We start from the raw sequence: 914,376 nt of genomic DNA on the forward strand, positions 1-914,376 counted from the left end.
TAAAGTGCGGCGACGCGAGCGCTTGAGCTGATAACCGATAAGTTGACCCTCCAGCTGCACCTGCTGCCACTGTACGCCTTCGGGCAGGGTCTCGGGCCGAACCGTTAAATCAGCTTGGGGTGACACAGCAGAACCGGCAGGCGGCCGGGCGGGCCGCTGCGCCGGGTGGGGGAAGGCCGTGTCAGGAAACAGGGCCAGTTGTGGGGGGACCGTCATAGCGTTCCGGATTCAAGACGCGCATTTCGGTTTCAATCCAAGTTTGTACGCGTTGGTTGACTTCTTCAGGGGTCAAGCCCGTGGGATCAATGGGCGGCCCAAAGGAGATAGTAACCAAGCCCGGCGTCTTGATAAAGGCATTGCGACGCCAGCATTCGCCCGCGTTGTGCGCCACAGGGATCACCGGTGTGCCCGTACGGCTGGCCAGCAAGGCGCCGCCCATTTTGTAGCGGCCTGTCGTGCCTGGTGCGGTGCGGGTGCCTTCGGGAAACAGCAAGGGCCAGCGGCCTTCGTCAATGCGTTGTTGGCCAATCTTGATGACTTGTTCAAAGGCATCGCGGCCTTTGGCACGGTCAATCGGGATCATGCGCAGCAAAGCCAGCCCCCAGCCAAAGAAGGGCACTTTGTGCAGCTCGCGCTTGTAGACAAAGCACACCTGGCGCGGCATGTACGAGGGAAAGAACAGTGTTTCCCAGGCCGACTGGTGCTTGGACAGGATGATGGCCTTGCCATCAGGCAGGTTTTCCCAGCCTTTGGTCTGCCAGCGTATCCCCAGGATCGTGCGCGCACCCCAGATAGCCAGGCGTGGCCAGCCGGTCGTAAAGCGATAGCGTATATCTAGCGGCAAAGGGGCGATGAGCAGGCAGGCAAATGCGTAGGGAATGACGGTGATCAACAAGAACAGTTGATAAAGTGAAGCGCGGATAATGCCCATATCAGTTTCCGTGGAGCCATTTGTCGACAACAGCGGCCAGGTCGGCCTCGACGCGCGTGCCTTCGGGCAAGCCGCCTTTCTCTAAAGTACGCATGCCTTTGCCAGTCTGGACCAGCCAGGGCGCACAACCGGCCTGGCTGGCCGCTTGCAGATCGCGCAAGGAATCGCCTACCGAGGGTACGGTTTGCAGGTTTACTTCATAGCGCTGTGCAATGTCGCGAAACATGCCGGGGGCAGGCTTGCGGCAGGCGCAGCCATCATCGGGACCGTGCGGACAAATAAAGATGGCGTCGATCAAACCGCCCAGCAAGGCCAGCTCCCGACGCATCTTGGCGTGGATGGCGTTTAGCGTGGTCATGGAAAACAGACCACGCGCCAGACCGGACTGGTTGGTGGCAATCACCACCTTCCAGCCGTTTTCGGTCAGGCGGGCCAAGGCCTCCAGACTGCCTGGAATGGCCTCCCACTCTTGCGGGCTTTTGATAAAGGCATCGCTGTCATGGTTGATGACACCGTCCCGATCAATGATGGCAAGTTTCACTAGTTGGCCAGCCTGGAAAGATCCGCAACCTGGTTCATCAGTGCATGCAGCTTGGCAAGCAGGGCCAGACGGTTGGCGCGGATGGCTGGGTCTTCGGCCATGACCATGACGTCCTGGAAGAAGTTGTCCACGGCACCACGAGCCTGGGCCAGGGTGGCCAGGGAGGCGTCAAATTCACCCGCTTCAAACTGGGCCTGGGCCACAGGCTGCAATTCCTGAATCTTGGCAGCCAGCTCGCGCTCGGCTGGTTCGACCAGCAGCTTGTCGTCCAGCGTTGCCAGTTCGCCTTCGGCTTTCTTGAGCAGATTGCTGACGCGCTTGTTGGCAGCTGCCAGGCTCTCGGCTTCAGGGCGCTGGGCAAAGGAGGCACAAGCCTGTATACGGGCGTGCACCTGCTCCAGCGGTGGACGCAGCGCCAGCACGGCATCCACCACGCTGCGCTCGTAATCGTTGCTGAGCTGGTTACGGTAGCGTTCATAAATGAAGGCTTGGACCGCATCGACCGTGTCAGCAGCCAGCACGCCATCCTTGAAGAAGGAGGCAGTGGCGTTCAGCAGGGTATCCAGATTCAGGCGGTTGGCCTTCAATTGGGCACCGGCCTGCAATTGCTCGTAGGCGCTGATCAGGCCCAGGGCCGCACGGCGCAGGGCGTAAGGATCGCGCTCGCCGGTTGGAGCCAGACCAATGCCCCAGATACCGACCAGAACTTCGGCACGCTCAGCCAGGAACAGAATGGCTTGAGTCAGGCTGGCTTCTGTGACGGGCTGGTCCAGACGGTGACGGTATTGCTCGCGAATCGCCAGCACGATGTCCTCGGGCTCGCCATCGCCTTGGGCGTAGTAAGCCCCCATCACGCCTTGCAGCTCGGGGAATTCGCCCACCATATTGGAGTTCAGGTCTGCCTTGGCCAGAAGGGCGGCACGACGGGCGTGCTCTTCATTGGCACCCAGTTGCTTGGCGATGTAGCCAGCCACGGATTGCAGACGCTCGATACGGTCCAGCTGCGAACCCAGTTTGTTGTGGTACACGCTGCCAGCCAGTGTAGGAACACGTTCGGCCAGCGTCTGTTTGCGATCGGTTTCAAAGAAGAACTGGGCGTCCGCCAGACGGGGGCGAACCACGCGCTCGTTACCTTCGATGATGTTGCTGGGATCGTCCACCTTCATATTGCTGACGATCAGAAAGCGATTGGTCAGTTTTTGTGTGGCAGGGTCAAACAGCGGGAAATACTTTTGATTCAGACGCATGGTCAGAATCAGACATTCGGACGGCACTTGCAGGAACTGCTCGTCAAACTGACCCACGTACACCGTAGGGTATTCGACCAGAGCCGTCACTTCGTTTAACAGGGCTTCCACCTCGGGGTCATTGCCCAGTGTGGCGTTCAGGCGCTTGGCTTCGGCTTCCAGTTCTGTGCGAATTTGCTCGCGACGCGTTTCGAAGGAAGGAACCACCCAGCCTTGCTCCTGAACTTGGGCGACCCAGCTATCGGCATCACGGATGTCGAAGGGGGCGTCACACAGGAAGCGGTGGCCGTGTGTCTGGCGACCGGCTTGCAGGCCCAGCGCGCTGACGGGAACAATCTCTGAACCCCACAGGGCGACCAGACCGTGGGCAGGGCGCACAAAGCGGACGCTGCTGACACCATCGGCCAACTGGTAACGCATCACTTTAGGGATGGGCAGGTGGGTGATGGACCATTCCAGGGCTTCCTGCAGGCCATCCTTCAGAACGGCGCCGGTGGCAATGCCGCTGGCGTACAGGTAGTCCTGCTTGCCATCGGACTCGCGCAGCAGATCGCTGGCCTTCAGATGTTCCAGACCTTTGGCGGCCAGACGCTTGGCCAGGGCCGGGGCGATTTCCCCATTGGCATCCAGGCCGATATGGGCGGGCATCAGTTTTTCGGTATAAGGCTGGTCTTCAGCCTGCTGGTAGGCGGCGCTGAACCAGGCAGCCAGACGGCGTGGCGTAGCGTAAGCACGCACTTCGCAGTTTGGGGCCAGCAGGGCCTGTTCGCTCAATACTTTTTGCAGACCGTCACTAAAGGCCTGTCCCAGCTGTTGCAGCGCCTTGGGGGGCAGTTCTTCAGTAAAGAGTTCAATCAGCAAAGGCTGTGTCGTGGAGGCGTTCATTACTTGGCCTCCGGGGATGTGTTGCTCAGCATGGGGAAACCTAGGCGTTCGCGGGAGTCGTAGTAAGCCTGTGCGACAGCGCGGGACAGATTGCGGATACGGCCAATATAGGCAGCGCGCTCAGTCACACTGATGGCGCCGCGGGCATCCAGCATATTGAAGGTGTGGGCAGCTTTCAGCGTTTGTTCGTAGGCAGGCAGGGCCAGCGGCACATCGATGATGCGCTTGGCTTCGGCTTCGTAGTCGTTAAAGTGCGCAAACAGAAAGTCGGTGCTGGCGTGCTCGAAGTTGTAGGTGGACTGCTCCACTTCGTTCTGGTGGAACACGTCGCGGTAGTAAATACGCTGGCCGTTGTGACCTTCGGTCCAGACCAGATCGTAGACGCTTTCCACGCCTTGCAAGTACATGGCCAGACGTTCCAGACCGTAGGTGATTTCGCCCGTGGTTGGCGTGCAATCCAGGCCGCCTACTTGCTGGAAGTAGGTGAACTGGGTGACTTCCATGCCGTTGAGCCAGACCTCCCAGCCCAGACCCCAGGCGCCCAGCGTGGGGTTCTCCCAGTCATCTTCCACAAAGCGGATGTCGTGCGCCTTGGGGTTGATGCCCAGGGCCTCCAGCGAGCCGATGTACAAGTCCAGAATGTTTTCAGGCGCAGGCTTGAGCACCACCTGAAACTGGTAATAGTGTTGCAGGCGGTTGGGGTTGTCGCCGTAGCGCCCGTCCTTGGGACGGCGTGAAGGCTGCACATAGGCCGCGCGCCAGGGCTCGGGGCCAATAGCCCGCAAAAAGGTTGCCGTATGGGAGGTTCCTGCACCGACTTCCATGTCGTAGGGCTGAAGCAGAGCGCATCCGTGCTTGTCCCAGTATTGCTGGAGCGTAAGTATGATTTGCTGAAAGGTGAGCATGAGCAATGGCCAGTAAAGCGAGAATCTGCAAAATTTTTCTATTTTAGCGTGAACTGCGCCCTTACAGCAGAAAAGCGCCTGCAATGCCTGGTTTTGGCCGTCCGGACTACGGGCAAGCGCTGTTTGTACCGGGCGGTCAGCTGGCATTTGGACGTATCATATGCGTTTGTCCAAATACTGCTTATTTGCTGGCCTGATTCCCGAGCGGGAGCCCGGGCCGCAATTTACAGGAGGCTAGGTCCATGAGTGAGCTTGTCACGCTAGAGCGTAAAGGCAAGGTATTGTTGATTACCTTGAACCGTCCCGAGGCACGTAATGCCATTAACCTGGAAACGGCCCAGGCGCTGGCCCAGGCGCTTGACGCGTTCGACGCCGACTCCACTATTGCCGTGGGCGTGCTGACGGGCGCAAACAACACATTTTGTGCTGGTATGGATCTGAAGGCCTTTGCCAAAACGGGTCAGCGTCCCTATGTGGGTGACCGTGGCTTTGCGGGTATTTGCGAACGTCCACCCGCCAAGCCCCTGATTGCCGCGGTGGAAGGCTACTGTCTGGCGGGCGGCTTTGAGATTGCCCTGTCCTGTGACCTGATTGTGGCTGCCAACAATGCCAACTTTGGTCTGCCTGAAGTCAAGCGCGGCATTGTGCCCGGTTCCGGCGGCATGGTGCGTTTGCCCAGTCGCATTCCGTACCACATGGCCATGGAGATGGTGCTGACTGGCGGCATGTACCCGGCTGCCCGTATGGCCGAACTGGGCCTGGTCAGCCGTCTGGCCGAGCCCACCCAGGCCACTGAGCAGGCGTTGGAGCTGGCCGCCCAGATTGCTGCCAATGGTCCGTTGGCCGTGCAAACCGCCAAAAGCATTATTTCCCAGTCGCGCGACTGGCGTCAGGCGGATCTGTTTGATCTGCAGCGCCCTCGCATCGCCGGCATCTTCACCTCTGCAGACGCCAAAGAAGGCGCGACGGCTTTTGCCGAGAAGCGCGAGCCTGTCTGGCAGGGCAAGTAGTTTCCCCTTGTTCATCCCGTTTTTGATATTGACGCCACCATGACCACCATTAAAGAAGACGATCTGATTCAGTCCATCGCCGATGCGGTGCAGTTCATCAGTTACTACCATCCCACTGATTATCTGGAGCATCTGGCCCGCGCCTACGAGCGTGAGCAGAACCCGGCGGCCAAAGATGCCATCGCCCAGATCCTGACCAACTCGCGCATGTGCGCCGAGGGCCACCGCCCCATCTGTCAGGACACCGGGGTGGTGAACGTATTCCTGAAAGTGGGGATGGGTGTGCGTTTCGATACCCAGCGCTCCTTGCAGGAGCTCTGTGACGAGGGGGTGCGTCGCGGTTATCTGAATCCGGATAACCCGCTGCGGGCCTCCATCCTGAACGACCCTCTTTTCACGCGCAAGAACACGCGCGACAACACCCCCTGTATCGTGAATGTCGAGCTGATCGCCGGCGATCAGGTTCATATTCAGGTTGCAGCCAAGGGCGGTGGCTCGGAGAACAAGAGCAAGTTTGTGATGCTCAACCCCAGCGACTCCCTGGTGGATTGGGTTCTCAAGACCGTTCCTACGATGGGTGCGGGCTGGTGTCCTCCCGGCATGCTGGGTATTGGTGTGGGCGGCACGGCCGAAAAAGCCATGCTGATGGCCAAAGAAGCCCTGATGGAAGACATCGATATGTACGAGCTGCTGCAACGCGGCCCGCAAAGCAAGCTGGAAGAGCTGCGTATCGAGCTCTACGAGAAGGTCAATGCCCTGGGCATCGGCGCTCAGGGTCTGGGTGGTTTGACTACTGTGCTGGATGTGAAGATCAACACCTTCCCGACCCATGCCGCTTCCAAGCCTGTAGCCATGATCCCCAACTGTGCCGCGACGCGCCACGTCCATTTTTCGCTGGACGGTAACGGCCCCGCCGAGTTGGTTCCTCCTCCTTTGTCAGCCTGGCCTGACATTCACTGGGCACCGGATTACAACAAGTCCCGCCAGGTGAACCTGGACGAACTGACGCCAGAAGAGGTGGCTTCCTGGAAACCTGGTCAGACCCTGCTGCTGTCGGGCAAGATGTTGACGGGCCGTGATGCGGCTCACAAACGCATCCAGGACATGCTGGAAAAGGGTGAGTCCCTGCCTGTGGACTTCACCAACCGCGTGATTTACTACGTGGGCCCGGTTGACCCCGTGCGTGACGAAGCCGTTGGTCCAGCAGGCCCAACCACCGCTACTCGCATGGACAAGTTCACCGAGATGATGCTGTCTAAAACCGGCCTGATCTCCATGATCGGCAAGGCCGAACGCGGCCCGGCCGCCATTGAGGCCATCCGTGCTCACAAATCGGCCTACCTGATGGCCGTGGGTGGTTCCGCGTACCTGGTTTCCAAGGCCATTCGCAATGCGAAAGTGGTGGCTTTTGAAGATCTGGGCATGGAAGCCATTTACGAGTTCGAGGTTCAGGATATGCCCGTGACCGTCGCGGTGGATTCGCAAGGTGTGTCCGTGCACAACACCGGCCCCGCTGAATGGCGCAAACGTATTGCAGAGATCTCTTTGGTCGCTGTGTAAGACGTAAAGCGGGAAGCTTGGGCTTCCCGGCGTTGTTGATAAAAAACCCGCATGAGTGTTTCTGGCCTGCTTGTAAAAGCAGCGTCAGTACAGCATTCAATGCGGGTTTTCTTTGGCCTGGACACTGGCTCCTTTTAGCATCACCCGTTCAGGACCTGAGCAACAAGCCTCGCAGCCGCAAATCCAAGGCTGCCAGCCCTTTTGCCACGCGGGCATCGTCATCCTCGTTCTGGGCTACCCAGAATGCGGTTTCGGCCAGACTGCGGTAAATCAGACAAGCCAGGGCATGGGGGGCTGCCCGTTCAATTCGGCCTTGATCCATCAGCGCCTGGTTCCTGGCTCGGCGGGCAACTGGTGAATGCGTATGGTGTGCAGGCCAATCCGGGGCTGAGCAGTGTGGGATCGGGTGTTGTGTTTCTGCTGCTCTGGGCACAGGTATTGCGTCGCCAAAACTGGATTCGGGAAGGTGGCAGGCTGTCTCTTTGGGTTTCACCAAGCGCAAGCGCGGGTTATTGCGGATTGGTATCTGGCATGCGTACTGCGACGATGATTGTCAGAACTCATTGAAATATTCTGTACATCGTTATGGTGTACGGTATAGGGATGCTTTCTGGCTGACCACCGAGGGGGCCCACACAAGCGGCCCATAGAGGTGGTCTTAATCAAGGGCCTTGTATGACGCAACTTCAGCGCTCCACCACTATTCCGCAGCTCAACCCCATGATTTGGAACACGCTTGAGCTTGTGCGTTTACGCCAGACTCCCTGGCACAAGAAACAAGCCGTGTTTGAACAACTACAGTCGCTGGGATTAGTTCAGGCCATCCCACAAACGACGCAGACTCCTTCTCCTTTTCCCGCGCCTTTGATTGCCATGTTGACCGAAGAAGGACGGCAATTGCTGGAGGCTCGCTCTCATCATCAAGAGGCATTGATCAAGCTGCTGGACGCTTGACTGTCGCTATAACGGGCCTGACGGTCAGCTGCCTGGCAGCTTGACCGGTGCAGGGTTCTCTTTTTTTGCCGAGTCGCAGGCTTGGTGACGCCGTCGCTGAAAACGGTATAATACTGTTTTTATATACAGCAATGGTGCCATGGAGCTTGCGCGCAAACTTGAGATTCTGGCTGACGCGGCCAAGTATGATGCCTCGTGCGCCAGCAGTGCGGCCCCCAAACGGGATTCCCGTGGGCGCACGGGTCTGGGCGCCAGTACCGGTGCCGGTATCTGCCACAGCTTTACGCCGGACGGACGCTGCGTTTCGCTGCTCAAGATACTGCTGACCAATTTTTGCCAGTATGACTGCCTGTATTGTGTGAACCGGCGCTCCAGCAACGTGCCACGCGCGCGTTTTCGGCCTGCAGAAGTGGTGGATCTGACGCTGGATTTTTATCGGCGCAACTATATAGATGGGCTTTTCCTGAGCTCGGGCATCATCCGCAGCTCGGACTACACCATGGAGAGTCTGGTCGAAGTGGCGCGTTCCTTGCGCGAGGATCATCATTTTCGTGGCTATATCCACCTTAAAACCATTCCGGATGCCGACCCGCAGTTGATCACGCTGGCAGGCCAGTACGCGGACCGGCTCAGCGTCAATATTGAGCTTCCCACGGATGCCGGCCTGAATCGCCTGGCTCCGGAAAAAAGCGGTCACACGATCAAGCGGGCCATGGGGGTGATTCGTCTGGCCCAGGAGCAGGCCCAGCAAGAGAAACGGCCCAAGGTGCCGGCGGGGCAAAGTACGCAGATGATCGTGGGGGCCGATGCGGCCGATGACCGCAATATTTTGCAAACCGCCCAGACGCTGTACGGGGCTTACAAGCTCAAACGGGTGTATTACTCCGCTTTTAGTCCTATTCCGGATAGTTCCTCGGCGCTGCCGGCGCAGCCGCCCCCGCTCTTGCGCGAGCACCGTCTGTATCAAGCCGATTTTTTGTTGCGCAGCTACGGGTTTCGGGCCGAGGAACTGTTTCAGAATACAGGCGACCTGCCTTTGGATATTGATCCCAAGTTGTCTTGGGCCTTGTCGAACCGGGATATTTTTCCGGTGGATCTGAACCGGGCCCCTGAACGACTGATTGCCCGTGTGCCGGGCATTGGTATTCGCAATGCCAAGCGTCTGGTGGAACTGCGTCAGATGCGGGCTATTCGATACCAGGACCTGATCCGTTTGCGTTGCTCTATCCGTACATTGCAGCCTTTTGTTGTGGTGCAGGATTATCGTCCCGGGCTAGCCGAGGCGGCCTCCGACACCTTACGTCGCATGCTGTCGAGCAATCCGCAGCAACTGAGCCTGCTATGAGGCCCGCTTGCCAGCTCTCCGCGTGGCCGACACCCGGCAAGGGCAGGCCCGGATGGTAACCCTGCAGGTAGACGGGGGGTACGCTGGCTGGCGGGAACAGGCTTTACGTGCTCTGGCCGCCGGCTGGGCACCGGAACAACTTTGCTGGGCAGACTCCTTCGCGGAACCGGGGCCCAGGGCGGGGCAAATCGGGCTGGAATATGAGCTCTCCCAGTCGCTGCCCCCCGCAACTGAGGTGTTGCAAGAGCCCCAGGGGCATGAACCCGCCAACCGGCCGTCGGTCCGTATTTCAAAAGGACTGGCTGCTTTGCTGCAAGATGCGGCGTTGTGCCGTACTGCACAGCGATGGGCCTTGCTCTATCGTGTCTTGTGGCGCTGGCACCACGGTGATCGCAGTGTGGAGTCCGTGGCCGACGAGGATGGGGCGCGTTTGTATGAGATGGCCAAGGCCGTTCGCAAGGAAAAGCACGACATGATGGCGTATGTGCGGTTTCGCCATTGTGGAACGGGCCAGTTGCCTGAGTACTGGGCTTGGTTTGAGCCTGAGCACGATGTTCTGGAGTGGATCGCTGATTATTTTTCCAGACGGATGGGGGGAACCTCTTGGTGTATTGCGACGCCTCGGCGTGTGGCGCTGTGGGATGGTCATACGCTGCAGCTACGGGATGCGCCGGACGATCTGAAAGCACGACAGGCTGATCCGGGGCAGGACCAGGTAGAAGCCTTGTGGCTTCGTTATTACCAAAGCATTTTTAATCCCGCGCGCTTGAATGAAACGGCTTTGCAGCAGAGCATGCCGGTTCGATTCTGGAAGGGCTTGCCTGAAGCGAGCCTGATTCCGGCCATGGTCAGTGAGGCCCGTCGTGGAGCCCGACGAGTCGGCCAGTTCAGTGCGGTAAGTCAGATGCCAGGCAAGGTGATTGCGGTCCAGGCCGACCATGCACAGCCCGAACGCAGTGCGCCGTCGGTCCTGGAGGCCTGTCGTCGCTGCGGCCTTTGGGAGCACGCGACACACGGGGTGCCGGGGGAGGGCCCGGCAAGGGCCCGCATGATGCTGCTGGGGGAGCAGCCTGGCGACTACGAGGATTTGGCGGGGCGCGTTTTTGTAGGGCCTGCCGGGCAGATTCTGGATCAGGCATTGCAGCGTGCCGGTATTGAGCGCAACGCGCTGTATCTGAGCAATGCCGTCAAGCATTTCAAGTGGAAAGCGAGGGGTAAGCAGCGTTTACATGTCAGCCCCTCCCAGGCCGAAGTGCAGGCATGCGGGTATTGGCTGCAAGAGGAACTGGCGCGCCTTGAACCGGCTGTCATTGTTACGCTGGGAGCCACCGCCTTGTCTGCTTTGCTGGGGCCTGAGCGACGGCTTGCCGAATATCTGGCCAAACCTTTTCTCTGGGGGCAGACTTGGGTCATTGCGACCTGGCACCCCTCCTATGCGCTGCGTGTGGGCAATGCGGCCCGTCGTGAAGGGATTGTCAGCAGCATTGCCCAGGTGCTGCAAATGGGGTGGCAGCGGGCTGCAGAGCCGGCTGCGGACAGGGCTGAAAGCAGCCTTAGCCCAGCCGTGTGATGGCCTGGTCGCGCACCTGGGCAAGCAAGTCCTTCACGCTGCCTTGCGCCAGTTCAAGCTCAGGTGCCAGATCAGCCAGCGGAACCAGCACAAAGGCACGTTCGTGCATGCGCGGGTGTGGCACGGTCAGCCGTTCGGTGTCGATTTGTTCTTGACCGTAAAGCAGCACGTCCAGATCCAGAGTGCGGGGCGCATTGCGGTACAGGCGAGTGCGACCGTGCTCTTGCTCGATGGCTTGCAGTCTGTCCAGCAAATCCTCGGGAGCCAGCGTACAGGTGAATCGGGTGACGGTGTTGACGTAGTCCGGGCCACTGGAATCCACCGGTGCGGTGCTGTAGAAGTGCGCCAGTGTCAGATCCTGGATGCCGGGAGTAGTGGCCAGCTCTGCCGCCGCGGTTTCCAGTGTCTGACGTGCCTGACCCAGGTTCGCACCCAAGGCCACATAAACCGTTGTTCCGGCTGTGCTCATGCTGCATTTCCGCTGCTGGTACTGCTGCGCTTGGCATTGGAGCGGCGGCGGCGCGTGCGACGTTGTCCGCTGCGAGAGCCCGTGGCGGTCGCTGTAGCGGGTTTGCGCACGGCAATCATGGTGCTGCGCTCCTCGTCGCCTGCATCGGCCAGATCCATCCACCACTGTGCCTGCACGCTATCGACTTCTTTGGCTTCAGCACGAAGTTGTAAAAAGTCCACAGCGGCGCGAAAACGGGGCTGTTCGGTCATGCGCCAGATTGCACGGTTGGCGACGCGTTCAAAACGCGGCTGCATGAACCAGATTTCCCGCATATCCGATTGGAAGCGCTTTTGGATCGGCATGATGCGGCTTTGCTTTTCCAGAACCAGGTCGGCGGCCTCCAGCAGGGCTTGTTGAGGATGCATGTCCTGGCTGCTGCGTCGGTCCCACTCCTGCTTGACCAGTTTCCAGAGCAGGCAGGCATAAATAAAGCTGGGGCTGACGGATTTGCCGGCGCGCACACGGGTGTCGGTACGGGCCAGGGCCATATCCAGAAATTCCGCGCCGCCGGGCAGGCGCTGAACCGGCTCCACCATAGGCAATAGTTTGCTGTGCAGGCCCAGCGCTTGCAGGCGCTGTATGCAGTCCATGGCGTGACCGCAGTTCAGCAGTTTCAGCGTCTCGTCGGCCAGACGGGACTCGGGCACGTTCTCGATCAGACGTGACAAGGAACGGATCGGCGCGTCGGTGGCTGGTTCGATGGTGGCATCGAGCTTGGAGGCAAAGCGCACGGCGCGCAACATGCGTACCGGATCTTCGCGATAGCGGGTTTGCGCATCACCAATAATGCGCACCTGACGGTTTTTCAGATCGGCTACCCCGTTGTGGTAGTCGATGACGGTCTCGGTCAGCGGGTCGTAATAGAGCGCGTTCAGCGTAAAGTCACGGCGTGCGGCATCGTCCTCGATGGTGCCGTATTCATTGTCTCGCAGGATACGGCCATGCTCGTCCGTTTGTTTGCCGCTGTCATCGGCCCGGAATGTAGAGGTCTCGATGACTTCCTGACCAAAGACCACGTGGACCAGACGGAAGCGGCGCCCAATAATGCGTGCGCGACGAAACAGAGGACGGATCTGTTCGGGCGTGGCATTGGTGGCCACATCAAAGTCCTTGGGCTCCAGGCCCACCAGCAGATCGCGCACGGCGCCACCCACGACATAGGCTTGATAGCCTTCGTGGTTCAGGACCTCGCACACTTTGATGGCATGACGCGAGACCAGACGCCGGTCTATGCCATGTTCTTCACGTGTGTAGCGGCGCGGCCCTTTGGGACGCGCGCTTTTGGCTGGTTTGAGCAGCCGATCGACAAATGTTTTTATTGTTCGCTTTAGCATGCGTCTGATTTTACGATTTGCTGTCCATCATGTCAGCGAACAAATCGATGACTTCCCAATTACGTTCGGTCGCTACGGCGCGCAGTTTGTCGCTGGGGTTGGTGGCAACGGGGTCCGTCACCACTTCCATCAGGGGCAGATCGTTGGGCGAGTCGCTGTAGAACCAGCTGCGCTCGAAGTCGGACAGGGATTTGTCCATGGTCTGCAACCATTGTTGCACGCGGGTAATCTTGCCAGCCTGAAAGCTGGGCACACCACTGATCTTGCCCGTGTAGCGACCTTCCTTCATTTCGGGGGTGGTGGCTATCAGGTGGTCCACGCCCAGCGCGGCGGCAATGGGGCGGGTCACAAATTCGTTGGTGGCAGTCACAATCGCCACCAGATGGCCCTGATCCTGGTGTTTGGCCAGCAACTCGCGGGCAGCCGGGCTGATCGAGGGCAGGATCACGGCTTGCATGAACTCGTCCTGCCAGGTCAGCAGTTCTTCCTGGCTGGCGTTGGTGAGCAGGCCCAACATGAATTCGGCCGATTCTTCGGCCGTCAACAATCCCTGGTTATAGCGTTCCATCAGTTCTTCATTCAGACGGATGGCTTGGACAGGATCGCCGACACGGCCGGTACGGGCCAGAAAGTCTGCCCACTGGTAATCGCTATCTAAAGGAAGCAGGGTGTGGTCCAGATCAAACAGGGCAATAAAAGAAGAAGCAGTCATGACTCAACTAGAAGATTGGGTCTGGCTGTTGGCCAGAAGTTCTTTGAGCAGGGGTAAAGTGATGGGGCGTTTCTTTACCAGTGAATAGTTGTCCAGCGCATCAATCAATGCGCTCAGGCGGTTCATATCGCGATCGTAGTGAGTCAGTATCCAGCTGAGCACTTCTGCTTGCAGTTGCAGCCCGCGGGCCGCAGCCCGCTGTTGCATGGCTTCGGCCCGGTGGGCGTCCGACAGGTATTCCAGCCTGAACACCAGGTCCCACCCCAAGCGTGTGCGCAAGTCCTCGCGCACGGACATGGTTTTGGGAGCCCGGTCGCCGGAGACCAGCAGTGTGAAGGCGTCTGGCCGGGTGGCCGACTCGCGCCAGCGATTGTACAGTGCAAATACGGCAGCCTGTCCGTGCTCGTCAAAACGTTCGATATCGTCGATGGCTAAAAGGCTGGGAGGGGCTTTGTCATCGGTAGCGATGTCAAAGATGGGCTGGAAAGGAGTATCTGCACTAAAATAGCGGCTGTCGTCTCGACTGGCCATCGCCCGCAGCAGATGTGTTCGACCTGCACCGGGCGGTCCCCACAGGTAAACCGCGCGTCCTGGACTACACTGACGCAGAGCCTGCAACGCAGCCTGATTCGCTCCGGCAACAAAGTTGTCCAAAGAGGCAGGCGGTGCTGGAGATATATCCAGAATCAGTTGCTCGGTCATGTGTCGTACAATTTCGTCCAACTCGCAATTTTCACATATCCCACGGCTTTTCCCATGAAAAACACTACTTCTGTTTCCTTGACCTACCGCGATGCAGGCGTGGATATCGACGCGGGCGATGCCCTGGTCGACCGTATTAAACCACTGGCTGCCAAAACCATGCGTGCAGGCGTCATGGCTGGAATCGGAGGCTTTGGCGCTTTGTTTGAAGTGCCTACCCACCTTAAAGAGCCCGTTCTGGTGTCCGGCACCGACGGTGTTGGTACCAAACTACGCCTGGCATTTGACTGGCAGCGCCACGACACTGTGGGTATAGACCTGGTGGCCATGAGTGTCAACGACATTCTAGTCCAGGGCGCAGAACCCTTGTACTTTCTGGATTATTTTGCCTGCGGCAAGTTGTCGGTGGATACGGCAGCCCAGGTGGTCGGTGGTATTGCCAAGGGGTGTGAACTGTCCGCTTGTGCCCTGATCGGTGGCGAAACAGCCGAGATGCCCGGCATGTACCCCGAAGGTGAGTATGACCTGGCTGGTTTTGCAGTGGGTGCGGTGGAAAAATCCCGCATTATTGATGGCAAGTCCATTGTGCCAGGGGATGTGGTCCTGGGTCTGGCCTCCAGCGGCGCCCACTCCAACGGCTACTCGCTGATCCGCAAGATTCTCAAGCATGCCAATGCCAAGCCGACTGACGAGCTTGATGGCCGTCCGTTGGCGGATGTGGTCATGGAGCCCACCCGCATCTATGTGAAATCCGTCCTGGCTGCCCTGGCTGCCCACGGTGCGGACATCAAGGGTCTGGCCCATATCACGGGTGGCGGATTGCTGGAGAACGTGCCCCGTATCCTGCAAAAGAACCTCACCGCCCGTCTGAATCGTGATTCCTGGACCATGCCTGCCTTGTTCCAGTGGCTGCAAGCCAATGGCAACGTAGCGGACGAAGAAATGTACCGCGTGTTCAACTGCGGTATTGGCATGATCATGATTGTTCCTGCCGACAAGGCTGAGGCCATCAGTGCAACCCTGTCCGAGCATGGGGAAACCGTTTACACGCTGGGCGAGATCCTGGAACGTCAGGAAGGGCAGGCGCAGACTGAAGTGGTGTAAACCCCGGAGATCGCGTTAACCCATGAAGCGGAAAAAGGCAGCGACAGGCTGCCTTTTTTTGCCCTGTTCCCGTCCCTGACGCTGCCCCTGATTCAGTTTGCAGTCCCCAGGCTCGGATTTTTCGACCTTGCTTCCCAGCCTCGACGCTCTCCCTTGATCCAAGCTCAGGTGCCAAGCCAACATCGCCATGCTGCCCCCTCGCGTTGAGGTAGGGCTTTGGGTCTGCAATCTTGGCCCATCGTCTTGCCTCAAGGCCTGGAACCGACGTCTTACGCGAATCGCCGGGGCTTCATCTCTATCTTGTCGCTTGCTCTTGTGTGCCGGACTTATGGCTTGTGCGCACAGCGCTGGCCTGCCAGATCCTCATGCAGGCCAGTAGTGGCGCGCTGCCGCTACGATGTGTTCGGCTGCCTGCGGGTCCTGGCAGTTGAATTGCAAACGGCCAGGCTCGGAGCGCAGCCAGGTTAATTGGCGTTTTGCCAGTTGTCGGGTAGCGGCAATGGCCTGCTCAACAGCCTGTTCCAGGCTCACCTCACCGTCCAGATAAGCCCAGAGTTGCCTATAACCTACACACCGGATGGAGGGCAGACCCGGGTGCAGATCAGAGCGCTGATGCAATTTTTCGACCTCCTGCAGTAGACCCTGCTCGATCATGTCCCGGTAACGGGTGGCGATGCGACGGTGCAGCCAGGCCCGGTCTTGGGGCTCCAGACTCAGTGTGATGTAGTGGTGGCTCTTTTCTTGCGGCTGGGCTTTCTCTTGTAACCAGTCGCTCATGGTTTTGCCGCTGATATGAAAAATTTCCAGGGCACGCTGAATGCGCTGGCTGTCGCGTGGGGCCAGCCGGGCGGCGGTGTCCGGGTCGATACGGTGCAGTTCTTCATGCATCGCGGGCCAGCCGATTTCCTGGGCTCGCTCATCCAGTTGTCGCCGGATGACCGGATCTGCCTGCGGCAGGTCATTCAGCCCTTCACGCAGGGCTTTGTAATACAGCATGGTGCCGCCGCACAGCACGGGGTAACGTCCGCGCGCCTGGATGCCTTGAATCAGGCGGCTTGCGTCGCTGGCAAACTCGGCAGCCGAGTAGCTCTCTGCCGGATCGCGAATATCCAGCAGGTGGTGGGGGATAGCGGCTTGTTCCTGAGCACTGGGCTTGGCCGTGCCAATGTCCATGCCACGATAAATCGTCGCTGAATCCATCACGATCACTTCAATCGGCCAGTATTGGGCCAAGGTGTGCGTGGTGGCGCTTTTGCCGCTGGCGGTGGGCCCTGCCAGGCAAAGAATGGGTAAATCGTTCATTGTCCACGCATAAAAAGTTTGTCCAGCTCACTCAGCGTCCATTGGAACCAGGTGGGGCGGCCATGATTGCACAGGTCGGCCCGGTCGGTTTGCTCCATTTTGCGCAGCAGGGCGTTCATCTCCGGGATGCTCAGGCGGCGGTTGGCGCGCACGGCACCGTGGCAGGCCATGGTGGAGAGCAGCTCGTTACGTTGTTCGTCCAGGTGGCGTGAGGAGCCCACCTGAGCCAGGTCGCGCAGAACAGCCCGGGCCAGGGATTCAATATCGCCTTGTGCCAGCAGTGCAGGAACGGCGCGCACAGCGATTGTGGCAGGGCCAGCCGGATTCATGCTCAAGCCCAGCTCGCTCAGGGTGTCGTGATGCTCGTCCAGCAAAGCAAGGTCCGTTTCCGAACAACTGAACACCACCGGTACCAGCAAATCCTGGCGGGGCAGATCGCGGCCATCGAGCGCCTGCTTCAACTGTTCATACACCACCCGCTCATGGGCGGCATGCATATCCACCAGAATCATGCCCTGACGGGTTTCGGACAGAATGTAGACACCGTGCAACTGGCCTAGTGCCATGCCCAGGGGGAACTCGTCGATAGCCGTGTCGGTATCGCTTTGATAGTGGGTGGCGGGAGGGTTGTCGTGCGTTGGCTCAATGGGGCGGTACAGGGATTTCCAGTCCGCATTGCCGCCCCCCGCGGGTTCGCGCAGACTAAAACTGGATTGCCAGCCTTGACGGGCCGGATGGCTGTAAGGCATGGACGGTTCGTGGCTACTGTACTCGCCTGATGAGCCCAGGCCCGCAGCGCCCGCCGGTGGGGCAGAAGCCATGTCGGGCAAGGAGGTTGCGCTTTGTGGCAGGGGCATGGCGGCCACCGGTGTATCGCCGGCCATGCTGCCCTGAGCCAGAGCTTGTCCAACCGCCTGCAAGACAAAGCGGTACACGGCGCCACTGTCGCGAAAGCGAACCTCGTGCTTGGCCGGGTGCACGTTCACATCCAGCGTAGAGGGGGCAATGTCCAGAAAGAGCGCATAGGCAGGTTGGCGATCCCCGTGCAGCACATCGGCATACGCGCTGCGTATGGCGTGCGATACCGTGCGATCGCGTACAAAGCGGCCATTGACGAACAGGAACTGCTTGTCTGCGTTGGGGCGAGCATGGGCCGGGTGGATCACCAGCCCGCGCAAGCCAATCAAACCTTGTTCTTGAGCCACGGGCAGGCTTTGTTCGATGAACTCCTTGCCAAGAATATCCAGCAGACGCTGTTCCAGGGTGCCACTGCGCCAGTGACGCTGCGGCTTGTCATTGTGGAACAATCGAAAAGCGATCTGTGGTTGAGCCAGAGCGATGCGCTCCAAGGCGGTCACACAGTGACCATATTCGGTTCCTTCGGTGCGCAGAAATTTGCGGCGTGCGGGAATATCGTCAAAAAGCTGGCGTACATCCACATGCGTGCCAATCTGCCCCGAGGCTGGTTGCGGTTCACTCAGGCCCAGCGAATACTCCCAGGCGTGCGGATCTTCCTGGGTGCGCGAATTGATGGTCAGGCGGGCCACCGAGGCAATGGATGGCAGGGCCTCGCCCCGAAAGCCCATCGAGGCAACGGATTCTAGCTCGTCCAGCGAGCGGATTTTGCTGGTGGCGTGCTGCAGCAGCGCCAGGGGCAGTTCGTCCTGGGGAATGCCGTGGCCGTCGTCGCTGACACAGATGCGGCGTATGCCTCCGCCGTCCAGGCGAATCTCGATGGCACTGGCTCCGGCGTCAATGGCGTTTTCCAGTAGTTCTTTCAGGACCGATGCCGGGCGCTCAATAACCTCACCGGCTGCAATTTGGCTTACAAGCAGGTCCGGGAGTGGGATAATACGGCGTCGTGATGACATAGGGCGGCTGGCCTTGTGTGTATTCAGGGTTGAACGGTACAGGTTCAACGGGTTTCAACAGGTAGCGGCTTATTTTACCCGCTTGCTCTAGCGGGCCGGTCTGAGCCGTATCGGACCGGCTAAATTATTATTTTGGTGTGGAACTATGCCCGATTTACTCAGCATGATCCTTCATATTGACCAGTACCTGGGTGTGTGGGTCGAGCAGTATGGAGCATGGATTTATCTTGTTCTGTTCTTGATTATATTTGGTGAAACCGGGCTTGTGGTTTTGCCCTTTTTGCCAGGCGACTCCCTGCTGTTTATTGCGGGGGCCTTCGGGGCCTCGGGCATGCTGGACCCGGTGTTGCTCGGTGGGCTACTGATTGTGGCGGCAGTGCTGGGCAATACCGTCAATTACCATGTGGGACGTTATATAGGTCCGAAAGTCTTTACCCAGGAATCGCGCTTTCTGGATCGCCGCGCGCTGGTCAAGACCCATGCATTCTATGAAAAGCACGGGGGCAAGACCATTGTCATTTCTCGCTTCCTGCCCCTGTTTCGCACCTTTGCCCCCTTTGTGGCGGGGGTGGGCCATATGAACGCCTTGCGCTTTCAGGCGTACAACGTGACCGGGGCGGTGCTGTGGATTTGCAGCTTGATCATCCTGGGCTATTTTTTTGGAAATGTGCCCTTCATCAAGGCGCACTTGAACACTATTGTGTTGATCGGCATTGCGGCTGCGGCCGTGCCGGTTGTGCTCGGTGCCGTATGGAAACTGCTCAAACGCAAGAGCAAGGGGGACGCCGCGCTCTAGGCTGGCCGGCCATCGGGCGAGTGTACAAAAAGGACGCTAAGGCGTCCTTTTTTATTCTGCCTGCTTGGGGTCTGTCACCGCTTCGCTGAACCGTCCCAGCCCGACGGTGGTCAAGCGATTGTCGCGTCGCAGCAGCCACAGCGCCTCGATACCCAGGCTTTGTGCCAGTGCCATGCCATCGTTGCCGCTGACCAGCAAGGCAGTGGCCCAGGCGTCAGCCCGCATACAGTCTGGCGCCAGAACGGTGACAGAAGCGATATCGTTGCGAACGGGTGCGCGCCGCCGACCATCCATGGTGTGTGCGACTCGAACTTCACCGAGTTGTAGAAAGTGCCGGTAATCGCCCGAGGTGGCGATGGACAGATTATCCAATTCAACCACGCTGTGCGTGGCGCGTCGTCCGTCCTGGGGGTACTCGACCGCTACCGCCCAAGGTTGGCCTTGAGCCTGGCTGTTCAGAGCGCGAAGTTCGCCGTCCAGGGCCAGCAAGGCGTGATCAAGTCCATATTGACGCAGCACCAGGGCCATACGGTCTACGGCATAGCCTTTGGCGATCCCGCAAAGATCCAGCTGTATCGGCGCGTGCTTGATGGCGCGGCCGGCGGCCACATCCAGCTCCAGTGTCTCATGAGCCGGGGCAGAAGCAGCTTGGGCAGCACGACGGATGGCAGCAGCATCGGGGCTCTGTCGGGCCGGGCCAAAGCCCCAGGCCTGCACCAGATCCCCGACTCCAGGGTCAAAAGCACCCTGGCTGCGACGATTGACCTCCAGGGCGCAGGCCAAAACCTCAAGAATTTCTGGCGGTAAATCCAGCCAGGTGCCAGCAGGAGTGCGATTGAGCCGGTTCAGCGCGCTGTCGGGTAGCCACGGGGACATCTGCCGGTCCACCTGCTGGACAGCGTCTGCCAACGCCTTCTGCAGGCCTGCAGCCTGTGCCGCATCGTCTGTATCCACCAAGGCAGACCATCGCGTGCCCATGGTGGGGCCGTTCAGCGTCAGACGTTGAACGTCAGAAGAGGTCTTCGGCATAGCGCCCGTTCTCCTTGAGCCAGGCCAGGCTTTTGCCCATGTCCATCAGAATCGTGTCCAGCTCCTGTTTGACGGCCTGAGCCATGGGGCGGCTGCCACAAACACGCACAAGCGCGCCTTTTTCCAGAAGGGTACGGATCTGTTGAGCGTCACGCTGCACGGCGTTCTGGACATAACCGCCCCCATCGGGCATTCGGGAAAAAGTCGTGTGTAGTTCGCGCAGATGGCCCTGGGTCTGCCAGTCCTTGAGCTCCTTGCCAAAATAGAAATCCCGCTTGCAGTCCCGGGTACCGTAATACAGGTACATGGGACGATGGCGTGTGTTGTCTCGAATAAAGCCGGCCAGTGGGGCGACGCCGGTCCCTGCGCCGATCAGCACCACCGGGCGTCGGGAGCCGGTAAGCGTGAAGCCGGGGTTGGGTCGGATGAAGGCTTGAATCGTGTCCCCGATGCGCAGGCTATGCAAATAGGGAGAGCAGACTCCGCCGCTGGTGTGTCGCACACAGATTTCCACGAATCCATCCTGTTTGCCTGAGGCCAGAGAGTAGTAGCGTGGGACTGACTGCTCACCGGGAGGAAGAATGCCCAGCAGGTCTCCGGCCGCGAAGCGTGCCAAGGGCTGGTCGGGCAGCGCAAAGCGCAGGATGACGGCAGGCTGGCCCGCTGCACCGGGAAAGTCCTGGCGTGACAGCAGGGTCAGGCTTGCCATGCGCGGCAGTCGGGGTTGATAGGCCAGCGGCACAGGTTGACCCAGTACGTCGGACAGTGCGCGCCCCCAGCGGGCAAATTCCTGGGGGGACTGCTGATGGATACGCTCCAGCGCCATCAAGGGTTGCCACCCCCGTTCCCGTAAGCTGTATTCGAGCGCGTTGGCAAATCCGCAGAAATCAGGAAACTGGCGATCCCCAAACCCTAGAACGGCGACTTGAGCGTCGGTGGGTGGCTGGCTGGCGATCCGCTTGAGTGCTTTTTGTGCGTGGGCAGGAGGCTGGCCTTCACCGTACGTGGCGGCGAGGATATACACATGGCGTGCTGCGGGCGGCACCCGCCAGTTCTCCAGCGATGTGGTATGAACCTGACGGCCCATGGCTTTGAGGGCATCGTGCAACGCTTGCGCAAAGCCCCAGGTACTGCCGCCTTCACTCGCGACAAAAATCAGGCTGTCGGCCTGGGTCAGAGGGCTATTGCCTTTAAGTCTCGGGCGGCTGCGGCGCGCTTGCCACCACATCAGAAGGCCTGTGTACCAGAACAGGGGGATGCTCGCTGCCGACAGGCACAGAAAAACAGCCCACAGCCAGGCTCCCTCTCCGGTATGTAAAAGCAGGACCCAGTCGTAGAGGCGCTGTGCCTGGGTGGATGCTTCCCACGCCAAGGTCTGGCCCCTGTACTGGTCCGCCCAGCCCTGGCCTTGAGCGGTGACCACACGCCAGGTGTCCTGTGGATCATCGGGCGTGGGCAGATTGAGCCGTTCCAGATCCTGCGCGCGCAAGCTCCGAAGCAGTTCGATCTGGTCCGGGGGAAGGGGTGGCTGTCCGGTGGCTTGTGAGCTCACCTCGGGCTCCGTGTCCGGACTCAGGGTAATGAGTTCGAACGTGCTGGCGCTCATGTAAAGAGCGGTGGCTGAGGACAGGGCCAGGATCAGCACAATGACCCTGCCGCTCAGGACATGCAGGCGTTGGGGGAGGGTTCCGCGAACGGGGCCGGCAAGACCCCGCCATCCTCCCATACGACGCAGCAGCAGTAGGAGTCCGGACACGGACAAGACCAACATGGCCAGCGCCACCATGGCGGCGGTAATGCGCCCCGGATCGTCCATCAAGAAAGTACGATGCAGGTTCTTGACCCAGCGTGGCAGCAGGGAAGCCTGGTAGTCCCCCAGAATCTTGCCGTCTGCCGGGTCCACACGTACGGCCTGGGCTTGTCCGTCCTCAAACGCATAGACAACGAAGATCCCCGAGGGCAGATGACGGATTTCTTCTGCGCCAGGGACGGTGCCCTTGATGCGCTCAACCAGTGTGGCAAGCGGCAGGTCGGACTCGGTAGGAGCCGCCTGCACGGCGTTACGCAAGGGGTCAAGTGCCAACATCGTGCCCGTGATGCCCAGAACCAGCGCGAGGGTGCCCGCTACCAGCCCCAGCCATCGATGGACGAATCGCCAGATCATGTGGATTCCTTACTGCAACTGATAGGTCAGGGATTGAATATATTGTTTACCTGCCTGGGGCGAACCGGCATTGGCGGCAGTCAGGGGAACACGGATTTCCGAAGGGCTGTCCCGCATGTCTTCGGCGGCAGCATCGACACGCAGCTCGTACCCGGCATCAATCAGGGCATCCTCCAGTTCTGCTGTCACCTCCAGCGTGCGCCCGGCACCGACGCTGGCGCCTGTTACGCCTTGCAGACGTTGCCCATCGCCGGCTGACAGGCGATTCCAGTCCGACAGATGTTTGTAGTATTTGGCTTTGCCGCCGGCGACCCACAGCGTGCGCACGTAGGCGCCTTGGGCATCGGTCAGGTAGACCGCCAGGTAGGCCCCGTCACCGCCATAGTTTTTCAGAGTGGTGGAAAGTGCCACAGTACGGCCCTGCGCTAAAGTGGGCAGGGCCACGCTACAGGCTGCAGCCAGGGTGGTGAGAAGAAAGCGTTTGGACATATTGGTCCTCCAGGGTGAGCAAAGGGAAACGACTTCAGGATGGGAGTAAGAGCGGCGGCACTCAGGCACACGCGTTAGTGGCTTCTTTCGCGGTCACGTTCGCGCTCCGGTTTGTCATGGCCATCGCGCACTTTCATTTTCACGACGCGCAGCGTTTGCGGATCAAGCTTGGCTTTAAATGAGCGACCCTGGGCATCCCGCCCGCGGATTTCATAGCAGCCGTCGTCTATTTTCAGGCGTTGCACCTCCCAGCCCAGACTGGCGGCATGTTCCAGCGCAGCATCCCGGCTCTGCCATTGCTGTACGGGGACATCACAGTCGTCGTCAGCATGGGCTGGAGCGACCATCAGGGACAGACAGAGGTACACAATAAGCAGGCAGGGGCGGTGTTTCATGATCTTTTCCTTGTCGTTTGGAGCAAAGGCAGGAACGCTTGGCGGACGGGGCAGGGCAGGCGGGTCAGCGTGCTGAGCCAGGCTGCCACTTGTGGCAGAGGCGGCCGTTCAGGCAGGCGGCTCGGACGGGGCGGGCCCCGCCGCTGGATTTGTGGCTCCGGTCTGAGATGAGGCGCACGGGCAGGGAAGGCGATAAAGCGCCAGACCTGGCAGGCTGAACATAGCCTGGTTGGGACGGCGCCAAAAAGTAGAAGGAGACTGGATTTGCCTCATCGACTATCTCTTGGAAAGGTGTGTCGCTTAAGGTGTGCTCACGTAAAAGCGCTGTAAACAGGAATAAGGATAGTGTAGCGGGTAAGGGGGGCGGTGAAACGGCGTTAAGCCGGCAGCCATTGCCAAAGATCAAAAAAAGCGCAGCAGAAAACTGGTGCGCTTTTTTGGGCAGGGGCTGTCGGGTTTAGCTCCGGCTGGCCAGTGCGGGGAATTCGGCAAAATACCCCCGGATGCCGGTCAGAATGGCCTGGGCAATTTTGTCCTGATGGGAAGCGCTTCGTAACAGGCGTTCTTCTTCAGGATTACTGATAAACGCAGTCTCGATCAGGATGGATGGGATGTCCGGTGCCTTGAGCACCGCAAAACCCGCCCGCTCAACATTGCGTTTATGCAGACGATTGATCTTGCCGATCTCACTTAGCAATCGTGAACCCACTTTGACGGAGTCGTTAATCTGGGCTGCCGTGGACAAGTCCAGCAGAATCTGGGCGACCTGACGGTTGTGGGAGCCCAGATTCAGTCCACCGATCAAGTCGGCATCGTTTTCTTTCTTGGCCAGCCAGCGGGCGGCCGAACTGGTCGCGCCGTTCTGGGACAGGGCGTAAATGGACGAGCCACGGGCACTGGGTTTGATCCAGGCGTCAGCATGAATACTGATGAACAGGTCTGCCTTGACCCGCCGCGCTTTCTGTACTCGCACCTGCAGCGGCACGAAGAAATCCGAGTCGCGGGTCAGGTACGTGCGCATATTTGGCTGGGCATCGATCAAGCGTTTCAGCCGTCGAGCGATGTTCAGCACGACATCTTTTTCCCGTGTTCCACCGGGGCCGATCGCACCTGGGTCCTCGCCGCCATGGCCAGGGTCCAGCGCAATCAGCAAGGGGCGATTGGGCGTGCCGGGCGTGGCCGCGGGAGCGGGAGAGCGGGGAGGCGTGCTGACCGGTGGCGGCGTCGGGCGGGCCACCGGAGGCAGTGTTTGCCCCTGTACCGTTGGCACGGGTGCGTCGGGCGAGTTTTGTGCCAGGCTTTCCAGGACGGAGGCCAGCGGATCGTTGTCGTCCTGGATTTGCAGGGCCAGCAGGGGGTCTTGCGCGACGCGCGGATATAAGTCCAGAACCAGACGGTACTTGTATTCGCCAACGGGCTTGAGCGTGAAAATCTGCGGAGCGACGGCTTGTTTCAGATCCAGCACCAGACGCACCACGTCGGGGCGGTTCTGGCCCACGCGCACTGAGCGGATGTAGGGATCATTGGGGCGGACCTTGGACACCAGCTCTTCAATGGTGCGGTTCATGGTCAAGCCCTGGATATCGACCACCATGCGGTGGGGATTTTCCAGTGTGAAGTGCTCGGCCTTGAGCTCGCTATCCATTTCCAGGGTAACGCGAGTGTATTCGTCGGCCGGCCAGGTGCGGACCGCCACAATGGTGCTGGCATTGGCCAGTCGCGGGATGACAGGAAGCAGGAACAGGGTCGTGGCCGTGGCGACGAATCGGCGACGGGCCTTGCCGGCTGGGGCTACTTCTGCAGGCTGGGGGCGAGTGTCGTAATCCATAGCGTTCCTTTGGCGCTGTGTGCATCCAGGGTGGCCAAACGACCGTCACCACAATAATCCAGGTGTAAATCCAGATCGGGCTCGGGCAATAAATCCCCTGCTTTTTCGGGCCATTCGATCAGCACAACAGCATTGTCTTGCAAAATATCGCGAAAACCTGCATCGACCCATTCTCGTGGATCGCTAAATCTATAAAAATCAAGGTGATAGAAGTATAAGCTAGAAACTTTATAACTTTCAAGCAAAGCATAGCTGGGACTTTTGATACGGCCGGTGACGCCGCAGGCACGCAACAAGGCGCGCACAAAGTGGGTTTTACCGGCGCCCAGGTCGCCATGTAGATGGATTCGGCCGCCTGGCGGCACACCGGCTACCTGACCGCTGAGCAGCGGCGCAAGGCTCTGGGCCAGGGCGGTCGTGGCGTCCTCGTCAGGCAGGGATACAGTCAAGGAGTGCGGATTCATAGGCACAGATCAGGGAGCAAGGAATAACCACAGTGGAATGGTCAAGCCCGCTAGTATAGTGCCGATCGACATGCTCAGCGCGACCAGGCGGCTGTCGGCGCCCATGCGGGCAGCCAGCACATGAGCCGAGGAAGCGGTGGGCAGGGCGGCAAACACCAGTAGCATTTGACGCTCCAGGGCGTTCATGTCCAGGGCCCAGGCAATCAGCAGTGCGGCGGCCGGCAAGGCAAGCAGTTTGACGGTGCTGATCCAGCCGATCAGGGCACTGGCCTGACGTGAACCCTGCAGCGACAAGGTCGCACCCACGCACAGCAAACCGATACCCAGGGCGCACGCTCCCAGCCGGCCCAATGCGAGCTGCACAGGCGCGGGCACGGACAGGCCGGCCAGGTTCCAGGCCAGGGCTGCCAGGGTGGACAAAATAAGCGGGTTTTTAAGCAGCTCAATGGCGATGCGTCCTTGTTGACCGCGAGCCAGCACCGTGACTGCCACCATATTGGCCATCGGAACAGAAAAACCGACCAGCAAGGCCATGACAGCCACCCCTGGCGGGCCGGCAATTGCGCTGGCCAGGGACATGCCCAAATAGGTATTAAAACGAAAAGCGCACTGGGTCAGCGCGGCGTGTTGCAGGGGATCCGGTTTGAGAACCGGCAGTGCCAGCCAGGCCAGTGCCGTGCCTACGGCAATCAGGGTCGCGGCTGCCAGCAACAGGGGCCAGGTATCGCTCAGGTTCAGGGGGATGCGGGTAATGGAATCAAACAGCAAGGCAGGAAACAGGACGTAATAGACCAGTTTTTCCGCACCGAGAAAGAATTCCCGACTGAAATGAAAGCGATGCAGCAGCAGCGCCCCCAAGGCGATCAATAAAAAGTCGGGCAGGATCAGCGGGAATATTGTGACCATGATGACGGTAAATGCCAGCAGATATAGGTATATCCCCGGTGGGTATCTGCAACGATAATTAAGTATTGAGGGGACCGAGCTGCGCTATGATTAGTTAGGTCCCCTTACCCAGGGGAAGGATCGACAAAAAGATGAAAGAGGAGATGTTCCCATGATAGAGAAGTTTCCCAAGAAATTTGCGCTGCTATCCCTTTGTGCAAGTTTGTCCATGATCGGCACGGCAACAGTGGCGCACGCTCAGGCCGATTACCCCAGTCAGCCGATTCGCGTCATTGTGCCGTTTGCTCCCGGCGGTTCCACTGACATTGTGACGCGCATTGTGACCAAAGGCATGAGCGAAGTATTGGGCCAGTCCATGGTGGTTGAAAACAAGGGCGGCGCCGGTGGTGCTATCGGTGCGGCCGAGGCAGCGCGTGCCAAACCGGACGGCTATACCTTGTCCATTGCCACTATCTCGACCCTGGCGGTGAACCCTGCCTGCCGCCCCAATGATTTGCCCTACGATCCCTTGAAAGATTTTGTGCCGGTCAGCAATTTTGCAAACCTGCCCAACGTGATCGAAGTCAATCCCAAGTTTCCGGCACAGAACTTCAAAGAGTTCGTGCAGCAGTTGAAAGACAATCCTGGCAAGTACTCCTACGGCAGCTCGGGCACCTGCTCGGTACTGCATTTGTTTGGTGAGGCCTTCAAGCTGGCAACCGGCACCGATATTGTGCACGTCCCCTATCGTGGCGCAGGTCCGGCGGTAACCGATGCGGTGGGTGGCCAGATCAATGCGATGTTCGATAATCTGCCCTCGTCCATGGCCCAGATTCAGGCAGGCAATCTGCGTGCTTTGGCCATTGCCTGGCCCGAGCGTCTGCCCGCCTTGAAAGATGTGCCAACCCTGGCCGAAGAAGGCTACCCGCAGCTGAACAGCCCTGCCTGGTATGGTCTGCTGGCCCCCAAGGGCACCCCGCCGGAGATCGTCGCCAAGCTGCATCAAGCGGCTGTTGAGGCGTTGAAGAAGCCTGAAATCATTGCGGCCTTGGAAAAGCAGGGTGCAACGCCATCGGGTAATTCGCCTGAAGAGTTCGCCAAGGAAATTCAGGAGCAATACGACTGGGCACACGATGTTGTCAAGAAAGGCAATATCAAGCTGGAATAAGCGCTTTTTGTCGTTCCATCAATACAAAAAACCGGCCTGAAAAGGCCGGTTTTTTGTTTCTGCCTAGAGGCTTTAGCCGCGATTGGCCTGCAGCACAGTCAGTGCGGTCATATTGATGATGCGACGTACCGTTGAGCTGTAAGTCAGGATATGCACTGGGGCATTGGCGCCCATCAGGAAGGGCCCGATGGCCACGTTGCTGCCGGCAGCCGTTTTGAGCAGGTTGTAGCTGATATTGCCGGCGTCCACGTTCGGGCAGACCAGCAAGTTGGCCGAGCCTTTCAGTGGGGAGTTGGGCAGGGTGCGGCTACGCAGGGCCTCGTCCAGCGCGCAGTCGGCATGCATCTCGCCATCAACCTGCAGGTCAGGGGCCTGTTCCTGAATCAACTTCAGGGCTTCGCGCATTTTGGGGCCCGACGCGGCCGAGTCCGAACCGAAGTTCGAGCGCGACAGCAGGGCCACTTTGGGCTCCAGGCTCAAGGTGCTGAGCATGCGGGCTGCTTCAATTGTGTATTCCGCTATTTCCTGCGCATTGGGGTCGTCATTGACATGGGTGTCGGTCAAGGCCACCGTGCGCTCGCCCAGCAACAGGATGTTCATCGCGGCATAAACGCTGGAACCAGGCTTGCGTCCGATCATCTCGTCGATGTAGCGCAAGTGGTTGTGATAAGAGCCGATCGTGCCGCAGATCATGCCATCGGCATCACCCAGGTGCACCATGGTGGCGCCGATCAGCGTCAGGCGGCGGCGCATTTCCACCCGTGCCATCTCTTTGCTGATGCCGCGACGGCACATTTTTTCCCAGTAGGTCGTCCAGTACTGGTGGAAACGGTCGTCAGACTCTGGATTGGTCACTTCAACGTCCACACCCAGGCGCAGGCGCAGGCCGAATTTTTTGATGCGGGACAGCAGGACAGCGGGGCGGCCCACCAGAATCGGATGAGCCAGTTTTTCGTCCACGATCACCTGCACCGCACGCAGCACACGCTCTTCCTCGCCCTCGGTAAAGACGATGCGGGCTTTGCCGCCTTCACGTACCAACTGCTTGGCAATGGCGAACACGGGCTTCATGAAGGCGCCCGAGTGATAGACAAATTGCTGCAGCTTGGCAATGTAGCCTTCCAGGTCTGCGATGGGGCGTGTCGCAACCCCTTCTTCCATGGCAGCCTGGGCCACGGCAGGGGCGATACGCACGATCAGACGGGGGTCAAAGGGCTTGGGAATCAGGTAGTCGGGGCCAAAGCTCAGGCCATAACCGCCATAGGCGGCCGCCACGGCTTCGTCCTGCTCTTCTTCCGCCAGCGCGGCAATAGCCCGCGCTGCAGCTTTTTCCATGCCGCGGGTAATGGTGGTGGCCCCCACATCCAGCGCACCGCGGAAGATGTAAGGAAAGCACAGTACGTTATTGACCTGGTTGGGGAAGTCGGAGCGACCCGTTGCCATGATAATGTCGTCACGAGCGGCCTTGGCCACTTCTGGCAGGATTTCAGGTGTGGGATTGGCCAGCGCCATCACAAAAGGACGGTCTGCCATTTTCTGCACCATTTCGGCTTTGAGTACGCCGCCGGCGGACAGGCCCAGGAACACATCGGCATCTACAATCACATCAGCCAGCTTGCGGGCTTCGGTTTCCTTGGCAAAACGGGCCAGTTCGGGCACTTGATGACCGGGGCGGCCTTTGTAGACCACGCCATCAATGTCAGTCACCCAGACGTTCTCTTCCGGCAGCCCCATATCCACCATCAGATCCAGGCAGGCCAGCGCGGCCGCACCGGCACCCGATGTGACGACTTTGATCTTCTTGATGTCTTTGCCGACGACTTTCAGGCCATTCAGAAAGGCGGCTGTCACACAAATGGCGGTGCCGTGCTGATCGTCGTGAAAGACGGGGATGTTCATGCGCTCGCGCAGTTTGCGCTCGACCTCAAAGCATTCGGGTGCCTTGATGTCTTCCAGGTTGATGCCGCCGAAGGTCGGCTCCAGACCCGCGATGATGTCAACCAGTTTGTCCGGATCGGTTTCATTGATCTCAATATCAAACACGTCCAGGCCTGCAAACTTCTTGAACAGCACGGCCTTGCCTTCCATCACGGGCTTGGAGGCCAGGGCGCCAATATTTCCCAGACCCAGCACGGCGGTACCGTTGGAGATGACGCCGACCAGATTGCCACGGCCGGTATAACGGAAGGCATTTTGCGGGTCAGCCACAATTTCTTCGCAGGCGGCAGCCACACCAGGGGAATAGGCCAGGCCCAGATCACGTTGGCTGACCAGGGGTTTGGTCGCGGCAATAGTCACTTTGCCGGGAATGGGAAACTCGTGGTAGTCCAGGGCGGCTTGTCGATCTACAGGTGAACTCATCGTGTCCTCTTGCTCAGGCGCCAAACAGATGTTTGGTGAAATCCAGGGAAGGTCTGGCCACTCGTACGCCAGTACCGGTTTTCAACAAGTGTAGATAATTAATCTGGCGCGGCTATTAGGGCTTATTATTACCCTATTAGTAAATGCTTATAGTGGAAGGTAAAGGCTTGGAAACAAACGATATCGCGCATCGCTTGGTGCAACGGCTCAAGTTGCGCCATCTGGCCTTGCTGATCGAGATTGAACGTCTGGGTTCACTGACCAAAGTGGCGGATTTGATGGCCATGAGTCAGCCTGCAGTGACCCAGGCACTGGCCGAGGTCGAGCAGGTGTTTGGTACGTCGCTGTTTCTGCGTTCCTCCCGGGGTATGGAGGCCACTGCACAGGGGCAGATTGTGATTTCACGCGCCCGGGCGCTGGTCCAGGACATGGAATTGTTGAGCCTGGATTTGCAGGCCCACAGCCGGGGGCGTCAGGCTCATTTGCGTTTGGGCGTGATTCCGCTGGTGTCCGGCAAGCTGGTGTCCACTGCTTTGCGGGCGACGCGTCCGCAGGGGCAGGTGGTGTCGGTCAGCATTACTGAGGGGCTGACAGAAACTTTGCTGGAGCAACTGCGCGATCATGCCTTGGATGCGGTGGTTGCACGCAGTTCCCCCGATCTGAATATGAAAGGGCTGCGCCATGAGGCCCTATATAGTCAGCAGCCGCGGCTGATTGCCAGCCGGGAGCTGGCGGGACGTCTGGGTCGCCGCAAACTGGACTGGGCGCAACTGCAGGACCTGGACTGGATTCTGGGACCACGTCATACCCCGATGCGACAGCAGGTAGCGAACCTGTTTTTGCGGGCTGGCCTGCCCGAGCCGGTGCCCAGCGTAGAAACATCCTCGCCCAAGTTGATCGGTGAGCTGATCGTAAACCATGCGCGTGCCGTGTCGGTGGTGCCTACTGAAATTGCCGAGGAACTGGTGCGGGTGTCGGGGGTGGCGATTGTGCCCTATTCCTTCGAGTGGGGCTTGGCACCCATTGCCCTGTTCACACGGATGGCGGGGCCCCAGCGTGCGGTGGACAAACTGTTTGCTCAGGAACTCAAGCGTGTGTGTACCGACAAGACGGTACCGCTGGAGCGAGGGGCCTTCTTTTACTGAAGCCGTGGATGTTGGGGAGCGGAGGGCGGCCCTGGAAAGGACGCCGCCCCCGCAGCCCCTGGTCAAACTGGCGTACCAAGGGGCGGGGGCGTTGAAAGGCCGATCAGCTGTGGCGCCGCTTGCCGGCTCCAACCCACTTATTGGTTGACGTACCAGATCATCTTGGTTTGCTGGTACTGGTCCAAGGCTTCCATCCCCTTGTCCTTGCCGCCAAAGCCAGACTGCTTGAAGCCTCCAAAGGGCGCCGTGATATCGCCTTCGGAAAACCCATTAATGGAGACCGTTCCAGCCTTGATCTTGCGAGAGACGCGCTGGGCTCGACGTACGTCATGGGTATAGATGGAGGCGGCCAGGCCATATTGGGTGTCATTGGCCAGTGCAATGGCTTCTTCCTCTGTGTCAAAAGTGCTCACGGCAAGGACCGGGCCGAACACTTCTTCCTGAAACAGGCGGTCTTGCGGCGTGATTCCGTCGAAAATAGTGGGTTCGATGTACCAACCGCTGCCCAGTTCGCTGTGAATCCGCCCACCATGAACCAATTTGGCATTTTTGCCCGGGTTCTTCAGAAAGCTGGCGACTTTTTCAAAGTGTGCCTGCTCGACCATCGGACCAATCGCGACCTCTGGGTCTGTAGGCAGACCCACTTTCCAGGATTCCAGGCCCTGCTTGAGTTTTTGCAGCAGCGCGTCTTTCAGGCTGCTGTGAACAATCAAGCGTGAGCCGCAGCTGCAGTTCTCGCTCATGTTCCAGAAGGCTGCCGCCAAAATGGAAGGCACGGCCTCGTCCAGCACAGCATCGTCAAAAACGACTTGCGGGCTTTTGCCGCCGCACTCGAGCACGACTTCTTTCAGATTGCTTTCCGCCGAGTATTTCAGGAACAGTCGGCCCACGTCGGTCGAGCCCGTAAAAGAGACGATGTCCACGTCTTCGTGGCGGCCGAGCGGTTCACCGACCTGTTCGCCCGTGCCCGTGACCAGAATCAGCGCCCCTTCAGGAATGCCAGCCTGGTGCGCCAGTTGCGTCATCCGATAGGCGCTCAGGCTGGTCAGCTCGGAGGGCTTCACAATTACAGAGTTACCGCATATCAGGGCAGGTGCCACTTTCCAGGCGTACATCTGGGCGGGAAAGTTCCAGGGCAGCACGGCTGCCACGACACCAATCGGCTCTTTGGTAATCAGGCCCAGTGCCTCGGAGCCGGTTGGAGAAATGCGACCAAAGCATTTGTCGGCGGTTTCTGCATACCAGCGGAAGGTGTCGATGGTGGCTGGCATATCGGTATTCAGGCATTCTGTGATGGGTTTGCCGGCGTCCACACAGTCGAGCGCTGCCAGCTCCTGGGCATGTTGCTCCAGCAAGGCAACCCACTTGAGCATGATTCTTTTGCGCTCAGCCGGAGATTGTGCCGACCACTCGCCAGACTCGAAGCTGGCCCGGGCCGCGTTGACCGCCGCCTGCACGTCAGCCGCCTCTCCCGAGGCGATTTTGCCAATGACCGCTAGATCAATGGGGCTGATGTTATCGAGCTGGGCCTGGCCGGCCGCCTGATGGGCGGGGATCAGGTGCGAGGCATGCAGCTTGCCGGCGCGGGCCAGTGCAAAGACGGATTCTATCTGCGTGGACATTCAGGCCTCCTGTGCCAGTTGGAAGGTGTTGAGTTGTGCCAGAAACTGATCGCGCTCCTCGGCCTCGACGGGCAGCAGCGGCAAGCGAACCTGGCCCACATCAATGCCATGGCGGATGCAGCCCAGCTTGGCTTTCTGGTTGTAGTTACCGGATTCCATGGCCGCGATCGCGGGCAGCATGGCGCTCATCATCTGGCGCACGCTGGCCCAGTCTTCACGTTCGGCCGCTTTCAACATTTGTACCTGTTCCGCAGGAAAGACGTTGGCTCCGCCGCTGATCCAGCTGCGAACGCCCCAGAACAAGAAGTCGGCTGCCTGATCGTCGCAGCCGCACACCACCTGAAAGTCAGGAAGATTGGCGTTCACCATGGCCACGACCCGGCTGAAGTTGCCGCTGCTCTCTTTGATACCCACAATGTTCTTGACCTGGGCCAGCTCGTAGACGGACTCCAGCTCAATCTGGATGCCAATGCGGGCTGGAAAGTTGTACATCACGATCGGCAGGTCGGTTGCAGCGGCCACTTCCTTGAAGTAGGCGATGACCTCATTTTGTCCGGGCAGGCTGTAGGGTGTGGGTGAGAGCATCAGCGCCTCGTAGCCCAGCTCTTCTGCCTCGCGGATGCGGCTGATGGCTTCGGCCGGTGACAGGGAGTTCACGCCGGCAATCAGGGTGGTGCGGCCCCGGCCGGTCTGCGCCACGATTTCCAGCACGCGGCGGCGCTCTTGTGCGCTCAAGGCGTAGTATTCTCCCGTCGTTCCGCAGGCCACGATGCCTCCCACGCCTGCTTCAATGAAACAGTTCACCAGACGTACCAGCGCGTCTTCATTTAACTGGTTGTTGGCGTCAAAGGGGGTAACGATAGGAACGAGAATTCCGTTCAGCTTCATGATGTCTCCAGATTATTAGGTGTTGGTCTATAGCGTTATTCAATGACTTTGCGGGTGAAGGCACTGAGGTAGGCCATCAGTGTCTCCGAGCCCTGCAAGGCCTTGTCGGGATCGCCGTCCTGAATGCCTTGAGCCAGGGTCAGATGGGCCTGCGCTCCGGCTTCCAGATCGCCTTCATATTGGTAGGCATACCAGAATCGTCGGCATTGAACGATCATGGGGGTGACGGCTTGTACAGCGAAGGTGTTGCGGCAGGCCTGATGGATCACCTCATCCAGATGCTGGTCTGCCAGCATGTAGGCGTCGATGTCTTTGGCGTCGGCGGCGTCTACCATGGTCTGTGCGTGAGCCAGCAAGGTGCTGCGCTGGGCCGGGGTGGCCCAGCGGGCTGCGCCTTGCACAATCAGACGTTCCAGGACCCGACGCGTTTCGATCAGGGTTAAATGCTCTGCTACGCGGATTTCGCTGACGCGCAGCCCGCGGCGTGGTTGCTGCTCGATCAGCCCCAAGGCCACCATGCGCATCAGGGCTTCGCGCAAGGGGGTACGCCCAAGGCCCGTCATTTCCACCAGATCACTTTCCACAATGGCCTGGCCAGGCTCCAGTTTGAGTGTGGCAATTAACTGCTCAATCGCTTGGTAGGCGACTTCAGCGGCACGAGAAGAGGGGGAGGGGGCGCTACTCACAGGGACTCCAATATAAAAAATGGCATTAGAAGCCGGATACTTGCTGGGGCAGCCAAGTGGCAATTGCCGGGAACAGGGCGACGATCAGCAGGGTCAGCAGTTGGGCAAGAATGAAGGGCAGAACACCCCGGCAAACCTGCCCGTAGCTCATGTCTTTCGGGGCAATCGACAAGAGATAGAAGATCGACGAGGCCAAGGGAGGCGTCAGGTAACTGGTCTGAATCACAACGATGACCATCACGCCAAACCATAAGGGGTCCAGGCCACTTGCCACAATAAAGGGCAGGAACAAGGGCACGCAAATGAGCACGTTGGCGGTCCAGTCCAGCACAAAACCCAGCAGGAACACAATAGCCAGAAACAGGATGATCGTACCGGTACTGCCCAGTCCCAGATCGCTGGTCAGCATTTGCACCAGTCTGGCGCCGCCATTGGCAGCAAACGCCCCGGTAAACATGGTGCCCCCGGCCACAATCAACATGATCATGGCGGTAATGCGCACGGTAATGCGCAAGGCGCCGCTAAAGACCGTCCAGTTGAACTGACGATAGAACATGCACAGAACAGCCGCAGCCGCAGCGCCCAGGGCGGCTGCCTCGGTGGGGGAGGCGATGCCTTTCATCAAGGAGCCCAATACAGCGATGATCAGCAGCATCATGGGAACCAGACCACGCATGGTGATACTGATTTTTTCTCCGATAGGCCGGCGCATGTCCTCGTCATCGGCTCGTGGGCCCAGCTCCGGCTTGAGCGTGGTGGCAATGAGGATATAGGCCACAAACATGCCAGTCATCAGCAGACCGGGAAAAAGCATGGCCGCAAACAATTCCCCTACCGGTACCTGGGCCAGGGAGGCATAGACCACCGCCACCACCGAGGGTGGAATCATGGTGCCTAACGATCCGCCAGCGCAGATCGTGCCTGCAATCAGGGAGTTGTTGTAGCGAAAGCGTTTCATGGCTGGAATGGCCATCAGCCCGACCATGATTTCCACCGCCCCGACCACGCCTGCGGCAGCGGCAAAGGTAGCCGCCATGGCGATGGTGGCAATGGCCAGCCCGCCAGGCAGTCCGCCCAGCCAAAGCTGCATGGTGCGAAACAGGCGTGCAGCAATGCCTGAACGCTCCAGCAAGGCGCCCATCAGCACAAACATGGGAATGGCCGACAGGATATGGTTGGTGGCCGCTCCGTACAAGGCGCCATACATCTGGTCAAAAATCATGGGGCCAAAGGCGTACCACCCTGCCAGAAAGGCGGGCAGAATCAAGGCAAATGCTACCGGCATGCCCTGAAAAATCAGCAGAAACAAGGCTGGGAACATCAGTGCGGCGACCCATAAATTCATGGCGTCACCTCCGTGTGCTCAGGGCCCGCTTGCTTGGCGGCACAGCGCACGCCATGCGCCAGCAGTTGCAGGGTAAAGGCGATCAGGCCCAGGGCGATGCAGGCGTAAAACGGCCACATGAGCGGAGCCCAGGGGCTGACCATCTCGACCTCATTCAGCTTCCAGGCCATCCAGGCTTTGTGAATGCTGACTTTGCTCAACACGGCAAACAAAGGAAACAGCACCAGCAGATACAGGACCAGGTCTGAAATGCGAGCAAAGGACTTGGGCAAGTGCTTGCGAACCACATCAATGCTGATGTGTTCGTTCTGGCGCATGACCCAGGCCGTGCCCAACAGGAAAATGGCACCGTTCATCATGTAGGCCACATCGAACGCCCAGACCGTGGGGGCATGCAGAACGTAGCGTGCAAAGACTTCCCACACCATGGCCGTAACCAGAATGGCTGCGGCCAGTTCTGCCAGCCTGGCGCTGGCAAGGGCGATCAAGTCGATCAGTTTTGAAATAGGCTGCAGCATGGCAGCTCTCCTTCAGAAAGTAGGACTTAGTCGCGGATCAGGTAGTTGCTTTCGCTGCGCCAGCGGTTCAGAAACCCATCGTAGTCGGCGAGCAGGTTTTTCATGTAGTCGTTGCCCGACTGTGCCTGGGCGTCGGCTTTCTTGTGAACCCAGTCATTACCGGCATCGGCCAACTGTTTGATGAAGGCAGGGTCCAGCGTAATGACCTCGTTGCGCCCCTGACGATACTTTTCCATGGCCTTGATGTCGGCGTTATAGAAGTAGTCCAGCGATTGGTGGGTGGTCAGCTCTGCGGCAGCCTCGATAAGCTGTTGCAGATCGGCGGGAACTTTGTCCCAGGTGTCTTGCTTGAGCACGACTTCCCACATGAAGGTGGGCTGGTGTACACCGGGCACGACGATATACTTGGCCGCCTGATGAAAACCTTCGGGCGTGTTCGAGGAGGGGGTGGCCCATTCCACCGCGTCTACCCCTTTGCGCTGCAACAGCGTGTAGGTGTCGCCAGGGGGCACAACCGTGGGAACGGCGCCGAAATAGTCTTTCATCACATCCGCCCAGGCGCCAGACGTGCGGTACTTCAGACCCTTCAGGTCCTCTGCGGTACGGATGGGGGTGTTGGAGTGGGCCATGACTTCCGTGGACCCCAAACCCACAATCATGGTTTTCAGCCCACTTTTGGCGCGCAGCTCCTGCAACTTTTCCTTGCCGCCGCCTTCATACAGCCAGACGCGGTACGCATCGGGCCCCATACCACCGGGATAGCCCGCAAAAATGGCATTGGCCGGGTCCTGATTGACCAGGTAGCTGGAGGTGGAGTGACCCGCTTCCACCACACCTGTCTCTACCGCTTCAAATACCTTGAGGGCGGGCACGATGACTCCGGCCCCAAAGGGTTGGATCTCAACGCGGTCACCCGTCATCAACTTCACATTCTTTGCAAAGCGCTCCAGAAAGTTCTGGTAGAACGGAGAACCCTCAGGTACGGAAGTGGGAACGCGCCAGCTGATTTCGGCCGCCTGTGCCAGGCTCATGCCGCCCAGTAAAAACAAGCCGGCAAGCGTGGATGCACCAAGTTTGGTTTTCATGTTTGTCTCCAGTGGTTTTTTTATCGTCCCGCTCTGTCAGGGGCCTGAGGCCATGGCGAGAGCATGGAAAGCATCTTAATATTTTATAAATATATTAACAACATATTTAGATTGGGGTTTGTCCTAAACCGTTGTGCAGGGCTAGCCGGTGGCTCAGGCAGACGGAGAGGCTTGGAGAGGGAGACCTGCGCCACTTGTTAAATAGCAGGTCGATGTGTACCGAGGAGCCTAGGGCGCGACGCACGCGGTGCGCCGGGGGAGGGATACGGATGAGGGGGCTTTTCGATGGCCCGCGAACGGACTGGATCGTGGGTTTGCGTGTTTCGGGTCTTTCGTCGCTGCGGTCTAGCTGATACACTTTGCGGCTGCTTTTCTGCGTGAAGCGCCGTGGGTGGTTGATAATCCGTCAGACGCGGTAAGGCCTAACCAGAAAGTGTGTTTGCGGTCATTTTGCAGTCGATGGGGCAGAACGGGGGCTTAACCCTCCCCTCTCGTTTGTGCTTATGTGTACGTGTCGACTCTGCATTGCTGGCTGGCAGAAACGCCCGCCGGGCCCATAGTTAAATGGATATAACTTTCCCCTCCTAAGGGAAGATTGCAGGTTCGATTCCTGCTGGGCCCGCCATTGCTGGGTAGGAAGCCGATCTGGCTGTATCGTCCGCCACGCTTCTTTTTGACACCCCAGACGTTCCCTCCTGATGTGATCCCTGACATTCTGCGCAGAATCGGGGGCTTGGCGTGTGTCCACCTCTTTTCAGGGAGCCAGCCTTGTCACGTGAAAAACAAGGCTGGCGGCAGACCCGCGCCCGGCGGGTCCGGCCAACAAGGCGGAAGATCGCAGTGGTGGCGAAAGCGCATCGCGCTAATGGAGAGGTCGCTTGCCTAGTTCCTTGAGCGAGTGACGGTGCGCGTTGGCTGCACTCCATGTGCTGACCGAGTTTCGTGTGGAAGACAGGTAGTCATTTAAATCCCCGCTCCAAAGTTTGAATCCCAGGCAACTTTCCCATTTGTCTTGCTGATAAAGCCAGTAAGTTTGGCAGACGGTGCAGCAAAACAGACTTTGTATTCCTTGAGCCCCGCAGTTTTCTGCCTGGGTGACGCGTTTCATATAGGTATGTTTTGGGGTGTGCGCCTTGGAAAGAGGCAGGTTTTGGCACAAAATGCACATGCCTTTATGGTCGATTTTGCCCACTTCTTGCTCCTTTTTAAATAAAGGCGATGAATAGGGTGTTTGAAAAAAGACTGCAAGCTACTTTCTACAAAAACTATCAAACTGAAAGCAAGCTAGTCAGACCGCATCTTACAAATCTTGATGTGTCTTGGGTAGTGTCACCTGTAAAAAAATATTTCGTTCGCAAACAGCCGTAAATCGAGGGGACCAGCAAGCCTTGGAAACGTTTGCTTATGCTCAGACATTGCCCGCTTGCCGCAGGGCTGAGGCGCGCTGCAACAAGTCTGCGCAGCTGCAAGGCATGCGAGCTTTCGCGCCTTGTGCTCAGTTGCTGGCTTTGGGGGCCGTCAGGGCGAAAGGGGCAGCGTACGTGTGGTTTACCGAGCCATCGGGCGGAAAACGTGTCATGGTTTGAAACCTGTTTTAATTTTGCCCAGTTTCGTTTTTATTTGAAATATATGCGGCTAAGCCCGGACTACACTGCCTTTATTTAGGAGGGATTAGCCATGAAAAACGACAAGGATTTTCTGGACAAGGACGAGATGTTTTCCTCGGATTGTCGGGATCAGTCGCCACCGTTTGTGAAACCTTGCAAACCTGATTCCATAGACGGTTTTTTCGACCGTTTCGCCAAGGCAGTGACACGCTTTGCCGGCTCTCCTATCATGTTTTCCGTTGCGGTGCTGGCTGTGCTGGTATGGGCCTTGTCCGGCCCTTATTTTAATTATTCGGAAACCTGGCAGCTAATTATCAATACCGGCACCACCATTATTACGTTTTTAATGGTGTTCTTGATTCAGCAAAATCAAAACAAGGACAGCAAGGCCATACACATCAAGCTCGATGAACTTATTATTTCCTTGACGGATGCCAATGAGCGTCTGATTGATGTGGAAGAGCTGGATGAGAAACAGCTCAAGAAGCTGGAGGCCTACTATTCTGCGATTGCCTTGAAGGCACGCCGCCGTCTGGATGGGGACGCATAAAGAAAAAGGGCCGTAAGGCCCTTTTTATTAAAGCATTTTGCTGCGTTGCTGCTCGGCCCGTGAGGCTCCGATTGGTGTTTCGACCTGTTTTTGCTCTTCCGGTGGGGGCAGCACGGCGGGAAAGCCCAAGGACTGAATCCAAAGTTCGCGTGACCAGCCTTGCGTATGGTAGAGGTGGTGACCTTCATCGGGCGCGACTGCATCATGGGCCTGTTTAAGCAAGGAGGCCAGTGTCTTGTCCTTGCTTTGTTCGCCAACCAGTCCAATCAACTGCCAGTTCAGGTGATCTTTGGTTTCGGCCAGAATGACACATTCAGAGGCCACCAGCTCAGCAGCGTTGGGGTCGCCCGCTTGCTTGGCCAGTTCCATGGCCTTGACCAGCGCCGTGGCGATATGCTTTAAGACTTGTCGGCCAGGAGTTTGCTTGGCAGGGTCCAGGTTCAGCTGCTCGAAAATACGCATTAACACTTGTTGATGTGTCATGGTTTCGTCCAGATAGCCTTCCCATTCTTTTTTCAGGTTCGGGTTCTGTGCGCAGGAGATGGCCGACTTATAGACTAGTTCCCCGCCTAATTCGGTTTCCAGGGCTTGATACAGAAGTTCATGCAGCTGTTCGGTGTTGGCTTTATGGCTTGTCATCGTTCGCTCCAGTCCAAAAGTTAAGGTAGGAAGCTTCACCTTAAAGGCTCTGGCGCTAACAGATTATGCGATTTGATGGGGAGTGATACGGGCTGTGAATGACGTAAGCCCCAGGTAACAAACGGCGTGTGTTCAGGTTGAAAAGGCTTATTGCCGATGACTGGCTAAAGCCCTTGCCGGCTTGTGGTAGGATTGTGCGCTTTATCGCAGTGACGGTGCCGGCTCAAAGGGCTGCCGCAGCGGGCTGCGACTCATTGTTGAACGCATCGTCTCGTCCGGCTGGGTGTTCTCCAGTGCCAGGCTGATGCACTGCAGCAGGGTAGTCATGACACTCCAAGGTTGGAAACGCCGCGTTTTTTACGTGGGTTTGTTTGAGTTTTTTGCTATTGTTTTTTCATCCTTCTTGCTGGCGTATTTTGCCGGGGGCAAGGCATCCGAGTCCGCCCCTATCGCTGTGGCGATCTCAGTCATTGCGATAGTCTGGAATTATGTGTTCAACACGGCGTTTGAACACTGGGAGGCCCGACAAACCGTCAAGGGCCGCAGCCTGTTACGCCGCAGTGTGCATGCCATTAGTTTCGAGGCCGGCCTGGTGGTGTTTATCGTGCCTTTGTACATGTGGTGGTATCAGGTTGGCCTGTTGGAGGCTCTGCGTATGGAAGTGGCCATTCTAGTGTTCTTCCTGATTTACTCCTTCATCTTCAGTTGGACGTTTGACCGTGTGTTTGGCTTGCCGGCCAGCGCCGCCTGAGCCTGGGGGTCGATGAAAAAGCCGCGTAAAGCGGCTTTTTTCTTATCCGGCCAGGGCTGGGCTTCCCGGTCTGTTCAGCCCAGTTCAGCTTGCCGGCGTGCCTGGCAGATGCGGGCGTGATGGATATCGGCCCATTTCACCAGTTCTCTCATGGGCGTCAGAAAGGACTGCCCCAGGTCAGTGAGTGTGTACTCCACGCGCGGCGGGACTTCCGCATAGAGCGTTCGCTGAACAAACCCGTCTGTTTCCAGGCGTTTGAGAGTCCGTGAGAGCATTTGGCGCGATATATCACCAATTTCCCGGCCTAGCTCATTAAATCGCAGGGTGCCTGGCGCCAGGGCTTCCAGAATCAGCAGGCTCCACTGGTCGCCAATGCGATCCAGCACATCTCGAATGGGGCAGGGCTGCGCAAATTCTTCTTGCAAAGGACGGGGAGCGGGTGGAGCAGTGCTCGATGAGGGCATGGCTGAGGATCTTCCTGGGTTCAATAGTCACCTTCGTGTGACCTGGTCTGGCCGATGTGACTTCTTGTGGTCGCTCAAAAAACTGTCTAGCATCACACTTAATGGTCTATTTTATAGACCAGGTCTTTATTTGAGCACACAAGGAGCGTTTATGTCTCGTATTGCATTGATAGGGGCTTCTGGCGAAGTCGGCTCACGCCTGTTAAAAGAGCTGTCGGATCGTGGTCATACGGTGACAGCGATTGCCCGCCATCCCGAAAAAATAGTCAGCCTGCCCAATGTCAGGGCTGTTCAGGGTGATGTGAATGATCTGGATGGATTGATCGCACTGTTGAAAGGACACGATATTGCGGTCAGCGCAGTTCGTTTTGTGTCCTCAGATCCTTCCAAGCTGATTACGGCGGTTCGGGCGGCCGGTGTGCCGCGTTATCTGGTGGTGGGTGGCGCAGCCAGTCTGGACGTGGCCCCCGGTCAGCGATTGATTGATCAACCTGCCTTCCCGGATGCTTATCGAGCCGAGGCGCTGGGTGGCATCGCCTTTCTGGATCAACTGCGTCAAGAAAAAGAGCTGGACTGGACGTTCTTGTCGCCCTCCGCCGAGTTTGGCCCCGGCCAGCGCACGGGCACGTTCCGTATTGGTACAGACAGTCTTTTGGTGTCCGACCAAGGCAGCAGGATTTCTTACGAGGATTACGCCGTCGCGTTGGTCGACGAAATTGAGCGACCGGCTCATTCGCGACAGCGCTTTACCGTCGGTTATTGAGCCAGGAGCGGGATAGTGGGAGGATGTGATCTGATGGGTATCTCCAATTTTGTGGGCGGGCTTTTTCTGGTTGGGCACAAATGCAGCGTTGGCTGTCAATTCGCAAACTCGTGATGGGGGCAGGAAGAACGCCATCGTAAGTGAGTGATCGATTTTTACGATAGCGTCTTTAAACCGTACCGTATCGGGTTCAGGAAGCCGTGTTTGTCGCGCCGAGGACTATATCCAGCCCCATCCGCAAGCGCCAGACGGCAAGATCATGGAGCATTGGGTGGTGATTCAGGCTGTGCCGCAGGCCACCATTACTATCAACACCCTGTTTCAAGCCCAGTTGCGTGGGCTTGATGCTCTGCGCCGGTGTAAAGAGGGCGTATGGGTACCAGAAATAAAAGACCCGCCATCACTGACGGGTCTTTTTGTTGTAGGGGCAGTTAAAAGGACTGTTTTACGGACCAGCGTTTTTGCTGTTGTTTGGCAGGGTTTCACGTCCGGCCGCCTAAGCCGTCTGCATCCTGATCTTGGCTTCGCGGATCGGCAGATTGACGATGGCGGCCAAGGTGGCCAACGCAATATCGGCCCACCACATCCAGCTATAGTCCCCGAATCGGGTCAAGGCAATACCGCCTAGCCAGGCCCCTAGAAAACCGCCAATCTGGTGTGAGAACAAGGCCAGACCAAACAAAGTAGCCAGATAGCGTGTGCCAAATAGCTTGGCGACAATATTGGCCGTCGGCGGCACGGTAGCCAGCCAGGTCAAGCCCAGGCCCACCGCAAAAATATAGAACACCAGATCGGTTTTGGGCATCATCAAGTACCACAGAATCAGTACGGCCCGCGACGCATACATCAATGCCAATACGTATTTGCTGCGCCAGCGGGCAATGCAGGAACCGGCGGCAATGCTGCCAAAAATGTTTGCCAGACCAATCAGTGCCAGCGACCAGCTGGCTACCGAAGGGGGCAGGCCGCACAGATCAATTTCGCCCGGCAGATGCGTGACCAGAAAGGCAATATGAAAGCCACAGGTGAAAAACCCCAGGCTCAGCAGCAGGTAGCTGCGGTCTTTCATAGCATTTTTGAGGGTCTGGGTCAGGCCTGGCCCGCTGGCAGGCGGTGCCGGCGTGAAGGCCACTGCTTTCTGGGCCTTGTTGCCCACGCTGAGTTTGCGAATCAGTGGCAAGGTCAGCAATGCCGTTAGCGCCAGGACCCAAAACGTGGACATCCAGCCGACCCAGCCGATCAGTTTTTGAACCACAGGTGCAAAGACAAACTGGCCGAAAGAGCCGCCTGCATTGATCAGACCCGACGCCTGTCCACGCGCATGATCGGGAATGCGCTGGGCGGCGGCACCAATCAGCGTCGAGAAGCTGGCGGCGCCCGAGCCGATATTGGCCAGCAGCCCCAGCGTCAGTGTCAGGCCCAGGCCGGTGCCAATAAAAGGGCTTACCGCGCAACCCAGAGCCAGAATCAGCAGGCCCGCGATCAGTACCCGATCGGGGCCCCAACGGTCAGAGCACGCACCGGCAATCGGCTGGATTGCGCCCCAGGCCAGTTGCCCCACGGCCATGGCAAAGCTGATGGACAGGATGCCCATGCCGGTTGCTTTATCGATGGGGCCAACGAACAGGCCAAAGGATTGACGGATCCCCATAGTGACCATCAGGATGCCAGCAGCAGCCAGGGTCACCGTCATGACGGCAGGCTGGCGCAAAGATTGAAACATGGGGTCCCCTCTGATTATGCAGGCCTGAATTATCTGGCGAAAAGCCAGGCCGGTGCAATCACCTGGCCGGATCTGACGCGACTGGGCGGACAGTGTGGCTACATCTTGCCGCCCGATGCGCTCAGCCTTTTTCCAGACCGGCCTGTACCGGGCGCGCTCCCAGCACGTCGATCAGTACCTGGGGATGAATACCCAGCAAATAACCGCGTCGTCCGCCATTAATGTAAATGGTGTCGAACGCCAGCAATTCTTCTTCTAACCAAACGGGCATGGCTTTACGGGTAGCAAAGGGTGAGGTGCCGCCGACCAGATAGCCGGAATGCCGCTGGGCGACTTCGGGTTTGCAGGGGGCAATTTTTTTTGCCCCGGTTTGCCGAGCCAGGTTTTTGGTGGAGACTTCGCGGTCGCCGTGCATGACGATAATCAAGGGTTTGGCGTTTTCATCTTCCATGATCAGGGTCTTGGCGACCCGGTGCAGGTCCAGGCCCAACTGGGCTGCCGCTTCCATGGCTCCGCCGTGGTCGACATAGTTGTAGCTGTGCTCGCTAAAGGAAATGCCTTTTTTACGCAGCCACTGTGTGGCCGGTGTTTCGCTGACGTGTTTTTCTTTTGCCATATCGTGCTTGGGCGCTCAGGCGCGTGGGTGATGGGCCGCGTGCAGTGCTTTCAAGCGTTCACGCGCCACATGAGTATAAATCTGGGTGGTGGAAATGTCGGCATGTCCCAGAAGCATCTGCACCACGCGCAAGTCCGCCCCATGATTGAGCAGATGAGTGGCAAAGGCATGGCGAAGAACATGCGGGGACAAGGGGGCCAGGATACCGGCCTGGAGTGCATATTTTTTGACGATCAGCCAAAAAGACTGTCGGCTCATGCAGGTGCCGCGACCGGTAATAAACACAAAGTCGCTGCGCCGCTGTCCCAGTAAAGCGGGTCGGGCTTCGCGTAGATACCGGTCGACCCAGTGCATGGCTTCCTGCCCCAGGGGAACCAGCCTGTCTTTGCCTCCCTTGCCTTGGTCAATACGCAGTACGCCATCACTCAGGCTCAGGTTCTGCAAGGGTAATTCAGTCAGTTCGGTGACACGCAAACCGCAGGCATACAAGGTCTCCAGCATGCAGCGGTCGCGCAAGCCCAGGGGATGGTGGATATCTGGTGCGGCCAGCAGACGCTCGACCTGTTCTTCAGACAAGGTATGCGGGACGCGCGGCGCCTGACGGGCACTGCTCAGTTCCAGGCAGGGGTCGTCCTGGCGCATGCCTTCCTGTACCGTCCAGTTGTAAAAGCGACGCAAGGTGGCCAGCCGCCGGTTGGCGGTGCTGGCCTTGCTCTGATCGGCTTGACTGGCCATCCATTCGCGCAAATCGCTGGCTTGCAGCTGTTCCAGGGCTTTGCCGTCGCGTTCGCGCTGCGCCCATTCCTGCAGGCGTTCCAGATCCTGCCGATACGCCTGCTGCGTGTTGGCGGCTAGGCCGTCTTGCAACCAGAGCATGGTGATGAAATCGGATATCAGACTGGCTGGCGTCATGAAAGAAAAGTGCTCAAGCGTGGCGGTCAGCGTGCCGTGGGCAACGCGGATCACAGGGGAAAGCCGCCATGCTATCACTCTCGGATGATGAACTTCATTCGGCAAGGGGCGCTGACTTGCGCTATATACCTATATATATTTCCTGATTATACTCATGCCCTACACCCGTTCCGGAGGAGAAAATCATGTTCAAACGTGTCGTATCGGTAGCCGCCTTATCCCTGTTTCTGCAAGGCACAGCCCAAGCCGATGAGTTGGTGGTGGCCGCTGCTGCCAGCCTGACCAATGCCTTCAAGGAACTGGCAGGCCAGTTTGAGGCTGAAAACCCGGGCACCAAAGTGCTGACCAGCTTTGCCGCCTCGGACGTGTTGCTGCAGCAGATCATCAACGGTGCCCCCGTGGATGTGTTCGCCTCGGCAGATCAGAAGGCCATGAACAAGGCCGAGCAGGCCAAGGTGCTTGACCCTGCTACACGCAAGAATTTTGTACAAAATCAGGTTGTGCTGATTGTGCCTGCTGACAATCCTGCCAAAGTGACCAATGCCGGCGATCTGGGCAAGCCCGAAGTCAAGCGCGTGGCTTTGGGCAACCCTGCTGTCGTCCCCGTTGGCCGCTACACCCAGGCGGCTTTGGAAAAAGCCGGGCAGTGGGAAGCCGTGAAGCAACGCGAGATTCTGGGGCAGAATGTGCGCCAGGTGCTCGATTATGTGGCTCGGGGGGAGGTGGAAGCCGGGTTTGTTTTCGCAACGGATGCTGCCATCATGAGCGACAAGGTTCAGGTGCTGGAAGTACTCAAGACGACCGAGCCGGTCACTTACCCCATCGCGCTGGTCCAGCGTGATGGTCGTCACGACAAGGCGCAGGCCTTCCAGGATTTCGTCATGTCCGAGTCTGGCCAGGCAGTGCTGGCAAAATACGGTTTTGCCCAACCTTGACAGGATATTGATTGCAGGATGACTTCACTTTGGATTCCCCTGAGCCTATCGCTCAAGGTCGCCGGTTGGGCGACCCTGCTGGCCTGTGTGCTGGGTATAGGGCTGGCCTATGCCCTGTCGCGCTGGCAGTCGCGCTGGTGCGATCTGCTCGACTCCGTCCTGACCTTGCCCATGGTTTTACCCCCTACGGTGATCGGCTATTACTTGCTGGTTCTGCTGGGCCGGCGCAGCAGTGTGGGTCAGTGGCTCTCCAGCATGGGGATTGAACTGGTTTTTACCTGGCAGGGGGCGGTAATAGCTGCGACGGTGGTCGCTTTCCCGATGATACTGAAAGCGGCCCGCGCCGCGTTTGAGGATGTGGACCCGCGTTTGGAAAATGCTGCCAGTGTGCTGGGCCTCAAACCCTTGGCGATCTTCTTTCGTGTCAGCCTGCCTCTGGCGGCGCGTGGCATTATGGCCGGCGTCTTGCTGGCCTTTGCCCGTGCCCTGGGCGAGTTTGGGGCGACCTTGATGATTGCCGGCAGCATACCGGGTCGTACCCAGACCATGTCGATTGCCATTTACGAGGCCGTCCAGGCGGGCGAGGATCAGCAGGCCCTGGTGCTGGTGGCGATTATTTCAGTGACGTGCGTACTGGTCTTGTGGAGTACCAGTGCGCTGTCACCACGTCATGTGCGTCGTAAAAGAGGGATGCAATGAGCCTGACGGTACAGATTCAACGCAGCGTGTTCAGCGAGGCGCGCCGCTTCGAGCTGAATATACAGATTCAGACCGAAGCCCGTCATATCGCCCTTTATGGGCCTTCGGGTTCGGGCAAGTCTTTGACGGTGCAAAGTGTGGCCGGTTTGTTGCGCCCTGAGCGTGGCCGCATCCAGATTGACGGGCAGCTTTATTTCGATTCCGAGGCAGGCATCAATCTGAAGCCGCGCGAGCGCCGGGTCGCTTATCTGTTTCAGGATTATGGTCTGTTTCCGCACCTGACTGCTGCACAAAATATCTGCTTTGGCCTGAACAAGGGTTTGTTCAATCGCTCTGTACGGACCCTGCCCGCCGCCGCCCAGCGATGGGTCGAAGCGTTTGAGCTGGAGTCGGTGCTTGGCAGCTACCCGGCCCAGTTATCAGGCGGGCAAAAGCAACGCTGTGCCTTGGCACGGGCCCTGGCGCTTGAACCGCGGTTACTGTTGCTGGATGAGCCTTTGGCTGCGCTGGATCAGGACTTGCGCAGCCGTTTGCGCGCCGAGCTGGCCCAGTTGCAAAAGCAGATTGATATTCCTACCATCCTGATTACCCATGACCCCGAGGATGCCCGAGTGCTGGTCGAGGAGGTCTATCGCATTCGGGATGGGCGCGTCCTGGAGTGCTGTGCCAGCGCGGACTTGAGCGCGCTTACAGCGTAGCAATCATCACACTGGACGCTTTGAACAGGGCATAGGCTGCCTGGCCTGCTTTCAGTTGTAGATGCTCGGTGCTGTCCAGCGTGATGCTGGCAGTGACTGTCAGGCCCTGTGGCAGCTCCAGGCGGACTTCGGCATTGACCGCACCGTTAATGACATCCGTAATCGTGCCAGGCAACTGATTGCGTGCGGAGAGCGTGCTGCGTGTGTCACTGGTCCCAATCATGATCGAAGACGATTTCAGAAAGGCCAGCACTTTCTGTCCTTCGCGCAAGCCCAGGTTCTCAGTGCTTTCATGGGTGATGGAGGCCACAACCGTTTGGCCCTGGCCAATGTCCACATGAATTTCATCGTTGACGGCACCGGCCTTGATCGTGGTGACGATGCCGGGAAGCTGGTTGCGAGCCGAGGTTTGCATAATCATGGTTTGGAGTAACTCCATCTGAGTGGCTACGGTAGGCATCAAACGGCCAATACGGTTCATGAAACGCTGGTGCAGCCGGTCATAGGTCTGATAGAGCTCCAGCAGTTCTTCGGCTTTTGGGGTCAGGGTGGCACCGCCGCCGCGATGGCCTCCGGTGCTGCGCAGCACCAGGGGTTCGCCCGCCATATTGTTCATGATGTCGATGGCGTCCCAGGCCGCCTTGTAGCTGATGCCAATATGGCGAGCCGCGGCAGAGATCGAGCCTTGCTCAGCAATGGCAGCCAGCAAAGCCATGCGGCGTGCGCTGCCCCAGGTATGGTCGCCAGTACGCAGCGACAAGCTGCCGGTTAATTCAGTGTTGGGGGTGTTTGAGCTAGACATGGTGCTAAGTGTAAGTGCGGGAACAAACAAGTGATAGAGCGTCGGTACAATGGCCCGGTCAGCGCTGCTTGCTGTTCTGTTTTCTTGCAACCTTAACTGGTTTTTTCTATGTACGACACCCCTGCCGTTTCCCTGGCTCATTTGCAGACGCTTAACAGTGCGCAGACGATTGTTTTGACGGTGAACAAGCGTTATGCGCGTCGCCTGCTCGGGCACCTGTCGGCTCGTCTGGCCGGTGCCGGGGGAACAGTGGCGGTACCGGAAATTGTGCCCCTGGGCGCCTGGCTGGCACAGGCCAGTGATCAGCTGTGTTTTTCCGAACAGTGGCAGCCTGCGGCGCACCAGATGGATCGCTTCGCTGCCTTGCAGCGATGGGAGCACAGCATCGAGCAGTGCGAGGAAGAGGGCTATTTTCTGGATGTGGGCCAGGCAGCGCGGCTGGCGTGCGAGGCCGACACCTTGCTGGATGAATGGAATATCGAGCTCAAGCCCGGCGAAGCCAGTGTGGACTTCGAACGCTTCATGCAGTGGCGCGCTCACTATCGGCAAAGCCTGGCGCAGGCGGATCTGGATGACGCCAATCTGGCTGCGCAACGCGTCTTGGCCGCCGTGCAGGCCGGCGCCTTGCATATTCGTCATCGCCATATGGTGCTGCACGGTTTTCACGAGTACTCGCCGCGTCTGCAAAGTCTGTTGAGCGGTTTGCAGCAATTGGGGGTCGAGATTTTGCGCCTGGAGCATGAAGAGCCTGTGGCCACGGAGGTCCATCGGGTGCAGGCGCAGGATGCGGATACCGAATGGCGTCTGGCGGTCCAGTGGGCGCGGCGCCAATTGGACGAGGACCCCAGTCGCACCGTGGCGATTGTGGCAGCGCAGCTGGAAACACAATTGCCACTGGTGCACAGGCTCTTGCGGCAGGCCATGCACACGGATCAGGGGGCCTTGCCCTATAACGTGGCCGCGGCCCGCTCCCTGGCCGATTGGCCGGTGGTGGCCGCGGCCCTGGCCTGGCTGCAAGCCTTGTTTACCCTGGCGACCCGGGGACAGGCGGAACCGGCGCTGCTCGGACAGGCGTTGCGTCTGGGCGCCTGTCAGGCGGAACAGTCCGAAGCGGGTGGCCGCGCCCGTATTGACAAGGCGTGGCGTGACAATCGCATCACCCGGGTCAGTCGCACAGAGTTCGCTGACATGCTCAGCTTCCACACGCCCGAGCTGGCCCTGGCCTGGAACCGGGCCATGGATCGCTTTGCAGCGGTGTCCAGCGGCGCTCAAGGAGTGGATGCCTGGGCCTCAATCATGCGTCAGTGTTTGGAAGCCCTGGGCTTTCCAGGAACCTCGATGCTGGATAGTGCTCAGTTCCAGACCTTGGAGGCTCTGGAGGCCTTGCTGCTGCAACTGGCGCAACAGGCACCTGTCCTGGGGCGTGTCAGTCCTCTGAAGGCGCAAAGCACGCTGGCCCGTATGGCCCGGGAAAATTTGTTTCAGCCGCAGCGCGACCCGCGCTCCCGACTGGACGTACTGGGTTTTCTGGAAGCAGAGGGCGGGCGTTGGGACGCTGTGTGGGTGCTGGGCCTGACCGACGATATTTTGCCTGCCGCCGTCAAACCGAATCCCTTGATTCCGGCTCAGGTTCTGCGTCGTGTACAAGCCCCCCGCAGTACGCCCGAGCGTGAGCTGGAGTGGGCTCGCTGGATATTGAGTGCATTGCTGCGCTGCGGAAAACAGGTGTTGTTAAGTGCCCCTTTGCATCAAGGTGAGCAGGCGCTGCGGCCCAGCCCCTTGATTATGCAGTGGCCCGTGCTGGACATGCCCTGGGCGGTGCAGGCAGGGTCCGCAGCCGCTCAAGAAGCGCTGCTCGACGAACAGGGGCCAGGCCTGCAACAGGAAGAACGCATACGGGGCGGGATCAGTGTGTTGGATACGCAGGCCCGCAATCCCTTATGGGCGTTTGTGAAGTTCCGTCTGCATGGACAGGCACTGCCGGATTACGCCCGTGTGGGCGATATGAATACACGCGGCATGTTTCTGCACCGTGCCGTTGAATTGTTTTGGCTGCGCGTGAAAGATCAGGACTGTTTGCATGAACTGATGGGCGGGGGTTCACTGCAGGACGTGGTGCAATCGTGCATCGATCAGGCCGCCCAGGAAGAACTGGCAGATTACGGTCCGGTACTGCGCAGTCTGGAGATGGAGCGCGGCCGTGCAGTCTTGTGCGAGTACGCGCATCAGGAAGCTCAGCGCCCCCCATTTGCGTTGGGCGCGACGGAGCACGAGTTGCGGTGGAGTCGGGGTCTGCTGAGCCTGAACCTGCGTCTGGACCGTCTGGATGATCTGGTCGGGGGTGAGCAGTTGCTGCTGGATTACAAAACCGGCATAGGCGAGCTGAGGCCGGACAAGGACTGGCTGCGGCCCAGACCAGTGAATCTGCAATTGCCGTTTTATGCCGCGGCTCTGCAAGACGAGGGGCGCACGGTCAGTGGGCTGGCTTTTGTGCGTCTGCACGCTCGTCAGGTAGGCTTGAGCGGCTTGGCTGCGCCCGGCATGGATATTGACGGCCTGACCGAACTGGAAAGCGCGCAGCAATGGACGGCGCAGATTGCACAGTGGAAGCAGGCGGTCGAAGGACTGGCTGATGAGTTCCTGCAAGGGCAGGCTGCCAATCGAATCTGGAACCGCAACGATTTGCTGTATTGCGATGTTCTGCCTTTTTTACGCTTGTTTCAGGAAGACCTCCAGGATAATGGAGGCGAGGTGTGATGCTGACAGTCCCTAGCGATAGTGCCGCCCGAGCCCGGGCCCTGGACCCCGACTCCTCTTTTCTGGTGCAGGCCCCGGCCGGTTCGGGCAAGACGGAGTTGCTGACCGACCGGATTCTGGCTTTGCTGGCGCGTGTGCAGCGGCCAGAAGAAATCGTGGCGATTACCTTTACCCGCAAAGCCGCTGCTGAAATGCATGCGCGCGTGCTGGAGAAGCTGGCCGCAGCCCATCAGGAACGACCGTCCGAGCCCTACCGGGTACGCAGTTGGGAACTGGCGCGTGCCGCCATGCAGCGCAATCAGGAGCAGCAATGGGATTTGCTCGCGTATCCGGCGCGTTTAAGCATTCGCACCATCGACTCTCTGTGTGCTCATCTGGTGCGCGCCATGCCCTGGATTACGGGGCTGGGCGGCGTGCCGGCCATCACGGACAAGGCCCAAGAGCATTACGAAGCAGCCGCCTGGGCCACGCTTGAAATGGCTGAAAGCGTGCCCAGCGTGGCCCGTTTCCTGGAACATATGGATGTGAATCTGCTGCAGGCGCAAGCCTTGTTGGCGAGCATGTTGGCCAGCCGGGATCAGTGGCTGCCTGCCGTAGGGCAGGGTGGCGATGTGGCCTTTTTGCAGGACAGCTTGCGCGAAGTGGTGGAGCAGCAGTTGCAGCAGTTAAGCGACGCTTTGCCGCCGGGCTGGGCGCAGACACTGGCACCTGTGGCCTGCTTTGCAGCCTCGAATCTGGAGGCGGGCGATGTGTTGGCCCTGGCCGATTGGCAAGGCGATCCGCTGGCCCCGGTCATGGAGGACGTGCCGCGCTGGCGGGGATTGGCTGCCTTGTTGCTGACCGAGACGGGGAGCTTGCGCAAAAGCCTGACAGTGCGCAACGGCTTCCCACCCAAAACCGCACAAAAAGAAATCCTGACGGAATGGTTGGGCAATTGTCTGGGCACCGAACCCTGGATAGCCCGTTTGGCCAGTGCGCGGCTTTTGCCCGAACAGTATTCTGCTCAACAGCAAGAGGTTCTTGCCAATCTGATACAGGTCCTGTGGTTGGCTGCGGCGCAGTTGAAACTGCGTTTTGCGGAAAAAGCTGAGGTCGATTTCACCGAAATTGCGCAACGTGCCTTGCAAGCCCTGGGCGACGCCGACGAGCCGGGCGAGCTGCTGTTGCGGATGGACCGATCCATACGTCATTTGCTGGTGGACGAGTTTCAGGACACCAGCCAGTCCCAGGTACAGTTGCTGGAGCGTCTGACCAGTGGCTGGGAGCCGGGCGACGGACGCAGCCTGTTTCTGGTGGGCGATCCCATGCAGTCCATTTACCGTTTCCGCAAAGCGGAAGTCGGTTTGTTCCTGCAAGTCTGGCAAGCTCGACGACTGGGCGAGGTTGAGCTGGAACCACTGAATCTGAGCAACAACTTCCGTTCGCATCCGCGCTTGGTGGAATGGGTGAACCAGGTGGGGGCGCAACTGTTTCCGGCTCGCCCCGACCCGGATTTGGGGATGGTCACTTACGAACACTCGACGGCTTTCAAACCTGATATACCCGAGTGGGCTGTGCATTTTCACCCCTGCTGGCACTTTCGCGTTGCGCGGGGTGAGGATGCCATGCCGTCTCAGCAGGCGGCTCAAGAGCGTGCGGTACAAGAGGCCGTTCAGTGTGCCGCGCAGGCCCTGGAACGCTACCAGGATAGCGAGCATCCGGTGGCCATTTTGGTGCGGGCACGCTCACATTTGCACGGCCTGGTGCGCAAGCTGGGGGAGCAGGGCATTCCCTGTCGTGCCGTGGAGCTGGAGCCTTTGCAACAGCGCCCCGTGGTGGCGGACCTGGTGCAATTGGTGCGTGCCTTGGCACATCCGGCCGATCGCCTGGCCTGGCTATCCGTCTTGCGCTCGCCGCTGATCGGCTTGCGTCTGGAGAGTTTGCATCGCCTGTGTGCGCTGTATCCCACGCAGACCTTGGCAGAGCTGAGTTCTGGCCTCAGTGCCAGCCCCGTCATGCACGGTGAGCTCCAGCAGGCCCAGGCGCAAACGGGTCGACAGGAGCTCTCATCTGACGGCGGTAACGCTGTTACTGCCCGCCCGGAGCGTTTTTCTCATCCTTCACGTTTTCAGGACTGGGACGCGGATGAGCGTGCGCGTCTTTTATTTGCCTGCCAGATCTTGCTGGACAGGGGCAATCGCAGTGGTTTGATGCCCTTTGCGGCTTGGGTGCAGGAATGCTGGACGCGTCTGGGCGGGCCGCAAGTCTATCCAAGTCTGGCCGATCAGGCCGACGCTGAGCAAGTGTTGCGTTTGCTGGAAGAGCTGTGCCCTTATGGCCCGCCCGATCAGCAGCAGTTTCAGGCCCGTGTCGAGTCGTTGTACGCCACCCCACAAGGCACGGGTAAGGCAGTGGAGGTGATGACGATTCACAAGTCCAAGGGTCTGGAGTTTGAAACAGTGATCTTGTTTGGGCTGCACAAGCAGTCGGCCAACGATTCCGAACCCTTGATTCGCCTCGAACACAGTGCCGACCGTCTGATCTTGGGGCCTATCAGCCACAAGGGCAGCGAGCAGCGCGATCCCGTGTCTCAATTTTTGGCCGCGCGAGAGCGTATACGGGCCGAGCAGGAAAGTCATCGCCTTCTGTATGTGGCGCTGACACGCGCCCGTCAAGAGCTGCATTTATTTGGTGAGCTGAGCATTACCCAGGACAAGGGGCTGCGTGAACCGGATGGCCGCTCTTTGCTCAGTCGCCTCTGGCCTGTGCTGCAGCAGCCGCAGGCTCCTGTGTGGCAAGCCGAGCAGGGCAGCCAGCACGAGGAGCCCGGGCAAGGCCCTGCTGCACTCTTGCAGCGTGTGGTGAGCCTGCCCGCCGCGCCGCCCGAGCAGTTGCAGACTGCCAGTTCGTCATATCAAAGCTGGCAGTGGTCTCTGGATACGACTCATGAAAAAGCCATTGGTACGGTTGCCCACGACTGGCTGGAAAAGCTGGGCCGTGAAGGTCTGGACCCGTGGCCGGTAGAACGTTTGCAGCAAAGCCGCACAGTGATGCGTCGGCAGTTGTTGCGGGCCGGGGTGCCTTCGACCTATCTGGATGACGCTGCCCAATCTCTGTTTGAAGCGATTATCGCAACGGTACAAACCGAGCGTGGCCGCTGGTTGCTGGGTGTCAGCCGGGCTTACCGGGAATGGTCCTTGCTGGACGTCAGTGGCCGGGTGTCGATTATCGACTTGGCCATCTCGCAGGAGGATCACTGGCTGGTGGTGGATTACAAGACCGGGAGACCTGCCGAGCATGAAAGCCTGGACGATTTCAAGGCCCGGATGCTGGATCGCTATGCACCACAATTGCAGCGTTATTGCGAACAGGTGCAGGCCCTGGACGGGCGTCCCGCGCAGGCTGCGCTTTATTTCCCGCGGGCTGATCTGTGGCTGCCATATTAATGCTACACTACTTGTCGGCGGGCCCCTCCGCATGGTTCGGCGGTGAATCTGGTCAGGTCGGGAACGAAGCAGCCACAGCCGTGCAGAATCAGTGCCGGAGTCAGGCTCGCCACTTCATTTGCTTGTCGGGTTACACGCGCCCGGTCTATCTGCTTCCCTTCAGCACCGAATCCGGTACACTTTTCCTTTCGCTTATTTGTATTGATGGTTCACGCCGTCCGGAATTCGCATGACCTATCTCGTTCTGGCCCGCAAGTGGCGCCCTCGTTCCTTTGACACCCTGGTGGGTCAGGACCACGTGGTGCGCGCCTTGACCCATGCCCTGGATACCCAGCGCCTGCACCACGCCTGGCTGTTTACGGGCACACGCGGTGTGGGCAAGACCACCTTGTCGCGCATTCTGGCCAAGTCGCTCAATTGCGAAACCGGCATTACCTCCAAGCCTTGCGGCGTGTGCCGCGCTTGTACCGAGATTGATGCTGGCCGCTTTATTGATTACGTGGAGCTGGATGCGGCGTCCAACCGGGGCGTGGAAGAGATGACCCAGTTGCTGGAGCAGGCGGTCTACGCCCCCAGCTCGGGTCGTTACAAGGTCTACATGATTGACGAAGTTCACATGCTGACCGGGCACGCCTTTAACGCCATGCTCAAGACGCTGGAAGAACCACCTGCGCACGTCAAGTTCATTCTGGCCACGACGGACCCACAAAAAATTCCGGTCACGGTCTTGTCGCGCTGTTTGCAATTTAATCTGAAGCAGATGACCGTGCCTGCGATTGTGGGGCATTTGCAGGACATTCTGACTCAAGAGGGCATGCAGTTCGAGCTGCCTGCCTTGCGTTTGCTGGCTCAGGCTGCCGATGGGTCCATGCGCGATGCCTTGTCGCTCAGTGATCAGGCCATTGCCTACAGTGCAGGCGACCTTAGCGCTCAGGCTGTACAAGCCATGTTGGGCACGATTGATCAACGCCATCTGGCGCAATTGTTGCAAGCGCTGATTGCTTACGATGCGCAGGCCATCCTGGCTGTGGCCGATGATCTGGCATTGCGTGGTTTGTCGTATGCCGGGGCTCTGGCTGATCTGGCTACCTTGTTGTCCCGTATCGCCATCGAGCAGCGCATCCCCGGTACCATTTCTGATGATGACCCCTTGGCAGAAGCCGTGCGGCAATTGGCGCCCATGCTCTCGCCCGATCATGTGCAGCTGTTTTATTCGGTCGCCGTGCACAGCCGTCAGGAATTGTCCCTCGCTCCGGATGAGTACGCCGGTTTTGTGATGGCGTGTCTGCGCATGCTGGCCCTGTTGCCCGAGCCTGTGTCGGCGCATGTGCCTCCCCCGGCAGGGCCGTCCGGTGAGGGGGCTGTTGCGAGCCAGGCTGCTTCTGTTTCTGAAACGGGGCCGTCCGCTTCAGGGATGGAGACAGCTTCGGCTGTCTCTGGCGCGGTGGCCGTTTCTGCTGCGTCGGTACAGCAAGCCACGCAAGGCCTTCAGACAGAAACGCAAACGGCACGAACGACCCATACGTCCGCCGATTCCCAGGCGCGGTCTCATCAACCACAGGTGTCGGCTTCTGCCGGAACTCCTGCTGCTGATCCCGTCAGTGCTCACGCGGCTCAGTCTGCTCCCGTCGCAGAATCGGTTTCTGCAGACGACGATTTCGTACCGGCTTGGGAGGAGATGCCCGGGTCTGCAGCAGCAATGGCCTCTCAGGATTCGGGACTGTCCGCCGCGCAGGATGCTGGTGCTGACGAACAAGGGGTGACCAATCAGCCGTCATCCGTTGCGAGCGTCGCGGTAGGTGGTAGTGCAGAGGAGTCCGCCTCCGCCGTGTCAGCTTCCACCGCCCCTGAACCGGGTATATCAGTTCAAACAGAGTCCGACGCCGGGCCCTCCAAGGTCCCCGGCAAGAGCGGCGCTCAAGCTTTGATGTCATCGCAGGCGGCCGCCCGTGTGCAAGCTGTGGCACAGCCCCCCGCGCCGGCGTCCTCCCTGCAGGACGGTCTGCAAGAGCCCGCCTGGTTGTCCGAGGGCATGGACGAAGAATTCGAGAATTATCAGCCGTTGGATATGGACGCGGCTCTTGCCGAAGAAGAGGGCGATGTGCCTTCGGTGTCCATGTCTGATCGCTTCATGCCGGATACCGAGCTGGGCCTGCCGGTGCCGCACAGTGGCTCGGACAGCCCGCGCGCGGTCCGTTTGGGCGGCATGAAACCGGAAACCTGGCCCGACGTGGCAACCAGCTTGCCCTTGAGTGGCTGGGCTGCCGAGCTTGCCCGTCAAAGCGAATGGCTGGGGGTGAAAGGGCAGGAAATCCACTTGCGTGCCAAAATCAAGGCCACTGAAGGCAGCCAGGGCAAGGCGCGTTTGCGCACAGTATTGTCGGAATACTTTTCCCAGTCCATTCAGTTGGTGATCGAATACGGGGATACGGGCGATGCGACCGCGCATGCCGTGGAGCAGGCCAAGCTGGCCGAGCGCCAGCGACAGGCCGAAGAGCAGGTTGCCCGGGACCCCTTTGTCTTGAGCCTGATCCAGGACTTTGATGCCAGTGTCAAAGCTGGATCGATCAAGGCCACTCCTTTGGTTCGGGCCGCCTGAAAGGCCCCTTGTCAATTTCTATCAATCAGGAAAACCAAACCATGATGAAAGGTCAGATTGCCGGCTTGATGCGCCAGGCGCAGCAAATGCAGGAAAACATGAAAAAGGCCCAGGAAGCCTTGGCCGATATCGAGGTCGAGGGCGTTTCCGGGGGTGGTCTGGTCAAGGTCACCATGAACTGCCGCCATGATGTGCGCCGTGTCTCCATTGATCCCAGCCTGCTGGAAGACGATAAAGAGATGCTGGAGGATTTGATTGCTGCTGCCTTTAACGATGCACAGCGCAAAGCCGAGGCCACCTCGCAGGAAAAAATGGCGGGCGTGACCGCTGGCCTGCCACTGCCTCCCGGTATGAAGTTTCCGTTCTGATGAACGAACCGCAGATCGCAGAGCCCGAACCTCTTCGGGCTCTGATCCAGGCTCTGCGTCGGCTACCCGGTGTGGGCGAGCGTAGCGCTCGCCGCATGGCCTACCATTTGTTGCAACACGATCTGGTAGGTGCCGACCAATTGAGCCGTGCGCTTGAACATGCCACGACAGCACTGCAGCACTGCCAGCGCTGCAATGGTTTCACCGTCCAGCCCATTTGTGAGACCTGTGCCAATCCCCGCCGTGATCCGGCGTTGTTGTGTGTGGTGGAGACCCCTGCCGATCAAAACATGATCGAGGCTACGCATGGCTATCGAGGCCTTTACTATGTCCTGATGGGGCGCTTGACGCCGCTGGAAGGCATAGGCCCGGACGCCTTGCAATTTGACCGCTTGCTAGAGCGAGCCGGTGATGGCCTGGTGCAGGAAGTGATACTAGCGACCAATTTCACCGCAGAGGGCGAAACCACTGCCCACCATCTGGCGGAGATGCTGACCAGCCAAGGTTTGAAAGTGACTCGTCTGGCCCGCGGTGTGCCAGCCGGAAGCGAGCTGGAATATGTGGACCCCAGCACCATTGCCTGGGCCTTGATGGAGCGTCGCGCCACTTGAACAGGTTTGACCGCGTAGCGGACAAGGGGGGTATCCCCCTTTTGTTTTTAGTATAAGTATCAAGCCTAAATAGTTAATGACCAACAACAAGAAGGGGATTGCCATGAAACTGACACGTCGTCATGCACTCAAACTGGTTGGAGCATCGGGGCTGGCCCTGTCGTTGCCGACGCTGGCCCGTGCACAGGAAGTGGAAAAAAAGAACATCACGATTGCCGTCGGTGGCAAGGCGCTGATTTATTACCTGCCTTTGTCCATTGCCGAGATCAATGGCTACTTCGAGGACGAAGGCCTTAAAGTCAAAGTGGCAGACTTTGCGGGTGGCTCCAAGGCTCTGCAGGCCGTAGTGGGCGGCAGTGCAGATGTGGTGTCCGGTGCGTTTGAACACACCATCAATCTGCAGTCCAAAGGCCAGTTCTACCGTGCCTTTGTGCAGCAGGGGCGCGCTCCCGCCATTGTTCTGGCTGTATCCAACAAAACGATGCCAGACTATAAGTCGCCGGCTGATTTGAAGGGCAAGAAAATCGGTGTCACCGCGCCGGGCTCCTCGACCAATATGATGGTCAATTTTTATCTGGAGCAAAACGGACTCAAGCCCTCGGATGTGTCCTTTATCGGTGTGGGCGCTGGCGCCGGTGCCGTTACCGCCATGCGTACGGGTCAGATCGATGCCATGGCCAATCTGGACCCCGTCATCGGCACCTTGCTCAAGGAAAACGAAGTGCGTGTCATCGCTGACACCCGTACCGTTGCCGATACCAAGGCCATTTTTGGCGGCAATATGCCCTCGGCCTGCTTGTACGCGTCGGAAGACTTCATCACTCAGAACCCGAAAACGGCCCAGGCTCTGGCCAATGCCATCGTGCGCGCCGACAAGTGGATCCAGGCCAATGATGCCGAAACCATTGCCAAGACGGTGCCCGCCTCCTATCTGTTGGGTGATGTGGAGCTGTACAAGCAGTGTCTGGATGCCAATAAGGAATCCCTCTCGCCCGATGGCCTGGTCGATGAAGACGGTCCTTCCACCGCCTTGAAGGCCCTGGCTGCGTTCGTGCCGAATCTGGACCCCGCCAAGATCGATATCAGCAAGATCTACACCAACGAATTTGCTGACAATGCCAACAAGAAGTACCCCAATGTCTGAAGCAGCACTTTCTTTAGAGAACATCAGCTGTGTGTTTGCATCCCGTGATGGCAAAGGTACATACACGGCTGTTCGTGACGCCAGCCTGAGCATTGCTCCAGGCGAGTTTGTCTCGGTGGTAGGCCCAACGGGCTGCGGCAAGTCCACGCTCCTGAACGTAGGGGCGGGCTTGCTGAGCCCTTCGTCGGGCGAAGTGCGCGTGTTCGGTAAACCTTTGCAAGGGGTGAATGAGCGTGCGGGCTATATGTTTCAGGGCGAAGCGCTGATGCCCTGGCGCAGTGCCGAGTCCAACGTAATGGCCGGACTGGAATTTGCCGGTGTTCCGCAAGATGAGGCCCGCGACCGTGCTCAGGTCTGGCTCAAGCGAGTGGGGCTGGGTGGCTTTGGTGATCGCTACCCGCATCAGATGTCCGGTGGTATGCGCAAACGCGTCATGCTGGCCCAGACCCTGATTCGGGACCCCGATATCATTTTGATGGACGAGCCGTTTTCGGCGCTCGACATCCAAACCCGCCAACTGATGGAAAACGAAGTGCTGGAGATCTGGATGGCGCAGCGTAAAGCGGTGCTGTTCATCACTCACGATCTGGACGAAGCCATTGCCATGAGTGATCGTGTGGTGGTGTTGTCGGCCGGGCCGGGCACGCATCCCATTGGCGAATTCCATGTCGATCTCCCACGTCCGCGTGACGTGGCCGAAGTGCGCAATGACCCCCGCTTTGTCGAATTGCATGCGGCGATCTGGGCCGTCTTGCGCGATGAGGTTCTCAAGGGTTATGCCCAGCAAAAGCGTGCCTGATATGTCTAAATCCTTTACTCGATCCAAGCTGGCCCTGCGCGCTTGGCAAATCTCACTGCTCATCGTTATTTTGTTGGCCTGGCATTTTCTGACGCTGGACCCCAAAGTTGCGTTTTTCTTTGGTCAGCCACTGGAAGTGGTCAAGGTGATCTGGGCCTGGTTTGTCACCAACGGTGATATTTACCTGCACCTGGGCGTGACCTTGAGCGAAACCCTGCTGGCTTTTGCCATTGGCACGATTGCCGGCCTGGCATGTGGCTTGTGGCTGGGTCTGTCACCTCGTGCAGCAGCCTTGCTGGACCCCTACCTGACGGCTGCCAACTCCATGCCGCGCGTCATTCTGGCGCCGATTTTCGGCATGTGGTTCGGTCTGGGGATCTGGTCCAAAGTGGCTCTGGCGGTGACGCTGGTGTTCTTCATCGTGTTCTTCAACGTGTACCAGGGTGTGCGTGAAGTCAGCTCCACGCTGCTGGACAATGCCCGCATGCTGGGTGCCAGCCGTCGTCAGTTGCTGCGCCACGTCTATATTCCTTCGGCTACCAGCTGGGTGTTTTCCAGCTTGCACACCTCGGTCGGTCTGGCTTTTGTGGGGGCTGTGGTGGGTGAGTACCTGGGTTCAGCCAGTGGGGTCGGCTATCTGATCCTGCAGGCAGAGGGCACACTGGATGTGAATACGGTGTTTGCCGGTATTGTGGTGCTGACCGTTTTCGCGCTGATTCTGGATGGGCTGGTCAGCGTGTTTGAGGATCGCCTGCTGGCCTGGCGGCCTCAGGGTGGTGGCACAGAAAAGCTCTGAGCGTTATGTTGCCAGTCCCTTGATGGATGTGGCGCTCCGCAAAAAACGGCTCCTGAATCAGGAGCCGTTTTTTTATCAAGGAGTCAGGCCGGCAAGTTGGCCAGGTCGATCAGACCGCCTGTGTCCGGATGTCAGACTGAGCAGTCAGGTCCGCTGGCGCGCCTGCTGAATCAGGCTGTCGAGTTTGATGCCATCGGCAGTGAACTGGCGGATCCCTTCCGCCAGCTTTTCAGTGGCCATGGCATCCTGGTTCAATTCCGTGCGGAAGGCAATTTCGTTGCTGGCACGCCATTCGGGGGCCACCGCCTTGGCACGTGCCACATCCAGTACGGCAGGAACCTCGCCTTGAGCCGCATCGAGCTGACCCAGCAGCTCGGGGCTGATGGTCAGCAGGTCGCAGCCGGCCAATGCCTTGATCTGGCCGACGTTGCGAAAGCTGGCTCCCATGATTTCCGTGGGGATATCGTAGGTTTTATAGTATTCGTAGATGCCGCGCACTGAGCGTACGCCAGGGTCGTTTTCGCCTTGGTTGGCGCTTTCGTCCCAGTCCGGGCCGGCGGCTTTCTTGAACCAGTCGTAGATACGGCCCACAAAAGGCGAGATCAGGGTGACTTTGGCCTGGGCGCAGGCAATGGCTTGCGGCAGGCAGAACAAAAGAGTCAGGTTGCAGTGGATGCCTTCGGCCTGAAGCGCGCGGGCGGCCTGAATGCCTTCCCAGGTACTGGCCAGCTTGATCAGCACCCGTTCGCGCGGCACACCGGCTTTTTCGTACAGCTGAATGATGTGACGGGCGCGCTCGACACTGGCCAGGGCATCGAAAGACAGACGGGCATCGACTTCGGTGGAAACACGACCGGGCACAATGTCCAGAATCTGACGGCCAAAGGCAACCAGCAGCAGATCGCTGGTTTCAGCCAGACTGGCGTGGGGGTGGTCGGCGATGACGCGCTCGAGCAAAGGGCGGTAGGTCGCCTGCTGGACCGCCTTCAGAATCAGGGAAGGGTTGGTGGTCGCATCGGTGGGGCGATAGGCACGCATCGCCTCAAAATCGCCGGTATCGGCCACTACGGTTGTGCACTGGCGCAGAGAGTCAAGCTGAGTAGTCATGTCTGTTACTAGTCCATCGCAAAGCCATCAAACCAATCAACTACTGTAGTCGATTTTCCATGTTTTCGTGCCTGGTTTCAGCGTTATTACCGATAAACTACCGGAAAAACTTGGTTTGAGCATATAATTAGAAGGTTTAATATTAATTTCAGAATCCGGGGTTTTTAACGTGCTGCCGTCTTTATTTCCTGAGGAGTCCCGCACTATCACTAGTGCCGTCCTAGCCCTGGCGGATGGAACCCTATTCAAAGGGGTGTCAATCGGTGCCGAGGGGCACTGTGTTGCTGAGATCGTTTTCAATACAGCCATGACGGGCTATCAGGAAATCCTGACAGACCCAAGCTACAGCGGTCAAATTGTTACGCTTACCTATCCGCACATCGGTAATACCGGTGTCAATCCCGAGGACTCCGAATCCACCAAAGCCCATGCTGCTGGGCTTGTTATTCGCGATTGTCCCGCCCGCCTGTCCAACTTCCGCTCCACCCAGTCCTTGCCCGACTACCTGAAAGCTCAGGGCGTTGTGGCCATCTCCGGTATCGATACCCGCAAGCTGACCCGCATCCTGCGCGAGAAAGGCTCCATGGGTGCCTGCATCCTGGTCGGTGACGATACCGAGCGCGCTTTGGAACTGGCTCGTTCTTTCCCTGGCCTGAAAGGTCAGGATCTGGCCAAGGTTGTGTCCACGGACAAGCCCTACAACTGGACTGAAGGTTCCTGGGAACTGGGCCAGGGTTTCTCCAAGCCTGAAGGCAGCCGCTTTCACGTCGTGGCGTACGACTTCGGCGTCAAGGCCAACATCCTGCGCCTGATGGCCGACCGTGGCTGCAAAGTGACGGTAGTGCCTGCCCAGACTCCCCTGGCCGACGTATTGGCGTACGAACCCGATGGCGTGTTCCTGTCCAACGGCCCGGGCGACCCAGAGCCTTGTGATTACGCAATCGAAGCGTGCAAGGGCCTGCTGGAGCGCAAGTTGCCTGTGTTTGGTATTTGCCTGGGTCATCAGATCCTGGGTCTGGCCGTCGGTGCCCAGACCTTGAAGATGAAAAACGGCCACCACGGTGCCAACCATCCTGTGCAGGAGCTAGCCAGCGGCCGCGTGTTCATCACCAGCCAGAACCACGGTTTTGCGGTGGATGCCACTACGCTGCCTGCCAATGCCAAGGTCACGCACATCTCTTTGTTCGACCAGAGCCTGCAAGGTTTCGAGTTGACGGATCGCCCCGCGTTTTGCTTCCAGGGTCACCCTGAAGCCACTCCCGGCCCGCGCGATATTGCCTCGCTGTTCGACAAATTCATCAGCCTGATGGCTGCTCACCAGGCCAATAAATAAATCGCACTATGCCAAAGCGTTCAGACTTAAAAAGCATTCTTATCATTGGCGCCGGCCCGATCATCATTGGTCAGGCCTGCGAATTCGACTACTCGGGCGCCCAGGCGTGTAAGGCCCTGAAGGCCGAGGGTTACCGGACCGTGCTGGTCAACAGCAACCCGGCCACCATCATGACGGACCCGGATACGGCCGACGTCACCTACATCGAGCCCATCACCTGGCAAGCGGTAGAGAAGATCATTGAAAAAGAGCGTCCCGATGCGCTCTTGCCCACCATGGGCGGTCAGACTGCGCTGAACTGCGCCCTGGACCTGGCCAAACATGGTGTGTTGGAAAAATTCGGTGTCGAGCTGATCGGCGCCAATGCCGCTGCAATCGAAAAAGCCGAAGACCGCCTGAAATTCAAGGACGCCATGACCTCCATCGGTCTGGAGTCCGCCAAGTCCGGTGTGGCTCACAGCATGGACGAGGCCTGGGCGGTGCAAAAGCGCATTGCCGAGGAAATCGGTACCGCCGGCTTCCCCGTGGTCATTCGCCCCAGCTTCACGCTGGGCGGCACCGGCGGGGGCATTGCCTATAACCCTGAAGAATTTGAAACGATCTGCCGTCGTGGTCTGGAAGCATCGCCTACCAAGGAACTGCTGATTGAAGAATCCCTGCTGGGCTGGAAAGAGTTTGAAATGGAAGTGGTGCGTGACCGCGCCGACAACTGCATCATTGTGTGCTCCATTGAAAACCTGGACCCCATGGGTGTTCACACCGGCGACTCCATCACGGTGGCGCCTGCCCAAACTCTGACCGACCGCGAATACCAGATCATGCGGAATGCATCGATCGCTGTGTTGCGTGAAATCGGTGTGGATACCGGTGGCTCGAACGTGCAGTTTGCCGTGAACCCCGATAACGGCCGCATGATCGTGATCGAGATGAATCCGCGCGTGTCCCGCTCTTCGGCGCTGGCTTCCAAGGCAACCGGTTTCCCGATTGCCAAGATCGCTGCGCGTCTGGCGGTGGGTTACACCCTGGACGAGTTGCTGAACGAAATCACCGGCGGTGCTACCCCTGCGTCGTTCGAGCCAACCATCGACTACGTGGTTACCAAAGTGCCACGTTTCGCCTTCGAGAAATTCCCTCAGGCCGACTCGCGTCTGACCACTCAGATGAAGTCCGTGGGTGAAGTGATGGCCATTGGCCGCACGTTCCAGGAATCCTTCCAGAAAGCCCTGCGTGGCCTGGAAGTGGGTGTGGATGGCCTGAACCAGAAAACCACCGACCGCGAAAAACTGCAGGTCGAATTGGGCGAGCCTGGTCCAGAGCGTATCTGGTATGTGGGCGATGCTTTCGCTCAAGGTCTGAGCCTGGACGAGGTTCACAACCTCACCAAGATCGACCCCTGGTTCCTGGCCCAGATCAAAGAGATCGTGGACATCGAACTGGCGCTGGAACAAAAGACGCTGGCCGATCTGGACCGCGAGACGCTGTTCGGTCTGAAGCGCCGTGGTTTCTCCGACCGTCGTCTGGCCTTCCTGCTCGATACGGTGGAATCGGAAGTGCGCAAGTTGCGTCACCAGTTGAATGTGCGTCCTGTCTACAAGCGTGTGGACACCTGCGCGGCTGAATTTGCCACCGACACGGCCTATATGTACTCGACCTACGAGGAAGAGTGCGAGTCCAATCCGTCGGACAAGAAGAAGATCATTGTTCTGGGTGGCGGACCCAACCGTATTGGTCAGGGTATTGAGTTTGACTACTGCTGCGTGCATGCCGCCCTGGCCTTGCGCGAAGATGGTTACGAAACCATCATGGTCAACTGCAACCCCGAAACCGTTTCCACCGACTACGACACGTCCGACCGTCTGTACTTCGAGCCTCTGACGCTGGAAGACGTGCTGGAAATCGTTCACATCGAAAAACCGGTCGGCACCATTGTTCAGTACGGTGGTCAGACTCCCCTGAAGCTGGCGCGTGCGCTGGAGGCCAACGGTGTGCCCATTATCGGCACCAGCCCTGAATCCATTGACGTGGCCGAAGACCGTGAGCGCTTCCAAAAGCTCTTGAACAAGCTGGGCCTGCGTCAACCGCCAAACCGTACCGCCCGCACTGAAGGCGAAGCGATCGCTCTGGCGGCCGAGATCGGTTATCCGCTGGTGGTGCGCCCAAGCTACGTTCTGGGTGGCCGTGCCATGGAAATCGTGCACGAGCAGCAAGACCTGGAGCGCTACATGCGCGAAGCGGTCAAGGTCAGCAATGACTCGCCCGTGCTGCTGGATCACTTCCTGAACAATGCCACTGAAGTGGACGTGGACTGTCTGGCTGACGGCGAGCGCGTCTTTGTGGGCGGGGTGATGCAACACATTGAGCAGGCAGGTGTCCACTCCGGCGACTCTGCTTGCAGCTTGCCCCCATATTCGCTCAGCGATGAAACCGTTGCAGAAATCAAGCGCCAGACTGCCTTGATGGCCAAGGCCCTGAATGTGAAGGGCTTGATGAACGTGCAGTTCGCCATTCAGGACGGCGACGTCTACGTGCTGGAAGTGAACCCGCGTGCCTCGCGTACCGTGCCGTTCGTGTCCAAGGCTACCGGCTTGCAACTGGCCAAGATCGCAGCTCGTGCCATGGCCGGTCAGACGCTGGCCGAGCAGGGTATTACCGAAGAAATCACGCCTCCTTACTACAGTGTGAAAGAAGCGGTATTCCCCTTCGTGAAGTTCCCTGGCGTGGACACTATTCTGGGACCTGAAATGAAGTCCACCGGCGAAGTCATGGGGGTTGGTACCTCCTTTGCCGAGGCCTTTGTGAAGTCGCAGATGGCAGCCAGCGTGAATCTGCCTGACGGCGGTCTGGCGTTCATCAGTGTGCGCGCTCAGGACAAACCGCAAGCGGTTGAAGTGGCTCGCGGCTTGATCTCACTGGGCTTCAAGGTGGTGGCGACCCGTGGTACGGCCAGCGCCATCGAACAGGCTGGTCTGGCGGTTCAGGTGGTGAACAAGGTCACCGAGGGTCGTCCGCACATTGTGGATATGATCAAGAACGGGGAAGTTTCCCTGGTCATCAATACGGTTGAAGAGCGACGCAACGCCATTGTTGATTCGCGTACAATCCGTACACATGCCTTGGCTGCCAACCTGGCTTACTACACCACCATCGCGGGGGCTGTAGCGGCTGTGCAAGGCCTGCAGTATCTGCGTCATGGCGATGGCTTGAAGGTTTACGCGGTTCAAGAGCTGCACGCTCTGCTCGCGAAGCACTAAGTCGCTCCATGCTGGAAAGGCGCACCCTGGCGGTGCGCCTTTTTTGTTCTTGCCTCAGACAAGACCCGACCGTCGTCGTGTGACTGCACGCAGACTGCTTTAAGCCGGGCGTGGAAGTTTTCTTCTTTGGAGATCGTGTCGTGAAATGGTTCATTCTTGCCTTATTCATTGTGTGTACGATTGTCGTGCACTTCAGGGGTCGAGTCAGGCACCGCTTTTCCCGGCAGTTGCTGGACCATTCCACTTTCACGGCGCCGTTGAATGTGTTCATGTATGGCTTTTCGGCGGTACCGAATCAGCCCTATCTGGACCTGAAACATTTCCCGGAACTTAACAAACTGCTGGAACACTGCGATGAGATTCGCGCCGAGGCCCAGCACTTGTTTGGCGAAGGCCACATCAAGGCTTCGGACAAGTACAACGATGCAGGCTTTAACTCTTTTTTCAAAACCGGCTGGACGCGCTTTTACCTGAAGTGGTATGACGCCGATCATCCCTCGGCGCGCGAGCTGTGCCCGGTAACCACCAGCTTGCTCAAGGATATTCCCTCGATCAAGGCGGCCATGTTTACTTCTTTGCCGCCGGGCGCGCGCTTGCCGCGACACCGGGACCCCTACGCCGGTTCCTTGCGTTTTCACATGGGCTTGATGACACCCAATAGTCCTGACTGCTACATCGATGTGGATGGCCAGACCTATTATTGGCGTGATGGTGAAGCCGTCGTTTTTGATGAAACCTTTATTCATTACGCAGAGAACAAGACGGATCAGAACCGCATTATCCTGTTTGCCGATATTGAACGCCCCATGCGTTATCGCTGGGCACAGGCGGTCAATCACGCGGTAGGCGGGTTTTTGCTGCGTGCGGCGGCTGCCCCGAATCAGGAAGGCGACCGCACCGGCGGGATCAACCGCATCTTTGGCACGGTCTATGCGGTTCGTCGCTTTGGCAAGGCCATCAAGAAGAAAAACGAAACCCTGTACTACGTGCTCAAATGGTTGCTGGTACTGGGCATTGCTGCCTTGATCTTCCTGTAAAGCGCGGGTACAGCCTTATGCAGACGGTCTTTATCACGGGTGCCAGCAGCGGTTTGGGTAAAGCGCTGGCGCAGGAGTACGCGGCTCAAGGCGCTTGCCTGGGTTTGCTCGGACGGCGGCAGGAAGCACTCCAGGCGCTGGCTGACAGCCTGCCGGGCGAACATCGTATTTATGTTGCCGATGTCCGCGACAGGGAGGCTTTGCATCAGGCTGCCCAGGACTTTTTGCAGTTCACGGGCCAGAGAATCGACGTGGTTATTGCCAGTGCGGGGATCAGTGCGGGGACTTTGACGGAAGAAACGGAAGACTTTGCCGTATTCAAGGCCATTGTGGAGACAAATCTGCTGGCGATGGTGGCAACCTTTGAACCGTTTATCAGCACCATGAAAACGGCAGGCAAGGGCTCATTGGTCGGTATTGCCAGCGTGGCAGGTATTCGTGGGTTGCCCGGTGCGGGTGCGTACAGCAGCTCCAAGGCTGCGGTTATCGCTTATTGCGAAAGCTTGCGTCTGGAGTTGTCGCCTTACGGCGTGTCCGTCGTGACAATTACGCCTGGTTATATCCGCACGGCCATGACGGCCCATAATCCTTACGCCATGCCTTTCTTGATGCCGGCCCAAGACTTTGCCCGCAAAGCCCGCAGGACCATTGAGCAGGGTGTTTCCTACCGAGTTATTCCTTGGCAAATGGGGATTGTGTCGCGGCTGATGCGTCTTTTGCCTGACTGGCTCTACGATCGTCTTGCGCGCGGGGCTCCTCGCAAGCCACGGCTGAACAACAAGGCCTGATCACCTTCCTCTGGCTGCTGCCTGGCGCTACCGAGGCCTGGTGGGGGGGGATCAGGCCTGCTCGTCCAGCGCCGTATTCAGATGAGGCAGTTGCCCCCATTGCGTGCAGGTCCAGTTCAGGTCCTCATCAATATTGAAGAAGTTCAAACTGGTATTCAGAATGGCATGAGTGCGTTTGGCATTGAGTGCCTGTTGGTTCAGTTTTCGCCAGACCATATCAATGACGCCACCATGGGCGAAAACCAGCAGGTTCTTGCCGGCATGTGTCTGGGGCAGCGTCTCAAAGCAGTCCAAAACCCGGGTTTGAAACTGGCGCAGTGATTCGCCGCCTTCTACCGCATAATCAATATCAACCGTGTCGTCGGGCTGGTCGGGGCCATGTCGGCCTGCCGCATCCCAGGCCTGACCTTCCAGTTTGCCAAAGCCACGCTCGCGCAATCCGGGCAGCCGCTCAATGGCGATGTCCCAGTGCTGACAGGCTATCTCGGCGGTTTCCCAGGCGCGTTGCAGATCACTGCTGATGACGGCGTCCACGGACTGTTGAAATGCCGGAGAGCTCAGGTAACTGTGCAGGGCCCGGGCCTGCTCCCGCCCGGTCTCGTTCAGGGCGATATCCTGCCAGCCCTGTAAGCGACGTGCAGCGTTCCAGGCGGTTTCACCGTGGCGGATCAGACAAATAGACGTACTCATGCTTGCGGCCATTATTCAGGTAGGGAATCTGACTGCCAAAGGCAGGCTGATTCGCTATTGTAACGGGCCGGTCAAGCACAAGCAGATAGAGAGGGTATATACCGCATATAGCCTGAGGATGGAGGCAGAAACCGTGGTGAAACCTGCTTCTGCTTGGTCCAACGTGGTGTTTATCGCGTGCAGCCTTATTTTCAGGTGCCTTGTTGGGTCTTTCACGTTTAAAATCATGCCTCAATGAATCCGCCGGTGCTTCTGGAAGCGCTGGTGCGAGCGTAGGCCGAATTCAGCGGTATTTCTTTATTCCTTTTCTGGAACCCTCTATGTCTCAGTCTTACTTTCCGCGTTGGCGCCGTGTGTCCGGCAGCGAACCGGGTGCGGTTGTGCAACCTGACGAGTGTCTGGCAACGCCGCAAAACATTGCGATGGGCGCCCAGCACGTGGTGGCCATGTTCGGTTCCACCATTCTGGCCCCCTTGTTGATGGGCTTTGATCCCAACTTGGCTATTTTGATGTCGGGTATTGGCACCCTGATCTTTTTCGTGTTTGTAGGTGGCCGCGTTCCCAGTTACCTTGGGTCCAGTTTTGCGTTTATTGGTGGGGTGATTGCGGTGACCGGTTATGCCGGTAGCGGTCCCAATCCCAATATTGGTGTGGCTCTCGGGGCCATTATCATCTGCGGTCTGGTCTATACGCTGATCGGTGCGCTGGTCTGGGTATTTAATGCGCGCACTCACGGTGGCGCGGCACGTCTGATCAACCAGTGGATGCCGCCAGTGGTTACCGGCTCCATTGTGGCCGTGATTGGCCTGAATCTGGCACCCATTGCTGCCAAGGGCGCCATGGGTGCCGGTACTTTTGATTCCCTGATGGCTTTGATGACGGTGCTGTGTGTGGGCGGGATTGCCGTCTATACGCGGGGTGTGGCTCAGCGCCTGTTGATTCTGGTGGGTCTGCTTCTGGCCTGCGTGCTGTATTGGCTGTTTACCAACGTGATGGGCTACGGCACCCCGATCAATTTCGCGCCGGTTGCCCAGGCGGCCTGGTTGGGCCTGCCCACTTTCTCCACGCCCGTATTTCAGGCGCACGCCATGACCGTGATTGTGCCGGTGGCCATTATTCTGGTGGCCGAGAACCTGGGTCACATCAAAGCCGTGAGTGCCATGACGGGCCAGGATCTGGATGGTTATCTGGGGCGAGCTTTTGTGGGAGATGGGGTGGCCACTATGCTGTCCGGCTCGGTAGGGGGAACCGGAGTCACCACGTACGCTGAAAATATTGGTGTCATGGCGGCCACGCGCATTTACTCGACGCTGGTATTTGCCTTTGCCGCGGTGATTGCGATTTTTCTGGGCTTCTCGCCCAAATTCGGTGCTGTCATTCAATCCATTCCCGGTCCGGTGCTGGGGGGCATGTCCATCGTCGTGTTTGGTCTGATTGCGATTGCCGGTGCCCGTATCTGGGTGGTGAACCAGGTGGACTTCAGCGATAACCGCAACCTGCTGGTCGCCGCGGTCACGCTCATCCTGGGGGCCGGTAACTTCTCCTTGCAGTTTGGTGTGATTCGACTCGATGGGATCGGCTGTGCCACCTTTGGCGCCATTTTGCTCCACGCCTTGTTGCGAGGTTCTGGCCGAAACAAGGGTTAGTCGCCCGTAGAGCCAATCCCTTTTGCTGTGGCCCTCAGCGGCCCGGCAAACTCCCTGACCGGTGAGATGGCCAGCCTTCCCGCTTCTCAGACCTCTGTTTTTTTACACAGGGGTTAGAGGGGCTTGCTATTTTCAGGCAGTTTGCCGACAATAGATCTCACACCCCGGTTCTTCGCGGGGTTTTTTTCTGCCGCGGAAGTTCTCCGTGATGGAAAAGCCTTATTGGGGCAGTCGGCAGCTTAAGGCCTGGGCAGTGTGTTTGATGTACGCTGCACGGTCGGCAGGGCTTTCAGGTCAGCCGATCCGGCCTGTTTGATTGTTTGCCCCATCATCGTTATCCCCCTATCTTCCAGGCGCTCCTGCTACGGAGCGTCTTTTACTTGTTGAGCAGGAATACTATGTCTGCGATCCCATTGACTGCGCAGGGCGCACAACGTTTGCAAGTCGAATTACACCGCCTCAAGACGGTGGAACGTCCGGATGTGATTAACGCCATCGCTGAGGCGCGAGCACAAGGCGATTTGTCCGAGAACGCCGAGTATGATGCCGCGCGTGAGCGCCAGGGCTTTATCGAGGGGCGGATCGCCGAACTGGAAGGCACCTTGTCCAACGCCCAGATTATCGAGCCTGCCGCCCTGGAAGCCGATGGTCGCATCGTGTTTGGCGCCACGGTTGAAATCGAGGACCTGGAGTCAGGCAATACAGTGACTTACCAGATTGTGGGTGATGTTGAAGCGGATATCCGTGCCAACAAAATCTCCATCTCCAGCCCTGTCGCGCGCGCCCTGATCGGCAAGAGCGAGGGCGATGTGGTTGAGGTCAAGGCGCCAGCCGGCATTCGTGAATACGAAATCCTGTCGATCAAATACATTTGATCGGGCGTTGAGCGGCGGGTTTATCCCGCTGCTGCTGACTGCACGCAAAAGAAAGGCCCCTGTACATTGTGCCGGGGCCTTATAATTTACGGGCGCTTAGCGTTTGCCCGAACCGCCCAGTCCACGACGGGCGCCAGCTCGCAAGGACATGGCACTGCCCGGACGACTGGTGCTACGACGTGGCGCAGCAGCCGGTTTGACTGCGGTGAACTTCTGAACGCTGCGCGGGGCGGCCGAGGCTTTTTTCTCCTGGGTGCTGCTGCGTTCAGCCTTCATTTCCGCACGGCGAGCCCGTTCGGTGCTGCGTGTGCGTTGGACGCCGGATGCGGCCAGTTTCTTGGGCGTGTAAGGCTCCGAGGGCTTACGCACCGCGCGAGTAGGTTTTTCGATGGGCGCTCCCAAAACAGGGGGGCGTTCAATATTGGGTCTGTAGATCGTCAGGATTTTGCCCAGATGGTGAATAGGGGCAGCATCGAGCGCATCGCAGATTTGTTCTAACATGGTCAGACGAGCCTGACGGTCATCACCGGCCACGCGAATCTTGATGAGTTGGTGGGCTTGCAGGTGGACGGTGATTTCTTTGAGCACAGCGTCAGTCAGGCCATTGTCTCCAATCAGGACAACTGGGCGCAAAGCGTGAGCAGCAGCACGAAGGTCGCTGCGCTCATGAGGTGTAAGGTTGAGTTTTGGCATAAAGAGATTGTACGGGAATGGCCAAGAAAAAATTCTCTAAAGAGTGGGTTCAGCAGCATATAAATGACCCCTACGTCAAATTGGCGCAACAAAAGGGGTATCGTGCGCGTGCGGCCTTCAAGCTCAGTGAAATATTGGATCTGGAGAAGATTCAGGTTCAGGGCAAGGTCGTGGTGGACCTGGGGTCGACGCCGGGCAGTTGGTCGCAACTGATACGTGAACGCATGGTCGGCCCCGGCGGTGTGCTCAATGGTCGCATTATCGCACTGGATATATTGGAAATGGAACCCATTGCCGGGGTGGAATTCATGCAAGGCGATTTTCGCGAGGACTCGGTGCTGGCGCAGTTGCAGGATTCTTTAAAAGGCGCTGCAGTAGATCTTGTGATTTCGGATATGGCCCCCAACTTGTCTGGTGTGGCATCGGCCGATTCCGCCCGCATCCAGCATTTATGCGAGCTGGCGCAGGAATTTGCCTTGCAGCATCTGACCGATGAGGGTGTCTTGATTGTCAAAGCCTTCCATGGCAGCGGGTTTTCCCAGATCGTGGAATCTTTCAAACAGAATTTTGTCAGAGTCGTCGAGCGTAAACCCAAGGCTTCGCGCGATAAATCCGCCGAAACCTTTCTCGTTGCCCGTGGTGTAAAGCGCAGGTAATTTATGACTTGCCGGTCCTTGAATCGGGTAGAATGAACTATGTATGGCGCTTGTTCAGCTATGTGTAAGCATATCGGACAAGTTATCGCAATCGCAGGAGATTGGCTTTGAACAATTCGTTTTCCAAAGTCGCGATCTGGATGGTTATTGCGCTGGTGCTGTTTACTGTTTTCAAGCAGTTTGACGGCCGGCCGCCAGCCACTGATGGCGTCACTTACACGCAATTCATGAATGATGCCCGTTCCGGCCGCATCAGCAAGGTGGATATTCAGGGTGATACCCTGCATGTCACGCCGGATTCCGGTCGCAGCTACACGCTGACGTCCCCCGGTGACCTGTGGATGGTCCCTGAACTGGTGAAATCCGGTGTGCAGGTATCGGGCAAGGCCCGCGAAGAGCCTTCCTTCCTGACCAGCCTGTTCATCTCCTGGTTCCCCATGCTCCTGTTGATTGGTGTATGGGTGTTCTTCATGCGCCAGATGCAAGGTGGTGGCAAGGGCGGGGCGTTTAGCTTTGGTAAATCGCGTGCCCGTTTGCTGGACGAGAATTCCAACCCCGTGACCTTTGCTGACGTAGCCGGTTGCGACGAAGCCAAGGAAGACGTACAGGAGCTGGTGGACTTTCTGCGCGATCCAAGCCGCTTTCAGCGTCTGGGTGGTCGCATTCCTCGCGGCATCCTGATGGTCGGCTCGCCCGGTACCGGTAAGACCCTGTTGGCCCGTGCCATTGCGGGTGAGGCCAAAGTGCCGTTTTTCAGCATTTCCGGTTCGGACTTCGTGGAAATGTTTGTCGGTGTGGGTGCTTCTCGCGTTCGCGACATGTTCGAAACCGCCAAGAAGCAATCGCCTTGCATTATCTTTATCGACGAAATTGATGCTGTCGGCCGTCAGCGTGGTGCTGGCCTAGGCGGTGGCAACGACGAACGCGAACAGACACTGAACCAGTTGCTGGTTGAGATGGACGGTTTTGAAACGGGCCAGGGTGTGCTGGTGATTGCCGCTACCAACCGTCCTGACGTGCTGGACCCCGCTTTGCTGCGTCCAGGCCGTTTCGACCGCCAGGTCGTTGTCGGTCTGCCTGACATCCGTGGTCGCGAGCAGATTCTGAAAGTTCACATGCGTAAAGTGCCTTTGGCACCCAACGTGGACGCTGTGGTGCTGGCTCGCGGTACGCCCGGTTTCTCCGGCGCCGATCTGGCCAACCTGGTCAACGAAGCCGCCCTGTTTGCAGCGCGCCGTAACGGTCGCACCGTGGATATGCAGGACTTCGAGCGCGCCAAGGACAAGATCATCATGGGTGCAGAACGTCGCACCATGATCATGCCCGAGGAAGAGCGTCGCAATACGGCCTACCACGAAGCGGGTCACGCGCTGGTGGCTTGCATGCTGCCCAAGACAGATCCGGTTCACAAGGTCACGATCATCCCTCGTGGTCGTGCCCTGGGCGTCACCATGCAATTGCCGGAAGGTGATCGTTACAGCATGGACAAAGAGCGCCTGTTGAACATGATTGCCGTGCTGTTTGGGGGACGTATTGCTGAAGAAGTGTTCATGAATCAAATGACCACTGGCGCGTCGAACGACTTTGAGCGGGCTACGCAGATTGCTCGCGACATTGTGACGCGCTACGGGATGACCGACTCCCTGGGCCCGGTTGTCTACGCCGAAAACGAAGGTGAAGTGTTTCTGGGTCGTAGTGTGACCAAGACCACGCACGTATCCGAAGCCACCATGCAGAAAGTGGATTCCGAAATCCGCAAGATCATCGATGAGCAGTACGCTGTTGCGCGCAAGCTGATCGAGGACAATAGCGACAAGATGCATGCCATGGCCAAGGCTTTGCTGGAATGGGAAACCATTGATGCCGATCAGATCGACGACATCATGAAAGGTTTGCCGCCACGGGCGCCACACGTGCCCAACAGCAATGACAACACGCCTTCCGATGGCGCCACGCCTCCCGCAGCGGGTCCCAGCCCAGCGGATGACAAAGGTGCCGCGGCGTCAACGCCCGTTGCTTAACTTACTTACCTAGGCCACGCCTATTTCATGAATTACCCTGAGTGGTCTTGTGGGCGCTTCCAGTTTGGGCTGGAGCGCCCTTTGGTTATGGGGATTGTGAATGTCACCCCAGACTCCTTTTATGATGGCAATACTCACAATGACTTGCCTCGGGCGCTGGACCACGCCCGTCAATTAATCGCCGAAGGCGCAGACATTCTGGATATCGGTGGCGAGTCCACTCGCCCTGGTGCCGAGCCCGTTTCCCTGGAACAAGAACTTGAGCGTGTGATTCCTCTGATCGAGGGCCTGCGCGAGAGTGGTGTGGCTTTGTCGGTGGACACCTTCAAGCCAGAGGTCATGCGTGCCAGCCTGGCTGCCGGTGCCGATATGATCAATGACATCTACGCCTTGCGCATGCCCGGCGCCATCGAGGCTGTCCGGGACTCGGGTTGCGGCCTATGCGTCATGCATATGCAGGGCGAACCAAGAACCATGCAAGAGCAGATTCACTATGATGATGTTGTCGTTGATGTACGTCATTTTTTGCAACAACGATGTGACGCCTTAGTAAGCGCAGGCATTGAATCCAAGCGTATCATGCTGGATCCCGGCTTCGGCTTTGGTAAAACAGCAGCCCACAACTATCAGTTGTTACGTGGTTTGCAGCAGGCGGCAGTACCTGGTTACCCCTGGTTGATCGGTTTGTCGCGTAAATCCATGATTGGCCATGTCACGGGAAAACCCGCCAGTGAGCGTTTGATTGGCAGTCTATCGGCAGCCCTTGCCTGCGTGGCGCGGGGCGCAAAAATTGTCCGTGTCCATGATGTAGCCGCCACGCGCGAAGCGTTGGATGTGTGGAATGCGGTTGAATGTGGAGTCTCTGAATGAGCGATCGTAAATATTTCGGCACCGATGGTGTCCGCGGTGAAGTAGGTGGTCCAACCATTAACCCGGAGTTCGCCTTGCGTTTGGGTTACGCAGCTGGACAAGTGCTGGCCGCCCAGTACGAGGGTAGCGGTCGCCCCACTGTTGTAATTGGCAAGGACACGCGGATTTCCGGCTATATGCTGGAATCGGCGCTGGAAGCGGGCTTGTCGGCTGCTGGTATCGACGTCTTGCTGGCAGGGCCTGTGCCTACGCCTGCGGTGGCGTATCTGACACGTACGCTGCGTCTGGCAGCCGGTATCGTAATCTCCGCCTCGCACAATCCGTACTACGACAATGGCATCAAATTTTTCTCCGCTCAAGGCACCAAGTTGCCGGACGAGGTCGAGTTGAAGATTGAGCAGGCCATTGACCAGCCCATGCATTGGGTCAAGTCCGAGTCCTTGGGGCGTGCCCGCCGTCTGGCCGACTCGGCCGGCCGCTATATCGAATTTTGCAAGAGCGCTTTTCCCAATGACCTGAACCTGGATGGGCTGCGGATTGTGGTGGATGCGGCGCACGGTGCGGCTTACAACATTGCTCCGCATGTGTTTCGCGAGCTGGGTGCAGAGGTAATTGCCGTGGGCGTGCAGCCCGATGGCTTTAACATCAACCAGGAAGTGGGCGCTACCTATCCCGAGAAGCTGGCCGAAGAGGTGCGCAAGCATGGCGCTGATCTGGGTATCGCACTGGATGGCGACGCCGACCGTCTGCAGATGGTTGACTCGCAAGGGCGCATCTACAATGGTGACGAACTGTTGTATCTAATTGTTGCGGATCATCTGCAGACTCAGCCCGTTAAAGGGGTCGTGGGCACGCTGATGACCAACCTGGGTTTCGAGAAGAAGATGCAGGAACTGGGCGTGGAATTTGCCCGTGCCAAAGTGGGCGACCGCTATGTGCTGGAACTGATGCAGCAGAAAGGGTGGGTTTTCGGTGGCGAAAGCTCGGGTCATTTGTTGTGTCTGGAATGGCACACAACGGGCGATGGCATCATTGCCGCCCTGCAGGTCCTGACCGCTCTGTGTCACAGCGGCAAGAGCCTGCCTGAATTGACCCAAGGCCTGAAGATGTATCCGCAGATCATGGTTAACGTTCCTTTACAGCCCGGTCAGGACTGGAAGAACCATGCTGGTTTGCAACAAGCTACCCGAGAAGTCGAAGAAATGCTGGGCGATCGCGGTCGTGTGCTGATACGCGCCTCGGGCACCGAACCCAAGCTGCGTCTGATGGTGGAAGCAGAACAAACCGAGCTGGCTCAAGCAGGCATTGATACCTTGCTTGCAGTAGATTTAATGAAATAGTAATGTGGCTATCAAATACCTGAAACATTGTTTGTGCATGATGCACGAAAGTGTTTGGAGTCATCACGATGCTAAATCTTGAGCGCGAACGTACTGAAGTGGATTGGGGAAATACTTGGGCGGGTCATACTGTAGGAGGCTTGGCCTTGCGTCTGGCGCGCACCCAGGCCGAGCTCGAATGCCTTCAGCGCTTGCGTTTTCAGATTTTCACTCAGGAAATGAACGCAGTCTTTCCAGACCAGCACAATGGTCTGGATATAGATCGCTTTGATCCCTGGTGCGAGCATTTCATGGTTACCGAGCCCGAAGAAAATCGGGTTGTCGGTACTTATCGCTTGCTCACCCCTGAAAATGCCTATAAAGCGGGCGGCTATTACTCAGAGTCCGAATTTGATATCAGTGCCCTGGATGGGCTGCGTCCCAGCCTGGTTGAGGTGGGGCGCTCCTGCATCCACCCCGACTATCGCAACGGGTCGGCCATCATGATGTTGTGGGGTGGTATTGCGGCATTGACACGGGTGGGGGGCTATCGCTATTTGCTGGGCTGCGCCAGCGTCAGCCTGCGCGATGATGGTGTTACGGCAGCCGAAGTCTGGCGTGTGGCCCAAAAGTCCATGCAGGACAATCCGCAGCTCCCTCGTGTGCAACCCTTGAACCGCTACCCGGTCGAGCGTTTGAACAGCGATTTGCCGGCGCGCATCCCCCCGCTGATCAAAGGATATTTGAAGCTGGGTGCCACCATTTGTGGTGAACCGGCCTGGGACCCCGATTTCAATACGGCGGACTTTCCCGTCCTGCTGGATCTGGAGGCCATGGACGAGCGCTACAAACGTCATTTTGGTCTGGTCTAGGCCGGGTCGGCTCCAAGCTGTTTGAGACGGGCCGGGGTTGCTTGCCTGGATTTGAAAAAACCCCCGAAAGTTGGATGACGATCCGACTTTCGGGGGTTTTTTTGAGTGGGCGGGCCGACGGGACCCCACAGACTTTTGACTTTGTTCCGGGCAGCAATCCCGATCCACCGTGGTGACTGTCTGGCCGTGTCTGGGCAGGGGCCGGGCGGCAAGGTGCTTAGACTAACTCCAGGCTCAGGTCATTGATGTCACTTTGCCAGGCTTGGACTTCAGCCTGCAAGGAGGCCTGCGTCAAAGGGTGATTGGCCATCCAGTCGTGATCGACATGAATCAGGACAGTTTTGCCACGGGCTTCCAGTCTGAGCGGCAACGTCTCTCTGTCCTCCCGGCGACGCATGAGCATGACCGCCAGGCGCAGGCTCAGTAAAGTCAGCCACCAGGCATTGGTGCTTTCAAAACGCTTCAGCTTGCCCAGCTTGCCTTGGTGACCCAAGCTCAGGAAACTGAGCAAGGCCTGGTCATCGTTGGAAAAGCCGGGCATATCGGCATGTTCCAGTACGTAAGCGGTGTGCTTGTGATAATCGGCATGCGCGATGCTCAGGCCCACTTCATGCAGATCGGCGGCCCAGCCCAACTGGCGTTGCAGCTCCTGAACTTCGGGCGTATCGGGCAGTTTCAACTGGTCGAAAAACTGCAGGGCGGCATCGTGAACCCGGTGAGACTGGCGCGTATCTACCTGATAACGCTTCATCATCTGCTGAACAGTCTGGTCGCGTTGATCGTGCTCTGATTCGCGCCCGAGCATGTCGTAGAGAACCCCTACTCGCAAGGCTCCTTCGCCGGGCAGCATCTGGCGGATCTTAAGCTCCTGAAAGGCGGCCATCATGATGGCCAGACCTGCTGCCAGTACCGGCGCGCGGTGCGGCTTGATGCCGCTCAGGTTGCGCATGTCCACCTTGCCATCCTGGATCAGGCGTTTGCGCAGCAATTCCATGCCTTCCAGGGTGATGCCCTTTTTGGACATGCCATTTTCCTGCAGGATGGCGATCAGTCCCTTGGCGGTGCCCGAGGAGCCGTAAGCTTCCTGCCAGCCAGTTTTGCGGTACTGACGCGTGATCCCTTCCAGTTCCCGGCGTGCCGCCAGAATGGCATGGCTCATGCGTTCTTCGGTAATGAGGCCGTCCGCAAAGAATTTGTCGGTGTAGCTGACACAGCCCATATAAAGCGACGACAGCAGCAAGGGCTTGAGACCTTTGCCAATAATGACTTCTGTCGAACCGCCACCAATATCAATCATCAGGCGGCGATTGGGGGAAGGGGGCAGCTCGTTGCTGATCCCCGAGAAAATCAGTCGGGCCTCTTCGTGGCCGGAGATGACCTCGATGGGAAAGCCAAAGGCTGCTTCGGCAGCGGGCAGCACTTCGCTCAAATTGCGTGCAACCCGAAAGGTGTTGGTGGCAACGGCACGAACACGATTGGGGTGAAAGCCGGCCAGGCGTTCGTTAAAGCGTTTCAGGATGACTACCGCACGTTCAATGGCATCGGGGCTGATGTACTTGTCGGGGCCCATGCCGGCGGCGAGTCGGACAGATTCGTTAAGGCGGTCAATGGTGTAGATCTGGGCATGACCGTTGTGCTGAACCACACGTCCAATGGATAAACGAAAGCTGTTGGAGCCCAGGTCCACAGCGGCAAGAAGTTGTTCCATGAGGCATCGCTCGGGATGATTACTGTGCGATTATAAGGACATTAATCATGGCTTTTGTTACATAAACAGGAAAATTAAGAAAAGTTAGCTTAAACCTGTGGGGAAGGCGATAGCCGGTCGTCTCTTTTGCTAGGCAGGCGTGAGTGGCACCCGGATGGCATCTGGGTCATAGAGCTGTAACATTCATGTAGTAAAAGTCTGACACTCCCCTCTTTTTTGGCTTTTTAACGACCTCACCATGCTGCCTTCCCCAGATTCAACCTTGCTAAACCGTGAGTTGTCCTTGCTCAAGTTCAATGAGCGAGTGCTGGCCATGGCCGAAAACCCAACTACGCCTTTGCTGGAGCGCTTGCGCTATATCTGTATTGTCAGTTCGAACCTTGACGAGTTTTTCGAAATTCGCATCTCCAGCCTGAAAGAGCAGATTTTGCAGAATCCTCATCAAGTGGGGGATGACGGGTTTTTGCCTCAACAGGCGTTTGACAAGGTGCAGGCGGCCGCCCATCAACTGGTTGAGAAGCAAAACGATTTGTTGATGGACGATGTATTGCCAGCACTTATGGAGGAGGGCATTGGCTTACTACTGACCGCGCTATGGACACCGGCCCAGCGCGAGTGGGCTTATCAGACTTTTTTGCGTGATGTCATGCCTTTGCTCACGCCGATTGGCCTGGACCCGGCTCATCCCTTTCCCCGTGTCTATAACAAAAGCCTGAACTACATTGTGGAGCTCAGTGGCGAGGATGCTTTTGCCCGCAGCGGCACCATTGCCATTGTGCAGGCCCCCCGTGCCCTGCCGCGGGTAATCCGGGTCCCCGACGATATAGCGGGGATTCCTCAGGGCTACATGCTCTTGACCTCCCTGATCAGTGTATTTGTGGGGGAGCTGTTTCCCGGTATGGATGTAAAGGGCTGTTATCAGTGGCGGGTTACGCGCAACAGTGATCTGTTTGTGGACGAGGAAGAGGTCACCAATTTGCGCGCCGCCCTGCAAGGCGAGCTGTCGCAACGCAACTTTGGTGCAGCGGTACGCCTGGAAATTGACCGCTCCATGCCCGAGCGCCTGGAGCGCTTTTTGCAAAGCGAGTTTTCGCTGGATGTCCCTGATACCTACCGAGTCAGCGGCCCGGTCAACCTGACCCGTTTGATGCAGCTGTGCAATGTGCCGGATCGCCCTGATCTTCTGTTTCCGGATTACCGCGCTCCGATTCCTGCGCCTTTTGATTCAACGTTTGAGTCTCCGGCCCAGTTTTTCGAGGCGATTTCCCGCAAGGATCAGTTGCTGCACCATCCCTACCAGTCATTTCAGCCTGTCTTGAGCTTTTTGCGGGCTGCCGCAGCGGACCCGGCTGTGGTGGGTATCAAGCAGACCATTTATCGTACCGGTGAAGACTCGGAACTGATGAATATTCTCCTGTCGGCTGCGCGTGCAGGCAAGGAGGTGACGGTGGTGGTCGAGCTCATGGCCCGCTTTGATGAGCAGACCAATATCAATTGGGCGGCCAAGCTGGAAGAGGTGGGCGCGCATGTCAGTTACGGGGTGGTGGGGCACAAAACCCATGCCAAAATGGCGCTGGTCCTGCGTCGTGAAGCAGGAGCCATCCGTCGCTATGGCCATTTGGGGACGGGAAACTATCATCCACGTACCGCTCGCCTGTATACGGACTTCGGTTTGCTGACCGCCAATCAGGAAGTTTGCGAGGACATGGACAAGGTGTTTTCCATGCTGACCGGTCTGGGCGCCTGGCGTCCCTTAAAGCGCTTGCTGCAGTCGCCCTTTACCCTGCACGACAGCATGATGGACCGGATTCAGGCCGAAACCGAGCGCGCGTTGGCAGGCAAGAAAGCCCGTATCATGGCCAAGATGAATTCCTTGCTGGAGCCCAAGATCATTCAGGCGCTCTATGACGCCAGCCAGGCAGGGGTCAAGGTGGATCTGATTGTGCGTGGCGCTTGCGCGCTGCGTGCTGGCGTAAAGGGCTTGTCGGAGAACATCCAGGTGCGTTCGATTATCGGACGCTTTTTGGAGCACTCACGGGTTTTCTATTTCTACAATGGTGGGCAGGAAGAAGTCTTTATTTCTTCGGCCGACTGGATGGACCGCAACTTCTTTCGCCGGGTCGAACTGGGTGTGCCCGTACTGGATCGCAGCCTGAAAAAGCGGGTGATTGCCGAAGCCTTTACCTACGCCTTGCGCGACAATCAATTGTCCTGGAAGGCCAGCCCGGACGGGACGTATAACCGTATTCGCAGCCGTGGGGCGCCATTTAACCTGCACCAGAACCTGATGCAACGACTGGGTGCTGGATGAAATACAGACTGTCATGAACATGTCATATAGCCTGTTTATGATGACGTTACATACAGGGTGGGCCTGTCTTCTGACTATCATCAAGAGGATTTCTCGATGTTAAAACGTGTATTCAACAAGGTAAGTATTGCTCTGGCGTTCAGCGCTTTTGCGGCCACTGCCACAGCTGCAGACGTCACCGGTGCGGGTGCGTCGTTCCCTTACCCAATCTATGCCAAATGGGCGGCTGAATACGCCAAGCAAACCAATAACCGCGTCAACTACCAGTCGATTGGTTCGGGTGGTGGTCAGCAGCAGATTATTGCCAAGACGGTGGATTTCGGTGCTTCGGATGACCCGATGAAGGTCGAGACGCTGGAAAAAGAAAACCTGTTGCAGTTCCCCGCCGTCATCGGTGGTGTGGTGCCTGTGATCAACGTGGAAGGCATCGAGCCTGGCAAGCTGAAACTGTCGGGCAAAGTGCTGGCTGACATCTATCTGGCCAAGATCACCAAGTGGGACGATGCAGCCATCAAAGAGCTGAATCCTGATCTGACTCTGCCTAACAAAGACATCGTGGTGGTTCACCGCTCCGACGGTTCGGGCACCACCTTTGGCTGGACCAACTACCTGTCCAAAGTGTCACCCGACTGGAAATCCCAGGTTGGTGAAGGCAAGGCTGTGAAGTGGCCTACCGGTCAAGGTGGCAAGGGTAACGAAGGCGTGGCCGCTTACGTGCGTCAGCTGCAGAACTCGATCGGCTACGTGGAATACGCCTACGCCAAGCAGAACAAACTGTCCTGGACCCAGTTGCAGAACAAGGACGGCCAGTTCGTCCAGCCTGGTCAGGAAAGCTTTGCGGCCGCCGCTGCCAATGCAGACTGGGCCGGTACGCCTGGCATGGGTGTGATCCTGACTGAAGAGCCTGGCGCCAAGTCCTGGCCCATCACGTCGGCGACCTTCATCCTGATGCACAAGGTGCAGGACAAGCCTGAAAATGGTAAAGAAGTGTTGAACTTCTTTAACTGGGCCTTCGAGAACGGCGCCAAGTCTGCTGAAGAACTGGATTACGTGGCTCTGCCCAAAGACGTCACCGACAAGATCAAGGCGGCTTGGGCTGCTGAAATCAAGACCAAAGACGGCGCTGCGGTCTGGAAGTAAGATTCGTGTTCAAATATAGGTCAGTTGTAAATTGATCTTGCGAGACGGCCCACCTCTAGGTGGCGCCGTCTTTATTATGTAAAAATTACGGTTTTGTCTTGAACGCACAGCGCGTGACCTTATCGGTTTGCCGGACCTGTCCAGCCCTGGCTGTTACAGAATCCATAAATCGGTTGCAGTGCGTTTGTCCCATTCCGGCCTGACCCTTCATCTGTCTACATGAAATCAAATCAGAACGCCTTTATGGACGGCATTTTCAAGAACATGACGCGCTCGTTTGCGTTTCTCGTGTTCATTTTGCTGGCTGCCATCTCTATTTCCCTGATCTATGGAAGCCGGGAATCCATTGCCGAATACGGTTTCTCTTTTCTCTGGACGAATAATTGGGATCCGGTCAATAACGAATATGGCGCATTGGTACCTATTGCCGGTACCTTGCTGACCTCTTTTATCGCCCTGTGTATTGCCGTGCCAGTCTCGTTCGGGATTGCCATGTTCCTGACGGAACTGTCGCCGGCGTGGTTGCGTCGTCCCTTGGGGACGGCCATTGAAATGCTGGCTGCCATCCCGTCCATTATTTATGGCATGTGGGGCCTGTTTGTCTTTGTGCCCCTGTTTCAGCGCTATGTTCAGCCTGGCCTGATCTCCTTTTTTGAGGGGGTGCCCGTGCTGGGCCAGATCTTTGCGGGTCCTCCCTTCGGCATCGGTGTGTTCACCGCGGGGCTGATTCTGTCCATCATGGTGATCCCCTTCATTACCGCGGTGATGCGTGACGTGTTCGAGCTGGTTCCTCCCATGCTCAAAGAGTCCGCCTATGGTTTGGGCAGCACTACCTGGGAAGTGATGTGGCGGGTGGTTCTGCCATTCACCAAGAACGGGGTGATTGGCGGGATCATGTTGGGTCTGGGGCGCGCACTGGGTGAAACCATGGCCGTCACCTTTGTGATTGGGAACTCCTTTAACTTGCCCAGCTCGCTGTTTTCGCCCTCGAACTCGATTGCATCGGCACTGGCCAACGAGTTTAACGAAGCCGGTGGCATGCAGAAATCCGCCTTGCTGGAGCTGGGTCTGATCCTGTTCCTGATCACCACGGTTGTGTTGGCGATCTCCAAGCTGCTCTTGTTGCGTCTGGCCAAGAACGAAGGCACCTCGCGCTAAGGATCACCTACCATGTTTGATAAAAAATCTGCAATTAGTCTGAGCAACCCGATCTACAAACGCAGGCAGGTATTTAACCGTCTGATGCTGGGTGTGTCTTTTGCTGCCTTGATCTTTGGCCTGTTCTGGTTGTTCTGGATTATCTGGACCCTGATCGAGAAGGGCAGCAGTGCCATGGCCTGGTCCCTCTTGTTTGAAAGCACACCGCCTCCGGGTGGCGAGGGGGGGCTGCTCAACGCCATCGTCGGCAGTGTCATGATGGCTGGCGTCGGTACCCTGATCGGCACGCCGATTGGCATTCTGGCCGGGACCTATCTGGCCGAGTACGGTCAGCGCGGCTGGCTGGCCCCGGCGACCCGCTTTCTGAACGACGTGTTGTTATCGGCACCGTCCATCATTATTGGTTTGTTCATCTACGCCGTGTACGTGGCTCAGGTAGGACACTATTCGGGTTGGGCCGGTTCTTTGGCTCTGGCCATTCTGGTGATCCCCGTAGTGGTGCGCTCTACCGACAATATGCTGATGCTGGTCCCCAATGGCCTGCGTGAAGCGGCCGCGGCACTGGGCTGCCCCAAGTGGAAGATCGTGATGTCCATTTCCTACCGAGCCGCTTTGCCCGGTATCGTGACGGGGGTTCTTCTGGCCGTCGCGCGGATTGCGGGTGAAACGGCTCCCTTGTTGTTCACTGCCTTGAACAACCAGTTCATGTCCATGAATATGAACGCGCCGCTGGCCAACCTGCCAGTGGTCATTTTCCAATATGCTGCCAGCCCCTTTGAGGACTGGAACCGTCTGGCCTGGGCAGGTGCGGTGTTGATTACCTTGCTGGTGTTGGGTATCAATATCCTGGCTCGAAGCCTTTTCCGCCAAAAATAACGTTTTCACGGAGCGCCCTAGTCGGCCAACGCTATGAGTCAAATTATTACCTCCGACGAATCGACCAAGATTGAAATCCGTAATCTGAATTTCTTCTATGGCAAATTCCATGCCCTGCGCAATGTGAACATGTCTATCAAGGAAAAGAAGGTCACGGCCTTTATCGGACCATCCGGTTGCGGTAAATCCACCTTGCTGCGCACGCTGAACCGCATGTACGAGCTGTATCCCGGCCAACGTGCTGAAGGCGAAATCCTGCTGGACAATGAAAACCTTCTGACCTCCAAACAGGACATTTCCCTGATCCGTGCCAAGGTGGGCATGGTGTTTCAGAAGCCGACGCCGTTTCCCATGAGCATTTATGACAACGTGGCCTTTGGCGTGCGTTTGTTCGAACGCCTGAGCAAAGGTGAAATGGATGAGCGTGTGGAATGGGCCCTGTCCAAAGCCGCATTGTGGAATGAGGTGAAAGACAAGCTGCATCAAAGCGGTAACGGTTTGTCCGGTGGTCAGCAGCAGCGTCTGTGTATCGCTCGCGGTGTGGCGATCAAGCCCGAGGTTCTGTTGCTGGACGAGCCCTGCTCGGCGCTGGACCCTATTTCCACGGCCAAGATTGAAGAGCTGATTGCCGAGCTGAAAACCGATTACACCGTGGTCATCGTGACCCACAATATGCAGCAGGCCGCACGTTGCTCGGATTACACCGCCTACATGTACCTGGGCGAGCTGATGGAATTTGGTGAAACCGACCAGATTTTCGTCAAACCAGCCCGCAAGGAAACCGAAGACTACATCACGGGTCGTTTCGGTTAATCAGACACGGGCAGATCCCCTTGCCTTGGTGGCATGGACGAGCGTCTGTGCCACCGCCCCCTGCCTGTAGATTGCACAAGGGCTTTTTCCGTGCTGACACGGTAGGTAAGCAGCGTCGGGCTCAGGCGAGCGCTCATCGAGGATTGGCGATCGCCCGGCCCCCGTGCGGCTATTGGCTTAATTTGCGTAATGCGTGGCGAATGACCTTGCCGGTGGTCGTCATGGGCAGGGCATCCACAAACTCAATCAAGCGGGGATACTCATGCGCTGCGACCCGTCGCTTGATGTGCTCCTGAATTTCCTTGATCAGATTCTGTGATGGTTCGACGTCCTCTTTGAGGACAATAAAGGCCTTTACGACTTCGGTGCGTTCCGGGTCGGGTACTCCGATCACGGCCGCCATCGCCACTGCCGGGTGCCCCATCAGACCATCCTCAATCGGGCCAGGGCCGATTCGGTAGCCGGAGCTGGTAATGACATCGTCGTCCCGGCCCACGAACTGGATATAGCCGTGCTCATCCTGCGTGCCTTTATCGCCGGTCAGTAGCCAGTTTCCTACAAATTTTTCTTTAGTGGCTTCAGGTCGCTGCCAGTAACCCAGAAACATGACTGGGTCAGGAGCCTGGACAGCAATATGGCCTTCGACACCGGCTTTTTGAATTTGCCCCTGGTCATCCACAATCGCCACCCTGTGGCCGGGCACGGGCTTGCCGATTTTACCTGCCTGACCGGGAAACCAGGCCGAGCAGGAGGACACGATCATATTGCACTCGGTCTGCCCGTAGAACTCGTTGATGGTGATACCCAGTTCCTGTTTGGCCCAATCCAGCAGTTGTGCGCCCAGTGACTCTCCGCCGCTGGCAATGGACCGCAGCTTCAAAGGCCATTGTTCGCGCGACCACTGGCTGCGGCGCAGCATTTTTAGGGCAGTAGGCGGCAGGAAGGTATGCGTTACACCCTGTTCGGACATCAACCTCCAGGTCGCCTCGGCATCGAACTTGGGAAAACGGTATGCCAGCACAGGGATACCGTGATGCCAGGCGGGCAGCAAGACATCGAGCAGGCCGCCAATCCAGGCCCAGTCAGCGGGTGTCCACATCAGCCCCTCGCCTGTGGGCAGGAAGTTGTGGGACATTTCCACGCCAGGCAAATGCCCCAGCAGGACCCGGTGGGCATGCAAGGCTCCTTTGGCCGACCCCGTGGTGCCGGAGGTGTAGATCAGCAGCGCCGGGTCGTCGGCGCGAGTAGTCAGTGTGCGCGGTGCTGGCTCAGGATGGGTGTGAATGGCGTGCCACAAGGACAGAGCCTGCTCCTGATCTTGCTGGCTGTCAGTCTGATAAAGATGCTTGAGCTGCGGCAGATGTTCGCGCAAAGGCAGTACCGTTTCCAGACCCTGTTGATCGGTAATCAACGTGCTGGCGCCCGAGTCATTCAAGCGATAACGCAGGGCCTCGGTGCCGAACAGGGTAAATAAAGGCATGGCGATGGCGCCAATCTTGTAAGTCGCCAAGTGAGCCAGGGCAGTTTCCAGACCTTGAGCCAGGAAAATGGCGATTCTATCGCCGGGCTGAATGCCTTGTGCCTGCCAGGCGGCCGCCAGGGAGTCGGACCAGGCCTTGAGCTGATCGAATGTGTAGCGTTTGACCTGCCCATCGGACAGTTGCTGGATCAGCGCCAAGCGCCCGGAGCCATCGGCCCACTTGTCGCAGGCATCATGGGCAATATTGTAGTGTTCAGGAATGGACCAGTGAAATTCCGAGTAGCTTTGTGAATAGGCAGAATCAGCAGACAGCATGAGAGGCACTTTTCCCGTAGGTAAGACAGACCTTCATCCTAACGTCTTGTGCGGGATGACCCTATCGGTACTAGCCAGTAGACACGAGAAACGGCGCTGGGCAGGCGCCGTTTCTCGTTCCGCTTTTTTTGCGATTAGAGCAATGACAAGGGACAAGCACCGATGGTTGAGGTTAGCCCTGTGTCGCGAGTCGCCCGCGCGGAGGGGGACGTCAGGGGAATCATGCGATTTGCGGGTGGTTTTAGCTCTTTTGCTGCTCGCTGGCAGGGGTTTGAGTTTGTTGACCCTTGCCATCGCGATGGCCGCGGCGGTGCTGGCCATCAGCTTTGCGCTCGACCACGGTGAAAGCACCGTTTTCACCTTCAGAGCGAACCCGGACCACTTTGCCGTCTTTATCCACGACCATGGCCATAATGCGATCGCCCCGCTGATGCAGGCTGCCCACCTTGGTATAGCCGGCCTCTTTCAGACGCTGGTAGGCCGGACCGATATCGGTGACTTCGTCGGCCGTCAGCGGCTTGTGGTCGCGGGCCTGGCGAGTTTGTTTCTGGGTGCTTTGCGTTGGGGCCGCGCCCGTGGTTTCTTGAGCGATGGCAGCGGTGCCGCCCAACAGACTTGCGCTCACTACCAGGGCAGAAAAAAGGGACATACGTTTCATATAAAGCTCCTTCATGTAATCAACAAGTAGTGCTGTCAGATTCCTGGGTAGCTTCCTTTTAAGAGGGAAGATGTGTGTGTCCTGTCAGCTTGGTGCCCATTATGGACAAGGGGCTCTGAATCTAAACTGAAGTTGCTGTTCATGTTATGTTCATCCGCAGCTTGCTATATAAGGGGGGGGTGACTTTTTTGATCCCTCTTTTTTGTTCTGCACGTACCGGTTCGTATGACCTCCATTAAACAGTCCGCACTGCTGATGTGTCTGGCCGCCGTTTGGGCGGCTGTGGCGCCTGGGGCGGCGGCTCACGCTCACGACTCTTCCGCCTGCGACCGTCAGAAACGGCAAGGCGTGCCCGCGTGGGACAAGACGGAGCATTCGGATTGGTCAGGGCATGATTATCTGGGCGATGACGATTGCCTGCGCCGTTTGCCGGCCGCTCCCCCCGCACCCGCAGCACCGCCTCCCAATGAGCGTTTTGGTCCCAGTCCCTACTGGCCACCGGGCCCGGCCTATCGGGGGCATGACCAGGCGCGTGAAGCGGTGCGTCGGGGCGAGGCTTTGCCACTGCGGGAGGTCTTGCGCCGGGTTCGGGAAGATTATCCGGGGCGGGTGCTGCGCGTGCAGTTTGAATATGACGAGCGTCTTGAACTATGGGTGTATGACTTGCGCATGCTGGTCGATGACAACCGCCTGTTGCGCCTGAAAGTGGATGCCTTGAGTGCCGAAGTGCTGCTGGTGCGTGGGGTCAAGCGTTCTCATTCGAAAGGACATTGAATAATGCGGATACTGGTTGTCGAAGATGAACCGACCCTGGCGGGGCAGTTGCAACAGGCTCTGGAGCGGGCGGGCTATGCCGTTCAGGTCGCTCATGATGGCGAGCAGGGGCATTATCAGGGTGAGGTGGAAGCTTTTGATGCGGTGGTGCTGGACCTGGGTCTGCCCGGCATGGATGGCGTGTCGATGCTGCGGCGTTGGCGCGCCTCGGGCCTGACCATGCCCGTGCTTATTTTGACCGCCCGTAATGACTGGCATGACAAAGTCGAGGGAATGGACGCGGGCGCAGACGACTATGTTGCCAAGCCGTTTCACATGGAAGAGCTGTTAGCCCGCATTCGTGCCTTGCTGCGCCGTGCCGCGGGACAGGTGAATCCGCGCTTGCAACTGGGCCAACTGGAGCTGGATGCGCGTTCGTCTTCAATTACCTGTGCAGGCATGGTGCTGTCGCTGACCAGCCATGAATATCGCTTGCTGGCTTTCATGATGCACCATCCTGCCCAAGTCCTGTCGCGTACCCAACTGACCGAGCATATTTATTCGCAGGACTTTGAGCGCGACTCCAACACCATCGAGGTGTTCATTGGCCGTCTACGCAAAAAGCTGCCGCCCGGCTATATCGAAACCGTGCGCGGCATGGGCTACCGTTTGGTAGACCCGCAAGCATGATTGCCGGGCGTGGTCGGGCCACCCTGGGCTCCTTGCGCAGCCGGCTTTTGCTGGGAACCCTGGCCTGGATCTTGCTCAGTATCATTCTGGCCGGGCTGGGGCTGAACCGTTTGTTTCAGGACCATGTGTATCGCCAGTTCGAGCAGCGTTTGCAGACTCATCTGGACCAGATCATGGCAGACGTCAATCTGGACGCGGCCGATGGTGTCACTTTGCAGTCGCGCCTGAGCGATCCCTTGTTTGAGCAACCTTATTCGGGCATGTACTGGCAAATTGCCCGGCGCGAGGCCGGCAGCCCGCAATGGACGGTGGCTTTGCGCTCGACCTCCTTATGGGATGAGGCCCTGGATGTGAACGCGCCCGATGCGCCCGGGGGCGTGTTGTCTTTGCCCGGCCCGGAAAAGCAGCGCTTGGTGGTGTTGCGCCAGGAGCTGGACGAGGTTAACGACAAGGGCCAAAGCCTGCAGATCATGGTGGCAGGCAACCGGGAGCTGCTGGCCGAGCCCTTGGCCCGTTTTGAGCGGATTCTGTTCCTGTCTCTGGGCGGTTTGGCCGTGGGCCTGATTTTGGCGGCCATCTTGCAGGTGGTGCTGGCCTTGTATCCCTTGCATCTGTTGCGACGCCGTTTGCTGGATGTGCAGGAAGGGCGCGAACCGCAAGTCAGCGGCAATTTTCCTAGCGAAATTCAGCCCTTGGTGGACGATTTCAATGCAGTGCTCAGTGCGAATGCAGGCATGGTGGACCGCGCGCGGGCTCAGGCTGGCAACCTGGCCCATGCCGTCAAAACCCCGTTGACGATTATGGGCAACGCTGCTCAGGCGCACGATCCGCATCTGGCAGCATTGGTCAGCGAGCAGGTGGCCTTGGCCCAGCGACAGGTGGACCACCACTTGTCTCGGGCAAGGGCCATGGCGGTACGCGCCATTGGTGTGCGTACGGATGTGTCGGCCTGCCTGCAGTCCCTGTGTCGGGTGATGGGGCGTTTGCATAGCGACAAGCAGATCCATCTGAATCTGCCTGATCAGGAACTGCTTTTTAAAGGCGAGGAGCAGGACCTGCAGGAGATGGCCGGGAATTTGCTGGATAACGCCTGCAAGTGGGCGACGCAGAATGTGTGGTGCCAGGTGTGGCAGCAGGACAATGTGCTGCATCTGGTGGTGGAAGATGATGGCCCTGGCCTGGACCCGGAGCAACTGGAGCGTGTGTTTGGCCGTGGTCAGCGCGCAGATGAACGGCACCCCGGTTTCGGTTTGGGACTGGATATTGTCCGTGAGCTGGCGCGCAGCTATCAGGGCAAGGTGCAAGCCAGCGCATCGGAGAAGGGGGGATTGCGGCTGGATTTGACCTTGGCGAGTTAGGGCAGGAAGTGGACGTGGTTCGCGGATGGAGTGGCGGGTGCGGTCAGGGCTAGGGGGCGGTACTAATCACCCATGAAAAACGCCCGGCGAAGCGGGCGTTTTTTAAAGATCTGACCTCAGGCCAGCATTAGTTCCACGGGCCAGCATCGCCGCCCAGGCTGTAGCGTCCGGCACCAATCAAGCCTACGGTCAATGCGCCGATCAAGAACATGCCTTGTAGCTCCAGAACCCAGATGCCTTGGGCGTTAAAGCTGCCGATCTGGTTGCTGTGGGCCAGGAGCAAGGCAATAAGCATGTTCATGGCTACAATCAAACCGCCTGCACGAGCATAAAAACCCAGGATCATCAGGACAGGAGCAATCACTTCGCCTATGTACACGCCCCAGGCCAGAAAGCCGGGCATATTATTGGCGATCAGCATTTTTTCGATGCCTCCAATGCCATAACGTATCTTGGCAACGCCGTGCAGCAGGATCAGTACACCGACCGTGACACGCAGCAAGAGTTTTCCAAGGTCATCGCGAGACATAGAGACGCTCCATTCATGTTGTGGGACAGCAAGGTGCGTTATTGTAGAAGACCGGGTTCTTAAAAGTATGACGGAGCATTTACATGACACAAAAGCAGGCTGTCGCAGCAGAACTGGCCCCCAGCGGGGTTTTGCGTGTTGCCATGAATTACGGCAATCCCGTCCTGGCCCAGCGCGGTGCCCATGAGCAGTCCCCTAAAGGTGTTTCAGCGGATCTGGCTCGCAGTGTGGCTCAGGAGCTGGGCCTGCCGGTGCAGTTCCATGGCTATGATGCAGCCCAGGCCGTGGTTGAGGCGGTGTACCGTGACGAGTGGGATCTGGCCTTTCTGGCGATTGATCCCAAGCGTGCGGAGAAGATCCGCTTTAGCGAGGCTTATGTGCATATTGAAGGCACGTATCTGGTACGCGAGGAGTCTGCCTTTCAGACCGTGGACCAGCTGGATCGGCAGGGCGTGTGCATTGCGGTGGGCAAAGGCGCAGCCTACGACCTGTTTCTGAGCCGACATTTGAACCACGCAGATCTGGTGCGGGCGACAACCTCTGCCGATGCGATTGATCTGTTTGTGGAGCAGGAGCTGGATGCCGCTGCCGGTGTGCGTCAGCCTCTGGAGCGCTATGCGCGTTCCCGCAGCGGTTTGCGTGTATTGCCTGATAGTTTCACCGTGATTCGTCAGGCCATGGCGGTGCCATCGGAACGTACGCTGGCCCATGCCTGGATCGAGGCTTTTATTGCCCGGCAGAAAAAAGAAGGGATGGTGGCGCAGTTTCTGGCGGACAGTGGTCAGGCCAACGTCACCGTGCCGGAGTAGGGTGAAGGCGGGTGTGGAGCGCGTTTTGCAGCGCCTGCCTGAACAGGGCTTGAGCCTTGCCGGCTTCCTGACCCTTGGCTTGCAGCAGATAAATGGGCAAGTCCAGGCCATTGCTGCCCGTTGAAAACTGGATTCGTGCCAAACGCCCAGACTTCAATGAGGGACCCAGGCACGACAAGGGAAGATTAGCCCATCCCAGCCCCCGTTCCACCAGTTCCAGTGTCATGGCCAAACTATCCGTTTTCCATTGACGAAGGCTGAGCATGGATCGGTCTTTGCCGGTGTCGTTCTGCGGGCTGCTGATCACGATTTGTCTGTGGGCTTTCAACTCTTCCAGCGGGCGGGGGCCATTTTGCAGCAGGGGATGGCCGGGCGCAGCCACTGCGCTGATCGTTTCGGTCCACAGGGACTGAACAATTCCCACACTTTCCAGCTCCAGTCCGCCATAGGCAATGCACAAGTCCAGCTCGCGTTTTTTCAAGGCCTCGATCAAGGTGTCTTGCGCTGCCGTTCGCAGTTCGATGTCCAGGCCGGGATAGTGTTGCTCCAGAGCTTGCAGGGCGGTCAACGCGGGCTTGGGGTCGACATCACAGACCAGGCCCAGGCGCAAATAGCTTTCCAGACCTCCCGACAGTTCCTGCAGGTGAAGGCGTAAGGCCTGAAGGCGGCTGGCGATCAGTCTGGCATCGGGCAGCATGGCCAGCAGCTCGGCGGTGGGGACGGGTTCTCGACGGCTGCGATCAAACAGGGTCAGGTCCAGCTCTGCCTCCAGATTGGCGATGGCCATACTGACGGCGGACTGGGTGCGCCGCAACGTCCGTGCCGCTGCGGAGAAAGAACCGTGCTCCACCACGGCTAACAACAGTTCAAGATGGTCACTGGTAATCATGGCTAAATCATCAGAAAAATTGATGGAATCTGACTTTTTCTAAAAGCTGTACTGCGGATAATCATGCTTTCTACGGTTTTAAGCAAGGATGTGTATCGTGCAGGGATGGAAAAGAAGAGTGGTGTATATCGGCCTGTTTGAATTGCTGGGCATGATGGTAGCGGCGACGGTCCTGGCTCAGTTAAGCGGCGCGGGGCCCATGCAAAGCGGTGTGCTTTCGTTCATGATCAGCACTTGCGCGGTAACGGTAAACCTGTTCTACAACATGATGTTTGAGGCCTGGGAGCGTCGTCGTCATATACAGGCTCGTACGTTCTGGCACCGGGTAGTGCATGTGACCGGTTTCCAGCTTGTGCTGGTGTCCTTGCTGATCCCCTTAATCGCCTGGTGGCTGGATATCAGCTTGTGGAAGGCGTTTTTAATGGAGGCGGTATTGCTGGCGTTCTTTCCGCTGTTTGCCTTTTTCTATAACTGGGCATTTGATTGTATTTTTGGTCTGCCCGATTCGGTCGGCCTGAGCCCCAGCCAGACCCGCTAAGGACAAAAAGCTCCTATCCCCGTGGTTAAGGTGGGGCAAGGCTTAAGAGAACCAAAACAAAAAGGCCTTGCAGATTGCTCTGCAAGGCCTTTGAATTTTTTGGTCGGGGCGGCGGGATTCGAACTCGCGACCCTCTGGTCCCAAACCAGATGCGCTACCAGGCTGCGCTACGCCCCGACTAAGAAAAAAATTATAGCGTGTGAGAGTGAACTTGGCAAGCAAATGAGTTCTGAGTACGTAAGAAACCAAGGGTGACAGGGGGTCAGTGAACCTTGAGTGCGGTAAACGTATGTTTCTATTGAGGGATTAACTATTTTAGGTGCTTATAGTTAAGTGGCAATTTGATAACAAAGCAAGGTGTTCTTTGTTGTTTTCCATAGGGGCAGCATTCATGCACCGGGGGTAGATAAAAAAGTTGGGGGTGAATGCTGTTCATCATTTTTCCAAGAGGAGAACGCACGATGAGCCAAGTTTCACAGGGTGGGAGACTGACACGACGACACTTTCTGACCATGGTTGGGTACGCTGCGGGTGGCGCAGCGATGTATCAAGCCATGATGCGCCTGGGGCATGCCGCAGAGGGTAGTTATGACGGGCCGATTCGCCTGGAGGGTAAACCCAGGCCCGGGACCTCTGTCGTCATTCTGGGAGCGGGTCTGGCCGGTATGGTGGCCGCGTTAGAGCTGCGCAATGCCGGCTATCAGGTCAAGATTCTGGAATATCGCCACAAGGTCGGGGGACGCAACTGGACCTTGCACGGTGGGGACAGCTATACCGAGTTGGGGGGCGCCAGGCAGGATGTCAAGTTCGACAAGGATCAGTACATCAACCCTGGTCCGTGGCGCATACCCTTCCATCACCGGGCCTTGCTGGACTACTGCAAGCGGCTCAAGGTCAAGCTGGAGCCGTTTATCCAGTACAACTACAACGCTTATCTGCATAGCAAAGACCACTTCAATGGCAAGCCCCAGCGCTTTCGCCACATTCATGCAGATTTTCAGGGGCAGGTCTCCGAGCTTTTGTCCAAAGCCATCCATACCCACTTGCTGGATGCCCCCTTGTCCACAGAGGATCAGGAGAAATTGCTGGAAGCCTTGCGGAGCTGGGGCGCGTTGGACAAGAACATGGCGTATGTGAAAGGCCATACCAGTTCCGAGGTACGTGGTTTCGAGCGTGATCCGGGAGGTGGCCTGCATGCTCAACCCGAGTTTTCCGAACCGTTGAAGCTGGCTGATATTGTGCGCTCCAGCGTTTGGCACAATATGGGTATTCATGATTTGTACGAGTTCCAGCAGACCATGTTTCAGCCGGTCGGCGGCATGGATCAGATTGGCGCTGCGTTTGGTAACGAGCTGGAGGGGCTATTTACGTTTAATGCCAAGGTCACGGCCATCAAACAGAACGATGGCAAGGTGACGGTCGGCTACAAGGATCAAATCACGGGCCGTGAGCACACCGAAATGGCCGACTGGTGTGTCTGCACGATTCCCTTATCCATCCTCAGCCAGATTGATCTGGATGCCAGCAAGGCACTGCATGCTGCCATCGATGCTGTCCCTTATGCCCCTTCAGTCAAGGTCGGACTGCAGTTCAAACGCCGTTTCTGGGAGGATGACGAAGCGATTTATGGAGGTATCAGCTACACCGATTTGCCGATTACACAGATTTCCTACCCGAGCGCGGGCATGATGGCGGGCGGAAAAGGTGTTTTGCTGGGCGGTTACATGTTCGGGCCCAGCGCGGTGGAGTGGACGTCGCTCAGTCCGGAGGATCGGATCAGGAAAGCCGTGGAGTATGGCGCGCAGATTCATCCTCAGTACAAGGACGAGTTCGAGAGCGGGGTGGCCGTAGCCTGGCACCGCGTACCCTGGACACTGGGTTGCTACGGCATGTGGACGGATCAGACACGGGCTGCTCATTACGAGAACTTGTGCCAGATTGATGGTCGCCTGGTCCTGGCCGGTGAGCACGCCTCTTATGTCAACGCCTGGCAGGAAGGGGCCGTGCTGTCGGCCCTCAATGCCATTACCCGCCTGCACAGTCGGATTGTGGGCGAGCAACACGCTGATTCCCAAGGAGGGCAGTCATGATGATACGAGCACTCACGGTTTTTCTGGCTTGGGGTCTGATGAGCGCCAGTCATGCTGATACGGCAGTAGTGGGGGGCGATAAAGTGGTATTTACCCAGACTAGCGGTCAGGAAATTTATGAGCAAGTGTGTGCTTCCTGCCATATGATCGATGGCAAGGGCGCTCAGGGGGCCGGAATTTATCCGTCTTTGTCCCAGAACCCGAAACTGGGCGCACCTGCCTATGTGGTGTTTATGGTGAATCAGGGAAACAAGGGTATGCCTGGTTTTGGTGGTGTGCTCAATGACGAGCAGATAGCCAAGGTCGTCAATTACGTGCGCTCCCATTTGGGTAACGAGTTCAATGACACGGTCACGGCCAAGGAGGTGGCCGCGCAGCGCCCCAAGGAGCATCAGTATTTCGACCTGAACTAAATATGGATGGTTGACGCTATGCAGGCGATGGGTTGGAGCACGGTCTTTGCTGTGGAAATCCCCGTGATGGAGTCGGTGTTGCGGGGTACCGTGGTTTATTTCGTTCTGTTTATTCTGCTGCGCCTGGCGGGGCGGCGTGAGCTGGGGTCGTTAGGCGTTGCCGATCTGCTCATACTTTTGTTGATTGCCGATGCCAGCGGCAATGCCATGACGGGAGGCAGCAACTCCTTGACTGACGGCTTGCTGGTGGCGGCGACGATTGTAGGGTGGGGGTTTGTGGTCGATTGGCTGATGTATCAGTTTCCCGCGCTCAACAAGCTGGTTACACCCCGCAAAGTGTGTGTGGTCAGGGATGGGCAGTACCAGTGGCGGAATATGCGTCGGGAGTTTGTGACCCGCGACGAGATTCTCAGTGAAATGCGGCTGGCTGGCATCAAATCGCTCGATGAGGTCTGCGCCGCGTACATTGAGCCCAATGGCAAACTCAGTTTCTTGAAGGCGGAGCCAACTGAGACGGGTCCAGGGTAAAAGCCAAGGGCCGCAGGCAATAAAAAAGCACCGTTAAACGGTGCTTTTTTAAAATAGTGGTCGGGGCGGCGGGATTCGAACTCGCGACCCTCTGGTCCCAAACCAGATGCGCTACCAGGCTGCGCTACGCCCCGACTAAAGACAAGCATGATAGAACGAATAGCGGAGACGGTCAAGCCCCTGCTGGCACTTTTTCAGCGTTTTTGCAGATGGGGCAAGGTGTAGGCCTGGGCGTGATACGCCCAACTGGGCCACAGCACATGGGCCAGGGCTTCTCGGGCCAATGTCTCATCAATCTGTTCCAGCGCTTCGTACTTGTCGGGTGCGGTATAGCGATATTGGCAAGGAGGCAGATGGGGCATCAGCACGGTCAGAATGTCGCCTTTCAGATAGCCGTAGTTCTCGAAGTACTGCATCATGGCCCGGTCGCACTCTTGACGGGTCAGGTCGCGTCCGATCATGGGGTGCTCACTGTCAATGCCCATTAAAGACAGCAGGGTGGGAGCCAGATCGATCTGGCTGATAATGCGTTCGTCCTGGCGCTGGGGAACGCCGCCACCCAGAATCAGGGCAGGAATATGAAAATGACGCAAAGGCACCAGGTTGGCGCCGCCTACGCGAGAGTCATGATCGGCAACAATGAGAAATACCGTATTGTCCCAATAGTCTGATTCGCGCGCCTTGTTAAAGAAGTCGCCAATGGCCCAGTCGGCGTACCTTACGGTATTTTCGACGGTCGCGGGATCTCCCTCTACCGGAAAGCGCCCCGCGGGGTATTCCCAAGGTGAGTGGTTGCTGACGGAAAAGGCCAGTGTCAAGGTAGGCTGCTCCTTGTCCTGACTGAGCAGCTCGTGCAGCTTGTTGAACATGTCCTCGTCGCTGGCGCCCCAGGTGCCTACAAACTCAGGAGACTCGAAGCTGGATTGCTCATACAGCTCATCAAAGCCGTTACCCAGAAAAAAGCTCTTCATATTGTCGAAGTGAGCTTCGCCACCATAGATGAAGCGCGAGCGGTAGTTGTGTTCCTTGAGCAATTGGGCCAAGGTAAAAAAGCGGGTTTGCGAGCCGGGCAGGCGTAAGACCGCATCGGCCACCGTAGGGGGGAAACCGGCTGACACGGCTTCCAGGCCGCGTACTGAGCGAGTCCCGGTGGCATAGGCACGTCGAAAGTTCCAGCCCGTTTGTGCCAGCTTGTCCAGTTCGGGCGTCAGATTGGCCCCGCCCAGATTGCCGACATACTGGGCTCCAAGGCTTTCCTCCACAATCAGGACCAGATTAGGTTTGCGTGAGCGGGTTTGGCTGGGCGTTTGACGATGCAGCGTGGGCAGGCTCTCGGGGCCGACCGGCAAGGCAGCCGCATCACACACGATCTGGTTGATTTCTGCTGGGTCCATGCCGCCGTAAATATCCTCGGCAGAACGCTCGTTTTTCATGCTGTAGATAGCGTAGGCCACGTTGTACAGTGAATTGAGTGGCAGCGTGTTGAGCATGCTGTCGCTGCTCCAGGCTACCGAGGAAGGGTTGATGGGGCGGTGCGCTAAGGTACCGCGTATGGCCAGCGCGCACAGGGCGGCTCCCACCAGCATCCAGATGGGGCGCAGCCACCAGCTCATTACCGGATCGGGGGAGACCTGCCCGAAGATGGCCCAGCCTGAATACACAATCAGGCCCAGTCCGATCAGGGCGATGCCGATCATCAGTCGGTAGCCTTTCCACAGCATGCCCACCACTTCCTGCGGGTGCTTCAGATAGTCCACATACAGCCGGTTGGGGCGTGTGTCGTACTCAATGATGAACTGGGGCGTGGACACTTCCAGCAAGGTCAACAGGAACCAGGCGAAGGTAAACCAGACGGCGGCGACCGTCGTCATGAGCGGATAGTGTCCCACCCAGGGAGCCAGCAAGACCACGGGGGCGCTCAGGGCGGCAATCATCAGGGCATCAATGCGCAGGCCGCCAATCAGGATAGGCAGCAGGCCACCGGCTTGGCGTACACGTGGCCATTGCCACAATGCGAAGGCCAGCCGAAAGGCGGTCAGCAAGATCAGGGCTGAGGGAACAAATACATAAACTAGATGGCGCATAAGAGTGGGGTCCTGAATCGACCTGAGAGCCACAGGTGGCGGCACGGGCATCGAATTGCACGATTGTATGTCAGTTTGCCAGGCAAGCCATGGGGTGGCGGGGCTTCATACCCTTAACGGCAGGGGACGGTGCCTGTGTGACTGGGGCGTGCCAGACAAAAAAAAGCAGCTCGCCGGAACGGACAAGCTGCTGTCAAGGAGGAGACAAGAGAGCCGGCCCCGCGCTCAGGGCCGGCTGCGGGTTCAGGCGACGCGCTGGCTAGGTTCCGTACGCGCACGGAACTGGCTGCGCTGTTGTTCGCGCAAGGCGTAGGCTTTTACCTGGCCCGCATCCTTGACATGACCATAGCCTCGGATCAGGTCGGGATAGTTGAGCCAGCGCAGAGCCACTTCCAGATTGTCTGTATCCAGGTGCGCACTGACCTCATTCAGGTCGGCCAGATAGTCCTGAATGTTTTGGCGCTCCTGACGACGCTCCTGGGTATAGCCAAATACATCCAGCGCGGTTCCCCGTAAACCTCGCAAACTGGCCAGAATCTTGAACAAGTGGCGGGTTGACGGGCCAAACTTGCTTTTGACGGGCTGGCCCTGACTGTTTTTGCGCCCCAGCAGCGGAGGGGCCAGATGGTACTGAATCTGGTAGTCCTTGCCGGGTTCACCTGCAAATTGCGCTCGCAGCTTGTCCAGAAAGGCCGGGTCGGTGTAGAGACGGGCCACTTCGTACTCGTCCTTGTAGCTCATCAGCTTGGCCAGTTGCGTGGCCGCGATACGCGTCAGCGGCAGTGTCTTGTCCTGGTCCAGACGCGACTCGCGTTCCATGATCGGCTTGATGGCGTCGCGATAACGTTGGGCCCAGGCCGGGTTCTGGTAGGCGCTCAGATGCGCTTCCATGCGCTTGATCAATGCCTGCACGCTCTCGGGAAAGGTGACCGCGCGGGCTTTGGGCGTGGCCCCTTCCATCAAGGTTTCTATGCCTTTTTCTGCAGCAAGACGACCCCATTGGAATGCTTCGCGGTTGGCTTTGACGGCCACTCCGTTCAGTTCGATCGCGCGTAGCAGACTGTCCATGTGTAGTGGAATCCAGCCGCGCTGAAAGGCATAACCCAGCAAGATCGGGTTGGCATACAGGGCGTCTCCCATGACATGTACCGCCAGGGCGTTGGCGTCCAGATAGCGGATGTCTTTGCCTACGGCGTTCTCAATGTCCGTGCAGGCGGTTTGCAATGGAAACTTCCAGTGTGCATTGCCGATCAGATCCGAGGTCGGGCTGGCCGCCGTATTGATAATGGTGTGCGTGCGGTCGCGGCTGACCCGACTCAGGACGTCGGTAGAGGCGCTGACCAGAGCATCACTGCCAATCAGCAAGGACGCCTCGCCGGTTGGAACACGGGTGGCATGCAGTTGATCGGGGCGGCGCGCAATTTGCACATGGCTCAGGACGGCACCGCCTTTTTGCGCCAGACCTGCCATATCCAGAACGCTGACCCCTTTTTGTTCGATATGTGCAGCCATGCCCAGCAAGCCACCGACAGTCACCACCCCGGTGCCGCCAATGCCAGCGATCAAGATGCCGTAGGTCCTGTCCAGGTCAGGCAGTTTGGGTAACGGCAGGTCCGCCAGATTGAAGGACTCCAGGGAACGACCCTGGGCCTCGGGTTTGCGCACTTGCGCCCCTTTCAGCGTGACAAAGCTGGGGCAAAAACCGTTGACGCACGAAAAGTCCTTGTTGCAGGAAGACTGGTTGATACGACGCTTGGAACCCAGAGGGGTGTCCAGAGGTTCGACAGACAGGCAGTTGGATTTGACCGAGCAGTCACCGCAGCCCTCACAGACCGTGTCATTGATAAAGGCCCGCAAGGCCGGGTCCGGGTACGTTCCCTTTTTGCGGCGACGGCGCTTTTCGGTCGCGCAGGTCTGGTCATAGACCAAAATAGTGGTACCCGGTATTTCGCGCAGTTCGCGTTGGACGCGGTCCAGTTCATCGCGGTGATAAACCGGCGGATTGCCCGCCAGAGTGACGCCCTTGAATTTTTCGGGCTCATCGGTCACCACGACAATTTTGCGCGCGCCCTCGGCATGTACCTGGGCGATGACGTCTGTGACCTTCAAAATGCCATCGACAGGTTGACCGCCCGTCATGGCCACTGCGTCGTTGTACAGAATCTTGTAAGTGATATTGGAGTTGGCGGCGATGGAGGCGCGAATAGCCAGGATGCCGGAATGAAAATAGGTGCCGTCGCCCAGATTGGCGAAAACGTGCTTTTCGTCAGTAAAGGGTTGCTGGCCAATCCACGCGACCCCTTCACCTCCCATATGACTGAAAGTGGACGTGCTGCGATCCATCCAGACGGTCATGTAGTGGCAGCCAATACCGGCCATGGCGCGGGAGCCTTCGGGCACGCGCGTGGAGGTGTTGTGCGGACAACCCGAACAGAACCAGGGTTTGCGCTCGACACTGACGCGGGGCATGCGGGCCTCGCGGTCCTTGGCATCCAGAATCGCCAGGCGGGCCTGAATGCGGGCACGCAATTCCTCGGAAATATCCATGGTGCAGAGCCGACGGGCAATAGCGCGCGCAATAATCGCCGGAGACAGTTCGCCTTGCGGGGGCAGCAGCCAGGGGGAGCGCGATAGCGACCACTCGCCGCCGCCGTGTTCGGTCTCGTCAAACTTGCCGTAGACCTTGGGGCGTACATCATCGCGCCAGTTGTACAGTTCTTCTTTCAGGGCGTATTCCAGGATCTGGCGTTTTTCTTCTACCACCAGAATTTCGGTCAGACCTGTTGCGAACTGGCGAGCATCCTGGCCGTCCAGAGGCCAGATACAGCCTACTTTGAACAGCCGGATACCCAGCTCGGCACACAGCTCGTCAGACAGGCCCAGATCGGCCAGGGCCTGCCGCGTATCCAGGTAAGCCTTGCCGGCAGTCATGATGCCAAAGCGGGCGTCGGGCGAATCAATCTCGACGCGGTTCAGCTTGTTGGCGCGCACATACGCCAACGCGGCGTACCACTTGTGATTCATCATGCGGGCTTCTTGTGCCAGCGGTGGGTCTGGCCAGCGGATATTCAGGCCGTCGGCGGGCATGTCCTCGATTTCGGGCAGGACAATGTTCAGGCTGTCCGGGTCCAGATCCACCGAGGCATTGGATTCCACTACTTCGGTGACACACTTCAAGGCAACCCACAGGCCCGAGAAGCGGCTCATGGCCCAGCCGTGCTGGCCAAAATCCAGATATTCCTGCACGTTGGCCGGGTATAGCACCGGGATGCCTGCCGCGGCGAAAACGTGATCGGACTGGTGGGCCACCGTGGAGGATTTGGCGCCGTGGTCATCGCCGGCCAGTACCAGTACTCCGCCGTAGCGTGAGCTGCCTGCCGAATTGGCGTGTTTGAAGACATCCATGGAGCGGTCCACGCCTGGGCCCTTGCCATACCACATGGCAAAGGTGCCATCGAAGCGGGCGCTGGGATACAGATTGGTCTGCTGGCTACCCCAGACAGCGGTAGCGGCCAGATCTTCGTTCAGACCGGGCTTGAACACGATGTCGTGTTCCTTGAGATGTTTGCTGGCCTGCCATAAAGCCTGGTCTACGCTCCCTAATGGGGAGCCCCGGTAACCAGAGATAAAGCCGGCCGTGTTCAGGCCTGCGCGCCGGTCACGCTCTTTTTGCAGCATGGGCAGGCGCACCAGAGCTTGGGTTCCGCTCATATAGGCGCGCCCCTTGGTGACGGTGTATTTGTCATCCAGGGACACGGATTCCAACATGGCCTTGTAAGGTTTGTTGAGAGGGGCATTCATGAGTTTGTCTCCTGCAGGAAGAAAGGTTTTCGTGCAAGTTGTTTTAGTTTGTGCTTTAGTCTAGGGCAGCTTTTTGTTATCGTAAAATCAAATTTACGAGTACCTGATATCTGAAAAACGGATGGCTATGAAACACGAAGTGACCTTGCGGCAGTTTCGTTATTTCATTGCGGCCGCTGTCAGCGGACAGTTCTCCGCGGCCGCTCAGGCCGAGAATGTCTCGCAGTCGGCGATCAGCAATGCAGTCCAGAGCCTGGAGCGGCAGTTGAATGTGGCGCTGTTTGAGCGTTTGCCGCACGGTGTGGAGCTGACTCCGCAAGGGCAGGCGTTTTTTCATCATGCCCATCATGTGATTGATGCCGTCAGTGATGCGCTGAATCACGCCGATTTGCGGCGTCAAAATATTGAAGGACAGATTCGGGTGGCGGCTGGCTACACGGTTCTGGGCTATTTTCTGCCTGACCTTATCAGTCGCTTCAAACATAGCTACCCCAATATCGATATCGAGCTGGTGGACATGGAGCGTCCCGAAATGGAAGCGGCCTTGCAAAGCGAGCGCATCGATCTGGGGGTAGCGATCTTGTCCAATATCAGTGATCTGGCCATGTACGGGCATCATCGACTGAGCAGCTCCCGTCGTCGTTTATGGGTGTCGGACCAGCATGCCCTGGCCAATGAGTCCAGTGTGTCCTTGGCGCAAATCAACCACTACCCTTATATTTTTCTGACTGTGGACGATGCGGATGCGGCCGCCAGGCGTCATTGGGGCAGCCCAGGCTTTCCGGAGCGTGTCGCCATGCGCACGCGCTCTTTGGAAGCCGTGCGGGGGCTGGTGGCTTATGGTTTCGGGGTGACGATTTTGTCGGATATGGTCTATCGTCCCTGGTCACTGGAGGGCAAGCGCATCCAGGCCATCGGCATTCACGATCCGGTGGAGTCTGTGGAGGTGGGCTTGTTGTGGCCGAAAGAGCGGGAGCCCGAAGGACTGGTCGCCTTGTTTCAGCGCTTTCTGATTCAGGCCTGTGACCACGATATGGCCCGCGCCGGCATGGGGAGCCGACGCGGTGGGGGACTGCTGTAAGGGATCTTAGGGTACCAGAGCCAGACCGATGCGAAATTGTGAAGAGCGGTCACGGTAGCCCAGCATGGTTTCTGCATAGCCAGAGAAGTATTGGCCGTAGATATAACCGTTCATGTTCAAGGGGGTACGGTTCAGTGGCCAGGCGATCGAGAACTCATGTGTATTGCGGCTGCCAGCCCCTTTGTTGTACATGCCCGACAAAACCAGCCCGTTGTCCTGAGCGTAGCGCAGCTTCCAGTCATAGCGACCCCGATAGTGCGCCCAGTCGGCGTTCTCGCCCATGAACACATAGTGTTTGATACGGGGGGCAAACGTCAGGGTGGCACCGTGGTCAAAGCGGTAATTGAACTCAGGCTGGATAAAGACCTCGTTCATGGAGCGGGAATCGTCGCCTGACTTGCCGTTGGAGGAGTGCTCATACCCGCTTGCCAGGCCCATGAACAGGCGTTTTTGCTCGGACTCCCAGATGGAGTCTTTACGCCAGAACAGGCTGGGGCGGTAGGTGGTGTCGACAAAGGGCTTGGAGTCAGCATGCAAATCCCACAACGCGGTTTGGGTATAACCAATATAGAAGTGGTCGTAGAATTTGGGGTTGCTCGGGTCTTTGGGCGAGTGCAGGCGGTATTTGAAGCTTAGCTGGAAGCGGGCATTGTTGCCGCCTTTGTTGCCGACAATAAAATAGGTCGGGTCATGGGCCGAGATGGCATTGCTGAAGTTTTCAAAGCTGGAGTTGGCAGGTTTGAGCCCTTGTCCGCTGATGATGGCGGGCCCTTCGGGCTGAGCGCCCGCAGCGACGGCCTGAGCGTAGGGCAGGGCAGGATCGACGACTCGTGGGTCGTTTCCGGCGCCTGCATTCACGACCGCGCCATTGGCTGGCTGCGAGGTAATCGGGCTGCGGGCCTGCGGATTGGTGTCCAGAGCCAGCATCACGCGCTCACCTTCAATATTCACTGCTTGCAGGCCCGTCAGCCCATTGGGGACCACGGCGCGCCAACTGTAAGCGGTGAAGTTGTTGGTGGGGATGGAGGCTCGGGGGCGGGCATTGACCAGTTCAGCCAGACTGCGGATCACGTTACCCTTACCGTCGCGCCACTGCAAAACCAGGTTGCGTGGGGCGGTCCAGGTCATCAGACTGCCTGTGTCGTTGTAGACGATGGCGTCAATATTGACGCTTTCGCCCGAACTGGCCTGCACTTGGCGCAACTGGTAGGTAATACCTGCCTGTGCGGTATTCAGAATTGCGCTCAAGATAAAAAGAGGGGCCGATAGTATTAAAGAGTGCTTGCTTAGTTTCTTTGTGGTCGGCATGAAAAAGAGTCCAGGAAAACGGGTTAATCCGTACACGACTGTACCATTTAGGATTAAAAATACTACTTATAATTGTTTTTCTTACAGTATTGACACTCTGACGAGCTTGCGGCTTATCTAAAACCGCTTTTCAGGCTAAAATACTTGATTGTCTTTTGTAGCCGCTATTTTCTCAACAATAGGGCTGAAATAAATTCTTGTTCATACAGGACTTTTATTTCGAGACAGTGCATCGCCTGATCGTGTGGGTGATGCCGCCATCACCTGGCGGGTGTAGCTCAGTTGGATAGAGCACAGGCCTTCTAAGCCTGGGGCCGGGGGTTCGAACCCCTCCACCCGCGCCAACCTTACCCTTTTCCGTGCACAGTTTGTCCCTTTCCGGTCTGGATCGGGGGCTTGTGGCTGCTCGTGTCAACGGGGTCGTTATTTTCTCCAACCCTATGTTGCATAAGGAATATGACCGACTTTATGGCGGTTTTTTCTGGAGGGCATTTAGTCTGTCCTAGGCATAACCCTGAGGAGGCGCAGTTAGTAAGTATGGTGTAAGTGTCGAGCTCTAATGTTCACCGCATAGACGTCGGCAGGCGTCTTCATAACGCCGTTTTCAGCCTGTGAGGGCTGGGCCGGTTCAATAAGATACGCCAGCGAACAAGGCGTTCAGAACAATGCGGAGACAAACTATGCAAGACCCCCTTGTAGGTCGGATTACGGCCAATCCTCGCTATCAAAAACTGGTCAAGACCCGGCTGCGGCTGGGCTGGATACTCACCATCGTCATGCTGGTGGCTTACTACAGCTATATCGGCATTATTGCGTTCGACAAGGAGCTGTTTGCCACACGCTTGGGTGAGGGCGTCATGACCCTGGGCATTCCTATCGGTTTTGGCGTGATTGTGTTGGCAATTGTGATTACGGGCATTTATGTCTGGCGCGCCAATACCAAATTCGACCAGATGGCCAAGGAAGTGCTTGAGGAGGTGCGTAAATGAAGCGTTCCTATCTTCGTTCCGGCCTGGCTCTGGGGCTGTTGCTGGCCAGTCCTGCCTTGTGGGCAGCGGGTGGCGATCTGGGCGAGCTGCAAAAGCAGGCGACCAACTGGACGGCCATCGGTATGTTCGCCGTCTTTGTGCTGGCGACGCTGTGGATTACCAAATGGGCGGCAGCGCGCACCAAGTCGGTCTCGGACTTTTATACGGCGGGCGGCGGCATCACCGGCTTTCAAAACGGACTGGCCATTGCCGGTGACTATATGTCCGCGGCGTCCTTTCTGGGTATTTCCGCTGCGGTGATGATCAATGGCTATGATGGCCTGATCTATTCCATCGGTTTTCTGGTGGGCTGGCCCATCATCACGTTCCTGCTGGCAGAAAAGCTGCGTAATCTGGGTAAATTCACCTTTGCAGACGTGGCAGCCTATCGTTTCCGCCAAGGCCCCATTCGTGCCTTTGCGGCGTCCGGCACGCTGGTGGTGGTGCTCTTTTACCTGATTGCTCAGATGGTGGGTGCAGGCCAGTTGATCAAACTGCTGTTTGGTCTGGAATATTGGGTTGCCGTGGTGCTGGTGGGTGTGCTGATGATGGTTTACGTGCTGTTTGGCGGCATGACGGCCACCACCTGGGTACAGATCATCAAGGCGGGCCTGCTGCTGTTTGGCGCCTCTTTTATGGCCATCATGGTTCTGGCGCAATATGGTTTCTCGCCAGAAAAGCTGTTTGCCGCGGCGGTTCAGGTCAAGACCGAGGCCGCGCTTGCTGCCGGCAAGGATGCTGCTCAGGCGGCGACCATCGGCCAGGCCATCATGGGCCCGGGCAATTTCATCAAGGACCCGATCAGCGCGATTTCCTTTGGTATGGCCCTGATGTTCGGTACGGCAGGCCTGCCGCACATTCTGATGCGCTTTTTTACGGTGCCTGATGCTAAGGAAGCACGTAAATCCGTGTTCTGGGCAACCACCTGGATCGGTTACTTTTACATCCTGACCTTCATCATTGGCTTTGGCGCAATCGTGCTGGTGTCGACCAACCCCCGTTTCCTGGAAGTGGGCGGCGACCTGATTGGTGGCTCCAATATGGCTGCTGTGCACCTGGCTGATGCGGTCGGTGGCGATGTATTCCTGGGCTTTATGTCTGCCGTCGCCTTTGCCACGATTCTGGCCGTAGTGGCGGGCTTGACCCTGTCGGGTACGTCGGCTGTGTCGCATGATCTGTATTCCACGCTGATCAAGAAAGGCGAAGCCAGTAATGAGGAAGTCATGCGCGTGTCTCGTGCAACCACCCTGGCGCTGGGGGTGATTGCGGTGTTGTTGGGCATTATTTTCGAGAAACAGAACATTGCTTTCATGGTGTCACTGGCCTTTGCGATTGCCGCCTCGGCCAACTTCCCGGTCTTGTTCCTGTCCATTTTGTGGAAAGGATGTACGACACGTGGCGCCACGATAGGTGGGTTCCTGGGTCTGGTCGTTGCCTTGGTGCTGACGTTGCTCTCCCCCTCGGTATGGGAAGCCACTTTGGGCAATCCTGCCGGCTCCGCGCCCTTCCCATACGCGTCGGCAGCGTTGTTCTCCATGCCATTGGCCTTCCTGGCAATCTGGTTCTTCTCGATCACTGATCGTAGTCCGCGTGCCGAGATTGACCGTGCTGGTTTCGAGGGGCAGTCCGTGCGTTCCGAAACGGGTGTGGGAGCAGAAGCGGCTTCTGCGCATTAAACCTTCCTGCCAGACCGGGCTGAATGCCTGCGTCTGGCGGCCTTAGCTGGTTTTGTGGGTGTAAGAAAAACCGGTAGGTGAACGACACCTCAAAGGTTGGCGACCTGTCCAACTTTTGGGGTGTTTTTTTGTTCGATGTGCGATGCACGCGTCAAGTCGGGCGCGGTAAAGCGCTATTGAAGCGACTGGGCGATGACTGAACGCAATGCGGCCCTGGCGATACGATTGCAACCATGCGGGTCCCAAGCTCAAGCCTCGATCCCAAGCCCAACCGACGACACCCAAACCCAGAACCCGACGCAAAGACCTGGGCTGGGCGTCATGGCACGGCAAGGCCCTTGACGCTGAGTTTGATTTGAGCCGCACAACCTGATGCGGGCTGCTCCGTGATGGCAATCACAGCCGCCCGTTTTTTTCCGCCTCAATGCCTGGGCCGTGCGCCGGACCAAGTCTTGAGTTCAGCTCTGGGTTTCGCAGGGGACAGGCAGGCCGTCAAAGCGTTCGTAGAAGTAGGCAGCGGCCTCGGGCGCCTGCTCATCCTCGGCACGCAAGGTAGACAGGATATAGCGTTCTGCCTTGCCGCAGACCTGACGATATACATCCCGGCACAGCTCGTAAGCCTGTTTTCCTGCCCAGCCTGTGGGCAACAGTTCGATGGGCAACTGGGGGTCGTGCAGTTGGATGCGGCGGAACTCGTGAATCAAGAGCGTGCGAATGACAAATGCCAACTGGTCATCGTAGGGGTGGCCGGCGTCCAGCATGTTCAGGGCAGGCGCGAAACGTTGTATGAACTGCCCATAGCCGCTGGCGACCTGCGCCAGATCCCAGCTGTCTTGAATAAGTTGCGACAGAGGGCGCGTCTGAGGCAGTTGCGAGGGTTCCAACTTGGCCACATAGACTTGCGACTGGGCCTGGGTGGCCTGCAGGATGTAATCCAGAATCGTGTGATCGGGGTTGGGGTGCAGGAAAGCGGTGGGTGACAAGGCGCAAAAACCTTCCCACAGCAGCTCCTTGCGCAGGTCCGCCCGCTGCTTGGAGTTCATCATCAGGCTGGGCATGCTAAAGACCAGCGTCCATTGGCCATCCCACGCCAGATAGGTTGGGGTGTAAATGCGTTGATACGCATGCTCAAAGCGCTGGCTGGCTTCGGGCCGCAAGGTGTACTGGCTGCGCCGCCCTTCACGTTGCGCGCTCAGCCAGCCCTCCTCGGCCAGTCTGTACACGCTGGTGCGTACCAGCCGGTCGCTGATCCCAAAGGGCGCCAGCAACTGGATCAGGCTGCCCAGCCAGAGTTTGCCGCCATGCGGGCGAATCACATCGCCAAACAGGGTCATGACCAGGGACTTGGCACGCGGAGGGCGGTTTTCCAGATGGTGGGCGGCCCAGTGGGCCAGGTCGGAATAAGAAAGCTCGGACATTGTTTTTTTAAAGGCGCTCAAGGCTGTGTGAGAGCGGCACGCCTGTCTGTGTTGACCGGTTAAGCGCTTGATTATAAAGGGTGGGTGTACAAGCGCACTGAAAGATTATGCCAGCCAGGGGCTTTCTTGATCTTTGCAGCAGTTTTGCATGCGCGTACCCTACAAATAGGGACTGGCTAACCAGATCAGCCGATTGCGCAAGCGCTTGCCAAAGCCAATGGCATTCAGGGATTCCAGGCTGACGGCTTCGGCGTCTTCAATTTCCAGGTCAATCAGGTTCTGGATCTGGCGTGCGGTGTCTCGGCTGTAGATTTCCACGTCCAGCTCAAAGTTCAAGCGCAGGCTACGGGGGTCCAGATTGGATGAGCCGATATAGGACCAGACGCCATCAATGGTCATGAGTTTGGAATGATTGAATGGCCCCCGGGCGCGCCAGACCCGACAGCCCGCGCGTAGCACCTGATCGAGCTGGGCCGTCATGGCGTAATTGACCAGACGCAGGTTGTTCTGCCCTGGAATCACGATGTCTACCTGTATGCCACGCCGCGCCGCCGTGTTCAGGGCTCCCAATAGAATCTGGTCGGGCAGGAAATAGGGGGACTGGATACGGATATGGCGTTGTGCGATGGCAAACGCACCTTGCAGCATGTGGTGGGTGCTGGCCATGAAGCGGTCAGGGCCGGAAGCAATGCATCGGGCTGGCACATGAGGCCGGGGGGCGGGCGTGGCGCTGGCATGCCAATAGTCCGGCGACAGATCCTCGCGAGTGGTAAATTGCCAGTCGTGTCGAAATGACGCCAGCAATTGCATGACAGCCGGGCCTTCCAGGCGAAAGTGCGTGTCCTGGGACGGTTTGCCGTCGCTATATTGCGCCATAAAGGACTCGCGCAGGTTCATGCCCCCGGTAAAGCCCACGGTGCCATCCACAATCAGGAGTTTGCGGTGACTGCGCAGATTGGCGTAGGGCATGCGCAAAAAGCCCAGGGGGTTGGTCATGAAGAGAGCGCAGCGTATGCCCTCACGGCGCAATAGTCGCACAATGGGGGTGCGTGAGTATTTAGCGCCAATGGCATCGACCAGCACCCGAATCTGCACGCCTCGCTGGTGCGCGCGTGACAGGGCGCTGACAAATTCCTGGCCCAGGCGATCGCTATCAAAAATATAGCTTTGCAAGGCAATCGTGTTGCGAGCCTGTTCGATGGCTTCCAGCATGGCGGGGTAGGCCTGATCGCCGCCCAGCAAAACCCGCACATTATTGCCGTTGCGTAATTGACTGCGGCTGACACGGTCTCCCAGGATCTGCAGGGACCGAAACGGGGCGCCCACCAGTGCGCCAATGTCAGAGACTGGGGGGTGTAAATAGGTAACCTGTTCATAAAACACGTCCGCGCTGTGTTCGAGGCGGCTTTGTCTACGTACCCGGTTGATGCCGGCGATCAGGTACAGAAATGGCCCTAACAAGGGCGACATGATGATGACGCCCACCCAACTGATGGCCGCGCGGACATCGTTTTTGGTCATGGCGGCATGAATGGCTGCAGATGCGCCCAGGATCACGCTGAGTGCCAGCGCCAGGTGCGGCCAGTAGTCGTGCAGCAGGGCGCGCAGATGGATCAAGTGCTCTTGCATGGTGTTAGCTGTTCCGCTTCTGGTCGGGCAGGTCCGGGCGTTGGTAAAGGCTGTGCATCCAGGATGGGTTTGGTTTGCCGCGAGCGGCAAACTGTTGCAGACGGGAAGGGGAGCGCCAGACGCCTCCGCCTATTCCAGGACTGGGCTGGACGCCATACCAAAACCATTGGCCGTCTTCATCTTGTGCAAGCCAGTCCCAGTTAGCGGGTGCCTGATCCCAGCAGGGGAAACCGAATGTCATCAGCAAATTTCCAGAAAATGGGACAGATTAGAGTATAAGAAAGCGTGGTTTTGTGCCAGTTTCTATTACAAAGGGCGAGTGCAGAAAAAAAATGAAGAGGTCCGGGCGCCTTGATATGTCGTACTGTCCCTTCTGATAGAGGCGGAGTGAGCCTTGGGTAGGGCGTGTCCGAGGTTCACAATCGAACACAGTTTATTGTCCAGCCCGAACTTGTCGGGAGTGTGCGAAGGTGCCAAACTTGCTACGATGAACCAACGCAAAAAAGCCCGCTACGAGGCGGGCTTTCAAGTATTTTTCCAGTTCCTGATTTTGTCACCCTTTAAGGAGATACGCAAAACCTGGGAAGCGGTAAATTTTGGGGTGACCGATGGGGCTCGAACCCACGACAACCGGAATCACAATCCGGGACTCTACCAACTGAGCTACGGTCACCACTGTTTGGTGCAGTATGTATTAACAGTACATATTAAGTACTTACTAATTTACTGCTTTTACTTGTTGCTTGCCGTTTAAGGCTTGCTGTGAAGTAAAAAATGTATTCTAGCACGCTTTTTTTAAATAGTGCAACACCTGTGCAAGAATACCTCGACCCTGAACCCCGCCCCGGTCTTGCCGGGCAGTGTGTGACTCAGGTTTAATGTTTTTCCCTCGTAATAGCAAGGAAGCGCGATATGTCTCAATTATTCGTCGTTCATCCCGAAAATCCTCAACCCCGCGCATTGGCCCAGGCCGCCGAACTACTGGCTAAGGGAGGGCTGCTGGCCATTCCTACTGACTCCAGCTATGCCGTAGTCGCCCGTCTGGACGACAAGTCCGCCGCTGATAACCTGCGGCGCCTGCGTGGCTTGGACGATCGCCACCATCTGACCTTGCTGTGCCGTGATCTGGCCGAGATCAGCCACTTTGCCAAAGTGGACAACCCGCAGTACCGCCTGCTGAAAATGGCTACCCCCGGTCCGTGGACATTTATTCTGGAAGCGACCAAGGAGGTGCCCCGTCGCGTGTCCCACCCCTCTCGCAAGACGATCGGTATTCGGGTTCCCAATCAGAAAGTGGCTCTGGCTCTGATGGAACAGGTGGGCAGCCCCTTGATTTCCACCACCCTGATTCCCGAGGGCGAGGACGAGCCCTTAAATGATGCCCAGGAAATTCTGGACCGTTATGCGCATCAGTTGGCCGCGGTTGTGGATGGCGGACCGTGCCCCTTGCAGGCAACCACTGTGATTGATCTGACCGGCCCTACGCCGCAAGTGCAGCGTCGTGGTTCGGGTGATCCTGCCACCTTGGGCTTGTCCTGAACTCCGGGTTTGCACAAAACTCGCGTCCAGGTGCCTATCCGTGTTTCAATTCTGAACCTTGAGGCAGCACTCGCTGTCTCAATCAGACGGGCTGTTTGCAGGCGACTGATCCGTGTGCATGCACAATCGGATCAGTTGCCGGCCTGGACCAAGGATCACCATGGACTCTTTTATACAGACCTTGACGGTCTATGCTCTGCCAGTCATTTTCGGCATCACCTTGCATGAAGCGGCTCACGGTTATGTCGCCCGCATGTTTGGCGACCCGACCGCCATGCTGGCCGGACGCATCAGTTTGAACCCCTTGCGCCACATCGACCCTATCGGCACGATTGTGGTGCCTGCCGTGCTCTTGCTGTCCAGCGCACTCATGGGAATGGGCGGCATTTTGTTCGGCTGGGCCAAGCCGGTACCGGTCGATTGGGGGCGCTTGCGCAACCCCAAACGTGACATGCTCTGGGTGGCTCTTGCCGGACCGGCTTCCAATATGCTGATGGCGATTCTGTGGGTCTTGTACGCACACTTGATGGTCAAGCTGGGGCAGGGCGACAGCCGCTTCTGGATGGGTATGGCCATTGCAGGCGTACAGGTCAATCTGGTCTTGATGGCCTTGAATCTGTTGCCCCTGCCGCCCTTGGATGGCGGCCGTATCGTATTTAGTCTCTTGCCGGATCGTTTGGCCTATCATTACTCCCGTATTGAGCCTTACGGCATGGTTATTCTGATCTTGCTGATGTTCACTGGCGTGCTTTGGACACTGATGCGTCCTTTGATTGCCCTGGGCGAAGGCGTATTGAAATGGTTCTTATGATTTAACGGCTTATCCGTTAAACTTGTGAGTCAATATTTTTTTGGGCTGTTGGGCCTTAAACCCGGAGATTCATCTCATCATGGCAAGTTCGGACTCTGCTATTTCCAATTTTCAGGGCAGCATGGTTGCCCTTGTTACACCCATGGATCCCAATGGGGGTCTGGATTTTGCCGCTTACCGAAAGCTGATCGACTGGCACATACAGGAAGGAACACGTGTGCTGGTGGTCGTTGGAACCTCGGGCGAGTCGCCTACGGTGTCGGTCGATGAGCATGCCGAACTGATCAAGGTGGCTGTAGAGCACGCCGCCGGTCGTGTTCCCGTGATTGCCGGAGTCGGTGGCAACTCCACCCGTGAAGCCATCGAGCTGTCGCGTCATGCGCAGGAAGTGGGTGCAGACGCCGGTTTGTCGGTGGTGCCTTATTACAATCGCCCTACCCAGGAAGGGATGTACCAGCATTTCCGCGCTATTGCAGAAGCGGTGGAATTGCCCCAATTCCTGTATAACGTGCCAGGCCGCACGGTCGCAGACCTGCAAAATGACACCGTGCTGCGTCTTGCGCAGATTCCCAACATCATTGGCATCAAGGATGCAACCGGCGATCTGGCGCGCGGTGGACTGCTGCTGCGTGATGCGCCGGAAGATTTTATTGTGGTCAGCGGCGATGATCCTACGGCTGCTTCGTATATCCTGCTGGGCGCCAAGGGCAATATTTCCGTGACGGCCAACGTGGCGCCACGCCTGATGAGCCAGTTGTGTCAGGCCGCTCTGGATATGGATGTACCCACGGTACGCCGTTTGAATGCCTTTTTGGCAGGTTTGAACAAGAACCTGTTTGTCGAGGCTAACCCCATTCCCGTGAAATGGGCCGTTGCAGAAATGGGCCTTACTCAGCTGGGATATCGTTTACCATTGACGCCGTTAAATGCACAGCATCACGAATTGCTGCGTCAATCCTTGAAACTTGCGGATCTTCTTCCATGATTGCTAAGCCAGTTAATAAAAGCCTGATCGGGCTGTCTCTGAGCCTGTTGGTGCTGTCGGGCTGCTCCACGGTGGACCAGATAATGGGCCGGGGCGAGTCGGTGAATTACAAGAGTACGGTTGCGGGCGATCCCTTGAGCATTCCGCCGGATCTGACCCAGGCCAACCGCGATGCCCACTATCGTGCCCCAGAAGGGGTGACCTCCTATTCGGTTTACTCGCAAGGTCAAAATGCGCAGCAAGCCAAAGGCGGAGCCGATCAGATTTTGCCGCAATCCGACGCTATCAAGGTGATGCGTGACGGTGATCTGCGCTGGCTGGTTGTCGACCGCCCCGTGGAGGATCTGTTTCCCCGTATTATTGATTTCTGGGGTGATAACGGGTTCACCATTCAGTCGCAGGACCCCCGTGCCGGCCTGATCCAGACCGACTGGGCAGAGAACCGGGCCAAGATTCCTGAAAGCTGGATTCGCAGCGCCTTGGGTTCCATTATCGATCAGGTCTTTGACAGCGGTGAACGTGACCGCTTCCGTACCCGCTTTGAGCGTGTTGGCGACAAGACCGAAATCTACGTCTCCCATCAACACATGGAAGAGACGCCCACCGCGGATGGCACCGCCTTTAAATGGGTGTTCGCCAAAGAGGATCCGGGTCTGAACGCGGCCATGCTGGCTCGCATGATGGTCTTCCTGGGATCGGATATTGAAACCGCTCGTGAGCAGGTGGCCAACGCCGCCAAGGACCCGTCCAGCGTTCAGGTTCAGGCTTCGGACAAGGGCGATCAGGCAGAGCTGCTGCTGAACGAGTCCTTTGATCGAGCCTGGCGTCGTGTCGGCGTGGCTATCGATTCGGCCGGTTTCTCGGTTGAGGATCGTGACCGCTCTGCGGGTGAGTTCTTTATTCGCTATCTGGATTCGGATACGGGCGAGAAGATTGAACAGCAAAACATTTTTGGCCGCATCTTTGGCAGTCGCAATACGGCCGAAGCCACGCCGTTCCGCATCAAGCTGCGTGCCCAAGGAGCCGGTACCCGCGTGACCGTGCTGGATCAGCAAGGTCAGGAGCAGACGACAGCGACGGCCAAGCGCATTATCAATGTGCTGTCCACCAATCTGCGTCCCGGTAGTTGATTGTCTTGAGTCGGCCTGCGAGCCGTCTGGAAAAAGCCCTGGTTATTGCCAGGGCTTTTTTTATGTCCGCCATTCGTCCTGACCGGGCTTGATGCTAAGTCATTGAGTCCACAGCCAGGCTGTTCACCTCATGAGTCTGCTGCCGCTCAGGTAAAGACCGCTCAATGGCTGCACGGAATGCCGTTGGGTTAGTTGGGAGTGCCGGTGCGTTTCCGGTGAAGTCTATGACTGCTCGTAAGAAGCCTTGCCTTCGTCCGTTTGGGTGGATGAGCGGGGTGGAGCTTTATCGAGGAGGACTGGACTTTCCATAAGACAGTAAAGATAATAGGAACTATTATCGTTTAGTGCATTGAGGAGTCGCCCATGCTGAAATTGTTTTTCCGTCATGGTTTACGCTTGTGTTGGCCTACGCGGCGGGGCCAACAAGCTGATGATTCCGCTTCTTCAGAGCCGCAGGCTCGACTGCTGGCGCTGATTGAGGCGTTGCCTCGTCGTCACCGCGAAGCTTTTGTGCTGCATCGTTTCGAGGGCCTGAGCTATAAAGAGATCGCCACTCGAATGGGCACAAGTTCACGAGTGGTGGAGCACTATATACGCATGACCATGCGGGCGTGTCGTCATGATCCGGCGCGGTTCCATCAGGTAGATGGGGCGATGCCACGTTCGGCGGGCTTGTATGTGTAAGGAGGGGCACCTGCAGCACATTGATGAGCAGGCCTTGAATTGGCTGCTCAAACAGCACGAGCCCCAGTATCAGAACGATGCCCGCAGCCAGTCTGCCTTTCGCGCCTGGTTGACGATTGATCCCGAGCATCAGGCTGCTTTTCTGCGCTGGAAGTTGGAGTGGGAAGCCATGGATGCAATCAGTGAGGAGCAGGTGGGTCGCCTGCGTACCCGTTTGCAACAAGAGGCAATGAGCCGCGTGCAGAGACCGTGGCCTCTGCGTTTGTTAAATCGCGGTGTGGACGCCTGGTTCATCAATCCTGCCTGGCGCTTTGCGCTGGGGGGAGCGCTGTGCTTGCTGCTGGGCGTGGCGTTGCTGGGAACCGTGGGCAGCTACTTTGTTTAGGCCTTTTTGAATCTGCCTGGTCTTCATTGTGCCAAGGTGACTGAAGATGCTGTGCCGCTTGCTGAATACGGTCATCCAGCCTTGCAGCGCTCAGTCTGGGAATGACGCCCAGGCAAGGGCCGGGTAGATAGTCATGCAGCGTCTGCAGGTTTTCCTTGGCATAACGGATCTCCGGGTCGATGAGGTTGGCCACCCAGCCCAGCACGCTCAAACCGCTGGTGCGTATGGCCTGAGCCGTCAGTAGCGCGTGATTCAAAGCGCCCAAACGCAGACCCACCACCAGAACGACAGGGAGCTGCAAAGCCTGTGCTAAATCGATACCTGTTCGCCCCTGTCCCAGGGGCAGCATGAAACCGCCCACTCCTTCCACGATGGCATAGTCGGCATGTTCTGTCGCCGCTTGAACCATGTTTTTGATCAACGCTGGGTCTAGTTCGATTCCCGCTTGATCGGCCAGGATGTGGGGAGCCGCAGCGGGCTCAAACAGGTACGGTGTGAAGGTTGCCGGTGCCAGCTTCAGGCTGGAGTGCCGGGCCAGCGCGTCCACATCTTCGTTATGCAGACGGCCTTCTATTTCCTCGGCTCCCGACGCAATAGGCTTGATGCCCAGCGTGCGTGCGCCGCTTTGGCTTAGCAAATGAAGTAAGGCGGAACTGACCAGTGTTTTGCCAATCTCCGTGTCCGTGCCAGTCACAAAGCAGGCTTTCATGCGTATTCCCTCAACAAATGACCCAAGCCATTCAGACAATGCTCCACCTCTTGCGTGCCCCATAAATAGCCGGGCATCAGGTATACCGTATTGCCGATAGGGCGCAGCATGAGTCCTTGCTGCAGGGCAGAGCGGTAAAAGCGTCGGGCAAAGCCCTGGTGATCGTAACGAGCCGGGCCTGTGTCCAGGTCAAAGGCCCAGATCACCCCGCAGCGGCGCAGATGCTGCATCTTGGGAGAGTGCAGTTTCAGCGTGTGCAAGCCTTCATCAAGTGCTTGAGCCAGTGTTTTTTGCAGTTCGTAAACGGGGTATTGCTGGAACAGATCCAGGGTTGCCAACGCAGCGCGGCAGGCCAAGGGATTGCCGGTGTAGGAATGGGAGTGTAAAAACCCGCGGCGCAAATCCGAGTCATAAAACCCTTGATAAATCGTGGGGCTGGAGAGCACCACGGACAAGGGCAGCGTGCCGCCGGTAATTCCCTTGGACAAGCACAGCAAATCAGGCCAGATGCCAGCCTGCTCGCAGGCAAAGAAGGTGCCGGTACGCCCGCAACCCACGGCAATCTCGTCCAGAATCAAATGCACCTGATAGCGGTCGCACAGCTCGCGCACCCCGCGCAGATAGTCGGGGGAGTGCATCTGCATGCCAGCCGCGCATTGCACCAGCGGCTCCAGAATCACGGCGGCAATGTCGTGATGACTCTCCAGAATCTGTTCCAACGATTGCAGTGCCTTTGCGGTAACCGGGTGGTGTTCGTCCGGGCTATGGGCCTGGCGCAGATCGGGACTGGCTGCCGTGTAGTGCTGGCCCAGTTGCGCACCGTAATTTTCCCGGAACAAAGGCACATCGGTGACGGCCAGCGCGCCCAGCGTTTCGCCGTGGTATCCCTGCGCGATGCCGACAAAACGGTGCTTGTGTTCCTGCCCCTGGTTACGCCAGTAATGCACGCTCAGTTTCAGAGCAATTTCCACGGCAGAAGCGCCGTCGCTGGCATAAAAAGCATGCCCCAGACGATGGCTGCTCAAGGCGGCCAATCGTTCGGAAAGCTGCACAACCGGCTCATGAGTCAGGCCACAGAGCATGATGTGATCCAGTTGCTGAGCCTGATCGCTAATTGCCTGCACCAGATGCGGGTGGCTATGTCCAAACAGATTCACCCACCAGGAGCTGATGGCGTCCAGATAGGCATTGCCGTCGACATCATATAGCCAGGCACCCGAGGCGCGTTTGATTGCCAGCAGCGGCACACCGTGATCGTGATGCTGCATTTGCGTGCAAGGATGCCAGACAGTCTGCAAACTGCGTTGAGCCAAAGGGGGAAAAGTGTTTGAATTCATGACAAATCACCGTAAAGAGTGGGCGGCTTCATGTAATGCCTGAACCAGTTTTTCAATATCGTGCTGCCGGTGGGCAGCAGACAGGGAAATACGTAAGCGGGCTTGATGACGGGGGACGGTGGGTGGCCGTATGGCCGGTGCCCAAATCCCTTTTTTCAGGAGGCCGTCGGACAGTTGTAAAGCAGGTTCCACCTCGCCCATCAGCAGGCTTTGCACGGGCGTGTCGGACGGCGTCAAACGCCAGGGCAGATCCTGGCTCAAGCTTTGCAGCGTTTGAATGTGTTCTTTCAGCAAGGCTCTCTGGGGCTGGGCTTGTTTGATCAGTTGCAGGCAAGCCAGCAAGGATGCGCAATGTGCCGGAGCCAGCCCGGTGCTGTACACATAGCTGCGGGCAGATTGAGTGAGCCAGTCAGCCACGTTGTGGGAGCAGGCAATAAAAGCGCCGCCTTGCCCGGCTGCCTTGCCAAAAGTCCCCAGATAAATCAGGCGCTGACGTTGCGTGCTATTGAGCAGGAAATGCTCAGGCGCGCCGCGTCCGGTTTCGCCCAATACCCCCAGACCATGCGCATCGTCCAGATACAACAGGGCATCGTGGCGTTCGCATAAGGTGATCAGCTCATCGACCGGGGCAACAGTCCCGTCCATACTGAACAGGCTGTCCGAGATCACCAGCTTGAACCCTGTCCTTGGACGACTGAGCAAATCATCCAGACGTGCCATGTCTCTATGGGGATACACGCGTAAACGGGCGCCGGACAGACGGCTAGCATCAATCAGGCTGGCGTGGTTCAGCCTGTCACAGAAGATGGTGTCGCCCGTGCCGACCAGCGCGGGAATCACGCCCAGGCTGGCTTGATAACCACTGACAAAAAGACGGCTGGCCTCAAAGCCGCTCCAGTCTGCCAGCTCTTGCTCCAGTCGCTGAGCCAGCGCATGATGCCCACAAATCAGTGGGGAGGCCGTGGCTCCGGCTACATCTTGTGCTGCCAGCAGTTTGAGTTGCGGGTGCTGGCTAAGGCCCAGATAGTCATTGCCTGCGAAACTCAGCAAGACCTGACCATTGCGCTCGATATGCGCGTCCGGCAAGGGGTGGCAGATTGCTCTTTGTCGCCACAGCTTCCGGGCCTTCAAGGCCTCTAGTTGCTGATCCAGGTGAGCGATAAAAGCACTCATGACGGCATGGCCCGGTAGTGAACCAGCAGGCGGTTCCAGCCCCTGTAGGCGGGAAGCTGAATACGCTCTCTTTGAGCCAATTGCAGGCGAGGCAGCAAAGGCAGGAACTGCTCAAGTACCAATTTGGCCTCCAACTGCACCAAACCCGCACCCAGGCAATGATGAATCCCGTAACCCATGGACAATTCGGCCTGATTGTTGCGGCTGAAGTCCAGGTCGTCGGGATGGGAAAAAACTTCCGGGTCCCGGTTGGCAGCACCCAAGAGCAACAGCAGTAGTTGACCTTTGCGCAAATGCTGACCGTGCCAGTGTTGGTCCTGCATCAAGCGTCTTGCCGTGTATTGAATCGGGCTGTCGTAACGCAGCAGCTCTTTGATCGCTGCGGGAATTTTCTGCGGATTCAACAGCAGGTCCTGCAGCTTGCTGGCGTCGTCAAGCAGCGTTTGAAACAGGGAGCTCAGCAGATGCCGGGAGGTTTCATAGCCTGCAAAGAGCAACATACAGGACTGCGCCAAACGCTCGCGCCTGCCTTGAAGGGAGAGCTGCTCGTCATGCAAAAGTCGCCAGGCCAGCCCACCTTCTTGCAGCTTGGCGCTGTTCCCCAGAAAGTCAGCCATATCCAGCAAGGCGTCCTGCGTATCCATTAACAAAGGTAGGTCCGGCGTGGCTTGCCCAATGAAACGTGCCAGTTGCTCTGACCAGGATTGAAAAACAGCTAAAGGCAGTTGCTGCAAACCGAGCAGATCCATCATGACCAAGGCCGGAAGCGGTCGGCAGACCTGCTCAACCAGATCTGCTGGGCCGTGGCGCAGCTGGTTTGTAAAAGCGCTATGAAGGTGCGTCACGCGATTTTCAATGCTGCGGTCTATGTCCCGCAACGCCTGCGGGCTGAAGGCAGCATTTACAACCCGCCTGACGCGGGTATGACGGGGGCGATCCAGGAAAACCAGCGTCCTGGCCATCAAACCCTTGAAAGCCTGTAGACGAGGGGAGGGAGGGGCTCCTGCCTGAGATACCCACCCGCCAACACGGCGCACACTGAGATCGGGATGGCGCAGAGCGGCCTGCACATCCTGATGTCTGTGAACCAGCCAGGCTCCGCCACAGAAATTCGCATCCCACACCAAGGGCGGACCCTGGCGAAGGCGGGCATAAGCCGCATAGGGAGACGCAAGATTGAAATCGCCAAACATGACACCGTATTCCTGAATACCAAAGCCAACGCAGGCTAGCATTTGAGCGGAAAAGAGGCAGTCAGGAGATTGTGTCTATTAATTCTTTCAGGGTGTTTTGGGTGAATTAGAAGTCTGTTTGCTGTTGATGGGTGGAATTGCTTTAGCTTGTGTGACTATTTTTTACAATAAACTTGGTCGGTGAGTTCGGGATGATTATCCTCTGCTTGCAGAACCCTTTTTTATTGATTTTGAGATTTTATTTAAAATCAGATGCTTATGAACTGGGCTGGGAAAAGGGTTTCGGTGGCAGAAAAAGTCATAAGGTAGAACCTGTTTGGCGTTTAGGGATAAACGCTCTAGTTTGCTGCCGTGTAGGCAGCTTAGAAAATCAGGTACAGGGCCCGCACGGCACTTGCAATGTTTGCTGCCTAAGCAGCTTTGAAAAGCTTGTGGGTCACTATCATGCACATGCAAGGTTTTCTGCTATATAAGTCGCTGAAAAGTTTTTTAATTTCAGCAGCTTAGCTGGCTTTGAATAATTGGCTATCAAATGTCCAATTGCTAAGCCGTTGCTGGCGGCGGCCCTGTCGCAAATGCAGGTTAAGACCACAGCCCTAGCCTGCATTCATTCCAATTAGTCACCGAGCATCAGAAGCCGCGGGGACTCCTTCAGTAGCCAGCTTTTCCGTTTTACGCTGCGGCAACGTCCCATTCAAAATGAAGTACGCCAGCAGGCCAATCACCAGTCCCCAGAATGCTCCGCCAATCCCGAACAGGGTGATATTGGCCGCTGAAGCTAAAAAGGTGATCAAGGCTGCTTCACGTGATTTGATATCGGCCATGGCCCCCGCCAGGCTGCCACCTATGGTGCCCAACAGCGCTAATCCCGCCAGCGTGGTGATAAAGGTCGCGGGGAAGGTCATGAATACAGCGGCCAGCGTTAGCCCAAACACACCTACCAGAATGTAGAACACTCCGGCTGCCATGCCGGCTACCCAGCGTTTGGATGGGTCCTGGTGTGCTTCCGGGCCCGTGCAGATGGCCGCGGTAATAGCGGCTACGTTCATGGCGTGGGAGCCGAAGGGGGCCATGATGAGCGAGCCTAGGCCGGTGACCCACACAATTGGGTTGGCGCTGGTACGAAAGCCATCGTTGCGCAAGACCAGCATCCCGGGCATGTATTGGCCGGTCAGCGTGATCAGAAACAAGGGTAAGGCTACGCTCAGCAAGGCATTGAGCGTGAACACCGGCATGGTGAACACGGGCGCGGCCAGCTCCAGTTTCAGGCCGCTCAGGTCGACGCGCTGCTCCAGGAGTAGAAATGTCAGGCCCAGAATCAGAATGCCGACCACGGCATAGCGGGCCGAGAATCGCTTGATGACCAGATAGGCCAGAATCAGCAGGCCTGCCAGTGTCGGGTCTAGCGTCATGCTGCCAAATGCTCCTATGCCAAATTGCAACAGAATCCCCGCCAGCAGACCGGCGGCAATACCGTTGGGAATCAGGCGGATCAGGCGCTCGAAGTAGGATGACAGGCCCAGGACGACAAACGCCGCTGCCGAGATCAGGTAGGCGCCGATTGCTTCCTGATACGGCGTGCTGGCCAGCGCCGTGACCAGAAAGGCGGCGGCCGGAGTGGACCAGGCGGTGATGATGGGCTCGCGCGAGACCCAACTCAGGAGCAGACCTGTCACGCCCACACCAATAGAAATTGACCAGACCCAGGAGGCAGTCAGCTCGGGGCTGAGGCCGGCGACTTTGGCGGCCTGGAAAACCAGAATAAAAGTGCCGCCGTAGTTGACGATGACCGAGATCAGACCGGCTACAATGGGCGGGATCAAATCGCTGACTAAATAGGATGAGGATGATCGTGAGGTAGACATAGTGCTCTGCGCTTTCCAAAAGGAGAGATGACAAACGAGCACTATTTATAGCGATTAAATGGACTGTTCAGATAGGACGCTTTTTGGTTGTATGGCAGACCGCTTTTGAAGTGGGTGGGTGCCTGACTATACGGACTGGAGTGGCTACGTGATTTTTGGGTGTGGCCCGAGCTGGATTGAAGCTGGGCTGCAAAGCCACTAATGGGGGCTTTATGACGAGTTGCTCGTCTTGTGAATCGCGTTTTTCATAATAGTACTTTTTCTTGTTGTGGGGCGTGAATAATGTTGCCGCAACCGCAACCGCAACCGCAACCGCAACCGCAACCGCAACCGCAACCGCAACCGCAACCGCAACCGCAACCGCAACCGCAACCGCAACCGCAACCGCAACCGCAACCGCAACCGCAAATAGTGGGCTTTCGATTCTTTGGTGGCTAGAAATAAAAAAGCGAGGCAGCCTGCAAGCTGCCCCGCTTTTTTGCTGAGTTCGCCAGAGCTAGTGGCTCGGTGCTCAGTTTTCCTTGAACTGCAGCCAGCCGTCGTCCAGCCAGGCATTCAGCATTTCCAGTTCGTCCTCATCCAGCTCTGCAAAAGCATCGCCAGAAGTGGGGAGCTCACGCTGATCAGCCAACAGTTTCAGCGCCGGGCTGGCAGGACAGGGGGCGACTTCACCGTTGATATACAGCTCATCGCCGCGGTACATCATGCGCGAGCAGCGGTCCAAAGCCAAGCGGCCTTCAGGCAGCGTGGGATCGTGCAGATCCACCGGGTCTTCGGCAATGTCAAACCAGCTATTACTGGGCAATTCGGTCAGCCAGACGCCCAGGAACCGTGAGGCCAGCGCTTCATCAAAACGAATGGCGTTCAATGCATCCAGCGACTTTTGAATCAGGTTTTCCGGCAAGGCGGCAGGGGTGGTGCTGGCCTGTGCATCCGGGTCGGTGTAGCGCTGCTGCATGGCCTCGGGCATGGGCATCGGTGGGTCGGCGTACAGGCCAAAGCCTTCGCCGCTGGCAGCGGCCAGTTGATCCGATGCGGCATCCATCAAGCCACGGGCCAGCGTTGCCTGAGTAGGAGAGCGAAAGCCGATGGAAATCGTCATGCAGTCGCCAATCGCAATCCCGTCATGTGCTACGTGCGGGGGCAGATACAGCATATCGCCGGGTTCCAGGGTGAACTCTTCTTCTACCTGGAAATTGCGCAAAATCTTCAAGGGCAGGTCAGGCACCAGGCTTAGGTCTTTTTGCTGGCTGATGCGCCAGTGACGCTTGCCGTGGGCTTGCAGCAGGAACACGTCGTAGCTGTCGAAATGCGGGCCTACGCCACCGCCATCAGAGGCGATGCTGATCATGGCATCGTCCAGACGAGCATCACCGATGAAGCGGAACTGTCGCATCAGCGCGGCAGTATTGTCATCGTGCAAATCCACGCTTTGGGCCAGCGCAGTCCAGTTGGGTTGGGAGGCAGGCGGCAGCTCGTCAAATGGTCCGGTTTCCATTTCCCAGTCCTCACCGTCATGGATAATCAGACGGGACTCGACTTCTTCGCGTGTCACCAGTTCACGGATATTGTCGATGCTCAGCGAGTGCTTGAAATTAGGGATGGCGCCGCGTATCAATAAGGGTTTACGTTGCCAGTAGGTTTGCATGAACTCATGCGCGCTGATGCCGCCCAAAAGGGTCAATGCCTGGTCGATATTCATGGACTGCCCGAACAAGAATTAAGTAAGTCCGTAGCTTAACTGATCCGGTCTGTCCCGGTGTATGGCTAGCCTGCGTATCAGGCGTATCCAGCGCAAAGAATCCAGAGAAATACTCACGAAATAGAGTGATTGATTCACGGTGGGGAGGCTAAGAATGATTGATTGTCGATCTGCTCGCCAACGGCCCTCGGAAAACTGCATAAAAAAGGGAGCTTCTTGGGCTCCCTTCTGGACTGTTTAACCAGCCGCCTTCATCTCTTTTTTCCAGCGATACAGCAGATCCAGGGCATCGCGTGCGCTCAGGTCATCGACATCCAGTTGCTTGAACTGATCGAGCAAGTCCAGTGCTTTTTCTGTAGTCGGGTCAGGCTCGGCGACCGTGGCTTCCGGAGCGCTGCCCGCATTGAACAAATCCAGTTGTGCACTAGGATCGTTTTGCGCTTCCAGGCGGCTTAGCTCGCGGCTGGCCTGGCGTATAACTGCAGAGGGAATGCCAGCACGCTGTGCAACCTGAATCCCGTAGCTGCGGCTGGCCGGTCCTTCCTGGACCTCATGCAAGAACACGATGCCGGAAGCGGATTCCGCGGCGGCCAAGTGCACGTTGGCAGCGGCAGGCAGCTCGTTGGGCAGGCGGGTAATCTCGAAATAGTGCGTGGCAAACAGGGTCAGCGCCTGGTTGTGGCTGAGCAGGCGATGCGCGATGGACCAAGCCAGGGCTAGTCCGTCATAGGTGGAAGTGCCTCGACCAATTTCATCCATCAGCACCAGGCTGTGGGGGGTGGCGCCAGCCAGAATCGCGGCCGCTTCCGTCATCTCCATCATGAAGGTGGAACGGCCGCCGGCCAGATCGTCGGCGGCACCGATACGGGTGAAGATGCGGTCTATCTGGCCGATACGGGCGCGGCTTGCCGGGACAAAGCTGCCGATGCGGGCCAGCAGGGCAATCAGGGCAACCTGACGCATATAGGTGGACTTGCCCCCCATGTTCGGGCCGGTAATCAAAAGCATGCGGCGTTGCGCATGCATTTCGCAATGATTGGGCGTGAAGCGCTCAATAGTGTGTTCCACCACCGGATGGCGGCCTGCCTCAATCCAGATACCCGCTTGTTCGCTCAGTTCCGGGGCGACCCAGTTATGGTCCAGGGCATGAAGCGCTAGAGAGGACAGGGTGTCCAGCTCGGCCAGCGCGCTCGAGCATAGGGCCAGCGGGCCGGCATAGCTTTGCAGCTTGTCCAGCAGTTCATCGAAAAGGAATTTTTCGCGGCTCAGGCTGCGGTCCTTGGCCGACAGGACCTTGTCTTCCCATTCTTTCAGCTCGGGCGTGATGAAACGCTCGGCATTTTTCAGAGTCTGGCGGCGCCGGTAATCCTCGGGAACCTTATCGGCCTGACCGCGGCTGACCTCGATAAAGAAGCCATGTACGCGGTTGTACTCAACACGCAGCGTGGCAATCCCGGTACGCTCGCGTTCGCGGGCCTCGATTTTCAAGAGGACATCACCGCTGTCGCTGGCCAGGCTGCGCAGTTCGTCCAGGTCAGGATCATAGCCATCCGCAATGACCCCACCATCGCGTATCAGCAAAGCGGGCTCGGCGGCGATAGCGGCCTGCAGCAGACGGGCCAGTTCCGGGTCCAGGGCCAGGCTGAGCAAATGTCGATGCAAGTGCTCGGACTGGGCAAAATTGTGTTCCAGCTCCTGACGCAGCTCGGGCAGCGTGGCCAGTGCATCCCGCAGGCTGGCCAGTTCTCGGGGACGTACGCTACGTAGCGATATACGGGTCGCAATCCGCTCAAGGTCAGGGAAGCGACGCAGTGCCTGGCGCAAGGCGCCCAAGGGGTCGCCCGCATTCAGACTGGCGCTTTGCTGGGTCTGGAAAAATAGGGACACCACGTCCTGGCGTTGTTGAACCGTCTGGTTCAAACGCAAGGGGTGATGCAGCCAACGGCGCAGCAAGCGACTGCCCATGGGAGTCTGACAATGATCCAGCGTCGAGAAGAGAGTGGGGCTGGTTTCGCCGCTGATGGTTTCGGTGATTTCCAGATTTTTGCGGGTGATCGCGTCCAGTACCAGAAAGTCCGAGCTGTGCTGCACGCGGATAGCCGTGATATGCACCAGGGACTGGGATTGTGTGCTGCCGACATAGCGTAGCAATGCACCGGCGGCAGCTGTCGCCGCAGGCAGATCGTCCAGGCCAAAACTGGCCAGAGAGTCCAGATCAAAATGATCGAGCAAGGTCTCGCGCGAGCCGTCGGCGGCAAAATGCCAGTCGGGCAAAGTATGGCAACTGGCCTGGGGAAGTTCGGGAGCAGGACGCTGGGACTCGGGATAGACCAGCTCAACGGGGCCGATACGGTTGAGCTCGGTGTCCAGCATATCGGGCTCACACTGGCTGACCAGAAATTCGCCGCTGGCCAGATTCATCCAGGCCAGCCCCACCATTTCCTGACGTTGCACCTTCATGCGAGTGCAAGCGGCGATCAGGCGGTCTGCCTTGGGGGGCAGCAAGGCATCGTCCGTCAGTGTTCCGGGCGTGACAACACGCATGATCTTGCGCTCGACGGGGCCTTTGCTGGTGGCCGGATCGCCTACTTGCTCACAAATCGCGACCGACTCACCCAATGCCACCAAACGCGCCAGATAACCTTCCATGGCGTGAAAAGGCACGCCAGCCATGGGAATCGGTTCGCCGTTGGAGGAACCCCGCTTGGTCAGCGTCAGATTCAGCAAACGCGCGCCGCGCTCGGCATCGGCGTAGAACATCTCATAGAAGTCTCCCATCCGGTAGAACAACAGATGTGAACCAGCCTCCGCTTTGAGCTGAAGGTATTGGCGCATCATGGGCGTGTGGGCGGACAGATCGGCAGCAGAAGTCATAGCGCAGTACAGGTCAGGGAATTCAACAACAAGGCCGCCCAGAAGGCGGCTGAGTGGATATTGTAGCGAGGGCGGTCAAGAGGGGGGGAGGGAGCGTGCTGAATTAGTCCCGCGTACTGACACCTACGCTTGCCAATAGTTCGAAAACGGTAATAGAATTCATTCTCATTCAAAATAATAGTCTCCATTTCTGCAGTCAGTGACCGGTCTGTTTGTGTTCGTTGCGTGCTGGGGGATGGTTTTCAACGTTCGATGGACGCACGGCATTATTCCGAGTTGGTCAATTTCTTTGCCCGCTTTCTCAATGACCGGGAGGCGGCACGAGAGGTGGTGCAGGAAAGCTATGCCCGTGTGTTTGCCGGGGTGTCGCCAGCGCGCCCAGCCCGCAATTTGCGTGCTTTGCTGTTTCGTGCTGGCAAGAATATTGTGATTGATGGCGCCAGGCGTCGGCAGGCGGAACAGGTCATGCTCGATACCTTGACCATGATGACGGCCAGGGAGGCTCCCAGCACGGAGTATCTGGTGCAGGTGCGCCAGCAGCTCCAGGCCCTATTGTCTCGATTGGGGGTCATGCCCCGCAAACGGCGCGAGGTATTCGTTCTGGTGCGCATTTATGGTTTTAGCCATCAGGAGGCGGCCAGCCATTTGGGCCTGTCTTTGGCGTCAATTGAAAAACATGTGGTACGGGCGGTGCTGGACTGTCTGGACCTGGCCAACGCGTAGTGAGATTTTTTCATGGCGGCACCGGATCGAGTTGCGCGAGCGCGCCTGGAGCAAGCCCTGCTATTGCTGGCTCGCCAGCACGGGGGTGATGAGGCCACGGCGCACGCGGCCAAGACGCAGTTTGAGCGGTGGCGTACGCTCAGTGCCGATCATGCAGCCGCTGCAGAGCTGGCGCTGCGAGCGTGGGAGAGCACGCAGGGCCAGGGCCTGCAAGACCGCGTGGCCCTGCCCGGCCCATACCGGGGGAGCAAGCCTGCACGGCGGCGGGTATTGGCCATGCTAGGCGTGCTCGGCATTGGCCTGGCGGCAGGTACAGGAGCCCAGTGGTATTGGCAGCAGGCGTTGCAAGTATTGGCGTTGCAGACCGGCCATGGCGAGCGGCGTGAATATGATCTGCATGATGGCTCCCGCCTGTCTCTGGCTCCCCACACCCGACTGGAAGTGCGCATGATGCGCACAGTACGCCAAGTGCAGTTAATGGAAGGGATGATGTATGTGTCGGTGAGTAAAGACCCCACACGCCCCTTTTGGGTAGAGACCCCTCAAGGGCGGGTACGCGTCGTGGGCACGGCGTTTTCTGTCCGGGTCAGTCCTCATGCGTTGCAGGTGGCCGTGGCACGCGGGCAGGTGACGTTTTTCCCCCATCGTAAGCATGACCAACGAATCGATCTGCAGGCTGGCCAGGCCTTGCGTCTGGATGCTGATACACCCGCGACAAGAGTGGCAGTCAATCCGGAGCAGGTCGGCGCCTGGCGTCTGGGCTGGCTGGTTTTTGATCAGACCCCACTGGACAAGGTGGCTGCTCAGTGGAACGACTATTTGTCCCCGGCGCTCAATCTGGCTGATGATCCGCGCCTGCATGAACTGCGGGTGACTGGCAGTTTCCGTTTGCGCGATCCGCGGGCTTTTCTGGATAGTTTGCCGGGAATATTGCCGGTGCAGGTCCAGCGTGATGCAAAAGGGGCTTGGCAGGTGTCCCTGAAAAAATAATTGTCCGGTAAAGAGGCTCTCGCTCGTCTACACATGCAAAGCCTCTACAAGGACCTCTTGCCATGAAATCCCTTTTACGCCGTTGCGGCGACTGTGTTCGTTCTGTTTATGTGGCCGCTGGCCTGGCCGGGATGGCCTTAAGTGCTCCGGGGACCCCCGTGTGGGCGCAGGCTCGCGGGGCGGCGGCCATCATGCTGGACAGTCGTACACTAGCCGTGCCTGCCCAGCCCTTGAGCGCCACCATCAATACCCTGGCGCATCAGTGGGACGTGGCGATTTTATTGGATGCCACGTTGGCTGCCGGGCGGGCGGCGCCTGCCTTGCAAGGCAGGGTCTCCTTGAATGAAGCACTGGAGCAAGCGCTGGCAGGCACTGGCCTGCTGGCATCGCCCAGTGGCTCGGCTGTAATTATCAGTGTCACGCCTTTGCCACCGACCACCAGCAACAGCGAACAGGCCCAGGAGCTGGCCGCTATTCGGGTACAGGGCAAACGATTGGCGCCCGGGGTCACTGAAGGTTCTGAATCTTACCTGGCCGATTCCAATAGCACGTCTACCCGCCTGAACCTGTCTTTGCGCGAAACTCCACAGTCCGTCAGTGTGATGACTCGACAGCGCATGGATGATCAAGGGCTTACCCAGTTGGCTGATGTGGCAGCCCAGACCCCGGGGCTGGTTTATGTCGCAGGCGGTAACTCTGGCTCGGACAGCAGCATGATTTACGCGCGTGGCTTTGTGGTTGAGAACTACATGGTCGATGGCATGGGCCAGACCTACAGTGGCTATCGTTCGCTGTTTCAAAGCAATGACATGGTGCTCTATGACCGGGTCGAAGTTCTGCGCGGGGCCAGTGGCTTGATGAATGGTGTGGGTGAGCCGGGCGCTACCCTGAACATGATGCGCAAGCGTCCGACGCAGGATTTTCAGTTCAGGGCCAAACTGGAAGGGGGGGCCTGGGATTACTACCGGGGCGAAGCGGATCTGTCCACTCCCTTAAATGAGTCCGGCAGCATGCGTTTGCGTACCGTGGCTGCCTGGCAGGATAACCATTCCTTTATTGATCGTCTGCACGAAAAAAAGCAGATCTTTTACGGTATTTTTGAGGCGGATCTGACGCCATCGACCTTGTTCAGTCTGGGATACACCTTTCAGAAGCACAAGAGTACGAATCATGCCGGACGAGGCCTGCCTCTTTTCTATTCTGATGGAGGTCTGATCGACTGGGACCGTTCTACATCCGGCGCAGCCAGATGGGCCTATTCGTCGCGTCGCAATCAACGCTTGTTTGCTTCCTTGGAGCATCGTTTTGATAATGACTGGACCTTAAAAGGCGTCCTGGATCGCTCCGAGACGCGCTACGACGAGGTACTGGGCTATGCCTCGCAGGGCTTTCCAGATCGTTATACGGGAGCGGGTGTTGGCTTGTGGGCGGGGCGCTGGTCGGGTGAACCCGTGCAGACCAGTCTGGATATCAGTGCCAGCGGGCCGTTCCAATTGCTCGGGCGCGAGCATGAGGCCGTGGTCGGGCTGACCAGCTCACGTACCCGGGATCTGGCGCCAAGCTATACCCTGTGGTGGCACAGGGACTGGAATGCCAGCGTTCAGGATATTTTTAACTGGGACGGTCGCTTCCCCTCGGAACCCGCCAATCCCGCCACCGGCCAGACGCGTTCGGTGGAAAAGATCAACAGCGCTTATGCCACCGTCCGTTTCAAGCCCAGCGACAATCTGGCCGTCTTGCTCGGTGGCCGCATGACCAGTTGGTCGCTCTACAAGAACTCCTTGTCTTACGCCAGTGGCAAACGCACCGAGACAGTGCGTACCGCCAACGACCAGTTCACCCCCTACCTTGGGCTAGTCTATGACTTGTCCGATCACTGGTCGGTGTATGGCAGCTACACCAATATTTTCAAGCCCCAGGAGTATCGCGACGCGGATGGCAACTATCTGGACCCGCGCACTGGCAACAGCATGGAAGTAGGGCTTAAGGGAAGTTATCTGGATGAACAACTGAGTCTGGGCCTGGCCTTGTTCCGTACTCGTCAGGAAAACTTTGCCGTGGTGATTCCCGGCGTATATGGGCCCAGTGGAGATGCCGCCTATGAAGCGGTATCGGGCGCTTTGACCCGGGGGGTGGAGTTGGAGGCCACCGGGCAGCTCAGCCCGCAATGGCAAGCATCGGCCAGTTTTACCCGTGTTCTTGCTCAGGACCGCGATGGCAAGGCATTGCTAACCGGTGTGCCGCAAAACACCTTCAAGTTGTACACCACGTATCACCTGCCCTCGGTGGGACAGGGCCTGACGGTAGGGGGCGGACTGCGTTGGCAAAGTGGTGTGTATGAGGAACAGGCAGGTCCCTTGAAGCAACGTCTGGACCTTCCCAGTGTGGCGGTTTTTGACTTGATGGCCCGCTACACGGTGAACAAGCAGGTCAGCGCCTATCTGAATGTGAACAATGTCTTTGACAAGCATTATCTGACGACCGTCAATACCGCTGTTTACGGTTCGCCACGCGCGATTCGTGCCGGTCTGGATCTCCGGTTTTAAAGGGGACGGTGATGAAGTCCAAAGCAGTGAGGCGCCGCTGGGCGTTTGCCCTGGTGGCGCTGCTGGCGCTCGGTGCGCTGGCAGCGCATGCGGGGCGTTCGTCAGCGCGGTTTGATACGGTGTCTGTGAAACAAGGTGATATTCGTGCCACCGTCGCGGCGGTGGGCACCTTAAAGCCCCGTCGCTATGTGGATGTCGGTGCGCAGGTCTCGGGTCAGATTACCGCATTGCCGGTGGCTCCGGGCGATCAGGTTGAGCAGGGCCAGTTGCTGGTGGAAATTGACCCCAGCGTACAGCAGGCCACAGTCGATGCAGGCCGCGCTTCGTTGGCGGCATTTCGCGCCCAGTTGGCTGAGCAACAGGCCCAGCTTTTGTTGGCACGCCAGCAGTTGACACGTCAGCGTCAGCTGGAGCGTCAGCAGGCCAGCCGTCAGGAAGATATACAGATTGCTCAGGCGAACCTGGCAAGCGCGCAGGCCCGTGTGGCTCATGTGCGGGCGCAGATGGAGCAGACCCAGGCCACGCTGAAAGCCGACGAGGCGCGATTGGGCTACACGCGCATTTACGCGCCCATGAGTGGCACCGTGATTGGTGTGCAGGCCCGTGAAGGCCAGACCTTGAACGCCACGTATCAGACTCCCACCATCCTACGCATCGCTGATTTGAGCACGATGACAGTCTGGACCAGCGTGTCCGAGGCGGATATACGCCGTATCAAACCTGGTATGGCGGTTACGTTCACCACCTTGGGCGAACAGAGTGAGCCCCAGGTGCGCCATTGGCAGGCCACTGTGCGCCAGATCATGCCAGCGCCTGAAGGCAGCACCCAGGAAGAAACGACGGCGGCCACGCCTGCCGCGACGCAGGCCATCATGTATACAGTGGTGTTTGATGTGGACAATGCGGACGGCGAATTGATGCCACAGATGACGGCGCAGGTGCTGTTTGAAATTGCTCGTGCCGACCAGGCTTTGCTGGTGCCCGTGGTGGCCTTGCGGCCTGACCTGCAGCGTGGTCCAGACGCCTTTACAGTGCCTGTGCTGGAGCAGGGCAAGCTGCAGGAAAAGCCGGTCAGCCTGGGGGTGCGCAATCGACATCAGGTGCAGGTTCTGGAGGGGCTGGCTCAAGGTGAGCAGATTGTGTTGGCCGTGGTCGCGGCCGAGCATGGCTGGCGGTGGTTGCAATGGTAGAGGCCGCACCTGCCTTGATTGAGTTGTGCGATATCTGCCGTATTTACGGTGGCCCTCCCAGCGCCAAACCGGCTGTGCAGGTTCTGTTCGATGTCAGCTTTCGCATTGAACCAGGCGACTTTGTGGCGATTGTCGGTGCTTCGGGCTCGGGCAAGTCGACCCTGATGAATCTGCTTGGTTGCCTGGACAAACCCAGCAGCGGCACGTATCTGTTTGAGGGCCGGAATGTGGCGCAGCTAGGCCCGGACGAACTGGCCGCCTTGCGACGGGAAACCTTTGGATTTGTGTTTCAGGGCTATCACCTGATCCCGACCGAAACGGCCTGTGAAAATGTGCAGATGCCCGCAATTTATGCGGGTATGGACGAGGCCAGCCGCGCTGAACGTGCCGCGCGTTTGTTGAGCAGTCTGGGCTTGGTGGACAAGCTGGATAACCGGCCTAACCAGTTGTCCGGCGGTCAGCAGCAGCGCGTCTCCATCGCTCGTGCCCTGATGAATGGCGGCCGGGTCATTCTGGCTGACGAGCCTACGGGTGCGCTGGACTCGGCTAGCGGTGCGGAGGTAATGGCACTGTTGCGTGAGCTGTCCGATTCCGGGCATACCATCATTCTGATTACGCACGACCAGAAAGTGGCCGCGATGGCGGACCGGGTCATCGAGATCCGTGATGGTCGTATCCTGTCTGATAGTCGCCCCGATGCAGCGGCCCCCTCGAAGGCCAGGCAGTCTTTAAGGGAGCCGCAACATCGCCGCTCACCCTGGCTCTCGGAAATCAAGGACGCTGCACGCAGTGCCTTGCGTAGCATGTTCCTTAACCGGCATCGCACTGCTCTGACTTTACTGGGTGTGATTATTGGGGTGGCCTCGGTCATTGTCATGCTGGCGGTGGGCGAGGGTGCACGTCAAAGGGTGATGGATCAGATGGGGACGATGGGCACCACCATCATGTACCTGAGCAGTTCCTCTCCACCCCATGGGCTGCCCAAAGGGCAACTGACGCAGGAGGATCTGGAAGCGATTGGAGAGCTGCCTCTGATACGACGCGTGATGCCGGTGATCGGGGACCCGATTACCGTGCGGCGTGGCAGTGTGGACCGGCAAGTGTATGTGTTTGCCGCCAATGAAACCATGCCGGCCATTCACCGTTGGGAACTGGCCCTGGGCCGTTACTACACCGATGCCGAGGACCGTGCTCTGGCGCCTCTGGTGGTGTTGGGGCATCGCGCGGCCCAGCAATTTTTTCCCCATGTCAAACAGCCTTTAGGTCAGCAGTTGCTGATCGGCAATTCGCCTTTTGAGGTGATCGGTGTGATGCAGGAGCGCGGGGCGGATTCGGGGGCGCAGGACTATGACGATATGGTTTTTGTACCTTATCAGGCGGCCCGGGCACGGGTGTATCAGGCCCAGACGCAGCCTGATTATGTGGTGATTGATGCGCAGGACAGTTCCACTGTTCTGGAAGCGGAACAGAGCATGCGTCAACTGCTGATCCAACGTCATGGCGGGCGAGAAGACTTTTCGATTGGCAATGCAGCTGCGCGGTTGCAGGCCGAGGCTTCCACGCGGCAGGCCATGAGCATGATGCTGGGTTTGATTGCCGCGGTGTCTTTGTTGGTGGGCGGCATTGGTGTCATGAACGTGATGCTGATGACGGTGCGTGAGCGTACGCGGGAAATTGGTATACGTATGGCAACGGGTGCGCGACAAAGCGACATCCTGCGCCAGTTCTTGACCGAGGCGGTTCTGTTGACGATTACAGGCGGTTGCCTGGGCGTGCTGGCAGGTGCAGTTGTGGGCATTGGCTTGATCGTTGGAGGGGTGGATGTGGTGTTTTCCTTGCGGGCGGCCTTGGGCGCCTTTGGCTGCGCCGTGGTGACGGGCATGGTGTTTGGTTATATGCCAGCACGCACGGCGGCAGCGCTGGACCCCGTGCAGGCTTTGGCTGGAGAGTAGACATGGCTCATTACCGATGGATAGCAGGGGTCATGAGCACGCTTGTGCTGCAGGCTTGCAGCTCCTTGTCCTCCGACCTGGACAAAACCCCACCGACGCTGCCCCAGGCGTATCAACAGCAGGCCAAGGCGACACCCAGCCCTGTACCGGCTCAGGTAGAGCTGCAGTGGTGGCGTGCCTATAACAGCCCCGCCTTGAACAGCTTGATGCAGGAAGCCTTGAAGGATGTGGCGCTGCTGCGTCGGGCCCAGGCCCGGATCTTGCAGGCGCAGGCCCAGGCACGCATTACCGGAGCCAGTTTGCTGCCGGAATTGCAGGGCAATCTGTCTGCGCAACGAGAGGCGCCGGTTTCTTCGTCTCATGGTGAGTCCCGCTCGCACTATGTGACTGGTGTATTCATGAGTTATGAGCTCGATGTGTGGGGGCGCCTTCGGGCCCAGGCCGACAGCGCTGTATTCCTGGCTCAGGCGGCGAACTACGAGCTGGATGTGCTGCGTGTCAGCGTGCAGGCGCAGGTGGTGCATTTAAGCCTGCAAGCCTTGGGTGATAAACAGCGGGTGGCAATTGCGCGACAAAACCTGGCTGTTGCACAACGCTTGTTGCGTTTGCTGGAAGCCCGTTTGCAGGCAGGGGCGGCATCTCCTTTGGAGCTGGCACAGCAGCGTCAGTTGCTGGCTGTGCAACAGCGCAAATGGTTGGTGATTGAAGAACAGGCGATTCGCACGCGGGTGGAGTTGGCGACTTTGTTGGGTCGTACTGAAATCCTGCCCGAGCCGCAGGAAGACATTGCCAATTTGCAGGTGCCAGAGCTGGAGGCGGGTTTGCCTTCACAGTTGCTATCGCAACGCCCAGATATTGCGCGCATGGAGGCCCAGTTGTCGGCGGCTCATGCCGATGTGCAGGTGGCTCGCGCTGCCATGTTCCCCAGCCTGACCTTGGGGGCCCGGGCAGGAGCATCGGCTAATCATTGGGAAGAAAGCGTGCGCCATCCGGTCTACAGTCTGATCAGCGGGCTGGTGGCTCCCATCTTCAATGCGGGTCGACTGCAGGCAGACAAGGATTTGAACGAGGCCCGTTTACAGGAATGGCTGGCACAGTATCGCCAGACCATTGTGCAGGCCTATATGGAGGTCGAGGGTGTGCTGGCACAGCTGCAGAGCCTGGATGCCCAGGCACAGACCATGGAACGGGAGTGGGAGCAAGCCAAGCTGGCGTTTCAACTGGCCGAAGCACGTTATCGCTCCGGCTCGGAAACCTTGCTGTCTTTACTGGATGCGCAGCGTACCTTGTACGCCGCTCAGGATGTGCGCGTCAGCTTGCTGCAATCGCGTTTGCAGTCCCGCGCCGCGCTCTTTCGAGCGCTGGGCGGGGGTTGGCAAGCTGGCTCAGGCGGCCTGGCTGATCAGGGGACGGTGGCACAGGCTGGGGTCTAACAGGCTGGCTGCCGCCTCGTCGAGCAGGATATGGGTGTTGGCGTGTTGCTTCAAGGCGGTGAAAGGCAGTTCGGGTGTGATGCCGCCTTGCTGGTAATTGAGCATGGTGCGCGCCTTGTGCTCGCCCGTCACTACCAGGGCAATTTCACGGGCGCTCAGAATATCGGCAATCCCCATGGTGATGGCCGAGGCCGGCACTTCGTCCATGGAATCAAAAAAACGGCTGTTGTCGATACGGGTCCGCTCGGACAGGGCCACCACATGGGTGTGGCTGTCAAACGGCGTGCCCGGTTCGTTAAAACCGATATGACCGTTGGTGCCTACGCCCAGCAGTTGCAAGGCGACGCCGCCGCTGGCAGCAATCGCTGCGGAGTATTGCTGGCAGTGCTGTTCCAGTTCGGTGGCCAGGCCATTGGGCAGATGCAGACGTGTCGCATCAAAAGGCAGTTGGTCAAACAGGTGCTGGCGCATGTAGTAAGCGTAGCTTTGCTCGTGCGTCGCAGACAGGCCTACATATTCATCCAGATTGAAGCTGCTGATACCCGACACATCCAGCCCGTTGGTGCGTACATCCTGTACGAAACGTGCATAAATGGGCTCCATCGTTCCCCCGGTGGCCAGACCCAGCGTCGCTTGCGGGTCCTGACGGATAATATCCTGAAGGCGGGTGCTCAGGTGTGCTGCAATTGCTGCCGAATCGGGGAAGACTAAAAACATAATCTTGTTCTTCGTAGGGGCGGATTAAGTTGAAAAAAAACTTCGCCGCAAGTACGGCGAAGTTTGATATTCCGAAATTCTAATGGGACAACGATGTAACGTCAGTTTTTTTTTGCAAGCAAGTGACACCTTTTAATCATCCTGCTGGCGACTCTCCCCCAGAAACCCTCCGCTTTGATGTGTCCACAAACGAGCGTACAGGCCTCCCTTTTGCAGCAGCTCCTGGTGGCTGCCCTGTTCGATGATGCGACCCTGATCCAGCACGATCAGTCGGTCCAGCGCCGCAATGGTAGACAGGCGGTGGGCAATGGCGATCACCGTCTTGCCGTGCATCAGGGTATTGAGGCTTTCCTGAATCGCCGCTTCTACCTCGGAATCCAGGGCGCTGGTGGCCTCATCCAGTAACAGGATGGGTGCGTCTTTGAGCATGACCCGGGCAATGGCGACGCGCTGCCGCTGGCCACCGGACAGTTTCACACCGCGTTCGCCTACATGGGCGTCCAGACCCTGACGACCTTCACGGTCATGCAGCTGCGAGATGAAGTCGGCCGCAGCTGCACGTTCTACCGCCTTGTGCAGGAGCTCGTCGCTGGCCTCAGGGCGGCCATACAAAATGTTGTCGCGCATGGAACGGTGCAGCAGGGAAGTGTCCTGCGTGACCATGCCAATGGCGGCCCGCAGGCTGTCTTGCGTGACGTGGGCGATGTCCTGGCCGTCAATGCGGATGGTGCCGCTGTCCACATCATGAAACCGTAATAGCAGATTGACCAGGGTGGATTTGCCTGCGCCAGAACGCCCGATCAGGCCTACCCGTTCGCCTGGCTGGATCACCAGATTGAGCTTGTCAATCACCTGGCGGCTTTTATCGCGGTAGGCAAAGCTGACATCCTGAAACTCGATTCGGCCTTGCCCGATCCGCAAGGGCTTGGCATCGGGCGCATCTACCACCGTGGGCTTTTGCGTCAAGGTATTGATGCCGTCCTGAATCGTGCCCACGTTCTCGAACAGGTTGGTCAGCTCCCACATGAGCCAGTGTGAATGCCCCGAAAGGCGCAAAGCCATGGCGATGACAGCCGCCACCACACCCGCGCTGGACTGGTCTATCGACCACAGGTAAAGGGCCAGGCCCGCCGAGCTGATCAGCAAGAGGGTGGCCAGCACATGGTTGCTCACCTCAAACAGGCTGATCAGGCGCATCTGGGCGTGGCCGGTTTCCTGGAAACGACGCATCGCGTTTTTGGCATGGTCCGCTTCGCGGCGCGTATGGGCAAACAGCTTGACGGTGTTGATGTTGGTGTAGGCGTCGGTGATGCGTCCTGTCATCAGCGCTCGGGCATCAGCCTGCTCGGCGCCCACTTTACCCAGGCGGGGTACAAAAAACACACAGGCCAGTGCATAGCCCACCAGCCAGAACAGGAAGGGCAGAATCAGCAGACGGTCAAAACTGCCGGCCAGAATCAAAATGCCGATCAGGTAGGCGCTCATGCCCACGACCACTTCCACAGCCATGAACAGGGTCTCACGCACTGCCAGAGCGGTTTGCATGATTTTGGTCGTGATGCGACCTGCAAATTCGTCCGCGTAAAAGGACATGCTCTGGTTAAGCATCAGCTTATGAAACAGCCAGCGCAGGCGCATGGGAAAGTTGATGGCCAGCACCTGATGCATGACTACGGTATGCAGACTGATCAGGACCACGCTGCTCAGCAGGATGGCGGCAATGCCCAGAAGCGTGCTGCCGTGCTGGTTCCAGAACTGGGCCGGTTCGATGGAGGGCAGCCAGTCCACGATATAGCTGAGCAGGGCAAACAGCATGGCCTCGTAGGCCGATAAGCCGATCGAGGTCAGCGTCATCAAGCCAATCCAGGCGCGGGAATGTTTCGTGCAGGCCCAGATGAAGGGGAAAAATCCTTTTGGGGGCGGGGCGACCTGCTGTTCGGGATAGGGATTTAATCGACGTTCAAAAAATGACAGCACCGAAGGGGCTCCAGCGGACGGCTTCAGGGATGACAAGCCGTTTGGACAGATGAAAAGCCGCCCTTTGGGTAAGAGGGCGGCGATTTTTTGATGGTACAGCAGTCATTCTGTGTCACGGATGAAAACCTGATAAAAACACAGTTTTTGTGTCCGGGGGGTGTTAGATCTTGACCACGGTGTACGTTTTTCTGATGGGTGGTGCGTGAGCCCGCTTGGGTAGTGAGTGGCTGCTTGCCGAGCCTTGCGGGGTGTTGTGGGAGGCCGAAGGGATAGGGTCTTGACGCAGGTAGCCCTGCTCCGGTCTGCGGTTTGACGAATGAGAGACGAAGACCAAGCGGGGTTTGGGGTCTGAATAAGATCATCCAGACCCCAATCAGAGAGCGGTTGCGCGCTCTGGCAGGGAGGTGGACTTAGTAGGCCACCACCTGGCCGTCTTTACGCGGGTCGGAGCCGCCCACGTAGTGATTGCCCTGACGCAGAATCAACTGCGCACCGCCAAAGGCAAAGACACCACTGCCTGGTTCGACCAGCACCTCATGACCACGTTCACGCAGAGCCTGAACCAAAGCGGGATCGAATGTGGGTTCCACCGCCACGCCTCGCCCACCGGTGACGCGCCAGCGAGGCGCATCGGCTGCGGCTTGCGGATTTTGGCGGTACAGCAAGACCCGTAAGGCCATTTGCATGTGGCCTTGGGACTGGAAGGGGCCGCCCATCACGCCAAAGGACATTTGTGGCGTGCCGTCGGCATTCATGGCAAAGGCTGGAATGATGGTGTGCGAGGGGCGCTTGCCACCGGCAACCTGATTCACGTGTCCAGGGCGCAGGCTAAACCCATGGCCTCGGTTCTGCAGGCTGATGCCGGTACCTGGCACGACTACGCCGGACCCAAAACCCATGTAGTTGGACTGGATCAGGGAGACCATCATGCCGCTGGAGTCCGCGGCGGTGACATAGACTGTGCCAGAGGGACCGGGCAGGCCATGCTTGGGGTCCCCTGCCCGGTCCATTTGAATCAGGGCCGCACGCTCGCGCAGATAGGCCGGGTCCAGCAAATGCTCTGGATGATGAATCATGTGCTCCAGATCTGCGTGGTGTTCGTATAGATCGGCAAAGGCCAGTTTCATGGCCTCAATGCTCAAATGCACCGTATCAATGTGATCCAGTGGCTGCTGACCGATGCCTGCCTGCTCCATGATGCCCAGCGCCATCAGCGCGGCAAGGCCTTGGCCGTTCGGTGGAATTTCATGAATGACGGATTGCGCAAACGGATGGCTGATGGTGCCGCACCAGTGGGCACGGTGCTCGGCCAGATCCTGTTCGTCCATGGCGCCGCCATGCTGGCGGGAAAAGTCGGCAATGCGTTTGGCCAGCTCGCCGGTATAGAAGTCCCGACCCTGGGTGGCGGCAATACGCTCCAGCGTGTTGGCCTGGTCCGGATTCTGGTACCACTGTCCGGCAACGGGGGCTTTGCCATCGCGTAAAAAAGCCTCGGCAAAACCGGGCTGATCGCCCAGGCGTTGACGGCCCAGTTCCCACAAGCGGGCAATCACGGGTGAGACAGGAAAGCCGTCACGGGCATAATGAATCGCCGGGGCGGCAACCTGCTCCAGGCTCAGGCGCCCCAGCTTGCTGGACAGCTCGGCCCAGGCAGAGACGGCACCGGGCACGGAGACGCTTTCCCAGCCTTTGTCGGGCATGGCCGTGTGGTCTTTGAATCGATCCGGCGACCAGCCTCGGGGCGAACGTCCGGAAGCGTTCAGGCCATGCAGTTCTTTGCCGTCCCAGACGATGGCAAAGGCGTCACTGCCTATGCCACAACCAGTGGGTTCCACCACGGTCAGGGTAATGGCGGCAGCCAGAGCCGCATCGACCGCGTTGCCCCCGGCTTGCAACATGCGCAGTCCTGCTTGCGCAGCCAGGGGATGGGAGGTGCTGACCATGTTCTGGCCAAGTACGGCAGAGCGGGCGGACGGGTAAGGGTTGTGCCAGTCCATGCCTTTGTCAGTGGTATTCATTGAATCTGTATTCCAGTCAATTTAATCAGGCTTTGCCAGCGTGCGCTGTCTTCGCGTACCAGGGCAATAAAATCTTCCCGGCTGGTGCTGCGAGGTTGGTCCACGCCTAGGGTTTGCAGGCGCGAGCGCACGTTGGGGTCCTGAATGGCATGTGCAAAAGCTTGATAGGCTTTATCACGGATGTCGTCGGGCAGGCCTGCCGGTGCATACAGCCCGAACCAGGTTACCGACTCGTAGCCCGGCAGCCCCGACTCCTGAAAGGTGGGTAAATCGGGAGCCAGCGGCGAGCGCTGTGGACCGGTGACGGCCAGAGCGCGCAACTGACCACTTTTCACATAGGGCATCCCCGTGGGGATCGCATCCAGTAAAACATGGATGGAGCCACCCAGCATATCGTTAATGCCTTGACCGGTGCCACGGTAAGGAACGTGGGACATGACGATATTGGCCTGATTCAAGAAGGCTTCGGTGCCCAGATGCACAATCGTGCCGTTGCCGCTGCTGGCGTAGTTCAACTCATCAGGATGGGCGCGGGCGTAATCAATCAGCTCTGGCAGCGTTTGTGCGGGTACGGACGGGTTCACCAATAAGACGCTGGCGGCATCGCCCAAGTGGGCGATGGGCGTGAAGTCTTTCTCTGCATCGTAGGGCAGGGACTTGTACAGGTGCGGAGCAATCGCGTGGGTGCTGCTGGTGGTGAACAAGAGGGTGTAGCCATCGGGCTTGCTGCGGGCTACCTCGCCAGAGCCAATGGTCCCGCCTGCGCCCGTTCGATTGTCCACCACAAAGTTGGTGTTCAGCTCTTTGGCGGCGCTCTCGGCAATCAGGCGGCTGATGACATCGGTGGCGCCCCCCGTGGGGAAAGGCACAATCAGGCGAATGGGGCGCTCGGGCCAATCACTGGCGTGCGCGACCAGGGCGCTGCTCGCCAACAGGGCGCCTGCAAAAGACTGGACAAGCCGCCGCCAGGAACGGCGCGGCGCGGGTAAGGGTTCGGTGCTGGGTCGGGTCATGGCTATCTCCTCAATCAAGAGATGATAGGAAAGGCGATGATGCCGAACCAGCAACAAATAAGCAGGCCAGCGTTGCTATTTCGGCAAGCCTTAAGGCGCGATTTCAAGCTGTGGCAGCAACTCATCCAGAAAGCGGCGAACAATAGAGGGTAAGCGGCGGCCAGCCAGGGCCTGCACTTCAATTTGACGGTTCAGCAAGCCGCGTTCATGGATGAAACTGGCTTGCAGCAAACCTTGCTCAATCAGGTGACGCGCCGAGAGCAAAGCCGACACGGTCACGCCTGCGCCGGACAAGGCAAATTGATGCAGAGACTGCATGTGGTTGCTGCTGAATACGGGGTCCAGGCTGAGGTTTTGCGCGCTGCATGCCACGTCCATCATTTGCCGCACTGTGGTGTCGGGCCCGGGCAAGGCCAAAGGGTGGGCCAGAAGGCTTTTCAGACTGATGCGTTCTGTCCGGGTGACCGGGTGCCCGGGAACGGCCAGGGCCATGACAGGGGCATCGCGTCGAAACAGCGTTTTAATATCTTTCTCGGCCGTCTGCGTAAATTTGATGCCGATATCAATTTGCCCGCTCAGGAGCAGCATGGTGATACGTTGTGGGGGCAACACGTCCAGCTGAAAACGTATGCCTTGATGCTTTTCACGGAATTGCGCGATGCATTGAGGCAGGAGCTGAGCGGCCAGTCCTTCAGAGGACGCAATCCGTATCAGGCCGGTTTGCAGGCCTTGCAGGGCGGCAATATCGTGCAGGGTGCGCTCGGCGTCCAGAGCACTGCGGCGGGCATGAGCCAGCAAAAGCTCGCCCGCCGCTGTCAGGCTCATGCCACGGGCATGGCGTTCGAACAGGGCCATGCCCAGGTTTGTTTCCAGCCCGCTGATCTGACGGCTGATGGCCGAGGTGGCGACATACAGATTGCTGGCCGCCTGCGAGATAGAGCCACAGCGCGCCACTTCCTGAAAGTAGCGCAGTGCGGTCTCTTGGAGATGACGTGGGTTCATACCAGACTGCCGCGCAACTGGGCGGCAATCTCGTAGGAGCGCAAGCGCTTGTTGTGGTCAAAGATATTGGCGTTGATCATCAGCTCGTTGGCGCCCGTCAGTTCGATGAAACCTTTCATCTGTTCAAGCACTTGCGCCGGATTGCCAATGGCCGTACAACTGAGCAGGGAGTCCAGAAGATGCTGTGCGGGTGGGCTGCATTGCTCGTAGTAGTCACGCACGGGCGGCGGCAACTGGCCCGGACGACCGCTGCGCAGGTTCACAAAAGACTGCTGCCAGGAGGAGGCCAGCAACTTGGCTTCGTCTTCGGTGTCGGCGGCAAAGACGTTGTAGCCCAGCATGATGTACGGTTTCTCCAGATGGATCGACGGCTGGAACTGACGGCGGTAAACCTCAATAGCATCCATCAACTGGGCAGGCGCAAAATGCGACGCAAAGGCATAGGGCAAACCCAGCGCGGCCGCCAACTGAGCACCAAACAGGCTGGAGCCCAGAATCCAGACCGGCACGTTCAGGCCACGACCTGGCACGGCCATGATGCGGTTGCGGGGCTCGTCAGACATATAGTCCATCAGCTCGAGCACATCGCGAGGGAACTGGTCCGGGTCGCTGCTCAGATTGCGGCGCAAGGCGCGAGCGGTTTCGGGGTCTGAGCCGGGCGCGCGGCCCAGGCCCAGATCAATCCGGCCCGGGTACAGGCTGGCCAAGGTCCCAAACTGTTCGGCGATCACCAGCGGAGAGTGATTGGGCAGCATGATGCCGCCAGCCCCGACCCGAATGCGGCTGGTCTGGCCGGCAATATGGCCGATCAGTACCGCCGTAGCGGCGCTGGCGATACCGGGCATGCCGTGGTGTTCAGCCAGCCAGTAACGGTGATAGCCCCACTGCTCGGCATGGCGGGCAAGATCGGCAGAACTGCGGAAAGACTGCGCTGCAGTGGAGCCCTGCACAATAGGGGACAGGTCTAGGACGGAGAGCGGATAGCTTGGCTTCATGGCATCAGATTCAAATTGGACTCAGGATATAGTCGATCCATCGTTAGGTAGCGTCAAGTAAACCCATAACACAGGCAAGGATGTTCAGATGAAAGAGACCAGTCGTCGCACCGTCAATCATTATCAGGACCATGCGCAGGCGTACCGTGATGGCACCTGGGACCATGATGTCAGCCAGAACCGGGACGCTTTGCTGGCCGCCATCGGCGCAGCCGGGCCGGTGGATATTCTGGATCTGGGTTGTGGACCCGGCCGTGATCTGGTGGCATTTCAGGCCATGGGTCACCGACCTGTGGGACTGGATGGGTGCGCCGCCTTTGTCGAGATGGCGCGCCAGCAAACCGGTCTGACGGTACTGCATCAGGATATCCTGGATTTGAAATTGCCCGCCGCCGCGTTTGACGGCGTGTTTGCCAATGCCGTGTTATTTCACATACCCAGTGCGCAGCTACCGGCTGTGCTGACAAGCTTGCGGCACAGTCTGCGACCCGGTGGCGTGCTGTTTTCTTCCAATCCGCGCGGTCAGGGGCAAGAAGGCTGGAATGGACAGCGCTATGGGTGTTACTACAGTTGGGAGCAGTGGGCGCAGCGCCTGGAGCATGCAGGTTTTGAGTATATCCATCACTTTTACCGCCCCACGGACAAGCCGCCTCAGGAGCAACATTGGCTGGCGTCTTTGTGGCGCGTGCCGGTCTCCTAAGCAGCCAAATGGTGAATCCCTGACCTGGCTACCTATCTTTTTGTTTTGTAATAGGTTTTTTGGTTAATACAGGGGTTTTCCCTATTTTTATGCACATCTTTTGTGGATAAGCCGATCGATAGCATGAAGGACCAGGTCCGGGGAAAAAAATGGTAAAGAATTGTCGATTCTCTGATCGGGTTTGTTAAGTTGTTGAAATTGTTTAGATAAATGCACTGATTCACGGTTTATCCTGTGACTTGTCCACATTTTATGGGGATAAGATTGCGGGTGTTGAGGCATTTGGCCGTTTTCTGCCCGCCCGTTTTAAGTGGCTGATACTACGAACGGTTTTTCTGATTTGCCCAGTTTTTCCTACGAGCTATCCACAGTTTTCGTGGATAAGATCACGCGTTTGAGCAGCTTGGGTTCCCCTCAGTCTCAAGGCTATGATGCACACGAGCAATGTTGACCTTTAGCGGCCAGTCCCTTCGGTTCTTTGCCATTTTCTTCAGGAGAGTGAAACGTGGAAAAATTGCAAGTCTGGATGACAGAATTTCCCGCTGTGGTCGCGATTGGGCTTAACGTCGTGATCGCGTTGTTGATTCTGATTATTGGCTGGTGGCTGTCAGCCGTTGCCGGCCGGGCCATCAAGCGAATGGCAGCCAGCTCCCCCCGTGTGGACCCCACCATCGTGCCTATGGCCCAGTCGGTCACGGTCTGGACGATCCGTATTTTTGTACTGATTGCGGTGCTGGCACGCTTTGGCGTCCAGACAGCCAGCATTATTGCGGTGCTGGGTGCGGCTGGCCTGGCAGTGGGTTTGGCCCTGCAGAACACCCTGCAAAACATTGCCGCTGGCATCATGTTGTTGATGCTGCGCCCTTTGCGTGCGGGTGAGTTCGTGTCGGTTGTGGGCAAAGGGGATGGTACGGTACAGGAAGTGGGCTTGTTCTTGACCCGCTTCGAGCAGGTCGATGGCATTCAGTTTACGTTGCCCAACAGTCTGATCTGGGGCAATCCCATCATCAATTACAGCCGCAATACGACTCGTCGTCTGGATTTTGGTGTGGGTGTCCGGTACGGTGACGACCTGGATCTGGCCTTGAAGTTGCTGCAAAACCTGCTGGACGAAAACGACAAGGTTTTGAAGGACCCGGCCCCTCAAGTGATGGTTATGGAGTACAAGGATAGCGTCATTACGGTCAATCTGCGTGCCTGGATCAGTGCCGCTGACTTCTGGGATACCCGCTTTCACTTGTTCCGTCGCGCGATTCAAGTGCTGAATGAAGCTGGTTTGCAAACCCCGGTTCCCGTACGGGAAATCGTGCAATCGGGCGGCGATAAAAAAGCGGCCTGAGCCGGATGGCCGCCGAGGCCGGATATCGAGCCGTTTCAGTGGTCAGGATAGCCACGTCTAGTGTGGTTGCAGATAGCAGCAAAAATGCCCCAAGCCTTGCGATCAGCAGCTTGGGGTTTTTTTTCGGGTTAGCCTGCATTGGAGGCAGAGAGCGCTTCCTCCATACTGTACGCTTTGCCTGAACGCTACCCCTATCGCTGCCCCACGATGTTTCTGATCGACGAAAAAATTACGGTACGACGTTTGGAAGTTTTGTTGGCCTTTTTGGAGGCTGGCACGATTTCCCGTGCGGCGGACCAGTTGGGTACCAGTGCGGTCAGTGTTCATCGGGCATTGAAAAGCCTGGAAGAAGGCTTGCGGTGCCCCTTGTTCTTGCAGGAGGGGCGTAATCTGGTACCTCAGGACTCCGCCCGTGAGCTGGCCGAGGCAGCCAAAGAAACCATACGCACCTTGCAGCAGGGTATTGATGCCGCGCGTGAGGCCGGGGGCTACTCCTCGGATCAACTGCGCATTGGCTCCATGTATTCACTGACAATCCGGCTCGTTCCTCGCCTGTTGGTGGAGCTGAAGATACACAAGCCGTTGTTGCAGATCGATCTGGTGCTGGACTCCAATGAAAAGCTGCTGCAAAAGTTGCGCAGTGGTCATATTGATGCCGCCCTGATCGAACTTCCGCAGGCTCAGCCCGATCTGGAGTTACTGCCAATCTTTGATGACGAGCTGATGTTTGCCGCGCCGCTGGGCTGGCACGGTGCGCAAGGGTCGGTCGTGGATTTGGCGCGGTGTTCCAAAGAGCGTTTTGTATCGTTGAGCGATGATTTTGCCACTGGGCGTGATATGCAGCGCATGATGGCCAAGGCCGGGTTCGAGCCCGAGATTGTGATGCGTACCGGCGACATCTTTTCGTTGATGAGTCTTATCAGCGGCGGGGTGGGATGCTCTCTATTGCCTGCCCGTGCCAAAGAGGTGTTTTCTGACAAGATCCAGTGGTTAAGCCTGGAGTGGCCGTATCGGCATTCGCAGCGGATTGGTCTGGTTTGCATGAAGTCGCGCGAACGCAGCCCCAATGTGTTGAGTGTGCTGCGGGCGTGCCGTATTGTGCGCAATCAACTGGAGAAAGAAGGGCACAAGCCGGTTTGATAGGAACGCGATGGCCTTGCTGGAGCTCGGTCAGGAGGGAGGGGCTGCCGCTTCCAGATGCTCAGCTCAAGCCCCCAGCGAGTCTGCCAGGGCAGGAGTACACCTGGTGCTGCAACTGACAGTCAGGCCCGTCTGGACATCCAGCGTTGCACGCCATCCAGGGTTTGGAATTCATCCACGCAGCGTGCAGGGATATCGGGATAGCGTTGGTTCCACAGGGTCGCCAGGCTGCGCCCTGGGCCGATTTCCAACACCACATCGGGCTGACGTTCTTCAATCTGTTCCATGCAGGCATCCCATTGCACGGTCTGCATCAGTTGCGCTGCCAAGGCGTGGGCCGCACTTGCCGCGCTGTGTACCCACACACCGGCATTGCTTGGCCAAGGCACATTGGGGGCCGCCAGCCCACTTTGGTTTAGCTGCTCGTGAAAGGCGTGAGCGGCGCTGCTCATCCAATGGGTATGGGATGCAATAGTCACGGCCAAGGGCGTGCAACGCGCCCCCTGTTCTTGAGCGAATGTTTCCAGGGCCGAAAGTTTGTCGCGTGGCCCCGCACAGACGGCGCTCTCGGGACCATTGCGTATGGCCAGGGCAGCGCCTTGTGCCTGGCACCATTGTTCAATTGACCGAATGGAAACCCCACTGATCGCCAGCATGCTGCTGTCTTGTCCGGCCCCGGCCTGATCCATGAGGGCGGCTCGTTGTCCGGCCAGTGTGACCGTGTCGCTGCTGGAGAGCACTCCCGCGACGCATGCAGCTGCCAGTTCGCCAATGCTGTAGCCAGCCACGGCAGCCAGACAAGGGCTGGGCGCCTGCAGGGCAGGGACGCGTTCCTGCAATTGCTGCCAGGCGGCCAAGGCGCAGGCTGTCAGGACGACCTGGGCATGGGCGTTGGTGCTCGCCCAATTGGCATCGCGCATGGCGCTGCGCCAATCGGCAACGTGCAACTGATCCTGCATCTGCAGCAGCAAGGGATGGGTTGGCTTGAGCCAGGGCAGCATGTCCGCGTATTGCATGCCTTGCCCGGAAAACAGCAGGGCGATTTTCATGGTCAGACTCCAGTAGGGCGACGTTGGCGTGCACGGCCGGGAGCCGTGGCTTGCAGGCGGTCCAGCCAATAGCAGGCCGACAAGGTATCGGCAGCGCCTCCAGGGGACAGACGGCGCTGCATAAAGGCGTGATGCAAGGTTTGGGCGCGTTGCACCGCATCCGGGGTAAATGCGCTGCCTGCGTGCAAATACTGTGCGGCGCAGCGGCGCGCGTAGTGCAGCCCCTCCAGTCCGCCACGATGGGCCAGATTGCTATCGTCAAGGACCGCCATCACCGAAAAGAAAGTATGCAAACCCACGGTCTGCAATTGCTGATCGGTAATAGGTGCGCTGTGCGGAGACAAGAGGTTGACAGCGGCTTGCCAGGCGGGCCAGGCCGTTTCAAACAAGGTGGGAAATCCTTGGGCGGCTTCCTGGTTCGCGCCCTGTAAACCATAGCGGCGTACCGCTTGTCCACCCGGCAGTGCGGACGAGGTTTGCTGGCTGCGGGCCTGTAAAGCTGCCCCCCATAATGTTTGAAGTTGGTCCCGAATCGTGGCGGGAGTCAGGGCGCGAAAAGGAAGGCAGGCGCCTGCGGCTGCACACAGCAGGCCGAGCATGAAGATGGCTCCACGGTGCGTATTGATGCCGGCGGTTGCCGCCAGCATGCGAGCCTCCGCTGCCATCCCGCGAGTTTGCAGTTGGCAAAAGGGAGCACGCTGTTGGCCCAGGGCTGCCATGTCAGAAAAATAGTGGCGCAGAGCGAACAGACTGCGGTAGAAGGTGCTGGCGTCCATATCGTCATGGCTGCCGCTGTCGAGCAAGGAAACCAGTCCCGGCTTGGGGGCCAGAATCAGCTCGTCATACAGCGCCAGAACAGCCGCCCGGCCTATGTCCGCACAACGCCAGGAAGGGGATGGGTCCATGAGCTCAGGGGGCGTCGGTGGGGGCGCCCATACCCTTGTTTCAATGGCATCAAGCAGCATGAGAAGACTCCAGGGCAGGGGCGTGCTCAGGCCAGTCCGAGTGCGCCTGAATACGTAAACCATGCGTGTGTTTGATCATGACTTTGCTGCTGGCACCACTGCGCCATTGCTGCCATTCACGCCAGGCGATGGCGGCGTCATCCGGAAACAGCAGCTCGCCATCCAGACGGGGCAAACCCGGCCATTCGCTGGCCGCATGCAAGAGCTGCACCAGACGATCGGCCTGCGTGGCGCACTGCACGGGCAGCAGCAAATCCAGGTCCGAGCCTTCACGCACATAACCTTGCCCCGTGATCAGCTCCCAGCCATAACTGCCATAAACCTGAGCTGTGCAGCCGTGTGCCTGCATCTGCTGGCATAAGCTCAGCCAGTCTTGCGCCAAGGAAACCAGCAGCAAGGTTTGGGCTTCATGGGCGGGGGGGAAACAGCCCCAGGCCAGGCTCCGCGCCTGGGGAACAATCAGGGACAGACGTTGCCGTCCCCAATCGGTCGGTAACGGAATGCCCACTTGCAGCTGCCCGTGACGCAGTTCACCTGGCTGACGGCTGACTACCAGCGGCCAGCCTCGGGCCTGCCATTGCTGCAGGCTCAGACTGGCGTGGCTGCTTGGCTCCAGATCCGCCAGCACCTGATCCCAGGCTGGGCTGTCCAGCGTAATCAGATGGTGACGGCGAGCGGGCAGTGGTGCGGTCATCAGGATGCCTGCAAGACTTGGTCAATGATCTGGGCCGCCAGACGGCGACCACCGCGTTGGGCGCCATCACTGGCACGGCGATCCTGGTGATCGGACTGGGCCAGTGCCGCACGCAATGACGCACGCAGATGCTCAGGCGAACGGTTGTCCCAGACAGCCTGAATACCCCCCATGGCCACATAGTTGTCTACGCCGGGCGCAAAAACCGGATTGGACTGTGCCAGTTCTTCCAGCAGGGCTTCGGGCAGCTTGGTGACGCGGGCCATGGCGGGAATGCGCATGACGCGAATCTCGGCCTCGGGTACGGCATAGCAGGCGTCGGCAATCAGCCCGGAGGTGATGAATCCGCCTGAAAGTGCCTGGTCATAGACCAGTCCAATGACTTTGTGACCTTTGCGTCGGGCCAGATCCAGACACATGCCCAAATGGGCCATGGCGCGGTTGATACCCAGCAGCTCATCGCGGCGGCGCAGTTGCTGGCCTTGGGTATCGACCAAGAGCAGCAGACTGCGGCCAGGATGGTGCCTGATGGTGTCCAGCACCGCCTGAGCCTGGGTCAAAGCCAGGGATACGCCAATAGGCGCGTGTTCGGTGGTTCCAATAACGTTCAGTGTTTGACCCTCAAACTCGGCTGTCCCCTGTAAAAATAAATCCTGTTCGGTGATGGTGTGCTGCGTATCGAACAGCGATTTCACCAGTGCTTCCCATTTCATGACAGCGCCTCCTGGCTGCGTAATGCTTTGACGGCCGCGGCATCCATCTGCCCGACTTGATCGCTGTGCTTCAAACCCAGCGCCTGCCATAAGTGGCGAGCCTGGTTCTCCGTGTGCTCCCATTGTTCGACAGGCAGCAAGGCGGTGCGATGGGCCAGCATCTGGTGTTCCTGTTCCAGTTCTTCCACGGTGACGGGGCCACGGGCTGGTTTTTTCAATCCTTGCACGGCGGCAGCACGGAAAGCTGTCACAGTGTCAGGCACAAGGTCGTCGCAATCGGCGGTCAGCCAGCGATGTTTCCCGCCACTGGTCTGCCAGACCAGCGCACGGTCTTTGGAGTCGTATTCCTCCACACCGTGTGAAGCTTCAATGACTTCGGGGCCGGACATGGCCAGACGGCCTACATCACTCATGATGAGGTGATTGGTGCAGCGAGCCACTATGCCCATGCCGCCAAAACAACCGTTTTGCCCGCCTACCAGGGCAATCACCGGCACCCCGGCATTGCGGGTATCCAGCAGGGCGCGCATCACTTCCGACACGGCGATCAAACCCGCATTGGCTTCGTGCAAGCGCACACCGCCGGACTCCAGTAGCAGCACTACGCCAGCAGGGCGGTCGATCATGGCACGACGCAGCAGGCCCACCAGCTTGGCGCCGTGGACTTCGCCCACACCACCGCCCATGAACTCGCCTTCTTGCGCTGCCACATAAACGGTCTGCCCTTCCAGCAAGGCATGGCCGATGGCCACACCATCATCAAAAGAGGAGGGGACGCCCAACTGAGCCAGGTGCGGGCTGCTGATGCGTTGCGCCGGGGGCAACCACTCATGAAAGCTGTTCGCGTCAAACAGAGTCTGGACGCGCTGGCGGGCAGAACATTCCAGATAACTGCTCATGACTGTGTTCCTTGTGCTTGGCTACGTGCCAGCGCTTCGCTGGCGGCCTGATCCAGACGCAGGCTGACCACGGCCGGGGTGGCTCCCATATCGTTGATGTCAAAGTGAATGCCGGCCAGCGGATGACGCTGGTGAAAGTCCCGTACCACGGCATCCCAGATGGCGGAAAACCCTCGTGCTGAGGTATGAATGTGAATAGTGCAGTCGGGGCTGTCCTTGGGTTCGGCCAGTACTTCCAGATTGCCCGAACCCACGACGCCAATCAGCACGGGCTGGAAGGGGCCAATGGGCTCTTGCCCCTGAAAACGGTAGGCCAGGGTCTCCAGGCCGTGAGGATGCTGAGTCATCGTGATCTCCTAATGCAAATAGCGGTGCGGGCCCTTACCAATTACGAAAGCGCGCCGGGGGCTGATACAGGCCGCCCGAGGCGTCAACCAGATCCCGCATGCTGCGTGCGGCCAATAGATTGCGAGTGGCCTGACGTGGGTCTATGCCTAAATCCTGCGGTCGCCGGATGATGCCGCGGTCGCGCAGGTTTTCCACCATGCGCACATCGCGGCCCAGGCCTACGGGCGTATACCCGGCTACGCCGCGTATGGCCTGCTCGCGTTCTTCGTCGCTCCGGCACAGCAACAGGTTGGCAATGCCTTCTTCGGTCAGGATGTGGGTGACATCCTCGCCATACACCATGATGGGGGGCAGATCCATGCCGGTCTGCTCCTGCAGGGTCCAGGCATCCAGGGTGTCCACAAAGGCCGGCGTCATGTGTTCGCGGAACGTTTCCACAATCTGCACCACCAGCTTTTGGCCTCGCGGCGTACCGGCCGCCCCCTGGCGTCCTGCGCGGGCTTGTTGACCTGCTTTGAGCCAGGCGGGGCTGGCGTGGCGCCGGCCACGGGCATCGGCCCCCATATTCGGTGCGCCACCAAAACCGGCAATGCGGCCCAGCGTGGCGGTGGAGCTATTGCCCTGCAGATCGATCTGCAAGGTGGAGCCGATGAACAGATCGCAGGCATAGTGACCCGCTGCCTGACAAAAAGCACGATTGCTGCGCATGCTGCCATCGGGACCAGTGAAGAACACATCGGAGCGGGCGCGCAAGTAATTTTCCATGCCAAGCTCGGAACCAAAGGAATGCACGGATTGCACCCAGCCAGCCTCAATCGCGGGGATCAGGGCAGGATGCGGATTCAAGGCCCAGTGCTGGCAAATCTTGCCTTTCAGGCCCAGCGATTGACCGTAGGTGGGCAAGAGCAACTCGATGGCGGCGGTGTCAAAACCGATGCCGTGGTTCAGGCGCTGCACGCCGTATTCCGCGTAGATGCCCTTGATCGCCATCATGGCCATCAAGACCTGTATTTCGCTGATCTGCGCCGGGTCGCGGGTAAACAGCGGTTCGATAAAGTGGGGGCGCGGGGCCGGGATGACGAAGTTCACCCAATCTGCGGGGATGTCCACGCGAGGCAGGCGCGTGGTCTTGCTATTGACCAGCTCATTGACCTGAGCAATCACAATGCCGCCCGAAAAAGCGGTGGCTTCCACAATGGCGGGGGTGTCCTCGGTATTGGGACCGGTGTATAGATTGCCGTGCTCATCGGCGGTCTGAGCGGCGATGAGCGCCACATTCGGAGTCAAATCGACAAAGTAACGCGCAAACAACTCCAGATAAGTATGAATAGCACCGATGTTCAGTCGCCCTGCCGATGCCAGCCGGGCCAGGCGTGCACCTTGCGGGCCCGAAAAGCTGAAGTCCAGGCGGCTGGCGATGCCTTTTTCAAACACATCCAGATGCTGGGGCAAGGCCAGCACGGATTGCACCATGTGCAGGTCATGAATCTGTGTGGGATCGACCCCCACCAACGCGTCAGCCAGAAAATCGGCTTGTTTCTGGTTGTTGCCTTCCAGACATACACGATCGCCTGCCTGCAAGACGGCTTCCAGCAATAAGCTGGCTTTATCTGTGCTGCACAGTTTGCCTTGCAGCGAGTCTGCCAGTGCTCGGCTGGCGCGTTGCAGTCGTTGCTGGCGCGCTTGATTCTTAAGATTCCAGTTGCTGTCCGTCATTAGGTTTCCCTGTCATACCTCTGTCGATGTGTTTCTTTAAAGCCTGTTGCCTGAAGTGTCACGAACGCAGCTCAGGCAGCGCGATGGAGCGGGTGCCCAGGTGATGGGCGATGCGAGTGGCTGCTTCCAGCAGCAGGTCATCCTGCCCGGGCCGGGCGGCCAGTTGCAGGCCCAAGGGAAGCCCCTGGCGGCCAAAGCCAATGGGCATGTTCAGACATGGAATGCCCAACGCTGTCCAGGCCCGACACAGCACCGGATCGCCCGTCGTCTCACGTGTAGGGGCTTCGCCCAAGGCCGAGGCGCTCAGGATCAAATCTGCATCGCCGAAGATCAGCTCGGGCTGGCGCTTGAGCTGATTGACCAGGCCTTGGGCCTGAATCAGTTCAGCCGGCCGAGTCTGCGCACACCGGTCCAGATAGGCCTGCAAAGCGGGTGACAGCAGCTCAAGATGGTGCTGGCGCTCATGGCCTAAATGAATCAGCACTTCAGCGCCCATGATGGCCTGTTGTGCATGAGTCAGCTCACCAAACAGGCTGTCCTTACCGTTACGTTGGATCTCAAACTGGCCGTCGTTGGCGCTCAGATGGGCTATCACCGCCTTGAGTCGGTCCCGCAGATCGTCTGATAGTTCCTCCCACCACGGGGTCTGTAAAAAACTCAGACGCAAGGGGGCTTGCAACAGGCTGGATGTGATTTCCGGGCTGGTGCGCAGCACATTGAACACGCGCTGTATATCTTCCAGGCGCTGGCCCAGGATTCCCACGGTGTCCAACGAGGGACTGATCGTTTTCAGGCCGTTGCTGGGCAGGACCCCAAAGCTGGGCTTGAAGCCGTAGATACCGCAAAAGGCGGCAGGGCGCACGACAGAGCCGGCGGTTTGGGTACCCAAGGCCACAGGCACCACATTGGCCGCTACGGCGGCGGCCGAGCCTGATGATGAGCCGCCGGGCGTGTGATCCGGATTCCAGGGGTTGCGGGTCTTGGGGGGATGGAACAGAGCGAATTCCGTGGTCACGGTTTTCCCAAAGGGCACCGCAGCGGCCGCGCGAAGAGCTTGCACGATGGGCGCGTCCTCACTGGGCCGGTTGTCCCGGTAAATGGGTGACCCGTAAGTGGCCGGCGCATCGGCCGTATTGATCAGGTCCTTGATGCCGATGAGCAGCCCCTTCAAAGGGCCGCTACGGTTTTCCTGCTCCCGGGCCAGGCGCCGTACCTGCTCCTTGTCCAGATGGGCAAAAGCCTGGATCAGATCCTCGGTTTGTTCGTAGCGGGCAAGAGCAGCTTCCGCCGCCTGCTGGCTGGATGTCGTGTTTCGGGTGGCGAACTCATTCACAGACATGGCATGACCTCAGATCGTGAAAGGAGCAATAAGAATAGCAATCGTCAACACGACGGTGCCAATCAGAAAAGCCACGACGGTAAAGCCCATGACCTGCCGCACATTCAAGCGTGCGATGGCCAGCACGGGCAAGAGCCAGAAGGGTTGGATCATATTGGCAACGGCTTCGCCAAACGCCACGGCCATGGACATCAGGCCCAGATAGGCAGGGCTGTCCTGACCGATGGCCAGAGCTGACTGCACGGCGATGGGGCCTTGCACTCCCCAGTGTCCGCCACCGGAAGGGACAAACAGCGAGATGATGATGGAGGCGATAAAGGTCAGGAAGGGCAGGGTGTATTCATTGGCCCCGGTGACCAGCGCGGAGGACAGGATTTCTTCCAGGGCGCGGCCGCCTTCCATGGGGATATAGGCCAGCAAGCCCATAATGCCGCCATACAGCGGGTATTGCAGAATCAGCGGGCCAGCCGTTTTGGCGGACTCGACAAAGGACTTGATAAAGCGGATAGGCGTCCAGTGCAGCAGGGCACCCGTAACGGTAAACAGCATGATCATGGAGGAGATGTTCAACGCAAAACCGCTGCGCACGAAGTAGTACATACCCGCGGCAAAGAACAGCACATTCAGAATCCACAGGTTTTCCAGCTTTTCAGCCGGAGTGCTAGCCTTGGTTTTGGGCAGGTCTTTCTCAATATCGGCAAAGACGGCCGGGTCGGGCGGCAAGGCATGGTCGGGTTCCATGCGCCAGATCGTCAGAAATAGCAGGATGATCAGGGCCAGCACCGGAATCCAGCTGTAGGGCTGAAAGATGGTCAGGCTGAAAGGCACCGTCATGTTGGTCAACTGGTGGATAACATTGATCGGGCTGTTGGGGTCGGTATTGGCCAGCGCAATCGAGCTGGAGAGCCCTTGAGTCCAGAGTAAATAGCCCATATAGCCCGAGGCAATCAGATAGCCAAAGTGCACGTGAGGCAGACGGCGGGCGACCTGACGCGCGACCAGAGCGCCGGCAACCAGGCCCAGGCCCCAGTTCAGCAGGCAAAAGAGGGAACCTACGGCAAAGCACAGCAGCGCACCTTCAACCTGATTGCGGGCACGAGAGGCCAGCCAGATAATGGCGCGTTTTAAGGGCGGCGCTTCGGCAAGCGTATAGCCGGTCACCAAAATCAACACCATTTGCAGGGCAAAGGTGAAAATGCTTTTCGGCCCCCATACTCCACGGTACCAGGCATCCACCATTCCTCCAGGGGTGGCGCCGTCTACAAACAGGGCGATTAAACCGACAACCAGCAAACTCAGAATGACGGCGAACAGATACGGGTCAGGCATCCATTTTTCTACGTAACGCACGCAGATGTTGGTAAAGCGTGTCAGCAAGTTCGGCCTGGGCTTGGCCGTGAGGGTAGCAGTGGTGTTCATGATGAACTTATCCTTGTTTTTGTCTCCCCGACCTGGCTAGTGGGTCGGCTAAGGGGTAGGGTTGCGTGATGCACCGTTTCGCCAGCACGTGCAGCTGGGTCGGGACGGTTGCCTGCATCTCGCTTTCCTCTTTTGGGTGTGCCCTTGGTGGGCTTATCGTTGTGCTGACAAGATAGCGACAGGCTTGGGCGTGGATCAATAAAGTAAATGTCGCTTTATTTACGCAGGGTGAAACGATGCCGCGTTAACCCTAGGGGAAAACAGGGTTAGCGCAGAGCCAAGCAGTTGCTTTAGATATAAAGCGGCTCGGATTTGTGCAGAGAGGATATTTAGCGAAAACGAACGGATCAGACGATCAGATGTCCAGGCCCGCAAGGGGCTGGATGAGTGGATGACCAGGGAGCGCAGGGGCTCAGAGCTTTAAAGGGTCGTAGTCAGCGGGGGGCGAAAAGGGGCGGCTAGGCTGGAAAGCCCGGCGCGAAGGAAAGAAAGCGGTACCCGCTTCTTTCCTTAAAATTTGTCAGCGACTGAATCCAGTGCATCGCGCAACAGACCGGCGATCTCTTTCTGACGCGGTGCGGGCATGCGTTCGGTAATGGCGGTCACGCTCATGGCCAAAATGGGCCGGCCTTTGTGATCGCAGAGCGCACAACCTACTCCCAGAGCGCCGCGAACGGCGTAATTGCCGACCACCGAGTAGCCGCGAATCCGGGTGTTGGTGACCAGTTGGCGCATCTCCCGTTGGGTCATGCCCCCATACTGATCCAGTTGATTGGCGTTGCGTTCGATGATCTGCTCGATTGCCTCGTCTCCCAGTGTGGCCAGATAGGCCATGCCGCCTGAGCCCACTCCCAGAGGCTGACGTTTGCCCACATAAGTCGCCAGTATCTGCACCGGATAGGGGCCGATTTCACGCCACAAGCTGACCGAATCGTCGCCATCGCGTCCCACCAGAAAAACAGCATCCCCCGTCAGCTGCGCCAGCTCCTGCATGATGGGTTGCATGATGGTGACCCTGGGGTCCATGCCAAACAAGCCCTGGTCCTGACGTGTGGCGCTGTAGCGGCGGCTGTGACTGCTGTTTTGCACCAGCCCGTGATCGATCAGGGCGGCCAATAGGCGGTAGATCGTGGGACGCTGCAATTGGGTGGCACGCGATAGATCGGTGACGCTCAGTCCTTTGCCTTGATGGTTCTGCAAAGTCTTGAGCACCAGCAGGCCGCGTTGCAAGGTGCGCGGCCCGGCCTGATCCTGCGGTTCTACGGTCTCTGGAGTATTCATGCTTGAAAACGGCCGATGTTTACCAAAACGTAACCTGCTAAGAATATACGCCAGCTCGGAAAGTGTCCACTGTGTGATCGTTCAATAAAGCAAATGCCCGCTGCGTGCAGCGGGCAGGCGGGAGCGACGGCAGCCGTGGCGCAATCAGCGCTGCTCGGGACCGGCGGATTCCTCTTTGCGTTGCTCGGGGATGGGGTGCCCCGCTGCTCTGGCGGTCTTGATCATGGCGGTACACAGGCCCCGCAACATATCCACCTCGTCCAGGCTCAGTTGCGCGCGTCCAAACAAATGCTGCATGCGGGGGACCAGTTTTTTGGGATGCTTGGGGTCCAGGAATTTGACGCTTTCAATGGCCTGTTCCCAATGCTGCATCAGGGCTTGCACTTTGGCCTGGGTAGCCAGCGCTTTGCCAGGGTCCACCTTGCCCTCGGTGTGGGGCAAGAGGGGGGCGCCGCTTTCGGCCAGCAAGGCGTAACGCAACTCCCAGGCAGCCAGTTGCAGTGCCTGGGCAACATTCAGTGAGCTGTACTGGGGGTTGGCCGGAATGTGGCAGACGTACTGGCACTGGCTGATATGATCGTTGGTCAGTCCGACACGCTCAGTGCCCAGCACGATGGCCACCGTACCGGCGTGTTGACGCAGGTGTTCGCGGCTCAGTTCGGCGGTCTGGCGAATATCGGCAGCCGGGGGGCCCAGATAGCGGGGGCGGGCGGTCAGGGCAAACGCCAGGGTGACCGGTTCCAGCGCATGAGCCAGGGTGGGAACGATACTTGCTTGTTCCAAAACGTCCAGGGCGCCGCTGGCCAGCGAGATGGCCTGAGGGTTTTGTACAACGTCCGGGTCCAGCGGATCGACCAGACATAAGTCGCCAAAGCCCATGGTTTTGATCGCACGGGCCGCTGCGCCCACGTTTCCAGGGTGGCTGGGTTGCACCATAATGAAGCGAACCCGGTGAAAATTATCATCAAATGCCGATGCTTGCGTCTGAGTCATTTAAAATAGCTACTTTGAAGCTACGCTTCCTGTGTCTGCCCATGCGATTTTGCCCTGCGACAGGGCACGCCAGGCAGGCTCAATTATTGTTAAAAAAACGGAATTTCCATGCACCCGATGCTCAATACCGCCATCAAGGCGGCTCGCCGTGCCGGCACCATTATCTCTCGCGCCAGTCTGGACCTCCAGCACCTGTCGGTTGCGCGTAAAGGCCCTAAAGATTATGTCACGGAAGTGGATCGCGCAGCAGAGGAAGCCATCATTGAAGTGTTGAGCGAAGCCTATCCCGATCACGGTTTTATCGGTGAGGAAACGGGCGAGCGCCCACCGCTGGAGCCTGCAGGTGAAGGCACTCCCGAGTACCAGTGGATTATTGATCCGCTCGATGGCACCACCAACTTTATCCACGGTTTTCCGTGCTACGCGATATCGATTGCGCTGATGCACCGTGGCCAGGCTGCCCACGCCGTTATTTACGATACCAACCGCAACGAATTGTTTACAGCCAGCCGGGGGGGCGGTGCCTTCCTGAATGATCGTCGTATCCGTGTCTCGGGCCAGACCCGTTATCACGATGCCCTGATCGGTGCGCACGTTCCCGATTCGGGCGCGGGTGTAAAACCCACGTCTCCGTTCGCCGACATGCTGGCCGATTGCGCCGCCGTGCGTCGCATGGGGGCAACGGTTCTGGATCTGGCCTATGTGGCGGCAGGTCGTCTGGATGGTTTTTGTGCCGTCAACCTCAAATCCTGGGACCTGGCTGCGGGCACCTTGCTGGTTACCGAAGCCGGGGGCCTGGTGGGCGACTTTGAGGGCGAACAAACCTGGAAAGAAACAGGAAATGTGATTGCCGCCAGTCCGAAGATCTTTATTCAGATGCTGTCGCACCTGCAAGATTAAGAACCTAGACCCCGGCATCGCCGGGGTGTTCTTTTAATCACAGCGCCAAGGAGCTGAGATGGAGTGGTTGATGGACCCGACCGTCTGGGTTGGGTTGCTCACACTGGTAATTCTGGAAATTGTTCTGGGCATCGATAATCTGGTGTTCATTGCAATTCTGGTGGACAAGCTGCCGCCGGCACAGCGTGACCGGGCGCGTGTGCTGGGTCTGTCATTGGCCTTGCTGATGCGTCTTGGCCTGCTGACCGTGATGTCTCACCTGGTGCAACTGACAGACCCTCTGGTCTCTGTCATGGGTCTGGCTTTTTCAGGTCGAGACCTGATCATGATCGTGGGCGGATTCTTTCTCTTGCTCAAAGGTACGCTGGAACTGCACGAGCGTATCGAAAACCGCAGCGCGCATGCCTCCGGCTCGCGCATGTATGCCAGTTTCTGGGTCATTGTGGCGCAGATCGTGGTGCTCGATGCCGTGTTCTCCCTGGATGCGGTCATTACCGCGGTGGGCATGGTCGAGCATTTGCCCATCATGATGGCTGCTGTGGTCATCGCCATTGGCATCATGCTGGTGGCCTCCAAGCCGCTGACCGCCTATATCAATAGCCGTCCGACGGTGGTGATCCTGTGCCTGGGCTTTTTGCTCATGATTGGTTTTTCGCTGCTGGTCGAAGGTTTTGGCGTACATGTACCCAAGGGTTACCTGTATGCAGCCATTTCCTTTTCCATCCTGATCGAAATGTTCAACCAGTTGGCGCGTCGCAAGCTGCGTCTGTTGCAAGCGGGGCGTCCGATGCGCGAGCGCACGGCCGAGGCGGTGCTGCGCATGCTGGGTAAGCGTCCGGACTCGGGCGATGCGGCGATCGGTCCCGATCTGCCGGGTGTGGCAGCGCAGACCGTGTTCGGTCAGGAAGAGCGCAATATGGTCAGTGGCGTGCTCACCTTGTCCGAGCGAACCGTCCATTCGGTCATGACGCCACGCAATGCCATTACCTGGGTCAACATTCAGGACGATGTCCAGGTCCTTCGCGAGAAAATGACACAGGAGCCTCACAGCATGGTGCCTGTGTGCCGTGGTTCGCTCGATGAGGTGATTGGCATCGGTCGAAGCAAAGAGTTACTGGCAGATTTGCTGATTCATGGTCATATCCGTCTGGACCAGTTGCGTCAGCCGGTGTTTGTGTATGAATCCATCGGAATTTTGGATCTGATGGAAACCATCAAGCAAAGCCGTGGCCAACTGGTTATGGTGACCGACGAGTTTGGGACGATTGAAGGGCTGGTGACGCCGCTGGATATTTTCGAGGCGATTGCGGGCGACTTTCCCAGCGAAGATGAAAGTCCCGATATTGTTCAGGAGTCCCAGGATCATTGGTTGCTGGATGGCTCGACGGACTTGCATCATCTGGAGCAGATGCTGGGTGTAGACGGCCTGGTCGATGAGCAGGAAGAGTATGCGACCCTGGCGGGCTACCTTCTGACACGTTTCGGACAATTGCCCAAGGTGGGTGATGTCTGTGAGCTTGAGCAACGCGATGCCGTGTATCGCTTCAAGGTTCAAGAGCTGGAAGGGCGTCGCATTTCCCAAGTCAGCCTGGAGCGTCTGCCCTACGATGAAGAACAAATTGATCCGTTCTTGAACACTTAATTTTTATTGGCGTTGATTGACACAACATGACCGAGCAAACTCTCTATTTGTTGAAAGCCCTGTTTCTGGGGATTGTTGAAGGCATAACGGAATTCATTCCTGTCTCCAGTACCGCGCATTTGTTGATTCTGGGGTCCTGGATTGATTTTTCCTCGGGCGATGCCAAGGTGTTCGAGGTCGTGATTCAGTTCGGTTCGATCCTGGCGGTTATCTGGATTTTTCGCGCCCGCCTGATTCAGCTGATTATGGGGACCTTGCGCGGTGATCGCACGGAGCTGATGTTCACGCGCAATCTGCTGATCGCCTTTTTACCTGCCGCTGTTATTGGTGCCTTGACGATTCAGTACGTGAAAGCCTTGTTCCATCACCAGATTGTGTTTGTGTTCACGCTGGTATTGGGGGGGTTATTGATGCTGTGGGTCGAGCGCAAGCCGCAGTACGCAAAAAATACCTCTGAGCTGGATCAGGGTGAAACCGCCACCTCGCAAAAGGCCACGGCCTTTGCCCTGGAGGAGATCACCTGGAAGCAGGCTTTGGTGGTGGGTTTCGCTCAGTGTATTGCCATGGTGCCCGGTACTTCGCGTTCGGGGGCGACGATTATTGGTGGCATGCTGGCCGGTATTCAGCGCAAGACGGCCACGGAGTTTTCTTTCTTCCTGGCGATGCCAACCATGTTGGCTGCCACGGTTTATGACTTGTACCGCAACGGCGCGTCTTTAAGTTCGGACCAGAGCACCGCAATTATCGTGGGCTTTGTGGCTGCCTTCTTTAGCGCACTGTTTCTAGTGAAAGCCGTGCTGCGTTTTGTGTCCAGCCGTACTTATCGTCCTTTTGCCTGGTATCGGATTGCGTTGGGCGGGGTATTGTTTGTGTGGCTGATGACGTAGACCTTTGCCGCCTAAGATGTTTTGAAATCCCCGTTTGGCTTGTTGGCCAGCGGGGATTTTTCTTTTCAGGGAGGCTCGGTCAATGTCGTCTTTGCACACACCTACTTTACCTACCTACTTATCTATCTATTTATCGGTCTGTCTGTCTGTCCGCTTATCTAGCGATGTACCAACTTGATAGGCACGTTTTTGGTGACTATTGTGTTCAAGGGTTTGTTAGCAAATAGCGGGTTTGTCGCCCGTTGTTTGGTCTGGCATGACTTGTCTTGGCTTCGATACGCTGCTGCTTATTGAAGGGAGCTTGGTCTCAGCAAGGCGCCTCTCGGTTCGTCTGCCCCGGTATCCGGGCTGACTACTTGCCGGTGCTGTGCACCGGTACCCTTGTCGGTGTTCGGATACAGGCGCGCCCTTAACTTGCGGGGTGTCTTGTCCACCGGACAAGACACAAGCGTCCCGCTCAAACAGAAGGGCGATTGCACCCCGTATCCGAACACCGCCTGCGGCAAGCAGTCTGAACCGCCCCGGATACCGGGGCAGACGAACCGAGAGGCTCACAGTGAGGAGGGGACAAGCAGCCTTGCTGCTCATGGTGCTAAGAGTCGATGTTCGGACACGAGACCAGCTTTCGATGGTTCTCTTCAGTAGCCGCGAGTGAAAGTATCTTGCTGGCAAAAATCACGGTCTCTTTTGCGTTTTTGAGGGGGTAGTTGGGCTCGACGGGCGAGTCAGGGCTCTGGCCGCAGGCTCTTGCCGTATCCAGGATGCAAGCCCTTTGCTGTTTGAGCGGGGTGCTTGTGGTTCGTCCGGGGGACGAAGGACCCCGCGAGTTCACAGGGCGCCTGGATACGGCAAGAGACCAGGGCGCCCGTGCGCAGCACGGGCCGGAGACCCGCCAAGACGAGCCCAACTGCCCGCTCAAAAATGCTCATGCAGCCACCTTGATTCCTGCCACCAGCACCGTGTGAAAAAAAACAGGTTTTATCGTAAGAAGGTATAAAAAGACGGGGAGCTTAAACCTGGCTGGCTGTAGGTGAAGTCACTCTTACTAAGGTCCCAGTGTCTGGCACTGATCCTCTTTACCCCATTGGTGCAAGCAAAGCTGTGTGCCCTCAATACTGATATAGCCGCCACGGCGTCCTCCTTGCGAGGAGTCCGCCTCCCAATCCGGTAGTACCCATCGGCGTACCGGCTCAAAGCCGGGAATGTCATGCACTGCAGGGCGATGTGTATGACCATGAATCAGGGCCTGCACAGGATGGGCCTGGCAGGCAGCAATAATCGCTGCAGGCTGCACATCCATAATCTCTTTGGACTTGTATTGCTTGCCGCGCTGGCTACCGGCGCGGGCCGAGTCGGCAATACGTTGGCGCAGGCTTAAAGGGCAGGCCAGATAGAGCTTTTGCAGCCAGGGTTTGCGTACCCAGTAGCGAAAGCGTTGGTAGTCTAAATCATCCAGACAATACTCATCGCCGTGTGACATCAGAATCAAACCGGCCGAGGTGTCCAGGATGACTTGATCCGGCAATAGCGTGGCGTGGACATGGCGGGCGTAGGTGTCACCCAGCAGAAAGTCGCGATTGCCGCGCATTAGATAAAGCGGATGCTGCTGCGCAAACGTGCGCAGCGCCTCACTGACTTGAGCAAGCCAGGGGGCAGGGCGGGAAATTTGATCGTCACCAATCCAGGCATTGAAAATATCACCGCCCAGAATCAAGACCTGTGCCTGATGCTGGGCGGAGTGCAGAAACTGCAGAAAATCCCGGAGGGTGTCTGGATTGTCCGGACCCAGATGCAGGTCCGCGGCAATCCAGATCTTGCCGGTCAGCGTGAGCTTATTCGACAATCGTGGCTTTTTCCAGAATGACGTCATCAACAGGCACGTCTTGGTGAAAGCCTTTGTTGCCGGTGCGCACGCCCTTGATCTGATCGACCACCTCTGTGCCTTCAATCACACGGCCAAACACGGCGTAGCCCCAGCCGTTGGCGGTGGGCGCGGTGAAGTTCAGGAAATCGTTGTCGGCCACGTTGATGAAGAACTGAGCGGTCGCCGAGTGTGGATCGGAAGTGCGAGCCATGGCCAGGGTGTATTTGTCGTTCTTCAAACCGTTGTCGGCTTCGTTCTTGACGGGCGCATTGGTCGCTTTTTGCTTCATGTCGGCCTCAAAGCCGCCGCCTTGGATCATGAAGTTGTTGATCACACGGTGAAACACGGTGCCATCGTAAAAACCGCTGGTAACGTAGTCCACAAAGTTGGCCACGGTATTGGGGGCTTTTTCTGCGTTCAGCTCGACCAGGATGGTGCCGTAATTCGTCTGCAGTTGGACGCGTGGAGAGGTGCTCATAGAAGTGCCTTCAGAAGAAGTGGAAGAATCTGCTGCCATAGCCGGACTGCTCATCATAGGCATAGCCATACAGGCAGCAATAAGCAGGGTGCGCAAGCCGCGAGCCTGATCACACCATTGAAATGTGCTTGCAAACATAAGATAGGGGCAATCCCGTCAAATAAAAATCTTATTGTTGCAGAATTTGGCCAGTTTGTTGTGCGCGTTGGGCTGCTTTGGGCACACCGCTGGCGGCCGCCTGCCGGTAGGTGTCATTGGCCAGCATGAGCTGGACTTCACCCATATTGGCGCGTGCCAGCGCATAAGACGGATCAGCGGTCAGAGCCATCTTCAGGGCCTCCAGAGCCAGCTCCAGCTTGTCTTGCGCAATGTACTCAGCCGCCAGATTATTCCAGGGCTCGGGAAGCTCTGGATAGTAGGTGGTCATGTCCTGATAAATGCGGATGGCGCCATTGTGATCGCCGCTGGCCGACAGGGCACGCGCCTTCAAAAACAGCAACTGCACATTGGCACCCGGTTCACCCCGGTCCTTGCGTTGCTCCAGCTGTTTCTCGATGGCCTGAAGGGCATCGGCATGACGGCCTTGAGCAATCAGGGTGCTGATGCGCTGGCTGATTTGTGCGCCACTCAGAGGCAAAGCGGTATCGACGCTGGGAGCCAGTACGTCCAGCGCGCGAGCCAGACCCTTCCAGCCACGTTCAGGTTCGGGAGCGATATCCAGCAAGGGATCGTTTACCCGCGCACTGGGCGGGGGCAAATCGGGCAGGGATTGGGCGCTCACGGTGTGGCCCAGGGCCAGCAAAAGGGCCAGGGAGCAAGGAGCGAGAAACCGAGTCCGTCTAGATGTACTGAACACAGAGGGGGCGCCTATAAAATCTGGCTTGAAGACCAGGAAGGTTGGTAGATTGCTGCCTTTAACGAGGTCTGCTTGCTATACTTATTGACCATCATTCTAACCTTGCCTCTTGCCGGGCGGGAAATACGGAACCTCATCCAAGGGCAATTGTTCTGGCACAAGGTTCCGATTTTATGACGATTACAGGCCATGTTGCGCATTTATAACTCGTTGTCACGCTCTAAAGAGGTGTTTTCTCCGGTTGAACCGGGCCACGTACGTATGTACGTCTGTGGCATGACGGTCTACGACTTCTGTCACCTGGGGCACGCGCGAATGCTGGTCAGTTTTGACATCGTGCAGCGTTGGTTGCGAGCAAGTGGTTATCGCGTCACCTATGTGCGCAACATTACTGATATCGACGACAAGATCATCCGTCGCGCCGTCGAGCGCAAACAGCTCATGTCTGAAGTCACGGACTTCTATATTGACGCCATGCACGCTGACGAAAAGGCCCTGGGTGTGCAAAGCCCGGATTCGGAGCCCCGTGCGACCCAGCACGTGCCTGACATGCTGGGCATTATCGCCAAGCTGGAAGAAAACGGCCTGGCCTATCAGTCTGAAGATGGGGACGTGAACTACGCGGTGCGTCAGTTTCCCGGTTATGGCAAATTGTCAGGCCGCTCTTTGGATGATTTGCGGGCGGGCGAGCGCGTTGCCCTGAATTCTGCCAAGCGTGATCCTCTGGATTTCGTACTCTGGAAATCGGCCAAAGACGATGAGCCGGCCGAGTCCAAATGGGAGTCCTCGTACGGTCTGGGTCGACCAGGCTGGCACATCGAGTGTTCGGCCATGAGCAAGGCGCTGCTGGGTCTGCCCCTGGATATTCACGGCGGTGGCCCGGACCTGAAATTTCCGCACCACGAGAACGAAATCGCTCAAACGGAAGGGGCCTTTGGCGGCCAGTTGGCCAATGTCTGGATGCACTGCGGTCCCCTGATGGTGGACTCGGAAAAAATGTCCAAGTCTCTGGGCAACTTCCGTCGCATTCGCGATACCGTGGCTCCCGAGGGCCTGGCCGACGACCAAAGCAGCTATATCGCCAATCCGCGTGAAGCGGAAATGCTGCGCTTCTTTATTGTGCGCAATCATTACCGCAGCCTGCAAAATTACGCGCCGGACAATCTGCGCGATGCCCAGCAGGCTCTGGATCGTCTGTACCAGACCCTGCAACACGTTCCTGCTGCCGACGTTCAGATCGACTGGACGCAAGGCCCCGCCTTGGCGTTTGCCGAAGCCATGAACGACGATTTCAATACGGCTGGCGCTATTGCCGTTCTGTTTGAACTGGCTGGCCAGGCCAACCGCGACAAGGATGCCCAGGCCGCTGGTCTGATGCGCGCCCTGGGGGGCGTGATCGGCCTGTTGCAAGTGGACCCGGCCGTCTACTGGCGCGCCAGCACACGTTTTGGTCAGGCAGCCAGCGTGGCCGGTGCCGATTCCTTGAGCGACACCCAGATTGACGAGCTTCTGGCTGAGCGCAGCCAGGCCAAGCAGAACCGTGATTTTGCGCGTGCCGATGCTATTCGTGAGCAGCTCAAAGAGCAGGGCGTAGAGCTTGAGGACCGGCCAGGTGGAGCAACACAATGGCGCAGGGCCTAAGCGGCGTTCAATCCGGCCCTCAAGTGCGTTTGGTGGGCAAACCTGACTACTGGGACGACGCGTGCGCCCAGTTGATGAAGCGCGATCGTATCTTGCGCAAGCTCATCCCCCAGCATGGCGATTACTGGTTGCAACATCAGGCGCCGGCTTTTACCACATTGGTGCGCTCCATCGTGGGCCAGCAACTGGCCTCGCGTACAGCAGACCAGTTGTGGGCGAAGTTGCTGGAGGGCTGCGGTCAGGCGCTGTCGCCCCAACTGATTTTGGAGCTGGGCTACGAGACCTTGCATGGATTGGGTTTACCCAAACGCAAGGCCGAATATATCGTTGATTTGGCGACGCACTTCGATGCTCGTAAAATCGACCCCCAGGCATGGCAGTCCCTGTCTGACGAAGCCGTTATTGCTGACCTGTGCGCCATTCGTGGCGTCGGTCGCTGGACGGCGGATATGTTTCTGATTTTCAACTTGCACAGACCCGATGTTCTCCCTTTGGACGATGCGGGTCTGCTCAAGGCAATCTCTCAGCACTATTTCAGCGGCGAACCGGTGTCCCGGTTCGAGGCGCGTGAAGTTGCCCAGGCGTGGGCGCCGTGGTGTACGGTGGCTACCTGGCATCTGTGGCGCAGTCTGAACACAGTTGCGGTACGATATTAAATTAGGCCTAAACCTTAAGAACCGACATGCGAAATACATTCCTGGAATTTGAGCAGCCTTTGGCCGAGCTCGAAGGCAAAATCGAAGAGCTCCGCTATGTGCAATCTGATTCCGCTGTGGATATTTCAGAGGAACTCAGCCGTCTGCAGCAAAAAAGCCAGACGCTGGCCAAAAATATTTACGCCAAGCTCACGCCTTGGCAAACGGCCCTGGTTGCTCGCCATCCACAACGTCCATATACCCTGGACTATGTAAACCAGATTTTTTCGGACTTTCACGAGCTGCACGGCGACCGCATGTATGCGGACGACCTGGCGATCGTGGGGGGGCTGGCACGATTCAATGGCACCCCCTGCATGGTCATTGGTCACCAGAAGGGGCGCGACACCAAAGAGCGTGCCCGTCGCAACTTTGGCATGCCTCGCCCGGAAGGGTATCGCAAGGCCTTGCGACTGATGCGCCTTGCCGAGAAATTTGGTATTCCCGTGTTCACCTTCGTGGATACTCCTGGCGCGTATCCTGGCATTGGCGCCGAAGAGCGGGGTCAGTCCGAGGCAATCGGTCACAACCTGTTTGCCATGGCCAAGCTGCGTGTGCCTATCATCTCCACCATTATTGGTGAGGGCGGCTCGGGCGGTGCCCTGGCCATCGCCGTGGGGGATGTAGTCTCCATGCTGCAGTACTCCACGTATGCCGTGATCTCGCCGGAAGGCTGTGCCTCGATTCTCTGGCGTAGCGCCGACAAGGCTCCCGTCGCTGCCGAGGCTCTGGCCATTACGGCGCCCCGTCTGAAAGAGCTGGGTCTGGTCGATCGTGTGATCAATGAACCGATCGGCGGCGCGCATCGCGACCCCACGATGATGGCTCGTCAGTTGGGCCGTGCCCTGGCCGACGCCTTGCGTCAGGTGTCGGGTCTGACTACCGAGCAATTGCTGGCGCAACGCATGGAACGTCTCCTGGCCTATGGCCGCTATCAGGAAGTACGTGCCTGATCCATTGCCTTGCAGTCCGCTGGGGGGCTTTAGCCCCTCGCCTGCGCTGCTAAAGGCGCTTGACCACCACCTGAGTTTTACAAGCAGCGATAGCATCGCTGTCGCCTTGAGTGGTGGCGCGGACTCGGCTATGCTGGCGGTACATGCCCATTTTTGGGCCAGCCGCCGCAAAGTCACACTTCATTTTTTCCATATTCATCACGGCCTGCAAGCCTTTGCCGATCAGTGGCAAGTGCATGTGCATGACTTGGCGGCGCGTTTGCAGCGACCCTGTCACAGCTTGCGGGTCCAGGTGCAGTCCCGCCGTCTCAGCGCGGATGGCATGGAATCCGCCGCACGTGATGCCCGCTATCAAGGTCTGGCTGAACTGGCGCATTTTGTTGGCTTGCAGCATGTGCTGCTGGCCCATCATCAGGACGATCAGGCTGAAACCGTTTTGATGCGTTTGCTGCGAGGCACGGGCACAACCGGCTTGGGTGCGATGGCACCCCATATGCAGCGTGATGATCTGAGTTACTGGCGACCCTGGCTGGAGCAGCCCAGGGCACTCATTCTTCAAGCCAGTGAACATTTTACGGCGGCCACAGGCTGGCACGCAGTACAAGACCCCACCAATACCAATCCTGATTACACCCGTGGCGCGGTGCGTGACTTGCTCACGCCTGTGCTGGATGCACGCTGGCCCGGTTGGCAAAGCCGTTTGCAAAGACAGGCCCACCTGAGCCGTGAAACGCAGGAGGTCCTGGACAGTGTGGCGCGTCAGGATTGGCTAGGGCTGGAGCCGGATGAAACCGGCCGCAGCTTCAGTTTGAGCGCCTGGCGCGGTCTGGAACCGGCCCGGCAAAGCATGGTGATCCGTTATTGGTTGCAGGAGCAGGGCGCCGGTTTGCCCACGCATGCCCGTCTGGCAGAGCTGCTGCGCCAGCTGCGTGGCGTGCATGCCCAGGGTCACGACAGAAATTTGATGTGGAAGCATGGACCAAACCTGATCCGCTGTGTTCGTGGTCGGGTGCTGATCGAATCTGCCGGTTCAGGCGGGCAGCAAGCCGGCCTGAAGGCCGATCAAGCAAGTAAGTAGTTTTGGGGTGGCCTGTGGCAGGAGCGTGGGCTATGGTGTTGAGTCGACAAAGTATGTGTTTTTTTGCGTGCGCATGTGGTAGAGCCTGCGCTTGGGGCACAGAAAGTCGTTAGAATAGTTGGGTTTTGTGTCTATCCCAGACCTTAGCCCTTTGATGCAGAGTAAAAGATGTCCCTGATCGTACATAAATATGGCGGCACGTCGATGGGCTCGATCGAGCGCATCCAGAATGTGGCGCGTCGGGTTGCCAAATGGCATGCCGCCGGGCACCAGGTGGTGGTGGTTCCTTCGGCCATGTCCGGCGAAACTAACCGCCTGCTAGGCCTGGCCAAAGAACTGAGCGTTCAGCCTGATCCGCGTGAGCTGGATATGCTGGCAGCCACGGGCGAACAGGCCAGTAGCGCCCTGTTGGCCATGGCCCTGGCGGCCCAAGGCGTACCTGCCCGCAGCTATACCGGCTGGCAGGTTCCCGTAAAAACTGACAACGCCTACACCCGTGCTCGCATTCGTTCTATCGACGACACCCGCATCCGCCAGGATCTGGACGCAGGCCGTGTGGTCGTGGTGACCGGTTTCCAGGGTGTGGATGATGAAGGCAATATCACGACCCTGGGTCGTGGTGGCTCGGACACCTCGGCGGTGGCGGTGGCAGCGGCCATGAAGGCCAGCGAGTGCCTGATCTACACCGATGTGGACGGTGTCTACACGACCGACCCGCGCGTCGTGCCGGAAGCCCGTCGCATGAAAGTGCTGTCTTTTGAAGAAATGTTGGAAATGGCCTCTCTGGGCTCCAAGGTTCTTCAAATCCGGTCCGTGGAATTTGCCGGCAAGTACAAGGTGCCCGTACGCGTCTTGTCGTCCCTGACCGACCCCATGATTCCGCTCGAAGAAGAAATGTCTTCGGGCACGCTGATTACTTTCGAGGAAGACCAAAAAATGGAAGCTGCCGTTGTCTCTGGCATCGCCTTCAGCCGTGATGAAGCCAAGTTCACCCTGCGTGCCGTGCCCGACACCCCTGGCGTGGCCTATTCCATTCTGGGCCCCATTGCCGCCGCCAATATTGAAGTCGACATGATTTTGCAGAACCTGTCGGTTCAAGGCACGACCGACTTCTCCTTTACGGTCAGCCGCAATGATGCACTGCGCACCAAGGAATTGCTGACCAATCAGGTTGGCCCTGCCGTGGGCGCTGGTGAAATCGTGTTTGACGAAGCCGTTTGCAAAGTCTCCATCGTGGGCATCGGCATGCGTAACCACGCCGGTATTGCCAGCTCGATGTTCCGTGCCTTGTCCGAAGAGGGCATCAATATCCAGATGATCAGCACCAGCGAGATCAAGACCTCTGTGATTATTGCCGACAAGTACATGGAATTGGCTGTGCGTGCCTTGCACAAGACTTTCGAGCTGGATCAGGAAAAATAATCTCTTTTGCTATTTGCATTGGTTTTTTATAAATGCTATAGTAGCTTCTTTCCTAGAGCTGGAGACGTGGCCGAGAGGTTGAAGGTACTCCCCTGCTAAGGGAGCATACGGCTTATACCCGTATCGAGGGTTCGAATCCCTCCGTCTCCGCCAGCTGGAATTAAATTAAGCCCTTGTTTTCAAGGGCTTTTTTTATTGCCTGCTGTTTTCTGACGATATGTCGGCCCCTTAATGGCCGGCAGTCACCAGATACTTGCACCACTTTTTTTTGCATCCGCCACGCGGATTGCGCTGTGTTCACTCCGTTCCCGTGATACGTAAAAAACAATAATTGTTACCTTTCCCTTGCTTCATCCGAATCAGTTGCGGATCTGGGAAGGAGGGATGTTTCAAACAACACGGATTGCAAAGAGTGCAAGACTTTTCAAACAAAGACACTTGAAGAATGAAAAGGCTGTGTCGTTTTTGGCACAGGCCAAGTAAAGCAGCGGGTCTCGTGCTTACAATCAAACAAAGTGTTTTGCGTCGTTCAAGACGGCAGTCTTGTTTTTTAGGGCGAGCGATGATTAAACGAGTCCTCTGTATCTGTGGCATAGCCTTGATGGGCTTGCCGTTTTTGGCGTCTTCAACAGAGCTGGCATTAGATGAGCAGGTGGTGACTCGTTACGTGCAAAGCCTGCGCGATATTTTGCCCGTGCTCCAAACGGTGGAGCGCAGCGAGCCCGTGTGGGACGGGGGGCAGCCGGATGGCTTGCCGCCTGTACTGGAACTTGAGCAGGTGGAGCGCGGCTCGGACTTGTACCGCCAGTTAAATAGTCTGACGCAAAAACATGGCTTCTCCGGACTGGAGCAATGGGACGCCGTGGGCCAGCAGATCTGGCTGACCCGTCTCTATATCCAGGAGCGTGAAGATCTGGATTCGGTCTATGAGCAGCTGGATGTACTGGAAGCCGCTTTGCGTGATAACGCCCGCCAGTATTCCACGGCCGAGCTCGAGCAGTTAATGCGCACGTTCCAGGACAGCAAAAATCATATTCTGCGTTTGATCGCAACGCGCAGTGATGTCCCCCCCGTACAGGCACATATGGCTGATCTGGATGCGGCACTGGCTTCGCTGGAGTAACGAGGCGGCTGTCAGGTACGGGGCAGCACGATGCAATGGTGCTCGTTGGGAATGGATTCCCCGCAATTCGGGCTAGTTGTCATATTTTGACGCTTCTTTTCTGAGCATGACAGAAGGAATCGGGGATAATTGCCGTCTTGTTGAAAACTAGTGGGAAGACTGAAGCGTCATGCGTATCATCTTGATTTTGTTGGGGGCTGCGGTATTGGCCTACCTGATTGCCAAAGGCATACGGCAACTGATGGTGGAACGGCGTCAATTAAAAGACCAGACGCGACAGCCACGCCCAGGAAACCGTGATGAGCACTGATAAAAATCCATTTACTAAACTGGCTGCGAAAACAAAGTCTGAAGGTGGCGCCAATTATTCCAGGGGACTCGGTTTCCTGGGGGCTGCGCTGCTTATTTTCCTGATCCTGATTGTGGCCTCCATGGGCTCATTTCTGCAGGTTGACCAGGGGGAGCGGGGTGTGGTGCTGCGCAACGGCAAGCTGGTGCGCGTGGCCGAACCGGGCCTGGACTTCAAGGTACCGTTCTTTGATACGGTGCGCAAAATTTCGGTGCGTGACCACACAGTTCGCATGCAGCTGGAAGCCTATAGTTATGATCAGCAGTCTGCCTCGATGGTCGCATCGGTCACGTATCGCGTGCCAGAAACCGATGTGGCCCAGCTGTATTCCGAATATGGTTCGCTGGAGGCGTTGGAAACGCGCTTGCTCGAACGCAAGGCGCTGGACGTGATCAAGAACGTGTTTGGTAAATACACGGCCGCCCAGTCGATTCAGAATCGTGAAAAGCTCGGGGCCGATATCAACGAAGCCATGCGGGTGACGCTGGAGTCTGCGCCTTTGCAGATGATGGGCGTGCAGGTTGAGGAAGTGTCCTTCTCCAAGGCTTACGAGCAGTCGATCGAAAACCGTATGCTGGCTCAGGTTCAGATCGAAACCACTCGCCAACAGAAGGAAACCGCCTCCATCCAGGCGGAAATCGAGGTGGTTCAGGCTGAGGCTCAAGCTCGTGCTCAGCGTGAACGGTATATGGCCGAAGCCGACGGCATTCGTTTGCGCGGGGAAGCGGAAGCCAAGGCTATTTCGGCCAAGGCACAGGCACTGGCGCAAAATACGAATCTGGTCAATTTGAATGCCGTGGAGAAGTGGGACGGCAAATTGCCAGAGAGTCTGGTGCCTGGTTCGGCCATGCCTTTTATCGGGTTGCGCTAAGGCAGGGGCTGGCCTGAATAGACTTTCTTCGGTAGCGTTAGGACAAGCATGACGCTACCGATTGTGTTTTCAAGGAGTGATGGATGAATGAAGAAATGAACCCTGTCCCACAAGGTGGGGGTAGCAATCAACTGGTCAGTCTGCGTAATCTGACACTCATCAATTACGCGCTGTATATCTTGTCCATGTTTGGCGGCATTACCGCCCTGGTTGCCATCATCATCAATTACATCAAACGCGATGAAGTGCGCGGCACGTATCTGGAGTCGCACTTTGACTGGCAAATCCGCACCTTTTGGTGGGGCTTGGCTGGTGTGGCCCTGTCTTTCTTGCTGATGGCGATTCTGATCGGTTTTGTGACGATCGTCATCGTGAGCGTCTGGATCTTGTACCGTCTGATCAAAGGCCTGCTGGCCCTGAATGACGGCAAGGCGATTGCCTGATCAGCCAGTCATCAAGCGTGGTTGAGAAAGGGCTCGCATCGCTTCGCGGGCCTCTTTGGGCGGTACCCCAAAATGCTGTCGAAAGGCACGGCTGAAATGCGCGGAGCTGCTAAATCCCCAGTGGTAGGCAATCTCGGTAATGGTTCGCTTGTGATGAGCCAGGCGGCGCAAGTCTTGTTCAGCCCCTTGCAGGCGCATGGACCAGATCCAGTTTGTCAGTGAAGTCGCCTCGCCGTCCCAGGCGCGGTGAATCGTGCTGGCGGCCAGCCCCAGACGCTGGGCGATCTTGCCAACGCACAGTTCAGGATCGCGCAGGTTTTCCAGCACATAGGCTTTGATTCGCTCGCGTCGCTGCGAGGCCGTGTGGTCTTTCAAGGGCAGTGTGCTCAGATTGTCAGCCAGTGCCGCCACTAAAATACCCACCAGACTGTCCGCCAGCGAGCGGTCTACCAAATCCCCGCGGGACGGCGGGCTGTTCATCAGCTCGGACACCATATGCGAGAGCAGGCGTGCCGTACCGGATTGGGCGCTACTCATCGTGCAGGCGGTCATGTCTTCGGCATGGTGCAAGCGTTTGCGCAAGATGGAACCGGGCAAGGAGAGCACATATTGCTCAAAATCCTGGTCAAACAAAAGCTGGTAAGGGCGGGTGGAGTCGTACAGGGCCAGATCTCCAGGCTTGAGATGGGCCGTTTTTTGGTCCTGAATCAGCTGCCCGGTGCCCGCGACCTGAATGCTGAGCAGAAAAATATCTTCAGAGGCGCGGGAGATTTGCAATGGCGTGCGCAATACGGTTTGCGTGGTCGAGGTGATTCGGGACAGATTGACGGCGGCCAGTTCGCGACGAGTAATGGCGCCAAAGAAGGGAGCCGTGGAGCGGGAGGGAACGGCACATTCCAGTTGCACATAGGCTTTGTTGACGGCTTCCATCCAGTAAGGGGCGCGCCGTGCGGGGGGAATTGTCGTCGTAGACCATTGCTCCATGGAAGACCTCATCGTCTTAGAACCAGAGGCAGATAGCAAACGCTGCCATCAGCCGAACTGGCTAAGTATCCGGTATGTTCCAGGGTTTGGACCAGACCAGAAAGCGTCCCAGGAGGCGATAATTTCAGACCAGCTGGAGCCCGGCGCCTGGCTTACCCCTCAATGAGCGAGCAGCAAGCGCACCGGGCCCTTTCTGTGGGGCGTAAAGGTTGATCGACCTGGACCCGTCAGGATGGCTCGTGCAGCAGTACCGTGTCAGTGCTGTAGTTTGGCTGAGTAGGCTCGGCCGGAGCGCTGCTCAGTGGCGATGGGCTAGCCGTGCTCTCTTTAACGACGCTTTTGGGGTGTAGGCGGGTCATAGGCTCACGATGTCCCAAGTCCAGCACCAGGCGAGTGGCTTCGGGTTTGGAATAGTGCCCCACAGGGTCATTGATGGCCTTGGCGTAGGCAATTTCTTCCATGTCCAGATCAGCGATGATCAGGCCTTCGGCATCATGGGGCAGGTAAGGTGCCAAGGTACGGCCATCAGGGGCAAAGATCATGGAGCTGCCTCCGCCTACGGTCAGTAGATGGGCGTTGTGCTCACCGACTTCCAGCATGTCCAGCGTCTCTTGGGTGACGACACTGCTGGCAGCAATCGTAAAGCACTGACCCTCCACCGAGTAAATCTGTGAAGCGGCCATATTCACCTTGGCGCTCAACGCATGTGCCTGTTCGCTGTACAGTGAAAAAGAGGGCCAGGCAGCAATGTGGATTGCCTCATGCTGGGAGTAGAGTGCGTATTTGCTCAAGGGGGAGAGGTGCTCCCAGCAGCACAAGGCTCCGACCCGCCCCAGCTCGGTATCGGAGACGATCAGGTCGCGGGCATACCCTTCACCAAAGACCGTGCGCTCTACATGCGTGGGTTTGAGTTTGCGGCGCGACCACAACATCTCGCCCTTGTCATCAATCAGGCACTGCCCCAGATACAGGCTGCCGCCACTACGCTCGCTGTAGCCCAGGGCAATAAAAATACCCAAGGTACGCGCGGCCTGGGCAATGTGATGAAATTCTGCACTGTCCAGACCGAGCGAGTTGGCCTGATAACGGGCACTGTATTTGAGTGACCAGGCCGGTGCGCCCAGCCAGACATGAAAAGGGTAGCCCGGTAGCCAGGTCTCGCCAAACACGATCAGGTCGCATCCCTCATCGCGCGCCTGACGGGCAAGTTCAATGGTCTTGTCCACGCCGGCTGCCAGATCGTAATTGGGAGAGGCGGCCTGTACGGCGGCGGCCCGAACGATTTTCCTTGTCTGCATACATCCTCCATGTCGCGGTATTCGCGATCTTGATCCCCATGCCGTGCACAATACCGCACCCGGCCATTATGATTTGACTCAGTGTAGGGCCGGGAGCGGGTGAGGAATTGACTGACCGACGCAGCAAACTTGACTGGTAGGCGCAGGCTCAGGGAGGTTCGGATGAGCGCTTGAAACGGATAGCGACGGGTGCAAGGAGGCGGTCGCCGCGTCTCTGTTACTTATGGTGCGAAGCTGTATTGCACCGTCAAGCCCAGACCCAGGACCCAGAGGATCAAGGGGATTGGACGCATCAGCAGGCTGGGAATGGTGCGCAGGATATAGCCGAGCAGACGGGTAAACAGCCAGAGCAGGGAAGGCGATCTATCTGTTTCTTTCATATAAATCATGCCTTGCGCCAGCAAAAAGGACTGCGACAGGTAGGCGGCGTAAAACACCATGCCCAAGCAAAAGGCCAGCCAGTAATACAACATGCTCATAGGATGCAAAAAGAAAGAGGACGGCGCATTATATCGAGCTGTAGAGGCTATGATCTTCTTTTTGGCCGGACCCCGTGCTGGCCAGGTGCAGGCTTTGTACGAGGCAGGTATGCAAAATATTTATTCTATTGATGGTCTGGTGCCCGTCGTTCATCCTACGGCCTTTGTTCATCCTACCGCCGTGTTGATTGGGGACGTGATTATCGGCGAAGGGGTTTATATCGGCCCCCTGGCGAGTTTGCGTGGCGACTTCGGGCGCATCATCATGAAGGCGGGGTCCAACATTCAGGATACCTGTGTGATCCACGGCACGCCCTACCAGGACACCATCGTGCATGAGGACGGTCACGTCGGACATGGTGCGGTGCTGCACGGATGCGTGATTGGACGCAACGTACTGGTGGGCATGAATGCGGTGGTCATGGACGCGGCAGATATTGGCGCGGACAGTATTATTGGCGCCATGGCCTTTGTTAAAAAAGGCATGCAGGTGCCGCCGCGCAGTCTGGTGGCCGGCTCTCCCGCAGTAATCGTCAAAGAGCTGGATCAGAAGGCCATTGATGGGAAATTTTTCGGAACACGCATGTACCAGCGTCTGGCTCAGCGCTCGTTGGCGACCATGCAGCGTGTTGAACCTTTGACCGAAGTAGAGGCCGATCGCCCACGCCTGCGTGAAGACCAGATTTACCCGGTGGATTGCTCCAAGTAGAAGCTTGAGTGGCACTTTGCTTCTCTCAGCCCCAGACGGTATTGCCGATTTATACGCGGGTTTGAATACGCATAGGGCTGTGTATTGGCATCCTGCGAGTCTTGCGTGCCGCCGTGTGTCGGCAGTAATAATGAAAAAACCCTTGGCATGGAGTGATATCCAGAGGCCAAGGGTTTTTTGTGCGTTCAGTCTTCAGGCCGCAAGGTCTGAGCTGCCAAGCAGGACGAGGCAGCCCCGTGCTTGCCGGACTTATTTGCCTGCCGCCGCCAAAGCCTGTTTCCAGGCGTCGAGCACGGTGTTGTATTCAGCTGCCGCTTTCAAGGGATCGATAGTGGCCACTTTGATCTGATCCAGGTTTGGCAACTGGGTCAGTTCGGCCACATTGATGTCGCTACGGGTGGGGCGACGGAAGTTTTCTACCAGTTCGGCTTCCTGTACTTCCTTGGACAGCAAAACGTCTACCAGTTTGCGAGCTGCCTCCTGACCGTTCTTAGGATTCTTGATCACGGCCACGCCTTCCGGGGCAACAAAGGTGCCGTCTTCGGGGTAGATCAGCTCAATCCCTTTCTGGCCACCGGCGACGTAGGCGTAAGCGGCGTATTCCATGGTCACGCCCAGTGGGTATTCACCGTTAGCCACACTTTTGTAGACCTGGCCAGAACTCTTGGACACGATGACGTTGGCAGCCAGTTTGTTAAGGCCTTCCGCGCCGTACAGTTGGTAAATACCGTAAACCTGATCGTAGGCACTACCCGAGGAGGCGGGATCACCGATGATGATCTTGCCTTTCCACTGAGGGTCGAACAAATCAGACCAGGTCTTGGGAGCGGCCAGGCCTTTCAGCTGGCGCTCGTTGGCCATGATGACCATGACGTGGGCATTGGAGCTGGTCCACAGGCTGTCCTTGCCGTGGAAGGCCTGCGCAATAGCCTTGTTCTCGGGTGATTCGTAGGGCTCAAAGTTTTGCTGGAAAGCAGCCATGGTGCCGTAACCAGCACCCCAGACCACATCGCCCAACGGGTTTTGTGCTTCGGCTTCGATACGCTTCATCAAGGCGCCCGCGCCTGAGGTTACTTGTTGAATGGACAGGTCCGGCGCGGTTTTGCGGGCGATTTCCAGGGCCGTATCAATGGTTTGCACATTGTTGGGCGTATACATCACGGCATTGGCGGCCAGAGCGGTACTGGACAGGGACAGGGCGCCGACACTGAGCGAGAGTGCCAGACCTGTTTTCAGGAAACGTGTAGTCAGCATAATGAGCCTTTTTAGATTAGCGGCTGGAAAACAGATCCAGCTTGAGGAAACGGATAGCCAGATAAATAGGCACCAGAATCACGACCATCAAGATCACGCCATAGGCCGAGGCGCGGGCCAGAAAACCGGCGTCAATCTGGCGGAACATCTGGATGGGCATGGTTTCCATCCCACCGTAATACAGCACGATCGTGGCGGAAATTTCGGCCAGGGAAGTCACCCACATCAGGATGGCCGCCCCCAAAATGGCTGGCTTCATCAAGGGCAACACCACCTTGAAGAAACTCTGAAAAGGACTGACACCCAGGTTGATGGAGGCTTCTTCGATCGAGTCGGGAATGTTGTAGAGCGAGGCCGACGCGGAGCGAATGGAAAAGGGCACCTTGCGCACAAAGTAGGCGCCGGCCATGATGACCCAGGTGCCGGTGAGCACCAGCATGCCGCTGTTGTAGGTCTGGATCAGGGCGATACCGAGCACAGTGCCTGAAATGGCCAGGGGCAGCATCACCATATAGTCCAGCGCCGTCACCACGAACAGTCGCTTTTTCACGATCAAGTAACTGCAGATCGTGGCAAAGCAGGTGCCTGCAACGGTGGCGACACTGGCCAGCATCAGCGAGTTCAGGATGGGCTCCGGTGCGTAGCGCAGGGCGCGCTCCATATTGTCCAGGGTGAAGGTCCCGTATTGCATGACCGGGCCGCTGGCTTTGGTGAACGCGCCAATCAGCACGATAAAGGCCGGAATCAGCGAGAAGGTCACAAAGAGCACGGCGCCGATGGCCAGCAAGATGCCGGCCAGGCCTTGGGCGCGTACAGGACGCGGCGCACGGCCTTGCTGCATCTGGAAGGTCTTGCGCTCCAGAACCCGTTTCTGGATGAACAGCACGGCACCGACCAGAATTACCGAGACGACGGCCAGCACGCCTTGCATGGTGGGGTTGCCACTCATTTCGGACAGAAAGGTGGTGTAGGTCAGCGAGGACAGTACATCGACCTGACCGCCCAGAATCATGGGGATGGAGAAGTTGTCCACGGCCAGTGTGAACACAATCATGGCATTGACCAGCAAGGCAGGCATCAGCACCGGAAAGGTGACGCTAAGCGCGCGCTTGAAGTTGCTGGCCCCCAGGTTCACAGCCGCTTCTTCCAGCGTACCGTCAATAGCCTTGAGCGCCGCCAGCATGCCGATATACACATAGGTGTAATCGTTCAGGATCAGCACGTAAGACATGCCAAACCAGCCGTAGAAGCTGGGCAGGTCGATGCCGATGTTCTCCAGCGCCAGACGCACCACGCCGTTATTGCCCAGCAGCATCAGCCAGGCCTGCGAGACAATGATGTCCGGCAGCACAATGGTGGTCAGCGGCAAAATGGCGACAATGGCTTTGCCGGGAAAGTCGTAGCGCGCCACCACATAGGCCAGTGGAGCGCCCAGCAGCAAGGTGCCGATGGTGGAAATCAGCCCCAGCTTGATGGTGTTGAAAAAGGCCTCGACGTAGCGGGGGTCACTGAAAAAGGTTTCAAAGCCGTGCAGGCTGGGCAGGCCCGTTGCCGGATCAACGACACTTTGATAGAACAAGGAAGCCAGTGGCCAGACGACCCAGAAAACCAGTACCACCAGACAAACCAGGGCAGGCAGGAACCAGGGAGAACGAAGGGCCAGGGGTCTTGCAGCAATAGCCATGAGTATTACGCCTCGACCAGACGACATTCAGGGCTAAAGCTCAGGTTCACCGAGCGGCCTGCCAAAAGATGGGGGTCCAGGGCGGCCGCAACGTCAGCAATGATCTGTTTGCCGTCATTGAGCTTCAGGCTGTAGGCCGTTTTGGTCCCCAGATACTGGCGAGCCACCACCTGGGCGGGGATGCTGCCAGCCAGCGCTTGCGTATGCAGCGTGATGTGTTCGGGACGTACCGCCAGCAAGATCTGGCCTGCTGGGGGCGGATTGTTCACCATGATATGGCCGCCTGCGATGCTGACGGTGGTGTGGTCGGGCTCCTGATGAACGCCCAGGGTGTCGATCAGGTTGGCCGCCCCAATAAAGTCGGCAGCATACGCTGTACGTGGGCTGGAGTACATCAGTTCAGGTGTATCGAGCTGGTCGATCCGACCTTGGCGCAACAAAGCGATGCGGTCCGACATGGACAGGGCTTCTTCCTGGTCATGTGTCACGAAAATAGCCGTGATGTTCGATTCCTGTTGCAGTTCACGAATGACCTGACGCATCTGAATGCGCAGCTTGGCATCCAGGTTGGACAGGGGCTCGTCCATCAGCAGCACCCGGGGTTCGATCACCAGGGCACGGGCCAGGGCCACACGCTGACGTTGACCGCCTGACAGTTCAGCAGGGTAACGCTGGGCCATGCCGCCCAGCTCGACGCGGTCCAGAATGTAGCCGACTTTTTTCTTTATGTCGCTGCTGCTGACTTTACGTACCCGCAAGCCGTAGGCCACGTTGTCAAAGACGCTCTTGTCCGGAAACAGGGCGTAGTCCTGAAATACCATGCCGGTCTCGCGCTTGTGGGCGGGCAGGTAGGTAATATCTTCTTTGTCCAGATACAGACGGCCTTCATCGGGGATGATGAAACCGGCAATCATGCGTAGCAAGGTGGTTTTGCCACAGCCGCTCGGGCCTAATAATGTGAAGAATTCACCGTGCCGGATTTCCAGGCTCAGTTCATTGATGATGGTGTTGCTGCCGTAGCGTTTAACGACGCGATCGATGTGGATGTCTGCCATGGGGATAGATCAGCCTGGGACTGAATAATGCAGGTAAGCCGCGCTGCAAGAAGGCGGTTGCCTAGGCTTTTAAAGGAAGTGGCTCAGGCGCCGCCGGCGATATAAACCGCCCTGGGGCCTTGGCACAAACAATAATTACAAGTTGATGACATGTTTTATACGAAGTTGCTATCTTAGCAGCAGGTCAATGCTTGTAGTTTTAATTATCAGGCAACTAAGTCTTTGGAAATGGCTGGCCTGGCAGGATGTGCGCGATGCGCAGAGAAAAAAAATCTGCCGCTCACGCCCTCTGTTGCGATAATCAGGTGGTAGTAATGTGTCTTGCGTTTTTGTCTAAAGCGGTCTAGTGCGGGTGCAGATTTCTTGTGTCAAATAAAGGCCCTTATAGTGAGTTCCAAAAAGAATGACTGTTTTTGACAGCGCGCAGGAGAGGGAGAGGGAAACAAAAGGATAGCGTTCTATCCTGTTTAAGCAGGCGTGTCAGACGCCTGTACTTGCGCATCCGAATTTATAGAGAGTGTTCCGGTGTGGTGTGGAAGCACACATCGGGCCGGTGTGGTTGCTGAGTCGCGTCTGAAAAGAGGCAGACTCACCCAGCCGGGTACTGCACGTCGTCAGAGATCGTAGAAGTTAGTTAATTAACTGGAGATTGAAGATGCGACTGGGTGTACTAAGCCCCCGGGGGACCGGGGAAAAGAGGGTAGCGGCCACGCCCGATACCGTCAGGGCCTACCGCAAGGCGGGCCATGATGTGATTGTCGAGGCGGGTGCTGGACAGGGTATTGCCAGCTCGGATGCAGACTACGAGGCGGCAGGGGCTACGATAGGCGATCCCTATCAGGCCACCGTACTGCTGCTTGTAGGGCCAGCCGATGTGGATCTGGCCCGTCTACGTGCCGAACATGTGCTCGTCGGTATGCTGGACCCCTACGAGAGCCAGGGTCTGGATGGACTGGCTGCTTCTGGCTGCCAGGCATTTGCCCTGGAACTGATCCCGCGTACGACGCGGGCGCAAAGCATGGACGTTCTGTCCTCGCAGGCCAATATCGCAGGGTATGCCGCAGTGCTTAAAGCGGCCACTTTGTATCCCCGATTCTTTCCCATGATGATGACCGCGGCGGGTACCGTCAAAGCGGCCCGTGTCGTTGTGCTGGGCGCGGGGGTGGCCGGTTTGCAGGCGATTGCGACGGCCCGTCGTCTGGGGGCGGTGGTCGAGGCCTCTGACGTGCGTCCGGCTGCCCGTGAGCAGATTGAGTCGCTAGGTGGCAAGTTCATTGACGTACCTTACGAGACTGACGAAGAGCGGGAAGCGGCGCAAGGCGTAGGCGGCTATGCGCGTCCCATGCCTGCTTCCTGGTTGCAACGACAGGCGGCGGTGGTGGCGGCACGTTGCGCTCAGGCCGACGTCATCATCACCACGGCCTTGATTCCGGGGCGTCCCGCACCGCGCCTGATTGCCGAGGAGGTGGTGCAGTCCATGCGGGCGGGTTCGGTCATTGTTGACCTGGCTGCGGCACGCGGTGGCAACTGCGCCTTGACCGAAGCCGATCGGATTGTGGAAAAGCATGGCGTGACCCTGGTGGGCGAGACCAACTTTCCGGCTCGCGTTGCCGCGGATGCGTCTGCCTTGTATGCCCGCAATATTCAACAGTTTCTGGGCTTGATGCTCAAGGATCAGTCTGACGAGCTGCATATCCCTGCGGACGACGACATTGTGAATGCCAGCCGGGTGGTTCAGGGTGGTAAACGACTCTTTCCACAGCAGGGAGCCTGAGATCATGGATATTATTTCTCCCCTGGTCATTAATCTGATCATCTTTGTACTGGCCATTTACGTGGGTTACCACGTGGTCTGGACAGTGACGCCCGCTTTGCACACCCCCTTGATGGCGGTGACCAACGCCATCTCGGCCATCATCATTGTGGGCGGTATGCTGGCGGCAGCCCTAACCGAAAGCACCTGGGCACAGGTGATGGGCGTCATCGCCACCGCGCTGGCCTCGGTTAACGTGTTCGGTGGTTTTCTGGTAACCCGCCGCATGTTGGAAATGTTTAAAAAGAAGGGCGCTAAAAATACGCCCAAGGAAGGGCAATCATGATTTCCATGAATACCGTTACCTTGTGCTATTTACTGGCTTCAGTGTGTTTCATTCAGGCCCTGAAAGGCTTGTCGCATCCAGCCAGTTCGCGTCGTGGCAATCTGTTCGGCATGGTGGGGATGGCCTTGGCCATTGCCACCACCGCCGTGCTGATCTACAGCCTGGCTCCTGAAGGCAAAGAGCTTTCTGGCCTGCTGCGGGTTCTGATCGGTCTGGTCATTGGCGGCGTGCTCGGCACCATCATGGCACGCCGTGTCGAGATGACCAAAATGCCGGAGCTGGTGGCCTTCATGCACAGCATGATTGGTCTGGCTGCGGTCGCCATTGCGATTGCCGTGGTGCTGGAGCCGGTGGCCTTCGGGATTGGTTCGGCCGAGGTGGCGCTGCCCATGGGTAACCGTGTGGAGCTGGCCTTGGGCGCGCTGGTCGGTGCCATTACCTTCTCCGGTTCGGTGATTGCATTTGGCAAGCTGTCGGGCAAATACAAATTCCGACTGTTCCAAGGGGCACCCGTCACTTTTAAAGGTCAGCACATGCTGAACCTGCTGCTCGGGCTCCTGGCCCTGCTCTGCGGTGCGATCTTTGTGATTACCCAGGCATGGTGGGCCTTTGGCGTGCTGCTGGCCTTGTCCTTCCTGCTGGGCGTGATGTTGATCATCCCGATTGGCGGGGCGGACATGCCGGTGGTGGTCTCCATGCTGAACAGCTATTCGGGCTGGGCCGCAGCAGGGATTGGTTTCTCCCTGAACAACTCCATGCTGATCATTGCCGGTTCGCTGGTGGGTTCTTCCGGTGCAATTCTGTCCTACATCATGTGCAAGGCCATGAACCGTGCCTTCTTCAACGTGATACTGGGCGGTTTTGGTGCCAATCCGGAAGCGGCTGCCGGTGGCGCGGATCAGGGCAATCGTTCGGTGAAATCCGGCAGTGCAGAAGATGCCGCTTTCATGATGAGCAATGCCGAGTCCGTGGTGATTGTGCCCGGTTACGGTTTGGCCGTGGCCCGTGCTCAACACGCCTTGAAAGAGTTGTCGGACAAGCTGACCAGCCAGGGTGTGAATGTGCGCTACGCGATTCATCCGGTGGCCGGTCGTATGCCTGGCCATATGAACGTCTTGCTGGCTGAGGCCGAAATGCCTTATGAGCAAGTCTTTGAAATGGACGACATCAATAGCGAGTTTGCGCAGACCGATGTGGTGCTGGTGCTGGGGGCCAATGACGTGGTTAACCCGGCCGCCAAGAACGATCCGGCTTCGCCAATTGCGGGCATGCCGATTCTGGAAGCGTACAAGGCCCGGACCGTAATCGTGAACAAGCGGTCCATGGCCGCCGGTTATGCCGGTCTGGATAACGAGCTGTTCTATATGGACAAGACCATGATGGTGTTTGGCGATGCTAAAAAGACCATCGAAGATATGGTCAAGGCGCTGTAAGACCTTCGGGTTTTGGCGCTGGCAGTAAAAAGCGCTCTGGTTCCTTGCGGGCCAGAGCGCTTTCTTGTTGGGAAGAGCGAATTTAAAACTTGGGGCCGGAGCGCAATTGCTCGCACATTTGTTGGCGCTGCGCTTCGCTGATCGTGGCCATGTCCTTGCTGCCGCGTTCCAGACCTGCATTGAACGCTGCTTCAAAGTCGGCTTCGTTCAGGCCCATCTCTTTCATGGACTGCTGTTGCTTTTCCTTCATTTCTTTCAATTGCGCCTCGGAGTAGTCGCCGCAGACTTTTGCGGCGGCGTGCATGGCACCACCCATTTGGGCAAGCTGGGTCGAGGGAGGCGTGTTTTGCGCGAAGGCCAGGCCGCAGGCCAGAAGCAGGCCGGCGGGCAGTAAACGGAAAGTGCGTGAAGTCATGATGAGTCTCGTTGCCTTGCTGTAAAAAAGCCTGGGCTGACCCGCCCAGGCTTTTGAGTATAGCCAGTCTTAAACCAAGCGGTTTTTAGATCTGCGATAAGCTGTAGTCGGAAACCTTATTGTTTTGAAAATGAATGAACAGCGTGTAGGAATCCGCCGGTGCTGCACCCGTAAGGCTGCTGGCGGCCCCCAGTCCGAAGGCACCCATCGCAGAGGACAGCAAGTCAGCGTTTGCGGTGTTACGGGGAGAGTAGGTCCACATCGATGGTCCGTTTGGGCCTTCTTGAGTGGTATCGGGTTTGCCGTAGAGCTGGCGCACTTGCTCAGAGGTGGTGACGCCTGGTTTCAGGTGTGTTTTTAGGTAGGCGGCAGTGAACTTGTCTTCGCCTCCCGTTCCACCACCCTGTAGGGTCTGGCAGGCAGCAAGTGGAATGGACAGTAAAAGCGCAGCGAGCATGCGACGAGTCATGGGTTTCCTCTTTAGATTAATGAACAGATCTGCTTTGTTTGTTTTTCGGGTCTATTCAAAGATGGGAATAGCCCAAGATGTGCCAACGACAGGCTGCACCGGGATATCGGTTTCAGCAGGTACAAGCCGGACGGCTCAATTTTCTCTGTCGTATGTGACTGCGTGTTGTACGCAGCCCGTGGCATAAGCTCTTGGAATGGTATGTCCCCTCTTTTAATTCGTGTTGGCAATAATAGAGAGGTTTTACCCTAATTTTTTGAAATTAAAATAAAGTTTCAATTGTTACATCCCATTTGTGGCATTTGTGAAGTTCAGTTTATAACCGCTTGGGCAGGGACTTGAGGATGGGTGTTGTGCTTTTTTGCCTGACAAGGCTGATGGGTGGGAACAATTGACTAAGTCCGCTACATGCAAACCACAGGAAAAAAGCAGATAAAACGGGGACGTCAGGTGAGGTAAAAAAGCGGAAAGACAAACGAAAAAAGCCACTTCCGAAGAAGTGGCTTTTTTCTTTATATGGCGCGGCTGGCAAGATTCGAACTCACGACCCCTTGGTTCGTAGCCAAGTACTCTATCCAACTGAGCTACAGCCGCCAAAGAAATGAAACTATAGCAGACTATTTATCTGCATGGCAAGCCTGTAATACTCTTTTTTTAAAATAAATACGAAAATGGTTCGGCTTGACTGAGCAGCGGGCCAGAGGAAGAGGGGGAGTCCATTACGATTGGTGCCTGAGTTGGCCGCTTGTACTAGTTTTCCTGGAGTCGGATGAGTCCAAAACGTCCCGATGTCATGAAGGGAACTTGCTTCGGACAGGCAGAAAAGGGCATTGGAGTGTGAAGAATGGCAGGCAGGGCGCGAGTCCACTTTTCAGTCGAGCAGCTCGCAGCGGCAGAATGCATACGAGGCAAGCGTCAGGACCTGAGAGTAAGGAGCGTGCGCAGTGTGTCATTGATGACAGAAACAAAAAAGCCACAATGAAAATTCATTGTGGCTTTACTTGCCAAGACTGAAGTCTTGAAGACTGTTCTATATAGAACACTCTTGAATATGGCGCGGCTGGCAGGATTCGAACCCACGACCCCTTGGTTCGTAGCCAAGTACTCTATCCAACTGAGCTACAGCCGCTAAAGAAGTAGAACTATAGCACGGCTATTTTTACTTGTCACCACAATATCGAATTTTTTTCGATAAAGTTTCGATGAATAGTCGTTTTTCGGTTGGGCACGTGCTTGGCAAGGGCTGGTTTCAAGGCGATGAGATGGCTGGAGAGGCCAAACGGCTCGCAGTGGCTTCTCGTCGGATCGGCCTGGAGAGGCAACGCAGCTCAACAAAGAGCCAGTCAGCCCTGGGGGAGCTGCGTTAAGAAAGGTTTTGTTCGTGTATCGCGAGTAGTTCGCGCGTCAGGGGGCATTGAGCAGCCTCTTGGGGGAGCGTGCTTTAGCAGAAACAGTGAGCCGTCTATCAGGACTGGTGTGCTCGACTGAGGGCCCTAAGCCATCTCTGGGGGGTGACCCCGTCTACGCGGAACAAGAGCCAGCCACTCGGGGATGACTTGCCCCCAGGGAAACAAAGTCGCATTATTACGCCATTGTTTTGGAGCTGAATGTCATGGATCTGTCGAAAATTACCTGCACTGAAGATTTCCGCCTGGTGGCTAAACGCCGCGTGCCCAAGATGTTTTATGACTACGCCGACTCTGGCTCTTGGACGCAAGGGACGTATCAGGCTAATGAGCAGGATTTTCACAAGCTGAAATTCAGACAGCGTGTGGCAGTGGATATTGGTCATCGCAGTATAAGGACGACGCTGTTGGGGCAGGACGTGGCCATGCCCGTGGCTATTGCCCCCACAGGCCTGACGGGTATGCAGCATGCCGACGGCGAAATGCTGGCCGCTTTGGCTGCTCGGGACTTTGGTATTCCTTTCACACTGTCCACCATGAGTGTGTGCTCGCTCGAGGATGTGGCTCAGGCGACCCGTAGTCCGTTCTGGTTTCAGCTCTACGTCATGCGTGATCGCAGTTTTATTGAAAACCTGATTGCGCGTGCCAAAGCAGCTCATTGCTCGGCGCTGGTTCTGACTCTGGACTTGCAGGTGCTGGGGCAGCGTCACAAAGATATCAAAAACGGTTTGACGACACCTCCGCGCCTGACGGTGCCCAATCTGCTCAATCTGGCGACCAAACCATATTGGTGTCGCAACATGTTGCGCACCCATCGCCGCAGTTTTGGCAATATTGTCGGCCATGCCAAGGGCGTTTCGGATTTGCGTTCTTTGGCGACCTGGACCGCTGAGCAGTTTGACCCGAGCTTGAGCTGGAAAGATATCGAGTGGATCAAAAATGCCTGGGGCGGCAAACTGATTGTCAAAGGCATTATGGATGCGGAGGATGCTCGCCATGCAGTCGACAGCGGCGCCGATGCGCTGATCGTGTCCAATCACGGCGGTCGTCAGCTCGATGGTGCGCCTTCTTCCATTTCCTGCCTGCCGGCTATCAGCAAGGCGGTGGGTGACAAGATCGAGGTGCTGGTCGACGGAGGAGTTCGCAGTGGTCAGGATGTGTTGCGGGCACGGGCCCTGGGCGCCCAGGGAGCGATGATTGGCCGTGCTTTTCTCTACGCTTTGGGAGCGGCCGGTCAGCCCGGCGTGGCTCGCTTGCTCAAATTGATGGCCAATGAACTGGATGTGTCCATGGCTTTTTGCGGGCGCACCGACATTAATCAGGTTGACCGATCTATTTTGCTCAATCCTGATATTTTTGATCGCCCCGGTTACTGAAGACCAATATGCAAGGGGCCTGGCTGGGCAGGTAAATGGCCGCGTCCGTGGGGCCCGTTCAGATCCATGAGTGGGCCAGCGGGCACAATGCCTGTCGGGTTCAAATGGCGGTGACTGCTGTAGTAATGGGTTTTGATGTGATCCAGATTGACGGTATCGGCGATGCCGGGCATCTGGTACAGCTCCAGCATGTAGTTCCACAGATTCGGATAGTCGATCAAACGGCGCAGATTACATTTGAAGTGGCCGACATAGACCGGATCGAAGCGGATCAAGGTAGTGAACAGACGCCAGTCGGCCTCAGTGAGCCGTGTACCAGTCAGATAGCGCTGTTTGGCCAGTCGGGTTTCCAAGCCGTCCAGACTCTGGAACAGCGCATGCACGGCAGTGTTGTAGGCAGACTGTGAGCGGGCAAAGCCGGCTTTGTACACGCCGTTGTTTACCGCGTCGTAGACATGGCCATTGATCTGCTCGATTTGGGTACGCAAGTCGAGCGGAGCCATATCCAGACTGCGTGCCCCCAAGGTATCGAATGCGTTATTGAAAATACGCATGATATCGGAGGACTCATTGTTGATGATCGTGGCCCGATGCTTGTCCCACAGCACGGGAACCGTAATGCGGCCGGTAAAGTTCGGATCAGCCTTGGCGTAGAGCTGGTGCAGGAACTGGGCATCCATGACTGGATCGGCGATCACACCTTCAGCCGGCTCAAACGTCCAGCCTTGATCGTCCATGACAGGATTCACAACTGAGACGGAAATCAGTTTGTGCAGTCCTTTCAGTTCGCGCATGATCAAGGTGCGATGCGCCCAAGGGCAGGCCAGCGACACATACAGGTGATAGCGGTTGGCCTGAGCGGGCTGTGCCGCCTGCCCCTGGGGACCGGGGCCGCCATCGGCCGTAATCCAGTCCCGGAAGGTGGACTGGGCACGCTGAAATGTATCGGACTCAGTACGGCTGACTGGCTCTTTGCTGTGCCATTGCCCTTCAATCATCATGCCCATTCTTGTCCTCCGTTTTAGCCTTTCAGCTTCATGGCAATTTCAGCGATATGACGGCCCTGGAAGCGGGCACCGTCCAGCTCGTTCTGGCTTGGTTGGCGCGATCCGTCGCCACCGGCAATGGTGGAGGCTCCGTAGGGGCTGCCACCGGTTACCTCATCGAGCAGGGTTTGACCCGCAAAGCTGTAGGGCAGGCCCACCACAATCATCCCAAAGTGCATCAGGTTGTGAATAATGGACAGCAGCGTGAGCTCCTGCCCGCCGTGCTGGGTAGCAGTGGACGTAAAGGCGCCACCTACCTTGCCATTGAGGGCGCCGCGTGCCCACAGGCCACCGGCCTGGTCCAGAAAACTGGCCATTTGTGAACTGATACGCCCAAATCGGGTGCCGGTGCCCACAATAATGGCGTCATAGTTTTCCAGGTCGGCAATCGAGGCAACCGGAGCGGCCTGATCCAGCTTGAAATTCGCTTTCTGGGCCACCGCTTCCGGGACCAGTTCGGGGACACGTTTGATATCCACCGTCGCACCAGCGCTTTGCGCACCTTCAGCCACCGCTTGGGCCATTTTCTCAATGTGGCCGTAGGCGGAGTAATAGAGAACCAGGACTTTTGCCATTTGAATGTCTCCAGAAAAGCGATCAACAAGGAATCGGACGGGGCAGCGGCCCCTGGACAAGGCCGGGGGCGAGCATGCTATGACGATGATAGTCGGGCCTGCCCTGCTATGACAAACCGCCAGGCTATTTGTTTTGTGTCAGAGTCTGTCTTGTTGTCTGCTCGGCCGCGCTCAACCTGGCAACAGGGCGTAGGTGGTGGTGGCGTGGGCGGCCAGGCGGTCCTGTTCATCAAACAGCTTGATGTCGCCAAAGACCATGCTCTTGCCTCGTTTCAGAACCTGGGCATGGACCAGGACATCGCCTTGGGCAACCGGGCGCACAAAACTGGTGTTCAGTGAAACGGTGGTCATGGGACGGAATTCGCCCAGGCTTTGGCTGATGGCCAGCACCATCGCGGTATCGGCTGCCGCCATATAAACCTGACCGCACACCACCCCCGCGACATGGGTCAATTGTTCTGAAAAGGGCAGGCGCAGCACCACGCCGTCCTCCTGCACCTTTTCCACGCGCAGCTTCAAGGCTTGCACCCAGGGCGCGAACAGCGTGTTCAGCAGGTGTTGGCTTTGCTCGTGAGTCATGGGGCTTAGCCGCAGTAGACCGACAGAATGCGGTTTTGCTCATCGACCCGGATGTTCAGGCGAGTAGGGTCGTAGTCGGTGGTGTACATACGATCCGGAGCCAGAATGCGGGCTTGCGAGGCACCGGCCTGTTTGACAAGACGTTCAATCTGGCTTTGGCTGGCTGTTTGTCCGGCCGGGCTCAGGGAGTCGGCATCGCACAGCCCCCCCGAGGTGTTGCGCAACGACGAACTTGAACCGCTTTGGGCGCTATTGCCCGTGGCCGTGCAGGCGACCAGAAAAACGGCGGGAAGGACGCTAAGAAGTACGGAGAGTCGCATGAGAAATCCTTTAAAGCAGCTGGGAAGCATTCAGAGCTTGAAGGACTAATAATACCTGTTCTAGACGGGGCGTTTAAGGCCCTTTGTGCTGCGTTTTGCAGCGGTTTTACCCGGTTTGACCGAGACCTGCGGGTGCTGTGCGATGGCGTAGCGCAGCGGGGCCGTGGCCCAGTCGCCTGCATAGTCCACGCCGATGCGCGGGCCGATGTGGATCTGCTCGGGCGCCAGAGCGGGAGCGTCCAGCAGATGCAAGGTGGGGGAGCAGGCATCGGCACCGTTATAGGCCTTGTCGATATCCAGCCCTTTGCACAGCCGTCCCGGCCCGGACAGGGAAGGCCCTTCCAGGGGAGAGGCCCATTGGGCGGCTCGCAGCAGCACCGCCGTGCCGTCTCCTTCCACGCCACTGACGATATTCATGCAGTGATGCAGGCCGTAGATCAGATAAATGTAGGCATAGCCGGCCGGGCCGAACATCAGTCGGGTGCGATCGGTGATACCTCGCCGGCTGTGGGCGGCCTGGTCCTGGGGGCCGAGATAGGCCTCGGTTTCCACAATGGTGGCGCAGCGTTGGCCGCGTTCGTCATTCAGCACCAGTGTTTTGCCTAACAACTCCAGGGCGACGTAGCGTGGGTCGCGGGCGAAAAACGCCCGCGGCAGATACAGGGAAGGCTTAGCCATGGCCGGGAATAGACTCCAGCTTGTTCAACCAGAACTGCTGCTTTTCCTTGGGCAAAAAGGAGGCGCGCAGACTATTGGCCGCCAGCGTGCGCAAGTCCGCTTCCTGTAAGCCCAGGGCTTGGGCAGTCTGCATATAGTTATCCAGCAGGTAGCCCCCGAAATAGGCCGGGTCGTCCGAGTTCACGCATACATTCAAGCCGCGATCAAGCAAATGCTTCAGGTTGTGTTGGTCAAGACTATCAAACACCTTGAGCTTGATGTTGGACAGAGGGCAGACCGTCAAGGGAATGGCGTGATCGATCAGGTACTGCATCAAGGCCGGATCATCCTGGCTGCGCACACCATGGTCGATGCGTTCCACGTTCAGAAGCTGCAGCGCATCGCGCACATAGCTGGCCGGGCCTTCCTCGCCGGCATGAGCAACTAGACGAAAGCCCAGTTCACGGCCATGAGCATAGACTTTCTCGAATTTGGCGGGTGGGTTGCCTTTCTCTGAGGAGTCCAGACCAATGGCGACCCACAGATCTGCATACTGTTCGCGCAAGGGCAGGGCCGCTTTCAAGGTCTCAAAGGCGTCCGCCTCGCTGAGGTGACGCAGAAAGTTCAGGATCAGATAGCTGCTGATACCCAGTTCGGATCTGGCTTGGCGTGCCGCCCGCGCAATGCCTGCGAATACGGTTTCCATGGCAACGCCGCGGGCCGTATGTGTCTGCGGGTCAAACATGATTTCGGTGTGGACAATGCCATCGGCCTGGGCGCGTAAAAAGTAGGCCCAGCTCATGTCAAAGAAGTCCTGTTCGTGAATCAGGACACCGGCCCCGGCATAGTACAGATCCAGAAAGGACTGCAGATCAGTGAACTGATAGGCAGCCTGCAGGCTGGCCTGGTCGGGGTAGGGCAAGGTGATCTGGTTGCGCTGGGCCAGCTTGAAGATCAAGTCTGGTTCCAGGGTGCCTTCAATATGAAGGTGCAGTTCGGCCTTGGGAAGTTGGCGGGTAAACTCGCGTAAGGACAAAGCGGGATCGGACACGGGGCGCTCCTGTTAGGCAGACTATGCGCCCCATTATACGAAGGCCAGTGTCCCGGGTCAGGCACCCTGGCCGCGCACGGCGGCAAAAGCCAGACAAAGCCAGGCCAGAATCATCGCAACCCCGCCTATCGGGGTAATGGCCCCCAGCCACTTCACACCGCTCAGCACCAGAATGTACAGGCTTCCACTGAAGATCAGGACGCCGACCAGCATCAGGACGGCGCTGCGAGATTGCCAGGCGGGATGAAGCCGGTTACCCAAGGCGGCGATCAGCAACAGGCCCAGTCCATGCAGCAATTGATACAGGACAGCCGTTTGCCAGGTCGCCAGGGCGGAGGCGTCCACCATGGCGCGCAGGGCGTGGGCACCAAAGGCGCCCAGACCGACGCCTACCGCCATTATCAAGGCCCCCAGGCATAGAATGGTTCGTGATTTCATATTGATCCTTGCTAGTGGCCACCGTCGCGGCGCGCAGGCAGGCCAGTGCTATTATCGAACAAAAAAATTGGCTTTGTCTGCAAGGAGGCAGCATGCAAGAAATAGCTCCGGTCACGCCTGATGTACAGGATATGGTGGTGGCCGCGTATCGCTATCAGTCTGGCCAGCCTGCCATGGCTTTGGATATTCATCATCTGCCTGCCCACGATCCCCTGAAGGATGGCTTTATCTGGATTGGCTTGAAAGATCCCAGCGAGGCGATTTTGCGCGAACTGGGGGTTCAACTGGGCCTGCCGGACAATGCGGTCGAGGAACTGATCGCTCCCCATCGCCGTCCCAAGCTGCTGGAGTTTAGCAATTGTCTGATTGTGGTGGCGGTCACCTTGGGTCTGAAAGATTTGCGTCCCTTGCTGGGCACGACGCAGATTCTGATCGCCCACGGCTTGTTGCTGACGGTGCGGCGAGGTTCCAACAGCAGTTATCTGCAGTTGCGTGCCCGCCTGGAGAGTACCCCTGCCTTGCTGGCACGGGGCAGTGATTTTGTCGCCTCAGAACTGCTGGATCTGATTGTGGATCAGTACCAGACTTCCCTGGAGCAGACTGAGAAGGCGGTCGAGGCGATCGAGCAGCAATTTCTGATTCGCGGCTTCAAGGAAAATGATGTGCGGCGGATTTATCGTTTGCGGCGTGATCTGCTGCGAGTCCATACGGCGGTGTCGCCCCTGGCCGAACTGACGCGCCGCTTGTCACGCATTGAACTTGAGTATGTCGATGCGGAAAGCCGGGCTTATTTTGGCGAGGTGTCGGACCGTATTGCCCGTACGGCCGAGTTCATCAATAGCCAGCGACAAGCGCTGGCTTTTGCCTTTGAAGGCGGTTTGATGATCGGACAGATGCAGCAAACCGACACCACCCGAAAGCTGGCGGCCTGGGCGGCCATTCTGGCTGTACCGACTGCAGTTGCGGGGATTTACGGCATGAACTTCAAGCTCATGCCGGAACTGGAGTGGACACTGGGTTATCCCTATGCCTTGGGTTTGATGGGCAGTGTCTGCGGATTCTTGTACTGGAAATTCAAGAAGGCCAAATGGCTCTAGTCTGAATCGGGGAGCGAGAGGCCGGTATCAAGGAGGCGTGATGGGTCTGGAGCAGCAGTTACAGAATCAAGTGCCGGATTTGATGGATGATGATCTGTTTGGCGAAGATCCGGCCCTACAGTATTGGCAAGCGATGCTGGCGTCTGAGGACGCCCGGCAGGCGCTGGCGGAATATGGGCGCACGCTCGGTTGCGCCCATTGGCGCGAGCAGGGTGCCCTGGCCAACCGTCAGCCACCGCAATGGCGTGGCTGGTCCGCCCAGGGCCAGCGCGTGGACCAGGTGGACTTTCATCCTGCCTGGCATCATCTGATGCAACTGGGTATGGAGCAGGGACTGCACATCTGGCCGTCTGAGGCTCGGGCCGGACAGCATCTGCAGCGTGCGATGGGCTTTTACATGCAGGGTCAGATCGAGGCGGGTACCTTGTGTCCTTTGACCATGACGCGGGCGGCCGCCCCTTTGTTGCAGACTGAACCGTTTCAGGACTGGGCCGCCAGGTTGCGCCTTAATCATTATGATCCCTCGGCGCAATGGTTCATGCAAAAAAGCAGTGTGCTTGTGGGCATGGGGATGACGGAAATGCAGGGCGGCTCTGATCTGCGCACCTGCATCACCGAGGCGCACCCCGACTCCCAGGCATTTCGTCTGTACGGGCACAAATGGTTTTTTTCCGTGCCACAGGCGGACGGACATCTGGTGCTGGCTCGTGAGCACGAGCAGTTTTCCTGCTTCCTGATGCCGCGCTATACCGAATATGGGCTGAACCGGCGCTATATACGCCGGCTCAAGGACAAGCTGGGCAATCGTTCCAACGCCAGTGCGGAGATTGATCTTGACGGCGCGCTGGCCTGGCGGGTGGGTCAGGCAGGTCGAGGCATTGCCTTGCTGGCGGCAATGGCGGCCCGTACCCGTATTGATTGCGTGTTGGGCAGCGCCGCCCTGATGCGGCAGGCCTTGGTGCAGTCTTTGCATTATTGTCAGCATCGACGCTCTTTTGGCAAAGCATTAATCGATCAGCCCCTGATGCAGGCCGTTTTGCTGGATATGAGTCTGGAAAGCGAAGCTGCCACTCATCTGGCCTTGTTTCTGGTGGACTTGCAGGAGCGGATCGATGACCCAGTGTCGCAGGCGGTACTGCGTGTCCTGGCTCCAGCGGCCAAGTTCTGGGTGTGCCGTCGGGCCATCGCTCTGTGTGCCGAAGCCATGGAAACCTGGGGGGGCAACGGCTATATCGAGGAAGGACCGATGCCGCGCCTGCTACGGGAAGCCCCTGTCAATTCGATTTGGGAAGGCTCTGGTAATGTGATGTGCCTGGACGTGCAGCGCGCCTTGATTCAGGAGGGCGTAGGGGAGGCCTTGCAGGCCGATTTGCATGTCCGTACGGGGGATGATGCGGAACTGAGGCAGGCGGCCCAGGATTTATTGAATACGGTTTCTCAGGCTGGGGGCCGTGTCTGGGTGCAGAAGTTGGCTGTTTTGTATCAGGCCTGCCTGATGCGGCAGGTGGCCCCCGATGCTGTGGCGGATCTGTTTGTGGCTCATCGAGTACAACAGGACCCTGCAACCGTGTTCGGCCTGGAGGGCGTCGAGCAGGCCTCCTGGTATTTGCAGCGTGCCTGGCCTCGTCGGTAGGGAGCCCGATGCAGGCGGGCCGCCTAGGGACAATGCTCTGGACAGGCGGTGCGCAGTATCTATAATTTGTTGGCTTGGTTTCTGCAATCCGCCTGGAGTGTTGTCCGTATCATGATCGTGTTTCCGCTGTCCGGCTTTTCTTCTTTGACGCGGCGAGCCGCTGTTTGCGCAGGCCTGACCGCCTTGATGACGGCATGGACCGGGCCGGTTCAGGCGCAAGGGTTTGAGCTGACTGGACGAGTGGTGCGCGTGGCCGATGGAGATACACTGACGATTCTGTCTGGCAACAGAAAGCAGGAGCGAGTGCGTCTGGCCAGTATTGATGCGCCCGAGACGACCAAGGACAGCCGTCGTCCTGGCCAGCCTTTTGCCGAGGCCTCGCGGCGTTTTCTGTCGGATCTGGTCTCCGGTCAACATCTGACCTTGTCATGCCATGAACGGGACCGTCACGGTCGTGCCGTTTGTGATGTACCGCTGGCAGGGGGGGAAACGGCTAACCAAAAACTGGTACGGGCGGGAATGGCCATGGCCAATCGTGAAAAAGGCGGCCGTTTTTTGCGTGATCCACGTATCGCAGAGTTGGAGCGTGAAGCCCAGCAGGCCCGTGTCGGCATCTGGTCTGAGCCCAATCCTGTTCCGCCATGGAAATGGCGCTATGACTGTTGGCAGCAAGGGCAATGCTAAGTCCTCTGCGTCAGATTGGGCTGGCCGTGATATGCGTCGCCTTGGCGGCCTGCTCCAAGCCGGTCAATAGTCCTTATCACGAAGGCAGTGCAGCCCAGAACACGCTGTACAGTGCGTTTACGACCCGCTCGCCTAATCATCTGGACCCTGCTTTGTCCTATTCCGGGGACGAGACGCCGTTTACCTATTCCATTTACGAGCCCCTGTACGGCTATCACTATCTGGACCGTCCCTACCGCCTGATACCTAAAGTGGCGCAAGCGTTGGTGGAACCGGTCTACCTGGACGCACAGGGTAATCAGCTGCCTGCAGATGCGCCGGGGGAGCAGGTGGCTATCAGCCGTTACGACATTCCCATTAAGAAAGGCATTGCTTTTCAGCCTCATCCGGCGTTTGCGCTGGATGAGCAGGGTGACTATCGCTACTACCCCATGCGGGCTCCGGACCTGAGCGGGGCGTACAGTATTGCTGACTTTGACCATACGGGTTCGCGCGAGCTGACTGCTCACGATTACGTCTATGCCTTCAAGCGTTTGGCCAGCCCGCGGCTGGCCTCGCCCGTTTTGGGCGTGATGGCCGAGCATATCCGGGGCTTTAAGGAGTTTAGCGGGGAGCTGGCCCGTGTCGACAAACAGGAGCCGCGCCCGCAATGGCTGGATTTGCGACCTTATACGCTGTCAGGAGTACGGGCGCTGGACAAACACACGTTGCGCATCGAGGTCAATGGCAAGTATCCGCAGTTCAAATACTGGTTGGCCATGACATTTACGGCTCCGATGGCCTGGGAGGCCGAGCGTTTCTATAGCCAGCCAGGCATGGCGCAGCACAATCTGACGCTGGACAGTTGGCCCGTGGGTACGGGGCCCTTCATGTTGACCGAGTCCTTGACCAATCGTCGTCATGTTCTGAGCCGCAACCCGAATTACCGGGGCGAACCCTACCCTTGTGTCGGTGAGCCGGGCGATCAGGCGGCCGGGCTGCTGGACGATTGCGGCAAGTCCATGCCTTTTCTGGACAAGGTGGTGTTTTCTCTGGAGAAAGAGGGTGTGCCCCTGATGGGCAAGTTTCTGCAGGGCTATTACGACATTCCGCAAGTGGAGCGGGGTGAGTACGGGGTAGCCATGACGGTTGCCGCTCAGGACTCGGTCGAGAAAGCCAATTTGTATCAGGAGCGCGGCCTGCAACTGCGAACGGCCCCCGAAGCACAATTGTTTTACATGGGTTTTAACTGGCACGACCCGGTGGTCGGGCAGGGCGATACGCCGGAGCAGTTCGAGAGAAACCGCAAGCTGCGTCTGGCCATCAGCATTGTGTTCGACTGGGAGCAGTACGTATCGATCTTCATGAATGACCAAGGGCAGGCTGGACATGGCCCCTTGCCGCCTGGGGTTCCGGGCTATCAGCCTTTGCCGCAAGGCGCCAACCCCTATGTCTACACCAAGGATGACGGCGTGGTGAAGCGACGCAGTCTGGATGAGGCGCGCGAGCTGTTGCGGCAGGCCGGTTATCCTGACGGACGCGACAGCCGCACGGGCAAGCCCTTGATTCTGTATTACGACTCCATGGCGGGCATGGGCTCGGACGCCACGGTGGATTGGATGCGCCGCCAGCTGGCTCAGGTGGGCTTGCAGCTGGAGGTACGCGCCACGGATTACAACCGCTTTCAGGACAAGATGAAGCGCGGCGCCGCCCAGATGTTCCTCTGGGGCTGGGTTGCAGATTACCCGGATGCGGAGAATTTCTTTACCTTGCTGTACGGACCTCAGGCCAAGAAGGATTTTGGGGGCGAGAATGCCGCCAATTATCAAAGTGCCGAGTTCGACCGCCTGTATGAACAGATGCGTTTTTTGAATGATGGCCCGGAAAAGGACGCCGTGGTGCAGGAGATGATTCGTCTGGTGCAGCACGACGCCCCCTGGATGTTTGGCTACGTCCCCAATGCGGGTGGCGCCTATCAAAGCTGGGTGCGCAATGCCAAGCCGTCCTTGATGGTGCGCGACAGTCTGCAGTATTACCGTATCGACCCACAACAGCGTGTTGAGCGTATCGATTGGTGGAATCCGCCTGTATGGTGGCCCGCCATCCCGCTGGGTGTGCTGCTGGTGGTGCTCGTATGGGCGGTGCGTTCGCAGGCGCGGGCGCGACGCCGCCATGTGGCTTTGCGTCAGGAGAAAGATTGATGTTTTCCTACATCGTGCGGCGCATTCTGTATGGCGTACTGATTCTGATCGGGGTCAACCTGCTGACCTTTGTGCTGTTTTTTGCCGTCAACACGCCCGACGACATGGCGCGTTTATCCATCGGCGGGCAGCGTGTCAGCCAGACGGCCATTGATAACTGGAAAGCTGAGCGCGGCTATGACAAGCCCCTGTTCTATAACGCGCAGGCCCAGGGGGCCCAGGCTTTTACCGACACCATCTTTTATGAGCGATCTGTTCCCTTGCTGCGTCTGGATTTTGGTCTGTCCGATCAGGGGCAGGATATTGCCTATCAGATCAAGCAGCGCATGGGGCCCAGTCTGGCGCTGGCCCTACCCACCTTCTTTCTGGGTCTGTGGGTGTGCATCAGCATCGCCTTGCTGATGGTGTTTTTTCGTGGGTCCCGGCTGGACTTTTCTGCCGTCGTGCTATGCGTGGTGTTGATGTCCATTTCGGGCCTGTTCTACATTATTGCCGGGCAGTGGCTGTTCGCACGCGTATTGCGCTGGGTGCCATTTTCCGGCTGGGTGGATGGCTTGGATAACTGGCGCTTTCTGGTCTTGCCGGTGCTGGTGGGCATTTTGTCGCGCGTCGGGGCGGAGTCGCGCTTTTACCGCAGTCTGTTTTTGGAAGAGGCCAGCCGCGATTATGTGCGTACGGCACGTTCCAAAGGTTTGACTGACTCGACGGTTCTGTTTCGTCACGTTTTGCCCAACGCACTGTTGCCTATCCTGACGGGCACGGTCTCTGCCTTGCCCTTGCTGTTCATGGGCAGTCTGATTTCCGAGTCTTTTTTTGGTATTCCGGGTCTGGGCAGCTTCACCATTGATGCCATCAATGCCCAGGACTTCTCCATTGTGCGTGCCATGGTGTTTTTAGGATCGATGCTGTATATCGCCGGTTTGATTCTGGCTGATATCTCCTACACCCTGGTTGACCCCCGTATTCGTTTCAGTTGAGCCCGCCATGCCACAGTTCGTCTTTCTCTGGACCGATACCTTTGTGCTGGCGCTGTTCCTGGCGATGGCAGTCTATACCTGGCGAGTGTTCAAACGCCCGGCTTTGCGGTCGGCCTGGGCCAGTGTGGCCCGTACGCCCTCGGCCATGTGTGCCGCGGTTTTCCTCGTTTTTTTCCTGCTGGTGGGTTTGCTGGACTCGATTCACTATCGGCCACTGTTGCCTGCCGCCCCCGGACAGGAAGTCAGTGCACCTAGCTACGCGCCTGTCGCGCGCTCGGCGCTGGACGATATCCTTAACAAAGCCGGTTTGGCAAAGGTGGAGAAAACCTATTCCGCTCCTTTGGCTCGCTTCCAGCTGACCAAGGAGAGCATGCTGATTGACGGCAAACCCGTGCGGGATTTTCCGCGGCTGGTCAATGCTGGAGTGGGGGTGGACACGCCCGCCGAGCACCGGCGCGATATGCTGCAGCTGGGGGCAACAGGTTTGGCGTGGGGGGCGCTGGGCTGTGTGCTGCTGGCCGTTTTGTTGACCGTATGGGGGCGCAGGCAGTCCATGGCGACGGGTTGGGGCGCTGCCTGGCGTTACTGGTGGCAGGGTCAGGGTCTGGTTAACTGGCGGTTGATCTGGTTCAGTGCCTGTCTGCTGGTCATCGTGCTTTGTCTGGTCTGGAGTCTGAGCACAAACTATTATGTGCTGGGCACGGACCGCACGGGCAATGACATTATCTGGCAAGCCCTGAAAAGTGTGCGCACTGCATTGGTGATTGGTACCCTGACCACCTTTGCCATGTTGCCGCCGGCCATTATTCTGGGCTTGGCGGCCGGTTACTTCCGGGGCTGGGTGGACGATGTCATTCAATATATTTACACCACCTTGACGTCCATACCGGGGGTGCTGTTGATTGCCGCCTGCGTGCTGATGATGCAGGTCTATATCGACACCCATCCCGAGAGCTTTGACACCGTGGCGGCCCGCGCGGATTTGCGTTTGTTCATGCTCTGTCTGATTCTGGGGCTGACAGGCTGGGCCGGTCTTTGCCGCTTGCTGCGTGCCGAGGTGTTGAAACTGCGTGAGCTGGATTATGTTCAGGCGGCCCAGGCGTTCGGTGTCGGTCACTTTCGCATCATGTTCCGCCACCTCTTGCCCAACGTCATGCATATTGTGCTCATTACCTTGATTCTGGAGTTCTCCGGTCTGGTGCTGTATGAGGCCGTGCTGTCCTATCTGGGTATTGGCGTGGACCCCAGCATGCCGTCCTTTGGCCGCATGATTGATGCTGCCCGTAGCGAGTTGTCCCGCGATCCGATTATCTGGTGGGGTCTGGCTGGGGCCTTTGTGATGATGCTGGGGCTGGTTCTGTCCGCGAATATTTTTGCCGATGCGGTGCAAACGGCTTTTGACCCTCGGACCCGTCGTTTCAAGACGTTGCGGGTGCGCCCAGCAGGGGGAGCCAAGGCATGAGTCAGAATGAAAACCTCGCGACCGGGAAGCCTTCTGACGCTCCTGCCGTACTCAGGATTGAAGATCTGGAGCTGCGCGTGCAGTCCGATGCCGGTGTGCAAAGTGTGGTGCGCAATTTGTCGTTGGCCGTTCAGCGGGGCGAAACCTTTGCCTTGGTGGGCGAGTCGGGCTGCGGCAAGAGCATGACTGCCATGGCGATTCTGCGTCTTTTGCCAGAAGCGGCCTGGATGCAGTCCGGGCAAATTGCGCTGGACGGACTGGAGCTGCCGCTTTTGCCCGAGCAACGCATGCAGGATGTACGTGGCAAGCGCGTCAGCGTGATCTTTCAAGAGCCATCCACCAGTTTGAATCCGGTCATGTCCATTGGCCGTCAGATCAGCGAAGTCATCCGACGTCATGCAGTGGTGCCCGCCGGGCAGGAGCGGGCAAGTGCCATCAAGTGGCTGGAGCGAGTCGGCATCCCCGCTGCTGCCCAGCGTTACGACGACTTTCCGTTCCAGTTCTCCGGCGGGCAAAAACAGCGCATCATGATTGCGATTGCCCTGGCGGCAGAACCCGATTTGCTGGTGGCCGATGAGCCGACCACTGCATTGGATGTGACGGTTCAGGCGCAGATTTTGCAGCTGCTGGCGGATATACAGAAAGAGATGGGACTGGCCATCTTGCTGATCACCCACGACTTGCTGCTGGTGAAACAGTATGCCGATTATGTGGCCTTGATGCGGCATGGGCAAATTGTGGAGTCAGGCCTGGCCAGCCAGTTCTTTCTGCGCCCGACTCACCCTTACGCCCGAGAGTTGCTGGGCGCCATCCCCACATTTGAAAAGCGTGGTCGGCCCTTGTCTCATGCGGCGGCGCCGATTGAAGCCGTCGCTACCCATAAAGGTGACAAAGAGCGGGTCCTGGACATTCAGGACCTGTCCGTGTCGTACAAACAAGCCGGTTCCTGGTGGCGACGCTCGCCTTCCATTCCTGTGGTCAAGGGCCTGAGCCTGCAACTGCACAAGGGTGAGACGCTGGCTCTGGTGGGCGAATCGGGCTGCGGCAAGAGCACTGTGGCGCGTACCTTGATGCGTTTGCTGGATCGGCAGGCCCAGATCAGTGGTCAAGTCTATCTGCAGGAGCAAGACGTCCTGCGAGTGAAAGGCAAGGCGTTGCGACAGTTGCGCTCGCGCTTGCAGATTATCTTTCAGGACCCCTATGGCTCTCTGGACCCACGCATGATGGTGGGCGATATTCTTTTGGAGGGCCTGACTGCTTTGCGTCCCGACCTGGACGCCAAGGCGCGTCGTCAACGCATTGGAACGTTAGTGGATCAGGTAGGTCTGCCCAAGAATGCCCTGGAGCGTTACGCGCATGAGTTTTCCGGCGGCCAACGCCAGCGCATCGCGATTGCGCGGGCCTTGGCGGTGGAGCCCGCAGTTCTGATTTGCGATGAACCGACCTCGGCCCTGGATGTGTCTGTGCAGGCGCAGATTCTGGACTTGATGCGAGAGTTGCAGCTGGAGCTGGGCCTGGCGTACTTGTTCATCACCCATAATTTCGGGGTCGTGGAGTATTTGGCCGACCGCATCGCCATCATGGCCAAAGGACATATTGTGGAACAGGGCAGCGCGCAGCAGGTGTTGTTCCATCCCCAGCAAGCGTTGACTCAGCGCTTATTGGCCGCTGTTCCCCGTTAAGCGATATTCTGTGCGGGATCGGTATCAATCAGTCTGCACTTCTATGTCACAATATGGCGGTCTGTCCGCCCATTGATACACACATCATGAGTTTGAAGGTTTTTGATCTTGAGTGCGAACACGGCCATGTGTTCGAGGGTTGGTTTAGCTCACGCGAAAGTTACGATGAGCAGCTCGGTCGTGGCCTGCTGTGCTGTCCCGTCTGTGACAGCCACGAGGTCAAACGTAAGCTGTCGGCTCCTCGTATCAATGTCGGGGCCCAGGAAAGCGCCAGTGCGCCGGTTCCCGCACCCTTGCCGTCGGCCATGCCCACTGAAGAGCAAATGCGGGCGATTCAGGGCCAGATCTTGCAGGAATTGCGCTCGGTAATCCGCAAGTCGGACAATGTGGGCACCCAGTTTGCGCGGGAGGCGCGCCGCATGCATGAGGGCGATATCGAGCCGCGTGCCATACGCGGTCAGGCCACGGTGCAGGAATACCAGGACTTGGCTGACGATGGCATTATTGCCATGCCGATTCCGGACTTTCTGGGCGATGATCGTCTGCAGTAAAGAAGGATGACATTGTTTTCAAACGGCGGTGCAGGGTGCTGCGATGCAGACCCAAGGCGCGTGCCGCCTTCGATATATTTCCCTGATGCTGTTTTAAGGCCTGCTGAACGGCGGCGTACTCCTGCTCTCGTAGTGTTTTTGGTGGGGGAGCCGCAGACTGGGCAGTGGCTCTGCTTCTGCTGCGGTCTGCTGTTGCGGCAAATGCCGGTTCCTGGGGGGCGGGCGATTCCGCATTCAGGCACGGCAAAGCAGGCAGGTCTTGTATCCGCCAGACACGCCCCGGATAGTCTTGCACCATGATTTGCAGCAGCACCGATCGCAACTGGCGATAATTGCCCGGCCAATCGTAGTCCTGCAGCTTTTTCAAGGCATCGGGGTGCAGTTGCGGTGCCACTTGACCGTGTGACAGGGCGACCAGCTCCCTGGAAATGTAGTCGCCCAGGTCGGGACGCTCTTTCAGGCTGGGGACGGTGCAAATGTAATCCTGCAGCCGGAAATACAGGTCCGCGCGAAAACGTCCTTCGCGCACCAGTTTTTCCAGGGGTTGGTGACTGGCACTGATCAACTGGAAGTCCAAACGGTGAGTACGCTCCGATCCCAAGGCTTGCACTTCACGTTCTTGCAACACACGTAGCAAACGACTTTGCAAACCCACAGGCATATCGCCAATTTCATCCAGAAACAGCACCCCGCCATGCGCCTGACGCAGTTTACCGGCGTAGCCTTGACGGCGGGCACCGGTAAACGCCCCGGCCTCATAGCCAAATAGTTCGGCCTCAATCAGGGTTTCGGGCAGGGCAGCACAGTTGATCGCCACAAAAGGGCCGCCGCGTGAGGGATGGCGACGGTGCAGCTCACGGGCCATCCGCTCTTTACCGGAACCGCTGGGGCCGCTCAGCAGGATGGACAAACCCATTTGCATGGCTCGCAAGGCAGGCGCCAACGCCTGCTCCTGTTGCGGGGACAGGGGCTGGGTTTCCGCTGTTTCAGCCTGAGTCGGGACGGGGCGGGCTGGCGGGGCGGGTTTGGTGGTAGAGCTCAGATGCAGGGTGAGCGCCTCGCTGGTGTTTTTCGCTCGTTCCAGCACGGACTGCAGATCCTGCCCCGGCAGTTCCTGCCAGTGCTGACGCAACATACGGGCGGCAAGCTCATCAGCGGCCACAATAATGTCGTCCTCCAGAACCAGCCGTCCGCTAAACGCGCTATTGAGCAGTCCGGGGTCGGTATGCAGATGTAGCAGACGACGGGCAGGTGAGCAAAGTGACTCCAGCATCTGCCGGTTGATCTGGCGGGCGTAGAGCTGGGCCAGATCCAGCGCATAGTGATGCTCCAGCTCCGCCGGCCCGGAAATATCGAGCACGCCGATAATCTGCCCGTAAGGATCGTAGATCGGCGCAGCATGGCAACTCAAAATCCGGTTGTCAGGCAGATAGTGCTGGCTGCCGTGAATCTTGATGGGTTGTGCGCAAAACAAAGCGGTGCCAATGGCATTGGTGCCCCGATGATTTTCTGCCCAGCTGACCCCAGCCCGCAAGGCAACCTGTTCGGCCTGTCGCAGGAAGTTCGGGTCACCGGCTTGCTGCAGCACGGTGCCTTGCGCATCACACAGCAAGACCAGACTGCGATGTGGGCGTACCAGTGCGGCCAGATCCTGTACGGCGGCGGCAGAGTGATGCAACAGGTGATGCTGCTGTTCCAGCAACTGTCGCAGTGCGCCTTGGCTCATGTCCCGCGGTTCTGCGCTTAACTCGGACTGCATGGTCTGACAGCGCTCCCAGGACTGTCGCCACATGGTTTCGTTGGTCTGCGGGCAAAACGTGTGTCGAAAAGTCATGAAGGTGCTCCGAGGGGGGTGTTGCAGTCTGCGACAGTGTTCGCGTTTTGCGACAGTCGGTGTCGCAGCCTGCGACTGGAGGTCGTTCCATTATGGAGGGGGGCAGGCCCAGGAGCGAGTCGGGACAATCGCTAATTAGCTTGGCACGCTATTTGCTTTAATAAAAACAAGACAAAGGAGAACCTTGCCTTTTTCTACGGTGCGCCTTCGGTGACACCACACTAACTAATAAAGGAGACATCATGAATCTGTCCGATCTCAAATCCATGGGCCTGGATCTGGAATTCCCGTTCAAATCCCGCTATGACAACTACATCGGTGGCCGTTGGGTACCGCCTGTCGAGGGCGAATATTTCGATAATGTCTCGCCCGTGACCGGGCAGGTCTTTTGCCAGGTGGCCCGTTCCGGTGCGGCGGACATCGAACTGGCGCTGGATGCCGCTCACAAGGTGCGCCATCAGTGGGCGAACACGGCGCCTGCCGAGCGCTCTGCCGTTCTGCTGCGCATTGCCGACCGTATCGAGCAAAACCTGGAGCGTCTGGCGGTGGCAGAAACCATCGACAATGGCAAACCCATTCGTGAAACCCGCGCTGCTGACTTGCCCCTGGCCGTCGATCACTTCCGTTACTTTGCCGGTTGCCTGCGTGCCCAGGAAGGCAGCATCTCTGACGTGGACAGCACCACGGTCGCCTATCACTTCCACGAGCCAATCGGTGTGGTCGGGCAGATCATCCCCTGGAACTTCCCCTTGCTGATGGCGGCCTGGAAGTTGGCGCCCGCCTTGGCGGCTGGTTGTCCCATCGTGCTCAAGCCTGCCGAGCAAACACCTGCTTCCATCTTGTTGCTGATGGAAATCATCGGTGACCTTCTGCCTGCCGGCGTGCTCAACGTGGTCACCGGCTACGGTAAAGAAGCAGGCCATGCCTTGGCCAACTCCAAGCGCATCGCCAAAATCGCCTTCACCGGCTCCACACCCGTTGGCCGAGAAATCCTGCACGCTGCTGCCGATCGCCTGATTCCCGCTACGGTCGAGCTTGGCGGCAAGAGCCCCAACATCTTCTTTGAAGATGTGATGCAAAGCGATGATGCTTTCCTGGATAAGGCTCTGGAAGGCCTGAGCATGTTTGCCTTGAACCAGGGCGAGATTTGCACCTGCCCATCGCGTATTCTGATTCAGGAATCCATTTATGAGCGATTCATTGAGCGCGCTGTAGAACGCGTCAAACGCATTCAGGCAGGCAATCCGTTGCATGCTGGAACGATGGTCGGCGCCCAGGTGTCGGAGAAGCAAATGGAGCGCATCCTCGGTTACATTGATCTGGGCCGCGAAGAGGGCGCGCAACGCCTGATCGGCGGGGAACGCAATCGTTTGGGTCAGGGCCTGGACGACGGTTTTTATATCAGCCCCACCATGCTGCTGGGCAAAAACAACATGCGTACCTTCCAGGAAGAAATCTTCGGACCGGTGGCCGCTGTGACCACCTTCAAGGACGAGGAAGAAGCCATCGCCATTGCCAATGACACCGAGTTTGGTCTGGGAGCGGGCGTCTGGAGCCGCGACGGCTCACGTGCCTATCGTGTAGGCCGTGGCATTGAGGCGGGTCGCGTGTGGACCAACTGCTATCACCTGTATCCGGCCCATGCGGCTTTTGGTGGCTACAAACAATCCGGCATTGGTCGAGAAACGCACAAGATGGCCCTCAACAACTACCAGCAAACCAAGTGCCTGCTGGTCAGCTACAGCCCGAACGCCCTGGGTTTCTTCTGATTTATTGATCTATTCGTAGTGTGTCCAAACCTCCCCCCATGCAATATGGGGGGATGCCCTTCTTGCGCGCTTTTGATGTGTCTGCACTGAAAGCGGCAAGGGATTTCTTCGTTCATCCATAAGGAATACGCACAATGACCGTTTCGGAATTCTTTATCCCCTCGCACAATATTCTGGGTCCTGGTGCCCTGGATCAAGCCATGCCGATTGTCGGGAAGATGGGCTTTAAAAAGGCGCTGATTATCACTGACGCCGATCTGGCCAAGCTAGGCATGGCCAAGATGGTGGCGGACAAGCTGATTGCACAAGGTATCCATACTGCGATCTTTGATCAGGTACAGCCCAATCCTACGGTCGCTAATGTCAATGCGGGCCTGGAGGCCTTGAAGGTGCAGGGCGCTGACCTGATCGTCTCCCTGGGGGGCGGTTCTTCGCACGACTGTGCTAAAGGTGTGGCGCTGGTCGCCAGCAATGGCGGCAAGATTGCCGACTACGAAGGCGTCGATAAATCTGCCAAGCCGCAACTACCACTGCTGGCTATCAATACGACCGCCGGCACGGCGTCGGAAATGACACGCTTTACCATCATCACCGACGAAACCCGTCACGTAAAAATGGCGATCATCGACCGCCACATCACTCCCTTCCTGTCAGTGAACGACTCAGACCTGATGGAGGGCATGCCGGCATCGCTGACCGCTGCCACCGGCATGGATGCCTTGACCCACGCCGTCGAAGCCTATGTCTCCACCATCGCCACCCCGATTACGGACGCCTGCGCGGTGAAGGTGGTCGAGCTGGTTGCCAAGTATCTACCTGTTGCCGTGCGTGAACCCCATAACAAGAAAGCCCGCGAACAAATGGCGTACGCGCAGTTCCTGGCAGGGATGGCATTCAATAACGCCTCACTGGGCTATGTGCATGCCATGGCGCACCAGCTAGGCGGTTTCTACGACCTGCCGCATGGTGTCTGTAATGCCCTGTTGTTGCCGCATGTGCAGGCTTTCAATATGCAGGTGGCCGGAGAGCGCCTCAATGAAATCGGCAAGCTGCTGTCGGATAACAATGCAGATCTGAAAGGGCTGGATGTCATCGCCGCGATTAAAAAACTGGCGGATATGGTGGGGATTCCGAAGTCGTTGGAAGAGCTGGGTGTGAAGCGGGAAGATTTCCCGGTTCTGGCAGATAACGCGCTCAAGGATGTGTGTGGTGCGACTAACCCGATTCAGACGGACAAGAAGACCATTATGGGAATTTTTGAGGAGGCGTTTGGGAAGCGATAAGAGCGGGTCGTGCAGGAGTGGCCAGAGTGCTGCTTCTGCTATGGATCGGACGCCAAATCGTCTCGAGCACCCATGGTGACAGACAGGAAAAAGGGGCTGTAAAAACAGCCCCTTTTTTTGCGCGTACCGCACTGGGCGGCACGACGACTTTCTTACATCACGCGGCTGCGGTATTCGCCAGTGCGGGTGTCGATTTCGATCTTGTCACCGATGTTGCAGAACAAAGGCACGCTGATTTCGGTGCCTGTGTTGATCTTGGCGGGTTTCAGCACTTTACCGGAGGTATCGCCTTTCACGGCAGGTTCGGTGTAGGTGATTTCGCGCACGATGATGGTGGGCAGCTCAACCGAGATGGCACGGCCTTCGTAGAAAACGGCCTCAACGGACATGTTTTCTTCCAGGTAGTCCAGGGCGTCGCCCATGCTTTCGGCTTCGATTTCGTACTGGTTGTACTCTTCGTCCATGAAGACGTACATGGGATCAGCGAAGTAGGAGTACGTGCATTCGCGCTTTTCCAGCTGAACAACTTCAAATTTTTCGTCGGCTTTGTGCACGGCTTCGCTGTTCGAGCCGGTCAGCAAGTTCTTGAACTTCAGTTTGACAACGGCGGAGTTGCGACCGGATTTGTTGTATTCCGTTTTCTGAACGACCAGAGGGTCGCCATTGACCATAGCGACGTTACCAACGCGCAGTTCTTGTGCGGTTTTCATTAAAAAAACTCCGAATGGGACAGGCTCCGCCAAACGCAGTGTCAGGGAGCTTTTAAGAGGTAATCGGTTATTTTAGCGTTTTCGGGCGACTTGGGTGTAAAAACTCAGCAAACTGCTGGCCAAATCGGCTTGTTCAGCCAGTTTTGCACTATATGCGCGGGCTTCTTGGTGCCATAGACGCAACACCTCAGGTTCCAGACAGCGGCTCAAGGCAGCGGCAGCACCGGACTGATCTGCGCTGCTCCAGGCCAGATGCAGGGCTTGAACCGGTTCGGGTAGATTGCCGGTATCCAGCCAGGCTTGAAGCTTGTCCAGATGGGCCTGTTCTTCCTGCACGTAGGGCTGCCACAGCATGGGCTGACCGGCCCAGATGGCGCGCACCAGCGAGTCCTCGCCGCGTACGATATTCAGTGCGCTGCGCCAGAGCAAGGCATCAAAGTCGGCCTGGTTCACAGCAGGGATACGCTGGACCAGCAAGTTGCCTTGCTCCAGATCCGGGATGCGTTGGGCAACCGACTCGGGCACCAGCAGCAAGGTTTTCTGCTGTCGCGTGGATAGCACCTCGGGCAGGGCCAGCACGGGTGCATCGGGATAGCAGAACAGGAACATTTGCTGCATCTCGCCCTGGAGCAAGGCTTGAATGTGTTCCTGCGCCACGCCCAGACGGTTCAGCATGGCCTGGTAGGCGGCATCGTCTTGTTGAAAGGCATCGCGGCGGGCCAGAAGATCGCTTTCACGCAGCAGGCCCCCTGTTTGCGGGACAAATCCGGGGAAAAAGAAATACTTGTTGGCCCCGTTTGCTTGCGGGGAGGGCAGACCGTGACAGCCTTGCACCCAGGGTTCCGCGCTCAGGTAATCCAGATTGATCCATAGATGGCTGTCTGCCGTCAGTTGCCTTGTCATGGCGTCGGGCGGCTCGCAGGCAAAGGCTTCGATCACAAAGGGATGTGGCGCAGGGTAGTCCTGGCGCGCATCGTGCCAGTGTTCTATATCTACACCTTGCAGCTGCTGGCTTTGCAGACCGCTTTGGATTTCGGACTGAATGCGGCTGAAGCTGTGCAGATCATCCACCCACAGGCGCAGCTGAGCGACATCGGGGCTGGCAGCCAGCTGACGGGCCAGCCGCCAGCACACGCCTATATCCCCCAGATTGTCGATAACACGGCAAAACAGGTCTATGGATACAGGCTGAGAAACAGGAGCAGTGTTCAATTTAGTGCAGCTGTACGGGGTCCAGGTCGATTTCGTCCGGCAGTTCCGGGTGTTGCATCTCGCCATTGATATCCGGGAAGAAGGGGGCGTTGCAATCGTCGCAGGTCTCGGTGGAGTGCAGGCCGGGCAAACGCTGGATCTGGACCAGGCCCAAGGTGCTCAGCAGCGCTGCAATCACATCCGGAATATCGATGTGGTCCTCGTTGTGGAACGAGGAATCCGCCTCTTCCTGGCTTAGAACAGGCCAGATACAACCATAAATGACGGTGGGCGAGGAAAGGGTGCTAAAGCCTACCCGGTATTCTTCGACCTGTTCATCCCCGCAGGCCACGATCACCGCGCGTAAATGATCGGGCGAGAGCTTGACTGCGGTTTGCAGCCAGGTCACCCCCGCTTTGAGCGCCAAGGGGCGAATTTCCCGATCAGATTCGCGGTTATTAACGTAGTAGGCATTAGGGGCCAGAAACTGCAGCTGGCAGCCTGTAAACAAAGGAGTGACGATAGCCGAGTAACGCTCCACCCATTGCTCGACATAACGCAGATGGTCCGCGTGCAGATTGTCGCTGGCTTGTTGCCAACGAAACAGGGGCTGGCCGACCGGGGCCATGACAACGCCAATCAGAAAGCGGGCATCTGCGAGCAGGCTGCTGGCTTCTTCGGGCTTGTTCAGCGGCGGCAGTTCCTGACTGCGACCCAAGGCTTGCGCGGTCAGGCTGCGAGTCCAGGTGTAGGCCTGCTGGTACGTCTGGGGCATCTCGTCGTAGTTGACCAGATTGGGCAGCAGTGCACACAGCGTGCCTTCTGCCAGAACGGTCGCGCGCAGGGCGTCTTCCAGCTCCTTGTGCTGCTGGGGCTTGAGCACGCCCTGGGGCAACTGATAACGCGTCCAGGCAGTGAGGGGGGCCGAGAACAGCAGCGCATCGTAGCGCACGCCCTCATGTTCGATTTGCTGGCATTCCGCGTGGGATTCGGCCAGTTCCATCAGAATTTCGTAATGCTGGTGTTGCTGCTGGCTGCCCAGCAGTTCCAGCGTTTGTTCCACGGCCGTATTGCGTCGTCCGCTATAGAGCTTGTCCAGCAATTGAGCGGTCAGCCCTTGCCAGTAGCGGTCTTCGATCTGCGAGCCGGAACGGACCAGCGCGTCCGTGTAAGTGAGCAGACGCTGGATTTCTTTGGGTTGTTGGGCGAGCAGTTTGGAGTTGAGTTGCGACATGGACATACAAAGCCGATAGAGGGACAGGCTAGTTTACCCTTTGCCACGACTGGGGTGTGCGAATGAGGGAAGCCCCTAGGGGGCCGGATCAAAAGGACAAACAAAAACGCCCTCACCGCATGGGCGGCGAGGGCGTTTTCAGGCAAAAGCTAGGACTTACAGACCTACGGAGTCGGCAATTTCCTTGAACTCTTCGATCTGGTCGAAGTTCATGTAGCGATAGATGTCCTTGCTATTGGCTTGCAGCACACCCATATCGGCCAGATACTCTTCGCGGGTGGGGATGCGACCCAGACGCGAGCAGATCGCCGCCAACTCAGCCGAACCCAGGAACACGTTGGTGTTCTTGCCCAGACGGTTGGGGAAGTTACGGGTGCTGGTGGACATGACGGTGGCGCCCTCACGAACCTGAGCCTGGTTACCCATGCACAGCGAGCAGCCTGGCATTTCCATACGCGCACCGGCTACACCCAGAACGCCGTAGTGGCCTTCTTCGGTCAGCTGTTGCTGGTCCATCTTGGTCGGAGGAGCGACCCACAGACGGGTTGGAATGTCGCGCTTGCCTTCCAGCAGCTTGGAGGCGGCACGGAAGTGGCCGATGTTGGTCATGCAGCTACCGATAAACACTTCGTCGATCACGGTGCCGGACACGTCGGACAGGGTTTTTACATCGTCAGGGTCGTTCGGGCAGGCCACGATAGGCTCGTGGATTTCAGCCAGGTCGATATCGATGACGGCGGCGTATTCTGCGTCTGCATCGGGTTCGAGCAGTTCTGGATTGGCCAACCAGGCTTCCATGGCCTTGATGCGACGCGAGATGGTGCGCTCGTCTTCGTAGCCATTGGCAATCATCCACTTGAGCAGCGTGATGTTGCTGTTCAGGTATTCGATGATGGGTTCCTTGTTCAGACGCACGGTACATGCGGCGGCAGAACGCTCAGCCGAAGCGTCGGACAGCTCGAAAGCCTGTTCGATCTTCAGGTTGGGCAGGCCTTCGATTTCCAGGATGCGGCCGGAGAAGATGTTCTTCTTGCCGGCTTTTTCCACGGTCAGCAAACCTTGCTTGATGGCGTACAGAGGAATGGCGTTAACCAGGTCACGCAGCGTGACGCCGGGCTGCATTTCGCCCTTGAAGCGCACCAGAACGGATTCTGGCATGTCCAGAGGCATCACACCGGTAGCAGCAGCAAAGGCCACCAAACCGGAACCGGCCGGGAAGCTGATGCCAATCGGGAAACGGGTGTGCGAGTCGCCACCGGTACCGACGGTATCGGGCAACAACATGCGGTTCAGCCAGGAGTGGATGATACCGTCGCCTGGGCGCAGGGAAACACCGCCGCGTGTGCTGATGAAAGCAGGCAGCTCGTGGTGAGTCTTGACGTCAACAGGTTTGGGGTAAGCGGCGGTGTGGCAGAAGGACTGCATCACCAGATCGGACGAGAAGCCCAGGCAAGCCAGGTCTTTGAGTTCGTCGCGCGTCATTGGGCCAGTGGTGTCCTGGCTACCAACGGTGGTCATGCGTGGTTCGCAGTACGTACCGGGACGCACGCCTTGGCCTTCGGGCAGACCGCAAGCACGGCCAACCATCTTCTGGGCCAGGGAGAAGCCTTTGCCGGAATCGGCAGGGCTTTGTGGCAGGCGGAACAGGGTGGTCGGAGGCAGGCCCAGTGCTTCGCGAGCACGGGTGGTCAGGCCACGGCCGATAATCAGTGGTATACGGCCGCCGGCGCGCACTTCGTCAAACAGCACGTCGGACTTGACCTGGAACTCAGCGATCAGCTCGCCGTTCTTGAAGGCCTTGCCTTCGTAGGGGCGCAGTTCGATAACGTCGCCCATTTCCATTTTGGACACGTCCAGTTCGATTGGCAACGCGCCGGCATCTTCCATGGTGTTGTAGAAGATGGGGGCAATTTTGCTGCCCAGGCACACGCCACCGAAACGCTTGTTGGGAACGAAGGGGATGTCTTGGCCGGTGAACCACAGCACGGAGTTGGTGGCCGACTTGCGCGAAGAACCGGTACCCACCACGTCACCCACGTAGGCAACCAGATGGCCTTTTTCTTTCAGGGATTCGATGAAGCTGACAGGACCTTTCTTGCCGGGCTCTTCGGGTTCGATACCGGGGCGCGGATTTTTCAGCATGGCCAGCGCGTGCAGCGGAATGTCCGGGCGGCTCCAGGCGTCAGGGGCGGGCGACAGATCGTCCGTGTTGGTCTCGCCAGTGACCTTGAAAACGGTAACGGTCAGGCTTTCGGGAACCTCAGGGCGGCTGGTGAACCATTCGCCGTCAGCCCAGCTTTGCAGGACTTCCTTGGCAAATACATTGCCTTTCTCGGCTTTTTCCTGGACGTCATGGAACGAGTCGAACATCAACAGGGTGTTTTTCAGGCCGTTGGCGGCAATCTGGCCCAGCTCGGGGCTGTCCAGCAATTCGATCAGCGGGCTGATGTTGTAGCCACCCAGCATGGTTCCCAGCAGCTCTGTAGCGCGCTCGCGGCTGATCAAAGCACAGGTTTCTGTGCCCAGCGCGATGGCGGCCAGGTAGGAGGCCTTCACTTTGGCCGCATCGTCCACACCGGCGGGGACGCGGTGCGTCAGCAGGTCGACCAGAAATGCTTCCTCACCGGCAGGTGGGTTCTTGATGAGCTCGATCAGCTCGGCGGTCTGCTGAGCCGACAAAGGCAGCGGGGGAATGCCCAGAGCAGCGCGCTCGGCAACATGTTCGCGGTAAGAGTCCAGCATAGTGCGGGTGCCTATCGGTAAATGGTTGATATGAAAATGCAATAAATCGCGTCTCGCCTCAATTGTAATTTGAAGCGCGCAGTGAAGCAATGGTCTTATATCTTATATAAGACTTACTGAAAGCTGAACGTTCTGGGGTTCAGGCCAGCAGATCGGCGTATTCGGGGTGACGGCGCATATAGACCACCGCGTAACTGCATACGGGCCGCACTTTCCACTGTTGGTTTTTTGCCGTTTCCAGTGCAAAGCGAGTCAGTTGCCCGGCAATGCCACGGCCTTCCAGCTCGGGTGGCACACGCGTGTGGGTGATGCTCATGACTGCATCGGCCAGTTCGTATTCGATGACGCTGCGGCGGTTTTCAATGTCGCAGTAAAACAGACGTGCTTGTGGGTCGTGATGGATGGTGGCCGTCATGGCAGGCTCCCTCAGGTAGGGTTGGAGTGCAGGGCGATCAGAACCCAAACGGCCAGCATGCAGATCATGCCCAGAAAGCAGCCGCCCCACAGTCCCATCAGGGGCCATTTGATGCCCATGGGAACATCGTCGGGTTGTACGTGCTGGAGCAGGCGATTGGCATTGCCAAACAGCGAGCCTTGGCGTTTGGGGAAATTCAGGCGCAAAAAATAATCCAGCAGCACACCGGCTTTGAGGGGCAGCGTCAGCTTTTCCCAGGGGTACTGATCCAGATAAGGGTGACGCAACACCTGATGGCTGCGACGCAGATTGAAAAGAAGCAAATAAGCGCCGGAAACCAGGCTGGTCAGGGCACAGGCAATCATCAGGGTGCCGGCCAGTGGCAAGGCATAGCGTACAAAATCAGAGAGCATTGAAGTTACCAGCAAGACGGCCCCGCCTGCGTGATGCAGCGGGGCCGAGAGTGAAGAACCCCGGCCAGAGGACCGGAGCATCTCCGTCACTATATGGAGGCGCCCCTGGCGCCATTTCCACCTTGCCTCGCTCGGGCTCACCGGAAACGGTGAGGCTTGCGCGTTGGCTTGTGGTCAAGATCACAAGCGAATAATAGCCCAGGATCTATGACTTATGGGCGCTCATCCAGGGGTACGAAGCGCTGATTCTCAGGGCCAATGTAGTTGGCGGTAGGACGGATGATTTTGTTGTCCACGCGCTGCTCGATGATGTGAGCGGCCCAGCCTGCGGTACGCGCAATCACAAACAAGGGCGTGAACATGGCGGTGGGCACGCCCATGGTGTGGTAAGACACGGCCGAGAACCAGTCCAGGTTGGGGAACATTTTTTTCACTTCCCACATCACGCTTTCCAGACGCTCGGCAATTTCATACATGCGAGTGTTGCCATCGGCCTGGGCCAGCTCCTTGGCCACCGATTTGATAACTTCATTGCGGGGGTCGGAAATGGTGTAGACGGGGTGGCCAAAGCCAATAATGACTTCCTTGTTCTCCACGCGCTTGCGGATGTCTTCTTCGGCCTGGTCGGCCGTCTCGTAGCGCTTCTGGATTTCAAAAGCCACTTCGTTGGCACCGCCGTGCTTGGGGCCGCGCAGGGCGCCAATGGCGCCGGAGATCGCGGAATAAAAGTCCGAGCCTGTACCGGCAATGACGCGGCTCGTGAAAGTGGAGGCGTTGAATTCGTGTTCGGCGTACAGGTTCAGCGACACGTGCATGGCTTTTTCCCACTCGGCCGAAGGCTTTTCGCCATGCAGCAGGTGCAGGAAGTGCGCGCCGATGCTGTCATCGTCGGTCTGCACGTCGATCATCTCGCCATTGTGGCTGTAGTGATACCAGTACAGCAGGGCAGAGCCCAGGCAGGCCAGCAGGCGGTCCGCGATGTCGCGGGCGTCGGGCAGGTTGTGGTCGTCCTTTTCAGGCAGCACACAACCCAGCACCGATACGGCCGTGCGCATCACGTCCATGGGGTGGCTGTGGGCGGGCAGGGTTTCCAGTGCGCTTTGCAGGGCCAGGGGCAGGCCGCGCAGACGCTTGAGTTTTTGCTTGTAGGCGCGCAATTCATTGCGGTTAGGCAGCTTGCCGTGAATCAGCAAGTAAGCCACTTCCTCAAATTCGCAAGCCTGGGCCAGGTCCAGGATGTCGTAGCCGCGGTAGTGCAGGTCATTGCCGCTGCGACCGACCGTGCACAAGGCGGTATTACCTGCGACAACGCCAGACAAGGCAACAGATTTCTTGGGCTTGAAGCCAGTGCTAGGGGTGTTCTCGGTACTGCTCATAAAGGTCTCCTGGTTGCTGGGCAGCCCGCGCGAGGCTGGCTGCCAAATGGGGTTTTGACCCGCGCGAGGCCCGGTTTGGCGGGGCTGGCGGGAGCCTGTGATGGCTCAGGACTTCTTGTTTTTCTGGAACAGCTTGTCGAGGCTTTGCTCGTAAGCATGGTAGCCGATACGATCGTACAGTTCCTCGCGAGTCTGCATCAAATCGATGACATTTTTTTGATGCCCGTCACGGCGGATCGCCTGATAGACGGTTTCGGCTGCTTTGTTCATGGCGCGGAATGCGGACAGTGGATAGAGAACCATGGCGACATTGACCGAGGCCAGTTCCTGCACGGTAAACAGTGGGGTTTGTCCAAATTCTGTGATATTGGCCAACACGGGCACATTCAGGGTGTCGGTAAAACGCCGATAGGTGTCCAGATCGTAGCAGGCCTCGGCAAAAATGCCGTCAGCACCAGCCTCCACGCAGGCCTGGGCGCGCTCCAGGGCGGCATCCACGCCCTCCACTGCAATCGCGTCCGTGCGGGCCATGATGAAAAAATCCGGGTCGGTGCGAGCATCCACAGCGGCTTTCACGCGGTCAGCCATTTCCTCCGTGCTGACAATTTCCTTGCCGGGGCGGTGACCGCAACGCTTGGCACCTACCTGATCCTCAATGTGGCAGGCAGCCGCGCCAAACTTGATCAGGCTTTTGATGGTGCGAGCAATGTTGAAGGCCGAGGCGCCAAAGCCGGTGTCAATGTCCACCATCAGGGGCAGATCGCACACATCGGTAATACGACGAATGTCGGTGAGGACATCGTCCAGGGTATTGATACCCAGGTCAGGCAGACCCAGGGACCCGGCAGCCACACCGCCGCCCGACAGATAAATGGCACGGTAATTGGCTCGTTGTGCCAACAAGGCGTGATTGGCGTTGATGGCGCCAATGATTTGCAAAGGCTGCTCGTCGCGCAGGGCCTGGCGGAAACGGGCGCCTGCCGATGTCAGTGGATTTTGGCTCATTTGGGGCTCCAGATCACAAGATAAAAAAATGTCGTCAGCGTGATGCTGCGATGGGTTGGTTTCAATAAAGCAAATGCTGTGCCAAGTTCAGGTATGGGGGCGATGAAACGCCTGAAGCCAGACTAGGCGGGGATTTCTGCCACGGTTTGCACGCGTCAGTTCTTTTCGTGAATACTGCCTTTCACTGTTTTGTGTTTCAATGTTGAAACGTAATTTGAAACAATGTCGCATTGTTGATGCCTGGATGAAACCACATGCCTTATCCGTCTTCCCTTCCTGCTCGTCTGCGTCTGGTGGCGTTCGGTTTGCACGGACTGCGGTCTCTCTTGGAAGAGCTGGTGCCGCAGTTCCGCGCCCAGGCTGAAATTCTGATCGTGGACAAGGCTTATGGCGAGGCCGTGGAAACCGTGCAGGTTTTGCGACAAACAGGTGAAATCGACGTTTTGGTGTCCGCCGGTTCCAACGGCAGTTATTTGCGTGAGCATCTAGACCTGCCCGTGGTGCTGGTACATCCCGGTGGTTTCGACATTATGGGCAGTCTGGCCTCGGCACAGGCCGAGCGCAAAGCCGTGGTGACCTATGGCGAAATACCGCTTGAGTTGATGGAGTTTGTGCAGCGTTTTGATCTGCCCGTGGAGCTACGCAGCTATCGCAGCGAGGCCGATGCACGTAGCTGTGTTCAGGATTTGAAAGAGCTGGGTGTGGAGTGGGTGCTGGCACCCGGGCTGGTCGTGGATCTGGCGCGTGAGAACCAGATGGAAGGCGTGCTCCTGTATTCACAAGGAGCAGTGCGACAGGCTTTGGAGTCCGCTATCGAACTAGCCCGTGTTGCTCGCGCTGAAGCGGCTCGTCGGGATCGCTTGAATACGATTTTGGCGCAGTTGCGTGACGGTGTGGTGTCAGTCGATAGGGATGAGCGTATTGAAACCGTGAACCCGGCCATGGAAGCCTGGTTGGGTCAGCCTGCTCAGGCCATGATCGGGCGCCGCCTGGGGGCCTTGTATCCCGAGCTGGATCTGGCCGGCACACTGCGCAGTGTGGAAGTAGAGCTTGATACGGTGCAGCAGGTGGGAGGGCGCACGGCGATTGTGACCCGTATGCCGATTCTCGAGCAGGGGCGCCTGAGTGGGGCTGTGTTGATTTGTCAGGACCCGGCAGCCATTCAGCGGCTGGATCGCAGTTTGCGCTCACGTAGCCAGCAGACCGCGTCGCGGCATGCCCGTTATCAACTGGCCGACTTGATAGGGCAGAGTTCGGCCATGCGCACATTACGTGCTCAGGCCCAGGCTTGTGCACAAAGCACGGCCACGACCTTGATCATTGGCGAAAGCGGGACGGGCAAGGAGCTGCTGGCTCAGGGCATACACAGCGCCAGCGCCCGGCGTGGTCAACCGTTTGTGGCAGTCAACTGTGCCGCTTTTCCCGACAGCCTGCTGGAGAGCGAGCTGTTTGGTTATGTGGAAGGGGCATTTACGGGCTCGAGCCGGGGCGGCAAAGTGGGCCTGGTGGAAGCGGCTCATACCGGTACCTTGTTTCTGGATGAGATCGGGGAAATGCCTTTGCCTTTGCAAACTCGCTTGTTGCGTGTGTTGCAGGAGAAGGAAGTCTTGCGTATCGGGGCGATTGAGCCCACGCCGGTCGATGTGCGTGTGATTGCCGCGACGCATCGCGATTTGGCGGCGCAGGTGAAAGAAGGAGTGTTCCGCCAGGATTTGTTTTATCGCCTGAATATTCTGGTGCTGCGCTTGCCGCCTTTGCGGCTGCGCACCGACGATCTGCCGGAGCTGGTGGAGCATCTTTTGGGGAAAGTAGCCCAGCGTTTAGGCGGCGCGCTGACGTTGCAGCCAACGTGGCTGACGCAATTGTTGAAGCGGGGCCCTGATTACGCCTGGCCCGGTAATATCCGTGAGCTGGAAAACCTGATTGAGCGGCTGATTGTGCTTGGCTCTGTCCAGGGGGAGCAGGCGGTACAGCTGGAGGAAATCGCTCCGGAATTGCAGGCGACCGCCACAGAGAAGGCGGTGCCCGCGCTGCGTGAGCGGCAAGAGCGCAATGAACAGGAGCATGTGGCCCAGGTGCTGCAAGCATGCGGCGGTAATCGTGCTTTGGCTGCCCAGCAACTGGGGATCAGTCGCAGCACCTTGTGGCGTAAATTGCGCAAGAAGTGAGGCAGTGGCTGCCCGCCTGCTCAAGCCAGCCCGTGGGGGAAGGGGCTGTTGGTGGTTAGGGCTGCTCCTGATATTGAGCGAGTTTGCTCAACGCCATCAGTAATAGGCAGACCAGGATGCAGGCCAGCAGGTTATAGCTCATGCCTGCTACAAAGGCCGCCACATATTGTTCGGTCTGGGAGGAGGCAAGACCACCTGCGTTTCGGCCCGCAGTAAAGAGCAGGCCAACCACGGCCACCCCTAGCGCTGCCCCAACTTGCTGGATGCTGGAAATCACCCCGGATGCCATGCCTGCCTGAGCCGCTTTGACAAAACCCAGAACCAGATTCAGCAAAGGAGTCATGATCAGGCCTTGGCTGGCGCCCAGAAAAATCAGGACGGGAATCAGGTGAGCGGGTTCCATCCGGGCTCCTGTCCAGGCGACCTGAGCGATCAGCCAGGCAAAGGACAGCGTATAGCCAAGGGCGCCGGCTGTAATCGCACGGGTGCCATAACGGGCGACCAGGCGTGGTGCACCCAGAGACGCAGCCACAAAGCCTGCGCTGGCGGGCGCGAAAATACTGCCCGCCTGAAACGGACTCAGACCCAGGCCGCTTTGCAACAAAAGGACAAAGCAGAGAAAGAACGAGCTGGCCGTGGAATACACCAGCAGGACCAGTAAAGCGCCTAAGGCAAAGCGTGGCTGGGCCAGCAGTTGCATATCCACCAGGGGCGACTGCCCCGCCTGTCGGCGTTTTTCCTGCTGTTTGTAGAAAGCCAGAAGCAAAAGTCCGGAGGCCGCCAGGGCGGCCAGGCTGGATGGGGGCCAGCCGTGCTCTGAGCTTTGGATAAGGGGGATCAGCAGCAGGCTCAGGGCAAGACTGATGAGAACCACGCCCGTGCTGTCCAGCCCCTGGCCCTGGGGCGCACGGGTTTCGGGAATGTAGCGAGCCGCCCCAATCGCCAGCAGACCCACAGGCAGGTTGATCAGAAAGATGCTGCGCCAGCCCAGACCAAACAGGTTGAAATGAACCAGCCATCCTCCCAGCACCTGTCCCGCAATCGCAGCCAGACCCAATGTCATTCCCAACAGACCAAAGGCGCGACGGCTGTTATCACCGTCAAAGTTGACCCGGATGGACGCGTAGACCTGGGGAAAAAGTAGGGCGGCGGCCAGACCCTGCAGCACCCTGGCCAGGATCAGCAAGAAAGCGCTGGGTGCCAGCCCGCATAGTGCCGAGGCTAATGTGAAACCGGCCATGCCAATCTGAAAGAGCCTGCGCCGACCCCATAAATCGCCCAGCCGCCCGCCAGTGATCAGCAGCACCCCAAAGGCTAGTTCATAGCCCGCCACAATAAAACCGATCTGACTAAAGCTTGCTCCCAGCCTGCTTTGCATGTCCGGGATAGCCACATTGACCACGAACAGATCAAAAATGGTCACAAAACCAGCTAGAAGTAAAACGGACAAGCCTAGCCAGGGCGGTGTGTCGGGCGTCGGCGGGGGTGGGGTTTGGCAATAAGAGTTCGAGTTCATGATGCTTGTCTGAATGGAAAACCCGTGTATTCTTGAACTCTTTTTAAACAATTACAATTTAACTGTTTATGCTATTACTTAAAGCAATGGGGTGCTGATTGATGAGGACGCTGGAGCGAACACGCCCGGAGCTGTCTGCCTTTTTGCGCGCATGCCGTGAACGTCTTTTGCCGGAGGAGGTGGGCTTGCCCAGTGGCGGACGGCGCCGCACTCCGGGCTTGCGGCGCGAGGAGGTGGCGGCTTTGGCGGGAGTGGGGCTGACCTGGTACACCTGGTTGGAGCAAGGGCGTGATATTGGCGTATCGGCCAGCTTTCTGGACAATTTGGCCCGTGTTCTGAAACTGGATGCGGCCGAACGCAGACACTTGTTCTTGCTGGCGCATGAGCGCCTGCCTGCCGAGCCAGGAATTACCTGGTGTGTCTTGCCGCCCTTGGTGCGACGCTTGATGCACGACTTGCCGCATCCGGCTTTTGTCTTGAATTTACGCTGGGATGTGCTGGGCTTTAATGCCTTGGCGGATGATCTGCTGGGCTTGGGGGCGTATCCAGATGGGCAGCGCAATCTTCTGTGGCAGATGTTTACGAATCCCGCTTTGCACACCCGCTTTGTCCCTTGGGAATCGCAGGCGCTGGAGATGTTGACCAGTTTTCGTCGCGACTTTGCTCGGGCCACAGACGGAACGGATATTCATGAACTGGCCAATGAGCTCAAACGCGTATCACCGGAGTTCAAGCAGTGGTGGGAGCAACATGATGTGCATTCACCTTGCGGCGCGTTACGCACCGTGCTTGTAGATGGGGAGTTGCGCGAGTTTGAGCAGACCTCGCTCATCATTGATGAGAGTCGTCATTTGCGTATGGTGGTGTATGTGCCGTCTGTGCAGGAAGATTCAGACGACGGGAGCGGCCAGCCTAGGGTTGGATAGGCTTGTGCCGTGTTCCAGCGCACTGGTTCCAGGCGCGAAGTATCGAGCAGCAGGCATCAGTGATAAGGCGACAGGCAAAAAAAATCCCCGCCGATACGGGCGGGGATTGCAGACACTGGCGGTTTAATTAACCCAGCAGGTCTTTCACACCGTCACGTTCTTCCAGCAGTTCGTTCAAGGTGTGGTCCATGCGCTCACGCGAGAAGGCGTCAATTTCCAGGCCTTCCACACGTTTGTACTCGCCGTTTTCGGTGGTGACGGGCACGCCGTAAACGATGCCTTCAGGAATGCCGTAGGAGCCGTCCGAAGGAACGCCCATGGTGACCCATTTGCCGTTCGAGCCCAATACCCAGTCACGCACGTGGTCGATGGCGGCATTGGCAGCCGAAGCCGCCGAGGACAGACCACGGGCTTCGATGATGGCGGCGCCACGTTTGCCCACGGTGGGGATGAAGGTGTCGCGGTTCCAGGCCTGATCGTTGATGATGGCGTCGATCTTCTCACCGTTCACCGTCGCGAAACGGGTGTCAGGGTACATCGTGGGCGAGTGGTTGCCCCAGACGATCAGGTTCTCGATGTCAGCAACGGGCTTGCCGGACTTGGCGGCCAGTTGCGACAGGGCGCGGTTGTGGTCCAGGCGCAGCATGGCGGTGAAGTTCTTGGCTGGCAGATCAGGAGCCGATTTCATGGCGATGTAGGCGTTGGTGTTGGCAGGGTTGCCCACCACCAGAACCTTGACGTCGCGGCTGGCAACTTTGTTCAGGGCGCGACCTTGTGCGGTGAAGATCTGGGCATTGAAGGCCAGCAGGTCTTTACGCTCCATGCCGGGGCCACGTGGACGGGCGCCGACCAGCAGGGCGATATCAACATCTTTGAATGCGCTTTCAGGGTCGCTGTGGGCGGACATGCCTTGCAGCAGGGGGAACGCGCAGTCGTCCAGTTCCATCATGACGCCCTTCAGGGCCTTTTGGGCTTTCTCGTCGGGTAGCTCCAGCAACTGCAGGATCACAGGCTGGTCTTTGCCCAGCATTTCGCCAGAAGCGATGCGAAACAGCAGGGCGTAGCCAATCTGGCCAGCAGCGCCGGTAACGGCGACGCGCATTGCGGGTTTGGACATGAGAGTATGACTCCGTTTTTGGGTTTGAAGACGGTGACGAAAAACACAGTTTAAATCTTTTGCGAGCCGGCGGCCGGCTTGGGAAACGGTTTTTCGCAAGAGGAATAGTCTCTTTTTTCACTGCGCAGACTAGACCAAAACGATAAGGACGTCAAACGTCTTATATCTTATATAAGACATAAGAGCGTTAGACATTCGAGGCCGGTCATGCGAAAATTAGCGCACTGTCTATTTTATGAACAAATGCGTGTTCCCCGCTGTATTTATCGCGCATTTTTTATGAGCCCCATGTCTGAGAACGTGCCGCCGCTACGCACCCAGGAAATCGAAAAATCCGCTCCTAGCGCGGCTTATAGCCCTCTGTATCAACAGATCAAGGCTTTGCTGCTGCAGGGGCTGGATCGTGGCGAGTGGAAGCCTGGCGAGGCCATTCCCAGTGAGCTGGAACTGGCCGCACGTTTTCAGGTCAGCCAGGGGACGGTGCGCAAGGCCATCGATGAGCTGGCCGCCGACAATCTTCTGATTCGCCGTCAAGGAAAAGGCACGTTTGTAGCCACCCACCACGAGGCGCGGGTGCGCTTTCGGTTTTTGCGTCTGGCCCCCGATGACGGCAAGCCGGTCGCCTCACAAAGTCGAATCATCGATGTTCGTCGCATGAAGGCTCCCACGGATGTTGCGGTGCTGCTCGATTTGCGCACGTCCGACATGGTGGTGAACTTGCGCCGGGTCCTCTCCTTTGATCAGGTTCCCACCATTTATGACGATATCTGGTTGCCCGGCTCGGTGTTCAAGGGCCTGACCCTGGACGCCGTCGAGCAGAACAAGGGCCCGATGTATGCCTGGTTCGAGAGCAAGTTTGGCGTGAGCATGGTGCGTGCCGATGAAAAGATTGGCGCGGTCAGCGCCACCGAAGAGGCTGCCTCGGTTCTGCAGGTGGCCGCCGGCTCCCCGCTTTTGTATGTAGAGCGTGTGTCCTACACCTATGGTGACCGACCGATGGAGTTGCGCCGGGGTTTATACCTGACTGAGCGCTTCCATTACCGAAACACACTCAGCTAGTACGGCGGCATACGGTATTTGATACTGCATCGTCGTGTCAAATAGGTGAAAATACCAAGGTTAAAAATTTTATGACTTTTTTTTATCTACTTCGAGGCCATCATGTCTGATACCGCACCCAAGCAGCGTCCGCAGTATCGCAATATCAGCGTGCCGCAGATATTGAGCTACCGCTTGCCCCTGGCCGCAAAATCGTCGATTTTGCATCGTGTCAGCGGCGCATTGCTGTTTCTTTGCCTGCCGCTCGTTCTATTGCCACTGTTCTCTTTGAGCGTGAGCTCTCCAGAGTCCTTCGAGACCATGCGCAGCTATGTCGACAACCCTGTCTGTAAGCTGATTCTTCTGGTGCTGATCTGGGGCTATCTGCACCACTTCTGTGCCGGCATCCGCTATCTGGCACTGGACCTGCACCTGGGTAATGACAAAGAGTCCGCCAAGAAATCGGCCGGCATGGTGTTTGGGGTCAGCCTGGCGCTGACTGTTGTGTTTGGTTTGAAACTGTTTGGGGTGTGGTAATGGCTAATCGTGAGCGCATTGGCGCAAACCGCCTGGTAGTGGGTGCCCACTACGGTACCTTGGACTTTCTGGCACAGCGGGTGACTGCAGTCATCATGGCCATCTACACCTTGGTCATCATTGGCGGCATCCTGTTTAGCAGTGAACTGAATTTCGAGACCTGGCGCGGCCTGTTCTCGTTCACGGTCGGCTCCCTGCCTCTGGGTCAGTTGCTGGCAACCCTGTTTTTCCTGTCGTTGTCCTGGCACGCCTGGATCGGTGTGCGTGACATCTGGATGGACTACGTCAAGCCCGCTGGCCTGCGCTTGTTCCTGCAAGTGTTGACCTTGCTGTGGCTGGTGGCCAGTGTCGTCTTTTTTGCAAAAATTATCTGGAGTCTCTAAACCGTGGCTTCCATCACAAAATCTTTGCCCCGCCGTCAGTTTGACGTAGTGGTGGTCGGTGCCGGTGGCGCCGGTATGCGTTGTTCCCTGCAATTGGCTCAGGCCGGCTTGTCCGTGGCTGTGCTCAGCAAGGTGTTCCCAACCCGCTCCCACACGGTGGCCGCCCAAGGTGGCGTCAGTGCCTCCCTGGGTAACATGAGCGAGGACCATTGGTACTGGCACATGTACGACACCGTCAAGGGTTCGGACTGGCTGGGTGACCAGGACGCCATCGAATTCATGTGCCGTGAAGCGCCGCACGCAGTGTACGAGCTCGAGCACTTTGGCATGCCTTTTGACCGCAACCAGGACGGTACGATTTACCAGCGTCCATTTGGTGGTCACACCGCCAACTTTGGTGAAAAACCTGTCCAGCGCGCCTGTGCGGCAGCTGACCGTACCGGTCACGCCATGTTGCACACGCTGTACCAGCGTAACGTTGCTGCCCGCACCCAGTTCTTCGTGGAGTGGATGGCACTGGATCTGCTGCGTAACGAAGCGGGCGACGTCCTGGGCGTGACTGCCCTGGAAATGGAAACCGGCGAAATCTACGTTCTGGAAGGCAAGCGCGTGGTGCTGGCTACCGGTGGTGCAGGCCGTATCTGGGCTGCGTCCACCAACGCCTTCATCAACACGGGTGACGGTCTGGGTATGGCCGCTCGTGCAGGTCTGCCTTTGCAGGACATGGAGTTCTGGCAATTCCACCCCACCGGCGTGGCCGGTGCCGGCGTGCTGATTACCGAGGGCGTGCGCGGTGAAGGCGGAATCCTGTTGAACAAGGACGGCGAGCGCTTCATGGAGCGTTACGCTCCTACCCTGAAAGATCTGGCCCCTCGTGACTTCGTGTCCCGTTCCATGGACCAGGAAATCAAGGAAGGTCGCGGTTGTGGCGACGGCAGCTACGTGGTGCTGAAGCTGGATCACCTGGGTGCCGACGTCATCAAGAAACGTCTGCCCTCGATTCGCGAGATCGCCATCAAGTTCGGTAACGTCGACCCGATCAAGGACCCGATCCCCGTGGTTCCCACCATCCACTACCAGATGGGCGGTATCCCCACGAACTACTACGGTCAGGTGGTGACGCAAACCCCGACCGGCGAGAGCAAGATCGTCAACGGTCTGTACGCGATCGGTGAGTGTGCGGCCACGTCCGTACACGGTGCCAACCGTCTGGGTACAAACTCGCTGCTGGACCTGATCGTGTTCGGTCGCGCTGCCGGCAACCACATTGTGGACTCGCACCCCGAGAAAGATCACGCTCACCAGGAAATCAACGAGTCCTCCATCGAGTTCTCGCTGGACCGCGTCAATCGTCTGGAGTCCCGTACCTCGGGCGAAAAGGCTCAGGATGTGGGCAACAAGATTCGCGTGGCCATGCAGGCTCACTGTGGCGTGTTCCGTACCCTGGATCTGCTGCACAAGGGCGTCGACCAGATCGAATCCCTGGTTCCCGAAGTCAAGGATATTTACTTCAAAGACAAGTCCAAAGTCTTCAATACCGCCCGTATTGAGGCGCTGGAAGTGGCCAACATGATCGAAGTGGCTCGTGCCACGACCAAGTCGGCCGCCAATCGTACGGAAAGTCGCGGCGCTCATGCCCTGAACGACCACCCGGAGCGTGACGACGAGAACTGGCTGCGTCACACCTTGTGGTTCTCGGAAGGCAGCCGTCTGGAGTACAAGCCTGTCCAGATGAAACCGCTGACAGCCGAAACGATTCCGCCCAAGGCCCGGACTTTCTAAGCAGGATACTGACATGAGCCAAAAACGTAAGGTCAAATTTGAAATCTACCGCTACGATCCTGACAAGGACGAGCGTCCCTACATGCAAAAGATCGAAGTCGAGTTGGAACCTACCGACAAGATGCTGCTCGATGCGATCTTGCGCATTAAGAACGATATGGACGACAGCCTGGCGTTGCGTCGTTCCTGCCGCGAAGGTGTGTGCGGTTCCGATGCCATGAACATCAATGGCAAGAACGGTCTGGCCTGCACGACCAATATGCGCGACCTGAAAGAACCTGTGGTCCTGCGCCCATTGCCAGGTCTGCCGGTTATCCGTGACCTGATCGTGGACATGACCCACTTCTTCGATCAGTACCATTCGGTCAAGCCCTTCCTGATCAACGATGCGCCTCCTCCTGAGAAAGAGCGTCTGCAAACGCCTGAAGCTCGTGAGGAACTCGATGGTCTGTACGAGTGCATTCTGTGTGCCTGCTGCTCGACCTCTTGCCCCTCGTTCTGGTGGAACCCCGACAAGTTCGTCGGTCCTGCCGGTTTGTTGCAAGCCTATCGTTTCATTGCCGACTCGCGTGACGAGGCTACTGGCGAGCGTCTGGATAATCTGGAAGATCCTTACCGCTTGTTCCGTTGCCACACGATCATGAACTGTACGGATGTCTGTCCAAAAGGACTGAATCCCTCGCATGCCATCGGCAAGATCAAAGAAATGCTGGTGCGTCGCAGTATCTAAAAAGGTGGGTATGTACCGATGAGAACATTGACGGAATTGGAGCGTGCGCGTCTGCGTTGGCGTGCGCGCCGGGGCTTGCTTGAAAACGACTTGATGATCACCCGTTTTCTGGATCAATACGAAAACGAGCTGACTGATCAGGACGTCTCGGCCCTGACCCGTTTGTTCGAAATGGACGATACAGTTTTGCTGGATGTCCTTCTGGCTCGCTCCGAGCCGGAAGGGCAATATGCCACCCCGGACATTCAGCGACTAGTAGACATTATGCGAAAGCTATAACCATTGAGGAAAAAAGTGATGGAATTGTCAGAAAAAAAAGCCACGCTATCCTTCTCCGACGGTAGCCCTTCGGTTGAGTTCCCTGTACACAAGGGCACCGTAGGTCCGGACGTGATCGATATCCGTAAGCTCTACGGTCAGACAGGTATGTTTACCTATGACCCCGGCTTTATGGCGACGGCGGCGTGCGAATCGGGCATCACCTACATCGACGGCGACAAGGGCCAGTTGATGTACCGTGGTTACCCTATCGACCAGTTGGCACAAAAGTGCGATTTCATGGATGTGTGCTACCTGATCCTGAACGGCGAGCTGCCTAACGCCGAGCAGAAACAGGAGTTCGACTCCCTGGTGACGAACCACACCATGGTTCAGGAACAGATGCAGCACTTCCTGCGTGGCTTCCGTCCGGACGCTCACCCCATGGCAATACTGACTGGCCTGGTCGGTGCCTTGTCGGCGTTCTACCATGATTCCACGGACATCACGAATCCTCATCACCGCCATGTGTCGGCTATTCGCTTGATCGCCAAGCTGCCAACGCTGGTTGCGATGGCGTACAAGTATTCTTTGGGACAGCCATTCATCTATCCCAAGAATGATTTGTCCTACACCGGCAACTTCTTGCGCATGATGTTCGCCACCCCTTGCGAAGACTACAAGGTCAACGAAGTGGTTGAGCGCGCTTTGGATCGTATCTTCATCCTGCATGCAGATCACGAGCAGAACGCCTCGACTTCCACCGTTCGTCTGTGCGGCTCGTCGGGTACCAATCCTTTCGCTGCGATCGCTGCGGGCGTTGCCTGCTTGTGGGGTCCTGCTCACGGTGGTGCAAACGAAGCGTGCCTGAACATGCTGGAAGAGTTGCAAGCCAACGGCGGCATCGACAAGGTTGGCGAGTTCATGGAGAAGGTCAAGGACAAGAACTCGGGCGTGCGCCTGATGGGTTTTGGTCACCGTGTCTACAAGAACTACGATCCACGCGCCAAGCTGATGCAGGAAACCTGCAAGGAAGTTCTGGAAGCCCTGGGCCTGGAGAACGATCCTCTGTTCAAACTGGCCATGGAACTGGAGCGCATCGCTCTGGAAGATCCTTACTTTGTCGAGCGCAAACTGTACCCCAACGTGGACTTCTACTCGGGTATCGTTCAGCGTGCTATTGGCATTCCAACCTCCCTGTTTACCGCTATCTTCGCCCTGGCTCGTACCGTAGGCTGGATTGCGCAGTGGAACGAAATGCTGTCCGATCCTGATTACAAGATCGGCCGTCCACGTCAGTTGTATGTGGGCCCAACCCAGCGCGATGTACCTGCTCAGCGTTAATTCTTGCGGGACCGGGTACCTGGGGCTTGCCCCGGGTGTAGATCTGGCCCGCAGCGCTATTGGGCAGTAACCATAGCGAGAACGCTAAGTGCACCACATGGTGCACTTTTTTTTTGCTTTTTTCCTTTGTAAACAGTCCGATTTCAGACGCGCGAGTGGATACGGGTGCGTGAGTCAGCTGCACTCACGGTGGAGAGAGAGGGTTACTAAAGCGAAAGATGCGTTGCTCACGTGCTTTGTTTTCTTCTGACAGCCGGACTTTTGCCTGGACGTGATCAAGGTGATGGCCAATCAGCTCGCGTGCCCGGTCTGCGTCCCCGTTCAGAATCGCCTTCATCACTCCCTCATGCTGTTCAGTCAGAATCTCGACTTCACGGGCATTGTCGAACTCGAACATGGCCCGTCGGTTCTCTTTCACTGTCGAGAACACCAGCTGGAATAAACCGTTCATCAGTTGCAGCAGTACGACATTATGCGAGGCCATGGCAATGGCCAGATGAAATTGCGCGTCGGCGCGCGCCGAGAGATCTGCATCCTGATTCTGCTGGTGACGGACCATGACCTGAAAACAGTGCTCAATGCGTTTTTTGTCCGCCTCTGTCGCCCGGTGCGCTGCATGCCAGGCCGTGCTGGCCTCCAGGGCGCGGCGCGCCTCCAGGACATCGTAGCGGTACAGCGGGTCTTCATGGAGCAACTCTTCCAGGGGCGCAATGCTTTGGGCCGGCCAGTTCATCAGATCGCTATCCTGAACGTAGGTACCGCCGCCGCGGCGGGTCACCAGCAGGCCTTCAGAGCACAGGGAGCGCAAGGCTTCCCGTATGGGCACGCGCGAGACCTCCAGTTGCTCGGCCAATTGACGCTCGGAGGGGATGCGGTCCCCCGGCTGCAAATGTTTCTCCTGAATCAGCTGACGAATTTTCTCTGCAACCTGGTCTGACAGGCGCGAGCGGGATTGCTTGGTCATGGGAGAGGCTTTCTCGGATATTGGTATTACCACTTTATTTGATTTCACAGGATTTTGGTGAGGGTAGGGGCCAAACTAGTCAGGGTTTGTGCTGGTAATACAAAGGTGGTAATACCGCTATGATGCTCAAAAATACAAAACGGGAAGCGGCCTTTCTGCCCGAAGATCTGTTTCATGCTGGTCTTTTGTCCTTTAACAGAAGTGCTTCCTGCGTACATGTAGTCACACAAAGGAGAATCCGGGATGAGTCTTTTATACACCTTGTTGGCCCTGACGCCATTGCTGGTCGTCTTTCTATTGATGGTGGTGATGGGACGATCAGCCAAGTTGTCGATGGGGGCCGCTTATCTGGTGACGGTTCTACTTGCCTTGTTTGTCTGGGGTAGCCAGACCGCGGTGATTGCAGCCGCTACCGTCAACGGGATTGTGACCGCCTTGACCTTGCTGTTCATTGTATTTGGAGCTGTTCTGCTTTTGAATACGCTCAAGGTGGGCGGTGCCTTGAAAGCGATTCGGCAGGGCTTTATGGATGTGTCGCCCGACCGTCGCATTCAGGTCATTATTGTGGCCTGGCTGTTTGGCTCCCTGATCGAAGGCTCCTCTGGGTTTGGCACGCCATCCGCGGTAGGGGCGCCCTTACTGCTGGCGCTGGGCTTTCCGGCCATGGCTGCCGTCATGTCCGTACTCATCATTCAGTCCACGCCGGTGTCCTTTGGCGCAGTCGGCACGCCTATGCTGGTCGGTGTGCGTTCGGGCATTGATAACAAAGCTGACGTGGCCGCTGCCATTGCGCCCATGCAGCCGATGGAGTATTTGCAGCAGATTGTCGAGAATGTGGCTCTGATCCATGCTCTGACCGGTTTTGTGATTCCCTTATTGCTCTGCGGTCTGCTGACCCGTTTCTTTGGTGAGCGCCGCTCCTTTGCCGAAGGGCTGGGTGCATGGAAGTTTGCTCTGTTTGCGGGTCTGGCCTTCACGGTTCCTTATTATTTGATCGCCGTCATTCTGGGGCCCGAGTTTCCGTCGATGTTGGGCGCGATGGTGGGATTGGTGCTGAGCGTGACAGCGGCGCGGAAAGGATGGTTTGCGCCACGTAAGACATTTGATTTTCCCGATCGCAGTCAATGGCCTTCTCATTGGCTGGGCACGGTTGCCATGGACAATACGGAGGCGCCGCAACGATTTTCCGTTTTGAGGGCGTTCTCGCCCTATGTGCTGGTGGTCTTGCTGCTGATCGTTACCCGCACTTTTCCTGCCGTTAAGGCCTGGCTTACCGGTCCGTCCGCGACCATCAGAATTGAAGGCATTTTCGGCACGGGTATTTCCACATCGGCGCAATTGTTGTTCTCACCGGGGGCAATCCTGATTGTGGTGTCCTTGGCATGTATCGCCATCTTCCGCATGAGTGGCCAGCAGTACGTGGTGGGGGTCAAAGACTCGCTGCGCACCATGGGTAGTGCAGCGCCTGCCTTGTTGCTGGCCGTGCCTATGGTTCAGGTGTTCATCAACTCGGCTGCGGCAGATGGTTCTATCGCCAGCATGCCTCTGGTGCTGGCGCAAGGAGCGGCCACCGCGGTAGGGCATGCATGGCCCGGTGTTTCGCCCTGGGTGGGCAGCTTGGGCGCATTTATTGCAGGCTCCAATACCGTGAGCAACATGATGTTCTCCTACTTCCAGTTCTCTACGGCACAGCAGATTGGTTTGAATATCGACCAGTCCGCTGTTGTGGTTGCATTGCAGGCAGTCGGTGGGGCCGCCGGGAACATGATTTGTGTTCATAACGTGGTCGCCGCCGGGGCGGTAGTCGGCATGCTGGGCCGTGAGGGGGAAATTGTCCGCAAAACCCTGATCCCCATGGTGTATTACGTCATTCAGGCAGGGCTGATTGGCCAGGCCTTGATTACCGGGGCGATGGGTTGGTGGATTGCCGCTGCCATTTTCCTGGCACTGACCATTGGTGGCTTGAGTTTGTCTCGTGGACGGCAGATGACTCCTGCTATGGCTTGAGAGCTCTGTCCTCCCCCCCCCCTCTGGGGGGGGGCAGGGCGGCAGCACGGTAAGTCCCTTTGAGTGGGGAGCAGCATTTTCTGTTGCGTGCCGTGTCTTTTGAAGCAGTGGATGAATTGCCTGCAGACACGGGTTTCTGGCCTAGCCTGTAAGCCTTGTTGAGGACAGCGTCTGTTTTGATCGTTTTCAGTCCAGCGACACTCCAAAAAAAACCGGATGCGGCTTAAAGCGGCATCCGGTTTTCAGTTAGCTAAACAGGTTTAGCTGTTTTGCTGAGCTTCTTGCTGAGCATCTACAACAGCCAGAGCGGTCATGTTGATGATGCGACGCACCGTGGCGCTGGTGGTCAGGATGTGGATGGGGCGAGCCGCACCCAGCAGGATGGGGCCCATGGCCACACCGTTGCTGCCTGTCATCTTCAGCATGTTGTACGTGATGTTGCCGGCGTCCAGGTTAGGAGTGATCAGCAAGTTGGCCGAACCGCGCAGCGTGCTGTCGGGGAAGGCTTTCAGGCGGATCTTCTCGGACAGGGCGGAGTCAGCGTGCATTTCGCCGTCCACTTCCAGGTCAGGAGCGCGCTCAGCCAGGATCTGACGAGCCTTGGCCATCTTGCGCGAGGACTCGGTCTGGCGGCTGCCAAAGTTCGAGTGCGACAAGAGGGCAACGCGAGGCACTACGCCAAAACGACGAACTTCCTCGGCGGCCTGGATCGTCATGTCGGCGACCTGTTCGGCGGTGGGGTTCTCGTTGACGTGGGTGTCGCACACAAACAGAGTCTGTGTCGGCAGCATCAGCACATTCATGGCGGCAAAAGTCTGGGCTTCTTTCTTCAGGCCAATGACTTGCTCGACATAATTGAGCTGACTGTCGTAGTTGCTGGCCACACCGCAGATCATGCCGTCCGCGTCGCCCCGTTGCAGCAGCATCACGCCGATCAGCGAGTTGTGCTTGCGGATCATGGCTTTGGCGATGTCCGGCGTGACGCCTTCACGTGCCTTGAGCTTGTAGTAGGCGGTCCAGGTTTCGGTGAAGCGATCGTCGTCTTCAGGATCAACGATTTGCACGTTCTTGCCGGCTTCCAGACGCAGACCCGCTTTCTTGACGCGCATGTCGATGACGCTGGGGCGGCCAACCAGAATAGGCTGAGCCAGCTTTTCGTCCACCACGGTTTGGACAGCACGCAGGACGCGCTCGTCTTCACCGTCAGCGTAAATGATGCGCTTGGGCGCAGCCTTGGCCTGCATGTACAACGGACGCATCAGCGGGCCGGTGTGGTAGGTCATGGCGATCAGCTTCTGACGGTAGGCGTCCATGTCTTCGATGGGGCGGGCGGCAACGCCAGAATCCATCGCAGCCTGGGCCACGGCCGGAGCGATCTGAACAATCAGACGGGAATCAAACGGCTTGGGAATGATGTACTCAGGCCCGAAGCGCAGATCTTCGCCGCCATACGCGGTGGCCATGTCGTCGCTTTGCTCGACCTGGGCCAGTTCGGCAATGGCTTTCACGCAAGCCAGCTTCATCTCTTCGTTGATCACGCTGGCACCAACGTCCAGGGCGCCACGGAAGATGAAGGGGAAGCACAATACGTTGTTGACCTGGTTCGGGTAGTCCGAGCGGCCGGTGGCGATGATGCAGTCAGGGCGGGCAGCCTTGGCCACTTCAGGGCGGATCTCGGGCTCGGGGTTGGCCAGCGCCAGAATCAGGGGCTTGTCGGCCATGGTCTTGACCATGTCGGCAGACAGCACGCCAGGGGCCGAGCAACCCAGGAACACATCAGCGCCCACCATGGCGTCAGCCAGTGTGCGGGCGTCGGTTTCCTGAGCGTAGCGAGCCTTGTTGGGCTCCATGTTCTCGTCACGACCTTTCCAGATGATGCCGCGCGAGTCAGCTACGAAGATGTTGCTCAGCTTCACGCCCAGGGCAACCAGCAAGTCCAGGCAGGCAATGGCGGCAGCGCCCGCGCCCGAACAAACCAGCTTGATGTCGGCGATGTTCTTGTTGACGACTTTCAGGCCGTTCAGAACAGCGGAGGACGAAATGATGGCAGTGCCGTGCTGGTCATCATGGAACACGGGGATGCTCATGCGCTCGCGCAGCTTCTTTTCAATATAGAAGCACTCGGGGGCCTTGATGTCTTCCAGGTTCACCCCACCCAAAGTGGGTTCCAGCGCAGCAATGATGTCGACCAGCTTGTCGGGATCAGTTTCGTTCAATTCGATATCGAATACATCGATGCCAGCGAATTTCTTGAACAGGCAGCCTTTGCCTTCCATGACGGGCTTGGCGGCCAGAGGGCCGATATTGCCCAGGCCCAGTACCGCTGTCCCATTGGTGACCACGGCGACCAGGTTGGCGCGCGAGGTGTACTTGGCGGCGGCTTCTTCGCCTTCGGCGTGGATGGCCATGCAAGCAGATGCGACGCCGGGGGAGTAGGCTAGCGAGAGGTCATCTTGATTGGCTAGGGTCTTGGTAGGGACCACCGAGATTTTCCCGGGAGTGGGATACGCGTGATAGTCCAGCGCAAGTTTGGCCAGATCGGCGTTGGCATCCATTTTGGTAAAGCTCCTGATAGGATTTTCTAGTGTAAAAGTGAATCTAATTTATAAGAAATACAGACACCAGGTAGGTGCTGATTTGTTATAGGCAGCATATGTCATGGCAACGCTTGTTGCCTGCCTCAAGGTGACCAAGGGCAGGCTGGGCTCGGTTTGGTGGAAAAGAGGCCGGCGACGCGCGTACTTGCTGCACCCGTTTAGCATATCGGAATTTTTCCATCATGTGGGGCAGGCAAGGGGCGTCAATCATGATTTGGCGCGCTTCTTTTGTAAGAATCCGTCCGCGTGATAGATCGATGTGTTTGTTAATGCCAACGGTCTGGTGCAGTCCCCAAGCATTTTAGATGTCATTAATTGCGCCTTTTGTGTGCGGCGTTATACTAGATCAATACGGCTTGTATAAGGCGTCCCACGTTGCCTTCTGCTCCTGCTATCCGCTAACCGGCGAGGTCCGTGTCGCGGAAGGTTTTCCTGCATCTCAACACGAGTGAAACACTCGGATAGGTGAAGCGTAATAATGTCATCGCAAAAAGAACTGCTCAATAACTCTTATCTGTTCGGGAGCAATGCTCCTTACGTCGAAGAACTCTACGAGTCCTACCTCGACAATCCGGGCTCCGTCGCCGACCAATGGCGCGAGTACTTCGATCAACTGCAGCATCAGCCAGCTACTGACGGCCGCGACAGCACCCGCGATCAAGCGCACGCGCCTATCGTCGAGTCCTTCGCGCAACGTGCCAAAGCCAATGCCTTCCTGACCAGCGCGCAGGCACCGGATCTGACCGTTGCCATGAAGCAAGTGTCCATCCAGTCCATGATCGCGGCTTATCGCTCCCTGGGCGCACGCATTGCTGATCTGGACCCCCTGAAGCGTTCGGAACGTCCCAACATTCCCGAGCTGGACCCTGCTTTTTACGGCTTGACCGAAGCAGATCTGGATCAGGTCTACTCCGCCACCAACACCTACTTCACCAAAGCCGACACCATGACGCTGCGCGACATGCTCAAGGCCTTGCGTGATACGTATTCCCGTTCGGTGGGCGCAGAATTCATGTATATCTCCGACCCGGTCGTCAAGCGCTGGATTCAGCAGCGTCTGGAGTCGGTGCACGGCACAGGTTCTTTCAGCGTTGAGCAAAAACGCAACATCTTGCAGCAGTTGACCGAAGCCGAAGGCCTGGAGCGCTTCCTGCACACCAAATACGTCGGCCAGAAACGCTTCTCCCTGGAAGGTGGCGAGAGCTTCATCGCATGTATGGATGAAGTCATCAATCACGCAGGCGAGAACGGCGTTCAGGAAATCATCGTGGGCATGGCCCACCGTGGTCGTCTGAACATGCTGGTCAACATCATGGGCAAGATGCCCGGCGACCTGTTTGCCGAATTTGAAGGTCGTCACGCTGAAGGTCTGACCGACGGCGACGTGAAATACCACAACGGTTTCTCCAGCGACCTGTCCACCCGCGGCGGTCCAGTACACCTGTCTCTGGCTTTTAACCCCTCTCACCTGGAAATTGTTAATCCGGTGGTCGAGGGCTCGGTGCGCGCACGTCAGGATCGTCGCAGCGACGAGGACGGCAGTCAGGTTCTGCCCGTACTGGTTCACGGTGATGCGGCGTTTGCCGGTCAGGGCGTTGTCATGGAAACACTGAACCTGGCCCAGACCCGTGGTTACGGTACCGGTGGCACCCTGCACATCGTTATTAACAACCAGATTGGTTTCACGACGTCTGACCCACGCGATACACGCTCCACACTGTATTGCACCGACGTGGTCAAGATGATTGAGGCCCCTGTTTTCCACGTTAACGGTGATGACCCCGAAGCCGTGGTGTTCGTCACTCAGCTGGCACTGGATTTCCGTCGCGAGTTCAAGCACGACGTGGTGATTGACATCGTTTGCTTCCGCAAACTGGGCCACAACGAGCAAGATACGCCCTCGATGACCCAGCCGCTGATGTACAAGAAAATTGGTCAGCACAATGGCACGCGCAAGCTGTACGCCGACAAGCTGGTTGCGCAGGGTGTGTTGTCCGAGAACGAGCCCGAAGATCTGGTTAAAGCCTACCGTCAATTGATGGAAGACGGCAAACGGACGGTGGAACCGGTTCTTACCGATTACAAGAACAAGTACGCTACGGACTGGTCTGCATTCTTGGGCGCAAAATGGACAGACCATGCGGATACCGCACTGCCCATGTCCGAGCTGACCCGCATCGGCGAAAAACTGACCACTGTGCCCGAGGGCTTTACCGTTCACCCGCTGGTCAACCGCATGCTGAACGACCGTCGTGCCATGGCACGGGGCGAGGCACAGGTTGACTGGGGCATGGGCGAACACTTGGCCTTTGCCACCCTGGTCAACAATGGCTATGCCATCCGTATCACCGGTCAGGACTCGGGTCGTGGCACGTTCACGCACCGTCACGCCGTGCTGCACGATCAAAAACGTGAGCGCTGGAACGACGGCACTTATATTCCTTTGCAGAATGTCTCCGAGGGCCAGGCGTCCTTTACGGTGATCGACTCGGTTCTGTCCGAAGAAGCCGTGTTGGCGTTTGAGTATGGCTATGCTTCGGCAGAACCCAATATCCTGACCATCTGGGAAGCCCAGTTCGGTGACTTCGCCAACGGCGCTCAGGTAGTGATCGACCAGTTCATTACCTCGGGTGAAGCCAAGTGGGGCCGTCATTGCGGTCTGACCTTGATGTTGCCACACGGTTATGAAGGTCAGGGTCCGGAGCACTCTTCGGCTCGTATCGAGCGCTTCCTGCAACTGTGTGCAGACAACAATATTCAGGTTGTCCAGCCTACCAATGGCGCCCAGATCTTCCACGTTCTGCGTCGTCAGATGATTCGTCCTTTCCGCAAGCCCTTGGTCATCATGACGCCCAAGTCCTTGCTGCGTAACAAAGACGCCACGTCGCCACTGAGCGATCTGGCTGAAGGCCACTTCATGCCTGTGATCGGTGAAACGGATCAGGCCATTGATTCAGCCGCTGTCAAGCGCGTTCTGGTGTGTTCGGGCAAGATCTACTATGACCTGGTCAACACCCGTAAGGAACAAGAGCGCAGCGACATTGCCATTATCCGTGTGGAGCAGTTGTACCCCTTTGCTCACAAGGCCTTCCAGGCAGAGCTGTCCAAGTACAGCAACGCCAAGGAAGTGATCTGGGTTCAGGACGAGCCTCAAAACCAGGGTGCCTGGTTCTACGTTCAGCATCACATCTACGAGAACATGAGCGAAGGTCAGAAATTGGGTTACGCCGGCCGCGCCGCGTCCGCTTCGCCCGCCGTAGGCTACCTGGCCAAGCACCAGGAACAGCACAAGGCGCTGCTGGAGCAGGCTTTCGGCGCTCGCAAAGGCTTCATGCTGACCAAATAACGCACCCCAAATTTTAAATACGGAAAATATAATCATGGCACTTACCGACGTTCTGGTTCCCCAACTCTCTGAATCCATCTCCGAAGCCACTTTGCTGGAGTGGAAAAAACAACCTGGTGAAATGGTCCAGGCTGACGAAATCCTGATCGAAGTCGAAACCGACAAAGTCGTGCTGGAAGTTCCCGCCCCTGCCTCGGGCGTGCTGAGCGAGATCGTCAAAGCCAATGGCAGCACCGTGACCTCCGGTGATGTATTGGCTCGTATCGACACCGAAGGCAAGGCCAGCGCTGCCGCTCCAGCCGCTGCCGCTGAAGCCGCTCCTGCGGCTGCACCTGCAGCCGCTCCCGCCGCTCCTGCTGCATCGGTATCGTCCGTAGCATCGCCTGCGGCCGCCAAGATCCTGGCTGAAAAAGGCGTGGAAGCCAGCTCCGTGGAAGGCTCCGGCCGTGGCGGTCGCATCACCAAGGGTGACGCACTGCAAGCCAACACCGCGTCCGCCAGCAAGCCTGCCGCCGCTCCCGTGGCTCCTCCTACCCTGTCCCTGGATGGTCGTCCAGAACAGCGCGTACCGATGAGTCGCCTGCGTGCCCGTATCGCCGAGCGTCTGTTGCAGTCGCAGTCCGAAAACGCCATGTTGACTACGTTTAACGAAGTCAACATGCAGGCGGTGATGGATCTGCGTAAAAAGTACAAAGACCAGTTCGAGAAAGAGCACGGCGTCAAGCTGGGTTTCATGTCCTTCTTCGTGAAAGCCGCAGTGGCTGCTTTGAAGAAGTACCCCGTGTTGAACGCCTCGGTAGATGGCAAAGACATCATCTATCACGGCTACTTTGACATTGGTGTAGCGGTTGGTAGCCCACGCGGTCTGGTGGTGCCTATCCTGCGCAACGCCGACCAGTTGAGCATTGCTGAAATCGAACAGCAGATTGCTGATTTCGGCGCCCGTGCTCGTGACGGCAAGCTGACTCTGGAAGAGATGACAGGCGGCACTTTCTCGATCTCCAACGGTGGCGTGTTCGGCTCCATGCTGTCCACTCCCATCATCAACCCACCACAGTCCGCCATTCTGGGCATTCACGCCACCAAGGATCGCGCCGTTGTGGAAAATGGTCAGATCGTGGTTCGCCCCATGAACTACCTGGCCATGTCCTACGACCACCGCATCATCGACGGCCGCGAAGCCGTTCTGGGTCTGGTGGCCATGAAGGAAGCCCTGGAAGATCCACAGCGTTTGCTGTTGAACGTCTAAGCACGTGGTAGTTCCGGTCTAGTATGTTTACGGCCAAGTGCTTGCTTCTAAGCCTTGGCCGGCTTTGTTTAAGGCCCTGGGGGCTGGTTTTTCCGGCCTGACTGCTTCCCGTCTGACTCGCAGACGGTCCAGTGCGCCTTTTCACATTTATGGGATTTTTTTATGGCTAAGCAATTTGATGTTGTCGTGATTGGTGCGGGCCCTGGTGGCTACATCGCCGCCATCCGTGCGGCTCAACTGGGTATGAGCGTTGCTTGTGTGGACGCCTGGTCGACCGCTGAAGGCAAGCCCGCTCCTGGCGGCACCTGCACGAACGTGGGTTGCATTCCTTCCAAGGCCTTGCTGCAATCGTCTGAGCATTTCGAGCACGCCAATCTGCACCTGGCCGAGCACGGTGTGGACGTCAAGGGCGTATCGCTGAACCTGGACAAGCTGATCGGTCGCAAAGATGTGGTCGTCAAGCAAAACAACGATGGCATTTTGTACCTGTTCAAAAAGAACAAGGTGACTTTTTTTCACGGCACCGCCTCCTTTGGCGCCAAAGTGGATGGCGGCTGGTCCGTGAACGTAGCCGGTGCCAATGCTGAAGAGCTGGTTGCCAAAAACGTCATCATTGCGACCGGTAGCTCGGCCCGTGCCTTGCCCGGTGCCGAGTTCGACGAAGAACAAATTCTGTCCAACGATGGCGCATTGCGTCTGCCCAAGGTACCCAAGAAGCTGGCCGTGATTGGCGCCGGCGTGATTGGTCTGGAGCTGGGCAGCGTGTGGCGTCGTCTGGGTGCTGAAGTGACCATTCTGGAAGGGGCTCCCGAGTTCTTGTCCGCTGTGGATCGCGACGTTGCCAAGGAAGCATTGAAGGCTTTCACCAAACAAGGTCTGAAGATCAACGTGGGCGTGAAAGTGGGCGAAATCAAAAAGTCCGCCAAACAGGTCACCATCAACTACGTGGATGCAGCTGGCGCCGAGCAAAAACTGGAAGCCGACAAGCTGATCGTCTCCATTGGCCGTGTTCCTAACACCGCCGGCCTGGGCGCGGAAACCATCGGTCTGAAGCTGGACGAGCGTGGCTTTGTGATTGTGGACGAGGATTGCGCGACCAGCCTGCCCGGTATCTGGGCAGTGGGTGACGTGGTTCGTGGTCCTATGCTGGCGCACAAGGCGGAAGAAGAAGGGGTGGCCGTGGCCGAGCGTCTGGCTGGTCAGCAGCCGCATGTCAACTTCGACACCGTGCCTTGGGTTATCTACACCTCGCCCGAGATCGCCTGGGTTGGCAAGACCGAACAGCAACTGAAGACGGACGGCCGTGCTTACCGCGCTGGCAGCTTCCCCTTCCTGGCTAACGGCCGTGCCCGCGCACTGGGTGATACAACCGGCTTTGTGAAGGTTCTGGCGGATGCCAAGACCGATGAGGTCTTGGGTGTCCACTTTGTGGGTCCTGTGGCTTCCGAACTGGTGGCTGAAGCGGTTGCCATCATGGAATTCCGTGGCGCATCCGAAGATATCGCCCGTATTTGCCATGCACACCCAACCCTGTCCGAAGCTCTGAAAGAAGCGGCTCTCGCAGTGGATAAGCGCGCTCTGAACTTCTGATAGACTTTCAGGGTGTTGTGGGAAAAGGGCGGGCACAGTCTCGCCCTTTTTTTCGCCACCAAAGGCTGTTCACGTCAGTCTGGCAGGGCTGGCATGTGTGTGATGGTGACCGCGCTGCAAGGCTCAGGGCCTGCCTTAATAGCCGTGCTGCGGCGGGCCGCAGCGCAGGCTGGCAGATCACTACCTGTCCTGGACAGGTTCTTTTATTTTCAGTGCTATGAATGTTCGCGAGTATTATCATCAGGCCCTAGCAGAAAAAGGCTACCGTGCCGACCAGGCGCAAGAGCAGGCTATTGAGCGGCTGCAACGCTATTACGACGAGTGGGTGGCCTATCGCAAGATGCGATCCAGCGCCTTGCGCCGTATGTTCTCCCGCCCGGAGGTGCCGCGTGGGGTGTACTTATGGGGAGGCGTAGGACGTGGCAAGAGCTTCCTGATGGACGCTTTCTACCTGACAGTGCCGCTCAAGCGCAAAACCCGGATTCACTTTCATGAATTCATGCGCGGCGTGCACAAAGAGCTCAATCAGGTCAAGGGCATGAGCGACCCGCTGGACGAGGTCGCCAAACGTATCGCCAAGCGTTATCGCCTGATCTGTTTTGACGAGTTCCATGTTTCGGACGTGGCTGACGCCATGATTCTGTACAAGCTGCTGCTGGGCTTGTTCGAGCGCGGCACATCCTTTGTGATGACGTCCAACTACGAGCCCTCCACGCTGTATCCGGAAGGTCTGCACCGCGACCGCATTCTGCCCGCCATTGCGCTGATCCAGAAGAACATGGATATCATGAACGTGGATACCGGCGTGGATTACCGTCGTCGTGCGCTGGAACAGGTGAAAACCTATCTGACGCCCTTGGGGCCGGAGACCACCGCAGAGCTGCAATCCATGTTCACCGCCCTGTCTGACACGGCTCCTCAAGAGCCTGTGCTCAGTATCGAAAATCGGGATGTGAAAGCGGTGGCCTTGTCCGGCTCGGCCGTGTGGTTCGATTTCGAAACCCTGTGCGTGAGCCCACGCTCACAGAACGACTATCTGGAACTGGCCAATCGTTTCCAGACTGTGATCCTGTCCGATGTTCCCCGTATGACGGCCCGTGATGCTTCTGCCGCACGGCGTTTCACCTGGCTGGTCGATGTTTTTTACGACCACAAGGTCAAGTTTATTATGTCCGCGGCGGTGCCCGAGGAACAGTTGTATGTGGATGGCCCCATGGCTAATGAATTTCACCGTACTGTCTCGCGGTTGATGGAAATGCAATCGCGCGAGTACCTGGAGTCAGAACGGCGCCAGGCAGTTATTTTGTAGGAATGGGGTGCGGCCCTGGCCCGGGCACCTGATTCCTGACCCTGACACGTAGTTTTATAAGCGTATTTTTTATCATGACGACACGAGTACTGACCGGTGTTACCACAACCGGTATTCCACATCTGGGTAATTATGCTGGCGCGATTCGTCCCGCCATCCGTGCTAGCCAACAAGCCGATGTCGACGCCTTTTTCTTCATGGCCGATTACCATGCCCTGATCAAATGCGACGATCCAGAGCGCGTGGCCATCTCGCGCCGTGCGATTGCCGCGACGTGGCTGGCCTGCGGCCTGGATGTGGAAAAAGTAACGTTCTACCGTCAATCTGATATTCCCGAGATTCCAGAGCTGGCCTGGATGCTGGGGTGTGTGACCGGCAAAGGCCTGATGAACCGTGCCCATGCCTATAAAGCCGCCGTGGACAAGAATGAGCTGGCGGGGGCCGAGCCTGATGATGGCGTGACCATGGGGTTGTTCAGCTACCCCGTGCTGATGGCGGCCGATATTTTGATGTTCAATGCACACAAAGTGCCAGTGGGCCGCGATCAGGTCCAGCATTTGGAAATGGCCCGTGATATCGCCAAGAGCTTCAACCATCTGTATGGTCGTGGCCAAGAGCTGTTTGTGTTGCCCGAAGTGCAGGTCGAAGAAGACGTGGCACTCTTGCCCGGTCTGGACGGGCGCAAGATGTCCAAGAGCTACGACAACACGATCCCGTTGTTCGAAGGTGGCGCCAAGGCATTGAAGGCAGCCATTGCCCGCATTGTGACGGACTCCAAAGGCCCGGGCGAGCCTAAAGATCCGGATGATTCGCACCTGACAGCCTTGTACAAGGCATTTGCGACACCTGAGCAGACTCAAGCCTTCCGGCAGCAGTTGATCGAGGGCATGGCCTGGGGCGAGGCCAAGGATGCCTTGCACCAGTTGCTGGAAGCCATGATTGCTCCCATGAGGGATCGTTACGAAGCCCTGATGGCTCGTCCTCAAGACATTGAAGACCTGTTGCAAGTTGGCGCCCGTAAGGCCCGTGCCTATGCAACGCCTTTTATCCATGAATTGAAAGCCGCGGTTGGCTTGCGTGACCCATTGAGCGTGACGGCCGTCAAAACGGAATCCAAGGCTCGCAAAGCTCGCTTCGTGAACTTCCGCGATGAGGATGGTACTTTCCGTTTCCGCCTGCAAGACGCTGCCGGTCAAGCCTTGTTTCTGTCCCGCTCCTATGCGGACCCCAAGCAGGCCGGTGTAGCGATCAAGGCCTTGCAGACGGCGGCATTTGATGAGGTGGTCAGGCAAGAGGGCTCGGAACTGCAGATTCATTGCGCAGGGGAAGAAGTCGCGCGGGTATCGGTCGATCAGCGTGACGCCGTCCACGCCGCTTTGGACTCGATGCGGGACTAGCAGGGATGATGCGCTGCAGGGTTGATCCCTCCTTGGGATGGAGTCTGCAGCTGCCCTGATGTCGGGTTTTATGTCCCGTCCTGACGAGCCAACGCCTCAAGCTACTGGTGCATGCGCATAAAAGCGCTTGACGAGGGTGAGGTTCAGCCAGGGCTGGGAGTGATGTGCGGCTGGCGCAAAACATCGAGCCCTGCATGAATGCTCACGCAGGGCTCGCTACTTTTGTTCAGATTGTGCACCTAGTCTTTATTCTGCCGCCTGGGCTGGTATGTCCAGCTGCTCGCAGAGCGTCAGAATTTCGTCCAGGTGCTCACGTTTGACGACGATCAGCTGGAACTCCTCGTCATAGCTCTGGGCAAACTCCAGCAGACAGTAGGAGGGGTGAAACTCCTGCAACTGTTCATTCGCCCACTGAAAAAAGCCGTCCACATCCTGGAAAGGCATGTCGTCGTAAGGAAAAGCGGGCAGGTCCCGGCTTTCAAAAGCGGCCAGAATCTCTTCCCACAGCTCATCGACGGTATCGGCTAGTGCCAGATAGTCATCCAGCTCGTAGCTGATGGCCAGGACCAGAGCGCCATCCGGATCATGTTCCATCAGGTTCTGGGCATGCTTGCCATAGGCCTCACCCATCGCCGCTGTACTGGCGCTGGCAGCCAGAACGGTCTGGCTGATGGCTGCAATCTCCTGCTCCTCCTGATCAAATCCGGTCAGCAGATTGAGCAGACGCGTCAGTTGGGAAAGGCGCTCGGTCTCAGTCATGGCTTATCTCCGAAGTTTGCTAAAGGCCGCTGCCATGGCACCTGTTGGTGCCGGTTCAGCTTGCCGGTTGGGGCGATTGTTTCCGGAACGGCGCTGGGGAGCGTTGCTTGTGCTGTTGGAACCACGCACCGGGGCGCTGTCGTCGTTCAGGCGCATGGTCAAACCAATACGCTTGCGGGCTACATCCACTTCCTGGACTTTAACCTTAACCGTCTGACCTACGCGAACCACATCGCGTGGATCTTTCACAAAGGTGTCCGACAGGGCGGAGATATGCACCAGGCCATCCTGATGGACACCCACATCCACAAAGGCACCAAAGTTGGCCACATTGGTGACCACGCCTTCCAGAATCAGACCGGGCGTCAGGTCATTCAGGGAGTTGATGCCTTCCTGGAATTTGGCGGTTGTAAATTCAGGGCGTGGGTCACGACCGGGCTTTTCAATTTCGTTAAAAATATCACGCACGGTGGGTAAACCAAAGCGCTCATCCGTAAAGTCCGAGGGAGACAGGCCTTTGAGGGCGCCTGATTTACCCATGACATCGCTGGCCTGGGCCTGTAAGCGCTCCAGAATACGAGCGGCAACCGGGTAGGCTTCGGGGTGAACGGCAGACGCGTCCAGGGGGTTGGCTGCGCCGGGAATACGCAAGAAGCCCGCTGCCTGCTCAAACGCTTTCTCGCCGAATCGGGGTACTTCGCGCAATTGTTTGCGGCTCTGGAAAGCCCCGTTCTCGTCACGCCAGGCCACGATGTTTTTGGCCAGAGTGTTGTTCAGCCCCGAAACCCGGGCGAGCAGGGGAGCAGAAGCAGTGTTCACGTCCACCCCGACTGCGTTCACACAATCCTCGACTACCGCATCCAGACTGCGGGCCAGCTCGCGTTGGTTGACATCGTGCTGGTACTGCCCGACACCAATGGATTTGGGGTCGATCTTGACCAGCTCGGCCAGGGGGTCTTGCAGGCGGCGGGCGATGGAGACGGCACCACGCAGGCTGACGTCCATATCAGGAAATTCCTGGGCAGCCATTTCCGAAGCAGAGTACACCGATGCCCCTGCCTCGGACACGACGACGCGGGTCAGTGGCAGTTGCGGGAAGGCCGCCTGAAGGTCGGCCACCAGTTTTTCTGTTTCACGCGACGCTGTGCCGTTGCCAATGGCTACCAGTTCAACTTGGTGACGGGTAGCCAGACCGGCCAGGGTGCGAATTGCCCCTTCGCGGTCGCGACGAGGCTCAAAGGGGTAGACGGTGGCGGTATCCAGTACCTTGCCGGTGGCATCGATCACAGCGGCTTTGACGCCGGTACGAATGCCAGGGTCCAGGCCCAGAACGGCTTTATTGCCCGCGGGGGCGGCCAAGAGTAAATCGCGCAGGTTGGCGGCAAACACGCGGGTGGATTCCTGCTCGGCTTGTTCGCGCAGACGACCAATCAGCTCGGATTCAAACGCCGTCAGCAACTTGACGCGCCAGGTCCAGCGGCAGACCTCGGCCAACCAGTGATCCCGTGGGCTGGCGTCGGCGGAAAAGTCAGCGCCAATATCGGTCAGTTCCGCCACTTTCAGCACACAAGGGTGCGGCAAAAGCTGATCCTGTTCGGGGTTCAGGCCCAGGCGCAGGTCCAGCGCACCTTGCTGACGACCGCGCAACAAAGCCAGTACGCGGTGAGAAGGTAGTTGGCGCAGCGCTTCGTTAAAGTCGAACCAGTCGCGGAATTTGTCACCTTCCTGTTCCTTGCCTTCGGCAACCTTGGAGTACAGGTGGGCGGACTTCCACAGATAGTCGCGCATGGCTTCCAGCAGATCGGCCTGTTCAGCAAAGCGCTCGGCCAAAATGTCGCGGGCGCCGTCCAAAGCGGCCTTGGCTGTGTCGATTTTGGCCTCGGCATTCAGGTAGCCTTCGGCCAGGGCCAGTGGATCGGCCTCTTTTTGGGCCAGAATGGCGTCTGCCAGCGGCTCCAGACCCGCTTCGCGGGCAATTTGGGCACGGGTGCGACGCTTGGGCTTGTAAGGGGCGTACAAGTCTTCCAGACGCTGCTTAGTGTCCGCTGCCAAAATGGCCTGTTCCAGCTCAGGCGTCAGTTTTTCTTGCTGGCGGATCGATTCCAGAATGGCATGACGACGCGATTGCATATCGCGCAAATAGATCAGGCGCACTTCCAGATCGCGCAGGACATTATCGTCCAGGCCACCGGTGGCTTCCTTGCGGTAACGGGCAATAAAAGGGACCGTGGCCCCGTTGTCCAAGAGCTCGACCGTGGCGGCGGCTTGTTGGATGCGGATGTTCAGTTCAGAGGCCAGTAGCGCCAGAATCTGTTGGTGATCCTGTTGCTGGGCGAGGGTTTCCACAGTCATTTCAGTTATGGGTCCATCGTTGTAAAAGGGTCTGCAAGCGCCGCATTTTGCCATAAAGACCGGCAGCGACCCAGAATTGGCAGGTATCATCTTGTATGTATTCCACTGTGATTGTAGACAGTTCTGTCTTTCATCACCTCACCCTTAGCGGTTTTGCCCCATGTTGTTGCAGGATTATTCCGATATATTTTCCCCTCAGGGCCCCCTGGCAGGGTCTGTCTCGCACTATCGTCCGCGGCAGGCTCAGCTGGAGCTGGCCCAAGCCATCAGCGAAACGGTCGCCGACTCCGGCGTGCTGATCGCCGAGGCCGGTACAGGAACGGGCAAGACCTGGGCCTATCTGGTGCCTGTGTTCATGCAAGGGGGCAAAGCGCTGGTCTCGACCGGCACGCGCACCTTGCAGGATCAATTGTTCCGGCGCGACATTCCCCACTTGCGCAAGGCGCTGGCCCTGCCGGTGGATGTGGCCTTGCTCAAGGGGCGCAGCAACTATGTTTGCCATTACCATCTGGAGCGCCTGGGGCAGGACGACCGAGCCCTGAAGTCCCGTGCGGAGATCGCGTATCTGCGAGCCATCCAGCTTTTTACCGAGCGCAGTCGTAGTGGCGACAAAGGCGAACTGGCCGAAGTCCCTGAGGATGCGGACATCTGGCATCGGGTCACGTCCACACGAGATAATTGCCTGGGGCAGGATTGCCCCTTTGTACGTGACTGTTTCGTGATGAAAGCGCGCCGCCATGCTCAGGATGCCGATGTGGTGGTGGTGAATCATGCCTTGTTCATGGCCGACTTGGCCCTGCGCGAAGAGGGTGTGACGGATTTGCTGCCCAGCGTGGATCTGGTGGTGTTTGACGAAGCCCACCAATTGCCCGACGTGGCCACCCGTTTTCTGGGTAGTAGCGTGTCCTTGTACCAATTGACCGATTTGTGTCGGCAGATTGAAGCGGCAGGTCTGGCCCAGGCGCGCGAGACCGTGGACTGGAGTCAGGTCGCCCGCAAGTTGGAGCAAGCCGCTCGGGATTTGCATTTGCGAACCGCGTCGCTGGCGGCTCAAGGTGGCCGTGCAACGTTCCAGGCCTTGCCCGAGCCGGAGCTGTTTGATGAAGCGCTGGAGCATTTGCTGGAAACCTTCGACAAGGTCATCAAGATGCTGGCCATGGTGGCGGAGCGGCATCCTGATCTGGCCGCGGCTCATAAAAGCGCCTTGGACTTGCGGGCGCGTTTGTTTCAGTGGAGCCAGCCGGATCGTCAGGGGCGCCATGCCTACCTGCCTGAAAGTGAAAAAGAGCAGGACCAGCCCGATGAGTTTGTCCGTTGGGTCGAAAGTGGCCAGCACTATTTGCGTTTGCACAGTGCTCCTTTATCGGTGGCCAAGATTTTTTCGCGCTACAGAGGCAAGGAGCAGTCCTGGGTGCTGACCTCGGCCACCTTGTCGGTGCATGGCGATTTCAACCACTTCAAGCGACAGCTCGGTTTGTTTGATGCTCGCACCGAAGCCTGGGCTTCACCGTTCGACTATCCGAATCAGGCACTGTTTTATGTGCCCAGCACCTTGCCGCTTCCCAGTCATCCGAATTTCAATCAGGCTTTCGTGGATGCGCTCATCCCCCTGATCAAGGCCGGGCAGGGCGGGGTGCTGGTGCTGTGCACCACCTTGCGTTCGGTGGAGCGAATCGCTGAGATGTTGCGGGATCGATTCGATCGGGAAGACATTGAGCGTAACGTGCTGCGCCAGGGAGAGCGATCGCGGCAAGTGCTGCTGGATGAGTTCCGGGCGCGTGGCAATGCGGTGCTGGTGGGCAGCGCCAGTTTCTGGGAAGGGATTGACCTGCCCGGTGATGCACTGACTCTGGTGGCAATCGACAAACTGCCCTTTGCGCCACCTGATGATCCCGTGCTGGAAGCGCGTATCAAGGAGTGCAAGGATCGAGGTGGTAATCCCTTTATGGAATACCAACTGCCAGAAGCCGCGATTGCCTTGAAACAAGGAGCAGGGCGCCTGATCCGTACCGAGCGCGACTGGGGCGTGTTGATGGTGGGTGACACCCGTATTGTCGAGAAACCCTACGGCAAATTGCTGTGGCGGGGTTTGCCACCCTTTGCCCGTACTCGTGATCCTGCCCGTGCTCTGGCGTTTCTGCGGGAGCAGAAAGCCCGGCGGCAAAGCGAGGAAGTGACGGATGTCTCGATGCAAGATGGCCCGGCGCAGCGCTGACGGCGCCATTAAGGAGCTGCTTCCGTACACCCGTTCATAGATCAAGATAATGCTGGAGGTCGGTTGTTTGGCCGATTTCCAGTTTAGTCGGGTGCTTGTTTCCAGAGGCAAGAAACGCTTTTGTTTTCTGAGTACAATGACGGCTATGGCTACCCTTGCTTACTTCACATTGGAACCGCTGGATTACCGGGGCGCAGCCATGCCTCGCGGACACTTCCACTCCGTTACACCGCCCTAAGTGGCACTAGCGCTGCAAGAGCGCTCTCTTCTTGTCCCCTACCTGTTTGACTGGTCTGTAGCTATCCATCGCTACGGGCTTGCTCCTGTTTGCCTTGCACGTTCTGCCCTTGTTTGTGGAGTAGGGCGTTGTGAGCGCGTCTATCCCTTGTTTGCTAAGGGCAGTGTTCATGTTTATTGAAAAAATGAGAACGGAGTGGTTCTCCAACGTTCGGGGTGATTTGCTGGCTGGTCTGGTGGTGGCCTTGGCCCTTATTCCTGAAGCGATCGCATTTTCCATTATTGCCGGAGTCGATCCTAAAGTCGGTCTGTATGCCTCTTTCTCTATCGCCACGCTTATTGCTTTTGTTGGCGGGCGACCCGGGATGATTTCGGCAGCGACCGGGGCGATGGCCTTAGTGATGGTGACCTTGGTGAAAGAGCATGGGCTCGACTATCTGTTGGCTGCAACCATTCTGGCAGGAGTACTGCAAATGTTGGCTGGGTTTTTACGCCTCGGCCAGCTTATGCAGTTTGTCTCTCGGTCGGTTATCACGGGCTTCGTCAACGCGTTGGCTATCTTGATTTTTATGGCCCAATTGCCAGAGTTAAGCAATGTCGCCTGGCCCGTTTATGCGATGACTGCGGCAGGTCTGCTTATCATTTATGGATTGCCTTATTTCACCAAGGCGGTGCCTTCGCCCTTGGTGGCCATTGTTGTTCTAAGTATTGTGTACATGGTTTTGGAACTGGATATCCGTACCGTCGGCGATATGGGAGCCTTGCCGGACAGTTTGCCCAGTTTTTTGATCCCACAGGTTCCCTGGACGTGGGAGACCGTGCAAATTGTCTTTCCTTATTCTGCCACCCTATGTGTCGTGGGCCTGCTCGAATCATTGATGACGGCCACCATTGTGGACGATATGACCGACACCACGAGTAACAAGGATAGAGAGTGTGTCGGTCAAGGTATTGCCAATATCGCTACGGGTTTTGTGGGAGGCATGGCTGGTTGCGCCATGATTGGTCAGTCAGTGATCAACGTGAAATCCGGTGGCCGCGGTCGCCTGTCCACCTTAACGGCGGGTGTGGTGCTCTTGATACTGGTTGTGTTCCTGGGGGAGTGGGTGAAGCAGATACCTATGGCGGCCCTGGTCGCTGTGATGGTGATGGTTTCTATCAGCACCTTTAATTGGCGCTCGATCAAGGATCTGGTGGTTCACCCCAAAACATCCAGTGTCGTCATGTTGGCCACGGTGGTGGTAACGGTGGCCACGCATGATTTGGCCAAGGGAGTACTGACAGGCGTTTTGTTTTCTGGCGTGTTCTTTGCACATAAAGTTCGCCGTGTTTTGCAAGTTAGCTCCAGCCTTAGCCAGGATGCCCAGACCCGTACGTATGTCGTGTTTGGGCAGGTGTTTTTTGCTTCTGCAGAGAGCTTTGTTGAGAAGTTCGACTACCAAGAGAAAGTGGCGCGCATTTGCATCGATGTAAGCCAGACACGATTCTGGGACTTAAGCTCGGTCGCAGCGCTGGATCGGGTTGTGCTGAAACTGCGCCGTGGTGGAGCCTATGTCGAGGTGCACGGTTTGGATGCCAGCAGCACGGCGATGGTGGCGCAATTTGCCAGTTATCCCAGAAATAAGGATATGGATTCTGTAAGCGTTCATTAATTGAAACGGCCGGAGCTGGATGCTCCGGCTTTAAGTTTTATGTATTGGCCATTGTTGCTCCTGATTGAAAGTAGTTAGGCTCCGGCTTTCAGTCTTTTACGGCGCTTCATCTACTGAAAATAATCATTCAGGTTTAAACAAAAAACGTAACTGATCGCAGGGTAATCCCCATACTCCATGTCATTGACTCACCAAATCTGACTCATTACCATCGCAACATACAACTATGTATGTTCTAAAACCACTTGTGTTTGGTGATCCGCATGACAAGAGAAAAAGCGTTGCCGCGAGTAATGCGTTTTGACGATTTGGTCTTTCAGCCTCGACAGGAAAAGCCAGAGATGGCGCAGTTGGCGGAGATTGTGGGCGAGGATGACGGTACGCCTCTGGGGGCGGGGTATGCACGTTTGAATCAGGCCCGTATTGAATGGACCGTGCTGTATGACGAGGTCGTGACGGTGATTGAGGGCAGCATGCGCATTCACACCCCTGAGGGCATTCTGGAGGCGGGGCCGCGCGATTGCATCTGGCTGCCTGCTGGCACCCCCTTGATCTATGAAGCAGACTCCGCGCTGATTCATTACTGTCTGCACCCCAGCAACTGGGCCAGCGCACGGGCGGCGACATGAGCATCCAGAACATTACGTGTCTGCCCGAGAACGACAAGACCAATGGCTGGAGTCGCTTGCTGGCTCCCCGCACACCCAAGCCCGCCTTGGCTAACGACGTGCACGCTGACTGGGTGGTCGTCGGTGGTGGCCTGGCCGGCTTGGCCGCAGCCCGTCGCCTGGCAGAGAATCGCCCCGGCGACCGCATCGTTGTGCTGGAAGCGGATCAGGTGGGCGAGGGCGCGCAAGGTCGAAACTCAGGCTTTGCAATTGATAGCCCTCATAACGTCGGCAGTTCCATGGGCGAGCTGGATGCCGCCCGCTCGCATGTACGCCTGGCGCGTACCGCGATTGCTTACTTGAAAACCCAGGTCGAGCGTTACGGCATCGAGTGCGACTGGAGTCCCATCGGGAAGTTCCACGCCGCGGTTTCCGAGGAAGGCGTACGCACAACCTTGAAGCCTACGCTGCAAGTGCTGGAGTCCTTGAAGGAACCGCATGAGTGGCTGGACGGCAAGGCGCTGCACGACAAGCTGGGATTCAAGCATTTCCGCACAGGGATTTATACCCCCGGCACCGTGTTGTTGAACCCGGCTGGTCTGTCGCGTGGTCTGGCCGACAATATGCCTCCCAACGTCACCGTCTACGAAAAAACACCTGTGCTGTCCTTGCAGCAAGGCGATGGCGTCACGCTGGAAACACCCGGTGGCAAGGTTCGTGCAGGCAAGATGATTCTGGCCGTGAACGTCTTTGCGGAGCAGTTCGGTTTTTATAGCGGCAAGCTGATGCCGATGGCGGCTCATGCCAGCTTGACCCGTTGCCTGACGGAAAGCGAACAGCGCGAACTGGGTGGTTTGCCCAGCTGGGGTTTGACGCCCGCCAACGCCTTTGTGGGCATTACCATGCGTCGCACCAATGACCAGCGCATTCTGATTCGTCAGCACATGACATACGCTCCCAGTTTGCGTAGCGATAACGAGAGCCGTCGCCGCGTGCGCATTGAGCACAAAACCCTGTTTGACGAGCGTTTCCCGAATCTGAAGAACGTGGAAATGGAGCACACCTGGACGGGCTTCATCTGTCTGTCCCGTAACGGCTCGCCCGGCTTTGGTCAGGTGGCCCCGCATGTGTATTCCGCAGTGTGTCAGAACGGGGTGGGGCTGACCAAGGGCACGATCTCGGGCATGTTGGTCGCGGATCTGGCTTGCGGTCTGGACAATCCCTTGATTGCCGATATGCAGGCTTTGGGGCAACCCGATGCCTTGCCGCCACGCCCGTTTCTGGATATCGGCGTCCGGGCCCGTTTGGGCTGGGAGCTGTGGCGAAACCGGGCGGAAGCCTGATACTCAAAGTGTGAACAACAAATTTAAAAGAGATACCCAGGAGGAGTTATGAAGCTGTTGAGCAAGACTTTGCTGACTGTGATGTTCAGCCTGAGCGCGGCCACCGCGTCCGCGCAAACCATGCGCATTGCGACGGACTCGGGCGCGCAAGGTTCACCCAGTGGTGATGCCATCGAGAAATGGGCGGCTCTGATTAAAGAAGGCACGCAAGGCGCTTTGTCGCCGCGCGTGTTTTATCAAAACCAGTTGGGTGGTCAGGAGGAGGTGTTCGACCAGCATGTGGCTGGTGACGTGCAGTTGATGCTGAACTGGCCCATGACCTCCTACGACAAGCGCATCGCGGTGATCTATACGCCCTATATGTTCACCACCTGGGAGGAGGCGCTGGCCGCTTATCAACCGGGTGGCTGGCTGAATCAAACCCTGGATGGTGTGTATAAGGAAAATGGCTTGAAGTTTTTTGGCGCCTGGCCTGAAGGGTTCAATGGAGTGGCCACCAAAGGCAAACATGCGCTGACCGTGCAGGACGCCAAAAATATCAAGGTGCGCGTGCCTCCTATCGCCCTGATGCAGCAGTCCGTGCAGGCCATGGGTTACCAGACGGCCGCCATTGATTGGGGTGAAGTGTTTACCTCGATTCAGACCGGCGTGGTCGATGGCGATGCAGCCAACGTCATTTATTACGACTACGAGTACTTCCGGGACACGCTGGATTACTACGTGCGCAGCAAGCAGCAGTTTATTACCGGTGTGCTGTCCATGAACCTGCAGGCCTGGGAGGCCTTGAAGCCCGAGCAGCAGCAAGTCGTTCAGGCTTCGGCCATCGCCATCATGAAGGATCAGTTCGCCAAGGCTCAAGAGACCGACGCGGCAGTGGTCGAGAAATGGAAAGCCTTGGGCAAACACTATATCGAACTTGACAAGGATCAACTGGCCGCGCTGGGAGAGCATGTCCGCGCGCAGGTCTGGCCGTCCATGAAGTCACAGGTAGGCGATAGCATCATGGCGCATATCGAGAAAAATGCCTCGGCGCTGAAGTAAGCAGCGGCGTACAAGGGAGTATGACTGTGAGTGAGGACCTTCCGATCAAGCAAGGCCCGGCCCTGATCGCCCTTCAATGGCTGGCCATTGTGTCCAGCATTGTAGTGGCGGCAGGTTTGGCCTACGTGGTGGCTGCGCGTTATTACCTCCACTGGCCAGCAACCGGTGTCCATACCATTGTGATGGTGGCGGCGATTTGGCTGTACATGACAGGGGCGCTGATCGCCAGCCAGTCCCGTCAGCATCTGGTGGTGGATTACCTGTCCCATCGTTTGAAAACGCCGCGTGCGCGAGCGATTCACCGATTCTGTGTGGCAGTGCTGGTGCTGCTAATTGTGGTGGCCTTTGCCTATTGGACCTTGCGCATGTTCATGTGGGGATCGCGTTTTTCCACCACGATGGCCGAGCTGTCTATCCCTGTCTGGGTTCCTCAGTCAGCTATCGGTCTCAATGCCCTCGGCAGTCTGGCCTATGGCTTGCGTGATGTCTATGAGTCCTGGATGGCCTTGCAACGGGGAGAATATTAATCATGCATGCTGGTTTTTCTGTTCTCCTGCTTTTGTTCCTGCTGGGCGTGGGAGTGCCGGTGGCCTGGTCTTTTGCCGGTACGCTTTTGCTGCTGACCTGGGTGTATGACGTCAATCTGAATACGTTGATGCTGCAGGGTTTTCGCTCTTTGAACTCCTTGGTTCTTCTGGCTTTGCCTTTATTTATCATGGCGGGGTATTTGATGCAGGCCGGCGGGATCGCCCACCGGCTGGTTGGCTTTGCCGAAATGCTGGTCAAGAACCGCCGCGGGGGGATGGGGGCCAGCATGGTCCTGGCTTCCGGGGTGTTCGGAGCCATTTCGGGTACGGCTTCTGCAGCGGTTGCCTCGATCGGAACGATTCTGGTCGACCCCATGGAGCAGCGTGGTTATCCGCGCCCCTATTCAGCGGCCTTGCTGGGAATTTCTTCTTTGCTGGGGATTCTGATCCCACCATCGATCACCATGATCTTGTTTGCGGTTGTCACCCAGCAGTCCGTGGTGGCCTGTTTTGCGGCAACAATTGGTCCCGGGCTGCTCCTGATGGTGGGTTTGATCCTGTTTAATTACGTGGTCGCAGGACGTTGGTTCAAAGAGCAGCCCACGCCACCAGCCTCCGATACAGGCCGTCGTTCTGCATTGGGAAGCCTGCTTTTGGCGATTCCCGCCTTATGCATCCCCGTGCTGATTCTGGGGGGGATTTACGGGGGCGTATTCACGCCAACCGAGGCAGCGGCGGTGGCGGTTGTGCTCGTGATTGGGATTGGCTGCTTTGTGTATCGTGAGCTGACTTTGCGCAAGTTATGCGACAGCTTTGTACGCACGGCCGAGACCACAGGCACGGTCATTCTGATCTTGCTGTTCTCTTTCCTGATTGGCCGTATCCTGGTGGCGCAGGGCGTGCCGCAGGACCTGACAACTTTTGTGACAGGACTGGTCGATAGTCCCATCGGCATTTTGTTGATGGTCAATGTGTTTTTGATTCTGGTGGGGATGATTATCGACGACGTGTCGCTGACCGTTGTCGTCGCTCCCTTGCTTCTGCCTTTGGTAGGCGTGGCGGACGTCAATCCGATTCAGTTTGCCGCCATCGTGGCGTGTGCTGTGATTGTGGGTTCCAACAGCCCGCCCATGGCACCGGTGCTGTACATGTCCTGTCGCATCAGTAAGGTGACAGTCCATCGCTCTTTTGGCCCGGCCATCGCCATGATCGTATTCGTCGCCATTCCGGTTCAATTGATCACTACCTTCGTGCCCGCTGTTTCCTTGGCGTTTCCACGAATGCTGGGTCTGTTATAAGAGGAGCGCCGGTATACTTTGGCGACTAAAGCGACTCTACAAGCAGGCGATATGAGTGATAAGGAACTGATTGAACGGGTGGCCCAGGCCGGGGCCCTGACCGAGCCCAACGTGCATCTGACACGGGCGGACTGGCTGGAAGCCGCTATCCGCCTGTTCGTGCAGGAAGGGGTGGAGGCCGTGCGTATCACCCGGCTGGCGCAGCTTATGGCCGTCACGCGAGGCAGTTTTTACTGGCATTTCAAGGACAGGGACGACCTGCTGGACGGGCTGGTTGGTTTTTGGGAGCAAAAGAACATGCGTTCCACCATGCTGGCGCTGGAGAACGTGGACAATTTGCAAGATGGCATGTTGTCCCTGTTCTCCACCTGGCTGGACGTGTCCCGTTTTGAGCCGGGTCTGGATATGGCCATGCGGGATTGGGCAAGGCGCTCCGAGCGGGTGCGGCAAGCCGTCGCGCGGGCGGACAAGGCCTGCATGAACGCCTTGGCCAATTTCTTCCAGCGCATGGGTGTGGAAGAGATCGAAGCCCAGACCCGAGCCCGGACCACGTATTTTTGCCAGATAGGCTATTACCTGATTGGTCTGCAAGAGGATCTGGAGGACCGGATGGTGTATTTGAACGACACCATGAAAATCCTCGGAGGCCAAGCCTTAGACCCGGCCAAGGCCGAGGCTTTTGCCGAGCGCATGTATAGCGTGCAAAAGGACAATGCCAGGAAAGAGCGGTGATACTTAGGATGCTCTGGAGCCAGTGGGGGGATGGGCGGACTCGGATGGCCGCCAGGGCACGGAGCTATCTGATGGATAGTCTTATTGATAGTCCTTGCTCGGATGATTAGGACAACACAAGCTGGCAGGGAACATCAGTTTGAAGGTAGAAAAAAACTAAAAGGGCCGAATCCTGGATGGGATTTGGCCCTTTTTTGGGTTGCGTTCTGCGAGACGTTTTATTGTCGCCTCACAAAGGCAGCGCGTATTGTGCGCTGCTTTGCTTCAAGGCTTAGAACCAGTTGATCGGGTTCCAGTAATTCACCTTGGAATCCAGCCCTTCCTTGAAGTACTTCGAGTCAGGGAAGTTTTCGTCCATCACCCGCTTGGTGGTGTCGCGCAGTTCGGTCTGACCCAACTTGTCGTAGGACAGGTACATCAAGTACAGCGCACGTTCAGCAATGGGCACGCCTTTGAAGTCGGTAATGACGGTCTGTGCACGGTTTACGGCCGCCACGTACGCCCCACGCTTGTAGTAGTACTCAGCCACGTGTACTTCGTTCTGTGCGATGGTGCTGACCAGCCAGGTCAGCCGCTTGGCTGCATCGGGCGCGTAACGGCTGTTAGGGTAGCGTTGCAGCAGATCGTTAAAGGCTTCGTAGGACTCACGCAGACCTTTGGGGTCACGCTCGCTGGGGTCCTGCTGGGTGATATTGGACAGGGCCGCACTGGGAGGCGTAAAAGAAATCAGCCCTTTCAGGTACAACATGTAATCGGTGCCAGGGTGGCTGGGGTATTGCTTCTGAAAGCGGTCAATTGCCGCTAGGGCCTTGGCAGGCTCGTCGTCCTTCCAGTTGATGTAGGCTTGGTCGATCAGCGATTGCTGTGCATAGGTGCCAAAGGGATAGCGGGACTCGACGGCTTCCAGGCGGGTACGCGCGTCTTTCCAGTTGCCGGCCGCCATCTCTTCACGGGCGTCTTTATACAAGCGCTCGGCGGTCCAGCCCGAGGTAGGGTCAACTTCTTTTTTGGTAGTGCCGCAGCCAGCAAGCAATGTGGCAGCCAGCATTAATGCGGCTACTTGGGCCAGCTTGGTACCACGAATACGTGGCAAGTTCAGGTTCATGCGAGTCACAAAAGCGTCCTTGGTGTTAGCATTGCTGCTCAATTATATGATTTGTCGCCATGCCTGACACAGATACTGAAAAAGATAGTGTTGTTTCTTCCGACGCACTGCGTTTTATCCTTCCCATCTCCGCGTCTCCCGATCGTCTGGACAAGACTTTAGCGCGTTTGCTGCCGCAGCATTCGCGCAGCCGTCTGCAGTCCTGGGTCGAGAGCGGGCATGTGCTTGTCAACGGCCAGGTGGTCAAGGTCAAGCATACGGTTTATCCCGGTGACATCGTTCAGGTCTGGGAGCAACAGGCACCCGAAGACATGGCGTTCGAGCCCGATGACGTGGACTTTGAAATTGTGGCTCAAAGCGATTCCTGGCTGGTGGTTAACAAGCCGGTAGGTCTGGTCACGCACCCGGGCGCGGGTAACTGGCGCGGCACCTTGCTCAATGGTCTGCTGTTTCGCTTTCCCGCTTTGCGTCAGGTGCCCCGTGCCGGTGTCGTGCACCGGCTGGACAAAGATACGTCCGGCTTGCTGGTTGTCGCTCGCACGGAAGTTGCTCAAACCCACTTTGTCCGACAATTGCAAGAGCGTAGCATGGGACGCCAGTATCTGGCCCTGGTTCATGGCGTATTGCCGGGTCAAGGTTCGGTTGAGGAGCCCATCGGGCGTGACTTGCGCGTTCCCGTACGCATGAGTACCGGGCCCTCTGTCGCTCCCAAGCCGGCAGTAACGCATTATCAGATGCTGCGTCAGGGCTATGCCGGTGACGAGGCGGTGACCGAGGTGGCGTGTCGCTTGGAGACAGGGCGTACCCATCAGATCCGGGTCCACCTGAGTTCGATCAAGCACCCCTTGCTGGCCGATACGCTTTATGGCGGTCGGGCCGTGGCGGGCGCGCAGCGTCAAATGTTGCACGCTCATGTGCTGGAGTTTGAGGACCCCGATACCGGCGAGCGTCGTCGCTTTTCGGCCGAGCCACCGGCTGATTATCAATCTGTTGCAGAGACGATTGAATGGCACACGCACAGCTGATTCCTACGGTTGGCGGCCCCGAACAAGCGGGACTGCTTTATTTCTGTACGACTCGTGCCGGTGGTGTCAGCCAGGGCGAGCGGGAAAGCCTGAACCTGGGGCTGAATACGGGTGATGATCCGCAGCGGGTGCAGGCCAATCGTCAGCGTATGGTGGACTTTTTGGGCGTAGAGCCGATCTGGCTGGCGCAAGTTCATGGCACGGATGTGCTGGATGCCGATCAGGATCTTTTACCCGCCGAGCCTCGGCAGTTTGACGCCGCCGTCACTACCCGTAGCGACCGCACGCTGGCTATCTTGACGGCCGACTGCCTGCCCGTCGTGATCTGGGACGAGCAAGCCCGGGTCGTGGGGGTTGCTCATGCCGGTTGGCGTGGCTTGCAGGCCGGGGTGCTGGAGCGAACCTGGCAGGCGATGGTAAGGCGCTGCCCGCAAGCGGGTTCCTGGCAGGCCTGGATTGGGCCGGCCATCAGCCAGAAGCACTTTGAGGTGGGGCAGGAGGTGTTTGATGCCTATGTCCGGGCGGACCCTGAATTGGCTACTTTTTTTTATGCGGGAAAGCATCCCGGCAAATGGCAGGCAGATTTGCCCGCCATTGCGCGCCATCGCTTGGAACAATTGAGTCCGGGCGCCATGAAGGTGCATCTAAGTGGCTTGTGCACGTTCGAGGATGATGCGCGGTTTTACTCCTATCGCCGTTCGCCGCAAACGGGCCGACAAGTCACCATTGCGCGTCTGGCCCATCGCTAGCCGTTTTTTGTTCCTACGCACTATGAAAAGCAGGCTTTGGTTTCAGTTGATGGTGTGTCAGCCTAATTAATTACCCCAATTGACTGGGTTTGCGACGAACGTCATGCTCTAAGCGTATTTGCAATTCGTTTACAGGTGGCAGATGTCGAGTAACAACCGTGCTTTTCAAGGTTTTGGCAAACCGATCGATGCCGCCCGCTGTGCTGAATTGCAAGCCCATTACCTGCAGCAGTGGCAGAATTTGTGGGAACAGGCCCAGCGTGGCGACTTGCCCCCGGCGAAAGACAGACGGTTTGCCGATGCCGCTTGGCAGAACAATCCTACCGCCCTGTTCAATGCCCATGTCTGGCAACTGAGTGTTCAGGCCATGAACGATATGCTCGGTCTGATGGAGCTGGATGAGGCCCAGCACGAGCGTCTGAGCTTTTCCACCATGCAGTGGGCCGAGGCCATGTCGCCCAGCAACTACCTGATGCTCAATCCCCAGGCCCTGCAGACCATGATGGATACTGGCGGCCAGTCGGTCCTGGAGGGCATGTCCAATTTTATGGAGGACTGGCAAAAAGGACGTTTGACGCAAACGGATGAAAGCCAGTTTCAGCTTGGGGTTAACGTGGGCACCACGCCTGGTGCCGTGGTGTTTCAAAACGATATCTTTCAGTTGATCCAGTACGCGCCCACCACCGCGATGGTGCATGCCGTGCCGTTGCTGATCGTGCCACCGTGCATCAACAAATTCTATATTCTGGATTTGCAGCCTGAGAATTCCTTTGTGCGTCACGCCCTGGATCAGGGCTTGACCGTATATCTGATGTCCTGGCGAAATCCTCAGCCTACCGATGAGCCCCATATTCATGCCCTGAGCTGGCAGGATTATCTGGAGCAAGGCGTGCTCGAGGCGGTTCGTGTCAGTCAGGAGCTATCGGGGCAGGACAAGATCAATACGCTGGGTTTTTGCATCGGAGGCACCTTGCTGGCCAGCGCGTTGGCGCTGGCGCGTGCCAAAGGGCAGGAGCCAGCCGCGTCCATGACCCTGCTGACCACCATGCTGGACTTTAGCGATGTCGGCATGCTCAACGTCTTTATTGACGAGGCGCAGGTTGCCTTTCGGGAGTGGCAGTTGGGGCAGGGGGGATTGCTCAATGCCCGTGAACTAGCCAGTACCTTTTCGTTTTTGCGTCCCGCCGAACTGGTTTGGAATTATGTGAGTAGTAATTATTTGCAGGGCAAGAAGCCGCCTGCGTTTGATTTGCTGTATTGGAACTCTGATGGCACGCATCTGCCCGGTCCTTTTTTTACCTGGTATCTGCGTAACACCTACTTGGAAAACCGTCTGATTCAGGATGGGGGAGTGCCGGTCGGTCAGTATCGTGCTGACCTGAGCAGCCTGGCTTTGCCGGTTTATGTGTACGGTTCCAAAGAAGACCATATTGTGCCGTGGCAATCGGCCTATGCTTCTTTGCGGGCGTTGCCTGCTGCCCAAGCTCGTTTTGTGCTGGGAGCATCGGGCCACATCGCTGGCGTCATTAATCCCCCTGCCAAGCAGCGCCGTAACTACTGGGTGCTGCAGGAAGATGAACCCCTTGCCAGCCTGCAGGCTCAGCAGTACCTGGAGCGGGCCCAGTCTGTTCCCGGCAGTTGGTGGACGGATTGGATTGCCTGGCTTGCGCCCTTGTCGGGATCGCGGCGTCGCGCCAAACGTCGCTTGGGCAATGCGCGCTATCCCGTTCTGGAAGAGGCGCCTGGCAGTTATGTAAAAGTGCGTGCCAGTTAATTTTTCTGTTTTTCAGATTTTGGGAGCAGGGCCGCTGGCCTGCTTCCTTCATCCCGATGTCAGGCTTTCTCATTGCCCGGGCTGGCGCAGGGATATGAGCTTTGTCACCCCTTTCTGGAGATGTCTATGAGCAGCAAAGTAGCGTACGTAACTGGTGGTATGGGAGGGATAGGGACAGTCATTTGTCAGCGCCTGGCCAAGGACGGTTTCACCGTGATTGCAGGCTGCGGCCCCAATCGTGATTTTCAGAAATGGTTGGGCGAACAGGCCGAATTGGGTTACGCCTTTCATGCGTCAGTGGGCAACGTGGCAGACTGGGACTCCACTGTCGAGACGTTCAAGAAAGTGTTTGCCGAGTTTGGCCGCGTGGATGTGCTAGTCAACAATGCAGGGATCACGCGCGATGGCACCTTTCGTAAAATGAGTCAGGAAGACTGGCGTGCCGTGATCGACACCAATTTGAACAGCCTGTTCAACGTGACCAAGCAAGTGATCGATGGCATGGTGGAGCGTCAATGGGGGCGTATCATCAATATCAGTTCGGTCAATGGGCAAAAAGGTCAGTTTGGCCAGACCAACTACTCGACAGCCAAAGCCGGTATTCATGGCTTTACGATGGCCTTGGCTCAAGAAGTTGCCAATAAAGGGGTGACAGTCAATACTATTTCCCCCGGATATATTGGCACCGACATGGTCCGGGCGATTCGTCCTGACGTTCTGGAGAAAATCGTCGCTACCATTCCGGTGGGGCGCTTGGGCACCCCCGATGAAATCGGGTCCATGGTTGCCTGGCTGGCGTCGGGTGATTCGGGTTTTGCCACTGGTGCGGATTTCTCCCTGAATGGCGGTCTGCACATGAGCTAAGGCTTGCAGACGTACACAGTGCATGTTTTGTTTTATTGATTAGGAAGTAAGCACCAGCATGGGATCTCCTCGACTCATCAAGAAATACCCCAATCGTCGCTTGTACGACACACAGGCCAGCGCTTACATCACCATGGTTGATGTCAAGCAGCTGGTGCTGTCCGGGGAGGAGTTCGCGGTCGTCGATGCCAAAAGCGGCGAGGACCTGACGCGCAGCATTTTGCTGCAGATCATTCTTGAGGAGGAAAGCGGGGGTATCCCCATGTTCTCCACTCCTGTGCTGATGCAGATCATCCGCTTTTATGGCAATGCCATGCAAGGGGTGATGGGCTCGTATCTGGAAAAGAATATTCAGGCATTCATGGAAATTCAGGAACGCATGACCGAGCAGTCCAAGGGGATGTATGGTGGCCAGTTTGGCCCTGAGGCCTGGGCGCAGTTCATGAGTGTGCAGGCCCCGATCATGCAAACTGTCATGAACAGCTATATTGATCAAAGCAAGAATCTGTTTGTTCAAATGCAGGACCAGATGCAAGATCAGACCCGGCAAATGTTTTCGGTCTTTCCCTTTGCGCCACCGGGCAAAGACACGAAAGACTGATTGTTCAGTCCACCCGTGTTTTAAACGGGGTGTGTTGGCTGAGCACTTCCTCATAGCGGGCCACATGGCCCGCTTCTTCGTGCAAAAACGCATCAATTGCTTGAGCAAAGCGAGGGTCTGCGATCCAGTGAGCGGAGCAGGTCGGTGTGGGCAACAGGCCGCGCGAGAGTTTGTGTTCCCCTTGTGCGCCACCTTCAAAAAAGCGCAGTTGCTGCGCAATGCAAAACTGAATCGCCTGGGTATAGCAGGTCTCAAAATGCAGGCCGGGTACGTAGGCAGTACAGCCCCAATAACGTCCGTACAGGGTGTCCTTGTCGCGTAGCGACAGGGCGCAGGCAAGATATGCTCCCTGTTGGCGTGCCAGAATCAGTACCAGGGACTCGGGGATCTGGTCGCGCAGGCGGGCAAAGAAGTCTCGGTTCAGATAGGGATGCTGGCCACGCTCCTGGTAGGTATTGGCGTAGCAGCGGTAAAAAAAATCCAGATCCCGCTCGCTGATTTCCAGGCCCTGTTTGTGCTCAAACGATAGACCTTGCTCGTAAACCTTGCGGCTGTCCTGCCGTATTTTCTTGCGTTTCTGTTGGGTTAGCGAGGCCAGAAAGTCCTCGTGGCTGGCGTAATCGCGGTTCTGCCAGTGAAACTGCACATCCTGGCGCATCATGAAGCCCGCGTGTTCCAGAGCCCACCGGTCGTCTGCGTGAGGGAACAGCACATGGACAGAGGACAGTTGATTGCTGCGCGTCAGTTCAATGAGCTGCCGTGCCAGCAAGACGCGATCTTCTGGTGTACCGGCCAGCAGACGTGGGCCGCTGACAGGCGTAAACGGAACCGAACACAAGAGCTTGGGGTAGTAGTCCAGACCATGACGTTGATAGGCCTGAGCCCAGCCCTGATCAAACACGTATTCCCCCCGGGAGTGATGCTTCAGATACAGCGGCACGGCGCCGCACAGAGTCGCACCACGATGCATCAAGAGGTAATGCGGCGACCAGCCTGTCTGAGGGGTGACGCAACCGCTTTCATGCAAACTTGTTAAAAAAGCATGGCTGACCAGCAGATGGTGGCCCGACAAGGTGTCCCAGCCTGCCGCATCGAGCTGGTTCAGTTGCGTGCAAAGGGAAAATTGGAGTGATTCTGTGCTGTCCATGGCAATCGGGGCGGTGGTGAGCCTATTGTGAAACAGAGCAGGGCATACGTCCTGAGGGCTTTGTATACTAGCCAGCGTTTTATGCAAAGGGAAGGCTTGTTTGGCATCGGTGCCCAAACGGGTTCAATTAGAGACATTCATGAAGAAAATTGCCGGTGCGTTGGGCCTTGCGATCATGCTGGCGACCTCAGCTCAAGCAGGCCCGGCCTGTGAGTATCTGCGTCATTACGTGGCTTTGGAGCCGCAGTCGGGTGCCGAGCTGCAGATGCAAGATGAGCAGGGAGCTTGTCGTGTTCACAATGCCCAATGGTCAACAGGGTATTCGTCGATGCTGCTGGCCTTTGATGAGCTGGTTTTGCAAGATAAGGGATTGGCCGATTTTTCGGGGCAGCAAGATATGCCTCAAGCCATAGAAATGGCGATCAGCGGTATTTATGTTTTGACGGGGCGGCTGCCGGGGCAGGACTACATTATGCGCCTGCAAGCCAAGCCGATGGATTTTTCGCTTAAATACCACTGGGACCCAGCCTCGGCCCATCTGTATCTGGAGCAGCTTCGGTTGCGCAGCCAGTCCCTGCGAGAATTTCGGGTTCAGGCGCAGTTTGGCATTGAGTCCGCAGCGGGACGCGCCTTGAGCCAGAGCGAGCTTGAGCAGGCGCAACTGAAAAGCCTGAGGCTGTATCTGGACAATCAGAATCTGATTCAATCCATGGTCATGCCAGTTGTGGTGATGAGCATGAGCATGGATGAGGACCCGCGTCCCTCTATTGATAAGGCTTTGCTGGCGGCGCGCACCGCCGTGCGACTTATGCCTGACTCAGTGGCTGATCGGGACAGCCGCCATGCCTTGCTGGCATTTATTGGGCAGTTGCCCGCTCCGCAAGGGCGATTGTCCTTGGATGTCAAGATGGACCCGCCGTGGTCCATGGTGCATCTGGGGCCAGGAGTGTCTGTTGAGGGGGTGCGGCAAATGCTTTCTGGTCTGAGACTGCACGCGAAGTTCGAGACGGGGCAGACCCCGGCTGTGTATGCCTGGCTGCGCGATCATGTGCGGTCCGGTTTGCAGTGGTTGGCACAGCGAAAGACGGCGGTAGCGCCGTAGTGGTCGCTGAACGTGCTGGTTCGTCAAGGCTTTGGGGACGGCCAGGGGGCAGGCCATACGACAAGCCATACGCTTGTCAGGTGATAGGCAGCAGATGATTGCCGGAAAATAAGGACAAAAAAAACCGCCGCATAAGCGACGGTTTTTTAAATTTGGTTGCGGGGGCAGGATTTGAACCTACGACCTTCGGGTTATGAGCCCGACGAGCTACCATGCTGCTCCACCCCGCGTCAGAGAAGTAACTATAACATAGTTTTTGATTATGTACATAGCATGGCGTGTTTATTTCATTTTTATGCCTGAGGCGCCCTGCACGGGGAGGTGTGGATAAAAGGGTCTTTCAATTTTCTTGCGTCTTGCCGGTCGCAATGGTGTAATACATAGTGTGCTTACAGGTTCAGTCGGTCTGGCATTTCTAAAAGCTCAAACGCGCAAGCGGCTTCCTGTATAGCGACCAGCTCTTGATAGCTGGCATCTGGCTGTGATAGCAGTCGGCTCCCCTACTAGGCGGGATGTACCGGCAAAACGAATTTCTCTGTTTCTGGCTTTGTTTCAGGTGTAGGCAATCGATAAGCCTTGTGGTGCTTGCTAGGTGTAGCGCTGCAGGTGTTTGATTGTGCCGACCTGAATTGTGCCCCGATCAGTTATTGCCCCAAACGTTGTTGTGCTGTTTTCGCGGTCCTGAATGTGGAGCGCCAATTCAAATCCAGTCCGATAGGGCTTGCGGACGTACTCATCATCAGCATGTGTGCTTACACAAAATTGTTTATCGCTTGTAATGCGGCCGTGTCGGGTTTGAACCGGGGGCGTGTATGGGCGCGCGCGTCTTTAGCGGTATCCGCCTGTTTGGCAGCGATGGCGGTTGGTGGGACACGGCTGGCAAGCATGACAGTTCGCCTGCGTGTTGCAACAGGGATCGCGCCTGCTGCTTTGTGCCAGCGCGCGCAGGCTGCGGTGCATCACAAGGCGGACCCGAACGGCGGGCAACAAAAAAGCCAGCACAAATTGGCTGGCTTGATTGATTCTGCTAAGCAGTTCCGGGTGATGGTTGCGGGGGCAGGATTTGAACCTACGACCTTCGGGTTATGAGCCCGACGAGCTACCATGCTGCTCCACCCCGCGCCGGAAAAAATAGATATTAACATGGAATTTTTGCTTTATGCAAGTATCGCCAGAAAGTGAGGCTTCCCAGCAGTGACCGAAAGTGAAATAATCCGAGTCCTGGAGACGGCTTTGCTGTGTGCGCAGCAGCCCATGAACAGCGCCGAGTTGCGCAAGATGTTCGTCTCCCCGCCGCTGAGCGCAGATGATCTGCGTCGTTATCTGGCCATCTTGCAATTGGATTGGAAGGAGCGTGGCCTGGAACTGGTTCAGGTTGCCTCGGGTTGGCGCTTTCAAAGTCGCCCGGCCATGCAAGTGTTTTTGTCCCGCCTGAGTCTGGAGCGCGCGCCCAAGTATTCGCGGGCCGTGCTGGAAACCTTGGCGATCATTGCTTGGCGGCAACCCGTTACCCGCGGCGATATCGAGGATATACGTGGCGTTAGCGTATCGACTCAGATTGTGCGGACGCTGGAAGATCGGGGTTGGATTGAAGTGCTGGGCTATCGTGATGCGCCCGGTCGCCCTGCATTGCTGGGCACGACCCGTCAGTTTCTGAATGATTTGGGTTTGCGCTCTTTGGATGAGTTGCCCTCGGTTGAGACCTTGGATTCTCTGGATGCATTGGCCTCCTTGCCCAATGGTCAGCCGTTGGTGTCGGCTGACCCGCCACAGGAGCAGGGGGCGGATCAAGAGCAGAGCCAGCCCCTGGGTCCTCAGCAAGAGGCGGATCTTCGGGACCAAAGTCAGGAACAAGTGGCAGGGCAGGCGCCCGCACCCGCTGGGGTGCAGCCGGCTGGCTCCCAGGCAGAGCAGGGCATAGAACAAGAAGCAGAGCAGAGCGCTGCTTTGGAAGAGGGTACGGAGCCGCTACAGGTCTGTGCTGCTCAGCTTGAGCTGGAATCCGAACCGGGTTCCGAGTCAGGCAATCAGGACAATTGGCTTGGGGGGGCCTCAGAAGCGGGGTCGCCACAAACGGAACAAGCTGAAGTGAATATGACACCGGACTCCTTGGATGAGGCCCAGGCTGCGGCTGGCCTATCGGATACACAGGTACCGGACGAAATAAAAAAACTCTGGAGTAAATGATTAAAAATGACTGATTCGCACGAGACGAACACAGCCTCCACGTCGGATACCGCTGGCGCGGCCGACCCCAAGAATCCCCGCGCGAAAGGCCAGGGGCGCAAATTGCGTACTCCGTTTCGTCGCCGTCGTGGTGACGCGACCCAAGAGTCTGCTCCACGCCAGAATGACGAGGCTCAGACGAGCGCTGCCGGTGAGGTCAAGGCGCGTCCGGCCCGCCCACAAAATAATCGCCGCAAACCTGCGCCTGCTGGCCGTCGTCAGGACGCGCGCGGCGGCCCCGGCAAGCGTTCTGGCACTGCCCAGCCGGCCCGTTACTCGAACCCGGCTGATGATGCGCCAGTCGTGATTCTGGACGGTGATGATGACATCGCATTCAGTCATCTGGACAAGCAAAATCGCCTCTCGCAGCGTCTGGGCAAGTACATGGGCAGCGAGCTGGTGCAACCAAAATTGCACAAAGTGCTGGCTGAAGCCGGTATTGGCTCACGCCGCGACATGGAGGAGTTGATCGTTGCGGGACGGGTTTCGGTAAACGGCGAGCCCGCTCATATCGGGCAGCGCGTGAGTGCAGATGACAAAGTGCGTATCAACGGTCAGTTGATCAATCGTGCCAATACCAAGCGCCCTCCGCGTGTGATTCTCTATCACAAGCCAGCGGGTGAAATTGTGACGCATGATGACCCCGAAGGCCGTGCCACGGTGTTCGGTCGCCTGCCTTCGCTGAAAGTGGGTAAGTGGCTGTCGGTCGGTCGTCTGGACTTGAACACGGAAGGTTTGCTGATCTTCACCACGTCCGGTGATATTGCCAACCGCATGATGCATCCTCGCTACGGCGCCGAGCGTGAGTATGCTGTCCGGGTCTTGGGTGAGCTGAGCGAAGAGCAGATGCAGTCCATGCGTGATGGTGTTCAGCTTGAGGATGGTCTGGCCAAGTTTGGCATGATCGAGTTTCTGGGTGGCGAGGGCAGCAATCGCTGGTATCGCGTCACCATTCACGAAGGGCGCAACCGCGAGGTGCGTCGCATGTTTGAAGCCATGGGCGTGACGGTGAGTCGTTTGATTCGAACCCGTTTCGGTGACGTGAGTCTGCCCAAGAGCCTGCGTCGCGGTCGCTGGGAAGAGCTGGATGCGGACGTTGTGATGGCATTCATGTTGCGCCTGGGTCTGATGAAAGAGTTGGATGAAGATGGCTCGCATCAGCGTCGTGAGCGTCAGCCGCTGTCGCATGACAGCGCTTTGCCCCCTGGTTTCGGTACGCTGGAACACAATGGGCTGAGCGGTGCGCGGATTGGGCGTGGTGGTCGACTGGCCAGCGGGCGTGGTCGTTCTTCCAACAATGTGCGCGTTAACGAGTCCGTCAGCGGTGCGCTGTTTATCAGTGGTGGTCTGGCTAACGGCCATCCTGATGGTGGGCGTCGTGAGCAAGGCGGCCGTGAGCGTACCGGAAACGGACGGGGTGCGCCCCGCGCCACCCAAGGTGGTCGCGGTCCGCAGCGTGGTCGTACGACAGAAGGACGTTCCCTGGAAGGTCGTGCCCCGGACAATCGTTCACAAGAGGGGGCGCGCGCTCATGCTGGCCGCCGTCCGGCGCGTGGCGAGCTGCCTCGCGGTGAATCTGCTCGTGGCGGTCATGCCCGCGGCGCACAGGAGGGGCGGGCGCCTTCGGCTCGTCGCGGCACTTCGGAACGTGCTGCTGCCGGGCAAACAGCCAAGGTTCATGTGAAGAAAACAACAGTCGTGCGCCGTGTCAGCCGTCGTGATGATGACTGGCAACCGGCCGGCTCGGCTGCTCACGAGTCCCATCTGGGGCGCGGGCGCCGGTAAAGCCGGATCTCGCGGTCCTTGAGTTTGTGGCCCGAACCCTGCGGTTTGGGCCTGTAAGGCCGTGTGAATGCACGTATTTTCCGGTTTTCTGGTAGAATATAGAACTTGGCTCAGAGACATTTGTGTCGGCTGGGTCTTTTTTGATGCTGCGCGCCAGCGAATAGGGCGGCCTTTCAAGGCAAAGGCCGCATAAATCATCCGGTTCGGTTGCGCCTGCAACCATTCCGAGTTTGACGTTGGCAATGCGCAAGACCAGGGCCCGCTTGACCCTCAAGTGAGCATGGTTACCATGGGCTGGCGTACAGCCCATTTTTTTTGGATTTTATGGCAGACATTCTAGCTTTGGCACAAGAGACCCTAGCGGGTACTGAGTACGAACTGGTGGACGTTGAGCGTGCGCCGCTTGGCTTGTTACGCATCGTCATCGATCACCCTGAAGGGGTACGTATCGAGCACTGTGAATGGGTGTCTAAACAATTATCGCGCGTTTTCGAAGTGGAAAACGTGGACTACAAACGCATGGAAGTGACCTCTCCGGGGGTGGATCGTCCCCTGTTGCGGATTGGCGATTACGTGCGTTTTGCCGGCAGTCGGGTGCAGGTGCGCCTGCACGAGGCTATCGACAATCGGAAAGTGTTTGTGGGTACGCTCCACGCTCCCGAAGGGGCGCTACCGGCTAGTGTTCCGCTGGATACCGTTTTTAGGCTGGAACTGGACGAAGCATCGGGCAAGCTGACGCAGGTCGAATTCACCTATGACCAGGTGGATCGTGCCAAATTGGATCCCGTTCTTGATTTCAAGGGTAAGAAGCGATGAGTCGCGAAATTCTATTGCTGGTCGATGCGCTGGCGCGTGAAAAATCTGTAGCGCGTGAAGTCGTGTTCACCGCGCTTGAAAGCGCTTTGGCCTCGGCCATGAAAAAGCGCTTCAAAGAAGATGTTGATATCCGAGTGGAAATCGACAGGGAAACCGGCGCCCATGAAGGGTTCCGGCGCTGGCTGGTCGTGCCCGACGAGGCTGGCCTGCAAGAGCCCGACAAGCAGGAAATGCTGTCGGATGCCCAGGAAATCGACCCCGATCTGCAAGTGGACGATTACATCGAAGAGCCGCTCGAGCCTATCGAGTTTGGTCGTATCGGTGCCCAGGCGGCCAAACAGGCCATCTTGCAAAAAATCCGTGACGCCGAGCGCGAACAGGTCCTGAACGACTTTCTGGAGCGTGGTGAAACCATTGTCTCTGGCACGGTCAAACGTATGGACAAGGGCGACGCCATTATTGAAATGGGCAAGATCGAGGCGCGTTTGCCTCGCTCGGAAATGATCCCCAAGGAAAATATCCGTGTGGGCGATCGAGTTCGAGCCTGGGTGCAGAAAGTGGATTACGCCGCGCGTGGTCAACAGGTCATCTTGTCGCGTACCGCTCCTGAATTTATCAAGGAACTGTTCGAGAACGAGGTTCCCGAGATCGAACAGGGTCTGCTGGAGATCAAAGCAGCTGCCCGTGATGCGGGTGTGCGCGCCAAGATTGCCGTGATTGCTTACGACAAGCGTATCGATCCTATCGGTACGTGTGTGGGGATGCGTGGTTCGCGGGTGACCGCCGTGCGCAATGAGCTGGGCGGCGAGCAGGTCGATATCGTGTTGTGGGCGGATGATCCGGCCGAGTTTGTGATCGGCGCTCTGGCTCCGGCACACGTCGAGTCCATTCTGGTTGACGAAGACAAGCACGCCATGGACGTGGTGGTCGATGAGGAAAACCTGCCCAAGGCCATTGGTTCGCGAGGTCAGAACGTGCGTCTGGCATCGGAGCTGACCGGCTGGCAGATCAACATCATGACACCGGAAGAAAGTCGCAACCGTCAGGACGAAGAGCGCGAGGAACTGCGTGCCACCTTCATGTCCCGTCTGGATGTGGACGAAGCTGTGGCCGATATTCTGATCGACGAAGGATTTACTGGTCTGGAAGAAATCGCTTATGTGCCGTTGCAGGAGTTGCAGGAAATCGAAGCCTTTGACGAGGAAACCGTCAACGAGCTGCGTGCCCGCGCCCGTAATGCACTGCTGAGCGAGGCCATTGCCAAGGAAGAGCTGGTACAGACCGCGGTCAAGGAGCTGGCAGGAGTCGAGGGCATGACGCCCGAGCTGATCGCTGTCCTGGCCGAAAACGAGATTACAACGCTGGATGAACTGGCGGAACTGGCAACGGACGAATTGTCCGAGATGACCGGCCTGGCGCAAGATGCGGCCAGCGAGCTGATCATGCGTGCCCGTGCCCACTGGTTTGACGACGAGGCCTGATATGTCTAGCTAGGTCCCGCGCGTTGTATTCATTAAGAATAGTTGTAGTAAAGCAAGAGAGAGTCGAATGTCGAGTAACACTGTCGCCCAGTTCGCTCAAGAACTGAAAATGCCTGCGAATGTTCTGCTGGAGCAGTTGCGTAGCGCAGGTATTGAGCTCAAATCAGTGGATGATGCCATCACTGATTCGGATAAGGCGAAGCTGCTTGAATCGTTGCGCCGCTCGCACGGCAGTCAGGAAGGCAACAAGATCACCCTGACTCGCCGTCAAACATCGGAGATCCGTCAGGATGACGGGTCGGGTCGCTCCCGCACCATTCAAGTGGAAACACGCAAAAAACGTGTGTTTGTAAAGCGTGATCCGTCCGAGCTGGTGGCAGAGGCCAATGCGGCATTGGCGCAGGAAAATGCGAAAGAGCAGGCCGCCCAGGTGGCCAGCCAGGAAAAACCGGCTGTTCAAGCGGCGCCTGCCGCTCCTGCCAGTCAGCCTGCTGCGCCTGTCGCTGCGGCCCCCGAAGCGCCTGTGAAGGAGCCCGCCGCGCCTGTCGAGTCCAAGCCAGAGCCCAAGCCTGAGCCTGAACCCGAAGTGCGCACCGCGCCTGAACCGACTCCTGTTGCTGAGCCCGCGCCTGAACCGGCTGCTCCTGTGGAGCCCGTTGCGGCTGCCCCGGAAAGTCCAACCCAACCCGAGCCCAAGCCTCAGGAACCCGCGCCTGCCGCCAAGGCAACCGCCCCGGCGGCGGCCACCCCTGTTCAGCAAAAGACTGAATCGGCTCCCTCTCCTACGGCACAAGAAAAGCCGGTGGAACCTACTAAATCTGTAAACGACGCCCGTCAAGCTAACTCTGTGAATAAAACTCAGCACCCTCAAGGGACTAAAACGCCCACATCGACTGCAAAACCACGGGATGTGGCTGCCACCAGCCCGCGCCGTGCCGCGCGTGGCCCGGTGATTCCTCCTGTTGCCGCCGATGTGGAGCAAGACCAGGATCGTGATCGCGCCCGTAAGGCCGCAGAGGCAGAAGCCGCTGCCTTGCGCGATATGTTGAATCGTCCTCGTAAAGTCTTGCGCGCACCCGAGCCGGAAGCTGACACCAAGACAGCGGCCAAGGGCGCTCAAAAGAAAGACGTTAAAGGTTCCAAGGTCGAAAAAGTCCCGGGTAAACCCGTCAAGACGGACAGCACGCCAGGCTGGACCAGCGATGCCAGCCGCAAGAAGCAGCCTTCCAAGGCGGATGTGGCGTCGGCCGGTGCCGGTGGTGGTCGCGAAGGCTGGAAAGCCAATGCCAAGGCCGGTCGAGGCAAAGGTGGCCGTGGTGGCCGCAACGCTCAGGCCGAGCGTCGCGAACCACAAGTGGCAGAATTCATTGCCCGTGAAGTGCACGTGCCTGAAACCATTTCGGTCAGCGATCTGGCCCACCGTATGGCGGTGAAAGCTGCCGAGGTGATCAAACACCTGATGAAGCTCGGTCAGATGGTCACCATCAACCAGGTGCTGGATCAGGAAACGGCCATGATTCTGGTCGAAGAGCTGGGTCACAAGGCCATTGCTGCCAAGCTGGACGATCCAGAAGCCTTCCTGGTTGATACGGACGCGCAAAACGATGCTGAACTCAAGCCCCGTGCGCCTGTCGTAACGGTGATGGGTCACGTTGACCACGGTAAGACATCGTTGCTGGACTACATCCGTCGCGCCAAGATTGCCTCGGGCGAAGCCGGTGGTATTACGCAGCACATTGGTGCCTACAACGTCAAGACAGCACGTGGTACAGCCACATTCCTGGATACTCCCGGTCACGAGGCCTTTACAGCCATGCGTGCCCGCGGTACTAAAGCCACTGACGTGGTGATTCTGGTGGTGGCCGCCGATGACGGCGTGATGCCTCAGACGCGTGAAGCGATTCACCATGCTCGCGCCGCCGGCGTGCCGCTGGTGGTGGCGATCAACAAGATCGACAAGCCCGAAGCCAACCCAGAGCGCGTCAAGCAAGAGCTGGTGGCCGAGGAAGTGGTGCCCGAAGAATACGGTGGCGATGTGCCCTTTATTCCTGTGTCGGCCAAAACAGGCCAGGGTATCGACGAATTGCTGGAAAACGTGCTGCTGCAAGCTGAAATGCTGGAGCTCAAGGCACCCGTTGACGCTCCTGCCAAGGGAACGGTTATTGAAGCGCGCCTGGACAAGGGTCGCGGTCCTGTCGCCACCATTCTGGTGCAAAGCGGCACCCTGAACCGTGGCGACAGCGTGCTGGTTGGCGCGTCTTTCGGTCGCGTACGTGCCATGCTGAATGAAACGGGCAAATCGCTGACGTCGGCTGGTCCTTCGATTCCGGTGGAAATTCAAGGTTTGACCGAAGTGCCTGCCGCTGGTGATGAACTGGTGGTGATGGCTGACGAGCGCAAAGCCCGTGAGATCGCTCTGTTCCGCCAAGGCAAGTTCCGTGATGTGAAACTGTCGCGTCAACAGGCCGCCAAGCTGGAGTCGATGTTCGACAACCTGGGCGAGGGCATGCAGACCCTGTCGCTGATCATCAAGACCGACGTACAGGGCTCGCAAGAGGCGCTGGTGCAGTCGCTGGTCAAGCTCTCTACCGACGAAGTGCGTGTAGTGGTAGTACACGCTGCCGTGGGTGGCATCTCCGAGAGCGACGTTAACCTGGCGATTGCCTCCAACGCGGTGGTGATCGGCTTTAACGTCCGTGCCGAGCAAAGCGCCAAGAAGCTGGCCGAAGCCAACGGCATTGATCTGCGTTACTACAACATCATTTACGATGCGGTCGACGAGGTCAAAGCAGCCCTGTCTGGCATGCTGGCTCCTGAGCAGCGTGAAGAAATCATCGGCATGGTTGAAATCCGCGAAGTCTACAACGTGTCACGTATTGGTAACATCGCCGGGTGTATGGTTACCGAAGGCGTGGTACGTCGTGATTCGCAGGTTCGCCTGCTGCGCAACAACGTTGTGCATTGGACCGGCTACCTGGACTCCCTGCGCCGCTTCAAGGACGATGCCAAGGAAGTGCGTTCCGGCTTCGATTGCGGTATTACGCTGCGCGGCAACAACGACATCCAAGTGGGCGACCAGCTTGAGATCTTCGAGATCAAAGAGATCGCCCGGACACTGTAATTTATGGCACGACACAAGTCCAAACCAAACCCAGGGCGCAATCTGCGCCTGGCCGACCAGATCCAGAAGGATCTGGCGGTCTTGATCCAGCGCGAGATCGACATGAGCCGCGCTGGTCTGATTACTCTGACCGGCGTGGAGCTGTCTCCGGACTACGCGCACGCCAAAGTGTTTTACTCGGTGCTGGGCGCCGAGCCTGAGGTCGCCCAGGCGGCCCTGACCGAGAAAGCCGGTTGGTTGCATTCCCTGCTGTTCAAGCTGCTGCATATCCATACCGTTCCTACTCTGCATTTTCATCACGACCGGCAGTTGGAGCGGGGCATGGAGCTCTCCAAGCTTATCGACAGCGCCAACCAGGCCGATAGCGAATTGACTGGCTCTGCGTCCAAATCGGACGAGCCGGACGAGCAGCCCTGACGCGGCTGTTGTTTCTTCACGGATTGACACACAATGGCTACGCGAAAACGCGGGCAGTTGATTGATGGTGTGCTGCTGCTGGACAAGTCCGACGGGATGTCCAGCAACCACGCTTTGCAGCGTGCTCGCCGCACTCTGGATGCCCGCAAAGCTGGCCATACTGGAACCCTGGACCCGTTTGCAACGGGCCTGCTGGTTTGCTGTTTTGGCCGGGCTACCAAAATTTCCGCCACGATGCTGGAAGCAGACAAAGCCTATGAAGCTACCTTGCAGTTTGGACAAGAAACCGATTCAGGTGACTTGACCGGCAATGTGGTGTCCCAGGCTCCGGCAGAGTTTGCCGGCGTCACCCTCGAGGCGCTGGAGGCAGTATTGCCTGCCTTTCGAGGACCCATTACGCAGGTGCCGCCCATGTATTCCGCGCTCAAGCGCGATGGCAAGCCCCTGTATGAATATGCCCGTCAGGGTATAGAGCTGGAACGTGAGGCACGACATCTCGTGATTCACGATTTGCAGGTGCAAGACTTTACGCCGCTGTCGGCACGTTTGTTTGTACGTTGCAGCAAGGGAACCTATATCCGGACCCTGGCGCAAGATATCGGACGTGCTCTGGGGTGTTTTGCCCATCTGACGGCCTTGCGCCGGACAGAATTAGGACCTTTTCATATCGACGATGCCTACACCCTGGACGGGTTGCAGGCGATGGAAGACCCGATGTCGGCCTTGCTGGCCATCGAGAGCTTGCCTACCGAGATTTTGCCCAAAAAACTTCAATCAGAAGGATGAGTTATGAGACGCGCATTGCGCAATGTGGCCATTATTGCCCACGTTGACCATGGTAAGACCACCTTGGTCGATCAATTGTTGAGACAGGCAGGTACGTTCCGTGACAACGAACATATCTCCGAACGTGTCATGGACTCGGGCGATATCGAGAAAGAACGCGGCATTACGATTCTGGCCAAGAACTGTGCCGTTGAGTACGAAGGCACTCACATCAACATTATTGACACCCCCGGTCACGCTGACTTTGGCGGCGAGGTCGAGCGTGTGTTGTCCATGGTCGATGGCGTGTTGCTGTTGGTGGACGCGGTCGAGGGCCCGATGCCCCAAACTCGTTTTGTGACCCGCAAGGCGCTGGAATTGGGTTTGCGTCCAATTGTGGTGGTCAACAAGGTGGATCGTCCTGGCGCTCGTCCAGACTACGCGATCAACGCGACTTTTGATTTGTTCGACAAACTGGGCGCGACTGACGAACAACTCGACTTTCCCATCATTTACGCATCGGGCCTGTCGGGCTACGCCGGTTTGACCGAAGATGTGCGCGAAGGCGATATGCGTCCTTTGTTCGACGCAATCTTGCAGCACGTTCCTCAGCGTGAAGATGATGTCAACGCTCCTTTGCAGTTGCAAATCTGTTCCCTGGACTACAGCTCCTACGTGGGCAAGATTGGTGTCGGCCGTGTAAACCGTGGTCGTGTCCGCGCTGCTCAGGATGTTGTTGTCAAATTTGGTCCTGATGGCGAAGTCATCAAGGGCCGTATCAACCAGGTTCTGAAGTTCAAGGGTCTGGAGCGTGTCTCGGTGGACGAGGCTGAAGCAGGCGACATCGTTCTGATCAACGGTATTGAAGAGCTGGGCATTGGTTGCACCGTCACGGACCCCGCCCATCCGGAAGCCTTGCCCTTGCTGCGCATTGACGAGCCTACACTGACCATGAACTTCATGGTGAATACCTCGCCCTTGGCCGGTCGTGAAGGCAAGTTTGTGACCAGCCGTCAATTGCGTGATCGTCTGGACCGAGAGCTGAAGTCCAACGTGGCTCTGCGCGTGAATGAAACCGACGACGATACCGTGTTTGAGGTATGCGGTCGTGGCGAGTTGCACCTGACCATTCTGATCGAGAACATGCGTCGTGAAGGCTATGAAATGGCCGTGTCACGTCCTCGCGTGCTGATCCGTGAAGAGAACGGTGTCAAGATGGAGCCCTACGAGCAACTGACGGTGGACGTCGAAGACGGCCACCAAGGCGGCGTGATGGAAGAGCTGGGTCGACGTCGTGGTGACTTGCAGGATATGGTTGCCGATGGCCGTGGCCGTACCCGTCTGGAATACCGGATTCCCGCTCGTGGCCTGATTGGCTTTCAGGGCGAGTTCATGACGCTGACACGCGGTACCGGTTTGATGAGCCATACCTTTGATGAGTTCCGTCCGATGCGTGAAGGTACGGTTGGCGAGCGTCGTAATGGTGTGCTCATCAGCCAGGATGATGGGGACGCCGTAGCCTACGCTTTGTGGAAGCTGCAAGATCGTGGTCGCATGTTTGTGTCGCCGGGTGATGCGCTCTACGAGGGCATGATCATCGGTATTCACAGCCGTGACAACGATTTGGTGGTCAACCCCATCAAGGAAAAGAAGCTGACCAACGTGCGAGCTTCCGGCAAGGACGAGCATATTGATCTGGTTCCACCTATTCGCCTGACCCTGGAGTATGCGGTGGACTTCCTGGATGATGATGAGCTGGTCGAAGTGACGCCTAAGTCGATTCGTCTGCGCAAACGTTACCTTAAGGAACACGAGCGCCGTCGCAGCCAACGCGAAAGTTAATCTTTCGGGTTTAGCGATACGAGAAAACGCCTGCTTGATGCAGGCGTTTTTTTTATCCTATCGTGCTTGAGTCCAAGCCTATTTCCAAAAGTATTAAGAAGCTGGAGTGCTCATTTAGACACTCCGGCTTGATTTTTTTAAACATCAATGGCTAAGGCGTTACCTATAGGAGTGAAGCAGTACCTACAAAAGGGGTAGCTTTTTTAATGCTCGCTTAATCTCTCTTTGATACGAATTGCTTGGGTGGATTACCAGGTTGGCGTTGCCCAGTCTCATTTATGACTGTGCAGCTACTTGTTTTCACTAGGTTTGTTGAGCACAGGCGGCAACGTTTGGTTTTACCTTTTTTTTTAGGAGAAGACTGATGGTGCAGCATATCGTGATTGTCGGTGGTGGAATTGGCGGTACGATGACCGCCAATCATCTGGTGACCAAGCTCTATCCGGAAATTCGCACGGGCAAAGTTCGTATTACCCTCTTGTCCAATTCTCCCTGGCATTATTACAAGCCCGCTTTCATGTATGTGGCGTTTGATGCTTTTTTTCGGGACGAATTGCGACGACCGCAACTCTCCCTTTTACGTCCTGAAATTGATTTTCAGCTGGAAGAAGTCAGTGGTTTTGATTTTGCGGCCAGCCGTCTGCACTGCGCCAGCGGCAAGAAAGTAGATTACGACTATCTCGTGCTGTCGACGGGTTGCGTACCGGCTCCGGAAAAAATAGAAGGTTTGAAAGAGGGAGGAGACCACTTCTATCAGCATGCCCCCGCACGCCAACTGGCTGAGCGCCTGAGCAAGCTGGAAAAAGGCCGTGTGCTGGTCACAGTAACGTTCCCTAAAACTCATAACGTCCCCCATCAGTGCGGAATTGCACCGGTGGAAACCACGTTGATGCTGGACGACTACCTGCGCCGTCGCGGGGTGCGCGACAAGGTGGAGATTGCCTACACGTACCCCACCACCTCCCAGCTTCTGCGTAACTGCCTGTTCATGCAGAACGAGGTGTGTCAGGTCTTGCCGCCCATTTTTGAAGATAGGGATATCAAACATCAACGGGGCTTCACCTTGAGCCGGGTGGACCCTGAACGCAAGATTGCCTATTCCGAGGAAGGCGGGCAGGAGCCATTTGACCTCTTGATGGCCACGCCGCCGATTACCGCTGTGGCAGCCGTGCGGGATTCAGGGATCTCGCAAGCCGCTGATGATGAAGGCTGGGTGCCTACCGATCATCAAACCCTGAAGGTGCTGGGACTGGACAATGTCTATGTGCTGGGTGACACGGTGGACCTGCCTATCAGCAAAGCCGGCGGCTCTTGCCATAATCAGTCACCCGTGGTGGTCAACAATCTGGCCTCGGAGCTGCGCTTTGGGCGTACCAGTGACGAATACGACGGACGGGTGGTGGCGGTCGCTCAAATGGGGCTGGAGGGCGGCATGCCGCTCTGGTACGACTATAAGGAGGATGTGCATCCTACCCCGCCCACCAAGTTGGGGGGCCTGTTACGCAAGGGCTTTAATCGGGGTATTTACTGGGCTGTGGCCCGTGGCTTGGTTTAAGTCAGGAGAGACAGATGAATTCGGTATCGGATAAATCCTCGAACCCCGAAGATGCGGGTGCGGCTCAGAAAAAACCAACAGCCCTGGAAAGTTTGCTGGGAGAAGACCCTGGCATCAAGGGCCTGGACGAACTGATCGGCAAGATCGAGCCATTGCTGGTCGGTGGTCGCCTGAATCGGGTAGTGGATGCGGTGTCCCTGCTGGCCGATCTGGTGGATATGACGGACGACTACATGCTTGAAAAGCTCATGAAGGGCTTTGAGGAGGGCATAGGAGCCGCCTGGTCGGTTGGAAATGCGGCACGCATGGCTTCGGACCAGGTGCGGGCTACGGAGACCACACCGACCCTGATGGGGCTTATACGCCTGGCCAAGGAGCCGGAAGTGCGTCGTGGTCTGACTTTCTTTCTGATGATGGCCGGTGTGATGGGACGCCAGATGCGTTATCAGAATCTGGATCACACGGGGGACTGATGCGATAGCTGTATCGTTACAGAAAAATGGGCCGCTTTTGCAAGCGGCCCATTTTTTTTTGCTCAGCACCTCAGCACCTCAGCACCTCAGCGGTCAGTGATTCAAAAACGCCATTTGGCGCTTTTCCACAATCCGGAAAATACCGACCAGAATGAAGGACACGCACAGGTAAATCAGGGCGGCGATCCCATAGGAGGTAAAAGTCTGGTACGTGGCCGCATTGGCATCACGCGCGATCTTGAGCAGGTCAGGAACCGTGGCGGTAAAGGCCAGCGAGGTGGCGTGCAGCATCAAGACAACCTCGTTGCTGTAGGCAGGCAGAACGCGGCGCAAGGCTTGCGGCAAAATCACCCGGCGGTATAGTGTCCAGCCCGACATGCCATAGGCACGGGCGGACTCGATCTCCCCGGGCGGCATGGAGCGGATGGCCCCCGCAAAAATCTCGGTGGTGTAGCCGACGGTATTGAGAGTCAGGGCCAGAATCATGCAATTGAAGCCGCTCATGAAAAAAGCTTCCAGTGCCGGCACGGATTTGACGATGGCCAGCTTGTACATGGCGGTATAGATCAGCAGGATCTGTACGTACAGCGGCGTACCCCGGAAAAAGTAGGTGAAGGCGCCGATGGGACGCGACAGCCAGGCTTTGCCCGACACCCGGCCAATGGCCATGAAGATCGACAGGAAAAAACCGATGGTGACCGAGATCACCAACAGCCACAGCGTCATGGCCAGGCCCGAGAGCTGCCCGTTGCTTTGATAAAGGTAGGCGCGCCAGAATTCGTTCAGGACATCCATTAGAACTGCGCTCCTTTTACGCCGATGTTATAGCGTCGCTCCAGGTAGCTCAGCCCGATGTTGCTGACTGCGGTCAGGCCCAGATAGATCAGGGCGGTCAGGCCCACAAACAAGAAAGAGTTGAACGTGGCGTTGCCGGCATTCTGGGCAATCTTGACCACGTCGCTCAGGCCGATCAGCGATACCAGGGCAGTGGATTTAAGCAGAATCTGCCAGTTGTTGCCCAGTCCGGGCAGAGCGTAGCGCATCATTTGAGGGATCTGGATGCGGTGCAATATTTGCCAGGCGCTCCAGCCACAGGCTTTGCCAGCTTCCATCTGGCCTTTGGGGATGGCCATCAGGGCGCCCCGGAAGGTCTCGGCAAAATAGGCACCATAAATAAAGCCCAGAGTGACCACACCAGCGCCGAAGGGATCGATCTCGATCATGTCCCATTCCAGCCAGTCGGTCAGCTCGTTCAGCCAGATTTGCAGGCTGAAAAAGAACAACATCAAAAGCACCAGATCCGGGACACCCCGGATCAGGGTGGTGTACAAACCGCCCAGCCCTCTTAGCAGCGAGGTGCGGGACAGTTTCATCAGGGCAGCCACCAGGCCAAGCAGCAGGGAAACCAGCAGCGAGAGTACCGCCAGCTTGATGGTTTCCCAGGTGCCCGCCAGCAACTGCGGCCCATAACCGTAAAGCAGCATGGTTCAGATATCCAGGTCAGGGCGCAATGCGAATGTTGTCTTTTTGGAAGTATTTGTCGGCAAAGGCCTGCATGGTGCCATCGGCTTTCATTTCGCGCAGAACTTCATCAACGGTTTTCTTGAGTTTTTTGTTGCCTTTGCGAATGCCCATGGCAATCGGTTCGTTCAAAATAGGGCTGTCATCGACGGTACTGCCGGTCAGTTCAAAGTCGGCGCCGGCCGGTTTGCTCAAAAAGCCTTCGATGGCGTTCTGGGCTTCCTGGAAGGTGGCGTCAACGCGGCCACCGGCCAGGTCATTGAAGGCGTCGGTGTAGCTGGGGTAGGCCACAATGGTGACGCCGTTATTGGCCCAGTTCTGGCGCGCATACGTTTCCATGGTGGTCCCTTGCTGCACGCCCACACGTTTACCTTTCAGTGATTCGGCGGTGGGCTCCAGGCCGCTGCCCTTGCGGGCGGCCAGGCGAACCGGCACGATGTACATGGGTTCGCTAAAGTCGATGACCTTGGCCCGCGCTTCGGTGGCCGTCATGGTGGAGTTGGCCAGATCGAATTTGCGGGCCTGCAGTCCGGGGATCAGGCTGTCAAAGGACTGATCGATCCACACGCACTTGGCTTGCAAGCGTTTACAGATCTCGTTGCCGATATCGATGTCAAACCCCTGCAATTGGCCGCTGGGGTCCAGGTATTCGAAGGGGGGGTAGCCTGCTTCAGTGGCAAAACGGATTTCGGATGGCCCGTCAGCATGGGCAACGGGCGCCAAGGCGGTGCAAAAAGCCACCATCAAAAGGCGGGCAAGGATTTTGTTCATGTGAAGGACTCCGGCAAATATCGACTAGCTTGTGGCATTCAATACAAATTCGGCCCTGCTGATGGAGGGCCGAAGAAAGACTGCAAATTTAACCCGGACGCCTTACTGGGGCAATGCGGGTTCCGCCCTAGGCAGCACGCAGCACTGGTTGATGTAGCCCATAACCTCGTCCAGATCATCGGTCAGGACCAGCAAATTCAGGTCTTTGGGGCCAATCAGGCCCAACTCCATCAATTGGTCACCAATCCATTCGATCAGGCCGGACCAAAAGGAAGTGCCGATCAGTACAATGGGTGCAGGTGGGACTTTGCCGGTTTGGACCAGCGTCATGACTTCAAACAGCTCATCCAGTGTGCCGAAACCGCCGGGCAGGGCAATGTAGGCCCAGCTATGCATGAAAAAGGTGGCTTTGCGCGAGTAGAAATACTCGAATTGCAAACTGTGCGTCTGGTAGGGATTGTTGGTCGTTTCGTGAGGCAAGCGTATATTCAGGCCAACACTTTGCCCGCCTGCTTCGTACGCGCCTTTGTTGGCGGCTTCCATCAGCCCGGGGCCGCCGCCTGCAATCAGGGTGACGCCCGCTTCGGCCAGACGACGGCCCAGCTCCTGGGCCAGTTCGTAGTAAGGATGACCGGGTTTGATGCGTGCGCTGCCAAAAACACTGACGCCAGCACCCATTTCTTTTAATGTATCGACCGCAGTTTGCAGTTCCTTCATGATGGTAGGAATCTGCTCAGAGGCCGGTAAACGGACGATTTTATTGTTAGACATGAAAAAAACCTTGTTGCTCGTTGATGGTTCCAGCTATCTGTATCGAGCGTACCATGCGATGCCCGATCTGCGAAACGCGCAAGGCCAGCCTACAGGCGCTTTGTACGGGGTCATCAATATGCTTCGTCGCCTGCTGCAGGATTATCAGGCGGACTATATGGTATGCGTGTTTGATGCCAAGGGCCGCACCTTCCGGGACGATCTGTACGATCAATACAAGGCAAACCGGCCTTCCATGCCCGATGACATGGCGGTGCAAATAGAACCGCTTCACAGAGCCGTGCGGGCCATGGGCTGGCATCTGATTTGCCAGTCCGGCGTAGAGGCTGACGACATCATCGGCACGCTGTCTCGCCTGGCCGCTGAAAACGGCATTGAGACGGTGGTCTCGACCGGGGACAAGGACCTGGCCCAGTTGGTCAATGAGCATGTCCGGCTGGTCAACACCATGAGTAACGAGAAGCTGGATGTTGACGGGGTGATCAGCAAGTATGGGGTGCGTCCCGATCAGATCGTCGACTATTTGATGTTGATTGGCGACACCTCGGATAATGTCCCCGGTGTTCCCAAAGTAGGCCCCAAGACCGCCGCCAAATGGCTGGGGGAGTACGGCAGTCTGGACGAACTGTTGCGTCACGCCGACAAAATCAAAGGTGTGGCGGGGCAGAACCTGCGCGACTTCAGTGCCAACTTTGAAATGACGCGCCAGCTGGTGACCGTCAAGCTCGATTGCGAGGTACCTGGTTTTACGGGGGATTTCGAAGCTCTGGAACCGGAACCGCGTGACAAGGCCACTTTGCAGGACATTTACGAGACTTATGGTTTTCGGACCTGGCTGCGCGAGTTGACCCAGGACCCGGATCGTGTGCCTGTACAGGACAGCCGCGTCGAAGCGCAAACGCCGCAGGCGCCGACGGAGCTGGATTACCAGACCGTCACCACCAAGGAGCAATTGAGTTCCTTGTTAAGCCTGCTTGAAAAGGCGCAACTGGTGGCACTGGATACCGAAACTACTTCCCTGGACCCCTTGATGGCGCGACTGGTGGGTCTGTCGGTCTCAGTCAAGGCAGGCCAGGCTTTCTATGTTCCCGTCGCACACCGGGGTTCGCTGGACCTGGAGCAACTGGACAAAGACTATGTATTGCAGACCTTGCGGCCCTGGCTGGAGAATGCGCAGGCGGCCAAGGTCTTGCACAACGCCAAATACGATACTCACGTCCTGCTCAATGAGAAGGTCCATTTGCGCGGTATTCAGGACGACACCATGTTGCAAGCCTATGTCCTGCAGTCGCACAAGCGCGTCAGCATGGACGAGCTGGCCCTCCAATGGTTGGGGCTGAAAGGCACCTCGTATGAGGACATTTGCGGCAAGGGCGCCAAGCAGATTGGCTTTGACGAAGTCGAGATCTCAGTGGCTTCCCACTATGCCTGCGAAGATGCAGATTACACCTTGCGACTGCATCAGTGTCTGCGTCCTCAGCTCGCCCAGGAGGCAGGGCTGGAGCGCATTTATCGGCTGGAGGTGCAGGCCTCGGAAGTGCTGACCATCGTGGAGCGCAACGGCGTCAAAATCGATGTGTCCACCCTGGCGCGTCAAAGTCACGAGCTGGGGCAGAAAATGCTGGAGCTGGAGAACAAGGCCTACGAGCTGGCTGATCAGCCCTTTAATATGAATTCACCCAAGCAAGTCGGTGAGATCCTGTTTGGCAAGCTGGGTATTCCCGTCGTGCGTAAAACGGCCAGCGGCGCGCCGTCCACCGATGAGGATGTATTGACCCGTCTGGCCCAGGACTACCCCTTGCCCCAGGTGTTGCTGGAGTACCGGGGCTTGGCCAAACTCAAGTCCACGTATACCGACAAATTGCCCAAAATGGTGAATCCGGACAGCGGGCGGGTGCATACGCGTTATTCACAGGCCGCTGTTATTACAGGGCGTCTGGCCTCCTCGGATCCGAATCTGCAAAATATTCCTGTACGTACGGCAGAGGGTCGTCGTGTCCGGGCTGCGTTTGTCTCCGAGTTGGGCAAGGTGGTGTCTGCTGACTATTCCCAGATTGAATTGCGCGTGATGGCTCATGTTTCAGGGGACGCCAATTTGCAGCAGGTGTTCGAGCAGGGCGGTGATGTACACACTGCCACGGCCGCCGAGATTTTCGGTATTCAGACCCAGGACGTCAGTTCCGATCAGCGTCGTGCCGCCAAGGCCATCAATTTTGGCTTGATTTACGGCATGGGGGAATTTGGTCTGGCCAGCAATCTGGGCATCACCCGTGATGCCGCTCGCGCTTACATCGACCGCTACTTTGCGCGTTATCCGGGTGTGGCCAGCTACATGACTCGTATCAAGGCCCAGGCTCACGAGCAGGGTTATGTGGAAACCGTGTTTGGCCGACGCTTGTGGCTGCCCGAGTTAAAGGGAGCAAAAGGGCCTCGCATGGCGGGCGCAGAGCGTGCTGCCATTAACGCGCCCATGCAAGGCACCTCGGCTGATCTGATCAAGATGGCGATGGTCGCGGTGCAACGCTGGCTGGAAGACAATAAGCTGCGTACACAAATGGTGATGCAGGTGCACGACGAACTGGTGTTTGATGTGCCCGAAGACGAGTTGGACACCTTGCGTGAGCATCTGCCGGGGCTGATGTGCAATGTGGCCAAGCTGGATATTCCACTGGTGGCGGAGGTAGGGGTGGGCGACAACTGGGAGCAGGCCCACTAAACGCGCACGCCTTAAGGCCAGGGCAGGCGGGTTGGCGCGCCTGCCTGTGCAAGGTTGAGGCCAGTAAAAAGGGCGACCTGGAAACAGGTCGCCCTTTTGTGTGCTCACGAGGCTATTTTGCGCTTGTCTGGCGCCGTGTTCCTGGTCACCGAAGGACTGTAGCGTTCAGTCGTCGTTGGAGCGCACCCGATTGGGAAGCAACTCATCGTGCTTGGCCAAAATGGGATAGGCGGCGGCACTGACCAGATACGAGTTGATTGTGCGCACGTCGCGCAAGATTTCCAGATACAGGGAGCCTTGCTCGGCCGAATCCAGTTGGCCGGCTTTGATCTTGCGAATATGGCGGTCGGCGGCGGCCACTTCCAGTTCGCGGAAAAAATCTTTCTCAAAAGCCAGGAAGCGGGCGGTTTTGACGTCTTCGGCCACAAACAGCGCGGCTGCCTGACGCTGATTGCGAATCAGCCTGTCCATGACCTTGCCAATTTCCGTCTGTTCTTCCGCTTGCAATATCCAGCCCTGTTTGCGCAACTTGGCGGTATGGCTGAGCAAGCCGTTCACGCTGATGGTGGCGGCATGCGAGATATTGGTCGAGAAAGTCAGAATATCGTTAAGGCGGCGGGTATCTTTCTTGTTCAGATTCTCCTGGTCCAGGCGGGCCAGATACGTGGTAATCAAAGGCTCCAGGCGATTGACGGCATTGCTGATATAGCGTGCGTGGTTAATGCTGTGGGTGCTGTTGTTAAGCATGTTCTGGCGTGCCGTATCCAGGATTTCCTGCAGCATGTCGGACAGGCGCAGGGCTTCCCTAGCTGCATTGCCCAGGGCCACGGCAGGGACTTCCAGAGCCGACTGATCGAGGTATAAGGGCAGGCCGGGATCGTCCGGGTCTGTGCGACGGGGCAGATAGCGACTCAGCAAGCGCGAATAGGGTTTGAGCAAAGGCAGGAACAAGGCGGCCACTGCCAGATTGAAGAAGGTATGGAAGTTGGCAACGGCGCGGGCCGGGTCATGGGTGAACCAGCTCATCAGATCGGGAATCCAGGGCAGCAGAATCATGCCTATCAGACAGCCGAACAGCCGGGTGCCCAGGTTGCCAATCGGCAGACGTTTGTTGGCGGGGTCTTTGGTGCTGCCGGCGCCTTCCAGAATCGGGTTGATGGCAGTGCCCACATTGGCACCCAGGACCAGGGCGTAGGTCAGTTGCGGGTCCATATGCTGGTGGCTGGCCAGGGAAATGATCAACACCACGATGGCAACGCTGGAGTGAGCGGCCCAGGTCAGTAGGGCGGCCAGCAACATGCCGGTCATGGGGCTGCCGGCCAGGGCTTCCAGGATGGTCTGCAGCAAGGGAGCATCCTGAATGGGCGAGAAAAGTCCCACCAGTTCATGCAAAGACAGCAACAGCAGGCCCAGGCCGATAAAGACCCGTCCCAGATCACGGCGTCGTCCCGGCTCTTGCGAGCGGAACAGCCAAACTCCCAGAAGAATCAGGGCAGGGGCCAGCGCGGTCATCTTGAAGGACAGCAATTGCACGATCAGCGTCGTGCCCACATTGGCGCCCAGCATGGCGGCCAGGGCTGGCACCAGGGCGACCATCCCGGTAGCGGCAAAGCTGGTAATCATCAAGCCAGTGGCGGTACTGCTCTGAATGGCTGCGGTAATCGCGGCGCCGGCAAAGAACGCGCGTCGTGGCCGTCCCAGTGCGTGGCCCATCCAGATGCCCAGCTCGGCACCGAATGCGCGCTGAACCCCGCTTTGCACCATGTGGATACCCCACAGGAGCAAAGCGATATAACCCCCGAAATCGAGAAGTGCGAAGATTTCTTTCATGGCTAAATAATAGCCCAGCGCCTCTTACAAGCGTGAGTCCCAGATTACGGACACACCGATTCGCTTGGTAGAGGGCTGGCGCGCAGGCGGATGACGACGGGCAGGCAGGCAGAAAGCCTGCAAAAAACGCTCCGAAAGCACCTAGGCTTGCGGAGCGTTTTGTCTGGCTTGAGTGCCGGGGTGCTTACACGGACTGGGCGCTTTGCAGTGCCTGGATGCGTGCGGCAATCGGCGGGTGCGAGGCGAAGATGGCGCTGATGGAGCGACCGCCCGAAATACCTGCAGCTTCAAAGTTCTTGGGCAGCTCGCCCGGCGCCATGCCACCCAGACGGGCCAGGGCGTGAATCATGGGCTGGCGCGAACCGAGCAGTTGGGCAGAGCCGGCATCGGCGCGGTATTCCCGTTGCCGTGAGAACCAGGCCACGATGATGGAGGCCAGTACGCCAAAAATCAGCTCAAACACAAAAACCGAGGCGTAGTAACCCATGCCCACATCGCGATCATTACGCAGCAGCACGCGGTCCACAAAGTAACCGGCCAGACGGGCCAGGAAGATCACGAAGGTGTTCACCACACCCTGGATCAAGGTCAGGGTCACCATATCGCCATTGGCGATGTGAGCGACCTCGTGGCCCAGCACGGCCATGACTTCTTCTTCGGTCATGCCGCGCAGCAAACCGGTGGACACGGCGACCAGCGCATCATTCTTGAACGCACCGGTGGCAAAGGCATTGGGTTCGCCTTCGTAAATGGCTACTTCCGGGCGGCCAATACCGGCACGGTCAGCCAACTGATGCACGGTGTCGACCAGCCAGGCCTCTTCGGCGTTGGCAGGGGCGTTCGGGTCGATGACGCGGGCGTTCACGCTTTGCTTGGCCATCCACTTGCTCATCAGCAGGGAAATGATGGCGCCGGTAAAACCGACCAGGGCCGAGAAGATCAACAGTTGCGTCAGGTCCAGACCCTGCGCGTTCAGGTAACGTCCCACACCCAAAATATTCATGGAGGCGCTGAGCACCAGCATGACGGCCAAGTTGGTTATTAAGAAAAGGACAATTCGTTTCATGAATGCGGATTCCGGTGTGACAGAAAAAAGCGTGACCGTGAGTACACGATCTGCGCGAATTTTAGCCTTGATTCCAGGCGTGAAAATAAAATAGTCAGCTTTTAGTCAGCTTTTGGACAAGATAGTTTCGTGGGCTGTCTTGCCTGCTGTTGTGTAAGTGGTCTGGATATGGGGGTGGCGGACCACTTTTACAAGGTGGGGAGTATAGTAATGGCTTTCCCTTATCACTGAATCTGGTCTGATCACATGCAGTCATTGTGGATGCTGGTAGCCTGCGCCATGTTTGCCATTATGGGGGCCTGCGTCAAAGTGTCCGCCGATGCGGGGGCCTCGATGGCACAAATCGTTTTGTTCCGGGGTGTACCGTCGGTTCTGCTATTGGTGTTCTGGGCCAAGAGTCGCGGTTTGAGGCTGGCCCCGCAAAGCTGGAAGCTGCATATCCGACGTAATGTGTCGGGGGTCAGCTCCATGTGGCTGGGCTTTCTGGCCCTGGCCAATCTGCCTTTATCCACGGCGGTTAGCCTTAACTACACTGCTCCCCTGTTTATTGCCTGCTGGATGCTCGCCTGGGGCGGTACCCAGCGCGATCCTGTGCGTCTGATCGCGGTGCTGCTGGGTTTCATGGGGGTGATCGGCGTACTGCGCCCCAGTATTACTCCCGACCAGTGGTGGGCGGCCATGCTGGGCCTGTGTGCCGGCGCGCTAAGCGCCGTCGCCATGATGCAGGTGCGGGCTTTGGGGCGTTCTGGCGAACCCGAATGGCGCACGGTGCTTCTGTTTTCCTGTTTTGTCGTCTGTTCCAGCCTGCTTGGCCTGCTGTGGGAAGGTTGGCGGGAGCTGAGCTGGCGCGCCTGGCTGGCTTTGCTGGGCGTGGGCCTGTCGGGCTTGTTCGGGCAGTTGACCATGACACGGGCATTCGGGCTGGGCTCGGCCTTGTTGACCGCGGCCCTGCAATACACCACCATTATTTTTGCTGCCCTGATTGGCATAGCGTTCTGGGGCGATGTGCCCGACTGGCTGGCATGGGCGGGCATGGGATTGATTATTGGGTCTGGCCTGTTGTCGGCCTGGCGTACCTACAGCGAGGATCGTATCTTGCGAGGTCAGGCCGCGGCGCAGGAGCAGGCTTCTGTCAAGGAGGCATGAGGTGTTTGAATTTCTGGTTAGCGCCGAGCAGGTCCAGGCCGAGCTGAACAATCCGCAGTGGTTGATTCTGGACGTACGCCATGATCTGGCCGATCATCAGGCCGGGCGGCGCGCTTATGAGCAAGGACATATTCCCGGGGCAATTTTTCTGGATCATGAATTGGATCTGGCCGCGCCCAAGACGGGTTTCAATGGCCGCCATCCTTTGCCCAGCCGTCAGGAGCTGGCCCAGCTTTTGCAGGGAAAAGGGTTGAGCGATGACACGCAGGTGTTGGTGTATGACGCCCAGGGGGCGCTGTTTGCCAGCCATATGTGGTGGATGCTGCGCTGGTTGGGGCACTCCCGGGTCGCTATTTTGAACGGCGGCTGGCAAGCCTGGCAACAGGTGGGGGGAGCCGAGCAGCAAGGGGCCGCCACGCCGGTTCAGTCCACTGGCACGGTAAGCCTGCCTGAGCACGCCGCCATGCCTACGGTCAGCACTCAGGAAGTGCTCAAAAACCTGACGACGCCTGTTTTCACGGTACTGGATGCGCGCGCTGCGGAGCGTTATCGGGGAGATGTGGAGCCGATGGACCCCGTGGCCGGCCATATCCCCGACGCCTTGAATCGTTCCCATCTGAATAATCTGGATGAACAGGGGCGTTTCAAGCCGGCAGCGCAGTTACGTCAGGAGTTTCAGGATTTGCTGGGTGCCACTCCTGCCCATCAGGTCGTACATCAGTGTGGTTCAGGTATTACCGCTTGTCACAATCTTTTTGCGATGGAGTTGGCAGGCCTGACGGGTTCCGGTCTTTATCCGGGCTCCTGGAGTGAATGGGTGAGTGATGCGAGCCGCCCCGTAGCGCGCAGTTAGGCTTGCCCTGCCACCCTGGCAGAATTGAAAAGGCCGCCCACGGGCGGCCTTTTTACCGCCGGGCCTCCCCAAGGTAAAAGAGTCCCCGTGGGGAGCTGCAAGCCGCTGGTGCAGTATGGAGTATGTTTTACTGCCAGGTCGCCCCACGGTAAAAGTTTCCCCTTTGGGGGCCGCAAGCCGCAGATGCAGCGTGGAGGCACGTTTTACCGCCGGGTCGCCCCACGGTAAAAGTTTCCCCTCTGGGGGCCGCAAGCCGCAGATGCAGCGTGGAGGCATGTTTTACCGCCGGACCTCTCCAAGGTAAAAGAGTCCCCTTGGGTAGTTGCAAGCCGCAGGCGCGGCGTGGGGGGCATGTTTTTACCGCCGAGCCGCCCCAAGGTAAAAAGCGCCCCCCTTGGGGGGGCAGCAAGCCGCAGGCGCAGCGTGGGGGGCATGTTTTTACCGCCGGGCCGCCCCAAGGTAAAAAGCGCCCCCCTTGGGGGGGCAGCAAGCCGCAGGCGCAGCGTGGGGGGCATTTTTCTTTTTTGTACCGGCTCTCTATCCGGATTGTAGACTTCCCTCCCGCGCCAGCTCCCGTACAATGCCACTTCCAATTGGGTGTCGGCTTGTCCGGACCGCCCTCATTGATCAGGAATAATTATGGTTAAATCTCGCGATGATAATCAAAGCGCCCAGGCGCCAGCCCAGCAGGATTTCGAGTCCGCTCTGGCGCAACTGGAGGCGCTGGTCGCTCGTATGGAAAGTGGGGCGTTGCCGCTGGAGCAAGCCTTGCAGGCGTATGAGCAGGGCGTGGAGTTAGCCCAGTTGTGTCAACGCAAGCTGGACCTTGCCCAAGAACAGGTCAGCGTATTGCAAGGCAATCTGTTGCGTCCCCTGTCCGGGGATGAGGCCGTTGGAGATAGTTAAGATGAGTTCTACCAGTTTTTCTGATTGGCTTCAGGCTCGGGTTGAGCAAACTGAACATGTACTGGATCAGTCCTTGCCCCCAGTCAGTCAGGAGCCTGCTCGTTTGCACGAGGCCATGCGTTATTCCGTGCTCGGGGGGGGCAAGCGTGTGCGTGCCGCCCTGGTGTATGCTGCCGGTGAGGCTGCCTTGCAAGGCAAGCCGATGGCCGCTGCGCAACAAAAAGCTCTGGAGTTGGCGGCTGCAGCCGTGGAGCTGATTCACGCCTACTCTTTGGTACACGATGATTTGCCTTGCATGGACGATGACAAGCTGCGTCGCGGCCGTCCGACCACGCATGTGCAGTTTGACGAAGCCTGCGCCATGCTGGCTGGCGATGCTTTGCAGCCCTTGGCCTTCGAGCTGTTGGCGCAAATGCCAATTGCGCCCGCTCTCATCGTGCAGGCGATCACCCAGTTGGCTCAGGCTGCGGGCAGTGCCGGTATGGCGGGCGGTCAGGCCATTGACTGCGATAGTGTGGGTATTGCCCTGGATCGCGATCAACTGCAGGAAATGCACAGCATGAAGACCGGTGCCATGCTGCAGGCCAGTGTATTGCTGGGCGGTATTGTGGCAGGCGCCTCGTCTACCGTGCGCAATGGCCTGGAGGAATATGCCCAGGCTGTGGGTCTGGCTTTTCAGGTTGTGGACGACATTTTGGATGTCACCGCGGATACGGAGACCTTGGGCAAGACGGCGGGCAAGGATGCCGCTGATAACAAGCCCACCTATGTGTCCATTCTGGGTATGGAAGGATCGCGAGAGTTGCTGGGGGCGCTCAATGAGCAGGCCCAACTGGCGTTGCGACCTTTGGGGCCTGCCGCGACACGCCTGACGCAACTGGCCGATTACATCGTGGGCCGCGATCATTAGACCGTTGCCGGTCTGTGTGACTTTGGCACAGGCCGCGAAGCGTTTTACAATAGCCGATTGGCGATTGTTCTTGGACAGTCGTTTCACTTATTTGCCCGGATAGACGTCTTTTAGTATGACAACCGTTTCCCTAGAGCAGATCCACTCTCCCGCCGACTTGCGCCAGCTTGATCAACGCGATCTTCCCGAGCTGGCCCGTCAGTTGCGCGAGTTTGTTCTGCAGTCTGTATCCAAAACCGGTGGGCACTTGTCGTCCAATCTGGGCACGGTTGAATTGACCACGGCCTTGCACTATGTGTTTGAGACGCCGCACGACCGTATCGTGTGGGATGTGGGTCATCAGTCCTATCCGCACAAGATTCTGACTGGCCGGCGCGAACAAATGGCCGGCTTGCGTCAGCAAGATGGTATTTCGGGCTTTCCCAAGCGCTCCGAGTCCGAATACGACGATTTTGGCACCGCGCATTCCTCCACCTCCATCTCGGCGGTGCTGGGTATGGCCGTGGCCTCGCGCAATGCCGGTATCGAACGTCAGCATATCGCCGTGATCGGCGATGGAGCCATGACGGCCGGTATGGCCTTCGAGGCCCTGAACAATGCAGGCGTGACTCCCGATGTGAATGTGCTGGTGATCCTGAACGACAACGACATGTCGATCTCGCCACCCGTGGGTGCCCTGAATCACTATTTGGCGCGCCTGATGTCGGGCCGTTTCTATGCCGCTGCCAAGAATGTAGGTCGTGCTGTTTTGCAGCATGTACCGCCCGTACTGGATCTGGCGCGCAAGTTTGAAGGCCATGCCAAGGGGATTCTGACGCCCGCTACCTTATTTGAAGAGCTGGGTTTCAATTATGTCGGTCCGATCGACGGCCATGATCTGGATGCCTTGGTCTCTACCCTGAGCAATCTGCGCGATCTGGGCGGCTTGCAGTTTTTGCACGTCGTCACCCGCAAAGGGCAGGGCTACAAGCTGGCAGAGGCTGACCCTGTGCTCTATCACGGCCCTGGCAAATTTGATCCCTCCGTGGGTTTGGTCAAACCTGCCACCAAGCCGCGTCCGACCTTTACCCAGATTTTTGGTCAGTGGCTGTGTGACATGGCCAGACACGACCAACGCTTGTACGGTATCACCCCCGCCATGCGTGAGGGCAGTGGGATGGTGGAGTTCGAGCAGCAGTTTCCACGCCGGTATTTCGATGTGGGCATTGCCGAGCAGCACGCTGTCACCTTTGCGGCCGGCTTGGCCTGTGAGGGGCAAAAACCCGTTGTGGCTATTTATTCGACCTTTCTGCAGCGTGGCTACGATCAGTTGATTCACGATGTGGCCTTGCAGAATCTGGACGTGACCTTTGCGTTGGATCGTGCCGGAATCGTGGGGGCCGACGGGGCGACCCACGCGGGCAATTACGACATCGCTTTTTTGCGTTGCATTCCGAACATGGTCGTTGCCACGCCGTCGGATGAAAATGAAACTCGCTTGCTGTTGACCTGTTGCTACCAGCATCCCGGGCCCAGCTCGGTGCGTTATCCGCGGGGTGCCGGCATTGGGGCGCCGGTCAGTCAGGAACTCAACACCGTGCCGCTGGGCAAGGCGAATTTGCGTCGTCAGGGCAAAAATCTGGCGATTCTGGCTTTTGGCCCAGTGTTGCACGAAGCCCTGAAAGCGGCCGAGGCACTGGATGCCACCGTGGTGGATATGCGTTTTGTCAAACCCATGGACGAGGCCCTGCTGCAAGAGCTGGCGCAAAGCCATCAGGCTTTTGTCACAGTGGAAGAGGGTTGTCTGATGGGTGGCGCAGGCAGTGCCGTGCTGGAATTTATCAGCCGTGAAGCGCTGGTCATGCCCGTTTTGCAGCTGGCTTACCCCGACGAGTTCATCGATCACGGCGACCAAAAGAAAATTGCTCAGGATTTGGGTCTGGATGCGGTTGGCATTGAACGCTCCATTCGTGCGCGTTTCTCAAGTCTGTTCGAGGAATGAGGCAATTTCTGCACAGTTTAGGGTTTAAATACCCCAATATGCGCGTTCTTGTTAAGGTTATCGAAGCTCGCTTGCGATAAGCGTAAGATAATCATCAATTATTCTTTTTATTTACAGTGGCGGCTCTGCCGTCGCTGAAGCTGATGGATATGAATACAGTGTCGGAATCGCCCTTGGCCATGCCAGATGTGCAAAGCAGCATGGATACACGCCGTGTTGCAATTCAGCGCGTGGGTGTGCGCGGGGTGCGGCATCCGATGATGCTGGATCTGCAGGGGCAGGCCGTGCCCACCGTGGCGCAATGGGAGTTGACGGTGGCTTTGCCGCCGGAAGAAAAAGGCACCCATATGTCGCGCTTTGTGGCCTTGCTGGAAGAGTATCGCCGTCAAGCCCTGACCCCAGCCGGTTTTGTACAGATGGCCCAGGCCATGCTGCCTTTGCTGAACGCCGGTCGTGGCGATATGACAGCGACTTTTCCCGTATTTCTTGAAAAAGTCGCGCCTGTATCGGGAGTGGCCAGCCTGATGGATTACACCGTCAGCTGGACGGCGCGTGTTGGCGTGGATGACCAGCCCGAGTTCGAGCTGTCCGTGCTGGTTCCCGTGACCAGTCTGTGCCCCTGCTCGAAAGCAATTTCCGAATACGGTGCGCATAATCAGCGCTCGCATGTGACCGTGCAAGCCGTTTTTTCCCATCCGGACGCTCTGGATCTGCCCGCCTTGATCCGGTCGGTGGAGGAGCAGGCTTCGTGTCAGCTTTGGGGCCTGTTAAAGCGCACTGATGAAAAATACGTGACCGAGTACGCCTACGACAATCCCAAATTTGTCGAAGATCTGGTTCGGGATGTGGCTGTCAGCGTGCGCAGTCTGCCCGGAGTGTTGCGTTATAGCATCGAAGCCGAGAATTTCGAGTCGATTCATAATCACTCTGCCTACGCAAGCGTGCAGGGCTAAGGCTTTTGGCTTGTCAGTCAGGCTTTTTTGGTGCTAGTATCTATGGTTTCTTGCTCGACCCGGATTGAATGGGCGGGCTGTCGCGCTTGGTGCCTGACTGTTTTAGCAGCGGGTAGTAGGCGATATCCACAAGGAGTTGTTCCATGCGTCACTACGAAGTAGTGTTCATTGTGCATCCCGATCAAAGCGAGCAAGTGCCCGCCATGATCGAGCGCTATTCGGCGATTGTTACTTCCGAAGGCGGTGCTATTCATCGTCTGGAAGACTGGGGCCGCCGTCAACTGGCTTACCCTATCCAGAAACTGGTCAAGGCTCACTACGTGTGCCTGAACATCGAATGCGGTCAGTCCACCTTGGACGAGCTGGAGCATTCCTTCCGCTACAACGACGCCATCTTGCGTTACCTCGTCGCTGGCACGAAGAAAGCCCCTGAAGGCGCTTCGGTCATGATGAAGTCCGTCGAACGCGAAGAAGCACGTAAAGCAAGCACCGAAGCCAGCGCTCCTGCAGCGGCTGACGCTGAAGCTCAAGCTGAAGAGTAATAGCTCCGACTGCGTGAACCAGTTCTCTCTTGCCGGCCAGCTTATCGACATCAAGCCTTTGCGTTATACGCCGGCTGGTGTCCCTGCTCTGGAATTGGTCCTGGAACACGAATCTTCCGTAATGGAAGCCGGTCACTCCCGGCAAATCGCATTGACGATGCAGGTAGTGGCATTAGGCAATAACGCCTTGGGTCTGGCAGACACTCCTTTGGGAGCCCATTTGCAGCTACAAGGTTTTATAGCCCCGGCCCGTAAAGGTTCGACGCGTCTGGTGCTGCATGTACAGCAGTATCAGCGTCACTTTCCGGGACAAGGCTCTGTTACGGTCTGACTGGTCTGGCTCGATCGTCGCGAAGTGTTCAACACCTCGCTTCACACTGAATTCTCCCGGGTATAGCCCGGTTACTAACGAGGCACAAAATGGCTTTCCGTAGAGGCAAAGACAAAAAACGCAAATTTGCACAACAGAACCCACTGTTCAAGCGCCGCAAATTCTGCCGCTTCACCGTCGCTGGCGTTGAAGAAATTGATTACAAAGATCTGGACACCCTGCGTGATTTCATCCAGGAAAATGGCAAGATCATCCCTGCACGTTTGACGGGCACCAAAGCTCACTACCAGCGTCAGCTGGACACCGCCGTCAAGCGCGCTCGTTTCCTGGCTCTGTTGCCGTACACCGACAACCACAAATAATCCAGAGGAACCTTAGTCATGCAAGTTATTTTGCTCGAAAAAGTCGCCAACCTGGGTAATCTGGGTGATGTCGTGCGCGTACGTGATGGTTACGCCCGTAACTTCCTGCTGCCACGTAAAGTTGCTCGCCGTGCAACGGCTGCTGCTTTGCAAGAGTTCGAAGCACGTCGTGCCGAACTGGAAAAGCTGCAGGCTGAAAAGCTGGCCGCTGCTCAGGCTCAGAACGAAAAGCTGAACGGTCAGACGTTCACGCTGGTTCAGAAAGCCGGTGTGGATGGTCGTCTGTTTGGTTCCGTGACCACCATGGACATCGCCAATGCGCTGAAAGCAGCAGGCTTTGAAGATCTGGTCAAGACCCAGGTTCGTTTGATCGACGGTCACCTCAAAGCTGTGGGCGAGTACCCTGTCCAGGTTGCTCTGCACCCTGACGTGATCGCTGAAATCAACGTTGTGGTTCAAGGCGACGTCGCCTAAGACTAGTGCGTTGACGCATGGTACATTCTTCTTTGGAGTGTATCTGCCAAGCTAGAAAAAGCCGGTGCAAGCCGGCTTTTTTGTTTTCTCTCCAGCCTGCCCGGGCAATGCGATCGCGCCCGAGCCTGTTTGTACTGCCGCATCCGGTCCTGTTGGCTCAATCTCTTATTGAGTCTGACTGTTCTGACCCCAGATACACCTCCTGCTTAAGACCGCGCAACGCATTTTGCGGGCTGCGGCGTCGATTTTTTTCCTTGATTTGAAGGTATATGCATGGAAAGCAAGTCAGCCAAATCCGATTCAACGCTGGATTACCTTCGGGTCCCGCCTCATTCAATCGAGGCGGAGCAGTCGGTGCTCGGTGGCTTGTTGCTCGATAATGCCGCGTTTGACCGGGTGGCCGACATTGTCACCGACGAGGATTTTTATCGTTTTGATCATAAGCTGATCTGGCAACACATTACCCGTTTGATCGGACTGGCCCGGCCTGCCGACGTCGTCACCGTATTTGAGTCTCTGTCCGTGGCGGGCAAGCAGGAGGAGGTGGGGGGGCTGGCCTATTTGAATGCCCTGGCGCATAACACGCCTTCGGCGGCCAACATTCGTCGGTATGCCGAGATCGTGCGTGAACGCTCCACGCTGCGCAAGCTGGTGACCGTGGCCGACGAGATATCCTCTGCTGCCTTCAATCCACAAGGTAAAGAAGCCCGTCAGATTTTGGATGAGGCCGAAACGCGGGTGTTTCAGATCGCCCAGGAAGGAGCGCGTGGTTCGCAGGGTTTTCTGGAAATTCAGCCCTTGCTCAGTCAGGTGGTGGAGCGCATTGACGAGCTGTACCACCGTGAGGGCGACTCGGAAGTGACGGGCGTGCCGACGGGTTTTGTCGACCTGGACAAGATGACCTCCGGTTTGCAGCCAGGGGACCTGGTGATTGTGGCCGGACGTCCGTCCATGGGTAAAACCTCCTTTTCCATGAACATTGGCGAGCATGTGGCGATTGCTCAGGGCCTGCCCGTCGCCGTGTTCTCCATGGAAATGGGCGCGGTGCAGTTGGCCATGCGTATGGTGGGTTCGGTAGGGTTGCTGGACCAGCACCGCATGCGTACCGGCAAGTTGACGGCAGATGACTGGCCGCGCCTGACGCATGCTGTTCAGCAAGTGCAGGAAGCCCAGATCTATATTGATGAAACCCCCGGCTTGTCGTCCATGGAGGTGCGGGCACGCGCACGGCGGCTGGCTCGTCAGTGTGGGCAGCTCGGCCTGATTATTATCGACTACCTGCAACTGATGTCCTCTAGTGGTGGTGAGAACCGGGCGACGGAAATTTCCGAGATCAGTCGTTCCTTGAAGGGTCTGGCTAAAGAGCTTAACTGTCCCTTGATTGCTTTGTCGCAGTTGAACCGCAGTCTGGAGCAACGTCCTAACAAACGCCCGGTGATGAGTGACTTGCGAGAATCAGGCGCTATTGAGCAGGATGCTGACTTGATCTTGTTTATTTACCGTGACGAGGTCTACAACCCAGACTCGCCCGATAAAGGCACGGCTGAAATCATTATCGGTAAGCAGCGTAACGGCCCGATTGGTTCGGTGCGCCTGACCTTTGCGGGAGCCAGTACGCGCTTTCTGGATTACATGCCTACATGACGACGGGCGCCGCAGTGTGCAATGGGCTGCCCAGGTAGCGCTTTGTAGCGGATACGGAAGGAAAACAATAGGAAGGGCCTGTGCACATTGTCGGGCCCCTCTTTTTTATCGTCTTGCCCGCCTGATTCCCGGCTCAGTCAATCGTTCCCAAGGGCCCTCGTCTTTTTAGTCTCCGCGGCCGGCCGCCAGTCGCTTGGCCAACCACGCACAGACCAGAAGCTGCCACTGGTGAAACAGCATGATGGGCAAGATGACAGGCCCCACCATGACGCTGGGGAAAATCACGTTGGCAATCGGGATGCCGCTGCTCAGGCTTTTATTGGAACCGCACATCAGCAAGCTGACTCGGTCTTCAAAGGAAAAACCCAGCCAGCGTCCCAGATTCCAGGCCAGCACCTGCGCCAAGGTCAACAGAATGGCGTTGGACAGCACAATCAGTCCCAAGGCACTGAGCGGCGTAGAGGTCCAGAGTCCGCCTACTACAGCGCCTGAAAAAGCCGTATACACCACCAGCAGAATTGAGCCCTGATCCACGACTTTGAGCAGTTGCTGGCGTTTCATGACCCAGGCTCCGATCAAGGGGCGCAGCAGATGCCCGAAGACAAAGGGGAAAAACAGTTGCAGCATGATTTTTCCCACCGCCTCCAGGGATACCGTTGCCTGGGCACTGGTCGCTCCGGCCAACATGATGCCGACCAGCAGGGGAGTGATGAATACGCCAAGCAGCGTAGAGGCAGAGGCGCTGCAAATCGACACCGGCACATTCCCCCTAGCCATGGCGGTCAGAGCCACTGCAGATTGCACGGTGCTGGGCAGGCAAGCCAGAAACAGAATCCCCAAGTACAGATTGTCGGTTAGCCAGGGGCGCAGCACGGCTGCCACGCCACTGCCCAGAACCGGGAAGAGCAAAAAGGTAACGGACAGAATCAGCAGGTGCAAACGCCAGTGGGACAGGCCGCCCCAGATAGCCTCGCGTGACAGGCGGGCGCCATGCAGAAAGAACAACAGTGCAATGGCAATCTGCGTGATGTGTTGAAACAGTGGCACGCCCCAGCCTTGGGCGGGCAGCAGACTGGCCAGTGCAACGGTAGCAAACAGTTTCAGCAAGAACGGGTCAATCGGTAAACGCTTGATCATGCCTGGTAAGCGCTCATGGAAAGGGCCATACGGTAGGCATAGCGCAGTGAGGAGGCATCGGCCTTGCCTTGTCCGGCGATGTCGTACGCGGTTCCATGGTCCACGCTGGTGCGGATAAAGGGCAGGCCCACCGTCACGTTCACCCCTTCGTCCAGGCCCAGCAGCTTGATGGGAATCAGTCCCTGGTCATGATATTGGGCCACCACAATATCGAACTCCCCCTGACGGGCACGCATGAAAATCGTGTCACCGGGCCAGGGGCCGCTGGCTTGTATGCCTTCGGCGCAGGCTTGTTCAATAGCCGGGGTGATCTGTTCTATGTCTTCCAGGCCGAACTTTCCGCCTTCACCGGCGTGGGGGTTCAAACCGGCCACCGCCACGCGTGGCTTGGCGATCCCCGCTTGGGTGCAGGCCAGTTGTGCCAATCGTATGGTTTGCAGCACGCGCTCTTTCGTAATCAGGGAAGGGACGCGTGCCAGCGGTTCGTGAATGGTGACCAGAATGGAGCGCAAGTGCTCGTTGGCCAGCATCATGGCGTAGTGCTCTGTGTGACTGCGTTCGGCCAGAATTTCAGTATGCCCAGGGGCATCAATACCGCCTTTTTGCATGGCCAGCTTGTTGAGTGGTGCGGTGACAATAGCGCGTATCAGTCCGGCCTGGGCATCATCAATAGCGTGACACAAATACTCATACGCGCCGCGTCCGGCTTGGGCGCTGACCTGCCCATAAGGGAGATCAGCGGGCAGAGCCTGCCAACGGTTGAGAACGGCAATGACGCCCGCAGGAGGGCAAATCGCTTGCGTCATTTCCTGGACACGCCAGTGCGGGTCAGCGCCGATCACGGACAAGGCGCGGCGCAGGGCACCAGCATCGCCATAGACGACTGCCGGGTGGGGCAGACCCTCAACAATCAGACGGGCGATGATTTCCGGGCCTATGCCGGCAGCATCGCCCATGGTGATCCCAATGGGTTGTTCGGTTCGGTTCATGATAATGGCTATAAAAAAAACTTCTGCGCTACGCCTTTGGCTGGTTCCCCTGCGGGGAGCATTTTGCCGGGGGCTGGACTGACGGTACAAACACTTCACGCCGCGCCTATGGCGTGCTGCCCCGAGGGAGCTGTTTACCTTAGGGCAGCCTGGCTAAAAAAAAACCGGGTTCATGACCCGGTTTGAGTGAGCAGGGATGCCGTTTAGAGCGCGTCGCTGGCGTAATCGGCCAAGCGGGAGCGTTCCCCACGCTGCAGGGTGATGTGACCGGCATGTGGCCAGCCTTTAAATCGGTCTACCACATAGGTCAGCCCTGAACTGCCCTCGGTCAGATAGGGTGTGTCGATCTGGGCAATATTGCCCAGACAGACGATTTTAGTGCCTGGGCCAGCGCGCGTCACCAGTGTTTTCATCTGTTTGGGCGTGAGGTTCTGTGCCTCGTCGATGATCAGAAACTTGTTCATGAACGTGCGGCCGCGCATAAAGCTCAGGGATTTGACCTTGATCTTGGAACGTACCAGCTCCATGGTGGAGTTGCGCGGCGCCTCCGAGCCTTGTGGGTTGCTCAGGTTACTGGACGATTTGCCGGTACCCAGATGCAGTACCTCCAGGTTGTCTTCCAGAGCGCCCATCCAGGGCTGCATTTTCTCTTCTTCAGTGCCGGGCAGAAAGCCGATGTCGTCTCCCACCGGCACGGTGGCACGGGTGATGATGATCTCGTTGTAGCGCTTGGTCTCCAGCGTCTGGGTGAGCGCGCTGGCCAGTGCCAGCAGCGTTTTACCCGTACCGGCATGGCCCAGCAGCGAGACGAAATCAAAATCGGGGTTCATCAACAGGTTCAGGGCAAAATTCTGCTCGCGGTTGCGAGCCGTAATGCCCCAGACATTGTTCTTGCCATGGCTGTAGTCGCGCAAGGTGGCCAGCACCGCGGTGTTGCCGGCGGTCTCGCGTACCTGGGCGTACAGGGGATCGTCGCCTTCGGTAAACACGAACTGGTTGACCATGAACTGGCTGCATAGCGGCCCGCTGATGCGGTAGAAGGTGGTGCCACCTTGTTGCCAGGATTCCATGTTCTTGCCGTGCTTGGTCCAGAAATTGTCCGGCAAAGGCATGACACCGTCATAGAGCAGGTCGGAGTCATCCAGCACGTGGTCGTGGCGGTAGTCCTCGGCCAGCAGGCCCAGGGCCTTGGCCTTCAGGCGCATATTGATGTCTTTGGACACCAGAACCACTTCGCGCTTGGGCATGCTTTTGGTCAGGGCGTTGACCACGGCCAAAATGGCGTTGTCCGCCTTGCCCAGCGGTAGCTGGATGGGCAGGCTGGTATCGAGCGCGCTGGTCTGGAAGGTGACGGCGCCACGCGCTTCGGTATTGCCGATGCCATCCAGATTGATGGGCTTGTCCAGGCCATGATCGCCTACCAAGCCTTCCAAGGAACGGCTGACCTGACGCGCATTGCGAGCCACTTCGGACAGGCCTTTTTTCTGGTGATCCAGCTCTTCGAGCACCATCATGGGCAGGAAGATGTCGTGTTCCTCAAACTTGAACAGCGAATTGGAGTCGTGTAGCAAGACGTTGGTATCGAGCACAAACAGTTTGCGCTGAGTGGGAGCCAGACGGGTGCGCTTGCTGGCCGTCCCGGCTGCAGGCCTGGGGGCCTGAGCCGGATTGGCTGCCGCACTTTTGGCGGGAGCGGTCTTGGCGGCGGTGGCAGGCGCGGGCACTGCTGTCGGGGCTGCGGGCGCTGTTTCTGCGGGCGCAGGTTTTTTGGCGCGGGGCGTGGCAGCTGCCTTGTTGCTGGCAGCGGCAGGACGGGCAGGGGGCGTGTCGGGTTCGTCTGGTTGTACGGGTGGATCGGCAAGGATGACACTGTCATCTTTTTCGCTAAGCAGGGTTCCCAGCTTGGTGGGCAACGTTGGTAGCGGCATATAACACGTACTCCTGGTTGTGTGTCGGCCCGCGGGCCGACACGGTAAGGTTTCAGGCGGTTTGCTGGACAGCCTGTAATACAGCCTGGACGTGGCCTGGCACTTTGATGCCACGCCATTCCTGAATCAAGACCCCGTGGGCGTCGATCAAGAAGGTGCTGCGCTCAATGCCACGTACCTGTTTACCGTACATGTTTTTCATTTTCATGACCCCAAACAGTTCGCACAAGCGCTCCTCGGTGTCGGCCAGCAAGGGGAAGGTCAGACCTTGCTTGTTGATAAAGCGCTCATGTGAACCTAGCGAGTCGCGCGAAACACCAATGATCTGCGCGCCTGCGGCCTCAAATTCGGCCTGGGCATCACGGAAATTCTGGGATTCGGTGGTGCAGCCCGGGGTGTTGTCTTTAGGGTAAAAGTACAACACTGTCATTTTTCCTTTAAGATCAGCCGCGCTGAACTCGCCCTGCGTGGAGGGCACGGAAAAGTCGGGAATGGGGGCACCTATTTTTACGGCTGTCATGCTTTTTCCTGTATGAGTAAGGCGGCAACGACTTTGCGGCCTTCGGACATGAGGATATTGTAGGTTCTGGCAGCGGCCTGGGTATCCATGATTTCCACCCCTATGCCCCACTGCAGCATTTCCTGGGTGACGGCAGGGTGCAAAAAATGCTGACGCTGTCCGGTCCCAATCAAAATCAGTTCCGGCGCATTGTCCGGGCGTGCGGGCGGGGCGTCATCCAGAAAGGCCATGGGGTCTTGCTTGAGCGATTCCAGTCCCGCAATTTGTCGCAGCAAGGCAGCAGTCAGCTCGGAAGCGCTTTGAATAGCCAGGGTCTGCACCGGTCCTTCAGGGCTAAAGAAGATGGAATGATCGTGGTTTTGAAAGTTGATCGCCACGTAGTCCTCACCGTAGGCGGTGATGGCATTTAGGGCGGGGTTATGTTCGCGTTGCAGTTGCACGATGAGTCTCTCCGGTTTTCAGCTATCGATGATAGCGCAAAGCGTCAGCGACGATGCGGCAGCTGATCTGTTTGCAGTGATTCTCAGTCAGTCAATCATGGATTAAACTCTTTGATTTACTTCGCGCCTTCTGGTTGGGGTCTTCGCTTTTCTCTCATCAAGGAATGTCATGATTCGCTTTCCGCGCATCGAGCGTTTGCCGCCTTACGTGTTTAACATTACAGGCGAGCTGAAAATGGCTGCCCGCCGTCGTGGCGAGGACATCATTGATATGTCCATGGGAAACCCGGACGGTGCGACACCAGCGCATATTGTGGAAAAGCTGGTCGAGGCCGCTAGCCGTCCGGACACACATGGCTATTCTGTCTCAAAAGGCATCCCGCGTTTGCGTCGAGCCGTGACCAATTGGTACGAGCGCCGCTACAATGTGCATCTGGACCCGGATCGCGAGGCGATTGTTACCATCGGCTCCAAGGAAGGTCTGGCCCATTTGATGCTGGCGACCCTGGATAAAGGCGACACCGTACTGGTGCCCAACCCCAGCTACCCCATTCATATTTATGGTGCCGTCATTGCCGGTGCCAATATCCGTTCGGTACCGATGGTTCCCGGAGTGGACTTTTTTGATGAGATCGAAAAAGCCGTTCGCGAGTCTATTCCCAAACCCAAAATGATGATTCTGGGTTTCCCCAGCAATCCGACGGCCCAGTGCGTGGACCTGTCCTTTTTTGAGCGTATTGTGGCGCTGGCTCGTGAGCACGGTATTTTGGTGGTACACGATCTGGCCTATGCCGACATTACCTTTGACGGCTACGTGGCCCCCTCCATCATGCAGGTGGAAGGCGCGCGTGAGGTAGCCGTCGAGTTTTTTACCATGAGCAAAAGCTACAATATGGCCGGTTGGCGTATTGGTTTCATGGTGGGTAACGAGTCCCTGGTCAATGCGCTGGCACGGATCAAGAGCTATCACGACTACGGCACCTTCACACCGATTCAGGTGGCTGCCATTGCGGCGCTGGAAGGGCCACAAGATTGTGTCAAGGAGGTGGTGGAGCAATACCGCCGCCGTCGCGACGTACTGGCCAAGGGCCTGCATGAGGCAGGCTGGATGGTCGATGTTCCCAAGGCATCAATGTATATCTGGGCCAAGATTCCCGAGTTCTACAAGGACATCGGTTCGCTGGAGTTTGCCAAGCGCTTACTGAGCGATGCCAAAGTAGCCGTATCCCCCGGCATCGGCTTTGGTGAGTATGGCGACAACTATGTGCGCTTTGCGCTGATCGAAAACGAGCAACGTACCCGTCAGGCGGTACGCGGCATCAAAGAAATGTTCCGTAAGGACGGATTTGTTCAATGAGTCCTATCAAAGTAGGTTTGCTGGGTTTGGGTGTGGTTGGCAGCGGCACCTGGAACGTATTGAAACGCAACGCAGATGAAATCGCTCGCCGCGCCGGTCGCCGTATCGAGGTGGTCGCCATTGCTGTGCGGGACCTGGAAAAGGCACGCGCGCTGGTGGGGGACGAAGTCACCCTGACCACGGACGGCATGGACGTGGTGCGCAACCCCGAGATCGACATTGTGGTCGAGCTGGTGGGGGGCGACACCGTGGCACGCGAATGGGTGCTGGAAGCGATTGCCCAGGGCAAGCACGTGGTTACCGCCAACAAGGCGCTGCTGGCCAAGCATGGCAACAAGATTTTTGCTGCTGCTCACGAGCGCAGTGTCATGGTGGCGTTTGAAGCCGCTGTGGCCGGTGGTATTCCGATCATCAAGGCGATTCGCGAAGGCCTGACGGCCAACCGTATTCAGTGGCTGGCCGGCATTATCAACGGCACCACCAACTACATCCTGTCCGAAATGCGCAATCGTGGCGTCAGCTTTGCTGAAGCCCTGGCCGATGCCCAGCGTTTGGGTTACGCCGAAGCGGATCCTACTTTCGATATTGAAGGTGTGGACGCGGCGCACAAGCTGAGCCTGCTGGCCTCTCTGGCCTTCGGTATTCCGGTGCAGTTCAGCAAGGCCCACGTGGAAGGTATTACCAGCCTGGCACTGGAAGACCTGCAACACGCACAACGCCTGGGCTACAACATCAAGCTGCTGGGTATTACTCGTGCTCGTGAAGAAGGCATTGAGCTGCGCGTCCACCCCACACTGGTTCCGCTGCAAAGCATGCTGGCCAATGTGCAAGGTGCCATGAATGCGGTGCTGGTGCACGGCGACGCCGTGGGCCAGACCGTGTACTATGGCGCCGGTGCCGGCGCCTTGCCCACGGCCTCGGCCGTGGTGGCCGACCTGGTGGACGTCACCCGTCTGCAAACGGCAGAACCCGAGCACCGTGTCCCTTATTTGGCCTTCCAGCATAACGCCATGTCCGATACGCCCATCCTGCCTATGGATGAAGTGGTGTCCTCGTACTACCTGCGTTTGCGTGTGGACGACCGTCCAGGTGTGCTGGCGGATGTGGCCCGTATTCTGGCTCAAGCCTCGATCTCGATTGGTTCCATGTTCCAGGAACCGGCCGGCGAGCAGGCCGACATCATTTTCCTGACGCACGAAGCGCGTGAAGGTGCCATCAATGGCGCAATCAGCCAGATTCAGAATCTGCCCTTTGTACAGTCTGCCGTGACCCGTTTGCGCGTGGAGAACCTGTAATGAATTACATATCCACGCGTGGCGGCATGAAGGCCCAACCATTTTCGGACATCTTGCTGGAAGGTCTGGCTCCCGATGGTGGTCTGGCCATGCCGGAAAGCTACCCTCAGGTCAGCGCCCAGATGCTGGAATCCTGGCGCGCGCTGAGTTATCCCGAACTGGCCGCCAAGGTGTTGGGGCTGTTTGTCACGGACATTCCCGCTGACGAACTGGCTACCTTGACTGCCCGCGCTTACGCACCCGGTGTGTTCGACAGCGAGCAGGTGGTGCCTGTCAAGGAGCTGGAGCCCGGTTTTGCTTTGCTGGGTTTGTCCCAAGGTCCGACCCTGGCTTTTAAAGACATGGCCATGCAGTTCCTGGGCCAGGTTTTTGAATACGTACTCACAAAGCGCAGCAGCACGTTGAACATTCTGGGCGCCACATCCGGTGATACGGGTTCGGCGGCTGAATATGCCTTGCGCGGCAAGCGTGGCGTCAGCGTGTTCATGCTCTCGCCTTACGGTCGCATGAGTGCGTTCCAGCGCGCCCAGATGTACTCCCTGCAGGATGAAAACATCCACAACCTGTCGGTGAAGGGGGTGTTCGATGATTGCCAGGACATCGTCAAGGCCCTGGCAGGCGACCTGGAGTTCAAGTCCCAATGGCATTTGGGTGCCGTGAACTCCATTAACTGGGCGCGTATTTCTGCTCAGGTGGTGTACTACTTCTGGGGCTGGCTGCGCAGCACCACAGCGGCCGGTCAGAAAGTTTCTTTTGCTGTTCCTTCGGGCAACTTTGGCAATATTCTGTCGGGTCACATTGCCCGCCAGATGGGTCTGCCGATCGCCAAGCTGGTTCTGGCCACCAACGAAAACAATGTGCTGGAAGAGTTCTTCCGCACCGGTATTTATCGTCCCCGTGGTTCCGAGCAGACATACGCCACGTCCAGCCCGTCCATGGACATCTCCCGCGCTTCCAACTTCGAACGCTTTGTGTTTGATCTGCTGGGCCGCGATGGCAGCAAGGTCAAGGCATTGTGGGAACAATTGGCCAAAGAAGGCCAGTTCGATCTGAGCGAGCATCTGCCACGCTTCCAGGAAGAGTTCGGCTTTGTGGCTGGTGCCAGCTCGCACCAGGACCGGTTGAACACGATCGCCCAGGTGAACGAGCAGTATCAGACGCTGATCGATCCGCACACGGCCGATGGCGTCAAAGTGGCCCAGGCCTACCGTGAAGATGGCATTCCCATGCTGGTATTGGAAACCGCCTTGCCCGCTAAGTTCTCCGAGACCATTGAAGAGGCCATTGGTCAGCCCGCTCCCGTGCCAGCGCACCTGGCCGGTCTGGCTGATTTGCCACAGAAAGTGGTGGTGATGGATGCGGACGTGGCCCAAGTGCGTCGCTATATCGAGGCACATGCCCCGCGCTGATACTCGTCACTGCGCTTGTGATGAGCAGGCGCCGGTCTAAGACTGGTTTAAAACCCCGATTTTGCTGTTCCCGCGGCTCAGATCCTTGTTCAGTCGGCGAATCAGGAAAGCATCAATCGGGGTTTTTTGCCTCTTGTCTGTGCCTGGCGCTCAGACAGACAAGGCGAGCTTTGCGAGGCGCGCTGAACCTTTGCTATCTTCTCTTCATCAAAAGAACACGATATGCAGGCATGATGACGATGGCCTGTGATATCGGCAGATAGGCGGTTCGTCTATTGAACATAGAAGAAAGGATAGAAAAATCATGAGTAAAACGACTCACGTGAAATTACGTCCCCTCGAGCGCGAGGACTTGCGCTTTGTGCACCTGCTGGACAATAACGCCAGCGTGATGCGTTACTGGTTTGAAGAGCCTTACGAAACCTACGGGGAGCTGGCAGCGCTGTACGATGAGCACATTCATGATCAGCGTGAACGTCGTTTTGTGGTGGAGTGGGAGGGGCAGCCCTCCGGTGTGGTGGAACTGGTGGAAATTGATTATGTGCACCGCCGGGCAGAGTTTCAGATCATTATTGCGCCCGAGTTCCAGGGCATGGGCATTGCCTCACGGGCGACCAAACTGGCTATCGAGTACGGATTTGGGGTGTTGAATCTGTACAAGATCGTGCTGATTGTGGATAAGGAAAACCACAAAGCGATTCACATCTATCAGAAGTTTGGCTTTCAGGTGGAAGGCGAACTCAAACACGAGTTTTTCATCAATGGCCAATATCGGGATGTGGTGCGTATGCGTTTGTTCCAGGCTGATTTTCTGGCCGCTCACAAACCGGCGCAGACTTTGCTGACACCGTCGGCGCAATAGTGTCTTGCCCCAATAGCCCCTGTTTGAAGAGCGTCTTACGCGGGGCCTTGGTTGATGGCTGGGTTTCTTGGCATGACTTCGTGTGACTACCTGGATGCGTAGGGTGCATGTGCCAGTTTATGCAGGGTCGTTTTCAAAGAGCGGATGCCGTCATGCTCAGAGCAGCAGGAAAGACAGGGGTTCGGCACCCTCGTTTCGGCTGTGCTCTGCTTGAATCCAGGACTTACAGATGCGCCGCTGTCAGACCGCTGCGTACCGCGCCTTCCAGCACACCGGGATAGCCGGTATCAGTCCAGTCGCCTGCCAAACGAATGGCAGTCCAAGGTGTCGTCACGGAAGGTCGACGCAAGCCGGGCACGGCCGCAAAAGTGGCCCGTTTTTCGATAATCAGCTCGCTGGCCCGCACCGCAGGCATGGTTTTCAGGTGCCGGGTTTGGCTGCGTACCTGGGCGATAATCGTGGCAATGGCTTGCTCCCGGTCTAGCGCCTGCAGGCGTACCGCATCGCTGATGACAATCCCCACCAGCGTTTCGCCGCTACCCGGTTTCAAGGCGCTGTGATCAAACAGCCATTGCCCGCCGCTGCCACTGCTATCGTCCAGCATCAACATGGAGTGGGGCAGATTCCAGGGCTGTTCCAGTTCCAGATAGAGGGTGGCGATAGGGATATAGCTGAACGCCTCCAGATCTGCCAGCAATTGTTCGCTGGCCGGGCTGCTAGGTAGGTTGTGGAGTAAACGTGCTGCCTGAACCGGCGGGCAAGCCACAATGGCGGCATCAAAGTGCAGCCCATCAATCTGAACTCCGGCTGCGTTCAGTTCTAGTCGCTGCACCCGGTGTCCCAATTGAAGCTGAATGTCGCGCAGCGCTGGCTCACACCAAAGCTGGCTTAAGTCGGTTAGCGGGATCAGGGTTTGGCTGGCTTGACGGGGACCGCCCAGGCTGTCGCGCAGGACATGGGCAAAGAGTTGGGCGCAGGCCTGCTCAATGGGCGTATTCATGGCGGCCACACACAGCGGTTGCCAGAATAGACGGATGACATGGCTGTCTTGCTGGTGTTGCTCCAGCAACTGCAATACCGTCAGGCCTTCAGGAGTGCGCCAGTGCTGTTTCATCAGCCAACGGCAAAAACGGGCCAGCTTGATTTTTTGTGACCAGCTCAAGCCTTGAGCACCCAGCAGGCCCGTCAATAGATGCAAGGGGGCGGGCAGGGGACGGTTGCGCAGACGAAAGTGGCCGTCAGCAGCAAGGACATCCAGATCCCGGCGTTGCAAACGGGCAGATTCATCCAGGCCCACTTCCCTCATCAAGCCCAGTGTGACGGAGTAGGCCCCCAGCAGGATGTGCTGGCCATTGTCGGTGTCGCGCCCCAGATTGGGGCTGTGGATGCGGCGTGCGCGTCCGCCTATGTGACGTGAGGCCTCAAAGACACTGACCTGATGGCCCTGCGTCTTTAAGCGCCAGGCAGCGGCACAGCCTGCCCAGCCCGCCCCGATCACCGCGACTTTCATCGGCCCAGTTTGCGTTGCAGGCTACGCCCGCCCGACACCCAGGTTTTCCAGGCCAGCCAGAACTTGCGGATGGGGGTCAGGGAGATGCGTTGTTCCAGTACATGCCAGCGTTCGTCAACAATTTCGAGCAGCAAGGCATGGTAGATGGCGGCCATCAACAGGCCTGGGCGTTGTGCCCGGCGATCTGCATCGGGCAGGGCGCGCATGGCCTGGCGGTACAAGTCCTGGGCGCGTTCAGTTTGAAAGGCCATCAAGGCCTCGAAGCGTTCCGAGTGCTGCTGATCCAGAATTTCATGGGGGGCTACGCCAAACCTATCCAGATCGTCCTGAGGCAGGTAGATACGACCACGTCGAGCATCATCGCCCACGTCACGGATGATGTTGGTCAGTTGAAAAGCCAGTCCCAGTTTTTGTGCGTAATCGCTGGTCTGTTCCTGGGTCTGACCGAAAATACGTGCCGACAGCAGGCCGACCACACCGGCCGCGTGCCAGCAGTAGCGCTCCAGCTCGTTCCAGCTTTGGTAGCGTACCTGATCCAGGTCCATTTCCATTCCGTCGATCACGGCCAGCAACTCGTCCTGTGGCAGCTCAAAGGCGTGGATATGCGGAGCCAGAGCCTGCATGACCGGATGCTGGGTGCGGCCTTCATACAGGTCGGCGACCTGTGTGCGCCACCATACCAGCTTCATGCGGGCAACCGACTCCTCGTGAACCTCGTCCACTACATCGTCGACTTCGCGACAAAAGGCATACAGGGCCGTGATGGCGCGTCGACGTTCGGGCGGCAGAAACAAAAAGGCGTAGTAAAAACTGGAGCCGCTTTGGGCCGCCTTGTTTTGACAATACTCGTCTGGGCTCATGGACGTTCAGGGTCGGTAAGAGGTACGGCTCAAGCCGCGGGTGATCAGGCGCAGCCAGTCCAGGCGGGACAGGGTGGGGCGGTGACTGAAGACATCAAACTCTACCGCTTCCAGTCGTTCCAGAATGCGCAGTCCGCCCAAGACCATTATTTTCAATTCCAGGCTGATTCGTCCGGACAGATGTGCGGACAAGATCAGGCCCGCTTGCAGACGCTGACGGGCATCGGTGACCAGCAACTGCATCATGTCCTGCCAGCGTGCATCGGCCTGGGGTTGCCGCAGCAGTTGAGTGCGAGCCTGGATGTAGTCGTCATCCAGATCATGCTGCGCCAGTAGATCCTGCGGAATATAGACACGGTTTTTGTGCCAGTCCACCGCCACGTCCTGCCAGAAGTTGACCAGTTGCAAGCCTGTACAGGTGGAGTCGGCCATCTCGACCCATTCTGGCTGGTGGGCCTGATACAAATGCAGCATCAGCCGACCGACCGGGTTGGCCGAGCGCGTACAGTAATCCAGCACCTGCGCCATATCGCTGTAGCGATGCGTGGTGACGTCCTGGCGGAAGGCGGACAACAGATCCAGAAAGGGCTTGAGCGGCAATTGAAAATTGCGGATGCTGGCCGCCAATGGGACAAAAATCTCGCTGTGGGGCGAATCGGGCAGAACGGGCTGATGGTACTGCAGTTGCTCGATACTGGCTTCAAACTGCGCAAGCAGCTCCAGACGTTGGGCAGCGCTTAAGTCGCCTTCATCGGCAATGTCGTCGGCGCTGCGGGCAAAACGATAAATATCGGTGACGGGTCGGCGCAGGCGACGCGGCAGCAGCACAGAGGCGACAGGGAAGTTTTCATAGTGCTCGATAGACATAGTCCGCCAGTATACGGCTTTCGTTTCCACTAGGGCTGGTTTAGACTTTCGTATTGCTTCGGGGAGAACCATGCCACGTCCAATCTCGGCCACCATTCATATTGCGTCACTGCGTCACAATCTCGATATGGTTATTCAGAGCCTGAATAATGCTACGGCTCCATCTGGTGTAAAACGGCCCCATATCTGGGCCGTCATGAAGGCCAATGCTTACGGCCATGACATCGAAAATGCCGTGCGGGCATTCAGTGCCGCCGAAGGTATGGCGATGCTGGACCTGAAAGAAGCCATACGCTGCCGGGCTGCCGGCTGGACCGGTCCCATCATGTTGCTGGAAGGTTTTTTCCAGCCTGAAGATCTGGATGTGCTGGCTGAGTTTGGCCTGACCACCGTGATTCATTGCCACGAGCAGCTCAAGATGCTGGAGCAGTGGAAAGGCGGAGCGGCCCTGAACGCCATGGTCAAGCTCAACAGTGGCATGAACCGCCTGGGTTTCAGTGTGGATGATTACCCTGCTGCCTTTGAGCGCGCCCAACGGCTGCAAAAAGCGGGCAAGTTGGGTTCGGTGGGGCGCATGACGCACTTTGCGCGCGCGGACGACAATATTGATGCCACGTTGGAGCAGATTCGCTGCTTTAACCGGATTACCGATGGTTTGCCAGGCCCGGTCAGTGTTTGCAATTCGGCCGCTACCCTCAGCCCCGATCTGGGGGTTTACATGCCCTCTGGCCCGGATCATTGGGTGCGCCCCGGAATCTGTCTGTATGGCAGCTCGCCGTTTGCATCAATCAGCGCTGAAGATTTCGGTTTGCAGCCGGGCATGACCTTGGCTGCTGAAATCATCAGCGTGCGCGGCGTCAAGCAAGGAGAGGGTATCGGCTACGGCCATACCTATGTGGCAGAGCAGGCGATGCGAATTGGCGTGGTGGCCTGTGGTTACGCCGATGGTTATCCGCGTCATGCAGGAACCGGTACTCCGGTCACCGTCAACGGTGTCCGTACCCGTTTGCTCGGTCGTGTCTCCATGGATATGCTGGCCGTAGACCTCACCCCGGTGCCCGCCGCCGGTGTAGGCAGTCAGGCGGTGTTGTTCGGTCAAGGCGGGCCCAGTGTGGACGAGGTTGCAGCGGCTGCCGGAACCCTGGGCTACGAATTGATTTGTGCGGTGGCGCCCCGCGTGCCGCGCGTCGTCCAGAATTAACACCAACAAGGCATAGCCATGAAAAATAAATGCGTACTCGTTACCGGCGCTACCAAAGGAATCGGTTGGGCCATCAGCCAAAGACTGGCTGATGCCGGCGCTCATGTGGTGGGACTGGCCCGCCACACGGAAAATATTGATTTCCCCGGCTATTTGTATTCCTGCGATTTGAGCAATGCAGGAGAAACCGAGGAAATGCTGCGCGTCATCCGCGAAAAATACCCGGTGGATGCGGTAGTGAACAATGTAGGAATGGTCGCGCCTGAGCCTATTGGTCAGGTGGATCTGGGCAATCTCTATCAGGTGTTTGACCTGAATGTGCGCGTGGCGGTGCAGGTGGCCCAGGCTTTCATCCCGTCGATGAAGGCGCGCAAGGAAGGCCGTATCGTCAATATCTGCAGTCGTGTCGTGCACGGCGGTTTCGACCGTACCAGCTATGCCGCCGCCAAAAGTGCCTTGCTGGGATGTACCCGCACCTGGGCGCTGGAACTGGCTCCTTATGGCATTACCGTCAACGCGGTGTCTCCTGGTCCGATCGAAACCGAATTGTTCCGTGCCAACCATCCTGTCGGCAGTGAAGCCGAGCAACGCAGTCTGTCCTCCATTCCTTTAGGGCGTTTTGGACAGGCCGCGGAAGTGGCCGCGGCTGTCACCTTCCTGCTCAGCGATGAAGCGGCCTATATCACCGGCCAGAATCTGGGCGTGGATGGCGGCGGCAGCCTGGCCGGACGTTAAGGAATTATTATGGCCACCAGTACTCGTGCGGCCCGCAAGGCCAAAGTGGTATTTGTTTGCACAGAGTGCGGGGCAGATACACCCAAGTGGGCGGGAAAATGCCCTGCCTGTGGAGCCTGGAACAGTCTGCAGGAAACCGTGGAGAGTCCGGCCGCCGCCAGCGCCCACCGTTTTGCCTCTTTGGCAGGCTCCAGTCCGGTTCAAAGTCTTTCCGATGTGCAGGCGCGAGAGCTCCCGCGGGTGCCAACCGGCATTGGCGAGTTTGATCGCGTTCTGGGCGGCGGGCTGGTGGAAGGGGGCGTGATTCTGATCGGGGGTGATCCCGGTGTGGGCAAGTCCACGCTATTGTTGCAGGCCATGGCCGCTTTGGCCCAGCAAACCAAGGTTCTGTACGTCACTGGTGAGGAGTCTGCCGAGCAAGTTGCCTTGCGTGCCCGTCGTTTGGGCGTGCCAACGGAAGGGGTCGACCTGCTGGCCGAAATTCGCTTGGAATCCATCAGTCAGGCCTTGCAGTCTCATCAACCCAGCGTGGTGGTGATCGATTCGATCCAGACCCTGTATTCGGATCAGCTCAGCGCCGCTCCCGGCTCAGTCTCGCAGGTGCGAGAATGTGCGGCTCAACTGACGCGTCTGGCCAAGCAAAGCGGCACCTCCATGATTTTCATCGGTCACGTCACCAAGGACGGGACCTTGGCCGGTCCCCGTGTGCTGGAGCACATTGTGGACACGGTACTGTATTTCGAAGGCGATACCCATTCGTCTTTCCGCATGGTGCGCGCGTTCAAGAACCGCTTTGGGGCGGTCAATGAATTAGGCGTGTTTGCCATGACGGAAAAAGGCCTGAAGGGAGTCAGTAATCCCTCGGCCCTGTTTTTGTCGCAGCATTCCCAAACCGTGGCCGGTTCCTGCGTCATGGCCACCCAGGAAGGCACACGGCCCTTGCTGGTCGAGATTCAGGCCTTGGTGGATTCGGCGCATGTGCCAAACCCGCGTCGCCTGTCGGTGGGGCTGGAAAGCTCGCGTCTGGCCATGTTGCTGGCGGTGATGCATCGCCATGCAGGCGTGGTTACTTACGATCAGGACGTGTTCGTCAATGCCGTAGGGGGTGTCAAGATTACCGAGCCGGCGGCTGATCTGGCCGTACTTCTGGCCATATTGTCCTCGCTGAATAATCGTCCCTTGCCGCGTGGCCTGGTGGTGTTCGGGGAAATCGGCCTGGCCGGCGAAATCCGTCCTGCTCCTCGCGGCCAGGAGCGTTTGCGTGAAGCGGCCAAGCTCGGGTTCAGCATTGCCCTGATTCCCAAGAGCAATGCGCCGCGTCAGCCGGTTGAAGGCCTGGAAATCTGGGCGGTAGATCGGGTCGAGGACGCTGTCGATCGACTGCGCAACCTGTAATAGCCATGATAAGCCTTGAATTGATCCTGGCCTGCTTGCTGGGAGGCGCGCTTATTGGCTACACCGGTGGTGTCCTGGGCATTGGAGGCGGTTTGCTGGCTATCCCCTTGCTTGGCCTGGTGTTGGGCATGGACCAGCAAACAGCTCAAGGTACGGCGCTGATTATGGTGGTGCCCGCCGTGCTCATGACCGTGCGTCAGTACCATCGTCACAATCATATCGATTTTCGCCGGGCCGCCTTGGGGGCCATGTCTTCCATGCTCTTTACCTGGCTGGGCGCACGTCTGGCGCTGGGCATGGATGCCATCTTGCTGCGCCGTATCTACTCGTTATTTGTGATGGCGATCGCCTTGTATTATTTTGATCAGAGTTTGGGCTTTTCGCGGCGGCGCCGTCGCACTGGGACACCGCGGCCAGACCCGCAATCTTTTGGTCAAGCCTGGTATGTCGCCGTTGGCATGATGGCCGGTTTGGCGGGGGGGGTATTCGGGGTGGGGGGCGCAGTCCTGGTGGTGCCGTTTCTGACCAGCCGCATGGGCTACAGCCAGACCGGCGCACAAGGGTTGGCGCTGTCCATGATTATTCCGGGCACCCTGGTTGCATTGGCAACCTACGCATTTCATGGTCAGGCCGCCTGGCAGGTCGGTATTCCCCTGGCGGTGGGCAGTTTGATGCTGGTACCTTTCGGTGTACGGCTGGCCCACCGGCTGCCCGAGAACCGCCTGAAGTTTATTTTTGCCTGCATGTTGGTACTGATCATGGCCTTGTTGCTGGTCCGAGCCTGAGGAGCCGTTGTGAGCGCCCAATCCGAAATTGTCTATTCTTTGCCGGGGGGCGGTGCCCTGCTGGCACCGGAGCTGGCCAAGCAGCTGGATCTGGAACCCCAGGCCTTACAGCGCTGGTTCGAGGCCGCCTCCTACGGTGATCAGGCCAGTAAAGTGGGCCAGGGTGGCCGACAGGCCGCCTGGTTTGTGAACGGGCCCTTTGGCCAGGCTGTGCTGCGTCACTATCGCCGTGGTGGTCTGGTGGCCCGCTTCAATGAATCGGCCTACCTGTGGCAAGGGGCCTCGCGCACTCGCAGTTGGCGAGAATTTCAGGTGATGTCTTATTTGCACAACAAGGGTTTGGCCGTTCCCAAAGTGCTGGCCGGGGCATGGTGGCAACACGGTTTTTGCTACCGTGCGGCCTTGATAAGCCAGCGGGTGCCCGATGTGCAGCCTTTGAGTATGTGCCTGGACCGAGCCCGCCCCGAAGCGGTGGCGCACGAGATTGTCCGCATGCATCAATTCGAGGTTTGGCACGCTGACCTTAACGCCTACAATATTTTGCTGGATGCGAATGACAAAGTCTGGCTGATCGATTTTGACCGAGCACGACAGGGGCCTGTCAGCCCCGCCCAGGCGCTGGGCAATGTGCAACGTCTCAGGCGATCCTTGCTCAAAGTGTGTGGGTCGCAGGGCGACAGGTGGTGGCAGCAGATGTTTTCAGCTTACCGTCACGAAACGCAGCGTTAATTACGACTACGGGCTTTAAAAAAGCTTTATCATCTCGCCTTTTGGGTTTTTCGCTTTCGATAGGAAGGGGACTCGCGATGTCTTTTGGGATGAACACACCACAGGTGCTCGCTGGCCTGCTGGCCGCTGCCGCCATCATGCCTGTTGCACAGGCGCAGAATCAGGTTGTTAACGTTTATAACTGGGCTGAATATACAGCTCCCGACACCTTGTCCGGCTTTCAGAAAGCCACTGGGATTACCGTGCGGTATGACGTTTATGACAATAACGACACCTTGCAGGCCAAGCTGTTGACGGGTAAGTCGGGCTATGACGTCGTGGTCCCGTCCACCCATTACGCAGCCCGTCAGATCGAAGGTGGTTTGTTCCAGAAGCTGGATAAAAGTCAGATCCCCAACTGGTCTCACCTGGACCCGGACATCATGGCCCTGCTCTCGGATGTGGACCCGGGAAATGAGTATCTGATTCCCTGGGGTTACGGCACCAATGGCCTGGGCTACAACGTTACCAAGGTCAAGGAAATCATGGGCGAGCAAGTCGACCTGGGGAACTGGGACATGCTGTTCAAGCCTGAAAATGCCGAAAAACTGAAAGGCTGTGGCATTTCCATTCTGGATGAAGCCGCGCAGGTTTTTCCGGCCGTCCTGCACTACATCGGCAAAGACCCCAACAGCAGCAACGAGGCCGATTATCGTGAGGCTCTGGATCTGCTCAAACAGATTCGTCCATACGTGCGTCAGTTCAGCTCTTCGGGTTATATCGATGAGCTGGCCGCGGGCGATCTGTGCATGGTCTACGGTTTTTCCGGCGATGTCATGATCTCTGCCGACCGTGCGCGTCAGGCCAACAAACCCTACGCCATTGACTACTACATACCCAAAGGCGGGGCGCCGGTCTGGTTTGACACCATGGCCATTCCCAAGAGCGCGACCAATGTGAAAGAGGCGCATGCCTTTATCAACTACATTGAAACGCCGGAAGTACACGCCGCCATTACCAACACCATGTTCTACCCGAACGCCAATAAAGATGCGCGCGAGTTCGTGGTCAAGGAAGTGGCCGACAACCCCATGATTTACCCATCGCCCGAAGTCTCCAAGACTTTGTTCGTAATCAAACCGCAGCCATTGAAGGTGCAGCGTTTGCAAACGCGCCTGTGGGCTGAACTCAAGTCTGGACGTTAGGCATCATGCAAGATATCCGTACCGGAACCTCGCCCTGGATGGATGGCGAGGACGCTTTCGTGCGTGTGGACGAAGTCGTCAAGATTTTTGGCGACACCGTGGCTGTCCAGTCCGTGAGTCTGGACGTGGCCCGTCACGAGATTTTTGCCCTGCTGGGCAGTTCGGGCAGTGGCAAGTCGACCTTGTTGCGTATGCTGGCTGGATTCGAGGAGCCGACTTCCGGTCGGATTTATCTGGATAATGAGGACATTACCGACCTGCCGCCCTACCGGCGGCCGGTCAATATGATGTTCCAGTCCTATGCGCTGTTCCCGCATATGTCGGTCGAGGCCAATGTGGCCTTTGGCCTGAAGCAGGAAGGCGTGCCTCGCAACGAAATCCATGAGCGTGTCTTTGAGGCGCTGGATCTGGTGCAGATGGCTGGCTTTTCACGCCGCAAACCCAACCAGTTGTCAGGCGGGCAGCAACAGCGTGTCGCTCTGGCGCGTAGCCTGGTCAAGCGTCCCAAGCTGCTTTTGCTGGACGAACCCATGTCCGCCCTGGACAAGCAGATTCGTCAGAAGACGCAGATTGAACTGGTCAAAATCCTGGAACGCGTGGGCGTGACCTGCATTATGGTGACCCACGATCAGGAAGAGGCCATGACCATGGCCAGTCGTCTGGCAGTCATGTCGGATGGCCAGATCATCCAGTCGGGTACGCCGTACGATGTGTATTCCTTTCCGAACTCGCGCTTTGTGGCGGGCTTTATCGGTTCCACCAATCTGTTTACCGGTGTGGTGACGGTGGACGAGCCCGATCATGTGCATATCGAGTGCGAGGAGTTAAGCCGTCCGCTGTACGTTAGCCACGGGATCAGCGAGCCGCTGGGCATGGACGTGTACGTGTCCATCCGCCCTGAGCAGATCAAGGTCAGCCGCGAGCTGCCCTCCGAAGATACCAACTGGGGCCACGGCATCGTGACCCACGTGTCCTGGATGGGCAGCTACACCCGCTACCAGATCCGTCTGGATGCCGGCATGCTGATCGAAGCGCAAATGCCCAGTGGCACTTTGGCTCAACCCGACGCACCTGGCGTGGACGAAGAGGTCTACGTGTCTTGGTCTGATGACAGCGTAGCGGTGCTGAGCACATGAAAAATCTGTCCTGGCGCAAACTGCTGCCCACCAGTCGTACGCTGGTGGTGGCGCCCACGTTTTTGTGGATGATCCTGTTTCTGCTGGTGCCCTTTTTACTCGTGCTCAAGATCAGCTTTGCCGATCTTGATTTTGGGGTGCCGCCTTACACACCGTTGGCCCAGATTGCCGATGAAAGCATTTCCTTCGTGCTGAACCTGCGCGGGTATATTTTGCTGTTCAGCGACAATCTGTATCTGGCTACCTATTTCAGCTCCCTGAAGATGGCTGCGGTTACCACGATCTTCTGTGTGCTGATCGGCTATCCGGTGGCCTACTATATCGCCCGCTCGTCGCCGGCCGTTCGCAGCCTGCTGTTGCTGGCTGTGATTTTGCCCTTCTGGACATCCATGCTCTTGCGCGTGTATGCCTGGGTGGGCATTTTGCGTGGTGATGGTTTGCTTAATCAGGCATTGATGGGACTGGGGCTGATTGATGCTCCCTTGGAAATCTACCGTACCGATCTGGCGGTGTATATCGGTCTGATCTACGCGTATCTGCCGTTTTTTATCCTGCCCTTGTATGCCAATCTGGTCAAACTGGATATGCGCCTGCTTGAGGCGGCCTACGACTTGGGTGCCCGACCCTGGTCGGCTTTCTGGAACGTCACCTTGCCCATGTCCATGTCGGGTGTGGTGGCCGGTGCCATGCTGGTGTTTATCCCGGCGGTTGGCGAATACGTGATTCCGGAAATGCTGGGGGGTGCCGATACCTTGATGATGGGCCGGGTCATGTGGACGGAGTTTTTCAATAATGCCGATTGGCCGATGGCTGCGGCGGTAACCTGCGTGATGGTCTTGCTGCTCATCATTCCCTTGATCCTGTTCCAGTACAGCCAGATGCGACAAATGGAAGCACAGCGGGGAGGCCGTCGATGACCAAACCCAATCCCTGGTTGCGTGCCCTGGTCCTGACATTGGGCTTTGGCTTTCTCTACATTCCGATTCTGTTCCTGATCGTCTTTTCATTTAATGATTCGGCCATCATGACCTCCTGGTCGGGTTTTTCTTTTCGCTGGTACGAGTCCCTGTTTCAGGACAGGGCTTTGCTCAGTGCTGCCAAGCTGTCTTTTCTGATTGCGGTACTGACAGCGAGCATGGCCACGATTCTGGGTACCTGGGCTGCCTATGTGCTCGCGCGCATGGGGCGTTTTAAGGGCTTTGCCCTGTACATTGGCCTTGTCAGTGCTCCGCTGGTCATTCCGGAGGTGGTGCTGGGCATATCCCTGCTGCTGATGTTTGTGGAGCTGAACGCTTTGTTTGGCTGGCCGGAGCAAAACGGTATCTTCACCATCTGGATCGGGCACGTGGTGCTGTGTACCGCGTATGCCACGGTGATTTTGCAGTCGCGTATGCGTGAGCTGGATCGCTCGCAGGAAGAGGCGGCGCTGGACTTGGGCGCCACGCCCTTGAAAGCATTTTTCCAGGTTGTTCTGCCCTCGATTGTGCCGGCCTTGATGGCCGCCTGGTTGCTGGCCTTTACTCTGTCGCTCGACGATGTGGTGATTGCCTCTTTCCTGTCTGGCCCGGGCTTTACTACCTTGCCTGTGGAGGTGTTTTCGCGCGTACGTCTGGGCCTCAAGCCCGAGATTAACGCCCTGGCAACGTTGCTGATTTTGGTCATTGGTATTTTTGTCGTGTTCGCCAATCGCCTGCAGGCACGCCGCGAGCGCCGCGCTTGATTGATAAGGAGTTCTGCCATGTTCACCATGTACGGTTTGAAAAATTGCAGTACCTGCCAAAAGGCCATCGCCTGGTTTGAGCAAAACGGCCTGTCGCTCAGTTTTGTGGATTACCGCGAGCATCCTTTGGAAGCGGCTCGTTTGCAGCAATGGGCGCACGAGCTGGGTGGCTGGCCCAAGCTGGTCAACCGGGCTTCCATGACCTGGCGCAATCTGCCTGCGCAACGCAAAGAGCCGCAGGACGATGCCCAATGGCTGGCTTTGATTGCCGAGTTTCCCGCCTTGGTACGCCGCCCCTTGCTGATTACACCTGACGGTGAGGTCAGCGTGGGTTTCAATGAAGGCAAGTTTGCCGCTCGTTTTCTTAAATAAACCATGGGGGGCCAAGCCCCCCGATTTTTATATCTGCCATGTACACACAGTCCGAACTCAAACAACAGGTGGCGCAGGCCGCAGTTGAATACGTCCTTCCTTTCCTGACGCCTGATTCCATCTTGGGTGTGGGTACCGGTTCCACGGTCGATTTGTTTATTGATGCGTTGGCGACCCACAAGCATGCCTTCAAAGCCGCAGCGTCCAGCTCGGAGCGCTCGACGGCTCGTCTGCAAAGCCTGGGTATTGCGGTGCAAGACCTCAACACCATCGAACGCATGGACTGGTATGTGGATGGTGCAGACGAAATCGATGCGGCGCTGAACATGACCAAGGGAGGCGGCGGCGCCTTGACCCGCGAAAAAATCGTGGCTTCAGTGTCGGACAAGTTCCTGTGCATCGTGGACGAGAGCAAGCTGGTGGAGCGCCTGGGCGCGTTTCCCTTGCCGGTGGAAGTCATCCCCATGGCTAAAAACGCTGTTGCCCGTCAGCTGCGTGCCCTGGGTGGCACTCCTGTCGAGCGTGCGGGCTTTGTCACCGATAACGGTGGCCTGATTCTGGACGTGTCCGGTCTGTCCATTGAGGACCCGGCAGCCTTGGAGGCACGCATCAATAATATGCCTGGGGTGGTGTGTTGCGGCCTGTTCGCGATTGCGCCTGCCAGCGTGGCCTTGATTGCCGGTCAGCAAGGGGTGCGTACGCTCTTGGCTGACGGTTTCTGAATTTTAATGTCTCTGTCATAATCGGTGCTTAATCTATGAATGGATTAAGCGCTGGCGCGAGCCATTTTGCTGTTACAGAAGGCCACTATGAACGAACATACCAATAAGCAGTTTCACTCCGATCTGGAGGCTACCCGTTCACTGTTTTTGCAGATGGGCGGCATCGTTGAATCGATGGTCCGGAGTGCGACCGAAGCCTTGCAGACAGGGGATATGTCGCTGGTCGATCAGGTTCGCGAGCGTGAGAAAGAAATCAATCGCCTCGAGGTGGAGATTGACGAGCGCATCACCAACCTGATTGCCCGCAATCAGCCAACTGCCATTGACCTGCGCATGTTGCTGTCCATCTCCAAGATGCTGACCGATATGGAACGCTGCGGGGACGAAGCCGAGCGCATCGCCAAGATGGCGCGCCGTCTGCACGAAGGCACGGCAGGCTACGAGCCCGTTGTGGAGCTGCGCCACATGAGCGCCTCGGTCGCTGGCATGATCAACGATGTCCTCGATGCCTTTGCGCGTCAGGATGCGGTGCATGCGGCACAGATTGTGCGCAGTGACAAGGAAGTGGATCGTGAGTGGAAAGGTTCGTTGCGCCACATCATTACCTACATGATCGAGGACCCGCGCACGATCTCGCACTCCATCGACCTGATCTTTATTGCCCGTGCGCTGGAGCGCATTGGCGATCACGCCAAGAACATGGCGGAGCGGGTGATCTACATGGTTCGCGGCGATGATGTGCGTCACACGGGTGTGAAAAACACCGAACGAACAGCGCGTGGTGAGCCGTTGCCAGAGCCGGAATCTGAAGACAAAGTCTGATTCTGATTTGATGGGCCTGTGTGTTTCAAGCCTTGCATGCATCCATGCAAGGCTTGATTGCTTTCAGCACGTAGGGCGGCATCTGACTGCTGTGCCAGGACGGTAGGTTAAAAGCCCAGGCGATGGCCCAATGGTGCGCAGCCTGGGTAGAACCGGGTTCGAACGAGTACCGCGTCTTGCACGGTAATGAATGAGGGGTGCTCCCACCAGGTAGGGGTCAGGGTAGGACGTGCCAGCAGGTAGCCTTGTGCCCCCTGTGCACCGGAATGGCGCACAAGGTCCAGATCCGCCTCATTCTCCACGCCCTCAATGATGACATAGGCGCTGTAGTCGGCGCAGACATTGACCAAATTGCGCAGCAAGTGCGTGGGTTGGCCGGGGCGTCGTGCTCGAAGCAAAATCGAGCGATCAATTTTCACAATATCCGCGTGGGTCTGTACCAGAAAGGCCAGGGTGCTGTTGCCTGAGCCGGTATCGTCCAGAGCAATGCGCGCCCCCAGGTTTTGCAGCTGGGCGATAAGACGCAAGGCTGTGGGTTTGTGGGCAATGGAGCCTGTCTCTGTTATCTCCAGAATAAGGCGTTGAGCGACATCCGGCCGGCTGTCCAGGTAGCTGAAGAAATCCTGCCACCATAAATCATCCTGCAAAGAGCCGGCAGACAGGTTGGCCCCCAGACACAGGGCAGGGTCGGCATTGAGTAGCCCCACCACACTTCCGAGCACGCTGCGATCCAGGCGTGAAATCAGCCCCAGCCGCTCCATGGCAGCTATTGCGTCGGGTAAGGAATAGTCCGCGCCGCGCGAGTGACGAATCAGGGCTTCCTCATAGAAGGCGGCACCCTGATGTTTTGCGTCCAGGTGATAAATGGGTTGAAAGGCCAACGCTAACAAGCCGTCTTGCAGGTCGTCCAGCATCCGGACCGCCAGGTTCATATCGTCCCGATAGGTTCTGGCCCAGACCTTGTGCCAGACAGCCAGTGTGGCGGGGTGATGGTGAGAGCTGGGGTTAGGAACCGGTGGATGGAGCAGGTCCGTATCGTACTGGCGACTGTCGTAGTGATAGGCCACTTGAGTATGCAGATAAATGCGCTTGTCGCCCTGGCTGATGGGGTCGCACTCCAGAGCAGCGCCCAGCAACTGGGCCAGGGCATTGGGGTGGGCACGTTGAAAGCGCGCCTGACTGCTCAGGCGGTGCAAGGTGATCAGAACATAGTCTCCCTGGATAAGCACCTCTCCAGCGTTCAGACCGCAGTCCAGTAGTCGCTGCTGCACCGTATCCAGCACAAAGCGATGAAACTCAGAACCATACAAGGCCTGCAGATAACTGAGATTGACCAGCCATAAACGCAAGTGGGTGGAGTAGGGGGCAATCTCGGGTAAGTCTAGGCGGCACATGAACTTCTTTTCCTGTGGGTAAAGCAGTAAGCGGCTGTGCGGTTCAGTGGCTCGGCGTTTGGCGCGTGCTTGACTGCGCAGACATGAACACGTGAGGGGCCTGTTTGGCTTGAGGGTCGGCAAACCGGTTATGGCTTGGCGTAGAAGTGGACCAAGGTAGGGGGCGGCTCTGGACAGGGTGTTCCTTAGCCCGTTATTCCTGTGTTTGTACTGCGTCCGCTACCTGGCTTGGACTCCCTGAGCGTGTATCAAGGCCAGCCGTGATTTTGTGCCTTGGGGCCCTGAGTAGCTTTTAAAAATGCTTTTTTCTTTTGATTTTTGACCAGTCTGAAACGTAATTGTGGCGGAGGGTTTCATTTATTTACGTTCCTCTCGGGGGGGAAGTGCTGGGCGGAGGCGTGCGCAAAGAGGGAGGGCGGTGAGTGGAGAGCAATAAATAACCCCCGGAGCACGATGAACATGCTCCGGGGGCGGGTGTGTGGCCTGCTGGTACGTTTAGGCCTGGGGGGCGGTAAAGCCGTCGGCTTCCACGTCCTTGTCTTCAAACAGATATTGTTCCATCTGCTCTTTCAGGTAGCTGCGGGCACGGGCGTCAGCCAGATTCAGGCGGTTTTCATTGACCAGCCGGGTTTGCACTTCCATCCAGTTGGCCCAGGCCTGTTTGGAGATCGAGCGCCAGATTTTGGTGCCCAGCTCGCCCGGATAAGGGGGGAACTCCAGGCCCTCGGCTTCCTGCTTGAGCTTCACACAGTGAATCATGCGTGCCATACGTATTCCTTTTTAATCAAATGCTTGAATGCGCGTATTGTACTGAGGGCATGGAGGCCGTCAAACCGGCCTGGAGTCGCTCAGCACGCCAGCTTATAGCTTCTTGATGAAAACCATGCTGTTGCGCGAACGGTTGTAATGCGATTGCTTGCCTTTGGGCAGATCCGACACACCGCCTTGGACAAACCCCCGTTTGATAAACCAGTGAGAGGTGCGGGTAGTGAGCACAAACAGGCGCTTGAAGCCCGCTGCACGAGCCTTGGCCTCGGTGTGACGCAAGAGGATTTCGCCTTCGCCCGAGCCCTGCCATTCCGGGTGGACGATCAGGCAGGCCATCTCGGCCATGCGTTCTTCTTCGTAGGGAATCAGGGCGACACAGCCATAGATAATGCCGTCATGCTCCAGAACGGTGAAGCGTTCCACTTCACGCTCAATGACCGAACGGCCCCGAGGCACCAGGGTGCCGTCAATTTCCAGGGGTTCGATCAACTGCACAATCGCGCCCACATCGTCCAGATTGGCCGGGCGCAAATCGTCCAGCGTGTCTTCCACCACCATGGTTCCCACCCCGTCGTGGGTGAAGATCTCCAGCAAGATGCTGCCGTCTTGCTTGTAGGGCACCAGATGCGCACGGGCAATGCCGCGTTTGACGGCCTGGGAGGCATAGCGCAGGAACGTGGAGCAGTCCTGGTCAAGTTTGCCTGACGCCAGCAGGGCATCGGCATCGGCGCGGGCCAGTTCCGAATCAATATCCAGATTGTTGGAATGACCGATATGCTCGGGTGTCAGGAAAATCAGTTTTTCCGCACGCAGCGCAATAGCTGTGCTGGTAGCCAGATCTTCCATGTCCAGGGTGAAGGCCTCGCCGGTTGGGGAAAAACCCAGTGGGGAGAGTAGAATAAGCGCTCCTTGATTCAGGATGACGCGCATGGCGTCCACATCAAGTTTGCGCACCGCACCCGAATGCTTGAAATCCAGGCCGTCAATCACACCGACAGGACGTGCGGTTACAAAGTTGCCCGAAATAATGCGGATCTGGGCATGGGACATGGGGGTGTTGGGCAAACCCTGGCTGAAAGCAGCTTCAATATCCAGGCGAATTTCACCCGCAGCTTCTTTGGCACACTCCAGAGCGACGGCGCTGGTCGGTTCCGTTCCTCGTCCAAACTGGGTGGTCTCGCCTTTCAGGCGTAGCTGTTCATTGACCTGGGGGCGTGAGCCGTGCACCAGTACCAGCTTGATGCCCAGGGCCGACAGCAGCGACAAGTCCGGAATCAGGGTGTAGAGCAGTCCATCATTGATGAGCTCGCCCCCAAAGGCCACCACGAACGTCTTGCCACGAAAGTCGTGCACATAAGGCGCCACCTCTCTGAACCAGCGCACAAATTGTGCTTGGGATTCATCAGGTGTGTCGATGGCGTTGTACGAGTCGGGGATGTCTGTGTTCATTGCGGGGGATCTTTGCGTCCAAATGGTTTCAAGCCAAAATTATAATGATGTCTGTACCAGAAACTACCTTTCATGCACGAGTCCGACGAATTGACTGAAAACCCACACTCTTTACCAACAATTTCTTATCCTGATGACCTGCCCGTCAGCGCCCGTCGGGCCGAAATTGCCCAGGCAATCAAAGACCATCAGGTGGTCATTGTGTGTGGTGAAACCGGCTCGGGTAAAACCACCCAGTTACCCAAAATCTGCCTGGAGCTGGGCCGCGGCCTGCAAGGCAAGATGATTGGCCACACCCAGCCGCGTCGTCTGGCCGCCACCTCGGTGGCCAAGCGTATTGCCCAGGAGCTGCAATCCGAGATTGGTGACTGGGTAGGGTATCAGATCCGCTTTAACGACAAGACTGGACCGCGTTCTGCCATCAAATTGATGACAGATGGGATCTTGCTGGCTGAGTCCCAGCGCGATCCCTTGTTAAGCCGTTACGACACCATCATTATTGACGAGGCCCATGAACGCAGTCTGAACATCGACTTTCTGCTGGGTTTTTTAAAGCAGTTGCTGCCACGGCGTCCGGATCTGAAACTGATCATTACCTCGGCCACGATTGATGCCGAGCGCTTTGCACAGCATTTTGGTCAACAGGGCAAGAATGCGCCTGTGATCGAAGTATCAGGCCGCCTGTATCCCGTCGATATTGTGTATCGCCCGATTCTGGACCCGTCTTTAGTCGATGCCGAGGAACGTCGTTCTGCCTCCGAGGAAGAACGGGATCTGATGCAAGGCATCGTGGATGCGGTGCAGGAATGCGCCCGACACGGTACTGGCGATATTCTGGTGTTCCTGCCCGGCGAGCGCGAAATCCGTGAAGCCACCGAGGCGCTGGAAAAAGACAAACCCAGCAACACCGTGATCCTGCCCCTGTTTGCGCGTCTGTCTCAGGCCGATCAGGAGCGTATTTTCCGCCCCAAAGGCAATGCCCGCCGGGTGGTGCTGGCGACCAACGTGGCAGAAACCTCGCTGACTGTGCCCGGCATTCGCTTTGTGGTCGATAGTGGTCTGGCTCGCATCAAGCGCTACTCCTGGCGTAACAAGGTCGAGCAATTGCGTATCGAGGCGATCAGTCAGGCCTCGGCCAGTCAGCGGGCGGGGCGTTGCGGCCGTATTGGCCCCGGTATCTGTATTCGCCTCTACGACGAGCAGGATTTCAACAGTCGTCCTCCTTTTACCGATCCCGAGATTTTGCGTTCCTCGCTGGCGTCGGTAATTTTGCGCATGAAGGCCCTGCATCTGGACGATGTGGAAACCTTCCCCTTTGTAGAGCCGCCCACTGGCCGCGCGATTGCCGATGGGTATCAAATTTTGCAAGAGCTGGGCGCACTGGACGAGCAACAGCGCCTGACCAAGGTAGGCCGGTCGCTGGCCAAACTGCCCGTGGATCCGCGTGTGGCCCGCATGATTCTGGCCGGACACGAGCATCATTGTTTGACGGAAATGCTGATTGTGGCTTCGGCCATGTCCGTTCAAGATCCGCGTGATCGTCCTGTTCATGAGCGTGAAGCAGCCAACCAGGCTCACGCCCGTTTCAATGACGACAAGTCCGAGTTTCTGTCCTATGTGAAGCTGTGGAACTGGCTGGAAGAACTGTCGCAGGAACAAAGCTCGCAGCGCAAGTTTGCCAATAGCGTCAAACAGGCCTTGCTGTCGCCGCTGCGCATTCGAGAGTGGCGGGATGTCCACACCCAATTGCGCAGTCTGGTGCAGGAACAGCGCTGGGTCGCCAATCCCTCGCCGGCGACCTATGAGCAGGTGCATCTGGCCTTGTTGACCGGCTTGATCGGCAATATTGGCTACAAGAGCGAAGAAACCGGCGTCTATCAAGGCACGCGTGAATTGCGCTTTGTGATTCACCCCGGTTCCAAGCTGGTCAAAAAAGCGGGCCGCTGGATTCTGGCGGGCGAGCTGATGGAGACCACACGGCTGTTTGCTCGCTGTGTGGCCCGGATCGAGCCGCAATGGATTGAAAAAGTCGGTGCCCATTTGCTGCGCAAAACCTGGAGTGATCCGCGCTGGGAGAAGAAAGCCGGCCAGGTGGTTGCGAACGAGCGGGCGACCTTATATGGCTTATTGATTTACAGTGGCCGTCGCATTCACTTTGGCCGGATTGATCCGGTGCAGGCCCGCGAACTGTTTTTGCGTCAGGCCCTGGTACCGGGCGAAATAGATTCCAACCTGCCTTTCCTGCGCCATAACCGTCAGCAGATTCAGGCAGTGGAACGCCTGGAGCATCAATCGCGCCGTCCTGATATTTTGGTGGACGAGGAACTGATCTACGCTTTTTACGACCAGCGTATTCCCAAGGACGTGTATCAGACAGCCACGCTGGAAAAGTGGTTCAAGGGCCTGACCAAAGAACAGGCCAAGGGCCTGGAGCTAAACCGCGACGAGCTGATGCAGCATGACGCTGCCGGTATTACGACGGAAGTGTTTCCGCGTTCGGTCCAGTGGCAGGGCGTGAAAATGGCGCTCGACTACCACTTCGAGCCTGGTTCAGTGCGCGATGGAGTAACGCTCAGTGTGCCTTTGTTCGCCTTGAACCAGATCGATGCGGCCCGCTGCGAGTGGCTGGTGCCGGGCATGCTCAAGGAGAAGGTGTTGGCCTTGTTGAAGTCCTTGCCACAGCGTATCCGTCGTCACTGCGTGCCGCTGCCCGAATATGCGGCTGCTTTTCACCAACGCTGGTTCGACAAGGCATCCGATCCGGGCATGAGTTTGCTGGATGCGATATCCCAGGATATGTGGGAGCAGGTCAAGCAGCGGCCACAACGCAGTGACTTCAAGCCCGAGACGCTGGCCACCCACCTGTTCATGAACTTTCGGGTGATCGACGAGCATGGACGCATGTTGTCGGGCGGTCGTAATCTGGATCAGCTCAAAGCTGAGCACGGACGTCAGGCCCAGGCCTCGTTCCAGCAACTGGCGGCCAGTGATGAGCAGGTGGCGCAGGTGTTGGAGCATGAGCAACTGAACAGCTGGAGTTTTGGTGAACTACCCGAGCTCATGGAAATCAAGCGCAAGGGACGCAGCTTCATCGGGTACCCGGCCTTGATCGACAAAAAGACCCATTGCGATTTGGACGTATTTGACGATCCGGCCCAGGCCCAGCGTCATCATCGCCAGGGATTGCGACGCTTGTTCCGCTTGGCCTTGCGTGAGCAGGTACGCTTTCTGGAGAAGAACATAACAGACCTGACGCGGATCAGCATGCTCTATATCAATCTGGGTACGCAGGAGCAGTTACGTGATCAGATTATTGATGTGGCCCTGGAACAGTCCTGCATGATGGAGCCCTGGCCTAAGAATCAGGCCGAGTTTGAAACGCGTGTGCAAGAGGGGCGCAGCCGTCTGGGGCTGGTAGCCCAGGAGGTGGCGCGTCTGGCGGGCCAGATCCTGAATGAGTGGAGTGCGGCGCAAAAAAAACTGGCGCAGATTAAAGCACACCCCGAGGCATTGAAAGACATTCAACAGCAATTGAATGTCCTGATGCCCACCTTGTTTCTGGAAAGTAATGAGTATGCCCAGTTGGCACATATGCCGCGTTATTTGAAAGCCATCCAGACGCGGGTGGACAAGTTGCGCGCCGACCCGGCCCGCGATCAGCGTCTGATGCAGGACATGGCGCCCTTGCTGATGAAGTATCAACGTGCTGTTGCCGCTCTCAAAGGGGCCTCTGACCGCGGACTGCGCGATTTTCGCTGGATGCTGGAGGAGCTGCGTGTATCGTTGTTTGCCCAGGAGCTGCGCACGCCCATGCCGGTGTCGGTCAAGCGTCTGGAGAAAGCCTGGGCTGCGCTGCAGCGTTAGGCTCTTGGCGCTTCGGTGTTCCCCCCAGGCCCGCCTTCGGGCTGGCGACGCCCGGGCCGCTAGCCCCTCTCTGCGTCGATGAGCCTGCTTTTTAAGGCAGGCTCATCGGCTGCAGTCTTATTTCAGAGCCACCAATGTCGATCGGCTTAAGTACAATTCCATCATGAGCGAAATCACCCCTTCCTTTGTCCATTTGCGATCCCACTCGGAATTTTCCGTGGTGGACGGCATCGCCCGTATCCCCGAAATGATTAAAAAAGCGCAGGCCTATGGTCAGCCCGCGCTGGCCTTGACGGACCTGTCCAATTTGTTCGGGCAGATCAAGTTCTATACCTCGGCACGCAAAGCCGGGCTGAAAGCCATCATGGGATGTGATATCTGGCTGCAGAACGAGGAAGACCGTGAAAAACCGGCGCGCTTGCTGCTGCTGGTGCAAAACGAGGCGGGTTATTTAAGTCTGTGTGATATTTTGACTCGAGCCTGGCTGGGCAACCAGTACAAGGGGCGCGCCGAAGTGCAGCGTGCCTGGCTTAAGGAGTGCAGCGGTTTGATTGCGCTGTCCGGTGGCCGCATGGGGGATGTCGGCCAGGCCCTGGCCGATGGCAATCTGGAGTTGGCTCGTGAGTGTGCCCATCACTGGGAGTCCTTGTTCCCCGGCGCTTTTTATATCGAATTGCAGCGCAGTGGCGCGGACGGTGATGAGCTATACGTGCAGGCCGCCATGCGTCTGGCTGCGGAGCTGGACTTGCCGGTCGTGGCCACGCACCCGATTCAGTTCATTGCGCCAGAGGACTTTCGGGCTCACGAAGTGCGGGTGTGTATCGCCGAAGGCGAGCAGTTGGCCAATCCCAAGCGGGTCAAGCGTTTTACGCCGGAGCAGTACTTTCTGAGTACGGATGAAATGCAGCAGCGTTTTGCCGATGTTCCCGCTGCACTGGAGAACACGCTGGAGATTGCCAAGCGTTGCAATCTGGAACTGGAATTGGGCAAGCCTTATCTGCCCGATTTCCCAACGCCTGAGGGTATGTCGCTGGGCGACTTTCTGATTCAACAGGCCCAGCAAGGGCTGGAAAAGCGTTTGCTGCAGCTCTATCCCGATCCGGCCGAACGCGAAAAACAGCGTCCCACTTACGAGGAGCGTCTCTCTTGGGAATGCAACACCATCATTTCCATGGGTTTTCCGGGCTACTTCCTGATCGTGGCGGACTTTATCAACTGGGGCAAGCACAATGGCGTGCCCGTGGGGCCGGGTCGGGGATCGGGGGCGGGCTCCCTGGTAGCGTACAGCATGGGGATTACCGATCTGGACCCCTTGCGCTATGACTTGCTGTTCGAACGTTTCCTGAACCCTGAACGGGTCTCCATGCCTGACTTTGACGTGGACTTTTGTCAGGACAATCGCGAGCGCGTCATTGATTACGTCAAACAAAAATACGGTCGGCAGGCCGTCAGCCAGATCGCGACTTTTGGCACCTTGGGTGCGAAAGCGGTGGTGCGTGACGTGGGCCGGGTGCTGGAGCTGCCCTACAGCCTGTGCGATGGCTTGTCCAAGCTGATCCCGTTCAACCCTGCCGATCCGTGGACGCTGGAGCGGGCGCTGGCCGACGAGCCCGCCTTTCGCGAGCGTTACGAAAATGACGAGGAAGTCAAAGCGCTGATCGATCTGGCCCGTCCGCTGGAGGGGCTGACGCGCAGTGTGGGGATGCACGCCGGGGGCGTTTTGATTGCGCCGGGCAGGTTGATCGACTTTTGCCCCCTGTACGCGCAGCCAGGCCCGGACGCCAACGCCGTATCGCAATATGACAAGGACGATGTGGAGGCTGCCGGTCTGGTCAAGTTCGACTTTTTGGGCTTGCGCAACCTGACCATTCTGGATTGGGCGGTGCGCTATGTGCGCCAGTTCAACGCAGACAAGCGCGACTTTGACATCATGGCGCTGCCATTGGATGACGAGGCTTCCTACAAGCTCTTGTGCGAAGGAAATACCACGGCGGTGTTCCAGCTGGAATCGCGGGGCATGAAAGAGCTGCTGCGCAGTTTGCGGCCCTCAACCTTTGAAGACATCATCGCCATGCTGGCTTTGTATCGCCCGGGTCCGCTGGAGTCAGGCATGGTGGTGGATTTCGTGAACCGTAAACACGGTCGCGCCGAGGTCGATTATTTCCACCCTGATCTGGAAAGCACCCTGAGCAGCACTTACGGGGTCATTGTTTACCAGGAACAGGTGATGCTGATCTCGCAGATCATCGGTGGCTACTCATTGGGGGGCGCCGACTTGCTGCGCCGCGCCATGGGCAAGAAAAAGCCCGAGGAGATGGCCAAGCATCGTGTGCTGTTCCAGGAAGGGGCCGTCAAAAAAGGACACGACCCGGAACTGGCGGTCAAGCTGTTTGACCTGATGGAAAAGTTTGCAGGCTACGGCTTTAACAAGAGTCACTCTGCCGCCTATGCGCTGATCGCCTATCAGACGGCGTGGCTCAAGGCCCACCATCCCGCCGAGTTTCTGGCCGCCACCTTGTTGTCCGATATGGACGATACGGACAAGGTACAGATTTTCTGGAAAGACGCCCTGGCCAATGGCGTGGAAGTACTGCCACCCGATATCAATGCCTCCAATTACCGGTTTGAGCCGGTCAAGGATAGTTATACCGAAAAAGGCCTGCCGCCCCGCACCATGCGCTATGGTCTGGGGGCGGTTAAGGGAACCGGCCAGGCGGCAGTTGAGGCCATTGTGGAGGCTCGCAAACAAGGCGGTCCTTTTACCAGCCTGTTTGATTTCTGCCGTCGGGTGGATCGTCATCAGGTCAACAAGCGCACGATTGAGGCGCTGGTGCGGGCAGGCGCCTTTGACTCGATCGACGACAATCGGGCCGCCTTGCTGGCCAGTATTGGTGCCGCCACCGAGGCCGCGGAGCAGGCTGAACGCAGTGCCAATCAGTCCTCTTTGTTTGACGACGATTCCAACGATATTGTGGAAGGCGAAGTGGCCAAAGTGGCGCCGTGGAGTCTGCAGGATCGCTTGCGCCAGGAAAAGACGGCACTGGGTTTTTACTTCAGCGGTCACTTGTTTGATGCCTGGCGCGATGAAGTGCGCCGTTTTGCGCCCACACCACTGGCCCGTCTGGAGGCATCACGCAGTGCGCAGTGGTTTGCAGGAGTGCTCTCGGCCGTGCGTGTGCGCATGACCCGTCGTGGCAAGATGCTGTATGCCATGCTCGATGATGGCTCGGCCCAGTTGGAAGTCGCCATTTTCAATGAGCTGTTTGAAGAGCATCGTCAGCGTTTGAAAGAGGATCAGTTGGTCATCATTCAAGGCAAGGTCAGCAATGACGACTATACCGGCGGCCTGCGTATCAATGCGGATGCCATTTTTGATTTGCAACTGGCTCGCGAAGCGCGCGCCAGTTGTTTGAGCATCGGGTTGAATCATCATGCTGACGCGCAGCGTCTGCACAGTCTTCTGGCCCCGCACCGTGCTCAGGAGCAGGGCGGCGTGCCGGTTGAAGTGCAGTTACAGCGCCCCGATTATGAGTGTGTGGTTCAGTTGGGAGCCCAATGGCGCGTACGTCTGGCCGACTCCCTGCTGGAGCAACTGGAAGCATGGGACGCGACCACGGATGTGGAGATCAGCTACCGATGAAGCCGTTGCGCATTCTGCATTCGGAAGCCGCCACCAGTTTTGGCGGTCAGGAAAACTACATCCTGCATGCCATGCGCATTCTGCGAGAACGCGGGCATCAGGTAGAGGCGGCGTGTCAGCCGCATGCACAATTGACCGAACGGTTGCGTGATGAGGGCTTTGTTGTTCATACCTTGCTGATGGATGGTACGGCCAATTATCTGCGTGGCGTACGCCACTTGCGCCGCGTGTTGCGCCAGGGGCGGTTTGATGTCTTGAACAGTCACAGCCGTCGCGACACCATGTTGGCCGGCGTGGCAGCTCGTCTTGCGGGCACTCCCTTGATCGTGCGCACGCGCCATCTGGCCAAGAAGGTGGGCTCTTTGATGTCTTACACCATCGTGCCCAAGCGAGTGATTGCACCCAGCGCCTACGTGCGAGATCACCTGATCGAGCGGGGGGTGAAACCCGGGCAGGTGCAAGTGGTCTACCCCAGTGTCGACCCGGCGCGCATAGACCGTGCACCTGTGCTCGATTTGCGTGCGCAATTGGGGCTGGCCTCCGATACCTTGCTGGTGGGCTGTGTTGCCGTGTTGCGGCGCGATAAAGGGCATCATGAGTTGATTGTTGCCATGCAGACCTTGTTTGCCCGTTATCCCAAACTGCATCTGGTGCTGGTGGGAGGGGGGTCGCCGGGCTATGAGCAATTGCAAGCCCTGATTGCCAGTCTGGGCTTGCAGAGCCGTGTGCATTTGTTGGGAGCCCGTACCGACGTGCCGTCGATTCTTCCCAATCTGGATGTGTTCGCCCTGGCTACCCACATGGAAGCCTCGGGGACGGTCTTTGCGGAGGCAGGGTGTGCAGGCATTCCTGTTGTGGGAAGCCGCGTGGGCGGTGTGCCGGAAATGATGCAGGAGGGCCGTAGCGGTTTTCTGGTGGACCTGCACGATCAGCAGGCGTGGGGGGAGGCGTTGGAGCAATTGATTCAGAACCCCGGATTGCGACAGGAGATGGGCGCCGCTGGCCGCCTGTTCTGTCGTAGTGACGAGCGTTTTACGCCAGTTGCCATGGGCGATCGGCTGGAGGGCGCTTATTATCGCTGGCTAAAGGAGCTTCAGGGATGAAAGTGGCCCATACCGTGCCCGTGATGATGTATCACCATGTCACCCCGCAAGGGGGCATGATCAATGCCAGTCCCGAGCATTTCGAGCAGCATTTGCAATGGTTGAAGAAAAACGGCTGGACCAGCCTGACAAGCGCGCAGTTTGCTGGCCATTTGCAAGGTCAGGGCGTACCACCCAAATCGGTGTTGATTACCTTTGATGATGGTTACCTGGATAACTGGGTCTACGCCTATCCCTTGCTGAAAAAGTATGGCTTTAATGCCGTGATCTTCCTGGTGACAAGCTGGATCAACGAGGGGCCTGTGCGTCCTTGTCTGGGCCAGGGCCAGGAGTTGCCTGTATGCCCGGACCATCGGGAATGCGAAGCACGGATTGCCCAAGGCCGGAGCGATGAAGTGATTTTGCGCTGGAGTGAAATTCACGCTATGCAGGCCGATGGGGTGTTTGAGTTCCATAGCCATACCCATACCCATACTCGCTGGGATCTGAGTGAGCAGCGCGATCAAAAGAATGACAAGATGCGCTGGGAGCTGGAGCAGTCCCGCAAAACCCTGATCGCCAACATGGGAATGGTCTCAGACCAGTTGTGCTGGCCTCAAGGTTATTTTGATCCGGACTATGTGCAGCTCGCCCAGCAGGCGGGCTTTCGCTATTTGTACACAACGCGAGCCTTTGGCTCCAACCAGCCCGGCAGTGATCCTTTGCATATTTATCGTTTTGCGGTGCGCGATACCACGGGCGTGTCCGTCGGGCGCAGGCTGAACGTGGCGGTCCATCCCGTGATCGGGCCGATTTTCAACAGGTGGAAAGCATGGCGCCGTCGTCAACGACAGAAGTAACAGCAGTCGCCCCCTTGGGCAGCGGGGCGCGCCTGTCCGTTATCGTGATCACCAAAAATGAACAGACACATATTCGTGCCTGTCTGGAGTCGGTCGCGTTTGCGCACGAGATCATCGTGGTGGACTCCGGCAGCACGGATGAGACGGTGGAGATTGCTCGCGCCATGGGGGCGAAGGTTACGGTAACTTCCGACTGGCCTGGGTTTGGACCGCAGAAAAACCGGGCATTGGATCAGGCTACGGGCGACTGGGTGTTGTCCATTGATGCGGATGAGCGCGTCACCCCTGAGCTGGCGCAGTTGATTCAGCAGGAAATCGCCCAGCCTCAAGGCACGGCGTACCGGATCGCGCGCCTGTCCGAGTTTGCCGGGCGCTGGATGCGTCATAGTGGTTGGTGGCCGGATCGGGTCTTGCGCTTATTCAAGCGCGGTACGGCTCGTTTTAATGAGGCCAAAGTCCATGAAAGCGTACAGACTACCGCGCCCGTGCTCACTTTGGAAGGCTATTTTCTGCATTACCCCTATGCCAGTCTGGAAGTGTTTATTGACAAGATCAACCGCTATTCCTCGGATGCGGCGCGCCAGATGCAGGCCAAGGGCAAGACGACCAGCCTGCCCGCTATTGCAGGCCACGCCAGTTGGACGTTTGTGCGTCACTATGTCGTTCGGCGGGGTTTTCTGGATGGACCGCAGGGCTTTATCCTGGCCTGCATGGCCGCTTCAGGCAGTTTGTTTCGATATAGTAAGCTCTGGTATTACACCCGCCAGAAGTCTGATTAGCCCCTTATAATGCCGCCTATGATTCCGATACTTATGTACCATCAGGTCGGCGTGCCCGCGCCCAAAGGCTCGCCGTATCGTGGTTTGACCGTGCATCCCACCGACTTCCGGCGCCAGATGACCTGGCTCAAGCGCTTGGGTTACCGGGGCCTTTCCATGGCCCAGTTGATGCCGTACCTGCGCGGTGAAAAGCAGGGCAAGGTGGTGGGGATCAGCTTTGATGATGGCTATCGAAACGTCTTTCAGAACGCCATGCCGGTGCTGGACGAGTTGGGTTTTACCGCGACCAATTACATTGTTGCCCGTCATCTGGATGGCTCCAATTTCTGGGATCAGCCCAAAGGCGTACCGCATTCCGGTCTGATGTCCTTGCCCGAATTGCGGGCCTGGGTGAATGCTGGGCACGAAGCGGGTTCGCATACGCTCGATCATGTACATTTGACTGATGTCTCCTCGGAAATTGCGCATTACCAGATTGCGCAATCCAAGGCAGAGCTGCAAGAGGCGTTGCAAGTAGAGGTCAGCGCCTTTTGTTATCCCTATGGGGATCAGAATCAGGGGATTCGCGAGCAGGTGCGTCAAGCGGGCTACCTGAATGCCACCACCACCAACCGGGGGCTGGCCCGTCTCGATGATGATCTGTTTGACCTGCCACGTGTCACTGTCTCGCGTTCCACGAATATTTTGCGTTTCCTCCAAAAATGCGTGACGCGGCTGGAAGACAAGCGCCGGACGGTATCCCGCTCATGAGCTCAGGGCAAGCCCAGGATACTGACGTGGCGATTCCCGAGCGCCTGCGCATTGCGTTTGTGGTCGACCGCTTTGGCAACCGCTTCGGGGGCGCCGAGGCCTATGGCGTTGAACTGATGCGCGAGTTGGCGCAGCACCATGAAATCACTGTCTTTGCACGCGAATATGACAGCCGCTGCGACCTGAAGCTGGCCTATGTCCCTATCCGTCATTGGTCACGCTGGCCGGGCTGGATACGCGGTATCCTCTTTGCGCGCCAGGCGGCCAAGGCCACTGCCCAGGGCTTTGATATCGTTCATTCGCATATGAATGGTTGGTGTGGTGATGTGGAGGTCGTTCATGTGACCCCCGTTCGTTTTAACTGGCGGGTGCGGCCTTTGCCCTGGCTGAAAAAGCTGGGCTCGTATTTCAGCCCTCGGGTCTGGGGTTATCTGGGTTTGGAAAAGCGTCGTTTGCGTCCTGGACCGCATGCTGTTGTTGCGGTATCGGGATTGATTGCCGAGCAATTGCAGCAATCGTATGGCAATGTGCATGATTATCCGGTGATTGCTCCCGGTGTGCTTATGCCCAAAGCGGACCCTCAGGGAGTCGAGCGTGCCCGTGTTCGCGAGTCCCTGGGTTTTAACAAGGAACAGGTGGTGTGCCTGCTGGTGGCACGCAATCCGCTGCGCAAGGGCTTAAATACCGTCTTGCACGCCCTGGCGACACTACCCGATCATTACCGTCTGCTGGTTGTAGGAGGGAAACCAGGGCTGCGGGATCAAATTCGACAGCAGTTGCAGGCCTTGAACATGCAGGATCGCGTGATCTTGCAGGGGGAAACGTCCAACGTCGAACCGTTTTATCGTGCTGCCGATATTTACGTACACCCCACCCTGAATGACAGCTTTGGCATGGCGCCTTTAGAGGCTATGTCTTATGGCTTGCCCGTGGTCTTGAGTCCGGCCCCCTGGTGTGGCTTTGCCCAGTATGTGCAGGGTGGCTATCATGCGCTGTTGCTCAGCCATCCCGAAGATGCCCGGGAACTGGCCCAAGGTATCGAGGCAATCAGCAAAAATCCGGTGATGGCACGCAATCTGGTCGAAAATTCTCGTGAACTGCTTGTCCAGTTCAGTTGGCCGGCCGTGGCAGCGCGGTATCAAGACCTGTATCAAAAAGTGTTGCGTCGCCGCCAAGCATAAGGCTGCCCAAGACCCGTTTTTCTCTTTTACTGATATAAAAACGCCCGAGCTGGCGTTCAGTCATTGTTCAGCTTGTGAAATAGCGGATACACTTTGTGGCCGGTAGATGCTTGACCTGAGCATTTACTTGTCATCCACAGCCGCTGATGGAGCGAGTTTTGAAGGTCCTGATCACGGATATACACCACGGTAATGGCGGCGGCCATGTCACCTATATTTTGGGGTTGTTGCGCGGACTGTCGCATCGGTGTGACTTTACGCTGGCGGCGCCGACAACGGGTCGTTTATATCGCGAAGCCTCCCAGATCCCGGGGGTCAGGGTGCTGCCGGGCTTTTACACAGCCCGAGTAGGGGCCGCTTTGTCTGAAATGTGGCGTCTGCGTCATTTTTTGCGGCGCGAGAGCTTTGATATCGTGCATTGCAACGGCAGTACCGATCATCGTCATGTCATGATCGCCAGCAAGATGCTGCCCAAGCCCCCCGTCATTATCTGGACCAAACACAATACCAATCGCGTTCACAGTCTTGGCAATCGCTTGCGAGCACGCTTTGGAACCGATCTGTGTATTGCTGTCAGCGATTATGTGGCGCAACAACTGGCCCATTCGGATTATCGACGTTGCACGGTTGAGCGGATTTACCATGGTCTGGACCTGGAGCATTATCGTCCGGTCAGTCGGCAGGAAAAACAGGCGGCCCGTCTGGCGCTGTTTGGTCCGGGCGTGACAGAGGACTGTCTGGTTCTGGGCTCGGTAGGGGGAACGGATCTGGAAAAGGGCTGGCTGCTACTGGTGCAGGCCGTGGCCCGTCTGGAGCCCGCGCTGAAACAGCGCGTGCGGATTCTGGTGGCTGGCGATCCGCCAGCCCCTGCGGTCTGCGAACAGGTACAGGCCTTGGGGTGTGCGCAACAAGTGGTGTTTCCCGGATTGGTCAAAGACGTTCGTTCGGTATTGGCAGCGTGTGATGTCGGTTTTGTCTTGTCGTATAAAGAGTCGGCATCTTATGCGTGCTACGAGTCGTTGGCATTGGGGCTGCCGGTGCTGATCTCCAACGCGGGCGGTTTGCCAGAGAGCATAGAGCATCAGCATGAGGGCTGGGTGGTGCCATGTGGTGACGTGGCGGCCATTGAAACTCATGTACGGGACATGTTGTGTCAGAAATACTGTCTGCATACGGTGGGTAAACGGGCCAGAGTCAGAGCAGAAAAACGGTTTGATGCACAGCGTTTTTCATTAGATACCTATCAGGCCTATCTGAAAGCGAAAACTGGCAGCTAAGCGTCCCCGGTAAAAAAAGAGACATTCTGGACTTGAGCCTGAATGTCTCTTTGTTTAAGACTTCAAGCCAGGAGCGGTCAGCGTTTCCAAGGTGCTTAACCAGATCAACGCATCCTGCCGCTTTTCCCCGCACATTTCCCGACTAGCTTGCAAGCCAGAGCAACAGGCCGGCCGCTCTGGCTGACCAAAAATTCGGCATCGCTGTTGTTCATCAAGCTGGATACAGGGCACACCAGCGGGTTTGCCGTCGGGCATACCGGGAATGGGGCTGGAGATCGAGGGGGCGATACAGCAGGCCCCGCAGTCGGAACGACAGATCATGCGGCCCATCCTCGGGACCAGTAAACCAGAATTCCAACGTATTCCTTGATGATGGAACGGCTCGATTGCAAGGCCATCAGACTGGGCTTCCACAGGGAAAAGCCGGGACTGTTCGGTACCGTCAACTGTGGAGCGGCGCCTGCCGCAATCACATTGACCCCTTGCTTGCGAAAAATGGCCATGGCTCGAGGCATGTGCAGGGCAGAGGTGACCAGCAGAACCCGTCTGGCTTGCTTTTCCTGCAGCAACTGGGCCGTGTACTCGCCGTTTTGCTGGGTGGTCAGACTATTGTTTTCCATCAGTGTGGCGGAAGCGGGAACATCCAGATTGATCAGGGTGTTAGCCATGACCTGGGCTTCACTCACCCCGCCGTCCAGGGCCGCGCCGGACAGGACGATATAGGGGGCCCGGCCCGCCTTATAGAGTTCTGCAGCCCGCTCTACCCGTGCCGAGGTTCTTTGCGCCGTCTGTGGCAAAAACCAGTTGCTGCGGTTTTGGGCTGTATGCCCTCCCAACACCACGATGGCATCGGCTTGTTCCACCTGGGCGGCAGGCTGGTAAGGATACATCTTCTCCAGATAGCCACCGGCATACAGGCTGGTGGCGGGCAAGGACCAGGCGCCTGTCCAGAGTAAGCCGGCCAAGGCCAGCGCAGCGGCAGTTTTTCGCAGACGCACGATAAACAGCAGGACCGCCACTAGCAGCAGGGCGGCAAACAAATTCAGTGGAATGACCAGGCTGGTCAGAATGCTCGATAGGCTCATGGATGTTCCCGCTTGGACTCCAGGACATGTACCACCTCGTCCAACGTCGGCCATTGACCATCCCTACCCAGGCAGATCGCCCGTGGAGACCAGGGGCCGGTATCTTCGGGGTTGGTGACGCCACAGAGGGTCAGTTGCTGGGCCTTGATGGCGGCGGCGACGTGAGACACGCCGGAGTCATTGCAAATAACCCACTGCGCCTGCTGGCAAAGTCGTGCAAACGCGCCCAGGGGCAAAGGCGGCAAACAGCGTGCGCTAGGCGCATTTTGCAGGGCGGCCTCATACTCGTTGGGCGGGGGGCACATAATGACGGTTTTGCCTTGGGCTTGCAGATGGCGGGTCAGTTGGTCGAAATAAGGCCAGACTTTGACACGGCCTTTATGCAGTCCCGTTGCCGTCGGGGCGATCAGAATATAGTCACCGGGGCGCAGGGCGGCTTGGCGCAGACTGTTGTCGCCTTCTTGCCGTTGCAGGGGGCTGAGCGTCAAGTCCAGGGTGGCTGGGGCTTGTTCAGGAACCGGGCCTAGATGCCACAGTGCCAAAGCCTGCTGAACAATATAGAACCAGGATTGCACTGCATGCAACTGCTTTTGCGGTTTATTGATCGGCCAACGTAATAAAAGGCTACGACCATCGTCCCGGTAGCCGCAGGCTGGCAGGCCGGCCAGTTTGAAACTGAGAGCGCTGCTTAGCGAGTCGGGCAGCAGCAGGCCGTACGCATTGTGATGGCCATGCTGGCGGCGATAGCGACGTATGGCTTTGGCGTCCTGATGCCAGTGGCTGGTCATGGGAATGAAACCGTGCAAGGGGTAAGCCGAAAGCAGTTCGCGGGCCCAGGGGCGGGCGCACACGACAACCGGCAAACCGGTATCCAGCAGAGCCTGTAGACACGGCAGGCTCATGCATACATCGCCTAGCCAATTAGGCAATCGCAGGTAAAGGGCAGAGGGATCAGACATGAACAGGACAACGAGACAGAGCGTACAAGAGCCGGGACGCTCGATTCAGGCAATGAGCGTTAGAATAAACACAATTAGATAGTATATAGGGTGTCCTCGTTGTCCAACGCCATACAATCCAAAATCAAGCCTGCTGGGCACGATCCCGTTAAATCCGATCTCTGGAAGCGCATTTACAGCCGTTTGCTCCCGTATTGGAAGGTTGTCGTGGTCGCGCTGATCCTGGTCAGCATTTCCTCTGCCACCCAGCCGGTCCTGGCAGTCATTATGAAGCCCTTGCTGGACGGGGGCTTTACCGGCGCCAATCCCGACTATATGTGGACCATCCCCTTGTCGGTGATCGGGTTGATGTTTGTACGGGGAATCACCACCTACGGCAGCTCTTATTTGTTTGCCTGGATCGCCAACAAAATGTTGCTGACGTTACGGGCAGACATGTTCTCGCGCCTGCTGGGATTGTCCGATTCGGAGTTCAAACAAGGCGACACGGGTCGCTTGCTGAACCGTTTCACGATTGATGCGGGCACCATGACAGGGGTGGCCACAGAGGTGGTCACGGTTGTGGTGCGTGAAACCCTGACGGTCATCGCCTTGCTGGGTGTGCTGCTTTACATGTCGTGGCAACTGACCGTCATCGTGTTTCTGGTCATGCCTGCCTCGGTCTTCGTGGCCAAAATGGTGTCGCGCCGACTGCGACGCATCAACCGCGATACCGTCAACATGAATGCCGAATTGACCCGGGTCGTCAGCGAAGCCATTGATGCCCAGCGCGTCATCAAGCTGTTTGATGGTTATGAGCGTGAAAACACCCGTTTCAGTTATGTGAACGCCCGCTTGCGTCGTTTTGCCATGCGTGCAGCCTCGGCTGATGCCGCCTTGTCGCCCATTACTCAGTTGTTTGTGTCCATTGCAGTGGCCGGGGTCATTTTTGTAGCCCTGTATCAGGCCAATACCGGCACATTGACCATAGGCAGCTTTGCGGCATTCATGGCTGCTCTGGGGCAGATCTTTGACCCGATCAAGCGCCTGACCAATATCACGGGCACCATGCAACGCATGCTGGTGGCCGCAGAAAGCGTGTTCAAGCTGGTCGATCAGGAGCCAGAGCCGGACACGGGCACCCGCGAACTCAAGCAGCCTGTGTACGGCCATATTGAATTCGATGCCGTGTCGCATCGTTTCCCCAATGCCCATCGCAACACCTTGTCAGAGGTCAGCTTTGCCGTCCAGCCGGGACAGACCATTGCGCTGGTGGGGCGCTCGGGCAGTGGCAAGACGACACTGGCCAATATGGTCCCACGCTTTCTGCTTCCGACTAGCGGACAAGTTCGAATCGATGGTATTGCGTCGGAAGAGCTGACCTTGCGCAGCTTGCGTAGCCACATTTCTCTGGTCAGCCAGGATGTCGTGCTGTTTGAGGCGACGATTGGCCAGAACGTGGCGTACGGCGCCGGCGTCGATGCCGATGTTTCTGTACAGCGTATCTGGGAAGCGCTGGACGCGGCCAATCTGCGTGAGTTCGTGGAAAGTCTGCCGCAGGGGCTCGATACGATGGTGGGCGAAAATGCCAACTCCTTGTCTGGCGGTCAGCGCCAGCGTCTGGCTATTGCTCGTGCCCTGATCAAAAATGCGCCGATCCTGATTCTGGATGAGGCCACCTCGGCGCTGGATAATGAGTCCGAACGCCAGGTTCAGATGTCGCTTGAGACCCTGATGAAGGGGCGCAGCACCTTGGTGATCGCGCATCGCTTGTCCACGGTTCAAAATGCCGATCAAATTCTGGTGCTGGATGAGGGGCGGATTATTGAGCAGGGTCGTCACGATGAACTGTTGGCCCGCAACGGTGTATACGCCGGTTTTTACCAAATGCAATTTCAGTTCAACGAGTAAGCAGCCGGGGGCTGCACCATAAGGAACATCATGAAGAAAATCATTCTTGCGCTGGCTGGTTTGGCTGTGTTGGCAGGGTGCGCCAAGCAGAATGCAGAATTGCGGGAGCAGGATTTGCGTCGCTCCAGCTATTTCAAGACCGAGCGGCGCATCAATATGGATTTTGTAGCCATTCAGCGCGCCTTGTTCAAACATCAGGCAGAGTGCGGTAAAGCGGCCGTATTCAAGATGGACGAGCGTCAAGCCAGCTATGGGACCTTGCGTTACGAACTGGAGCCGGGGGCGGGTTGGGAAAAAAGTATTCTGGTGGACCTGACCCTGATGCAAAAAGGCTGGGTAGATGCCAAGGTTTATAGCTACTCGGGCAACGTCAAAAAGGAAATCAATGAAATATTTACCTCTTTGCGTGCTCCCGGCGTATGTAACCCCGAGGATGCGCCTAAAGAGGTGGTGCCCGAGGATGACTTTGTGCCTGTTACGCCGCTTTAAGCATCACGGTTTTCTGGGCGTGAAGAGCACCGCGTCCGGCTCTGCTCAGACGCCACGCAGATGACAGGTAACACCCCTGAGTCACTCTTGACCCGCCTTTTGGGCGGGTTGATCGTTTTTGCAAGGGCTTTTCTTGACAAGGGTGAACCCGTGTTTTGTCCCGGAGCCCAAGACCGAGTCCCCGCCTGCTCAAGTTCTGGCGTGTGGGGCAGGGCGAGCCAGAGCGTTGCCCACAGTGTCCGCGCTGCTCGTCCCGGGCACCGTGGATTTACAGCAAAATAATGTCGTACTGTTCCTGGGAGTAATGGGGGTCTACCTCCAAAGAAATAGGCTTGCCAATAAAGTCTCCCGCCACCGCCAGATGCTGGCTTTCTTCTTCCAGAAACAGATCCACCACTTCCTGCGATGCCAGGATGCGGAACTCTTTGGGATTGAACTGCTTGGCCTCGCGCAGCACCTCACGCAAAATTTCATAGCAGACGGTGCGAGCCGTCCGTACTGAGCCGCGCGACTGGCAGGTTGGGCAGGGCTCGCAAAGTTGATGTGCCAGAGAGTCGCGCGTGCGTTTGCGCGTCATTTCCACTAAGCCTAACTGACTAAAACCGTTAATCGTCACACGCGTGCGGTCTTTGGCCAGTGCTTTTTGCAGCTCCTGCAATACCGACTCCCGGTGAGCGGGGTCGTCCATGTCAATGAAGTCCAAAATAATGATGCCGCCAAGATTGCGCAAGCGCAGCTGGCGAGCCAGGGCAATGGCCGCTTCCAGATTGGTCTTGAAAATGGTGTCGTCAAAGTTGCGCCCGCCCACAAAGCCGCCGGTATTCACATCTACGGTTGTCAGGGCTTCGGTCTGATCGATAATCAAATAACCGCCAGATTTCAAATCCACCCGGCGCGACAAGGCGCGGTTGATTTCCTCATCGACGTGGGCCGTGTCAAACAAGGCGCGGCTGCCTTTGTGATGGCTGATGCGCTCCAGTACGGACGGCGTGTAAATCTGGGCCCATTCCTTCATTTCTTGTACAACCGTACGCGAATCCACGATGATGGATTGAGTGTTGGGGGTGACCATATCGCGCAACACACGTTGCGCCAGGCTCAGGTCTGTATATAACACCGAGGGGGCGCCTTGTTCGCGGATGCGTTGCTGAATGCGCGTCCAGAGTGTACGCAGATACTGTTGGTCGGCGCTGATTTCTTCGTCTGTGGCACATTCAGCCTGAGTGCGGACGATAAACCCCCCCTTTTCATCCTTGGGCATCAGACGGCTGACACGTTCTCGCAGCTCGATTCGGTCCGCATCCGAGCCAATGCGTTGTGATACCCCGATATGAGGGTCAAAAGGCAGATATACCAACATGCGACCTGCGATGCTGATTTGCGTGGAAACACGGGCACCTTTGGTGCCCAAGGGGTCTTTGATGACCTGTACTAAGAGTGACTGGCCTTCGAACAGGAGCTTTTCAATGGGTGTAGTCGCACTACCTTGATTGCGTTCGGTACGGTTCTGGCGCAAGTCCGCAACATGGATAAATGCCGCGCGCTCCAGGCCAATATCAATAAAGGCACTTTGCATGCCGGGCAGAACCCGCGCCACCTTTCCTAGATAGACGTTCCCTACATAGCCGCGTTGGATGCTGCGCTCGATATGAATTTCCTGGACAGCACCTTGCTCGACCAGGGCAACACGGGTTTCGAAAGGAGTTACGTTAATCAGGATGTCTTCATGCATGGTTAGTTTCGCTAAAGGAATATCTGTTCCGGGCTAGTGTAGGGCCAAGTCAGTGAGGCTGCTATGCCTTTATGACTATATAGAGTGTTTAGGGATGATGAATGCCTCGCTTGCCTTTGTTCTGGGGACTGCTTGTGGGCGCTTGTGGTTCAAGCCGCTCTATATAGAACGCCGCTCGGGGGCCTGGGACAGGGGGGGCGGACTACTTGCCGGTGCCCCGCGCCTGTCCCCTTGTCCGAGCCACCATCGGGGCGCAGTCTGAACTCGCCTAGTGATTGGTCCCCCGGACCAAGCACAAACCTTGGGCTCAAACAGCAGACTGCTTGCATCCCCGATGGTGACTACACCTGCGGTAAGTCGTCTGACTCGCCCCAACCCCTGTCCCGGGGCCCCGAGCGGCTGATAGCACTGCATAATGCTTGATCTGGGTGGCTACTCAAACACCTCCTATCTATATAGAGACACTCTTGATTTGGGGCGAGGACCTGATGATGTGTGTTCTCCGTCGCCATCTGGTTTGTCAACCAACCCACAGGACGGTCAGTTAGTTAGTTAGTCAGTTAGTTAGTTAGTCAGTTAGTTAGTTAGGTAGGTAGGTAGGTAGGTAGGTAGGTAGGTAGGTAGGTAGGTAGCCCATCGACTGGCGACTGTTTTTTGGCGCGTGTTTTTCCCTCTTATCTATATAGTGGGGTGAACAGGCAGAGGACGGAGGGAGGTTTTTGCGATTCTTGTGTGCAGAAAACAGTGCTTAGCTCGTGTTTTGCTCTATAGATCGCTGAGTCCTCCTGCCAGCAGGCAAAAACCGGAACTTAATCTAAAAATTATTTTTAGGGTGATTCTTCATAGTTATCAATTAGCTACCTCGTTTTGCAGGGTTTGCTCTCTTCAAATATCCAGAAAAATGCCAAAGAAAGCTTGCAAAGCCAAATTTCATCGTGCTATAGTTCTTTTCTCGCTGCAGCACACACAGGGTTTTCCCTCAAAGCGCCGCAGAGAACAGTTAGACAAGATTCACCGCCTTGGCCAAGAAGCCCGCAACGAAACTTGCCTGACTGAGTCAGGTAACTGGCACGGTGTAAAACCCGGAGCTTGACAAATCAGAAAATTCTGTGTTAAAGTTCTAGGTTCTGCACCAGAGAACGCAACGTTAAGTTTTTAGCTGGTTGTAAACAGCGCTGAAAATTTACTCTTGTTTGTGAAGTTGAATGGTTAGCCTTACGGTTGATTGTTCGCTAGGTGGTTCGGAACGAAAGTTCTGGTTTAAGCGGGACGAGTTGGACGGTTTTAAAACTTTCTAACTTCTTCAAAAAAACGCTTGACACACTGCCTGATCTGCTTCATAATCTCGTTTCTCTGCTGCTAACACAGCAAGGCACGAAGCGCCAAGCGCGACGAGCCAGCCGGGTTAGTCAGTAGAACGACAGGCAACTGTCACTGCTCTTTAACAATTAACAGCCGATAAGTGTGGGCGCTTGGAATGAGCGAGTCGAACCCTTCGGGGATCGCCACAAGTTTGTATCAAGTGCTCACAAACGAAAGATGAAGAATTACCTTGTGTAACTCTGAATTTTTCTTTGAGACACAATCGGTCTCGTCGCAAGACGGGACAACCACAGAGATTAAACTGAAGAGTTTGATCCTGGCTCAGATTGAACGCTAGCGGGATGCTTTACACATGCAAGTCGAACGGCAGCACGAGAGAGCTTGCTCTCTTGGTGGCGAGTGGCGGACGGGTGAGTAATATATCGGAACGTGCCCAGTAGCGGGGGATAACTACTCGAAAGAGTGGCTAATACCGCATACGCCCTACGGGGGAAAGGGGGGGATCGCAAGACCTCTCACTATTGGAGCGGCCGATATCGGATTAGCTAGTTGGTGGGGTAAAGGCTCACCAAGGCAACGATCCGTAGCTGGTTTGAGAGGACGACCAGCCACACTGGGACTGAGACACGGCCCAGACTCCTACGGGAGGCAGCAGTGGGGAATTTTGGACAATGGGGGAAACCCTGATCCAGCCATCCCGCGTGTATGATGAAGGCCTTCGGGTTGTAAAGTACTTTTGGCAGAGAAGAAAAGGCATCCCCTAATACGGGATGCTGCTGACGGTATCTGCAGAATAAGCACCGGCTAACTACGTGCCAGCAGCCGCGGTAATACGTAGGGTGCAAGCGTTAATCGGAATTACTGGGCGTAAAGCGTGTGTAGGCGGTTCGGAAAGAAAGATGTGAAATCCCAGGGCTCAACCTTGGAACTGCATTTTTAACTGCCGAGCTAGAGTATGTCAGAGGGGGGTAGAATTCCACGTGTAGCAGTGAAATGCGTAGATATGTGGAGGAATACCGATGGCGAAGGCAGCCCCCTGGGATAATACTGACGCTCAGACACGAAAGCGTGGGGAGCAAACAGGATTAGATACCCTGGTAGTCCACGCCCTAAACGATGTCAACTAGCTGTTGGGGCCGTTAGGCCTTAGTAGCGCAGCTAACGCGTGAAGTTGACCGCCTGGGGAGTACGGTCGCAAGATTAAAACTCAAAGGAATTGACGGGGACCCGCACAAGCGGTGGATGATGTGGATTAATTCGATGCAACGCGAAAAACCTTACCTACCCTTGACATGTCTGGAATGCCGAAGAGATTTGGCAGTGCTCGCAAGAGAACCGGAACACAGGTGCTGCATGGCTGTCGTCAGCTCGTGTCGTGAGATGTTGGGTTAAGTCCCGCAACGAGCGCAACCCTTGTCATTAGTTGCTACGCAAGAGCACTCTAATGAGACTGCCGGTGACAAACCGGAGGAAGGTGGGGATGACGTCAAGTCCTCATGGCCCTTATGGGTAGGGCTTCACACGTCATACAATGGTCGGGACAGAGGGTCGCCAACCCGCGAGGGGGAGCCAATCTCAGAAACCCGATCGTAGTCCGGATCGCAGTCTGCAACTCGACTGCGTGAAGTCGGAATCGCTAGTAATCGCGGATCAGAATGTCGCGGTGAATACGTTCCCGGGTCTTGTACACACCGCCCGTCACACCATGGGAGTGGGTTTCACCAGAAGTAGGTAGCCTAACCGCAAGGAGGGCGCTTACCACGGTGGGATTCATGACTGGGGTGAAGTCGTAACAAGGTAGCCGTATCGGAAGGTGCGGCTGGATCACCTCCTTTTAGAGCGAATGGCTCGCAAAGCGAAAGCGTCCACACTTATTGGCTGTTAGTTTATGTCATGACCATTGAAGGTATCGCCCACTGGTGATAGATGGGTCAGTAGCTCAGTCGGTTAGAGCACCGTCTTGATAAGGCGGGGGTCGTTGGTTCGATTCCAACTTGACCCACCAACGATTACCTCGGGGGATTAGCTCAGCTGGGAGAGCACCTGCTTTGCAAGCAGGGGGTCGTCGGTTCGATCCCGTCATCCTCCACCACCGCTTTTATAGGTGGTTGTCGATACAGCAAGGTCCATGACAGAGTATAGGGCACAGACAAACAACGGTTTGCCTGGCGCTAGATTCAACGAAGAGTGTTCTTTTTAAAGAATACTGCTCGTTGGGTTATGCAACCCACGAATTGCTCTTTAACAATTAGGAAGAAGCACAACGAAGGTGTGTTGTCTAATAAACGCAAGACGATTAGTTGACTTGTGATGACAATACACGGGTTGTGATTGCAACAGAACAAATTATGTTCAACGAAAGTTCTCAAAAATATAGACGTTGTCTGATCTTCGGATTGGATAACAGCTAAGGATTGATGAACGGCAACAACGTATACTCATATTCCTATAACAGCACCAAGCGTTATAGGATCAAGCGAATAAGTGCATATGATGGATGCCTTGGCGATCACAGGCGATGAAGGACGCGGTAGCCTGCGAAAAGCTACGGGGAGCTGGCAAACAAGCTTTGATCCGTAGATGTCCGAATGGGGAAACCCACCGTAGTAATACGGTATCCCATGCTGAATACATAGGCATGTGGAGGCGAACCGAGTGAACTGAACCATCTCAGTAACTCGAGGAAAAGAAATCAACCGAGATTCCGGAAGTAGTGGCGAGCGAAACCGGACCAGCCTGGATGTTTTAGCGTAGTGAATAGTCGAATGGAATGGAAAGTCCAGCCGTAGCAGGTGATAGCCCTGTAGGCGAAATTCAGTACGTGGAACTAAGCATCGAATAAGTAGGGCGGGACACGTGAAATCCTGTCTGAATATGGGGGGACCATCCTCCAAGGCTAAATACTCGTGATCGACCGATAGTGAACCAGTACCGTGAGGGAAAGGCGAAAAGAACCCCGGAAGGGGAGTGAAATAGATCCTGAAATCGTATGCATACAAACAGTAGGAGCACCTTCGTGGTGTGACTGCGTACCTTTTGTATAATGGGTCAGCGACTTACATTCAGTGGCAAGCTTAACCGAATAGGGGAGGCGTAGCGAAAGCGAGTCCGAATAGGGCGATTCAGTCGCTGGGTGTAGACCCGAAACCAGGCGATCTATCCATGGCCAGGTTGAAGGCACGGTAACACGTGCTGGAGGACCGAACCCACTAATGTTGAAAAATTAGGGGATGAGCTGTGGATCGGAGTGAAAGGCTAAACAAGCCTGGAGATAGCTGGTTCTCTCCGAAAACTATTTAGGTAGTGCCTCGTATATTACTGCCGGGGGTAGAGCACTGTTATGGCTAGGGGGTCACAGCGACTTACCAACCCATGGCAAACTCCGAATACCGACAAGTACAGTACGGGAGACAGAGCACCGGGTGCTAACGTCCGGACTCAAGAGGGAAACAACCCAGACCGCCAGCTAAGGTCCCTAACTATGGCTAAGTGGGAAACGAAGTGGGAAGGCATAGACAGTCAGGAGGTTGGCTTAGAAGCAGCCATCCTTTAAAGAAAGCGTAATAGCTCACTGATCGAGTCGTCCTGCGCGGAAGATGTAACGGGGCTAAGCCATAGACCGAAGCTGCGGATGTGTACTTTTAGTACACATGGTAGGAGAGCGTTCCGTAAGCCTGTGAAGGTGTTCCGTGAGGAATGCTGGAGGTATCGGAAGTGAGAATGCTGACATGAGTAGCGATAAAGGGGGTGAAAAGCCCCCTCGCCGTAAGTCCAAGGTTTCCTGCGCAACGTTCATCGGCGCAGGGTGAGTCGGCCCCTAAGGCGAGGCAGAGATGCGTAGCTGATGGGAAGCGGGTTAATATTCCCGCACCGTCGTAGAGTGCGATGGGGGGACGGATTGCAGAATGTTATCGGGGTGTTGGATGTCCCCGTTGGCGCATCATAGAAGGCACTTAGGCAAATCCGGGTGCGTAATTCAAGGGTGTGACTGGATAGAGCTTCGGCTCTAAACTAACTGGAAGCAGTTCCAAGAAAAGCCTCTAAGCTTCAGCTCTACGAGACCGTACCGCAAACCGACACAGGTGGACGGGATGAATATTCCAAGGCGCTTGAGAGAACTCAGGAGAAGGAACTCGGCAAATTAATACCGTAACTTCGGGAGAAGGTATGCCTCATTAGTGTGATGTGCCTGCGCACAAAGCATGAAGAGGCCGCAGTGAATCGGTGGCTGCGACTGTTTACTAAAAACACAGCACTCTGCAAACACGAAAGTGGACGTATAGGGTGTGACGCCTGCCCGGTGCCGGAAGGTTAAGTGATGGGGTGCAAGCTCTTGATCGAAGCCCCGGTAAACGGCGGCCGTAACTATAACGGTCCTAAGGTAGCGAAATTCCTTGTCGGGTAAGTTCCGACCTGCACGAATGGCGTAACGATGGCCACACTGTCTCCTCCTGAGACTCAGCGAAGTTGACATGGTTGTGATGATGCAATCTCCCCGCGGCTAGACGGAAAGACCCCATGAACCTTTACTGTAGCTTTGCATTGGATTGTGAACCGGCCTGTGTAGGATAGGTGGGAGACGTTGAAGCGTGGTCGCCAGATCGCGTGGAGTCATCCTTGAAATACCACCCTGGTCTGTTTGCGGTTCTAACCTAGGTCCCTTATCGGGATCGGGGACCGTGCATGGTGGGCAGTTTGACTGGGGCGGTCTCCTCCTAAAGTGTAACGGAGGAGTTCGAAGGTACGCTAGAGACGGTCGGAAATCGTCTTGATAGTGCAATGGCATAAGCGTGCTTGACTGTGAGACTGACAAGTCGAACAGGTACGAAAGTAGGACATAGTGATCCGGTGGTTCTGTATGGAAGGGCCATCGCTCAACGGATAAAAGGTACTCTGGGGATAACAGGCTGATACCGCCCAAGAGTTCATATCGACGGCGGTGTTTGGCACCTCGATGTCGGCTCATCTCATCCTGGGGCTGTAGCCGGTCCCAAGGGTATGGCTGTTCGCCATTTAAAGAGGTACGTGAGCTGGGTTTAAAACGTCGTGAGACAGTTTGGTCCCTATCTGCCGTGGGCGTTGGATACTTGACGGAGCCTGCTCCTAGTACGAGAGGACCGGAGTGGACGTACCACTGGTGTATCGGTTGTCATGCCAATGGCATTGCCGAGTAGCTACGTACGGAAGAGATAACCGCTGAAGGCATCTAAGCGGGAAACTCGTCTGAAGATTAGGTATCCCGGGGGCTTGACCCCCCTGTAGGGTCGTCCGAGACCAGGACGTTGATAGGCTGGGTGTGGAAGTGCAGTAATGCATGTAGCTAACCAGTACTAATTGCCCGTGTGGCTTGATCCTATAACCCTTGAGGTTGTAGTGAGTTAAGTTGTTGACCACAGAACGTAATATTGAAGTGCAGCGCAACCCGCGCTTGACACCTTCGTAACCGCTGCTAGCTGATCCGTACTGATCGCTAGCGGTGTGCTTCTTCCAATTGGCTGGGACGTCCCCTAAAGACGGCCTGGCAACCAGTTACGCTTGACGACCATAGCAAGGTGGTCCCACACCTTCCCATCCCGAACAGGACTGTGAAACGCCTTTGCGCCGATGATAGTGGACGGACGTCTGTGAAAGTAGGTCATCGTCAAGCTCTTATTGCTCAAAACCCCCGCAAGTATCCCTTGCGGGGGTTTTGTTTTATGGGTCGCCACCGCATCGGCGACGGACACACCTGAACGATGCTGATCGTCTGGCCCCTGGGCCACGACTTCAGGCGTACCCCACCCCTTCCCAAGCCCGTTCTGGGCACCGCTTATCCCTTCTTGTTGCAGACTACGCCTCTTGGCCCAAGCCGATGGGGTTGGTCATTGCGTATGCTTCCTGTGCTTGAGGGTTGATGTTTAGTCCTCTGCGGCTGCTACCAGCACGATGGCAGCCCGACGAGGGGCGGGTTCAGCCTTAGCGGCTTGCTGAACCTCAGCCTCTCGCATCAAGCCGTTGTCTATCTGCCGGGTGATCGCGCTACGCTTAGTGCTTTTTCCTCTTAGCGTGCGTTGCGAGTAACTGGTGTTCCCCTTTTGTGCGGCTGTTGTCTTCTTCTTCTTCTTCTTCTTCTTCTTCTTCTTCTTCTTCTTCTTCTTCTTCTTCTTCTTCTTCTTCTTCTGCTGCTGCCCACCTCGGGTAGTGACGATGTTTGGCGTTCGGTGGTCCAAACACGCCTTGAGCCGCTGGCTTCATCGAGTTGTTGACTGCTAGCAGCTTATTCACAATTCCGTAGTCGTTCTATCTATCTATCTATCTATCTATCTATCTATCTGTCTGTCTGTCTGTCTGTCTGTCTGTCTGTCTGTCTGTCTGGCTATTGACCACAAGCTACTGCTCCGGCGCTCCGTGAGGCTTAGTCTCAGCCTCAGCCTCAGTCTTAGTTGCTGAGCTGCTTACCAGCTTCAGCTCAGATCAAGGCAGCGCCTCCCAGCTGCAGGCTCTGGTGCCCGTCTGTCTGTAGAAGGTGCCCAGACCACTGTCTAAGTTCGTTCTGCCGATCCACCCTTGATGCGCTCTGAAATTCCTACTCAGTTTCCCCGTTGCACCGTAGAATACGGATAAATACTTTAGAGCTAAAGGAGTTGCCCGTGGGTGGAGAGACAGCAGTAGACGCGATCATAATTGGCGCGGGGCATAATGGATTGGCGGCTGCCGTGGAGTTGGCCAGCAAAGGCTGGAAGGTTCTGGTCGTGGAGGCCAAAAGCTCGGCAGGTGGTGCGGTTAGCACCCAGGAACTGACTTTGCCAGGCTTCAAGCATGATGTGTGCGCCATGAACCTGTCCTCCTTTGCAGGTTCTGCATTTTTTCAACGTCATAAGGATGCGTTGGTCCGCCATGGCTTGGCGTTCGTCCCCGCAGAACACTGCTTTGCCAGTGTGTTCCGGGATCAACGCTATTTGGGCGTCAGCACGGATCTGGAAACGACTTTACAGCGGATTCGAGCCGTCTCTGAAAAAGACGCGCAGGCCTGGCAGAGCATGCTGGAGGACTTTCAGCGCAAAGCTCCTCATCTGTTTGCGGTCTTGGGTAGTCCTATGCCTTCCTTGGCTTTGTTCAAAAGCGCGTGGAAAAGCTGGCGTGAGCTGGGTAAGGATGGTGTTGCGGAGCTGATGCAATTGCTGCTGGCGACACCCCGTGACTTTTTGGACCGCCATTTCGAGAGCGACTCATTAAAAGCCATGATGGCAGCTTGGGGGCTGCATGTGGATTTCACCCCAGACACCGCCGGCGGTGCCTTGTTCCCTTATCTGGAATCCATGGCTAATCAAGCCTTCGGTATGGTGATCGGGCAGGGCGGTGCTGATACGATAATCCGCGCCATGACGAGCTTGTTGCAGGAGCTGGGTGGGGAGTTGCTGTTGAATGCCCCTGTGCAAACAATTGAGCAAGAGAATGGTCGTGCCAGGGCCGTTGTTCTGGCCGATGGGCGTCGTCTGAAAGCAGACAAGGCAGTGATCGCGAATCTGAATCCTCAGCTGGTCTTTGGTCGTCTGGTGCAATCTGCTGCTGTTCCCAAGGAATATCAGAAGAAAGTGGATGCGTTCCGGCCGGGGCTGGGGACCATGATGATCCATTTGGCACTGGATGGCCTGCCCGACTGGAAAGCTGGTGCCGAGTTGCAGCGTTTCTCCTACGTGCATCTGGCACCCGATCTGGCCATGATGAGTCGTGTCTATGCCGAAGCAGCCGCCGGTTTGTTGCCTGCCGAGCCTGTGTTGGTGGTTGGACAAGGTACGGCTCTTGATCCTTCTCGTGCTCCAGAGGGTAAACACACCTTGTGGATTCAAGTGCGAGTGCTGCCTGCTCAGGTCAAGGGCGACGCTGCCGGCAAGATGGCTGCAGGTGATTGGGCACAGCTGAAAGAGGCATACGCCGAACGGGTTCTGGATCTGCTTGAAAGCTATGCGCCTGGTTTGCGTAGCCAGATTCTGGCCCGCCATGTCATGTCCCCCCAGGATCTGGAGCAGTTCAATGCGAATCTGATTGGGGGTGATAATCTCTCGGGTAGCCATCACCTGGATCAGAACTTCTTCTTCCGCCCGGTCGCCGGTTACTCCAAATACAAAACGCCGATCAAGGATCTGTATTTGTGCGGAGCTTCGACCTGGCCCGGTGCGGGGACTGGGGCTGGATCGGGCTATATGCTGGCCAATCTATTGGCGAAATAAACCTAGAGGCCATTCAGACGTTGCCGGGCATGCTCCAGGCGCACCTGTTTGGCTTCCATCTCCTGTAGTTGCCGCCGTATCCCATCTATATGTTCTTTAGCCGCTCGCCGGGCCAAGTCCGCTTGACTTTGCGTGACGGCATTGCATAACCGGGCATGCTGTCTGTCCAGCCTGCGTTTGGAGTCATGATCAGGATAGAGGTGCTGCACGGATACGCGTACCGTGGACAGCATCAGTTCATTGAACAGGCTGATCATGTGTACCAGCACCGGGTTGTGTGACGCCTCACAGATCGCTGAATGAAAAGCATGGTCAGCCCGAGCAATTTGTTCCGGCGCAGCATCCTGCATTTGCAGATCTTTCAGTTCCTGAAAGCGCCTCCGAATCATGATGTGATCGGCTTCCGTACCTCGGGCAGCAGCCAGTTGCGCCGCTTCGCTCTCCAGTAGTTCGCGTACTTCCAGTAGATCGTACAGCGTGCGTCCCTGTGCTTGCAGCAGGTGTTCCAACGGCGTGCTGACGCTGGAGTCGATCAGATTGGCGACGAAAGAGCCTTTGCCATGCTGCGTTTCAATCAGCCCCCGTGCTCGTAGTACTTGCAGCCCTTCACGCAGGGCAGAGCGAGATACCGTGAGTCTCTGCGTCAGTTGTCGCTCGGAAGGCAGTGCTTGCCCCGGTTTGAGGACGCCGTCCATGATCAAGGTTTCAATACGTTGGGCAACCAGTTCCGCGGTTGCCTCCAGACGTCGGGATTCCTGCATTTTCATACGTGGTCGGACCAGTTGTGTACCTGAGTCAATGATAGCAAGCTGATTATCTATCTGTCTGATTTTTAAGTGTAAAGATAAACCCTGAGAGCTGCTTAGGGTAAAAACTGGTCGGACCAGTAGGCAAGTGGCTGGACAAGCTCGTCGTCATCAAAGACCATCGGCTTTAGGAGACTTTAAAGACAGGAGGCGTCATGAGTTTGCGCTACGACGAAAAACTGGACGGCGTGTTGCCCCGCGTGGACAAGATGCAGCTGCTTAGCCGTTTACGTGATGATATTCCCGGCCTGGAGGTACTGCATACCGACGAGCAACTGCACCCTTACGAATGTGACGGCTTGAGCGTCTATCGCAGTAAACCCTTGCTGGTGGTGCTGCCCCGTAATGTGGAGCAGGTGCAGGCGGTGATGCGTCTGGCCCATGAGCTTGGCGTGCCCGTAGTGGCTCGCGGTGCGGGTACGGGCTTGTCCGGTGGTGCCATGCCGCTGGAGCAGGGTATTTTGCTGGTGATGGCCCGGCTGAACCAGATTCTGGACCTGGACCCGGTGGCCGGAATTGCCCGTGTACAGCCCGGCGTGCGCAATATCGCGATTTCTCAGGCCGCGCAGCCTTTTGGACTGTATTATGCGCCGGACCCCTCTTCGCAGATTGCCTGTTCAATTGGCGGCAATGTGGCGGAGAATGCCGGCGGCGTTCACTGCCTGAAATACGGCCTGACTGTACACAATATCTTGCGGCTGGAAGTCATTACCGTTACGGGCGAACGACTGATTCTGGGCTCGGAAGCCTTGGATAGCCCCGGCTTTGACTTGATGGCCCTGTTCACCGGCTCTGAAGGCATGCTGGGTATTGTGACGGAAATCACGGTCAAGCTGCTGGCGCGCCCACCGTGTACGGTGGTGCTGCTGGCCAGTTTCGACGATGTGGAAAAAGCCGCTGACGCGGTGGCACAGATCATCGCTCAAGGCATTGTGCCAGCAGGACTGGAAATGATGGATCAAATGTCCATTCGCGCTGCCGAAGACTTTATCCACGCTGGCTACCCTGTCGATGCCCAGGCGATTTTGCTGTGTGAAATCGATGGTGCAGTCGAGGATGTGCAGGACGATGTGACCCGGGTTGAACAGGTGTTGTTCAAAGCCGGTGCGCAAGAAGTGCGGGTAGCACGCGATGAGCAGGAACGACAGCGTTTCTGGGCCGGACGCAAGAATGCCTTTCCCGCCGTGGGGCGCATCTCACCGGACTATTACTGCATGGACGGCACGATTCCGCGTCGCCAGCTAGCGTATGTGCTGAAAAAAACGGCCGAGTTGTCCGAGGAATATGGCTTGCGCGTCGCCAACGTTTTTCATGCGGGCGATGGCAATATGCACCCGCTGATCCTGTTTGATGCCAACCAGCCAGGCGAGCTGGAGCGGGCTGAAGCTTTGGGCGGCAAGATTCTTGAACTATGCGTGGAAGTGGGCGGCACCATTACCGGCGAGCATGGCGTGGGTCGAGAAAAAATCAATCAGATGTGCGTGCAGTTCAATGAGGATGAGCTGCAATTCTTTCATGCCATTAAAGCGGCATTTGATCCCAAGACCATGCTCAATCCCGGTAAGAACATCCCCACCTTGCATCGCTGCGCGGAAATGGGCGGCATGCATATTCACCACGGACAAGTGCCCTTTCCTGAGCTGGAGCGTTTCTGATGAATACCGTAGAACAGAACAATCAGGATCGCAGTGCCGAGCTGCTCGATCAGGTCAAGCAGGCGCTGGCAGATCGCACGGCCTTGCGTATCGTGGGCGGAGATTCCAAAGCCTTTTTGGGCAAAGCAGTACAGGGTCAGGCCTTGAGCCTGGCTGGCCATGAGGGCGTGGTCGATTACGACCCGGCCGAGCTGGTCGTGACGGTGCGTGCGGGAACGTCCTTGAAGACTCTGGAGGCCGTCCTGAATGAACAGGGGCAGTGTCTGCCCTTTGAGCCCCCCGTGTTTGACGGTCGTGCGACAGTGGGAGGAGCAACGGCTTGCGGCTTGTCAGGACCGCGCCGTCCCTGGGTGGGAGCCTTGCGTGATTATGTGCTGGGCTGTCGTCTGATTAGTGGAATGGGCACTCACATGCGCTTTGGCGGTCAGGTGATGAAGAACGTGGCTGGCTACGACGTGTCACGTTTGATGGTGGGCGCTCAGGGTTGTCTGGGAGTGATTACGGAAGTTTCCTTCAAGGTGTTGCCACGTCCACGACGCCGAGCGGCACGGGTCTTGGAGGTGGCACAGCAGGATGTGGCGGGTTTGCTGCGTCAATGGCGCGATCAAAGCCGTCCTGTCACGGGAGCGGCCTGGCAGGATGGCCGTCTGCATCTGCGCCTGGAAGGCGGAGACAGTTCCGTACAGTTGGCCCAGGAGCAAATAGGGGGCGAGGAACTCGACCTGACGTACTGGGATGATTTATGTGAACAGCGCCTGGATTTCTTTAAGCAGGCAGGGAATTTGTGGCGTATTGCCGTACCGGTGGATGCGCCCGTGCAAAGCTGGCCGGGTGAGGTACTGCTCGATTGGGGTGGAACTCAGCTCTGGCTCAAGTCTGAGGCTCCAGCCGAGCTGATTCACGAACAGGCGCGGGCCCTGCAGGGGTACGCGCGATGCTGGAGCGGGCCTGATGCCGGGAATGATAAGCTGCCCGCTGCGTTGTTGCAGTGGCATCAGCGCTTAAAACAGCAACTAGACCCCGCTCATATATTCAATCCAGGCCGTTTATTTCGCTCTGCGGAGTCCACATGCAAACACAACTGACACCATGGGCTCAGCAACTGCCGCAAGCCGAGCAGGCTGAAGCCATTTTGCGCTCCTGTGTGCATTGCGGGTTTTGCAATGCCACTTGTCCGACCTACTTGGATCAAGGCAACGAGCTCGATGGTCCGCGAGGCCGCATTTATCTGATCAAAATGTTCCTGGAAGGCAATGCCACCTCGGAACTGACCCAGCACCATCTGGACCGTTGCCTGAGTTGTCGCAACTGTGAAACCACCTGTCCGTCGGGTGTGAAATATCACAACCTGCTGGACATAGGGCGAGCGGCATTGGAACCCAAAGTAAAGCGTTCTTTAAAAGCACGTGCCATGCGTGTGGCCCTGACGCAAATTCTGCCCGAGCCGGGCCGGGTGGGGGCCCTGCTCGGGGTGGCGCGAGCCATGCGCCCCTTGCTGCCCTCATCCTTACAGGAAAAAATTCCACCCAAGCAAACGGCGGATCTGACGCGCCCCGCACCCCGGCATAGCCAACGTGTTCTGATGCTGGAGGGCTGTGTGCAGCCAGCCATGGCTCCTTCCATTAATGCGGCGACCGCCCGGGTGCTGGATCGCTTGGGCATCAGTGTGACACCGATTGCTCAGGCAGGCTGTTGCGGTGCTTCCTCCTTTCATCTGGGTGCGCAAGAGCAGGGTCTGCAGCAGGCACGTCGCAATATCGACGCCTGGTGGCCCCAGATCCAGCAGGGGGCTTTGGCAATCGTGCAGACCTCCAGCGGCTGCGGTGCTTTTGTGAAAGAGTACGTAGACCTCTTCAAGCATGATCCGGTCTATGCGGAACGGGCCCGCCGCGTCAGTGAGCTGGCCAAGGATCTGGTTGAAGTGCTCGACGAGTTGCCCCTGGAGCAGTGCTTGAATACGCAAACCCGTCCGCGTCTGGCCTTTCATTGTCCGTGTACCTTGCAGCATGCGCAGAAACTGGGCGGGCGAGTCGAAGCGGTGTTGACCCGCTTGGGCTTTGATCTGGGGGCAGTGCCCGATAGCCACTTATGTTGTGGTTCGGCAGGCACGTATTCCCTGACGCAGCCCGAGATTGCGGGACGCCTGCGTGAGCGCAAAATGGATGCCTTGGAGAGCAGCAAACCAGATCTGATCGTTACGGCCAATATGGCCTGTGGGAATCATTTGAATGGAGCAGGGCGCACGCCGGTCAAGCATTGGATAGAACTGGTGGATCAGTATCTGTGTGCGTAACCGCAGGACCGGGGGCCGTAGTAGCCCTCGGTCCTGCGTTGGTATCGGTTCAAAGCCAAGGGCCAGCCAAGCGTCGTAGCGCGCTCAGGGGGAGGCGTGAGCCTGCGGGGCCAGACTTACAGCGGGTATTGGCGAGGTGTGGTCTGGACGGTAATCCAGCGCAGTTCGGTGAACTCATTGATGGCGGATTTACTGCCAAAACGGCCATAGCCGCTGGCTTTCATACCCCCAAAGGGAGCCTGGGCCTCATCATGGACGGTGGGGCCATTGATATGACAGATGCCGCTTTGGATCTGTCTGGCGATGGCCAGACCCCGGTTCACGTCCTGCGTAAATACGGCAGCAGCCAAGCCGTATTCATTGTCGTTGGCCAATCGGATGGCCTCGCTGTCCTCGCGGTAGCGGGTCATGGTGACGACCGGGCCAAAGGATTCCGTGGCATAGAGCTGCATCTCGGGGGTAATGTCATTGACGATCAGCGGATGCATCAGAGCACCCTCGATTTTCAGGGGCAAGGGCAGGGTGGCCCCCTTGGCAAGCGCGTCCTCTACCAAGGACTTGATGCGCTGTGCTGACTCGGCACTTTCCAGATAGGCAAAGCGTGTGTCTGTCTGGTCGGGCGAGCCCACGGCGATGGTCTTGATTTTGGCCACCAGTTTGTCCAGAAAAGAAGAAGCAATCGCTTCATGCACAATAAGGCGTTCGGTGGACATGCAAATCTGCCCTTGGTTGAAGTAAGCGCCAAAGGCGACGCCGGCGACGGCCTGCTCCAGATCGGCGTCTTCGCACACAATGACCGGTGCTTTGCCTCCCAGCTCCAGCAGGACGGGTTTGAGGTAATGGGCGGCGGTGGCGGCGATGATCCTGCCAACTTTGGTGGAGCCGGTGAAGTTGATGCGTTTGACGGCCGGGTGGGCGATGAGCTGCTCGACCACCGCCGCCGCATCGTCGGGAGCGTGAGTAATGACGTTGATCACGCCCGCTCCCACACCGGCGTCATTGAGCACTTGTCCCAGCAAGACATGCGTGGCCGGGCATCGTTCGGAGGCTTTGAGAATGACGGTGTTTCCGCAAGCCAGGGGCATGGCTATGGCCCGGGTGGCCAGGATCACGGGTGCATTCCACGGGGCGATACTCACCACCACGCCGCAGGGGACGCGATAGCCCATCGACAGGCTGCCGGGCAGATCCGAGGGGATGACGGCCCCGTCAATCTGCGTGGTCATGGCCGCAGCCTCACGCAAGATGTTGGCCGACAACTGCACGTTGAAACCGTACCAAGAGTCTGTAGAGCCTGTTTCCTGGCGTACGGTGGCGATGAGTTCGGCGGCACGTTCGTCCAGCAGCTCCGCTGCTTTGAGCAGGCGCAAGCGGCGCTCGGTCGGACCCAGGGCTGACCAATGCACAAAGGCCTGTTCGGCCGCTTGCAGGGCAGCCTGCACATCCTCAGGCTGAGCGGCTGCGGCCACCGTTGCGGTCTGCCCAGTAACGGGGTTCTGACGTGTAAAAGTCTGGTGACCGCTGGCGTCACGAAGCTGGCCATTGATCAGTAGTTGACAGGTGTTCATCATGTCTCCTGCAATGCTGCGGATAAATAGGAAAAGTTCAAACGGGATTGTTCAAGTCCATACGGTTTCGAGCCCAGATTGGCCCCAGCTGCAAACCGGCTGGATTCTTTCTGTTCTTCGCCCCCCGAGTTCGGATTTTTCTCCACCAATATAGTGCGGTATGAGATTGCCCCGGTACTAGCAGCCATGCATTTTCATGCAAAATGCAATGTAGCCGCCTGACCGTGCCGTTTTAAGGTATTTTGGAGGCTCGCTTCCAAAGGGGCCGTGTCTCACTTTGCTTTTCTGATGCTCTACAGACTGCTCTCCAGAACAACTGAACTTCGTTTATGGCATTGCTGCGCCCTTTAAACTCCCGATTTGCGATTCGCGCTCTGCTTGTCTGGGGCTTGTTAGTGGTGCTCGCGGCGGGTGCCCTGGCGAGCTGGCGCTATCAATCCTTGCTCAGTACTCTGGAGACCGAAAGCAATGTTCTCTACAGGCTGGCTTCACAACGGGCAGATCAGCATGATGCCCATTTAACTGCTTTATCCGCTGTTGCCAACGCCACGGATGATCCGGGGCACACCTTGTTCCTGGATGTTGCCGCAACGATTGCGCATTTTTACCCGCGTATCGTCGACATACAACTGATCCCGTTGGCAGTGGGCAAGAAGCCCGTCGGGCTTGGCGCTTTGTCGCCCGAGACGACGGCCTTGTTGCGTGAGTCGGTGTTGAGGTCACAGGGACAGATGGTGCTGATGGCGGACCCTGAGCGTCACGGCTTTTATATATTGGGCAAACGAAGCCCGAACACTGCTGATGCGCGCTATGGCCTGATGCTGGTGATTGACGCTAGACAACTGCTGGCCGATGCCAGTCATTTCTGGTCGGAGCCGGGCGTGTTTCTACGCCTGTCACTGCCCAAGGGCCCTTTGCTTGTGGGCCAGGCCGGATCAGACGCTGAGCTGTACTTTTCCAAGGCGCTGGCCAGTCCCTCCCAGCCCTTGATTCTTGCGACGGGGATGGCACTGGGTCCCGCTGATCTTTTTCCTATGGCGGAAACGACACTGGTGTTGTTGCTGCTAAGTGCGGCATATCTTGTTGTCTTGGCCGCCTGGCGTCAGCGCGTGCGCACCCGGCTGGCGCTTGAGCAGGCGCGATTAAGCGCCCTGGAGTCTCGTCTGGCCCACGCATCACGAGTCAATGCACTGGGAGAGATGGCCAGTGGCCTGGCCCATGAACTGACCCAGCCCCTGACAGCTATTTTGGCGCAGACTCAAGCCAGTCGACGGATTGTTGCTCAGTCAAGCAGCACGCCCTTGTTGCCGGTGCTCGATGAGACGGTTGCACAAGCGAAGCGAGCATCGGCCATTCTGGAGCGGTTTCGCAACTGGTCGCGTCCCCAGGCGCTGAGTGTAGGCTGCTTTGATATTCGCGACGCCTTGCATAATGTACGCGCCTTACTGGCATCTCAGGCAGCCCTGAGCAAGACACGGCTGATGTTTGAGTTGCCCTCCTATCCGGTGCTGGTTGAGGCGGACCCTGTGGAAATGGAACAAGTCATTTTCAATCTTGTACGTAATGGTCTGGACGCCGTGACCGGGCAAGAAGCAGGCCAGGTGACCGTAAGCCTTAATCAAACAGATACGCAGCTGATTATTGATGTTGCTGATAACGGCCCCGGTGTTCTGCCGGCACTCAGGGACAGCCTGTTTACGCCCTTTACGACCAGTCGGCCCGATGGGACTGGGCTTGGTTTGGCATTGAGCCAGCGGCTGATAGAGCGTGCTCATGGTGAGGTGTTTTTGCTCGAGGATGCGCCCGAGACGACATTCCGGATTATCCTGCCGGTAAAACATGAGCCTATGGAGTCTGCTGGATGAGGTATCCCGTTTATTTGCTTGACGATGATGAGGCCGTGCGTCGCGCCTTGAGCCTGCTTTTGTCTACCGTCGATATTCACGTTACGGAGTTTGCAGACCCCCAGGGATTTCTGGCGCAGGTAGCCAAACTGGCCCCCGGATGTTTGATTCTTGACATCCGTATGCCGGTCATCTCGGGCTTGAAACTGCAGGAGCAATTGCGTGACAGGGGTATCGATTGGCCAACGATTGTGATCTCGGGCCATGGCGATATCGACGCCTGTCGTCGTGCTTTTCGAAATGGGGCCGTCGATTTTTTATCCAAGCCTATTGATGAGCAGGATCTGATCGACGCCATACAAAAAGGGCATGATGTGCTCGATCGCCATTTGCGAGAACAGGCACAGCAAGCGGAAACATTGCAGTTGTTGGCTTCACTTACTCCGCGCGAGCGCCAAATACTGGAGTTGGTGGCCCAAGGCTTTACGACCCGGCAGATTGCAGAGGCCTTGTGCCTTTCACCGCGTACGATCGATACCCACCGTGTTTCTATTGGCGCCAAACTGGGCACCACATCACAGGCGGAGCTCACTCGTCTATGGTTGGAAGGAAGCGCTAAAGGATAAGGGCGAAAAAAACCACTCGGTATAACTACGTAGAGGAGTGTGAGGTCTACGAATAGGTTTCTTCTTTTTTGAGCGGTAAGCTTTGCTTGTTCGTTCTAACCAGGAAAGGAAATCACATGATTCGTACATTCTCTGTCGCCGCTCTGTTGTTTGCTCCTATCATGGCCTCTGCCGCCCCAGCGCTGCCCAGCGCGCCATACCTGCCACTGGAACTGGCCACCCAGGCCGCGCAGGCCGCCTTGAAGACCTGCGCAGCACAAGGTCATCAGGTCAGCGTGGCGGTTGTCGCCCGAGACGGGGCGACCAAAGTGTTGTTGAAAGCCGATAACTCGGGCCCACACACGGTCAGCAGCGCGCAAGGTAAAGCATTTACCTCTGCGGCTATGGGCCGCAGCACAGCGGGTCTGGCCGAGTTTATCGCCAGCAAACCGGCCAACGATGGTTTGCGGGATATGGACTCGCGTATGGTTATTCAGGGTGGCGGGTTGCCCATCAAGGTGGATCAGGTGCTGGTGGGTGGTATCGGTGTAGGCGGAGCGCCTTCTGGTGATATTGATGCTGCCTGCGCAGCCGAAGGCCTCAAAGCCATTGGCGCTACCGAATAAGCCGGCCAGCGTATTGCTCGCGTCAGCAAGGTGGCCTTGACAAGCTCAGGGCAGCATTCAGGGCGCGGGTGAAGCAGTTTCTTCTCAAAGCCAGGTGCCGTTCCCCCCGTTAAGGGGGCGAACGGCAAACTGCGTGTTGTTGTAGACACTGGTGTGTAAGACCGTTGGGCTGCAGATCTGCCGCCACAATAAGGTGGACTTGCTCGTTTAGGTGGCGGGCGTTGCATTTCAACATCGCCGGGACGTCCTGGTCGGTGAGCGAGACAGAGCGCGCCATTTGAACGGTCATCCTCACAGGCGGGGCATTGGCGTAGTTCATTTCGCGCCCCAAAGGTAAGGTCGGCGTAACGGCTCCCTGAGCGACTGAAGCGATGCACAAATGGGGGGCGTGACGCTTGGATTTCCCAAGCAGATTCCCCCAGCGAGAGCTAGCGAGTTGCGTTCTGCGACCTGTGAGATTCAGTCCACTTTCGATTCAATATCCCACCGCAGGCCTCAGGTTCCTGAAACAGGCCGGAGCCACCATCGTGCTTGATGGGAGGGCGACGTGCTCACCGGGTCTGCCTGTTTCACCAAAAAAGACTTTCGTCCATTTGATGAGTGTTGTGCCGATATCTGCGCAACGCCCGTAAATAGGCGTGTTCTAGGGCTTTAAGGTGTTTGTCTTGTCCACCCGAGTCTTGTGTTCTGAGGTCAGGCTCTCAGGATGAGAACACGAACGAGCATCAGCCAGCTTTCAGCATCAGGTTCGAATGGTTCTCATTGCTCATACTCGGAGGTGCTGGGTAATGGTTTTCACCTAAATAATTGATTTTTTGTTTTGTATTTATAAATTTTTTTGGCTCTCAGCTATAGTGATCACACTCCTTTAACAACCGGGTTTTTTAATAAGAATCTGACAATAGTATTCAAGCGTCTTTGGTCACATTTATCTCATCTACCTGCTAGTAACCACGGCACAGGAGCCAACACATGAAGTTAGATGTCACACCAGCCCCATCCTCGATTGACCAGATTTTTTCCTTGGGTACTGTGCGCTCCGATCTATGGCGTGAACTCTTGTTTGCTACTAAAAGATGGTCGCGTAAGGAAGTCGACGGACAAGAAGTTCGTGAAAAGTTTCTTCATTTGCGAAATCTGGAAGTGCTGCATGCTTATCCGGGGCGTCATCTTATGGACACCCTGTCCGGCCATCTTGAATTCGAACGTTTGGATGCTTTTCTGGAGTTGGCGACCCGAATCTCATTCGCCATCCTGGCGCGCTATTACAAAGATGATGCGCGCGAGTGGGAGGCCACGCCTGATGGGGACCACTTTAGGGATATTCGTCAGGACGTAGACGGTTTGGGCGGTGGGCGTCCTTACTTTGAAGTGTTGATTGTGGCACCAGCCAATAGTGCTCGCGTCGAGCGCAATGTTCAGCTGTTGCGTGCGCAGCGTCGTAAAGAAGACGACTTTGTGTATGAGCCTGTGGTCGTCGACAATTTCCAGGACGCATTTTGTGCTATTGCGGTAAACAGTAATATTTGTGCGGTTGCCATTTTTGAAGGCATTGGCTTTAAGAGCAAACAGCCAGTTCCTATCCTGGATCAAGCCATGAAAGAGCTTGATGTTCATTTCGACGACAGTCGTTTGGCCTTGCAACTGGCGGTCACCTTGGCGGGCTACCGTCCGGAGCTCGATATTTATTTGCTCTCCGATTTGCGTCCCGAGGAGGTGGCAAGTGATGAGCGTGCCAAGTGTCTGCGCCGCGTACTCTATGCGGTCGAGGAGCCCATGGAGCTGCATTTGTCAATTTTAGAGGGGGTTCGTGATCGGTACGAAACTCCTTTTTTTGACAATCTCAAGCGCTATGCCAGCAAGCCTGTCAGCACTTTTCATGCCTTGCCCATTGCCCGCGGTAAATCCGTCTTCAAATCGGACTGGATACGCGATATGGGCGAATTCTATGGCCTGAATCTGTTCTTGGCCGAGTCCTCTGCCACGACTGGCGGCCTGGACAGCCTTCTGGAACCTACGGGCAATATCAAAAAAGCCCAGGAGCGCGCTGCCAAGGCGTTTGGCGCTGAGCATTGTTTTTTCGTTACCAATGGAACCAGCACGTCCAACAAGATGGTATTGATGGCGATTGCGCGACCCGGCGATATCATTATCGTTGATCGAAACTGCCACAAATCGCACCACTACGGCATGGTTCTGGGCGGGTTGTTGCCCTACTATGTCGAAGCGTTCCCGATGCGCGAGTACTCCATGTATGGTGCGGTTCCGCTCAAGAACATCAAGCGCGCCTTACTGAAGCTGAAACAAGAGGGCAAGCTGGACAGGGTGCGTGCTGTTGATCTGACCAACTGCACCTTTGATGGTCATGTGTACAACACCCGGCGCGTCATGATGGAATGTTTGGCGATCAAGCCTGATCTTGTCTTTCTTTGGGACGAGGCCTGGTTTGGATTTGCGCACTGGTCGCCGTTCCTGCGTCCCAGAACGGCCATGGGGGCGGCGGCTTACATTGAAAATTGGTTGGAAGATCCGGCGTCGCTGCAGCACTACGAGCGTCAGCAGCAAGAGCTGGGCGAGACTCCAAGCGATGATGAACTGATGCAGGCCAATCTGGTTCCGGATCCTCGACTGGTTCGCCTGCGGGTATATCAAACTAATTCCACACACAAGTCGATGTCGGCCATTCGCCAAGGTTCCATGGTGCTGGTCAAGGATGTGGACTTTTATCGCATTGAGCCGCAACTGCACGAGGCGATATTCACGCACGCTACAACAAGCCCCAATCAGCAACTTATCGCCTCTATTGATGTCGCTCGCCGCCAGATGGAGCTGGAAGGCTATGGCTTGGTGAACAATGCCATTCAAATTGCCTTGGACATTCGCAGCCAGGTGAACAAGCACCCGATGATTTCGCGTTATTTTCGAGTGCTGGGCGCAGACGACATGATTCCGCCCGAGTACCGCCAGAGCAATTTCAAGGACTTTTTAGCGCCGGGCACGAACTGGGACGATGCCGTCACCAGTATCCGGGACGATGAGTTTTTCCTTGACCCCACCCGCATCACCTTGGTGTGTGGAACGGCGGGTTTTGATGGCACTCAACTGAAGCAGTTATTGGCGGATCGTTTTGATATCCAGCTGAACAAGACATCCCGCAATTCGGTCTTGCTGCAGTCCAACATCAACAATACGCGCAGTGACGTCGCGCATTTAATTCGTGTTTTGTTGGAAATTACCTGCGAAGTGGATCATCAACTACACAAAACCGGAGACGTGGGGCGTCAGCACTTTCAAGAGCGTGTCGATAGCCTCATGAACGATGTTCCTGACCTGCCAAACTTCAGTCACTTTCATGAAAGTTTTCGTCAAGACAGCAATGGCGATGTAGCCGTTGAAGGCAGGATTCGTGATGCATTTTTCCTGAGCTGGGAAGAGACCAATTGCGAGTACGTGGGTTTGAATAGTCCGGAGTGCGATCGTCGGCTGCGCGAGGGGCCTCCTATGGTGTCAGCCAAGATGGTGATTCCTTATCCTCCCGGTTTTCCTATTCTGGTGCCTGGACAAGTCATCAGTGCCGAAACCATTGAGTTCATGCGTAAGCTCGATGTGAAGGAAGTGCACGGCTATGAAGCGAGTCGTGGCCTGCAGTTATTGAAAGTTTAACGACTTAAACCGGGCAGAAGGTCAGCACCGGCTATGGCCGGTCTGACCTGAATTCGTGCACTTAAGGGGCTCAATATGTTGATTTGGAACTGGGTAGAGCAAACCTTGCGTAGCTACCCTGAGTTGGCCATTTTTTTGGCATTGGCAGCTGGGTATTGGGTAGGCGGAAGAAAACTAGGCAGTTTTAGTCTGGGCTCGGTTACTGGAACCTTGCTGGCGGGCGTGCTGATTGGACAGCTCGACATCGAGATCTCATCGCAGATCAAATCCGTCTTTTTCATTATGTTTTTGTTTTCGGTGGGCTTTGGCGTCGGGCCGCAGTTTGTGCGGGGGGTGGCCAACGATGGTCTGCCTCAGGCAGTGTTTGCCGTTGTCGTGTCGTGCTTGTGTTTATTGTTCGTCTATCTGGCCGCGGTGCTGTCGGGCTATGGCCCCGGCCTGGCAGCCGGTTTACTGGCCGGCTCACAAACGATCTCCGCTTCCATCGGTTTGGCCACCAACGCGATCAATCGACTGGAGTTGTCGCCCACGGAGATACAGGCCCAACTGGATGCCATCCCAGTAGCCTATGCGGTCACCTACTTGTTCGGCACCTTGGGCACCGGCTGGGTCATTGCTTACCTTGGGCCCAAGTTGCTTGGCATTGACCTGCAAAAAGAGTGTGCTCGTTATGAGAAAGAAATGTCGGCCGGAGCCCCCGAGGGCGGCATTCAATCGGCATGGCATCAGCACATTGTTCGTGCTTACGAGTTGAGCACACCGAACTTTATTGCTGGCAAGACCGTTAAACAAGCTGAAGCCCTGTCTGGTGAGCGACTTTTTTTAGAGAATCTTCGTCGCGATGGAAAGATTATTCCGTTTGACGACAATACCTTATTGCAAGTGGGCGATATCGTTGCGGTTTCAGGGCGTCATGAGGCCTTGGTTGACTGGTCCAACCGCGCCGAGGAAGTGGCCGATAGGGAGTTGCTGCAAATTCCTATTGAGTCGATTGATATGGTCGTCACGAGCAAGGCGGCAAACAATCAAACATTACTGGAGCTCTCCAAACGAGCCGAGGCACGGGGTGTGTATGTGACGCGTATTCGTCGAGGCTCTATGGGCGTTGATATTCCCGTACAGGCGCAAACCAAGCTGCACCGGGGCGATATTGTCAGCATCAGTGGTAGCCGCAAGCACGTGGAGGCGGTTATTGACGCTTTTGGCTTTGCGGATCGCCCGACCAGTGTCACTGACATGGTGTTTGTTGGCTTTGGCATCGTCATTGGTGGTCTTGTGGGTGCCATTGTGGTGCCGGTGGCAGGGGTGCCCATCACACTGTCCACCTCGGGCGGAGCGCTTATTGCCGGTTTGGTGTTTGGTTGGCTGCGCAGCTTTAAGCCCAAATTAGGCAGCGTCCCCAGCGCCACGCTCTGGTTCATGAACTCGGTAGGGCTGAATGTATTTATCGCCGTCGTGGGGATCACGGCTGGTCCGACATTTATTCACGGTGTAAAGCAGGTGGGTATAGAGCTGTTCTTCTGGGGCATATTCGCGACAGCAACCCCGATGATTCTTGCTCCTTTTATCGGTAAATATATTTTTCGCTTTGATCCTGCGATTAATTTGGGGTGTTGCGGCGGTGCGCGCACAAGCACTGCCTCGGTGGCGATGGTTGCCGATGTCGCAAAAAGCAATGTGCCGATGCTCGGTTATACGGTGCCGTATGCGATCAGCAATACCTTACTGACCCTTTGGGGCATGGTGATCGTGCTGTTGATGAAATAAGACCCTTGTACTTATCGATCGCCATGCGGCTTTGACAGATCAGTGCGGCATGTGATGAATGCGCTGGCCGGTGACCGGGACTCAGGTCATTGGCCAGCCGTGCGAATGTCATGCCGGTAGTGTTCGCGACCGTTGCTGTATCTATTTTTTATAAATAGCTTTTGTTTCAACCGACTACTAAAGGGAATCCATGCCTCTACACGCCAAGGATGATATCCGCAATGACCTTCTCGATGACGTTTACGCGTCCACCGATTTGTCGGTCTCCATGCCCAAGTACAAAATGCCCGAACATGAGCACGCTCCCAGGCACGCGTACCAGGTAGTCCACGATGAGCTGATGCTCGACGGTAACTCCCGTCAGAATCTGGCGACGTTTTGCCAGACCTGGGTTGAGGAGGAGGTCCACAAGCTGATGGACGAGTCAATCGACAAAAACATGATTGACAAAGATGAGTATCCCCAGACGGCTGAAATCGAGTCACGCTGCGTGCACATGCTTGCTGACTTGTGGAACTCTCCAGACGCCAAGAACACCTTGGGCTGCTCGACCACGGGCTCTTCCGAAGCCGCCATGCTCGGAGGCCTGGCACTTAAGTGGGCATGGCGCAAGAAACGCAGTGCGGCAGGACTTTCGACCGATAAGCCCAATCTGGTTTGCGGTCCTGTGCAAATTTGTTGGCATAAATTTGCGCGTTATTTCGATGTGGAATTGCGTGAAATTCCCATGGAAGAAGGTCGGCTCATTATGAATGCCGAAGAAGTATTAAAACGCGTCGATGAAAACACCATTGGTGTGGTGCCCACCTTGGGTGTCACCTTCACCTGCGAGTACGAGCCGGTCAAGCAGGTTCATGATGCCTTGGATAAATTGCAGCAAGACACGGGGCTGGATATCCCGATTCACGTTGACGGTGCCAGTGGCGGGTTTCTGGCTCCCTTTTGTGCCCCTCAATTGCAGTGGGATTTTCGTCTTCCTCGTGTGGTGTCGATAAACACCTCGGGTCATAAGTTTGGGCTTGCCCCCCTGGGGGTAGGTTGGGTGCTCTGGCGTGATGCCGCCCATCTTCCTGAAGAGTTGATATTCAATGTGAACTATTTGGGTGGCAACATGCCGACCTTTGCACTGAATTTTTCCAGGCCTGGCGGCCAGATCGTGGCCCAGTACTATAACTTTTTGCGTCTTGGCAAAGCGGGCTATCGTCGTATTCAGAACGCTTGCTATGACACGGCACGTTATCTTGCGAGCGAGATTGGCAAGTTGGGTCCGTTTGAGATCTTGTTTGACGGTGATCCTGATAAAGGTATTCCAGCCTTGTGCTGGAAGATCAAGGATGGCGTGAATCCGGGTTTCAATCTGTATGACTTGGCCGATCGCTTACGTTCGCGCGGTTGGCAAGTACCTGCTTACTCCATGCCGGCCAATCGTCAGGATCTAGTGATCCAACGCATCCTGGTGCGCCATGGTGTGACGCGTGACCTGGCTTCCCTTTTGCTGGATGACTTCCGTCGTTGCCTGGATTATTTCTCCTCCCATCCCGTTGCCGTACAGGGGCAGCAGGACGAGTCTGGCGGTTTTCATCACTAACTTGACGCGGTGAACCCTCTGTAAAAACGATGAGCTCAGACGTGGAATCTTCTTTTTGAGAGGCTCCACCGCATGAACGTGTCGAAATTTACGGGGGGTAGCCAGGTTCTGGAGGCCATCCAGCATCTGCTAGCCGTTTGGGCACGATGCAGGGTGCACGCAGGCTTGGTTGCAACCCCAGGCATGTATGGCGGATATATCGAGAACTTAATCTGAGTAGCGCAAGCGGCTTCATAAAGTGCGCCTATCAGTTGCTTTCGGTATGGGAAAGCGAAACCATTGATTTTATGAGTATTGATTGTTGGGTTTCAATGGTTTTAGATTAGCTGGTGCCGATGAAAGGAATCGAACCCTCGACCTTCTCATTACGAATGAGCTGCTCTACCGACTGAGCTACATCGGCTAACCTAAGACGATAAGTATATCCTGTTTTTTTCTGGTTTGTAAATTCTCTGTGCGCATGAAAGGTGCAACATGCTATGTTGAGCGTTTTCAGCCTGTTAAGGGGATGATGATGCTAGGGATCAAGATTGGTTTGGTGGTAGCGGCTTTCTTGCCTTGGTTGGCCGCCATTTGTGCCAAGGCGGGGGGTTCAGGTTTTGATAATCATGACCCGCGGCCCTGGCTGGCGGGGTTGACAGGCTGGCGGGCGCGCGCCAATGCGGCTCAGGCCAATGCGTTTGAGGCCTTGCCTTTCTTTTTTGCGGCGGTGTTGTTGGCGTTGTGGTCAGGAGCCGATCCTCTGCGTGTGCAAAGTCTGATGATTTCCTGGATTGTGCTGCGTGTTTTGTATTTGCTGATGTACATCATGAACAAGGCAGCCTTGCGCTCCTTGGTCTGGTTCCTGGCCGTCGTGGTCAATATCTGGATTGTGTTTTTGCCCGTATTGCGGACTTGAGATACGGCGCTGGGCATGCTGGGCACCTTATGAAACCGGTGTTCAGCACGCCCTTGAGATGCTTGATGGTGAAGACGAGCAGGCCAGCCATAAGGCCAGCCTGTTTTTATTTGTTGGTGCTTTCCTGGTCTTCTGCTTCAATCCGGGCGCTGATGGCCGAGGGAAACAGATCCCAGCATGCGATGAACATGGCGGCGATCAGCGGGCCGATCACAAAGCCGTTCAGGCCGAAAATCGACAAACCGCCCAGGGTGGAGATCAAGATCACGTAGTCCGGGATCTTGGTGTCTTTGCCGACCAGCAAAGGGCGCAGCAGGTTGTCGACCAGCCCAATGACCATAATGCCAAAAGTAGTCAGGATAATCCCGGGGACGTAGTGCCCCGAGACGAAAAAGTAGATGGCAACGGGAGCCCAGATCAGCGATGCGCCCACGGCGGGCAGCAAGGAAAGCACAGCCATCAGGACACCCCAGAACAGAGCGCCCTGAATGTCCAGGAACCAGAACATGACGCCGCCCAGCGCACCTTGTGTGGCGGCCACCGCAATATTGCCTTTGACGGTGGCGCGTACCACAGTGGTGAACTTGCGGAAAAGATGAGTCTTTTGGTTCTCGCTCAGTGGAATCAACTGACGGTAGTGACGGCCTAGCTCTACCCCGTCGCGCAGCAGGAAAAACAGCATGTACAGCATGATGCCCAGGCTGACCAGGAACTGGAAGGTGTTCTGGCCGACATTGAGCGCCTGTTTGGTCAGGAACTGGCCGCCCTGAACGGCGAACTGCGAAAACTTTTCTTGCAGGGAAGCGGTGTCATGCAGGCCAAAGCGGGCGGCAAAGTCAAGGACGCTGGGGGGGAGGGCACTGAGGATCTTTTGTAGATAGGCTCCGGGATTTAACTGGCCACTGTTCATCAGATCGTATAAGGAGGCGATCTGCTGCACCAGGGATATAGAGATCAGGATGACCGGAATAATGACAATCAGGATAATGATCAGCAGACTGATCAGGGCTGACAGGGAACGGCGGCCTTTGGTTTTGGCCAGGAGTTTGCGCTGCAGGGGGGCAAACAAAATGGCCAGCACCGCTCCCCAGAATACCGCGCCATAAAAAGGAAGAAGTATCCAGACAAAGGCGGCGGAGACTGCGGCCAGCAAAAGCAAAAAAGTATGGAATTGTAGATTTGGCCGGGTGGACATGGAAGTTTTCCATTAGCGTGAATTTGAGGCGATTGTAAGGGGGAATCCTGACTGCCGGAGTGAATCTTGGTATCTGTTTATTGGGTTTCTGCTGACGTTAAAACACGCCTGCGCCCTTCTTGTTTGTCACGGCGGGGGCAAATCGGCGGGCAGGGGCTGGGCCCCTGAGGTCAGCGCTTGGCCTGACGGGCCAGTTCCAGGTAATGGCTGGCGCGCCAGATGTGCTGGCTGCTGCGCTCAAACCAGCGGTGAGTATCTGTGATTCGCAACGTGCGCGAGACATCGTCCTGTCCTTGGGGGGCAGCCAGAAGCTGGCCGCGTACCGTATCCAGCAATTGGGCCTGAGACTGAGCCCGAATCTGCATTTGCTCCTGCCAGTCAACGGGGGCTTGTGCATGCAGGCTTTGCTGAGCCAATGTAGTCAGTTCTGACGCCAGGCTCCGGGCGTGCTGGTAGCGTTGGTCCAGCAGATCCGTGCCCGGCTGGTACTGTAAGCGGCTACGCAGGCGCTGCATATGATCGATGGCATGCAAAAGCGCGCTGATGTGGGCGGCCACTGCTGGATCATCCGCCGCGCTGGGAATGCGCAAGACAAACTCGTAAGCCTGATCGAGTACAGTCCCGATCTGCTGCAGATCGGTTGCTGCCGTATCGGGGCGGCTCATGGCCAGACTGTGCTGATACAGGTTCAGCAAACGTTGTGCCTGCTCTTGCAAGGTGCGTTGTGTGGTCTCCAGTGCCAGGGCAGGCACTTGCAGCAGGCTGTCGTCCAGATGATGCGGGGGGCGAGCAGCCCGGTCAGGCACCAGCTTTTGTACCCAGCGGGCAAAAGGCTGGGTAAAGGGCAGGCACAAGGCGGCGCCCAAGCCAATGAACAGGCTGTGAAAGGCCGCCAGGCCCAGGGCTCCGGGAGAGGTATTGATATAAGAGCCGGTGGCGTACATGGCTTTGAGAAACAGCGGCAGAATCAGCAGGCCCAGCAAACCGGCAATGACGTTGAACAGGATATAGGCAATGGCTGTGCGTTTGGCATAGATTGTGCCGCCAATAGCGACCAGAACGCCAGTCAGGGTGGTGCCGATGGAGGCTCCCACGACGATGGCTGCCGCTTGGTCAAAGCTGATGGCTCCTGCATCCAGCGCGGTCAAGGTCATGGCGATGGCCGCCGTCGAGGACTGCAGCACCGCGGTCAGGGCCAGCCCGGTCAACATGATCAACACGTGAGCGCCATAACCGCCGGCAGGCAAGTGGGCCAGGCTGAAGTTGGCCGCCAGACCTTGCATGCCATCCTGCAACATGCTCAAGCCCAGAAATAGGGTGCCGAAGCCGGCCAGGGCACGGCCCAGTTCCTTGTGACGACCCGGAGCCAGCAGTTTGAGCAAAGCCCCCAGACCGATTAAGGGCAGGGTGTAAAAACCCAGATTCACTTTCAGCCCCAGGCCAGAAATGATCCAGCCGGTAGCGGTATTGCCAAGGCTGGCACCAATAACCACGCCAATGGCTTGTGTAAAGGAAATCAGCCCGGCACTGACAAACCCGATCAAGGTGACGGTCGTGGCTGTCGATGACTGGGCCAGTGCCGTAATCAGCGCCCCAGAGGCAAAGGCTTTGATGGGGCGACCGGTAAAAGCCAGCAGTATCTGTTTGAGGGAGCCGCCTGCAAACGCGACCAGTCCTTCGGACAGAAGCATCATGCCAATCAGGAACAGGCCAAGTCCCCCTAAAAAGGGGAAAAGAGTATCAAGCATAGAAGCGTGCGAACAACGGAATAATCGATAGGCCCAGGTGTGACAAACCCGGACAAAAGGTTGGATGCTGCATTATCGCCAGTTACGCTAGCAGATGGCGTGAAATTCTCCAGTGATGAACACGGCTTGTTCCTGACGACGAAGAGGGCATACGCAGTGCAGGCTCTTTGTATTGAATAAGAGCGTTGACGTTTTTAGTGCTTAGGAAAGAGCGCAGGTTCGAACACGTTGGGGAGCCGGCTTGCAGGGGCAGACGGCAGGGCGCTTTGAGGGCTGAGCAGGTATAGGGAGTTCATAGGTGGCATGTCTATGCCGTCCTGGCGCATCAGCGCTTGCGCACGACGAGTTTTATCCTTGATGCCTAACTGGAACGAGTTCAGGACTTAACAGTGCATACGCCGGTGCTGATTAAGAAAGATTATAAAGAGTGGCTGGGTACGCGATTGAGGTAGAGGATGGAGGGGGAGCCGAGCGTTTTACTCCTGATAACTGACAAAAGGAGATCGCCTGCGCTCAAGAGCCGCGGGTCCTGGCATGGGGTAAACCGCGTTGCGGGATGGCCGGTGCGTCAATCCACGGGTTGCGCAGCGTCGATAAAGCGGGATCTGTGGGAGTCGGTCTATCACCCGCACGAGTAGGCACGGCTGATGATGGTTGTGATTGGCCCTATTGAATGAACGAGGAACTTGCTTGGTTCAGGCCAGACGTAGAAAAGCCCAGCTGCTTGCGTAGCTGGGCTTTGGTATTTTTGGCTCCCCGACCAGGGCTCGAACCTGGGACCTGCGGATTAACAGTCCGTCGCTCTACCGACTGAGCTATCGGGGACCAGCAAAGAAAATAATTATAGAGTGAAGGTTGCGGGTTTGTAAAGCGTTATTTTTAGAAAAAGTGAATTTCATCGACGCAAACTGGGGAGCAGGCTTGGCAATAGGCGTAAATCCTGAGTTTTTCGGCAGGAACATACCGTCCGGTCAATAAATCAGTCAAGCCGATTTGTAGCATATGGTTGCAAGCCGTTTGTTTAAAGGCTTTGCGGCTTGCTGGCTGGCTTTTGGAAAATTCTCGACAGATGAGAAAACTAGGGAAAATGCGGATAAAACCCAGCAAATATGCGAGTTCTAGTTGATTGACATCAATATTGTTTATGTCTGAAATATAAATGCTTGCAGTATATGGGTCTCAACTATCCAGCCTGTTTTGAGCCGCGTCTCAAGATGTGCCGGTTGGGGTGTTTTGCTGTCAAGACAGAGGAGGGAGTGCAGTGAGCTCGTGCCGGGACTTTTTGTCGGCAGGCTGGCTCAGCACTTGAACAACAAGGCCGGAAAAAATCATAAGTCCTCCGGCATTCAGACGTTTACAGAGAACAGAGAACAGAGAACATGAAAAAAACTATCTTGGCAGCTTTGCTGATGCCTGCACTGGCAGTTCCCGCTTTCGCTGCATCGAATGTGACCTTGTATGGCGTGGTCGATACGGGCCTGGGGTACGAACAATGGAAAGGGGACGACATGAAGGGAGGGGCAGGCAAACGCAGTCGTTTTGGCTTGTATGACCAGGGTTGGATGGGTAACCGCTGGGGGCTGATGGGCAGCGAGGATCTGGGCGGCGGGCTCAAGGCCAACTTCATGCTGGAAAGCGGCTTTGATCTGGGCACTGGCAATCTGCGCCAAGGCCGCTTGTTCGGCCGTCAGGCAAGTCTGGGTTTGAGCGGTGAGTCCTGGGGGCGTGTTGACCTGGGTCGTCAGACGACGGTCACTTCCCTGTATGTGGCGGGGGTGGCCAGCCCGTTTGGTGGCAATGGCTATCAGTACGGCGTAGGGGCGGCATTTGATTCGGCCAATACGGTTCGCTATGACAATATGGTGGCTTATCAGAGCCCCGAGTTCTCCGGTTTTCAGTTCGGTGCGGGTTACTCGTTCAACACCAACGGACCTCAGCAGTGGGATCGCAGTGGTTTGAGTGGTAATGCCATCAACAGCGATGAGGCCAACGTGAAAGCCGTCAGCGTGGCCATGCGCTATACCAATGGTCCCTTGAAAGCCGCGCTGAGCTTTGACCAGGCCCGTTATGGTTCTGCTCGCGAGCGTGGCGGCAATCTGGTGGCGGCCCAAAGCGGGAATGTGAGTGCCTGGAACCTGGCTGCCAGCTACAAGTTCAGCTTTGCAACGCTGCATGCCGCTTTTGGTCAGAGCCGCAATGGGTATATTGGCGGCTCCTTGCAAACCGAGCAGTTTGGTCCCGGCTTGCATAAAGACCTCAAGGTCAACTCCTATGCGTTGGGCGTGACGGTACCGGCAGGCAAGGCAGGTTCTGTGCTGGCTTCCTGGACGATGGCTGATCCACGTTCGACACCGCGCAGCACGGATGATGCCAAGACCCAGCATGTGTTCAGCGCGGGTTATTTGCACAATTTGTCCAAGCGCACCAGCCTGTATGCAATTGGCTCTTACGCTCGCAACATCGGCTACTACAGCGACCTCAAGAGCACGGTTGCCACGGTGGGTGTGACGCACCGGTTCTGATCTTTCCGACTGATTCGGTCAATTTTGAGCCGGGGTAGTGCGTTAGCAGCGGCGGCGCCGGCTCAAGCAGGAGCGAAGTCAGGGTAAAGAGCCACAGCGGGCCTGCATGAGATGCAGGCCCGCTGTCTTTTTTGGGATCGGATTTTGTTTGTCCAAATGTTAATGACGCGGTCTACGCGTGCCGCGTAACGGACAAAGACATGCACAAAAAAAATCAGCCCAACGCAAACGCGATGGGCTGATTTTGACGGTTTTCTTGGCTCCCCGACCAGGGCTCGAACCTGGGACCTGCGGATTAACAGTCCGTCGCTCTACCGACTGAGCTATCGGGGACCAGAGAAAAAGAATATAGCATGTATTTTGGAAAGTGTGCAAGTTTTCAGAGGGAAAAATGGCAAGGATCTGGGCGGGATGGCGGGTGGTCTGTTTTTTTGCTGCTCGCAGGCCGCCGTGGGGCGACTCTCAGCCCTCTGAACGCGCGTGCGCTTTGTGGGGCGGCATGGTCGCTGCACAGGGCAAAGAGTAGAATCGAATTCTTCTTGCTTTTATTGACTCTTTTTTCTGTCGGGGCCAGCGGCTGTTTTGCTGACAGTGTCGCCCTGCAAAGTGATGAATCTCCATGCAAGCTCGTCAAGGCTCCAGTGCGCAGCGCAGTTCCTTTTTGATTGGACTGGCGCTCTCAGGGGGCGGCTCTATCCTTTTCTCGGCCAAAGCGGTGGTGGCCAAGCTGACGTATCAATATGATGTCACTGCGCTGACCGTCATTGGGTTTCGGATGCTCCTGTCCTTGCCTTTTTTCCTGGCCATTGCCGTTTGGCAAATCCGCAAAGTGCGACAGGGCAAGCTGGCGGCGCTAACCGGCCGGCAGAAGCTGGAACTGGTGGTGCTGGGTTTTCTGGGCTATTACCTGGCCAGTCTGCTGGATTTTATCGGGCTTGAGTACATTTCGGCAGGACTGGAGCGGCTGATTCTGTTTTTGTCGCCGACCTTTGTGCTGATGTTCTCGGCCATTTTCCTCAAGCGCCGTATTCTGCCCAAGCAATGGTTGGCCTTGGCGCTGGCTTATCTAGGGGTAGGGCTGGTCTTTATACAGGATCTGAGCCTGACAGGTGACGACGTTCTGCTGGGTGCATTGTGTGTGCTGGGCTCGGCTATTTCCTATGCCATCTATCTGATTGGCTCGGGTGAGTTGCTCAAATCCATTGGCTCCACGCGTCTGGTGGCGTACGCCATGTCATTTTCGGCGGTCTACACCCTGATTCACTTTTTCGCCGTGTTGGGCTGGCAGGGGCTGGTGCAGCCTGCGCCGGTCTATGGTCTGTCCATGATTCATGCGGTCTGCAATACGGTCTTGCCCACCTTCATGACCATGTGGGCCGTGGAGCGCATTGGCGCACCGATGAGTGCGCAGATGGGCTTGATCGGGCCGGTCTCGGTACTGTTTCTGGCCAACTGGTTTTTGGGGGAACCCATTACGCTCATGCAATTGCTGGGCACGGCCTTTGTGTTGAGCGGCGCGATGGTTTTGAGCCGCCGCTAGGCGCAGGCCGGGGCGGGCTTATTTCCCGCCTGCCAACCTTTTTTCAATGTCTTCGCGGTGCACGTCATACGTAGTGAAGCCGGCCAGGTTTTGCGGCATATTCAGCTTGTCCCGATGCTGCAGGGTTTGACGGATATCCTCCAGGCCACTGCGCCAGTGCTCGCGCATGGTTGTGCGGCCAAACTGATAGTCCTTGTAATGCTGCTCGTAGGGCTGGTTGCGGTAAATCAGGTGCACTACGTTGTAGCGCTTGTTGCTGGCCAGTTCTTCCGCCAGGCGGCAGGGTAGCCGCTCTTTGCGCTGGTCCTCGGGGATCAGCGCCAGCAGTTCGGTCAGGATATGACGCATGTACTGCGAGTGGCGCATGTCCTCGGTCACCATACGTGTCCGGCTGGAGTAGCGGATTTCGTTCAAGCGGTCGCTGACCTCACCCATATTGGTTGGGACCGGTCCTCGAGCACTCCATAAATCCACTTGAAAGACCAGGGTGTCACGGCGGGGCGACTGATCCAGCACATAAGACAGTGGGGTATTGGAGACCAGACCCCCATCCCAGTAGTACTGGCCGTCAATTTCCACCGGGGCAAAGGCGGGGGGCAGAGCGCCCGAGGCCATGAAGTGCTCGGCCCGCAAGACGGTGCGATGGTTGTCAAAATAGACAAAGTTGCCCGTGCCCACATTGACCGCGCCCACTGAAATACGCTGACGCTTGTCGTTGATGCGATCAAAGTCGCATAGACGCTCCAGCGTGTCTTTCAGGGCACTGGTGTCATAGTAACTGGCTCCTTCGGGTACGCCCGGCGTGGCCTGCATAGGCGGGGGGAAGCGGGGACGGAAGAACCCGCGCTGGCCCAGAACGAGCGCATTGCTGGCATTGAAGGCGCTGATCGCCTCACGCATCATGTCGTTAATCCCAAAGAGCGCACGCTCCAGACAGGCTGGGCCAGACCAGCCGAAATAAGGTTCGCAAATGGTGTTCCAGAACTCGCGCAGACGCTCTACCTGGCGCTCGGGGGGATTGCCCGCAATAATCGCCGTGTTCAAGGCGCCAATCGAAATGCCGGACAGACAGTCGGGCTCGATTCCGGCTTCCAGCAATCCCTCGTACACACCGGCCTGATAGGCTCCCAAGGCACCGCCTCCTTGCAGTACCAAGGCGACAGTCTCGTAAGGGGGAAGATAGGATGGGCGGGCAAAATCGGGGGTATCTTGCGCTTGCGGCATGGGGGCAAGGTTCATGACAGGGCTCGGTTCAAGAGGGGCAAAAGATCGGGACTGGTGATCCCATCTGTTTGTGCTGCACTGCAGCAAGAATACCATTGCTGTGTGTCAGAACGCGGACCAGAATGCAAACTAGCGTCAATTTTCAGGAGACGAGGAGCCGGCTGGCGGGTTGTGCAGGTGTTGTGCAAAGGCGCTTAACACCTGACTGCGGTAGCGCTCTTTATGCAGCACCAGCGACAGACGACGTTTCAGATCCAGAAAGGGGGTATCCAGAATACGAAGTCGCTGATTGGCCACCGCATCCAGGGTGGCCGCCTGGGGAAGGCAGGCCAAGCCCAGTCCGGCGATGACCGCCTGTTTGATGGCCTCCACCTGGCCCAGCTCCATCAATACATGTCCACCGGGTAATGTATTCAAGGCTTGTTCGGTTAGTGCCCGCGAGGCTGAGCCCCGTTCGCGCATGATCCAGTTCATGCCTGCAAAGTCCTGTTTGTGCAGGGTGGTCCGGGTTGCCAGTGGGTGATCGGGGGCGGCGCAGACGACCAGAGCGTCCTCGCGCCAGATCCAGGTCTCCAGTTGGGGGTGGTTGACCGGCCCCTCTACGCAGGCAATATCGCAGCGGTGTTCCAGTAACTGGCTGATGATATTGGCCGTATTGTCGACCGATACATGTAAAGACACGCGCGGGTGCTGGCGTACAAACGACCCCACCAGATCGCCAATCAGGTAATTGCCCACGGTATTGCTGGCTCCGATGCGGATTTCACCGCGCAATTCACGTTCTTCCTGCTGGCTTTGCATCTCGCGCAAGCGCTCCAGAATTTCACGTGCATGCGGTAGCAACTGTTTGCCGCGACTGGTCAGTTGCATACGCCCCGGCGTGCGCTCGAACAAGGGGCTGTCCAGTTGCTTTTCCAGTTCGGCCAGCGCCATGCTGGCCGCCGGTTGGGACAGGTGAATCTGGGCCGCGCAGGCGCGCACGGTGCCTAAGGTGGCTATACCGACAAACACTTCCAGTTGTCTGATGCTGATCGCGTTCATGATAAATAAAATTGATACTTACGATAAGTAATAATGAATTTTTTAATACTCGGGGTCAACCTAAAATTACTTTTACTTATTACCCTATCTGGAATGACACGATGAGCAGTGTGACCGATTTACCCGCAGCCCCTACCGCCTTGAAGGCGCCGGACACATCGGGTTTCTCTCTGAAGCCGTCGCGTTGGTGGGGATTTTTGTTGGCGGTGTCGGTGGGTGTCGCCGCCATGGGCCTGGGCAAGCTTTGGCCTTTGATTGGCGGCCCCGTCTTTGCCATTGTGCTCGGTATGGTGTTGCGTAACACGATGGGCGTGGCGACGCTGTTTCAGCCCGGCTTGCGCTTTTCGTCCAAAGTGTTGTTGCAGTGGTCAATTATCGGCCTGGGCTTTGGACTGAGCCTGCCGCAAGTAATGCGTACCGGTTTGGATTCTCTGGCGGTGACTTTGGTGACATTGACAGTGGCCTTTGTGACGGCTTTGCTGCTGGGCCGCGCTCTGGGGATTGCGTCCAAGCTGCGTACCCTGATCGGGGTGGGCACCGCGATTTGTGGCGGCTCGGCGATTGCGGCGGTCACTCCAATTCTCAAGCCTGAAGAGCATGAAACGGCGCTGGCGATCTCGACCATTTTTATTTTCAATATTGTGGCAGTGCTGGTGTTCCCCTTGGCCGGTCACATGATGAATATGTCGGATGCGGGCTTTGGGGTATGGGCTGGCACGGCGATCAACGATACCTCCTCGGTGGTGGCAGCTGGTTACAGTTACAGCCGTCAGGCAGGCGACCATGCCACGATCGTCAAGCTCACTCGCGCGACTCTGATCATTCCGATCTGTCTGATTCTGGCCGGGCTGGAAGTATGGCGCTCGCGTCAGGCCGGTCGGGATTTTGATCTGATGCGGGTGTTCCCCTGGTTCATTGTCTGGTTCATGGTGGCTTCAGCTGTGCGCTCGATGGGCTGGGTGCCCGTGCAATGGCTGGAACCGCTGCGTTTTATGGCTGAGTTCCTGATGGTGCTGGCATTGGCCGCTATTGGACTGTGTTCAGACCTGCGTGTGATGGCCCGAGCCGGTGTGCGACCTGCCTTGCTGGGACTGGGGGTGTGGATAGCGGTGGCCGTCAGCAGTTTGCTGGTTCAGCGCTGGATTGGCGTCTGGTAAAAAGCAACCGGAAAAAAACCTGGCCGTGGCTTAATCTGCCACGACCAGGTTTTTTTTGTGAGCAGCCGGCTGGTGCTCAGACGAACCAGGAAGCAGGGCTGCGGTAAATGGCCACGCCCACGATGTAGGCAAAGATCGCAATCGCGATCAGTGCCGCAACCCCCCGGCTGAAAGCCGTCTTGCCACGCTTGATGGCATAGCTGCCCACCACGATATACACGATCAGCAGCACGATTTTGGTAATGAGCCAAGGCTGATTGGCCGCGGCACCCAGCATGCCCGCCAATGCCAGGCCACAGACCAGCAAAACGGTGTCGATCACATGGGGGGCGATTCGTACAAAACGATGTTGCAGACAGGCAGAGCCACTGACTGACCAATAGGCCCGGATGATGAAAAACAAAATACTCAGCCCGGCGGCTGTCATGTGCAGGTGTTTGAGGACCATGTATGTCATGCCTGTTGTTTCCTTCTGAAGTTCAGGGTGCAGAAAAAGGCAGTATACGCAGGCTGGGCCTCAAAAGTTTTTCTGTGTCGGGGCTCACACTTGCCCCGACGCAAAAGTCCGCCGTACTTAGAGCAGATTGACAGGCAGTTTCAGATAGACCTGACCGTTGCTTTCGGGCTCGGGGAAGTGCCCCGCCCGGATATTGACCTGGATGGAGGGCAGGATCAGGCGCGGCATGCCCAGCGTTTTGTCCCGTGCCGTGCGCCGCTCGCAGAACTGCTCTTGGCTGATGCCGTCACGCACATGGATATTGCCTTCTTTTTGCGCTTGCACCGTGCAATGGGATTGAGGTTCGCGCCCTTCTGGCGGGTAGTCGTGACACATGAACAGGACGGTCTGTGCTGGCAGTGCCAGCAGGCGTTGAATGGATTGGTAAAGCTGACTGGCGCTGCCACCCGGAAAGTCACAACGGGCGGTGCCGACATCGGGCAAGAACAAGGTATCGCCCACAAATACACCCAGTCCCTGGACGTGATAGGCCATGTCCGCGGGCGTGTGACCAGGGACATGCAGGGCCTGAACCTGGAGGGCACCGATCTGGAAATACTCCTGGTCGCGAAACAAAGTATCAAACGGCGTGCCGTTGGCCTGAATTTCGGCCTCTATATTAAAGATACGGCTGAAGGTGGCCTGCACTTGCTTGATATGTTCACCAATCGCAATTTTCCCTCCGGTTCGCTCCTGAAGCCAGACCGCGGCAGATAAATGGTCGGCATGGGCATGGGTTTCCAGAATCCATTGCACCTGAAGTTGATGCTGCTGCACAAAGTCCAGCACCTGTTGAGCGGTGGCGGTGTGGCTGCGGCCCGAGGCCGCGTCATAGTCCAGCACCGAATCGATGATGGCGCATTCACGTTGGCCGGGCGCATAAACCACATAGGTGAAAGTGGCCGTATCGGTATGAAAGAAGCTGGCGACCTGGGGTTGGAGCATGTCAGACCTCGTGGTGCTTATAAAATATTAAAAGATATTATATAATAATATATATTGTGTTTTTGTAGAATGATATGAATCAAACTGAACTGGAAGCCTTGCGGCAGGTGGCTGGCCGTGCCAGCAGTCTGCTGGCTAGCCTGGCCAACCCCGACCGTCTGATGATTCTCTGCACCTTGGTGCAGGGGGAATGCAATGTGGGGGAGCTGGCTCAGCGTAGCGGTATTGCACAGCCTACCTTATCCCAGCAATTGACGGTATTGCGGCGGGAAAATCTCATTGCCAGCCGTAAAGAAGGCAAATACGTGTATTACCGCCTGGAAGATCCGGCGGTACTGGCTGTCATGCAGACGTTGTATGGAATTTTTTGCGCCCCGGGAGGCACTGATGATCACCATTGATTGGACTTCGTTTACCCCATGGAGCGCCCTGCTCGGGGGCGCCCTGATCGGTTTGGCAGCGGCCATTCTGGTGCTTTTTAATGGCCGTGTGTTCGGCATCTCCGGGCTGCTGTCGGGCACCTGGACCGGGCAGGCTGGTGACCGGGCCTGGCGTTGGATGGCGCTGCTGGGCATGGCGGCGGCCCCTTGGCTGTATCGCCTGATCGGCGAGACCGTACCCCCAGTACAAGCCCAGCCTTGGATGTGGGTCGTGGTGGCAGGCTTGCTGGTGGGGTTTGGCACCCGTTTGGGCTCGGGTTGCACCAGCGGGCATGGCGTGTGCGGTTTGTCACGCCTGTCACCGCGCTCATTGGTGGCGACCCTGGCTTTCATGGCCAGCGGTTTTTTGACTGTGTTTGTGTTGCGTCATGTGCTTTAAGGAGCCGCCATGCATTACTTCATCGCGTTGATTTCCGGCCTCATTTTTGGCTTGGGCTTATTGATTTCCGGCTTGGCGAACCCCAGCAAGGTTCTGGCGTTTCTGGACCTGGCGGGAGCCTGGGACCCGTCTTTGGCGTTGGTGATGGCAGCCGCTATTGCCGTGGCCATTATTCCTTTCAGCGTGGCGCGTCGTCGTCCTTGCGCGTTCGTGACGGGCCAGCCCATGAACCTGCCCAAGCAACGGCAGATCGATCGTCCACTGGTATTGGGCTCCTTGATCTTTGGGGCAGGGTGGGGGATAGCCGGCTTTTGCCCAGGGCCGGCGGTGGTGTTGGCAGCCTCCGGCGCTCCCTTGGCGCTTGTCTTTCTGGTCGCGATGCTGATCGGTATGGGGGTGGCAGGCCGGGTGCGCACTTAATTGCCGGGCTCACATGTGCGGCCCACGCGGGTTAACCCAAGTGGGTGCTGGGAGCCGGAACGTGATCCGGCTCCATATTGACCAGGCCTTGCAAAATACCGCAGTGCTCCAGGCCTCCGGCTTGTCCGCAACGGTGACGCAGTTCGGTCAATTGCTGTTGCAGATGCTCCAGCTCGGCAATTCGCACCGCCACATGTTCAATGTGTTCATCCAGCAGTTCGTTGACGGGGGCACAGTCCTGGGCTGGACCATCCATAAAGGCCAGCAGGCTGCGGATTTCCTCATGGGTCATATCCAGGCTGCGGCAATTGCGGATAAACCGCAGCCGCTCCAGATGAACCGGACGATACAAGCGGTAATTGCCTTCGCTGCGCTCAGGTTCGGGCAGTAGTCCGACCTTCTCGTAATAGCGGATTGTTTCCGTGTTGCAGTGGCTTTTTTCTGCCAGTTCACCAATTTTCATTGCTCTGCCTCCAGGGGGCTTGACCTTGTAGTTACTTTAGGCTTTCTACTGGGCTCATGCAAGCAGCGAGGAATTGCGATGACATCCGCTAACAAGACATCAAGGTTCGACAAAGGGCAGGGCGCAGCCAATGTTCGTCCGGCTGAGCACGACCATGCGCATAGCCACGATCATGAACACGCCGTGGGCGATCACAGCCATGACCATAGTCATGAGCATGATCAGGTTCGTCCAGACTCCCAGGCCCATGAAGGAGCGTGCTGCTCGAGCCCAGCTGTTGGCCCTACAGTGGCGCTGGCGGCCAGCACCGACACGCGGCTGGTGGTTCATATTGCCGATATGGACTGCCCGGCCGAAGAGAATATGATCCGTTCGGGTCTGAAACGTCTGGACCAGGTACAGAGTCTGGGCTTTGACCTGATGCAGCGTGTCCTGACCGTGGAGCATGCAGAAGGGGCACGCGACAAGGTATTGAATGCATTGCGCGGTTTGGGCTTTGAGCCTCGCATGGCTGACGAGGCGCCGGTGCCAGCAGCCTCGCCCCGCCAGGGACTGGTTCGCATTGTCGCTGCGGTGGTGCTGGCCTTGGGCGCCGAGATTAGCCATTGGCTGGCGGCCCCGGAGTGGCTGATTGTGGTTCTGGCTGGGGCGGCGATCCTGTCCGGCGGCGTGCAGGTGTACAAAAAGGGCTGGATTGCCTTGCGCAATGGTCAGCTCAATATCAATGCCTTGATGAGTATTGCCGTAACCGGCGCGGTGATTCTGGCACAGTGGCCGGAAGCGGCCATGGTTATGTCTTTGTTCAGTCTGGCAGAATGGATTGAGGCCCGCTCTCTGGATCGTGCTCGTAGTGCGGTCGACAGCTTGCTCAAGCTGGTACCCGATGAGGTGCTGGTCAGTACGGATGGTAGCCAATGGCAACGGATGCCGGCCAATCAGGTTCAGGCGGGTTGGCAGGTGCGCGTGGCGCCCGGGGAGCGTTTCGGCCTGGATGGCAAGGTCTTGCAAGGTGTAAGCACGGTTAATCAGGCTCCGATCACGGGCGAGAGTGCGCCCGTGGACAAGGCCCCCGGCGACGAGGTGTTTGCCGGGACGATTAATGGCATGGGCGAGCTGGTGTATCAGGTGCAGTCCGCGCACGATGAAACCTTGCTGGCTCGTATCACGCGCTCGGTTCAGGAAGCCCAAGCCAATAAGGCGCCCATTCAGCGTTTTGTGGATCAATTCTCGCGTGTCTACACCCCATTGGTGGTGCTTGCCGCGGTGGTGATGGCCTTGGCCTTGCCCCTGATGGGGGGGGTGAGCTGGACGGAGTCTGTGTATCGGGCTCTGGTCTTGCTGGTGATTGCCTGCCCTTGCGCTCTGGTGATTTCCACCCCGGTGGCGGTGGTCAGTGCTTTGGCGAGCGCCGCACGCGCCGGTATTTTGATCAAAGGGGGCGTGTATCTGGAGCGTGCCCGACAGTTGCGGTATCTGGCTGTGGACAAGACGGGCACATTGACCCTGGGCGAGCCTTCCTTGAGCGAATATGGCAGCCTGCGTCAGAGCCTGTCGGATGGTGATGTGCTGGACATGGCGCTTGCGTTGGCCGAGCGTTCTGACCACCCGGCCTCTCAGGCGATTGCACGAGGCCGTGTCAGTTCGGGCTCATTAAGCCTGGATCAGTTCGAGGCGATAGCGGGTAACGGTGTGCAGGCGCAAGGTGTGACGGGTCAATTGCGTTTGGGCAAGCGCAGTTGGGTGCTGGGCTCCCATCAGGCCCAGACCAGCCCGGCCGAGCTGCAGGCCGTGCAAAGTGGTGCCACCATGGTGTATCTGGGGGACGAGCAAGGTTTGCTGGCCTGGTTCGCGATGAGCGATACGCTGCGTCCCACCACCACACAGGCGATCCGTGACTTGCAGGCGCTGGGTGTGCAGGTGGAGGTGCTCTCTGGTGACCATGAGCAAGCCGTGCGCCATGTGGCCCAGCAAGCCGGAATCCAGGATTTTCGAGGTGGTTTGCTGCCACAAGACAAGTTGGATCGGATTGAGGAAAAACTGGGTAAAGGCCTGGTAGCCATGGTGGGCGATGGCATCAACGATGCCCCCGCCCTGGCTCGTGCGGATGTGGGTATCGCCATGGGTGCTTTGGGTTCGGACATTGCGATCGAGACGGCCGATGTGGCTTTGATGGACGATGATCTGGGCAAGATTGCCGTGTTGATGCGTCAGTCCCGGGCTTTACACTTTGTGCTGTGGCAGAACATCAGCCTGGCCTTGGGCATCAAGGCTGTGTTCCTGGTGATGGCTCTGACCGGTCAGGCCACCATGTGGATGGCTGTGTTTGCCGACGTGGGGGCCAGCCTGCTGGTGGTATTGAACAGTTTGCGTCTGCTGCGTGCCCGGAACGCGTAACCCTCTTGTTTGCTAAAAAAAACTCCACCTGATTGAGGTGGAGTTTTTTTATTGCCGGGCTGCCCCCAAACTCGGCTCCCCCTCTCGGTCAAAATGGGCTCCTTGGGGATGAGCTCTAACCCCCAGTAATGCATCACAGACTGCTGTGTGCCAGGCCAGTTTGAACGGCCTGCAGGTCGCGAGCTGGAGCGCAAGCCGCGGGCGCAGCATGGGGTTTCTTTTAAGCGTCATCAAATAAGGCCATCACTAACGTGAAGGTTGCGGCGTGCGCGGTAGTATCATTAAGCCTCCATTTGAGTGTAGGCCCCGCTTGTTTCTTATCTGTGTCGAGCAGGCTGGGCATGATAAGGACGCGCGATGATTGCACTGCTGGAGGCGGGTCGAGCCGGATTTCTAGGGCGAAAATATTGGCTGAATAATGTGCTGGCCGGTTTGGTGGTGGGCGTGGTGGCCTTGCCGCTGGCCATGGCCTTTGCCATTGCCTCCGGGGTCAAGCCGGAGCAGGGTTTGTATACCGCCATTGTTGCCGGTCTGGCGGTTTCATTATTTGGCGGGAGTCGGGTTCAGATTGCAGGGCCTACGGGCGCTTTTATTGTGATCTTGTCCGGCGTGGTGGCGCAGCATGGCGTGGCCGGGCTGCAGATTGCCACCTTGATGGCCGGGGTGATTTTGCTGCTGCTGGGCCTGTTGCGCCTGGGGGCGGTGATCCGCTTCATCCCCGATCCGGTCATTGTGGGGTTTACGGCCGGTATAGGCGTGATTATCTGGGTAGGGCAGTGGCGGGATTTCTTCGGTCTGCCCGCCGTTCAAGGCCAGCACTTTCACGAAAAACTCTGGTTCCTGCTGCATAATCTGCCGTCTCTGGACTGGGCAACCACGCTGCTAGGGATGTTGACCCTGGCTATTTTGATCGTTGTGCCCAAGATTCCGTCCCTGGCGCGCTTGCCTGGGCCCTTGGTGGCTTTGGTCTTCATCACCCTGCTGCAGGCCGTGTTTCGGTTTGAGTCTGTAGCGACCATCGGTTCCAGCTTTGGCGCCTTGCCCAGTGGCTTGCCCGCTTTCCAATGGCCGCAGATTACGCTGACCCGTGTGGTGGAGTTGATCGGGCCGGCTTTTGCCATCGCCATGTTGGGGGCGATCGAGTCTCTCCTGTCCGCAGTGGTGGCCGATTCGATGACAGGCTCACGCCACGACTCCAATCAGGAGCTGGTCGGCCAGGGGATTGCCAACGTGCTCTCACCCTTGTTTGGCGGGATTGCCGCCACGGGGGCGATAGCCCGTACCGCCACCAATATTCGCAATGGCGGTAACAGTCCCATTGCTGGTGTGGTGCATGCGATTTTTCTGGTGCTGGTCCTGCTGCTCTTGGCGCCCTTGGCCGCATATATTCCTTTGACGGTACTGGCTGCCATTTTGTTCATGGTGGCCTGGAATATGAGTCAGGCCAAGTTGCTGCTGCGTTTGCAGCGGCGCATGCCCCGGGCTGACCTGTTCATTTTGTGGGTGACATTTGCCCTGACCGTGTTCGCGGATCTGGTGGTGGCCGTCAATATCGGGGTGATCCTGGCCATGTTGTACGTGCTCAAACGCACCTCTGACGGAGTGCAGGTACGGGCGCTGGAGGGCCGTCGTTTGCAGCGGGCACTGGATGTGTCTTTTAGCCAGGAGCTGCGTCAGGATATCTCGGTGCTGACCCTGGAAGGTCCTTACTTTTTTGCCAGTGTTGAAGCAGTCAATCGCGCACTGCTGTCCGTGCCAGAGCCAATTCGAGCGGTGGTCGTGCGCCTGAATTATGTGCCTTTTGTGGACGCCACTGCCATGCAGGCCCTGGAGTCTGCTCTGACAGAGCTGGAGCAGCGCAATGTCATGGTCGCCTTGTGCGAGGCTAATGAGAAAGTGACTCGCAAGCTGATTCGCATGGGCTTGTTCAAACAAATCCATGCCCAGCGTGTTTTCGATAGTTTGCAGACGGCCTGGGACAGTGTCAGCGCGACACTGGACCATCGGTCTGGTCAGGACAACGGGGCGGCAAGCTCGGACGTGCAAGCGGCCCCGTAGGCCTGGAGAGCGGGTTCGGTCACCGCTGGCTGTGGGCAATGGCAGAAGGCTTAACGGAGCAGTTTGAACTCATCGTCACCCATAAAGGCATAGCGCAGGGCGTCGATCAAGGCCAGAAAGTAGGCCAGCGGGGACCAGATGGCAAATAAAACCAGGAACAGTAGGCCCATGCCGATCTGACCCAGGTAAAAACGGTGCACGCCCAGCCAGCCCAGGAAAATTGCCAGAACAATGGCAATCTTGCGATGGCTGTTGGGTTTGGTCAGCTCGTCTTTCTTGCTGGTTGAGATCCAGATGACCAGCGGGATGGTGATCAGAAGGGCGATCAATGCCTTGCCCCAGTGGACTGTCAGGTATTGCTGGACTTCACGCATCAGGTCGACGAAGTCATGAAACAGAAACCCCAGGTAGGACGCGAGGTAGCGGAGAATGGCTTCGCCAAAAGTCAGGCCCAGCATGACGATCAAAAAGATGGCAATGCCCAGAATGATTTTTTGCAGCATGGTGTTTCCGTCAAAAAAACAGCAGGTTCAATAAGTGCGGGCCTGACGCACGGCGTGCTCCCAACTGAGCATCAGGTTTTGCGCTTCATCGCGCGACATGGTCGGTTCAAAGATCCGGTCACACTGCCACAGCGATGCGATATCGGCTGGACCAGCGTACAGCCCGCTGCCCAGGCCCGCCAGGTAAGCGGCGCCCAAGGCCGTGGTTTCAATAGTAACGGGGCGCACGACGGGCAGGCCTAACAAGTCTGCCTGAAATTGCATCAGAAGATTATTCGCGCACGCGCCGCCATCTACGCGCAGCTCGTGCAGGGCCGGGCCGCCATTGGCTTGGACGTCACGATTCATGGCCTGCAATACCGCAGCGCTTTGATAGGCGATGCTGTCCAGGGCCGCGCGTGCAATGTGTGCCATGGTCGAGGCTCGTGTCAACCCGGTTATGGTCCCACGCGCCTGTGCATCCCAATAAGGCGCTCCCAGGCCGGTAAAGGCAGGCACCAGTCGCACACCCTGTGCATCGGGAACGCTGCGCGCCAGCGCTTCCACCTGAGCGCTGTGCTCCAGAGCACCCAGACCGTCGCGTAGCCACTGGACAACCGCGCCGCCGATGAACACGCTGCCTTCCAGCGCATAGGCGGGTGCGTCTTCATACTGGGCCGCGCTGGTGGCGATCAGCCCGTTCCGGGAATGGGGCACTTGCGAGCCACAGTGCATCAACAAAAAGCAGCCTGTTCCATAGGTGTTCTTCGCCATGCCTGGTGTGGTGCAGGCCTGGCCGAACAGGGCGCTTTGTTGGTCGCCCGCCACACCGCAGATAGGAATGGGGCTGCCCAGGACATCCGGGCTGCACCGGGCAAACTCCGAGGCGGAGCGCTGGACCTGGGGCAGGACGCTGGCAGGAATGTTGAACAGCTCCAGCAGCTCCTGATCCCACTGATGACGATGAATGTTGTAGAGCAGCGTGCGTGAGGCGTTGCTGACATCGGTGGCATGCACCTTGCCGCCGCTCAAGTGCCAGATCAGCCAGCTGTCGATGGTTCCAAAGGCCAGTTCGCCACGCTGTGCCCGTTCTCGGGCGCCGGGCACGGTGTCCAGCAGCCAGCGCAGTTTGGAAGCGGAAAAATAGGCATCAATCGGCAGGCCAGTTTTTCCGGTAATGCGGGCTTCGTGCCCTTGCTCGCGCAACTGGGCGCAGAAGTCCTCGGCGCGCCTGTCTTGCCAGACGATGGCCTTGTGCAGGGCTTGTCCGGTTTGCCGGTCCCATAGCACGGTGGTTTCACGCTGATTGGTAATGCCGATGGCGTGAATGTCCTGGGGGCGTAGACCTGCCTGCTCGATTGCTTGTCGGGCGGTCCGAAACTGAGTGTCCAGAATTTCCTGGGGGTCGTGTTCCACCCAGTCTGTGCGCGGATAGTATTGTTGAGTTTCCTGCTGCGCCTTGGCCAGAATGCGGCCATCTGCCGCTACAACAAGGCTGCGCGAGCTGGAGGTTCCCTGATCGAGAGCAAGTAGGAATGTCATGCGAATGAGGCGGTAAAAGCGGAGCAGTCCACAGTGTACTGGCTCTGTGTGCTACTCGGGGGGGTGAGCACAGGAGGCGGACAAGTTTCACTGGACGGTAAAAGATCAGGGGCTAAAATCAGGGTAAATCCCGAGCCAGTCAGTGTTTTTTCGGGTGTCTGCTAATTTCAGGTCCAACTTTTATTTATGACTACATTAAGTTCCCCCTTATTGACCGATAGAGCCCAGATGCTGGGTGCCCTGGCGCGCACCACGCAGGTGGATATGGTCGTGATAGGGGGTGGCGCGACAGGACTGGGCGTGGCCCTGGATGCCGCCCTGCGCGGTTTGAGTGTGGTGGTGCTGGAAGCCTGGGATTTTGCCAAGGGCACGTCTTCGCGGGCCACCAAGCTGGTACACGGTGGGGTGCGTTATCTGGCCCAGGGCAATGTCAGTCTGGTGCGGGAGGCCTTGCGCGAACGCATGCATTTGCTGAGCAATGCGCCGCATCTGGCACAGCGCCTGCCTTTTGTCATGCCCAGCTACAAGTGCTGGGAAACCCCATTCTATGGGGTGGGCTTGATGGCATACGACGGTTTGGCGGGACGCGAGGGATTGGGGCATACCCAGTTTCTGAGTGCATCCAAAATCCGGCAGCTTTTGCCCGGAGCCCGGCAAAGTGGCTTGAAAGGGGGTGTCAAATATTGGGATGGTCAGTTTGACGATGCCCGTCTGGCCTTGGCGCTGGCTCGTACGGCAGCCTTAAAGGGGGCTTTGCTGATTAATTATTGCCCGGTGGTGGAGGTGATGCACCGGGAGGGCAAGGTCTCTGGCGTGCGTTGCCAGGACAAGGAAAGCGGTCAGGTTTATGAGATCCAGAGCTCTTGTGTCGTCAATGCCACTGGAGTGTGGGTCGACCAGATTCGGCAGCTGGATGCGCAGGAAGCTGGGCGCGAACTGCGGCCCATGGTCTCACCTAGTCAGGGCGTACACCTGGTCGTCGACCAGGAATTCTTGCCGGGTGAGCATGCATTGCTGGTGCCACGCACCCAGGATGGGCGGGTCTTGTTTGCTGTGCCCTGGCTGGGCAAACTGATTCTGGGCACAACCGATACGCCTCGAGACGATATCCCGTTGGAGCCGCGTCCTTTGGCTCAGGAAGTGGATTTTATTTTGAAGGAATCCGCGAACTATCTGCAAAAAGCGCCCACCGTACAGGATGTCCGCAGTATCTGGGTGGGGCTACGACCCTTGGTGCGTCCGGCTGCTGAGTCGGCCGCGGGACAGACGCAGTCCATCAGCCGCGAACATAGTATTACGGTGAGCGCCAATGGCCTGTTGACAGTGACGGGGGGGAAGTGGACAACCTACCGGGCCATGGCTGAAGACGTGCTGGAACGCTGTCAGCAGTCCGGCCTGCTGGGGCCCTTGCCGGCCTGTCGAACGCAGGACCAGCGTCTGGTGGGCGCTTCCTATGTGGGGGATCGGCGCGTTTTGGGCCGTACGCCCGGCTTGGATGCCTATGGCAGCGAGGCCGATTGGGTGCAGACGCTGCCGGGAGCCGATCAGGATCTGGCTCCTGGTTTGAGCGTCGCCATGGTGCGCTTTGCCTGTCGCTTTGAATATGCCCGGACGGTTGAGGATGTGCTGGCCCGTCGTTCGCGTCTTTTGTTTCTGGACGCACGTCTGGCGCAGTCGATCGCCCCGGCGGTGGCGGCGATTATGCTGGAAGAAACAGGGCGTTCGCCGGAATTGGATGCCTTTTTGCAGTTGGCCGAGCAATACGCCACGGTGCCCACGTCATAAGCGCCTGTTCTGCTGCTGACAGGCCCTTGCCTGAGAGAACGTCAATGAAAAAAGAGCCTTGCTGACCAAGGCTCTTTTTTATGCCGGCTTGCCGGGGCATCAATCAAAAAAGGTGCGGGCGGTTTCAAAGCGTTTGGCGAAATAGGGATTATCAAGTGAATCAATCCGTACCCGCCCCCCACTGGAGGGGGCGTTGATGAACTGTTGCTTGCCGATATAAATGCCTACATGTGAGTTGGGTGTGCCCAGCGTGTTGAAAAACACCAGATCACCGGGGCGCAGTTGTGCCCGGCTGACGCGACGGGCAACGCTGGCCTGATCGCGGGTGCGGCGCGGAATGGGGGAGCTCGATTCCTGGCTAAAGACATAGTGCACCAGTCCGCTGCAATCAAAACCCGTGGAGGGTTCACGGCCTCCGTAACGGTAGGGCGTCTCCAGCAGGGTCAGCGCCGACAGGACGACGGCCGAGCGACGCTGATTATCCAGGCTGATGGATTGCCCCGTAGGGAGACGGGACGAGGGGCTATGGGCGCATGCCGCCAGCACCAAACTCAGGCATAAGGCGAACAGACGTTGCGTAAAAGCAGCAGGAACCATGGGCTGTTACAAAACGGATGAGGGCGCAGCGGGCAGGGGGGCTACTCGCAGATTATCCGATATTTCGTCGCTTTTTAGGCCAAGCCTGAGAGGGATCGTCGAAATATGCATTAATTAATGACCAATATCTGCAACAAAACATATTTTTGATACAAGCGTTTTGATTTTTGTCATGTTACATCTAGTTTATATCTACAACATTAAGTGAGCATCTGATAATATTCTGCTGTGCCTTGATGCATTTATTGCATATATACGACGTTTTCTATGTTTTAAGAGCATTTATAGACAGTGTGTGTCAGAAGCGTCGATAATGTAAAAAATATATTCACGCAATAGATTGCCAGGCATGATACATATTTATGTAACTTTATATGTTTTAAATGTGTTTTGTTACAAGAAACTAGCTGATTAACAGATTTACAAGGATGGCTGACATGCCCGTATCGGAAAATTCGCTGCTGAATGATATTCAGGAAGTCAATTTGTCGTACTTGTTACTCGCGCAGCGTCTGCTGCGGGAGAATTTTTCGGCAGGTATGTTCCGTTTGGGCTTCGACACCGATGTGGCAGAGACTTTGTTGCGTCTGTCACCGGCCCAACTGGTCAAACTGGCCAGCTCCAGCTCGTTGATTTGCGGCTTTCGCTTCAACGACTACGACCTGCTCACCACGTTGACGCAGAATGTGCTGGGAGGGGTATTGCAGCAGGCTCACTCCACCATTCTCCTGTCCCAGCGGGCGACGGCAGAACAGGCTGGCTGAGCCAGTCCCGAACTTATTACATCAAGAACTATGGCTATAAAAAGCGTCGCCAAAGAGGCCCAGGAAATTGGGCTTGCTTCCGACATGATTGAGCTGGGGGCGCGCTTGCAGGTTCTGCAAGCAGAAACATCGTTAAGTTACGACCGGCTGGCCCGTTTGTACCGCGAAGTCAAAGGCTGCTCGCCGCCTAAAGGCATGCTGCCTTTTTCGGTTGACTGGTTCATGACCTGGCTGCCCAATATTCATTCCAGTCTGTTCTACAGCATTTACCAGTTCATGGCCTTGCATACGCCTTGCGACAAAAGCCGTGCGCTGGTCGAGGCGTATCGCCTGTATCTGGAGCAGTCTTCGGCAGGTCGTCTGGATGTGGGGCCAGATGAAGAACCGGTGCTGAGCTTCACCCGCGCCTGGATGCTGTTGCGCTTTTTTGATAGTGGCCTGTTGCAGTTGTCCCAATGCGAGCGCTGCAAGGGGGGGTTTGTGGCCCATGCGCACGATCCCGAAGCCGGCTTTATTTGCGCTATTTGTCGCCCGCCTCCGCGAGCTGGCAAGACGCGTGCCAGCAAGGCGCGCAGCACAGCGAAATCGCCTGCCGGCAAAAGTCGAAAATCCGACTCGACCAGAGAGCCGCAAGCCGGGGTCTCGGGGCACGTCGCCGTTCAGGCAGACGTGCCCGTTTAGTAATAGCTTTTGTCGTCAGTATGCAGCAAAGCCGGATGGATGCTGGTTTTTGATGTGGATCTGATACCAATCTGAATGTGTCAAGGCAACCGGAAGCGTTGATCTAGGCTGGAAAAAGGCCGTTAACGTGTCGTTTTAGCCCGGTTGCTTGCCGCCATCATTAGCAGCGTGTATTTGAAGAAGGCGTATCCGTGCTTATTATCCTTGGATATATCATTGTTTTCGTCTCCGTTTTCGGGAGCTTTGTAGGGCTGGGCGGGCATTTGGGTGCGCTCTACCAGCCTTTTGAATTACTGCTGATTGGTGGCGCGGCCCTGGGGGCCTATTTTGCGTCCAACAGTGGCAAGTCCATCAAGCTGCTGGCCAAAGCCTTGCCGATTGCCTTTCGCAGCAGCCCCTACAACAAGCAGTTGTACATGCAGTTGATGGGCATGCTGTCCGTACTGCTGAACAAGGCTCGTCGCGATGGCATGATGTCCATCGAGGCCGATATCGAAAACCCTGAACAAAGTCCCATCTTCGCCGATTACCCCAATGTGGTGAAAGATCCGGCCTTGATGAACTTTGTGTCCGATTACTTGCGTTTGATGATCAGCGGCAATATGAGCTCGTTTGAGATCGAAACCCTGATGGATCAGGACATTGAAACCCACCAGCACGAGCGCAATGTGCCCGCGCGCGCCTTGCGAGAGGTCTCCGATGCCTTGCCCGCCTTCGGGATTGTGGCGGCAGTGCTTGGCGTGGTGAAAGCCCTGGCATCGGTGGATCAGCCGCCTGCTGTGTTGGCCGATCTGATCTCCAAGGCCATGGTCGGGACGTTTCTGGGTATTTTGCTCGCTTATGGTTTTGTGGCTCCTTTGGCCGCGACCATCGAACGCCGCACTTCGGATTCGGTCAAGGTGCTTGAGTGCATCAAGGTGACCTTGCTGGCCAACCTGAACGGCTATCCTCCCCAGTTGGCGGTGGAGTTTGGTCGCAAGGTGCTGTTTTCCTCCGATCGCCCTTCGTTCCAGGAACTGGAAGAGCATGTCCGTCAGGCCCGTTCGGGTGGCGGTCGCAAAGCCTAAGCGGATGCGTTCATGAGCAATCACAAGGATCGCGTGGTCATCCGTCGCAAGAAGATGGCCCATGCCGAACACCATGGCGGCAGCTGGAAAATTGCCTATGCCGACTTCATGACGGCGATGATGGCCTTTTTCCTGGTGATGTGGATTCTTTCGCTGGTTCCCAAGCAGGACTTGAAGGAAATCGCCGATTATTTTCGCATGCCCTTGATGGATGCGATCTCCGGCGGTTATCAGGCCGACTATTCACGCAGTGTGATTCCAGGCGGTCAGCCCAGTCTGGTTCCCAACCCCCATTCTGGAGTCAACTCCAGCCAGGCGGCAGACGACCGTCAGGATGTCGAGCGTCTGGAAGATTTGAAGTCCGCTCTGGAGGAGTTGATCCGCATCGATCCGGTCTTGAGCGAGTTTCGTCCGCAATTGCTGCTGGACATGACTCAGGACGGTTTGCGCATTCAGATCATTGACCGCCAAAGCCGCCCCATGTTTTCCACAGGCAGTGCGCATGTGCAGATCTATATGCGGGCGATTTTGCGCTCGCTTAGCGCCCCGCTCAACGAAATGCCCAACCGCATTCTGATTTCCGGTCATACCGATTCGCTGCCTTACGCCAGTGGCGAGCGCCTCTACAGCAACTGGGAACTGTCCGCTGATCGGGCCAATGCGGCTCGCCAGGAGCTGGTGGCCGGCGGTCTGGCCGAGGCCAAGGTCAAGCAGGTGCTGGGTTTGGCCGATACTGTCAGCCTGGTTAAAGATAACCCCGCCGCAGCCGTAAATCGGCGTATCAGCCTGCTCGTGCTCAATAGCCGGGCGGAACGACGCATGGACGAGCAGGCGGCAAGTGGTTCGCAAGAGTTTGATTTGCGCGAAGCCATGCAGGAGACCGACGGGCCAATCAGTATTCATATTCCCGGTTTGCCTGCCATGCCTTCTGCTTTGCCGGTAGTGCCTTAGGACCTGTTTTCAGGCCCGGATGGCCCACGGGTTTGGGCTGTGCTTTTTGTTTTGTTGTTCTAAGCCATAACCAAGAAGGAAGTGTTCATGAGCTCCGGCGTGGATCTGAGTCAGTTTTACGAAACCTTTTTCGATGAAGCCGATGAGTTGCTGGCGGACATGGAGCGCTTGCTGCTGGAGCTGGATCTGGATGAGCCAGATCGTGACCAGCTCAATGCCATCTTTCGGGCCGCGCACTCCATCAAGGGTGGGGCGGGCACGTTTGGCTGTTTCGGTCAGTTGGCTGAGACGACTCATTTACTCGAAAATCTGCTCGATCTGGTCCGTAATGGCGAGATGCAATTGCGCAAGGACATGATTGACCTCTTTCTGGAAACCAAGGACGTGCTAACCGGACAAGTCAATGCCTACCGCGAGGAACAGGAGCCTGACGAGGAAGCCTACACTCGCATCTGCGCGCAGTTAAGGCAACTGGCCCTGGAACAAAAGGGCATTCTGGCAACGGACACGAAAGGCGCAGAAGCGATTTTGCAAGCTGAAGCCGAAGCAGAGCCCGAGCCGGAACCGGCCGCCAATACGGAAGGCTTGCCGCTGTGGGTGTCCATGGGGCCGGTCTCGGATAAGGATGCCGAGGCCTTGCAACAGGAAATGGAGTTGATGGGCACCATCGTCCATCAAACTCGCGAAGGTGATCGCCTGGATATCTGGGTGGAAACCACGGGTTCGGCTGACGATATCCTGGCCGTGTGCTGCTTTATTCTGAATGCCGATCAGGTGTCGGTAAAACCGGCCGCCGCGCCTGGGCAAGCGGTGACGTCTGCGTCCACTGCGGCACCCGCCGTGGTTCCCGCGGCTGCAGTGGTTGTCGAGCCTGCAGCCCCCGCTGTCGCGCCGGCCGCTCCGGCGCCCGCAGCGGCTCCGGTTGCCGCTGAGCCTGAGAAAACGGCAACGACGGTTCCTGCTGCTCCCAAAGCGGCCGACAAACCCGCCAAGGCGGCAGCACCCAAGGAGTCCGGCACCATTCGTGTGGGCGTGGAGAAGGTCGACCAGATCATCAATCTGGTGGGCGAACTGGTCATCACGCAAGCCATGTTGGTGCAGACGGCCTCTACGCTGGACCCGGTGGTGCACGACCGCTTGCTCAACGGCATCGAGCAGCTCGAGCGCAATGCGCGTGATCTGCAAGAGTCGGTCATGTCCATTCGCATGATGCCCATGGACTATGTGTTCAGCCGCTTTCCGCGCGTGGTGCGTGAAAGTGCCGCACGCATGAACAAGAAGATTCGTCTGGTCACCAAGGGGCAGGCCACCGAGCTGGACAAGAGCCTGATCGAACGCATTATCGACCCGCTGACTCACCTGGTGCGCAATAGTATCGACCACGGCATTGAAATGCCCGAGGATCGGCTGGCAGCGGGCAAGGAAGAAGAGGGCGTGCTGACCTTGTCAGCCCAGCATCAGGGTGGCCACATCATTATTGAAGTGGTGGATGATGGTGCCGGCCTGAACCGCGAACGTATTCTGAAGAAAGCCATGTCCTCGGGCCTGCCGGTAACCGAGAGCATGCCGGACGACGAAGTCTGGCAACTGATCTTTGCCCCCGGTTTTTCCACCGCCGACAAGGTTACGGAAATTTCCGGGCGTGGCGTAGGCATGGACGTGGTGCGACGCAATATTCAAAGCATGGGTGGCCATGTGCAGCTGTACTCGCGTGCGGGCAAGGGAACGACCACCCGTATTGTTCTGCCGCTGACGCTGGCGATTCTGGACGGCATGTCGGTACAGGTGGGCAATGAAGTGTTCATCCTGCCGCTGGCTCATGTAACCGAATCCATGCAGCCTACTGAAGAGCAGTTGCGCCGCGTAACCGATACCGATCACGTCATGTTTGTGCGTGGCGAGTATCTGCCCCTGATTTCCTTGCGTGACATCTTCTCGGTTGAGGGGGCCGAGACCGATGTGACGCGCGCGATTGCCGTTATCTTGCAGGCTGAAGACATGCGCTTTGCCTTGCTGGTCGATCACCTGATCGGGCAGCATCAAGTCGTGGTCAAGAACCTGGAAGCCAACTATAGAAAAATTCCGGGTATTTCCGCTGCCACCATTTTGGGCGATGGCAGCGTAGCCCTGATTGTTGATGTTTTTGCCTTGCAACGTCTGGCGCGGGACCCCGCCTCGACGTGGGCCTGATTATTCGGAGATCTTTATGTCCAACGACTTTACTTCCCACTCCGAAGCTGCCGAGGCTGGCGGCAAGGAGTATCTGGTATTTACTCTGGGCGACCAGGAATACGGCATCGATATTCTGAAAGTTCAGGAAATACGCGGCTACGACTCTCAGACCGTAACGCGTATTGCCAACGTGCCCAACTTCATCAAGGGTGTCACCAATCTGCGCGGTGTGATTGTGCCTATCGCCGACTTGCGGGTGCGCTTTAACATGGAGCGGGTGGAGTACGACCACCAGACCGTGGTGGTGATTCTGAATCTGCACGACCGCGTAGCAGGTGTGGTGGTGGATGGGGTCTCGGACGTGCTGGTTTTGCAGTCGTCCCAGATCAGTGCCGCCCCCAGCTTTGGCACAGCTTTCTCGACCGAGTACCTGACCGGGATCGGCACGCTGGGTGAACGCATGCTGATTTTGGTGGATATTGAAAAACTCATGACCAGCGAAGAGATGGCACTGGTCGATAGCGCGGTGGCCTGATCACCCGAGTCTGCAAAGACTTGCAAAGCGGGGCCTGTTGAGCAGGTCCTTCAAGGATTGTTCGGGTCGGGGGAGGCGTCACAAGCGCCTCTGATGTTCTGATCTACTCTAGACAAGGTGCTTGCGATGCTGGATGGATTACGTTTGGCCAATCTGAAGGTGCGGACCAGTCTGATTCTGGTACTGGTGTTTTTTCTGGCAATGCTGGTGGCGGGCGCGGCTTTGGGGATTTTGTCCCTGCGTGCCAATAACGGTGCGCTGCAAAGCATCGTGGTCAACCAGCGGGTAGGCTCGGCCATGTATCAGGCGATCGAGCACTACAAAGAGACCCAAACCCTGATTGGACGAGCGGCCATCAGCTATGTGGTCAGCAACGATCTGCAAAACCAGGACCTGATGGCCGAGTGGAGCGATGCGGCGCCTGAAACCTCAGCGATCAGTTCGGCAACCCGTGATGCGCTGGAGGCGACACGCAAGCAGTTCGAGCGTGCCCAGGAAGCGTTTTTTGAGTATCAGGGCGTGGCCACGCAGCTGGAAGGCACCAATGACTACTATCAGCGTGTAGATGCGGCATTCATGTCGCTGATGCAAGGCGGGGTGCTGCCTTTGATTGCCTATCTGGAGCAGGGCGATATTGCGGGTTTTCGCAGTTATGTCGCCACGACCACCAAGTTCCTGGAAGAAGATCTGTACAGCGCCTTGAACTCCTTGCAAGAGGCTCAGCAGCGCTCGATTGATACCCAGTACCAGAAAGAGAACGAGCAATACAACCTGGTAATCCGTCTGGTCGGACTGGCCATGGTGCTGTGTCTGTTTATTTCCCTGGCGGTGTATGTGTTCTTGAATCGCATGGTGCTGCGTCCCCTGCGTCAGGCTGGGGAACATTTTGACCGGATTGCCAGTGGTGACCTGACTCAGCGTGTAGAGGTCAAGTCCACCAATGAGATCGGCGTGCTCTACGATGCGGTCCGCCGTATGCAAAACAGCCTGCAGTCGATGGTGCAGACCGTGCGCCAGGGGGTGGAGGAGATTACCTTTGGCTCACATGAGATTTATGTGGGCAATACGGATCTGAGCAGTCGCACGGAAGAGCAGGCTGCCTCCTTGCAGGAGACGGCGGCCAGCATGGAGCAGTTGGCCAGTACGGTTCGCCAGAACTCCGATAATGCCCAGCAGGCCGACAAGGTTGCCAAGAACGCATCGGAAGTGGCGCTGCGTGGCGGTCAGGCGGTCTCTACCGTGGTGCAGACCATGGAGGATCTGTCTGCCAGTTCGGGGCAGATCGCGCAGATCGTGAACGTGATTGACGGCATTGCTTTCCAGACCAATATCCTGGCCTTGAACGCTGCCGTGGAAGCAGCGCGCGCCGGCGAGCAGGGCAAGGGTTTTGCCGTGGTGGCCGGGGAAGTGCGTAGCTTGGCGCAGCGCAGTGCGCAGGCCGCCCGCGAGATCAAGGGTTTGATCGAGCAGTCGCTGGCCAAGGTCAAGGAAGGGACCCGCCAGGTGGATGAGGCGGGCAAGGTGGTGATGGAAGTGGTCAGTTCGGTACAGAGCGTGACCACCATCATGGCAGAAATTTCTTCCGCCTCGAACGAGCAGTCCGAGGGGATTGAGCAGGTAAACCGGGCGGTTGCACAAATGGATGTGGTTGTGCAGCAAAACGCGGCTCTGGTGGAGCAGGCGAGCGCAGCGGCCGGGTCTTTGCAGGATCAGGCCACCCGTCTGTCCGATGCGGTGTCGGCGTTCAAGGTGAGCGCGCACGACATTATTGATGATCCGTTTGAGTCGTCCGGACCGGAGCGTTTGCGTTCCACCGAGCGTCTGTCGACGGGGCCTTTTAGCGGGACCTTGGCCAGCCTGTAGCGATATGAGCACATCTGTGGAACCTTTTGTTTATACATTGCCCTCGATCCCGCAAGCCTCGAGGGCCGACTGTGAGCGAGCCGCGCGCTTGCTCAAGTCGTATGCGGGCATCATCTTAGGTACCCACAAAGAAGACATGGTGGCCCGCACGTTGGGCATGCGCAGCCAAGGTGCGGGGTTGCGGGAAGTGCGTCAGTACCTGGACGTTCTGGAGCAGGACACGCACAGCCAGGAATGGCAGGATTTTGTTAACGCTTTCACCATCAATCACACTGCGTTTTTTCGCGAGCAGCATCACTTCGATATTCTGGGCAAATTTGTCAGCACACGCGGCAAGCCGCTGGATATCTGGTGCAGTGCGGCCTCGACCGGCGAGGAGGCATATTCGATTGCCATGACTGTGCGCGAGCACTGCCCCTCGCCTGATGTCAACGTGTCCATCCTGGCCAGCGATATTGACTCGGCTGCCCTGGACAAGGCCCGGCAGGGGGTCTACACCCTGGAGCGCATCCAGCCTGTGCCCGATCTCTGGTTGCCCCGCTATTTTCAGCGCGGCGTGGGCGCGCGCAAAGGGCTGGCACGGGTTAAGCCCGTGTTGCGCAACATGGTGGAGTTCGAGGAGTTCAACCTGGTGGGGCCAACCTGGCCCTCGTCCAGTCGTTTTGATGTGATCTTCTGTCGAAACACCATGATTTATTTTGATCGGGATGACCAGACGCGCATTCTGGAGCGATTTGCCGCCGTGACCAAACCGGGCGGCCTGCTGTTTGTCGGGCATTCGGAGAATTTCTCTTACCTGACCAAGGCATTTCGCCTGCTTGGTCAGACGGTATATGTCCGCAATTAGGGCCTGACCGCCTCTTGCCAAGCGCCAGGCTCTGTCGGCGCTTGAAATCGGGATTATGAGTAGCATGAAGAAAATTCGAGTTTTGTGTGTAGACGATTCCGCCCTGGTGCGCAGCCTGATGGTGGAAATTATCAACAGTCATGCGGATATGGAAGTGGTGGCGGTAGCCCCGGACCCGCTGGTGGCGCGCGAGCTGATCAAAGAACACAATCCAGATGTCCTGACGCTGGATGTGGAGATGCCTCGCATGGACGGCCTGGATTTTCTGGAGCGCCTGATGCGCTTGCGTCCGATGCCGGTCGTGATGGTCTCTTCGCTGACCGAGCGCAATTCGGATGTCACCTTGCGTGCACTGGAGCTGGGCGCCGTGGACTTTGTGACCAAGCCCAAGCTGGGCCTGCGCGATGGCCTGCTCGATTACTCGGACCTGATTGCCGACAAGATCCGTGCGGCCTCCATTGCCCGTCCGCGCCGTGCTGTTCCGGCCGTGCCAGGCGCGGCCCCGGCGCGCCGCCTGACGCATAATTTTTCAACGACTGAAAAACTGATCATGATTGGCGCCTCCACGGGTGGCACGGAAGCCATCCGCCAAGTGCTTGAGCCCTTGCCGGCCAATTGTCCGGCCATCATGATTACCCAACATATGCCTGCCGGTTTCACACGCTCGTTTGTGAACCGACTCGATGGCTTGTGCTCCATGCAGGTACATGAGGCTGAGGACGGTCAACGCGTGCTGCCCGGCCACGTGTATCTGGCGCCAGGCGGGGTCGCTCACATGAAGCTGGCCCGTTCAGGGGCCAATTATGTGGTCAAGCTGGTCGATAGCGAACCGGTCAATCGTCATCGGCCTTCAGTCGATGTCCTGTTTCACTCTGCCGCCGAGCTGGCCGGACGCAATGCCGTGGGGGTGATTCTGACCGGCATGGGCAAGGATGGCGCACAAGGCCTGCTGGCCATGAGACAGGCAGGAGCCTTGACCTTTGCCCAGGATGAGGCAACCAGTGTGGTCTTTGGCATGCCGCGTGAAGCCTTGCAAATTGGCGCAACGGATATCGCCTTGCCGTTGGGGCAGATCAGCGAACGAATTCTAGCCAGTGTGGGGGCCTTTGGGCACCGTGTATAAACGGGCCTGAACGCACTGGCATGCTACTCATTTGGAGAATGTAAATGGTACAAAAAAATATAAAGATTCTCGTCGTCGATGACTTTCCTACCATGCGCCGGATCATCAAGAACCTGCTCAAGGATCTGGGATACGAGAATGTGGATGAAGCTGAAGATGGCCAGATGGGCCTGGAGAAATTGCGTAATGGCAATTTTGAGTTTGTGGTCTCGGACTGGAACATGCCCAATCTGGACGGGCTGGAGATGCTCAAACAGATTCGCGCTGATGCCAACCTGGCTTCGTTGCCGGTGCTCATGGTGACGGCTGAAGCCAAGAAAGAAAACATTATTGCCGCCGCCCAGGCAGGGGCCAATGGCTATGTGGTCAAACCCTTTACCGCCGCAACGCTGGAAGAGAAGCTGAACAAGATCTTCGAGAAAATGGGCGGTTAATACGGAGTACGTCATGGACCCACAGCAAACACCGACTCATCCTGATTCCCAAAGCGTACCGGTTGATCTGGTCTACCGCATCGCCAATCTGACCCGCCTGCTGCGGGAAAGCATGCGCGAACTGGGTCTGGATCAAGCCATCAAAGATGCCGCGCACGCGATTCCGGATGCCCGCGATCGTCTGCACTATGTGGCTCGCATGACCGAGCAAGCCGCCAACCGGGTGCTCAATGCTGCCGAGCAGGTGCGTCCTTTGCAAGAGTCTTTGCAAGCCGACGCCCAGGCGCTCGATGTGGAATGGGAACAATGGTTTGAGCAGCCCCTGGACCAGGATCAGGCCCGCGAGCTGGTCAAGCGCACGCGTGGCTTTTTGCGCGATGTGCCCGTCAAGGCCCAGCAGACCCAGGACAACCTGCTGGAGATCATCATGGCCCAGGATTTTCAGGATCTGACCGGGCAGGTGATCACGCGCATGCTGGGCGTGGTCGGCACCATCGAGACCGAGCTGGTCCAGGTGCTGGTCGACAATGTGCCCACGGAAAAACGCGAAGAAACTCAAAGCCTTATCAATGGTCCAGTGGTCTCGCCGGTGGCCTCGGAAGTGGTCACCAGCCAGGATCAGGTGGACGATTTGCTGGCCAATCTGGGCTTTTGAACCTGTCCCTTCGAGACGGCTTGTGTCGACATTAAAAAGGCGCTGCGCACTGCAGCGCCTTTTTGCTTGTGGGGAACAGCCTGCTTTTATCGGGCTTTCTCCGCGCTATCAGAGCGGCGGTGCTCTTTTAGAATGACCCCGCGACCTGTAGTGCGAGCGCGACATTTGTGCTGGGCGCCTGATTCATTCCTTCAATTCCTGCGTCTTGGCAGTCCATGGCAGAAGACAGCGATCTCGAAAAAACAGAACCGGCCTCGCCCCGGCGCCTGGAAAAGGCGCGGGAAGAAGGGCAGGTGGCCCGTTCCAGAGAGCTGACCACGTTTTTGATGCTGCTGGCCGGCATTGGTGGAATCTGGGTTGGGGCTGCGTATCTGTATGAAACCTTCGGCGGTATCGTGCGGCGCAGCGTCTGGTTCGATCCCCGTGTCGCCCATGACCCCAATGCCATGGTGGTCCAGGCGGCGGGGCTGGCTGGCGAAGCACTCAAGGGGCTGGCGCCCTTGTTTGCACTGCTGGTGCTTGTCGCGATACTGGCCTCCATTGCACTGGGTGGGATGAGTTTTAGCGGCAAGGCGCTGCAACCCAAGTTCGAGCGCATGAATCCGGCCAAGGGCATCAAGCGCATGTTTTCCATGCAAACGGTGATTGAACTGATCAAGACCCTGGCCAAAGCGGGTCTGGTCGGCTCCGTGGCGGTCTATGTCATCTGGACCGAGCGCGAGCAGATGACAGCACTGATGTATGTGCATCCCACAGCGGCCATCGCCACGGGAATGACCTTGATCATCAAGTGTTGCGCCCTGATTGCCGCCAGCCTGCTGGTGATTGTGTTGATTGACGCGCCCTGGCAGCTGTTTAGCTTTTATAAGAAGCTGCGCATGTCGCGTCAGGACGTAAAGGAAGAACATAAGGAAAGTGAGGGCGATCCGCATGTCAAAGGGCGCATCCGGCAGCAGCAGCGGTCCATGGCGCGTTCGCGCATGATGTCCCAGGTGCCGGGCGCCGATGTGGTGGTCACCAACCCCACGCATTATGCGGTCGCGCTGAAGTACCAGGATGGCAAAGGTGGCGCGCCACGCGTGGTGGCCAAAGGAACGGGCCTGATCGCCGCCAAGATTCGCGGGCTGGCGGCAGAGCATAAGGTGGCGATGCTGGAAGCACCCGCGCTGGCGCGAGCCTTGTATTTCAATGTTGAGCTGGAGCGTGAGATTCCTGTGGGCCTGTACTCGGCGGTGGCCGAGGTGCTGGCCTGGGTCTATCAGCTTCGTAACTGGAACAGGGGGCAGGGCGAACGTCCGATCATGCCCACCCGACTGAACGTGCCCACGGGCATGGATGAAGGTCCACTGCGTTCGCGCAAACATTAAAAGCAATGAACAATTTTTTTGCCTTATTGAAACAAAACGGGGGACAACACGCCCGGCTTCTCGCCGGCCCGGTGCTGATTCTCATGGTGATGGCCATGATGATTCTGCCCTTGCCGCCGTTTCTGCTGGACCTGCTGTTTACCTTTAATATCGCCCTGGCCGTCATGATCTTGCTGGTGGCCATGTTCACCAAAAAGCCCTTGGATTTTGCGGCTTTTCCGGCGGTGCTGCTGTTTGCCACCTTGTTGCGTCTGGCCCTGAACGTGGCCTCCACGCGGGTGGTGCTGATGAACGGTCATAAAGGACCGGATGCGGCGGGGCAGGTGATTGAGGCTTTTGGTCACTTTCTGGTCGGCGGCAATTTTGCCGTGGGTCTGATCGTGTTCGTGATTCTGGTCATCATCAACTTTGTGGTGATTACCAAGGGTGCGGGCCGTATTGCCGAAGTGGGAGCCCGCTTTACCCTGGATGCCCTGCCGGGCAAGCAAATGGCCATTGATGCGGATCTGAATGCCGGTCTGATTGGCGAGGAAGATGCGCGACGTCGCCGGGCGGAAGTCTCGCAGGAGGCCGAGTTCTACGGTTCCATGGACGGTGCGAGCAAGTTTGTGCGCGGTGATGCGGTGGCCGGTCTGCTGATCATGGTCATCAACGTCATCGGCGGTCTGATTATCGGCGTGCTGCAGCACGGCCTGTCTTTCTCGGAAGCCGGCCATGTGTATACCTTGCTCACCATTGGTGACGGGCTGGTCGCGCAGATTCCCGCCCTGATTATCTCCACAGCGGCCGGGGTCGTGGTCTCGCGGGTGGCCACTGATGAGGATGTGGGCCAGCAGATGGTCAACCAGCTTTTCCGCAATCCCATGGTGCTGTATATCACTGCCGGGATTCTGGGCTTGATGGGTTTGATTCCCGGCATGCCCAATCTGGTGTTTCTGTTGTTGGCGGCCATTCTGGGAGCGGGGGCCTGGCTGATGCAGAAACATCAGGCAGAACAGGCACAGCAGACCAGTGAACCCAATGATGAGGTCTTGGCGGCAGCCGATTCAGCGGCCAGCGAAGCCAGCTGGAATGATGTGTCCATGGTCGACCCCTTGGGGCTGGAAGTGGGCTATCGCCTGATCTCGCTGGTGGACCACGCTCAAAATGGCGAGTTGCTGCACCGTATCCGCAGTTTGCGTAAGAAGTTTGCGCAGGAAGTGGGCTTTTTGCCGCCCGTCGTTCATATCCGGGACAACCTCGAACTCAAGCCCAATGATTACCGCATTTTGTTGGCCGGTGTGGAGATCGGGCGCGGTACCGCCACGCCGGGCCAGTGGCTGGCCATCGATCCTGGCGGTGTCACCATGAAGCTGCCGGGCACCCCGACCAGCGATCCGGCCTTTGGTCTGCCCGCTGTGTGGGTTGACGTGAGTATGCGTGAACAGGCCCAGATTGCGGGCTATACCGTGGTCGATGCCAGCACGGTGATTGCCACGCACATCAATCATTTACTGCATCGCCACGGGGCTGAATTGCTGGGCCGTCAGGAAGTGCAGCAACTGCTCGACCATGTGGGGCGCGAGGCTCCCAAGCTGGTCGAGGATTTTGTGCCCCAGACCCTGTCTCTTAGCCTTTTGCTCAAGGTCTTGCGAGGTCTGCTCGCGGAAGATGTGCCGATTCGCGATATGCGCAGCATTGTGGAGACTTTGGCCGAACATGCGCCGCGCATTCTGGCTCCCGGTGCCGTCCAGCCCGGGCAAGAGGCAGGCGAGCTTCTGGCCGTTTTGCGGGTGGCACTTGGCCGGGCCATCGTACAACAGTGGTTCCCCGGCGAGGGCGAACTGCGCGTGATTGGCTTGGATGCGCGTCTGGAGCGTGTCATGACGCAGGCCTTGACCAGCAGCGGCGCTCTGGAGCCCGGTCTGGCCGAGTCGGTGCTGACCGATACCATGCGGGCCGCCCAGTTCCAGGAAGAGCATGGCGACCCACCCGTGCTGGTTGTGCCGCCCATTTTGCGGGCGACCCTGTCTCGTTTCCTGCGTCACCACATTCCCCAGTTGGGTGTCTTGTCTAACGCTGAAATTCCTGAAGAACGCATCCTTCGGGTCACCACCATTATTGGTCAGTCTGAATGAATATAAGTCGCTTTTTTGGCAGTACCAGTCGTGAGGCCATGCGTCAGGTGCGCCTTGCTTTAGGTCCGGATGCATTGATTGTGTCCAACCGTCGAGTCAATGGCGGGGTGGAAATTCTGGCCACGGATTCCAGCTCGGTTCCCGGTGCTACGGCCGAGCGTGCGCCCATGCCCACGGGCACGGCGCATCAGGCAGCGGGCATACGTCAGCAGGACATGGCTGCGCCACCGGCTGCCGACAATGTGATGGGGGCAATCGGTGCGTTGCGCGGTGCCTTGGAAGGCCGGATGGATGATCTGGTCTGGAGCCATCAGATGCGCCGCTCTCCGGTTGCGGTCAATCTGTTCCAGAGCCTGTTGTCGCAGGGTTTTAGCACCGCGTTATTGCGCGCGCTGCTCAAGCGCCTGCCGCCCGAGCTGGGCGCGCGTGCTGCCTTGCAGTGGGTGCGTACCGAACTGGAAACCCATTTGCCCGTGTTGCGGGCTGAGGATTCCCTGTGGCAGCCGGGGCTGGCCCTGGCGCTGGTCGGTCCTACGGGGGTGGGCAAGACCACCACGCTGGCAAAGCTGGCGGCCCGCGCCGTACGTCGTTTCGGCCCGGATAAAGTGGTTTTGCTGACCACGGACACCTATCGGATTGGTGCTCATGAACAATTAAAGATTTATGGCGACCTCATGCGAGTGGCCGTACATATTGTTCAGGATGTGGCGCAGTTGCGCAGCGTGATGCTGGGCGTGCGGCCCGATCAGGTGATCCTGATCGACAATATGGGGATCAGCCAGCGGGATCGCTATGTGCGCGAACAGGCCGCTTTGCTGGCAGGTGCCGGTCGCCGCGTACAGCGCCTGCTGGTGCTTAACGCCGCCAGCCAGGGGGATACCTTGGATGAGGTGGCCCGCAGCTATACCCAGGACGGCGGCACGCCGTTGAGCGGCTGCATCATCTCCAAAGTGGATGAGGCCATCAAGCTGGGTGCTCCCCTGGATACAGCCATTCGTTTCAAATTGCCAATCCATTATGTGTCCAATGGCCAGAAAGTGCCCGAGGACTTGCGCTTTATGAGTGCGGGTGAACTGGTCGATTCTGCCTTGCAGGTTCGCGAAAGTCAGCGCCCTCTGTATGCGGCCAGCTCTGGCGACCTGGCCGCCTTGCTGGAAAGTGGCGGGCAGTCCGCTCAGGAGCATCAGGCCGAGGAAGAGCGCCGGGCGCGTGTCTTGCCGCGTCTTTTGTCTGCTGCCTCGGCGGGTGGCCCCGTCGGCCTGGAGCAGGCACGGCGTGCCGCCGCTGATCTGGACGAGCGATTGGCCTGCGCCGAAGCTTATGACTTTTGGCGTGACTTGCACGCCCCTCATGCTGCTGTGCAGGATGGGGCGGCTGCACAACGAGCCGAAGGCTTGATGCGCGCCGCGTGTCAGGAAGTGAGCGAATGCGATGTGTCTCGTTTGCTGGTGATCCACGCAGATCATCAGCCTGCAGGCAGTCAGGAGCAGTGTTCGTTCAGTTTCCTGTTCAGCCCCAAAGGTCAGGCTCTCAGCGTTCCCTACTATCAGCGTCAGACACCGTCACAGTGGTCGGATGTACGTGGGGTGCGCAGCATGGAACGGCCCAGTCCCACACAAGCGCTTAATCAGGCCATGCAGGTTTTGAACACCCAGGCCCAGCCTGTGAATCTGCTGCATATTTTTGAAGGCGGATCGCCCACCATGTGGCGTCAGTGGGCCGACATGCCTGCAGACTGGCTGGCGCTGATCCCCGGCGCGACCTCCCTGTGGCACAAGGACGGTAAAACCACGCCGAATGCCCTGAGCAAACAGTTGGCCTTTCATGCCATTCCCGATCTGGCTGCTCGCCTGCACCTTGAAACACTGGGCCGGGTCAGGCTCAGTGAAATCGCGCTGTGGTATGCCGTTGAGCCGGTGCAGTTGCGCCAGCGTCAGGGCGAGCCTGTTCATCTGGATCTAATTGTGCTGCGTACCGTACGTCGGCATGATGGCAAGGTGTTGAAGACCCGTTTTGCGCTCATGCATCAACATGCAGGTGCCGAGCCGATCGCTCCGGCCAGTCTGGCCTGCTACATGATGCTGCGTAGCGAAGTGCAGGAAATGGCACGCTTGTTCAACACCGTGCGCGGCATTTTGCCAGCCAGCCACTCTGAGTTTGAAGAAGAACTTCATCTGCTGGCAGCCGCCCAGTTAACGCTGGCCTGCTGGGACTTGCTGCAGGCCCCCGACAACCGTGGTGTGCGGCAACTGAGTGCCCGCCTGCTGGGCAAACCGGGGCTGAAGTCCAGTCAGTCGGTCGATGCGCTGGTGAAGATGCTGGTGTTGAAAGAAGCGATGAGTTAAGTCCAGCCGTCCAGCCCTGTGTAAAAGCCTGCCAAACGGCAGGTTTTTTTTATGTTTAGCGTCGTCGCAGATGGCCGGGCGCTCAGTTAGATGCGTTGTGATGATGCTCGGGCAGCTCGTTGCGCCGCCAGAGCGCATGATGCATGAGCAGTTCCTGCCTTGTGCAGGAAGCGCTGGCACACTGTAACTTGTCTTTGGGGGAGGTGGAGTTTGCCCTGACCGGACGTTCGCAGGCTGTCAGGGCGAGGTGTCAGACTTTCAGACTTAAAGAGGACTGCGTATTTTGCGTCTTGCCCGACGCATCGTAGAACGTATTGCGGCCCGTGAAGGCTTCTAGCGCATCCAGGTTTTGCTGGGTGTCGGCCAGAAAAGTATCAACCAAAATGCGATTGTTGTCGCTGGCGTTGCGCACTTTTTGGCTCAGCTCGATCAGTTGCTCCAGCTCGTGTTCCAGCTCGTCCTGTTCGGCAGCGTAGCGCAGGCCCTGATTGCTGTTTTCCAGTCCGCGTGCTTGCAGCAGCTGGGCGCGGCTCCGCTCCAGTTGCTCAATGCGTTCGAGCACCTGGTACTTGCTCAAGGTGATCTGGGCCAGTTCCTGAGGCTCAAAGCGACGCAGCAGCAAGGTATTTTCTTCGACCAGCAACTGCTCGAAATCCAGCAGGGCTTGGTGTTGATCGGCAAGGCAGGTTTGCAAAGGCATGGCCGTTTGGGGTGAGTTACTTGAGAAGATCGCGCACGGAGGCGATCAGGGAGTCGGCAATCCGGCTGGTGTCAATTTTGAGCTCGCCGGCGGCAATAGCCTGGCGCAAGGCCTGGACTTTTTTCATGTCCACATCGGCGCTGCTGTCTTGCAGCGAATTGAGCTGGCGGGCTGCGGCGCTGAAATCCACTTCGTTGGTGCTGGTGCTGTTGTATGCCTGGCGTGCACGACTGGGAGCCGTGCTGCGTTCTGCGGCAGAGGTTTCAGCAAGAGGTGTCTTGAGGGAGGAGGGGCTGATCTTCACGTTTTTCTCCGTGCGGCCTGTTCTTTGCGTTGATCTTGTAACGGCGCTCTGGACGCAAACTTTAGCATGCTCATCGGATTTCGTTCAGAGAATGACCTGGACCGTGGAGGCATCCAGGACAGTGGCCGAAATGATTTGCCCTGAACTGGCCTTGATCTGAATTTGGGTGCCCGGTGCTCCGCTTTGCAGAGCCTGACCCTCTCCACTGGCGACAAAGCCCATGCCGCGTGCAATGGTGCGAACCATTTGGCCGCGTGTTACCGATTGTGGATCGCGTAGCGCCGAGGCTCGTATCGCATTGCCCAACGGGATGCGCTGGCTGGCGACATAGCCGATGATCCGCTCCGGATCAATGACCACGCCATTGGCCAGCGCCAGCAAGTCCCCCTCGCGCTCGACCAGATCATCTTGCTGAATGGTCTCGCCTGGGTTGATACGCCGGCTGCTCACGTAATAGCTGCCCTGGATCGATAGCGTAGCGCCTATCGACGTGCTCCAGCTGTGCGGGCTCAGGCAGCGCACGCCCACGCTCATGCGCGAGCGCAGGCGTTGGCCGCTGGGCAGGAAGATCTGGTTTTGGGCGCAGGCCGGCATAGTGTCAAGGCGCGAGGTATCCAGCGTGATCGTGGCGACACCAGGATACATCTGCGCCTGTTTATGTAAAAACTCCTGCGCCTGCTCCTGCATGGCTTGCACACTGAGTACGTTGGCCGGCTCCTGGGCGCGCGCAGTCACGCTCGCCCCCAGGGCGAACAGACATACGCAAAGCAGGAGTCTATACAAGGTCATGGCTGAATTTTACGGGCTCAGCCGCCGGGTCAAGAGCTGAACTGGCCGATAAATTGCGTTTTGTTCCCGGGTTTGTGATGCCGTGCCTCTGGCTACCATTCTGTCATGTCGGTGAAAAGGCGTGCGCGCGTTCACTGTATTTTGAACTTGAACACAGAATATTGGCTTGACTCCATGATTGATCGCATCGGTGAGCACCTGAAGTTTTACCAGACGGCACTGGCTGTGCGCCAACAGCGCCAAGAGGTTCTGGCCTCCAATATTGCCAACGCCGACACGCCCAACTACAAGGCACGGGATATGGACTTTACGGCCACCCTGAAAGCTGCTTTAGGGGGGCAGGGCCAGATGGCATTGCCCAATACCAGCCTGTCCCTGACATCGGTCCGTCACATACCCGCCCAGGCCAGCCGTCCGCCCAGCACGGACGAGCTGCTCTACCGCGTCCCCGTACAACCATCTTTGGATGGCAATACGGTTGAGATGGACGTCGAGCGCATGCAGTTTGCCGATAACACCTTGCACTATCAAAGCACCATCAACCTGGCGTCCCAGCGTTTGAAAGGCTTGATGGCAGCCTTGCAACAGTAATAGCGAGTCTTCATGTCCAGTTTCAGTATTTTCCAGATTGCCGGCTCTGCCCTGACAGCGCAGTCCCAACGCATGAACGTGTCGGCCAGCAACCTGGCTAACGCCGACAGCGTGGTCGGGCCCGATGGTCAGCCATACAAGGCTCGCCAGGTCGTGTTTCAGATGACTCCGCAGGGCAACAGTCCTGTCGGTGGCGTGCAGGTGCTGGGGGTGCAGGAAAGCAATGCGCCGGGTCGATTGCAGTACGACCCCGGCAATCCCTATGCCGATGCCCAAGGTTATGTGACCTTGCCCAATGTGGATGTGGTGGCCGAGACCGTCAATATGCTGGCCGCGTCGCGCTCCTATCAGGCCAATGTAGAGGTGGTGAACACCTCCAAAAACCTGATGTTGCGCACCCTGACCATTGGCCAGTAAACCGGTTTACGCAAAGAGAGAGCATGAGCACAGTCACCAACGATCGCAGTGCCCTGGACCCCACCGCTGGGGCGATGGCCGGGATGGATGCCCGTAACAAAAGCGCCATGGCCGAAACGGAAGACCGTTTCCTGACCATGCTGATTACACAGCTGCGCAATCAGGACCCACTTAACCCCATGGACAATGCCCAGGTCACCAGCCAGATGGCACAAATGTCCACGGTGGCCGGGATTCAGCAATTGAACAATACCTTGCTGGCCGTGGCCGGACAGATGGATGTCAGCCAGTCCATGCAGGCTGCCAACCTGATTGGCAAGCAGGTGCTGGTGCCAGGTGCGAAAGTGTCCCTGGGCACGAGTCCGGACGGCGAGAAAGTTGCCATGCCTTTTGGGATTGACCTGGTCAGTGGCAGCAGTACCACCTTGGTGCATATCAAAGACAGCAGTGGCAAGGTGGTGCGCGAGTACGAGCTGGGGCCCAAAGAGGCCGGGGTGTATTCGCTGAGCTGGGATGGCCTGGACAACCAGGGCTCCCCGCTGGCCGACGGTTCCTACACCGTCAGTGTGTTGGCCAGCAATGATGGCACGGCGGTGACAGCCAGCCCATTGACGCACGGCAAGGTCGATAGTGTGGCTTATACCTCCAGCGGCCTGATGCTGGATCTGGGTCTGGCAGGTTCATTCTCCCTGCTGGATATACGCAAAATTATGTAAGCGTTGCTGGCCTCTTGAGCGCGCTGGGCCAACACGACATTAAAAGGAAATTTCATGAGCTTCGGACAAGGATTGAGCGGCCTGAACGCCGCCTCCCAGAACCTGGATTCTATCGGTAACAATATCGCCAACTCGGGAACGGTTGGCTATAAAGCGTCGAGTGTGCAGTTCGCGGACGTTTACGCGAACTCGCGCGTCGGTCTGGGCGTGCAAGTATCGCGCGTCAGCCAGCGCTTTTCGGTGGGTAACATCAGCTCCTCGGGCAATATGTTTGACATGGCCATTGACGGTGCCAATGGCCTGTTCCGTCTGGAGCAAAGCAACGGTGCCGTGCTGTTTTCGCGCAATGGCCAGTTCTATCCCGACAAGGCAGGCTATTTGGTGAATGCCCAGGGCCACTACCTGACTGGCTATGGCGTGGGCAGCAGCCAGCTTGAGCGCTTGCAGGTGCCATCGGCAAACGTGCCGCCCAAAGCCACGACGTCCCTGGATTTCAAGCCCAACCTGCCCGGTGGTGCCGAAGCAATTCCAGCCCAGGATGCCAATGGCAATCCCATCAATATCTTTGACCCCAAAGACAGCACCACCTACAGCGAATCGTTTAGCTACTCCGTTTACGACTCTCTGGGCAACAGTCACGAAATCTCTCAGTACTTTGTCAAGCGGCCTGCCAATGCGGGCGGTGAAAGTGTATGGGACGTGTACTACATGGAAGGCAGCACGCCTTTGTCGCCCGCCAAAGCGACACTGACTTTTAACGGTGCCGGGGTGCTGACCAGCCCGACCCCTGCAACGGTCAACCTGACCTTGGCCAACCCCGGCGGCAATGCCTCCCCGGCCGACGACCTGGTCTTTGATGTGCGCTATACCGGCACGACCCAGTTCGGTGGCGAGTTTGCCAAAGGCAAGCCTTACCAGGATGGCTACGCCACCGGTGAATACGCTGGCATGAACATCGACAAGGACGGCACCATGGTGGCGTCCTACACCAACGGCGTCACTCAACGTCTGGGTTCGCTGGTTCTGGCCGACTTTAGCAACTTGCAAGGCCTTAGCCCCGTGGGCGGCAACGCCTGGGCAGAGACCGGCGCGTCGGGTCAACCCATTCTAGGCCGTCCTGGCGAGAACGGGCTGGCCACGATCAAGGGTCAGGCCGTGGAAGACTCCAATGTGGACATGGGTCAGGAACTGGTCAATATGATCATTGCCCAGCGCACCTATCAGGCCAATGCCCAGACCATCAAGACACAGGATCAGGTTCTGCAAACCCTGGTCAACCTGCGTTAAGAGCTGTCATGGATCGCCTGATTTATACCGCCATGAATGGCGCTCAGCGCACGCTGGAGCAGCAAGACGTCATCACCAACAATCTGGCCAATGTGAACACGTCCGGTTTTCGCGAACAGCTCGCGTATTACCGCTCGGTGCCCGTTACCAGTGAGGACGGTGCGCAGACCCGTGTGGGTACCGCCACGGTGACGCCGGGCAGTCGTTTTCAACCGGGCACAATGGCCGAAACCGGCAATGCACTGGATGTGGCCATTGCAGGTCAGGGCTGGTTTGCCGTTCGTGCGCTTGATGGCCAGGAGGCCTATACCCGGGCAGGCGATCTGGTCGTCAATGCCCAGAACCAGTTGGTGACGCAGTCCGGTTTGCCCGTGCTGAGCGCCGACGGTCAGGCGATCGAGATTCCCGATCGGGGAACCGTCACTTTTTCCAGCGACGGTCAGTTGACTGCCCTGGGAGCTGGCGACAATCCGCGCGACATTCAGGTGATGGGGCAGTTGAAAATGGTCAACCCGCCCGCCGCCGACCTGTTGCGGGGCCAGGATGGTTTGTTTCGTATGAGCAGCGGTGCACCGGCTCCCGCGGACCCGTCGGTGCGGATGGTGTCGGGCTTTATTGAAAAAAGCAACGTGAACCCGGCTGAAGCGATGGTGGCCATGATTGCCAATGCCCGTCGTTTTGAAACCCAGATGAAGGTCATCCAGGACGCCGGCGTACGCGAGGACCGGGCCAACTCTCTACTTTCATTTAATGGCTAAGCCTCGCGCATGACGCGAGCGCTAGCTTCAAGGATTACACACACATGATTCGCTCTCTGTGGATTGCCAAGACCGGTCTGGAAGCCCAGCAGACCAATATGGATGTCATTTCCAATAACTTGGCCAACGTCAATACCACCGGTTTCAAACGTACCCGTGCGGTGTTTGAAGACCTGATGTACCAAACCCTTCGTCAGCCTGGTGCTCAGGTCGGCGCTGCCAACCAGTTGCCTACGGGTCTGCAGATCGGTACGGGCGTGCGCACGGTGGCCACGGAGCGTATCCATAGTCAGGGCGATATGAAGCACACCGGCCACAATATGGACATCGCCATTCAGGGCAGTGGGTTTTTGCAAGTGGAAATGCCGGATGGCACCTTCGCCTATACGCGTGACGGCAGTTTGCAACGCGATCAGAATGGTCAGCTGGTGACAGCCGGCGGCTACCCCATTCAGCCTCCCATCAATATCCCGGATAACGCCCTGGAACTGACCATTGGGCGCGACGGGACCGTGTCGGTTACTCAGCCCGGTGCCGCGGGCGCCAGTGTGGAGGTGGGGCAACTGCAACTGAGCACCTTCGTCAACCCGGCCGGTTTGCAAAGCATGGGCGAGAACTTGTACATCGAAACCGATGCGTCGGGGGCCGCAAACTTTCTGCAGCCAGGTATGGATGGCGCAGGGCTGGTCATGCACAAGTACAACGAAACGTCCAACGTCAACGTGGCCGAGGAGCTGGTCAATATGATCAGTGCCCAGCGTGCCTACGAAATCAATAGCAAGGCCGTGTCCACCGCTGACCAGATGCTGGCTCGTCTGACGCAGCTGTAAACCTGAAGAGATCGTGACAATGTTCCAAGCTCTGTTGAGCCGTCTTGCCCTGTGTGCGCTGCTTGTCTTGTCCGGTTGCGCGCTGGTGCCCCCTGAAGATGTGGTCACCGGCCCCTTGACCGCGGCTCCGCCTCCCGCCATTCCAGCGGCTGTGGTGGCAAATGGCTCCATCTACCAGCCCTCGGCGTATGGCAACTATCCGCTGTTTGAGGACAGACGGCCCCGCAATGTGGGCGATATTGTCACCATCATGATTCAGGAGCGCACCAACGCTGCCAAGAATGTGTCGACCAACACGGACCGTACCGGTAGCGGCGGCTTGGACTTTACGGGTGTCCCGGCTTTCCTGCCCAATGAAATAGGCAGCAAGCAGAACTTTGAGGTGTCCGGCTCGAACAAGGCACAAGGCAAGGGCTCCAGCCGCGCCGACAATACGTTCAGCGGCACCTTGACCACGACGGTGGTGGGCGTGCTGCCCAACGGCAACCTGCAGGTCGCCGGGGAGAAGCAGATCGCCATCAACCGGGGCAGTGAACACATCCGCTTTTCCGGCGTTGTGGACCCGCGCTCCATTACCGGCAGCAATACGGTGTCGTCCACGCAGGTGGCCGATGCCCGTATCGAGTTTCGTAGCAAAGGGGTGATGGACGAAGTCCAGACCATGGGTTGGCTACAGCGTTTTTTCCTGAATATTTCCCCGTTCTGAGCCTTTTGCTTGCTATGGCATTTTCCATGAGTCGTACTCCTTTCTCTTCTTACCGCGACATGCTGCGGGCAGCCATGCTGGCAGCAGGCCTGTTGCTGGCTCCGCTCAGTCAGGCCGAGCGAATCAAGGATCTGGCGTCCATCCAGGGGGTGCGCGACAATCCGCTGATCGGTTACGGTCTGGTGGTGGGTCTGGACGGCAGTGGCGACCAGGTTCGCCAAGCGCCGTTTACGCAGCAAAGTCTGACCAATATGCTGTCGCAACTGGGGGTGACTATTCCCCAGGGCAGCAATATGCAGCTCAAGAACGTGGCGGCTGTGATGGTGACAGCCCGCCTGCCCGCCTTTGCCCGTCCTGGCCAGTCTGTGGACGTGGTGGTGTCCTCCATGGGGAACGCCAAGAGTCTGCGCGGCGGCACCTTGCTGATGACGCCCTTGAAAGGTGCGAACGGTCAGGTGTACGCGATCGCACAGGGTAACTTGCTGGTAGGCGGCGCCGGTGCCGAAGCCGGCGGTTCCAGTGTCCAGGTCAACCAGTTAAATGGCGGCACGATTCCTGGCGGTGCCACGGTCGAGCAAAGCGTGCCCACAACGTATGCGCGGGACGGGGTGATCAATCTGGAGATGAACACCTCGGACTTTGGGACCGCCCAGAACGTGGTGGCTGCCCTGAACAAACAGTTCGGTCCGTCCACGGCCACGGCGCTGGATGGGCGCCTGATTCAGGTACGGGGTCCATTGGACCCCCAGGCCCAGACTGCTTTTATTTCCCATGTGGAAAACCTGCAAGTAAATCTGCCGCCAGCGCGCGCACGGGTGGTTATCAATGCGCGTACGGGTTCGGTGGTCATGAATCGTACCGTCACCATTGATGAGGCCGCGATTGCCTATGGCAACTTGTCGGTGGTCATCAGCCGTCAACCGCAGGTCAGCCAGCCCGATACCCCGTTCGGTGGCGGCCAGACGGTCGTGGCTGACAGCACGCAGATTGAAATGCGCAGTGACAGTGGTTCGCTGCAACGCGTAAAGACCAGTGCCAATCTGGCCGATGTGGTGCGGGCGCTCAATGCCTTGGGCGCTACCCCTCAAGATTTGTTGTCCATTTTGCAGAACCTGAAAAGCGCGGGCGCTTTGCGGGCAGATCTGGAGATCATCTAATGACGGTGCAGTACTTTCCTCGTCCAGGAACGGGAACGCAGGTTTCAATTTTTGACCCGCAACAGTTGGCTCAGCTGCGTCGGCAAGCCGGGCAGGACGATCAGAATCAAGCGACTCAACTGCAAGTGGCCCGTCAGTTCGAGTCCCTGTTTATCCAGAATATTTTGAAGCAGGCGCGAGCCGCCAATCCTGAAGGCGGCATGTTTGATACCCAGTCCGTGCGCATGGCGCAAAGCCTGGGCGATGAGCAGTTGGCCCTGCAGTTGGCTGACCCGGGCATCGGATTGGCCAAGGCCTTGCAGGCTCAGATGAGCGGGCAAGACAGCGAGCCCTTTGGCGCTGCGTCCTATGACCCGGAAACCGCGTCTTCGCGTCGTGCGGATTTGCGCTCGCGCATGCCCAATGACCGCTCCATTGATGCGGCTTCCATTGCCGAACTGATCGACAAGCTCAGCAATAACAGCACGGTGCAGCGCGTGTACTCTTCGATTCAGGGGGCGCCCAACCACATCCGTCAGTTTGTAGACCGCATGAATACCGCAGCCAAAGTGGCCGCAGAAGACAGTGGTGTCCCCGCCAAGCTGATCCTGAGTCAGGCGGCCTTGGAGTCGGGCTGGGGCAAACGTGAAATCATGCATGCCGACGGTTCCACCAGCCACAATTTGTTTGGGATCAAGGCCACCCCCTCCTGGAAAGGAAAAACGGTAGAGGTCATGACCACCGAATACCAAAACGGTGTGGCCCGGAAGATGACGCAAACCTTTCGTGCCTATGACTCTTATGCCGAGTCCTTTGCCGACTACGCGCGTCTGATCGGCAATAACAAGCGCTATGAAAGCGTCAAGCACGCCGCAACGCCGCAAGAGGCTGCGCAGCGTATTCAGGATGCAGGCTACGCCACGGATCCTTCTTACGCCAAAAAACTGATTGCCATCATGGCCTACTTTGATGGTGGCAAGTCTTAATTATTGTTACAGGTCTAAATAATGCACCAAGGTGGTCGTTAAAAAGCAGCATGTTCATTTTTCGCCTTGGACACAACGGGCCGGGCAGGACAGAAAGGATTTGATATGAATCTCGCCAACCTTGGTATTACCGGCTTGTATGCCGCTCAAAAGCGCATGCAGGTGACGGGCCACAATATTAATAATATCGATACCCCTGGCTATAACCGCCAATCGGTTCTGGTTGAGACGGCTGGTTCGGTAGGAGGCAGTGCCGGTTATTACGGCCGCGGTGTGCAGGTCGTGACGGTGCAGCGCTCCTACGACAATTTTCTGTATCAACAGCTGGTGCGTTCCCAGACCGCCGGAGCGGCTCTGGTCAGCTACGGCACCGAAATTGCCCAGCTGGACAATCTGTTCTCGGATCGTACGGTCGGTGTCAGCCCCGCCTTGCAGAATTTCTTTGACGGGCTGGAAGCGGTTGCCTCGCAGCCTGCCGATCCTTCGGCACGCCAGGAACTGTTGGGCCGCGCCGAAAGTCTGGCCACCCAGATTCGTGACGCCACCTCCTACATGAACCGCGTGAACGAGAACATCAACACGCAGGTTGGAACCACGGTTACCCAGATCAACAGCTATCTGGAGCGGATCGACAACGTCAATAAGCAGATTGCGGCTGCCAAGGGAACCACGCCCGGGCACGAGCCCAATGATCTGCTGGACCAGCGCGAACAGTTGGTGGCCGAACTGGGACAACTGATTGACGTTCGCACCGTCGAGCAGGACGGGCGCTTGAGCGTGACCACCGCAGGTGGCCAGATGTTGTTGGGTGGCGAGCGGGTCTATCCCTTGCATGCGGTGCGTTCCGCAGAAAACCCTGAGCGGTTTGTGGTCGGGTTTACGTCTGCCCTGAACGTGGACGGCAAGATGGTGGTGACCGAGTTTCGTGAAGGCGCGATCAAAGGCGGCACGCTCGGTGGCCTGCTGCAGTTCCGTCAGGAAAGTCTGGAGCCCGCCATCAGCGCCCTGGGGCGTCTGGCCGTGGGCCTGGCCCACACCGTGAACGATATTCACCGTCAAGGCATTGACTTGAAGGGGGAGGCGGGCAAAGACATATTCAGCGTCAGTGGCCCCAAAGTCGTGGCCAATGGCACCAATCCCGTCAGCAGTGGCGTACCCGGTGTGTCCTTCTACAAGGACCCGATTGATCCGGCTGATCCCAGCAAGGGTTACACCCAACCCGTGGACAAGCTGACCGGCGATAACTACCGGATCGAGCGTGTGGACGGACGCTTTCAGTTGCGCAATCTGAGCAGCAACGACATTACGCCCCTCAATGGTCCGGACCAGGACGGCGGCATTACGCGGGTGGATGGCCTGGAAATCGACGTGTCCAGCCTGAAGACCCAGTCGCAGGATGGGGATTCCTGGCTGGTTCAGCCTACCGCCACCGCTGGCAGCAATTTACAGGTGGAGATCAAGCGTCCCCAGGATATTGCCGCGGCCAACCCGGATACCGGCTCGGCCAATGGCACGATCGCTCAGAAACTGGCGGATCTGCGCAATACCAAAGTGTTGGCGGACGGCTCCCTGAGCCTGAATGACTCCTTTGGCCAGATCGTGAACCGGATTGCGGTGCAAACGCAGCAAAACGGCACCGCGGCCAAGGCGCAACTCAAGCTGATCGAGCAGAACTATGCCGCTCAGCAGGCCTTGTCGGGCGTTAACAAGGATGAGGAATACATCATGCTCCAGCGTTTTCAGGAACAGTATCAGGCGGCCGCCCGTTTGATTGATGTCAGCTCCCAGATGTTTGACACCCTGTTGGGCCTGCGTACGTAAGTACGGCGATTCAGTCTTGAAATTGGAACCTTGCTATGCGTATTAGTTCTTCTCTTTTTTTTCAGACAGGCCTGAACTCGATCAACAAGCAGCAGTCCGATCTGATGCGTGTTTTTCAGCAGATGGGCTCGCAAAAGCGGATGATCACCCCCTCGGATGATCCTTTGGCGTCGGCCCAGACCATCAATCTGGCGCAGTCGCAGGCCATGGACAAGCGCTATGGTGAAAACCGCGAAGTGGCCATGCGTTCGCTGGGTGAGGAAGAAAACCTGCTCAATGCCGTCAACCTGCAGTTGCAGGGCGTGCAAACCCGTTTGGTGGAAGCTTCCACGGGCACCATGTCGGATGCCGATCGCAGCACCTTGGCTACCGTGATCGAAAGTGCGCTGGATACCCTGTTTGGCTTTGCCAACACCAAGGATGGTTCGGGCCAGTATCTGTTCTCCGGGGCTAAAGGGACGACTCAGGCGTTTGAGCGGACGGGAAACACCTTTACCTACACGGGTGACACCAACAGCCGTGATATTCAGGTTGAGCAAACCCGCCAGATGGACTCGGCCGATCATGGTCGCACCATCTTCGAGCGGGCCAACCCCGGATCGACAGCCTACTTCACCCAGGCCAACGCCAACAGTGGCTCGGCTGTGCTCAGCGCCCCCAACGGCAACTCGTCCTTGCCTGGCGCGCAGGCCAATTACACCATCCGATTTACCTCGGAAACGGATTACGACATCGAGGTGAACGGGGCGGTGGTCAGTCAAGGTGTGCTGGATGAGAACGAGCGTCAGCGCATCAGCCTGCCTGGCGGGGTCAGCGTGCAGATCGAAGGCAAGCCCGCCGTAGGCGACAGCTTTGCCATCAGTTCGGTGGACAGCACCAGCCCGGCTGACATGAATATGTTCAACACCTTGCAGTCGGTGGTGGACGCCTTGCGCAAGCCTGTCAGTGGGGACCCGGTTGCCCAGGCCGAGTTTCGCAACGCGATGAACTCAGCCATACAGCGTATCGGGGAGAACTTCGACAATGTGCAGACCGTAATTTCGTCGGTCGGTACGCGCATGAATGAAATTGAAGCGCTCAGCGCCAATGGGGCTGCCCGAGCCCTTAATTACACCAATGAGCTCTCGCGTCTGGAAGATCTGAATATTTTTGATGCGTCCACTCAGTTGGAGCTGCGCAAGGCTGCGCTGGAAATGTCGGCGATGGCATTTCAGACGATTCAGAGCATGAGCCTGTTCAATTTGAATCGCTAGGACGCTGTTCCTTTTTTGGGTGGTTTTTCCTTAACCGGCAGTCAAGCACCACGTGCGGGAATCTTCTATGCTTTTTAAGAATTTGAGTCTAAGGGTCGGCATGACCTTTTGTATTGCTGCTCTGATGGCATTGACAGTGGCCATGGCAGCCTGGGCGCTGTATTACTTTCATGGTCTGTTGGCCCTGGGCTCCGGTGACGCGGTGTTGCGCACCTTGCAGGAGCAGCAGAGCACCTTCAACATTGTCTTGACCGTCGTGCTGGTGCTGGCCGTGTTGTTGGGGCTGGCGGCCATCAGCTACTTTCTCCGTCGGGTGGTGCGTCCCTTGGGTGACTTTGCGGCGTACTTTGATGCCATTGCCAAAGGCGACCTGACCCAACGTATCCATGTTCTGACCTCCAACGAAATCGGTGACTTGTTCGAGTCGCTGGGTCGCATGCAGGAGTCCCTGGTCAAGACCACCACGGCGGTGCGTCTGGGACTGGAGGAGATTCATGCCGGCGCACAGGAAATTGCCCAGGGCAACACCAATATCAGCAGTCGTACCGAAGAGCAGGCTGCTTCCTTGCAGCAGACGGCTGCCAGCATGGAACAATTGGCTGGGACCGTTCGCCAAAATGCCGATAACGCCCAGCAAGCCAATCAGTTGGCCGCGACCGCCTCGGATGTAGCACATCGTGGGGGGAGCGCCGTCAATGAAGTGGTAGCCACCATGCAGGGGATTTCGGCCAGTTCCAACAAGATCTCCGATATTGTGGGCGTGATTGACAGCATTGCTTTCCAGACCAATATTCTGGCCCTGAACGCGGCGGTTGAAGCGGCTCGTGCGGGTGAGCAGGGCAAGGGTTTTGCCGTGGTGGCCGCTGAAGTCCGCGCTCTGGCACAACGCAGTGCGCAGGCCGCGCGTGAAATCACGGCCCTGATCGAGGATTCGGTGCGTAAGGTCACGGAAGGTTCCTCGCAGGTGGAACGCGCGGGCGCCACTATGCAGGAAATTGTGGATTCCGTGCGTCGTGTCACCGACATCATGGGTGAGATCACGGCCGCAACGATTGAGCAGTCCTCCGGTATCGATCAGGTGAATCGCGCTGTCTCGCAGATGGATGAGACGACGCAGTACAACGCCCGTCTGGTGGAGCAGGCCGCTCTGGCTTCCTCGGGGCTGAGCGAGCAGGTCACCAAGGTCAACCAGGCGATCGCGTTCTTTCGCTCGCCGGGCACGGAAGTGATCGACGTCAGCGCCCGCCGCGTCGCTAACCGTCGCAGTGCCAGTGCATCCTCATCGGACGCCGAGACACGTCGCACGCCATCCTTGAAAGGTGTGGCGAACGCTGCCAAACCTGCTGCGGGCGTGAGCAGGGGGCTGTCGGCTCCCGCCAAGACCTCGCCGCCTGCTGCCAAGGCCACCGCCGCTACTCAGGAAGATAGTCAGCGTCTGTTGCGTCCCGACTTGAGCGGCAAGCCTCACAGTGCCTCTTCGGACGATGATTGGGAGGAGTTCTAATGCCTTGCTCCCGACTGGGTATCTGGGTCGGGCGGGGCCGTAAGACACTGATCGGTTTGTGCTTGCTGACCCTGGCTGCTTGCGCCACCCAGGGCTCGTCTTTCAAGGCGTCGGGGCTGAATGATCTGGTCCTGGGCCAAAGCACGCGTGCTGACGCTGAGCAGTCCTTGCAAGGCCGTCCACACCAGGTCTACCGACAGCTCGACGGCAGTGAAATGGCCGTGTGGTTCCAGGGGACAACCCTGGCAACGGACGCGGTCTATTTTCGCCAGGAGTTGTGGCTTCAGTTTGATGCCCAGGGGCGTTTCCAGCATGTGGTCAAACGCAGCCATATTCCTTCCATGTACCGCGAGCAAGCGCGTAGCGCTACTACAGGCTCGGTCACGATTGAGCACCCTGGCACGGAGATGATTACCATCTTGCCGGTCAGCCACTAGAGTTTTCTTTGGATTTAGCAAATGCTGGGTATTGAAAGCAGTCTTCCGTCCGCGTCCCGCGCATCTAAACGTCGTTCCTCCAAATCGTTTCGTCCCAGCCTGAAGTCGGCGTCGGGCTTGAAGATCAGCACCATGCTGATGATTTGCATGGGATTGTTTTTGGTCCTGATTGTGGCGGTAGGGGGGCTGGCCGCCTATTACCTGCAGCAAAGTGGCGAGGCCTTGCGTACGATCAATCGTCAGGATCAGCGTGCCATGCAGATCCTGCAGTTGAACAACAATATGATGGAAGCCCGCGTCAGCTTGATGAGCGCGGCGCGCTTCTATCAGGAAGCCGGTATTGATGATGATCAGAACCTGCTGCAAAGTGCCGAGAACTCTGTCACGCTGGCCACGCAAAAGCTGGATGAGGTGCGCAAGGCCTTTGCCGATATTCGTGCCAATATGCCGACCGAGCCTGAGCTGCGCCGTTTGGCCATGGGACTGGTTGCGTCCTATCAGGCTTATCTGGATGACGGGATTGAACCCATGGTTCAGGCACTGGAAACCCGTGATTACAGTACCTTTTACTTTGTCAGCGAAGGTTTTGGCGTTTTGCGCGCTGCCACTTTCCAGTTCCGCATTGAGGAGCTGAGCAAGTTCTACAACGAGCAGACTGACGTGTTGCTGGAGCAGGCAGAACTGCAAACCCGTGTGGCCAATATCGTCATCGCCCTGGCCTTGTTGCTGGGTCTGGCCATTATTGTGGCCTTGCGACTGGTGCTGGGCCGCACCGCGTTGACCCCCTTGCGTGAAGCCGGTATGCATTTTGACCATATTGCCAACGGCGATCTGACCAAGAAAATTACCTACCGCTCGGCCAATGAGGTCGGGGTGTTGTATGACGCCATGCGTCGCATGCAACAAAGCCTGCAGGGGATCGTGCTGACCGTGCGCCAAGGTGTGGACGAGATCGCCTCGGGTTCTTCGCAGATTTTTGCCGGTAATACCGACTTGAGTTCCCGCACCGAGCAGCAAGCTGCCGCTTTGCAGGAAACGGCGGCCAGTCTTGAAGAATTGGCCAGTACGGTGCGTCAGAATGCCGACAATGCCCATCAGGCCGATCAGTTGGCGCATAACGCCGCCAAAGTGGCACAGCAGGGTGGTGAGTCGGTCGGCGCGGTCGTTCACACGATGAACCAGATTTCCGCTCGTTCCGGACAGGTAGCCGACATTGTTAACGTGATTGACGGTATTGCCTTCCAGACCAATATTCTGGCCTTGAACGCCGCGGTGGAAGCGGCTCGCGCGGGAGAGCAGGGCAAGGGCTTTGCCGTGGTGGCCGGAGAGGTGCGTAGCCTGGCACAGCGCAGCGCCCAGGCCGCCAAGGAAATCAAAGGTCTGATCGAAGCCTCGCAAAACGAAGTCCAGACCGGAACGCAGCAGGTGGCCAGTGCGGGCGACATCATTCAAGAGGTGGTGCGTGCGGTCAATAGCGTCACCACCTTGATGAGCGAGATTTCCTCGGCCTCGCAGGAGCAGACGGCCGGTATTGAGCAGATCAACACGGCAGTGGCTCAAATGGATGCTGTGGTGCAGCAAAACGCCTCGCTGGTCGAGGAGGCGGCGGCTGCGGCAGGCTCCTTGCAGGCACAATCCGAGACCCTGGCAGAGGCCGTGTCCCAGTTCAAGGTTCAGGAAGGGGATGTGATTGATATGGCCGAACGCGATTACGACCGGTTGCGCTAAGCCTTTTGGGGGAAAAAACGGGCGGGTGCCTATAGTTGAAATCCCCTAGAAAATCAGGGTCCGCGAGGGCGATGCTGCATGGCACAATAATTCTTTGTCCCTAGCCAGCAGAGACGCCCATGTCCTTCGCGATTCCCGGTGAATCCGTGGCCAAGACGGCGGTGCGCCAGAAAGCGCCCGGCATCTTGGCCTGGTTGATTGCTTACCCACCTTTTGATCAGATGCAGGCACAGCACTGCGATTACCTGATCGAACATAGTGAGCTCCGGTTTTTCTCGGCCGGGCAGGTGCTGTTGGAGCAGGGCGCGCGCGTCGATCAGCTCTATCTTGTTCGCCAGGGACAGATCGGCACCCAGGCGCACGGCGAAACCCAGGAGTATGTGGAAGGAGACCTGCTGCCAGTGCGTGAGCTGGTGTCCGGGCAAGCGCTGGAGAGCGCCTACCAGGTACAGGAAGACTGTTTCACCTTGTGTGTGGCCGGTGAGGCCGTTGCGCATCTGTTGAGCATCAGCGAACCGTTTCGGGATTATTGTCTCCGCGGCACCAGCAGTTTGCTGGCTTCGGTCTGGCGCAGCGCTCAGAAAAGCGCCAGTGCCGATCTGGGGGCCAGTTATACCTTGGACATGAGTCTGCAGTCCCTGACAGAACGGGGACTGCTCAGTTGTCTGCCTGATTGTCCGGTCGAGCAGGCCGTCAAAGACATGCACGAGCGGCAGGTCAGCAGCATGGTCGTGGTCAATGCCGATCAGCATCTGTTGGGGATCTTCACCTTGCGCGATCTGCGCCGTCTGGTGGCTGGAGGCCAATACGATCCAGGTCAGGCCATGTCGGAAATCATGACGCCGGACCCGGTCTGGCTTGCGCCTCAGGCTTCGGCGTTTGATGCGGCGCTGTTGATGGTCGAGCATCAGATCGGTCATGTCTGCCTGGTTCAGGATCATAAAGTGGTGGGCATGGTGTCCGAGCGCGATGTGTTCTCCTTGCAGCGCGTCGATCTGGTCCACCTGTCGCGTGCCTTGCGTTGCGCCCAGGATGTGTCCGGGCTGGTGCGCTTGCAAGCCGATATTGGCCGACTGGTCGATGCCATGCTGGCCCACGGTGCGCGCTCTGAGCAACTGACTGCCGTAATTACGCGTTTGAATGACCATACGGTTCAGCGCACGATCGAACTGTCTTTGCCCGGCTCGGGGCTGGATGGCATCGAGTTTTGCTGGCTGGCCTTTGGCAGCCAGGCCCGGGGTGAGCAGACCCGCCACACCGACCAGGATAATGGCATTTTATTTAGCGCCAGCTCGCCGGAGCAGGCCAACGCCTACCGGGCCTTGCTCCTGCCGTTTGCGCGTCGGGTCAACGAGGCTCTGGACCGTTGCGGCATGGCCTGGTGTACGGGCAATATCATGGCCAGCAACCCTGAGCTATGTCTTTCCGAAGCGGAATGGTTACATCGTTTTCAGATCATGATCGAGCGGCCGGCACCCGAGCAGTTGCTTGAGTCCACGATTTATTTTGACTGCCGGAGCATCTGGGGGCAGACCAGCCTGTTGCAACGTCTGCAGCGGCGCGTGCTGGGCATGGTGAACGATAATCCGGTGTTTCAGCGCATGCTGGCTCAAAGCACCTGTCAAACCCGCATTCCCAGTGGCAAAAAGCGCAGTCGTTTGGAGGCCTTGATGGGGCAGGGCGATGACAAGCTGGATATCAAGAAGCAGGCATTGGCCCCGATGGTGGATGTGTTGCGCGTGCTGGCGCTGGCCCACGGCTGTGAGTTGCCTTCGTCCATGGACCGGTTGGCGGTGTTGACCCAGCGTGGCGTCTTTAGCGCAGAGGAGTCGGAGGGCCTGCGCGAGGCCTACCGTTATTTGCAGTTGCTGCGTTTGCAACATCATCAGACGCAGTTGCAACAAGGCCAGGAGCCGGACAATCTGGTGCGTCTGGGCAGCTTGGGCGCACTGGATGCCCGTGTCTTGCGCGAGGCCTTGTCACAAGTGCGTCGTGCCCAGCGTATTCTGGCGTTCCGGTACCGCTTATGAAATTGCTCTCTTGGCTCCCCTGGCGACGCGCTTCCTTCGCCGCCCGTAGCCCCTCCCTGTCCTGGAGCGGGGTGGATGAGCTCACATGGGACGAAGCGGCATTTACCGTGTTGGACCTGGAAACCAGCGGGCTGGAACCCAAACGCCACCATATTGTGCAAATGGGCGCAGTACGACTGGAGCGGGGCTCGATTGCCCTGGGCAATGTGTGGGCCGGTCTGGTGCGCGCACACGGCGAACGCAGTCCAGAGAGTCTGCTGATTCATGAGATCAGTCCGCAGCTGCAGGAAAAAGGTGAACCCTTGCCGCAGCTCATGCGTGACTTTGCCCGTTATTCGGAAAACTCGGTCTGGGTCGCCTGGGATGCCGATTTTGATCTGGCATTTCTGGACCGTGCCTGGCCTCAGGCCGGTGTGCAACAGGCCCGGCCTCTGGCCCTGGATCTGGCTGAACTGGCAGCGTGTCTGCTGCCCGAATGGCGTGGTCGTCGACTGGGCCTGGATGATTGTCTGCGGTATTGTGGTCTGCCGGTCAGTGAGCGGCATGATGCCCTGGGAGACGCGTTGATCAGCGCCCAGTTGATGCAGTTGTTGATTGGACGTGCCAAACAAAAAGGTGTCCTGACGCTGGGCCAGGCCCGGCGTCTGATGCAGGCGCACAAGCAGCGCCAGGCCCATGCCTTTTAAGGGCCAGCCAGCCCGAGGGCAACCCGCATCATGGCTTCGTAGCCGGAGTTGAACAACTGGGCGAGAAAGGGCGTGGTTTGCGGGATCACCACGACCAGCAAGGTCAGGCCGATGGTCAGCGTAATCGGAAAACCCACCGCAAAAATAGTCAGCTGTTGGGCGGTACGGTTCAATATGCCGAAGGCCAGGTTAATGGTCAGAAGCACAATAATCAGCGGCAGGGCCAGCAGCATGCCTGACACCCACAACTCGCTGCTCCAGTCCAGCAATGCCCCCCAGCCATTGATGTTCAGGTCTGCACCGATGGGCAATACGTGGAACGTGCGCACCAGCACACCCAGCAAAAGCAGATGACCGTTCAGGGCCAGAAAAGTCAGCACCGCAATCACGTTCAGCAGCCGCGACAGCACGGCGGTATTGGCGCCCGTGGCCGGATCAAAGAAGGAGGCGAAGGACAGGCCCATCTGCAGCCCGATGAACTCGCCCGCTGTCTGTACCGCTGCGAATACGATACGCATGGTGAGCCCCAGCGCGACGCCGATAAACACTTGTTGCGCCGCAATCAGCAAAGCCTCGTACGAGGCGGTGGGCAGATCAGGCAGTGGGGGCAGCGAGGGCGCTACGATCAGAGCGAGGATAAAACCCAGCCCGATCTTGGCGCGTTTGGGAATGGCGGATTCACTGAAAAAAGGAACTGTCGCCAGTGTGGCCAGAATGCGGATGAACGGCCACAGAAAGGCGTTCAGCCAGGCATGGAGCTGGGCGGAGTTCAGGTCAAGCACGGTGCGCCTGGGGCCTGCGGGTCTGACAAGGCCGTGCGCCTTGCCAGACACATGGTGGTGGGCTCACGGCAGCCTCCTCGCTCCGGCCTGTCCTAATTGACCAGGCCGGGAATGCCGCGTAGCAGGCCCTGCATATAGTCGACCATATTGTTGATCAACCATGGGCCCAGCAGCACTACGGTAATGCCCATGGCCAGCAGCTTGGGGATGAACGACAACGTCATTTCATTGATCTGGGTGGCCGCCTGGAAGATACTGATGCCCAGACCCACGACCAGCACCACGATCAGCATGGGGCCGGCCATGGACAGAGCCAGTTTCAAGGCGGTATAGGTCATGGACATGACGGTTTCGGGAGTCATGGCGGTCCTTTATTGATAGAAGCTGCGGGCCAGCGAACCCAGCAGTAAATGCCAGCCGTCGGCCAGTACAAACAGCATGAGCTTAAAGGGCAGCGAAATGGTCACGGGCGGGACCATCATCATCCCTAAGGACATCAGCACGCTGGCAATGACCAGGTCGATGATCAGAAAGGGAATGAAGATCGTAAAACCGATCTGGAAAGCGGTTTTCAGTTCGCTGGTGACAAAGGCGGGCACCAGCACACGCAAGGGAACTTCTTCGGGCGTTTGCAGCTCGCCCACGCCCGCCATATCGCCAAACAATTTCAAGTCGGCTTCGCGGGTCTGATGCAGCATAAAGGTTTTCAGGGGCTGAGCGCCTTGCTCCAGGGCCGCCTCAAAGCTGATCTTGTTTTCCGACAGCGGCTTGTAGGCGTCCTGATACACCTGGTCAAACACCGGCGACATCACGAAGAAGGTCAGAAACAGAGCCAGACCCACCAGCACCGTATTGGGTGGCGCTGTCCCCGTGCCCATGGCATTGCGCAGCAGGCCCAACACGATAATGACACGGGTAAAGCCGGTCATCATCAGCAGGGCCGCCGGCAGAAAGGACATCATGGTCAGCATGGCCAGGGTCTGGATGCTGAGCGACCAGGTTTGCGAACCGTTCGGGCCCGCGGTGCTGGTGATGGCCGGAATGGCCTGCCCCACGGCCTGGGAAGGCAGGAACAGGCAGATCAGAGCCAGAAGCAGAGCGATACTGACGTGTGCTCGGGCAGGGGATGAAAATGCAGTCATGATGCGTTCAGCGGGGCGCACGGTGCTGGTCCAGATGGGTCTGGAAATCTGCCTCGGGGCTGGCAGACGCCTGTGTGTGCAACAGGCTGATCTGCTGGGGAGTGATGCCAATCAGAATTTCGCGCTCGTCAATCCGGATCAGGGCGACGCTGCTGCGCGGGCCCAGACGCCGGTTGTCCAGAATCTTGATGCGTTGCTGATTCTGATTCCTGAGCAGTCCGCCGCGGCGGGCCACCCAGGCTGCTGCCAGAATCAGGCCCACAACCAGCAGCAGGCTAAGCATGATTCTGACGAGCTGGGCTTGTTCCATGTTCTAGCGACGACCGTTCAGTCGCTGGATACGGTCCGAGGGCGTCACAATATCGGTGACGCGAATCCCGTACTTGTCGTCTACGACCACCACTTCACCCTGGGCGATGAGGTAGCCGTTCACATAAATATCCAGGGGCTCGCCGGCCAGGCCGTCCAGCTCCACGACCGAGCCCTGGCCCAGTTGCAGAATGTTCTTGATGGTCAGGCGGGTGCGACCCAGCTCTACCGACAGCTGGACGGGGATGTCCATAATCATGTCGATATCGGTGGTTGCCGTGTTCTGGGCCGGTTCCATGGGGGGGAACAGATTGCTGGCCGGGCTGGGTTCGTGCACCGGCGTAGCCGCGCTTTGCTCGGCCAGGGCCGAGGCCCAGTCATCTTCCAGGGGCTGTTCCAGACCTTGGGCCTGGGTGCTGCTTTGGGTGCCGGCCTGTTGCTCAGCCATCGCGGCTGCCCAGTCGTCCTCGGGCGCAGACCGGTCGTTAGGGTTGTGAGGGTCGCTCATAGGGACTTACCTTTAGTCAAATCGCTGTCGTTGGTGGCCAGGATGTTTTCTACCCGCAGGGAGTAACGGCCGCCGGAAGTGCCATACTGGCATTCCAGAACCGGCACCCCATCCACGTGGGCTTCAATTAGAGTGGGGATGTCAATGGGCAACACATCATTGACCTTGAGCTGAGTGAGCTCGGCAATGGTCATGTCGATATTGACAAAGTTGGCAATCAGCTCGACTTCGGCGCTGCGCACCTGGCGCGAGAGCTGCTGGGTCCAGCGCTGGTCGATGGCATCGGTGCCCTTGTCTTGCAAGGGGCGCGTCAACAGGTCGCGCACCGGCTCGATCATGGAGTAGGGCAGGCAGATGTTCAGATTGCCGCCTTGGGCGCCGAATTCAATATTGAACGAGGTCACCACCACGATATCGTTGCTGCTGCTGATGCTGGCAAACTTGGTGTGCATTTCCGAGCGCATGTACTCCGCCTCAAGCGGGTAGATCGACTCCCAGGCGCCGCAATAGCTCTCCAGGGTCAGGGTCAGCAAACGCTGGATAATGCGTTGTTCTGTGGTGGTGAAGTCGCGACCTTCCACACGCGTGTTGTAGCGGCCATGGCCACCAAACAGGCTGTCGATAATCAGAAAGACCAGGTTTGGGTCGTAGGTGAACAGCGACACGCCACGCAGGGGCTTTAAGGCAACCATGTTCAGGTTGCTGGGCACGGGCAGGTTGCGCTCGAAGTCCGAGTACTTCTGAATGCGAATGGAGCCGACGGTAATGTCGGCGTTGCGGCGCATGAAGCTGAGCATGGTCGAGCGCAGCCGACGGGCAAAGCGCTCGTTGATCAGCTCCAGCGTCTGCATGCGGTGGCGCACCACCCGATCTGGCGAGGTCAGGTCATAGGCCCGCACGCCAGAGAGGTTTTCATTCAGGGGCTTGGTGTCAGCGCCTTCGCCGGTAACACCGGCCAGCAGTGCATCGACTTCGTCTTGGGATAAGAAGCTCTGATACGACATTTATTGGATGACAAAGGCGGTGAACAGGACATCATTGATGTGCGGAACAGCAGGATTGGGCGGGTAGGGCTCTTTCAGGCCCGCGCTCAGCTGTGCAACCAAGGCTTGACGCCCTTCGGAAGTCTGGATGTAGGTGGGACGCTGTTCAGCCAGGATCTTGAGCACCCGGTCACGAACCATGGGCATGTACTCCACCAGCATGGCGCGCGAACCATCATCCTGAACGCGCAAGGTGATGCCCACATACAGAATGCGCGAGCGGCCATTCTCGTTCAGGGTGACGGTGAACGGGTCCAGCGGCGCAAAAATGGGCTTGGCGTTGATCTTGACGGCGGCAGGCTCGTCAGGGGCAGGAGCGGCTTCAACCGACTGGCCTTTTTCTGCCCAGGCCAACCACGCAGGCGGGCTGCTTTGTTGCCAGGAGTAGTACAGGGTTGCGCCCACGCTAGCGGCGATAATAAACAGAACCAGCAGACCGGTTTTCATCAGGCGTGCAAGTTTGGTGGGTGCTTTTCGGGCCATGTGATGTGAGCGATGTATTTTCTAGCGTATGACAAACAGACAAACGCATGTCTGGCCTGAGCCTGACTGCATGCCTGAGCTATTGTGCCGGAGGTCAGACAGGACAGGCCCGGCGAATAGACGCTGCTTTTCGAGCTTAATCATGCTTTTTGCCGGGCGGTCCGTGGGGCTGGGAGTCAGGCGAAGGTGTCAACCAGCGCATCCGGGTTCAGCGAGCGGGTAGCGCTGCGGTTCACCAAGAGGTTGGTCTCCTCTGGGGATGCCACCGTGTTCAGGCTGAAGGCGGCCTGCTCGCCCTGGCTGCCTTGGGCTGCCAATTGCTCGCGAAAGGCCTGATGCGAGGCGTGCTGGTCACCCACGTCCGCCTGGCCCAGAGTCAGGCCGTTTTCCGCGAACTGCTGTTGCAGTTGTTGCAGGGACTGCTCCAGGGCCTGACGCACTTGGGCGTGGGGTGAGGTAATCATGGCGTGGGCCATGCCGTCCTGCATCTGCAAAGTAATGCGCAGGGGGCCCAGTTCAGGCGGGTCCAGGCGGATATCAGCACTTTGAATGCTGCCTTGGGCTTGCTGGGCCAGTGTAATCATCTGGCGTCCCATGGCAGCGCCCCATTCAGGGGATTGAACCGGTGTGGCAATGGCCAGCGTCATTGCGCTGGGTAAGGCGGCGGAACTGTTAGCCGGGAGCGTGCCGGGCGTGGCGCTCAGTTGGGCCAGCAAGGACGCATCCAGAGCGGGCAGATTCAGGTTCACGCCTGCACGAGCATCCTCCGCCATGTGTCGACCCAGGGCCGCCAGAGACGCTGAAGCGTCATCCATCAGATGAGCTTGAGACGACGCTGTGCTCGCGACGAGCTTGGTGTTAAAGGCGGTGTCGCTTACGACGTGGGCCGCATTGACAGCCGCTTTGCGGACGGGGGTGGCAGCCAGCGGATTACTGTTCTCAAGGGATTTGGGCAAGGCCAGTTCAGCACTCAGGTCCACATCTGCTTGCGCCGCAGTGGTTTCCAAGGGGGGCGCCACGGCTGCGGCGCGGGTACTGCTCAGCTCGGCGGCCAGAGTCTGGCGCGTGTGGGCGGCGGTCACAGGTAGCGTGCGCTCTGTCTGCGCTGCTTTGATCTCGGTTTTGCTGTTCTTGATGGCTTGCACTTGCGACAGAATGGACAAGGCCATTGCGGGCAGGCCGCTATCGGCCGGTGCCTCGGTGTCCAGCTCCAGGTCGCTCTGATCGGCGATCATCAAGGCCGGGTCTGTGATCAGGGTGTCCAGCTCACTGGCCCCCGCTGGCCCGGCTACTGTCTCAGCCTGTTTGGGGCTGCGTGCGAGAGCCTGGGTGTGAGCGTGGTCCTGTCTGGCAGCGGTCCCTGTCTTGCCAGCCCCTTTGCCTTGCACGTGTTGCTGTTGCGTTTGCAGATGCTGGGCAAAGCCTTCGTCCTTGGGCGCGTGCGCAGCCGCAGGCCCGGCCGTAGGGGCGACGGGGGCCGAGGGTGCGGCAGGAGCCGCAGGTAAAACCGAAAGAGTGGGCGAAGTCATGGCGGCGCTTGTTTAATAGGCGGTCTGGCTGCGGGTAAAGAGACGAGCAGCGATTTCGTCGCTGTTTCGTTGTTCCATTCTTTGCTGCTGGACGTGTTGAGTCTGGAGACGACGATCGATCAGGGTTTCATAGGCTTTCAGGCGTTGCTGGTGGCCATACCAGATCTGTCGTCCCTGTTCCATCTTCTCTTCCAGCGCATGGATAACACTATTTTGCTGGGAAATGGCCTGGTCCAATGTCACGATAAAGCGGCGGAAATTGTGATAGTTCGCCATGGTTACCCCCGCCTGACCCACATTGAGCAGGCGCTGGGCATAGTCCTGTCGATAGGTTTGCAGCATTTCCAGTTGCGATTGGGCCGCATCGCGCTGCGTGCGCAGTTCCTGCAACTGACGGGCGGCGTCGTCAACCTGATTCTGACTGAGATCGACCAGCGTATGTAAGGAGGCGTTGGCTTTCATGCTTATTGCTCGCTATTTAAAACGGCATTCAACTCATCAAAGGCGCGTGGCATATCCACACGTTGCTGCATGCCCTGGCGCAGGTAGGCTTCTAGCCAAGGGTAGCGATCAATGGCCTGGTCAATGGCCGGGTCGTTGCCCCGGGTGTAGGCGCCCACCGCAATCAGGTCGCGGTTGCGTTGATAGCTGGAGAGCAGACCCTTGAAACGGTGCACCATCTTGACTTGCTCAGGGTCCACGATGCTGGGCATGACCCGCGAAATGGAGGCTTCAATATCAATGGCAGGGTAGTGGCCGGTTTCGGCCAGACTGCGCGACAGCACAATATGGCCGTCCAGGATTGCTCGGGCCGAGTCGGCAATCGGGTCCTGCTGGTCGTCGCCCTCGGTCAGCACGGTGTAAAACGCCGTGATTGAGCCGCAACGGCCCTGCGCATTCGGTTCGCCATTACCGGCGCGTTCCACCAGTGCGGGCAGTTTGGCAAATACCGAAGGGGGGTAGCCTTTGGTAGCGGGCGGCTCGCCGATCGCCAAGGCGATCTCGCGCTGCGCCATCGCATAGCGCGTCAGCGAGTCCATGATCAACAGGACATTTTTGCCCTCATCGCGAAAAAACTCGGCCAGACGGGTGGCATAGACCGCGCCTTGTAAACGTAGCAGGGGAGAGACGTCAGCCGGGGCAGCGACCACTACCGAGCGTTGCAGACCTTCCTCGCCCAGGTTGTGCTCAATGAATTCCTTGACTTCTCGGCCCCGTTCGCCAATCAGGCCGACGACAATAATGTCGGCCTGGGTGTAGCGCGCCATCATGCCCAGGAGCACACTCTTGCCTACACCGGAGCCGGCAAACAGCCCCATGCGCTGACCACGACCGACGGTGAGCAGACCATTGATGGCGCGCACGCCGACATCCAGCACCGTGTCGATCGGGCTGCGCTTGAGCGGGTTGGGTGTGGTGTGGCTGAGCGGGACGCAGGATTGGGCGTCGATCGGACCCAGGCCGTCCAGCGGGTTGCCGCTGCCGTCCACGACCCGGCCCAGCAGCCCCGGGCCAACCGGAACGTGGCGAGAGCGGGCCTGGGCAGGCAGCCTGTCGGGTTGATCGGAGTCGGGCAGGGGAACGGGGGGCTGCAGTTGGGCCTCGACGGGCACCACGCGTGCCCCTGGCGGCAGGCCTGAAATTTCGCTCAGGGGCATCAGGTACAGGGACCGGCCCTCAAAGCCCACAACCTCGGCTTCTGCCCAGATATTCTGGGCGGCAGACAGCTCCACTTTACAGGCGGCACCTACTGCCAGTTTCAAACCTGTGGCTTCCAGCACCAGACCGGTGGCGCGCACGACACGGCCGCTGCGCAAACTGGGCTCGATCGCTTGTACCCGTTGTTGCGCCGATAGCAGTTGGGCACGCCAGCGTTCGGGGGTGGGGGCCAGCTTGGCAGGGACCATTCAGGGCTCCGAGGGGACCGCTAAGCCCAGGCTGGCCAGTGCCCGTTTCCAGCGGGTTGCAAAGGTCGCGTCGATATCGCCGTAGCTGGAGCGCACTCGGCATTCGCCACGTTGCAACTGGGCATCTTCCTGCAGGCGCCAGGCGCGGGGCTCGCCCTGTTCAATCAGAAATTCACGCACCAGACTGATGTCGTCCGGGTGCAGGCTCAGTTCCAGGGCGCTGGTATCACCGGGATCGCTGCGCAGCACCTCGGCGACCAGATCGCGGATGCGGCCGGGCTCGGAGGTGATGGTGCTTTGCAAGACATGCTCGGCAATGCGGGTGGCCAGCTGAATCAGCGCCTGCCCCATTTCCTGATTCATCATTTCGATGGATTGGGCGCAGTTCTGGTTCAGGGCAACAAATTCCTTGATGTACTGATCGATTTGTTCTTGCGCCTTGGCCATGCCGGCGCTGACGCCGGCCTCATAACCCAGGGCATGGCCGCTTTCCTGGCCCGCAGCCAGTCCTGCTGCGTGACCTTGATCGAAACCAGCCTGATAGCCTTGCTGATGGCCTTCTTCCTGTGCCTGACTGCGCTGCTCGTCCAGTTCGCGTTGCAGCTCTTCCTGGGTGGGAGGCACAAATTCTGGTTCTTGCGGCTCGTTGGCAGGGGTCGGGTCATCGAGCCCTTGCATCTGCCAGCGGGTCCAGCTGTCCTGCAGCTCTGAGTACGCCGAGGCTTTGCGATGGCTGGGCATCTATAGGCCCCCTTGACCAGCGCCGTGCGCCAAGGCCGGACGCAAAAAACAAACGGCCCACGCCAGCCGGGCCTGTTCAGACACGACCATCCTAGACATATTCGTCCCCGCTCAGGCCACCCAGTGTGATCTGGCCGGCTTCGGCCAGACGGCGTGCCACCTGCACAATGGCTTTTTGCTCCTGCTCCACCTTGGACATGCGGATCGGGCCCTGGGCGTCGATATCCTCGCGCAACATTTCGGCGGCACGGTTGGACATGTTGCGAAAGAACTTGTCGCGCAGCTCTTCGGGCGCGCCTTTGAGGGCGATGGTCAGTGCAGAAGTTTCGATTTCCTTGAGCAGCAACTGGATAGCGATGTCTTCCACATCGGCCAGGTTCTCGAACACGAACATCTCGTCCACGATGCGCTGGGTCAGGTCGGCATCCATGCCGCGCAGGCTGGTCAGTACGGACTCTTCCAGGCTGGCGTTCATGTAGTTCAGCATCTCTGCTGCCGTGCGCGGCCCGCCCATCTTGCTGCGTTTGGCGCCCTGGCCGGACAAGATGCCGTTCAACACTTCGGTCAGCTCGTTCAGCGCGGTAGGCTGTACGCCGCCAAAGGTGGCAATGCGCAAGACCACATCGTCACGCAGGCGATCCGGGATGTGTCCCAGAATATCGGCGGCACGGTCACGTTCCAGGTGTACCAGAATGGTGGCGATAATTTGCGGGTGCTCGTCGGCAATCAGCTCGGCCACGCTGGAGGCGTCCAGCCAGTTCAGGGCGTCAATACCGCTGCTGGCGCCTTCGCCGTTCTCCAGCAAGTCCTCGATCAGGCCAGCGGCACGATCCGAGCCCAGCGCTTTGGTCAATACCGAGCGGATATAGGCGTTTGAATCCAGCGCCACGGCCATGAACTGGTCGGCTTCCTGACGAAAACTCTCCAGCGCCTCGTCCATATCGGCACGGGTCAGCTGCTTCAAGGAGGCCATTGCCGTACTGAGCTGCTGCACTTCACGGGGCGAGAGGTGACGAAACACTTCGGCAGCGGCATCTTCCCCCAAGGACATCATCAAAATCGCACTGCGTTCGATGGAGTCGTCCGGTTTAGCCGTTTTCATTTTTTTCATCTTTGTTTAACCAGGAGCGCAACACCATAGCCACGGCGCGTGGATCGTCGTGAGCCAGCTTGCGGGCGGTGTTCAGATTCTCTTCGTAACGGCTCATTTCAGCAGCGCGCTGTTCAGCGGCATGCTCACGAGCGGCATCCTCTTTCTGACGCTCGACGCGGGCATCCGCCACCGCCTTGGCCTGAATCAGGCCCTGGACGATGGGGTTGATGACGATGCGCCACGCCATGAACAGAATGAATGCAAAGACCACATACTTGATCAATTCCATGGCCAGCTCTCGGTACTCCGGATTTTTCCAGAAGGGGGTATCAATATCGCCTTGCTCGTTGAACTGACCGTTCACCACGCTCAGGCTGTCGCCTCGCTCAGCCGAGTAGCCTACGGCCTGTTTGACCAGATCGCGGATTTTGTCCAGTTCTTCCTGGTCCAGCGGCTGGTTGTCCTTGTCGGTGTTGCGATAGTTCACCACCACGGCCACCGACAGGCGGCTTAGCTGGCCCATGGGCCCTTTGACGTGGCTGATCGTGCGGTCCACTTCATAGTTGACGGTGGAGTCGTTGCGCGCATTACCGGCGTTTTGCAAAAGACGGGCCTGCTCGGCCAGGGAAACCAGTGAAGGGTCCGTGCTGGCAGCGGCATCGGCCGTCTGTGTCGTGTTAGTTGCGGCCGTGTCATTACCGGCGGCAGCGGGCGCTTGTGGCTGAGTGGGAGCGGCTGGCGGGTTGACCAGATTGGCCGTGGCATTGTTGGGGGCCTGATTGCTCAGGGCACCGGGAACGCCCTGGGGCTGTTGCGGATTGCGTTGCAGGGAGGAACTGGTCTGCTGGCTGCGTACCGCTGCCTGGCCAGGTTGCTGATTGGGCTTGTAGACCTCGGAGGTCTGTTCGCGCCGTGAGAAGTCCACCTCGGCGGTCACTTGTGCACGCACATTGCCCGGGCCCACCAGCGGGTTCAGCAAGGTCAGAATACGTTGTACGGCGCGGTACTCGATGTCGTTGACAAAGTTGCGCTGCTGATTGTCCGCGCCCATCTCTCCCGCGGGTGCGGTGAGCAAACGACCATTCTGGTCGATGATGGAGACCTTGTCGGCTTGCAGATTGGGCACGCTGGAGGAGATCAGCCAACTGATGGCCGAGACCTGACCCTCACTCAGATCGCGGCCAGGGTAGAGCGACAGCACCACCGAGGCGGTGGGCGACTGGCGATCGCGTACAAACAAGGTCTCACGTGGCATGGCCAGGTGAACCCGGGCTTCCTTGACGGCATGCACGGCCTTGATGGAGTTGGCCAGTTCGCCTTCCAGCGCCCGCTGATACGTGACTTGCTCCGTGAACTGGCTGGCCCCAAAGCGGCTTTGATCCAGCAGCTCGAAACCGGCATTGCCGCTGCGCGGCAAACCTTGCGAGGCCATTTGCATGCGCACATCGTGGACCCGATCCTCAGGAACCAGAATCGCAGTGCCGTTCGTGTTGAATTGGTAAGGCACATTCATCTGGCCCAGGGCCGAGACGATGGCGCCGCCATCACGGTCGTCCAGATTGGAGAACAGAACCTGGTAGGTTGGGCCACGGCTCCACATCAGGATGGCGACAATCAGGGCGATCAGAGCCGCGCCCAACCCGATCAATGCCGTCTTGGGCAGGGTGCGCAGCGTGTCGTAGCCAGGAATTTTATTCAGCATCTGTGCTGTCTGACTCATGGATGACCTTGGTGAGGCAGAGGCAGGGTTCTGCATGGAATCAGGGGAGTTCAAATCAGGACGTGCTCAGGCAGCATTAAGGGAAAGGGCGGCGGGCATGAAAGGATCAGGCGCTTACACCGGCATACTGGCAATTTCTTGGTAGGCGGCAACTAAGCGGTTGCGTACCTGGACGGTGGCCTGAAAGCCAACGCTGGCTTTTTGCAGGTCAATCATCACGTCATTCAAGGAGATTCCGGGCTCGCCCATTTCAAAGGCCTGGGCCTGAGCGCTGGCCTCGTTTTGCGCCTGTGACACCCGGTTCAAGGAGCGTGCCAGCTCGGCGGCAAAGCCCCCAGGCGCAGCGCTGCTGGCCGGGGAGGACACAGAACTGGAAGCCCCGGCAGCCTGCGCGACAGCGCGCATCTGGGCCAAAAGGTTTTCAATGCTGGAGAGATTGGAAATCGACATGTTCGCTTGCCAGAAAGTCAGGATGGGCTGCACGCACAGGTGCGGGCAGCTTGCCGTGCTTAATGTAACGTTTTGAACGCGAGGCTAAGCAGGGTATCTAAGCCCAAAAACAGGGGCTTTTCAGCCCTTCTAAACGAGGGCATCAAGGTTTTGAGGCATCGTGCAAGGCCTGCAAGGCTTGTGTGGCTTGGGGATGGCCTTGTTCCAGCGCATACAGCCAGGCCAGCAATTCGGCGACGGCCTGATAGAGCTGGGGAGGAATATGACGGTCCAGGTCCACTTGCATCAGCAGGCCCACCAGCTCGGGGGACTCGTGGACGTACAGGTTATGCTCCCGGGCCGTTTCGATGATTTTTTCAGCCAGGGTGCCGTAGCCTTTGGCGACTACGCGCGGAGCCCCATCCTTGGGGTCGTAGCGCAAGGCCAGGGCCTGCGGACGATGGGTCGGTGATTCAGGCTTCATCGGGCAGGTCCTGCGGCAAGGTCGGGTCAGCCTCGATCTGCAACTGGCTCAGAATCAGGCCCTGGCCCTGCAGGCGTTCACGCAAGGGCAGGCTGTGCTCGTCCAGGTAGGGAGCGGACTGCTCGGCCTGGATATGGACCAGCAACTGCTGATTCAAAAGATTCAGGCGCAGGGTGATCGGGCCCAGGGTGGGCAGGTCCAGTCGCACGGTGCTGGACCAGTGCTCTGTCTCTTCGTCTGATTGGGCTTCGTGACGCTGAATGCTCCAATCCATCTCCGCCTCTGGCCAGGCCTGGCCCTGCCATTGCAGACTCTGGTGGGCCAGTGTGTCCAGTTGCTGGCGCAGCAGCAGGCTGTTGGCCGGGTCCGGGGCAGAGGGGGGCGTTTGACTGGCAGGGCTGTGGGCGGATGCCGGTTCGGCCGAAGGGCGGTGCTGGTTTTGTGGTTCCAGCTGCAGTTCGCTGACGCTACGTTGACCAAAGTGCAAATCACTGAGGTGAGACTCGTAAAACAAGCCGCTGTGTTGCAGGGCCTGGGGTAACGCCTGGGCGAAGTGTTGCGCCAGTGCAGCCGTGCTGCCGGTGGGCAGGGCTCCGGTGGCCGTCGTGCCCGTGGCCGCCGTCCCGGTGCCGGACAGGCCTGCGGGGTTTGCGGGTGTGCCGGCCGTGCCGCCAGCCGTCGCGCCTGGCCCCGTGTGGGCACCTCCCGTTGCGCTGCTGCCGGGCAAGGGCAGCCCTTGCTGAGTCAGGGTGGCCGTGGTGCTGGTGGCCGTTTGTGCCATGCCGGCGCGTCCACCTGCCTGACCATCGGTGCCGGGGCGGGCGGCTTCGCTGGCGTCTGCTTGCAGTGTAGGGTGGCTGGACAATAAGGCCTGTCTGCCCTGAATGGCGGGCGTTCGATCCGGAAAGCGCTCCAGCAGGGAAAGAATCAGTTGAGCGGTGCGTCCCAACGTTGTCGGGGCTGAACTGGTGGTGCTCGTATTGGGGCCGCGTGCAGTCAGGGCCGGATCGGTCAGGCTTTGACCGGTTTGTGTACGCAGATTCCGGCTGTCGCGACCCTGGGTGTGGGCACGAGCCTGATCTACGCTTTGGCGTTGATCTCGCGCGGTCTGATTTTCAAGGCGCTCGGCGCGTTGACTGCCCGGTGTCTGGCTGATCGCATCCGGTCGGGCGCCCGTGGCGATATTGCTTTGCTGTCCTGTGCTGATACCCAGAACGGCATCCAGCCGCTGAATAAGCAGCGTCCCCAAGGGGGAGGGGCCGCCAATGCTCATGGATGAACGCTAGGGCTGTAGTACGCTTGCAATACCGTTTGCTGGCGTTTCATATTGCCCAGCAGGGCGCCCAGCCGGCTCAGTTCCGGGGTGGCCAGGTGACGGATCTGGGCGTCATCGGCCAGAATCTGCGTCAGCAGCTGACGACGTGCCTGCTTTTCGGTTGCAGACAGATCTTCCATGTTTTTGAGTTTTTCCACGGCGAGTTGATAGTGTTCGGATTGCTCAAACACATCCTCCCAGCGTGCTGATTGGGCAAGCTCCAGCATGTGACGGGTGATGCCGGCGATTATTTGATATTGGTCGACGATCGGGTTAGAGGTATCGCTCATGTTCGTACCAGGCGCAAAAGGCGTAAAGGAGGTTGGAGGTGCGGATCAGAGACGCGCTCTGGTCTGCGAGCCCCGGAGTCAAGCTGGCTGCTTGGCACGTTGGGTGTCAACATTGCTGCGCCAGGCATCGGCAATATCGGTCAGCATACGTTCGGCCAGCGTCAGCTTTTCCGCGTCATTGCGAAGATTGGCCAGCATCAGGTTGTGCAGGATCAAGTCATAGGTTGCGACCAGATTGTGAGCCAGCTCTCCGCCCTTTTCGGTATCGACGGCCATTTTCAGCCCGCTATCGACGATATCGATGGCCTTCGATAAGGATTGCCCCCGCCCGGCAATATTGCCTTGTTCCATGTGTAGACGGGCTTGCAACATGGCTGTGCGCGCGCCGTTGAACAACAGGGTAATCAGATGCTCGGGACTGGCGCTCAGGACCTCGGTTTCCAGGCCTACCTGGGCGTAGGTGCGAACCGATTGTTGGCCAAAGCGACGGGAAGGGGCAGGATAGCTCATAGGGGTTTATTTATTGCTGTTCATATTGCCCAGCATGGACAACTGCTGGCTCAGGTAGTTGCTGGTGCCTTGCATGCGGTTGATCATGACATCCAGCTGGACAAACTGTTTGCGGTAGGCTTCCATCTTTTCTTCGATGCGCTTGTCGGCGTTATCATACTGATCCTGCAGGGTTTTACCGATTTTTTCGGCGCCTTCCTGGGCCTTGTCAATGCGTCCGCCTTTTTTGACAAAATCTTCCGCAGCTTTTTGGACACGACCTGCAATGGCTTGTTCACCGACAAACATCTTCTGGACGTCAGCCATATTGTTCTTTAAGGCAGCGTCCAGCTTCTTGTCATCAATCTCCAACTCGCCGGTTTTGGGGTTAAGGTTAATGCCAAGACCAATCAGGGTGCGTATTTCGCCATCTCCGTTTACATGGCCCAAAGTAGCTTCTCGCATTGCGTTTTGGGCCTCGCGGGCCAAGGAGTCACCCGATAGGGCCGAGCCTTGCTTCAGGTCGGGGTTGTAGGCGGTTAGCGAGCGGATGGATGTATTGAATTTGTTGTACGCAGCAACGTATTCCTTGATCGCTTCTGCGGCCTTGGTATTGTCTTTGCTGACGTCAATGTTGATGGTTTCAGAGCTTGCTTTGTTCAGCGTAATTTCCAGGCCTTCAACAGTATCTTTTAACGTGTTGCTTTCACTGGTAATCGGGATGCCATTAATGGTCAACTCTGCATTGCTCGCTTTTACATGCAGGAAGCCACCAGCTTGCGGGTTATCAGGGTCTACGTCGATGTTCAGCACATCAGCTAATGCGTCGTTATTTTCAACTTTGATTGAAGTAATTGACGCGGCCTTACCAGTTTCGGCTGCCGATAGCTGTAAGTGGTAGGGTTTTTGTGGGTCACCAGTATTAATAATGGTGGCTTTCATGCCCAGTTCAGCATCAGCGTTAATGGCGTTCATGACTCCTTGCAGGGAGGTGTCTTTACCGCTCATATCTAGTGAGTGCTCTTTACCATTAGCTAAAGTGACAGTGATCCTTCCGCCTTCACCTAGCGTTGTGTCGCGTGTTTCCTGAGCTGGGGCAGTAAGAGTCTGCCGGGTGGCCAGGCTTGTTACTTTGATTGCGTATTGACCAGGCGCTGCTTTTGCTGTGCCTGAGACTTTAATGTCTTCGCTATTGGCAGTCGTTTTGACGGCACCATACAAATCTTCGGAGTTCAGTTTTTTGGCGGCTGCTTGCAGTTCAGACAGGCCACTTTTTAGCTGACCGTAGGCCGAGATTTTGTTGGTGTTGGCTACTTGACGGTTCTGGATGACGGCAAGGCTCTTTTTTTCCGTCTTGCGCAGATCTTCCAGCAGTTCGTCCAGCTTCAGGCCTGAACCTACGCCAATCGAAGAAATAGCCATATCAAATACTCCTGTAGTGTCCTATTTTGTCGCGAATATGTCGCGCGCAAAGCCCATGTCAATGGGAGGTTTCGATGCCAGTTTGGTTTTTAAACCTTCACACTGACGGCGTTGCCCTGCAACTGAACAATCATTTTGGCGATCTGGATAACCGCATCGGACGGCACCGTGCGCAGCACTTCGCCTGTTTTGTTGTCAACAATGGAAACCACCAGGCGCTGGGCCTCGTCGTCCATATTGAAGCGAATGCCGGTGGACCAGGCCTGCAAGGAATCGTTGATCTGGTCCAGGGTGTCGTCCAGCGCGTTGACCATGCCGGGGATAGCTTCGCGCTTGTCGGGCCAGCGTTGCTGCAGCTGGGTGTCGGTACTGCTTTCCTTGATGGGCGTGACCGTAGTGGCCGCCGAAGGCTGTGGGGTGCCGGGGTTTTGTTCCGCAGGGGAAGCCAGGGGCACCAAGGCCGTCGTTTGAGATGAAACTGAGCTGATCATGACATCACTCCAGAAGGGGCTTGGTGGCAGGCCTTCCAGCGGAGTGGGGCTTGGCACCTGTATCACTCCAATTACGGCACCCCCGCGCGTATCTTTAGGAGAAATTTTCCTTTTGGCCGGCTTCCAAGCCTTTTAAAGGCTGAACAAGATGGCGAAAGACTGTTTGATTTGGGGAATGTGAGGGTGGGCGAGCAGGCAAAATAGCCCCATCTTTATTGTCCGGATTCGTGCCCGTCCATGCCTCGTTCTGAAGACGTCCTGGTTGAGCAGTACGCCCCTTTGGTGCGCCGCCAAGCGCTCCAGCTCGTGTCGCGCCTGCCCCCCAGTGTCGAATTGGACGATCTGATGCAGGCTGGCATGATGGGCTTGCTGGACGCCGTACGCCGCTACCAGGTTGTAGCCGAAGCCCAGTTCGAGACCTATGCGGTCACCCGAATTCGCGGTGCCATGCTGGACGAATTGCGCAGCCAGGACTGGCTGCCGCGTAGCGTGCGCTCCAAAGCGCGCCAGATCGAAGTGGCCGTCAGCACCTTGCGTCAGGAATTGCTGCGCGAACCCACCGAGCCAGAAATCGCCGAGGCCCTGTCCTTGAGCATGGACGATTACTACGAGCTGCTGGACGAAGCGGTAGGGGTGCAGGTTATTCACTATGAAGACCTGAAGCGCCATACCGACCCCTCCGCCGACGCGCTGGAGTTTCTGGAAGACAGTACCCGCGAGCAGGCTTATTTTGATAACCCCCTGAACCTGCTGACCTCGCAGGGCCTGCGCCAGGCCTTGATCACGGCAATCGACCAGTTGCCCGAGCGGGAAAAACTGTTGTTTGCTCTGCAGTTCGAGCAAGACCTGAACCAGAAAGAAATCGCCTTGGTATTGGGAGTGACGGAAGGGCGTGTGTCCCAATTGCGCAGCCAGGCTGTGGCCCGTATCCGCGCCAGCCTGGCCAAAGACCAGTGGGACGCTATCTCCGATAGCGCGGAGTTTCAGGTGCTTTTGTAGTTATTGCGTTTAGGTTGGGTGCCAATTCAATTCAATTGAAATTGCCTGTAATGTAGTGGAAGCGAAAATCATTAACAAGTTAATCGTATTGGCTTAGGGGCAATGAATCAAAAAAGCCTCCAGGAAAAAAATCTTGGAGGCTTTTTGCTGCTGGGCAAGCTAAGTCGCCCATCTGGTCAGCATTACTATCGTTAAAATTAACGCAGCAAGGACAGAACGGTTTGCGGAACTTGGTTAGCTTGAGCCAACACAGAAGTACCAGCTTGTTGCAGAATCTGCGCACGTGTCATGTTGGACACTTCAACAGCGTAGTCTGCGTCTTCGATTCGTGAGCGCGCAGCGGACAAGTTGTTCACAGTGTTGTTCAGGTTGGCAACCGTGGATTGAAAGCGGTTTTGAATCGCACCCAAACCACTACGTTGCGTGTCAACTTGAGAAATTGCTTTATCAATTTCAGCTAGCAAGTCGTCAGCGACTGTCGCTGTCGCTGGATCGGTTGCGGTCGCTGCCGTGTAAGCCGATAAAATTCCTGTCGCTGCTGCTGCGGCTGTGGTGCCGTCAATGCCCGACATGCCGGTAGTGGTGAATAAAGTCGATGCGTTTGTTTCTTTCAGATCAATACCGATGGTTTGTCCGTCATGAGCGCCAACCTGAATGTTCAGGGTGCTGTCTGCGGTTAATACCTTTACACCGTTGAACTGGGTTTCTTCGGAAATTCGGTTGATTTCTTGAACGCGAGCAATGACTTCCTCGTTAATGGAAACCAAGTCTTCTGCGGAGTTTGTGCCGGTGTTGGCTTGTACGATCAAAGTACGAACACGCTGCAAGTTTTCGTTGATTTCGTTCAGTGCGCCTTCAGTTGTTTGAGCGATGGAAATCCCATCGTTTGCATTACGAGCAGCTTGTGTCAGACCGTTGATATTGGCGGTGAAACGGTTAGCAATGGCTTGACCAGCAGCGTCGTCTTTTGCGCTGTTGATACGCAGACCGGAGGACAGGCGCTCGATGGCGGTGCCCAGGGAATTCTGGGACTTGGTCAGGTTGTTTTGCGAAACCAGAGCCAGGTAGTTGGTATTGATAACAGACATGGTAACTCCCAATGTTGAGTAGAGCGGCGAAACGGTTTCGCCCTTTGCCCAGGAAAGCGTTGGCGTTCTGCTAGGCCCCAGGGGGCTGATCGCGCATTCGACACACTGCGTTCTTCCTGTACAGCAACATTAACGGAAGGGGTGAAAAACTCTTTAGGGGCCTGTTGAGAAAATTTTCTTCACGTGGCCTTCACACCTTGATTGCCGCGGCTTCAAGCAGGGTGCTCCGGTGTGCTGAGCAGTCGGCTTGCTGTCGTGCTGTGGCCTTCAAGCCCGATTTTTCCCTGGTCGCTGCTCGGAAATGGAGCAACTGGCTCCGTGCCCCAGCATCCAAACCCGTGGTTTTGTCTGAATGGCGTAGTGCTAAAAAGCAGACGGGGCCATCGATTGACGGCCCCGCATGGAAAAAATTGAGCATGACACTCAATCAGGCGGATTCAAACCCCTGATCCGCCCTGGTGCTTACACGGCAATGGGCTTGCCGTCCGTACGCTGGATCACCACGGTCGAAGAACGTGGACGTACCGTGTTCATGCTGACGACGGTGGCGTCCTGCGTGTCATAAGCGGGCCAGTTCGAGGGGTGCTGAATGTTCAGGAACAGGCTGGTGTGATCCGGGGTCATGGCAAAACCGGTGATCTCGGCTTCATTGGGCCCCACAAAGAAGCGGCGCAGCTCGGCCTGATTGGCCGCGTTGATGGCCGGGCCGGTACCTGTGCTGTCAGCCAGGGCGCCGGGGATAACGGCCAGCATCTGGTCGTTGGTGGCGCGGGCGACATTGTTTTTACGTCCACCATCGATGCCGTTGTCCGTCTGGATCCAGAGGATGCCCCGGCTGTCAAAAGCCAGGCCGTCCGGGCTGGCCAGCTGGTTCAGATCCGTCAGGCCAGAACGGTTGGTGTCCGCATCCGCACCGGCATCCGAGCCGAACACAAAAATGTCCCACTTGAATTTGTTCGAGTCTGCCTCGTCGTGCCAGCGAATCACGTGGCCGTTTACGTTGTTCAGACGTGGGTTGGCCGGGTTGGTGCCCGTAGAGGCATTGCGGCTGGTGTTGTTGGTCAGCGTCAGATAGATGTCGCCGTTGCTTGGGTGGGTGGCGGTCCACTCGGGGCGATCCATCGGGGTGGCACCCACAAAGTCAGCGGCACCGCGTGTGTTGATCAGGATGGCATCGAGGCTGCCAAACTCTTGAGCCAGCGTGCGCCCATTTTTGCCAACCGTTGTTCCTGTCAGGGCTAGCCATTCGCCCGAGCCGTCTTCGTTGAAGCGGGCGACATACAAGGTTCCCTTGTCCAGATACTTGGCGCCAACGGCCAGACGGTCGGTGCGCTGTGCGTCTTTCGGGTCCCAGTTGGCCTCGGAGACAAAGCGGTAGACATACTCAAAACGCGAGTCGTCACCACTATAGAAAGCCAGTGGCTTGCCAGCCTCAGGTTTGCTGTAGGCGCATCCTTCATGCGCGAAGCGACCCATGGAGGTGCGTTTGGTGGCGATGCTGGTGGGGTCGTACGGGTCGATCTCGACCAGATAGCCAAAGCCGTTGACCTCGTTGCGCCAGTCTTCGGTGGGGCCTGCACCGGTTTCAGTTACGTTAAAGCGCGCGAACTCGCCCAGAACTTCCGATGGGTCTTGGGCGGCAGTTTCCCACTGGTAACGGCCGGTAGGGCCGGACGAGACGCCCACACGCTGCTGGTGTGCGGGACGATTGCCGGTATTGACAAAGCAGGCGGCCCAGTTCTCTTCGGCGGTGATGTAAGTGCCCCAGGGGGTCGTGCCGTTACCGCAGTTATTGTTGGTGCCACGCACTTGCGTGCCGTTGGGCGAAAAAGGCGTTTTGGTCCAGTCCGTGCCGCCGATGGGGCCGGCCAGCTTCATGGGGGTGGCGGAGGTGAAGCGACGGTTGTAACGCGAGTTCTGGACGATGTCCCAGCGGCCCTGGTCGCGACGAATGTGGATGATCGCTACGCCATGGGCATTGATTTCCTTGCGCACTTCCTCGGCAGGCCGTTTGCCATCGACCAGGGTCGGGCCATTGGGGTGCAGGGCATTGGCGTCAATATATTCGTGGTTGACGGCCAGCAAGCCCTCAGTGGAGCTGCCTTCCAGTGGGAAAAAGTGCATGCCGTCATGGTGCATGCCCATGGAGTTGAGCAGATCACTGGAGCTGTTGTTGCCGTTTTGGTCCCAGGGCAAGGCGTTGTCGTTAATGGGCGTTCCCCACGGGGCCAGCACATGGGCGGTATAGCCGGGAGGCACAACACAGCCATCTGTCATGGAAGTGGGCAGGGACTCAAACCCCAGTTTGAGCTTTGCCGGTGGTTCTGGATCAGGATTGGGGCTTGGGGTAGGGGTCTGGCCACTGCCGCTATCGGACGAGCTGCTGCCGGTGCTGTTGCTGTCACAGCCAGCCAGGCCAAAGCCGGTCATGGTGGCCAGCGCAGCGGCCAGGCCTCCGCGCATGACGGCACGGCGAGACAGGCTTCGTTCCAGAATTTCGCTAAAAGGGGTGTTCTGACTGGCGTTACGTACAGTCTTGTCGGAGATATGTTTGCTCATAGTGATGAATAGCGCCAAGGCTGAGTTAGGGGGTAGCGCTCATCCTAGTCGGTCAACGTGAAAGGTCTATGACAAAGGCCGGAATGTTGCCGGGGTCTGGCCGGCAAACGTGCCGCAGATCGGGTCATAGCGCGGGTTGGCGGGCTGGATGCGCGTGACCAGTCTTTTTTTTGGCCTTTTTCCACGGACTGAAACTGGGGGGGGCAGGGTCTAATTCTGATTAGTAAGTCAAGGCGGCGCTTATTTCTGCAGGGTCAATGTTGATTTGCGTACGACGGCGTACATTTTTATCAGCAGGGCCGAAAGGTAGGCGGTTTTATTACCCTCTTTAATTGGTCGCTCAGTATCAAAACGACTTTCCGTTCTTTTTGGTTCCTGTTTTTTTAAAACCCTTAAAGGGGTTTTTTCTCCCTGTGCACACCCTATGACTGGGCATTTTCCTGAGGCTGTGGAAGTAGCTATTTGTTGTACTATGTTTCTTTTTTTTATTCGGGAACTCAATGAAGCAAGGGGTTTTACTGCGCAGTGGCCGTGCCGATGCTTTCATGGCTTTAGGTGAGGGCGGCCGACCGGTATTTCGCTCCGCTTTACAGTTACGAGAAGCTTTGCGCCGTCGGGCCGGCCATGTTGCCGATCATCTGGCGATTCCGCAAAGCAATGAAACAGGCTCCACACTGGACTGGTACAGCCCGATCCCAGGTCAGGTGGTGCCTTGGACGGCAGCAACGGCGCAGGAACGTGAGGAAGGCCTGAAACAATTAACGGCTTTTCAGGCCAGGCTGGATGAGATGACGCCCGCTGTGGACGCCGATGAGCAGGAAAAGGACGCCTTGGGCGACAAGGCCCTGTTCTCCAGTCTGCTGCGCCGTGTTCTGTATTTCCCGGATGAAAACTTTGTCTATCTGGTCAACGGCAAGCCCGTTCTGACCTTCTGGGGCTTTTTGCACCACGGAGCGGACCAAACCCAAGATCCCTTGCTACCCTTGAGACCCGCTCCTCAGGTGGCGCCTGCCGTCGTGCCTGCCCCGCTGCCGCCAGTCGAGCCCGCCGTGGCTCCGGTTGTGGCTCCCGTGGCAGCAAGCTGGTGGTCCCGCTGGTGGTGGCGTTTGCTGGCCTTATTGCTGCTGCTGGCCTTGCTCCTGTTTGGCTTGCGCTGGTGTTCGACGCCCCTTGTGCCCAATACCCCTGTGGCGTCGTTGAGTTCCAGTGTCGGCAGCTACCTGCCCGAGAAAGTGCGTAACTGGCTGGGTTGGTCCTTGCCCACGCTGGATACGGGCGTTCTGCTGCCCAATGCTCGTGTCGATGCGACGGGGCGTGTTACGGCAGGCTCGGTGCCCGTGGTACCGGGCGCGCCAGGCTCGGGTATGGCTCCAGGGGTAAGGGCGCCTGACGCTGTTGCTCCGGGAACGGGCGTTCCTGTCGTGCCGGGTGCTCCAGAGGGAGGCCAGGCTCTGGATGCTGCGCCGCCAGCTGATCCGGCCGCGAACGCGCATGCCCATCCCCAGCCGCCGCAGTTGCCAGACGGGCCTGCCAACCCGCCTGCCGATCCTGCCGCGCCTCCGACTCTGGATGCCAATCCGACTAGCCCTGCAACGTCTGCGGCAGTTCCCCCCGGTTCTCTGGTGGTGCCGCCCGATGCCTTGCAAACGGGCAAGATGGATTTCCTTAACGGCCAATGGGCCGCCCGCATGGGAGTGCAGGACAGTCAGACCGGTAAACCCGTGCAACTGCAATATCAATTGAAAGACGGTGCAGGCCATGTGCAGATCAAGCGCGGGGACGGCGTGCAGTGCGAGGCTCCTGTGTCGGCCTCGGCCGATCAGGGCCGTCTGATCTTGAATGCTAATTCCGCCGCCAAATGTACTGACAATGCGGCCTACGATATGCCCAAGATTGTGTGTGATCCCGGTGCCGCAGGAGCTGCCGCCCAGTGCGCGGGCACGTACGGCTCCAATGCCTTTCCTCTGATCTTGCAGCAATCCGAATGATGAGTGCCTGAATCTTATGTTGCCTGAATTACTCAAACACGATGGCTTGGTTACTTTGATTGAAAATACCGGAGTCCAGTTCATGGACTTCGGTTTTGACATCAACGCTCCCACTTTGGGTAGCAAGAAGCTGGGCACCTTGAACCATTCTTTTTTCAGCACAAATGGCCAGAACTGGCGTTTGCTGTTTGAAGGTCTGCAGTTTGGCCAGGAGCAGACCCTCTTTCACCAGCCCGAAGGCGAGGTGGGGGTCTATCAGGGAGGGGGGCGCAATGATCAGGAATGCGATGTGTCCCTGAGTCGTACCCTGGACCTGTTCGATGGCCTGTGGCTACCGGTGCCCTATGTTCGTTTTGTCGCCCCCCATCGTTTCGATCATGGGCCAGCCAGTTGGAGCCGCCTGCGGGTGGTGCGTCTGGAAACGCCCGATCGGGACGGCAACACGCACCGTATTACGCTTGCCTGCGACACCAGCGTGGTGGACCTGACTGAAGGCGCGGCCTATCTGGCCCCCTTGCGAGAGGACATCAACGCCGGCGCCCTGTTTCGCCTTGCTTGCGATAGCGCCCATATGGACTGGTTCCTGAACCGCGACTGGGTGCAGGAATGGCTGCTGGAAGTTTATAAAGACAACGTCAACAAAACGCGCAACATCGACTTTGGCGAAGAGGTCAGCGCCTTGCGCTCGGCTCAGTTGCACTTTTTGAACCTGCTCAGTCTGTTCGCGCCCCCGCATGAGAGTGTGGAAGAGCGTACGGAAGCCTGGGTACGCTTGCCGGACATCAAGGTGTTGGCGGCCAACTGGCAAAGCGAGCAGATCATTCCGGTAGATCTGGTGCTGGATGTAGGGAACTCGCGTACTTGCGGGATTCTGATTGAAAACCATGGCCAGGACGATTCGGGGCTGCGGCAAAATTACGTGCTGCAGTTGCGCGATTTGTCCCACCCGCATCAGGTGTACAGCAAGCCATTTGAAAGTCGTGTCGAGTTTGCGCAGACGGACTTTGGCAAGAATCATCTGTCCCTTAAAAGTGGCCGTCCCACCGCCTTTTCCTGGCCTACGCTGGTGCGTGTTGGCGATGAGGCTGCGCGTTTGGCTGCGCGCCGTCGTGGCACCGAAGGCACCACCGGCCTGTCCAGTCCTAAACGCTACTTGTGGGACGAAAACGAATACAAGCACGGCTGGCGTTTCAGTCAGCAGTACGACCGTTCCGATGCAGAGCCGCGTGCCCTGGCGGCACCGTTCTCCCTGCACATTGACGAGCGGGGCGAAGCGCTGTTCACCTTGGAAGAAGACGACCGCCTGCCAGTGTTTGAGCCGTTCTATTCGCGCAGTTCGGTCATGACATTCATGCTGACCGAAGTGCTGGCCCAGGCGCTGTTGCAAATCAACAGTCCGGCCCAACGGGTGCGTCAGGGGCATTCCAACAAGCCGCGTCGCCTGAGCAACATCGTGTTGACGGTACCGCCCGGCATGCCTTTGGTAGAGCGCAGCCTCCTGTCTGAGCGTTTGCGTCAGGCCATTGGTCTGCTGTGGACCAGCCTGGACTGGTATCAGGGTGAAGAAGATCCTTATGCGCTCGAGCCTGTCGAATCGGGTCGCATGCCAGAGAGCCTGCGTGTGCCTTTGCCCGAATTCCGGGTGGAATGGGACGAGGCAACCAGTTCGCAGTTGGTCTATCTGTTTACCGAAATTACCCAGAACTTTGCCGGCCATGCCGATGAGTTCTTTGATGCCGTTGCGGCCCCCTACAAGGAAGATCGGGAAACGCTGACCTTGGGCATTATTGACATTGGTGGGGGCACCACCGATATCGTGATCAGCGACTACACCTTGCGTCGCCCGGCAGGAGCGGGCGGTGGCAGCAACCTGACCATCTCGCCCAAACAGCGTTTTCGCGACAGCTTCCGCGTGGCCGGTGACGATATCTTGCTCGATGTGATTCAGCGTTATGTCCTGCCCGCGTTTGAACACGCCCTGAGTCATGCCGGTGTGCAGGATACGGACGTCTTCCTGTCGCGTCTATGCGGCAATGAAAAAGCCGATGCCAATAAAGCCGTCTTGCGCCAGCAACTGGCCCTGCAGGTCTTTGTGCCGCTGGGGCTGGAGTTTCTGAAACGCTATGAAGCCTACGATCCGCACGAGGACCCGCGCGCTGTTCAGTCGGTGCCTTGGGGCCAGTTGCTGGACTTTGAACATGTGCATGGCGATCAGGGCAATGTTCCCCTGTCCCATGCCTCGGCGGGGGCGGCCGATGCCCTGCCACGCGTTTCCGGCAAAGTGGTGCAGTATGTGCTGGACGAACTGCACAAGCATGTCGGTCAGCGCGTGGAGCTGGAGCTGGCCCATGTTGAGCAGTCCTTTGATCTGGCCCATTTGCACCAGGGTTTGGTCACGGGTTCGCTGAACATTAACGACCCTTTGCGCGCTTTTTGCGAAGTGTTGAACTATTACGACTGCGACATTGTGCTCATGGCCGGGCGTCCTTCGCGCCTGCCAGGCGTGCAGGCCTATGTGCGCTCACAGATGCCTGTCTCGCCTGCGCGATTGTTGCCTTTGCACAATTACCGCACCGGCAGTTGGTATCCTTTCCACACCAATGGCCGGATCGATGATCCCAAGAGTACGGCCTCGGTGGGCGCCATGCTGTGCCTGCTTTGCTACAACATGAATATTGACCAGTTCAATTTCAAAGTATCGAATCTGCGGCCGCGCTCCACCCTGCGCCATATCGGGATTATCGATTCCAATAATCAGATCAAGGATCAGGATCTGGTCTACAAGGATGTGCTCCAGATTGACCCGGATACCCGCGAGGAAATGGTGACGCTGGAAAGCGTCAGCAGCGAGGACTCGGACGGCTATCACCTGTTGATGCAGGGCAGTTACCTGCGTCTGGGCTATCGACAGCTGGATGTCGAACGCTGGCCCGCCTCGCCCTTGTATTACCTGCATTTGAACGAGAAGGTGCGTCGCCAGATGGCGGATGCGCCTGACGATGATGGGCAACTGCCTTCCATGGAAGTGAGTTTGCAGGTCAATCAGAAAGTGCGTGACAAGCAAGGTCGCCGCATGATCAGCGACCGCCTGGAAGTGCGTCGCTCCAATCCGCGCGACTTCAAATTGTCCAGCCCTGTGCCCAAGGCCGTGCGTATCCAGCTCAACACCATGCTGGAAGCAGGTCTGGGTGATTCTCCATATTGGCTCGATAGCGGGAGCGTAGTGCTCAAATGACGGACATGACAACCTTACAGAAGGATTTGTGCCAGGACTGGCAGAACGTATATCACGGTGCAGGACAGGCGATTGAGTGGGTCATGCAGGCGCGTGGCTCGTCGCAACGCCTGAATGCGCAGGCCGACAGTCTGGTGCTGGAGCTGCGCCGTGCCCGTAATACAGCCCGCAGTCTGAGCGTGGTGTCGGGGCGCCCCATGACGATTGGGTTTTTTGGTCTGTCGCAAGCGGGCAAATCCTATCTGATTTCCAGCCTTGCCGCGGGGGGCAACGGACGCCTGGAAACCCGTTACGGTGGTGAAACCATCGACTTCTTGCGCCACGTGAACCCACCGGGAGGCGGTAAAGAAGCCACGGGTCTGGTGACGCGTTTCAGCCGTAATGCGAGCGCAGGTCCCGAGGCCTACCCTGTCGAACTGCAGATTTTTTCTGAGGTCGATATGGTGAAAATCCTGGTCAACAGTTATTTCAATGACTTTGACAAGGAGCAGGTCGGTTATACCTTTGCTCCTGATCGTATCAAGGCCTTGATCGACTCGCTCAAAGGCCGCGCGGGCCTCACCGATACCGGCTTTAGCGCCGATGATGCCGTGTCCTTGTGGGATTACGTGCGCGGCAGTTTTGGCAATTCCACCCGCTTGCTCGATAGTGTTTATTGGCCCGAGCTCATGAATCTGGCCCCCGCTTTGCGTCTGGAAGATCGGGCACAGCTGTTCTCCATCTTGTGGGGTGAACAGGCTGAGTTGAGTGAACTTTATATCGGCCTGGCTAAAGTGCTGCAGGCCCTGGGCCATCCCAGCAAGGTGTATGCACCCTTGACCGCCCTGATCCGTCGCGAAGGCGATGGCTTTGTGCAGCAGGACAGCATCATGAACGTGGATGTGCTCGAATCCTTGGGCAGTCCCGCCGAGAAAAGCCTGAGCGTTTTGCCCGTGCGCGAGCACGATGGCCAGACCGTTGTTGCTGCCCAGGCGGTGGACGTGCCCTTGGCCCATCTGGCCGCGCTGACCGTTGAGCTGACCTTTCCCTTGATCGGTGAAACCCAGGCCAGCGGTGTGGACAAGGTAGACCTGCTGGATTTTCCCGGTTACCGCGGTCGCCTGAACATTCGCTCGGTGCAGGAGGCCGGTGCCGCGTCGGAGAGCAGCGGTGGCAATCCTGCCTCGCAGCTGATTCTGCGCGGCAAGGTGGCCTATCTGTTTGAGCGCTATACCGACCAGCAGGAGATGAATGGCCTTGTCATGTGTACGGCCTCGGACAAGCAAAGTGATGTCAAGGACGTGGAACCCGTGCTGACACGGTGGGTGCATCGCACTCAGGGGGCCACACCGCAGGAGCGCCAGAACCGCAAAGTAGGCCTGATGTGGGCCATTACCATGTTTGACAAACGTATTGGCGCCTCCCTGATTCAGGATGATGCTCAGGTGCGTGACAGCTGGGATGGCTTGATGAAGATGAGCTTCAAGGAGCGTTTTGGCCACTGCGAATGGTTGCAGCAATGGCGTCCCGATCAGCCGTTTTCCAACACCTTCCTGGTGCGCAAGCCCGGCATGCCCACGCCGTTTATCGATCTGGATACAGAGAGCCGGGAGCTCTCCATTACCGCCTCTGTAGCCGAGAAAATGGGGCGCATGCGCGGCAGCTTTATTGAGAACCCGCTGCTGGCGCAGCAACTGAGTGATCCAGCCCAGGCCTGGGATGCCATGCTCGCCTTGAACGATGGTGGCATGCAGCGTTTGCGCGCTTATGTGGCCCAGATCGGCGGCCTGGATTTCAAGCTGATGCGCCTGCAAGAGCAGTTTCGCAGTTTGCATGACAGCCTGGTCAAGAAGTCCCTGTATTCCTGGTACAGCCAGGATGGCGATCAGCAATCGGTAGTCAAAGAGGCGCTGGCCAAACAGTTCCGTGAAGAATTGCCTGCCTATCGTGCCCTTGTGGGCGAACTGCTGGCGGCCTTGCACCTGTCGCAAGATACCTTGCGAGATCTGTTCTTGAGCCTGGGTTCCAGCAAAAGTGAGCCCGATGAACCGGGCGTGTTGGTTCAGGAGCAGCCTTTCGAGCAGCAGTATGCCGATCTGGTTTATCGCAGTTGGGTCAGTCAGTTGCGTGACCTTCCTGCCAGCCGCACCAATCAGAATGTGTTGCGCATGCCGGTCGATTTGCTCGCCAGCCTGGTGGAGGAGTTGATTGTGGCCTCGGATCGTTGGGCCTTGCGCGACAAGCTGCTGGCCGCGCTGACCAAGCGTCGTCAAAGCGGTGTGCGGCGCGAGCGCCTGGCTGATCGTCAGGTCTGCAATGTGTCCATGACGATCAGCGAGTTTGTGACCTGGTTCTACCTGAAAGGCGGCACCGAGGATTTCTTCAAGACCCCCAGGACGTTTGCCCCCGATGGCATGCCGGCACTGCCCGCCCAGCCCCAGGATCACGGTGCTCTCTTTTTTGAGCAGTGGCTGGCCGCTTTGGCGCACACCACCTTGCATAACGCGGGTTATGAGGGCGGGCGCGAACTGAGCCTGGAGCAAAATCAGGCCTTGGGCCGCATTTTGGACTGTTTTACCGATAAGAGCGTGGCATGAAATTAAGATTTAGTTTGCAGGCGTTGGAGCCTGCTGTTCCGGGCCGCGCTCGTTTGTATGTGCGTGATCTGGATGATGAGCTGGAGCTGGGGGACTATGCGATCGCCATTCAGCGCAGCCAAAACAGTTATTACCTGCATTCGGCACAAAGCTGGGATGCTTCTTTGCGTTGGTTGCCGCAACAAGGCTGGACCGAGCATGAAGAGGGTATCGCGGTTCTGCTGAACGCCGACATTGTGGATTCGCTGCTGGCCAATGCCAGCGATGCGTATCAGATCACCTTGGCGGATAGCGGTGGTGAAGAGTTGGGTCGCAGCCCGCTGAAACTGGACAAGGCCATCTTGCCTTCTACTGCGGGTGGCCATGCCCAGGCAATGGAACTGACCATGCCGGTAGCCGCTGCACCCGAAACACCCGCGCCCGAGCCTGTTGTGGAAACGCCTCCTGTGGTTGAGACGGTGGCTCCTCCAGCGCCGGAACCCGTCAAGGTAGAGATGCCCACCCCCAACGTGGACACGGTGGCTCCTGTCGAGTCTCCCGCCAAAAAAGGTGGCATGGCCAAATGGATTGTTTTGCTTGTCCTTTTGCTGACTTTGCTGGGCGCAGCCGCCTACTGGTTCTACAGCCAATCCGCCAAGGACGACAGCCCGGCGGCCCCCGAGGCACCCGAGCCCAAGCCCGCCGTGGTGGAGACTGACAACTGCACCATGGACAAGCTGGCAGATCGGCCTGGGCTGCAGTTCGTGCAAGAGTGTGTCAAGGAAAGCAAAACGTCCGAGCAGTGGCTGGCTGTGATTGAGGAAGTCAAAAAGGCGGGGCAATGCGACGTCGCCCAACGCCTGTATGTGAACAAGGCACAGTCTGGTGATGTGAAGATTGCCCTGGCCTATGCCCGTGAATATGATCCCCAGGATCACCCGGCGCATGCCTGCTTTAGCAAGCCCAATCCGGCTACCGCTGCGTACTGGTATGAAACCGTCTTGCTGTCCGATCCCGATAATGCGCACGCCAAGGCCCGCTTTCAGGAGCTGAGCCAATGATGATCCGTCCGCTGGTTCGATTCAGTTTGCTTGCTGCGCTCTTGTTGGGGGCAGGCCAGGCACAGGCGGCCGCCCCCTTGCTGCAAGAGGGTAAAAAGACGCTTTATCAACGCGTCCTGACCACGCCTTCCTGCCGTCTGTTTTCTTCGGCAACGGATCAACAGGGCAAGCCAGTTCCCGCCTTTAGCCGTTTTTATATTTATCAGCGCATCGAGCAGGCCGGGGCAGAGCGCTTGCAGGTGGGCCCGGACAGCCAGGGCAAAACCGTGGGCTGGCTGGACAAGGCCTGCACGGTGGACTGGAAAATGCAGTTGACCCTGGCCTTTACCAACCCGGCCAACCGTGACCGCATGTTGTTTTTCCAGGAGCGCACCTTGCTGGAAAAAGTCCTGGACACGCCTGACCCGGCAACCCTGGTGGCTCCTATCCGTCAGGCGCTGCGTAAAGACGCGCAGGCCGAGGGTGTGCTGGCCCAGGAACCTGAGTATTTTGTGGATGTGCAAGAGCAGTTCTACCTGTTGCCCGTTTTGAGTGGCGAAGAGGTGATGACTGAAAACGGTTTCCGTACGCGTTTGCTCAATGTGGCCTCGGTCAGCAAACAGACAGCCGATCAGAACGAGCCGGACGCCGCCAAGAACGAGCCGCAGCCGGATCAGGATGCCCTTCGCACGTCCCAGATCAAGGGCTTTAGTGCGGCAGTCGTTTTTGTGATTGACTCCACCATTTCCATGGACCCCTACATTGAACGTACCCGCGAGGCGGTACGCAAGGTCTATAGCAAGGTGGAAGAGCAGGGCCTGTCAGAGCAGGTCAAGTTCGGGTTGATCGCGTTTCGCTCCAATCTGGACGCGGCGCCGGGCATTGAGTATCTGACGCGCATGTATGCAGATCCCAATACCGTCACCAGCAGTGAAGACTTCCTGGCTAAAGTGGCCGATCTGAAGCAGGCCAAGGTCTCGACGGTTGCCTATGACGAAGACGCCTACGCCGGGGTGCTCGAAGCCCTGGACAAGGTGAACTGGAATGATTTTGGCGCGCGCTACGTGGTGCTGATTACCGACGCCGGGGCGCTGGAAGGCAATAACACGTACTCCTCGACCGGCCTGGATGCGCCGCAACTGCGTATTGAAGCGGCCAAGCCGGGGGTGGCGATCTACACCCTGCATCTGAAGACGCCCTCGGGCAAGAACAACCACGCCAAAGCCGAAGACCAGTACCGCGAGCTGTCCACGTATGGGGGCACGCAGACTTCGCTGTACTACCCCGTCAATGCCGGTGATGTGAGCCAGTTTGGCAAGATGGTCGATAACCTGGCCACGGCGCTGACGGAGCAGGTCAAAGTGGCCTATCAGGGCGGAGATGCCATTGGCAGCGCGGCCCGCGCCGAGGAAACGGGCGATAGCACGACTGACCAGATGCTCTCGGACGCCGAGTTGATCGGCCATGCCATGCGCCTGGCCTATCTGGGTAAGACAACCGGCACCACCGCGCCCGAGGTATTTCATGCCTGGATCAGCGATCGTGACCTGGTGCGCCAGAACATTCCCACAACGGATGTCCGTGTTCTGTTGACCAAAGCCCAGTTGAGTGATCTGAGCGCTGTGGTTAAACAGATTCTGGAGGCGGCCAACGAAGGCATGATTTCGCCTACCGACATGTTTAACCGCTTGCGTTCCGTGGCCGCCGCCATGGGGGCGGACCCCAGCACCTTGAAGCAGGAAAAGGGCACCAAGCTCGCCGAGCTGGGCCTGATGAGCGAGTATCTGGACGACTTGCCCTACCAAAGCGCGGTACTGAGTCTGGACGAAGATACCTGGAGCAGTTGGGATGCCCTGAGCCAGGAGAAATTCATTCGTGATCTGGGCATCAAGTTGCGCCATTACGAGCGTTACAACGCGGATGCGGATCGCTGGGTGTCATTGGCCGAAGGGGCAGATGCGCGGGATGACGTGTATCCCGTGCCGTTGGAGATGATGCCCTGACATGCTCCGCATTCAGCAGTTAGAGGTTTCCCGGGGGCAAGGCCCCCGGGCTTTTCGTGTGCAATTGCCTGCGCTCGCTCTGGAAGCGGGGCAGATCGTGGCCGTGACCGGCGTCAGCGGATGCGGCAAAAGCACCTTGCTGGAGACCCTGGGGCTGTTGCTCAAGCCCAAACAGGTCAAAGCGTTTCGTTTGGGCAGGCAGGCCATGGATATCAAGGCCTTGTATGCCGATGGTCGTGAATCCGAGTTGGCGCAATGGCGTGCCAGAAACCTGGGCTTTGTGCTGCAAAATGGTGGTCTGCTGCCCTACCTGTCGGTCTGGGAAAACATGGTTCTGCCACGGCGCTTGTTAGGCATGCCGATCAAGGCCGATCATCTGGATGCCGCGATTGCCACCCTGAAGCTGGAGCGGCTGCTGAATCTGTACCCCTCTGCCTTATCGATTGGCGAGCGCCAGCGAGTTGCCTTTTCGCGCGCGATTGCCCACGCTCCCGGCCTGGTGCTGGCCGATGAGCCTACCGCAGCCCTGGACCCCGAAACCGCTCATGATGTGTTCCAGCTGTTTTTCAGCCTGGCCAGGGAGCTGGATCTGGCGGTTTTGCTGGTCTCGCATGATTGGGACAGCCTGAGCCAGTTCGCCATTCCGCGCCTGCAAGCCAGATTGGAGCCCGGTTTGAGTGTTTTCCTTCCTCAGGGGGATGCGACATGCTGCTAAACGTGTGTCGACTGGCCTGGGCTGACTTGCGCTTTGACTGGCGCATCTCTTTTTGCATGGTTGCGGCCATGGTCGCCGTGGTCGCGCCTTTGCTGCTGCTCTTTGGTCTGAAGCACGGAGTTGTCACTCAATTGCAGCAAGCGTTGCTGCATGATCCGCGCAATCTGGAAGTAAAGATGCTGAGCAGCGGCAGCTTTGATCAGGCCTGGCTGGACCGGCTGCGACAGATGCCCGGTGTGGCATACGCCGTGGGCATGACGCGTTCGCTGAACACGCAGGCGGATCTGCGCCTGGACCGACGTCGTTTTCTGGAAAACGTTGAAGTGCTGGCCAGTGCGCAGGGCGATCCTTTGTTGCAGACCCAGGCTCGTGATCTGTCCCCCCAGGAAATCATTCTGACGCAGGAGGCTGCGCGCCGATTGAACTGGCAGGCGGGCGAGTTGGTTCATATTCGTGTTGACCGTCGTCTGGACGGGCAGCGCGAGCAGGGCGATAAAGCCATGACCGTGGTGGATGTGCTGGCTGAACATCGCTATTCGCGTCCTGCCGTGTTCGTGGCCCCGGAAACCCTGCTGGCGCTGGAATACGCTCGCGATGGTTTTCAAGTGCCCGATTTTGCCCTGTTCAGCGGCAAACCCCTGGCCGCTGATATGCCCGTGCTGTATGCCCGCGCCCGGGTCTATGCCAGCACGATCGATCAGGTCGGGGCGGTGGCCAAGGGGCTGGAACAGCAGGGTATTCCGGTGGCCAGCCGGTATGCCGACATTGAAAACGTTCGTGCCATCAATCGTGTGCTGAGCCTGATTTTTGGCGTGATTGCTCTGACGGCCATGGTGGGCTGCGCGGCCTCGTTGGGCGGTGCCTTTCTGGCTAATGTGGATCGCAAACGTAAAGATCTGGCGGTCCTGCGGCTGTTGGGTATTGATAGTGGCGGTGTCATTCGTTATGTGCTGATTCAGGCACTGGTACTGAGCCTGATCGCCTATGCCCTGGGGCTGGGCCTCTATGGCCTGGGCAGTGCTTTATTTAATCAATTACTAGTGGGAGATGGCCTCCAGACGGACTTCGTATGTCGTATCACCCCGGCCCATGCCTTGTACGCCTTATTGATGGTGGCGAGCCTGGCCTGTGTGGTGGCGGCGATCGGAGCCTGGCGTGCCGTTCGCGTTCAACCTGCGGAGAGTCTGCGTGAAATGTAAATTGTGGTTCAGTGCGGCGACGGCGCTGCTGGGTATGAGCGCGCTTGCTCAGGCGGCACCTTGGGAGGAGAAGTACTACAACCCCAAACCTGCCGAAGGCGATGTGGTGTTGCCCATGCCCTGTGAGGGTGCCATGGTGTTTCGCCGTGTCGCGGTGCCGGTGGCCGGCCCTCTGGATGATATGCGTGTGGTGGTGGGGCAGGAAGCGCAAGAATGGGGTTATATCGAACACAAACGCCCTGACTTTATTGCGGGCAGTTTTACCGATGGCAAGGCCGGTTCATCGCGCTACTACCTGATGGCCAAGTATGAGCTGAACAAATTGCAGTACCAGGCCCTGACTGAAGCCACCTGCCCGACACCCAAAAATACCTTGGTGGTGCCGCAGACCGAAATCAGCTGGATGGACGCGATCCGTGTGTCCGACCTGTACAACCAGTGGTTGCGCGACAATGCCGCCGACAAGCTGCCCAAAGAAGACGGCTTGGCTGGGTTTGTGCGTCTGCCAACGGAAATCGAGTGGGAATACGCGGCCCGTGGTGGCTCGTCCTTGTCTTCGGCCGAGTTCCGTGACGTGCGCTATCCCATGCCTGAAGGCATGAACGACTACGAGTGGTATGCCGGGTCGCAGTCGTCCAATGGGGCGGTTCAGCTAATGGGGCGGCTCAAGCCCAATCCGCTGGGGCTGCACGACATCTTGGGCAATGTGGACGAGATGATTCTGGAGCCGTTTCGCTTGAACAAGCTGGATCGTCAGCATGGTCAGGCAGGCGGCTTTGTGGTGCGGGGCGGCAATTTCCTGTCCAAGCCCGAAGCCTTGCGCGCTTCGGCGCGCAAGGAATTAGCCTATTACGGCTCCAAAGGGCCTACCCAGGCCAAAACGACGGGTATGCGGCTGGCTCTGGTGTCAATTGCCCTGACTTCGCGCGACCGGGTGCAGGCCATTGAAAAGAGCTGGCAGGCCTTGGGGACCGAGCAAGGCGCTGTCAACCCGGATGCGCCGGCACAAGAGTCCGCCGTGCAGCGTTTGGGCTCCCTGGCCAGCAGTCTGGAGGACGACACGCTCAAGACGCAGCTCAAGCAGCTGGAAGGGGATTTGCGCGCTGCCAATTTGCGACAGGAGGAAATGCGCGACCAAGCCATTCGCGCCAATCTGGAGCTGGGCTCTTTTCTGTGCACCAAACTTAAAGACGACGTCTTGTTCGTGGAGCTGCTGCAACGAAATTACGAGGCGCTGTGTCAGGCCAGCCCGGACGACAAACAGTGTGTCAGCCGCAAATTGAAGCTGGATGAACAGCACGATCGTGTTGCGAAACTGGCGCGTTATTACGCCAGCAACTTGATTGACGCCTCGTCCCTGTACGGGCTCACCTTGCTGGAAAAACAGGTGCCGGTCGCACGCCAGATGATGGAACAGAACAAGAGCCTCAGCGCCCTGAAACCTTATCTGGACGTGCACTGGAAGAATCAAAAAGACTATTTGAAAACAGATTCGATTGATATCAGTGCCTGGAAGAACAACTGCAAATCGATTCCCAACTCGTAAAGAGCGGGTCAATAAAAAATAGACGTACTTCAATTGGAAGAGGAAGTTATGCAACACGTGCGCCGTTTTACCCCTAGAACCTTACTGGGCAGTCTGATGCTGGGTGTGGCTTTGCTTTCGGGCTGTGCCAGCACGGGCAGTAGTTTGCTCAGTGGTGCTCAGGCCGATGATCGTCTCACCAGTGGTCAGGATGCCAAATTCTTCAGCCGCTCTGGCTTTCAGGCCTGCGCCGGCGCGGCGGCGGTGGGCGTGCTGGCTTGCATGCTGTCGAACTCCAGCAACAAGGCGGCTTGCGCGATTATCGCGGGCGTGGCGGCCTGCGGGGTCGCCATGGGGACCAACTACTATCTGGATCAGCGTCGCACCGAATACGCCAATACCACGGAGCGTCTGGCCGCCATGCAACGTGACGTCGAGGCCGATACTGCCAATATTCTTGAGCGAACCCGTACGGCCCAGCAGGTGATTGCTGACGATAAAAGGCAGATTGCCGACATTGAAAAGCACATGAAGGCCAAGACGATGGAGAAAAAACAGGCTGAAAAGCAACTGGCCCGTATTGATAAGAATATCGAGGTTCTCAATCGCGATCTGAAAAACATGACTGAAAAAGTCAGCCTATATCGGGATGTGGCCGATGCGGAGCGCAAGGACGGAGGCAAGAAGGCGGAAGTCCAGCGTCTGGATCGTCAGATTGACGAGATGAATGTCAAAGTGGCCGTGCTGCAAAAAGAAGTGGACGACCTGTATTCCATGCGTTCTGCAGTGACCTTGGGTTAAAAGGGATTTTTCATGCGAGTATTTCTACGTTGGTCACCCGTTGCGGCCAGTCTTGTGCTGGCAGGTTGCGCCACCACCATGAGCGAGTGTGATCCGTCGGATCAAAACGCCGGTTTCCTGACCAAGATCAGTTGCGACACCTCGGGCGCCTATCGCCAGCACATTGACACGCGCGAGCAAAGTTTGCTGAGCGCGCAGCAAGCCAATGCGCTGTTTCATCAGGTCTACAAGGATATTCAGGCTCAGCAAAGCTTGAGCAACGCCAGTCTGGCCCGGCAGCGTCAGGCCCAGACTGCGCTGAACCGTTCCATGGGGCAGTTGTTGCGTAGTTTGCAGGCCAGTAAAGGTCAGCAAGCCGGCTTGCAGAATCAGCTCAAGGATCTGGATAAAGGGCTCAAGGACGTAAACCGTTCCACCGAAGACAACAGCCCGGCCGCGATAGCCCAAAAGCAGCAGCAGTTGCAACAGCTGCAAAAAGATGTCAGCCGCCTGCAGTCCAGTTTGGGATACGACGAGTAAAGGCCTATGCAGCGCGTCATACTTGATTCGGTGGGGCCCTCCGGGGCCTATCGTCAGCATCAGCTTGCGCTGGATATCCTGAAGCGTCAGGATGAACCCCTGACGCATCTGTTTTCCATTTATCAGGCCGATGGTTCGCAGACGACGGCCTGGTGGACGGGCCTGCAGGGCCAGGCTGTGGCCAAAAGCAGTTTGCCGGCTGCTCAGCAACAGGCACTGGACGCGCGTTATCAGCAAGCGTTGGACCGGATTGAGCTGTTGATTCGCCAGTTGCACGATCAGGGGGCGAGCCAAGATGCGCAGGCGCTACAAGCCCTGCTGCAAGACGGGGCGGCCCAAGGGGCGATCTACAGCGTAGGCGGCAAGCCGTTGCTGGTGATGAGCGAGAATCCGGCGCTGTCGCCCGAACCTTTGTTCGCGTCTGCCCGACGTCGGATGGCCGGAGCAGCGGCTGTGCCGCCGGGTCCACCGGCGACAGCGGCTCTTGGGGCTGGCGCGGCTGTCATGGGGGAGCCTGCTGCCAAGGCTCGCCCGCTTCTGTGGTTTCTGGTGGCCACGCTACTGGCCCTCCTGCTGGCGCTGCTCTTGTCCTGGTGGTTCAAGTGGCCTGCCAGCTGGTGGGACAGGAGTGGGATGCCCGTGGCCCCGCCCGCAGTGGTCAAGCCAGCGCCTGCGGTGCAGGAGCCTGTCCTGCCCCCGGTTGTGCCTGCTCAAGAGCCGTTGGCGCCGGTCCCCGAACCGCCCAAGGTCGAGCCTGTGGTACCGGAGCCGCCCGTGCCTGAGCCATCGCCTGCGCCCAAACCCCAGCCCGATCCCAAGCCTGCCCCCAAGGTGTCATCAGACCCTAATTTTGTGTGTGCGCACGATGATAAGGGCCAGGTGCTCAAACCCGAGGTCTACCTTATTTTTGATACGTCCATGTCCATGCTGTTGAGCGTGGATGCCAAGATTCAGGACGAGGAGTGGTTTTTCAGCCAGGACTTGAGCGATATGGGTTCCTGGAGCGATTACGCGACCCAACGGGCTAAAACCCTGTTTGAAGGGACGTCGCGCATCAAGGCGGCGCGCAGCGCTTTCTCCAGCATGGTGGACAGTTTGCCCGCGGGGCAGGACCTGCATTTGATAACCTTTGCGCAGCAGTGCGCCGCACCCAATTACCAGGGCCGCTTTACGACGGCTCAGCGGGGACGGTTGAAAAACCTGATTCAGACTATCGAGGCCAAGGACAGCACCAATCTGGTTCATTCCCTGAATCTGGCGGCCAGTCGGGTGGATGGCGTTAAACGGGATGCTTTGATTGTCTTGTTTGTTGATGGCAATGACGGTTGCGAGCAGGATATTTGCGCTGTGTCCCGCAGTATTGCACGCGCCAAGCCGCGCTTGCGGATCAATGTGGTGGATATCACCGGTCAAGGCCTGTCCGCCTGTGCGGCTACGACGACGGGCGGTGTCACGCTGGCTCCCAAGCAAGCGGGTCAGATTGCCCAGGCCTTGCGCGATGCTACAACCGACTTTGTGAAGCGTGCCGAACAGGCTTGCCAGTAAACCCCCGGCATGTGGCTGGGCCTGAATCAGCCTGGATTGCCCCAGGCTGATTTGCTTCTGGACAGCCAGAAAAAGACAGGGTGACAATAAGGGGGTCGCTAAACGACGCATAGACTGTGCACATGCCTGTATCTCCCTCTCGCCCCGATTCGCCTGAACGTCGTCTGCGTCGCATGAAACGCGGCGCCCTGGCTTTGCTGGGCCTGACGATCAGCCTGTTCCTGCTCAGTCACGCCATGATTGGCCGGGGCGAGGCTGCGCCGGTTGCTGGACTGTGGCCTTGGCTGCGTGCCTTTAGTGAAGCGGCCACGGTGGGCGCGCTGGCTGACTGGTTTGCCGTCGTGGCCTTGTTCCGGCATCCCCTGGGCCTGCCTTTTCCGCATACGGCCATTATTCCCAATAAGAAAAACAGTCTGGGGGAAAGTCTGGGCGTATTTGTGCGCGACCACTTTCTGGATTCGGCGATGTTGTTGGAGAAACTGCGCAGTCTGGACCCGGCGGCTCGCCTGGGGCAGTGGCTGTCGCAACCTGAGCAAAGCGAACGTGTGAGCCGTGCTTTGCAAACGGCCCTGGGCGAGGCCCTGCGTTTACTGGACGAGCGTAGCGTCAAACAGGCCCTGACCGATGGGGTGCGCAGCTATCTGATGCGGGTGGATATGGCGGGGACCAGCTCCCAGATTCTGGGCTTGCTGACGCGTAATGCCCGGCATCAGCGCCTGCTCGATGAGGTCTTGCAGCAATTGGGCACTTATTTGTCCAATGAAGCCGTCAAGCAACGCGTGGCGGCTGTGCTTGTGCGTTACGCTCAGCGCGAATGGCCCAAACTGTTGGCGATGGTGGGCGTGGTGACCTCCGTGGACGAATTGTCAGGCAAGATGGCCGACCGCTTGGCGCGTGCGCTGGTGGACGAGGTACACACAATTTTGAGTGAACCCGAGCATCCCTTGCGTAAGGATTATGAGCAGTGGGTGCTCGATTATATTCAGCGCCTCGGCCAGGACTCTGAGCTCAGAGAACAGGTCGAAGCCATCAAGCAGCGGTTTTTGCATCACAAAGAGGTGGGCGAATACATCGATGGCATCTGGACTGATGTCATGCGTGTGCTGCGCAGCGATCTTGCCAGACCGGACTCCTCGGTTGCCGCCCATTTGCGGCAGGTGGCTCAGGACCTTGGCGCCCGCCTGAATACCGACGCCACGTTGCGGGCCACCTTGAATGAGCATATGTTGTCGGCGGCGGCCGGGCTGGCCGAGCAGTTGCGCGAAGGGGCCAAGGATCATATTTCGCGCACCGTTCGTCAGTGGGATGACAGGCAACTGGTGCGCGAGCTGGAACTGACGGTGGGTACCGATCTGCAATACATCCGCTTTAACGGCACGGTCGTAGGTGGCCTGGTGGGCGTGGGCCTGCACGCCATCCTGCTGTTGGGGCTGGTCTGACAATAGCAGTCAGAGTGGTGCCAGGCGAAGATGCAAACCGTGCCCGGCGAACGAACATGTTCGTCGCTGCCAGTCAGAATGTGTTCAGATCTCAGGGCGGAGCGGGCCAGGGCATAAGCGGGTGGGGCAGCGAGCCGCTGGGGCCTGTGCCACCCAGCCCTTCACTCAGGCCACTTTCAGCAAGGGGACGGGCTTCTGGGTAGCATTTGGGTCGGGCACGTAAGTCGAGCGGTTCGTCATGCCGGTATTGAGCAATTGAATCGACAGTTTCAGCTCCTTGGCCTGGCGGCTCAGTTCGTTGACGGTCTCGCCCAGGTTGCGAGCCAGATCCGCGTTGTCGTTGATGTCGCTGTCCGTGGTGGATACGGCATCGTTGATTTGCGCCAAACCGTTGGCTTGCTCGTTGGAGGCGGTGGAGATTTCGCTGATCAGATGGGTGACATCTGAGACGGATTGCATGATCTCGTCCATGGTGGAACCTGCCCGCTTGGCGTGATGCGCCCCGGTCGCCATGCGTTTGAGCGAATCCTCCACCAGGTTTTTGATTTCCCCGGCGGCTTGAGCACTTTTTTGCGCCAGATTGCGCACTTCACCGGCCACCACGGCAAAGCCCTTGCCTGCCTCACCCGCGCGGGCCGATTCTACAGCGGCATTCAGGGCCAGGATATTCGTTTGAAAGGCCAGTCCTTCAATAATCGACACAATATCGCCAATACGCTCAGAGCTGTTGTGTATGTCCTGCATGGTGCTGACCATGTCCTGAACCACTTCACCACCTCGCCGTGCGGTAGACAGGCTCTGGTCGGCTAATTGATTGGCCAGACGGGCATTGTCCGCGGTCTGCTGCACATTCATGGTCAACTGCTCCATATTGGCGGCGGTGCGCTGTAAGGAGCCCGACTGAGCGGCGGTACGATGGGAAAGCTGGCGATTGCCCTCTTCAATCTGTGTGGACACATCCAACGAGGCCTGGATGCCTTGATGCACGTCGCAAGCCAGACCCAGCAGGCTTTTGCGCATCATGTCCATGTAGAAATAGAGCTGTGCGATTTCCTGGCTGCGGGTGTGCTGGGGGTTCAGATCGATCAACAGGTTGCCGGTGGCAATTTGCTGGGCGATATGGGTGGCGCTGTGCAGGGGCTGCATCATGCGCTGGGTGACCATCCAGCCGTAGGCCAAGGTTACCAGGCTGACCAGCCCCAGACTGCTCAGCCCGACAGTCAGATACGTGCCGGACGCGCCACTGCCCACCAGCAAGCCGGCGCTCAAACTTACAAGTGCCGTGGTCAGAAACCCAAATCGCAACAAGCTGGCACGCAGGCTGCGATTCAAGGGTTGGAGCAGGGTGTTCAGAACCGAGCGCCAGCCTCTGGCCTGCAATTGACCTTCGTGTAAACGAAAACCGCGCAATCCTTGTTGCTGGATGGAGTGGTACAGATACTCCGCTTCTTTGATGTCCTTGGCTTGGGCACGTACCCGAACCGAGGCGTAGCCGCTGACGCGGCCGTTTTCAAATAAAGGAATGACGCGGGCTTTGACCCAGTAAAAGCCGCCGTCTTTGCGGCGGTTCTTGATCAGCCCCGACCAGGATCGTTGTTGTTTGAGTGTCTGCCATAAATCCTGAAAAATAACGGCCGGCATGTGGGGGTGGCGCACAATATTGTGGTGTGCTCCGATCAGCTCGTCGTGGCTGTAGCCGCTCACCTCGATAAAGGCGGGATTGGCATAGACGATGCGCCCTTTCAGGTCGGTCTTGGAGATTAAATAGGTTTTTTCGGGTACCTGTGTTTCATGAGAGGTAATGGCTTGTTTTTCACGCATGATCTGGCCCTGTTAAAGACGTAGGCGGAAAAGGACAGATCATTATGTTGCATATCGACTTAATTTTGTTACTTGGTATTTGTATTAAAGTCCAAATGTGTCACCGTGATGACGGAGAAAAACCGGTTCAAAAAGCGTGATCTGATCTCTATAAGCAGTTGATTTTATTAATTATTGTTTTTTTGCTGGTCTGGCGGTAAAAAACCGACCCCAGATTAAATGTTTTGTCTAGCTGTCAGTAGTGTCAGGATCGGCAAGGGGGCTGCCGATCCTGAAGGGCCTGCTTAGCGACGAATCGCTTCCAGTCTGGCGTTCGCCGTTTTGGCGCTGTGAGCCTGGAAGGCCGGTGTGTTCTGGTAGGACAGCACCTGCACGGTAGAGGCTTGACTCAACTGAGCCAGGGCCGCCGGGGCACCCTGGGCCGATTCCACCGAGCCCGTATTCAAAGCCTTGATTGCATCGGCCAGCTCGGACGCTTCCGAGGCCAGATCGCTCATGGTATTGCCCAGATCCTGCACCAGGGCGGCGTTTTGCTGGGTGACACCATCCATTTTGGCCATGGCCTCATTGATCTGGTCCAGGCCACTGGCCTGCTCGATCGAGGCGGTCGAGATTTCGCCAATGATGTCCGTGACACGTTTGACCGAATCGACGACCTCGCCCATGGTGGCGCCGGCGCGGGCCGCCTGTTCGGCCCCGATGGCCATGCGGCTGACAGAGGCGTCGATCAGGTTCTTGATTTCTCCGGCAGCTTGCGAGCTCTTTTGAGCCAGGCTACGTACTTCACCGGCCACGACCGCAAACCCGCGTCCCGCTTCGCCGGCGCGAGCCGATTCCACCGCTGCGTTCAACGCCAGGATATTGGTCTGAAAGGCAATGCCTTCAATAACAGTGACGATATCGCCAATGCGACGTGAACTGTCGTGAATGCCTTGCATGGTTTGCACCACTTCGTTCACCACAGCGCCGCCACGTTGGGCAATCTGCATACTGGCATCGGCCAGTTGGCTGGCTTGATTGGCATTGTCGGCGTTCTGGCGCACCGTCACGGTCAGCTCTTCCATGCTGGCGGCGGTTTCCTGCAAGGAGGCGGCCTGATCTTCAGTGCGGGAGGCCAGATTGGTATTGTTCACCTCTAGGATGCGGGCGGCATGAATCGAGGCGTCAATTCCCGCTCGGGCATCGCTGGCAATGCCCACCAGACTTTTGCGCATCAGGTCCAGGCAGAAGTAGAGCTGACCAATTTCCGAATTGCTTTCGCTGGAGCTGACATCAATGTCCAGTTGCAGATTGCCGGTGGCAATTTGCTGGGCGATCAGCGAGGCCTGATCCAGGGGGCGGATGACGCGCTGGGCAATCAGCCAGCCGTAGCCCATCATGACCGCACTGGCCAGACACAAGCCACCGGTCAGCCACAGGCCCGAGCCTTGGGGAACCCCTCCCGTCAGGGCGAAGTACAGCGCAGTTCCGGTGGTGGCCAGTGCCAGTGTGCCCATACGGAACAGGCTGGCCCGCAGGGAGTTGCTGAATGGGCGGCGCAACTGGCTCAAGGCCTTTCGCCAGCCGGTCGGCACAGCACGACCTTCATGCAAGCGCACGCCGTGGGCACGTCCCTCATTGATGGCGATGTACAGGCGCTCAGCCTCGTCAATCTGTTCCTGGCTGGGTTTGACCCGGACCGAGGCATAGCCGGCTACCGTGCCATTTTCATAAATGGGCACCGCCATGGCGTAGACCCAGTAAAAGCCACCATCCTTGCGTCGGTTCTTGACCACCCCCATCCAGGGGCGCTTGTTTTGCAAGGTGTCCCAGAAATCCTGAAACGCCTCGGGCGGCATGTCGGGGTGGCGGACAAGATTGTGCGCCTTGCCGATCAGCTCTTCCCGGGTGAAGCCGCTGATGGCGATAAAGGCCGCGTTCGCGTAGGTGATCCGTCCTTTCAGATCGGTTTTTGAAATAAGGTACTGATCGGCCCGGACGCGAACCTCGTCCTGGGTAATGGGGAAATTCTTACGCATTCATCATCCTGGAGGGGAGCAACAAAGGGGACGCGAGGGGCCGTCAAGCCCGCAGGGGCCATGCAAAAAAAGCAAAGGTTTCTACGCCCGGTTACTGACTGCTCTGAACTGTCAGAAACCTTCTATTTTTGCGAATGGCGGAGCAGAACAAAGCGTGAAACTGTTGACTGATCCGGCCTTTGACTGAGCGCTTGCTTGTCATTTATGGCAAACACATACAGTTCAAACGCTTAACGGCTGCCAAACAAAATTCTTTAGGCTTAGATGTTCATGGATCATAATTTGATCATCTGAAAATAATGTACGGACTGTATTGCGTGGCGTACGTGCTCGCTCCGGGGTGGGGGCGGCTCAGGGCTCGCTTATAATCGGCCACACGCGCATGGGCGAGATTCAGAAGGAGAATATGTGATCGATACGCAGGAACCTGTAGTCAGCGCTGAGCTGGTCGCTGTGTTAGTCGCTGTCAGCGACGGCGAGCCCCGTGTCTTGACCACGGATGGCGGGCAGGCCTTGCCCGCCGGGCCGTTTCAACATACGCATCGCTCTTTGCAAACGGGGCTGCGCGATTGGGTGGAAACGCAAACCCATCACCCGGTAGGGTATGTGGAGCAGCTTTATACCTTTGCAGATCGCGATCGTTTTGACGCTCAGGGAACGCGTATCGTGTCAGTCAGCTATGTGGGGCTGACGCGGGAAGTGGGTCAGCCGGATGTGGCTCAGGTGATCTGGCAGGATTGTTATCGTTACTTTCCGTGGGAGGACTGGCGTGAGGGTACTCCTTCGATCATTCAGCAGACCATCGTGCCGGCCTTGTTGACGTGGTGCGAGCAGGACGAGTCCTTGCGTGCATTACGACGTCAGCGCGTCAATTACAGCTTTGGGCTGGAGGGCGCCATCTGGAACGAAGATTTTGTCTTGCAGCGCTACGAGCTGCTGTACGAAGCGGACCTGTTACCCGAATCCTGTCGCCGTCGTCAGCAGGAGCAGCAAGCGCAGGGCAAGCAGGATGCCTTGGGACTGGGCATGCGCCACGACCATCGCCGGATTCTGGCTACGGGTCTGGCGCGCCTGCGCGCCAAAATCAAATATCGCCCCGTGGTGTTTGAGCTGATGCCCCCGGAGTTCACCTTGCTGCAATTGCAGCAGGCGGTCGAAGCGCTGGCTGGCCGTGGCCTGCACAAGCAGAATTTCCGCCGCTTGATTGAGCAGCAGGCATTGGTCGAGGAAACCGGCGCGATGAGCATGGGCGGCTCGGGGCGGCCTGCCAAGCTGTTCCGCTTTCGGGGTGACGTGTTGTTTGAGCGGGCTATCTCGGGTAGCAAGTTGCCCTTGGCGAAACAGGCGCGTTAAAAACCGGGCCTATGGCTTGACAGTGCTTATGCTCAGGAATAGCATAAATGCACCGTGCCATTAGGCCTTATTTTTTAGCGATTTAAATACTCATAATGAGCATAATTAATGCCCCTGCGCCGGCAGCGCAAGCTGCGCAGACACGCGCGCACCGTATTCCTTCCCTGCCCGACGTGATGCTTGAGCCTCTGGTGCGCGCCACCTTGCAGGAAGATCTGGGTCGTGCGGGTGATCTGACAACGGACGCCATTGTGCCTGCCGACTCTCGTACGCAAATGCGCCTGGTAGCCCGCGAACAAGGCGTGTTGGCTGGTCTGGATCTGGCTCGTCTGGCGTTTACCTTGCTGGACCCTACGCTGCGCTTTGAGGCCCAGCTTCAAGATGGGGATGACCTGATGCCGGGTGCCCAGATCGCCGTCATCAGTGGCTCGGCCCGCTCCATGCTGACGGCAGAGCGTAGCGCATTGAATTTTCTGGGGCATTTAAGTGGCGTGGCATCGGCAACGGCCTCCATCGCCCGGGCCATTGCGCCTTACGGCACCCAGGTTACCTGCACCCGCAAAACCATGCCCGGCCTGCGCGCAGTGCAGAAATATGCGGTGCGCGTGGGCGGTGGCAGCAACCATCGCTTTGGTCTGGATGATGCGGTGCTGATCAAAGACAACCACATCGCTGTGGCCGGGGGCGTGAAAGCGGCCGTGGAAGCGGCTCGCGCCTATATCGGCCATCTGGTGTGCATCGAGGTGGAAGTCGATACCCTGGAGCAGCTCGATGAAGTGCTGGAGCTAGGGGTGGACAGCATTCTTTTGGACAATATGGATATTGCGACCTTAAGCGAGGCTGTGGCCCGCGTTGGTGGCCGCGCCAAGACCGAAGCCTCGGGTCGTATCACGCCCGAGACCGCGGTGGAAATTGCCCGCTGTGGCGTGGATCGGATCGCGGTGGGTTGGATTACACACAGCGCCCGTGTGCTCGATATTGGTCTGGATGCTTGAGTAACAAGGTGCTGGCGGTCATGGCGGGTTTTCAGGTGAGCAAGCGGGTGGCAGCGGCCGCCTTGCTGGGGGTGGTGGCGTGGGGCGCAAGCCCTTTGACGGGGCGGGCCAGCGAGGTAGCAGTCGCCCAGACTGCAAAGTATCCCCTCAGACCCATTACCGTGATCGTGACCTTTCCGCCGGGTGGGGGAACCGATTTGCTGGCTCGCAAGTTGGGCCCCCGTCTGGAAAAAGCCCTGGGCCAGCCGGTCATCATCGACAATCGGCCCGGGGCCAGTGGCAATATTGGTGCGCGTGCCGTGGCTTATGCCCGTGCCGATGGGCATACCTTGCTGATGGCCAACAGTTCCTTTGCCATCAATCCAGGTGTGTTCCGCAACCTGGGTTTCAAGCCTAAAGAAGACTTCGCACCCATTGCCAATATAGGCTTTGTGCCCTCCGTCATTGTGACCGGGAGCGGCTCGGATATTCAGAGTCTGCAGCAAGTCCTGCTGCAGCAGTCCGAACCGGCGTTGGCCTATGCGTCATGTGGCAATGGCACCCCGCAGCACCTGGCCGGAGAAATGCTCTACGATCTGCGTGGTGCGGCCTTATTGCATATCCCTTACCGAGGCTGCGGCCCGGCCTTGAACGATGTGGTCGCCGGGCAGGTGCCGATTGGCATCGTCACCTTGTCCAGCGCAGCTACCTTGATCGAATCCGGACATCTGCGCGCTCTGGCGGTCACCTCTGCCCAGCGCAGTCCGGTACTGCCTGATGTGCCGACGGTGGCTGAAGTGAGCAAGACAGGGTTTGAACTGGATCAGTGGCATGGCTTGCTGGCTCCTTCCCACACCCCCGAACCCATCATCACTACGCTGAATCGTGTCGTGCAAAAAGCCTTGACGGACCCCGCCCTGCAGGCGGAATTGCTGGCATTGGGTTATACGCCGCAAGAAGGAAACGAGTCTGCCCGGCCCAGCGGCTTCAAGGCCATGATCTGGAACGATATCGACCGGTTCGGGGCCCTGTCGTCCAAAATAGGCTTGCAGGTGGATTGATGCGGCAGCGGTGTGGCCTTGAGTGCGAGGCCGTTTTTTCAGGTGCGGATCGCCCCTTGCCCGCGCATGCACGCAGAGTCAGAATCAGGCAGCCGTTTCAGGCTGCCTGGCTGAGGCTAAACATCGTCGGGGCACAGAAAGAGGGCTCGAGCAGCGTGTCAGCGACGTAGGCGGAACGCGGAAAACGGCCTGCAGGTGGTTAAAAGAAGCTGTCTTCCTCAGGCGTTTCAGGAACAGGCTGGGTGGCAAACCAGTGTTTCTCCAACAGCAGCGTATGCGTCAAACCGTCCTTGCTGCAGTGAGAGTCAATCTCGATCTGGCCGCGCTGGCTGCCACCTTCATTGAAGTTGTCGGCCTCGACTTCGGCAGCGGCCATATACGCCTGTAGGTTCAGCTCAGGCTGACCACGATCCAGCACAAACTGACGAATGGCTTCCGCGCCTAACTCATTGAGGGTATAGGTGTAGTTCATGGCGTGCTCCTGATTATGGCTAATGATAATACGGGCCCCTACGCGTGAATCCTAGCATGCTCAGTCTCAACAACGGATAGCAAAGCGTTACCGGTTTTGGATAAAAAAACAGCGATGTGCGAGGGGCACACCGCTGTGGACAAGGCCATTTTAGGCAGACGGTTTAAAAGCTGCCAAAAATCGTACCCAGCGTAATCACGGTGATCAGCGCCACAATAGGGGCTGCCATCGTCACCATGGCGATATTGCCGTAGGACTGGCGGTGGTTCAGCTTGCAGATGGACAGCAAGGTGATGATGGCACCGCAATGGGGCAAGGTGTCCAGGCCACCTGCGGCCATCACGGCGACACGGTGCAGCAGTTCGGGGCTGATGCCGGCTTGTTGAGCCATGGCCAGATAGTCCGGGCCCAGGGTCTGCAAGGCAATGCTCAAGCCGCCCGAGGATGAGCCGGTAATACCGGCCAGCGTGGTCATGGCGACTGCCTCGGAAATCAGTGGATTGCCCGGTGCCACGTTCAGTACAAAGTCCCGAATAATCGCAAAGCCTGCCAGGCTGGCAATGACCGCACCGTAACCAACTTCAGAGGCGGTATTGAACAAGGGCAGCATAAAACCGAATACCCCTTTGTTGATGCTTTCGCGCAGGTTTCTCCAATGCCCCAGACGGCTGATGATCAAGACCAGAATGGCCGTGATCAACGCAATAATCAGCGCCCACAGACCGGTAATTTTGGCCGGGTCCAGCTGAGGGAAGCGCTCGGCCATGAACCCGAAGTTTGTGTCGGGGAAAATGCCATAGGTGAACAGGGCATTGACGCCGATCACCAGAATCAAAGGTAGCAAAGCCAGGAAGATGGGCATGGGTTTCTCACCTTCCGTGCTATCGGGGGTGCTGGCGTCGAACTTATCCTGCCCATGATCCCCGTAGGTCTCGCCTTGGGCAATGGCCTTGCGAGCCCGTGACTGCAGCCACCACAAGCCACCGAAGGCCATGATCAAGGCACCAATAATTCCCAGTCCGGGCGCTGCAAACACGTTGGTGCCGTAGTAAGGGATAGGTATGGCGTTCTGGATGGCGGGCGTGCCGGGCAGGGCGGTCATGGTAAAGGTAAAGGAGCCCAGGGCAATGGAGGCAGGAATCAGACGCTTGGGAATGCCCGCGGCACGAAACAGATCCTTGGCAATGGGATAGATAGCAAAGGCCACGACAAACAAGGACACGCCGCCATAGGTCAGCACAGCACACACCATCACAATAGTGGCAATCGCGTGGCGATGCCCCAGCTTATGGGTGATCCACTTGGCAATGGCCTGCGCCGCTCCGGAGTCCGCCATCAACTGACCAAACAGGGCGCCCAGCAAGAAGATGGGCAGGAACTGCAGCACATAGCCGCTCAGTGCGCTCATGAAGGTGGAGGTATAGATGGGCAGCAAAAACCCGGAATCCCCCGAAAGCAGCACGGCCAAAGCGGCCATCAAGGGAGCCAGCAACAGAACCGTCACCCCCCGATAAGCAAAAAACATCAGCAGTAAAAGCGAGACAACGATAGCAAGCGTACTGGCCATAAACAAAGTTCCTGTGCAAGGTCCGGATCACGGACGTCAATAAATGAGGTGGGGTCGAACGCCAAGCAGGCAGTGTAGCAACAGGCAATGACAAAACGGCTTGATAGCGCGCAAGACGGGGACCGGGCCCCAAAGACGGAGTTGCATCGGGTTTCTTACATCTTGTTTCTTGATGATGAGAACGGGCTAGGGTTACGAGAAATGGGTAAAGCTAGTAAATACAAGGGCTTAGCGGTTTTATGGGTGGAAGACATCAAAAAAAGTAAAAAATTTCGAGAGAAGTGCTTGCTAAAAGACGAAACCTTGCTATAATTTCTTCTTCGGCGCATTAGCTCAGCAGGTTAGAGCGACGGAATCATAATCCGCAGGTCCCCTGTTCGAATCAGGGATGCGCCACCAAAATTTAAGCGGCTCACAGCAATGTGAGCCGCTTTTTCTTTGTTCCGCCGTTTTGGTCGTGCTGCGCGCAATCTATTTGGTAGGGCTTATCTTGCCGCCGCCACGGTTTTGGACCTAGTGCGCCATTCTGCTTGCCGACTAGTGCCCAGGCTGATGCTGTGTCTGGTGGATGTGGCCGATACTCTTTGCTTGGTCTGTGTCCGCTTTGGCGGGTAAGTCACGGTGTTGCAATTTGCTGTTCGGGGCGCTGGCAGCGTCGCGTGCTCTGACAAATCTAACGCTTAAGCTACCGTCCCTAATGGATGACCACTCGCGTCAGCGATGAGCGGGAGACTCGTGGTCTTGGGGTTGTCCGTATTGCTCATTCGATTACATGTGCAGATGCGATGCGGCTGTGTTGCACTGCGTATTTCATCGCTGTAGTTATGTCTCTTTCTGGGTCAAAGAATGAGCAGGGAAGGCTGCCCCTTTGAGAAACGGCTCTCGCCGTGTGGGACGTATGGTTTTAGTGGCCCGCCCAGCAGTGGCCTTGTTGTGGGGTAGGCATGGGTGCTTGCCTGGGTGTCTGCTCGGGGCCTATTCGAGCCGGTTTGCTCAATCCCTGCTATGCTCAACTTGGCTGAGGGCTTGTTCGTGATGATTTGACCCATCAGTTGTGCCTTTATACCTTAAGGCACTGCCGAATATCCTCTTGTCTGTTTCCTGTTGCCACGCATAAACCGGGCACATGGGAAACAAGTGCGAATTTAATCAAACTGGAGAGAGAGACATGGGTACTAAAATTGTGACTGAAGCTGATCGTAAGCGTACTCCGGCCCCCGCCGCTCCCAAGGGTGTCACCCTTAGCACAAAGTGCCGGGGTCAACGTGTTAGTCAGGAGCGTGGTGCGCATACTCGCAACAAGAAAAATCCTGGCAAGCGCGCACTAATGTCCTGGGGGGCGTCACTGGTGTTCTTATGCCTTCTTGGTGATGCCACTGGCCCCAGTTTTTTACGCTTGTCCGCCCGCTGTTCCAGACGACGCTATAGTGCGGCAAGGTGAATCAGTAATGCGGCATTCAGATAAAGAAAACGGCCACCCAGCAAGGGTGGCCGTTTTTTTTGGTGTTCAAACCGTCGGTGATGGACTCTGGGCTCATAGAGTTTGGGTGGTGCGGAGAGAGGGCGATTAGCTCTGTTTTTTGCCGCACAGTGTCTGGCCCCTAATTCCTCAATGCCAATGCGCATGGCCTTTCCTGCTGCGCATGAGCGCCTTTCTTGTCAGGATAAGCCCTCTATAAGACGGGTCCAGTGGGCTGCACGGCTTGCGGTTTACACCGAACGTGTCAGCCCTCCATCCACTTTGATGTTCTGACCCGTAATGTAAGCGGCGCCGTCTGACAGCAGGAACGCAATGGTCGCCGCAATTTCCTCGGCCTTGCCATAGCGCCCCATCGGTACGCTGTCGCGCCGCTCGTCGGTCGCTGGCAGGCTATCAATCCAGCCAGGCAGCACGTTGTTCATGCGCACATTTTGGGCTGCATAGCTATCCGCAAAAATCTTGGTGAAGCTTGCCAATCCGGCGCGGAATACCGCCGAAGTGGGGAACATTTCCGCAGGCTCAAACGCCCAGGCGGTCGAGATGTTCACGATAGCGCCGCCGCCTTGCGCTGCCATGATGGGGGCCACCAGTCGGGCGGGGCGCACAGCATTCAAGAAGTAGACGTCCATGCCTGTGTGCCAGTCTTCGTCGCTGATGTCCAGGATGGGGCCGCGTGGGCCGTGCCCGGCCGAGCTGACCAGTGCGTCAATGCGTCCCCATCGGTGCATGGCCATGTCGACCAGTCGTTTCAAGTCCTCGTTGCACTGGTTGGATCCCGTCAGTCCGATGCCGCCTAGTTCCTTGGCCAGTGCCTCCCCTTTGCCGGATGAGGACAGGATGGCGACCTGATAGCCATCTTGAGCCAGTCGACGTGCGGCCGCGGCCCCCATGCCGGATCCCCCAGCGCTGATAAGAGCAACTTTTTCTATAGTCATATAAGGCTCCTTGTTAAGTGATTAACGTTATTATTTCAGTCTGATGGGAAAAAATCAGGCGTTAAATAAACGTCTTAGACTGTAGAAAAACTATTGCCTATACCATGAGCTCCTCACGTCGTTCCCTGCCTTCCTTAAATGCCTTGCGCGCCTTCGAAGTGTCGGGGCGCAGGCTCAGTTTCCGAGCAGCGGCTCAGGAGCTGGGGGTGACGCAGGGGGCGGTGGCGCAGCAAGTCAGGGCCTTGGAAGAGCATTTAGGTGTGGTGTTGTTTCAACGTCGGCCGCGTGGACTGCACTTGACGGGGCGGGGGGCGGCGTATCTGGCCGATGTCACCCGTGCTTTTGATACGCTAAGCGAGGCGACAGGGCGTTTACTAACGCGCCCGGATACCGTCACCATCAGTGTCACGCCCACCGTTGCGGCCAAGCTATTGATTCCACGGCTGGGAGATTTGCAAACTCTGCTGCCGGATGTGGAGTTGCGCACCGTGGCAACGGAAGCCTTGTCGGATTTTGAACGCGACCAGGTCGATATTGCGGTGCGTCTGACTCGTCCTCCCTTTGCGGCGGATCTAGAGGCACAGTTGTTGTTTCGTCAAGATGTGGTCGCGGTAGCCAGCCCTGGACTGGTAGGGAATGCCGCACTGCCTTTGTCCATGGAGCAGTTGCATGCCTTGCCGCTGTTGCATGATGCGCAGAATCATTGGGCTGCTTTCTTGAAAACCCCTAGAAAACTGCCCGGTGCGGTGTTCAATCAGACCACTCTGGCACTGGATGCCGCATTAGCCGGCCAAGGGGTGGCATTGGCTTGCAAGGCGTTTGTAGCCAGGGATCTGGCGGCCGGCCGTTTGGTGCAGGTGGCGCATGCGGGGACCGTGGGCGCGGACTTTTATTTGCTGCGCAAGCGTTCGACCCCCGCCCGAAAGTCGGTCGAGGCGGTATGGGGCTGGTGTTTGCATAGGCTATTAATTGACTTGCCTGACGCGCCGCTCATTTGAGGTTCTTGGCCGGACTGTGCCTTGGCGACGAGGCTGGCGCAGTATCGCGCTGGTCTTGCGTGGGGTGTTTTTGGTGTTCCTGATGCGAGGGGCTACACTGGCCGCACTTCTGGTGCGGTAGCACCCAGCTTTTTACAGGAAAAATATATGAGCACACCGCTTCCCTGTCCTCAGTGCACCTTGGAAAATACTTACCATGACACCGAGCAATGGGTCTGTGCCGATTGTGGCTATGAATGGCAAGATAATCATCAAACGACGGATGCTGAAACGGACGAGGACGAGCTGATTGTCAAAGACAGCAACGGCAATGTGCTGCTTGCGGGCGACGATGTGATTCTGATCCGGGATTTGAAGGTCAAAGGTTCCAATACCCTGAAAAAGGGTGCCAAGGCCAAAGGCATTCGTCTGGTTCGAGGTGACCATGAGGTCGATTGCAAAATTGATGGCATCAGCTACTTGCTGAAAGCCATGTATTTGAAGAAAGCCTGAGCATTCAGGCTGGGTTTCGCCAGGCGCCGCATTGTAATGCGGCGCTTTTTTTTATGCCTGATCGCCAAGGGAGTGACAGCGATCAGCACATTCAAGGAGTTCTGACAGCGGTAAATCAGATGCCTGGCGTGTATATAATAATGAGAATGATTATTGATTATATAAATTGATCGCCTTTTCATGTCCAAGCTGACGGCGGCCTTTCTGGCCCATTATCCGGATCTGATCCGCTATTTGCGCAGGCGCACGCATTGTCCTGAACTGGCACAGGACTGCGCGCATGACACCTGGTTGCGCTTGCTGGAAAAGGGCAAGCAGGTGCAGGCCGATAACCATCGCGCGTATGTATTCAAAGTGGCGGCCAATATCGCTGCAGACTGGTATCGACGCCATACGCGTGAGCAGCGTGCTGTCGACGGGTACGCTTTGAGCATTGCCCATCACCATGCCCCTGATACCTATGAGGAAGTGCTGGCCAAAGAGATCTTGCAGCGTTTAGAGCACGCTTTGATGGCCCAATCCCCCCGCAGCGTGCGTATCTTCATGATGCATCGTTGCGAGGAGCTGAGTTATGCCCAGATTGCCCAAAAGCTGGGTGTCTCCGAAAGTACGATTGAGAAGCATATGATGCGCATCTTGCTGGTGGCCCATCATGTTCTGATGACGACGGCATGAGCGCGCTGCCTGATCCGACCTGGAGCCCAGTCGATGAGGACGCGGCCCGTTGGGTATTGCGCAACGCCCAGGGCAGGCTGCCGCCAGGGGGCAGGGCCGAGTTTGAGGCCTGGTACGCGGCCGATCCCTTGCACGCGCGAACCTACGATGCCCTGGCGGCAAGTTGGCGACGACTGGGGCAGTTGAGGGTGTTGCCGGTCGCGCGCAAGAGAGGCAAGCCTGGTTTCAAGGCCTTGTTGGGGGCCTGTGCAATGGTGGCTGCGTCTTTGCTTGCCTGGCAAACCTGGCAGCAACACGGAACGATCAGCAGCGGGATAGCGTTGACCCGGCTGACTTTGCCAGATGGTTCCTTAGCGATTCTGGACGCGCACACGCGTGTACGTTTGCACTTTGAAAAGGGGCAGCGACACGTTCAGCTGGAGGCGGGCCGGGCCTTTTTCCAGGTAGTGCCGAGCAATGACAAGACAGGTCCCTTTACGGTGGTGGCGGGCCCGGCGCAGGCGACGGCCTTGGGTACACAGTATGAGGTCAGTCTGAACGGCCAGCTCAGCCGCGTTGCGGTTTACGAACACACGGTACGTGTGCAGTGCCACGTTTGCGACACCGCCCAAGCTGTGATCCTGCAGTCCGGTGAGCGTGCCACCGTGACCGGCAGACGGCTGCAGACGCTGAGTTCACCGCCGGGAGAGGCGGACACAGCCCCGGCCTGGACACGCGGCTTGCTCAGTGTTGATGATATGAGTGTGCATGAGTTGGCCCGTCAGTTGGGCCAGTACACGAAGCGCCTTATCTGGGTGGTGAATGAGCGGGCAGGTTCCACCCGTGTGTCCGGGGTGGTGCGAGCTGCTCAACCTGCCGCCGCCTTGAGTCTGTTGCTTGCCGGCAGTGACGTGAGTATCAGGGAATTGCCGGGAGTCATAGTTATTTACTAATGATAGTTATTATCAATTAAAAAATACGATGGCAACCCGGGGTGAGGGGAGACGGATAGCACAGCGTCCTGATAGTAGTTGTTTAAATAGGATGCTCAATCATGAAGTGCGCTTTGCAGTACACGCCGTCTGTTCTTGCCCTGCGCAGGCAAACGCTTGCTGAGATGGCGGCCGACCTCGGTCCCTCGCATCGGCCAGGACGTCTGAAACCGGGACCATTGGTGTTATGGATTGCCAGCATGCTGCTGGTTTTTCCACCTGCACAGGTGCGGGCTGACGACGCTTTGGTGTTGAACATGAGCCCTCAAGCGCTGGCAGACGCGCTTTTGCAGATAGGGCGTCAGGCTCAGGTGGAAATCGCATTCTCACCTGGGCAGGTTCGGGAGAAACAGGCCGTGGCCCTGCAGGGTGAGCTGACGGTCGAGCAGGCACTGGACAATTTGCTGGCCCCCTGGGGGCTGGCCGCGCGCCAGCAGGGGGCGCGTCGTTATACGGTAGTGACGGCGACGGTGCCCAAGGGCTTGTCGGTGCTGGAACCTGTGCGTGTTCAGGGCCAGCGCATCGGCGAACGTGTTTACTCCCGAGGGGATATGGATCAGCGGCCCGCCGGCAATCGGGACGTGTCCAGTTTGCTGGCCGATCACCCCGCGGTGCGTCAGGATGATGCCGCGCAAAGCGGTGTGAATCGAGGTTCCCTGGCGCTGCAAGATATCAGTTTCTACGGGGCCAGCCCTTTTCAGAACCAGTTCCAGATTGACGGCATTAGCGCCACCAACCAGATCGACCCTGCCAGCCGCAATTTGAATCTGCAGGTGGGCAATGTACCGGCCTATGCCCAGGCTTACAACCTGGATACGCACCTGCTGGAAAGCGTGACGGTACTCGATAGTAGTATCCCTGTGGACTATGGTCGTTTCACGGGGGGTGTGGTCGATGCCAGGGTACGTAATCCCCAAGGCGACAACAGTGTCCGGTTTGATTTCAGCTACAACTCCTCGGGGCTGACTGCGCAGAAGATTGCGCCCGAACAAAAGAAGAATTTTGAGGCGGGCAAACCCGGTTTTTCTCCGGTCTGGACCAAACGGTTCACCTCGGCAATGCTTGACGTGGGATGGACACAGGATACGGCAGCCCTGATCCATCTCTCCCGACGTCAGTCCACGATTGATCGGTCCATGCGTGTGCGCCACGATACGGTCTTCACGGATTTGAAGACGCGCTCCATAGACCGGGTCGATAATGGGTTTGTCAAAATTCATACTCGCTGGAGTGCCGACACCGACTCCGCCTTGACCCTCAAGTATGCGGATCGTCGTGAGGATCTGGTGGACTCGGGCAGTTTGGCCGACCAGATTCAGTGGCAGCACCAGCAACAATCCTACGGTCTGGGGGTTGATCTGAACCATGATCTGCGCTGGGGGCAGGCGCGTGTGCAACTGGGTTATGACCAGATGAACAGTTACCGCCATTCTGACGGTACCGACTATATGGTCCACATGATGTATCAGCCCACGGGTCGCCTGGATTACACCTATATCACCGGTGGCTTTGGACAGGAATCGACCGAACAGCGCAATCTGACCTTGAAGTCCCGACTGGAGTTCAAGCCGGTTCAGACCGGGGCAATTGAACATGCCACGTATGCCGGTGTTGAGCTGGCCCATACCCAGGGCGAATTCGTGCGTCAGAAGGATGCTTACGGCGGTAATACTCGCCATTTCAGCAATGGTCAGCCCGATAAGCTGCAGACCTTGAACTACTACCAGGCCGGCAATGTGGGGGTCAGCTATACCGCTGCGTCGGTTTACCTGTCTGATCGTTTGTCATGGCAGCGGCTGGCCCTGACCGGCGGTTTGCGTGTGGACAGGGACAATTATTTCGGCAACACCAATGTGGCGCCACGTACCTTGTTGGAGTGGGATGTGCTCGGGACAGGGGAAACGCGTTTGTCGGGTGGCTGGTCCCGTTATTACGGCATGGACATTCTTGGGACCGCCATGCGTGAGCGCAAGAGCCAATTGCACACCTTGTTAATCACCGGAGGTAATCGGGTAGATCGACCTTCCCATACCGCCTATACGCTTGACGGCTTGCGCACGCCCTATGACGACGAGTGGGCTCTGCGTGTGCAGCAACAGTTGTCAAGCACGGTGGTCGCCGAGTTGGGCTATGTGCGTCGTTATGGCCGCCAACAGGTCTCTATCGAAGGCACGAGCAAAACTGGCTACCTCTACACCAATAAGGGACACGCCAAAACCGATGCCTTCACCTTGAGTGTAAAGAGCATTGCACCCTGGGCGGTGGGGCCGAGTCGATGGACGGCGCATCTGGATATCACCCATCAGCGCAGCAAGCGCAATACCAAACTGGCCGATGGTTATGAGGGCGCCGCCGAGGAGATGGACGACGACATTTACTACAATGGCGACCTGATCCGTCGAGGTGACCGTCCCGTAGGAGATTACAACCTGCCGTGGCGTGTCAGTGCGGGTCTTACAGGAAGGTGGGCATCGTATGGTCTGCAACTTAGTAACCGCATTCATTGGAATGGCGCCCGTAAGGATGTGCATTATCTGGGCCTGAATCGGAGTGACGGGCGGGAAAAATACGAGTCTGGCCGGGTAGGTTCTTACTGGACCTGGGATATGCGTCTGGACTGGGAGCCGACGATGTTCAAAGGCTTGGGCGTGGGGCTGGATGTGCTGAATGTGCTGGACAAGCAAGCGCCTTTGGTGATCAGCACGCCGAACTCGGCAAGCAGCCAGAACCTTTATCGGACAGGAAGAGAGCTGTGGTTGCGCGCTTCGTACCGTTATTGAAGATCAAACGGCGCGGCGTCGTCTGGCTGAGGGTGGCGCTGGGAACCCTGTTGTCCGGTGCGGCCTGCGCGGCCTCTGTGACGACTACGTCCAATGCAGGGGGCGATGATCCCGTGGTGGAGCTTGCCCGCTGGTCGCCCGGTCTGGAAGCGACGTCCCCATCTTGCTGGCAGGAGGGCGAACTTGATGCCGCTTGCCTGCGCACACGCTATGAGCATGTTCCGCGTCAATGGCCGGCCCCTGATATGGATGAGGCAGAGCGGTGGCTGGAGTGGGGGCCGATACCAGGCCCAGGCTCGGACGCACAGCATGAGGCAGCCCAGGATGCCAGTAACAAGCAGATTGTGGCCTTGGGCGCGCGCCTGTTTTTTGATAAGCGGCTCTCGCGTCGGCAACAGATCTCCTGCGCATCCTGTCATCAGCCCGACAAATCATTTAGCGATGGCAAGGCATTGGCGATTGGGGAGGACGGTCTGATGGGCAAGCGTCGTACGCCACCCTTATTCGCTGCGCCATTTGCCAAAGACTTGTTCTGGGATGGTCGGGTGCAGACTTTGCAGGATCAGGTGCTCGGTCCGATTGAAAACCCGGTGGAAATGAATCATGCCTTGCGCGATCTGATTGTGCGCCTGCGTACCTTGGACGATTATCCCCAGGCGTTTCAACAGGCCTTTGGACCGGCCTGGAACGCTGGGGTGGATGCCCAAGGACTGGCACGGGCGCTGGCCGCCTATGTGGTCACCCTTCGACCGGCCGCAACGCGTTTTGACGATTTTCTCGCGGGTAATGTGGCTGCCTTGAGTGATCAGGAGCTCACTGGCCTGCACTTGTTTCGCACCAAGGCGCGCTGCATGAACTGCCATAACGGCCCCTTGCTGACGGATAACCGCTTTCACAATATAGGCCTGTCTTTCTATGGACGTCGCTTGCAGGACCTGGGCCGGTTTGAGTGGTCTCGCGACCCGGCCGACCTGGGGCTGTTTCGTACCCCCAGCTTGCGCAACGTCGCGCGGGCGGGGCCCTGGATGCACAATGGCTTGTTCCCGAGTCTGGAGGGTGTCGTACGCATGTACGATGCGGGCATGATCCCTGACGCTGGGCAAGCCGGTCCGTTGATACCACGTAAGTCACCACGCATACGAAAGCTGAATTTGAGTGAGGCGGAAATCCAGGCTTTGTTGGCGTTTTTACAGGTGCTGTGACACGTGTGGCTCAAGAAGCGAGCCGTGGGCCCATAAAAAAACGATAGTGGCAGACCACTATCGTTTGGAGGTAGTTGCCGCGGCGAGGGGTTCCGATTGATCTCAGGACCGGGTTCCTCTGCCATGGCAAGGACGTCGGCTTTATTTCAGGCAGGCTTTGATTTTGTCCAGATCGGGCCCCTCGATGGGACGGCCAAGATTGAACGGCATAGAGGTTTCGCGCCAGTCTTTGTAGTCGTGCAGGTACTCCATCTGGCTGGCATACACCTTGGCGGCATCCGGGTTGCTGCAAGCCATGGCAATCATGACTTCATTGGTGACTTGCTGAATGGTTTTCAGGCTCTCATCGTCCATGCGGTGGATTTCCACCCCGGCTTTCTGAAAGGTGCGCAAGCCTTCGGTCGCTTTCTTTTCAGTAAAAGCGATGGACCACATCATGGTGGCATCGGCTGCGATTTTCAGTTTTTCCTTGGCCGAGTCGCTCAGGGCATCCCAGGCGGCTTTGTTGATCATGACGCCAAAGACGGATGCAGACTGGTGCCAGCCGGGCGTTGTCCAGTGCTTGGTGACTTGATGAAGGCCGGCAGACACATCCACGTTAGGAGTGGAGAATTCGGCGCCTTCGATCACCCCCCGCTCCAGTGACTGATACAGCTCTTGCCCAGCCATGGAAACCTGAGTGCCGCCAATTTTTTCCAGTACCTTGCCTTGCTCCAGTCCGGACAGACGCAGGCGCTTACCCTTGATTTCCTCCAGGTTGCGAATCGGAACGTTGGTATGGAAACCGGATTCATTATTGGTGATGGCGTAGGGGAGGTAGACCATGCCATATTTGCCATAAATCTCGTTATAAAGCTCGGCGCCTCCCCATTCCTTGATCCAGTTGGCGTAGTCCAGCGCATTGAATAGACTGGAGTGAGTCCCCAAGGGGGAGAAGGCCGGGTTGCGGCCTGCCCAGTACCCTGGCCAATCAGCCCCTGCCTGGATGGTGCCGGACTCAACGGCACTAAAGACCTCGCCGGTAGGGACAAGGGCGCCGCCTTCGTAGAACTCGATTTTCAGTTCATCTCCAACCAGTTTATTGGCTAGATCGACCCATTTTTTGTCCAGTTCCACCAATTCGATCGAGGCTGGCCAGGTGCTGGTCATGGTCCATTTCTGGGCGGCCTGGCTCAGGCCCGTGATGCCTAGCAAAGCCAGACCGGTCAAGGCGCCAAGTGCCTTTTTTGTCAGTTTCATTATGTCTCCTTGTTGTATTAGGTTCCGTACAGCACGGTGGGTAACCAAGTGGCCAGACCAGGGAAAATGGCCAGCAAGATGCACATCAAAATAATCAGGCCGATAAAGGGGATGACGCCGGTAATGATCTCCATGGTCTTGACCGATTTGGGTGTGATGGCCCGCAAATAGAACAGGGCATAACCAAAAGGCGGGGTCAAAAAGGACGTTTGCAGGACAACCGAAACCAGAATCACAAACCAGAGCAGGCTGATGCCCATCTCCTGCACAATCGGCAGCAGGATGGGGAAAGACAGCAGGACGATGCCGGTCCAGTCCAGAAAGCAGCCCAGAATAAAGATGATCAGCAGCATGACGACGATCAGCAGCCAGGGTTCCATGTCTAAACCGCGCATGATGTCCTGGGCAGCGCCCAAACCGCCGGTGATGTTAAAGACCCCGGTAAAGGCCGTGGCACCGACCACAATGAACAGAATCATGGAGGAGGTGCGACCGGTTTCATACAGGGCATTGAGAAAAATGGACCATTTGAACTTGCCCCGGAAAATCACGATCAGCAAGGACAGCAGCACCCCGATAGCGGAGGCTTCGGTGGCCGTGGCAATGCCGGCCAGCATGGAACCTAAAATGCCCAGAATCAGAAAGATGGGTGGCACGGCTTCCACCAGCAGCATGCGGATCAAGGCGGGCCTGGAGATCTTTTCATCGGGCTCCACGGAAGGGGCGCGTTCAGGATGACGCCAGGCAACAAACACGACCCACAGGGCATAGAGCAGGCCCAGCAGCACGCCAGGAATCAGCGCGCCGGCAAACAGCTCGCCAATCGACAGTGGGGAGTAGCTGGCCATCAGGATCAGCATGATGGACGGCGGGATCAGGATGCCCAGGCAGCCCGAAGCGGCAATCACACCGGTGGTCAACTTGGGGCAATAGCCATAGCGCAGCATGGGGCGCAGTGCCATCATGCCGGTAACCGTAATCGAGGCGCCGATAATGCCGGTGGTGGCTGCCAGCAAGATGGAGATAAATACCACAGCCAGCGCCAGCCCACCCCGAACGCGAGACATCAGCAGGCGCAAGGCCTCAAACATCTTGTCGGTGACTTCGGAGTCGGACAGAAAACGTGCCATCAGAATAAACAGCGGGATGGCAATCAGCGTGTAGTTGTCCAGGACATCGCCGTAAATGCGGTTAACCACAATGCCCAGAACCATGGGTTTGCCCGCCACCAGCGCGCCGATGACAGCCGTGCTGCCCAGAACAAAGGCCAAGGGGTGTCCCATGAACAGCCCCAGCAACAGCAGGCCACCCATGACAAGTGCAATCAATTCAGGCGTCATGGCGGGGGGCGTCCTTCTGACTGAGCAAACGGATAACTTCAGCAATTCCCTGGAGCAGCAGCAAGGCGGCCGCCAGAACCATGGAGAGTTTGAGTGGATAAACAGGTAATTGGACCGCGCCGTAGGTGGTCTCGCCTTGAGCCCAGGAGCGCATGGCAAAGTCATAGCTGCGGGTCAGGAAAACCCAGGCGAAGGGGAAAAAGAAAATCAGGTAACCTGCAATTTCCGTCCATTTTCGGACGGCAGGAGAAAAGCGCTGGATGAGCAGATCGACGCGGACGTGGGCCTGGTGTTTGAGTGCGTAGGCGCCCAACATCAGAAAGTAAAACCCATATAGCTGCTTGGTGACGTCAAAAGTCCAGCGTGTGGGCTGGTTCATCACGTAGCGCATGAAGACTTCGTAAATAATGATGGTGGAAAAAATGATGGCGATAAAGGAAATAAGCTTCCCTATCCATTCATTGAGCGAGTCGATTAGACGTAAAACCATGCTTGTCCCTTTTGTACATTCTTATTGGCTACACATCGGGTTTAGTCTATGAGTAAGCTTTGCCGCGTCACAACTTGGGTTTACCCTTACGTCAACCTGAGAGAAGGCATCAAGGGTAATAAGGTGTAAATGAGGGCGTGTAAAAGGTTTTTCCGTCTGAATCTGTGTTATTGGCGTGAAATATCGGGGGCCTAAAGGGTTGGGGGGCTCGCGGCTACCGCTTGTCTGCACATAGAAAAAGCCACCCCAAAGGGTGGCTTTCGAGTGCCGGGCTTCAGCCCTTGCTCCAGGTCTACTCTCCCACGATTGCAGGATGAGAGGTCGTCTGTGGGTGCGGACCTACGCGTGTGGAGCCAGCCCCTGGCTGCGGCAACACGGCCCCTGGCAGGGCCGTGTTGGGCGCAGGGGATCTTAACGGACGCTTTGCGCCGCCAGGCCCAGGGCCAGATGCTGTTTCATGCGTTTCTTGTAGAAAGGCAGGCAGATGAACAGCGCCAGGAACCAGAACGGCGTGGCAATCAGGCCGATCAGGGTTTCTTCTTCCTGGCTGAACAGATAGAGCGCGAAGGCAAAGAAAGCCAGGGTCAGGTAACACATGGGAATCGCAAAGGGCATTTTGTAGCTCGATGCGGCATGGGCTTCGGGGCGAACCCGGCGGTACTTCAGGTAGGTGATCAGGATCACGGCCCAGACAAAGATAAAGCAGATGCTGGCCACGGTGGTCACGATGGTGAAGACACGCATGACATCGCCTTCTGCATACAGCAGGAACAGGCTGGACAGCAACAGGGCGCAAGAATAGATCAGGCCATTGCGGGGGGTACCATTGCGCGACAGCTGGCTGAATGCTTCAGGAGCCAGCTTGTTCTTGGACAGACCGTACAACATGCGGCCTGTCGAGAACATGCCGCTGTTGGCCGAGGACAGGGCCGAGGTCAACACCACGAAGTTGATGATGGCAGCGGCTGCACCTACGCCGATCAGCAAGAACATGTTCACAAAGGGGCTCTTGTTGGGGGCCACAATATCCCAGGGAGTGACGGTCATGATGGCGGTCAGGGCCAGCACGTAAAACACAATCACGCGAACGGGAATCTTGTTGATGGCTTTGGGCAGGTTCTTGGCAGGGTCCGCTGTTTCAGCCGAGGCCGTACCCACCAGCTCAATACCCACGAATGCGAAGATGGCGATCTGGAAGGCAGCAAAAAAGCCACCCAGGCCATTGGGGAACATCCCGCCCCGATCCCACAAGTGGGTCAGGCTGGCTTTTTCACCGGTTGGGCCCACAAAGCCGGTAAACAGCAGATACGCACCCACGCCAATCAGGGCCACAATGGCAATAATCTTGACCAGTGCAAACCAGAACTCCAGCTCACCAAATAATTTGGCCGACAGCAGATTAAAGACCAGCAAAAAAGCAATGCAGGCCAGTCCTGGTAACCACAATGGAATATCCGGCCACCAGAATTGGGTATAGCCGGTAATGGCCACAATATCTGCAATCCCAATGACTACCCAGCAAAACCAATAACTCCAGCCCAGAAAATAGCCCATGGTCGGGCCTAGAATATCGGCGGCGAAATCGACAAAAGATTTGTATTCCAGATTATGCAGAAGCAATTCTCCCATTGCCCGCATAACAAAAAACAAAAAGAACCCGATGATCATGTACGTAAACAAGACCGAGGGGCCGGCCAGGCTGATCGTGCGGCCTGATCCCATAAATAGCCCTGTGCCGATAGCGCCTCCAATTGCTATCAGTTGCAGGTGCCGGTTTTTCAACGAGCGCTGCAGTCCAGATGAATGTTGCTGAGACACACTGTTCTCCTGATTTTTATTCGTTCAAATGCGTAATTATGACTGTGCTGCGAGAAAACAAAGGGTACAACCCGTCCTCAAGGACGGTTTTCTTGATACCGATCTAAATATGATGGGGAGCGCACAACAGTCCTCCTTGTTCTGATGACATGAAATGTCAGAACAGACCTGTGTGCGATTAAAAATAGAAATAAAGTAGTGGTGGGTCAGGCGTCCAGAAAAGGCACCTGACTATCTGCTCATAGATAGACTCCGGACAAATAGGTGAACAAAGACCATATGGTCTCTGTACCCCCTCTGTCCGTTTACCTGAGAGCTTATCCATCGGTTCGCGATGGTCCCCTTCGGTGGGCACGGGTGTGCCTCTCTCCAGATGGTCAAAGGTTCAGGATTCTTTTGCCTGAGAGATTCCGGGGTCGTTGCTCCGTCGGCGCTTCATCAATGTGAAGACTCTCACCTGAACCGTTATTGACGCCGCTATTGTATAGACAGGCAAAAAGCGATGACTACTAGCGTTAACCTGTAGTGTTTTCAGACGGGTAATTCTTGTTTCTTGGCCGGTTTTGTGGCTATGTGCGACCGCAGTCATGAGGCGCAGAACGCTTGGCAGCTGGGCACTGAAGCGGGCCGATGCGATGCATCAGAGGGTCGACAGGCTTAAGAGCGTTTAGCAAGCGGGTGTCAATGACAAGCAAGGCGTAACGCAAGGGGAGTGACTAAGGTTATGGCGGGTCCTGCTCAAGCCGCAGCTCGCGGCTATGAATCGTGCGACCGAAGTGATGTTTCCACAGCTTGATGCCCATCGCGCCGGATCGATCCAGCGATGAACCCACGGTTAGATCGGTAATCAGGGTGGGATGCAGCCCAGCATCAAACAAGGCAAAACCCGCAGCCAGCACGCAGGTATCTGTCTGAATACCGCAGACCAGGATGCGATCGGCCTGATACTGCCGCAGATACTCCATTGCAGCAGGGCTGGGTGTGTAACCATGCTTGATGAAGATGGCGTCGGCATCGATCAGGCAGCAATCATCGCGCGGCGGACACCAGCCGAGCTGACTGAGGAAAGGGGTTTGGGACTCGTCATGCTGCTCGATCAGCGCCACACAGGGCAGGCGGCGGCTGAGCCTATTAATCCCTTCGATCAGCCACAAGGTAGGAGCAAAACAGCTTTGCACATCGACAACAAGCAGGATCTGTCGCATTGCACGAGCCTCAATAAGCGCCTGCAGCAATGCTAGCCTCAGGAGCGTCGGGCAGCCTGCAGGGTGGTCCATCAAACCCCTATTGAAACACGGACTCAGGAGTTGGGGCGTGCCCAGACCAGGCGCGAGCCAATCACGATCCCCAGCACCGCCAGCAAGGAGGTGGCGGACAAGGTAGACAGGCCACTCAAGCCCTGGCCGATGGTGCAGCCCAGGGCCAGCACACCGCCTACGCCCATCAGGGTGCCGCCGGTCATGGCACGCAGCATGTGGCGCGGTGATTCAAAGCCTTCCAGTTTCCAGCGTCGGCGCAGCAGAGCACTCAGGCAGGAACCGGCCAGCACACCCGCCACCATCAGGATGGTAAAGCGTGGACTCATGCCGGTGGAGATCATGGCGTATTGAATACTTTCCCCAATCGGGGCCACAAAGCTCAGCGAGCTGACGGGCACAGGCTCGAAGGGGTCATCGCCCAGCCAACCGGTGGTCAGCCAGCCTGCTACGATCAGCAGCCCGATAAAGGCGCCTGCCAGCAGATCATTCAGCCGCTGGCCGTCCAGACGGGGGCGCAGGGAAAAGGCGATTAAAGCGGCAACGAGCAGCGCAATGACGATGGATCGTACGGGGCCTGCGGGCAGGGTGACGGTAGGCAGGGTGATGCTGCTGACTTGGGCGAGGTTCATGCGTAGCGGGGCCAGCAGTCCGGTCAAGGTCATGTAAGCGGCGATACCCAGGCATAACAGCACTACAAAAGAGCGCAAATTACCTTGCCCCAACAGAATCAGAGCGCGGGCACCGCAGCCATTGGCCAAGGTCATTCCCATACCAAACAGCACGCCACCGACCGGCACCAGCAGCCAGGAAAAAGTCGGATTCAGGTACAAGACCTTGTCCAGGCTGATCAGCCCACTGCCTGCGGCCAGTTGTGTACCGGCCAGGGCCACGGCCAGCGCCAGGGCAAAGCCCTGGAGCTTGTAGCCGCTGCGCCCGGACCAGCGCTCGGTTAAACCACGATAAAAGCAAAAACCACTGAGCTGGCCACTCATGCCAAAGAGCAGACCAATGGCCAAGCTGACCCACAGTACAAGTTCTGTATTCATCATGTGCGCTGGAGAGGGAACGGGATTGAAACCACTTAGCCTTTGGTGCCCCAGATGTCGCGACTGATTGCGGCATACCAGGCCTCGCCATACTGGGCTTCCTGCTTGCGAAAGGCCGGGCTGGCTTCTTTGGGGCTGACCCCGCCGGAGGCTTCGGCCAGCTTGTCATCGGCAAAGGCGTACAAATGCCCCACGGAAATGCCATAGTCAGGAGCGATCAAACTGTAGCAGGTATTGCTCAGGGTCGCCTGTGGCACGGGCTTGCCGTTCAAGGCATTGATGATGGCAGCCGCTGCCAGCTTGGCTTGTGTGTTGGCCGAGAAGCCGGACTTGGGCATGGGCGAGGCAATGGTGGCATCGCCCACCACATAGATGTCTTTGACCTGCTCGGATTCGAAGGTATGCGGGTCAATGGGCACCCAGCCGCTGGCGTTGGTGACACCGGCCTGTTCGGCAATGGTTCCCGCTTTTTGAGGCGGAATCACGTTGAGCACATCGGCCTTGTGGATTTCGCCAAACTCGGTTTCCACGCTGAGCTTGGCGGCATCCACGCGGGTGACTTTGCCGTCCTTGGAGAAGGGCACCCATTCGATCATGTCGCCATAGACGTGTTTCCAACCGTCCTGAAACAGGCCTTGTTTGGAGAAGCTGTCTTTGGCATCCAGAATCAGAATCTTGGACTTGGGTTTGTTCTGCTTGAAGTAGTGAGCCACCATGCTGGCGCGCTCGTAGGGGCCAGGCGGGCAGCGGAATGGGTTTTCGGGGGCCACCATAATAAAAGTGCCGCCGTTGGGCATGGCATCGAGCTGGCGTTTGAGCAGCCGGGTTTGCTCACCGGCTTTCCAGGCATGCGGCGCCAACAAGGCGGCGGCCTCGTCATACCCTTCCAGGGTGTTCCAGCGAAAATCAATGCCAGGCGAGAGCAGCAGCTTGTCGTAGGACAGCGTCTGGCCTTTGGACAGGCTCAGGGTTTTGGCCTGGGAGTCCACTGCCGTTGCCCGATCGTGGATCACCTCAATACCCGCTGCACGCAGGTCCTCAAAGCCGTGGCCCTGCTGTTCAAAGCGGCGCAGACCGGCCAGATACAGATTGCTGAATGGGCAGGTGTAGAAGGTGGTGGCCGGTTCGATCAAGGTTACTTTCAGGGATGGATCGCCGCGCTTGAGGTAGCGGGCCGCAGTGGCACCGCCAAAGCCGCCACCGACCACAATCACATGGGCGGAACGGCTGCGTGCATACACCGGCAAGGCACTCAGAGCCAGGCCAGCGGCACTAGTCTTACCGACACGGCTCAGCCATTGGCGGCGGGAGGAGTTTACGGGTGTGCTCATGCTTAACGTCCTTGCGCCATGCTGACAGGGGTGGAGGGAAGTGTCGAGAAGTACTGGGCCAGAGCTTGCAGATCCGCATCCTGGTAGCCTTTGACCAGACGGTTCATGATGGTGGTGCCAGCCGGGGGATTGTCAGAGGCAAAGGCACGCAACTGCTCCAGCAAGGCGGCCTGGGGACGGCCTGCCAGCGAGGGAATGATGGTGGTGGAACGTCCATCCGGGCCGTGACAGTTCGCACAGGAGCTGGCTACGGTCTTGATATCCAGCGTGGAACTGGCCCAGGCCGGTGCCGCGGCACTGCTGGCCGCCAGCAAGGCGGGGGCGAAAAGGAGACGACCTACCAGAGAGAGGGACATGGGCATTCTTCTTGTCAATGTGCTTCGTTGCAGGAAAAGACGCTCAGCGTAGCATTCTCCTTACGCCCACTTTGTATGACTATATAGAACGCTGTTATGAGCTCAGCGCCCAATAGGGGCGCTGAGATGGGGGTAGGGAGTCTGACGGGAACCGAGCAATAATCAGTCGCTGATGCTCAGCTCGGTCTGGCCGGTGATGACAGCGCCCTGGTCGTCCGTCCAGCTCATCTCCAGAACCCCCGAGCGTCGTGCGACAAAAGTAAATTCAAGGTAGGGGTTTTGGGAAATGGCGGTTTCCGGTTGCCAATTGAACAAGAGTTCACCGTTAAAGGTGGCCTTGAAGTCGTGGATGATGTTGCGTGGCACAACCTGACCTTCTTTGTTCAGGCGCAGGCCGCTTTCCATGCGGTGTTCTACCAGCGCACGCACGCGCACGAGCTCGCCTGTCTTGGGCGTGGCGTTGCTGATCCAGATACGGGGTTTACTCATGAGGGGCTCTTGTTTACATGCCGCAGCCGCCAGCGGTCACGGTGATGTGATGCTGGGCGCTCAGAACGCGGCCATCGCTCAACCGTGCCAGGGCACGGATGGTTTGGGTTTCAATCAGACGCAGGCGCACGGCGACTTCCGTTGTACCTGCCAGGGCGGTAAAGCGAAAGCGGCAGGCCAGGGGGTGTGGGTTGCCCTGGGCCAGAATGATCAGTTCCTGGCAATACAGCTCGTCATTGACGGGTAGGTCCAGCACGACCTTGACGGGCACTGCGGCGGGGTTGTCTCCCAGGGCGGGCATGTCCAGTTTCAAGCCTTTTTCCTCAGGGGTCGCGCCGTCCAGGAACTCGTTCACCACCGCCTGGACCTGGGCGGCGGTGGCCGGCTTGAGCAATTGATCAAAAGCGACTTGTGCATGCAGATTGACGGGCAGCCAGGCGGCGCCCAGTCCGGCCGCACTGCCCAGCAACAGCTGGCGACGACGCACGAAACGGGAGGGAAGTTTAGAGGAAGTCATTGAAACGGCTCTGGATCCACTGAAAATCTTCTTGAACAAGGTCGGGGGTGCGAACATCCATATCAATCTGTGTTTGCAGCACCTTGCCGCTGGCATCCAGCTCGTACTCAAACTTGACCGAAATTTCTTCTTGCGGGTCCCCATTCACCATCATGTAGCACAGGTTGTCGGGGAGTACCGGCACGACTTCCTTGCCTGCAATCCGTTCGGCCAGGTTCTGGGAAACGATTTTCGCCACGGCATGCGCAACGTGCGCGCTCTTGGGATAGTGGCCGAACTGATCGGAAATAAAGCCCATCGAGTCACCCACCACATAGACATTGTCGTCGTCACGTGCGGTGAACAGGCGCGGATCAATATTGGCCCAGCCGGTGGGTTTGCCGTCAGGGCCTGTGCCCACCAGACCCGCGTTCCAGACCATGTCGGCCGCCTGATGCGGAGGCATGAGCACGGCATCGTCGAAATCAAAGTCGCCTGCAGTGGTCTTGATGTGTTTTTTGAAGGGGTCGACTTCACGCACCCGTGCATTGGGGACATGGGTGATGATGTCCGGGTACAGCTCCTGGAACGCGGCGCGGTAGCCCTCGCCAATCGGGGCGATATTGGGCTTGGGGTCCAGAATGATGATCTTGCCTGGAATCTTGTTGGTCTTGATGTGCCAGGCCATCAAACAGGCGCGTTCGTAGGGCGAGGGCGGACAGCGGTGGGGCGGCGGGGGCAGCGTCATGACAATGGTGCCGCCCTTGAAGGCCTTGAGCTTGTTCTTCAAAGCAAACATCTCGGCGTTCGGGATGTAGGCATTGGGAAAGTGCTGGCGTGTGTATTCCGCGGTGTAGGTGTCATTGCCAAACCAGGCGTCATAGGCATTGCGTATGCCGCCCGACAGGATCAGGTAGTCGTATTCCAGCGCGCCCTGGGTGGTACGTACGGTTTTCTTGTCGCGTTCGATGGCAGTGACTTCGGCATGCACCAGGCTGTACCCATACTTGATCGAAGGCGCCAGCATGTCATGGTTCAGGAAATCAGTGTTGACGATATCAATCAGCCACTTGTTGCTCATGGGCCCCGACCAGAAGGTGGGGTTGCGCTCGATCAGCACAACCTGAGCTTGGGGAACCAGCTTGGACAGATACTTGGCAGCGGTCATCCCGCCCCAACCGCCGCCACAAATCACAATGCGCGGGCCTTTGGTGTGGCGCGGCAGGATCTGACTGGTGTTGGTGATGATGGCGGGGGCTGAAAGGCTGGTGGAAGGAAGAACAATTGTTCCGAGTGCGGCGGCTGGGGTGGCCAGCAGAAAATTTCTACGATTCATTGCTATGTTCCTCGTGATCATGACATGACACACGTCAATCCTGGTAAGTAGACCGCTTGGTGCGAGCCAGTATAGCCAAGACTGTCGGGGCTGCGTGGGGCTTTTTGCCGGGCCAAGGCGTTGAAACCAAGGTTAGAGGCCGCTCAGGCACGGTGCAGCAGCGCAGTTCAGTGCGGGTGGGGGAAGAACGAAGTGGGGGGGAGGGCTGGTCGTGCGGTGGAAACGTCGGACTGCGGGTAAGGGTTAACACTCGGAAATGCTCAGGAAACAACAGAAAAACCGGATTTTTTGGATTAAAACGTAACGGCGCTATCTTTGTGCACAAAATCGGAGGATAGTGCAGGGAGAGAAATTTTTTCTCTGTTCGTTTTTACATTTAGGACTTATTTTGAAGACAGAAATTGGTATTGTGAAGTGGTTCAACAGCGAAAAAGGCTTCGGATTCATCGTGCCGGAGAACGGCGGCAAGGATCTCTTCGCACACCACAGTGAAATTCAGGGAACCGGGTTCAAAACATTGGAAGAGAACCAACGCGTTTCCTTCATCGAAGGTGCAGGCCAAAAAGGCCCATGCGCAACTAAAATCCAAATTCTTTGATGATGGGCTTGCCTGAACCGGCAAGCACCGCGTCAAACTGAAAAGGCCGGAACCCGTCAAGGTTCCGGCCTTTTTTAATGCTTGGCAAGCTGCCACCTGCAATCCAGAGATGGGCGCTGCGTGCTCTACCAGCAGTAGGTCCGATGTCGGGCAGCTGGAGCGACACGTCGCTTTAGAGCGGCGTTGACGCGCTTAGTGGTACGGTTAGCCGAGCCTCCAGACCGCCCCCTTGCCGGTTCAGCAGCTCCAGCGTTCCTCCATGCTGGGTGGCGATGGCGTTCACGATGGACAAGCCCAGTCCGTAACCGGCCTGTTGCTGTGAGCCACGCCAGAAGCGGTTCATAGCCAGATCGCGTTCGCTCTCGCTCAAGCCAGGGCCATTATCCAATACGCTGATACGCAGGTAACCCGGTTCTCCCGCCTCAATTCGCAGGCTGATGGCTGCCAAGGCCTTGGCATAGCGCAGGGCATTATCGATCAGGTTCTGTATGGCCACTGTCAGCAAGGATTTTTCAATTTGCACCGGTCCGGGTTGAGTGTGTGTGTCCAGCGTGATGGCGTCGATGGTGTCACCATGGATGGCCTTGAGCGCATGTAAAGCTGCATAGACGGCTTCATCGGCCTGACTGCTTTCCTGACTCGCGCCCTGGCCGTCCAGCCGAGCCAGCTCCAGCAGCCTTTGCAGGATATTTTGCAGTTGCTGCACACCCTGATCGGCCTGACTTAAGGCGGCATCCAGCGTGTCACGCTCGCCAGGACGTTGGGCCGCCAGATGAGCCACTTGAAGGTGGGTTTTGATGCCTGTCAGCGGGGTGCGCAATTCGTGGGCTGCGCTATCGGTAAAGCGGCGTTCACGCATGATGGCGGCCTGTTGCCGCTCCAGCAGCGCTTCAATCGTACGCAGCAGCGGCTGCAGCTCCACCGGGGCTTTGACCTGGGGAAGCGGGCTGTCGTCACCGGGACGGCGGCGGGCCAGCAAATCCCGAATCCGCTCCAGAGGGGCCAGCCCGTGACCGATCCCTATCCACAACAGGAGCAGACTGCCAAACAGGGCCACTACGAAAGGCAGCCCGGCCGAGAGCATGATTTCCCGTACCAGGGATTCGCGTATCTCGATGCTGTCAGCGGCGGCAATCTGGATATGCCCCTCGCGCAGGACAAAGGTGCGCCAGCGCTTGCCGCCATGGATATGGGTGCCAAAGCCCAAGGCCACTTGCGACATGTCCGGACTGCCGGCGGTACGGCTGACTGCCTGAATCTCCACTTCACTGCGCACCACGCTGATCTCGCAGGCAACCCCGTCGCGGGCAATGATGTCCAAGGGGCGCTCGGCTGACTGGGCCAGCTCCTGTAGATTCGGAAATTGGGCCACCAGCCCGGCCACCATTCGCGCCGAGGCCGCCAGACGGCTGTCCAGCGCCTCACGCAGGGAATGGCGCGCATCCATCAGCATCCAGGCCGCCACGGCACTCCACAGCACGGTCAGGGAAATGCCGATCACCAGCAGCAACCTCAGGCGCAAACTCATGTTGTTTCTTTCCTAGCCCGCCGGCCCCAGTCGGTAGCCCAGACCGCGAACGGTCTCGACGATATGGCTGCCCAGCTTGCGCCGCAAATGGTAGATGTGGACATTGATGGCATTGCTTTCCAGATCCTGGTCGTACCCGTAGACGCTGTCACACAGCTGTTCGGCACTCAGAATGGCATGGGGTTTGTTGAGCAGGGCGCGCAACAGGGACAGTTCGCGCCGGGCCAGGCTGACTGGCTTGCCATCCAGAGTGACATGGCCGGTCGACGCACAGAAGCTTAATCGTCCATATTCAATGCAGTCGGTTTCGTGACCGGCCAAGCGTCGTGTCAGCACATGCAGACGCGCCAGCAGCTCGTCCAGGTCAAAAGGCTTGATGACGTAGTCATCGCCTCCGCCCAACAAGCCCTCGACCCGGTGATGCAGCGCATCGCGGGCGGTCAGGATCAGAATGGGCAGTTTGCGGCCCTGATCGCGCCAGCGGCGCAGCAGCGTCAGTCCGTCCTGATCGGGCAAGCCCAGATCCAGAATACAGACATCAAAGTGCGAGGACAGCAAGGCCGTATCGGCCAGACTGGCGGTGCCTACGTGGTCCACCGTCAAGCCGTGCAATCGCAGGCCGGCCACAATTCCGCTGGCGACCAGCGCGTCATCTTCAACCAGTAAGACGTGCATTCTCCCCCCTTGTCGCGAATGCGGCGTGTTCAGGCAAAGCCTGATGTTCATTACGTTTCGGCGTTCATGTTAGCAGTCTTGAGGCGGGCGGCAAAAGGCGCCTCTCTCTTAATTTGGCCTTAATCCTGATCCTCTACTGTGAGTTAGATTGCATTGCATTTGCATCTCGGTACTTACTTTTTTAATAAAACCGGCTGGGGCAATGACGTTTCTCCAGGCTTAGCCGCATGATCGATCTCGGGCATTTATTCACATGACTCCTATATTGGGAATATTACTGGCGACCAGTTTTGTCGCCTCTTTGGTGGCACTGGGCATTCTTGTCTGGGCCGTTGCAAACAAACTGATTTTCGTCGGCAAGAACGAGGCTGAAACCATCTTCATGAAAGGGGAGTTGGGCCAGCCTGACGATAGCGCTTCCTTTGGGGAGAAGAGCGAGGCGCAGGCGCATCGTTTTGACGTGTTGCGTGCCGGCATTGATCGCAGTGGCCGAGGGCCGGTTTTGCTGTTGGTGACGGTCGGAATTACCTGGCTGCTGATAGGCTCGGTGTTTGGCGTGATGGCATCGCTCAAACTGCACTGGCCCGACTGGCTGGCCGATGTGGCCCAGGTGACGTTTGGACGGGCGCGCACCTTGCACCTGAATATTGTGGCCTATGGCTGGTTGTCGGTGACCGGAATCGGTGTGGCCTTGTGGCTGTTGCCACGCATTTTTCATACGCCCTTGCGACGGCCCAATATGGTGTACTTCGGTGCGGCCTTGTGGACCCTGGGGGTCTTGGGCGGCACGCTGGCCGTTGCCAATGGCTGGTCCGATGGCATTGAGTGGCTGGAGTTCCCCTGGCAGATCGATATTTTGCTGGCGGTAGGCGGTTTTTTCCTGGCCTGGCCGGCTATTGAAACTGCGGCCAAGCGCAAGTCGCGCCATATCTATGTGTCAGGCTGGTACTTTCTGGCTGGCATGGTGTGGTTTCCCTTCCTTTTCCTGGTATCGAATATCCCGGGCCTGCACATCGGTGCCCAGCAAGCTACCGTGAACTGGTGGTTTGCGCACAATGTGCTGGGTCTGTGGTTGACGCCGATGGGCGTGGGGGCGGCGTACTACATCATCCCTAAAATCATTGGCAAGCCCGTGTATTCCTACAACGTGTCTTTGCTGGGTTTCTGGAGCCTGGCGCTGTTCTACAGTCAGGTGGGCATGCATCACTTGATGGGGGGGCCGGTGCCGACCTGGGCCGTCACCCTTTCCGTGGTGCATAGCATCATGATGTTTGTGCCTGTGATTGCGGTAGCCATCAACCAGCACGTCACGGTGGCGCAGAACTTGTGGGCCTTCAAGCAATCCATGGCCTTGCGTTTTGTCTGGATTGGCGCACTGATGTACACCCTGTCCTCTTTCCAGGGGTCGCTGGAGGCCATCCGTTCGGTGAACTCGGTGACGCACTTTACGCATTACACCGTCGGTCACGCCCATCTGGGCGCCTACGGCTTTGTGTCCATGGTGATGTTTGGCACCCTGTATTACATGATGCCGCACATTCTGGGACGTCGCTGGCCCTTTCCGGCGCTGATCAAGACCCATTTCTGGCTGGTGACGGCAGGCTTCACGATTTATGTGCTGGCCTTGAGCATTGCCGGGGTCGTGCAGGGCATGGGTCTGATGGACCCGGGCGCCAGTTTCGGCGAGATCACTCGCAAGATGGTTCCGTATCTGGAGGCCCGCTCGATCGGCGGCACCATGATGACTTTGGGTCATTTCATTTTTGCGGCTCACTTTGCCTTGCTGTTGTTGCGCAAAGACACCGCTGTTAATGCGACTCCTCCACTTGCTCGGGCAGATGCATCATGAACCGACTCTTACCTTTACTCATCGGAGCCATTGGCGTTTTGCTGCTGGCCACTCTCATGCTGGTGATTCTGCCGGCTTGGCAATTGCGCACCTCGGAGCCTCCTGCGCCATTGAAGCCCTATACCGTCCAGCAGTTGCAGGGCCGTGATCAGTACGTGGCTAACGGCTGCTTGTACTGTCACAGCCAGCAGCCCCGCTCGAGCGGTCAGACTCTGTTTGACACCGCCCGTGGCTGGGGGCGTGCTTCTACGCCCGGTGACTATTTTTACGACTCGCCCCACTTGCTGGGAACGATGCGTACCGGTCCGGACCTGTTCAACGTCGCAGCGCGCATGAAAAGTCGGGATTGGCACTTGACTCACCTGTACCAGCCGCGTGCGATTTTCGACTGGAGCCTGATGCCATCCTACCCTTATATGTTCGAACTGAAAGCTCAGCTCGAACCGGGCGATGTGCTTGTGCGTCTTCCCGAATCCTTGCAGCCAGAGGGCAAGCATGTGGTTGCCCGCCAGGAAGCCCTGGATCTGGTCGAGTATTTGCTGGCCTTGGATCGCACCTACGCGACTACAAGCCAGGAGTTGGATAAACGCGACCGCGGCTACGACCGCCGCCCTGGCGAGACCTTGATGGACTCGGGCGCTCAATAGGACATGTCATGACAAAGAAAAAAGATTCGAGTTCGCCTCTGGTCGAGAATATTGACCCTAGTTTTGAGCCATGGGAGCCACCGCGTCCCATTCCGATTTTTCTGCTGGCCGTGCTGGTGGCGCTGGCCTTGGCGGGCGTGGGCCTTTATCTGCATGATCTGGCCCCGCATGCCGCGCCAGATGAGTCCACTGTCATCGGCTCTCACGGCGGTGGTACGCCAGTCGTGCCGGCAATGGCTGTTTTAAAGGATGCACCGGTGCTGGTGCATTCGGGGCAGGGCAGTGTGTGGAGCTGCGCCTCCTGTCACGGTGAGGCGGGTGAAGGCGCGGGTATCACCCCTCGTCTGGCCGGTATTTCAGAGGCATATCTGCTCAAGCAGCTCGAGGATTTTGCCAGTGGCGCACGTTTGAATGAGTCCATGCAGTATGTGGCTCGTGGCTTGCAGCCGGCGGATATGAAAGAGCTGGCCAGCTACTACGCCAAGCTGCCTGTCCCCGCTATTGCAGTACCCAGTTCGGACGCGGATCTGGCGCGTGGGCAGGCCTTGTTCCAGAAAGGAGACTGGAAGCAGAACGTGCCCGCCTGCATCAGCTGTCACGGCAGCCAAGGTGAAGGGGTAGGGGCTGCGTTCCCGCCGCTGGCGGCTCAACAGGCGGACTACCTGTTCAGTCAGCTGTCGGCCTGGAAAGGCGGTCATCGTCACAATTCGCCGCAAACGCTGATGGATGATATTGCCTCGCGCCTGTCCTATGAGGACCTGTATGCGGTTTCCTACTACGCCGCCTCCTTGCCAGCCCCTGGCACGCAGGCGAAATAAGATCAGAACAGAGAGTTTTTTATGAAAGATACGCAAGAGCAGGGTCGTGGCAAACCCGTCATGTCGGGCGGACGCAGACTGGCCTTGGGGGCCGGTATAGGGGTATTGCTGTTTGCCATCGGATATGGTCTGAACGCCAGGGGCTGGTTGTCTTTTTCCCTGGGCTCGCCCGATTCGGCGACGATTAAGGTGGGCGATGTCGGTTACAGCCGTGAGGCCATGCAAGCCGATCGAGAGGCACAAAGCAAGGACAAGCTCGCGGTCACGGCGGGAATGCCGGTGGGCCCGGACGGCTACTTTGTGCCGCCTGCCGAGAGCAGCATTCCCGACACACCATACGGGGAAGCCGTTCGGCGTGGACAACAGATTTTTATGGAAACCTCCACGACAGTGTCGGATCACGTGGGCAACACACTGGCCTGTGTGAACTGCCACCTGGATGCCGGGCGCCGTGAGCATTCAGCGCCCATGTGGGGGGCTTATGTCAGCTACCCGGCGTACCGTTCCAAGACCAAGGCCATCAGTACCCTGGAAGATCGCATTATTGGTTGTTTTACCTATTCGATGAATGCCCAGGCTTCTTCTACGGGGGTGGCGCCACCGGCAGGCAGCGACGTCTACCGTGATTTGATGACCTATATGTACTGGATGTCTGACGGGGCGCCGACCGGTCAGAAGTTGCCTGGTGCCGGCTTTCCCAAGGTGAAAAAGACGGATCTGGGCTATGACGTCGCGCGGGGTAAAGAGGTTTACACCAATAACTGCGTGCTGTGTCACGCGGTGGATGGTCAGGGACAGAAGGATGCTGAAAGTGGCGTGGTCTTCCCGCCTTTATGGGGGAATAACTCCTACAACTGGGGAGCGGGGATGGCACGTATTGATACGGCAGCGGGTTTCATCAAGGCCAATATGCCTTTGGGTAAACCATTTTCCCTGACCGATCAAGAAGCCTGGGATGTTGCCGCTTACATCAACAGTCATGAGCGTCCCAAAGATCCCCGTCAGACAGGGACGCTGGAGCAGGCTCGCGTGGAATTTCACGATGGAGAGGAAAGCTACTACGGCAAGGAAGTGAACGGCCTTGTGTTGGGTGGGGGCGTGGACAAGTAAACGTTGGGCTGTTGGAAAGCGAGCTCGTAGGACGCCGGTACTGGGGATTTGCCGATTGGTTGCTTCCTTGGACCCATAAGCAAAGTAATTGGGCAGCGGTTTGTGCCGTAAACACCCAATGAAATCAGGTCGATGGATGTTATGCACAAGCAGTTATCGGCAGTTGCAGCATCCGGCTGTCCAGTGACCTTGATGGACTGGGCTGAAAAGCACCCCACTAAACGGCGGATTATTCAGCATATGGTTGTTATTAATATCATAAAGAGATAAAAACCATACCTTATCTGCTTGGCACTCGCCGACCTGTTCCAACTTTTTTGACCTCTTTTTTCGAATGATTCCCTTTAAACAACTTGGTATCTGCGCCCTTGCTCTCGTGCTGGCAGGCTGTGCCGCACATCGGGCTCCTTCCCGCTTTGAGGGCAAACCTGTATCGGAAGCCGTGAACGCCATGCCCAAACGTTTGCAACAGTCTGGAATAACCAACGATGGCAAACCCTACTATTACTGGATATTTGACGAAGTTGAAACGGTGACATTCACAGATAGCTACGCCTATCACAACACCGATCGGCCTGGTATGACCACAGGCCTGTATTTTTATGAACGCGAACTGCCTCGCAAGTGCTCTGTGGTAGTGGTGTATGACGACGCCACGCAAATCGTGACCGACTTCCAGGTCAATAAAACCCGCAACGCCAAATGCCGGAAAATGGAATCGTATCTGGACGGCAGCGCCTACAAACCCGGCTTTCTGCTGCAGTTCAAAGATCCTCTGCGTTAGAGACATCATTACAGACAGCAGAGTTAGGGCGATGTCTTGATGGGGTGGTCATCCGCCTGTTCTTTTCTGGGGGATGACCGATGTTCAAGCCGGTGCAGAGACAGCGTGAGGGAAGAAGCCCGCACCAGCATTGACGAAAAACGCCTACAAAGCCACCAAGCGCTTCAAGTCCAGCAAGGTGAAATGCCCATGATCCAGCCACCCGCCGGTATCAATGAAAAACACATTGCCCAATTGCCGCATTTTGTGCGTTGTCTGGTGCCCATGCACCAAGGCTCGCACGCCACTGACCAGACCGTCGTAGCCCGTCACATAGCGGTCTCTGGACCACATGCAAACATAGCGGTCATTGGCATCGAAAGCCTGGGTATGGATGTGTTGCCAGTCTTCGTAGGGGAAGTCGGCATGCACCATACCCACTAAACCCAGGGGCGTTTCAATTTCCATTGCCAAAGGCAGGGCTTGCAGGCGTTGCGCGATAAGGGATTGTTCGTCCGGTGTGCAGTCGTCCAGCCATAGCCCGCCATGCACACGATGGTCTACTTCTTGAATCGCTTGTCCAATCGCCCGCCGCCAGGTCAGTTGTTCGTGATTGCCACAAATTGCGTGAAACCAGGGCAGGTCAAGCCAGTCTAGAACCTGGTGCGACTCCGGGCCGCGATCTACCAAGTCCCCCACTGAAAAAAGCCGGTCCTTGGAGGGATTAAACCGAATCCGTTTTAAAGACTTCTTCAGCTTGGTGAAGCAACCGTGAATATCTCCCACGGCAATATCGCGTCCCAAGGTATTTGGCTTAAAGCGGGCTACATGCATTGTCATGTTCGGGCCGGGTGAAACGTGCCCATCACGGTACTCATAGCCGGGACTGGAGTCAAGAAAGGCACGGCCTGCTTCCGATAAACCTTAGTCTGAGCAGACTACGCGATGGGACAAGCAGACCGTGTTGGATGGCTTGGTCTAAAATCCCTGGAGCTTACTATTTTTTCTCTCTGAATTCCGAGGTTTTCATGTCTCACACCAATACGCCTGTTGATCCGGACGGCCTGCTTGAGTATTCGGTGGTCTACACCGATCGCGCGCTAAACCACATGTCGAAAACCTTCCAGGAAGTGATGCGCGAAATCTCTCGCACGCTCAAGCTGGTCTATCAGGCTCACTCGGCGATTGTGGTGCCGGGCAGCGGGTCGTTCGGCATGGAGGCGGTCGCCCGTCAGTTTGCGACTAATCGCAAGTGCATGGTGATTCGTAACGGCTGGTTCAGCTACCGATGGACGCAGATTTTCGATATGGGCTCCATCCCTGCCAGCACGACGGTTCTGAAAGCTCGTCCGATCGAGCCAGGGACGCAGGCGGCCTACGCGCCTGCGCCTGTCGAGGAAGTGATCGCCGCGATTCAGGCTGAAAAGCCGGCCCTGGTGTTTGCCCCGCATGTGGAGACGGCCTCGGGCATTATGCTGCCAGATGACTATATGCGTCAGGTAGCAGATGCGGTGCATGCGGTCGGCGGACTGTTTGTGCTGGATTGCATTGCCTCTGGCACCGTCTGGGTGGATATGAAGCATGTGGGCGTGGATGTCTTGATTAGCGCGCCACAAAAAGGTTGGACCGGTTCAGCGTGTTGCGGCCTGGTGATGTTGAGCGAGCGGGCTCGTCAGCACATTGACAGTACAACCAGCACCAGTTTTGTCTGCGATCTGCGCAAGTGGCTGCAGATTATGGAAACCTATGAAAATGGGGCTCACGCCTACCACGCGACTTTGCCTACGGATTCATTGAAGGTTCTGCAAGAGGCGATGGCCGAGACCGAAGCGCTGGGTTTTGACTGGGTCCGCAATCGTCAGCTTGAGCTGGGTCGCAAAGTGCGCGCTCTGTTGAGTGAGCACGGTTTTCGCAGCGTGGCCGCGCCGGGTTTTGAGGCCCCGGGCGTTGTCGTGTGCTACACCACGGACGACGGGATTCATTCGGCGGCGAAGTTTGCCAAGGCTGGCTTGCAAGCGGCGTCGGGCGTGCCTTTGCAGTGTGATGAACCTGCCGATTTCAAGACTTTCCGCATTGGTTTGTTTGGCCTGGACAAGCTGACTCATATCGAGCGTTCTGTAGAACGCTTGGCCCAAGCCCTGGATGCCATTGAGGCGCAGTAAGGCGTGGGTGCACACCTTTTTTGCCCCCATGAAAAGGGAGCCGCGAGAGGCTCCCTTCGTGGATGACTGGGCTCGGCCGGAGCCCCTGCCCCGATTGACTGGGCCGGCATTCGAGGCAGGCCCAGCCGGATGGCAGGGTTGGCCAGGCGCCGCTGCTTAAGATTGAGGGTTTAGGGCTCTTTGGGCGCCTGGTTGAGTTCACCCATGGCAAAAGCGAGATTGACGGAGCCCACCAGCCCTGCCGTATGGGCCAGAGTCTGGGCCTCCTGGGCGCCCAGCAGCCCCGTGTGGGCTTCGGTCAGCAAGGTCATGCCGGTCAGACCTTCCTGATAAGACTCCAGCGCGCCCTGGTAGGTGATCTGGGCGGCCTCGACCAGACTGCTGGCGGCCTGGTGGGATTCCAGAGCTGCGCGCAAGGCATCGGCGGCGATGATCAGTTGCTTGTAGGCATCCTGCTCGGTCTTGACGACACGTTCGCGCGCAGTGTCAGCGCGTAACTGGGCTTCGCGCACTTGCTTGTTGCGCAATCCTGCATCGTAAAGCGGGATGCTTAAGGCCAGCACGGCCCCCCGGGAGGAGGCTTGGGGGCTGATCTCTGGCAGGCTGCCGACGCTCAGTGAGCCCATGCGCTTGGACATGAAGCCCATGAGTGCCAATTTGGGCATGAAGCTCGCTTCGGCAGATTCGATGCCCGCCAGACTGGCTTGATGCGCGGCTTGCAATGCCTGAACATCAGGGCGCTGTGCAATGGCTTTTTTCAGGATTGCGTTGCCGGGAATGTCCAGGTCTTCCGGCAAGGGCCGCGAGGCGCTGTCCGCGACCGAAAGCTCCGCCTCGGGTGACAGGCCAATGGCCCCCAACAACGTCTGATAGGACTGCCGTGCCAGTGTGCTGGCATTGACGTGATGCAAACGGGCCTGTGCCTTGAGTTGCCGCGCCTGGGCCACTTCGATCTGGGTGCCCAGGCCATTGCGTTGCCGCTCCAGAGCAATGTCTTCGATCAAGGTGGCATTTTTCAGACCTTGAGCAGAGATGCGCGCGCGCTGACGGGCCGAGTTGTAGTTGAAATAGCTGATGGACACCTCGGCAATAACGGCCTGGTGGACACCGCTGAAGGTGATCCGGCTGGCCATGGCCAGTTTGTCCGCCGCCTTTTGCAAGGCTGCCCGCTTGCCAAAATCGAACAGCAGCCATTTCAAGGTAAGCGAAGGGACGGCACCACTTAAATGGGTGTCGTAGTCCACATCGATTTCTCTGCCCAGAATGTGAACACTGTCGTCCCGATCACTGCGTATATAGCCGCCCACCACACTGGCAGAAATAAGCGGCAGGTAGGCGCTTTGCACCATGCCGGCGGCTTCCGCAGCTTGCTGGGCCTCGCCCCAGGCGATACGGGTGCTGGGATTGAGGCGTTGCGCCAGATCGATCAGTTCAGGCAGGCTGTATTCGTGACCCGCCCGGATCGTAGGGATGGGCTGGCTGGAGTCGGGGCCCGGCTCGTTGGCCAGTGTCAGTCGGGGCGGCTCAGGGGCATCCTGGCCGGAGGCGGGTGAAGCGACGGACCGGTGGTCCGGAGCCGCACAGGCCGTCAGGATCAGGGCGGCGGTCACGCTCAGGCTAAGACGCAGAGCAGGCAAACAAGACATAAACATACACTCAGGAGGCGGCAGAATGGGTTAGCAGCGTGGCAGCATACTGCTGACCGCCTTCCAGGACCAGCTGCACGGCCATGCAAACCAATAAAAACCCCATGATGCGTGAGATGGCATCGACGCCGCCATGACCAATGACACGCACGATGCTCAAAGAGGAGCGCAGGCAGATGAAAAAAATCAGGCCGATCAGAACCGCCAGAATCACAGGGGCCACCATTAGGACCCATTGGGCATACTGTCCGCGCATGCCATGCATTTGGGACGAGGCACTGAGGACCAGAGCCATGGTGCCGGGCCCCACAGTGGATGGCAGCGTCAAGGGCACAAACGCGATATTGTTGTGCGAGGCCGTATGTTGATCGTTGGCCTGGGACACCATGTCACTGACAGCGGGAGGAAACAGCATGCGGAAACCGATGTAGGCCACGATCAGGCCGCCCGCGATACGTATGTCCACCATGGAAATGCCCAGGGCCGATGTAATCCACAACCCGGCGTAATAGGTCACCAGCAGGGCCAGGGTCACGCATAGCGTTGCCTGGCGCAGCTGCTGTTTTTTTTCCTCTGCACTCAGGCTCACGCCTAAAGACAAGTACATCACCATGGCGGTTAAGGGGTTGGCCATGGGCAGCAAAAATGCCAGCCCCAGGCCGATCAGTTTGAATAGCTGCATGATGTCGTCTGGCATGGGATCTCCTGGGGGTGAGGGTCAGGCGGGCAGGGCGTTCTTGTAGATTTTGCCATCCTTGATGATCAGCAGCAGGTTCTGGTCGGGCTGTTCCAGAAAGTCCAGACTGTGTTCGGGCTCGCCATCGATCAGCAGCAGATCGGCCAGAGCGCCAGGGCGAATGACGCCGAGCTCGCCTTCATATGGCTGGCGCAGGCCGGACAGTTGCAGCAGGCGGCCATTGTCTCCTGTCGCCATTTTCAGCACCTTGAGCGGTTCATAAAAACGGGTCAGTTTGGACAGCATCCGGCCGTGATGGGGAAGATGAGCGGGGGTAAACAAAATATCCGTGCCCCAGGCGGTCTGGATCTGGTATTTGTCGGCCAGTTCGTAGGCACGTACAGTGCCCACGGCAACCTGCTGCTGCTTGGCTTTGCTGTGTGGGTCGCGCTGGACGTTGGCATCCTCGTCGGCCAGGAATGGTTGCAAACTCCACCACACGCCTTCGCCGGCCATCATGCGGGCCGTTTCGTCGTCTGCCAGTTGGCCATGCTCGATGGATTTGACTCCCGCCTTGATGGCACGCTGGATGCCGCGCGCACAGTAAACGTGCACCATTACGTAGGTGCCCCAGTCGCTGGCGGCGCCGACGGCGGCGCGCAGCTCTGCATCGCTAAACTGCAATCCCTCCAGGGGGTCGTACAAGGACGTCACTCCGCCCCCAGCCATCAGCTTGATCTGACTGGCCCCCAACATCAGTTGCTCACGCACGCGACGCAGAACCTGGTCGGGCCCATCGGCAATACAGGTGACCCCGGCCCGTTCGGTGTGACTCAGATCGCCCTGCGCCCGGGGGACTTCGTAACGCATCCGGAAGTCGGCGTGCCCCCCGGTTTGCGCAATCATCGCCCCGCTGGGGTAGATGCGGGGACCGTGCAGCAAGCCCATATCAATACCGCGTTTTAGCGAGAAGCTGGGGCCACCGGCATCGCGCACGGTGGTAAAGCCGCGCAGCAAGGTACGCTCGGCTTCTTTGCTGGCAATCAAATGCAGATCAGCCGGGTCGGCCATCATGGCGGTCATCTGGTCTACTGCACACAGCAGACTATGCCAGTGTGCGTCAATCAGCCCGGGCATCAGCACTTTATTCTGACAATCCATGACGGTGGCATCGGCGGGAATCTCGGCTACCGGCATGACCGCTGTGATGCGACCCTGATCAATCTGAACGGCCAGACCGTTTTTCAACTCGGTGCTCTGGCCATCGAACAGGCGCAGATTGCTCAGAATGAGTTTTGGGGACAGGGCGAGCGGCTTTTGCTCCAAGGCATTGTTGGACTGGAAGGCCGGACCTGTTGGGGTGGCGTTGGGAGCAAAGCTGGCCGCTGCGCTCAGACGCTTGTGAATGAAAGGGATGGAGGGGTGCGCGCAAACACAGGCCGGCACACCGTGGCGATAAGCCAGACGTTGTTGGCGCAGAGCAGGGGAATGGCCCAGGTAAGAATAGGTCTGCATGGCATCCTGAAAAATCAAAGGTAGGGGAAAGAGAAAGAGCGGACTCAAGACATGCGCAATTCGATCAGGTCCAGTAATCGGACCCGTTCGCGAGCGATTTCATCGGATATCTGACGGGTACGCGCCAGGGTGTAAACGGCGTTGCGAGCCGCGCGGATGGCTTGGATTTGCATGTTTTTCTCCAACTCCTGTTCGGCCAGATCCTGGTCAACCCCTTCGGCGGGCGGGCTATGGGCAATGGCGCTCAGGACCCGGTCGGCCATGGCGGTGTAGCGCGTTCCGGAGGACTCGGGATTGTGGGCAATCAGTTCATTCAGTGTTTGCGCGACCGATTGCGCACTGGCGTGTCGCACGGCCTGCTCGGCCAGTTCTTCCTGCTCCTGGCGGCGTCGCAAAGTCGGAAAGGAGACGCGTTTCATCAGGGGAGGTAAAACCAGGCTGGCGGTCAGCAGCGAGACGATAATGACGACCGAGGCCAGAAAGATCGCCAGGTCGCGGGCCGGGAAGGGACTGCCGTCCGTTAAGGTCAGCGGCAAGGTCATGACACCGGCCAGGGTGACGGCGCCCCGCACCCCCGCAACCGACAGGACCAGCACCAGCAGCGGATTGGCCTGAGCGGTTTCGTCGTGATGACGCAGCCCCAGTAGTGAAAGGCCTCGTCGCAGCCATAAATAGCCGTACACGCATAAAAACCGCAGTGCAATCAAGGTGGTACACATGGCCACCGCATACACCAGCAGCCAGGCAGGATTGTGGTGGCCGGTTTCTTGGACCACCTGTACCGCGCCCCGAAAAATGGCTGGCAACTGTTCGCCCAGCAGGACAAACATCATGCCGTTCAAGCTCAGTTGCACGGTGTCCCACACGGTCTTGCGCTGCATGCGGGTGGCGGCCAGCGCATTGCCCGAGAGTTCGGCATAGCTCATGGTAACGCCCGCCGCTACAGCAGCCAGAATGCCGGACGCTTCCCATTGCTCGGCCAGGTAGTAGGACGCAAAGGGCAGCAGCAGGCTGAACAGGACTTCGGCCCCGGGCTCCTCGCCCCAGCGGCGCACAAAGAGATTGCGCACCAGCAGCAGGGCGCGCGTGGTTGCCACACCCACGGCCAGGCCGACAAGCGTTAGCCACAGGAAGTTCTGGCTGGCTGCCGTGACTGAAAAAGAGCCGCCCAGAGCCAGGGCGACAGCAAGCCGAAACGCCACCAGTCCGCTGGCGTCATTGAACAGGGATTCACCTTCAAGCAGGGCTTGCAGTCGTGGCGGCAAGGGCACGCGCCGGGTAATGGCGGAAACGGCGACCGGGTCGGTTGGCGAAACAATGGCGGCCAATGCAAAAGCGACTGGCAAGGGCATGGCGGGAATAAGCCAGTGCAAAACATGCCCCAAGCCGAACACGGTCAAAAATACCAGAATGAAAGCCAGAACCAGAATGCCGATCCGATCTCGAATTAAACCTTCTTTGGAAATGCGCCAGCCGTCCAGAAAGAGCAGGGGCGGCAGAAACAGATAAAAGAACAGGTCCGGATTCAGGGTGATGCCGTGATTGAACCAACCTGCGATCAAAAAGCCGATCAGGATCTGCACCAAAGGAGCAGGGATGGCAACGGGAATCATCTTTACCATGCTGTTGCTGATTAAAACGGCAGCCAGCATGCTCAAGGTCAGGTTTACGTCGTCCATGGCGATTCTGTATAAATGACGGTGGTCATTGAGGCCCTATCAGAAAGTTGCTTGTCACTATACGCGTAAAAATGCGAGAGACACAGATGTACGATCCGGCAGGAATAAAAGGTCTATGCCTGAAAGGGCTCAGGTACAATTCCCCGCAGTTATCTGAGCAAGATACGGGGATCGTATTAAAAATAATCGGGGGGGTGCCACGCATGCGTGCGCTTACAGCCAGTCTGACAGTGCTGCCTTTGTTGGGCGGTTGTTCTCTTGCGCCTTCGGTCTATATGGCAGGCTCGTATTTCCCCGCCTGGCTGGTGTGCGTGCTGCTTGCCGTGCTGTTGACCGTGTTGATTCGTTGGGGGCTGATCCGTGTGGGTGTGGACGATGCCCTGCCCATGCGCCTGCCCGTCTACGCCTGTTTGACGCTGGCATTGACGTTTGCCGCACTTCTTCTTTTCTTCGAGTAACTGAGCCATGACCCAGGCACAGACATCTTCTTCTCGTAAAGGCCTTGCCCGTGTATTGAGCGTGCTGATTGTTGTTGCCGCGCTTATCCTGGCCTGGTGGTATTTGCAGCGTTTGGCCAATAATCCCCTGTCTGAAGATGCGGTGATTGGCGCTGACGTTGTTCACATTTCCAGCTCCCTGCCCGGGCGCATTGAGCGCATGGCGGTGCAGGATGGGCAGTATGTCAGCCGCGATGACTTGCTCTTTACCGTAGACCCGGTGTTTTATCAGCTGCGTCTGGAGCAGGCCCAGGCAGAGCTGGCGCTGGCTCAGGCCACGCTGGACATGAAGCAGCGGGCCGTGCGGGCAGAAGGACATAATGCGGTCATTGCCGACGACCAGATCACCCGCGCCAAGACCAATCTGGCCATGGCTGCGCAAAGCCAGCGCCGCCTGGCGAACCTGGCGGCCAAAGGCTACGTTTCTCAGCAGCAGCTGGATGAGGCCAATACCTTGCTGCGCGATGCCCAGGTCACCTTGAAACAGGCCACAGAGCAGTCGGGTGCTGCCCAGGCGCTGGTGGGCAATACCCAGGCCGAGGAAGCGATGGTGCAAGCGCGCCAGGCCGGCTTGGCGATGGCCCAGCGCGATCTGGAACATACCCAGGTCAAGGCTCCGCACAATGGCCGTATCGTCGGTCTGCGTGTCGGGTCGGGAGAGCATTTGATGCCGGGCATTTCTGTGTTCACCTTGCTTGATACCGACTCCTGGTATGTCACTGGCATGTACCGTGAAACCGACCTGAAAGAGATCAAGCCTGGCCATTGCGCGACGGTCTATGTGCTGTCGGACCCTTCGCGCAAGCTCTCGGGCAAAGTCGAGGAAATCGGCTGGGGCGTGAGTAGTCAGGAGCAGATCAACCTGCCGCGCAGCCTGCCTTACATACAAAAATCCCTGAACTGGGTACGGGTGGCGCAACGCTTCCCGGTGCGCATTCGTCTGGATGCCCCCCCTGCGGATCTGATGCGCATGGGCGCCTCGGCCACCACCATCATTCATCGCGATGGCAACTGCTGAAACCGGCTCGCTGGGTCTGGCCCGGCTGGTCTGGCAGGATCTGCAGCCCACTCCCGGCCGTTTGGCGCTGAGCTGGCGCGTAGCAGTCTTGTGCGCCCTGATGGTGTTGTTGGCCATGAACTACGGCATTCCCGAGTCGGCCGTCAGCTGCTTCGTCATCTTTTTTGTGATGAAGTCCGATGCGGGTGAAAGTTCGGTGCTGGCCCTGGCGCTGGTCGTGCTGGTGTCGGTGGTGGTGCTGTTGATGGTGCCGTTGATTCAGGTCACGATCCAGTTCCCGGCCTGGCGTCTGCTGGCCATGGTGCTCACTTCCTTTGTGCTGCTGTTTCTGGGCGTGGCCAGCAAGCTGGGGCCGCTGGGGGGCATTATTGCCTTGGTCATCGCTTTTGTACTGACCTTGCTCGGTTATGTGCCTTTTGGCGAAATTGCTACCCGTGCGGTGCTCTATGCCTGGTTGATGACCGCCTCGCCCATGGCCTTGGTACTGATCTTCAATCTGTGTTTTGGTTTGTACCCGCACAAGGTGTTGCGTCGCGAACTGGCTGCTCGTTTGCGACTGGCCGCGCAGGGCTTGCAGGGGCAGGCCGATACACAGGATTTGTGGGATGAACTGGCGTTGGGCGTCAGCGCCCAACAGAAGCGATTGGGATGGATCAGATTGTTTCACTTGCGGCCTGCTCATGAGCAGGCAGAGCTGGAGCAAGCTATTCTCAATGTGTACCGAGCCTTGCTGGCGGTGGCTGTCTTGCGGGATCAAGGTCTGGATACGGAGCAGTCGGCCGTCTTTGCTCCGTATTGTGAACGCAGTGCTCAAGCCATCGAGCAGGGGCGCCTGCCGTCAGGTCAGGACTTGCCCGAGCTGTCTGCTTCCAGTGCCTTGGCCGTGCAGGACTTGCGCGATGCCTTGTTGGCCTTGTCGGGAGCCGTGTCCATTGGCAAGGCGGAACCCGAGAAGGAGTCGTTCATGGTCCCTGATGCGTTCCGCAACCCGGTTTATCAGCATCATGCCCTGAAGGCGACAGCAGCCGCTGTATTGTGTTATCTGATCTACAGCGCGGCGGACTGGCAGGGTATTCATACCGCCATGATTACCTGTTATGTGGCTGCCTTGGGTTCGACCGGGGAAACCGTTCACAAGCTGGCCTTGCGGATTGTGGGATGCCTGCTTGGGGCGGCGCTCGGCTTTGTGACGATCTTGTTCATCATGCCGTATTTGCAGGATATTGGCGCCTTGATGGCTTTGGTGTTTCTGGTGTCCTTGCTGGGTGCCTGGGTGTTTTACGGGCCCGAACGTATTTCTTATGCCGGTATTCAAATTGCTTTTGCCTTTTATCTGGTGGTTTTGCAGGGCTTTGGCCCCAGCTTCGATCTGGACTCGGCCCGTGACCGGGTGATTGGTATTTTGCTGGGCAATGCGGTGATGTATCTGATGTTTACCCAGGTCTGGCCTGTCAGTATCGCGGGGTCGGTGCGTCAGCGCCTGGGCAAGGCAGCGGAAGGTCTGGTGGGTTTGGGAGCCATGTGGCAAACGCGCCCGGCCCAGGCCGTGCAGCAGTCGGCCAGCGTGGCCCAGGAGTTGTCGGCAGCCAAATATGGGCTGGCCCTCATGCAGCTTGAACCGGGACGCCTGCGCCCCGAGCCCGCGCAGATTCAGGCGATGCAGGCCCAGTGGCAGGAGCTGCGACAGCAGTTCATCGGCCAGGCCTATGTGCCGGTATCGGACCGGCAAAGCGATTGATAACCCTCATTACCCAGAGGTGATTTTCCTGTCCCGGACGGCTCGTAGAATGAGCCTCACTTCCCATTATCGGGATCAAAAGAAGCGCCGCAAAGGCCTCGGTTCGGTCGGAGACACCCCCGTATACCTCTTCTTTCTGCCCATGTCTGCATTCTGTTGCGGGCAGGGGCAGGACTTGTCTTTGCTCAACGCCCGCTTTTGATTCAGGTCGTGAGAGGCGCCTTGCCCCTGGGGGGGCGGGACCTGTCCATTACTGATTCCTGATGACGGCAACGCACCGTTTCAGACATCACAATACTGATAAAGGAGCATGGAGTATGGCTGAGCAAGAATCCGCATTGCGGCCAGGGCAGGAGGCCTTGGCTCCGCCGCTTACGGGTGGTTGGTTGCAACAACATTTTGCCTATACAGAGCGCGGCAGTTCCCTGCGTCAGGAGGTATTGGCAGGGCTGACCACCTTTCTGGCAATGGTGTATTCCGTATTTGTCGTGCCTTCCATGCTGGGTAAGGCGGGTTTTGATACTTCCGCTGTTTTCGTGGCGGTCTGTCTGACCAGCGCCCTGGGCTCTTTGCTGATGGGGTTCTGGGCGAATCTGCCTATTGCCGTGGGCTGCGCCCTGTCTCTGACGGCATTTATGGCTTTCGATCTGGTTCTGGGGCAGCAGCTCAGTCCAGCCGTGGCGCTGGGCGCGGTCTTTCTGATGGGGTTAATCTTCACCCTGATTTCGGCCACTGGCATTCGTACCTGGATCTTGCGCAATCTGCCGTTGGGAATCGCGCACGGCACGGGCATAGGCATTGGTCTGTTCCTATTGATGATTGCCTCCAATGAAGTGGGCCTGGTCACTCGCAATACGGGCGCCGGTTTGCCAGTTGCTTTGGGGGATGTAACTTCCATGCCAGTCTGGCTGAGCGTCGTGGGTCTGGCAGCGATTTTTGGACTGGAGCGACGCCGCGTAACCGGGGGCATTTTGCTGGTGATACTGGGCTTGTCTGCCATCGGCCTGGTGTTCGATCCCAATGTGCGTTTTACAGGCCTGTTCGCCATGCCCAGCTTGTTGGGGGAGCACTCTCTGATTGGGACCATGGATATTGGCGGCGCTTTGAACGCGGTTGTGTTGCCCAGTGTGCTGGCCTTGGTGATGACAGCGGTGTTTGATGCGACAGGGACGATTCGCGCGGTGGCAGGCAATGCCGGACAGTTGGACAAGGACGGCCAGATCATCAATGGCAGTCGTGCCTTGACAACGGACTCCCTCAGCTCCCTGGTGTCGGCCAGTCTGGGGGCGTCGCCCGCTGCTGCCTATATTGAGTCTGCTGCCGGTACCGCGGCAGGGGGGCGGACTGGTTTGACCGCAGTGGTGGTCGGGCTGGGCTTTTTGATGCTGATTTTCCTCTCGCCTCTGGCTGCATTGGTACCCTCCTATGCAACGGCACCGGCCCTCATGTATGTGGGCTTGCTGATGTTGGGTGGCGTGCGTCATCTGAATACCGACGATACGGTCGATACGATGGCAGGCCTGGTGTGCGCGGTGTTTATCGTGCTGACTGTTAATATTGTCACGGGCATCATGCTGGGTTTTTGTACGTTGGTGCTGGGGCGCCTGTTTTCAGGTGAGCTGCGCCGCCTCAATGTAGGTACCGTGCTGATTGCCCTTGCCTTGGCCGTCTTCTATCTGGGTGGTTGGGCCTTGTAAAGCTTGACTTGGGAAGCATGGCTTTCCCCCGTACACTAGCTCTTTTTTTCCACAATGAAAGGGGCGCGTGTGCTGGTCGCATTTGATTTTGATGGCACCATTACAGACCGGGACAGCTTGCAGGACTTCATCCGTCGCATGCGAGGCTGGCCGGTCTGTATTCGGGCCTACCTGGCTTGTGTGCCGCGCTTTCTCGTTTGGGATCGGGGGCCGCTGCGTCGTCAGGCGATCAAGCATTGTTTTCTGCGCAGTGCCCTGGGTGGATTGAGCCGTGCGCAGGTTCAGGCCTTGGCAGACGTTTATGTACGGGATTATCTGCCACGGATTCTACGCCCGGAGATGATGGAACGGGTTCGTGCGCATCGTGAGCGAGGGGACACGGTGTTGTTGGTCAGTGCCTCGCCGTCCATATATTTACAGCTCTGGGCGCACGAGCAGGGGATGGCTCAGGTGCTGGCGACCGATTTGGCATTTGATGAGCACAAAGGTTGTAGGGGCCTGGCCAGCGCCAATTGCTGGGGAGAGGAAAAAGTGCGTCGCCTTCAGGCATGGCTGGGTGACAAGCCCGTGGAGCTGGACATGGCTTATGGTGACAGCCCAGGTGACGGACCGATGCTGGCGCATACGCGCCAGCCCTGGTTGCGGGGGCGTGATGCGGCACTGCCGAGACTGGAGGGCTGAACAGAGGCGGCTGCTTTCGGGGCCGACAATCTGGGTGCCCACGGCGAGATCGTAAAATGCCCGACCCACATGTGTTGCGGGACGGGCATGGTGTGATGAGCCAGTCAGGTCAAAGACGCTCGTCGTGTTCAGGGCGGCGAGCACTCAGGGTCGGCTCAGGTGACATCAGGCTTCGTTGCGTTTGATGGCCATGCCCAGCAACAGGCTGGCCCAACCTTGAGTCAGCAGGTCGATCCCCAGGATCAGGCCTAAAATCCAGACACTATTGCCTGGCCAGCCAGCAGCAATGATCAGCCCCGCCGCCAGCGTGATCAGTCCGGAAAAGGCCATCCAGCCGCCGCCAGCCTGGGCGCGATTCTGAAACCAGATCCACAGCCGGAATGCTCCGGATGCGATCAGGAAAGCGCCAAAAACCAGGGTCAGCACTGTCGCGCCCATCAGAGGATTGCTGATGGCAATCAGACCGGCGAACAAGTACAAAATGCCACTCAAACTCCAGAATAGAAAGCCACGCCAGCCTTTGGAGCTCCAGGCATGGATAAGATGCAGCACCCCGCCTATGCTCATCAGGATACCGATGTAAACGACGCTGGCAACCGTGGCACCTACGACATAGATCAAGGCGACCAGACCCAGAATAATCAGGGCGATGCCCAGACCAATAAACCATCCTGGCTTCAAAGGTAGTTGACGTAGCAATTCAGAGCGATTGGTGTCATGAGGACGTGAGGCCATCTGCATACTCCTTGCAAGGTTAAACCGGCGCTACGGTTTTAACTGTACTCCAGACCCGGGCAGGGGCCTAGTGTTACGCAAAGGCAGGGGCATTGTGTCTGAAGGGCGACGGCCAAAAGACGAAGGCCCTACCGTTGCGGTAGGGCCTGTGGCCGCTCTGGCGGCGGTGAACTACCATGATGGCAGTTTTGGAAAGCTGCGTTTCAGGCAGCTTACTGACACTTTGTCAGTGATTTCACTGTACGTCAGCTAATCAAAACCTGCCAATTATGGAAAACCCGCAAATGTGAAACCCGGCCTTTTCTTCCATGAACGGAGCGGCTATCGGGCCGGATGACACGGGTTCAATGGCCGCCGTGCGCGCCGTGGTGGCCTTGGCCCGCCTTGCTGTTCAAGGCGCGTACGGGGGCATGAACCTTCAGCTCCTCTTTCTGGCCGGCGGCATTCAGGATCTCCAAAGTGAGATCCACGGAGCTGCCCACTTCAAGCTGCTTGTCCAAACCCAGCAGCATGATGTGGTAGCCGCCCGGTTTCAAGTCCACTGCTGTATCCGCGGGCAGGTCGATTTTCTCAACCTGGCGCATACGCATGACCTCGTTGTCCATAGCCATTTCGTGCACTTCAACCTGTTTGCTCAGGCTGCTGCTGGCACCCAGCAATTGGGCGTTGTCAGTGGACTTGAGCACCATGAAGGCGCCGGTCGCCTGTTGGCCAGGAACGGTGGCGCGTACCCAGGGATCAGTCACAGTGACTTCGGCCTGCGCCAGAGTGGGCAGGCTCAACAAAGCGGCCAGGGAGAATAGAGAGCTCGCAATCGTACGTTTCATATTGGTTATCCTGTTGGGGTTCACTTGCTCAAAGCCAGCACCTGGCGGATATCAGCCGCGGCTTCGTCAGCCGTTTGCGTGTGGCGCAGGGCAATTTGCAGCTTGCCTTGGGTGTCATACACATAGGTCAAGGCACTGTGGTCCATGGTGTAGCTGGAGCCGGTCGGAACCTTTTGGTAAAAGACTTTGAAGTCGCTGGCGGTTTTGGCCAGCTCTTCTTCGGTGGGGCGCAGAGCCACGAAACCGGGGTCAAAAGCCTGCATGTAGGCACGCAGCAGTTCGGGCGTGTCGCGCTCTGGGTCAATGGAGATAAACAAGACCTGCAGCTTGTCGCCATCCTCACCGAGCTGCTCCTTGATGTCGACGGCACGAGTCAGTGCAGTCGGGCAGACGTCAGGGCATTGGGTAAACCCAAAAAAGATCAGCACGATCTTGCCACGGTAGTCCACCATCGTACGACGTTGGCCTTCGGTATCCAGCAAGCTGAAATCCTTGGCAAAGTCGGCGCTGCTCATGTCCACCCCTTCCAGGTTACGGAAGGCTGGTTGCTTGGGGGCCTTGTCGCCGCAGGCGCTCAGGACCAAAGGAGTCGCCAGCATGGCAAGCAAAAGCTGGCGGCGAGAGAAGGAGGCGTTCATAGAAATATCCCGCTAATTGACAACATAAGGTGGCCGCGTCGGGCAGCCGGGGCAGGTCAGCAAGCGAGCGAGGAAGGCGGGCCGCGCGCACTCAGGGGCGGGCCCGTTAGGGGAAGAACGGGAGCCGCCGCCTGTTGGGCAGTGTCCCAGATATGAGGGAGTGTGGGTGCCAGATCCCAGGCGGGACTGGGCCCATCGTTAAGAGCTTTTTGCGCCTGGGCCTGCGCGAACAGACAGGCGGCATGCAGGCTGTGCTGCTCATCGTGTTTTGGGTCGGGGAGCTGAGCGCTCCATTGCGCCAGGAAGGAGTCGCCTTGAACGCACAGGCTCAGGGCGGCGGCGTTGTCCGGATTGGCACTCGGCATGTAGCCGTTGGGGATCAGTCCGCGCAGCAGCAGGGCGCACAGTGCCAGCACCAGTAAAAACCGGCTGCGAGTACCCGAGAAGGAAAGTGCGCAGTGCCTGATCATGATCTCAGCATTCTAGTACAGATGGAAATCTGTTTGCCCAGATTCTGTGGCACAGTATTTGCCTATCATCAAGGAGCTTGATATGCGACAGATTTATGGAGTGCTGGGCGCTTTGCTCATGGTCGGCGGACTGATGGCGTGCTCAACTGCGGATCGTTCCTCTGACACAGGCTGGAGTCGGTCATCCGGCGTGCAGGTGTATGGAGAAGTGGATGCCGGAATAGGGACAGTGCAGCAGTCTCGTTAGGGAGACTGCCGCCATCGCTGCTCAGGCCAGCGCCTGGCCCGCGCTGTCAGCCATATCCTGTTTTTTGATGATGTCGTCCGGCTCGGCCTCATCGTTCAGGTACGACAAGGCTTTGCTCAGGCTGTAAGCCGGCTCGAAAGAGTCGGGGTTGGCCATGGGCCAGCCCACCCGGAAAATGGTTTGGCGGTAGTGGCCGCGCAATAGCTCACCTTTCTTCAAATCGGGGAACAGGGCCGACAGAACCCGGACTTCGCCGTTGCTGATGCGGCGGGCAATATGGTGGGGGCGCAGCTGGTTAGGGTGCTCCAGCCCGGCAGCACCCAGCAGCTCGGCCAGCGCTTTGAGCGTATTGCCGTGGAAACTGGCCACGCGCAAGGATTTGTCGTCAACCACCAGCGCTTTTTGACGCTGCGGGTCTTGGGTAGCCACGCCTGTCGGGCATTTGTCGGTATGACAAGCCTGGGCCTGGATGCAGCCCACCGCAAACATGAAGCCGCGGGCGCTATTGCACCAGTCCGCGCCCAGGGCCATGATGCGTGCCATGTCAAAAGCACTGATGATCTTGCCCGAGGCGCCCAGACGAATCTGCTCACGCAGGCCGATGCCGACCAAGGTGTTATGAACCAGGCGCAGGGCTTCGCGCAAGGGCGTGCCCACATGGTCAATGAACTCGACGGGAGAAGCTCCGGTTCCGCCTTCGGCCCCATCGACGACGATAAAGTCGGGAGTAATGCCGGTTTTGAGCATGGCTTTGGCAATTGCAAACCATTCCCAGGGGTGTCCGATGCACAGTTTAAAGCCCACCGGTTTGCCGCCGGACAAGGTACGTAGTTGAGCGACGAACTCCAATAGCTCCACGGGTGTGCGGAACGCGCTGTGACTGGCCGGGGAGTTGCAATCCACGCCCTCCGGGACGCCCCGCGCCAGCGCGATTTCGGCCGTCACTTTGGTGCCGGGCAAGATGCCGCCGTGGCCAGGCTTGGCCCCTTGCGACAGCTTGATTTCAATCATCTTGATGTGATCCTGGGTCGCACGCTCGGCGAAACGCTCGGGTGAGAAGTTGCCGTGCTCATCGCGGCAACCAAAATAGCCCGACCCGATGTTCCAGATCAGATCTCCGCCATGGCGCAGATGATACGTGCTGATTCCGCCTTCGCCTGTATCGTGGGCAAAGTTGCCCATTTTGGCGCCCTTGTTCAGCGCCAGAATGGCATTGGCCGACAGCGCCCCAAAACTCATGGCCGAGATGTTCAGCACAGACAGCGAGTAGGGCTGCGTACAGTCTGGCCCGCCCACCTGCACTCGGAACTGCGAGTCCTTGATGTGTTTGGGCGTCATGGAGTGGTTGATCCACTCGTAGCCGTTGTTATAGACCTCTTGATGGGTGCCAAAGGGCTGCTTGTCGATCTGCTGTTTGGCACGCTGGTACACCAAGGAGCGATCGGCACGCGAGAAGGGCAGTTGCTGCTCATCGCCTTCCAGGAAGTACTGGCGAATTTCAGGTCGAATGGCTTCAAAAATAAAGCGCAGATTGCCAATAACCGGGTAATTGCGACGAATGGCATGACGAGTCTGAGTGATATCGACCAAACCTTGCACGCATAGGGCCAGCCCGGGAATGGCCAGCCATAACCAGCTCGCGCTCTTGAACAGGGACAACAGCAAGAAAAAGGCGGTAAGACCAATGATGATGTAGAAGGCGGTGTAGCGTGTCAGCCACTTTTGCATAAAGACTCCTGCCATAAAAACGGGGTGAGGGAACAGGATTTCGGGTACCTGCCCATCAGGATGCCCACATCATAGAACGGCCCCGTACGGTTTGACTATGCCTGGGCTGCGATAGTTAATGAAAACTGACAATGAAAGGCGACCTTGCAGAAAAAGTCCCGATTTGCTGCAAAGGGTTGACGTAGAAAAAGCCTTGGAAACGGGGCAGACAGGCTTGTGCCGCCACGGCGAGCAGCGGTTTGCATTCGAGCGCCAGGTCCTTGAGACAACAAGGCGTAGCGCAAGTGGCACTCTGCGCCACGACTCGACAATTGAATAGATAGGTGAACTATCTATATAATTGAAGTTTCGCTCGTTTAGACGTCCCTTTCTTTTATGCCTGTTTCTTTTCCCTGGCTCCAGCTGGACAGGCCTGCGCTGCTGCATGGTTTAAACATGGCGTTGGCTGCCGGCTTGTCGTTTGCGATTGCGGTTTTGCTGTCTGTCGACAACCCGTTCTGGGCCGCCATGCCAGTGTGGGTTCTGTCCCAGCCCTATCGGGGACTGGTGTATGAGCGCGCCTTGTGGCGAATAGTGGGATCCCTGGCAGGGGCAGGGCTGGGGCTGGCCTTTCTGCATTTGCCCCACCCTTATTGGCAATTGCTGGGCATGGCCCTGGTAGTCGGGGTGGCCTCCGCCTTCACCCATGTGTTGCGGGGTGCCTTGTCATATTTGCCCATGTTGGCGGGCATCACGATTGGCGTGGTGGTCCTGCCCTCGGTGCTCTCGCCAGACAGCTCCTTGGATCTGGCGTTGTCGCGCGTGCAGTGCACCCTGATCGGGGTAGTGGTCACTACCGTCCTGTGCTCCCGCACGACGCCGCATAGCCAGCGCCAAACGTATTACCAACGGGTGCGTGTTCTGGCGGCGGACGCTTTGCGTCTGGCGGCGCATGCGCTGGGCCCTGCTTATAAAGAGTCGGACCCGGCCCTGTCCGCACGGATAAGGCAGGAAATAGTGGACTTGGATGCTCAGGCCCGTATTACGGCTGCCGGTTCCTGGGATGCTTATCGTCGCCTGCCCTATGTGGACGCGTTTTTATATGCCGTGATCGAGCTGTTGGCCGCCAGTGAGCTGATTGTGCGCCAAAGAGAGCGGGGGCGTTTGCCCGCCGCCGATGAGGCGCAGTTCTTGCTGGAGCAGGCGCAGCGTCTGGAGCAGGGGCATTCTTTGACGGTGTTGGAAAAAACCGGCGTCAGGCCGCCCGAGCAAATCAGTTTGGCGCGGTTGCGCCGAGCCATGGGGCAGATTCGGCGGGCTGAAACGGGTCTGTTTGCCGCTCGGACACCAGCCCGACGGGGCCCTCACCGGTTCTTGGCCACCCCGGCACGGTCGGTGGACTGGCCTCTGGCAACACGTACCGGCTTGATTAGCGCCTTGGCTACCTTCAGTGCAGGGGCGCTTGCCTTTGCCTTGTCCAGTCCGGCACTGGAGTTGATGGCGATGGGGGTGTGTACTTTCTCCATTATTTTGGGCTCCATGCCACGTCCGCAGCTGATGAGTCGCACCATGTTCACCGGAATTACGGTGGGCGTGCTGGTGGCCAGCCTCTATCGCTATCTGATTCAGGGCTATTTGGTGACGGACTGGCAGGTCATCGTTTCAGTGCTGCCTTTTGTGGTGGTGGGTGGTTTGTTACGGGCCAATCGCCCCACATCTGCTTGGGCGCTGGATGCCAATATGTGTTTCCAACTGGCCAGTCAGGCGGGTATGGCAGCCGTTAGCTGGCCGCTCATCATCAAGGAGTCCGTGCCTTTGCTGGCGGGTTCTGCGGTGGTATGCAGCGCCTTTTTTCTGTTGCCGCGTCGTACCCACCCGCGTGGGCAGGCTTTGGTGCGGCGGGTGGTGCGCGAGCTGTATCCCTTGATCCGTCGTTCCCGGCCACGCCTGTTTCGCGTCTGGCGGGCACGGGTGGCCCGGCAGTGGGTGCGCCTGCTGCACTGGATGGGGGAGCAAGCGCCGCAGGGTCTGGTGTCGCTGATCAATCTGGGGCATGGGATTGTGGCATTGAAGCGTCTGGGCAGGCGGGGCGCGCCGCAGCAGACGTGCGTCAGTTTGGTATGTGAACTGCTGGAGGGGTTTGAGAGCCAGCCGCAGGAGCTGGCTCAACAGTTGCTGCGTATCAGTCAATCTTGTGCCGATCCTGTGCTGGCAGAGGCGATCCGGGATGTTGCTCAGTCCTTGCTGGGGGCTACTCCCGTTCTGGTTTATGCTTACCCCCCTAATACGGTGCCTCGTGCTGTGGAGTCGACCTGATGAATCACCAACTGTATGAACGGTTTGGCTTGTCCATGATTGTGCTGGCGCGTCTTTACCGTCGTGAGCTGGATCAGACGCTGGGGCGTTACGGTGTGTCCGAGGCCACCATCCTGCCTATTCGTTATCTGGCTCAGCTGGGCGAACCCATACGTCAAGGCCAGTTGGCGCGCATGATGCGTCTGGAGGGCCCGACACTGGTTCGTCTGATTGATCAATTGGAATCGACGGGTTTGCTCGAACGTGTGCCCGACGAGCAGGACAAACGGGCGCGGCTATTGTGTCTGACGGACAAAGGACGTGACTTTCATGCGCATTTGCTGGAACTGTTGCGCCAGTCGCGCGCCCCCTTGTTTGCCGGCATTCCTGAACAGGATATTAAGGCGGCCTTGCGCTGTTTTGACATGTTGGCCAGCAATCTGGGCCTGAAAGCCAGCGATATGAGCAGCCTGTTTGGACAGCATTCAGGGCAGGTTGCTGACACGTAAGCGCATGTTCCAGATGGTGAGAGAACGCGGAACTTTATTTCCTGCCGTATTTCTTTATGTTTGAATAAACCGTCCTTGTGTCCTGATAAGGAGGGTTTGTCATGAAAGATCTGGATCTGGCTAGCCTGGTCAATATCCTGAGCGATGCCAAGCTGACGCTGGCAACGGCGGAATCATGCACGGCGGGTTTGATTGCATCCACCCTGGCCGACCAGAAGGGGGCGGCAGCCGTACTCGACTGCGCGTTTGTGACCTATTCGCCACAAGCCAAGTATCGTTGTCTGGGCGTGGACCAAAGCGTGCTGTCGGAAAACAATCTGTGCAGTGAAGCGGTAGCCAGAGCCATGGCCAAAGGCGCAGCGCAACTGACTCCGGCCAATCTGATCATTGCCAATACCGGCGTGGCCGATGATATTGCCGAGCCACAGATTCCCGCCGGAACGCAGTGCTTTGCGTGGCTGTTCAAGCCGCAGGACAAGTTTGATCCTTTGGTCGTGTATACCGAGACGATTGTGTTTGACGGCACACGGGATGAAATCCGTCAGCAAAGCGCGCGCTATTCCCTGGGCCGTATAGAACACTGGCTGCGGCTGGCCAAACAGGAACGCCAGGGCGTGGGCCCTGGCGTTTGAGAGAAGCGACAGCCTGTTGGCCTAAGCCAGGGTAGGCTTAGTCCTCCAGGTACTTGCGCCAGACGCGGGGCAGGATGCCGCCGTGACGCCAATACTCCATGTCCTCGACAGTATCCAGTCGTACAGTGACCGGTACGGACTGGGTGCTGCCATCCAGACGGTGGATAATCAGCTGGGCTTGCGAACGTACGCCCAGGTTTTCTTCCAGACCCTTGACGTCAAAGGTTTCGGTTCCATCCAGACCCAATGTGTCGGCATTGGTGCCTTCCTGAAACTGCAGGGGCAGCACACCCATACCGACCAGGTTGGTGCGGTGGATACGCTCGAAGCCTTCGGCAACCACCGCTTTCACCCCCAGCAGTGCCGGACCTTTGGCCGCCGAGTCACGGGACGAGCCGCAACCGTAGTTCTTGCCGGCGATGACCAGCAGCGGAACCTGGCGTTCCTGATAAGTTTGAGCAGCTTCAAAAATGCGCATCACTTCACCCTCGGGCATCACCTTGGTGACCCCGCCTTCCACGCCGGGAACAATCTTGTTGCGCAGACGGATGTTGGCGAAAGTCGCACGCTTGACCACTTCATGGTTGGCACGGCGCGTGGTGTAGTTGTTGAAGTCTTTTTGCTCCACCCCCTTGGACAGCAGGAAGTCAGCGGCAGGCGTGCCCAGGCTGATCGAACCGGAGGGCGAGATATGGTCCGTGGTGATGGAATCACCCAAAATGGCCAGTGGGCGCATACCGTGCAAGTTGGCCACGGGGGCAGGCTCGCGCTGCAGGCCGTCAAAGTAAGGCGGTTTGCGGATGTAGGTACTGTCGGCTTCCCAGGGGTAGTGACCGCCATTGCTTTCGCGGGCCAGGGCGTCCCAAGGCTCGCCACCGTCGTACAGCTCGGCGTAGCGTTCGATGAACAGATCGCGGTCGTAAGCGCCGTGGATGGCTTCTTGCACTTCGGCGGATTTGGGCCAGATGTCGCTCAGGTAGACGTCTTTACCGTCCTGATCTTTGCCCAGCGGGTCGCGGGTCAGGTCCACATTCAGATTGCCGGCCAGGGCGTAGGCCACGACCAGAGCGGGCGATGCCAGGTAAGCGGCACGCACGTTGGCGTGAATGCGGCCTTCAAAGTTGCGGTTGCCGGACAGTACGGCGGTGGCGATCAGCTTCTCCGATTCAATCGCGTTGACGATATTGGCAGGTAGCGGTCCCGAACCACCGTTACACGTGGTGCAGCCAAAACCGGCAATGTTGAAACCCAGCACGTCCAGATCATCCTGCAACTGGGCGCGTTCCAGCACGTCGGCGGTCACCTGGCTACCTGGCACCAGCGAGGTCTTGACCCAAGGTTTGCTGCGCAGGCCACGAGCGACAGCGTTACGCGCAAGCAGGCCGGCGGCCATCATATTGGCGGGGTTGGCCGTATTGGTACAGGAGGTAATGGCGGCAATGACCACATCGCCATCATTTAACACGAAGTCCTCGCCTTCCACGGGCACTGCGCGTTGCGGATCGTAAGGACGGCCGGCAATTTTCTGGTGATGGGCGGGGAAGGACTGGGCCGCGGTATCCAGATCCAGGTGATCTTCAGGATTGCTGGGGCCGGCCAAGCTGGGTTTGATGCTGCTCAGATCCAGCTTCAGCACGGTGTCGTACACGGGAGCGGGAGCGGCCGGATCACGCCACAGCTTTTGCACCTTGCTGTACTGCTCGACCAGATCAATCTGCTCTTGTGGGCGCCCTGTCATGTGCATGTAATGCAGTGCCGCGTCATCGATCGGGAAGAACACCGCAGTGGCGCCGTATTCTGGTGCCATATTGGCGATCATGCCGCGGTCGCCCAGGGACAGCTCGTCCACGCTGGGGCCAAAGAACTCGACAAACTTGCCCACTACCCCCAGCTCGCGCAGTTTCTGGGTAATGACCAGCACCAGATCGGTAGGCAATACGCCGTCGTTTAGCTTGCCGCTCAGTTCAATGCCGACCACCGCTGGCAAGGCAATCGCCACGGGCAGGCCCACCATCACCGCTTCAGCTTCAATGCCACCCACGCCCCAGCCTAGAATGCCCAGGCCGTTGACCATGGGCGTGTGGCTGTCGGTGCCCACGCAGCTATCGGGGTAGACCAGATCCACATCCTTGCCTTCTTCGGTCCAGACGACCTGACCAATATGCTCAATGTGCAACTGGTGCATGATGCCTTTGCCGGGCGGAACCACTTTGACGCCGTCAAAGTTGCTCGAACACCAGCGCAAAAAGGCAAAGCGTTCGCCATTACGCTCGTACTCGCGGGCCAGATTGATGTCGGCTGCCTTGGGGTTGGCCCAGCTGTCCACTTGCAGGGAGTGGTCGATAATGACGTCGATAGGGACTTGGGGACGCACGCGGCTGGCGTCGCCTCCGGCCGCTTGTACGCCTTCGCGCAAGGCCGCCATGTCCAGCAACATTACCAAACCCAGAATGTCCTGACCAAATACGCGGGCAGGGTAGAAGGTGATGCCATCGCCCACCTTGCGCTGGAGCAGGGAATCGATTTCCTGATCCACGTCGGCGTGACGCACGGCCTTTTGACGACAGAGGTTTTCCAGCAAGACACGCAGCGAATAGGGCAGCTTTTCAATACCGGGTATGTCGGCAATGGGAACGTAACGCACGGAACGTCCGTTCAGGGACAGCGTTTGTAGGGCAAGAGACTGGGACATGGCAAACGATTCATCCGTAGTAAGTAGCCAGACAGACAGGGCCCGCCTGGGCAAGAGTAATCAATAAAGTTATGCGTCTGGGGCCTTGAAAAAACAATTGAATTGTATTTTGTTTGTATATAGTACAATAAAATGATCGAGAATCGCGTTGATTTTTAGGAAAACCGGCATGAAAGGCCAATCCAATTCTTTGCATGTCACCTTGGCGCATCGCCTGCTGGACTACGTGCGGGCAGGGCATTTGCAGGCCGGGCATCACTTGACGGAACAATCGCTGGCCCACGCGCTGGGTGCATCGCGCTCGCCCATACGGGGAGCGCTGGCCTATCTGGCGGAAAAAGGCATTGTGGGCGCCCAGCCGCCCCGGCGGGGTTTGTACCTGTTGAAAGGGGCCGATCAGCTCGGTGTGATCGAAGAAGAGCTGGGCACCAGCCAGGATGACCAGATCTATTTGCAGCTGGCTCGAGACAAGCTCTCCGGAGTTTGGGGCGACACCTTGTCGGAAAACGATGCCATGCGTCGTTATGGTCTGACGCGTGAGCGTGTGCGTCGTGTTCTGGCCCGCGCCGCCAATGAAGGCTGGATGGAACAGCGTGCCAGCAAGGGCTGGTCGTTTCTACCCATGATTGACGGCCCCCAGGCTTGTGAGGAGAGCTATACCTTGCGGCAGATGCTGGAGCCGGCGGCCATGCTGCTGCCCAGCTTTGCAATTGACTCGGCCGTCTTGCGCCGGGTGCGTCTGCAACAGCAAGCCTTGGCCGATGGGGGGTGGCGATATGCGGGACATGCTGAAATGTATCAGGCCAATGCGACGTTCCATGAGGCTTTGGCCTCCTTGTCGGGCAATCGTTTTATCGCTCAGACCGTCACCCGTCAGAACCAGTTGCGGCGCCTGCTGGAATACCAGGAAACGCTGGATCGGGAACGTATTCGTCGTCAGTGTCTGGAGCATCTGGCGATTCTGGATTTGCTGGAAAAGGGCGAACGCGCCCAGGCCTCCGCTTTGCTAGCCCGCCATCTGGGCAATGCCAGTGAGGAAAAAGTGCAGCAATTGGAACGACAACAGCGCACGATCCGATCAGACTTTGTTAGTGAACCGATAGTCTCTCACGCCGAACCCATGCAGGAGACGGCGCAGTTTTCTTTAATGGCGCAAGCCAAGAACCAGGAATGACGTGATGAAACAAAAATCCCTTCCCGCCGTGTTCATGCGTGGTGGCACCAGCAAAGCCTTGATGCTCAATATCGCAGATCTGCCTGCCAAGCGCGAGGACTGGACACCGTTGTTTGCGGCGGCCATGGGCACGCCCGACCCGTACGGTCGTCAACTGGACGGTATGGGTGGCGGGGTCTCCTCACTGTCCAAGGTGTGTATTATCGGCCCGTCCAGCCATCCGGACGCCGATGTGGACTACACCTTTGCACAAGTGGCGATCAAGGAAGAGAAGGTGGATTACCGCGGCAACTGCGGCAATATGAGCTCGGCAGTCGGCCCCTATGCCGTTGAACAAGGCATGGTCAAGGTGGAGGATGGCGAAGCGTGTGTGCGCATCCTGAACACCAATACCAACAAGATCATCCATGCGCATTTCACCGTCGAAGATGGCCAGCCCCGGTATGACGGTGATCTGTCCATTCCCGGCGTAGGTGGTACCGGTTCGCCTATCCGTCTGGACTTTGTGGAACCGGGCGGTGCCTCGACCGGCTCCCTATTGCCTAGCGGTGAATTGACCGAATGGCTGGATGTGCCGGGCGTGGGCCGTATTGAAGTCTCGCTGGTGGATGCAGCCAATGCCGCTGTTTTTGTACGCGCTGCCGATGTGGGTCTGACTGGTCTGGAACTGCCTGATTGGCTGGAGGCGCATCCTGACGTGCTGGAGCGTCTGGACGCCATCCGCGTGCAGGCTTCGGTACGCATGGGCATTGCGCCCGATGTGGAAGCTGCGCGTCAGATTCGCATCGTGCCGTTTGTCTGCATTGTGTCGCCTGCCCAGGACAACCCCACGCTGTCGGGTGAGGTGGTGCCTGCCAAGGATATTGATCTGGTGGCCCGTGTGATTTCCAATGGTCAGCCGCACCGCGCCTTGCCCTTGACGATCTCGCTGTGTACCGCGGTGGCCGCTCGGCTGACGGGCAGCCTGCCCTCACAATGTCTGTCCGACTCCGTCGCTCCTCAAGGCCCCTTGCGTCTGGGCATGCCTTCCGGCGTGCTGACCGTAGGCGCGGAAGTGGAAAAGAAAGACGGCCAGTGGTTTGCCAAGGCCGGTTCGTTCTACCGTACGGCGCGCCGTCTGTTTGATGGCCGTGTCTGGGTTCCCGGCAAGGCCTTGACAGACTAATCGATGATGCGCAAGTCCTGCGAGGGCGAACGCCCGAAGCGGGACTTGTAGTCGGCACAGAAGCGGCCGAAATGGTTGAAACCGCAGCGCAAGGCAATCTCGCTGACCTGGGTGCCAGGTGTGGCGGTGCGGATAGCCTGCTGGGCCGCTTCCAGACGAATCTGCTTTAAAAATTGCATGGGGCTCAGGCCCCGTTCCGTACGAAATGCCAGCGTCAGGCTGCGGACACTGGCACAGGCTGCGGTAGCGATTTGTTCCAGCGTCAGGGCCTGGTCCAGACTGGCGCGCATGAAATCTTCCGCCCTTTGTACCCGGCGCGAACTGGCCGGGCGCACAGTTTGCTGCAACTGCCGGCTGTAATTGCCGGGTTGGGTATGAAACAGATGCAGCAACAGATTGTCCTCGGCCTGGCGCGACCATTGATCCATTTCCGGAGGCAGATGTCCGCCATAAGCCAGCAGGCTGCCAATTTGATGCTGCCAGGCACAGCCTTGCGGTGAGTCCAAGGGCATGCCAGCGGCAAACTCAATGGGCCGGTCCAGGCTCAGGCCCAAGGTTTGGCGGGCCACCTCTTCCAGCCTGTAGCGCGGGATCTTCACCAAAAACTGTTCACAGCCTTGCTCCCAGTCCAGCTCGACTTGCAAAGAAGGGGAGATGACGCTGGCGACTTTGGGGTTGGCCTGGACGTACTCCCGACCAACCCGGATACAGGATCGTCCCTGTATCGGCACCTGAAACAGCAGGAAATCTTCCAGAATCCCCGGCGACACCTGCACGGCCGCACCATATTTAAGCAAGACAAAGGAAAAGCTGTGGCTGCTCGCATAGCGCAGCGAGGCATCGACCGGGCCGTCATTCCAGGTCAGGCGATGCTCGGTCAAAAAGCCGGCAGTCTCGCTGCGAGTCTGGTCTGGGCAGCGCGATTGAAAACGCGGCGCACTGTGTTGCAAGGGGGCCAAGCCTGACATAAACCACGCTTGCATGATGGGTGTCTCCAAATTTTTGCCGGTTAGGGATAAGGCTTGCCATATCTGGATAGCCGCCTGTTCTGAGCCGGTCTAATGTATTTCAAACCTAAAACAGTAATCCTGTCCCGGCACCTTAGCAGATTGGGATACGACTGGGAATTGCTGTATTCACGTAGTCTCTTGGGCCCGTTTCCCTAGGCCTGCAGGACAAGCGCCGCACAAACCACCGGCGTCAGTGATACACAGTTTCCGGCGTATTGGGGGTGATCCCAGGCAGACCTAAAGTCCAGTTTTTTGAAAGACAGAGGACGGAGACAAACATGAAAAAGCAAGTGGCGTTTTGCATGAGCACGCTGGCCTTGGCCCTGGCCTGTAGCCCGGTGTCCAGTCAGGAAGTATTCAAGGTCGGTTTGCTCACGACCTTGTCCGGTCCCGGAGCGGCCATTGGCGCAGAAATTCGCGATGGGTTCGAGCTGGGCCTGACGCACGCGGGCGGCAAGCTCGGTGGCGTGGATGTGGCCCTGACGGTGCTGGACGATCAGCAAAAACCGATGGAAGGCCGTCAGGCCGTGGACCGTCTGGTCAAGCGCGACAAGGTCGACGTGATCACCGGCATGGCCTTCTCCAATGTGCTGCTGCCCGTGATGCCGACGATTTTGAACAGTGACACCGTCTACATTTCCGCCAACACCGGCCCGGCCGATTACGCAGGCGAGCGTTGCCACCCCAATTTTTTCAGCGTGTCCTGGCAGAACGAGGATATTCCCGCCGCCATGGGCAAGTACGTGACCGATCAGGCGCACAAGAAAGTCTATTTGATCGCCCCCAACTATCCCGGTGGCCGTGAGTCCATTGAAGGCTTCAAGCGCTTGTTCAAGGGCGAGATTGCCGACGAAGTCTATGTGAAGGTCGGTCAGATGGATTATGCGGCCGAGCTGGCGCAAATGCGTGCGTCGGGCGCGGATGCGGTGTTCTTCTTCCTGCCCGGTGGCATGGGTGTGTCCTTTATCAAGCAGCTGATCAACTCGGGCCTGTCCACGCAATTGGCGGTGTACACCCCCGGCTTCTCGGCCGATCAGGACACCATTGCTGCCATCGGTGAGTCCATGAAAGGCATGGCCAATGCCGCTCAATGGTCACCGGATCTGGATAATCCGGTCAATAAACGCTTTGTAGCGGATTTTGAAAAAACCTATGGCCGCTTGCCGTCCATGTATGCCTCTCAGGGGTATGACGCTGCCCTGTTGCTCGATGGCGCACTGAAGGCCGACCCGAAAGCGGCAACCGATCGTGAGGCCTTGCGTAAAGCCTTGCGCAGCGCACCGTTTGAGTCTGTGCGCGGGGCCTTTGCCTTCAACAACAACCAATATCCGGTGCAGACCTATTACATGCGCGAAGTGGCCCCGAATGACAAGGGCCAGATGAGCAACAAGATTGTGTCCACCGTATTTGAGCAATTCCAGGATCATTTTGCGCCGCAGTGCAAGATGGAAAAGTCATAAAGAGGATGCGTCAAGCATCCGGCAGCAAGGAGGTTAATGATGAGCTATAGCAACGAACAGCTGGCCGCACTGGTGCGGGGAGACAGCGTACATAAATCGGTCTATACCGACCCTGAAATCTTCCGTCTGGAGATGGAACGCATTTATGGCCGTGCCTGGATTTACATTGGTCACGACAGCCAGGTGCCCAATCCGGGCGACTACCACACGACCTTGTTGGGTGGTCAGGACGTCATCATGGTTCGCGGCAGCGACAAGAAGGTGTACGTGCTGTACAACCGCTGTCCCCATAAGGGCGCCAAAGTGGTGGCCGATGGGTGTGGCAATGCCGGCAAGTTCTTCCGTTGCCCCTACCACGCCTGGACGTTCAAGCTGGACGGTCAGCATTTGGCTGCGCCCATGAAAAATGGCTTTGAGGGCACCTGCTTCGACCCCAAACATCCGGACTTTTCCATGCGCCGTGTGGCTCGTGTGGAAACGTACCGTGGTTTTGTGTTTGCCTGTCAAAGTGCCCACGGCCCCGATTTGAAGGAGTTTCTGGGGCCCATCATTAGTTCCATCGATAATCTGTGCGATCGCTCGCCAGTGGGGGAAGTGGAAGTGGCCGGCGGCAGCTTCAAGGTCTGGCAGCCGTCCAACTGGAAAGTGTTCTACGAGAATCTGCACGACACCATGCACGCGAATGTCACGCATGAGTCATCCTACGTGGCGGCCCGCGAGCAGGCCAAAGATTATGGCTCCATGCCGCTGGAGCTGCACATCATGGACGGCAACGGCGAGCCTTACGGTTTCTGGGAAAAGCTGGACTTGTACGCCTTTGATAACGGACATGGCTACATGGAAGGCATTTTCAATCCCGGTGCCATTGAGACTGATCCTGTCACCAAGGCGCACTACGAAACCCTGAAACAAGCCTATGGCGAAGAAAAAGCCCTGAACATTCTGGGCGAGAACCGCCACAACAGCATCATTTACGGCAGTGGCTCGCCCCATACCGTATTCCAGCAGTTTCGCGTGATTCGTCCTGTGGCGGTGGATCGCACACATGTCGAAATTCAGTTGTTCCGCCTGAAAGGGGCGCCGGATGAAATTTACAAACGCGGCCTGATGTATGCCAACCTGATCAACTCCCCCTCGTCCAACGTGATGCCGGACGACATTGAGGTCTATGGTCGTTGCCAGGAAGGTAATAAAACCAACGGTGGCGACTGGATCAGCATGCATCGCTATGACGGCACTGACAAGGAAATTGAAGGCGGTATGGTGGCGACCAATGGCACCAGTGAACTGCCCATGCGTAACCAGTTCCGCGCCTGGAAGCATTTCATGACTACCAGCCTGTACGACGCGCCAGCGCAGTCGGAAGACAGTGGTAAAGCAACGGTGCGTTCGGCTTCCGGTGAGCCTATCGCCCCCGCCTCACAGGCTTAAGCGGGCTGCTGTCCGAGCCAAGGAGAATTCTTATGTTGTTTGATATTGATTTTGACGTCAGCGTGGATCAGGTCACACCTGTGAACCTGAGCCTGGAAGCCATCCGCGAAGTGGAGCAGTTCATCTATCACGAGGCCCGCTTGCTGGACGAGCGCCGCTGGCAAGCATGGCTGGATCTGTGGACCGAGGAAGGCATGTACTGGATTCCTCACAGCTACGATCAGCAAAGCCCGTACGAGCACATTTCCCTGTGCTGGGAAAACAAGCTGCTGCGTGAATTGCGTATTCGTCGCTTGGAAAACCACCGCAACTGGTCCCAGCAGCCGATTACCCAGTCCTGCCGCGTGCTGGGTAATGTGATGATAGACGGGACCGATCCTGAAGGTTATCTGGTGGTGCGTTCCAGCTTTCACTCCATGGAATGGCGCGGCAAAGATCCGGTCCACCGGGTGGGCAGCCTGATTCACAAGCTGCAGGCCCAGGAGGGGGGTGGCTGGAAACTGCGCATGAAGCAGGTGAATCTGGTCGATCGTGATGCGGTCCACGGCGCCATTCAGGTGTACATCTGATGTCGACAGCCCATCACACCGCCTTGCTGGCCCTGCATTACCAAAACGACGTCCTGCATGCTGATGGCCTGATTCGTGTGGGGGTGGAGGCTGACAGCCCCCAGCGTCAGGCGCTGATCGAGGCCGCAGGCCGTCTGCTGGCACAGGCGCGTGCACAGGGCGTGCCCATTGTGCATGTGCGGGTGGGCTACCGGCCAGACTATGCCGATCTGCTGTGCAACGCCCCGATTTTGCACAATGTGAAACGCATCGGCGCCATGCAGACTGGCAGTTGGGGAGCTCAGTTCTTTGACGGGCTGGCTCCCTTGCCCAACGAGTTTGAAGTCCATCACACGCGCATCAACGCTTTCTTTGGTTCCGCGCTGGAGCCGGTGGTACGTCGTTTGGGCGTGGAGCGTTTGGTGATTGCCGGTGTGGCCACCCATTCCGTGGTGGAAAGCACGGTGCGCCATGCGGTGGATATGGGGTATGAAGTGGCGGTGGTGGCCAGCGCCTGCGGCGCACCGCCCGCCACGCATGAAGCCTCCCTGGCCAGCATGAGCCTGATAGCGCATATTGATCGTGACGAAGATTGGGCAGCCGTCTTTGGCGCGCCACAAGCAGAGTAGGAGAAGCCCATGCAACAGGATATGCAGGTGAATTTACACGGTAAGGTCGCCATTGTGACCGGAGCTACCCAAGGGCTGGGAGCGGATATCGCTCTGGCTCTGTGTGCCGCCGGTGCGTGGGTGCTGGTGGTGGGTCGCAGTCAGGAAGAGGGACAGCGCACTGAAGTGCGCCTGCAGGCTGTGGGCAAGGCCCAGTTTCTGGCTGCCAATATTTGTGATGATGCGCAGCTCGATGCCTGCGTGCAGGCCGCATTGGCACAAACCGGACGCATCGACATTGTGGTGAACAATGCCTGCTCCTACGGGGACGAAGGGCTGGCTTCCAGCCGCGAGTTGTGGCATCAGACTTTGGATGTGAACCTGATCTCCAGCGCGATTCTGGCCCAGAAAGCCACGCCGCATATGGGCCCAGGCGGGGTCATCATCAATATGGGCAGTACCGGTGGGAAGTTTGGCGTGGCCGGACGCGCGTTGTACCCAGCGTCCAAAGCGGCCATTTTGCAGTTCACTAAAAGCTTGGCGGTGGAATTGGCCCCATCGGGGATTCGTGTCCTGACGGTTTCGCCCGCCTGGACCTGGTCGCCGTCCGTTGAGCGCATGAGCGGTGGTTCGCGTGAACTGGCCAATCAGGTGGGCGCACAAGTTCATCCGTTGGGCCGAGTCGGTTCCGGCGAAGAAGTTGCCCAGGTGGTGTTGTTTGCTGTGTCGGGCGCCGCTTCCTGGATGACAGGGATCGACCTGCCTGTCGACGGTGGCTTTTCCGTGCTTGGGCCAGAGCAGGGCAAGTCGCCCCGTCACTGGTTTGAACGCTGGCAGGCGCAGTCGTCTGGCTCATAAATAGAAAAGTGCGGTAAAAGATGCCCAGGGCTTGTTGACAGCTGTTTCTTGCGGCATGTTTACAAGCCCTGAACCCGTTCAGGGCAATTTACAAAAAGGTGTGGGATGACAGATTCAACAAATAACAAGTCATATGCCGTCATTGTGGTGGGCAGTGGCATTAATTCCTTGGTGTGTGCGGCCTTGCTGGCGCAAAAAGGCAAGCAGGTTCTGGTGCTGGAGCGTAACGACCGTGCGGGTGGGTGTATCCGCACCGAGGAACTGTTCCCCGGTTTTACCCATGAGCTGCTGTCATCCTGGTACCCCTTGTTTACCTCCGGGGCGGCGTATGCACGCCTGAAGGATGATCTGGCTGCCCAAGGGGTCGAGTTTCTGGAAAACGGCTATACCACCGGCGTGGTGGGCAGCGATGGCAAGGGCATGGCCCTGCGTCACGATGTGGGCGATTCGATTCAACGTATCAATGCTTTGCAAGCAGGCGATGGCGACGCCTTCGGTGCCATGTGCAGTCAGTTGTTCGAGCGCGATGCCGGTCTGACCTTTGGCTTGCTGGGCACCGAGCCTTACAGCCGTGGCTTGTTGGGTCTGCTGTTTTCGCAATGGCGCAAGCGTCGCATGGACGGCATGGTTCAGTACGGACGTGAGTCCCTGGAATCCTTCCGCCGCTGGGCCGATCGTGAACTGAAAGATGACCGGGTGCGCGGCATGATGGCTCCCTGGGTCTTGCACTCGGGCCTGGGCCCTGACGACGCCTGCTCGGCCCTGATCGGCAAGCTGACCTTTGCCGCCGTGGTGGCCGGTGGTATGCCGGTGGTGAAAGGCGGTGGCCAGAATCTGGTGCGTGCGCTATGCGCCATTATTGAAAAAGCCGGTGGCCGCATTCAACTGAACACCGAAGTAGAAGAAATTATGCTGGAAGGACAAAAAGCCCGTGGCGTGCGTGCCGGTGGCCAAGTCTACGAAGCCAGCCATGTGGTGTGTAACGTCACTCCGCCACAGCTCTATGGCCGTCTGTTGCCGGGCGCTCCTGCCCAAGTGCGTAAGCAAGCCAATGCCTACCGCTTTGGCCGTGGCGACATGCAAATTCATCTGGCGCTGGACAGCATGCCGAACTGGAGCGATCCGGAGCTGCTGAAAGTACCGTTGCTGCACCTGTCCGACAGCCTGGAAGACGTCAGCATGAGCGTGGCCCAGGCCAATAACGGCCTGATTCCGGCCAGGTTCACCGTGGCGATTGGTCAGCCTTGCGCGGTGGACCCCAGCCGAGCACCCCAAGGCAAATGGATTTTGTGGATGCAGATGCAGGACATGCCATCGAAGCTGCGTGGCGATGCGGCTGGCAAGATCGACGTGCCGGAAGACGGAAAATGGTCCGAAGAAGTCAGCAAGGCCGTGGCCGAGCGCATTATCGACCAACTGGAAGGCGTCATGCCCGGTCTGCGTCAACAAATTGTGGGCCAGAAAGTGCTTTCGCCCGCCGACCTGGAATCCATCAATTGCAATCTGGTGGGCGGCGACCCGTACTCGGGCATCTGTTCGCCCGACCAGTTCTTCTGGATGCGCCCCTTTGCGGCCAGTAACGGTGCGCGCTCCCACGCAACCCCGTACAAAAACGTCTACCACATCGGTGCGTCTACTCACCCAGGTCCAGGCTTGGCAGGGGCGTCCGGATTCATGGTGGCGGAGCAGATTCGTTAGGGAAGCACGTTTCGGAAAACATAACAGGCCAGACAGACCGTCGTGCGGTCTGTCTGGCCTGTTTGCATGGGGTAGGCTTGGCGGTCCAGGCATCGTATCCTCCCCGAAAGGCGATCGCCGGATCACCGAAGAAGCGGGCGCCTTGCAGCCCTGAGGCTTATGGCTTGAATGTCACGCGCTTGATGTTGACCAGATGCCGTCAATGCACGGGTTCGGAAATATTGCCTCCCCAAAAACCCGACCCTTGCATGAATGAGAGCGCAATATCCGAGCTGATGCCCAATATGCCTTGGGTAGCGGGCATATTGACCAGAATGCGTCCGGCGGGCAGGGTGCTGGAAAACTGATGAATCTCGTCCTGATCTTTGCTGTGGATGACGGCCGAGTGTCCGGCTCCTTCCTGCCACAGCAATTTTGCATCCAGACTGATTCCCTGGCCGGCCTCAGATTTGGACCGCGTCACAATCGGAGCCATTTTTTCCCGGCTCAGGAAGGCGTGCCGCTCGGGATCGGCGGCAAGCCAGGTCAGCAGGATCATCTTCAAACCTGCTTTGGAAATACGGTCGCCAGGTGCTAGCACAGCGTCGCGTATGGAAAATGCTCCGTTAGTTAGAGGCTGATTTCGTAGTTCATGCTGATAGCCAAGCGGTTCCAGACGTTGATCAAACCGACCAGATACGTCAGATCCACGATTTCCTTGTCATTGAAGTGAGCCTTGAGTTCATGCAATGGCGTCTGCTTATCGTCCAGATTCTGAATAAAAGTCACTTGCTCAGCCCAGCGCAGCGCCGCCTGCTCCTGCTCGGTGAACAGGGGGGCTTCTTTCCAGGCATTTAAAAGCAGGAGTTTTCGTTCGGAAATGCCCAGACTCAGTGCATGTTTGCTATGGACGTCAATGCAAAATGCGCAACCGTTCAGTTGCGAGATTCTGACCTTGATCAGCTCGATCAACTCTTTGTTCAGCGTAGTCTCGCTGTAGATCTGGGCGTCGTACTTGACGAGGGTCTTGTAGATGTTGGGGGACAAATTAGATGGGTTAAGTCGAGTCTTAGACACGGGATCTCCTGTCAGTGGGAAAAGGGTCGGGGCGAGCATGTGAATACGCCGGTTTTAGCCTTGGGTTTTACTATCGTCAGGGCAGGTTCGGTAGTTTTCGAGTTGCCGTAACAGAAAGGTGCTGGCTGAGCAGCTTGGCGTGAGAATGGCGCTTAAGAGAAGCCAGGCAGTCAGGGTCGCGACATCTGGATGGAACCGGTTCATTCCGCCCCAGGTGATATCGACATTATTCAGTGTCCCCCAACTCCCGAAGCGGTCTGCCACCGCAGATAAAAGAGTGAGGCTAAGTGACGGTCTTAAAAAACACGATGAATGTCATTTTGGTTGCGTTGCTGTGTTCGAGAGGGGGCGCAATGATTTCTTTCTTTGTGTTTAAGAAAATTATTTCACATTTCCTGATTATTTAAGGGCTAATTTTTTAATCTTCGTTTTGCTGTTTGCTATCTAATTGCCTGTTTCCTTGTGTCCTGTGTTTTTTCTTGCCGTCTTATAGTTAAGAAATGCTAGAAGAATAACTTGGTTTTTAATCAAAATAATGATTGTTGATAGTTCTTTTTTTATGGGGGTTTTGTTTTTTTAATTTTCCTTGATTATTTTTTTGGGTTTCATATTTTTTGCGCTTGGTTTTAAGGGTGGTTTTTAGAGCTTGGTTGCGTGTACTGAGCGGTCTGTTGTCCGGGGCGACTCGAAGTTGACCGTGGCAGAATGGGTAGGGCATGCAGTGCAAGGCGATCTGAGCCGGTTGAGAGAGAGGGATTTTTCGTTTGTCCCTTCTGTGTTTTGTGCCAAGAGGATGATTCTTTCGGTATTCTGTGCATGTTTGTGCTGCCCGTATCCCTGTCGGGGCGTGGCCTGATTGTTTAGCCGGAGTTTTATTAATGCGCGCTTTTCGCTGTTCGCGCCTGTGTGCCTTTTTGGCCTTGTGGCTGCTGGCCGTGGTGCTGGCTGTTACCCCTATCCCTGCAGCAGCCGAGACTGCGGCCTGGACGCCTGCACAGGCTAGTGAATCCCTGAATGAATTGCGGGACACGCTGCAAACGGTGCAGCAGCGTTTGCAGAAAAAGGACGGCTTGGGAGATGCTGATCTGGTCGCCTTGCGCAATCAGTTGCTGGCGGCACAGGAACAGGCCCAGGAAATGAGCGTGCGGCTGGAGCCTGAACTGCTCAGTGTGACGGCCCGTTTGAATCAGTTGGGGCCGGTGGACGACCCGGCGGGCGAGTCCGATGACATCGCACGCCAGCGGGCGCAGCTGCAGCAGTCGGTCACCGAGCTGGATGGCATGATCAAGCTGGCCCGCCTGATCGGCGTAGAAACCACCCAAGGGCTGGATTTGGTGTCCAAGCAGCGTCGGGCGATCTTTCAGGCCGAGCTGGGCCTGCAGTCACAGTCGGTTTTGACGCCGCGTTTCTGGAGCAATGTGTCGCGCGACCTGCCCGGCGATCTGGCCCGGGTCGATCGCATGCGCAAGGATCTGGCACAACGGCTCTTGGACTTGCCCACGTATGTGCTGTGGTCAGCAGCAGGCCTGGCGCTGGTTTGGCTGGGTCTGGCGGTCTGGGCGGTGCGCGGGCTGGAGCGCTTTACCATCAGCCATACCAAACCCTCACGTTTGCGGCGTTCTTTCTACGCTGCGGCCCTGATTGTGCTCTATAGCCTGGTGCCCGGGGTTCTGGCCTCCTTGGCGGCGGGCCTGTTTTATTGGAACGGAAATCTGGCTCCCGACTTGTCCAGCTTCGTGTCCAAATCGGTGTTTGCCCTGTATCTGGGCGGCTTCGTGACCGGCATGGGGCGGGTGCTGCTGTCCGCACAGCGGCCTAGCTGGCGCTTGCCTCCGATCCCCAGCAATGTGGCGCTGAAACTGGCCTGGCTGCCGCTTGCGCTGGGCGTAATGGTGGCCCTGACCTGGATGTCACAGCAATTGTTGGGGCTGGTCAATGCGACGCTGAGTACCACCTTGCTGGTCAACAGCTTCAATACGCTGACCCTGAGCATTTTTATTGCCATCGCCGCCTGGAATTTGAGTCAAGGGCGCGAAAAGCCCCCTGTGCCTCAAGAGGGTGACGACCCGCAGAAAACCGTCCCGGTACAACAAGGGTCGACCTGGCTGCGTGCCATTCCCATCACTCTGGGAGTGGTGATCGGGCTGGGAATGATCGCCTTCTTGCTCGGGTACATCGCGTTGAGCAGTCTGATTGTGCAGGAAGTCCTGTGGCTGAGTCTGGTCATTTGTACCTGCTATGTGCTGGTGGCGCTGATTGCCGATATTGGCCAGAGCCTGTTGCTGCAGTTCAAGGAAAAGCGGGCCTCCAACGAGTGGACCAGCGCCCAGGTGCGGGGCAGCAGCCAGATCGTGATTGTTCTGTCGGGGGCGCTGCGCCTGTGCCTGATCATTATGGCCGTTACCCTTGTATTGCTACCGTTTGGCGAAGACCCCACGCAGTGGCTGCAACGCCGTTTGGGCTTTTTGGTCACGGGTTTTTCGTTGGGGCAGGTTCAGCTCAAGCCCAGTTCCGTGCTGCTGGCCGGGATGATTCTGGTATTGGGTGTGTTGTTTGTCAAAGCCCTGCAGCGCTGGGTAGCTAACCAGCTTTTGCCTGCCACCCGTATTGACCCTGGAATGCGGGTCTCGACCGCAAATCTGTTCAGCTATGTGGGCTATTTTGTGGTGGTGGCCACGGCCATTTCTTCCTTGGGCATTGGCCTGGAGCGGATGGCTTGGGTGATCTCTGCCTTGTCGGTGGGGATTGGTTTTGGCCTGCAGGCAGTCGTGCAGAACTTCGTGTCGGGGTTGATCCTGCTGGCTGAACGTCCCATCAAGATTGGCGATTGGGTCAGTTTGAACGGCGTGGAGGGCAATGTGCGCAAGATCAATGCGCGGGCCACGGAAATTGAGATGTTCGACCGCTCGACCCTGATTGTGCCGAACTCGGAGTTCATCACCAAGACCGTGCGCAATGTGACCTTGAGCAATCCCTTGGGTGTGGTGAAGGTCAAGATCAATATGCCCATTGACACAGACGCTAAACGGGTGCGTTCTATCATGCTGGAGGTGATGCAGAATTACAGCGATGTGTTGGCCGATCCTGCGCCAGAAGTGACGCTGGACGGATTTGATGCCAACGGTTTGCAGTTCACCGCCACTTGTTATGTATCCTCGCCGCGTGTCAGTGGCCGGGTGCGCAGCGTCCTGATGTTCGATATTTTGGATGGGTTGCGAAAAGAAGGTCTGGCGCTGCATCACACTCAAACCATGACGGTATTGCCGACCCTGCCGGTGGCTAGCCAGACCGAGGGCGGCAATCCCTTGTTCAATAATTGAACGTTAAAAAACAGATCGGTCCCCGGGAGGCAAAAGCCATGAAGCCGCTACGACGATGTGCGCAGGTCTTGCTCGTTTTGCTGAGCTTGATGGTGGGCTGGGTGCCGATGGTCCAGGCGCAAGCCCTGTCCGAGTCCGAGCAAGAGCGTCAGATGATGCGCGAGTTGCAGCAGGCCCAGGACGAGCTGCGCCTGATGCAGTATGGCCTGGAAGGCAATCAGGCCTCGATACGACCTGAGCGCAGTTATGAGCAGGATCAGAAACTGCAGCGAACGCAGGACTTGTCCAGCCGCGTGGTGCAATCGCTGGAGCGGCGCAGTCGCTTGTTGCAGGCCCGTCTTCAGGAGTTGGGCGAGGATGCCGGCGATGAGGCCGATCAACTCACACTGCACAATGAGCGTATGCGCCTGCGACGTGCGGATGCCGCCTTGCGCGCGGACTTGCGTGTCGCCCGCCTGGTGCAGTTGGAGTCTCAACAGACCCGTCAGTTGCTGCATGAGGCGACAGCTCGTTATGCCAAAGAAAAACGCTGGCAACGCAGTCCTTCCTTGGTTTTGCTGGAAAGTTTGCCCGAGCTAAGGGCGGCTTGGCCTGAGGATCGTCAGAAGCTGTCCGATCTGGCCGGGCAGTGGCGGCAAACCTGGAAAAACAGCAGTTGGCAGCAAAGCAGCGCCTCCTTGTGGCTGGTGGCTGCTGTTTTGATGCTGGGGATGGTCCTGTTTCGCATGACGCCCATTTGGATCAGTCGTTACCTGCCAGCCGGACGTTTACGTCGATCCAGTCTGACGATCGTCAATTTTTTTCTGTGGTTTATTCTCAGCTGGGTTCTGGTCGATCAACTGGTTGAGTTGGTGATGGAGCGGCCTGGCCTGTCCACCATACAGTACGAACTGCTGGCCTATCTCAACTTGGCGGCATGGCTTGCCGCGGTAGTGCTGGCATCGATCAAGGGCATTGTCATACAGCCTCGCTCTTCCTGGCGCTTGATACCCGTGTCGGCCCAAACCCAAGGTCGCTTGCGTTATTTTGCCTACGCTTTTTTTCTGGTCGCCTATCTGGATGTGGCGGAGAGCTTCTTTCGCGGTTCCATCGGCGTGTCGGATGCGTTTCAGGCCCTGCTCGATGGGGTGAGCAGTGTGCTCTATCTGCTGTTGTATGCCTATGGCTTGTGGGTCATGCGTGATGAGCTGTTTGATCGTACCGAGATACAGGGACAAAGCGCGGTTCGCACGGGGCGCAGTTGGGCACGTCTGGCCTTTAAAGGCGCTGTCGTGGTTTATGTTCTGGTCTTGGGCTTGTTTATTGGCGGCTGGCAAGTCCTGTCTGATGATTTGATGACTCATTTCATGACGATGCCGCTGGTGTTGGGTCTGCTTGCCTATGTGTTCATGGTCTGTTTGCAGGACATGTCCGATTCCTTGCTGGCCTATCTGCGCAATCGCAGTCGTGACCCGGAAGCGGCGCCGATTCGCGTGCAAAGCCAGCTCGTTGTGGTCTTCTTTGCGCTCGCGCGTATGACCGTGCTGGGTCTGGCCATCTGGATGGGTAGTGGGGACTGGTTGAACGAACCCAAACAGATGCTGGAGTCCGGCCTGGGCGTTTCACGCGATGTCCTGCGACTGGGCGCTGTGCAGTGGCGCCTGGATTTGTGGCTGATTGCCTTGGGCGTCATGTTGGTGGGTGCGGTCTTGATCCACTGCTTGCGGGTCTGGCTGCGTCAGCGCTACATGCCTAACACCACGCTGGAGCCCGGCCTGCAAAATGCGATTGTCGGTGTGGTGGGATATATCGCCTATTTTGTTCTGCTGGTGATCTGCCTGTCTATGCTGGGGGTGCCAATTGAGTCCGTAACCTGGGTTTTCACCGCCCTGACGGTGGGCCTGGGTTTTGGTTTGCGCGGCATTGTGCAAAATATCGCGTCGGGTCTGATGCTGATGGTCGAGCGCCCCGTGAAAGTAGGGGATTGGGTGGAAGTACAGGGCAGTGAAGGCAATGTGCGCCAGATTCGCCTGCGGGCCACCTATGTGGAACGTTTTGATCGCACGATGGTGATGGTTCCCAACTCTCAGATGATGGGTCAGCAGGTTCGCAATCTGACCTACACCCCTAGCTCCCTGGGGGCGATTGAGTCCCGGCTGCTGTTCCCGCTGGATGTGGATGCGGATGCCATCATGCAGATTCTGCGTGAAGCCGTCATGTCCGAACCGGAAATTCTGGACGAACCGGCCCCCGTCCTGTCGTGTGACGGGATTTTTGGCGATGGTTTGGCTTTTAGCATGCGCTGTTTCATCAACAGCATGCGGGTACAGCGTCGGGTCCGGAGCAACCTGATGCTGGAGATCTTGCGTCGCCTGCGCCAGCAGGGCATTACCTTGCACCCTGCACAACGCTGGGTGCAACAGGCCATGGATAAAGACAGGGCGCAAGAGCCAGATTTCTAGGGTTTTCCCAGTGATTGAAAGCTGAAATATTCATCCGTATAATTTGTTTAGCCACACTAAACAAAAAAAGCGCATGACGCGCATCAGGATGGATGAGACATGAGTAAGCAACAGCCCCTTCAGGGTACGGCCCCCGTTTCGCCCTGGCGTGCTGCCAGTGCAGCCGGCTTGGGCACCATGATCGAATACTACGATTTTCAGCTCTATGGCGTGCTGGCCGTGACGCTTAGCGTGCTGTTTTTCCAGACGGGTAATGAAAGCGCTGCTTTGCTGTCCACGCTGGCCGTATTTGGCGGCGCCTTTCTGGCCCGCCCCTTGGGGGGCATCTTTTTTGGCTGGTTTGGTGACAAGCATGGCCGTACCGCTGCTCTGATGTTCACAATTGTGGGCATTGGGGTCGCCAGCGCCTTGATGGGCATGCTGCCGACCTATGCCACCTTGGGGCTGGCTGCTCCCGCCTTGTTGCTGTTGTGCCGTTTACTGCAGGGTTTTTTTGCCGGGGGCGAGATTACCGGGGCCGCCACTTATGTGGCGGAATGCTCGCCAGTGGGCAAACGCGGTTTTTTCGGCGCATTCAATCCGGCCGCGGCGACTCTGGGTCTGTCCTTGGCTACGGGGGTGGCGGGCCTGGTCACCAGTATCGTCGGCAAGGACGCCATGCTGGAGTGGGGCTGGCGGATCCCCTTTTTGTTGTCCATTCCCCTGATCGTGTTGTGTGTCTGGGCTCGCTCGCGTATTGAGGATTCACCGCGATTTAAAGAGATGCTCAAGCGTCATCACCCTGAGCATTCGCCCTTGTCCCTGATTGTGCGTGATTACCGTCGCCCCTTATTGCAGGTGATCGCCATTGGCTTTGCCCAGAATGCGGCCGGCTATGTTGGCGTGGTGTATCTGAGCACCCATTTGATCCATACCCTGAAATACGACGGCACCGCGGTGTTCTGGCTGATTTCCCTGGTCACCTTGTGCTCGGCCTTCATCATGCCTTTTGCCGGCGGCCTGTCTGACCGTTTCGGTCGCAAGCCCTTGCTGACGATTGGCCTGCTCGGTTATCTGGTGCTGGTTCCCTTGACGATGTGGGTGGCCTCCTGGGGCAGCTTCCCGCTGGCCGTCATTGCGGTGGCCGTGTCCATTCTGCCGTTCATTGTGGTCCAGGCCGTGGGTTACCCCCTGTATGCCGAATTGTTTCCTACAAGAGTGCGCTACAGCGGTGTGTCGCTGGGCTTTAACATCGCCACCATTCTGGGTGGAGCGACGGCCCCTTTTGTCGCCTCCTGGCTGACAGGTCTGACTGGTTCGAGCATGGCACCTGCGTTCTATGTGATGGTGGTGGCATTGATCGGAATGGTTGCCTTGAGCACGGTGCAAGAAACCTCGGGTCGCCAATTGGCTGATTGATTTTCAAGGATGTAAACGATGTCTGGGTATTTTTTGTATCACTCCATTGGCATGTTCGAGGGCAAGGAAGCCGCCATGCGTGCCGAGCTGGATCAGTTCAGTCAGGTCTGGTCGGCACCGGATGATGCGCAGTGGGGCTACGCCTTGGGCCAGAAACAGGCTTTCATGGATGCCTGGGCCAGCCTGATTGGCGCTGACTCCAACGATATTGCGCTTAGTGAAAACGTGACCGGCGGCCTGTACAGCATTCTGGGCTCCTTGCCAGCGCACGTGCTGAAAGGACGTACTGTGCTGGTGGCGGCCGATTGCTTTCCCAGCCTGCATTTCCTGCTGCAAAAGCTGGCCCTGCGTCTGGGTTTCACCTTGCGCACCGTGCCTTTGAGCGCCGGTCTGTCCTATGTGACCGATGATGATTTCATCCATGCCTGGGATGACAACGTGGGCCTGGCCCTGGTGACCTGGGTCAGCTCTACCTCTTCGCACCGCGTCAATGTGGACCGTATGGCGCAGTGTGCAACAGAGCATGGCAGCCTGATGGCGCTGGATTTGACGCAAGCGGCAGGTCTGGTGCCGTTTACCGTGCATGAAGGCGTCGCCTTTACTTTGTCTGCTTCCTTGAAGTGGGCTTGTGGTGTGTCGGGAGCCAGCCTTTTGCACGTGCGTGCGGATTTAATCGAGCAGTGCGAGCCCGAGTTTCGTGGCTGGTTCAGCCAGGAAAATCCCTTTAACTGGAATCTGGACCAGTTCAGCTATGCTGACGGTGCGCGTCGTTTCGACCATGGCACACCGGCTATTTTGGGCAGTATTGCCTCGTTGCCCGGCCTGCGTTTCGTGCTGGAAACCGGCGTGGAAAAATTGCTGGAACAAAACCGGGCATTGACGGCTATCTTGCTGGATCGCGCCGCCAAGGCCAAGTGGCCGGTGCTGACGCCTTTGGCCGAAAGTGAACGTGGCGGCAGCATCATGTTGCGTGCCAGCAGTGCCCAGCGTGCGCAGGCCATGGTTGATCGGTTGCGCGAGCAGGAACTGTATTGCGATCAGCGTGATGGCGTTTTGCGCCTGTCCCCCGGCAATGTCTGCACCGAGCAGGATGTGCTGCGCTTGTGCGACACCTTGCAAGCCGGCTGGTAAATGAGGAAGGGCTATGGATAGTCAAACTTGGGCGCATCAGGCCAGCCGTCGTATCGAGCGATCAGCCAAGGTCGTAATGGACTATATGGCCGATCTGGATGCATTGGGGCGCTGGTCTTTAGGATGCTTGAATACGCAAGGTGTGGGGCCTGGGCTGGTGGTGGGCACTTCCTTGTTTGATGGTGGGCAGACGCACGTCAGCGTCGAGGTTCTTGCTGAGCAAGGCCTGATCCGCTATTGGGTGGGCAGCGCGATACAACGTACGCCGCGCATCAGCGCCATGGTGCAGGCGCTGGATGAGCAGACCTGCATCTTGATCCTGCTGGCCACACGCGCTACGGATATGGATGAAAATCGGTGGTTGCGTTTGCAGCGTTGCCACGAAACCGAACTGGATCTGATCCAGGCCCAGTTGCACCGCGGGGGCTGATCCTCGCGCTCAATAGCTGGGCGGGGTGATCGCTACAATAAAACGCACATCCTGCTCGTAAGGATTGCGATAGGCGTGAGGCAGACTGGAATTGAAGTAACAGCTATCGCCTGTTTGCAAGCAGTGTTGATCATCCCCGACATCAACCAGTAACTGGCCTTCGGTGACCAGCACACATTCTTCGGCAGGGTGGCTCCAGCGCTGCCCAACCGAGCTGCCGCCCGGCGGTAAAAAGCCCGCCAGCATTTCAATACTGCCAAAGCCCGGCGACACCCGCTGGTATTGCACGCCAGAGGCGGACTGAATGCTCATGCGTTCGTTCTTACGCACCACGGCCACTTGTTCCACATCGTCTTCCAGGAGGGAAAACAGGGGCGTATCCAGTGCGCGGGCGATTTGGCGCAAGGTGTCCAGGCTGGGTTGGGTCAGACCTCGCTCTACCTGGCTGATCAGGCCAGGGGAGACTTGCGCCAGCTCGGCCAGCTTGCGCAATGACAGTTTTTTGTGAAGTCGGACCTGGCGAATACGCAATGCGGCCATGGAAAAGCGAGCGATAGGTGAGAAAGACGGTATTGTAAGACAAGCTCGCCAAGCTGAGGCGCCGACAGTTCGGGGCTGTCGGCGTGCAGGCTATCGCTGATATCCGGTACAGACCTAGTCGGCGCGCTTTTGCTCGTCGTTACCTGTCCGGGCACGCACGTTGGATTTCACGTCAGAGAAGGTCGGTGGCTTGGTGCCCAGGGTGTCAGGGTCGTGTTAGTGAGGGCTGGGTGTTCTAGGGTGTGGTGTGCTGCGGTTCATCCGCCCATTTTTCTTTGATGTGCAGCATTTCGGGCAGGCACTTATCCAGCAGCGCAATCAGTTGAGGATCAAAGTGCTGACCGGACTGCTCACGCAGATAGCTGACGCATGTCTCCACACTCCAGGCTTTTTTATAGGGCCGCTCGCTGGCCAGTGCATCAAATACATCTGCAACAGCCACGATGCGGGCAGGCAGGGGAATGTTCTCGCCTTTCAAGCCGTAGGGGTAGCCGCTGCCATCCCATTTTTCGTGATGATACAGGGCAATAGTGCGAGCCAGCTTGAGCAGACCATGTGAATGCTGGCCGATAATGCGCGCGCCAATCAGGGTATGCGTGCGCATGATGTCCCATTCTTCGGGGGTCAGTTTGCCCGGTTTTTGCAAAATGGAATCAGGGATGCCGATTTTGCCTATATCGTGCATGGGCGCAGCATGCAGCATCTCGTCGGCCGCTTCGTTGGAATACCCCAGCCAGTGGGCCAGAATGCGGGTGTAATGGCTCATGCGGATCACATGCCGGCCAACTTCGTTGTCTTTGTACTCGGCGGCCGTACCCAGACAACGAATGATTTGCAGACGGCTGTCGCGTAGCTCCTGCATCTGTACCAGGGACAGGTGATTGCGTATGCGTGCTTTGAGAATGGCCGGGTTAAAGGGCTTGGAGATATAGTCCACTGCGCCTAGGTCCAGGCCCATTTGCTCATCGTGGGGTTGCGAGAGTGCCGTGACAAAGATAATGGGTATATGGCGGGTTCTGGGGTCGGCTTTCAAGGTCCGACACACGTCGTAGCCCGAGAGCTGCGGCATCATGATATCGAGCAAAATCAGGTCGGGCACATCGCGTTGAGCCAGTTCCAGCGCCTTGGCGCCTTCTTTGGCAAAGAGGAGGCGAAAGTCCTGCTGCAGGGTGTGGCGCAGAATCTGCAGATTGGCCGGCTCGTCATCAATGAGCAACAGTGTCTGGCGTGGCGAGCTAAATTCATTCATGGCGTGGCGGATCCTTGGCCAGGCAGGCACTCAATTCCGTGATTAGCGCAGTCAAGATGCTGCTTGCCTGCACAAAATCAAACAAATCAATGGTTTTATTCAGATTATTCAGCGTCTCGCTTTGTCCGGTACTTTCCAGGTACTGACAGATCGCCTGCAAGGCAGGCTCATCGAGCTCATTGAGTTGCACGCTGCTATGCAGAATGTGCAGGTAATTCAACACCACGTCGGGGCTGTGTACCACGTCCGCTTGTGAATCTGTATAGGGGGCCGGTGGACCATGGTGGCTGAGCTCCTGGGCAATGCGGTTGAACATGTCCTGCAACTGCTCGATGCGCCCGCGCATCTGGCGCGTCTGGCCACGACGGATTTTTTCTTCCAGCTCGGCGCTCAGTAAGGAAACCTGTGGCAGGCCCAGATTGCCTGCCGTGCCGCGAATACCGTGCAGACTGCCCAAGACAATTTCCCAGTTTGGTGAAGCCTGTTTGATCTCATCGAGTGGGTAGCGGGTATGCAGATCCGACAAGAAACTCAGCAGCGCACGGCGCAAACGCACTGGCGAGCCCCACAGGCTCAGACCCAGATCCCAGTCGATCAGGCCGCTTTTCTGGGGCTCGACGCTGTCGTCTGGTGAGCTGGCTGTGGTCAGTCCCATGACCCGCGCAATTTCCTGCATCAAGGCAGGCAGGTCCAGCGGTTTGGTGGCAAAGCCGTTGATGCCGGCTTCCTGTGCAGCGTGGCGATCGGACTCCATGACGCTGGCTGTCAGCGCAATCAGCGGTAAAGGCAGGCGTGCTTCACGACGCTCCTGTTCGCGCCATCGACGGGCGGTCTCCAGTCCGTCCAGTTCAGGCATGTGAACGTCTAGTAAAACGACGTCAAAGTCTTCTTTGTCCAGCAGCTCCAGCACCTTGTGGCCGCTGTCGGTGGCGGTGACCGAATGGCCGTGCTGTTCAAGCGTCAGGGTCAGCAGTTCCTGATTAAGGTTGATGTCATCGGCTACCAGAATTCGCAGAGGGGGCAGGTGGGGCACGGCTTGGTTTTCCGGGCTCAGGCAGGGTTCGTTGCCCGGCTCCAGGGGGATGCGGACTTCAAAGACGCTGCCCACACCCAGGGTGCTTTGAACCTCCAGCGTGCCGCCCATCAGGTCTACCAACTGGCGGGCGATGGACACGCCCAGGCCCGTGCCGCCAAAGCGACGGCTGATGGAAACGTCGGCCTGAGTGAAAGGGGTAAATACATGACGCAACTGCTCAGGACTCATGCCGATGCCGGTGTCGGTGACACGGATGGAGACTGCATTGCGTCCGGGCTCGGGGTTGACCTCGACCCGCACTGCACCACTTTGAGTAAATTTGATGGCATTGCCGATCAGATTGTTGAGCACCTGCTGGATGCGCATCGGGTCGCCCTTGTAAAAAGGGTGCAGCTCGGGCGCACAGCTCAGACGGAACTCCAAGTTCTTGGCATCGGCCGCCAAGCGTAAAGAAGCGACGACTTGCTGGCACAGGTCGATCAGAGAAAAGTCCACCTGTTCCAGTTCGACCGAGCCCCGCTCCAGTTTGGTGGTGTCCAGAATATCGTTGAGCAAGGCCAGCAAGGAGCGCGCTGACTGATTGATAATGTTCAGGTGTTTGCTCTGTTGGGCAGTGAGCGCGTCGTTGAGCATCAAGTCGCTAAACCCAATAATCGCATTGAGCGGAGTCCGTATTTCGTGGCTCATATTGGCCAGGAAGGCGCTCTTGGCCTGGGCTGCCTGCTCGGCTTTCTCCGCGCTTTGACGCAAGGATTCCGTCAAGGCGTTGTAGCGGCTCATATCGGTCACAAAGCCGACAAAAATGGGGTCCCCCGGCTGGCGCACCCGACCCACCGCCAGCCGCATGGGCATCAGGCTGCCATCCTTGCGCAAGCCGGTGACATCGCGGCCTACGCCGATCACTTTAGGGTCATTGCTGCGCAGATAATTGGACAAATAGCTGTCATGGCGAGAGCGGTCAGGTTCGGGCATGAGCATATTGACGTTGCGCCCCAATACTTCACCCGCTTTCCAGCCAAACAGACGCTCTGCCGAATGGTTGAAATCCAGAATGGTGCCGTTGCTGCTGATCGTGATGATGCCGTCAATGGCCGTATCTACAATCGCGCGGTTATGCGATTCACTCTCTTCCATTTTCAGGAACAGTTGACGGTAGCGCAGCAAGCCATTGGCGGCGGCCACCAGCACCGTTACGGTAATGGTGAACGTGGACAGCACCATGGAGGCAAAGGTGCTGTTGAAGATGATCAGGTCATCGGGCGGGGTAGTCTGACCGATAAAACGGGCCGCCGCCATGCCGGTGTAGTGCATGCCAGAGATGGCCAGCCCCAAGACGATGCCACTGATGACCACGCGCTGCAGCAAGGTCAGGCGCGTACGGTGCAGGCGAAAGCGTATCCACAAAGCCAGGGTGGCCAGAATGACTGCGACGCCTATCGACAGGAAGAACGTGACGGGTTCATAGCGCAGCAGGGGAGCCATGCGCATGGCGGCCATGCCGCTGTAATGCATGGTGCCGATGCCCAGCCCCACCAGAACCCCGCCGATAATCAGGTGCGAGCGCTGGACGCGGGCTTGCGAGAGAATCTGCAGGGCCACCCAGGACGCGCCTACGCTGGGCAGCACCGACAACATGGTGATGGCCGGATCATAATGCACGCTGGTACAGAGCTCGAAGGCCAGCATGCCGATAAAGTGCATGGTCCAGATGCCACCGCCCAGGGCAATGGCGCCTGTGCAAATGGCGATCTGGCGATGCAGACGCAAATCGGCCATGCGGGCAATATGCGCGGTATGCAGAGCCATGCCCGACGAAAAGATGGCAACCAGCAGGGACAGGATGACCAGGCCACTGTTATAGCTGCCAACCAACAAGGGAGCCATGGGGTCCGCACTGATGAAGAACTGGTCGAGTATCCGCATAGGTGCTGATGTCCGAAGCGGCCCACGGGGCCAAGTTAGACGAAATGTGTCAGGCTCCCTCTGAATAGCAAGAGGGAATGTAACGATGAAACCCGGATAGGTTACCGAGTTTGTCTCTTACTGTGCAGCTTTTTACATGGATTGACGAAAAATATTCATGTTTAAAGCAAGGTTCCGGTCAGCAGCAGCGCCGCTACTGAAAAGTAAATGACCAGCCCGAGCACATCCACCAAGGTGGCAACCAGGGGAGCCGAGGCGCTGGCCGGGTCAAAACCGACGCGTTGCAAGATAAAGGGCAGCATGGAGCCAATGCAGGAGCCAAAGGTCACAATGCCCACCAGAGCCAGCCAGATCGTAAAGGCAATCAGCAAGGAGTGTTCGCCGTAATCGTACAAGCCCAGATGTTGCCAGACTTCAATACGCACAAAGCCGATGGCCCCAAGCAGGGTGCCCAGCACCAGACCGACCGGCAGCTCGCGCAATAGCACACGCCACCAGTCTCGTACCCGCACCTCACCGAGCGCCAGGCCACGAATCAGCAAGGACGTGGCCTGCGAGCCGGAGTTTCCTCCTGAACTCATGATCAGGGGAATGAACATGGCCAGCACCACAGCCTTTTCCAACTGTATTTCGTAATACTGCATGGCGCTGGCGGTGAGCATTTCGCCCAGGAATAAAATGGCCAGCCAGCCCCCCCGCTTGCGGATCATGGTGCTGAAGCCGGCCTGCAAATAGGGTTTGCCTATATGCTCGGCGCCGCCAAACCGGTTCATGTCCTCATCGGCTTCGTCCATCAAGGCGTCAATGACATCATCTACCGTCACAATGCCGATGATGACCTGGGCCTCGTCGACCACCGGAATAGCCAGAAAGTCGTGTCGCCGAATAAGCTGGGCCACAGCCTCCTTGTCAGTGAGTGCCTGCACCGTGATGGGGCTGTCACCGCTCCACAGATCGGTCAGGGCCGCTTGGGGCGCAGCACACACCAGCTTGCGCAAAGGCACCACAAATTGGAGCTGCTGCTTGTCATTGACGACGTAAATGGCATAGACCGTCTCGCGCGTGCTTTCCACCTCCCGGATGTACTGTAGGGTCTGGGCGACGTTCCAGCTCATGGGAACCTGCAGAAACTCCGTGGTCATGATGCCGCCGGCCGTATCGGCGGGGTAGTGCATCAGCCGCATGACGGAGGTACGGGTGGGCTGGCTCAAACGGCTCAGAATCTGCTCCTGATCCTGCGGGTCCAGGTCTTGCAGCAGGTCGGCCATGCGGTCTTCAGCCAGTGTTTCCAGAACAGGCAGGCGTTCTGGCCGACGCAGCTCCATCGCAATGGCGCTGGCCCAGCGCAGTTCGGGTCGTTCCAGCAAAGCCTGCAGTCGCTCATTGTCCAGCTCCTGGGCAGCGAGCAGGGCGGGGCCGCGCTCGAGCTGGTTCAAGGCCAGGACAATATCGGCAATCGGAGTGGGGGGGCCAAGTAGGTCAATAGATGGATGCTTGGGCATGCAATACTCCAGTGGACGTGCAAGTACGGAATGTCGTGGCTTGGCGTGGTGACTGTTGGGCGCGGGGTTCTTGTAACGATCTGCCAGGATTGATTGTCCTGGGCCAGAATGGTGCTAGGATACGAATAGTGTTAACCAGTGGAGCATCTTATGGACATGAAGGCCAAACTGACAGCCCTGACAATCACGGTATTGATGGGCGGAGCCGTTATTCCAATGGCTCAAGCGCAATATGTGGGTCCCTCCAGCCAGAAAACATTCACTAAAGTTGAACAGCTTGTGAACAACGCCAAGGACGATGATCCGGTCGCCTTGCGGGGCAAATTGCTGCGCAAACTGTCCGATGAAACGTATCTTTTTGCCGATGAAACCGGCGAAATTCAGGTCGAGATCGATGACAAGATTTTCCCCCAAGAGCCGGTGGATGCTAACACAACCGTCGAGATCGTTGGCGAGATGGACAAGGCCATCGTTGGCACCAATGAAGTGGATGTCAAGACAATCACTATCGTTCGGTAAACGCGTATCTTGAATGTAAAAAAGCCCGCCGACCCGGTTCGCGGGCTTTTTTATGGTGCCGGCGATGCTATAGTGCCCGCTCTCGCCCCCTGTACTCAAAGGATAAGTTCAGGACACGGCGATTTTGTCCGCTACAAGACCAGGAACCACCATGAGCACCGCAATTAATTTTGATAAAGGCAACTACCGCTTCATTCCGACTGGCGTGAATCGCTTTTCGGGCGGGGTCGCCGCTCAGCCCGGCTATGAGATCTGTCGGGTCGTGTTCTCCGCGCCCGTCCCTCTGAAAGAGGGTTTTGATTTGATTCAGGCCGTGCTGGAAGCCGAAGAACGTCCTTTGACGGCTTTGTGCGCGTGTGAATTGCGTTCGCCTGAGCCTGTCAGCGACAGTGACTTCAATAAATTCAATGAGTTGTACCTGGAAACCCTGAAAGAGTGGGGTTTGCTCAAAGGCAAACATAATCCGGTTGCGCGCAGCAATGTGTCGCCTTTGGTGGGGGCTCCGGCCGAGCCCAGCTTTTATGCCTTCAGCTATACGGTGGAAACCGATATTGAAGAGGCCACCTTTGTGATCGCCGGCAGTTGCGAGGTTCCCGAAACCCCGGACGATTACATAGAGAGCATTGTGGCGTATCAGGACGTCTCGCCCGAAGGCCTGTTAAAAAAGGCCCAGTGGGTGCTCGATGAAATGGAGCGTCGCCTGGAAGTGCTGGGTCATGAGTGGGCCGATACGACGGCCACTCATGCTTACACCGTACATAATCTGCATCCTTTCATGGCCAGTGAGCTGGCCCAGCGCGGCGCGATCAATCATGGTCTGGGCTGGCACTTGGCACGACCTCCGGTCAAGGATCTGGAATACGAAATGGATTGTCGTCGTATTTTGAATGAGCGAATTCTCACGATTGATTAAGCTGCCTGATCAAGCGGCAGACAGGCCCACGCTTGCGTGGGCCTGTGTGTTTTACGCCTGACTGTATACCGGCTCAGCGGCTGAGCGTTGATAACGGCGACGTACCATCAGTCCCCACAGCAGACCCAGCACGGCTGAGGCTAAGGAGCCGCACAGCACGCCCAGCTTGGCCGCATCCAGCAAAACGGGCTCTGCAAACGCGAGGTTGGCAACAAAGATCGACATGGTAAAGCCAATACCGGCCAGCAAACCAATCAGGGTGACGCCGGCCCAGCTCATGCCGGCTGGCAGAGTGCATAGCCCCAAGCGTACAGGCAGCCAGGTTCCCAGCAAGACGCCCAGCGGCTTGCCCACAATCAAGGCAATCGCCACACCAAACAGAGCACTATGTGCACCGGCTGCATTCAGGTCTAAACCGTTCAGGCTGACACCGGCATTGGCCAGGGCGAAAACCGGCATGATGATAAAGGCCACCCACGGATGCAGCAGTGCGGGAATACGCTGTACAGGGGGCAGGATCTCACGTTGAGCAAGTTGCATTTTTTGCAGCGTATGCATGATTTCCTGTGTGTCATGCTGGCTCTCCAGCTTGGTCGCCAGCTCCAGATTCAGATGGCGAGCCTTGCGCGGCAGTGGCAGCGTGCGCACCGGGCTCATCATGCCTAGAACAACGCCGGCCAACGTGGGGTGAGCACCCGTTTTCAAGAGCCCAAACCAGAGAATGGCGCCAGGAAGCACATAGGCCCAGGCCGAACCTATTCCCATTTTCTGTAAGCCCAGCACTGCCGCAATGCCCACGGCGGCGATCAGGAAAGCGCTGTAGTCCAGCCCACCCGAGTAGAAGAAGGCGATGATCAGAATGGCGACCAGATCATCAATGATGGCCAGAGCCAGCAAAAAGACGCGCAGGCTGGGGGGCAGGGAGCGACCCAGCAGAGCCAATACGCCTACTGCAAAGGCAATATCGGTGGCGGTCGGAATAGCCCAGCCCATCAGAACCTGCGGCTCGGGGTTCATTGCCGCATAAATGAGTGCGGGCAGGGTGATGGCAGATAGGGCGGCGCAGATTGGCAGCATGGCCGAGCGCCAGTCGGACAAGGCCCCGTCATGGATCTCACGACGGATCTCCATCCCGACCACTAGAAAGAACAGGGTCATCAAGATATCGTTGACCCAAAAATGCAGATCTTGCGAAAAACGCCAGCTACCCAGCTCCAGGGTGATTTGGGTATGCCATAAGGCCGAGTAACTGTCAGCAAACGGGGAGTTGGCCCAGATCAGGGCGACAGCGGCGGCCATCAGCAAGATGACGCCGCCTAGGGCTTCAATGTGCAAAAGACGCTGAAGCTGGGCCTGTAGCTGGCGGGTCAGGACATGGGCGCGCGGTAAAGGCGTGCCGGAAGAGGGGTGAGACATGGTCGGCAATTCTCCACAAGGCGGCCCGACCCTGCGTAAGCATTTAACCTGCCCTGCTGCACCATGCCAGCAAAACACCCTGCGCAATTATAGGGAGGGAGTTTCTTTAAGGCAAATGTCAGCTTGGGCGGGTCTCGGGGACGATATGCAAGGGAATGGTGACCGGGCCATCATTGATCAGGCTCAACTGCATGTCGGCGCCAAACACACCGCACTGTGTATCGGGCACGCGCACGCGGGCCATCGCCACCAGTTCATCGAACAGCGGCTGGCTGATGGCCGGTGGCGCGGCGCGGCTAAAACCGGGGCGGTTGCCTTTGCGTGTATCGGCGGCCAAGGTGAACTGGCTCACCAGCAGCAGTTGCCCCCCGGCTTGCAGCAGATTCAGGTTCATCTTGCCCTGCTCATCTGAAAAGATGCGTAGAGCCAGTAGTTTGTCCAGCAAACGCGCGGCCTGCTCACTGGTGTCCCCGTGCTCTGCACAGACCAGAACCGCCATGCCGGCACCGATTTTTGCGACAGTCTGGCCGTCAATATCGACCTGGGCCCGCCGTACTCGTTGAATCAAGGCAATCATTGTGTTTCAGTAAAATCAGTGGCCGACGGTTTCAGAGAACAGGTTCACGATCAAGACGCCCACCACAATAAAGGCGATGCCAATCATAGCGGCCAAATCCAGTTTCTGCTTAAAGAACACCCAGCCAATCAAGGAAATCAGCACAATACCGACGCCGCTCCAGATGGCGTAGGCCACGCCCACGGGCATTACCCGCAGGCTTAGGGACAGAAAATAAAAGGCAGCGGCGTAAAACAGAATGGTAAAGGCGCTGGGCATCAGACGGGTGAATTGCTCAGAGCGCTGCAACAAGCTGGTCGCGATGATCTCGAAAATAATCGCGAAGCACAAATGCAAGTAGGCGAGGCTGGCGGGAGTCATTGAAAATCAGGATTGAAAACTGAGCCAGCCGGGCAAAAGCAGCACACTGGCCCACAGCGCGGCCGAGGCCCAGGAAGAAATATGAAAGCTGAGGGGCGACATGGAGCAGGTGCCGGCAATCAGGGGCACGGTCGAGCGCAAGGGGCCGATAAAGCGGCAAGCCACAATACTAAACCATCCCCAGCGGGCAAAAAACGCTTGTGCCTTGGCATACAGATGTAAACGCTTGCGCGCCCATTCAAAATGGAACAGGTTGCCGCCGTAACGCTGGCCCAGGTAAAAGGAGATGGCGTTGCCCACACCAGCCCCCAAGGTGACGGATAACCAAACCGGCAGCAAGCTCATTTCACCGGCACCGACCAAAGCGCCGACGGACAGAAGAATGGCGGTGCCTGGTATGACCAAAGCCAAAAAGGGCAGGGATTCGATCAGACACAGGGCAAATACGGCGGGGGCAACCCATTGGGGGTTGGCGCTGATCAGCGCCGTGGCTTGCTCTGCAAAATTACTTAAAGTGCTCAGCATATCAATCAGGGAGAGGTGACAGCGACAGGCCGTTCTTTATTTCAAGGCAAGGCTCAGGATCAGACGGTCCTTGTGCTGCAAACCGTCCTCAAAAAGAGCCTCGTCGTAATAGCGTAGGAAGTAATCAGGTTCTACCGCCACGACCCGAAAGCCGGCGCGCTGATAGAAAAACAGCGGATAACCGATGGTCCCAGTGGCAACAGTGAGCGTATGGGCACCCTGAGCACGTACATAATCAATGACAGTCGATAACAGTTGCGCACCCAGACCCTGGCCCTGATGCGACGGCGCTACCGCGATATTCATCAACTCCCAGCTCTGAGCATTCTGGGGCTGCACAATGGCGGCCGCAGCCGTGTGCTCCTGATCGTCGATACGCCAGGCATGGGGAGTGTGTCGATATGTCTCGATCAGACGCGGGCTGGGGTCGGCGTGCAAGAGCAATGACAGGGGCAGGCTGGACCCGTGTACCTGCTGTGGGTGGCCCGGCTTGCGGGACGGGTTCATGAGAACTCCCCGTCCACGTAAAACCATTGCCCCTGCTCCAGCACAAAGCGGCTGACCTCGTGCAGACGGTTAGCCCGTCCGTGCAGCCGATTGCGGGCGACAAACTCCACAAGAGCGTGCGTGTCGGAAATGCGCTCATGACGGCGCACTTCCAGCCCCAGCCATTGCAAACCCTCTGCATTGGGCTCAAGCGAGTGCGGGCGGGTGGAGCTATGCCAAGTGGCCAGCAGGTAGTCCAGGTCGTCGCGTACGAAAGCGCTGTAACGCGAGCGCATCAAAGCGGCGGCATCCGGTGCTTGCAAATAGAGAGGGCCTTGATGCCAGGGACCACAGCAGGTTTCGTAGGGTTTGGGGTTGCCGCAAGGGCAGGAGTTTTTCGAAAAGGAAGTCTTTTTCAAGGGCGTTACTGCCAAGATCGAACAATGGCACAAGCATACCTGAAAGCAGCGGTGGCTTTAGAGCAATGGCAGCGACCAAACGTAACGAAGCCCGGTATCAAAAAACCCGCCCGCAAAAGCGGACGGGTCAGGGCGAGATGCCAGATCACCTTAAAGCGGCTTATTTGGCTGCGTCAATACGCTGCTGCATACGTTGGGCACGCTCCTTGGAGCCAGGGTGAGAGCTCATGACGCTGCTTTGTCCGCCGTCCAGGGCAGCCAGTTTTTCAAATGCTGTCACCAGCCCTTGGGTCTTGAGCTGGCGCTCGCTGAGCAGTTCAAACGAGTAGTCGTCTGCATCGGACTCTTGCGATTGGGAAAACTGTGCGTTCAGAAAAGCTTCAGACAGCTCGCCCAGCTGGCTGGCGTTCAATTGAGTCACCAAGGTGTTGCCTGTGGCGGCGGCCGCATCACGAGCCGCGGACAGGCTGTAGGCTGTTTGCATGGCTTTCTTGCTGTGGCCCAGTTCCACGTGGCCCATTTCGTGGCCGATGACGCCGCGCAGTTCATCGTCATTCATTTGGTCCATCAGACCCGCGTAGACGCGGATGCAGCCATTGGCCATGGCCCATGCGTTGACTTCCTGGGTCTGGTAGACCTTGAAGCTCGGGGTTTGGCCATTTAACGGTTTCGTCAGCGGCTTGACGACACGTTGCAGGCGCTGGTTGTACTTGCTGTTGGCACTGGCCACTTTATGTTCAGCGTCCATTTGTCGGCAAGATTGATCAGACAAGGCGATCACTTCCTGATCGGACAGACTGAATGCCTGCACGGCCTTGCTGCCAGCGCCTACCATGCCGCCCATGTCCATGGTTTGGCAGCCCGCTGTCAGACCAGCGACGGCCAGCATTGCGGCCAATGTTCCGATACGAGACATCATCAACTTCCCCTTCTGTTTATGCAAAGAGACGGAATTTTAATGATGAGGTGGCCAAGGAGTGGCTTATAAAACAATATTTAACATTGTTCCGGGTGTGCTTACACAAAGGAAAGGAGACGCTGAAACGTACCCGGCAGGCTGATGTGATGCCGGCCACGGGGATCGGCCTGACCATGACAGGCCTTGACCTCCTTGAGTTTCGGCGAGCCAGATCCGAGTGAATTTAAACGCTGCCTATCAGGGGGCAGTGCTACCATCAAACTCACAAAAACGACAGGGAGGACAAGGAAATGAGTAAAAAAATCATAGTCTTACTAGGGGTTGTGGCACTGACGGCCTGTACGACTCAACCCCGTCAGGAGCGGCATGCGGCTGTCCAGACCAGTGAACGTTGCGCGCCGATTGACGAGGCCAGTGTTGCCGCCTTGTTTGAGCGCTGGAACACGTCGCTGCAAACCGGCCAGCCCGAGGAAGTGCTTGAGAATTACGCAGAGCGTTCGATTTTGCTGCCAACTTTGTCTGGGGTGAACCGTATCAGCCGCGCAGAGAAAGAAGACTATTTTGAGCATTTCTTGGCCGCTCGACCGCAGGGTAAGGTTACCGAAAGGCAAATTACCTTGGGCTGCAACATGGCCGTGGATTCGGGCTCCTATACCTTCCATATGGGAAATAGCGGCGAGGACGTCAAAGCGCGCTACACCTATACCTACCAATGGGATGGCAAGCAGTGGTTAATTGTCAGTCACCATTCCTCGTTGGTGCCAAGGGATAAATAAGGCTTTTATGAGGTTTTCAGTGCCTCCGGCCAGGGCCGGAATGGGCGCTGAACCAGATGGGAGCGGGGTTTGAAGGAGCACTGGGTGCCAAGCCCGGCAGGTAGTGGGGCGAGAATATCGGGGCCTGAGCCTGTGGGGCCTGCATACCGACGACGTTACCCTGTTTTTCATGAACGCAGTCTGAAGGAAAATCTCAGAACAGGTTCAGATAGTGGTGCTCATAATAAGGCCAGGCTTGTATGAACAAGCCTGACTTTCCTACTCAAGGAGCTTTATCATGAAACGCTCGACATTGATTTGTACTGCACTGATAAGCGTGACGGGTGCCTTGGCCGGTACAAGCGCGATGGCCCAAAAGCCAGCGCCCATGCCCCATGCCCCCGCCCATACTGCCACGACGACGGCCCCCAAGGCCAAAGCTCCGGAGGCTCCCAAGGCGACCGCGGCTCGTGCCGCTCATAAACCCACCAGCCACACGCCTGCCAAACACACGAAACCTACTCGATGAGCACGTCATCTGGCGCCGTTCTGACAGAACCCGTGCCGCGTTCACGTTTCCTATGGGTCAGGCCTTGCCTGGCCCCTTTTTTTGTCCAGAGCGAGCGAGTACCAACAAAAAAGCCCGCGCGATGGCGGGCTACCGGCGAGGGCGTAAAATTTTCCCCCACTACTATTTTGCGCGAGATTCCAAATTCTCATGAAACCCGCAAGTTATTTGGTGCCCCCCCCGTGAGTCGAACACGGCACCAACGGATTATGAGTCCGCTGCTCTAACCAAGCATGAGCTAGAGGGGCAACAAGTCCGCAATTATTACATAAAGTCCTTGTTTGTGCCTAGCGTGGCCAGTTGTCGAGCCGGACTTTCAACTGTTTGTAAAATGAACAGTATTTTCTCGCGATTGGTAGCACCTTGTTGTCGATCCTTGTAGCACAATGAGCGCGTCTTTCACCCGGGGAAATAAAATTATGAGAACCCTTCTTGTGGCCGTGACCTTGACGGCTATTTTATCTGCCTGTGCCGTCTATACGCCCAGAGGCTCTGTCATTGTCGATCCCGATGGCTATGGCGGCTATGGACAACGTCACTGCCCGCCTGGCCAAGCGAAAAAAGGCAATTGCTAGTAAACGGTGCCGCGTTTGCTGCGCTATTTGCGCTGATATCGTTTGCTGCCCGTGCTGGTTTCGCAGTAGCGTCCGCCTCGCGGTCCTGTGCAATAAGTCTGGCTGGAGCAGGGGCAACTGCTGGTGGAGCGCAGGGTTTGAGGGGCGGGCCTGGTGTTGCTTGCTGCAGTACCTGTGTACGCTGGGCAAGACCGTTTGCTGGCGCTGGCTGAGCCATCGCGACAAACAAAGACTTCCCCTTCGCAATGAGAAATGCCGCCTTTTTTTCCCGAACAAGGGGTGTTTCTTGCCTGCGTATCAAGAGGGAGTAGGGTCAGGATCAGGCACAAGAATAGCCACTTCATATTTGGCTCTCGCTGGAAGTCCGTTTTTTGCCCTGGCAATGGCGGTTGGCAGGACACGGATACAGTAATGATTGTTATGCTCTGCGATAAAGCAGATTTTTATTCATGGATGAGCTCATGCGAATCTTAATGCTTGTTCCCGCATTTTTGTTGGCCGCTTGCCAAAGTGCCGTACCCACTGAGAAGGTGGGCAGTTACGCCTGGCTGGAAAAGGTGGATCGTCAACTGGCCGTGTCCGATGGCCAGGGACATGGGCCGGATTACGCCTCGCAGGAATGGTGCAATGTGGTCCATTTCCGTTTGTATGGCCAGATAGCTGAAACCCCCGTGCCGTGTGATCAGGCATGGATGGAGCAGGTCGATCAGCAGTTGAAAAAACGCTAGGCCCTTTATGGGCTTACAAGTAGGGTGGCGAAATGCAAACCCATGCTCTGTCTGTGCTTTGTCTGGCCCTCTCTACCTGGCCTTAACCCGACTGCTAGCTTGGGTCGTCCATCGTGTGCTCGAATCGAAGTGATGTCATCCCCTTAACGCTCCAAGCCGTTAGCCTGATAAAACAAGCTCAGTTCGCGCGGGTTGCGCAGCCTGACTTTAGCTAAACTGCTTTTCCCGAAAACAGTCAGGTATTTATGGCGATTGGGCGGGGTGACAATGGCGATGTGTCGGATCATGTTCCATTTCAGACGGTCTTTGCTACCTGGCAGCGCACCCTCTCGTTTACGTTCCAACAGGGTGCGCCGAAAATAGCGCAGCAAACTAGCTGCCGTGGATATTTCCAGCACGATAAAACCGGTGGCCCGTTCCAGACGAGGGGCTAGGTAGCGTGTGTAATTGCCGTCCATCACCCACTGCTCCCGCGCAATTGCGGCAGCATGTAAGGCGGCAAATTCAGCGTCGGGTCGCGGTACCCAGTCCGTGTGCGGCAGGTGGTAGAGCGGATCCAGGTGGATCGCGGGAAGTGCAAGCTTGCGTTCGATGGCTTTAGCCAGGGTGGATTTGCCGCTATTGGAGGGGCCCAATATGCAGATGCGCGGGCCCAGTTGTTCAAGAGAAAGCATGGTGCAAAAAAAGAGTAGGTTGAACAAAAGTCTTTCGGCTTGCGAATAGGGCTGCCTGATTATCCCCATATCCGCTGTCTGAATGTGACGCTACACTGCTGGGGTCGCGGCACCGGCCGTTTTTACTGTTTTGTGTCCATCATGGCTAAGATCCTTCCTATCTTGATGTTGGTCGTCTCCAATGTGTTCATGACGATTGCCTGGTATGGGCATTTGAAGTATCCCAACAGCCCCCTGCTTAAAGTGGTGCTAATCAGTTGGGGCATTGCCCTGGTGGAGTACTGCCTGGCAGTACCGGCTAATCGTTTAGGACACACCGTCTATAGCGCGGCCCAGTTAAAGACCATGCAGGAGGTGATTACCTTGCTGGTCTTTGTCGTGTTTTCGGTGCTGTATCTCAAAGAGAGCTTCACACTCAACCACCTGCTGGGCTTTACGTTGATTGGTGCGGGGGCATTTTTTATTTTTTACGGACCCTTGAAGTAGCCCGTAGGGGGCGTGTCTGGGACATAAAAAAAAGCCTCGCATGATGCAAGGCCCCAAACCGGATAAATAGGGAGGTGAAAAATGTTATCCGGTCATTCCATACTACGGACGGGCGGGGGCGCTGACTAGGCTCAAAGCATAGCAGTGAGTAACTATTTGTGGCTCATGCGCATAACGTTGTCAGACCCAGGGGAATGGGTCCGGGTCTAAGCACGCCGCTCCATCACAAGTTTCGAAGCTGCCTCAACAATAAACCCCAAGGCCGAAGCAAACTCCAGCCTTGGGGCAGGTGAACCGATTTCTGGCTCGTTCAGTCGGGGCGAGCCCCTTACTGGCTGACTTGCTCAGACTCCACGACCATGTCCAGCACGTCGGCCTTGGATGAGGCGTCGGCGGGCACATTCTTTAGTTCATAACGATTGATGCGCAGTACGTTACGCACGCCAGGGGTATGGGTGTAGCCTTCGATATCACCGTAGTAATACATCCATTCACCGGTCTGGGTTTTGACGCCTGCATCGTTATATTGAATTTCTCGTACTTTCAGGCACTGATAGTTTGGCATCATGGGGTGTGAACATGCCTCGCGCTGAGCCGCCACTTCCAGAAACACGCGGGTGGGTTCGCTGCCGTAACGGGTGGAAGCTGTCGGTTCACCCTTCAGGCGCCATTTGGTACCGTCCTTGAAGTTCAGGGTCAGAACGGGGGCGGGGTTGTCCGGGGCGGAATCCGCCTTGGCCATGCTCCAATCTGTTGCCGTCGGAAGCAGTTTGCCCACGGCCTGCTCATTGCGCATCAGCTCGGGGTCTGAACACATTTTCATCGTGCTCACGGGCGAGGTAAACGTGATCTTGGAGCCCTTGATGGTGTAGCCGCTACCCAGAACATTGCACAGATTGTCTACTGACATCATGTTGTCGGTGAAATTCAGGGTAACTGGCTCTCCGTTGGCACCCGTTATGCCAGGGGCTTGCTGGCCACTTTTGTCGGCGGTCGCAAACAGGCGCCAGTGGTAAGCCTGTAAAGAGTTTTCTTTGTCCATCTGGCGCTCGGAAGGGGCGGTATTGCTGCTGTTTGGAGCCGCACAGGCGGCCAGACCCATTAAGGCCAGTGAACCAATCGTCAACTTGAGGGTTTTTGTCATGGGTGGTTTCCTTGATGAGTCATCGGGCTACCGGATGGGGTAGCCCTGGGTTGAAAATAGGCAGTCAGGGTGGGAGTGGCCGGATCGGTCAGTCCCCGCTGCTGGTTCAAGATTGAGGCAAAGCCTGTACCTGATTATCCAGACTTTCGCGCAAGGAATCTGGCAAGGATAGTAAACGTGCCAGCTCGTCCAGATAGGCGCGTTCCATATAGCTTTGTTCGTCAATCACCAGAGCGCTGGTCAGATAAATTTCGGCCGACATCTCGGGGGTCTGAGCCAATTGGGCAATGGCCTGAGGATCGACAGGTTTGTGCAGTTCTTGCGAGAACCAGTGACGGGCCTGCTCGGGGGCGGGCATCTTGTTGATCTCTGCATCGATCAGTTCACGCTCGGCATCACCAATATGACCATCTGCCTTGGCGGCGGACACCAGGGCGGCCAGGATGACCATGGCGTGCGTGTCGGCTTGCCCAGTGGCTGCCACTGGTAGCGGCGCGGCCGGAACAGCTTGCACTGGCGCGGGTATCGCTTGCTTACCCGCATTCTGTTCCTGCCAGTTTTGATAGACTTTGACGGCCAGCGCGCCCAGCGCGGCTGCTCCTCCATAGGCAGCCATGGAGCCGCCCATTTTGCGAAATTTTTTGTTGCCCAGCAGTACGCCCAGAACGCCGCCAACTACGGCGCCGCCGCCAAAACCGCTGGCCTGCTCACTCAGTTTTTTCCCCAGTCCGGAAGAGTTCAACTGACCTTGACCCTGTTTCAGCGCGCCTTGGCCGCTTTGCAGAATTTGTTGCAACATTTGCTGTAGTGACATGGATTCGCTCTATCAGAGGTAAACAGTAGCTTCGTTATAAACTACTTTATTAGGTAAGCCCGCGTACAATTGTAAGCAGACCTGCCGAAGAAGATGCCCTAAGAGGACATGTGCGGCACGGAGAATTTGCTATCGTATGTCCAGATCAATCCATATAGGCGCGGGCGCGCCGATATCAAGGGGGGAAGGGCTTAACTGGCTCTGCATATTATGAAACTGACACGAACTGTCTTTGCTTTATCCGTTGCGCTGGCTGCCCTGGCCGCTCCGGCCCATTCCCAAGTCAAAATCGGCGTTATCGCTTCGGCGACCGGGCCGACGGCGGTCGTCGGTTTGCCACAGCGCAATACGGTTCCTTTGCTGCCGACCAAGATGGGGGATCTGACGGTGGAGTACATCTCCATGGATGATGCCAGTGATCCGAATCAAACGGTGACCTTGTTCAAGAAAATGATCTCCGAGGACAAGATCGATGCCTTGATCGGGCCGACAGGCTCGCCCAATGCCATGGGGCTGATTCAGTTTGCGGCCGATTCGGGCACGCCGGTATTGGCCCCGGTGGGTGCGGCCTCGGTGGTGCTGCCCATGACCGAGCAGAAAAAGTGGATTTTCAAGACCACGCAAAATGATGACATCATTGCGCAGGCCCTGGTCAAGCATATGGTCGACAATGGTGTGAAGACCGCAGGTTTTCTGGGTTTCAACGATGCGTATGGCGAGAGCTGGCTGACGGTGTTCAAAGAGCTGGCCGAGGCGAACAATATCGACATTGTGGCGACCGAACGTTATGTGCGCTCGGACACGTCGGTCACCGGCCAGGCCTTGAAGATTTATGCGGCCAAACCGGATGCGGTGCTGGTTGCAGGTACGGGTGCTGCGGCGGTGTTGCCCCAGGTGACCCTGGTCAAACAGGGTTACAAAGGGCAGATTTATCAAACGCACGGGGCTGCTTTACCGGCTTTTCTGAGTCTGGGCGGCGAACAGGTGGAGGGGACGATTCTGGCAGCCAGCCTGATGCTGGTCTTGCCAGAGATTGCGGACAGCAATCCAGCCAAACCCATTGCGCAGGACTATATCCAGCGTTATACCGAACGCTACGGTCAGGCTCCCGCTACCTTTGGCGCCAATGTGTATGACGCGGGTCTGTTGCTGGAGAAGGCGGTTCCGGTTGCTGCTGCCAAGGCCAAGCCCGGCACCCCCGAGTTTCGTTCCGCTTTGCGTGATGCTCTGGAGCAAACGCGTGATCTGATCGCTACGCAAGGTGTCTATACGATGACGCCTGAAGATCACAGTGGCTTTGACGAGCGTGGGCGTGAGCTGATTACGGTGCGTGAGGGCCAGTGGCGTTTGCTCAAGCCCTAAGAAACAAGCCTTACGATGAAAAAACGCGGCTCGGGCCGCGTTTTTTCTGGTTAAAGACTGCAGAACAAGCCAGCCTGTTCAAGTCGCTTGGTTGGGCAGGCTGAGCAAAATGTGAGGCTCTTCAACTTCCAGCTCTGTTTTCAGGTACTTGGAACCAAAACGGCTAAGCGCCACGATCAGTTTGGCGGGAATGCCATCCAGCAAAATGTAGTAGTCCTGCTGGCCTTGCTCGATATGTCGGACAACCTCGGGTTGTGAGTGTTGCCAGCCTGCGCCTCCAAGATGGGTAATTCGTTCGTAAGGGTCCCGACGCATATCTTTCGTGACGTATGCAACCTCGATCATTTGCCACCTCATGAAGTTCTTGTTGGGACCTTCATCATTGGGCATATGCCGGTTGGCAGCCATTAGGGATTTTACGAAGCTTAAGACTTAGACTTTCAAGGCCTTGATTAAATAGGGGTCCAGATCCGGCTGGCGCAGCAGCCAGTTTTTATAGTCTTGTGGCACATCGGCAATGGCCATGCCCTTGTGCTTGCCAAAGTGCAAGGTGGTCGGGATACGAGCGTGTTCAGAGAGCTGCCATAACTGCTCCCAAGTATGAATATTCTGGGTCAGGCCCAACAGATGCTGCAGAAGCGACAGACAATTGCGCACATCTGCCAATGCACTGTGCGCATGACGCAGACGCTCACGCGCGTTGGCGCGGTCAATATGATAGATCAGGGCAGATTGGCTGTAGCTGTCCAGTCCTGGTATCAAGTGACGGGCCAGGGCCAGCGTGCAAATGCGCTTGACCGCCGGGTAAGCGGCCACACCCCAATCATAATCGACGTTATGACCAATAATGTATTGGGTGTCGGCAGGCAGCTTGAACTCGGTATGAGAAGGGCAGTCTTGTAGCTCTTCGTCGTAAATGTGGTGCGTGGCCAGAGCGCCCAGAGTATTGGGCTCATCGGGTCGGTAGCGTTGTTCGAACTCTTCGTTGACCAGCAAGAAGACAGGGTCGCTCAAACGCAGCCAGGCCGCCTCAATGACTTGAGGTTTGGCGGAGCCGGTGGTTTCAGTATCAAACAGCAGGGCAGACATACGCAATCGCTAACAGACAAAGCTGTCATGGTAGTGCATGTGTTCTGCTTTGCCTATACAGGTTTGAGCCGGAAGCCTTCGGGAATGCCCCAGCGGTTGGTGCGCAACAGCCAGTGAGTCTGACAGCTCATGCAACGGTACTGAGTTTCGTGCGCCCCGTCGGCAGAAGGGGGGTGCTGACCGAGTAAGCGCAAATCAGCGTGCGCTTGGCTGGTGCTTACTCCGTGCGGCAAGGTCAAACACGCCTGGCACAAAGGTGAGGCATAAACTGACGCCATATTACCGCTCCCTGATGGTTTGTTTCGTTTTGACACATCAGTATCGGTTTGCTTACGGGTAACGTCAAGTCCCTGTTTGGGGTTCGGGGAACGGGTAGGAAAAACTCTGGTCCCGGCCCGCCCGTTTAGCCTCATACAGGGCTTTGTCGGCTTGGCGAAGCAGGGCATGCAAATCCAGGGTGGAAGACTCCAGAGTGGCAACCCCCAGGCTGGCGGTCATGGTCAGTTGCTGCTGATTGTCCAGAGAAAATGGCAGCAAGGCGATGCTTTTGCGGACTCGCTCGGCCACGGCATGCGCTTGAGCGGCCCCGCAGTCTGGCAGCAAAATGCCGAACTCCTCACCTCCCAGCCGCCCGCATAAGTCGGTATCGCGCAACGCCAAGGAAATGCGTTGCGTAATGGCGCTCAGGGCCAGATCGCCGACATGATGGCCATGCGTGTCGTTAATGGGCTTGAAGTGGTCGATATCCAGAACAATGACGCTGACGGGGATATGTTTCAGGCGGCATTGGGTCAATGCATCCTGGCTTTGCTGGTAAAAAGCCTGTTTGTTGAGCAGACCTGTCAGGGCATCGCGGTGCGCCAGTCGCTGGAGTTTCTCCACCGCCAGATTGCGTGCCGACATCAGGCTGGCGCAGGTAATGCAGGCCAGGGCAATAGAAGCGATTCCAATCCGCAAGGACAACAAATCCAGCGATGTGTGTAACTGGCTGGGCAGAAAGTACACCGGCGGGTTCAGGGCGAAAAGGGTCCAGAGTACGTAAAACAAGGTCAGTAGCGTGGTGGAAAAGAGCGAATAGCTCAACGCGCACCACAATAAAGGCAGAACGGGAAAGGCCATTGAGCCTGGGCCGTCAATCAGCAGGCTCAATAAGCTGGTCAGCAGTAACGACAAAGCGGGTGCCAACTGAGCCAGGCTTGTCAGGTGAGGTTCATTCCAATATTCCAGAAAACGGCGTAGGGGACGGGAAGGGGCCGTTAGAATGACCGGAAGGATCGCCGCGTAGGAAATCATGCCCGTCAGCATCCAGGACAAAATGGCCAGTGACAAAGGCTGGGGAGTATGCAGATACAAGGCAAGGCCGCCTAGCAAGGCTGACACCACGCAAGCCAGACTGCAGTAGGCAGCCAGGGTCAACATGGCCTTTGGGCGACGCAAAGATAGATCCAGCAAAGGGTTGTGCGTGATGAGCCAATAAGCCAGGCCCAAGCCGCTGGCGTCGGCCACGGTCAGTAATAGGGCAATAGGCAAGGGGTTGCCGGCAATCAGTTCGGCACACAGGTACGCCACTACCACAATGGTCCAGTTAAGAACCTGCCGCCCCCAATCCGGGCGTCGAAGAAACAGCCCCAGAAGCACCGCTTCGGCTGGCCAGAAAATGGTCAGAGCGTCGTAATGGCGCAAGCGGGTACCCAGCAGGGTCAAGACCAAGACCAGGCTGAATAGAAAAAAACGAGAGAGAAAGGAGTGGCGCCGGGATGGGCGCAAGCAGAACGCCTGCTTTGGGTTCATATCCGTTGCCATAGGAGCGCCTGCTCGTCGTGGACGCTTTACAGCGTCGGATAAGTTTCAAGCCGCTACTATTTTAGGATGAAAGCGGAAATGTTTATTTCAAATTGTAATTATATGTTCTTAAATGAAATTAATGCGGGGTATTCCGCTTACCCCGCATTATCTGGCACACATCGCTTTAGTTCAAGGCGGGCATAGGATGACGAGGCGCCACGTGATGCACGTCCTGCAAACGGAAGCGGAACCGCACATTCGCATCCTGACTGTGAGCATCGGCCGTGTAGGTCGTGCAGCCATGTACGGGTGAACTGAAGATCACCGTGCCGGCCATGCGCGGGCCGTTCTTGGGTTGTAGATAAACCGTATCGCCAATGCGAATATCGGTTTTGTTCAGGGCAATATGCTCAGGACGCGAGATCAAGCCAGTTGGATAGATATTTTTCATGTTTTTTTCCTTATCGTGTGGCGTCATTACATCGTTTTTTTATTGAGATTTGATGACACCATGATGGACCGGACTCCACACGGAGACCAAGCCATTACTATTTCAATGTAGATCTTTGCTGACTGGACGACAAATGCACCAGACAAACAAGCTCTGTTGTGGCATGGACAGCGCCTTATTCGTTTGCCAAGCAAATGGACGCAGCGAGACCGCTACGATGCAAAAAATAAGTCTGGATGTGGCTGTCGTCGCCGTAGTGAATGAATACCCGCATGTTTGGGGGACATGCCAAAAGGTCAGCAGGACCTAAGTAGATGGGTACATTCCAAAAAATTTGACCGCAAATTTTTAATCTAATGGATGTGTTGCTGCGATCAGTCATTCATTAAGACATGGTTCGATGGTTTTGTCAAGATATAAAGCGGCAAAGGTATCGGAGGGCGATGTTTCTGACCCACGTCGTGGGGAGTGCTTGTCTTGGTATTTGGGGCTGCCTGTTCTGGCTGATCTAGAATGGATTCCTTGTCTTTTTGCCTTTTGTTGTCGCGACTCATGATTACCATTACCGGTTTGTTTACTCATCCCATCAAGTCCTGCGCAGCCCAGGCGCACCCGCAGGGGGTGCTGGCGAGTGTGGCAGGCCTGGCTTACGACCGAGAGTGGGTGGTGGTCGATCAGCAAGGCGTATTCATGACCCAGCGCCGCTGGCCCCGAATGGCTTTGATTCGCCCTGTTGTGCAGGATGGGCGAATCACCGTCCAGGCGCCCGGTATGGAAACCTTGTCCTGGTCTCTGGACGCGCCGGTCGGCGAGAACGTCGCCGTGTCGGTGCGCATCTGGAGCTCGGACACCTTGGGCCGGGATGAGGGCGACTTGGTCGCACACTGGTTCAGTGATTTTTTGCAAACCCCATGTCGGGTGCTGCGCAGGCATAGCCGGGCCCGTCGTCATGTCTTGACCGAACGTGTGCGTCCCTGGGAAGAAAAGTCACAGGGCTGGCGTTCAATCGGCGATCAGCAACAGGGTTTTGGCTTTGCGGATGCACTGCCTTTCTTGTTTATCAATGAAGCGTCCGTGGAAGAATTGAATCGTCTGGTGCAGCAGTCCGGTGAGCAGGCCGTGCCCGTCGATCGTTTCCGTGCCAATGTGGTTTTCAAGGGTCTGCCTGCCTACGAGGAAGATTATGTCCTTGGCCTGAGCAGCGAAGGATTAAGTTTTGCCTTCGTTCGCCAATGTACTCGTTGCCCTATGCCTAACGTGAATCAGCTCACCGCCGAGATCGGCACGCAGCCAGGCCTGGCCTTGGCGCAAAGTCGCCAGTTTGCGCAAGGTACCTTGTTCGGCATGCAGGCCATGCTGGTCGAGTCACCCGCTCAGAGGCTAACGATTGGTCAGACCCTGGATGTGGAATACAGTTTTTAGAGCGCTGGCGGGCTTGAGTGCCTGAGGGGCGGGCAAGAGGCTTCAGGCATAGTCCAGGGGCAAGCGTGTCGTGAACTTGATTTGCTCCATGGCAAAGCTGGAGCTGACATCGGTCAGCTCAATTTCCGAGATCAGGCGCTGGTAAACACGATCAAAACTCTTGATGTCCGGTACCACGACGCGTAGTAAATAGTCGGTATCGCCGCTCATGCGATAGAACTCCACGATCTGAGGAATGGCCTCGACCACGGCGGAAAACTGGCTGTACCACTGCTTGTTGTGCTGATTCGTTTTGATGGCCACAAATACCGTGACACCCACATTCAGCTTTTCCGGGCTGAGCAGCGCCACTCGCTTTTCGATATAGCCATCTTGCTCCAACCGTTGTATGCGACGCCAGCATGGGGTGCTGGACAAACCGACACGATCGGCAATGTCCTGGATGGGCGAAGTGGCGTCGTTTTGCAGTATTTCCAGGATGTGCTTGTCGAACTTATCCAGCATAAGAAAAAATTCCCAATAAAAAGGATGGATGAGGATTTTTATTCTATTTATTCTCCCTATCCTAGGGTGAAAAGGCAATAATTGCCTGCCTGCTCTTGCGTAGACTGTTTCCATTCATCTCTTGTGAACAGGATCAGGAAAACAGCATGCAGGATTGCGATTATCAAAATACCCGTTTGACGCATATGGGTCGGGACAGCCGTGTGTCAGGCGGCTTTGTTAATGTACCCATTTGCCGGGGGTCGACCATTTTGGCCGACAATCTGGAGCAATGGACACAGCGCAAAGAGCCTGATAACCCGTACGCCTCTTATGGTCGTTTCACCAACCCCACCTTGCAGACCCTGACACAGGCCGTGGCCGAGCTGGAAGGGGGATTTCAGGCCAGCGTGTTTCCTTCCGGTCTGGCTGCTTGTACCCACACCTTGCTGGGCATGCTGGAAGTGGGTGACCATTTGCTCTTGCCTGATTCGATTTATGGTCCGATGCGCACGTTTGCGCAGCAGGTGCTGGCTGGCCGGATGCGTATTCAGGTTCAGTTTTACGAGCCCTGCATCGGAGAGGGGATCGCCAGTCTGATTCGTCCCAACACCAAGGTCGTGTATGTGGAGTCCCCGGGTTCTGCCACTTTTGAAATCCAGGATATCCCCGCTATCGCGCGTTGCGCGCATGCAGCCGGGGCCTATGTATTGCTGGACAACACGTGGGCCACACCTTTGTTTTTCCAAGCTTTTGAGCACGGTGTGGATGTGTCCATACAGGCCGCCACCAAGTATTTGACCGGGCATTCGGATGCCTTGCTGGGGGTTGCGACTGCCAATGAGCGGGCTTGGCCTTTGCTGCGCCGTGCGGCACATGATTTTGGCCAGACAGCGGGGCCAGATGATGCCTTTTTGGCGTTGCGAGGCTTGCGCACCTTAGGCGTGCGCCTGCGTCAGCATCAGGCCAGCGCCTTGCAGATTGCGCGTTTTCTTGAACATCATCCGCAGGTGCGTCAGGTATTGCATCCTGCACTGGAATCGCACCCCGGGCATGCTATCTGGAAGCGGGACTTCACCGGCGCAACTGGCCTGTTCGGCGTGGTGCTCGAGCCCTTGAGCCACGAGCAGCTCTCACGCTTTTTTAAAGCCTTGCAGCTGTTCGGTATTGGCCTGTCCTGGGGCGGCTTTGAAAGTCTGGCTTTGCCCATCGATATGCCCAAACGCAACGGGCGTGCCTTGTTTGGCGAAGGACAACTGCTGCGTTTGCATGTCGGGCTGGAGGAGCCCGGGCACTTACAGCAGGATCTGGCGCAGGCTCTGGACGCGGCCTATGCGGTGGAAACGTCCGAAAACTCCGTAGGCTTGCGCTCAGTTGCCCAGCAGGCTTAATTGCTGGTTTTCTTGCCGGGCGATCAGGCGGCGTGTCTGCTCCTCGCTGATATCCAGGCTGGGGTCATCCAAGGATGGCTGCGCCGGGCTGGAGATGCGTTCTGCAATCCGGTTCCAGCGCAAACCCAGTTTGCTGGGCTTGGCAGGACGGCGACGACTGCGAGGAGCGGTTTCGTGTTGGTCCGGTGAGTATTGGGTGAGATCAAACTGGCCGGTCACAATCCCCACTTGCTTGAGCAAGACCATGGCTTGCAGGGGGCTTTTGAAGCTGCGTGGATCTTTACTGCGGGCGGTGACCAGCACCGCCTGTCCGGCACGCGTGGCTACCTGTACAAAAAAATGATTGCCTTGTCCTTTGATGGACACACCCAAAATTCCCCCTGCCTGCGTGGCGGCACGCAGTTGCTGAAGGGTAAAGGTGACGATTGCGCCTTGACAGGGCAAAGAGGACATAAATTAGCGCTCAATAAAAAAAGCCCGCCGTGGCGGGCTGGCCGGGCAAATAGCTGCGTCCCCCAAGAGGAGACTCAAGGGCGACATTATGCCAAAAAATAGTCGGCTCGTGGTTTGTGCCGCGCAAGAGAGCTCGCCTCAGACCCAGCCACCTCTCAGGCGCTTGCCGGAGCGCACAGGCGCGGCAAAATGTGATTGGCCAGCAAGGGGGCGAGGGTCAGAGAACGGATTTCTTGAGGGCTGACCCAGCGGGCTTCCTCCAGTTCGGCTGCCGCCTGGATGTCGCGCTCTACTGATAGAGTAAACACATGGGCATGAACCATATGGCCGGGCTCGTTGGCGGCGGGGCTTTCAAAGTACGCCTCATAGCGGGCCTGCGCAGTTTCCTGTGCTGTCAGCCCAAGCTCTTCCTCCAGTTCACGCTGCAAGGCTTGTAAAGGTGTCTCACCAGCCTCCAGCTTGCCACCCGCCTGCATGTAATAGGCGCTGCCACGTTTGCGGACCAGCAGGATTTGTCCGGCAGGATTGGTGATATAGGCCGCGGCCAGCAAGATGACAGGAGGAGACATGGAATCTTCAAGCAAAAAAGGAAGCCAGGATCGGTTCAAGCAGGCTATTTTTGCACAGGGCCTGAAGACGTGTCATCCAGGGTTTTGCTGCGGAGCAGATAACGGGTGGCAAAAATGCCGGGAATCAGCAAACCCAGACGGTACCAGCCCAAGTGGCTGGTCAACCACGCGGACACTGCCAGCGACAGCCACAAGATGATCAATGCTCGACGCTTGGCCTGGCGTGTCAGCCCCTGGCCGTTCTCCCAGTTGCGCAGGTAAGGGCCAAGATGGCGCTGATTCAGCAGCCATTGGTGAAAACGTGGGGAGCTACGCGAAAAGCACCAGGCGGCCAGCAGGACAAATGGCGTGGTGGGCAGCAAAGGCAAAATAGCGCCGGCAATGGCCAGCGCCACACAAATCCACCCGGCGCACAACAGGGCGTAGCGCATCATTGTTTAGCGTGGGACACGGCCCAGCATATAAAACTCGTCATTGCAGCGCATGGACATGAAATTGGCCATGCGATTGCTCAAACCGAAAAAAGCACTGATGCCGGCAATGTCCCAGGCGTCTTCGTCGCTAAACCCGTGCTCGTGCAGCGCCTGGAAGTCGGCCTCGTCAATATCCTGGGCGTTTTGCGAGACTTTCAGAGCGAAAGCCAGCATTGCTTTTTGGCGAGCGCTAATGTCGGCCTTGCGCCAGTTGACGGCAACCTGGTCTGCCACCAGCGGGTTTTTGGCGCGGATACGTAAAATCGCGCCGTGGGCGATCACACAGTAATGGCATTGATTGGCCGCCGAGGTGGCCACCACAATCATTTCCCGATCAGCCTGGCTCAGGCCGCTGGGTTTGTCCATCAAGGCGTCATGATAGGCAAAAAAGGCACGGAACTCGTCAGGCCGATGAGCCAGGGCCAGAAACACATTGGGTATGAAGCCGGATTTTTCCTGCACTGCTTCAATACGGCTGCGAATATCGTCGGGCATTTCGGCCAGGGCAGGGACGGGGTAGCGGCTGATGGCAGCGTGAGCGGGTGTCTCGGGCATGGCAGGTCTCCAGGTAAAAAAGCGTGTTCTAGTTCATCGGGTAATTAAATCCAGCTACGCAAAGGTGTCCAGGGTCGGTCAAGGCGATATAATGACATATTGATCCGGCCGCGGGCAGGGCTCTTGTCGAGAGCCTGACAGGCGGAACTGTACTTGCACACCACTACTGACGCGATAATGACAACCATCCTTGAATCTCTTCCAGTCGGCCAGAAGGTCGGCATTGCCTTTTCCGGTGGCCTGGACACCAGCGCTGCCCTTTTGTGGATGCGCAATAAGGGCGCCATCCCTTACGCCTACACCGCCAATCTGGGTCAGCCCGACGAGCCCGATTACGATGCCATCCCTCGCAAGGCCAAGGAATACGGCGCCACCTTGGCTCGCTTGGTGGATTGCCGTCAGCAACTGGTGGCCGAAGGGATTGCCGCTTTGCAGTGCAACGCTTTTCATATCACCACGGGCGGTGTCACCTACTTCAACACCACGCCTATTGGCCGCGCTGTAACCGGTACCATGCTGGTGGCCGCCATGAAAGAGGACGATGTTCATATCTGGGGCGATGGCAGCACCTACAAGGGCAACGACATTGAGCGTTTCTACCGCTACGGTTTGTTGACCAACCCCGAACTGAAGATTTATAAGCCTTGGCTGGACCAGACCTTTATTGATGAGCTGGGTGGCCGTGCCGAGATGTCCGAGTACATGCAGGAAAACGGTTTCGACTACAAGATGTCGGCCGAGAAAGCCTACTCCACCGATTCCAACATGCTGGGTGCCACGCACGAGGCCAAGGATCTGGAGTACCTGAATGCCGGCATCAATATCGTCAAACCCATTATGGGTGTCGCGTTCTGGCGTGACGATGTGGCCGTGCCTGCTGAACAAGTGCGTGTGCGCTTTGAGGAAGGTCAGCCTGTTGCTCTGAACGGTGTGGAATTCTCCGACCCTGTGGAACTGATGCTGGAAGCGAACCGCATCGGCGGCCGTCATGGTCTGGGCATGAGCGACCAGATCGAAAACCGCATCATCGAAGCCAAGAGCCGTGGCATTTACGAAGCCCCCGGCATGGCTTTGCTGCACATTGCTTACGAGCGTCTGGTAACGGGTATTCACAACGAAGACACCATTGAACAGTACCGCATCAACGGTCTGCGTTTGGGTCGTCTGCTGTACCAAGGCCGTTGGTTCGACCCACAAGCCATCATGCTGCGTGAAACCGCTCAGCGCTGGGTGGCTCGTGCGGTGACGGGCGAAGTGACGCTGGAACTGCGCCGCGGTAATGACTACTCCATCTTGGATACCGTCTCGCCTAACCTGACCTACAAGGCCGAGCGTCTGAGCATGGAAAAAGTGGATAGCATGTTCTCGCCACGCGACCGTATCGGTCAGTTGACCATGCGCAATCTGGATATCGTGGACACACGCGACAAGCTGTTCACCTACACACAAGCTGGCCTGTTGGCTCCTGCGGCCGGTTCGGCTGTGCCTCAGCTGAAAGACAGCAAGAAGTAAGACTTGCCTTGCAGATCGGGGTGTCTCTGAACGGAGCGCCCTGGTTTGAGGCAGCGCCAACAAAATACCCCAATCCCTGTTGGATCAGGCATTGGGGTATTTTTGTGCATGCGGCGAGTCCCGGTGTGTCCGGTAACGATCCTGTTTAACCGTTTCAGCTTTTGCTGAGCGCGGCGAGCCAATGGGTTGCATCCATCTATCCTCAACCGGGGTTGAGGAGGGCAGCAAGGCCGCGCTACCCAGAGAAAGTGCTGCGCAGCGAATCAGTCGATGAGTTTGCCACTGGGTTCATGGAAGGCGAAGGGGCCGTCGAACTGGCCCACCGTAGCGGTGTGAGTGACAATCTGCCCGTGGCTATCGAGGGCGTGGACGGCATAGCCCGGCGGCTCCAGCGTCCAGGCAGAGGCGGCATCATCAGCCAGGTCCAGACACACCTGATGCGCGACTGAAGGGGCCGTGCTGGCTATTGTTCCACCAAAACGGATGTGGATACTACGATGCAAATGCCCGCTGATGACCCGTTCGACCTGCGTGTGCTGACGAACAATCGCTTCCAGTTGCGCTGCGCCCTGCAGCAGGCCAATCCTGTCCATATGGCCGATCAGGGTGTTGAACGGCGGGTGGTGCAGGGCAATGACAGTGGGACGTGTAGCGTGCTTTGCCAGTTCAGCAGCCAGCCAATCCAGTTGCGCCTGATCCAGGCTGCCTGCGCTGGCTCCCGCGACGGCACTGTCCAGCGCCAGCAGTCTGAGCCCTCCGATATCGACGCCGTAGCAAACCGGCCCGGTTTTGCCCAAATACGTATGGTCGGGGAAGCTTTCCCGTAGTTGCTGCCGGTCATCATGATTGCCTGGCAGCAGGTAGACGGGAATCGAGTCCAGCGGCGCGAGTAATCTGCGCAGTTGCGCATATTCCCGGGCTCGCCCAAAGTCAGTCAGATCGCCTGTCAGCACGATGGCATCCGGTCTTTGAGGCAGCGCCAGAGCATGGTCGATGGCAGCCTGCAAATAGGGGGCGGTATTGAGTCGTCCGTAGGCCAGTCGGCCTTCTTCCCGTATATGCGGGTCGGTCATTTGAATCAGTAGGGTGTTGAGCATCGGTATCAGGTCGCGCTGTGCGCTCCGTGTTGTTATCAGGTGGGGGCCCAAGGGAACCAGGCCTGGGCTGACCGGAAGGTGTGACTGCCTCAGGACATCGGCACCGAGCCAGGTATCAGCGAGTCCGGGTTGAGCTGAATACCCACTGTGCTGCCGAGCACGGCGGCATTGTCACGATCTACCTCGGCAATCAGGGGAGCTTGTCCGGCGACCTCCAGGGTCAGCTGGACCCGCCCGCCCATAAAACTGCGTTGCTGAACACGCGCCCGTGCCCAGCCAGCCGGTGCCTCCATGCACACACGGATGTCCTCTGGGCGTAATAGTAATTCCTGTGACCCGCGTAAAGCCTCGGGGCAGGCCAGGTGCAGGTCTGCCAGCCGCACATCGTTATGAAACAGGCTTTGTGCGTTACGTTGCAGGACGTTGACGCGCCCCAGGAAAGTGGCGACAAACGGATGGGCGGGATGCCGGTACAGGCTTTCTCCGTCGCCAATTTGAATAATGCGGCCTTCGTGCATGACGGCCAGCCGGTCAGCAATGGCAAAGGCTTCCTGTTGATCGTGGGTGACGTGAATGGCGGTAATGCGCAGGCGTCGCAGCAGCTCGGCCAGTTCATCGCGCAACGAGACTTTCAGCTTGGCATCCAGGGCAGCCAGGGGCTCGTCCAGGAGCAGGACACGGGGTTGATTGGCGATGGCGCGGGCGATCGCAACCCGTTGTCGCTGTCCACCGGACAGGGCAGAAGGCAGGCGTTTTTCCAGACCATTCAGGCGCATCAGATCGACCAGCTCGCCAACCCGTTGCTGGCGCTCCGCTAGGGCCATGCCTTTGATTTTCGGGCCATAGCCGATGTTCGCCTCAACCGTCATGGCCGGAAACAGGGCGTAATGTTGAAACACCATGCCGACTTCGCGTTTTTCAATCGGCAGATGGGTAACGTCCTGTCCGTCGAACAGGATGCGGCTACCGGCATCGGGCATTTCCAGACCGGCGATCAGCCGCAGCAAGGTGGTCTTGCCGCAGCCCGAGGGGCCCAGCAGCGCCATGACTTCACCCGGGGCGATATCCAGGGTGCTGGGGTGCAAACCCCGTGTGCCATCCGCATAGGTTTTGGCGCATTGTTCAATGCGCACGGGTACGTGTTTAGTTTCCATATTGTTTCTCCAGCAAGCGCGCCAGGGCTTGCAGTGCCCAGAGCACGGGCAAGATGACAAGCATAAAAATCAGCGTATAGGCCGAACCCACTTCGATGCGCATGGAGGCGTAGCTGTCGGCCAAGCCCACTGGCAAGGTACGTGTCAGGGGGGTGTGGAGCATCCAGGTCAGGTTGAACTCCCCCAGCGACAGGGTGAAAACCATCAGGCTGCCGGCGACAACGGCGGGCAAGATGGCGGGAAGTAAAATCCCGAAAAAGATTTGAGTGAAACTGGCCCCCAGGGATCGGGCTGCTTCCTCCAGATCAACCAGGCTGCGTTTTTGCAGGGCGGCGGTGGTGGTGCGCACCATAAACGGCAGGGTAAATACAATGTGACCGACCAGAATGAACCAGAAACTCTGGCGAAAGCCTTGCAGTGAACCGTAAGCCAGCAGCAGGGCAAGGGCGGAGGCCATGCCGGGCACGGCCACGGGCAAGGTCAGCAGCTCCTCGAAACTGCGAGCCAGGCGGGAGCGGCTACGGGACAGTGCATAGGCGCAAGGCAGTCCCAGTACGATGGCCGCCAGGACACAGAGCAGGGCCAGTTGCAGCGATAGCCAGACCGTACCGCCGTAGTTTGCCCAGACTTGTTCGAGCCATTTCAGCGTCAGGCCGCTTTTCAGACCGATGCGGTAGTTGTTGACCAGTCCTGCCATGACCGAAACCAGGATGGGGCCCAGCAGGAACAGGATGGTCAGGCCGGTAAGCGCCAGGAGCAGGGGAGCGGGCCGCTGAGGATGGGATAGCATTTTTGTGCTCATGATGTCCTCACACCACCACCGCGGGGTCGCGCACCACGCGCCGGGCCAGCCACAAGGTAAACCATGTCAGCAGCCCCAACGATATGGACAAGCTGGCAGCCAAGGTGAAATTCGCATAGTTGGTAAATTCGTTGTAGATCGTGATGGGCAAGACTTCGTAGCGGCTGGACAAGGTGAAGGCCGTCCCGAAGGCACCCATGGAAGTGGCAAATACGATGGCGCCGCAGGACAGCGACGTTGGCGCCAGCTCCGGTATCCAGACGTCCCGGGCAATATCCCAGCGTGTGGCACCATAGGAGCGGGCCGCTTCCTCCAGATTGCGGTCTATGGATTGGGCCGCGGCGGTGTAGGTGGCAATGGCGCGAGGCAGGGAAAAGTACAGATAAGCCAGAAACAGACCCAGCAGGCTATAGGCAAACGTGATCCGCCCCAACCCCAGATCCTGGGTGATCTGGGCCAGCAGCCCCTGGCGACCACCCAGCAAGATGATGAAAAAACCCACGATGACGCCGGGAAAAGAGAGGGGAAGCGTCATCAAGGCGAGCAGCAGGCGTTTGGCAGGCACGCGGTGGCGGGCCATCACGATGCCAACGATGGCGCCGAGCACCAAGGTGGCCAGGGTCACCAGAGCGGACAGGAGCAGCGTTTGCAGCAGGGCCTGCAAGTACCGTCCCGATGTCAACACGACCCAGTAGGTGTCTATGCCTTCCTGAGCGGGCAATGCCAGAAGCTGTATCGCCGGCAACAGCCAGAACGCGGCAAAAAAAGCGACGGCAGGTGCCGAGCACAGGGGCAGCAGGTAGGTGGCTTGCATACGCTAACTCCGTCTGGACCGCTTAGCGGACCTCAGCCAGGTAACGCTCAGCAAAAGGCTTCTGACCTTGTGCCATGCGTGCGTAGTTAACGGCCTTGGCGCGCGCGTAGTCGCTGTCAGGCAGGAAGCGTGACTGTGCCTGCTCGCTGATGGCACTGCTGCGAATCGGGCGCAGGAAGGCATTGGCCCAGATAGCCTGGCCTTGCTCGGAGAGCACGAAATCCAGTACTTTGCGTCCCTGTTCGGCATGTGGGGCGTTCTTGACCAGCGACATGACGTACGGCACCACAATCGTGCCTTCCTGGGGAATGACGAATGCTACATCTTCCCCGTCTTTATATTGTGCGCGGTAGGCGCTGAAATCATAGTCCAGCAAGATGGGGATCTCGCCGGAAATCAGGCGAGCATAAGCGGTTTGCTTGGGGACGATGGGATTGTTCTGTTGCAGGGCCTTGAACCAGTTGATGGCGGGGTCAAAGTTGTCCATATTGCCGCCCAGGGCCTCGTTGATCGCAACGGCGCCGACATAGCCCACGAAGGCAGAGGAAGGGTCCAGATAGCCCACCAGACCTTTGTATTCTGGCTTGAGCAGATCGTTCCAGGACGTGGGCACTGGTACATCGCCCAAGGCCGATTTATTGACCATGATGCCCATGGTGCCCGAATGAATCGCGAACCAATGCCCTTGCGGATCTTTCAATCCTTCCGGAATCTGTTCCCAGCCTTCGGGTTTATAGGCTTGGGTCACGCCGTCTTTCTGGGCCTGGATGGCAAAGGTGATGCCCAGATACGTGACGTCAGCGACCGGATTGGCGGATTCGGCCAGTAGTTGAGCCAGTGACTGGCCGGAGTTCTTGTTATCGGGCGGCACGGTAATGCCGGTATGTTGCTTGATGGCTTCGATCTGGCTGGCCCAATCGGCCCATTCAGGGGGACAGTTGTAGCAAATGGCGGTCTGCGCGGCGACTGCGCTTCCCATTGTCATCAGGGCCAGGGGCAGTGCCACGCGGCAAGCCAATGTGCTCAGCATATGTTTCATGGTTGATCACTCCAGTTAGTAAGTGGTGTCAGGCAAAAGCCGGGAATGGCTTGAACGCAGGGGTGGTGGGAAAGAGTCCCACAGAGGAAAGGGGCCTCATCCTGTATGGGCCCTTGGTGAGCAAGGGGCAGGGGCGCAGGACTCGCCCCGGTCGAAGGTGTAGGGCAGCAGAACCGAGGCCTGCGCGGGAACTGTTTTTTGCTGGGCCACTGCCTCCAGCAGCAGGCCGATGCATTGGCGACCAATTTCTTCATTGGGCTGTGCGATGGTGGCCGGACGCGGAAACAGTTCAGCCCCTAGCGCAATGCCATCAAAGCCGATCACGCTGATATCGCTGGGAACCTGCAGGCCAATCTGTTGTGCCGTGCGCAGACAGCGAATGGCAATCAGATCGTTGGAGCCAATCAAGGCCGTGGGACGTTCGGGCTGGCGCAAAAGTCGGGCGACGCTGGCAAGATGCACACCGTCAGAATGTGGCGTTTGTTCCTCTTCGCCCTGATCCATGAACGGCACTTCCAGCAGTGGCATGGGCGCCAGACCCGCCTTGTCCATTCCTTTTAGATAGCCATGGCTGCGTTGCTGGGCGCGATCAGACACGTGCAGATGACCGCTTACCATGGCAATGCGGCGATGGCCCAGTGTGGCCAGATGGCGGATCAATTCAATCATGGCCTGCTCGCCGTTGACGGTGACGCAAGGATGCTCGGGGTGCTGGTTGTAAGCCAGTACGTAGGGACAGCGAGTCTTGCCCAGTCGCACTAAAGCAGGGGAATGAGCCGGGTTGGAGACCACCAGCACAATGCCTTCCACATTGCTGGCCAGGAGCAAGGCGACTGCCTGGGATTCACGTTCAAGGTGGTAGTCGGTAAAGAAGGGCAAGATGGCATAGCCGCCGCGGGCTGCCGTATCGGCGATGCCTTTCAAACACTCGGCAAAAACGGGGTTGAGCAAGGTAGGCAAGACGACGCCGATGACCCGACTGCGTTGGCTGCGCAGACTGCGTGCCGAGGCATTGGGCTCATACCCCAGCGCGTCGATCGCGGCTTGCACGCGAAGGCGGGTCTTTTCGCCCACCTTTTCTGGCTCATTGAGCACGCGCGATACCGTGGCAACCGATACCTGGGCTGCTCTGGCGACATCCAGTATTCCTACATTGGCCATGACACCCAGCCGTCAAAATGAAAACGATTACATTTGAGCAAAGGCATATGTCAGGCAAATGACGAACTGTGTTTTTGTTTGCAGCAGACATCCCCTTGATGCCACTTATACGAGCCTAATCGCAAACAGATCCTGGTCTTGATACGGCCAGTTCTACAGTGAGTTCTCCTGAACAACAGGCCTGCGCGGTCAGGCATTCACGTCATGAAACCCATTCTTGTTTTGCAGCACGAGGCCACGCAAGGGCCGGGAGTGCTGCTGGATCATCTGGAGAGCCATGGTCTTCCCCATCACTTGTGCATGTCGCCGCTGGAGGGCGGGGCGCCGGTATCCGCTCGTGATTACAGCGGGGTGGTCGTGCTGGGCAGTGATCGCAGTGTTCATGATTGTTTGCCCTGGATAGAGCAGGAGCACGAACTATTGCAGGACGCGGTTCGGCGCCATGTTCCGGTTCTGGGCCATTGCTTTGGGGCGCAACTGCTGGCTCGTTGCCTTGGGGCTCAAGTGCAACGCAACCCATATCCGAACATAGGTTGGGGCCAGGTTTGGAGCAGCCCTTACGCGCAGCGTGTCATGGGCCTGCCCAAGCGTGCCATGCTGTTTAACTGGCATTACGACACCTTCCAGATTCCCTCGGGGGCCAGCCGGACTTTATACGGTCCTCATTGCTTGAATAAAGGTTTCTGCCTGGGTCCGCATTGGGCCTTTCAAGGCCATCTGGAAGTGACCGCCGATAGCATCCGACAGTGGTGCGACCACGGCCGCCACGAGCTGGAGCAGGTGTACGGTCCTGCGGCTCAGGATGCACAACATATCTTGTGGGGCCTGGATCAGCATTTAAGCCCCTTGCACCTTATTGCCAGACAGACCTATCAACGCTGGACAGACCAGTTGATGGAGCGTGCCGGCCTCGCCCTGGTCCAAATCCATATGCCGTCTTTATACGTGGGCCAGTAAACACTGCTCTGAATTTATGCCGTCACTCCTAGACTGTCTCTGTCTGCTGCAAGTCAGCATTGATCGGGAGTTCAGGATGACAGCGTCCTTTTTTACGGTTCTGGCAGCAGGGGTATCGCTGGGGCTGTTTATCTATTTGTTCTATGCCTTGCTCAAGGCCGAAAACTTCTAAGTTCAGGCTGGCAAGTGTTCATTGTTTGGAACAGGTGTGCATATGAGTGATTTTTTATTCTTAGCGGTGCTGTTCGCATTCTTTGCGATGGCGACCGGATTTGTGCTTGGTCTTGAAAAACTGTAAGAGGGGCTGTCATGCTGGACGATTTGATGCAGTTCCTGGTGGTTCTGGCCGTCTCTACGGTCTTGTTAGTGGTGGTGGGCAAGTGGATTGCCCATTTTTTCTGTAGCCCGAAGCACAGTTTGATTGAGCGTGGCACGTATCGGCTGTTGGGGGTGAACCCGGACGAGAAGATGTCCTGGAAGCGATATGCGCTGGCGCTGTTGTTAAGCAATGCCGCCATGTTGCTTTTGGGATATGTTCTTTTGCGGGTGCAGGGCGGGATACCGGGAGACAGCCTGCAGCGTGTCGCCCAGTCTCCTGACCTGGCTTTTAATACGGCCATCTCCTTTACGACCAATACCAACTGGCAGGCGTATTCGGGGGAGTCCAGTCTGTCCAATTTTTCCCAGATGGTGGCCATCACCTTTCTGATGATGATCAGTGCCACAACAGGTCTGGCGGCGGCAGGCGGTTTCATCCGTGGTTTAAGCCGGAAAAGTTCGGCTGATATTGGCAACTACTGGGTGGACTTCACTCGTTCTTTGTATCGCCTGCTCTTGCCGTGCAGCTTCTTGCTGGCCTTGCTTTATATCTGGCAGGGTATGCCGCAGACACTGGCGTCTGATGTCGTGGTCAACACGCTGGAAGGGCTTAAGCAGCAGATTATTCTGGGGCCAGTGGCCAGCCTTGAAAGCATCAAGCATGTGGGAACCAATGGGGGCGGTTTTTTTGGCATGAATGCGGCCCATCCTTTTGAAAATCCCACCCCGCTGACCAATACCATTCACATGCTCAGCATGTTGCTGGTTCCCTCGTCCCTGACCTATGCCTTTGGCACCATGCTGAGCCGCCGTCGCCAGGGTTGGGCATTTTTTGCCGCTTTTCTGGTGATGTTCGTGGGCTTTCTGGCCCTGATTTACAGCGCTGAACAAGCCGGTAATCCCTTGCTGACTCCTTTAGGGGTGGACCAGACTCAAAGCAGCACGCAGGGCGGAGGCAACCTGGAGGGTAAGGAGCTGCGTTTCGGGGTGGCGCAAAGCAGTCTGTTTGCCACAGTGACCACGGCCGCGACCACTGGCTCGGTCGATGCCATGCATTCGTCGCTGACTCCTTTGGGTGGTCTGGTGCCGATTGCCCAAATGATGCTGAACAATGTGTTTGGCGGGATCGGGGTGGGCTTTATCAGTCTGGTCAGCTACGCCATTTTGACGGTCTTTCTGGTGGGCATGATGATAGGGCGCAGCCCCGAGTTTCTGGGCAAGAAGATTGAGGCGCGGGAGATGAAGTACGTGATGCTGGCCATGTTGGCGCATGCCTTCAGCATCCTGGGCTTTACCGCTTTGGCCAGCCTGCAGCCCTCGACCCTGGACAGTCTGTCCAATATGGGCCCGCATGGCTTTAGCGAGGTGCTTTACGCCTACACCTCGGGCACGGCCAATAACGGTTCAGCCTTCGCAGGCTTTAATGCGAACACTCCTTTCTTCAATACGACGATAGGGCTGGCGATGCTGGTTGGGCGGTATCTGACCTTGCTGCCCTTGCTGGCTTTGGCCGGTGTGCTGGCCGCCAAGAAAGCGGTTCCTGCGGGCCCAGGCACCTTGTCGACGGCTACCCCCTTATTTACGGGTCTGTTGATTTTTGTGGTTCTGGTGGTGGGCGGGTTGACGTTCCTGCCTGCATTGGCGCTGGGCCCGATTGTGGAGCACCTGTTGATGCTCGATGGCATTACTTTTTGAGGATTGACCGTCATGTCTACCCATCACTTTTTGGTTTCGACACTGGCTGCCCCGACGATGAGAAGCTTGTTGAGGCCGGTATTGGTGTCTGCTGTGTTTTTTATGCTGTTGACGGGCATTGCCTACCCCTTGGCCACGACCTTTATCGGCACCGCCCTGTTCCCGGAGCAGGCAAAGGGCAGCCTGATTCAACGTGATGGCCAGGTCGTAGGCTCCCGCCAGATTGGCCAGTACTTCAGCCAGCCCGCGTATTTTCACGGCCGCCCCAGCGCGACTGTGGGAGTGGACCCGGCAGATCCTTCCCAAAGTATTGCCCAACCCTATAACGCCGCGGCCAGCGGGGCTGGCAATCAGGGCGTGTTAAGCAGCAGTTTGCTGGATGCTGTGGCGGAGCGCAGCAAGGCCTATCGCCTGATGAACGGTTTGGCAGAGGATGCACCCGTGCCGGTGGATGCCGTGACGGCGTCGGCATCGGGGCTGGATCCCCATATCTCGGTAGCCAATGCCCGTTTGCAGGCCGCTCGAATTGCCAGGATGCGGGACATGCCGCTGGCTCAGGTCCAGGTCTTGATCGATCGCTACACCCAGGCCCGTCAATGGGGAGTGCTGGGCGAGCCGCGTGTGCAGGTCTTGGAGCTTAATCTGGCACTGGACAGGGTCAAGCCTGTTCAGCCCGCCGTGCGTTAGGAACAGGTGTCATTATGTCTATTACTGATCTGAAAGCCATGCAAGAGGCGGGACATTCATCGTCATTGCGCGCCATACCGTGGGGAACGGTGTGCAAGGAAGCCTTCAAAAAACTCTCGCCCCGGGCGCAATTCAAAAACCCGGTGATGTGCGTGGTGTATCTGGGCAGCATTGTGACCAGCTTGCTGGGCATGCAGGCTCTGCTGGGCCAGGGTGAGGCTCCGGCCGGATTCATCTGGTCGGTGTCGGCCTGGTTGTGGTTTACGGTCCTGTTTGCCAATGCGGCCGAGGCCGTAGCGGAAGGGCGGGGCAAGGCGCAAGCCGATGCATTGCGTTCCACCCGCAAGCGGGTCATGGCCAGGGTATTGAAAGAACCCGCGCGCGATAGCCGTGCCTGGCCGGTCCCCAGCGACGAGCTGCTGCCGGGCGCTTACGTGTTGGTTGAGGCAGGCGAGATTATCCCCGCCGATGGGGAGATTTTGCAGGGTGCCGCCTCGGTGGACGAGTCTGCCATTACAGGTGAGTCGGCGCCGGTGATCCGTGAGTCCGGGGGAGACTTCTGTTCCGTCACGGGCGGTACCCGGGTGCTGTCAGACTGGATCGTGATGCGGGTGACCGCCAAACCGGGTGAGGCCTTTCTGGATCGCATGATAGCAATGGTGGAGGGGGCCAGGCGTGGCAAAACCCCCAACGAGATTGCTTTGACGATTTTACTGGTGGCCTTGACGCTGATCTTCTTGCTGGTGTGCGTCACCTTGTTGCCTTTTTCCAGCTTTGCGACGGTGCTGACCGGACACGGTTCACCTGTCACGATGACAGCCCTGATTGCTTTGTTGGTGTGCCTGATTCCCACCACCATCGGCGCCTTGCTGTCGGCAGTGGGGGTTGCTGGCATGAGCCGCATGATGCAAGCCAATGTGCTGGCGAGTTCTGGCCGCGCTATCGAGGCAGCCGGGGATGTGGATGTTTTGCTGCTGGACAAGACCGGCACGATCACGCTGGGCAACCGGGAAGCCTGGGCGTTTCTGCCCGCGCCGCAGGTGTCTGAGCAGGCTCTGGCCGATGCCGCCCAATTGGCCTCGCTGGCGGACGAGACTCCCGAGGGGCGCTCCATTGTGGTCTTGGCCAAGCAACAGTTTCATTTGCGAGGCCGTGAGCTGCATGGCGCGCGAACCATTGCCTTTAGCGCCCATACCCGCATGAGTGGAATTGATATTGACGGTCGTCAGATCCGAAAAGGCGCGGCGAGCACGATGCACGCTCACATTGAATCGTTGGGAGGTATTTTTCCGTCTGAACTGGATGGTCTGGTCAATGAGCTGGCGCGACGGGGCAGCACGCCGCTGGTGGTGACCGAAGGCAATAAAGCGCTGGGCGTGGTGGAGCTGAAAGACATCGTCAAAGGCGGGATCAAGGAGCGGTTTGCTGAGCTGCGGGCTATGGGGATCAAGACCATCATGATTACCGGGGACAACCCGTTGACGGCTGCGGCCATCGCGGCCGAGGCCGGGGTGGATGACTATCTGGCCGAAGCCACGCCGGAGGACAAGCTGCAGTTGATCCGGCGTTATCAGGATGAAGGGCGACTGGTTGCCATGACGGGTGACGGGACCAATGATGCTCCTGCGCTGGCCCAGGCTGATGTGGCTGTGGCGATGAACAGTGGCACGCAGGCGGCCAAAGAGGCGGGCAATATGGTCGATCTGGACAGCAATCCCACCAAGCTGTTGCGAGTGGTGGAAGTGGGCAAACAGATGATTATGACCCGCGGCGCCTTGACGACTTTCAGTATCGCAAATGATCTGGCCAAGTACTTTGCGATTATTCCCGCGGCTTTTGTAGTCACTTATCCCGCTCTGGGTGCCTTGAATGTGATGCAGTTGCACAGCCCGGCCACTGCCATTCTGTCTGCAGTCATTTTCAATGCCCTGATAATCATCGCTCTGATTCCCTTGGCCTTGCGGGGGGTGAAATACCGTGCCGAACCGGCCAGCCGTTTACTCAAGCGAAACCTCTTGATTTACGGCCTGGGCGGGCTGATCGCTCCGTTTGTCGGCATCAAGTTGATTGATCTGCTGCTGACGCCGTTTTTTGGATAAGAGCGTAAGATCATTACCAGTTTTCTGCAGGGAGTACACAGACCCATGTCGCTTGAAGATAGGCCGGACCCGGATGAGCTGTTGCAGGTGGTTGGCGAGGACCCGCACCAGCCTCGCCGGGGGCAGCTCAAGATCTTCTTTGGAGCGTGCGCGGGTGTGGGGAAAACCTACGCCATGCTCAAGGAAGCGCATCAGCGTCAGTCCGAGGGAGTGTCCGTTGCGATTGGTATTGTGGAGACGCATGGCCGTCAGGAAACACAGACGTTGCTGCAGGGGCTGCCCGTACTGGCGCGCAAGGAGTATCAGCGTCAGGGACGGGTGGTCACCGAGTTTGATCTGGATGCGGCCCTTGTGTCGGGGTATCAGTTGCTGCTGGTCGATGAGCTGGCCCATTCCAATCTTGAGGGTAGCCGTCATGCCAAACGCTGGCAGGATGTGGAAGAGCTGCTGGATGCGGGAATCGATGTGTATACCGCGTTGAATGTGCAACATCTGGACAGCCTGAATGAGGTGGTGGGGGGCATTGTCGGGGTGCGGGTTCGGGAGACCGTTCCAGACCGGATATTTGATCGTGCGGCCGATGTGCTGCTGGTGGATCTGCCCCCGGATGATCTGTTGGCTCGCTTGAATGCCGGCAAAGTGTATCTGGCGGACTCGGTGGCCCAGGCGCGTCAACACTTCTTTCGTCGGGGCAATCTGATTGCCTTGCGTGAACTGGCCTTGCGTCGCGTGGCGGACCGGGTCAATGCCGATGTGCATGTCTACCGAATCTCCCATGCCATACGAACCGTCTGGCCTACTCGTGAACTGTTAATGGTGTGCGTCAGTGCGGACAGTGCCCAGGAAGCGCTGATTCGGGAGGGGGCGCGGCTGGCCCAGCAATGGCAAACGCCCTGGATCGTGCTGCATGTGGACACGCCATCGGAAAGCGGTCAGATCAAGGCGCAGGAAGCGCTGGTGCGCCTGGCGGCCAGTGCGCAGCATGCCGGCGCTGAGTTTGCCAATATTGCCGGTCAGGATGTGGCTCATACCGCCCTGGCCTACGCACGGCAACGCAATGCCACCAAGTTGATTCTGGGTAACTCCTCGGCACGTTCGCGCTGGCCCTGGCGGCCTGCCTTGTCGGAGCGGCTGGCGCGTAGCAACCCCGAGATTGGCCTGCTGCTCGTGCGTGTGGATACGGTTCAGCGACCTATCCGCCCCCTTGAGCTGCTGGAGACCCCCATGGCGCAGGGCAAAGCCCTGTCGATTGCCTCCATCATCTGTGTGGTGACGACCTTGCTGGCGGAGCAGTTGTTGCCGTTTTTTGAACTCTCCAATGTGATCATGCTGTTTTTGATCACGGTGGTCTTTACCGCCTTGCGCTTGGGACGGTTGGCCGGTGTGTGGGCCTCGCTGTTGTCGGTGGCCTTCTTTGATTTTTTCTTTGTGGAACCCCGCTATTCGTTTTCGGTTACGGATACCCAGTATGTTTTCACGTTTGGTGTGATGTTGGTGGTGGCCTTGATTATTGGTCAGCTGGCAGCCCGTTTGCAGGCCGAGGCACGAGCGGCGCGCGATGGCGAGCGCCGGGCGGCCGCGTTGACGCGTGTCAGTCGGGATCTGGCCGGGGCGCTGGCATTGGAGCAGGTGCTGGCCGTGTGCCGCGATACCCTGGAGCCTTTGTTTGAGATGCCGATGGTGCTGGTTGTGCCGGATCAGCATAATCAGCTGGTCGCAACTCGCCATACGAGCTTTGTGGAGCTTTCAGTCGCGCAATGGGTGTTCGACCACATGGAAGCGGCGGGCAAGGGAACTGAAACCCTGAATGGGGCCAGTGCCTTGTACTTGCCCTTGAAAGGCCCGATGGCCCCGCGTGGTGTGCTAGTGGTACAGTCTGGCGCGGCAGCTTCGTTACGAACACCCGATGGGCGGCGCTTGCTGGATGCGTGCTGCTTTATATTGGCGCAAGCTCTTGAACGCATTCACTATGTGGCCATCGCCCAAGACACGGTGCTGCGCATGGAGGGGGAGAAAATGCGCAATACCTTGCTGTCGGCCGTCTCGCATGATTTACGTACGCCCTTGACTGTGATCCGGGGTCTGGCTGAAACCCTGGAGCAACCCAAGGGCCTGGGTGAAACAGAACAGCGCGATATTGCGAGGGCCATACGTGTGGAGTCTGATGAGTTGCGTCGTCAGGTGTCCAACTTGCTGGACCTGGCCCGTATGCAAAATGAAGGAGTCAAACTGCACAAGGAGTGGCATGCCTTGGGCGATATTGTGGGGATTGCGCTTGCCCGTTGCGCGGCCGCCTTGCAGCCTCGTCAGGTCGTGACCGAGTTCGCTGCGGACCTGCCGTTAGTCGAAGTCGATGGTGTCATGTTGGAGAGGGTAGTGACGAATCTGCTGGATAATGCCGCCAAGTACACGCCCGATACCAGCACGATCTGGCTGAGGGGGGTGTGGGCGGGTCAGTCCATGTATTTGCTGATCAGCGATGATGGTCCCGGTTTGCCACCAGGGGATCCCGAGCGATTGTTTGATACTTTCACACGGGGACAGAAAGAATCCTCCGTGGCGGGGGTGGGCTTGGGGCTGGGACTGTGTCGAACGATTATTGCTGCACATGGTGGTACGATCAGCGCCAGGCCGCGCTTGCCGCAGGGGGTGGTCTTTGAGATTCGCCTGCCCTGGAAAGCGGCCCCCCGTATGGAGAGTGACGAGCTACCGACATGAACAAAGCCCAGATACTGATCGTGGAGGATGAATCCAATATCCGTCGTTTCGTACGGATTGCCCTGGAGCAGGAGGGCATGGCCGTGATCGAAGCCAGCACCTTGGCGCAAGCGCGTATGGACGCGGCAACCCGTCGTCCCGACTTGATGATTGTGGATTTGGGTCTGCCAGACGGAGACGGCAAGGACTTGATTCGCGATCTGCGCGGCTGGGTCTATTCTCCGATTCTGGTCCTGTCTGCCCGGGATCGAGAAGAAGAGAAGGTGGCGGCCCTGAATGCCGGCGCGGATGACTATCTGGCCAAACCCTTTGGCGTGCCGGAGCTGTTGGCCCGTATACGCGCTTTGTTGCGGCGCTCCCAATTGGTGCCAAACGTGCAGGTAGCCTCGTCGCGGGTCCGCTTTGGAGGGGTGCAGGTCGATCTGGCGTCTCATGAGGTGACGCGGGATGGGCAGGCCGTGCATTTGACGCCTATTGAGTTTCGTCTCCTGACGGCCCTGATTCGGGGGCATGGCAAGGTATTGACGCATCAACATTTGTTGCACGAAACCTGGGGGCCTGCTTACTCAGACCGGCCGCATTATCTGCGGGTGTACATGATGCAGTTGCGGCAAAAGCTGGAGCAGGATGCCGCACAGCCCAAGTATCTGCGGACGGAACTGCAGGTGGGGTATCGCTTGGCGGGTCTGGACGTTCAGGCGTAAAAAGAAAAAGGGGATACAACGTATCCCCTTTTACATTGTTGAGCCGTTGGCGTGGCTCTGTGGTGTTCAGGCTTGCTGGCGTCCCAGAATCAGGAACTCCATCAATGCTTTCTGAACATGCAGGCGGTTTTCAGCTTCATCCCAGACCACACTTTGTGGGCCGTCGATGACTTCGCCGGTGACTTCCTCGCCGCGATGAGCGGGCAGGCAATGCATAAAGAGGGCGCTCGGGTCCGCTACATCCATCATCTCCTGATCCACACACCAGTCTGCAAAGGCTTTGCGACGCTCTTCGTTCTCGTCTTCGTAACCCATGCTGGTCCACACGTCCGTGGTAACCAGGTGCGCGCCCTTGCAGGCTTCCAAGGGATCGTCGAATTCGCGCAGAATGCTGGAGTCCGGGTTGCCGGTGCGATCCGACTCCAGGTGGTAGCCGTTAGGGGCCGACACATGCAGCGTGAAGCCCAGAATTTCTGCCGCTTGCAGCCAGGTATACGCCATATTGTTGGCGTCTCCGATCCAGGCCACGGTCTTGCCCTTGATATCGCCGCGATGCTCGATAAAGGTAAAGATGTCGGCCAGAATCTGGCAAGGGTGAAACTCGTTAGTCAGTCCATTGATGACCGGCACTCGCGAGTGGGAGGCAAAGCGTTCCAGGCGGGTCTGCTCGAAGGTGCGGATCATGACGATATCGACCATGCGCGAAACCACGCGTGCGGTATCTTCAATGGGTTCGGAGCGGCCCAGCTGCGAGTCAGTGGTGGTCAAATGAATGACCGAGCCGCCCAGTTGATACATGCCGGCTTCAAACGAGACACGGGTACGGGTGCTGGCTTTTTCAAAAACCATCGCCAAGGTGCGGTCGTGCAATGTGTGGTGCGGCTGATAGCGTTTGAACTTGTCTTTGATCAGGCGTGCGCGTTCCAGCACATATAAAATTTCGTCGTGAGAAAAGTCGCGAAATTGCAGAAAGTGCCGAAGCGGTCCTGCTTGCACGATGGCATCCATAAGAAAATCCTGCGGATAAAGAAAGCCATCTTAACCTGTCCGGCTATTTAGAGCAAAGTCGGGCCCTGACGGGGGCAGGACGGGGATGGGCGTTTGGATAAAAAGGGCCGGTCAAAGTAATGCTTGGCAATAAATTGTCAAGTGGCTAATTTATTGAATCCCGGGCTTTGCGCGGCTGCGATCGGATACAATGCGGAGCGACAAAGGAAAAAGTGCAGCCGACCTGTACTGCACGGTGAGCGATTAATTGTTATGACAGAGCCAGTGAAGCAACTTGTAATCCATGGTGTGACCCGGCAGGATCAGCGTTTTCGTCCCAGCGACTGGGCAGAACGCTTGGCCGGTGTAATGTCCCAGTTTCGCCCGGCTGGGGCGATGGGTGGCCATTTGACCTACTCGCCCTATGTGGTGCCGCGGCTGATTGACGGCGTGCGCTGCGTGGTGGTGGATGCTCGTCTGCGAGAGCTCGAGCCTTTGGCCTGGAAATTCGTCTGTGGCTTTGCGCAAGACAATAATTTGAAAATCAGCGGTATCGATCCCGAGAATATGGACCCTGTTGAGTCCTGATCCTGATTTTGCGCAGTCTGCTCAGTCGCCCCCGTTAAACGGCAGGCGACTTGTTTTTTTATAGTGTCAGCGGCGTCAGTACCTTGCCTGTTTTCTGAAACTGCAAGATGTTTTCCAGTGTCAGCGAGAGCATGGCTTCGCGTGTTTCCCGGGTGGCGCTGGCGGTGTGCGGCGCCAGGACAACCTGGTTCAGATCGCGCAAGGCCGCAGGAACCTGGGGTTCCTTTTCGAAGACATCCAGCCCTGCCGCGCCCAGTCGTCCCTGTTGCAAGGCGGCAATCAATGCCGTTTCATCGACGACACTGCCTCGGGCAATATTGACCAGAATCCCGTGCGGGCCCAGGGCGTTCAGGACGTCGACATTGATCAGTCCCCGTGTTTCATCACCGCCCACGGTGGCGATCACCAGGAAATCTGCCCAATAGGCCAGTTCGATCAGGGACGGTTCATAGTGCCAGGGCACATCGTGGCGCGGACGGCGGTTGTGATAGCGCAGCTCCATATCAAAGCCGCCGGCTCGGCGGGCAATAGTCTGTCCAATGCGGCCTAGCCCCACAATACCCAGTTTCTTGCCGCTCACTCGCGTGCCCAGCCCGAAGCCATTTGGTCGGTCCCAGTGGCCAGCGCGCACATAGCGATCGGATTCAGTGACGCGGCGAGCCGCGTCCAGCAGCAAGGCCCAGGCCATATCGGCCACGCAGTCGTTCAGAACGTCGGGGGTGGTGCTGACTTGAATCCCGCGCTGCCTGGCCGCCTGGACGTCGATAGAGTCGTAGCCTACCCCTACACTGCAAATTGCTTGCAACGCAGGCAGGCGCTCCATCAAGGAAGCGGGGGTGGCGGTGACAGCGCTGGTTAACAATACCTGGACGCGTGCAATCTGCTCGTCAGAGAGCTGATTCAGGTCTTGAAGGGAGATGCGCTCGAAATGACGGTCGATATCGTCAAAATAGGGGTGCTGGGCCAAAGATGCCAGTTGCAGCACGATGGGACGTGTCATGGGGACTCGCTCATGAAAACGCAAATCCATAACTTAGCATGATTGGCCTGCACGTTCAGGCAATGGTTTTGTGGCTAATAAAAAAGGGGTGCTAAGCACCCCTTTTTAACTGGTTTTTAGGCCAGGGCCGATTAAACCATTAAAAATCTTCAGCAATCAGGCCAGTGCCTTGATAGCAGCAGACAGGCGGCTCTTGTGGCGGGCAGCCTTGTTCTTGTGAATGATGTTCTTGTCGGCAACGCGATCAATGATGCTGGTCGCTTTGCGGAATACTTCGTTAGCAGCAGTTTTGTCGCCTGCTTCGATAGCCTGGCGAACGCGCTTGATAGCGGTACGCAGCATGGAACGGATGCTGGCGTTGTGTTTGTTGCGAGCCACTGCTTGGCGGGCGCGCTTGCGTGCTTGTGCGGTATTAGCCATTTTTAATAAAGCCTAAGTTTTAAAGTTTAATCGGCAAAGACAAATATTCTAGGATACTAAGTGCGCTTTGTAAAGTAAGAGGGCCGAATGCCCACGATAAACAACATACCGAAATAGGAAATGCCGCTGGCAGCCAACACCCCACTCAGGGCCAGTACACGCAGCCAGGGGCTTGCCCCCAGACTGATCCAGTCGATGTGGCGGTCTGCCAGCACGAGGATCGCGGCCAAGGCGAGCAAGGCCGGAATGATTCTCAGGAAAAAACGCAACCAGTCGGGATGGGGCTGGTAAATGCCGCGTTTGCGCAGCATCACCAGTAAGGTCAGGGCGTTGACGGTGGCCCCCAGTCCGATGGACAGCGCCAGTCCCGCATGGGCGAAGGCAGGTACCAGCACAAGATTGAAGAGCTGGGTAATGATGAGAACGGCAATGGCGATACGGACGGGAGTGCGGATATCCTGGCGAGCGTAAAAGCCGGGTGCCAGGATTTTGATGGCCAGCAGGCCGACCAGACCGACTGAATACGCTCCCACCGCCAGGCGGGTCTGAGCGACGTCGGCAGCGGCAAAGGCCCCGTAGTGAAACAGGGTGGCCACCAGACCATCCGAGAGCAAGGCCATGCCCAGTGCAGCAGGCAGACCCAGCAACAGGACCAGGCGCAGGCCCCAGTCAAGCAGGGCGCTGTAGTTCTTGTCATCCTGACCGGCATGGGCGGCAGACAGCTTGGGCAACAGGACGGTACCCAGCGCCACCCCGAGCAGTGCGGTGGGAAACTCCATCAGGCGATCGGCAAAGGATAGCCAGGTGACGCTGCCCGACTGCAGCCAGGTAGCAATATTGGTATTGATCAGCAAGGATATCTGCGCCACAGATACCCCCAGGATGGCGGGCAGCATCTGTTTGAGAATGCGTTGCACGATGGGGTCGCGGCGTGCTTCTCCCAGCCGTAGCGAAAATCGTGGCAGTAGTCCCAGGCGAGCCAGGGCGGCCCACTGCACCAGCAGTTGGGCCAGACCACCGGCCATCACCCCGATAGCCAGGGCATAAATGGGGGTTTCCATGTGTTGGGCCAGAAACAGACTGGCGCCAATCATGGACAGATTCAGCAAGATAGGCGTGAAGGCAGGAATCGCAAAGCGACTCCAGGTATTGAGTACGGCAGAAGCAAACGCCACCAGTGACATACAGATGATGTAGGGGAACATCAAGCGGGTCATGGTGATGGCGGCGCCAAATTCGGTGTGCCGCTCGGGCGAGGTCAAGCCACTGGCCATGGCGCTGACGACCCACGGCGCCGCCACTATACCGATGATGGTCACCAGCATTACGGCAAAGGTCAACAGCAGCGCAACGCGGTCCAGCAACTGCTGGACCTTGTCCTGCTCGTGCTCTTTACGTACCTGCCCCAGAATGGGAACGAAAGCCTGCGAAAACGCGCCTTCCGCAAACAAACGCCGCAGCAGGTTGGGAATGCGAAAGGCCACCCAGAACGCATCGGTAAGCGGGCCCGCCCCAAAGGCGCGGGCAATCAGAATATCGCGTGCCAGTCCGGTAATGCGCGAGAGCAGTGTCAGGCCACTAATCGTGGCCGCCGAGCGAAACAAACCCATTGGAGCCGATGCAGAAAGTTATTTTGGTGCCATACGAATGGCGCCATCCAGACGGATGGTCTCGCCATTGAGCATTTCATTATTGATGATGCTCTGCACCAGTTGGGAGAAATCTTCAGGGCGACCCAGACGTGATGGGAAAGGGATGCTGGCTGCCAGGGAGTCCTGAACTTCCTGGGGCATGGCAAACATCATGGGGGTGCCAAAGATGCCGGGAGCAATCGTCATGACACGAATACCGGTCTGGGCCAGATCGCGAGCCAGGGGCAGGGTCAAGCCCACGACGCCGGCTTTGGAGGCACCGTAAGCGGCTTGTCCGATCTGCCCGTCGTAGGCGGCAACCGAAGCCGTATTGATCAGCACGCCGCGCTCGCCCGAGGCTTCGGGGGTATTGCTGCTCATGGCAGCGGCGGCTAGACGACACATATTGAAGGTGCCGACCAGGTTGATCATGACGGTTTTCTGAAACAGCTCCAGCGTGTGTGGGCCATTACGTCCTACGGTGCGCGAGGCAGGGGCCACGCCAGCACAGTTGACCAAACCGAACAGGGGGCGGGCACTGTCCTGGCAAGCCAGATCCACGACGGCCTGGGCGTCTTGTTCCGAGGTGACGTCACAATGCAGGTAATCTTGGCCCAGCTCTTGGGCCAGCGCCTGCCCGGCTTCATCCTGAATGTCGGCAATCACCACACGCGCACCGTGTTCCACCAGCATGCGCACAGTGCCTGCGCCCAGACCGGATGCGCCGCCCGTCACGATAAAAGTCTTGTTATTGATTTGCATGAGCTTGTCTCCCTTGAATAATGAACAACCGGCCCTGGGGGCCGGTTGAATATTGGCTTAGCTTGCCAGGGCGTCCAGGATACGCTGGCGAATCTCATCGACGCTGCCCACGCCGGAAATCTTGCGATAGGCCGGAGCGTGTGGGTCGCCGGTGGCTGACCATTGCGAGTAGTAATCGACCAGAGGGCGGGTCTGCTCGCGATAGACAGACAAGCGGTGGCGGACGGTTTCCTCACGATCATCGTCGCGCTGAAGCAAGGGTTCACCGGTCACATCGTCCACGCCGGGGGTCTTGGGCGGATTGAAGGTGACGTGGTAGCTACGACCGCTGGCTGCATGGATGCGGCGGCCACTCATGCGTTCGATAATGCTCTCTTCGGGCACGTCGATCTCGATCACGAAGTCCAGTTTGACCTGGGCATCTTTCAAGGCGTCGGCCTGGGGGATCGTGCGAGGGAAACCATCAAACAGGTAGCCGGGCTCACAGTCTGCTTCTTTCAGACGGTCGCGAACCAGCCCGATGATGATGTCATCGGAGACCAGGCCGCCGGCGTCCATGATTTTTTTGGCTTCTACACCCAGCGGGGATTGGGCTTTGACAGCGGCACGCAACATATCGCCCGTGGAAATTTGTGGAATACCAAATTTCTCGGTAATGAAAGCAGCTTGAGTGCCTTTGCCGGCACCAGGGGGCCCGAGCAGTATGAGTCGCATGAATTCCTCCAGGAAATGCGTCGATCCGATTCTCGCTTGATGATGCGTTGCAGCATATTTAGCGCATTTTTTATTCGGAAAGCGCAGAAAAAAGATCTTTTATAACCGATTTGCGAAGTGAGCGCGTACTCTTTCCAGGTCTTGCTCGGTGTCCACGCCTGCAGCAGGAATCTCCCGAAGGCGGTGAACCATAATCTGGAAGCCATTTTCCAGGGCTCTGAGCTGCTCCAGAGACTCAAAATGCTCCAGCGGCCCACGCGGCAACTGGGCGTATTGCTGCAAGAAGCGATTTCGGTAGGCGTACAGGCCGATATGGTGCAATGCGGGAAGCTCGTCGGCCAATATCCGGTCTCCCTGGGCCAGGGCATCACGCGCCCAGGGAATGGGGGCGCGAGAGAAATACAGAGCGCGGTCGTTGAGGTCGCACACGACTTTGACGGCATTGGGATTGAACAGCGTCTCGGCGTTGGTGATCGGAGCCGCCAAGGTGGCAATGTCAGCCTGTCCGCTGCGGGCCAGAAGCTGGGCAGCCGCATTGATATGCTCAGGCTGGATCAGTGGTTCATCCCCTTGCACATTGACCACGATTTCGTCTTCGGCCAGGTCCAGCAGTCTTGCCGCCTGGGCCAGTCTGTCGGTGCCAGTGGGGTGTTCGGCATCGGTCAGCAGGGCATGGAAACCATGGGCCTGAACCGCCTCCAGCACCTGCGGCGAGTCGGTCGCGACCCAGACTTGACGCGCCGCGCTTTGCGCTGCCTGTTGAGCACAACGCACGATCATGGGTTGGCCTGCAATATCGGCCAGCGGTTTGTTGGGCAGGCGGGTTGAGCCCAGGCGGGCCGGGATGATGACGGAAAAGGTCATATCAGCGGCTGGCAGGTACCTGCGCGTCTAGTTGACGAGCTTCGTTGATCAGCATGGTGGGAATGCCGTCCACAATGGGGAAGGCCAGTTTGTCGGCCTTGCAGACCAGTTCTTGCTGTTCGCGGTCGTGGCGCAGCGGGCCTTTGCACAAGGGGCAGACCAGCACTTCGAGTAGGCGAGCTTCCATTATTGAACTCCGGGTAATGAGGGTGAGGTTGAGCGCCGTTCGCGCAGCAGGCTATCCAGTTCAGCAATCCAGTCTGGGCGTGAGAACACGGGCTGGACATCGACAACCCACAGCCGTGGGTCATTCAGGTGCTGGCATTTTACGGCGTCTTTGCGCGTAATGAGTACTGGCCCTTCATGCAGGCCCTGAAAGTCCTGTGCTTGCAAGGCGGCATGGTCGGGCAGGGGGAAAGTCCGGCTTAATTGCAGACCACAGGCGCGCAGCATGGTGAAAAAGCGGGCAGGCTGGCCGATCGCTGCCAGCGCTTGCAGATCCTGATGGCGGTACTCTGTTAGCCAGGCGGCCCAGTCCATGCGACGACCTGAGGCGAGATGCTCCACTTGATAGGGACGCAGGCTCATGGTCAGGGACCGGCCTGACTCAGGAGCTTGAGGCATAGCGGGCGGGGGCTGGTCGGCCACAACCTGGCTGATCAGCCAGTCTGCCTGGTGCAGACGCTCGGGGCCTTCGCGCAGAGGGCCGGCCGGTAGCAGCAAGCCGTTCCCGACACCGCGAGCATCCTGGACCACGACTTCCATATCGCGTTGCAGGGCCAGATGTTGCAGGCCGTCGTCCGAAATAATCAGATCGACGGCAGGGAAAGTCTGGAGCAAAGCCTGGGTGGCCAGAGCGCGGCGAGGATGAACGGCGATCGGTGCCTGGGTCTGGGTGGCGAGCAGAGCCGGTTCGTCACCAAATTGCGTTGCGGCTAATTGACCTTGACCAACGCGAGGGGCCGGGCCGATGTCTACGCCATACCCGCGGCTGACAATACCGGGTGTCCATCCCAAAGCGCGCAATTGTTCGGTCAGGGCCATTACGACGGGTGTCTTGCCAGCACCGCCCACGATGATATTACCCACGACTATCACCGGCACCGGACTGCGGTAAGAGGCGTGAGGATCGTTCTCATAACGCTGCCGCTTGCGTCGGACAAAAAAACCGGTCAAGACGGACAGTGGACGCATTAAAACGCTGAACCAGCCTTTCTTCTGCCACTGGCGATGCAGCCAGTTGGTCAGGCGCACGCGCACACTCATGGCGCCTGGGTGGCAAAGTGAATACGGTGGATGCCCGCTTCACGAGCGGCCTCCATGGCCTGGACTACCGTAAAGTGCGGAGCCTGTGCATCGGCCAGAATCAGCAGACTGGTGTTTTGATCCATTTTCTCGCCCGTCAGGGCTTGGCGAAGTGGAGCGCCGCTACTGGCATCCAGCCACAGGCCGTTCAGGGCATACCGTCCGTCCTGGCTGATGGCCAGTAAAAGTTCGGCTTCCTGGGACACCTGGGCCTGAGCCTGGGGCAGGGAGACATCCAGTTGGCGGTAGCGAACAAACGTGCTGGTGGCGGCCAGAAAAATCAGCACCACCAGCAGGACATCAATCAGAGGCACCAGATTCAGCTCCAGGGTGTCTTGATCTTGTGCTCGGCGAAAGCGCATCAGCCAGCCCTCTGAATTAGCAGGCGGTTCAGTGCGCCAGCCTCACATTCCAGACAATGCAGCAGGTAGTCTGCACGGCTACGGAAGTAGCGATGAAAGATCATGGCTGGAACAGCAATCAGAATCCCTAAAGCGGTGTTGTAGAGCGCAACGGAGATGCCGCGAGCGATCAGACTGGGGTCGGCACCGCTGGGGTCGTAGGCGGCAAAAATGTCGATCATGCCGATCACGGTACCAAAAAGACCCAGCAACGGGGCGATCACGGCCAAGGTGCCCAGTGCCGGGATGTACTTGTTCAACTGGTAGCTGACCTCTCTGCCTTGCGCCTCGACCGCCGCCTCGCGCACAGCGGCAGGCTGATGCCGGTTGCTCAGCACAGTGGCCAGCACACGGCCCAAGGGGGAGTTGTCATACAGTCGGGCTAAGGACTCGTCCTGTATGCGGTTTTGGGCGGTCAGCTCAGTGATCTGGCGGGCCAGGCCGTCCGGTAAGATACGCTTGCTGCGCAGGGCCAGCAGGCGTTCCAGGATCAGTCCCAGGGCTAGAATAGAGCAGGCCAGCAAGAACCAGACGGGCCAGCCGGCGGCATGGATCAAAGTAAGCACAGGTTGAGTTTCCGGTCGCGAAGTAAACCAGTGCTTATTGTAGAGCCCCCGTTTGGATTGCGGGAATGTTCCGGTGTGACCGGAGTACACTTTAGGATCTTTTCTTCCCCCGACGCAGGGACGCCGCTGATGTATGTGAAGTCATAGATGGAGTTCTAAAACTATCCACAAAAACTGTGGATAATTCTGTGTATAAAATGTCCCATAGTGGCTCGGGCGGTGGTTTAGAGGTTCCCTGGCTAATTTTCGACCATCTGTATGTTTTCTCAAATGCCTTTTGTTTTCAATGACTTATTGGGTTTCCATAAAGTTTCGCATCAAGTGTTGAACGGAAGCTATTGTCTTGGCGTCTATTTGACAAACACATGACAGTTGTGGATACGAATCGGTGGAAAAGTGGTTTGGGGCGAAACAAAAATAAAGAATATGATGCATTATCAAGAATCTAGAGCGCCTGTCGTGTGGACTGTGGCACAGTTGAACCGCCGCGTCAGTCAACTGCTCGATGAGCATATGCCAGTGGTGTGGGTTAGTGGCGAAGTGTCCAACTTTACTCAGGCTGCTTCCGGACACTGGTACTTCTCCATCAAGGACGACAAGGCCGCCGTGCGTGCAGTGATGTTTCGGGGGCGGGCCCAGGCTGTGGGTTTTGTGCCGCGGGCGGGTGAACGGTTCGAGTTTCGTTGCTCAGTCACCTTGTATGAGGCACGTGGGGACTTTCAGGTTCAGGTCGAGGGGATGCGGCGCGCCGGCTTGGGTGACTTGCATGAGGCGTTCTTGCGTCTGAAAAGCCAATTGCAAAGTGAGGGGCTGTTTGAGCCGGAGCGCAAGCGCCCGATCGCCAGCTTGCCGCGCAGCATCGGCATCATCACCTCACTGGCGGCTGCCGCGCTGCGGGATGTATTAACCGCGCTGGAGCGACGCGCTCCGCATGTACGCATTATTATTTACCCGGCGCCCGTACAGGGTGCTGACGCGCCCGGCCGGTTGCGGCAGGCGCTGGAAACGGCCATTGAGCGCTCCGAGGTTGATACGCTGCTATTGGTGCGAGGTGGTGGCAGCCTGGAGGATCTTTGGGCGTTTAACGATGAGGGGCTGGCGCGTTTGATTGCTGCCAGTCCCATCCCTGTGATTAGCGGGGTGGGGCACGAGACAGACTTTACGATTGCTGATTTTGTGGCGGACCTGCGCGCGCCCACCCCGACGGCCGCGGCTGAGCTGGCCTGTCTGGGTCGCGATCAACTGCTCGAGCAGATGTTCGCCCGCCTGGGGGCCTTAAGTCATGGCGTGCAGCGTCACCTGGATCGTGCCTCTTTGCGCCTGGATCGCGCCGTTGCCAAGCTGGTCTCTCCGCATCAGCGGCTGGTTCAACAGCAACAGCGGCTGGATCACTTGACACAAAGGCTGCAGCGAGTGGCCCGAGGAGCTCCCGAGGCGGCGGCGTTGCGTCTGGCTACGCTTAAGGCGCGGCTGGTGCGCAGCATTCCTCAGGTAGCTGTACGAGAGCAAAGTCTGAACTTGCTTTTCCAGCGGCTGGAAAAAAGCCTGGCTCATGCCCTGATTCTGCGTCGCCAGCGTCTGGCGGCGGCCCAGCAAACGCTTCAGGCCTTGTCGCCTCGCCTTATCATCAATCGTGGATATGCCATAGTCAGGGATAGCGAGGGGAAAGTTGTAAAAAATGCGTTAGACTTAAAGATTGGTGAACGACTCGATGTCGAGTTGAGTCGCGGTCATGTGACGGTGGATGTGGTGCGCACGCACGATCTGCTTTAGGCTGCGTCGTCCTTGTTGGATACCAAACACGGTTTTTTTTTTAGAAGGAATTGAAATGGCATTCACTCTTCCAGCTCTTCCATACGAACTCAACGCCCTTGAGCCACACATCTCCAAAGAAACCTTGGAGTATCACTACGGTAAGCATCATCAGGCTTACGTCACCAACCTGAACAATCTGGTTGCTGGCACCGAATTCGAAAATGCTTCCCTGGAAGATGTGGTCAAGAAATCCTCCGGTGGCGTGTTCAACAACGCTGCTCAGGTCTGGAACCACACTTTCTACTGGAACAGCCTGGCTCCCAATGGCGGCGGCGCTCCTACCGGCAAGCTGGCTGACGCCATCAATGCAAAATGGGGCAGCTTCGATGCCTTCAAAGAAGCCTTTACCAAGTCTGCTGTTGGCAACTTCGGTTCGGGCTGGACCTGGTTGGTCAAAAAGGCCGACGGTTCCCTGGATATCGTCAACACCAGCAACGCTGGCACGACCCTGACCTCCGATGATGTTGCCTTGATCACCTGTGACGTCTGGGAACACGCTTACTACATCGACTACCGCAACGCCCGTCCCAAGTACCTGGAAATTTTCTGGAACCTGGTGAACTGGGATTTTGCGGCCAAGAACCTGGGCTAAACGCTTTAGGGAAGGGCAGTGCTCATCAGAGGACTGCCCACTAATAAAAAAACCGCCAAGCGCATGCTGGCGGTTTTTTTTGGCCTTGAGACTGCTCAGGAAAGCGCGGCTTGAGCCTGGCAGGGGTCTGCTGGTTTTTACATCTGTGATTGCTGATAATTTTCCAGGCCGACTTTCTCTATCAAGCCCAATTGTTTTTCCAGCCAATAGGCGTGGTCTTCTTCTGTGTCACGCAGTTGAGCCAGAATGATGTCGCGCGTCACGAAGTCGCTGGCGGATTCGGCCAGTTCAATCCCTTTGCGCAATGCGGCACGCACTTCGTATTCCAGATCCAGGTCTTTGCGCAGCATGCTCACTACGTCATGCCCGGGCTCAAACGCGGTAGGTCGCATGTCAGGAATGCCGTCGAGCATCAGAATCCGGCGGATCAGGGCGTCGGCATGCTGGGTTTCTTCTTCCATTTCATGGTTCATTCGCTCGTAGAGCCGGGTAAAGCCCAGATGTTCATAAAACCGGGAATGGATAAAGTATTGGTCGCGTGCTGCCAGTTCGCCGCGTAGCAATTGATTCAAATAATTGATGACTTCGGGGTTGCCTAGCATGATGATGAGCCTGTAGGGGGTGTCGACGTGGCAAGTATGCCATGCGCAACGAAATTGCGGGACGTGTGCCGGGGCCGCGGAGCAAGGTGACCAGACAGCCTGTCACGGGGTCTTGTGGCGGGTCGGTCTGGCAAGGGGGCGTAGTTTGCTGGTCTGGGCATCGGAAGTCACTCTGTTAAAATGACCACGGTGTGGACAGCCGCAGGGACGGGGAAAATACCCGTGATGCTCAGGCGCTACTATCAAAACAGTAGATTTGGAGCGTTCTGTAGAGGGCGCTCGCCTCATTTTATTCCAGTTATCAGGGTGATTTTCATGACTCAGGACGCCTTTATTTGTGACGCAATTCGTACGCCTTTCGGACGTTATGGTGGTTCGCTGTCCGCTGTGAGGGCGGATGACCTGGGCGCAGTGCCCATCGCAGCCCTGATGAAGCGCAATCCGCAAGTCGATTGGAGCAAGCTCGATGACGTGATGTACGGTTGCGCCAATCAAGCCGGTGAAGACAATCGTAACGTTGCGCGCATGTCTGCGCTGTTGGCTGGTTTGCCCGTGGACGTGCCCGGTGTGACCCTGAACCGTCTGTGTGGCTCGGGCCTGGACGCGATTGGTTCGGCCGCTCGCGCGATTCGCGCCGGCGATGCTTCCTTCATCCTGGCCGGTGGTGTGGAAAGCATGAGCCGTGCTCCCTTCGTCGTGGGCAAGGCGGAAACAGCTTTTTCCCGCAGCGCAGGAATGTACGACACCACGATCGGCTGGCGTTTCATCAACAAGGCCATGAAAGAGCAGTACGGGGTGGATTCCATGCCCGAAACGGCTGAGAATGTGGCGCAGCAGTTCAACGTGTCGCGTGAAGACCAGGACCTGTTTGCGCTCAACAGTCAGTTGCGTGCGGCCGCTGCTCAGGAGGCCGGCATTCTGGCTGAGGAAATTACGCCTGTAATTATTCCGCAGCGCAAAGGCGATGCCATTGTGGTGGACAAGGATGAGCATCCCCGTGCTACGACGCTGGAGTCTCTGGCTCGTTTGAAACCTGTCGTGCGTGCCGATGGTACCGTCACCGCTGGCAATGCGTCTGGGGTGAACGATGGGGCCTGCGCACTGTTGGTTGCCAACAAGGCAAGCGTGCAGGCGCATGGTCTGACACCTCGGGCGCGTGTGGTGGCCATGGCGTTTGCCGGCGTGGAGCCCCGCATCATGGGTATTGGCCCCGCTCCTGCCAGCCAGAAAGTCCTGGCCCTGGCCGGACTGACCTTGGATCAAATGGATGTGATTGAATTGAACGAGGCCTTTGCCGCGCAGGGTCTGGCGGTCACGCGCATGCTGGGCCTGGCCGACAATGATCCGCGCGTGAACCCGAATGGGGGCGCAATTGCGTTGGGCCACCCGCTGGGTGCCAGTGGCGCGCGTTTGGCGATTGCAGCTATCAATCAACTGCATCGTACTGGTGGCCGCTACGCCCTGTGCACCATGTGTATTGGCGTCGGTCAGGGCGTGGCTTTGATTCTTGAGCGCGTCTAAGCTAGGGTTTTAGAGCAGGCAGGCCGGTGATCTTCTCACCGGCCTTTTTATTGGCCTGCTTAAACCAGCCCTGCTCCATCTCCAGGGCGTAGCGTACGGGTTGCACCGGGCAGTGGGATTGAAGATCAAAGGGTTGCATGGCCTCGATATTGCTAATGGTGCCGTCATCCGTAATGAAGGCAATATCCAGCGGCAAAGGCGTATTCTTCATCCAGAAGCAAGGCATTCCGGTTTGTTCGAATACAAATAACATGCCGTGATCGGGGGGCAGGCTTTCTCGATGCATCAAACCTTGTGCACGCGTCTCATCGCGATCAGCCACTTCGGCCTGGATCTGTTTGGAACCCAGTTTCAGTGTCAGGGTGGGAAGAGTCTCATTTGCCAGGGCCGGGGCGCTGATGCAAAACGCGGCCAGAAGACAGGCAAAAAAAACAGGGCGCGCAGGCCCCGTAGTCGTCGTGCGATACTGCATGTGTGTTGCGAACCTGCTTTTGTTAGAATCGAGAGCGCAAGAAATCTTAAGGCGAAGTAATATTAAGTGCCTGCTTGCCTTTGGGGCCTTGGGCAACTTCATACAGAACTTTCTGGCCTTCTTTCAACGTCTTGAACCCGTTCATCTGAATGGATGAAAAATGAGCGAAGAGATCTTCGCCGCCGTTATCGGGTGTAATAAACCCAAAGCCTTTGGCGTCATTGAACCACTTAACGGTCCCGGATAGTTTTTGATTGTCTCCAGTGCCTGCGGTGGTGGTAGTTTCCGACATGCTTGCTGCCTCTCAACTTAGTGTATGGTTGATACTTTTTGCGGCCCCTCCCTGGGCCTGTGATCGCGGTACTCCATTTTTTTATGAAGTTGACACGATCAGTCGGATGATGCTGAATTTTGTTCCCCCCAGTCAACCTATGGAAAGCACCTAGTTCTGTATTATGGCCATTGAGATCGATAAGCAAGGCGCCACAACGGTAGAGCGCCAATCCGCGCGGCTTGCCCCACCACCCATGTATCAGGTCATCTTGCTCAATGATGACTACACGCCCATGGAGTTTGTGGTGAGTGTACTGGAGCGGGTGTTTGCCAAAACCCCGGAGCAGGCCGAACAGCTTATGCTTAAAGTACATTACGAAGGTCGGGCTGTCTGTGGGGTGTATCCGCGCGACATCGCGGCCACCAAGGTGGAAATTGTGCGACAACTGGCGCAGTCGCGACAGCACCCTTTGCAGTGCGTGATGGAACCGGTGCCTGATGCTTGACCATTTAATGGTTTACCGTATTGTTCAGATCAGGCAAATTAGTCATAGAATAGCCTTAACCCCTAGTTTTACTCTTGCCGTGTAGGAGGAAGCATGATCTCCGAAGAACTTGAAGTCAGTCTACACATGGCCTTTGTCGAGGCTCGTGCCGCGCGCCATGAATTCATCACGGTAGAGCATCTGCTGTTGTCCCTGCTCGATAACGCCTCCACACTGGAAGTGTTGAAAGCATGTGCTGCCGATATTGATGCACTGCGCCAGAACCTGCGTAAATTCATCAACGAAAATACGCCCACTTTTCCTGGCGAGGGCGAGGTCGACACCCAGCCCACGTTGGGCTTTCAGCGTGTGATTCAGCGTGCCATCATGCACGTATCGTCCAGTAACTCCGGTAAAAATGTGGTGTCTGGAGCGAATGTGCTGGTGGCGATGTATGGGGAAAAAGATTCGCACGCGGTGTATTACCTGCAGCAGCAAGGTGTCACGCGTCTGGATGTCGTCAATTTCCTCTCCCACGGCATTACCAAGGCCAATCCGGAGCCTGCCGCTCCCGAGCCACCCAAACCGGCCGCCGCTTCGGAAACCGATACTCGTTCGGATGCCCAGAAGTCGCCGCTGGATCTGTACGCCACCGACCTGAACACCGAAGCCAGCCTGGGTCGTATTGACCCTCTGATTGGCCGCGAGAAGGAAGTGGAGCGTGTCATCCAGGTGCTGTGCCGTCGCCGCAAGAATAATCCCTTGCTGGTGGGCGAGGCCGGCGTGGGCAAGACCGCAATTGCCGAAGGCCTGGCCTTGCGTATTCAGCGTGGCGATGTGCCGGACATTCTTAGCCAGGCACGTGTGTATGCGCTGGATATGGGTGCCTTGCTGGCTGGCACCAAGTACCGTGGCGACTTTGAGCAACGTCTGAAAGCCGTGCTCAAGCAGCTCAAGGAAACGGCCCAGTCCATTTTGTTTATCGACGAGATCCATACCTTGATCGGCGCTGGCTCGGCGTCGGGTGGTACGCTGGATGCGTCCAATCTGCTCAAGCCTGCCTTGTCTTCTGGTCAGCTCAAGTGTCTGGGGGCGACGACCTATTCGGAGTACCGCGGTATTTTCGAAAAAGACCACGCCCTGTCGCGTCGTTTTCAGAAAATCGATGTGGCCGAGCCGACGGTTGAGCAGACCATCCAGATTTTGCGTGGACTGAAAGCCAACTTCGAAGAGCATCACGGCGTGCGCTATTCGGCGGCCGCCCTGACTGCGGCTGCAGAGTTGTCTGCACGCTACATCAATGACCGCTTTTTGCCGGATAAGGCCATTGATGTGATCGACGAAGCCGGAGCCGCGCAGCGTTTGTTGCCGCGCTCCAAGCAGAAGAAAGTTATTGGCAAGGCCGATATCCAGGCAACGGTCTCGCGCATTGCCCGCATTCCGCCTCAGACCGTATCCAGCGACGATCGCAATAAGCTGGCAACCTTGGCGCGCGATCTGAAATCGGTGGTGTTCGGTCAGGACATGGCGATTGATGCCCTGGCTGCCGCCATCAAGATGGCCCGTTCTGGCCTGGGGTTACCCGACAAGCCTATCGGTTCCTTCCTGTTTTCCGGCCCGACCGGTGTGGGTAAGACTGAAGTGGCTCGTCAATTGGCCTTTGTGCTGGGCGTGGAGTTGCTGCGCTTTGACATGTCCGAGTACATGGAGCGTCACACCGTATCGCGTCTGATTGGTGCGCCTCCCGGCTATGTGGGGTTTGATCAGGGTGGTTTGCTGACTGAAGCGGTCACCAAGCAGCCCCACTGTGTGCTCTTGCTGGACGAAATCGAGAAAGCGCACCCGGATGTCTATAACATCCTGCTGCAGGTGATGGATCACGGTACGCTAACGGATAACAATGGCCGCAAGGCAGATTTCCGCAACGTTATCTTGATCATGACCACCAATGCGGGGGCCGAGGCCCTGAACAAGACCAGTATCGGGTTTACGCAGGCTCAGCGCTCGGGCGATGAAATGCAGGATATCAAGCGTCATTTCTCGCCAGAGTTCCGCAACCGTCTGGATGCCATTATTGGCTTTAAGCCATTGTCGCGCGATATCATCCTGCGCGTGGTGGACAAGTTCCTGATGCAACTGGAAAACCAGCTTCACGAGAAGCGGGTGGAAGTGACCTTCTCGGATGCCTTGCGCGATCATCTGGCTGCCAAGGGCTTTGATCCTGCCATGGGTGCTCGCCCCATGCATCGGCTTATTCAGGACACCATCCGTCGCGCCTTGGCTGACGAGCTCTTGTTTGGCCGTCTGGTGGATGGGGGACAGGTCGAGGTCGATCTGGACGAGAACGGTGAAGTGGTACTGGAATATCCTTCTTCAGGACCTGATGAGCCCGGCAGCAAGGCTTCTTCGCGTCCCGAGCCGGAATTAGTCGACTAAGCCGTGAGGGCATCGCGCCCCTTGATCGTCTGTACGCATTGTGACACCGTACACGAGCGAGTCCCCGTTCAAGGAGCGGGGCTCGCTCGTTGTGTACGTTGCGATACCGAACTGTACCGCCACAGCCGCTTTTCACCACGTGAATGGCAAGCGCTGGTTTTGGCAGTTTTCATTCTTTTTCTGATTGCCAACCTGTTTCCTGTCGTCCATCTGAGCATGGCGGGAAAAACGGTGGCTCTCACCTTTCCCAAGGCCTTGTTGCTGATCTGGCAGCAAGGGTATTGGGGCTTGTCCGTGATGGCCGGGCTGGTGGGGTTCTGGCTGCCCTTGTTCCAGTTGATCTTTCAATTTTGGGCCTTGGGTCTGATCGCCCGTGAAAAACCGTTGCCCGCGGATTTCGGAGTGGGGCTAAGAGCCTTGAGTCATCTTGAGCACTGGTCCATGACAGCCGTGTTGTTCCTGGGGCTAATCGTGGCTATCGTGAAGTTTGCCGGAATAGGGCATTTGACGGTGGCGCCGGGCTTGTATGCATTTTTTGCCCTGACCTTTTTGCTGACCGGCCTGAGCCGTATTACGGCAGGCCGACTTTGGCGTTGGGCCGAGGATCGTGATCTGGTTCCGATTGCAACCCGCCAGGACTTGAAAGCGTATCCGGCCTGGAGCGCCTGCACCCATTGCGGGTTTGTCCAGTCCAGCCAGAACTCACGTTGTGGCCGTTGTGCAGCGCCCGTTCACAAACGCAAACCCAATAGCCGTGCGCGGGTGGCGGCGCTGGTGCTGACGGCCTGTGTCTTTTACATTCCGGCCAACGTCCTGCCCGTCATGGAACTGCGCAGCATTATGGGCACGAGTGCCCACACTATTTTGGGTGGGGTGATCCAGCTTTGGCAATTGGGCTCCTGGGACTTGGCCCTGATTGTTTTTATTGCCAGTATTGTCGTTCCCATTACCAAGCTCTTGGCCCTGGTGATTCTGCTGATAGGACGGCGCTGGCGGGGCAATGAGGTGCAGCGGCAACGCAACCGCATTTACGATATGGTCGAGCTGATCGGGCAGTGGTCCATGCTGGACGTATTCGTCGTGGTGCTCATGGCAGCCTTGGCGAACTTTCCGGGCTTATCGCAGATCATTCCCGGCGCGGGGGCCTTGAGTTTTGGCATTGTTGTTGTCTTGACCATGCTGGCCGCGTTAAGTTATGACCCTCGCCAGGGCTGGGATCTGGACCCTCGAGAAGAGTTACTCATAGAACCGCGACCAAAGCCGTCTCCGCCTGGTACCCGGGCGACTTCCTGAAGGAAACAAGGTGCAAGAATCAAAAACACATCAGCCTGACGGCCAGACCGAGCCTGCACAACCTAAACTGATTCCCTCCAAGCAATCCCGATTCTCCTGGATCTGGATCTTGCCCATTGCTGCGGCGCTGGTCGGTGCCTCATTGGTGCTGCGTAACTGGATGCTGACCGGACCTCGCATCACGATCAGTTTTGACTCGGCCGAAGGGCTGGCCGTGGACCAGACCAAGCTGCGTTACCGCGAAGTGGATGTGGGGACAATCTCGGACATTCAGGTATCACCAGACCGAAAAGGGGTGCTGGTGACGGCGCAATTGGAGCGCGACGGCTCGGAGTTCATTACTCAGGAAGGAACACGCTTTTGGGTGGTGCGTCCTCGTTTGGGCTTGAGTGGCGTGTCGGGGTTGGGCACCTTGCTGTCTGGGGTATACATCGGTGTGGATGCCCCTTTTGCGGTCGACAAGAAGGCCGAGCAACTGGATTTTGTGGGTCTGGAAAGTCCGCCCGAGGTGACCAGTGGCCGGGCAGGAAAACGCTATGTGTTGACCGCGCCCGAACTGGGTTCGCTGGATTTGGGCTCACCGCTGTACTACAAGGGCATCCAGGTGGGGCAGGTCAGCAGCTATGAGCTGAATGAGGACGGCAATGGGGTGCGCATACAGGTATTCGTGGACGCTCCTAATGATAAGTTCGTGACGCAGGGATCACGCTTCTGGAATGTTAGCGGTGTCAATATGTCCTTGGATTCCACTGGCTTCAATGTGCGTACGCATTCGCTGGTTTCGGCGCTGGCCGGGGGCCTGGCGTTTGATCAGATGGAAGGCGAACCCTTGGAGGTGGCGAAGGCGGACACTCAATACGAGCTGTTTCCCACGCAGGAGCGCGCCATGGCCGAGCCTGATGGCCCGGCCGTCGAGCTGCGTTTCCATTTCCATCAGTCCGTGCGTGGCTTGGTGCCCGGCTCCAAGGTGGAGTTCCGGGGGCTGGAGCTGGGGCAGGTCTATGATGTGGATCTGGAGTTTGACTTTGAGCGCAAACGTTTCTTTGCCCTGGTGAAAGCGCGTATTTATCCGCAGCGCTTCGGTCATCTGTATGAACAGGTGGTGGAGAATCGTCCGGACGACAAGGACCCGGTCAGCGCCTTGTTCAAACCGATGGTTGAACGTGGTCTGCGTGCCCAATTGCGGCCGGCCAGCCTGATTACCGGCCAGCAATATATTGCTCTGGAGTTCTTTGACAAAGCGCCTGCCGCGGAATTGGATGACACCACCAAACCCCTTGTAGTACCCGTTATTGCTGGCGATTTTGATCGCCTGCAAGAGCAGGTCAGCGATATTGTCACCAAGATTGCGGCGGTTCCTTTTGACCAGATTGGCAAGAATCTGCAAAGCGGGTTGACCGAGCTGGGACAAGTGCTCAAGCAGTTGGACAAGACCACCGTACCGCAACTGAATGGAGCCCTTAAATCCATGGATGCGGCTGTCCAGAAGCTGGGTGCCATGCTCGATTCGGATTCCGCCTTCAATGCCTCTGTCGATCAAACGCTAAGTGAGCTCAAGCGCTCCTTGCGATCCTTGCGTGATTTAAGCGATACCTTGCAAAGCCAGCCCTCTGCCGTATTGCGAGGTCGTTCCCCTGACGTGTTGCCGGAGCCCGCGCCATGATGTCCCGTTTACTGATTCCTGTGGCGATTGCCAGTTTGCTCACCGCCTGTGCCTCGAGCACGCCAACTTATTACACCTTGCAGGCCCCAGAGGCAGTCCCGGCAGACAAGGCGGTTTCCGCACAGCCCTGGAAAGGGTTTCAGTTGCGACGCCTGGATGTACCGGCGCAGTTGGACCGTCGTTCTCTGGTGCTGACGCAAGCGGCAGGGGGGCAGGTCAAGCTGCTGAACGATAGCCAGTGGGCATCGCCTTTGCCCGATGAAATGTCCTTGGCGCTGGTGTCCGGTCTGCAAAATCGCCTGGGCGTGCCCCAGTTGGCCAGCGCAGCAACCAACACGCCCCGTTGGCAGATTGATGTCCTGGTTCAACGTTTTGATTCGGTGTATGGCGAGCGTGCCACCTTGGAACTGAGTTGGACCTTGACGCCCCTGGGTTTTGAGGCACCCATTCGGCAGTGCCGCTGGCTCGATTCCGAGCCTGCCACTGGCATTACTGAATTAGTGACGGCCCACCGTCAATTGCAGCAGCGTTGGGCAGATGCATTGGCGGCTCAGATGCAAGGTAAACCTATCCCGGTTAACCTGGGCAAGTCTATGCTGTGCGCCGCATAAGATAAAAGGTTAACCCGTTCTGTTGCGGGTTAACCTGAATACAGATTTAGGTTAACCGTCAGTATTATTTCGGCATATCGCAGTCAATACAGCGTAACCGGGATAAGAAGCATGGCCAGCACAACCTTAGGGATTAAAGTCGATATAGAGCTGCGCGAGCGTTTGCGGCGTGCGGCGGATCAATTGCAATGCACTCCGCATTGGCTGCATAAACAAGCGCTGCTGTCGTATATCGAAGGGATAGAACGAGGTGTGCTGCCCAGTGAGCTGGCTCTGTTAAGTGGGGGCGATGCGGAACTGGCCGAAGATGGCGTCGTCATGCCGGCCATTCCTTTCTATGGTTTTGCCCAAGATGTGCAACCCCAAAGTGTCCTGCGTGCCGCGATTACCGCGGCGTACCGCCGTCCTGAAACCGACTGCCTGCCCTTGCTGCTTAGCGCAGCGCGTTCATCGCAAAGTGCCCGCGCCCAGGAACTGGCAGCGCGTCTGGTCAAGGCGTTGCGTGCCAAGCGTCGTGGCGGCGGGGTCGAAGGTCTGATCCAGGAGTTCTCTCTGTCCAGTCAGGAAGGGGTGGCGCTGATGTGTCTGGCCGAAGCCCTGCTGCGCATCCCCGATCGTGCCACCCGTGACGCTCTGATTCGCGACAAGATCAGCCATGGCGATTGGCGTGCGCACGTTGGCGAGTCACCCTCCTTGTTTGTGAACGCCGCCACCTGGGGCTTGATGTTGACCGGCCGGCTGGTCAGCGTCAATAGCGAAAAGAACTTGTCCTCTGCGTTGACTCGCATGATCGGTAAAGGTGGCGAACCCCTGATTCGCAAAGGCGTGGACGTTGCCATGCGCATGATGGGCGAGCAGTTTGTGACTGGGCAAACCATTGCGTCGGCCCTGGCCAATAGTCGAAAGTTTGAGGAACAGGGTTTCCGGTATTCCTACGACATGCTGGGCGAGGCCGCCACCACGGCGGAGGACGCCCAGCGCTACTACCAGGCCTATGAGCAGGCGATCCACGCGATTGGCCGGGCCAGTCAGGGACGTGGGATTTACGAAGGGCCTGGTATTTCCATCAAGTTGTCAGCCTTGCATCCGCGTTATAGCCGGGCCCAGCGCGATCGTGTCATGCGCGAGCTCTATCCGCGCCTATTGTCCCTGGCGCAACTGGCTCATCACTACGATGTGGGTCTGAACATAGACGCGGAAGAGGCAGATCGTCTTGAAGTCTCTCTGGATTTGCTGGACAAGCTGTGTTTTGATCCTTCGCTGGCCGGTTGGAATGGCATTGGCTTTGTGGTGCAGGCTTATCAGAAGCGCGCACCTTTTGTGATTGATTACCTGATTGATCTGGCCCGTCGCAGTGGCCATCGCCTGATGCTGCGTCTGGTCAAAGGCGCTTACTGGGATTCGGAGATCAAGCGTGCCCAGGTCGATGGACTGGAAGATTATCCCGTTTACACGCGCAAGGTTCACACGGATGTGTCGTATCTGGCCTGCGCCCGCAAGCTTTTACAGGCCCCCGACGCTGTATACCCGCAGTTTGCAACGCACAATGCGCAAACGCTGGCGGCAATCTATGTGATGGCAGGCCAGAATTATTACACGGGTCAGTATGAGTTCCAGTGCCTGCACGGCATGGGTGAGGACTTGTATGAGGAAGTGGTTGGCCCGATCAAAGAGGGTAAGTTGAACCGTCCATGTCGTATTTACGCCCCGGTCGGCTCCCACGAAACCTTATTGGCCTATCTGGTGCGTCGTCTGCTGGAAAATGGCGCCAATACCTCCTTTGTGAACCAGATCGGCAACGCGGATGTGGATCTGGATAAACTGATTGCCGATCCCGTGGCCCAGGCCTTGAGCCTGCAACCATTGGGGCGCCCCCACGACAAGATTCCCCTGCCGCGCCAGCTTTACTGGAGTGCCGAGCAGCGCTTGAATTCGGCCGGTTTGGACCTGAGCAATGAGCATCGCCTGGGTTCGCTGGCTGCCACCTTGATGCAAACAGCTGCCTTGCCGCGCCAGGCTCAGCCTGTATTGGGTCAGGGCAATCCGGTCTGGGACGAAACCAAAGCGATATGGGTGCGCAATCCGGCCAATCATCAGGACGTGGTGGGGCAGGTCATGTATGCCACTTCGCAGGATGTGGAGCAGGCTCTGGAGGCTGCCAGTCATTATGCGCCGATCTGGCAGGCAACGCCGGTGCAGGAGCGCGCCGCCGCTTTGCAGCAGGCGGCTCAATTGCTGGAAGACAATATGCAGGATTTGATGGGCTTGCTGGTGCGTGAAGCCGGGAAGTCCTACGCCAATGCGATTGCCGAGGTGCGCGAAGCGGTAGATTTTCTGCGCTACTACGCCGGACAGGTGCTGCGTGACTTCGATAACGATGAGTATCGTCCTGTAGGCGTGGTGCTGTGCATCAGCCCCTGGAATTTCCCCTTGGCTATTTTTCTGGGGCAGGTATCGGCGGCCTTGGCCGCCGGTAACGTGGTTCTGGCCAAACCGGCCGAACAAACTTGCCTGATTGCGGCGGCGGCTGTAGAGCTGCTGCATAAGGCGGGGATTGCTCCCGGTGCCTTGCAGCTCTTGCCCGGTGATGGCCCATCCGTAGGTGCCCCATTGGCCGCCAGCGACAAGGTTAACGCTGTCATGTTTACAGGGTCGACAGCGGTAGCCCTGGGCTTGAATCGTCAATTAGCCCAGCGCCTGACGGCCGACGGGCGGGCAGTACCGCTGATTGCCGAAACCGGTGGCCTGAACGCTATGGTGGTCGACAGTTCTGCTCTGGCCGAGCAGGTTGTGTTTGATGTGCTGAATTCGGCCTTTGACTCGGCAGGCCAGCGTTGTTCGGCTTTACGCTTGTTGTGTATTCAGGAAGATGTGGCCGACCGCGTGCTGAACATGCTCAACGGGGCCATGCAGGAACTGAGCGTGGGCAATCCGGATCTGCTCAGTACCGACGTAGGCCCCGTCATTGACGAGGAGGCCCGTGCCGGTATCGAAGAGCACATTACGGCGATGCGTGAAGCAGGCTTCCGTGTTACCCAAAGCGAGCAAAGCCGCAGCCTGACCGGTACCTTTGTATTGCCGACGATTATCGAGATTGAGCAGGTCAAGGATCTGGAGCGCGAAATCTTTGGCCCGGTACTGCATGTGATGCGCTTTAAGCGTAGCGAGCTGGATGGCCTGATCGACCAGATCAACGAGCGTGGTTACGGCCTGACTTTTGGTGTTCACACCCGGCTGGACGAAACCGTAGAGCGCGTAGTCTCACGCATTCGGGCGGGTAATGTGTATGTGAACCGCAATATGGTGGGGGCGGTGGTCGGCGTGCAGCCCTTTGGTGGCGAAGGCTTGTCCGGTACCGGCCCCAAAGCGGGTGGCCCTTTGTATCTGCGCCGTCTGCTCAGTCGCTGTCCCCAAAACCTGCCTTTGCAGAGCTGGCAGCAGCACGGTATGGTCTTGCCCGGTCCCACCGGCGAATCCAATCTGTACCAGCTCCACCCGCGTGGGCGTGTGCTGTGCATGCCTGTGAGTGCGCAGGGCTGGCAGGCGCAGCGTGAGGCTTGCACTCGCAGTGGTAATCAGCCCGTCTTGCTGGATCGTCTGGGTCTGGGAGCGTGGCAGGATGCGCCTGCCGAACAAATTGCCATGTCCGATTTGGGTGAGGCAGATTATGATGCTGTTTTATTTGAAGGCGACAGTGACGAACTTCGACAGGTACTGGGTTACGTGGCTGAGCGCCCCGGCCCGATTGTCGGGGTTCAGGGCTTGTTGACACAGGAATTGGAGGGGGGCGCAACCTACGTGGTCGAGCGTTTGCTGCGTGAAGTCTCAGTCAGTACCAATACAGCGGCAGCTGGGGGTAATGCCAGTTTGATGATGGTTGGTTGATCTGGCAGGCACCTGTTTTTATACACACGTTTGGTCGCACATTTCACCTGGAGCGGCGGCCCTGCGTTCTTTCTCACGGCACGGGCCCACTTGTAGTGCGGCTATATTAAAAAACGAAGGAGAACAATATGCAGTCCATCATGAGCTTTAAATTGGCCTTGGTATCGACAGCGGTTTTTGGGGCACTGGCAGCAGGTCCGGCGTTGGCCGCTGACAAGGTCATCAAGCTGGGTTTTGCCGCCCCCTTGACGGGCCCTCAGGCGCACTACGGTGAAGACATGCGCAATGGCCTGGTGCTGGCGCTGGAAGAGGCCAATGCCCAAAACATTGAAATTGATGGCGCGACCGCCCGTTTCGAGTTGGTCGCCAAAGATGACCAGGCTGACCCGCGCACGGCAGTTCAGGTCGCCCAGCAGATTGTGGACGAGGGTGTGGATGGCGTGTTGGGACACTTCAACTCGGGCACCACCATTCCTGCCTCGCGTGTGTACAACGACGCGGGTATCCCCCAGATCGCCATGGCCACCTCGCCCGAGTACACCCAGCAGGGTTACGACAATACCTTCCGCATGATGACCAGCGACACTCAGCAGGGCGCTGCCGTGGGTCAGTTCATCGTCAAGGATCTGGCCGCCAAGAAAGTGGCCCTGATCGACGACCGTACCGCGTATGGCCAGGGTCTGACGGATCAGGTGGCCCGTGCCGTGGAAAAAGCAGGTGGTCAGATTGTGGCGCGTGAGTACACCACGGACAAAGCCAACGACTTTACCTCCATTCTGACCAACATCAAGTCCAAGCAGCCTGACGCCATCTTCTTTGGTGGTTTGGATGCGCAGTCCGGCCCCATGAAGCGTCAGATGCAAACGCTGGATATCAAAGCGCCACTGGTATCCGGTGAAATGACCCGCAGTGACACCTTCTTGCGTCTGGCAGGCGGGGCGGCCAACGGGACCTACGCCTCTCTGGCTGGTGTGCCTTTGTCCACCATGGCTGCTGGCGAGAAGTTTGCCAAGGACTATCAGGCGCGCTTCAAGGCAGAGCCGGGTGTCTACGCGCCTTACGCGTATGACGGTGCCTGGAACATGATTACGGCCATGAAAGAAGCCGGTTCGTCCAAGGCTGAAGACTATCTGCCCAAGCTGGCTGCTCTGAAACGGAATGGTGCGACCAGCAATAACATCGCCTACGACCAGAACGGTGATCTGAAAGAAATTGCCGTCACCATCTACGAGGTCAAAGATGGCCAGTGGACGATGGTGAAAACCATGGTCAGCCAGGCGAACTAAGCCTTTCTGAGCCTGCAGTTTGAGCCCCTCGGGGCTCATCTTTACCGTGGCCTGTGTCTGGCAGGCCCACGCTCCCTGTTCTATCGTCATGCGCCGGGGCAGGGGGCAATGACCACGAGTCCCAATCTATGGAAATCCTGATACAACAACTAATAAATGGCCTGACCGTGGGCAGTGTCTACGCCCTGGTGGCGCTCGGCTACACCATGGTGTACGGAATTATTGGCCTGATAAATTTTGCGCATGGTGACGTCGTCATGGTTGGGGCGATGCTGGCCACGACAGTGGTGTTATCGCTGGTAGGCGCAGACCCGGCAGGCTTGTCTGCCTGGCTGATGGTCGGCTTGGCTTTGTTGGCCGCCATCCCTGTTTGCATGGGCATAGGCTGGACCGCCGAACGTTATGCCTATCGGCCCTTGCGTCGTGCGCCTCGTTTGGCGGCGCTGATTACCGCCATTGGTGTGTCCTTTATTGTGCAGAACTTGGCCATGATGATCTGGGGCCGCAATTATTTGAGTTTTCCGCACATTATTGAGCCCATGGTTTTCCAGGTGGGCGATGCGCGCATCAGCTTGCTGCAAATTCTGATTATTGTCGGTGCCGCCGCGATCATGTCCGGTCTGATGGTACTGGTGCATCGTACCCGTTTGGGCACTGCCATGCGCGCCACTGCCCAGAACCGGGAAGTGGCGGGCTTGATGGGGGTGAACATCAACACGGTGATTTCCGCCGCTTTTGTCATCGGTTCGGCCCTGGCTGCCGTGGCCGGTGTGATGATCGTCACTTATTACGGTGTAGCTCAATACACTATGGGCTTTATGCTGGGACTGAAAGCGTTTACCGCCGCCGTTCTGGGTGGCATTGGCAATTTGGGCGGCGCCATGCTGGGTGGCTTGCTGCTGGGCCTGATCGAAGCCTTGGGTGCCGGTTACATCGGTGACCTGACCAACGGCGTCTTTGGCAGCAACTATCAGGATGTGTTCTCGTTCATCGTGCTGATCCTGGTGCTGATTTTCCGTCCCTCGGGCCTGTTGGGTGAGCGTGTGGGAGATCGCGCATGAGTCTGAATCAAACATGGGGTGGATCGGGTTCGAAGCCGCGTCCTGCAACACCCGCCAAAGTCTGGGTCGGCGCGCTGCTGATCGGGGTGGTGCTGGCCATTTTGCCTTTTGTGTTGGGCATGGCCGGTCAGAGCTGGGTCCGTACCCTGAACTTTGCCTTGCTCTATGTGATGCTGGCACTGGGCCTGAACATCGTGGTGGGTTTTGCCGGCCTGCTGGATCTGGGCTATATCGCGTTCTATGCGGTAGGCGCCTATGTCTGGGCTATGTTGGCCTCGCCACATTTTGGATTGCATTTGCCCTTCTGGATGGTGTTGCCAGCCGGTATTGCCCTGGCAGCGGTATTTGGCGTTTTGCTGGGCTTTCCGGTGCTGCGCCTGCGTGGGGACTATCTGGCCATCGTGACTTTGGGGTTTGGTGAGATTATCCGCATCTTCATGAACAATCTGGATGCGCCCATCAACATCACCAACGGCCCGCAAGGGATCAATCGGGTCGATACCTTCAAGATTGGTGATTTCATCTTTGGTAAAGCGGAAACCCTGTTTGGCATACGGATAACCGGGCCGGAAAAGTACTATTACCTGCTTTTGCTGATCACCCTGCTGATTGTGTTCATCTGCGTGCGCTTGCAGCACTCCCGTATTGGGCGCGCCTGGGAAGCCATTCGTGAAGATGAAATTGCGGCCAAGGCTATGGGCATCAATACCCGTAACGTCAAACTGCTGGCTTTTGCCATGGGCGCAACCTTTGGTGGCGTGGCCGGCGGTCTGTTTGCTTCCATGCAAGGCTTCGTCAGCCCAGAGAGTTTCAGCCTGACCGAATCGATCGCCGTGCTGTGCATGGTTGTGTTGGGAGGGATGGGACATATCCCCGGAGTGATCGTGGGTGCCTTGCTGCTTTCCGTCTTCCCCGAGTTGCTGCGCTCCGTCGTGGTGCCCTTGCAGCAAAGCGTGTTTGGCGACGTGATTCTGGACCCGGACGGCATCCGTATGCTCCTGTTTGGTTTTGCTCTGGTACTGGTCATGATCTACCGCCCGGAAGGGCTATGGCCCTCCGCGGTGCGCCGTCGTGAGCGCAAAATGAAGCAGGTGCAAGCATGAGTGTGACCATGAACCAACACGTAAAAGAGGGCGAGGTGCTGTTGCAGGCAGAAGGCTTGTCCAAGCGCTTCGGCGGTTTGCAGGCCTTGTCCGATGTCAGTTTCAGCATTCGCAAAGGTGACATTTACGGTTTGATCGGCCCGAACGGCGCAGGTAAAACTACGCTGTTCAACGTGATGACGGGCCTGTATATCCCTGAGTCGGGCCGCTGCACCTTTGCGGGTCGTAACCTGACCGATTGCAAGCCTCATCAAATTGCTGAGTCCGGTTTTGCGCGTACTTTCCAAAACATTCGTTTGTTTGGCAGCTTGTCTGCCCTGGAAAACGTCATGATTGGTCGTCACGTCCGCACCCGCGCAGGCGTGCTGGGTGCGGTGCTGCGTAACCGCGCTACTCGTCAGGAAGAAGAGCAGATCGAGGCCCGTGCCTACGAGTTGCTGGATTACGTGGGCATCGCCCAGCACGCTAACGAGATTGCCCGGTCCTTGTCCTACGGTGACCAGCGCCGCCTGGAAATCGCCCGCGCCTTGGCAACCGATCCCATGTTGCTGGCCCTTGACGAACCGGCCGCTGGGATGAACCCGTCCGAGACCGTCGTCCTGCGCCAGCTGATTGAAAAAATCCGTGGTGACGGCATTACTGTCCTGCTGATCGAACACGATATGAAGCTGGTCATGGGCCTGTGTGACCGAGTCCTGGTGCTGGAATACGGCAAAGTATTGGCCGAAGGTAAACCTGCCGAAGTCCAGCATAACCCGCGTGTGATTGAAGCCTATCTGGGTGCGGGTGCTGCCAAAGAGCTGGGTATTACCGTTGAAGAGGAAAAGGCATGAGCACAGAACCGTTGATGCTGGATATTCGGGGCCTGGACGTGGCTTATGGTGGCATCCGGGCGGTACGCGGCCTGGACCTGCGAGTCGGGCAAGGCGAACTGGTTTGCCTGATTGGTGCTAACGGTGCTGGTAAAAGCACCACCTTGCGGGCTATTACCGGACTGGTTCCGGCGGCTGCCGGTCAGATTCAACACCAGGGCGAGAGCATAGTCGGCCTGCCATCACACCAGCTCGTGCGCCGTGGTGTGGTCATGGTGCCGGAAGGGCGGGGCATCTTTCCTCAACTGACGATCGAGGAAAACCTGGCCATGGGGGCATACACCCGCAAGGATCATCACGAAGTACGCCAGGATATCGAACGTATCTACACCCTGTTTCCGCGACTGGCTGAGCGTAAAAAACAATCGGCCGGGACGTTGTCCGGTGGGGAACAGCAGATGGTGGCCATGGGACGCGCCATGATTTCACGGCCGTCCTTGCTACTGTTGGATGAGCCGTCGATGGGGCTGGCCCCGATCATGGTTGAGCGGATTTTTGAGCTGATCCAGACCATTGCCAAAGAAGGCGTGACGATCTTGCTGATCGAGCAGAATGCGCGCTTGGCATTGGAACTGGGAGATCGGGGCTATGTGATGGAGTCGGGGCGGATTATTCTGGAAGGCCCGGCTGCGCAGTTGCTGCATGACCCCAAGGTACGAGCCGCGTATCTGGGGGAAGAGGATTTTGCTGCGTAAGTAGGATTTAGGATTAGAGAAAAAAGCCAATCAGCTCAGAGCTGATTGGCTTTTTGATTTTTGTGCTGGGTTTTATAAGTCACGCATACTAATCTTGAGGGGGCCGCTCTCGACCCGTTGCAGTCGTCTGAACGTGCTCGGCCAATGTCCGCTGTGCAGCGATTGCTGCCGCTCACGTCTGCAAATCGTAGTACCGCTTTCTGCCAGGTGGCAGCCCACCCAGTGGCACTGCCTTCGGTCCTCAATAGCTGCTTTGGAGTGAGTAACGGTCAGCGAGGAAAAGGTCAGTCAATATGGTGCTGAATTTCAGCTATCACGGGAGATCTAGTGGTGCTATTGCATGGAACCTGCCGCTCATTTCAAGTGTCTGGCTGACATTCGAACCTTCCCTTTGCGCAGCGCTTGGGGTAGGCAGTCATTCGGGAATGTCACGTGATGCCAAGACTTTGGCGTCCTGGGTCATTTCTGCGATCTCCGATGTACGGCATACTTGATCGTTGACTGATCTCTGAGGAACGTACCGATGAATACTTCATCCAAGCGCTTGACCACTGCAGCCAAGGTCGGCAGCCTTTCGTTTGCGACTCATGCTGCAGAGACGGCCCCCCCTTACGCGAACACCCGATTTCTGCCTTTAGATGAAGGCCAGGTTGCATACGATGACACAGGCGGCAGTGGCCCACTGGTTCTGGCCATCCCAGGGATGGGTGATCTGCGTTCGGAATACCGGGCCCTGCGACCGCTGCTTCAGCAGGCCGGATATCGCGTCGTCACTATGGATGTTCGTGGACATGGGGACACTACAGCGCGTTGGCGTGACTATTCTGCGCATGCCGTCGGCCGTGATGCTTTGGCACTTATTGACCATTTGAACGCAGGCCCCGCAGTGATCCTGGGCAATTCATTTGCTGCGGGGTCTGCGTTGTGGGCGGCGCACGATGCGCCAACACAAGTACGTGCCGTCGTGTTGTTGGGGCCCGTGGTGCGTGACGGACAGCCATCATGGTTCGCCAAGACCGCCGTTACCGTAGGTTTTGCTGGCCCTTGGCGTGTGCTTTTCTGGTTGGCATTTTGGAACAGCCTATTTCCGTCTCAAAAGCCAGAGGACCACGCCGAAGCAAAAGCTGCGCTAGCCGCCAATCTCAGAGAACCTGGCCGCATGGAGGCGTTGCGCATGATGATCGGTATATCCAAAGCCGATACTGCCGCTATCGTCGAGCAAAGCCGTGTGCCAGCGCTGGTGGTGATGGGCACGAAGGATCCCGACTTTCCCGATCCTGTAGTTGAAGCGCGGTGGCTAGCATGTGCTCTTGGCTCCATCCCTCTGATCGTTGAAGGAGCAGGCCATTACCCGCATCTAGAGATGCCTGAGCGCGTGGCACCTGCACTATTGAGCTTTTTTGCACGCATCGGCACGAAGTGACTCATGTTTGCTTGCCGCAGACACCCAGATGGGCTTAGAGGCTCAGTGCCGGGAACGCCGAGCAGCCGCGGGGGTTATCCCAGTCCAGCGTTTGAAGGCGCGGTGGAAAGAGCTAGGGTCTGCAAAGCCCAGCAGGTAGACCACTTCGCCCAGTGCAAGGTGCTCATCGGCGATGTAGCGCATGGCCAGCTCACGTCGTACCTCGTCCATCAAGTAGGCAAAACGTGTGCCTTGATCGTCCAGTCGACGCTGAAGGCTGCGTTCGCTCAGGTTCAGGCACCGAGCCACTGCCTGCAGCGATGTCTGTCCGTGGGCCATGCCTTCGGCCAGTTGTCGTCGCACCAACGTGACAATATTCTCTGGTGGGCAATGGCTGGCTGCGAGCAGTTGCTCGGCATGGGCCATGACAATCCGCGACAAACCTGGATCGGCAGCAGGTATCGGGCGGTCCAACAGCTCGCTGGGCAGTACCAGACAAGACACAGAACACTTGACACGGGGTGTAACTCCAAAGACCTCTCGATACGCCTCGAGCTTGTCCAGTGCTGCATGCGCGAACTCGACGCTCAGCGCTTTCACCGGCTTACCGCAGAGCTGAGACGCAACCACCACCAGCGAGGCCAACGTGAACTCTGCGGCCTGCGGACATGGCCGCACGCCTACCACGTCGAATCTGTGCTCGATCCGTGTGGTTTCACCAATAGGGATGATCTCGAAAGTCGCGAGGTCGTGCAGAAGGCGGTTGTAGCGTGCCAGTCGCTGCAGGGCCGTGCGCAAGTCGGGCGCGGTACGCACGGCGTAATCCAGCACATCGAACTCTCCCGGGCGGATCAGACCTGCGGCAAACAAGCCAAACGATGGTTTTTGGGTCAAGTCCGCTGCGCGCGTCCACAGGTGCTCCTCCACCGCAAGCGGCATGCGTGCTTCAGGATCACTCAGCCATTCGGCGTTAAATCCTGTGCTGGACATCAAGTGTGCAGGCTGTACGCCCAAGACGCTGGCACTATGAATGATCAGAGCTCCAATTCGGGCGGAAACTTTCGGACTAGAGGTGCGCGTCGTCATCGTCGGTGCATGTATATCTACAGGAGTCAATACCCGAAGCACATTCTATCCTGTGTTTGGGCAGGGCTTCATCACCATGCAAACCACTGTCTCACCGATTACAGATGCCGCGTCTCAAGTCAAGCCTCGCCATCAGGCGTCTCTCTACCTGAGCCTTTTGCGTCGCGCATGGTGATGGTCACTTGTGCTTATTCACCTCTACAACCTACAGCACCACGCAACAACCGTGACGTCGCTCATCAGATTCACACGTCAGTGCACATTCACTGCCGACCGCGCCAAGGGCATGACCAGCCACGCAACGGAGTTTGGATCCTGCGCTATTCATGTTTAGAAAGCCACGCTGTTGTTATCAGGCAATGAGTTTGACCCTGACGTGGCGTCATACTTGAGGATTGTATTCATGCAAACAATCGACTCTGAAATCAGATCAAACGACCATTTTCGATACACTGGCGATTTACAGTCTTGGCTTCAAGATACGCTGAACGCTTTCTCAACTGGACAAGGTGCCTCAGTGCCGTGCGGCGACTGGAAGGCTTGCTGTCGGGCCGGGTATTTCATTCCGGTTCACCGGCATGAGTGGTCTACCCGTGCGGCCATTCATGCGCGCTTGCTCGTCACACCTCCCGCCCACTGCGACGATGGCAATTACCAACTGATCAGCACGATCCGGTGCGGTCACTGTGCGTTACTCAAAGAAGATGCTTGCTCCATCTACCGCGAGTGGCCACAGACATGCCGCGACTACGACTATCGGCTTTTTGCGTCATCAGGGCTTCTGTCTGGCCATGGCGAAATTGACCAACAAATCGCCCGCGGGCGCTTTCACTACGGCAACGAGGAAAGCAGGCATACGCACGCGGCCAGCCGGGCAACGACAGGCTTTGGCATCAACCACGCAGGGGCGTTCCCAGAAGGGCGCGTTCCCTAGCGGCCCGCCGACATCGTTGTGGTGGCCATCAAGGCACATCTGGTCGTTCTTGGCGCCACGGTGCAAAGTGGTGTCCCTGAAACCATTGCCCAAGTCATTGTGCAGGCTTGCCGCGCGTTTGATGCAACAGCTCGCCTCGCATTCAGAACGATACACACCGCATGAGGCCCCCTTTGAAATCATCGAATTTGACAGTTGGTGAGGTCGCCCGGCGTACCGGCCTGACGGTGCGAACGCTGCACCACTACGATGCGATTGGGCTGGTTCAACCCAGTGGCAGGAGTGAGTCGGGCTACCGGCTCTACAACGCGCGTGACATCGAGCGCCTGCACTCGGTCACGTCCCTCAAACAACTCGGTTTGAGCCTGGATGTCATTGGTGTGGCGTTGGCTGGGGGCGGTATCGCCCCGCTTGAGTTGGTTGGCCGTCAGATCATGGAAGCGGAGCGCACGATCGAGCAGGCACGGGCGCTGAAAGAAAACTTGCAGCTGCTGCACGATACTTTGCTCACCAACAACGGCGGGGAGGACAACACGGAGGCCTTGCTGGCAGGCGTGCACTTGCTGACGAGCTACCAACGCTTTCTTCCGGTGCATGGTATCCGCAAACTACTGGGTAAATGGCGCCAAGCGCGGCCACGCTGGGAGCCTCTCGCCGCTGCCCTCAGCCACTGTCAACGCTCTGATGCGCCCGTGGACATGCCAGAAGTGCAACGCCTGGCGCAGCAGTGGATGAACGTGGCCATGGCCGTCTTCGGCGGTCAACTGAGCGCCGTCATGCAATGGACACAGATGCACCGCCAAGCCCCAGAGACGGCTGCCCATGCTGGGCTGGATCCGGCATTGCTCACGTACTTGGAGCGGGCGATTGGCGCGCGCATGGCCGCGCTGGAGCGACACCTGAGTGCCGAAGACCTGGCACGACTGGATGGCTCCTTAGGCCCAGAGTGGGAGAAGTTCACCGCCGACGGACACGCTTTGCTGCAGGCAGGCACCTTGCCGAACACGCCAGAGGCATGCGCGCTGCATGCCCGCTATCTGGATCTGCTTGCCAGAACCGTGCGCCACGACGCAGCGCTGGCCGAGAAGATGCGTCAAGCCTATAGTGCCGAGCCCATCTTGGCCCACGGGCATTTCGTTTCGCCCGAGCTTCGCGCTTATCTCGCACAAATCACCCCTTGACTCTCACGCTACGTCAGGTTCGAAAGTGCGGTTTTTACCCATTGGAGATTCTGACGATGCACAACCTACCCACGCTTTCCGCCCCCTGCCCGAGCCCATCCGCATTGCGCGTTGCCACCGCGCGCGCCTTGCATCAGTTGCTGGAGCAGCAGCGCGTGCTGGAAGATACGTTCGCACTGGGCTGTCTCGGGCCAGAAACCGCCGCCGCGCTGATGCTGGACCCGGATGCCCACAACGACGTGACGGCCCGATCACTGCGCGCCGGGATTGTGGTGCGCTCAAGGTTCGCTGAAGATCGCCTGCTCAAAGCCATCGCCTTGGGGAGCCGCCAGTACGCCATCATCGGCGCGGGGCTGGACACCTGGGCCCTGCGAGCCGCGCAGGCTCTGCCAACCATCGACGTGTTTGAGATTGACCAGCCAGCCATGCAGGCGTGGAAGCAGGGCGTGTACGCCGAAAACGGTTGGGCAACACCTGCTCGACTCCGCTGGGTGTCGGCCGACTTGCGCGAAGTCACGGTAGATGATGCGCTCACGCAGGGGGGCGTCGACATGTCTGCCCCCACGGTCGTGTCGATACTTGGCGTGCTGGTGTACTTCCACCCACCGGCTGTGGAGCGCACGATCCACGTGCTGCGCACGTTGCCCATCGGCTCGACGCTCATCATGGATTACCGTCTGGACGAGCAGTGCCTGCCTCCCATCGAGCGAACGATGATGCAGTTCACTGCGCATGTCATGGCGGCCGGGGGGGAGCCCTGGCAGTCATCGGGCACGCCCGAACAGATGAAGGCTTTGCTGGCTACGGCTGGATTCGATGTCGAAGAGGATCTAGGCCCTGCAGAACTCAATTACCGCTACCTTGCACGACGCCGTGATGGGCTGCAGATTGCCGGTGGCGGCTTCCGCTACCTCAGTGCTATCAAGGCCCGCTGATGGTGCGCCGCTACGACCTCGTCATGTTTGATTTGGATGGCACCCTGGCCGACTCGTTGGGTTTCTTTATACGTACGCACAATCTCTTGGCAGCCAAGTACCACTTCCAGCCCATCCAGCCGCATGAGGTCGAGCTGCTGCGGCAGCGTTCGCCGTGCGAAATCATGGACCACCTTGGGCTGCCAAGGTGGAAGCTGCCATTTGTTTCCCGGGATTTCGTGCGTTTGATGCGTCTACACGGCCAGGAAGTGTGCATGTTCGCCGGGGTGGAGCGGGTTCTGCGCGACCTCCATGCGCATGGACTCCAGCTGGCAGTTGTCAGTTCCAACTCGGTAGAGAACTGCCGACGCATTCTCGGCGAAGACCTGTGTCGCTTGATGTCATGCATCGACGGCGGCGCTTCGCTTTTCGGCAAACGCACAAGAATTCTTCGCGTGATGAAGAAACTTAGCATTCAACCGGGCCAGGCGATCTATGTGGGAGACCAGTTGACCGATGCTGATGCGGCCCGGGCGGCGAGCGTGGCTTTCGGTGCGGTGTGTTGGGGTTATGGTGCACCGCAGGCTTTGGCTCAAACTTCGCCCGAGGTGACATTTGAGACTGTTGATACACTTCGGTTGTTGACCTGCAATCCGCAGCCAATCTGATTGAGCCAATCTCCAGTGACAGCTTGTAGGTGCGGAGCAGACCTATCTAGAGGATTTGATGCAACGGCTGCTTTGCTAGCAGCAGTCATTGGTTTTGCTGACTTGAACGGCAGCAACCAGCCTGAAGCCGTCGCTTGTTGCAATGCCTCGGAGGACCGCTCCTGACCGAAAGCTGCCTTGATGAGCTGAACGTTATCGTTCTACTGGGGATATCCATCTGGCATTGTCAAAGAAGGTCCTGCAATTAAGCAGCCACACCAAACAAAGCACCGACGCCAGCCGTTAGCCCCATCGCCAATGCCCCCCAGAAGGTCACGCGGGCGGTCGAGACGAATAGCGGAGCGCCACCTGCCTTGGCGGCGATCAAGCCTAGAAGGGCGAGAAAGAGCAGCGAGCTGCCTGCGACATACCACATGAGTGCAGCCGTCGGCAGCAGCAGAACCACCAGCAAAGGCAGCAGGGCACCTGCGGCAAATGTCGCAGCCGAGGCCAGTGCGGCCTGTACCGGTTTGGCCGCCAAGGTCTCTGATATGCCAAGCTCGTCTCGCGCATGGGCCCCGAGTGCGTCGTGGGCCATGAGCTGGGTCGCGACATGTGACGCCAGATTTTCATCCAGGCCCCGATTGATATAAATGGCTGTGAGTTCGGCATGTTCCTGCTCAGGGTTCTTCGCCAGTTCTGCTTTCTCGCGGGCCAGATCTGCGCTCTCTGTATCGGCTTGTGAACTGACTGATACATACTCACCGGCCGCCATGGACATGGCACCAGCGACCAGGCTGGCAACGCCTGCAACAAGAATGCTCTTGGCACTTGCTCCTGTGGCCGCCACCCCCAAGACCAAGCTGGCTGTCGAGACAATCCCGTCATTCGCCCCTAAAACAGCGGCTCGAAGCCAGCCTGTACGGTGCGTCTTGTGTCTTTCAGTATGTCTCATAGATAGCCCCAGATTGGTGTGTGGTTGCGTACGGTGGCGGTCGTATGACGTATGGCCTGTTTAAGTGAAGCATGAAGCGCGCGCTGTCAGTCCCGGCATGTAATTAACCATCATCAGGATCAACAGTCATGCGATATTGACGCCAGTATGGTTGTCTGCGTGCCGTTCTTCGCGTGAAACCTTGGTGAATCTACATGACCCCCTGCACCACTTATTTACAAGCAAAGCATACACAAGTCTGTGAAGACTGCGGCAAGACATGATCCTGTTGGTGGGCTAGCGCGTGGGCGAGCGAATGAATGTGGTAGGGGAGTGAGTCGGGGGTATCACTCAGCACCGTCGGTGACAGCCACTTCGGGCCATGATTGGCATGCTCAGCGGCAGCGGTTTTGGTAAGCTGGTACTTGGCATCACCAGTGAGTAAGGTCCTGCTGGCGCGATTGCTTGTTTCTCTGTCCTCCATTCAAAGAAGGTGCTCCATGAAGATTTTGATGATTCTGACTTCGCACGATCAACTGGGCAACACAGGTCAAAAAACGGGTTTCTGGCTGGAGGAGTTCGCTGCGCCTTATTACGTCTTTAAGGACGCGGGGGCGCAGATCACGGTCGCGTCGCCACAGGGTGGGCAGGTGCCACTGGACCCCAAGAGCGACGATCCTGCGGCGCAGACCGATGACACACGCCGTTTCAAGGAAGATCCCGCCGCCCAGGCCTTGCTTGGCAACACGCATCAACTGAAGGAGGTTGCCGCCGCCGACTTTGATGCTGTGTTTTATCCCGGTGGCCATGGGCCATTGTGGGACTTGGCCGAAGACCCCTTATCCATTGCGCTGATCGAAACCATGCTGAGCGCCGGCAAGCCGGTCGCTGCGGTCTGCCATGCACCCGGCGTATTGCGTCGTGTCAAGGCGCCTGATGGCACGCCGCTGGTTCGGGGTAAATCCGTCACCGGTTTTGCCAATAGCGAGGAAGAGGCTGTCGGCCTGACCGACGTTGTGCCATTTCTGGTGGAAGACATGTTGAAAGAGAACGGCGGTAATTACAGCAAAGGCGGTGACTGGCAACCCTATGTGGCCAGCGATGGCTTGCTGATCACCGGTCAGAACCCGGCCTCGTCCAAACCGGCCGCCCAGGCCTTGCTGAAGCTCTTGGGCTGACCCAGCCTAGCTAACGATGCTGTGCGCAGCATCGTTGCTGCGGTGGTTCTTGCGCCTGTTAGGGACGAGGTACGTTCAATTGGTCGGGCAGCCATGGTATTTGGACGTTGAGACAGCTAACGGTGCTTGGGTGGTCAGTTGTACCTTTAACTGCTCACGGCGATCGCGCTACTGCGGGCCGTTGCGGCAGGCCTGAATATCCAGTGCGCTCGTGGTAGCGCCAGCCTTACGCTTAGAGACCGGGCATGTGTGTGGCCCTGCAAATCAAGTTGTATGCCCTTTGCCTGACACTGAGGGGCAATGAGCAGCAATGCATCCAAATGGCGTGACAAAGCAGCTGAAAACGTCGCTCGAGGCTACAATGTAAAATTCTTGAAACCTAATCTATATGCTGGGACGCTTCGCGATGCGACGAGTGACACGCAGCTTGCGTCAGCGGCTGATCATGATTTTCGGTGGAGTTTCGCTGCTGTTGGGGCTTGTGTCCTCCGTCGTGATCGAGAATAGAGCCACACAGACCTTAACATCCCTCGGCCAAGACAAGCTGGAAGAAATCTCTCGCTCAATTGCCAGGGTGATGTCCCAGAGTTTGGTAGAAAGGCGCCGTGAGATCGATCTTATCAGCCGCTTGCCAACCCTGACTCTTGAGGACTGGCAAACCGAGTCTGTACGGACCATTATTGATGCCGTTAAACAAGGCTATCGGCCTTACGCCTGGATGGGGCTAAGCGACATCAACGGTCGTGTCATTGTGGCCTCCGACGGTCTGCTTGAAGGCGTTGATGTCAGTGCTCGCCCTTGGTTCATCAGGGGTAAAGAACGCTTGTTTACGGGCGACGTTCATGAAGCCCTACTTCTGGCTCGTCATCTTCAGCCCTCCGCATCCCCGTCTGAGCCTCTGCGTTTCATTGACTTTGCCGCCCCGGTCCGCAACAGCCAAGGCGAAATAATTGGAGTCATTGCGACACACGCGCATTGGACGTGGATCGAAGCGGTCATCAAGGAAAGTGTCAGCCAGGAGCATACCAGTCATCAGATTGATGTCTTTCTTGTCGATCGGGCAGGGCAAGTACTGTACACACTTTCAAGAACGCGTGAAGTCGAGCTATTCGGTACCTCATCTGCCAGCGGTGCACTCAACCTCACCTTAACTGAGGACATGTTCAAGGAATATATTTCAGCTCGTGCCGCCATCGTCGGCCCAGGCTCGGAAGACCTTGGATGGTCGATTGTCGTGCGCCAGCCACGCGAGATTGCACTTGCCAGCGTCAGCATCCTGCACCAGCAGATGCTCTGGCTCGGAATCGGTCTTTCCCTGCTGCTGGTCGTGCTGGCTGACCGGGCCGCTGTCCGGTTCAGCAGGCCGTTGCAAGACATTGAAAGAACCGCGTCTCAGATCAACGCGGGCAAAGAGGACGTCAATTTTTCTGTTAAATCCAGTGGAATCCGCGAACTCGACTCCTTGAGCCTGTCGCTTGCTGGCATGACGCATACGCTGATAACGCGCAAAACAGCGCTACAAGACCTGAATCAGTCGCTTGAGTCTCAGGTGCTGGCTCGAACCGCCGACCTGACAGAAGCGAACAGGAAGCTGGAGTCGCTCGCCTCCACAGATGGTTTAACGGGTTTAGCCAATCGACGCCAGTTCGACAAAATCTTGCTGGAAGAAATTGCACGCGCTCGTCGTCATTCTCATCCTCTTGCGCTAATCCTGCTGGACATTGATTTTTTCAAGCATTTCAATGATCGCTATGGTCATCAAGCCGGTGATGACTGCCTGCGAGCTGTGGCGCAGGCCCTCAAGAGGGTGGGCCGACGCTCGAGCGATTTTGTGGCCCGCTACGGGGGTGAAGAGTTCGCGATTATTTTGCCTGAAACTCCATGCGCTAAAGCCCTGGAGCTGGCAAAGGCCGTTTGCACCACCGTGCGATCCTTGGACATCCCGCATTCGGACTCACCCATCGGGTTTGTCACAATCAGTGCGGGCGTCACCTGTCTCGACACACGCGATCCTCAACCCGCGATCACACTTGTGTCGCGTGCTGACGCGGCGCTCTATAAGGCTAAAGTCAGCGGTCGCAACCAAGCATTCCTCGACAATTCTGGCCATTTGGACGGTAGGGGCAAGCCTACGGCCTGAAGGCTTGAGTTGCTGGGTGGTGGGGGAGTGACGTCATTGAGCCGGGCAGCCTCCGAGGGCGCGGCGCGTGAGAGTACGGTAGGTCGAAACCGTGTGGACCTAGTGTTCTCGTTGGCGTTGTGTCACCTAAGACTTCCTTAGCAGCGCAAGCGCTGTTTATCTGGCTGTATCTCATCCAGCGTTTGCTACGAGCCTACTGCCAGCGCGCCTTGCGCCAAGCCTCGTGTTCCCTAGCGTCAAGAAACGACCAGGCTACAAACCGACTTTGCTTTTGACCTTGCGTCATTTCAACTGTCTGTATCTTGAAGGCCTTGGCCTTCCTCAAAGCAGACAAGATTCCAGGTAAGTTCGACGCTTTGGACACCAAGCTGCTGAACCATAGCACTTGCCGGCCTACAATCGTGCTTTCTTCTATCATGCGGCGTATAAAGCGTGCTTCACCACCCTCACACCATAGCTCTGCATGTTGCCCACCGAAATTCAGCACAGGCGCCTGTTGTTTAGGCACCGCCTTGCCCAGTCCGCGCCATTTGCGCTGGCTGCCGCTTAAGGCCTCATCGAGCGATGAATGAAAGGGCGGGTTGCATAGCGTCAGGTCAATGTAGTCATTTGCACCCAGGATGCCTTTAAAAATATGGGCGGGCGATTTCTGTTGACGTAACTTGATGGCAGCCGACAGGCCGGGATTGGCATGAATAATCGTGCGCGCCGATGTTAAGGCACTTGCGTCAATGTCCGTGCCCAGAAACTGCCAGCCATACTCGGCATGACCAATCAAAGGGTAGATGGCATTTGCGCCGACGCCAATATCAAGGACACGCACTGCTTCACCGCGGGGAATGCTCCCCTTATTGCTGTTGGCTAGCACATCGGCCAAGTAGTGCACGTAATCGGCACGCCCAGGAATAGGAGGGCACAGGTAACTGGCCGGAATATCCCAATGTGCTATGCCGTAAAAGCTCTTGAGCAGGGCGCGATTCAGGGCTTTGACGGCATTCGGATCTGCGAAGTTGATGCTTTGATCGCCGTAGGGATTGACGAAAACGAAAGCTGCCAGTTCGGGTGTCTCTTTGATCAGGGTGTCAAAGTCATAACGGCCCTGATGGCGGTTACGCGGATGGAGTTGAGCCGCTGTTTTGTTTGATGTGGCTCGTTCAGCGTTGGAACTACCTGTTTTGTGAGAGGGCATTGAAGTCCGAAAATGGCTTGGGTCAGTCTGAATCGTGGCGCTGGCACGCGTGTAGAGCATCGTGTCAGGGCTGTAAAGGAGCGATGCCTGCTGTTGTGGTCAGGCGGGTGTGCATCGCGTCCTTCTCTCGCCTTAAGGCTTAATGCTTGCCTGTGCTGCCAAAGCCGCCTGTGCCACGTTCTGTCTCAGTAGAGAACTCGCTTACCAACTGCAGCGCAACTTGCACGACTGGCTGGAACATGAGCTGAGCGATACGTTCGCCGGGCTGAATGACATAGTCCTGGTCGCTGTCGTTGGCCAGAATCACCCCGATCTCGCCGTGGTAGTCGGCATCAATCACGCCAATGCCTTGTGCAACCCGCACACCGTGTTTGAGGGACAGGCCCGAGCGTGAGGCGACGATGGCAACCAGACCAGGGTCCATCATATTAATGGCCAGTCCGGTTTTAACCAGTGTGCGGCCGCCTGCGGGCAGGGTGACGGCTTCGCTCAGGCAAGCACGCAGGTCCATGGCAGCAGAGCCGTCCGTGGCGTAGCTGGGGGCTTCAATGGTCGTGCCCAACAGATCATTGACGATGCGAGCTTCAATACGGCGATGCATAGACGGTATCCTGAAAAAAAGAGGCAGCGCATCTGCTTGGCGCTGCCCGCAATCATAAAAGAGAAAAAGCGTTAAAGCCGCTGGGCGATATTTTGTACCAGTTGACGTGCAGCCAGCAGTTTATCCTGGGCAGGCCAGTGCATATGGCCTTGCTCGTCAAATAGCACGAGTTCGGTGTCGTCGGCGTTCATGGCGCGCTGGGCCAGGTTGGCAACCAGCAAAGGCACATTTTTACGCTGGCGCTTGGCCTGGGCGTGCTCGATCAAATTGTCTGTCTCGGCGGCAAAGCCGACGCAGAAAGGACCGTTCTTAAGTGCGGCAACCTCGGCCAGAATATCGGGATTGGGGCTGAATTGCAGGTTTGGTGTGGCTTGTTCAGACGTCTTTTTAATCTTGATGTCGCTGGCATTGCTGACGTACCAGTCGGCCACCGCTGCAACGCTGATGAAGATATCGGCATCATCCACTTGAGACATGACGGTGGCGTGCATTTGGCGGGCCGTTTCCACGTTGATGCGACGCACCTGGTAAGGCGTTTCCAGTGCAACCGGCCCTGAGACTAGCGTGACGTGTGCACCAGCCTCCTGAGCCGCCCGTGCAATGGCGTAGCCCATCTTGCCGGAGGAGCGGTTGCTGATGACGCGCACCGGGTCAATCGGCTCGCTGGTAGGGCCAGCGGTAATCAGCACGCGTTTGCCCGCCAGCAGTTTGGGCTGAAAGAACGCCGTCAGCTCAGCAAGCAGTTGGGCCGGTTCCAGCATGCGCCCGTCGCCGGTTTCACCACAGGCCTGGTCCCCTGTGCCGGGGCCCAGAATATGCACACCGTCGCGGCGTAGTTGTTCCACATTGCGCTGGGTAGCCGGATGCAGCCACATTTCCCGGTTCATGGCCGGGGCCAGCAGTAGCGGGCAATGACCACGGGCGATGCACAAGGTGCTGAGCAAGTCGTCGGCCAGGCCATTGGCCAGCTTGGCCATGAAGTTGGTGCTGGCCGGCGCAATCAGAATGGCGTCTGCGTCCCGGCTGAGCTGGATGTGGGCCATATTATTAGGTACACGTGCATCCCACAGATCGGTATAGACCGTGCGGCCCGACAAGGCCTGAAAAGTGACCGGGCTGATAAAACGCGTGGCCGATTCGGTCATCACGACATCAATCCGGGCGCCCAGGTCCTGGCTGCGACGCAAGAGTTCGGCGGTTTTATAAGCAGCGATGCCGCCGGTGATGCCAAACACCAGTTTTTTATTGCTAAGCATAGGACATGATCCTTACAGACTCAGGAGCGCTGTCGTTTGTTGCGGCGCATGCGCAGAAACTCATCCAGCACCAACAAGGCAGCGCCGCAGCTAATGGCGACGTCGGCAATGTTGAAGGCTGGAAAGTAGGACTGATTCCAGTAAAAAAGCAGGAAATCCACAACGTGACCATGCATCAGACGATCGACCACATTACCAACCGCCCCGCCCAGAATCAGGCTCAGTGACAGGCAGAACAAGGGCTGTTTGGCGGATCGACGCAGCATGGCCACGATAAACACCGTGGCAATGGCGGCAATGCCGACAAAGAACCAGCGTTGCCAGCCCTGGCCGCCGGCCAGGAAACTGAACGCAGCCCCGGGGTTGTAGAGCAGGGTGAAGTCAAAAAAAGGCAGGATGTTCCAACGTTCCTGATAGAACAGGTTGCTGTCGAAATACTGCTTGGTCCACTGGTCCAGACCTACGATCAAGGCGGCCAGACCAATCCAGGCCCAGAACTGCCGGGAGGGCAGTCGGGCCTGGTCGGGAGAAGAGGCCATGTCCTGATCAGGCATGGTGACGCACTTCGCCTTCGCCAAACAGATTGTCCTCGCAACGACCACACAGGGTGGGGTGCTCGGCGCTTTGGCCTACGTCAGGGCGATGGTGCCAGCAGCGCTCGCACTTGGCCTGTTCGGTAGGGGTGACATCAATGCGCAAGTCGCCTTCGCCAGCGTGCACGTCGGCACGGGAAACGATCAGCATGAAGCGCAAGTCTTCGCCCAGGGAGCGCAGGAATTCCAGATCCTGATCTTGGGCGTAGATGTCGATCTCGGCAGCCAGGGACGAACCGATGGCGCCGGTGCTGCGTACATCTTCAATACGACGCATCACGTCGGCACGGATGGCGCGCAGACGCTGCCATTTGGCGCTAAGTGCCGACTGCTCGCCTTGCTCGGGCAAGGCATGGAACAGTTCGGTGAAGATGGTGCCGCTAGGAACCGAACCACCGTGCATGTCGCGCCAGGCTTCTTCTGCCGTGAAGGACAGGATAGGGGCCATCAGCTTGAGCAGTGTCTGAGTCAAGTGATACAGCGCGGTCTGAGCCGAGCGGCGGGGCTGACCCTCTTTAGCGGTGGTGTACAGGCGGTCTTTCAGAATATCCAGGTAGAAAGCCCCCAGATCTTCAGAGCAGAAGGTTTGCAAGCGGGCCACGATAGGATGGAATTCGTAGCGCTTGTAGTTCTCCAGCAGGTCGGCCTGCATGTCGGCGGTCATTTGCAGGGCGTAACGGTCGATCTCGATCAATTGATCAACAGGCACTGCATGTTGGGTGACATCGAAGTCGGCCAGGTTACCCAGCAGAAACTTCAAGGTATTGCGGATACGGCGGTAGCCTTCCACAACACGCTTCAGAATTTCATCGGAGATGGACAGCTCGCCCGAATAGTCCGTGGAGGCGGCCCACAGGCGCATGATTTCGGCGCCCATCTTGTCGGCAATCTCTTGCGGCTTGATGATGTTGCCCAGCGATTTGCTCATCTTGCGGCCATTGCCGTCCACCACAAAGCCGTGAGTGAGCAGGGCTTTGTACGGTGCGCGACCGTACAACATGCAGCCAGTCAGCAAGGAGGAATGGAACCAGCCACGGTGTTGGTCCGAACCTTCCAGGTACAGATCGGCAGGCCATTGCAGCTTGTCGGCGTGCGAACCGTGCGTGGTGTGATCCTTGCCGCCCAAAACGGTGGCGTGCGTGGTGCCCGAGTCAAACCACACGTCCAGCGTGTCGCGGTTTTTCTCGTACAGATCGGCCTCGTCGCCCAGGAGCTCACGCGGGTCCAGGTTCTGCCAGGCTTCGATACCGCTTTTTTCGATGCGTTGAGCGACTTGTTCCATCAGCTCGGGCGTGCGCGGATGCAGCTCACCCGTTTCCTTGTGTACAAAGAACGCCATGGGTACACCCCATTGACGCTGTCGCGACAAGGTCCAGTCAGGGCGGTTGGCGATCATGGCATGCAGGCGGGCGCGACCCCAGGAGGGGTAGAACTCGGTGTTGTCAATGGCTTCCAGCGCCATCTCGCGCAGCGTGCGGCCACTGCTGTTTTCCTTGTCCATGCCGGCAAACCATTGGCTGGTGGCGCGGTAGATAATGGGGGTTTTGTGGCGCCAGCAGTGCATATAGCTGTGTGGGTGTTGCTCGGTCTTGAGCAAAGTGCCAGCGTTTTGCAAGGTTTCCACGATTTGTGGGTTGGCCTTCCAGATCAGCTGACCGCCAAACAGAGGCAGATTGTCAGCGTAGTGCCCATTGCCCATGACGGGTTTGAGCATATCGTCGTCCTTCATGCCGTGGGCTTTGCAGGAGATAAAGTCCTCAATACCGTAGGCAGGGGCCGAGTGAACCACGCCAGTACCGCTGTCCAGGGTGACATAGTCGCCCAGGTACACGGGGGAGCGGCGCTGATAGCCAGCATCCACCTTGGCCAGCGGGTGATCAAATTCGATCAGGTTCAGGGCTTCACCCGTCGTGGTGGCAACAATCTGGCCGGTCAGCCCCCATTGTTCCAGACAGGATTTAACCAGATCCTCAGCTACGATCAGCATGGAGCCAGTCGCGCGTGCCGTGTCCAGTTTGACCAGGGCGTAGCGGATTTCGGGGTGGACGTTCAGCGCCTGGTTGGCAGGGATGGTCCAAGGAGTGGTGGTCCAGATGACGATGGCGCCATCGTCCACGTTGCTTACGCCAAAAGCGCTCGCCAATTTGTCTTTCTGGGCGAAGGGGAAAGCCACATGCACGGATGGGTCGGTGCGATCCGCGTATTCAACCTCGGCTTCTGCCAGGGCCGAGCCACAGTCAAAACACCAGTTCACCGGTTTCAGGCCACGAAAGACGAAACCCTTTTGCATGATCTTGGACAGCGCGCGCAGCTCGTCGGCTTCGTTGCTGAAGTTCATGGTCAGGTAGGGATTCTCCCAGTCCGCCAGCACGCCCAGACGTTTGAAGTCCTTGCGCTGGCTCTCGATCTGTTCCAGCGCGTAGGCACGTGCCTTGGCCTGAACGTCGGCCACAGGCAGGTTCTTGCCGTACTTCTTTTCAATCTGAACTTCAATGGGCATGCCGTGGCAGTCCCAGCCAGGCACATATTGCGCGTCAAAGCCAGCCATGTTGCGGCTCTTGACGATGATGTCTTTCAAAATCTTGTTGACCGCGTGCCCGATGTGAATGTCACCGTTCGCATAGGGCGGGCCGTCGTGCAAAATGAACTTGGGACGACCGGCGCTGGCTTGCCGAATTGCTGCATAGACTTTGTTTTCTTCCCACTGGCTAATCCAGCCCGGCTCACGTTTGGCGAGATCACCACGCATGGGAAAAGGCGTGTCGGGCAAATTGAGAGAGTTTTTATAGTCCATTTGAAGCAAAGTAGTCGCGAGCGCGTTGTGCATCGTTGTCGATGGCAGCGATCATTGTGATGAGGTCAGGGAATTTTTCTTCGTCCCTGACAAATTCCAGAAATTCTATACGGGCAAGTTTACCGTAAGCATCCAGGCGTTGGTCCAGTAAATGCACCTCCAAGAGCAGCCGTCCCTGGTCGATGACGGTTGGGCGCACGCCCAGGGAGGCAATGCCGGGCAGAGCCTGCCCGGCCAGTCCGTGAACGCGAACCACGTACACGCCCGAGCGGGCGGCACAGTGCTCAGGGACACGGACATTGAGTGTCGGGTAGCCAATATCCCGGCCCAGCTTCTGGCCATGAATGACATGACCACTAATGTGAAAAGGTTTGCCCAGCAGCGCACGGGCGCGGTCCAGTTGACCGACGGCCAGGGCGGTGCGCACTTCCGAGCTGGAAATGCGGCGGCCATCGGCATCGGCCACGTCGTGCAAGGTCTCGACACTAAAACCATGACGTTTGCCCGCTTCGCGCAACATCTCAATGTCGCCGGCGCGTTTGTGGCCATAGCGGAAGTCTTCGCCCACCAGTAGCCAGCCCGTATTCAGGCCCTGAACCAGAATGTCTTCAATAAAGGTTGCTGCCGACATGTCGGCCATGGCCTGGTTGAAACGGGCCAGATAAATTTGTTCAATGCCGCACTGGTGCAGGGCCTCGACCTTGTCCCGCAAGCCGCTGATTTGCGTCGGTATCAGTTCGGGCCGTTGGCCGCGCTGCGCGAAAAAGGCGCGTGGGTGCGGGGTGAAGGTCATGACACAGGAGCTAAGACCTTGCTGGCGGGCCACGTCATTGACGCGGTGCAAGATGGCCTGGTGGCCCAGATGCACGCCGTCAAAATTACCAATGGTGACCGCGCTGCGGGCCGTGCTGTTGCGCCGCGGCAGAGAGCGATAGAGTTTTAGATCAGATTTCACAAGCGAGAGTTTACAATTTTGGATTCGTTATTTCTCGGGAAACAGGATTTTGACCGATTCCACCGTACCTTGTCGCCTTGTTGTGCTTATTTCAGGCCGCGGCTCCAACTTGCAAGCCATAGGCGAACTGATCAAGACAGCGGGCCTAAATGGCCGTATCGAGGCGGTCATCTCTAACAAGGCCGATGCGCCCGGATTGGCATGGGCACAGCGTCAAGGGCTGCCTGTCCAGACCGTTTCGCATCGCGAATTTGCAACACGCGAGGCCTTTGACCAGGCTTTGGCGCGCGTGATTGACCGCTACCAGCCAGATTATGTTCTACTGGCAGGATTCATGCGCATCCTGAGCACCGATTTTGTTCAGCACTATGCAGGCAAGCTCATCAATATACACCCATCCTTGCTTCCCAGCTTTCCCGGTTTGAATACCCATCAACAGGCACTTGACGCAGGCGTGCAGTTTCATGGCTGCTCGGTGCACTTTGTGACCCCTGTGCTCGATGATGGTCCCATCATTGCCCAGAGCATTGTGCCTGTCTTGCACAACGATGATGCACAAACCTTGGCAGAGCGCGTTCTGGCCACTGAACATCACGTCTATACCGAGGCCGTACGCTGGCTGATCGAGGGGCGCGTGCGTTTGCATGCCGATGGCCGTGTCGAGGTGGCCGGTCTTGCGCATCGCGGCTTTTATTTCCCCGCCTGATTTAAGCGGGTTATTTGGAATTTTTGAATATTCATGTCTGATCACCAACAATCTCGCGGCCGCTCGGACCGCAAGCGCCCATCCTCGACGGACCAACGTAACGAGTCTGGAGCGCGCGGTCGTCCTTATGCAGCACGCCGTGACAAACCCTCGGGCCCACCCGAGCCGGGAGCGATGGCACAGCGTCGTCTGGAACAGGTTTCCAGTGCCCTGGGTGAGGTTTTGCAATGGAAGCATCCCGCCGACCTGGCTTTGACCCGCTGGGCCCGTACACGCCCCAAAATGGGCTCGCGTGACCGTGCCGAGATTCGTGAAGCTGTTTTCGACGTATTGCGTCACTTGCGCCAGTACCGTAATTGGGCAGAAAGCGGCGTGGGCCCGTCCACCCGTCGTCTGGCCATTCTTGGCCTGTCTACCGCGATGGGGCAGGAATCTCTGGCGCTGGGGCTGACACAAGAAGAGCGTCAGTGGCTGAGCCATATCCGTGCCCTGAACGTAGACGGTTTGCCAGTTGGCGTGCGCCTGAGCCTGCCTGAGTGGCTGGAAGAGCGTCTGAAAGAGATTCCGGACTCTTACAAACTGATGGCCGCCATGAACGAGCAGGCTTTGCTGGATCTGCGCGTCAACCCCATGAAAGCCGAGCGCGACACCGTGCTGCGCCAGTTGCAAAACGGTCCCATGGCCCGATTCAAACCGGTTGCCATGCCTTTTTCGCCCTGGGGTATCCGAATTGAAGGCCGCCCCTCTGTCGCTGTATGGCCACAGTATGAAAAAGGTGAGCTGGAAATTCAGGAAGAGGGCAGCCAGTTGCTGACCGCCTTGCTTGAGCCCCGTCGGGGCGAGATGGTCATCGATTACTGCGCGGGCGCCGGTGGCAAATCCCTGCTCCTGGGAGCCCTGATGCGCTCCACAGGCCGCCTGTACGCCTTTGACGTGTCGGCCACGCGCCTGAACAAGGCCAAGCCGCGGTTTGCCCGCGCCGGTCTGTCCAATGTGGTACCGGTGGTCATTCAGGAAGAAGGCGACCAGCGTGTTCGTCGCCTGCATGGCAAGGCTCACCGTGTGTTGGTGGATGCACCGTGCAGCGGATTGGGAACTTTGCGTCGAAATCCTGATCTTAAATGGCGTCAACACCCGCAGGCTCTGGAGCAGTACACTCAGATGCAGGCCGACATTCTGGAACAAGCCGCCGCTTGTGTTGCACCAGGAGGTCGTTTGGTTTACGCAACATGCAGTTTCTTGCCCGAGGAAAACGAGCAACAAGTGCAGGCATTCTTGGACAAACATCCCGAGTTCCGACTGCTGGACGCCCGGGAAATATTGAAGGACAAATGTCCGGCCCTTGCGCTAGAGGGGCCTTATTTAAATCTGCGCACGGACCGTCACCAGACAGATTGTTTCTTTGGTGCGGCACTTGAACGAATCACGGAAAGTGCTTGATTTAAAGCAAGTTCGTCCTTAAATAATGTTATTGTTAAGGGGTTAGGTGAGCTACACTTTTCCAGTTTCCCTTAACAAAAATCAGGTCTAAAAGGGTCTATGCAATCGTTTCTTTCTTTTCTTGCTGACGGATGGCTGCAACTGTCTTGGTGGCAGCTTATTCTCGTTATTTTGGCGATGACACATGTCACTATTGTGGCAGTGACCGTATTTCTTCACCGCAGTCAGGCGCACCGCGGGCTGGACCTGCATCCAGCGCTGATGCATTTCTTCCGTTTCTGGCTTTGGATGACCACTGGCATGGTCACGAAGGAATGGGTTGCGATTCACCGCAAGCACCACGCCAAATGCGAACGTGAAGGCGATCCTCATTCCCCCGTTGTCTTTGGCCTGGGCCAGGTGTTTTTCCGTGGCGCAGAGCTTTACCGCCAGGAAGCCACCAATCCGGAAACCCTCAAGCGTTTCGGTCACGGTACCCCCGATGACTGGCTCGAGCGCAACCTGTACAGCAAGTACAGCATGCTGGGTATTACCATCATGCTGGGTATTGACCTGTTCCTCTTCGGCCTGCTGGGTCTGACTGTCTGGGCGATCCAGATGGCCTGGATTCCTTTCTGGGCAGCCGGTGTGGTGAACGGTCTGGGTCATGCGATCGGTTACCGCAACTTTGCCAGTCCCGATACCAGCACCAATGTGTTCCCGTGGGGCATCATCATTGGCGGCGAGGAACTGCACAACAACCACCACGCTTACGGTACATCGGCCAAGTTCTCCAGCAAATGGTACGAGTTTGATCTGGGCTGGTGCTATATCACGGTGTTCAAGGCACTGGGGTTGGCCAAGGTCAAGAAGGTGGCTCCCAAGCTGCGTCTGGAACCGAGTGTGCCGTCGAATGCCCCCGTGGAAAGTATCAGTCTGTCCACCCTGCAAGGCGTGATCACGCACCGCTACGAAATTTTGGCGCGCTATGCGGACATCATCAAAACCACCGCATCGGAAGAGATCGCCCGTTTGAAGCCACAGGTGAACAAAGACAATCCCAATTGCTCGTGGGCCTTGTTGGAAAGCTGCAACGACTGGATCGGTCGTGGCGACGATGTTCTGGCCCCTGAGCAGCGTGCGGAGCTGGAAAATGTGGCAGCGGGTAACTCGCGCCTGTCCATTCTGGTTCGCATGCAGCGTGAGCTGGCCGGCATCTGGGAGAGTTCCAGCGCATCGAGCGAGCAGTTGCTCGCGGATCTGCGCGCCTGGTGCCAGCGTGCTCAGCAAAGTGGCATTGACAGTCTTGAGCAGTTCGCCTTGCGTCTGCGCCGCTACGCGGCATGATGGATCGCTTAAACCCGGAACAGCGAGCCGCCGTCACCTTACCCTCTGGCCATGCCTTGGTGCTGGCCGGAGCTGGTAGCGGGAAAACCAGTGTCCTGACCTCCCGAATGGCCTGGTTAATCCAGACCGGGCAGGTCAGCCCACACGGCCTTGCTGCTGTTACCTTCACCAATAAAGCCGCGCGCGAAATGCTGACGCGGCTTACTTCTTTATTGCCCATCGACACCCGCGGTATGTGGGTGGGAACCTTCCACGGTCTGTGCAATCGCTTGCTGCGCATGCATTATCGCGATGCCGGGCTGGTACAGACATTCCAGATTCTGGATACGGCTGACCAACTGGCCTCTATCAAGCGCCTGGTCAAGGCCAATAATATTGATGACGAGAAATTCCCGCCCAAGGAAATCCAGAAATTCATCAATGCTTGCAAGGAAGACGGCCAGCGTCCTGGAGACCTGGACGCCCACGATCCCCACCGTCGCCGTCTGATCGAGCTCTATCAGCTGTATCAAGATCAATGCGAACGGGAGGGCGTCGTAGACTTTGGCGAGCTGCTGTTGCGTGCCTACGAGCTCCTGTCTCGTAATGCCCCTATTCGCGAGCATTATCAGCGCCGTTTCAAGCACATTCTGGTCGATGAGTTTCAGGACACCAACGTCCTGCAGTATCGTTGGCTGCGCTTGTTGGCGGGTGAGCAGGCCAGTTTGTTCGCCGTGGGTGATGATGACCAGTCCATCTATGCGTTCCGTGGTGCGAACGTGGGCAATATGGCCGACTTTGAGCGCGACTATGCTCGTGGCAATGTGATTCGTCTGGAGCAGAACTACCGCTCCTGTGGTCATATTCTGGAATCGGCCAATGCGCTGATCGAGAATAACAGTGGCCGTCTGGGCAAGAATCTGTGGACGGATAGTGGCGAAGGCGAGCTGGTGCGCATCAGCGAGCTGGCCTCCGATGCTCTGGAAGCGCAATGGATTGTGGATGAAGTTCGCGCCTTGATTGCCGAGGGCAAGCCGCGCCGCGAGATTGCCATTTTGTATCGCAGCAATGCCCAGTCGCGGGTCATTGAGCACAGGCTCTTTTCCCAGGGGCTGCCCTACAAGGTGTATGGCGGCCATCGCTTCTTCGAGCGCCAGGAGATCAAACATGTGCTGGCGTATCTGCGTTTGATGGATAACGCGGATGACGATACGGCGTTTTTGCGTGTCGTGAATTTTCCCACGCGCGGAATTGGCGCCCGCTCTGTTGAGCAACTGGCCGATTTGGCGCGTGAACGTGGTACGAGTTTGCTGCGGGCCATTCCTTATCTGCAAGGGCGTGCAGCAACAAGTTTGATGCGTTTTGCCACGCTGATTCAGGATATGGCCAGCCAGGCACAGATTTTGTCCTTGCCCGAGCTGATTGAGCATGTGGTTCACCACAGTACCTTGCTGGCTCACTATCAGGCTGACCGTGAAGGCGCTGAACGGCTTGAGAACTTGCAGGAACTGGTGAACGCAGCCACCGTGTTTGTGGGTGAGGAAGGATTTGCCGAACTGCCTGCAGGCCGTGTTCCTGAAGCTGTGCCCGGTGAGTCCGAACAGGCAATGCAAAATCCGGAGCAAGCGGCAGCCTCTGTACTGGCACCCATGTCGCCCCTGGGCTCCTTCCTGACCCATGCTTCGCTGGAAGCGGGCGACAATCAGGCACAGGCGGGTCAGGATGCGATTCAGTTGATGACCATCCATGCAGCAAAAGGACTGGAGTTTGATGCAGTCTTTATCACTGGTCTGGAAGAGGGGCTTTTTCCTCATGAAAACAGCCTGTTTGACCCAGGTGGGATCGAGGAGGAGCGTCGCCTGATGTACGTGGCGATTACGCGGGCGCGTCAGCGTTTGTACATTACCTTGGCGCAAAGCCGCATGTTGCATGGACAAACGCGTTACGCCATGCGCTCTCGCTTTCTGGAGGAGCTGCCGGAACAACACATCAAGTGGTTGTCGGCGCGTTACACCAGTTCGCCCATGCAGTCTGAAGCCAGTTCGGGTGCGTTCCGTCGTGGCCAAAGTTGGGAGTCCAAGGACAAGAGCTACTCGGCTCAGCCCTATGGCGGTCGTAGTCACACCAGTGTTCTGGAGGTGAACGGTCAGACCTTCCGGGTCGGGCAGGGCGTGCACCACAATCGTTTTGGTGAAGGCACCATCATCAACCTGACCGGTCAGGGGGAGGATGCACAGGCTTTGATCCAGTTTCGCGAAGTGGGAAGCAAGACCCTGGCCTTGGCGATCGCCAAGCTGGATACGGTTAGCTAAGCAAGAGCCAGACAGGCCATAGCAAACTGAGGGCCCCCGCAATGACGGGGGCTTTTTTAATGCTCTGTGCCTGGAGCACCGCAAGCTCCTCTACCTTGGCCTATGAGTCTATCTCCGTCTTTGTTTCTTTCTGTTGGCCTTGGGCATGAGCAGGTTTTTTGATCCTGTACGAGTCTACGTCTGCATCTGAACAGGACGATGAACCCGGGCCTGACCCTGAAACCGAACCCGGAATGCGCTTTAAGCCGGTCCCCAACTGGGACGGCAACTTTAATCTCATCCCCAGTCCCACTCCCATTCTGACGCCTGGCCCAGGTCCTGGCCATGGCATTCACCCCAGCCTGAACCAGTGCTTGGAGTCTGGAGCTGATTTTCAGCCTTTGCTCCCCGTGTTTAAGCCGTCACGCCCAGCTTGTACGTGCTGATAAGGCAGACCACTCTTGAACCTTCTGCCATTACGGTCAGATAGTGTGCATTTTTGTCGAGCATCCGACTCCCATCCTGGTCGGTTTAGTGTCTGTCAGCGCGCCACGTCAAGCGGATGGATAAAAGTCTAGCCTTCTTCCTCGGACGGATGAACGACTGCTCGATTTTCTAAAGAACCTTGTTTAGCGCGGGTTTCCGCGCGTTCGTCCTTGCCCTTAAATCTCAATCCAAGCGTTATATATAAGGGTTATATTTTCTAGTTATAAAATGGGTGCCCCCATAAAATCGAAGCCTAAATTAATTACAGTAACAAACATACATGGAGGCGATCATGGAACCTAGCAATCTTTCACGTCGGCGCATGCTTTTGTCGACAGGCGGGGTGATGGCCCTGGCTGGTACCGCAAGTCTGACCCCTTTGTCAGCCGCTCTGGCTCAGGAAAAGGCTAAAACGCAAGCGAAAGCTCTGCCGGCCTATGCGTCCTGGAAACATGCCGACAGTTTGATCGTGCATAGCGCCAATACGATTGAAACCAAACGCAGCGCCTTTGGCTCCGGTTTGATTACACCGCTGGATCGCTTGTTCGTACGCAATAATGTAGCCCCTCCGTCCGAGCAGATCGTGGCTGATCCGGATGCCTGGGTATTGTCCATCAAGGGGGTGAAGAACCCACAGGACATGACCGTGGCCCAGCTCAAGCGTCTGGGTCTGGTTGCCGTGCCGATGGTGCTGCAGTGCTCGGGTAACGGCCGTGCCTACTTTCCTGAAAAACCCAGCGGCACCAAGTGGACCGTGGGTGCAGCAGGCTGTGTCGTGTTCTCGGGCGTACCTGTCAAGGCTGTGCTGGAAGCGACCGGCGGAATGGACGCCGGCGCTAAGTACATGACGGGTACCGGTGGGGAGGATATTCCAGAAGGCCTGGACCCCAATACCGTCATGGTAGAGCGCTCACTGCCGCTGGAAGCGATTGATGACGCTATTTTGGCCTGGGAAATCAATGGTCAGCCCATTCCCCTGGCTCACGGTGGCCCATTGCGTTTGATCGTGCCGGGTTACACGGGCGTCAATAATGTCAAATACATCAAGCAACTGGCCTTTAGCAAGGACCAGTCGGCTGCCAGCATTCAGCAAAACAGCTACCGCATGACGCCTATGGGCGAAAAGACCAATGTGAATCAGGAATCGGTGTGGGAAATGCCGGTCAAGTCCTGGATCACCAGCCCGAACGGCGAGCCTGGCGAAGACCTCAAGGCAGGACTCGTACAGATTCAGGGCCTGGCCTTTGGCGGCATGTCCGCTGCCAAGGAGGTGGAAGTGACGGTGGACGGCGGCAAGAACTGGGTCAAGGCCCAGTTCGTTGGACCGGACCTGGGCAAGTATGCCTGGCGCCAGTTTGTGGTGGGCATGGACCTGAAGCCTGGTCAATATGAAATCGCCAGCCGCGCGACCAGTGAAGCCGGCACGGTTCAACCTGAGGAGCGCGTGGCTAACAGCCATGGCTATTTGAATAATAGTTGGCGTGACCACATGTTGGCGGTCACCGTTGTTTAAGTATTAAATGTTGTAGCCACCCCGACACGTCGGGGTGGGTTCGGAAGGAAATCATGAAGAAATACCTCGTTGTTGCTGCTGCCTGTTTGTTTGCTGTTGCAGGTCAGGCCCATGCAGATGAGCAAGGCAAAGTTCTGTTTAGCAGCGGTGCCAAACCTATTGCCTGTGCGTTTTGTCATACCTTGGCCGATGCCGGTTCTGCCGGTGCCATCGGCCCTGATCTGGATGAGTTGCAGCCCTCGAAAGAGCAAATCCTGAAAGTCATGAAAGAGGGTATGGGTGCCATGCCCTCGTTCGCGCAGACCTTGAGCGATGAAGAGCGCGACGCCATCGCGACCTACGTCAGTTCCGTAGCAGGACAGTAAAACCTGCGATTGCCCCTTGGGGCAGATCTGGCCGCCTTACCGTTCAGTCCCCTGTTCAGGAGGCAGAAATTCGGTAGGCGGTTTTTTGTTGGCATTGTGATGGAGTACGCGCGCTGGACGACCTTGATCGTCCAGCCAGATTTGGCCCAGCCCTGACCCATTCCAGACGCGCTCACCATGCTGGCGTTGATCGGGCAGGCGGGGTGTGATGCTCAAGTCACGCCGTTGCGTAAACCAATTCAGCGGCGAGCGGGGCGAGTAAAGCCAACGGTTGAGCCGATCCAGCCAGTTGAGCAAACCTTCCGGAAATTCATTTTTAATGCCGCTGCTGGTGACCTGCCAGATATGCGGGATATGTTTGCTATGGCGCACCTGCACGTCGTAGACAAATGAATAATGCACATCACCGGACAAAATGACGTAATTGCCCGGCGTGCGTGAATGCCGGAAAATATTGAGCATGGTGTTGGCGGCTCCGCGGTGGGCCATCCAGTTTTCCGCATCTACTGTCAGCGCAAAACCGGCGTACGTGCAGACTCTTTGTATGACCTCAATCAGTTTGACGCCAAACATAGGGGTGGGCGAGACAATGACCGCAGCGCGTTCATCCAGCAACTCGTGCTGCAGCTCGGTCAGGGATTCCCAATCCATCAGGCCGGAAGGACGGCTGGGCAAGCGGCGGTTGTGCCAGCGGCGTGTACGGGTGTCCAGTACGATCAGCGTAGGCTGAGTGCGCAGCACATAGTCCCATTGACGGAAATCCAGCAGCTCTTTGATCAGGGCGTCCTGGGTCGCATGGTCCAGGCGATGATGCTCGTCTGGTGAACGTGTCCAGGCGTTGACGGTGTCCAGAACGGGCTCAAAGACATCAGGACGGTTGCCCCAGGCCTGACACAACATATACGCCACCAGCGCATTGCCCACGATCTGACGAGAAAAAGGGTGGCCGTAGGCCGTGCTTTCCCATTTGGCCGACAGGTTCCAGTCATCGGTAATGTCGTGGTCATCAAAAATCATCAGTGTCTGTACATGCGCCAGCAAGCGTGCCGCTTGGGGCAGGTCCTGACGAAAACCTTCTAAGGCAAGCGATTCACGTTGCCAGCGCTGATGGTGCTCAGCGGAGAGCTCTGGCGGAGTGGGCTCGCCAATGATTTGCCAGGCAGTGGGGGACCAGACCAGCAAGTACATGGCCAGGACTTCGGCTAATGTCACCAGGTGATTGTGTGCATTGGCGGTAGTGAAAATGGGTTTTTCCACACCGCCGAAGAAGCGCTCGCGCAAATCTTCATTGGACTTGAAGGCAGGCAGCAGATCAGCCCGCCGATAATAGCTGGCAGGGTGGCGGTAAAGAGATTCGCTGTCGGACACGACCGCGCCTTCCAGATATTCCCCGAACAATCCCAAGCGTTCAATCAGTGCATGGATGGCTGCCAGCATTGGGCCTGCCACATCGTCGGCATAGATCTGATCGCCAGCCAGCATCAGTAAAGCGGGCCGCATATCGGCGTGGCTGATATGTTCGCTCAAGACCCGGTCGGCTTGTGCTAAGCCGTCGCGGGACGCGTGATGCGGCTTGCGGCAAGAGCCAAACATCAGATTGTCAGCGCGGCTGGACAGCACCAGGCTGGGTCGGGTTTGGCCTTGATGCAGCAGGTGAGGGGCCCAATCTGCGATGTTTTGCTCCGTTTCACACGCTGAGTGCAGAATCAGGTCGTAGAAAACAAGCGTATCCAGGGGCAGCGGGTCGGCAAGCTGCACATCAATGAAGTGGATAAAGGCGTGCTTGCCAATGGGCACGATACGGCATTGCCCGGCATCCAGTGCAATGCGATGGGCAGGGGCGCCTTGCGGTTCCAGAAGCAGTTCCAGCGACAGGGCTGAGCTGCCAACCAGCCACAAATTCAGACGTTGCGCATCGAGACGACGCAAAATAGGGCCGGCCAGCACGGGCGGCAAGTTCGAGGAGGAATGGGAGAGATTCAAACGGGTTACAGCCAGAATCAGAAAGGACAATGGACAGCATTATGCGCATAAAGTTGCACGTTGGGCGGTGTCATTGTGTGCGGGGGGCGAGGATCGGGTGCGGATGTAGGCTTTTGAGCACAGAGATGCAGATGGCGGACACCATCTGCCTGATGGGCTGTTGTGGGCAGGATGAGTAGGGTTTGGCGGCGCGGCGGTTTAGCTGTTTTCCAGGGCGGGAGTGGCCTGCAAATAAGCGGTGACTTGCGAATCGAGCTCATCCTCATGTACGACACGAACAGGAAAACCCAGTTTCTTGCTCAGCGGGGCGACGAATGCATTCAGGGAAAAGGCCATCAAGGCATTGTTCACGACCACCAGGCTGGCCGCACAGCACAGGCGTAGACGATCGCGATTGTCTTTGATCCATTGAGAAAATGCTTCTGCGTCATTGTCAGGTCCGTCTGACGCAGCTCCCGGAAGCTCGCGTGTCAGCAGCACAAAGCGCTGACCCTGTTCCAGCAAGGCTTCCAGTTGCTCTTTCCAGTTGGAAGGAGAGTCGTTCGAGATCCAGATACGGGGAAAATCCTGTGTTGCAAGGTGCATGGTCAAGTTCTGATGTGGTCGGTTGAGGGCATAAAGGTACGTAGTGGGGCGTGCTGGCTCTGTCTGCGTCGCCAGCAATGTCGCAGGGGCAAAGCTCTTATCGATCAGGTCGACTCAAGCCTGCCGCCCGATTTCCTCCAGGGCTTCCTGAATCTCCAGCCATTCTTCTTCCAGGGCTTGGTGCGTTTTGCTCAGCTCGCCATGCTCGCTCATCAGGGCGGGGCGTTGATCCTTGTAGCTGTCTGAATAGAAGTCCGGGTCCTGCATCAAGGTATCCAGCTCGTGCAGACGTTGCTGGGTTTTTTCCATTCCGGCTTCCACTTTTTTCAAGCGGCTTTCCAAGGGTTTGCGTTGCTGTGCCTGGCGTTGGCGTAATTCCGCTTCCTGCCTGCGTTGGGTCTTGCGGTCGGTGCCCTCATTGCCGTTATCGTTCGCTCGTGCTTCTTGACGCGCTTCCGAACGTGATTGCGCACTGCGGGCCAGTAGCCAGTCGCGGTAGTCTTCCAGGTCGCCATCAAACTCCTGAACCTGGCCATCGGCCACGATCCAGAAAGAATCAACGGTAGAACGCAACAAATGGCGATCGTGCGATACCAGCAGCACGCTGCCACCGTAATCAGCCAAGGCCGTCGCCAGGGCTTCACGGGTATCCACATCCAAGTGGTTGGTGGGCTCGTCCAGCAGAAGCAGGTTAGGTTTTTGCCAAACAATCAGGGACAGGGCCAGACGCGCCTTTTCACCACCCGAAAAGGGGGCGGTCAGGCTGGTGACCATATCACCGCTAAAGCCGAAGGAGCCGAGGTAGTTGCGCAGCTCCTGCTCGCGCACATCTGGTGCCAGCCGCGCCAGATGCTGCAAGGGAGTCGAGTCGGGATCAATGGAATCGAGCTGGTGCTGGGCAAAGTAACCAATCACGAGCCCCTTGGATTCCAGGCGTTCGCCTGTGACGGGAGCCAGCTTGCCGGCCAGGGTTTTGACCAGCGTGGACTTGCCCGCACCGTTCATCCCCAAAATACCCACCCGGGCGCCGCCCCGCACCATCAGACGTACCTGGCTCAAAATAGGCTTGTCTTGTCCAGGGTAGCCCAGGTCGGCCCGATCCAGCGTCAGCAGTGGGTCAGGGGTGTACTCCGGTGAGGGCAGGCGAATCGATACGCTGGAGTCGTCACGCAAGGGTGTCAAGGTTTGCATGCGTGCCAGGGCCTTGACCCGGCTTTGCGCCTGCTTGGCCTTGGTGGCCTGAGCCTTGAAGCGGTCAATAAAGCTTTGCAGACGGGCGGCTTCACGAGTCTGGCGTTCGTATGCAATCTGACTTTGCTGTACGCGTTCGGCGCGTTGCATCAGAAAGTCGTTATAGCCACCCTTGTAGCGAACCAGTTTGCCTTGGTCTACGTGCAGAATCGAACGAGCCACTGCATCCAGAAATTCGGTGTCATGCGAAATCAGCAAGACTGTGCCGGGATAAGAACCCAACCAGCGCTCCAGCCAGAGCATGGCGTCCAGATCCAGGTGGTTGGTGGGCTCGTCGAGCAAGAGCAGGTCCGAGGGGGCCATCAATGCGCGTGCCAGTGACAAGCGCATTTGCCAGCCGCCGGAGAACTCGCGTACCGGCAGCATCCACTGATCGGGACGGAAACCCAGCCCTGCCAGCAGTTGCTCGGCACGCGAGGGAGCCGACCAGGCATCGGCCTCGATCAGCGCATTTTCCAGCTCAGCAATGGTCTGGCCGTCGCTGTCAGGGGTATTGGCACGCTGTTCCTGCAAGGCTCGCAGACGTTCGTCACCATCGATAACGAATTCGCGTGCGGGGCGGTCACGGTCCGGGATGGTCTGGCGCACACTGGCCACTTCCCAGACCTCAGGAATGCTCAGGTCGCCCCCGTCCAGGTCCAGCTCGCCTTGCAGCAAAGCGAACAGCGAGGACTTGCCTGCGCCGTTCTTGCCCACGATACCCAGACGCTCGCCTGGGTTAACGATGAAATCGGTATTGTCCAGCAGGACTTTGACGCCGCGACGCAGCGTAATTCCAGTAGCGCGTATCACGGGGCCAACTGCTCCCGGCTTAACAGGAGAATCTGGTCTTCAGCGGTTTCCGTGCTTAGCCAGATCGGTTCCAGCTCCGGGAAGGCGGCAACAAAGTTGTCATACTCATTGCCAATTTCCAATACCAGCACGCCTTCGGGGGAGAGGTAATTGGGCGCGGCTTCCAGAATGCGCCGCACCAGATCCATGCCGTCATCGCCTCCCGCCAGGGCCAGTTGCGGCTCGTGACGGTATTCCTGCGGCAGGTTCTGCATGGACTGCTCATTCACATACGGCGGATTGCAAATGATCAGGTCATAGGCGGTTTGCGGCACCTGGTCGAGCAGATCGCTCTTGAACAGGCTCATGCGATCGTTCAGTCCGAAGGCATCAATATTTGACTGGGCCACTTCCAGCGCGGCGTCGGACAGATCGACGGCATTGACCTGCGCCTGGGGGAATGCCAGTGCCGTCAAGATAGCCAAGCAACCCGAACCGGTACATAAATCCAAGGCGCTGTAGATGGCATCGGGGTCGGCAATCCAGGGCTGGAGCTGCTCGGCCAGCAACTCGGCTATCGGAGAGCGCGGTACGATGGTGTCGGGCGTGACACGGAAGCGATGACCTTGCAGCCAGGCCTCACCCGTCAAGTAGGCTGCGGGAACACGCTCATTGCAGCGACGGGCGATCAGGGCCAGATAGGCAGCGCGCTCGGACTCCAGAACAATGGCATCCAGATAGGGGGCCAGCGTGTCCAGCGGCAGGTGCAAGGTATGCAGCAGCAGATAGGCAGCCTCGTCCCAGGCATTGTCACTGCCGTGGCCGAAGGCCAGTTCACAGCGGTTGAATTGGCTCACGGACCAGCGCAACAAGTCGCGCACGGTGCGCAGCTCCTGCTGGGCGTGGAGCAGGGAGGAATGATCGATGCAAGGGCTTAACAAAGCAGGGATTCCAATGTACGGCGATAAATGTTTTTAAGAGGCTCAAGATCAGCAATGGCAACATGCTCGTTGATTTGATGAATGCTGGCGTTGAGCGGGCCAAATTCGACCACTTGAGGGCAGATTTTAGCGATAAAGCGACCATCTGAGGTGCCACCGGTGGTGGACAGATCCGTTTCCAGACCGGTTTCAGCTTCAATGGCCTTGGCCAGGGCCTGGCTCAGAGGGCCGGCCTCTGTCAGGAAAGGCTCGCCGCCCAAGGTCCAGGTGAGCTGGAAATCCACGCCGTGACGGCGCAAGATGGACTCCACTTCCGCCTGTAGACCGGCAGGAGTCTGCTCAGTAGAAAAGCGAAAATTGAAGTGGACATCCAACTGGCCGGGAATCACATTGCTGGCGCCAGTTCCGGCGTGGATGTTGGAGATCTGGAAGCTGGTGGGGGGGAAATCGATATTGCCAGCGTCCCACATGCGATCGGTCAGTTCATGCAGTGCAGGAGCGAACACATGCAGCGGGTTGATGGCCAATTGCGGGTAGGCCACATGGCCTTGGCGGCCCTTGACGATCAGGTGGCCTGACAGCGAGCCGCGACGGCCATTTTTGATGGTGTCGCCCAGTTGGCGCGAGCAGGTGGGTTCGCCCACAATGCAGTAGTCCAGCTTTTCGTCGCGCTCTTGGAGAACACGGCAAACATGCACGGTGCCATCGATAGCCGGACCTTCTTCATCCGAGGTCAGCAGCAATGCGATCGAGCCTTTGTGTGCAGGATGGGCGGTGGTGAACTCCTCGACGGCATGAAGGAAGGCCGCAATTGAGGCCTTCATGTCTGCGGCACCGCGGCCATACAGCTGACCATCGCGCACGGTAGGCTCGAAGGGGGGCGAATCCCAGGCCGCTTCCGGCCCGGTAGGCACCACATCTGTGTGGCCTGCAAAAACAAACAGGGGGGCCTGGGTGCCACGGCGGGCCCACAGGTTCGAGACCGGGCCGCTGGGCAAATGTTCCAGCTTAAAGCCAGCTTGCTCCAGGCGGGCACCCAGCCATTGTTGACAGTGTGCGTCCTCGGGGGTGACTGAGGGACGGGCAATCAAGGCTTTAAGGGTATCAAGTACAGAATTGTCAGTGCTCATGTTCAGGCGCGAAGTAAATCGTTAATACTGGTTTTGGCGCGGGTACGGGCATCCACACGCTTGACGATGATGGCGCAGGCCAGGCTGTACAGGCCATCGGGCGAGGGCAGCGAACCCGGCACGACGACCGAGCCGGCAGGCACGCGGCCTTGATAAATTTTGCCCGTTTCGCGCTCGTAGATCTTGGTGCTTTGCGACAGGAATACGCCCATGGCCAGCACCGAATTTTCTTCTACGATTACGCCTTCCACCACTTCAGAGCGGGCGCCGATAAAGCAGTTGTCCTCGATAATGGTGGGATTGGCCTGCAAAGGTTCCAGGACTCCGCCAATCCCTACGCCCCCTGACAGATGGACATGCTTGCCAATCTGGGCGCAGGAGCCGACGGTGGCCCAGGTATCGACCATGGTCCCTTCCCCGACATAGGCGCCGATATTCACGAAAGAGGGCATCAGCACTACGTCGGGGGCGATATAGGCACCTTGGCGTACGACGGCGCCGGGGACGGCGCGAAAACCGGCTTGGGCAAAGGCGGCCTGGTCATGTTGCTCAAACTTCAAAGGCACCTTGTCATAGAAGGGAGCGGGCTCGCCAGCCATGACGCGGTTTTCCTTGATTCTGAAAGACAGGAGAATCGCTTTCTTGACCCAGTCATTGACCTGCCATTGTCCGTCAATCTTTTCCGCCACGCGCAGGGAACCGTAATCCAGCTTTTCAATCACGGTATGGATGGCCGTGCGCAGTTCAATGCTGTGTTCTTGGGGGGAGAGGGAAGCTCGCTGTTCCCACGCCGATTCGATCAGACTTTGGAGGTCGCTCATAGGCTAGGCTCTGTGTGAATTCAGGCCGTCATTGGCAGTATCGGGATACAGAAGGCGCATGATGCGCGGCTTACCACCGCAGCGGCCGAGCTTGAATGGAGGCAACAGGATAACCGAGTCTGCCCCATCCAGGTACGGTTTTATGGCTTTCTGTAGTGCTTTTGAGGGCCTGATGCGGCCGTTCTGGGCTCTGGCTGGAGTCGTGTGCGCGTTGCCGGGCTTGGTGGATAAGAAAAAGCTTGAACCTGATGGCAGGTTTACCGGGAGGAGTGCAGACATTCTTCTGAGATTATTTTTTGAGTTTTTGCATTCTTGTTTTCCGATAATTTTTTATTGACTCGCCATTTTCGCTTATTTCAGTTATTTCATTGGTGCTGGTGGGGATTATTTATCTATGCTGTGTGCGTAAATAAATATTTCCAAATACTAAAAAATAAGTATGAAAAGCGGAGTTGGTATTAGCCACCCATCAAGAGTTTTTCACGAAGCACAAGGATGTCGCCTGATAGTTGAGCTTACCGGATATCCGATCTTCCTCTGTGTGGCACGTCAAAAAAGGCTTGCAAGCTTTTTGCAAAAGGGACATGTCAGGGTTTTACAGAGCAATGACCTTGCGTTCCCCGTGCAAATCGAATTGGTTTCGTTTTTTACATTTTATAAGATGTAGGGGTTTTTTATCTGCCTAGAATGACGACGAAGACAGTGTTGTTAATAGCATTTTGCTTTTAATGTCTCATTCGAATGGAGGGGTTATGAGATCAATTCTTTTATGGGTCTTGGGTGTACCTATCCCTATCATCATTTTGTTGGCTTTGTTCTGGCACTGAGGTGCTTGCGATCACAATCCGGAATAAGGAATCATCATGGCTACAACGCAATTTGGTTCAGATGCAGGTTTGGGTACGCACGCCGTAGCGGAGTCCTCGCATTCAGCGGTATCGTGGGGCGCCGTCATTGGAGGGGCCGTCATCGCCGCTGCCATGACCGTGACCTTGCTGGTGGGCGGGACGGGTCTGGGATTCATGGCGATCTCTCCTTGGAACAATGATGGGGCCTCGGGCACCACGATCGCTATCGGCACAATTGTCTGGTTGTTCCTTACACAGATCATTGCTTACGGGATGGCGGGCTATATAACCGGTCGCCTGCGCACCAATTGGACGGGTGTGCATGGTGACGAAGTCCATTTTCGCGATACGGCACACGGTTTCCTGGTCTGGGCTGTCAGTGCCGTCGTCAGTGTGTTTCTGCTGGGTTCTGGGGTGGCATCGCTGGTGTCGGGCACCGCTCAAGCCGGCGCCAATCTGGCCGGGGCTGGGGTAGGCGCTGCCTCGGCGGTGGTGGGGCAGGCGGGTAAGGATCAGATGCAGGGGCCAGGCCTGGGTTACTTTACCGATAGCTTGCTGCGTCCTGCTGATCCGGCTAATGCACCGGCGCAAACGGCCAATCCAGAGCGTGAGGTCAGTCGTATTCTGGCTCGCAGCCTGGCCGAAGGTCAGGTGTCTCAGCAGGATCAGGACTATTTGCTGAAGCTGATTGCCAATCGTAGTGGTTTGACGCCCGAGCAGGCCAAAGAGCGTCTGGATTCGGTGCAGCAGCAAGCCAAGGAGGCGGCCGAAAAGCTGGAACAACAGGCGCGTGAAGCGGCAGATGCTGCTCGCAAGGCCGCTGCCGCCTTTGCCTTATGGGCCTTTGCCTCGTTGCTGGTCGGTGCGTTTGTGGCGAGCCTGGCCGCAACCATAGGAGGACGGGCGCGTCTGAAGCTCTAAACCGGGTGGTCGGGACGGCGCGCGAGCTCCGTTCCCGTATTCATCCATACAAGGCCCCCGACTCCTGAGCGACCGGGGGCTTTTTTTTGGATCATTGAGCATTACCGGGGAAAGCGGCGCGGATGTTGAGGAAGAAGAACTCATGGACTCGGTAAGCGTAGGCACGCCGCTTAATGAGCTTGATGGTGTTGTTGAAGCCCTCAACGATACTGGTGTTGAGGCGATGTCGGCATGCGGCCAGAATGCCATGCAGATAGCCTTTCGGGCACTGGGCGAAGGTGTTTAAGAGGGTTATTTAACTGTGCTCGGCCTGCTCGCAACAATGATGCCAAGTTTGTTTTGCCCAGGCAGATCTTCGGTAGAACCAGAGTCGCTTGAGTTCGTCCAGCAGGACATAGACCCTCAGCAGACCCCTGCATCGGCGCACACTGTTATTCAATGGTGCCGCCTACCGCTTAGCGATGCTCTCGCTATATGACTTGCCCAGGAAAGCCTCGTTCTACATTGATTCCTTTGCTGCGCGAACTTGTGTTTTTTTGTTCCGTAAGGCTATATGCAGCGCTTGGGACGCTGGATTTTTACCTATACTGAGCAACACAGAATAAACAGGAGTAGGGCAGCATGACAACAGAGATTGCAGTGGTCTTGGGTCTGGCTTTAATAGCGATTGTCTTGTTTGCTACCGAAAAACTCAGAATAGATGCCATTGCCTTGTTGGTGTTAAGCACCTTGGCAGTGCTGGGCCTGGTGACTCCTGAACAGGCGGTGGGTGGGTTTAGCAATCCGGCCACCGTAACGGTGGCTGCCATGTTTGTGCTGGCAGCGGGCCTGCAAAATAGCGGAGCACTCTCGGGAATTGGAGATTTGCTCAGCAAGGCCCGCTCACCGTTCCAGTTTTTACTGGTGTTGTTTCTCGTTCTGGCTGTGATTGCCCCGTTCGTCAATAACACCGCGGTGGTGGCGGTGTTCATTCCCATCGTGATGGCTGCCAGTGTGCGTATCGGGATGTCGGCTTCCAAAGCGCTGATTCCCTTGTCTTATGTGTCGCAAATGGCGGGGGTCTGCACCTTGGTCGGTACGTCCACCAACCTGCTGGTCAATGCCATTGCCCGTGATCTGGGTCATCCCGGCTTTACCATGTTTGAGTTCACCGCCCTTGGTGTGATCTGCATGGTGGTCGGCTGTATTTACTTGCTGACAATAGGACGCTGGTTATTGCCTGACACGCGCGCGGGTGAGCTGGTCGAGCAATATGAATTGGGCAAGTACATTACCGAGCTGCGCGTGATGCCCGACTCGTCTTTGATCGGGCAGTCTGTGGGGGACGCCAAACTGGGCGAGCAGTACGGGGTATTCGTGTTGGAGCTGTTGCGAGGCGATACCAAAGTGTGGGGGCCGCGCGAACAGAAGATTGAGGCGGATGATGTGCTCTTGGCGCGCGGTGACTGGACCAAACTCGACGAGTTGCGCAAAGAGGCGGGACTGGAAGTGGACCCGCAATTCAAGCTGGAGCAGCAGTCGTTTGAGCAGGTGGACCAGGTGTTGACTGAAGTCATGATCGCTCCCCGTTCACGAATCAGCGGGCGCACCTTGGGTAGTCTGGGACCGGGCTGGCACAAGAATGCGACGGTGCTGGGCATACATCGTCGTGGTCAGGTGTTGCGTGAGCAGTTGCGGGCGGTACGTTTGCAGGTGGGCGACATTTTGTTGATGTTGACCCCCGCGGCTGAAAAAGCGGACTTGCGTTCGGACAACAACATTATTGTGCTGTCTGAACGGGAGGCGGAAAAGGAGATGGGCTGGCGCGCTCCCTTCGCGCTGTTCACCATGGCTTTGGTGATTGCAATTCCCGCCCTAGGCTGGGTACCTATCAGCATTACTTCCTTGGTGGGGGCGGTGGCCATGACCCTGGCGGGCTGCCTGAAGGCGGATGAGGTGTACGACGCGATTGACTGGCGCATCATCATCCTGATGGCCGGTTTGTTGCCTTTGGGCCTGGCCATGAGTGAGACAGGGGCTGCTCAGTTTCTGGTTGAAAACACGGTGGGTCTGGTCAAGTCATTTGGACCCTTGACCGTGCTGGCGGTGGTGTACATGATGGCGCTGCTGTTGACCGAATTCATGAGCAATGCCGCAGCGGCGGTGTTGCTCACGCCGATTGGCATGTCCACGGCCAAAATGATGGATGTGGACCCTACTCCATTTCTGATTGCCGTCACCTTTGCCGCCTCGACCAGTTTTGCCACGCCCGTGGGGTATCAGACCAATACCATGGTCTATGGCGCCGGGGGTTATCGTTTTGCCGATTTTCTCAAGGTAGGCGTGCCCCTGAATCTGATCTTCTGGGTTCTGGGTGTCGCACTGATTCCTGTTTTCTGGCCTTTTTAAGCGCAAGGCTGGCGACCGCCTCACGAAGGGCCTGGCTCATGTCTTGCTTCCCTTCAAAGAGGCGCGCGCTTCAGGTTTGTCAGTTCGCCCGTTGGGCACCTGATTGTATCGAGGCAGAATAGGAGGGCCAGCGCCCGGGCATGATAGTGTACCGAGGGGTTTGGGGGCGGGCTTAACCGTAAAAAATGGGATTGCAGGGATTAAATCAGGGAACCGGCGGGCTGCTGATCTCCTGGATTTTTGCGGTGATAGCTCAGTAACAGCACCCATAAGACAGCCAGGCACAAACCGTACGCCATAGCCCCGTAAGAGACGGAGATATCAATGCCACAGACACGGGAGAAGCGGTCGGCTGTATCGCAGATATTTTTAATGGCCAAAATGAACACAACCGTGTTCACGGCCATGGCAAGCCAGGCGGAAAGCGTGCGTTCTGCCCAGATCAGGCTGGCTACGGCCAGCGCTGACAAAGGCATGACGGAGTGAAGCACACTGGTGCGCCAGGCAGAATAAGCCTGGGACGTGTTGAGCCAACTTTCGCTGACGTGCGCAAAGGGAAAGAGTCCGAGCACAATCAGAACAGCGCACAGGAAAAAGATCAGTTTCCTGATGGTAAGGGTGAACACGATAACGGTAGAGATTCGCTTTATGAGGATTTCGAGTGTAACTGATGTGTTTTATGCGCAAAGACAAGTTATGTAAGTTCGTTGTCACAATTCGCGATAAATTTGTTACTTAAAGATAGCATAAACGCAGGAACATTCGAATTTAATCATGGTTTCATGACAAAACGACGAGAGCGCAGTGCAGGGTGGGGAGATACCCACCCGGAAAACGGTCGTGCCCGTGCGCTGAGCGGATGAAATTGACAGGAGAAAAACGATGAGAATGGCCGCTGCGTGCTTGAGCACCGTACTAAGTGTCATGGCTTTGCCTGTGTGGGCGGATAATCCCGCCTGTCAGTATCGGGCGGCCGAAATTCAGAATCAGATCGACTATGCTCGAGAGCATGGCAATGTGCATAAGCAGCGCGGCTTGGAGCGCGCCTTGACCCAGGTCCAGCAGCATTGCAAGGACGAAGATCTGCTGCGAGATGCACAGGAAGCGATCCGTGAGCAGCAAGAGGAGATTCAGGAGCGGATGGAGGAAATCGCTCAACAAACGCGCAAGGGAGATACCGGCAAGGTTCGGAAGCTCGAGCAGAAACTTGAGCGCGACCGGATCGAGCTGGAGCAGTTACGGGAGGAGTTGAACGAATTGCAGGCGTTGGGCGCGATGTAAAAGAGCGGCGACGCAGGCAAGGAGGGTAGGGGTCAGTGCCCTCTGCAAATAGTCTGCGCCAAGGGGTTCAACGCAGAACACGGGCCCCTTGTGGGGCTACGCGCCGTGGAATGGGAAAGGACTGCTTATAATCACAGCTGTGGTGGGCACAATGTTGTAGGCCGATCACGTATAAAACAAGAGTGGTATGAGCAGAAAGAAGATGGGTCGCGGTATAGGAAAAAGCAGCAGCAGGAAAAAAACAGGGGGAGCGGGTCCGGCTCGTTTTTTGAAATCTGTCCTGGCCGCCGCTCTGACCAGTTTCGGGATTGCCACGGCCTGGCTTCATCCCCAGGGGCTGAACTGGCAAAGTGTGGAGCCCTGGTTGCAGTCGCTGGGCTTGCCTGGCTACACGGCTCAGGACCATGTTCCCGTGCCGGCGTCTGTAGATGGTTATGTTCAGACTTCTTTTGCTCATTGTCCACAGTTCTTTCCGGGCGCCCGACCTGTGGTGCCGATGGCTTACACGCAAAGAGAGCTGTGCTTTAGCTCTTTTGCGATCTTGCATAGCGGTCAAACCAAAACGCCGGTGTTTGTAGCGCAGCGCTTGAATCGACAGCATATTCAGGCGGCCAAAGGCATCAAACGCACCGACCGGTTTTACGCCGAGGCGCGTTTGCCTCGGGCCGAGCGGGCTGAGTTGCATGATTATCGGGGCTCGGGCTATTCACGTGGACATATGGCACCGGCTGGCGACATGGCCTCCGAACAGGGCATGGCCCAAAGCTTTTCGCTGGCCAATATGGTGCCGCAAAATCAGATTCATAACGCGGGACCCTGGAACAAGATCGAAGCTGACACGCGTCAGTATGTCTCTCGTGCGGCAGGTCAAGTCTATGTGTTTACCGGACCTGTTTTTGAGCGTAATGCCAGGACGATCGGGGCCAATCAGGTTGCCGTGCCCAGTCATTTGTTCAAGCTGGTGTACGACGCCACCACAGGGCGCGCCTGGGTACATTGGCAGGCTAACCAAGCCTCTACCCGTGCGGGGCCGCCGATCAGCTATCCAGAGTTCGTGCGCCGTACCGGTTTGCACCTGCTGCCCGATTTAAGCCTCAAAGGGGCGGAGTAAAAACCGTTTTTGGGGTGCCGCCGTCGGGTTGTGCTACTTGTTCAGGACCGCGTGGACCTGATCTTCGGAAAAGTACACGCTGTCACCTTGTTCAAAAACGGTGTAGCTGATGTTCTGCTCACTGACCACGCCCCGGAAATAAGCTTTTGGGGTGGCGGGCGCCTGGGTGATACGAACCGTGATATAGCGTTCGCTGGTGTAGGAAACCAGTTGCACGTGCATGTCCGGTTTCAGATCCAGCGCCCCGGGAAACCGGTCCAGGTCGTCATGGCTGACCACAACCCGGAAAGCCGTGGGTCGGTGAATGACATAAGCCTCCTTGATGCGGTGATGCAAGGTCAGCATCCTGTGCGCCTCTGCGCTGCGTGCCTGATTCGGAGTGCGGACCTGCTGTTCCAGCTCAGCGCTTGGCATGATGTTCAGGACTTGGGCTAAAAGCAGAAATTGTTCGTGAGTCATGAATTGCAAATTGTTAGAAAAAGAGAATCGACGTGCTTTGGAGCCTCGGGGTACAGTGTGCCTATTGTCCGCGATTGGCTTTTGTTTCCATTGGCGGTAAATGCAATAAAGATTTTTTGTGGGGAAAACGCAATGATGGTTCGACGACTAACTCAAAGTGCGGCGGTGTTGGGTTTGGCCGCTTTGCTGGCCGCATGTTCTTCGCCCAAGCCCGGTACTGGCCCCGTATCAAAACTCTTTAACGAATGTACCTGGGACCGGGAATCCTGCATGTACGAGGGTCGCTACGAAGCGGGCGAGAGCGAGTACGCCGAACGCCAGGCCCGTGATTTGAACCGTCAGTCGGCGGCGCGTTTGCGTCAAAGCCGCCTGTGATTTCTTGGTGGCAGTGAGCGGCCGGCGTTGCACGTCGAGGGTGTGAGCGTGGTGCGAGCGCTATTGGAAAGCAGACAAATTGCCATCTATTTTGGAGTGATGGTGCTTGCTGCCGGTCTTTCCCAGGTCTGGGTGTTGCCGGTCAGTCTAGTGGGCTGGATCAATCCGGCGCTGGGCTTCATGCTGTATGTCACCTTTTTGCAGGTGCCCCTTGCCCAGTTGGGCAAGGCGCTGACGCAATGGCGCTTTCTGCTTGTTTTGCTGATTGCCAACTTTGCTCTGATTCCTCTGTTGGTATTTGCCTTGTTGCCTCTGCTGCCCGAGCACGGTTTGTTGCGCTTGGGTGTGTTGCTGGTTTTACTGGCTCCGTGTGTCGACTATGTGGTGACCTTTGCCCATATGGGCCGGGCTGATGCACGTGCACTCTTGGCCGCTACCCCGATATTACTGGCTCTGCAAATGCTGTTGTTGCCTGCCTACCTGCGTTTGGCCTTGGGAGAGCAGTTGGCGGTGTCTATTCAGGCCAGACCCTTTCTGAACGCCTTCGGCTTTCTGATTCTGATGCCGCTGCTACTGGCGGCTGCCACTCAGTATCTCGCTGCCAAACGTGCGGTTTGGGCGAAGATCCATCTTGGTTTGGGTTTGGCGCCTGTGCCTGCCACCGCTGCGGTGCTTTTTATGGTGGTGGCCGCTGTTTGGCCGCAATTGGAACCCGCGCTGCACGTGATAGGGCGCGTCGTACCGGTTTACCTATTATTTGCGGTTCTGGCCCCGATGATTGGCTGGGCGGCGGCGCGGCTGGCGGATCTGGCAGCTCCCATGCGGCGTGCCGTTGCATTTAGCACTGCCACGCGTAATTCGCTGGTTGTCCTGCCGTTGGTTCTCGCGATTCCCGGCGCCATGCCCTTGCTGCCAGCCATCATTTTGGCCCAAACCTTGGTGGAGTTACTGGCACAGCTGGTCTATGTGCGTATGGCAACTCGACGCCAAGAAGGTACGCAGGCTTGAGCAGGCCTGTGAGCCCTGCACAGTTCTTTCTTATAGCGCTTATAAAAAAACCCACATGGTGATGCGCTAGCTACGCTCTATGATCTGCTCCGCCTCCGTGCCGAGTGCAATCTTTTGTGGCGTGCCTGTTCTGTGCTCGCCTATTTACTACTTGGGAAAACTTCAACATGCTAGTTGCCGCTTTTCTGGCGTTTGCAGGCCTGTGCCTGTTCGTGAATGGTGTTCGTCTCTACTACTCTGAAGGCCACCACACGGAAAGACTGGTGAGCGCCAAAGATGCCGCCATCGTTAATTTGTTCACCGCTGTACTGGGATTTATCTTTATGTCCCACATCCTGAATCCCGCCAACAGCGCTGCCTATTCCCCTTTGTCAGCTGTCTATCTGGGCCTGTTTGCCTTGACTTACTTCTGGGTGGGGGTGAATGCCTTCACAGGCAGTGATGGTCGGGCCCTGGGATGGTACTCCTTGCTGGTGGCGTGTATAGCTGTTCCGGCTGCATTGACTAATTTGCGCGTGGCCGAGCAGGTTTTTGACTACTGGCAGGTAGTGAGCTGGCTGTCCTGGGCTGTGCTCTGGTTCATGTTCTTCTTGCTGCTGGTTCTGAACAAGCCTATTGCCAGGCTGACTGGCCTGGTATCTGCGGTGCAAGGGGTACTAACGGCCCTGTTGCCGGCGTTGCTGTATTTTTGGGGTGTGATTTAGGCTCCAGGCTGGAGGGAAAAGAGAGCCCCTCCAGTTCGGGCTGCAAACCCAAGACCGCTATGGCGGTCTTTTTTTATAGGATCGCTTGATACGGGGGGCGCAGTGTGCTTGCGTGTTTTCATTGAGTAAGCTGTTAAGACGCGGGCCAGCTGAGAGGGTTTTTAAGGAAAAATGAAAAGTAAATTAAGGCGGCTAAGTATTTGGTTGGCCGTGGGGAATTAACAAATATATTTCCCTAATTTACATGGGAATTGTTAATGATTTTTTTAATTGATGCTAAAGTGAATGGGTTTGCTAGTAATAAGCCGATGCGGTTATTGATTTTTCACTTTTTTAGTGGAATAGGCATATGGCTTTACGATTTTTGATTGATCCGTGAAGGAGTTTGAATCGTGTACCATGCAGCCGCTTCCAGTCCAGCCCCCCAGCCCAGGCCGGAGCCTAAACCCATGCGTTGGCCTGGTGATTTTCCGGGTAAACATGATAGGCAGGATTAGCTTCTGCTAGATGCAAAAAACCGCTCTCCTTGAGCGGTTTTTTCTTATTTGAAAATTAACCCTGTCAGACCTCTACCCCTGAGAGAACCAGGTGTATGCATATAAAAGCAAAAATCAGTTTTTTTCGAATGAGAAGGAGGCGGCTAAGGTTTACCGGTCTTGGCTAAGAAGAATGGCTGAAAGAGGGCTTGCAGAAAGGCATGATGAGGCTTGCAACGCGTTGGGAACATAGTCTGTTAGCAATTTTGGAAATAGGCTGGCTACCGCTCTTTCTTTTTCAAGCCCTTTATAAGCAAAACCGGCTTATTTATAACATCCAAAAAAAGGTACAACGACGATGAAGAAAAGGAGAGGGATGCTGCCTTTCTTTTTGTTGATTCACGGCGTGGTAATGGAAAAAAAGTGCTGCTGATTTGCTTTAATGCTGAAATAAAAGACGGCGGAGTTTTTGTGCTTTATGTCAAGAAAGAAGCGGAATGAAGATGGTACTTGCAATCAAGGGATAGAGGTTTTTCTGGTGATCGATTTTTAACTCAAAAGTATGGTGGCTGATAGCTTGGGGTGTTTGTTTTTTTGTTGTTTTCTATACGGTAACTAGGTCGCTGTATATCAGTATCTTCGGGAATAGGCGCAGTAGGGGCTGGCTTATATATCGTTGCCGACAGTAATCTATGATTTGGTGGCTTTCTACCTGATTCGCTGGATGGGGTTTTTACCTAAGTGCCCCAGGCAGTGGCAAAGCAGGAGTAAATGTCATTTATGGGCGATAGATGCTAGCTGATATGGTATTTCAATAATAGTTTTAATTCTTATTTAGGCGTATAGGAAAACGAGATATGCCAAGCAACCCTCAGCCAAACCCCACCCCTAATCCGGACCCTAAGCCCACCCCGGCTCCGGAGCCCGTTCCCGGCCCTAAACCGATGCGCTGGCCCAGTGACTTCCCGGGAAAGCATGATCGACACTCGTGACCGCTGACGAGTGATTCCAGAAGCAAACTTTCGAGTCTTGTAGCCTTAGGGCCGGCGCTTCGTATTCAACGGTGTTTTCGCCCGTTTCCTCCTTCGCAAGGCATAGGTAGAGCGTTGCGCGCACGGACGACTACCGCACAAATTCGCTAGGTAAATTGTGCCCGCCGTGTGGATAAAATGCCGGTACGTGAATTGAGCTGAAAGAAATTTTTGGGGAGTAGCGGAAATGAGTAGGGCAAAACAAGACGGCAACGTGCTTTTTTCAGTGCGCATGCTGGCAGTGTCCCTCGTGTTGGCGATGAGTAGTGCGGCTGCCAAGGATGTGTCAGTCACCTTTTCTCATAAGGATTGGGATCTGAGCTGTGATAACACCCTGACTTGTCGTGCCGCCGGTTACGCACCTGAGAGTGAGGAGCCAGGTTCAACCGTGCTGTTAACTCGTAAGGCAGGCAGGGGGGAGCCGGTTGTCAACAAGGTGATGCTTGCGCACTATGACGATGCTCAGCAGCAGACAGGTGCGGCGCCAGAACTGTTTATCGCAGGTCGTACTGCAGGCCGATTAAGCTCGGCGGGCGATGAATCATGGCAAATGAGCGAGGATCAGTTCACTCGCTTTCTGGCGGCCTTGAAAAAAGACGATGCTCTGTCTTTCCGCCGGGATGACCGAACCTATTTGTTCTCAGGGGCAGGTTCAAGTGCGGTCTTGCTGAAAATGGATGATGTGCAAGGGCGCGTGAATACGCCAGGGGCGATTTTACGTCAGGGAAAGGCGAGTGAGTCGACGGTGAAGCTCCCCCTTGACGCCCCTCGTATTACTCGTGCCCCGGTTATCGATAAGAACCTTCGTCCCATGAATCAGCAAGAGGACGCCTTGATTCGGCCAGTGCTGTTGCAGGTGCTGGCAGCCGATGCCGAGCAGTCCTGTAGTGATGACAGACTGTCCGAACCTTGGGAAATCGCACGACTTGATCCGCAGTTTTCCCTCGTTGCCGCACCGTGCTGGCTGGCGGCTTATAACGCGGGGGACGCCTATTTTCTTGTCAGTAATACCATGCAGTCGGCTCCCGTGTTGGTGAGTGACAGTGCTACCGGGTACGACAATGGTCTTATCTCCTCTGCGATGAAAGGCCGCGGGTTGGGGGATTGCTGGAGCTATGAAACATCGGTCTGGGATGGCAGCCGCTTTGTAGAAAGTGAACGTGGTGATACGGGGCGTTGTGCCCTGATTCGGGCAGGAGGAGCCTGGGATATCCCGGTCTATGTCAGCGAAGTGGTCGGACCCTAGGGAACAAACCGGCCACGGACGCCGTTTGCAGGGCATCCTTGGGCGTGCCGGCCCAAGGGCCCGGTGCAAGCGCCTATACGGTCACCGAATCAGGGCGCGTTCCAGGCGGGCCCTGATCTTTTTTTGCCAGTTCAGGCACTTGCCTAGGGTGAAAATCCACGATAGAATCTACGTCTTTCGTGTTGCGAACGTGGCGGAATTGGTAGACGCACCAGATTTAGGTTCTGGCGCCGAGAGGTGTGAGAGTTCGAGTCTCTCCGTTCGCACCATCAAACGAAAGCCGTTGTTTTACAAAATCAATTTTAAATACGTCAACGGTTTCGTTTTTTCTTCTTATTGTCTGGCTTTTGACAGACTGCTTTCACGCTTTCCAGCGTCTGGCCCTAGTGCACAGAGTTCATTTGCGGTGGTGGGTCGATTTGCTCGGGAGGCTACCTTCTGCGGCAGCCTATTGCGTATCACCCCATTCAGTGACGTTTAGGACTCTTGGCGATCAGGCCACGTGCCTGCCAATCAGCCTGCTGTTCGGCGCTGATGCCTAGGCTGTTCAAGATGTCTTCCGTGTCCTGGCCCAGATGGGGGGCAGGGCGGTATAGGCCGCCGGGTGTCTCGCTCAGCTTGGGGACGATGCCAGGGACTTTCAACGGTGTGCCATCGGGCAGTTGGCTGTCGAGCAACATGTCGCGTGCCTGATAGTGCGGGTCGGCCGCTATGTCGGCAATGTCGTAAACACGACCGGCTGGAACGCCTGCCTGATCCAGAATTTCCAGCACCTTGTCCAGTTCCAGGGCGCTGGCCCAGTGGCCGATGGCCGCATCAATCACACCTGCGCTCCTGGCACGCCCATCGTTATGGGCGTAGTCCGGGTTGTCGGCCATGTCGGCACGGCCAATTGCGACCATCAGGCGTTTGAAGATACTGTCGCCGTTGCCCGCGATCAAGGCATATTTACCATCTTTGCATACATAGGCATTGCTGGGCGTGATGCCCGGCAAGCTGCTGCCGGCTGGTTCACGTATGGCGCCAAACGCAGCGTATTCCGGTAGCAGGCTTTCCATCATGTTGAAAACGGCTTCGTAGAGGGCGACATCAATATACTGGCCGACGCCTCCGTTTTGTTCACGTTGCCGCAGAGCCATCATGATGCCGATGACGCCGTGCAAAGCGGCCAGCGAGTCGCCAATCGACACGCCGACACGCACGGGCGGGCGCCCGGCCTCGCCGCTCAGGTGGCGCAAGCCGCCCATGGCCTCACCGATGACGCCAAAGCCAGGCTTGTCCTTGTAAGGGCCGGTTTGTCCATAACCCGAGACCCGCAACATGATCAGGCCGGGATTGATTGCCTTGAGGTCTTCCCAGCCCAGCCCCCATTCCTCCAGGGCGCCAGGACGAAAATTCTCGATGAGGATGTCGCATTCCTTGACCAGGGCGCGCACCACGTCCTGGCATGCAGCTTGACGAAGGTCCAGAGCCAGCGACTTCTTGTTACGAGATTGCACCTCCCACCAGACCGAGTTACCGTCATGCAGCAAACGCCATTTACGCAAGGGGTCGCCGCCTTTAGGGGATTCGATCTTGATAACGTCCGCGCCAAATTCGCCCAGGATCTTGGCGGCAAAGGGGCCGGCGATCAATTGGCCCAGTTCCAGGACCCGGATGCCGCCTAAAGGGGTGTTCATGTGCATGTCAGTCTTGCGTCGGGAAGGTAAAGTAAGGGATGATAGTCCGGCACGGCTGTATTGTCTTGACAGGAAATTATGATTCAAAATACGTTTGTTTGGATTTACCGTGCCAGTTTCCGGTAAAATGCCGGATTACTCTTATCAATTACTCAATTTAATATAGGTCTTCAATGCAGCCCGAGGTTGAAATTCTGTCCGGCTTGGAGCGCCGAGTCGATGTGGTCGTTTCGGTGGCCGACGTAGAAAAACAAGTCCAGGCCCAGCTCAAGCGTGTGGCTCGTACGGCCAAGGTACAGGGCTTCCGTCCCGGTAAAGCGCCTTTGTCCGTTGTCGAGCGCAGCCACGGCCCTGGTATCCGTTACGACGCCATCAACGAAGAAATCGGCAAAGCTCTGGACAAAGTGATCCAGGACTCCAAACTGCGTGTTGCTGGCACGCCCAATCTGGAAGCCAAAGAAGGCGACGTGCCTGAAGGCACCATGGCCTTTACCGCCACGTTCGAAGTCTATCCTGAAGTGAGCTTGCCTGATTTGTCCAAGCTGGAAATCAAGCGTGCCAACACGCCTGTGACCGACGAAGACATCCAGCGCACCGTAGACGTGCTGCGCAAGCAACGTGCCAACTACGAATCCAGTGCTGATCGCGCGGCTCAGGAAGATGACCGTATCACGCTGGACTTTGTGGGCACCATCGACGGCGTCGCCTTTGAGGGCGGTAGCGCTGAAGGGTTCCAGTACCTGCAAGGTCGTGGCCGCATGCTGCCTGAGTTCGAAACGGCTGTTGCCGGTATGAAAGCAGGCGAAACCAAAACATTCCCTCTGGAATTCCCTGCCGATTACACCGGCAAGGAAGTGGCTGGCAAAACAGCCGAATTCAAGATCACCGTGACAGACGTGGCCCAGCCTGTTCTGCCCGAGCTGGATGCTGAATTTGCCAAATCCCTGGGTCAGGCTGAAGGCGATGTCGAGGCCCTGTTGGCTGATATCCGTGCCAACATTGAGCGCGAGATCAAGGCTCGTGTCCACGCTCGCAACAAGTCTGCTGTGATGGATGCATTGCTGTCTGCCAGCGATTTCGAGGTCCCAAAGGCCTTGGTGGACAACGACGTGCAAGGTCGTATTGCTTCGGCTCGCGCTGAACTGAAAGACCGTGGCGTGCCGGATGCCGACAAGATGCCTATTCCGGCCGAGGCGTTCCAGGAAGAATCCACTCGCCGTGTGCGTTTGGGTCTGCTGGTCTCCGAACTGGTCAAGGCCGCTGAATTGCAAGCCAAGCCAGAGCAGGTTCGCGCCCGCATCGAAGAATTTGCCCAGAACTACGAACAGCCCGCCCAAGTGGTGGCCTACTACTTGTCCGATCGCCAGCGTCGCGCCGAGATTGAGGCAGTGGTACTCGAAGACAATGTCGTCGAGCACGTACTGTCCCAGGCCAAGGTGACCGACGAGGAGGTGGCGTTCGACCAAATCATGGGAACCAACTAAATGTCGTCAACCTTTGTCGACTTCTACGCTTCAATGCATGGGGGGCACTCCGTTGCCCCTACGGGTTTGGGCTATGTGCCTATCGTGATCGAGCAGTCTGGTCGGGGAGAGCGTTCTTACGATATCTACTCCCGCCTGCTGCGCGAGCGCATCATTTTTCTGGTGGGCCCGGTTCATGACAACTCGGCCAATCTGATCGTGGCCCAGCTGCTGTTTCTGGAGTCGGAAAATCCTGAGAAGGATATTTCGCTCTACATCAATTCGCCCGGTGGCTCGGTCTATGCAGGCCTGGCCATCTACGACACGATGCAGTTCGTCAAGCCGGAAGTCTCGACATTGTGTACCGGCATGGCTGCCAGCATGGGTGCGTTCTTGCTGTCTTCGGGCGTCAAGGGCAAGCGCCTTGCCTTGCCCAACTCGCGCATCATGATTCATCAGCCCTCGGGCGGTGCGCGGGGGCAGGCTTCCGATATCCAGATTCAGGCCAAGGAAATTCTGAGCCTGCGCGAGCGTTTGAACAAGATCCTGGCCGAGAACTGCGGTCAGCCTGTCGAGCGTATCGAGCTGGATACCGAGCGTGACAACTTCATGGCAGCTGAAGACGCTGTGGCCTATGGCCTGATCGACAAGGTGATGAGTACTCGTGACGAGTAATCACCTTCCCCTGCGAGGGGCGGTCTGAAGCAGTACTATGGCTGTTCGGGGGCGGGACTTGTTCCCGTCCTTTTACCATCCTGAAGTGAAATTTAAATTTATGTCCGAAAAGAAATCGGCCGACGAGAAAGTTCTGCATTGCTCGTTTTGCAACAAAAGCCAGCATGAGGTCAAAAAACTGATCGCTGGGCCTTCGTCCGTGTTTATCTGCGACGAATGTATTGATCTGTGTACCGATATCATTCGTGACGAAGCGGCGGGCGCCACTCCTGATGGTGAACGCAAGGAATTGCCTACTCCCCGGGAAATCAAGGAATTTCTGGACGGGTATGTGATTGGCCAGGAGATGCCCAAGCGCACCTTGGCCGTAGCGGTGTACAACCACTACAAACGAATTCGTAGCGGCAAGGCAAGCCGTGACGATGTAGAGCTGTCCAAAAGCAATATCTTGCTGATCGGGCCAACGGGCTCGGGCAAAACGCTGCTGGCCCAGACACTGGCCCGCATGCTGGATGTGCCTTTTGTGATGGCCGACGCCACGACGCTGACCGAGGCCGGCTACGTGGGCGAGGACGTTGAGAACATCGTTCAAAAACTGCTGCAAAACTGCGATTACGATGTGGAAAAAGCGCAGCGCGCCATTATCTACATCGACGAAATCGACAAGATTTCCCGCAAGTCGGATAACCCTTCGATCACCCGCGACGTCTCGGGCGAGGGCGTGCAACAGGCACTGCTCAAGCTGATTGAAGGTACGGTGGCGTCTGTGCCCCCGCAAGGTGGCCGCAAACATCCGAATCAGGACTTTGTGCAAGTGGATACCACGAGCATTCTGTTCATTGTGGGTGGTGCCTTTGACGGTCTGGAAAAGGTGATCCGCGACCGTACGGAAAAATCTGGCATTGGCTTTGCTGCTTCGGTGAAAGCCAAGTCTGAGCGCGGCGTTGGCGAATTGTTCTCCGAAGCCGAACCCGAGGATCTGATCAAGTTTGGTCTGATTCCCGAGCTGGTGGGCCGGTTGCCAGTGGTAGCCACGCTGGAAGAGTTGCATGAAGATGCGTTGATCCGCATCCTGACCGAGCCTCGCAATGCGCTGGTCAAGCAATTCCAGAAATTGCTGAACATGGAAGGGGTGGAGCTGGAAGTTCAGCCCGAAGCCCTGCGCGCCGTTGCTCAGCGGGCCATCAAACGTCGCACCGGCGCTCGTGGTCTGCGCAGTATTGTCGAGCAGGCCCTGCTTGATACCATGTACGAGTTGCCCTCGCGCAAGGACGTCAGCAAAGTGGTGCTGACCGAAGATGCGGTTCTTGGAAAGAGTAAACCCGAATTGATTTTGGGTCGTCCTTTGTCCGATAGTGAAGCCAGTGACACTGAGTCGCCCTTGAAAAACGCAGTAGCTTAGAGATATTTCCTTGCTGGTGCTCGCTCTGGCTTCGGTCAGAGGCGCGCAGGCAAGACAGGGCGGCAGGCAAGGATTAAGAAAGGGGTGAGAAACCTACGGGCGTAAACGTTGGCCTTTCTTTAACTTTGTAAAGTTCTGTTCTCATGTTCGTTCGGCCTACTTGAAATATCAAAATTTGCCACAATCTGAGCTACAACAGGTTAAACCGTGAAAGGGAAGCCCAGGCTTCCCTTTTGCGTCTAAGGACATTTATAGGAAATGACTATGTCTGCGAGCCAGATTCTTTCTACGGAACCTATTGAGCTGCCGCTGCTTCCTTTGCGCGATGTAGTGGTGTTCCCTCACATGGTGATTCCGCTTTTTGTGGGCCGGCCTCGCTCGATTAAAGCTCTTGAGCTGGCGATGGAGTCCGGCAACAATATTATGCTGGTGGCGCAAAAGTCCGCGGGCAAGGACGATCCTGCTCCCGAGGATCTCTACGAAATTGCGTGTGCGGCCAGTATTTTGCAAATGCTCAAGCTGCCCGATGGCACGGTTAAGGTGCTGGTCGAGGGTTTGCAGCGCGCTCGCATCACGCAGGTTCAGGATGCGGAAACCCACTTCATGGCCTCCGTGGTCGAGGTGCCCGGTGATGCCGGTGATGCGGCTGAAACCGAAGCGCTGCGCCGTGCTGTGCTGAGCCAGTTCGAGCAATACGTCAAATTGAACAAGAAAATTCCTCAGGAGATTCTCACTTCTCTGACGGGGATTGATGACGCCGGTCGTCTGGCCGATACCATTGCTGCTCACTTGCCTTTGAAGTTAGAGCAAAAGCAGGGCATGCTGGAAACGCCCAAGGCTATGGAGCGTCTGGAAGGCTTGTTGTCTCAGTTGGAAGGCGAAATTGACATCTTGCAGGTCGAGAAGCGTATTCGCGGCCGTGTGAAAAAGCAGATGGAAAAGAGCCAGCGTGATTACTATCTGAATGAGCAGGTCAAGGCCATTCAGAAAGAGTTGGGCGAAGGCGAGGACGGTGCGGATGTTGAAGAGCTGGAAAAACGCATCGAACAGGCCCAACTGAGCAAAGAGGCGCTTAAGAAAGCCGAATCCGAAATGAAGAAGCTCAAGCTGATGTCGCCGATGTCAGCCGAAGCTACGGTGGTGCGCAACTACATTGAAACGCTGGTCGGCTTGCCGTGGCGTAAAAAGAGCCGTATCAATAACTCCTTGAGCAATGCCCAGGATGTGTTGGATGCGGATCACTTTGGCCTGGAGAAGGTCAAGGAACGGATTGTCGAGTACCTGGCAGTGCAACAGCGCGTGGACAAGCTCAAGGCACCTATCCTGTGTCTGGTTGGCCCTCCGGGTGTGGGTAAAACCTCTTTGGGTCAGTCGATAGCCAAGGCCACGAACCGCAAGTTCATTCGCATGGCTTTGGGTGGGGTGCGTGACGAGGCCGAGATTCGTGGTCACCGCCGTACGTACATCGGCTCCATGCCCGGCAAGGTGGTTCAGAACATGAGCAAGGTGGGTGTACGCAACCCGCTGTTCCTGTTGGATGAGATCGACAAGATGGGTGCGGATTTCCGTGGTGATCCATCCTCGGCATTGCTGGAGGTTCTGGACCCTGAACAAAACCACACCTTCCAGGATCACTACCTGGAAGTGGACTACGACCTGTCCGATGTGATGTTTGTGGCAACCAGCAACACCTTGAATATTCCACCGGCCCTGCTGGACCGTATGGAAGTGATTCGTCTGTCGGGTTACACCGAAGACGAAAAGGTGCGGATTGCCTTCGATTACCTTCTGCCCAAGCTGATGAAAAACAACGGCGTACGCGAAGGCGAACTCGAGGTGACGGAAGATGCCGTGCGCGACATCGTACGCTACTACACGCGGGAAGCGGGTGTCCGTTCGCTGGAGCGGGAAATCAGCAAAATCTGCCGCAAGGTGGTTCGCAAATTGCTAGTAGCCAATCCTCAGGCTGGCACACGAGCGTCCCGTCACAAGGTTTTGACGCAGGAAACCCTGGTGGTTAACTCGGAGAACCTGAGCGAATACCTGGGCGTGCGTCGTTTCTCCTTCGGCCTGGCCGAGAAAGAGAACAAGATTGGTCAGGTGACTGGTCTGGCCTGGACCGAGGTGGGTGGCGATTTGCTGACCATCGAAGTCGCCGATATGCCCGGTAAAGGCAATGTGCTGCGTACCGGTTCGATCGGTGACGTGATGAAAGAGTCGGTCGAAGCGGCCCGTACGGTTGTGCGATCCCGTGCTCAGAAGTGGGGTATCCCCAATACGGTGTTTGAGAAGCGTGATCTGCACGTACACTTTCCAGAGGGCGCGACGCCCAAGGATGGTCCATCGGCCGGTATCGCCATCACGACCGCTATCGTATCCAGCCTGACGGGTATTCCGGTTCGTGCCGACGTGGCCATGACGGGTGAAATCACCTTGCGCGGCGAAGTTCTGCCTATCGGTGGCTTGAAAGAGAAGCTGTTGGCAGCGCAACGCGGCGGTATCAAAACCGTGATGATCCCGGAGGAAAACGTCAAGGACTTGGCGGATATTCCCGATAACGTGAAAAACACGCTGGAGATCATTCCGGTGCGTTGGATTGATCGCGTATTGGAAGTAGCGCTGCAAGATCCCGTCACGCCCTTGAGCGACGAGGAAGTGGCTCGTTTGGCTGCTGAAGCCCTGGCGGCCTCTCGTGCTGCTGGTGCTGGCTCCGAGTCATTCAAGCACTAAGCCGTTCTTTCTCGCAGGACCAAAAACAGGCTACCTTGGGTTCAAGGTAGCCTGTTTGCATGTTGGGAGTGCTACCCAGGCGGGGCTGAGTCATTCCTGCACTTGTCGTGCCTGGTAGGGGCAAGCCGTAAAAAACCCCATAGTCCACAATGGGGTATGGGGTTTTGAGCTTGGTCTGTGTATGTCGCCCGGAACCTGGGCCAGGACAGGGGCTTAATGGAGCGGGTTGGTGCGAATGAGACCGACAGCAATGCCTTCCAGGGACAGGGAGTCGGGATCGGTGACGACAATCGGCTCAAAGTCCGGGTTTTCGGGCAAGAGGATTACCTGATTGCTGGAGCGTGACAGGCGCTTGACCGTGACATCATCCCCAATGCGAACCACCACAATCTGACCATTACGTGCCTCGGTGGTTTTTTTGACTGCCAGCAGGTCCCCATCGAAAATACCGGCGTCTTTCATGCTCAGGCCACGTACACGCAGCAGATAGTCGGGCGTTTGAGAGAAAAGGGTGGGGGCAACGCCAATTTCGCGCTCGATATGCTCGGTGGCCAGAATAGGACTGCCGGCGGCAACGCGACCAATGATCGGCAGCAAAAGTGCATCGGCCAAATTGGCCAGTACGTTGTTGCTGCTAGGCGTACTGTCGCGGGTGTCCGTGCCGAGCAGTCGTATGCCGCGCGAAGCGCCGGCCGTCAGCTCGATAGCGCCTTTACGGGCCAGAGCCTTCAAATGATCTTCGGCTGCATTGGCGGACTTAAAGCCCAGCACCTGAGCGATCTCGGCTCGAGTGGGAGGGAAACCGGTCCGTTCGATCTCGGAACGGATGATGTCCAGCACTTGTTGTTGGCGTGCAGTGAGCTTGGCGGTCATAGTATTGTCTGCTGAATATATATACAGTAAAGATTGTGCGTTACCGTTCGTGTTTTGGCAAGCGGCTCAGGCCGTAAAGACTTAACTTTTGGCCTTTGGTGGCACCGAAGCGGGCGGGTTCCAATCCTTGCGGTCCAGTGTATACAGAACATGCGGCACAAGTTTGTGGCCGGCAGGGACGCCGGGATGATCGAAGGTGCCCGGCTGCTCCGTCATGCCCAGACGTTGCATAACGGTTTGCGAAGGGAGGTTCAGTTGCGCGGTGTAAGCAACGATCTGCTCCAGCTCCAGTTCTTTGAAAGCAAAGGCTAGGCAGGCGCGAGCCGCTTCCGTCGCAAACCCCTTGCCCCAGTACTCGGGTAACAGGCGCCAGACCAGTTCTACGCAAGGTTGAAAATACAGGTCGGCCGTGGGGCGGTTCAAGCCCACCATGCCGATGAATGCGCCGGTTTCGTTCAGTTCTACTGCCCAAGGGCCCCAGCCGTGTTCTTCGATCAGACTTTGGCTTCGCTGAGCGATGGCATCACTTTGAGCACGATCCAGCGTTGCGGGATAAAAGCGTAGTGCATGCGGATCACGGTTCAAACGGTGAAAGGGCTCCAGATCGGTGGCTTTCCAAGGGCGGAGAAGCAGGCGGTCGGTATGTAGGGAAATCGCGTCGGTCATGAGTGTTTTCCAAGGGCTGTAACAACAACGCCCTTCCGGAGAAGGGCGTTGGTGGGTAGGGCTAAGGCCGGCTTATTTCAGGACTTGAGCGATGGCCTTGGCCACGACGTCAATGTTCTGGCTGTTCAATGCGGCAACGCAGATGCGGCCGCTGCTGACCGCGTAAATCCCATGCTCCTGGCGCAGACGCTCTACTTGCTCGGCGGTCAGGCCCGAGTAGGAGAACATGCCGCGCTGTTGCAGAACGAAGTCGAAGTTTTGTGCGACGCCGTGCTCTTTCAGCTTGGCAACCAGCTGGGCGCGCATGGCGCGGATGCGCTCACGCATGCCGGCCAGTTCAGTGGCCCAGGTCTGGAACAATTCGGGAGAGTTCAGTACCGTGGCCACTACTTTGCCACCGTGGGTAGGGGGGTTGGAGTAGTTGGTGCGAATCACGCGCTTGACCTGACTGAGCACGCGCGACGTCTCATCCTTGCTGGATGTGACCAGGGTCAGGGCACCCACACGCTCACCGTATAGCGAAAAGGATTTGGAGAACGAGGAGCTGATGAACATGGACAGCCCCAGCTTGGCAAACAGGCGCACGACGCTGGCGTCTTCGTCCAGGCCGTCACCGAAGCCCTGGTAGGCAATGTCCAGGAATGGAACCAGTTGACGCTCTTTAATCAGTTCGGCGATCTGTGCCCATTGTTCCATGCTGGGGTCCACGCCCGTGGGATTGTGGCAGCAGGCGTGCAGCACCACGATGGACTGGGCGGGCATGGTGCGCAAGGACGCGATCATGCCTTCAAAGTTCAGGCCATGGGTGGCGGCATCGTAATAGGTGTAGGTGTCGACCGTGAAGCCCGCACGCTCGAACAGGGCGCGGTGATTTTCCCAGCTTGGATCGCTGATGTAGACCTTGGACTGGGGCAGCAGCTGCTGCAGGAAATCGGCACCGATTTTCAGTGCGCCGGTCCCGCCCAGAGATTGGACAGTCAGGGCGCGTCCTTCGGCAATGACGGGGGAGTCAGCGCCCAACAACAGGGTTTGAGCGCCCAGATTGTAGGTGTTGATCCCTTCGATGGGCAGGTAGCTGCGGGCAGCAGCAGTGCTCATCATGGCTTGTTCAGCCTTCTGAACCGCCTGCAAAATCGGGATTCGCCCTTGATCGTCGTAGTAAACACCGACTCCAAGATTTACTTTGCCGCTGCGTTCGTCGGCATTGTATTGTTCGTTCAAACCCAAAATGGGGTCGCGTGGAGCCAGTTCGACGGTTTCGAAGAGCGATGTCATGATGATATGGGGGCGTTAGTGCGGAAAGGTAGAAAAACAAAGCATTAATGTGATAATACGGGCTTACCCTAAAGTGTGTCTAGCATGAAATTTGAGCCTGCCTTTCAAGAATTTCCGGGGAGTTCCTTCAAACTTTTCCAACCTTATTTGCCTGCTGGCGACCAGCCGGCGGCCATCGAGCAGTTGGTCGAAGGGATTAATGATGGCTTGATGTACCAGACCCTGCTGGGGGTGACGGGCTCGGGCAAAACCTACACCATGGCCAACATCATCGCGCGTACGGGACGTCCAGCCATTGTGCTGGCACCCAATAAAACCCTGGCAGCGCAGTTGTATGCCGAGATGCGCGAGTTCTTTCCGCGCAATGCCGTCGAGTATTTTGTTTCTTACTACGACTACTATCAGCCCGAGGCCTATGTGCCCTCGCGAGATCTGTTCATTGAAAAGGACTCGTCCATCAATGAGCACATCGAGCAGATGCGTTTGTCAGCCACGAAAAGCCTGCTGGAGCGACCCGACACCATTATTGTGGGCACCGTGTCCTGCATTTACGGCATAGGTAATCCGGGTGACTACCACGCCATGGTGCTGACCTTGCGCAAAGGCGACCGTATTGCCCGGCAGGAACTGCTGGCGCGTCTCGTGGCCATGCAATATGAGCGTAACGACCTGGATTTTCAGCGTGGGGTGTTTCGGGCCCGCGGTGAGGTGGTTGATATTTTTCCGGCGGAAAACGCGGAGCTGGCTTTGCGGGTCAGTCTGTTTGATGACGAACTGGAAGAGCTGGAGCTGTTTGACCCGCTGACCGGCAAAGTGGTGCAAAAGCTCAACCGCTTTACGGTGTTCCCCAGTTCTCACTACGTGACGCCGCGTGAAACGGTGTTGCGGGCGATTGAAACCATCAAGATGGAGCTGCGTGAACGGTTGGAGTTTCTGACCCGTGAAGGGCATCTGGTCGAGGCGCAACGCCTGGAGCAGCGTACCCGTTTTGATCTGGAAATGCTGCAGGAACTGGGGTTCTGCAAGGGAATCGAAAACTATTCGCGGCATTTGTCGGGTGCGGCGCCGGGCGATCCGCCACCGACACTGATTGATTACCTGCCGCGCAATTCCCTGATGTTCATCGATGAAAGCCATGTCACGATCGGGCAATTAGGGGCCATGTATCGAGGTGACCGTTCTCGTAAGGAAACCCTGGTGCAGTTCGGCTTTCGTCTGCCCTCTGCGATGGATAACCGGCCGTTGAAGCTGGAAGAGTTCGAGCGTCGCATGCCGCAGACCGTGTTTGTGTCAGCCACGCCGGCCGCGTACGAGCAGGAACACGCGGACAATGTGGTCGAACAGGTGGTGCGGCCTACTGGCCTGGTGGACCCGGAGATTGAGGTGCGTCCGGCTACCACCCAGGTCGATGATCTGCTCGGTGAAATCAAGCTGCGTACTGCCCAGCAGGACCGGGTGTTGGTGACCACACTGACCAAGCGTATGTCGGAGGACTTGACCGAGTATTTGTCCGAAAACGGAATACGCGTGCGCTATCTGCACTCCGATATTGATACGGTTGAGCGCGCCGAAATCATTCGAGATTTGCGGTTGGGCGTGTTCGATGTTTTGGTGGGGATTAACTTGCTGCGCGAGGGTCTGGATTTGCCCGAGGTGTCTTTGGTGGCGATTCTGGATGCGGACAAGGAAGGCTTCCTGCGTTCGGAGCGCAGCCTGATTCAAACCATCGGTCGGGCGGCGCGCAACCTTAACGGCAAAGCCATTTTGTATGCCGACAGGATGACCGATTCCATGCATCGGGCCATTGAGGAAACCGAGCGGCGTCGCGCCAAACAAATTGCCTTTAATGAGGAGAACGGCATTACGCCACGTGGTGTCAACAAGGCTGTGCGCGAGCTGATTGATGGTGTGGTGGCGTCTGATCCGACTGCCGGTTTGCGCGAGGACATTCCCGAGGAGCTGATCCGCGATGAAAAGGCGGCTGCCCGCGAGATCAAGCGTTTAGAAAAAGAGATGATGGAGCACGCGCGCAACCTGGAGTTTGAGCAGGCTGCGGCTGCCCGAGACAAGCTGCAACGACTCAAGGCCAAGCTGCTCATGGGGTGATGTGCCGCAAGGCCTGATCGGACAGGGGAAATCAAGGCGCTTCTTTGAACGAAGGAGCGCTTCTTTTATTGTTTTGTTGTGTATTTGCAACTTTTTCTGGACGGATAGTCAGAAAAAACAGGGTTCGGCTATCCGCTTTCATCGCACAGGTGTATTGCTTGATTTACCTCAGCCCATCAAGGGCCTTGATCCGCTAAGCAAACAGTGCCGCGCCTTTGGTTTATTCCATACGTCCATCCTTGGCGTATGGCGCTGATTTGCAGCCTCCAAACGATACGGTTTTGCGGTTTTCAAAGCGGTTGACGGGGGCTGTTTCAGGCTCTGTTCTGTCTTGCCTTATTTGGGGTTTTCCCGCAGACTTTGACGCATTATGAGTAAGGTTCTGTTTGTCTGTACAGGGAATATTTGCCGCTCTCCCAGCGCCGAAGGCGTCTTGCGCCAACTGGTCGACCAAGCCAGCTTGTCGGAAGATATTTTGGTGGATTCAGCCGCTACACATGGCTTTCATGTGGGCGAGCATCCTGACACACGCGCACAAATAGCCGCTCGTAAACGCGGTTATGACATCTCTGCCTATCAGGCCCGACAGGTCCAACGCGAGGACTTTCGCAACTTCGACCTTATCTTGAGCATGGACTGGGAAAACCACGCTGCTTTGCAGCAAATGTGTCCGCCCATTTATCGTCACAAGCTCATGCTGTTGATGCGTTTTGCCACCGACTACGAGGCGGCGACCGTGCCCGATCCTTATTATGGTGGCCAGGAAGGCTTCAATAAGGTCATGGACTATATCGAGGATGCCTGTCAGGGCGTATTCGAACTGGTTCGCAAGCGCGTCCCCCATTACCGTGCCGCCTGAGCGCCGCGATAACACTGCAGTATAAGTGTAAAAACACGCGCTCAAGCACGGTAGTTTCCCCTGTATTTGCTATACTGGACCAAATTGGTCGGATTTGCCTTTGGCATTCCGGCCGCTTTCGCCTTTGGCAAGGAAACTATCATGCGTTTGACGACAAAAGGGCGTTTCGCCGTAACCGCGATGATCGATCTTGCGCTGCGCCAGCAAAGTGGACCGGTGACGCTCGCAGGCATCAGCCAGCGACAGGGAATTTCGCTCTCCTATCTTGAACAGCTCTTTGGCAAACTGCGCCGCCATGAGCTGGTCGATAGCGTTCGAGGTCCAGGTGGTGGCTATACGCTTGCGCGTCTGGCCCGTCACATTACCGTTGCTGACATTGTGTTTGCGGTCGATGAGCCCGTTGATGCCACCCAGTGCGGTGGCAAGGGTAATTGCAAGCAAGGCACAAACGGACAGAAAGGCGAGTGCATGACTCACGAGCTTTGGGCGACGCTTAGTCGTAAAATGGTCGATTACCTGGATTCTGTCTCTTTGCAGGACTTGGTTGATCAGCAGCGTTTGCGTCAACTCAAGATGGCCGCCCAGGAAGCCGGCCAGCCAGAAGAATGTACCTTGTAGTGGACGCTCGCCGCTACTGATCCGGAGTTTTGTATGAGTCGCGCTCAGCGTATCTATATGGATTATGCCGCCACCACACCGGTAGACCCGCGTGTGGCCGACAGCATGATCCCCTGGTTGACGGAACGATTTGGCAACCCTGCCTCCAGCAGCCATCCTTACGGGTGGGATGCCGAAGAGGCGGTGGACCAAGCGCGCCGCCAGGTGGCCTCGCTGATCGGAGCGGAGCCGCGCGAGATCGTGTGGACCTCGGGGGCGACCGAGGCCATCAATTTGGCGTTAAAAGGGGCCGCTCAGTTTTATCAGGCCAAAGGCCGCCATATCATTACCGTCCGTACGGAGCACAAGGCCGTGCTCGATACCTGCCTGGCCTTGCAGGATGAAGGGTTTGAAATCACCTTTCTGGATGTACTGCCCAATGGACTCATTGACCCGCAGGTGTTTGCACAAGCCATTCGCCCAGACACGATTCTGGCCTCGGTTATGCTGGTCAATAACGAGATTGGCGTGATTCAGGATGTCCAGGCTTTGGGAGCTGTCTGCCGTGAGCACAAGGTGCTGTTCCATGTGGACGCAGCCCAGGCGACCGGTAAGGTGGCGATCAATGTGCAGGAGTGGCCGGTGGATCTGATGTCCATGTCGGCACACAAGACCTACGGCCCCAAAGGGATTGGCGCCCTGTACGTTCGTCGTAAGCCGGCGGTGCGTCTGAAAGCGCAGATCCATGGCGGGGGCCATGAGCGCGGTTTTCGTTCCGGTACTCTGGCAACGCATCAGATTGTCGGCATGGGGCGAGCTTTTGAGCTGGCTGCCCAGGAGATGGATCAGGACAATCAGCGCATTACGGCGCTGCGTGATCGTTTATGGGCGGGGCTGCAAAGTATCCCGGATCTTTACCTGAATGGAAGCTTGGAGCAGCGCGTTCCGCATAACCTGAATATCAGCGTGGATCATATTGAGGGTGAAGCCTTGATGATGGCCTTGACGGAGCTGGCTGTGTCCAGCGGTTCGGCCTGTACGTCGGCTAGCCTGGAGCCCTCCTATGTGTTGACCGCCCTGGGTCGTAGCGATCAGTTGGCGCACAGCTCCTTGCGTTTAAGTCTTGGCCGGTTCACCACCGAACAGGAGGTGGATGACACGATCGCCGCCATCGCCCGTGTGGTCGAACAGCTGCGGGCCATCTCGCCCTTGTGGGATGAGTCTGCGTCGGAGCCGTGCGCACAATGAGATATAGTGACGCCGTCATGGAGCATTTTCTGCACCCGCGTCATGTGGGTGTCATGAACAGCAGTGATGCTGATGTCGGGACAGGGGAGGCGGGTAGCCATGAGACCGGGGCTGTCATTCGTATTCAGCTCAAGGTATCCGACCAGGGCCAGATTCAGGAGAGCTGTTTCAAGGCATATGGTTGTGGTTGCACCATTGCCGCTGCGTCGTTTGCCGCCCAGTGGTTGCAGAATCGCAGTCTGGAGCAGGCAGCCTGCTTTTCGTCCGCGGACGTGCAGCAGGCGTTGGAATTGCCCCCGGTCAAAGTGCATTGTGCTTTGTTGGCCCAGGAGGCGGTTCAGGCTGCCGTTGCCTCGGTGCAGAACAAAGGCGTGTTTTAGTTGTCCAAGCCTGAAGGCTGATTGTGCTTCAGGTGTATAGAAAGGAACAGATTATGTCTATTTCTCTTACTCAGCCCGCCGCAGAACATATCCAGCGTCATTTAAAAAAGCGTGGTGGCGGCTTGGGGCTACGTTTGGGTGTGCGCCTGACCGGTTGTTCGGGTCTGGCGTACAAACTGGATTTTGTTGATGAGCCGGTAGAAGGCGACCAACTGTTTGAAGAGCACGGCGTTAAACTGTTTGTTGATCCCAAAAGCCTGCCTTTCATCGATGGCACGCGTCTGGACTATGGCCGCGATGGCCTCAATGAAGGTTTCAAGTTCATCAATCCAAACGAGAAAGCCTCCTGCGGGTGTGGCGAATCGTTTACCGTGTAGGAACTCATGTCATTACGTTTCGGTTTGGCGGCCAATCAATTGCACCATGATTCGGCAGATGCGGCTTTGTTTCAGTGGTTGCGGCGTTCGGCCAGCGGTATTCGCGAATTGGAGATTGAGCTCTATACGGTAGGGCGTACCTGCAACGCGATTGAGCGTTCGGGCCTGCTGGAAGGTTACGGCGGCCTGGTTCGCTATCCCTACGGTCGTGATGGAGGGTTGATGAAACTGGTTGCCCGGGTGACGCAAAACCCGGACGGCACGCCGCCGTTTGATGGCGCCATTTACTTGATCGACCCGGTGGACCCTTCTTCCATTTTTCCGGAAGCCCTGGCGCTCAAGCGTCAGTGCATTACGCATGGTCGACCCTTTATCTCCACCTTGATGGGGGCCATTGAATGGATCGAAGTAGAGCGTGTCAGCCGCGGTTTGTGGCCAGACTCGAGCTGCAAACGTATTTTCGACTTCCCTAATCAAACCTTGGCCCTGATTGCGCATGATGCCCTCAAGGAGAAAATGGTTGATTTTGCCAGCAAGCATTTTGACCTGCTGTCGCGATTTGGGCAGCGTGTGGGGACGGGCACGACCAGTCGCTTGTTAAACGAGTTGGCCTGGTCCAAAGGCTGGCCCAAGGAAACACCTTGGATTCAGTCTTACTTGAGCGGCCCTTTGGGTGGCGATGCACAAATTGCGGAGCTGGTCTTGGAAAACCGTTGCCAGCGAGTGATCTTCTTTGAAGATCCGCACGTGGCGCGCCAGCACGAAGCCGACATTCAGTTGCTGGAACGCGCGGTGCGTGTGGTGGCGGATAAAGCCTCGTGTTTTTCTTCGCCTGAAGTGGCCCATAAATGGGCGCAGGCGGTGATGCGCTTGCCGGTGGATTGAATGAGCTGTCCGTACAGGCACCGCACGATGTATTGATCGTTGAGCAGACAACAAAAAGGACGCGTTAAGGCGTCCTTTTTGTTGTCCGGGAGGCATGGAGTGCACCAGGCAAGGGGGCATCCAACCTGGCTGTTGCGGCTTGACGAGGTGCTTCGGTCGATTCGGTATGCCGAATTACACCAGAGTCAGTGGCTCAACGAGCGAACATGGCTGTCAGGGTTGCGATGTTCAATCGCCCAGCGCTGTTCACCAAGACGCTCGCCCGGGCCGTTGCGCCGCTTAAACGCGGCGCGGCGGCCCGGGCGAGAGCCGAGTCTGGCGCAGCGATCAGTCTTCGCGACGCAGGTGAGGGAACAGGATCACATCGCGGATCGCGGGGCTATCGGTCAACAACATGACCAGACGGTCGATGCCGATACCGCAGCCGCCTGTAGGAGGCATGCCGTACTCCAGTGCGCGGATGTAGTCGGCGTCGTAGAACATGGCTTCTTCGTCGCCAGCATCCTTGGCTTGAACCTGGGCCTGGAAGCGAGCTGCCTGATCTTCAGGGTCGTTCAGCTCCGAGAAGCCATTGGCGATCTCGCGGCCAGTGATGAACAGCTCAAAGCGCTCGGTAATGCCCTCCTGGGTATCCGAGGCTCGTGCCAATGGCGATACTTCCACGGGGTAGTCCACGATGAACGTAGGGTGCCAGAGCTTGGATTCCGCAGTTTCTTCAAACAGAGCCAGTTGCAGGGCGCCCAGACCCGCATCGCGCAATGGCGGCGCATTCACGTCCACTTTCAAGCGCGCCAGCTCGGTGCGCAGGAACTGAAGGTCCTGCAACTGCTCCTGGGTGTAGGACGGAGCGTACTTCATGATCGCACCGGTGATGGTCAGGCGATCAAAGGGCTGGCTCAGGTCCAGCTCGCGCTCCTGATATTGCAGGGTTGCCGTGCCACAGGCGCTGATCGCTGCTTCGCGAATCAGATTTTCAGTGAAGTCCATCAGCCATTGGTAATCGGTGTAGGCCGCGTAAAACTCCATCATCGTGAATTCGGGATTGTGACGGGGGCTGACACCTTCGTTACGGAAGTTGCGGTTGATCTCGAACACGCGTTCAAAACCGCCCACGATCAGACGCTTCAGATACAGCTCGGGAGCGATACGCAGGTACATTTCCATGTCCAGCGCGTTGTGATGCGTGATAAAAGGCTTGGCCGAGGCACCACCCGGGATCGGGTGCAGCATGGGGGTTTCCACTTCCAGAAAGTCGGCCTGGGCCATGTGCTGGCGCAGACTGCTCATGACCTTGCTGCGGGCAAGGAATGTCTGGCGAGTGTGCTCACCCATGATCAGGTCCACATAACGCTGACGGTATTTCAGTTCCTGATCTGCCAGACCGTGGAATTTGTCGGGCAGGGGGCGCAGGGACTTGGCCAGCAGGCGAACGCTGGTGGCGTGTACCGACAGTTCGCCTTTATTGGTTTTGAAGACGGTGCCTTCCACAGCCAGGATGTCACCGATATCCCAGCCTTTGAATTCCGCGTAGCGTTCTTCGCCCAGTACGCCTTTGTCCAGATAGATCTGGATGCGGCCCGAGGCATCTTGCAATGTGGCAAAACTGGCTTTACCCATGACACGTTTGAGCATCATGCGGCCAGCCACTTTCACCATTTTATTGATTGCTGCCAGGGCATCTTTGTCCTGTTCACCGTACTGACTGTGCAGTTCGGCAGCGTGCACATCGGGGCGGAAATCGTTGGGGTAAGCGATGCCATTCTCGCGCAGGCGATCCAGTTTGGAGCGGCGCTCGGCGATCAGGCGGTTCTCGTCTACAACGGGTGCGGAAGTGTCTAGCGGTTCAGTCATTGTGTCAGTACTTATTCGTAGTGGCGGATGTCATCCAGAACGTGCTGGCCAAAGGCAGGGCTGTCCAGATAGCGCAGAATTTGCTTGGCTGTGTCGTCCGGGCTGCGTAGCTGCCCTTTCTGATGCAGGTCGATAAAGCGGCTCAGATTCGGGAACTGGTCGCGGGACTGGTTACGGATATGGCCTTGCATATCGGTATCCACCACGCCAGGGGCCAGGGAGCAAACGGCCAGCTCCGGGTTTTCCAGCTTCAGGGTCTGTGTGTAAAAGTCCAGCGCGGCCTTGCTGGTTCCATACACGGCCCAGCCCGATACGGGCTTGCGGCCGGCACCCGAAGAGATGTTGAGCACCTGTCGCTGGGCATCCTTGGGGGCGCCTTGTAAAAAGGCGGCGGTCAGGCTCATGACACTGGCGACGTTCAGTTGCAGCGCCTGTGTAATGGCCTGGGCATCGAGCAGGTGGCTGGCCTGCGCAACAGGATCAACCGTGCCTGCATTGTTAATGAGCACGTAGCGTTGAGCCTGGGCCTGGCTGATCAAGGCCTGCACAGCCTTGGCAGCCTGTTGTGTGCCTTCCGCGCTGGCCAGGTCCACTTGCAGATGCTGGTGCGCCCCGGGGGGCGCGTCCAGCTGCAGCTCGCTGCGGGCCAGCGTAATCAGCTGGTGGCCAGCGGCCAGCGCCTGACGCGCCAGGGACAAGCCCAGGCCACGCGAGGCACCGCTCAAAATGGTCAGCGTGGAAGCGTGCATTTAAATACCCTGTTTCAGGCTGGCCTGAATAAAGGGGTCCAGATCGCCGTCCAGTACCTTTTGCGTATTGGAGATTTCGTAATTGGTGCGCAAGTCCTTGATACGGCTTTGATCCAGCACATAAGAGCGGATCTGGTGTCCCCAGCCTACATCGCTCTTGGAGTCTTCCAGTTTCTGCTGCTCGGCCATACGGTTGCGCATTTCCAGCTCGTACAGGCGGGACTTGAGCATTTGCATGGCTTCCGCACGGTTGCGGTGCTGCGAACGGTCGTTCTGACACTGCACCACGATGCCGCTGGGTTCGTGCGTAATACGAACTGCCGAATCGGTTTTGTTAATGTGCTGACCACCGGCGCCACTGGCGCGGTAGGTGTCAATACGCAAGTCGGCCGGATTGATTTCCACTTCAAAGGAGTCATCAATTTCCGGGTAGACAAACACACTGGTAAACGAGGTGTGGCGACCATTGGACGAATCAAAGGGGCTCTTGCGAACCAGGCGGTGTACCCCGGTTTCGGTGCGCAGAAAACCATAGGCGTAATCGCCTTCAATCTTGATGGAGGCCGATTTGATGCCAGCCACGTCCCCGTCAGACTGTTCCAGAATTTCCGCCTTGAAGCCTTTGTGTTCGGCATAGCGCACGTACATGCGCAGCAACATGGAGGCCCAGTCCTGGGCTTCGGTACCACCGGCGCCGGCCTGGATATCCATAAAGCAGTTAAGCGGGTCGGCAGGGTTGGAGAACATGCGGCGAAACTCCAGCTCTTCGATCCGGCTGGCCATGGCGGCGCAATCTTCCTCGATGGCGGCAATGGTGGCATCATCATCGTCCATCGCAGCCAGTTCAAACAGATCCTGCGAGTCTTTCAGACCCTTGTGCAAGGCATCGAGCACATGCACCACGTTTTCCAGACTTTTTTTCTCGCGGCCCAGATCCTGGGCTCGTTGCGGGTCGTTCCAGACGTTGGGGTCTTCCAGTTCGGCATTGACTACGTGCAAGCGATGCGCTTTTTCATCGTAGTCAAAGATACCTCCGTAAGGCATTTTCCCGCTCCGAATAATCGGCAAGGCGGGCTTCCAGTTGATTAAGTCGTTCCGATTCCATGATTCAGCGGCTTTCCTATGTTTGAGGTGCCATGCGCACCAGCGCTGCAAAGGCGGCGCGCGGCAAACTTCCGATTTTACCCTTATCGGCGGTCTATGGCACGTATTGGCCGCTCAGGAACCGGACATTGTGCAAGCGACGGCACGATAGACGGGTGCACAAGGGTAGGAATCTCGGTTTGATACGGTGCTTTGGGAGTGAGGCGCCGGTTCGGAGAGAGCTTGATCCAGGCTGAAATGCGCCACGACCTGTGCCAGCAACGTGGTTTGCTCCAGTTGTTCCTGGGCTGTGTGGGCGCTGTGTTCAAGCAGTTGGCGATTGCTCTGGCCTTGCTGGTCCAGATGGGTCATGGCCTGGTTCACTGAGTCGATGTGGGTGGCCTGATCCTGGGAGGCCTGTGCAATGTCGGCCACAATACGGCGCATTTCATTGACCTTGTGCTGCGTGCTGGCCATCACCTGCGCCATGCCGCGCGCCGCCGCCGAGCTTTGTTCGGTTTGTTCCACCGAGCTGGAGATCAGGGTGGAAATCTGTTGCAAGGCATCCGTGGAACGAAGGGCGAGGTTGCGTACCTCGGCAGCGACGACCGCAAAGCCATGGCCGTGCACACCGGCGCGGGCCGCTTCCACCGCGGCGTTCAAGGCAAGAATATTGGTTTGAAAGGCGATACTGCGAATGAGCTTGGTGATCTCGCTCATTTTGTGCGAGCTATCGGCAATCGCATTGATGGTCTCGAGCAGGGTGTGCGCAGCCAGATTGCCCTGTGCGACCTGGCTGGAGGTATCTTGGGCCAGATGGTCTGCCGTTTGGGCCTGCCGGGCATTTTGTCTTACGGTGTCGGCCAACTGATTCATGGTTTTGACAGTCTGGTTGAGCTCGGTCGACTGCTCCAGAATCTGTGTGCCCAGGTTCTGGCTTCCCAGTACGATCGCGTGCGCCCCTTCCCGGATCAGACCGGTTTGTTCACGAATTTGATGTACAACGGTTTGTACGCCCTGTCCGATGCCGTTCAGGGCGGTGAGCAAGGTGCCAAACTCGTCGTGACGACGCACGCTCAATTGGGCATTGAGTTTGCCTTGCGCCAGTTCCTTGGCCAGATTGGCACCCTGGTCCAAGGGCTGCTTGATGGAGCGGTACAGCAGGCGCAGTGCGACTGTACTGGCGATGAAGAACAGCGCCAGGGCGGCCAGGGCCAAACTGAAGGCGCGATCACTGCTGCGACCGGCCAACCCCAGGGACTGATCCAGGCGCTCGCTGAACTGATGCTCGAACTGGTCGAGCGTGTGGGTGATTTGGGTGGATGCCTGAATGTATTGCTGGCTGAACACCAGCACTTTGGCCATCAGGGCATTGGGCAAGGCGATCCGGATGGCGCCGTTGCTGTCTTCAAACTGGCCGCTGGCGGTTTGAATGGCCTCGAACTGAACTTGGCTCAATGCCAGGGTCTGATCATAGGCCGAGCGCAGCAGATTCTGTTCGGCCGGCTCCAGGTCCAGATCGTTGAAGCGTTCCAGCATGCTCAGGGTCACCCCCTCCTGATCCGCCTGGGCACCGGTAAACACCGCCAGCAGATGGCGGAAGTTTTCCTGGAATTCGATCTGCTCGCTGGAGACAAACGCGATAGCCTGCCGGCTCAGTAATTCGCTGATGCGTTTGAAGTCTTTGCTGAGCGCTGTGGTTTGATGGCGCTGTGCTTCCAGGTGCTTGCGTTGTTCGATGCTGTTGCTCAGGTGCTGCAGGGCAATCAGCATCAGGACTAAAAACAGGCTCAGGATTGCAAAATAGGCGATAAAGCCTGTTTTGAGCGTCAGTAGTTTTTTCAAGGCGACTCCCACAGTAAAGTGGGGTGCGCCTAGGCGCTGATGGCGTTTGTCGCACCCCTGTCAGGCACGGTTATCTTTGCATCTAATTGTGACAGGGGTGTGGCGATAGGTTTTAGCGACGCTGGGGGCTGCGACGCGGCGCGGAGCTGGGAGCGCCAACGCGTTTGGGCAGGTGGCGGAAAATAATGCGACCTTTGCTCAGGTCGTAGGGCGACATTTCCAAAGTGACGCTGTCGCCAGCCAGGATACGGATGTGGTGTTTGCGCATCTTGCCGCCTGTGTAGGCGATAACTGCGTGACCGTTGTCCAGGGTGACACGAAAGCGCGAGTCAGGCAGGATTTCGGTGACGGAACCTTGCATTTCAAGTAGCTCTTCTTTGGCCATAAATCGGGACTCCTTTAAAAATAATAATTCCCGTCTGGCCCTGCAGGGCGGGACGGGGACAGGCTCAGCCACAAGGCAGACCGACAAACCGGGTAAGGGTATCAAAGGTCCAGCCTGGGACTAGGCCCATAAAAATCGGGGCGAAACAGTGTCTGTCAGGAGCAGGGGATTCCGGACAGGGTCGGGTTGATCAAATTGAAAACATGCCCAGCGTTCATGAGGGGAACCCGCCTGTGCAGACGGAATCTGCATACCTGAAAAGCGGGCAAAAACACGACGACTTGCCAAGAACGTAGACCTGCATTGCGCCGCCTGGAACAGGCCCATGCGGTCAACGATACGGGTTGTGGTGCCAAGTAATGCACTTGGGGCGCTTGAACAGGTCAAGCCTTATTCCCAAAAGTGGGGGTGTTTCAAGGTCGATTTACCCTGTGTAGCTGCATCTGCTGTTGTGAAAGCCAGACGAGCGTGAATGGGATGGGCCAATGGTATTCAGTCGGCGCCATGACGTGACAATTGTATGATTATAAATAATATTTATGGATTGGTCAAAGATTGACCAGTTCATGCGTGTGCAAACGGTCCGGTCCAGGCGTAGAGAGCAAGCCGCTCTTGCCTATATACTAGGCCCATCGTAACGGCGCAGCGCTGATCTGAAGAGGGATCAGATGCGCCGTTGCTGTTTTTTAGGACATGCTTGTGAGCACTCAGAAACTGACCCCTGGCACCACTGCTTTACTGGTATTACCCACGATTTTGTGGGCAAGCAATGCGATTGTAGGGCGCCTGATTCATGATCAGGTCCCTCCCATTACCCTGAATTTTTTTCGTTGGCTGGTCGCGTTTACCATCTTGCTTTTTGTGGGGCGGCAGGTGTTGCAACGCAACAGCAACCTGTGGGCCAACTGGAAGCGTTACTCCATCCTGGGTTTGCTGGGCATAGGGATTTATAACGCCTTGCAATACCTGGCGCTACAGAGCTCCTCTCCCATCAATGTGACGCTAGTCAATGCCAGCTTACCGTTTTGGATGCTGGTGATTGGGCGTTTGTTCTTCAAGTCCAGCGTGAATGGCCGTCAGTTGCTGGGCGGCCTGATGTCTTTGCTGGGCGTGCTACTGGTATTGACCCGGGCGGACTGGCAGGAACTGGTGGCGTTTCGTTTTGTGCCGGGCGACCTGTATATGGTGATCGCCACCATTGCCTGGGCGGTGTACAGCTGGATGCTTAGCACGCGGCGCCATGAGGGGGTCATCGCTCAGACCTGGGCGACAGTGGTGATGGCACAAGTCTTTTTCGGGTTGATCTGGTCGGGTGCGTTTGCCGCCATGGAGTGGAAGTTTACCGACTGGCATATCGACTGGTCCTGGGGGCTGGTATTGGCTATTTTGTATGTCGGTACCGGGCCGGCTCTGATCGCTCTCCGATGCTGGGGAGTCGCGGTCCAGCGCGTGGGTGCAGCCACCGCCGGGTTTTTCGTCAATCTGATGCCTGTCTTTGCCGCGTTGATGTCCGTCTTTATTCTGGGCGATACGCCCAAGCCCTACCATGGCGCGGCTTTTTTGCTGATTGTGGGCGGTATTTATGTGTCGTCGCGCAAGACGTAAGGGATAAGCTCGTTTGAGCGTCTAACGGTAGGTGGTAGGTGAAAGGTAAAAAGGGCGCTCTGTGGAGCGCCCTTTTCAGGTCTTGAACTCAAGTTCCTGAATGCGGCAGTGACGGCTTACTTGTCGTTGCGCATGCGGCGGAAGATTGTCGCCACCAGAGGTCCGGAAATATTGTGCCAGACACTGAAAATGGCACTGGGCACAGCGGCCAATGGCGAAAAGTGGGCACTGGCCAGTGCCACGCCCAGTCCGGAGTTTTGCATGCCCACTTCAATTGCCAGTGTTTTGCGTTGAGGTAAAGGCATGCCGCTCAGGCGGGCCAACAAATAACCGAGGAGGTAGCCCAGCGTGTTATGGATGACCACGACCGAAAATACCAGCAGGCCGCTGGTTGCGATTTTGGCCTGGTTGCCAGCCACCACCGCAGCGACGATAGCCACAATGGCCACTACCGAGATCAGGGGCAGGGCGGCCACGCCGGCCTGGATTTTCTCACCCAGCAGGGATTGCACAATAATGCCCAGGGCAATGGGCAGAATCACCACCTGAACGATGGACCAGAACATGGCCGTGGCGCTGACTTCCAGCCATTGGCTGGCCAGGAAGTAGATCAGGGCGGGAGTCACAATGGGCGCAAGCAAAGTGGTCACCGACGTGATGGCTACTGACAGGGCCAGGTCGCCACGAGCCAGGAAGGTCATGACATTGGACGAGGTGCCGCCGGGGCAGCAACCCACCAGAATCACGCCAATGGCCAGTTCGGGTGGCAGAGAAAAAGCGTAGGTCAAAAACCAGGCCAGGGCGGGCATGATGATGAATTGACCCAGTACGCCGATGGCCACCCGGCCGGGCCGGACAAACACTTCGGCAAAGTCCTGACGTGACAAGGTCAGTCCCATGCCGAACATGATGATGCCCAGAAGTGGAACAATATAGGCGCCCAACCAGCGATAGTGGTCGGGGAAGTAGTAAGCCAGAATGGCAAACAGGAGAACCCAGATGGCAAAGGTATTGCCAACAAAACGGCTCAGGCGGGCGATAGCCTGCATGATCAAATTTCCTTCAAGGAGCACGGCTGGCCGGTAGGCTGGCACGATGCGGATTAGTCTGTGACGGGGAGCAGCATGGATCGGGCCGGATTGTCCCGGCCCTACATCGCAATCCTGCTTAAGGACTGGCGACGCGACGTTCCGCAGGGGTGGGATAAAACGCTGGCAACACAGTGCCGTACAGCAGATCTGGGTAAGGTCAGGGGTACAGGCGGCGGTGAGCGAAACGGGCAACATGGCAGGCCATGTCTTTTATCCAGGAAGGTCGAGCTCGGGCGTATTGTAGACCCTGGTCACCGTGGTATTTTGGTTAGCTGCCTGGCGAATGTGTGTATTAGGAGAGGGTGGGTGAAGAGAGCGGGATCACGTCTGACGGCCTACGCGTGTTTGGCCTTGTCCATGTCCTTGGTGGGCAGTTATATCGCCCTGACGCGGCCCCTGGTCGCAGCGTTGCCAGTGTTTTTGCTGGCCTGGCTACGCTTTGGCATTGGCGCAATAGCCATGCTGCGCTGGGTACGCAAACCATCGACGGAGCCCGCACTGGACCTGCGTACTCGAGGCCTGATTTTTCTGGAATCCTTCCTGGGCAATTTCCTCTTCACTCTTTGCATGGTGACGGGCATCAGCATGACCAGTGCGGTCTCTGCGGGCGTTATTTTGTCGGCCATCCCTGGCATGGTGGCCTTGTTCAGCTGGTATTTTCTAAAAGAAAGCATAGGACCGCGTACGTGGGCGTCTTTGGTCTTGGGCATGGGGGGGATTGCTTTGTTGGCTTGGGTGCAGGCTGATGAGCACGGGGTGGATCAATTGGAGCCAGGGAAAGTGTGGTTGGGTAATGCACTGATTTTTTGTGCGGTCCTGTGCGAATCGGCCTACGCCGTTATTGGCAAACGCCTGACTGCCATGCTTAGCCCCAAACGTATCAGCGCGATCATTAATCTCTGCAGTTTGGCCCTGATTACGCCACTAGGCTTATACGCCGCCTGGGATTTTGATTTCACGGCACCGGCAGGCTGGATCTGGCCGCTGCTGGTTTTTTATGCTTTGGCCGCCAGTGTCTGGACGGTTTGGCTGTGGATGACGGGTGTGCGTTCCGTGCCTGCTTCGCAAGCTGCAGTGTTTATGGTGCTGATGCCGTTAGGCACCGCAGCAGTGGGTGTGCTGGTGTTGGGGGAGAGCTTCACCACCGTGCATGTGTACGCTTTCATCCTGGCTTTGGCGGGCTTGGTGCTCGCGACTTTGCCGCAGCGTTCAGAAGCCAGATTGTCCTGATGGCTAGCCATTCAAATTGTCCTGATTCGTAAGTATTTCTATAGGGTATTACTGTCGCGCCCATCATTTGTTTACTTGGGTATCATTAGCCCCGCCAGTTTCCTGGTATTAGAAAAAAATATTGATGCTTACGAAAAGGGATATGGGTGATGAGGGGCACGGTTTGGCCCAAGAGGTGGCCTTTGCTGGTTTTGTTTGCGCCGTTTGTTCCTGCATTGGCGCAGACACAAAATGGCATGGCGCAAGAGTTGTTGCGACAGCAGGAACGGGAACGTGTCCTGCGTGAGCAGCAAGAGAGCCTGCCTGATGTGCGTTTGCCGCCTGTGTAAATCCCCGCTCCCGAGCAATTGCCTGACAAGGAAAGTCCTTGTTTTCCTATTTCACAGATCGGGCTGGAGGGGGATCAGTCCCAGCGTTTTATTGGTGGCCGTTACTCGGTGCGTTGCTTTGATGGTGAGCTGATGCTCATGGGTGAGCGTGGCTGGGCCTGGCACAATGAAATCGGTGTATCAGTGGGGGCTTATTATGGTCATGTGGGTGGGCCGTCCACAAGCTGGCTTCAAGAGCGCAACTTAGCGGGTTCCGTGATTGGGCTGGGAGCAGGTGCCTGGCACCACCTTGCCTAACCATGGCGGCCAGCGGCAAGAGTGGCAGCACCACGTCTAGCGATATTAGTGGCGCCCAAATCACCATTACAGATCAAGCTAAGCAACAGCTTCTGACAGGGGAAACACTGGATGAGCGTCTGGCCAGTTTGAACCGTGACGTATTGACGAGCCAGGACGGCAGCAATGCTCTTAAGCCGATTTTTAATGAGCAGGAAATTCAGGCGGGTTTTGAAATTGTCGGGGCTTTGCAACGTGAGACCGGCGTATTCCTGAACAATCGGGCCAAAGACGCCACAGCCGCCAAGAATGCGTTGGATCGTGAGCGGAGCAAGCCGGAAGGTGAGCGTGATCCTGCCCGTTTGGCGGCGCTTGAACAACAGCTAAAAGCCACGGCAATCTGGGCCCCGGGTGGTGCAGGCCGTCAGGTGCTGACAGCCCTGGCGGCGGCCGCGGGGGGCAATGTGACAGGCGCCTCCTCACAGTTTGCCCAGAATCTGGTGGTCAATTACCTGCAACAGCAAGGGGCCGGGTTTATCGGCGGCTTAGTTAAAGATGGCACATTGACCGAAGGCAGCGCCTTGCATGCCGCCTTGCATGGTGTGCTGGCATGTGCGGGAGCGGCGGCCAGCGATCAAGCTTGTGCTGGCGGGGCACTAGGCGCTGCAAGCAGTAGCTTGTTGACCAATCTGTTCCTGGATCAACCGGGAGAGACGGCGCAGGCAAAAGAAGCGAAGCGCAATCTGATTGCAACGCTGGTGGCCGGTATCAGTGCAACCGGTGGTCTGGAGGCGGCTACCGCCACCAACAGCGCCATTGCTGCTCTTGATAACAACTATCTGACGCAATCTTCGGTCGATAAAGTGAAAGCCTGCCTGAGCGGCAAGACATGTTCCTCCGAGGAGCAAAAGAAGGCCAGCCAGCAAGAGGCTGAACGGCTCAGTCAGTTTCTAGATAAAGAAATGAATGCGCTTTGCGCGGCCAATCCGCTTGGTGATGCATGTCGTACGGCGGTCAATACGGCCACGCAGTACATTGCCATGCAAGATGCCTGGGCCTTATTGAATGGAGACGTGACTCGTTCGTCCAAAAACACCTTTGATTATGTCTACAACAGCCTTGGAGCAGAGTCGCGCTTTGCGTTGTACTACAACACCATTGATAACCGTGCGGATTTCTTTGGGGCATCGGACCGTTATGCGCAGAACGTCGGTTCGGGGGCGAAGTGGTATGGGGGGCGGAATTTGTATCGCGTGCCGGGTGGACTGGTCTAGGCGCGGATGGCTCTAGCTATACGTTTCTATTAGGGTCTGTTCTAGCTGGAATAAATGCACCTTCCATTTATGAGTGGCGAGCAGAAGCGGGTAGCGCCTTGATGAAGGCGGGCTTTAGGAATTTCTGTAATTTGTATAATAAAACTATTAATAACGTTGTAGCTTGGGATATCAACCAATTAATGAGCGAGCAGAAAATTCTTCAGCCAATCCATGAAAAATACCTTACCGAAAGAATTATTCTCAGAGCAGTTTCCAGAATTTCAGGTCTTGATATTCTGGACTATGCATCACGAGTTCGCTTTGGTTGCAAGTTACTTGGATATAGTGAAGCGCAGGGATGTAAGCCATGAGTAAGTATCCTGTATTGAGAGTCATATTGGCTTTCTCTCTCGTTCCTATGTGGGGAGGGTTGTGTATGGGATTGGCAATTCTATTCACGATGCCTGCTTCCGATACCGTAGGGATTTTGTTGAATGTATGGCTTCAGTTCGTAATGTTGCTGCTCTCTATGGCTGTTGCCCTGTTCTTTGAAGTGGTTCCCGCAGCTATCTTGGGGGCGCTTTATGCTTGGATCAAGCTAAAACGAGGGGCATTGAGTTACTTGCTCGTTTTTATATGTGGAGGTTCTACAGCATATGCTTGGACAGAGTATGTTTTTGGGTTGGGTGGAAATGATCTATCAGCTAGATTTCAACATGCTTATCCATTAATTTTGCAGAATATACAGTCAAAGGCATTCGTATTAGGGGCAATATTTTCGCTGATAACGGCGATAGTTGTTTTGCCTCCATCTAGGGGAGAGCAAAGCTTCAGGTCGTAAAAACCATTTCAAGCGGGTCGACAAATCTGCTCTAATGGGCAGTGGCCTGGATGCAGCTACCGGCACCAACAGTGCCATTGCTGCTCTTGATAGTATTAAGGGATTTGTTTAAGTACCCTAGCGGCGAATCATTTAATTCGTCTTGTGATAAGGGCTGAGGTTTGTTTATGTTTCGACTTCTGAGGTATAGCCAGAAACAGGGGGGTAAGCCATGAGTCCGCACCCACGCTGGCGTGTATTTTTGAGTTTCTTGCTGTGCCCCGTGCTGGCCGGCCCATTTATTGGGGTGTGGCTGGCCTTGTCGGGGTCACAGACCGGGGATGAGATATGGGTGGTGCTGGTAGGCAGTATGGCAGGTGCTTTGCTGGCCGCACTCAATGCGCTTATTTTCTATGGTGTTCCAGCGCTGCTATTAGCCTTGCTCTATAGCGTAGTGCAACCTCCAAAAACAGGGCTTAGTGTCTTATTGATTACCCTTCTGGGGGCGCTGACTGCCTTATTTTGGAATATGTTTGTGTTTCCCGGTCTAAAGGATTGGGTGAGTGCGTTGTTAGGGGGCGGCACCTCATTGTTCATGGCCCTATGGGCCTTACCTGAGCAGTCTCCAAATTCGCATCTGAAAGGCACGATGTCGGACAAGTAGAGCGAAATCGACTATGAATGTTGATGTGGGATGTAAATAGGTTCTAACAAGAATTAAAGCAAAGGGCCGATCATTTTTTACACCTTGTCTCAGTAGCGGGGAGTGTGAGCAAAGAGCACTAAGGGACAAGCGGTCACGGCAATCAATAGCGTCCATAGGCCTGCCAAGCTCGGTTGAATCACACTTTCATTTATGTTGCACTAGGGATGAAGCTGCATCGTCGCCGTACCACTTGGTGACAGCAGCAAGCTTTATGTTCTGAACGAGATTTCCTGGTCGTGGTGGCGATGAAAAACAGTAGACAGAGCCTGGTGAATAATCGGATGGATGCAGAGCAGACAGCCAGCGGCTTTACGCGTAGGTCTGGTTCGCGGTTCAGGGGCCTGATTGCAGCGGCCTTGGCTTTGGTGCTGGGCGGGACCATGCTGGGAGTGGCGCAGGGAGAACCGGTGCAGCCCGAGCAGCTTAGTTTTCCTAGCCTTGATACGTGGAAGGGAGATCAGGCTTTAACGCTGGACGGATACCTGTTCAAGCCGGCCGCTCAGGCGCCTTTTCCTGCTGTTGTTATGTTTCATGGCTGCGCCGGAGCATTATCTGCCAAGACCGGGCGCATCACCCCGCGATTTACCAAAATGGCGCAGTTGCTCAACGAGATGGGCTATGCGGTGTTGATGTTGGACAGCTTTAATCCACGCGGCGTGTCACAGATATGCACGACTCCTCTTGCGGATCGGGATATCAAGAACAGACACCGGGTCTTGGATGCTTATGGGGCCTTGCAATACCTGAACTCGCGCTCCGACATTGTTAGGAACAAGATCGGCGCCATCGGGTTTTCGCACGGGGGTAGCGGGGCACTGTCGGTAATGGATGCGACAAGTGAAGCGTATAGGCGTTCGGGCCAGCAATTTGCAGCAGCAGTGGCTTTGTATCCAGGTTGCGGCTGGCAGTCGCGCAAGCGTCCCGAGTTTTCGGCGTATGGCCCCTTGCTGATTTTAGCGGGCGAGAAAGACGATTGGACGCCGGTAGAGCCCTGCCGAGAGTTGGCTACCCGTAGTCAGCAGCGCAACGAGCCCGTTGAACTGCGCGTGTATGAAGGTGCCTATCATGCCTTTGACAGCGACAATGAGGTTTACGTCCGTAAAAATGTTCCCAACGGTGTTAATGGCGAGGCAAGGGTGCATGTAGGAGCCAATCCGGCTGCCCGCGAAGCGGCCTATGAACGCATCCGCGGGTTCTTCCGTGATCATTTGAGTTAACTCATCTGGAGTGCGCTATCCCTGTGCGGCGATAATCAAGGGATAGCGAACGTTAATGGGGTGCGGGCAGGGGATTGGGTTTGGTCAGCCCGCTGGGTTGATGGGGCAGTCCTGAGCGAATTCAATAATGAATTGCACACTGACATTGCCATTCCATTCGTTTTGATCCAGGCGATAAGCGGCTTCGATATGCTCGGGCAGCAAGGCGTCACGATTGAACCAGATGGCATCGAAGTATTCGCCGTTACGCTCCAGGTTCAGTTTCAAATGCTTGTTTTTCAGCAGGCGCTGCTGGCGAACAAAGAACCGGTCGCGGAATACGGGTGCTGGGAAACCTGCCCCCCAGACTTGTTTTTGCAGCATTCCAGCCACCGTGATATTGATGTGCTCAGGCTCCAGGGAGCCGTCTGTTTCAATGACGGGGTCAAATTGGAAGCGACCAGTGAGCTCTTGCACGGCCTCATCAAAAGCCTGCACAAAGACATCGTAATTGTCCTCTTCAATCGTCAGCCCGGCTGCCATGGCGTGGCCGCCAAACTTCAGAATCAGGCCAGGATAGCGTTTAGAGACCAGATCCAGTGCATCGCGCAGATGAACGTCGGGAATGGAGCGGCCTGAGCCTTTGATTTCGCCTTCATCACCTTGGGCGAAAGCCAGGGTCGGGCGCCAGTACTTTTCTTTCAGGCGGGAGGCCACCAGACCCACCACGCCCTGGTGCCATTCAGGATGATAAACGCAGACCGTGGCGCTGGTCTCCGGCTCGGCCAGTTCAGCTGCACGCAGTGCCTCTTCGCGCATGGTTTGCTCAATCGATCGACGATCCTGATTCATCTCCTCCAGTTCGCGAGCTAAATGGGCGGCCTCGTCTTCATCGTCCGTAATCAGGCAGCGTATCCCCAAGGCCATGTCGGCCAGTCGACCCGCGGCATTGATACGTGGGCCCAAGGCAAAACCCAGATCGAAAGCACTGGCCTGGCGGGGGTCACGACCGGCCACCTGGAATAGCGCCCGTAGTCCCACTTGCATTTGGCCTTTGCGCATGCGCTCCAGCCCCTGGGTGACAATCAGGCGATTGTTGGCATCGAGACTAACCACGTCGGCCACCGTACCCAACGCCACCAGATCGGCCAGCTCGTTCAGGCGTGGGCCACCATTGGCGTCAAGAACGCCGCGTTGACGCAGCTCGGCACGCAAGGCCAGCATCAGGTAAAAAATGACCCCGACGCCGGCCAGGTTTTTGGAGGGAAAGGCGCAGCCGGGCTGGTTGGGATTCACAATTGCCAACGCGTCGGGCAACTCATCGCCCGGTAAGTGGTGATCGGTGATCAGCACCTTCATTCCTGCCTGATGGGCAGCCTCGACGCCCTCAATACTGGCAATGCCGTTATCGACGGTGATGAGCAGATCCGGCTTGCCCGAGGGGTGTTGCTCGGCCAGTTCGACGACCGCTGGGGACAGGCCGTAGCCGGTTTCAAAGCGGTTGGGAACCAGAAAGTCCACAATGGCTCCCATGCTGCGCAGGGCGCGCAGGCCTACGGCGCAGGCCGTGGCACCATCACAATCGTAGTCGGCGATGATCAACATGCGATCACGACGGGCAATGGCATCGGCCAGCAGGGCAGCGGCCTCACGGGCCTGTGTCAGCATGGCAGGTGGAATCAGATTGCGCCAGGCTGGATCAATCTGCGCGGCGTCTGTCACTCCTCGGGAGGCCAGCAAGCGGGCCATTAAATCGTGAATTCCGGCCTGTTTCAGGGCTTGGCTGGCGGCTTCTTGGACGGGACGGGTTTTCAGGATAGGGGTGACCACCACTGACTCCAGTTAGAGTGTTGTTTGAACAGGGAAAAAGGCCAGATACGGCGCGCCGCGGGACCGACGTGAGCGTAGCGGTCCAGTCCGGTCAACACCAGCTCTGGCATGGGCCCTGTGAGCAAGGGGGCAAGCAGGGTGCGATCCAATTGGGCCAGTTGTTCAAGCCAAAGCCCCCAGTCTTGCCGTATCAAGCTGTCATGCAAATCATCCACTAGATGCAAGTCCCCAGGTTCGCGGCCTAACTGCTGGCAGGACGCCCCACCAAATAGCCACAAGCTGTTGACACTGGGTAAACCTGCCTGTTCGCGCTGCCGATTGTCGGGCAGGGCAAAGGCCAGCATCTGAAATTCATTGATCAGACGACGCCAGGGGCGGGTTTGCACATCTTGAGTCCACCAATTGTTCAAATTGCTTTGACTGACCAGTTCTGTTGAGGCCGCTTGCACCGTAAAATCAGCCGGTGGTGTGACGCGCCACCATTCGGGGCTGAGATACTCGAATTGAAAGCCAGTGTCGTCCAGGTACGGAGCAATGGCCTGCAACAAGGCTCGGCTGTAGGATTCGGACAAGGCCAATTGGTCGGCGGGGATCAGCATGGCGCCCTCGCGTGACGGGGCAATGTGTACCAGTTCGGCCAGCCAGACAGGCTGATCCGGTGCTACCGAGTGGATTTGTTTCAACTGACGTAGCCGCAAAGGGGCCAGACCTGCGCTAAGATGCTGGGCTTGGTCCCCCGTAAAACCGTGGGCCTGCAACAGCCAGGATTGTGCGGGTGTACACAGGTCCGTCGCTGGGTCGCGTACCGACAGGGTGCCTGTGCCCTGAGTCAGTAGTTGAATCAGCGCAGGGGCCTTCTGGGGCAAGTGTTTAATGAGTTCGCGCGCGATGGCCGGTTCCGGCAGCGCGCCGTTGATTACGATCTGCATGACAGCGATTGTAGTGTTTTCTTTGAGGCGATAGCAGCTCGCATGGGATACGAATTTTGGATTGGGGCGCGGTATGCCGGTCTGGCCAAAGGCCGCAAACGGCGTGGCGGACACAAAGACCGCTTTGTGTCCTTTATTGCGGGCAGTTCAATGGCGGGGATTGCCCTGGGCGTGGCCGCGCTGATTGTTGTGCTCTCCGTGATGAATGGTTTTCAGACTCAGGTGCGTGATCGCATGCTCTCAGTCTTGCCGCATATTGAACTGATTGTGCGCAATGCCGATCATCAGCAGGTCTTGAACGAATGGAACGCTCTGGCGCAAAAAGCCCAGACCAATCCCGCTGTGGTGGGGTCCGCTCCGTATGTTGCGGGGCAGGGTATGTTGGTGCGCAGCAACCAGCTGATGGGGGTGCAGGTGCGCGGGATTGAGCCCGAACAAGAGAGCAAGGTGTCCGAGTTGGCCCAGCAAATGGTCATGGGCCGACTGGAGAATTTGCAACCGGGCACCTTCGGTATTGTGCTGGGTGAGCAGTTGGCCAATCAGTTGCGAGTCAGCACTGGCGACACGGTGATGTTGATGGCTCCGCAAGGCTCGATATCGCCGGCGGGGTTTTCACCGCGCATGCGTCAGTTTACCGTCACCGGTGTGTTCTCCTCGGGCTATTACGAGTACGACGCCAGTCTGGCGTTTGTGAACGTGGAAGATGCCTCGAAGATCTTTCGTGACAGCGGCAACAGCGGCGTGCGTCTGCGTATCAAAGACATGCAGCAAGCCCCTTTGGTGGGACAGGAATTGGCCAGCGCCATGCCGCGTAATGTGCTGGTGTCGGACTGGACCGCCAATAACCGTACCTGGTTTGCAGCTGTTCAAACTGAAAAGCGCATGATGTTTCTAATTCTGGCGCTGATTGTGGCCGTTGCTGCCTTTAACTTGCTGTCGTCGCTGGTTATGGCTGTCAAGGATAAACAGTCGGATATTGCGATTTTGCGCACCATTGGCGCCACGCCTAGCGAGATTGCTCGCATTTTTCTGGTGCAGGGGTCGCTGATCGGGGTGGTGGGTACCCTGTTGGGTGTGGGGCTGGGCACGCTGATTGCCTACAATATCGACGTGATCGTGCCCTTTATTGAAAACCTGATGGGTCGTAAATTCCTGCCCCAGCAGATTTATTTCATTAGTGAACTGCCATCCAATCCGCAGGTTTACGATATTGTGCTGATTGCCATCGTTTCCCTGGTGTTGTCTTTCCTGGCCACGCTGTACCCCAGCTGGCGTGCCTCCAAGCTCCAACCTGCACAGGTGCTGCGTCATGACTGATCTTATCGCTCCCACCGTGTTGCGCGCCCGCGATGTCAGTGTTCAGTACGAAGAAGGCGGCAACACCATCCACGTACTTTCGGGTGTGAATCTGGAAGTATGCCGTGGTGAGATGGTGGCCATTATCGGGGCTTCCGGTTCGGGGAAAAGTACCTTGCTGCATGCTCTGGGTCTGCTGGATAAACCGAATTCAGGCAGTATCGAGGTCAACGGCACGCAGACGGAAAGCCTGAATGAAGGCGAGCGCAGCCAGTTGCGCAACAAGGTGCTGGGTTTTGTCTACCAGTTTCATCATTTGCTGCCTGAGTTTGATGCTTTGGACAATGTGGCCATGCCTTTGATCGTGCGACGCATGAAGCGCAAAGAAGCCCGCGAGCAGGCTCAGCAGATTTTGGAGCAGGTGGGTTTGTCGCAGCGTGTGCATCACTATCCGGGCCAGTTGTCCGGGGGGGAGCGTCAACGGGTCGCTCTGGCGCGCGCCCTGGTGACACGACCAGCCTGTGTGCTGGCGGACGAGCCCACGGGCAATCTGGATCGCTATACCGCCGAAGGCATGTTCGAGCTGTTGAGCCGGGTCAATGAGGAGTTTGGCACAGCGTTTGTGATCGTCACCCATGATCAGGCTCTGGCCTCCTTGGCGCATCGTCAGTTGCTGATGGACAAGGGGTATTTGACCCAGGAAATCAGAGCCAATCGACCGTCCTGACACCCGGCCGGACGCGATGTGGCCCAGTGTATCTGCTCTTTGCTGACCTGAAGGGGCTATTGTCGGAATTCTGTAATGCTTATCGACACACATTGTCATCTGGATGCTCCTGAATTTGACCGGGACCGTGAGCAAGTCATGGCGCGCGCCCGCGCAGCCGGTGTGCAGTCGATTGTGGTTCCGTCGGTCGCCGTGTTTGATTTTCAGACGGCTCGCGAGACCGCCTTGGCAGCGGCCGGTGGTGTGTATGCGCTGGGTATTCATCCATTGTTTACACCGGGAGCAGGGGTAACGGACCTGCAGGCCTTGGAGCGGGAAATCCAGTTGCGGCTGCCTGATCCTCGTCTAGTCGCTTTGGGCGAGATCGGTCTGGATTACTTTGTACCCGAATTGAAAACCGACGAGGCCAGCCGTCATCAGGAATGTCTGTTTGACGCCCAGTTGGGCCTGGCGCAACGCTATGGTTTGCCTGTCCTTCTACATGTTCGCCGCTCCCAGGATCGCGTGCTGAAATATCTGCGCCAATATCCCGCAGTCGGCGGGATTGCCCATGCTTTTAATGGTAGCGAACAGCAAGCGCAGATGTTTGTGCGCCAGGGCTATGCCTTGGGTTTCGGTGGGGCCATGACATTTGGCCGCGCCAAACAGATTCGCCGTTTGGCGCAGGCGTTGAGTCTGGCTGATATGGTGCTGGAGACCGATGCTCCAGATCTGGCCCCGTCCTGGCTGGTGGAGCCCGGGACTGCCTTGGCGTCGGTTCGTAACGAACCGGCACAGGTGTATGGGGTGGCCGACAGTCTGGCGCAGTTGCGGGGGCTTAATGTGGCAGATGTGATTGCGCAGACTGGAGCCACGGCCCGCCGAGTTTTGCCTCGCCTGGATGCATTTCTGTCGAGCCAGGGACAGTGAATGCGCTTGAGCGATCAGGGTGCGACTGTCTTTTCCCATAACGGTTTTCGCCCTGTCATGTCGCGCCTCTTCTTGACCCGGTTTTGACGGGTTGATGGACGGTTGCGGGAAAGATTCGTAGGTACAAGCCGAGGTGAGCAAAGTTGTTTGCCGTAACGGTCTGATGGTGCCTGGACTCCTAAGCTACAGATTTGGCTTGGGGGCGATATGGCAGTACAGAACGCATGATAGGGCGGGCATGTCTGGCTGCCTTTGTGGCTGCTGCAACATTTACCCATTTTCTGGCACCGTCTTATTTAGGGTATTCAGTCTGGTGCTGGCTGGGTGCAGCGCTGCTGTGCCTGGTGCTAGTCCCACGGTTTCCCGTGAGCTACGTCCTGGTGTTTGCCTTCTTGGGGGCCGGCTACAGCGTTTGGCACATACAGGATCGACTCAGCCAGTCTGTCCTTGCGGAAGATACCAATAAAGTCAGTCGTGTCGAGTTGGAAATCCTTTCTTTAGTGCAGGCAGGACCCAGCCACAGGCAGTTTCAAGCACGGGTTTTGCGCTCCCAGCCGCCGGGTTTGCCAGAGCATATCCTGGTGCGCTGGAACGCAGCCCAACGGTACTCTTTGTATCGAGAGCCCCCTGGCCATCACTTCCCGGAGCTGATGCCTGGCCAGCGTTGGCGGATGTCTCTCTTAGTACGACCCCCGCAAGGAGCACGTAACCCCCACGGTTTCGATGCAGAGCGTCATGCGATCACTCAAGGCTGGCGGGCTGTTGGCAGTGTGCGGGGTCAGCCGCAACCCCTGGCTTTTGATCCGGCTGATTCCTGGCATACGTGGACTGAGCGCGTGCGTCATCATCTTCGCAAGCTCTTGCTGCCTTATGTGCAGGAGCGGCGCTGGGGCGGGGTGATGTTGGCGTTGTCCTTGGGGGATCAAGCCAGCATCGCTGCGCCGGACTGGCTGATTTTCAATCGCAGCGGGCTGACTCATTTAGTGTCCATCAGTGGCACGCACGTTACCTTTCTGGCTGTGCTTCTAGCCGGTCTGGTGTCCTGGTGCTGGCGACGTGTCCGCTGGGGACGCTGGGTACTGGCTGAGCAGATTCCGGCTCAGCTCGCTGCTACCTGGGTAGGGATTGCGGGGGCGGGGGTGTATTGCCTTATAGCAGGCTGGGGGGTGCCAGCCCAACGTACGTTCTTGATGTTGCTGGTGGTGGGCCTGTGTCGTGTCCGGGGTTTGCATTTGGGCGCGGGCCGAACCTTGCTGCTTGCGGCATGGGTCGTGGTGTTGCACGACCCCTGGGTGGGGCTGACGACCGGGTTTTATTTGTCCTTTGGGGCGGTATCGGTTCTGTTCGCTTTTGCTCAGCTCATGGGACAGGTGCCGCCAGCTGGGGCGTGGTGGCAGCGTTGGGGACGCAGAATGGGGTTTGCCGCCTGGCTGCAGATTCTGATTACCCTGGCCTTGTTGCCCGCCGTGGCTCCCTTGTTCCACGAGGTATCTCTGGCTTCCTTGCCCGCCAATGCGTACGCCATCACCTTGATCGGTTCGATTGTCACGCCCTTGGTGCTGCTGTTATTGATCCTGGTCGCACTCCAGGCACCGTCGGCCTGGTGTGAGTCCCTCGCTTATCTCGCTCATGCCGCGCTGGACTTCACGATGCAGCCCACGGTATGGCTGGCTGAGCGCCACCTGGCGAGCGTTCCGGTGCCTGCGCAACACTGGGCCTGGACTGTGCTGGCTTTGCTGGGGGTCTTGCTTCTGCTCTTGCCCCGAGGGTTTGTGTCCCGCTTGAGCGGCTTGTCGCTGTTGATCCCCGCTCTGGCGATTCGCCCCTCTTTACTTCAGGAAGGGGACTGGGATTTATTTGCGCTGGATGTCGGCCAGGGCAGTGCCGTAGTCTTGCGTACCCGCAGTCAGGTGTTGGTATTTGACGTGGGAAACCGTTATGGCCCTGATTCGGACGAGGGCAAACGCAGCATCGCCCCTTGGCTCAAAGCAGCAGGGATAGGGCAGATAGATACCTTGGTGCTGTCCCATGCCGATATGGATCATGTGGGCGGGACGCGCAGCGTCTTGCAGGCCGCCCCGGTCAGTCGGTCATACAGTAGCTTTGATCTGGACCTGCATGTGAGTCGGGAGGAGCGCCTGTTGGGCGTTGCGACGGGCTCCACTCCGCGCCCAGAGCAGATCCGGCGCTGCGAACAGGATGTCAGTTGGGAAGTGGATGGCGTGCGTTTTCGCTTCTGGTGGCCGCCGGCTGAGCCGAGCAGTGACAAGGCTGCCTCCGGTCGCGAGGAGGACAAGAATGCCGTCAGCTGCGTGCTGGAGGTTCAAGGTGCCCGACACAGCGCTTTGCTGTTAGGCGATGCCGGTGTCGCGCAGGAGCAAGCCATTGTGGCGGCTGGCGTGGGGCCCATTGATGTGGTTGTGGTCGGCCACCATGGGTCCCGGACTTCCTCGGGGGCTCATTTTGTCAAACAGATGCAGGCGGGGCTGGCGATTGCCCAACTAGGGTGGTGGAATCGTTTCGGCCACCCCCATGCCCTGGTGCAGGCTCGTTGGGAGCGATCAGGAGCTTTGTTTCTGCGTACCGATCAGTGGGGGGCGTTGACGGTGGAGTCACGTCCGTCAGCCTTGTATTACTTTGGCGAGCGTGACCGCTACGCCCGCTACTGGCAATCGTCCCCACCGCCCTGAGCGGGGACATAAACGGCAGGGTAAAGCCGTCAGCCTGGGCTACAATAGCCCTTTATCTGTCAAATTCTTGTCCGAGCGTTCATGACAACTGATCTACAGGAGCCGCGCCTCAATTGGGTTATGTGTGCCAGTGCCGCAGGCACGCATCGCATGGCGTACTGGGAGTGGGGCGATCCCGATAACGATCAGGTCCTGATGTGCGTACACGGGCTGACGCGTACAGGCCGGGATTTTGACCTGCTGGCTCAGCGGCTGTCCAGCCGCTATCGCGTCATTGCTCCTGACGTGGTGGGACGAGGTCGCTCGGACTGGCTGATTGACCCCGCCGCCTATGCCATCCCGCAATACGTGGCTGACATGCTCGTGTTGATCGCCCGCGTGAAGCCGGCACGGCTGGATTGGGTCGGTACCTCCATGGGGGGCTTGATTGCGCTGGGCTTGCAAGGCGCGCAAGCCATGTCGGCCTTGCTGCGACCCACACGCCCCGGCCCAGGCTTGGCATCAGCGCCTTTGCAACTGCCTTTGGGGCGGGTGGTGCTCAACGACGTAGGGCCGGCGCTGAATCTGACAGGTCTGCAGCGCATCAGCGAATACGTGGGCCAAGCCGTTCAGTTTGAGACTTTCGAGCAGGCGGTGGACTATGTGCGGTCTGTCTCGGCCTCGTTTGGGGAACACTCCGCCGAAGAATGGGCACAGATGTCCCGTTACGTGTTTGTGGAGCATGAAGGAAAGTGGCGTCGTCATTATGACTTGCGCTTGTCACAAGCCTTTGCCCAGCAGGCGGATGTGGACTTGGAAGCAGCGCAGGCTTTGCTCTGGGGGGCTTATGAGGGTTTGCCAGACAAGGTTCTGATTATGCGCGGTCAGGAGTCTGATCTGCTGAAACCAGAGGTGGCGCAGGAAATGTTGCAGCGCAATCCGAATTCCCAACTGGTGACCATCCCCAAGGTGGGGCATGCGCCCATGCTGCGCAATGCCGAGCAGATCAACCACATCGATTACTTTCTTGCTGGATAGCCCCTTATGAGTGTTCAGGCCTGCCTGCCCGTTGATCTGCATTGCCATTCCATTTATTCAGATGGGGTGCTCAGCCCCGCAGAACTTGCTGAGCGTGCGCATGCTAACGGTGTGAAGCTGTGGGCCCTGACAGATCATGACGAAATCGGTGGCCTCAAGCAGGCCCGGCACCATGCCGAGCGGTTGGGAATGGGGTTTGTTGACGGGGTGGAAATCTCCGTTACCTGGGCGAACAAAACCATCCATATTGTGGGTTTGGGTGTGAACCCGGACCACGAGCCGCTGCACCAGGCCTTGCAGGACGTGCGTGCTGGTCGTGGACAGCGCGCCCGGCAAATGGGCGAGCGTCTGGCGGAGCTGGGGTTTCCTGACGCGTACGAAGGCGCAGTGCCCTTTGCAGCCAACCCGGAGTTGATCAGCCGAACGCACTTTGCGCGCTTTTTGGTGCAGCAAGGATATTGTGCCGATATGAACGAAGCCTTTCGTCGTTACCTGGCTGATGGTAAACCTGCTGCGGTCGAAACCGTGTGGGCCAGTCTGGAGGAAGCGGTAGGCTGGATACGCGAGTCGGGTGGTAAGGCCATTATTGCTCACCCGGGACGTTATGAGCTGGACGACACCCGCAGTCATGCTTTGTATAGCCAGTTTCTGGAATTGGGGGGCGTCGGGATTGAAGTGTTGACGGGCAGTCACTCTACTCAGGAATACAGTGTGTATACCCAGGTGGCGCGCAGTTATGGTTTTGAAGTGTCTTGCGGGTCGGATTTTCATGGCCCCCGTGAAGGGCGGATTGATTTGGGCGGTTTGCCGCCTTTGCCTTCGGGGTTGAAGCCTGTCTGGCATGAGTGGCTGTAGCAGGAGCAATCAAAACGATGAATAAAGCCTTTGTAAAAGAGTCCGATCAGGACGATGACGACGATCTGGACACGCCGGCTAGCGCGCTGCCTAGCGGCACCAAAAACTATATGACGGTTCTGGGCTATCGCCGTTTGCGCAGCGAATTGAGCCATCTAATGAACAAAGAACGCCCCGAAGTCGTACAGATCGTCTCCTGGGCCGCCTCCAATGGCGATCGTTCAGAAAACGGCGATTACCTGTACGGTAAGAAACGCCTGCGTGAAATTGACCGTCGCATCCGTTTTTTGACTAAACGTCTGGAAATTGCGGAAGTGGTCGACCCCGGCTTGCAGCCGAACCCGGATCAGGTGTTTTTTGGTGCAACTGTGGTGTACAGCGACAGCCAAGGTGAAGAGTTCACCATCACGATTGTGGGAGTGGACGAGGCCGAGCCTTTGCAAGGGCGTATCAGCTGGATTTCACCGGTTGCCCGTGCTCTGATTAAAGCGCGTGAAGGCGATACGGTTGTGTTGCGTACCCCGGCCGGCAAGGAAGAGCTGGATATTCTGAGCGTGTCCTACCCTGAACCTGCCCCCGCCCCGGATCTGGATGGAGACAGCCCGATTTGAATCCCGTGCCTGGCCCGTACTGGAGATTGCGGGGCGCCAATCGCTCCGGTCCCTCAAGACGTCCTGTCGCGCTTGCCGGGGTGATCGTGTCTGCAACCCTGGTCGCGAGCCCGTTGTTGGATCTGAATTTTCCTTTTTGTGCACGCCATTTAGTGATGTGACCTCTTGTGTCGCTTCCGGTTAAAATGGCGTGTTTTCTATTTCTCCCACTTTTTTGCCCCTCCCGTATCGTGAGCCAAATCCTGTACTTTCCCGGTTCGTCCGTGCTCTCCGCATTTCGTCGTGAGCGTTTGCTAGAGCGTATCGAGCAGCGTCAACTGCCAGTTGCCGACATTCTTGCCTTGCATGAATACTACGTCTGGACTGAAGAGTCCGGTCTGGATGCCAGTGCCCGTCAGCACCTGAGCGATCTGCTGGACGATGGTCTGCCTGCGCTGGACCCGCAGCCGCCCAAGGGCGCTTTGGTGCTGCGCGTTGTGCCTCGACTGGGCACCGTGTCGCCCTGGGCCAGTAAAGCGACTGATATCGCCCACAACTGTGGTTTGCAGGCCGTCCGTCGTATTGAACGCGGTGTGCGCTACATCATTACTCCCAAGCGTGGATTGTTAGGCGCTAAAGAGCTGGATCAGGCGCAGCTGGAGCAAATGGCTGACTTGCTGCACGATCGCATGACCGAGACGGTAGTGGGTCTGGATTTTGACGGACAGGCCTTGTTTACCCAACTGGAGGGCAAGCCGATCCAGACCGTGGATATTCTGGGCGGTGGCGTGGCAACCTTGAAACAGGCCAACGAGCAAATGGGTCTGGCGCTGTCCGAAGATGAAATTGAATACCTGATGGAGGCCTTCACACGTCTGGGTCGTAACCCGCACGATGTGGAGCTGATGATGTTCGCCCAAGCCAATAGCGAACACTGCCGTCACAAGATTTTTAACGCACAGTGGGTAATTGACGGTCAAAGCCAGGGTAAGACCTTGTTTGGCATGATTCGTGAAACCCATGCTGCTCAGCCTGAAAACACCGTGGTGGCTTATGCCGATAATGCCGCCATCATGACGGGCGGTCCAGCCACTCTGTTTCACGCCGGTATCAACGATCAGGCCAACGAGCCCGTGTATCAGCGTCACGAAGCGCTGGTTCACACGTTGATGAAGGTGGAAACGCACAACCATCCCACCGCGATTGCTCCATTTCCTGGCGCATCGACGGGTGCCGGTGGCGAGATTCGTGACGAAGGCGCAACCGGCCGTGGCTCCAAGCCCAAAGCGGGTTTGACCGGCTTTACCGTGTCCAATCTGTGCTTTCCTGAACAAATGGAACCTTGGGAAAAAGACTCCCACGGTATTCCTGACCGTATCGCTAGCCCGCTGGACATCATGATTGAAGGCCCGATTGGTGGTGCTGCCTTCAATAACGAATTTGGTCGTCCCAATCTGCTGGGTTACTTCCGTACCTTTGAACAAACGGCTGGCGATCAGCGCTGGGGCTATCACAAGCCCATCATGATTGCCGGTGGTCTGGGCTCGATTGACGATCGCCTGACTCACAAAGATCCTCTGCCAGTGGGCGCCTTGCTGATTCAGCTGGGTGGTCCCGGCATGCGTATTGGTATGGGTGGTGGCGCTGCGTCCAGTATGGGCGTGGGTGCCAACCGTGCTGAGCTGGATTTTGACTCCGTGCAGCGTGGCAACCCGGAAATGGAGCGTCGTGCCCAGGAAGTGATTGACCGCTGCTGGCAACAGGGCGAGAACAATCCCATTATTGCTATCCACGACGTGGGGGCGGGTGGTTTGTCCAATGCCTTCCCAGAGCTGGTCAACGATGCCGAGCGTGGCGCCATTTTTGAACTGACGCGCGTTCCTTTGGAAGAATCGGGTCTGTCGCCCGCCGAAATCTGGTCCAACGAATCGCAGGAGCGGTACGTCCTGGCTATTTTGCCCAAGGACTTGCCGCGTTTCGAGCGCATCGCTCAGCGCGAGCGTTGCCCCTTTGCCGTCGTGGGTGTGGCTACCGAAGAGCGCCAGTTGCGTGTGACGTTCGGTGAGGGTCTGCCTGGTGTGGACGACGTGCATACCCCCAAGAGCATCGAGGAGCGTCCTGTAGACGTGCCTATGGACGTGATTCTGGGCAAGGCGCCACGTATGGAGCGTGACGTCAAACGTCTGCAAGGGGTGGCTGAGCCGCTGGACCTGACGGAAATCCCCTTGGTCGATGCCATGCATCGGGTGCTGCGTCATCCCACCGTGGCCAACAAGACTTTCCTGATCAGCATTGGTGACCGTAGCGTGGGTGGCTTGTGCAGTCGCGATCAGATGGTTGGCCCATGGCAAGTGCCCGTGGCTGACTGCGCCGTAACCTTGGCTGACTTTGAAGGTGTGCGTGGCGAAGCCATGTCCATGGGCGAGCGTAGCCCTAGCGCCATGATCGACGCTGCTGCCTCCGGCCGTATGGCCGTGGCTGAAGCCCTGACCAACCTGGTCGCCAGCGATGTGCGTGACCTGAAAGACGTCAAGCTGTCTGCCAACTGGATGGCGGCGTGCGGTGTAGACGGCCAGGATGCTGCCTTGTTTGACACGGTTCAGGCCGTCAGCCAGTGGTGCCAAAGCCTGGGTCTGTCCATCCCGGTGGGCAAGGACTCGCTGTCCATGCGCACCAGCTGGGAGCAGGACGGCGAATCCCGTCAGGTGATTTCTCCGGTTTCTCTGGTTGTGACTGCGTTTGCCCAAGTGGCCGATGTGCGTCGCACGCTCACCCCTCAATTGCAAACCAAAGCGGGTGATACTGCCTTGATCCTGATTGACCTGGGGCAGGGCAAGCAGCGCATGGGCGCCTCCGTTCTGGCTCATGCCTTCAATCAGGTCGGACAGTCCGTCCCCGATATGCAGGATGCCCAGGCCATGCTGTCGTTTGTGAAGGTGATCCGTCAGTTGGCCGATCAGGATCTGATCCTGGCCTACCACGATCGATCCGATGGCGGTCTGGCTGCCACCGTGGCTGAAATGGCGTTTGCCGGGCATACCGGCGTGTCCGTGAATCTGGACATGTTGACTATTGACCCACACGCCGCGGACTGGGGGGATTACAAGATCCGCGCCGAGCAAGTTGCCGTACAGCGGGATGAACTTACCTTGCGCGCTCTGTTCAATGAAGAGGCCGGTGCTGTGATTCAAGTACCGCTGGCCCAGCGCGACCGGGTTATGCAAACTCTGCGTGAGGCAGGCTTGTCGGCTCACTCCCACGTCATTGGGGGTCTGAATAAAAACGATCAGATCGAGTTCTACCGTGATGGCGCCTGCATTTATCAGGCACCTCGGGTTGAGCTGGCCCAACAGTGGAGCGAAGTCAGCCGCCGTATCATGGAGCGGCGTGACAATCCCGCTTGCGCCCAGGCTGAATTCGAACGCTGGCAGGATGTGGAAGATCCCGGTATCAGCCCGCGTGTTCTGTTCAATCCGCAGGAAGACATTGCCGCTCCTTTCATCGCTACCGGTAAGCGCCCCCGCGTTGCCATCTTGCGCGAACAGGGTTGCAACAGCCAGGTCGAAATGGCCTGGGCCTTTGACACAGCCGGGTTCGAGGCCGTGGACGTACACATGACCGACTTGCTGTCGGGCCGCGCATCGCTCGAAGGCATGCAGGGCATGGTGGCTGTAGGTGGCTTCAGTTATGGGGACGTGCTGGGCGCCGGTGAAGGCTGGGCCAAAACCATTCGTTTCAACAGTCAGTTGTCCGATCAGTTCGCGGCGTTCTTTGGACGTAGCGATACCTTTGGTTTGGGTATTTGTAATGGTTGTCAGATGATGGCCGCCCTGGCTCCCATGATCCCAGGCGCAGAATTCTGGCCGCGCTTTACCCGTAACCAGTCGGAAAAATACGAAGCGCGTTTCTCCAGTGTGGAAATTGCTGCGTCGCCGTCCCTGTTTTTCAAGGGCATGGAAGGCACCCGCTTGCCGGTTGCCGTGGCTCATGGTGAAGGCTTTGCCAACTTCCAGCGTCAGGGCGATGCGTCCAAGGTCGCCGCTGCGGTTCACTTCGTGGATCATCGTGGTCAGCGTACCGAGCAGTACCCGCTGAATCCCAACGGCAGCCCCGACGGCTTGACGGGTGTGACCACGGCAGATGGCCGCTTTACCATCATGATGCCGCACCCGGAACGCGTGACCCGCAACGTCATGATGTCCTGGACGCCAGCGCAGTGGGGCGCAGCTGATCAGGGGGCTGATCAAATGGCAAATGGTGGATTTACTCCCTGGATGCGGATGTTTCGCAACGCTCGGGTCTGGATTGCGTAATTGCTTACGCGTATAATCGATTTTTGGACGGAGTTATAAAGCATGCGTCTCATCAAGAAAGCACTGACCTTCGACGATGTGTTGTTGGTTCCCGCTTACTCCGAGGTTCTGCCTCGCGATACATCCTTGCTCACCCGCTTTACGCGGGACATCACCCTGAATATTCCGCTGGTTTCGGCTGCCATGGACACGGTTACCGAAGCGCGTCTGGCTATTGCCATGGCACAGGAAGGCGGTATCGGGATCATCCACAAAAACCTGACAGCCGATGCCCAGGCGCGTGAAGTCGCACGTGTGAAGCGTCACGAGTTCGGTATTGTGATTGACCCGGTCACGGTCACGCCCACCATGAAGGTGCGCGATGCCATCAATCTGCAGCGCCAGCACGGTATTTCCGGTCTGCCTGTGGTGGAAGCCGGTAAATTGGTGGGTATTGTCACCAACCGCGATCTGCGCTTTGAAGACCGCCTGGATCTGCCTTTGCGCGATGTCATGACGCCCCAGGAGCGTCTGATCACCATGCACGAAGGTGCCACGCTGGATGAGGCCCAGGCCTTGATGCACCGTCACCGCCTGGAGCGCGTGCTGATTGTGAACGATCAGTTCCAGCTGCGTGGTCTTGCCACTGTCAAAGATATTGTCAAGAACACCGAGCATCCACTGGCCAGCAAAGACAGCCACGGTCAGCTGCGCGTTGGCGCTGCAGTTGGTGTAGGTGACGGTACTGAAGAACGTGTCGAGAAACTGGCCGCAGCCGGTGTGGACGTAGTGGTGGTGGATACGGCCCACGGTCACTCCCGTGGTGTTATCGAGCGCGTTCGCTGGGTCAAGAAGAATTTCCCGCGCATTCAGGTCATTGGCGGCAATATTGCCACGGCGGAAGCGGCCCGTGCGCTGGTCGAAGCGGGTGCAGATTGCGTCAAGGTCGGGATCGGCCCAGGCTCTATTTGCACGACGCGTATCGTGGCCGGTGTGGGTGTGCCGCAAATTACCGCGATTGCGGATGTCGCCAAGGCCTTGGAAGGTACGGGCGTGCCGCTGATTGCTGACGGTGGTATCCGCTTCTCGGGCGATGTGTCCAAGGCCCTGGCTGCGGGTGCGTCTGCCTGCATGATGGGTGGCATGTTTGCCGGTACCGAGGAGTCTCCTGGTGAAGTAGTGCTGTTCCAGGGCCGTTCGTACAAGTCCTACCGTGGTATGGGTAGCTTGGGCGCCATGGTTGATGGTTCAGCGGACCGCTATTTCCAGGACCCTTCCAATAACGCAGACAAGCTGGTCCCAGAAGGTATTGAAGGCCGTGTGCCCTACAAGGGCAGTGTCATCGCCATTATTTACCAATTGGTGGGCGGCATTCGTGCTTCCATGGGCTACTGCGGTTGCAAATCCATCGAGGAATTGCATGCCAAGGCCGAGTTCGTGGAAATTACGGCTGCGGGTGTACGTGAGTCTCATGTGCACGATGTGCAGATCACCAAAGAGGCGCCAAACTACCGCGCCGACTGATCGTAGTCAGTCTCTTGCATGCCAAAAAACGCCAACCTGTGGGTTGGCGTTTTTTTTTGCCATGCCGCTTTCCTGTCTGACCGTAGTGGGCGGCCGCCTGTATGGATCAGGATGGGAACGTGGCGGGCGAGGTTTTTCGCTGCATGGAGGCCTTCCTCTGCGGATGGCACGGGCAAATGCGTCTTTGCGAACTTTATCGACCTGATGTCCCGGCGTTCCCGCAGGCTGACTAGTCGGCGATTTCCACGAGCAAGCGACTTAGCAAATCGGGATGGGTGATAGCCGCACTATGCCCGGTTTCCAACTCCCTAAATTCCCAGTCCTTTTGCTGGCGGGCCCACTCGCGCGAGGTGTCTACTGCTCGAAACACCGGCTGCGTGCAGGAAATATAAGTGCAGGGGCGGGAGTTACCGATGACCGGGTTTTGCAATACTAAAGCTGATCTGTAAACGCTCAGGGGTTGTGGAGTCAGGCGATTGCCGACAAAGCGCAGATCCTCTGTGGCATGCAGTCCCAATGCATGCAGGGGAGGAGGGGGGACAGCGGGAATCGTGCTTTGGCCGGCCGAGGCGATCATGCTCTCCACCATTTTTTCAGGCAGGGTATCAAACGTGCTGGTGCCGCTAGGCAGAATAAAGGCATCCAGATAAATCAGATGACGTATGCAACGTGGCATGACGTCGGCCACGCCGCTGATCACCAGGCCTGCAAAGCTGTGGCCAACCAGCACGACATTGGACAGATCTTCCCAGCGTATCAAATTGGCGACATCATCCACAAAGGTATTCAGGGTGATGTCCGGACCCAGTAAATGACTGCGCTCGCCCAGGCCCGTCAAGGTGGGGGTGTAGACTTTGTGTCCTTTGGCCTGGAGCCGCTCAGCCAGCCGGGACCAGCACCAGCCACCGTGCCAGGCGCCGTGAACCAGTACAAATGTCAGGCTGCCCGATACCTCGTCGGTATCTTGCTGGCATTCGTAGGCAAAGCCACGCGAACGTTCGTCAGCAGCACCAGAGGCGGGAATATAGCTGCCCCCGCTTTGCTGTGGACCGGCCTGTGCAGGTCGGGATTCATGGTGTTCATTGAGCTCGTTTGAATGAGGGGTACGACTCGAAGACATGCTGAAACTCCCAAAATGGCTGCATGTACTGTAGCTGCCTTGCCGCATGAATGCCAGTGATGCAGGACAATTTCGGCCTGGAGTATTTCTACGGCTCCCTAAGCGGCGCTACACAGCGTAAAATAGACCCTTTACCGCTTTATTATTGGCTCGATACTTTCATGCACCAGCGAATTCTGATTCTTGATTACGGCTCCCAGGTCACCCAACTTATTGCGCGCCGCGTGCGCGAAGCTGGTGCTTACTGTGAAATTCATCCCGGTGATGTCAGCGATGAATTTATCCGCTCCCAAGAAGGCCTGAAAGGGATTATTTTGTCGGGCAGCCATGCGTCAGTCTACGCCGACGACGCTTTGCAAGTTCCCGCTGCGGTTTTTGAAGCAGGCGTTCCCGTTCTGGGCATTTGCTACGGCATGCAAGCCATGGCCCGCCAATTGGGCGGCGTTACCGAAGGCTCCGACAAGCGCGAATTTGGCTATGCTGAAGTGCGCGCCCACGGCCACACCAAGTTGCTCGATGGTATCCAGGACTTCGCTACGGCAGAAGGCCACGGCATGCTCAAAGTCTGGATGAGCCACGGCGATAAAGTCACCGCCTTGCCTCCCGGCTTCAAGTTGATGGCTTCCACGCCTACTTGCCCCATCGCCGGCATGGCTGATGAAGATCGTGGCTTCTACGCGGTTCAGTTCCACCCTGAGGTTACCCATACTGTGCAAGGCGCTGCCTTGTTCCAACGTTTTGTGCGCGATATCTGTGGCTGCGTGGGCGACTGGAACATGCCGGACTACGTGGAAGAGGCCATTGCCAATATTCGCGAACAAGTCGGCGACGAGGAAGTGATTCTGGCCCTGTCCGGCGGGGTGGACTCCTCGGTTGCTGCCGCTTTGATCCACCAGGCGATTGGCGACAAGCTGACCTGCGTATTCGTGGACCACGGCCTGCTGCGTCTGAACGAAGCCGAGCAAGTCATGCGCACCTTCGCCGACAATATGGGTTTGAAAATCATCCATATCGACGCGTCCGATCGCTTCCTGGGCAAACTGGCCGGTGTTACTGATCCAGAAGCCAAGCGCAAGATCATTGGCCGCGAATTCGTAGAGATCTTCCAGGAAGAAGCTGCCAAGCTCAGCAATGCTCGCTGGCTGGCACAGGGCACGATTTACCCAGACGTTATCGAATCGGCTGCGGCCAAGTCGGGCAAGGCTACGGGCATCAAGTCTCACCATAACGTAGGTGGCCTGCCAGAAACGCTGAACCTGAAGCTGCTGGAGCCTCTGCGCGAACTGTTCAAAGACGAAGTGCGCAAACTGGGCGTGGCCTTGGGCCTGCCACCTGCCATGGTCTATCGTCACCCCTTCCCAGGCCCAGGCTTGGGTGTGCGCATCCTGGGTGAAATCAAGCGTGAATACGCAGACCTGCTGCGCCAAGCTGATGCAATCTTCATCGAAGAACTGCGTAATACGGTTGACGAAGAAACTGGCAAAAATTGGTACGACCTGACTTCCCAGGCATTTACCGTCTTTCTGCCCGTAAAGAGCGTCGGCGTGATGGGCGATGCACGTACTTACGAGTACGTGGTTGCCATGCGTGCTGTACAGACGACCGACTTCATGACGGCGGACTGGGCTGAACTGCCTTACTCGCTGCTCAAGCGTACTTCGGGTCGCATCATCAACGAAGTGCGCGGCATTAACCGTGTGACGTATGACGTCAGCAGCAAGCCGCCAGCGACGATTGAGTGGGAATGATTCCACGTCTGGCAAAGTCAGGCACCTGACGGCATAAAATGCTCTGAAGCCCGCGTAACTGCGGGCTTTTTTGTATTTTTTTCTGGCAGGGTCTGGCAACGAGAGGAAGCGCCAAGCACCGCTTGAGCATGGCATTAAAGCTGGTACTATCGGCTGGCGATACCATGGCAGATGCCGATACCATGCTGAAGTTTTTTGCGAGAGCATGGTATTAAAAATTAATAACCTATTGTTTTATATGGAAAAATAGCGCGTTTCTTCGGTGTTTTTCAGCATGGTATCAAAATTGAGAAAGGAGAAGGACAATGCTGACTGATACCAAGCTGCGCAACCTCAAGCCTCGGGACAAGCTCTACAAGGTGAATGATCGGGATGGTCTTTATGTGGCCGTGACACCAGCCGGTTCGATCTCCTTTCGTTATAACTACTCAATCAACGGTCGGCAGGAGACCATCACCTTTGGCCGCTATGGTGTCGGCGGCATCACCTTGGCCGAAGCCCGCGAACAGTTGAATGACGCCAAGAAGATGGTCGCGGCTGGCAAGTCGCCGGCCAAGGAGAAGGCCCGTGACAAGGCGCGAGTGAAAGATGCGGAGACGTTTGGTGCCTGGGCGGAAAAGTGGCTGCGTGGTTACCAGATGGCCGACTCCACCCGCGATATGCGCCGTTCGGTCTATGAGCGCGAGCTGAAGCCGAAATTTTCCAATCAGAAGCTAGCCGAAATTACCCATGAGGACTTGCGGGCGCTGACCGATACCATCGTTGACCGGGGCGCACCAGCCACCGCCGTTCATGTGCGGGAAATCGTATTAAACGTGTATCGTTGGGCAATCGAACGCGGCCAGAAGGTTGAGAATCCGGCAACCTTGGTGCGTGCAGCATCCATCGCCCGGTTCGAGCCGCGTGACCGTGCGTTGACGCCAGAAGAAATCGGGCTGATGTATCGGTACATGGAGCGGGTGGGAACAAGTCCGACAAATCGTGCGGCGGCCAAGCTGTTGCTCCTTACGATGGTACGGAAAAGCGAGCTGACTAATGCGACCTGGAGCGAGATCAATTTCAGCGAAGCGCTATGGACTATTCCAAAGGAGCGCATGAAGCGCCGTAACCCGCACATGGTATTCCTCTCCCGGCAGGCGCTGGATATTTTCATTGCCCTGAAAACCTTTGCCGGAGGTTCCGACTTCGTTTTGCCATCACGGTACGACTCGGATGCGCCGATGAGCGCGGCCACGCTCAACCAGGTGCTTACCCTGACTTACAAAGCGGCGCAGAAAGACGGGAAGTCGCTAGCCAAGTTCGGGCCGCATGACTTGCGGCGCACAGCCAGCACGCTGTTGCATGAGGCCGGCTACAACACCGACTGGATCGAGAAGTGCTTAGCACATGAGCAGAAGGGCGTCAGGGCTGTATACAACAAGGCTGAATACCGTGAGCAACGTGCGGCGATGCTACAGGATTGGGCGGATATGATTGATGAATGGACTTGCGGAAATGCACGCTGATTTTTTCTCTGAATTCGAAGGTAATTGGTACATGGCGTTAGACACGATTGAGGCGAGTTTTCAGTTACAGCTTTCGGCCACGACCTACACTCGAATTTCCTGACTGAACGGCAAGAATAGGCTGATGTTAGTCGTTCACGACCCATCTCGTGAATGACCGCTTCATTGGGGGCTGGCTAGGCTTCGTTTCAGAGCAGCGCTAAACGACTTAGCGGCATCTACCGTTTGTTGCTGGACGCCTCGGGGTATGCAGAAGCAGTTTCCTTGGTATCAGTTGGCGTCAACTACCTAATCCATTCACATGGCTCCAAAATGTCCAAGAAACCGAATCCATCAACCTCTGTAGCTCCTGCAACTGTGCCGGCGGAAGGCGAACGTCGAGCACTCCGTGGATACATTGGCCAGTACGAGCGGGCGGGAGCTGCCATTTATGCTGCGCTCGAGCGAGACGAGCTGCTCTGGATCGGCGTCGCAGACCGCAACGCGGGTATTGCCGACGACTTGGTGCTCGGTTTCGATGGGGTGGTGGTCGGCCACCAGTTCAAGACGTCCAAGTTCCCAGGCACTTTCACTGTTGAGACGCTGTTTACTGGTGCCAACGGCCTCTTGAGGCCCCTGGTTCATGCTTGGCAGTGTCTGCGCAAGGACAACCCGGGAAGCCGGGTCGAGATTCGCCTGGTTGTTAATGACTTTCCGTCGATTACTGACAAGCCAGGCGATGGTACGCCGCCCCACAGCGCGGCATTTCTTGAGGAACTCCAACAGCATCCAAATCGGCCGCTAGCGGATTGGTACACGCAGGAATGGAGTCGACTGATCAGCCGCCTGCGCCGTGAAGCCGGCCTGAGCGATGACGACTTCGAATTTTTTTTGCACAGCCTCCGTGTGGTGTGCGGAGCTGCGGCGGACTTCATCCAGTCGCACAAATTGAACGCCGAACAGGCGCGGCAGGCATCCGAGATTGCAAGCGTACTGCCCAGGCTAGTCGCCGATGCCCGCGACAAAGACAGGTGGACGCGTGACGAGCTGCTTCGTGAGCTTGGGTGGCGCGATCCCTCCAAGACGCTGCTCATCCACCGGTTTCCGGTCGGCGCCTATGTTCAGCGCAACCGTGACACTGAGGCCAAGCTGCTAGCCGCGCTGCATGCCGCCGACCAGGGCTACGTGTCACTCATAGGACCGCCTGGCTCCGGGAAGTCCACTCTCCTGCAGGTTGCGCTGGCCACTGAGGCTAATATCCGACTCGTTCGCTACTTGGCGTACGTGCCAGGTGCTGCTCAAGGCGTGGGTCGCGGGGAGGCCGACAACTTCCTGACTGACGTCGGCACGCAGTTACGCAACAGCGGTTTGGTTGGACTTCGTCTTCGCGACGACTCGCTGCATGAGCGCCGAGAGCAGTTCGGCGTTCTGGTACAGCAAGCTGGTGAACGCTTCGACCGCGAAGGGATCCGAACAATCATCGTCGTCGACGGGCTCGACCATGTGCCTCGCGAAGAGCGGCCGGCCAATTCGCTTCTGGGCGAGCTGCCTCTTCCCGCTGCCATCCCCAACGGGGTTGTGTTCATCCTCGGTACGCAGCGGCTGGATCTTGCGAATCTGAAACCCGCCGTAAGAGAGCAAGCGGAGAAAAGCGAGCGACAGGTTCTCATGGGACCTCTCGGCCACGAGGAGGTCGCCCGGATGGCAGATGCGCTTGGCCTGCCTGCCGAGATTCCAAGATTGGATCTAAGCAATCTATCGCATGGCCACCCACTGGCAACGCGCTACTTAATTCATGCGCTGTTGCACGCGGACGAAGCCGGCCGTACGCACCTTCTCAGCGGCGGGATGTCGTTCGACGGCGATGTTGAGACCGTGTACGCCGCTGCTTGGCGCGAGATCGCAAGCGATGTCGATGCCATGGACGTGCTGGGCTACATCGCTCGTGCTGAGGCACCTGTGGACCTGCGGCTGCTGGCCACAATGGTCAAGGAGTCCGCGATTGAACGCGCTCTGATCGTTGCACGGCACCTGCTCCGTAGTTCATCCCAGGGGTGGAGCGTCTTCCACAACAGCTTTCGGCTGTTCGTCATCGCTCAACCTCGAACCCGCCTCGGAAGCGTCGATGCCGAATACTCGCAGCGCGTGTACCGCGACCTCGCCCAGTTGGCGAAGAACGCGCCGCCCGAATCGGCGCAGTACTGGCTTGAGTTGCGCTACCGCGCCCGTGCCGGCGACGGTGCCGATGTACTTGCGCTGGCGATGCCCGCTCGCTTCAGGCAGCAACTAGCTGACGGGCGTTCTATCGCCGAGATCCACGCCGATATCCGCCTGGCTCTGCTGGCAGTGCGTGGAACGCACGACGCGACCGCCTTCTCACGGCTGCTGCTGTGTCGTGACGAAGTGGGGCGGCGGGAAACTGCCCTTGAGTACGCCAACCAGCTTCCGCTGGCGATGCTAGCGGTTGGGGACATCGATGCAGCCCTGGCCTTCGTGCAGTACTTCCCCAGCCAGGGCTACGAGGTCGTCGACGCCTTGTTAGCGCGAGGGGATTTCGAGCGGGCGAAGGAACTGTTTGAAAGCCTCGAGCCACTGTCGCAGCTCCATACGTCCAAGTTCCAGAACCACGGGCACGACCACAACATAACGGAATTCGAGAGGTGGGCAAGGCGCGCCGTCCACTTCCGAGACACCGAGCAGATCCAGATAGCGATTGACCACCTCGCCGCAGAGGGGCTACGCCAGCCCGAAAAGGTGGATCCGCAAACTGTCGCCGCGCTGCAACTGCATCTGAGGAGGGAAGCCGCAGAGGCGATGCTCCTTCAGAAGGTTGGCGCCGATCCACAAGACCTCTGCAGCAAGCTCGGGGTAGCCAACGAAGACAAGCCTTCGGTGATGGTTCACGCAGGTCTTGTGGCCAGTCGGCGTGGCGACGTTGCGCAAGCGCTTGCTTTGTTTGATGCTGCCGCTGCCCTTCCTGGCTTCGAAGAGGTACCCAACGGCTACCGACGCCGGATGGCACTAATTGCATTCGAAGCTGACCGTCGTGACCTAGCCGAGGCCCTGTTCGACAAGCTGGTCGCACCGATGATCTCTATGTGCGACGACGAGACGGACCTGGCTGGGCTGGGTAATCTGGTCGGCGCGGTGATGCATCACGCGAGGCTTTGCACGCTGCTCAATAAGCCGCTGCCAAGCGCGACACCGTCGAAGCACACCTTCCTTCATCCGTTCCAGCAGCACGCCTCGACGATAGGCGTGCTTTTAGGTCGCGCCACCATCGACATTGCGTCTTTGCCGGCTGGCATCATCCAGGACGAAGCTCGTATTGCCCTTGGGTACGTCCTACGTCTGACTTCAGATGGCGGCAGCGAGTCATATCGCATTCGGCAGGCCTTCAAAGCGGTCCCCATGCTCGCGCAAGCGCTGCTGAGGCTCGGTGCCATGCGCGGCGAGTCTGAGTACCGTGCGGTACTTCGGGAAATTGACGCAGCCATCGCCTCATCCACGCTGGGGGGCACTGCGTATCTACGACGCAGATTGGCCGTCGATGCGTATCGGGTTGACGGTGACCGGGTGGCGGCCGTCGATCGACTCAACGCACTCGTGGCGGAGCTTCAGGAGAGCACGCCGAGCGAGCAGATCGACGGGTTGGCGGATCTAGCCATCGCGTTGGCTGAGGTCGGGGGCTTAGAGCGAGCCAAACAGTTGCTGGCGACGATTCCCGAGCAATGCCTTGGCTACGCGTTGGCCCCCAAGAAAGACCCGCAGTACGCAATCTGGCGAGACATCCTGGTCCTTGCGAACGCCGCTGACCCGGAGAACCGTGTCAAGCGAGTATCGACCTTAATGCGCCAGGTCGGTGGCATGACCGAAACGGAAGGGTCGTCGGCCGCGCATCGTTTGACGATGTCGCTAATCGAGGAAGCGACGCAGGTCGGACCTCGCTTCGGCTGCGAGGTGTCAAAGACACTGGCGGATTGGAATCTGATTGGCTGGCCGAACCGTGTTGACCTGCTCATGACGGGGATGGTCCGGCGAAGCCCTGAACTCGTCTTGGCTTGCGCGACGGTCTGGTGCGGTCTGTGTCTGCCGTTCTACATGGAGCCGTACTACCGGGACCCGCACCACGTCGGTGACTTCATCGACATCGCCGCCGACGCCGCAGGACCTATACAGATTGAACCGCTCGCGCGGATGTTTTTGGCGGTGATCGAGGTAGCCAGCAGGGCACACGAGAGGGTCAGACTACTCCAGCGCCTTCGCATCGCTGCCGGAAGACATGGGTTTTCATCTGCCGAGCTCGACGCCGCCGTAGCCCGGTGGATGTCAGAAGCGCCGGAACCTCGATACTCGTATACGCCAAGCAAGTACGACTCGGAGACCACTCTCGAGCAGCTTGAGCGCGCGTTTGAAGCGGATGGCGATGAACTGAACTACAACGCCCCGTACCGTTTCAGAGATCTGGCCGAGACGGCCCCGCTTCATCTGGCGCGGAGGATATTTGAGCGCTGGCAGGTCTTGCAGGACGATGCGCGCTGCCGCTTCCTGATGGTTAAAAGGTTGGCTGCGGCGGGGGAGGTCGAGTACGCCAAGAAGCTTATGCAAGGCTACGAGTCAAGCAAGGACCCCTGGAGTTCCTGGAGCCAGTGGATGGGTGGCGGTAAGTTCTTCTACTTTGAGGCGATGAAGCTCTTGCAGGGACCATCCACATGCTCAGCCGCCTTCGAGAACATTGTCGATTCAGTAACGGCGGGCCAGGAGAACACCCAGTCACTGCTGACAGAGCTGGATTCGATACTGCCGGTAATCTGCGCGACGCCGGATTGGCCGGCCATCTGGTCGCTACTTGAGGAGCAGATGGCCTGCACTCGTGAGTTCCAGCTGGGGCGACCGTTCCAGCCGAGCGAGCTACCGCTCAGCGACACGGAACTTTTGGAGGATTTGCTGCACTTTGCTTATCGGCTGCCCGTTGCAGAAGTTCAGCGACACGCACGCAATTGCTCGTTGAGCCTGGCAAGGCAAGCCGGACTCGGCCACGCTTTGTTCAAGTCCCTTATGCGGCGACTTATAGCCGGCGAATTAGATGCCCCCTTGCAGGCGCTCGGAACGCTGCTGGCTGCTGATAGCGCGGACCTTGCCCCCGAGTTGGGAAGCGCCGTGGCTGCGTTGGTCAGTCACCGTGACATCGCGGTGGCAGAGTCAGCCGCGCTCTTGTCGCATCGGTGGAGGCAGGCTGTCCCCTTGGACGCGATACCACTGCCGCTCTTCTATCGCCTTGAACTCGAGCACCCGCCAGAGGGCGACCAAGCATTCACGGACGAAAGAACTGGTGCAATGCGCGTCGAGTCGCCGCTTGGCTGGACCGAGATGTTGCGCTCGACGGCACGTCAGATCGCGAAGGCGGCAGGCATTGAGGAGATGACAGTCCGCCGACGCGCAGCGATGTTCATCCAGGATTGGGGTGGACTTGAGGCATTCGGGCCCTCTGGCATCAAAACGCTTGAGACTCAGCTTCGCGTGCTCGACATGCAGATCACTTACCTGAAGCCCCACGCCTACATTGCCATTGCCGCACTTCGCCACGTCGCGGGAGAACTGCGGCTGGCCGGTAAAGTGAAAGGCAGCGACATGCCCACGCTTTTGGAACGTTTGGGCTGCCCGCTTCCGCCTCGACCGCTGAAGCTCCCGCGAGGGCGCCCCGAGTGGATCCGAATGCCGCTGTTGAACCGAAGTGCGGGTTGGTCCGAGCGAGAACGGAAATGGATTGACGAAGTCGACGGTGACGTTGCCCCCTTCCCAGCAGACAGCCACGGCCAAGTCGTGGCCGAAGTATCCCGCTTCAAGATTCTCAAGCCACGGCTGTCGGAGCACCGCCTCTACCGCTTTAGAGCACCCTCGGCAGAGATTGACAGTGAAGACTTCGACGACTGCTATGCCAGGCTGCCCATCGCTGTTTGGCTTGGCCAGTACGTCGCATTGGACAATGATCTGGCGCCAACGCTGGTAAGGAGAGTTGTTTGCTCGGTGGACATGGGCTTTGACGCAGCGGCCTATTCGTTCGCTTTGTGCCCGAACTGGGTGAAGCGGCTTCGCTGGAGCGCGCATGACGAGGAGCCCAGCGTCTTCCTCGACCCGAGCGGCACTGTGGTCGCAAGGCTCTGCTGGTGGCGTGATGCCGGCCCGGTTGATATCGATGCAGACTCTCTGTGGGGCGAGGGTTGCTACCTCACTCTGACGCCAGTAGGCATCGAACAGATCACCACTGCCCGCGGGAAGTCGAACCTGGACATCAGCGTGTTCGCAAGTAGGCAGATCAAGCAACCCAGCAGCTACGGGCAGTCTCTCTTGAAGACCGCGAAGAACGGTTACTCACTCTAAGCCATGCAGATTCGGCAGCGATGCCAAGCGAGAGGGATTATGCTGGCTCGACTTGGCTGTCCCGGAGGCTGCTTCCGGTTGATGGCTAGTGTTTGTAGACCCTAACTGACGATCGCTCCCGCTGCGAAGCAGCCATCGGACTTTCCAATTCGAGCTCCTGCTTTGGGCCGCTTTCTGTCTGACAAGGACCGGGCCAGAGCTTAGTCGGTAAATTTTAGCCGCTAAATTTTCTTGATGTTTTTACTCCTTCAGTTGAAACATTCGAGGCGTCGAAGCCAGTGATTTCAGCGCTTTCGATACTGCTTGACGTTCGATGCCCAGTTTTCGCGCTATCTCCGACTGATTGAGTCCATCCCACTGGAGTATCAGTATTTGTTTTTTGCGGTCTGATAGCTTCGAGTCCACCATCAAGCGCGCTTGGTTGCGTAGTTCCCCTTTGTCGGCTGGTTGTACGGTCTGGGCCAGCAGGTATTGGTGGAAATAGCGATCCACCAGCGGGTCGCCTGACGCAGCTTGTGGCGTGCCTCGGTTTGCGCATTGGCGGTTAAGTCGGCCAAGTTCGATATTGAATTGTTCGACAGAGCGCTTCGCTCGCCTATAAGCCGGGTTTGATGCCCCGCTGGGCAGTAGAGGTTGATGGTCAGCGCAATACTTGCTGCTTAATCGTAGATTGTCATCGTTGCCGCGCACTTGAGAATCATCATCTGCAAATGACTTTAGCCCGACAGGTTTGCCGCAGAAGCGGCAGAAGTTTTGTGGGCGGGTTCCATTCAGGCCACGCAAAGCCGATTTCTTGGGACGTTTGCATGCGCAGCTCAAAGCCAGGCTGGCTAAAGATTCAAGTGTTCCGATAAACCGCCGGTCTCTTGAATCCTGTCGATCCACTGTTTTGATGAACCGGCGCAGCAGCTCTCGTTGCAAGCGAACCATGGCATCAAGTCCCACCAGTCGAATGATCTCACTGAAGTCGGTGCCAGTTCCCGCACCTGGAACAAAACTCGAATAACGCGCAGGAAGGGTGGTCATGTAGGCGGCTACGGCTGGATCAATTACTTCTCGGATCAAGCCCACTATTGGGTAGTGGCGTGAGGCCGTCGAGTATGGTCGCCAACGTTCCTGAAATTTCTGAAGGGCTGCCGCAACGGTGGGTGAGCAGTCGTCATGAATGAAGATGACAACGTCGGGATCTAGAGCCTCTATGAGTCTCGTGGAATTTTCTTTTTTCATGTTGTCAACCTTTTTGGGTAATTATAGCGCTGTCGAAGAATGAATTGCTAGGCACCATAAGGCACTCGTTAGCAATTGGAGGCCGGGCCATGCAAGCCATGACAAACAAGATGTTGATCAACAGGAAAAGGCTCTTGGAGATCATTCCGCTCTCGACACGAACCATCTACAACTTGGAGCAGAGAGGTGAGTTTCCGCGTCGTATCGCTCTCACATGCAGGAATGTTGCATGGGATTTATCGGAAGTCGAGGAGTGGATTGAAGCGCGTAAAGCATCGGGCATCCAGGCTGATCGACCCGGTGACATGAGGGGCTGATATGGCCATGGACCTGATGGAGGCGTTCACCGATCCGCCGCCTCCGATTGACTATGTATTACCCAATATGGTTGTCGGTACGGTGGGTGCTTTGGTGTCGCCAGGCGGGGCGGGCAAGTCCATGCTGATCCTGCAATTGGCTGCGCAGGTTGCTGGCGGCCCTGATCTACTGGAAGTGGGCGAGCTGCCCACCGGCGCGGTGGTCTACCTGCCAGCCGAAGATCCACCTGTTGCAATCCATCACCGATTGCACGCACTTGGCGCGCACCTCACAGTCGACCAGCGGCGAGCCGTGGCGGATGGCCTGCTGATCGAGCCGCTGATTGGCAAATGCCCCAACGTCATGGACCGAGATTGGTTCGACGGACTCAAGCGGGCCGCTGAGGGCCGTCGTCTGATGGTTCTCGACACTCTGCGTCGCTTCCATATCGAGGAGGAGAACGCCAGCGGGCCTATGGCTCAGGTTGTCGGCCGTATGGAGGCCATAGCCGCCGATACCGGCTGTGCCATTGTGTTTCTGCACCACGCCAGCAAAGGCGCGGCGATGGCGGGTGCTGGCGATCAACAGCAGGCCAGCCGTGGATCGTCGGTGCTGGTCGATAACATTCGCTGGCAGTCGTATCTGGCCGGTATGACGCAGGCCGAGGCCGAGGAATGGGGGGTTGATGAAGGACAGCGGGGGTTCTTTGTCCGCTATGGCGTCAGCAAAGCAAACTACGGTGCGCCCTTTCAGGAGTGTTGGTTACGGCGGCACGAGGGCGGCGTGCTCAAGCCGGCTGTACTTGAACGACAGAAGCGCCAATCACCCGCGAAGTTGAAATCCGTAGCGAGGGGCGGCAATGACAACTGGTAATCAGGTCGCCCCGACCAGCACGGCATTGCAGGCCCGAGTGATGATCTATCAGCCCAGCCAGCGCCCACGAGAGCGTGCGGGGCAGTGGATGGACACCGGCTTTGGTCGATGCCGCGTAACCGGCAGGCTGGGCCAGCGTCATGCCGATATCGTGGAATCCATGTTGTATGTAGCGGAACGCCGCCGCGAAATATCGGACGGTGGCATCGAGCTGTTGATTGATCCGGCGAAGCTGCGCCGGATGCTATCCGATCACCAGTACAGCCACGGCCGCATCAAGAAGCTGCTGACTGACCTGCGGGCAGCAACGGTTGAGATTGTGACGCCGGAAATGGAGCGTAGTGGTGACAGCATCATCGGCGGCCTCATTGACCACGTTATGCCTTCACCGATGACCCGCCGCGACCCGTTTACTGGCGGTGAGCGCCACTTGTGGCGCGTCAGGCTGGGTGTGGCCCTGGTGATGCTGCTGGAAAGAGATTTGTCTTTGTACTACTCACCCGCTCCCATAGCGCGCTTGCAACACGGAATAAGCCAAGCGCTGGCCCGGCACGTGCTTACCCACAGGCACGATCCTGCGGGTGGCTGGCATTTAAACACATTGATTCGCGCCGTAGCTGGCGACGCGCTGAGCAGCATGATGCTGCGCAAGTATCGGCGGCGGCTGAAAGAAGATGCCATCAAGTTGGCCGAAGTCGGCATCGAGTTGGGGGCGAAAGATAGGGTTAAGCGTGCCACAGGGGCCCGATAGCGTGCCACACCGGCCCGAAGCCGTGCCACAGCGGCCCGGAAGCGTGCCACAGGGGCCCGATTTTTCGCGCTTCTTGCAGGGTATTCAGGATATTTCAGGATATCCAGGCGGTATAACCGCCCGCTTGATGCGGACGGTTATACCTTATGGGAGAGAAAAGGGTGAGCTATGCAATCGGCCAGCGGCCGATGGTTGGACGCCAGGTAGAGAGACCTTGAGCCTACTGCGGCGATAGCTACTGATGGCCGCCCCTCAAGTGTCAATAAAGCAGTTGGCGCCCCTCATATATCAGTAATGGTTTCATTGCGGGGTGCTGGCACATGCTGGGGCATACCGCATTTATTGATATTTGAGGGGCGGGTTGGATGGGCAGATTTTTATCAGCGTAACTCTTTGGTTTTCGAGCAGGGATTTGTCTTCGCTGGAGAATGAAATGCAGATCACCGTCAGCAACAGTGTACTGAGAGAACTGGAATACATCGTCGAGTTGCACCGTATACACAGCGCCCCAAATCCGATGGACAGTGTGGATACGCTGATTGGGTATGTGTTGGCCAGCATTGCGGACGGTAGTCGCCGGCCCGGGTCCTGGGAGCGTGGAATGCTTGAGCAGATGGGGCTGATTGCCGATTGCGACGAGCATTACGCATACCGTGCCCATTACGGAAAAAAGGTTCTGGAATGAGCAACCAACAGAACGCACGTCAGCGTTTTTCCCTGGCGTACAACTTGTTTGTTTGATGGCTGTAAACGCTGCTACTGCGCTGTTATACCGCTATTGGATCACTGTTGCAGCGCTGCTACTGGTCATTACAGCGCGGTTCTATACCGATTTGTATGCAATACCGGCGGATGCAAGCCAGATGGGGCACAAATAGCGATGAATTTGACAGTAGTGCAGCGGAGAAGTCGCGGTTGAACTGCGGGCAGGATGGGTGAAGTAGGCCCACCACGCAAGCGTGTCGGCCTCTTCACTGAACCTTATTCGCACCTGCGGTGCTCAACGGTCATCCTGCTCTGCGAGGCCAGTCATACAGCGTAACGAGGCGTCACATGGAAACAGAAAAAACAACCCGGAAAGCATATTCGCCAATCAAGGTGTATTGCCTCCCCTCGGAACGCGAGGTGATCGCTGACAACGCCAGAGCTGCTGGCAAGAGCCTGTCGAACTTCCTCTTGAACGTAGGCCAGGGCTACCGGGTTCAAGGCATCACCGACTATGAGCGTGTGCGCGAACTGGCCCGGATCAATGGCGACCTTGGTCGACTGGGTGGCCTGCTGAAGCTGTGGCTGACCGATGACGTGCGAACAGCCGCCTTCGGTGCGGAGACCATTCACCGCCTGCTGGAACGCATCGAAGCGACCCAGGCGGAAATGGCTGAGGTGATGAAGTCCATCGTTCGTCCCAGGGCGAGCTGAAGATTTTAGCGGCTAAAAACCGGAAGGTGGCCATGATCATCAAACACGTCCCAATGCGAACGCTCGGTAAAAGCGATTTCGGAGGGTTGGCGAGCTACATCACCGATGCGCAAAGCAAGGATCACCGGCTGGGTCTGGTTCAGGTAACGAACTGTGAGGCTGGAACGGTTCCGGCCGCCATTGAAGAAATCCTTGCGACGCAACACATGAACACCCGTGCCAAGGGCGACAAGACTTATCACCTGATCGTCAGCTTTCGTGCGGGTGAACAACCCGATGAAGCCACCCTCAAGGCGATTGAACAGAGAATCTGCAGCGGGCTGGGATACAGCGAACACCAGCGGGTGAGCGCGGTGCACAACGACACCGACAATCTGCACATCCATATTGCGATCAACAAGATCCACTCGACACGCAACATCATGCACGAGCCTTTCCAGTCATACCGCATGCTAGGTGAGCTTTGCTCGATCCTGGAGCAGGACTACGGACTTGAGCAGGACAACCATCACCCTCGGCGAACGTTGTCCGAGGTGCGGGTGGCCGATATGGAACAGCATTCAGGAATGGAAAGCCTGGCCGGCTGGATCAAGCGGCAATGTCTGGAGGAAATGCGAGGCTCTACGAGTTGGGCCGAGCTGCACCAAGTTATGCGCGACAACGGGTTGGTACTGCGTGAGCGTGGTAACGGCCTGGTGGTTGAAGCAAGGGATGCAACCATGGTCAAGGCCAGCACCATTGCCCGCGACCTATCCAAGCGGGCCCTGGAGGATCGACTTGGCCCCTTCGAGGCGTCTTCCGAGAAGCATACGTCCACGCCAAAACGCAGCTATCAGAAAGCTCCGATGCCAATGCGGATCGACACCACCGAGCTGTATGCGCGTTACAAGAACGAGCAAAAGAACCTCGCCCTGGCAAGATCCGATGCACTGAGCAGCGCCAGGCGGCGCAAGGACAGGGCTGTTGAGGACGCCAAGAGAGCGAACAGGCTGCGCCGTGCGACGATCAAGGTTGTGGATGGCCGAACGGTCAGCAAGAAAGTGCTGTATTCCCAGATCAGCAAGGCGTTGCGGGCGAGCTTAGATGCCATTCATGCCGAGTACACCAATGAGCGTGAAAAGCTGTATCAGGGCTTTCAGCCGCGCACATGGGCCGACTGGCTCAAAGCCGAAGCCATGCAGGGCAACCACGAGGCCCTGAGTGCGCTGCGCGCCAGAGACGCTGCCAAGGGCTTGCAGGGACACACGCTGACCGGCCATGGGGGGCCACGTGGCAGCAGCGCCCCGGAAATCGACAACATCACCAAGAAGGGCACGATCATCTATCGCGCTGGGCAAACAGCCGTGCGCGATGACGGGGACAAGCTGCAGGTTTCCAGAGCAAACGACCAGCGCGGCTTACAGGCTGCGCTGCGCATGGCGGCCGAGCGTTACGGCAGCCGAATCACCGTGACCGGCGACGCCGAGTTCAAGGCCCGAATCATTCATGCGGCCGTTGACGGCCGCCTGTCCATCACCTTTGCCGATCCGGGCCTGGAGCGCCGGAGGCAAGAGCTTCTGCAGCGGCGAAGCAAAAGTAAGGGCTCGGTAGCAAGTTTGAGAAGTCGAGTTTCGCCCATCGGCCAACAGCCTCCACCGCAGCGGCTAAACCAGTTGCACGCCCTGGGCCAGCTTCCCGTTCTCCATATCGCGGCAAGCGAGCAGGTGATGCAACCCCAGGCGCCTCAAGCACCCAGCCCCGCGGAAACGATTGCATTACGTCAAGCCAAGCTGCGGGCCGAGCAAGCAGCCAAAAAGGCCAAGCGGCAAGGGAAAGGCCGAGCACGCTAGCAAGTAGATTTTTCGACACCGTGATTCAAGCAAAAACGGCCGGGCTTCGGTGTCGCTCTGGTCAATTACCGAATAGCTCCGTGGCGCGGCTACTCGATGACGCTAGCCACTTTCAGCAAAGGGTATCGACCATGAGAACTCGCAAAATTTTAGCGGCTAAAACCGCGCTCCTGATCTCGCTCGCCATCGGCGGCGGCTCGCTACCGGCTCAGGCCGGGATTCCAGTCATTGACGGGGGCAACCTGACGCAAAACGTCATGACCGCCATCGAGTCGGTGGCTCAAACGCTCAAGCAGATCGAGCAGTATCAAACCCAGCTCCAGCAGTACGAAAACCAGCTACAGAACACCATGGCCCCAGCCGCGTATATCTGGGACCAGGCTACCCGCACGATGGACAACCTGCGTTCGGCAATGAACACCCTGGATTACTACCAGACCCAGCTCGGCAGCCTGGATGCGTATCTCGGCAAGTTCCAGGACGTGGCCTACTACCGTGGTTCGCCGTGCTTTAACGCCACCGGCGGTTGCACAGAGGCCGAATGGGCAGCCATGAACGAGAACCGCCGCCTGGCGAGCGAAAGCCAAAAGCGCGCCAATGATGACCTGTTCCATACCCTAAAACAGCAGCAGGATGCGCTGCAATCAGACGCCCGCACACTGGAAAGTCTCCAACACAGCGCCCAGGGTGCGGACGGGCAAATGCAGGCCCTTGGCTATGCCAACCAGCTTGCCAGCCAGCAGGCTAACCAGCTCTTGCAGATGCGCGCCATGTTGCTCGCACAGCACCAGGTCATCGCGACACGGATGCAAGCCGAGGCCGACCTCGATGCGAAGCAACAGGCTGCCCATGCCGCTTCCACCGAATCGCGGATAGCGCCGACCAGCGGCCCCAAGAACTGGCTCGAACTGGCCCGCTGACAAGGAGAGCCACCCATGAACAAATTCACCATTCCGATGCTGGCAGGCTTCCTTCTCGCCATCACTGGCTGCGACAACACCCCACCCGCTCCGACCATGCCGGAGGTCAACGATGCCAACTGCCAGATGGCAGAAATCATGAAGATCGAAGACAAGGCAACTCGGGAGACATTTGCCGGGTTGTGCTCGCGCCGGCCGGCAGGCGGTGGCATTGCCCCCACAGAACAGCCACTTAACTGGCTGGAATTGACCGAGCCGCAAGACCGGGAGGGCAACTGATGAAAACGCTAACCAAAACTGTCCTGGGCGGCACCGTCCTGTTGCTACATTCTGGTCTAGCCAAAGCTGACCTGACCAACCAGGGAATGCTCGATCAGGTGGTAACTGGCTTCTCCACCCGAGCAGCCAGTTGGCAGCACGTCATTATCGATGCTGCATCGTGGCTGTTCTGGACGCTGGTGGTGATCTCGATGGTCTGGACGTTCGGGATGATGGCCTTACGCAAAGCGGACATTGGGGAGTTCTTCGCTGAGTTGGTCCGTTTCATCATTTTCACTGGCTTCTTCTGGTGGCTGCTGGTCAATGGCCCGGCGTTTGCCAACTCGATCATCCAGTCATTGGCCAGAATCGGTGAGCAGGCGGCTGGCGTGTCCTCAATCACCCCGTCCGGCATCGTCGACGTGGGCTTTATGATCTGGAAGCAAGCCGTCAACAACCTATCAGCCTGGTCGCCGGTCGATAGCCTGGTAGGTGCGGTGCTAAGCGCGGCGATTATGCTTCTTCTGGGCCTGGTCGCCGTCAACATGCTGCTGATGCTTGTTGCGGCCTGGCTAATGGCCTACGCGGGCATCTTCTTCCTGGGGTTCGGCGGATCGCGCTGGACTTCAGACATGGCGATCAACTACTACAAGACCGTCCTTGGCGTTGCCGTTCAGATCATGACCATGGTGCTGCTGGTCGGCATTGGTAACGACATGCTGTCTACGTTCTACGCCAGGATGAACCAGAACGTGCTCAACTTCGAAGAGCTGGGCGTCATGCTGGTGTTCTGCATGGCGTTGCTGTTGCTGGTTAACCGGGTGCCGCCAATGGTAGGCGGGATCATCACAGGTTCCGGCATTGGCTCTGCCGGCGGCATCGGCAACTTCGGTACTGGAGCTGCGGTAGGTGCCGTTATGGGGGCGGCTGGAATGGCAGCGGGCGCAGCAAGCGTGGCAGGTTCAGCCGTCATGGGTGGTGCTGCAAACCTAGCGGGTGGCGGTTCAGCCATCAAGGCGGCGTTCGACAAGGCACAAGCCTCGATGTCGAGCGGGAGCGATATGCCCAGCATGGGGGGAATGTCGAACAGTAGCCTTGACAGCGGTGGTGCTAACTCCGGAGGGGGCAGTAGTACCGGCAGCACACCGTTTGCTCAAGCGGCTGGCTTTGGTGGTGGCACCGGGAGCCTTGGTGGCGGCATCAAACAGGCAGCAAGCCTTTCTGTGGGGGCAGCCGGAAATCTGGTTAAGGGTGCCGGCTCGATGATGGCTGAGAAACTCAAAGAACGTGTGGCTGATACAGCCGGTGGTCGTTTGGCATCTACGATCCGTGAAAGCTCGCATTCCTTTGGTGGTAACAGCTTGGGCGGTGAAGGCGACGGCAACACTAAGCGGGAGGTGTGACTATGACGCGCAGCATTTTTGACAGGTTGGATGAAAGCCACCCGCAAGAGCCGTTACCCCGATTTGAGCCGGTCGGGGATCTGTCAACAGAGCTGGACGTCACTACGGAAGTGGCCGCTTTTGTGCACCGGTCTGCTTATCCGCCTGGCGTTCAAACCGAACGAGAAGTAGCCCGAGTGATGGAATCTTTCGCTGGAGGGAGTACGGGCATTACTCCGTATGCCGAGGCTGCTGGTTTTTCTAGCTCTCGCTGGTGAAAGGGTGTCGATCCCGGTGACCAAGAGAGCAACAAGCTTGCGCCGAATTTGTGGGCATTTTTTGAGATGCATGCAGCGATCAAACGGGTGGCTTGTTGGCCGCCCTTTTTGTTTAGCCGCTAGAAAGTGTTCATCAAACGGTGGTTTTCTGAACACCATGAAAGCATCGCAATTTTCGTTGTGAGAACCGCTTAGGATTCAATATATCCGTCAAGTTTTCAATGTCTTGGTTGCGTCCATGAATCAAGGTATAGGGCACACTCGCCTATCGACTTACGATCAGCCCTAGACCTGCAGCACGACACGCTTGAGCGGGCTGGATGCCAGCTTAGCTATCGTGACAGGTCGGAGTATAGCTGTTATCATTACGCTGTTAGTGCGTATTGTGTGCTTTGTTATTACAAGGGGTGCGGTTTGGAGCAAACAAATTTTACATGCCGTGTCGATGTTGATCTCAAACAAGCTTTTCTTAGGGCTGCTAAGGCGAATGATCGTCCAGCTTCCGTGCTAATTCGTGATTTCATGCGTGACTACGTGCAGCAGTCTGTTCAAAGACAGCAAAACAGCCTGCCATTTGAATGGCAGGCGGACAGTTCTGATGATTGATATGAACTTAAGGCATGGGAGCGGGGTTACATCTTTGAGAGGTAGAGTGTAGATGGAGATAATCCTGGATCAAGATTTTAATGCAGCTAGAGCGCTCAACTATTCTGCATTTTCTGATCGCGTACAGCCGAGCACTGATCAGCATTTTCTCGATATTGTAGAAAAGGAGCGTACTAGCGCTTTGCCGTGGCGGGGGCAGTTCAGCCCACAGCTCATTGAATACTTACTTGCAAAACATTGCAAAGAAGGGGATTACATTTTCGATCCTTTTTGTGGGAGTGGCACCGTTCTCCGCGAAGCAGCCAGGGGCGGCTTTAATTCTCTTGGGATGGATGTTAATCCTGCTGCGATCTGCCTTGCCAAAGTTAGTGAGTTGCTAGGGGTTGAACCAGAGTGTAGGCAGTCGCTTGTTGATTGTGCACGAAAGTTCTGCCAAAACCTGCAATTAATCTCTTCCGAGGATCAAGGGATTATTTTTGTTGAGCAAGCAGTAAGAACGCTCTTCGATGCAGGGTTGAATGAAAAGGAGAGGATTTTATTGGAGGGTGCTCTTCTATTTCTATTTTCAAATGGCAATTCAGTTTCCCGGGCAAAGTTGTCAAAAGGGATGGAGCGTTATTTGAGTGTTGCTTTTGATTTTTATGCTCCTAAGTGTTTGATTTCTGCGAGGCTCGGTGATGCTAGGTCTGTAGATATTCCGCAGAATACTTTTGATTACCTAGTCACTTCTCCTCCATATATAAACGTATTCAATTATCATCAAAACTATCGCCCTGTTATTGAGGCTCTCGGTCATAAGCCGCTCTCTGCCGCCAGGTCTGAGATTGGTGCTAACCGAAAGTTTCGACAAAACAGATATATGACTGTTGTGCAGTACTGCATGGATATGGCGCAGTTTTTTATAGAGGCGAGTCGTGTTCTAAAGGATAAGGCAAAATTAACGATAATACTCGGGCGAGAGTCTAATGTTCGATCTGTATCGTTTAAGAACGGAGAGTTGATTAGTGCTATTGCTTGCCAGGGGATGGGGTATGACCTCATTGAATGGAATGAGCGAAAATTCACAAATCGTTTCGGAGAATCTATATTTGAGGATGTGCTTACAATGACGCCTCAGAAATTCAGTCTCGATAAAGCTGTGGAGATTGGGCGTGCTGTAGGTGCTCAGGCATTGAGAAATGCATTGGAGTATTGCCCGGCAGAGAGGCGAGAAGAAATCTCGGAAGCAATTTGTTCAGCAAATAAAATTTTGCCATCACCACTGATTAGGGATGCCGCCAATGATTGATGTTGTCTATGTTCGGGCACATGGAGATAAACTTCATGCGTTAGCGCAGAACGCTAAGCTTCCTGACAGTGATAAGCCCATGGTAGAGAAACAACTCCAGGCTTATGCCTCTTGGGTGGAGAGTATGGACTCTCTTACAAGTGAGGGCGATGATCTCCTAGAAGAGCTGGTGACTCTCCTTAATGCATACAAGAAATCAGTAGAGTTCGACCTTATTTTTTGTTCTAAGGAAGACTTTCTTTACCGGCAAAAGGGACAGCTCAAGTTAGATAATACTATTCTTGAAGAGTTTTTGCCCCGATTGTTCGACGCTCGGCTTATTCCGGGTTTTGCTAGGCAAAATGGACTTGAGTGTGGGCCGAAAGCCAGCTTTGCTGGGCTGTCATTCGAAAGTCCGCTGCTTGCGCTGTCTGGCGGAGGAGTTTATATCAAGCGAAAAGATCAGGATTTTTCTGTGACTCGTAGGCATAAAATGCGAATCACGACTCCCTCTAATCCAAACGATATTTTTGAGCAAGATTTTCATGTTTCTTATTTTGCTACGGAAATAAAGACCAATCTCGATAAGACTATGTTTCAGGAAGCAGCGGCTACCGCTGGTGAACTGAAAAGAGTCTCGTCAGGGTCAAAATATATTTTACTCTGCGAATGGTTGGATATGACACCAATCAACACAAAATTAACAGCGATGGATGAAGTAATTGTGCTTCGGCGCGCTAAGCGCATAGCTTCTAATCAGCGTTCAGAGTTTTCCACAGCAGCAGGACGTCAGGCAAAAAGTCAGTGGTATAGCGATTATCTTGATAAATATCCTCTCAGTCTTGAGGGTTTCAAGAGGCTGATTTGGCATCTTAACGAGTGCTTTCCTGCCGAGGAGCATGATTCTGAGGACATTGTGCTTGAGCGTGGATATTTTTGAGAGGGGAGCGCATGTCCAATCTTCTAGATCAGTTTGCATTCTTGAATGACGAAGGGCCATCTAATGATCTACCTGCGTTTATCTCCACCACCAATGCCCGCGAACTGTACGGGTTGCGCGAGGGCGAAACCGTGGTTGAAGCCATAGCCCGGCACCGGAGTGAGGGGTTAGACGTGCGTGACCCTGAATGACTACAGATTATCGGTGCATGGTATTTTTCATGGCATTAAACTTTATCCTTCAGTTAACATGCTGATAAATATGTTGTTTTTTTAGTAATTGATAATCGAGTGGGAATGCCCCCGCGTCTGGCAGTACCGTGCTCCTGATGGCATAAAACCTGATAAGCCCGCATTACTGCGGGCTTATTTACATTCATCCGCTTTTGCAAATGGAACCCGACTCTTTCCGTTGCATATTAAGCCTATGTACGTTGATGGCTCTCGCCGACGAGTTCAGGCTTGCCACCACGTCCTTGTTAGTGATGTAGTTGTTTTCCGGCCTTGCTTGGGCCAATCCCGGCGCGCATCGTCGGTGTCCCACGGTGGAGCAGCCTCAGTAGGCATGGCCTGTGGATTGGGCGCAAAGGGTGCAGTGAAACGCGCTTGATGGCATGGTAATCCCCCCACAAAAGCGATGCAGTCAGAAGTAGAATTTTCTCATTGAGGAGTTCTACAACATGAAGCGATCAAGATTCACAGATAGCCAGATCATAGAGGCCATCAAGCGAGTGGAGTCTGGCTTGGCGGTGCCGGAGCTATGCCGGGAGCTGGGCATCAGCTCAGCGACGTTCTACAAGTGGCGCTCGAAGTACGGCGGCATGGACGTGTCGCTGATGGCGCGCATGAAGGAGCTGGAAGCCGAGAATGCGCGGCTACGCAAGATGTATGTCGAGGAGAAGCTCAAGGCCGAGATTGTGACGGAGGCACTCGAAAAAAAGTGGTAAAGCCATCTCGTCGCCGCGAGATGGCCCAACGTGCCGTACAAGACCGAGGCCTATCCGTGCGTTTGGCCTGCGCGGCGTTTGGTATCAGTCAGACCTGCTATCGGTATGTCGCCAAGACCGACGTCGAGAACGAGGAGATCGCCCATTGGTTGCTGCGTCTGACCGACAACCATCGCAGCTGGGGCTTTGGACTATGTTTCCTGTACCTGCGCAATGTGCGAGGATTTGGCTGGAACCACAAGCGTGTATATCGGATCTACCGCGAGCTTGAACTGAACCTGCGGATCAAACCCCGAAAACGTCTGGTTAGGCAGGCTCCTGAGCGGTTAACGATACCGTCGCATATCAACCAGGTCTGGTCGATGGACTTCATGCACGATCAACTTGCGGACGGGCGCAGCATCCGCGTACTCAACGTAATCGACGATTTCAACCGCGAGGCGTTGGGTATCGAAGTGGACTTCTCGCTGCCCTCTGAACGGGTGATCCGCACACTAAAGCAGATCATCGGATGGCGAGGCAAGCCTTCAGCCATTCGCTGTGATAACGGTCCGGAGTACCTGAGCACAGCCATCGTAGAATGGGCGGGCGCATGGGACATCAAGCTCGAATACATCCAGCCGGGCAAGCCGCAACAAAACGCCTACGTTGAGCGGTTCAACAGAACCGTTCGATACGAATGGTTGTCCCAGTATCACTGGGACGATCTGGATCACGTTCAGCGCGTCGCCACGCAGTGGATGTGGTCATACAATCATGAGCGCCCAAATATGGCCTTGGGCGGAGTTACCCCAAAACAGCGGTTGGCCATGGCCGCATAGCATGCCTACTTCTGGCAATTGCTAAAAATGGGGGGATTACCGCATTTTCAGTCTATGGGGCGCGATGGTATACGCGTATCTTCCTTACTTCGTCAGCATCATGGCTTCATGATTCAGACAAGGGGATATTAAAGCGTCTGTAAGTGGCGCTTTACTTCTTGTTCTGCTCTTGTCCTCCGGGCCCAAACCCCCGCGCCAGCTCCATAAAGGCCTGCAGGTAGTCAATTACGGCCTCCGTCTCCCGCATCCCCAGGTAAATTTGTTTGGCGATGCCTTGTTTGCCCAACCTGACCGGTACCACGTCCAGCTTTTCGGCATACTCCTCCACCAGCCATCGCGGTAGCGCCGCCACTCCACGGCCGCTGGCTACCATCTGCATCATGATGTCGGTTGTTTCAATCGTTTTGTGCCGTCTGGGGGCGATGCCGGCGGGCAGCAGAAACTGGTTGTAGATGTCCAGCCGGTCTATGTCCACCGGGTAGGAAATCAGCACTTCCCGGTCTATGTCCTGAGGTTTGGCATAGTCTGCGGTAGCCAGGCGATGTTCGGTATTAACCACCAGCACCTGCTCGTAATCGAACACGGGCTCGAACTTCAAACCTGGCTTGTAGAGCGGGTCCGGTGTGACCAACAGATCAATCTCGTAGCCAAACAACGCGCCAATCCCGCCGAACTGGAATTTCTGCTTCACATCGACGTCCACGTCTGGCCAGGCGTTCAGATAGGGGGAGACGATCTTCAGCAGCCACTGATAGCAGGGGTGGCATTCCATACCGATACGTAGCGATCCGCGCTCTCCCTGAGCAAACTGACCCAGGCGCTCTTCGGCCAGGTCCAACTGAGGCAGCACGCGATTGGCGACCGCCAGCAGGTACTGGCCTGCCTGCGTCAACTGCAGGCTGCGGCCCTCGCGGCGCCAGATTTCAGTGCCTAATTGTTGTTCCAGTTTTCTCATGGTGTGGCTGAGGGCCGACTGAGTGACGTGCAGCACATTGGCAGCGGCGGTCAGGGAGCCTTGCTTGTCGACTTGCTGTACGACGGACAGGTGGATGCGCTCTAACATGTTACGTGAAGAATTTTCATGAATTGGTGAGATAAGACCATTTTACTTCATTGAACCGGCTTCCTACAATGCAAGTCATTCTTTGTTCACCCCGTCCTTTGAGAGCAGCACATGACGACGATTCATAATCTTGGCTTTCCGCGCATTGGCGCCAAACGTGAACTGAAGTTCGCTTTGGAATCCTATTGGAAGGGTGAGTCTTCGCGTGAGGATCTTCAGGCCTTGGGCGCGCAGTTGCGTCAGCGTCACTGGGAGAATCAGGCGGGGCTGGATCTGGTGCCTGTAGGGGATTTTTCTTTTTACGATCAGGTTCTCGATACCAGCTTTCTGCTGGGCAATCTGCCCGAACGTGTGCAAGGTTTTCAGGGTGATGAGCTGGATAATTATTTTCGTGTCGCGCGAGGCCGGTCCGCTCAAGGGGCGGAGGAGCATAGCGCCTGCTGCGGCGGAGTGGCAGCTGGTGAGATGACCAAGTGGTTTGATACGAACTACCACTACATCGTTCCCGAATTCAAGGCCGACACCCAATTTACGCTGCACGCTTCACGTTTACTGGAGCAGTTGGCACAAGCCCAGGAGCAGGGCGTTCACGCCAAGCCGGTGATTATTGGGCCCCTTACTTATTTAGCATTGGGTAAAGCCAAGGATGAGTCCAACAAGCTGGCATTACTGGATCGGCTCTTGCCGGTGTATGTGCAGTTGTTGGAAGCCCTGGCTGAGGCGGGTGCGGACTGGGTTCAGATTGACGAGCCTATTCTGGTCACCGAGCTGGATGACGAGTGGCAGCAAGCCTTCAAAAAGACGTATGAGCAATTCAAACCTGTTGGCGTCAAGCTGCTGGTCGCAACGTATTTTGGACAACTGCTGGAAAACACTGCCTTGGCAGCCGGTCTGCCGGTGGCGGGTTTGCATGTGGATGCGATCAACGATCGGGATGGTGTGGATGCGTTGCTCACACTCCTTGCTAAGGACAAGGTACTGTCTTTGGGCGTGATCAATGGCCGCAATATCTGGAAAACGGATTTGACGGCCACGCTGGACTGGGTGGAGCCTATCGCACGCCAACGAGGAGATCGTGTGTGGTTGGCCCCTTCCTGCTCATTGCTGCATGTGCCAGTGGATCTGGAAAGCGAGCAGAACCTGGATGCGGATGTGAAATCCTGGTTGGCCTTTGCTCTGCAAAAGTTGGACGAGTTGCGCATTCTGGGCCAAGCCCTGGCTCATGGGCGTGAGGCTGTCAAGGCAGAATTGGCCGAGAATCTGGCGGCTCTGACAGCGCGTCGTCAGTCTCCCCGTGTCCATAATCCAGCGGTGAAGGCGGCTGTTGCTGGGCTTAGCGCCGAGCAGGGCAAGCGCAAGAGCGAGTATGCGCAACGGGCCGCCAAACAGGCGCAGTTTCTGAATCTGCCGGCGTTTCCCACGACGACGATCGGCTCCTTCCCCCAAACGACAGACATTCGCCGTGCCCGTAGTGAGTTCAAAGCCGGCCGTCTGGATGAAAACAGCTATCAGGCCGCCATGCGTGCCGAGATTGAGCGCAGCGTGCGTGAGCAGGAGAAGCTGGGTCTGGACGTTCTGGTGCATGGCGAGGCCGAGCGCAACGACATGGTTGAGTATTTTGGAGAACAGTTGGAGGGCTACGCATTCAGCCAGTTCGGCTGGGTGCAGTCCTACGGGTCGCGCTGCGTGAAGCCTCCCATCTTGTTTGGGGATATCAGCCGTCCCCATGCCATGACGGTGGAGTGGATTACGTACGCTCAGTCGCTCACTCAGAAGCCGATGAAGGGCATGTTGACAGGGCCGGTGACGATTTTGAACTGGTCTTTTGTGCGGGACGATCAGCCCCGTGCGGAGTCTTGCCGGCAGTTGGCGTTGGCCATACGCGAAGAAGTGCTGGACCTGGAGAAGGCCGGCGTGCGTGTAATCCAGATTGATGAGGCTGCCTTGCGTGAGGGTTTGCCCTTGCGTCAATCGCAATGGCAGCGCTATCTGGACTGGGCCGTCGAGTGCTTCCGTATCGCTGCCAATGGGGTGAGTGATGCGACGCAGATCCACACTCACATGTGTTATTCGGAGTTCAACGACATTATTTCCTCGATCGCGCACATGGATGCCGACGTAATCACGATTGAAACCAGCCGCTCGGACATGGAATTGCTCGATGCCTTTGAGCACTTCCAGTACCCCAATCAGATCGGACCCGGTGTGTACGACATTCATTCGCCCAACATCCCCAGCGAGCAGCACATCGTGAATTTGATGAAGAAAGCCGCTGAGCGTGTGCCCGCAGACCGTCTGTGGGTGAACCCGGATTGTGGGCTTAAAACCCGTCAGTGGGCAGAGGTGATTCCGGCCTTGAGCAATATGGTGGCCGCCGCGAAAACCTTGCGGGCAAGTGTCTGATCGGTTCAAGGATCGAGTTTGGCAAACAGTCCTGGCCAGATGCTGGGACTTTCTATATAAGCCAGAGCGCAGACTACTTGCCTGGCAGCGACGCCAGGCAGAGAACTTCTCCTGGTTTGGCGCGCCAGGGCTTTGCGTTGAGCCTTTGCCTGTCAATCCGTGCAGCAACAAAATAAAAAGCCTGCTCTGCTCAATTCCATTTTGTTGGCAAGCAGATCAGCTTCCATATCAGAAATTAGGGTCCAAAAGAAAATGAACCAAGAATTTGCGTTTAGCATCCGTAGTATTCGTTTCGATGAAAACTATCGTCCGGCAGACAGCACACGTCTGACGACTAACTTTGCCAATTTGGCGCGAGGTGAGAGTCGCCAGCAGAATCTGCGCAATACGCTGGCCATGATTAACAATCGCTTCAATAATTTGGCTCATTGGGATAATCCGGCGGGCGATCGTTATGCTCTTGAGTTGGATATTGTCTCTGTAGATATTGATATTGAGGGAAATGGTTCCACCTTCCCAACAATTGAAATTCTGAAAACGACCATCGTTGACCATAAAGAGAACAAACGTATTGATGGTATCGTTGGCAATAATTTTTCCTCTTATGTGCGCGATTATGATTTCAGCGTGGTTCTGATGGAGCACAACAAGAACAAAAATGGCTTTAGTGCCCCGGAGGGGTTTGGGGATCTGCATGGCAAGTTGTTCCAGTCTTTTGTCAATTCCAGGCTGTACCAGGAAAACTTCAACAAATCGCCCGTGATTTGTTTGAGCGTGTCCAGCAGCAAGGTGTACCACCGCACCGGCAATCAGCATCCTGTATTGGGATTTGAGTATCAACAAAACGAGTTTTCGCCTACGGATGCGTATTTTGCAAAAATGGGTTTGAAGGTTCGTTACTTTATGCCTCCCAATAGCCTTGCTCCGTTTGCTTTTTATTTTCGGGGCGATTTGCTGAATGATTATACGAGTCTGGAATTGATCAGTACGATCAGCACGATGGAAACATTCCAGAAAATCTATCGCCCCGAGATTTATAATGCCAACTCGGCGGCGGGAATGCGTTACCAACCTAGTTTGAAAAATCCTGATCACTCGGTAACGCAAATTGTGTACGACCGCGAGGAGCGCAGCCGATTGGCGGTTGAGCAAGGCCGGTTTACAGAAGAGAGCTTTATCAAGCCCTATAAAGCCATTCTTGATCAATGGGCGGCGAATTACGCGCGTTGATTTATCAAAAACAACAAGGTTATTTATTTATGAAAAAGTTGCTACCCACCTCCACCGCAGGCAGTCTGCCTAAACCTTCCTGGCTGGCCGAGCCTGAAAAGCTGTGGTCGCCTTGGCGACTGGAGGGCGAGGATTTGATCGAAGGCAAGAAAGACGCCCTGCGATTGTCTTTGCAAGAGCAGTTGCACGCTGGCATTGATTTGATTAGCGATGGCGAGCAGACGCGACAGCATTTTGTGACCACGTTCATTGAGCACCTGGACGGGGTCGATTTTGAGAAACGCGAGACCGTGCGTATTCGCGACCGGTACGATGCCAGCGTTCCTACGGTGGTGGGGGCAGTGACCCGTCCCAAGTCCGTGTTTGTGGAGGATGCGAAATTCTTGCGTCAGCAAACCTCGCAGCCGATCAAATGGGCCCTGCCAGGTCCTATGACCATGATCGATACGTTATACGACAACCATTACAAAAGCCGTGAAAAGCTGGCCTGGGAATTTGCCAAAATCCTGAACCAGGAAGCCAAAGAGCTGGAAGCCGCAGGCGTGGGTATCATCCAGTTTGACGAGCCCGCTTTCAACGTGTTCTTTGACGAAGTCAACGATTGGGGTATTGCTACTCTGGAACGTGCCATCGAAGGTCTGAAGTGCGAAACCGCCGTGCATATTTGCTACGGCTACGGCATCAAGGCCAACACGGACTGGAAGAAAACCCTGGGCTCGGAATGGCGTCAGTACGAAGAGTCATTCCCAAAGCTGCAGCAATCCAAGATCGATATCATTTCCCTGGAATGCCAGAACTCCCGTGTGCCTATGGATTTGATTGAACTGATCCGTGGCAAGAAAGTGATGGTGGGCGCCATTGACGTGGCCACCAACGTGATTGAAACCGCTGACGAAGTGGCCAACACACTGCGCAAAGCACTGAAGTTTGTGGACGCTGACAAGCTGTATCCCTCCACCAACTGCGGTATGGCACCTTTGCCACGCGCAGTGGCACGCGGCAAGCTGCACGCCCTGAGCGCCGGCGCTGAGATCGTTCGTAAGGAACTGTCGGCCTGATGGCTTTGATGCCTGAACGCTAGCCTGTTCAGGCTGCCCTCAGCAAACGATCAAGATGGTGTTGCCATCGCTGTTGCTGGGGGCATTTTTTTGTTTGGGTGTGCAGGAGTGCTGCAGATCTTTGCCGGGCGGAGCCTGGGCCTTGTTTCGTAAAAGCCCCAGGTTTTAAAGCCTGGGGGCATGAAAAAGGAGAGGTGTGGAAAGGGGCTGAACCCTGAATAAGCTCAATCCCCAAACGCCAAACACCAAACACCAAACACCAAACACCAAACGCCACGAGCCAAACGGCCCACCTGCGTCCACACTCATCCTCGAACTTCCATAGCGCAAGCCCCAACAGTCAACTTCAAGACTTCGCTCTTGGGTCCCAGCTCCCCGATCTCAGGTTCCCCATCCCAGACCTCAAGTCATCAATGCGCCTACCTAGCCTACCATGCTTGTAGGCGAGTTTTTTGCGACCACTGGATAAAGAAATTCTTGTTCACCACAAAGAAATGAATTAGGATTCACTCATATTATGAATCAGGATTCACTTCTTTATGGCGTACCGACAAACTCCCGCTGTTCAAGCCCGCTTGCATGACAATCGGAGCCGTATCCTGGAAGCGGCCCGCAGTCTGGTCAGTGAGGGTGGCTGGCAGGAAGCCCAGGTGGCCAGTGTGGCGGCCGCGGCGGGCATGGCGACCGGGACGGTCTACCGTTACTTCCCCTCCAAGGCAGAGCTGTTTGCAGAGGTCCTGTCGCAGGTGTCCCAGCGTGAGGTGGACGTACTCACGGATATCGCCCAGGCGGATGGCTCTTGCATGCTGCGCCTGCAGGCCGCAGTCGCCACGTTTGTGAAACGTGCCATGCGCAATCCTCGCCTGGCCTATGCCTTGATTGCCGAGCCTTGCGACAAGGAAATTGACGCGGCTCGTCTGGTGTATCGCGCCGCAATCAGTCAGGTTGTTCACGCCCTGGTCTCCCAAGGTCAGGACGCGGGGGAAATGCGTCAGGATGTGCAGCCCGATATTGCGGCGACCGTCATTGTGGGCGGTTTCATGGAAGGTCTGATTGGCCCGCTTTCTCCCTTAAGCCGTCAGCAGCACGATGGCACGGACAGTTACCAGCGCCAAGTGGCCGCGCTGGCTGACCAGATTGCCCAGATGGCGTGTGCCAGCGTGGCTGTCCTTTCTGCCACACCCTAGAAAAAACTCGGAGACAAACATGAATCAGCTGCTTTCCCCCAGTGTTTTGACTGCGTCCGAGGATCGTTACAGCACGCATCAGGTTTTGAATCAGGCTTTGCCTGCCAGCGGGTTCAATGCTTTTACGGGTGATCGGGTGCTGGTTGACGCCATCGGTCGTGAAGCTCCCTGGGCCGCGTCGCGTTGTCAGGCGTTGGGGGCGGTAGCTGGGGATGAAAATGTGCAGGAACTGGCTCACTTGGCGAACCGCCATATCCCCGAGCTTAAAACGCATGATCGATTTGGCAACCGGATTGATTGGCTGGAATTTCACCCCAGCTGGCATGAGTTGATGGGCCTGGCCTGGCAGCACGAGGTGCCCAATTTAAGCTGGCGTACCCAAGAGAAAAACGGCCATTTCGCCCGCGCTGTCTTGTCTTATTTGTGGAATCAGGTGGAGCACGGTACGGGCTGCCCGACCGGCATGGCTTATGCGGCTTATGCTGGTTTCGAGGCCGAGCCTGCCTTGGCGATCTGGGCGGATAAGCTCAAAGGGACGCGCTATGAATATAGTCGTCGCGAAGTGGGGGACAAGCCCTCGGTGGTGATTGGTTATGCGATGACGGAAAAGCAGGGCGGCTCGGACCTGCGTGAGACACAGACGACCGCGCGCTTTTCCCACAGTGCGGATTATCACGGTGCTACGGCGCAGTGGTATGAGCTGACAGGGCATAAATGGTTTTGTTCGGTGCCGCAGTCCGATGGCTTTTTTACGCTGGCTAAAGTCAATGGCGCTGTTACGTGCTTCTTCTTGCCCCGTACCTTGCCGGATGGCAGCTACAACCGCTTTTTTGTGCAGCGCTTGAAGGACAAGGCGGGGAATCGATCCAACGCGTCCAGTGAAGTGGAGTATGCCGGCACGCTGGCGATTCGGGTGGGGGAGGAAGGGCGCGGTATTCGGGAAATCCTGTCGCACTCGCATCTGACGCGTCTGGACTTTGCGATTGGCTCGGCGGGTTTGATGCGGCAGGCGCTGACCTTGGCTCTGCGTCACACGACATCACGCAAGGCTTTTGGAACCTCTATTGCCGACCGCCCCATGATGCGCAATGTGCTGGCGGATATGGCGGTCGAGGTGGAAGCGGCAACTTTGATGGCTTTGCGAGTGGCCAAGGCGACGGATCTGATGCAAAGCAGCGAACATGAACGACTGCTGGCTCGGGTAGCGACTCCTGCGGCCAAATACTTTAATTGCTCACGCGCGCCCTCCATCGCGAATGAAGCCTTGCAGTGTCATGGTGGGAACGGGTTTATCGAAGAGAACCCCATGGCCCGCGTGTATCGAGAGGCACCCTTGAACAGCGTGTGGGAAGGCACGGCCAATATGATGTGTATGGATGTGCGGCGCGCCATGATCAGGGATCCGCGCACGGTGGAGGCGGTTTTTGATGAACTCAAACCCTTGGCCGGGCAAGACAAGCGCTTCGATGCGTTGGTGCAGCACACTGAGCGTCTGGTGAGAGCGGCGATCGAGGACGAGTTTCTGGCCCGCCCCATGACTGAAGCCGTCGCCCGCGTCTCGCAGGCAGCCGAGCTGCTGCGCTATAGCTCTCAAGAGGTGGCGGATGTGTTTTTAAGTACGCGCAGCGGCGGGGATGTGGGGTCTTGGGGAGCGCATTACGGCACCTTGGAAATGGCAACGTCCTCCTCAATCGCGCAGAAAATTGTGCGCAGGGCGATGGTCACAGATTGATCTTTGCTGTTTGCAAAGTCTGGAGTGAGCGGGGGCTATCTGGATCAAGTCTTGGATAGCCCTTGTTGCTTGAACCGGGTGGCTTTGCAGGCGAGGCGGCCACCTGACACCTGATTCCCGCTTCCCGTGACGTGGGGCTGGGAGAATCAGGTTGTCCGTTCTAGTCTTCCAGCCCTCCTTGCAAGAGGGTTTTTTCTTGGCTAAATATTGTTATGTTATAACATATCAAAATTGGCAAAATCCTGTGCAAGGAACCGCCCATTGATGCTCAAGGATGAAGAGAAATGACGATGAACCCTAATAACACGCCGGTCGATCCCGCGGCCCGCATTCCCGTAACGGTTTTGTCCGGCTTTCTGGGTGCGGGCAAGACGACTTTGCTGAACCACATCCTGAACAATCGTGAAGGCCGCCGCGTGGCCGTCATCGTGAACGATATGAGCGAGGTCAATATAGATGCGGCTCTGGTTCGTGACGGTGGTGCCGAGCTATCGCGCACGGATGAAAAGCTGGTGGAAATGAGCAATGGCTGTATTTGCTGCACCTTGCGCGAGGACTTGTTGCTGGAGGTTGATCGTTTGGCCAAGGAGGGGCGTTTTGATCAGTTGCTCATTGAATCCACTGGCATTTCAGAGCCGCTGCCCGTGGCTGAGACCTTCACCTTTGAAGGCGAGGATGGCCGTTGCCTGGGCGAAGTCGCTCGCCTCGATACCATGGTCACGGTGGTGGACGCCTTTAATTTCCTGCGCGATTACAGCTCGCAAGACAGCATTCAGTCCCGGGGTGAATCCCTGGGTGAAGAAGACGCGCGTACCGTTGTGGACCTGTTGATTGAGCAGATCGAATTCTGTGACGTGTTGGTTCTGAACAAGATTGACTTGATCAGCGAGCCAGAACGCGAGCGCCTGATGGCCATTCTGAGCAGCCTGAATCCTCGCGCACGTATTGAAATGGCCGAGTTCGGCAAGGTGCCCCTGGACCGCGTGCTCAACACCGGTCTGTTTGACTTTGAAGAAGCCTCCAGAGCCCCAGGCTGGCTGCAGGAATTGCGTGGCACTCACACTCCGGAGACACAGGAATACGGCATAGGCAGCTTTGTTTATCGCGCACGCCGTCCGTTCCATCCGCAGCGTTTTCTGGATCTGGTCGAAAGCGAATGGCCCGGCGTGGTGCGTTCCAAAGGCTTTTTCTGGTTGGCAAACTTCCCGACTTTGGCGGGTTCCTGGTCACAGGCGGGCGCGGTGGCTCGCTATCACGTGGCGGGTTACTGGTGGGCTGCCATGCCGCCCGAACGCTGGCCGCAAGACCCCGAAGCGGTAGCCCTGATCAAGGAAAAATGGGATGAGCGAGTCGGGGACGCGCGGCAGGAGCTGGTGCTGATTGGCATGGAGATGGACGAGGCTGCATTGCGCGCTCGTTTCGATGCCTGCCTGTTAAGCGATGAAGAAATGGCCAGCGGTCCCAGCACCTGGACAACATGGACAAATCCGTTTTCAGACTGGCCTTGATGGAATTGAGGTCTTGCCAAGTCTCTGTCGGCTTGGACAAGGCCTTTTGATTGGATGTTGAGTATGACTGTTGTACTTCCCGACCCGGCTCTGAACGATTCCAGCTATGGCCTGACTCCGCTGTCTTGGGTAGGTATGGAGGGAATCGATTTACCCATTACCGTGGTTGAACCGGGCTATGCGCGCCAACTTCATGCGCGTGTGGATGCCCAGGTTGATTTGCCGCTGACGCATGTGAAAGGGATACACATGTCCAGGCTGTATCGCTTGCTGAATGACCTGCCGCCCGAACAGGCCTTGTCGCCGTTGGAGCTGCGACGTCTTTTGCAAAGCATGGTGGATAGCCAGGAGGACTGCGGCACGCGCAGTGCGCGCTTGGGTTTCAGATTTGATTTATTGGTGCGACGGCCTGCCTTGGTGACGCCGGATCTGGCAGGTTGGAAGTCCTATCCCGTCGTGCTGGAAGCCAGACTTTTGGACGGTATCTTTATGTGCAAGGTGCAGGTTCAGATTGGCTATTCGTCGACCTGTCCGTGTTCGGCGGCGCTGGCTCGGCAATTGATTGAACAAGGTTTTATGCAGGCCTTTGGAAAACAGCCTGTGCTAGGTGCGGTTGAGGTTGCTGCCTGGTTGCATGAGCACGCCAGTCTGGCCACTCCGCATAGCCAGCGCAGTCAGGCTCTGGTTCAGGTCCACGTATTGGAAAATAGGGAAGACTGCGGGTTTTTAGCGCTGATTGATCGTGTCGAAGAGGCGCTGGCAACACCCTTGCAAACCGCCGTCAAGCGGGCTGACGAGCAAGCTTTTACGGCCTTGAATGGCCAGAACCTGATGTTTGTGGAGGACGCAGCGCGTCGTATAGAAGCGGCCTTGGCGGGCTATCAGAACCCTGGTATTCAGGTCCGTCATTTAGAGAGTTTGCATCCCCATGATGCGGTGGCGGTCAAAGCTCCGTTGTCGGAAGCAACGCCTTTTTCAGGACTGAACGGGGGCGTGGAGCCATGAGTGTTTTAGCCCTTGCTAATCCTTGTCAGACACTGCTGCAAGGTCAAATTTGCTTGCTACTGGAGCAGGTCAGCAAGATCACGATCAGCCTGACTGACCTGATGCTCCATTCCCGTCTTTCGGAGCGGCGATGAAAGCCTTTCTTGTCTCTGTCCTGGTCCTGCTGGTTCGGGGCTACCAACTTTTAATCAGCCCATTATTGGGGCCACGCTGCCGTTTTTATCCTACTTGTTCGCAGTATGCGATTCAGGCTTTGCGCACGCATGGCCCCTTCAAAGGAACGTGGCTGGCCGCACAACGCCTTGTCCGTTGTCATCCTTGGCATCCGGGCGGGCACGACCCGGTTCCTGCTCGTGGCGATCTGGGCAGGCAAGCGTCCAGGCAGTCAGGAGAAGGCCGTGCATAAGGGGGGCGTACCTAAAGAGTCCATCGCTCAGACTCAGCAAGCCATTGTGGACAGTTTCCAGTGCCTGGGTAACTGGATGGCGCGCTACGAATATCTGATTGATCTGGGGCGCTCCTTGCCCGACTTCCCGGACAAATGGCGTACAGAAGCGAATCGTTTGCACGGCTGTCAGGCACAGGTCTGGATGGTCTCTGAATTGCATGATCACAGGTTGTTTTTTCAGGCTCGTAGTGATTCTGCCATCGTCACCGGCTTGTTGGCTTTATTGATGAAGGTGTATTCGGGGCGTCTGCCTGAAGAAATTCTGTCCCATCCCCCCGACTTTTTACGGGCAATTGAACTGGAGCAGCACTTGTCACCGAATCGCGCCAATGGCCTGTTTCACATGATGGAGCGGATTCGTTTGATGGCACAAGATGCTCTGGGTGCAGAAGCCGCAAAGGCAAAACCATGACGCCAGCAATCCTGAAGGCCCCTCTATCCCGGTCCACAGAAACGACCAAACAGCATGATCTGCGCCATGCCGATCTGCTGCTCTGTGGCGGTACGGTAATGACCCCTAACGGTGCCGAGCACATTGACATCGCCTGTGTGCAAGGCCGGATTATGGCTCTTGGCGATTTGCAGCCCAGCTGGAGCGCAGAGTGCCTGCTGGACTTGAGCGGCCTGCATGTATTGCCAGGGGTCATCGACAGCCAGGTGCATTTTCGAGAGCCGGGGTTAGAGCACAAGGAGAATCTGGAAGCGGGGACACGGGGTGCGGTCCTGGGCGGGGTGACTGCAATTTTCGAGATGCCCAACACCCATCCCTTGACGCTGGGAGCTGCCGATCTGCACGCCAAGCTAAATGCCGCTCAAGGTCGTAGCTGGTGCGATCACGCCTTTTACATCGGTGGCTCATCCTTGAATGCCGAATCTTTGCAGGAACTGGAGCAGCTTCCAGGCTGCGCGGGCATCAAGGTCTTTATGGGTAGCTCTTTTGGCGATCTCCTGGCGGATCAGGATGAAGTCCTGATCCGCATCTTGCGTCATGGCCGCAGACGGCTGGCGGTGCATGCGGAGGATGAGGCCAGACTGCGTGAACGCCAACATATCGCTCTGGATAGTGGGGACGTGCGGCAACACCCGGTCTGGCGTGATGTCCCAAGTGCGTTGATGGCGACTCAACGCATCGTTCGCCTGGCGGCACAGGTGAATCGCCGCCTGCATGTGCTGCACGTGTCCAGCGCAGAGGAAATGCAGTTTCTGGCCGCCCACAAAGCTCGCGTGACGGTGGAAGTCACTCCTCATCACCTGAGTCTGCAGGCTCCCGACTGTTATGAGCGCTTGGGCACGTTGGCCCAAATGAATCCACCGGTGCGGGAGCAGCGTCATCAGGACGCGCTGTGGCAGGCGGTCCGAGCGGGTGTGGTAGATGTGATCGGCAGCGATCATGCGCCGCATACCTTGTCGGAGAAGTCTCAGGGCTACCCGGCCTCGCCCAGTGGCATGACAGGCGTGCAAACTCTCCTTCCCCTGATGTTGAACCATGTGCATGCGGGTCGTCTGAGCCTGCAGCGACTGGTGGATTTGACCAGTACCGGTCCTGCCCGGATTTTTGGTCTGGAAGGCAAAGGACGTATTGCCGTGGGCTTTGATGCCGACTTCAGCATTGTGGATCTGAAGGCGCGGCGTCGTATTCGCAACGACTGGATGGCCAGCGTCAGCGGCTGGTCTCCCTACGACGGCCTGCCGGTTGTGGGCTGGCCGATTCACACCATTGTGCGCGGCCATTGTGTGGTTCGTGATGAAGCCTTGGAAGGGCAAGCGCAAGGCAGGCCACTGCGTTTTCTGGATGTCCCCTAGCCGCCCATTCAGCAAGGAGTACGCCATGACGGATTCAAAAGAGCTTAAAGAGCGTGGTCTGAAGGTGACCGCAGCCCGTATCCAAATTCTTGAGATTTTCCAGACCCCCGGCATGGGTCATTTGACGGCGGACGATGTGTATCGTCAGTTGATCCGGCAAGGCAGTGAAATTGGCTTGGCCACTGTGTATCGCGTGCTGACGCAATTGCAGCAGGCAGGCCTCTTAAAGCAGGTTTATTTTGAGCCCGGCCGGGCTCTGTATGAGCGGGATGATGGCGATCACCATGATCACCTTATTTGCACGGACTGCGGTCGCGTGCAGGAGTTTCATGACGAGGTGATCGAACAGCGCCAACAAGCGATTGCTCAAGAGCGGGGCTTTCAAGTTCTGGCTCATAGCCACGTCTTGTATGGGCCTTGCCTGAATCCCGATTGCACGTATCGCCCCGGCTCCCCCCATGACAAGGAGAAAACGTGAAAACAGCAGGAAAAGAATGCGGACTGGACGACACCCCCATGGTGCAGATGCGCCCTCGAGTGTCAGTGGAACAGGTGGAAGAGGGCGAGGAGCTGGCGCCCAAATTTGACGAACAGGGCCTGATTGCCTGCATCACTACAGATGCGAAGAACGGGGAGGTCCTGATGTTGGGGTACATGAATCGGGAAGCCTTGGAAAAAACCATACAGACGGGCGAGGCCCATTACTGGAGCCGGTCGCGCCAGACGCTCTGGCATAAAGGGGCGAGTAGTGGACTGGTGCAGGCAGTAGAGGAGATGCGGATCGATGACGACCAGGATGCCGTACTGCTGCGCGTGCGGGTAGCCGGTTCAGGAGCCAGTTGCCACGTAGGCTACTACTCCTGTTTTTATCGGCAGGTACCGGTAGGAGCGGCGCACCGCAAGGGCCAGAAACTGGTGTTTATTGAGTCGACTAAGACCTTTGATCCGCAGGACGTGTATGGCGATGCGCCCAATCCTACCGTGCTTTAGCCTGCCGTTTGGGTGGACGGGGCCAGACAAGAGGCTGTCCGGTTTTCCTTGGGGAGCAGGCTAACAAAGCCGGGCGTGGTCGCCCCGCTTTGTGTTTGTCGCAGTTGCCTTGTGAACGGGCTTGGCTCCACTAGGATGCTTTGGCCAGACCGCCCCATTTTTTCTGACGGTTCGCGCGCCAGAATGAGTAACTCAGTCCCAGCATCAGCAAGATGCAGGCGATGATAAAGACCATGCTGATCGGGCGCTCCAGAAAGATCATGGGGTCGCCGCGGGACAGCAGCAGGGCCCGGCGGAAGTTCTCTTCTACCATCGGCCCCAAGACAAAGCCCAGCAGCAAGGGGGCAGCTTCAAAGCGCAGGCGCATGAAGCCGTACCCCAGAATGCCAAACAGCAGCACGATGTTGACATCGAACAGGTTGTTGTTGGTGCTATAGACGCCCACGCACACAAAGAACAGGGCAGCGGGGTACAGGTACTTGAAAGGTACAGACAGCAGACGCACCCACATCCCGATCAGGGGCAGGTTCAGGATCAGCAGCAGGATGTTGCCCACCCAGAAGCTGGCAATCAGACCCCAGAACATATCGGCGTGTTCGACCACCATTTGTGGGCCGGGCTGGATGCCATGAATGATCAGTGCCCCCAGCATCAAGGCCATGACCGGATCGCCAGGAATGCCCAGGCTCAGGGTAGGAATGAAGCTGGTTTGGGTCGAGGCACTGGTGGCGGCTTCGGGCGACGCAATGCCTTCAATCGCACCCCGTCCAAAACGCTCTGGCTTCTTGGCGATTTTCTTTTCCGTGGCATAGGCAATAAAGGAGGCAATGGTCGGGCCTGTGCCGGGCAGGATTCCGAAGGCAGCGCCAATGGCCGTGCCGCGAACCAAAGCGCCCTTGGACTGCTTGATGTCGCCTTTTTCCGGGCGCAGGGAGCGGGTGGAGACTTTACCAATAGCCTTGGTATGGCCGCTATGGATCCGGTTGATGTTCTTGAGGAAGTCCGCAATACCGAACAGACCCATGGCCAGTGCCACAATCTGCAAGCCGTCCTGCAGCTCCGGAATATTGAGGTCAAAGCGCGACACACCGCTGTTTACGTCCGTCCCTACCACGCCAAAGATCAGCCCTATGACCACCATGGCCACGCCTTTGATGGCCGAGCCTTTCGCCAAGGTGGCCCCGGCCAGCAGTCCCAGCATCATCATGGAAAAATATTCGGCAGGGCCGAACTTGAAGGCCACATTGACCAGGGCTGGCGAGAACAGGATCATGGCCAAAATGCCGATCGTGGCTCCAAAAAAGGAGGACAACATCAACATGAACAGGGCTGAGCCGGCCTTGCCGTTGCGGGCCATGGGATTGCCATCCAAACAGGCCACCGCGTGTGAGGCGGTTCCGGGCAGGTTGAGCATGATGGAGGTGATGCCGCCGCCGTATTGGGAACCATAGTAAATTCCGGCCAGCATAATCAGGGCAGCCGTGGGCGTCATGGCGTAGGTCAGGGGCAGCAGGATGGAGATGGCGGCCAGTACGCCCATGCCGGGCAAAACACCGATCAGGTTCCCCATGAACACGCCAAAGACGGCCCACATCAGGTTGTCCAGTTGAAAGGCAACGCCAAAGCCGTGCATCAGGTTAGAGAGAATGTCCATGCCTAGCCCCACGTGAACAGGGGAAATTGCAGCTCCAGCCCCCAGGAGAAAATAAGCACACCCAGCAGCGTTACAAACACGGACAGCAGCAAAGCGGTGAGCCAGGAGTGCTCTTTGTCGCCCATGGCCGAGATGAACACCAGGGCGAAGGTGGCGGGAACCAGTCCGCCGTAGCGGCCCAGGATAATGAAGGCGATGATGCCACCCACAATGGCCAGCCAGCCTCGCCATTGCGGTGGGCCGTAATCTTCTTCCTGCTCCTGGTCGTGCGAGGCGGTCTCGACAAACAGGTACAGCGCGCCCAGCGCGATCATCACGATACCCAGCAGAAACGGGAAGTATCCCGGCCCCATGCGGGCCAGGCTGCCCAGGGAGTATTTCTGTCCCATCAGAACCGTCAAGACGCCCACCCCCACCATCAGCCCGACTGAGTAATATTTTTGTCTGCTCATGACCCTCCCCATTTCCGTAAAGCACGCATGATTTTTATAACTCCTGAAAAAGAGCGTTTAAAAATGAGGTTAGCTTAGCGGAGCAGAAGTTTGCTTAGGGTGACAGTTTCATTACCTTTTGGTCATGTTGGCGGTTGTGCAAAAGAGGGGGCGGGAAGCGCAATGGTAACTTTCAGGCCGGATTCTCCTTTTGAGAAAATCAGTTCGCCGCGATGTAATTCAACGATGGCCGAAACACTGCTTAATCCCAATCCAAATCCTTCGCTGTTATGATGGTAGCGGTAGAAATATTTGCTCACGTTCTCGTATTCACTTTCGGGTAAACCGGGGCCATCATCTTCAACACTAATCACAACAAGATGGCCGATTTTTCTTTCGATGCCGACGTTAACGTTTTTTCTGGCATATTTAATTGCGTTGTCCACGATATTGGCCAAGGCACTGGCTAAAAGATTGCTATCACCATTCAGGGTGACGGCATCAATTCTCTTTTTGTGCAGTCTGACCCCTTTTTCTTCCGCAATAAACTGGTACAGATCCAGAACGTCCTCCGCAATCTGCTCCAGGTTGCAGGCTTTAAAGCTTTGTCGGTGGACTCCGGCATTCAGTTCTGCAATCTGCAGCAGCTTGCCCAGCAGTACGCTCAGCTTCTCCACTTCTTCAATGGCTTCCTGTTGGGCCTGCTGGACGGGTGCCGGGACGCCGGGCAGGTTACGGGTCTCGCGCAGCTTGCCAACGATTCGGGTCAGTGGCGTGCGAATATTGTGGGCTACGGTATCGGAGATATGGCGGGCGCTTTGCATCAGGCTTTCAATCTTGTCCAGCATGCGGTTGATGTCGTGGTGGATCAGGCCAAAGATATCCTCGCTTTCGGAACTGATACGCTTGGAGATGTCGCCTGCACCTACTTGCTCCGTCAGCACACGGATGCGGCCGATGCGGTATTTCAGTTCGCTGCTAAAGACGTAGGCGCCCAGAATCACCAGCATCAAGGCGAGCATCATGGAGGTGAGGATGATGCGGCTCAGCATGGCACGCAGCTCGTTCAGGGTGCCCAGTTCGTGCCCAACTACCAGGGTTTCTCCGCCAGCCAATTTGGTGACGCGAACATTTCCTTCAGACAGGGCATCGATATGCTTGATCTGAACTTCCACCACCTGTTGCTCGGGCAGTTCGTTCAGGCCTGGAATCGCGTGGATATTGCCCACCAGTGTGTGCTTGTTCTCATCGAGCAGCAGGTAGATTTCCTGCCCCGAATCAATCCGGTCCGACAAGGTCAGTTCGATCATGCGCAAGACCTCTTCGCGTCCACCTACCTCATAGGCAATGCTCAGCCGCTGCACTGCAACGCTGATCTGGCGCAAGTGCTCGTCGCGCAAGGCACCAAAGACCTGAACGTAGAAAAAACCGATCAGAAACAAGGTGGTGAAGATGGCCAGTATGCTGTAGTTGAGCGTCAGCCGAAACGAGGTGGACTCCCAGAGCCGTTTCAGGAGCTCAATCATCGCTGCGTTTCAGCCTGATCCCGTCAACGCTAGCCTTGTCGCTGAGTACATAGCCGCGACCGCGTATCGTATGAATCAGAGGTGGAATGCCTTCCCTGTCCACTTTGCGCCGCAGGCGGCTGACCAGCACATCCACCACATTCGATTGCGGGTCGAAGTTGTAACCCCAGACCACTTCCAGCAGCATGGTGCGGGTCAGGATTTTGTGACTGTTCATCATCAGGTAGGACAGGAGTTTGATTTCGCGCGGTTGCAGCTCCAGCACGACCCCTGCGCGGGTGATTGTCTGTGTACGAATGTTCATCACCAGATCATCAATCTGCACACTTCTGATTTCTGCATTATCTGTGCTGCGGCGGATCAAGGCATGCAAGCGGGCAGCCAGCTCCTGAAAGGAAAAAGGCTTGATTAAATAATCATCCCCGCCCGCTTTTAAACCATCCACTTTGTCGTCCACTCCTGATAAAGCACTCAATACCAGAACGGGGACTTTTTTTCCTAATGATCGCAAGGTGAAAAGAATGGAAAGGCCATCTACATGATTGGGAAGCATGCGATCCAGAATAATGACGTCCCATATCTCTTTCATGGCATTTTCCAAACCGGATACGCCGTCGTGACTAGCGACAACCGAGTAGCCCAGTTCGGACAAACCATTTACCAAATAGCGGGCGTTGTCGCGGTCATCTTCGATTAATAAGCAATTCCACATATGACTTTCCATTTTTTAGAAACAGGCAATGACATCCATTTAAAAAAACGGATTGTTCGCAAGGCTTAAGGCGGATCATGAGTCAAACATGACAAAACGCTCATGTTTGGCGTCGGCGATGAAAAGAAAAAGGGATGGGCACCCGATCGCAAGCCATTCCGGATTATAGGAATAATTAGCCTGCGTATTAGAAGCGGGTAGACCGGTGCTGCAGAGGCTCAGTGTCGGTCAGGCAGTGCGGCAGGAGGCAGCCAGTGCCAATGCGCGGCGCGCGAGGCCACGTACATCAAGGCTGTGTGCCACCTCCAGCGCGTCCAGCTCGGCCTCGGTGAACCAGCGCGCGTCGAGTGCGTCATCGGCGGCTTGAGCGCTACCCGACTGCCACTGAAAGAGAACAGCGATAAGAATGAAATGTGGATAGCTTGGCGGGGTGGGGCTGGGTTCGCGGTCAAACACATCCAGGGCATCAAAGATGTGCAGGGCCTGACCCTGTACCCCAGTTTCTTCGCGCAGTTCACGATGCGCGGCGGCATGAATGGTTTCACCGGGACGGATTTTGCCGCCCGGGAATGCCCAGCGCCCAGCATCGGGCCGGTTGGCGCGGCGTATCAGTAAAATTCGGTCTTGATGAACGACGGCGGCCAGGGTGGCGGGAACCGGTCCCGTGGCAGGGGAAGCGGGATCAGCGGACAAGATAGCAACTCCAGGTCAAGGATGGCCTTCCTTGATCAAGCGGCGAGCAGATAGCGATCCGTTCCTTTGCTGGCATGACCCGGATCAAGCTCAGCCGGTCACTCTGCTTAGCAACAGGGACAGGCAGTTTTTCAGCCCGCTTCCCAGGGCCCCTCGATCATAAAGACGGTTTTTGACAGTATGACCTGGGCGAGTATACCTGCCTTTGCGTGACCCTTGCTCCCTGCGCCCTGGCCCTGACCCGCATGCCCACGACGGACTACGCATCGCTGGCAAGCTGGGCTTGAATGAGTAGATCAGCCAGTTGTTGGCGGGCAGACGTCCACCGTCCAAGCACGGTGTCCTCGCCCACGCTAGGATTCAGTACATCCTGTATGGCCTGTAGCAGACAGGTGCTTGTCATGGGATCGAGCTCAGGCAGGACGGGCAGGGCCTTATGCAGCTTGCTGGTCCAGGGGGCCTGGGATTCTGCAAGGGGGCAGGTACGCAGCAACAAGGCATACAGATGGATGGCCAGGGCGTCACCACCTGTTTCCAATAGGCAAGCGGTGGTCTTGATGAGGTCGCGTTGATCGTCAGTCAGCATATGCAGGGGCAGGGGAGAGGGACGGCAAAGTCGGTGGCAGCCACGGAACGCATGGGGCGTTCGCTTGTTGAACCCTAAAAGGTGGCTGTGGTGCTCATTGCGTAGTGGGCATGACAAATTGCGCGCCTTTGGCGATGCGTTCCGGCCAGCGCTGCATGATGGATTTTTGCCGGGTGTAAAAGCGCACCCCTTCTTCTCCATACGCATGCATATCGCCATACAGGCTCTTTTTCCAGCCGCCAAAGCCGTGCCAGGCCATTGGCACAGGCAAAGGCACATTAATTCCCACCATGCCGACTTGAATGCGGCGCGCGAACTCGCGGGCTACATGACCCTCGCGCGTAAAGCAGGCTACGCCATTGCCGAACGCGTGGGCATTGACCCGTTCTATGGCTTGCTCAAGGTTCGCCACCCGCATGCAGCCCAGTACCGGCCCGAAGATTTCCTCTTGGTAAATACGCATCTCAGGAGTCAGACCGTCGAATAAGGTGCCGCCCATCCAGAAGCCGTCCTCGCAGCCTGGTCCCGCTTCACTGCCTTGAAAGTGGCGGCCGTCGACCAGCAGTCGGGCACCTTCCTGTACGCCCAGTGCGATGTAGTGGGCAATGCGTTCGTAAGCGGCACGGCTTATGAGGGGGCCCATTTCGGCGGCCGGGTTTTCGCCATTTAGCACCTTCAAGGCTTGCGTGCGCTCGACGAGTTTGGGGATGAGCCGGTCGGCCACATCCCCCACCAATATGGCTACGCTGATGGCCATGCAGCGCTCGCCCGCCGAACCGAAGCCGGCACCGATCAGTGCGTCCACCGCCTGATTGATATCGGCATCGGGCATCACCACCATATGGTTTTTGGCACCACCCAGCGCCTGCACTCGTTTGCCATGACGAGCGCCCGCTTCGTAAATGGCGTGGGCGATCGGCGTCGAGCCTACAAAGCTGATGGCCTGCACCAGCGGGTGTTCCAGCAGCGCGTCAACCGCTTCCTTGTCGCCTTGCACCACATTGAATACCCCATCGGGCAGACCCGCCTGTTTGAACAACTGGGCGATCAAGAGCGAGGGACTGGGGTCGATCGGACTGGGTTTGAGAACAAAGGTGTTTCCGGCGGCAATGGCCAGCGGAAACATCCACATGGGCACCATGACGGGAAAGTTGAACGGGGTCACACCCGCCACGACGCCCAGAGCTTGGCGTACCGTCCAGTTATCGATATGGCTTGATACCTGTTCGGTGTAATCGCCTTTCAGCAGTTGCGGGATGCTGCAGGCGAACTCCACGATTTCAATGCCGCGAGCCACTTCACCTTGGGCATCGCTGAAGACCTTGCCATGCTCGGCGGTAATCAGGTGGGCCAACTTGTCCTTATGCTCGTTCAGCAGTTGCAAAAACTTAAACAGGATTCGGGCGCGGCGGATAGGTGGGGTGTCCGCCCAGCCGGGGAAGGCGCTTGCAGCGGCCTGAACTGCCTTATCCACCTCGGCAGCGGTGGCCAAGACGACCTGAGCGCTAACGGCGCCGGTGGCGGGATTGCAGACGTCCAGATGACGGCCGGAGGTGCCCGGCACGCGCTGGCCGTTGATGTAGTGGTCAATAAGGGCGACAGGATGAGTCATGCAGTCAGTCTCTTGGAGGGGGCGTTGTAAAGCAGCATTAGCAACTCCTAAGATAGGTGACTATAAGAATCATGTAAAATGATGAATAATGAATTTATAAATCATTAATAGTGAATAACAAGCACTACGTTCAACGCAGGCTTGCGATGAGCCGAGGCGTTACTCGTCAGGACCGTGGCTTATGCCAGTTAAACCTGGGCGATAGATGCGGTGACGCCTGACTCGTTGGCCGTCGCCTCATGACAGGGTATAAAGATTAAATAAATCATAAATAAAGATTGGTCCTATCAGGTTTTATCATTTTACTTGATGATTGATTGTGTCTATCTTAGCGGCGTGCGGACGGTGACCCGTTCCAGAGCAAGGGCCTTGGCGGGCCCGTCGCTCACTTCTTTGCAAGCCGCGCGGCATTGGCCAGCGCTCACGCGTATCGCCCGGCTTACGGTGTGTGTGCTAGGACAGGAGAGGGTCTTCAGTGCTTTTTCAAGGAGGTCGTCATGCAGTTGCGCGACAACGGACTCAGGTTCTCGCCCATTACGATTGTGCTGCACTGGCTGGTCGCAGCCTTACTGCTGTCTATCCTGGGGTTGGAGGTGGCAATGGCCCGAACCGCGGCCCAGGCCTCGTCTGCCCGACTGGAGCCGATACAGAATCTGTTGGGGCTGATGCTCTTTCTGATCTCGGCTTATCGATTCTGGGCCAGGGTGAGCTCGCCTCATCCTTTACCCTTGGGCTCGCCCACGCCGGTACAAGTGATTGTGTCCCGCTCGGTGGCCACCGCCCTGGCATTGGCGATGGTGCTGCTGCCGCTAGCCGTCTGGCTGTCCCGCGCAGCGGCCGGCGTGGGAATTGAGCTGCCCGGTGGCTTGATGCTCCCGGCTCCGATCGGCCCGAGCAAGCCGCTCAAGGCGGTGCTGGACGCTTTGTTCAACATTGGGGCGACGGCTTTTGTGGCGGGGCTTGCTCTACATCTGTTTGGCGCGTTCAGAAACCACCTTGTGCTGAAGAATCAGACCTTGCGCCGCATGTTGGGCAGACAGGTGGAGTTGTGAATCATGGGTGATACAAAACAGACTTTTGCAGGCAATGTCATCACAGACATGTGCGGGGTAGCGTATCCGATTGTTCTGGCGGGCATGGCCGCGATTTCGGGGCCTAAACTGGTGGCCGCGGTAGCAAATGCGGGCGGGGTGGGAGTGTTGGGAGGCTTGCGTCTGGCTCCCAAGGTGCTGCGCGAGTGGCTGCGGGAAACCAGAGGTCTGACCGACAGACCGTTTGGTGTCAATATCGTGCCCCAGTTTGGTGGACCGGCTGTGTTTGAGGCCCAGTTTCAGGTGATTCTTCAGGAGCGGCCCCGACTATTGTCCTTGTTTTATGCCGAGGATGCTGGTGCTGACCTGATTGCCCGCGCCAAAGATGCGGGCATGATCGTCATGGTGCAAACCGGCACGGTGGCTCTAGCCCGTCAAGCGATTGCACAGGGAGCCGATATTGTGGTTGCCCAGGGCAGTGAGAGTGGAGGGCATTTGAATCGTGGCACGGTGGGCTTGATGTCCTTGCTGCCTGCGATTATCGACGTTGCACACGGTTGTCCCGTTCTGGCGGCGGGCGGCATCACGACAAGTCAGGATGTGCGGGCTGCCATGAGCCTGGGCGCGTCGGGGGTGCTGGCAGGTACTGCTTTTTTGGCCAGCGAGGAATCCAATGCGCACCCACTCTACAAACACAGAATTCTGGAGGCAGGTACGGACGATACGGAGTATCGCACTGGTTACTCCTTTGGCTGGCCCTATGGGACGCCGCATCGGGTGATACCCAACCGGGACAGGTGGAATCTGTTGCGTCTGATCGGGGGCGGTGCCAGGGCGATTGATCAGGACAGCGTGGCCAGGAAACTGTCTTTGTATGCCGGTCAGGGGGTGGGCAAAATCCATCGTATTATGCCGGCTGCAGAGCGCGTGGCGGAACTGGCACGGGGCCTGTCCTGAGGCTTTACGGGCAGATGGTTGTGGGAAGGCTGCGCAAGCTCAGCCTTGGGACTGGTGGGGCTGATCGAGGCGTTCGGCCTGGTTTTGCATTGATTTGGGTAATTGGGCGAACTGTGTGTGCGCCAGGGCGAGAAAACTGCGTAGAGCCGAGCTGGGTAGGGTATCCGAACGACGGATGAACACGGTTTTCACCCGGGCTACCTGCGGCGGCAGCTCATGACATTGGATAGGCAGGTGCATGCTGCGGGTTTGGGCAATCGCCTTCGGTAGTAAGCTGATGCCCATGCCCGAGGCCACGCAGGACAGAATGCCGTCCAGGGTGCCCATTTCCATGATCTGATCGGGGACCAGGCCCGCTTGATGGAGCCAGTGTTCCAGCGTAGAGCGGTAAAAGCACCCGGTCCTAAAGACCAGCACGGTTTGCTGGGTGATCTGTTCGATGAGCTCAGAGAGGGAGGGGATGGCCTTGCTGCTGAGCAGAACCAGTTCCTCTTCAAAGACTTCTTCTTGTGACAAGGCAGGATTGTGATGGAGTCCGCCTACAAAGGCGCCGTCCAATTGGTGACTTTCAATCGCTTTGATGAGTTCGGCCGTGGTGCCGGTTTGCAAGGACAGTTGAACCTGGGGATAGTGTTCGCGGTACTGAATCAGTAATGGCGGCAAGCGTATGGCAGCTGTAGTTTCCATGGAGCCCAGGCGTAGCAGGCCGCGTGGCGTGCCCGTGTCCTGCAAGGCGGCGCGGCTTTCATTGGTCAGTTGCAAGATCCGCTGGGCGTACGTTAGAAAAGTACGCCCCGCCGCTGTCAGTACCACCCCGCTTTTCTGGCGTATGAACAGTTGCTGCCCCAGCTCGGCCTCCAGCTCCTTGACCCGCATGGTGACATTGGACTGCACAGTATGTACTTTCTGGGCGGCAGCGGTAAAGCTGCCCTGTTCGGCCACAGCACAAAAAATCTGTAACTGGCGCATTTCCATACCGACTTCTCCATCATTAAAAATGATGCCTGGTTTTTTGTTTCATCACTTTATGGTATCCATGCGCGACCGTAAAGAGGTCCTTCAACGCGGATTGCGGTCAGGGAGAGACTTGATGGTACCAAGTACACAGCAATCAGGTACGCGATATTCTGCCCGATCATCCCAATAAGATACAGGTTGCGAGCCCCGCGAGCGTAGGGCTGGCCAGACGGGGTCATACTGGGTCAGTTCCCTAGCTGTGATGAACAAGCTCAGTCTGCCCTAAGCGCTAGGGTGGCGGCCTTGGCCGCCCTCAAGATACTGGATTTGCTGGCGCGAAGGGCAGTGCGAGATTCTTGGCTATGTGCGTTTGTGCAGTCCCGCTGGAAATGGCACATGGGCGGAGCGCGGTTCAGTGCGTCTGCAGATTCAACGTGCCGTCCAGATTGATGCGTTCAAAGTCAGAGACCAATACCTGAATGCGAATATTCCAACTGGCCAGATGAGGCAGTTCAATCGGGTTGACCAGCCACTGGCCCTGCAAGGTAGGGGCAGCCGGAAAAGTAATGGAGGCGATACCGGCCTGCGGGTTGCTGAACGTCACCTCGACCTCTTGGGCTTGAAGGGGGATGAAACCGGGCTGGTGCAAGGTGATGGTCAGGGTGGGTCGGGAGGTAGCCGTGGCTGGGAGATACACCAGATCCGCCATGCCTGTTTCGGTTCGGATATGACTGGCAATGCCGGGCGCGACCCACTGGGCCAGGGACCGGGGAGGTGGGGTAAAACGCCACAAGGCGACGACGGCCAGGATCAGCACGGCCAGCGCGTATTCCAGACGGATCACTCTTTGCAGGGCGTAGCGCGCTCCTTCGCGCTTTTGCATCACGGCCGGGCTCAAGCGATAGCGGTTGTATGCACCCAGGGCCAGCAAAAACGCGACCAGAACCAGCTTGGCGATCAGGACCTGACCATATCGGCTTTCCCAGAGCGAGGCGAGCTGATCGAATTGCACGTAGATCAAGGCCACGCCGCTTAGGGTCAGCACCAGCAAGATGCGGGGAATCCAGTGCGAGAACCACCTTAACAGGTGGGGCGGTTTGTCGTGCCTGAGCGCACAGACCAGCGGCAGGAAGGAGCCCACCCACAGTGTCAGTGCCACTCCATGGAGCCAGACGCTGGGCCGCGAGAGCCAAGTGGGACTGGCTGTACTGGCATGGCCGCTGGAAGCCAGCGAGGCTCCCAATAGAACGAGGGCCGCGACGGCCAGCCATGGCTGGGCAGTGGTCCAGACTGCTTTCCAGGAAAGGGCCGCACCAATCAGAGCCATCCAGCCCAGCAGCACTGCCAGGCCCATGGAGCTGGATACACCGGCTGTCCAGGGCTGGGGCTGTAACAGTGCAGAGAGCGGCAAATCCAGGGCATCGATACCCACCAGGCCCAGAGTCAGCAACAAGGCAGTGGCGCCCACGGCGAACAGAACGGGAAGCCAGTGTCGATGACGGGCAAATGCCCCCTGGGGCGTCGGGCTCAGCGTTTGGTAGACCAGCCCTCCTATCCCTGTGAACAGACTCACATAAGCCACGAATCGGGCCAGCCAGATCAGACCATTTCGCAGGGGATGGCTGTGGGGTGTGGACGTCAGATTGGTGCCTGGTGTGCCAATGGAAAACGTCAGGATTCCGCCAACGGGGTGGCCGTCGGCGGAAATCACCCGCCAGCTCAGGCCGTAGTTGCCTTTGGCCGACAAGGTTGGCAAGGCCAGCTCCAGTCTCTGTTCGTGTGTGACGACGTTCGTGAGCGTCTCGACGGTGCCGTCAGGGCGAATTAATTTGAGCAGCAAGGGTGCCACGGGCTCATTGAAGCGCAAACTGGCGGTTTGCGGGGCCTGCATCAGAATCGTGCCGCTGGCGGGTTTGCTATCCACCAGGGCTGCATGAGCATGCAGTACGGGCGACCAGACCAACAGCAAGAGCAGCACCATCAGCCCTGAGACCAAGGCAAGCCCGCCTGCACGCCCTTGCTGAGTTTGCGTTTGCATAAAATTCTCCTTCAGGCGGATGCGCCCGATCCGTTCGCATCCGCTACCTGGGCTTACGGTTTGGGCAATAGCTGCAATGCCGGCGCGGGGGCGTCCGAATGATCTTTTGTCGGTCGTGAACCGGACTCAGTCTGATCGATCCAGCGCTCCAGTCCTTGCTCACATTCCTGAACGACCGGGAAATGGAGCGTGCTGTTGGGTTGGAGTTCGTCGCTCAAATAGCTGATGAAGACAAATTCGTCGTAATGATCGTCTGGCAATGGGCCACCAGCCCAAATCACTTCCTGGACCCCCGAGCTGACTTTGGCGCCCCAACGGGTGTAGCTTTGCGTGTAATCACCCTTCACGGTTTCCAGTGTCCAACCGGCCTTGGGCTGGGGTTTGACGCCCACTACACCGTCGGGAACACGGACACGGATTTTGGTGGTGGCAGAGCCTTTGCAGCCATGCGGAACCGTCAGAATGGCCTTATAGCTGCTGCCCACGGGGGCTTGCTCGGTGAGCAGTGAAATGTGGGCAACAGCGCCCGAAGCGAACAGCATCGCTGCCATGCCCGCAATGGCACGGGAAGACGTGGAAAAAATCGACATTAAAAACCTCGGCTGGATAGAAAAGTGCAAACCGTCACGGAACGGGGAAACCATCGGCGAGGCTAAAAGGGTGGGGCGCGTGAGCCTAAGGGCGGGCCTTGTGCCAGTAACGGCGACCAGGCCCGATGCGTATCGTCCAGCAACACGGCCCGATACCGAATCAGATTATGTAGAGCCGGTGCATCCAGGGCAGGCAGTAAAGCGGCAGAAACCGCCATGCCAAAGGGGCAGTCCTGCTCAGGGTGAGGCGTGTCGGGGTCTGCCTGGCCCTCTTGGTCGAACAGATCAATCCAGAGCGTAGGGGTGGAATGGCTTGCCGTACAAAAGGTAATGGCAAAGCCCTTGCTGTGGGACGGACTGGCAGGCATATAGCCGGCCGGGATAAAGGCGCGACCCACGTAAGCCAGCACAGCCAGGCAAAACAGAATTTGCCAGACTCCGAGCTTGCGACAAACGAGACGAGGACCCAGGGCGCGCATGGGCAAAAGTATATTATAAAATACACAGCGGCCTGATGAGGTCTGTGTCAGCTATAAGGCACCAAATTTCAACGTGTCCTCACGGGGCTGCTTGATGAGGGGCAGGGTTCGCGGCCAGGATACCTGAGTCTGTAGAGCATCCTGGTGTGTGGGCGAGGGGCCTGATACGGCATCGCGGTAGGAAATGTCCGCAACACGCACTCCCCGTCCCGCAGGGCGGGGAGGGGTTTACGCTTGAGAGGGCAGCAGCTCGTTACGGCGTTCGATAATGCGCGAGATCAGGCCATATTCAATGGCTTCCTCGGCACTCATCCATTTGTCACGTTCGATATCGTCACGTACACGCTCGATAGGCTGGCCGGTTTCACGGGCAATCACTTGAGCGATACGTTCGCGCGCTTTCATGATTTCTTGCGCTTGAATGGCCATATCGCTGGCCTGACCGCCGGCGCCACCACTGGGCTGGTGAATCAGAAAACGGGTTTGGGGCAGGCAAACACGACGCTCGCGAGCCGCACCGAGGAACAGGTGGGTAGCGGCACTGCCGACCCAACCCGTCCCGACCATGGTGACAGGCGAGGAAATAAAACGCACTACATCATGGATGGCATCGCCCGATTCCAGATGGCCGCCGGGCGAGGACACGATCATGGTGATAGGGGCGGTGGACTCCGCATCCAGAGCCAGCAGCTTGCGCACGGTTTCCGAGGCGAGTTTGTCCGTGATGGTGCCAAAGACCAGCACTGTGCGGGCGCGGAAGGCTTTTTCTTCCAGGAAAGCGCTGTGTTGAGAGTTGCTGTCAGAGCTGGTTTCTTTTTCTTGGCCAAACATGGGAAAGACTCCAAGGGGTAAGTGGTCTGTCTGCTAAGGAAAATCGATTGCTCGACTATATCCCGGCTGATGGTCTGCGGGTTTTTTGCGCGGCGCTTTGTGTGGTTTTTGGTATCGGGCCACAGGGGACACCATTGCGCTTGGCATAAGCGACCCGCAAGCAGCGCGGTGTGCCTTGCAAAGCAGTTCATGGTCGCATGCTTGTGGGCGTCTTGATCGCAAGAACAAGCCCTGATTATTCTTCCTTTCCGATTCGCTTGACGGCTAAGACCGCTGGGCACGCCATGGCTTGGCGATGAGCCCTTGCATCAAATTGTGGAGGGGTGATGGCAAAGCCTTTCTGTTGCACGTGGGGCGAGGCTTGCCGTTCAAAAACGATATCGTTCCGCTCACTTCTCAGTGCTCACCTGAAGGGCGAAAAGAGGGGATGCGATAAGTCCAACGGAACTTTGGTTTAAAACCGCTTTTCCATCTTCAGCGCGACTTCGGTTTGCTTGTATTTGAAAGCCCAGTCGATGTTGCTGTTGTTGAAGGTGTGCTTCAGATACAGATTGGGCGTAATGCCTTGGAACGCAAAGCGTGGCATGCCCACGTTCAGGATATAAATCTGCTGGCGGTCCTTGCGCAGCCCACCCAGGAACAAGTCTTGGGCATCGTGACGGGTCTGCCGGTACAGTGCCGTGGCGTTGATGTTAAAGCCTGCATCAAAGGCCCTGTAAATTCCCAGGTTCGCCATATAGCTGCGGCTTTGCGCGGTTTGCTGAGACTGCAGATTGCGGGTGTAATTCAGGCCCCCGTAGACTACGGTTTTGGCGTCAATCAGATACGAGCCGTACAAGCCTATCTGGTTCTCTTTGACGCCTTCAAAGTACTGCCGTAAATCGCCTTTGTAGGACAGGCTCTTATGCTGGGCATTCACGCCTACTTGCAGCCTGTCGCTAAGATTGTGCTTCCAGTCCACGCGCCCGCCCCAGGACTGATAGCTGGTGCGACGGTTGGTGTAATTGTTCTCGAACAAGGGCGTAATCGACAGATCGTTTTTAGCGTCCTGATAGTTGTAGCCCGCGTAAATAATGCTGGTGTTGTCGCTGTAATAAATATTCTTGGGCTCGGCTTCCTTGTGCTTGTCGTAGAGATTGCCGTAGCTCAGGCCGCGCAGTAGTAGGTTGTGGTTGCCGCTTAGCTGGAAACGCCGGTTCAAGGTCAGGTCGTAGACCATGGCGGTGGATTTGACCGGGTCCGGCATCTTGCGCACCGACGGAAAGCACCCAAAGAAATAGCAGGTAAAGAAGGTGTCTTGCTGGCCGTTTTCTTTGTTGATATTGCTGTTGTAGCCCAAGCCAATCGAGGCGGAACCGTGCCAGGCATTGCGGTCCTGCAAGGCACCCTGGAAGCCTTCAATTACGGGCCGTACTTCATCAGGAATACCGGCAGAGGAAATCTGGCTGAACAGCTCCTTGGCTTCGCTGGATTGATAGTCCTCGAACAGTACTCGGGCCAGCTCCAGTTTGGCGCGCATCATATTGGGATCGCTTTCCTGAGCCTGGCGCAGCTTGCTGATCGCCAGGCTGTGATTATCCTTGCTACGGGCCACCATCCCTTGAGCCATCAGCACTAGGGCAGGGTTGTGGCCGGGCAGCTCCTGATACTTTTCTACAAACTGATCCACCTTGGCCCACTGCTGCAGATTGATGGCGACATAAATGGCTGGCTCCAGATCGGTCAGTGTGGCATCGACGCTATAGGTTGTGCCGTTGATGGTGATCAGGGCCGATGGGTCCACATCGGGCGGGGTTTCTTCCACTAAATGGGAGCGCTCGCGTTCGTTCAGATTGCGGTCGATTTGATTCAGAAGCCGGCGCGTATCGTCGTCGTTGGCTTGCACCGCGCTGGATGCCATGGCCAGCAGCAGGCACAAAAGGGGAAGGGCTCGCCCATGCATGAATGAAAACCTTGCAAGAAAAAGGGGAGATATGGACGCAGGGTCCGGAGAGAAAGGGGATCGAGCCTGTCGATCCCCCTTTTCTTATGACAACACTAGCGTGTTGTCAGAGGCGGATTACTGTTTTGCACCGCCGAAGGCCATGTCGTTGGCACCGTTGGCAGGGTTGTAGTAGATGCCTGCCAAGGCGTCAGCGGCTGCGCCGTAGAACTGGCCTTTGATTTCCGCCGAGTTGGTGAAGGTTTTATCGAAGGTGCCATTGGAGTGAATAGTGGTACCCGTGAAAGTGATACCTCCAAGGCTACCAGCCAGCGTGCCGCTGCCGCCGCCGTAATTTGCGGTCAACGTGCTGCTGAAGACACCGCCGTTGGTAGCAGGGTCAAACTTGCGTACACCCACTACATTGTATTTCACGTCGACCAGGTTAGGCATGGCCGTAGTTGGGTTTTCACCTGTGTAGAACACGGTGCGATCAGCATGGTTCATATTCAGATCGGTGCTGCTACCTTGGCTTGGGTTGGCTACACGTGGAGCCCACTCACCAAAATACACTTCTTGCCCCGGAACCTTGGCAACGACTTCACCACCAAAGTGCGGGTAATTCTCCAAGGGGGTGTTCATTTGGCGGTAGGCGTAGATTTGGGTACCAGCACCTACACCGCTGCTAATCGTGTGGCGCCAAGTCTCGGAGATTTTGGTGCCAACGGGCATTTCAATGTAGCCATGTCCGTCTACATTACCCAGAACGGTGTTCGTTTGCCAAATGGGACCGCTTTTAAAGCTCACCACACCCGATTGTTTGGTGGCGTCATATGGGTCAGTACCTGGCATGGAGATACCAGCTTCGCCTTGAGCCATCATTGTGGACGGCTTATCCGCCACTACAAATGCTTTCGAGGAGCCACCAGCTACCGGGGCAGCGAAGCTGCTGGCGGAGGCCAGCAGGAAAGCCGAAACAATAGCCAGTTTTTGTACATTCAGACTTGCTTTCATTACGAACTCCATTAAGTGAAGAAAAAGGGCGTTTTTACGAAAACGACCAAAAAAACCGATTAACTTAAAAACGTGCCGTCATACCGACGCGCACTGTTCGTCCAGGGGCCGGAAGAGAGGTGCGGGCCATGGGGTCCAGGTAGTACTGATTGGTTAGATTGCTGATCGCCACGTCCACATTCAGGTTCTTCTGCACCTGATAGCTGGCGTAGGCATCAAAGACCAGAATGGGGTTCCAGTAGTTCGCTCTGTTCAATCCCCAGCCAAGGCCAAAATGGGCTTCATCTTTGTTTTTTGCGGCGCTGTGATACACCGCACGTGCGCCAAGCAATAGTTTCTTTTCCAGCAAGCGTGCACCGACATCCAGGTTCAAGGAGTACTGCGGTTGCAGACTGGTTCTGGCAAAGGTGCGAGGGAAGCCTCCATCAACGCAGGCAGGAATGGTGTCGCTTCCTGCGGCTCCGGGGATGGGCATAAACGTCTGGGCGTAGTCGGCGTCGCAGAGCTGTTGCTTCAAGCGGTATGTGCCGCCAAAGTTCGCAAAGTATTTACCGCTATCCACGCGAGCTTGCAGTTCAATACCGGACATCTTTTTCTCGTCAAACTGCACGGTATTGAAGTCCCAGTCCCGGTCTATATAGTCTTTGATTCGGTTGTTGAAGTAATTGATCTTGACGTCTGCATATTCCAGGCTTGGGAAGTAGCTGCTCAGATTGTGGACATAGCCGATTTCCCAGTTGTAGGCATGCTCAGGACGATTCGCTGCTCCGGTCGAGCGTTTGCTGCCGCCAGCCAAGGCCATGGAGGACTCGAACAGGCTTGGAAAGCGTACAAATTCGTTGTACCGGGCATAAAGACGAATATCGTCTGTAACGAAGGCTGTTAGTCCGATGTGAGGAACCCAAGCATGGTCTTTTTGTTTTTTAGGCTCTTCCCATTTATTGGGTATTTCAGATTCGTCTTGATATACCGGCTTGCGATTGCTAGGTGAAGCAATATATTTATCGACAGGACCTGCCTGGCCTTGAGCGTCTGTAACTTGTTCTGTGACGTCGATCGCGCCATTGGTAAATGGGTTGTTGGCAGTAAAGCCTTTGTGCGTTGTTCCAGAGGGGACGTAGATATCTTCATTGGTGTAGCGATACCCGTTGATCTTTCCGCGTTGAAGCTGGTCACTCATGAACTCTTCTGGAGGCATCAGCGGGCCGTCAACCATGCTTGGGTCGAAGTCGTACATCGTTTGCCACTCTTCTTTGTATTGTTCATACAAAGGAGTCAGGTTTTGAATGATCTTGTTCTCAACCAAGGTGGCTTCCTGATCAGTCATCAGACGCTGAACTTGATAGTTGTAGCCTTTCAGGGCAGGCTGAATAGCCCAGTCCTTATGCTGCTGACCACGCATTTCGGCCAGTTTGTCGTCGTACGACCAGTAGTCGCTATAGCGTGCGCCAGCATTCACCTGAAGCCAGTCCACAGGCCGCCAGTCGAAGTTAAAACCAAAATTCCATTGCTGGCGGGTGCCTGAACGAGGCCCCATATGGTTCACACCCCAGGTCAGTTCGTTCAGGTTCTCGAGCTTCTCCGAAGCGTCGTGCTGCTTGAGTTTTTCTCGTGTGAAATCAGCCGATAAGCTCAGATCCAGAGTTGGATGCAAAGTCATGGCGTTGCTAAGGTTCAGCCCACTACGCCTATGGTCGGTAATTTGCAAAGCTCTGGGGATGATGTTGAAACGCCCATCTGTATTGGGCAGCTTTTCTGGAGCGGTAGGAGGTACCCAAGCGCATTCAGAACCATTTGTGCCCAGGACATGGCAATTTGTGTAGTTGTCCCAGTCCCCATCGCGTCCGTAATTAAGACCTTGGCCTTGAATCCCATAAATGATGTCGCCATTCTGATGACGCTCACTATCGCTTTGGGTAATCCAGGCTCCGGCCTTCAAGTTGATGAAACGGTTGCCCTCGGGATTCCAGGAGTAGTTCAGGTTCCAGGTGTCTTGTTTGACCTTGCTATAGGGGTTTTCGGTTTGGAGAAGCTTTTTTTCACCCTGGCCATCCAGGGCGTGGATGGCCCAGACCACGTTCCAGGGCACGTTCTCGCCAAAGGTATGGTTGCTGCGCATATAGCTCATATCAATGGCTTGATCGTGAGGCAGGCGCAACGTGCCTTTCAGTAGCGTGGTTTCCAGTTCGCTGGATGTGTTCAGAACTTCTTCACCAGGACGGTAGTACTTGGCGATGTAACTTACTCTGGGGAAGGAATACGACGGGTTGTAGTCGCTATTTGCGTCCTCTCGCCAGGTGTCGTTCTCGTACTTGTTGCTACCTTTTTTACCGCTGTAATAGTTGCCGCGACTGCGGTAGCTGTATGCGGCGAGCAGGTCAAAATTTTCTTGCTGTGTGGCGATGGCCAGGCGATAGGAGTGGTCTTCAAAATTGAAGTTCTTGCCGCTATTTCCGACTTTCGGCATACGGTCTGGCGAGATGTTGTCAGGTAGAACAACACCATTCGTGCCACCTTTATGAAAGGTTGCTCCCGGAATATCGCGATAGTCCTTTCCGAAAATCCCAAAAGCCCGTTCATTCGGCTTGGTCGAATTCGTCGCCGTCTCCGCCTTCAGCTCGATCCCGAAGGTCTCGCCCGGTTTGACAATATCTTCAACCTGCAGCGTGCGGATCTGCACCGATCCGCCAATCCCGCTAGCTCCCGACGTTGCCGACACGCCTTTTTCCACCAGAATGCTGCTGATCATATTGGGATCAACATAGTTGCGGTTGGCGACCCCGGCCGGTCCCAGCCAGACTGATGTTGCCTGTTCTGTTCCGTCAATCGTCAGGGGAATACGGCCTTCACCCTGAATACCGCGAATGTTCGGGTCCAGCGCGCCGCTATTGCGCGAGTCCCCCGCATACACCCCGTTCAGGCCCTTGAACAAATCCCCCACGGAGCTGCCCTTGTACAGCTCGATCTCTTCCTTGCCGGCGTACACATTGGAGACGTCTTTCTCGAATACATCGGTTTTACCCGCCTCATCGCGGGTTTCACGTACGACGGTAATAGTGTCCAGACGAGTGGCTCTGTCCGTGTCTTCCTGGCTCTCGTCCTGACGGGAGGAGGGTGGGGCGCTGCCCACGCTTTGGGCCTGTGTCTGCCCGGCCCAGGAGGCCAGAATCAAGGCATACACCAGCGGCTTGAGCGCGTGTTTTTTTGTGTAGGGTGAAAGGGTAGCGGACATAAAACGAACCAGGGCTCCGTGCGAAAAATAACAATCTGTCGTGGGGAAGTACTTCCCGTTTGCTGGCCAGGCTCACCCCTTGTCTCAAAAGGTGAGGAAAGGCACGGGGATATTATTCACGTTAATGAGAATAATTATCACTTAGATTGGTATGCAGGACGGAGCAATTCCTATGCAGGACCGGAAATCCGCGGCAACTGCAGGAATTTGTCAAAGCAGGAGGAGAACTTTTCAGGGAGAGGGCCGCAGGGGGGCGGCCCGAAAGAAGGGCGGGCCTCTATGGGTGCAGAGGCCGAAAACAGCGGAAATACAAAGGTTTAGGCGCGCTTGTTGCCAAAAATGGATTTGGGTGAGCGGCCAAAGTAGCGCGTAAAGGCGACGGAAAAATTATTGGGGTATTTGTAGCCGACTTGCCAGGCGGCCTGGGCCACTTGTTGGCCGGACTCCAGCAAGGTATAGGCTTTGCGCATACGCAGTTCAAGCAGCAGGCCGATAGGCGTGTTGTCGTACAGATAACGAAAACCTTCTTTAAGTTTGTGCTCGTTAATGCCTACCGTCGTGGCCAGATACTCCACCGTGATTTGCTGGTCCAGTTGCGAGCTGAGCAAATCGCGTGCTCGCTCGACCCGTTGAATATCATCCACCGACAGCGGGGCGCTGTTGGGGGCGTCGGGTGGGGCCAGGCGGTTGAACTGCTCGGCCAGCAAGCTGAGTGCATGGATTTGCAGATTCAGCCTGTGGTGATGAATGGGCTGCTCCGGGGTGCACGGCTGCATATAGCGTGCCAGTGCCGCCGCATGGGCCATGGTGGCCTGGCTGCTGGCATGAAAGGACAGACGGTGCAGTCCCACGCAATCCATCAACTGGGTGGCGCGTTCCGGGCCCACGTATTTGTTCAAGGCCGCCTCGCTGATGACCAGCCGTAATTGCGATACGGACTGGTCCTCTTGATAGTGGCGTTCCCCCCGCAGGGATCGAAAAGCCGTCACCGTGGTATGGCCTGCCTTGAACAGCAGATCTGAGCTCTCCCGACCCTGATAGGCCGACTGTCCTTGCAGACCCACCGTCACCACAATGACACGGCCCGCGTGCGGGCCGTTGCTCTCTTCAACCAGCGATCGGCTGGGGTGATAGTGCAAGCGGCCCAACAAGAACCCTTGTTCCAGTTCCACGCATTCGGAATAGCAGTGGCCCAGTTCTTCGGGTAGTTGCAGCCGGACTCGGCCATCGCTCAGAGCGCGGCATGACCTGGGTTCATCCGTGGTTAAGCGATAGCCAAATTTGCGCGTGTTCATCATTTCTCCTGCTAAAAGCGCCTCGCATATGAATTGCTCCGTTCAGCATAGATCTTAATGCAAATAATTCTCATTAAATATATATCATTTCTAGCTGTGATGGCAGAGGGAAGGGCCATTGTGAAATTCACGGAGGTAAAAAACAGTGCTGGATCGATCGCTAGGAGAAGTCGTTTTGTCGGAGCAATTGCTGGAGTCGCATGCTCTGCAAGCCTGTTGGGACGCGCAATTGGCGGGTTTAAGTGCAGATGCCTTGAATCTGGCTTTGGGGTATGGCGTGTTTGCGCATCTGGATCAGTTTATCGCTGCGGAGGAACTTGCGCTTGTGCTCAAGTGGGACGCCGACAACACCGCCTACCTGCTGGAGTTGCTGTGGAGTCTGGAGCTGCTGGAGTGTCAGTGGACCTGTCCGCGACGCTATCGCAGCCTGCCGCAAACGGCGCGTTATCTGAATCCGGGTTCGGCGCAATATTGTGGCGATGCCTTGCTGTTTCGGCATGGCGTCTTGCGTCAGGTGGGCAATCAGCTCGATGAGCTGCTGCGTAATGGCAAATCGCCTCCAGCGGATCCGGCATTGATTCAGCAAGGCTGGGCAGCGGCGGCACGTTCACAAATTGCCCAGGAACAAACGGCGGTGACGGCCGAGGTGGCCTGTGAAATTTTTGGAGCCGTGCCGGAGTTCTGGCAGGCGCAACGTCTGCTGGATTTGGGTGGTGGGCCAGGACTGGTAGCCATCGCCTTGGCGCAACAGCAGCAGGACTTGAATGCCGTGGTGTTCGACTACGAAGCGGCGGCGGTTGTTGCCCAGCAAAAAATTCTTGGTGCCGGTCTGGAAGCGCGTGTCAGCACCTTGGCCGGTGATCTGCTGGTGGACGATTTCGGGGCGGATTATGACCTGATCTGGTGCTCTTCCGTGCTGCATTTTGTACCGGATATTCCTGCTTTGCTGGCCCGTCTGTATCGCGCGCTGCGCCCCGGTGGGGTGCTGGTGTGCTGTCACGCCGAAGTGCATACCGAGGTCAGCAAGGCCAAACGGATTTTGCACTACTACCTGCATATGCGCATGCAAGGCCGCCATGTGCTGCCGGAAGGGCAGTTGGCCCAGTTGCTGGAACAAGCCGGATTTGATGATGTTCAGCAGTTTGATGAGGTGCGCTTTCCGGTTGCGCCCGTCACTGCATTGATTGCGCGCAAGGCGTGCAAAGGGTGATGAGAATGAAGACGTGGAAAGCATGGGGGGCGCAACTGCTGTTTGGCTGGATGAATCTGGTGCTGGCCGTCCCCAGTATTTACCTGATGCTGGGTATGCCCCTGGTGATGCGACAGCATGGCTGGTCCGGCACCGAGATAGGCTTGTTCCAGCTGGCGGCCTTGCCCGCCATTTTCAAGCTGGTGCTGGCCATGCCGGTGCAGCGTGTCCGCCTGGGTGGCGGACATTTTGTGCATTGGCTGTGGTTGATGGCGGTCTTGTTGTTGGCTTTGTATGTAGGCATAGGCCGCGAGAATCTGATTGATCAGCGAACCCTGCTGTTTGCCCTGACCTTTGCCATCAGCATTGTGGCGACCTGGATGGACATCCCCTTGAATGCCTTGGCGGTGCAATACCTGCCGCGTGACGAGCAGTTGCGTGCAGGCAGTATTCGTTCTGCCGCCTTGTTTCTGGGCGCGATCGTCGGGGCGGGGGTGATGGTGCTGGTGCAGGCCCGTTGGGGTTGGCAGGCACCGTTTGCCTTGATGGGCCTGGGGCTGGTGATTGGTTGTTTGCCCTTTGTCTTTTTGCGTTCCAAAGCCGGTTTGCAAGCGGCTGAGACCGAGCAGGCACCACCCGGTTTCGTCGCCGATTGGGTCAGCTTCTTCGGGCAGGAAGGGGCCAAGCAGTGGACCAGCTTGCTACTGACCAGTTTTCCCTTTATTGGCGCTGTCTGGTTTTACCTGAAACCCTTGATGCTGGACCAGGGCATGCCTTTGGAAGAGGTGGCCTGGACGGTCGGGATTGCCGGTGGCATTACCGGTGCCGTGTTCAGCCTGATTGGCGGACGTTTGGCCTCATTTCTGGGTGCCGCGCGTGCCATTCCGATTTATCTGCTGGCGGCCTTGCTGTCCCTGATTCTGTTGATGGTTTCCGTCTGGGCCAAGCTGGGGCCGGTGTGGCTGATCAGCAGCGCCCTGTTGATTGCGGCCAGCATGGGGGCTGTGTCGGCATTGCTTTTTGGGCTGACCATGTTCTTTACCCGTAGACAGCGCAATGCATCGGACTACGGTTTGCAGTCGACCATCTTCACCTTGGCCCGTATGGCCGTTCCCATTGTCGCCGGCATCGTGCTGGACCGTTTCGGTCAGCTTGTCATGCTGGGCGTGCTCACCTTGGGTGTTCTGTTCGCCTTTGTACTGGCTTGGCGCGTTCGCCACAGCGTCGGTGCCAGCACCGAAGTTTTGCTGCGTAGCCAGTAAGTCAGGGTCTGAAAACGCCAGCGTGTGCAGGTTGCGCTGGCGTTCATCGTTTTTGCTCCGTTTCGCATAGAAATTAGAACCCAAAGGCTATTGTGTCATTTTCGGTCATATTTGAGAATAAGTCTTGTTCGTATTCATATGTATTTAACCAGGAGTCATTATGACCTTGCCCCCATTAGTTGAGCCCGGTGAGCCTTTGAGCCGCGAAGAGCTTAACCGTTATAGCCGTCACCTCTTGATTCCCAATGTGGGCATGGAAGGCCAGCGCCGCATCAAAAATGCCAAAGTGCTGGTTATCGGGGCAGGGGGGCTGGGTTCGCCCACCTTGCTGTACTTGGCCGCAGCCGGGGTGGGCACACTGGGCATCATCGACTTTGACCGGGTGGATGAATCCAATTTGCAGCGCCAGATCATTCACACCGTAGACAGCATTGACGAGCTGAAAGTGGAAAGCGCCAAGCGTGCGATTCACAAGCTCAACCCCCATATCAAGGTAGAAACGTATACCGACAGATTGGAACCTGACATGGCGGTCGAGCTGTTCTCGCGCTACGACCTGATTCTGGACGGCACTGACAACTTTGCGACCCGCTATCTGGTCAATGATGCGTGCATGCTGGCCGATAAACCCTATGTCTGGGGTTCGATCTTCCGCTTTGAAGGCCAGGTCTCGGTGTTCTGGGAAAACGCGCCCGGTGGCATAGGTTTGAACTACCGCGACCTGTACCCCGAGCCCCCACCGCCCGAGCTGGCTCCGTCTTGCGCGCAGGGCGGTGTGTTCGGTGTCTTGTGCGCCTCGATTGCCTCCATCATGTCCACCGAAGCCATCAAGCTGATTACCGGCATTGGCGATCCTTTGATCGGCCGCCTGATCGCTTATGACGCACTGGATATGTGCTACCGCGAACTGCCCATCCGCCGCCTGCCCAATCGCAAGCCCGTGACCGAGCTGGGCGATTACCAAACCTTCTGCGGCCTGAATCCACCGGCTGATGCCATGGCCATCCCCGTGCCTGTCATGACTGTGCTGGAGCTGAAAGAACGGCTGGACCAAGAGCAGGCCCCTGTCCTGGTGGACGTGCGCGATCCCAATGAATGGGAAATCGTGAATATTCCTGGCGCGATTCTGATGCCCAAATCGCCCACCGTCGCCGCCGAGATTCTGGCTGCCTTTGGTCCGAATGCGGATCTGGTGATTTCGTGCCGCTCCGGTGCGCGTTCCAGGACCGTGTGCGAAGAGCTGATCAAGTTGAAGGCCCCCAAGGTGCGCAATCTGGAAGGCGGCGTGCTGGCTTGGGTGGAGCAGGTCGCTCCCGAATTGGCGTCTTACTAAGTTCGGGAGGAAGCACATTATGGCCTTGCAGATTCGTCGTTCTGCTCTGGAGCAAGTTCTGAATCATGCCAAGCAGGATCACCCCATCGAGGCATGCGGACTGATCGCCGCCAAGGAGGGTTCGCTGGTGGCCGAGCGTGTGCTGCCCATGCAAAACCGGGCGGCCTCGGAGGTGCTTTATCAGTTCGATTCGCGTGAGCAATTTCAGGTCTACCGCCGTCTGGATGAGGACGATCAGGAGTGTTGCGTGATCTATCACTCTCATACCGCCAGCCAGGCTTTCCCGAGCAAGGATGACATTGATTTTGCGGGCCATCCCGAACTGCATTACTTGATCGTGTCCACCTGGGATCAGGCCACCGTGCCGGTTCGATCCTTCCGGATTATCGACGGCGGTGTGACCGAAGAAACCATCGTGATTGTCTAGGGAGCAGCGTCGCTCCCCCAAGGGGAGCGTGTGTCACGGCTGTTGGAAACCACTATTTCAAAGGAGTTTTAAGCATGTCCATTTCAGTCTCTATTCCGACCTTGCTGCGTCCACTGACGAACGGCGAGAAGAAAGTCCAGGCCCAGGGCGCTTCGGTAGGCGAAGTGATCGAGCATCTTGAAGGCCAGTTTCCCGGCATCAAGGCGCGCCTGATGAGCGGCGAAGACCTGCACCGTTTCGTGAATATTTACGTGAACGAAGAGGACATCCGTTTCAGTGATGGCCTGAAAACCACTACTCGTGCTGGCGACTGCCTGACTGTACTGCCTGCCGTAGCAGGGGGCTAAGACCATCTGGTCTGGATTTTCATGGTGCAAGTGCTGGTTTCTGCAATCAGCACTTGGCGTGCGCATCACTCTGGTTTGGAACTATGTCTGAATTACTACATGGCTGCGGATTACGTTGGCAGATGGGCTCACAGCCCCCGTATTGGCCGGGCTTGCCTGCTGCCTTGAGCCGTCAGGCTCGATTGCTGGGTTTATCTGAACAAGGACAATCCGCAGGCCATCAAGACGAAGCAGCATTCAGCCTGTATTCGCCTGATTTTGGAACGATTAGCACGCATCTGGAAACCGAGGCGGGCGGCATGACGCAAGCCGCGATCAGCGAGCTGAGCATGCAGGCTGCCAGCGGTATCTTGTCCGTGCATGGACGCTCCAGTGGCCTGTCGGGCACGCTGGGCCTGGATTATCTGGCCGTGCTCAGTTCAGCCATGACCCTGCAAGCGACCTTGGCGGCGGCCTTGGGCCAATTGCGCGGCGGGCGTTTCTCTACGGTGTCGGTTTCGCCCTTGGGCTGTGGCCTGCTCAGTATCGGGCAGTATCTGGCCGGGGCAACGGCGGCTCAAGATCCCGAACAGTTATTGGCGGGTAGTTACGATCCCGGCTTGCGGCCCCCCTTTGTTTCGCAAGACGGCGTGGTCTTTGAACTGGAAACCTTGGACCCGCGACCCTGGCGCGCTTTTTGGGAAGCAGTGGGCGTACCGGCCGATCTGGCTGGTCAGGCCTGGAAAGCGTTTTTGCTGCGCTATGCCAAGGCGGTGTGCCCTATGCCAGCGGCATGTTTAAGCAGTCTGCAAGCCCTGAACTTTGCCCGTTTGCAGGAACTGGCCTTGCAGACCGGCATGGCCATCTTGCCGGTACGTACACCGGCTCAACGCCAGAGCGATAGTGATTACGCGGCCTTGGCCGGTCTGTGGCAGCATCAGAGTCATGCCGCGCCCGGCTCATTGAGCACCTTGCCGTCCAAGGCCGATTTGCCCCTGCGTGGTTTGCGGGTGGTGGAGTCCTGCCGTCGGATTCAAGGGCCTATTGCCGGTCACTTGCTGGCGCTGCTGGGGGCGGAAGTGATTCGTCTGGAACCGCCCGGTGGTGATCCCTTGCGTGCCATGCCGCCGTGCGTGGATGGCTGCTCGGTGCGCTTTGATGCGCTCAATCAATTCAAGACGGTGCAGGAAGTGGACATCAAATCGGCTCAAGGCCGCCAGGCCATTTACGAATTGGTGAGCCAGTCTGATGTATTTCTGCATAACTGGGCACCCGGCAAGGCGGCCGAGCTGCAACTGGATGCCCAGGACCTGCACGCAGTGCGCCCGGATCTGGTCTACGCCTATGCGGGCGGTTGGGGCCAGGAGCAAGTGGACGCGCCGGGTACGGACTTCACGGTGCAAGCCTGGTCGGGCATTGCTCACACCATTTCTCAAACCTCGGATGCACGGGGTGGGTCTTTGTTTACGGTGCTGGATGTGCTGGGCGGGGTGATGGCCGCGCTGGGTATCAGTGCCGCCTTGCTGCGCCGGGGCCTGAGCGGGTCGGGCTTGCGGGTCGACAGCTCTTTGCTGGCCACGGCCGATCATCTGGCCCAGGCCGTTTCTCCCATCAGTAAAACCGGCGTGTCGGCGGTGTTCCAGACGGGCGAGGGCTTCATCGTCATCGACTGTCAGGATCAAACGCATCTGCATGCCCTGGCCGGGTGGTTGAATGTGTCGCCCGATGCCGTCTGGACGGTCTTGCCGGATCGTCTTCTGTCCCAGTCTGCCCGTAGCCTGGAAACGCAACTGGATGTGCTGGGCGTACCGGCCCGCCGCGTCCATAGCAATCTGGCGCAACTGCGTGCTGATCCACGCCTGGCGTCCCATTTCCATGACAAGGGCTATTCGTCTGTTAATTCTCCCTGGAGGTTTTTATGAATCACGCTGGCATCATCGATCTGGTCCCTGCGTCATTGCGCCAACGCTGGATAGAGGACGGTACCTACCCGAATAAGCCGGTCTTTACGCTGTTTGCGGAAAAAGCTCAGGCTCATCCGGACAAACTGGCGGTGCTCTCGCCCGAAGGCAATATCAGTTATAGCGCCTTGATGGACGCGGCTCTGCGTCTGGCAGGCAGCTTGCGTCGTGCAGGGATTATGGCGGGCGACGTGGTGGCGTATCAGCTCAGCAACCATTGGGTGTGCTGCGCCATTGACCTGGCCGCCGCGGCTTTGGGGGCGATTGTTGCGCCTTTCCCACCCGGACGGGGCAAGCTGGATATTCAGTCGCTGGTGCGTCGTTGCGATGCACGGGCGGTGATTGTGCCGCATGAATATGCAGGCATTGATTTGTGCGAAGTGATCGAGTCCTTGCGACCTACGCTGCTGTCCTTACGTGTCCTGATTGTGCAAGGCCCATCGCGTCCGGGCTGGATGACTTTGGATTCCCTGTTCGAGGGCGAACCCCTGGCCTTGTCCGAGTTGCCCGAGGTGTCTCCTAATTCGCCAGTGCGTTTGCTGGTGTCCTCCGGCACGGAGTCCGAACCCAAGCTGGTGGCCTATTCGCATAATGCCCTGGTGGGCGGACGTGGCCGATTCCTGCAACGCATTTCCCCCAATGATGTGGAGTTCCGGGGCATGTATCTGGTGCCGCTGGGTTCTTCATTTGGCTCTACGGCCACCTTTGGCGTGCTGTGCTGGTTGGGTGGTTCTTTGGTGGTCTTGCCCAAGTTTGATGTGCCTAGCGCGATTGCCGCCATCAATGCCTTCAAACCCAGCTTTATTCTGGGCGTGCCCACCATGTTCCAGCGTATTGCGGCAGCGCCCGAGCTGGAGAAGGCCGATAAAGCCAGCTTGCGCGGCTTGATTGTGGGTGGTTCAGTGATTGATGAAGCCACGGTGCGTCGTTGCGTGGAAGCGTTTGATTGCGGCTTTATCAGTCTGTACGGCTCGGCCGATGGGGTGAACTGCCACAACACGCTGGACGATCCCATCGACGTGGTCTTGAGCAGTGTGGGGACCCCCAATCCGCAAGTGTGCGAGATCCGTCTGATTGATGATGAGGGTGCCGAGGTGCCGCAAGGCGAGGTAGGCGAAATTACCGCTCGTGGTCCTTTGAGCCCCATGCAATATGTGAACGCCCCGGAACTGGATGCCCAGTATCGGGACGAACAGGGTTGGGTGAAAACGGGCGATCTGGGTTACATCAATGCCCAAGGGCAGTTGGTGCTGGCAGGTCGCAAGAAAGACATCATCATTCGTGGTGGCGCGAACATCAGCCCGGTGCAAATTGAAGGCCTGGTCATGGCTCACCCGGATGTAGTCACTGTGGCTTGCGTGCCGGTTCCCGACGCGGATCTGGGCCAGCGTATTTGCTTGTGCGTGACGGTGCGTGAAGGCGTGCCACGTTTCTCCCTGAAAGAGATTACCGACTTCTTGCGTGAGCAGGGGCTGGAAGTGAACAAGCTGCCGGAGTATCTGCGCTTTTACCGCAGCCTGCCGCTGACGCCTGCAGGCAAGATCGACAAGCGCGCCTTGGCCGCTGATGCTGCTGCATTGGACTCTGGGGCCAAGACTGCAGCGGGGATAGCAGCATGAATCACCTTGCCATTTCCAGCGCGGCCTTGAGCCGCAAGCTGCGGCAGTTTGTGGATACCGAGATCATCCCTAACGAGGGCATTCTGGCCCAGGGGGATAATCTGGCCCGCGAGCTGACTTTGGACCTGACGCGTCGTGCTCAACAGGCGGGTTTGTTCGGCAGTTTCTACCCCATGCATCGTGGTGGTCGGATCGCCAGTTTGGTTGAGTACCTGCCTGTGGCCGAACAGGAAGGACGCTCTGAATATGGCCCTGACATTTTCGGGGCAGATGCCACGCTGGATGCGTATATGTTGAGCCATCATGGCTCGGCCAGCGTCAAACAGCGCTTTCTGACGCCCTTGCTCAAGGGGGATGCAGTGTCCAGCTATGCCATGTCCGAGCCGGACAGCATTGGTTCGATTCCGGCCACCATGCAATGTCAGGCTCGCCTGAAAGACGGGCAATGGCATGTGAATGGCCGCAAGTGGTTTATTTGTCGGGCGCAACAGGCCAGCTTCGCGACCGTGGTGGCGCGCAGCGCGGACGGTCCCGTGAATGAGTCCTTGTCCATGGTGATTGTGCCCACGGATGCGGCGGGATTTAAAGTCGTACGTCCCTTGCCTTTGCTGGGGCGTTATCAAGGGCAGAACGAGCTGCTGTTCAACAATGTGACCGTGCCGGAGGACCATGTTCTGGGTAGCGCCGGACAGGGCATTGCCCTGATGCAAAAGCGTCTGGCCTTGGGGCGTATTTTGCGATCCGTGCAATGGCTGGGCTTGGCGCAACGCAGCTTTGAAATCATGTGCGAACGCATTCATTCGGAGCGCGGAGAACTGGCCCGTCTGGCGGACAAGCAACTGGTTCGGGCACGAGTCTATCAGGTGTATCGCGCCATTACCTCGGCTCGGTGCTTGCTGCGTGAAGCCGCCGTCAAGTTCGATGCGGGCTTGCCCAATTCCGTTGAGGTGAATGTGGCCAAGCTGGCGGCGTCGGATGCGGTCAGCGAGGCGGCAGATTCCGCTATCCAGATCATGGGGGCAGAAGGGCTGGCGGATTGGAGTCCCTTGTCTGGCATCTACCGGGCAGCACGTACTACGCATATTCTGGATGGGGCGGACGATGCCTTGATCAGCACGGTCGGCAAGCACTTGCTGCAAGCCCACTACGCCATTCAGGAGACGGCAGACATGAACAAGGCAGTCGCATGATGCTATCGACACGGGCAAGTCGTTCCCCTTGGGTGCTGGCCAGTTTGATGACTCTGGCGATGGGCATGCCCATGATGGTGTTCTACGCCATCGGCGTCCTGGGCCCGCAAATCATTCAGGATCTGGGCATCTCGCGCGAGCAACTGGGTTGGTTGACCACCAGCACCTTTGGTCTGGCTGCCTTGCTCTCGCCGTGGGCGGGGGCCTTGGTGCAGCGCATGGGCAATCGGCACGGTTTGTTTTTGTTGTTCCTGCTGGTGGCCATGTCCTTTAGCCTGATTGCGGTGTTGCCGGGTTTCTGGGGTGTGCTGACGGCCTTGCTCTTGTGCGGCCTGGCGCAGTCCTTGGCCAACCCGGTGACCAATCAGGCCATTGCCCAGTTGGTACCGGCAGAGCGCAAGGCCGGGTTGGTCGGTATCAAGCAGTCCGGCGTGCAGGCTTCGGCTTTGCTGGCCGGTCTGGTCTTGCCCACCCTGGCCTACAAGCTGGGGTGGCGGGGAGCGTTTGTGGTGTGGGTGCCCGCCATGCTGTGCCTGTCCTACTTTGCCTTGCAGCTTTTGCCGGCCAGAGCCAGCACCGCAGCTGGCAGTATGTCCTGGCGCCTGCCCTGGCCCAGCCAACAGATTTGGCTGTTGATGGCCATTCAGCTGTGCGCGGGTCTGGTGCTGTCGTCCTTCATCACTTTTCTGGGTGTTTTTGCGCAGCAGCTGGGCGTGTCGCCGTACTGGATAGGGATGCTGGTCAGTGGCTTTGGGGTGATGGGGATTGTGTCCCGAGTGCTCTTGACGCCTATCGCTGCCCGCTTTGGTGATGAAACCTTGTTGCTGGGCATCCTGTTTGTCATCCCAATTGTGGCCTTGTTGCTGATGATGATGGCCGCGCCGGACAGGCTCTGGCCCTTGGGAGCCGGGGTGCTGGCCATTGGCCTGACCCTGGTGGCGACCAATGCAATTGCCATGAGCATGTTGCTGCGAGATGCCCGCTTTGGGGCACCGGCTCGTACGGCAGGGCTGCTGTCCGTCGGGTTCTTTGGCGGCTTTGCCTTTGGCCCGCCACTGTTTGGCGTGTTGCTGCGCTCGCCCGAGGGCTTTGCTGCTGCCTGGCCTTTTTTGATGGGCATTCTGGTGTGCGCCAGCTTGTTGTGCCTGATTCTGTACCAGGTTCGTCGTATGGCAAAAGGGTAATGATGGGATGTCTGTAGATGTATTGGGATCAGCCAGCATAGCGTCCATCTTTGCGAATATGGACCAGGTTGCCGAGCAATGTGGGGAGCAGTTTCCCTTGTTCAGACAGTCCTCGTCCGAGCAATGGACCTTGTCGCGACGTGGCTCCTGGTTGGGAGGGTTCTGGGCAGGGTTGTGGTGGCGACGCGCTTTGATCAGCGGTCAGGAGCAGGATAGGGAACAGGCGCTGAACTGGAGCCAGAAGCTGCAAGTCTGGCTGGAAGAGCCCAGCATCAATCGCAGCTTTGTGTTCTGGTATGGCTCTGGCCTGGGCAGCATCTGGCATGGGGATAGAGAGGCCGAAGCCAATGTCGATCAGGCTGCACAAGCTCTGCTGAACAGCTTTGATGCCTCCAGCGGCTTCTGGCCCTTGGGTTCCGGGATGGGGGGCGGGGAAGCGGGCAATCACATTTTGAATGTGGATGCTCTGGCTCCTACGCTCTTGGTGCTGGATGCGCAGGGCGGGCCGGTGGCGCGTCAGTTTGGGCAATGGCATGTGGATGCCTGCCTGCGTTACTTGCAAAAGCGTAGCGGAGCCTGGCGGGATACGGTCTTGCTACGCGGGAACGATGTACTGGCCGAGCAGGGCGCTGAAACCTGGCAACGAGGGCAGGCCTGGGCCATGTTGGGCATGGCAACCGCAACGCGCTTGTATGACAGAAAGTCCTATGCTCAAGCAGCCCTGAATGCCTGCCGATATTGGCACGAGCGTTGGGGGAAGTTTGCGAATGGCTTTTTGACGCAAGAGTCCCCACTGAGCCCGGTAGACCGTTCAGCCTGGGCGATTGCTTCTTTGGCAATGTACGAGCTGTGGCAGATTCTGCCGGAGCAACAATGGCTGCACGAGCAATCGCGCCTGTATCTGGATGCCTTGCTGACGCCCGAGTTAAGTGAGACAGGGCGTTTTGTGGGGCATCTTTATCAGGTTGCGCCGGGGCAGTCGGAGTTAGTGGAGTCGGCTTGCGCCAGCTTCTTTTTACTGGAGGCTTTGCTGGCGCATTTGGCTTGATAGACGGATAGGTCGCTTGCTTGCCCCTTGCGTGATTGCGGGGGGCCGCGATATCGATGGTGTACGTTTCTTTGTGTAAGGCCGGTCCAGAAAACGAGGGTGCCACGTACGATTGCCCTACGTGATATCGATATCCTGTCTTCAAGAAAGAACAGGCCAAAACACAGAATGGGTTTTGGCCTGCGTTGCATTGGACGATGCGGTGGGTCAGGAAATCTGTAAAGACCCGGTCGCACCCATCAGCAGGTCGATCACATCCGGTGCGGTAATAATCTCAAAACGCGGGTCCATCTGCTCGGCGCTCAGGCCGTTATGCAGCATGCAGGACTTGCACACGGCCACGCGCCCACCTTGCTCCAGATACTTCTTTAATAGATCTGCGGCCGGTTCAAAGGGTGCGCCAATATGGATAGGTTCGGCGGCACCGGGTACTCCCAGGGCGACCCCTTCAGCCATCAGAATCAGGCAGGCGCTATGTCCTTTCTGAACGGCATTGAGCGCCATGGTCAGAGCCACGGTCACTTTGTCGGGATTGCCCTGTGCATGAAATAGCGTCGATACGAAAGCAGCGGGTTTAGGCATTACCGTTCTCCTGGTTTATGGTTCAAGACTTGAACTCATTGAAAGCCGCCACCGCATTGGCGGCATACATGACAGAGGGACCACCGCCCATGTAAATCGCTACCCCCAGTGCTTCATGGACTTCTTCCAGACTGGCATTCATCTGCGCCAGTGCCTTGCTATGAAAGCCTATGCATCCTTCGCAGCGGGTGGCCACACCAATAGCCAAGGCGATCAGTTCTTTGGTTTTGGCATCAACAACCCCGCCTGCCATGGCCGCCTTGCCAAGGTCTCCAAAGCCTTTCATGACCTCGGGCTGTGTCTGACGCAACTGGGCCAGATTGCCGGAAATGGTGTGGGTCAACTGCTTGTAGCTGGTTTCACTCATGGGTCACTCCCTTGGGATGGAAGAAAAGAAAAATGCCGTCCTTAATGACTTCTTTAATTGAGTATATGCTAAATTAAGTATTAACTAAATTAACAAGTCTGAAACCTTCGCAAAATCATGATCCAACGCAAATCCGACATTGAGCTTTTGCAAGAGAGCGCGCAACAAGCTGCTGCCTTGTTGCAGGCTGTTGGCAACCCTAAGCGCTTGGTCATCTTGTGTTTGTTAATTCAGCAAGGAGAGATGAGTGTGGGCGCCTTGAACGAGATGGTGGCACTTAGCCCATCGGCTTTGTCACAGCATCTTGCTCGGATGCGGCAGGAGGGCTTGGTCAGCTATAGACGACAGGCCCAGACGCTCTACTACCGAATTGAAGACCCGAATGTCGCCAGACTGATTGGCACCCTGAAAGATATTTTCTGTCCCTGAGCCTGTAGGCGGCAGAAAACAGGGCGGGTGACAATGCCCGTTACGCAGGTCATTGCCCGCCGCGTTTTTTCTTGTTTCTTGTGTTGAAAGGATGAGCCATGAAAAGCAATGTAGGTGGTTTGGATCGTATCGCTCGTATCGTTGTCGGGCTGGTGTTGATCGTCCTGGCAGTGACCAACGTGATTGGTTGGTGGGGCTGGCTGGGTCTGATTCCGCTCATTACGGGTCTGGTGGGGTTTTGCCCGTTGTACACCATGCTTGGCCTAAAGAGCTGCCCCTTGAAAAAACGCCCCTAAATCAAGTGCGGCGTGCGCTGAACGAAAGGTCGCTTCGCCGGCTTTTCTGAAGAGGGGCTGCTGTCTTCGGAAAGCCGGCCCGCCGCACTGAAACCGGGTTTATTGCTGCCGGGCAGGCTGCGCCGGGGGCTTCCGGCTGGCCTTTTCGCCAATCTATGATACAAATCTAATCAATGAGGACATTGTTTAGGTGTATTTATGTCTGGCAACATCGCTGAGACGGGCAAGAGCAAAAAGATTTTGATCATTGCTGGCCCGAACGGGGCAGGCAAGACGACGTTTGCGCGCTCTTTCCTTCCAGTTGAGGCGGAGGTGCCACGTTTTATCAATGCCGACCTGATCGCGGCCGGCTTATCGCCGTTTGCGCCAGAGAGTGCTGCCATCAAAGCTGGACGCCTGATGCTCGACGAGCTCAAAGAAGCGGTTCGTCTGGGCGAGAGTTTTGCGCTGGAGACAACCTTGTCCGGCCAGGCGTATGTCCGCCATATTCAACAGTGGCAGGCACTCGGTTATAGAGTCAGTCTGTATTTTTTAAGTCTGCCCGATGCGGAGATGGCGATCGCACGGGTGGCAGAACGGGTTCGGCAAGGTGGGCATAATATTCCCGAAGCCGTCATTCGTCGCCGCTTTGCGGCTGGCATGAAGAACTTCCTGCATCATTATCGGGACACCGTGGATGACTGGGTTTTATACGATAACGCGGGCAGTGTGCCAGTCTTGCTGGAGTGGGGAGAGAAAGATGAATAAAGAAGATATTTCCAAAGCAAAAAATCCGGACTTGCGGGCTTCCTTGGCCGCCTTGGAACGCGCTGCACAGTCGGCCCGTTTTGTGGCCATACAAACCAATACCTCGGTGGTGCTGGTGGAGAACGGCAAAATGATCAAGCTGTCGGCAGAGCAACTGCGGCAGGAAGTCTGCAAGCGCTAAGGGGGCTAGCGTTTATCGCCGTTCTAGTGAGCTTGAGTCCGATTGTTTGACCCAGCGTGACCATCTTTTACATGTCGGCCACCAGGCTTTTGATCGCCTCGATATACCAGGCCTGATCATTTATCCTGTGCGTCAGAATAATCGGTGAGGTCGCCTGCGCTTCTTCGATCAAGCGATAGTGCAGATCGTTGCGCAGGCGTGCCGAAGTAGGAATCAGGCACAGTCCCGAATCGGCAGCCACCAGCCCCAAGGCGGCTTGAATTTCCCCCGCTTCATAGACTTCAGCCGGACGCACGCTGTGGTCGTGCAGCAGGTGCAGTACGTGATCGGCAAAGCTGGGCCTGGGCTCTTTGGGATAGACAATCAACTTTTGCCCTTGCACTTTTTTCAAGCTCACAGCCTTGTCCGAACTGGCCAGATCCGAGCTGGGGGGAATGGCCAGGGCCAGTTGCTCTTCCCGCAACACCGTTCTTTGCACGGACGCATCATTGAGCCGTATTCGACCGAACCCCACATCAATCCGTCCTGACTTCAAGGCCTCCAGTTGCTGCATGGATGTCAGCTCCACGGTTTGCAAGTCGACTTCCGGGTACTGATGGCGCAGTTTGCGCATTAGCGCGGGCAGGCCGCCATACAGGGTGGAGGCGACAAAGCCAATCGACAGGGTTTGGCGCTGATTCAGCCCGATCTGCCGAGTGGTGTGTACGAGTTGGTCCACCCGGCTCAGAATCTGCAAGGACTGTTCATAAAACACCCGCCCCGCCTCCGTCAGCCGCAGAGGTCGGGAATTGCGCAGCAGCAAGGTCACACCCAGCTCTTCTTCCAACAGTTGGATCTGTCGGCTCAGCGGTGGCTGGGCCATGTGCAGGCGTTCGGACGCCCGGGTGAAGTTGCGGGTTTCGGCTACAGCGACAAAGTACTTGAGTTGGCGTAGATCCATAAGGGAAAACCATACCTGGGCTAGATTGATGAAGTTTAAATTCTTGATTTTTAATATTTATATCAGAAACTATACCTGTAAGGTATGGAACTAGACCTATTTAGTCTTGGAAAGAGCAGGGCTGATTCGTGTTCAATCAAGGCATGGAACACACGCAATCTTCTCAACTATTAGCAGCGCCGGCCCTGATCGAGCGGGTGGAGACTTTGCTGCTGGATCTGCCCACGATCCGACCTCATCAATTGGCGATGACGACCATGCAAGGCCAGACCTTGATGCTGGTGCGTTTGTATTGCTCGGACGGTTCGGTGGGGGTGGGCGAGGGTACGACCATCGGTGGTCTGGCCTATGGCGCGGAATCGCCCGAGGGTATGAAGCTGGCCATCGACACCTATTTCACCCCTTTGCTGCTGGGAGCCAATGCCAATGCGGTGCCGGCCATCATGGCTCGTCTGAACACGGCGATTCAGGACAACCGTTTTGCCAAGAGTGCGGTGGAAACGGCGCTGTTTGATGCCCTGGGCAAGCGTGCCGGTCTGCCGGTTTCGCACCTGCTGGGCGGCCGCATGCGCGACAGCCTGCCTGTTGCCTGGACACTGGCGTCGGGTGACACCGCCAAGGACATTGATGAGGCCGAGCGCATGTTGGCCCAGGCACGTCACCGTATTTTCAAACTCAAAATTGGTCGTCGTCCCGTCAAGGATGATGTGGCGCACGTGGCTGCCATCAAGAAGGCGTTGGGCGATCGCGCCGAAGTGCGTGTGGACGTGAACATGGCCTGGAGCCCCTTGCAGGCTCAGCATGGTTTGGCTGGTCTGGTGGATGCAGCTTGCTCCTTGGTGGAGCAGCCGGTACGACGCGCCGAGGCGATGGCTGAGCTGAAAGGCCGCTTTCCGATTGCTTTGATGGCCGATGAGTCCCTGACTGGCCCGGCCTCCGCCTTTGCGCTGGCACGCGACGGTGCAGCGGATGTGTTTGCAATCAAGATTGAACAGTCTGGCGGTTTGCGGGCTGCCATGCAGGTTGCGGCCATTGCTGAAGCAGCGGGGATTGAGCTGTATGGCGGCACGATGCTGGAAGGGGCGATCGGCACGATTGCGGCGGCTCATGTGTTTGCCACCGTCAACCAGTTGCAGTGGGGCACGGAGTTGTTCGGGCCTTTGCTCTTGACCGAGGAAATTCTGGCAGAGCCACTCAAATACAGCAATTTTGAATTACAGATACCTCAAGGGCCGGGTTTGGGTATCGTACTGGACGAGGATCGTGTCCAGTATTTCCGTCGCGACAGGACACACGTCAGTGTTGGCTCGGCTGCCTAGGCGCATCGGCAAGCCAGTCGTAGCGGCGTTGCTGGGAACACTTTTTTCAGGATATTAGGAGACATAGAATGAGCGTTAAGATTTTCGATACCCCCGATGTACAGGACTTCCTGCGTTTGGCCTCGGGCCTGGATCAGCCCGGTGGCAATCCACGCGTCAAGCAGATCATGCACCGCATCATCAGCGATCTGTTCAAGACCATTGAAGATCTGGAAATCACCAACGACGAATACTGGGCGGCGATCGCCTATCTAAACCGTTTGGGCACCGCCAGCGAAGCGGGCCTGTTGTCCCCCGGTCTGGGCTTTGACCGTTTCCTGGACATGCGCATGGATGCGCTGGACAAGGAACTGGGTCTGGACAACGGGACCCCCCGTACCATTGAAGGCCCCTTGTACGTGTCGGGCGCTCCGGTGGAGCACGGTTTTGCCCGTCTGGACGACGGTTCCGATACCGCGGGTGAAACCCTGATCATGCATGGTGTGGTCGCGGGTGCGGATGGCAAGCCAATTGCGGGTGCCCAGGTTGAAGTCTGGCACGCCAACACGAAGGGTTTTTACTCCCACTTTGACCCCACTGGCGAGCAACAAGCTTTTAATATGCGTCGCACCATCATTACCGATGAGAATGGTCGCTACAAATTCCAGAGCATTGTGCCCAAGGGTTACGGCTGTCCTCCCGATGGCCCAACCCAAGGCTTGCTCAACGAGCTGGGCCGTCACGGCAACCGTCCTGCGCATATTCACTTCTTTGTGACGGCTCCCGGCCACCGTAAACTGACCACGCAGATCAATATTGATGGCGATCCGCTGGTGTACGACGACTTTGCCTATGCCACCCGTGAAGGTCTGGTTCCGCCCCTGACCGAGCAGACGGACCCCGCCCGCATCGCGGCTGAAAACCTGGATGGTCCTTTTGCAGAGATCGTGTTTGATATTGCCTTGACCCCGCTGGTCGACGGTAAGGACAACCAGATTGTGAATCGTCCGCGTCTGGCCGCCTAAGTTCTGCATCAGTCCAGCGCCCGCGTTTACTTGTTAAACGGGGCGTTGGGCTGATTTGTTTTTGCTGTGCCTGACGTCAGGGCTGAGCCCATCCGTAGCGTCAGCGCTTTATACGGAGAACGGAGTGATCGATAAACAGGTAAGCAGTGTTGCACAGGCTTTGCATGATGTGCAGGACGGCGCCACGATTCTGGTCGGTGGTTTTGGAACGGCTGGCATACCCACGGAGCTGATCGACGGTTTGATCGAGCAAGGCGCTCGCGACCTGACCATCGTCAACAATAATGCAGGTAACGGCGATGTGGGGCTGGCGGCCTTACTCAAGACTGGCCGGGTCCGCAAGATTATCTGCAGCTTTCCCCGTCAGGCAGACTCCTGGGTATTTGATGATCTGTATCGCAGTGGCAAGATCGAGCTGGAGCTGGTGCCGCAGGGCAATCTGGCCGAACGGTTGCGCGCTGCTGGTGCAGGCATCGGCGGCTTTTTTTGCCCTACAGGCTATGGTACGGAATTGGCCAAGGGCAAGGAAACACGTTTGATCAACGGACGCTGGCATGTCTATGAAGAGCCCATTCACGGCGATGTCGCCCTGATCAAGGCCGAACGGGGAGACCGTTGGGGGAATTTGACTTACCGCATGGCGGCGCGCAACTTCGGTCCGGTCATGGCGACGGCGGCGCGCACCACGATTGTCAGTGTGTTCGAGCTGGTTGAGCTGGGTCAGCTGGACCCTGAAACCATCGTGACGCCGGGCATTCATGTGCGTCGCGTCGTGGTGGTGCCACGCAGTCGCACAGAAGCAGGCGGGTTCAAGGCATGAATGGACAGAGCATGAAAGAGGACAGCATGACACTCAGTTATCAACGTCGCAGCAAAGACGAATTGGCGCAGCGCGTCGCCCGGGACATTCATGACGGTGCCTATGTGAATCTGGGTATTGGCATGCCGACGTTGGTCGCCAATCATTTGCCCGCTGGCGTGGAAGTCGTTTTGCACAGTGAGAACGGTATTTTGGGCATGGGCCCGGCACCGGCTGCCGGTCAGGAGGATTACGACCTGATCAATGCGGGCAAGCAGGCGGTGACTCTCCTGCCCGGGGGCGCATTTTTCCATCATGCCGACAGTTTCGGCATGATGCGGGGCGGTCACCTGGATATTTGTGTGCTGGGTGCTTTCCAGGTGTCGGCCACGGGTGATCTGGCCAATTGGAGTACCGGCGAACCGGGCGCGATCCCAGCGGTCGGCGGTGCCATGGACCTGGCGATTGGCGCCAAACAGACTTGGGTCATGATGGATGTGTTGACCAAGCAAGGTGCGAGCAAGCTGGTGGAGCATTGCACCTATCCCCTGACGGGGCTTGCCTGCGTCAAACGCGTTTACACCGATCTGGCTACCTTGGCCTGCACGCCGGACGGTTTGCAGTTGATCGATCTGGTGCCCGGTTTGACCCATGACGCTCTGGAGGAAATGATTGGTTTGCCCATCGCCCCAGCTGCGCGGGAAGAAGAGCAATGACAGGCAGCACTGGCATCTTGAATACCGCACAGGGCATGTTCCGCGTCAGCGTGCAAGGCGATCCGCTGGCTCCGGCCCTGATTCTGAGCAACTCCCTGGGCACCACACACGAGATGTGGGACCCACAGGTGGCCGGTTTCGCCCAGTCTTATCGCCTGATTCGTTATGACACTCGTGGTCATGGCGGCAGCCCGGTGACTCCTGGCCCATACTGTTTCAAGGATTTGGGGCGTGATGTGCTGGCGATTCTGGATGCGCTGGATATTGAACGCGCTGCGTTTTGCGGCCTGTCCATGGGGGGGCACACCGGTTTATGGTTGGGGGTGAATGCGCCGGAGCGCTTGAATGCGTTGATCGTGTGCAACAGTGCGGCCAAGATTGGTACCGCCCAAGCCTGGCAGGAACGCGCCGAGGCGTTGCGTCAAGGCGGTGCCGCTCAGATGCGTACCTTGGCCGATTCGGCGCCGTCGCGCTGGTTCGGTGAGGCCTTCATCCAGCAATCGCCGCAGTTGGTCAAAGCCATGCAGGACGCACTGGCCAAGCTGGACCCCCTGGGTTATGCCGCTTGCTGTGATGCCTTGGCCGAGTCGGATCTGCGTGATCAGATCAGCCGTATTGCGGCACCGACGTTACTGGTCGCGGGCCAGTGGGACCCGGTTACAACGGTTGCCGATGCCCAGGCCATGCAAGCCCGTATTCCTGGTTCCACCGTGGCGGTCGTACCGGCCTCGCATCTGTCCAACCTGGAAGCGCCCGAAGCCTTCGAGCGTGCCGTACTGAATTTTTTAGCCCAGGCCTAAGTGCCCGAGCGCTTGTTTTTAGAAAGGAACACCATGCTTTATCTGGTACACATGATTGTTGATATCCCTGACTCCCTGCCGGCCGAAGAGGCTGCTCGCATCAAGGCCGAAGAAAAAGCCTACTCGCAGGATCTGCAACGTTCTGGCAAGTGGCCGCATATCTGGCGTGTGGTGGGTCAGTACGCCAACTACAGCGTGTTCGATGTAGAGAGCAATGAAGAGCTGCACAATCTGCTCAGTGCCTTGCCCTTGTTCCCCTATATGCAGATCAACGTGACACCCTTGGCCACCCACCCGTCGGCCATTTAAAACCTGACTGTCCTATACGGCTCAGAATATGGCTGCCTTGCGGACACCTTGCTGGTCCGGAGGCGGCCAGCGATAAGAAGCATGCCCGTGCCATACTTTTGCCCTGTGCCCTGCTGTGGGGGGTGACCACAAGAAGATCTCCCGCGTGGTGCTTTGGGCTTGCGGTTGCTTGGCAGGGCGTTTGTTCCTGGGGACGGGCCAATAATAAAAAAACCAGGCTGCGATCCCAGCACGGCCTAGGGCCGTGTCCGTTGACTATGCTGATAACCCGTCTGGGGAGACAAAACGATGGGATTGAAAACTGGTTCGGCATCCGTTTGGGTGGCGGGGTTTTTGTCGGTCTTGATTGCCTATGCCGGACCCTTGCTGATCTTTATCCAGGCCGCACAGGTCGGACGAATTGCCCAGGCAGAGCTGATTTCCTGGGTTTGGGCCATTTCCATAGGTGCCGGCCTGAGCGGCTTGGTCCTGAGTGCGTGGTTAAAGCTGCCCATTATTACCGCCTGGTCTGCACCGGGCACGGCCTTGCTGTTGACCCTGTTTCCCGGCATCACCATGCCCGAAGTGGTGGGCGCGTATCTCAGCGCCGCCCTGATTATCGTCCTGATTGGTTTGAGCGGTGGATTTGAGAAGATTCTCTCTTTTATTCCTAAAGGAATCGCCGCCGGCATGATGGCCGGTATTTTGTTGCAGTTCGGGCTGGCGACGTTCCAGGCCAGTGGCGAAATGCCCGCTATCGTGCTGGTGATGGTGGCGGTGTATGTGCTGGGCAAACGCCTCTTGCCGCGTTATGCGATTGTCCTGGTGGCCTTGTCGGGATTCGGGATGGCAATGCTCAGTGGGCAGGTGCAACTGGACGCTTTTGAGTTGGCGGTGGCCAGCCCGGTCTGGATCAGTCCCGCATTCAATATCGCGACCCTGCTCAGTCTGACCTTGCCCCTGGTGCTGGTCAGTTTGACAGGCCAGTACCTGCCCGGCATGGCGGTACTGCAATTGGCCGGCTATCCCACACCGTCACGCCCCATTCTTGTCGGCACGGGTTTGGCCTCGATAGGGATGGCCTGCTTTGGCGGCATCACCACCGTGTTGTCCTCGATTACTGCGGCCTTGTGTACTGGCAAGGATGCCCATCCCGATCCAGGCAGGCGTTATATGGCCGGTGTCGCCAATGGCGTGTTTTATCTTTTGGGCGGCACCTTTGCCGGCTCAATTGTGTATTTGTTTACTGCCTTACCCGCCTCGCTGATCGCGGCGCTGGCCGGTCTGGCACTGATTGGAGCCATTGTGGCCAATATGCGGGCAATGACCAGTGAGGATGCTTATATCGAGCCGTCTGTCATTACGTTTTTGACAAGCGCCTCGGGCATGAGTCTGTTTGGGCTGGGTGCCGCCTTTTGGGGCGTGGTCTTTGGCCTGCTGGCCTATTGGGTGCTGGGCTCTGGCAAAAATGAGAAAAGGAAGAGACTATGAATCAGTTGGCAGTATCCCTCGATCATGTCTGGGACGCCGTGTTGGCCGTGCTGCCGCAGCGCCGCTGGGACCTGGACCGTCTGCGCGTCCTCCTCCAAAAAGAGGTGCCGCCCACCGTGACCGTGGTCGGCAAATACAATCACGGCAAAAGCCGTTTGCTCAATGAGTTGATGGGCAGCGATATTTTCAATGTGGCCGACCGTCGCGAAACGATTTCGCTGGCCGAGCATGTGCATGAAGGTGTGCGCTGGTTGGACGCACCGGGTCTGTACGCAGACGTGGCCTTGCAAGATGATGCGCTGGCTCGCGAGGCGCTGGGTTTGCAGGCTGATATCCGCCTCTTTGTCCACGCAGCCAAAGAAGGTGAGCTGGACGCGTTGGAAAGCAGCTTGTTGCAGGAGTTGGCCGCAGATCACCAGCGTTCGCGGCGTCAGACTCTGTTGGTGATCAGCCAGATCGACCAATTGGCCGACGAGCAGCAGCAAGAGAAAGTGCTTGATTCGATTGCACAGCAATGCCCAGGCTGCTTGCTGCACCCCGTCTCCAGCACCCGTTATCGTCAGGGCCGCGACGGTGGCAAGCCGCGCATGCTGGAGAAAAGTGGCATTCTGGCTTTGCAGGCTTCTTTGGAAGCCGCCTTGAAGCGTGTGCCGCAAGCCCGCGAGTTCGAGCGCGACGCCTTGCTGACCGAGCTGACGCAAGAATTGAGCGCCTTGCAGCAGATGCAAGAGCAAAGTCTGCACAGCCTGCAGCAGACGCAAAGGCAGCAGCATATTGATTTTGTTGAGGGTTTGCGCAAGGTTCTGGAAGGCATCGAGAAGGATCTGGAACCGCTGGTCAATGCCGCGGGGGTGGACCATTCGCTGGTGCCGGATACGGCCGAATTCGGCTTCAAGATGACAGCGGGCAAGCAAGAGCGTGCCCGGTTGCAGATCGCCTATTCGCGTGCGTGTATTGCGATCAATGGTCATCTGGTGGAATACGGTGCCGTGGGTTTACCTGCAGCGCAACAGACCTCGGTGCGCAGTATGGACACCGTCATGATTGCGGTGATGGGTGTGTCGGTGAAGTACCGTGCCGATCTGCGCCGCATCTTCTGCGAGCAGGCCGGGCGCGACAAACTGGTCCAGGATTTCACGCATTATTTTGAGATTTCGGATGGCCGCAGGGCGTTGGAAGCACAGATCGAGACAAGCCAGAAACAGCTTCAGCAGACCCGCCAGGCTCTGGAGGAATTGGCGCTCTTGGAGGGGGGCTGATGTCAGTGGAAAGCATCCTTATCCGGGCAATCGCCGATCTGCAGCCTGCCTGCCAGGAAAGTCAGCCCGGTATTACCAGAATGGAACAGTGGTTGACGGAATTGGAGCAAGCCACCTTGACCCAGGTCTTGTCCGACACTGGATTGCATGAGCAGGGGACTTTGGCGCGCGCGGTCGGGCATTTGAACCAGCAGCTACAGGAACACCGGGCAGGCTGGGCGACCTCGTGGACTGCGTTGATACCAGCGCAAGAGCTGGCGGAGCATTTCCGCGACCGTATCATGCTGCTGGTGTTCGGCTCCTTTAATGCCGGGAAAAGTTCCTTGTGCAACTTCCTTGCCGAGCGGTTTCGCCGTCATGGGCAGCGTGTGGATTTTTTTCGTCTGGAAAAGGGGCAGTTGCAGGCCATGCCCGAGGGTTTTCAGGAAGGCGCTACAGAAACCACCGTGGCCTTGCAAGGCGTTTGTCTAGGCGACAAGCTGGTCTTGCTCGATACCCCCGGCCTGCATTCGGTCAATGCCCATAACGCGGCGTTGACACAGCAGTTTCTGGAAAGCACGGATGCACTTTTGTGGCTGAGCAGTTCCAGTGCGCCGGGGCAAGTTCATGAGCTGGAGGGTCTGCGGGTGGAATTGCGCCGCAACAAGCCTTTGCTGCCTGTAATTACCCGCAGTGATCGCATTGAGGAAGATGAGATCGACGACGAGATCGTCAAAGTGCTTTGCAACAAGACAGCTGATAATCGTCAACTGCAAGAAGAGGACGTCATGACGCGGGCAGCGCAGGCCCTGAGCTATTGGGGGCTGGACAGGGATGTGCTCAAACCGGCTGTGTCCCTGTCTGTTCACATGGCGCGCAGCCAACAGGATGAAGAGCAGGGGTTGGAGCAGGCGGGGTTTGCACGTTTATACGTGGCACTGCAAAACATGCTGGAGCCCGCTTTGGCCTACAAGCGACGCAAACCTGCTGAACTGCAATTACATCATCTAGAAGAGGCTATTCTGGAGCCCTTGACGGTGGAGATGGAACAGGCCGCTGCCCGACTGCATCAACGTATCCAAGAGCAAAGGCTTGTTTTGCAGGATGCCGTACACCTATTGGCCGAAGGTAGCTGGCGGCGGGTGGTGCCCCAATTGCCTGCAGTGCTTGAACAACATGCGGCCCAGCAAGATGTGGCCGCCGTGCGTAACGATCTCGCCCAGAATCTGGGCAAGGAATTTGCCGAGTTAAGCCGGACTACCCTGGCGAACTTTCAGCTGTCGCAGCCAGACTTGCCGACGCTGAATCTGCCTGCTCATATAGGCTATGACGTTTTCCAGGAGCCGGGGGGAGGGCAGGCGCCACTGATCGACTACAACCGCCTGTACATCAGCTTGAGTGAGGCGGTGATGAATAGCGCCCAAGAGAGGGCGGTACAGGTGGTGGAGCAGGCTGAACAACGCCTGGAGCAGCTCACGCAGGAGCTGATTCAATTGGAAAACGCCGTGGCTGAGCGGGTCCAGGCCTTGGAGGCGATCAAACAGGATGTACAAACAGCGTGAGGCAGCATTAATTCGGTTTAGCATCGCACTATAAAGTACAAAAAGCAGGCTGGATTGCCATCCAGCCCCACGCTGATCGCATCGATTGTGGTTTATTTGTTGAAGTGCTAATGAGAATTGTTATTGTTTCTGTTTTTGTATTTTAAATCGCAGATGAAGTCGCTATGATGGTTGATACGGCATCCATGCCTTTGCAGGAGCGGTTTTGCAGCTCTTTGCGTCTGTCAGAGGCATACCTGGATGGCGTCATTTTCTGGGGGTGCATGGCGATGAAACTGAAATCAAGTCTCTATTTTTCGCCCAATAAGGGAATATCGCCGAACTGGCGCCAACACTTGCGCCTGTGGGTTGGACTCATCATTTCCATGGGGGGCGTCTGGGCGATCTGTCATCAGTTCTGGTTGTACGCGCAAGATCACCCGGTGGTTTTACAGGCCCTGGTAGGAGGCTCCATCGCGGCACTGGCTACGGCGCTAGGCACCATACCCGTCATGTTTTCTCAAACCATGTCGCAGCGCACGCAAGATACGCTGTATGGTTTTGGGGCGGGGGTGATGTTGGCTGCCTGTGCCTTTTCGCTGGTTTTGCCGGGGCTGGAAGCGGCAAAGCAACAGCAGGTGTTTGGCCCTGGCGCCTGGGGGGCGGGTTTGGCTGTCGGCTTGTCAATCCTGCTGGGCGCTGCTGCTTTAATGCTGCTGGATCGTATCCTGCCTCATGAGCATTTCATCAAGGGGCGTGAAGGTTCGAGCCGCTCCTCCTCGGCTACCATGCGTCGAGCTTGGCTGTTTGTCATCGCCATTACCTTGCACAACTTCCCGGAAGGCTTGGCGATTGGGGTGGGATATGTAGGTAATGAAGGCGTACGTGCCAATGCCTTGGCCACAGGGATTGCCATTCAGGACGTGCCTGAAGGGCTGGTGGTAGCGCTGGCTTTGCTGGCGGCGGGATACAGCCGTACGTTTGCGGTGGTTCTAGGCATGGCCAGCGGTCTGGTTGAGCCCTTAGGGGCGGTGCTCGGTGCCGTTGCTGTCAGCAGTTCGCTGATGCTGCTGCCTTTTGGTTTAGGCTTTGCCGCCGGTGCCATGCTGTTTGTCATCAGTCATGAAATTATTCCGGAATCACACCGACAAGGGCATGAAAGCTTTGCAACCGGCGGTCTGATGATAGGTTTTGTTTTGATGATGTTGCTGGATACTGCATTGGCTTAGGTGTGGCCATGCGGGAAAAAATTGCCTGAACAAGCCGGCTTTGATTCAGGCTATTTTCTGGCTTTGGCTACAGAGCTGAGCATGGCGGTCCGCCCCGCTTTTGTTCGACACGGCCCTTGCCCCATAGCCGGTGACTCCCGCATGACCAAGGCACGGCAGGCAGTCCAAACAGCCGCCCATAAAGCCCTATACTAAAGCCCCTGTTCGGGGTAGTGCCCGACTTGTTTTTCATCCCGCCCCGTCAGCGCATCTTGTAACTGTCCGGGCGCTTCTTTGGCAGTGATTTCCAGCATGCTACGCATAGACAATCTCAGTAAAAACTATGGTGACTATCCCGTTTTCAAGGGACTGACTCATACATTTCAGCCAGGCTGCGTGGCGCTCTGTGAAGAAGACAGTACCGGCAAGTCCACCTTGCTGAACATCATCGCTGGCTTGCTCGAACCAGATACGGGGGAAGTGTGGGTAGATGGGCATTCGCTAATGAAAGCCCCCCGACGAGCACGCGCCCGCATGGCGTATGTGCCCGACAACTGCATGTTGTTTCCGTCTCAGACTGGCCGAGCGCTGCTGGAGCAAATCGCCACAGAAAAGCAGACCCACGTGGATGACACTGTACTGGATCTGGCCTGTCGCTTGGGCTTGGAACCGCACCTGGACAAGCGCTTTGAGCAGATGTCGACCGGAACGCGGCGCAAGGTGTTTCTGACGGCGGCCGCCTTAGGTGACCCGGCTGTAATCATTGCTGATGGCCCGAGCAATGGCCTGGATATGCAGGCTCGTGCTGCCTTGGCTGAACAGTTTCAGATCTGGTCACACGATCGTGTTGTGCTGTTCGCCAGCTACGATGCCGAGTTGGTTGAGGCATGCAGCGCAAGAATAATCAATGTTGCAGAGCTGGTTTAAGCCTTGGCCATTGCGCGTCGTCTATACATACATCAGCTCAACGAGAGAGGCAGAAATCACCCACGGCAAACGAGTGTCCTCTGCCTTTTTTGCCGTGAGGGCTGTCTGATCAGTTTATAAATTCGGCAATCCTACGGATTCGTTCTGTTGTCTAAATCCCTACTATGGTTGTGCCACACAAACCAAAATAAAGGAGACGACATGGCAACAGGATACATCTGGAATACGCTTTACGGCTGGGTGGATACTGGTACGGGCAGTCTTGCATCGGCCAATCTGGGAGCTCGTTTACAGCCGATCAGCCACCACCTGGCTCATCCTGATACGAAGCGCCGCTTTCACGAACTGGTTTGCGCCTCCGGTCAAATTGATCATCTGACCAGCATCCAGGCCAAGCCGGCACGCGACAAGGATATTTTGCGTGTTCATACGGCCGAGCATCTGGAAAACATGAAACGCGTCAGCGCCTTGCCCACCGGGGGCGACACGGGGGACGGTATTACCACCATGGGCAATGGCGGGCTGGAAATTGCCATGCTGTCTGCGGGTGGCGCCATTGAGCTGGTCAAGAAAGTGGTCAGCCGTGAAGTCAGCAACGGCTATGCGCTGGTCAATCCTCCCGGCCACCATGCACCCCGTGCCGGGGCAATGGGTTTTTGCATTTTCAATAATACCTCGGTAGCGGCGGCCTATGCCCGCGAGGAGCTGGGTCTGGATCGTGTCGCGATTCTGGATTGGGACGTGCACCACGGGAATGGTACGCAGGATATCTGGTGGAATGACCCTTCTGTTCTGACCATTTCCCTGCACCAGCATCTGTGCTTCCCGGCCAATAGCGGCTTCACGACTGAGCGCGGTGAGGGTGAAGGCCTGGGCTACAACTTGAACATCCCCCTGCCTCCTGGCGGCGGGAATGCCGCTTACCTTTATGCTATGGAGAAAGTGGTGCTGCCTGCGCTGCGGAGCTACAAGCCGCAGCTGATTATCGTGGGCTCGGGTTTTGATGCCAGCATGATGGACCCCTTGGCGCGCATGATGGTGACAGCGTTCGGTTTCCGCCAGATGGCGCGTCAGATCATCGACTGTGCCGAAGAGGTTTGTGAAGGCCGTATCGCTTTTGTGCAGGAAGGGGGTTACAGCCCACATTACTTGCCATTTTGCGGCCAGGCCGTGATTGAAGAACTGACCGGGGTACGCACGCTGGCTGATCCTTACGCGGAGTTCCTGGGAGGGATGGGCGGCGACACGCTCTTGGATGCGGAGCGCGCTAGCGTGGATGAAGCCGCAACCTTGTTGAGTGGACTGCGTTAATTCCTGAAGTGCCTGGCTGGACCGGCATCCCGGACTGCTTCTTTAGTGGCACAGTCCGGGCACCGCCGCCAGGATCGCACCCTGTGCATCCGGCACATACCAGTGATTCAGAGCCGCTTTAACAGCGGCTTCGGTGCGTCTGGTAATGCCCAGCTTGCGCAGCAAGGACGTAACATGCGAATGGACGGTGCGCTCACTCAGAAACAGCTTGGCGGCGATTTCCCGATCGGTGTGGCCCGTAAGCAGCCAGCTCAGTACCTGCATTTCCTTTGCGCTCAGACCACCAGGCAAGTCAGCGGGCACCAGTCGCAGCAGCACATCTCCTTTCGGAAAGCGCTGTGCCTGTAAACGGTAGCTTTGTCTGCCTTCCAGCCAGAAAGCCTGCAGCGTGGAGGTTTGCCGATCCATGAATGACAGGGCTTTGAACAGCGTACCGCTGATTGCGTTCGCCTGTGCTTGCATATCTTCGCGCACGACCAGCCCGCCGGCCTGGGGTACCAGATGCAAAATGGTGCCTTGGTGCCAGGCCATATTCTGCATGGCCTCCTCTAGCAAGACCTTGGCGCCCAGCGCCAGTGTGCGAACGTGGCGATTGAAGCTTCCTGCTTGTTGAGAGGAGAAGTGAATCATCCCCAAATAGGAATCTCCACGCTGCAGCTCGACCGTCATCCCATCCTGAAACCCGCCACGCAGCAAGGCATCGGTATAGATGGCGGTGCTGCGAAAAGGAGGATTCATGGTGTCCGAGCATTCTGAAATCGAGGGTGGTAGCAAATCGTGGGGAGAGGCTTGGGCTGTGAAGCCTGGTGCATAGATCTGCGGAAAACCCGTCCCCAAGGCAGAGGCACAGTTCAGGTTATAGCCTTCGCAATGCAATTCCAGATGCGTACGGCTTTGCGGCGCGCACCCCAGAAGTTGCACCGCATCGAAGTGAAACAGAGAACGCAGGGATTGAATACGATCGCAGAGACTCAACATGTGGGGGCCTGAGGACGGGTGTGATAAGGGTGCTGATAATTAACATAGCGTTTGATGATGGTGAGCGCAATTGGGCCAAACCCAGATTCGACGTCAGCCTTGTGTAGGGCTGGGTTCACAACGCAAAAATCCTCCAAAGGCGGAGGGTTGCGTGCAACAGGAGCCACGCCAAAGCGCTTGGTGCCAGCTATCGTTGAATAGGAAGATAGGGGGATGAGGGGCTGGAAAATGACAAACAGTAAACCCGTTTTATGTAAGGGCTTCCAAATATCTTCTTAGCACTTCGGGCCAATTGATCACTTGAAAGAAAGCCGCAATGTATTCGGGCCGTCGATTTTGATACTTCAGATAGTAGGCGTGTTCCCACACGTCCAGACCCAGAATGGGCGTGTTGCCGTGCATCAGCGGGCTGTCCTGATTGCCGGTGCTCTCCACCACCAGTTTCTTTTCGGGTGTCACACTCAGCCAGGCCCAGCCACTGCCAAAACGTGAAATCGCCGCTTTGGTAAAGGCATCCTTGAAGTGCGCGAAGCTACCCAGATCCCGGTCTATCGCATGCGCCAGAACCTTGGGAAGGGTGGTGTCGGCATCGGGTGTCATGACGGTCCAGAACAGGCTGTGATTGGCGTGACCGCCTCCATTGTTGCGCACGATATTGCGCAGGGGTTCAGGCACGGTATCCAGGCCGGCTATCAGTTGATCAATAGGCGGGTAGGGCAGCTTGGCCGCCTCCAGTGCCGCATTCAGATTATTGATATAGGTCTGATGATGTTTGCTGTAGTGAATCTCCATGGTCCGGGTGTCGATATGCGGCTCCAAAGCATGGTAGGGATAAGGTAGGGCAGGTAAGGTGTAAGGCAAAACGCACTCCTTGATAAACCCCAGGTCGGTCGCATGTGGGGGACACCATGAAACTTAATGAGAAAAAGAGCGCTCCTGCGGGCTGACCGCCCCCAAGAACAGGGCAGAGCAGGTCGCGACATGGTGAGGATAGCGACGTGCATAGCGCGCCAGCTCGGCATACGTGCGTCGGCTATGTTGCCAGGCAGCCATGCGCCAGTCATCAGCCAGGTGGGTGTTGGCTGCGGCGCAGCATAAGGTTTCATGCGCGGTGCACAGGTGCAGACCCTGCTCGTCGCTTTGACCCAGCTGTTCGCAGGCATCGGCCAGATTCAAATGGGCAATGACCCAGGCGGCAATGGTGGCGTCAGCTCCATCCGAAGCATTAAACAGCAGGGGCCGGACAGACGCGCGAGCTTGTTGATAGTGCGCCAGGGCGTTGGTGTAATTTCGAGACTGGAAGGCCAGGTTTCCCTGTGCAATCCAATGGCGCCAGCAGGCCAGTTCGTCGCGCTGGCTCAGGGCGTGGTGGGGCGGTTGAACGGGTGTCTGCATGCGGGGCTCCTGCTAAAAGGGCGGTGCATCAATAATGAAATTAATGATAATGATTTGCATTTATAATTACAAGAAAAACAGTGAGCAAATCGTAAGCAGACTAAACGGGAAAAACCGGTACGCGAGAGGAGGAAAGCGCGGGTTGAGAGGATAACGGTAAATAGCAGGCCCTGTAGCGATGGGGCAAGTTCGGGGCATTTCAGGTAGGTGCTCCTGAGCAGGCCCAGGCCGTTATCCATATAAAAAAGGCTGAAAGTCCGGAAACTTTCAGCCTTGATGCTAGCGTGTCAGTCCGCTCTTAAAGACGTTGCACTGACAGCTCATACTCCATGTCTTGCTCATAGCTGCCCAAGGACATGGCTTTCACTTCGTATTCGCCCACTTCCAGTTGTACCTCCAGACGAGCGTTCATATCGCCACCGCTATCGTCATCTTCGGCTACGGTTTGGCCGTCTTTGCGCAGCACCAGGTAGGTGTCAAAGATTGGTGAGGTCATGTCGATTACGTAGCGGCCAGCCTGACGCACATTCAACTGGTAGCTGTCGCTGGTAATGCCCTGCAGCATGAGGGCCTGACGAGGCTCACCCACGAGCAAAAGGCCACCACCCGCATTGGCAGGAACCTCATCGGCCGTGGCCGACAAGGTAAACAGCCCAGCCTGGGAGGAGCCCGAAATCTTGACCTGATGCTCGCCTGCGGCCAGTACCCCACGCACCCGTTGCTGACCGGCTTCATCGCCGTACTGGCTGGCGGTGCTGGAGTCTACTTCCAACGAAGCCTGGAAGCCTTGGGCATCCATTTGCACTGTAACCAGCTTGGGTTCGGACAGGGTGAAGCTGTAGGTCTGAGTCTCACCGGTAAACAGACCCGTTTTGCCTTCACCGTCCAGGCTCAGGCTATCGCCGTTTTTCAGCTCAATCTCGCCCGTCATCTCTTCTGGTTTGATTTCCAGCGAGAAGCCGCCCTGGAAGTTCTGCGAGCCCATGGCCGAGCTGGCCTGAACAATGTAGTCGCCCGCTTTCAGGTACATCTGCAAACGTGCATCGGTACCACCAGCGCTGTCATCGTCCGACGCCAGCTCCATGCCGCGGCGATCCATCAGCTTCAGATAGGCATCCAGGCTGCTTTGCTCGGCTTTCATGGCCAGGCTGTACAAACCATCCTTGTCGATAGTCAAACGGTAACGCTTCTGACCGCCCAGAGCCCAATCGTGAATGGTCTGGTCGGCGCTCAGTGGCTCGCCGGTATAGGCTTTCAAGGTGTCTACCGTAACCTGGAAGGGACCATACGAGCTGGTATTGAAACCGCTCACAACGACTTGGTAGGTGTCGTTGAAGTCTGCCTTGAAGCCCAGCGTGGTGGTTTGGCCCTTGGTTTCGCTGTCGGGGCAGTCTTCACAACGCTGGCTGCGAGTCACCAGCTCGCCATTGCGCAGGACGCTGATCTGTGGACGCAGAGGGCCGCTGACGCTGATCTTGATAATCTGGCCGGCTTCGGCCTTTACATCAAACAGGCTGCTCCGTACGCCATCGCTCAGATTCAAGAAGCTCTTGCTGGTCAGTTCGCCTGAGACGGATTGGCCCAGGGTCAAGGCTTGGGCAGCTAGCGTCGTGCTGGCAGAGCTGACTGGTTTGTCGATGGCGGGGGACGATACGTTTTTGGCGTAATAAATGGCGCCACCTGCGCCCACGAGTACACCCAGCAGGGCAGCAAATAAGGTAGTTGGCTTCATGATCTCTGAAGAGTAGCTAAAGAAAGGGGCGCCGGTACGCCGGCACGCGTTAGCGGGCGATTGTACTGGAGCTGAACGAGCAGGCGCATGCCATTGCAACAAAGTGCTACTGCAACGCGTAAAAGTTCGCCTGCCTGCTCGAGCTGCGGATCAGTCACGGGGTTCGCTCGCTGGTTCAGCGGCTTGCCCAAGCTTGCCATAGCATATCCGTATTTTGTTACGTTTTAAGGGCGCTACGGGCACTTACGGTTGCACGTAGGCTTGGGTAATGAAGGCCGGGGCCTCGCTAAAGGATTGTCCACCCGCGGGAGGAGGCGCTTGAGTCAAGGCCACCTGCACCCATTTGCCCGCACGTCGTTCCAGCAGACGGTAGCGTTGTTGGGGGCCAGGGGGGCGGTTGGCCAGATAAAGCGTACGCCCCAGTCGGTAAAGCACCGGCTGGGAGGCCGAGTGTTTGTCTACTTCCACCACCTGTCCTGCATCGAGCAAGACAATTGCGCCACCGGGTTGTTGCTGGAGGGCGACCACGACCTGTTCTTGCTCGCCCAGACTTAGCGCGGGACGACCCACATAGGTCAAACCCAGATTTTCAGGCTTGCCCCAGTTGTGCTCGCCCGCCGACTGGACCAGGCGCTGCAAACGCTGGCTTTGCCGATCGCGCAGGTACAGCTCAATTTTGCCTTGCGCATTCACAATCGTTGCCAGGCCTCCGCTGACCGGCGCCACTGGAATGGCCTGCCAGGCGTGCCATTGGGTGTCGTTGCGCTGGACGATCTGAAAAAGTTGGCCCTGCTGATTGCTGGCAAATACATGTGCCCGTCCCTGAGAGTCCACGCTCAGGGCGGCAGGATAGGTGGCCTGGTCCAGAGGTGGAAGCGCTTTCCAACTGCCCCAGGCATGATCGGTTGGACGAACCGTGCTCCAGTAAAAGCGTCCGTCGGTAGCCATGGCCAAGGCCTGGCCTCCTTGTGGACTGACGATAGGGGTGTGCAAGACCCGAGGGCCAGGGAGTTTTTGCCAGGCCAGCCAATCATCGTCATCTTCAGATCGGCTCACCCATACCTGGCCTGTTGCGTCACGGGCTAACAGCCCCGCGCTGCCGTCTGCATAATGAAAGACACTCAAGGCGTCGGCGGTGCGCCCACCCAAGGTGAACCAGCGCTGTTGCTGGACATCCCACTGGTTGATGGCGTCGTTTTGTTCACCGGAGACGAAAAAATGCAGGCCTCCGGAGCGGTCAGCCAGGAGACTGGCAGGGTAGTCCGCCCGGCTGGTGTAGTAACTGCGTTGCACCCAGGCAGCCGCCGGCCCAGCCGGTTCCTGACACACGGCCGGGCCTTTGCAGGCATGTCGGTCATGCCAGGCATAGCGCCTGAAAATCTCGGTTTTGCTACGGATTTCGTTCAAGGTCAGGTTGGCGGCCTGCTCCTGAATGGGGTAATCCACATAACCAATTTGCGCGTAATTACCCGGCGCCGCCAGCATGGCTTCGCGAACCAGACGGGCGCTGGCAATATGGTCTGGGTGGCCATGGCCGGTACAACGCCAGCAAAGTTGGGTGTAAGGAACCGGATTGGTGTCATCCAGATAGCGGATGCTCGTGGGTTGATAAAGTCGTATCAGGGCAACCAGCGTTTGAACCAATTGTTCGCGATTGAACGTTTGTTGGGGGCTGTCCAAGGTCTGGACGGTTTGTCCGGGTTCGGATTCTGCCCGGCTCAAGGGGGTCAGGCTTCCCCATCCCGGTCCTAACCAGGGGTCTTGCAGTCGTAAATGACTGAGCTGAATGCCGGGGCGGGACCGCAAAGTAAATTGCGCGATCGAGGCACTGCCGACCATCAGGCGGGTTTGCTGCCACTCATTGACTGCACCAGCCATATAGGCATAGGCCGCGCGTACCCCCTGTTCGCGGCTGTACATGTATTCCAGTCCGCCTTTTCGTTCGCTGGCGGTCAGGTATAGAACCTGCATACAGGCACCGGCCTGGATATTGCTGGACAGGTCCGGATTCATGAATAGCAGATCGTCGTCCATATGGCCGACCACCACCAGATCCCGGCTGCCGTGACAGGCATCGGCGGCCAGGACGGAAAGCGGCAGAACGAAGGCACACAGCCCGGCAAACAGGGAGCGTATCAATACAGAGCAGGCCAGACTGGCAAGAGACATAGGTGGTGGGAGCGCGGAGTAAACAAGGATCAGCATGATCCGTCCCGCGTTGTTGGCAGAGTGCGCGAACAACGTGCCTGCTTAGTATAAGCAGGCACGGTCAGACAGAAAATAAAGATACATAGCCCCAGGAGCTTGGGGCGGTAAAGTGTGGCGCTGGCGCTGCGATCAGTTCAGTCTGGGGCGAATCAGCATTGGGGCAAATTGATGCAGGTAGTTCAACATGGCCAGAATCCAGCACAGGCCGGCAAGGTGCAGCAAGGGCAGGCTCCAGCTACTGGGAATCAAGGCCAGCAGGCGCAACACGCAGGCGGCGATCAGGAAAGCATAGCTCAGTACAACTTTGGGCGTGGCGCGCAGGGGGCGGCCCAGATGGCCTAGGGCGGTGCGGGTCAGCATGCCGATGATCATGACGCTAAACCCTGCCAGGCCCACAATATGCACAGGCCAGGCGGCGCGTGCAATCCAGCCTGCCTCATAGGCGGCAGCACTGAGCAGGCCGAGCGCCAAGCCTGCATAGCCCAGATACAGAATCCAAAGCAGGGGGGTATGACGGCTGGCCCAAGGCTGCCAACGTATCCACTGGTAGCAGGCGATCAGCCCCAAGGCCGCCAGTGTCAGGGCCAGCGGCAGGCGCCATGGGGTCAGCGACAGGCCGATGGCAAGGGCGCTCAGCCCCATTTGCCAGTGTCCGCTGCGAGTTTGAGCCGGCAGGCTCAGACCCGGTAAAGCGCGCATGGCAAAAAAGGGAATGATGCGGCGGGCGATCAGCAGGGTAATCAGCCCCATGGTCCAGAATCCACTGTAGAAGTAGGGCATGGGGTCATGCCCTTGCATCAGGCTGTACATGAACAGGCTATGGCTCAGGCCCAAAGCCAGCATGGCCACGGGAATACCGTAATTACGCTTGTTGCGCGCGATCAGGATCACACGGGCCAGCTCGGCAGCGGCAATGGCGAAAAATAGGGCGTCGAGTAGCAGGGCTGCCAGCAGGCCATTGGGAAGCAACAGGCTGAAGCGGGCCAGAATCCAGATCAAACACAAGGCGCCCAGGGAGGGGCCCCGCAGGGTAGCCTGTCCTGTCCAGGTGGCACTGGCCGTTAGCAGAAAGCCGACGGCGATGGTGCCGATAAAGGCCCAGAGCATTTCGTGGGCATGCCAGTACAAGGAAGGAATGGCGGTGTTGGATAGCCAGGCGGGTGTGTAGAGCCAGAGCGCAATGCTGGCAGCACCCCATAAGGTGGCTAAAAGGTAAAGGGGGCGAAATCCCAATTCCAGAAAAGCGCGCCATTGCGGACGGGTAGAGGCGGGGGAGGCAGTCAGAGGTATCATGGCAGATCAGTTTAAAGATGTATTTTAAATATATCTTAAAGGCCGAATAAAACCTAGTCTCTTGACGATAGGCGGCCTTATTCTTTGTCGCTCATATCAAGCGTGCTGTCTATCATTTTTCGCAGCAAATAGACGATCGCCACGCGTTCGGCGGGGTTCAGATTGCCCATGGTCAGTTCGCTAATTGTGTGGGCTCGTGGAATAACGCGATCGAGCAGTGCCAGGCCATCCTGGGTCAGTTCCACAATCACTTTGCGTCGATCATCTTTATCGGGTGCCAGTTCAATCAGGCCCCGCGATTTCAATCGCTGAATAATGCCTCGTATGGTCGCCTGGTCTACCGCAGTGGCCTCGACCAGTTCGGTTTGCGAGCTCGGCCCGTGGTCGCGCAGGGCGCACAACGTCACGAACTGAATGGCCGTCAACTGACTGTCACCGACGTAATGTTGAAAGATGGCCGTGTGCCGTTGACCTGCCTTGCGCAGCAGGTGGCCGATCTGTTCAGTGACATCGTAGGACAAGGTTTGGGGCTCGGAGGCCGGGGAGCTAGGCTGCATAGTCTTTCTGTCTTTTTGTGGAGTGGGCAGGCCGGGGTATGACAACGGGGCCAGTATACCTGTCCCGAGATGGAGCAAGGCCTGATCCAGATCAGTTCTTTTGAGCTTGAAGCATACGTCTTTCTAGGGTGTGCATGGCAATAAATAAGTCTACACACTGTTAAATTCAAAAATTTCATAAACTGTAGACTTAAGTTTTTGAGACGGTGCTTGTGGTTAATTTTTATTTATAAGTTCTTGATTTTTTATTGTTAAATGGTTTTTTTCTCCCATATTTCGCGCGGCTGTTTTTGCATGAAAGTAGGTATAAACCCTAGCAGCTTCCTATGTTTTCATGCTTAAACTTAGTGTGTACACTACGAAAAACATGTAGTGAGCACTTTTTGTGAGTGCCGTGATTTGGAGCTAACGATGGAAAAGACAGTCAAGATTGCGATTGTAGGGGCCGGTCTTGGCGGAGCCGCTGCGGCGACTCTGTTGCAGCAGGCCGGCTTTGAGGTGGAAGTATTTGAACAGGCGCCGGAATTCTCGCGTTTGGGTGCCGGTATTCACGTGGGTCCCAACGTGATGAAGATTTTCCGTCGCATGGGTCTGGAAAAGGCGCTCGATGAGATGGGCTCGCACCCTGATTTCTGGTTCAGCCGTGATGGTGAGACAGGCGATTATCTGTCGCGTATCCCTTTGGGCGACTTTGCGCGGAAAGAATACGGGGCTTCCTACATCACCGTGCACCGCGGCGATATGCACGCCTTGCAGATCGACAGCATCAAACCGGGCACCGTTCATTTTGGCAAGCGCTTGCAAAATCTGGTGGACCGTGGCGATGACGTGTTGCTGGAGTTTGCCGATGGCACCAGCGTGACGGCCGACATTGTGATTGGTGCCGATGGCATTCACTCCAAGATTCGCGAAACCTTGCTGGGGATGGAAGATCCGATTTACAGCGGCTGGGTGGCACACCGTGCCCTGATCCGTGGCGAGAATCTGGCCCGCTTTGCCGATGAGTTCGAGGACTGTGTGAAGTGGTGGACAGAGGATCGTCACATGATGGTGTACTACACCACCGGCAAGCGTGATGAATACTATTTTGTGACGGGCGTGCCACATCCTGCCTGGGATTTTCAGGGCGCGTACGTAGACAGCTCGCAAGAAGAGATGCTGGCCGCATTTGAGGGCTATCATTCCACGGTTCAGAATTTGATCAAATCAACCGAGAGCATTACCAAGTGGCCCTTGCGCAACCGCAATCCCTTGCCGTTGTGGAGCCGTGGCCGTCTGGTAATGCTGGGCGATGCCTGCCACCCCATGAAGCCGCATATGGCGCAAGGCGCGTGCATGGCGATTGAAGATGCCGCCATGTTGACCCGCTGCCTGCAAGAGACCGGTTTGTCGGACTTTCGCACGGCCTTCGAGTTGTATGAGCTCAACCGCAAAGAGCGTGCCACTCGCGTTCAGTCGGTCTCCAATGCCAATACGTTCCTGCGTACCCAGGAAGACCCGGCCTGGGTGTATGGCTACGACTTGTACGGTCAGGACCTCAAATCCAGCTAAACGGCATGCTGCGCCAAATACGGGAGCGATCCGGATTTGGCGCAGCCTGATCGGATCGGGTCCCGCTGTTGTAAACCCGCTGCTCTCGCCCAAGCGAGTCAGAGGCCATGACAAGCGGGAATCACGGTTGATCCTTCATTCTTTATCTGTAAACAGTCTGCAGCCCAATGGGGGGAATGCGGACGTGTTCAGGGCCCTGCTGTGTTCTGTCAGGCGCTGTTCTTAGGCAGTTTTCTGGTTCACCAGGCATACCAATAATTATCTGGAGATATACAAGGTGCATTCATCCATCCCAAGTCCTACGGCGGTGCCTGCCGGCCGGGACGGTAACGAAGATCTCTACAAGAAGATCGTCTGGCGTCTGATCCCCTTTCTGTGTTTTTGTTATTTGGCGGCGTATCTGGACCGGATCAACGTCGGTTTTGCCAAGCTGCAGATGCTCGATCATCTGCAGTGGAGTGAAACTGCGTACGGCCTGGGAGCGGGCCTGTTTTTCCTGGGCTACATTCTGTTTGAGGTGCCCAGCAACCTCATTCTGGAGCGGGTGGGTGCCAAGTTGTGGATTGCCCGCATCATGATCACCTGGGGCATCTTGTCGGGCCTGACCATGTTTGTCACCACGCCTACGCAGTTCTATATTCTGCGCTTTGTGCTGGGGGCGGCGGAGGCCGGTTTCCTGCCAGGTGTACTGTACTACCTGACCTTGTGGTTTCCCACCTATCGGCGGGGCAAGATCATTGCCTTGTTCATGATCGGTTTGCCCTTGTCCAGTGTGATTGGCGGTCCTTTGTCCGGTTGGATCATTGGTCATTTTGATCACATGAACGGCTGGCGCGGCTGGCAGTGGCTGTTTTTGCTGGAAGCCATTCCCAGTGTGCTGCTTGGCATTCTGACGTTCTGGGCCTTGCCTAACAATTATCAGTCCGCCCAGTGGCTCAATAACGAAGAGAAATCCCGCCTCGCTGCGGACCTGGCGGCCGATGACGCAGAGGGCAAAGGCGTCAAGCACAGCTTCAAGGACGGCTTTTTCAACCTGAAAGTGTGGATGCTGGGTGGAATCGATTTTTCCATTTTGTTGGGGACGTACTCCATCAGTTTCTGGATGCCGTCTTTTATTCGTGCTGCCGGTGTGCAGGACCCCTTCCAGATTGGCCTGATGACTGCGATTCCGTCTTTGGCCGGCGTGGTCGGCATGCTGATGATCGGTGCCAGCTCAGACCGTCGCCGTGAACGTCGTTGGCACTTGATTGTGCCGCTGACCATTGGCGCGATAGCGCTGGTTGTCAGTACCTTTGTTGCGCATCACGCCTGGTTGACCGTATTGGCCTTTACGGTTGCTTCGGCGGTGATTATGGGTGCGGTCCCTGTGTTCTTCAGCCTGCCGGCTACCTTTCTGAAAGGCACGGCCGCTGCAACGGGTTTTGCCTTGGCCTGTTCTCTGGCCAATATTGCGGGTCTGGTCAGTAATTCCCTGATTGGCTGGGTGACGGATCTGACCGGTTCCGGTAGCGCCGCCTTGTGGCTGTTTGCCGGCAGCTTGATGGTAAGTTGTTTGCTGGCCTTTGCCTTGCCGGCCAAACAGGTGAATCGTTAAGTCTTAGTTGGGACTGATAGTCTGAAACACAAGAAACATACCCGGCTGCTGGCCGGGTATGTTTTTTTTTGAGGCAGCGGGTAAGCGCCACAGGGTTGCACACGTGTGATGGGCTTGTGGCCCGGCCAAGGGCTGTGATCAGGCGGTCACCTTGCTGCCTTGTTGCAGCCAGGCCTGCAGATCGACCGTTTCGTACAGTACCTGCGCGCTCAGGACACGCAGACCGTGCGGGCCGCTATCGAGGATGCGATGTTCGCCTTTGGCTTGTTGCAACTCCAGCTCGGTGTCTGGCAGCGTCATCAAGTGTCGGGCTACGGCCAACAGTTGTTCGGGAGGGCAGCAGGGGCTGGATTCAAAGTGACCGATTTCCCTGCCGTTTTGACGAATGATCAGGCGTAGTGGGTTCATGATGTTGTTGCCGTATCAGAGACGGGCCAGTAAAAGTTATTGGGCGTGGCGCGTGCGCCAAAAATAGCTTGTCCGACGCGCACAATGGTTGAGCCTTCGGAGATGGCGACTTCGTAGTCGCCTGACATGCCCATGGAGAGCTCGTGCATGTTTTCGGCATGCGGGATGTCGTTGCGTAACTGATCGCGCAAGTTGCGCAGCAGCGCAAAGCAGGGGCGCACCCGTTCAGGATCGGCGTCCATCAGGGCCAGGGTCATCAGACCTTTGACCTTCAGGGCGGAAAACTGTGGTAATTCGCGCACAAATGCGTGAACGTCTTGCGGCGGCAAACCGAATTTGCTGTCCTCGTTGGAGGTGTTCACCTGTACAAAGACATCCAGACTGCGGCCTTCGATTTGCAGGCGACGATCCAGCGCCTCGGCGGTCTTGAGCTTGTCCAGTGCGTGAAATTCGCGCGCAAAGCGTGCAACCGACTTGGCTTTATTGCTTTGCAGGTGTCCAATAACAGCCCATTCCAGATCCGGCAGTTCCTCGCGCAGGGCCTCGTACTTGCCTTCGGCCTCTTGCACCTTGTTCTCGCCCAGCAGGCGGCAGCCGGCTTGATACGCCAGACGAATGCGGTCAATCCCGAAGGTTTTGCTGACAGTGAGCAAGCGGACATCGCCGGGAGCACGTCCGTACCGCACGCAGGCAGCATCAATTCGTTGTTGTACCAGGGCAATGCGTTCCCGAAATGCCTCTACACTGGTGGAGGTGGGATAATGCTCGGTGTGAAGTAGATCAGGGGCGGATTCGGACATGGCGCACCAGTAAGGAAGAAAAAAAAGATAAACTCGACCCTGCGGGTCGCGCATAAACTATTATGTCATAGGTCAAAATGAATATCCAGGGAAGCAATGCGAAGGAACTTTTCGATGATATCCGTCAGCAGGTGGCGCTGGGGCGGATAGCGCCGGGTCAGATCCTGCCGCCGGTGCGCGAGTTGGCTCAGACACTGGGACTGAACCGGAACACGGTTGCCCTGGCCTACAAGCGCCTGGTGTCTGCGGGCGTGGCCGATGCGCAAGGTCGTCGTGGTACGCGCATTCGCGAGGCGATCCGGGAGCTGGCGCGGGAAGGGCACGGAGCCAGTTCTGCCTTGCAGGATCTGGCCAGCGGAAACCCGGCGCTGGAATACCTACCGGCTCCGACTCAGTTGGTGGCCGGGGTGCGAGGTCAGACTCAGGCCCTGTATGGCGCCGATCCCCTGGTGCCGGAGCTGCGCGCAGTGTGTCAGCAGGTATTTCATAAAGATACGCCCCCGGAAACCGACTACCACGTCAGCTACGGCGCGGTGGATGCCATAGAGCGTTTGCTACAGGCTTTCCTGCTGGCGGGCGACAAGGTTGGCATTGAGGACCCAGGCTATTTGAACAGCATCAATTCCGTTCATACGCTCGGTTACAAACCAGTCGGTATTGAGGTCGACAGTGAGGGCATGGTGCCAGCCTCACTGGAGGCAGCATTGGCCGACGGCCTGCGTGCCTTGATCTTGACGCCGCGGGCTCACAATCCCACTGGGTGTTCGCTTAGTCGTACCCGGGCCAAGCAGATTGAGCAGATCCTGAAGCAGTATCCTGAGCTGTTGCTGATGATTGATGACCATTTCTGGATGCTGGCCAGCAGTCCTTACCGGAATGTGATTCCCGCCGAGCACTTGCGTTGGGCCTTGATCCGTTCTGTCTCCAAGGGACTGGGGCCTGATTTGCGGGTGGCCCTGGTGGCGTCTGACCTGCAAACCAGCGAACGCTTGTCACAACGCCTGGCGTCGGGGGCGCAATGGGTGAGTCACCTCTTGCAGCAAATGGTGGTACACGGCTTGACGGACGCCCAGATCAAGGCTCAGACCCGCGCCGCCCAGGCTGCCTACGTACAGGCCCGGGCCGACCTGATGCAGGCCTTGAAAAAGCAGGGCATTCCGTTCTGGGATAGCGAAGAAGGGTTCAACCTATGGATACCCCTGGACCGGGAAGCCGAGCCTGTGCTGGCCGGGCTGGCCGCGCGTGGCTGGTTGGTTCGCTCGGGCCAGGTTTTCGGGGTGAGCCATCCAGCCCAAGGCTTGCGCGTCAGCTTTGCGAGTTTGAATGCGAAAGATGCGCAACGTTTTGCCGCTGATCTGGCACAGGTTCTGAAAGAGCGGTACTAGTCACTATCTTGCCGCTTCCGGCGAAGTGGCAAGATGGTGAACTCGTTGCAGTGCGCCCATGGCTGGTTTTACTAAGGGGCGCTTTTTTTACGTCCCTCAGAGCGTGGGGCAGGCGGACGATTGCTGATCCATTGGACCGCCAGCACGCTGCCCATCACCAACACCATGCCCAGCAGGCTGGTGCCAGTCATGGCCTGACCCAGAATCAGCCACCCCAGTATCACGGCGGTCAAGGGGCTGAGCAGCCCCAGGGACGACACCGCCACCGATGGCAGGACTGCAATCCCTCGGAACCACAAGGTGTAGGCCAGTAGCGCGCCGACCAGACACAGGTAGAGATAGCCGCTGATCTGCATCATGCTCAGGGAACCATCCAAAGGTGGGTCCAGCCATAAGGCCAGGGGAGCGAGCATCAATCCGCCCAACATCAGTTGCCAGGCCGTGAACGCCAATATTGGCATGCTGCTTCGCCAGCGATGCGACAGATAGGTGCCCAGTGCCATACACAAAGCCCCGACAATCGCCGCAAGCATGCCCCACGCGTCCCACTGACTGTGCGGCGAGAGCAGCAAAATACCCATGCCCACGATGCCAAGCACACAAGCGACTAAAGCCAGGCTGATCGGACGCTTGCCTTCCAGCGCCCAGGCTAGCGCAATGACCACCAAGGGTTGAGCGGCGCCCACAACGGCAGCCAGCCCGCCCGGCAGGCGATAGGCAGCCACAAACAAAAGCGCCTGAAAAGCGCCGATATTCAAGGCGGCCAAAATCAGGGTCCGCCCCCATTCCCCTTGGGCGGGCATGCGCCGACTCCATAACAGCAGGATCACACCGGCTGGAAAACAGCGTAGGAATGCGGCGATAAAAGGGCGATCCGCCGGCAGGATTTCGGTAGTCACAATATAGGTGGAGCCCCAAATGGCCGGGCCCAGTGCGGTCAGTGCCGTCACCAGCCAGAGAGAAAGTCGGGTCATGGTTAATTGTCTTGATATCGAGATAAACGCCAGTGTAGGGACGTTTTATCTTAATATCAAGATAAATGTTTTTACCGAGAAATCATGAGCACTAGCGAAGAACAGGATGCCGTCGACCTGATTATCAAGCAATGGCGTGAGCAACGGCCCGACCTGCAGAATCTGGATGCAATGGCTCTGCTTGGACGTATGACCCGCTGCTTTCAACTGGTTCAAAAGCAAATGGGCGAAAACTTTCGTCGTCATGGTTTGCAACTGGGTGAGTTTGACGTGCTGGCCAGTTTGCGCCGTTCCGGCCCGCCCTACACCTTGGCGCCCACGGCTTTGTTTTCCTCACTGATGGTCAGCTCGGGCACGATGACACACCGTTTGCACGGTCTGGAAAAGCAGGGCCTGATCGAGCGTATCGCCGACCCTGAGGATGCCCGTCGCAGCCTGGTACGGTTGAGTCCGGCTGGGCTGGCCTGTGTGGACGCGGTGGTAGTGGACCATCTGGCCAACGAGGAAAATCTGCTGCAAGGTCTGGATGCGACGCAGCGACAACGCCTGGACGGTTTGCTGCGTGACTGGATGCGTTTGTTGGAGTCGCGCCCGGTGTAAAGGAATGCTAAAGTAGCTGGATATATACACAGCCTGCTTATGATTTCGCCCGAGCTTCCTCCGTTTTATTACCTGCATAATTTCCACCAGGTATTGCAGTGGGTCCAGCATGTCAGTGCCGACTTGCTGGAGCCCGAACATGTCCAGTGCGACCATGCTTTTGCGCAGGTGTCTCAGTCTGCGCAAGCACTGTTGGTGCGATTGTTGATGCGCAAAGGCCCGGTGTTTCGTATCGACAAGCTTCGTTATGCCGAAATCGAAGATCTGGAGGCCGCTGTGCAGGAACTGGCCGCCTGCAAACTCATAGAAATCGATCCTGTGCTGGATCTGGATACCCTGTTTGCCGTGCATACCATGCCTGAATTGCATCGTATGTTTCATGATCTGCCCGCCGCCGGCCGCAAGTCGGATTATCAGCAATGGATAGCTCGGACCCAGGGTGAGCAGGAGCGGCCTTTTTTGCAATGGTGCGCGCGGCCAGAACTGCGGGCTCCCTTGCTGCGTTTGTCAGCGGCCGTGGTGCATTGGGCGCAGCGGCTGCAACTGTTGTTCTTTGGCAATCATTACCAGGATTGGTCCGAGTTCGTATTAAGTGATCTGGGCCTGTATCGTTACGAGGCTGTGGCGCTGGATCAAGGCAGTCGAGCGTTCCGGCACCAGGAGGACGTGCGTCTGTATGAAATCCTGTCTGAACTGCGTGACGCACCGGACGAGGCCGATCTTGAGCACTGGACAGAGCGCTTTGCCGCGGTGCAAAGGATTCAGACGGACAGTGACTGGTTGCGGCGACGCAAGGCAAAAACCGTGTTTCAGCTGGGCCAGCAAGCCGAGCGACAACACTGGTGGTCACTGGCCGAGCAGGCCTACGCGCAGACCCGCTGGCCGGGCGCGCGTTATCGTCAATTACGGGTGTTGGAGCGGCAGGAAAAGCAAGAGGATGCCTGGCCCTTGTTTTGCCAGGCCTGGGAGCAACCCGAAAGTGAGGGTGAGGCACAGAAATTACGACGTATGCTGCCGCGTCTGCGTCGTAAGTTGGCGCTAGAGGCACCTCCCACTGTCCCATCCGGCAAACCGGCGAGCCGTACACAACGCAGCGACCTGGTGCTGCCTGATGATGGTACTCGGGTCGAAGTGCAGGTTCTGTCCCATTGGAACAGCCCTCTGGCACCGGTCTTTTATGTAGAAAACACTTTGTTTCCGGCCTTACTGGGTTTGCTCGGCTGGGATGCCATTTACGCCCCTTTGCCTGGGGCTTTCTTTCATCCCTATCAGGCCTGTCCGGCCGATTGGGGGAGCCCGGATTTCGTGTCCCGCAGGCAGAACTTGTTTGATCAGTCTTTAAGCGTGCTGAACGGTACAGACTATAAAACCGTGATCTGGCAACGCTGGCAGGAAAAGCGCGGCATACAGTGTCCCTTGCTGATTTGGCCCGCCTTGGATGAATCCTTGATCGAGCAGGCTTTGCACTGCATTCCCGCCCAGCATTTGCAGCTCGTGTTCACGCGTATCTTGCAGGATTGGCGGGATAACCGTGCCGGCCTGCCGGATTTGGTGCGTTTCATGCCCGCCCAGCAAAGCTACGAGCTGATAGAAGTAAAAGGGCCCGGAGATCGTTTGCAAGATAACCAACGGCGCTGGTTAAGCTATTTCGAGCAGCACGCCATCCCCGCGCGTGTCTGCTATGTGACCCGGCCTGAGGCGTCATGAAAGCCTGGACGGTAGGCGTGCGAGCCTTATGCGAATTTACCGCCCGCAGCGGGGATCTGGACTTGCGCTTTACGCCTGCGGCGACGGCACAGGAAGGTATTCTAGGCCATCAGCAGTTAACGCTGCGTCGCCCCGAGCACTATGAAGCCGAAGTGCCGCTGTTATATGAGATGGATGGGCTGTTGGTGCGTGGCCGAGCCGATGGATTTGACCCCGTCAGCAATTGCCTGGAAGAGCTGAAAACCTATCGTGGTGCTTTTGATGCCATCCCCGAGCACCATAGACGCCTGCATCAGGCGCAAGCCAAGGTCTATGCTGCCATGTTGTGCCAGGAACGCGATTTGCCGGGGATGACAGTCAGCGTGGTGTATTACCACGTAGACAAGCATAAAGAGACCAGCATTTCCGAGTATCTGGAGCGCGCGGACCTGTGGGCCTTTTTTGAGCAGCAATGTCGCGCATATGTAGCGTGGGGGCAGCAGGAGCAAAAACACAGGCTGGCGCGCGATCAAGCTTGTACTGCTCTGCAATTTCCATTTGAACAGTTTCGTGCGGGTCAGCGGCAACTGGCTGTAGCTGCGTTCCGGGCGCAGCGCGATGCACAGTGCCTGTTAGCGCAAGCCCCCACGGGTATTGGCAAAACCTTGGCAGTCGTATTCCCGGGCCTGAAAGCCATGCCCGAGGCTGGTCTGGACAAGCTGTTTTATCTGACGGCTAAAAACTCGGGCCGGCAAATGGCGCTGGACGCCTTGCAGCGCTTAAGTCCGGATGGTGGGGGCGCGTGGCGGGTGCTGGAAATGGTGGCCCGCGACAAGCAGTGTCCCCATCCGGATAAAGCCTGCCATGGCCAATCCTGTCCCTTGGCCGAAGGCTTTTACGACCGGCTTCCCGCAGCCCGTCAGCAAGCTCTGGAGCAGCCCATGCTAACTAGCCAGCGCCTGCAGCAAGTGGCTAGCGAACACCAGGTCTGCCCCTATTACTTGAGCCAGGAAATGCTGCGTTGGGCGGACGCCATTGTGGGCGACTACAACTATTTTTTCGACTCACATGCGGTGCTCTATAGCCAGACCCTGGCCCAGCAATGGCGCAGCGCGATCTTGGTGGACGAGGCGCACAATCTGGTAGAACGTGCTCGTTCCATGTATTCCGCGTCCTTCTCGCAAGTGCAGTTGCGCATGGCACGTAAAGCCGCGCCTTCGGCCTTGAAGCGTCATTTCGCTCCATTGACTCGCTTGATGGAGGACCTGATACCCGAGGAAGGCGGTGACCAATGGGGGCTGGAAAAAATCCCGGAGGACTTGCTGGAGCAGTGCGAGTATCTGGCTGCCCGTTTAGGGGCCTACGTGGCGGAGAATCCTCTGCCGCAAGACAGCCCCTTGTTGCTGTTTTATTTCGAGCTACTGTATTTTGTGGACCTGGCCGGGCAGTTCGGCTCGCATTCCTTGTTTGATATTTTGGCGCAGCGCGATGGTGTACTTCTGAACCTGCGCAATATCGTGCCTGCTCCCTTTCTGGCCGAACGCTACGGCGATGCGCACGGCGTGGTGCTGTTCTCCGGCACGTTGAATCCTTCGCAGTTTTATCGTGATGTCTTGGGGCTGCCGCCCAGTACGGCAGAGTTGAACGTAGCATCTCCTTATCGAGCCGAGCAGTTGCGGGTACGTCAATATGCCGGTTTGTCCACGCGCTATGCCGACCGGGCGCAAAGCCTGAGCGGGGTGTGCGATATTGTCGGGCAGGCCTATCAGGAGCAGCCTGGCAACTATCTCTTGTTTTTGAGCAGCTTTGATTATCTGGAGCAGGTCAGCCAGGCCTTGCAGGAGCGCTGGCCGGATATGCCGCTTTGGCATCAGCAACCGGGTATGAGCGATCAGCAAAGAACGCAGTTTCTGGACCGCTTTACGCTGGACGGCAAGGGAGTGGGTTTGGCAGTGCTGGGGGGGGCGTTTTCAGAAGGGGTAGATTTACCCGGTAAACGCTTGATCGGTGCTTTTATTGCCACTTTGGGTTTGCCGCAATTCAACCCGGCCAATGAGTCGGTGCGGCAAGTCATGGCCCGGCTCTTTGGGGAGCGGCGGGCCTATGACTATACCTATCTGTATCCGGGACTACGCAAGATTACACAGGCCGCGGGTCGTGTGATTCGCGATGAACAGGATCAAGGCTTTGTGTATCTGCTGGACGAACGTTATGGGCAGCGGCGGGTGCAGCAGTTGTTGCCGGACTGGTGGCAAATTGAGCAGGTGCGGACTGACGCTCGTTCTGGGCAATCACCTCGGTAATGATCTGCGCAGTGGCGGCGGACAGGGTCCAGCCCAGGTGACCGTGGCCGGTGTTATAGTACACGCCAGGACGGCTGCCCGCTTTTACGCGCGGCATCATGTCCGGCATCATGGGGCGCAAACCTGCCCACGGTACGACACGGTCGGTAGCCGCGTCGTGGAAGTTGCGGCGTGTCCAGTTGGTCAGCGGGGCGATGCGATCGGCGCGTATGTCTTTGTTGGACCCGTTGTATTCCGCGGTGCCGGCCACACGCAGGCGGTCTTTGCCCAGGCGGCTGGTCACAATCTTGGCCTCTTCGTCCAGCAAACTGACCCAGGGGGCTGCATGTTGGGCTTCGGGCGTATCCAGGTACACCGAGATGGAGTAGCCCTTGACGGGATAAATATTGATGTAGTCGCCCAGCATACGGGCCAGGTGGCGGCTGCCTACGCCAGCGCACACGACCAGGGAGTCCACGGACAGCGTATGGGTGTGGGCATCTGCACCTTCGCCAGTACGGAGCTGGATACGGTGCGGTGGGCCGCAATCAATACCCAGGACTTCGGTATCCTGCAGAAACTTCACGCCGCGCTTGGCGCACGCATCGGCCAAGCCGCGGGTGTATTTGTGAATATCGCCGGTGGCGTCCGAGGGCGTGAAGAAACCGCCGTAATAGGTGCCTTGCAGAGCAGGTTCGATCTGATGGATTTCTTCGTTGGTAACGGTACGGCGTTCCAGACCGCCTTTTTGCAGTAGCTGGCTGACTTTTTTGCCAGACTCAAAGCCGCCGGGCGTGTGGTAAATATGCAAAATGCCGCGCTGCTCCAGGTCGAAATCAATATTTTCGTCCTTGGCCCACTGATACAAGTTTTCGCGAGCGGCAATGGCCAGCTTGACGGTCTCGATCGTGTTGCGCTCGTAACCGGAAATTGCCCCCACAAATTGGCCCATCCAGCTGTATTTGTGCCAGCTTGGCTTGGGGTTGAAGAGCAGTGGAGCGTCCTTGCGCATCATCCATTTCAAGCCTTTGAAAATGGTGCTGCGGCTGTTCCAGACCTCGGCATTGCAGGCGGAAAGCTGCCCGCCATTGGCAAAAGAAGTTTCCATCGCGGGGTAGCGAAGGCGGTCAATAACGGTGACTTGATAGCCCTTCAGACTAAGGGCGTAGGCGGTGGTGATTCCGGAAATACCGGCACCAATGACGGCAATATGCGACATAACAGGCTCCTGACAGGTGAATTACCACCGAGTAGTGGCAATACCCCATCTGTCCTGTGACCTGAGAGTTTATCCAACCTGTGCATCTGGCTGGGCTCCTTCGGTGGGCGTCAAACGCCGCTCTCCAGAGTGTCGGGCTGGTACGATCCTTTTGCCTGAGAGATTCCGGGGTGGTTGCTCCGTCGGCGCCTGACTGAACAGGTCTCTTTCATACCGCCTGTAGTGACGCGACTACAGTAGCCGCGCTTACAAAAGTTTGCAATCAGGGTAAACCGGGAGCTGTGGGGGGCGGCTCCCGGTTTGGAGCGATGGATCAGGAGGGGTAAATCCACAGTTTGGAGGGCGGCAATTGCAGATGATGCACGCCACTGGGCAGTGGTTCAGGTCCGAAAGCTCGCAGTGTGCCGGCAGTCGGGTCGGCCATGCGGAAAACGTGCTCCCACTTGTCGCCCAGATACATGCTGGTGGATAGCTGCAGTGGCAGCGTATCGGGGCCGGGCTGCGCATTCAGTTGCACTTGTTCGACGCGAATCACGGCGGTGGCGTGCTGGCCGGCGCTCAGAGGAGCGGCGGCATGGCCCCATAACTCCCAACCAGGGCCGCTAAGCCGAGTTTGTTGATCGCGTTGCTCGGTAACCTTGCCTTGCAGACGATTGTTCGAGCCCATGAACTCGGCGGTGTACAGGGTCTTGGGATTGCTGTAGACCTCTTGCGGGGTACCTTGTTGCTCGATTTCGCCACCATTCAGCAACAGGATCCGGTCCGAAATCGCCATGGCCTCCGCCTGGTCATGGGTTACCATCAAAGCGGACAGGCCCATTTTCACAATCAGTTCGCGCAGGAACACGCGGGCCTCTTCACGCAGCTTGGCATCCAGGTTGGACAGTGGCTCATCCAGCAAGATGACCGGGGGGTTGTAAATCAGCGCACGGGCAATGGCCACACGCTGCTGTTGCCCTCCAGACAGTTGGCTGGGGTAGCGCTCGCCCAGGCCTTTCAACCCCAATTGATCCAAAATGGCGTCCACCTTTTGGCGGCTTTGCGCCTTGGAGGTTTTGCGCAGCGTGAGCGGATAAGCCACATTGTCCTGCACGGTCATGTGCGGCCACAAGGCATAGGACTGGAAAACCAGGCCCAGATTGCGCGCCTCGGCGGGCAGGTCGATACGGTTTTGCGAGTCGTACAGCACGTTCTCATTGATGGCGATACGCCCTTGGGAGGGCTGTTCGAGCCCGGCAACCGCACGCAGCAAGGTGGTTTTGCCACTACCCGAGGCCCCCAGCAGGGAAACCACCTCACCTTTGTTCAGGCTCATGGACACGCCTTTCAGAACCGGGTTGCGGTCGTAGGCCAGATGAATGTTGTCTACAGTCAGCTCGGTCATCGTAGTTTTACTCCGAAGCGCAATGCGATGGTCAGGCCAATGACCACCAGAACGATATTGATAAAAGACAGGGCAGCTACAATGTCGATGGCGCCGGTCGCCCACAGTGAAACCAGCATGGAGCCAATGGTTTCCGTGCCCGGTGTGAGCAGGTACACGCCGGTAGAGTATTCCCGCTCAAAAATCAGGAACATCAATAACCAGGACCCGATCAGGCCGAACTTTGCCAGTGGTAAGGTGATTTGACGTGTTACCTGACCGGGACGCGCTCCCGTGCTGCGGGCGGCTTCTTCCAGCTCCGGACCCACTTGTAAAAGGGTGGAGGAGATCAGACGCAAGCCGTAAGCCATCCAGACCACGCTGTAGGCCAGCCAGACGCTGAAGATGGTGCTGCGCAGGGCGCGCAGCGGACTGACGAGCGTGCCTTGCAACCATTCCGCCATGGGCAGGACCGACAAGTAGCCGTTTTCCAGGGACTGATCCAGCCACATGGGCACGAACAGGAACATCCACAAAAAGGCCAGACCCGCCAGTAGACCGGGGACGGCACGGGGTACCAGAACGCTGTAGTCCAGAAAGCGGGTGATGCCGTCTGGCTTGCGGTGCATGGCCAGGCCAATGAAGGTGTAGCAGATGACGGCCAAGGCGCCGCCAAATACACCAATCGCCACTGAGTTCAGAATGGCGCGCAGCAGATTGGCTTGCCCAAACACTTGCCGGAAGGCATCCAGGGAGAGCACGTCCATCAGCGAGACGCCAATCCCCCAGTTGGACACAAAGGCGCGCAAGACTACGCCCACCACCGGGACAATGACGGTGAAGAACAACCACAGACCGACCAGTGTTGCAGCTGCCCAGCGCCAGCGACCCAGCGGCAAGGCACGCGCCTGGGAGGCTTTGCCCTTGACGGTTACGAAGCGGTTGGCGGTGCGCATCAGACGGCGTTGCAGCATCACGAGCGGGATAGTCATGGCAATCAGGACGACTGCCACAGCCGCCATCAGGTGGTAGGACGGAATGCCGAGCTTGTTGGTGAGCTTGTATAGATAGGTGGCCAGTACCAGGTGGCCTTCAGGGTCGCCGAGCACCAGCACCAGACCAAATACTTCCAGCCCCAGAAAAAAGAGCAGAACGCAGGCGTACAGGATGGCGGGACGCACCATGGGCAGGCTGACCGAGCGCATGACCTGCCAGGGGCTGGCACCGGCGCTGCGGGCGGCTTCTTCCACATCCGAGCCCATGCTGCGCAAGGCCGAGGAAATGTACAGATAGGCGTGGGGAACGTGCGTCAGACCGGCAATGATGACAATGCTGGTGAAAGAGTAAATGTTCCAGGGGACAAAGCCGATCAGCTCCAGCGTCCAGGTGGAGAAGAAACCGACGGGTCCGGCGGCAACAATATAGCCAAAGCCCAGCACCATGGGCGAGACGAAAATCGGGACCAGAATGAGCGGTTCAATCCAGGTACGGCCGGGTAAATCGGTACGTACCATCAGGAAGGCCAGGATGCCGCCCAAAGGAATCGAAATACCGGCCAGGCCAAAGGCCATGATGAAACCGCTCCCCAGTGCTTTGTAAAAGTCCGGGTCGTCGAAGATGAAACGGAAAGCATCCAGCCCCAGAGACTTGTCAGTCGCAAAAAAGGGGGCCGATAGCAGGCTTTGGATGATGATCAGGCTAAGCGGCACATAAATGGCCAATGCCGTGATCAGAACAACGACATGGCGTGGCCAGGCCTGCCACCGAAGGCGTAAGGCTTGCATGATAAGGATTCCAGGCGGTAAAAGGCAGGGTGACGGCCTCGGCCGTCACCCGGTTCACAGACGAGGTGTCTTATTTATTGGCCGCAGCGCGCCATTGCTTGATGAAGTCCAGGCGTTCCTTTTGCTTCAGGAAGTCCAGCAGCGACGAATCCACCGGGATGGGGGTCAGTTCTACCCCTGCCAATTTCTTGGTCAGGCCATCCACATCGTTGTCGCCTTCCACGTCAGAGCGGATCGAGGCCAGCTCGGATTGGTTCGCCAGAACATCCTGTCCGTCCTTGGATAACATGTAGTCCAGAAAGACACGGGCGGCATGGGGGTGTTGGGCCTTGTTGCTGATGAACGCCACGCGTGACAGGACCAGGGTGTAGTCCGAGGGGTACACAATACCGATGGCTTTATCCTTGGCGGCGCGGGTCTCCGCATATGAACCCAGCAGGTTGTAGCCAATCAGGTTTTCACCCGAGCTGACGCGCTCCATCATGGTGCCCGTCGAGGACTGCAGCACCAGATTGGCTGAACCTACGCCTTTGATGAAATCCCAGTAGCTCTGGCCTTTCTTGCTGTCTTGAGCGGCCAGCATATAGCCTACTGCAGATTTTTCAATGTCGTAGGTAGTGACCTTGTTGCGAAAGCGGTCCTTGTCGCTTTCCACCAGCTTGGCCAATTCTGCATGCGTCTTGGGTGCTTCTTCAGGCTTGATAAGACGGTTGTTGTAGATGAATACCGTCGGCTCGTAAGTGGTGCCAAACGCCTTGTTTTCCCATACGGCCCAACTGGGTAGGGCAGGGATTTCAGGGGAGTCGTAGCGGGCTGCGTAGTCGGTGGCCAGGCGCATAGCCGAGTCCATGGAGGAGCTCCACACAAGGTCGCCACTGTGGCTGCCCGAAGCCTGTTCGCTGATGTAGCGGTTGTACAGCTCGGTGCTGTTCATGTCGTGGTATTCGACTTTGATCTTGGGGTGGGCGGCCTCAAACGCGGCAATGAGCGGTGCGGCGGCTTTGGTGTCCGTGGTCGAGTAGACAATAACCTTGCCTTCTTTGTCCGCTGCTTGAGTCTGGTCGTCCTGAGCCCAGGCCGCTTGTCCGGCCAGCAGGCTGGCACTGAGTGACAGGGCGAGCAGGCTCAGGCGCTTAGGGGGGGTAAATGCTGACATTCGAGTCTCCTTGTTGTCAGAGTCCCGTCCTGTTGCGGGACTTCTTGGGTGATCGGTGTCATTGCATTGTCTGGACTCTAGCTGTCAGCATCCTGTCATTGGGGATGGGAAGGGGCTAGGGTCCTGCCGGCGTGTCGGTGACCAGACGTCGCCAGTTCTGCAGAAAACGGTGGCGGCGGGTGGGGTCCAGGCCCACTAACAAAGAGGGATTGAGAATAAGCGGTTGAATAATTCCAATTGATTGATTTTCAATGGTTTTTGTGAACCAGCTGCCCGTTTCCACGGCGTTGAGCGAGCCTAATCCGGCTGGGCCGGCGAGGGTTTGTTGGCCTTGGGGAGAGAGCAGGTAATCAATGAAAGCAGCGGCTAGATCGGGGCGGCGAGCTTGTTTATGAATCAGGGCGCTGCGGGTAAACACTGACACATAATCGCTGGGTACGACGATGGCAATGTCCGAGCCTGCTTTTTGCCGAGCCAGGGCATACGAGCCTAGTACGTTGTAGGCGACATCCAGGGTGCCATTGTCCAGATCATCCAAAATGGCACCGGTATTGGCATACAGACGGGTGCCGACACGGCCCAGGGCATTGGCCAAGCCCCAGAACGTGGAAGAGGTGCGTTCGTCGTACAGTGCAAACAGGTAGCCCACGCCACTGATCTGAATGTCATAGGTGCCCACCCGGCCCCTCAGACTGCCCTGGTTACGCTCCAGCAGCTTAAGCAGCGCTTCGCGAGAGGCCGGCAGCTCGTACGGTAAACGAGCCGGTGCGTAGGCGATGACGGCCGGCTCCAGCGTGAAGCCAAACACCTCATTGCGCCAACGTGCCCAGCCGGGCATGGTCTGGGTCAGACTGGATGTGTGCGCACGAGCATAGCCGTCGTTCGCCAGTTTGACCTGCATGTCCGCGGCCGAGCTGATCAGCAGATCCGTTTCAGGGAGGCTGCCTTGAGTGGTGTGCCGATACAGCGCGGTGGAATCCATCTCGTGATAAAGAATGCGTACGTGAGGCTGGATACGCTGAAAGTCCTGTACGAGCACTTCAAACAGTTCGGTGTCGGTAGGGCCAGCAATCACCAGCAAGGCCTGATCTTCCGGGCCAGGTGGACGGGGGGAGCGAGCCGGGTAGTCGTGACTGCGAATGCCCATATCGGGTTCCGCGGCGCTGGCGAGGGCGAAGGCTGGCTGGGGCTGGGCCAACATGCCCGTCATGATCAACGCTGCGATGAGCAGGGTCAGGGGGGGCGAGGGTCGGGGACTCTGGTAAAGGGTGGGGATTTCGATGCGGACTGTCAGACCCTGCGGGGTATGGTCACGCAAGAGCAACGTGCCTTGATGCGCTTGTACCACGGTGCGCACGATAGACAGCCCCAAGCCCGAACCGGGCCGCCCCTGGCTGCTGGGACCACGCTGAAAACGCTCCAGCAAACGGGTTTTGTCATCGTCACTGATGCCTGGGCCCAGGTCGGACACATCAAACACCACCCAACCGTTCGGGCGGGTGTAGATTCGCACGGAAACAGGCTCGTCGCTGTAGAGCATGGCGTTGTCGATCACATTGCGCAGCATCTCCCGCAAGGACACATGGTCGCCCAGGATTTGTGCTCGTCGAGCCGAGGGCGTGAGGTGAATGTACAGCCGGTGGGCCCGGTCGGGATCGACCCGGCCCTGGATTTCCTGAATCAACGGGGCCACATCTAAAGGCCGCATGGTGCTGCGGTCTAGGCGGTGGCTGACGGTGGCGTCCATCAGTAACTGGTTCAACAGATGGGTGGCATGCGTAGTGTTGTTCAGAATCCGTCGCAGGCGTGGCCTTAGGGTGTCAGAGCCGGGCTCATCCATCGCGAGCTGGGTTTGCAGATGGACTGCCGCCAAGGGAGTGCGAATCTGATGGGCCGCATCGGCCACCAGATTGTTCAGAGTACCAACCGCTGTTTGCAGGCGCTGCATGAAGGCATTGAGGGTATCGACCAGACGGCGAATCTCTTTGGGTACCGGCGTGTCGATGGGCTGCAAATTGTCGTGGGAGCGTTCTCGCAGTGCTGTTTCCAATTCGGCCAAGGGGGCGAACGCACGCCGAATCCCCAGGCTGGTAATCATCAGGGCCAGCAACATCAGACCGGTCAGGGACAGGGTGCTGCGACCCAGCAACTCATCGGCCAGCGCTTGTCGGGTGCCCAGGGTTTCAGCAACGCGGATGGTGATCCAGCCACGGCCCAGTGAATGCTGGCCTGTCAGCAAGCGTCCGATCGTGGCGACACGCACGGCAGTGCCGTGATAGGAAATGGTGTCGTAGCGCGGTTCGGAACTGGTGGCCGGCGGCAGGGTGTCTCCCAAGTCTGGATAGCCGGAAATCAGGCTATTGGCCGAGCGTACGCTGTAAAAAATATGTTCCTGTTCGGACAGCATGGCCATCGCCGAATAGGGCAGCTCCAGGGAAAGTTCACCCTCGTCAATTTGAATGGCATTGGCAATAGTCAGGGCGGCGGCGTTCAGGAGCCTGTCATAGGCGGAGTCGGCGGCACGCTGGGCATATTGTCGCGATGCCAGACCCAATGCCAGTAAGGCAGCGGCCAGCAAGCATACGGCCAGCGCCAGTACACGCTGCTGGATAGACAGGGTGCGGCGCATCAGCGGGCATCACCCAAGCTTGCCATATAGCCGGTGCCCCGCACCGTGTCGATGCGAATGGCACTATCGCTAAGCTTGCGCCGCAGACGAGAGACATGCAGCTCCACGGCATTGGGGCTGGAGTCTTCATCGAAGTTGAACAGCTGCATCATCAACCGTTCCTTGGTGACCACTTGTCCGGCACGACTCAGGAGCAACTCCAGCAAGCAGAATTCGCGCTGGCCAAACTCCACGGTCTGATCCCGGCTATTGATGCGTCGGGCGGCGATGTCAATGCTGACGTGTCCCAACTGCCAGATTTCTGCTTGCGTGGTGGCGGGCCGCCGCATCAGGGCACGCAGCCGTGCTTCCAGCTCGCGCAGATCGAAAGGTTTGACCAGATAATCGTCTGCTCCCAGGTCCAGCATGGACACACGATCTTCGATTTCTGAACGAGCCGTCATGACCAGCACGGGCAGGCTGGGTGTTTGCTGGCGCAGATGCCGCAAAATGCTGAAACCGTCCTGATCGGGCAGCATGATGTCCAAAAGCAGGACGTCCCAGTTATCCATTTCCAGATAGCGTAGGGCCAGCTCGCCAGTGTTGACCCACTCCACGCTATGACCGCCCGCGCTGAGCCGGCTGGCGATGGCTTCTCCCAAATCCTCATTGTCTTCGACCATGAGTAATCGCATATTGCCTCCATCCAATGGGCTCCTGTTCGTCGAGAAGCCTCTTTATTTATTTTTTTATTCTATCTCATGGAACTAAGGCTTCTAGTCCAGCCGAAAATGCGCGCCCAGACTGTGAGGGCGGGCCAGAGCCGCGTGGGCCAGCAACCAGGCGGTGTCCAGGTGCAGACTGCCAATGCGATGATCGACCGTGTCGGGCAGGCGGCGAATTTGCTCTCGCCAGTCGCTCAGGGTGTGGATGGCGTGCGCCAGACCCGCTCTATTGCGAAGCAGACCGACATGCTCTTGCATCAGGTTTTGCAAGGCAGGCAGGGTGGGGAACAGGGGTGTGGGTGGGCGATGCAGTGTTCCCTTGTCTTTGCAGGGAATGTTGTTGTTGTTGTTGTTGTTGTTGTTGTTGTTGTTGTTGTTGTTGTTGTTGTTGTTGTTGTCGCGTGCGGGCGCAGGGGTGTGCGGTGATCCTGCGAAGGTCGGTGCCGTTTTTGATCTTTCGTCCTCGGGAGTCAGGGCGGAACAATGAGCGGCCCGGCTCCCTTCGATGGCTTGCGCTGCTGCCCGCCCCATGACCACGCACTCCAGCAGCGAGTTGCTGGCCAAGCGGTTCGCCCCGTGCAAACCGGTGCAGGCCACTTCCCCTATCGCATACAGACCCGGAACGCTCGTGCGACCGAACAGGTCGGTTTGAATCCCTCCACAGCTGTAATGCGCTGCCGGCGCGACAGGTATCCAGTCCTGGCGTAAATCCAGGCCGCGGCGTAAACCTTCTTGCAAAGCCCGTGGGAAATACCGCTGCAACGTATCGGCACCCAGATGGCGCACATCCAGCCAGACGTGCGCACGGTCCTCTTGTTTCATTTGTGCTGCAATGGCTCGCGACACAATATCGCGGGGGGCCAGTTCGGCGCGGGAATCATAGTCCGGCATGAAGCGACGACCATGTGCATCCAGTAAATGGCCACCTTCACCCCGCAAGGCTTCGGTAAGCAGAAACGTCGGCCCTTGTGTGTACAGGCAGGTGGGATGGAACTGCACGAACTCCAGATCGCGGATTGCTGCGCCTATGCGCCAGGCCAAAGCCACGCCTTCACCTTTGGCGGTGTCGGGATTGGTGCTGTGGGCATACAGACTGCCGAGCCCGCCCGTGGCCAGCACCACATGGTCCGCTAGAATCGTTTCATGACGATGGGTTTGTTTGTCGTAAATATCAACCCCCGCTACACGACCGTGTTCATTCCGGCGCAAGGCCAATGCCAGGCAGTTTGTGCGTTGGAGCAGTTGTGTGGCTTGTTGTAGCTGGGGGTACAAGGCCTGCATGATGGCGTACCCACTGGCATCCGCCGCGTGCACGATACGTCGCTGGCTGTGCCCCCCTTCGCGGGTCAGGTGCAGTTGCCCGTCTGGTGTTCTGTCCAAAGGCACCTGGCGCTCCAGCAGCCACTGCACCGCTTGTGGCGCGGCTTGTAAGATGTTGCGCACAGCATCCGCATCGGAATGGTGGGCACCTGCCTGCAGGGTGTCCTCGATATGCAGCTCCACACTGTCCTGGGCGCTGAGTACGGCAGCCAGCCCCCCCAGCGCCATCGTGCTTGCGCTACACGGAGCCGCGCCACTGCTCAGCAACGTTGCCTTCATGGAGGCAGGCAGAGACAGAGCCAGACTGGTGCCAGCCAGGCCCGCCCCAATAATCAATACATCCGTCTTTGTGCTAAGGCGCGGCATCAGGCGGCCCCTACGTGCAGAAACTGCTGGCTGTGTTGGGCGAGATCAGCTCCTACACGCAGTGTTCTCTGATGAGCAGCTGCAAAGTCCATCATCCTTTGCAGGGAGCGTCGTGCGCCTTGCTGTAATGCGGGCTCGATTTGTATACCCGGGCCCGGCTCGCTCAAGCGTTGTTGCAGCGCTTGCAAACTGTTCAGCGCCATCCAGGGGCAATAGGCGCAGCTTTTGCAGGTGGCGCTTTCGCCTGCTGTAGGGGCGGCCAAAAAGGTTTTGCCTGGGGCCTGTTGACGCATGGCATGCAAAATGCCCTGATCGGTCGCCACGATAAAGGTGTCGGCAGGGTGGTTGACAGCGGCGCGCAGCAGTTGTGTGGTGGAACCAACCACATCGGCCAAGGCCACCACCGCAGCTGGCGATTCTGGATGGACCAGTACCTGAGCATGCGGATGCTCATTCATCAACGCTTTTAAGCCGTCGGCCTTGAACTCGTCGTGAACCAGACAGGAGCCTTGCCAGAGCAGCATGTCCGCTCCGGTCTGCTTCTGGATGTACGCACCTAAATGACGATCGGGCGCCCACACTATTTTTTTCCCTTGCGCATGCAGATGGCGCACGATGTCCAGTGCGATCGAGGACGTGACCACCCAGTCTGCCTGAGCTTTCACCGCCGCGCTGGTATTGGCATAGACAACCACCTCCCGGTCCGGGTGAGCGGCGCAAAACTGTTTGAAGTCTTGCGGGGCGCAGCCCAGATCCAGTGAGCAGGTGGCTTGATCGTGGACGGCCAGGACCCGTTTTTCCGGACTCAGGATTTTGGCGGACTCTGCCATGAAACCCACACCGGCTACCAGGACCGTGCTGGCTTTGTGCTCTTGTCCAAAGCGAGCCATTTCCAAGGAGTCGCCCACGCAGCCCCCGGTCTCCAGCGCCAGATCCTGAATATCGGGATCGGTGTAGTAATGGGCCACCAGCACCGCATCCTGGGCCTTCAGCTCCGTGGCCAAGACTTGTTTCAAAGCCGCTTTATCGTTTTGTGACTTGATCGGGGATGGGACTTCATGCCAGCCAATCTGACGGTTTAAGGCATCCTGTGAATCGGGCTGACAGACATCAATAGGGAAACGCTGAGTCATGAGTGTCCTTGATGCTCAAATTGAGCATAAATGATTTAAAAAAATGGCCGCGGTGAAACGTCGAGCGAAAAGGAAAATTGTTTTTTTGTTATGCTTTTTTTGAGCATAATTAAAAAATCAATGCTTCGCAAGCACAAGGACAGATTCAGTCAGAAAAAGGAGACCCCGCGTCATGACATTGAAGCGGGGCCAAGTCCCTTACGGCGCCGGATTGGGCGTGTGGTGATGAATGGCGTTGATTTTGCTGATCAGTTCATCATTGAGCTGAACATCCACGCTGGCAATGTTTTCGCGCAATTGCTCCAGGGTGGTTGCACCAATCAAGTTGCTACTGGTAAAGGCTTGCTGGTTTACCCATGCCAAAGCCAGCTGAGTCGGTGTCAGACCATATTCACGGGCTAGTTCGTTGTAGGCCAACGCGGCCTCACGAGCCCGCGGCGCGTCATAACGCGTGAATCGGTTGTACCGTGTCAAGCGACCCTTCTCGGGGCGTGCGCCGTGATCATATTTGCCGGTTAGCACACCCATCGCCAAAGGCGAATAGGCCAGAAGCCCAAGTCCTTCATAGCGACAAAATTCGGACAGGCCCTCTTCAAACACCCGGTTCAGCAGGTTGTAGGGATTCTGGATGGTGGCAATCAGAGGCAGGGACTGGGTGCGCGCCAATTCCAGAAAGCGGGAAACCCCCCAGGGCGTTTCATTGGAAACACCGATATGCCGCACCTTGCCTTGACGTACAAAGTCGTCCAGTACCGCCAGAGTTTCTTCAATAGGGACGGTGTCTTCCTCTTTCCAGGGGTAACTGCGCTGCCCAAACGTAACCGTGCTACGGTCTGGCCAGTGCAACTGGTACAGATCCAGGTAGTCGGTTTGCAGTCTGCGCAGACTGTCATGCAGGGCTTGTTCCAGATTGTTGCGATCCAGGCTTGTGCTGCCATTACGGATGTGTCCGGGACGCTTGGGGTCGCGCTGCGGACCGGCAATTTTGCTGGCCAACACAATATTCTTGCGACGGCCCGTTTTCGCCAGCCAGGTACCAATATATTGCTCGGTCAAACCCTGTGTGGCTGCCATAGGAGGGACAGGGTACATTTCGGCGGTATCCACCAGATTTACCCCCAGCTCCAAGGCAAGGTCCAGTTGAGCGTGCGCCTCGGCCTCGCTGTTTTGTTCCCCGTACGTCATGGTGCCCAAACCAATCAGGCTGACGTCCAGATCTGTATTGCCCAGCTTGCGGTATTCCATCTACTTCGACTCCCGAAAACGCAGGGCCGGGCGGCCCTACAAATCGTGCATGGTAGCGTATTTACCAGACGCTATGCGGCTTCATCATGCTCGGGCAAGGCGGGCGGAGCGGGTAAGGGACGTTTGGGCAGCAGGGGCAAACCGTGCTTGGCCCGCAGACGTTGGCAGTCGACGTTGGGGCTGCCATCCAGTTCCCAGATCTGATAGTCGCGACAGGGGGTAGGGCGGTCCGGGTAAATGGCGCAATGAATGCCTGGCTGACCCAAGGTGCCCCGCAAGGCAATGCAACGACCCTCACCTTGTTCTGTGCCTTTCATGCACGCGCGCAGCGGCCCGACCTGGGTGGTCAACTCGACCGGAACGGTCCCGCCCGTCTCGCCACTTAACTCGCCACTATAGAAGGAAACCCGAAAGTGTGAGCAGCACACCCCACAGCTCAAACAGGGGTTTTCGTCGAAAATCTCATCATTGGGGGGCGTATAAAGCACCGTTTCCAGCGTTGTTTCTTGAACGCCAGGCAAGTCAAGCAAAGTAGTGGGGGTAGGCGGGAGAGAAGAGCAAGTCATGTGCGTGGATGTCCCGTAGTAGCCGCAAATTCGGTTCAGATCAGATCGCGTATCTGCAGGCGTAAAGCATTTATTTTATTTTTGCGCGAAGAACTTGAATAGAAAAATCGTGTATACCCCCAGGGGCGTGATGCTGAGGCGAGACAGAATTGATGTATCCATATGTATCTTGTGATGAGTTGAGCAGAAAACACCCAAAATTTTTTGGAACGATAGGTTTTCGTTTTATTCTAAGTAAAACAATGGCTTGGAGCTTATTCTGGGGATTTTGATGCGTTCGAGCGGATAGGTGGAGAAAAAAATAAGGGATTTTTTATGGAAAAACGCAAAATAGTGTTGACAGCCTCATAGGGAAGATCTATTATTTCATTTCTTCACCGCAGGCGGTTAGCTCAGTTGGTTAGAGCGCTACGTTGACATCGTAGAGGTCGCTGGTTCGAATCCAGTACTGCCTACCAAAATACATGCACACAGCACCACGCTGTGCCAAGAAAAGCCCCAAAGATCAATACTTTGGGGCTTTTTTGTTGCCCAGCGTTCCAAGCTGCGCCAAGCCCCGCCAAGGTATTTTGGTGGCATGAATGGGGGCACGGACGAAACGAATGGTGACATGGCTATTTTGGCGCTTCCCCCAACTGTTCATCCAAGTAGTCCGACCACCACAGCATCAGATCATGGCGCTCTGTCATCTGTTGAGCATGGTCGTAGGCACGGCGTATCTTATTGCGATCACGGTGTGCCAGCTGACGCTTAATCACCTCTGAGCGAAAACCGCTTTGCTCGTTCATGATGGTGGAAGCCAAGCCACGAAAGCCCTGGCCCGTCTGCAGGCCGCCAAATCCCATAATCTTTAAAGCCCGGTTCATCGCTTCGCTGCTGATAGGCATTGAGCGAGGATTGTGTACGCCCGGAAAGAGAAACGCATGCCGGCCGGACAGGCTGTGCTGCGACTCAAGAATTTGTAGGCTTTGGCGCGACAGGGGAACCAGGTGATCCGCGGCGCTTTGTTTTTGGATCAGCCAGCCTTTCATGCGCTCAGTAGGGTTGGTCCATAGTGCATCGGCCCTATTACACTCTTCCGAGCGCGCCCATTGCCGCTCGCTCGTGGGTGGGGCGGGGGTGTAATTAAATGAGGGAGCAGCGGGTGTGCTTCGCAATATAGGCGCTGTTACGCTCAGCCACAGCCCGTGTGCGCATGGACTGTGCACTGCAAGCGCTGTCATGCATAACCCCGTGGGGTTTGCGCCGCGTCAGGCTCCATTGAAAGGCAAGAGGCTTAGCCTGTGCCTGTCACTGCATCTACGCGTAGGCCGTGACCGCCATGTCCGGGGATCTAATCCTATCGTTCGCGGTACTCTCGTTGCTCATGACAAGGCAGTTTTGATATTGAAATGCTTGAGGGAGTGGGAAGGCGGTGGCTGCAGAGCCAAGATTGAACGCGGTTTGGCTAGTTAGTTTGTAACAGCGCTATCTATATCTCTGAATAAGGTCCATAGTGTGTTCAGGGAGATTTTTCCCTTGAACAATTAGGACATACATTGAAAACAGAAATTGGTATCGTGAAGTGGTTCAACAACGAAAAAGGCTTCGGCTTCATCGCACCGGAAAGTGGCGGTAAAGACCTCTTCGCACACCACAGTGAAATTCAGGGTACTGGGTTTAAATCTCTCGAAGAGAATCAGCGAGTTTCTTTCGTTGCAGGCGCTGGCCAAAAAGGCCCTTGCGCTACCCAGATCCAAATCGTTTGATCCCCTGCTTGCCTTATTAGGCAAGTGTTGAGTTGATCGGTTAAGGCCGGACCCTTTGAAACATTGGGTTCGGCCTTTTCGTATGCAAGTGCCCCTTGCCCTCATGCAGGCATGGCCCGTGACGATGCATCGGTGCCCCTGACCCTCTGTCAATGAGGGTGTTTCTGGCAGAGACGACGCTATGAGCATGATAGGGAAGGGCATGACAAGCTGATTCTCAACCTCCATCCATACACGCTTCTTCTTGAAATAGACGCGCTGTTGCTAGCTTCAACGCCTAGCGTTGAGAATAAGGTAACGGCGCAGTGGTTGGTGATAGAATCGCGCATTTAATAATGTCAAATAGTCAAATAATGAGAAAAATAAATGCACTAACACTAGGTGCCATCGCTTGTAGCATGTTGATCGGTAGCGCCCACGCTCAGACGAGGGTGTCGTGTGAGCAGGAAGTGAGAGAGGTCAACCAGTTTCTCTCAGAGAAAGGGATGCCGGTCATCAATGACGTGAAGGCGCTTGTCCATGTGCTTCGCCAAATAAAGCAGTACGAAAGGCTTCCTCCTCAGTACCTGACAAGTAACGAAGCAAGGAGACTGGGGTGGTCTGGGAAGGCTTCAGACAGTCTGTGGGGGCTTAGGGCAACCAATCAGAAATTGATAGGAGGGGACGCTTTCAGAGGCCCAGGCTTGCCCGCTAATGTGCAGTGGCTTAGTGCTGACCTGGATGTGTCGCGAGGCTATCGCGGTAATAAGCGCTTGATTTACAGTCCCGAAAGCCCGATAAGCTTTATCAGCGTTGATAACTATCGGAATTTTGTTGAGTTATCTCCCTGTCATTAAAGCGATTGTGTTTGTCAGGTTGCTATGAGGGGCCTTGTAGGACAAGCGTGGCGCTGATCATTATCAGCGTCGAAGCAGAGCTACCCATGGGGAGCCGCTTGGGTAGGCCAGCGCTTCGTACAAGCGCCTGATCATCAGGGAGTGGTTGGCTGGAGTTGGCTTTACATCACCACGTATTGGGATATGGCCAGGAAATGTGCTGCACTGCCCGCCAGTACAAATAAATGCCAAATGCCGTGCCAATGTCGGAAGCGCTCGTCAAACACGAAAAAAACAATGCCGGCAGTATAAATTGCCCCTCCTGCCGCCAACCAGGAAAAGCCCTGTGAGCCCAGACTGGATGCCAGGGGCTCCAGCGCCAGCAAGACAATCCAGCCCATAAGAGCATAAATGACCAGCGACAAGACGCGTGCTGGCGAACGTGGACGGATATCCTGAAGGATACCGATGAGAGCCAGACCCCAGACCACGCCGAACAGACTCCATCCCCAAGGTCCTCGCAGCGTTACCAGGCAAAAGGGGGTATAACTTCCCGCAATCAGCAAATAGATGGAAAAGTGGTCCATCTTGCGAAATACGCGTTTGGCTCGTCCCTGGAAGCAGTGGTACAGCGTGGAGATCAGGTAAAGCAGGACAAGCGTAGTGCCATAGATGGCTGTGCTGGTAATGCGCCAAGGGTCGCCCGTAAAGCTTGCCATGACCAGCAGCCAGGAGACACCGCCGATGGCCAGAACCGCGCCGATCAAATGTGACCAGGCATTGAATCGTTCACCGTAATACATGATTCCCTCTTCTCTCCGAACACAGGGCAGGCACAATGGAAGACTGTTGCCGAAAGGGAAAAGCTTAGTGCATCGCTTCGAAGCCCGTATTGGTGTTGATCAAGTCCGCGCAATACCTGGGGCATGAACCGCCGTGTTTTTTAATTTCTTGCCGTACGGCGCCGTTTTTGGCGATCGTGCTGTTTTTGTGTTGGCTCCAAGCTTATTCCCTTACGGAAATGGGGCTCGTGCGGTGTCCGCATACTCCGTCAGGTTCAAAGTGGACGCCGTGTCTCCTAGCCTAGCGCTGTGGCCGGTTTGGCTAACCCGACAAGGCGATGCTGTCAGGTAAACCCCAATGTCTGCTGAACCTGTCTGGCCCTAGGATAGCAGCAGCGCAATGTGCGTTTTTACTCTGGGAGGGTCATCATGAAATTTGTGCTTTACAAGGACAAAGGGGGTGAATGGCGCTGGCGGTTCAAGGCGGCAAACGGCAATATTATTTGCGTCAGCTCGGAAGGCTATACCAGTAAGCAGAGTGCTCAAAACAGTATTGAGTCGGTCAAGAAAGGAATACCGGATGCGCCAGTTGTGGAGGAATAGATAGGGGCCCTTGTTGCCCCTTCTTCGTTCAGTCGGGAACGTGGACGAGAGCTCAGCCCGCCTGTCCGTGTGTCTTTTTATCTTGGGCCTTGCCATTACGCCGTCGCCTGGCGGAGGCTTCCTGCAACGGCGGTGCAGACAGGTACGGTGTGTGAACAGAGTCGTCGCCGCCTGCCATTGGGCAGGCTCATGGCTTGGACGAAAGAAACAGGACGGCGCGGTCAACACGCCGTTCTGTCATTCGTGCTCCATTTTTTGTTCTTGGGCGTTATCTTGGCTGCGTACGATGCCGCAGCGCTTGTGGGCCTGCATGACCACAGCCACGTTGCTGTTGAGCACGCCTTCTATTTCCCCCAGCCGACGCGTCACTACATCCCAAAGCTGAAGGCTGTCGCGGCACAGCACGTGCCAGAAAAGTTGGGAAGGGCCACTGGTGCCAAAGAGACAACGGGTATTGGGGTCCTGCGCCAGGTGTGCTGCCAGCGTATTGACCGCCTGAGGGCGCACTTGTATCGAAACCACAGCTTCAACCGGAAAGCCTACCAAAGCGGGCTCCACTTCGACCCGGAAAGACAGCGCTTTACGCTCTACCAGATGCTGTAAAAGCCGTTGCGCGGTCGGTTCGCTTACGCCAGCCTGCTCGGCCAAATCGGCCAGGCTGGCCCGACCATCCCTTTTTAACCCATTCGCGATTCGGTGTTCGGCTTCGGTCAGTGCCAGGGGAGCGTGCGTGGAGTGGCTGTCGGTCGTGTCTGCTGGCTTGGCCTGTATGCGCCACTGACCTGCCCGTCGAAATGAGCGTAGTACCAGGCGTGCATCGACATGCTCGACGCCGGGCATGCAGGGAAGGCTGCGGGTCACCAGTTCGGGCATGTCTGCCTCATCGGCAAGTGTCAGTTCGGCCATCAAGTCTGCGGAGCCTGCCAAGGTGACCACCAATTGGCAGTTTTCCATTTGGGCCAGTTTTTCGGCCACGAAAGGAACTTGTCCGGCATGACAGCGCATCCAGGCATGCAAGACCACCCCCTTGCCAGTGGTCAACGGGTCGGTTTCGGCAATGACGCGCAGGGCGCCTGTTTCCAAAAGGCGCTTGATCCGTCTTCCCACTGTACGTTCGGCGATGCCGGCGGCCGCGCCGAGCTCTCGCCAGGAGGCGCGTGGCTCTGCCTGCAAGGCAATCAGGCAGGCCAGATCGGTGTCATCGAGAGTGGGTAGCAAGGGTTTACCCTTGCTTGACGTGACCATATTCATCTAATTAACCTTCTTTAATTGCTAAAAAATAAACTTTTTAAACCTGTTTTGACCAAAAATAAATAAATTGAGGAATTCATGAGCACTCCCTCTCTACGTCCGAGCGCCCCGACAGGAGTGGACCCCGTTCCGGTTTCGCGCGTTCGCACCATTGTGGCAGGTAGTGTAGGCAACGCGGTTGAATGGTTCGATTGGACCATTTACGCCTCCTTCGCTATCTTTTTTTCCAGTCAGTTCTTTCCTGAAGGAAATGAAACCACGGCACTGCTGGCCAGCTTTGGTATTTTTGCAGTGGGTTTTTTCATGCGTCCCATCGGCGGCTGGCTGCTTGGTATCTTCTCCGACCGTTACGGACGCAAAGCCGCTTTAGGACTGACTATCCTGATGATGGCCGGAGGGTCGCTTATTATCGCAGTAACCCCGACCTATGCGGCAATCGGTTTGGCGGCTCCTCTTTTATTGACCCTTGCCCGTCTGTTGCAAGGTCTGTCTTTGGGAGGAGAGTATGCCTCGGCAACAACTTTTCTGACCGAGATGGCGCCGCCCCATCGCCGCGGTTTTTACTCCAGCTTTGTTTTCTTCAGTGCGGCGGTCGGTATCCTGGCGGCTTCGGCCGTAGGGTGGGTGCTGACGACCTGGTTGACGCGTGCGGAAATGGCCGCCTGGGGTTGGCGTATTCCGTTTCTGCTGGGGGCATTGGGCGGGGTAGTGGGTCTGTGGATTCGACGCTCGATTCCCGAGACCGAGGCTTTTTCCGAAAGCAAGAAAGCAGGGGTTGAAAAGCAGCCTTTGCGCACGTTGCTGCGTGATTACCCCAGAGAAGTGCTGCGCATTATCGGTTTTTCCGTGCTGACAACCTTTGCGTTCTATATTTTTGTCGCCTATGTGCCGACCTATGCCATCCGCCATGTGCAGGCCGATCCCAAGGTTGCATTTGCCGCCAATACTGTGGCCTTGATTGTGTTCATGGTGGTCCAGCCCTTGTTCGGTGCCTTGTCCGATCGGATCGGACGCAAACCACAATTGATCGTTTTTGCGGCCGGGTACCTGTTCTTCTTTTATCCGCTGATGAGCACGTTGGGCCCGTCTTTCGGTTCTATTTTGTTGGTGGAGCTGTTTGGTCTGGTCCTGTACGCCATGTATACCTCGATCGGCCCAGCGATTATGTCTGAGCAGTTCCCGACCAGCGTCCGGGCGGTTGGCATCGGTGCCCCCTATAACCTGATGGTGGCTTTGTTGGGAGGCACGACGCCTTATCTGTTGACCTGGTTGCAAAGCAATGGCCTGGAACGATGGTTCTTTTATTATGTGTTGGCTGGCGCGGTAATTACCTTGGTCACCTTTATACGTATGCCCGAGACAGTCGGACAAAAATTGCGCTGATCGCGCCTGTTTAGCCCGGTGTATGGCCGGGTAGTAGACACAGCCCGCGATGCGGGCTGTGTGATTTTCAGGAAACCCCATGTTGAAACAAGATGTCGCCCTTCATTTTCGAGATGCTCTGGAGATTGGGCAGGAGATTCGGCAGGGCCGCTTAAGCGCCCGCCAGGTTGCCACGTATTTTCTGGATCGTATCGAGCGTGCAGCCGAGCTCAATGCCTTTAGTGTCATCACAGCCGAACGCGCCCTGGCCCAGGCGGACGCGGCCGATCGTTTGCTGGCGGCGGGCATTGTGCTGGGACCCTTCCATGGTGTGCCCGTGGCCGTCAAGGACAGTGTGCAATGGGAGGGTACCGAGGCGACTCTCGGTTCGCAAAGCCGGGGCGGCAAGCTTAGTACCGAGACGGCAGCTGTCCTGCGCTCCTTGATGGCGCACGGCTTGGTGGTGCTGGGCAAAACCCGGATGACCGAGTTCGCCTTTGGCTTATCCGGGCAGAATCCTAGCCAGGGCACGGCGCGCAATCCCTGGGATGCGGTCGTCGCGCGTGCTCCGGGGGGCTCCTCCAGTGGCAGTGGGGTGGCGGTAGCGGCTGGTCTGGTGCCGATGGCCATGGGAGGCGATACGGGCGGCTCAGTACGTGCTCCTGCCACACTTAATGGCCTTGTCGGTTACAAGCCTTCGACCGGCGTGATCAGTTGTGCAGGCAGTTTGCCTTTGTCTGCGACCCTGGATGTTCTGGGACCCATCGCGCGCAGTGTGGCCGATGCCCGTCAAGTGACGGCGCTGTTGGCAGGCCCGGACATTGCCGATCCTTCGACGCTGGCGTTGCCTGCCGGGTGTGTGGCGGCCTTGCGCGCACCTGTTGCACCGATACAGGGTTCGATTGCCGTGCTGGACGAGACGGACTGGCCCGCGACGTTGGACCGTGACACACAAACGAGCTGGCATTCCACGCTGGAGCGCTTGCAGGAGGCAGGCGTATCACTGCAGACCTGGGCACCGCCGCCGGATTGTTCTTTTGCCCGACTGGCTGAAGATAATTCGATTGTGCTCGCTTACGAGGCCTATCAATATTACGGTGAGCTCGCTGCCGATCCTCGACACGACCTGTGGTCAGTGGTGCGGGAACGCATCCTGGCGGGGGGGCGGATTGATAGAGCGGCTTATGAAGCGGCTTTGCAACGACGCACAACCGATATGCAGGCGTTTGCGCAGGCGATGCATGGCTTTGCAGCGTTACTGATGCCCGCCTGCGATCAGGTGGCTCAGCCGCTCGATCCTGAAGATGTACGGCATGCTGGTTTGGGCCGCTTGCTGCGCCCCGGCAATTTTTTGGGAGCAGCCGCTATTTCTCTGCCCACCGGGCTGGATGGGCACGGTTTACCTACGGGCATTCAATTAATGACTCCGCGGGGACGTGATGCGGGTTTGCTCGATTGTGCGCACGGGGTTGAACACGCGCTTGGCCGACTTTCCCGCCATCCGGATTTGACGGCGTGGGGGCTGTAAAAAAACTGCTTGAGCCCGCCTGCAGCTCTTTGGGTGCTCCCCGTTCCCCACTCAGGGCGCAGGCTCTGTTTTCAGTAGTGCCCTTAGCAGGGTGAGCCCACACACAGGCTCTGGAGACAGAGAGCAAAAAAAAGACCTCGGTTCGATACCAGGTCTTTTTTTGCGCTCAGCATTTAAAAATGCATAGTGCGCGCGATCAGTCCAGCATGGCCTCTGCTTCAATCTCAATCAGCCATTCGCGTCGGGCCAGGCCGTTGATCAGAATCCAGGAGGAAGGGGGGGGATTGACCGGAAAGCGTTTCAATAATGCAGCGGCAATCTCATCCTGCTCTTGGGGTGAACTGGCATCTTCCCGAATAAAAATTCGCAGCATGATTACCTGATCGATCCGGCCGCCCGCTTCGGCCAGAACCAGTTCTATATTGTCCAGAGCGGCTTCTGTCTGTTCACGCATACCACCGCTGACGGTTTGTTCCTGGGCGTTGACGCCCACTTGCCCGGACAACATGACACGGCGTTGGCCGGTGACAACCAAGCCTTGGCTGAAACCGTATTGCAGAGAATTGAATACGGTGGAGGGGTTAATAGCGCTTTTAGTCATCTTCATCAATACATAAAAAGTCAGTTGAGGCGGTGTGTTCACACGCCATCCTCCTACCTTGGGGCTGTCTGGTAGAAGACAAGGGCTGTGTGGAAAATAGATACCGGCCCGGGCAGGGATTCACCAAGAGGGCTCACAAGACTGGAGGCGTAGTGCGGAGACACCTTACATCGAGTTTCCCTTGTTCGACCGCGCAGCCGCTAGAATGAGTTCACGTCCTAGCCACGGAGGCGTTTATGACGAGTGATCAAACCCGGATTCAGGGCACGTGTTTGTGTGCTGCGGTGTCAATCAGTATTGCGCAGCCCAGCCCGACAATCAGTGCTTGCCATTGCAGTATCTGTCGAAACTGGACGGGAGGCCCGTTCTTTTCATTAGAGACGCATGAGAGCCCTGTCATTGAGGGCAAAGAGCATGTCAGGTCTTATGCTTCCTCGGAATGGGCGCGGCGTAGTTTTTGCGCTGTCTGCGGCACGCATTTATTCTATGAGCTCAAGGCAGGTGGCTTTCATGCTATTTCGGCCGGCCTGTTCAAAGAGAGCGGGCAATGGCCGTTTGAACTGCAGGTTTTTATCGATGAGAAACCAGATAATTATCAGTTTGCCAATTCAACACGGCAGATGACCGGCGAGGAGGTGGTGAAGCTGTTTTCCTGATTGTTTGCGCTGTCCTGGCAGTCGGGTCTGGAAGCCGGCTGCTCGCCCTGCCCGGGCAGCGCTGTGAAAATCGTAAGAGAAGGTCGGCGGAAATAGTCTTTGATTCGTGTTCAAGGGGAGTTCTAATGAAAAAAATTATGGTGCTATCACTATCTGTCACCTTAGCGGCCTGCGCCACCTCGCAGGCGGACCTGGCGACACAAAAAGACGTGGACTTGAACCAATACATGGGTACCTGGTATGAGCAGGCACGGTTGCCCAACAGTTTTCAGCGTGAGTGTGTCGGGGACGTGCAGGCCAATTATGTGATGGCGGCAGACAAAACCATCACGGTCACCAATCGCTGTCAGGCTAGCGATGGTCAGGTCAAAGAAGCGGTGGGGCAGGGCAGGCTGGCCAGTAGCGTTAATCCAGCTGATCCGGCGGTGCTGGAGGTGCGCTTTGCTCCGAAATGGTTGTCCTGGCTCCCGATGGTCTGGGGAGATTATTGGATCATGAAGCTGGAAGGAGACTATCAGTATTCTCTGGTTGGAACTCCAGACCGGAAATATCTGTGGGTCTTGTCCCGAGACAAGCAGGCTGATCCCAAGACGGTGAGCCAGTTGCTGGACTATGCGGCATCACAGGGTTTTGCCGTGCAAAAGGTGATTCCGACGAATCAATAGTCGCCTTTTAAGGGGCGGGGGCGCCGCAGCAGCACAGTTTTGCCTCTCTCCTTACATGTTTTGGTTATAAGCATGGGGAGATTTGATCGTTTTGAAAGGCTGACGGCTGTGGTCGAATGGCACGACGGTATGTATCGGACGTGCCATTTTTTTATCGGAATGTTTTTACTATGAAGTCGTTTTTAAGCATTGCCGCGACCCTTACCCTGGCGTTGGTGGCTGGAGTGGCCCAGGCTGATCGTCTGGATGACATCAAGAAAACGGGTGTCTTGAAAGTAGCGTCTTTCGACAGCAATCCACCGTTTGGTTTTGTGGATCAGAAGTCCCGCCAGATCACCGGTCTGGATGTGGATTTTGCTCAGGCTCTGGCTGACAAGCTGGGCGTGAAGCTGGAAGTCTTGCCAACCAACCCGGCCAATCGTGTGCCGCTGTTGACGTCCAATAAAGTAGATCTGGTTTTGGCCAACTTCACCATCACGGAAGAGCGCGCCAAACAGGTTGATTTCAGCATTCCGTACTTTGCATCGGGTCAGCAGTTCTTGGCCAAGAAAGGCGTCTTGTCCTCGCCCGAGCAATTGAACTCGCTGCGTATTGGTGTCGACAAAGGCACAGTCAATGAGATCGTCCTGCGTGAAAAATACCCCCAGGCCAAGCTGGTTGCCTATGACGATACGCCTTTCGCCTTTACCGCCTTGCGTAACGGCAATGTGCAGGCTATCACACAGGATGGCCCCAAGCTGATCGGCCTGTTGGCCAATGTGCCGGACAAGGAAAACTATGAAATCCCGGCCTTTAGCATTTCCGAGGACTTGATCGGTATTGGTATCCCCAAAGGCGAGACAGCACTGAAGTCCTTTGTGGATGAAACCTTGCTGGAGCTGGAAGCCCAGGGCAAGGCACAAGCCATTTATGACGTTTGGTTTGGTCCTCAATCCAAAACACCGCTGGAGCGTTTGTACCGCATCGGTCAGCAACAGTAAGTCGCCACGTGTTTGCAGGCCAGCCTCGCATGTTCAGGCTGGCCTTTTCCTGTTTGTGTTTTTAACAGCGGGATCGGTTGATCCTGCTTTTTGGTGTTTGCTATGCCGTCTTCTGATTTCTGGCTGGCACCCCACTATGTGGGCTGGTTGCTGCAAGGGTTCTGGGTCACGATTCAGCTCTCTTTAATCGTTTCCTTCGCTGCAACTGTTTTGGGTTTTTTGGTGTGTATTGCCAGGCTCTCGTCATTTGCCTGGCTGGCCTGGCCGGTGCGTGCCTACCTTAGCTTGTTCCGTAATATGCCCTTGTTGGTGCAACTGTTCTTCTGGTATTTCGGTGCCTCCGCGCTGATGCCCCCGGAGCTGGTTCAATGGCTGAACACCCAGCATGTCTTGCAACTGGTTTTGTTTGATGTGCAGTGGCCCAGTTTTGAGATGTTGGCCGCCTTTGTGGGGCTGACGCTCTACACCACAGCGTTTGTTGCGGAAGAGTTTCGCTCCGGCGTGCGCGCGGTGCGCAAGGGGCAATGGGCCGCTGCGGCCTCCCTGGGCATGTCATCCATGCAGGTCTGGCGCTATGTGGTGATGCCGCAAGCCTTGCGCAATACCTTTCCTTCGCTGATCGGGCAGTACATGAATGTCATCAAGAACACCTCGCTGACCATGGCCATTGGTTTGGCAGAGCTGTCTTATGCCTCCCGTCAGGTGGAAACCGAAACCTTCAAGACCTTCCAGTCCTTTGGGATTGCCACGCTGTTGTATGTCTTGCTGGTCATGCTGGTTGAGGTGGGTGGGCAATGGTTGCAACGCCATCGTCTGCAAGTGCGAGGTGGGCTGTAATGAACTTCGATGTAATCCATGAGAACCTCCTGTACTTCCTGGTGGGGGCGTATCCGCACGGCCCTTTAGGAGGGGCAGCCCTGACGCTCTTGTTAAGCGTGCTCTCGGCAAGCCTGTCTGCCATTTTGGGTTTGGTGTTCGGAGTGGCGTTGGTGTTGACGCGTGGTGTAGCGCATACCGCTTTGCTGCTGTTTCTGGGCTTTTTTCGCGCCGTGCCCGTGATCATGCTGATTTTCTGGGTGTATTTTTTGCTGCCCATTCTGTTCAAGGTGGATGTGCCGGGTTTGTTTACCGTGGTCTGCGCCTTGTCCTTGATTGGCGGTGCGTATCTGGCGCACTCGGTGTATGCGGGCATCAGCAGCTTGTCGGCGGGGCAATGGCAAGCGGGCAAGGCCCTGGGGCTGAAAACTGCCCAAATCATGACGTCCATCATCCTGCCGCAAGCTTTGCCGGTAATGCTGCCTTCTTTTATTAATCAGTGGGTTGCCTTGATCAAAGACACGTCGCTGGCCTATGTCATTGGCGTAGCGGAATTGTCTTTCGTGGCCACTCAGGTCAGTAACCGGGTCATGGTGCACCCCACTGAAATCTTCTTGTTTGTCGGGTTGATGTACTACGTGATTTGCGCAACGCTGGAGTTGATCGCGAACCGGGTGGCCCGACGTTATGACAAACATCTGCGACTGGATGGCAAATGATCCGTATCGATAGTGTTTCCAAGTGGTATGGCACATTTCAGGTGCTCAAGGACTGTACGGCCAAGGTGGACCGGCAGGAAGTCGTGGTGGTGTGCGGGCCTTCGGGCTCTGGCAAGTCCACCTTGTTGAAAACCGTCAATGGTCTGGAACCGTTTCAGCAGGGCGCGATTGTTGTGGATGGGATTTCCGTCGGTGACCCGGCAACGAATCTGCCAGACTTGCGCAGCCGGGTCGGGATGGTGTTTCAGAACTTTGAGCTTTTTCCGCATTTGAGTGTCATGGCCAATCTGACCTTGGCGCAGCGTAAAGTGCTGGGCAGGGATCGTGATGAAGCGAACGAGCGGGCCTTGCTGTATCTGGATCGGGTGGGCCTGAAAGCGCTGGCCGATCGTTATCCGGCCAGTTTGTCGGGCGGGCAGCAACAGCGTGTCGCGATTGCGCGGGCGCTGTGCATGGACCCGGTCTGCATGCTGTTTGACGAGCCCACCTCCGCATTGGACCCGGAGATGGTCAATGAGGTGCTGGACGTGATGGTCAGCTTGGCGCAGGAGGGCATGACCATGATGTGCGTCACCCATGAGATGGGCTTTGCCCGCAAGGTAGCCGATCGGATGGTTTTCATGGATCAGGGCAAGATTCTGGAGGACGTGCCCACGGATGTGTTCTTTGGTGATTTGGCAGGTCGGCCACAGCGAGTGCAAACCTTTTTGTCCAAGGAACTGCGCTTGTAGCTGGTTGTGGTGCACGGCAGCCAGTTGCTTGATTGCCGAGCCGTGCCGAGCCCAGAGTCCGTCACCAAGAAAAAAAGCCCGCCTGTGGAAAAATGGGCGGGCTTTTTTACGGGCGAGCAAACCAGGCTTGGTGAAACAGGGCGAATGACATGCGTGCCCGGCCTGGAGTGGATCGCGATGTACTCAGAATTACTGGGCGGCGGTGTCAAACGATTGCAGTAGGGATTCTGAGGCCAGTACGGCGCGGCGTGCCTGTTCATGCTGATCATGCAGGGCTAGATAACGTGCTTCGGCTTCGTCGCCTCGCGCTACATCCCCTTTGTAGGAATGCTCTACGTAGTTTGCGTACCAGATGGACTCGGCTACGGTCATACCGACAAACACTTCATTGTTGTCCTGATCGTTCGTCAGGGCTCGGATACCCGATAAATACGCCCGTTCACGGGGCTGAAATTCCAACATAAGACTCCTTAGATAAGCCTCCATTGTAGTAGGTAGAGGAAATCAGGCTAGATCTCGTGCAATCCGCTCGACCAAAGCAAGGAATGAGGCCCGTAGTTGAGGAAACGAGCATTGGCGATTTGTCTTGACGGAGCAACGATAGACTCCTTGTTTTGTTGCCCCGCAGCCTGCCTTATAGTGCCCGCTTCCTGGCCACGAACTCAGCGTTAACTTATATGGATAGACAGAAACTCGAATCACGCCTGGCTTTTCTCGAAGAGGCGGAACGGCTCAAGAGTGTATTGCGTAGTGGACATACGTCGACCGGGCGCCTTGAGAGCACGGCGGAGCACTCCTGGCGCTTGTGCTTGATGGCCATGCTGTTTCAGGATGAGCTCGGTGATCTGGATATGCTTAAAGTCTTTAAAATCTGTTTGGTCCACGATTTGGGCGAGGCCTTGCACGGCGATATTTCCGCCATTGAAAAAGATCAGCATCCTGATAAGAGCGAGCAGGAGCGTGCGGATATGGCTTATCTGACCTGCCACCTGGATGCGACGGCCCAGGCCGGCATTCTGGGCTTGTGGGAAGAGTACGAAAATGCCAGTTCAGCCGAAGCACGTATGGTGAAGGCACTGGACAAGCTGGAAACGATTTTGCAACACACACAGGGGCGCAATCCGCAGGACTTTGATTACGGCTTCAACCTGACTTACGGTGAGAAATACACGGCTATAAGGCCGTTTCTGGCCCGCTTACGCCAGATTCTTGACGAGAAAACCCGTGCTCGCATGGATGAGCGGGCAGGGGATGCGGACAAGGCTGGTGCATAAACGTCAATGAGCGCTCACACAGGGCCCGAGTCTTGTAAAAAGGCACTGGACTCGTCAAGCGGGCATCGTCACTTTTTTCAAGCGATAGGCCAATGCAGGCCGGGTCAATCCCAGTCTGCGGGCAGCTTCCGATATATTTCCGTTTGTCCTTTTCAGGGTCAGTTGAATGATCTGTTCCTCCAGCTCGTCCAGATTGAAGGGCGTTTCCAGCAAACTCTCCAGATACTGCGTCTGATTCGCGCTCAGACAGGATTCCTTGGCCATAAAGCCTTGCGTATTCAAACTGCTCAGATACTGCAAGGCACTTTTTTGCTGGGGGAACAGGTGGTGGGTTTCGATTTCGTGGTTGTGCTCGGTCAGGATGACACCACGCTCGATCATGTTTTCGAATTCGCGGATATTGCCCGGCCAGTCGTACTGCATCAGCAGTTCCCGGCTGCGGTCGCTCACTCCCAGCACGTGCTTTTTGTACATGCTGGAGTATTTGTTCAGGAAATATTCGGTCAGCAGCGGGATGTCTTCTTTGCGCTCACGCAGCGGCGGAATGTGGATGGGAAAGACATTCAGGCGGTAGTACAAGTCGGCGCGAAAACTGCCTTTTTGAACCGCCTCGGCCAAATCCTCGTTGGTTGCTGCCACTACACGCACGTCGATGTGACGGGTATTTTCATCCCCGACGCGCTCTAGCTCCTGTTCCTGCAGGACCCGGAGCAGGGCAGCTTGAGACCTTGGTGACAGTTCCACAATCTCGTCCAGAAACAGGGTGCCGCCTTGAGCGCGTTCGAAGCGGCCTGGGCGGGACTTGTGGGCGCCCGTGTAGGCCCCTTTTTCCACACCAAACAGCTCTGACTCAATCAGTTCTGGCGGGATGGAGGCACAGTTCACGGCGATGAAGGGCTGATCAGCCCGGTCGCTGGCCGCGTGCAGGCCGCGTGCGAAGGCTTCTTTCCCCACGCCGGTTTCTCCCAGCAGCAGCACGGAGACTTTGCTTTGCGCCGCTTTCTCCAGCAAATGGCAGGCGGCCTGGTAAGCCGCCGACTGGCCGATGGAGTTGGGCAAGGTGAAGTGGGCACTGGAGCGTTTGAACTCCTGCTCACGTAACTTCACCAGCTCGCATCGCAAGGCAAACAATTCGTCCTGAACCGGGTCGGGCAGCATGAAGCGGTCAATTTCGGGGTCGTCATGCTCCCATTCTTCGGCGGGTTTGCCTACGATTTTGCAGTGACTGTGGCCCATGGCCGCGCATTGGGTTTCTTTGTAGATGATGCTCTTGCCCATATAAAAGCTGGTGTAGCCGCTCGCATAGCCGAGCAGGCTCCAACAGACGGGCTCGCTGGACTGGCCGTGCTCTTTCTGGTGATTGCTGACTTCATAGGAGTCAAACCAGTCAAATTCGCCGTAATACTGGCCAGCATCGCGGTCAAAGGTCAGGGCGGTAGGTACCACTTTGACCATGCCGCGAATGGTGTGCATTTGCGGCCCCGCCAGAAAGGTCTCTTTCAGCGACAGGTCCGGGCGCACTTTCTGGGACACCTCAGCATCTTTCATGCCCGCGTGGTAGCCAAAGCGCATCAGAAAGTATTTGGCGCGCTCGCTGCCTAAAGAGGCAATCAGCTCTTTGCGCAACTGACCAAAACCGCTGGCGTGCAGCAAGAGCATGCGTTGCTCGCTAAACCAGATTTTTCCCTCACGAGCGTCAAAGCGAATGGCGTCGATCAGGTCCTGACTCAATGGCAGGGTGAGTTCAGTAGCCCCCATGGCAGTCTCCATCTTGTGTTTTTTTATTGTGTTTTTGGGTTTTCTAAAACCAGTATGCCGCCTGTCTTTCTAGTGACTCAAGGAAAACCGAATAGTGTCCAGAGTACGGATAAAACCGTTTTTTCTAAGGTTTTACCCTAACTCAGCATTTGGTGAAAACGGCGCTAAGCACTTGATCAAATGATCAATTTTCCTGCTGCGGACCCGTCTCAGGCCGCATTCCTTCTCGGCTGGTTCTCCTCTATCTCTTTAATCCTAAAGGGTTAAATCCTTCAAATTTGAAGTTGGCACGGCGTTTGCTATGAACAGGCTGTGGACACTCATGCAACCGTTTGATCAGGAGGAGAACCGATGGCAGACACGAGCTTGCCCACCTTGACGAAGTATGTACGCGTACGCAGTCCCGCCAATGCCCGTTTTGTGGAGTTTGATTTTGCGATTGGCCAGCCGGACCTGTTTGTGGAGCTGGTCATGCCCCCGGCGGCATTTGAGCAGTTTTGCCTGCAAAACAATGTCCAGCCCATGAGCGATGAGCAAATGCGGGTCAATGACGAGAACGAGGAAAAATGGCGTTTTGGTTATGACACTTTGGTCGGTAACAGTCGTCAGGCTGAAGCCCAGTAGGTTTTATTCAGGAGAACAAGAGGATGACATTAGAAATTAAAACGGCCAGTTTGCAGCCGGTGCGGCAAACCTTCGCCAACGTGGCCCGCCGCTTTGGCGAAAAACCGGCCACGCGCTACCAGGAAGCCACCTACGACGCCCAGGCGACGGCCAACTTCCATTACCGGCCTCTGTGGATGCCGGACAAGACCCTGAACGACCCCACACACACCGCCATTCAAATGAAGGACTGGTATGTGTTCCGTGACCCGCGTCAGTTCTATTACGGGGCGTATGTTCAGAACCGTGCCCGCATGCAGGAGTCGGCGGAAACCAATTACGGTTTTTTTGAAAAGCGCGAGCTGGCTCAGTATCTGAGCGAGGACGTCAAAGCCAAGGTCACCCGCTTGCTGCTGCCTGTGCGTCACATTGAGCAAACTGCCAACCTGAACTTCATGTCGGGCTCGGCCTACGGGTATGGCACCACCATTACCCAAGCCTGTCTCTATGCCGGGATGGATTCGCTGGGTATGGCGCAATACGTCTCCCGTATGGGGCTGCTGATCGATGGCAATAGTGCCGATTCCCTGAGCCAAGCCAAAGAGGCCTGGATGCAGGATGCGGCCTGGCAAGGTCTGCGCGCCTTGTGCGAGAAAACGTTGGTCCAGAAAGACTGGTTTGAACTGCTGCTGGTGCAGTCTCTGCTGGTCAATAGCGTGGTGCATCAGGGGGTGTATCAAGCTCTGGTGGCGGATCTGGCCAAGGAAGGCGGCCGCGATCTGGATATGCTGCTGGAGTTCATGTTGGAGTGCCATAAAGACCTGTCCAATTGGAGCGATAGCGTCTTCAAGATTGCCGTTGCCGAAAGCGAGGAAAACAAGCGGCAACTCCAAACCTGGCTCAATCAGTGGCTGCCTCAAGTACACGCCGCCTTCATGCCATACCTTAAGGCGGCCTTTGCCGAGCAGGCTGATCAGGTCTGGGAACAGGCGCAGGAAACCATTGCCAAACGCGTCACGAAAGCAGGCCTGAGCCTGGGTGGAGAAGCCTGATGACATCCAAGGTTTATATCGGCCTGCAAGACAACGACATGTCGCGCTACATCGTCGAGGCCATCGAGGAAGACAACCCGGACGCGACGGTGATTTATCAGCCAGCCATGATCCGTATTGAGTGTGTGGGTCAGTTGACCGTCAAGCGCGAGACCGTGGAAGAAAAGTATGGGCAGCAATGGGACATGCAGGAGCTGCATCTGAATCTGATCACCTTGGGTGGCAACGTGGATGAAGATGAAGACCGCTTGTTTTTGCACTGGAACAGCTAAATCGGAAAAGGGGGCAATATGGCCACGAAAAAACTAAATATCAAAGACAAATATCGTTATCTGACTCGTGATCTGGACTGGGAATTCAGCTACCAGGATCGCAAGGACGCCTTCCCCTATGAGGAGTTCGAAGGTATCAAGATTACGGATTGGTCCAAATGGGAAGATCCGTTCCGTCTGACCATGGACGCGTATTGGAAGTACCAGGCCGAAAAAGAAAAGAAGCTGTATGCCATTTTTGATGCTTTTGCGCAGAACAATGGCCAGATGAATATTTCCGATCCGCGTTACCTGAACGCGATCAAGGTGTTCCTGACGGCAGTGACCCCGCTGGAATACCAGGCTTACCAGGGCTATTCCCATGTGGGCCGTCAGTTCAGCGGCATCGGCGCCCGTATTGCGTGCCAGATGCAGTCGATTGATGAACTGCGTCACGTCCAGACGCAGGTCCACGCCATGAGCCATTACAACAAGTTTTTCAATGGCTTTCAGGACTGGAGCCATATGCATGACCGGGTCTGGTACCTGTCCGTGCCCAAGTCCTTCTTTGAAGATGCCCGCTCGGCCGGACCCTTCGAGTTTTTGCTGGCGATCAGCTTCTCCTTTGAGTACGTGCTGACCAACCTGCTGTTTGTGCCTTTTATGTCGGGCGCAGCCTATAACGGCGATATGGCGACGGTGACCTTCGGTTTCAGCTCGCAGTCTGACGAAGCTCGACACATGACGCTGGGGCTGGAAGTGATCAAGTTCTTGCTGGAACAGCACGAGGACAACGTGCCTATCGTTCAGCAGTGGATTGATAAATGGTTCTGGCGTGGCACCCGCCTGCTCTCCGTGGTGGCCATGATGATGGACTACATGTTGCCCAACAAGGTCATGTCCTGGAAAGAAGCGTGGGAAGTGTATTTTGAACAGGCCGGCGGTGCTCTGTTCAAGGACCTGGCCCGTTACGGCATTCGCATGCCCAAGTACAGCGACGTGATCGAGAAAGAAAAAGAGCACATTTCGCATCAGGCCTGGTGGATTTTTTACAACTTCGGTCACGCGGCCGGTTTTCACACCTGGATTCCCAGCGACGAGGAGCTGGATTGGTTAAGTGCCAAGTATCCCGACACCTTCGACAAGTATTACCGCCCGCGTTGGGAGATGGCCAAGAAGATGGAAGCAGAAGGCAAGCGTTTTTACTCCAGCGGTCTGCCACAGCTGTGCCAGGTGTGTCAGGTGCCCATGACCTTTACCGACATGGAAAAACCGGACGAGATTACCTATCGACAAAGCCTTTATCAGGGTGAGCGTTACCACACTTGCTCGGACGGTTGCCGCGATATTTTCGAGCACGAGCCTGAAAAGTACATCCAGGCCTGGCTGCCGGTGAACCAGATCCTGCAAGGCGGCTGCGGTGGCCCCGAGCTCGAGAAGATCCTGAGCGATTACTACCGGCTGAACGTGGGTGTCGACAATATGGACTTCAAGGGCTCGGTGGATGAAACGCGCTGGAATGAATGGAAAGGAGTGACGGCCTAGTCACGCGAGAAAAAAGGCAGCGCTCCCGGTGGGTGCTGCCACTACCTATAAAAATTGGAGATCAATATGGCAGTTACTGCGTTTACCCCGGATTATCAAGGCTACGCGCGCGACCAGCGCTCCCACTATGGCGACAGCATGTTGCTGTACATCGGCTGGGATGAGCATCTGTTGTTCTGCTCGGCCAAGGCCTTTCTGGTTCAAGCCGACATGACCGTGTCGCAACTGATCCAGCAACTGATGCCCGCTGGCTTTGCCCAGCACCCTGACTTCGAGCAGATCGAATGGAGCAAGGTGCAATGGAATCTGAATGGTCAGGCGGTGGACCTCAAGCCTGATGGCACTCTGGGTGAACAAGGCTTCGATCACAAATCCTTGTTGCGTTTCAAAACCCCGGGCCTGAATGGCTACAAGGGCACGGGCGTATAAGAGGCGGAGGCAGCAATGACGTATCAGGTAACCGTAGAACCCACAGGTGATGTGGTCGAGGTGGAAGACGGACAAACCTTGTTGGACGCTGCGTTGCGACAAGGGGTTTGGTTGCCTTTTGCCTGTGGACATGGCACATGTGGCACCTGCAAGGTGCAGGTTCTGGAAGGCTATGCGGACGCAGGGGATGCGTCCAGTTTTGCCCTGATGGATTCGGAGCGCGATGAAGGCAAGTTGCTGGCCTGTTGCTGTCTGCCCGAATCCGATATGGTCATCGAGGCCGATATTGATGTAGACCCGGATTTTCAGGGGCTGCCCGTGGAGGACTATCAGGGCAAGGTCGTCCTGATTGAAGACTTGTCGCCCACCATCAAGCATATCCGTCTGGAATTGGATCGCCCGATGGCGTTCCAGGCCGGGCAGTACATCAACCTGCATGTGCCGTCCATCGACGGCACCCGTGCTTTCTCGATTGCGAATCCGCCGTCCATGAGCGGCATCGTTGATTTGCATGTGCGCAAGGTGGAAGGGGGAGCCGGCACCACCTGGCTGCACGAGGAGCTGCAAGTGGGACAGAGCCTGGATGTGTCTGGCCCCTACGGGCAGTTCTTTGTGCGCAAGTCCGATCCGCAAGGCGCGATCTTCATTGCCGGAGGCTCGGGGCTGTCCAGTCCCGAGTCCATGATTATGGACTTGCTGGAGCAGGGCGATACCCGCCCGATTTACCTGTTCCAGGGAGCGCGCAATAAAGCCGAGCTGTATCACGCCGATTACTTCTATCAGCTAGCTGAAAAGCATGACAATTTTCACTACATTCCGGCCTTGAATGCCCCCTTGCCGGAAGATGCCTGGGAAGGGTTTGTAGGCTTTGTACACGAGGCAGTGGGGCAGTTCTTTGAGCAACGCTGTTCAGGCAACAAAGCCTATTTGTGTGGCCCGCCACCCATGATCGAAGCGGCGATCTCCACCTTGATGCAAAGCCGCCTTTTTGAGCGTGACATTCACATGGAGCAGTTTCTGACAGCGGCAGATGGGGCGAGCGGCAAGGTGCGCTCGGCCTTGTTCAAGCGTATTTAAGGGCGGGGGATTTCCATCAGTCGGGCCCTTTGGCAATGAAAGGACCCGACTGGTGCGCCATGATCGCATTTTCAATAGTTTGTTGAAATATGGCGAGCAGCCCCTCTTCGAGCCCTAGTGTGTGCATGGGATTGCCTCCCTGTACCCAACCCCGCTGCAGGCCTTCCACGCCTTCGGCTCTGGCGAAATCCTTTCCATCGAATACGACATCACTCGTATAACTGAAGCATTTTTCCAATGCCTTGATACCCGCTTCTCCATGAAATTGGGTTAGTCGATACAGCATTTCATGTGTCCAGATTGTTCGATTCGGTGCCTCAGGACAGAACAGATTAATGGCCACGTAATCTGGGCGCATAATAAAAAAGCGTGCGAGAAAAGAGAGTAGTAAAGCGATGCAAAATCCAGAATACGTCGCTGGTCCGCCTGCACAGGCACTGTTTTCTGAAAGTTGCTTCGCGCCGTATTATCTGTCCCTTTATACCGGGCTATCGCTGTTCGCCGAGTCCTAGTATGAAGCCAAGCTTTTTGGGGGAGTCAGTTCAAGGGGTTTAAGTGGCCGGAACCACGGTTCCCTGTGCCAGCGCGCATAGTTTTTGGGACTCGCCATCAATGGCGTAAACCTCGCATTGGCAAACGGCCAAGCGCTTTCCTGTGCTACGTGCTTGCGCCTGGGCGACCAAACGAGTGCCAATCGCTGGCCGGATGTAATTGATTTTAAATTCTACGGTTAACGCGTTTCCGCCCAGTGCAAGCCCCCCAGCAAAAGTGATGGCATTGTCCGCCAGGTAACTGATCGCGCCACCATGAACAAATCCATGTTGCTGTTTGTGATGATCCTGAACAGCGAGTGCCAGTTCGGCGCTGTCGTGAGAGCATGTCACCAGCTCCGCGCCGATGAATTGGCTAAAGGGTTGTGATTGAAATATTTTTAACGCAAATGCTTTTATATCGTCCATTGATAAGCACCTTTGCCGAAAATACGGCGTTAGGTTTTTCGCAGTGTTTTTGAGAGAAGTTTTTATTTATTATGTTAGAAAGATGATAAACCGAGATATTCAGTCGAAAACCGTAATTTTTTTTCTTGAAACTGTATAACGATTTTATGCCAATTTTTCAAAATTCATTTATCTCTCATTATGAACGACGCCCTATATTATTTAAACTAAATAATATGGGGCGATAATATGGCATCTATTGGACCTCGTCGCGCTATTCAGGCGGGACCGTTGCTTAAAGCACTGTGCCCTGGAATGAGCCAGGGCGGTTTTTCTGCATACATCTCTTCGATAAACGCATGCATCTGGGCGATATACCAGGAGTTGTCGTTTTTTCTGTGGCTGAAAATAATGGGCGAGGTCACTTTCTCGTCGTCAATCAGCCGGTAAACCAGATCGCTGCGTATCTGAGCGGCCGAGGGAATCAGACACAAACCCACGCCCCCGGCAACCAGTCCCATTGCGGTTTGCAGCTCCTTCACCTCATGTACTTCAGTGGGGAAAATAGCATTGTCATGCAGGATATTGAGCACGTGATCGGCAAAGCTGGGGCGCGGCGATTTGGGATAAACGATGAAGGCGTGATCGGCAATGACCTGTAAAGACACGGGGCCCCGATCCCTGGCCAGTTCAATGGTGGGCGGGATGGCCAGAACCAGACGTTCTTCACGCAAAACGGTACGACATACGGCGCTGTCGTGAATGCGCACGCGGCCAAAAGCCACATCAATGCGCCCGGCACGCAAGGCGGCTATCTGCTGGCTGGAGGTGAGCTCCAGAAAGTGAAAACGAATGTCGGGGTAGGCGTGACGGAACTTCTGGATCAGGATAGGCAAGCCGCCGTACAAGGTGGAGGCCACAAAGCCAATCGACAGTTGCGGGCGTTGGTTCAGCCCGACTTCGGTGGTTGCGGTCTTCATGGCTTCCACCCGATTGAGCAGTTGGAGCGACTGCTCGTAGAAGATTCGGCCGGCCTCGGTCAGTTGTAAGGGTCGGCTTTCTCGTGAGAGCAGCAGAACATTAAGCTCATGTTCCAGTAACTGGATTTGCCGGCTCAGTGCGGGCTGAGCGATGTGCAGTTGTTCGGCAGCGCGCGTGAAATTGCGTGCTTTGGCGACCGCAACAAAGTAGCGGATTTGTTTCAAGTCCATATGCTTTGCCTGTGGCCCAGATCCAAAAAACCCGATTCAATATATCACCTATCTCGACCATCCAAGCTTCAAGCTTATGCTCCTATACGTCTAGGGTTAACGATAGGTTTTGGTGTTGGTGATATATAGGCTATTGATTTTAATAATAAAAAAACAAACTATCGAATTTTGATATAGAGCGGAAACGATATGGTATTGGAAGCCTGAGTCCACCCGGACTGTAATGAAAGTCATGCAGAACAGCCCTTGGTGTCAATTTAGCGGGCTGAGCGTCAGCCGCCCGACAGCGTTCCAGTCGGGTGTGAAACAGGCTCGGTGCAGATTCACTTGCACGCTGTCATGAGCCTGCCGGATTTCGATCCGGCGCGATTTCTCTTTTTATCACGCGTGCTTGCTATGTCCCTCGGGGCATGGGCAGGGACGGCTGCAACTCTCATAAAGGCCACATCATGTCAGTCCTTATGGATAAAACCAAAGATATCAGACACTTGCTGGATACTGCCCTGGAAGAAAACAAAGAATCCGGCGTGTACCGCTGTCGTCGTGACATCTTCACGAACCCTGATTTGTTCGAGCTGGAGATGAAACATATTTTTGAAGGTAATTGGGTCTATCTGGCCCATGAAAGTCAGTTGCCCGAGGTCAATGACTACTTCACGACTTATATCGGACGCCAACCTGTGTTTCTGACACGCGGCAAAGATGGCGGACTGAATGCGTTCATCAATGCCTGCGCGCATCGTGGGGCCATGCTGTGCCGTCGCAAGCACGGCAACAAGGGCAGTTTTACCTGTCCTTTTCATGGCTGGACTTTCAATAACAGCGGCAAGCTGCTCAAGGTGAAAGATGAGAAAAGCACCCAGTATCCCGAGCAGTTCAATAGCAATGGCTCCCATGACCTGACGCGGGTGGCGCGTTTTGAGAACTATCGCGGTTTTCTGTTCGGCAGCCTGAATCCCGATGTGGTGTCTCTGGATGACTATCTGGGTGAAACCAAAGTCATTATCGACCAGATCGTGGACCAGGCCCCGGAGGGGCTGGAAGTGCTGCGCGGCAACTCTTCCTACATGTACGACGGCAACTGGAAGCTGCAGATGGAAAACGGCGCTGACGGCTATCACGTGAGCAGCGTGCACTGGAACTACGCAGCCACGATGGGTCGTCGTAAAGAGGGTGGGACGCAAGCGGTGGATGCGAATGGCTGGAGCAAAAGCCTGGGCGGTGTGTATGGCTTTGATTACGGCCATATTCTGCTGTGGACCAAGACCATGAATCCAACCGTGCGTCCGGTCTATGAGCATCGCGAGGAACTGAAACAGCGTTTGGGCGAGAAACGAGCCGAACTCATCGTCAACCAGACACGTAATCTGTGTTTATACCCGAACGTATACCTGATGGACCAGTTCTCCACTCAGATTCGGGTAACGCGCCCGATCAGCGTGGACAAGACAGAGGTCACGATCTATTGCTTTGCTCCCAAAGGCGAGAGTGCCGAGCAGCGTGCGATCCGTATCCGTCAATACGAGGACTTTTTTAACGTGTCGGGCATGGGAACGGCGGACGATCTGGAAGAGTTCCGCGCCTGTCAGGAGGGCTATGCCGGTTTGGCAGCCCCCTGGAATGATTTGAGCCGAGGCGCTCCCTTGTGGGTGGAAGGGCCGGATGATAATGCCACCGCCATGGGCATGAAGCCCTTGATCAGCGGCGGGCGTAGTGAGGATGAAGGCTTATTTGTCTGCCAGCACGAGTACTGGGCCAAGACCATGAGCCAGGCGTTGCAAGCAGAAAACGGGGAGGTCTAAGCCATGAACGCAAGCTATCACTCTATTTGCACTTTCCTGTATCGCGAAGCCCGCTTGCTGGATGATCGCCAGTGGGATGAATGGCTGGAATGCTATAGCCCCAACGCCCAGTACTGGATGCCTTGCTGGGATGATGATGATCAATTGATCGAAGACCCGCATAGCGAGATTTCCTTGATCTTTTATCCCAACCGCAACGGTCTGGAAGATCGGGTGTTCCGCATCAAGACCGAGCGTTCTGGCGCCTCCACGCCCGAGCCACGTACTGCTCACATGCTGAGCAATATTGAGATTCTGGCCGAGCGCGACGGGCAGGTGGACGTTCGCTATAACTTTTTAACGCTGAACCATCGCTATCGCGTGACAGATCAGTTCTTTGGCACGATTTACCTGACCTTGTCGCCTCAGGAGCAGGGCTGGGTGATCGAGCAAAAGAAGGTAGTGCTCAAGAATGACTACATCCGTCAAGTGATTGATGTGTATCACATTTAAAGCGGGGAACGTCGTGAATAGCTATCGTATTGCGCTGAATTTTGAGGACGGCGTCACCCGTTTTGTGGACTGTGGTGAACACGAAAAAATACTGGATGCCGCGTATCGCCATCAGATCAATCTGCCTATGGATTGTTCGGACGGAGTGTGTGGCACTTGTAAATGTCAGGCCGAAAGTGGTCAGTATGATCAGGGCGACGACTATATCGAAGATGCCCTGACGCAGGAAGAAGCGGACAAAGGTTTGGTGCTGACTTGCCAGATGATTCCCAAATCAGACTGCGTGATTACCGTGCCGATTTCATCGGGTGTGTGCAAGACCGCCGTGGCCAAGTGGCAGGGGCAGGTATCGGAATGCCGTCAGTATGAGGACGCGGCTTACGAGCTGAAGATTGATGCGGCCGACAAAGCCTTGCCTTTCCTGCCTGGGCAGTACGTGAATATCACGGTGCCCGGCGGGCAGGCGCATCGCTCCTATTCCTTCAGCTCTGCGCCGGGCGAGTCGCGTTTGAGCTTCTTGATCAAGCAGGTTCCGGGTGGCCTGATGAGTTCCTGGCTGGCTGCACAGCCGCTAGGACAGCAGGTAGAAATGACTGGTCCTTTAGGCAGTTTTTATCTGCGGCAGGTAACGCGCCCTTTGCTGTTTCTGGCCGGCGGAACGGGCCTGGCGCCGTTTTTATCCATGCTTGAAGCATTGGTCCGGCAAGGCTGTACGCAGCCTGTGCATCTGGTCTATGGCGTCACCCGTGATCAGGATCTGGTGATGCTGGCAGAGCTGGAGTCCTATACCCAGCGATTGCCGGGATTCAGTTACACCACCTGCGTGGTGGACCCGAAATCCCGCCACGAGCGCAAAGGCTACGTTACCCAGCATTTGGATTTGGCGCATTGGCATGAGGGGCAGGTGGATGTTTACCTGTGCGGGCCGCCGCCCATGGTGGACGCAGTCAGCCAGTTCATTGATGCGCAAGCCCATGCTCCCGCGAATTTTTACTACGAAAAATTCATTACCAGCCAAGCAATGTAGGCAGGCAGCGCCTCCTTTGCGGGGCGTCTTGTGCTGCTTGACCCTTACAAGGAAAAATCATGACTGCGCCTGCGCGTTTTTATCAAAAAGTGGCCATTGTGACGGGTGCGGCCCAAGGTATTGGCCGTCGCGTTGCCGAGCGCCTGCAGGCCGAAGGGGCCTGGGTGCTGGCAGTCGATCGTTCGGAGCTGGTGCGGGAACTGGCCTGCGAGTCGGTCTTGACGCTGGAAGCGGATCTGGAAAGCGTTGAAGGTGCTCAGGCCGCGGCCCGGGCGGCGCTGGATAAGTGGGGGCGTATTGATATTTTGATCAATAACGTCGGAGGAACGATCTGGACGCGTCCTTATGAGCATTACACACCCGGGCAGATTGAGGCCGAGATCCGTCGCTCCCTGTTTCCAACGCTGTGGTCCTGTCATGCCGTTTTACCCAGCATGCAAGCGCAAGGTAGCGGGGCCATTGTGAATGTGTCCTCGATTGCCACCCGCAGCATCAACCGCGTGCCTTATGCCGCAGCCAAAGGCGGGGTCAATGCCTTGACCGCCTCATTGGCTTTTGAGAATGCCCAGCGCGGCATTCGGGTCAATGCCGTCTCGCCCGGTGGGACCGAGGCACCGCCACGGCGCATTCCCCGCAATACCCAGAATCACGAAGATCCTCAAGAAGCGATCTGGTATCAGCAGATTGTGGATCAGACCGTAGCGAGCAGTTTGATGAAGCGTTACGGCAGCCTGGATGAGCAGGCTGCCAGCATTTTGTTTTTGGCCTCGGACGAGGCTTCGTACATTACCGGCACTGTCTTGCCAGTAGGAGGTGGCGACCAGGGCTGATCAAGCGATGCGTGCGGCTTGTAGAGCGAATGGCATCAAGACAGAAACTCCATATTGGGGGAGACAAATCATGAAAACAATAGAAGTGAATGAAGTCATTGAGCAGGCCCGTTTTGGATCTTATCACTGGCTGGTGATGAGTCTGTGTGCGTTGCTGCTGGTGTTTGATGGCTATGACCTGTTCATTTATGGCGTGGTCTTGCCGGTGCTGATGGACGAGTGGAATCTGACTCCGGTACAGGCTGGTGCCTTGGGCAGCTACGCCTTGTTTGGCATGATGTTCGGCGCGTTTGTGTTCGGGCCCCTGGCTGATCGGATTGGCCGCAAAAAGGGGGTCACCCTTTGCTTTACCTTGTTCAGTCTGGCCACATTTTTCAATGGTTTTGCATCCTCACCGACCGAGTTTGGTGTGTATCGCTTTCTGGCTGGCTTGGGCTGCGGGGGCTTAATGCCCAATGCCGTGGCCTTGATGAATGAGTATTCGCCCAAGCGGTCGCGCAGCACCTTGGTGGCGATCATGTTCAGTGGCTATTCATTGGGTGGCCTTTTGTCGGCGGCGATCGGCATCTATATGCTGCCGCGCTTTGGCTGGCAGTCCATGTTTTTCTGTGCGGCCATACCGTTGTTGCTGCTGCCTTTGATTGTCTGGAAACTGCCCGAGTCGCTGGCGTTTCTGATGCGCCAGGGGCAAGAAGACAAGGCACGGGCGATTGTGCAGAAACTGGCGCCGGAAATGGAGGTGTCAAAGCAGACAGTGTTGACCTTGAATGAGCCGAAAAAAGCGGGCGTGCCCATGCTGGATCTGCTCAAAGATGGGCGTTTGCTGGGCACCTTGATGATCTGGCTAGCGTTTTTCTGCTGTTTGCTGATGGTTTATGCACTGGGTTCCTGGTTGCCTAAACTGATGGCCAATGCCGGTTACAGCCTGGGCTCCAGCCTGTCTTTCTTGGTGGCGCTGAATCTGGGGGGGATGTTCGGTGCCATTTTGGGCGGCTGGCTGGGAGATCGGTTCAGCTTGCCCAAGGTGGTGGCATGGTTCTTTCTGGTGTCAGCGGTCTCTATTACGCTGCTGGGTTTCAAAAGCCCGACTTTGCTCCTGTATTTGCTGATCGTGATCGCCGGGGCGACGACGATAGGCACGCAAATTCTGCTGTATGCGAATGCGGCGCAATTCTACCCGCTGTCCATGCGTTCCACGGGTCTGGGCTGGGCGTCGGGAGTGGGGCGTCTGGGTGCGATTGCAGGACCTTTTCTGGGGGGGACTCTGATGGCAGCCAACTTGCCCTTGCAAATGAATTTTATGGCTTTTGCGGTACCGGGCGTTCTTGCCATGCTGGCCTTTCTCGTGTTTTTGGCCTCGTTGCGCAGTAGTTCGCGGCTAGCCATGAATGCCGTAGCAGGTTAGTTCTGAGGGTTTGCCAGGCCGTTCCTAAAACGGCCTTCCTGGTCGCTATCGGCTGGCAGCCTGTTGGATTGGGGGAGCTTCGTTATACTTACTTGTGCTAACAGGTCCTCTTTCAAGGGGGCGCCGGTATCAGGTTTGAACCCGTCTTTGTCAGTCCACCAATGCCAGCACTTCTGAATGAAGTGCTGGCATTGTCTATGGAGTCCGTACCATCATGAATGCCAGTAGTGTCTTGCTGTTTCTGCCCGCCTGCTTTGCCTTGAACATGGCTTTTGGGCCCAATAATCTCTTGTCCATGACCGTGGGCGCCAAGCAGGGGGTGTCTACGGCCCTGGTCGCGGCTATGGGACGCCTGCTTGCTTTCGCGATCATGATTGTGGTGGCAGCGCTGGGGATGGGAAGCTTGCTGATGGTCTCTGAAACGGCGTTTACCGTCGTCAAGTTTGCCGGCGCGGCCTACCTCATCTGGCTGGGCATCAAGATTTTGCGTGCCAATGGCAGGGCATCCACAGAGCAGCTAGAGCTGGGCAAAACGGATATCCGGGGGCTGGCACGTCAGGAGTTTTTGGTGGCGATTGGCAACCCTAAGGCAATCCTGATCTTTACGGCCTTTTTTCCACAGTTTGTGGACATGAATAATTACTGGACCAGTTTTATGATTCAGGGCGTGATTTTCTTGTTGCTGGAGGTGATTGCGATCGCCGCCTACGCGTATGTGGGTACGCGGCTGTCCGGGGTGCTGCAGCATGCGCAGGGGCTGCGTTGGGTGAATCGTATCAGTGGCAGCATGATGATTGGCTTTGGTTTGATCCTTGCCATGGCCAGACGTTCATAACATCTGCATTGAGCTTGGCCAAGAAAGCGCTCGCACGAGCGCTTTTTTTTCCTTTTTACATCCTTATCCCTACGCTCCTGTTTTTTTGACTGTTTTTGGTTTGCAGAGAAAATATGTAAACAAACAGACTGACAGGGCAACGCGCGGCCCCTGTTTTTTCCTGGATGTGCATTGATGCAGGGAAAACACTAGGTAGTATGAAAGACGCTTGCGATTTGGTTTCTTTTTGATAGGATGAAAACTCGTTCTACGCTTTCACTATTAACCAAGCAGCAGGAGGTGAGGATGAACGATATACCGATGAACTGGCCCGGTGATTTTCCGAATAAACACGATTCACTATAAACACTCATTAAAAACGGAGTCTTTTGCCCGCCAGGCCGCCTTTGGGCGGCTTTTTTTATGCATGCTGTTATTTTGCATAAAAATCACTTTATCTGCTGTGGCTATTTTCGAGTTGCTTTCTGGGCTTCTATGGATCGCGCTTTAATGCGTTTTATTTCAAGCAATGGTTGGGTCTCTGTATTTATCAGTAATCACCGTTGCAGTGTCTGAGTGGAAACAGCGGCCTCAGCTCATCCCCTCGGTCATCGACGAACCGGTGCCTGTCACCTGTGCCAGTAGCAAAGGCATTAAACAGCTCAGGCATCTCTGTGCGGCCATTAACTTGTAAGATAGCGCCTGAGGGAATGGACCAAGGCGTTTGGCCCTGGTTTGTTAAGCGTGGATGTGGGCAAAGGGTGTAATGAATAATTCAAATCGGGCCTATATGAGCGATCTGCTTAGTGTCGCTTCCTGGATGACCGGCCTGGGAGCGGCTTTTGTGGGGTTTGTTTACTTGCTGTCCTTTCCCTGGGATTGGGTCGTACCGGCCGCGATTGGTCTGGAAGTGGTCTTGCTGGTCATCGCCATAAGAATGGAGTTTTCAGCCAGACAAGTGAGCGGAGCCGCGGGCTGGGCAACATTTGGATTCGTGTTCGGACACATCTGGATATTTGCGGCGGCACTGGTTCTGCGAGGCATCGTGTTGCTGGGGCAATGGGCGTTGGCTTGAGTCAGGCCGTCCCACCCTTGGGTTGCTCGCCCGCATGTTCCTACAAGGCAGTCATCAATTCAGCCTGGCGGTCAGGTCGGCGAGGAAGGCAAACATCGGCCCCGGTCTAGCCTACGTTCGCGATGGGCGCGTTGGTAAACCAGCGCCCAAGGCAGGCTGCCAATACCCGTTGCGGTTTCCCTGATATCTGTCATCAGACTCGTGGTGACAAAAACTTTTTTACCGGGATTGAAGTGGGGCTAGAACGGGTCTACGATCAGCGTACCCCCATGTCGCTGATGCCCTGCATCAAGATGTCCGGCAGAACAGCGGCCAATACGATCGGCACACTGGCGGTCATCTCGCAGTCCTCCACCGTCGCGAGTAACAGGCCTTAATCCACAATGTAGAGTTTGGCGCCTGTCTGGGTGGAGGAACGATGCGGCTCGGCATTATCAGCCACATGGTAGGACTGCCCCGCCCTTAACGTGAAGCGGCGCCCGTCTTGCAGCTCGGTGTCCAATTCGCCCTCCAGACACAGCAGCATATGGCCTTTGACACACCAGTGATCGGCCAGGTAACCGGGGCTGTATTCCACCATGCGTACACGAATGGGGCCAAACTGCTGGGTACGCCACATCGCCATGCCGGTTTCGCCTTTGTGCTCTGTAGGGTTAATGTCGGACCAGTTGACGGTGCAAAAAGGTAAGTTCTGAATATCCATGTGTGTGGCTCCTTAAAGAGGAATGAGGTTCATGCTAGGCCTGTTCGAAAGGTTTGATTTGCTGCCTTACGAATTTTGCCTGATACGGACGATTTCAATTTAGAAATTTGCTGATGTCACAAGTGCAGGGAGGCGAGGAATACTCGCGCTTAACAAGGGCACGACACGCTTTTGACGATTTTCAGCAGCCTGGGGCAGAAAAACTATCAGCTGGCGGGTAAAGCAGGCGAGCGTTGCGTCTTGGTTTATACCAATCGCAGCGCCACGCCTTATGAAATCATCACCAGGGTAGATGGTCTGGATGTTTTGTCGGGCAAGCCGGGCAGCCGCAGCTCTAAGGCTGATCTCTAGCAGGCTGGGACCGTCTTGCGGATCGAGCGCCTTCCGTCCCTTCGTCAACAGAGCCGTCAGTGTTCGATGAGGGGACGCAGGACAATCGCGTAAATGTCAGAGCTCATAGCGGGAAAGTACGCGCTTGGAGCCCCGAAACGACTCTGTTAATGTGGGCCAGGATTTGTCACTTTGCAAGGACAAGCCATGCCGCCAGAGTTGATCCACCCCGAGCATTTTGTTCACGTTCGCATCATTATCGGTATGGTGCTGGGGATCAGCATTTCCCGTCTGATTGTGGGCGTCTCCGAGTTCATTCAGCATCCCAAAGCCAAACGCATCTACCCCATTCATATGGGGTGGGTGCTGTACCTGTTTCTGACGATTATCCATTTTTGGTGGTATGAGTTCAGCCTGGTCAAAGTGCAAGTCTGGTCCTTTCCGCTGTATTTTTTCCTGATTCTGTATACCTGCGTGTTTGCCATCATGGCCTCCTTGCTCTTTCCTTCCAGCCTGCAGGAGTATCGGGGCTTTGAGGATTACTTCCAGACTCGGCGGCGTTCGTTCTACGGTATTTTTGTACTCATCCAGATCATGGATTTGATCGACACCGCCATCAAGGGAGAAGCCTATTTTCTCAGTCTGGGACTGGAGTATCCCTTGCAGCAAACGGTATTTATTGTCATGGGGTTGATCGCGATGGTCGTGCCCAGCCAACGTTACCAGGCCGCTTTAGTTGTGTTGACGCTGCTTTATAAAGGGCTGTGGATTTTCCGCTTGTACGACATTTTGAACTGATGCCGCTCAGTGGCGTCGACCCGCTTCCTGTGTGTCCAAGGCAGAATTTTTTTCCGCGTCCACCTGTTTTACGCGTGCTGGCCTGTTTGTCGGGTTTGATAACGTGGCTGGATGCCGTCAACGGAAAGGGCCGCGCAATGACATTCTTTCGCTGAGCTGTCATTGAGGCTGGGCTAGAATTGCTTTTTCAGCTTTGTTCTTGGAGAGGGTGACGACATGAGTGGCTCCTTTACCTTTGTAGTGATGTTGGCGTTTTTGGCGGTGGTCGTGGTGATGGCCGGAGTCAAAGTAGTGCCTCAGGGGCAGCAATGGACGGTGGAACGCTTTGGTCGCTATACCCGTACGCTGACGCCGGGCCTGTCTTTATTGGTTCCGTTTATGGACCGTGTCGGCAGAAAACTCAAAATGATGGAATCCGTGCTGGATGTGCCGTCGCAAAACGTGATTTCTCGCGATAACGTGGCCGTTACCGCCGATGGTGTGGTGTTTTATCGCATCGACAATGCGGCTCAGGCTGCCTATGAAATTGATCACCTGGAAATGGCGATTGTGAATCTGACCACCACCAACCTGCGTTCGGTTCTGGGTTCGATGGAACTGGATCACATGCTGTCCAATCGCGAAGTGATCAACGATCGCCTGCTGGCAGCGGTGGATGCAGCGACGACACCTTGGGGCGTGAAAGTGACACGTGTTGAGATCCGTGACTTGAACATGGCGCCGGAATTGCAGGAAGCCATGAATTTGCAAATGACGGCGGAACGTCATCGCCGTGCGGTAGTGACCAAGGCCAGCGGGCAGAAAGAAGCCGAGGTCCTGCAGGCTGAAGGGGAAAAGCAGGCTGCTGTGCTGCGTGCCGAGGGTGAAAAGCAGTCGGCAATTCTACGGGCCGAGGCGCGTGAGCGTGAAGCCGAGGCGGAAGCGCGTGCCACCCGCGAGGTATCGGAGGCAATCAAAAGTGGGGACGTACAGGCTTTGCAGTACTTTGTGGGCCTGAAGTATGTGGAAGCGTTGCGGGACGTAGGCAATGGCCCCAATAGCAAGCTGGTATTGATGCCGTTGGAGGCCAGTGGCATTACCGGTGCCGTAGCCGGCGTCGCAGAGCTGTTAAAGTCCACCGCTGGTCACTCGGGCCAGGGTTAAACGCAGGGCGGAAGGAGGTGATCGTGTCGTTTATTTTCGATTCCTTTTGGATATGGTTGGTATCAGGCCTTGTCCTGATTGCCGCCGAGGTTGTCATCTCCGGCGTCTATCTGCTTTGGCTGGGGTTGGGGGCTCTGACCGTGGGCTTGTTTTCAGCCGCCTGGCCCCATGCTCCCGTGTGGTTGCAATGGGTGATTTTGGCGCTTGCGATGATTGGCTGGGTGGTCGTGGGCGTACGGTGGCAACGGCGCAGCCGGGCGAATCAACCCGACATGCTCAACACTGGCTTGAGTGCCTATGTCGGGGCGCGTGCGCAGGTGAGCGAAGGTTTTGTGAATGGCCGAGGTCGTATTCGGCTTAACGATAGTTATTACAGTGCTACCGCAAGCCAGAGTCTGGAGCAGGGTGCTGTCGTAGTGGTCTTGGCGGTGGAAGGCGCTGAAATGCGTGTTCAGGCTGTTGAGCAGCATAAATAGGTACATGTAGAACCATGATGAATAATCGCTATGGAAAGTTGGCTTCCTTGGTGTATCACCTGGACAAGCCGGTAGGACGTTCTTTTGGAGATGTTGAGTATTATCTGGAGCGCTTGCGCGGTGTAAGCGGACCTGTTCTGGAGCCGGCAGTCGGTACGGGGCGCATGCTCATCCCCTTGTTACAGGCCGGGCTCGATGTCAGTGGCTTTGATATCTCTCAGGAAATGCTGGATTACTGCCAGCGAGAGCTGGAGCTTCGCTCCTTGACGGCGCGACTGGAGTTGGCGGGGTTTACGGATTACCGCGTCGATCGTCCTGTGGAGGCGATTGTGGTGCCGGCCGGCTCTTTTCAACTGCTGGACTCCTTTGAGCAGGGTTTGCTGGCCTTGCGCCGTTTTCATGCCAGTTTGAAGGTGGGTGGACGTTTATTGCTGGATCTGGACACGGTGGCTGCTATTGTCAATGTGCAGCCCGGTTTGCGGACTTGGTCGGCCCCGCCACACGGCTTGATTACCCTCAATGCGACCCCCTTGGAAAAGGATTATTGCGCGCAGCTTACGCGGGAAATGCATCGCTATGAGCTCTGGGAACATGGTGTTTTGCTGGAAACCCAGCTGGAGCAGTTTTCGCTGCGCTGGTGGGGGGTACAGGAGATGCGGATGGCGCTGGAGCAGGTCGGCTTTACCGAGATAAGCGTATCAGGTGGCTACCAGTATGGAAAAATGCCGCAGGACACTGACGGAATCATCTCGTTTGAAGCATACAAGCGCCAGGACTGAAATGCCGCTGTGCATGGCGGGGGCGATTTGTACTATCGTCCGTCGCGTGCAGGCAGGCCTGCGGGCAGAAGGGCTATTCTGGATTCAAGCCTTGTTTCTGCTTTTGATCTTCACGTTTGGTACGTCTGCATACAGTCAGCGCCTGATTCAAGATGAGCACGGCTGGGTTTATGTGAATCATCGCGGTGAAGCGCTGTTGCGACCCTTTATTTACGATAATGGCCCGGATTATTTCAAAGAAGGTTTGGCGCGTTTTGTGCTTGACGGGAAGATGGGCTTTCACGACGAGGCCCTAAGGATCTGGGTCCCCGCCCGCTATGATTTTGCCTTTCCTTTTGTGAATGGCAAGGCTCAGGTTGGTATGGATTGTCACCGGGTGTCGGACGGAGAGCATCGTTCGGTGTACTGCCAGCATTGGGACAGCATTGTCCACCCCGTGCCAGGCTCAACCTTTGCGTCCGACCATTAGACGTTGCGCAGTACACTGCACGGCAGAACTTATCCGGAGAACATGATGAAAAGATGGGGAATCCTGGGACTGGTCAGCGTCTTGTCCGCCTGTGCAAATCAGCCAGCCAACCCGCCTGCCCTCGGTATGGCCAATCCCGCTTCGGCCTATTGTGTGGAAAAAGGAGGGCGCCTCGATATAGTGCAGACGGCGGCAGGGCAAGTGGGTATGTGTACCTTGCCTGATGGCAGCGTGATTGAAGAATGGGAATTGATGCGCCGTGACCATCCATCGCCGCAATCGTAATGTTTGATATTAAAAAGCCAGCAAATTGCTGGCTTTTATGTTTTTGATATCAAATGTGTGGCCTGACTTGGGGGCAAGCCTGTTTGTAGTGATGCGCCGCGTTCCAGCCGTGCTTCATCGCTTGAATTGCCCGGTTGTCGTAAATGGCCGTGGATCAGCGCTCAATACGAACTTCAAAATACGCTTCTGATTCACCCAAATCACGAAAACCATCGCTCATGGCGCGCGTGGCGGCAGCGATCCATTTCTTGGCCAAGGCAATATCTTCTCCAGACAATTCGGTCTCTGCGGTTTCTTCCGCCAGTTGCCAGGCACGGTAGGCCTGGACCACGGCCTCTGGGCCTTGCATGACTTTTTCTAAGCTGCGGCGAAATCGCTCCTCAGCCTCGCGGCGGCCGCGTTCAGTGATATCGGAAGGAGCGTCGTGCAAAGTGATGGTATAGGACATGATGCTTCTTTTTTGCTGTATGGATGAACAGTAATTTAGCACGACTTTTTATCTTGGGCTAGATTTTTATGCGTCAGTCTACGCCATGAAAGCAAGCTGGTTTTATGGCTCTGGGCATGGCCGGTTGGGGTGGCGCCAGCAGCGGACTGAAAGCGCAGATCTGATTTTCTATCCTGGACCAAGAGAGGCCGCGGCTGGGTATACTGCTCCAGGCAGATTGGCGCTTTCTTATTCATGGCCGAGGTATACGGTGCAGCTTGTAGCAATTGGCAGTATTACCCTTGATATTGTGGTTTCAGGTATGCCGGCCGAGCTGGCGCGTGGTGACAAGCAGGAGGTGGGATCAATTGATCTGTATCCTGGCGGAGGCGCACTCAATGCGACAGCGAGTTTTATGGGCCAAGGCGAGACGGTCAGACTCGTGGGAGCGTTGGGCCGGGACGGCCTGGGTGCTCGTTTGCATGAGCATCTTGAACAATTAGGGGTGGCAGTCGGCAGTATCCAGTTCTGTCCCGATCAGCCAACCGGTAAAGCGATCGTTCTGGTCGAGCCGTCTGGTAGTGCGTCAGTATTGGCCCGTCGTGGGGCGAATGCCTATTTGCGTGTGCAGGCGCAAGATCTGCTGGCCGATCTGGTTTATGTAGCCCCCTTGGCGCTGCAACCGATGGAAAGCCTGGCACAGGCTTTGTCTGGAAAAAGTGCCAATTCAAGTTGTTTGGTAGTCAACCCCAGTGTGGCCTGCTTACAGCATCAGGGTCAGGGGTTCAGGCAGGTTTATGCGCAGGCCGATGTGTTGGGCCTGAATGCCGTGGAGGCTCAAATGCTGGCCGGTGTTCAAGGCGCCGATATTCAACTGGACCTGTCGGTTCAGCACGCCTGTGCGCTGGCCAGCCGCCTGCAACATCATGCGCAACAAGCCTTGTTGATTACCTTGGGGGCACAGGGAGCTGTCTTGCTGTTCCAGGGGCAGCATTACGTACAGCCTGCTTGCAAGGTGACAGTGTGTTCTACCGTCGGAGCGGGCGATGCGTTTCTGTCCAGCTTTGCCTTGGCATGGAAACGTGGCGTAGGGCCGACTCGCGCCCTGACAGTGGCCAGTCAGGCCGCGGCAATGCGCTTGGAACAATGGGCCGCCAATGCGTTTCCTCCTCTGCTGGGAGAGGATGACAATGAAAGGCCTGTGCCCTAAATGGGATAACAGTTCATTTGATCGCGGGGAGGGGATATGGCAGCCATCGTCATTATTGTTAGCCTGTATCTGCTGGTAACGCTATTGTTGGGTGTGACACTGCGTTATACCCGCCCGAACAGCTGGAAGCGGGATACGGGTTTGTTGATGATCACGCCTTTGGCGGTGCCGCTAGCCTATGCTGTCTACTCTCTGCTGACTGGATGGGGGCCCTGATATTCCTCTGGTTTGAAAGCCTGTTGGCGTCCTTTAAGCAGGTATACGCCGTTTATGCCGCAGAAGTAAGTTGATGTTGCTTAATACAAGTCGTTGTGTCGTTCCTGTGCCGGAACTTGACAATCGTTGACTTCATGTTCGGAGCCTGGCCCGCTACCATAGTCCTAAGCTTGTTGTAAGTTGGACTTTGGGATGTACGCCATGATTAATGCCTCGAATCTGATCGATTATGTACCTATGGTATTAATGCTGGCCGGCTGCGGTATTTTAGGTTTCATTCTCCTGTCTTTCTGGCTGCATCGTACGTAAGCCAGGCCTGACGCTGTTGCGTCTTGTCATAACCTGTCTCTTTTCAGGCATGATTTCAGCGCCTTTTTTGACTGAAGGTGTTGCTTTTGCTGCACGCTTGGCTGTGCCCGCTTTTCGTGCTGGACAAGTGTAGTAAGCTATTTCCACGATCTGTTTCGCGACTGGCGCACTCCGATTTTCGATCCCGCGCGTCGTAGCGATTGCCTGGACAGTCCCCATCTCGGAGGACATCTCAGACATCGGCAACCTTCAGATCAAGGAGAAGGAAATCATGTTTTTCCGCTTAGTTTCTGCCTGTGCAGGGTCTTTGATGCTGTCGGCATGTGCCAACTCTCCCCAAACCGTGGCCAAGCCTGTTGCCCAGACGAATCTGGCATCCTCCTTTTGTCAGCGCATGGGTGGGCAAACCATTGTTCATGAAAGCGAGAGTGGCGCTTATGGAACCTGTTTGATGAAAGATGGGTCGGAGTCGGAGGAGTGGGCGTTTTACCGTAGCTGGTATCCCCGTATGGATTGAATTCTTTTCCGAATGTGGTTTTTGTAGCGATACCGCATCGCGACGGCGGGGAAGGTGATAAACTTATCCAATCAAATGTGTTATTTGGGAAGCAGAATCTTATGAACTCAACGCGAACTACCCGTCGGCAAGTCTAGCCGTGGCCGCGTAGCGTTTCGTTTGCTTTTCAAGAACGTTCAATTCAAAAGCGCGGCTTTTTCAAGGCCGCGTTTTTTATTTCAGGAAGTGTTATGGTCCGAATCACACTGCCCGATGGCTCCCAGCGAGAGTTTGAGGGCCCGGTTTCCGTCAGCGAAGTGGCGAACTCGATTGGTACTGGCCTGGGCCGCGCGGCCCTGGCGGGTCGTGTCAGCACGCCAGGCACCGAGTCGCGGCTGGTGGATACCTCGTATGTGATTGACCAGGACAGCAATCTGGCCATCATTACCGCCAAGGACGCAGACGGCCTGGAGGTGATTCGTCACTCCACCGCCCACTTGTTGGCTTACGCGGTCAAGAGCTTGTTTCCAGACGCGCAGGTCACCATTGGCCCGGTGATCGACAATGGCTTTTACTACGACTTTTCCTACAAGCGTGCTTTCACGCCCGAGGACCTGGAAGCCATTGAAAAGAAAATGGCTGAACTGGCCAAGAAGGACGAAGTGGTCACCCGTGAGGAGTGGCTGCGTGACGATGCGGTCGAGTTCTTCAAAAGCATTGGTGAGGACTACAAGGCAGAAATCATTGCCTCCATCCCGTCCAACGAGCCCATCAGTCTGTATCGCGAGGGCGAGTTCATCGACTTGTGCCGTGGGCCGCACGTCCCATCGACGGGCAAGCTGAAAGTCTTCAAGCTGATGAAAGTCGCAGGGGCTTACTGGCGCGGTGACAGCAACAATGAAATGCTGCAGCGCATTTACGGTACGGCCTGGGCGAGCAAGGAAGACCAGCAAGCCTATCTGACCATGCTGGAGGAGGCCGAGCGCCGCGACCACCGCAAACTGGGGCGCGAACTGGACCTGTTCCACTTCCAGGAAGAAGCCCCCGGTCTGATTTTCTGGCACCCCAAAGGCTGGGTCATCTGGCAACAGGTCGAGCAATACATTCGTCGCGTGTATCAGGACAATGGTTATCAGGAAGTGAAAGCGCCGCAGATTCTGGATCTGTCGCTGTGGAAGAAAACAGGTCACTGGGATAACTATGCTGAAAATATGTTCACGACCGAGTCGGAGAATCGCGTTTATGGCCTAAAGCCCATGAACTGCCCCGGCCACGTGCAGATTTTCAATTCAGGTCTGCATTCCTACCGTGAGCTGCCTATTCGTTATGGCGAGTTCGGTCAGTGCCACCGTAATGAACCGTCGGGCGCCTTGCACGGCATGATGCGGGTGCGCGGATTTACACAAGACGACGGCCACATTTTCTGTACGGAAGACCAGTTGCAGGACGAATGCGCGGCGTTTACAGCTCAGTTGCAAGCGGTGTATGCAGACTTCGGCTTTACCGAGATTTTGTACAAGGTCGCTACTCGCCCTGAAAAGCGCATTGGTGATGATGCCGTCTGGGACAAGGCTGAGCAAGCCCTGATCGAGAGCTTGCGTCGTACCGGTTGCGAGTTCGAGATTTCGGAAGGCGAGGGGGCGTTTTACGGTCCGAAGATCGAGTACACCCTGAAAGACGCGATTGGCCGTCACTGGCAGTGCGGTACCATTCAGGTGGACTTCTCCATGCCGGCCCGTCTCGGGGCCGAGTATGTGGATGCTCAGGACCAGCGACGCGTGCCTGTTATGTTGCACCGTGCTATTTTGGGGTCGTTCGAGCGCTTTATTGGCATGTTGATTGAAAACCATGCCGGCGCCTTGCCTGCCTGGCTGGCGCCAGAGCACGTGGTGGTATGCTGCATTTCAGAAAGTTCGGCTGATTATGCCCAGTCCGTCGCCCAAAATCTGAAGAAAATGGGATTTCGTGCCTCCTCTGATTTGCGCGGTGAAAAAATCACTCGTAAAATCCGTGAGCACAGTATGCAAAAAGTGCCCTATATTCTGGTCGTGGGTGAAAAAGAGCGTGAGAACGGTGCCGTTGCCGTACGTGCACGCGGTGGCGTGGACTTGGGCGTCATGCCGGTAGCCGATTTTTCAGCACGATTGAAACAAGAGATCGATAGCCGTCAGTAAAACAGGAACGCTATCGTTTTTATCGACATTTTTAGGAGTTTTCGACATCGCAACCGAGAAAAAACATCGCATCAATGGTGAAATTCGTATTCCAGAGGTGCGACTCATTGGAGTCGAGGGTGAGCAGCTAGGTATCGTCAAGGTACCTGACGCCTTGGCTATGGCAGAACAGCACGATGTGGATCTGGTGGAAATCGCCCCTGCGGCTGTGCCACCGGTGTGCCGCTTGATGGATTACGGCAAGTTCCGCTATCAGGAGCAAAAACGCCAACAGGAAGCCAAGGCCAAGCAAAAAATCATTCAGATCAAGGAAGTCAAATTCCGTCCCGGAACGGATGAAGGCGACTACCAGGTCAAGCTGCGCAACGTGAAACGTTTTATTGACGATGGCGACAAGGTTAAGGTGACTTTGCGTTTCCGTGGTCGTGAGATGGCTCACCAGGAATTGGGGATGCGCGTGCTGGAGCGGATTCGCGACGAAGTTAGCGAAATCTGTCAGGTTGAAGCGATGCCCAAGCTGGAAGGCCGTCAAATGGTCATGGTTCTCGCGCCTCGCAAGAAAGCGTCCTGATCGTTTTGCGCGATACTGCCTGGGCCTGCCCAGGAGCATTATGCGTTGCCCGATTCGCTCCCAAGTAGCGAGTCGGGCACAATCGCCTTTGCAGCTGGTTTGCAAAGGCGTTTTTCTCTAGGTGTGACATGCACGTTCTATTCATCATTGATCCCTTGCCCAGCCTGTCGGCTTACAAGGATTCCTCCGTTGCCATGATGCGTGCATTCCTGGCGCGTGGTCATCGCGTCAGCGTGACCTTGCAGTCTGATCTGTATATCGCCCAAAGCCGGGTTCGTACGCGCAGCCAGGCTGTCAGCATTGCTGCGGATGCCGATTTGCGTGCACCTGCGTGGTGGACTCATCCCGAACAGGCCATCGAGCAGGAGCTCAATGCCTTTGACGCAGTGATCATGCGCAAGGACCCGCCTTTCGATATGGAGTACGCCTATTCCACGCACCTGCTCAGTTTTGCGCAGGAGCAAGGGGCCAAGGTCTTCAATTCAGGGGCAGCCATTCGCAATCACCCTGAAAAACTCGCCATTACCGAATTTCCACAGTTCACACCGCCTACCCTGGTCACCCGTGATATGGGTCGCTTGCGCGCCTTTCACCAAGAGCATCAAGATGTGATCGTCAAACCGCTGGACGGTATGGGCGGCATGGGTATTTTCCGTTTGCAGGATCCCGAACCCAATCTGGGTGCCATCCTGGAAACGCTGACTGCCAATGGTACGCAAACCATTATGGCGCAGCGCTACATTCCGGAGATCGTCAAGGGGGATAAGCGCATCCTCATTATTGACGGCGAGCCTGTGCCTTACGCCCTGGCCCGTATCCCTCTGGCTGGCGAAACGCGTGGCAATCTGGCGGCCGGTGGTCGCGGGGTTGCTCAGCCCTTGTCCGAGCATGACTGGCATATTGCCCGTACCTTGGGACCGGTGCTGGCGGCCCGTGGTTTGCTGCTGATCGGCCTGGATGTGATTGGTGACTACGTCACGGAAATCAATGTGACCAGCCCAACCTGTTTTGTCGAAATTACCGAGCAGACAGGCTTTGATGTGGCACAGCGCTTTGTTCAGGCTGTCGAGAAAGCGACGGGACGCGCGTGATCCGCCTAGCCTTGATTATGCATGAGCCCCTGGCCAGTGCGTTTGCCAGTTGCGCCGAGCACGTTCTGGGCGAGAAGCCCGATCTGTTTGTCTTTGATATTCAGGCGGACGAATGCACGGACACGGCGGTAGAGCGCTTGCTGGGGCAACTGCACACGCAGGCGCCAGATGCCGTGGCGACCTTGATTCTGTGCGATCTGTATGGCGCCACTCCGTTTAATGTGGCGCGCCGGGTCCAGCAGGCTTTACAGGATCAGGGACAGGGCGCCTATTTATTGACCGGCACCAATATGTGCATGGTATTGAAAGCTTTGACCGAGCGACGCGACAATCCGGAGCAATTCGCTCAGGATGTCATGGCAGGCGCATTGCGTGGCATTGTTCACGCCGACTGCCATTGCTGATTTTGAATTTTCACTTTCATTTTTCCAGTTGCCTCTATGCCCAGCGTATCCATCACGATCAGTAATAAATTAGGTCTTCATGCACGGGCAGCGGCCAAGCTTACGCAATTGGCCGGCCGTTACAGCAGTGAGATTTTTATCGCACGTGGCTCTCAGCGTGTGAATGCAAAAAGTATTATGGGTGTCATGATGCTGGCCGCCGGAATGGGCGTCACGGTGGTGGTTGATGCCCAGGGCGATGACGCCGATCAGGCCCTGAATGATATCCAGGCGTTGTTTGACGCCAAGTTTGGTGAAAACGAATAAGGAACCACACCGGTCATGAATAGTGCTGCTGCTCGAACCCCCGCGTCTGATTTGTCCGCGATGTTTACCGCTCAAGGTCAAGCAGTCGGCAAGGGGTACGCCATTGCCAAGGCGGTGGTGATGAGCGCAGCTGCCTTGGAAGTTCCTCATTACCGGATTGCCGCCGAGGACGTGGATTCCGAATGTCAGCGTTTGCTGAGCGCCATGGCCGGTACGCGTGATGAACTGCGCACCATGGTGGACCAGTTGCCGGTGGATGCGCCGCGCGAGCTGGCGCCTATTTTGACGGTGCACAGCCTCTTGCTGGACGACCCCATGTTGACGCAGCAAACCTGTGCCATCATTGCCGAGCGTCACTACAACGCCGAATGGGCCTTGACCTCGCAGGGCCAGATGCTGGTCGAACAGTTTTCGCAGATGGAAGATGAATATCTGCGTGAGCGTGGTGCCGATGTGCGTCAGGTGATTGAACGGGTGCTGCGTGTCCTGGCTGGCAAACCCGCCATGCTGCCCGGCTTTGCCGCCGCTCACGAAGAGCCGCTGATTGTCGTGGCGCGTGATATTTCGCCTGCGGATATGTTGCGTTTGCGGGGAGGCCATTTTGCCGCCTTCCTGACTGATCTTGGCGGGCCGACCTCTCACACAGCCATTGTGGCTCGTAGTCTGGGCGTTCCGGCCGTTGTGGGTCTGGGCAGTTTTCGTAGTTTGATCCGCGATGGGGACTATCTGATTGTGGACGGCTTTTCAGGCGCCGTCATAGTGAATCCCTCCGAGCAGGTTCTGAGCGAATACCGGGAGCGGCAGGAAGCCTATCTCCGTGAACGTGCCGAGCTCCAGGCGCTGCTAGACGCCCCTGCGATGACTCTGGATGGTATTAATGTACGGCTCGAAGCCAATATCGAACTTCCCGAGGAGGCCGAGCTTGCCTTGAAAGCGGGCGCCGATGGCATTGGTTTGTTCCGAAGTGAGTTTTTGTTCATGGGGCGCACGGATTTGCCTTCTGAGCAGGAGCAGTATGAGGCGTATTCCCGCGTGGTCAAAGCCATGCAGGGCAAAGTTGTCACGATCCGCACACTGGATATTGGTGCCGACAAGACCTTGGATGGGGACGCGACGGTGGCGACCAATCCTGCCTTGGGCTTGCGCGCCATTCGCTACTGCCTGGATCGACCAGAAATGTTTGCCACGCAGTTGCGGGCCTTGTTACGTGCCAGCCAGCATGGGCAGATTCGTATCCTGATTCCCATGATCTCGTCCATGAACGAGGTGTACGCCAGCCGGCAGGCCATTGAAGCGGCTGCCCGCGAACTGGAGAAATCCGGCACGCCGTTTGCACGTAATTATTTGCTGGGTGCCATGGTGGAAGTGCCCGCCATTGCCATTGCCATCGAACCTTTCGTGCAGGAGCTCGATTTCCTGTCGATCGGTACCAACGACCTGATTCAGTATGTGTTGGCCGTCGATCGGGGCGATGCTGAAGTGGCCAATTTGTACGACCCCATGCACCCCGCTGTTTTGCGTTTGATTGCGCATACGATCAACGCCGCTGACCGCGCCGGCAAGCCAGTGGCTATCTGCGGCGAGATGGCCGGCGATGCTTCCGTGACCCGGATGCTGCTCGGGCTGGGTCTGAAAGAATTCTCCATGCATCCGCAGCAATTGCTGGATGTCAAAAAGGAAGTGCGTCTATCGCATTCCAACGCATTGCGTGTGAAAGTGGCCAGTGCCTTGAACCGCGCCGAGCGCATCGATTTGGCCACCTTAGCTGCCTAAGTAGTTGAAAATAGGTCTATTTAATTTGGTAAATATGTAACAAACCCCGGCTGTGATCCTATGAGGGATTCTATTTGTAACAGCGCATCAAAACCGAGCTAGTCGCTAGGTGCTTGTTGTTAAAGGGTTTGTCATCCCGCGTGCGCGATATCGTCAGATTCATTGAAATCAGGATTTACACTAATAGATTGGTCTGTGTGCCCAGCACCGATAGAATGGCTCTTAGGGGAGTTGTAACAGACCCAAGGCCGAGCTGGCAGTCGCAACAGATCTCGGCCCATTCTATCTAGCGACCTTGGAATAGTAGGAAGGAAATCTTATGAAACTGACTCGTGCTCATTTTGCTGTCATGGCCGCTGCTGCTTCGATGACTCTGCTGGCTGCGTGTTCCAAAGAGGACGATAAAGCCGCTACGAGTGCACCACCTGCTCCTGTTGCTGCTCCACAATCGACAGCGCCTGCCACCACTCCACCTGCACCAGAGGCGGACAAGACCTTGGAGCAGAGAACGGAAGAGCTGAAGAAGGATGCGGATAAAGTTGCTGAAGACGTCAAAAAAGACGCAGAGAAGCAGGAAGAAAACGCCAAGGAAAATCTCCATAACCTGAAGGAAGACGCCAAGGCAGCGGGTGACGCAGTTGCTGAGAAAGCCGTTGAGGCTAAAGATGCCATGGCCGACGCTGCCAGCCGTACAGGCGATGCCATTAAAGAAGGTGCTGCCAAAGCGGACAGCGCTATTCAGAGCAAGCTGGGCAATGGCGTAGATTCCTCGCCTTCTACTGTGCCTTCTGAACAGTCCAAGCCTTAAGGTTTGAATTAATCGGTCGCTTTTGCGGCCAGATGCAAAAAGCGGGTGCCTTCGGTACCCGCTTTTTCTATACTGCTGTTAGTGTCACTAATTTCAGGAGAGGACCATGATTAATCGTAGCGAGTGGCTGGAAGATCTGCAAAAAAATGTCTCGGAGCTGATCGCCAAAAGCCCGGCTGCCGATATTGAGCGCAATGTTAAAGCCTTTATGGGACAGGCTTTCAATCGCATGGACCTGGTGACTCGTGAAGAGTTCGATACCTACAAGTTGATGCTCGAACGCGCTCTGGCTCGTGTGGCCGCTTTGGAAACCCGCTTGCAAGCCCTTGAAGGACGTCAGGCACCGGTAGTCCAGGACAAGGGCGAGGTCCCTGAGCAAGCGGACAGCCAAGGCTGATTACGGCATTTGAATCCTACCGTCAGGCCTGGGGGCACACCATTGGCCAGCCCCTTTTTTACTGCTGTTTTTCTGGTCGTGACCGGGGTGTGCGCCGCATTGCATGTGTGGAAGGTACCCCCGGCTTTGCCTTTTATGCAGCGGGAATTGGGGATGGACTTGGTGCAGTCCGGCTTCTTGCTGGCCAGTGTGCAAATGGCCGGCATGTTGCTCGGGCTGTGCATTGGTCTGATTTCCGAGAAGATTGGTCTGCGCCGCTGCATTGTGACGGGGCTGGGTATTTTGTCTCTGGCTTCGCTGCTGGGCTCTCTGTCCGACCATAGCACGCCGGTATTGCTCGGTCGCATGATCGAAGGCTGTGGCTTTCTGATGGTGGTGTTGCCCATCCCGGCCCTGATTAAACGTATTACGGTTGCGGCACGCTTGAGCCGAGTCATGGGTTGGTGGGGGTGTTATATGCCTGCCGGTGCGGTCTTGATGCTGTGGGCTGGCGCTGCCTGGCTGGCAGTGGGCTCCTGGCGCACCTTGTGGGTGGCTCTAGGCATACTGACAGCCATCTTTATGGTTTTGACCTTTCTTCTTGTGCCCCCCGATTCTCAGACTCAAGCCAAGCGTGCAGTGCAGCACACTGTGGCGCTTCGCTGGTCCAGTCTGTTGCGCACGACCTTAAGCTCGGGCCAGGTTTGGTTGCTGGCTTTGGCCTTTGGGGTGTACGCGGCGCAATGGGCGGCAGTCGTGGGTTTTATGCCCACTATTTATAACCAGGCAGAGATAGCAGTCGGTACCGCCGGTTTGCTGACGGCCTCGATTGCTGCGGGGAATGTTATCGGCAATCTGGGGGCAGGGCGCTGTTTGCATGCGGGTATCCCGCCTCATAGATTGCTGCAAGCAGGCTACCTGGGCATGATTGCGTGTGCGGTCCTTGCGTTTGGACTGACACAAAATTTGGTGGTTCAGTTTGTCGCCATCCTGGTGTTCTCGATTGTGGGCGGCTTGATTCCCGCGACTTTGTTTTTTCTGGCCGTCACGGCCGCGCCTTCCCCGGAGACGACGTCCACGTCGGTGGGCTGGGTGCAGCAATGCTCTTCACTGGGTCAATTTGTAGGGCCGCCTGTCGTGGCTTCAGTCGTGCATATGTTGGGCGGGTGGCAGTGGGCGTGGGTCGCGACAGTCAGCTTTGCAATTTTGGGTTTGATCATTGCCTGGCGTCTGTCCCGATTGGGTTTGCCTGGCAGCCGTTAAGTTTTGCTCTGATCAAGGTCAGATTGCATGATGCAGATAGTCAAGGGGCCCGTGCCGTCAGGCGGGCTCTGTTTTTTTTTGAGGGGAAGGCAGCATGCTCGTCAGTAACGTCCAGATCACAAGAGATGAGTTGGCCGATCTGGTGGCCGGCGCCCATGCGTCTTTGAGTTTTGAGAACTGTATTTTTGATGATGAGGACCTGTCGGGGCTGGAGCTGGAAGGTTTGCTGTTTTCGGGTTGCAGTTTTTTGAGAACCTGCTTTACACGAGCCCATTTGCAAGACACGGTCTGGCAGCGTTGCAAGCTGAGTCAGTCAGATTTCAGCTTGGCGGACCTTAGTTCGGCCCGTTTTAGGGCTTGTGATCTGCACGTGAGCAAGTGGCTAGGCACTCGGATTGCCTCCTTGCAAATCGAGGACTCCAAGTTGAGCGCTGCGGTTTTCAACGAAACCCGTGGTTTGGACCTGAGGCTGCGTGAGTGCAAGCTAGTGGGTGCTACGTTGCGCGCGATTAGTTTCCGCAAGCAAAATCTGGTGCAACTGGATTTCTCCGATGCGGACCTCGGTGGCTGCGATTTCCAGGATGCCGTCTTTGAGGGCGGCAGTTTGCGCGGGGCCAGCCTGCGTGGGACCTGCTTTAAGGGGGCAGATTTGCGCAGTGTGGAGTTGGGCAGTATTAGCTTTTATGACTTGAACCACTCTTTTCAAGGTGCGTGTCTGTCGGTGGAACAGGCGGTCGGGCTAGTCAGTTCCATGGGGGTGCGGGTGCAGTAGGGGCAGCGTTGCGTACAAGTACGCAGTGATCAAGTCAGAGCCGCCATCTGGCACTTTCTTCCTTGGCTGGGCAAGCTATCTGTTTGCCTCAGGATAGGGGAAAGGTCTATGTCCTTGGCCGTGTTGAACAGTTGTGCCTTGTCGGGCCTGGATGTAATCGATGTGCGGGTTGAGGCGCATGTCGCTCCGGGCTTGCCCGCTTTTCATATTGTTGGTTTGCCGGATGCTGGTATCCGGGAAAGTCGGGAGCGAATACGTGCCGCTTTGCAAGCCAGCGGTTTTGATTTTCCCGCTGCCCGACTGACAATCAATCTGGCTCCGGCCGATCTGCCCAAAGATTCGGGGCGCTTTGATCTACCGGTGGCGTTGGCAATTTTGCTGGCCAGCGGCCAGCTTAGCCGCTGTGATGATGGACAGCGTGAGCAGGCGATTACGGGTTTGGAGCGCTATGTCATGGCCGGTGAGCTGTCCTTGACGGGCGCAGTGGTTCCTGTTCAAGGCGCGCTGACGATTGCGTTGGGAATGGCGCGGCGGCATCCAGCGCCTTGTTTGCTTTTGCCAAGACACAGCGCGGAGGTGGCGGCCCATGTGCCGGAACTGCAGGTTCGAGGTGTGGCGAGCCTGGCCGAGGCAGCCGCTTATCTGCGGGGTGATAAAGAGCTTGAGCCAGCTTTGGCTCAGCCCTGGCCAGAGGAGCACACTTACGATCCGTCGCTTTGCCTGTCTGATGTACGTGGACAGCCTTTGGCCTGTCGTGCTTTGGAAGTAGCAGCGGCGGGTGGTCACAGCCTTTTGTTGAACGGCTCGCCGGGTGTAGGAAAAACCATGTTGGCTCAACGTCTGCCCGGCCTGTTGCCCGATCTGGATCGCTATGCCCAACTCGAAGTGGCGGCCTTGTACTCTTTTGTTCAGGAGCGGGATTTTTACAGCCGACGCCCTCCGTTTCGTGCCCCGCATCACAGTGTGTCTACGCCAGCCCTGATTGGCGGGGGCAGCCGCCCCCGGCCGGGGGAGGTTTCTCTGGCGCACCAGGGCGTGCTGTTTCTAGATGAGCTGCCCGAGTTCAGCCGACGTTCACTGGAGGCGCTGCGCGAGCCCCTGGAGCAAGGCTGCGTACATATCTCCCGTGCACAGAAGCAGGCGGTCTTTCCGGCCCAATTTCAATTAGTGGCCGCGATGAACCCTTGTCCATGTGGCTGGGCGGCCAGTCGGCATCGGGCATGCCGTTGCTCGCCCGCTCAACGAGAACAATATCGGCAACGTTTGTCCGGCCCCATGTTGGACAGGATTGATCTCTTGGTCACCTTGAGCGAGTCCGGGGCGCAGAGCGATCATGAAGCGACGCCATCCGCTCAGGTCAGGTTACGCGTGCAGGAGGCGATCGAAAGGCAAGTGAGGCGTCAGGCGGTGCGCAATGCCCGCTTGCCGGTGTCGGGCTTGAAAGCGCATGTCGGCCTGTCTGCAGATGCCATGGCTTTGCTGAGCAGCGCGCGCAAGCGCTGGCATTGGTCGGAAAGAGTGCAGGGCAGGGTGCTGCGAGTGGCGCGTACGATTGCGGATCTGGCGGGCGTGGACCAGCTGACCCGCTCCCATATTGCGGAGGCGCTACAGTTCCGCCCGGATTTACCTTAAGCCTGCTGGGCTACAAGAAGACCGTGATGGCGGTTGAACATGGACGGGTGCCGCCGCTTCAAGGACGATGTGGAAAATTCCCGAAGGGGGCGGTTCGCTGACGTTCGCACTGGGCGGATAGGGGGAGAACGAATAACCCTGTTTGTTTACAGGCCAGCTCTACAGACACATGAGCACCGTGTCGGGCCGTGATACGGTGTTGCTGGGTAGACAGTGGGTGTGGCAGGGACTGGTTTTATTGAGGGCCTGTCAGCAACGACCTGGCTATAAAAAACCGGGGTCTGTCTGGACAATTTTCCAGGAATCATCCTATAATCAAGAGCTTTTCCCCTGTTTGGATTTGTTCTTGCAGCGGGCAAAGAAAAAAATAAGTGCCTGTTTTGGGTCATACAAGTGCGTGCCAGTTTCTTTGGCGGCCACCCGCAGACACAAATTAGTCGAGTAATTTCATGCCTAAAATGAAAACCAAAAAAAGCGCTTCCAAGCGCTTTGTGGTTCGTGGTAGCGGTTCCATCAAGCGGGGCCAAGCGTTCAAGCGTCACATTCTGACCAAGAAGACGACCAAGAACAAACGTCAGTTGCGCGGTGCCGTCGAGGTTCATAAAGCCGACGTCGCTTCCGTAAAAGCAATGATGCCTTTCGCTTGATTAGGGAGAATCGAACATGTCACGAGTAAAACGCGGTGTTAACGCACGCGCACGCCACAAGAAAGTCATTGCCCAGGCCAAAGGTTTTCGCGGTCGTCGCGGTAATGTATTCCGTATAGCCAAACAGGCTGTCATGAAGGCAGGTCAGTATGCCTACCGTGACCGCCGTAACAAGAAACGTGTATTCCGCTCGCTGTGGATTACCCGTATCAACGCAGCTTGCCGCGAACTGGACATGAGCTACAGCCAGTTTATCGCCGGCTTGAACAAAGCCTCCATCGCTTTGGACCGTAAGGTTCTGGCTGACTTGGCTGTTAAAGACAAGGCAGGTTTTGCTGCTATTGTTGCACAGGCTAAGAACGCTCTGGCTGCTTAAGCGGTATCTGACTGTATAGTTCACAAACGGGGCCTTTGGGGCTCCGTTTGTTTTTGGAAAGTAACACGCCATGACTTCCTCCCACGACGATCTGATCGCCCAGGCTCGGGCCTTGTTTGAGCAGTCTCAGGACGCCGCCTCGCTGGAAAACGCCAAAGCCCGCTTTTTGGGCAAACAAGGTGCCATCACCGCCTTGATGAAAGGTCTTGCCCAGATGGAGCCGGAGCAGAAAAAAGCAGCAGGCGCCAGCATTAACGTGCTCAAGCGCGAAATTGAGGATTTGCTCAATGATCGTCGTGCTGCCTTGGCGGCAGAACAATTGAACCAACGTCTGGCTCAAGAACAGATTGATGTGACTCTGCCTGGCCGTGGACGGGGCACCGGCGGCATCCATCCGGTCATCCAGACCTGGCAGCGAGTCGAGGCCATTTTCCGCTCTATCGGTTTTGATGTGGCGGACGGCCCTGAAATCGAAAATGACTGGACCAATTTTACCGCTCTGAACAATCCAGAGAATCACCCGGCCCGCTCAATGCAGGATACGTTCTATATCGATATGAACGACGAGCAGGGTCTGCCTTATTTGCTGCGCACACACACCAGCCCCATGCAGGTGCGATACGCGCGCATGAACCAGGCCCCGATCAAGGTTATTGCCCCTGGGCGCACTTATCGCGTTGACAGTGATGCCACTCACTCGCCCATGTTCCATCAGGTCGAAGGCTTGTGGATTGCCGAGGATATTTCCTTTGCGGATCTGAAAGGCGTCTACACGAATTTTCTGCGCGCTTTTTTTGAAAGCGACGATCTGGTCGTGCGTTTTCGACCTTCTTTTTTCCCCTTTACCGAGCCATCCGCCGAGATTGACATGATGTTCTCCTCCGGTCCCAATAAGGGCCGTTGGCTGGAAATCTCGGGCTCCGGGCAGGTTCACCCGCAAGTGGTGCGCAATTTCGGTTTGGACCCCGAGCGTTACATTGGTTTCGCTTTTGGTTCCGGGCTGGAGCGCCTGACTATGTTGCGCTATGGTGTTAACGATTTACGCCAGTTCTTTGAAGGCGATCTGCGCTTTCTGAAGCAATTCAATCGTTGATTCCTGTTTCGCGCCGCTGGGCCTGACAGGCCCGGTCGGTTCCGGTATACGCCGTTTTACGTCTCCATCTTTGCATCATGTTATTTTCCGAATCGTGGCTGCGCCGCTTTGTGAATCCCAAACTGGGAACTGAAGAACTGGGTCATCAACTGACGATGGCTGGCCTGGAGGTTGAAGAAATTCAAGCCGCCGCGCCAGCGTTCGAGAATGTTGTCGTTGGCTTTATTGCCGAGATTGCCCCTCATCCCGACGCTGACCGCCTGCGCGTGTGCCAGGTCGATGACGGCTCGGGCAAGCTGCTGCAGATTGTGTGCGGTGCCCCCAATGCGGCTCAAGGCATCAAGATCCCGGTCGCTCGTGTTGGCGCAACGCTGCCTGGTGGCATGAAAATTGGCCCGGTCAAAATGCGTGGTGTGGAATCCGCCGGCATGTTGTGCTCGGGTCGCGAGCTGGGTCTGTCGCAAGATCACGATGGTTTGCTGGTACTGGATACGGACGCACCCGTGGGGCAAAGCCTGCGTGAGCTGCTGGATCTGGACGACCAGATTATCGAATTGAAATTGACGCCTAACCGTGCGGACTGCCTGTCCGTGCTGGGCGTGGCGCGTGAAGTGGCCGCTCTGACGGGCGAACCATTGACACTGCCCGACTTCACTCCTGTTCCTGTCACGATTGAAGATCGCGTTTCCGTTACCGTGAAAGACGCTGATCTGTGTGGCCGTTTTGCCGGTCGTGTGATTCGTGGCGTCAATGCGCGTGCGAAAACCCCGGACTGGATGAAAACCCGTCTGGAGCGTAGTGGCCAGCGTTCGATCTCTGCTTTGGTGGACATCTCCAATTACGTCATGCTGGAGCTGGGCCGTCCTACGCACGTGTTCGATTTGCAGCACGTACAGTCTGGCCTGGAAGTGCGTTGGGCACGTAAAGGCGAACAACTGGAGCTGCTGAGCGGTTTGAACGTCGAGCTGGATACCGATGTTGGCGTGATCGCGGTTAACGATGTAGTGCAAAGCATGGCCGGTATCATGGGCGGCGAACAAAGTGCCGTCACGCTGGACACGACAGATGTGTATCTGGAAGGGGCTTTCTGGTGGCCGGAAGCCATCATGGGCCGTGCCCGTCGCTATAAATTTTCATCGGACGCCAGCCATCGTTTTGAGCGGGGCGTGGACTTTGATTCCATTACCCAGCATCTGGAGCGCACCACCGCCTTGATACTGGAAATTTGTGGTGGTCAGGCTGGCCCCCTGGATGACCAGATTGTGGCCCTGCCGGAGCGCAAGCCTGTCGCCATGCGTCTGGAGCGCTGTCGTCGTGTGCTGGGCATCGCTTTGGAGCAGGATCAGGTCGAGAGCATCTTTACCCGCCTGGGCCTGAGCTTTTCGGTCGCCGACGGTGTGTTTACCGTCACGCCGCCCAGCTACCGTTTCGACTTGACGATCGAAGAGGATCTGATCGAGGAAGTCGCTCGTATTTATGGCTTTGAAAATATCCCTGATCTTCCTCCAGTCGCCGCAGCCCACATGCGCGTTCCTGAGGAAGCCCTGCGCGGTCCGCATGCCTTGCGTGCTGTCATGGCGGGACAGGACTACCAGGAAGTCATCAATTTTTCCTTTGTGCAAGAGTCCTGGGAAAAAGGGATCAACGGGCAGGCTGACCCGATTCGCTTGCTCAATCCGATTGCCAGTCAGTTGGCTGTCATGCGCACCAGTTTGATCCCTGGTTTGTTGGCCAATATCGAACACAATGCCAACCGCCGGCAGTCTCGTGTGCGGGTTTTTGAATTTGGCCGTGTTTTCCTGCGGGATGCTTCGCAAGAAAATGGCGCATTGACAGTGGCCGGCATCCATCAGCCGAATCGCATTGCGGCGGCGGCCTGGGGTTCTGTCGTGAGTGAGCAATGGGGCCAAGCCGACCGCCCTGTGGATTTCTTTGATGTCAAACGGGACCTGGAGACCTTGCTGGGTCAACGGGCTGCTCACGTACGGTTTGAACCTGAAGTTCATCCGGCCTTGCATCCTGGTCGTAGCGCCAGTGTGAAGCTGGAGGGTAAAACCATAGGCTGGATTGGTGAAGTCCATCCCCAGTGGTTGGGTGAGTTTGGTCTGAACCAGGCCCCGGTGGTTTTTGAGGTGGATGTCGAGGCGATTTCGCGTGACGACGTGGTGCATGCCCAGGAGATCTCCAAGCAGCCCGTGGTGCAGCGTGATCTGGCAGTTTGGGTCAATAAAGACGTATCCTATCAAGCGGTGCTGGATACGCTCAATCAAGTGCGCCGCAGCGTAGCATCCGCGGCAATTGTCAAAGACATTCAGTTGTTTGACGTCTGGCGTGACAAGAACGATGCGTCGGAAAAGAGTCTGGCCATTCGTTTCTGGCTGCAGGACAGCGCAAGCACGCTGGATGATGAGCGTGTCGAGCAATGCCTGGAAGCATTGCTGGCGGCACTGGTATCCGCGCATGGTGCACGGGCACGGGCATAAGGAGACACAATGAACGTAGAGCGTACTTTGACCAAAGCGGACCTGGCAGAACTCTTGTTTGAACGTGTTGGTTTGAATAAGCGGGAAGCCAAAGATATCGTGGATACCTTCTTTGCTGAGATCCGCGATTCCCTGGCCGACGGTGTAGAGGTCAAGTTGTCCGGTTTCGGTAATTTTCAGGTGCGGGATAAACCCCCGCGTCCTGGTCGCAACCCCAAGACGGGTGAGGTCATTCCTATTTCGGCGCGCCGGGTGGTGACTTTTCATGCCAGTCAAAAGCTCAAGAGTGTCGTTGAAGGCGCACCGGTGGCGCCCGAGGATGACCGGGACTAAATCCTGGTACGTTTGCGTACAGTTTTGCCTGACTGAACGTGTAAAATCATTCCTATTGTCGATGAGCATCAGTGGCCATGAGCACAAACGAAAAAACGGCGACCTTGCCTCCTATCCCTGCCAAGCGTTATTTCACCATCGGTGAAGTCAGCGAGCTTTGTCTGGTCAAGCCCCATGTCTTGCGTTACTGGGAGCAGGAATTTACACAGCTAAAGCCTGTCAAGCGACGTGGTAACCGACGTTATTACCAGCACCATGAAGTGCTGTTGATTCGCCGGATTCGCGGCTTGCTGTACGACGAGGGCTTTACCATCAGCGGCGCACGCAATCGTCTGGGCGATGGTCCGGATATGCCGTTTGACCAGGAAGCGGCGGTACGTCTGACCGGTCAGGAGATGCAAGCCCTGCGCACCAATCTGGGACAGATCCAGGCGATGCTGGATCAGGCCCTGGCCATGACAGACCCGGGCTCTGCCCAGTAATTCCGGATTGTCGGTGGGAAGGAAGGTCGGCCTGGGTGCCGGCCTTTTTTCATGGAAGGATGAACAGTGAATCTACGTCGTCGAGCTCTACAAGCCCTGGTGGTGCAAGAACCGGCTGCCAAGCTGGCTGCCGTTCGAGCCATTCCCCCTGGTTTGCCTGTTGGGGCGCATGAGCATCTGGATGAGCCACCTGGTGTGCCCGGAAGGCCGCCCGGCTTACGTTTTGTCAGTCCTCAACAGGTGCCCAGGCGCTCAGTACACACCCTTCAGGGGCGTGCGGCCTTATTGCACTCCCTGGCGCATATTGAATTCAATGCCATTAACCTGGCTTTGGACGTGTTATGGCGTTACCCGGGCTTGCCAGATTCGTTTTACGCGGGCTGGTTGCAAGTTGCGGTGGAAGAGGCTTTGCACTTTGAGTTGTTAAACGATCATTTGCAAACCTTGGGGGTCCGCTACGGCGATTTGCCTGTCCATGATGGCCTGTGGGAGATGGCAGAGCGAACCCGCTTCGATTTGCTGGCACGGCTGGCCTTGGTGCCTCGAACTCTGGAGGCGCGCGGTCTGGACGCGTGTCCGGTGGTCCACAGCAAGCTGCTGGAGGCCGGCGACCAGAAGGCCGCGTCCATTATTGCCATCATCTTGCGTGATGAGGTGGGGCATGTGGCCTTGGGGAACTACTGGTATCGCAAAGTCTGCCAGGAGCAGGGTTTATCCGATTTCGATACCTATGGTGAACTGGCGCAGCATTACCGCGCCCCTCGCCTGCGGGGGCCGTTCAATCGTAAAGCCCGCCTGGAGGCAGGCTTTACGGCAGCGGAGATTGATGAGCTGGAACGTCTGGATACGGCGTTCAGGAGCGCGTTGCCGACGAGCTAGCCTCCTTGTTGCTGATAGGCAGATTGTCCAATTGTCCAAAACTGACAATGCGGCCTATATAAAGGACGGGGCCTTCCGGTGCGCCACTATTGGAGCCTCCCTCGGCTTCCAGCGTCATTTCAAAAATCTGTTCGTCTTCGACCGTGCCGATCAAGGCAGCGGGGACGGTGATGGGACGATTGGGGTCGATCAAACCCAGGGAGCGGATTTGTGTCCCACGGGGCGTGTGAGTCCATAACTGCACGGATTGGGTGGCTTTAACTTCGGTATTGACCTTGGGCACCAGCAGGACATTTCCTTGCGGGTCCACCGTCGCAATCCAGGCAGGCGTCGAGGATTGGCCGGGAGCTTGCAGGATCGCTGCCTGACGTGGCTTCATTTCAATGACATTGACCGGTGGTTCCGAATTCATGTTCATGAACAGGGCAATGGCCAAACCTAGTATTACGACAACGGCCAAACCACCGAGCAGCAGGGGCAAGGGCATTGCAAAGCCACGCGCTTTTTTTCCTTCCTCTGCGGCCTCGGGTGCCGGTTTTTTCTCGCTGGTCAGGCTGGGGGGCACTTCGCTGTTGGCAGGTTTTTTCTTGTCCCCTTTTCTGGGCGGCGCGACAGGGGGCAAGTCGGGCGTGGGAATCATCGATTTGGCTGCAGGGTCAGCGTCGGCGCGCAACAAAGTGGGAAAGGGCGGAGCATGCTCCTCGGCCTTGTCAGTGGCGCTTGTGCTGTCTGCGGACCAGCGTGGTTCATTACGAATGGCTGGCTTGGCGGTGCCGTCAATCGCATTGCTGGTCTTGATGCTGGGTTCCTGACGTTCTGTTTTAGCTGCTGTGCTGTTCGCTGCCGCGATCGCCCCTGCGCCGCCACCTGGCGACGCAGGAACTTCCTTCTCGGGGCTAATCGGGCTGCCTGCCTGACGGCGTGCGGCAGGCGGCGGCAACCCTAAGGTATGGTGGATGTGCGCCAGACTGGTGGGGGCTGGGACGGTAGGGGTCAGACAATCCACCAGCTCCAGCCAGGCCTGCTCCCAGGCCAATGCCAGACGAGCGGCCTGATCATTTTGCTGCATCAGCGTGTGCGCCTGCGCCAATTCATGCTGACTAAGCAAGCCCAATGTGTATTCGCCAATCATGACGGCATGGCGCGGGTCGTTGGCATTGCCTTCATTGATTAAAGGGGTGAGCTGTTGCAGACCATGCTGAACCACGGCGCGCAACTGAGCGGGGGATCGATTCAGTTGAGGGCCTAATTGCTCATAGCTGTTGCCATGCAAATAGGCATGAATCATGGCGCGTTGACTGGTACCGTCCAGTTTCCCCAGGGCGGGAATGAATCGTTGTCCTGACTGAGGCTTAATGGCGGGCAAAGCGTAACTGCTATCCCCACTTTGCGTACGCTGGCGTAAACGGGCCAGCAATCTGAAACGCAGAATGCTATAAATCCAGGCACGGCCCTCACCCAGATCGGGGTCGTAGCCTGCGGCATTTTTCCACAACAGGACAAAGCTGTCGCGCAGAACCTCTTCAGCATCAATGCGGCGACCCAAAACGGCCTGGCCCAAAGCCAGCATCAAGGGTGCTTCCCGGTCGTACAGCACATCCAGCGCCTGGCTGTCCTGTGCGGCTAACTGATCCAGGGAAGAAGAATACGAGAAAGAAGAAGACGGCATGGATGACTTTTGCACGGTAAAGGAATTTATAAGCCAGTTGCCCGTGTCTCAGGCGCCATTCTGATCGGATGGGTACCCGTTTCGGACAAGCAGGTATTGTATGCCTTTCGCAGAAGGCCGGAAGGTAACAAAGTGCTGGATTGCCAGCATTTTCATTGCAATGGCAGAGATGTCGGGAATGGGGCGCCAATCCTGTGCATTCGTTCCACCGGGCTGCTGGATGCACAGCACTTTTTGGAGCAATGTGGCTTGAAACAAGCACGCCGGCGTTAGGGTCTTGGTGTAGGAGTCAGGTGCCCGGAGCTATACTTGATGATTGCCTGACGCCTGCTCATCTGGCAGGAAAAGTAGGCGGCTAATCGTTTTGTTGTATTCGTATCAAGGACAGCTCAGGAGTCTGGCTGTGTGTGGACTGGGCATGCTGCCAGTTTGACCTTGATTTCAGCTTTGTGCTGCAACCTCTTTTGAACCTGTCCGCTGTTCTTTGGCCTTTTGCTATTGAACGCGACTCTATTGCGTGTGCCTCCTCGTCCTGAAGTGCTTGATGGTGTCTCCGGTGGTTTGAGCACCCTGAAATCTCTATTTCCTTACGTTTGGCGTTTCAAAACCCGCGTGGTTGTGGCCTTGGCCTGCCTGATTCTGGCGAAAGTGGCCACCGTCCTGATGCCCATCTACTTAAAGCAGGTCATCGATGCTTTGAGTCTGCCGGCTACGGCGCTGATGCTGCCTGTGGCGGCGCTGCTCGGATATGGGGCGGTGCGGCTGGCCTCCAGTGCCTTGGGGGAAATCCGCGATGCCCTGTTTGCACGGGTAACGCAAGGCGCAGTTCGCCTGATTGCCAATAATGTCTTTCGGCATCTGCTGGATCTGTCACTGCGTTTTCATACCGAGCGCCAGACGGGTGGGTTAAGCCGGGATATTGAGCGGGGCACCAAGGGCGTCAGCTTTTTGCTCAATTTTCTGGTTTTCAATATTTTGCCCACCCTGCTGGAAATCGCCCTGGTGTGCGGCATTTTGCTCTGGCGCTATGACTGGACCTTTGCGGCCGTCACCTTGGGAACCATTGCGACTTATATTGTCTTTACCCTGCTGGTCACGGAGCGGCGCATGCGTTATCGGCGCACCATGAATGATCTGGACAGCCGTGCCAACTCCCGTGCCATTGATGCTTTGCTCAACTATGAAACCGTGAAGTATTTTGGCAACGAGGAGTATGAAATCAATCGTTATGACCAGAATATGGGTCAGTGGGTGCAGGCTGCCGTCCGTAATCAGGTATCGCTGAACCTGCTCAATATCGGGCAAGCCTCTATCATCAGTATTGGCGTTACCGCTTTGTTGTTCATGTCTGCGCAAGGGGTGTTGGCCGGATCCATGACGGTAGGGGATGTGGTGTTGGTCTCGGCCTTTCTGACTCAGCTGTACGCACCGCTGAATTTTCTGGGATTTGTATATCGCGAGATCAAGAACTCCCTGGCGGACATGGAGCGTTTGTTCTCCCTGCTGCGCCGCAAGCAGGAGGTGACGGACGCACCCAATGCCCAAGAGTTGTCCTGTACACAGGCCAGTGTGCGTTTTGAGAACGTCAGTTTTGCCTACGATAAGCGTCGCACGGTTATCCAGAACCTGAGTTTCGAGATTCCGGCAGGCAAGACGGTGGCCGTGGTGGGGGCTTCAGGGGCGGGCAAGTCCACCTTGTCGCGTCTGTTGTTTCGTTTTTACGATGTGACCGCCGGGCGGATTCTGTTTAATGACCGTGCGCTAAACGAGTGGACACAAGAGAGTCTGCGTCGCCATATTGGTATCGTTCCGCAAGACACGGTGCTGTTTAACGATACGATTTTGCACAATATTGCGTATGGTCGTCCCGATGCCAGCAAGGAGCAGATTGTTGCCGCTGCCCGTGCTGCCAGTATTCATGACTTTATTCAAAGCCTGCCGGATGGCTACGAGACCGTGGTGGGCGAGCGTGGACTGAAGTTGTCCGGGGGTGAGAAACAGCGCGTGGCGATTGCTCGTACCTTGCTGAAAAACCCGCCGGTGCTGATCCTGGATGAAGCGACCAGTGCGCTGGATACGCGTACGGAGCGGGCCATTCAGGCCGAACTCAATGAGATCGCCCGTGACCGTACCACCTTGATCATTGCCCACCGCCTGTCCACGATTACGGACGCAGATCTGATCCTGGTTCTGGAGCGTGGCCAGATCGTGGAGCAGGGCACGCACAACGAACTTTTAGCCCTGGATGGCGCCTATGCCCGTATGTGGAATATCCAGCAAAGTCTGCAGGGATAATTTGACCATATAGTACCAAAGCAGTACTATATAGTTCTACGACCTGTTCAGAGAGAAGGAATGCTGCGAATCAGTAAAATCATTGATTACGGCACTTTGGTGCTGACACACATGGCTGGCGATCCAGACCGTGTGTTCAGTGCGTCTGACTTGGCCGCCATCCTGGGTTTGGGCCAACCAACTGTCAGCAAGGTGCTTAAACTGCTGGGCCAGCATGAACTGGTAATCAGTAGTCGAGGCGCACGCGGAGGGTATGTGTTGGGCCGCCCCGCCAAACAGATAAGTGTAGCGCAGATTATTGATGCACTGGAAGATCAGCCCTTTGGCTTGACCGAATGTGTTGCCACTCCTGGAGCCTGTTCCGTGGAGTCAGACTGCCACATACGCAGTAACTGGCAGCGTATCAACGATATTGTCCGGCGTACCTTGGAAGAGGTCAGTGTTGCAGACATGATACGCGTGCCCGTTAACGAGTTTCCCCTGACACACAAGCCGGGTCCCGAATTGAAAAACAGAAACAAGGCGAACACCTCCAACGTGGAGTTAACCGAATGAGTACCGTCAACGAACATCTGGACACCTTCCTCGATCGTGATTACGAGGCAGGCTTTGTCACCGACATCGAGTCTGAAACCATACCGAAAGGTTTGAACGAAGACGTCATCCGTTTCCTGTCCGCGAAAAAACGCGAACCGGAGTTCATGCTGGAATGGCGCCTGGCTGCTTACCGCCAGTGGCTGACCATGAAGTACCCCAAGTGGTCGATTGTGGAGTACCCGCCAATCGACTTTCAGGACATCAGTTACTACTCCGCGCCCAAAAGCAAGGCCGATGGTCCCAAGAGCCTGGATGAGGTCGATCCGGAACTGTTGCGCACCTATGAAAAACTGGGTGTGCCCCTGCACGAACGCGCACGTCTGGCCGGTGTGGCCGTTGACGCCGTGTTTGACTCGGTCTCGGTGGCCACCACCTTCCGCAAGGAACTGGAAGAAGTGGGCGTGATCTTCTGTTCCTTTTCCGAAGCGGTACGTGAATATCCGGAACTGGTCAAAAAGTACCTGGGCACGGTGGTCCCTCCCAGCGACAACTTCTATGCCGCACTGAACTCGGCTGTGTTCTCTGATGGTTCCTTTGTGTACATCCCCAAAGGGGTGCGCTGCCCCATGGAGCTTTCCACTTATTTCCGTATCAATGCCCGCGACACCGGCCAGTTCGAGCGCACCTTGATCATTGCGGAAGAGGGCGCGTCGGTCAGTTACCTGGAAGGCTGTACGGCGCCGATGCGCGATGAAAACCAATTGCACGCTGCGGTCGTGGAGTTGGTCGCGTTGGACGACGCCAAGATCAAGTACTCGACCGTGCAAAACTGGTACCCCGGTGACAAGGACGGCGTAGGCGGTATTTACAACTTCGTCACCAAGCGTGGCGAATGCCGTGGCGCACGTTCGCACATCTCCTGGACGCAGGTTGAAACCGGCTCGGCCATTACCTGGAAATACCCCAGCGTGGTGCTGCGTGGCGATGACTCCCAAGGGGAGTTCTACTCGGTCGCCCTGAGCAATCACCGTCAGCAAGCGGACACCGGCACCAAGATGATCCATATGGGGCGCAATACCCGCAGCACGATTATCTCCAAGGGGATTTCGGCCGGCCAGGGCATCAATACCTATCGTGGTTTGGTGCGGATTACTCCCAAGGCAGAGAACGCCCGCAATTACACTCAGTGTGATTCGCTGCTGATTGGCAAGCGCTGCGCTGCGCATACCTTCCCGACAATGGAAGTGCAGAATCCCAGTGCCAGTGTGGAACACGAGGCGACGGCTTCGCGTATTGGAGAGGATCAGCTCTTTTATGCCATGCAGCGCGGCCTGACAGCCGAAGACGCCGTCTCCATGATCGTGAACGGCTTTTGTAAAGAAGTGATTAAAGAATTGCCCATGGAGTTTGCGGTCGAAGCACAGAATTTGCTCGGCGTCAGCTTGGAAGGCAGTGTAGGTTAAGGAGAATAATGAAATGCTGACGATTAAAGATTTGCGCGCTTCGGTTGAAGATAAACCTATCCTTAAAGGCCTGAACCTGGAAATCAAACCCGGTGAAGTTCACGCCATCATGGGTCCGAACGGCTCGGGCAAGAGCACCTTGTCCCAGGTTCTGGCGGGTCGTGAAGACTACACCGTGGAAGGTGGTTCGGTTGATTGGCTGGGTCAAGACCTGCTGGAAATGAAGATTGAAGACCGCGCCCGTTCCGGTCTGTTCCTGGCATTCCAGTACCCCATCGAAATTCCCGGTGTGTCCAACGCCTATTTCCTGCGTGCTTCGGTGAACGCCGTGCGTCGTCATCAGGGTCTGCCTGAGCTGGACGCCATGGACTTCCTCAAGCGCGTGAAAGAGGAAATGAAGATTGTAGGTATGCGTGAAGAGTTTCTGTACCGCTCGGTGAACGAAGGCTTTTCCGGCGGCGAAAAGAAACGCAATGAAGTTCTGCAAATGAGTCTGCTGGAGCCCAAGCTGGCCATTCTGGACGAAACCGACTCCGGTCTGGATATTGACGCTTTGCGCGTGGTGGCTGACGGCGTGAACCGTCTGCGTTCCCCCGAGCGTTCCTTGCTGGTGATCACTCACTACCAACGTCTGCTGGATTACATCGTGCCTGACTTTGTGCACGTTTTGGCCGGTGGCAAGATCATTCGTTCCGGTGGCCGTGAGTTGGCCCTGGAACTGGAAGAGCGTGGCTACGGCTGGGTGCTGGAACAAGCAGAGGCCGAACAGAAAGCCAAGGGAGCTGCGGTATGAGTCTGCCGGATTGGGTCAACAGCTTTGCCGCTCAGGCTGCACAAGCACCTGGAGCCGGTCTGCCATGGCTAAGCGCTGTGCGTCAGCGTGCGCTGGAGCGTTTCGAACAAGAAGGCTGGCCAACCACACGCATTGAAGCCTGGCATCACACCTCCTTGGCTTTGCTGGAACAACAAAGCTTCGCACCACGCAAATCAGCGTCGGCAGCGGAGCTGGTGGCGTCGGTGCGCCAACAAGGGGACGGGTACTTCCTGGTCTTTGTGGATGGTCACTACGATGCGGCGCTGTCGCACCTGGATGAATTGCCCGCTGGTGTGCGTTTGGCGTCGCTCAGCGCCTGTCTGGAGCGCGATGCAGACTGGTTGCAGCAGGCTTACGGTGATGAGTCCCAGGGCGCTTCGACCGCAGCCTTGAACCTGGCCTTGGCTCAGGATGGTGCCGCCTTGCATATCGCCGCTGGCAAGCACCTGGAGCAACCGGTCCATTTGGTTTTTGTTCGCACCCAAGGGGGCAGCGCCAGCTTCACGCGTAACCTGATCTCTCTGGAGTCGGGTGCCAGTGCAACGGTGGTTGAGCACTACGTAGGTCAGGACGGCATGGATGCGTCCTTGAGCAGCGTCGTGACTCGTCTGAACGTGGCTCCAGATGCCAATCTGACGCACATGAAGTTGCAGCAGGAAGCGCTGCAAGACTTTCACCTGGCGGCCATCGATGTGCAGCAAGGTCGCGGCTCGGTATTCAATTCGCACTCGCTGTCCTTCGGTGCCCGTATTGCCCGTAACGATATTGCTACCGTTTTCAACGGCGAGCGTTGCGAAACCTTGTTTAACGGCTTGTACTTTGTGGATGGTCGTCGTCATGTCGACCACAACACACTGATTGACCATGCCCAGCCCAACTGCCAAAGTCGTGAGTTCTACCGCGGTATTCTGGCAGACACCGCCCGCGGTGTGTTCAGTGGTCGTGTGCTGGTGGGCAAGGGTGCCGATGGTACGGATTCGGTACAGCGTTCGGACAGCTTGCTCTTGTCCAAGATGGCGCGGGCAGATTCCCGCCCCGAGCTGGAAATCTACGCTGACGACGTCAAGTGTGCTCACGGGGCCACGGTGGGCCAACTGGATGCCGATAGCCTGTTCTATCTGCGCTCGCGAGGCATGAGCATGGAAGATGCCCGCAATATGCTGATTTATGCATTTGCCGCCCAGTCCTTGGAGCGCATTGCGTCTGAAAGCCTGCGTAGCCGTGCCACTGTCGGTATTAATGCGTTGTTGCCGGGCGGGCTCGCCCTTGGAGATCTTGCATGAATGCGCCCATGCCCGTAACTGCTGCTGGTTTGCTGAATCACCGCGAGGATTTTCCCATCCTAGCCCGCCCGATCCGGGGGCAACGCTTGTCCTATCTGGATAACGGTGCGACGACGCAAAAGCCGCGTTCGGTCATTGAGGCCGAGGCGCGATTCTATGAGCAGTCCAATGCGAATATCCATCGGGGTGTGCATTGGCTGTCTCAACATGCTACTGAGCTGTACGATCAGGCCAGAAGTACAGTGCGGGCATTTCTGAATGCCGCCCGTGATGAAGAGATTGTATTTACGCGTGGCACCACGGAATCCATTAATCTGGTCGCCTACAGCTGGGGCATGGATAACTTGAAGGCAGGCGACGAGATCTTGCTGACAGGTCTGGAGCATCACTCCAACATCGTGCCCTGGCAGCTGGTTGCCCAGCGTACCGGCGCCATCATCCGCGTGGTGCCCGTGCTGGACAACGGTGAATTGGATCAGGAAGCATTCCAGCAACTGCTCAATGAGAAAACCCGCCTGCTGGCCGTGGTCCATGTCTCCAATGCGCTGGGGACGATTAACCCCATTGCTGAAATGACGCGTCAGGCCCATGCGGTCGGCGCCAAGGTGCTGGTGGATGGTGCCCAGTCCGTCCCCCACGGTGTGGTGGACGTGCAAGCCCTGGATGCCGATTTTTATACATTTTCGGCTCACAAGCTTTACGGGCCAACCGGCATGGGCGCCTTGTATGTGCGCTACGACATTTTGGACAGCATGTCACCCTGGATGGGTGGCGGTGACATGATCACCACTGTCAGCTTTGAAAAAAGCAATTACGCGCCCGTGCCGCAGCGTTTTGAAGCGGGGACGCCCAATATCGCTGGTGCCATTACCATGGCTGCCGCCATCGATTATTTGATGCGTATTGGCATGCAGCGTATTGCCGACCACGAAGCACTGCTGCTGGATTACGCCACCGAAGCCTTGCTGGCCATGCCTGGCATTCGCATTATCGGGACGGCGGAACACAAGGCTGGGATTGTGTCTTTCCTGGTTGACGGTATTCATCCGCACGACCTGGGTACTATCCTGGATATGGATGGGGTAGCAGTGCGTGCCGGTCACCACTGTGCCATGCCTTTGATGACGCGGTTTGGCATCCCGGGTACGGCGCGTGCTTCTTTTGCCCTGTACAACGATTACGCTGATATTGATGCTTTGCTGGGCAGCCTGCGCAAAGCGCAAAAATTATTTGGAGTTGGCTAAATGAGCCAGGATTTCAACGGGCTGCGCGAGCTTTACCAAGAGGTCATTTTCGACCACAACCGTAGCCCGCGTAACTTTGAAGTAATAGAAAATGCCAGCCATTTCGCCAATGGCCACAACCCTTTGTGTGGGGATCAGCTGGCGGTGTATGCCGTTGTCGAAGACGGCATTGTGCAGAAAGTCAGCTTTGTGGGTCATGGCTGTGCCATTTCCAAGGCGTCGGCGTCCTTGATGACCGAAGCTGTTAAAGGTCTGACTCTGGCTGAGTTTGAGTCGCTCTTTCAAGATATGCATGCCATGCTGACAGAGGCTCATCCAGATCGGGACCTGGGCAAGCTGGAAGTGTTATCGGGTGTGCGTGAATTTCCTGCACGGGTTAAATGTGCCACGTTGGCCTGGCATACCCTGCACAACGCCATCAATCAGGCCAAAGAAACCGCGCAAACGGAATAAAGGCGCAAGCAAGCCATGAGTTACTTTGAACGACATGATGTGCTGGTCAGTCGGGACTGCCCGGCAGTGAGCATTCCTTACGGCGCTCCCGTCACCATCGAGGCGGGGTGTACGGCGACGATTACCCAGAAGCTGGGTGGTAGTTATACCGTCATGGTGGAAGGCAATCTTTACCGGATTGAGGGCGTCGATGCCGATGCCTTGGGTTTTGAGTCTCAGGACAAGCCTGAGGTCTTTGTCCCTGAACTGCCGCTGAGTGAAAAAACCATTGAAGATGCCGCCTGGATTGTACTGTCCAGTGTGTACGATCCCGAGATTCCGGTTGATATCGTCAATCTGGGACTGGTGTATGCCTGTCACGTGACTAAGACGGGGCCCGAAACCTTTTCCATTACGATGGAAATGACGTTGACAGCCCCCGGCTGCGGAATGGGGACCATGATTGCGGACGAGGCTCGCTACAAGCTGGAAACGATTCAGGGTGTCGAGAAAGCCGTGGTTGATCTTGTCTGGGACCCGCCGTGGAGTCGTGAGCGAATGAGCGAATCCGCCCGTTTGCAATTGGGTATGTTGTAATTTTGAAAAGCCTGCGATCAGCAGGCTTTTTCCATGTGGGAGCTGGGCATCCCGAGCCTGGCCCCTTTGGAAACCGCGCGATAGACAGCCTCGTTGCGATTATGTACGTTCATTCGTATATAAAGGGTTTCGGCATGCGCCTTGGCCGTGGCCGACGAAATATTCAACTGCCGGGCCACGCCCTTGATGGTCATGCCACGAGCCAATAGCACAAGCACCTCGTACTGGCGAGGCGTCAGACCCAGTAGCCGTGCTTCGTCAAGAGGGTCGATTTCTCGATTGACGGGTGGCCAGCGTTCAGGCTCGTAGGACGTAATCAGCCTGTCGGGCTCCGCTTTAGAAGGCAATGGGCTCGAAGGCTGGTTTGTAGGCGTGGCCATTGAGGTCGGTTGACGCTGGGGCGCAGGCGATGGAAAACAGGAACCGCCTGCCAATACCAGATTGATGGTAGCCGCCATCAATTCCGGCGTGGCGGTCTTGAGTAAATGCCCCATGACGCCGGCAGGCATGTCCTGAATTGCCGGTAAGGCGTAGTGGGATTCGGCCATCAAGAGTACGGCGCTAGGCTGCAGACTGCGGCGTACATCAGCTAGCAGCTTCATACAGGCCTCGGCGGAAGGTACCGACAATAGCAGCAACTCACAACGTCGTGTTTGCAGACCTGTCTCCATTGACTCGTAGTCCATGCTGAGCAGTTCCGCGCTGGGCAGAGTGTCTGCCAGCAGTCGTATGATACCTAACCTGAATAAGGTGTGTGGTTCCACGACGATAATTGTTGTCATTTTGTATCTCCCTCACTGCGTATATAGGCTCTATGTCATTGTGTTGAATAAGCCTTTTGTTGGGTTGCATGTGTCATTTTCTTTGGTAGTTATGTGTGTTTTCGTTTCTCTATACCCGTTGTGCGGCCTAATTATCCGGCGGCGAGTCGCACTCAGGGCTGACGAATTATTTGAAATTGTTAAAAATGTTTTGTATTTGTCAAAATTTGATGTTTTAAATGTCATTCTGTGCCGAAAAGCGCGGATTGGCTATTTGAATAGCCTTATAAATTCGGGTTACTCCTACGCTCCATAACCCTTAAATCCCTTACGTATCAATGATTTGAGGGTTGTCAGCGGCGCCTACTATATAACATATTGCCGCTGACAGGTGGCTTACTTTGTATGCTTAATGTTGATTGACATACGCATTGTTGAAATTACCCGTCTGGGTGACGGTGCTGTTATGGTTTAGGCCGCTTTGCACCACTTGGGCGCGGTTGGCCCAACCGTTCTGCGTTACCGACGAATCCAGGTTGAAACCGACCTGGGTAACCACGGCCGTGTTGTAGCCGCCGCCCTGACTGATGTAGGAGTCGTTGCCGATACCCGCTTGGGAGTTGTAGGCGTCATTGCCCAGGCCACTTTGGATGATGTTGCTGTCGTTGCTGTAGCCGGTCTGTTCAGTAACAGCTTTGTTATGCGAGCCGCTCTGGATAATACTGGCATGCAGGCGATCCGAATTGCCCCTCCACGTCCCGGTTTGGCTGATGGTGGCATCATTCTTGTGGCCGCCACCCTGGACGATAGAGGCGTTCGAGTTGGAGACATTCCACTGATCGATCACGCCGTTGTCGTACTTGCCGCTATCGGTGATGCTGGCCGTCGAGCCCGTGCTTTTATATTGATTGATGTATGCATCCCCTTTGTATCCCGACTGGGTAATGAAGGCGTTGACATTGCTGCTGTTGTTTTGCTCGATGACCGAGTCGTTGCGCTCGCCGCTGTCGTTGATGACAGCCAGTGCGTCACGGGTTCGGTATTGATTGACATAGGCGTCGCCCATTTGCCCCGTTTGGTTTACCCAGGTTTGGTCACCGGCGCTGCGGACTTGTTCCACAACCGCCTTATTGTCCGAGCGCAATTGCTTGATGCCGATTTGCGACCCATTGGCCTCCCATTGGCTGGCGAAAGCGTCGTTGCGATTGCGCGATTGAGTGATGGTGATCGTGGAGTTGCCGCCGCTGCGGCTTTGTTCCACCACGGCCTTGTTGTCGTTGCCGTTGATGACCTTCACGGTAGTGCGAACCGTACCGTTGTCCCACTGATTGATGTAGTCGTCGTTGCGGTCTCCCTTCACGTCGATGCTCGCGTTGGCGTTGGTGTTGTGGTTTTGAAGAACTACACCTTTATTAAAGCTGCCGGTCTGCGTCACGGTGGCGTTGTCAGCCAGCGCCAGTGTGGGCAGGGCCAGCGCGGTGCCCAGGGCAATAGCCAATGTGGACAGTTTGCCGTTCATATACTTCTCCTCAGTGCATGTCGAAGACCGTTGTCAGGAAAGAGAGCGGTGGCCGGTCTTCTCGGAACCACCGCGCCGTCTGCTCGTGTTCAACTGCCGGAGACGGGGGCGGTCTGCACCTCATCACTTGTGGCAGCATTGGCTTGCGCGGCTTGAGGATCGACCACAGCGGCCTGGGTGCGCAGGTTGCGGTAAGTTTCGTTTTGCTTCATGTAGTTCTGCACGATGGGGTTGTTACGGTCAGCCTCGTTTTGCAGGCGCCATTGACCTTCCCTCATGCCTTGCACGATCAGATGCACAACCGCCGATTCAATTGCCTCTTTGACCGATAGCTGAGCCGGTTCGTTGTTGGTCACTCCGGCCTCGATTTCCAGCAGGTCTTTGAAGTTCACGAACTTGTAGACGCTAGGGCGGATTTCGTAGGAAAAGATGGTCTTGGTGGTGGACACGCTTTGCAAAATGTTGCCGGTGCGTACATCAATGGCGCGTAGGTTGACTGTGACTTGGTCGACCCGATACTGGGTAGACAGGCCTACGCCTAGAAAGCGTGCGCCCGCGCCGCCGGTGCGCACATTGCTTTCATAGGAGATGATGCCTCCGTCCATCATGATTTCGGCCGGGGCCAGCGGGGGGATATTAATGGCGGTGCGTTGGCCGTTTTCTTGCGATCCGTCCAGGGCGCGCACGATGCGCCGCTCGGTCAGCAGTTCTTGTAAGCTTTCGCGCTCGACCGGAGTGAACCAACGCGAATCACGCAAGGCTTTGACCAGTAGGGCGGCGGCTCCCTGGGTGACTGAGGTGGAAAAGGAGCTGTCCGGATTGGGCTTGTATTGGCCAGTCTGGTCACGAAACCCATAGACGGCCACGGTCAGGCGCTGCGCGGGCGCTGGCAGCTCCAGCAGATCGTGCGTGGCTGGCGAGGCGGGCGTCAGGTAGGCGGAACTTTTGACGTCGGCGGGGGTGGAGGGCAGGGCACAGGCCGCCAGGGCCGAGGCCATGGCCAGCACGCCGAGCAGGCGCGCTGGGCGGGCGTTCAGGATGGTCAACGGGCTCATCATGGCTGCATCACCCGGAAAGTAGTGGAAGCGCCGGTGATCCGGTCCGTGGTGGTGATCGTCAGTGCTCCGCCGCCGACATCAACGACGCTGACCGTAAAGCTGCCGGTCTCGAAGGTGCCCGGTACAAATTTTCCATTGCTGTCCACAAACTGTGAGGATGCGGCCGAGGCCAGACGGCTGAGTACCGAGCGCTCCAACTGATCGTTGAAGTCCTGGAAGGGGGTGCGCTGCTCAAAGGTCGAACTCAGGCCTTCGGCTGCTGGGTCCGTGTGCTTGTTGGTGACCTGGGCCGAGTTCAGTAGCCACTGCCCATTGAGCGGGCTGCCGCCGAAATTCGGATTGACAGGGGTATAGATCAGTTCGGTCGCATGGACGGGGGCAAATAGCGAACCGGCCAGCAGAGCGGAGGCAAGGGGCAGGAAAGTCTTCACGTTATGTCTCTCTTATTAAAGTTCGTCCGGTGCAAGGTCCGGGTTGTTGGTCAGTACGCGTTCGATTTCGCTTTTATTGACGTTTTCCAGAACCAGGTCTACGGCTCGCTCACTGGTCTTTTTTGTGCCGGAGCGCGCCGGTGCGAGAAAAGCGTGATACATGCGCTGGCGGCGGTATTCGACCCAGATTTCGCTACCCCAGCGGGCCGACGGTCGTTCCACCACCGTCAGGGTGAAAGGACTGGCACCGCTCAGCTCGCGCCAGCGATTGCTGAAGTAGCGGTAAAAGTCGTGCCCTTGCACCGTTACGGTGCGGTTGATGACGATGCCCGAGAGCGGATCGTCAAACAGGTTCTTGCGTACCACTTCAGCCTGCTGGATGGCTTCCATGAAGTTGGCCGGTTTGGGCTTGCCGGTGCCTTTGCCGGGTTGGGCTTCGCTGCTGCCCATAACACACAGCATTGCCAGCAGCACGGCCCCTTGTTGGTATGGTTTTGTCATTGCAGCACCTCTTGTTCCCTCGCCTTACGGCTTGATACATCGGCGTTACTGACTATGGTAGAGATGGTCACCTGCATTTACATGAGCCGCATTCCCTAGGCTGTTTACCCTTGCGCAGGGTTGTCTGGCATCGGTACTACTGATTCGGCGTAGGCTGTTTGGAGTAAGCGCGAGGATGAAAGATCAGCGGTGCCAGCGGTTTTTCGTCGCGGGTGCCGGTGGCCTGCTGCATGGGCAGCGGATGGGCTGCCTCCACATGCTGTACCGCGCCGTCCTGGGCGTTGTAGAGGACGACGATGCGGCTGTGGCGCACGGTATCGATCTGCTCGGGGTCAAAGTGCGGCAAGGGAGGCTGCTTGGCGCGATGCGAGCGGCTGCGGTGACGGTACAGGGCCTGACGAAGGCGGCGCTGCTGGCGCTGATGCCGCCGCCAGCGTGACCAGGCCAGCAGCAGCAAACCGTTGGTCAGTAAAACCGCCCCGTAGAATAGAAAGGTGGCCAGGGTCGGGAAGATCGGGTCGAGCTGTTTGTAGCCGGTTTTGTCCATGGAGTGATTGATCAATAGGAGCAAGCCTTTGGCGATCAGGTAACTGAAGGCGAACCAGCCGGCGATGGTCAGCAGGCGGTCTATCCAGCGAGTGATGGGATGGCGTTGGGTCGTAATGATCATGACAGCTCCTTGATGCCCCGGTCAGGACTGCTCCAGCGGGCGCGTTTGCGACGCAGGCGTAGCATGACCATGGGAAAACTCCACAGTGTGGTTAAGAAATTGATCAGCCAGTACACAAATGGGTACCAGATGATCCAGAACATGGTCAGGGGCAGATCGGGCTCGTAACGGCGGTCGATCCAGATGCTGATGGCAAATTGCAGCAGGCACATGCCGGCCAGTACCATACCGGTGAACGAGGGCGGGAACAGACCGTCGATCTGGGTTGCAGCGGGCAAGGGGAGCATGAGTCCAAGCAACCAGACCAGCATCGCCACGCCCAGGGCGAAACTCCATAAAGTCGAGCACAGGTATTCCAGACTGAGCGGCCACATGCCGCGATTTTCCCAGCGCAGCACCTGCGGGGTGTATTTCAGGAAAGTTTCCGCACCGCCCTGAGCCCAGCGCAAACGTTGCTTGAACAGGCCCTTCAGTGTTTCGGGCATCAGTACCCAGCACAGTGCGCGTGGCTCATAGAACACCTGCCAGCCGGCCAACTGCAACTTCCAGGTCACATCGATGTCTTCGGTGATCATGTCCAGACTCCAGTAGTCCACTTCCTCCAGGGCCTGGCGACGAAAGCCTGCGATCACCCCAGAAATCGTGAAGATCTTTCCGTAGACGCGCTGCGTGCGTTTGATCAGCCCGATGATCGAGGAGAATTCGCCTACCTGGATGCGGCCAATTAGGGTAGAGCGCGTGCGGATGCGCGGATTGCCGGTAGTGGCACCGACCTGCGGGTGGCGCAGCATGGGGGCGACCAGGTAATTGACGCCTTCCGGGTCCAGGTAAGCATCCCCATCTATACATACGAAGTAATCGCCGCTGGCGCTCATGGCGCCCATGCGCAGGGCCAGGGCCTTGCCTTGGTTCTGGGCCAGGTGAACAACGCGTAGCTTGTCGTGCTCCTCGCTCAGTGCGTTGAGCACTTGGGCGGTCTGGTCGCTAGAGCCGTCGTTGATGGCGATGACTTCGATGTTGGGATAGACCTGGTTCAGCGCGGACAGAATGGTATGGCGGGCGTTGGCCTGTTCGTTAAAGCAGGGGATCAGGATGCTAACCAGCGGCATACCTTCCAGTGCGGGTGGGGCGTGTGGTTTATAGGTCCAGCGGCGTTCGTGCTGGAACCAGAAGATCAAGCCACCGCCTATCCATATGCCCGACATGAACAGCGGGTACATGAAGATGAAGTAGAGCAGCAGGTGGCTCGTCAGGGCGACGGTGATTCCCAGAGGGATACCGACGATCAGGCACAGGGCCAATAGGGCGATCAGTCGTTCAATCATTTTTTGTTGGATACCAGTCAATCGTGATTTCCGGACGAATCACGTTCATCTTGGGCTGATTGTTGACAAAGTCGTCTGGGTAATAGCCGACATGTCGCGCCCCTCTTGCTGTCAGTGCATTGAGCCAGCCGGCCACCAGGCGGGAGTCCAGAGGACGGGGTGGCTGATCTTGGCCGGGCCAATCTACGGATTGCACTTCAAACACGGTGCGGCGCAAGCCCTCTGGGTGGTTGGCTACCTGATCGACCAGCTCGTTTAGCCAGGACACGGCATGCTGATCGTGGATGCCTTCCATGCGGGGCATGGCCATCACGGCAGTCCAGTCGTAGGCTTGCAGAAAATCGTTCAGGTTCTGTGCGAACCACTGTTCGCTGTGAGGTTGCAGAACCGGCAGGGCGTACATATTGCGGGCCGTACTGATCTGTGGGCCGCGCTGTTTGCGCACCCGATCAGCCAGTTCCTGGGTCAGGTCGATCAGGGTTTGGGATTTAAAGCGCGTCCAGCGCTCAAACTGCTCGGGATTGGCGCGTATCACTCCTATGTCCCTGCCAAAACCAGCTTTTTCGTAGGCGTCCAGGGCGACGGGTGAGGCATCTTCAAAGTCGGTCAGTGTGGCATCGTCATGGAATACGACGCCAAAGAAGATAGCGCTGCGTCCCAGGTCTTCATACAGATCGCCCATGATCTGGTGAGTGCGCGGGTCAAAGGGGGACAGGCGGCGGTAGCCTTGTGCGGGCAGGGAAGGCGGGCTGCCGTCGGCACGCCATTGCAGTACGTGTTGCGCCGGCTCGGCCGTCTCGATGGCCAGCACGGGCATCCATGCAAAGACATTGACATGGGCGCGCGAACTTAATTGCCAGGCCGCACGGTTGAACAGGTC

The 914,376-nt window shown here is 57.2% G+C and carries 802 protein-coding genes, 19 tRNA genes, 3 rRNA genes, 1 other RNA gene, 2 pseudogenes and 3 riboswitches (2 of these 830 only partly in view); of the genes and pseudogenes, 485 read left to right on the forward strand and 342 right to left on the reverse strand.

Going from position 1 to position 914,376, the window contains the following annotated elements; translation table 11 throughout:
- The 5 genes in view from ACOZ42_RS03660 to glyQ are tightly spaced (at most 1 nt apart) and all read right to left on the reverse strand, a layout consistent with a single transcriptional unit that may run on beyond the window.
- Positions 1–216 carry the 5' end (the start) of a M48 family metallopeptidase gene (locus ACOZ42_RS03660; RefSeq protein WP_003803486.1) on the reverse strand. It extends 666 nt beyond the left edge of the window, so only the first 216 of its 882 coding nucleotides appear in the window; the start codon lies at positions 214–216; its stop codon lies beyond the left edge, outside the window.
- Complete coding sequence (locus ACOZ42_RS03665) at positions 182–931, reverse strand: lysophospholipid acyltransferase family protein (RefSeq protein WP_003803484.1); 750 nt, start codon at positions 929–931, stop codon at positions 182–184. The genes ACOZ42_RS03660 and ACOZ42_RS03665 overlap by 35 nt, the downstream gene beginning before the upstream one ends.
- A gap of 1 nt (position 932) precedes the next feature.
- On the reverse strand, positions 933–1,472 hold the full coding sequence (gmhB, locus tag ACOZ42_RS03670) for a D-glycero-beta-D-manno-heptose 1,7-bisphosphate 7-phosphatase (protein WP_003803481.1): 540 nt from the start codon (positions 1,470–1,472) through the stop codon (positions 933–935).
- Positions 1,472–3,604, reverse strand: coding sequence for a glycine--tRNA ligase subunit beta (gene glyS / locus ACOZ42_RS03675; protein WP_426345555.1), 2,133 nt, complete (start codon positions 3,602–3,604; stop codon positions 1,472–1,474). Before glyS ends, gmhB begins: the two co-directional genes overlap by 1 nt.
- On the reverse strand, positions 3,604–4,509 hold the full coding sequence (glyQ, locus tag ACOZ42_RS03680; RefSeq protein WP_426345556.1) for a glycine--tRNA ligase subunit alpha: 906 nt from the start codon (positions 4,507–4,509) through the stop codon (positions 3,604–3,606). Before glyQ ends, glyS begins: the two co-directional genes overlap by 1 nt.
- A 242-nt stretch (positions 4,510–4,751) precedes the next feature.
- Here glyQ and ACOZ42_RS03685 point away from each other — a divergent pair, with 242 nt between their 5' ends.
- Complete coding sequence (locus tag ACOZ42_RS03685; protein WP_003803475.1) at positions 4,752–5,519, forward strand: crotonase/enoyl-CoA hydratase family protein; 768 nt, start codon at positions 4,752–4,754, stop codon at positions 5,517–5,519.
- A gap of 39 nt (positions 5,520–5,558) precedes the next feature.
- Positions 5,559–7,079 (forward strand): fumarate hydratase, encoded by a 1,521-nt coding sequence (locus ACOZ42_RS03690; RefSeq protein ID WP_426345557.1) that lies wholly within the window; start codon positions 5,559–5,561, stop codon positions 7,077–7,079.
- Positions 7,080–7,227: 148 nt separating this feature from the next.
- Here the strand turns inward: ACOZ42_RS03690 and ACOZ42_RS03695 are convergent, their stop codons facing one another.
- Positions 7,228–7,401, reverse strand: coding sequence for a hypothetical protein (locus ACOZ42_RS03695; RefSeq protein WP_426345558.1), 174 nt, complete (start codon positions 7,399–7,401; stop codon positions 7,228–7,230).
- A 353-nt stretch (positions 7,402–7,754) separates the two neighbouring features.
- On the opposite strand from ACOZ42_RS03695, the gene ACOZ42_RS03700 reads away from it, so the two are divergent.
- The 3 genes from ACOZ42_RS03700 (at position 7,755) to ACOZ42_RS03710 (ending at position 10,948) form a co-directional block, all read left to right on the forward strand.
- Positions 7,755–8,033 (forward strand): hypothetical protein, encoded by a 279-nt coding sequence (locus ACOZ42_RS03700; protein WP_003803472.1) that lies wholly within the window; start codon positions 7,755–7,757, stop codon positions 8,031–8,033.
- Between the two features lie 139 nt (positions 8,034–8,172).
- On the forward strand, positions 8,173–9,378 hold the full coding sequence (locus ACOZ42_RS03705) for a putative DNA modification/repair radical SAM protein (RefSeq protein WP_003803469.1): 1,206 nt from the start codon (positions 8,173–8,175) through the stop codon (positions 9,376–9,378).
- A gap of 52 nt (positions 9,379–9,430) precedes the next feature.
- Positions 9,431–10,948 (forward strand): UdgX family uracil-DNA binding protein, encoded by a 1,518-nt coding sequence (locus ACOZ42_RS03710; RefSeq protein WP_426345832.1) that lies wholly within the window; start codon positions 9,431–9,433, stop codon positions 10,946–10,948.
- On the opposite strand, the gene folK is transcribed toward ACOZ42_RS03710, so the two are convergent.
- From folK to hda, 4 genes are read right to left on the reverse strand one after another with little or no spacing between them, the layout of a single operon-like run.
- The gene (gene folK, locus ACOZ42_RS03715; protein ID WP_059318699.1) at positions 10,932–11,417 is read right to left on the reverse strand and encodes a 2-amino-4-hydroxy-6-hydroxymethyldihydropteridine diphosphokinase; all 486 of its coding nucleotides are present in this window, start codon (positions 11,415–11,417) and stop codon (positions 10,932–10,934) included. The two genes, ACOZ42_RS03710 and folK, sit on opposite strands and share 17 nt — an antisense overlap.
- Positions 11,414–12,793: a polynucleotide adenylyltransferase PcnB gene (gene pcnB, locus ACOZ42_RS03720; protein WP_131071334.1), complete on the reverse strand. Its 1,380-nt coding sequence runs from the start codon at positions 12,791–12,793 to the stop codon at positions 11,414–11,416. Before pcnB ends, folK begins: the two co-directional genes overlap by 4 nt.
- A 10-nt stretch (positions 12,794–12,803) precedes the next feature.
- Positions 12,804–13,505: an HAD family hydrolase gene (locus ACOZ42_RS03725; protein ID WP_003803460.1), complete on the reverse strand. Its 702-nt coding sequence runs from the start codon at positions 13,503–13,505 to the stop codon at positions 12,804–12,806.
- A gap of 3 nt (positions 13,506–13,508) precedes the next feature.
- Positions 13,509–14,207, reverse strand: a complete 699-nt coding sequence (hda, locus tag ACOZ42_RS03730) for a DnaA regulatory inactivator Hda (RefSeq protein ID WP_003803457.1) — start codon at positions 14,205–14,207, stop codon at positions 13,509–13,511.
- Between the two features lie 54 nt (positions 14,208–14,261).
- Between hda and purM the strand changes: the two genes are divergently transcribed.
- Positions 14,262–15,311 carry a phosphoribosylformylglycinamidine cyclo-ligase gene (gene purM / locus ACOZ42_RS03735; RefSeq protein ID WP_059318701.1) on the forward strand — a complete coding sequence of 350 codons (1,050 nt, stop codon included), beginning with the start codon at positions 14,262–14,264 and terminating at the stop codon, positions 15,309–15,311.
- Between the two features lie 363 nt (positions 15,312–15,674).
- Here the strand turns inward: purM and miaA are convergent, their stop codons facing one another.
- Together miaA and mutL are read right to left on the reverse strand one after the other, a co-directional pair.
- Positions 15,675–16,613 carry a tRNA (adenosine(37)-N6)-dimethylallyltransferase MiaA gene (gene miaA / locus ACOZ42_RS03740; RefSeq protein WP_426345559.1) on the reverse strand — a complete coding sequence of 313 codons (939 nt, stop codon included), beginning with the start codon at positions 16,611–16,613 and terminating at the stop codon, positions 15,675–15,677.
- Positions 16,610–18,484: a DNA mismatch repair endonuclease MutL gene (mutL, locus tag ACOZ42_RS03745; RefSeq protein ID WP_003803451.1), complete on the reverse strand. Its 1,875-nt coding sequence runs from the start codon at positions 18,482–18,484 to the stop codon at positions 16,610–16,612. Before mutL ends, miaA begins: the two co-directional genes overlap by 4 nt.
- Before the next feature lie 145 nt (positions 18,485–18,629).
- Between mutL and ACOZ42_RS03750 the strand changes: the two genes are divergently transcribed.
- The gene (locus ACOZ42_RS03750) at positions 18,630–19,280 is read left to right on the forward strand and encodes a VTT domain-containing protein (RefSeq protein ID WP_426345560.1); all 651 of its coding nucleotides are present in this window, start codon (positions 18,630–18,632) and stop codon (positions 19,278–19,280) included.
- 51 nt (positions 19,281–19,331) lie between these two features.
- Here ACOZ42_RS03750 and ACOZ42_RS03755 read toward each other — a convergent pair whose 3' ends face one another.
- The 7 genes from ACOZ42_RS03755 to ACOZ42_RS03785 form a co-directional block, all read right to left on the reverse strand.
- Positions 19,332–20,309, reverse strand: a complete 978-nt coding sequence (locus ACOZ42_RS03755; protein ID WP_003803449.1) for an FAD:protein FMN transferase — start codon at positions 20,307–20,309, stop codon at positions 19,332–19,334.
- Positions 20,290–22,473: a PepSY domain-containing protein gene (locus ACOZ42_RS03760; RefSeq protein ID WP_426345561.1), complete on the reverse strand. Its 2,184-nt coding sequence runs from the start codon at positions 22,471–22,473 to the stop codon at positions 20,290–20,292. Before ACOZ42_RS03760 ends, ACOZ42_RS03755 begins: the two co-directional genes overlap by 20 nt.
- Positions 22,474–22,482: 9 nt before the next feature.
- Entirely contained in the window at positions 22,483–22,962 is a 480-nt protein-coding gene (locus tag ACOZ42_RS03765) for a DUF2271 domain-containing protein (protein ID WP_003803447.1), read from the reverse strand.
- Between the two features lie 74 nt (positions 22,963–23,036).
- Positions 23,037–23,357: a PepSY domain-containing protein gene (locus ACOZ42_RS03770; RefSeq protein WP_059318705.1), complete on the reverse strand. Its 321-nt coding sequence runs from the start codon at positions 23,355–23,357 to the stop codon at positions 23,037–23,039.
- A 457-nt stretch (positions 23,358–23,814) separates the two neighbouring features.
- Complete coding sequence (locus tag ACOZ42_RS03775) at positions 23,815–25,185, reverse strand: N-acetylmuramoyl-L-alanine amidase (protein WP_003803445.1); 1,371 nt, start codon at positions 25,183–25,185, stop codon at positions 23,815–23,817.
- Complete coding sequence (gene tsaE, locus ACOZ42_RS03780) at positions 25,149–25,649, reverse strand: tRNA (adenosine(37)-N6)-threonylcarbamoyltransferase complex ATPase subunit type 1 TsaE (protein WP_426345562.1); 501 nt, start codon at positions 25,647–25,649, stop codon at positions 25,149–25,151. Before tsaE ends, ACOZ42_RS03775 begins: the two co-directional genes overlap by 37 nt.
- A gap of 9 nt (positions 25,650–25,658) precedes the next feature.
- On the reverse strand, positions 25,659–26,555 hold the full coding sequence (locus ACOZ42_RS03785) for an AEC family transporter (protein ID WP_426345563.1): 897 nt from the start codon (positions 26,553–26,555) through the stop codon (positions 25,659–25,661).
- A 208-nt stretch (positions 26,556–26,763) separates the two neighbouring features.
- Here ACOZ42_RS03785 and ACOZ42_RS03790 point away from each other — a divergent pair, with 208 nt between their 5' ends.
- Positions 26,764–27,702: a tripartite tricarboxylate transporter substrate binding protein BugE gene (locus tag ACOZ42_RS03790; protein ID WP_230406312.1), complete on the forward strand. Its 939-nt coding sequence runs from the start codon at positions 26,764–26,766 to the stop codon at positions 27,700–27,702.
- Between the two features lie 72 nt (positions 27,703–27,774).
- Here ACOZ42_RS03790 and ACOZ42_RS03795 read toward each other — a convergent pair whose 3' ends face one another.
- The gene (locus tag ACOZ42_RS03795) at positions 27,775–30,063 is read right to left on the reverse strand and encodes an NADP-dependent malic enzyme (protein WP_003803441.1); all 2,289 of its coding nucleotides are present in this window, start codon (positions 30,061–30,063) and stop codon (positions 27,775–27,777) included.
- A 143-nt stretch (positions 30,064–30,206) separates the two neighbouring features.
- Between ACOZ42_RS03795 and ACOZ42_RS03800 the strand changes: the two genes are divergently transcribed.
- Positions 30,207–31,208 carry a LysR substrate-binding domain-containing protein gene (locus tag ACOZ42_RS03800; RefSeq protein WP_219235735.1) on the forward strand — a complete coding sequence of 334 codons (1,002 nt, stop codon included), beginning with the start codon at positions 30,207–30,209 and terminating at the stop codon, positions 31,206–31,208.
- 137 nt (positions 31,209–31,345) lie between these two features.
- On the opposite strand, the gene ACOZ42_RS03805 is transcribed toward ACOZ42_RS03800, so the two are convergent.
- From ACOZ42_RS03805 to dctP (ACOZ42_RS03830), 6 genes are read right to left on the reverse strand one after another with little or no spacing between them, the layout of a single operon-like run.
- Positions 31,346–32,830 carry an aldehyde dehydrogenase gene (locus tag ACOZ42_RS03805; protein WP_426345564.1) on the reverse strand — a complete coding sequence of 495 codons (1,485 nt, stop codon included), beginning with the start codon at positions 32,828–32,830 and terminating at the stop codon, positions 31,346–31,348.
- The gene (locus ACOZ42_RS03810; protein ID WP_003803436.1) at positions 32,831–33,718 is read right to left on the reverse strand and encodes a dihydrodipicolinate synthase family protein; all 888 of its coding nucleotides are present in this window, start codon (positions 33,716–33,718) and stop codon (positions 32,831–32,833) included. It abuts the gene before it with no gap.
- A gap of 35 nt (positions 33,719–33,753) precedes the next feature.
- Complete coding sequence (locus tag ACOZ42_RS03815) at positions 33,754–34,404, reverse strand: GntR family transcriptional regulator (protein WP_240209008.1); 651 nt, start codon at positions 34,402–34,404, stop codon at positions 33,754–33,756.
- Between the two features lie 25 nt (positions 34,405–34,429).
- Entirely contained in the window at positions 34,430–35,749 is a 1,320-nt protein-coding gene (locus ACOZ42_RS03820; protein ID WP_003803433.1) for a TRAP transporter large permease, read from the reverse strand.
- Complete coding sequence (locus ACOZ42_RS03825; protein ID WP_003803430.1) at positions 35,746–36,267, reverse strand: TRAP transporter small permease subunit; 522 nt, start codon at positions 36,265–36,267, stop codon at positions 35,746–35,748. Before ACOZ42_RS03825 ends, ACOZ42_RS03820 begins: the two co-directional genes overlap by 4 nt.
- A gap of 26 nt (positions 36,268–36,293) precedes the next feature.
- Complete coding sequence (dctP, locus tag ACOZ42_RS03830; RefSeq protein ID WP_003803428.1) at positions 36,294–37,352, reverse strand: TRAP transporter substrate-binding protein DctP; 1,059 nt, start codon at positions 37,350–37,352, stop codon at positions 36,294–36,296.
- A gap of 550 nt (positions 37,353–37,902) precedes the next feature.
- Here dctP (ACOZ42_RS03830) and ACOZ42_RS03835 point away from each other — a divergent pair.
- Positions 37,903–37,977 (forward strand) — tRNA-Arg (locus ACOZ42_RS03835).
- Positions 37,978–39,029: 1,052 nt separating this feature from the next.
- On the forward strand, positions 39,030–39,509 hold the full coding sequence (locus ACOZ42_RS03840; protein ID WP_059318709.1) for a low affinity iron permease family protein: 480 nt from the start codon (positions 39,030–39,032) through the stop codon (positions 39,507–39,509).
- Positions 39,510–39,536: 27 nt separating this feature from the next.
- On the opposite strand, the gene ACOZ42_RS03845 is transcribed toward ACOZ42_RS03840, so the two are convergent.
- A complete protein-coding gene (locus ACOZ42_RS03845) occupies positions 39,537–40,148 on the reverse strand; it encodes a ferritin-like domain-containing protein (RefSeq protein ID WP_131071342.1) in 612 nt (203 codons plus the stop codon).
- A gap of 201 nt (positions 40,149–40,349) precedes the next feature.
- Complete coding sequence (locus ACOZ42_RS03850) at positions 40,350–40,475, reverse strand: hypothetical protein (RefSeq protein ID WP_426345565.1); 126 nt, start codon at positions 40,473–40,475, stop codon at positions 40,350–40,352.
- On the opposite strand from ACOZ42_RS03850, the gene ACOZ42_RS03855 reads away from it, so the two are divergent.
- Positions 40,474–40,899 (forward strand): PACE efflux transporter, encoded by a 426-nt coding sequence (locus ACOZ42_RS03855; RefSeq protein WP_003803423.1) that lies wholly within the window; start codon positions 40,474–40,476, stop codon positions 40,897–40,899. The genes ACOZ42_RS03850 and ACOZ42_RS03855 overlap by 2 nt on opposite strands.
- 74 nt (positions 40,900–40,973) lie before the next feature.
- Here the strand turns inward: ACOZ42_RS03855 and ACOZ42_RS03860 are convergent, their stop codons facing one another.
- Positions 40,974–41,363, reverse strand: coding sequence for a winged helix-turn-helix transcriptional regulator (locus ACOZ42_RS03860; RefSeq protein ID WP_003803422.1), 390 nt, complete (start codon positions 41,361–41,363; stop codon positions 40,974–40,976).
- A 151-nt stretch (positions 41,364–41,514) separates the two neighbouring features.
- Between ACOZ42_RS03860 and ACOZ42_RS03865 the strand changes: the two genes are divergently transcribed.
- Complete coding sequence (locus ACOZ42_RS03865; RefSeq protein ID WP_336579777.1) at positions 41,515–42,126, forward strand: NAD(P)-dependent oxidoreductase; 612 nt, start codon at positions 41,515–41,517, stop codon at positions 42,124–42,126.
- A 496-nt stretch (positions 42,127–42,622) separates the two neighbouring features.
- Here ACOZ42_RS03865 and ACOZ42_RS03870 read toward each other — a convergent pair whose 3' ends face one another.
- From ACOZ42_RS03870 to xerD, 3 genes are all read right to left on the reverse strand, one after another.
- On the reverse strand, positions 42,623–43,849 hold the full coding sequence (locus ACOZ42_RS03870) for an MFS transporter (RefSeq protein ID WP_426345566.1): 1,227 nt from the start codon (positions 43,847–43,849) through the stop codon (positions 42,623–42,625).
- A gap of 121 nt (positions 43,850–43,970) precedes the next feature.
- Entirely contained in the window at positions 43,971–44,465 is a 495-nt protein-coding gene (gene ybaK, locus ACOZ42_RS03875) for a Cys-tRNA(Pro) deacylase (RefSeq protein ID WP_131071345.1), read from the reverse strand.
- A gap of 15 nt (positions 44,466–44,480) precedes the next feature.
- Entirely contained in the window at positions 44,481–45,377 is an 897-nt protein-coding gene (gene xerD / locus ACOZ42_RS03880; RefSeq protein ID WP_039943829.1) for a site-specific tyrosine recombinase XerD, read from the reverse strand.
- A 185-nt stretch (positions 45,378–45,562) separates the two neighbouring features.
- On the opposite strand from xerD, the gene modA reads away from it, so the two are divergent.
- The 3 genes from modA to ACOZ42_RS03895 are packed head-to-tail and all read left to right on the forward strand — an operon-like array spanning position 45,563 to position 47,709.
- Complete coding sequence (gene modA, locus ACOZ42_RS03885) at positions 45,563–46,312, forward strand: molybdate ABC transporter substrate-binding protein (protein ID WP_003803413.1); 750 nt, start codon at positions 45,563–45,565, stop codon at positions 46,310–46,312.
- A gap of 18 nt (positions 46,313–46,330) precedes the next feature.
- On the forward strand, positions 46,331–47,011 hold the full coding sequence (gene modB / locus ACOZ42_RS03890; RefSeq protein WP_003803411.1) for a molybdate ABC transporter permease subunit: 681 nt from the start codon (positions 46,331–46,333) through the stop codon (positions 47,009–47,011).
- A complete protein-coding gene (locus ACOZ42_RS03895; RefSeq protein WP_003803409.1) occupies positions 47,008–47,709 on the forward strand; it encodes an ATP-binding cassette domain-containing protein in 702 nt (233 codons plus the stop codon). Before modB ends, ACOZ42_RS03895 begins: the two co-directional genes overlap by 4 nt.
- On the opposite strand, the gene ACOZ42_RS03900 is transcribed toward ACOZ42_RS03895, so the two are convergent.
- Positions 47,699–48,511: a TOBE domain-containing protein gene (locus ACOZ42_RS03900; protein ID WP_039943730.1), complete on the reverse strand. Its 813-nt coding sequence runs from the start codon at positions 48,509–48,511 to the stop codon at positions 47,699–47,701. The genes ACOZ42_RS03895 and ACOZ42_RS03900 overlap by 11 nt on opposite strands.
- A 108-nt stretch (positions 48,512–48,619) precedes the next feature.
- Between ACOZ42_RS03900 and ACOZ42_RS03905 the strand changes: the two genes are divergently transcribed.
- The 9 genes from ACOZ42_RS03905 to ACOZ42_RS03945 all read left to right on the forward strand — a co-directional run bounded on the left by ACOZ42_RS03905 (position 48,620) and on the right by ACOZ42_RS03945 (position 61,010).
- Complete coding sequence (locus ACOZ42_RS03905; protein WP_426345567.1) at positions 48,620–51,268, forward strand: PD-(D/E)XK nuclease family protein; 2,649 nt, start codon at positions 48,620–48,622, stop codon at positions 51,266–51,268.
- Positions 51,268–54,693: a UvrD-helicase domain-containing protein gene (locus ACOZ42_RS03910; protein WP_003803402.1), complete on the forward strand. Its 3,426-nt coding sequence runs from the start codon at positions 51,268–51,270 to the stop codon at positions 54,691–54,693. The genes ACOZ42_RS03905 and ACOZ42_RS03910 overlap by 1 nt, the downstream gene beginning before the upstream one ends.
- Before the next feature lie 16 nt (positions 54,694–54,709).
- Positions 54,710–54,807, forward strand: an RNA gene (gene ffs, locus ACOZ42_RS03915) — signal recognition particle sRNA small type.
- Positions 54,808–54,922: 115 nt separating this feature from the next.
- Positions 54,923–57,292 (forward strand): DNA polymerase III subunit gamma/tau, encoded by a 2,370-nt coding sequence (gene dnaX, locus ACOZ42_RS03920; protein ID WP_240209015.1) that lies wholly within the window; start codon positions 54,923–54,925, stop codon positions 57,290–57,292.
- A gap of 41 nt (positions 57,293–57,333) precedes the next feature.
- Positions 57,334–57,660: a YbaB/EbfC family nucleoid-associated protein gene (locus ACOZ42_RS03925; protein WP_003803398.1), complete on the forward strand. Its 327-nt coding sequence runs from the start codon at positions 57,334–57,336 to the stop codon at positions 57,658–57,660.
- Positions 57,660–58,271, forward strand: coding sequence for a recombination mediator RecR (recR, locus tag ACOZ42_RS03930; RefSeq protein ID WP_240209016.1), 612 nt, complete (start codon positions 57,660–57,662; stop codon positions 58,269–58,271). Before ACOZ42_RS03925 ends, recR begins: the two co-directional genes overlap by 1 nt.
- A gap of 103 nt (positions 58,272–58,374) precedes the next feature.
- Positions 58,375–59,415 carry an ABC transporter substrate-binding protein gene (locus ACOZ42_RS03935; RefSeq protein ID WP_131071350.1) on the forward strand — a complete coding sequence of 347 codons (1,041 nt, stop codon included), beginning with the start codon at positions 58,375–58,377 and terminating at the stop codon, positions 59,413–59,415.
- On the forward strand, positions 59,408–60,214 hold the full coding sequence (locus ACOZ42_RS03940; protein ID WP_059318716.1) for an ABC transporter ATP-binding protein: 807 nt from the start codon (positions 59,408–59,410) through the stop codon (positions 60,212–60,214). Before ACOZ42_RS03935 ends, ACOZ42_RS03940 begins: the two co-directional genes overlap by 8 nt.
- A gap of 1 nt (position 60,215) precedes the next feature.
- Complete coding sequence (locus ACOZ42_RS03945; RefSeq protein WP_003803390.1) at positions 60,216–61,010, forward strand: ABC transporter permease; 795 nt, start codon at positions 60,216–60,218, stop codon at positions 61,008–61,010.
- Positions 61,011–61,154: 144 nt separating this feature from the next.
- Here the strand turns inward: ACOZ42_RS03945 and tal are convergent, their stop codons facing one another.
- A complete protein-coding gene (gene tal / locus ACOZ42_RS03950; RefSeq protein WP_039943728.1) occupies positions 61,155–62,117 on the reverse strand; it encodes a transaldolase in 963 nt (320 codons plus the stop codon).
- 169 nt (positions 62,118–62,286) lie between these two features.
- Here tal and carA point away from each other — a divergent pair, with 169 nt between their 5' ends.
- The 4 genes from carA (at position 62,287) to ACOZ42_RS03970 (ending at position 68,526) form a co-directional block, all read left to right on the forward strand.
- Positions 62,287–63,450 (forward strand): glutamine-hydrolyzing carbamoyl-phosphate synthase small subunit, encoded by a 1,164-nt coding sequence (gene carA / locus ACOZ42_RS03955; RefSeq protein ID WP_039943727.1) that lies wholly within the window; start codon positions 62,287–62,289, stop codon positions 63,448–63,450.
- A gap of 8 nt (positions 63,451–63,458) precedes the next feature.
- Positions 63,459–66,701: a carbamoyl-phosphate synthase large subunit gene (gene carB / locus ACOZ42_RS03960; RefSeq protein WP_003803383.1), complete on the forward strand. Its 3,243-nt coding sequence runs from the start codon at positions 63,459–63,461 to the stop codon at positions 66,699–66,701.
- A gap of 140 nt (positions 66,702–66,841) precedes the next feature.
- Positions 66,842–67,738: a lipid A hydroxylase LpxO gene (gene lpxO, locus ACOZ42_RS03965; protein ID WP_059318718.1), complete on the forward strand. Its 897-nt coding sequence runs from the start codon at positions 66,842–66,844 to the stop codon at positions 67,736–67,738.
- Positions 67,739–67,755: 17 nt separating this feature from the next.
- A complete protein-coding gene (locus tag ACOZ42_RS03970; RefSeq protein ID WP_059318719.1) occupies positions 67,756–68,526 on the forward strand; it encodes an SDR family oxidoreductase in 771 nt (256 codons plus the stop codon).
- A gap of 51 nt (positions 68,527–68,577) precedes the next feature.
- Here ACOZ42_RS03970 and ACOZ42_RS03975 read toward each other — a convergent pair whose 3' ends face one another.
- Positions 68,578–69,216, reverse strand: coding sequence for a histidine phosphatase family protein (locus tag ACOZ42_RS03975; RefSeq protein WP_426345568.1), 639 nt, complete (start codon positions 69,214–69,216; stop codon positions 68,578–68,580).
- A gap of 320 nt (positions 69,217–69,536) precedes the next feature.
- On the opposite strand from ACOZ42_RS03975, the gene ACOZ42_RS03980 reads away from it, so the two are divergent.
- Both ACOZ42_RS03980 and greA read left to right on the forward strand, forming a co-directional pair.
- Positions 69,537–70,862, forward strand: a complete 1,326-nt coding sequence (locus tag ACOZ42_RS03980; protein ID WP_003803372.1) for a solute carrier family 23 protein — start codon at positions 69,537–69,539, stop codon at positions 70,860–70,862.
- A 398-nt stretch (positions 70,863–71,260) separates the two neighbouring features.
- Positions 71,261–71,737, forward strand: coding sequence for a transcription elongation factor GreA (greA, locus tag ACOZ42_RS03985; protein WP_003803370.1), 477 nt, complete (start codon positions 71,261–71,263; stop codon positions 71,735–71,737).
- A gap of 96 nt (positions 71,738–71,833) precedes the next feature.
- Here greA and ACOZ42_RS03990 read toward each other — a convergent pair whose 3' ends face one another.
- Positions 71,834–72,430 carry a YhbY family RNA-binding protein gene (locus ACOZ42_RS03990; RefSeq protein WP_003803369.1) on the reverse strand — a complete coding sequence of 199 codons (597 nt, stop codon included), beginning with the start codon at positions 72,428–72,430 and terminating at the stop codon, positions 71,834–71,836.
- A 17-nt stretch (positions 72,431–72,447) separates the two neighbouring features.
- On the opposite strand from ACOZ42_RS03990, the gene ACOZ42_RS03995 reads away from it, so the two are divergent.
- The 5 genes from ACOZ42_RS03995 (at position 72,448) to ACOZ42_RS04015 (ending at position 78,168) form a co-directional block, all read left to right on the forward strand.
- Entirely contained in the window at positions 72,448–73,086 is a 639-nt protein-coding gene (locus ACOZ42_RS03995) for an RlmE family RNA methyltransferase (RefSeq protein WP_003803365.1), read from the forward strand.
- A 107-nt stretch (positions 73,087–73,193) separates the two neighbouring features.
- The gene (gene ftsH / locus ACOZ42_RS04000; RefSeq protein WP_003803362.1) at positions 73,194–75,107 is read left to right on the forward strand and encodes an ATP-dependent zinc metalloprotease FtsH; all 1,914 of its coding nucleotides are present in this window, start codon (positions 73,194–73,196) and stop codon (positions 75,105–75,107) included.
- A 27-nt stretch (positions 75,108–75,134) separates the two neighbouring features.
- Positions 75,135–75,977, forward strand: coding sequence for a dihydropteroate synthase (folP, locus tag ACOZ42_RS04005; protein WP_039943726.1), 843 nt, complete (start codon positions 75,135–75,137; stop codon positions 75,975–75,977).
- Positions 75,974–77,317 (forward strand): phosphoglucosamine mutase, encoded by a 1,344-nt coding sequence (gene glmM, locus ACOZ42_RS04010; protein WP_003803357.1) that lies wholly within the window; start codon positions 75,974–75,976, stop codon positions 77,315–77,317. The genes folP and glmM overlap by 4 nt, the downstream gene beginning before the upstream one ends.
- Positions 77,318–77,385: 68 nt before the next feature.
- Positions 77,386–78,168 carry a GNAT family N-acetyltransferase gene (locus ACOZ42_RS04015; RefSeq protein ID WP_426345569.1) on the forward strand — a complete coding sequence of 261 codons (783 nt, stop codon included), beginning with the start codon at positions 77,386–77,388 and terminating at the stop codon, positions 78,166–78,168.
- A 217-nt stretch (positions 78,169–78,385) separates the two neighbouring features.
- On the opposite strand, the gene ACOZ42_RS04020 is transcribed toward ACOZ42_RS04015, so the two are convergent.
- Entirely contained in the window at positions 78,386–79,876 is a 1,491-nt protein-coding gene (locus ACOZ42_RS04020) for a Ppx/GppA phosphatase family protein (RefSeq protein WP_003803353.1), read from the reverse strand.
- A gap of 238 nt (positions 79,877–80,114) precedes the next feature.
- Here ACOZ42_RS04020 and ppk1 point away from each other — a divergent pair, with 238 nt between their 5' ends.
- The 5 genes from ppk1 (at position 80,115) to pstB (ending at position 86,174) form a co-directional block, all read left to right on the forward strand.
- Positions 80,115–82,187 carry a polyphosphate kinase 1 gene (ppk1, locus tag ACOZ42_RS04025; RefSeq protein ID WP_003803351.1) on the forward strand — a complete coding sequence of 691 codons (2,073 nt, stop codon included), beginning with the start codon at positions 80,115–80,117 and terminating at the stop codon, positions 82,185–82,187.
- 96 nt (positions 82,188–82,283) lie between these two features.
- Positions 82,284–83,327 carry a phosphate ABC transporter substrate-binding protein PstS gene (gene pstS / locus ACOZ42_RS04030; RefSeq protein ID WP_003803350.1) on the forward strand — a complete coding sequence of 348 codons (1,044 nt, stop codon included), beginning with the start codon at positions 82,284–82,286 and terminating at the stop codon, positions 83,325–83,327.
- A 219-nt stretch (positions 83,328–83,546) separates the two neighbouring features.
- Positions 83,547–84,485 carry a phosphate ABC transporter permease subunit PstC gene (gene pstC / locus ACOZ42_RS04035; RefSeq protein WP_003802770.1) on the forward strand — a complete coding sequence of 313 codons (939 nt, stop codon included), beginning with the start codon at positions 83,547–83,549 and terminating at the stop codon, positions 84,483–84,485.
- A 12-nt stretch (positions 84,486–84,497) separates the two neighbouring features.
- Positions 84,498–85,361: a phosphate ABC transporter permease PstA gene (gene pstA / locus ACOZ42_RS04040; protein ID WP_003802768.1), complete on the forward strand. Its 864-nt coding sequence runs from the start codon at positions 84,498–84,500 to the stop codon at positions 85,359–85,361.
- A gap of 33 nt (positions 85,362–85,394) precedes the next feature.
- Positions 85,395–86,174: a phosphate ABC transporter ATP-binding protein PstB gene (gene pstB / locus ACOZ42_RS04045; RefSeq protein ID WP_003802766.1), complete on the forward strand. Its 780-nt coding sequence runs from the start codon at positions 85,395–85,397 to the stop codon at positions 86,172–86,174.
- Positions 86,175–86,343: 169 nt separating this feature from the next.
- Here the strand turns inward: pstB and ACOZ42_RS04050 are convergent, their stop codons facing one another.
- Positions 86,344–87,969 carry an acyl-CoA synthetase gene (locus tag ACOZ42_RS04050; RefSeq protein WP_131071353.1) on the reverse strand — a complete coding sequence of 542 codons (1,626 nt, stop codon included), beginning with the start codon at positions 87,967–87,969 and terminating at the stop codon, positions 86,344–86,346.
- Positions 87,970–88,210: 241 nt separating this feature from the next.
- Positions 88,211–88,627 (reverse strand): hypothetical protein, encoded by a 417-nt coding sequence (locus ACOZ42_RS04055; RefSeq protein ID WP_003802763.1) that lies wholly within the window; start codon positions 88,625–88,627, stop codon positions 88,211–88,213.
- Between the two features lie 225 nt (positions 88,628–88,852).
- Between ACOZ42_RS04055 and ACOZ42_RS04060 the strand changes: the two genes are divergently transcribed.
- Genes ACOZ42_RS04060 through ACOZ42_RS04070 form a run of 3 tightly spaced genes read left to right on the forward strand, consistent with a single transcriptional unit; the run spans position 88,853 to position 91,428 of the window.
- Complete coding sequence (locus ACOZ42_RS04060) at positions 88,853–89,401, forward strand: hypothetical protein (protein ID WP_059318724.1); 549 nt, start codon at positions 88,853–88,855, stop codon at positions 89,399–89,401.
- A gap of 3 nt (positions 89,402–89,404) precedes the next feature.
- Positions 89,405–90,070, forward strand: a complete 666-nt coding sequence (locus ACOZ42_RS04065; RefSeq protein ID WP_426345570.1) for a response regulator transcription factor — start codon at positions 89,405–89,407, stop codon at positions 90,068–90,070.
- On the forward strand, positions 90,067–91,428 hold the full coding sequence (locus ACOZ42_RS04070; protein WP_003802757.1) for a sensor histidine kinase: 1,362 nt from the start codon (positions 90,067–90,069) through the stop codon (positions 91,426–91,428). The genes ACOZ42_RS04065 and ACOZ42_RS04070 overlap by 4 nt, the downstream gene beginning before the upstream one ends.
- A 127-nt stretch (positions 91,429–91,555) precedes the next feature.
- Here the strand turns inward: ACOZ42_RS04070 and ACOZ42_RS04075 are convergent, their stop codons facing one another.
- Entirely contained in the window at positions 91,556–91,957 is a 402-nt protein-coding gene (locus ACOZ42_RS04075) for a DoxX family protein (protein ID WP_003802754.1), read from the reverse strand.
- A gap of 83 nt (positions 91,958–92,040) precedes the next feature.
- Here ACOZ42_RS04075 and ACOZ42_RS04080 point away from each other — a divergent pair, with 83 nt between their 5' ends.
- Positions 92,041–92,766 (forward strand): transporter substrate-binding domain-containing protein, encoded by a 726-nt coding sequence (locus ACOZ42_RS04080; protein ID WP_003802752.1) that lies wholly within the window; start codon positions 92,041–92,043, stop codon positions 92,764–92,766.
- Here the strand turns inward: ACOZ42_RS04080 and ACOZ42_RS04085 are convergent.
- The gene (locus ACOZ42_RS04085; RefSeq protein WP_426345571.1) at positions 92,750–93,655 is read right to left on the reverse strand and encodes a LysR family transcriptional regulator; all 906 of its coding nucleotides are present in this window, start codon (positions 93,653–93,655) and stop codon (positions 92,750–92,752) included. The genes ACOZ42_RS04080 and ACOZ42_RS04085 overlap by 17 nt on opposite strands.
- Positions 93,656–93,752: 97 nt before the next feature.
- On the opposite strand from ACOZ42_RS04085, the gene ACOZ42_RS04090 reads away from it, so the two are divergent.
- Positions 93,753–94,193 (forward strand): PACE efflux transporter, encoded by a 441-nt coding sequence (locus ACOZ42_RS04090; protein WP_426345572.1) that lies wholly within the window; start codon positions 93,753–93,755, stop codon positions 94,191–94,193.
- A 100-nt stretch (positions 94,194–94,293) separates the two neighbouring features.
- Here ACOZ42_RS04090 and ACOZ42_RS04095 read toward each other — a convergent pair.
- Positions 94,294–94,370: transfer RNA gene (locus ACOZ42_RS04095), tRNA-Pro, on the reverse strand.
- A 284-nt stretch (positions 94,371–94,654) separates the two neighbouring features.
- Here ACOZ42_RS04095 and ACOZ42_RS04100 point away from each other — a divergent pair.
- The 3 genes from ACOZ42_RS04100 to ACOZ42_RS04110 are packed head-to-tail and all read left to right on the forward strand — an operon-like array spanning position 94,655 to position 97,224.
- Positions 94,655–96,283 (forward strand): flavin monoamine oxidase family protein, encoded by a 1,629-nt coding sequence (locus ACOZ42_RS04100; protein ID WP_131071357.1) that lies wholly within the window; start codon positions 94,655–94,657, stop codon positions 96,281–96,283.
- Positions 96,280–96,696: a c-type cytochrome gene (locus ACOZ42_RS04105; protein ID WP_003802743.1), complete on the forward strand. Its 417-nt coding sequence runs from the start codon at positions 96,280–96,282 to the stop codon at positions 96,694–96,696. The genes ACOZ42_RS04100 and ACOZ42_RS04105 overlap by 4 nt, the downstream gene beginning before the upstream one ends.
- 6 nt (positions 96,697–96,702) lie before the next feature.
- Positions 96,703–97,224: a DUF421 domain-containing protein gene (locus tag ACOZ42_RS04110; protein WP_230406260.1), complete on the forward strand. Its 522-nt coding sequence runs from the start codon at positions 96,703–96,705 to the stop codon at positions 97,222–97,224.
- Positions 97,225–97,281: 57 nt separating this feature from the next.
- Here the strand turns inward: ACOZ42_RS04110 and ACOZ42_RS04115 are convergent.
- The 3 genes from ACOZ42_RS04115 to ACOZ42_RS04125 form a co-directional block, all read right to left on the reverse strand.
- Positions 97,282–97,358 (reverse strand) — tRNA-Pro (locus ACOZ42_RS04115).
- Positions 97,359–97,418: 60 nt separating this feature from the next.
- Positions 97,419–99,308 carry an LTA synthase family protein gene (locus ACOZ42_RS04120; RefSeq protein WP_219235747.1) on the reverse strand — a complete coding sequence of 630 codons (1,890 nt, stop codon included), beginning with the start codon at positions 99,306–99,308 and terminating at the stop codon, positions 97,419–97,421.
- Positions 99,309–99,551: 243 nt separating this feature from the next.
- A complete protein-coding gene (locus ACOZ42_RS04125) occupies positions 99,552–103,109 on the reverse strand; it encodes an indolepyruvate ferredoxin oxidoreductase family protein (RefSeq protein WP_426345573.1) in 3,558 nt (1,185 codons plus the stop codon).
- A gap of 127 nt (positions 103,110–103,236) precedes the next feature.
- Here ACOZ42_RS04125 and ACOZ42_RS04130 point away from each other — a divergent pair, with 127 nt between their 5' ends.
- Positions 103,237–104,190: a LysR family transcriptional regulator gene (locus ACOZ42_RS04130; RefSeq protein ID WP_202801533.1), complete on the forward strand. Its 954-nt coding sequence runs from the start codon at positions 103,237–103,239 to the stop codon at positions 104,188–104,190.
- Positions 104,191–104,196: 6 nt separating this feature from the next.
- Here the strand turns inward: ACOZ42_RS04130 and ACOZ42_RS04135 are convergent, their stop codons facing one another.
- Entirely contained in the window at positions 104,197–105,438 is a 1,242-nt protein-coding gene (locus ACOZ42_RS04135) for a phospholipase A (RefSeq protein ID WP_426345574.1), read from the reverse strand.
- A 327-nt stretch (positions 105,439–105,765) separates the two neighbouring features.
- Here ACOZ42_RS04135 and ACOZ42_RS04140 point away from each other — a divergent pair.
- From ACOZ42_RS04140 to ACOZ42_RS04150, 3 genes are all read left to right on the forward strand, one after another.
- Positions 105,766–105,842: transfer RNA gene (locus ACOZ42_RS04140), tRNA-Arg, on the forward strand.
- A 336-nt stretch (positions 105,843–106,178) separates the two neighbouring features.
- Positions 106,179–106,487, forward strand: coding sequence for a DUF485 domain-containing protein (locus ACOZ42_RS04145; RefSeq protein WP_003802727.1), 309 nt, complete (start codon positions 106,179–106,181; stop codon positions 106,485–106,487).
- Positions 106,484–108,202: a cation acetate symporter gene (locus ACOZ42_RS04150; RefSeq protein WP_003802726.1), complete on the forward strand. Its 1,719-nt coding sequence runs from the start codon at positions 106,484–106,486 to the stop codon at positions 108,200–108,202. The genes ACOZ42_RS04145 and ACOZ42_RS04150 overlap by 4 nt, the downstream gene beginning before the upstream one ends.
- A gap of 458 nt (positions 108,203–108,660) precedes the next feature.
- On the opposite strand, the gene paaX is transcribed toward ACOZ42_RS04150, so the two are convergent.
- The 4 genes from paaX to ACOZ42_RS04170 form a co-directional block, all read right to left on the reverse strand.
- On the reverse strand, positions 108,661–109,620 hold the full coding sequence (gene paaX / locus ACOZ42_RS04155; RefSeq protein WP_003802725.1) for a phenylacetic acid degradation operon negative regulatory protein PaaX: 960 nt from the start codon (positions 109,618–109,620) through the stop codon (positions 108,661–108,663).
- A gap of 159 nt (positions 109,621–109,779) precedes the next feature.
- Positions 109,780–111,249, reverse strand: coding sequence for a phospholipase D-like domain-containing protein (locus ACOZ42_RS04160; protein ID WP_003802724.1), 1,470 nt, complete (start codon positions 111,247–111,249; stop codon positions 109,780–109,782).
- 4 nt (positions 111,250–111,253) lie between these two features.
- Complete coding sequence (locus ACOZ42_RS04165) at positions 111,254–111,490, reverse strand: hypothetical protein (RefSeq protein ID WP_039943531.1); 237 nt, start codon at positions 111,488–111,490, stop codon at positions 111,254–111,256.
- Between the two features lie 356 nt (positions 111,491–111,846).
- Positions 111,847–111,922 (reverse strand) — tRNA-His (locus ACOZ42_RS04170).
- 239 nt (positions 111,923–112,161) lie between these two features.
- Between ACOZ42_RS04170 and ACOZ42_RS04175 the strand changes: the two genes are divergently transcribed.
- The 6 genes from ACOZ42_RS04175 (at position 112,162) to ACOZ42_RS04200 (ending at position 116,783) form a co-directional block, all read left to right on the forward strand.
- Positions 112,162–112,788 carry an L-threonylcarbamoyladenylate synthase gene (locus tag ACOZ42_RS04175; protein ID WP_003802723.1) on the forward strand — a complete coding sequence of 209 codons (627 nt, stop codon included), beginning with the start codon at positions 112,162–112,164 and terminating at the stop codon, positions 112,786–112,788.
- 160 nt (positions 112,789–112,948) lie between these two features.
- A complete protein-coding gene (locus ACOZ42_RS04180) occupies positions 112,949–113,599 on the forward strand; it encodes a site-2 protease family protein (RefSeq protein WP_003802722.1) in 651 nt (216 codons plus the stop codon).
- A 79-nt stretch (positions 113,600–113,678) separates the two neighbouring features.
- The gene (gene dapA, locus ACOZ42_RS04185) at positions 113,679–114,584 is read left to right on the forward strand and encodes a 4-hydroxy-tetrahydrodipicolinate synthase (RefSeq protein ID WP_003802721.1); all 906 of its coding nucleotides are present in this window, start codon (positions 113,679–113,681) and stop codon (positions 114,582–114,584) included.
- Entirely contained in the window at positions 114,581–115,714 is a 1,134-nt protein-coding gene (gene bamC / locus ACOZ42_RS04190) for an outer membrane protein assembly factor BamC (protein ID WP_003802720.1), read from the forward strand. Before dapA ends, bamC begins: the two co-directional genes overlap by 4 nt.
- A gap of 363 nt (positions 115,715–116,077) precedes the next feature.
- Positions 116,078–116,398: a sigma factor-like helix-turn-helix DNA-binding protein gene (locus tag ACOZ42_RS04195; RefSeq protein ID WP_426345575.1), complete on the forward strand. Its 321-nt coding sequence runs from the start codon at positions 116,078–116,080 to the stop codon at positions 116,396–116,398.
- Complete coding sequence (locus tag ACOZ42_RS04200) at positions 116,391–116,783, forward strand: FecR/PupR family sigma factor regulator (RefSeq protein WP_240209025.1); 393 nt, start codon at positions 116,391–116,393, stop codon at positions 116,781–116,783. The genes ACOZ42_RS04195 and ACOZ42_RS04200 overlap by 8 nt, the downstream gene beginning before the upstream one ends.
- Here ACOZ42_RS04200 and bioD read toward each other — a convergent pair.
- The 7 genes from bioD to mutS all read right to left on the reverse strand — a co-directional run bounded on the left by bioD (position 116,692) and on the right by mutS (position 127,636).
- A complete protein-coding gene (gene bioD, locus ACOZ42_RS04205; RefSeq protein WP_301606893.1) occupies positions 116,692–117,492 on the reverse strand; it encodes a dethiobiotin synthase in 801 nt (266 codons plus the stop codon). The two genes, ACOZ42_RS04200 and bioD, sit on opposite strands and share 92 nt — an antisense overlap.
- Entirely contained in the window at positions 117,489–118,829 is a 1,341-nt protein-coding gene (gene bioA / locus ACOZ42_RS04210; protein WP_426345576.1) for an adenosylmethionine--8-amino-7-oxononanoate transaminase, read from the reverse strand. The genes bioD and bioA overlap by 4 nt, the downstream gene beginning before the upstream one ends.
- A 6-nt stretch (positions 118,830–118,835) precedes the next feature.
- Positions 118,836–120,002 carry an aminotransferase class I/II-fold pyridoxal phosphate-dependent enzyme gene (locus ACOZ42_RS04215; RefSeq protein WP_003802715.1) on the reverse strand — a complete coding sequence of 389 codons (1,167 nt, stop codon included), beginning with the start codon at positions 120,000–120,002 and terminating at the stop codon, positions 118,836–118,838.
- A complete protein-coding gene (locus ACOZ42_RS04220) occupies positions 119,999–121,237 on the reverse strand; it encodes a cytochrome P450 (RefSeq protein ID WP_426345577.1) in 1,239 nt (412 codons plus the stop codon). Before ACOZ42_RS04220 ends, ACOZ42_RS04215 begins: the two co-directional genes overlap by 4 nt.
- 578 nt (positions 121,238–121,815) lie before the next feature.
- A complete protein-coding gene (locus ACOZ42_RS04225) occupies positions 121,816–123,060 on the reverse strand; it encodes a benzoate/H(+) symporter BenE family transporter (protein ID WP_003802709.1) in 1,245 nt (414 codons plus the stop codon).
- 511 nt (positions 123,061–123,571) lie between these two features.
- Positions 123,572–124,762, reverse strand: coding sequence for a JmjC domain-containing protein (locus ACOZ42_RS04230; RefSeq protein WP_240209029.1), 1,191 nt, complete (start codon positions 124,760–124,762; stop codon positions 123,572–123,574).
- 237 nt (positions 124,763–124,999) lie between these two features.
- The gene (gene mutS, locus ACOZ42_RS04235) at positions 125,000–127,636 is read right to left on the reverse strand and encodes a DNA mismatch repair protein MutS (RefSeq protein ID WP_240209030.1); all 2,637 of its coding nucleotides are present in this window, start codon (positions 127,634–127,636) and stop codon (positions 125,000–125,002) included.
- A 252-nt stretch (positions 127,637–127,888) separates the two neighbouring features.
- On the opposite strand from mutS, the gene ACOZ42_RS04240 reads away from it, so the two are divergent.
- The 6 genes from ACOZ42_RS04240 to ACOZ42_RS04265 all read left to right on the forward strand — a co-directional run bounded on the left by ACOZ42_RS04240 (position 127,889) and on the right by ACOZ42_RS04265 (position 136,470).
- Entirely contained in the window at positions 127,889–128,359 is a 471-nt protein-coding gene (locus ACOZ42_RS04240) for an RNA polymerase sigma factor (protein WP_426345578.1), read from the forward strand.
- Between the two features lie 12 nt (positions 128,360–128,371).
- Complete coding sequence (locus tag ACOZ42_RS04245) at positions 128,372–129,349, forward strand: FecR family protein (protein WP_426345579.1); 978 nt, start codon at positions 128,372–128,374, stop codon at positions 129,347–129,349.
- Positions 129,350–129,411: 62 nt separating this feature from the next.
- Positions 129,412–131,895 (forward strand): TonB-dependent siderophore receptor, encoded by a 2,484-nt coding sequence (locus tag ACOZ42_RS04250; RefSeq protein WP_003802698.1) that lies wholly within the window; start codon positions 129,412–129,414, stop codon positions 131,893–131,895.
- Between the two features lie 11 nt (positions 131,896–131,906).
- Positions 131,907–133,085, forward strand: coding sequence for an efflux RND transporter periplasmic adaptor subunit (locus ACOZ42_RS04255; protein WP_131071369.1), 1,179 nt, complete (start codon positions 131,907–131,909; stop codon positions 133,083–133,085).
- Entirely contained in the window at positions 133,079–135,037 is a 1,959-nt protein-coding gene (locus ACOZ42_RS04260; protein ID WP_426345580.1) for an ABC transporter permease, read from the forward strand. Before ACOZ42_RS04255 ends, ACOZ42_RS04260 begins: the two co-directional genes overlap by 7 nt.
- A 32-nt stretch (positions 135,038–135,069) precedes the next feature.
- Positions 135,070–136,470, forward strand: a complete 1,401-nt coding sequence (locus tag ACOZ42_RS04265; RefSeq protein WP_059318739.1) for an efflux transporter outer membrane subunit — start codon at positions 135,070–135,072, stop codon at positions 136,468–136,470.
- Here the strand turns inward: ACOZ42_RS04265 and ACOZ42_RS04270 are convergent.
- The 6 genes from ACOZ42_RS04270 to ACOZ42_RS04295 all read right to left on the reverse strand — a co-directional run bounded on the left by ACOZ42_RS04270 (position 136,423) and on the right by ACOZ42_RS04295 (position 144,192).
- Positions 136,423–137,187: a glucosamine-6-phosphate deaminase gene (locus ACOZ42_RS04270; RefSeq protein ID WP_003802691.1), complete on the reverse strand. Its 765-nt coding sequence runs from the start codon at positions 137,185–137,187 to the stop codon at positions 136,423–136,425. The two genes, ACOZ42_RS04265 and ACOZ42_RS04270, sit on opposite strands and share 48 nt — an antisense overlap.
- 132 nt (positions 137,188–137,319) lie before the next feature.
- Positions 137,320–139,164 (reverse strand): ABC transporter ATP-binding protein, encoded by a 1,845-nt coding sequence (locus ACOZ42_RS04275; protein WP_003802689.1) that lies wholly within the window; start codon positions 139,162–139,164, stop codon positions 137,320–137,322.
- 410 nt (positions 139,165–139,574) lie between these two features.
- Positions 139,575–141,182: a gamma-glutamyltransferase family protein gene (locus tag ACOZ42_RS04280; RefSeq protein WP_426345581.1), complete on the reverse strand. Its 1,608-nt coding sequence runs from the start codon at positions 141,180–141,182 to the stop codon at positions 139,575–139,577.
- The gene (locus ACOZ42_RS04285; protein WP_426345582.1) at positions 141,179–142,195 is read right to left on the reverse strand and encodes a Bug family tripartite tricarboxylate transporter substrate binding protein; all 1,017 of its coding nucleotides are present in this window, start codon (positions 142,193–142,195) and stop codon (positions 141,179–141,181) included. The genes ACOZ42_RS04280 and ACOZ42_RS04285 overlap by 4 nt, the downstream gene beginning before the upstream one ends.
- A gap of 90 nt (positions 142,196–142,285) precedes the next feature.
- The gene (locus ACOZ42_RS04290) at positions 142,286–143,197 is read right to left on the reverse strand and encodes a LysR substrate-binding domain-containing protein (protein ID WP_131071372.1); all 912 of its coding nucleotides are present in this window, start codon (positions 143,195–143,197) and stop codon (positions 142,286–142,288) included.
- Positions 143,194–144,192, reverse strand: coding sequence for an LLM class flavin-dependent oxidoreductase (locus ACOZ42_RS04295; protein WP_219235754.1), 999 nt, complete (start codon positions 144,190–144,192; stop codon positions 143,194–143,196). Before ACOZ42_RS04295 ends, ACOZ42_RS04290 begins: the two co-directional genes overlap by 4 nt.
- Positions 144,193–144,280: 88 nt before the next feature.
- Between ACOZ42_RS04295 and ACOZ42_RS04300 the strand changes: the two genes are divergently transcribed.
- From ACOZ42_RS04300 to ACOZ42_RS04310, 3 genes are all read left to right on the forward strand, one after another.
- Positions 144,281–144,892, forward strand: a complete 612-nt coding sequence (locus tag ACOZ42_RS04300; RefSeq protein WP_059318745.1) for a class I SAM-dependent methyltransferase — start codon at positions 144,281–144,283, stop codon at positions 144,890–144,892.
- A 526-nt stretch (positions 144,893–145,418) separates the two neighbouring features.
- Positions 145,419–146,231, forward strand: coding sequence for a mechanosensitive ion channel family protein (locus ACOZ42_RS04305; RefSeq protein ID WP_039943581.1), 813 nt, complete (start codon positions 145,419–145,421; stop codon positions 146,229–146,231).
- A gap of 207 nt (positions 146,232–146,438) precedes the next feature.
- Positions 146,439–147,371 carry a LysR substrate-binding domain-containing protein gene (locus ACOZ42_RS04310; RefSeq protein WP_059318812.1) on the forward strand — a complete coding sequence of 311 codons (933 nt, stop codon included), beginning with the start codon at positions 146,439–146,441 and terminating at the stop codon, positions 147,369–147,371.
- Positions 147,372–147,493: 122 nt separating this feature from the next.
- On the opposite strand, the gene ACOZ42_RS04315 is transcribed toward ACOZ42_RS04310, so the two are convergent.
- The 11 genes from ACOZ42_RS04315 to ACOZ42_RS04365 all read right to left on the reverse strand — a co-directional run bounded on the left by ACOZ42_RS04315 (position 147,494) and on the right by ACOZ42_RS04365 (position 158,787).
- Positions 147,494–148,420: an acyltransferase domain-containing protein gene (locus ACOZ42_RS04315; RefSeq protein ID WP_426345583.1), complete on the reverse strand. Its 927-nt coding sequence runs from the start codon at positions 148,418–148,420 to the stop codon at positions 147,494–147,496.
- 2 nt (positions 148,421–148,422) lie between these two features.
- Entirely contained in the window at positions 148,423–149,385 is a 963-nt protein-coding gene (locus ACOZ42_RS04320) for a triphosphoribosyl-dephospho-CoA synthase (protein ID WP_426345584.1), read from the reverse strand.
- Positions 149,375–150,079, reverse strand: coding sequence for a malonate decarboxylase holo-[acyl-carrier-protein] synthase (gene mdcG / locus ACOZ42_RS04325; RefSeq protein ID WP_059318747.1), 705 nt, complete (start codon positions 150,077–150,079; stop codon positions 149,375–149,377). Before mdcG ends, ACOZ42_RS04320 begins: the two co-directional genes overlap by 11 nt.
- Positions 150,079–150,792: a biotin-independent malonate decarboxylase subunit gamma gene (gene mdcE / locus ACOZ42_RS04330; protein WP_059318748.1), complete on the reverse strand. Its 714-nt coding sequence runs from the start codon at positions 150,790–150,792 to the stop codon at positions 150,079–150,081. The genes mdcG and mdcE overlap by 1 nt, the downstream gene beginning before the upstream one ends.
- Positions 150,789–151,691 carry a biotin-independent malonate decarboxylase subunit beta gene (locus ACOZ42_RS04335; protein WP_003802667.1) on the reverse strand — a complete coding sequence of 301 codons (903 nt, stop codon included), beginning with the start codon at positions 151,689–151,691 and terminating at the stop codon, positions 150,789–150,791. The genes mdcE and ACOZ42_RS04335 overlap by 4 nt, the downstream gene beginning before the upstream one ends.
- A complete protein-coding gene (gene mdcC, locus ACOZ42_RS04340) occupies positions 151,688–152,038 on the reverse strand; it encodes a malonate decarboxylase acyl carrier protein (protein ID WP_003802665.1) in 351 nt (116 codons plus the stop codon). Before mdcC ends, ACOZ42_RS04335 begins: the two co-directional genes overlap by 4 nt.
- A gap of 34 nt (positions 152,039–152,072) precedes the next feature.
- Positions 152,073–153,755, reverse strand: a complete 1,683-nt coding sequence (mdcA, locus tag ACOZ42_RS04345) for a malonate decarboxylase subunit alpha (protein WP_426345585.1) — start codon at positions 153,753–153,755, stop codon at positions 152,073–152,075.
- Between the two features lie 58 nt (positions 153,756–153,813).
- Positions 153,814–155,094: an amidase gene (locus tag ACOZ42_RS04350; protein WP_131071378.1), complete on the reverse strand. Its 1,281-nt coding sequence runs from the start codon at positions 155,092–155,094 to the stop codon at positions 153,814–153,816.
- Positions 155,095–155,103: 9 nt separating this feature from the next.
- On the reverse strand, positions 155,104–156,513 hold the full coding sequence (locus ACOZ42_RS04355; RefSeq protein ID WP_003802659.1) for a short-chain fatty acid transporter: 1,410 nt from the start codon (positions 156,511–156,513) through the stop codon (positions 155,104–155,106).
- A 510-nt stretch (positions 156,514–157,023) separates the two neighbouring features.
- The gene (locus ACOZ42_RS04360; RefSeq protein ID WP_003802658.1) at positions 157,024–157,794 is read right to left on the reverse strand and encodes an IclR family transcriptional regulator; all 771 of its coding nucleotides are present in this window, start codon (positions 157,792–157,794) and stop codon (positions 157,024–157,026) included.
- A 144-nt stretch (positions 157,795–157,938) separates the two neighbouring features.
- Positions 157,939–158,787, reverse strand: a complete 849-nt coding sequence (locus ACOZ42_RS04365) for an RNA methyltransferase (protein ID WP_003802655.1) — start codon at positions 158,785–158,787, stop codon at positions 157,939–157,941.
- Between the two features lie 108 nt (positions 158,788–158,895).
- On the opposite strand from ACOZ42_RS04365, the gene ACOZ42_RS04370 reads away from it, so the two are divergent.
- The 3 genes from ACOZ42_RS04370 to ACOZ42_RS04380 are packed head-to-tail and all read left to right on the forward strand — an operon-like array spanning position 158,896 to position 162,216.
- Positions 158,896–159,687, forward strand: a complete 792-nt coding sequence (locus ACOZ42_RS04370) for an inositol monophosphatase family protein (protein ID WP_003802652.1) — start codon at positions 158,896–158,898, stop codon at positions 159,685–159,687.
- A gap of 58 nt (positions 159,688–159,745) precedes the next feature.
- Positions 159,746–161,329, forward strand: a complete 1,584-nt coding sequence (locus ACOZ42_RS04375) for a TerC family protein (RefSeq protein ID WP_003802650.1) — start codon at positions 159,746–159,748, stop codon at positions 161,327–161,329.
- A 26-nt stretch (positions 161,330–161,355) separates the two neighbouring features.
- Positions 161,356–162,216, forward strand: coding sequence for an undecaprenyl-diphosphate phosphatase (locus ACOZ42_RS04380; protein ID WP_003802649.1), 861 nt, complete (start codon positions 161,356–161,358; stop codon positions 162,214–162,216).
- 1,045 nt (positions 162,217–163,261) lie between these two features.
- Here the strand turns inward: ACOZ42_RS04380 and ACOZ42_RS04385 are convergent.
- From ACOZ42_RS04385 to ACOZ42_RS04395, 3 genes are all read right to left on the reverse strand, one after another.
- Positions 163,262–164,059: a UDP-2,3-diacylglucosamine diphosphatase gene (locus ACOZ42_RS04385; protein ID WP_426345586.1), complete on the reverse strand. Its 798-nt coding sequence runs from the start codon at positions 164,057–164,059 to the stop codon at positions 163,262–163,264.
- Positions 164,049–164,558, reverse strand: a complete 510-nt coding sequence (locus tag ACOZ42_RS04390; RefSeq protein ID WP_039943527.1) for a peptidylprolyl isomerase — start codon at positions 164,556–164,558, stop codon at positions 164,049–164,051. The genes ACOZ42_RS04385 and ACOZ42_RS04390 overlap by 11 nt, the downstream gene beginning before the upstream one ends.
- Before the next feature lie 169 nt (positions 164,559–164,727).
- On the reverse strand, positions 164,728–165,339 hold the full coding sequence (locus ACOZ42_RS04395; RefSeq protein WP_230406263.1) for a tetratricopeptide repeat protein: 612 nt from the start codon (positions 165,337–165,339) through the stop codon (positions 164,728–164,730).
- A gap of 264 nt (positions 165,340–165,603) precedes the next feature.
- Between ACOZ42_RS04395 and cysS the strand changes: the two genes are divergently transcribed.
- The 10 genes from cysS to ACOZ42_RS04445 all read left to right on the forward strand — a co-directional run bounded on the left by cysS (position 165,604) and on the right by ACOZ42_RS04445 (position 173,989).
- On the forward strand, positions 165,604–167,055 hold the full coding sequence (cysS, locus tag ACOZ42_RS04400) for a cysteine--tRNA ligase (RefSeq protein WP_059318754.1): 1,452 nt from the start codon (positions 165,604–165,606) through the stop codon (positions 167,053–167,055).
- The gene (locus tag ACOZ42_RS04405; protein ID WP_003802640.1) at positions 167,040–167,711 is read left to right on the forward strand and encodes a DNA-3-methyladenine glycosylase family protein; all 672 of its coding nucleotides are present in this window, start codon (positions 167,040–167,042) and stop codon (positions 167,709–167,711) included. The genes cysS and ACOZ42_RS04405 overlap by 16 nt, the downstream gene beginning before the upstream one ends.
- A gap of 26 nt (positions 167,712–167,737) precedes the next feature.
- Positions 167,738–168,703 carry an acetyl-CoA carboxylase carboxyltransferase subunit alpha gene (locus tag ACOZ42_RS04410; RefSeq protein WP_003802638.1) on the forward strand — a complete coding sequence of 322 codons (966 nt, stop codon included), beginning with the start codon at positions 167,738–167,740 and terminating at the stop codon, positions 168,701–168,703.
- Positions 168,675–169,781, forward strand: coding sequence for a tRNA lysidine(34) synthetase TilS (tilS, locus tag ACOZ42_RS04415; RefSeq protein ID WP_426345587.1), 1,107 nt, complete (start codon positions 168,675–168,677; stop codon positions 169,779–169,781). Before ACOZ42_RS04410 ends, tilS begins: the two co-directional genes overlap by 29 nt.
- A 168-nt stretch (positions 169,782–169,949) precedes the next feature.
- Positions 169,950–171,203, forward strand: coding sequence for an aspartate kinase (locus ACOZ42_RS04420; protein ID WP_003802636.1), 1,254 nt, complete (start codon positions 169,950–169,952; stop codon positions 171,201–171,203).
- A gap of 60 nt (positions 171,204–171,263) precedes the next feature.
- Positions 171,264–171,356, forward strand: a tRNA-Ser gene (locus tag ACOZ42_RS04425).
- A 409-nt stretch (positions 171,357–171,765) separates the two neighbouring features.
- Complete coding sequence (locus tag ACOZ42_RS04430) at positions 171,766–172,326, forward strand: hypothetical protein (protein WP_230406265.1); 561 nt, start codon at positions 171,766–171,768, stop codon at positions 172,324–172,326.
- A 169-nt stretch (positions 172,327–172,495) separates the two neighbouring features.
- A complete protein-coding gene (locus tag ACOZ42_RS04435) occupies positions 172,496–172,636 on the forward strand; it encodes a hypothetical protein (RefSeq protein ID WP_162829359.1) in 141 nt (46 codons plus the stop codon).
- Positions 172,626–173,546: a prohibitin family protein gene (locus tag ACOZ42_RS04440; protein ID WP_003802633.1), complete on the forward strand. Its 921-nt coding sequence runs from the start codon at positions 172,626–172,628 to the stop codon at positions 173,544–173,546. Before ACOZ42_RS04435 ends, ACOZ42_RS04440 begins: the two co-directional genes overlap by 11 nt.
- A gap of 83 nt (positions 173,547–173,629) precedes the next feature.
- Positions 173,630–173,989 carry a DUF4870 family protein gene (locus ACOZ42_RS04445; protein WP_003802631.1) on the forward strand — a complete coding sequence of 120 codons (360 nt, stop codon included), beginning with the start codon at positions 173,630–173,632 and terminating at the stop codon, positions 173,987–173,989.
- Here the strand turns inward: ACOZ42_RS04445 and ACOZ42_RS04450 are convergent, their stop codons facing one another.
- The 3 genes from ACOZ42_RS04450 to ACOZ42_RS04460 all read right to left on the reverse strand — a co-directional run bounded on the left by ACOZ42_RS04450 (position 173,990) and on the right by ACOZ42_RS04460 (position 176,750).
- Positions 173,990–174,973, reverse strand: a complete 984-nt coding sequence (locus tag ACOZ42_RS04450) for a helix-turn-helix domain-containing protein (protein ID WP_039943525.1) — start codon at positions 174,971–174,973, stop codon at positions 173,990–173,992.
- A 227-nt stretch (positions 174,974–175,200) separates the two neighbouring features.
- Positions 175,201–176,271 carry a nitrilase gene (locus ACOZ42_RS04455; RefSeq protein ID WP_426345588.1) on the reverse strand — a complete coding sequence of 357 codons (1,071 nt, stop codon included), beginning with the start codon at positions 176,269–176,271 and terminating at the stop codon, positions 175,201–175,203.
- Positions 176,272–176,492: 221 nt separating this feature from the next.
- Positions 176,493–176,750, reverse strand: a complete 258-nt coding sequence (locus ACOZ42_RS04460; protein WP_131071384.1) for a hypothetical protein — start codon at positions 176,748–176,750, stop codon at positions 176,493–176,495.
- Positions 176,751–176,859: 109 nt separating this feature from the next.
- On the opposite strand from ACOZ42_RS04460, the gene ACOZ42_RS04465 reads away from it, so the two are divergent.
- On the forward strand, positions 176,860–177,459 hold the full coding sequence (locus tag ACOZ42_RS04465; protein ID WP_131071385.1) for a phenylacetic acid degradation protein PaaY: 600 nt from the start codon (positions 176,860–176,862) through the stop codon (positions 177,457–177,459).
- Between the two features lie 249 nt (positions 177,460–177,708).
- Here the strand turns inward: ACOZ42_RS04465 and ACOZ42_RS04470 are convergent, their stop codons facing one another.
- The 3 genes from ACOZ42_RS04470 to ACOZ42_RS04480 are packed head-to-tail and all read right to left on the reverse strand — an operon-like array spanning position 177,709 to position 181,452.
- Complete coding sequence (locus ACOZ42_RS04470) at positions 177,709–178,713, reverse strand: extracellular solute-binding protein (protein WP_003802621.1); 1,005 nt, start codon at positions 178,711–178,713, stop codon at positions 177,709–177,711.
- A gap of 16 nt (positions 178,714–178,729) precedes the next feature.
- On the reverse strand, positions 178,730–180,397 hold the full coding sequence (locus tag ACOZ42_RS04475) for an ABC transporter permease (RefSeq protein ID WP_426345589.1): 1,668 nt from the start codon (positions 180,395–180,397) through the stop codon (positions 178,730–178,732).
- A gap of 5 nt (positions 180,398–180,402) precedes the next feature.
- Positions 180,403–181,452 (reverse strand): ABC transporter ATP-binding protein, encoded by a 1,050-nt coding sequence (locus tag ACOZ42_RS04480; RefSeq protein ID WP_426345590.1) that lies wholly within the window; start codon positions 181,450–181,452, stop codon positions 180,403–180,405.
- A gap of 655 nt (positions 181,453–182,107) precedes the next feature.
- Here ACOZ42_RS04480 and ACOZ42_RS04485 point away from each other — a divergent pair.
- From ACOZ42_RS04485 to ACOZ42_RS04495, 3 genes are read left to right on the forward strand one after another with little or no spacing between them, the layout of a single operon-like run.
- On the forward strand, positions 182,108–183,226 hold the full coding sequence (locus tag ACOZ42_RS04485; protein ID WP_003802615.1) for an NAD(P) transhydrogenase subunit alpha: 1,119 nt from the start codon (positions 182,108–182,110) through the stop codon (positions 183,224–183,226).
- A gap of 4 nt (positions 183,227–183,230) precedes the next feature.
- Positions 183,231–183,551 (forward strand): NAD(P) transhydrogenase subunit alpha, encoded by a 321-nt coding sequence (locus ACOZ42_RS04490; protein ID WP_426345591.1) that lies wholly within the window; start codon positions 183,231–183,233, stop codon positions 183,549–183,551.
- Positions 183,548–184,984 (forward strand): NAD(P)(+) transhydrogenase (Re/Si-specific) subunit beta, encoded by a 1,437-nt coding sequence (locus ACOZ42_RS04495; protein WP_426345592.1) that lies wholly within the window; start codon positions 183,548–183,550, stop codon positions 184,982–184,984. Before ACOZ42_RS04490 ends, ACOZ42_RS04495 begins: the two co-directional genes overlap by 4 nt.
- Positions 184,985–185,066: 82 nt before the next feature.
- Here the strand turns inward: ACOZ42_RS04495 and ACOZ42_RS04500 are convergent, their stop codons facing one another.
- The 4 genes from ACOZ42_RS04500 to ACOZ42_RS04515 all read right to left on the reverse strand — a co-directional run bounded on the left by ACOZ42_RS04500 (position 185,067) and on the right by ACOZ42_RS04515 (position 186,997).
- Positions 185,067–185,399, reverse strand: coding sequence for a hypothetical protein (locus ACOZ42_RS04500; RefSeq protein WP_003802608.1), 333 nt, complete (start codon positions 185,397–185,399; stop codon positions 185,067–185,069).
- 85 nt (positions 185,400–185,484) lie between these two features.
- Entirely contained in the window at positions 185,485–185,868 is a 384-nt protein-coding gene (locus ACOZ42_RS04505; RefSeq protein ID WP_003802606.1) for a hypothetical protein, read from the reverse strand.
- A 517-nt stretch (positions 185,869–186,385) separates the two neighbouring features.
- A tRNA-Arg gene (locus ACOZ42_RS04510) sits at positions 186,386–186,462 on the reverse strand.
- A gap of 458 nt (positions 186,463–186,920) precedes the next feature.
- A tRNA-Arg gene (locus ACOZ42_RS04515) sits at positions 186,921–186,997 on the reverse strand.
- A 483-nt stretch (positions 186,998–187,480) separates the two neighbouring features.
- Between ACOZ42_RS04515 and ACOZ42_RS04520 the strand changes: the two genes are divergently transcribed.
- Complete coding sequence (locus tag ACOZ42_RS04520; RefSeq protein WP_426345593.1) at positions 187,481–188,650, forward strand: alpha-hydroxy acid oxidase; 1,170 nt, start codon at positions 187,481–187,483, stop codon at positions 188,648–188,650.
- On the opposite strand, the gene ACOZ42_RS04525 is transcribed toward ACOZ42_RS04520, so the two are convergent.
- The 7 genes from ACOZ42_RS04525 to ACOZ42_RS04555 form a co-directional block, all read right to left on the reverse strand.
- Positions 188,644–189,657 carry a glutathione S-transferase family protein gene (locus ACOZ42_RS04525; RefSeq protein ID WP_003802602.1) on the reverse strand — a complete coding sequence of 338 codons (1,014 nt, stop codon included), beginning with the start codon at positions 189,655–189,657 and terminating at the stop codon, positions 188,644–188,646. The two genes, ACOZ42_RS04520 and ACOZ42_RS04525, sit on opposite strands and share 7 nt — an antisense overlap.
- Before the next feature lie 14 nt (positions 189,658–189,671).
- Positions 189,672–190,271 (reverse strand): NAD(P)H:quinone oxidoreductase, encoded by a 600-nt coding sequence (gene wrbA, locus ACOZ42_RS04530; RefSeq protein WP_003802600.1) that lies wholly within the window; start codon positions 190,269–190,271, stop codon positions 189,672–189,674.
- 171 nt (positions 190,272–190,442) lie between these two features.
- Entirely contained in the window at positions 190,443–190,850 is a 408-nt protein-coding gene (locus tag ACOZ42_RS04535) for a PaaI family thioesterase (protein ID WP_003802598.1), read from the reverse strand.
- A gap of 5 nt (positions 190,851–190,855) precedes the next feature.
- Positions 190,856–191,170, reverse strand: a complete 315-nt coding sequence (locus ACOZ42_RS04540) for an I78 family peptidase inhibitor (protein WP_003802596.1) — start codon at positions 191,168–191,170, stop codon at positions 190,856–190,858.
- Between the two features lie 60 nt (positions 191,171–191,230).
- A complete protein-coding gene (locus tag ACOZ42_RS04545) occupies positions 191,231–191,848 on the reverse strand; it encodes a DNA-3-methyladenine glycosylase (protein WP_003802594.1) in 618 nt (205 codons plus the stop codon).
- Complete coding sequence (locus tag ACOZ42_RS04550; protein WP_426345594.1) at positions 191,841–192,878, reverse strand: adenosine deaminase; 1,038 nt, start codon at positions 192,876–192,878, stop codon at positions 191,841–191,843. Before ACOZ42_RS04550 ends, ACOZ42_RS04545 begins: the two co-directional genes overlap by 8 nt.
- Before the next feature lie 57 nt (positions 192,879–192,935).
- Entirely contained in the window at positions 192,936–193,316 is a 381-nt protein-coding gene (locus ACOZ42_RS04555) for a DUF423 domain-containing protein (RefSeq protein WP_059318762.1), read from the reverse strand.
- A 92-nt stretch (positions 193,317–193,408) separates the two neighbouring features.
- On the opposite strand from ACOZ42_RS04555, the gene ACOZ42_RS04560 reads away from it, so the two are divergent.
- From ACOZ42_RS04560 to ACOZ42_RS04595, 8 genes are all read left to right on the forward strand, one after another.
- Complete coding sequence (locus ACOZ42_RS04560) at positions 193,409–194,413, forward strand: magnesium and cobalt transport protein CorA (protein ID WP_059318763.1); 1,005 nt, start codon at positions 193,409–193,411, stop codon at positions 194,411–194,413.
- A gap of 40 nt (positions 194,414–194,453) precedes the next feature.
- Entirely contained in the window at positions 194,454–196,046 is a 1,593-nt protein-coding gene (locus tag ACOZ42_RS04565; RefSeq protein ID WP_426345595.1) for an acyl-CoA dehydrogenase family protein, read from the forward strand.
- 48 nt (positions 196,047–196,094) lie between these two features.
- Complete coding sequence (locus ACOZ42_RS04570; RefSeq protein WP_003802584.1) at positions 196,095–196,730, forward strand: thermonuclease family protein; 636 nt, start codon at positions 196,095–196,097, stop codon at positions 196,728–196,730.
- On the forward strand, positions 196,724–198,910 hold the full coding sequence (locus tag ACOZ42_RS04575) for an ABC transporter substrate-binding protein (RefSeq protein WP_426345596.1): 2,187 nt from the start codon (positions 196,724–196,726) through the stop codon (positions 198,908–198,910). Before ACOZ42_RS04570 ends, ACOZ42_RS04575 begins: the two co-directional genes overlap by 7 nt.
- Positions 198,910–199,887: an ABC transporter permease gene (locus ACOZ42_RS04580; RefSeq protein WP_003802581.1), complete on the forward strand. Its 978-nt coding sequence runs from the start codon at positions 198,910–198,912 to the stop codon at positions 199,885–199,887. The genes ACOZ42_RS04575 and ACOZ42_RS04580 overlap by 1 nt, the downstream gene beginning before the upstream one ends.
- A gap of 7 nt (positions 199,888–199,894) precedes the next feature.
- Positions 199,895–201,349, forward strand: a complete 1,455-nt coding sequence (locus tag ACOZ42_RS04585; protein WP_003802579.1) for an ABC transporter permease — start codon at positions 199,895–199,897, stop codon at positions 201,347–201,349.
- Positions 201,346–203,031, forward strand: coding sequence for an ABC transporter ATP-binding protein (locus ACOZ42_RS04590; RefSeq protein ID WP_426345597.1), 1,686 nt, complete (start codon positions 201,346–201,348; stop codon positions 203,029–203,031). Before ACOZ42_RS04585 ends, ACOZ42_RS04590 begins: the two co-directional genes overlap by 4 nt.
- Before the next feature lie 86 nt (positions 203,032–203,117).
- Entirely contained in the window at positions 203,118–203,582 is a 465-nt protein-coding gene (locus tag ACOZ42_RS04595; RefSeq protein WP_426345598.1) for a DUF1178 family protein, read from the forward strand.
- On the opposite strand, the gene ACOZ42_RS04600 is transcribed toward ACOZ42_RS04595, so the two are convergent.
- Positions 203,533–205,416 (reverse strand): sigma-54-dependent Fis family transcriptional regulator, encoded by a 1,884-nt coding sequence (locus ACOZ42_RS04600; RefSeq protein ID WP_426345599.1) that lies wholly within the window; start codon positions 205,414–205,416, stop codon positions 203,533–203,535. The genes ACOZ42_RS04595 and ACOZ42_RS04600 overlap by 50 nt on opposite strands.
- 242 nt (positions 205,417–205,658) lie before the next feature.
- Between ACOZ42_RS04600 and exaC the strand changes: the two genes are divergently transcribed.
- A complete protein-coding gene (gene exaC / locus ACOZ42_RS04605) occupies positions 205,659–207,185 on the forward strand; it encodes an acetaldehyde dehydrogenase ExaC (RefSeq protein WP_003802567.1) in 1,527 nt (508 codons plus the stop codon).
- Positions 207,186–207,319: 134 nt separating this feature from the next.
- On the forward strand, positions 207,320–208,468 hold the full coding sequence (locus ACOZ42_RS04610) for an iron-containing alcohol dehydrogenase (RefSeq protein WP_003802565.1): 1,149 nt from the start codon (positions 207,320–207,322) through the stop codon (positions 208,466–208,468).
- 152 nt (positions 208,469–208,620) lie between these two features.
- On the opposite strand, the gene efp is transcribed toward ACOZ42_RS04610, so the two are convergent.
- From efp to prpB, 8 genes are all read right to left on the reverse strand, one after another.
- Positions 208,621–209,178: an elongation factor P gene (gene efp, locus ACOZ42_RS04615; protein ID WP_003802564.1), complete on the reverse strand. Its 558-nt coding sequence runs from the start codon at positions 209,176–209,178 to the stop codon at positions 208,621–208,623.
- Between the two features lie 72 nt (positions 209,179–209,250).
- Entirely contained in the window at positions 209,251–210,390 is a 1,140-nt protein-coding gene (earP, locus tag ACOZ42_RS04620) for an elongation factor P maturation arginine rhamnosyltransferase EarP (protein ID WP_426345600.1), read from the reverse strand.
- 1 nt (position 210,391) lies between these two features.
- A complete protein-coding gene (locus ACOZ42_RS04625) occupies positions 210,392–211,603 on the reverse strand; it encodes a DUF2863 family protein (RefSeq protein ID WP_230406266.1) in 1,212 nt (403 codons plus the stop codon).
- A gap of 156 nt (positions 211,604–211,759) precedes the next feature.
- Positions 211,760–214,345 carry a bifunctional aconitate hydratase 2/2-methylisocitrate dehydratase gene (gene acnB / locus ACOZ42_RS04630; RefSeq protein WP_003802555.1) on the reverse strand — a complete coding sequence of 862 codons (2,586 nt, stop codon included), beginning with the start codon at positions 214,343–214,345 and terminating at the stop codon, positions 211,760–211,762.
- Between the two features lie 139 nt (positions 214,346–214,484).
- Positions 214,485–214,760 carry a GNAT family N-acetyltransferase gene (locus ACOZ42_RS04635; protein ID WP_059318773.1) on the reverse strand — a complete coding sequence of 92 codons (276 nt, stop codon included), beginning with the start codon at positions 214,758–214,760 and terminating at the stop codon, positions 214,485–214,487.
- 11 nt (positions 214,761–214,771) lie between these two features.
- A complete protein-coding gene (locus ACOZ42_RS04640; protein ID WP_131071393.1) occupies positions 214,772–215,173 on the reverse strand; it encodes a hypothetical protein in 402 nt (133 codons plus the stop codon).
- Between the two features lie 212 nt (positions 215,174–215,385).
- The gene (prpC, locus tag ACOZ42_RS04645; RefSeq protein ID WP_003802550.1) at positions 215,386–216,549 is read right to left on the reverse strand and encodes a bifunctional 2-methylcitrate synthase/citrate synthase; all 1,164 of its coding nucleotides are present in this window, start codon (positions 216,547–216,549) and stop codon (positions 215,386–215,388) included.
- Positions 216,550–216,654: 105 nt separating this feature from the next.
- A complete protein-coding gene (prpB, locus tag ACOZ42_RS04650) occupies positions 216,655–217,554 on the reverse strand; it encodes a methylisocitrate lyase (RefSeq protein ID WP_003802547.1) in 900 nt (299 codons plus the stop codon).
- Between the two features lie 254 nt (positions 217,555–217,808).
- On the opposite strand from prpB, the gene prpR reads away from it, so the two are divergent.
- Entirely contained in the window at positions 217,809–219,722 is a 1,914-nt protein-coding gene (prpR, locus tag ACOZ42_RS04655; RefSeq protein ID WP_240209054.1) for a propionate catabolism operon regulatory protein PrpR, read from the forward strand.
- 55 nt (positions 219,723–219,777) lie between these two features.
- Here prpR and ACOZ42_RS04660 read toward each other — a convergent pair whose 3' ends face one another.
- Positions 219,778–221,238, reverse strand: coding sequence for an MFS transporter (locus ACOZ42_RS04660; protein WP_426345601.1), 1,461 nt, complete (start codon positions 221,236–221,238; stop codon positions 219,778–219,780).
- A 101-nt stretch (positions 221,239–221,339) separates the two neighbouring features.
- Here ACOZ42_RS04660 and ACOZ42_RS04665 point away from each other — a divergent pair, with 101 nt between their 5' ends.
- Positions 221,340–222,164 (forward strand): helix-turn-helix transcriptional regulator, encoded by an 825-nt coding sequence (locus ACOZ42_RS04665; RefSeq protein ID WP_003802542.1) that lies wholly within the window; start codon positions 221,340–221,342, stop codon positions 222,162–222,164.
- A 127-nt stretch (positions 222,165–222,291) separates the two neighbouring features.
- Here ACOZ42_RS04665 and ACOZ42_RS04670 read toward each other — a convergent pair whose 3' ends face one another.
- On the reverse strand, positions 222,292–223,281 hold the full coding sequence (locus tag ACOZ42_RS04670; RefSeq protein WP_003802540.1) for a malate dehydrogenase: 990 nt from the start codon (positions 223,279–223,281) through the stop codon (positions 222,292–222,294).
- Between the two features lie 279 nt (positions 223,282–223,560).
- On the opposite strand from ACOZ42_RS04670, the gene ACOZ42_RS04675 reads away from it, so the two are divergent.
- From ACOZ42_RS04675 to gltA, 7 genes are all read left to right on the forward strand, one after another.
- Positions 223,561–224,340 carry a GntR family transcriptional regulator gene (locus tag ACOZ42_RS04675; protein WP_003802538.1) on the forward strand — a complete coding sequence of 260 codons (780 nt, stop codon included), beginning with the start codon at positions 223,561–223,563 and terminating at the stop codon, positions 224,338–224,340.
- A gap of 102 nt (positions 224,341–224,442) precedes the next feature.
- A complete protein-coding gene (sdhC, locus tag ACOZ42_RS04680; protein WP_003802537.1) occupies positions 224,443–224,856 on the forward strand; it encodes a succinate dehydrogenase, cytochrome b556 subunit in 414 nt (137 codons plus the stop codon).
- Positions 224,856–225,239, forward strand: a complete 384-nt coding sequence (gene sdhD, locus ACOZ42_RS04685; protein WP_003802535.1) for a succinate dehydrogenase, hydrophobic membrane anchor protein — start codon at positions 224,856–224,858, stop codon at positions 225,237–225,239. Before sdhC ends, sdhD begins: the two co-directional genes overlap by 1 nt.
- Positions 225,240–225,242: 3 nt before the next feature.
- Entirely contained in the window at positions 225,243–227,021 is a 1,779-nt protein-coding gene (gene sdhA, locus ACOZ42_RS04690; protein WP_003802531.1) for a succinate dehydrogenase flavoprotein subunit, read from the forward strand.
- Positions 227,022–227,034: 13 nt separating this feature from the next.
- Positions 227,035–227,751: a succinate dehydrogenase iron-sulfur subunit gene (locus ACOZ42_RS04695; protein WP_003802530.1), complete on the forward strand. Its 717-nt coding sequence runs from the start codon at positions 227,035–227,037 to the stop codon at positions 227,749–227,751.
- Positions 227,752–227,769: 18 nt separating this feature from the next.
- Positions 227,770–228,030, forward strand: coding sequence for a succinate dehydrogenase assembly factor 2 (locus tag ACOZ42_RS04700; protein ID WP_003802528.1), 261 nt, complete (start codon positions 227,770–227,772; stop codon positions 228,028–228,030).
- 18 nt (positions 228,031–228,048) lie between these two features.
- Positions 228,049–229,353, forward strand: a complete 1,305-nt coding sequence (gene gltA / locus ACOZ42_RS04705; protein ID WP_039943520.1) for a citrate synthase — start codon at positions 228,049–228,051, stop codon at positions 229,351–229,353.
- A gap of 184 nt (positions 229,354–229,537) precedes the next feature.
- On the opposite strand, the gene lldR is transcribed toward gltA, so the two are convergent.
- Positions 229,538–230,317, reverse strand: coding sequence for a transcriptional regulator LldR (lldR, locus tag ACOZ42_RS04710; protein ID WP_426345602.1), 780 nt, complete (start codon positions 230,315–230,317; stop codon positions 229,538–229,540).
- Between the two features lie 243 nt (positions 230,318–230,560).
- Here lldR and ACOZ42_RS04715 point away from each other — a divergent pair, with 243 nt between their 5' ends.
- Positions 230,561–232,324 (forward strand): L-lactate permease, encoded by a 1,764-nt coding sequence (locus ACOZ42_RS04715; protein ID WP_426345603.1) that lies wholly within the window; start codon positions 230,561–230,563, stop codon positions 232,322–232,324.
- Positions 232,325–232,584: 260 nt separating this feature from the next.
- Here ACOZ42_RS04715 and ACOZ42_RS04720 read toward each other — a convergent pair whose 3' ends face one another.
- Positions 232,585–234,879 carry an NADP-dependent malic enzyme gene (locus ACOZ42_RS04720; protein ID WP_003802519.1) on the reverse strand — a complete coding sequence of 765 codons (2,295 nt, stop codon included), beginning with the start codon at positions 234,877–234,879 and terminating at the stop codon, positions 232,585–232,587.
- A gap of 520 nt (positions 234,880–235,399) precedes the next feature.
- On the opposite strand from ACOZ42_RS04720, the gene ACOZ42_RS04725 reads away from it, so the two are divergent.
- From ACOZ42_RS04725 to ACOZ42_RS04745, 5 genes are all read left to right on the forward strand, one after another.
- Entirely contained in the window at positions 235,400–238,267 is a 2,868-nt protein-coding gene (locus tag ACOZ42_RS04725) for a 2-oxoglutarate dehydrogenase E1 component (protein ID WP_426345604.1), read from the forward strand.
- A 34-nt stretch (positions 238,268–238,301) separates the two neighbouring features.
- Positions 238,302–239,516 (forward strand): 2-oxoglutarate dehydrogenase complex dihydrolipoyllysine-residue succinyltransferase, encoded by a 1,215-nt coding sequence (gene odhB, locus ACOZ42_RS04730; RefSeq protein WP_003802515.1) that lies wholly within the window; start codon positions 238,302–238,304, stop codon positions 239,514–239,516.
- A gap of 162 nt (positions 239,517–239,678) precedes the next feature.
- Positions 239,679–241,106, forward strand: coding sequence for a dihydrolipoyl dehydrogenase (lpdA, locus tag ACOZ42_RS04735; protein WP_003802513.1), 1,428 nt, complete (start codon positions 239,679–239,681; stop codon positions 241,104–241,106).
- A gap of 217 nt (positions 241,107–241,323) precedes the next feature.
- On the forward strand, positions 241,324–242,415 hold the full coding sequence (zapE, locus tag ACOZ42_RS04740) for a cell division protein ZapE (protein WP_003802510.1): 1,092 nt from the start codon (positions 241,324–241,326) through the stop codon (positions 242,413–242,415).
- 74 nt (positions 242,416–242,489) lie between these two features.
- A complete protein-coding gene (locus ACOZ42_RS04745; protein ID WP_003802508.1) occupies positions 242,490–243,812 on the forward strand; it encodes a tryptophan--tRNA ligase in 1,323 nt (440 codons plus the stop codon).
- A gap of 246 nt (positions 243,813–244,058) precedes the next feature.
- Here the strand turns inward: ACOZ42_RS04745 and ACOZ42_RS04750 are convergent, their stop codons facing one another.
- Both ACOZ42_RS04750 and ACOZ42_RS04755 read right to left on the reverse strand, forming a co-directional pair.
- On the reverse strand, positions 244,059–244,571 hold the full coding sequence (locus ACOZ42_RS04750) for a hypothetical protein (RefSeq protein WP_003802506.1): 513 nt from the start codon (positions 244,569–244,571) through the stop codon (positions 244,059–244,061).
- Positions 244,572–244,574: 3 nt separating this feature from the next.
- Complete coding sequence (locus ACOZ42_RS04755; RefSeq protein WP_426345605.1) at positions 244,575–246,923, reverse strand: Tex family protein; 2,349 nt, start codon at positions 246,921–246,923, stop codon at positions 244,575–244,577.
- Between the two features lie 160 nt (positions 246,924–247,083).
- Here ACOZ42_RS04755 and ACOZ42_RS04760 point away from each other — a divergent pair, with 160 nt between their 5' ends.
- From ACOZ42_RS04760 to ACOZ42_RS04795, 8 genes are all read left to right on the forward strand, one after another.
- Positions 247,084–249,138, forward strand: coding sequence for an ATP-dependent DNA helicase (locus ACOZ42_RS04760; RefSeq protein WP_003802502.1), 2,055 nt, complete (start codon positions 247,084–247,086; stop codon positions 249,136–249,138).
- A gap of 407 nt (positions 249,139–249,545) precedes the next feature.
- On the forward strand, positions 249,546–251,027 hold the full coding sequence (locus ACOZ42_RS04765) for a SulP family inorganic anion transporter (RefSeq protein ID WP_059318782.1): 1,482 nt from the start codon (positions 249,546–249,548) through the stop codon (positions 251,025–251,027).
- A gap of 263 nt (positions 251,028–251,290) precedes the next feature.
- Positions 251,291–251,656, forward strand: a complete 366-nt coding sequence (locus tag ACOZ42_RS04770; protein WP_230406269.1) for an ethanolamine utilization protein EutQ — start codon at positions 251,291–251,293, stop codon at positions 251,654–251,656.
- Positions 251,653–252,978 (forward strand): NAD(P)/FAD-dependent oxidoreductase, encoded by a 1,326-nt coding sequence (locus ACOZ42_RS04775; protein WP_426345606.1) that lies wholly within the window; start codon positions 251,653–251,655, stop codon positions 252,976–252,978. The genes ACOZ42_RS04770 and ACOZ42_RS04775 overlap by 4 nt, the downstream gene beginning before the upstream one ends.
- A gap of 48 nt (positions 252,979–253,026) precedes the next feature.
- Positions 253,027–254,019 carry a TRAP transporter substrate-binding protein DctP gene (dctP, locus tag ACOZ42_RS04780; RefSeq protein WP_059318784.1) on the forward strand — a complete coding sequence of 331 codons (993 nt, stop codon included), beginning with the start codon at positions 253,027–253,029 and terminating at the stop codon, positions 254,017–254,019.
- A 20-nt stretch (positions 254,020–254,039) separates the two neighbouring features.
- Entirely contained in the window at positions 254,040–254,546 is a 507-nt protein-coding gene (locus ACOZ42_RS04785) for a TRAP transporter small permease (RefSeq protein WP_003802492.1), read from the forward strand.
- Between the two features lie 2 nt (positions 254,547–254,548).
- Complete coding sequence (locus tag ACOZ42_RS04790; RefSeq protein WP_003802490.1) at positions 254,549–255,844, forward strand: TRAP transporter large permease; 1,296 nt, start codon at positions 254,549–254,551, stop codon at positions 255,842–255,844.
- 51 nt (positions 255,845–255,895) lie between these two features.
- Entirely contained in the window at positions 255,896–256,576 is a 681-nt protein-coding gene (locus ACOZ42_RS04795; RefSeq protein WP_426345607.1) for a TetR/AcrR family transcriptional regulator, read from the forward strand.
- 271 nt (positions 256,577–256,847) lie between these two features.
- On the opposite strand, the gene ACOZ42_RS04800 is transcribed toward ACOZ42_RS04795, so the two are convergent.
- Positions 256,848–257,645, reverse strand: coding sequence for an outer membrane protein assembly factor BamD (locus ACOZ42_RS04800; RefSeq protein ID WP_426345833.1), 798 nt, complete (start codon positions 257,643–257,645; stop codon positions 256,848–256,850).
- Positions 257,646–257,740: 95 nt separating this feature from the next.
- Between ACOZ42_RS04800 and ACOZ42_RS04805 the strand changes: the two genes are divergently transcribed.
- The 5 genes from ACOZ42_RS04805 to phaR all read left to right on the forward strand — a co-directional run bounded on the left by ACOZ42_RS04805 (position 257,741) and on the right by phaR (position 262,694).
- Positions 257,741–258,706, forward strand: coding sequence for an RluA family pseudouridine synthase (locus tag ACOZ42_RS04805; protein WP_003802484.1), 966 nt, complete (start codon positions 257,741–257,743; stop codon positions 258,704–258,706).
- Positions 258,688–259,455, forward strand: a complete 768-nt coding sequence (gene pgeF, locus ACOZ42_RS04810) for a peptidoglycan editing factor PgeF (protein WP_426345608.1) — start codon at positions 258,688–258,690, stop codon at positions 259,453–259,455. The genes ACOZ42_RS04805 and pgeF overlap by 19 nt, the downstream gene beginning before the upstream one ends.
- Before the next feature lie 142 nt (positions 259,456–259,597).
- On the forward strand, positions 259,598–261,229 hold the full coding sequence (locus ACOZ42_RS04815; RefSeq protein ID WP_059318787.1) for a PHA/PHB synthase family protein: 1,632 nt from the start codon (positions 259,598–259,600) through the stop codon (positions 261,227–261,229).
- A gap of 126 nt (positions 261,230–261,355) precedes the next feature.
- Positions 261,356–262,093, forward strand: coding sequence for an acetoacetyl-CoA reductase (phbB, locus tag ACOZ42_RS04820; protein ID WP_003802477.1), 738 nt, complete (start codon positions 261,356–261,358; stop codon positions 262,091–262,093).
- 58 nt (positions 262,094–262,151) lie between these two features.
- Complete coding sequence (gene phaR, locus ACOZ42_RS04825; RefSeq protein WP_426345609.1) at positions 262,152–262,694, forward strand: polyhydroxyalkanoate synthesis repressor PhaR; 543 nt, start codon at positions 262,152–262,154, stop codon at positions 262,692–262,694.
- Positions 262,695–262,698: 4 nt separating this feature from the next.
- Here the strand turns inward: phaR and ACOZ42_RS04830 are convergent, their stop codons facing one another.
- On the reverse strand, positions 262,699–263,841 hold the full coding sequence (locus tag ACOZ42_RS04830) for a GNAT family N-acetyltransferase (protein ID WP_426345610.1): 1,143 nt from the start codon (positions 263,839–263,841) through the stop codon (positions 262,699–262,701).
- Positions 263,842–263,980: 139 nt separating this feature from the next.
- Here ACOZ42_RS04830 and ACOZ42_RS04835 point away from each other — a divergent pair, with 139 nt between their 5' ends.
- The gene (locus tag ACOZ42_RS04835) at positions 263,981–264,943 is read left to right on the forward strand and encodes a hypothetical protein (protein ID WP_426345611.1); all 963 of its coding nucleotides are present in this window, start codon (positions 263,981–263,983) and stop codon (positions 264,941–264,943) included.
- A 153-nt stretch (positions 264,944–265,096) separates the two neighbouring features.
- Here the strand turns inward: ACOZ42_RS04835 and ACOZ42_RS04840 are convergent.
- Positions 265,097–265,173, reverse strand: a tRNA-Met gene (locus ACOZ42_RS04840).
- A gap of 815 nt (positions 265,174–265,988) precedes the next feature.
- Positions 265,989–266,065 (reverse strand) — tRNA-Met (locus ACOZ42_RS04845).
- A gap of 72 nt (positions 266,066–266,137) precedes the next feature.
- On the opposite strand from ACOZ42_RS04845, the gene scpB reads away from it, so the two are divergent.
- From scpB to ACOZ42_RS04895, 10 genes are all read left to right on the forward strand, one after another.
- Entirely contained in the window at positions 266,138–267,130 is a 993-nt protein-coding gene (scpB, locus tag ACOZ42_RS04850) for an SMC-Scp complex subunit ScpB (protein WP_426345612.1), read from the forward strand.
- Between the two features lie 6 nt (positions 267,131–267,136).
- Positions 267,137–268,954, forward strand: a complete 1,818-nt coding sequence (gene rluB, locus ACOZ42_RS04855; RefSeq protein WP_240209064.1) for a 23S rRNA pseudouridine(2605) synthase RluB — start codon at positions 267,137–267,139, stop codon at positions 268,952–268,954.
- A 324-nt stretch (positions 268,955–269,278) separates the two neighbouring features.
- Positions 269,279–269,770 carry a ribosome maturation factor RimP gene (gene rimP, locus ACOZ42_RS04860; protein ID WP_003802469.1) on the forward strand — a complete coding sequence of 164 codons (492 nt, stop codon included), beginning with the start codon at positions 269,279–269,281 and terminating at the stop codon, positions 269,768–269,770.
- Positions 269,767–271,251: a transcription termination factor NusA gene (nusA, locus tag ACOZ42_RS04865; protein ID WP_003802468.1), complete on the forward strand. Its 1,485-nt coding sequence runs from the start codon at positions 269,767–269,769 to the stop codon at positions 271,249–271,251. Before rimP ends, nusA begins: the two co-directional genes overlap by 4 nt.
- A 67-nt stretch (positions 271,252–271,318) precedes the next feature.
- The gene (gene infB / locus ACOZ42_RS04870) at positions 271,319–274,372 is read left to right on the forward strand and encodes a translation initiation factor IF-2 (RefSeq protein WP_003802467.1); all 3,054 of its coding nucleotides are present in this window, start codon (positions 271,319–271,321) and stop codon (positions 274,370–274,372) included.
- Positions 274,373–274,375: 3 nt separating this feature from the next.
- Positions 274,376–274,789 carry a 30S ribosome-binding factor RbfA gene (gene rbfA, locus ACOZ42_RS04875; protein ID WP_003802466.1) on the forward strand — a complete coding sequence of 138 codons (414 nt, stop codon included), beginning with the start codon at positions 274,376–274,378 and terminating at the stop codon, positions 274,787–274,789.
- Positions 274,790–274,822: 33 nt separating this feature from the next.
- Entirely contained in the window at positions 274,823–275,575 is a 753-nt protein-coding gene (gene truB, locus ACOZ42_RS04880; protein ID WP_003802465.1) for a tRNA pseudouridine(55) synthase TruB, read from the forward strand.
- A 3-nt stretch (positions 275,576–275,578) separates the two neighbouring features.
- Positions 275,579–277,396 (forward strand): translational GTPase TypA, encoded by a 1,818-nt coding sequence (typA, locus tag ACOZ42_RS04885; protein ID WP_003802464.1) that lies wholly within the window; start codon positions 275,579–275,581, stop codon positions 277,394–277,396.
- Positions 277,397–277,760: 364 nt separating this feature from the next.
- On the forward strand, positions 277,761–278,951 hold the full coding sequence (locus ACOZ42_RS04890; RefSeq protein ID WP_415302196.1) for an NAD(P)/FAD-dependent oxidoreductase: 1,191 nt from the start codon (positions 277,761–277,763) through the stop codon (positions 278,949–278,951).
- 14 nt (positions 278,952–278,965) lie between these two features.
- Positions 278,966–279,424 carry a DUF1641 domain-containing protein gene (locus ACOZ42_RS04895; protein ID WP_426345613.1) on the forward strand — a complete coding sequence of 153 codons (459 nt, stop codon included), beginning with the start codon at positions 278,966–278,968 and terminating at the stop codon, positions 279,422–279,424.
- Positions 279,425–279,517: 93 nt separating this feature from the next.
- Here ACOZ42_RS04895 and hisM read toward each other — a convergent pair whose 3' ends face one another.
- From hisM to ACOZ42_RS04915, 4 genes are all read right to left on the reverse strand, one after another.
- Positions 279,518–280,219 carry a histidine ABC transporter permease HisM gene (gene hisM / locus ACOZ42_RS04900; protein ID WP_003802461.1) on the reverse strand — a complete coding sequence of 234 codons (702 nt, stop codon included), beginning with the start codon at positions 280,217–280,219 and terminating at the stop codon, positions 279,518–279,520.
- Positions 280,219–280,908, reverse strand: coding sequence for an ABC transporter permease (locus ACOZ42_RS04905; protein WP_003802460.1), 690 nt, complete (start codon positions 280,906–280,908; stop codon positions 280,219–280,221). Before ACOZ42_RS04905 ends, hisM begins: the two co-directional genes overlap by 1 nt.
- Positions 280,909–280,924: 16 nt before the next feature.
- Entirely contained in the window at positions 280,925–281,716 is a 792-nt protein-coding gene (locus tag ACOZ42_RS04910) for an ABC transporter substrate-binding protein (protein ID WP_240209067.1), read from the reverse strand.
- A gap of 102 nt (positions 281,717–281,818) precedes the next feature.
- Complete coding sequence (locus ACOZ42_RS04915; RefSeq protein WP_003802458.1) at positions 281,819–282,487, reverse strand: TIGR00730 family Rossman fold protein; 669 nt, start codon at positions 282,485–282,487, stop codon at positions 281,819–281,821.
- Between ACOZ42_RS04915 and polA the strand changes: the two genes are divergently transcribed.
- Positions 282,486–285,203, forward strand: coding sequence for a DNA polymerase I (gene polA, locus ACOZ42_RS04920; protein ID WP_415302197.1), 2,718 nt, complete (start codon positions 282,486–282,488; stop codon positions 285,201–285,203). The genes ACOZ42_RS04915 and polA overlap by 2 nt on opposite strands.
- 165 nt (positions 285,204–285,368) lie before the next feature.
- Here polA and ACOZ42_RS04925 read toward each other — a convergent pair whose 3' ends face one another.
- Positions 285,369–287,033, reverse strand: a complete 1,665-nt coding sequence (locus tag ACOZ42_RS04925; RefSeq protein ID WP_059318791.1) for a Na/Pi cotransporter family protein — start codon at positions 287,031–287,033, stop codon at positions 285,369–285,371.
- A 184-nt stretch (positions 287,034–287,217) separates the two neighbouring features.
- Positions 287,218–288,099, reverse strand: a complete 882-nt coding sequence (gene htpX / locus ACOZ42_RS04930; protein ID WP_131071405.1) for a protease HtpX — start codon at positions 288,097–288,099, stop codon at positions 287,218–287,220.
- A gap of 246 nt (positions 288,100–288,345) precedes the next feature.
- Between htpX and ACOZ42_RS04935 the strand changes: the two genes are divergently transcribed.
- The 11 genes from ACOZ42_RS04935 (at position 288,346) to ACOZ42_RS04985 (ending at position 298,201) form a co-directional block, all read left to right on the forward strand.
- Positions 288,346–289,245: a DMT family transporter gene (locus tag ACOZ42_RS04935; RefSeq protein ID WP_051010444.1), complete on the forward strand. Its 900-nt coding sequence runs from the start codon at positions 288,346–288,348 to the stop codon at positions 289,243–289,245.
- Position 289,246: 1 nt separating this feature from the next.
- Entirely contained in the window at positions 289,247–290,098 is an 852-nt protein-coding gene (locus ACOZ42_RS04940; RefSeq protein ID WP_426345614.1) for a sulfurtransferase, read from the forward strand.
- Positions 290,099–290,737: 639 nt separating this feature from the next.
- Positions 290,738–291,004 carry an exodeoxyribonuclease VII small subunit gene (locus tag ACOZ42_RS04945; RefSeq protein WP_003802451.1) on the forward strand — a complete coding sequence of 89 codons (267 nt, stop codon included), beginning with the start codon at positions 290,738–290,740 and terminating at the stop codon, positions 291,002–291,004.
- A gap of 1 nt (position 291,005) precedes the next feature.
- Positions 291,006–291,914 (forward strand): polyprenyl synthetase family protein, encoded by a 909-nt coding sequence (locus ACOZ42_RS04950; protein WP_003802450.1) that lies wholly within the window; start codon positions 291,006–291,008, stop codon positions 291,912–291,914.
- Positions 291,915–292,029: 115 nt separating this feature from the next.
- Positions 292,030–293,895 carry a 1-deoxy-D-xylulose-5-phosphate synthase gene (dxs, locus tag ACOZ42_RS04955; protein ID WP_003802449.1) on the forward strand — a complete coding sequence of 622 codons (1,866 nt, stop codon included), beginning with the start codon at positions 292,030–292,032 and terminating at the stop codon, positions 293,893–293,895.
- 149 nt (positions 293,896–294,044) lie between these two features.
- Positions 294,045–294,848 carry a GTP cyclohydrolase FolE2 gene (gene folE2, locus ACOZ42_RS04960; protein ID WP_003802447.1) on the forward strand — a complete coding sequence of 268 codons (804 nt, stop codon included), beginning with the start codon at positions 294,045–294,047 and terminating at the stop codon, positions 294,846–294,848.
- Positions 294,849–294,991: 143 nt separating this feature from the next.
- A complete protein-coding gene (rpsF, locus tag ACOZ42_RS04965) occupies positions 294,992–295,390 on the forward strand; it encodes a 30S ribosomal protein S6 (protein WP_003802446.1) in 399 nt (132 codons plus the stop codon).
- A gap of 13 nt (positions 295,391–295,403) precedes the next feature.
- Positions 295,404–295,721 carry a primosomal replication protein N gene (priB, locus tag ACOZ42_RS04970; RefSeq protein WP_003802445.1) on the forward strand — a complete coding sequence of 106 codons (318 nt, stop codon included), beginning with the start codon at positions 295,404–295,406 and terminating at the stop codon, positions 295,719–295,721.
- A gap of 89 nt (positions 295,722–295,810) precedes the next feature.
- Positions 295,811–296,083 carry a 30S ribosomal protein S18 gene (gene rpsR, locus ACOZ42_RS04975; protein WP_003802444.1) on the forward strand — a complete coding sequence of 91 codons (273 nt, stop codon included), beginning with the start codon at positions 295,811–295,813 and terminating at the stop codon, positions 296,081–296,083.
- 18 nt (positions 296,084–296,101) lie between these two features.
- Complete coding sequence (rplI, locus tag ACOZ42_RS04980) at positions 296,102–296,557, forward strand: 50S ribosomal protein L9 (RefSeq protein ID WP_003802443.1); 456 nt, start codon at positions 296,102–296,104, stop codon at positions 296,555–296,557.
- A gap of 273 nt (positions 296,558–296,830) precedes the next feature.
- Entirely contained in the window at positions 296,831–298,201 is a 1,371-nt protein-coding gene (locus ACOZ42_RS04985) for a replicative DNA helicase (protein WP_003802442.1), read from the forward strand.
- Positions 298,202–298,366: 165 nt separating this feature from the next.
- Here the strand turns inward: ACOZ42_RS04985 and ACOZ42_RS04990 are convergent, their stop codons facing one another.
- The 5 genes from ACOZ42_RS04990 to ACOZ42_RS05010 all read right to left on the reverse strand — a co-directional run bounded on the left by ACOZ42_RS04990 (position 298,367) and on the right by ACOZ42_RS05010 (position 303,215).
- Positions 298,367–299,338: a bile acid:sodium symporter family protein gene (locus ACOZ42_RS04990; RefSeq protein ID WP_219235839.1), complete on the reverse strand. Its 972-nt coding sequence runs from the start codon at positions 299,336–299,338 to the stop codon at positions 298,367–298,369.
- The gene (pdxA, locus tag ACOZ42_RS04995; protein WP_003802439.1) at positions 299,335–300,327 is read right to left on the reverse strand and encodes a 4-hydroxythreonine-4-phosphate dehydrogenase PdxA; all 993 of its coding nucleotides are present in this window, start codon (positions 300,325–300,327) and stop codon (positions 299,335–299,337) included. The genes ACOZ42_RS04990 and pdxA overlap by 4 nt, the downstream gene beginning before the upstream one ends.
- A gap of 203 nt (positions 300,328–300,530) precedes the next feature.
- Entirely contained in the window at positions 300,531–302,255 is a 1,725-nt protein-coding gene (locus ACOZ42_RS05000; RefSeq protein WP_415302200.1) for a PhoH family protein, read from the reverse strand.
- Between the two features lie 52 nt (positions 302,256–302,307).
- A complete protein-coding gene (locus ACOZ42_RS05005) occupies positions 302,308–302,775 on the reverse strand; it encodes a peroxiredoxin (RefSeq protein WP_219235842.1) in 468 nt (155 codons plus the stop codon).
- The gene (locus tag ACOZ42_RS05010) at positions 302,772–303,215 is read right to left on the reverse strand and encodes an Mth938-like domain-containing protein (protein WP_059318555.1); all 444 of its coding nucleotides are present in this window, start codon (positions 303,213–303,215) and stop codon (positions 302,772–302,774) included. The genes ACOZ42_RS05005 and ACOZ42_RS05010 overlap by 4 nt, the downstream gene beginning before the upstream one ends.
- 169 nt (positions 303,216–303,384) lie before the next feature.
- On the opposite strand from ACOZ42_RS05010, the gene alaC reads away from it, so the two are divergent.
- The 4 genes from alaC to speG all read left to right on the forward strand — a co-directional run bounded on the left by alaC (position 303,385) and on the right by speG (position 308,138).
- Positions 303,385–304,572, forward strand: coding sequence for an alanine transaminase (alaC, locus tag ACOZ42_RS05015; protein ID WP_426345615.1), 1,188 nt, complete (start codon positions 303,385–303,387; stop codon positions 304,570–304,572).
- Entirely contained in the window at positions 304,569–305,867 is a 1,299-nt protein-coding gene (locus tag ACOZ42_RS05020) for a homoserine dehydrogenase (protein WP_426345616.1), read from the forward strand. The genes alaC and ACOZ42_RS05020 overlap by 4 nt, the downstream gene beginning before the upstream one ends.
- Positions 305,867–307,276, forward strand: coding sequence for a threonine synthase (gene thrC, locus ACOZ42_RS05025; RefSeq protein WP_003802433.1), 1,410 nt, complete (start codon positions 305,867–305,869; stop codon positions 307,274–307,276). Before ACOZ42_RS05020 ends, thrC begins: the two co-directional genes overlap by 1 nt.
- Positions 307,277–307,580: 304 nt before the next feature.
- The gene (gene speG / locus ACOZ42_RS05030) at positions 307,581–308,138 is read left to right on the forward strand and encodes a spermidine N1-acetyltransferase (protein WP_003802432.1); all 558 of its coding nucleotides are present in this window, start codon (positions 307,581–307,583) and stop codon (positions 308,136–308,138) included.
- 223 nt (positions 308,139–308,361) lie between these two features.
- Here the strand turns inward: speG and hpnE are convergent, their stop codons facing one another.
- From hpnE to hpnC, 3 genes are read right to left on the reverse strand one after another with little or no spacing between them, the layout of a single operon-like run.
- Positions 308,362–309,648: a hydroxysqualene dehydroxylase HpnE gene (gene hpnE, locus ACOZ42_RS05035; protein ID WP_059318556.1), complete on the reverse strand. Its 1,287-nt coding sequence runs from the start codon at positions 309,646–309,648 to the stop codon at positions 308,362–308,364.
- Positions 309,645–310,508 carry a presqualene diphosphate synthase HpnD gene (hpnD, locus tag ACOZ42_RS05040; protein ID WP_003802429.1) on the reverse strand — a complete coding sequence of 288 codons (864 nt, stop codon included), beginning with the start codon at positions 310,506–310,508 and terminating at the stop codon, positions 309,645–309,647. The genes hpnE and hpnD overlap by 4 nt, the downstream gene beginning before the upstream one ends.
- A gap of 6 nt (positions 310,509–310,514) precedes the next feature.
- Positions 310,515–311,375 (reverse strand): squalene synthase HpnC, encoded by an 861-nt coding sequence (hpnC, locus tag ACOZ42_RS05045; RefSeq protein ID WP_426345617.1) that lies wholly within the window; start codon positions 311,373–311,375, stop codon positions 310,515–310,517.
- A gap of 70 nt (positions 311,376–311,445) precedes the next feature.
- Between hpnC and alr the strand changes: the two genes are divergently transcribed.
- The 12 genes from alr to phoU all read left to right on the forward strand — a co-directional run bounded on the left by alr (position 311,446) and on the right by phoU (position 322,176).
- Positions 311,446–312,576 carry an alanine racemase gene (gene alr, locus ACOZ42_RS05050; RefSeq protein WP_003802426.1) on the forward strand — a complete coding sequence of 377 codons (1,131 nt, stop codon included), beginning with the start codon at positions 311,446–311,448 and terminating at the stop codon, positions 312,574–312,576.
- Between the two features lie 18 nt (positions 312,577–312,594).
- Positions 312,595–313,311 (forward strand): SDR family oxidoreductase, encoded by a 717-nt coding sequence (locus tag ACOZ42_RS05055; RefSeq protein WP_003802425.1) that lies wholly within the window; start codon positions 312,595–312,597, stop codon positions 313,309–313,311.
- Between the two features lie 9 nt (positions 313,312–313,320).
- The gene (gene radA / locus ACOZ42_RS05060) at positions 313,321–314,706 is read left to right on the forward strand and encodes a DNA repair protein RadA (protein ID WP_059318558.1); all 1,386 of its coding nucleotides are present in this window, start codon (positions 313,321–313,323) and stop codon (positions 314,704–314,706) included.
- A 5-nt stretch (positions 314,707–314,711) separates the two neighbouring features.
- Positions 314,712–315,491 (forward strand): sulfite exporter TauE/SafE family protein, encoded by a 780-nt coding sequence (locus ACOZ42_RS05065; protein ID WP_003802423.1) that lies wholly within the window; start codon positions 314,712–314,714, stop codon positions 315,489–315,491.
- A 9-nt stretch (positions 315,492–315,500) separates the two neighbouring features.
- Positions 315,501–316,220 carry a 3-deoxy-D-manno-octulosonic acid kinase gene (locus ACOZ42_RS05070; protein ID WP_003802422.1) on the forward strand — a complete coding sequence of 240 codons (720 nt, stop codon included), beginning with the start codon at positions 315,501–315,503 and terminating at the stop codon, positions 316,218–316,220.
- Positions 316,221–316,309: 89 nt separating this feature from the next.
- On the forward strand, positions 316,310–317,404 hold the full coding sequence (locus ACOZ42_RS05075) for a polyamine ABC transporter substrate-binding protein (protein WP_407927738.1): 1,095 nt from the start codon (positions 316,310–316,312) through the stop codon (positions 317,402–317,404).
- Positions 317,405–317,409: 5 nt separating this feature from the next.
- Complete coding sequence (locus tag ACOZ42_RS05080; RefSeq protein ID WP_059318559.1) at positions 317,410–318,540, forward strand: ABC transporter ATP-binding protein; 1,131 nt, start codon at positions 317,410–317,412, stop codon at positions 318,538–318,540.
- A complete protein-coding gene (locus ACOZ42_RS05085) occupies positions 318,537–319,457 on the forward strand; it encodes an ABC transporter permease subunit (RefSeq protein ID WP_003802419.1) in 921 nt (306 codons plus the stop codon). Before ACOZ42_RS05080 ends, ACOZ42_RS05085 begins: the two co-directional genes overlap by 4 nt.
- Positions 319,454–320,260 (forward strand): ABC transporter permease subunit, encoded by an 807-nt coding sequence (locus tag ACOZ42_RS05090; RefSeq protein ID WP_003802418.1) that lies wholly within the window; start codon positions 319,454–319,456, stop codon positions 320,258–320,260. Before ACOZ42_RS05085 ends, ACOZ42_RS05090 begins: the two co-directional genes overlap by 4 nt.
- A gap of 18 nt (positions 320,261–320,278) precedes the next feature.
- A complete protein-coding gene (locus ACOZ42_RS05095; protein ID WP_003802417.1) occupies positions 320,279–320,632 on the forward strand; it encodes a Spx/MgsR family RNA polymerase-binding regulatory protein in 354 nt (117 codons plus the stop codon).
- 38 nt (positions 320,633–320,670) lie between these two features.
- A complete protein-coding gene (gene rpiA / locus ACOZ42_RS05100) occupies positions 320,671–321,354 on the forward strand; it encodes a ribose-5-phosphate isomerase RpiA (protein WP_415302204.1) in 684 nt (227 codons plus the stop codon).
- 87 nt (positions 321,355–321,441) lie between these two features.
- The gene (gene phoU, locus ACOZ42_RS05105) at positions 321,442–322,176 is read left to right on the forward strand and encodes a phosphate signaling complex protein PhoU (protein WP_003802415.1); all 735 of its coding nucleotides are present in this window, start codon (positions 321,442–321,444) and stop codon (positions 322,174–322,176) included.
- A 107-nt stretch (positions 322,177–322,283) separates the two neighbouring features.
- Here phoU and ACOZ42_RS05110 read toward each other — a convergent pair whose 3' ends face one another.
- From ACOZ42_RS05110 to argA, 3 genes are all read right to left on the reverse strand, one after another.
- Positions 322,284–323,570 (reverse strand): EAL domain-containing protein, encoded by a 1,287-nt coding sequence (locus ACOZ42_RS05110; RefSeq protein ID WP_426345618.1) that lies wholly within the window; start codon positions 323,568–323,570, stop codon positions 322,284–322,286.
- Positions 323,571–324,065: 495 nt separating this feature from the next.
- Positions 324,066–324,338, reverse strand: a complete 273-nt coding sequence (locus tag ACOZ42_RS05115; RefSeq protein ID WP_003802413.1) for an oxidative damage protection protein — start codon at positions 324,336–324,338, stop codon at positions 324,066–324,068.
- Positions 324,339–324,431: 93 nt separating this feature from the next.
- Positions 324,432–325,787 carry an amino-acid N-acetyltransferase gene (gene argA / locus ACOZ42_RS05120; RefSeq protein WP_003802412.1) on the reverse strand — a complete coding sequence of 452 codons (1,356 nt, stop codon included), beginning with the start codon at positions 325,785–325,787 and terminating at the stop codon, positions 324,432–324,434.
- A gap of 72 nt (positions 325,788–325,859) precedes the next feature.
- Here argA and hrpA point away from each other — a divergent pair, with 72 nt between their 5' ends.
- The 8 genes from hrpA (at position 325,860) to ACOZ42_RS05160 (ending at position 339,220) form a co-directional block, all read left to right on the forward strand.
- The gene (gene hrpA, locus ACOZ42_RS05125) at positions 325,860–329,651 is read left to right on the forward strand and encodes an ATP-dependent RNA helicase HrpA (protein WP_426345619.1); all 3,792 of its coding nucleotides are present in this window, start codon (positions 325,860–325,862) and stop codon (positions 329,649–329,651) included.
- A 163-nt stretch (positions 329,652–329,814) separates the two neighbouring features.
- Complete coding sequence (dnaE, locus tag ACOZ42_RS05130; RefSeq protein WP_426345620.1) at positions 329,815–333,291, forward strand: DNA polymerase III subunit alpha; 3,477 nt, start codon at positions 329,815–329,817, stop codon at positions 333,289–333,291.
- The gene (locus ACOZ42_RS05135) at positions 333,288–334,394 is read left to right on the forward strand and encodes a glycosyltransferase family 4 protein (RefSeq protein WP_415302206.1); all 1,107 of its coding nucleotides are present in this window, start codon (positions 333,288–333,290) and stop codon (positions 334,392–334,394) included. The genes dnaE and ACOZ42_RS05135 overlap by 4 nt, the downstream gene beginning before the upstream one ends.
- Positions 334,391–335,233 carry a polysaccharide deacetylase family protein gene (locus ACOZ42_RS05140; RefSeq protein ID WP_003802408.1) on the forward strand — a complete coding sequence of 281 codons (843 nt, stop codon included), beginning with the start codon at positions 334,391–334,393 and terminating at the stop codon, positions 335,231–335,233. The genes ACOZ42_RS05135 and ACOZ42_RS05140 overlap by 4 nt, the downstream gene beginning before the upstream one ends.
- Positions 335,206–336,012 (forward strand): glycosyltransferase family 2 protein, encoded by an 807-nt coding sequence (locus ACOZ42_RS05145; RefSeq protein WP_426345621.1) that lies wholly within the window; start codon positions 335,206–335,208, stop codon positions 336,010–336,012. Before ACOZ42_RS05140 ends, ACOZ42_RS05145 begins: the two co-directional genes overlap by 28 nt.
- Positions 336,013–336,045: 33 nt before the next feature.
- Positions 336,046–336,762 (forward strand): polysaccharide deacetylase family protein, encoded by a 717-nt coding sequence (locus ACOZ42_RS05150; RefSeq protein WP_003802406.1) that lies wholly within the window; start codon positions 336,046–336,048, stop codon positions 336,760–336,762.
- Positions 336,759–337,943 carry a glycosyltransferase family 4 protein gene (locus tag ACOZ42_RS05155; RefSeq protein ID WP_131071419.1) on the forward strand — a complete coding sequence of 395 codons (1,185 nt, stop codon included), beginning with the start codon at positions 336,759–336,761 and terminating at the stop codon, positions 337,941–337,943. Before ACOZ42_RS05150 ends, ACOZ42_RS05155 begins: the two co-directional genes overlap by 4 nt.
- A 158-nt stretch (positions 337,944–338,101) precedes the next feature.
- Complete coding sequence (locus ACOZ42_RS05160; RefSeq protein WP_003802404.1) at positions 338,102–339,220, forward strand: glycosyltransferase; 1,119 nt, start codon at positions 338,102–338,104, stop codon at positions 339,218–339,220.
- Positions 339,221–339,274: 54 nt separating this feature from the next.
- On the opposite strand, the gene ACOZ42_RS05165 is transcribed toward ACOZ42_RS05160, so the two are convergent.
- The 3 genes from ACOZ42_RS05165 to ACOZ42_RS05175 are packed head-to-tail and all read right to left on the reverse strand — an operon-like array spanning position 339,275 to position 341,207.
- Positions 339,275–339,541 (reverse strand): YkgJ family cysteine cluster protein, encoded by a 267-nt coding sequence (locus tag ACOZ42_RS05165; RefSeq protein ID WP_003802403.1) that lies wholly within the window; start codon positions 339,539–339,541, stop codon positions 339,275–339,277.
- A complete protein-coding gene (locus ACOZ42_RS05170; RefSeq protein ID WP_003802402.1) occupies positions 339,538–340,305 on the reverse strand; it encodes a YdcF family protein in 768 nt (255 codons plus the stop codon). The genes ACOZ42_RS05165 and ACOZ42_RS05170 overlap by 4 nt, the downstream gene beginning before the upstream one ends.
- The gene (locus ACOZ42_RS05175; protein ID WP_059318570.1) at positions 340,302–341,207 is read right to left on the reverse strand and encodes a glycosyltransferase family 9 protein; all 906 of its coding nucleotides are present in this window, start codon (positions 341,205–341,207) and stop codon (positions 340,302–340,304) included. The genes ACOZ42_RS05170 and ACOZ42_RS05175 overlap by 4 nt, the downstream gene beginning before the upstream one ends.
- Before the next feature lie 147 nt (positions 341,208–341,354).
- Here ACOZ42_RS05175 and msbA point away from each other — a divergent pair, with 147 nt between their 5' ends.
- Together msbA and ACOZ42_RS05185 are read left to right on the forward strand one after the other, a co-directional pair.
- The gene (gene msbA, locus ACOZ42_RS05180; RefSeq protein WP_131071421.1) at positions 341,355–343,154 is read left to right on the forward strand and encodes a lipid A export permease/ATP-binding protein MsbA; all 1,800 of its coding nucleotides are present in this window, start codon (positions 341,355–341,357) and stop codon (positions 343,152–343,154) included.
- Positions 343,155–343,184: 30 nt separating this feature from the next.
- Positions 343,185–343,643 (forward strand): hypothetical protein, encoded by a 459-nt coding sequence (locus ACOZ42_RS05185; protein WP_003802399.1) that lies wholly within the window; start codon positions 343,185–343,187, stop codon positions 343,641–343,643.
- A 268-nt stretch (positions 343,644–343,911) separates the two neighbouring features.
- Here the strand turns inward: ACOZ42_RS05185 and rng are convergent, their stop codons facing one another.
- On the reverse strand, positions 343,912–345,375 hold the full coding sequence (gene rng, locus ACOZ42_RS05190; RefSeq protein ID WP_003802398.1) for a ribonuclease G: 1,464 nt from the start codon (positions 345,373–345,375) through the stop codon (positions 343,912–343,914).
- A 1,621-nt stretch (positions 345,376–346,996) separates the two neighbouring features.
- Here rng and ACOZ42_RS05195 point away from each other — a divergent pair.
- From ACOZ42_RS05195 to rrf, 5 genes are all read left to right on the forward strand, one after another.
- Positions 346,997–348,533 (forward strand): 16S ribosomal RNA (locus ACOZ42_RS05195).
- 93 nt (positions 348,534–348,626) lie between these two features.
- Positions 348,627–348,703: transfer RNA gene (locus ACOZ42_RS05200), tRNA-Ile, on the forward strand.
- An 11-nt stretch (positions 348,704–348,714) separates the two neighbouring features.
- A tRNA-Ala gene (locus tag ACOZ42_RS05205) sits at positions 348,715–348,790 on the forward strand.
- Positions 348,791–349,168: 378 nt separating this feature from the next.
- Positions 349,169–352,053: ribosomal RNA gene (locus tag ACOZ42_RS05210) — 23S ribosomal RNA — on the forward strand.
- A 179-nt stretch (positions 352,054–352,232) separates the two neighbouring features.
- Positions 352,233–352,345, forward strand: a 5S ribosomal RNA gene (rrf, locus tag ACOZ42_RS05215).
- The 16S, 23S and 5S rRNA genes sit together here with 2 tRNA genes alongside, the layout of an rRNA operon.
- 377 nt (positions 352,346–352,722) lie before the next feature.
- Here rrf and ACOZ42_RS05220 read toward each other — a convergent pair.
- The gene (locus ACOZ42_RS05220; protein ID WP_426345622.1) at positions 352,723–352,962 is read right to left on the reverse strand and encodes a hypothetical protein; all 240 of its coding nucleotides are present in this window, start codon (positions 352,960–352,962) and stop codon (positions 352,723–352,725) included.
- 365 nt (positions 352,963–353,327) lie between these two features.
- On the opposite strand from ACOZ42_RS05220, the gene ACOZ42_RS05225 reads away from it, so the two are divergent.
- A complete protein-coding gene (locus ACOZ42_RS05225) occupies positions 353,328–354,908 on the forward strand; it encodes a phytoene desaturase family protein (RefSeq protein ID WP_240209363.1) in 1,581 nt (526 codons plus the stop codon).
- 2 nt (positions 354,909–354,910) lie between these two features.
- Here ACOZ42_RS05225 and glcC read toward each other — a convergent pair whose 3' ends face one another.
- Positions 354,911–355,675: a transcriptional regulator GlcC gene (glcC, locus tag ACOZ42_RS05230; RefSeq protein WP_240209362.1), complete on the reverse strand. Its 765-nt coding sequence runs from the start codon at positions 355,673–355,675 to the stop codon at positions 354,911–354,913.
- A 194-nt stretch (positions 355,676–355,869) separates the two neighbouring features.
- On the opposite strand from glcC, the gene glcD reads away from it, so the two are divergent.
- From glcD to glcF, 3 genes are read left to right on the forward strand one after another with little or no spacing between them, the layout of a single operon-like run.
- On the forward strand, positions 355,870–357,369 hold the full coding sequence (gene glcD, locus ACOZ42_RS05235) for a glycolate oxidase subunit GlcD (protein WP_131071424.1): 1,500 nt from the start codon (positions 355,870–355,872) through the stop codon (positions 357,367–357,369).
- Positions 357,369–358,454 (forward strand): glycolate oxidase subunit GlcE, encoded by a 1,086-nt coding sequence (gene glcE, locus ACOZ42_RS05240; protein ID WP_240209361.1) that lies wholly within the window; start codon positions 357,369–357,371, stop codon positions 358,452–358,454. Before glcD ends, glcE begins: the two co-directional genes overlap by 1 nt.
- The gene (glcF, locus tag ACOZ42_RS05245) at positions 358,439–359,662 is read left to right on the forward strand and encodes a glycolate oxidase subunit GlcF (protein ID WP_003804749.1); all 1,224 of its coding nucleotides are present in this window, start codon (positions 358,439–358,441) and stop codon (positions 359,660–359,662) included. The genes glcE and glcF overlap by 16 nt, the downstream gene beginning before the upstream one ends.
- 116 nt (positions 359,663–359,778) lie before the next feature.
- Here the strand turns inward: glcF and ACOZ42_RS05250 are convergent, their stop codons facing one another.
- Complete coding sequence (locus tag ACOZ42_RS05250) at positions 359,779–361,230, reverse strand: aldehyde dehydrogenase (protein WP_426345834.1); 1,452 nt, start codon at positions 361,228–361,230, stop codon at positions 359,779–359,781.
- A gap of 329 nt (positions 361,231–361,559) precedes the next feature.
- Here ACOZ42_RS05250 and ACOZ42_RS05255 point away from each other — a divergent pair, with 329 nt between their 5' ends.
- The 6 genes from ACOZ42_RS05255 (at position 361,560) to ACOZ42_RS05280 (ending at position 371,323) form a co-directional block, all read left to right on the forward strand.
- Positions 361,560–363,095: a sensor histidine kinase gene (locus ACOZ42_RS05255; RefSeq protein WP_426345623.1), complete on the forward strand. Its 1,536-nt coding sequence runs from the start codon at positions 361,560–361,562 to the stop codon at positions 363,093–363,095.
- A complete protein-coding gene (locus ACOZ42_RS05260) occupies positions 363,092–363,700 on the forward strand; it encodes a response regulator transcription factor (protein WP_059317920.1) in 609 nt (202 codons plus the stop codon). Before ACOZ42_RS05255 ends, ACOZ42_RS05260 begins: the two co-directional genes overlap by 4 nt.
- Positions 363,701–363,816: 116 nt before the next feature.
- Positions 363,817–364,305: a GlcG/HbpS family heme-binding protein gene (locus tag ACOZ42_RS05265; protein WP_003804742.1), complete on the forward strand. Its 489-nt coding sequence runs from the start codon at positions 363,817–363,819 to the stop codon at positions 364,303–364,305.
- A gap of 972 nt (positions 364,306–365,277) precedes the next feature.
- The gene (locus ACOZ42_RS05270) at positions 365,278–367,968 is read left to right on the forward strand and encodes a decarboxylase (RefSeq protein ID WP_426345624.1); all 2,691 of its coding nucleotides are present in this window, start codon (positions 365,278–365,280) and stop codon (positions 367,966–367,968) included.
- A gap of 75 nt (positions 367,969–368,043) precedes the next feature.
- Positions 368,044–369,735 (forward strand): aspartate-alanine antiporter, encoded by a 1,692-nt coding sequence (gene aspT, locus ACOZ42_RS05275; protein WP_003804740.1) that lies wholly within the window; start codon positions 368,044–368,046, stop codon positions 369,733–369,735.
- A 190-nt stretch (positions 369,736–369,925) separates the two neighbouring features.
- Positions 369,926–371,323, forward strand: a complete 1,398-nt coding sequence (locus tag ACOZ42_RS05280; RefSeq protein WP_426345625.1) for a glutamate decarboxylase — start codon at positions 369,926–369,928, stop codon at positions 371,321–371,323.
- A gap of 327 nt (positions 371,324–371,650) precedes the next feature.
- On the opposite strand, the gene ACOZ42_RS05285 is transcribed toward ACOZ42_RS05280, so the two are convergent.
- Positions 371,651–371,726: transfer RNA gene (locus ACOZ42_RS05285), tRNA-Thr, on the reverse strand.
- Between the two features lie 111 nt (positions 371,727–371,837).
- Between ACOZ42_RS05285 and ACOZ42_RS05290 the strand changes: the two genes are divergently transcribed.
- On the forward strand, positions 371,838–372,221 hold the full coding sequence (locus ACOZ42_RS05290) for an MAPEG family protein (protein WP_131071891.1): 384 nt from the start codon (positions 371,838–371,840) through the stop codon (positions 372,219–372,221).
- Positions 372,222–372,327: 106 nt separating this feature from the next.
- Here the strand turns inward: ACOZ42_RS05290 and ACOZ42_RS05295 are convergent, their stop codons facing one another.
- From ACOZ42_RS05295 to ACOZ42_RS05305, 3 genes are all read right to left on the reverse strand, one after another.
- Entirely contained in the window at positions 372,328–373,416 is a 1,089-nt protein-coding gene (locus ACOZ42_RS05295; protein ID WP_003804737.1) for an AI-2E family transporter, read from the reverse strand.
- Positions 373,417–373,586: 170 nt separating this feature from the next.
- Positions 373,587–375,164 carry a Na/Pi cotransporter family protein gene (locus tag ACOZ42_RS05300; protein WP_426345626.1) on the reverse strand — a complete coding sequence of 526 codons (1,578 nt, stop codon included), beginning with the start codon at positions 375,162–375,164 and terminating at the stop codon, positions 373,587–373,589.
- 749 nt (positions 375,165–375,913) lie between these two features.
- Positions 375,914–375,989, reverse strand: a tRNA-Asn gene (locus ACOZ42_RS05305).
- Between the two features lie 554 nt (positions 375,990–376,543).
- Here ACOZ42_RS05305 and ACOZ42_RS05310 point away from each other — a divergent pair.
- Entirely contained in the window at positions 376,544–377,686 is a 1,143-nt protein-coding gene (locus tag ACOZ42_RS05310; RefSeq protein WP_003804735.1) for a porin, read from the forward strand.
- A 257-nt stretch (positions 377,687–377,943) separates the two neighbouring features.
- Here ACOZ42_RS05310 and ACOZ42_RS05315 read toward each other — a convergent pair.
- Positions 377,944–378,019, reverse strand: a tRNA-Asn gene (locus ACOZ42_RS05315).
- Positions 378,020–378,305: 286 nt separating this feature from the next.
- On the opposite strand from ACOZ42_RS05315, the gene ACOZ42_RS05320 reads away from it, so the two are divergent.
- Positions 378,306–379,226, forward strand: a complete 921-nt coding sequence (locus tag ACOZ42_RS05320) for a DMT family transporter (protein ID WP_426345627.1) — start codon at positions 378,306–378,308, stop codon at positions 379,224–379,226.
- Between the two features lie 18 nt (positions 379,227–379,244).
- Here the strand turns inward: ACOZ42_RS05320 and ACOZ42_RS05325 are convergent, their stop codons facing one another.
- Together ACOZ42_RS05325 and ACOZ42_RS05330 are read right to left on the reverse strand one after the other, a co-directional pair.
- A complete protein-coding gene (locus ACOZ42_RS05325) occupies positions 379,245–380,465 on the reverse strand; it encodes a DUF3734 domain-containing protein (RefSeq protein ID WP_219235853.1) in 1,221 nt (406 codons plus the stop codon).
- 120 nt (positions 380,466–380,585) lie between these two features.
- Entirely contained in the window at positions 380,586–381,491 is a 906-nt protein-coding gene (locus tag ACOZ42_RS05330) for a LysR substrate-binding domain-containing protein (protein WP_003804731.1), read from the reverse strand.
- Between the two features lie 101 nt (positions 381,492–381,592).
- Here ACOZ42_RS05330 and ACOZ42_RS05335 point away from each other — a divergent pair, with 101 nt between their 5' ends.
- Positions 381,593–382,648 carry a YeiH family protein gene (locus ACOZ42_RS05335; protein WP_426345628.1) on the forward strand — a complete coding sequence of 352 codons (1,056 nt, stop codon included), beginning with the start codon at positions 381,593–381,595 and terminating at the stop codon, positions 382,646–382,648.
- Between the two features lie 76 nt (positions 382,649–382,724).
- On the opposite strand, the gene ACOZ42_RS05340 is transcribed toward ACOZ42_RS05335, so the two are convergent.
- Entirely contained in the window at positions 382,725–383,105 is a 381-nt protein-coding gene (locus ACOZ42_RS05340) for a SirB2 family protein (protein WP_003804729.1), read from the reverse strand.
- A 117-nt stretch (positions 383,106–383,222) separates the two neighbouring features.
- Complete coding sequence (locus tag ACOZ42_RS05345) at positions 383,223–384,089, reverse strand: MBL fold metallo-hydrolase (RefSeq protein ID WP_003804728.1); 867 nt, start codon at positions 384,087–384,089, stop codon at positions 383,223–383,225.
- Positions 384,090–384,163: 74 nt separating this feature from the next.
- Here ACOZ42_RS05345 and ACOZ42_RS05350 point away from each other — a divergent pair, with 74 nt between their 5' ends.
- The 3 genes from ACOZ42_RS05350 to ACOZ42_RS05360 are packed head-to-tail and all read left to right on the forward strand — an operon-like array spanning position 384,164 to position 385,328.
- On the forward strand, positions 384,164–384,490 hold the full coding sequence (locus ACOZ42_RS05350) for an ArsR/SmtB family transcription factor (protein WP_003804727.1): 327 nt from the start codon (positions 384,164–384,166) through the stop codon (positions 384,488–384,490).
- On the forward strand, positions 384,480–384,908 hold the full coding sequence (locus ACOZ42_RS05355; RefSeq protein ID WP_059317953.1) for a YeeE/YedE family protein: 429 nt from the start codon (positions 384,480–384,482) through the stop codon (positions 384,906–384,908). The genes ACOZ42_RS05350 and ACOZ42_RS05355 overlap by 11 nt, the downstream gene beginning before the upstream one ends.
- Positions 384,909–384,917: 9 nt before the next feature.
- On the forward strand, positions 384,918–385,328 hold the full coding sequence (locus tag ACOZ42_RS05360; RefSeq protein ID WP_003804725.1) for a DUF6691 family protein: 411 nt from the start codon (positions 384,918–384,920) through the stop codon (positions 385,326–385,328).
- Positions 385,329–385,359: 31 nt separating this feature from the next.
- On the opposite strand, the gene cadR is transcribed toward ACOZ42_RS05360, so the two are convergent.
- Positions 385,360–385,791 carry a Cd(II)/Pb(II)-responsive transcriptional regulator gene (cadR, locus tag ACOZ42_RS05365; RefSeq protein ID WP_003804724.1) on the reverse strand — a complete coding sequence of 144 codons (432 nt, stop codon included), beginning with the start codon at positions 385,789–385,791 and terminating at the stop codon, positions 385,360–385,362.
- Positions 385,792–386,079: 288 nt separating this feature from the next.
- On the opposite strand from cadR, the gene ACOZ42_RS05370 reads away from it, so the two are divergent.
- Both ACOZ42_RS05370 and ACOZ42_RS05375 read left to right on the forward strand, forming a co-directional pair.
- Positions 386,080–388,185, forward strand: coding sequence for a heavy metal translocating P-type ATPase (locus ACOZ42_RS05370; protein ID WP_426345835.1), 2,106 nt, complete (start codon positions 386,080–386,082; stop codon positions 388,183–388,185).
- A gap of 357 nt (positions 388,186–388,542) precedes the next feature.
- A complete protein-coding gene (locus tag ACOZ42_RS05375; RefSeq protein WP_003804722.1) occupies positions 388,543–390,243 on the forward strand; it encodes a SulP family inorganic anion transporter in 1,701 nt (566 codons plus the stop codon).
- A 50-nt stretch (positions 390,244–390,293) separates the two neighbouring features.
- Here ACOZ42_RS05375 and ACOZ42_RS05380 read toward each other — a convergent pair whose 3' ends face one another.
- Together ACOZ42_RS05380 and glpK are read right to left on the reverse strand one after the other, a co-directional pair.
- Entirely contained in the window at positions 390,294–390,746 is a 453-nt protein-coding gene (locus ACOZ42_RS05380) for a TM2 domain-containing protein (RefSeq protein ID WP_003804721.1), read from the reverse strand.
- 27 nt (positions 390,747–390,773) lie between these two features.
- Positions 390,774–392,267: a glycerol kinase GlpK gene (glpK, locus tag ACOZ42_RS05385; RefSeq protein WP_131071433.1), complete on the reverse strand. Its 1,494-nt coding sequence runs from the start codon at positions 392,265–392,267 to the stop codon at positions 390,774–390,776.
- A 186-nt stretch (positions 392,268–392,453) separates the two neighbouring features.
- Between glpK and ACOZ42_RS05390 the strand changes: the two genes are divergently transcribed.
- Positions 392,454–394,052 (forward strand): FAD-dependent oxidoreductase, encoded by a 1,599-nt coding sequence (locus ACOZ42_RS05390; protein ID WP_426345629.1) that lies wholly within the window; start codon positions 392,454–392,456, stop codon positions 394,050–394,052.
- A 99-nt stretch (positions 394,053–394,151) separates the two neighbouring features.
- Here the strand turns inward: ACOZ42_RS05390 and ACOZ42_RS05395 are convergent, their stop codons facing one another.
- Positions 394,152–394,649 carry a C40 family peptidase gene (locus ACOZ42_RS05395; RefSeq protein WP_003804718.1) on the reverse strand — a complete coding sequence of 166 codons (498 nt, stop codon included), beginning with the start codon at positions 394,647–394,649 and terminating at the stop codon, positions 394,152–394,154.
- 437 nt (positions 394,650–395,086) lie between these two features.
- On the opposite strand from ACOZ42_RS05395, the gene flhD reads away from it, so the two are divergent.
- The 14 genes from flhD (at position 395,087) to flhF (ending at position 411,570) form a co-directional block, all read left to right on the forward strand.
- Positions 395,087–395,413 carry a flagellar transcriptional regulator FlhD gene (gene flhD, locus ACOZ42_RS05400; protein ID WP_003804716.1) on the forward strand — a complete coding sequence of 109 codons (327 nt, stop codon included), beginning with the start codon at positions 395,087–395,089 and terminating at the stop codon, positions 395,411–395,413.
- Between the two features lie 30 nt (positions 395,414–395,443).
- Positions 395,444–396,094, forward strand: a complete 651-nt coding sequence (gene flhC, locus ACOZ42_RS05405; RefSeq protein WP_003804715.1) for a flagellar transcriptional regulator FlhC — start codon at positions 395,444–395,446, stop codon at positions 396,092–396,094.
- A 191-nt stretch (positions 396,095–396,285) separates the two neighbouring features.
- Positions 396,286–397,161, forward strand: a complete 876-nt coding sequence (gene motA, locus ACOZ42_RS05410) for a flagellar motor stator protein MotA (RefSeq protein WP_003804713.1) — start codon at positions 396,286–396,288, stop codon at positions 397,159–397,161.
- Between the two features lie 12 nt (positions 397,162–397,173).
- Entirely contained in the window at positions 397,174–398,112 is a 939-nt protein-coding gene (gene motB / locus ACOZ42_RS05415) for a flagellar motor protein MotB (RefSeq protein WP_003804712.1), read from the forward strand.
- An 87-nt stretch (positions 398,113–398,199) separates the two neighbouring features.
- The gene (gene cheA / locus ACOZ42_RS05420; protein WP_003804710.1) at positions 398,200–400,302 is read left to right on the forward strand and encodes a chemotaxis protein CheA; all 2,103 of its coding nucleotides are present in this window, start codon (positions 398,200–398,202) and stop codon (positions 400,300–400,302) included.
- Between the two features lie 16 nt (positions 400,303–400,318).
- Positions 400,319–400,819, forward strand: a complete 501-nt coding sequence (locus ACOZ42_RS05425) for a chemotaxis protein CheW (RefSeq protein ID WP_003804708.1) — start codon at positions 400,319–400,321, stop codon at positions 400,817–400,819.
- Positions 400,820–400,945: 126 nt separating this feature from the next.
- On the forward strand, positions 400,946–402,682 hold the full coding sequence (locus ACOZ42_RS05430; protein WP_003804706.1) for a methyl-accepting chemotaxis protein: 1,737 nt from the start codon (positions 400,946–400,948) through the stop codon (positions 402,680–402,682).
- A 4-nt stretch (positions 402,683–402,686) separates the two neighbouring features.
- Positions 402,687–403,529, forward strand: coding sequence for a CheR family methyltransferase (locus tag ACOZ42_RS05435; protein ID WP_230406275.1), 843 nt, complete (start codon positions 402,687–402,689; stop codon positions 403,527–403,529).
- A gap of 64 nt (positions 403,530–403,593) precedes the next feature.
- Positions 403,594–404,652 carry a protein-glutamate methylesterase/protein-glutamine glutaminase gene (locus tag ACOZ42_RS05440; protein ID WP_003804702.1) on the forward strand — a complete coding sequence of 353 codons (1,059 nt, stop codon included), beginning with the start codon at positions 403,594–403,596 and terminating at the stop codon, positions 404,650–404,652.
- Between the two features lie 44 nt (positions 404,653–404,696).
- Positions 404,697–405,086, forward strand: coding sequence for a chemotaxis response regulator CheY (cheY, locus tag ACOZ42_RS05445; protein WP_003804700.1), 390 nt, complete (start codon positions 404,697–404,699; stop codon positions 405,084–405,086).
- Between the two features lie 13 nt (positions 405,087–405,099).
- Entirely contained in the window at positions 405,100–405,741 is a 642-nt protein-coding gene (gene cheZ / locus ACOZ42_RS05450; RefSeq protein WP_003804698.1) for a protein phosphatase CheZ, read from the forward strand.
- Positions 405,742–405,956: 215 nt separating this feature from the next.
- Positions 405,957–407,108, forward strand: a complete 1,152-nt coding sequence (gene flhB, locus ACOZ42_RS05455; RefSeq protein WP_426345630.1) for a flagellar biosynthesis protein FlhB — start codon at positions 405,957–405,959, stop codon at positions 407,106–407,108.
- 5 nt (positions 407,109–407,113) lie between these two features.
- Positions 407,114–409,225: a flagellar biosynthesis protein FlhA gene (gene flhA / locus ACOZ42_RS05460; protein WP_336579682.1), complete on the forward strand. Its 2,112-nt coding sequence runs from the start codon at positions 407,114–407,116 to the stop codon at positions 409,223–409,225.
- Positions 409,222–411,570 (forward strand): flagellar biosynthesis protein FlhF, encoded by a 2,349-nt coding sequence (gene flhF, locus ACOZ42_RS05465; RefSeq protein WP_301607044.1) that lies wholly within the window; start codon positions 409,222–409,224, stop codon positions 411,568–411,570. The genes flhA and flhF overlap by 4 nt, the downstream gene beginning before the upstream one ends.
- Before the next feature lie 250 nt (positions 411,571–411,820).
- Here flhF and ACOZ42_RS05470 read toward each other — a convergent pair whose 3' ends face one another.
- The 3 genes from ACOZ42_RS05470 to flgA all read right to left on the reverse strand — a co-directional run bounded on the left by ACOZ42_RS05470 (position 411,821) and on the right by flgA (position 413,309).
- Positions 411,821–412,270 (reverse strand): flagella synthesis protein FlgN, encoded by a 450-nt coding sequence (locus ACOZ42_RS05470; RefSeq protein WP_426345631.1) that lies wholly within the window; start codon positions 412,268–412,270, stop codon positions 411,821–411,823.
- 16 nt (positions 412,271–412,286) lie between these two features.
- The gene (gene flgM / locus ACOZ42_RS05475) at positions 412,287–412,574 is read right to left on the reverse strand and encodes a flagellar biosynthesis anti-sigma factor FlgM (protein ID WP_426345632.1); all 288 of its coding nucleotides are present in this window, start codon (positions 412,572–412,574) and stop codon (positions 412,287–412,289) included.
- An 84-nt stretch (positions 412,575–412,658) separates the two neighbouring features.
- A complete protein-coding gene (gene flgA, locus ACOZ42_RS05480) occupies positions 412,659–413,309 on the reverse strand; it encodes a flagellar basal body P-ring formation chaperone FlgA (RefSeq protein ID WP_003804687.1) in 651 nt (216 codons plus the stop codon).
- A gap of 228 nt (positions 413,310–413,537) precedes the next feature.
- On the opposite strand from flgA, the gene flgB reads away from it, so the two are divergent.
- The 16 genes from flgB to ACOZ42_RS05560 all read left to right on the forward strand — a co-directional run bounded on the left by flgB (position 413,538) and on the right by ACOZ42_RS05560 (position 430,249).
- A complete protein-coding gene (gene flgB, locus ACOZ42_RS05485; RefSeq protein ID WP_003804685.1) occupies positions 413,538–413,954 on the forward strand; it encodes a flagellar basal body rod protein FlgB in 417 nt (138 codons plus the stop codon).
- Between the two features lie 12 nt (positions 413,955–413,966).
- Positions 413,967–414,371, forward strand: a complete 405-nt coding sequence (gene flgC / locus ACOZ42_RS05490; RefSeq protein WP_003804683.1) for a flagellar basal body rod protein FlgC — start codon at positions 413,967–413,969, stop codon at positions 414,369–414,371.
- A gap of 23 nt (positions 414,372–414,394) precedes the next feature.
- On the forward strand, positions 414,395–415,087 hold the full coding sequence (locus ACOZ42_RS05495) for a flagellar hook capping FlgD N-terminal domain-containing protein (RefSeq protein WP_219235856.1): 693 nt from the start codon (positions 414,395–414,397) through the stop codon (positions 415,085–415,087).
- Between the two features lie 54 nt (positions 415,088–415,141).
- Entirely contained in the window at positions 415,142–416,374 is a 1,233-nt protein-coding gene (gene flgE / locus ACOZ42_RS05500; protein WP_003804679.1) for a flagellar hook protein FlgE, read from the forward strand.
- A gap of 8 nt (positions 416,375–416,382) precedes the next feature.
- Positions 416,383–417,132, forward strand: coding sequence for a flagellar basal-body rod protein FlgF (gene flgF / locus ACOZ42_RS05505; RefSeq protein WP_131071437.1), 750 nt, complete (start codon positions 416,383–416,385; stop codon positions 417,130–417,132).
- A 44-nt stretch (positions 417,133–417,176) separates the two neighbouring features.
- Positions 417,177–417,962, forward strand: coding sequence for a flagellar basal-body rod protein FlgG (gene flgG / locus ACOZ42_RS05510; protein WP_003804676.1), 786 nt, complete (start codon positions 417,177–417,179; stop codon positions 417,960–417,962).
- 19 nt (positions 417,963–417,981) lie between these two features.
- Complete coding sequence (locus ACOZ42_RS05515; protein ID WP_003804673.1) at positions 417,982–418,668, forward strand: flagellar basal body L-ring protein FlgH; 687 nt, start codon at positions 417,982–417,984, stop codon at positions 418,666–418,668.
- 26 nt (positions 418,669–418,694) lie between these two features.
- The gene (locus ACOZ42_RS05520) at positions 418,695–419,825 is read left to right on the forward strand and encodes a flagellar basal body P-ring protein FlgI (RefSeq protein ID WP_080585005.1); all 1,131 of its coding nucleotides are present in this window, start codon (positions 418,695–418,697) and stop codon (positions 419,823–419,825) included.
- Complete coding sequence (gene flgJ / locus ACOZ42_RS05525) at positions 419,825–420,790, forward strand: flagellar assembly peptidoglycan hydrolase FlgJ (RefSeq protein ID WP_003804669.1); 966 nt, start codon at positions 419,825–419,827, stop codon at positions 420,788–420,790. Before ACOZ42_RS05520 ends, flgJ begins: the two co-directional genes overlap by 1 nt.
- A gap of 105 nt (positions 420,791–420,895) precedes the next feature.
- Complete coding sequence (gene flgK, locus ACOZ42_RS05530; protein WP_426345633.1) at positions 420,896–422,611, forward strand: flagellar hook-associated protein FlgK; 1,716 nt, start codon at positions 420,896–420,898, stop codon at positions 422,609–422,611.
- A gap of 35 nt (positions 422,612–422,646) precedes the next feature.
- Entirely contained in the window at positions 422,647–423,864 is a 1,218-nt protein-coding gene (gene flgL, locus ACOZ42_RS05535; protein WP_426345634.1) for a flagellar hook-associated protein FlgL, read from the forward strand.
- Positions 423,865–423,988: 124 nt separating this feature from the next.
- Positions 423,989–425,368 (forward strand): methyl-accepting chemotaxis protein, encoded by a 1,380-nt coding sequence (locus ACOZ42_RS05540; RefSeq protein WP_426345635.1) that lies wholly within the window; start codon positions 423,989–423,991, stop codon positions 425,366–425,368.
- On the forward strand, positions 425,368–425,805 hold the full coding sequence (locus ACOZ42_RS05545) for a hypothetical protein (RefSeq protein WP_003804661.1): 438 nt from the start codon (positions 425,368–425,370) through the stop codon (positions 425,803–425,805). The genes ACOZ42_RS05540 and ACOZ42_RS05545 overlap by 1 nt, the downstream gene beginning before the upstream one ends.
- A 21-nt stretch (positions 425,806–425,826) precedes the next feature.
- Positions 425,827–427,533, forward strand: coding sequence for a methyl-accepting chemotaxis protein (locus ACOZ42_RS05550; RefSeq protein ID WP_003804659.1), 1,707 nt, complete (start codon positions 425,827–425,829; stop codon positions 427,531–427,533).
- A gap of 119 nt (positions 427,534–427,652) precedes the next feature.
- Positions 427,653–429,563, forward strand: coding sequence for a DUF294 nucleotidyltransferase-like domain-containing protein (locus ACOZ42_RS05555; RefSeq protein WP_240209346.1), 1,911 nt, complete (start codon positions 427,653–427,655; stop codon positions 429,561–429,563).
- Complete coding sequence (locus ACOZ42_RS05560) at positions 429,560–430,249, forward strand: 3'-5' exonuclease (RefSeq protein ID WP_059317901.1); 690 nt, start codon at positions 429,560–429,562, stop codon at positions 430,247–430,249. The genes ACOZ42_RS05555 and ACOZ42_RS05560 overlap by 4 nt, the downstream gene beginning before the upstream one ends.
- Here ACOZ42_RS05560 and fliR read toward each other — a convergent pair.
- The 20 genes from fliR to ACOZ42_RS05660 form a co-directional block, all read right to left on the reverse strand.
- Positions 430,246–431,031: a flagellar biosynthetic protein FliR gene (fliR, locus tag ACOZ42_RS05565; protein WP_039943987.1), complete on the reverse strand. Its 786-nt coding sequence runs from the start codon at positions 431,029–431,031 to the stop codon at positions 430,246–430,248. The genes ACOZ42_RS05560 and fliR overlap by 4 nt on opposite strands.
- Positions 431,032–431,123: 92 nt before the next feature.
- A complete protein-coding gene (gene fliQ, locus ACOZ42_RS05570; protein WP_003804652.1) occupies positions 431,124–431,393 on the reverse strand; it encodes a flagellar biosynthesis protein FliQ in 270 nt (89 codons plus the stop codon).
- A 9-nt stretch (positions 431,394–431,402) separates the two neighbouring features.
- Positions 431,403–432,173: a flagellar type III secretion system pore protein FliP gene (gene fliP, locus ACOZ42_RS05575; protein WP_039944016.1), complete on the reverse strand. Its 771-nt coding sequence runs from the start codon at positions 432,171–432,173 to the stop codon at positions 431,403–431,405.
- Positions 432,174–432,180: 7 nt separating this feature from the next.
- Positions 432,181–432,456, reverse strand: coding sequence for a flagellar biosynthetic protein FliO (gene fliO / locus ACOZ42_RS05580; RefSeq protein ID WP_003804646.1), 276 nt, complete (start codon positions 432,454–432,456; stop codon positions 432,181–432,183).
- Positions 432,457–432,486: 30 nt separating this feature from the next.
- On the reverse strand, positions 432,487–432,990 hold the full coding sequence (gene fliN, locus ACOZ42_RS05585; protein ID WP_003804644.1) for a flagellar motor switch protein FliN: 504 nt from the start codon (positions 432,988–432,990) through the stop codon (positions 432,487–432,489).
- On the reverse strand, positions 432,987–433,994 hold the full coding sequence (gene fliM, locus ACOZ42_RS05590) for a flagellar motor switch protein FliM (protein WP_059317899.1): 1,008 nt from the start codon (positions 433,992–433,994) through the stop codon (positions 432,987–432,989). The genes fliN and fliM overlap by 4 nt, the downstream gene beginning before the upstream one ends.
- Positions 433,995–434,480: a flagellar basal body-associated FliL family protein gene (locus ACOZ42_RS05595; RefSeq protein ID WP_230406276.1), complete on the reverse strand. Its 486-nt coding sequence runs from the start codon at positions 434,478–434,480 to the stop codon at positions 433,995–433,997.
- Between the two features lie 212 nt (positions 434,481–434,692).
- The gene (locus ACOZ42_RS05600) at positions 434,693–436,045 is read right to left on the reverse strand and encodes a flagellar hook-length control protein FliK (protein WP_426345636.1); all 1,353 of its coding nucleotides are present in this window, start codon (positions 436,043–436,045) and stop codon (positions 434,693–434,695) included.
- A 12-nt stretch (positions 436,046–436,057) separates the two neighbouring features.
- A complete protein-coding gene (gene fliJ, locus ACOZ42_RS05605; protein WP_003804635.1) occupies positions 436,058–436,507 on the reverse strand; it encodes a flagellar export protein FliJ in 450 nt (149 codons plus the stop codon).
- A gap of 2 nt (positions 436,508–436,509) precedes the next feature.
- On the reverse strand, positions 436,510–437,952 hold the full coding sequence (gene fliI / locus ACOZ42_RS05610; protein ID WP_003804631.1) for a flagellar protein export ATPase FliI: 1,443 nt from the start codon (positions 437,950–437,952) through the stop codon (positions 436,510–436,512).
- Positions 437,953–438,693, reverse strand: a complete 741-nt coding sequence (fliH, locus tag ACOZ42_RS05615) for a flagellar assembly protein FliH (protein WP_426345637.1) — start codon at positions 438,691–438,693, stop codon at positions 437,953–437,955.
- 91 nt (positions 438,694–438,784) lie between these two features.
- Positions 438,785–439,795, reverse strand: coding sequence for a flagellar motor switch protein FliG (gene fliG / locus ACOZ42_RS05620; RefSeq protein ID WP_039943984.1), 1,011 nt, complete (start codon positions 439,793–439,795; stop codon positions 438,785–438,787).
- Positions 439,782–441,506: a flagellar basal-body MS-ring/collar protein FliF gene (fliF, locus tag ACOZ42_RS05625; protein ID WP_426345638.1), complete on the reverse strand. Its 1,725-nt coding sequence runs from the start codon at positions 441,504–441,506 to the stop codon at positions 439,782–439,784. Before fliF ends, fliG begins: the two co-directional genes overlap by 14 nt.
- Positions 441,507–441,620: 114 nt before the next feature.
- The gene (fliE, locus tag ACOZ42_RS05630) at positions 441,621–441,956 is read right to left on the reverse strand and encodes a flagellar hook-basal body complex protein FliE (RefSeq protein WP_003804624.1); all 336 of its coding nucleotides are present in this window, start codon (positions 441,954–441,956) and stop codon (positions 441,621–441,623) included.
- A 142-nt stretch (positions 441,957–442,098) separates the two neighbouring features.
- Positions 442,099–442,419, reverse strand: coding sequence for an EscU/YscU/HrcU family type III secretion system export apparatus switch protein (locus ACOZ42_RS05635; protein WP_219235867.1), 321 nt, complete (start codon positions 442,417–442,419; stop codon positions 442,099–442,101).
- Positions 442,409–443,692: a flagellar hook-length control protein FliK gene (locus tag ACOZ42_RS05640; RefSeq protein WP_426345639.1), complete on the reverse strand. Its 1,284-nt coding sequence runs from the start codon at positions 443,690–443,692 to the stop codon at positions 442,409–442,411. Before ACOZ42_RS05640 ends, ACOZ42_RS05635 begins: the two co-directional genes overlap by 11 nt.
- Entirely contained in the window at positions 443,689–444,024 is a 336-nt protein-coding gene (locus ACOZ42_RS05645) for a flagellar protein FliT (RefSeq protein WP_003804618.1), read from the reverse strand. The genes ACOZ42_RS05640 and ACOZ42_RS05645 overlap by 4 nt, the downstream gene beginning before the upstream one ends.
- A 78-nt stretch (positions 444,025–444,102) precedes the next feature.
- Complete coding sequence (gene fliS / locus ACOZ42_RS05650; protein ID WP_240209341.1) at positions 444,103–444,534, reverse strand: flagellar export chaperone FliS; 432 nt, start codon at positions 444,532–444,534, stop codon at positions 444,103–444,105.
- Positions 444,535–444,540: 6 nt separating this feature from the next.
- Positions 444,541–445,935 (reverse strand): flagellar filament capping protein FliD, encoded by a 1,395-nt coding sequence (fliD, locus tag ACOZ42_RS05655; RefSeq protein WP_426345640.1) that lies wholly within the window; start codon positions 445,933–445,935, stop codon positions 444,541–444,543.
- A gap of 89 nt (positions 445,936–446,024) precedes the next feature.
- Positions 446,025–446,426, reverse strand: a complete 402-nt coding sequence (locus ACOZ42_RS05660; protein ID WP_426345641.1) for a flagellar protein FlaG — start codon at positions 446,424–446,426, stop codon at positions 446,025–446,027.
- Positions 446,427–446,663: 237 nt separating this feature from the next.
- Here ACOZ42_RS05660 and ACOZ42_RS05665 point away from each other — a divergent pair, with 237 nt between their 5' ends.
- Positions 446,664–447,425 carry an RNA polymerase sigma factor FliA gene (locus ACOZ42_RS05665; RefSeq protein ID WP_426345642.1) on the forward strand — a complete coding sequence of 254 codons (762 nt, stop codon included), beginning with the start codon at positions 446,664–446,666 and terminating at the stop codon, positions 447,423–447,425.
- Positions 447,426–447,622: 197 nt separating this feature from the next.
- Here the strand turns inward: ACOZ42_RS05665 and ACOZ42_RS05670 are convergent, their stop codons facing one another.
- Both ACOZ42_RS05670 and ACOZ42_RS05675 read right to left on the reverse strand, forming a co-directional pair.
- A complete protein-coding gene (locus ACOZ42_RS05670; RefSeq protein ID WP_426345643.1) occupies positions 447,623–448,513 on the reverse strand; it encodes a flagellin in 891 nt (296 codons plus the stop codon).
- Between the two features lie 462 nt (positions 448,514–448,975).
- Positions 448,976–451,072: a PhoX family protein gene (locus ACOZ42_RS05675; RefSeq protein ID WP_003804603.1), complete on the reverse strand. Its 2,097-nt coding sequence runs from the start codon at positions 451,070–451,072 to the stop codon at positions 448,976–448,978.
- 500 nt (positions 451,073–451,572) lie between these two features.
- Between ACOZ42_RS05675 and ACOZ42_RS05680 the strand changes: the two genes are divergently transcribed.
- The 12 genes from ACOZ42_RS05680 to ACOZ42_RS05735 all read left to right on the forward strand — a co-directional run bounded on the left by ACOZ42_RS05680 (position 451,573) and on the right by ACOZ42_RS05735 (position 469,636).
- A complete protein-coding gene (locus tag ACOZ42_RS05680; RefSeq protein ID WP_426345644.1) occupies positions 451,573–453,060 on the forward strand; it encodes an SrfA family protein in 1,488 nt (495 codons plus the stop codon).
- A gap of 16 nt (positions 453,061–453,076) precedes the next feature.
- On the forward strand, positions 453,077–456,295 hold the full coding sequence (locus ACOZ42_RS05685) for a virulence factor SrfB (protein ID WP_059317891.1): 3,219 nt from the start codon (positions 453,077–453,079) through the stop codon (positions 456,293–456,295).
- Between the two features lie 5 nt (positions 456,296–456,300).
- On the forward strand, positions 456,301–458,871 hold the full coding sequence (locus ACOZ42_RS05690) for a virulence factor SrfC family protein (protein WP_162129606.1): 2,571 nt from the start codon (positions 456,301–456,303) through the stop codon (positions 458,869–458,871).
- On the forward strand, positions 458,868–459,911 hold the full coding sequence (locus ACOZ42_RS05695) for a hypothetical protein (protein ID WP_426345645.1): 1,044 nt from the start codon (positions 458,868–458,870) through the stop codon (positions 459,909–459,911). Before ACOZ42_RS05690 ends, ACOZ42_RS05695 begins: the two co-directional genes overlap by 4 nt.
- The gene (locus tag ACOZ42_RS05700) at positions 459,908–461,893 is read left to right on the forward strand and encodes a vWA domain-containing protein (protein ID WP_426345646.1); all 1,986 of its coding nucleotides are present in this window, start codon (positions 459,908–459,910) and stop codon (positions 461,891–461,893) included. The genes ACOZ42_RS05695 and ACOZ42_RS05700 overlap by 4 nt, the downstream gene beginning before the upstream one ends.
- A 1-nt stretch (position 461,894) precedes the next feature.
- Positions 461,895–462,608 (forward strand): ABC transporter ATP-binding protein, encoded by a 714-nt coding sequence (locus ACOZ42_RS05705; RefSeq protein ID WP_003804594.1) that lies wholly within the window; start codon positions 461,895–461,897, stop codon positions 462,606–462,608.
- Positions 462,599–463,807, forward strand: coding sequence for an ABC transporter permease (locus ACOZ42_RS05710; protein ID WP_059317888.1), 1,209 nt, complete (start codon positions 462,599–462,601; stop codon positions 463,805–463,807). The genes ACOZ42_RS05705 and ACOZ42_RS05710 overlap by 10 nt, the downstream gene beginning before the upstream one ends.
- Positions 463,797–465,353, forward strand: coding sequence for a formylglycine-generating enzyme family protein (locus ACOZ42_RS05715; protein ID WP_003804591.1), 1,557 nt, complete (start codon positions 463,797–463,799; stop codon positions 465,351–465,353). Before ACOZ42_RS05710 ends, ACOZ42_RS05715 begins: the two co-directional genes overlap by 11 nt.
- Positions 465,354–465,401: 48 nt before the next feature.
- The gene (locus tag ACOZ42_RS05720; RefSeq protein WP_003804589.1) at positions 465,402–466,133 is read left to right on the forward strand and encodes a hypothetical protein; all 732 of its coding nucleotides are present in this window, start codon (positions 465,402–465,404) and stop codon (positions 466,131–466,133) included.
- A gap of 12 nt (positions 466,134–466,145) precedes the next feature.
- The gene (locus tag ACOZ42_RS05725) at positions 466,146–466,652 is read left to right on the forward strand and encodes a hypothetical protein (RefSeq protein WP_003804587.1); all 507 of its coding nucleotides are present in this window, start codon (positions 466,146–466,148) and stop codon (positions 466,650–466,652) included.
- A 6-nt stretch (positions 466,653–466,658) separates the two neighbouring features.
- The gene (locus tag ACOZ42_RS05730) at positions 466,659–468,197 is read left to right on the forward strand and encodes a hypothetical protein (RefSeq protein ID WP_426345647.1); all 1,539 of its coding nucleotides are present in this window, start codon (positions 466,659–466,661) and stop codon (positions 468,195–468,197) included.
- 122 nt (positions 468,198–468,319) lie between these two features.
- The gene (locus ACOZ42_RS05735; RefSeq protein WP_003804584.1) at positions 468,320–469,636 is read left to right on the forward strand and encodes a DUF445 domain-containing protein; all 1,317 of its coding nucleotides are present in this window, start codon (positions 468,320–468,322) and stop codon (positions 469,634–469,636) included.
- Between the two features lie 165 nt (positions 469,637–469,801).
- Here ACOZ42_RS05735 and ACOZ42_RS05740 read toward each other — a convergent pair whose 3' ends face one another.
- A complete protein-coding gene (locus ACOZ42_RS05740; protein ID WP_426345648.1) occupies positions 469,802–471,457 on the reverse strand; it encodes a methyl-accepting chemotaxis protein in 1,656 nt (551 codons plus the stop codon).
- A 284-nt stretch (positions 471,458–471,741) separates the two neighbouring features.
- Positions 471,742–473,475, reverse strand: a complete 1,734-nt coding sequence (locus ACOZ42_RS05745) for a methyl-accepting chemotaxis protein (RefSeq protein ID WP_426345649.1) — start codon at positions 473,473–473,475, stop codon at positions 471,742–471,744.
- 408 nt (positions 473,476–473,883) lie between these two features.
- Between ACOZ42_RS05745 and ACOZ42_RS05750 the strand changes: the two genes are divergently transcribed.
- From ACOZ42_RS05750 to ACOZ42_RS05760, 3 genes are all read left to right on the forward strand, one after another.
- Positions 473,884–474,828, forward strand: a complete 945-nt coding sequence (locus ACOZ42_RS05750; RefSeq protein WP_426345650.1) for an NUDIX hydrolase — start codon at positions 473,884–473,886, stop codon at positions 474,826–474,828.
- A gap of 95 nt (positions 474,829–474,923) precedes the next feature.
- Positions 474,924–475,823: a carboxylating nicotinate-nucleotide diphosphorylase gene (gene nadC / locus ACOZ42_RS05755; protein ID WP_131071456.1), complete on the forward strand. Its 900-nt coding sequence runs from the start codon at positions 474,924–474,926 to the stop codon at positions 475,821–475,823.
- Between the two features lie 20 nt (positions 475,824–475,843).
- On the forward strand, positions 475,844–476,863 hold the full coding sequence (locus ACOZ42_RS05760) for a tripartite tricarboxylate transporter substrate binding protein (RefSeq protein WP_059317950.1): 1,020 nt from the start codon (positions 475,844–475,846) through the stop codon (positions 476,861–476,863).
- 199 nt (positions 476,864–477,062) lie between these two features.
- Here ACOZ42_RS05760 and ACOZ42_RS05765 read toward each other — a convergent pair whose 3' ends face one another.
- Positions 477,063–477,335, reverse strand: a complete 273-nt coding sequence (locus ACOZ42_RS05765) for a hypothetical protein (RefSeq protein ID WP_003804572.1) — start codon at positions 477,333–477,335, stop codon at positions 477,063–477,065.
- A 163-nt stretch (positions 477,336–477,498) separates the two neighbouring features.
- The gene (locus tag ACOZ42_RS05770; protein ID WP_426345651.1) at positions 477,499–478,902 is read right to left on the reverse strand and encodes a GntP family permease; all 1,404 of its coding nucleotides are present in this window, start codon (positions 478,900–478,902) and stop codon (positions 477,499–477,501) included.
- A gap of 322 nt (positions 478,903–479,224) precedes the next feature.
- On the opposite strand from ACOZ42_RS05770, the gene ACOZ42_RS05775 reads away from it, so the two are divergent.
- Positions 479,225–479,301 (forward strand) — tRNA-Met (locus ACOZ42_RS05775).
- A gap of 1,311 nt (positions 479,302–480,612) precedes the next feature.
- Here the strand turns inward: ACOZ42_RS05775 and ACOZ42_RS05780 are convergent.
- A complete protein-coding gene (locus ACOZ42_RS05780) occupies positions 480,613–481,317 on the reverse strand; it encodes an SDR family oxidoreductase (protein WP_426345652.1) in 705 nt (234 codons plus the stop codon).
- A gap of 104 nt (positions 481,318–481,421) precedes the next feature.
- Between ACOZ42_RS05780 and ACOZ42_RS05785 the strand changes: the two genes are divergently transcribed.
- The 6 genes from ACOZ42_RS05785 (at position 481,422) to ACOZ42_RS05810 (ending at position 488,435) form a co-directional block, all read left to right on the forward strand.
- Complete coding sequence (locus tag ACOZ42_RS05785; protein ID WP_059317880.1) at positions 481,422–482,315, forward strand: LysR substrate-binding domain-containing protein; 894 nt, start codon at positions 481,422–481,424, stop codon at positions 482,313–482,315.
- Between the two features lie 147 nt (positions 482,316–482,462).
- Positions 482,463–482,807, forward strand: coding sequence for a zinc ribbon domain-containing protein YjdM (locus tag ACOZ42_RS05790; RefSeq protein ID WP_003804559.1), 345 nt, complete (start codon positions 482,463–482,465; stop codon positions 482,805–482,807).
- A gap of 180 nt (positions 482,808–482,987) precedes the next feature.
- Positions 482,988–483,482, forward strand: coding sequence for an RNA polymerase sigma factor (locus ACOZ42_RS05795; RefSeq protein WP_131071460.1), 495 nt, complete (start codon positions 482,988–482,990; stop codon positions 483,480–483,482).
- Entirely contained in the window at positions 483,479–484,414 is a 936-nt protein-coding gene (locus tag ACOZ42_RS05800; protein WP_426345653.1) for a FecR family protein, read from the forward strand. The genes ACOZ42_RS05795 and ACOZ42_RS05800 overlap by 4 nt, the downstream gene beginning before the upstream one ends.
- 101 nt (positions 484,415–484,515) lie before the next feature.
- A complete protein-coding gene (locus tag ACOZ42_RS05805) occupies positions 484,516–487,233 on the forward strand; it encodes a secretin and TonB N-terminal domain-containing protein (protein ID WP_426345654.1) in 2,718 nt (905 codons plus the stop codon).
- Positions 487,206–488,435, forward strand: coding sequence for a cytochrome-c peroxidase (locus tag ACOZ42_RS05810; protein WP_426345655.1), 1,230 nt, complete (start codon positions 487,206–487,208; stop codon positions 488,433–488,435). Before ACOZ42_RS05805 ends, ACOZ42_RS05810 begins: the two co-directional genes overlap by 28 nt.
- Before the next feature lie 141 nt (positions 488,436–488,576).
- Here ACOZ42_RS05810 and dctP (ACOZ42_RS05815) read toward each other — a convergent pair whose 3' ends face one another.
- The 11 genes from dctP (ACOZ42_RS05815) to ACOZ42_RS05865 all read right to left on the reverse strand — a co-directional run bounded on the left by dctP (ACOZ42_RS05815) (position 488,577) and on the right by ACOZ42_RS05865 (position 499,635).
- Positions 488,577–489,674 carry a TRAP transporter substrate-binding protein DctP gene (dctP, locus tag ACOZ42_RS05815; protein ID WP_426345656.1) on the reverse strand — a complete coding sequence of 366 codons (1,098 nt, stop codon included), beginning with the start codon at positions 489,672–489,674 and terminating at the stop codon, positions 488,577–488,579.
- A gap of 17 nt (positions 489,675–489,691) precedes the next feature.
- The gene (locus tag ACOZ42_RS05820; protein ID WP_003804548.1) at positions 489,692–491,014 is read right to left on the reverse strand and encodes a TRAP transporter large permease; all 1,323 of its coding nucleotides are present in this window, start codon (positions 491,012–491,014) and stop codon (positions 489,692–489,694) included.
- On the reverse strand, positions 491,004–491,504 hold the full coding sequence (locus ACOZ42_RS05825) for a TRAP transporter small permease subunit (protein WP_003804547.1): 501 nt from the start codon (positions 491,502–491,504) through the stop codon (positions 491,004–491,006). The genes ACOZ42_RS05820 and ACOZ42_RS05825 overlap by 11 nt, the downstream gene beginning before the upstream one ends.
- A gap of 411 nt (positions 491,505–491,915) precedes the next feature.
- A complete protein-coding gene (locus ACOZ42_RS05830; protein ID WP_230406316.1) occupies positions 491,916–493,226 on the reverse strand; it encodes an amino acid permease in 1,311 nt (436 codons plus the stop codon).
- 474 nt (positions 493,227–493,700) lie between these two features.
- Positions 493,701–493,790: riboswitch (glycine riboswitch) on the reverse strand.
- A 254-nt stretch (positions 493,791–494,044) separates the two neighbouring features.
- Entirely contained in the window at positions 494,045–494,527 is a 483-nt protein-coding gene (locus ACOZ42_RS05835; protein WP_426345657.1) for a cysteine hydrolase family protein, read from the reverse strand.
- Between the two features lie 95 nt (positions 494,528–494,622).
- Complete coding sequence (locus ACOZ42_RS05840; protein WP_426345658.1) at positions 494,623–495,630, reverse strand: YeeE/YedE family protein; 1,008 nt, start codon at positions 495,628–495,630, stop codon at positions 494,623–494,625.
- Between the two features lie 32 nt (positions 495,631–495,662).
- Positions 495,663–496,958: an NAD(P)/FAD-dependent oxidoreductase gene (locus tag ACOZ42_RS05845; RefSeq protein WP_426345659.1), complete on the reverse strand. Its 1,296-nt coding sequence runs from the start codon at positions 496,956–496,958 to the stop codon at positions 495,663–495,665.
- A gap of 2 nt (positions 496,959–496,960) precedes the next feature.
- Complete coding sequence (locus ACOZ42_RS05850; RefSeq protein WP_003801730.1) at positions 496,961–497,314, reverse strand: c-type cytochrome; 354 nt, start codon at positions 497,312–497,314, stop codon at positions 496,961–496,963.
- A 162-nt stretch (positions 497,315–497,476) separates the two neighbouring features.
- The gene (soxZ, locus tag ACOZ42_RS05855) at positions 497,477–497,803 is read right to left on the reverse strand and encodes a thiosulfate oxidation carrier complex protein SoxZ (RefSeq protein ID WP_426345660.1); all 327 of its coding nucleotides are present in this window, start codon (positions 497,801–497,803) and stop codon (positions 497,477–497,479) included.
- Between the two features lie 13 nt (positions 497,804–497,816).
- Positions 497,817–498,320 (reverse strand): thiosulfate oxidation carrier protein SoxY, encoded by a 504-nt coding sequence (locus ACOZ42_RS05860; protein ID WP_336579653.1) that lies wholly within the window; start codon positions 498,318–498,320, stop codon positions 497,817–497,819.
- The gene (locus tag ACOZ42_RS05865) at positions 498,307–499,635 is read right to left on the reverse strand and encodes an FAD-dependent oxidoreductase (RefSeq protein WP_426345661.1); all 1,329 of its coding nucleotides are present in this window, start codon (positions 499,633–499,635) and stop codon (positions 498,307–498,309) included. The genes ACOZ42_RS05860 and ACOZ42_RS05865 overlap by 14 nt, the downstream gene beginning before the upstream one ends.
- 388 nt (positions 499,636–500,023) lie before the next feature.
- Here ACOZ42_RS05865 and ACOZ42_RS05870 point away from each other — a divergent pair, with 388 nt between their 5' ends.
- Positions 500,024–500,233 carry a cold-shock protein gene (locus ACOZ42_RS05870; RefSeq protein ID WP_009461028.1) on the forward strand — a complete coding sequence of 70 codons (210 nt, stop codon included), beginning with the start codon at positions 500,024–500,026 and terminating at the stop codon, positions 500,231–500,233.
- A 172-nt stretch (positions 500,234–500,405) separates the two neighbouring features.
- On the opposite strand, the gene ACOZ42_RS05875 is transcribed toward ACOZ42_RS05870, so the two are convergent.
- The gene (locus ACOZ42_RS05875; RefSeq protein ID WP_131071464.1) at positions 500,406–501,761 is read right to left on the reverse strand and encodes an ATP-binding protein; all 1,356 of its coding nucleotides are present in this window, start codon (positions 501,759–501,761) and stop codon (positions 500,406–500,408) included.
- Positions 501,762–501,773: 12 nt separating this feature from the next.
- Entirely contained in the window at positions 501,774–502,436 is a 663-nt protein-coding gene (locus ACOZ42_RS05880) for a response regulator (RefSeq protein ID WP_003801720.1), read from the reverse strand.
- A 253-nt stretch (positions 502,437–502,689) separates the two neighbouring features.
- Between ACOZ42_RS05880 and ACOZ42_RS05885 the strand changes: the two genes are divergently transcribed.
- The 5 genes from ACOZ42_RS05885 to ACOZ42_RS05905 all read left to right on the forward strand — a co-directional run bounded on the left by ACOZ42_RS05885 (position 502,690) and on the right by ACOZ42_RS05905 (position 507,644).
- Positions 502,690–504,285: a cbb3-type cytochrome c oxidase subunit I gene (locus ACOZ42_RS05885; RefSeq protein ID WP_426345662.1), complete on the forward strand. Its 1,596-nt coding sequence runs from the start codon at positions 502,690–502,692 to the stop codon at positions 504,283–504,285.
- On the forward strand, positions 504,282–504,932 hold the full coding sequence (locus ACOZ42_RS05890; RefSeq protein ID WP_003801717.1) for a cbb3-type cytochrome c oxidase subunit II: 651 nt from the start codon (positions 504,282–504,284) through the stop codon (positions 504,930–504,932). The genes ACOZ42_RS05885 and ACOZ42_RS05890 overlap by 4 nt, the downstream gene beginning before the upstream one ends.
- An 8-nt stretch (positions 504,933–504,940) precedes the next feature.
- Positions 504,941–505,750, forward strand: a complete 810-nt coding sequence (locus tag ACOZ42_RS05895; protein WP_426345663.1) for a c-type cytochrome — start codon at positions 504,941–504,943, stop codon at positions 505,748–505,750.
- A gap of 21 nt (positions 505,751–505,771) precedes the next feature.
- The gene (locus tag ACOZ42_RS05900; protein ID WP_426345664.1) at positions 505,772–506,860 is read left to right on the forward strand and encodes a c-type cytochrome; all 1,089 of its coding nucleotides are present in this window, start codon (positions 505,772–505,774) and stop codon (positions 506,858–506,860) included.
- A gap of 334 nt (positions 506,861–507,194) precedes the next feature.
- Positions 507,195–507,644 (forward strand): hypothetical protein, encoded by a 450-nt coding sequence (locus ACOZ42_RS05905; RefSeq protein ID WP_426345665.1) that lies wholly within the window; start codon positions 507,195–507,197, stop codon positions 507,642–507,644.
- Positions 507,645–507,788: 144 nt separating this feature from the next.
- Here ACOZ42_RS05905 and ACOZ42_RS05910 read toward each other — a convergent pair whose 3' ends face one another.
- A complete protein-coding gene (locus ACOZ42_RS05910) occupies positions 507,789–508,463 on the reverse strand; it encodes a metallophosphoesterase (RefSeq protein WP_426345666.1) in 675 nt (224 codons plus the stop codon).
- A gap of 188 nt (positions 508,464–508,651) precedes the next feature.
- Here ACOZ42_RS05910 and ACOZ42_RS05915 point away from each other — a divergent pair, with 188 nt between their 5' ends.
- On the forward strand, positions 508,652–509,785 hold the full coding sequence (locus ACOZ42_RS05915) for an aminotransferase class V-fold PLP-dependent enzyme (RefSeq protein ID WP_059317948.1): 1,134 nt from the start codon (positions 508,652–508,654) through the stop codon (positions 509,783–509,785).
- 170 nt (positions 509,786–509,955) lie between these two features.
- Here the strand turns inward: ACOZ42_RS05915 and ACOZ42_RS05920 are convergent, their stop codons facing one another.
- From ACOZ42_RS05920 to ACOZ42_RS05935, 4 genes are read right to left on the reverse strand one after another with little or no spacing between them, the layout of a single operon-like run.
- On the reverse strand, positions 509,956–511,431 hold the full coding sequence (locus ACOZ42_RS05920; RefSeq protein WP_426345667.1) for a TolC family protein: 1,476 nt from the start codon (positions 511,429–511,431) through the stop codon (positions 509,956–509,958).
- A 10-nt stretch (positions 511,432–511,441) separates the two neighbouring features.
- On the reverse strand, positions 511,442–512,128 hold the full coding sequence (locus ACOZ42_RS05925) for a MarC family NAAT transporter (protein ID WP_426345668.1): 687 nt from the start codon (positions 512,126–512,128) through the stop codon (positions 511,442–511,444).
- Positions 512,129–512,149: 21 nt separating this feature from the next.
- Positions 512,150–513,622, reverse strand: coding sequence for a metal-dependent hydrolase family protein (locus ACOZ42_RS05930; protein WP_003801702.1), 1,473 nt, complete (start codon positions 513,620–513,622; stop codon positions 512,150–512,152).
- Between the two features lie 44 nt (positions 513,623–513,666).
- Positions 513,667–515,301 (reverse strand): Na+/H+ antiporter, encoded by a 1,635-nt coding sequence (locus tag ACOZ42_RS05935; protein WP_003801700.1) that lies wholly within the window; start codon positions 515,299–515,301, stop codon positions 513,667–513,669.
- Between the two features lie 203 nt (positions 515,302–515,504).
- Between ACOZ42_RS05935 and ACOZ42_RS05940 the strand changes: the two genes are divergently transcribed.
- The 5 genes from ACOZ42_RS05940 (at position 515,505) to ACOZ42_RS05960 (ending at position 520,932) form a co-directional block, all read left to right on the forward strand.
- Positions 515,505–515,759 (forward strand): YtcA family lipoprotein, encoded by a 255-nt coding sequence (locus ACOZ42_RS05940; protein WP_003801698.1) that lies wholly within the window; start codon positions 515,505–515,507, stop codon positions 515,757–515,759.
- A 7-nt stretch (positions 515,760–515,766) separates the two neighbouring features.
- Positions 515,767–516,816 (forward strand): multidrug transporter subunit MdtN, encoded by a 1,050-nt coding sequence (gene mdtN / locus ACOZ42_RS05945; RefSeq protein WP_003801696.1) that lies wholly within the window; start codon positions 515,767–515,769, stop codon positions 516,814–516,816.
- Positions 516,803–518,554 (forward strand): FUSC family protein, encoded by a 1,752-nt coding sequence (locus tag ACOZ42_RS05950; RefSeq protein WP_426345669.1) that lies wholly within the window; start codon positions 516,803–516,805, stop codon positions 518,552–518,554. Before mdtN ends, ACOZ42_RS05950 begins: the two co-directional genes overlap by 14 nt.
- Positions 518,555–518,871: 317 nt before the next feature.
- The gene (locus tag ACOZ42_RS05955; RefSeq protein ID WP_003801691.1) at positions 518,872–520,251 is read left to right on the forward strand and encodes an NCS2 family permease; all 1,380 of its coding nucleotides are present in this window, start codon (positions 518,872–518,874) and stop codon (positions 520,249–520,251) included.
- Positions 520,252–520,320: 69 nt separating this feature from the next.
- A complete protein-coding gene (locus ACOZ42_RS05960; protein ID WP_242633038.1) occupies positions 520,321–520,932 on the forward strand; it encodes an HAD-IB family hydrolase in 612 nt (203 codons plus the stop codon).
- Between the two features lie 165 nt (positions 520,933–521,097).
- Here ACOZ42_RS05960 and ACOZ42_RS05965 read toward each other — a convergent pair whose 3' ends face one another.
- The 4 genes from ACOZ42_RS05965 to ACOZ42_RS05980 form a co-directional block, all read right to left on the reverse strand.
- Entirely contained in the window at positions 521,098–521,667 is a 570-nt protein-coding gene (locus ACOZ42_RS05965; RefSeq protein WP_059317868.1) for a DUF308 domain-containing protein, read from the reverse strand.
- Positions 521,668–522,011: 344 nt separating this feature from the next.
- Positions 522,012–522,494: a copper chaperone PCu(A)C gene (locus ACOZ42_RS05970; protein ID WP_131071469.1), complete on the reverse strand. Its 483-nt coding sequence runs from the start codon at positions 522,492–522,494 to the stop codon at positions 522,012–522,014.
- Positions 522,495–522,514: 20 nt separating this feature from the next.
- Positions 522,515–523,132 carry an SCO family protein gene (locus tag ACOZ42_RS05975; protein ID WP_426345670.1) on the reverse strand — a complete coding sequence of 206 codons (618 nt, stop codon included), beginning with the start codon at positions 523,130–523,132 and terminating at the stop codon, positions 522,515–522,517.
- A gap of 56 nt (positions 523,133–523,188) precedes the next feature.
- The gene (locus ACOZ42_RS05980; protein WP_415302245.1) at positions 523,189–523,602 is read right to left on the reverse strand and encodes a hypothetical protein; all 414 of its coding nucleotides are present in this window, start codon (positions 523,600–523,602) and stop codon (positions 523,189–523,191) included.
- An 82-nt stretch (positions 523,603–523,684) separates the two neighbouring features.
- Between ACOZ42_RS05980 and ACOZ42_RS05985 the strand changes: the two genes are divergently transcribed.
- On the forward strand, positions 523,685–523,849 hold the full coding sequence (locus ACOZ42_RS05985) for a hypothetical protein (RefSeq protein WP_157784347.1): 165 nt from the start codon (positions 523,685–523,687) through the stop codon (positions 523,847–523,849).
- 21 nt (positions 523,850–523,870) lie between these two features.
- Here ACOZ42_RS05985 and ACOZ42_RS05990 read toward each other — a convergent pair whose 3' ends face one another.
- On the reverse strand, positions 523,871–525,577 hold the full coding sequence (locus ACOZ42_RS05990) for an FMN-binding glutamate synthase family protein (protein WP_131071472.1): 1,707 nt from the start codon (positions 525,575–525,577) through the stop codon (positions 523,871–523,873).
- A gap of 435 nt (positions 525,578–526,012) precedes the next feature.
- Between ACOZ42_RS05990 and ACOZ42_RS05995 the strand changes: the two genes are divergently transcribed.
- From ACOZ42_RS05995 to ACOZ42_RS06005, 3 genes are all read left to right on the forward strand, one after another.
- The gene (locus ACOZ42_RS05995) at positions 526,013–527,872 is read left to right on the forward strand and encodes an FUSC family protein (protein WP_426345671.1); all 1,860 of its coding nucleotides are present in this window, start codon (positions 526,013–526,015) and stop codon (positions 527,870–527,872) included.
- Positions 527,872–528,360 carry a MarR family winged helix-turn-helix transcriptional regulator gene (locus tag ACOZ42_RS06000; RefSeq protein WP_003801677.1) on the forward strand — a complete coding sequence of 163 codons (489 nt, stop codon included), beginning with the start codon at positions 527,872–527,874 and terminating at the stop codon, positions 528,358–528,360. The genes ACOZ42_RS05995 and ACOZ42_RS06000 overlap by 1 nt, the downstream gene beginning before the upstream one ends.
- Positions 528,361–528,461: 101 nt before the next feature.
- Entirely contained in the window at positions 528,462–528,992 is a 531-nt protein-coding gene (locus tag ACOZ42_RS06005; RefSeq protein ID WP_426345672.1) for a CinA family protein, read from the forward strand.
- 37 nt (positions 528,993–529,029) lie between these two features.
- On the opposite strand, the gene acnA is transcribed toward ACOZ42_RS06005, so the two are convergent.
- Entirely contained in the window at positions 529,030–531,684 is a 2,655-nt protein-coding gene (gene acnA, locus ACOZ42_RS06010) for an aconitate hydratase AcnA (RefSeq protein ID WP_059317864.1), read from the reverse strand.
- Positions 531,685–531,853: 169 nt separating this feature from the next.
- Between acnA and ACOZ42_RS06015 the strand changes: the two genes are divergently transcribed.
- Positions 531,854–532,858, forward strand: a complete 1,005-nt coding sequence (locus ACOZ42_RS06015; RefSeq protein WP_426345673.1) for a GntR family transcriptional regulator — start codon at positions 531,854–531,856, stop codon at positions 532,856–532,858.
- A gap of 4 nt (positions 532,859–532,862) precedes the next feature.
- The gene (locus tag ACOZ42_RS06020) at positions 532,863–534,023 is read left to right on the forward strand and encodes a 2-methylaconitate cis-trans isomerase PrpF family protein (protein ID WP_426345674.1); all 1,161 of its coding nucleotides are present in this window, start codon (positions 532,863–532,865) and stop codon (positions 534,021–534,023) included.
- Here the strand turns inward: ACOZ42_RS06020 and ACOZ42_RS06025 are convergent.
- On the reverse strand, positions 534,020–535,006 hold the full coding sequence (locus tag ACOZ42_RS06025) for an AraC family transcriptional regulator (RefSeq protein WP_336579641.1): 987 nt from the start codon (positions 535,004–535,006) through the stop codon (positions 534,020–534,022). The genes ACOZ42_RS06020 and ACOZ42_RS06025 overlap by 4 nt on opposite strands.
- A 305-nt stretch (positions 535,007–535,311) precedes the next feature.
- Here ACOZ42_RS06025 and ACOZ42_RS06030 point away from each other — a divergent pair, with 305 nt between their 5' ends.
- From ACOZ42_RS06030 to ACOZ42_RS06055, 6 genes are all read left to right on the forward strand, one after another.
- A complete protein-coding gene (locus ACOZ42_RS06030) occupies positions 535,312–536,493 on the forward strand; it encodes an ABC transporter substrate-binding protein (RefSeq protein WP_415302250.1) in 1,182 nt (393 codons plus the stop codon).
- 39 nt (positions 536,494–536,532) lie between these two features.
- Positions 536,533–537,924: an aromatic ring-hydroxylating dioxygenase subunit alpha gene (locus ACOZ42_RS06035; protein ID WP_003801664.1), complete on the forward strand. Its 1,392-nt coding sequence runs from the start codon at positions 536,533–536,535 to the stop codon at positions 537,922–537,924.
- Positions 537,925–537,956: 32 nt separating this feature from the next.
- The gene (locus ACOZ42_RS06040; RefSeq protein ID WP_003801662.1) at positions 537,957–538,493 is read left to right on the forward strand and encodes an aromatic-ring-hydroxylating dioxygenase subunit beta; all 537 of its coding nucleotides are present in this window, start codon (positions 537,957–537,959) and stop codon (positions 538,491–538,493) included.
- Positions 538,493–539,101: a cysteine hydrolase family protein gene (locus tag ACOZ42_RS06045; RefSeq protein ID WP_415302251.1), complete on the forward strand. Its 609-nt coding sequence runs from the start codon at positions 538,493–538,495 to the stop codon at positions 539,099–539,101. Before ACOZ42_RS06040 ends, ACOZ42_RS06045 begins: the two co-directional genes overlap by 1 nt.
- 9 nt (positions 539,102–539,110) lie before the next feature.
- Positions 539,111–539,938: an SDR family oxidoreductase gene (locus ACOZ42_RS06050; RefSeq protein WP_059317860.1), complete on the forward strand. Its 828-nt coding sequence runs from the start codon at positions 539,111–539,113 to the stop codon at positions 539,936–539,938.
- A gap of 105 nt (positions 539,939–540,043) precedes the next feature.
- Positions 540,044–541,636: a phytoene desaturase family protein gene (locus ACOZ42_RS06055; protein WP_426345675.1), complete on the forward strand. Its 1,593-nt coding sequence runs from the start codon at positions 540,044–540,046 to the stop codon at positions 541,634–541,636.
- Between the two features lie 199 nt (positions 541,637–541,835).
- Here the strand turns inward: ACOZ42_RS06055 and ACOZ42_RS06060 are convergent, their stop codons facing one another.
- A complete protein-coding gene (locus ACOZ42_RS06060; protein ID WP_003801655.1) occupies positions 541,836–542,174 on the reverse strand; it encodes a hypothetical protein in 339 nt (112 codons plus the stop codon).
- A gap of 71 nt (positions 542,175–542,245) precedes the next feature.
- Positions 542,246–542,692, reverse strand: a complete 447-nt coding sequence (locus ACOZ42_RS06065; protein WP_165477543.1) for a carboxymuconolactone decarboxylase family protein — start codon at positions 542,690–542,692, stop codon at positions 542,246–542,248.
- Between the two features lie 878 nt (positions 542,693–543,570).
- Between ACOZ42_RS06065 and ACOZ42_RS06070 the strand changes: the two genes are divergently transcribed.
- The 5 genes from ACOZ42_RS06070 to ACOZ42_RS06090 all read left to right on the forward strand — a co-directional run bounded on the left by ACOZ42_RS06070 (position 543,571) and on the right by ACOZ42_RS06090 (position 551,412).
- Complete coding sequence (locus tag ACOZ42_RS06070) at positions 543,571–546,012, forward strand: DUF3772 domain-containing protein (RefSeq protein WP_426345676.1); 2,442 nt, start codon at positions 543,571–543,573, stop codon at positions 546,010–546,012.
- 38 nt (positions 546,013–546,050) lie between these two features.
- Entirely contained in the window at positions 546,051–548,453 is a 2,403-nt protein-coding gene (locus ACOZ42_RS06075; RefSeq protein WP_131071479.1) for a mechanosensitive ion channel family protein, read from the forward strand.
- 99 nt (positions 548,454–548,552) lie between these two features.
- A complete protein-coding gene (locus ACOZ42_RS06080; protein WP_240209311.1) occupies positions 548,553–549,851 on the forward strand; it encodes an MFS transporter in 1,299 nt (432 codons plus the stop codon).
- An 18-nt stretch (positions 549,852–549,869) separates the two neighbouring features.
- Entirely contained in the window at positions 549,870–550,982 is a 1,113-nt protein-coding gene (locus ACOZ42_RS06085; protein ID WP_426345677.1) for an aminotransferase class V-fold PLP-dependent enzyme, read from the forward strand.
- A gap of 13 nt (positions 550,983–550,995) precedes the next feature.
- A complete protein-coding gene (locus ACOZ42_RS06090; RefSeq protein WP_003801643.1) occupies positions 550,996–551,412 on the forward strand; it encodes a hypothetical protein in 417 nt (138 codons plus the stop codon).
- Between the two features lie 9 nt (positions 551,413–551,421).
- Here the strand turns inward: ACOZ42_RS06090 and ACOZ42_RS06095 are convergent, their stop codons facing one another.
- From ACOZ42_RS06095 to mgtE, 4 genes are all read right to left on the reverse strand, one after another.
- Positions 551,422–551,952: a helix-turn-helix domain-containing protein gene (locus ACOZ42_RS06095; RefSeq protein WP_003801641.1), complete on the reverse strand. Its 531-nt coding sequence runs from the start codon at positions 551,950–551,952 to the stop codon at positions 551,422–551,424.
- 235 nt (positions 551,953–552,187) lie between these two features.
- Positions 552,188–553,201 (reverse strand): HD-GYP domain-containing protein, encoded by a 1,014-nt coding sequence (locus tag ACOZ42_RS06100; RefSeq protein ID WP_003801637.1) that lies wholly within the window; start codon positions 553,199–553,201, stop codon positions 552,188–552,190.
- Positions 553,194–556,160, reverse strand: coding sequence for an MHYT domain-containing protein (locus tag ACOZ42_RS06105; protein ID WP_426345678.1), 2,967 nt, complete (start codon positions 556,158–556,160; stop codon positions 553,194–553,196). The genes ACOZ42_RS06100 and ACOZ42_RS06105 overlap by 8 nt, the downstream gene beginning before the upstream one ends.
- Before the next feature lie 161 nt (positions 556,161–556,321).
- The gene (gene mgtE, locus ACOZ42_RS06110; protein WP_059317851.1) at positions 556,322–557,662 is read right to left on the reverse strand and encodes a magnesium transporter; all 1,341 of its coding nucleotides are present in this window, start codon (positions 557,660–557,662) and stop codon (positions 556,322–556,324) included.
- A 150-nt stretch (positions 557,663–557,812) separates the two neighbouring features.
- Here mgtE and ACOZ42_RS06115 point away from each other — a divergent pair, with 150 nt between their 5' ends.
- Positions 557,813–558,181: a NirD/YgiW/YdeI family stress tolerance protein gene (locus ACOZ42_RS06115; protein ID WP_003801631.1), complete on the forward strand. Its 369-nt coding sequence runs from the start codon at positions 557,813–557,815 to the stop codon at positions 558,179–558,181.
- A 151-nt stretch (positions 558,182–558,332) separates the two neighbouring features.
- A complete protein-coding gene (gene cnbZ / locus ACOZ42_RS06120; protein ID WP_003801629.1) occupies positions 558,333–559,094 on the forward strand; it encodes a 2-amino-5-chloromuconate deaminase CnbZ in 762 nt (253 codons plus the stop codon).
- Between the two features lie 51 nt (positions 559,095–559,145).
- Here the strand turns inward: cnbZ and nhaA are convergent, their stop codons facing one another.
- The 7 genes from nhaA to ACOZ42_RS06155 form a co-directional block, all read right to left on the reverse strand.
- Complete coding sequence (nhaA, locus tag ACOZ42_RS06125) at positions 559,146–560,510, reverse strand: Na+/H+ antiporter NhaA (protein ID WP_003801627.1); 1,365 nt, start codon at positions 560,508–560,510, stop codon at positions 559,146–559,148.
- Between the two features lie 118 nt (positions 560,511–560,628).
- The gene (dtd, locus tag ACOZ42_RS06130; RefSeq protein ID WP_003801625.1) at positions 560,629–561,087 is read right to left on the reverse strand and encodes a D-aminoacyl-tRNA deacylase; all 459 of its coding nucleotides are present in this window, start codon (positions 561,085–561,087) and stop codon (positions 560,629–560,631) included.
- Between the two features lie 15 nt (positions 561,088–561,102).
- Positions 561,103–561,447, reverse strand: a complete 345-nt coding sequence (locus ACOZ42_RS06135) for a DMT family transporter (protein ID WP_003801624.1) — start codon at positions 561,445–561,447, stop codon at positions 561,103–561,105.
- 6 nt (positions 561,448–561,453) lie between these two features.
- Positions 561,454–561,972, reverse strand: coding sequence for a DedA family protein (locus ACOZ42_RS06140; protein ID WP_003801622.1), 519 nt, complete (start codon positions 561,970–561,972; stop codon positions 561,454–561,456).
- A gap of 36 nt (positions 561,973–562,008) precedes the next feature.
- Positions 562,009–562,479: a GNAT family N-acetyltransferase gene (locus ACOZ42_RS06145; protein ID WP_301607142.1), complete on the reverse strand. Its 471-nt coding sequence runs from the start codon at positions 562,477–562,479 to the stop codon at positions 562,009–562,011.
- Complete coding sequence (locus ACOZ42_RS06150; RefSeq protein WP_059317846.1) at positions 562,476–562,877, reverse strand: YchJ family protein; 402 nt, start codon at positions 562,875–562,877, stop codon at positions 562,476–562,478. Before ACOZ42_RS06150 ends, ACOZ42_RS06145 begins: the two co-directional genes overlap by 4 nt.
- 160 nt (positions 562,878–563,037) lie before the next feature.
- Positions 563,038–563,796, reverse strand: a complete 759-nt coding sequence (locus ACOZ42_RS06155; protein ID WP_426345679.1) for a M48 family metalloprotease — start codon at positions 563,794–563,796, stop codon at positions 563,038–563,040.
- Between the two features lie 290 nt (positions 563,797–564,086).
- On the opposite strand from ACOZ42_RS06155, the gene ACOZ42_RS06160 reads away from it, so the two are divergent.
- Together ACOZ42_RS06160 and ACOZ42_RS06165 are read left to right on the forward strand one after the other, a co-directional pair.
- Positions 564,087–564,572, forward strand: a complete 486-nt coding sequence (locus ACOZ42_RS06160) for an SgcJ/EcaC family oxidoreductase (RefSeq protein WP_003801612.1) — start codon at positions 564,087–564,089, stop codon at positions 564,570–564,572.
- Between the two features lie 277 nt (positions 564,573–564,849).
- Positions 564,850–565,080, forward strand: coding sequence for a hypothetical protein (locus ACOZ42_RS06165; RefSeq protein WP_157784345.1), 231 nt, complete (start codon positions 564,850–564,852; stop codon positions 565,078–565,080).
- A gap of 208 nt (positions 565,081–565,288) precedes the next feature.
- Here the strand turns inward: ACOZ42_RS06165 and ACOZ42_RS06170 are convergent.
- Positions 565,289–565,367, reverse strand: a tRNA-Ile gene (locus ACOZ42_RS06170).
- Positions 565,368–566,155: 788 nt separating this feature from the next.
- On the opposite strand from ACOZ42_RS06170, the gene ACOZ42_RS06175 reads away from it, so the two are divergent.
- Positions 566,156–566,422, forward strand: coding sequence for a hypothetical protein (locus ACOZ42_RS06175; RefSeq protein ID WP_100214838.1), 267 nt, complete (start codon positions 566,156–566,158; stop codon positions 566,420–566,422).
- A gap of 143 nt (positions 566,423–566,565) precedes the next feature.
- On the opposite strand, the gene ACOZ42_RS06180 is transcribed toward ACOZ42_RS06175, so the two are convergent.
- On the reverse strand, positions 566,566–567,096 hold the full coding sequence (locus tag ACOZ42_RS06180; RefSeq protein WP_426345680.1) for an AAA family ATPase: 531 nt from the start codon (positions 567,094–567,096) through the stop codon (positions 566,566–566,568).
- A gap of 138 nt (positions 567,097–567,234) precedes the next feature.
- Here ACOZ42_RS06180 and ACOZ42_RS06185 point away from each other — a divergent pair, with 138 nt between their 5' ends.
- Positions 567,235–567,582, forward strand: coding sequence for a DMT family protein (locus ACOZ42_RS06185; protein ID WP_100214837.1), 348 nt, complete (start codon positions 567,235–567,237; stop codon positions 567,580–567,582).
- A gap of 328 nt (positions 567,583–567,910) precedes the next feature.
- Here the strand turns inward: ACOZ42_RS06185 and ACOZ42_RS06190 are convergent, their stop codons facing one another.
- Both ACOZ42_RS06190 and ACOZ42_RS06195 read right to left on the reverse strand, forming a co-directional pair.
- A complete protein-coding gene (locus ACOZ42_RS06190; protein WP_059317779.1) occupies positions 567,911–568,726 on the reverse strand; it encodes an META and DUF4377 domain-containing protein in 816 nt (271 codons plus the stop codon).
- A gap of 106 nt (positions 568,727–568,832) precedes the next feature.
- Positions 568,833–569,540 (reverse strand): tellurite resistance TerB family protein, encoded by a 708-nt coding sequence (locus ACOZ42_RS06195; protein WP_426345681.1) that lies wholly within the window; start codon positions 569,538–569,540, stop codon positions 568,833–568,835.
- Positions 569,541–569,750: 210 nt separating this feature from the next.
- On the opposite strand from ACOZ42_RS06195, the gene ACOZ42_RS06200 reads away from it, so the two are divergent.
- Complete coding sequence (locus ACOZ42_RS06200; RefSeq protein WP_131071540.1) at positions 569,751–570,902, forward strand: ABC transporter substrate-binding protein; 1,152 nt, start codon at positions 569,751–569,753, stop codon at positions 570,900–570,902.
- A gap of 78 nt (positions 570,903–570,980) precedes the next feature.
- Here the strand turns inward: ACOZ42_RS06200 and ACOZ42_RS06205 are convergent, their stop codons facing one another.
- The 4 genes from ACOZ42_RS06205 to ACOZ42_RS06220 all read right to left on the reverse strand — a co-directional run bounded on the left by ACOZ42_RS06205 (position 570,981) and on the right by ACOZ42_RS06220 (position 574,227).
- On the reverse strand, positions 570,981–571,247 hold the full coding sequence (locus ACOZ42_RS06205; protein ID WP_221081945.1) for a DUF3892 domain-containing protein: 267 nt from the start codon (positions 571,245–571,247) through the stop codon (positions 570,981–570,983).
- Between the two features lie 87 nt (positions 571,248–571,334).
- A complete protein-coding gene (locus ACOZ42_RS06210; RefSeq protein ID WP_003801567.1) occupies positions 571,335–571,991 on the reverse strand; it encodes a 3'-5' exonuclease in 657 nt (218 codons plus the stop codon).
- A 342-nt stretch (positions 571,992–572,333) separates the two neighbouring features.
- Positions 572,334–573,782, reverse strand: a complete 1,449-nt coding sequence (locus ACOZ42_RS06215; protein WP_426345682.1) for a diguanylate cyclase — start codon at positions 573,780–573,782, stop codon at positions 572,334–572,336.
- 178 nt (positions 573,783–573,960) lie between these two features.
- Positions 573,961–574,227, reverse strand: a complete 267-nt coding sequence (locus ACOZ42_RS06220) for a hypothetical protein (protein ID WP_003801561.1) — start codon at positions 574,225–574,227, stop codon at positions 573,961–573,963.
- A gap of 552 nt (positions 574,228–574,779) precedes the next feature.
- Between ACOZ42_RS06220 and ACOZ42_RS06225 the strand changes: the two genes are divergently transcribed.
- Positions 574,780–575,649 carry an MOSC domain-containing protein gene (locus ACOZ42_RS06225; RefSeq protein WP_100214826.1) on the forward strand — a complete coding sequence of 290 codons (870 nt, stop codon included), beginning with the start codon at positions 574,780–574,782 and terminating at the stop codon, positions 575,647–575,649.
- Positions 575,650–575,691: 42 nt separating this feature from the next.
- On the opposite strand, the gene ACOZ42_RS06230 is transcribed toward ACOZ42_RS06225, so the two are convergent.
- Positions 575,692–576,150, reverse strand: a complete 459-nt coding sequence (locus ACOZ42_RS06230; protein WP_039943352.1) for an Lrp/AsnC family transcriptional regulator — start codon at positions 576,148–576,150, stop codon at positions 575,692–575,694.
- A gap of 149 nt (positions 576,151–576,299) precedes the next feature.
- Here ACOZ42_RS06230 and metC point away from each other — a divergent pair, with 149 nt between their 5' ends.
- Positions 576,300–577,523, forward strand: a complete 1,224-nt coding sequence (gene metC / locus ACOZ42_RS06235) for a cystathionine beta-lyase (RefSeq protein ID WP_426345683.1) — start codon at positions 576,300–576,302, stop codon at positions 577,521–577,523.
- Here the strand turns inward: metC and ACOZ42_RS06240 are convergent.
- The 4 genes from ACOZ42_RS06240 to ACOZ42_RS06255 form a co-directional block, all read right to left on the reverse strand.
- Complete coding sequence (locus tag ACOZ42_RS06240; protein ID WP_003801553.1) at positions 577,503–577,976, reverse strand: hypothetical protein; 474 nt, start codon at positions 577,974–577,976, stop codon at positions 577,503–577,505. The two genes, metC and ACOZ42_RS06240, sit on opposite strands and share 21 nt — an antisense overlap.
- Positions 577,977–578,131: 155 nt before the next feature.
- The gene (locus ACOZ42_RS06245; RefSeq protein ID WP_003801551.1) at positions 578,132–578,545 is read right to left on the reverse strand and encodes an NUDIX hydrolase; all 414 of its coding nucleotides are present in this window, start codon (positions 578,543–578,545) and stop codon (positions 578,132–578,134) included.
- 44 nt (positions 578,546–578,589) lie between these two features.
- A complete protein-coding gene (locus ACOZ42_RS06250) occupies positions 578,590–578,979 on the reverse strand; it encodes a YbaN family protein (protein WP_039943286.1) in 390 nt (129 codons plus the stop codon).
- Positions 578,980–578,982: 3 nt separating this feature from the next.
- Positions 578,983–579,573, reverse strand: coding sequence for a peroxidase-related enzyme (locus ACOZ42_RS06255; RefSeq protein WP_426345684.1), 591 nt, complete (start codon positions 579,571–579,573; stop codon positions 578,983–578,985).
- 177 nt (positions 579,574–579,750) lie between these two features.
- Here ACOZ42_RS06255 and argG point away from each other — a divergent pair, with 177 nt between their 5' ends.
- A complete protein-coding gene (gene argG, locus ACOZ42_RS06260; protein WP_003801544.1) occupies positions 579,751–581,085 on the forward strand; it encodes an argininosuccinate synthase in 1,335 nt (444 codons plus the stop codon).
- Between the two features lie 263 nt (positions 581,086–581,348).
- On the opposite strand, the gene ACOZ42_RS06265 is transcribed toward argG, so the two are convergent.
- From ACOZ42_RS06265 to ACOZ42_RS06290, 6 genes are all read right to left on the reverse strand, one after another.
- A complete protein-coding gene (locus tag ACOZ42_RS06265) occupies positions 581,349–582,182 on the reverse strand; it encodes a phosphodiesterase (RefSeq protein WP_426345685.1) in 834 nt (277 codons plus the stop codon).
- An 89-nt stretch (positions 582,183–582,271) separates the two neighbouring features.
- Positions 582,272–583,336 (reverse strand): ABC transporter ATP-binding protein, encoded by a 1,065-nt coding sequence (locus ACOZ42_RS06270; RefSeq protein ID WP_426345686.1) that lies wholly within the window; start codon positions 583,334–583,336, stop codon positions 582,272–582,274.
- Positions 583,326–584,126 carry an ABC transporter permease gene (locus ACOZ42_RS06275; RefSeq protein WP_426345836.1) on the reverse strand — a complete coding sequence of 267 codons (801 nt, stop codon included), beginning with the start codon at positions 584,124–584,126 and terminating at the stop codon, positions 583,326–583,328. Before ACOZ42_RS06275 ends, ACOZ42_RS06270 begins: the two co-directional genes overlap by 11 nt.
- A gap of 19 nt (positions 584,127–584,145) precedes the next feature.
- Entirely contained in the window at positions 584,146–584,952 is an 807-nt protein-coding gene (locus ACOZ42_RS06280) for an ABC transporter permease subunit (protein ID WP_426345687.1), read from the reverse strand.
- 22 nt (positions 584,953–584,974) lie between these two features.
- Positions 584,975–585,982 (reverse strand): ABC transporter substrate-binding protein, encoded by a 1,008-nt coding sequence (locus ACOZ42_RS06285; RefSeq protein ID WP_415302355.1) that lies wholly within the window; start codon positions 585,980–585,982, stop codon positions 584,975–584,977.
- Positions 585,983–586,087: 105 nt separating this feature from the next.
- Positions 586,088–587,152: a LacI family DNA-binding transcriptional regulator gene (locus ACOZ42_RS06290; protein WP_426345688.1), complete on the reverse strand. Its 1,065-nt coding sequence runs from the start codon at positions 587,150–587,152 to the stop codon at positions 586,088–586,090.
- 204 nt (positions 587,153–587,356) lie between these two features.
- On the opposite strand from ACOZ42_RS06290, the gene ACOZ42_RS06295 reads away from it, so the two are divergent.
- The 7 genes from ACOZ42_RS06295 (at position 587,357) to ACOZ42_RS06325 (ending at position 596,330) form a co-directional block, all read left to right on the forward strand.
- Positions 587,357–588,109, forward strand: coding sequence for a type 1 glutamine amidotransferase (locus ACOZ42_RS06295; RefSeq protein ID WP_426345689.1), 753 nt, complete (start codon positions 587,357–587,359; stop codon positions 588,107–588,109).
- 76 nt (positions 588,110–588,185) lie between these two features.
- The gene (gene kdpF / locus ACOZ42_RS06300; protein ID WP_100214825.1) at positions 588,186–588,281 is read left to right on the forward strand and encodes a K(+)-transporting ATPase subunit F; all 96 of its coding nucleotides are present in this window, start codon (positions 588,186–588,188) and stop codon (positions 588,279–588,281) included.
- A 137-nt stretch (positions 588,282–588,418) separates the two neighbouring features.
- Positions 588,419–590,122: a potassium-transporting ATPase subunit KdpA gene (gene kdpA, locus ACOZ42_RS06305; protein WP_003801525.1), complete on the forward strand. Its 1,704-nt coding sequence runs from the start codon at positions 588,419–588,421 to the stop codon at positions 590,120–590,122.
- Between the two features lie 12 nt (positions 590,123–590,134).
- A complete protein-coding gene (gene kdpC / locus ACOZ42_RS06310; RefSeq protein ID WP_240208823.1) occupies positions 590,135–590,809 on the forward strand; it encodes a potassium-transporting ATPase subunit KdpC in 675 nt (224 codons plus the stop codon).
- 38 nt (positions 590,810–590,847) lie between these two features.
- The gene (gene kdpB / locus ACOZ42_RS06315) at positions 590,848–592,908 is read left to right on the forward strand and encodes a potassium-transporting ATPase subunit KdpB (RefSeq protein ID WP_426345837.1); all 2,061 of its coding nucleotides are present in this window, start codon (positions 590,848–590,850) and stop codon (positions 592,906–592,908) included.
- A gap of 45 nt (positions 592,909–592,953) precedes the next feature.
- Entirely contained in the window at positions 592,954–595,626 is a 2,673-nt protein-coding gene (locus ACOZ42_RS06320) for a DUF4118 domain-containing protein (protein ID WP_426345690.1), read from the forward strand.
- Positions 595,623–596,330 (forward strand): response regulator, encoded by a 708-nt coding sequence (locus tag ACOZ42_RS06325; RefSeq protein ID WP_426345691.1) that lies wholly within the window; start codon positions 595,623–595,625, stop codon positions 596,328–596,330. Before ACOZ42_RS06320 ends, ACOZ42_RS06325 begins: the two co-directional genes overlap by 4 nt.
- A gap of 66 nt (positions 596,331–596,396) precedes the next feature.
- Here ACOZ42_RS06325 and argF read toward each other — a convergent pair whose 3' ends face one another.
- Positions 596,397–597,338, reverse strand: a complete 942-nt coding sequence (argF, locus tag ACOZ42_RS06330; protein WP_039943281.1) for an ornithine carbamoyltransferase — start codon at positions 597,336–597,338, stop codon at positions 596,397–596,399.
- A gap of 252 nt (positions 597,339–597,590) precedes the next feature.
- On the opposite strand from argF, the gene ACOZ42_RS06335 reads away from it, so the two are divergent.
- Positions 597,591–597,905, forward strand: a complete 315-nt coding sequence (locus ACOZ42_RS06335; protein WP_003801512.1) for a DUF3579 domain-containing protein — start codon at positions 597,591–597,593, stop codon at positions 597,903–597,905.
- Between the two features lie 58 nt (positions 597,906–597,963).
- Here the strand turns inward: ACOZ42_RS06335 and ACOZ42_RS06340 are convergent, their stop codons facing one another.
- From ACOZ42_RS06340 to ACOZ42_RS06385, 10 genes are all read right to left on the reverse strand, one after another.
- A complete protein-coding gene (locus tag ACOZ42_RS06340; RefSeq protein WP_240208821.1) occupies positions 597,964–598,905 on the reverse strand; it encodes a 2-hydroxyacid dehydrogenase in 942 nt (313 codons plus the stop codon).
- Positions 598,906–599,061: 156 nt separating this feature from the next.
- Positions 599,062–599,325, reverse strand: coding sequence for a 30S ribosomal protein S20 (gene rpsT, locus ACOZ42_RS06345; RefSeq protein WP_003801510.1), 264 nt, complete (start codon positions 599,323–599,325; stop codon positions 599,062–599,064).
- A gap of 56 nt (positions 599,326–599,381) precedes the next feature.
- The gene (gene murJ / locus ACOZ42_RS06350; RefSeq protein ID WP_003801509.1) at positions 599,382–600,935 is read right to left on the reverse strand and encodes a murein biosynthesis integral membrane protein MurJ; all 1,554 of its coding nucleotides are present in this window, start codon (positions 600,933–600,935) and stop codon (positions 599,382–599,384) included.
- An 18-nt stretch (positions 600,936–600,953) separates the two neighbouring features.
- The gene (locus ACOZ42_RS06355) at positions 600,954–601,718 is read right to left on the reverse strand and encodes a 3-hydroxyacyl-CoA dehydrogenase (protein ID WP_003801508.1); all 765 of its coding nucleotides are present in this window, start codon (positions 601,716–601,718) and stop codon (positions 600,954–600,956) included.
- 57 nt (positions 601,719–601,775) lie between these two features.
- Positions 601,776–602,432: an adenylate kinase gene (gene adk / locus ACOZ42_RS06360; RefSeq protein ID WP_003801506.1), complete on the reverse strand. Its 657-nt coding sequence runs from the start codon at positions 602,430–602,432 to the stop codon at positions 601,776–601,778.
- Between the two features lie 99 nt (positions 602,433–602,531).
- A complete protein-coding gene (kdsB, locus tag ACOZ42_RS06365) occupies positions 602,532–603,296 on the reverse strand; it encodes a 3-deoxy-manno-octulosonate cytidylyltransferase (RefSeq protein ID WP_059317770.1) in 765 nt (254 codons plus the stop codon).
- A gap of 1 nt (position 603,297) precedes the next feature.
- Complete coding sequence (locus ACOZ42_RS06370; RefSeq protein ID WP_426345692.1) at positions 603,298–603,483, reverse strand: Trm112 family protein; 186 nt, start codon at positions 603,481–603,483, stop codon at positions 603,298–603,300.
- Positions 603,483–604,562 carry a tetraacyldisaccharide 4'-kinase gene (lpxK, locus tag ACOZ42_RS06375; protein ID WP_059317769.1) on the reverse strand — a complete coding sequence of 360 codons (1,080 nt, stop codon included), beginning with the start codon at positions 604,560–604,562 and terminating at the stop codon, positions 603,483–603,485. The genes ACOZ42_RS06370 and lpxK overlap by 1 nt, the downstream gene beginning before the upstream one ends.
- Positions 604,559–604,963, reverse strand: coding sequence for an ExbD/TolR family protein (locus ACOZ42_RS06380; RefSeq protein ID WP_003801497.1), 405 nt, complete (start codon positions 604,961–604,963; stop codon positions 604,559–604,561). The genes lpxK and ACOZ42_RS06380 overlap by 4 nt, the downstream gene beginning before the upstream one ends.
- Positions 604,963–605,568 (reverse strand): MotA/TolQ/ExbB proton channel family protein, encoded by a 606-nt coding sequence (locus ACOZ42_RS06385; protein ID WP_003801496.1) that lies wholly within the window; start codon positions 605,566–605,568, stop codon positions 604,963–604,965. Before ACOZ42_RS06385 ends, ACOZ42_RS06380 begins: the two co-directional genes overlap by 1 nt.
- Before the next feature lie 426 nt (positions 605,569–605,994).
- On the opposite strand from ACOZ42_RS06385, the gene xseA reads away from it, so the two are divergent.
- Positions 605,995–607,341, forward strand: coding sequence for an exodeoxyribonuclease VII large subunit (gene xseA, locus ACOZ42_RS06390; RefSeq protein WP_426345693.1), 1,347 nt, complete (start codon positions 605,995–605,997; stop codon positions 607,339–607,341).
- Positions 607,342–607,396: 55 nt separating this feature from the next.
- The gene (sodB, locus tag ACOZ42_RS06395; protein WP_003801491.1) at positions 607,397–607,975 is read left to right on the forward strand and encodes a superoxide dismutase [Fe]; all 579 of its coding nucleotides are present in this window, start codon (positions 607,397–607,399) and stop codon (positions 607,973–607,975) included.
- A gap of 137 nt (positions 607,976–608,112) precedes the next feature.
- Here the strand turns inward: sodB and bfr are convergent, their stop codons facing one another.
- On the reverse strand, positions 608,113–608,577 hold the full coding sequence (gene bfr / locus ACOZ42_RS06400; RefSeq protein ID WP_003801489.1) for a bacterioferritin: 465 nt from the start codon (positions 608,575–608,577) through the stop codon (positions 608,113–608,115).
- Between the two features lie 315 nt (positions 608,578–608,892).
- Here bfr and pcaF point away from each other — a divergent pair, with 315 nt between their 5' ends.
- Positions 608,893–610,098 (forward strand): 3-oxoadipyl-CoA thiolase, encoded by a 1,206-nt coding sequence (pcaF, locus tag ACOZ42_RS06405; RefSeq protein WP_003801486.1) that lies wholly within the window; start codon positions 608,893–608,895, stop codon positions 610,096–610,098.
- 1 nt (position 610,099) lies between these two features.
- Here pcaF and ACOZ42_RS06410 read toward each other — a convergent pair whose 3' ends face one another.
- Both ACOZ42_RS06410 and ACOZ42_RS06415 read right to left on the reverse strand, forming a co-directional pair.
- On the reverse strand, positions 610,100–610,570 hold the full coding sequence (locus ACOZ42_RS06410; protein WP_003801484.1) for a DUF192 domain-containing protein: 471 nt from the start codon (positions 610,568–610,570) through the stop codon (positions 610,100–610,102).
- A gap of 46 nt (positions 610,571–610,616) precedes the next feature.
- Positions 610,617–610,862 (reverse strand): cold-shock protein, encoded by a 246-nt coding sequence (locus ACOZ42_RS06415; protein WP_003801483.1) that lies wholly within the window; start codon positions 610,860–610,862, stop codon positions 610,617–610,619.
- A gap of 163 nt (positions 610,863–611,025) precedes the next feature.
- Here ACOZ42_RS06415 and clpS point away from each other — a divergent pair, with 163 nt between their 5' ends.
- The 12 genes from clpS (at position 611,026) to ACOZ42_RS06475 (ending at position 627,656) form a co-directional block, all read left to right on the forward strand.
- On the forward strand, positions 611,026–611,349 hold the full coding sequence (gene clpS, locus ACOZ42_RS06420) for an ATP-dependent Clp protease adapter ClpS (protein WP_240208820.1): 324 nt from the start codon (positions 611,026–611,028) through the stop codon (positions 611,347–611,349).
- A 93-nt stretch (positions 611,350–611,442) separates the two neighbouring features.
- Positions 611,443–613,764, forward strand: a complete 2,322-nt coding sequence (clpA, locus tag ACOZ42_RS06425) for an ATP-dependent Clp protease ATP-binding subunit ClpA (RefSeq protein WP_003801478.1) — start codon at positions 611,443–611,445, stop codon at positions 613,762–613,764.
- Between the two features lie 3 nt (positions 613,765–613,767).
- Positions 613,768–615,057 carry a paraquat-inducible protein A gene (locus ACOZ42_RS06430; protein WP_426345694.1) on the forward strand — a complete coding sequence of 430 codons (1,290 nt, stop codon included), beginning with the start codon at positions 613,768–613,770 and terminating at the stop codon, positions 615,055–615,057.
- A gap of 10 nt (positions 615,058–615,067) precedes the next feature.
- A complete protein-coding gene (locus tag ACOZ42_RS06435) occupies positions 615,068–616,720 on the forward strand; it encodes an intermembrane transport protein PqiB (protein WP_219235920.1) in 1,653 nt (550 codons plus the stop codon).
- Positions 616,717–617,331, forward strand: a complete 615-nt coding sequence (locus ACOZ42_RS06440; protein ID WP_219235922.1) for a PqiC family protein — start codon at positions 616,717–616,719, stop codon at positions 617,329–617,331. The genes ACOZ42_RS06435 and ACOZ42_RS06440 overlap by 4 nt, the downstream gene beginning before the upstream one ends.
- Before the next feature lie 111 nt (positions 617,332–617,442).
- Complete coding sequence (gene putA, locus ACOZ42_RS06445) at positions 617,443–621,216, forward strand: trifunctional transcriptional regulator/proline dehydrogenase/L-glutamate gamma-semialdehyde dehydrogenase (protein ID WP_301607182.1); 3,774 nt, start codon at positions 617,443–617,445, stop codon at positions 621,214–621,216.
- Between the two features lie 140 nt (positions 621,217–621,356).
- A complete protein-coding gene (locus tag ACOZ42_RS06450; protein ID WP_039943347.1) occupies positions 621,357–622,502 on the forward strand; it encodes a branched-chain amino acid ABC transporter substrate-binding protein in 1,146 nt (381 codons plus the stop codon).
- Positions 622,503–622,630: 128 nt separating this feature from the next.
- A complete protein-coding gene (locus tag ACOZ42_RS06455; RefSeq protein ID WP_003801466.1) occupies positions 622,631–623,563 on the forward strand; it encodes a branched-chain amino acid ABC transporter permease in 933 nt (310 codons plus the stop codon).
- Positions 623,564–623,682: 119 nt separating this feature from the next.
- A complete protein-coding gene (locus tag ACOZ42_RS06460) occupies positions 623,683–624,666 on the forward strand; it encodes an ABC transporter permease subunit (protein WP_230406319.1) in 984 nt (327 codons plus the stop codon).
- Positions 624,663–625,499 carry an ABC transporter ATP-binding protein gene (locus ACOZ42_RS06465; protein WP_003801463.1) on the forward strand — a complete coding sequence of 279 codons (837 nt, stop codon included), beginning with the start codon at positions 624,663–624,665 and terminating at the stop codon, positions 625,497–625,499. Before ACOZ42_RS06460 ends, ACOZ42_RS06465 begins: the two co-directional genes overlap by 4 nt.
- Positions 625,496–626,233 carry an ABC transporter ATP-binding protein gene (locus ACOZ42_RS06470; protein ID WP_131071556.1) on the forward strand — a complete coding sequence of 246 codons (738 nt, stop codon included), beginning with the start codon at positions 625,496–625,498 and terminating at the stop codon, positions 626,231–626,233. The genes ACOZ42_RS06465 and ACOZ42_RS06470 overlap by 4 nt, the downstream gene beginning before the upstream one ends.
- A 523-nt stretch (positions 626,234–626,756) precedes the next feature.
- On the forward strand, positions 626,757–627,656 hold the full coding sequence (locus tag ACOZ42_RS06475) for an alpha/beta fold hydrolase (protein ID WP_219235926.1): 900 nt from the start codon (positions 626,757–626,759) through the stop codon (positions 627,654–627,656).
- 42 nt (positions 627,657–627,698) lie between these two features.
- Here ACOZ42_RS06475 and ACOZ42_RS06480 read toward each other — a convergent pair whose 3' ends face one another.
- Positions 627,699–628,625 carry an AraC family transcriptional regulator gene (locus tag ACOZ42_RS06480; RefSeq protein ID WP_219235928.1) on the reverse strand — a complete coding sequence of 309 codons (927 nt, stop codon included), beginning with the start codon at positions 628,623–628,625 and terminating at the stop codon, positions 627,699–627,701.
- 499 nt (positions 628,626–629,124) lie between these two features.
- On the opposite strand from ACOZ42_RS06480, the gene ACOZ42_RS06485 reads away from it, so the two are divergent.
- From ACOZ42_RS06485 to ACOZ42_RS06500, 4 genes are all read left to right on the forward strand, one after another.
- On the forward strand, positions 629,125–629,655 hold the full coding sequence (locus ACOZ42_RS06485) for a hypothetical protein (RefSeq protein WP_219235929.1): 531 nt from the start codon (positions 629,125–629,127) through the stop codon (positions 629,653–629,655).
- Between the two features lie 173 nt (positions 629,656–629,828).
- On the forward strand, positions 629,829–630,836 hold the full coding sequence (locus ACOZ42_RS06490; protein WP_219235932.1) for a MerR family transcriptional regulator: 1,008 nt from the start codon (positions 629,829–629,831) through the stop codon (positions 630,834–630,836).
- Between the two features lie 56 nt (positions 630,837–630,892).
- Positions 630,893–631,771 (forward strand): class I SAM-dependent methyltransferase, encoded by an 879-nt coding sequence (locus tag ACOZ42_RS06495; RefSeq protein WP_426345695.1) that lies wholly within the window; start codon positions 630,893–630,895, stop codon positions 631,769–631,771.
- Complete coding sequence (locus ACOZ42_RS06500; RefSeq protein WP_219235935.1) at positions 631,771–632,418, forward strand: HAD hydrolase-like protein; 648 nt, start codon at positions 631,771–631,773, stop codon at positions 632,416–632,418. The genes ACOZ42_RS06495 and ACOZ42_RS06500 overlap by 1 nt, the downstream gene beginning before the upstream one ends.
- Positions 632,419–632,662: 244 nt before the next feature.
- Here the strand turns inward: ACOZ42_RS06500 and ACOZ42_RS06505 are convergent, their stop codons facing one another.
- Positions 632,663–633,352, reverse strand: coding sequence for a VIT1/CCC1 transporter family protein (locus ACOZ42_RS06505; RefSeq protein ID WP_039943272.1), 690 nt, complete (start codon positions 633,350–633,352; stop codon positions 632,663–632,665).
- Between the two features lie 479 nt (positions 633,353–633,831).
- Between ACOZ42_RS06505 and ACOZ42_RS06510 the strand changes: the two genes are divergently transcribed.
- Positions 633,832–634,509, forward strand: coding sequence for a type 1 glutamine amidotransferase domain-containing protein (locus tag ACOZ42_RS06510; protein WP_336579624.1), 678 nt, complete (start codon positions 633,832–633,834; stop codon positions 634,507–634,509).
- Between the two features lie 388 nt (positions 634,510–634,897).
- Positions 634,898–636,649, forward strand: coding sequence for a diguanylate cyclase (locus tag ACOZ42_RS06515; protein WP_240208816.1), 1,752 nt, complete (start codon positions 634,898–634,900; stop codon positions 636,647–636,649).
- Positions 636,650–636,842: 193 nt separating this feature from the next.
- Here ACOZ42_RS06515 and rlmF read toward each other — a convergent pair whose 3' ends face one another.
- The 6 genes from rlmF to ACOZ42_RS06545 all read right to left on the reverse strand — a co-directional run bounded on the left by rlmF (position 636,843) and on the right by ACOZ42_RS06545 (position 644,037).
- The gene (gene rlmF / locus ACOZ42_RS06520; RefSeq protein WP_426345696.1) at positions 636,843–637,838 is read right to left on the reverse strand and encodes a 23S rRNA (adenine(1618)-N(6))-methyltransferase RlmF; all 996 of its coding nucleotides are present in this window, start codon (positions 637,836–637,838) and stop codon (positions 636,843–636,845) included.
- A 139-nt stretch (positions 637,839–637,977) separates the two neighbouring features.
- Positions 637,978–638,439, reverse strand: a complete 462-nt coding sequence (dut, locus tag ACOZ42_RS06525) for a dUTP diphosphatase (protein ID WP_003801455.1) — start codon at positions 638,437–638,439, stop codon at positions 637,978–637,980.
- 71 nt (positions 638,440–638,510) lie between these two features.
- On the reverse strand, positions 638,511–639,695 hold the full coding sequence (gene coaBC / locus ACOZ42_RS06530; protein ID WP_003801454.1) for a bifunctional phosphopantothenoylcysteine decarboxylase/phosphopantothenate--cysteine ligase CoaBC: 1,185 nt from the start codon (positions 639,693–639,695) through the stop codon (positions 638,511–638,513).
- 20 nt (positions 639,696–639,715) lie between these two features.
- Complete coding sequence (gene lspA / locus ACOZ42_RS06535) at positions 639,716–640,249, reverse strand: signal peptidase II (RefSeq protein WP_426345697.1); 534 nt, start codon at positions 640,247–640,249, stop codon at positions 639,716–639,718.
- Positions 640,242–643,082 carry an isoleucine--tRNA ligase gene (ileS, locus tag ACOZ42_RS06540; protein ID WP_003801452.1) on the reverse strand — a complete coding sequence of 947 codons (2,841 nt, stop codon included), beginning with the start codon at positions 643,080–643,082 and terminating at the stop codon, positions 640,242–640,244. The genes lspA and ileS overlap by 8 nt, the downstream gene beginning before the upstream one ends.
- A complete protein-coding gene (locus tag ACOZ42_RS06545; RefSeq protein ID WP_003801451.1) occupies positions 643,072–644,037 on the reverse strand; it encodes a bifunctional riboflavin kinase/FAD synthetase in 966 nt (321 codons plus the stop codon). Before ACOZ42_RS06545 ends, ileS begins: the two co-directional genes overlap by 11 nt.
- 49 nt (positions 644,038–644,086) lie before the next feature.
- On the opposite strand from ACOZ42_RS06545, the gene purN reads away from it, so the two are divergent.
- The 6 genes from purN to ACOZ42_RS06575 all read left to right on the forward strand — a co-directional run bounded on the left by purN (position 644,087) and on the right by ACOZ42_RS06575 (position 652,143).
- Entirely contained in the window at positions 644,087–644,743 is a 657-nt protein-coding gene (gene purN, locus ACOZ42_RS06550) for a phosphoribosylglycinamide formyltransferase (protein WP_003801450.1), read from the forward strand.
- A 174-nt stretch (positions 644,744–644,917) separates the two neighbouring features.
- Entirely contained in the window at positions 644,918–646,183 is a 1,266-nt protein-coding gene (locus ACOZ42_RS06555) for an RsmB/NOP family class I SAM-dependent RNA methyltransferase (protein ID WP_003801449.1), read from the forward strand.
- Positions 646,184–646,282: 99 nt separating this feature from the next.
- Complete coding sequence (locus ACOZ42_RS06560) at positions 646,283–647,509, forward strand: DesA family fatty acid desaturase (RefSeq protein ID WP_003801447.1); 1,227 nt, start codon at positions 646,283–646,285, stop codon at positions 647,507–647,509.
- The gene (locus ACOZ42_RS06565; RefSeq protein WP_059317760.1) at positions 647,506–649,800 is read left to right on the forward strand and encodes a UvrD-helicase domain-containing protein; all 2,295 of its coding nucleotides are present in this window, start codon (positions 647,506–647,508) and stop codon (positions 649,798–649,800) included. Before ACOZ42_RS06560 ends, ACOZ42_RS06565 begins: the two co-directional genes overlap by 4 nt.
- Before the next feature lie 757 nt (positions 649,801–650,557).
- Positions 650,558–651,778, forward strand: coding sequence for a sulfite oxidase (locus tag ACOZ42_RS06570; protein ID WP_426345698.1), 1,221 nt, complete (start codon positions 650,558–650,560; stop codon positions 651,776–651,778).
- 53 nt (positions 651,779–651,831) lie between these two features.
- Complete coding sequence (locus tag ACOZ42_RS06575) at positions 651,832–652,143, forward strand: c-type cytochrome (protein WP_426345699.1); 312 nt, start codon at positions 651,832–651,834, stop codon at positions 652,141–652,143.
- Positions 652,144–652,179: 36 nt separating this feature from the next.
- Here the strand turns inward: ACOZ42_RS06575 and ACOZ42_RS06580 are convergent, their stop codons facing one another.
- The 6 genes from ACOZ42_RS06580 to dapD all read right to left on the reverse strand — a co-directional run bounded on the left by ACOZ42_RS06580 (position 652,180) and on the right by dapD (position 659,625).
- Positions 652,180–654,126, reverse strand: coding sequence for an alkaline phosphatase D family protein (locus ACOZ42_RS06580; RefSeq protein WP_426345700.1), 1,947 nt, complete (start codon positions 654,124–654,126; stop codon positions 652,180–652,182).
- Positions 654,127–654,324: 198 nt separating this feature from the next.
- Positions 654,325–654,711, reverse strand: a complete 387-nt coding sequence (locus ACOZ42_RS06585) for a hypothetical protein (RefSeq protein ID WP_219235940.1) — start codon at positions 654,709–654,711, stop codon at positions 654,325–654,327.
- 114 nt (positions 654,712–654,825) lie between these two features.
- Positions 654,826–656,754, reverse strand: a complete 1,929-nt coding sequence (locus ACOZ42_RS06590; protein ID WP_003801439.1) for an ABC-F family ATP-binding cassette domain-containing protein — start codon at positions 656,752–656,754, stop codon at positions 654,826–654,828.
- Positions 656,751–657,674: a 50S ribosomal protein L3 N(5)-glutamine methyltransferase gene (gene prmB, locus ACOZ42_RS06595; protein ID WP_426345701.1), complete on the reverse strand. Its 924-nt coding sequence runs from the start codon at positions 657,672–657,674 to the stop codon at positions 656,751–656,753. The genes ACOZ42_RS06590 and prmB overlap by 4 nt, the downstream gene beginning before the upstream one ends.
- A complete protein-coding gene (dapE, locus tag ACOZ42_RS06600; RefSeq protein WP_426345702.1) occupies positions 657,668–658,804 on the reverse strand; it encodes a succinyl-diaminopimelate desuccinylase in 1,137 nt (378 codons plus the stop codon). The genes prmB and dapE overlap by 7 nt, the downstream gene beginning before the upstream one ends.
- A 2-nt stretch (positions 658,805–658,806) precedes the next feature.
- Entirely contained in the window at positions 658,807–659,625 is an 819-nt protein-coding gene (gene dapD / locus ACOZ42_RS06605) for a 2,3,4,5-tetrahydropyridine-2,6-dicarboxylate N-succinyltransferase (protein ID WP_003801431.1), read from the reverse strand.
- 863 nt (positions 659,626–660,488) lie between these two features.
- Here dapD and ACOZ42_RS06610 point away from each other — a divergent pair.
- Entirely contained in the window at positions 660,489–661,394 is a 906-nt protein-coding gene (locus ACOZ42_RS06610) for a hypothetical protein (RefSeq protein WP_426345703.1), read from the forward strand.
- 91 nt (positions 661,395–661,485) lie between these two features.
- On the opposite strand, the pseudogene ACOZ42_RS06615 reads toward ACOZ42_RS06610, so the two are convergent.
- Positions 661,486–661,809, reverse strand: a pseudogene (locus tag ACOZ42_RS06615) (transposase); the annotation flags it as partial.
- Between the two features lie 206 nt (positions 661,810–662,015).
- On the opposite strand from ACOZ42_RS06615, the gene ACOZ42_RS06620 reads away from it, so the two are divergent.
- Positions 662,016–663,782 carry an SLC13 family permease gene (locus tag ACOZ42_RS06620; RefSeq protein ID WP_003801424.1) on the forward strand — a complete coding sequence of 589 codons (1,767 nt, stop codon included), beginning with the start codon at positions 662,016–662,018 and terminating at the stop codon, positions 663,780–663,782.
- A gap of 200 nt (positions 663,783–663,982) precedes the next feature.
- Here the strand turns inward: ACOZ42_RS06620 and ACOZ42_RS06625 are convergent, their stop codons facing one another.
- A complete protein-coding gene (locus ACOZ42_RS06625) occupies positions 663,983–664,408 on the reverse strand; it encodes a DUF202 domain-containing protein (RefSeq protein WP_003801422.1) in 426 nt (141 codons plus the stop codon).
- Between the two features lie 256 nt (positions 664,409–664,664).
- On the opposite strand from ACOZ42_RS06625, the gene ACOZ42_RS06630 reads away from it, so the two are divergent.
- Both ACOZ42_RS06630 and ACOZ42_RS06635 read left to right on the forward strand, forming a co-directional pair.
- Complete coding sequence (locus ACOZ42_RS06630; RefSeq protein WP_426345704.1) at positions 664,665–665,063, forward strand: DUF1090 domain-containing protein; 399 nt, start codon at positions 664,665–664,667, stop codon at positions 665,061–665,063.
- A 202-nt stretch (positions 665,064–665,265) separates the two neighbouring features.
- The gene (locus tag ACOZ42_RS06635; protein ID WP_426345838.1) at positions 665,266–666,174 is read left to right on the forward strand and encodes a DNA/RNA non-specific endonuclease; all 909 of its coding nucleotides are present in this window, start codon (positions 665,266–665,268) and stop codon (positions 666,172–666,174) included.
- 33 nt (positions 666,175–666,207) lie between these two features.
- Here ACOZ42_RS06635 and ACOZ42_RS06640 read toward each other — a convergent pair whose 3' ends face one another.
- Positions 666,208–666,633 (reverse strand): hypothetical protein, encoded by a 426-nt coding sequence (locus ACOZ42_RS06640; protein WP_219235944.1) that lies wholly within the window; start codon positions 666,631–666,633, stop codon positions 666,208–666,210.
- A gap of 132 nt (positions 666,634–666,765) precedes the next feature.
- On the opposite strand from ACOZ42_RS06640, the gene ACOZ42_RS06645 reads away from it, so the two are divergent.
- The 5 genes from ACOZ42_RS06645 to ACOZ42_RS06665 all read left to right on the forward strand — a co-directional run bounded on the left by ACOZ42_RS06645 (position 666,766) and on the right by ACOZ42_RS06665 (position 671,742).
- The gene (locus tag ACOZ42_RS06645) at positions 666,766–667,008 is read left to right on the forward strand and encodes a hypothetical protein (RefSeq protein WP_426345705.1); all 243 of its coding nucleotides are present in this window, start codon (positions 666,766–666,768) and stop codon (positions 667,006–667,008) included.
- Positions 667,009–667,050: 42 nt separating this feature from the next.
- A complete protein-coding gene (locus ACOZ42_RS06650) occupies positions 667,051–668,016 on the forward strand; it encodes an arsenic resistance protein (RefSeq protein WP_426345706.1) in 966 nt (321 codons plus the stop codon).
- A 167-nt stretch (positions 668,017–668,183) separates the two neighbouring features.
- Positions 668,184–668,720, forward strand: a complete 537-nt coding sequence (locus ACOZ42_RS06655; protein WP_426345707.1) for an AmiS/UreI family transporter — start codon at positions 668,184–668,186, stop codon at positions 668,718–668,720.
- A gap of 1,694 nt (positions 668,721–670,414) precedes the next feature.
- Entirely contained in the window at positions 670,415–671,473 is a 1,059-nt protein-coding gene (locus ACOZ42_RS06660; RefSeq protein WP_426345708.1) for a DUF1176 domain-containing protein, read from the forward strand.
- A 184-nt stretch (positions 671,474–671,657) separates the two neighbouring features.
- Positions 671,658–671,742: transfer RNA gene (locus ACOZ42_RS06665), tRNA-Leu, on the forward strand.
- A 198-nt stretch (positions 671,743–671,940) separates the two neighbouring features.
- Here ACOZ42_RS06665 and ACOZ42_RS06670 read toward each other — a convergent pair.
- Entirely contained in the window at positions 671,941–673,152 is a 1,212-nt protein-coding gene (locus ACOZ42_RS06670) for a CaiB/BaiF CoA transferase family protein (protein ID WP_003801404.1), read from the reverse strand.
- 173 nt (positions 673,153–673,325) lie between these two features.
- Between ACOZ42_RS06670 and tig the strand changes: the two genes are divergently transcribed.
- The 4 genes from tig to lon all read left to right on the forward strand — a co-directional run bounded on the left by tig (position 673,326) and on the right by lon (position 679,422).
- A complete protein-coding gene (gene tig / locus ACOZ42_RS06675; RefSeq protein ID WP_059317756.1) occupies positions 673,326–674,636 on the forward strand; it encodes a trigger factor in 1,311 nt (436 codons plus the stop codon).
- On the forward strand, positions 674,637–675,290 hold the full coding sequence (gene clpP / locus ACOZ42_RS06680) for an ATP-dependent Clp endopeptidase proteolytic subunit ClpP (RefSeq protein WP_039943264.1): 654 nt from the start codon (positions 674,637–674,639) through the stop codon (positions 675,288–675,290). It abuts the gene before it with no gap.
- Between the two features lie 100 nt (positions 675,291–675,390).
- Positions 675,391–676,692: an ATP-dependent Clp protease ATP-binding subunit ClpX gene (clpX, locus tag ACOZ42_RS06685; protein WP_039943329.1), complete on the forward strand. Its 1,302-nt coding sequence runs from the start codon at positions 675,391–675,393 to the stop codon at positions 676,690–676,692.
- 264 nt (positions 676,693–676,956) lie between these two features.
- Positions 676,957–679,422: an endopeptidase La gene (lon, locus tag ACOZ42_RS06690; protein ID WP_003801394.1), complete on the forward strand. Its 2,466-nt coding sequence runs from the start codon at positions 676,957–676,959 to the stop codon at positions 679,420–679,422.
- Between the two features lie 213 nt (positions 679,423–679,635).
- Here the strand turns inward: lon and lexA are convergent, their stop codons facing one another.
- From lexA to ACOZ42_RS06705, 3 genes are all read right to left on the reverse strand, one after another.
- On the reverse strand, positions 679,636–680,295 hold the full coding sequence (gene lexA / locus ACOZ42_RS06695) for a transcriptional repressor LexA (protein ID WP_003801392.1): 660 nt from the start codon (positions 680,293–680,295) through the stop codon (positions 679,636–679,638).
- An 81-nt stretch (positions 680,296–680,376) separates the two neighbouring features.
- Positions 680,377–680,961: a GNAT family N-acetyltransferase gene (locus ACOZ42_RS06700; RefSeq protein ID WP_131071564.1), complete on the reverse strand. Its 585-nt coding sequence runs from the start codon at positions 680,959–680,961 to the stop codon at positions 680,377–680,379.
- A 72-nt stretch (positions 680,962–681,033) separates the two neighbouring features.
- Positions 681,034–682,236: an amino acid aminotransferase gene (locus ACOZ42_RS06705; protein WP_426345709.1), complete on the reverse strand. Its 1,203-nt coding sequence runs from the start codon at positions 682,234–682,236 to the stop codon at positions 681,034–681,036.
- A gap of 84 nt (positions 682,237–682,320) precedes the next feature.
- Here ACOZ42_RS06705 and uvrB point away from each other — a divergent pair, with 84 nt between their 5' ends.
- The 7 genes from uvrB to ACOZ42_RS06740 all read left to right on the forward strand — a co-directional run bounded on the left by uvrB (position 682,321) and on the right by ACOZ42_RS06740 (position 688,688).
- Entirely contained in the window at positions 682,321–684,342 is a 2,022-nt protein-coding gene (uvrB, locus tag ACOZ42_RS06710; protein WP_426345710.1) for an excinuclease ABC subunit UvrB, read from the forward strand.
- Between the two features lie 367 nt (positions 684,343–684,709).
- Entirely contained in the window at positions 684,710–685,201 is a 492-nt protein-coding gene (locus ACOZ42_RS06715; RefSeq protein WP_039943261.1) for a low molecular weight protein-tyrosine-phosphatase, read from the forward strand.
- A 141-nt stretch (positions 685,202–685,342) separates the two neighbouring features.
- On the forward strand, positions 685,343–685,819 hold the full coding sequence (iscR, locus tag ACOZ42_RS06720) for a Fe-S cluster assembly transcriptional regulator IscR (RefSeq protein ID WP_051010420.1): 477 nt from the start codon (positions 685,343–685,345) through the stop codon (positions 685,817–685,819).
- A gap of 33 nt (positions 685,820–685,852) precedes the next feature.
- Positions 685,853–687,046 (forward strand): IscS subfamily cysteine desulfurase, encoded by a 1,194-nt coding sequence (locus ACOZ42_RS06725; protein ID WP_059317754.1) that lies wholly within the window; start codon positions 685,853–685,855, stop codon positions 687,044–687,046.
- Complete coding sequence (locus tag ACOZ42_RS06730; protein WP_131071566.1) at positions 687,043–687,426, forward strand: iron-sulfur cluster assembly scaffold protein; 384 nt, start codon at positions 687,043–687,045, stop codon at positions 687,424–687,426. Before ACOZ42_RS06725 ends, ACOZ42_RS06730 begins: the two co-directional genes overlap by 4 nt.
- Positions 687,427–687,479: 53 nt before the next feature.
- A complete protein-coding gene (locus tag ACOZ42_RS06735; protein WP_003801383.1) occupies positions 687,480–687,803 on the forward strand; it encodes a HesB/IscA family protein in 324 nt (107 codons plus the stop codon).
- 6 nt (positions 687,804–687,809) lie between these two features.
- Entirely contained in the window at positions 687,810–688,688 is an 879-nt protein-coding gene (locus ACOZ42_RS06740) for a methylglyoxal synthase (RefSeq protein WP_059317753.1), read from the forward strand.
- 327 nt (positions 688,689–689,015) lie between these two features.
- Here ACOZ42_RS06740 and lysS read toward each other — a convergent pair whose 3' ends face one another.
- The 5 genes from lysS to infA all read right to left on the reverse strand — a co-directional run bounded on the left by lysS (position 689,016) and on the right by infA (position 694,601).
- Positions 689,016–690,539 carry a lysine--tRNA ligase gene (lysS, locus tag ACOZ42_RS06745; RefSeq protein WP_131071567.1) on the reverse strand — a complete coding sequence of 508 codons (1,524 nt, stop codon included), beginning with the start codon at positions 690,537–690,539 and terminating at the stop codon, positions 689,016–689,018.
- Between the two features lie 11 nt (positions 690,540–690,550).
- Positions 690,551–691,288, reverse strand: coding sequence for an SDR family NAD(P)-dependent oxidoreductase (locus tag ACOZ42_RS06750; RefSeq protein WP_003801380.1), 738 nt, complete (start codon positions 691,286–691,288; stop codon positions 690,551–690,553).
- Positions 691,289–692,393, reverse strand: a protein-coding gene (gene prfB, locus ACOZ42_RS06755) for a peptide chain release factor 2 (protein WP_131071568.1) whose coding sequence is annotated in 2 segments (ribosomal slippage) — positions 691,289–692,311 and positions 692,313–692,393 — 1,104 coding nt in all. Because the reading frame shifts where the segments join, the coding sequence is not laid out codon by codon here.
- Positions 692,394–692,506: 113 nt separating this feature from the next.
- Positions 692,507–694,216: a methyl-accepting chemotaxis protein gene (locus tag ACOZ42_RS06760; protein ID WP_003801378.1), complete on the reverse strand. Its 1,710-nt coding sequence runs from the start codon at positions 694,214–694,216 to the stop codon at positions 692,507–692,509.
- Positions 694,217–694,328: 112 nt separating this feature from the next.
- Positions 694,329–694,601 (reverse strand): translation initiation factor IF-1, encoded by a 273-nt coding sequence (infA, locus tag ACOZ42_RS06765; protein ID WP_003801377.1) that lies wholly within the window; start codon positions 694,599–694,601, stop codon positions 694,329–694,331.
- Between the two features lie 693 nt (positions 694,602–695,294).
- Here infA and ACOZ42_RS06770 point away from each other — a divergent pair.
- Positions 695,295–696,206: a DMT family transporter gene (locus ACOZ42_RS06770; protein WP_059317749.1), complete on the forward strand. Its 912-nt coding sequence runs from the start codon at positions 695,295–695,297 to the stop codon at positions 696,204–696,206.
- A 116-nt stretch (positions 696,207–696,322) separates the two neighbouring features.
- On the opposite strand, the gene ACOZ42_RS06775 is transcribed toward ACOZ42_RS06770, so the two are convergent.
- Positions 696,323–697,255: a bile acid:sodium symporter family protein gene (locus tag ACOZ42_RS06775; protein WP_003801373.1), complete on the reverse strand. Its 933-nt coding sequence runs from the start codon at positions 697,253–697,255 to the stop codon at positions 696,323–696,325.
- Between the two features lie 348 nt (positions 697,256–697,603).
- Here ACOZ42_RS06775 and ACOZ42_RS06780 point away from each other — a divergent pair, with 348 nt between their 5' ends.
- The 7 genes from ACOZ42_RS06780 (at position 697,604) to ACOZ42_RS06810 (ending at position 703,131) form a co-directional block, all read left to right on the forward strand.
- Positions 697,604–698,527: a DMT family transporter gene (locus ACOZ42_RS06780; RefSeq protein ID WP_003801371.1), complete on the forward strand. Its 924-nt coding sequence runs from the start codon at positions 697,604–697,606 to the stop codon at positions 698,525–698,527.
- Between the two features lie 182 nt (positions 698,528–698,709).
- Entirely contained in the window at positions 698,710–698,856 is a 147-nt protein-coding gene (locus ACOZ42_RS06785) for a hypothetical protein (protein ID WP_301607226.1), read from the forward strand.
- A gap of 138 nt (positions 698,857–698,994) precedes the next feature.
- Entirely contained in the window at positions 698,995–699,153 is a 159-nt protein-coding gene (locus ACOZ42_RS06790; protein ID WP_426345839.1) for a hypothetical protein, read from the forward strand.
- A gap of 2 nt (positions 699,154–699,155) precedes the next feature.
- A complete protein-coding gene (locus tag ACOZ42_RS06795) occupies positions 699,156–700,406 on the forward strand; it encodes a hypothetical protein (RefSeq protein ID WP_426345711.1) in 1,251 nt (416 codons plus the stop codon).
- Between the two features lie 349 nt (positions 700,407–700,755).
- Positions 700,756–701,229: a hypothetical protein gene (locus ACOZ42_RS06800; RefSeq protein ID WP_252606373.1), complete on the forward strand. Its 474-nt coding sequence runs from the start codon at positions 700,756–700,758 to the stop codon at positions 701,227–701,229.
- A 211-nt stretch (positions 701,230–701,440) separates the two neighbouring features.
- A complete protein-coding gene (locus tag ACOZ42_RS06805) occupies positions 701,441–701,872 on the forward strand; it encodes a hypothetical protein (RefSeq protein WP_426345712.1) in 432 nt (143 codons plus the stop codon).
- 287 nt (positions 701,873–702,159) lie between these two features.
- Complete coding sequence (locus ACOZ42_RS06810; RefSeq protein ID WP_426345840.1) at positions 702,160–703,131, forward strand: dienelactone hydrolase family protein; 972 nt, start codon at positions 702,160–702,162, stop codon at positions 703,129–703,131.
- 84 nt (positions 703,132–703,215) lie between these two features.
- On the opposite strand, the gene recJ is transcribed toward ACOZ42_RS06810, so the two are convergent.
- Positions 703,216–704,940, reverse strand: a complete 1,725-nt coding sequence (gene recJ / locus ACOZ42_RS06815; RefSeq protein WP_059317743.1) for a single-stranded-DNA-specific exonuclease RecJ — start codon at positions 704,938–704,940, stop codon at positions 703,216–703,218.
- Entirely contained in the window at positions 704,922–705,869 is a 948-nt protein-coding gene (locus ACOZ42_RS06820; protein ID WP_059317742.1) for a hypothetical protein, read from the reverse strand. Before ACOZ42_RS06820 ends, recJ begins: the two co-directional genes overlap by 19 nt.
- Positions 705,870–705,911: 42 nt before the next feature.
- Here ACOZ42_RS06820 and ACOZ42_RS06825 point away from each other — a divergent pair, with 42 nt between their 5' ends.
- The 9 genes from ACOZ42_RS06825 to guaB all read left to right on the forward strand — a co-directional run bounded on the left by ACOZ42_RS06825 (position 705,912) and on the right by guaB (position 719,769).
- Positions 705,912–707,186 carry a lipoprotein-releasing ABC transporter permease subunit gene (locus ACOZ42_RS06825; protein ID WP_003801355.1) on the forward strand — a complete coding sequence of 425 codons (1,275 nt, stop codon included), beginning with the start codon at positions 705,912–705,914 and terminating at the stop codon, positions 707,184–707,186.
- Entirely contained in the window at positions 707,179–707,892 is a 714-nt protein-coding gene (locus ACOZ42_RS06830) for an ABC transporter ATP-binding protein (RefSeq protein ID WP_003801352.1), read from the forward strand. The genes ACOZ42_RS06825 and ACOZ42_RS06830 overlap by 8 nt, the downstream gene beginning before the upstream one ends.
- A gap of 75 nt (positions 707,893–707,967) precedes the next feature.
- Positions 707,968–708,801, forward strand: coding sequence for a TatD family hydrolase (locus ACOZ42_RS06835; protein WP_426345713.1), 834 nt, complete (start codon positions 707,968–707,970; stop codon positions 708,799–708,801).
- 224 nt (positions 708,802–709,025) lie between these two features.
- Positions 709,026–711,491 carry a DNA internalization-related competence protein ComEC/Rec2 gene (locus ACOZ42_RS06840; RefSeq protein ID WP_426345841.1) on the forward strand — a complete coding sequence of 822 codons (2,466 nt, stop codon included), beginning with the start codon at positions 709,026–709,028 and terminating at the stop codon, positions 711,489–711,491.
- Between the two features lie 120 nt (positions 711,492–711,611).
- Complete coding sequence (locus ACOZ42_RS06845; protein WP_003801346.1) at positions 711,612–712,508, forward strand: alpha/beta fold hydrolase; 897 nt, start codon at positions 711,612–711,614, stop codon at positions 712,506–712,508.
- Between the two features lie 6 nt (positions 712,509–712,514).
- Positions 712,515–713,363, forward strand: coding sequence for a PHP domain-containing protein (locus ACOZ42_RS06850; RefSeq protein WP_426345714.1), 849 nt, complete (start codon positions 712,515–712,517; stop codon positions 713,361–713,363).
- A 17-nt stretch (positions 713,364–713,380) separates the two neighbouring features.
- Positions 713,381–713,974 carry a transcription elongation factor GreB gene (greB, locus tag ACOZ42_RS06855; RefSeq protein ID WP_003801341.1) on the forward strand — a complete coding sequence of 198 codons (594 nt, stop codon included), beginning with the start codon at positions 713,381–713,383 and terminating at the stop codon, positions 713,972–713,974.
- Positions 713,975–714,204: 230 nt separating this feature from the next.
- Complete coding sequence (gene purL, locus ACOZ42_RS06860) at positions 714,205–718,266, forward strand: phosphoribosylformylglycinamidine synthase (protein ID WP_426345715.1); 4,062 nt, start codon at positions 714,205–714,207, stop codon at positions 718,264–718,266.
- Between the two features lie 42 nt (positions 718,267–718,308).
- Positions 718,309–719,769, forward strand: coding sequence for an IMP dehydrogenase (gene guaB / locus ACOZ42_RS06865; RefSeq protein WP_131071577.1), 1,461 nt, complete (start codon positions 718,309–718,311; stop codon positions 719,767–719,769).
- A 229-nt stretch (positions 719,770–719,998) separates the two neighbouring features.
- Here the strand turns inward: guaB and ACOZ42_RS06870 are convergent, their stop codons facing one another.
- Complete coding sequence (locus ACOZ42_RS06870) at positions 719,999–720,889, reverse strand: alpha/beta fold hydrolase (protein ID WP_003801336.1); 891 nt, start codon at positions 720,887–720,889, stop codon at positions 719,999–720,001.
- Positions 720,890–721,050: 161 nt separating this feature from the next.
- Here ACOZ42_RS06870 and guaA point away from each other — a divergent pair, with 161 nt between their 5' ends.
- The 3 genes from guaA to ACOZ42_RS06885 all read left to right on the forward strand — a co-directional run bounded on the left by guaA (position 721,051) and on the right by ACOZ42_RS06885 (position 730,502).
- The gene (guaA, locus tag ACOZ42_RS06875; protein ID WP_003801334.1) at positions 721,051–722,637 is read left to right on the forward strand and encodes a glutamine-hydrolyzing GMP synthase; all 1,587 of its coding nucleotides are present in this window, start codon (positions 721,051–721,053) and stop codon (positions 722,635–722,637) included.
- A 305-nt stretch (positions 722,638–722,942) separates the two neighbouring features.
- Positions 722,943–724,142, forward strand: a complete 1,200-nt coding sequence (locus ACOZ42_RS06880) for a tyrosine-type recombinase/integrase (protein WP_426345716.1) — start codon at positions 722,943–722,945, stop codon at positions 724,140–724,142.
- Positions 724,143–724,454: 312 nt separating this feature from the next.
- Entirely contained in the window at positions 724,455–730,502 is a 6,048-nt protein-coding gene (locus ACOZ42_RS06885) for an ATP-binding protein (protein WP_426345717.1), read from the forward strand.
- 240 nt (positions 730,503–730,742) lie between these two features.
- On the opposite strand, the gene ACOZ42_RS06890 is transcribed toward ACOZ42_RS06885, so the two are convergent.
- The gene (locus tag ACOZ42_RS06890) at positions 730,743–731,729 is read right to left on the reverse strand and encodes a LuxR family transcriptional regulator (protein WP_426345718.1); all 987 of its coding nucleotides are present in this window, start codon (positions 731,727–731,729) and stop codon (positions 730,743–730,745) included.
- 110 nt (positions 731,730–731,839) lie between these two features.
- Between ACOZ42_RS06890 and ACOZ42_RS06895 the strand changes: the two genes are divergently transcribed.
- From ACOZ42_RS06895 to ACOZ42_RS06955, 13 genes are all read left to right on the forward strand, one after another.
- On the forward strand, positions 731,840–732,046 hold the full coding sequence (locus ACOZ42_RS06895) for a helix-turn-helix transcriptional regulator (protein WP_426345842.1): 207 nt from the start codon (positions 731,840–731,842) through the stop codon (positions 732,044–732,046).
- Between the two features lie 16 nt (positions 732,047–732,062).
- On the forward strand, positions 732,063–732,899 hold the full coding sequence (locus ACOZ42_RS06900; RefSeq protein ID WP_426345719.1) for a helicase RepA family protein: 837 nt from the start codon (positions 732,063–732,065) through the stop codon (positions 732,897–732,899).
- The gene (locus ACOZ42_RS06905; RefSeq protein ID WP_426345720.1) at positions 732,886–733,650 is read left to right on the forward strand and encodes a hypothetical protein; all 765 of its coding nucleotides are present in this window, start codon (positions 732,886–732,888) and stop codon (positions 733,648–733,650) included. Before ACOZ42_RS06900 ends, ACOZ42_RS06905 begins: the two co-directional genes overlap by 14 nt.
- A 433-nt stretch (positions 733,651–734,083) precedes the next feature.
- A complete protein-coding gene (locus tag ACOZ42_RS06910; protein WP_426345721.1) occupies positions 734,084–734,335 on the forward strand; it encodes a hypothetical protein in 252 nt (83 codons plus the stop codon).
- A gap of 368 nt (positions 734,336–734,703) precedes the next feature.
- Complete coding sequence (gene traJ / locus ACOZ42_RS06915; protein ID WP_426345722.1) at positions 734,704–735,069, forward strand: conjugal transfer transcriptional regulator TraJ; 366 nt, start codon at positions 734,704–734,706, stop codon at positions 735,067–735,069.
- A gap of 32 nt (positions 735,070–735,101) precedes the next feature.
- Positions 735,102–736,898, forward strand: coding sequence for a TraI/MobA(P) family conjugative relaxase (gene traI, locus ACOZ42_RS06920; RefSeq protein ID WP_426345723.1), 1,797 nt, complete (start codon positions 735,102–735,104; stop codon positions 736,896–736,898).
- 131 nt (positions 736,899–737,029) lie between these two features.
- Entirely contained in the window at positions 737,030–737,818 is a 789-nt protein-coding gene (gene trbJ / locus ACOZ42_RS06925; RefSeq protein WP_426345724.1) for a P-type conjugative transfer protein TrbJ, read from the forward strand.
- A 15-nt stretch (positions 737,819–737,833) separates the two neighbouring features.
- Positions 737,834–738,097 (forward strand): entry exclusion lipoprotein TrbK, encoded by a 264-nt coding sequence (gene trbK, locus ACOZ42_RS06930; RefSeq protein ID WP_426345725.1) that lies wholly within the window; start codon positions 737,834–737,836, stop codon positions 738,095–738,097.
- A complete protein-coding gene (gene trbL, locus ACOZ42_RS06935) occupies positions 738,097–739,479 on the forward strand; it encodes a P-type conjugative transfer protein TrbL (RefSeq protein WP_426345726.1) in 1,383 nt (460 codons plus the stop codon). Before trbK ends, trbL begins: the two co-directional genes overlap by 1 nt.
- Before the next feature lie 915 nt (positions 739,480–740,394).
- Positions 740,395–741,630, forward strand: a complete 1,236-nt coding sequence (locus tag ACOZ42_RS06940) for a DNA methyltransferase (RefSeq protein ID WP_426345727.1) — start codon at positions 740,395–740,397, stop codon at positions 741,628–741,630.
- Positions 741,623–742,549 (forward strand): Bpu10I family restriction endonuclease, encoded by a 927-nt coding sequence (locus ACOZ42_RS06945; protein WP_426345728.1) that lies wholly within the window; start codon positions 741,623–741,625, stop codon positions 742,547–742,549. Before ACOZ42_RS06940 ends, ACOZ42_RS06945 begins: the two co-directional genes overlap by 8 nt.
- A gap of 11 nt (positions 742,550–742,560) precedes the next feature.
- Positions 742,561–742,740 carry a hypothetical protein gene (locus ACOZ42_RS06950; protein WP_426345729.1) on the forward strand — a complete coding sequence of 60 codons (180 nt, stop codon included), beginning with the start codon at positions 742,561–742,563 and terminating at the stop codon, positions 742,738–742,740.
- A gap of 488 nt (positions 742,741–743,228) precedes the next feature.
- Positions 743,229–744,316 (forward strand): IS3 family transposase gene (locus tag ACOZ42_RS06955; RefSeq protein WP_411762154.1). Its coding sequence is split into 2 segments (ribosomal slippage): positions 743,229–743,481 and positions 743,481–744,316, totalling 1,089 coding nucleotides; the frame shifts between segments, so codons are not numbered across the junction.
- Positions 744,317–744,467: 151 nt separating this feature from the next.
- Here the strand turns inward: ACOZ42_RS06955 and ACOZ42_RS06960 are convergent.
- Positions 744,468–745,379 carry a LysR family transcriptional regulator gene (locus ACOZ42_RS06960; protein ID WP_003801333.1) on the reverse strand — a complete coding sequence of 304 codons (912 nt, stop codon included), beginning with the start codon at positions 745,377–745,379 and terminating at the stop codon, positions 744,468–744,470.
- A 111-nt stretch (positions 745,380–745,490) separates the two neighbouring features.
- Here ACOZ42_RS06960 and metE point away from each other — a divergent pair, with 111 nt between their 5' ends.
- The 12 genes from metE (at position 745,491) to hisI (ending at position 758,743) form a co-directional block, all read left to right on the forward strand.
- Complete coding sequence (metE, locus tag ACOZ42_RS06965; protein WP_426345730.1) at positions 745,491–747,782, forward strand: 5-methyltetrahydropteroyltriglutamate--homocysteine S-methyltransferase; 2,292 nt, start codon at positions 745,491–745,493, stop codon at positions 747,780–747,782.
- Positions 747,783–748,034: 252 nt separating this feature from the next.
- Entirely contained in the window at positions 748,035–749,012 is a 978-nt protein-coding gene (locus tag ACOZ42_RS06970) for a DUF1852 domain-containing protein (protein ID WP_131071634.1), read from the forward strand.
- Between the two features lie 29 nt (positions 749,013–749,041).
- Positions 749,042–750,070, forward strand: a complete 1,029-nt coding sequence (locus ACOZ42_RS06975; protein WP_426345731.1) for a methionine synthase — start codon at positions 749,042–749,044, stop codon at positions 750,068–750,070.
- Positions 750,071–750,609: 539 nt separating this feature from the next.
- A complete protein-coding gene (locus ACOZ42_RS06980) occupies positions 750,610–751,257 on the forward strand; it encodes a TetR/AcrR family transcriptional regulator (RefSeq protein WP_059317735.1) in 648 nt (215 codons plus the stop codon).
- 19 nt (positions 751,258–751,276) lie between these two features.
- Complete coding sequence (locus tag ACOZ42_RS06985) at positions 751,277–752,989, forward strand: acyl-CoA dehydrogenase family protein (RefSeq protein ID WP_426345732.1); 1,713 nt, start codon at positions 751,277–751,279, stop codon at positions 752,987–752,989.
- Between the two features lie 290 nt (positions 752,990–753,279).
- Positions 753,280–754,497, forward strand: a complete 1,218-nt coding sequence (gene zigA / locus ACOZ42_RS06990; protein ID WP_059317940.1) for a zinc metallochaperone GTPase ZigA — start codon at positions 753,280–753,282, stop codon at positions 754,495–754,497.
- Between the two features lie 63 nt (positions 754,498–754,560).
- A complete protein-coding gene (gene folE2, locus ACOZ42_RS06995; protein ID WP_336579591.1) occupies positions 754,561–755,502 on the forward strand; it encodes a GTP cyclohydrolase FolE2 in 942 nt (313 codons plus the stop codon).
- Positions 755,503–755,632: 130 nt separating this feature from the next.
- A complete protein-coding gene (gene yidD, locus ACOZ42_RS07000; RefSeq protein ID WP_336579590.1) occupies positions 755,633–755,908 on the forward strand; it encodes a membrane protein insertion efficiency factor YidD in 276 nt (91 codons plus the stop codon).
- On the forward strand, positions 755,805–756,362 hold the full coding sequence (locus ACOZ42_RS07005; RefSeq protein WP_336579589.1) for a SufE family protein: 558 nt from the start codon (positions 755,805–755,807) through the stop codon (positions 756,360–756,362). The genes yidD and ACOZ42_RS07005 overlap by 104 nt, the downstream gene beginning before the upstream one ends.
- Positions 756,359–757,753, forward strand: a complete 1,395-nt coding sequence (locus tag ACOZ42_RS07010) for a dihydroorotase (RefSeq protein WP_336579588.1) — start codon at positions 756,359–756,361, stop codon at positions 757,751–757,753. Before ACOZ42_RS07005 ends, ACOZ42_RS07010 begins: the two co-directional genes overlap by 4 nt.
- 25 nt (positions 757,754–757,778) lie before the next feature.
- Positions 757,779–758,231 carry a ferric iron uptake transcriptional regulator gene (gene fur / locus ACOZ42_RS07015; protein ID WP_426345733.1) on the forward strand — a complete coding sequence of 151 codons (453 nt, stop codon included), beginning with the start codon at positions 757,779–757,781 and terminating at the stop codon, positions 758,229–758,231.
- Positions 758,228–758,743, forward strand: coding sequence for a phosphoribosyl-AMP cyclohydrolase (gene hisI, locus ACOZ42_RS07020; RefSeq protein WP_003801308.1), 516 nt, complete (start codon positions 758,228–758,230; stop codon positions 758,741–758,743). The genes fur and hisI overlap by 4 nt, the downstream gene beginning before the upstream one ends.
- A gap of 130 nt (positions 758,744–758,873) precedes the next feature.
- Here hisI and ACOZ42_RS07025 read toward each other — a convergent pair whose 3' ends face one another.
- The 7 genes from ACOZ42_RS07025 to ACOZ42_RS07055 form a co-directional block, all read right to left on the reverse strand.
- The gene (locus ACOZ42_RS07025; protein ID WP_426345734.1) at positions 758,874–760,397 is read right to left on the reverse strand and encodes a tripartite tricarboxylate transporter permease; all 1,524 of its coding nucleotides are present in this window, start codon (positions 760,395–760,397) and stop codon (positions 758,874–758,876) included.
- 2 nt (positions 760,398–760,399) lie between these two features.
- Entirely contained in the window at positions 760,400–760,849 is a 450-nt protein-coding gene (locus ACOZ42_RS07030) for a tripartite tricarboxylate transporter TctB family protein (protein ID WP_426345735.1), read from the reverse strand.
- 122 nt (positions 760,850–760,971) lie between these two features.
- Positions 760,972–762,354: an ATP-binding protein gene (locus tag ACOZ42_RS07035; RefSeq protein WP_426345736.1), complete on the reverse strand. Its 1,383-nt coding sequence runs from the start codon at positions 762,352–762,354 to the stop codon at positions 760,972–760,974.
- Positions 762,347–763,066: a response regulator transcription factor gene (locus tag ACOZ42_RS07040; protein WP_003801300.1), complete on the reverse strand. Its 720-nt coding sequence runs from the start codon at positions 763,064–763,066 to the stop codon at positions 762,347–762,349. The genes ACOZ42_RS07035 and ACOZ42_RS07040 overlap by 8 nt, the downstream gene beginning before the upstream one ends.
- A 228-nt stretch (positions 763,067–763,294) precedes the next feature.
- Positions 763,295–763,759, reverse strand: coding sequence for an NUDIX hydrolase (locus ACOZ42_RS07045; RefSeq protein ID WP_003801299.1), 465 nt, complete (start codon positions 763,757–763,759; stop codon positions 763,295–763,297).
- A 259-nt stretch (positions 763,760–764,018) separates the two neighbouring features.
- Complete coding sequence (locus tag ACOZ42_RS07050; RefSeq protein WP_003801296.1) at positions 764,019–764,345, reverse strand: hypothetical protein; 327 nt, start codon at positions 764,343–764,345, stop codon at positions 764,019–764,021.
- A gap of 94 nt (positions 764,346–764,439) precedes the next feature.
- On the reverse strand, positions 764,440–765,957 hold the full coding sequence (locus ACOZ42_RS07055) for a CoA-acylating methylmalonate-semialdehyde dehydrogenase (RefSeq protein ID WP_426345737.1): 1,518 nt from the start codon (positions 765,955–765,957) through the stop codon (positions 764,440–764,442).
- Positions 765,958–766,454: 497 nt separating this feature from the next.
- On the opposite strand from ACOZ42_RS07055, the gene ACOZ42_RS07060 reads away from it, so the two are divergent.
- Entirely contained in the window at positions 766,455–767,009 is a 555-nt protein-coding gene (locus tag ACOZ42_RS07060) for a cytochrome b (RefSeq protein ID WP_059317729.1), read from the forward strand.
- Between the two features lie 3 nt (positions 767,010–767,012).
- Positions 767,013–767,945 carry an NAD(P)H-dependent flavin oxidoreductase gene (locus tag ACOZ42_RS07065; protein WP_003801290.1) on the forward strand — a complete coding sequence of 311 codons (933 nt, stop codon included), beginning with the start codon at positions 767,013–767,015 and terminating at the stop codon, positions 767,943–767,945.
- 39 nt (positions 767,946–767,984) lie between these two features.
- Here the strand turns inward: ACOZ42_RS07065 and ACOZ42_RS07070 are convergent, their stop codons facing one another.
- The 9 genes from ACOZ42_RS07070 to ACOZ42_RS07110 form a co-directional block, all read right to left on the reverse strand.
- Positions 767,985–768,920 (reverse strand): LysR substrate-binding domain-containing protein, encoded by a 936-nt coding sequence (locus tag ACOZ42_RS07070; RefSeq protein ID WP_426345738.1) that lies wholly within the window; start codon positions 768,918–768,920, stop codon positions 767,985–767,987.
- 394 nt (positions 768,921–769,314) lie between these two features.
- Complete coding sequence (locus tag ACOZ42_RS07075) at positions 769,315–770,940, reverse strand: CopD family protein (RefSeq protein ID WP_131071642.1); 1,626 nt, start codon at positions 770,938–770,940, stop codon at positions 769,315–769,317.
- 53 nt (positions 770,941–770,993) lie between these two features.
- Positions 770,994–771,530, reverse strand: a complete 537-nt coding sequence (locus ACOZ42_RS07080) for a YcnI family protein (protein WP_003801280.1) — start codon at positions 771,528–771,530, stop codon at positions 770,994–770,996.
- A gap of 62 nt (positions 771,531–771,592) precedes the next feature.
- On the reverse strand, positions 771,593–772,009 hold the full coding sequence (locus tag ACOZ42_RS07085) for a DUF2946 domain-containing protein (RefSeq protein WP_415302294.1): 417 nt from the start codon (positions 772,007–772,009) through the stop codon (positions 771,593–771,595).
- Positions 772,010–772,237: 228 nt separating this feature from the next.
- On the reverse strand, positions 772,238–772,840 hold the full coding sequence (locus tag ACOZ42_RS07090) for an ATP-dependent Clp protease proteolytic subunit (RefSeq protein WP_131071644.1): 603 nt from the start codon (positions 772,838–772,840) through the stop codon (positions 772,238–772,240).
- Positions 772,841–773,294: 454 nt separating this feature from the next.
- Positions 773,295–774,782 carry a surface lipoprotein assembly modifier gene (locus tag ACOZ42_RS07095; RefSeq protein ID WP_426345739.1) on the reverse strand — a complete coding sequence of 496 codons (1,488 nt, stop codon included), beginning with the start codon at positions 774,780–774,782 and terminating at the stop codon, positions 773,295–773,297.
- Positions 774,783–774,899: 117 nt separating this feature from the next.
- Entirely contained in the window at positions 774,900–775,775 is an 876-nt protein-coding gene (locus tag ACOZ42_RS07100) for a Slam-dependent surface lipoprotein (RefSeq protein ID WP_257113323.1), read from the reverse strand.
- Positions 775,776–775,839: 64 nt separating this feature from the next.
- On the reverse strand, positions 775,840–779,007 hold the full coding sequence (locus tag ACOZ42_RS07105) for a TonB-dependent receptor domain-containing protein (RefSeq protein ID WP_426345740.1): 3,168 nt from the start codon (positions 779,005–779,007) through the stop codon (positions 775,840–775,842).
- A gap of 317 nt (positions 779,008–779,324) precedes the next feature.
- Positions 779,325–780,302, reverse strand: a complete 978-nt coding sequence (locus ACOZ42_RS07110) for a helix-turn-helix domain-containing protein (RefSeq protein ID WP_021446683.1) — start codon at positions 780,300–780,302, stop codon at positions 779,325–779,327.
- A gap of 175 nt (positions 780,303–780,477) precedes the next feature.
- Here ACOZ42_RS07110 and ACOZ42_RS07115 point away from each other — a divergent pair, with 175 nt between their 5' ends.
- From ACOZ42_RS07115 to ACOZ42_RS07160, 10 genes are all read left to right on the forward strand, one after another.
- Complete coding sequence (locus ACOZ42_RS07115; RefSeq protein ID WP_426345741.1) at positions 780,478–781,512, forward strand: class I SAM-dependent methyltransferase; 1,035 nt, start codon at positions 780,478–780,480, stop codon at positions 781,510–781,512.
- 5 nt (positions 781,513–781,517) lie between these two features.
- Positions 781,518–782,753, forward strand: a complete 1,236-nt coding sequence (locus ACOZ42_RS07120) for an MFS transporter (protein WP_426345742.1) — start codon at positions 781,518–781,520, stop codon at positions 782,751–782,753.
- Positions 782,754–782,913: 160 nt separating this feature from the next.
- Positions 782,914–784,086 carry a molybdopterin-synthase adenylyltransferase MoeB gene (gene moeB / locus ACOZ42_RS07125; protein WP_426345743.1) on the forward strand — a complete coding sequence of 391 codons (1,173 nt, stop codon included), beginning with the start codon at positions 782,914–782,916 and terminating at the stop codon, positions 784,084–784,086.
- A gap of 19 nt (positions 784,087–784,105) precedes the next feature.
- Positions 784,106–784,513 carry a Mov34/MPN/PAD-1 family protein gene (locus ACOZ42_RS07130; RefSeq protein WP_426345744.1) on the forward strand — a complete coding sequence of 136 codons (408 nt, stop codon included), beginning with the start codon at positions 784,106–784,108 and terminating at the stop codon, positions 784,511–784,513.
- Positions 784,514–784,587: 74 nt separating this feature from the next.
- A complete protein-coding gene (locus ACOZ42_RS07135) occupies positions 784,588–784,860 on the forward strand; it encodes a MoaD/ThiS family protein (RefSeq protein ID WP_083053687.1) in 273 nt (90 codons plus the stop codon).
- Positions 784,861–784,943: 83 nt separating this feature from the next.
- Positions 784,944–786,761, forward strand: a complete 1,818-nt coding sequence (locus tag ACOZ42_RS07140) for a CoA transferase (protein ID WP_426345745.1) — start codon at positions 784,944–784,946, stop codon at positions 786,759–786,761.
- Positions 786,758–788,419, forward strand: coding sequence for an AMP-binding protein (locus ACOZ42_RS07145; RefSeq protein ID WP_426345746.1), 1,662 nt, complete (start codon positions 786,758–786,760; stop codon positions 788,417–788,419). The genes ACOZ42_RS07140 and ACOZ42_RS07145 overlap by 4 nt, the downstream gene beginning before the upstream one ends.
- The gene (locus tag ACOZ42_RS07150) at positions 788,416–789,609 is read left to right on the forward strand and encodes an acyl-CoA dehydrogenase family protein (RefSeq protein ID WP_426345747.1); all 1,194 of its coding nucleotides are present in this window, start codon (positions 788,416–788,418) and stop codon (positions 789,607–789,609) included. The genes ACOZ42_RS07145 and ACOZ42_RS07150 overlap by 4 nt, the downstream gene beginning before the upstream one ends.
- Entirely contained in the window at positions 789,606–790,793 is a 1,188-nt protein-coding gene (locus ACOZ42_RS07155; RefSeq protein ID WP_426345748.1) for a CynX/NimT family MFS transporter, read from the forward strand. The genes ACOZ42_RS07150 and ACOZ42_RS07155 overlap by 4 nt, the downstream gene beginning before the upstream one ends.
- A gap of 7 nt (positions 790,794–790,800) precedes the next feature.
- Positions 790,801–791,841: a hypothetical protein gene (locus ACOZ42_RS07160; protein ID WP_426345749.1), complete on the forward strand. Its 1,041-nt coding sequence runs from the start codon at positions 790,801–790,803 to the stop codon at positions 791,839–791,841.
- 207 nt (positions 791,842–792,048) lie between these two features.
- Here the strand turns inward: ACOZ42_RS07160 and ACOZ42_RS07165 are convergent, their stop codons facing one another.
- Both ACOZ42_RS07165 and ACOZ42_RS07170 read right to left on the reverse strand, forming a co-directional pair.
- On the reverse strand, positions 792,049–792,423 hold the full coding sequence (locus ACOZ42_RS07165; RefSeq protein WP_003801247.1) for a DsrE family protein: 375 nt from the start codon (positions 792,421–792,423) through the stop codon (positions 792,049–792,051).
- Positions 792,424–792,445: 22 nt separating this feature from the next.
- Positions 792,446–792,790 (reverse strand): carboxymuconolactone decarboxylase family protein, encoded by a 345-nt coding sequence (locus tag ACOZ42_RS07170; RefSeq protein ID WP_131071645.1) that lies wholly within the window; start codon positions 792,788–792,790, stop codon positions 792,446–792,448.
- A 117-nt stretch (positions 792,791–792,907) separates the two neighbouring features.
- Here ACOZ42_RS07170 and ACOZ42_RS07175 point away from each other — a divergent pair, with 117 nt between their 5' ends.
- The 4 genes from ACOZ42_RS07175 (at position 792,908) to ACOZ42_RS07190 (ending at position 794,443) form a co-directional block, all read left to right on the forward strand.
- Positions 792,908–793,219, forward strand: coding sequence for an ArsR/SmtB family transcription factor (locus ACOZ42_RS07175; protein WP_003801242.1), 312 nt, complete (start codon positions 792,908–792,910; stop codon positions 793,217–793,219).
- Positions 793,220–793,317: 98 nt separating this feature from the next.
- Positions 793,318–793,515, forward strand: a complete 198-nt coding sequence (locus ACOZ42_RS07180; RefSeq protein WP_003801241.1) for a YgaP family membrane protein — start codon at positions 793,318–793,320, stop codon at positions 793,513–793,515.
- 198 nt (positions 793,516–793,713) lie between these two features.
- On the forward strand, positions 793,714–794,262 hold the full coding sequence (locus ACOZ42_RS07185) for a zeta toxin family protein (protein WP_003801238.1): 549 nt from the start codon (positions 793,714–793,716) through the stop codon (positions 794,260–794,262).
- The gene (locus tag ACOZ42_RS07190; RefSeq protein ID WP_003801236.1) at positions 794,255–794,443 is read left to right on the forward strand and encodes a hypothetical protein; all 189 of its coding nucleotides are present in this window, start codon (positions 794,255–794,257) and stop codon (positions 794,441–794,443) included. Before ACOZ42_RS07185 ends, ACOZ42_RS07190 begins: the two co-directional genes overlap by 8 nt.
- 67 nt (positions 794,444–794,510) lie before the next feature.
- Here ACOZ42_RS07190 and ACOZ42_RS07195 read toward each other — a convergent pair whose 3' ends face one another.
- Positions 794,511–795,383 carry a LysR family transcriptional regulator gene (locus ACOZ42_RS07195; protein ID WP_003801232.1) on the reverse strand — a complete coding sequence of 291 codons (873 nt, stop codon included), beginning with the start codon at positions 795,381–795,383 and terminating at the stop codon, positions 794,511–794,513.
- 143 nt (positions 795,384–795,526) lie between these two features.
- Between ACOZ42_RS07195 and ACOZ42_RS07200 the strand changes: the two genes are divergently transcribed.
- The 12 genes from ACOZ42_RS07200 to ACOZ42_RS07255 all read left to right on the forward strand — a co-directional run bounded on the left by ACOZ42_RS07200 (position 795,527) and on the right by ACOZ42_RS07255 (position 808,025).
- Positions 795,527–796,702, forward strand: coding sequence for a muconate/chloromuconate family cycloisomerase (locus tag ACOZ42_RS07200; RefSeq protein ID WP_207307409.1), 1,176 nt, complete (start codon positions 795,527–795,529; stop codon positions 796,700–796,702).
- Positions 796,703–796,770: 68 nt separating this feature from the next.
- A complete protein-coding gene (gene catA, locus ACOZ42_RS07205) occupies positions 796,771–797,706 on the forward strand; it encodes a catechol 1,2-dioxygenase (RefSeq protein WP_003801229.1) in 936 nt (311 codons plus the stop codon).
- 124 nt (positions 797,707–797,830) lie between these two features.
- Positions 797,831–798,526 (forward strand): 3-oxoacid CoA-transferase subunit A, encoded by a 696-nt coding sequence (locus ACOZ42_RS07210; protein WP_426345750.1) that lies wholly within the window; start codon positions 797,831–797,833, stop codon positions 798,524–798,526.
- Positions 798,523–799,221: a 3-oxoacid CoA-transferase subunit B gene (locus ACOZ42_RS07215; RefSeq protein ID WP_003801224.1), complete on the forward strand. Its 699-nt coding sequence runs from the start codon at positions 798,523–798,525 to the stop codon at positions 799,219–799,221. The genes ACOZ42_RS07210 and ACOZ42_RS07215 overlap by 4 nt, the downstream gene beginning before the upstream one ends.
- Positions 799,218–800,021, forward strand: a complete 804-nt coding sequence (pcaD, locus tag ACOZ42_RS07220) for a 3-oxoadipate enol-lactonase (protein ID WP_301607319.1) — start codon at positions 799,218–799,220, stop codon at positions 800,019–800,021. The genes ACOZ42_RS07215 and pcaD overlap by 4 nt, the downstream gene beginning before the upstream one ends.
- Before the next feature lie 33 nt (positions 800,022–800,054).
- Entirely contained in the window at positions 800,055–800,330 is a 276-nt protein-coding gene (gene catC, locus ACOZ42_RS07225) for a muconolactone Delta-isomerase (RefSeq protein WP_003801221.1), read from the forward strand.
- Between the two features lie 288 nt (positions 800,331–800,618).
- Positions 800,619–801,800 (forward strand): benzoate/H(+) symporter BenE family transporter, encoded by a 1,182-nt coding sequence (locus ACOZ42_RS07230; protein WP_426345751.1) that lies wholly within the window; start codon positions 800,619–800,621, stop codon positions 801,798–801,800.
- Positions 801,797–803,059: a GTPase gene (locus tag ACOZ42_RS07235; protein WP_426345752.1), complete on the forward strand. Its 1,263-nt coding sequence runs from the start codon at positions 801,797–801,799 to the stop codon at positions 803,057–803,059. The genes ACOZ42_RS07230 and ACOZ42_RS07235 overlap by 4 nt, the downstream gene beginning before the upstream one ends.
- Positions 803,059–804,600, forward strand: coding sequence for a dynamin family protein (locus ACOZ42_RS07240; RefSeq protein ID WP_426345753.1), 1,542 nt, complete (start codon positions 803,059–803,061; stop codon positions 804,598–804,600). The genes ACOZ42_RS07235 and ACOZ42_RS07240 overlap by 1 nt, the downstream gene beginning before the upstream one ends.
- 365 nt (positions 804,601–804,965) lie before the next feature.
- Positions 804,966–805,808: a ZIP family metal transporter gene (locus tag ACOZ42_RS07245; RefSeq protein ID WP_426345843.1), complete on the forward strand. Its 843-nt coding sequence runs from the start codon at positions 804,966–804,968 to the stop codon at positions 805,806–805,808.
- A 291-nt stretch (positions 805,809–806,099) separates the two neighbouring features.
- Complete coding sequence (locus ACOZ42_RS07250) at positions 806,100–806,714, forward strand: ABC transporter ATP-binding protein (protein WP_059317711.1); 615 nt, start codon at positions 806,100–806,102, stop codon at positions 806,712–806,714.
- Between the two features lie 201 nt (positions 806,715–806,915).
- Positions 806,916–808,025 carry a class II histone deacetylase gene (locus ACOZ42_RS07255; protein WP_426345754.1) on the forward strand — a complete coding sequence of 370 codons (1,110 nt, stop codon included), beginning with the start codon at positions 806,916–806,918 and terminating at the stop codon, positions 808,023–808,025.
- 42 nt (positions 808,026–808,067) lie between these two features.
- On the opposite strand, the gene ACOZ42_RS07260 is transcribed toward ACOZ42_RS07255, so the two are convergent.
- The 7 genes from ACOZ42_RS07260 to ACOZ42_RS07290 all read right to left on the reverse strand — a co-directional run bounded on the left by ACOZ42_RS07260 (position 808,068) and on the right by ACOZ42_RS07290 (position 816,188).
- Positions 808,068–809,003, reverse strand: a complete 936-nt coding sequence (locus ACOZ42_RS07260; RefSeq protein WP_426345755.1) for a helix-turn-helix transcriptional regulator — start codon at positions 809,001–809,003, stop codon at positions 808,068–808,070.
- A gap of 249 nt (positions 809,004–809,252) precedes the next feature.
- A complete protein-coding gene (locus tag ACOZ42_RS07265) occupies positions 809,253–809,864 on the reverse strand; it encodes a superoxide dismutase (RefSeq protein WP_003801205.1) in 612 nt (203 codons plus the stop codon).
- A 54-nt stretch (positions 809,865–809,918) separates the two neighbouring features.
- Entirely contained in the window at positions 809,919–810,398 is a 480-nt protein-coding gene (locus ACOZ42_RS07270) for a hypothetical protein (protein WP_003801203.1), read from the reverse strand.
- A gap of 298 nt (positions 810,399–810,696) precedes the next feature.
- Positions 810,697–812,130 carry a hypothetical protein gene (locus ACOZ42_RS07275; protein ID WP_426345756.1) on the reverse strand — a complete coding sequence of 478 codons (1,434 nt, stop codon included), beginning with the start codon at positions 812,128–812,130 and terminating at the stop codon, positions 810,697–810,699.
- A 243-nt stretch (positions 812,131–812,373) separates the two neighbouring features.
- Entirely contained in the window at positions 812,374–814,335 is a 1,962-nt protein-coding gene (locus ACOZ42_RS07280) for a PIG-L family deacetylase (RefSeq protein ID WP_426345757.1), read from the reverse strand.
- Positions 814,336–814,467: 132 nt separating this feature from the next.
- A complete protein-coding gene (locus tag ACOZ42_RS07285; RefSeq protein ID WP_003801197.1) occupies positions 814,468–815,631 on the reverse strand; it encodes an NnrS family protein in 1,164 nt (387 codons plus the stop codon).
- 77 nt (positions 815,632–815,708) lie between these two features.
- Positions 815,709–816,188, reverse strand: coding sequence for a MarR family winged helix-turn-helix transcriptional regulator (locus ACOZ42_RS07290; RefSeq protein ID WP_003801195.1), 480 nt, complete (start codon positions 816,186–816,188; stop codon positions 815,709–815,711).
- Between the two features lie 411 nt (positions 816,189–816,599).
- On the opposite strand from ACOZ42_RS07290, the gene ACOZ42_RS07295 reads away from it, so the two are divergent.
- Positions 816,600–817,739, forward strand: coding sequence for an FAD-dependent monooxygenase (locus ACOZ42_RS07295; protein ID WP_426345758.1), 1,140 nt, complete (start codon positions 816,600–816,602; stop codon positions 817,737–817,739).
- 277 nt (positions 817,740–818,016) lie between these two features.
- Complete coding sequence (locus ACOZ42_RS07300; RefSeq protein WP_003801191.1) at positions 818,017–819,333, forward strand: MFS transporter; 1,317 nt, start codon at positions 818,017–818,019, stop codon at positions 819,331–819,333.
- Positions 819,334–819,471: 138 nt separating this feature from the next.
- On the opposite strand, the gene ACOZ42_RS07305 is transcribed toward ACOZ42_RS07300, so the two are convergent.
- Positions 819,472–819,741 (reverse strand): hypothetical protein, encoded by a 270-nt coding sequence (locus ACOZ42_RS07305; RefSeq protein ID WP_003801188.1) that lies wholly within the window; start codon positions 819,739–819,741, stop codon positions 819,472–819,474.
- Positions 819,738–820,541 (reverse strand): YggS family pyridoxal phosphate-dependent enzyme, encoded by an 804-nt coding sequence (locus tag ACOZ42_RS07310; protein ID WP_003801186.1) that lies wholly within the window; start codon positions 820,539–820,541, stop codon positions 819,738–819,740. Before ACOZ42_RS07310 ends, ACOZ42_RS07305 begins: the two co-directional genes overlap by 4 nt.
- A 77-nt stretch (positions 820,542–820,618) precedes the next feature.
- Here ACOZ42_RS07310 and ACOZ42_RS07315 point away from each other — a divergent pair, with 77 nt between their 5' ends.
- Positions 820,619–821,926: an aminotransferase class I/II-fold pyridoxal phosphate-dependent enzyme gene (locus ACOZ42_RS07315; RefSeq protein WP_003801184.1), complete on the forward strand. Its 1,308-nt coding sequence runs from the start codon at positions 820,619–820,621 to the stop codon at positions 821,924–821,926.
- Positions 821,927–821,997: 71 nt separating this feature from the next.
- Here ACOZ42_RS07315 and ACOZ42_RS07320 read toward each other — a convergent pair whose 3' ends face one another.
- Positions 821,998–822,900 (reverse strand): DMT family transporter, encoded by a 903-nt coding sequence (locus ACOZ42_RS07320; protein ID WP_003801182.1) that lies wholly within the window; start codon positions 822,898–822,900, stop codon positions 821,998–822,000.
- 84 nt (positions 822,901–822,984) lie between these two features.
- Between ACOZ42_RS07320 and ACOZ42_RS07325 the strand changes: the two genes are divergently transcribed.
- The 3 genes and pseudogenes from ACOZ42_RS07325 to ACOZ42_RS07335 form a co-directional block, all read left to right on the forward strand.
- Entirely contained in the window at positions 822,985–823,500 is a 516-nt protein-coding gene (locus ACOZ42_RS07325; RefSeq protein WP_003801180.1) for a MarR family winged helix-turn-helix transcriptional regulator, read from the forward strand.
- Between the two features lie 39 nt (positions 823,501–823,539).
- Positions 823,540–825,207: a VRR-NUC domain-containing protein gene (locus tag ACOZ42_RS07330; RefSeq protein WP_426345759.1), complete on the forward strand. Its 1,668-nt coding sequence runs from the start codon at positions 823,540–823,542 to the stop codon at positions 825,205–825,207.
- Between the two features lie 797 nt (positions 825,208–826,004).
- Positions 826,005–827,381: pseudogene (locus ACOZ42_RS07335) on the forward strand (ATP-dependent DNA helicase); the annotation flags it as partial.
- Here the strand turns inward: ACOZ42_RS07335 and ACOZ42_RS07340 are convergent.
- The 10 genes from ACOZ42_RS07340 to ACOZ42_RS07385 all read right to left on the reverse strand — a co-directional run bounded on the left by ACOZ42_RS07340 (position 827,326) and on the right by ACOZ42_RS07385 (position 840,953).
- Positions 827,326–828,687 (reverse strand): D-amino acid dehydrogenase, encoded by a 1,362-nt coding sequence (locus tag ACOZ42_RS07340; protein ID WP_081050014.1) that lies wholly within the window; start codon positions 828,685–828,687, stop codon positions 827,326–827,328. The pseudogene ACOZ42_RS07335 and the gene ACOZ42_RS07340 sit on opposite strands and share 56 nt — an antisense overlap.
- Positions 828,688–828,735: 48 nt before the next feature.
- A riboswitch (glycine riboswitch) is annotated at positions 828,736–828,816 on the reverse strand.
- A gap of 4 nt (positions 828,817–828,820) precedes the next feature.
- Positions 828,821–828,908: riboswitch (glycine riboswitch) on the reverse strand.
- 92 nt (positions 828,909–829,000) lie between these two features.
- Entirely contained in the window at positions 829,001–830,071 is a 1,071-nt protein-coding gene (locus tag ACOZ42_RS07345) for an ABC transporter ATP-binding protein (protein WP_415302307.1), read from the reverse strand.
- Complete coding sequence (locus tag ACOZ42_RS07350) at positions 830,068–831,834, reverse strand: ABC transporter permease (protein WP_301607333.1); 1,767 nt, start codon at positions 831,832–831,834, stop codon at positions 830,068–830,070. Before ACOZ42_RS07350 ends, ACOZ42_RS07345 begins: the two co-directional genes overlap by 4 nt.
- Before the next feature lie 70 nt (positions 831,835–831,904).
- On the reverse strand, positions 831,905–832,990 hold the full coding sequence (locus tag ACOZ42_RS07355) for an ABC transporter substrate-binding protein (RefSeq protein WP_240208750.1): 1,086 nt from the start codon (positions 832,988–832,990) through the stop codon (positions 831,905–831,907).
- Positions 832,991–833,105: 115 nt separating this feature from the next.
- The gene (locus ACOZ42_RS07360; protein ID WP_426345760.1) at positions 833,106–835,619 is read right to left on the reverse strand and encodes an extracellular solute-binding protein; all 2,514 of its coding nucleotides are present in this window, start codon (positions 835,617–835,619) and stop codon (positions 833,106–833,108) included.
- Positions 835,619–836,293 (reverse strand): response regulator transcription factor, encoded by a 675-nt coding sequence (locus ACOZ42_RS07365; RefSeq protein ID WP_059317704.1) that lies wholly within the window; start codon positions 836,291–836,293, stop codon positions 835,619–835,621. The genes ACOZ42_RS07360 and ACOZ42_RS07365 overlap by 1 nt, the downstream gene beginning before the upstream one ends.
- An 81-nt stretch (positions 836,294–836,374) precedes the next feature.
- Positions 836,375–838,009, reverse strand: coding sequence for an L-aspartate oxidase (gene nadB, locus ACOZ42_RS07370; RefSeq protein ID WP_426345761.1), 1,635 nt, complete (start codon positions 838,007–838,009; stop codon positions 836,375–836,377).
- Positions 838,009–839,142 carry a quinolinate synthase NadA gene (nadA, locus tag ACOZ42_RS07375; protein ID WP_131071666.1) on the reverse strand — a complete coding sequence of 378 codons (1,134 nt, stop codon included), beginning with the start codon at positions 839,140–839,142 and terminating at the stop codon, positions 838,009–838,011. Before nadA ends, nadB begins: the two co-directional genes overlap by 1 nt.
- A 198-nt stretch (positions 839,143–839,340) precedes the next feature.
- Positions 839,341–840,387: an NADP(H)-dependent aldo-keto reductase gene (locus tag ACOZ42_RS07380; protein WP_426345762.1), complete on the reverse strand. Its 1,047-nt coding sequence runs from the start codon at positions 840,385–840,387 to the stop codon at positions 839,341–839,343.
- 71 nt (positions 840,388–840,458) lie between these two features.
- Complete coding sequence (locus ACOZ42_RS07385) at positions 840,459–840,953, reverse strand: YkgJ family cysteine cluster protein (RefSeq protein WP_275694034.1); 495 nt, start codon at positions 840,951–840,953, stop codon at positions 840,459–840,461.
- 381 nt (positions 840,954–841,334) lie between these two features.
- On the opposite strand from ACOZ42_RS07385, the gene ACOZ42_RS07390 reads away from it, so the two are divergent.
- A tRNA-Val gene (locus tag ACOZ42_RS07390) sits at positions 841,335–841,411 on the forward strand.
- Between the two features lie 156 nt (positions 841,412–841,567).
- Here ACOZ42_RS07390 and ACOZ42_RS07395 read toward each other — a convergent pair.
- Complete coding sequence (locus ACOZ42_RS07395; protein WP_426345763.1) at positions 841,568–841,984, reverse strand: tyrosine-type recombinase/integrase; 417 nt, start codon at positions 841,982–841,984, stop codon at positions 841,568–841,570.
- A gap of 507 nt (positions 841,985–842,491) precedes the next feature.
- Here ACOZ42_RS07395 and ACOZ42_RS07400 point away from each other — a divergent pair.
- On the forward strand, positions 842,492–842,701 hold the full coding sequence (locus tag ACOZ42_RS07400) for a cold-shock protein (protein WP_003800472.1): 210 nt from the start codon (positions 842,492–842,494) through the stop codon (positions 842,699–842,701).
- A 997-nt stretch (positions 842,702–843,698) separates the two neighbouring features.
- Here the strand turns inward: ACOZ42_RS07400 and trhA are convergent.
- Positions 843,699–844,319: a PAQR family membrane homeostasis protein TrhA gene (gene trhA, locus ACOZ42_RS07405; RefSeq protein ID WP_003800468.1), complete on the reverse strand. Its 621-nt coding sequence runs from the start codon at positions 844,317–844,319 to the stop codon at positions 843,699–843,701.
- Positions 844,320–844,727: 408 nt separating this feature from the next.
- On the opposite strand from trhA, the gene ACOZ42_RS07410 reads away from it, so the two are divergent.
- Positions 844,728–844,901 carry a YegP family protein gene (locus ACOZ42_RS07410; RefSeq protein ID WP_003800466.1) on the forward strand — a complete coding sequence of 58 codons (174 nt, stop codon included), beginning with the start codon at positions 844,728–844,730 and terminating at the stop codon, positions 844,899–844,901.
- 237 nt (positions 844,902–845,138) lie between these two features.
- Here the strand turns inward: ACOZ42_RS07410 and ACOZ42_RS07415 are convergent, their stop codons facing one another.
- Positions 845,139–846,152, reverse strand: a complete 1,014-nt coding sequence (locus tag ACOZ42_RS07415) for an Lrp/AsnC family transcriptional regulator (RefSeq protein WP_131071669.1) — start codon at positions 846,150–846,152, stop codon at positions 845,139–845,141.
- 78 nt (positions 846,153–846,230) lie between these two features.
- Here ACOZ42_RS07415 and ACOZ42_RS07420 point away from each other — a divergent pair, with 78 nt between their 5' ends.
- Both ACOZ42_RS07420 and ACOZ42_RS07425 read left to right on the forward strand, forming a co-directional pair.
- The gene (locus tag ACOZ42_RS07420) at positions 846,231–847,535 is read left to right on the forward strand and encodes an MFS transporter (protein ID WP_059317698.1); all 1,305 of its coding nucleotides are present in this window, start codon (positions 846,231–846,233) and stop codon (positions 847,533–847,535) included.
- Between the two features lie 79 nt (positions 847,536–847,614).
- The gene (locus ACOZ42_RS07425) at positions 847,615–849,042 is read left to right on the forward strand and encodes an amidase (RefSeq protein ID WP_426345764.1); all 1,428 of its coding nucleotides are present in this window, start codon (positions 847,615–847,617) and stop codon (positions 849,040–849,042) included.
- A 196-nt stretch (positions 849,043–849,238) separates the two neighbouring features.
- On the opposite strand, the gene ACOZ42_RS07430 is transcribed toward ACOZ42_RS07425, so the two are convergent.
- Positions 849,239–849,643, reverse strand: a complete 405-nt coding sequence (locus ACOZ42_RS07430) for a RidA family protein (RefSeq protein ID WP_039943113.1) — start codon at positions 849,641–849,643, stop codon at positions 849,239–849,241.
- A 236-nt stretch (positions 849,644–849,879) separates the two neighbouring features.
- On the opposite strand from ACOZ42_RS07430, the gene ACOZ42_RS07435 reads away from it, so the two are divergent.
- From ACOZ42_RS07435 to ACOZ42_RS07460, 6 genes are all read left to right on the forward strand, one after another.
- Positions 849,880–850,299 carry a GFA family protein gene (locus ACOZ42_RS07435; protein WP_003800456.1) on the forward strand — a complete coding sequence of 140 codons (420 nt, stop codon included), beginning with the start codon at positions 849,880–849,882 and terminating at the stop codon, positions 850,297–850,299.
- Positions 850,300–850,424: 125 nt separating this feature from the next.
- Positions 850,425–850,964 carry a lipocalin family protein gene (locus ACOZ42_RS07440; RefSeq protein ID WP_059317696.1) on the forward strand — a complete coding sequence of 180 codons (540 nt, stop codon included), beginning with the start codon at positions 850,425–850,427 and terminating at the stop codon, positions 850,962–850,964.
- 170 nt (positions 850,965–851,134) lie between these two features.
- Positions 851,135–851,944 (forward strand): ABC transporter substrate-binding protein, encoded by an 810-nt coding sequence (locus tag ACOZ42_RS07445; RefSeq protein WP_003800452.1) that lies wholly within the window; start codon positions 851,135–851,137, stop codon positions 851,942–851,944.
- 102 nt (positions 851,945–852,046) lie between these two features.
- The gene (locus tag ACOZ42_RS07450) at positions 852,047–852,781 is read left to right on the forward strand and encodes an amino acid ABC transporter permease (RefSeq protein WP_426345765.1); all 735 of its coding nucleotides are present in this window, start codon (positions 852,047–852,049) and stop codon (positions 852,779–852,781) included.
- The gene (locus ACOZ42_RS07455) at positions 852,781–853,479 is read left to right on the forward strand and encodes an amino acid ABC transporter permease (protein ID WP_426345766.1); all 699 of its coding nucleotides are present in this window, start codon (positions 852,781–852,783) and stop codon (positions 853,477–853,479) included. Before ACOZ42_RS07450 ends, ACOZ42_RS07455 begins: the two co-directional genes overlap by 1 nt.
- On the forward strand, positions 853,476–854,210 hold the full coding sequence (locus ACOZ42_RS07460) for an amino acid ABC transporter ATP-binding protein (protein ID WP_426345767.1): 735 nt from the start codon (positions 853,476–853,478) through the stop codon (positions 854,208–854,210). Before ACOZ42_RS07455 ends, ACOZ42_RS07460 begins: the two co-directional genes overlap by 4 nt.
- 189 nt (positions 854,211–854,399) lie before the next feature.
- Here the strand turns inward: ACOZ42_RS07460 and ACOZ42_RS07465 are convergent, their stop codons facing one another.
- Positions 854,400–854,672 (reverse strand): hypothetical protein, encoded by a 273-nt coding sequence (locus ACOZ42_RS07465; protein WP_003800445.1) that lies wholly within the window; start codon positions 854,670–854,672, stop codon positions 854,400–854,402.
- 215 nt (positions 854,673–854,887) lie between these two features.
- On the opposite strand from ACOZ42_RS07465, the gene ACOZ42_RS07470 reads away from it, so the two are divergent.
- Positions 854,888–855,484 carry an HD domain-containing protein gene (locus ACOZ42_RS07470; protein WP_426345768.1) on the forward strand — a complete coding sequence of 199 codons (597 nt, stop codon included), beginning with the start codon at positions 854,888–854,890 and terminating at the stop codon, positions 855,482–855,484.
- A 54-nt stretch (positions 855,485–855,538) separates the two neighbouring features.
- Here the strand turns inward: ACOZ42_RS07470 and ACOZ42_RS07475 are convergent, their stop codons facing one another.
- Positions 855,539–857,242, reverse strand: a complete 1,704-nt coding sequence (locus ACOZ42_RS07475) for a sigma-54-dependent Fis family transcriptional regulator (RefSeq protein WP_131071673.1) — start codon at positions 857,240–857,242, stop codon at positions 855,539–855,541.
- 351 nt (positions 857,243–857,593) lie between these two features.
- On the opposite strand from ACOZ42_RS07475, the gene ACOZ42_RS07480 reads away from it, so the two are divergent.
- From ACOZ42_RS07480 to ACOZ42_RS07505, 6 genes are all read left to right on the forward strand, one after another.
- A complete protein-coding gene (locus ACOZ42_RS07480; protein ID WP_131071674.1) occupies positions 857,594–857,866 on the forward strand; it encodes a phenol hydroxylase subunit in 273 nt (90 codons plus the stop codon).
- Between the two features lie 23 nt (positions 857,867–857,889).
- Complete coding sequence (locus tag ACOZ42_RS07485) at positions 857,890–858,897, forward strand: aromatic/alkene monooxygenase hydroxylase subunit beta (RefSeq protein ID WP_426345769.1); 1,008 nt, start codon at positions 857,890–857,892, stop codon at positions 858,895–858,897.
- Complete coding sequence (locus ACOZ42_RS07490) at positions 858,897–859,169, forward strand: MmoB/DmpM family protein (protein ID WP_003800437.1); 273 nt, start codon at positions 858,897–858,899, stop codon at positions 859,167–859,169. Before ACOZ42_RS07485 ends, ACOZ42_RS07490 begins: the two co-directional genes overlap by 1 nt.
- 18 nt (positions 859,170–859,187) lie before the next feature.
- Positions 859,188–860,693 (forward strand): aromatic/alkene/methane monooxygenase hydroxylase/oxygenase subunit alpha, encoded by a 1,506-nt coding sequence (locus ACOZ42_RS07495; RefSeq protein ID WP_003800435.1) that lies wholly within the window; start codon positions 859,188–859,190, stop codon positions 860,691–860,693.
- Positions 860,694–860,759: 66 nt separating this feature from the next.
- Positions 860,760–861,122, forward strand: coding sequence for a phenol hydroxylase subunit P4 (locus tag ACOZ42_RS07500; protein ID WP_426345770.1), 363 nt, complete (start codon positions 860,760–860,762; stop codon positions 861,120–861,122).
- Positions 861,123–861,137: 15 nt separating this feature from the next.
- On the forward strand, positions 861,138–862,199 hold the full coding sequence (locus ACOZ42_RS07505; RefSeq protein WP_426345771.1) for an NADH:ubiquinone reductase (Na(+)-transporting) subunit F: 1,062 nt from the start codon (positions 861,138–861,140) through the stop codon (positions 862,197–862,199).
- Between the two features lie 16 nt (positions 862,200–862,215).
- Here the strand turns inward: ACOZ42_RS07505 and ACOZ42_RS07510 are convergent, their stop codons facing one another.
- The 3 genes from ACOZ42_RS07510 to ACOZ42_RS07520 all read right to left on the reverse strand — a co-directional run bounded on the left by ACOZ42_RS07510 (position 862,216) and on the right by ACOZ42_RS07520 (position 864,348).
- Positions 862,216–862,557 carry an SRPBCC family protein gene (locus tag ACOZ42_RS07510; protein ID WP_153008881.1) on the reverse strand — a complete coding sequence of 114 codons (342 nt, stop codon included), beginning with the start codon at positions 862,555–862,557 and terminating at the stop codon, positions 862,216–862,218.
- A 193-nt stretch (positions 862,558–862,750) separates the two neighbouring features.
- Entirely contained in the window at positions 862,751–863,158 is a 408-nt protein-coding gene (locus ACOZ42_RS07515; RefSeq protein ID WP_003800427.1) for a PaaI family thioesterase, read from the reverse strand.
- A gap of 257 nt (positions 863,159–863,415) precedes the next feature.
- On the reverse strand, positions 863,416–864,348 hold the full coding sequence (locus ACOZ42_RS07520; RefSeq protein WP_426345772.1) for a LysR substrate-binding domain-containing protein: 933 nt from the start codon (positions 864,346–864,348) through the stop codon (positions 863,416–863,418).
- 449 nt (positions 864,349–864,797) lie between these two features.
- Here ACOZ42_RS07520 and ACOZ42_RS07525 point away from each other — a divergent pair, with 449 nt between their 5' ends.
- The 7 genes from ACOZ42_RS07525 (at position 864,798) to ACOZ42_RS07555 (ending at position 871,793) form a co-directional block, all read left to right on the forward strand.
- Complete coding sequence (locus tag ACOZ42_RS07525) at positions 864,798–866,150, forward strand: Rieske 2Fe-2S domain-containing protein (RefSeq protein WP_003800424.1); 1,353 nt, start codon at positions 864,798–864,800, stop codon at positions 866,148–866,150.
- A 3-nt stretch (positions 866,151–866,153) separates the two neighbouring features.
- Positions 866,154–866,642, forward strand: coding sequence for a benzoate 1,2-dioxygenase small subunit (benB, locus tag ACOZ42_RS07530; RefSeq protein WP_131071677.1), 489 nt, complete (start codon positions 866,154–866,156; stop codon positions 866,640–866,642).
- Between the two features lie 13 nt (positions 866,643–866,655).
- Positions 866,656–867,669, forward strand: coding sequence for a benzoate 1,2-dioxygenase electron transfer component BenC (gene benC / locus ACOZ42_RS07535; protein WP_426345773.1), 1,014 nt, complete (start codon positions 866,656–866,658; stop codon positions 867,667–867,669).
- A 59-nt stretch (positions 867,670–867,728) separates the two neighbouring features.
- Positions 867,729–868,499 (forward strand): 1,6-dihydroxycyclohexa-2,4-diene-1-carboxylate dehydrogenase, encoded by a 771-nt coding sequence (locus ACOZ42_RS07540; protein WP_003800416.1) that lies wholly within the window; start codon positions 867,729–867,731, stop codon positions 868,497–868,499.
- Positions 868,500–868,569: 70 nt separating this feature from the next.
- Positions 868,570–869,904, forward strand: coding sequence for an MFS transporter (locus tag ACOZ42_RS07545; protein ID WP_003800414.1), 1,335 nt, complete (start codon positions 868,570–868,572; stop codon positions 869,902–869,904).
- A 214-nt stretch (positions 869,905–870,118) separates the two neighbouring features.
- On the forward strand, positions 870,119–870,739 hold the full coding sequence (locus tag ACOZ42_RS07550; RefSeq protein WP_059317687.1) for a LysE family translocator: 621 nt from the start codon (positions 870,119–870,121) through the stop codon (positions 870,737–870,739).
- Positions 870,740–871,484: 745 nt separating this feature from the next.
- Positions 871,485–871,793 (forward strand): hypothetical protein, encoded by a 309-nt coding sequence (locus ACOZ42_RS07555; RefSeq protein WP_131071681.1) that lies wholly within the window; start codon positions 871,485–871,487, stop codon positions 871,791–871,793.
- A 373-nt stretch (positions 871,794–872,166) separates the two neighbouring features.
- On the opposite strand, the gene ACOZ42_RS07560 is transcribed toward ACOZ42_RS07555, so the two are convergent.
- On the reverse strand, positions 872,167–872,496 hold the full coding sequence (locus tag ACOZ42_RS07560) for a DHCW motif cupin fold protein (protein WP_426345774.1): 330 nt from the start codon (positions 872,494–872,496) through the stop codon (positions 872,167–872,169).
- Positions 872,497–872,667: 171 nt separating this feature from the next.
- Between ACOZ42_RS07560 and ACOZ42_RS07565 the strand changes: the two genes are divergently transcribed.
- The 7 genes from ACOZ42_RS07565 (at position 872,668) to ACOZ42_RS07595 (ending at position 876,776) form a co-directional block, all read left to right on the forward strand.
- Positions 872,668–872,847 carry a hypothetical protein gene (locus ACOZ42_RS07565; RefSeq protein ID WP_219235981.1) on the forward strand — a complete coding sequence of 60 codons (180 nt, stop codon included), beginning with the start codon at positions 872,668–872,670 and terminating at the stop codon, positions 872,845–872,847.
- 186 nt (positions 872,848–873,033) lie between these two features.
- Positions 873,034–873,624: a hypothetical protein gene (locus ACOZ42_RS07570; protein ID WP_235587628.1), complete on the forward strand. Its 591-nt coding sequence runs from the start codon at positions 873,034–873,036 to the stop codon at positions 873,622–873,624.
- 216 nt (positions 873,625–873,840) lie between these two features.
- Positions 873,841–874,767: an SPFH domain-containing protein gene (locus ACOZ42_RS07575; RefSeq protein WP_003800403.1), complete on the forward strand. Its 927-nt coding sequence runs from the start codon at positions 873,841–873,843 to the stop codon at positions 874,765–874,767.
- Positions 874,768–874,790: 23 nt separating this feature from the next.
- Positions 874,791–875,243, forward strand: coding sequence for an NfeD family protein (locus ACOZ42_RS07580; protein ID WP_059317683.1), 453 nt, complete (start codon positions 874,791–874,793; stop codon positions 875,241–875,243).
- A gap of 14 nt (positions 875,244–875,257) precedes the next feature.
- Positions 875,258–876,022 carry a class I SAM-dependent methyltransferase gene (locus ACOZ42_RS07585; protein WP_426345775.1) on the forward strand — a complete coding sequence of 255 codons (765 nt, stop codon included), beginning with the start codon at positions 875,258–875,260 and terminating at the stop codon, positions 876,020–876,022.
- A gap of 1 nt (position 876,023) precedes the next feature.
- Entirely contained in the window at positions 876,024–876,491 is a 468-nt protein-coding gene (locus tag ACOZ42_RS07590; protein ID WP_426345776.1) for a WG repeat-containing protein, read from the forward strand.
- A 42-nt stretch (positions 876,492–876,533) separates the two neighbouring features.
- Positions 876,534–876,776: a putative hemolysin gene (locus ACOZ42_RS07595; RefSeq protein WP_415302319.1), complete on the forward strand. Its 243-nt coding sequence runs from the start codon at positions 876,534–876,536 to the stop codon at positions 876,774–876,776.
- A 154-nt stretch (positions 876,777–876,930) separates the two neighbouring features.
- On the opposite strand, the gene ACOZ42_RS07600 is transcribed toward ACOZ42_RS07595, so the two are convergent.
- Complete coding sequence (locus ACOZ42_RS07600) at positions 876,931–877,224, reverse strand: hypothetical protein (RefSeq protein WP_003800394.1); 294 nt, start codon at positions 877,222–877,224, stop codon at positions 876,931–876,933.
- 250 nt (positions 877,225–877,474) lie between these two features.
- On the opposite strand from ACOZ42_RS07600, the gene ACOZ42_RS07605 reads away from it, so the two are divergent.
- From ACOZ42_RS07605 to ACOZ42_RS07705, 21 genes are all read left to right on the forward strand, one after another.
- Positions 877,475–878,413: a carbohydrate kinase family protein gene (locus ACOZ42_RS07605; RefSeq protein ID WP_426345777.1), complete on the forward strand. Its 939-nt coding sequence runs from the start codon at positions 877,475–877,477 to the stop codon at positions 878,411–878,413.
- A 36-nt stretch (positions 878,414–878,449) separates the two neighbouring features.
- Positions 878,450–878,629, forward strand: a complete 180-nt coding sequence (locus tag ACOZ42_RS07610) for a hypothetical protein (RefSeq protein WP_240208731.1) — start codon at positions 878,450–878,452, stop codon at positions 878,627–878,629.
- 580 nt (positions 878,630–879,209) lie between these two features.
- Positions 879,210–879,455: a putative hemolysin gene (locus ACOZ42_RS07615; protein ID WP_003800390.1), complete on the forward strand. Its 246-nt coding sequence runs from the start codon at positions 879,210–879,212 to the stop codon at positions 879,453–879,455.
- 230 nt (positions 879,456–879,685) lie between these two features.
- Entirely contained in the window at positions 879,686–881,608 is a 1,923-nt protein-coding gene (thrS, locus tag ACOZ42_RS07620; protein WP_059317680.1) for a threonine--tRNA ligase, read from the forward strand.
- 46 nt (positions 881,609–881,654) lie between these two features.
- Positions 881,655–882,179, forward strand: coding sequence for a translation initiation factor IF-3 (infC, locus tag ACOZ42_RS07625; RefSeq protein ID WP_080584954.1), 525 nt, complete (start codon positions 881,655–881,657; stop codon positions 882,177–882,179).
- A gap of 128 nt (positions 882,180–882,307) precedes the next feature.
- Entirely contained in the window at positions 882,308–883,270 is a 963-nt protein-coding gene (gene gshB / locus ACOZ42_RS07630) for a glutathione synthase (protein WP_426345778.1), read from the forward strand.
- Positions 883,267–883,674 carry a PTS sugar transporter subunit IIA gene (locus ACOZ42_RS07635; RefSeq protein WP_003800383.1) on the forward strand — a complete coding sequence of 136 codons (408 nt, stop codon included), beginning with the start codon at positions 883,267–883,269 and terminating at the stop codon, positions 883,672–883,674. The genes gshB and ACOZ42_RS07635 overlap by 4 nt, the downstream gene beginning before the upstream one ends.
- A gap of 36 nt (positions 883,675–883,710) precedes the next feature.
- On the forward strand, positions 883,711–883,980 hold the full coding sequence (locus ACOZ42_RS07640; RefSeq protein ID WP_003800381.1) for an HPr family phosphocarrier protein: 270 nt from the start codon (positions 883,711–883,713) through the stop codon (positions 883,978–883,980).
- 60 nt (positions 883,981–884,040) lie between these two features.
- Positions 884,041–885,753 (forward strand): phosphoenolpyruvate--protein phosphotransferase, encoded by a 1,713-nt coding sequence (gene ptsP / locus ACOZ42_RS07645; RefSeq protein WP_193353485.1) that lies wholly within the window; start codon positions 884,041–884,043, stop codon positions 885,751–885,753.
- Between the two features lie 319 nt (positions 885,754–886,072).
- Positions 886,073–886,561 (forward strand): hypothetical protein, encoded by a 489-nt coding sequence (locus ACOZ42_RS07650; protein ID WP_003800375.1) that lies wholly within the window; start codon positions 886,073–886,075, stop codon positions 886,559–886,561.
- A 106-nt stretch (positions 886,562–886,667) separates the two neighbouring features.
- Positions 886,668–886,958 carry an accessory factor UbiK family protein gene (locus ACOZ42_RS07655; RefSeq protein WP_003800374.1) on the forward strand — a complete coding sequence of 97 codons (291 nt, stop codon included), beginning with the start codon at positions 886,668–886,670 and terminating at the stop codon, positions 886,956–886,958.
- Positions 886,959–887,063: 105 nt separating this feature from the next.
- Positions 887,064–888,200, forward strand: coding sequence for a CynX/NimT family MFS transporter (locus ACOZ42_RS07660; RefSeq protein ID WP_426345844.1), 1,137 nt, complete (start codon positions 887,064–887,066; stop codon positions 888,198–888,200).
- Positions 888,201–888,294: 94 nt separating this feature from the next.
- Positions 888,295–888,972, forward strand: coding sequence for a pentapeptide repeat-containing protein (locus ACOZ42_RS07665; protein ID WP_003800370.1), 678 nt, complete (start codon positions 888,295–888,297; stop codon positions 888,970–888,972).
- Positions 888,973–889,080: 108 nt separating this feature from the next.
- Positions 889,081–890,604, forward strand: coding sequence for a YifB family Mg chelatase-like AAA ATPase (locus tag ACOZ42_RS07670; RefSeq protein WP_415302321.1), 1,524 nt, complete (start codon positions 889,081–889,083; stop codon positions 890,602–890,604).
- Between the two features lie 449 nt (positions 890,605–891,053).
- Positions 891,054–891,251: a 50S ribosomal protein L35 gene (gene rpmI / locus ACOZ42_RS07675; RefSeq protein WP_003800367.1), complete on the forward strand. Its 198-nt coding sequence runs from the start codon at positions 891,054–891,056 to the stop codon at positions 891,249–891,251.
- 16 nt (positions 891,252–891,267) lie between these two features.
- Positions 891,268–891,627: a 50S ribosomal protein L20 gene (gene rplT, locus ACOZ42_RS07680; RefSeq protein ID WP_003800365.1), complete on the forward strand. Its 360-nt coding sequence runs from the start codon at positions 891,268–891,270 to the stop codon at positions 891,625–891,627.
- Positions 891,628–891,697: 70 nt separating this feature from the next.
- Positions 891,698–892,720 (forward strand): phenylalanine--tRNA ligase subunit alpha, encoded by a 1,023-nt coding sequence (gene pheS / locus ACOZ42_RS07685; protein ID WP_003800363.1) that lies wholly within the window; start codon positions 891,698–891,700, stop codon positions 892,718–892,720.
- A gap of 77 nt (positions 892,721–892,797) precedes the next feature.
- Positions 892,798–895,203 carry a phenylalanine--tRNA ligase subunit beta gene (gene pheT / locus ACOZ42_RS07690; RefSeq protein WP_219235987.1) on the forward strand — a complete coding sequence of 802 codons (2,406 nt, stop codon included), beginning with the start codon at positions 892,798–892,800 and terminating at the stop codon, positions 895,201–895,203.
- A gap of 9 nt (positions 895,204–895,212) precedes the next feature.
- Entirely contained in the window at positions 895,213–895,536 is a 324-nt protein-coding gene (locus ACOZ42_RS07695) for an integration host factor subunit alpha (protein ID WP_059317675.1), read from the forward strand.
- Positions 895,537–895,613: 77 nt separating this feature from the next.
- On the forward strand, positions 895,614–896,018 hold the full coding sequence (locus ACOZ42_RS07700) for a MerR family transcriptional regulator (RefSeq protein WP_003800357.1): 405 nt from the start codon (positions 895,614–895,616) through the stop codon (positions 896,016–896,018).
- 66 nt (positions 896,019–896,084) lie between these two features.
- Positions 896,085–896,897 (forward strand): ferritin-like domain-containing protein, encoded by an 813-nt coding sequence (locus ACOZ42_RS07705; RefSeq protein ID WP_059317674.1) that lies wholly within the window; start codon positions 896,085–896,087, stop codon positions 896,895–896,897.
- Here the strand turns inward: ACOZ42_RS07705 and ACOZ42_RS07710 are convergent.
- Complete coding sequence (locus tag ACOZ42_RS07710; protein WP_059317673.1) at positions 896,872–898,566, reverse strand: anti-sigma factor domain-containing protein; 1,695 nt, start codon at positions 898,564–898,566, stop codon at positions 896,872–896,874. The genes ACOZ42_RS07705 and ACOZ42_RS07710 overlap by 26 nt on opposite strands.
- Positions 898,567–899,079: 513 nt before the next feature.
- Here ACOZ42_RS07710 and ACOZ42_RS07715 point away from each other — a divergent pair.
- Genes ACOZ42_RS07715 through sufT form a run of 8 tightly spaced genes read left to right on the forward strand, consistent with a single transcriptional unit; the run spans position 899,080 to position 907,231 of the window.
- Positions 899,080–900,861 (forward strand): ABCB family ABC transporter ATP-binding protein/permease, encoded by a 1,782-nt coding sequence (locus tag ACOZ42_RS07715; RefSeq protein ID WP_059317672.1) that lies wholly within the window; start codon positions 899,080–899,082, stop codon positions 900,859–900,861.
- A gap of 60 nt (positions 900,862–900,921) precedes the next feature.
- Positions 900,922–901,416 (forward strand): SUF system Fe-S cluster assembly regulator, encoded by a 495-nt coding sequence (locus ACOZ42_RS07720; protein ID WP_003800349.1) that lies wholly within the window; start codon positions 900,922–900,924, stop codon positions 901,414–901,416.
- Positions 901,413–902,861 (forward strand): Fe-S cluster assembly protein SufB, encoded by a 1,449-nt coding sequence (sufB, locus tag ACOZ42_RS07725; RefSeq protein ID WP_003800345.1) that lies wholly within the window; start codon positions 901,413–901,415, stop codon positions 902,859–902,861. The genes ACOZ42_RS07720 and sufB overlap by 4 nt, the downstream gene beginning before the upstream one ends.
- 13 nt (positions 902,862–902,874) lie before the next feature.
- On the forward strand, positions 902,875–903,654 hold the full coding sequence (gene sufC, locus ACOZ42_RS07730) for a Fe-S cluster assembly ATPase SufC (RefSeq protein ID WP_003800343.1): 780 nt from the start codon (positions 902,875–902,877) through the stop codon (positions 903,652–903,654).
- Positions 903,651–904,958, forward strand: a complete 1,308-nt coding sequence (sufD, locus tag ACOZ42_RS07735) for a Fe-S cluster assembly protein SufD (protein WP_426345779.1) — start codon at positions 903,651–903,653, stop codon at positions 904,956–904,958. Before sufC ends, sufD begins: the two co-directional genes overlap by 4 nt.
- Positions 904,955–906,202, forward strand: coding sequence for a cysteine desulfurase (locus tag ACOZ42_RS07740; RefSeq protein ID WP_003800337.1), 1,248 nt, complete (start codon positions 904,955–904,957; stop codon positions 906,200–906,202). The genes sufD and ACOZ42_RS07740 overlap by 4 nt, the downstream gene beginning before the upstream one ends.
- Entirely contained in the window at positions 906,203–906,655 is a 453-nt protein-coding gene (gene sufU, locus ACOZ42_RS07745; protein WP_003800334.1) for a Fe-S cluster assembly sulfur transfer protein SufU, read from the forward strand.
- A gap of 15 nt (positions 906,656–906,670) precedes the next feature.
- On the forward strand, positions 906,671–907,231 hold the full coding sequence (gene sufT, locus ACOZ42_RS07750; protein ID WP_059317670.1) for a putative Fe-S cluster assembly protein SufT: 561 nt from the start codon (positions 906,671–906,673) through the stop codon (positions 907,229–907,231).
- Between the two features lie 17 nt (positions 907,232–907,248).
- On the opposite strand, the gene ACOZ42_RS07755 is transcribed toward sufT, so the two are convergent.
- The 8 genes from ACOZ42_RS07755 to pgaB form a co-directional block, all read right to left on the reverse strand.
- The gene (locus tag ACOZ42_RS07755; RefSeq protein ID WP_059317669.1) at positions 907,249–908,013 is read right to left on the reverse strand and encodes a response regulator transcription factor; all 765 of its coding nucleotides are present in this window, start codon (positions 908,011–908,013) and stop codon (positions 907,249–907,251) included.
- A gap of 388 nt (positions 908,014–908,401) precedes the next feature.
- Entirely contained in the window at positions 908,402–909,511 is a 1,110-nt protein-coding gene (locus tag ACOZ42_RS07760) for a curlin-associated protein (protein ID WP_426345780.1), read from the reverse strand.
- Positions 909,512–909,600: 89 nt separating this feature from the next.
- Complete coding sequence (locus tag ACOZ42_RS07765; protein WP_059317667.1) at positions 909,601–910,569, reverse strand: CsgG/HfaB family protein; 969 nt, start codon at positions 910,567–910,569, stop codon at positions 909,601–909,603.
- Positions 910,566–911,000 carry a curli assembly protein CsgF gene (locus ACOZ42_RS07770; RefSeq protein WP_426345781.1) on the reverse strand — a complete coding sequence of 145 codons (435 nt, stop codon included), beginning with the start codon at positions 910,998–911,000 and terminating at the stop codon, positions 910,566–910,568. The genes ACOZ42_RS07765 and ACOZ42_RS07770 overlap by 4 nt, the downstream gene beginning before the upstream one ends.
- 15 nt (positions 911,001–911,015) lie before the next feature.
- Positions 911,016–911,501, reverse strand: a complete 486-nt coding sequence (locus ACOZ42_RS07775) for a curli production assembly/transport protein CsgE (RefSeq protein ID WP_059317666.1) — start codon at positions 911,499–911,501, stop codon at positions 911,016–911,018.
- Positions 911,502–911,637: 136 nt separating this feature from the next.
- A complete protein-coding gene (gene pgaD, locus ACOZ42_RS07780; RefSeq protein ID WP_426345782.1) occupies positions 911,638–912,171 on the reverse strand; it encodes a poly-beta-1,6-N-acetyl-D-glucosamine biosynthesis protein PgaD in 534 nt (177 codons plus the stop codon).
- Positions 912,168–913,496: a poly-beta-1,6-N-acetyl-D-glucosamine synthase gene (gene pgaC, locus ACOZ42_RS07785; protein ID WP_003800319.1), complete on the reverse strand. Its 1,329-nt coding sequence runs from the start codon at positions 913,494–913,496 to the stop codon at positions 912,168–912,170. The genes pgaD and pgaC overlap by 4 nt, the downstream gene beginning before the upstream one ends.
- On the reverse strand, positions 913,489–914,376 hold the end of the coding sequence (gene pgaB, locus ACOZ42_RS07790; RefSeq protein ID WP_426345783.1) for a poly-beta-1,6-N-acetyl-D-glucosamine N-deacetylase PgaB. 1,134 nt of this gene lie beyond the right edge of the window; the window shows 888 of its 2,022 coding nt (coding positions 1,135–2,022); the start codon falls outside the window, past its right edge — the gene reads right to left on this strand; it ends in the stop codon at positions 913,489–913,491. The genes pgaC and pgaB overlap by 8 nt, the downstream gene beginning before the upstream one ends.

The organism is Alcaligenes sp. HNGD-HTN06 (genome assembly GCF_049932565.1).
In the GTDB taxonomy this organism is placed as follows: Bacteria; Pseudomonadota; Gammaproteobacteria; order Burkholderiales; family Burkholderiaceae_B; genus Alcaligenes; species Alcaligenes ammonioxydans.

Bases quoted from the DNA above. Each gene is read 5' to 3' on its own strand.
- ACOZ42_RS03665 (WP_003803484.1), bottom strand. From the start codon at position 931: ATGGGCATTATCCGCGCTTCACTTTATCAACTGTTCTTGTTGATCACC.
- glyS (WP_426345555.1), bottom strand. From the start codon at position 3,604: ATGAACGCCTCCACGACACAGCCTTTGCTGATTGAACTCTTTACTGAA.
- glyQ (WP_426345556.1), bottom strand. From the start codon at position 4,509: ATGCTCACCTTTCAGCAAATCATACTTACGCTCCAGCAATACTGGGAC.
- ACOZ42_RS03685 (WP_003803475.1), top strand. From the start codon at position 4,752: ATGAGTGAGCTTGTCACGCTAGAGCGTAAAGGCAAGGTATTGTTGATT.
- ACOZ42_RS03690 (WP_426345557.1), top strand. From the start codon at position 5,559: ATGACCACCATTAAAGAAGACGATCTGATTCAGTCCATCGCCGATGCG.
- ACOZ42_RS03695 (WP_426345558.1), bottom strand. From the start codon at position 7,401: ATGGATCAAGGCCGAATTGAACGGGCAGCCCCCCATGCCCTGGCTTGT.
- ACOZ42_RS03700 (WP_003803472.1), top strand. From the start codon at position 7,755: ATGACGCAACTTCAGCGCTCCACCACTATTCCGCAGCTCAACCCCATG.
- ACOZ42_RS03705 (WP_003803469.1), top strand. From the start codon at position 8,173: ATGGAGCTTGCGCGCAAACTTGAGATTCTGGCTGACGCGGCCAAGTAT.
- ACOZ42_RS03710 (WP_426345832.1), top strand. From the start codon at position 9,431: ATGGTAACCCTGCAGGTAGACGGGGGGTACGCTGGCTGGCGGGAACAG.
- folK (WP_059318699.1), bottom strand. From the start codon at position 11,417: ATGAGCACAGCCGGAACAACGGTTTATGTGGCCTTGGGTGCGAACCTG.
- pcnB (WP_131071334.1), bottom strand. From the start codon at position 12,793: ATGCTAAAGCGAACAATAAAAACATTTGTCGATCGGCTGCTCAAACCA.
- ACOZ42_RS03725 (WP_003803460.1), bottom strand. From the start codon at position 13,505: ATGACTGCTTCTTCTTTTATTGCCCTGTTTGATCTGGACCACACCCTG.
- hda (WP_003803457.1), bottom strand. From the start codon at position 14,207: ATGACCGAGCAACTGATTCTGGATATATCTCCAGCACCGCCTGCCTCT.
- purM (WP_059318701.1), top strand. From the start codon at position 14,262: ATGAAAAACACTACTTCTGTTTCCTTGACCTACCGCGATGCAGGCGTG.
- miaA (WP_426345559.1), bottom strand. From the start codon at position 16,613: ATGAACGATTTACCCATTCTTTGCCTGGCAGGGCCCACCGCCAGCGGC.
- mutL (WP_003803451.1), bottom strand. From the start codon at position 18,484: ATGTCATCACGACGCCGTATTATCCCACTCCCGGACCTGCTTGTAAGC.
- ACOZ42_RS03750 (WP_426345560.1), top strand. From the start codon at position 18,630: ATGCCCGATTTACTCAGCATGATCCTTCATATTGACCAGTACCTGGGT.
- ACOZ42_RS03755 (WP_003803449.1), bottom strand. From the start codon at position 20,309: ATGCCGAAGACCTCTTCTGACGTTCAACGTCTGACGCTGAACGGCCCC.
- ACOZ42_RS03760 (WP_426345561.1), bottom strand. From the start codon at position 22,473: ATGATCTGGCGATTCGTCCATCGATGGCTGGGGCTGGTAGCGGGCACC.
- ACOZ42_RS03765 (WP_003803447.1), bottom strand. From the start codon at position 22,962: ATGTCCAAACGCTTTCTTCTCACCACCCTGGCTGCAGCCTGTAGCGTG.
- ACOZ42_RS03770 (WP_059318705.1), bottom strand. From the start codon at position 23,357: ATGAAACACCGCCCCTGCCTGCTTATTGTGTACCTCTGTCTGTCCCTG.
- ACOZ42_RS03775 (WP_003803445.1), bottom strand. From the start codon at position 25,185: ATGGATTACGACACTCGCCCCCAGCCTGCAGAAGTAGCCCCAGCCGGC.
- tsaE (WP_426345562.1), bottom strand. From the start codon at position 25,649: ATGAATCCGCACTCCTTGACTGTATCCCTGCCTGACGAGGACGCCACG.
- ACOZ42_RS03785 (WP_426345563.1), bottom strand. From the start codon at position 26,555: ATGGTCACAATATTCCCGCTGATCCTGCCCGACTTTTTATTGATCGCC.
- ACOZ42_RS03790 (WP_230406312.1), top strand. From the start codon at position 26,764: ATGATCGGCACGGCAACAGTGGCGCACGCTCAGGCCGATTACCCCAGT.
- ACOZ42_RS03795 (WP_003803441.1), bottom strand. From the start codon at position 30,063: ATGAGTTCACCTGTAGATCGACAAGCCGCCCTGGACTACCACGAGTTT.
- ACOZ42_RS03800 (WP_219235735.1), top strand. From the start codon at position 30,207: ATGCTTATAGTGGAAGGTAAAGGCTTGGAAACAAACGATATCGCGCAT.
- ACOZ42_RS03805 (WP_426345564.1), bottom strand. From the start codon at position 32,830: ATGTCCACGCAGATAGAATCCGTCTTTGCACTGGCCCGCGCCGGCAAG.
- ACOZ42_RS03810 (WP_003803436.1), bottom strand. From the start codon at position 33,718: ATGAAGCTGAACGGAATTCTCGTTCCTATCGTTACCCCCTTTGACGCC.
- ACOZ42_RS03820 (WP_003803433.1), bottom strand. From the start codon at position 35,749: ATGAATTTATGGGTCGCCGCACTGATGTTCCCAGCCTTGTTTCTGCTG.
- ACOZ42_RS03825 (WP_003803430.1), bottom strand. From the start codon at position 36,267: ATGCTGCAGCCTATTTCAAAACTGATCGACTTGATCGCCCTTGCCAGC.
- dctP (WP_003803428.1), bottom strand. From the start codon at position 37,352: ATGAAAACCAAACTTGGTGCATCCACGCTTGCCGGCTTGTTTTTACTG.
- ACOZ42_RS03840 (WP_059318709.1), top strand. From the start codon at position 39,030: ATGAAAAACGACAAGGATTTTCTGGACAAGGACGAGATGTTTTCCTCG.
- ACOZ42_RS03845 (WP_131071342.1), bottom strand. From the start codon at position 40,148: ATGACAAGCCATAAAGCCAACACCGAACAGCTGCATGAACTTCTGTAT.
- ACOZ42_RS03855 (WP_003803423.1), top strand. From the start codon at position 40,474: ATGACACTCCAAGGTTGGAAACGCCGCGTTTTTTACGTGGGTTTGTTT.
- ACOZ42_RS03850 (WP_426345565.1), bottom strand. From the start codon at position 40,475: ATGACTACCCTGCTGCAGTGCATCAGCCTGGCACTGGAGAACACCCAG.
- ACOZ42_RS03860 (WP_003803422.1), bottom strand. From the start codon at position 41,363: ATGCCCTCATCGAGCACTGCTCCACCCGCTCCCCGTCCTTTGCAAGAA.
- ACOZ42_RS03865 (WP_336579777.1), top strand. From the start codon at position 41,515: ATGTCTCGTATTGCATTGATAGGGGCTTCTGGCGAAGTCGGCTCACGC.
- ACOZ42_RS03870 (WP_426345566.1), bottom strand. From the start codon at position 43,849: ATGTTTCAATCTTTGCGCCAGCCTGCCGTCATGACGGTGACCCTGGCT.
- ybaK (WP_131071345.1), bottom strand. From the start codon at position 44,465: ATGGCAAAAGAAAAACACGTCAGCGAAACACCGGCCACACAGTGGCTG.
- xerD (WP_039943829.1), bottom strand. From the start codon at position 45,377: ATGACGCCAGCCAGTCTGATATCCGATTTCATCACCATGCTCTGGTTG.
- modA (WP_003803413.1), top strand. From the start codon at position 45,563: ATGTTCAAACGTGTCGTATCGGTAGCCGCCTTATCCCTGTTTCTGCAA.
- modB (WP_003803411.1), top strand. From the start codon at position 46,331: ATGACTTCACTTTGGATTCCCCTGAGCCTATCGCTCAAGGTCGCCGGT.
- ACOZ42_RS03895 (WP_003803409.1), top strand. From the start codon at position 47,008: ATGAGCCTGACGGTACAGATTCAACGCAGCGTGTTCAGCGAGGCGCGC.
- ACOZ42_RS03900 (WP_039943730.1), bottom strand. From the start codon at position 48,511: ATGTCTAGCTCAAACACCCCCAACACTGAATTAACCGGCAGCTTGTCG.
- ACOZ42_RS03905 (WP_426345567.1), top strand. From the start codon at position 48,620: ATGTACGACACCCCTGCCGTTTCCCTGGCTCATTTGCAGACGCTTAAC.
- ACOZ42_RS03910 (WP_003803402.1), top strand. From the start codon at position 51,268: ATGCTGACAGTCCCTAGCGATAGTGCCGCCCGAGCCCGGGCCCTGGAC.
- dnaX (WP_240209015.1), top strand. From the start codon at position 54,923: ATGACCTATCTCGTTCTGGCCCGCAAGTGGCGCCCTCGTTCCTTTGAC.
- ACOZ42_RS03925 (WP_003803398.1), top strand. From the start codon at position 57,334: ATGATGAAAGGTCAGATTGCCGGCTTGATGCGCCAGGCGCAGCAAATG.
- recR (WP_240209016.1), top strand. From the start codon at position 57,660: ATGAACGAACCGCAGATCGCAGAGCCCGAACCTCTTCGGGCTCTGATC.
- ACOZ42_RS03935 (WP_131071350.1), top strand. From the start codon at position 58,375: ATGAAACTGACACGTCGTCATGCACTCAAACTGGTTGGAGCATCGGGG.
- ACOZ42_RS03940 (WP_059318716.1), top strand. From the start codon at position 59,408: ATGTCTGAAGCAGCACTTTCTTTAGAGAACATCAGCTGTGTGTTTGCA.
- ACOZ42_RS03945 (WP_003803390.1), top strand. From the start codon at position 60,216: ATGTCTAAATCCTTTACTCGATCCAAGCTGGCCCTGCGCGCTTGGCAA.
- tal (WP_039943728.1), bottom strand. From the start codon at position 62,117: ATGACTACTCAGCTTGACTCTCTGCGCCAGTGCACAACCGTAGTGGCC.
- carB (WP_003803383.1), top strand. From the start codon at position 63,459: ATGCCAAAGCGTTCAGACTTAAAAAGCATTCTTATCATTGGCGCCGGC.
- ACOZ42_RS03970 (WP_059318719.1), top strand. From the start codon at position 67,756: ATGCAGACGGTCTTTATCACGGGTGCCAGCAGCGGTTTGGGTAAAGCG.
- ACOZ42_RS03975 (WP_426345568.1), bottom strand. From the start codon at position 69,216: ATGAGTACGTCTATTTGTCTGATCCGCCACGGTGAAACCGCCTGGAAC.
- ACOZ42_RS03980 (WP_003803372.1), top strand. From the start codon at position 69,537: ATGTCTCAGTCTTACTTTCCGCGTTGGCGCCGTGTGTCCGGCAGCGAA.
- greA (WP_003803370.1), top strand. From the start codon at position 71,261: ATGTCTGCGATCCCATTGACTGCGCAGGGCGCACAACGTTTGCAAGTC.
- ACOZ42_RS03990 (WP_003803369.1), bottom strand. From the start codon at position 72,430: ATGCCAAAACTCAACCTTACACCTCATGAGCGCAGCGACCTTCGTGCT.
- ACOZ42_RS03995 (WP_003803365.1), top strand. From the start codon at position 72,448: ATGGCCAAGAAAAAATTCTCTAAAGAGTGGGTTCAGCAGCATATAAAT.
- folP (WP_039943726.1), top strand. From the start codon at position 75,135: ATGAATTACCCTGAGTGGTCTTGTGGGCGCTTCCAGTTTGGGCTGGAG.
- glmM (WP_003803357.1), top strand. From the start codon at position 75,974: ATGAGCGATCGTAAATATTTCGGCACCGATGGTGTCCGCGGTGAAGTA.
- ACOZ42_RS04015 (WP_426345569.1), top strand. From the start codon at position 77,386: ATGCTAAATCTTGAGCGCGAACGTACTGAAGTGGATTGGGGAAATACT.
- ACOZ42_RS04020 (WP_003803353.1), bottom strand. From the start codon at position 79,876: ATGGAACAACTTCTTGCCGCTGTGGACCTGGGCTCCAACAGCTTTCGT.
- ppk1 (WP_003803351.1), top strand. From the start codon at position 80,115: ATGCTGCCTTCCCCAGATTCAACCTTGCTAAACCGTGAGTTGTCCTTG.
- pstS (WP_003803350.1), top strand. From the start codon at position 82,284: ATGTTAAAACGTGTATTCAACAAGGTAAGTATTGCTCTGGCGTTCAGC.
- pstC (WP_003802770.1), top strand. From the start codon at position 83,547: ATGAAATCAAATCAGAACGCCTTTATGGACGGCATTTTCAAGAACATG.
- pstA (WP_003802768.1), top strand. From the start codon at position 84,498: ATGTTTGATAAAAAATCTGCAATTAGTCTGAGCAACCCGATCTACAAA.
- pstB (WP_003802766.1), top strand. From the start codon at position 85,395: ATGAGTCAAATTATTACCTCCGACGAATCGACCAAGATTGAAATCCGT.
- ACOZ42_RS04050 (WP_131071353.1), bottom strand. From the start codon at position 87,969: ATGCTGTCTGCTGATTCTGCCTATTCACAAAGCTACTCGGAATTTCAC.
- ACOZ42_RS04055 (WP_003802763.1), bottom strand. From the start codon at position 88,627: ATGAAACGTATGTCCCTTTTTTCTGCCCTGGTAGTGAGCGCAAGTCTG.
- ACOZ42_RS04060 (WP_059318724.1), top strand. From the start codon at position 88,853: ATGACCTCCATTAAACAGTCCGCACTGCTGATGTGTCTGGCCGCCGTT.
- ACOZ42_RS04065 (WP_426345570.1), top strand. From the start codon at position 89,405: ATGCGGATACTGGTTGTCGAAGATGAACCGACCCTGGCGGGGCAGTTG.
- ACOZ42_RS04070 (WP_003802757.1), top strand. From the start codon at position 90,067: ATGATTGCCGGGCGTGGTCGGGCCACCCTGGGCTCCTTGCGCAGCCGG.
- ACOZ42_RS04075 (WP_003802754.1), bottom strand. From the start codon at position 91,957: ATGTCTCGCGATGACCTTGGAAAACTCTTGCTGCGTGTCACGGTCGGT.
- ACOZ42_RS04080 (WP_003802752.1), top strand. From the start codon at position 92,041: ATGACACAAAAGCAGGCTGTCGCAGCAGAACTGGCCCCCAGCGGGGTT.
- ACOZ42_RS04085 (WP_426345571.1), bottom strand. From the start codon at position 93,655: ATGATTACCAGTGACCATCTTGAACTGTTGTTAGCCGTGGTGGAGCAC.
- ACOZ42_RS04100 (WP_131071357.1), top strand. From the start codon at position 94,655: ATGAGCCAAGTTTCACAGGGTGGGAGACTGACACGACGACACTTTCTG.
- ACOZ42_RS04105 (WP_003802743.1), top strand. From the start codon at position 96,280: ATGATGATACGAGCACTCACGGTTTTTCTGGCTTGGGGTCTGATGAGC.
- ACOZ42_RS04110 (WP_230406260.1), top strand. From the start codon at position 96,703: ATGGTTGACGCTATGCAGGCGATGGGTTGGAGCACGGTCTTTGCTGTG.
- ACOZ42_RS04120 (WP_219235747.1), bottom strand. From the start codon at position 99,308: ATGCGCCATCTAGTTTATGTATTTGTTCCCTCAGCCCTGATCTTGCTG.
- ACOZ42_RS04125 (WP_426345573.1), bottom strand. From the start codon at position 103,109: ATGAATGCCCCTCTCAACAAACCTTACAAGGCCATGTTGGAATCCGTG.
- ACOZ42_RS04130 (WP_202801533.1), top strand. From the start codon at position 103,237: ATGAAACACGAAGTGACCTTGCGGCAGTTTCGTTATTTCATTGCGGCC.
- ACOZ42_RS04145 (WP_003802727.1), top strand. From the start codon at position 106,179: ATGCAAGACCCCCTTGTAGGTCGGATTACGGCCAATCCTCGCTATCAA.
- ACOZ42_RS04150 (WP_003802726.1), top strand. From the start codon at position 106,484: ATGAAGCGTTCCTATCTTCGTTCCGGCCTGGCTCTGGGGCTGTTGCTG.
- paaX (WP_003802725.1), bottom strand. From the start codon at position 109,620: ATGTCCGAGCTTTCTTATTCCGACCTGGCCCACTGGGCCGCCCACCAT.
- ACOZ42_RS04160 (WP_003802724.1), bottom strand. From the start codon at position 111,249: ATGCAAGAGCACTTGATCCATCTGCGCGCCCTGCTGCACGACTACTGG.
- ACOZ42_RS04165 (WP_039943531.1), bottom strand. From the start codon at position 111,490: ATGACATTCGGTTTCCCCTGCTGGGATCAGGCACCCGCTAACTGGGAC.
- ACOZ42_RS04175 (WP_003802723.1), top strand. From the start codon at position 112,162: ATGTCTCAATTATTCGTCGTTCATCCCGAAAATCCTCAACCCCGCGCA.
- ACOZ42_RS04180 (WP_003802722.1), top strand. From the start codon at position 112,949: ATGGACTCTTTTATACAGACCTTGACGGTCTATGCTCTGCCAGTCATT.
- dapA (WP_003802721.1), top strand. From the start codon at position 113,679: ATGGCAAGTTCGGACTCTGCTATTTCCAATTTTCAGGGCAGCATGGTT.
- bamC (WP_003802720.1), top strand. From the start codon at position 114,581: ATGATTGCTAAGCCAGTTAATAAAAGCCTGATCGGGCTGTCTCTGAGC.
- ACOZ42_RS04195 (WP_426345575.1), top strand. From the start codon at position 116,078: ATGCTGAAATTGTTTTTCCGTCATGGTTTACGCTTGTGTTGGCCTACG.
- ACOZ42_RS04200 (WP_240209025.1), top strand. From the start codon at position 116,391: ATGTGTAAGGAGGGGCACCTGCAGCACATTGATGAGCAGGCCTTGAAT.
- bioD (WP_301606893.1), bottom strand. From the start codon at position 117,492: ATGAAAGCCTGCTTTGTGACTGGCACGGACACGGAGATTGGCAAAACA.
- bioA (WP_426345576.1), bottom strand. From the start codon at position 118,829: ATGAATTCAAACACTTTTCCCCCTTTGGCTCAACGCAGTTTGCAGACT.
- ACOZ42_RS04215 (WP_003802715.1), bottom strand. From the start codon at position 120,002: ATGAGTGCTTTTATCGCTCACCTGGATCAGCAACTAGAGGCCTTGAAG.
- ACOZ42_RS04220 (WP_426345577.1), bottom strand. From the start codon at position 121,237: ATGCTAGCCTGCGTTGGCTTTGGTATTCAGGAATACGGTGTCATGTTT.
- ACOZ42_RS04225 (WP_003802709.1), bottom strand. From the start codon at position 123,060: ATGTCTACCTCACGATCATCCTCATCCTATTTAGTCAGCGATTTGATC.
- ACOZ42_RS04230 (WP_240209029.1), bottom strand. From the start codon at position 124,762: ATGAATATCGACCAGGCATTGACCCTTTTGGGCGGCATCAGCGCGCAT.
- mutS (WP_240209030.1), bottom strand. From the start codon at position 127,636: ATGACTTCTGCTGCCGATCTGTCCGCCCACACGCCCATGATGCGCCAA.
- ACOZ42_RS04240 (WP_426345578.1), top strand. From the start codon at position 127,889: ATGGACGCACGGCATTATTCCGAGTTGGTCAATTTCTTTGCCCGCTTT.
- ACOZ42_RS04245 (WP_426345579.1), top strand. From the start codon at position 128,372: ATGGCGGCACCGGATCGAGTTGCGCGAGCGCGCCTGGAGCAAGCCCTG.
- ACOZ42_RS04250 (WP_003802698.1), top strand. From the start codon at position 129,412: ATGAAATCCCTTTTACGCCGTTGCGGCGACTGTGTTCGTTCTGTTTAT.
- ACOZ42_RS04255 (WP_131071369.1), top strand. From the start codon at position 131,907: ATGAAGTCCAAAGCAGTGAGGCGCCGCTGGGCGTTTGCCCTGGTGGCG.
- ACOZ42_RS04260 (WP_426345580.1), top strand. From the start codon at position 133,079: ATGGTAGAGGCCGCACCTGCCTTGATTGAGTTGTGCGATATCTGCCGT.
- ACOZ42_RS04265 (WP_059318739.1), top strand. From the start codon at position 135,070: ATGAGCACGCTTGTGCTGCAGGCTTGCAGCTCCTTGTCCTCCGACCTG.
- ACOZ42_RS04270 (WP_003802691.1), bottom strand. From the start codon at position 137,187: ATGTTTTTAGTCTTCCCCGATTCGGCAGCAATTGCAGCACACCTGAGC.
- ACOZ42_RS04280 (WP_426345581.1), bottom strand. From the start codon at position 141,182: ATGAATACCACTGACAAAGGCATGGACTGGCACAACCCTTACCCGTCC.
- ACOZ42_RS04285 (WP_426345582.1), bottom strand. From the start codon at position 142,195: ATGACCCGACCCAGCACCGAACCCTTACCCGCGCCGCGCCGTTCCTGG.
- ACOZ42_RS04290 (WP_131071372.1), bottom strand. From the start codon at position 143,197: ATGAACCCACGTCATCTCCAAGAGACCGCACTGCGCTACTTTCAGGAA.
- ACOZ42_RS04295 (WP_219235754.1), bottom strand. From the start codon at position 144,192: ATGAAGCCAAGCTATCCGCTCTCCGTCCTAGACCTGTCCCCTATTGTG.
- ACOZ42_RS04300 (WP_059318745.1), top strand. From the start codon at position 144,281: ATGAAAGAGACCAGTCGTCGCACCGTCAATCATTATCAGGACCATGCG.
- ACOZ42_RS04305 (WP_039943581.1), top strand. From the start codon at position 145,419: ATGACAGAATTTCCCGCTGTGGTCGCGATTGGGCTTAACGTCGTGATC.
- ACOZ42_RS04310 (WP_059318812.1), top strand. From the start codon at position 146,439: ATGTTTCTGATCGACGAAAAAATTACGGTACGACGTTTGGAAGTTTTG.
- ACOZ42_RS04315 (WP_426345583.1), bottom strand. From the start codon at position 148,420: ATGAAAATCGCCCTGCTGTTTTCCGGGCAAGGCATGCAATACGCGGAC.
- ACOZ42_RS04320 (WP_426345584.1), bottom strand. From the start codon at position 149,385: ATGCTGCTTGATGCCATTGAAACAAGGGTATGGGCGCCCCCACCGACG.
- mdcG (WP_059318747.1), bottom strand. From the start codon at position 150,079: ATGACCGCACCACTGCCCGCTCGCCGTCACCATCTGATTACGCTGGAC.
- mdcE (WP_059318748.1), bottom strand. From the start codon at position 150,792: ATGAAATGGGAAGCACTGGTGAAATCGCTGTTCGATACGCAGCACACC.
- ACOZ42_RS04335 (WP_003802667.1), bottom strand. From the start codon at position 151,691: ATGAGCAGTTATCTGGAATGTTCTGCCCGCCAGCGCGTCCAGACTCTG.
- mdcC (WP_003802665.1), bottom strand. From the start codon at position 152,038: ATGACTCAGCATCCTCACGGCCTGGAGACCCTGGCCTACCGTTTTCAG.
- mdcA (WP_426345585.1), bottom strand. From the start codon at position 153,755: ATGACGGACAGCAACTGGAATCTTAAGAATCAAGCGCGCCAGCAACGA.
- ACOZ42_RS04350 (WP_131071378.1), bottom strand. From the start codon at position 155,094: ATGTCTGTGAATGAGTTCGCCACCCGAAACACGACATCCAGCCAGCAG.
- ACOZ42_RS04355 (WP_003802659.1), bottom strand. From the start codon at position 156,513: ATGAACACCACTGCTACCCTCACGGCCAAGCCCAGGCCGAACTTGCTG.
- ACOZ42_RS04360 (WP_003802658.1), bottom strand. From the start codon at position 157,794: ATGAATACTCCAGAGACCGTAGAACCGCAGGATCAGGCCGGGCCGCGC.
- ACOZ42_RS04365 (WP_003802655.1), bottom strand. From the start codon at position 158,787: ATGACTCAGACGCAAGCATCGGCATTTGATGATAATTTTCACCGGGTT.
- ACOZ42_RS04370 (WP_003802652.1), top strand. From the start codon at position 158,896: ATGCACCCGATGCTCAATACCGCCATCAAGGCGGCTCGCCGTGCCGGC.
- ACOZ42_RS04375 (WP_003802650.1), top strand. From the start codon at position 159,746: ATGGAGTGGTTGATGGACCCGACCGTCTGGGTTGGGTTGCTCACACTG.
- ACOZ42_RS04380 (WP_003802649.1), top strand. From the start codon at position 161,356: ATGACCGAGCAAACTCTCTATTTGTTGAAAGCCCTGTTTCTGGGGATT.
- ACOZ42_RS04390 (WP_039943527.1), bottom strand. From the start codon at position 164,558: ATGAGCACCTCTCCACGCGTCCAACTGCAGACGAATTACGGCACCATC.
- cysS (WP_059318754.1), top strand. From the start codon at position 165,604: ATGTTGCGCATTTATAACTCGTTGTCACGCTCTAAAGAGGTGTTTTCT.
- ACOZ42_RS04405 (WP_003802640.1), top strand. From the start codon at position 167,040: ATGGCGCAGGGCCTAAGCGGCGTTCAATCCGGCCCTCAAGTGCGTTTG.
- ACOZ42_RS04410 (WP_003802638.1), top strand. From the start codon at position 167,738: ATGCGAAATACATTCCTGGAATTTGAGCAGCCTTTGGCCGAGCTCGAA.
- tilS (WP_426345587.1), top strand. From the start codon at position 168,675: ATGGCCGCTATCAGGAAGTACGTGCCTGATCCATTGCCTTGCAGTCCG.
- ACOZ42_RS04420 (WP_003802636.1), top strand. From the start codon at position 169,950: ATGTCCCTGATCGTACATAAATATGGCGGCACGTCGATGGGCTCGATC.
- ACOZ42_RS04430 (WP_230406265.1), top strand. From the start codon at position 171,766: ATGATTAAACGAGTCCTCTGTATCTGTGGCATAGCCTTGATGGGCTTG.
- ACOZ42_RS04435 (WP_162829359.1), top strand. From the start codon at position 172,496: ATGCGTATCATCTTGATTTTGTTGGGGGCTGCGGTATTGGCCTACCTG.
- ACOZ42_RS04440 (WP_003802633.1), top strand. From the start codon at position 172,626: ATGAGCACTGATAAAAATCCATTTACTAAACTGGCTGCGAAAACAAAG.
- ACOZ42_RS04445 (WP_003802631.1), top strand. From the start codon at position 173,630: ATGAATGAAGAAATGAACCCTGTCCCACAAGGTGGGGGTAGCAATCAA.
- ACOZ42_RS04450 (WP_039943525.1), bottom strand. From the start codon at position 174,973: ATGGAGCAATGGTCTACGACGACAATTCCCCCCGCACGGCGCGCCCCT.
- ACOZ42_RS04455 (WP_426345588.1), bottom strand. From the start codon at position 176,271: ATGCAGACAAGGAAAATCGTTCGGGCCGCCGCCGTACAGGCCGCCTCT.
- ACOZ42_RS04460 (WP_131071384.1), bottom strand. From the start codon at position 176,750: ATGAGCATGTTGTATTACTGGCTGGCCTTTTGCTTGGGCATGGTGTTT.
- ACOZ42_RS04465 (WP_131071385.1), top strand. From the start codon at position 176,860: ATGCAAAATATTTATTCTATTGATGGTCTGGTGCCCGTCGTTCATCCT.
- ACOZ42_RS04470 (WP_003802621.1), bottom strand. From the start codon at position 178,713: ATGCTGACTACACGTTTCCTGAAAACAGGTCTGGCACTCTCGCTCAGT.
- ACOZ42_RS04475 (WP_426345589.1), bottom strand. From the start codon at position 180,397: ATGGCTATTGCTGCAAGACCCCTGGCCCTTCGTTCTCCCTGGTTCCTG.
- ACOZ42_RS04480 (WP_426345590.1), bottom strand. From the start codon at position 181,452: ATGGCAGACATCCACATCGATCGCGTCGTTAAACGCTACGGCAGCAAC.
- ACOZ42_RS04485 (WP_003802615.1), top strand. From the start codon at position 182,108: ATGCGACTGGGTGTACTAAGCCCCCGGGGGACCGGGGAAAAGAGGGTA.
- ACOZ42_RS04490 (WP_426345591.1), top strand. From the start codon at position 183,231: ATGGATATTATTTCTCCCCTGGTCATTAATCTGATCATCTTTGTACTG.
- ACOZ42_RS04495 (WP_426345592.1), top strand. From the start codon at position 183,548: ATGATTTCCATGAATACCGTTACCTTGTGCTATTTACTGGCTTCAGTG.
- ACOZ42_RS04500 (WP_003802608.1), bottom strand. From the start codon at position 185,399: ATGACTTCACGCACTTTCCGTTTACTGCCCGCCGGCCTGCTTCTGGCC.
- ACOZ42_RS04505 (WP_003802606.1), bottom strand. From the start codon at position 185,868: ATGACTCGTCGCATGCTCGCTGCGCTTTTACTGTCCATTCCACTTGCT.
- ACOZ42_RS04520 (WP_426345593.1), top strand. From the start codon at position 187,481: ATGGATCTGTCGAAAATTACCTGCACTGAAGATTTCCGCCTGGTGGCT.
- ACOZ42_RS04525 (WP_003802602.1), bottom strand. From the start codon at position 189,657: ATGGGCATGATGATTGAAGGGCAATGGCACAGCAAAGAGCCAGTCAGC.
- wrbA (WP_003802600.1), bottom strand. From the start codon at position 190,271: ATGGCAAAAGTCCTGGTTCTCTATTACTCCGCCTACGGCCACATTGAG.
- ACOZ42_RS04535 (WP_003802598.1), bottom strand. From the start codon at position 190,850: ATGACTCACGAGCAAAGCCAACACCTGCTGAACACGCTGTTCGCGCCC.
- ACOZ42_RS04540 (WP_003802596.1), bottom strand. From the start codon at position 191,170: ATGCGACTCTCCGTACTTCTTAGCGTCCTTCCCGCCGTTTTTCTGGTC.
- ACOZ42_RS04545 (WP_003802594.1), bottom strand. From the start codon at position 191,848: ATGGCTAAGCCTTCCCTGTATCTGCCGCGGGCGTTTTTCGCCCGCGAC.
- ACOZ42_RS04555 (WP_059318762.1), bottom strand. From the start codon at position 193,316: ATGAAATCACGAACCATTCTATGCCTGGGGGCCTTGATAATGGCGGTA.
- ACOZ42_RS04560 (WP_059318763.1), top strand. From the start codon at position 193,409: ATGCAAGAAATAGCTCCGGTCACGCCTGATGTACAGGATATGGTGGTG.
- ACOZ42_RS04565 (WP_426345595.1), top strand. From the start codon at position 194,454: ATGGGTCTGGAGCAGCAGTTACAGAATCAAGTGCCGGATTTGATGGAT.
- ACOZ42_RS04575 (WP_426345596.1), top strand. From the start codon at position 196,724: ATGCTAAGTCCTCTGCGTCAGATTGGGCTGGCCGTGATATGCGTCGCC.
- ACOZ42_RS04580 (WP_003802581.1), top strand. From the start codon at position 198,910: ATGTTTTCCTACATCGTGCGGCGCATTCTGTATGGCGTACTGATTCTG.
- ACOZ42_RS04585 (WP_003802579.1), top strand. From the start codon at position 199,895: ATGCCACAGTTCGTCTTTCTCTGGACCGATACCTTTGTGCTGGCGCTG.
- ACOZ42_RS04590 (WP_426345597.1), top strand. From the start codon at position 201,346: ATGAGTCAGAATGAAAACCTCGCGACCGGGAAGCCTTCTGACGCTCCT.
- ACOZ42_RS04595 (WP_426345598.1), top strand. From the start codon at position 203,118: ATGAGTTTGAAGGTTTTTGATCTTGAGTGCGAACACGGCCATGTGTTC.
- ACOZ42_RS04600 (WP_426345599.1), bottom strand. From the start codon at position 205,416: ATGACTTTTCGACACACGTTTTGCCCGCAGACCAACGAAACCATGTGG.
- exaC (WP_003802567.1), top strand. From the start codon at position 205,659: ATGAATCTGTCCGATCTCAAATCCATGGGCCTGGATCTGGAATTCCCG.
- ACOZ42_RS04610 (WP_003802565.1), top strand. From the start codon at position 207,320: ATGACCGTTTCGGAATTCTTTATCCCCTCGCACAATATTCTGGGTCCT.
- efp (WP_003802564.1), bottom strand. From the start codon at position 209,178: ATGAAAACCGCACAAGAACTGCGCGTTGGTAACGTCGCTATGGTCAAT.
- ACOZ42_RS04625 (WP_230406266.1), bottom strand. From the start codon at position 211,603: ATGTCGCAACTCAACTCCAAACTGCTCGCCCAACAACCCAAAGAAATC.
- acnB (WP_003802555.1), bottom strand. From the start codon at position 214,345: ATGCTGGACTCTTACCGCGAACATGTTGCCGAGCGCGCTGCTCTGGGC.
- ACOZ42_RS04635 (WP_059318773.1), bottom strand. From the start codon at position 214,760: ATGACGGCCACCATCCATCACGACCCACAAGCACGTCTGTTTTACTGC.
- ACOZ42_RS04640 (WP_131071393.1), bottom strand. From the start codon at position 215,173: ATGCTCTCTGATTTTGTACGCTATGCCTTGCCACTGGCCGGCACCCTG.
- prpC (WP_003802550.1), bottom strand. From the start codon at position 216,549: ATGAGCAGTACCGAGAACACCCCTAGCACTGGCTTCAAGCCCAAGAAA.
- prpB (WP_003802547.1), bottom strand. From the start codon at position 217,554: ATGAGCCAAAATCCACTGACATCGGCAGGCGCCCGTTTCCGCCAGGCC.
- prpR (WP_240209054.1), top strand. From the start codon at position 217,809: ATGCCTTATCCGTCTTCCCTTCCTGCTCGTCTGCGTCTGGTGGCGTTC.
- ACOZ42_RS04660 (WP_426345601.1), bottom strand. From the start codon at position 221,238: ATGAACTCGAACTCTTATTGCCAAACCCCACCCCCGCCGACGCCCGAC.
- ACOZ42_RS04665 (WP_003802542.1), top strand. From the start codon at position 221,340: ATGAGGACGCTGGAGCGAACACGCCCGGAGCTGTCTGCCTTTTTGCGC.
- ACOZ42_RS04670 (WP_003802540.1), bottom strand. From the start codon at position 223,281: ATGTCCAAACCCGCAATGCGCGTCGCCGTTACCGGCGCTGCTGGCCAG.
- ACOZ42_RS04675 (WP_003802538.1), top strand. From the start codon at position 223,561: ATGAGCCCCATGTCTGAGAACGTGCCGCCGCTACGCACCCAGGAAATC.
- sdhC (WP_003802537.1), top strand. From the start codon at position 224,443: ATGTCTGATACCGCACCCAAGCAGCGTCCGCAGTATCGCAATATCAGC.
- sdhD (WP_003802535.1), top strand. From the start codon at position 224,856: ATGGCTAATCGTGAGCGCATTGGCGCAAACCGCCTGGTAGTGGGTGCC.
- ACOZ42_RS04695 (WP_003802530.1), top strand. From the start codon at position 227,035: ATGAGCCAAAAACGTAAGGTCAAATTTGAAATCTACCGCTACGATCCT.
- ACOZ42_RS04700 (WP_003802528.1), top strand. From the start codon at position 227,770: ATGAGAACATTGACGGAATTGGAGCGTGCGCGTCTGCGTTGGCGTGCG.
- gltA (WP_039943520.1), top strand. From the start codon at position 228,049: ATGGAATTGTCAGAAAAAAAAGCCACGCTATCCTTCTCCGACGGTAGC.
- lldR (WP_426345602.1), bottom strand. From the start codon at position 230,317: ATGACCAAGCAATCCCGCTCGCGCCTGTCAGACCAGGTTGCAGAGAAA.
- ACOZ42_RS04715 (WP_426345603.1), top strand. From the start codon at position 230,561: ATGAGTCTTTTATACACCTTGTTGGCCCTGACGCCATTGCTGGTCGTC.
- ACOZ42_RS04720 (WP_003802519.1), bottom strand. From the start codon at position 234,879: ATGGATGCCAACGCCGATCTGGCCAAACTTGCGCTGGACTATCACGCG.
- ACOZ42_RS04725 (WP_426345604.1), top strand. From the start codon at position 235,400: ATGTCATCGCAAAAAGAACTGCTCAATAACTCTTATCTGTTCGGGAGC.
- odhB (WP_003802515.1), top strand. From the start codon at position 238,302: ATGGCACTTACCGACGTTCTGGTTCCCCAACTCTCTGAATCCATCTCC.
- lpdA (WP_003802513.1), top strand. From the start codon at position 239,679: ATGGCTAAGCAATTTGATGTTGTCGTGATTGGTGCGGGCCCTGGTGGC.
- zapE (WP_003802510.1), top strand. From the start codon at position 241,324: ATGAATGTTCGCGAGTATTATCATCAGGCCCTAGCAGAAAAAGGCTAC.
- ACOZ42_RS04745 (WP_003802508.1), top strand. From the start codon at position 242,490: ATGACGACACGAGTACTGACCGGTGTTACCACAACCGGTATTCCACAT.
- ACOZ42_RS04750 (WP_003802506.1), bottom strand. From the start codon at position 244,571: ATGACTGAGACCGAGCGCCTTTCCCAACTGACGCGTCTGCTCAATCTG.
- ACOZ42_RS04755 (WP_426345605.1), bottom strand. From the start codon at position 246,923: ATGACTGTGGAAACCCTCGCCCAGCAACAGGATCACCAACAGATTCTG.
- ACOZ42_RS04760 (WP_003802502.1), top strand. From the start codon at position 247,084: ATGTTGTTGCAGGATTATTCCGATATATTTTCCCCTCAGGGCCCCCTG.
- ACOZ42_RS04765 (WP_059318782.1), top strand. From the start codon at position 249,546: ATGTTTATTGAAAAAATGAGAACGGAGTGGTTCTCCAACGTTCGGGGT.
- ACOZ42_RS04770 (WP_230406269.1), top strand. From the start codon at position 251,291: ATGACAAGAGAAAAAGCGTTGCCGCGAGTAATGCGTTTTGACGATTTG.
- ACOZ42_RS04775 (WP_426345606.1), top strand. From the start codon at position 251,653: ATGAGCATCCAGAACATTACGTGTCTGCCCGAGAACGACAAGACCAAT.
- dctP (WP_059318784.1), top strand. From the start codon at position 253,027: ATGAAGCTGTTGAGCAAGACTTTGCTGACTGTGATGTTCAGCCTGAGC.
- ACOZ42_RS04785 (WP_003802492.1), top strand. From the start codon at position 254,040: ATGACTGTGAGTGAGGACCTTCCGATCAAGCAAGGCCCGGCCCTGATC.
- ACOZ42_RS04790 (WP_003802490.1), top strand. From the start codon at position 254,549: ATGCATGCTGGTTTTTCTGTTCTCCTGCTTTTGTTCCTGCTGGGCGTG.
- ACOZ42_RS04795 (WP_426345607.1), top strand. From the start codon at position 255,896: ATGAGTGATAAGGAACTGATTGAACGGGTGGCCCAGGCCGGGGCCCTG.
- ACOZ42_RS04805 (WP_003802484.1), top strand. From the start codon at position 257,741: ATGCCTGACACAGATACTGAAAAAGATAGTGTTGTTTCTTCCGACGCA.
- pgeF (WP_426345608.1), top strand. From the start codon at position 258,688: ATGGCACACGCACAGCTGATTCCTACGGTTGGCGGCCCCGAACAAGCG.
- ACOZ42_RS04815 (WP_059318787.1), top strand. From the start codon at position 259,598: ATGTCGAGTAACAACCGTGCTTTTCAAGGTTTTGGCAAACCGATCGAT.
- phbB (WP_003802477.1), top strand. From the start codon at position 261,356: ATGAGCAGCAAAGTAGCGTACGTAACTGGTGGTATGGGAGGGATAGGG.
- phaR (WP_426345609.1), top strand. From the start codon at position 262,152: ATGGGATCTCCTCGACTCATCAAGAAATACCCCAATCGTCGCTTGTAC.
- ACOZ42_RS04830 (WP_426345610.1), bottom strand. From the start codon at position 263,841: ATGGACAGCACAGAATCACTCCAATTTTCCCTTTGCACGCAACTGAAC.
- ACOZ42_RS04835 (WP_426345611.1), top strand. From the start codon at position 263,981: ATGAAGAAAATTGCCGGTGCGTTGGGCCTTGCGATCATGCTGGCGACC.
- rluB (WP_240209064.1), top strand. From the start codon at position 267,137: ATGACTGATTCGCACGAGACGAACACAGCCTCCACGTCGGATACCGCT.
- rimP (WP_003802469.1), top strand. From the start codon at position 269,279: ATGGCAGACATTCTAGCTTTGGCACAAGAGACCCTAGCGGGTACTGAG.
- nusA (WP_003802468.1), top strand. From the start codon at position 269,767: ATGAGTCGCGAAATTCTATTGCTGGTCGATGCGCTGGCGCGTGAAAAA.
- infB (WP_003802467.1), top strand. From the start codon at position 271,319: ATGTCGAGTAACACTGTCGCCCAGTTCGCTCAAGAACTGAAAATGCCT.
- rbfA (WP_003802466.1), top strand. From the start codon at position 274,376: ATGGCACGACACAAGTCCAAACCAAACCCAGGGCGCAATCTGCGCCTG.
- truB (WP_003802465.1), top strand. From the start codon at position 274,823: ATGGCTACGCGAAAACGCGGGCAGTTGATTGATGGTGTGCTGCTGCTG.
- typA (WP_003802464.1), top strand. From the start codon at position 275,579: ATGAGACGCGCATTGCGCAATGTGGCCATTATTGCCCACGTTGACCAT.
- ACOZ42_RS04890 (WP_415302196.1), top strand. From the start codon at position 277,761: ATGGTGCAGCATATCGTGATTGTCGGTGGTGGAATTGGCGGTACGATG.
- ACOZ42_RS04895 (WP_426345613.1), top strand. From the start codon at position 278,966: ATGAATTCGGTATCGGATAAATCCTCGAACCCCGAAGATGCGGGTGCG.
- hisM (WP_003802461.1), bottom strand. From the start codon at position 280,219: ATGGATGTCCTGAACGAATTCTGGCGCGCCTACCTTTATCAAAGCAAC.
- ACOZ42_RS04905 (WP_003802460.1), bottom strand. From the start codon at position 280,908: ATGCTGCTTTACGGTTATGGGCCGCAGTTGCTGGCGGGCACCTGGGAA.
- ACOZ42_RS04910 (WP_240209067.1), bottom strand. From the start codon at position 281,716: ATGAACAAAATCCTTGCCCGCCTTTTGATGGTGGCTTTTTGCACCGCC.
- polA (WP_415302197.1), top strand. From the start codon at position 282,486: ATGAAAAAAACCTTGTTGCTCGTTGATGGTTCCAGCTATCTGTATCGA.
- ACOZ42_RS04915 (WP_003802458.1), bottom strand. From the start codon at position 282,487: ATGTCTAACAATAAAATCGTCCGTTTACCGGCCTCTGAGCAGATTCCT.
- ACOZ42_RS04925 (WP_059318791.1), bottom strand. From the start codon at position 287,033: ATGAAAGAAATCTTCGCACTTCTCGATTTCGGGGGTTATATCGCTTTG.
- htpX (WP_131071405.1), bottom strand. From the start codon at position 288,099: ATGAAACGAATTGTCCTTTTCTTAATAACCAACTTGGCCGTCATGCTG.
- ACOZ42_RS04935 (WP_051010444.1), top strand. From the start codon at position 288,346: ATGCAGTCATTGTGGATGCTGGTAGCCTGCGCCATGTTTGCCATTATG.
- ACOZ42_RS04945 (WP_003802451.1), top strand. From the start codon at position 290,738: ATGGTTAAATCTCGCGATGATAATCAAAGCGCCCAGGCGCCAGCCCAG.
- ACOZ42_RS04950 (WP_003802450.1), top strand. From the start codon at position 291,006: ATGAGTTCTACCAGTTTTTCTGATTGGCTTCAGGCTCGGGTTGAGCAA.
- dxs (WP_003802449.1), top strand. From the start codon at position 292,030: ATGACAACCGTTTCCCTAGAGCAGATCCACTCTCCCGCCGACTTGCGC.
- folE2 (WP_003802447.1), top strand. From the start codon at position 294,045: ATGAATACAGTGTCGGAATCGCCCTTGGCCATGCCAGATGTGCAAAGC.
- rpsF (WP_003802446.1), top strand. From the start codon at position 294,992: ATGCGTCACTACGAAGTAGTGTTCATTGTGCATCCCGATCAAAGCGAG.
- rpsR (WP_003802444.1), top strand. From the start codon at position 295,811: ATGGCTTTCCGTAGAGGCAAAGACAAAAAACGCAAATTTGCACAACAG.
- rplI (WP_003802443.1), top strand. From the start codon at position 296,102: ATGCAAGTTATTTTGCTCGAAAAAGTCGCCAACCTGGGTAATCTGGGT.
- ACOZ42_RS04985 (WP_003802442.1), top strand. From the start codon at position 296,831: ATGGAAAGCAAGTCAGCCAAATCCGATTCAACGCTGGATTACCTTCGG.
- ACOZ42_RS04990 (WP_219235839.1), bottom strand. From the start codon at position 299,338: ATGATCAAGCGTTTACCGATTGACCCGTTCTTGCTGAAACTGTTTGCT.
- pdxA (WP_003802439.1), bottom strand. From the start codon at position 300,327: ATGAACCGAACCGAACAACCCATTGGGATCACCATGGGCGATGCTGCC.
- ACOZ42_RS05000 (WP_415302200.1), bottom strand. From the start codon at position 302,255: ATGCCGCTACCAACGTTGCCCACCAAGCTGGGAACCCTGCTTAGCGAA.
- ACOZ42_RS05005 (WP_219235842.1), bottom strand. From the start codon at position 302,775: ATGACAGCCGTAAAAATAGGTGCCCCCATTCCCGACTTTTCCGTGCCC.
- alaC (WP_426345615.1), top strand. From the start codon at position 303,385: ATGATTCGCTTTCCGCGCATCGAGCGTTTGCCGCCTTACGTGTTTAAC.
- ACOZ42_RS05020 (WP_426345616.1), top strand. From the start codon at position 304,569: ATGAGTCCTATCAAAGTAGGTTTGCTGGGTTTGGGTGTGGTTGGCAGC.
- thrC (WP_003802433.1), top strand. From the start codon at position 305,867: ATGAATTACATATCCACGCGTGGCGGCATGAAGGCCCAACCATTTTCG.
- speG (WP_003802432.1), top strand. From the start codon at position 307,581: ATGAGTAAAACGACTCACGTGAAATTACGTCCCCTCGAGCGCGAGGAC.
- hpnE (WP_059318556.1), bottom strand. From the start codon at position 309,648: ATGAAAGTCGCGGTGATCGGGGCGGGCTGGGCAGGCTGTGCCGCTGCC.
- hpnD (WP_003802429.1), bottom strand. From the start codon at position 310,508: ATGAGCCCAGACGAGTATTGTCAAAACAAGGCGGCCCAAAGCGGCTCC.
- hpnC (WP_426345617.1), bottom strand. From the start codon at position 311,375: ATGTCTATCGAGCACTATGAAAACTTCCCTGTCGCCTCTGTGCTGCTG.
- alr (WP_003802426.1), top strand. From the start codon at position 311,446: ATGCCACGTCCAATCTCGGCCACCATTCATATTGCGTCACTGCGTCAC.
- ACOZ42_RS05055 (WP_003802425.1), top strand. From the start codon at position 312,595: ATGAAAAATAAATGCGTACTCGTTACCGGCGCTACCAAAGGAATCGGT.
- radA (WP_059318558.1), top strand. From the start codon at position 313,321: ATGGCCACCAGTACTCGTGCGGCCCGCAAGGCCAAAGTGGTATTTGTT.
- ACOZ42_RS05065 (WP_003802423.1), top strand. From the start codon at position 314,712: ATGATAAGCCTTGAATTGATCCTGGCCTGCTTGCTGGGAGGCGCGCTT.
- ACOZ42_RS05075 (WP_407927738.1), top strand. From the start codon at position 316,310: ATGAACACACCACAGGTGCTCGCTGGCCTGCTGGCCGCTGCCGCCATC.
- ACOZ42_RS05080 (WP_059318559.1), top strand. From the start codon at position 317,410: ATGCAAGATATCCGTACCGGAACCTCGCCCTGGATGGATGGCGAGGAC.
- ACOZ42_RS05085 (WP_003802419.1), top strand. From the start codon at position 318,537: ATGAAAAATCTGTCCTGGCGCAAACTGCTGCCCACCAGTCGTACGCTG.
- ACOZ42_RS05090 (WP_003802418.1), top strand. From the start codon at position 319,454: ATGACCAAACCCAATCCCTGGTTGCGTGCCCTGGTCCTGACATTGGGC.
- ACOZ42_RS05095 (WP_003802417.1), top strand. From the start codon at position 320,279: ATGTTCACCATGTACGGTTTGAAAAATTGCAGTACCTGCCAAAAGGCC.
- rpiA (WP_415302204.1), top strand. From the start codon at position 320,671: ATGTACACACAGTCCGAACTCAAACAACAGGTGGCGCAGGCCGCAGTT.
- phoU (WP_003802415.1), top strand. From the start codon at position 321,442: ATGAACGAACATACCAATAAGCAGTTTCACTCCGATCTGGAGGCTACC.
- ACOZ42_RS05110 (WP_426345618.1), bottom strand. From the start codon at position 323,570: ATGTGCCGCCTAGACTTACCCGAGATTGCCCCCTACTCCACCCACTTG.
- ACOZ42_RS05115 (WP_003802413.1), bottom strand. From the start codon at position 324,338: ATGGCACGCATGATTCACTGTGTGAAGCTCAAGCAGGAAGCCGAGGGC.
- argA (WP_003802412.1), bottom strand. From the start codon at position 325,787: ATGAACACAGACATCCCCGACTCGTACAACGCCATCGACACACCTGAT.
- hrpA (WP_426345619.1), top strand. From the start codon at position 325,860: ATGCACGAGTCCGACGAATTGACTGAAAACCCACACTCTTTACCAACA.
- dnaE (WP_426345620.1), top strand. From the start codon at position 329,815: ATGAGCGAAATCACCCCTTCCTTTGTCCATTTGCGATCCCACTCGGAA.
- ACOZ42_RS05135 (WP_415302206.1), top strand. From the start codon at position 333,288: ATGAAGCCGTTGCGCATTCTGCATTCGGAAGCCGCCACCAGTTTTGGC.
- ACOZ42_RS05140 (WP_003802408.1), top strand. From the start codon at position 334,391: ATGAAAGTGGCCCATACCGTGCCCGTGATGATGTATCACCATGTCACC.
- ACOZ42_RS05145 (WP_426345621.1), top strand. From the start codon at position 335,206: ATGGCGCCGTCGTCAACGACAGAAGTAACAGCAGTCGCCCCCTTGGGC.
- ACOZ42_RS05150 (WP_003802406.1), top strand. From the start codon at position 336,046: ATGTACCATCAGGTCGGCGTGCCCGCGCCCAAAGGCTCGCCGTATCGT.
- ACOZ42_RS05155 (WP_131071419.1), top strand. From the start codon at position 336,759: ATGAGCTCAGGGCAAGCCCAGGATACTGACGTGGCGATTCCCGAGCGC.
- ACOZ42_RS05165 (WP_003802403.1), bottom strand. From the start codon at position 339,541: ATGATCTGTCGTTCCGACTGCGGGGCCTGCTGTATCGCCCCCTCGATC.
- ACOZ42_RS05170 (WP_003802402.1), bottom strand. From the start codon at position 340,305: ATGAGCCTATCGAGCATTCTGACCAGCCTGGTCATTCCACTGAATTTG.
- ACOZ42_RS05175 (WP_059318570.1), bottom strand. From the start codon at position 341,207: ATGAGCCTGCCGTGTCTACAGGCTCTGCTGGATACCGGTTTGCCGGTT.
- ACOZ42_RS05185 (WP_003802399.1), top strand. From the start codon at position 343,185: ATGAAGAAAATCATTCTTGCGCTGGCTGGTTTGGCTGTGTTGGCAGGG.
- rng (WP_003802398.1), bottom strand. From the start codon at position 345,375: ATGCATGAAGACATCCTGATTAACGTAACTCCTTTCGAAACCCGTGTT.
- glcC (WP_240209362.1), bottom strand. From the start codon at position 355,675: ATGAAAATGCAGGAATCCCGACGTCTGGAGGCAACCGCGGAACTGGTT.
- glcD (WP_131071424.1), top strand. From the start codon at position 355,870: ATGAGTTTGCGCTACGACGAAAAACTGGACGGCGTGTTGCCCCGCGTG.
- glcE (WP_240209361.1), top strand. From the start codon at position 357,369: ATGAATACCGTAGAACAGAACAATCAGGATCGCAGTGCCGAGCTGCTC.
- glcF (WP_003804749.1), top strand. From the start codon at position 358,439: ATGCAAACACAACTGACACCATGGGCTCAGCAACTGCCGCAAGCCGAG.
- ACOZ42_RS05250 (WP_426345834.1), bottom strand. From the start codon at position 361,230: ATGAACACCTGTCAACTACTGATCAATGGCCAGCTTCGTGACGCCAGC.
- ACOZ42_RS05255 (WP_426345623.1), top strand. From the start codon at position 361,560: ATGGCATTGCTGCGCCCTTTAAACTCCCGATTTGCGATTCGCGCTCTG.
- ACOZ42_RS05260 (WP_059317920.1), top strand. From the start codon at position 363,092: ATGAGGTATCCCGTTTATTTGCTTGACGATGATGAGGCCGTGCGTCGC.
- ACOZ42_RS05265 (WP_003804742.1), top strand. From the start codon at position 363,817: ATGATTCGTACATTCTCTGTCGCCGCTCTGTTGTTTGCTCCTATCATG.
- ACOZ42_RS05270 (WP_426345624.1), top strand. From the start codon at position 365,278: ATGAAGTTAGATGTCACACCAGCCCCATCCTCGATTGACCAGATTTTT.
- aspT (WP_003804740.1), top strand. From the start codon at position 368,044: ATGTTGATTTGGAACTGGGTAGAGCAAACCTTGCGTAGCTACCCTGAG.
- ACOZ42_RS05280 (WP_426345625.1), top strand. From the start codon at position 369,926: ATGCCTCTACACGCCAAGGATGATATCCGCAATGACCTTCTCGATGAC.
- ACOZ42_RS05290 (WP_131071891.1), top strand. From the start codon at position 371,838: ATGCTAGGGATCAAGATTGGTTTGGTGGTAGCGGCTTTCTTGCCTTGG.
- ACOZ42_RS05295 (WP_003804737.1), bottom strand. From the start codon at position 373,416: ATGTCCACCCGGCCAAATCTACAATTCCATACTTTTTTGCTTTTGCTG.
- ACOZ42_RS05300 (WP_426345626.1), bottom strand. From the start codon at position 375,164: ATGCTTGATACTCTTTTCCCCTTTTTAGGGGGACTTGGCCTGTTCCTG.
- ACOZ42_RS05310 (WP_003804735.1), top strand. From the start codon at position 376,544: ATGAAAAAAACTATCTTGGCAGCTTTGCTGATGCCTGCACTGGCAGTT.
- ACOZ42_RS05320 (WP_426345627.1), top strand. From the start codon at position 378,306: ATGCAAGCTCGTCAAGGCTCCAGTGCGCAGCGCAGTTCCTTTTTGATT.
- ACOZ42_RS05325 (WP_219235853.1), bottom strand. From the start codon at position 380,465: ATGAACCTTGCCCCCATGCCGCAAGCGCAAGATACCCCCGATTTTGCC.
- ACOZ42_RS05330 (WP_003804731.1), bottom strand. From the start codon at position 381,491: ATGAACGCGATCAGCATCAGACAACTGGAAGTGTTTGTCGGTATAGCC.
- ACOZ42_RS05335 (WP_426345628.1), top strand. From the start codon at position 381,593: ATGAGCAGTGTGACCGATTTACCCGCAGCCCCTACCGCCTTGAAGGCG.
- ACOZ42_RS05340 (WP_003804729.1), bottom strand. From the start codon at position 383,105: ATGACATACATGGTCCTCAAACACCTGCACATGACAGCCGCCGGGCTG.
- ACOZ42_RS05345 (WP_003804728.1), bottom strand. From the start codon at position 384,089: ATGCTCCAACCCCAGGTCGCCAGCTTCTTTCATACCGATACGGCCACT.
- ACOZ42_RS05350 (WP_003804727.1), top strand. From the start codon at position 384,164: ATGAATCAAACTGAACTGGAAGCCTTGCGGCAGGTGGCTGGCCGTGCC.
- ACOZ42_RS05360 (WP_003804725.1), top strand. From the start codon at position 384,918: ATGCATTACTTCATCGCGTTGATTTCCGGCCTCATTTTTGGCTTGGGC.
- cadR (WP_003804724.1), bottom strand. From the start codon at position 385,791: ATGAAAATTGGTGAACTGGCAGAAAAAAGCCACTGCAACACGGAAACA.
- ACOZ42_RS05375 (WP_003804722.1), top strand. From the start codon at position 388,543: ATGATTGCACTGCTGGAGGCGGGTCGAGCCGGATTTCTAGGGCGAAAA.
- ACOZ42_RS05380 (WP_003804721.1), bottom strand. From the start codon at position 390,746: ATGCTGCAAAAAATCATTCTGGGCATTGCCATCTTTTTGATCGTCATG.
- glpK (WP_131071433.1), bottom strand. From the start codon at position 392,267: ATGACATTCCTACTTGCTCTCGATCAGGGAACCTCCAGCTCGCGCAGC.
- ACOZ42_RS05390 (WP_426345629.1), top strand. From the start codon at position 392,454: ATGACTACATTAAGTTCCCCCTTATTGACCGATAGAGCCCAGATGCTG.
- ACOZ42_RS05395 (WP_003804718.1), bottom strand. From the start codon at position 394,649: ATGGTTCCTGCTGCTTTTACGCAACGTCTGTTCGCCTTATGCCTGAGT.
- flhD (WP_003804716.1), top strand. From the start codon at position 395,087: ATGCCCGTATCGGAAAATTCGCTGCTGAATGATATTCAGGAAGTCAAT.
- flhC (WP_003804715.1), top strand. From the start codon at position 395,444: ATGGCTATAAAAAGCGTCGCCAAAGAGGCCCAGGAAATTGGGCTTGCT.
- motB (WP_003804712.1), top strand. From the start codon at position 397,174: ATGAGCAATCACAAGGATCGCGTGGTCATCCGTCGCAAGAAGATGGCC.
- cheA (WP_003804710.1), top strand. From the start codon at position 398,200: ATGAGCTCCGGCGTGGATCTGAGTCAGTTTTACGAAACCTTTTTCGAT.
- ACOZ42_RS05425 (WP_003804708.1), top strand. From the start codon at position 400,319: ATGTCCAACGACTTTACTTCCCACTCCGAAGCTGCCGAGGCTGGCGGC.
- ACOZ42_RS05430 (WP_003804706.1), top strand. From the start codon at position 400,946: ATGCTGGATGGATTACGTTTGGCCAATCTGAAGGTGCGGACCAGTCTG.
- ACOZ42_RS05435 (WP_230406275.1), top strand. From the start codon at position 402,687: ATGAGCACATCTGTGGAACCTTTTGTTTATACATTGCCCTCGATCCCG.
- ACOZ42_RS05440 (WP_003804702.1), top strand. From the start codon at position 403,594: ATGAAGAAAATTCGAGTTTTGTGTGTAGACGATTCCGCCCTGGTGCGC.
- cheY (WP_003804700.1), top strand. From the start codon at position 404,697: ATGGTACAAAAAAATATAAAGATTCTCGTCGTCGATGACTTTCCTACC.
- cheZ (WP_003804698.1), top strand. From the start codon at position 405,100: ATGGACCCACAGCAAACACCGACTCATCCTGATTCCCAAAGCGTACCG.
- flhB (WP_426345630.1), top strand. From the start codon at position 405,957: ATGGCAGAAGACAGCGATCTCGAAAAAACAGAACCGGCCTCGCCCCGG.
- flhA (WP_336579682.1), top strand. From the start codon at position 407,114: ATGAACAATTTTTTTGCCTTATTGAAACAAAACGGGGGACAACACGCC.
- flhF (WP_301607044.1), top strand. From the start codon at position 409,222: ATGAATATAAGTCGCTTTTTTGGCAGTACCAGTCGTGAGGCCATGCGT.
- ACOZ42_RS05470 (WP_426345631.1), bottom strand. From the start codon at position 412,270: ATGCCTTTGCAAACCTGCCTTGCCGATCAACACCAAGCCCTGCTGGAT.
- flgB (WP_003804685.1), top strand. From the start codon at position 413,538: ATGATTGATCGCATCGGTGAGCACCTGAAGTTTTACCAGACGGCACTG.
- flgC (WP_003804683.1), top strand. From the start codon at position 413,967: ATGTCCAGTTTCAGTATTTTCCAGATTGCCGGCTCTGCCCTGACAGCG.
- ACOZ42_RS05495 (WP_219235856.1), top strand. From the start codon at position 414,395: ATGAGCACAGTCACCAACGATCGCAGTGCCCTGGACCCCACCGCTGGG.
- flgE (WP_003804679.1), top strand. From the start codon at position 415,142: ATGAGCTTCGGACAAGGATTGAGCGGCCTGAACGCCGCCTCCCAGAAC.
- flgF (WP_131071437.1), top strand. From the start codon at position 416,383: ATGGATCGCCTGATTTATACCGCCATGAATGGCGCTCAGCGCACGCTG.
- flgG (WP_003804676.1), top strand. From the start codon at position 417,177: ATGATTCGCTCTCTGTGGATTGCCAAGACCGGTCTGGAAGCCCAGCAG.
- ACOZ42_RS05515 (WP_003804673.1), top strand. From the start codon at position 417,982: ATGTTCCAAGCTCTGTTGAGCCGTCTTGCCCTGTGTGCGCTGCTTGTC.
- ACOZ42_RS05520 (WP_080585005.1), top strand. From the start codon at position 418,695: ATGAGTCGTACTCCTTTCTCTTCTTACCGCGACATGCTGCGGGCAGCC.
- flgJ (WP_003804669.1), top strand. From the start codon at position 419,825: ATGACGGTGCAGTACTTTCCTCGTCCAGGAACGGGAACGCAGGTTTCA.
- flgK (WP_426345633.1), top strand. From the start codon at position 420,896: ATGAATCTCGCCAACCTTGGTATTACCGGCTTGTATGCCGCTCAAAAG.
- flgL (WP_426345634.1), top strand. From the start codon at position 422,647: ATGCGTATTAGTTCTTCTCTTTTTTTTCAGACAGGCCTGAACTCGATC.
- ACOZ42_RS05540 (WP_426345635.1), top strand. From the start codon at position 423,989: ATGGCATTGACAGTGGCCATGGCAGCCTGGGCGCTGTATTACTTTCAT.
- ACOZ42_RS05545 (WP_003804661.1), top strand. From the start codon at position 425,368: ATGCCTTGCTCCCGACTGGGTATCTGGGTCGGGCGGGGCCGTAAGACA.
- ACOZ42_RS05550 (WP_003804659.1), top strand. From the start codon at position 425,827: ATGCTGGGTATTGAAAGCAGTCTTCCGTCCGCGTCCCGCGCATCTAAA.
- ACOZ42_RS05555 (WP_240209346.1), top strand. From the start codon at position 427,653: ATGTCCTTCGCGATTCCCGGTGAATCCGTGGCCAAGACGGCGGTGCGC.
- ACOZ42_RS05560 (WP_059317901.1), top strand. From the start codon at position 429,560: ATGAAATTGCTCTCTTGGCTCCCCTGGCGACGCGCTTCCTTCGCCGCC.
- fliQ (WP_003804652.1), bottom strand. From the start codon at position 431,393: ATGACTCCCGAAACCGTCATGTCCATGACCTATACCGCCTTGAAACTG.
- fliP (WP_039944016.1), bottom strand. From the start codon at position 432,173: ATGACTGCATTTTCATCCCCTGCCCGAGCACACGTCAGTATCGCTCTG.
- fliO (WP_003804646.1), bottom strand. From the start codon at position 432,456: ATGCTTAGCCTGCTGCTGGTTGTGGGCCTGATTCTGGCAGCAGCCTGG.
- fliN (WP_003804644.1), bottom strand. From the start codon at position 432,990: ATGAGCGACCCTCACAACCCTAACGACCGGTCTGCGCCCGAGGACGAC.
- fliM (WP_059317899.1), bottom strand. From the start codon at position 433,994: ATGTCGTATCAGAGCTTCTTATCCCAAGACGAAGTCGATGCACTGCTG.
- ACOZ42_RS05595 (WP_230406276.1), bottom strand. From the start codon at position 434,480: ATGAAAACCGGTCTGCTGGTTCTGTTTATTATCGCCGCTAGCGTGGGC.
- ACOZ42_RS05600 (WP_426345636.1), bottom strand. From the start codon at position 436,045: ATGACTTCGCCCACTCTTTCGGTTTTACCTGCGGCTCCTGCCGCACCC.
- fliJ (WP_003804635.1), bottom strand. From the start codon at position 436,507: ATGAAAGCCAACGCCTCCTTACATACGCTGGTCGATCTCAGTCAGAAT.
- fliI (WP_003804631.1), bottom strand. From the start codon at position 437,952: ATGGTCCCTGCCAAGCTGGCCCCCACCCCCGAACGCTGGCGTGCCCAA.
- fliH (WP_426345637.1), bottom strand. From the start codon at position 438,693: ATGCCCAGCCATCGCAAAGCCTCGGCGTACTCAGAGCTGCAGGACAGC.
- fliG (WP_039943984.1), bottom strand. From the start codon at position 439,795: ATGAAAACGGCTAAACCGGACGACTCCATCGAACGCAGTGCGATTTTG.
- fliF (WP_426345638.1), bottom strand. From the start codon at position 441,506: ATGAGTCAGACAGCACAGATGCTGAATAAAATTCCTGGCTACGACACG.
- fliE (WP_003804624.1), bottom strand. From the start codon at position 441,956: ATGTCGATTTCCAATCTCTCCAGCATTGAAAACCTTTTGGCCCAGATG.
- ACOZ42_RS05635 (WP_219235867.1), bottom strand. From the start codon at position 442,419: ATGAAGCCTGAATCACCGACCCATCGTCCGCAGGCCCTGGCCTTGCGC.
- ACOZ42_RS05640 (WP_426345639.1), bottom strand. From the start codon at position 443,692: ATGAGCATTGGCGGCCCCTCCCCCTTGGGGACGCTGCTTATTCAGCGG.
- ACOZ42_RS05645 (WP_003804618.1), bottom strand. From the start codon at position 444,024: ATGAGCGATACCTCTAACCCGATCGTCGACCAATATCAAATAATCGCC.
- fliS (WP_240209341.1), bottom strand. From the start codon at position 444,534: ATGAGCTATCCTGCCCCTTCCCGTCGCTTTGGCCAACAATCGGTTCGC.
- fliD (WP_426345640.1), bottom strand. From the start codon at position 445,935: ATGGCTATTTCTTCGATTGGCGTAGGTTCAGGCCTGAAGCTGGACGAA.
- ACOZ42_RS05660 (WP_426345641.1), bottom strand. From the start codon at position 446,426: ATGATCAGCTCAGTTTCATCTCAAACGACGGCCTTGGTGCCCCTGGCT.
- ACOZ42_RS05665 (WP_426345642.1), top strand. From the start codon at position 446,664: ATGCCTCGTTCTGAAGACGTCCTGGTTGAGCAGTACGCCCCTTTGGTG.
- ACOZ42_RS05670 (WP_426345643.1), bottom strand. From the start codon at position 448,513: ATGTCTGTTATCAATACCAACTACCTGGCTCTGGTTTCGCAAAACAAC.
- ACOZ42_RS05675 (WP_003804603.1), bottom strand. From the start codon at position 451,072: ATGAGCAAACATATCTCCGACAAGACTGTACGTAACGCCAGTCAGAAC.
- ACOZ42_RS05680 (WP_426345644.1), top strand. From the start codon at position 451,573: ATGAAGCAAGGGGTTTTACTGCGCAGTGGCCGTGCCGATGCTTTCATG.
- ACOZ42_RS05685 (WP_059317891.1), top strand. From the start codon at position 453,077: ATGTTGCCTGAATTACTCAAACACGATGGCTTGGTTACTTTGATTGAA.
- ACOZ42_RS05690 (WP_162129606.1), top strand. From the start codon at position 456,301: ATGACAACCTTACAGAAGGATTTGTGCCAGGACTGGCAGAACGTATAT.
- ACOZ42_RS05695 (WP_426345645.1), top strand. From the start codon at position 458,868: ATGAAATTAAGATTTAGTTTGCAGGCGTTGGAGCCTGCTGTTCCGGGC.
- ACOZ42_RS05700 (WP_426345646.1), top strand. From the start codon at position 459,908: ATGATGATCCGTCCGCTGGTTCGATTCAGTTTGCTTGCTGCGCTCTTG.
- ACOZ42_RS05705 (WP_003804594.1), top strand. From the start codon at position 461,895: ATGCTCCGCATTCAGCAGTTAGAGGTTTCCCGGGGGCAAGGCCCCCGG.
- ACOZ42_RS05710 (WP_059317888.1), top strand. From the start codon at position 462,599: ATGCTGCTAAACGTGTGTCGACTGGCCTGGGCTGACTTGCGCTTTGAC.
- ACOZ42_RS05720 (WP_003804589.1), top strand. From the start codon at position 465,402: ATGCAACACGTGCGCCGTTTTACCCCTAGAACCTTACTGGGCAGTCTG.
- ACOZ42_RS05725 (WP_003804587.1), top strand. From the start codon at position 466,146: ATGCGAGTATTTCTACGTTGGTCACCCGTTGCGGCCAGTCTTGTGCTG.
- ACOZ42_RS05730 (WP_426345647.1), top strand. From the start codon at position 466,659: ATGCAGCGCGTCATACTTGATTCGGTGGGGCCCTCCGGGGCCTATCGT.
- ACOZ42_RS05735 (WP_003804584.1), top strand. From the start codon at position 468,320: ATGCCTGTATCTCCCTCTCGCCCCGATTCGCCTGAACGTCGTCTGCGT.
- ACOZ42_RS05740 (WP_426345648.1), bottom strand. From the start codon at position 471,457: ATGCGTGAAAAACAAGCCATTACCTCTCATGAAACACAGGTACCCGAA.
- ACOZ42_RS05745 (WP_426345649.1), bottom strand. From the start codon at position 473,475: ATGCGTAAGAATTTCCCCATTACCCAGGACGAGGTTCGCGTCCGGGCC.
- nadC (WP_131071456.1), top strand. From the start codon at position 474,924: ATGAGCATAATTAATGCCCCTGCGCCGGCAGCGCAAGCTGCGCAGACA.
- ACOZ42_RS05760 (WP_059317950.1), top strand. From the start codon at position 475,844: ATGGCGGGTTTTCAGGTGAGCAAGCGGGTGGCAGCGGCCGCCTTGCTG.
- ACOZ42_RS05765 (WP_003804572.1), bottom strand. From the start codon at position 477,335: ATGAACTACACCTATACCCTCAATGAGTTAGGCGCGGAAGCCATTCGT.
- ACOZ42_RS05770 (WP_426345651.1), bottom strand. From the start codon at position 478,902: ATGGCCAGTACGCTTGCTATCGTTGTCTCGCTTTTACTGCTGATGTTT.
- ACOZ42_RS05780 (WP_426345652.1), bottom strand. From the start codon at position 481,317: ATGACTATAGAAAAAGTTGCTCTTATCAGCGCTGGGGGATCCGGCATG.
- ACOZ42_RS05785 (WP_059317880.1), top strand. From the start codon at position 481,422: ATGAGCTCCTCACGTCGTTCCCTGCCTTCCTTAAATGCCTTGCGCGCC.
- ACOZ42_RS05790 (WP_003804559.1), top strand. From the start codon at position 482,463: ATGAGCACACCGCTTCCCTGTCCTCAGTGCACCTTGGAAAATACTTAC.
- ACOZ42_RS05795 (WP_131071460.1), top strand. From the start codon at position 482,988: ATGTCCAAGCTGACGGCGGCCTTTCTGGCCCATTATCCGGATCTGATC.
- ACOZ42_RS05800 (WP_426345653.1), top strand. From the start codon at position 483,479: ATGAGCGCGCTGCCTGATCCGACCTGGAGCCCAGTCGATGAGGACGCG.
- ACOZ42_RS05805 (WP_426345654.1), top strand. From the start codon at position 484,516: ATGAAGTGCGCTTTGCAGTACACGCCGTCTGTTCTTGCCCTGCGCAGG.
- dctP (WP_426345656.1), bottom strand. From the start codon at position 489,674: ATGAAACTGACAAAAAAGGCACTTGGCGCCTTGACCGGTCTGGCTTTG.
- ACOZ42_RS05820 (WP_003804548.1), bottom strand. From the start codon at position 491,014: ATGACGCCTGAATTGATTGCACTTGTCATGGGTGGCCTGCTGTTGCTG.
- ACOZ42_RS05825 (WP_003804547.1), bottom strand. From the start codon at position 491,504: ATGGTTTTACGTCTAATCGACTCGCTCAATGAATGGATAGGGAAGCTT.
- ACOZ42_RS05830 (WP_230406316.1), bottom strand. From the start codon at position 493,226: ATGGGATCAGGCCGCACGATCAGCCTGGCCGGCCCCTCGGTCTTGTTT.
- ACOZ42_RS05835 (WP_426345657.1), bottom strand. From the start codon at position 494,527: ATGCGACAGATCCTGCTTGTTGTCGATGTGCAAAGCTGTTTTGCTCCT.
- ACOZ42_RS05840 (WP_426345658.1), bottom strand. From the start codon at position 495,630: ATGATGAATACAGAACTTGTACTGTGGGTCAGCTTGGCCATTGGTCTG.
- ACOZ42_RS05845 (WP_426345659.1), bottom strand. From the start codon at position 496,958: ATGAGCACACCCGTAAACTCCTCCCGCCGCCAATGGCTGAGCCGTGTC.
- ACOZ42_RS05850 (WP_003801730.1), bottom strand. From the start codon at position 497,314: ATGTCCCTCTCTCTGGTAGGTCGTCTCCTTTTCGCCCCCGCCTTGCTG.
- soxZ (WP_426345660.1), bottom strand. From the start codon at position 497,803: ATGAGTAAACCCCGTATCTGGATCAGCAACGCCACGCCCAAGACAGGC.
- ACOZ42_RS05860 (WP_336579653.1), bottom strand. From the start codon at position 498,320: ATGACTTCCTCTAAACTTCCCTCCCGTTTCGTGCGTCGTCGCCAGCTG.
- ACOZ42_RS05865 (WP_426345661.1), bottom strand. From the start codon at position 499,635: ATGAATCGTAGAAATTTTCTGCTGGCCACCCCAGCCGCCGCACTCGGA.
- ACOZ42_RS05875 (WP_131071464.1), bottom strand. From the start codon at position 501,761: ATGAGTTTGCGCCTGAGGTTGCTGCTGGTGATCGGCATTTCCCTGACC.
- ACOZ42_RS05880 (WP_003801720.1), bottom strand. From the start codon at position 502,436: ATGCACGTCTTACTGGTTGAAGATGACGCGCTGGTCGCCAGCGGAATT.
- ACOZ42_RS05885 (WP_426345662.1), top strand. From the start codon at position 502,690: ATGACTCCTATATTGGGAATATTACTGGCGACCAGTTTTGTCGCCTCT.
- ACOZ42_RS05890 (WP_003801717.1), top strand. From the start codon at position 504,282: ATGAACCGACTCTTACCTTTACTCATCGGAGCCATTGGCGTTTTGCTG.
- ACOZ42_RS05895 (WP_426345663.1), top strand. From the start codon at position 504,941: ATGACAAAGAAAAAAGATTCGAGTTCGCCTCTGGTCGAGAATATTGAC.
- ACOZ42_RS05900 (WP_426345664.1), top strand. From the start codon at position 505,772: ATGAAAGATACGCAAGAGCAGGGTCGTGGCAAACCCGTCATGTCGGGC.
- ACOZ42_RS05905 (WP_426345665.1), top strand. From the start codon at position 507,195: ATGATTCCCTTTAAACAACTTGGTATCTGCGCCCTTGCTCTCGTGCTG.
- ACOZ42_RS05910 (WP_426345666.1), bottom strand. From the start codon at position 508,463: ATGACAATGCATGTAGCCCGCTTTAAGCCAAATACCTTGGGACGCGAT.
- ACOZ42_RS05915 (WP_059317948.1), top strand. From the start codon at position 508,652: ATGTCTCACACCAATACGCCTGTTGATCCGGACGGCCTGCTTGAGTAT.
- ACOZ42_RS05920 (WP_426345667.1), bottom strand. From the start codon at position 511,431: ATGTCTTGTTTGCCTGCTCTGCGTCTTAGCCTGAGCGTGACCGCCGCC.
- ACOZ42_RS05925 (WP_426345668.1), bottom strand. From the start codon at position 512,128: ATGCCAGACGACATCATGCAGCTATTCAAACTGATCGGCCTGGGGCTG.
- ACOZ42_RS05930 (WP_003801702.1), bottom strand. From the start codon at position 513,622: ATGCAGACCTATTCTTACCTGGGCCATTCCCCTGCTCTGCGCCAACAA.
- ACOZ42_RS05935 (WP_003801700.1), bottom strand. From the start codon at position 515,301: ATGGACGACGTAAACCTGACCTTGAGCATGCTGGCTGCCGTTTTAATC.
- ACOZ42_RS05940 (WP_003801698.1), top strand. From the start codon at position 515,505: ATGCGTGCGCTTACAGCCAGTCTGACAGTGCTGCCTTTGTTGGGCGGT.
- mdtN (WP_003801696.1), top strand. From the start codon at position 515,767: ATGACCCAGGCACAGACATCTTCTTCTCGTAAAGGCCTTGCCCGTGTA.
- ACOZ42_RS05950 (WP_426345669.1), top strand. From the start codon at position 516,803: ATGGCAACTGCTGAAACCGGCTCGCTGGGTCTGGCCCGGCTGGTCTGG.
- ACOZ42_RS05955 (WP_003801691.1), top strand. From the start codon at position 518,872: ATGGCTGAGCAAGAATCCGCATTGCGGCCAGGGCAGGAGGCCTTGGCT.
- ACOZ42_RS05965 (WP_059317868.1), bottom strand. From the start codon at position 521,667: ATGGCCTCACGTCCTCATGACACCAATCGCTCTGAATTGCTACGTCAA.
- ACOZ42_RS05970 (WP_131071469.1), bottom strand. From the start codon at position 522,494: ATGAAACGTACGATTGCGAGCTCTCTATTCTCCCTGGCCGCTTTGTTG.
- ACOZ42_RS05975 (WP_426345670.1), bottom strand. From the start codon at position 523,132: ATGAACGCCTCCTTCTCTCGCCGCCAGCTTTTGCTTGCCATGCTGGCG.
- ACOZ42_RS05980 (WP_415302245.1), bottom strand. From the start codon at position 523,602: ATGATCAGGCACTGCGCACTTTCCTTCTCGGGTACTCGCAGCCGGTTT.
- ACOZ42_RS05985 (WP_157784347.1), top strand. From the start codon at position 523,685: ATGCGACAGATTTATGGAGTGCTGGGCGCTTTGCTCATGGTCGGCGGA.
- ACOZ42_RS05990 (WP_131071472.1), bottom strand. From the start codon at position 525,577: ATGCAAAAGTGGCTGACACGCTACACCGCCTTCTACATCATCATTGGT.
- ACOZ42_RS05995 (WP_426345671.1), top strand. From the start codon at position 526,013: ATGGCGTTGGCTGCCGGCTTGTCGTTTGCGATTGCGGTTTTGCTGTCT.
- ACOZ42_RS06000 (WP_003801677.1), top strand. From the start codon at position 527,872: ATGAATCACCAACTGTATGAACGGTTTGGCTTGTCCATGATTGTGCTG.
- ACOZ42_RS06005 (WP_426345672.1), top strand. From the start codon at position 528,462: ATGAAAGATCTGGATCTGGCTAGCCTGGTCAATATCCTGAGCGATGCC.
- acnA (WP_059317864.1), bottom strand. From the start codon at position 531,684: ATGTCCCAGTCTCTTGCCCTACAAACGCTGTCCCTGAACGGACGTTCC.
- ACOZ42_RS06015 (WP_426345673.1), top strand. From the start codon at position 531,854: ATGAAAGGCCAATCCAATTCTTTGCATGTCACCTTGGCGCATCGCCTG.
- ACOZ42_RS06020 (WP_426345674.1), top strand. From the start codon at position 532,863: ATGAAACAAAAATCCCTTCCCGCCGTGTTCATGCGTGGTGGCACCAGC.
- ACOZ42_RS06025 (WP_336579641.1), bottom strand. From the start codon at position 535,006: ATGCAAGCGTGGTTTATGTCAGGCTTGGCCCCCTTGCAACACAGTGCG.
- ACOZ42_RS06030 (WP_415302250.1), top strand. From the start codon at position 535,312: ATGAAAAAGCAAGTGGCGTTTTGCATGAGCACGCTGGCCTTGGCCCTG.
- ACOZ42_RS06035 (WP_003801664.1), top strand. From the start codon at position 536,533: ATGAGCTATAGCAACGAACAGCTGGCCGCACTGGTGCGGGGAGACAGC.
- ACOZ42_RS06040 (WP_003801662.1), top strand. From the start codon at position 537,957: ATGTTGTTTGATATTGATTTTGACGTCAGCGTGGATCAGGTCACACCT.
- ACOZ42_RS06045 (WP_415302251.1), top strand. From the start codon at position 538,493: ATGTCGACAGCCCATCACACCGCCTTGCTGGCCCTGCATTACCAAAAC.
- ACOZ42_RS06050 (WP_059317860.1), top strand. From the start codon at position 539,111: ATGCAACAGGATATGCAGGTGAATTTACACGGTAAGGTCGCCATTGTG.
- ACOZ42_RS06055 (WP_426345675.1), top strand. From the start codon at position 540,044: ATGACAGATTCAACAAATAACAAGTCATATGCCGTCATTGTGGTGGGC.
- ACOZ42_RS06060 (WP_003801655.1), bottom strand. From the start codon at position 542,174: ATGATCCTGCTGACCTGGCTTGCCGCCGATCCCGAGCGGCACGCCTTC.
- ACOZ42_RS06070 (WP_426345676.1), top strand. From the start codon at position 543,571: ATGCGCGCTTTTCGCTGTTCGCGCCTGTGTGCCTTTTTGGCCTTGTGG.
- ACOZ42_RS06075 (WP_131071479.1), top strand. From the start codon at position 546,051: ATGAAGCCGCTACGACGATGTGCGCAGGTCTTGCTCGTTTTGCTGAGC.
- ACOZ42_RS06080 (WP_240209311.1), top strand. From the start codon at position 548,553: ATGAGTAAGCAACAGCCCCTTCAGGGTACGGCCCCCGTTTCGCCCTGG.
- ACOZ42_RS06085 (WP_426345677.1), top strand. From the start codon at position 549,870: ATGTCTGGGTATTTTTTGTATCACTCCATTGGCATGTTCGAGGGCAAG.
- ACOZ42_RS06090 (WP_003801643.1), top strand. From the start codon at position 550,996: ATGGATAGTCAAACTTGGGCGCATCAGGCCAGCCGTCGTATCGAGCGA.
- ACOZ42_RS06095 (WP_003801641.1), bottom strand. From the start codon at position 551,952: ATGGCCGCATTGCGTATTCGCCAGGTCCGACTTCACAAAAAACTGTCA.
- ACOZ42_RS06100 (WP_003801637.1), bottom strand. From the start codon at position 553,201: ATGAATGAATTTAGCTCGCCACGCCAGACACTGTTGCTCATTGATGAC.
- ACOZ42_RS06105 (WP_426345678.1), bottom strand. From the start codon at position 556,160: ATGCGGATACTCGACCAGTTCTTCATCAGTGCGGACCCCATGGCTCCC.
- mgtE (WP_059317851.1), bottom strand. From the start codon at position 557,662: ATGCCCAAGCATCCATCTATTGACCTACTTGGCCCCCCCACTCCGATT.
- ACOZ42_RS06115 (WP_003801631.1), top strand. From the start codon at position 557,813: ATGGACATGAAGGCCAAACTGACAGCCCTGACAATCACGGTATTGATG.
- cnbZ (WP_003801629.1), top strand. From the start codon at position 558,333: ATGAGCACCGCAATTAATTTTGATAAAGGCAACTACCGCTTCATTCCG.
- nhaA (WP_003801627.1), bottom strand. From the start codon at position 560,510: ATGTCTCACCCCTCTTCCGGCACGCCTTTACCGCGCGCCCATGTCCTG.
- dtd (WP_003801625.1), bottom strand. From the start codon at position 561,087: ATGATTGCCTTGATTCAACGAGTACGGCGGGCCCAGGTCGATATTGAC.
- ACOZ42_RS06135 (WP_003801624.1), bottom strand. From the start codon at position 561,447: ATGACTCCCGCCAGCCTCGCCTACTTGCATTTGTGCTTCGCGATTATT.
- ACOZ42_RS06140 (WP_003801622.1), bottom strand. From the start codon at position 561,972: ATGCTGAGCACTTTAAGTAATTTTGCAGAGCAAGCCACGGCGCTGATC.
- ACOZ42_RS06145 (WP_301607142.1), bottom strand. From the start codon at position 562,479: ATGAACCCGTCCCGCAAGCCGGGCCACCCACAGCAGGTACACGGGTCC.
- ACOZ42_RS06155 (WP_426345679.1), bottom strand. From the start codon at position 563,796: ATGATGTCTCGTATCGGAACATTGGCCGCAATGCTGGCCGTCGCTGGT.
- ACOZ42_RS06160 (WP_003801612.1), top strand. From the start codon at position 564,087: ATGAGTAAAAAAATCATAGTCTTACTAGGGGTTGTGGCACTGACGGCC.
- ACOZ42_RS06165 (WP_157784345.1), top strand. From the start codon at position 564,850: ATGAAACGCTCGACATTGATTTGTACTGCACTGATAAGCGTGACGGGT.
- ACOZ42_RS06175 (WP_100214838.1), top strand. From the start codon at position 566,156: ATGCGAATCTTAATGCTTGTTCCCGCATTTTTGTTGGCCGCTTGCCAA.
- ACOZ42_RS06180 (WP_426345680.1), bottom strand. From the start codon at position 567,096: ATGCTTTCTCTTGAACAACTGGGCCCGCGCATCTGCATATTGGGCCCC.
- ACOZ42_RS06190 (WP_059317779.1), bottom strand. From the start codon at position 568,726: ATGACAAAAACCCTCAAGTTGACGATTGGTTCACTGGCCTTAATGGGT.
- ACOZ42_RS06195 (WP_426345681.1), bottom strand. From the start codon at position 569,540: ATGTCACTACAGCAAATGTTGCAACAAATTCTGCAAAGCGGCCAAGGC.
- ACOZ42_RS06200 (WP_131071540.1), top strand. From the start codon at position 569,751: ATGAAACTGACACGAACTGTCTTTGCTTTATCCGTTGCGCTGGCTGCC.
- ACOZ42_RS06205 (WP_221081945.1), bottom strand. From the start codon at position 571,247: ATGATCGAGGTTGCATACGTCACGAAAGATATGCGTCGGGACCCTTAC.
- ACOZ42_RS06210 (WP_003801567.1), bottom strand. From the start codon at position 571,991: ATGTCTGCCCTGCTGTTTGATACTGAAACCACCGGCTCCGCCAAACCT.
- ACOZ42_RS06215 (WP_426345682.1), bottom strand. From the start codon at position 573,782: ATGAACCCAAAGCAGGCGTTCTGCTTGCGCCCATCCCGGCGCCACTCC.
- ACOZ42_RS06220 (WP_003801561.1), bottom strand. From the start codon at position 574,227: ATGAAAAATATCTATCCAACTGGCTTGATCTCGCGTCCTGAGCATATT.
- ACOZ42_RS06225 (WP_100214826.1), top strand. From the start codon at position 574,780: ATGATTACCATTACCGGTTTGTTTACTCATCCCATCAAGTCCTGCGCA.
- metC (WP_426345683.1), top strand. From the start codon at position 576,300: ATGCAGGATTGCGATTATCAAAATACCCGTTTGACGCATATGGGTCGG.
- ACOZ42_RS06240 (WP_003801553.1), bottom strand. From the start codon at position 577,976: ATGTCCTCTTTGCCCTGTCAAGGCGCAATCGTCACCTTTACCCTTCAG.
- ACOZ42_RS06245 (WP_003801551.1), bottom strand. From the start codon at position 578,545: ATGTCTCCTCCTGTCATCTTGCTGGCCGCGGCCTATATCACCAATCCT.
- ACOZ42_RS06250 (WP_039943286.1), bottom strand. From the start codon at position 578,979: ATGATGCGCTACGCCCTGTTGTGCGCCGGGTGGATTTGTGTGGCGCTG.
- ACOZ42_RS06255 (WP_426345684.1), bottom strand. From the start codon at position 579,573: ATGCCCGAGACACCCGCTCACGCTGCCATCAGCCGCTACCCCGTCCCT.
- argG (WP_003801544.1), top strand. From the start codon at position 579,751: ATGACAACCATCCTTGAATCTCTTCCAGTCGGCCAGAAGGTCGGCATT.
- ACOZ42_RS06265 (WP_426345685.1), bottom strand. From the start codon at position 582,182: ATGCTCAACACCCTACTGATTCAAATGACCGACCCGCATATACGGGAA.
- ACOZ42_RS06270 (WP_426345686.1), bottom strand. From the start codon at position 583,336: ATGGAAACTAAACACGTACCCGTGCGCATTGAACAATGCGCCAAAACC.
- ACOZ42_RS06275 (WP_426345836.1), bottom strand. From the start codon at position 584,126: ATGCTATCCCATCCTCAGCGGCCCGCTCCCCTGCTCCTGGCGCTTACC.
- ACOZ42_RS06280 (WP_426345687.1), bottom strand. From the start codon at position 584,952: ATGCAAGCCACCTACCTGCTGCCCCTGTGCTCGGCACCTGCCGTCGCT.
- ACOZ42_RS06285 (WP_415302355.1), bottom strand. From the start codon at position 585,982: ATGCTGAGCACATTGGCTTGCCGCGTGGCACTGCCCCTGGCCCTGATG.
- ACOZ42_RS06290 (WP_426345688.1), bottom strand. From the start codon at position 587,152: ATGGCCAATGTAGGAATACTGGATGTCGCCAGAGCAGCCCAGGTATCG.
- ACOZ42_RS06295 (WP_426345689.1), top strand. From the start codon at position 587,357: ATGAAACCCATTCTTGTTTTGCAGCACGAGGCCACGCAAGGGCCGGGA.
- kdpF (WP_100214825.1), top strand. From the start codon at position 588,186: ATGACAGCGTCCTTTTTTACGGTTCTGGCAGCAGGGGTATCGCTGGGG.
- kdpA (WP_003801525.1), top strand. From the start codon at position 588,419: ATGCTGGACGATTTGATGCAGTTCCTGGTGGTTCTGGCCGTCTCTACG.
- kdpC (WP_240208823.1), top strand. From the start codon at position 590,135: ATGTCTACCCATCACTTTTTGGTTTCGACACTGGCTGCCCCGACGATG.
- kdpB (WP_426345837.1), top strand. From the start codon at position 590,848: ATGCAAGAGGCGGGACATTCATCGTCATTGCGCGCCATACCGTGGGGA.
- ACOZ42_RS06320 (WP_426345690.1), top strand. From the start codon at position 592,954: ATGTCGCTTGAAGATAGGCCGGACCCGGATGAGCTGTTGCAGGTGGTT.
- ACOZ42_RS06325 (WP_426345691.1), top strand. From the start codon at position 595,623: ATGAACAAAGCCCAGATACTGATCGTGGAGGATGAATCCAATATCCGT.
- argF (WP_039943281.1), bottom strand. From the start codon at position 597,338: ATGGATGCCATCGTGCAAGCAGGACCGCTTCGGCACTTTCTGCAATTT.
- ACOZ42_RS06335 (WP_003801512.1), top strand. From the start codon at position 597,591: ATGACAGAGCCAGTGAAGCAACTTGTAATCCATGGTGTGACCCGGCAG.
- ACOZ42_RS06340 (WP_240208821.1), bottom strand. From the start codon at position 598,905: ATGACACGTCCCATCGTGCTGCAACTGGCATCTTTGGCCCAGCACCCC.
- rpsT (WP_003801510.1), bottom strand. From the start codon at position 599,325: ATGGCTAATACCGCACAAGCACGCAAGCGCGCCCGCCAAGCAGTGGCT.
- murJ (WP_003801509.1), bottom strand. From the start codon at position 600,935: ATGGGTTTGTTTCGCTCGGCGGCCACGATTAGTGGCCTGACACTGCTC.
- ACOZ42_RS06355 (WP_003801508.1), bottom strand. From the start codon at position 601,718: ATGCAAATCAATAACAAGACTTTTATCGTGACGGGCGGCGCATCCGGT.
- adk (WP_003801506.1), bottom strand. From the start codon at position 602,432: ATGCGACTCATACTGCTCGGGCCCCCTGGTGCCGGCAAAGGCACTCAA.
- kdsB (WP_059317770.1), bottom strand. From the start codon at position 603,296: ATGACCTTTTCCGTCATCATCCCGGCCCGCCTGGGCTCAACCCGCCTG.
- ACOZ42_RS06370 (WP_426345692.1), bottom strand. From the start codon at position 603,483: ATGGAAGCTCGCCTACTCGAAGTGCTGGTCTGCCCCTTGTGCAAAGGC.
- lpxK (WP_059317769.1), bottom strand. From the start codon at position 604,562: ATGAGTGTGCGCGTGCGCCTGACCAACTGGCTGCATCGCCAGTGGCAG.
- ACOZ42_RS06380 (WP_003801497.1), bottom strand. From the start codon at position 604,963: ATGCGCTTTCGCCGAGCACAAGATCAAGACACCCTGGAGCTGAATCTG.
- xseA (WP_426345693.1), top strand. From the start codon at position 605,995: ATGATGCATTATCAAGAATCTAGAGCGCCTGTCGTGTGGACTGTGGCA.
- sodB (WP_003801491.1), top strand. From the start codon at position 607,397: ATGGCATTCACTCTTCCAGCTCTTCCATACGAACTCAACGCCCTTGAG.
- bfr (WP_003801489.1), bottom strand. From the start codon at position 608,577: ATGCTAGGCAACCCCGAAGTCATCAATTATTTGAATCAATTGCTACGC.
- pcaF (WP_003801486.1), top strand. From the start codon at position 608,893: ATGACTCAGGACGCCTTTATTTGTGACGCAATTCGTACGCCTTTCGGA.
- ACOZ42_RS06410 (WP_003801484.1), bottom strand. From the start codon at position 610,570: ATGCAGTATCGCACGACGACTACGGGGCCTGCGCGCCCTGTTTTTTTT.
- ACOZ42_RS06415 (WP_003801483.1), bottom strand. From the start codon at position 610,862: ATGTCGGAAACTACCACCACCGCAGGCACTGGAGACAATCAAAAACTA.
- clpS (WP_240208820.1), top strand. From the start codon at position 611,026: ATGGCCATTGAGATCGATAAGCAAGGCGCCACAACGGTAGAGCGCCAA.
- clpA (WP_003801478.1), top strand. From the start codon at position 611,443: ATGATCTCCGAAGAACTTGAAGTCAGTCTACACATGGCCTTTGTCGAG.
- ACOZ42_RS06440 (WP_219235922.1), top strand. From the start codon at position 616,717: ATGATGTCCCGTTTACTGATTCCTGTGGCGATTGCCAGTTTGCTCACC.
- putA (WP_301607182.1), top strand. From the start codon at position 617,443: ATGGCCAGCACAACCTTAGGGATTAAAGTCGATATAGAGCTGCGCGAG.
- ACOZ42_RS06450 (WP_039943347.1), top strand. From the start codon at position 621,357: ATGAGCTTTAAATTGGCCTTGGTATCGACAGCGGTTTTTGGGGCACTG.
- ACOZ42_RS06455 (WP_003801466.1), top strand. From the start codon at position 622,631: ATGGAAATCCTGATACAACAACTAATAAATGGCCTGACCGTGGGCAGT.
- ACOZ42_RS06460 (WP_230406319.1), top strand. From the start codon at position 623,683: ATGGCCGGTCAGAGCTGGGTCCGTACCCTGAACTTTGCCTTGCTCTAT.
- ACOZ42_RS06465 (WP_003801463.1), top strand. From the start codon at position 624,663: ATGAGTGTGACCATGAACCAACACGTAAAAGAGGGCGAGGTGCTGTTG.
- ACOZ42_RS06470 (WP_131071556.1), top strand. From the start codon at position 625,496: ATGAGCACAGAACCGTTGATGCTGGATATTCGGGGCCTGGACGTGGCT.
- ACOZ42_RS06475 (WP_219235926.1), top strand. From the start codon at position 626,757: ATGAATACTTCATCCAAGCGCTTGACCACTGCAGCCAAGGTCGGCAGC.
- ACOZ42_RS06480 (WP_219235928.1), bottom strand. From the start codon at position 628,625: ATGTCCAGCACAGGATTTAACGCCGAATGGCTGAGTGATCCTGAAGCA.
- ACOZ42_RS06485 (WP_219235929.1), top strand. From the start codon at position 629,125: ATGCAAACAATCGACTCTGAAATCAGATCAAACGACCATTTTCGATAC.
- ACOZ42_RS06495 (WP_426345695.1), top strand. From the start codon at position 630,893: ATGCACAACCTACCCACGCTTTCCGCCCCCTGCCCGAGCCCATCCGCA.
- ACOZ42_RS06500 (WP_219235935.1), top strand. From the start codon at position 631,771: ATGGTGCGCCGCTACGACCTCGTCATGTTTGATTTGGATGGCACCCTG.
- ACOZ42_RS06505 (WP_039943272.1), bottom strand. From the start codon at position 633,352: ATGAGACATACTGAAAGACACAAGACGCACCGTACAGGCTGGCTTCGA.
- ACOZ42_RS06510 (WP_336579624.1), top strand. From the start codon at position 633,832: ATGAAGATTTTGATGATTCTGACTTCGCACGATCAACTGGGCAACACA.
- ACOZ42_RS06515 (WP_240208816.1), top strand. From the start codon at position 634,898: ATGCTGGGACGCTTCGCGATGCGACGAGTGACACGCAGCTTGCGTCAG.
- rlmF (WP_426345696.1), bottom strand. From the start codon at position 637,838: ATGCCCTCTCACAAAACAGGTAGTTCCAACGCTGAACGAGCCACATCA.
- dut (WP_003801455.1), bottom strand. From the start codon at position 638,439: ATGCATCGCCGTATTGAAGCTCGCATCGTCAATGATCTGTTGGGCACG.
- coaBC (WP_003801454.1), bottom strand. From the start codon at position 639,695: ATGCTTAGCAATAAAAAACTGGTGTTTGGCATCACCGGCGGCATCGCT.
- lspA (WP_426345697.1), bottom strand. From the start codon at position 640,249: ATGCCTGATCAGGACATGGCCTCTTCTCCCGACCAGGCCCGACTGCCC.
- ileS (WP_003801452.1), bottom strand. From the start codon at position 643,082: ATGGACTATAAAAACTCTCTCAATTTGCCCGACACGCCTTTTCCCATG.
- ACOZ42_RS06555 (WP_003801449.1), top strand. From the start codon at position 644,918: ATGGCACAGCGTCGTCTGGAACAGGTTTCCAGTGCCCTGGGTGAGGTT.
- ACOZ42_RS06560 (WP_003801447.1), top strand. From the start codon at position 646,283: ATGCAATCGTTTCTTTCTTTTCTTGCTGACGGATGGCTGCAACTGTCT.
- ACOZ42_RS06565 (WP_059317760.1), top strand. From the start codon at position 647,506: ATGATGGATCGCTTAAACCCGGAACAGCGAGCCGCCGTCACCTTACCC.
- ACOZ42_RS06570 (WP_426345698.1), top strand. From the start codon at position 650,558: ATGGAACCTAGCAATCTTTCACGTCGGCGCATGCTTTTGTCGACAGGC.
- ACOZ42_RS06575 (WP_426345699.1), top strand. From the start codon at position 651,832: ATGAAGAAATACCTCGTTGTTGCTGCTGCCTGTTTGTTTGCTGTTGCA.
- ACOZ42_RS06585 (WP_219235940.1), bottom strand. From the start codon at position 654,711: ATGCACCTTGCAACACAGGATTTTCCCCGTATCTGGATCTCGAACGAC.
- dapE (WP_426345702.1), bottom strand. From the start codon at position 658,804: ATGAGCACTGACAATTCTGTACTTGATACCCTTAAAGCCTTGATTGCC.
- dapD (WP_003801431.1), bottom strand. From the start codon at position 659,625: ATGAGCGACCTCCAAAGTCTGATCGAATCGGCGTGGGAACAGCGAGCT.
- ACOZ42_RS06610 (WP_426345703.1), top strand. From the start codon at position 660,489: ATGGCTACAACGCAATTTGGTTCAGATGCAGGTTTGGGTACGCACGCC.
- ACOZ42_RS06620 (WP_003801424.1), top strand. From the start codon at position 662,016: ATGACAACAGAGATTGCAGTGGTCTTGGGTCTGGCTTTAATAGCGATT.
- ACOZ42_RS06630 (WP_426345704.1), top strand. From the start codon at position 664,665: ATGAGAATGGCCGCTGCGTGCTTGAGCACCGTACTAAGTGTCATGGCT.
- ACOZ42_RS06635 (WP_426345838.1), top strand. From the start codon at position 665,266: ATGGGTCGCGGTATAGGAAAAAGCAGCAGCAGGAAAAAAACAGGGGGA.
- ACOZ42_RS06640 (WP_219235944.1), bottom strand. From the start codon at position 666,633: ATGACTCACGAACAATTTCTGCTTTTAGCCCAAGTCCTGAACATCATG.
- ACOZ42_RS06645 (WP_426345705.1), top strand. From the start codon at position 666,766: ATGATGGTTCGACGACTAACTCAAAGTGCGGCGGTGTTGGGTTTGGCC.
- ACOZ42_RS06655 (WP_426345707.1), top strand. From the start codon at position 668,184: ATGCTAGTTGCCGCTTTTCTGGCGTTTGCAGGCCTGTGCCTGTTCGTG.
- ACOZ42_RS06660 (WP_426345708.1), top strand. From the start codon at position 670,415: ATGAGTAGGGCAAAACAAGACGGCAACGTGCTTTTTTCAGTGCGCATG.
- ACOZ42_RS06670 (WP_003801404.1), bottom strand. From the start codon at position 673,152: ATGAACACCCCTTTAGGCGGCATCCGGGTCCTGGAACTGGGCCAATTG.
- tig (WP_059317756.1), top strand. From the start codon at position 673,326: ATGCAGCCCGAGGTTGAAATTCTGTCCGGCTTGGAGCGCCGAGTCGAT.
- clpP (WP_039943264.1), top strand. From the start codon at position 674,637: ATGTCGTCAACCTTTGTCGACTTCTACGCTTCAATGCATGGGGGGCAC.
- clpX (WP_039943329.1), top strand. From the start codon at position 675,391: ATGTCCGAAAAGAAATCGGCCGACGAGAAAGTTCTGCATTGCTCGTTT.
- lon (WP_003801394.1), top strand. From the start codon at position 676,957: ATGTCTGCGAGCCAGATTCTTTCTACGGAACCTATTGAGCTGCCGCTG.
- lexA (WP_003801392.1), bottom strand. From the start codon at position 680,295: ATGACCGCCAAGCTCACTGCACGCCAACAACAAGTGCTGGACATCATC.
- ACOZ42_RS06700 (WP_131071564.1), bottom strand. From the start codon at position 680,961: ATGACCGACGCGATTTCCCTACATACCGACCGCCTGCTTCTCCGCCCT.
- ACOZ42_RS06705 (WP_426345709.1), bottom strand. From the start codon at position 682,236: ATGACATCGCTCTTCGAAACCGTCGAACTGGCTCCACGCGACCCCATT.
- uvrB (WP_426345710.1), top strand. From the start codon at position 682,321: ATGAAATTTGAGCCTGCCTTTCAAGAATTTCCGGGGAGTTCCTTCAAA.
- iscR (WP_051010420.1), top strand. From the start codon at position 685,343: ATGCGTTTGACGACAAAAGGGCGTTTCGCCGTAACCGCGATGATCGAT.
- ACOZ42_RS06725 (WP_059317754.1), top strand. From the start codon at position 685,853: ATGAGTCGCGCTCAGCGTATCTATATGGATTATGCCGCCACCACACCG.
- ACOZ42_RS06730 (WP_131071566.1), top strand. From the start codon at position 687,043: ATGAGATATAGTGACGCCGTCATGGAGCATTTTCTGCACCCGCGTCAT.
- ACOZ42_RS06735 (WP_003801383.1), top strand. From the start codon at position 687,480: ATGTCTATTTCTCTTACTCAGCCCGCCGCAGAACATATCCAGCGTCAT.
- ACOZ42_RS06740 (WP_059317753.1), top strand. From the start codon at position 687,810: ATGTCATTACGTTTCGGTTTGGCGGCCAATCAATTGCACCATGATTCG.
- lysS (WP_131071567.1), bottom strand. From the start codon at position 690,539: ATGACTGAACCGCTAGACACTTCCGCACCCGTTGTAGACGAGAACCGC.
- ACOZ42_RS06750 (WP_003801380.1), bottom strand. From the start codon at position 691,288: ATGCACGCTTCCACGCTGACCATTTTGAGCGGTGCCTCGCGTGGCCTG.
- infA (WP_003801377.1), bottom strand. From the start codon at position 694,601: ATGGCCAAAGAAGAGCTACTTGAAATGCAAGGTTCCGTCACCGAAATC.
- ACOZ42_RS06770 (WP_059317749.1), top strand. From the start codon at position 695,295: ATGCTTGTGAGCACTCAGAAACTGACCCCTGGCACCACTGCTTTACTG.
- ACOZ42_RS06775 (WP_003801373.1), bottom strand. From the start codon at position 697,255: ATGCAGGCTATCGCCCGCCTGAGCCGTTTTGTTGGCAATACCTTTGCC.
- ACOZ42_RS06790 (WP_426345839.1), top strand. From the start codon at position 698,995: ATGGGTGAGCGTGGCTGGGCCTGGCACAATGAAATCGGTGTATCAGTG.
- ACOZ42_RS06795 (WP_426345711.1), top strand. From the start codon at position 699,156: ATGGCGGCCAGCGGCAAGAGTGGCAGCACCACGTCTAGCGATATTAGT.
- ACOZ42_RS06800 (WP_252606373.1), top strand. From the start codon at position 700,756: ATGAGTAAGTATCCTGTATTGAGAGTCATATTGGCTTTCTCTCTCGTT.
- ACOZ42_RS06805 (WP_426345712.1), top strand. From the start codon at position 701,441: ATGAGTCCGCACCCACGCTGGCGTGTATTTTTGAGTTTCTTGCTGTGC.
- ACOZ42_RS06810 (WP_426345840.1), top strand. From the start codon at position 702,160: ATGAAAAACAGTAGACAGAGCCTGGTGAATAATCGGATGGATGCAGAG.
- ACOZ42_RS06820 (WP_059317742.1), bottom strand. From the start codon at position 705,869: ATGCAGATCGTAATCAACGGCGCGCTGCCGGAACCGGCCATCGCGCGC.
- ACOZ42_RS06825 (WP_003801355.1), top strand. From the start codon at position 705,912: ATGGGATACGAATTTTGGATTGGGGCGCGGTATGCCGGTCTGGCCAAA.
- ACOZ42_RS06830 (WP_003801352.1), top strand. From the start codon at position 707,179: ATGACTGATCTTATCGCTCCCACCGTGTTGCGCGCCCGCGATGTCAGT.
- ACOZ42_RS06835 (WP_426345713.1), top strand. From the start codon at position 707,968: ATGCTTATCGACACACATTGTCATCTGGATGCTCCTGAATTTGACCGG.
- ACOZ42_RS06840 (WP_426345841.1), top strand. From the start codon at position 709,026: ATGATAGGGCGGGCATGTCTGGCTGCCTTTGTGGCTGCTGCAACATTT.
- ACOZ42_RS06845 (WP_003801346.1), top strand. From the start codon at position 711,612: ATGTGTGCCAGTGCCGCAGGCACGCATCGCATGGCGTACTGGGAGTGG.
- ACOZ42_RS06850 (WP_426345714.1), top strand. From the start codon at position 712,515: ATGAGTGTTCAGGCCTGCCTGCCCGTTGATCTGCATTGCCATTCCATT.
- greB (WP_003801341.1), top strand. From the start codon at position 713,381: ATGAATAAAGCCTTTGTAAAAGAGTCCGATCAGGACGATGACGACGAT.
- guaB (WP_131071577.1), top strand. From the start codon at position 718,309: ATGCGTCTCATCAAGAAAGCACTGACCTTCGACGATGTGTTGTTGGTT.
- ACOZ42_RS06870 (WP_003801336.1), bottom strand. From the start codon at position 720,889: ATGTCTTCGAGTCGTACCCCTCATTCAAACGAGCTCAATGAACACCAT.
- guaA (WP_003801334.1), top strand. From the start codon at position 721,051: ATGCACCAGCGAATTCTGATTCTTGATTACGGCTCCCAGGTCACCCAA.
- ACOZ42_RS06880 (WP_426345716.1), top strand. From the start codon at position 722,943: ATGCTGACTGATACCAAGCTGCGCAACCTCAAGCCTCGGGACAAGCTC.
- ACOZ42_RS06885 (WP_426345717.1), top strand. From the start codon at position 724,455: ATGTCCAAGAAACCGAATCCATCAACCTCTGTAGCTCCTGCAACTGTG.
- ACOZ42_RS06890 (WP_426345718.1), bottom strand. From the start codon at position 731,729: ATGAAAAAAGAAAATTCCACGAGACTCATAGAGGCTCTAGATCCCGAC.
- ACOZ42_RS06895 (WP_426345842.1), top strand. From the start codon at position 731,840: ATGTTGATCAACAGGAAAAGGCTCTTGGAGATCATTCCGCTCTCGACA.
- ACOZ42_RS06900 (WP_426345719.1), top strand. From the start codon at position 732,063: ATGGAGGCGTTCACCGATCCGCCGCCTCCGATTGACTATGTATTACCC.
- ACOZ42_RS06905 (WP_426345720.1), top strand. From the start codon at position 732,886: ATGACAACTGGTAATCAGGTCGCCCCGACCAGCACGGCATTGCAGGCC.
- ACOZ42_RS06910 (WP_426345721.1), top strand. From the start codon at position 734,084: ATGCAGATCACCGTCAGCAACAGTGTACTGAGAGAACTGGAATACATC.
- traJ (WP_426345722.1), top strand. From the start codon at position 734,704: ATGGAAACAGAAAAAACAACCCGGAAAGCATATTCGCCAATCAAGGTG.
- traI (WP_426345723.1), top strand. From the start codon at position 735,102: ATGATCATCAAACACGTCCCAATGCGAACGCTCGGTAAAAGCGATTTC.
- trbJ (WP_426345724.1), top strand. From the start codon at position 737,030: ATGAGAACTCGCAAAATTTTAGCGGCTAAAACCGCGCTCCTGATCTCG.
- trbK (WP_426345725.1), top strand. From the start codon at position 737,834: ATGAACAAATTCACCATTCCGATGCTGGCAGGCTTCCTTCTCGCCATC.
- trbL (WP_426345726.1), top strand. From the start codon at position 738,097: ATGAAAACGCTAACCAAAACTGTCCTGGGCGGCACCGTCCTGTTGCTA.
- ACOZ42_RS06940 (WP_426345727.1), top strand. From the start codon at position 740,395: ATGGAGATAATCCTGGATCAAGATTTTAATGCAGCTAGAGCGCTCAAC.
- ACOZ42_RS06945 (WP_426345728.1), top strand. From the start codon at position 741,623: ATGATTGATGTTGTCTATGTTCGGGCACATGGAGATAAACTTCATGCG.
- ACOZ42_RS06950 (WP_426345729.1), top strand. From the start codon at position 742,561: ATGTCCAATCTTCTAGATCAGTTTGCATTCTTGAATGACGAAGGGCCA.
- ACOZ42_RS06960 (WP_003801333.1), bottom strand. From the start codon at position 745,379: ATGTTAGAGCGCATCCACCTGTCCGTCGTACAGCAAGTCGACAAGCAA.
- metE (WP_426345730.1), top strand. From the start codon at position 745,491: ATGACGACGATTCATAATCTTGGCTTTCCGCGCATTGGCGCCAAACGT.
- ACOZ42_RS06970 (WP_131071634.1), top strand. From the start codon at position 748,035: ATGAACCAAGAATTTGCGTTTAGCATCCGTAGTATTCGTTTCGATGAA.
- ACOZ42_RS06975 (WP_426345731.1), top strand. From the start codon at position 749,042: ATGAAAAAGTTGCTACCCACCTCCACCGCAGGCAGTCTGCCTAAACCT.
- ACOZ42_RS06980 (WP_059317735.1), top strand. From the start codon at position 750,610: ATGGCGTACCGACAAACTCCCGCTGTTCAAGCCCGCTTGCATGACAAT.
- ACOZ42_RS06985 (WP_426345732.1), top strand. From the start codon at position 751,277: ATGAATCAGCTGCTTTCCCCCAGTGTTTTGACTGCGTCCGAGGATCGT.
- zigA (WP_059317940.1), top strand. From the start codon at position 753,280: ATGAACCCTAATAACACGCCGGTCGATCCCGCGGCCCGCATTCCCGTA.
- folE2 (WP_336579591.1), top strand. From the start codon at position 754,561: ATGACTGTTGTACTTCCCGACCCGGCTCTGAACGATTCCAGCTATGGC.
- yidD (WP_336579590.1), top strand. From the start codon at position 755,633: ATGAAAGCCTTTCTTGTCTCTGTCCTGGTCCTGCTGGTTCGGGGCTAC.
- ACOZ42_RS07010 (WP_336579588.1), top strand. From the start codon at position 756,359: ATGACGCCAGCAATCCTGAAGGCCCCTCTATCCCGGTCCACAGAAACG.
- fur (WP_426345733.1), top strand. From the start codon at position 757,779: ATGACGGATTCAAAAGAGCTTAAAGAGCGTGGTCTGAAGGTGACCGCA.
- ACOZ42_RS07025 (WP_426345734.1), bottom strand. From the start codon at position 760,397: ATGGACATTCTCTCTAACCTGATGCACGGCTTTGGCGTTGCCTTTCAA.
- ACOZ42_RS07030 (WP_426345735.1), bottom strand. From the start codon at position 760,849: ATGAGCAGACAAAAATATTACTCAGTCGGGCTGATGGTGGGGGTGGGC.
- ACOZ42_RS07035 (WP_426345736.1), bottom strand. From the start codon at position 762,354: ATGATTGAGCTCCTGAAACGGCTCTGGGAGTCCACCTCGTTTCGGCTG.
- ACOZ42_RS07040 (WP_003801300.1), bottom strand. From the start codon at position 763,066: ATGTGGAATTGCTTATTAATCGAAGATGACCGCGACAACGCCCGCTAT.
- ACOZ42_RS07050 (WP_003801296.1), bottom strand. From the start codon at position 764,345: ATGCTGACTGACGATCAACGCGACCTCATCAAGACCACCGCTTGCCTA.
- ACOZ42_RS07055 (WP_426345737.1), bottom strand. From the start codon at position 765,957: ATGACTCATCCTGTCGCCCTTATTGACCACTACATCAACGGCCAGCGC.
- ACOZ42_RS07060 (WP_059317729.1), top strand. From the start codon at position 766,455: ATGCAGTTGCGCGACAACGGACTCAGGTTCTCGCCCATTACGATTGTG.
- ACOZ42_RS07065 (WP_003801290.1), top strand. From the start codon at position 767,013: ATGGGTGATACAAAACAGACTTTTGCAGGCAATGTCATCACAGACATG.
- ACOZ42_RS07070 (WP_426345738.1), bottom strand. From the start codon at position 768,920: ATGGAAATGCGCCAGTTACAGATTTTTTGTGCTGTGGCCGAACAGGGC.
- ACOZ42_RS07075 (WP_131071642.1), bottom strand. From the start codon at position 770,940: ATGCAAACGCAAACTCAGCAAGGGCGTGCAGGCGGGCTTGCCTTGGTC.
- ACOZ42_RS07080 (WP_003801280.1), bottom strand. From the start codon at position 771,530: ATGTCGATTTTTTCCACGTCTTCCCGTGCCATTGCGGGCATGGCAGCG.
- ACOZ42_RS07085 (WP_415302294.1), bottom strand. From the start codon at position 772,009: ATGCGCGCCCTGGGTCCTCGTCTCGTTTGTCGCAAGCTCGGAGTCTGG.
- ACOZ42_RS07090 (WP_131071644.1), bottom strand. From the start codon at position 772,840: ATGTTTGGCCAAGAAAAAGAAACCAGCTCTGACAGCAACTCTCAACAC.
- ACOZ42_RS07095 (WP_426345739.1), bottom strand. From the start codon at position 774,782: ATGCATGGGCGAGCCCTTCCCCTTTTGTGCCTGCTGCTGGCCATGGCA.
- ACOZ42_RS07100 (WP_257113323.1), bottom strand. From the start codon at position 775,775: ATGAAAGCAAGTCTGAATGTACAAAAACTGGCTATTGTTTCGGCTTTC.
- ACOZ42_RS07105 (WP_426345740.1), bottom strand. From the start codon at position 779,007: ATGTCCGCTACCCTTTCACCCTACACAAAAAAACACGCGCTCAAGCCG.
- ACOZ42_RS07110 (WP_021446683.1), bottom strand. From the start codon at position 780,302: ATGAACACGCGCAAATTTGGCTATCGCTTAACCACGGATGAACCCAGG.
- ACOZ42_RS07120 (WP_426345742.1), top strand. From the start codon at position 781,518: ATGAAGACGTGGAAAGCATGGGGGGCGCAACTGCTGTTTGGCTGGATG.
- moeB (WP_426345743.1), top strand. From the start codon at position 782,914: ATGACCTTGCCCCCATTAGTTGAGCCCGGTGAGCCTTTGAGCCGCGAA.
- ACOZ42_RS07130 (WP_426345744.1), top strand. From the start codon at position 784,106: ATGGCCTTGCAGATTCGTCGTTCTGCTCTGGAGCAAGTTCTGAATCAT.
- ACOZ42_RS07135 (WP_083053687.1), top strand. From the start codon at position 784,588: ATGTCCATTTCAGTCTCTATTCCGACCTTGCTGCGTCCACTGACGAAC.
- ACOZ42_RS07140 (WP_426345745.1), top strand. From the start codon at position 784,944: ATGTCTGAATTACTACATGGCTGCGGATTACGTTGGCAGATGGGCTCA.
- ACOZ42_RS07145 (WP_426345746.1), top strand. From the start codon at position 786,758: ATGAATCACGCTGGCATCATCGATCTGGTCCCTGCGTCATTGCGCCAA.
- ACOZ42_RS07150 (WP_426345747.1), top strand. From the start codon at position 788,416: ATGAATCACCTTGCCATTTCCAGCGCGGCCTTGAGCCGCAAGCTGCGG.
- ACOZ42_RS07155 (WP_426345748.1), top strand. From the start codon at position 789,606: ATGATGCTATCGACACGGGCAAGTCGTTCCCCTTGGGTGCTGGCCAGT.
- ACOZ42_RS07160 (WP_426345749.1), top strand. From the start codon at position 790,801: ATGTCTGTAGATGTATTGGGATCAGCCAGCATAGCGTCCATCTTTGCG.
- ACOZ42_RS07165 (WP_003801247.1), bottom strand. From the start codon at position 792,423: ATGCCTAAACCCGCTGCTTTCGTATCGACGCTATTTCATGCACAGGGC.
- ACOZ42_RS07170 (WP_131071645.1), bottom strand. From the start codon at position 792,790: ATGAGTGAAACCAGCTACAAGCAGTTGACCCACACCATTTCCGGCAAT.
- ACOZ42_RS07175 (WP_003801242.1), top strand. From the start codon at position 792,908: ATGATCCAACGCAAATCCGACATTGAGCTTTTGCAAGAGAGCGCGCAA.
- ACOZ42_RS07180 (WP_003801241.1), top strand. From the start codon at position 793,318: ATGAAAAGCAATGTAGGTGGTTTGGATCGTATCGCTCGTATCGTTGTC.
- ACOZ42_RS07185 (WP_003801238.1), top strand. From the start codon at position 793,714: ATGTCTGGCAACATCGCTGAGACGGGCAAGAGCAAAAAGATTTTGATC.
- ACOZ42_RS07190 (WP_003801236.1), top strand. From the start codon at position 794,255: ATGAATAAAGAAGATATTTCCAAAGCAAAAAATCCGGACTTGCGGGCT.
- ACOZ42_RS07195 (WP_003801232.1), bottom strand. From the start codon at position 795,383: ATGGATCTACGCCAACTCAAGTACTTTGTCGCTGTAGCCGAAACCCGC.
- ACOZ42_RS07200 (WP_207307409.1), top strand. From the start codon at position 795,527: ATGGAACACACGCAATCTTCTCAACTATTAGCAGCGCCGGCCCTGATC.
- catA (WP_003801229.1), top strand. From the start codon at position 796,771: ATGAGCGTTAAGATTTTCGATACCCCCGATGTACAGGACTTCCTGCGT.
- ACOZ42_RS07215 (WP_003801224.1), top strand. From the start codon at position 798,523: ATGAATGGACAGAGCATGAAAGAGGACAGCATGACACTCAGTTATCAA.
- pcaD (WP_301607319.1), top strand. From the start codon at position 799,218: ATGACAGGCAGCACTGGCATCTTGAATACCGCACAGGGCATGTTCCGC.
- catC (WP_003801221.1), top strand. From the start codon at position 800,055: ATGCTTTATCTGGTACACATGATTGTTGATATCCCTGACTCCCTGCCG.
- ACOZ42_RS07230 (WP_426345751.1), top strand. From the start codon at position 800,619: ATGGGATTGAAAACTGGTTCGGCATCCGTTTGGGTGGCGGGGTTTTTG.
- ACOZ42_RS07235 (WP_426345752.1), top strand. From the start codon at position 801,797: ATGAATCAGTTGGCAGTATCCCTCGATCATGTCTGGGACGCCGTGTTG.
- ACOZ42_RS07240 (WP_426345753.1), top strand. From the start codon at position 803,059: ATGTCAGTGGAAAGCATCCTTATCCGGGCAATCGCCGATCTGCAGCCT.
- ACOZ42_RS07245 (WP_426345843.1), top strand. From the start codon at position 804,966: ATGGGGGGCGTCTGGGCGATCTGTCATCAGTTCTGGTTGTACGCGCAA.
- ACOZ42_RS07250 (WP_059317711.1), top strand. From the start codon at position 806,100: ATGCTACGCATAGACAATCTCAGTAAAAACTATGGTGACTATCCCGTT.
- ACOZ42_RS07255 (WP_426345754.1), top strand. From the start codon at position 806,916: ATGGCAACAGGATACATCTGGAATACGCTTTACGGCTGGGTGGATACT.
- ACOZ42_RS07260 (WP_426345755.1), bottom strand. From the start codon at position 809,003: ATGTTGAGTCTCTGCGATCGTATTCAATCCCTGCGTTCTCTGTTTCAC.
- ACOZ42_RS07270 (WP_003801203.1), bottom strand. From the start codon at position 810,398: ATGCAGACACCCGTTCAACCGCCCCACCACGCCCTGAGCCAGCGCGAC.
- ACOZ42_RS07275 (WP_426345756.1), bottom strand. From the start codon at position 812,130: ATGAAGCCAACTACCTTATTTGCTGCCCTGCTGGGTGTACTCGTGGGC.
- ACOZ42_RS07280 (WP_426345757.1), bottom strand. From the start codon at position 814,335: ATGCTGATCCTTGTTTACTCCGCGCTCCCACCACCTATGTCTCTTGCC.
- ACOZ42_RS07285 (WP_003801197.1), bottom strand. From the start codon at position 815,631: ATGATACCTCTGACTGCCTCCCCCGCCTCTACCCGTCCGCAATGGCGC.
- ACOZ42_RS07290 (WP_003801195.1), bottom strand. From the start codon at position 816,188: ATGCAGCCTAGCTCCCCGGCCTCCGAGCCCCAAACCTTGTCCTACGAT.
- ACOZ42_RS07295 (WP_426345758.1), top strand. From the start codon at position 816,600: ATGGAAAAGACAGTCAAGATTGCGATTGTAGGGGCCGGTCTTGGCGGA.
- ACOZ42_RS07305 (WP_003801188.1), bottom strand. From the start codon at position 819,741: ATGAACCCACTACGCCTGATCATTCGTCAAAACGGCAGGGAAATCGGT.
- ACOZ42_RS07310 (WP_003801186.1), bottom strand. From the start codon at position 820,541: ATGTCCGAATCCGCCCCTGATCTACTTCACACCGAGCATTATCCCACC.
- ACOZ42_RS07315 (WP_003801184.1), top strand. From the start codon at position 820,619: ATGAATATCCAGGGAAGCAATGCGAAGGAACTTTTCGATGATATCCGT.
- ACOZ42_RS07320 (WP_003801182.1), bottom strand. From the start codon at position 822,900: ATGACCCGACTTTCTCTCTGGCTGGTGACGGCACTGACCGCACTGGGC.
- ACOZ42_RS07325 (WP_003801180.1), top strand. From the start codon at position 822,985: ATGAGCACTAGCGAAGAACAGGATGCCGTCGACCTGATTATCAAGCAA.
- ACOZ42_RS07330 (WP_426345759.1), top strand. From the start codon at position 823,540: ATGATTTCGCCCGAGCTTCCTCCGTTTTATTACCTGCATAATTTCCAC.
- ACOZ42_RS07340 (WP_081050014.1), bottom strand. From the start codon at position 828,687: ATGTCGCATATTGCCGTCATTGGTGCCGGTATTTCCGGAATCACCACC.
- ACOZ42_RS07345 (WP_415302307.1), bottom strand. From the start codon at position 830,071: ATGACCGAGCTGACTGTAGACAACATTCATCTGGCCTACGACCGCAAC.
- ACOZ42_RS07350 (WP_301607333.1), bottom strand. From the start codon at position 831,834: ATGCAAGCCTTACGCCTTCGGTGGCAGGCCTGGCCACGCCATGTCGTT.
- ACOZ42_RS07355 (WP_240208750.1), bottom strand. From the start codon at position 832,990: ATGTCAGCATTTACCCCCCCTAAGCGCCTGAGCCTGCTCGCCCTGTCA.
- ACOZ42_RS07360 (WP_426345760.1), bottom strand. From the start codon at position 835,619: ATGCGCCGCACCCTGTCTATCCAGCAGCGTGTACTGGCGCTGGCCGTA.
- ACOZ42_RS07365 (WP_059317704.1), bottom strand. From the start codon at position 836,293: ATGCGATTACTCATGGTCGAAGACAATGAGGATTTGGGAGAAGCCATC.
- nadB (WP_426345761.1), bottom strand. From the start codon at position 838,009: ATGCCGCGCCTTAGCACAAAGACGGATGTATTGATTATTGGGGCGGGC.
- nadA (WP_131071666.1), bottom strand. From the start codon at position 839,142: ATGACTCAGCGTTTCCCTATTGATGTCTGTCAGCCCGATTCACAGGAT.
- ACOZ42_RS07380 (WP_426345762.1), bottom strand. From the start codon at position 840,387: ATGGAATACCGCAAGCTGGGCAATACAGATCTGGACGTCAGCCTGATT.
- ACOZ42_RS07385 (WP_275694034.1), bottom strand. From the start codon at position 840,953: ATGACTTGCTCTTCTCTCCCGCCTACCCCCACTACTTTGCTTGACTTG.
- ACOZ42_RS07395 (WP_426345763.1), bottom strand. From the start codon at position 841,984: ATGAAAGGCTGGCTGATCCAAAAACAAAGCGCCGCGGATCACCTGGTT.
- trhA (WP_003800468.1), bottom strand. From the start codon at position 844,319: ATGTATTACGGTGAACGATTCAATGCCTGGTCACATTTGATCGGCGCG.
- ACOZ42_RS07410 (WP_003800466.1), top strand. From the start codon at position 844,728: ATGAAATTTGTGCTTTACAAGGACAAAGGGGGTGAATGGCGCTGGCGG.
- ACOZ42_RS07415 (WP_131071669.1), bottom strand. From the start codon at position 846,152: ATGAATATGGTCACGTCAAGCAAGGGTAAACCCTTGCTACCCACTCTC.
- ACOZ42_RS07420 (WP_059317698.1), top strand. From the start codon at position 846,231: ATGAGCACTCCCTCTCTACGTCCGAGCGCCCCGACAGGAGTGGACCCC.
- ACOZ42_RS07425 (WP_426345764.1), top strand. From the start codon at position 847,615: ATGTTGAAACAAGATGTCGCCCTTCATTTTCGAGATGCTCTGGAGATT.
- ACOZ42_RS07430 (WP_039943113.1), bottom strand. From the start codon at position 849,643: ATGACTAAAAGCGCTATTAACCCCTCCACCGTATTCAATTCTCTGCAA.
- ACOZ42_RS07435 (WP_003800456.1), top strand. From the start codon at position 849,880: ATGACGAGTGATCAAACCCGGATTCAGGGCACGTGTTTGTGTGCTGCG.
- ACOZ42_RS07440 (WP_059317696.1), top strand. From the start codon at position 850,425: ATGAAAAAAATTATGGTGCTATCACTATCTGTCACCTTAGCGGCCTGC.
- ACOZ42_RS07445 (WP_003800452.1), top strand. From the start codon at position 851,135: ATGAAGTCGTTTTTAAGCATTGCCGCGACCCTTACCCTGGCGTTGGTG.
- ACOZ42_RS07450 (WP_426345765.1), top strand. From the start codon at position 852,047: ATGCCGTCTTCTGATTTCTGGCTGGCACCCCACTATGTGGGCTGGTTG.
- ACOZ42_RS07455 (WP_426345766.1), top strand. From the start codon at position 852,781: ATGAACTTCGATGTAATCCATGAGAACCTCCTGTACTTCCTGGTGGGG.
- ACOZ42_RS07460 (WP_426345767.1), top strand. From the start codon at position 853,476: ATGATCCGTATCGATAGTGTTTCCAAGTGGTATGGCACATTTCAGGTG.
- ACOZ42_RS07465 (WP_003800445.1), bottom strand. From the start codon at position 854,672: ATGTTGGAATTTCAGCCCCGTGAACGGGCGTATTTATCGGGTATCCGA.
- ACOZ42_RS07470 (WP_426345768.1), top strand. From the start codon at position 854,888: ATGGATAGACAGAAACTCGAATCACGCCTGGCTTTTCTCGAAGAGGCG.
- ACOZ42_RS07475 (WP_131071673.1), bottom strand. From the start codon at position 857,242: ATGGGGGCTACTGAACTCACCCTGCCATTGAGTCAGGACCTGATCGAC.
- ACOZ42_RS07480 (WP_131071674.1), top strand. From the start codon at position 857,594: ATGGCAGACACGAGCTTGCCCACCTTGACGAAGTATGTACGCGTACGC.
- ACOZ42_RS07485 (WP_426345769.1), top strand. From the start codon at position 857,890: ATGACATTAGAAATTAAAACGGCCAGTTTGCAGCCGGTGCGGCAAACC.
- ACOZ42_RS07490 (WP_003800437.1), top strand. From the start codon at position 858,897: ATGACATCCAAGGTTTATATCGGCCTGCAAGACAACGACATGTCGCGC.
- ACOZ42_RS07495 (WP_003800435.1), top strand. From the start codon at position 859,188: ATGGCCACGAAAAAACTAAATATCAAAGACAAATATCGTTATCTGACT.
- ACOZ42_RS07500 (WP_426345770.1), top strand. From the start codon at position 860,760: ATGGCAGTTACTGCGTTTACCCCGGATTATCAAGGCTACGCGCGCGAC.
- ACOZ42_RS07505 (WP_426345771.1), top strand. From the start codon at position 861,138: ATGACGTATCAGGTAACCGTAGAACCCACAGGTGATGTGGTCGAGGTG.
- ACOZ42_RS07510 (WP_153008881.1), bottom strand. From the start codon at position 862,557: ATGCGCCCAGATTACGTGGCCATTAATCTGTTCTGTCCTGAGGCACCG.
- ACOZ42_RS07515 (WP_003800427.1), bottom strand. From the start codon at position 863,158: ATGGACGATATAAAAGCATTTGCGTTAAAAATATTTCAATCACAACCC.
- ACOZ42_RS07520 (WP_426345772.1), bottom strand. From the start codon at position 864,348: ATGGACTTGAAACAAATCCGCTACTTTGTTGCGGTCGCCAAAGCACGC.
- ACOZ42_RS07525 (WP_003800424.1), top strand. From the start codon at position 864,798: ATGTCAGTCCTTATGGATAAAACCAAAGATATCAGACACTTGCTGGAT.
- benB (WP_131071677.1), top strand. From the start codon at position 866,154: ATGAACGCAAGCTATCACTCTATTTGCACTTTCCTGTATCGCGAAGCC.
- ACOZ42_RS07540 (WP_003800416.1), top strand. From the start codon at position 867,729: ATGACTGCGCCTGCGCGTTTTTATCAAAAAGTGGCCATTGTGACGGGT.
- ACOZ42_RS07545 (WP_003800414.1), top strand. From the start codon at position 868,570: ATGAAAACAATAGAAGTGAATGAAGTCATTGAGCAGGCCCGTTTTGGA.
- ACOZ42_RS07550 (WP_059317687.1), top strand. From the start codon at position 870,119: ATGAATGCCAGTAGTGTCTTGCTGTTTCTGCCCGCCTGCTTTGCCTTG.
- ACOZ42_RS07555 (WP_131071681.1), top strand. From the start codon at position 871,485: ATGAATAATTCAAATCGGGCCTATATGAGCGATCTGCTTAGTGTCGCT.
- ACOZ42_RS07560 (WP_426345774.1), bottom strand. From the start codon at position 872,496: ATGGATATTCAGAACTTACCTTTTTGCACCGTCAACTGGTCCGACATT.
- ACOZ42_RS07570 (WP_235587628.1), top strand. From the start codon at position 873,034: ATGCCGCCAGAGTTGATCCACCCCGAGCATTTTGTTCACGTTCGCATC.
- ACOZ42_RS07575 (WP_003800403.1), top strand. From the start codon at position 873,841: ATGAGTGGCTCCTTTACCTTTGTAGTGATGTTGGCGTTTTTGGCGGTG.
- ACOZ42_RS07585 (WP_426345775.1), top strand. From the start codon at position 875,258: ATGATGAATAATCGCTATGGAAAGTTGGCTTCCTTGGTGTATCACCTG.
- ACOZ42_RS07590 (WP_426345776.1), top strand. From the start codon at position 876,024: ATGCCGCTGTGCATGGCGGGGGCGATTTGTACTATCGTCCGTCGCGTG.
- ACOZ42_RS07595 (WP_415302319.1), top strand. From the start codon at position 876,534: ATGATGAAAAGATGGGGAATCCTGGGACTGGTCAGCGTCTTGTCCGCC.
- ACOZ42_RS07600 (WP_003800394.1), bottom strand. From the start codon at position 877,224: ATGTCCTATACCATCACTTTGCACGACGCTCCTTCCGATATCACTGAA.
- ACOZ42_RS07610 (WP_240208731.1), top strand. From the start codon at position 878,450: ATGGCAGCCATCGTCATTATTGTTAGCCTGTATCTGCTGGTAACGCTA.
- ACOZ42_RS07615 (WP_003800390.1), top strand. From the start codon at position 879,210: ATGTTTTTCCGCTTAGTTTCTGCCTGTGCAGGGTCTTTGATGCTGTCG.
- thrS (WP_059317680.1), top strand. From the start codon at position 879,686: ATGGTCCGAATCACACTGCCCGATGGCTCCCAGCGAGAGTTTGAGGGC.
- gshB (WP_426345778.1), top strand. From the start codon at position 882,308: ATGCACGTTCTATTCATCATTGATCCCTTGCCCAGCCTGTCGGCTTAC.
- ACOZ42_RS07640 (WP_003800381.1), top strand. From the start codon at position 883,711: ATGCCCAGCGTATCCATCACGATCAGTAATAAATTAGGTCTTCATGCA.
- ptsP (WP_193353485.1), top strand. From the start codon at position 884,041: ATGTTTACCGCTCAAGGTCAAGCAGTCGGCAAGGGGTACGCCATTGCC.
- ACOZ42_RS07650 (WP_003800375.1), top strand. From the start codon at position 886,073: ATGAAACTGACTCGTGCTCATTTTGCTGTCATGGCCGCTGCTGCTTCG.
- ACOZ42_RS07655 (WP_003800374.1), top strand. From the start codon at position 886,668: ATGATTAATCGTAGCGAGTGGCTGGAAGATCTGCAAAAAAATGTCTCG.
- ACOZ42_RS07665 (WP_003800370.1), top strand. From the start codon at position 888,295: ATGCTCGTCAGTAACGTCCAGATCACAAGAGATGAGTTGGCCGATCTG.
- ACOZ42_RS07670 (WP_415302321.1), top strand. From the start codon at position 889,081: ATGTCCTTGGCCGTGTTGAACAGTTGTGCCTTGTCGGGCCTGGATGTA.
- rpmI (WP_003800367.1), top strand. From the start codon at position 891,054: ATGCCTAAAATGAAAACCAAAAAAAGCGCTTCCAAGCGCTTTGTGGTT.
- rplT (WP_003800365.1), top strand. From the start codon at position 891,268: ATGTCACGAGTAAAACGCGGTGTTAACGCACGCGCACGCCACAAGAAA.
- pheS (WP_003800363.1), top strand. From the start codon at position 891,698: ATGACTTCCTCCCACGACGATCTGATCGCCCAGGCTCGGGCCTTGTTT.
- pheT (WP_219235987.1), top strand. From the start codon at position 892,798: ATGTTATTTTCCGAATCGTGGCTGCGCCGCTTTGTGAATCCCAAACTG.
- ACOZ42_RS07695 (WP_059317675.1), top strand. From the start codon at position 895,213: ATGAACGTAGAGCGTACTTTGACCAAAGCGGACCTGGCAGAACTCTTG.
- ACOZ42_RS07700 (WP_003800357.1), top strand. From the start codon at position 895,614: ATGAGCACAAACGAAAAAACGGCGACCTTGCCTCCTATCCCTGCCAAG.
- ACOZ42_RS07710 (WP_059317673.1), bottom strand. From the start codon at position 898,566: ATGCCGTCTTCTTCTTTCTCGTATTCTTCTTCCCTGGATCAGTTAGCC.
- ACOZ42_RS07720 (WP_003800349.1), top strand. From the start codon at position 900,922: ATGCTGCGAATCAGTAAAATCATTGATTACGGCACTTTGGTGCTGACA.
- sufB (WP_003800345.1), top strand. From the start codon at position 901,413: ATGAGTACCGTCAACGAACATCTGGACACCTTCCTCGATCGTGATTAC.
- sufC (WP_003800343.1), top strand. From the start codon at position 902,875: ATGCTGACGATTAAAGATTTGCGCGCTTCGGTTGAAGATAAACCTATC.
- sufD (WP_426345779.1), top strand. From the start codon at position 903,651: ATGAGTCTGCCGGATTGGGTCAACAGCTTTGCCGCTCAGGCTGCACAA.
- ACOZ42_RS07740 (WP_003800337.1), top strand. From the start codon at position 904,955: ATGAATGCGCCCATGCCCGTAACTGCTGCTGGTTTGCTGAATCACCGC.
- sufU (WP_003800334.1), top strand. From the start codon at position 906,203: ATGAGCCAGGATTTCAACGGGCTGCGCGAGCTTTACCAAGAGGTCATT.
- sufT (WP_059317670.1), top strand. From the start codon at position 906,671: ATGAGTTACTTTGAACGACATGATGTGCTGGTCAGTCGGGACTGCCCG.
- ACOZ42_RS07755 (WP_059317669.1), bottom strand. From the start codon at position 908,013: ATGACAACAATTATCGTCGTGGAACCACACACCTTATTCAGGTTAGGT.
- ACOZ42_RS07760 (WP_426345780.1), bottom strand. From the start codon at position 909,511: ATGAACGGCAAACTGTCCACATTGGCTATTGCCCTGGGCACCGCGCTG.
- ACOZ42_RS07765 (WP_059317667.1), bottom strand. From the start codon at position 910,569: ATGATGAGCCCGTTGACCATCCTGAACGCCCGCCCAGCGCGCCTGCTC.
- ACOZ42_RS07775 (WP_059317666.1), bottom strand. From the start codon at position 911,501: ATGACAAAACCATACCAACAAGGGGCCGTGCTGCTGGCAATGCTGTGT.
- pgaD (WP_426345782.1), bottom strand. From the start codon at position 912,171: ATGATCATTACGACCCAACGCCATCCCATCACTCGCTGGATAGACCGC.
- pgaC (WP_003800319.1), bottom strand. From the start codon at position 913,496: ATGATTGAACGACTGATCGCCCTATTGGCCCTGTGCCTGATCGTCGGT.